Source organism: Alcaligenes sp. LTN-3 (assembly GCF_059735605.1).
In genome coordinates this window covers 973,347-1,768,326 of the sequence record NZ_JCAPDN010000001.1, presented here as the reverse complement: position 1 = coordinate 1,768,326, position 794,980 = coordinate 973,347, and the positions used below count along the sequence as shown (strand labels likewise).

The following is a 794,980-nucleotide window of genomic DNA, read 5'->3' as shown; positions in this document are numbered from 1 at the left end:
CTCGAGGAAAAGAAATCAACCGAGATTCCGGAAGTAGTGGCGAGCGAAACCGGACCAGCCTGGATGTTTTAGCGTAGTGAATAGTCGAATGGAATGGAAAGTCCAGCCGTAGCAGGTGATAGCCCTGTAGGCGAAATTCAGTACGTGGAACTAAGCATCGAACAAGTAGGGCGGGACACGTGAAATCCTGTCTGAATATGGGGGGACCATCCTCCAAGGCTAAATACTCGTGATCGACCGATAGTGAACCAGTACCGTGAGGGAAAGGCGAAAAGAACCCCGGAAGGGGAGTGAAATAGATCCTGAAATCGTATGCATACAAACAGTAGGAGCACCCTCGTGGTGTGACTGCGTACCTTTTGTATAATGGGTCAGCGACTTACATTCAGTGGCAAGCTTAACCGAATAGGGGAGGCGTAGCGAAAGCGAGTCCGAATAGGGCGATTCAGTCGCTGGGTGTAGACCCGAAACCAGGCGATCTATCCATGGCCAGGTTGAAGGCACGGTAACACGTGCTGGAGGACCGAACCCACTAATGTTGAAAAATTAGGGGATGAGCTGTGGATCGGAGTGAAAGGCTAAACAAGCCTGGAGATAGCTGGTTCTCTCCGAAAACTATTTAGGTAGTGCCTCGTATATTACTGCCGGGGGTAGAGCACTGTTATGGCTAGGGGGTCACAGCGACTTACCAAACCATGGCAAACTCCGAATACCGGCAAGTACAGTACGGGAGACAGAGCACCGGGTGCTAACGTCCGGACTCAAGAGGGAAACAACCCAGACCGCCAGCTAAGGTCCCTAACTATGGCTAAGTGGGAAACGAAGTGGGAAGGCATAGACAGTCAGGAGGTTGGCTTAGAAGCAGCCATCCTTTAAAGAAAGCGTAATAGCTCACTGATCGAGTCGTCCTGCGCGGAAGATGTAACGGGGCTAAGCCATAGACCGAAGCTGCGGATGTGTACTTTTAGTACACATGGTAGGAGAGCGTTCCGTAAGCCTGTGAAGGTGTTCCGTGAGGAATGCTGGAGGTATCGGAAGTGAGAATGCTGACATGAGTAGCGATAAAGGGGGTGAAAAGCCCCCTCGCCGTAAGTCCAAGGTTTCCTGCGCAACGTTCATCGGCGCAGGGTGAGTCGGCCCCTAAGGCGAGGCAGAGATGCGTAGCTGATGGGAAGCGGGTTAATATTCCCGCACCGTCGTAGAGTGCGATGGGGGGACGGATTGCAGAATGTTATCGGGGTGTTGGATGTCCCCGTTGGCGCATCATAGAAGGCACTTAGGCAAATCCGGGTGCGTAATTCAAGGGTGTGACTGAATAGAGCTTCGGCTCTAAACTAACTGGAAGCAGTTCCAAGAAAAGCCTCTAAGCTTCAGCTCTACGAGACCGTACCGCAAACCGACACAGGTGGACGGGATGAATATTCCAAGGCGCTTGAGAGAACTCAGGAGAAGGAACTCGGCAAATTAATACCGTAACTTCGGGAGAAGGTATGCCTCATTAGTGTGATGTGCCTGCGCACAAAGCATGAAGAGGCCGCAGTGAATCGGTGGCTGCGACTGTTTACTAAAAACACAGCACTCTGCAAACACGAAAGTGGACGTATAGGGTGTGACGCCTGCCCGGTGCCGGAAGGTTAAGTGATGGGGTGCAAGCTCTTGATCGAAGCCCCGGTAAACGGCGGCCGTAACTATAACGGTCCTAAGGTAGCGAAATTCCTTGTCGGGTAAGTTCCGACCTGCACGAATGGCGTAACGATGGCCACACTGTCTCCTCCTGAGACTCAGCGAAGTTGACATGGTTGTGATGATGCAATCTCCCCGCGGCTAGACGGAAAGACCCCATGAACCTTTACTGTAGCTTTGCATTGGATTGTGAACCGGCCTGTGTAGGATAGGTGGGAGACGTTGAAGCGTGGTCGCCAGATCGCGTGGAGTCATCCTTGAAATACCACCCTGGTCTGTTTGCGGTTCTAACCTAGGTCCCTTATCGGGATCGGGGACCGTGCATGGTGGGCAGTTTGACTGGGGCGGTCTCCTCCTAAAGTGTAACGGAGGAGTTCGAAGGTACGCTAGAGACGGTCGGAAATCGTCTTGATAGTGCAATGGCATAAGCGTGCTTGACTGTGAGACTGACAAGTCGAACAGGTACGAAAGTAGGACATAGTGATCCGGTGGTTCTGTATGGAAGGGCCATCGCTCAACGGATAAAAGGTACTCTGGGGATAACAGGCTGATACCGCCCAAGAGTTCATATCGACGGCGGTGTTTGGCACCTCGATGTCGGCTCATCTCATCCTGGGGCTGTAGCCGGTCCCAAGGGTATGGCTGTTCGCCATTTAAAGAGGTACGTGAGCTGGGTTTAAAACGTCGTGAGACAGTTTGGTCCCTATCTGCCGTGGGCGTTGGATATTTGACGGAGCCTGCTCCTAGTACGAGAGGACCGGAGTGGACGTACCACTGGTGTATCGGTTGTCATGCCAATGGCATTGCCGAGTAGCTACGTACGGAAGAGATAACCGCTGAAGGCATCTAAGCGGGAAACTCGTCTGAAGATTAGATATCCCGGAGGCTTGACCTCCCTGTAGGGTCGTCCGAGACCAGGACGTTGATAGGCTGGGTGTGGAAGTGCAGTAATGCATGTAGCTAACCAGTACTAATTGCCCGTGTGGCTTGATCCTATAACCCTTGAGGTTGTAGTGAGTTAAGTTGTTGACCACAGAACGTAATATTGAAGTGCAGCGCAACCCGCGCTCGACACCTTCGTAACCGCTGCTAGCTGATCCGTACTGATCGCTAGCAGTGTGCTTCTTCCAATTGGCTGGGACGTCCCTGTAGAGACGGCCTGGCAACCAGTTACGCTTGACGACCATAGCAAGGTGGTCCCACACCTTCCCATCCCGAACAGGATTGTGAAACGCCTTTGCGCCGATGATAGTGGACGGACGTCTGTGAAAGTAGGTCATCGTCAAGCTCTTATTGCTCAAAACCCCCGCAAGTATCCCTTGCGGGGGTTTTGTTTTTTATGCGCGCCACGCGTACACACGGCTGCCCAGCTGTGTTCTGGTGGCATAAGGACCGGATCCCTGCGATCATCTCGTTCGGACGTCCCTTCCTTCCTCCTGGCCCGTTCTGGGCACCTTGTCTCCCTTCTTCTTCTTCTTCTTCTTCTTCTGTACGGCTTACTCGTGTCTGCTTCGGCTTGCCCCTCGGGTAGCTCCCCCGCGTAGCATCCGGTGCTGCTAATACAGGTCGGAGCCTTCAGCCTCACCTTCCTTCCTTCTTCTGTACGGCTGTTGTCCGCCCCTTCTTCTCGGCTTGCCTCGGGTAGTTACGTGGATTGGCATCCAGTGAGCCAAGAAAGCCTTTGGTTTGATCGAGCTGATGGCCTATCGGCTGGGGGGACGCTGGATCTTCCCCATTCTTCTTCTACAACACCTCTCCATCCCACCCGTAAAAGCTTATTCCGGGCGCTTCTTAACTTACCTTCCTTCCTCTGTTCGCTTACCCGTTGTCGCTTCTATCGTCATGGTGCTTGCCTAACTCTGGCTGCGTGGGGTGTTTGTTGTTGATAGCTCTGCACACCTGCATCACCATCAGCCCGTTTTGGTTACCGATTCCCCTTCTTTCTATTCGGCTGCTGCCTACCGTGTCTATTGAGTATGTGGGGTGTGTACTTCTTCGGGATATAGGATTTATCTTCAGGCCGCTAATTCTTCTATTCATATGGTGGTAGCTCTGCCACTGTCATACGGTTAATGCCCAAAGTATGGGTAAAATGGTTCGGTATCGTTATTGTTAATGCTTGTTTCAGGAGAACCGAATGAATCAGCCCATTAGCCCCGAGCTTGAACCAGGCTTGTCGCTGCGCAAGATCACGCACATCTGCTATGGCTTGTTTTCTTTGGCTATGATCAGTGCAGGTATCTTCGGTGCTGCGGCTGTGGCAGCCGTGATCCTGGCCTACGTCAAACGCGGTGATGCGTCGGGCACCATTTATGCCAGTCACCTGGACTGGGTTATCAAGACTTTCTGGTGGGGTCTGTTGTGGGTGGTGCTGAGCGCTTTGCTAACGACCATCTTCATTGGTTGGGTAACCGCGCTGGTGGCCTTGGTTTGGATCGTTCATCGCTTGATCAAAGGCTGGTTGGCTTTGGCTGGTGGTCAGGCGCTGGGCCACGATTACTAGGCCGATCCAGTATCAGAAGAGTTCTGGGCCAGACCAGAAAGAAGTATTTTAAAAGGTGCTCTGATGAGCACCTTTTTTTATGTGATCTCGTTTTGCTCCATTCTGGGTACGATTAGTCTTGGGCCTTTTGCTTGCGGGGCTCTTTGCTTATGCGTGTTGACTCAGCCTCATCGTGACGGTTGGCAGCTTCTCTTCTCTGCGCCCTATGTCAGGGGGGCAAAAAAATACAAGACGTTTTGCCCTGGTTTCAGGAGCTTAGGCCACTGCAAGCCAGGATGCTTGCTGCTTGAATGCTTGTACTGAAGGATGCCTGGTTTTATGTTGGGTGTTTTCCTGCATGGCAGGGTTTCTCTTCACCTCTAAAAACCCCAAAGGGCAAGCCTCAGGGCGCCAGCAAGTGAACCTGCTCGATATGCATATGGTGCATGCATTCACGCAGCAGTAGCAGGTATATACCCAGGTTTTGATTGTTGACTAGCTGATGGATATTTTCCAAAGAGCTAGCGTTGATCATTTTCAGACTGACGGCCCCTTGGCTGGCGGCGGCATAAAGGGTGAACAGATCGTCGATCATGTCCCGGTTGATGATGTGCTGTTCATTGCCTTGAGCTGTATGGAGCCAAGCATGTAGTTCTTCTGCATATTCAGCCGTGGCAAATACCGTGAACTGGCGTAGATCCAGACTGGCCGGCATGATGGCGTCTTCGACGACTTCAATGGCATGCTCCAACTGCGCCTGGCGTGAGCTTGAGTCTGAAAAACAATTGGCCAACAGCTGGACTGCGCTAAGTTCCGGGAAGTGCTCCGTATGTACAGGGGCGCCTTGATGAGCCAAGCTGATTTCGGCATGGTCTGCGCTGAAGTCCAGAACGGCCACTTGTGCTTGGGGATGAGCGGCTTGCAGGTTTTGTAGTAATACGGAAGTACTGATCGGAGAAGGTCGCTTGAAGCTATCTGACATAACTATCCTTAAGGTATTTCAATCCGCTTGTTCTTGCTCTCCTGCTTGCTTGAATAAGGCCAAAGCAAGATGCCGTTGTGTGTCATGGTCTACGATGGGGGCCGGGTAGTCTTTCCCTGACCTGAATTCGATAGGGAGCTGCTTGGCCTGCCAAGGCGCGTGAATAGCTTGTTTGTCCAGCGACGCCAGTTCGGGCACATATCGACGTATGAACTGTCCGTCTGGATCAAATTTACGCGATTGGGTTATGGGGTTGAAGATGCGAAAGTAAGGCTGCGCATCGCATCCGGTGGAAGCGGCCCATTGCCAGCCCCCCACGTTAGAAGCCATATCGTAATCAAGCAGCTTCTGGGCAAAATATTGCTCCCCCCATCGCCAGTCTATCAGCAAGTCTTTTACCAGAAAGGACGCACTTATCATGCGCAGCCGGTTGTGCATATAGCCTGACTGGTTCAATTGACGCATGGCGGCATCAACAATTGGATAGCCGGTCTGGCCGTCTTTCCAGGCCTGAAACCAGTCTTCGCGATTAGGGAAAGGCAGGTCCTTGTAGGCCGGCTTGAAGCTCTCTGTCGCCGTTTCTGGGTGATGCCATAGGAACTGCTGGTAGAACTCTCGCCAGATCAGTTCGCTCAGCCAGGTGGCCGCGCCATTGGAGTCGCTGGGCCAAGCCAGAGATACGGCTTGGCGTATGGATAGTGTTCCAAAGCGCAGATGGGGGGCTAAATAGGACACGCCTCGTTTGGCTGGAAAGTCCCGGCGTTCATGATAGGCATGGATTCTGGGCTCAAATTGTTCCAGCAATGTCTGGGCGCCTTGCCAACCGGCGGGACTGAGCAGTTTCGCGCGAGATTTTTCCTGAAAGCCTAATTCTTCCAAGTCAGGTAGGGCTTGCTCTGGCAGGGCGGCCCATTCTCCTTGCGAGCAGTCATAGGCTTGTGCATCCTCCGATTGAATACGCGCCAGCCAGTTCCGCTTGTAAGGTGTAAAAACCGTATACGGTTGTCTTTGCTGTGTCAGGATTTCATCTCGCGCAAAGATGACCTGGTCCTTGAATAGCTTTAGTTCCATGCCTTGGCCAGACAGGGTATGACTGACAGTCTGATCTCGTGCCATGGCCGCAGGTTCGTAGTCTTCATTGGCATAGACCGCCTTCGCATTCAGGCGGTTTGCCAATTCGGGAATTTTCTGTACTGGGTCACCGTGAGCCGTGATCAGTTCACTGCCATATTGGCGCAGTTGCTCCTGCACCTGCAGCAGACTGTCATGTATAAAAGCCAGCCGTACATCGTCGGCAGGCAAGGAGTCCAGGATTGTGCTGTCAAAGATAAACACACAGGCCACAGGCAAACCGCTTTTCAGGGCGTGGTGCAAGGCCGCGTGGTCGTGCAGGCGAAGATCGCGGCGCAACCAGCATAGAACACGTGGGGTTTGATCGGGAGCAGTAGAGATTGACATCGATATGAAGATGCGAAGGCTTGATGATGACACATGAAAAAGGGCCGCAGCTGAAAGCTCAGCGACGCGGCCCGATACTGCCAAAGGTGCCTGAGCACCCCGCGCTTATTTCAGGTGAGCGCTGACCAGTTTGGTCAGTTCAAACATGGAGACCTGATCCTTGCCGAACAAGGGGCGTAGTTTGGCGTCAGCATTGATGTTGCGACGGTTCTTGGGATCCTGAAGATCGTGTTTCTTGATGTATTCCCAGATTTTCTTCGTAACTTCAGTGCGCGGTAGCGCGCCAGAGCCAATCACCGCAGCCAGTGTTGGGCTAGGAGTGAGTGGTTTCATGAAGGCTGCATTGGGTTTGCGGGTAGCAGGTTTTTTTTCAGTGCTGGCCATGAACGGAACTCCTGAGAAACGAGTTGAAGGGGCGGGTTATGCGCTAGGGCACGACTTGTCTGTCAGCATACCGTGATACTCCTTATACGTCCAAGCCCTTTGTGAGTAGGAGCTTTGCCGGTCTGTAAGCAGATTTTCCAGTGTTTACAGGCTGCTGCAACGCAGTATTGATTCGGGCTCGGGACTTCTGTGCCGACATGCGCAGCGCAGGCAGCTGTAGCATAATGATGGATTCGGCCTGCTGACAGGCAATTGTGGCACCTGTTGCTTTATTGACGGTTCAAAGCACGGAGCCTTTGTTTGATATTGAGTAAAGATATGAGCCCTACTGTGGATACCCTGGTCATTCGTCGTCCTGATGATTGGCATTTGCACCTGCGCGACGGTGCTGTGTTGGAGTCGGTCTTGGGCCATACTGCGGCACAATTTGATCGGGCTATCGTCATGCCCAATCTGACCCCGCCCGTTACGGCAACCGCACAGGCTCTGGCCTACCGCGAGCGCATTCTGAGCGCATTGGCCAAAACCGAGTACGTCGGTAAGTTTGAGCCTTTGATGACTTTGTACTTGACGGACAATACTCAGCCTGAGGAAATCGTTCGCGCCAAGGAAAGTGGGGTTGTACATGGCGTCAAGCTCTATCCTGCCGGAGCCACCACCAACTCTGACGCCGGTGTGACGGATTTGCTAAAGAACTGTTCCCGGGTGCTGGCGCAGATGCAGGAATCGGGCATGCCTTTGCTGATGCACGGCGAGGTTACGGACCCCAGCATCGACTTGTTTGACCGCGAAGCGGTATTCATCGAGCGTGTGATGATTCCCATGCGCAAGGCTTTCCCTGAGCTGAAAGTGGTGTTTGAACACTTGACCACGGCAGAGGGTGCCGCCTACGTGAGCCAGGCCGAGGGCCCGGTTGCCGCGACGATCACGGCGCATCACCTGCTCTATAACCGTAATGCCCTGTTCCAGGGGGGCTTGCAGCCACACTGGTACTGTTTGCCAGTCTTAAAGCGCGAGAAGCATCGCCAGGCTCTGGTAGACGCCGCAACCAGTGACAGTAACCGTTTTTTCCTGGGTACAGACAGCGCACCCCACTCGCGTAGCCGCAAAGAACAAAGCTGTGGCTGTGCGGGCTGTTACACCGCGCTGCATGCTATGGAGCTGTACGCGTCGGCTTTTGACAAGGCCGGTCGTTTGGATCGCCTAGAGGCCTTTGCCAGCTTGAATGGCCCCGCTTTTTACGGCTTGCCCGTCAATGAAGGAACAATGACGCTGCAACGCCGTCAATTCACGATTCCCGAGTCTGTGGAGATGGCCGGTGAGCCATTGATTCCTCTCGCTGCCGGTCAGGCTCTGGACTGGAGTGTGGTGAGCTAGGGAAAAAAGAGGCGGCTCGGTTCCTGCGTCTTTAATGACGCTTAGCCGGGCGGCTCTTAATATCTGATCTCACTGCGAAATACGTCCGTGGAAACTGTTTTTCTTGATGTGGCGTGGTCTGCCTTGGCCGCACGCATGGCCGCGACCGCTTTGGTCGTGATCTTGGTTTCGTGGTCTGTGGGCGCATTTGGCCCCTTGATCGGTGGTGCCTTGGCGGGCTTGCCCATGGTGCTGGGCCCCGGCTTTTATTTTTTGTCCCAACAGTTTCCCGCCGATTATGTGCAGCAGGCGGCAACCTATGCCGTGTATTCGCTGAGTGCGACGCAACTGTTTTTGCTGCTCATCATTCTTTGCGCTCCCAACTTGTCGCCTTGGCGCACCTTGCTGTGTGCGGTCGCAGCTTGGGCAGTGGCTGCCTTGCTTTTGTCCTTCATGCCCGTGCAGCCTGTGCTGGGGCTAGCCTTGTTTATTGCCGTCACTGCGTTCAGCTTGCGCGCGTCGCTCCGTTTGGCCGGCATGAAAGGGACCAGCAAAGCGAAGGCGGGCTGGGGCTTGCTGATATTCAGAGGAGCCTTGGCCGGACTTCTGGTCGCTATCGTGACCACCAGCAGTTCTTTGTTAGGGCCGAGCTTGTCGGGACTGATTATGGCTTTCCCCATTGGCTATACCGTGGTGGCTGTGACCATTCACCAAACCCTGGGTGCTGCCAGCTTGGTAGCGACCTTGCGTTCGGCTTTGTGGGGGACGGGGAGTCTGGCAGGGTTTTGCACTACGCTGGCCTTAGTCTTCACGTATATGCACTGGCTGCCGGCCTTGCTGTTGGCCGCCGCCGTATCGATTGCGATTACCTTGCTATTGGTGTTTCGGCCCTGGTCCCGCCGGGGCTAAATGCTTATTCTGCCTCGAACAGGTCCTGACCCTGTGTATTGCGTGGGGGCGTGAGCCCCAGGTGGCGCCAGGTGTTCAGGGTGGCAATACGGCCCCTGGGAGTGCGTTGTAAAAAACCATGCTGGATCAGATAGGGCTCGATCACGTCCTCGATTGTGTCGCGCTCTTCACCGATGGCAGCGGCCAGACTGTCTACTCCTACTGGACCACCGTCGAATTTATGGATGATGGCTTCCAACAACTTTCTATCCATTAAATCCAGACCTTGTGGGTCCACTTCCAGCATGGAAAGAGCGGCTTGGGCGCATTCGGTATGGATGATGCCGCCGGTTTTGACTTCGGCGTAGTCGCGCACCCGGCGCAAAAGCCGGTTGGCAATACGCGGTGTGCCACGTGAGCGGCGGGCAATTTCGTAGGTGCCCTCGTCTGTTGTGCTGACATTAAGCAGGCCGGCACTACGTGCCACAATGTGCGTTAAGTCTTTGACGTCATAGAACTCCAGGCGGGACACAATGCCAAAACGGTCGCGCAAGGGGTTGGTCAGCATGCCTGCTCGGGTTGTCGCGCCGACCAGGGTAAAGGGCTGCAAATCCAATTTGACGCTGCGGGCGGCCGGGCCTTCACCAATCAAAATATCAATCTGGAAGTCTTCCAGGGCCGGGTACAGAATTTCTTCGACAACGGGGGAGAGACGGTGGATTTCGTCAATAAACAGGACGTCGTTGGGTTCCAGATTCGTCAGCAGAGCGGCCAGATCACCGGGGCGCTCCAGCACGGGGCCGGAGGTTTGACGTAGATTCACGCCCATTTCATGGGCAATGATGTGAGCCAGAGTGGTTTTACCCAGACCGGGCGGGCCAAACAGCAAAACGTGGTCCAAGGCCTCCTGACGTTGTCGAGCAGCAGCGATGAAAATTTCTAGCTGTTCACGCGCACGAGCTTGCCCGACATAGTCCTCCAGCATCTTGGGCCGTAAGGCGCGCTCGATGGACTCTTCGTTGGGCGACAAGGGTTTGGGCGTAATGATGCGCTGTTCAGAAGGCAGGCTGGAGAGCGAATCGGAGTGTATGGCCATGATGACTACGCTGATTGAATATACAGTATGGTACACCAAGCGCTAGCCGCCTGAGTACTGAGGCTCGTGGCAGCGTGCACAGAGTGCTTATGCAAATCGTCGCTCTGCTACAGGGAGGATCGTTTTGTGCCGACGGGTCTAGGCTGCTTCGCTTGGCATCCCGCATAATGTGGGTTGGAATTTTCAAACGAGATTTTAGCCATGTCCCTGGAATTACCTGATTTTGCTGATGTTGTGGCTGCCGCAGAACGCTTGGCGCCCGTGGCACACCGCACCCCGGTCCTGACTTCCACTACATTGAACGAGCGCCTGAATGGCGAAGTCTACTTCAAATGCGAGAACTTTCAGCGTATTGGTGCTTTCAAGTTCCGAGGTGGTTTCAATGCACTGGCGCGTTTGACGGATGAACAGAAAAAAACCGGTGTCGTGGCATTTTCTTCGGGTAACCATGCTCAGGCCGTGGCCTTATCAGCCAAGCTCTTGGGTATACCGGCCACCATCATCATGAATTCGGATGCGCCGGTTCTTAAGCTTGCTGCGACGCGCGGTTACGGGGCCAAAGTGATTGAGTACGATCGCCTGACCCAAGACCGTGCCCAGATTGCCCAGGACTTGGTGGAGCGCGAGGGACTGACTTTGATCCCGCCTTTTGCGCATCCTGATGTGATTTCTGGGCAAGGCACAGCGGCATTGGAACTGTTCCAGGAAGTGCCCGATTTGCAGCAATTTTATGTTCCCTTAGGTGGGGGCGGTTTGCTGTCGGGCTGCTTGCTGGCCGCCAAGGCCATGGCACCGGCTTGTGAAGTTTTTGGGGTAGAGCCACAGGCGGGCGATGATGCGCAGCAGTCTTTGCGTAGTGGGACGATCGTCAAGATTGCACCGCCTGCATCGATTGCTGATGGGGCGCTGACCCAAGCGCTGGCCCCCATGACGTTCGAGCTGATTCGCAGCATGGTGACGGATATTTTGACGGTGCCGGATACCGAGCTGGTTCAGGCCATGCGTTTCTTTGCAGAGCGCATGAAGATGGTGGTGGAGCCTACAGGGTGTCTGGGTGCCGCAGCGGCAATGCGTCAGGGGGATTTGCAAGGCCGTAAGGTTGGTGTGCTGATCAGTGGTGGTAATGTGGATGTCTCCGCCTTGGGTCGGCTGCTGGCTTGATGAGGTCAGTGATTTGCATACGTAAGCATTTATCTTGCCGATGGTTCAGAAAGCGGATCAAACTGGAGTTGCAAACGAGCAAACCGCAGTAAGCCAATAGGGCAATTAGCCAGTACATCATCGCATCAATAAGAGTCACGGCGGATACGCTGCCACATGGATAGATATTAAAAACCGGGCCGTTCAGATGAACGGCCCGGTTTCTTATTCATGGCAGTTTTTTGTCACGCGCGTGACAGCGACTTCAAGGCCTGCTTGATCCCTTCCGACACATCAATATCATCAGGTAGTGCTTTGACAGCAATACTGGCTTCCTTGTTGGAGTAGCCCAATGCCTCCAAGGCGTGCAGCACATCATCACGGCTATTGGGAACGGCGCTGACGGCGCCACCGCCACCCAGGTCTGCACCCAGCTTGCCACGCAGTTCCAGCAAAAGACGCTCGGCTGTTTTCTTGCCTATGCCTGGAATCTTCACCAGACGGGAAGTCTCCTGGCGGGTAATAGCATCGGCCAGTTCTTCAGCATTCATGCCTGAAAGCAAGGACAGGGCTGTGCGGGCACCAATACCGGTGACTTTGATCAGTGCCTTGAAGGTGCTGCGCTCGTTCAGGCTGGAAAAGCCAAACAGCACGTGAGCATCTTCACGAATGGCCAGATGGGTGAACAGATTGACCTGCGCCCCCAGCTCCGGCATTTGGTAGAGCGTACTCATGGGTACATCGATTTCATAACCGACCCCCCCTACATCCACGCAGATGGTAGGCGGTTGTTTTTCGATCAAGGTACCCCGGATGCGACCTATCATGATGTTCCTTCTGGATAGTTAACCCAAGATCCGGCCAGCGCGAATGCGACGGCGCGGCCCGCTTGTGAGAGCTCCGCTTTTTTGCAGACCACCCACCACACTGCTGTGATGGGCATGGCTGATGGCGCAGGCCAGGGCATCGGCCGAGTCCGGCGCAGGCAGGCCGTTCAACTGCAAGAGCCGTTGGACCATCAGTTGGATTTGTTCTTTGGCAGCGTGGCCGCTGCCGGTGACGGTTTTCTTGATCTGCAAAGCCGTGTATTCATGGACATCCAGCCCACCTACCGCCAGTGCACACAAGGCGGCGCCCCGTGCTTGCCCCAGCAAAAGGGTAGAGGCAGGGTTGCTGTTTACAAAGACTTTTTCAATGGCAGAGGTATCGGGCTTGCTTTGCTCAATCACTTCCGTGATGTGAGTCAAAATCAGCTTGAGCCGCTCTGCCAGAGGCAGATCGGGCGGGACCACGATGGTCCCGCTGGCCACATAGCGCAAGCTGGGCCCCTGGGCGTCGATCACTCCGAAACCAGTGCGACGCAAGCCAGGGTCTATGCCCAGGATTCGCATATTAGTGACGGAAGTGGCGTGTGCCGGTCAAGACCATGGCAATACCACGCTCGTTCGCGGCGGCAATAACTTCGTCGTCACGCACGCTGCCGCCGGGCTGAATCACGCAGGTGGCGCCAGCTTCGGCAACCACATCCAGACCATCGCGGAAGGGGAAGAACGCGTCGGACGCGACAGCCGAACCCTGCAGGGTCAAGCCCGCGTTTTCAGCCTTGATGGAGGCGATGCGGGCAGAGTCCACACGGCTCATCTGGCCTGCGCCTACGCCTAGCGTCATGCCTTGACCGCAGAACACAATAGCGTTGGATTTCACGTACTTGGCCACGTTCCAGGCAAACAGCATGTCTTGCATTTGCTGGGTGGTAGGCTGGACTTGCGTCACGACCTTGAAGCCTTCGGTGTTGTCGCGGAACGTATCGGGCGTTTGCACCAACCAGCCGCCACCCACACGTTTGACGTCAAAAGCGTTGTGAGCCTGACCGGGCTGAATGCTCAGTACGCGCACGTTCTTTTTCGCGGCAAACACGTCCAGTGCACCTTGAGTGTAGGAAGGTGCCAGCAGGACTTCCACAAACTGGCTGCTGATCGCTTGGGCCGCCGCTTCGTCCACCTCGCGGTTAAAGGCAATAATGCCGCCAAAGGCCGAGGTTGGGTCTGTTTGGAAGGCTTTGCGGTAGGATTCTTCGGCGGTTTCGCCCAAGGCTACACCACACGGGTTAGCGTGCTTGACGATGACGCAGGCGCCCGCATCAAAGCTGCGTACACATTCCCAAGCGGCATCGGCGTCAGCAATATTGTTGTAGGACAGTTCCTTGCCCTGCAATTGCTTGTAGCGACCCAGCAGACCTTCACCAATGGTGCCGTCTGTGTAGAAAGCAGCGCTTTGGTGCGGGTTCTCGCCGTAGCGCAGCGTCTGTTCCTGTTTGAGCTGAATAGTCAGCACATTGGGCCAGGTGTTCAATTCGGGGGCGCTGTCCTGGGCAGGCTCGGCTTGAGCCAGGCTGCTCAGGTAAGCGGCAATGGCACCGTCGTAAGCGGCGGTATGGGCGTAGACCTTGGCAGCCAGTTCCAAACGCAGGCCGTAAGAAGGGTGACCAGCAGGGCCGTCCATATCAGCCAGTACGCGTTCGTAATCGACAGGGTCAATGACGACACAGGCGCCGCCTTCAGGCGTACCGTGGTTTTTGGCAGCAGCGCGCAACATGGCGGGGCCGCCAATATCAATGTTCTCTACCGCATCGGCAAAGGTGCAACCCGGCTTGGCAATGGTTTCACGGAATGGGTAGAGGTTGACGACCAGCAGATCGATACGGTCAATGCCGTGCTCTTCCAATGTCTTCAGGTGTTCGGCGCTGTCGCGACGGGCCAGCAGGCCACCGTGAATTTTGGGATGCAGTGTTTTGACACGGCCATCCAGAATTTCTGGCGAACCGGTGTGCTGGGCCACTTCGGTAACGGTCAGGCCGGCCTGGGCCAGCAGCTTGGCCGTGCCGCCAGTGGAGAGAAGCCGCACTCCGCGCTGGGCGAGTGCTTGGGCAAATTCGACAATACCGGTTTTGTCGGAGACAGAGAGAAGAGCTGTCTGGATTTTCATGGAAGGTGAGACGTGAGAGTTAGGAATCAGGGTTGCAGATTGTGGGCGCTGAGTTTTTTGCGCAAGGTACTGCGCGTGATACCCAGCATTTCTGCGGCCTTGGATTGGTTGCCCGCGGATTTCTCCAGGGCAACTTGCAGGACAGGCCGTTCCACGCAGGAGATGACCATCGACAACAGATCGCGTGGCTCGGATTCGCCCAGATCGGCGAAGTAGCGTTCGAGGCGTTCACGTACGGACTGTTCTAGTGGGTTGGTCGTTGACATTTTTTTCTGAAGGTATACGAAGTACTTAAATACAAAAGAGCCACACAGCTGTCTTTTATTGCAGGTAGGGCTGGTCCAGGTCGCATTCTTGAAACCAGTGAGTAATGGCTTCTAATTGATCTGCACAGTTTTCGATACGATTAATCTGATCCAGCCAGTGTCGGGAGTCCGGCATATCCGACAGATACCAGCCTATATGCTTGCGGGCAGTACGTACTCCAGTGTGCTGCCCGTAGAAAACGTAGTGGTCTTGCAGGTGTTCGATCATGCAATCGCGCAGCTCGCCAAAGGTGGGGGCTGCACGATGTTCGCCATGTTCGAGGTAATGCAGGATTTCCCTGAAGATCCAGGGCCGCCCTTGCGCGGCTCGACCAATCATGACGGCATCCGCTCCGGTGTACTCTAGTACGAATTTTGCCTTTTCGGGACTATCGATATCCCCATTGGCGATGACCGGAATAGAGAGGCTGTTCTTGACTTCGCGTATGGTGTCGTATTCGGCGTGGCCCTGGTAGAAGTCGCAGCGTGTGCGACCATGCAGGGTCAACGCGGCGATGCCGATATCTTCGGCCAAGCGGGCAATACGAACAGCATTGCGCGATTGCGCATCCCAGCCAGTGCGGGTCTTGAGTGTAACCGGAACCTGGTAGGGAGTACATGCCTTGACAACGTGTTCAAGGATTTCAATGATGCGTGGCTCGTCACGTAACAGGGCAGAACCCGAGGCGACGTTACAGACTTTTTTGGCCGGGCATCCCATATTGATATCAATGATACGAGCGCCTTTGCTGATGTTGAATACGGCGGCTTCGGCCATCATTTCAGGGTCGGAGCCGGCAATCTGTACAGCGATCGGGTCAGCCTCTCCTTCGTGATTGAGGCGTCGTGCTGTTTTCACGCTATCCCACAAGCGCTTGTTGCTGGCGGCCATTTCCGAGACGGCATAACCGGCGCCCAGTGTCTTGCACAGACGACGATAAGGTCTGTCTGTGACTCCCGCCATGGGGGCAATGAAAATAGGGTTGGGAAGGGTCCAGGGGCCGATACGCATGGGGAAGATTTTAACCCTGCGACACGGCTTCGTGGGCAAGGACTTACAAGAAGAAAAGGACAGGCCCCGTATTAGGGCCCCTGTTGCTGGTGGGCCTAGGCGCGCATCCCTTGCAGCAGTTGTCGGGCAAAGGGCTGACGAGCGAAAGGCAGGGTGTCCATCGCCAACAGTCCTAGACCACAAGCGTGCTGGATCAAGGGGTTTTTGGTGGCAAACAGACGTGGCAAAGTGTCGGTGATGGCAGCAGTTAACCAGCGATCCGGACGACGCAGACGGGCATAGCGTGCCAAAAAGGGATCGGGGTTCTGGCTGCAATCGGCTTGCCAGGCGGCCAGACACTGTGACAATTGTGCGACATCGCGCAGGCCCAGGTTCAGACCCTGACCGGCAACCGGGTGCAAGGTCTGGGCGGCATTGCCTACAGCCAGCAGGCGCTCGGACAAGCGGCTGGGGCCAGCATGGAAGGCGAGCGGAAAGATGTGGCGCTTGGAGACCAGCTCCAGATGCCCCAGGCGCTCCCCAAAGGCCTGCAGCATGGCGGTCTGAAACGCGTCGACAGGCAGTTCGGCCAAGGATTGGCTGCGCTCCGGGCTATTGCACCAGACGATCGCGTATAGGTCCGGAGCGTCAGGGTGGGGCAGGGCTGCAAAGGGGCCATGTTCGGTAAAGCGCTCGTATGCCCAGCCGGTTTGAGGCTGGCTGGCGCGTACTGTCGTCAACAGGGCGTGTTGGCCGTAATCGCGTCGTACGCCGCTGGGACGGACGCCGTCACACTGCACGGCAATCAAGGCCGTGGCCTGACCGGCATCGTGGTCGACCAGAATTTGTTTGGGGGCGGAATGGGTACGGGCTTGCTGGGCAGGCAGCAGGGTGACGCCGCTGTCGCGCAACCGGGCATGCAAGGCCCAGAGCAAATCATCGTAATGCACCACCGCGCCCAGATCGGGGACGCCCAGTTCATCGGCCTGAATCAGGCAACGGCCCAGACGCCCCTTTTGGGATACATGCACGGTGCGCATCAGGGCGGCGCGCTCGGGCCAGGCTTTGAGCTGATTCAGAATCAAGCGACGGCTGCCGTGATTCAGGGCCAGGGTGCGCGGATCGCCTTGAGCATGTTCGGTGCTGGCCAGATTGAAGTTTTTCCCCAGGACGGCGATGCGTGACGGGCTTGGGTGCTGGGCAGCCAGCATTAGCGCCAAAGATGCGCCTACGGGACCGGCGCCACAAATGGCGATGTCGTAGTCGGTGGCATTCATGGGGGACCTCATGACGGCAAGGAAGTAATTCAGGTATTGTACGGGAAGGTGGCTGTCAAATTGGCGTTAAGCAATTGACAGCTGTGCTCAATGGCTGGCAGCACGAGCCCGGATTGGATGCCTTGCATGTCTCAGCAGACTTTGTCATTTGTACAGACCAAACCTTTTCGCCATAAAGTCACCGCCGCGTGGCTGTCTCTTTTATTAGGCGTGGTGGGCGCACAGCACCGTTATTTGGGCCGGCGTTTTTGGTATGTCCCGTTGGCGTTTACCAGTTTGGCCGTTCTGGGAACGCTGGTGTTTGAGCAGGGGCTGGATTCGCTATTTCCCAATTTGTTGATCTTGCCAGTCAGTGCCGGGATTATCGAGGCCGTCATTCTGGCTCTGCGTAGCCCCGAAAAATTTGACGCGCTCTACAACCGGCAAAGCGATCAACATAACCAGCATGGCTGGCCCAGTGTCCTGACGGCGGTGGTGGCTGCAGTTGCCTTTGCCAATATCAGCCTGTTCTGGCTGGTGCACATCATCATGGCCTTTTATCGCTATATGGGCTGGCTGGATTTGTCTGTGTATTAAACACATCAAGTGCCTTGTAAAGTAAAGGTTTTTCTAGGGGGCTGCCTTGTGGAAGGGGGCTGCGCACGTTACACTACGGGTTCTTTAGTTTTATAGGAGCTGTGTGGTGAATCCCGACCCCGGCGACAGTGCTAGTCGATCTATGTTCGACCTATCTATGTCCAGGCGCGTTCAGGCCCGCTGATTCCTTCACAGCTTGCCGCGTCCTGGAAATTTCAGGGCGTGGTATCTCAGGCAGTTGTTCTTGCTGCCTTAACTTCCCCGCCATTTCATTCTCTGAAAGCCTTGCGCTTTCTGAATCCTGATGTGTTGCAACGTTAATGTGCAATAGGGGGAATGTATGCGTATTTTTGATCTCTTTTTGCGCCGTGCCGGCATCCAGGCCTCTGCCCTGCGTGCCCGTGCCCCTTTGTCCGTCTCCCGTTTGACGGTTGTCTGCCCTCGTGGCGATCTGGCCCAGATCCGGCGTCGTATTTACTCGGACCTGAACACGGCGGGTATCCGCGTGGCCAATGTGCAGGTGGACCATTCCGATACGCACGATACCGCGTGCGTGACCTTGACCTGCCCGCCTGAACTGCGAGCAGAGCTGATGCAGCGTGCCCGGTTGATTCGGGATTATCCCGGTGTGTTGAATGTGAAGTGGGCAGGCCGGGAGCGTATTGCTATAAACTAAACCGCAACTGGATTTGCGGATGGCGCTGCTATGTCCTTGCTCGACTGGCTGACACCTTGGGAGTTTTCTCCTGTTCTGCTTTTGACCTTCTTGCTGGTCATCACTTTGTACGTCCGGGGGCGGCAAGTACACCGCCCCAATCTTTTGCGCCAGTCCTTTTTCTGGATTGGCCTGATTCTCCTCTACCTTTCTTTGCACACGCGCCTGGACTATTACGCCGAGCGCATGTTCTTCATTCATCGGGCCCAGCATCTGATCTTGCATCATCTGGGGCCCTTGTTTCTGATGGGTGCCTATCCTGGTCAAACCTTGCGCGCTGGCTTGCCTTCAAGCTGGCGACGGGCTCTGGCGCACTGGTTGCGTCGACCCAGTGGCCGGCGTGTCCAGGCTGTCCTGACCAACCCGATACTGGTCGCTTTCCTGTTTGTTTTCCTGGTCCTGATCTGGATGCTGCCTACGGTGCAGTTCTATTCCATGCTGGACTGGCGTTTGTACCGTTTGATGAACTGGTCTGTGGTGATCAGCGGGATCATGTATTGGAACCTGATCCTGGATCGCCGGCCTTCGCCACCGGCCCGGCTGTCGGTGGGTGGGCGTATACTTTCGCCGGTTATTACGATGGTGCCGCAAATGATTGTGGGTGCCATCATCACCTTTACCGAATACGATCTCTATCCAATTTTTGATTTATGTGGTCGTGCCATTGCGGGCATGGATGCTCTGGATGATCAGGTCATGGGAGGCCTGATCATGTGGGTGCTGGCCGGTCTGGTAGAAGTGTTTGGCCTTTTGTATGCCTTGGGCACCTTGATGCGCCTGTCAGCGCGTCACCGTTTGCCAGAATCTCGCAGGCAGACAAACGCTATGATGGTCAGGGCCAATTGATTTTGTCGGGAGTATCCATGCAGTTTAAACCCGCCCGTTCCGCGCTTTCTCTATGTCTGGCACTGTCGCTGACGTTCAGTTCAGTGATACCTGCACAGGCGCAGCCTGTGGGCATTCCTTCAATGGGAGCCGCTTCGGGTGCCGAGCTGTCTCCGGCTTTGGAGCGGACTTTGGGCAATGCCATTATGGAGCAGGGCAGGCGCTCGCCCGAATATGTGTCGGACCCGGATATCAATCAGTATCTGACGGATATGGGCCGCAGGCTGGCTCAGTATGGCCCGGCCATGGCGCAGCCTGTGACGGTGTTTGTCCTGCGCGATAGCAGTATCAATGCCTTCGCCTTGCCCGGTGGCTATATTGGTATTCATAGCGGTCTGTTTACGGCTTCACAGTCTGAGTCCGAGCTGGCCTCGGTGCTGGCTCACGAAATTGCCCACGTGGCGCAACGTCACGTGGCTCGCGGTATTACGCAAAGTGCCCAAAGCAATCACTTGTTGATTGCTGCTCTGGCCGGTGCCTTGCTGGGTGCCTTGGCGGGCAGCGGTGATCTGGCGATGGGGGCGGCCGCCTTCGGACAAGCGGCAGCCGTGGATCGTCAGTTGGGATTTTCACGGCAGGCTGAGCAAGAGGCTGACCGGGTTGGTTTCGAGATGTTGCTCAAGGCCGGTTACGAACCCCAAGGCATGGTGCAGATGTTTCAGCGTCTGGCGGCGGCTTCGCGCCTGAATGAACGTGCGACAGCCAATGAGTACGCCAGCACTCACCCCATGTCTCAGCAGCGTGAATCGGACATCAGTAACCGGGTGCGCGGTTTGCCGGCCAGCAGTTATCAGGACACTCCTTCGTTTTGGTATATCCGTGCGAAGTTGATGGTGATGCAGGCCGGGGGCGGGCAGTCCTTGCGCGTTCTGGAGCAGGCTCTGCAAAGCACGAACCAGTCACAAAGTGATCTGGAGCGCTCTGCGGCGCAGTATGGTCTGGCTTATATTGCGCAAGGCCGTCAGGATTATGAGCAGGCTCGTGTGCATTTGACTGAAGCTCGGGGGCAGGGGCAGTTCCAGGCTCCTGAACTGGATACCTTGGGGATCCGCATTGCGATTGCCGATCGTGATGTGCAAGGGGCTTTGAATTTAGCTAAACAAGCCTGGCAGCGGTGGCCCAAGAGCCAAGGGGTGGCTCTGGCTTATGTGCAGGTCTTGCAGCAATTGGGACAGAATGATCAGGCGCAGGCTTTCTTGACGGATCGCATCAAACAATGGCCTGATGAACCGCAATTGCATCAGTTGCTGGCCAAAACCTATGACCGTTTGGGCGATGGGGTTAAGGCTCGTCGGGCCATGGCTCAATATTATGAATTGGTCGGGGCATTGCCTACCGCGGTGGAGCAACTACAGCAGGCGCGTAATCTGACCCAGGATTTCTATCAGCAATCTGAGCTGGATACGCAGATTCGCCAATTGCGCGAGCGTGTTGAAAGTGAGCGTGTCTTGCTGGAGCGTTTCCGCTCCTGATGAGCCCGCAGGCCCGCTTTAAGCCGTTTTAGCTATTGGTTTCAAAAAAGCGGGCCAGTCTTGCGGGTAACCATCCCATATTGCCGGGAATACTACCTGTAATGAACCCGACGTGCCCACCTTCGGCTGGCTGGTGCAGCAAAATAGAATCCGAGCAGTCCTGAATTGTTGGCAAACTGGTGTGCGGCACGAAAGGATCGTTGCGGGCATTCAAAACCAACGTGGGGATTTTGATATTGCGTAGCAAAGGTTTGCTGGACGCGCGCGTCCAGTAGTCCAGCGCATGGCTGAAACCGTGCATGGGCGCAGTGTAAATATCGTCGAAGTCGCGTATGGTGCGGGCCTGGTTTAGGCGGGCAGTATCGACCATTCCTGGAAAGCGATGGGCTTTGTCCTGCAACTTGCGGCGCATGCTTTTCAAAAAGTAGGGCGAGTAGAACCAGCGACCCATTCGGGATTCGGACAGGTAGCGGCCACAAGCGACCAGATCCAGTGGCACCGAAATGGAGGCACATGCCTGCAGCCAGGAGACCTCATCACCCGCTTCACCCAAGTACTTGAGCACGGCATTGCCGCCCAGCGAGGTGCCGGCCGCATGCCAGCGCACATTGGGCAGATGGCCACGAACGGTATTTAAGATAAAGCTGATTTCTTCCGAGTCGCCCGAGTAATAGGCGCGTGCCATACGATTTGGAAAGCCTGAGCAACCCCGGAAATGGGCGACAACTACAATCCAGCCGCGTGCGCGAAAGTACTGCGCAATGGCCTGGATGTAATGGCTGCGGCTGCTGCCTTCCAGGCCGTGAAACAGGATCAGAGCATGGGTGTCAGTGGTGCTGGGCAGGCTGTCCCAATCCTGGGGCTGCATCCAGCGGCGGGCAGCGGTACGGGATAGATGGGCGTCGGGCTGGGCGGTGGCGCCGTTGGCCAGCTTGTCTGCAAACAGGCCCGGCCCGGTCCAGTCCAGATCCAGAAAATCGCCATCGGGCGTATCAAGTCTTTGGCGGACAAAGGCAATATGGTGATGGCGGGCAAAAAATGCCCCGTGAATCGTTTGAAGGTGTCCGCCAGGCAGCCAGGCGGGCAGAGGGCAGGCGCTGGAATCCAGACGAGCAGTCACTTCGGCATGACGCCAAGGGTGCGCGTCTGCTCCGGGCACAGGGCCCGGCGCTATCGCATTGCCAGAGGGGGGAGCAGTGGGATCCAACGAAGCCAGCTTCAAAAATTAATGACCGTGAACCTTCTCGCCTTCTTTCAGGCGGTAGCGGGCACCACAGTAAGGACAAGCGGCTTCGCCAGTTTTGCTGATATCGATGAATACGCGAGGGTGCATATTCCATAGCGTGCTGCCAGGACGAGGGCAGTGTACGGGCAGATCGTCGGCTCCGACCATGATCAGTTCGTGATCTGCTTTTTTAGGTTCGATAGCGGCGCTCATAAGGTTCCTGATAACAATGAGAGGGTAACAATACCGTACACGTAACGGCGATGCTGAGCGTTACGTGCGTAGACTAGCGATTGTAGCAAGACCCGGCCTGTTTTTTCTTGACCATATTAATAGAGTAAGATGTTCGGGGCCGTCTTTTGCTTCTAGAATAAGAAAAATCACAAGTAAAGCTGCCTCCACAGATTACCGCTTGCGGGCAGCACATCTCAGGAGACGGCGTGTCAGCCTTCACAAGATTATCGGCCTTGTTGCCTAGCGCACAGGACCGTGTGCATATGCGCGCCGGTTTTATCGACTTTATTCCCGCTTTGATAGCCACTGTGGTCTGGGGTTTTGTGACGGGTGTGGCGATGGTCAAGTCTGGTCTGAGTGGCTTGGAAGCCACCTTGATGACCTTGTTTGTGTATGCAGGATCGGCCCAACTGACAGCCTTGCCGCTGATCGAATCTCACGCCCCCTTGTGGCTGATTTTCACCGCCGGTTTTATCGTCAATATCCGTTTCATTATTTTTGGAGCGGCCTTGCAGCCTTTTTTCCGCCATTTGAGTTGGAAAAAGCGTCTGGGCCTGGGTTACATCACCAGTGACATGGTGTTTGTTCTGTTTATGTCCAAGTATGGTGACTCCAAAGAGCGCGGCTCGCGCGAGCATCTTTGGTATTACCTGGGTATCATCCTGCCCGGTTGGCTGAGCTGGCAGATTGCTTCCTTGTCGGGCATTGTGCTCAGTGCGTATGTACCGCCTTCCTGGTCGCTGGAGTTTGCGGCCATTCTGGCTTTGCTGGCACTGTTGATTCCCCTGGTCAATAACCGTGCGATGTGGGCCTGTCTGATTACGGCCAGTGTGATTGCGTGGGTTGGACAGGCGCTTCCCCTGCGTTTGGGGCTGGTGGCAGCCGTGCTTGGCGGAGTGTTGGCTGGCGTGGCGGCAGAACAACTGCAACGGCATAGGGATGCACGGTGATGAGCGATTGGCAGTATGATTGGTACGTTTTGGGTGCAATTGCCCTGTTGGTGTTGTGCAGCTTGCTCACCCGTTCAGGCTATTTCATGTTTGGTGATTTGCTGCCCCTGACCGAACGTATGCGGCGCGCCTTGCGCTTTGCTCCGGTGGCTGCTCTGGCAGCAATCATTATCCCGGAACTTTTGCCTTGGGCTTACGGCGACACCCCTCGACTGGATATTAAAGCCTTGGCCAGCCTAGTGGCTGTGCTGGTGTTTATTCGTACCCGTAACGCTGTATGGGTAATCGTGGCCGGGATGGTGTCGTTCTGGCTGATACGTGCCGTGATGCCCTGAAATCCTGACGCGAGTACTTAATGCCTGTGGCCGCTGTTGATGCTGGCAGGCATCAGTTAAAATAGGATTGTTACAAATGCTTGCCACTGATGGCAAGCCGACTTTTTGCGTACATGACAGATAAAACTCCTTCGACTCCCAATGACCTTACGTTTGCTGATTTCGGTCTGCACCCTGGAATATTAAATGCCGTCACCGAGGCGGGCTATTCCAAGCCTACGCCTATTCAGGCCGAGGCCATTCCTGTGGTGCTGGCTGGCCGTGATGTTATGGGGGCCGCCCAGACGGGGACAGGTAAGACGGCAGCCTTTTCTTTGCCTATCCTGAATCGTCTGATGGCACACGCCACGACCAGCGCTTCTCCCGCTCGTCACCCGGTGCGGGCGTTAGTGCTGACGCCAACACGCGAGTTGGCCGACCAGGTGGCTGAGAGCATTGCGCTCTATAGCAAATCGGTCCCGCTGCGCTCGACGGTGGTATTTGGTGGCGTGGATATCGGACCACAAAAAGAAGCCCTGCGACGCGGCGTGGAGATTGTCATCGCGACCCCGGGCCGTCTGCTCGATCATATTGATCAGCGCACCATCAATTTAAGCCAGGTCAGCATGCTGGTGCTGGACGAAGCAGACCGCATGCTGGACATGGGCTTTTTGCCCGATCTGGACCGTATTGTTTCCATGCTGCCGAAAAGCCGTCAGGGCTTGTTGTTCTCGGCGACGTTCAGCAAGGAAATTCGTAAGCTGGCCCGTAACTTCCTGAATGATCCGGTCGAGATTGAAGTGGCCGCCCGCAACGCGACCGCCTCGAATGTGACCCAGGTGGTATACCCCATGTCAGCAGACGAGAAGCGTCGTGCCGTGGCGCATCTGATCAAGACCAAGAAGTTGACGCAAACCATCGTTTTTTCCAATACCAAGATTGGTGCTGGTCAACTGGCACGCTATCTGGAACGTGAAGGCATCAAGGCGGAATCCATTCATGGCAACAAAAGCCAGCTGGAACGCATGAAAGTGCTGGACGCCTTCAAGAGCGGCACCGTGGATGTATTGGTGGCAACCGACGTGGCCGCTCGTGGTCTGGATGTGGCCGGGATGCCTTGTGTGATCAATGTGGACCTGCCGTATAACGCCGAGGACTACGTCCATCGTATTGGTCGTACCGGGCGTGCTGGTGCCTCGGGGGAGGCGATTGCCTTGATGGCCCCCGATGAAGAGCATCTGTTGCAGGACATTGAAAAATTGATTGGCACCGTTGTGCCACGTCTGAAGCTGGATCTGCCGTCAACGGCTTCGTCGCCCCGTTCCGGCCCCAAGCGCCATGAGCGTCGTTCGTATCAGTCAAACACGCCACCGGTGGATGATTTTTTCTTAAAGCCTTACGAGCCATCGACCGCTGCGGCGCCTAAGCCAGCGGTAACGTCTTCTTCCAACACAACGCGCAAGCGTTCGGTGGGTGTCCTTTTAGGCGGCGGCCGCTACTAAGGCGCGCAAATCTCCAGGCCCGGTATTAAGCACCGGACTGCGTTCTGAGATGCTGTGCACCAGACGTGTCAGATGTTCGATATGAGGCAGCATGGGACCGTAAAAAACGGTCCCATTTTCGTTTTGGATCAGCAAGGTGGGGAAGTCTTCGATATCTTCCTCGCCCAGCAGTTCAGGCTGCTCTTCAATATCAATCCAGATCAGGCAGGCTTGGGGAAATTGTGTGGCTAAAGCCTCAAAAGCGGGCTGATATTGCTGACAGGTTTTGCACCATTGGGCACAGAAACAGGCAATCAGCAAAGCGTTGGGCGTAGCTTGCAAATGGGCAGCCAGAGCGGGCAGATCGTGTTGGGCGTTGAACAAGGCCATAATTTCATACAGACAAAAAGAAGCGACTGTGTCTATGATACTCGGGTAATCGATTTTGCTTCGCAGGAGCTGTATGTCCCTTTTTTCATCTGCCCCATCTCGATCGGGCCCGGCTGGTGGATGGGCCAGTATTTCAACCGCCTTCAAGCGTTCATTGGTGTCGCAATTTCAGCCACGCATGCTGGTGGCTTTGGTCATGCCTTTTCTGATCATGTTTGTGGGCCTGATTCTGTTGAGTTGGCTGCTTTGGACGCCTCTGCAGAACTGGTTGCTGGAGGTGTTGGGCGGCTGGAATACCTTTGAGTCTGTGGATCAATGGCTGGTGGGCCTGGGCCTGTTCTCGCTGAAAGTGTATTTGGCCCCCTTGCTGGCCTTGGGCATTTTATTGCCGCTGGCAGGGGTGCTGGGCCTGATTATTGCAGCCGTTCTGGTCATGCCTTTGGTTTTGGGGCACTTGCAGCAGAAGGACTATCCCGATGTGATCAAGCAAGGTCATAATGCGACGGCTTATAGCGTCTGGAATGCTGTTTGGGTGGGCACCTTGTTTTTGGTGGGCTGGCTAGTCACCTTGCCCTTATGGATTTTTCCTCCTTTTGCGCTGATTCTTCCCGTGCTGTGGTGGGTCTTTGCCCTGACGCGCATGTTACGGGTGGACTCCTTGGTAGAGCATGCCAATGTGCCAGAGCGTAAATATTTGTGGTCCCGTCTGAATAGTCAGTACTGGCTGATCGGCCTGGTATTTGCCTTGTTGAATCTGATTCCGCCCGCTTGGCTGGTCTTGCCCGTGTTCTCGGCCCTGGTATTTGCTCATTTCTCTTTGGAAAACCTTCGTCGCCTGCGTCAGCAAGAGGCAGCTGCGGCTTCTACTTCACTCATAGACCATGACAACTAAGGATCAAGCCATTATTCGTTTGATTATCATTGGCGACGAAATCCTGTCGGGACGTCGTTACGATAAACATTTTTTAAAATTGATTGAGTTGCTGGGGGCCAGGGGGTTGCAGTTGGGAGGCGCGCAGATCATCCCTGATGATCTGGATACGATTGCCGCTACGTTGGAGCGCAGTTTTGCGACACCGGATATTGTGTTTTGCTGTGGCGGCATTGGCGCGACACCGGATGACCAAACCCGTCAGGCGACGGCCAAAGCCTTGGGTGTAGACCTGACGCTGCACCCCGAGGCAGCGGCCTTGATTACCGAGCGTTGCGCTGAAAACGAACGTAATGGCGTGGGTAGTGCTGATATGTCCTTGCCCGAGAACCAGCAGCGCTTGCAGATGGGCATGTTCCCCGAGGGGGCAGAAATTGTGCCCAATACATACAACAAAATCCCCGGTTTTTTCATTCACAACCATACCTTTATGCCGGGCTTTCCCGTGATGGCCTGGCCCATGATGGAGTGGACGCTGGATACTCGCTATCGACAATTGCATCATCAGGCTCATCGGGTAGAGCATTCTTTCCTGGCCTTTAATTTGCCTGAGTCACGCATTACACCGGCGATGGAACATGTAGAGCTGACTTGGCCTGGGGTAAAAGCATTTAGTTTGCCTAGTGTGGAGGGGACAGATGGGCGGCCTCATATTGATCTGGGCGTAAAAGGCGACCCGGAACCGGCAGCAGAAGCGTTGGACTATTTGCGCAAACAGGTGCTGGATTTGGGGGGAAGCTTGAGCCCTGCGCTAAAATAGCGCTTGCCAAGCGCGCGGCCATTTCATATTATGGAATTTGTTGCGTTGCATCATAATTCTCCTAATAATGACAACAAATTCCTTTACGCCTTCTAACGCATCGCCAAGCAATGGTGGGCAGATGTCGATCCAGGTGCTGGAACGCGCCATGATCCTATTGGACGAACTGGCCAAGCAATCCGAGCCAGTGGCATTGAAGAACCTGGCGGCGGCAACTGGCCTGCACACGTCTACGACTCACCGCATCCTGAATGATTTGGTGGTGGGACGGTACGTTGAGCGTGTGGATAGTGGTTTGTATCGCCTGGGCATGCGTTTGCTGGAGTTGGGCTCCTTGGTGAAAGGCCGCCTCAATGTCCGTGCGGCTTCCTTAGCTCCCATGCGCGAGTTGCACAAGTACACCGGACAAACGGTCAATCTGTCCCTGCAGCAGGGCGATGAAATTGTCTATGTAGAACGTTCCTGGAGTGAGAGCTCCGGCATGCAGGTGGTGCGGGCCATTGGTGGCCATGCGCCTTTGCATTTGACCTCTACCGGCAAGCTGTTTTTGGCCTCCTGGGAGCCGCGTCAGGTTCGGGCTTACGTCATGCGGACCGGTCTGGCTGGTGCGACCCGCAACAGCATCACTCAATTGGAGTTGCTGGAACGTGAGTTGGCGCAAGTTCGCCGCTTGGGTTATGCCCGCGATAACGAGGAGCTAGAAATGGGCGTGCGCTGTATTGCGGCGGGTGTGTACGATGATACCGGCAAGCTTTTGGCGGGCTTGTCTCTGTCTGCGCCTGCTGAGCGTTTGCACGACGACTGGATTCCTGTTCTTTTGAGCACGGCCGCCAGGATCTCTGAAACGCTGGGGTACGACAAACAGCGCTAGGTCTTTGTTTTATCGCTGTTTTTAAGTCATTTATGACAAATAAATGACGGTTTTGTTGCAGCGCAACAAATTTCGTTGACTTTGGTTTGGATAGCGCTTAAAGTTGAATTGTTGCGGTGCAACATAGAAGGTTTGCCTTGCGTAGTTGCGAGTGGGCTGGGCCTTCTACAGACCCTTGTCTAGTAACACTGACATTAATTTCACGTTGGCTTGACCCAGGCCACGTATCTCCAAGGAAAACATCATGAGTGCTATTCCACAAAACGTACTGGAATCCCAACAAGCTACTTTGAACAACCTGTTCGCTGCCCAAGGTCAATTGCTGCAAGGCTTTGAAAAGCTGGTTGGTCTGAACCTGAATCTGCTGCGCAGTTCGCTGGAACAAGCGGCTGGCCAATCCCAGCAAGTCATCAATGCCAAAGACGTGCAAGACGTTGTGGCCCTGTCGCAAAACGTGGCCAAGCCTAATGCTGCTCAGGCTCTGGAATACGGCAAAAGCGTGTACGACATTTTCTCCGACCTGCAACTGAATCTGTCGCGTATCGCTGAGGCTCAACTGGCTCAAGGTCAACAGCACGCTGCTGACGCGATTGACCAACTGGCCAAAAATGCCCCTACCGGCACCGAAAGCGCTGTTGCTTTGTTGAAGTCCTCCTTCGCCACGGCTTCCAATGCTGCTGAGACCGTTGTTAAGGCGGCTCGCCAAGCTGCTGATGCTGCTGAAAGCAACATCCAGGCTGCTACCAACGCCAGCTTGAAAGCGGCTGCTCAAGTGACTGAAGCCAGCAACAAAACGGTTGAAGCGGCTGCCGCTGCTGCAACTGCTGCTACCAGCAAGAAGTAAATCGTTGCTTGCCTGATTTGATCAGGTGTTAAAGGAAAAGCCAGCTCGATGAGCTGGCTTTTTTGCTTCGTGCAGTGCAAGTTGCCAATTTGTTTCTGGATACGGTTGCCCGCATCAAGCGGGCAATAGGCGTTTTACAGAGCGCGAATGCACTCGGAAATCAGTGCGGGGCCTTTGTAAATCAAGCCGGTATATAGCTGCACCGCCTGGGCACCTGCCTGGATTTTTTCCTGAGCCTGACGGCCGGATTCAATACCGCCCACACCAATAATCGGGAAGTCCGGTCCCAATTGCTCGCGCAGACGACGAATGACGTTCAAGGACAGCTCGTGCACCGGTGGGCCGGACAAACCGCCTTGCTCTTGACCATGCTGCAAACCTTGAACGGCCTCACGTGACAAGGTGGTGTTGGTGGCAATAATGCCGTCCAGTCCTTGCGAGGGAACGGTGTCAGCGATGGCATCAATTTGCGATTGATCCAGATCGGGTGCGATTTTCACTACGATAGGCACGTAGCGTTGGTGTTCTTCTGCTAATTCGGTACGCAGCGTCTGCAAGGAGCCCAGCAGGCGAGCCAGCTCGTCTTGAGCTTGCAGTGCACGTAGGTTTTGCGTATTAGGCGAAGAGATATTCACAGTGACGTAATCGGCGTGAGGGTAGACCGCACGCAGGCAGGTCAGATAGTCCTGATCGGCCTGCTCAATAGGCGTGCTCGCGTTCTTGCCAATGTTCAGACCCAGAATGCCACCTTGTGAACGAAACTGGCTTTTACGCACATTCTCGATAAAGGTGTCCAGGCCGTCGTTGTTAAAGCCAAAGCGGTTGATCAGGCTATTGGCTTCAGGCAGACGGAACAGGCGAGGTTTGGGATTGCCGGGCTGTGCTTTCGGAGTAACGGTGCCGACTTCAACAAAACCAAAGCCCAGTGCGCCCAAGGCATCGATATGTGCGCCATTCTTATCCAGACCAGCGGCCAGCCCTACGGGATTGCGTAGCTTCATGCCCATCAGTTCCAGAGGCTTGCTGGGCAGGCTTTTGAGCAAGCTGCCCAAAATAGGGGTTTGGTGGGCGCAATGCAGGGATTTCAGAGTCAGTTCGTGGGCGTGTTCAGCATCCAGACTGAACAGCACCCGGCGAGCCAAGGGATAAAGGCTGAATAGGGCAGACATGGGGATCGATAAAAGAGGACGTTAAGCCAGCCATTCCCAACGACCTTTTATCAGGAGCTGGTAGGGGCGAAAGCGGGTTTTGTAGGTCATTTTACGGCTTTCTTCGATCCAATAGCCTAAATAGAGCCAGGGCAGGGATTGTTGACGGCAATAATCCAGTTGCCAGAGTACGGCGTAGGTGCCCAGACTGCCGGTGTCGTCAGGGTCAAAAAAGGTATAGACAGCGGAGAGCCCGTCTTGCAGCACATCAATGACCGCCACGATTTTCAAGGTGCCGTCGGGCTCGCGAAACTCCAGCAGGCGTGAGGTGACATGGCTGGCCAGCAGAAACTGGGCGTACTGGGACTGGTCGTCTTCGTCCATGCCGGCACCGGGATGGCGGCTGGCCTGGTAGCGGCGATACAGCTCGTAGTGCTCGGCGTTCCAGTGCAGGGGCAGATCTTGCACGATCAGATGGCCATGACGTTTTTTGGCACGGCGCTGGGCACGGTCAGGCTGAAAGTGCAGAGTGTCGCAACGCAAGGGCTGGCAAGCGCGGCATTGGTCGCAATAGGGACGATAGGTAAAGGTACCGCTGCGTCGGAAGCCTTGTTGGACTAGCTTGGAGTAAACCGCGTCGTTAATCAGGTGCGCAGGAGCGGCAACCAGAGAGCGTGCCTGTTGTTCTGGCAGGTAGCTGCAACGGTAGCTGGCCGTGGAATAGAATTGCAGCGTTTGGGGACTGGTGGGTGCTTTGGGATAATTCATGCGACTCTGCCAAGCGTGATAGAGCCATTATGGGATGCTCGCGCCAGCCTAGCAAGTTGGGGGCTGGCCTAGTTGCAAAGCCCCGTGTGGCCAAACCGGGCTGGGCTGGTTCATGGCCCAGGCCAGGGCATCCATGAAATCCGCTCGGGGAATGGGGCTGGCGCCCAGACTGGCCAGATGCGATGTCTCTTGCTGGCAGTCTATATACGGTATCCCGGCAAATTTCAGAAAATCCACCAGATGGGCCAGGGCTATTTTGCTGGCATCGGTTTGTAAGGCAAACATGGATTCGCCAAAAAAGAAGCGGCCTAGATTCACGCCATACAAACCACCGACCAGCTTGTTATCCATCCAGGTTTCTATGCTGTGGGCGTAGCCGCTGTGATGCAAGTCGGTATAGACCTGCTGAATATCCGGGCTGATCCAGGTACCGGTGGCGCTGCGTTGCGCGGCGCATTGGCCGATGACTTGCTCGAAAGCCAGATCGCAGGTGACACGAAGGCGGGCCTCGTTCTGATCTTGCTGGCGTGCAATCTGGCGCAGCTTCTTGCCCAAGGAGCGGGAAATCTTGAATTTGTCCACTTCAAGCACCATGCGCGGATCAGGCGACCACCACAGTACCGGGTCGCCAGGGCTGTACCAGGGAAACATGCCCTGACTGTAGGCTTCTAGCAGACGTGGAACACTTAAATCCAGACCGGCAGCCACCAGCCCTTCCGGGCTGGCGTGCTCAGGGCTGGGCAGGGCCTGATCGGGAGTGACCCAGACAAGCGACATGATCAGTCGTGGTCGCGGGGGGCGATATCAAATTCGTGAATCTGGAAGCGACCAGCCTTGTGATCCTCCACGTAGCGCTCCAAGGTGGCGCTGACCGTGCGGAACGCCAGATTGTCCCAAGGAATGTCGTCCAGGTGGAAGAAACGGGCTTCCAGAGATTCTGGGCCGGGGTCCAATACGTCGCTGGTGACTTTGGCCAAGTAGTAAATATGCACTTGTTCTGCGTAGGGCACGCTGATGACGGTAAAGAGCGGCCCGGGTTCGACTTGGGCACCGGCTTCCTCACCCATTTCACGCAAGGCGCCTTGCCCCAGGGTCTCACCCAGTTCCATAAAACCGGCGGGCAAGGTCCAGGTGTTGTAGCGTGGTTCGATGGCACGACGGCACAACAAGATCTGATCGTCTTTCCAGGCAGGCACAATCCCGACCACATTACGGGGATTCTGGTAATGCACCGCGCCGCAGTTTTGGCAGACATCACGCATGCGGTTATCGTCCGGGGGCACCAGTCGTGTCAGTTTGCTGCCGCATTGACTGCAGAAGTTTTGCGTGCGTGGAGCAGGGAAGTAAAAAGAGGCGGGTGGCTGGGTCATGCAGATTCTGTGATGGCGGTTCAAATAGGATCGGGCTCAGGCAAAACAATATACGCCAATTCGTCGGCGGGCGACACGCAGGATGACCAGACTGTCAGGGAACAGCGCCTGGGGTAGGCGGGTAAAGACCAGCCCTCGCTGTAATGAGGGTGTTCCAGATCCAGGCTGTCCAGGCCGTGCTGCTCTGTCCGCAATTGTTCCAGCAGCGCCGGAATATCGCGACTGGCCAATAAGGCCGGGCCGGTAGGGGTACGCAAATACAGCCGACCTTCAGCGCTGACGAACCACGCCTGGACGGCTTTTACGAGGCGTCCGGTGTGGTCTTGCAAATGCGCCAGATCTTCGGCCAGGGACACAATGAGAGGAGCGGCGTCCAGGCGAACATAGACACGCTGGGGGCCATTTTGGATAAACCAACGGCCTTGTTCATCCGTCTGATAATTGCGATTGAAAAATGCCAGCAATCCTGGGTGAGAAATGCGTTCACCCACGTGCTCGGGATGCTGGTTGGCATCGCCAGCCGGATGATGACGCCAATGGCCTGACTGATCCAAAGAAAGATATCCGCTGACAGCGGGTACATTGGGCCATTTTTTCATGGCTTCAATAACAGCAGCATCCATAAACCTCAGCCTTGCGGGGACGAAAACAAAGGGTGGCAACCGTATCGGTGCCACCCTTGATCATGTTGGGTCGACCACAAGGTTGACCTTTGGGCAGACGATCTTGCGCTTTAAACCATATAACTGCGCTGCATGGTTCCGGGAACGGTGTGCGAAAGAGGTTTTTCAATTTTGATTTCCCCTTTGCTATCGCTTTGCATGGCCCGGGATAACAAATTAGACAAGCGTTCACGCACGTCTTGGGGCACATGGCTAAACACACCCGAGAGCCACTCGATGTAATAGGGCAGCAAGTGCTCGCTTAACTCTTTGCCAGCTTCGGTCAGTTTAACAGTGAGTACACGGCGATCCGAGGCATTGTTTTGTCGCACCAGCAATTGCTGCTGCTCCAGCCCGTCTAGCAGGCCGGTAATGGTCGCGCGGGTGACACCGGCTTGTTCAGCCAGCAAGGCGGGACTTAAGCCGGAAGGTTGGCGGCTCAGCAAAAAAAGCAGAACCAGACGGCCTTCGGATAGGCCAAATTCGTTCAAGACGGTGCTGGAGGCGCGATTAATACTGGACGCCAGCGATAGAACGCGTAAACACAGTTCGATATCCTCGGTTTTAGGGTGAGCCTGGCGCTGGGATTCGCTCAGGATAGTTTGATATTTCAGATCGAGTAATTTCATAGTGCTGTGCCGTTGAGTAGTGCGCGGCAAAGAGCAGTAGTTATTTAGAAAGAATCACAAAGCCCAATAAAACCGAGCTTGCTTTCTTTTATTACTGAGCCGCTGCTTTTAAAGTGGAAATTTATCTTATTTTTTAATTCCATTTTCATTGATTTAAACACCTTTTATTGATCAGGAATTTTCATTTAGTAAAATAGTGCTGGTTTTTTTCAGTATTGTCAGTAGTGAGTTTATTGAATGGTCTCACTGTTTGTGTATACTCTTTTGCCTTCTTTTTTTCTCACATAACAAGGTTCTGGGACTCTCAATACCGGCATCTTGGTGATGATTGTTGATCTTGTGTTGTGAGTCTTATAGCGCAACAGCATCAAAATGATGCAAGCACGCAACGTTCGTGTTCAAAACGCCAGATCTTTGCTATGGGCAGGATGAGTGAGCTATATCAGAGGTAGACCGTCAAATTAAGTCGGTTCTCAAGCGCCAAGCAGAAAAACCAGGCGCAGCAACTCAAGAAAAACCGCAAAACGACGTGCAGGCGCGCGCTCGGCGTTTACAATGCTCACAGCGCTTCCCAAGCTCGACGATGCCTTCAAAAAAGGCGGTTGGATCATTCACCCCGCTTGGCGGATAGCAATACAGGCCCGTTTTTTACGGGCCTTTGCTTTCCGCAATTGGATACAAGCATTATCCAAAGCTTATTAGTGGTATTTGCCAGCATGTCCCCGAGCCCCTGCCCAGTTCGCAAGAAATGGCAGGGCTTTGTTCCGTTTGTACTCCGGGATTGAGTATGAGGCGTATCAGAAAAGTCTTGCTATCGTTATTAAGGAAACGAAGGAATTATGAGTCAGTTCCGTATCGAACATGATTTGCTGGGAGACCGCCAAGTCCCCGATGAAGTCTATTATGGTGTTCATACCTTGCGTGCCAAGGAGAATTTCCACATTACCGGTACGCCTATTTCAACTTACCCGGAACTGATTAATGCTCTGGCACTGGTCAAGCAGGCTGCTGCTCAGGCCAATTTCAAACTGGGTTTGTTGGAGCAGGACAAGCATGACGCCATTGTGGCTGCATGCCAGGCCGTACAGACAGGCAAGTGTCATGAGCATTTTGTGGTAGACATGATTCAGGGCGGCGCAGGTACCTCGACCAATATGAATGCCAACGAGGTTATTTGTAACCTGGCTTTGGAGCATATGGGGCACAAGCGTGGCGAGTACCAATATCTTCATCCCAATGAAGATGTGAACATGGCCCAAAGCACCAACGACGTCTATCCAACGGCTTTGCACCTGGCGGCCTACCGTTCGCTGGATCCGCTGTTTGCGGCTATGGAACGTTTGCGTGATGCCTTTTTGAAAAAGTCCGAGGAATTCTCCTCGTACATGAAGATTGGCCGCACGCAGTTGCAAGATGCTGTGCCCATGACCCTGGGTCAGGAGTTCAACGCATTTGCCACCATGATTAACGAAGACATCGTGCGCCTGAAAGAATCGCGCAAACTGATGTGTGATGTGAATCTGGGTGGTACGGCAATTGGTACTGGTATTACCGCACACCCTGAATACGCCGAGCTGGCTGTAGCGGCTTTGTCCGATCTGTCCGGTGTTCAGCTGCGCGTGTCTGCCGACCTGATCGAAGCAACTCAGGATTGTGGTGGTTTCTTGCATCTGTCGGGCGTGTTGAAGCGGGCTGCCGTCAAGTTGTCCAAGCTGTCCAACGACTTGCGTTTGCTCTCTAGCGGTCCTCGTGCTGGTATGGGTGAAATTTGTCTGCCTGCTGTGCAAGCGGGTTCGTCCATCATGCCCGGTAAGGTCAACCCTGTGATCCCTGAAGTGGTCAACCAGGTCGCCTTTGAAGTGATTGGTGCCGACTTGACCGTGACCATGGCTGCTGAAGCCGGTCAATTGCAGCTGAACGCGTTTGAGCCTGTGATTATTCACTCCCTGCTGCGCAGCATGAGTTTGTTGAGCAATGCTTGCGACACGTTGACTCAGTTCTGCGTGGTGGGTATCACTGCCAACCGTGAATGCCTGGAAAGCAATATCGAACGTTCTATTTCCCTGGTGACTGCCTTGAACCCGTTTATCGGTTACAAAGCCGCTACCTCGGTTGCCGCCGAAGCCTTCCAGACAGGTACTAATATTCGTGATGTGGTTCTCAAGCGTGGCCTGATGGATGCCGAGACCCTCAATGAAGTGTTGTGTGCCGAATCGCTGATCCAACCTCGTGATCTGCGCGCTGCTGACCCAGCCTGAACCAATCTGAGCCAGGCATGATTTGGCCAACTTTGGCCAACGCCGGTAACAGTTTGGGAAGCCTCCAAGTTGGAGGCTTTTTTCTGCCCGCTCATTTCGCACAAGAAGGATACTGTGACCTTGTCTACATGCAGGAGCAGCAGGGGAATATGGAGTCGGTTTATTGGGCGGTTGCCTTTGGCGCCATTGTGGCCGGTTTTGTGCAGGGCCTGTCAGGTTTTGCCTTTGGTATGGTGGCCATGTCCTGCTGGGCCTGGTTTCTGGAGCCCCAACTGGCGGCGGTGCTGGCAGTGTGTGGTGCCTGGACGGGGCAGATGATTGCCGCCTTTACCCGGCGGCGCACGTCGTACTGGCAGATTCTCTTGCCTTTCTTATTCGGTGGGCTGCTTGGCGTGCCGTTGGGAACGTATCTGCTGCCTTTTCTGGATGCAGCGCTGTTCAAGGCGTTTCTGGGTACCTTGATGGTGATCTGGTGCCCCGTCATGCTGATGTCTAGCCGTCTCTGGGCCATGTGCGGGTGTGCAGTCGCTTGGCCAATGCTTTGGCGGGTTTGATTGGTGGTGTGATGGGCGGTCTGGGTGGGATGACCGGGGTGATTCCTACTTTATGGACCACCATGACGGGCCTGCCTAAAGACAAGCAGCGTGCCGTTATTCAAAACTTCAATCTGGCTACCTTGTCTGTGACCTTGCTGGCGTATATCGCCTCCGGTTCTATTGTCTCGTCCATGCTGCCCGCGATCGGGTTGGTCATGCTGGCGGTGCTGATTCCCGTATTGGCGGGCGCACGTCTGTATGTGGGGATCAGTCAAAGCACTTTTCGCGCCATTGTGTTGAGTCTACTGACTTTGTCCGGGGTAGCGATGTTGCTGTCATCTGTCCCTGTGCTGCTGGCGCGCTAAGGCAGGTGGTTTAGACTTCTAGGGTAATGCTCTATATCGAAAAGGGGCTTGCTCCCCGCATAATAAGTGTCGGCGATGGGAGCGCATTTCGGGTTCCCGCCCACTGGAGCAGAGCCTGTGAGAGTTCTGGGGTTTCAATTGTTGTTTGGTGATCACTTGGCACGCAGTGTGCGCGGGATATCCTGCGCCCCTCCTAGCCAGGCTTAAGTCAACGTTTCAAGGCGTTTTTACGCCCTCCTTGATTACCTGATTACAGTTGGAGTCTGCTATGACTGACTTGTTTGAAAATCCAATGGGCCTGATGGGCTTTGAGTTCATCGAATTTGCCGCTCCCCAGCCTGGTGTGATGGAACCTGTGTTTGCGATGATGGGTTTCACCAAAGTGGCGGTACACCGTTCCAAGAAAGTGTCCTTGTACCGTCAGGGCGAGATCAACCTGATCCTGAACGAAGAACCCAAGAGCCACGCTGCTTACTTTGCTGCCGAGCACGGTCCTTCGGCCTGCGGCATGGCGTTCCGGGTGCGTGATGCGCAAAAAGCCTATGAGCGTGCACTGGAACTGGGCGCCCAGCCTGTTGATATTCCTACCGGGCCGATGGAGCTGCGCTTGCCTGCGATCAAAGGGATTGGTGGCGCGCCTCTGTACCTGATCGACCGTTTTGGCGAAGGTAACTCTATTTACGATATCGACTTCGTCTACCTGGAAGGCGTGGACCGCCACCCTGTGGGTGCGGGCCTGAAAGAGATCGATCACCTGACCCATAACGTGTACCGCGGCCGCATGGCCTACTGGGCTCAGTTTTATGAGCACCTGTTCAACTTCCGTGAGATTCGCTACTTCGACATCAAGGGTGAATACACTGGCTTGACCTCCAAGGCCATGACGGCCCCCGACGGTAAAATCCGTATTCCTCTCAATGAGGAGTCCGCCAAGGGTTCGGGCCAGATCGAAGAATTCCTGATGCAGTTCAATGGTGAAGGCATCCAGCACGTAGCATTCCTGACCGATGATCTGATTGCCACCTGGGACAAACTCAAGGACATGGGCATGCGTTTTATGACGGCGCCGCCACAAACCTATTATGAAATGCTGGAAGGTCGCTTGCCTGAGCACGGAGAACCCACTGCAGAACTGCAAAACCGTGGCATTTTGCTCGATGGCACATCAGAAGGTGGTCACCGTCGTCTCTTGCTGCAGATTTTCTCTGAAACGCTGATGGGGCCTGTGTTCTTTGAGTTCATTCAGCGCAAGGGCGATGATGGCTTTGGTGAAGGTAACTTCAAGGCCTTGTTCGAGTCCATTGAGCGCGACCAGTTGCGCCGAGGTGTCTTGCAGGCTGACTAAAAAGGTGTTGTGTCAGTTCTCAAGGTACTGATGCAGATCTGTCCCCACTGTTTGGCGATGGCAAACAGTGGGGTTTTTTATTGGAGCTCAGCTTTATAGTCAGTCCGGCTGGTCTCGCGGAGGCTGCAGGATTCTGAATAGCTCCAGCATCAGATCTGACTGGGTAATCATGCCCACCAGTTCTTTGTGTTCATTGACCACCGGCATGTGACGATGGCGGCCCTGGCTGAACAAGGGAATCAGCTCGGCCACAGACCAGTTTGCATTGGCGGTGACGGCAGGCGAGGTCATGACTTCGGCCACCGTGGGAGCCGATTGCTGGCGGGGGCTTAAAAAGCGCTTGAGTCGCTGGCGCAGATTATCAGGTTGATCCAGTCCGGCGCGCTGCAAGAAGTCCGACAAGGCCAAAATACCAATCACATGTTTGTCTTGATCCAGCACTGGCAGGGCCTTGATCTTGCGCTCGCGCATCATGTCCCAGGCTTGTTGCAAGGGCGTGCTGACCTGGCAGGACAGGGGGGCATCATTCATCAAGGTCGCGCAGCGTCGTGTGCCCAGATTGCGTCGGAAGGCCGACTGGTGAACGTAGCTGACCAATTTTTCCAGATCGTCCTGGCTGATGTTCAGCGTCTGGTTGTAGTGGCTTAGTGCAGCATCGTAATCCTGGTCCGTAAAGCGTGACAGTGTGCTTGTCGCACGAGTGGTGGGCTTAGGGACGGGGGGATAGGTAACCCCGGTCAGGCGGTTGTACAGCATGCCCAGGCAAATCAGCACGCAAGAGTCAAACAGGACCGGAAACAGCGCAAAGTCGTAATTGTGAATCCCGTTCAGGGCGGGGAAAACCGCCATTGCCACGCTAGGCGGGTGCACACAGCGCAGCGCCAGCATGATGGGCATGGCCACACACACGGCCATGGTAATGGCGGCAATTGGGTGAGGTAGCAAAATGGCGCAACTAATCCCTGTCAAAGCACCGACCAGATTGCCCAGCAACACATTCCAGGGCTGGGCCAACGGGCTGGTTGGCACTAGAAAAATCAGCAAGGCACTGGCCGCCAGGGAGGCTACCAGCCAGTGGTGCGTGTCGGCAAAATCCGACAGGTACAGGCTCAGAGAGGAAACAATCAGTACGCTAAGCGTGGCGCCTAGCGTGGCACGCAGCATTTCAGGGCGTGCAATGGCCAGCGACTTGGGGCGCAGGCTGTCAAACCAGTGACGAAATAAAGCAGACATACCCACCAGGGGGAAGAAGAAAGACAGCTTTAAATCATACTGCTAACTCTTCACTTCAGGGCTGAGCCCCTTGCTGAATACCGGCAATGACGGCGGGGCCCTTACGCTCGGTGGCGATTTGTTGGGGCACGGCATCGACCGTAATCACAATATGCTCGCGCTGCAGCGAATCCAGCAGCACGCCTGGTGCCAGCTCCTGACCAGGGCGGTAGGCGCGCACCGCCTGTTGATTAATGCTAAGTAAGGCGGCCCCACCCTGACCACTCACAATCATGCCGTGCAAACGCAGCTCGGGCATGGCGGTGCTGCCTCCAAACCACTGCGCAATTTGTTGCGTGCTGATCTGTTCGCGGTGGTCCTGCTCCAGCACAGGCGCAATCGTTCCTTCCGAGGGTAGGAATAGATGGATCAGCAGGTTGATCAAGGCCAGAGCAATACCGGCCTGACACAAACGCAGCCAAAGATGTGACGGAAATATGGCGGAAATAATACCCATTTAGACTGCATCGAATAGTGCATTGGCAGACAGCCCGTATGGCTGTCTTAAGGGCTCTTAGTGTGCGTGTGCTGCATGAAGCCCGTATGACAAGAGCTTGGGTTTTTTTGGGTGGCTTATTTCCTTCATGTCTCGATCTACTTTATCTCGCAGTCCGGCGCGTCGTTTGGCCGGATCGGTTCAGTCCCGCGCTCAACAAGGTTTTTCTCTGATTGAGGTCATGGTGGTGGTGGTCATCATGGGCATTATGGCGGCCTTGGTTGTCCCCAGCCTGATGGACCGGCCCGATCAGGCACGTGCCGTCGCGGCCCGTCAGGATATTGCCGCGCTGACACAGGCCTTGAAGCTGTATCGCCTGGATAACGGCCGTTACCCCAGTACGGCTCAAGGTTTGGCGGCGCTGCACCAGCGCCCCGCTCAGCCTCCCGAGCCACGCAACTGGCGCCCTTATATGGACCGTCTGCCTAACGACCCTTGGGGCAATCCGTACCAGTATCTGCAACCCGGCGTGCATGGCGAGATCGATGTGTTCTCGCTGGGGGCGGATGGTCAGGCTGGCGGGGCGGGTAGTGATGCCGATATCGGCAATTGGGACTGATGTGGCACAGCGGGGCTTTTCCTTGATCGAGACCCTGGTGGTCTTGTTGATCGTGGGTATTGTCAGCAGCGCAGGTTTAAGCGTGCTGGTACTGGACCGGGATCAGGGGATACAGCGGGAAGCCCGTCAACTGGCCCTGCGTCTGGCGCAGTTGCAAAGCTATGTGCGCGAAAGTGGCCGCAGCGTCGCCTGGAATGCGGATCAGCAGGGCTATCGTTTCAGCCTGATTCCGGACGCTACCGATGGCTCCAGCCCCACTGTGGGCTGGCTGCGCGATCAGGCTCGTTTTGCCCAATTGTTTCCCCAGCGATCCTGGACGCTGGAATCAGTGCGTGTGCGCCTGGAGCCAGCCGGGCCCTGGGTTTTTGTGAATGAATGGTTGTCCGCGCCGCGTCTGCTGGAGCTGGATGATGGCCACGAGGTACTGCATCTTCGCAGCGACCCGACAGGCCGTTTTGATGTGCAGTCATGACAGAGCGTGGCATGAGTTTGATTGAGGTGTTGATTGCGCTGGCCATCGTATCGGTGGCCCTGACCGCCGGATTGCGTGCGCTGGGCCTGAGTGCTTCTGGCAGCCAGGCCATGCATGAGCGCAGCCTGGCTCTGCTGGCCGTTGACGGTGTGGTGGCCGAGATGCGTCTGCGCCGCCTGTTTCCCGATCCGGGTGAAACCGTGGTGCCTTGCCGCCAAGGTTCCTTGAATTTGCAGTGCAAGCAGACCGTGCAAGCCACGGCCAATCGCTTCTTTCGTCAGGTAACGGTGCAGGCTGCCTTGCCCCAAGGCCCCGTGCTGGCCGAGCTGCACGCGACCTTGGCGTCCTTGCCATGACAGATACTGGCCAGGAAGGCTTTACTTTGGTGGAAATGCTGGTGGCCTTGACCATCATGGCCTTGATTAGCCTGATGTCCTGGCGAGGCCTGGATGCGGTCTTGCATGCGGATGAGCAACTTGGTCAGCAGGCACGTCAGACCCAGGCCTTGTTCAATGTCTTGGCTCAAATGGGACGGGATCTGGAGCTGCATCTGCCCCCCGTGCCAGGCCCCGTGGACCCGACCGGGGCGATGGCAGTACTGCCCGCCAGTATTCGCTGGCAAGCCCAGGGTGAAGGCCCGGCCATCCTGATGATTGAACGTCGTAGCGATGCTGGCGCGGGAACCCAGCAGATTCAATGGCGTTTGCAGCAGGGTGTGTTGCAGCGGGCCATTGCCCAGGCAGGAACGGTGTATCCCTTGCCCGAGTTGGGGCCTTTGCAAGCTGTGCTGGAGCAGGTCACTGCCTGGAATTTGCGTATCTGGATTCCGGCACGTGGCTGGCAAAGCTGGCCGTGGCCCGAGCAGGCTGGAGCAGCGGCGACTGGCATAGAGCTGACCGTGCAATTGGAAGGGCAGGAGCATCCATACCGCAAAGTGGTGATGCTGCTATGAAACGGGTATCCCAACAAGGCATGGCGGTGATCAATGCGCTGGTGGTCGTGATGGCAGTGTCTATTGCCACTATGGGCATTGTGCAGCGTCAAAGTGCACTGGCAACGCAACTGGCCAGCGAGCGTGACTACATGCAGGCCAACTGGCTGCTGCGCGGTGCGCTGGATTGGGCCGTGCTGGTCTTGCGTTTGGACTCGCAGCGTTCGGCTGTGACGCATAAAGGCGGCCTGTGGGCCCAGGCTTTGAGTGAGTTGAAGATAGAGACTCCTGACAAGACCCGTGCGGCTTACTTCTCTGGCTATATCCAGGACGAGCAGGGCAAATTCAATCTGGCTTTATTGCTAAGCGATGGCCGGATTCAGGCCCGCTACGTGCAGGCATTGGAGCAGTTGTTGGGCAGTGTGCAGCAGGAACCCTCGTTGGCTTTGGAGTTGGCCCAGCGGCTGCAACGGGCTCAGGCCGGACAAGCGCCCTGGCCCTCCCATTTGCAGGACTTTTTCCCCAATGCGGTGCAACAGGCCAAGCAACTGGAGCCTTATCTCAGCTACCTGCCGCAAGCCAAATCCTTGAATGTGAATACTGCCAGTGCCCAGGTGCTGGCTGCGGTGCAGCCTTCCGTCAGTCTGGTTGAGTGGCGTGGCCTGTTGGCGCAGCGCGACCGGGGCCAGTGGTTCCGGGATCAGGCCGATGTTCAAGCCCGCTTGCAACGTCAGGAGGCGTTGGAGGGGCAAACGCTGACCGTGCGCAGTGAGTGGTTTTTATTAAGTGGTCAGTTACGACTTGACCATAGCCGGGTAGCGACCCAGGCCCTGATTAACAGGGCTGCGGACCGCAGCCGGATTGTCTGGATTCGTTGAAGTGATGAGCAAAGTGCTGCGTATTTATTTGGACTCCCCACCTAGGCTGGATCAGCCGGTGGACTTTGTGCTGCGCGACAAGCGTGCCAAGGTATTGCGCCGTGGCCGGGCAGCGATTCAGGAGTTCAAAGCCCTGGCCCGATCGTTGGAGCTGGTTTTACCGGCCGGGATGGCAACGGTGACTGAGGCGCGTATTCCTTCAGTCAGTGCGTCGCGGCGGCAGGCCGTGGCCTGCAGTGCGGTCGAGCCTTTGTGTTTGAGCCCTATTGAACAGGTGTGGGTGGCCTGCTCGGCACCGGGGCCTGCCGGTATGAGTCAATTAGTCTGGACGGAGCGCCAGCCCTTGCTGGCCTTGGGAGAGCAAGCGCGCCAGGCCGGAGTCCCTCTCAGTGGAGTCTATGCCTGGTCCGAGGGGCATGAGCAAGACAGGCAGGGCCAAGGTCAAATGCTGACAGTACCCGCTTGCTCCTTGTTGATGCCGGAGATGGCCGCCAGTGGCGGCGGGAACAGCGTGCTGCGCCAAAGTCTGTGGTGGACTCTGGCCGCGGTATTGAGCTGGACCTTGGTCTTGCAGCAGCAGGCGCAGTCCTTGCGCTCCCAGATGAAACAGGTACAGACCCAGATGGAGCAGGCTGTTCGACAAGCCTTGCCGCATTTGCCTGTCATTGTTGCGCCCTTGACGCAGGCCAGACAGCATCGTGACGGCTTGCTGGCCGATAAAAGTCCGGCCTCGGCGCCTTTTGATCGGTTGTTGATGGCCAGTGCCGTGCAATGGCCTGCCTTGCAAGGACAGGTGCGCGCATTGAATTTCAAGGACCAACAGTTGCTTTTGACACTGGCCAGCGATTTGCCTGCACCACCTTTGCCTGCTGAATCGGAGCTGGAGTGGAAACAGGGCGAGTCGGCCCGTCAGTGGGAGATCGGTTTGAACAAAGCAGCGCAAGCGTCCAGCCAGCAAGGGGGGCAGCAATGAGCAAATTTGCTGCCTTTCAGCCTGTACTGCTGACCGTCCATAACAAGCTTGCCATTGCCCGACAGTACTGGCGAGCCTTGAGCCGTCGGGATCAGTTGGCCTTGTCGGTATTGGGGGCTGTGCTGCTTGTGATGCTTCTGTGGTTGTTGCTGTTACGTCCCGCTGTTCGTGATCTGGCCTTGGCAAAACAAGAGCTGCCGCGCCTGCAGTATGAGATGGCGCAACTGCAAACCGTGTTGTCGCAAATTCAGGTCCTGGATAAAGAGCTGGTCGCGCCGGTTGACGCGCAAGGACAAGACAAAGCCTTGCAGCGCAGCTTGCAGACTTTGGGCACCCAATGTCAGACAGAGGTGTCGCCGGCCGAGCAGCGTGTTCTGGTCTGCCAGGCCGTGGCCGCTCCTGCCTTGATGGATTGGTTGATGCACGCCCCTCGTGTGCTGGGCTTTGCCGTGCAAGAAGTCAGCCTGAGTCGCTCGGTGGTAGATAGCCGCGAACGTGCAGGTTTGTTGGATGGCCGCATTGTGTTGGGTGCAGGAGAGCCTGCATGAAAAAACTGACCAAAATCATGGCCTGGACCTTGTTGGCGGTGTGTCTGCTGCTGGCCGCCGTGCCCTTTTTGCCTGCCCGCATGATGTTGATCTGGCAGCCGGAGCAATTGCCGCTACGACTGGAAACGGCTCACGGCAATCTGGCTTCCGGGCAAGGTCTGCTGGTGGTGGGGTCGGGTTTGTTGGCTCGCACTGTTCCCGGCCCTGTCAGTTGGCGTTGGCGTTTGACGCCCTGGCCGCAAATGGAAGTAAGCCATGCGTGGCTGGACCAGCCTGTGCGCTTGCAAGCCAGCCTGCAAGGCTGGCGCATTTCTGGCCAAAGCCTAACGGTTCCCGCTGCGCTTTTAGGGCGTTTGCATCCCTTGTTGCAGACCGTACAACCGCAAGGGCAGTTGCAGTTGCGCTGGCCCAGTCAGGCGCTGGCCGCTGAAAGTGGACCTTTGCTGGAGCTGGATTGGCGCAATGCGCGCTCGGCTTTGGCGGCCCAAGCCGAGCTGGGTGATTACCAATTGGCTGTCAGCCGCAAGGGCCAGGGTGTGCAGCTAAGCCTGCGAACCCTGGCGGGGGATCTGACTTTGGCAGGTCAGGGTCAGTGGGGGGCGGCAGGCGGGCTGTTTGAAGGACGTGCCCAAGCCAAGCAGGCCGACGATCAACGATTCAAAGAGTTACTAGAGGCCTTGGGGCCTCAGCGTCAGGGTGTGACCCAATGGCGAATAGCCACAACGATTAGCAAGCAGGAATAACCATATTTTGACTATGAGTACCTTGACCAAACGACTTCCTGGGCTGCGCCCTCGCTTCTTTTTAAGTCTGGGGGCCGCCGTCCTATTAAGCGCCTGTGCCAGCACAGGTCAGAAACCTGAGCCTGGCCCGGATCCTTCTTCGTTTTTTGCTTCGGTAGGCAAGACGCCTGTACGCAGTACCCAGGCTGATCCGCGCTTTACCAATGACAATACGCCTTCTGCTGCCGTGACGCGTCGGGTTCCGCAGCGAGTCGGGGGCCGGGCCGCTCCGATCGACCTGCCCGACCCGGCCGAGTTTCCGCAAGGCAACGACATTACCTTGAATTTTGTAGATGCTGAGCTGGACGGGGTGGTGGCCGCCTTGGCGCGCTTTACCGGCCAGAACTTTATTGTGGACCCGCGTGTAAAAGGGCAACTGACCTTGGTGTCCGAGGTGCCGGTCGACGCCCGCACTGCCTACGAGATGTTGCTGTCAGCCTTGCGGATGCAAGGGTTTGCTGTATTGCGCAATGGCAAGGTCAGCCGAGTAGTGCCCGAAACCGAGGCGCGTCAACAGGGCGGTGCCGTGCGTGCCGCAGGTGCCGGGGCCAGCGGCAGTGGCGAGCTGGAAACCCGTGTGTTCACCTTGCGTTATGAAAATGCCACGGCCCTGGTTCCCGTGTTGCGGCCCATGATTTCGCCCAACAATCCTATCAATGCTTACCCCTCCAATAACACCCTGGTTGTGACTGACTATGGTGATAATCTGGATCGCATTGCCCAGGTGATCGCCGGGATAGATACCCCTGCCGGTTTGAATACGGACATCATCCCGATTGATTACGGGGTGGCGCTGGATGTGGCGGCCTTGGCATCCCAAATGCTGGATACTCCGGGAAATGATGTGGCGCAACGCATCACGGTGGTGGCCGATCCGCGCAGCAATTCCGTGTTGGTGCGGGCAGGCAGTCCGGCACGGCTGGATTTGGCGCGGGATTTGATACGCCGTATCGACAGCCCGGAAAGCAATAAGGGCAATTTGCATGTGGTCTATTTGCGTAATGCCCAGGCCGTACAGTTGGCTGAAGTGTTGCGGGCTGCTTTGACCGGGCAGTCCGGCTCAGGTAATACGGCAACGGGTGGACAGCAACAGAGCAATAGTCTGGCTCCTGCTGGCAATGCCTCCAGCACCACGGGCGCGGCCAAGGCAATGGAAACGTCGGCAACAGCAGGTCAGTCCCAAGGCGAGATGGGCTTGAGTGCCGCTAATAATGCCAGTGGCACCGTGGCCTTTAGCGCTGGTGGGGCGACTGTTCAAGCCGACCCGTCTACCAATACCTTGATTATCTCGGCCCCCGATCCGGTCTACCGCAGCTTGCGTGAAGTGATCGACCAACTGGATCAACGTCGCGCTCAGGTGCTGGTCGAAAGCCTGATCGTGGAGGTGAATGCAGAAAATGCGGCCGAGTTCGGCATTCAGTGGATGACGGGCGGCGGCAATATTTCGGACGGCGGCTCGGGCTTTGTGGGCGGTGCCAATCTGGGCGGCAGCGGTATCACCAAGGCTGGGGCAACGACGCTTGATTCCTTGGCGGCTGGTTTGAGCCTGGGTGTGGTGAAAGGCACAGTGAACGTGCTGGGTCAGCAGATTGTCAATCTAGGTGTACTGGCGCGAGCGCTGGAGCGCCAGGGGGGCACCAATATTCTGTCTACTCCTAACCTGATGACGCTGGACAATGAAGAAGCCAGCATCATGGTGGGCCGTACCGTTCCCTTTGTGACGGGCCAATACACCACCACGGGCGACGGGGCCAGCAATCCGTTCCAGACGATTCAGCGTGAAGACGTGGGGCTGACCTTGAAAGTGCGCCCGCAGATCTCGGAAGGGGGCACCGTCAAGATGGCGCTCTATCAGGAAGTCAGCAGTATCGATACAGCCATGTCGGTATCGGCCAACTCGCCCGTCACACGCAAACGTGCGCTGAGCACGAATGTGCTGGTGGATGATGGCCAGATCATTGTGCTGGGTGGCTTGCTGGAAGACTCGATTGAGGACGGTACACAATCGGTGCCTTTGCTGGGAGATATTCCGCTGGTAGGCAGCCTTTTCAAGTACGAGAAACGCAAGCGTACAAAAACCAATTTGATGGTGTTCTTGCGTCCGCATATCGTGCGTAACGCGCAGGACAGCCAGAGTCTGTCTTTGGACCGCTACAACTATATGCGTGCCGTGCAGACTGGACTGCCGGATCGTTCCACCTGGTTTCACCCTGATGCGGGACACATGGTCTTGCCACAGGCCGCCGGTTCATCCGCTGCGGTAGACCTGCGAGAGACGCTATGACCCGCCTGCCTTACTCCTGGGCACGTCAGCACCGCGCGGTGCTGACGCAGCAGCAAGGTGTGGGCACGTTGGTGATTAGCGAGCGCACACCGGATTGGGCCTTGGTGGAGTTGCGGCGACGCTATCCCGAGCTGGACGAGCGGCAAATCCCAGATGCCGAACTGGATACCTTGATTGATGCCAGTTATGCACAGGGCGACGATGCTGCCAGCGTGGTGGATGCCGCTGCCAACGAGGTGGACCTGGATCGACTGATGCAGGAATTGCCCGCTGTCACCGACTTGCTGGAAAATCAGGACGATGCGCCGGTCATTCGCATGATTAATGCCTTGTTTACCCAGGCTGTGCGGGATGGCGCCAGTGATATTCACCTGGAGCCGTATGAAACCCACTCGGTCGTGCGCTATCGAGTGGATGGCCGTTTGCGCGATATCGTCAGCCCGCGCCGGGCCTTGCACGGAGCCTTGGTGTCCCGTATCAAGATCATGGCCAGCCTGGATATTGCCGAAAAGCGGCTCCCACAAGATGGCCGTATTGCCTTGAAAGTAGGAGGCAGGGCGCTGGACCTGCGTGTCTCGATTCTGCCTACCGGACATGGCGAACGCGCCGTGATGCGCCTGCTGGACAAGTCAGCCGGACAGCTGGAGCTAGAGCGTCTGGGCATGGCCCCGGATATTTTGGCTCAGCTCGATGAGCTGATTCATCAACCACACGGCATTGTGCTGGTCACCGGGCCTACCGGCAGCGGTAAGACCACGACTTTGTATGCCGCTTTGGGGCGCATTGATACGGCACGCAGCAATGTGCTGACCGTCGAAGATCCGATTGAGTATGACTTGCCTGGCGTCGGCCAGACGCAGGTCAACCCTCGTATTGAATTGAGTTTCGCGCGCGCCTTGCGCGCCATATTGCGACAAGACCCGGACATCATCATGATCGGAGAAATCCGGGATCTGGAAACCGCGCAGATTGCGGTGCAGGCTTCCCTGACTGGCCACTTGGTGCTGGCTACCTTGCACACCAATGATGCGGTGTCTGCGGCCACTCGCTTGGTGGATATGGGGGTGGAGCCTTTTTTGCTGGCCTCTACCTTGCGGGGTGTGCTGGCCCAGCGATTGATACGCAAACTGTGCCGACATTGCCGTCAACCTGCCGAGCAGGGGCAATACCGGGCTAGCCCTGAAGGTTGCCAACAGTGTGCCCATACGGGCTATCAGGGGCGTACTGGGATTCATGAGCTGTATCGCATCGATGAACGTGCCCAGCACTTGTTAAATGACGCCGGAGCCGAACCCGCCTTGCGTCAGGCCGCGCGTGAATCGGGCATGCGAAGCTTGCGTGAAGATGCTCAGCGGTGGGTGGAGCAGGGCGTCAGTACGCCTGAAGAAGTATTGCGCGTCACGCGCGAGTTATAGGCGGGCAGGACAGTATGGGGACCTATCACTATGAGGCCGTGGATCAGGCCGGTCGCAGCGAACGGGGGGTGCTGGAGGCCGAGAGCGAGCGTCTGGCGCGCCAGCAATTGCTGTCCCGAGGTCTGCTGACCGTTTCCCTGAAAGCGGGGCGCAGTCGTGCTGTGGCTCGTGCCCGCAGTGCGGGTTTGCGCCGCACCGAGCTATCCTGGCTGACTCGTCAGTTGGCCAGTCTGGTAGCGGCGGGCTTGTCGTTGGAGGCCAGCCTGGGAGTGGTGATTGAGCAGGCGACGCGTCGGCCTTTGGTGCAACTGCTGGCAGCCTTGCGTGCTGATATCCGAGCAGGACAAAGCCTGAGCGATGCCCTGGCCAATCACCCTCGTGACTTTCCTGAAATTTACCGAGCATTGGTGCGGGCAGGTGAGCAGTCCGGTGAACTGGAACAAGTGTTGGATCGTCTGGCCAGCTTTATCGAAGACAGCGGAGCCTTGCGCGGCAAGGTGCTGACAGCCTTTATTTATCCCGCCATCGTCAGCCTGATTTCTGTGGCGATGGTGGTGTTTTTGCTGAGCTATGTCGTCCCCCAGGTGGTGGGCGCATTTACCCAAGCCAAACAGCAATTGCCCATGCTCACGCGCGTGATGATCGGCGCCAGCGATCTGTTACGCGACTGGGGTGTGGTGCTGTTTGTGGTGTTACTACTGCTGGCTGTGCTGGCCGCTTTCCTGTTGCGACAACCGGCCTTGAAGCTGGCCTTTCATCGACGGCTGTTAAGCGTGCCCGTTCTGGGGGGCTATTTGCTGGGTGTGGATACTGCTCGTTTTGCCGCCACGCTGGCGATTCTGGCTGGTAGCAATGTGGCTTTGCTGACCGCTCTGGAAGCGGCAGGACGTACGGTCTCGAATCTGGCCTTGCGCGATGCGGTGAATCAGGCCGCTATTCATGTGCGCGAGGGTCTGCCTTTGGCGACTGCCTTGCAACGCAGTGCCTTGTTCCCGCCATTATTGGTACAACTGATTGCCAGCGGTGAAAAAACTGGCGAACTGGCCCCTATGCTCGATCGTGCGGCCACGACCTTGTCGACTGAACTGGAGCGCAAGGCCCTGACCATGACCGCCTTGCTGGAACCCTTGATGATTTTGCTGATGGGGGGCTTGGTCTTGCTGATTGTGCTGGCCGTGATGCTGCCTATTATCGAGATGAATCAGCTGGTGCAGTAAGCAGGTGTTCAATGGGAGTTGAACCAGGGTTTGATGCTTAGCTTGCCCCTTTAGTTCGGGTCACCTTGAACAAGGTACCCGAACTAGGGAAACAATTGACAAGCTTTTGTACAGATTTTCCCGAGACAGGCTCGTATCACGTGCCAACGGCCTTGTACCTCTGGCTTTAGCGATATTTCCTCCGGCCGCAGCCATTACAGCGGTCTCCCCCCTCTCTGACGGCAATGTGCAGATAGATGGCAAGATCTGCTGCCGTCATTCAGGGGGAGTTGGCAGTTTTCGCCCCAACTCATCATCAAGATGTCGTCCCGCAGGACGTAATACATGCGCCACTTGGTCGCCATGTTGATGTACATCTGAGCCCTATGCGCAAGGCTACGATTTGTAGGGACTCTTTGCCTGCAGCAGTAGGCATTGCTAGTGCTGGATGCCCACTGTCATGGAGCATTCTAGGAAAGACAAGCCGTTCCTGACCCGGTTAGTAGGGCATTTTTATTCTCTCTGGGGTGTAGGCTACAGATAAAAAAAACCCCGATGCCAAGTACTGGCAGCGGGGTAAAAAGTGTGCGTGGTGCGCACGCACACATAGTCAGACAATAGAACGTTGGATTCAGAGTATTTAAGTCTTACAGGTAGGCGGGGATCCCCAGGGCTGGGTCGCTGACGCCATGTGCGCCAAACTCCACTCGACCTGCGAAGCGACGGTAGTAGCTTGGGTCGTTGCTGCTGCGGACCACGAAGTCGTACCAGTGGCCGCTGGACTTCAGGGCCCAGGACTGTTTGGACTGCTGGCCTGGTTCAACCGTCACTTCCCAAGGGCCGTCTTCGCGGTAGGCCATGGACTGGATGGTGAAGGTGCAGGCAGACTGGCCGCCGTTCATCATTTCCAGATAGACATCGCCTTTGGTGACTTCGTAGCAGACGCGAATTTCGGGGCGAGCGGCCTCGGACTGGCTCAGTACGCTGACATCGCCACGGAAGTGACGGTGAAAGCCGTTCGGGCCCAGTACCCACAGGTCGTAGTGACCCAGGTTATCGGCCTGAACGTCCCAGACATCGTCCAGCATCTGGTCGGGTTCGACCATGTAGCGGCGGGGAATGCGGTCCAGATTCAGCTTATCGTAGACATGGAAAACAGCAGCGGCTTTGCCTGTGTTGGAGAACAGCAGCTGTACGCCTTTTTCGCTATCGCAGCGGGCGCTGACGTGCAGTTCATAGGGCAGGGCACGCGACGGGCGCACACCGGTTTGCTGCACAGGAATGCGCTGATTGTCCAGGGGCTGAGGCACCTGAGCCAGGCGTTCCTGGGCACGGCGGATGGCATCGGCCTCGTCACGGCTACGACGTCCGTTCAAGGTGGGCAGAGGTTCGTCGTTCGGGCTGGCGAAGTTAAAGGCACTGGTCAAGTCACCACATACTGCACGGCGATAGGGGCTGATATTGGGCTCCATCACGCCAAAGCGCTCTTCCATGAAGCGGATCACGGAGGTGTGGTCAAAGACTTGCGAATTCACCCAGCCACCACGGCTCCACGGAGAGATCACGTACATTGGAACGCGTACCCCGGGGCCAAATACCTTGCCGTCACGTGGAGGTTGACCCATCAAGCCTTTGGGGCTGGGGTAGTTGTAGTATTCAAAAGCAATCTGCTCATCGGTCAGGGTGGTTTTGCCCATAGGCTTGCCCGTGTCCGGATCAATGGATGGTGCCGAAGGGGACGGTACGTGGTCAAAAAAACCGTCGTTTTCATCGAAGTTGACCAGCAGAACGGTCTTGCTCCAGACCTCGGGGTTCGATGTCAGTGCATCGAGCAGTTCCTGCGTGTACCAAGCACCTTGCACCGGGCTGGATGGGCCAGGGTGTTCGGAGTAGGCGGCCGGTGCCACGACCCAGGAAATCTGGGGCAAATTCCCTTCTTCGACATCCTTGCGCAGTTGGCCGAAGAAACCACCGTCGGGCATCGTGTTGGCCACGCCCTTGTACAGGGGATTACCAATGTCATCCGACGGCTCGTAAGGGGCATTGTTTGGCTTGCCCGATTGTTCGTTGGCACGACGATATTGTTTGAAGCCTGCCAGCGAGTTGTCAGTAAAGTTGTCAGGCAGGTTTTGGTAGACCTTCCAACTGATACCGGCTTCTTCCAGACGCTCGGGATAAGTCTTCCACTCGTAGCCCAACGCCGAGGAACCCAGGCTGTCCCAGGCGTTGTTGACGGTACATTCACCCGTCCCGGTTGGGCCGTTAGTTCCCGTCCACATAAACATGCGGTTGGAGTTTGTACCGGTGTGCATGGAGCAGTGGTAGGCATCGCACAGGGTAAAGGCGTTGGCCATGGCGAACTGGAACGGCACCTCGGCTTCGCGGTAGTAGCCCATGGAGTGGGGGCGCTTGTACTTGGGCCAGAAAGCCATGCGGCCATGGTCCCAGGCTTGCTGCCCATCGACCCAGGCGTGGGGGGTGCCGTTGACCCGCTGAGCATTACCCTTGGTGCTGTCCAAGTGGTAGGGCATGATGGTTTCGGTGGAGCTCAGGTTTTGCTGCCAGACATTGCGGCCATTCGGGAGCGGGATGGTGAAGCGGTCCCCGAAACCACGTACGCCTTTCATCGTGCCAAAGTAGTTGTCGAATGAGCGGTTCTCTTGCATCAGGACGACGATGTGTTCCACATCCTTGATGGTGCCCGTCTTGTTGTTGGCCGGAATGGCCAGCGCCTTGCGGATGCTGGGAGGGAAAGCGGCCAAGGAACCGGCAGCCAGGCTGGCACCGGTCATATTGCGTAGGAAATTGCGGCGTGAAGTCATTGTACTTAATCTCTTAGTCAATCAAGGGGCGCATTTCAGTTGCGGCGCGGGTTCGGGCGTGGGTTTGCCAGGCTCGGTGGGCTCTTCAGGCGAGCCTGTGTTACCCGAGCTATCGGTGTCGCTGCCACCACCGCAGGCAGCCAGCAGGCCGCAGAACATCAACAAGACGGATGCGCGTTTTAGGCGCTCAAAGGTGAGTGAAGCGTTCTTGGAAGTCATAAATAGTCCTTGCTTGGCGATCAGGGTTGGAGGCTGGACAGAGGCTGGCGGGATTCGTAAATGCTGGTCAGTTCGTCCGTGCTAAGGGCGCGGTCCCACATGGCCAGTTCGCCAAAGTCCATATTGATGTCGCTGCGTCCCCAGCGTTTGTAGTACTGGCCGGTAACGTCTTCGTTCAAGCCCAGTTCGCCCGTGCCGGTGCCCCCCAGGGCTTGCAAAGTGCGGGCTTCCAGAGCCACCGAGCCAAACTGCGCGCCTTTTTTGGGGTCAAACACGTGGCCCAGCATCTTGCCTTGGGCCTTGTCGATGACGACGGCTACATAGGCCCATTCGTCGGGGGTGATGTTGTAGCCCTGGCTCTCGTTGCGGCCGCCGCCGTAGCCCGTGTTAAAGCGGATGTCGCAGCCGTTGGCGTTAAATAGGCCCAATGCAAAACCGGGGTTGTTGCCCGAGTCATAGTTCTTGTTGGCCATGATGGAGGCGCCATAGCCGTGGCAGTTGTTGGCAGTGCGCAGCCAAAAGCCAATCGTCATTTGCTGCACGCTGCTCAGAGTGAACAGATTGCGGCTCATGGACAGGCGGTAACCACGGTTGCCGTTGCCATCGACATTGCTGCCCATGATGCGCAGCCCACCCTTGGGTGTGCTGGGGTCCAGGAAGTCAGCGGCAATCAACTGGCCGGCCGGCACGGCAGGGGTCGAGGTTTGCAGCGTGCTGCCACCTTTGGCGTCGGTAAAGGGCTGGCTATTGAAGGTGTAATAGCTGAGCAGGCCGTTTTTCAGGGTGTCAGCCAGCTTGGGTGGGGGCTGGTAGCCTACATCGGCTTTCAGGGTCGAGGCCGCCTTGCCCACCTGGACCGAGTAATACAGGGAGTAGGTTTGCGCGGTATCGGAGGCAGGCAGTGGATCGGAGTACTGAGTAGTACCGGCAGGCAAGGTAGCGATCAGTTTGCCATCGCGCATGACCTGGATTTCTTGCGAGGCTTCGCCTTGCAGCACCCAGTTCAGGTCCACCATGTTCTTGTCGGCCGGTTTGCTGAAAACCAGATTGTGTACGCGGGTGTCGGCTTGCAGGGGCGAGCCACGGAAGCGGTATTGTTCGTTTTGCAGACCCAGGTGGGACAGGACGGTGGGCGCGATGTCAATGACGGCGGCCAGGGTGTTCATGTCCGTGCTGCTGGAGACTTGGCTGTCGATGGCAGGCAAGGAGGCCAGGGTTTTATTGGTAGCAATAAAGCTGGTCTTGTTGCGGTTAAATTGCGAGCCGGTGGTGCCGCCAAATTCGTCCAGGCCGTAGCTGGTGGTCAGGATGACCAGCCAGTCTTCCGACGCATCGGCCTGTGTGCGTTTGTCGATCAGGGCGAACAGCTTGTCCAGCGCAGCCAGGGAGTCGTTGACGGCCTGTTGGTAAGCCGGGCTACCCAGGCCTGCCTGATTGGCCGCACGGGCGGGGGCCTGGATTTGAGCCAGGATCAGAGATTTGCCTTCTTGCAGGTATTTCTGGGTTTGCTCGCTGACACAGCTATCAGAGTCGGTGCAGTTGGCCGCTTCGATGATGCGGCCTTCTTGCAGATCCTGACTCCACAGTGTGCGGTAGTCGCCGGTACTCAAGGCCAGGGCGGCCTGGGTTGGTTTGGAGGTCTGGGCGACCAAGGTGGGGCTATTGAGTTTGGTGTCTTCTTGGCCGACACCGCGCAGGCCGTGCTCGTCTGCCCAGACGCCGGTAATCAGGGAGGCCCAGCCAGGCAGTGGCAGGGTGCGTTGTTCGCTGGCAGTGCCCGCGTAGCCACCGGTTTGTGCGGGGGCAATGGTCAGGTTTTTCAGGGCAGGGTGCTGGCCTGCTTGACGGGCTTGCAGCAGGGCTTCGTAGCTTAAGCCGTCGATAGTGACGATCAGGGCTTTTTTGCCGCCCAGCGCCTGGGGTTTGTCGCCGGGCTCTACGGTAGGGGTTTCGGGATTGGTGCCAGGGTTAGCTGGGCCATCATTACCACCGGAGCCGCTGCCGCAGGCGGTCAGCAGCAGCGCCAGGGACAGAGAGAGTCCGGCTTGTTGCAGGCGCTGCACGGTGGGGGATTTCTGGGGACGGGAGGTGAAGGTCATACAGCCACTCAAGGAGAGAAGGTGGAAAGAGAGGCCGGACTGTGCATGAGGGTGGGCTGCCCAGTCGGCATCGGATCAGGACTGCGGGCAGTGTAGGAAGGGCGTGTGACTGCCCTGTGAACGGATCAGAAAATCCGCCGATGATTGGATTGTGTTTTATGTGAAGGGTGGGGCGGGGAGGGGAGCAGCGGGGATCAAAGCCTGGCTGGCTGCGGCTTGGCAGGCATATGACGGTGTAATGGATGGTTTGTTACGGTGGGGCAGTTTGGCGGGGCTGTAAGTGATTTTTATCTTTTAAGTAGCAAATTTAAGGTGGGTGATGGGTTTGAGTTGTAGTTTTTATCACTCTTCGTAGGTCGCCACTCGGGGCCTCGGAGCAGGGGGCGGAGGCGGACAACTTGCCGACGCGGCGGAGAGTGTCGGAAATTTTGTGTTCGGGCCTATGATTGTCTTGAAGGAGACAAGCGATGACACAAGAGCATAAGAAGGCACCCAGAGGTATGGTCTGAGTCAGGGATCGCTCGGGGTTTGGCGCGGCGCTGGCTGGCGTCACTCTCGGGGAGTTTGTTGTTGCTTTGTGCTAGTCCGCGACGATAGGGCGTGTTCCGGCTTGCGTCGGGAATGTCAGCATGGTGGGTTCTGCCAGTCCTGTCAGTGCTCGGATGACTTGTCGCGCTTGCTCCATGGGGGCGCTGCTGATGAAGGCGCTGTTGCCTGCTTGAGCCTGTGTGTTCAGGCAGTTAGCTTGTTCCAGGCGGCGGTGGACTTGAGCGGCGACCGCGAAGGAGGGTTCCAGGATATGGAAGCGCGAGCCACTGATGGCTTCGATGGTGGGGCGCAGGAAGGGGTAGTGGGTACAACCCAGCACGAGTGTGTCGGCCTGGCTTTGCAGGGCAGGGGCCAGGCGGGCGCGCAGCTCTGCTTCGATTTCCGGGCCGCTTAACTGCAGGGCTTCGACGCGGTCGGCCAGGCCGGGGCAGGGGATACGGATGACTTCCACGTCGCTGGCGTAGCGTTCGATCAGGCTTTGCAGGCCGCCGCTGTCCAAGGTGCGACTGGTGGCCATCAGGGCGATGCTACGGTTGCGACTCAGGGCAGCAGCGGGTTTGATAGCGGGTTCGATGGCGATGATGGGGATGCTTAGCGTGTCGCGCAAGGCCTGGGCTGCCACCAGGGTGGCGGTGTTGCAGGCGATGACCAGTGCTTTGCAGCCTTGGTCGACCAGCAACTGTGTCATGCACAGGGTGCGCTCAATGATCCATTCCGGGGAACGGTCGCCGTACGGGGCGCATTGTGAGTCGGCCAGATACAGCAGGTTTTCGTTTGGCAAGGACTGGCGCAGGGCGCGCCAGATGGACAGACCGCCCACACCCGAGTCAAACAGGCCGATGGGAGCCTGAGCAAAGGTAGGTGTTGTGGGAGAACTCATGGCGCTGAATATTTCTTGTGGAGCAAAGCTCGTATTATGGCGCGTTTGTGGATCTTGGAGCCGGTTACAGGGGCTGCTTGGGTAGAAAGTTAAGGTTTCCAGTTGCAACGAGTGGAGCTGATTTGGGGCGGCCCAAGATAGGCCGCCCTTTGGGAGGCTTAAGCCAGTTGCTTCAGGACGCCACCGACGGCATCGAATAATGAATCAAGCTGGGCGTGTGTGGTGGTGAAGGCGGGGCCAAATTGCAGGGTGTCGCCACCAAAGCGTACGTAAAAGCCTTGTTTCCACAGCTGTAGGCCGGCTTCAAAGGGACGGATGGTGGGGTCACCGTTACGCGGGGCCAGTTGGATGGCACCTGCCAAGCCACAGTTGCGGATGTCGATCACATTCGGGCTATTGCGTAACTGGTGCAGGGCCTGCTCAAAATGCGGGGCCAGTTCGGCAGAACGTTGCAGCAGGTTGTCCTGTTCCAGCAACTCCAGGGCAGCCAGTCCGGCGGCGCAGGCGACAGGGTGGGCGGAGTAGGTGTGGCCGTGGCTGAACTCCACGGTGTGCAGTGGCAGGTCCTGGCCCATGAAGGTTTGGTAGATCTCTTTGCTGGCAATGACCGCGCCCATGGGAATGGCACCGTTGGTCAGTTGCTTGGCCATGGTCATGATGTCGGGGGTGACGCCAAAGTAATCGGCTCCGGTGTAGGTGCCCAGGCGGCCCAGTCCAGTGATGACTTCATCAAAGACCAGCAGGATGTTGTGCTGATCGCAAATCTGGCGCAGGCGTTGCAGATAGCCGGTAGGGGGCACCAGTACGCCTGCCGAGCCCGAGACGGGTTCGACAAAAACGGCGGCAATGGTGCTGGCGTCGTGCAGTTCGATCAGCTTCAGTAGTTCGTCGGCCAGGGTAAGGCCCCCTGTTTCGGGTTGGCCGCGTGTGAAGGCGCAATCGGCTTGCAGCACGTGGGGCAGGTGGTCGGCATCCATCAACTGACCGAACATTTTGCGGTTGCCGCCGATACCGCCCAGGCTGGTACCGGCCACATTCACGCCGTGGTAGCCACGAGCGCGGCCAATCAGACGGGTTTTTGTTGCCTGGCCTTTGATGCGCCAGTAGGCTCGTACCATCTTTACGACGGTGTCGGTGCATTCAGAACCGGAGTTGGTGAAGAAAACATGATCCAGACCGTCGGGGGTGCGCTGGGTTAGTTTGTCGGCCAGTTGAAACGCGGTGGGATGTCCAAACTGAAAGGCGGGAGAATAGTCCAGTTGTCCGAGTTGGCGATGCACGGCGGCCTGGATTTCATGACGGGCGTGTCCAGCCCCGCAAGTCCAAAGCCCGGACAGGCCGTCAAAAATCTGGCGACCCTCCTGGTCATACAGCCAGTTGCCTTCGGCTTTGACGACCAGACGCGGGTCCTGCTGGAATTGTCGGTTCGCGGTAAAGGGCATCCAGTGGGACTGGAGATTGAGTTCACTGGCAATCTGCTGTGGCGCGAAGTAGGGTGAGTTCATGTTTGTCTCCTCAAGGCGGTGAATACCCCCAGTGTAGAGAGCTAAGTTGTTGAGTAAAATACGTTTTTATTTAACTTCACTTATTGTTTTACTTACCTATATGCAGCTCAAAGGACTGTTGCAGGTTTCCGATTTTGATTTGCGTCTGCTGCGTGTGTTCAGAACGGTGGCGCAAGTGGGCAGCTTTTCGGCCGCAGAAGGTGTGCTGGGGATTACGCGTTCGGCCATCAGCCTGCATATGAGCGATTTGGAAAAGCGCCTGGGCGGAATCCGCTTGTGCCAGCGCGGTAGGGCCGGTTTTGCTTTGACGGAGGAAGGGCGGCAAGTATTGCGGGCCAGTGAAACCTTGATGGCTGCGGTGGAGAATTTTCGCAGTGAAGTGAACCAGCTGCATTCCAGCTTGCGGGGAGATTTGAATATAGGCTTGATGAATAGCTTGATCTCGCAGCCTCATATGCATATCACCTCCGCCTTGCGTGCCTTGCGGCAAAACAGCGAGGCGGTGCGTGTGCATATCAGCATGAGCACACCAGGTGAAATTGAGCGCGGTTTATTGGATGGCCGTTTGCATATGGGTGTGCTGCCCGAAATTAATGCCTTGAGTGGGCTGGAGTATCGCACGCTCTATGCCGAGCCTTATTTTTTGTACTGCTCCTGGGAGCATCCTTTGTTTGCAGCGGTACAAAAAGGGGCAGTGTCTCAGGAAGTCTTGCGCCAGGCTGCGGCTATTACGCCCGCTTATCGCATGAGCCCAGAGGCGATTGGACAGCATCAGGATTTGAATTGTGTCGCTACCGCCAGTGATCGGGAAGGAACCGCTTTTTTGATTTTGACGGGAGAGTACATCGGTTTCCTGCCTGAGCACGTGGCGGCTCGTTGGGTAGAGAAGGGCCAGATGATTGCGGTGGACCCGCAGCAGCGTCAGTTTACGATTCCCTTGTCCTTGGCCATGCGCAAGGACAGACGTGCCCATGCGATTGTGGATTATTTTCTGGGCTTGCTCGATAGCGCGGTTCAACACTGACATGACCAGCACAGGCTGGACTTTGCTCATGGCGTTGAACCAGTGTGCTTAGACCGGCTCGGCACGGTGCCACAGCAAGGTGCCCACGCCCAGCTTGCCTGCCACCATCACGGGCTCACGGGTACTCAGTTCCAGTGCGTCTTGTGTAAAGCGTGCCTCGCGTAGCTGGGGAACTCCTATCCAGTCGGGGTACAGAGACATATCAACAAAGTGAGTGACGCATTGGCTAGCCTCATCGACTTCAAACGTACCTGCATAGGCCAGGTACGTATCCAGTAGCGATTGACAGTGGTCTTGGGCCGTTCGGCTGCTGCTGCCCAGTTGTGTCCCCATATGGCCTGTTTCTGTGTAAATCAGTTGACCAATAGGGTTGGGCCCCAGCCCCGGATAGCGGGGCGAGCCATCTGCTGGAACAAACTCAAAGGACTGCAATTGCCAGACACCGATCAGCTTGTTACGTAAGGTGTGGGCCATCAAAAACTCCTGAACAGACAGTGTGCTTGCGTGTGTAACTGCGCGATCATGCTGTCTTTTCTTTTGTCATTCAATAAGCTGCCAATTTTTATTTTCTATCGTCAGGAGCTACGTGCCTTTACTTTTTAAGTGGCAATGGTCGGCATAAGTTACCCAGAATCTCCAAGGCCTGATCACTGTGTTCTGTCCAGGGGTGGCCAAAGTTAAGACGCAGGCAATGGCTGTAATTCTGGGTGGTTGAAAAGATGGAACCCGGCGCCAGACTGATGCCCTGGGACAGGGCCTGACGATGTAATTCCAGGGTCTGCACGCTTTGTTCCAGTTCTACCCACAGGAAGTAGCCGCCTTCGGGGCGGGTGGCCCGCGTGCCTGCGGGGAAGTAGCGTCCCAAGGCTTTGGAGAACTGCGCATACTGGTTTTTTAACTGGGTACGCAAACGGCGCAGATGCTGGTCGTACGCGCCTTTTTCCAGATAGCTGGCCAAGGCTAGTTGCGTGGGCACGGGGGAGGTCAGGGTGGTGGTCAGCTTGGCTTGGGCGACTTCGCGTATATAGCGTCCCGGGACGGCCCAGCCGATGCGGTAACCGGGTGCCAGGGTTTTGGAAAAAGAGGAGCAGTGCATCACCAGACCTTGACGGTCGAAGGCTTTGGCGGGACGAGGGCGTTCCGTGTCGAAGTACAACTCGCCATAGACATCGTCCTCGATCAAGGGGATTTCATAGCGGGCCAGCAGCTCGACCAGTTGGGCTTTTTTAGTGTCGGGCATCAGGCTGCCCAGCGGATTCTGAAAGTTTGTCATCAGCCAGCAGGCTTTGGGGGCGTGTTGCTTGATGGCGTGCTCCAGCGCTTCCAGATCAATGCCTTCACGCGGGTGGGTGGGCACTTCTAGGGCCTGGAGCTTCATGCGTTCCAGCGATTGCAGGGCGGCATAAAAGGTGGGTGACTCCACCAGCACAATGTCACCCGGTTGAGTCACTGCAGCCAGACAGAGGTTCAGTGCTTCCAGAGCCCCGTTGGTAATCACAATATCGTTGGCATTGATGGCCATGCCTTGAGCCAGGTAACGCAAGGCAATCTGGCGGCGCAAGGGAGCGTGGCCCTGGGTCAGGTCATCCACGCTGGCCCAAGGGTCTTGCTGTTTCAGACTGGCGGACAAGAAGCGCCCAAGCCGTTCCAGAGGAAAGAGCAGGGGGCTGGGAAATGCGGATCCAAAGGGGGCTACGGAGCGCTCGGAGCTGGATTGCAAGATCGCCATGATCAGGTCGCTATTGTTGACGCTGGTCGCTTGCAGAGGGGGTTGGGAGGCTGTATCTGCCTCCAGCGTATGAGGAGCCAGACTGGCGCACACGTAATAGCCTGAACGCGGTCGCGCCTTGATTAAGCCTTGTGCTTCCAGTCGGTAATAGGCCTGGAAAATCGTCGAGGCACTGATCTTGTGCTTATCCATCAATTGACGCACAGAGGGCATGCGCTCGCCTGCCGCTACGGTGCCGTCAAGAATGGCCTGGGCCAGTTCCTTGGCCAGCGTCTCGTACAGTTTCATGCTGCTCTGTGCTCCATCTGATACGGTAATTTTAATAAATGCGGTTTTTTTATTATCTGATGGGTATGCCGGTAAATACAAGCAAGTCGCGGTTTACACGGCTTTCAAGCCAACTGATAGGGTTTTTTAAGCATTAACTGATTCTTGGAATGCACTGTACCGACGGGTAGCCTTGCCGGGTGTTTTCGTCCGTGCCCGTGTGGGCGGCGGGCCTATCTACTCAGAGGAATACCATGAACCCGACGGCGCTTTTGCTTGCCGCATTCATCCTGTCGATTGCCGGGCTTTTTGCCTTTATCTGGTCCTTGCGCAAGGGCCTGTTCGATGCTGACGTCAGTGGTGCACGCACTATTTTTCACAAGGGCGAAATCGGCCAGCCCGAAGAACCCTCTGCCGGTGATGCCCAACGGCAGGCGTTGAGTCTGGCTGCTGCCGACCATCTGGCAGAAAATCATGGCCAACAAACCAGTGCCATTGAAATGGCTGCACGTGAGCAGGCTGACCGTTCCAGTTCCTTGCCTGCTTTTTTGCTGATTGTCTGTGCGGTGGTCTGGCTGGTGGTGGCTTCGTTTGCGGGGCTGATCAGCTCCTTGAAGCTGCACTGGCCCGAGTTTCTGGGGGATGTGTCCTGGTTGAGCTTTGGCCGTTTACGCACGATTCACCTGAACGGCGTGGCCTATGGTTGGGCGCCTATGGGCTTGCTGGGCCTGACCATCTGGATGCTGCCGCGCTTGTTGCAAACTCCCTTATTGGGGGGCCGTTTGGTGATGGTGGGCGGCCTGGTCTGGAACGCCGCCTTGGTGGCCGGGATGGGCGCGCTGGCCATTGGCTTGAATGCGGGCCTGGAGTGGCTGGAGATCCCTTGGCAAATTGGCGTGTTGTTTGCCTTTGGCGGCATGATGATTGGTATGCCGCTGGCCTTGATGCTCTCGCAACGCAAGGTCAAGCACTTATACGTGTCGGTTTGGTATATCGGTGCGGCGCTGTTCTGGTTCCCCATTCTGTATCTGGTGGCCAAGGTTCCTGGCGTGCACTTCGGGGTGGAGCAAGCCACCATGAACTGGTGGTTCGGGCATAACGTATTGGGCTTGTTCTACACCCCCATGTCGATTGCCGCCATTTACTATTTCCTGCCTAAAGTCATCGGGCGGCCCGTGCGCTCCTATAACTTGTCGCTGCTGGGATTCTGGACGCTGGCGTTTTTCTACGGACAGGTGGGGGCGCACCATCTGATTGGTGGTCCTATTCCTGAATGGCTGATTACCCTGTCCATCGTTCAAAGCATGATGATGGTGATTCCGGTGCTGGCCTTTTCGGCTAACCAGCACTTGACGCTGAAAGGTCATTTCAGTGCGCTGCGTCACTCGCCTGTTCTGCGTTTCATTGTCTTTGGCGCCATGATGTACACCGTCGCGTCTCTGCAAGGCTCTGCTGAAGCGCTGCGTTCGCTGAACTCCATTACTCACTTTACGCACTTTACGGTGGCACACGCTCATCTGGGTATGTACGGCTTTGTGACCATGGTGATTTTTGGTGGCGTGTACTTTGCCTTGCCACGCATTCTGAATACCGCCTGGCCTCGTCCCGCCTTGATCTCCTGGCACTTCTGGTTGGTGGTGGCTGGTTTTGCTGTCTACATGATCACGCTCAGCATTGGTGGCGTGCTGCAAGGCTTGGCCCTGCTGGATCCTGCGCGTGGCTTTATGGAATCGGTGGCGGTCACCATGCCGTGGCTGCAAGGTCGTTCCATTGGCGGCGCCATGATGACGCTGGGCCATCTGGTTTTCGCCCTGCACGTATTGCTGATGATTGTGAAGTCGGGTGCGTTTGCCTTGACCGAGTCCCGCTCGGCTGCTGTGCGCCGTACCGCTGAGCTGGAGGTTTAAGGTCATGGAAAACGAGTTGAAGTTGATTATCGGGTCCATGGTGACTTTGTCCTTGGCAACGGCGGCCATGATTGTGGTGCCCTTTTTGCAACTGAAGGACGAGCCTGCCCCGGAAGGCTTGTCACCCTATACCAGTCAGGAAATACGGGGGCGGGCGGTGTATCGGGGCAATGGCTGCATTACTTGTCACACGCAGCAGCCCAGCACCACGGGTGCGGGTGTAGCCGATGCCAGCCGTGGTTGGGGGCGCGCTTCGGTTGCGGGGGATTATCACTACGACGATCCGCCTTTGCTGGGCACCATGCGTACCGGGCCGGATTTGTTCAATATTGGCGTGCGTCAGCCTAGTCAGGATTGGCATCTGGGCCATTTGTACGATCCACGCGCATACTCGCCGGGTAGCAATATGCCTCCCTATCGTTTCTTGTTTGAAGCCAAGAGCCCAGATCAGGTGCAGCCCGATGAGCGCGTCGTGAGTCTGCCGCCGGGTGTGGCACCGGAGGGCAAGGTGGTGGTGGCCCGTCCGGAGGCCTTGGATCTGGTGGTGTATTTGCAATCGCTCAAGCATGTGTATCCGATCTTGAGTGCGGATGCAGTGGGAGGTGAGGAATGAGTCGCCCTGTGCAAAGTCGTCAAAGCGAGAATGCGGATCCTCACGAGCAATACAACCCGGTTCCGCGCGTTGTGATTCTGGTGGTTTTGGCTTTGCTGGCCTGGGCGGTGTATTACATCGTGTCAGCTCAGCCTAACAGCTCTCCCCGTCTGGGGGATCAACGACCGTTGGCTGTGTTGGCTCCCGCTCCTGCCAGTGCGTCTGCGGACGGCAAGCAGTTGTATGCCAATGCCTGTGTAGCGTGTCACCAGGCGACGGGACAAGGTTTGTCAGGGGTGTTTCCGCCTTTGGCTGACTCTGAATGGGTGAAGGGAGAACCCACGGTGCTGGCGCAATTGGTGCTGCATGGGATTACCGGGCCTATTACGGTGAAAGGTCAGGAATATCAGGGGGCGATGCCTGCGTTTGCAGAACAATTCAGTGATGCGGAGCTGGCGGCTGTGTTGAGCTTTATTCGCCATGAGTGGGGAAATGAGGTGGATGCTATCACTTCCGAGCTGGTTGCCCAGGCACGCACGGCCAGTGCTGATCGTAGTCAACCCTGGCAAGGGGAGAAGGAATTGCAGGACTGGATTGCGGTGCAGTGAGACGGCTGGGATGAGTTCTTCTGGAATTAATAATTAAAAGCACGTTTTGAAACGGTAGCCCGCCGGGAACAGGCCCCCGGCTTTTGAACCGATATCTCGCCCGACCCCAGGGTTGGAGATGTCGGTTTTTTTTGTTGGGTGTCTCGGTGTGGGGACGCCGCTTGGGGGCTGGGTCCAGGAGGGGCTTGACTACTTGCCGATGCTGCGCATCGGTGCCCTTGTCGATTCTGATATCCGGGCGCCCTGTGAACTCGCCCGGTGATTGGTCCCCCGGACCAATCACAAGCGTCGGGCTCAAGCAGCACAGGGCTTGCATCCCGGATATCAGAACCGCCTGCGGCAAGCAGTCTGAATCGCCCACCCCCCTGGCCCCGGCCCCCAAGCGGCTCAAAACGGAGAAATATAGAAAAACCGATTTGTGGCGGGAGAAAGTGCTGGTTGTATAGGAGACAGGGGGCTTTTTAGAGTTCCTTGGCTTGGCGCTTGGTGGGCTTAGGGCTTGTTGTTGGCCAAGTTGTTGAGATGGATTGAAGGGCTACTGCCATTGAGCGCAGTGAGGCCAGTTGAAATACCCAAAAGTAATCATCAATGATGATCAACGTGCTTGCCGTACTCACATGCTGATGATTGGCATCTATCTGTAGCGAGAACTCGTAAATCAGGGGTTTTTAGAGGGGCGCTTTGAGGGTTGCGCTTAAAAATAGAGATCTAGGTATTAGGATCTATCTATGAGTATTTGGATCTTGGAAGCAAACCAGCTTGAAGCGTGGAGTTGCATCACTGTGAACCACTTGGGTCCCTCTACAGGGATTGGGCGGATCAGAGTACTTGCCGCGGTCAGGAGATAGCGTAGGGGTTCAAGCATCCTGCTGTTTGAGCCGGACGCTTGTACTTGGTCCGGGGGACCAAGTACCCGGCGAGTTCAGGATGCGCCCGTAGCTATCTCCTGACAAGGGCACCGGTGCGCAGCACCGGCAAGTGCTCAGCCCAATCCCTGTAGAGGGACCCAAGTGGTGGTTTCACTGAGACCGATCTCATCATTCAAAGACTGATTTCACTCTCTATGAAACCCCACTTATAAAAAGCAGACTTACGCCGCCTTCTTCCGTAATGTCAGCCACAGACCCGCCAAGATAGCCACCAGTCCCAACCCCGCGCGAGCCGCCAAGGTATTGCCCAGAATCAGGAAATCCAATCCGGCTGTCACCACAGGAACCAGATAAAACAGGCTAGTGACATTGACCAGATTCCCGCTGCGAATCATGCGATACAGCAGCAACTGGGCCAGCACGGAAATCACCAGGCCAAGCCAAATAACAGGCCCCCAAAAGCCCAAGGTGTTCTCCCAGCGGATGTCTTGCCCCAAACCCAGAGACACCAGAATAAACAAGCCCAAAGACAAAGAGTATTGCAAAGGCATGCCCTGCAAAGCCCCCACAGGCTGGCGCTTTTGAACAATCGTCCCGACAGTAATGCTTAACAAAGCCGCAATGGCAAACACCAGACCCGTTACGGACAAACGGCTGACAATCAGGCTTTGATACACCACCAGAATCAGCCCGGTCAGCGACAGGGCTAAACCGGCTACACGGGTCAGGGAAAAACGCCGCTCGGTCAAGGCCAAGGTCAGAATCGGTTGTACACCCAGGATCGTTGCCAGCAGACCGGGCGTGATTCCCTGGGCCAGAGTTTCAAAATAGAAAAAGGAATACAGCCCGATCATCAGCAAACCGCTGATAGCCGGCAGCAGACGTTGCCCTTTGGGCGGTAGCCAGCCGCCATTGAAGTGCCCCAGCATAACCACCATAGGCAGGGCGATGGCAAAACGCAGGATCAGCATGGCCATAACCGAGCCATGGTCCAAACCGATACGAGTGAAAATACCCGCGCTGCCCCAAAGCAGCACGAACAAGGCAATAGCACCCCCTTGGGCGCGAGAAGAAGAAATCATGATCGTTCTTTATCTGTCTAAATAAATGAGACTTGTCTGCAAAGACATTCCAGGCGTATCAACCGCGCAGGAAAAGAAAAAGGGTCTTAGGAGCAGACGCTGTAGACGCGTGTGTCGACGACGACGTCGGACACGACTGCGGCTTGATTGACGACGCCTGGGGCGACGACAGTCAACAGCAAGACAGATGGGGGAGAGCCCGCCCGCAGCGACGCGGCCCGCGACAGGGGCAGAGTGCTTGGCAAAGAGGATGCGGGGCGGTTCATGAAATAAGAATCAGATCGTTAAATCGATGGAGCACTTTAGCATGAAATGTATTTGGTACGTCAATCGTCAGCCGCTAGGGTAATCGCTAGTACAGACGATCGTCCGGGCTATGTAAGAATTGCATCGATCGCGATTTCAGATCGCTGAGACATTTCCGAATAGACACGACATCCGCTGCCAATGCTGCCAGCGCCGATGCTGGGCAAAGAAGCCCGGACCGGTTCATTGTTTGAACCGGTCCGGGCTTTTTTGTTTGCCTGAAATCAATCCGACCTTGTAATTAGGTTGCGAACTATTCGGACCATGCCTGCCGGCAATACGCCATCGCGATACACGGAGCTCATGCAGCACCAGGAGTTTCTGGTGCCAGCCAGGCCGGGATCGTCACCTTGTTTTGGAGGCTTATGCCATGTTGGGTGTTGCGCTTTTCTTTATTGGGGCTGTGCTGATTGTCAATGGCGTGGGTTTGACTGGACGTATTGAAAGTCGAGATCTGGCCCCCTTTAATTTACTGGTGGGTTTGTTGGCCTTGTTCATCAATTTGCTGGGCCTGCAGCGTGGTGAGCAAATGGCGGATTATTTCGCCGCTGCCGGCGGGCTGCTGTTTGCCTTTACCTACCTGTATCTGGCCGTGGTGCAGTGGTATGGCCTGAAAGGGGCGGGCTTTGGTTGGTATTGCTTGTTTGTTGCCGTCAGTGCCTTGGCCTTTGCCGGATCTGCCAGTGATCCGCGTTTGATCGCCATGTGGCTTTTGTGGTCCAGCCTGTGGTTCCTGTTTTTTGTGGCCCTGGGGCTGGGACGGTCCTTGCGTATTTTGCCCGCGTACACCGTCCTGATCGGAGCGCTGACTTGCTGGTTGCCCGGGACCCTGATCCTGATGGATGCCTGGTAGTTTTCATAGGGGTGCAAGCGTGGTGGGGGGCCAGATTCAAGCCGTTTTTTGGAGTAACCTGATGCTCGCTTGTCGTGTTTACTGGCAGGTCCGTTGACCTGCACCCCTACCATGCTAGACAGGAGATGGACTTTGGCTCACAACGAACCCGTACGCGTCGGCGTTCTTTATTCCGCAACCGGCATGACCTCTACCATTGGTCAGTCGCAATGGCAGGGCGCCAAACTGGCGATTGAGGAAATCAACGAGGCCGGTGGCCTGCTCGGGCGCGAGCTGGTGGCAGTGTGCTACGACCCAGCGTCCAAGCCCACTTTATACGCTGAACAGGCCGAGCGGCTGATTGTGCAGGATCGCGTCAATGTGATCTTTGGTTGCTATATGTCCAGCAGCCGCAAGGCTGTGATCCCGATTGTGGAGAAGTGGAACAAGCTGCTGTTTTATCCCACTCTGTACGAAGGTTTCGAGTTCTCCGGCAATGTGATCTATACCGGCGCCGCCCCCAATCAGAACAGTGTGCAGCTAGCGCATTTCATGACCAGCAATTTCGGCGCGCGGGTCTACATGATTGGCTCGGACTACATCTACCCCTACGAGTCCAACCGCATCATGCGTGAGCTGGTCATGCAGCATCCTGATAGCCAAGTGCTAGGTGAACACTATCTGCCCCTGGATGCCAGCGAGGGCGATTACAGCCGCATCATGCAAGATATACGCCAGAAACAGCCTGACTTTATTTTCTCCACCGTGGTGGGCGATTCCACGGCCAATCTGTACCGTGCCTATGCCAATGCGGGCTTCAATCCGCAGACCATGCCTATTGCCAGTCTGACGACCTCGGAGGCCGAGATCGCCCAGATGGGGGCCGATATTGCCTGTGGGCACTTTACCGCTGCACCGTACTTCCAATCCATCGAGTCGGCCGTCAATGCGCGTTGCCTGGCCAGTTTGCGCAAGCGTTTTGGGGCCGACTGCCACCCTAATCTGTGTTGGGAAGCGGCTTATTCGCAGATGCATTTGTTCGCCAATGCGTATCGGCAATCCGCCAGCGATGCGATCGGGGATTTGCTGCCCTACTTGCTGGGCAGCGAGCTGGATGCACCTCAGGGGCGGATCAAGATCGATCCCAATAATCACCACACATGGCTTTATCCTCGGATCGGACGCATCAATGCCGACGGCGAGTTTGTGATTGTGCGCCAGGCAACGCGCCCGGTCTCACCCGACCCCTATCTGGTCACCCATTCTTTGGGCGACTGGACTGCCAAGCTGGATACTTTGGAGACATAAAGCGTGGCCAACTCCTCTTCCTACGGTGATGAGCCGGCAAACAAGCCCTTGCGAACGCGGAATCGTTTTCCGCATGCCACCTCGCCGCAGCTCAAGGAACTGCGGCAATTGACGATGGTGGTCATGCATCCGGACGATAGCGATGGCCGCTTGCTGACCCAGCAACTGCAGCGTATCGGGTGTTCGGTCCAGACCATCTGGCCGCCCACGCAAAACCTGCCTTCAGGAACGGATCTGGTATTTCTGGCCGTGCAACCGGACCTCTTGCACCTGCGCCTGGACTGGGTCTGCGAGGAAGACGCCCCTACAGTGATTGCCGTGGTTAATTATGAAAACCCCACGATAGTTTCCGCTGTGCTGGATTTGAATATTCAGGCGATCCTGCCTTCGCCCATTCGTTCTTTCGGTTTGTTGTCCACGGTGGTACTGGCGCGCAAATACCATAAGGAATTGCGCCAGCAGCGTCGCCTGATCAGCAAGTTGCAGACCAAGCTGCTGGGGCAGCGGCATGTAGCGCAGGCCAAGACGATCTTGATGCGCACCCATCAGGTGTCGGAAGATCAGGCCTACGATCTGATCCGCGAGCAGGCCATGAACAAACGCAGCACGATTGAAGATATTTCGATTGCCATTGTGAACGCCAGTGAAGTGCTGTCTTTGGGGCAGAAAGGTTCGTCCTTGCTGGGGAATTAGCACTTTTTTGGCTAGTCTGATGTGCTGTGGGTAGCGAGAGCAGGCGTAGAGATAATGAGCAATCAGGAACATGAACCAGGCAGGCCGGTGACACAGGAGCAGCGCGCCGCCTGGGCGCAGTTGAAAAAAGACCGTGATCAGTTGAGCGAGCAAGTAGAGACTCTGGAGCGTGGTCACCAGGACTTGAGTAAATTTCTGCTCAAAGCCAAGCGCAATAATGGGATTGCCTGCACCTTGGTGGTGATTTTTACCGGTGCAGGCTGGCTGCTGGATGCTTCGGTCTGGCTGCGCTGGTATGTATTGCCGATTACGCTTTTTTGCTGCGCCTTGCTGTGGTTTGGTGGGAAGCGGCTGGAGCGGCTGATGCAAAGCAAGATTGCGAATCTATCCGAGTTTCTGCAACAGGCGGACGCACAAATAGAAAAGGGGCGGCCCATCTATGAGACAGACCACCCCCAAGCCAATCAAAGCTGAAACTACTTTGTCGGGCTCGGTGCCGCTACTCCCCAACCCAAAGCCTGATACAAGGCAATCACATTCAGGTACGAGCCGGTTTCCGCCATTGCCAGCTCTTGCCGGGTCTGGTTCAGGCTGCGCTGATTTTCCAACACTTGCTGATAGGCCCCAGCGCCTATTTCATAGCGCGTCAAGGCGCGCTCATGGGCATTTTCCAGGTGTGACGCCGCCCGTGTCAGGCTAAGCAGGCTCTCTTGATGTTGAGTCAGCCTTTGCAAAGAGCCCTGAATTTCTTCCTGAGCTTGCAGCAGCACTTGTTGATAGTGCAGGCGTGATTCATCAGCCACGGCTTCCATGCCACGCAAGCGCGCTCTGGCATGACCCAAGCGCAGGGCAGGCCATTGCATGGCGGGTGAAACATCGAAGGCGCGGGCAGCATGACCCAGGTCGCTACCCCTCAGAGCAAAGAAGCCGATAAAGCCAGCCAGATCCAGACGGGGGTACAGCTCGGCGGTGGCGGCGGCCACTTCGTGCGAACTGGCCAGGATTTCCTGTCGAGCGGCACGTACGTCAGGCCGGTTGAACAGCATGGCGTTGACGTCCCCCAAAGGCAGGGAGGCGGCCAAAGGTGCCTTGGCGCTAGGCAGCGGCGTATCAATACTCTCGGCTTGTCCGCCGCTTAGCACCTGGATACGCAAACGAGCCAGCTCCAGATCGCTGCGCAGTTGAGGCACTAGGGTTTTGGCTCGTTCCAGACCCGCCTGGGCATTGTCCAGATTCTCCGGCAGTTCCCGGCCCAACGACACACCAGCCTGCACCAGCTTGATGGTTTGTTCCCAACTGCGTACATCGTCCGCTGCCAGAGCCAGTCGTCGTTGCAAACCCTGTGCTTGCACATATTGACGCGCCAGTTCAGCGGCAATGGCCTGGCGAGTCAGATCCAATTGATCTGCACTGGCCTCGCTGCGAGCCTGGGCAGAGCGGGCTAATTGTTCCAGACGACCGAACAGATCAATCTCCCACGTGGCCTGCATGCCCAGGCGCCAGTTTTCGCTAATGCCGTGGTCAATGGAACCGTCTGCTGCGGCAAACTGTGAACCGCTACGGTTGTAGCTGGCGTGGGCCGTGACGGCCGGCAGGCGGTCGTGCTGGCGCTCGTCGATCAGGGCGCGGGAGGCCCGCCAGCGGGCCTGTGCCTGGGCAATATCCAGATTGTGATCCAGGGCCTTGGCAATCAGGGCGTCCAGTTGCGGGTCTTGCAGCAAGGTCCACCAGTTTTCGCCTTGTTCGGTGGTTTGGGCGAACTGACTGTTCCAGTTGGTGTCGGCCAGGCTTGGGGCGGTGGGAATGGAGGTGTCCAGTCCCACGGCACAACCGCTCAGGATCAGGCTGGGGATCACCAGTCGCAGAGCACGCGCCACAGGCGCGAGCCTGTTTGATAATGGTGGCGTCATGATGAGTGTTCTCCAGTCGAAGGGCGCAGGGCCTGAGCCAAATCGCGCGCCCGTGGGGTGTCTGCTTGATGGGCGTGATCACGCGCCAGCAAGGTATACAAAGTCGGCAGGATAAACAGAGTGAAGACCGTGCCAATCAACATGCCCGAGACCAGCACCACACCCAGACCAAAGCGGCTGTTAGCACCCGCACCGGAGGCAAACAGAAGAGGCACCAGACCAAAGACCATGGCTCCGGTTGTCATCAGCACAGGGCGCAAACGAATGCGGGCGGCTTGCAAGATGGCTTCGGGCTTTTTCAGGCCCTCTTTGAATTGCAGTTCATTGGCAAACTCCACCATCAAGATGCCGTGCTTGCTGATAAGACCAACCAGCGTTAACAGGCCTATCTGGGTGTAGATGTTGAGCGTGCCTAATCCCAGGGCCAAAGGCAGCAGGGCACCGCATAGAGACAAGGGGACGGTGACCAAAATGATGATGGGGTCCACCAGGCTTTCGTACTGCGCGGCCAGCACCAGATAAATCACCACCAGTGCGGCCAGGAAAGCCCACACCAGAGACTGACTTTCCTGGGTAAATTGGCGCGATTCGGATTGCCAGTCATGCGTAAAGCCTGCCGGCAATTGCCGGGCGATGTCGTCCAGATAGCCCACCGCTTGTCCCAGCGTCACGCCCGGAGCGGGAATGGCTTGCAGCGTGGCCGAGTTTTGCTGGTTGAATTGGCGCAGGCTGTTCGGTTCTACTTCGCTGTGAATTTGGACCATGGTCGACAAGGGCACCAGCTCGCCATTGGCACTGCGTACAAACTGGCGTGTCAGGGCTTGAGCCGTCAGGCGCAGTTCACGCTGGCTTTGCGGAATGACGTCGTACGAGCGGCCATCCAGCGAGAAGCGGTTCAGGTAGTTCTCGCCCACCAGTACAGCCAAAGAGTCGGCAATATCACGCAGGCTGATGCCCATGCTGGCGGCTTTGCTGCGGTCAATTTCCACGCGGGAAACGGGCTTGTTGTAGTCCAGGTCGCTATCCACTACAACGAACAAGCCACTTTCACGGGCTTGCTGCTTCACCCATTCCATCGTGTCGTACACCGTGCGGTAGTCGCCGGGACTGCGCAGTACCAGTTGTACCGGCAGCCCGCCGCTGGAGCCGGGCAAGGGGGCAAGCTGGAAAGCAAAGATGCTGCTGCCGGGAATCGCGCTGACGCGTCCTTGCAGTTCGCCCTGTACGGCACTGGCATCGCGCTCGCGCTTGCTCCAGTCCTTCAGGTTGATCCCGCCAAAGCTGGCGGCTGGGCCATCGGTGCCCATAATCAGCCAGGTGCTCTCGGTTTCGGCTACGTCACGGTACGTGTCATCCAGCAGCTTGCCGTCGCGCTCGGCATAGGCCAGATTGGCGTTTTGAGGGGCTTTCACGGCTGTCAGCACGCTGGCCTGATCCTCAATGGGAGCCAGTTCACTGTGCGTCATTTGATAGAGCACGGGCAGGCTGATAAAGACCAGCAAGGCGACCGCGCCGGTAATCCAGCGATGACGCAGGGAGCGGGCCAGCAAGTGGCCATAGCGGGCCGACAGACCACCAAAGAAGCTCTCTGCCATGTGAGCCATGCGGCCTTCATCTTGCTGGGAGGGCAGCAGCAAGGAACTCATCACTGGGGACAAGGTCAAGGCTACAACCCCGGATACCAGCACGGCACCGGCCAGGGTCAGGGCAAACTCCTTGAAGAGTGCCCCAGTCAGGCCACCCATCAGACCAATCGGGGCATAAACCGCAGCCAGCGTCAGTGTCATGGCGATTACAGGACCAGCCACTTCACGCGCGCCCAGCAGGGCGGCCACCACGGGCGAACGCCCGGCGGCAATATGACGGTGTACGTTTTCAACCACCACAATCGCGTCGTCCACGACCAGACCAATAGCCAGCACCATGGCCAGCAAGGTCAGCAAGTTGATGCTGAAGCCAAAGGCCAGCATCAAGGCCGCGGCTCCCAACATGGACAAGGGAATGGTAGCCAGCGGAATCAGCACGCTGCGAAAGGAACCCAGACACAGATAAATCACCAGCACCACGATAATCATGGCTTCGGTCAGGGTCTTCAGTACTTCATCAATTGAGGCTTGAATGAAGCGGGCGGTTTCAAAAGCCAGGGCCACTTCTACGCCGGGTGGCAAGGTCGCTTCAATGGCAGGCAGACGGTCACGAATGCCTTCCACAATGCGCAAGGGATTGCCGCCGGGAGTAGGGAACAAACCCAGGTGAATCGCGGGCAGACCATCCATCAAGGCACTGGTCTCAGTGGCGGCGGCACCCAGTTCAACCTTGCCTATGTCGCGCAGTCGTACCAAAGAGGTGCCGTCTTCGCGCACGATCAGGTCCTGGAACTCGGCCACGCTGGTCAGGTCCGAGTTGAGTTGGATGTTGCTCAAGACATGCTGGCCTTTGACCATGCCGGGAGCGGCCTGATAGTTGTTGGCGCGTACAGCCTGGGCAATATCGGCAGCAGTCAGGCCATAGCCAGCCATGCGGTCCGAATCCAGCCAGAGTCGCATGGCCAGTTTTTGGCCGCCAAAGGTCTGGATCTTCGCGACGCCATCAATGGTGGAGAACATGGGTTCCACCACGCGGGACAGATAGTCGTTCAGCTCCGGGATGGAGATCGACGTCGTGGAAAAGCCCACATAGGCCACGGCGGTGGAGTCCCCGGAGGAGCGCTCCACAACCGGGTCATAAGCGCCTTCAGGCAGGCGATAGCGCACCTGGCTGACCTTGCTCATGACTTCGGTCAGTGCCTGGGTGGAGTCGCGGTTCAGCTCCATGCGCAAGGTCACGACACTGCGACTTTGCACGGAGTGGGAGGACAGATAATCCACCCCTTCCACCGAGGCCAGTGCCTGGGCGATAGGTTGGGTGACGAAGCCTTGCATCAGCTGTGCAGAGGCGCCGGGGTACTCGGTGGTAATCGTGATGGTGGAGTTCTCCAGCAGGGGATACTGCCGGATGGGCAGCTTGTCCAGAGAGAACAGACCCAACATCAGGAGCAAGGCACTGACCACCAGGGCAAGAACCGGCCGACGCACGAACAAGTCGGTAAAACCGGGACGGGAGGCGGTGTTCATACGGGCTCCTTGTCCTTGGCGGTCTGTACCGTGGAGCCGTCCTGAATCTTGATCTGACCGGCGCTGACCACCTTGTCGCCTTCTTTCAGGCCCTCAAGGATCTCGACATGCTCATCCCACTGCTCGCCAGTTTGTACGGCTACGCGTTTGACCTGCCACAGACCTTGATCCTTGGGGGAGGCCACAAACACGGTCTGGCCGTAAGCGGTGTAGGTCAGTGCGGTTTCGGGCACGGTCAGTACGGGGGCTTCGGCGGGGCGTTTCAGTTGAGCGCGGGCGTACATTCCCGCTTTGAGGCGATTACCTGGATTGGGGAGTAGGGCTTGCAGGCGCACCGTGCGCGAAGCACCGATCAAAGGATCAACAGCGCTGATTTCAGCCTGGAAGTTTTCACCCGGCCAGGCGTCAACTTGCACCAGCAAGGTCTGGCCCACGCTTAAATCAGACAGATTTTGCTCGGGCACCGTCAGGTTTACGCGCAATTGGCTGTCATCGACCAGACTGGCAATAGCTTGGCCAGGTTGCAGGTAGTGGCCCTGGTGCAGGCTGGTGATACCGATGCGGCCCGAGAAGGGAGCGGTAATCTGCTTCAAGGCCAGCTCAGCACGTTGATATTGCAGTTGAGCCTGGGCTACCGCGTGATCAGCCTGGGCCTGATCCAGTTGCTCCTGGGTTGCGGCTTGCTGTTCTTTTAACTTGCGCACCCGCGTCAGTTGAATAGCGGTCTGTTTGACTTGCGCCTGCTCGCGGCGCACGCTGGCTTGCTCCAGTTCGTCATTAAGCAAGACCAGAGGCTGGCCGGCTTTGACGTGCTGTCCGGAGGTGAAATCAATCTTGCGAATACGACCACTGGTCTCTGCGCTCAGCGACACTTGCTGCCAGGCTTCCAGTGCACCGACGGCATGTAAAAGACGAGGGGCGGTTTGGGACTTGACGCTGGCCAATTCGACAACGGCAGGGGGATAGCCGCCTGCTGCTTGAACTTCTTGTGAGGCTGGCAGCAAACGCCAGCCTATGGCCAATACGCCGGCCACAATGGGAATCATGATCCAAGTACGACGCGAACTCATGCTGCTGGACCTCCTGTTGGGCAAGAGAGCCACAGGGGCTGTCTGTTCGGAAGCGTCCAGCCGAATCGCTGATCGCTTTGTGACCAGTCTTCGGGCTTGAAATGGATGGCTGCTGCAAGCGGCTTGCGGGCTTGGGTTGCCAGGGCAGTGTTGATTGTGCTCTGGCCAAGCACGGACTGCCGAAACCATGACAGAGGTCCGGCAAACATAGTCCAAATGAGGGGAGGCATGGCAGGTTCCTGTGACAATAAAGAGGCAGCCGATATGGCTTGCCTTAATTAGGTACCTGGACTATAAAACCTCAAGTTAACTTTAGGTCAAGGGGGTGGAAATGGCGAAAACAGTGGATTTCACGCGTGCGCTGACGGTGGGAGAGGTGGCCAGGCGCAGTGGCGTGCCCGTGTCCACGGTGCATTTTTACGAGGCGAAAGGTTTGATTGCCAGTACCCGTAATAGTGGTAACCAGCGTCGCTTTGATTCGGTGGTTTTACGCTACATAGCGATCATTAAAGTGGCGCAGCGTACCGGAATTCCTTTGGAGGAAATTCACGAGGCCTTGCAGGGTTTGCCACCGGGTAGCAGACCGTCCAGCAAACAATGGCGGGCCATGTCCAGCCGCTGGCAAGACAGTTTGAATGATCGGATTGAGCAGTTGACGCGATTGCGCGATGAGCTGACCCACTGCATTGGCTGTGGGTGCTTGTCCATGAGTGAATGTCCCTTGCGTAATCCGGCCGATATCCTGGGCCAGCAAGGGCCCGGCCCCCAGATTCTGGAAAGAAAGCTGGAGGCCGGATCAGAGGTTTAGGTCGGGTCGGGCGACTGTGCGTACAGAGCGGTCGCCTCGGAGGTGACCAAGGCCTGATAGCGCTCGAAGTGGTTCAGGATATCGTTAATGACCTGGCTGGAGGACAAACCCATCAAGTCATAACCCCGACTGCCGTCCGCAAACACGGTGCGTATCTGCCATTCCTGAGGATGTGCCTGCTCGTTACGGGCGGCTGCTGCCGTAAAGCTGGCAACTCGACGGGCACGCAGTTCCACGCCATAGACGAAGTTGCGCTGGTTATCCGCCTGAATCGTCAGTTGAGCGGTATCTTGATCGCTGGTTTCCAGGCTGACATTCAGATTGCGCTTACCTAGTTCGTCGGCCACCGCCTGCAGCGCAGGGATAACGGTCGCGCCCATAAAGCGACGAGCATCCCGTCGATTGGGCGTGTGCAAGATGGTCGAGAGCCGATGACGCCAGGACACTTCCGAGCCCGGTGCTGGGCCGGACATGGGGCTTTGGCGACGCATACGTGACATATCCGCTTTCATGCCTTTGAACAGTCCCAGTATCAGCAAAAAGACGATCACAGCAAAAGGTAGGGCGCTGACCAAAGTGACAGTTTGCAGCGCGGTGAGACCACCGGCCAACAAAAGCAAGGCAGCGGCGACACCTTCCAGCGTGCACCAGTAAATCCGTTGCCATACAGGAGCGTCTTCTACGCCACCGGCTGCCAGTGTGTCGATCACCAGGGAGCCGGAGTCTGCTGATGTGATAAAGAAAATGGTAACCAGCAGTACCGCCAGAGCCGAGGTGACACCAGGCCAGGGCAGGTATTCAAAAAACTCGAACAAGGCCACAGAGGCGTTATTGGCTGCATCTTGAGCCAGTTGGCCAGCGGCAACCCCCATATCCAGGAAAATAGCTGTGTTACCAAATACGGTCATCCAGAAAAAGGTGAACACGGTTGGAACCAGCAAGACCCCCAGGACGAATTCGCGCACGGTACGACCGCGTGAGATGCGGGCGATGAACATGCCGACAAAGGGCGACCACGCAATCCACCAGGCCCAGTAAAACAGGGTCCAGGCTTTCATCCAGGTTTGCTCTCGGAATGCTTGTGTACTGAATGAGCGAGCGAAAAAGTTATCCAGATATCCGCCAATATTCTGTACAAAAGCATTCATTAAAAAGGAGGTGGGGCCGACAGTCAGCACAAACAGCATCAGACACACGGCTACCAGCAGGTTCAGCTCGGAAAGGCGCCGAATGCCCACATCCAGACCACTGATCACCGATAAGGTCGCCAAGGCGGTGACACCGATAATGAGTGTGATCTGTAACCAGGTCTCTTGAGGCCAGCCAAACAGGTATTCAAGCCCTGCGTTGATCTGTAAAACACCGAGACCCATGGAGGTGGCGATACCAAACAAGGTGCCGCAGACAGCAAAAATATCAACGCTGTCGCCAATCCAACCCTCGATGCGCTTGCCAAACAGCGGGTATAGGCCCGAGCGAATCGTCAGTGGTAGGTTGTAACGAAAACAAAAGTAAGCCAGTGATAGCCCGACCACGGCATAGACCGCCCAGGCATGCACCCCCCAGTGAAAGAAGGTGATGATCTGTGCCTGATGGGCTGACGTGGTTGTACTAGCCAGCCCTGAAGGGGGGGCCGAGAAGTGTTGCAGCGGCTCGGCCACGGCAAAAAACATCAAGCCAATACCCATGCCGGCGGCAAACAGCATGGCCATCCAGGTCAGGTAAGGGTAGTCAGGCTCAGAGTCATCGGGCCCTAATTTCAAATTGCCATAGCGGCTTAAGGCCAGATAAACCACCGCAAAGAAAAATAAGGCGACGGCAAGGATGTAGAACCAGCCGAAGCTTTTGATGACCCAGTCTTGCAACTGTTCAAAAATAAGCGCGGCGTCTTTAGGGAAAATGATCCCGATCAGCAAGAAAATCAGGACGATAAAGGTAGATCCCCAGAACACCCGTGGATGTAGCGTGCTTCTAAAAGGCAGCCCCATGTCATGCTCCGTTTGTAACTAAGAGGGCACAGCTTAACGAGAACGGCTGACAGTTGAAAGTCTTGTTAGATTAAGAAATATTTGCTCAGGCTCGGAAAGGATCTATGGGCAAAATTAATTCCTGATGTCCGGCCTGCCGTGTCAACTCCAACTGGTGCAGCACATTGGCACTGGCTGTATGAACAGCAGAATGCAGGTCTGCGCCCAATATCAGGTGAGCCAACAAGGTGGCGGCAAACAGATCGCCGGTGCCTTTGGCCGCACAGTCGACGCGTGGATGGCTAAGCAGCGTGTCGGCACGTGGTTCTTTGCGAGACATTAATAATTTGATCTGGCCATCTTGCCAGGATTCGGGGGCGGCACTGGTGGCAATGACCCATTCGGTACGGCCATTCAACAGGCCGTGAGCCGCGCTTGAGCTGGCCTGAATACTGTCACAAGACTGTTGAGACAGTAAGGACAACTCGTAGTTATTGGGTGTCAAGCCCGTAGCCAGCGGCAATAAGGTCTGGTGATAGACGGGGATCAGAGCCGGGTCTACATAGACGCCTACGTCCAGATCGCCAATGACCGGGTCCACAATGACCAGAATGTCGGGGTGCTCTTGCAGTAGTGCTTTTAACCAGCGCGCAATGATAATGGCCTGATTGGCGCTGCCCAGATAACCGATCAGCACAGCGCGCACCTTGTCCAGCGCACCGCGCAAGACCAGATCGTTCAGAAAGCCTTCTAGCCACTCATCGGGTACAGCACCGCCGTGCACCGTGGGGTATTGCGGGTTGTTACTAAGCAACACGGTGGGAACGGCGGCTACTTTAAAACCGTGTCTACGCAAAGTCGGGCCGGCAACATTGTTGCCCACCCGACCGTAGACGACTTGGGACTGAATCGAAACGACATCCACATGGTAGGGATGTCGTTCACGATCAACAAACGTTACAGCAGTGTTCATGCAGCACAATCAGCGGAACTGGTTTGTTTAAGTTGGCTGAGCCAGTCGGTCAGGACCGTAGCGGCAGCGGCGTGTAGGCGCTTTTGTACCGCCATGGCTTCCAGACGCAGCATTTGCGGGTCGATATCCGCTTGGCCCAGTTCGTTGGCATGACCAACCAGCCAGCGCTCCAGCTTGCTGGTGTCGGCTTCCAAGTGAAATTGCAGGCCCAATACCTGGGTTCCAAAGGAGAAGGCTTGGTTGGGGCCCACATCCGTGCTGGCCAGGTGAATGGCACCGTCAGGAATATCGAACTGATCCCCGTGCCAGTGCAGGACAGGAATACCGCTAACTGCGGACAGGGGCGATTCTTTGCCCGCATCAGTCAGTTTCAAGGGAGAGAAACCGATTTCTTTCACACCCAGTGGATACACATTGGCTCCCAGGGCACGCGCAATCAGTTGTGCGCCCAGACAAATGCCCAGCAAGGGTTTGCCAGCCAGCAGGAATTTGTTGATCAGCTCCAGCTCATCGGAGAGAAATGGGTAAATCTTTTCGTCGTAGGCGCCGATTGGCCCGCCCAATACAACCAGCAGGTCAGCGTCCTGTTCACCCACGTGGCGCAGTGACTCGACGGAAGGGTCAATGTATTGAACTTGGTAGCCCTGCTCGATCAGAACAGGTTCCAGTGTGCCCAAGTCCTCAAAATGGATATGACGCAGTGCGATGACTTTCTTCATAGGGGGTTCTTTTAATTCAGATGGTAAGGATGTCAGCTCGTGGTACCAATGTCTACATTCATGGCGCCCGATAGGGGGAAGGTGCAACATGCCAGAGCATGACCTTGCGCCTTGTCCTGGTCGCTGAGGCAAAAGTCCGGTTCAGAGCGGTATTCGCCCTCCGAGATCTGTACCCGACAAGCACCACAAATTCCTGAACGACACTGACTGCGGATAGGGACATCGGCCGCTTCCAGCATTTCCAGCAAACTACTGCCGGGTTCGGGTGAGAGCGTCTGCCCTGTGCTGCGTACATTGATTTGCAAGGGAGCGCTGCCTGCTTCAGGCAGGATTTCCACACCGGACTTGGCAGGCGGGGAAAAAGCTTCAATCAACATATGCGAGATGGGATGCGCTTGAATCGTGTATTCGCGCAAGGCCTGGGCAAAGCCATGACTGCCGCAAATCACAACAGCCTGCGGGTCTTTCAACTGCTCCATGTTCTCAAAGGAGGGACGTCCCACTTTGAAATGCGCGCTTTCGCGGATTTTTTCTTGCGTGACAAACACCGTCAGTGTGAACCAGCTGGTGCTCAGATCCAGCTGCAGCAGTTCGTGCAAGAAGGGGATGTCGGCAATACGAGCAATACTGAGCAGCAAATGTACTTGTGGTACTGGCAAGCCATCCTGGGCTCGCGCCGCCAACTCACGCAGCAAGGCAATGGGCAGGGTAATGCCAATGCCGCCTGCGATCATGGCGATACGCTCATAACCCACAATAGAGTCCACCGAAATATCACCCGCCACATATTGCAGGGGCACGCTCATGCCCTCACGCAAGGTGGCGTGCAAATGATCGGAGACACTATTGCGGCCCGAACCTTTTACGGCAATTTCAATCAGGTCTGGATCAGCCATACGGGTGATCGAGTACATACGCTGTTGAATGGTGCCGCCGGTATCGGGGTAGCTCAGGGCGACATGCTTGCCCGCCCGCAAGGCGCTCAGAAAATCGAAGTGTTTACTTTGAACGCGCAAGGTGAACACTTTGACGTTTCCGGCCTCGGGGCGAACGGTCTCGCAGCGCGCCTGAATCGTGGCTGTCATTGCAGCGCCTCCTGTTGCTCGGCTTGGGCTTGTGCCTGCCCCGATTTGCTGTTCAAGCCAATGCGTTCGATCAGGCTTTCAACCGAACCGGTGTACACGCCAATCTCGTTGGAGTCGCCCGTATCGTGCAGGATGTCGCGAGCATTGGGGAAGTTCACCATGGAGAACACTTTTTCCCAGGCGCCCATTTCATTGTTGGCGAACATTTCCACGGTGCGCAAAATGATGGCGCGCATGTGTTCACGCTCTTTCTGGCTCAGGCCGTGAATGATGTCCGAAGCGACAAAGCTGAACACGCTGGAGTGGCTCCATTCGTCCATGGCATGGGTGCGAGTGACTTCATGGCACACGGTCTGGATGCTCTTGTCCTCGGCCATGGTTTTCAGGTAGTCGGTAATCAGGGTCTCGGACGCGCAGGCAATGGCAAAGCGGGTCAGGCGACGTTCGGATTCGGAGCTGCACTGGCTCAGGATGTCATTGCGCCACTGCACCAGGTTGAAGTTGGTGAAGTCCAGCGGCTGCAGGCCGCGCATGGAATAAATGTAGTTGCACGCCATGATCGACATGCGGGTGTGCAGGGCCTCGTCCAACAAGGCTTGGGACATGACATCTTGCAGCAGATTGCGATTGGAGCTTGGGGGCGGCGTTTTGATGATGTCTTCGCAAGAAGGGGTAACCACGTTGCATTCAACGTAAATGGTTTTAAGGTTGTAAATACCCCAGGCATAGGACAAGCACTGCGATTTTAATTCCTCGGGGGCTTCCAACCAGGCCTGATGCTCACGGAAAGGCAAAAGGCATTCGCTGAAATCCGCCTTGCTGGGGTCGAACGCCAGATTGTTGTAGTCCGGCAGTTCCTGATTGACAGCGGCCCGGTTTTTCCAAAGTACAGACAGCTTTTGCAGCATATTACGTACGGCGTCATCAGTTTCGTAGCTTTTGATTGTCATTTCAAACTTCCTTGCTGTTGATTGCGATCTGTTCGAAATGAACAGGTCGTTTCTGTATTTCGCCTATCTCTATTTCCAAATGGAAATCCGCAGGCTTAAAAGGATTTGCCGGTCCTTATGAGCAAGGCCCAAAAAAACCCGTCATCGAGTCTCTCAAGTCTTGGGGATCAGCATGGTTGAACTGCCGTTAAAGCAATGGCGTTTCCTGTGGTTGTGGGGAACTGGGGATGTTTCTGTCGTTTGCAGATTAAAAAGAGTGATAATCTGTTTGAGCGAATAGAAGTATGGCTGTTGAGTATTCGTTGGCTGCATTCTAATGATCCTATGACAATAAATGACAGACCATTTCAAGATCATTTAACAGACCACTTAAAAGCAGAAAATAAAATCCCGTTTTAATTCTTGATAAGAATGATCGGGATTGGCTTTCTGGCTGTGTTTCAGAGGGTTTTTAATTATTTATGCTTTAAATGTTTATTTAAATAACAATAATAAAAAGTGGTCTGGTGAATAAAGTTTTATTGGACTGCTTAATAACTTGATAAACAGAATAGGATGTGTATCTTTCGCCCTTGGAGCCATCAGGCCAGGGTTGAGTTTTTCTCTCGTGCCTGAAAAGCAGCCACGGTTGTAAAAGTAGCCAATCTTTGAACAGGAACTCCCATGAAGAGTCTTGCCGGTGGCGACACCCCCCACCAGCCTCTGGTGGGTTCGCAATTTCTACAGCAAAGTGATCGCAATCTTTGGGACATCATCGAAGCCGAGCGGGGTCGGCAACAACACACCATTGAATTGATCGCTTCCGAGAACTACCTGAGCCGAGCCGTTTTGGATGTGCAAGGTTCCTTGCTGAGCAACAAGCAGGCGCAGGGCTATCCAGGACAGCGGATCTACGGCGGGTGCGAACAAGCGGATCAGACTGAAGAGCTGGCTATCGAACGGGCCAAAGCGGTCTTTGGGGCATCCTATGCCAATGTGCAGGCGCACTCAGGCAGCCAGGCCAATTTGGCGGTATACCTGGCCTTGCTCTCACCTGGGGATACTATTTTGGCGCTGGATCAAAGCGCGGGTGGCCATCTTAGCCATGGTTCGCATTTCAATGTATCGGGCCGCTGGTTTCAGACCTGTTCGTATGGAGTAGATCGTCAGACCCAGTGGGTGGATATGGATGAAGTGCGTGCCCTGGCGCACAAGGAGCGCCCAAGGCTGATAATTGCCGGGGGCTCGTCTTATGCACGAACCCCGAACTTTGCCCAATTCAGAGATATTGCTAACGAGGTCAATGCCTATCTGATGGTGGATTTGGCGCATAGTGCGGGCCTGGTCGCAGCGGGTTTGATGGACTCGCCGGTCAAACATGCACACGTCACCACTTTTTCCACTCACGGCACATTACGGGGTCCGCGTGGCGGCATTATCCTGAGCAATGAACCCAAGCTGGCCGAGCGCTTGAGCCAGGCCGTGTATCCAGGCTTGCAAGGCGGACCCTTGCTGAACATTATGGCTGCCAAGGCGGTGGCTTTGGGTGAGGCGATGAGCCCGTCCTATAAAGCCTACGCCCAGTCCGTCATCAATAACGCTCGCAGCTTGTGCCGCCGCTTGTCCGAGGGCGGGTTGACGGTGGTGTCGGGGGGAACAGACTGTCATTTTGGTGTGGTGGACCTGCGCCCCTGGGATTTGTCTGGCCCTTTGGTGGAGCGGGTGCTGGCTCAGCTAGGCATTAGTTTGAGCAAACACCGGGTGCCTTATGAGCAAGACAATGCGGCGTATTCGGGAGTGCGCGTAGGCAGTGCTGCTTGTACCACTCGTGGTTTAGGTGAGGATGATTTCAAAGAAATTGGCGACATGATTCTGGCTTTGCTGGGCGGTGTGCGTAGTGGCTCACGCAACCCACGTACCGAAAATGCCATTCTGGAAGGGGTCGCCGACCTGAATCGACGATACCCCTTGATGTACTGATACCCGGCTCCTTTAGCCTTTGCCCTGACGTAGGGCGTTGGCCAGACGCAACATGGCTGACTCGATTTCATAAGCGGTCAGAGACGCATAGCCCAGTAACCAGCCCTGTTGTTTTTCCTCACCAATGTACAGACGGCTCAAACCTGGCAGTTGAACCCCGGCACTTAAGGCGCGGCGCAAGGTGTGCTCCTCTGACCAGCCCGGCTCCAGAAAGCAGGGAATTTGCAAACCACCTTCGGGTCGGGCAGCACGAACAATGCCTTGCAAGTGCTGCTCGATGGCTTCCAGCATGATTTCCCGTCGTCCTGCGTACAACTTGCGCATGGCGCGAATATGAGAGTTGTAGTGTCCGTCTTCCATAAAGCGGGCCAGCGTCAGCTGCAGGATTTGCGGTGTGTGGCCGTCCATGATGCTGCGTGCCTGGGTAAAGGGTTTGACCAGTTCGGGCGGCAGCGCCATATAGCCCATGCGCAGGCCCGGATACAGGGTTTTGCTGAAGGTGCCTAAGTAAATCGTGCGCTGGTATTTATCCAGACCCTGCACGCATGCGGTGGGCAGCCCGTCGTAATGAAACTCGCTGTCGTAGTCGTCTTCCATAATCCAGCGGCCATTTTCTGCCGCCCAGTGGATGAGTTCCAGACGGCGTTCCAGGGACATGGTGGCCCCGGTGGGGTACTGGTGCGAGGGTGTCACATAAATACAGTTCGCGCCGCTTCGGTCCTCATTGAGCAAATCGGTGCGCAGCCCTTGTCTGTCCACGCCAATGGGCACCACACGGGCCTCGGCCGCTTCAAATGCTTTACGGGCACCGAAGTAGCCGGGGTTTTCAACCAGAATGGGCTTGCCGGCATCGACCAGTAATTGCGCGCACAGAAATAAGGCTTGGCGTGTGCTGCTCAGAATCAGAATCTGGTCGGCCGAGACTTTGGCGCCACGCTCCAGATTCAGGTAGACGGCAATCGCTTTACGCAGGGACTCGGTGCCTTGCGGGTCACCGTGCAGCAGGATGTTGGCCCGATAGTCTTTCATGGCCTGACGTTGCAGGCGCTCCCAGACATCGGTGGGGAAGTTGCGGGTTTCCGGCAAGCCGGTGGCAAAGGCTTTGATAGTTTGTTGATCAGCAATGCCGCCGCTTTCAAACACGGCGCGACCGCGACGGCTTAAACCGGTGCCCGGTTCCATCACACTGCGTTTCAGATCTTGAGCTTTGATACGACGGTAGGCGCTGCCACGCAGCTCGGTGCCTACTGATTCGGAAACATAGCTGCCCGAGCCTTCACGACGCACGATAAAGCCGTCGCGGTGTAGCTGAACATAGGCGTTTTCAACGGTATCGCGGGCCATGCTCAGGGACTTGGCCAGGGAGCGTGTAGCAGGCAGCTTGACCCCGGGGCCCAGCGCGCCATCCAGAATCAATGCCCGCAAGGCACGCTGGATGCGCTGATGGAGATCCAGGGATTGAAGTTCGTCATCGTTAAGACGCATCTTCAAGGTATCCAGTTCAAACGAACGCGTCATGCGGTCTGCTCCAGGGAATATTAATGGTCTGACTAGTCAGACCATTGTGCTCGTAGACTTGATTGTCATTGCCGAAATAGGGGGGCCTGTTTCGGCGTTCAGGTTTGTACAGGATCTCAACAAGTATGTCCCGACCCTTTAATTTCAGCGCAGGGCCCAGCGCCTTGCCGATGGATGTTCTATTGCAAGTACGAGATGAGCTGCTTGATTTTGCCGGCACAGGAGTCTCTGTGATGGAAATCAGTCATCGTTCCCAGCCTTTCATGGATTTTGCCCATCGTACTGACACCGCTGTACGTCGTGTTCTGGCTGTGCCATCGGACTATCACGTCTTGCTCCTGCAAGGGGGGTCGTATCTGCAGTTCTCTCAAATCCCGATGAACTTGTTTCATCAAAAAAAAACAGCAGACTATATACATACAGGGTTATGGTCGGAACAAGCCGCCAATGCTGCTAGGCAATATGGGGAAGTAAGAATCATAGCGAGTTCTTATGAAACTGGATTTGATCGTGTTCCGGAAATTAATGAATCTAATATTAATCTGGATGCAGCGTACTTGCATTACACAGAGAATGAAACCGCACAGGGCTTGCAATTTTCAAAACCACCCGTTTCATCTATTCCATTGGTATGCGATGCTTGCTCCAGCTTGATGTCAAAACCGCTTGACATCTCGGCTCACGATTTGATTTACGCTTCGGCCCAGAAAAATATGGGTATCGCTGGTGTGACAATGGTATTGCTCAATCCTGCTATTTTAGACAAGCCTTTAGCGAGTACGCCACAGGTGTTGGATTTTTCCATTCAGGCAAAAAAGCAATCCTTGCTCAATACCCCTTCTACATTTTCCTGGTATGTCTTGGGTTTGACTCTGGAGTGGATTGAGCGAGTAGGTGGAATAGACGTGTTGTATGAAATAAATAAGAAAAAAGCACAACATCTCTATGGCGTCATTGATAAAAGCAATGGTTTTTATACCAATGGCGTTTGGCCTGACGATCGATCCATCAATAATGTGCCATTTCATATTGCTGAAACTAATTTGGAAGATTTGTTTGTGAAAGAAGCCCAGAAAAATGGTTTTCACGGTTTGAAGGGCCATCAATCAACAGGAGGCTTGCGCGCCAGCATCTACAACGCCGTCACCTTGGACGCGGTACAGGCGCTGGGAGCGTTCATGCGTGAGTTCGAGCGCACGCACGGTTAGGGCGTGGGCCTGCTTTGCAAAGTGGCCAGGCAAGTGGCCGCAACGTGGATAGAATTTTTTTAAGGAAAAGCGATGTACGACAACACTCTCAGCCTGTCCGATTTTGACAAGGAATTGGCCCAGGCCATCCAAGGCGAAGAAAGCCGCCAGGAAGATCACGTAGAACTGATTGCTTCGGAAAACTATGCCAGTCCCCTGGTTATGCAGGTTCAGAACTCCGTGTTTACCAATAAATATGCCGAGGGCTACCCGGACAAGCGTTACTACGCCGGTTGCGAGTTTGTGGACGTGGCTGAACGTCTGGCAATCGAGCGCCTGAAAGCCGTCTTCGATTGTGACTACGCCAACGTACAGCCTCATGCCGGAGCGCAAGCCAATACCGCTGTGTTCCTGGCCTTGCTCAAACCAGGCGATACGGTCATGGGAATGAACCTGGCCCAAGGCGGGCACCTGACACACGGCAACCCGATCAATATTTCCGGCCGTCTTTACAATATTGTTCCTTACGGAGTTGATATCCAAACCGGGCTGATCGATTACGACGAAATGGAGCGCATTGCTATCGAGACCAAGCCCAAAATGCTGATTGGTGGCTTTTCCGCGTATTCGCGTGTGAAGGACTGGGCCCGCATGCGCCAGATCGCCGACAAGGTGGGTGCCTGGTTCTGGGTGGATATGGCCCACGTGGCGGGTCTGGTGGCGGCAGGTGAGTACCCCAGCCCTCTGCCATACGCGCATGTGGTGACCAGTACGACCCATAAAACCCTGCGTGGCCCACGTGGTGGTGTGATCATGGCTAAAGGGCAGAGCGAGGATTTGTACAAACGCCTGAACTCGGCTGTGTTTCCTGGCGTGCAAGGGGGTCCCTTGATGCACTTGATTGCAGCCAAAGCGGTCGCGTTCAAAGAAGCCCTGCAGCCCGAGTTCCGGACTTATCAGCAAAATGTGGTGCGTAATGCCCGCGCCATGGCAGCGGTACTGATGCAGCGCGGCCATAATATCGTGTCAGGCGGTACGGATAATCACATGATGCTGATTAACTTGTCGGCCAAACCTTACACCGGTCAAGAGGCCAGCGATGCCTTGGCAGATGCCTACATTACAGTGAACAAGAACTCGGTGCCTAATGATCCGCGTTCGCCCATGGTGACCTCAGGCATCCGGATCGGAACCCCCGCTGTGACCACGCGCGGCTTTACCGTGGCCGATTGCGAGCAGTTGGCACACTACTTGTGCGATGTGCTCGATGCCTATGAGGCAGGCACGCTGGATACGATCAAGCACGAGATCCGTGAAAAAATCGTGACCTTGTGTCGAAGCTATCCGGTGTATCAAGTGCAGACAGAACCGGCGCAGTTGTAATTCAATGAAAAAGCCCAGTCATTAGCATGACTGGGCTTATCTTTAGGCATGTTGCTTGGGACATGAAGCGGCTTTACCCACCACCTTTTATGTTGAGGCTTGAGGTATAGGTGGTAGTGGCCATTCAGTCATCCGTTTAGCTCATGAGCGCCTTGCGGTTCTGTCTTGTATCCGCCAGTCGGCATACCCTTTGGCCCGCAGTTCACAAGCCGGGCATTGCCCGCAGCCATATCCCCAGTCGTGCAGCGTTTCCCGATTGTTCTGGTAGCAGGTGTGGCTGTCTTCCCGAATCAGTTGTACCAAAGCATCCGAGCCAAGCTGGTGGGCCAATTCCCAGGTGTCGGCCTTGTCCAGCCACATCAATGGTGTTTCCACGGTCAGTGGGCGCTCGATTCCCAGGCTCAATGCCACTTGCAGCGCTTTCAATGTGTTGTCGCGGCAATCCGGGTAGCCCGAATAATCGGTTTCCGACATGCCGCCTACCAGCGTATCCAGGCCCCGGCGGTAGGCCAGGGCACCAGCCAGAGTAAAGAACAGCAGATTTCGACCGGGCACAAAGGTATTGGGCAGACCGTCTTCCTGCATGGCGATCGTCATGGATTCGGTCATGGCGCTGCCACCTATCTGAGCCAGAACATGGGCATCGAGCACATGGTCTTGCCCCAGGCGCTCTGCCCAATGCGGGAACCGTTGGCACAGTTTGTCTTTTAGTGTCTGACGGCACTGCAATTCCGCATGGTTGCGCTGGCCGTAGTCAAAGCCCACGGTTTCCACAAAGGCAAAGCGGTCCAGAGCCCAGGCCAGGCAGGTAGCCGAATCCTGTCCGCCTGAAAACAAAACCAGGGCCCGGCGGTGTGGAGTGTGCGGCTTCATGCTTTGGCCTGCGCGATGCTTAGGGCGCGGCGCTTCATGGTGCTGATCAGGGAATTGAGCAGCACGCCATACATAGGTACAAACAGCAGCAGGCTGACGCCCAGCTTGATGACGTAATCGACGATGGCAATCTCGCCCCAGTGTTCGGCCATGAAAGGATTGCTGCTATGCCAGAAGGCGATACCGAAAAAGGCCAGCGTATCCAGTGCCTGCCCGAAGACCGAAGCAGCGGCTGGAGCAAGCCACCACTGTTTGTAGTCGCGACGGATGCGGTCAAAGACCTGTACATCCAGCAATTGCCCTAAGACGTAGGCGGCAAAGCTGGCCAAGGCAATACGAAACACAAAGCTGTTGAATTCGCCCAGTGTCTGCAGGCCATTGAATTGGCCTTCATGAAAGAGCACGGAGACCACATAAGAGGCGATGAGGGCCGGAAACATGGCGCGGGTAATCACACGGCGTGCTTCGGACTTGCCCATCAAACGGACGGTCAGGTCGGTAGCCAGAAAAACAAAGGGAAAGCTGAAGGCTCCCCACGTGCTATGGAAGCCGAACAATTCAATGGGAAGTTGAACCAGATAATTGCTGGCAATCACAATAAAAATGTGAAAGGCAATGAGAAGTCGCAAGTAGAACGACAGCCGTGAAGACGGCACGGTAGGCAGAGTCATGTCTGGACCTTTTTGGTGGATGGGGTGAGGGAACCCATTGGAAATGGACTGCAACCGACAATTGTACGAGTAGTTGCGGTTCAAGGGAATAATTGGTGGCCACAAGTGTAGCGCGCAGCTCGGCTGCGCTTATACGTCAGGCTTGATGAGGCTTATGGCCTACAACATAAGAGGCCTTGCATGCCAATCAAGCCTGCTTGCCAATGCCATTGAGCTTGATTGCCTGATTTCAAGGGGGCGTGCTCAGGCAGACACGGGTTGCAGGCGCTCTATTAATAAGCGTTTGTGCAGGAGGCGGACTTCTTCAAAGGGTACAGGCGAGTGTTGCGGTCCTAAAACCAGCAAAACCATTAACCACATCAGGGAAGGGGAGGCCGCCTGGAGGTAGTCTGAGGAGCTGACATCGGGGCGGATAAGCCCTCGTTGGATACCCAACTGAAAAAAAGCCTGGTTGGCCGTGTAGTTCTGGTCCAAGAGTTGTTGGCCCCAATACTGGGCCAGATCGGGGACACGACCGCTTTCGGTCATTAACAGCCTGAACATGGCTTGCACGTCCGGATTGGACAGGCGCTCATAGAGTTGATTGAGATACTCATCCACGAGACAGGACAGGGTGGCTGCCTCGCAGGTATCGGAAAGTTCAAAGGTGTTGCCTTCGGGGGGCAGCAGCGTGCTGCGGAGCATGTCCTCGAATACGTCATCTTTGCTGTTGTAGTGCGCGTAAATGCCGGACTTGGAGATTCCAGCGCGGGCGGCAATGCGCTCGAGCGAGGTTCCCAAAAAACCCCGGTGAGAAAATTCGTCAAAAGCTGCTTTCAGGATTTCGCGTTTACGCTCGGCCGAGGGCAGGTAACGTCGCTTGTTGGTGCTTTCGTTTTTATGAAGTTTATTTTGGTGTGTGTCTGTCATGTCATCCTGTGTGGATGGGCAAGATATGGGGCCTGCAGTATATCAGGCTGTTTTTCCCAGACCGCTGGCAAGCTACGTTCCATGAGACGTGGCGTTTTGCTTGTTTTGTCACATAGTTGCAGAAATAATAGTTCTGCTCTGTGCTTGGGGGGCGCGGGTTTAACTGAAATGCAGCGTTTTGTTTTCTAAAACCTTTTTTAAAAATGTTTTATTTGTTTTTTACTGATTTTCATTTCCTTATTTCATAACAAGCACGGTATAACAACAAATAGGGCTGACGCTGGCGGTTTTTTATCTGTCATGAACTTGATCTAACGCAAAGGTTTTTTATAGCTTCTTGTTAAAGGACCTGTATGCAAAAAGTTTAGATGTAAACTGGTGTATTATTAAAAAGACTAAGCAGTCGTATCTGTTTTTTGTGTACTTTTTGCGGAGTGGCAATGGTTAGCAGGCAGTCCCATGATCAGGCTGAACAGTTAGACGCATCCGCACGAGCCGCCTGGGCTCGTATCTGGAGTTCCATCTCCCCCGAATCACAATTTCTTGCCTGGATGGACTGGATACGTCATCTGGCCCTTAGCCCCGGCAAACAAGAGCAGTTACGGCAGTTGGCCCAAAAACAGTGGGAACAGTTGTTCCGCGAATGGAGCCAAGAGCTGGCTGCATCGGCCCAACAGTCCTTGCAAACTGCTCAACCAGCCCCCACGCCAGCCTACACAGACCGCCGTTTTTCTGATCCTGCCTGGGACCGCTGGCCTTTTAATTTGCTGCGACAAACCTATCAGGCGCAACAGCAATGGTGGCAAAGCGCCACGGAAGGCGTGGCCGGTGTTGAACCCCATCATCAAAAACTAATTGCCTTTGGTGTCGAGCAATGGCTGAACATGCTCAGCCCCAGCAATTTTGCCTGGACGAACCCGCTGGTGTGGGACAAAACCCTTGCAGAGCACGGAGATAACTTTAGCCGTGGTCTGACAAACTGGCAGCAGGATATGCAAGCCCAGTTCGCCGGTGAGCCTCCTGTAGGTGCGCAAGACTTCGTGGTTGGCAAGGATGTGGCGGCCACTCCGGGCAAGGTTGTATTGCGTAATGAACTGGTTGAACTGATCCAGTACGCGCCAACGACCAAACAGGTTCATCCAGAGCCGGTTCTGATCGTGCCGGCCTGGATCATGAAGTACTACATTCTGGATCTGTCCGAGCACAACTCCCTGATCAAATATCTGGTGGATCAAGGTCATACCGTGTTTTGCTTATCCTGGAAAAACCCCGTTGCCCAAGATCATGCGTTCGGGATGGACGACTACATTCGCCTGGGCTGGAAGGCTAGCCTGGATGCGGTCAACGCCATTGTTCCCGGCCAGAAAATCCACGCGACCGGCTATTGCCTGGGCGGCACCTTGCTGGCCATTGCGGCCGCTGCCATGGCACGCGATGGTGATGACAGGCTTGCCTCCCTGACTTTTTTTGCCGCCCAAACCGACTTTTCCGAGCCTGGCGATTTGTCCCTGTTTATTGACGAGAGCCAGGTCAGCCTGCTGGAAGCCCAGATGGCTGATGAAGGGTACTTACGCGCCAATCAGATGGAAGTTGCTTTTCAAATGCTGCGTTCCGCTGATCTACTGTGGGCGCCCATGGTGAGTAAGTATTTATTGGGCGAACGTCGCCCCTTGAGTGACTTGATGGCCTGGAATGCAGATGCCACGCGTATGCCAGCCACTATGCACTCGCAGTATTTGCGCCGCATGTATTTAAATAATGATTTAAGTCAAAACCGTTATCCGGTTCAAGGCCGTATTGTTTCATTATCGCAAGTTAATTTGCCTATTTTTTGCGTCGGTACGGTTTCCGATCACGTAGCACCCTGGCGCTCTGTTTATAAACTGCATTATCTGGTCCCTTCTGAGATCACCTTTGTTTTGACCACAGGCGGGCATAACGCCGGAATTGTCAGCGAACCGGGTCATCCGCGTCGCAAATATCAGATTCATACCCGCGCAGCAGGCACCGCGCCCATTTTGGTGGACGATTGGCAGGCCCAAGCCGCCTCCCATCAGGGCTCCTGGTGGCTCGCCTGGGCTGAATGGCTGAAAACCCGTTCGGGTGCGAATGTGAAGCCACCGCAAATGGGGGCAGCTAAACAGGGTTATCCACCTGTCGGTCCGGCACCCGGTCAATACGTATTAGTGAAGTAAGCAGTCAGCTCATACACGCTCTCTTTCGAGCTGAGCTTTTCGCGCTGTTTTATGTCGGCGATGGGGACAAAACCTATCGCTGACGTGCTGTTTTGCCTGGACGGCAGTTTTCTTTTTCTCATTAGGCATGTTTTCCCATGGCCCCACAGATCTCTGATTTGAGTATCAAGTATCGAAGTGCTGCGCGTCGCCCTCATTTCGCGCTGGCTGCCTTGCTGCTGACCTTAGCGGGTTGTTCCTCGATGGCACCCGATTACCAGCAGCCCGCCGCCCCCGTTCCGCAAGCCTATTCGGACTTGTCTGCAGAGCAGGCAAATGCGGCGCGAGCGCGTGACCTGGGCTGGCGCCAATACTTTACAGATCCGATTCTGAGCAAGCTCATTGAGACGGCACTGAACCATAACCGTGATATGCGCGTGGCTGTGCTACGGGTAGATGAGGCTCGCGCCATGCTGAATTTGCAGCGCAGCGAACGCTTTCCTGAATTTACCGTGGGTGGTCAGACTGCGCGTTCGCGTGTGCCAGGCGATATGAACCCGAGCGGCCAGGCCGTGACGGGCGGCGATTACCGCGCCCAGGTCGGTTTGACCAGTTGGGAGCTGGATTTGTGGGGGCGTGTACGTAGTCTGGAAGATGCCGCCTTGCAGGGCTGGCTACCGAGGCAGGCCGACAAGCCGCGCATGTGGCTTTGGTCTCGCAAGTGGCCATTAACTATATTGTGGTGCGCGAGCTCGATGAGCGCGTGCAGATCGCTCGTAAAAGTGTAGAGACGCGTCAGGAGTCCTACCGTATTTTCTCCCGCCGCTATGAGGTAGGAGCAACGTCCAAGCTGGATGTGACTCAGGTCCAAACCTTGCTGACGCAAGCCCAGTCCATGCTGGCCCAACTGGAGCAGCAACGTGCTGTGCAATTGCATGCCTTGCAACAACTACTGGGTGCTGATCCGGGAGTGCCTCTAACGGGAACGCCTTTAAATGACACGCTCATGTTGGCCGAGCTGGCTCCCGGTTTGCCTTCTGACCTGATGATCTGGCGGCCCGACATTATTGCGGCTGAACATAAGTTGCGGGCAGCCAACGCCAATATTGGTGCAGCCCGCGCTGCTTTTTTCCCGCGCATTGCCTTGACCGGCAATTTCGGCACAGCCAGCGCTGAGTTGGATGGCTTGTTTGAATCCGGCAGCAAAGCCTGGATGTTCGCTCCCACGATTTCCCTGCCTATCTTTGATGGTGGCCGTCGCAGCGCCAATCTGGACGTCTCTTACGTGCGTCGTGATATGCGTATCGCCGAGTACGAGAAAGCGATTCAAACCGCTTTCCGTGAAGTGTCGGATGCTTTGTCGACGCGTCGTTGGTTAAGTCAGCAACTGGAAGTGCAACTGGTGGCCCGTAGCGCTCAGACCGAGCGCGCCCGTCTGGCACAGATGCGTTACGACAACGGTTCAGCCGCCTATCTGGAAGTGCTGGATGCGCAGCGCGACCTGCTGGATGTGGAGCAGCAAGTGGTGCAAACGCGCCGTGCGCTCCTGGCCAGCCAGATTGCCATGTATAGCGCCTTGGGCGGTGGGCTGGACCCTGCCGAGCCCCTGACCAACACCCATAACTCCTCTCCATCGAATCCATCCTCGAGCCAGCTATGAGCAAACCATCTTCGTTGAAAAAAAATCTTGTTCCCGTCCTAATCGTTGCCGGGGTGTTGGGCCTGGGTTGGTGGGCATGGCAGAAAATGTCCGATACGGGCCCTGGAGAAGGTTTTGTCAGTGGTAATGGCCGTATCGAAGCGACCGAGATTGATATCTCTACCAAGTTTGCCGGACGTATCCAGAGTATTGCTGCCCATGAGGGCGACTTTGTGAAGGAAGGCCAAGTGCTGGCCATCATGCAGCAAGACAGTTTGGAGGCGGCTCGTGACGAAGCGGTGGCTGGTTTGCGTCAGGCCGAAAACAATGTGGCGGCCTCTCAGGCGCAAGTTGCCTTGCGTGAAAGCGATGCCATCGCCGCCAAAGCCCTGATTGGTCAACGTGAGTCGGAGCTGGATGCGGCCCAGCGCCGTCTGGCCCGTTCCACGACCTTGGCCAAAGAAGGGGCTGCCTCCGCGCAGGAGCTGGATGATGACCGTGCGCGTGTGCGTGGTGCACAGGCGGCCGTTGTCGCCACCAAGGCCCAGGCCAATGCAGCGCAAGCCGCCATTAACGCCGCTAAAGCTCAGTTGATTGGTGCGCAGTCGGCGGTGGAAGCTGCCACTGCGGCTGTTGCCCGTATTGAAGCCGACTTGCGTGACAGCAAGCTGGTCAGCCCCCGAGATGGACGAGTGCAAATTCGCGTTGCTCAACCCGGTGAAGTATTGGGTGCCGGTGGCCGTGTGTTGAACGTGCTGGACCTGTCTGATGTGTACATGACTTTCTTCTTGCCCAGCGAAGTGGCCGGCAGGGTGGCTCTGGGTACAGAGGTCCGTCTCGTGCTCGATGCCATCCCTGATATTCCGGTTCCCGCTACCGTGTCCTTTGTGGCCAGTTCGGCCCAATTCACCCCAAAAAGTGTAGAAACAGCCTCGGAGCGTCAAAAATTGATGTTCCGCGTCAAGGCTCAGATTGCCCCCGAGTTGCTGAAAAAGCACCTGGAGCAAGTTAAAACTGGCTTGCCTGGTGTGGCCTGGGTGAAGCTGGATCCTAATGCCAACTGGCCTGAGTCGCTGACTTCTACCTTGACGGAGTAAACCATGCTCAAGCAGCAAGCGGCGACTGTTGCTCGCGTTGTTGGGCTCAGCCAGCGTTATGGTGACACGCTCGCACTGGATCGGTTAAGCCTGGATGTTCCTGCTGCTTGCATGGTCGGACTGATTGGCCCTGACGGTGTGGGCAAGTCCAGCTTGCTGTCCCTGCTGGCCGGTGCCCGCATGATTCAGGAAGGCCATATTGAGGTGCTGGGTGGCGATATGGCGGAAAAAAGTCATCGCGACCAGATTTGCCCGCGCATTGCCTACATGCCTCAAGGTCTGGGCAAGAATTTGTATCCCACTTTGTCAGTGGAAGAAAACCTGCAGTTCTTTGGCCGTTTGTTTGGGCACGATGCGGCCGAGCGGCGCCGTCGTATTGACGATTTGACGCGCAGTACCGGACTACATCCTTTTCTTACCCGGCCTGCAGGCAAGCTTTCGGGCGGTATGAAGCAAAAGCTGGGTCTGTGCTGCGCCTTGATTCACGACCCGGATTTCCTGCTGCTGGACGAGCCTACCACCGGTGTGGACCCGCTGGCCCGCAAGCAGTTCTGGGATTTGATCGAGCGTATTCGCATCGAGCGCCCCAGCATGAGCGTGATTGTGGCCACGGCCTATATGGACGAGGCCCAGCGGTTTGACTGGCTGGTCGCCATGGATGATGGCCAGATTCTGGCAACGGGTTCACCCAAAGAGTTGCTGGAACGCACGGAAAGCCAAAGCCTGGAACAGGCTTTTATCCGCCTCTTGCCCGAGGACAAGCGCCAAGGACACAAAGCAGTAGAAATCCCGCCGCTGGATGTGGACGCAGACGATATTGCCATTGAAGCCGAGGGGCTGACGATTCGGTTTGGCGACTTTACCGCCGTGGACAATGTGTCTTTTCGGATTCGACGCGGCGAGATTTTCGGTTTTCTGGGATCGAATGGTTGCGGCAAGTCCACCACCATGAAGATGCTGACCGGCTTGCTGCCCGCATCCGAAGGTCAGGCCTGGCTGTTCGGCCACGAGGTGAACCCCAAGGACATTGATACCCGTCGTCGTGTGGGTTACATGTCGCAGGCTTTCTCTCTGTACAGCGAGCTGACGGTTCGACAAAACCTGGTGCTGCACGCCCAGTTGTTCCACGTTCCCGAGGATGAGGTGGATGGCCGTGTGGCCGAAATGGTGGAGCGCTTCGAGCTGGGGCAGATTCTGGACCGCCTGCCCGATGCAATTCCTTTGGGTATGCGCCAGCGTTTGTCTTTGGCCGTGGCCATGGTGCACAAGCCGGAACTGCTGATTCTGGATGAACCGACCTCTGGGGTGGACCCGGTCGCGCGCGACAATTTCTGGCGTTTGTTGATTGAGCTGTCGCGTCGCGACAAGGTCACGATTTTTATCTCGACTCACTTCATGAACGAGGCCGAGCGGTGCGACCGCATGTCCATGATGCACGCCGGTAAGGTGCTCGATAGTGACACCCCTGCCAATCTGGTGAAAAAACGGGACGCAGCGAGTCTGGAAGAAGCGTTTATCGGCTATTTGCTGGAGGCCAGTGGACCGGAAGCTGACGTAGAGCCAGCTACCGAGCAAGTCACCGTAGCCCAGGAACATAGCGACAAGCGCGATCACTTCAGTCTGCAACGTCTGTTGAGCTATACCTGGCGTGAAGCCCTGGAACTGCGTCGTGACCCGGTGCGCGCCACCTTGGCCTTGGCCGGTTCTTTGATTTTGTTGTTTGTGATGGGTTTTGGTATTACGCTGGATGTAGAGGATTTGCGCTATGCCGTCTTGGACCGTGACCAAACCAGTATCAGCCAGAACTATGCCTTGAACCTGTCCGGTTCACGCTACTTTCTGGAACAGCCCCCGTTAACGGACTATCAGGATCTGGATGACCGCATGCGGCGTGGCAAGATTGCGCTGGCCATTGAAATCCCGCCCGGTTTTGGGCGTGATGTTTTACGTGGCAGCAAGCCTGAAATTGCCGCCTGGGTGGATGGCTCCATGCCTACCCGGGCCGAGACCATCCAGGGGTATGTGAAAGCCATGCACCAGCAATGGCTGGTGACACAAGCCAAGGAACGCCTGGGGGCAGGGGCCTTGGTGGTTCCCGCCAGTATTCAGGACCGTTATCGCTACAACCCGGACGTCAAGAGCTTGCCCGCCATGGTGCCGGCCGTGATCCCGGTGCTCTTGCTGATGTTGCCCGCCATGCTGACCGCGCTGTCTGTGGTGCGCGAAAAGGAGCTGGGTTCCATCATCAATCTGTACGTCACGCCGGTGACGCGAGTGGAGTTCTTGCTGGGCAAGCAGATTCCCTATATCGGCTTGGCGATGGTCAATTTTTTGTGCATGTGTCTGTTGGCGATCACGGTGTTCGACGTGCCTATCAAGGGCAGCTTTTTGACTTTGAGCGTGGCCACCTTGATGTTTTGCGTGATTTCAACCGGCATGGGCCTGGTTGCATCCACCGTCACCAAGAGTCAGATCGCTGCCATGTTCTTTGCCATGATCGGCACCATGCTGCCCGCCGTGCAGATATCGGGTTTACTCAATCCCGTGTCCTCCATGGAAGGGATCAGTCGCTGGGTAGGCGAAATTTACCCGGCGACACATATGTTCAACATCAGCCGTGGGGTATTTAACAAGGCCCTGACGTTCTCGGACTTGCAGGGCGCCTTGCTGGCCCTGGCGCTGGCGATTCCGGTGGTCCTGGGTGCGGCGGTCATGCTGCTGAAAAAGCAGGAGAAGTGAGATGAGAAAACTCAAGAATGTGCTGTTGCTGGGCCGCAAGGAACTATGGAGTCTGGCCCGCGACCCCATGATGCTGTTGCTCATCGTGTATGTGTTTTCGGTCTCGATTTACACCTCGGCCACGGCCCAGCCCGAAACCTTGAACAATGCGCCTATTGCGATTGTGGATCAGGACCAAAGCCCCTTATCCGCGCGTATTACGTCGGCTTTCTATCCGCCGGAATTTATTCACCCGCGCATGATCGAGTACGACGAAATGGACTCGGGCATGGATACCGGGGCCTTTACTTTTGTGCTGAATATTCCGCCGAATTTTCAGCGTGATGTGCTGGCCGGACGCAGCCCCGAGGTGCAGTTGAACATTGATGCCACCCGCATGAGTCAGGCCTTTACTGGCAATAACTACATCCAGCAGGTGGTGATGGGCGAGGTCAACGAGTTCGTGCGGCGATATCGCAGCGTTGACACCCTGCCGGTGGATCTGGCTTTGCGGGTGCGCTTTAACCCCACCTTGGAAAAAGCCTGGTTCGGCAGTATTGCCGAGGTCATCAACTCGGTCGCCATGCTGTCCATCATTCTGACTGGCGCTGCCCTGATTCGTGAGCGCGAACACGGCACCATTGAACACTTGCTGGTGATGCCCGTCACTCCGGGCGAGATCATGGCGTCCAAGGTAACGGCCATGGGGCTGGTGGTGCTGATTGCGACCGCTGCGTCCCTGAACTTCGTGGTGCGTGGCTTGCTGGGCGTACCGATTGAAGGCTCCATCCCTTTGTTCTTGTGCGGCACTGTGCTGTGCTTGTTCGCCATGACCTCCATGGGCATCTATCTGGCCACTTTGTCGCGCAGCATGCCGCAGTTTGGCTTGCTCCTGATGCTGACCTTGCTGCCTATGAACTTGCTCTCGGGCGGACGGACTCCCCGTGAAAGCATGCCTGAAATTGTTCAAAACCTGATGCAACTGGCCCCCACCACGCATTTTGTGTCTCTGGGACAAGCCATTTTGTTTCGTGGCGCCGGTCTTGAAACCGTGTGGCAACCCTTTTTAGCCCTGCTGGTGATCGGAACGGCCTTGTTTGTTCTGTCGCTGCGGCGTTTTCGTAACACCATCTCTCAGATGGCTTGATGGGCTGGGCCCCATTACGGGGCACTTTTTTCCTTTAAGGAGATTTCGATGAGCATGGAAACACTTCCCTTGGATCTGTACAAGGCCAATGTTGAGTTGCAACTGCGTATCACTCGCCTGCTGCAGGAAGGAGGACATCGCTGGCTGGAATCTGTACAGAAGAGCAATTTGCGCAGCATGGAGCAGACCACCGCTGAAATCGAGAGCTTGCTGCAAACCGGCAATTGGCAGTCCTTGGCCGCCTTGCCCGCCGACACCTTCTGGCGTTTGTTCCAGCACGGTGTCAATGACAGCCAGACCATCAATCAGCTTGCGATCGAGAACCAGACTGAATTTACGTCCGGCTTGCAGCAAGCGCTGGAAGCGTGGCAGAAGTCGGTGATGGCGATCGTCAGCGATACCAGCGCGGCGGTGCCTGTGATGGATATTTTCAAGCAGTGGGGCGCACCTTGGGCAACGGCTGCCAGCGCCTCAGACACTAAAAAGGGAGCATAAGCGGTATGTCTACGGTTAAACGCACAGCGTTGGTGACAGGAGGGATGGGTGGTCTGGGCCAAGAGATCGCCCGTGCCCTACATGATGCGGGCCACCATGTTCTGGTGACTCATTCACGTAGTGAGGCCGATGCCCAGGTCTGGTTAAAAGAGCAGGCCGATGCAGGGTATGTATTTCAGGGCTATCACGTTGACGTGGCCGATTTCGAGTCGTGCCAGCAAATGGCGCAAGCCATTGAGAAGGATGGCCTGCAGGTCGACATCCTGATCAATAACGCCGGTATTACACGCGACGGTACGTTCCGCAAGCTCAGCAAAGACAAGTGGGACGATGTGCTGCGTGTCAATCTGGACTCGGTATTTAACGTGACCAAGCCTTTTATCGACGGCATGCTGGAGCGTGCTTGGGGCCGGGTGATCAATATCTCTTCCATTAACGGTAGCAAGGGGCAGTTCGGTCAAACCAACTACTCGGCCGCCAAGGCAGGGATGCACGGTTTTACCAAAGCGCTGGCTCAGGAAGTGGCGCGTAAGGGCGTCACGGTCAATACCGTCTCTCCCGGTTATCTGGCCACAAAGATGGTCATGGCGGTGCCCGAGGAAGTGCGTAACAGCATTATCGCGGGCATCCCGGTGGGCCGTTTGGGCCAGCCCGAGGAAATAGCCGCTTTGGTGGCTTTTATTGCCAGCGAGGCAGCCGGATTTATGACAGGTAGTAATGTCGCCATGAATGGCGGCCAGCATATGTACTAAGCCCGACCCTGTTCGGCTGCAGCCTGGATGGGCCCGCTTGTCGGGCCTGCGACTTACGAAAGGAATGGATATGCACAAAGATATCGCGATTGTTGCTGCAACTCGCAGCCCCATCGGCCGCTTTCAAGGGGGGCTGTCGACGGTGCCCGCTCATGATTTAAGCGCACAACTGATTCGTGCTGTGCTCCAGAGCACAGGCGTGGCAGCCGAGCAGATTGATGAAGTCATATTGGGCCAGATTCTGACCGCCGGTGCAGGGCAGAATCCGGCCCGTCAGGCAGCGGTCAACGCCGGCCTGCCGTATGAAGTCCCTTCGATGTCTCTGAACAAGCTGTGCGGTTCAGGCTTGAAAGCGGTGAATCTGGCGGCGCAGGCCATCGCCCTGGGTGATGCGGATCTGGTGCTGGCAGGCGGCCAGGAGAGCATGAGCCTGGCCCCATTTGTCGTACACAAGGCGCGTACCGGCTTGGGTCTGGGCCATGCCATGATGGACGATACCTTGCTGCGTGATGGCCTGACCGATGCCTTCCACAATTACCACATGGGCATTACCGCAGAGAATCTGGCCGAGCGTTACGGCATCAGCCGTGAGCAGCAAGATGCGTTTGCCGTGGAATCCCAGCGTAAAGCTGTCGCCGCTATGGAGGCCGGACGCTTCAAGGACGAGATCACCCCGATCGAGGTTCCTCAGCGCAAAGGCGATCCCGTTCGTGTCGAGGCTGACGAACAACCTCGTGCACAAACCACCTTGGAGTCCTTGGCCAAGTTGCGTCCCGCCTTCAAAAAAGAGGGTACGGTGACGGCAGGCAATGCATCCACCATCAACGATGGTGCTGCCGTGCTGTTGCTGGCCAGCGCAGAAAAAGCCAAGGAATTGGGCCTGCCTGTTCTGGCCTGGATTCGTGGTTGGGCCAGCACTGGCGTGGACCCGGCCATCATGGGCATTGGTCCTGTGTCGGCCAGTCGCAAGCTCTTGAAGAAGGTGGGCTGGGAGCTGGATCAGTTGGACCTGATCGAAGCCAATGAAGCCTTTGCCGCTCAATCGCTGGCGGTGGCCAAAGACTTGCAGTGGGATATGAACAAGGTCAACGTCAATGGCGGTGCCATTGCTTTGGGTCACCCCATTGGTGCCTCCGGCGCGCGTGTGCTGGTGACACTGGTTCATGAAATGCGTCGCCGTGGTGCCCAGAAAGGTCTGGCCACCTTGTGCATTGGCGGTGGTCAAGGCGTAGCGATTGCTATTGAGGCCGCTTGAACAGATAGCTGATTGAAGGGAGAAGATGATGACAGATAAGTCTCGTGATGACAGCACGGCTTGGTCCTCCTGGATGATGAATCCCTGGAACCTGGGTCAGACCGTCTCCTCGTACTTTGTGGATGCCTGGCAGCGCACCATTCTGTATGCCGACATCGAGCGTCAGGTCGGGGATCAGTACCAGGCCCAACGCAAGCTTGACGTGCCCAATGTGTTGAACTTCCCGGCTGAACTGGTCATGTCGGGTCTGACTCTTCCCCGACCCGTTAACTATCTGATGGTGCGCATTCTGGCACCGGATGATCAGCCTACCGATCCCAGCAAACGTCCTTTCCTGGTGGTAGACCCCCGGGCCGGGCATGGACCGGGCATCGGTGGCTTTAAGTCCGACAGTGAAATCGGTGCTGCGCTGCAAGCCGGGCACCCTTGCTATTTCGTCGGTTTTTTACCTGACCCTGTTCCCGGCCAGACGGTCGAGGACGTGATGCGTGCTCATGCCGCCTTTGTCAGCAAAGCGGCTGAACTGCACCCGGAAAGTCAGGGCAAGCCGGTAGTGATCGGCAATTGTCAGGCAGGCTGGCAGGTCATGATGGCTGCTGCTGTCTGGCCGGAGCTGTTTGGCCCGCTGATTCTGGCCGGCGCGCCTCTGTCCTACTGGGCCGGTCGCAACCCCATGCGTTATGCCGGAGGCTTGCTGGGGGGGAGCTGGTTGACCGCCATGACCAGCGATCTGGGCAATGGCCGTTTTGATGGCGCGTGGCTGGTCAAGAACTTCGAGAACCTGGACCCTGCCAATACCTTGTGGACCAAGCAGTACAACGTGTACGCCAAGGCAGACACCGAGGCCGAACGCTATATCGGCTTCGAGAAGTACTGGGGCGGGTATGTATTTCTGAACGATGTGGAAATGCAGTACATCGTGGACAATCTGTTCATCGGCAACAAGCTGTCTACGGCTCAGTTACTGACTTCAGATGGCATCCGTATTGATCTGCGTAATATCCGTTCACCGATTGTGGTGTTCAGCTCCTTTGGCGATAACATCACGCCACCAGCACAGGCTCTGGGTTGGATTACCGACCTGTATCTGGACGACGATGATGTACGCAGTCACGACCAGACCATTGTATTTACGACCCATGATCGTATCGGGCATTTAGGTATTTTTGTGTCGGGCAGTGTAGGCAGCAAAGAGCACCGCAAGTTTGCCAGCACCATTGATCAAATTGATCTACTGCCTGCTGGTATTTATCGGGCCACCGTCGAGGAAACACCTGACGACGACACCTTGCTGAACGACCCGTATCTGATGTCGGTGCGTCAAAGCAATCTGGCTGAAATTGCCGAGATTGTGCAACTTGACCCTGAGTCAGACCGTCGCTTTGCTGCGGCTGCACGCTTGTCGGAAATCAATTTGGCTTTCTACAAGAGCACTTTACAGCCGTGGGTCAAAGCTTTGACTACGCCTTATACCGCTGCACTGCTGGAAACCTTGCATCCCATGCGCCTGTCCTACGAATCCTGGACCAGCACCCATCCTTGGGCCGCTACGATTCATCAATGGGCCGAGAACATTAGCCAGCAGCGTCAGACTGTCGACAAAGACAATCTGTTTCTGGAGGCGCAAGAGAATTTCTCCCAAGCCATGGAACGGGTCTTGAATAATTACCGCGACCGTCGCGACAGTATTTATCAGATCTGGTTTGACACGGTGTATGGTTCGCCTTTGCTGATGGCCTTGGCAGGGCATGCGCCGGGTGATTCTGCACCGGCACGCCCGCATCCTGGCAGCTCGCCTGAGCATCTGGCATTTGTGCGTCAGCAAATGCACAGGCTGGACGGTTTGTTGAACGAGGGCGGTTTGCTGGAAGCGGCACTGCGCGGTTTGTTCCATATTGCCAAACAGCGTCACAGCGTTGATGAGCGTTATCACCATGCCGCCATGCGCTTGCGCGAGCAGTACGATACGGGCCACGTTGATATTGAAAAAATGCGCGCAGCGATTCGCGAGCAAGCCTTGGTGCTGGCGCACCACGGTCATAAGGCCGTAGAAGCGATTCCGCATCTGTTGAGCAAACATAAGTCAGAGGAAATCCGTCTGGTAGCGTCCCTGATCAAGAAACTGATCAGCGCGATTGACGAGCAGGATGCCGCCCCCGAGGCGGTGGTCAAGGCCTCTGAAGAAGTGTTGGGCTTGTTCGAGGCAGCGGCTAAACAACAAGAGCAGGGTGGGAGGTCGAGCAGTGCGGACGACAAACCCGTTGCCGAAACGGCCAGCAAGGTCGCAACGAAAGCCGCTGCTAAAACGACGCCAGCAGTGGCCAGGAAGTCGGCTGCTCCTGCGTCCGCCAAGCCAAGGACGGCCCAGCCAGTAAGGAAAACGGCTGCGAAATCGACGGGCACATCGTCAACAGGTACGAGCGCTAAAACAGCTGCAACAGCGCCAGTGAAAGTAGCCGCCAAGCCAGCAACAAAACCGCTTGCCCAAACCACGGCAGGCATTCCGGCTCACGCGGCGGCTAAGCCCGCTGTTGACAAGCCTGTCTCTCGCTCCGTAGGGGAGACCAAGGTCGGTGCCGCTACAAAAGCAAAGAGTAATGCCGTGGCTAAACCTCAGGCCAAATCGGTAGAACCCAGCAAGGAAACGGGTAAAGCAACTAGCGCTGCCGAGACTCCAGCCGTCAAGTCAGTATCTGCCTTGCCAGCCAACAAATCCGCCGCCAAGCCTGCAACGACCTCCTTGCCAGCATCCGGGCAAGGCAAGGTGGCCACCAAGCCTGCCAGCACGGGTGCCGCATCCAGGACTCGTCAGCGCAAGTCTTGAGACTGGGTTCCAGTGAGTTTTTGAAGGAGTTGTCAGTATGAAGTACTCATTTTCCGGCCATTCTGTTCTGGTGACGGGCGCCGCTTCGGGTATCGGTGCCGCAACGGCCCGACTGCTGGCGGCCAATGGTCTGTCGGTTGTGGTGTCTGATGTACAGGCCGACGCGGTCCAGGCCGTGGTCAAGGAAATTGAGCAGGCCGGTGGCAAGGCGGTGGCGAACGTGGCCGACGTGACTCAGCCCGATCAGTTGAAAGCCGCTGTTGATGGCGCTATTGAACATTTCGGTGCTTTGCACTTTGCCGTCAATAACGCCGGTGTGGCCGGGGATTCCGGCCCGGCTGGCGAGATGGATCTGGACGGCTGGCGTCGCCTGATCGACATCAACCTGAACGGCGTGGCCTATGGTCTGCGCTATCAGATCCCCGCCATTTTGGCTGCCGGCGGGGGCGCTATCGTCAATATGTCGTCCATCATGGGGCTGGTGGCCAACCCCACTTTGCCCGGCTACAACGCCGCCAAACACGGGGTGATTGGCTTGAGCCGCTCTGCTGCGCTGGAGTATTCCTCCAAAGGTGTACGCATCAACACCATCCACCCCGGTTATGTGGATACGCCGATTCTGTCGGGTTTAGATGATGCCGCCCGTGCAGCACTCGTGGACCAACATCCGATTGGCCGTTTGGGTCATGCCGATGAAATTGCCCACGCGATTGCTTTCCTGCTCTCGGACGGGGCCAGTTTCATGACGGGGGCGTGTATGGTGGCCGATGGCGGGTATACCGCCAAGTAAGCGATCATGGTAGAAGTTCTTTTTTCGTTTGAAGGCATGAATCCGCCACCGTAGCTTGGGACTTAAACCAGTCAAGATGCCGATACTCGATTTTTATACGAGTATCGGCATTTTTCTTATTTCACACCGATGATCCTGATAGTGGTAATTGATACCGAACCGGGCGGCACTCCGGTGCCTGCATGAGCCTCGGTGATGGGGATATGGACTCTTGCAGAGCCGCCAATACCTAGCTGTTTGACGATGCTTTGAAATAAGGGGGGCAAATCTTTAGTCAGGCTGGTTTTGCTTTCTCTGGCGGCCAGTATTTCCCCTGTTCCCAGCTCTTCGTCCAGCTCAAACAAGATGTCGCTGCTGGCGGTCACCATGGGTGCTTTGCCTTTGTTCAAGATCTTGTAAACCGTGCCATCCTGCATTTTGACTGCCCCCTTTTCTGCCGCCGCTGCAGCCAGAACCGATTGGGCCTGTTTCTCGTTCTTGGACAGCATGGCCTGTTCCAATAGTTTGTCGACATTGGCCAGTTCTACGGAAATGATGCTGGAGGACAATTGCAGGCGCTGGTCTATCTTGTCGCTAAAACCTTGGGAGAAGGCTTGTAAATCTAGCTTCTTGCCGATAGAGGCCAGTTTCTGTGTCTCGTGTGGCGCACTGTCGGCATACCAGGTACCGATGGCGTAGCTAAGACGAACATCGGCTGATGCCGCATTATTTACAATCATGCGCCTGGGCACGCCAGTGGGTTCGGCCTGGTTTGAGGTCAGAGCTTGTGCGACCAGCCGGTGCTGCAAGTCTTGCTTTGCTGCTTTCAGGTCGTCAATGTCTTTCTTGAGAGAGGCTATTTCAATCGCAGCCTGCCTGCTGTCTTGTGACAGGCCATTGGGCAGGTCGTGGTCCCGGGCTTTTTGCAAGTTCTCCAGCTCTGATTCCAGGGCATGTCTCTGGTTCAGCTCTTGTTCCAGGCGCTGACTTAAATCCTTGATGCGCGCCAGGTTCTGCTCCTGATCGAGAGCAATGGGGGCCAAGATCATGGAGCCATCTGGCTCTGCGTGTAGTTGCAGTAACTGTTGTTGCAGTTGGCTGTTCAGGTTTTCGCTATCTGACAAGCGTTGTTGTAAGGCGATCAGTTGTGTGTTGGCCTGATGCAGCTCGTTTCTGAGTAAGGCATGGTGCTCGGCCTGGTTTGTGGTGTTGGGTGTGACGGGGATGGCGTTGGCTCGTGCCGAGTGCTCGTCCCCTTGCGGGCGGGCAAGGCCATCGCCAATGATGTTGTCCTGGGCCAAGCGGTCCAGAAGGCCAGTGCCAACCGAATGGGACGCCTCGTAAAACAGCAGTAAACTGCAGCAAAGTGCTGCGTTCATGTACTTTCTCATAGCTTGTTCAGGCTTTGAACGCGATCCAGCATGTTGGAGTAGACAGCGTTATTAATCCGAACACAAACCAGAGATAGCATCTTATTGACTTCGGTCAGCATGACTTCAGAGGCGTTTTCATCAATCAATGCTTCATTGGATTTGTAGACGCCAAAATTCTCGTCAATAGTTTGCATTTGCTGTCGGTATTTTTCGTAGGCAAGCGGATCCAGATCTTTTAGCGCGGCGAATTCTTGATAGCATTTATCTTCCTGGCTGGAGGCAATGGGCGCTTCAGTCGTGTGGGTAGGGGTGGTGGCTTGGCAAGCAGATAAAATAAAGGCGGCCACAATGGCCGCACCGGGAAAGGTAAATCGCATAAATTCCTCGAGATGTTCGACTATCTTTATTCCGTTTTTTGAGGGGCGAGCATTGAATTCGAGCCGTGCTGCAAACCGAGAAAATGGTGGGCCTGGCGCCTGTTTAGGCGATGGTCCGTTTGAATAGAGGTAGTTTGCATTAGCGTGTTGTGTGCATGAAATTGGAACATGCAGATTCAGCTTGCGAAGTAAGAACTATCTGATTTTCATGGCTTTCGATTATTGATGCAGGCAAAAAAATCGCCGCTTTCCATACAGGTCAGCGGCGATTTCATCGATAACGGCGAGTCTGTTGTGATCTTGGCAGACCCGGTTCTAAGGCTTGGTGTTTGTCGTTGTGGGCTGGATATAGAGTAGGGACAGCAGCAATAGCACCAGGCAGATAATGGCGGACAGAATATTGGTGCCGCCCCAGCCAGCAAAGCTGAACAGAAAGGCCGGAGCGAAGGCCCCCAGTGTGGCGCAGATGGAAACCCCCAGATCATTCACACCCTGTACTTCCAGAGAGTGCGGTTTGCCTTCCAGGGCCTGTGTCAGCAAGGCGCTGCCACCCACATAAGTAAAGTTCCAGCCTAAGCCTAGAATCAATAAGGAAAGGCTGAGCGTCGTATAGCTGTGGCCCACGATGTTGATCAGGCTGCTCAAGAGCAAAAGCAAAATACCGGTAATGGCAATGGTTTTCAAACCAAACTTTTGAATCAGAAAGCCGGTAAAGAAAGAAGGGGCGAACATGGCCAGTACATGCCATTGAATCGCGGTGCTGATATCTGAAAAATGTACATGCAGGTGGGACATGTGCATGGAGGCCTGAATCATCAGCAGGTTCATGATGCCGTAGCCAATCGCGGCGATGCAAATGGCGATGGCCAGTGTCTTGTTATGCAGTACCAGGCTTAAGGTCTGGCCACGGTTGCCTGGTTTGCGTGCAGCCTGTTGAGCAGGCTGTATGGGTTTGATGCACAGATTCAGAATGAATGAGACGACGGCCAACACGGTGAAAGCGGCATAGCAGGCGGCAAACTCGGGCCCAAAGCTGCTGGTTTTCAAACCCCGTATCAGCAAAGGGCCCGATACGGCGGCAATCACCCCTCCGGCTACGACCAAGGAAATGGCTCGCGGTTTTAACGCGGCGCTAAGCCCGTCGGTGGCGGCAAAGCGGTTGAAGTTGGCAAAGGCAATATAAATACCCAGTAGGGCATGTGAAGCCACCAGCCAGGAAAACTGCTTCATTTCAATTGCCCAGTAACCGACCACGCCAGAGGCGGCCAAGGGCAGACAGGCCAGCAGAAAGGATTTTTTTCGGCCTATGGCGGCCATCAGCTTGGACGCAGGCAGGGTAAACAGCATCACAAACAGGAACTGAAAACCGTAAGGCACGGTCGATAGCCAGGCTTCGGGCGCCAGACTGCCGCCGACCAGTGCTGCCATGGTGACGGACATGACGGCAGTAGTCAGGTTGATGGATTGGGCCAGGAAATACAGGTAGGTTCGAGATGGAAGATGAGTGGATGTCATGGTGCTGCGCGGTGATAGATAGACCTTTCAAGGGGAACGACTGTCTCGGCTCCAACGGTGGCTGAGTGCGTGAAAACGGTGGGGACCATTTTGTATGTTCACGATGCGCTTGTCTCGAACAGTGGGTGTACTATCCTGAAAACTGTTAGTTAATTTTTTCTAACAGTGTTAAGAGGCAGGCAGCATGGATTTTTATGAGCGTCTGAAGGAAGCGATTGTTCAGGGTGAATGGGCGGTGGGGCAGCCGTTGCCGTCCATCCGCAAGATGATGGCGACAGAAAACCTGAGCCATCACACCGTGGTCAGTGCCTACACCCGTCTGGTTGGCCAGGGGATGCTGGAGGCCTTGCAAGGTCGCGGTTATTTTGTGGCTCGCTGGTCTGGTTTGGGGGAGCATTTGCCTCTGTCCCCTTGTGAAGCGGCACGGGACCCTTTGCTCAAGATCTTGCAGGCCAAGCCCGAGCAGTGCAAGTTGGGTTGTGGTTGGTTGCCTGTACCGTGGAGGGATACGGATGCCTTGGCCAAGGCTATACGCAAGACAGCGCGCTCGGGGCGCAGTGGTCTGGTGGAGTATGGAGATATTCAGGGCTATCTGCCGCTGCGCAAGCAGTTGTCCATGCTGTTGCGGCAATCGACCTTGATTGAGGTGTCCCCCCAGCAAATTGTGACGACCTTAGGTGCGACACAAGCGTTGGATCTGATCGCCCGAATTGTGATTCGTCAGGGTGATTATGTTCTGGTGGATGAGCCTTGTAGCAGCAACCTGATCAAGCTGATCCGCTTGTGTGGGGGTGTGCCTGTCGGTGTGCCGCGCCTGGCCGATGGACCGGATGTGGCGGCTTTGGAGCAGATTCTGCAGGCGCACAAGGTACGGGCGTTTTTCTGCAATAGTACCTTTCATAATCCGACTGGGGCGGGCTTAAGTCCCAAGGTGGCTTTTGCCGTGGTCAAGCTGGCGGCGGAGCACGATTTCCTGATTGTCGAGGATGATGTGTATGGGGATTTCTTCCCCGGTGTGCGGCAGACTTTCGCGGGGCTGGGAGATTTGGAGCATGTGGTTTATATAGGCAGTTTTTCCAAGTCCTTGTCGGCCTCTTTGCGGATTGGCTATATCGCCTGTGGGACGTCGTTGCTCGATCCTTTGATTCGTTTGAAGTTGTTGACCAGCGTGGCTGTGCCAGGGTTTTGTGAGCGTTTCGTCAATACCATTTTGGCCGATGGCACCTATGCGAAACATACGCAGGCAATTCAGCGGCAGTTGATGACGCATCAGCACATTGCACAAAAGGCGTTGACGGAATATGGCTGGGTGTTTGAGGTTCCAGCGCAGGGCGGGATGTTTTTGTGGGTTGGGCACCCGGATATGCCGGATTTGACGGCTTATATAGAGAGGCTGGAACAGCAGGGGATCTTGCTGATGCCGGGGGCCTCGTTTGCTGTAGACAAGGATTTCAGGGACAGGATGCGCCTGAATGTGGCGCATTTGACGCAGGAGGTAATGCCTTGTTTGGGGTGGGTGTAATGCCTGCGCTGTTTGACTTCGTTTAGATTGTTTTCTTGTCTGAAGTGCCTCGGGTTGGAGCAGGGGGGGCTCGTTCTGAAAGACGCCATTCGGGTTCGCCCCAGGGCTGAGCGGCTGAGTCTTTGCCGACGCTGCGCGTCGGTCCCCTTGGCAATTGCAGGATACGGGCGCGCCCTTAACTTGCCCGGTGATGTGTCCCCCGTACATGGACGCCCCTTTTTTGCCAAGCACTCAATCCATGTTGATCAGTTGGTCGAGATTGCACCCGTACATTCGGACTTGATTGCCGCGCGAGCGGCGGTCCCTGATGGGTTCTGCTGGTTGGTGCCTCAATCGGACAAACGCACTAAACAGTGCCTGGGGGACATCGGGCTTGACCAACCACGGTCTGACCTATCTTGCCATCATGTCATGCTTGCTTTAGCAATCGGGGGAAGGGGTTAAGGGTGGTTTAGACTGGGGCCGTGTGCCTATGTGCCGTCAGCCGCATAATCACGCTGGAAGGATCGCTGGTTGGCCAGTAACGCCCAGACGATTCGGGCATTTTTGTTAGCGAGTGCCACGGCGGCGACGTTGGGGTGACATCGTTGCAAGAGTCGTTGTAGCCAGCCGGTTTGCTCGGCTGCGAGCCGAGCACGATAGATCACCGCACGCGCTCCGTGGATCAACAAGGTACGCAGATATTGGTCGCCTCGTTTGCTGATTCCCAGGAGCACTTGTTTGCCACCGCTGGAGTGTTGTTTGGGCACTAAGCCTAGCCACGCAGCCAATTGCCGGGCGTTGGTGAAGTTCTTGGCATTGCCAATCGTTGCGACCAGGGCACTGGCAGTAATGGGACCAATGCCGGCGATCTGCTCAAGTCGACAGCTTGCTTCATTGGCCTTATGCCAGGCTTTAATCTGCTGCTCCAATTCGTTGACCTGTTTATCCAGCTCTTTTAAATGCTCCAGGAGTCGCTGTATAAGCAATCGAAATGGACCTGTCAGTTGCTCGCTTTGTTGATCGAGCAACACGGGCACACGCGTGTACAGGTGAGCGATTCCCTGAGGGATGATTATCCCAAACTCAGCCAGTAACCCCCGAATCTGATTAGCCTGTGCGGTCCGTGCCCGCACGAACCTTTGTCGCGCACGGTGCAGGGCCAATACAGACTGCTGTTCGACATTTTTGATGGGCACAAATCGCATATTGGGCCGGGCCACGGCCTCGCAGATGGCTTCTGCGTCGGCGGCATCGTTCTTGTTAGTTTTAACGTAGGGCTTAACAAATTGAGGGGCAATCAACCGTACGGTGTGCCCGAACGACTCTAATTTACGGGCCCAATAATGGGCACTGCCACATGCTTCCAGGCCAATCAGGCAGGTAGGCAAGGTTGCGAAGAATGTGGCCATCTGGTCACGTTTGAGCTGTTTTCTTAAAACGGTTTTGCCCTGTTCATCGACGCCGTGCAGTTGAAATACTTGCTTTGCCAGATCGATACCTAGTGTCGTAATCTTCATGATGGACGCCTCGCTCGGTTCAAGTAGTTGGTGATACGCCCACTTTGGCACATACGATGCCGGTGCGGGTAGGGGCGTCCATCCCATTGGACACATCACAAGCGTCGGGCACGAACAGAAGGGCGCTTGCACCCCGTATCCCGCAATCGCCCGCGGCAAGAACTCTGACTCGCCGCTCAGCCCTGGGGCGAACCCGAATGGCTTATTGAAAGAAAATAGAGTCCCTCTGTGTTTACGATTTTGATGGCTTTGGCTTTGGCTTTGGCTTTGAACTGGTGGTGGATGCTTTGTCTTTGCCTGGCTTGGTCGGATGCGGGGGTATCGGGCCAGTTCGGGTGGGATTAAACGGTCTGAGTCCACTTAAGTGACTGAGCCGACAAGGAGTAGCCCGACGTGTTTGGCGTCCAGCTTGGGGTGCTGAAAGACGAAGATAGCTCAGAGTCGTATTTTTGTTGTTTTCGCTAGCTGGGTCCAAGCTGAACAGATTGCGTCTTTTAGTCGCTTTACTAAAGAAAGCCCTTGTCTGCGGTTGGCGGACAGGGGCTTGTTCCTGTGGTGCTTTGTTGAGCTTACGGTTTCAGGACGGGCTGGTGTCCTGCCAGTGGTTTCATGTTTTCCACGGCGTAGGCGACGTTCAAGATGCGGGCTTCTTCAAAGGCGGGGCCGATGATTTGCAGGCCCACGGGCATGCCCTCAGATATACCGGCGGGTACGGTGATGGCGGGTAGGCCGGTCAGGTTGCTGGGGCCGGTAAAGCGGATGCCTTCATCGATGAAGTCCAGGGTTTTGCCGTTGATATTGACGGTATCGGTGCCGATATTGGGTACTTGGCAAGGCAGGGTGGGGGCAATGATGACGTCGACGTCGTTGAAGGTGGCGGTAAATTGCTGTTTCAGCGCACGGCGTACTTGCTGGGCTTGCAGGTAGTCGATGCCGCTGAATAGTTCACCCAGTTCAAACAGGAAGCGGATATCGGCGCCAAAGTCCTCGGGGCGCTTGATCAGGTCCTGATGGTGGATGGTGGCGGCTTCGGTCAGGCTGACTGCCAGTTCGGCCCATTCGGAGTAGCGCAGGGCGGGGACGTTCAGCGGGATGACTTTGGCCCCTTGTTTTTCCAGGTCGGCCAGACGGTCGCGGATCACTTTTTCGATACCGGCGTCTACGTTCTTGAAGAAATAGTCTTCGATGATGCCGATGCGCAGTCCTTTGACATTCCCATTGAGCGCGTTCAGGTAGGAGCCGACCGGGACCTTGGCGCACGTGGGGTCGCGGCCATCAAAGCCGGCGATTACTTCCAGCATAGCGGCGGCGTCAGCGACGGTTTTGGACATGGGGCCTACGTGGTCCAGGGTCCAGGCCAGGGGGTAGACGCCGAATTTGCTGACGCGGCCATGGGTGGGTTTCAGGCCGACGATGCCGCATGCAGCCGATGGGATACGAATGGAACCGGCGGTGTCGGTGCCCAGGGTGTTGTAGGAGCTGTGGGAGGCCACGGCCGCACCCGAGCCACCGCTGGAGCCACCGGGGACGCGGTCGGCATTCCAGGGGTTATGGACGGCGCCAAAGTGCGGGTTGTTGTTGTCGATGCCCCAGGCGTATTCGTGCATGTTCAGCTTGCCGGTGAAGATCACCCCGGCATCGCGCAGCTTGGTAGCCACGGTGGCGTCGTCTTTGGAGACAAAGTCCTTGTGGATTTTGGAGGCCATGGTGGTGACCTCGTTCGCAAAGTAAATATTGTCTTTCAGGGCTAGCGGAACACCGTGGAAAACGCCTTTGTACTTTCCGGCCATGATGTCCTGTTCCGCTTGTTTGGCGCTTTTGCGGGCCTGCTCAGCGGTAACGGAAATATAGGCGTTGGTTTGCTTGTTGGATTGCTCGATGTAGGCCAGCAGGTTGTCGGTCACTTCAACGGGAGAGACGGCTTTGCTGCGCAGCTTGTCGGCCAGGTCGATAACGCTCAGTTCAAGTAGGTCTTTATTCATGGTGGTCTCCTCCGGCCAGGTGTTTGATGGCGACGTCTGCATCGTCAATGGCAATGCCTTCCAGATTGCCTTTCATGGCCTGGATCTCGCGCCATTTGACCTCCAGCTTCTCCAGATGCTGGGGGCTGGGATGTATCCCTTTTGCGGCCAAGGCGTCTTTCACACTTACCGTCATTTGTCTTCTCCTTGTGGTGGTCATAAAACAGGCATGCATCAATCGCGCACAAAAAAAGCCCCACCCCTGGTGTCAGGGAGTGAGGCTTTATTGCCTGCATGTCGCTGGCAACTTTGGCAGCGCATGCATCTGTTTTGGCAGACGAAAATGTCTGCTTATTTAATCTACAAAATATGCCTTCTGAAAAATACTAGGGTTTTCCAGTGCTGTAGGCGACGACGTGTGCCCGGTGTATGCAACAGCAGGAAGTCATTGGAGTTTATCTGTCGTGCCCTGCCAATAAGTACATGAAGGGGCACAAGAGAACTTATAAGAATAGTCTTATTTATATGCTTTCTTGTGAATGGTTAAATGATCAAGTACCGGCAATAGGTGAATAAAAATGACGAAAAAATTAAATAGAAACATGAATGAAATTATCTTCATGTGTTTTTTTGTTCTTATGTTTTTTATAAATCCCAACGTATATGCCCAGACGTCACAATGCTACAGGGCAAGCGGCGGGCATATATATAATTGGGTCACTTACCCAATCAAGGGTGAGGTCTACAATAGACAGATTCTTGCCACTGCCTCTACCACTTTTCTTTTCAGTTATCCAGCCAATCTACCTAAGGCGTACGTGGAAATGAGGGGTGGAGCGGATGCTTTATATCCGGATGAGGTTGTCCCCATGCGCGAAATGCCTGGGGTAGGTGTGCGTATACGCTGGATGGGGCATTACGCTCAGGGGAGCTACAATTTTGTTCCTAGTCATGAAGCTCCGAGTGGGACCACGGTAACTAACCCCCATGAGTTCACTTTGCTGGTTGGATCTGCACCTGCAAGTTTTGGTATTTCCTATACCTTTCAGTACGAAGTGGTGGTTATTGATGCCAAAGCATATCAGGGAGGAAAGCCGGATTTTAAACGGTCGGGAATTGGTAACGGTCGGGTATTTGGAGGTCCTCTTCAAGGAAACCGATCTTTGTGCAGAGATGGTTCCTTCGATTTACTGGGAATGTTGTCCCAGGATACGACTGTTCCTGAGTTGCCACGCCCCTCCGTACCGACTTGTGCCTCGGCCGATTTGAATGTGGTGGCCACTATGTCGCCTGTAATGGCCTCTGAGTTGGCTTCGGCAGGCAGTCAGCGGAGCCAGGGAGTTACTGGGCAATACAATTTTGATCTGATCGGCAAGCAGTGTCCAGTGGGCACGACGATCAAAGCGTTCTTTACTGACGCACGTGCACCGTCTGCTTCTAATGCTTATGTCACATCGTCACACCCGGAAGTAGGAGTGCGGCTGTATCACCGCGATAGCCAGACAGCGATTAAGCTAGGGCCTGCTCCCGTTGGTTCAACGTTGCCAGAACGTCAGGCTGTCGTTGAGGGGCCATCCGCCAGTACTACAAGTGATATGTACATGCCAATTACTGCTCAGTATGTAATGATGCCAGGTGTGACTAAAACGGCGGTGACACCCGGTAGTATGAATGCAGAGGCAGTGGTCACTTTTATGTATGACTAATGGCCCAATGGTTTGAGCCTCTTGTATCGTTTGCCGGTTCTGTATCGTTTAAAGCCCTGTTCCTTTAGTTTGGAACAGGGTTTTTTTTATTGTTGATTGACAGTTCAAAAGATCAACTGAGGCTCCGGTTTTCCTAGACTGTTTTGTAGCTGACACGTTTTTTCGGATTATTCCTAGACCCGTCAAGCCGCTGGAATCTTAAGATTTAAAGCATCGATGATGGCAACTGAACCGCAAGGCGATTTGGGATGCACATCTCTTGTTGCCGGGGCTCTTCATGTTTGCACCTTCTACGTTTCAAGTACCGTCCGGATGTCTGACTTATCGACCTGCCCGGAAGCTGGCGCGTCCTGTGCGTCCTGTCCGTTCGGATGCGGCTTTGTGGGTGCCGGAGCGTGAGGCGCTCAATCAGTCCGGTGCCGCCATTATCAGTCGCTCTGTCTTGCTTGACGCCTTGCACAAGGACCAGATTCAGGCATGGCTGCAGCCCAAGGTGGCGGTACGCTCTCAGAAGCTGGTGGCGCTGGAAGCCTTGGCCCGTTGGCGTCATCCACAGCTGGGCTTGTTGTCGCCCCATGTATTTTTACCCTGGTTCAGCGAGCACGGTCTGGACGAGGCCTTGTTGATGCATATTTTGCAAGAGGTGCTGGGTCTGCAGGCTTACTGGCGGCGCCAAGGTATGGTGATACCCGTGTCGGTAAACTTGCCTACGCATTTGCTCAATGATGCTGGTTTGCCAGATCGCTTGATGGTTTGTGTGCAAGCCAAGCAGGGTCGGGCCGAGGACATTACTTTTGAGTTGCTGGAGAACTCGGATACCAAGACGCCCTGTGCCTTGTTTATGGGGGCTTGTCGTTTGGTGGCAATGGGTTTTGGGTTGGCCCAGGATGATGCAGGCGTGCAGTACAGTTCGATGGAGCGGCTGGTTGGTGCGCCGTTTTCGGAACTGAAGCTGGATCGGCGTTTTGTGCATGGCCTGTCTGCCGATCGCCAGCAAGCCGTGCAGGTGTTGGATTGGATTGCTAGCGCCAAGGAGCGTGGTATGTGCGTGACGGCGGAAGGCGTGGAAGCTCAGGCAGATCTGGAGCTGTTGCAGCAAATGGGTTGTGATTATGCCCAAGGCTATTTATTTGCCAAGCCCGCTCCGGCCTTTGAACTGGATATGTGGATTCGGCAGCGTTGGGCCGTCTAGGTAAACAGGTTGTTTTGAGTACAGAACGCAATCAGGGCCTGGTTGTTGTTTACATTCAACTTGCGCATGGCGGATGCTTTTTGTGCGCTGATGGTTTTGATACTGCGATTTAATTGTTCTGCAATGCTGCTGATGGAGTCTCCCATGGCAAACAGGCGCAGTACTTCAAACTCACGAGGGCTCAGGGATGCCAGACGATCGGGTACCGAGCTTTCCAGCACCTCTTTGGGTGTGTCTTGTTTGAAATTGGCCGGGTAGTACTTTACGCCCTGGCGCAGCAAATGCAGGGCGACCAGGACTTCAGACAGCTCGTCTTGTTTGAGGACAACCCCTTGTACGCCAGCGTCGTACAAAGAAGAAATAATCATGGGGTTGGACACCATGGTCAGTACTATCAGCTTGACCTCAGGAAAGCGGCGTCGCAGATAAGAAATGAAGCGCATTCCATCGCCATATTGCTCATCGCCGGGCATGGAATAATCGGTAATGATGGCATCGGGTTGGCTTTTTTGCAGATGCTCGACCAGCTCTGAGGGGCTGGCCGCCACGGCATCGACACTCAGGTTGATATCGCGTCCCAGCAGCTCGCGTATACCCATCAGGATTAATGGGTGATCGTCAGCAATGATGACGCGCAGTTTTTGAATCGCGGGCATACCGGGGTTCCTTGCTTGTTTTGCTAAGCTTGTTCGATCAGGTCGCGTAGTGCATTGCACACGGCGATGGCTGTTTGAACTTGTGTGTCGGTTTGTTGAGTATTTTGCCTGAAATTCTGTTCCAGTTCTTTCACTTTGTCTGCGATTTCCTGCAAACCCATCATGACTAGCGCGCCAGCGATACGGTGCAAAATGGCTTGGCTTTGGGTCGCGTTTTTTTCTTTCAGGGCGTGTTCCAAGGCCTCCAGATCCTTGCTCATGGTGCTGCAAAAAATCTTCTTGTAACGCTGCGGTATGGGTGAGCGGATCAAGGATTCCAGCAAATTTCCCAAGGTGGCCAGATTCATGGGTTTGACCAGGCAGGCGTTCATGCCACTCTGTGTGCAACGCTGGGCTTCGTCGCGCATGGCGTTGGCGGTAATACCAACAATGGGGGCGTTCATGCCTTGAGCGCGTAAGCGTCGGGCCAGTTCGTAACCGGTCATATTAGGCATATTGACGTCAGTCAGCAGCAGATCGTGGCTATGGCCATCCCACAAGCTCAGTGCTTCTTCGCCGTCCTGGGCCAGGGTGACCTGGCAGCCCAAACGCTCCAACTGTTCACGCAAGGTGACCTGGTTGATCGGGTTGTCTTCTGCTATCAACACATGCGGACCGGGGCGGCTCGGGGGCGTGATGACCGTCTTGGTGACTACCGTTTTTTGTTCGGAGGGGACGTGTTGCTGTGTCTGCCAACGCTCCAGCGCAAGGGCAATGCTTTCCGGGTTGGTGCCGTCGGCCTCGGGCAAGGTGGCGCTGCCGTCGCGTGCAGAAACGCTGATATAAGGGCCTGGCCAGTGGGGCGCCGGATTGCTGTTGGGCATCATCACATCGAGCAAGATATCTTCGGTTTTACCGGTCAGCGGATAGCTGGGCAGCATGGCCTGGGCTTGGGCATTCCAGCGATTGAGCCAGACGCAAATTGACTCGGATAGCTCGGCATGGGGAGTGCGTATATGCAGTTTCATGCCTTGCAGATCCGGTGCAGGGTGAGTTTGATCGCCTGCGGGTGCGATATCCAGGTTCAGCATAAAAGAAAAACTGCTCCCCAGACCGGGTTCACTGGTCAGTTGAATCTGGCTGTCCATCAGTTCGATCAGACGGGCGCAGATGGACAAGCCCAGGCCCGCCCCGCGTATCGTGTGCTCGCCTGAGTGGGCCACATAAAAGGGGGTAAACAGCTTGTCCTGGCGTTCGTGCTCGATGCCCACCCCGCTGTCGGCGACTTGAAACAGTAGTTGTGCTTTGTCCTGTGTAAGCTGCTCCAGACGCAATCGAACAATAATGTGGCCCGCCTGGGTGAACTTGATGGCGTTGCTGATCAGATTGCTCAGAATCTGGCGTATATGCAGCGGGTCGCCTAATACGCTGCGTGGTACGTTCGGGTCCACGTGACAGAACAACAGCAGGTTTTTTTGCTGGGCCATAGCGGTGTAGGTGGCGGTGCAGTCTTGTACCAGGGCGATGGGATCCAGCGGCACGGACTGCACATGCGTTTGGCCTGCTTCAATTCGGCTGATATCCAGAATGTCGCTGATGATTTGCAGCAGTTGGCGCGAGGCCCCCTGTATTCGGTCCACTTGCTGATGCTGCTGGCCATCCAGCTCGGTCATGGACAGCAACTCCAAAGAGCCCAGGACTCCGTACAAAGGCGTGCGAATTTCATGGCTCATGGTGGCCAGGAACGAGGACTTGGCGGTGCTGGCTTCGTCTGCCGCAGCGCGAGCACGCTCTAGTTCCCGCTGGATTTCCTCTTGGGCCGTCAAATCCATCAGAACGCATAGCAAGACGTCTTGCTCATGGTAGCGACTGGGCGCGCAGGCCAAGTGCAGACTGCGACCATCGGGCAAGTCCACTTTGCCTTCGTTCGCATCCGGTCCTTGTTGTTGCAGTTCGTTCAAAGCCAGGGACAGGGGAGATTGCTCGGGTAAGGTGTCGCCTGCATTTAGCTCCAACCACTCCAGCGCCTGAGCATTGCCGAAAATAATCTGTCGCTTGTCCTTGCTGATCACGCACAGGGCCGCCGGTGAGGTATCAATAAGATTGCGATTAAAGTCCTGGCTTTCCAGCAAAGCGCGCTGTGCCTGACGGGCTGGCTCTACCACTTGGCGTCCATACCAGCGGGCATAGGCCAGGCCGCCCAGTAGGCTTAATAATAAGAACACCACAGTGCCCAATGGTACCCAGGTGCTGTTTAGCAGTTGTCTGGGGCTGATCAGATAGCGGCCCGTCCAGGTTCCCGAGGGATCGCTCATCTGGAAGGCCAATCCCTGCAGGCTGATGGTAAAGCCATCTTGCTCTAGGGCGGGGGAGTTGTTTTCCCCGATTAACAGGCCTTGTGCAGCATGGTGCAGCCAGAAGCGATAGCCCAGTGGGGCTTCGGATTGATTGAAGAACTCGCGCAGTCGGCCCTTGTCGAACAGACTCATTGCCTGAAACAGAGAGGGGTTCGCACCGGGCAGGGGCAGGCCAGGCAGGGAGATCGGAATGATGCCCAGCATGTGCAGAGGGTGTTCGGGTAAGGAAACCCATTTCACGGCAGATGGACTGGAGGCCAGTTCGCCGGGTGGCTGAATGTGTTGGCGTGCTTCTTTGTGCGAGGCAATGGGCAGGACCGTATCGGTGCGGGAAGACTCCAGCTCCGGAATGCTCAAACTGTCTTCCATGTCGGGATGAAACAGGAACAAGTAACCGGATGGGAAATAGGACCGGGCCCAGAAGGAGGCAAAACTATCGGCCAGATCGGCACCCAGCGTGCCGTAGTCCTGTTTGGATGCACGGCAATGCTGCTCGCAAATCATGGAAAAAGACACGCTGGCGGTGGGGCGCCAGATGCTGACGGCATGGCTGCTTTCTACGGGTGGGGGCTCGGGTTGTGGCCCGGCCTGCAACTTGGCTGCATCGGCCTTGAGCTGGGCCAAAAATCGTTCTTGCTCCTGTATGTAGGCCAAGGTCACGTTGAAGTCGGACGCCAGGCGGTGGCGTTCATTGCTGAAAAAGTGCTGACCGCCTACGACCAGCGCGCCGAGCAACATGAATGAGACAGGAATAACGCCCAGCAGCAGCCGTGTGTGTCCGCGCGAGCGTCGCGTCATACGATTAAAGGGTGAGTTGGCCATGGTTCTCCGTGGGGGCGCCGTGTGGGGCAAGTCCTGCCATATCATACCGTCCAGCGTCGTGATGGCGACGCGGGAGCCGTAGATGGTGAGGCAAACTTAGGGTGTCGGAGCTTGTAGGCTGGCGCGCAAGGCCGCCATCGGCAAAGGCTTGATCAGCAGGGCATCCATGCCTGCGGTGGACCATTCTTTGTCTTTGTCCAAAATGGCATTGGCCGTAATGCCAATAATGCGTCCCTGGTAGCCTTCTGCCCGCAGGGCGCGGGCCAGGCTGTAGCCATCCATGCCGGGCATGAACAGGTCGGTAAAGACAATATCAAAGCGGTTTTTGTCTGTCAGTACCAAGGCCGCTTCGCCACTGGCTTCCAGGTGGGTAGTGCAGCCCAATACGCTTAACTGCTCCTGAAGAATCTGCTGGTTCACCGGATTATCGTCAACAACCAGCACATGTTGTGAGCGCATGGAAGGGCCAATATCTTGCCCGGCTCGTTGAGGCGGGCAGGCCAGAGATTGAGCCAGTTGCACCGCCTGCGTGACGTGTTCCATCGCGCTTGAGGCGGTGTAGAAATGGTCTGGATTGTCTGCTTGTATAGCAGTAGTCTGAGCATGGGTTTGAACCATCACCTGGCGGCCTGTCCATTCAGGTGTGCTGGTGGCAAAAGATGGCCAACTGTGGACTAGAACGGAGCCGGGTTTGGCGGGCTGTCCGGTATAAGGCAAGGCATAGGCCCCCCAGTGGCGCAGCCATTTGCTGACATTGGAGACGATTTCAGGGATGTCCCCGGCGACATACACAGGCTGGAACGCCAGTTTGGACTTGGGTGCCGTCGGGGTTGCCGATGGGGTGGCTACCGGTAAAACCACCTCAAAGCTAATGCTGGTGCCCAGTCCGGGTTCGCTGACCACAGACAGGGAGCCACCCATCAAACTGGCCAGGCGCTGGCAAATCGGCAAACCCAGACCGGTACCCGGTTGCTGGTTGATGCCGCTTTTGTGGGCACTGAAATACGGCAAAAACAGCTTGGGCAGCATATCCGCGCTGATGCCCTGGCCCGAGTCCGTTACCTGAAAGCGCAGAGCCAGACGATTACCGGGCTGGGGTTCGGTATGCAGGCGCAGTACAACATGGCCGGAGGTGGTGAACTTGATCGCATTGCTGACCAGGTTGCTCAGAATTTGGCGGATTTTCAAGGAATCGCCAATGGTGGTGGTCAAGGCCCGTACCGGAGTCACTGAATACAGCAGCAAGCCCTTGTTTTGCGCTGTGGCCGCAAAGGCGGCAATCACGTCATCAATCTGCTCTTGTGGTGTAAATTCGCGCGGTTCAAGGGAAACGTGGCCAGCTTCAATGCGTGACAGATCCAGCGATGCGCCCACCACCCGGAACAGGGTTTCGGCCGAGCGGCGCAAGGTGTCCATGTAGGGCGAAGGGTGCTGATGTTTCTCGGAAAGCGATAGCAGTTCCAGTGTTCCCAGAATGCCGTACAGAGGCGTGCGGATTTCATGGCTCATCGTGGTCAGGAACTGGGTCTTGGCGATATTGGCATTTTCAGCCAATTGGCGGGAATGACGCAGGGCCGCCTCTTCTGCTTTCTCGGTCGTGATGTCGATGATTGAACACAATGCTGCCCGCTTGCCACGGTAGTTCAGGCTGATGGCATGCACACGCACACTACGACCATCCTTCAGGGTGATGTCGGAGCAGGCGCTTTGCTCATGCTCTCCTGGCAGCCGCGAGCGCCATTGATGGTCACCTTGCATCCAGGTTCGTGCTTGCAGGTTCTCTTGAAAGATCACCTGGCCCTGGGCATCGACCAGGGTCAGGCCGACAGGGGCCATGGCAATCAGCTTGCGATTCAAGGACACGCTATCGACCAGGCTTTGCTGTTGCTGGCGGGCAGGCAGCAGCAAACGGCGTCGGATCAGGCAAGCCCCGACCAGAACAACGGTGGTAAAGATGGTAAGGGTCAATAAGGCGGTGATCAGGGCGCCGCGACCATCGTGCAGCAATCGCTGAGTGGGCAGGGCGTAGAGCACTCGCAAACCCCCGCTGCCAATGGATTTACTCAGAATGATATGTTCTGGCCAGGCTTTGCCATCAAAGCCAAAGTAGTCTTGCTGTAGCCAGCGCAATTCAGACGGATCAGGTGGGGCGCTACTGTACAAGACGGCTTGACCGCGTATATCGAACAGGATGTGTTCGGTTCCGGGCGGGGGAGCGGATAAGGTCAGGGCTTGATCTATGTCTCGTAGTTCCAGACCCAGCCAGGCCCCCAGCCGGTTTTCTCGATCAATCGGTGTATAGGCCACCAGCCGCGAGGAGGGAGCATCATCATGATGCAGCCAGACCACGGTAACCTGACGGGCATGGGGTTCTTGATTGATCGTACTCAAGCGCGTGGCCAAGGCATCGATGTGCTGCTCCCACCTCAGATTCTGGCCATGTTGCTCCAGACGAAAATCCTGGGCAGGATTCAGCTTGATGTAACGCAGCTTGCCAGTGCGATGGATGGCGTTCCAGTGGCGGCGCGTCAGCAGCAAGGTGTAGTGATCAAGCGCGCCATTGTCTGGTGTGTCAATGGCTTGCAGATTGCCGCTATTGGCCGACAAGGTCAACGAGTCTGGGGAAACTGCGCTGGCGGCCACAGCACGCAAGAGAACCTCGCGCTGGTCAAAGAAGAGCTGAGCATGGTCTGCGGCGCTGTTGAGTTGACGGCGATACTCGGAAATCAGGTGTGTGGCAGACGAGTACAAATAGGCGCCTGTCCCTAGTGATGCGCATAGAATCAGAATCAAAGACAGGGCTGCCAACAAAACACTGGGAAAACGTGGAACCTGCATGGGGGGCAGGTTCTCACGCATAGGGCCGTGGCTTGATGGGTGGCTGGGCTTGCTCATGCTGCGCTGTCTTGGGCCTTGCCTTGCTTGGCCAGATTGCCGGGAAGGATAGGGTCAGGATCGCGGTGGACACAGTTCAGGCGGACCAGTTGATAGTTCAGTTCGTCTGTGTTCTCGGACAGCTCGTAGCGAGCGCGGCACAACTGACCGTTACGGCTAATGTCCAGGTGACCACGCATTTGCTCGGGGGACACCATGGTCAAGACTCGACCTCGTGGATCTGTCATACCCAGTTGTTCGCCGGCGGCATTGCGCACCATGGCGCCAAAGGGCAGGGCGACTCCTTGTTCGTCATGTAGTTCAAACTGCACGCGGTAACCCACCTCGGCCTTGAAAGTTGCCAGTGCAACAGCACCACGCGTCGGGACAATCTGCTGTACGGCGTTGTCGAATTCGGCGTTTTTGGGAGCGTGGCGTGTATCCAGACTGACGTGATTGCCGCGGTACGGCGTGGCATGCGGGATGATGGCGTAGCCATTTGAGCCTGTTTCGACACCGACATGGCTGGAGATTCCGACACCGGCTACGGCGGGTTCTACTTTGGCCAGCATGAAGGTCTCGCCCAGTGCCTGACCCAGGTTGACGCCGCCACCGTGCGCCACAATTGAACCGTTGGCCGAGAAGTTGCCGGAGTTGTGACGGTTGCCATAGGAGTAACCAGCATTCATACGGGCAAAAGAAGTGGTCGTGCCGACGTTGACCGATGCATTGCTTTCGCCGGCAACGGTGCGTCCGCCTGCGACAGCGTAGCTGATCTCACGGTCGGTAGGTAGCAAGCCACTGGCACCGGCTTGGACCGAGTTGCCATTATTGTCGTGATTGATGCTAGTAAAGCTTTGTGGAGCATGGGAGCCGCTGCCCAAGGGCATGCTCAGCGTCAGCATGATGGCATTGTCATGGGAGCGCGTGGGGCTAAAGGAGGAGTGCAAATTCCGGGTGCGGGTGTAGGCCAGGTTGTAGTTCACCTTGCCGATATGGTTGCTGTAGCCCACCGACAGGCTGTTGGAGGAAGTGTTCTCCCAATGTTTGTTATAGGAGGCGTTCAGGTAGAGATTGCCACCGCCTAAGGGCTGGCTGATGTTGGCATCAATACGCTGGCGAGAGTTGTGTGACCCAGACATGCGCAGGTGAGCAGGTGCTTGTGTTGCCTGCACATGATCGGACAGGGTGCGATAGCCACGGCTCAGGTCGTGACGCATGGTGACGGACACGTTCGAGCCAGTGGTTTCGAGGAATTTGTTGTAACGCAAGTTCACGCTGGTGCCCTGGGATTGCTGGCCTTGGACACGGCTGGTGGAACGGGTTGCATCCAGTGACACTGCACCTAACTGGGTATTCATGCCTACGCCCAGGGAGTAGGCGCTGAAGTTTTTGGACGCCTGTACCCCGGCGGCCAGCGTCGTATTGGCGCTGACGCCATATAGCATGGAGCCGCTAACAAAATTGGGGCGCTCTTGCATGTCTTCGTTCAGGCGTAGCTGGCCAGCCGCAATGTCATAGCTCAGGCGGCCCTCGCGCACCATCAGGGGCGGAGCGGAAAAGGCTTGGCGCAAGATGCGGCGCGAACCATCGGCTTCGATAATAGTGATTTCCAGATCACCGTTCGAGCCTGAAGGAGACAGGTCGCTGATCGCAAAAGGGCCGGGTGCCACGTTGGTGGTGTAGATCACATAGCCGTTCTGGCGCACTTCCACTGTGGCATTGCTCTCGGCCGTGCCACGGATCACGGGTGCGTAGCCTTGCTCGCTGTCGGGACGCATGGCCTCGTCCGAGTGCATTTGTACACCCATAAAGCGCACGCTGTTAAACAGTGGGGAGCGTGTATAGGTCTGCCCAGCCACCAATTGGCTTTTCAGGGCGACGATGTCGCGCTGAGCATAGGTGTTCTGACTGGTAAAGGTGCTGGAACGGTTGGTGCCCGAGCTGTAGTAGGAGTTGTTGCGTATACGCCAGGGGCCAATATTCACGCCCATGCGCAGGTCTGCGCTGAGGTCATTGGTAGCGGACATACCTTTGCTTTGATCCCGGCGCACGTTTACGCCGTAGTTCACAAAAGCAGCCGTCTGGCCCGAGTCCCACAGAGAAGGGTCGACATAACCGCGTCTGCTGGGATTCATGTAAATCTGTGGAATGTTCAGCAGCAGACGTAATTGGCTACTTTCATAGGTTGCAGTGGCTTCAGGCACGATCTCTGGCAAACGCAGGCAGCTTGCCTCGGCCGGCACAGGGGTAGGCAGTTTGCTCAGGTCAACACCGGCTTGTTCCAGCATCTCCTGGTTAAAGCAGGGTTCGTTGTCATCCGTGCGTGGGTTGCGTTTGAAGGTGATGTCGCGCCGCCCAGTGCGTTGCTGGTTGACATACAAGTCCACGCGCTGCACGCCTTCAGGGACGTTGCTGTTGGAGAGCAAGGTGCGCAGATCGGCTGTGGAGGCATTGCCTTGCAGGAAGGCCATGTTAAAGCCGATGGAGTCTGTTGTATCCAGAGCGGCAACTTGAACGGATTCTGCCTTGGTGTCTTCAGGAGCAGGAATGCGGATGGAGGAGTCTGTCTGGGCCTGGGTTGCGCAGGCCATGATGACCAGGCAGGGCAACAAAGCAAGACGCAACGTAGCCTGAGGTTGGCGGTTGACGGGGCGAATGCGATGGCAGGACAGGCGATTTTTTTTGGACATGACTCTGCACCCAAGGGGGCGTGTTGGACGATTCGAAGACGTGCAAGGGCTCCTGCTACTGGCTGGGAGCCAGTAGCCGAAAGGGTCAGACGTGAGGCGGGGGAGGCTGGGCGGTCTAGGCCGCCGTTTTATGGTGCGTCCGGATTTAAGGCGCGGCCCTGAACTTTGTTCTGCCCGTTCAGGCGAACTTCATAAGGGTCGGCACTGCCATAGTCGCTGATGGCCCGAAACCGCAAGGTGTCCTGGGCACCCGAGCGGCCCAGTGGCAAGAGACGAGTCTGGCCAGGGGCAATCATGCCGGGGTCTTCCATTTCCTGACCTTTGGCGGTGCTCAGGGTGGACATGGATACGTGGTAGGCGCTGGGGTTGTGCACCTCCAGCATGGGTTTGCCCTGACTGTTCACCACAGACCACTGCAATTGAGCGGGGGCCTGCTCTGCCGAATCGGGCAGGCCGTCAGGGCGGAAAAATAATTTGATGCGTTGGCGGATGGCAATCTGCAGTTGATTGTCGCCAGGGCCTTGCTGTGGAATTTCTTGAACGTTCAGCCACAGTACGGTTTCACGGTCGCGGGGCAGACCTTGCTCACCACCGGCGTAAAGCACACGCATCACCTGCTGTGCGTTCGGGGCAACTTTGACCAGTGCGGGTGTGATAGCAAAAGGTAGTTCCGCTTGATCGTGGTCGGTATTCGTTTCCAACCAGGACTGAATCAGTACAGGCGAATTTTCGTTGCGAACTACGATGGACGCTTCTTGTTGTTTTTCGGGCAGGATCAGGCGGGTACCACTCAAGGAGATTGATGCCTGTGCATGGCTGCTTAACAGCGCAGCGCCAAGGGTTAGACATCCAAAAGCCAGTTTCTTGAACGTTGAGATAGACATGGTTCATTCTCCTTGAGGGTGGGTGCTGGCAAGGGGAAATCCCTTTGCCAGCAGCTTAGGCAGTCTTATTCGTAAGACAGCTCGTAAGCGACGGTGGCATTGGCTTGGCCGCCAACGACATCAGCAACTTCAGTACCGGCTTTACGGGTGTAGTACGCGGTCAGAGGGATGTTGATGGAACCGTTAACGTAAGGAGCTTCCAGCGTGGCCGAGCCGCCGGTAAAGTCCAGAACGTTTTCGTTGCTAAGCAACATGATCTGCACGTTTTGTGCACCGCCAGTCACTGCAATACCCTTGCCGGAGGTAGTGGTAGGGGCCAGTTTCAGTTCAACTTTCGTACCGCTGGCACATTCAACTTGCATGTCGATGTTCTTGGCGATGGAGGTCAGGCCGCCTTCGGAGGTGGCAGGTACGGCTTCGGTACCCAGAGTCTTGGCCGAGACGGGGCCCATGTCTACCAGCATGTTGGCGCCGGAGCTGGATGCACCAGGGGTGCGCACGGTGCAGCTGTCAGCGTTGATGCTACCGATAAAGCTGATGTTGCCACGAGCACCAAGAACAGGTTCGGCTTGAGCACCGGCAGCGGCGAAAGCGGAAAGGATGGTGAGGCCTAAAAGGATCTTTTTCATGATTGATTTGACTTCCGGTTGTTGGACAAACGAAGCAACCTTGTTGTACGCCTTGGGGCGCTCGAAGGTTCCCAGGTATGTGCTTGGTTTAGAGCACAATTGAAGTTTAGGAAATCAATCGGTGAAAAGATTTAGGACTATTCTTAAAAATGAAATTAATTGATTGGCTGGGTTGGTTTTTTAATTAATCGCATGTCAAGAGGTGTTTGGGGTGACTTTGCAGTTATTGACAATTAACCCATGTAAGGTGTGATTGTATATAAGTCGTTGAAAAGTAAAACTAAGAATAGTCTGAGATAAATAAAGAATTCACACTCTTAAAATTTATTTCAAGCCGATTTGCATATAGGCCGGAATTAATTATGGATGAATAAGGAGTGTGATGTGACGAGCAGGCAAATCAAGAAACCGACTTTGCCCTTTCAACGAACCATGTGGGCTAAAGTTTGGCTCTTGCCACTTGCACAGCTTTGTTTTGGGGGGCAAGTGCAGGCGTAGCAGTCGTTCTGTTCCAACGGCAAAGTCGTGAACAATTCATACCAGACTTTTCAGAGGCTTTTGCGGTGCGGATGGTGGTGTCGTCATGATAGTGATGTATAAAAAAAGGAGCCGTTCTGGCTCCTTTTTTACTGCTTGTCCTGGCCTTGCTGCCAGCGCAAATAGGCGCTGCGAGTCTGGGCAGACACGGACTCCAACACTTTTTGATGAGTGACTTTATGGCGTGCTAGCAAGCGTGCATCGGCCACGGTTTTGGACTTGCAAAACCAGTGACAGCTATGTTGGAACAGATAAAGTTCGGCTGACAAATGATAGGCCCGGCTTTTGGAGTCCAACTGCTCGGGATTGTCGACAACATGGCGCAAACCGGCGGCATGAATCTGCAAAAGCTGGCGAAAGTCGCGCGTCATGGACGGGATGATTCGTTCTGCGTAAGGCACACAAAAAGGCAACATGCCCACACGGGTGTTTTCTGCCGGTTCTTTTTGTAGTGCATCGGCCAAGGATTGAATCTGGGTAGCCACGGCGTTTTCAGTCTGGGAAAACATGTCCAGAACCTGCTGTTGGCGCGAGAGATCCTGTTCGCCAATCGCACGGGTATAGCCTTCTGTCAGCGTTTCCATGTGGCGTTCCAACTGAAAGCTGCTCAGATGGTGGCCCAGCAAGATAATGCGCCCGCGTTGATAGCGTGCCCGCACAAAATGAAGGGCAATAGCGGCGATCAGAAGAAGTATGACTGTGTCCATCACTCGTGTTTCCGTGCTGGGCCTGGCGCCTTGTTCTTGTTTCCCCGCAGCAGGGTTAGGCCAGGCTATAGAAAAATGCTGTCAAAGTAGCAGCCGGCCATTGTATCCCGTCATTCTTTATTCTTGTTTTCATTCTTATCAGGGATGGCCGCCGATCAGTCTGCTTGGGCAAAACAGGCATGGCATTGTAAAAGATGGCTGTGCCATTTCGAGCCGCCCCCAAAGTCGAATACGGGCTTCGTCGTTGGGGGGCGGCTCATGTCTTTAGTGCCTTCGCTTGGTTGGCAGCAGCTTAGCACAAGGGCTGCTTATGGAAGGATTGCCCTGCGGACCACACAGCTTGGTGTTGGTCTGCAATCCGCTCTGCTTTTAGGCTTTCCCTGCTGCAGGCAGGGCGCAGGTGCCGGATGCCTGTGTCTGCTCCTGACTGATCTGACGTACCACCAGGAACATGCACAGTGCCGAGACAATAATGCAGGGGATGGCGGAGGTGATCACACCAGCAGCGCCATAGCCCTGGCTAAGTAACATGCCTGCAATGGTGGGGCCCAGGGTGGCGCCAATACGGCCTACTGCGGCGGCGGTGCCAACACCCGTGGCACGCACGGCAGTGGGGTAGACGATGCCGCCAAAGGCATACAAGACACCCTGGCAGCCGATCACAAAAGCACCAGTCAAGGCGGCGGCCCAATACATCTGCTCCAGCCCGGAAGCACCGTTCAAACTGAGCAAACCGGCCAGGATTCCGCCATACATCAGGGCGATGACCAAAGCCTTATGCCAGCGGTCTGTCAGATAGCCCAGCAAGACGGTGCCCACGGTTGCACTGACCATGAACCAGAATTGGGCGGTGCTGCCTTGTTTACGGCTAAAGCCCAGCTCCTGGAACAGGGAGGGCAGCCAGCTCAGCATCAGATACACCACCATCAATGTGAAGAAATAGCTGACCCACAAGAGCAGGGTACGGGCGGCAAGACCATTGCTGAACAGGTCCTGGAAGCGGCCTTGTACGATGGTTCGATTCTGGCGTGCTTGCAAAAACTCGCGTGACTCAGGCAGCAGCCACACCATCACGGGAATGACCAGCAGAGGCAGCAAGCCACCCAGGTAGAAGATGTTTTTCCAGTTCTCGCCAAAGTTGGAAGCGGCTACCAGCGACAAGATGGCTGCACCAACGGGCATGCCCGCATACATCATGCCCACGGCGCGGGCACGGTGTTCGGGTTTGACGGACTCGGCAGCCAAGGTGATCAGGTTGGGCATGGCTGCGCCCAAACCAGCACCGGCCAGAAAGCGCACCAGCAACAAGGTGGCCAGGCTGTTGACCCAAGCGGTGAACAAGGTAAACAGGGCAAAGATGGCGACCGAGGCAATCAACACGGCTTTGCGACCGTATTTATCTGCCCAGCGCCCGCCCATGAGCGAACCGGGCAGTAGCCCTAGAATGCCTGCGCTTAAAAAATAGCCTTGGTAGGTTTTATCCAGACCGAACTCTGCCGCCACGCCTTTCACGGCAATGCCAGCGGCCTGGATATCCATGCCTTCGATAACAGCGATCAGAAAGCAGATCGCCACCGTAATGACCGCGTGCTTGCGGCCGTGGGTTTGTGTCATTTCAATGTCTCCTCGGTTTACCGGGACGTTTTTTTTCTTGCTTCTGCCACCTGCCCGCCCCGAATTCAGGGTGCAGAAACCCGACTCATCGCGCGATAAAGCGGCGGTGAGCCGGGGGTAGAACTTTTTAGTTTTTTGAAATCAGGCCGTGGTGCCCTGTCGTTGCAGCAAGTCCAGAGCCACGTCCACGATCATGTCTTCCTGACCGCCCACCATGCGGCGTTTGCCCAGTTCGACCAGAATGTCCACGGTTTTCAGGCCGTATTTCTGTGCGGCCACTTCGCTGTGACGCAAGAAGCTGCTGTACACGCCTGCATAGCCCAGGGCCAGGGTTTCGCGATCGACGCGTACGGGGCGATCTTGCAAGGGGCGCACAATGTCGTCCGCTGCATCCATCAAGGTGTACAGATCCGTGCCATGGTTCCAGCCCATGCGTGCGGCGGCAGCAATAAACACTTCCAAGGGCGCATTGCCGGCTCCTGCGCCCATGCCCGCCAGACTGGCATCGATACGGTCGCAGCCTTCTTCCACGGCCACAATGCTGTTGGCCACACCCAGGGACAGGTTGTGGTGGGCGTGAATGCCGGTTTCGGTCTCGGGCTTGAGCACGTCCTTGAAGGCGCGGAAACGGTCACGCACATCATTCATGTTCAAGGCACCGCCTGAATCGACCACATAGCAGCAGGTCGCCCCGTAGCTTTCCATCAGCTTGGCTTGTTCGGCCAAGTGTTGCGGGGTCGTCATGTGGCTCATCATCAAAAAGCCCACCGTGTCCATGCCCAGATTGCGGGCATATTCGATGTACTGCTTGCTGACATCTGCCTCGGTACAGTGAGTGGCCACCCGCACGGTGCGGGCACCGGCGTCGTAGGCAGCCTTCAGATCGTGGATGGTGCCAATGCCGGGCAGCAGCAAGGTGGCAATCTTGGCGTGCGTGACAACCGAGGCGACGGCCTCAATCCATTCCAGGTCGGTGTGCGCGCCAAAACCGTAGTTAAAGCTGGAGCCGCACAAACCATCGCCGTGGGCCACTTCAATGGAATCGACCTTGGCCTGGTCCAGGGCACGGGCAATATCCATGGCGTTTTGCACGCTGTATTGATGACGCACCGCGTGGCTGCCGTCGCGCAGGGTCACATCGGAGATATAGAGCTTCTTGTTGGGATCGTGTGCCATTGTGATGTCCTTGCGTGTCATGCGGTTTGCGTCAGCAGGCGGGTTTGGGCCAGACGCTCGGCGCAGGCCAATGCCGCACTGGTCATGATGTCCAGATTGCCGGCATAGGCGGGCAGATAGTGGGCCGCGCCCTCGACTTCGATAAACACCGAGGTTTTCAGGCCGGAACGCCATCCCAGACCAGGCACATTGATGGGCTTGTCCTCGGGGATGACATCGAACTGCACTTTTTGTTTGAGGCGATAGCCCGGCACGTAGGCCTGCACCTTGTCGGCCATGCGTTGGATGGATTGTTCGATTTCCGCTTCCTTGCCCGGATCGCTCAGGGTGTAGACGGTATCGCGCATCAATAAGGGTGGTTCGGCCGGGTTGAGCACAATAATGGCTTTACCCACGGTGGCACCGCCCACGACCTGCATGGCTTTGCTGGTGGTCTCAGTAAATTCGTCAATATTGGCGCGGGTGCCCGGACCAGCCGATTTGGACGAGATCGAGGCAATGATTTCGGCATAATGCACCGGGGTCACTTGCGAGACGGCCGCAATAATGGGCACGGTGGCTTGTCCGCCACAGGTCACCATATTGATGTTGGGGGCGTCCAGATTGTCGTCCAGGTTGACCACCGGGATCGTGTATGGACCAATGGCGGCAGGTGTCAGATCAATCACCTGGATGCCGTGCTCTTGCAGGACGGCATTGTGACGGGCGTGGGCACCGGCGCTGGTCGCATCAAACACGATGCGAATGTCCTTGAAGTTGGGCAGCTTCAACAGCCCGTCCAGGCCTTCATGGGTGGTGGGCACGCCCAGGCGGGCCGCACGGGCCAGGCCATCGGAGGCCGGGTCGATACCGACCATGGCGCCCATTTTCAGGTGCTTGCTTTGGCGCATCACCTTGATCATCAGGTCGGTGCCGATATTGCCCGAGCCAATGATGGCGACGGTAATGCCGTTGGGGTTTGTCATGTGTGTTACTCCGTACAAAGAGGACTTAGCCTGCGCTGAAGGTGACGGATACCGAGCCTATGCCCTCGATCACGGCTTCAAAATGATCGCCGGGGGCAACGGGTGCCATCGGGCCCAGGGCACCGGTCAGAATCAGATCGCCGGCCCGTAGCGGTTCGCCCAGTTTGGCCATGGTGTGAGCCAGCCAGGCGGCGGCATTAAAGGGGTGGCCCAGGCATTCGGCACCACTGCCACTGGAGGCCAGTTCCCCATTGCGATGCAGGCTCATGCGGGCATTGCGCAGGTCCAGACCGTCCAGGCGGCGGGCCGGGCCGCCCAGCACGTACAGACCGCTGGAGGCGTTGTCGGCCACGGTATCCACAAAGCGGATATCCCAGTTGGCGATGCGGCTGCCGACGATTTCCAGCGAGGGCATGACCCAGCCCACAGCGGCGGCGACATCGCCAAAACTGGTGTCGGCATGGGGCAGGTCGCGCTCCAGCACCAGGGCAATTTCAGCCTCGATCTTCGGTTGCAGGACGCGCTCGACAGGAACGGTTTCGCCATCGCCATAGGCCATGTCGGCAAACAGGGCGCCAAAGTCGGGTTGCGACACGCCCAGTTGCTGCTGGACCTTGGGGTTGGTCAGGCCAATCTTGCGGCCTGTCAGGCGACGGCCCTGGGCAAGACCTCGGGCAATATTGATGCGCTGGATGGTGTAGGCTGCCTCGGCATTGTCTTCACCAATCAGGCTGCGAATCGGCTCGATGGACTGACTGCTGTTCTCGGCCTGGCGCAAACGGCTGGCCAGGGTGTCGAGCAGATCGCTGGATGTTTCGCTCATCTCAACGCTCCAGGAAATCCAGAACCAACTGGTTGAACTTCTGGGCATGCTCCCACTGCGCCCAGTGACCGCATTGGTTGTAGACGTGCAGCTCGGAATTGGGGATACCTGCCAGCAGGCGCAGGCCGGTATCGAAAGGCACAACACGATCCTGACGACCCCAGATGATCAGGGTAGGAGCGCTAATGCTGGGCAGACGCGGGCTGAAATCCGGGAACTGACGTGGGTTGGCTTCCAGCGATTTCAGGAAGTTTTCCAGGTGATCCTTGCGGCTGAGCATATTGTTCAGGCGCGCTTGCAGCAGCTCGTCGGTCAGCACACTGGCGTCGAACACGAACACATTGTTAAAGCGTTTCAGGTTTTCCAGCGTGGGTTCGCGGTACAGGCCGTTCAGCAGCTTGATACCTTCGCTGGGCATAGGAGTAAACAGGCTCATGCCACCCGTGCCGCCACCCATCAGAACCAGCTTGGCCACACGTTCAGGCCAGGTCAGGGCAAAGGCAACCGAGCTATGACCGCCCATGGAGTTACCCAGCATGTGGATTTTGTCTATGCCCAGTTGGTCAATAATGCTTTTCACCACACGGGCGTTCAGGTCCGAGCGCGAACCGCTGTTGACGATGGAATCGCTCTTGCCCCAGCCAGGGCAATCGATCAGCAAGACGCGGTAGCCAGCTTGCGTGAGCGGTTCAATATTGCGGTTGAAGTTGGCCCAGCCGGTGGCACCGGGGCCTGAGCCGTGCAACATGACGACCGTCTGTTCACCCTGGCCCAAATCGTTGTAATGGATGCGCAGTTCTTTGCCTTCCTCGACCACGGTCGCGAAACGGCTGTAATCAGATTCATTCAGACTCATGACAATCTCCTGAGGTTTTGTTGTGGTGGATTTCAGTTCTGGCGCGGATGGGCGGACAAGCCACCAAAGCCGGCAATCCACTCGGGAATTTCGCGGTAATAGCGATGCCCCGCTTCATAAGGGCCATAGGCTGACAGTCCGGCAAAAGCGGCCACCCAGGTCTTAACCTCGTGGGCACTGCGCCCGGCCAGTGCCGAGACGTCATCGTTCGCCACTTCATCGAGCTGTTGGTAGCTTTGTGTTTGAAGCAGATCCAGAAAGCCCTGGTCCCACTCGGGGTTGAGTGGGTGCAGAACAGAAGGGTCCTGAGTAAAGGCTTTGCCGGCATCAATGGTGCGTTGTGTACGGGCGGCACGCGCCTCGGGCGAGAGCGTGTAGCCTTCGCCATCGAGCGAGCGACGCACGGCATCGGGTGCCTCGGCATACACCGGCACAGGAGGTTGATGCGACAAGCCACCCGAACCGATCCACAGCACGCGCTTGCCGGTCGAGCGGGCCCATTGCCCGATGGCCTCGCCCAGCAAACGGGCACGTTTGAAGGTCGGCAAGGGGGCGGCCACCGAATTGATAAACACCGGGATGACCGGGTACTGATCCAGACTACCCACCAGATGTTCCAGCGGATAGGCGGCACCATGATCGAGCTGCATATCGTGCGAAATGGCCACATCCACGCCGCTATTGATCACATGGGTGGCGCATTGTGTCGCCAGCTCGAAGGGCACGTCCAGGCGTCCGGCCAGGCTGTCAAAATCACCAATGGCATGGGCGCCCGTGCCTATGCAAAAGCTGGGCATGACGTTGTAGAAAAAACCGTTGAAATGATCGGGAGTGAACAGCACGATCAGATCAGGTTTGAAAGCCGCGACACGTTCGCGGGCGGCTTTCTGTACCGCAAAAACTTCGTCCAGTACGGCTTGGGCCGGGTCGTGGTGACCCAGCAACGGCGTGTGTGAAAGACACTCCAGGTGTGCCTGCATGCCAGTCTCCTGACTCTGATTATGGGTGTAAGGGGGCCGCTGCTTCGACTGCCACTGCAGCTATTGCGGCTGGGCTGTTTGTTGCCTGCGCGATTTGTTTGGCCAGGTTGCGCAGGTTCTGGGCAGTGTCGTTCCATACTTCCAGCGGCAGGACAGCCCGGTGTTCGATCAGCTCTTTAAGCGGGCGCATGTCACGGCCTTGATTGACGGTGATGGCTCCACAGATGGCCCCTTCGGGGTCCAGACCAATCAGGACAAAAGGAGGCGTGTCCAGATCGCCGCGCACAATCCAGTGGGCAGCGGCCATATCCCCGGCAAACTGGATGTTCATATCGCATTGGTCTGTCCAGAACCAAGCCGGGCTGGCCTGAGCCGGCTCCTGGTTGAGCATGTGGCAGACGGCCATGCAGGCTTGATGATTGGCGTTTTCCCAGGTTTCTTGCCGTTGCCAGCGTCCATCCATACCGATTTGCACGGTAGTGTCACCCGCCGCATAAATGGCAGGCTGGGAACTGCGACCATGCTCATCAATCACGATGGCACCTTGTTCGGTGTGCAATCCGGCGCTGTCGGCCAAGCGGGTATCAATCGTCACACCGACACCGTAAATCAGCAGGTCGCCTTGCAACTGCTGGCCATTGTCCAGTGCCAGCACGACTTTCTGTTCTTGGTCGAGGTGGGCCTTGCTGACCTGTGTGCCCAGGTGAAAGCGCACGCCGCGCGCTTCATGTACGGTCTGCAGATACTGGCTGAGGACTTCCGGTGCGTTGCGCGACATGACCCGGGCGGCGGGGTCAATCAGTTCTACACTGGCACCTAAGGCGATCAGGCTGGAGGCCAGTTCCAAACCAATAACGCCCGCTCCGACCAGCAAGACATGGCTGCCAGGTTTGAGCTGGGTACGGATACGGTTGGCGTCGTCCAGCGTACGCAATACATGCGATACCGAACCCAGCGCGTCCAGCTCGGGCAGACGGCGGGCTTGTGCGCCGGTAGCCAGCAACAGGCTGTCATACTTTAGGGTTTCGCCATTGGATAGGGTGACGCAGCCTTGTTGAGCATCAATCGTATCCGCACGAACCCCCAGTTTCAGGGTGATGTTCTGCTCGGTGTAAAAGTGTTCCGGATGCACGTTGAGCTGCACATTGTCCGGGTCCAACAAGGCATCTTTGGACAAGGGCGGACGCTCATAGGGCAGGTACGGCTCCTCACCGACCAGGGTGATCTGCCCGGCAAATTCACGGCGGCGCAGTTCAGCGGCGGCCGTGGCTCCGGCTTGTCCACCCCCGATAATCACAATATGAGGTGTCTGCATCACAGCTCCAGTCCACCGGCCACATTACGTATGCCGCGTATTCCCAGGCCTGCGTCGGCATTGATCATGACGCCGGTCAGCGTTTGGTTGTTCTGGCGCGAGGCCAGCAGCACAAAGGGGCCGGTAAATTCCTCAGGCTCGGGAAAGAATTGCAGGGGCAAAATTGCTTTGATGGCGTCGGGCGAGCGCGAGTCCATGATGCGCGTATCTTGCTGGCCCAAGGCTTGTGGGCCACGCAGATCGGTTTTCATGCCGCAGGGCCCCACGCCGTTGACACGCACTTTAGGGGCCAGCTCAAACGCCAGCTCGCGAATCAGACCGACCGCTGCATGTTTGCTGGCGGTATAGAGCGGGCCGCCGCCTTCGGCGTAAAAGGCCGAATTGCTTAAGGTGAAAATCATGCTGCCGCAGGATTTAACCAGTTCAGCGGCGGCTGCCTTGGCACCGAGCAGATAGCCTTTGACGTTGATGGCAAACAGCTCGTCAAAGCCAGTATCCAATTGCTCGATGCTGGTGTTGATCAGCCGGGCACCGTGGTCCCAGACTGCGGCGTTGCCAATAAAACAGTCCAGCTTGCCAAAGCGGGCAACCGTGGCAGCCACGGCTTTCTGGTTGTCCGCCGCGCTGCACACATCGCCCTGGATAGCCAGCACTTTGCCTGCAAACTTCTGTTCCAGATCGGCACATTTTTCTGCCGAGCGTTCCAGTACCGCCACGGATGCGCCTTCCTGGAGAAAGCGCTCCACCAATGCCAGACCCAGGCCTGAGCCGCCGCCGGTGATCAAAGCGACTTCGTTTTGTAGCCAGCCGTTCATGCCTGGGCCTCCAGATCGATATAGACCATGCCTTCGCTGATGATCACCGGATAGGTACGTAGCGCCTCGGTGGCGGGTTGGCACAGGGCCGCGCCCGTTTTCAGGCAGAAACGGGCAGCGTGCAGTGGGCACTCCACCGTGCCATCGTCCTCGACATAGCCTTCGGACATGGACGCGTTGCCATGTGTGCAACGGTCGTCAGTCGCATAGAAGGTGCCATCAATATTGAACAGGGCAATCTGACGGTCGGGAGTGTCTATCTTCAGTGCCTCGCCATCGGCCAGGGCACCGGTTTCACATGCGGTAATGCGTGTCATATCAATCAACATCGGAAAGTGAGCAGGGTCAGAACAGAACGCTCAGGTTGTGGGATGTAATGACCACTTGATCCAGAACGATCTCGCGTTCATACAGCTCCCAACCAAAGCGGTTGTCTGCACGGCGTACATAGTCCAGGCGTTTGCCGGCGTACCAGGTCTCGTCCTTCTCTTTCTGGGCGCGGTACAGGATGTAGTTGCTACGAATTTCGTAACCCTGGCCGTCGGCAGTGGGGCGAATACGCAGGTTGCTGACAAAGTGGCGGGTGCGCGAAGGAGGTTCTTCGGCCCAGGCCATGCCGGTTTCCAGGCGAGCGACGCGACGTTCCAGTTGGAACTTGTTGTCGTTAAAGATCCAGGTGGTGGGTGGCTGCACGCTGCGGCGACGGTCGCGGGTTTGCGCATTGGTGGTGCTGCGCATGTGGTAGTGCACATCCTCGGACAGCAGGTCCAGCCAGTCGCGAAACTGCCAGTCGTCCAGCAACTCGGCTTCCATGTACAGGAAGTCAGCAATTTCATGATGCAGTTGCATATCGACGATGGCTGTTTGGGTCGGTTCTTCAATGACGGCGCTCATTTCACCAACTCCTCTTCGTAGACGCGGCTGCGCTCCAGGACTTCATCCCAGGTCTCGGACACCATCAGGTCGGCCCAGTACTTGTACAGGCCGCGAGCGGCGGTTTCGGAGAAGATGTAGTTGGTGACGCCTGGCACGCCGTCGCTACGCAGACCTTCGTTACCCAGGCCCATTTCCATGCACAACTGGGTGCCACGGGCGCGTTTGCCACGCAGGATTTTTTGGATCTCAGCCCAGTTCTCGGAGTCGTCCTGCTCCAGGAATCCGGCAGGACCAAAAGCGCGGGTGGCGCTGCGTTCAAAGGCCGCCTTCACATTGTCGGGAGCGGCGGCATCGGCAATACAAAATGCCCAGACTTCCACCTGGTTCGGGCCGCGTGGATGCCAGACGCGCAGCGTTGCGGTACCGTTCAGCCAGCTCAGTGTCGGGAACATATTGTTGTGGCCAGCCAGACGCAGGGCACGCACTTCGCCCAGGCGCTCGTGCGCTTCGGCATAGGTGTCGCGAAAGTACTGCGAGACCTCACCGTCTACCCACACGTTGGCATCGGGCTGTTCGGTAAAAAAGAAGCCACTGCCATGGCCGCGTTGGCCATATTGGACGGCGTCTTTGGCGGTTTCCCAGACAGGGCGGGCGGTTTGACCGGCACCTAGCGCCTTGTCTTCGTCACCCGGTTTTTGGCCCAGCACCTGCACAGCAGAAGCGTGCGAGAACAGAGCGTGGTATTGGTCGGAAGCGAATTGCTCAGCGGGGAATTTCCAGTTGCATTCGATGGTCCATTTCTGAACCCCGCCAATGATTTCAGTCCCGCCTTCGCGTCGGTCCAACACACCGTCCAGATACCAGGCGATATCGCCCATGTATTCTTCCAGATCAGGAGCGCTCGCATCCCAGTTGCCAAAGACCAGACCCTTGTATACTTTGACGCGGGTCACTTCTTGCAGACCCCACTTTTCCTTGCACAAGCCTTGCGGATAGGCGCGCGGCTCCAGCGGTACGTCCACCAGATCGCCGTTGGTGCCATAGCTCCAGCCGTGGTAGGGACAGGTAAAGGCTTTGGTATTGCCCGAGTCGGCATAGGACACGCGCATCGAGCGGTGTCGGCATTGGTTCAGGAAGGCCTTGATCGAGCCGTCTTTTTGACGGACAACGATAATCGGGTCCTCGCCCATATAGGTATTGAAGAAGTCTCCCGCTTTGGGGATCTGGCTGGTGTGACACAGGAACAGCCAGGTGCGGCCAAAGATGCGCTCCAGCTCCAGCTCATAAATATCCGGGTCGGTGTAAATGGAAGGGGTAACGCGTCCATTACGTGCATCGACCAAGGCTTCGATTTTTTCAGGGTTGATTCCCATCGCTTGCTCCTCGCTATTGCAATGCGTGCTTTTGCGAAACAGGTTTTTGTCGCCAACGGCAAAATGTAGAAGCTTGAAATGAATTCGACCAATACTTGCTTTAGATCGGGTGATCGGCAAACCCGATAAGTCGGCTTTAAGACCCTGGCATGTATAGGGTTTAAGTCTGAAGGCCAATATTGATGCGGCTTTACAGGTACTTAGGGTTTACGAGAATCCCAATTGCTGCGCTGCAGCAATGAAAATCGCAGTCGCTTGTAACGCCTTTGGAGCAGCGACAATAGTGCTTGCAAGAACGGCTTGTTCGGGAGAAATACCGCAGGCCGAGCCCTATGCTGTTCGGGTCAGAGCCGGACAGGGCGACTAATTTGACAGGAGACTAACTTGGAATTGCGACACTTGCGTTACTTCGTTGCAGTCGCGGAAGAGTTGAATTTCACCCGTGCTGCTGAGCGGCTCTATACCTCTCAACCCTCCTTGAGTGAGCAGATCCGCAATCTGGAAGAGGATATTGGTTATCCCTTGTTGAACCGTACTCGTCGCAAGGTCGAGTTGACGGAGGCCGGAGCCGTTTTCCTGGATGACGCCCGCGAGATTTTGCAAAAAGTGGAAGAGGCGGTGATACGTGCGGGCAAGGCGGCTTCGCAAGCCAGGGAAGTGCTGACGATAGGCTTTGTCCCGGCGGCAGAGGTGCGTATCTTTCCAGCGGTATTGCCCGCTTTTCGGGCGGCTTTCCCCCAGGTGGATGTGGTGCTGCGTAGCCTGACATCCAACGAGCAAGAAGGCGCCATGGCCCGAGGGGAACTGGATCTGGCTTTCATGCGTGGCCCGGTGCGAGCCACCAATGTTTGTAGCGAAGTGGTATTGGATGAGCCCTTGCGGGTCTATCTACCCAAAGGTCATCGCCTGGAAGCGTATAGCTTGATTCCTCCGGCGCGTTTGAACCGCCTGCCCATGATTGCCGTGGATCGCTCTTATGGCCGCTCCATGCACGATGTGCTGGCTCGCTATCTGGCCCATCACAAGGTGGTGCCCGAGCATACCTACAATTCGGCCAACCCCCTGATGAGCATTAATCTGGTCGCAGCTGGATTGGGCTACACCTTGTTGCCAACCTACGCGGAATACTTCATGCCCAAGAACGTGGTGTCACGACCCTTGATCGGCGGCGGCCCGCGTTGCGAGTTATTGATGGCCTACCCACGAGAGACAGGCAGCATGAGCGAAGCGGCTGCCAGCCTGATAGAGCGCATACGAGAGCTGGCACGCTGGCATGGTTCAGGACCCTCCGCGGCCAGCAGTCATTTGAAACAGGCACCCAGCAAAATAGCCTGTATGTAGGAAGAACAAGAGTTTCTTGTCTGATCCTGAAGGGCGGACGGAGAAATGACGCTTGCACCGGTTATGTTTGGGTTGGAATACGTGTGGGGTTAGGAGTTGTGAGGAGCAAGCTGTGGTTGCAGTTTGATTCCCAAGGCGTGCATGACTTTTAGAATGGTGCCAAAGCTTGGATTGCCTTCGCCTGACAGGGCTTTGTACAGGCTTTCACGTCCCAAGCCCGTTTCTTTAGCCAACTGGCTCATGCCCTTGGCGCGAGCAATATTGCCCAAGGCTTTTGCAATGAAAGCGGCATCGTTGCCAGCTTCCTCCATGCAGGCTTCTAGGTATAGCACCATGTCTTCCTCGGTTTGGAGGTGTTCGGCACTATCCCATTTGCGTAATTTGATGGTTCCCATGATGATCGCCCCTTATAGTTGCCGCGCGATTTCCAGCGCAGTTTTAATATCTTTATTCTGGGTAGATTTATTGCCACCCGCCAATAAGATCACGATCTCCAGTTCACGTTGTACAAAGTACACACGGTAGCCAGGTCCGTAGTGAATACGCATCTCGGAAACTCCTTCGCCGACCGATTCACAGTCTCCAAAGTTGCCATCTTCTGCTCGGTCAATACGAACCTGAATTCGTCTGGCGGCCTGCTTGTCGCGCAGACCGCTAAACCAGTGATCGAAGGTATCGGTGGTGTGGATAGTCTTTATGGATTGATTGTATAAAACAGGATACAGTCAGTCAATTACTACTTGGTATTCATTTGTCTTCCACAAAGCGCATACGGAAGCGGCGACCTTTGATGTTGGCGTTGGAAATACGGTCAAAGAATTGACGGGCAATTCCACGATCCAGGGCCACGTAGGAGCGGGCGTCGGTAATGGCAATCTTGCCGACCTGATCCCCTTTCAGACCGACATCACGCGTCAAGGCACCGAGCAGGTCGCCGGGGCGCAGCTTGTCTTTTTTGCCACCCTGAATTTCCAGTGTCATCATGGGTGCGCGCAAGGGTTCTTTTGATTGAGATCGCAAGGCTTTCAGATTGCCCCATTTCACTTCACGGCCCTGGAAGTCTTCAATCAGCTTGACCCAGCGCAGCTCGTTGCGCGAGACCAGATTCAAGGCCAGGCCTTTTTGATCACCACGGCCAACACGGCCAATGCGGTGGATATGCACTTCGCTGTCTTTGGTGACGTCTACGTTGATGACAGCCCCCAGATTCTGAATATCCAGACCGCGCGAGGCCACGTCGGTGGCGACCAGCACAGCGCAGCTCTGGTTGGAGAACTGCACCAGAATTTCGTCGCGATCACGCTGCTCAAGATCACCGGTCAAGGCCAGAGCCTGGATACCTTCGGATTGCAGCTCTTCGACGACTTCCTGGCAACGCATCTTGGTGTTGCAGAAAACCAGGGTCGAGCAGGGGCGGAAATGCTCCAGCAGGGTCACCACAGCAGACAAACGCTGCTCGGGGTGAACTTCGTAAAAAATCTGTTCGATCTGGCTGGCATCGTGCAGGGCTTCCACTTTGACTTCGGCGGGGTTATGCAGAAAGCGGGCGCTGAGCTTGCGAATGTTTTCCGGGTAGGTGGCCGAGAACAGCAGGGTTTGACGACGGGGCGGGCAGTGCGAGGCAATGGCCACGATGTCATCGTGAAAGCCCATGTCCACCATACGGTCGGCTTCGTCCAGTACCAGGGTTTTCAGGGCGGACAAGTCCAGGTTGCCGCGCTCTAGGTGGTCCTGGATGCGGCCCGGTGTGCCCACCACTACGTGAGCACCGTTGCGCAAGGCTTCTGTTTGCGGGCGCGAGGGAACCCCACCGCACAGCGTCAGCATACGCACGTTAGGAATCTGGCGGGCCAGACGACGCAGTTCGGTCGTGACCTGATCGGCCAGTTCGCGCGTGGGGCAGATTACCAGGGCTTGTGGCGTCAGTTTGCTGGGGTTGAGGGTTTGCAACAGACCCAGGCCAAATGCGGCGGTTTTGCCGCTGCCGGTCTTGGCTTGGGCAATCAGGTCGCGGCCTTGCAGAATCAGCGGCAGGCTCTGTTCCTGAATGGCCGTCATTTTTTCAAAACCCAGGCTATCCAGGGTTTCAAGCAAGGCGGGCAAAAGGGGAAGGGTACTGAAAGAGGTATGGGGCACGATGGGTGACATCAAAAAGAACTGCAAAATAAAGGATTTAGCGACAGTTTACCGGTATCGCTTGGTGTGCGGCATCTTAATGTTGTTGCTCGGATCACTGTGTGGCATCTGCAGCCCAGCGCAGGTGAGTCTGCCAGGAGCAGATCACGCTGCTGTGATCGACGGTCTGATTGCTTGGCTTGGCGCACAAAAAAATAAACCCCAAGTTATCGAACCTGGGGTTTATCGGCGGTCTGGGAAAGCGTGGCGAACCCGCTTGTTGTTGGCTTATTCTGGTTTGCGGACTCGTACGGCTGACACGGCAGCAATCGAGATGAGCGCGGCAACGATAATGTAGACCGCGACAGGCACCCAGGAGCCGTCGTAACGACTCATGAGCCATGTTGCGATCAGTGGTGCTGTCCCACCGGCCAAGGCGGCACCGATTTGATAACCCAGGGTAATGCCGGTATAGCGGACACGTGTGGCGAAAATCTCCGAAAACATGGTGCCCAGCACGGCGGTAATCGGTGCCCAGATCAGGCCCAGGGCAACAACCGTAGCAATCATCAGGGATGTGGTAGAACGTTGGTCAAGCAGCAGGAAGTAAGGGACGGCAAACAAGGCCATGGCTACTGCCCCAGCAATAAATACTTTGACGCGGCCGATATAGTCAGACAGCAGTCCCATCAGTGGAATGCAGAAGGTGGTGACCAGCGTGGCGACGGTCACCGCGTTAAGAACATCAAAACGTTCGTACTGCAATGTGCTGCTGGTGGCGTAGCTGACTACAAAGGTCGAGAACAAATAAAATGGCGCCGTTTCCACAATCTTGGCACCGATGGCGATCAGCACTTCACGCCAATGGTCTCGCAAGGTTTCAACCAATGGCATTTTGGCGACTTGACCCTCCTGCTTGGCTTTTTGAAAGTCCGGTGTTTCATCAATGCCATTACGTACCCATAGGCCAAGAAAAACCAGTCCGGCGCTTGCCAGGAAGGGGATGCGCCAGCCCCAGCTCATGAACTGCTCATCGGGCAGCAGGCTCATCAAGGTCATGGCCAAGGTGGCCAGCAGCATGCCAATGGTCACTCCCATCTGCGGAACGCTACCAAACAGCCCGCGTCGGTTCGGCGCCGCATACTCATAGGCCAGTAACAAGGCTCCGCCCCATTCTCCACCAATCCCCAAACCTTGAATCAGACGCAGCAGCACCAGCAAAATGGGGGCCCAGACGCCGATGGTATCGTAGCCAGGCAGCAGTCCAATCAGAACGGTAGCCCCGCCCATCATGGATAAGGTGATGACCAGGGTTTTCTTGCGTCCGATTCGGTCCCCAATATGGGCAAAGATCAAACCGCCCAAGGGACGAATGAAGAAGGTCAGGGCAAAGGAGAGGTAGGCCAGCATTAAACCGACGACAGGGTCGAAGGTAGGGAAAAACAGCTTGTTAAAAACGAGTGCGGCGGTTGTGCCGTACAGAAAATAATCAAACCATTCAATAGAACTGCCTGTCAGGCTAGCCAGAAGAACGCGCTTGGCGGAGGCACGTTGTGCGGGAGGGGTGACGTTTGCCGTCATGAGGGGTTTCCTTGTTATTGGTTCGCGTTGAGCCAATCAGCCCGGTGTAAAAGTAGAGGATTGTTCTTGCCAAAGGTCATAAGCCAGTGTCGCGGCAGCCAGGTCTTCCAAGGCTGTGCCAACGGCTTTGAACAGTGTGATTTCGTCGGCACTCTGGCGGCCAGGGTGTCGGCCCTGACACAGATCTTCCAGCGTGGCGGTAATGTCAGCCGGATCGAATTTTCCGGATTTGATGGGTTCCAGAATGTCGCCCGATTTCATCGCTGCTTCATCGGTATCAACAAAAACGGTGGCGCGTGTAAAGCAGGCATCATCGCTCTCGCGCATGGTGGGCATGAAGCTACCGATCAGATCCAGGTGAGTGCCAGCTTGCAGCCATTCGCCTTTAATCAGCGGTTCGGTGGCCAGGGTGGCGCAGGTAATGATGTCAGCTTGTCGTGCAGCGCTTTCCAGCTCACGCACATGATGAGCGTCAAAGCCATCGCGGTTTAGCCGTTCGACCAAGGCGAGAGCATTGTCGGCATTCCGATCCCAGACCAAGACCGTGCGGATGGGGCGGACGGTGCGATAGGCATCGGCCAGCAGGCTGGCAATCCGACCTGCGCCAACGACCAGCAGTGTTTGCGAGTCTGGGCGGCTGAGCCAGCGTGCAGCCAGGGCCGAGGCGGCAGCGGTACGACGGGAGGTGATGACATCGCCGTTCAAGGCCGCCAGTGGTTTGCCTGTAGTCGCATCAAACAGGGTATAGGTTGAGTGCAGGCCAGGCAGGCCCTGAGTGTTATTGTCCGGGAAAATGGACACGGTTTTCAGGCCCAGATGTTTACCGGCTTGCCAGGCGGGCATCAGCAGCAGGGTGCCGGTTGCGTGACCGGCGTTTTCAATGGCGTGGTTATGCCGTAAAGGCACGTTGCAGCCTTCAATGAACATGGATTCGATCGCATCAAAAAGACGATCGAAAGGCATGGAGTGCTCAGTTTGAGCTTGATCCAGGATTTGCATGTGATCTACCATCAACGTACAGGCGCATGCCTGTAATTTTGAGAAAAATATTTCTTATACGAAATAATATTGCCATATCGGAAAATCCTCTTTAAGGGTTTTCCATAGGTAGTGCATACAGGAAGCCTTAAAAACTGCCATGACCCCCCCTGATGATCCCGTCAATGTATTGGCCGTCAAACTGAATCAATTACGCCGTCAGGCCAAATTGACCCTGCAACAATTAAGTGAGCGATCGGGGATTTCTGCCTCGGCCTTATCCAAGATTGAAAATGGGCAGCTCTCTCCGACGTACGAAAAAATCGCTGCCCTGGCCCAAGGATTAGATGTGCATGTGGGCGAGCTGTTTGGCCACACTTCCAAACCCACGCCCCTAGGTAGACGCAGCGTGTCTCGACGGGGGGAAGGGGTGGTGCACGATACGCGTCAGTACAGTTATGAAATTTTGCATAGCGATCTTGCAGATAAGCAATTTATCCCCTTGGTAACGACGATCAAGGCGCATGACTCCAAGGCCTTTAAGACCTTGTTGCGGCATGATGGCGAGGAGTTCATCTATGTGTTGACAGGGACGGTGGTGATACACACGGATTTTTATGCGCCTCTGGAGCTGGAAAGTGGAGACTCCTGTTACTTTGACAGCGCGATGGGACATGCCTGTATTTCCGGTGGCGAGCAGGACGCCACCGTGTTGTGGGTAAGTTCACACCCCTCCTTGGGTGAGTGACTCGCTGGCCGATCAGCAGGTAACAATGGCAAGGTCGGGCCGCCTCAGCGTTGCGCTTGGCATCGCGCAGGACGGCTTGGCTCGACGGTAAGACGGGCGCAGACGGCGCCCTTAAAGAACTATCTCAGTTACCAAATCCGGCTTAAATCCAGGGCCATGGAGCTTTTGACCTCTTCCATGACGGCAAAGGTGCGGGTTTCTCGGATACCGGGTAGTTTCCACAGCACGCGACCGGCAAAGTCCCGGTACGCGCTCATATCTTCGTGGCGGGTTTTGAGCAGGTAGTCAAAGCCACCAGCCACCATATGGCACTCCATGACCTCGCGTCGATCCTGCAGCGCCAGCTTGAACTCTTCAAATACGTTGGGCGTGGTGCGGTCTAACAATACTTCAACAAACACCAACATCCCTGCCTTGAGTTTGGCCGGATTGAGCCGGGCCTCGTAGCCCAGGATATAGCCTTCTCGTGTCAGACGTTGCACCCGAGCCAGAGCTGCCGTTGGAGACAGGGCAACGGCTTCGGCCAGTTTTGTGTTGGCAATACGTCCGTCTTGCTGGAGCAAGTCCAGAATTTTCAGGTCTTGCTTGTCAAGTTGGTGCTCTTGGTCTTTCATGATTTATTTTTCACTATAGATCGGTGTGAATATAGTGAGAAATTTTACATTTATTCCTTAATAATAGCGAAAAATTTGTCATCAATCTGTCTTTCGTATTTATTGCAGGGGTAGTTCATGGTCCTACAACAAGGTGCGTGCGCGTCGCCAGTTCGTGCAGCAGTCCACTCCTTTGCCGCTTTGACGCCTTGGTTGGAGCAATCCACGTTGCGGCAAGCCATTACCCGGGCCTGGCTGCGTCCAGAAACCGAGCTTGTGCCCAGTCTGTTGGAGCAGGCTCGTTTACCGGGTGAGATGGCGACCCGGGCGCAGGCTTTGGCACTGCGGGTTGCCGGAGCGTTGCGACAGCGTAAAACCGCCACCGGCAAGTCGGGACTGGTGCAGGGCCTCTTACAGGAGTTTTCCTTGTCGTCCCAGGAAGGCATTGCTCTGATGTGTCTGGCCGAGGCCTTGCTGCGTATCCCTGATACGGCAACACGCGATGCCTTGATTCGTGACAAGATCAGTCATGGCAATTGGCGTCAACACGTCGGCAAGAAAGGCACGCCCATCTTTGTCAACGCCGCCGCGTGGGGCTTGATGGTGACGGGCAAACTGGTATCCACCTATAGCGAAACTGGAATGTCGGCCTCGCTGGGGCGCCTGATCGCCAAAGGTGGTGAACCCCTGATTCGCAAAGGGGTGGATATGGCAATGCGCATGATGGGCGAGCAGTTTGTGACGGGTGAAACCATCCAGGCAGCCTTGCAACACGCAGGCTCCTTAGAGGCCAAAGGCTTTCGTTATTCCTATGACATGCTCGGCGAGGCGGCATTGACGGCGGCCGATGCCCAACGCTATCTGCAAGATTACGAGCAGGCTATTCATGCCATTGGCAAGGCCTCTAATGGCCGTGGCGTTTATGACGGCCCAGGGATTTCCATCAAGTTATCTGCCTTGCATCCGCGTTACAGCCGTGCCCAGATTGACCGGGTGCACGAAGAGTTGTATCCCTTGGTGTTAAAGCTGGCCCGTCTGGCATGTCACTACGATATTGGTCTGAATATCGACGCGGAGGAGGCCGATCGCCTGGAGATTTCCCTGGACCTGTTGGAGCGGCTTTGTTTCGAGCCAGACTTGCGGGGCTGGAAAGGAATTGGCTTTGTGATCCAGGCCTACCAAAAGCGATGCCCGTATGTCATTGACTATGTCATTGATCTGGCCCGTCGCAGTAATCAGCGTTTGATGGTTCGTCTGGTCAAAGGTGCGTATTGGGACAGTGAAATCAAACGGGCGCAGTTAGACGGCCTGGAAGGTTATCCGGTCTATACGCGTAAGCCCTACACCGATCTGTCGTATGTCGCGTGCGCACGCAAACTGCTGGCCGCCCCAGAGCAAATCTATCCCCAGTTTGCCACTCATAATGCTCAGACACTGGCTAGCATTTATGAGTTGGCTGGGCCTGATCAGTATCATTCGGGACAGTATGAGTTCCAGTGCTTGCACGGGATGGGGGAACCCTTGTACGAGCAGGTGGTGGGCCACCCCGAGCAAGGCAAGTTGGGGCGACCTTGCCGCATTTATGCACCCGTTGGTACGCATGAGACTTTGTTGGCGTATCTGGTGCGGCGCTTACTGGAAAATGGGGCCAATACGTCGTTTGTGAATCAGGTAGCGGACGAGAGCATCGCGCTGGGCGAACTGGTGCGTGATCCTGTGTTGCAGGTCGAGCAAATGGCCGCGCAAGAGGGGCAGCTTGGCTTGCCGCATGCTGGCATTGCCTTGCCACGCGATTTGTATGGTGCATCTCGCCCCAACTCATGGGGACTGAATCTAGCCGATGAGCAACAGTTAAAGACGCTTTCGCAAACCTTGCAGCAGGAAGCGAGCACGTCTATGCAGGTGCAAGCCATGTTGGGCATGGAGACGCCGCATGATGATGTGGCCGCAGCTGTTGTGACGGCGATCGTAAATCCAGCGGATCATCGTGATCAGCTCGGTCAGGTATACAGTGCGACAGCGCAGCAGGTGGAATTGGCCTTGCAGACGGCCAGTCAGTATTTTCCTCAATGGGCTACGGTCGAGCCTGCCGAGCGTGCGGCAATGTTGCTGCGGGCTGCTGATGGCATGGAGGCGCACATGCAGCCTCTGATGGGAATACTGGTGCGCGAGGCGGGTAAAACCTATGCCAATGCGATTGCCGAGGTCCGTGAAGCGGTGGATTTTCTGCGTTATTACGCCCAGCAAGTACAGGTCCAGTTTTCCAATCACAGCCATCGACCGCTAGGGCCAATAGTGTGTATCAGCCCCTGGAACTTCCCCTTGGCGATTTTCACGGGTCAGGTGGCTGCTGCTCTGGCGGCGGGCAATACGGTGTTGGCCAAGCCGGCGGAGCAGACCTCCTTGATTGCCGCCCAAGCGGTTCGTATCTTGTGGGACGCGGGTGTGCCGCGCCAGGCTGTGCAACTGGTGATTGGCCGGGGCAGTGTGGTGGGGCCACAGCTGACTTCGGATGATCGTGTGCAAGGCGTCATGTTTACTGGCTCAACCGAAGTGGCTCGTGGTTTGCAGGCGACGGTTGCCCAACGTATCGGTCGGCATGGGGGACCGGTGCCTCTGATTGCGGAGACAGGTGGTCAAAATGCCATGATTGTCGATTCGTCTGCATTGACTGAGCAGGTTGTGCAGGATGTGATCGTATCGGCTTTCGATAGCGCCGGGCAGCGTTGTTCGGCTTTGCGGGTTTTATTTGTCCAAGAAGAAGCGGCAGATCGTTTGATCACCATGCTGCAGGGCGCGATGGCTCAATTGCGGGTAGGCAATCCTATTGAGTGGGCGAATGATATTGGTCCGGTGATTGATCAACGGGCTCAAGAGGGGATTGAGCGGCATATTGCAAAAATGCGTGCCAAGGGTCATGTCGTCCATCAGTTGAGTCTGGGCGGTGAGGCCGCCCGCACGCTGACAACGGCTAACGGCACCTTTATTGCGCCGACCTTGATTGAGCTGCCTGATCTGTCCGATTTGACGCAAGAGGTATTTGGCCCGGTACTGCACTTGCTGCGTTATCGCCGTGATCAACTGGATGCAGTGCTGGAGCAGATCCGGGCCAAGGGCTATGGTCTGACCATGGGTTTGCATACCCGTATTGATGAAACGATTGACTATGTTGTGGCGCGCAGCCATGTGGGGAATATGTATGTCAATCGCAATACGGTGGGGGCGGTCGTGGGAGTACAGCCGTTTGGTGGAGAGGGTTTGTCGGGAACAGGGCCCAAAGCAGGTGGACCTTTGTACCTGTATCGCTTATTGGCTGAGCGGCCTGAACAGGCGCTCAGTCAGCCTTTCGGCACAGACGGGGCAGGCCAGCTCTTAGGGAACCCACAGGAGTCTGCGCGACAAGCCTTGGCCAATTGGTTGGATCAGCATCCGGAACTGGCTCCAACGCGTACTCCGATGACGTTTTTCAGTAACCAACGCTTTGAGCTGCGTGGGCCAACGGGGGAGTCCAATACCTATCGCTTAGTGCCTCGTCAGGCCGTGCTGGGCGTGGCAGATAATGAGCGCGATCGTATCGCGCAATTGTGCGCCGTGTTGGCTGTTGGCAGTCAGATGGTATGGGATGCGCATGATGAGCAGGCACAGAGACTACATGCCCGTTTGCCCGCCTTGCTGCGTTCGGCCATTACGCTGTCTGATGATCTGGAGCGCTGCTACATTGATGCCATGCTGCATCACGGACAGGCCAGTTCATTGCAACGTTGGCAGCAACGGATCGCGGCCCGAGAGGGAATGATTGTCAGTATTACGGCATTAGCTCCAGGAGACCATGCGATTGCGTTGGAGCGACTGGTTCAGGAGCGAGTCTTGAGCGTTAATACGGCTGCTGCTGGAGGGAATGCAAGCCTGATGACGATGGCCTAAGCGATATGGATGTTCTGTAGGTAAACTGGAGCCTCAGTTCTTTGAGGCTCCGATTGTTTGACCTTGATGTTTTTGATCGGGTTCATCATTTTAGAAATAGGTCGACCATAATGAACACTATAGCGGCATCATTGATTCATAAACTGAACAATCCCCGCCTGGCTAACGATCAGTCCTGGACGGCTCGGGGTTGGGTCAGCGCAGCGGATGGCAATACCTTTGCCGTTCTGAACCCTGCTACGGGCCAGTGCCTGGCCAATGTCGCCAGCCTGGCTAAAGCAGAAGTTGAAATGGTCATCAGCGATGCTGAAGTGGCTCAGCGCGAATGGCAGGCACGCAGTGGGCACGAACGTGCCAAGTTGTTGCGCGCCTGGTTCGACGCCATGGTTGCCAATGCAGATGACCTGGCCACCATCATGACCCTGGAGCAGGGCAAGCCCTGGGCGGAGGCGCGCGGTGAAGTGCTGTACGCCGCCTCCTTTGTAGAGTGGTTCAGCGAAGAAGCCAAGCGCGTATACGGCGATGTGATGGGGCACCCCCAGTCGGACAAACGCATTGTGGTGGTCAAGCAGCCTGTGGGTGTGTGTGCGGCCATTACTCCCTGGAACTTCCCTGCGGCCATGATTACTCGCAAGGTAGCGCCTGCTTTGGCTGCGGGTTGCAGCATTATTGTGCGTCCCGCCAGCCTGACTCCCCTGACCGCCCTGGCCTTGGCGGCGCTGGCCGAGCAGGTGGGTATTCCTGCCGGTGTATTCCAACTGGTCACAGGCTCGTCCAGCGTGGTGGGGGCTGCGTTGACGGAAAGTCCCATTGTGCGCAAGCTATCGTTTACCGGCTCGACCGAAGTGGGTCGTTTGCTGATGGCGCAATGTGCTCCTACCATCAAACGTCTGTCGTTAGAGTTGGGTGGCAACGCGCCGTTCATCGTCTTTGATGATGCCGATCTGGATGCCGCCATTGAGGGAGCGATAGCCTCTAAATACCGCAACAGTGGTCAGACTTGTGTATGTGCTAACCGTTTTCTGGTGCAGGACGGCATTTATGATCGTTTTGCCAAAGGCTTAAGCGAACGTGTTGCCACTCTGAAAGTGGGCAACGGGATGGATGAGGGGGTAGAACAAGGCCCATTAATCGAGCAAAAAGCCGTCGATCATCTGAGTGAGCTGATTGAGGATGCCCTTGAACACGGGGCCCGTGTTCTGCTAGGCGGTAAACCCCACCCCTTAGGCGGGACCTACTTCTTGCCCACGGTCTTGGGGGAGGCGAGCTCAGCCATGCGTGTGGCCCGTGAAGAGTTATTCGGCCCAGTGGCTCCATTGTTCCGCTTTGACACTGAAGAACAGGCCATTGCCATGGCCAACGATACCGAATATGGCTTGGCCGCCTACCTGTTCACCCGGGACAACGCGCGAGTCTGGCGGATGGGTGAGGCCTTGGAGTACGGCATGGTTGGTGTAAACACCGGTCTGATCTCTAACGAAGTAGCCCCATTTGGGGGCATCAAACAATCTGGCCTGGGCCGCGAAGGTTCACGCTACGGTCTCGACGAGTACCTGGAAATCAAGTACCTGTGCCAGCAACTATAGGGAGCGATCCCTATCGCGCACAGCGCCGCAACAAGGCGCCATTATTGATGGCATTCATACCAAGGGGCCGGAGGTTGAACCGGCGCCTTTCAATGTATTGACCTTGCCCGATGGCGGCTTTGTGGGGGCGGCTCAGCGCCCTTGAGGGCAGGGCACTGATGTGGTGCTCAGTGGTGATGCTTTCGGTTCGAAGGCATCACGGTTGGGCCGCAATTCGCAGGGCGGGTTTCAAGGAGGCGGCCAGCATCTGCCCGTGGTTCAGCTCGCTGAAGTTCTCGTAGCTGACGTTCAGCCCGGCCTCTTGCAAATGCTTGGCCATATCCTGTGTGGACCATTGTGCCGCAGCATTGCTCATGGATGTACTGCGGCGCTGTCCGCCGACCATGATGGCGATCTGCTTGTCCTTGGCCCGCCTTGTATCAAAGGCCTGAGCCGTCTTGACCAGAATTCCGTCGTACCACCACAGGGAAGGATCGCCCGCCACGTACCGCTGGTACAGATCAGGGTGGGTAAACAGGGTATGCAAGGTAAACAGGCCACCATAAGAGTGGCCCCACAGCGTCTGGCGGGAGCGATCAATAGGCTCGCGCGCTTCTACTGCAGGCTTGATGTGCGTTTCTATATAGTCCAGAAAAATATCGGCGCCGCCCCCTAAACGACCCCGTACTTCCACCGGCTTGCTGACGCCGTTTTCCGTGACCGGAGGCGTGTAGTCGAAGGAGCGGGCAATCACATCGTGACGCGCTTCAGTGTCGTAGCCAATGGCGACCAGTACCGGCGCAGACAGGCTGCTGATGGCTTTCAGGTCGTCCACATCAATACTGGCCATGGCGGCATTGCCATCGACCATATAAATCACCGGATGACCGCGTGCGGGAGCGGGGCGGTTCGGGGTGCCTATCTGTATTTTGTAGTGCCGCTTGCCGTCTTCCGAGGACATGATCAGCGTCTCGAAGCGGTATAGGCTTTGTTGCTGATCCACGATGGTGGGGCCCACTGATTCGTTCCAGGGGCGGGTAGTTTGTTGGGCTTGGGCGGGCAGCGTGCAGGCCAGGCAGAGCGTGGCGGCACTGAGCAGAAAGCGGGGTAAGGAGGTTTTCATCAAGGTCAGATTGCAGAAAGCTAAACAGGAATCATTCTTGATTATAGGGCCTGTGATATCTCAGAAAACCAATACCCGGACAACAAATCGTATCTCTATGATGAGGGGCGAATGATCAATCGTTCATTGCTCATTGTGGGCGATGAAGAGTTTGCCTGTCTGTAATAGGGGGTTGTCGACTGCTTTTGATCATGCAGCGAGAAGCGCAGAGCACAGAGTGTGCCTGGTGCAGAGATTGAAGCGGGTAGTGAAACAGGTGTGAAAAAAAAGCCCGGATCCGCATGCTGCCAATCCGGGCTTTTCTTTACAGGGCTTGATCAGGCAATGCAAAGGGGTTCAGGCCGGTGCGGCCATAACCTTCTGCGCTTGCTGCATCATCCAGTACCAGCGTCGCCAAGTCATCCGCGACACTTTCTGCATTGGGTTCGCGTTCCTGTGAGATCACCTTCAGATAGCTGTGGCAGTGACCGCAGCTTTCCGCACGCACCACGGCTTCGGTGGAGTCGAAGCTCAGGTAGTCCAGATTACCCGCATCGGCGCAGTTGGTGCATTTGGCGCGAACCATATGCCATTGGCTCTCGCACAAGGAGCAGTGCAAATAGCGCAGACCTTGTCGGGTGCCCTTATAGATCAGGCTGGCGACAGGGGCACTGCCACAAACCGGGCAACTGGGGGACTCTTCACTGCTGGCCACAGGCAAAGGCACTGTCCGTGCTGCCAAAGCCACGTCCAGAGAAAAAGCCGCCCACAAAAAAGGAGCCAGGGCCTGGGATACGGAATGGAACTGGTGTTGGGCCAGGGCCAGACCTGCATCCAGACGCGCCTGGGTGCTCATGGCGCGCAGGGCATCCAGATGTGGGGTAATTGCTGGTGAAGCACCAGGGATAAGCTGGTCCAGCATGGTATCCAGATGCGTTACCCATGTACCTTGGCGAGCGATCTCTACAGGATCAACGGCCACGGCATTGGAACGGCTTTCAGGTGAAACTGTTGCCTGAGCCTGAGCCTGAGCCTGAGCCTGAGCCTGAGCCTGAGCCTGAGCCTGAGCCTGAGCGACATCGGCGGCCAAAAGCAGATAGGCCTCCAGCTCATGGCCTGCAGCCAGTTCGCGCAAACGGGCCGCGCGGGCGGTGTACAGCTCATGCAATTCAGGCCGCAGGATGGGGTCAAAGTGCCGGGTGGACTCTTCCGATGGAACGGAACGACGGACAGGAACTTCGTTCATGCCTTGCCTTCCTTCACGTCTTTCTTGGTCGCTTGCAGCTCTTCATGCCAGCGATCGTGATGATGGCGTATCCAAGCTTTGGAAACATAGCCTGTCACCATGCCGGTGATGGAGCCGCGCACCCAGATCGCCAGATAAATATGGCCCAGAATCAGCAAGATCAGCCCAATCCCAGCCACGGAGTGGATCAGGATGGCCAGACGCAGAACGGGAATGGAGAAGAACTCGGCAAAGTACGCGCGCCACATGATCAGGCCCGATACCAGCAGCGTGACGATAGACAGCATGATCAGCCAGAACAGTACTTTTTGACCGGCATTGTATTTGCCGATTTTCAATGGCTGCTTGGCGTTGTTCAGGATCACGCCTTTGACGTTACGAAACCAGATCAGATCGGTTTTGGCGGGCAGGTTGTACTTTACGAAGCGGGTGAACATATAGCCAAGGCCAACGAAAACTGCGATCCCTAAAAAGGGATGCAGAACGCGTGCCAATTGCGGGGTGCCCAGAAAGGAACTTAACCAGGAAAAAGAGGGGTAGAACCAGGATAGCCCCGAGGTGGCAGCCAGGAAAAAGCAGAGCACAACGGCCCAATGACATAGCCGCTCACGGAATGGGGTGCGCAGCACAAGATTACTTTTCTTGTTCATGATCGTCTCCTTGCGTTGCCTTGTCGTGCTCGTGTTCTTCGTCCTCGTCCACGCTGTTGGGGCCCACACCGATGAAGTGGGCTGCCATACCGGCCACCGCCACCGCACCAGCTACGGCAGCAGCAGGTTTGAGTACGTCTTTCCAGCCATCCACCACAGCGCTGATCTGCGGGTCTTTGGGCAGGCCCGCGTAGCGCTGCGGATCGTCCGCGTGTTGCAGCACGTACATGACATGGGTGCCACCAACACCTTGAGGATCGTACAGACCGGCGTTTTCATAGCCGCGCTCGTTCAAGTCCTCAATACGACTCAGGGCCAGATCCTTCATTTCCTGTTTTGAGCCAAACGCAATGGCGCCGGTCGGGCAGGTTTTGGCGCAAGCAGGGGCCTGGCCCACGGTAACGCGGTCCGAACACAGGGTGCACTTGTAGGCTTTATGGTCTTTCTTGGAAATACGGGGCACATCGAAAGGACAGCCGGCCACGCAATAACCGCAGCCCACACACAGGTCGGACTGAAAATCCACAATGCCATTGGCATATTGAACAATCGCGCCGGGAACCGGGCAGGCTTTCAGACAGCCGGGGTCTTCGCAGTGCATGCAGCCGTCCTTGCGGATCAGCCATTCCAGCTTGCCTGCTTCGTCCTCGTGCTCGGTAAAGCGCATCAAGGTCCAACTGTCGGGGCTCAGGTCGCTGGGGTTGTCGTACACGCCGACGTTTTCTTCCACCTGGCCGCGCAAATCGTTCCATTCATTGCAGGCGACCTGGCAAGCTTTGCAGCCAATGCAGATGGACACGTCAATCAGCTTGGCCACTTCCATCTGGTGATCACGCACCTGTGGGGCTGGTGTGACCGAGTTGGTGGCCGAACGGCGTACTATGTTTTGCGAATTCATGCCGTGGCTCCCTTCATTTTCTCGACATTGACCAGAAAGGCTTTGAACTCCGGTGTTTGCGTATTGGCATCGCCAACGCCGGGGGACAGCGTATTGGCCAGAAAACCCTTGCGGGTTTCACCTTCAAAGCCCCAGTGGCAGGGGATACCAATTTGCTGCACCTGCTGGCCGGCAACGGTCAGGGTGCGCATGCGTTTGGTCACCACCGCCTTGGCGGTGATGTAACCGCGCTTGGTTGTGACTTTGACGGTGTCGCCGTGGCGGATGTCTTTTTCAGCCGCCAGTTGTTCGCCAATTTCCACGAACTGTTCAGGCTGCAACATGGCATTCAGATAAGAGTGCTTGGTCCAGTGGCGGAACAATTCGGTAATGGAGTAGGTGGTGGCTACATACGGGTAATCGTGACGATTGCCCATGCGCTCGGCGTCATTGGAAAGAATCCGTGCGGTCGGGTTATGCGTTACGTTTTCGTGTAGCGGGTTTTTCGCAATGGGGCTTTCTACCGGCTCGTAGTGTTCGGGGAAGGGGCCGTCATTAATGCCTTTTTCCGAGAACAAGCGGCCCAGCCCTTCGGGCAGCATAATGAAAGGCGCTGCTGGGCTACCAGGAGGCAGGTTGGCTGGGAAGTCCGGAACATCCGCCCCGGTCCATTGCTGGCCGTCCCAATGCAAAATCTGGCGATGCTCATCCCAGGGTCTGCCCATTTCATCCATGGAGGCGCGGTTGTACAAAATGCGTCGGTTGGCAGGCCAGGCCCATGCCCAGCCAGGGGTGTTGCCCAAGCCCGTATCGGTGTTGTCCCGATTAGCCATCTGGTTGCCTTTCTCGGTCCAGGAACCGGTAAATACCCAGCAGTAGCTTTGTGTCGTGCCGTCATCGCGCAATTGCGCAAAGCTATCCAGCAACTGGCCCTTGCGTAGAATCTGCGTGCCGTTCTCGTCGAAAACATCAGCCAGTGCATAGCCATTGGCCTCTTTGGCCACTTCTTCCGGATGCGGGAAATGCGGGTCGTGATAGGTGTCGGCGTCCCAGGTCATGTTCAGGACTTGTTCGGGACAGGCACCGCCTTCTTCTTCGTACAGGCGACGCAGTTCCATCATGATGTCGCCCAGGATGTTGGGGTCATGACGGGCCAGACCGGGAGGTTGCTGGCCGGCATAGTGCCATTGCAACCAGCGGCCCGAGTTCACGATGGAACCGTCCTCTTCAGCAAAACAGTTCGACGGCAGGCGGAACACCTCTGTCATGACTTCTTCTGTCTTGATGTCGTTGAACTGACCTTCATTGCGCCAGAAGTTCGAGGTCTCGGTGACCAGTGGGTCCACAATAACCAGGAACTTCAGCTTGGACAGGGCCTTGGACGTCTTGTTCTTGTCCGGCATCGCGGCCAGCGGGTTAAAACCTTGTGCGAAGTACCCGTTGACCTTGCCTTCATACATCATGTCGAAGTAGGCCAGCATGTCGTAGCTGCGATCCCATTTGGGCAGCAGATCAAAAGCGAAATCGTTAGCGGGCGTGGCGTGCTTGCCGTACAGGTTCTTGAGCAAAGAGATGAAGAACTTGGGTGTGTTTTTCCAGTAATTCACCTGACCGGGCAATACGTCTTTGGGCGTGGTTTCTTCCAGGTACTGTGCCAGTGTCTGCTGATTGTCCGAGGGCAGGTTCATATAACCTGGCAAGCGCAAGGACAGCAGACCCAGGTCGGTATAGCCCTGGATATTGGAGTGACCGCGCAAGGCGTTCACGCCGCCCCCGGCCATGCCGATATTGCCTAGCAAGAGCTGAATCATGGCGGCGCCACGAATGATCTGTGCGCCCCCGGTATGGTGCGTCCAGCCCAGCGCATATAGCCAGGTCAGCGTTTTGTTCTTGGCCGAACAGGAGCCAATAACCTCGGCAATCTGCAGGAAGTCGGCCTGTTTGACGCCGGTAATGTTTTCCACGACTTCGGGCGTGTAGCGGTCCACGTGCGCTTTTAACAACTGCAGCACGGAGCGTGGATGCGTCATGCTGTTGTCGCGCATCACTTCGCCGTTCTCGTCTAGCGCGTAGGTCCAGGAGGACTTGTCGTAGATCTTGGTTTTCGGATCGAAGCCGGAGAACATGCCTTCGTCAAAGGCGAAGTCGTCACGCACAATCAGGCAGGCATTGGTGTAGGCGCGCACGTACTCGTGCTGAATCTTGTCGTTCTCCAGCAGCCAGCGCACCATGCCCATCAAAAAGGCGGTGTCCGAGCCGGCGCGGATGGGCGAGAAGATATCGGCAACAGCGGCTGTACGGTTAAAGCGTGGGTCCACCACAATGACCTTGGCCTTGTTCTTGATTTTGGCCTCAATCACCCATTTGAAGCCGACCGGATGGGCTTCGGCAGGGTTGCCGCCCATCACAATCACCACGTTGGCGTTCTTGATGTCCACCCAGTGGTTGGTCATGGCACCGCGCCCAAAGCTGGGGGCCAGGGCTGACACGGTCGGGGCGTGACAGAGTCGCGCCTGACAGTCGATACCCAGCATGCCTAAGGCACGGGTAAATTTGAAGTCCAGCAGGCCGGTTTCGTTGGACGCGGCCGAGGAAGCCAGAAAGCCCGAGGATAGCCAGCGGTTCACCACCTGGCCTTTTTCGTTCTTGGCAATGAAGTTGGCGTCACGGTCATCTTTGAGCAAACGGGCGATGCGCTTGGTGGCTTCGCTCCAACTGATCTTGACCCATTCTTTGGAGCCCGGGGCTCGGTATTCGGGGTGCAGCAGGCGATTCTTGGAGTGAATCATGTCCAGCAGGCCAGCGCCTTTGGGACAGAGCGAGCCACGGCTGACCGGATGGTCCGGGTCGCCTTCAATATGGAAGATGCGCGGTTTCGCGTTTTTGGAGCCATCGCCCATGGAATACATGAGGATGCCGCAGCCCACTGAACAGTATGTACAGTTGTTGCGTGTCTCTTTGGATCGAAGGAGTTTGTAGGGCCGGACGGCGGCGGGAACTTGAGCGGCGGCTGTCGAAAGTCCCATCGCGGTCGCTGACAGCGCAGCTGCCCCAGCACCAAGAATTTTGAGAAACTGACGCCGACCAAAACTTGGTACGTTGGTATTCATGAAAGGTTCTTCTTGCAGAAAATGTGTTGGCAAAAGGATCGCTAATTGCCGGGCCGGATTATAGCAGTCTGCGTATAAACTGCTTTTGCTGTGCTGATACTGTCGTTTTTAAAGCGGATAGCGTTTAAGGTTTATTCGCACAGCAGCGGCCAATGACTCGCCACAGGTAGTACACAGCGATGCCGCTAAAGATAAAGGCGGGCAAAGCCCAGACCATACCTGCGCCGATCAGGTTGTCTCCCTGCGCGTTCAGGCAACTGGAGGCAGCCGTTTCTATGCAGTCTTTATAGCGGTAGTAGCGCTCGTAAAATAGCCACCAGAAAAAACCAGCCAGACTAGAAAAAATAATCAGGCCAATCGTTGATTTAAGGCGGGGTGTCGAGCGGCAAATCATGCTTGGAAATGTGGAACCATTGGTGTGATGAAAAAAGGGCTTATGCCCCGATTGCTTTAGCTGATTGCATTTTGCTAGGTGATCAACAGCAAGAAGAATAGGTGCAGCACAGATGCAAAATTGTAGCGATTCTGTGTGTCGATTTTGATGCAAGAACAGACCCTGGCACGATGAGGTCAACATAAAACTCCGTTAATTCAAGGCATTGCCGTACTCTTTGAATTCTTTAGAGGTGCCATATAATTGAGAATGTATGTTATTCTCAGTTGCATTGTGTCGGATGTTCTGTTCCCATCGGCCCGAGTGCCTTGAGCCCGTATCCGCCAGGCTGACATCGTTTTCTTTCTCTATTCCTATGATCAGATTCACAGTATCGGACTTTGACCGACTCGGTCGTCCGACAGGCTTTCACTATTGTTTGCCTCACTATGTTGGCCCAGATCGGGAAAGGGAGCAGCTTTGCATTGCCGAGGGGCGTGTGCAGGAACACGAGGTCAGGCCGGGCATCAAGCTGGTGCTGTCAGATATCGTCACGCACCATCACTACGAATCCAGTTCCGTCAGCGCGCCGCAGTTCTCTGCCATTGTGATGCTGCAAGGCCGCGCGCAAGCCCGCCTGGCCAGTCAGAATCAACTGAGCCTGGTCGCGCAAAGTGGTGTCAGTATTGCGCATAGCGAATCGGTCGCGTTGACCGGGATACACCCGGCCGGGCAACGTTTGCGCTGTATTAACCTCTCTTTGCGTTCAGCGGAAAGCGTGGGCGACTCGCGCTTGGGCGACACCCTGTCCAAACTGATGGGCCCATCCGGACTGTGCATGCAGAAGTGGACGGTCCCGCCGCATTTGCTCAACACGCTCGAGCAGTTGATAGACAGCCCCTGGCAGGGGGCGACGTACGATTTGCTGCTGGAAGGTGTCAGCCTGCAAATGCTGGCTCATGCGCTGGACGGATTGACTCCAAAGCCTGCTAAAGAGTCGCCGGCCACTGCCCGTGACCGACAGCTACTGGAGCGTGTGCGTGAACGTTTGTACAACGCGCCGGGTGACGATCATACCTTGGCGGATCTGGCCAAGCTGGCCTGCATGAGTCCGAGCACCTTGCGGGTGAAGTTTCAGGCAACCTACCAGTGTTCTGTGTTTGGCTGGTTACGTGAGCGTCGTCTGGAGCTGGCACGTGATTATCTGGCGCAGGGCTGGAGCGTACAGCAGGCGGCTCATTTTGTGGGCTATCGCCACGCCACCAACTTTGCCACAGCCTTTCGTGAGCGCTACGGGATTGCGCCCAGCGAATTGAATTGAGGTGGCCGGGCGGCCAGCTCTGTCATTGTTCAAAGCTCTTTAGGCGTTTGCCATTCCCCACTCTGGCGAGCCTGGTCCATCCTGAAAAAGACCTCCCCTATGCGGGTTTGTTTCTTTATTTCAGACAGAGCTGTGTTGCCTTCCTCGCTTCCCCCGTATCCCTTGATGGTGTTGATTCTGGGCCTGCTGGCCTGCGTTGCACCTGCCACTATTGACGCCTATCTACCTGCTTTCAGCGCGTTGGAGCGCGAGTTTCAGGTACCCCCCGAAAGCGTGCAGCAGACCTTGGGTGTGTATATGTCTGCCTATGCAGCGATGTTGCTGCTGCATGGCACTTTGTCCGATGCCTGGGGGCGCAAACCTGTGATTGTGGCGTCCCTGGCGGTGTATATCACTGGCTCGGTGATGGCGGCCTTGGCGCCCAGCATGGATTGGCTCTTGGCTGCTCGGGTACTGCAAGGCTTGTCGGCCGGAGCGGGTTTGGTGATTGGCCAGGCCATGGTGCGTGATTGCTATCAAGGTGAACAGGCGCAACGGACTCTGTCTTATATCGTCGTGGTCTTTAATGTCTCGCCCGCGCTGGCCCCGATTGTGGGTGGTCAATTGATTGCGCTTTTGGGTTGGCGCGCTGTGTTCTGGATGCTGGCCGCCCTGGCCGCTGCGGCGTGCTACTTGTGCCTGCGTCGCTTGCCTGAAACCCTGCCCAGCAGTAAGCGTCAGCCTTTGGCCTGGCGCCAGTTGCGTAGCGATATTGGGCAATTACTGGGCGATGTGCCTTTTATGGGCATGAGTGTGGCCTTAAGTTTGCTGATTGGGGCTCAGGCCTTTCTGATCGGCGCTGCTCCGGATTTCATTTCTCATACTTTGAATTTGCCTGAAACCGCCTTTGCCGTGTTGTTTGTGCCTTTGGTGGTCGGGGCCATGTTGGGGGCTTTGGCCTCTGCCCATCTTGTGCGACATTGGGGAGACATCACGATTATTCGCTGCGCCTATGGCTTGATGCTGGCCAGTTGCCTTGTCTATACCGGGTATCTGGCCAGCGCCTGGCATCCTGCCTTGCCGTGGGCCGTGTTGCTCCCCGCCTTTTTCACCGCAGGTCTGGCTATGTTGATGCCGGTGGTGACCATGCGTATTTTGGCCCAAGTTCCCAGTCGGGCCGGGTTGGCGGCCTCCTTATTGGGCTTTTGCCAGATGAGTACGTTTTCGCTGGTCAGCGGTTGGCTGGTGCCGTGGGTCTACGGCCAGCCTCTGCGGATGTCAGCCGCCATGCTGATCTGCGTCTTGCTCAGTGCCGTTAGCTGGTTTTGGCTGCAACTGCGCGCGGATCGATGCCCCTCCTAGAAGGAAAGCGGCAGGACTGATATTTGGAATAGGGTTTTTGCGTTTAGGGATACGCTCATGCAAACTCTGTAGATGATAATTGTTCGCATCTAAAACCTGTTCTGAGATCCTTGCTCATGCCTGCTGCTTCAACCTGCTATGCCCGTTCAAGATTGCGCTTGCTTGTCCCTGTCACTCGTTCTGCCATGTTGCTGGTTGCTGCCAGCAGCCCGGCCTGGGCGCAGGATTCCGTGGCTGATACGCCTGTAGAACTGTCCACCATTACGATCAAGGGCAATCGAGACCCAGGCGTGACGGAAACCGATCCGTCCTACACCACCAAGGCCATGAGCACGGCGACGGGGCTGTCTCTTTCTATCAAGGAGACGCCGCAATCGGTCAGTGTGGTCACCCGAAAAATGATGGATGATCGCGGCATGCAGACGACGGCGGATGCCTTGCAAAGCGCGCCGGGTATATCTGTGACACGCAGCGATACCAATCGTTATTCCTTTTCTTCGCGTGGTTTTGGTATCGACAACTATCAGTTTGATGGTTTGACGCAGCCAGTTTTGTCGCCCTGGGCCTTTGGTGAAAGCAACCTGGACCTGGTCGTTTTTGATCGGGTTGAAGTGGTGCGCGGCGCGACCGGTTTGATGACGGGGGCCGGTAATCCTTCGGCAGCCGTCAATTATGTACGCAAACGTCCTTTGCGGGACTTTGCCGCATCGGGGGGGATCAGTGTCGGAAGCTGGGACTTTGCGCGTGGATACGCAGATGTGTCTACCCCGATCACGGAAGATGGGCGTATCCGTGGCCGTATTGTAGGAGCTTATGGCAAGGCCAATAGCTATACCGATTTGCAGGATACTAAAACCCGTACATTGTATGGCGTGGTCACGGCTGACTTGATGCCTGGCATGGAGTTGACGGGGGGTGTTGCCTATCAGTCCAGCTCCAATAATGGTTTTGGCAGTGGTTTTCCGCTGTTCTATAGCGATGGCTCTCGTACGGATTTCAAGCGTTCGATTTCCAACAATACAAACTGGTCACGCGTCGAGAACAATACGACAACGGGTTTTGTGGATTTGAGCCACCAGTTCAAGAATAACTTGAGCTTGCGCTTGACCTATAACCAGTCCTACACCGATGCCTTCATGAAAAACCTGTTTCGGGGTGGGTATCCGGATCGGGAAACAGGGCTGGGTACATCGAACTCGTACTCTTATTACGAAGGCGATGTACGCCGCAAGGCATTGAATGCGTCCTTGTCCGGGCCATTTACCTTGTTTGGCAAAGAGCACGAGTTTTCGGTGGGCTGGATGATGTCCCAGGATCGCGTATCTTTCCCGCAGTATCGGGCCGTACCCCCATTGGCTGCGGCGGCCAGCTTCTATCAGCCAGGCCGAGAGCCGGAGCCGAACTGGTCCAGTGAGCCATCCCAGGCTGATGATACGGATAACAAACAGTCCGGCGCCTATGCCGTTGGCCGCTTTGCCTTGAGCGATAGTTTGCGCTTGATGGTGGGGGGGCGGCTGAGCAACTGGGAAACTGATCAGACCTACTTTGGTTCCAAGCGTCAGTATCGCCATCGTAACGAGTTCATCCCCTATGCCGGCCTGATCTATGACTTTGACGATACCTATACCGCTTACGCCAGCTATACCGAGATATTCAAGCCGCAGAACGCCCGCAACGAACAGGGTGCGATTCTGGCACCGATTACCGGTAAAAGCTATGAGTTGGGCTTGAAAGCGGCATGGATGGATGGCCGGCTCAATGGTGCATTGTCCCTGTTCCAGACACGGCAGGACAATTTGGCGGAAGCCACAGGTAATAATGTGATTGGTGCACCACCTAATACACCTGCTTACCGCCCGGTGTCGGGGGCCAAAGTAGAAGGGGTGGAGCTGGAGTTGGGCGGAGAACTGATGCCTGGCTGGAATCTGGCCACGAGTTTGACGACCTTTACCGCCAAGGATGCGAAAGGCAAGCCCATCAATACCAGCAAGCCACGTACCTTGTTCAAGCTCTATACCACCTATCGCTTGTCAGGGGATTGGCAAGGGCTGACTGTGGGCGGCGGCATTGATTGGCAAAATCGCATGTATCAGAACGCCACGGCACCAGGCCGCAAAGTGGTGAATGTTGAGCAGGGCAGCTATGCCATCGTGAATCTGATGGCAAGTTATGACTTCAACAAGCGCGTCTCGGCCACCTTGAACGTGAACAACCTGTTCGACAAAAAGTACTACTCGCAGATCGGTTTTTATAACCAGGGCTGGTACGGTGCTCCGCAAAACGTGATGCTGTCCTTGCGGGCGCAGTATTAAGGGTGGAGTGAGCAGACAGGCTTGCCTGATACAAAAGCCTGCTTGGCAAGGACAAGCAGGCTTTTTTCATTGGAAGCGGAGACCTGAGCGGCGTTATCTCAGACGCAAAAATCTTGTGGTCCTGGAGCGGCAAGCGTGGCGCTGTCCGTCTGCCTTGAGGCCTGCGGGCTACAATATTCAGGATACCAAGGCCATTAAATCAGTCACCCCAATATCGACACCCGCTTGATACAACAAGGTGCTGGCCTGACCACGATGGTGAGTCTGGTGATTAAAAAAGTGCGTCACCAAAAGCGCAACATCCTTCTCCATGCTCTGGCCCGCCATATTGTTATAGCGTAGCGTTTGGCCCAGTTGCTCGGGTGTCAGTGTGGCCGCCCAAGCAATAATAATCAGATCCAGTTTGCGACGGTACGGATCCAGTTCCGCCAAGGTGTCGAATAACTGCTGATCCAGTGTACGTGGCTTGGTAAATACCTCCATTTCTTCGCGCAAGCTGAGGGCATCAGGATGCTGGGCAAAGCGGTGCAGCCAGATCGTATCCCCCACTGCAATGTGCATCATCGTCTTGAACAAGGAGCCAAAGAAGGCGCCGCACTCTTGATGCTGCTTCTCTGGGGGCAAGCGAGCGGCGGCCTGATAAAGACGGCGGTTCATTTGGCTGTTGTAGTCAGCCATGCGGATGGCAGTTTGAGGTGTCATAAAGAGCAGTATCCGGCAAGATGAGGCATCCTGATGATTTCTTTAAATAGATAGCGGTACCAAGATCAAGGGCCATCTTTGCCAGTCATGAGTTGTTCGGTTGATCCCGCGTTGACTGCTTGCCTGGCGTGCGGAAAGTTAAGTGGACCCTGGTGCTCGATAAATTGCGCTGTGAATGTTTCAGCTGAAACAGGTCTTCCAAAAAGATAGCCTTGTATTTCTGGGCATTTATTATTTTTAAGGAATACGAATTGCTCTTCCGTTTCCACGCCTTCTGCAATTACATCCAGGCCAAAGTTCTTGGCTAAGTAGATAATAGCCCTGACCAGTGCGGCATTTCCGGCATATTCGTAGACATGGTGGATGAATGACCGGTCGATTTTTAGGCGGCTGACTGGATATGTTTTTAGCAGGCTTAATGATGCGTAGCCTGTCCCGTAGTCGTCGAAGGCCAGACCAACGCCTATGTTTCGTAAACCGCGAAACAAGTTTTTGGTGACTGCTTCGTTGCGAAGCAAGGAGGTCTCCACGATTTCCAGCTCAAGAGAACTGGCAGGCAGACCTGTTTCAGCCAGTAGAGCGCTGATTGTGTAGAGCAGGCGATTGGTACGTAGCTGTGCCTCGAACAGGTTTACGCTGATACGAAAATCGGGGATGGTTGCTTGCCAGCGCACGGCCTGACGGCAGGCCGTTTGTAATATCCATTCTCCTATAGCAGGCGCAGATGGCTTTTCGTTGAGCACATCAATAAAAGAGAGCGGCGTTAACAAGCCCCTTGTGGGGTGGTTCCACCGAATCAGTGCTTCTGCTCCGGTCAACTGCCTAGTGTGTGTTGATACTTGGGGTTGGTAGAAAAGCTCAAACTCATCGTTTTCAAAGGCCAGGCGTAATTCCCGCTCGAACGATCTGCGTGCGACAGCGACCTCGCGCAAGGCCGGAGAGAACACCTCGTAGTATCCCTTACCGGATGATTTCGCTTTGTAGAGTGCCAGATCGGCTGCGCTCAGAATATCCTCGGCGCTAGTGCCGTGCGTCGGCGCGAGAACCACGCCAATGCTGATACTGGTGTCAAAAGACTGGCCAGCAAAGTTATACGGCGTTGCAAAGACGTTGATCAGTGTTTGTGCGGCTCTTCGTGCCGCCTGCACGCCGTTTCCGGGCAGCAAGGCCATAAACTCGTCGCCACCGAATCGAGCAAGCTTAATGGCGTTGGGAAATGTCGACTTTAATTGCTGGGCGATGTGTTTGAGGGCGGCATCGCCAGCCGAGTGGCCGAAGGTATCGTTGATTTCCTTGAAGTCGTCCAGCTCAATTAACAATATGGTTGCAGGGGTTTCGTTGGCAAGCGTTTGGGCAAGGCGTGCCCGCCACATTTCCCGGTTGGCAAGGTTTGTTAGTGCGTCTAGCGAGGCCAGTTGAAACAGCCTTTCTTCATGATGCCGGCGCTCAGTGATGTCTCGCACAATGGCGCCGATATGGGTGGTGTCTGCTTCAACCCAGGTCGATAATGAGAACTCTGCCGGGAACTCGGTTCCGTCCTTACGCAAAGCGGATAGTTCGATCGTGCGGTCAGCAAGTTTCATTCGCTCGCCCTGTCGCAGCCGTAAAAGCTCTTTCTCGTAAATCTTACGCCAATTGTCGGGCACAATAATCGATCCTGGCTGGTTGAGGGTCTCGTCAGCTAGATAGCCAAAGATTTTCTCTGCAGAGCGATTCCAGAACGTGATGCGGCCATGCTCGTCAGAGCAGATGATGGCATCAGGGGAGGTGGCTGCGATATTTTCAAAACGGGCTTTGCTGTCTGATTTGGTTTGTTCCAGGCGGTGCGCTTCCATTCGCGCCATTACCAGGGTTGCCAGGTCGGAAAGGTTGGCACGATCAGTTTCGGTGAAGACATGGCGCGGCTTGGTATCCATCAGGCATACCGTGCCCAATCGCTCCCCCGTCGGGGCGAGTAGTGGTTTTCCCGCATAGAAGCGAACGTGTGGCGGTTTGGTGACTAATGGGTTCGGTGCAAAGTGGGGGGCGTTCAAGGCGTCCGGGACAAGCAAAATGTCATTGGACAGGATGGTCGTCGTGCAAAACGAATCAGCGCGCCTTGTTTCGCACAGATCAATACCAACACGTGCCTTGAAAAACTGTCGGTCCTTATCGATCAGCGAAATCAGAGCGATTGGTACCTTGAATAATCTGGCTGCCAGGTTAACGAGCCGGTCAAACTCTTCTGTAGGGGGAGTATCTAGCAGTTTGTACTCCGCTAGGATGCGTAGGCGACGATTTTCTTCGACAGGTACCGGGGAGGAGAGGGATTTCATAGTTGTCCTGTGCTCCATAGATTTAACTGTAAAAATAATCAATAACTGGTGGCCGTATCGATTACGTTTATGTTTGGGAGCTGGTGCCCCTCCGGTTTGTTCTGTGTAACTGCCGTTTACTGATATTTATACCCTCAGGCGGGCGGTGTTGTCTTATCTATATGTAGGTAGTTATACGTAACGGGCAGGCGGCAGCAGGCCGTGGCTGTGACAGCAAGGGGAGGAAATGGGGGGGCAGGACGAAAAAAAGCCCAAACCGAAGTTTGGGCTTTCTGAATTTGGAGCGGGAGACGAGTCTCGAACTCGCGACCTCAACCTTGGCAAGGTTGCGCTCTACCAACTGAGCTACTCCCGCATTTTTTACTGCACTACCGACTTGTGACCAGCATTACTGGAGGCGCAAGCCGGAATCGAACCGACCTAGACGGATTTGCAATCCGCTGCATAACCACTCTGCCATTGCGCCGTGGTCGATTAAAAAGGGAAGCCTAGGCTTCCCTTAGGAATCTGGAGCGGGAGACGAGTCTCGAACTCGCGACCTCAACCTTGGCAAGGTTGCGCTCTACCAACTGAGCTACTCCCGCATTTTGCTGTGCAGATTGAATCTGTTTTCAGCGATTTACTTATTAGCTTTTGCTTATTAAGTAAAGAAAGCTAGTTTAGAGTGGCTATCTTTGTTTGTCAAGAGTTTTTGATATTTTGCTTATGCTTTTTATCGCTTACGCTTTTTATCTGTACTGCCTAACAAACTAGCCTGCCTATAAACTGCCTTTTGCTGCGAAACCAACGCTGCGCTAAGCAAGAACGTAACTATAGACCGCAGGAAATATGCTTGTCAATAGATTCTGTAAATTTTTCCGGAAAATAGGCCGTCCGAGCTATGCTTACTGCTTTCTTTGATTGTGAGACAGGGCCGTGGACAGGCAGCGTAATGTGGATTTGAGCTCTTTTAATACCTTGGGTTTGGATAGCCGCGCGCGCGACCTGGTGGTGTATGACAATGTTACCCAGCTACCTGCCTTGCAAGCGCTGGTGGAGCAGGGCGAGCGTATCTTTGTGCTGGGCGGTGGCAGCAATGTGGTGCTGGCCGAGCACGTGGATGCCCTGGTGATCAAGGTAGAAAGCAAAGGGATCCGTCTGCTGCAAGAGCGGGACGATGTCTATGTTGTGGAGGCGCAGGCGGGCGAGTGCTGGCATGATTTTGTTCAGCATTGCTTGAATCTGGGCTGGCCTGGTTTGGAGAACCTGGCGTTGATTCCTGGTACGGTGGGTGCGGCTCCGGTTCAGAACATTGGTGCTTATGGCCTGGAACTGGAGCAGCGGGTGCACAGTGTGTTGGCCTGGAGCTTTAAAGAAGGCAAAGAGGTGGAGCTGTCTGCGGCCGAATGTGGCTTTGCCTATAGAGACAGCCGCTTCAAGCATGATCCGGCTGGTAGCTGGTTGATTCTGGCCGTGCGTTTTGCCTTACCACGTCAATGGACACCGGTGCTGGAATATCCCGATCTTAATAAGCAAGCTCATTTGGCGGGCGAGCCAGACCCGCAACGCATTTTCGATGCAGTCTGCGAGATTCGCCGTCAAAAATTGCCTGATCCCCACGTCCTGGGTAATGCGGGCAGTTTCTTCAAGAATCCCGTGGTGCAGACCGAGCAGCGTGATGCCTTGAAGCAGCAATGGCCCAATCTGGTCTCTTATGACCTTGGACAAGGCCAATGCAAGTTAGCGGCAGGCTGGTTGATTGATCAGTGTGGCTGGAAAGGCAAGCGCGATGGCGCGGTGGGTGTACACGACCGTCAGGCTTTGGTGCTGGTAAATCATGGCGGCGGGACCGCGCATGATATTGAACACTTGGCCCAAGCAATTCGTGGCTCTGTTCGGGAACGCTTTGGCGTGGAGCTGGAACAAGAGCCCGTTATGGTGAATTAAGCGTCTACCGCGCCCCACCATCGCAGCGTTTGTGCCAGATGGTGGCGTACCGCTTCCATGGCCGCTTCGGGTTTGCCCGCCTGCAGCGTGTCCAGAATGTGCAAATGTTCCTTCATGGCGGGTACGATGCGCTCGGGCAAAGGCCGTCGCGAGTGCTGCAGCACATTGATGCGATCACAATTTTCTTCGTAAATCGTCATGGCCGAGCGGTTCTGCAACGCTTGTGCCAGATAGCGGTGCAAGGCCCAGTCCACTTCCATGGCCTGAATCTGCAAGGCGGTGGTGACAAGGCCGCTTTGCGCCTGCTCCAGGATGTTCTGGTGTTGTTCCCGCAAGCTCTCCAGTGCGGGCTGCGTGGCACGGCTTGCCAATATCCTGGCCCCTTCCTGATCGAAGACACAGCGCAACTGAAAACATTCCCGTAGGGCTTCCGTGGTTGCCTCCAAAACCAGAACGCCGCGCTTGGGCAAGATAGAGACCAGCCCGGCCGCCGCCGCCCGCTTGACGGCCTCGCGCACCGGAGCCAGTGGAAAGTCGCTCAGTTTCATCAGCTCCGCCATCGACACCATCTGCCCCGCGCGTACCTGCCCGGTCGCCAATAAATGACGAAATGCCTGGAAGGCTTGGGTAGCCAGCAACGTGTCAGCAGAGGAGGAGGGAATACTCATGTAGCGTCTCCGTGGGTGCGTAATGTAGCTTCATGGCTGATTTTGTAGGGGTGGCTCTGATTGTATTCGGTATTTCTTATTGCATATGTACTGATATTCAAGATGAAATCTCTGCTGCAGTCCAAACAATAAAATAAATGGTTGAAGTAGTGGGTCGCCAATAAGCGAAAAAGAAGGCCCAATGGCTTGATGTTGCGCGGCGTAAAAAAACCGGCTCGAAAGCCGGCTTTTTATCAGAGTGTCTGCAAGTCAGGAACTTACAGGCCCAGTACGTCCCGCATGGTGTACAGGCCGGTGCTTTTATCGCCCAGGAAACGGGCGGCACGCAGGCTGCCATTGGCATAACCGGCACGGCTGCTGGAGCGATGCGAAATTTCGATGCGCTCGCCTTCACCGCAGAAAAACACGGTGTGGTCGCCCACAATGTCGCCACCACGGACAACGGAAAAACCAATGCGGCCATCCTGACGCGCCCCGGTATGTCCGTGACGGGCCCAGTCGGCTACATCGTTCAGGGATTCGCCCCAGGTCTGGGCGATGACTTCACCCATGGCCAAGGCGGTGCCCGAGGGTGCATCCACCTTGTTGCGATGGTGGGCTTCAAATACCTCGGCATCGAAGCCCTGGTTCAACAAGGCAGCGGCCATTTCAATCAGTTTCAAGGTTGCATTGACGCCCACGCTCATGTTCGGGGCGAAGACAATGGCAATCTCGCGGCCAGCGGCTTGGATCTGTTGTTTCTCTGCTTCAGAAAAGCCGGTGGTGCCAATCACCAGACGGGTGCCGTGTTGGACGCAGGCATCCAGATGGGCCAGGGTGCCTTCAGGGCGGGTGAAGTCAATCAGGCAGTCGGCTTGGGCCAGGGCGTTCAGATCGTCCGTGATCTTGATTCCCGTGTCTTTACCCAGAAAAGCTCCTGCATCCTGGCCGATGGCTTTGGAGCCGCTGTGGTCCAAGGCGGCGGCCAGTGTCAGGTCGGTACTGTTCAAAACAGCTTCAATCAGCATACGGCCCATACGGCCGTCTGCGCCAGCAATGGCAATGCGCATGTATCCAGTGTCCTTAACGTAAAGCTTAAAGCGTGGGCTGGTTGCCGGTCACGCTGGGCGTGGGGGCCGTATTTTCGGCGTCAGCGGGAGGCGGCGTTTGTTTCTTGCCGGTATCGCTGCGCTCGAATGGTTGGCGATCAGGCTGTTCGTCGCCTTGCCAGCGAACCAGGGTGTCGCCTTCAAACCAGACGGTGAACGTGCGCTGCTCGATCTTGCCGTAGCCAGGTCGGTTCAGGTAAGGATAGTCCCAACGGTCGGCGTGGAAAATGTCTTGCAAGGTCGGTGAGCCCAGCAGATAACGTACCTGTTCGCGAGTCATCCCCGGTTGCAGGCGGGCCACTTGCTCGGCAGTGATCCAGTTCCCCTGCTGAATGTCTGCGCGGTATGGGAAGCCCCATTTGGAGGATCCGCAGGCGCTCAGGGCGGCGGCAGCCAAGCTGGCTGCGAGTATGGCGCGGATGACAGGAGTGAATGAATTGGCCTTCTTCTGCACGAAATGCCCCAGTAGGAATAAAATCGTTATCATATAAGGGTTTAGGAAAAAGCGCATGAATTGCGCGTTGAACCGCCTCAAGACGAGCTGGTTTTCAATCAGAACGGACTTGAGATCCATCCCCATCAAGATGCGATAATTTAGCCATGAACGATCAAAATGAACTGAAGAACATGGGGCTTAAGGCGACGTTTCCACGCCTGAAGATTCTGGATATTTTTCGCCGCTCCGATCAGGACGGCCAACGACACCTGAGCGCTGAAGACGTATACCGTTTGCTCATTGCTGAAGAAGTCGATATTGGTTTGGCCACGGTATACCGTGTGTTGACCCAGTTTGAACAAGCCGGCATTTTGGTGCGTAGCCAGTTTGACGGCGGCAAGGCCGTCTTTGAACTGAATGATGGCGATCACCACGATCACCTGATTTGCACCAATTGTGGCGTTGTCGAAGAGTTTACCGACAGCAATATCGAAGCCCGTCAGCATCAGGTCGCACAGGATCACGGTTTTGTGCTGGAGAGCCATACGATGCTGTTGTATGGTATTTGCCCCAAATGTTCGGAAGCGGGCAAGCAGGCCAAGCCCGGTTTGCGTAGTTAATTCTGTTGTAGCTGGCCCGCAGGCCCAGGATCTGACGATTGGGGGGCAGGATAGCCAGGACGGCATTCTGAAAATTCAAAGAACAGTCAGATTCAGGCCATAGGGCATCACAGCCGGACATGAAAAAACCACCAGTTGCTGCGGCGCTGGTGGTTTGGTTTGCGTTTCAAAAGCAGCTTTACTGTCGCGCCAGCATTTCCCGTGCATGTTCACGCGTGGTTTGCGTAATTTTCAGACCACCCAGCATACGGGCAATCTCATCTACCCGTTCATCTTGTGTCAAGGGGCGGATCGAGGAAAAAGTCTGGCCTTGTTCGGTCGTTTTCTCGACTTTCAGATGATGGTTCCCACAGGCAGCCACCTGGGGCAGGTGGGTCACGCACAGAACCTGATGGCGTGCGCCCAGCTCTTGCAGTAGACGTCCTACCACTTCGGCCACTGCGCCACCCACACCGGTATCGACTTCATCAAAAATCAAGGTAGGTACACGAGCCGCTTGACTGGCGATCACAGACAGCGCCAGGGAGATTCGAGCCAACTCACCTCCAGAGGCCACTTTGGCCAGTGGACGCGGTGTGACGCCTTCGTGACCTGCAACCAGGAACTCCACGTGCTCGACACCATGGACTTGAGGTTCGCAGGCGGTCAGGGCGACCTCGAAACGGCCGCCTTGCATGGCCATGGACTGCATGGCCTGGCTGACTTGTTTGCCAAGCTGCACACTGGTTTTGCGTCTTGCCGCACTAAGCTTGCCGCTAAGCTCCTGATACTGCTTCTGCGCGTGCTGGGCCTTGGCTTGCAAGGCCTCCAAATCAAAAGATTGCTGTAACTGTGCGAGCTGCTCCTGCCAGGAGTCCAGCAGACTGGGTAATTCCTCGGGCTCCACTTTCAGTTTGCGCGCGGCACTGAAAATGGCTGACACCCGCTCCTCTGCTTGAGCCAGGCGCTCGGGGTCCAGCTCCATATCGCTTAAGTAGCTGTTCAGATCCGAAGCCGCTTCGGTGACGGCAATTTGTGCCGACTCCAGCGCATCCACAATCGCTTGCAGGCCAGGGTCATGGCGCAATAGGGCACTCATTTCGTGGCTGGCCTTGCCCAGCAGTTGCTGTACCGAGGTTTCCTCGCCATCCAGAGCGGTCAGGGCCAGCGCACTGCCATCAATCAGGGCTTGAGCATGAGACAGACGGGTGTGTTCTTGTTGTAGCTGGTCCCATTCCCCAGCGCGCAGATTCAGGCTGGAGAGCTCATTGATCTGCCATTCCAGGCGCTCTTGCTCGCGCTTGCCTTGTTCCGCACTTTGGCTGGCTTGTTCGACGGCTTTGCGCGCCTGACTCAATTGCTGCCAGGATTGTGCCACTTGACGCGCCAGTGGCAAATGGCCGCCTTGGCTATCGAGCAGATCGTACTGACTTTGAGGATTCATCAGGCTTTGATGTGCGTGCTGGCCGTGAATATCCACCAGCAATTCGCCCAGCTCACGCAACTGGGTCAAGGTTGCTGCGCTGCCGTTGATGTAGCTGCGGTTGCGCCCTTGCAGGTCAATCAGACGACGCAAGATCAACTCGTCCGAAACATCGAAGTCACGCTCGCTCAGCCAGCGCTGAATGTCTTGTTCGCAATCGAAGTGTGCGCTGACTTCAGTGCGTGTGCAGCCTTCGCGTATGGCTTTGGCATCGCCGCGTGCTCCCAGAACCAGGGAGAGCGCGTCAATCAGGATGGATTTGCCAGCGCCGGTCTCCCCGGAAAAGACCGTGAAGCCGGTGTCGAAATCAATCGTGGCTTGATCCACGATGACAAAGTCTCGAACGTGCAGGGTACGGAGCATAGAGGTTTATTCGTTTTCGTCGTTAGGCAAAGGGATGTGATTCCAGCCCAGTTTTTGGCGCAGAGTGGAAAAAAAGCTGTAGCCCTTGGGATGGATAAAGCGAATGGTGTCCTGGGAGCGACGCACATCAATGCGGTCTCCCTGCTGACAGTCGGACCAGGTTTGCATGTCAAAGTGCACACTGCCACCTGATTCCACCCGGCCCAGTGCCGTAATGGTCAAGTTCAAGGTACCTGTGTCGGGTAGCACGATGGGCCGGTTAGACAGGGTTTGCGGCGCGACAGGCACCAGCAAAAAGGCTTTCAGGGACGGGTGCAGCAAGGGGCCGCTGGCGGCCAAAGCATAGGCGGTCGAGCCGGTGGGAGTGGAGATGATCAGGCCGTCCGAGCGCTGGCGATACATGAATACACCATCCAGTTCTACGCGCAGCTCGATCATGCCGCCACGGCCAGCGCGGTTGATGACCACATCGTTCAGGGCCACGCCTGAATACAGCACTTGTCCGTCGCGCACGACGCGGCCTTCCAGCATGGAGCGCTCTTCAACGTCATACTCGCCTTTGAGAACGCTCAGCAAGGCGTCGTTGGCGTCATTCAAGGGAATATCGGTAATAAAGCCCAGGCGACCATGGTTGATTCCGATCAGGGGGACTTTACTGTGGGCTAATTCGCGAGCCGCGCCTATCATGGTGCCGTCGCCGCCCATCACGATAGCCAGATCGGCGTGTTCGCCAATTTGGGCATAATCGCCGATGGGAAATTCGGTAATACCGGCATTCTGGGCGGTTGTGGCCTCAAGCAATACCGAGCAACCAGTGCTGACCAGGGTATTGGCCAGCGATCGGATGGGCGCATCCAAGCCGGAGTCCTGGTATCTGCCAACAATGGCAACCGTTTTGAAATGCATGGGGCGAAAACCTTAAGATTAATGAAATAATGGCGATCAGTGGATTATAGAGTTGCCACTCTAGGCTTGGCTGTAAGATTCTCCCCTTTATCATGCAGTGCTGGTGTTTTTAAGTGACGTACGCGACATGGATGACAGAGCAAATGCCTTGTTGAAGGTGCTGATCGAGCGTTACATCGCCGATGGTCAGCCGGTAGGGTCTCGTACCTTATCGACCGTTTTTGATTTTTCTCCGGCCACCATTCGAAATGTGATGGCCGAGTTGGAAGGCTTGGGACTGATTCACAGCCCGCACACCTCGGCGGGGCGTATTCCCACGCCCAAGGGTTACCGCTTGTTTGTGGATCGTCTATTAGCGGCAGAGCGTTTCGAGCGGCCTGATGCTCGCAACCTTAGCCAGTATCTGCCTTTTGATGAACCCAACCGGGCGGTCAGTTCCGCCGCTGCCTTGCTGTCGAATCTGTCGCAGTTTGCTGGCGTGGTGCTGGCACCGAAAAAAGCGCAGACCTTCCGGCAGATTGAGTTTATTCGCCTGTCCGACAAGCGGGTGTTGCTGATTATCGTCACACCAGATGGCGATGTGCAAAACCGTATCCTGTTTGTGCCGCGTGATTACCTGGAGCAGGAGCTGGTCGAGGCCAGCAACTTTTTCAATCAGCATTTCTCTGGCCTGTCTTTTGAGTCGGTCAAGCTGGCCTTGTCGCAGGAGCTTAGCTCTTTGCAGGCGGACATTTCGCGCCTGATGCAGCAAGCGGTGGATGTAGGCAGCCATCAGCCTGACAGTGAGGAGGCCGTGGTGATCGCTGGCGAGAGCAAGTTGTTAAATGTCTCGGAAATGGTGGCGGACATGGATCGTTTGCGCCGTCTGTTTTCCCTGTTCGAGAAAAAAACCGATCTGTTGCATCTGCTGGATGTGTCCAGCCAGGCTGAAGGGGTGCAGATTTATATCGGCGGAGACTCCCAGCTCCTGCCGCTGGATGATGTCTCTGTGATTACCGCCCCGTATGGAGTGGACGGCAAAGTCGTGGGTACGCTGGGTGTGATCGGGCCATCGCGGATGGCGTATGATCGTGTGATTCCGATCGTGGACATTACGGCTCGGCTATTGTCCAATGCCCTGAGCCATCACTCGGCCAGTTAATGGATAGATCTTCAACCTGTTGGCAGGCGGAAGGTTTGCTGGCTGTCTAAGGTATTAATCATCATGCCCAAGTTGTTTGCTTCTCCTTATTTGCCCGAAGAGCAGGACGCCGATATGTTCAATGACCAGGCTCCGGTACGCCAGGCTGGGCCGGTCGGTATCTTGCTGGTCAATCTGGGTACGCCGGATCAGCCCGATGCGGCATCCATTCGCCGTTATCTGGGCGAGTTTCTGTCTGATCCTCGGGTAATTGAAATCCCGCAGCCGGTCTGGCAGATTATTTTGCGCCTATTCATTTTGCCCCGCCGTCCCAGCAAGCTGGCGCCGCGTTACAAAGACATCTGGTTGCCGCAGGGCGCCCCCTTGCTGGTCTATAGCCAGGCCCAGGCCGATGGTTTACAAAAGTTGTTGCACTCGCAGGGCCACGATGTGAAGGTGGAACTGGGGATGCGTTATGGCAACCCGTCCATTGCCAGCGGACTGGATAAATTGAAAGCTGCAGGTTGCGAGCGGATTTTGAGTTTGCCCCTCTATCCACAATATGCAGCCAGCACGACCGCGACAGCGGTCGATTGTGTCGCGGCGCATCTGGGCAAACAGCGCAATCAGCCAGAGCTGCGTTTTCTCAAGCGCTATCACACGCACCCGGATTACATTGGTTCCTTGGCAGCGCTGATTCGTCGTTATTGGGATGAACATGGCAAGCCAGAGCGCTTGTTATTGAGTTTTCACGGTTTGCCACGCCGCTGCGTGGAACTGGGTGACCCTTATTATCGCGATTGCCGTGAAACGGCCAATGCCTTGCGTGCGGCGCTCGATGAGCCTGCTGTAGAAGTCCACATGGCTTTTCAAAGTCGCTTTGGTGCGCAGCGCTGGCTGGAGCCGTACACCGAGCCTACCTTGCGTGAGTGGGGTAAGCAGGGGGTAGGACGTGTCGATGCCGTTTGCCCCGGTTTCTTGGCAGATTGCCTGGAAACCCTGGAGGAGATTCAGGTGGAGTGTCGCGACGCCTTTTTGGAAGAGGGCGGTCGCGAGTTCCATTACATTCCTTGCCTGAATGACGACCCGCAATGGATCGAAGGTCTGGGACGGCTGGCTGTGCAGCATTTGGGAGGCTGGTTGCCCAGCCGTCTGGTGTCAGCCCAGTAGTGGCCAGGGAAGGTTTAAACGGGCCGAGCGAGCAAAATACGAAAGCAGGTCTTGAACTGGGGGCAGATGCCCCCATTTTTATGCGATCAACGAATTCTGTAGTGGAGAAAAATCGAATGGCTACACACGCCGATCCCAATAAGCCTCTGGACGGGGAAGTGACGGAAAACACGCCTGAGCAGGCGCAAACGGGCACCGTCGAGCAAGACCAGCCAGAGATTTTGGCCCAGCAGCCTGAAGAGTGTTCGGCTGATCTGGCGACCGAATTGGCCCAGGCCCAGGAGAAAGTGTCGCAGTATTACGACCAGTTGCTGCGTGCCAAAGCTGAAGTGGAAAACATCCGTCGTCGTGCGGATGATGATGTTGCTAAAGCCCGTAAGTTCGGCACCGAGTCCTTTGCCGAAAGCCTGATTCCGGTGCGTGATAGCCTGGAAGCAGCCCTGGCCCAGGGCGAGCAAAGCCCTGAAACCTGGAAAGAAGGGGTGGAGACGACCTTGCGTCAACTGAACAAGGCTTTTGAACGCAATAGCTTGAAAGAAGTGGCCCCACAAGCTGGCGACAAGTTTGATCCGCATCTGCATCAGGCTATCTCGGCCGTGCCTTCGGAGTTTGAAGAGGGCGCAGTCGCCCAACTGCTGCAAAAGGGTTACACCATTTCGGATCGCGTGTTGCGTCCCGCCTTGGTGATGGTGTCAGCTCCCAAGTAATCAGAGCTTGCCTGACTGTGCCAGCAGGCTTTCCGGGCTAAACCCACTTTCAAGCTTCTTTTCCGGGTTTCTGGCAGGCACAGTGAAAAAAATAGGGCTGTTGCTCTTGAAATGCGTACACAGTTCCCCATATGCATTTCATCAAATAATTTGCTTTCGCAATCAATCTTTTAGTCAGGTAAAAAATCATGGGCAAAATCATTGGTATTGACCTTGGAACCACCAATAGCTGTGTATCGGTGTTGGACGGCGACCAGGTTCGTATTATCGAAAATGCCGAAGGTGGTCGTACGACCCCTTCCATCGTGGCTTACATGCAGGATGGTGAAATCCTGGTTGGCGCTCCTGCCAAACGTCAGGCTGTGACCAACCCTGCCAACACCATTTTCGCGGTCAAGCGTTTGATCGGTCGTAAGTTCACTGAAAAGGCTGTTCAGACAGATATTGAACACGTGCCTTACACCATTGTTGCCGCTGATAACGGTGACGCATGGGTAGAAGCACAGGGCAAGAAGATGGCACCTCAGCAAGTGTCTGCCGACATCTTGCGCAAAATGAAGAAAACTGCCGAAGACTACCTGGGCGAAGAAGTAACCGAGGCCGTGATTACCGTGCCTGCTTACTTTAACGACAGCCAGCGTCAGGCAACCAAGGACGCAGGCCGCATTGCCGGTCTGGATGTCAAACGCATCATCAACGAGCCAACCGCAGCGGCTTTGGCTTTCGGCCTGGACAAGGCTGAAAAGGGTGATCGCAAGATTGCGGTGTATGACTTGGGTGGCGGTACGTTTGACGTGTCCATCATCGAAATCGCCGACATCGACGGTGAAAAGCAGTTTGAAGTGCTCTCCACCAACGGCGACACCTTCCTGGGTGGCGAGGACTTTGACAAGCGCATCATCGACTACATCATCGACGAGTTCAAGAAAGAAAGCGGCGTTGATCTGTCCAAAGATGTGTTGGCCTTGCAGCGTCTGAAAGAATCCGCTGAAAAAGCCAAGATCGAGTTGTCTTCTACGCAGCAGACCGAAATCAACCTGCCTTATATCACGGCAGATGCTTCCGGTCCCAAGCACTTGAACCTGAAGATCACTCGCTCCAAGCTGGAAGCGCTGGTTGAAGACCTGATCGAACGCACGATCGAGCCTTGCCGCGTTGCCATCAAGGATGCTGGCGTGAAAGTGTCGGAAATCGACGATGTGATCCTGGTCGGCGGCATGAGCCGTATGCCCAAGGTGCAAGAGCGCGTTAAAGAGTTCTTTGGCCGTGACCCACGTAAAGACATCAACCCGGATGAAGCTGTGGCCGCTGGTGCCGCGATTCAAGGTTCCGTCTTGTCGGGCGACCGTACTGACGTCTTGCTGCTGGACGTGACTCCTCTGTCCCTGGGTATTGAAACCCTGGGTGGCGTCATGACCAAGATGATCCAGAAGAACACCACGATCCCTACGCGTCATTCGCAAGTGTTCTCCACGGCTGACGACAACCAGCCTGCGGTGACCATCAAGGTGTTCCAGGGCGAGCGTGAAATTGCTGCCGGTAACAAGGCTCTGGGTGAATTCAACCTGGAGGGTATTCCACCAGCAGCACGTGGTCTGCCACAGATTGAAGTGACGTTCGACATCGACGCCAACGGTATCTTGCACGTGTCCGCCAAAGACAAGGGCACAGGCAAAGAGAACAAGATCACCATCAAGGCAAACTCCGGTTTGTCCGACGAGGAGATCGAGCGTATGGTCAAGGATGCTGAGGTCAACGCAGCTGAAGACCACCGCATCGCCGAGCTGGCTGTTGCTCGCAACCAGGCCGAGGCTTTGATTCACTCGACCCGCAAGTCCTTGACGGAATACGGCGACAAGCTGGAAGCGGCAGAGAAAGAAGCCATCGAAAAGGCAATCGCTGATCTGGAGGAAACTCTGAAAGAAGGCGATAAGGAAGCCATCGACGCCAAGGTGGAAGCACTGGGTGTGGCCTCGCAGAAACTGGGCGAGAAGATGTACGCCGACATGCAGGCTCAAGCCGCAGCACAAGAAGGTGCTGAAGGTACAGCCCAGCAGCAGCCCGCCGATGAGAACGTGGTCGACGCTGACTTTAAAGAAGTCAAACGCGATCAGTAATTGAGAGCCTGATTCAGGCTCCCTGGCCCGATCTTTGGCGGCATACGCTGGAGATCGGGCATTATTATTCAAACAGCGGCGTTTGGACGTCGTTAATCAAACATGGCAAAACGCGATTTATACGAAATTCTCGGTGTGGCCAAAAATGCGACGCAGGATGAAATCCGCAAAGCGTATCGCAAGCTGGCCATGAAGTTCCACCCTGACCGTAATCCGGATAGCAAGGACGCCGAGGAAAAGTTCAAGGAAGCCAAGGAAGCGTACGAGATCCTGTCCGACGAACAGAAACGCGAAGCCTATGACCGCTATGGTCATGCCGGAGTCGATCCCAATGCCGGCATGGGCGGTATGGGTGGCGGCATGGGCGGGGCCGGATTTGCAGACGCCTTTGGCGATATTTTTGGTGAAATATTTGGTGGTGGCGGTGGACGTCGCGGCGGTGGCCCTCAGGTTTACCGTGGCGCGGATTTGCGCTATGCGCTCGATATCAGCCTGGAGCAGGCAGCAGCCGGTTTTGATACAGAAATTCGCGTACCAAGCTGGGAAAACTGTGAAACTTGCTCGGGTTCGGGTGCCAAACCCGGTACCTCTGCACAGACTTGCCGTACCTGCCAAGGCAGTGGCGCAGTCCGCATGCAGCAGGGCATTTTCAGCATGCAGCAAACCTGCCCGACCTGTCACGGTAGTGGCAAGGAGATTCCTGATCCCTGCGTGGTGTGCCACGGCGAAGGCAAGGTTAAAAAGACCAAGACTTTGCAGGTCAAGATTCCTGCCGGTATTGATGATGGCATGCGCATTCGCTCCAGCGGCAATGGCGAGCCTGGCGTTAACGGTGGCCCTGCCGGTGACTTGTATGTGGAAATTCGCATCAAGCCGCACGGTATTTTCCAGCGTGATGGCGAGGACCTGCATTGCGAGCTGACCATCCCGTTTACCACGGCAGCCTTGGGCGGAACGGTGGAAGTGCCTACCCTGACAGGGCGTGGCGAAATCACCATTCCAGAAGGTACTCAAGTGGGCAAGACATTCCGCTTGCGCGGCAAGGGTATCAAGGGCTTGCGCTCTAGCTACCCTGGTGACTTGTACTGCCACATTCAAATCGAGACACCTGTCCGTCTGAACGAAGAGCAAAAGAAGTTGCTGCGTCAGTTTGAACAGGCCTTGAACGATGGTGGCGTCAAGCATTCGCCCAAAAGTGAGTCCTGGACGGATAAGGTGAAGGGTTTCTTCTCCTGAATCCTGCAAGGGATAGCGAAATAAAAAGCCCGGTACATGTGTACCGGGCTTTTTTATGCCTGCCTGAACAGGCCCTGGGTTTCAGCTATCAGGGCTGGGCTTCCAGTGCAGCCGGGGCATCAGTTGGAGCTGGGGCGGGTGCCGGTCCTTGCTCTGTTTCCTGGGCTTCAGGAGCGGCAGCACCTTGTTTCTGGCGTTCGTGGTCTGCGGCAATTGCCACGACCATTTCCTTGGGTTTCAGGTATTTGCGCAAAGCCGCATTGACCTGTTCGGCATTGAGTTTTTGCAGCTCCTGGTCCATTTTCTCGGACCATTCAAAGCTACGACCCAGGTCCAGGTAGTTCAACCAGGCGCTGCTGACCACGGTGTCCTGGCTGCGCGACAAGCGACGATAATTCAGCAAGGCATTCACACCTTCTTTGACCTCTTGCTCGCTAAAGCCATCTTTCAGTGTTTGAGTCAGTACTTCGTCGATGGTCTTGCCCAGTTTTTCGCTGTTACTGGGGGCGTGGATGGCATAGACCTTCCACGAGCCATTGGGCTCATAGCTGGACGCCTCCACCTGACTGCGTACGTTGTAGGACAAGCCATCTTCCACTCGCACGCGGTTCCACAGGCGCGAAGTCTCAGACAGGCCCAGCAAGTAGTTGGCCAAGTAGACAGCCGGAAAGTCAGCATCGCTGTCTTGTAACTTCAGACCCAGATCCGCTAGATAAAAGGCGTTGGCCTTGTCTGGGGTGTTGATATCGAAGACCTTGGGGGCCACGGTTTGCAGTGGGTCGTCCGGACGCTGGTAGGTCGGGGCTTTGCGCCAGCCCTTCAGACCCTCCGCCAAAGCCTTGCGAACTTCTTCCTTGTCAAAGTCGCCCACGGCGCTAAAGGCGACATCGCCCGTACCGTAGAATTTTTGATGGAAGTCCCGTACTTGCTTGATGTTTACCGCTTGGACTCGCTCTATGCCTTCCTCAAAGCTGGGCGTGTAGCGAATATCGTCTTTAGGCCAGGGGTTGGTATAGCGTTCAATGGCCTGGCTTGCCAGGGCTGCAGGCTCGGTACTGGCCGATTTCAGGTCGGTTACAACGGCTTGCTGATATTTCTTGAGCTCGTCTTCGGGGAAGTTCGCCTCGCGCAGCACATCCAGCGCCAGAGCAATGGCTTTAGGCAGGTTCTCTCGATTCGAGGATAGGCTCAGGTACAAACGGCCATTGGAGCCGCTGGTGCTGAACTGGGTTTGCATGGCGGTGAACTGGTCGGAAATCTGTTCCCGATTCAGCTTTTTGGTGCCGGTGCTCAGCAGGCTGGCCACGGCAGCGGCGGTAGCGGTCTGGTTCTTGAGTTGATCAGGTGAGCCAAACTTGAAGGACAAGCGGGCCTCCACACGTTCAGCGCGCGTTCCCTTGGGTAGTAGCGCCATTTTCACTTCGCCCAGGTCCTTGCCCAGGGACAGGGGCTGCAGATCAGTGCGGGCCATGATGTTGGCAGGGCTAGGATCAAAGGCTTCTACCGCTTTGCCACTGTCCTTGCCGGTATAGTCTTGCACCAGTTTGGCCACATCTACTGTAGTGGCTTGCGGGGCGCGCAGCGGTTTTTCTGTAGGGATGTATAAACCATTGCTGCGGTTGCTGGCTACCAACCAGGTCTCCAACGCCTTTTGAACGTTTGGCAGCTTGGCCGCTTCTACCCGGTCGCGCTGCAGAAAGAACAAACGCCAGTCCCCGCTGGCAGCCGCTTCAGACAGTGCGCTGGCCAAGCTGGAGGGATTGGCATAGGTCTGTGTCCAGCCTGTCATCCATTGGCTGCGGATGCGCTCCAGATCCGTCTCTTTCAGCGGGGACTTGGCTAAACCCTCCAGCGTGTCATTCATGACCTTCAAGGCCTTTTGCTGATCCATATCGGGTTTGAGCTCGGCGCCAAACAGGGCGTAGCCCGGATCGTGGCTTTCGGAGTCAAAGCTAAATACGCTGGTAGCCAGGTTCTGGTTGACCAGGTTCTTGTACAACTGTCCGCTGGGGGTATCGCCCAAGGCGCTGATGCCCAGGCTCAGGTCCATATATTCCGGGCTGGCGGCGCTGGGCAGGTGGTACAGCGACATGATCAGGGGGGTACCACCGTGTCGGCGCAAGGTGACTGTGCGCGTGCCGTCTTGCACCGGCTCAACCGTGTATTCGGGGCGCAGTGTACGAGTTGGCTTGGGGATGGAGCCAAAGGCCTTGGCAATGTTTTCCAGGGTTTGATCGGTGTCGAACTGCCCGGTTATAAAAAGCACGGCATTATCGGGCTGATAGTAATCGTGGTAGAACTTGCGAAGCTGTTCAATATCCACATTTTCTACGTCGGAGCGGGCGCCGATCGTGGTCTTGCCGTAGCTATGCCATTGGTAGGCGGCAGCGGTCAGTTTTTGCATCAGAACACGGAAAGGGCTGTTTTCACCGCTTTCCATTTCATTGCGTACCACGGGCATTTCCGCTTCCAGATCCTGCTTGTCGATCAAGGCGTTGACCATGACATCGGCTTGCCAGTCCAGATACCATTTCAGGGTTTCGGGATCTGCAGCGAAGCTGGCAAAGTAATTGGTACGGTCGCTGGAGGTGGTGCCGTTGGCTTCCAGACCGCGCTTGGAAAATTCGCCCAGCGCATTGCGCAAGGTGGGCGTGCCGCGAAACAGCATGTGCTCCAGCAGATGAGCCATGCCGGTTTGCCCGTAGTTCTCGTGTCGTGAGCCGACCAGATACGTCATATTGACCGTGGTCGTGGGTTTGGAGTCGTCTGGGGCCAGAACCAGGCGCAGGCCATTGTCCAGAGTGTATTGAGTGACGCCTTCGACAGAGGGACCTTGGGCCAGACCTGCGGGTAGGGCATAGGCTGCCAGCGAAGTGGACAGCAGCGCAGCCCCTGCAAGATGGCGCAGGCGCAGGGCGGCAATCAGTACAGAGAGTTTCATGAACACATCCTTACGGTTTTAGCGATGAAAAAGCCAGCCAAGCCGACCAGTGTCTTTTGTAGCATGGGGTTGTTTGGCTGGGTAGGCAGCTTGCCTTACAAATGTCCGGCGTGATCGAAAAAAAACCCATCAGGGACACTGATGGGCAAAACAGCAAGAAAACGATGCCGCGTCTAGCTGGGTTTGTGTTTTAGCCTCTCCAAAGCGTCCTTGCGTAGGTGGCCTAGGCTCTTGAAGAGAAAATCGTAAAGTGCAGCCAATTGCTTGGGGTTGTAGTGTGCCGTGGCATCCATGATGTGATGGGCAGGCAGGTTCATATCAGTAATCAGGCGCTTGCAGCGCTCTTGGTTGGGATACAGGCTGGTCATGCGCCCGTCGCGCGGGTGCGGCTTGCGCAGCAGATATCCGGCGCTTTCCAAGCGTGTAATCAAAGCCTGCGTACCACTGGGACTCAAGTCCAGTAGCTGGGCCAGCTTGCCGGGAGACAGAGGTTTGAACTCCAGTACGAACTCCAGAGCCTTGTATTCATTCAGGCTCAAGCCCGCTGCTTGTGCCAACTGGGTTTTGTTTGCCTCCAGGTAGACATCAAACTGGCGCAGCATCATGCGCACAATGTCGCTTTGCATATGCCCTGATAAAACCTCGTCCCTTGCTTCTGGCTCAGTCCAATCCGTTCTCAGGGGCTGTTTATTAGGCATATGCACACATCCTTAGCGCGGGGGAGCGCCCAGCAAACCGTCAATCAGATCGGTGATGGGGCTTAGTAGACCGACATTGGTGGCGGCGACTGTGTTGCCAGGAGGCGTTTCGGTCGTGGCCGCAGGTGGGCTAAGCAAACCATTGCCCAGCAGACCGGTGATGGGGGCCAACAAGCCTGGGTTATTGGCCATGTCGCCACCAAGACCACTCGTCACGCTGCTGACCAGGTGGGTGATAGGGGCGAGCAGGCCAGCGTTTTGTTCTGTGCCGTCCGCAAGTCCGCCAGTCAGGGAGTGGGCCAGACCAGTAATGGGGGACAGAAGCCCGTCATTGCCGACGTTCCCGCCTGCTAAGCCACCAGTTAACCCATCGACCAGATTGGTGACAGGGGCCAGTAAACCGGCGTTGTTATTGAGTGCTGTGGTTTGAGCACCGAGCAAAGGTTGTAGCTGATTGCTGCCATGCAAGAGCGCATCGCTTGTCGCGGCAAGGCTGCCCGTTAGGTTTTCCAGCGTGGAGCTAATCGGGTTGGGATTGTTGGGGTCGTTATGGAGCAGGCCTCTTGCGCTACCGACCGTATCACTGACTCCATACAACAAGTTGCCCGCCGCTTGTCCTGCGTTGAGTGGGAGATTGGCGTTTTCAATGAGCTTGCCCACAATATCGATGCCATGTTCAGTTTCGTCCAGGGTGACGTTGACGCCCTCGCTGTCGATGATGGTGCCTAGATCAATTGCTTCCATTATTCGAGCTCTCCAGGGCTCTATATCCTGGATGTCTAGTATTTGATCAGCGCTTAATCCAACACGCTGTCCGTAATTGCGCAATCCGACAGGCAGAATGTTATCTACTGCTTGACCTGTATTTGCCAAGCTCGTTTCAAGCGGGCCGGGTTGGACGACCATTGTTTCTGCTGTTCTCAGGTTTTGACTCAGGTTCAGATTTGCTGGAACAGCGAGAGGGCTGGCTCCCAGCAAATCGGCCTGGGCAGTCGTAGAGAACAGACTGGCTGTCAGGCTGAGCAAAACGATCCTGCTGGACGTAAAACGTGTCTTTATAGTCATGACTTACTCCATCTGAAGATCAGGATTGCTCAGGCGTTTCAAATCTGAATGAGTGAGCTCCTGGGGATAAGGGATGGGGCGGTTGAGCGCCCCATCCTTCCGTTTAGCGAGGGCCGCCTAGCAAGCCGCCGAGCAGGCCGGTTACCGGGGCCAGCAAGCCGCCGTTGTTGGTGGTCCCACCACCGGTATTCACGCTGCCAGAGGCACCGCCATCTACCGAAGGGGCTGCTCCGCCCAAAAGCCCGCCGGTCAAACCACCGACCAAGCCAGTTACAGGAGCCAGCAAACCGCCGTTGGCGGCGTCACCACCACCCAGTCCCCCGGTCAGGCCACCCACCAGATTTGTGACGGGAGCCAGCAAACCGCCGTTGGCAGCATCACCACCACCCAGTCCTCCGGTCAGGCCACCCACCAGATTCGTGACGGGAGCCAGCAAACCGCCGTTGGCACCTTCGCCACCACCCAGTCCCCCGGTCAGGCCACCCACCAGATTCGTGACGGGAGCCAGCAAACCGCCGTTGGCGGCGTCACCACCACCCAGTCCCCCGGTCAGGCCACCCACTAGATTCGTGACGGGAGCCAGCAAACCGCCGTTGGCACCTTCGCCACCACCCAAACCGCCGACCAAACCACCGACCAGACCCGTGACAGGAGCCAACAAGCCGCCGTTAGCGGCGTCACCACCACCCAGTCCTCCGGTCAGGCCACCGACCAGATTTGTGACGGGAGCCAGCAAACCGCCGTTGGCAGCGTCACCACCGCCCAAGCCTCCTGTCAGGCCGCCGAGCAAGCCGGTAACTGGTGAGAGCAAGCCACCTTCGCCGTTACCTGTCAGGCCACCGGTCAGGGAGGCGACGGCTTGTGTGGCGTGGTTCAAGGTATTGCCCAGCGGGTTTGTATTGCTGTCAGTTTGGTGAACCAGTCCACCGACCGAGGCAACGGCCTGGCCCAAGTGTCCAACGACACCGCCCAGACCCAGCGGGGCGGCGCCATCGATCTGAGTACCCACATTGCCCAGGGCACTACCTACGCCGCCCAATAGGGCGTTGATGGGCTGGCCAACACCTAGGCCATCGCCCACTTGTTGAGTGATATTGGTCACCGTGGCACCTACAGGAGCGACCACGGTATCCAGGGTTTCACCGACATTGCCCAGGATGGGGTTCAAGCCAACAGGCAAGATGTTGTCGACAGTCTGGCCTACGTTGGCAAGGGAAGGTTCAAGAATGGGGGCGGCATCGGTACCGTCCAGCAAACCGCCCAAACCGAGTTGGCCGGTGATGGGGTGCAACAAGCTGCCTTCGCCCAAGAGGGAGTCGGTCAGTGCCGCCACGCCACCTGTGGCGTGGCCCAGCACGGCGGTCAATGGATTAGGGTTGTTGGCGTCAGCATGCAGCAAACCGCCTGCACTGCCCACCGCGTTGCCCAATCCCGTTAAGAGACCGCCTACGCCTTGGCCTAGATTCAGGGGCAGGCCACTATTGCCCAGTTGCTCGCCCAGATTGGTCACAACACCACCTACTTGCTGTGTTAGACCATTGATGGGCTGGCCCAAGCCGGTTGCGCCGCCAATTTGTTGAGTCAGACCCGTGGCTGTGTCCACGACAGGAGCAACCACGGTGTCCAGTGTTTTGCCCAGTTTGCCACCGGTATCTTGTAGACCGACTGGCAGGACATTGTCGACGGCTTCGCCGACATTATTCAGCGTAGTTTCAAGGGGGCCTGGAGTGTGAGGGTTTCCGCCGTTATCACCACCGCCGTTGTCGCCGCCGCCGTTATCACCGCCGCCGTTATCACCGCCGCCGTTATCGCCACCGCCGTTGTCGCCACCGCCGTTATCACCGCCGCCGTTATCGCCACCGCCGTTATCGCCACCGCCGTTATCACCACCGCCGTTGTCGCCGCCGCCGTTATCACCACCGCCGTTGTCGCCACCGCCGTTATCACCGCCGCCGTTGTCGCCGCCGCCGTTATCACCGCCGTTACCTGGTCCGCCCGTGCCTGGGCCAGGGTTGGTGGGGGTTTCTCCACCGCCACCACCACTGCCGCCTCCTAATAAGCTGCCGCAGGCGGTCAAGGTCAATGTGCTGGCCATTAAGGTGGCCAGGAGTGTCAGGCGTAGGCCTGGTTTCTTGCTGTCTGTATTTTTATGCATTGCTTGCTCCAATAAATGATCGGGGTACTTGCTTGCTTCCTGATTCTTGTATAAGCAATTTGCATGCCAATTAATTTGGTTTGCGATAGGCCGCATGTGCTCTTGGTTTGGCGCAAAGTAAGCAAAAAAAAGAGGGCTATTTGTTACGGGTTTTGGGCTTTGGGCGGAACGTGTTACGTAACAAAAAAAGAACCGCTGACAAGCAGCGGTTCGGTAGAGGGAGGGCAGGGTGCTCAGGAGGTTCGTGGCACCAGGGCCTTGGCATCCAGCCAGGCTTTGGTGTTCTGCCTGAAGGTGCTCATGCTATCGACCAGAAAGTCGTACATGGCAATTAGCTGGGCCGGGTTTTGATTCGCTGCGGTGTTGATGGCCTGATTAATGGCACGCTCTTTCACAGCCAGAACCTCGCGACACTTTTCCATCACCGGGTGCAAGGCAATTACGCGCTTGTCCAGGGGGTGACGGCCCCGTGTGATGTAACCCCGATGTTCAAGGCGGTTGATCAGGGCGCTGACACCGCTGGCACTCAAGTCCATCAGGTGTGCTAACTGACCAGTGGGCAAGGCATCGAATTCCATGATGTATTCCAAGGCCTTGAAATCGTTCAGAGGCATGTTTGCCTCTTCGGCCAAGCTGGCTTTCAGAGCTTCTGCGTAGATGGTGAACTGACGACCCAGCATCTTGCCCAGATCCATCAGCATCTTTTCTGAAAGCATGCTGTGTTCATCGTTGTGCGAGGACCAGTTGGAGCGGGCCCCGGCACTTTGTGCGCCAGGGTGACGGCTCACCGGCAAACTGACCGGGTTCATGACTTTATTCATCATTGACGGCCACCTCCCAGCAGGCCACCGAGCAAGCCGGTTACGGGCGCCAGCAAGCCGCCATTGGCTTGCCCACCGCCGCTTGTGTCAGCATTTGCCTGCACGTTGACGCCGCCGGTCAATCCACCCACCAGGCCGCCGACCAAGCCGGTAACCGGTGCCAGTAAGCCGCCACCTGCCTGGCCTTCTACGGCGGCGCCACCACCAATCGAAACACTGCCTGTGATACCGCCCAGAAGGCCGGTTACAGGGGCTAGCAAGCCACCGTTGGATGCGTCACCACCAGTCAAGCCACCCGTTAAACCGCCAACCAGGTTAGTGACGGGGGCCAATAGTCCGCCGTTGGCGGCCTCACCACCGCCCAAGCCTCCGGTCAAGCCACCGACCAGGTTGGTAACCGGGGCCAGTAGCCCACCGTTCGCGCCGTCGCCGCCGCCCAAGCCGCCAGTGAGTCCACTGACCAAACCAGTAACCGGGGCCAGCAGCCCACCGTTGGCAGCATCACCGCCGCCCAAACCGCCGGTCAAACCACCGACCAGGTTAGTGACGGGTGCCAGCAAACCGCCGTTCGCTCCATCTCCGCCACCAAGGCCACCTAGCAGCCCGGTTACAGGTGCCAGCAGGCCACCCCCTTCACCGCCTGTGATGCCGCCTAAGCCACCTGTCAGGGAAGCGACGGCTTGGGTGGCGTGATTCAAGGTGTTGCCCAAGGGATTGGTGTTTGCATCTGTCGCGTGCAACAACCCGCCTGCCGAGGCGACAGCCTGTCCCAGATGTCCTACGACACCGCCCAGTCCAAGAGGCGCTGCATTGTCCAACTGGCTACCCACGTTCCCCAAGGCACTACCGACACCCCCGAGCAACGCATTGATGGGTTGGCCTACCCCTAGGCCATCACCCACTTGCTGAGTCACATTGGTGACGGTGGCAACGACCGGTGCCACCGTGTTATCCAAGGCGCCACCCACATCACCCAGAATCGGGTTCAGGCCCAGCGGCAGAATGTTGTCTACGGTTTGCCCGACATTGCCCAGTGCAGGTTGCAGGATGGGTTCGCCGCTGCCCGCCAACAAGATTCCGTCCAGGCCCAGTTGTGAGGTCAATGGGTGCAGCAGGCTGCCTTCACCCAGCAAGGAGCCGGTCAGCACTTCTACGCCTTTGGTGGCGTGGTGCAGGGTGTTGCCCAGCGGGTTGGGGTTGTTGGGATCGTTAACCAGCAAGCCGCCGACCGAACCGACGGCTTGACCCAGATGGGATAGCAGGCCGCCAGCGCCTTCACCCAGATTCAGGGGCAGGCCTGTCTGACCTAATTGCTCGCCCAGATTGGTCACAACGCCACCGACTTGATTTGTCAGACCGTTGACCGGTTGGCCCAGTCCAGTCACGCCGCCGACGGTGCGTGTGGTGTCGGTCACGATGTCGGTGACGGGTTTGAGTGCGCTATCGAGCGTTTTGCCCAGTTGATTGCCCGTTTTGCTCAGGTTCAAGGGCACTACGTTGTCCACTGCCTGGCCCAGATTGCCCAGCGCATTTTGTGTCAGGCTAGTGTCCTTGCCGCCGTTATCGCCGCCACCATTGTCCCCACCGCCGTTATCTCCACCGCCGTTATCTCCACCGCCGTTGTCTCCGCCGCCATGGTCGCCATCGCCGGGGTTGGGCAGGTTGGGATCAACAACAGGTGGGCGAACCGATACATCCAGACCATCGCGTACCCCACCGCGCGAGGAGCAACCGGCCAGAACGGCGGCGCTGATGACTAAGGTAGCGACAACGGCGCGTTGCAGCTTGCGTTGGGTCGAGGCGTTTCTTGCTGAATTCCTTGCTTTCATGTCTGACTCCGATCTGAAGTGTGAGCACGCCCTCAAGGGGCTCTTGATAGACATTAAGCAAGTATCGTGCCAGATTTTCTTGGTAATGCTTTGTTTTGATTTTGTTGTTTTTAATCAAATGGTTGGGTTGGTTTTTTGTTTTCTTTTGAAATCATGCTGCCAGGTTTCAAGGCTCATTTAAGCTTGTTGAAGGCTGTTTTTGTGGAGTGTTCCGTTCCTGTTACGTAACGTTTTTCGTAACACCTGAGCTTGAAATTCGTTGGAATGCAAAACAAAAAAGGCCATCTTGTGATGGCCTTGGGGGAACTGTGCAACAGGTGCCGTGTTTAAAACCCGTCGTAAAAGAACAGGAAGTTAGTGTTTAAACGTAGCTTGCGTTCATCGGAGTTAACCGGCAAATCTCCCAGTGGTTTGGCGACATTGATGTCAAACAAATAATGCTTGTTGTTCGATAGCCGGACCCCAATCGCAGCAGATCGCAGGTTGCGGTTGTTGTAGCTGTTGAGTCGGTCCAGGTTGTACCAGGCACGCGCCCAGTCATAGGCGATATACGGCTGAATGTTGTTGAGCCAGGTGGAAGAGTTTGTGAAGCGTCGGTTGATCTCCAGCGTAGCGCCCACGCCTTTGTCGCCCGCCAGTTCGCCTTGTGGGTAACCATAGCCATGCCGCCAGGCGCCAAAAGAAATCTGTTCGGAGTTCGGTAAGACGTTCGAGCTGTACTGGCCGCTGGCTGAAAAACTCATGCCGAACTGGCCTGGCAAAGCCAGGTTCTGTTTGAAAGAGGCTGTCCAGCGGGTGAAGTCCAAATCCAGATCCGATTCGGCATCACGCTGCAAATAGGTGTTCAGGGATTTGCGGGCGCCCATGGCATCCAGGCCTTTATATACCCCGAAATTGACCTCGCGAGATTGGCGTGGCGAGGCATCGGTATAGCGTAATTCGGCCTTCAGAGCGCGTACGTCCGTGGTGTTTTCAATCCAGACATTATCCAGCGTTTTGTGGGTGTAATCGTCCAGGGAGCGGCTGGCATAAAAGCCCGCTGTGCCTTTAAGGCTGCGCTGATTGTTCAAAATAAAGGGATAGCTGATCGCCGCCCCGATGCGTTCGTTGATGACCTTACGGTTCCAGCCTTGGCTTTCCAGCACTTCGTCGCGCGGCTCGGAGCGGTAGTGATAACCGTCAATTTCCAGGTTCAAGCCGTTGCCGGTCAGGGGAATGGTCAGGTTACCGCTGACATATTTGACGTCTTCGGAGTGGGTAGGAATGGCGGCGGTCAGTTTTAGCTCTTCGCCCAAGGGAGTCAGGCTATTGGCGCTCAGTTGTACCAGAGCCTGCTTGCTGGAGCCCATTTCCGCGACACTGGCATTGGCTCTGAAGGATTTGTGCTGGGCATTGATGAGCAGTTCAGAGGCGCCATCGGTGCGTACGGGCATGTCCAGCTTGGGATCGATTTTCAGGCCAGGGACGGTACGCAGCAGATTCATGGTGCGCTCCAGCGTGCGCTGGGTCAGCGGCTTTTCATCCACCATGGCCTGGGCAATGCGTTCGATGCGTGCCTGGCTGCGTCCTGGATCGCCCTCAATACGAACACTGCCCACATGGCCCTCCACCACCGTGACCTTGATATGTCCTTGCGAGAAGTCCTGCTGCTGCAAGATGGCAAAGGACAGCGGGTAGCCTTGTTGTTGATACAGGGCGGTGATCTTGTTCACCTCATTGATCAACTGGGCAATGCTGAGTGTTTTGCCAGCCAGGGGTTCCAAAATAGCGGTGATCTGCTCAAAAGGAATGCTGCGACTGCCGCTGACATCAAAGCTTCGCACCACCACTTGCAGTTGCAGTTGTTGTTGCAACTGACTTTGGGCTGCTGCGGGCGGGATATGTAAAGAGGGCGCGCGGGTGCTGGGTGTAGGCGCATTAATAGGCGGCAAAGAGTCAACCGGGTTCCCCCGCAAGGGGGCGTTTGCCCAGCTTTCTGAACCTGTTGTGGCCAGACCCATGCATAAACCCAAGCTGATGATGATACCGGGGTTTTTTTTTCTGGGCAGGGCCAGCGACAAGTGGTGCTTGAGATTCATGTTCATTAATGAGTATTCGCTAGAAATCGGGCGCTTTTTTCTACTGTGCCGTAGTTTATCTTCGCTGTCACTTTTTGGTGTTTGAAAGCGGGGAATTCCTTCTTGACGCTTTAAAAAGCGTTAACTATTACATTTTGAAACGTAAAAAAAATAGGCATGATTTAGCTTGTTAGCGAACAGTCCTTTATCACTGTATTCATGCTTACTTAAGGGGGTTCTGGTTTTCCCTTGTGGGTAGCGACGAATCGAAAAAAAACCGCTTTCTTTCAAGTAATTAAAGCTGTATTCCTGGTGTTCTACAACAATGGGTTTCCGTTTGTTCTGTTTCATTTTGAAATGATAAAAACGGTAACATTAACAAGATTCGACACAAAACAGGTAAGTAAAGGTTTCAAATTAGCTGTTTTTTAGCCTTTTTTCATGGGAATTTGGCTGTTGTAAATACACAATCATGCGTTTTTCGTATCTTTAGGCTAGAATTCGTTTGTGTATTTAACGGTTGTTACACGTAAACCCTAGTAAAAACATAGACATACCTGGGTTTAAGATGATTTCATCTGAAAAATACAAAAATTGATAACAGTTAGCGGTGAAAGTTGCCAAGTTTGGCAAAGTGTTGTGCCCCGAGGGGCCTCTAGCCCTCGCCATTGAGGGTGGTTTTTTCTTTTTAAATGGGGACGGTCATGAAGACTCAACTTCAGCAATTCTGGAACGATGAAGACGGTGCAACGGCTATTGAATACGGCCTGATCGCAGGGCTGATCGCTGTGGCGATTATTGCTGCTTTGACAGCACTCGGTGCCGATTTGCGTGCGATGTTTGAGAAGGTTTCCACGTCAGTTAAGGCTGGAACGGAAGGCACAACCAAATCGGGGGGGTAATCTCTAGTTTTAATTACGAGATTGTTGTTCGAGCATCAGCCAATTCAAGAATGGCTGTGCCTTTTAGCTTGAATGGCTGATGCTTATGCCCGTTTTAATTAATCTTTCTTTTATTTTTATTCTGTTTTTCTTTTCCGTTCAGATTATTTATAACGATCTGAGATTACGGAAAATTCCTAATGCCTTATTAGTTTTTTATGGTTTAGCGGTTCTGCTGCATAAGCTTGTTGTTAGCCTGTCTTATGGCCTTCCTTTTGGATGGGTGGCGGGTTGGGGGGACTCCTTGATCGGTTTTGCAGCCGCCCTGATCGTGTTTTATCCAGTCTGGTTATTACGTTTGATGGGGGCAGCCGATGTAAAGCTGATGGCGGTGCTGGGCCTGGCCTTGGGGTGGAAAGAAGCCGGCATGGTGGTGTTGTTTGGCACGGTATTGGCCGGTTTGCATGCCTTGGTACTGGTGCTGATTCCATCGTTGGAACGTAAGTACGGATTTGCTTTGCCGGGCGTCCGGGTCAAGGCACGTAGTGTGCCCTTGGGGGCCTGGTTATGCCTTGCAACAATGGGGTGGGTATGGATTCACAATCAATAAAGCCCCCACGAGAGGGCCAATTCGCAAAACGGCGTGGTGTCGATAAAAAGTACCAACAAGGAGCCTACGCGCTGGAGTTTGCATTGGTTTTTCCCCTGCTGTTTCTCTTTATGTATGGCTTGCTGACGTTCGGTTTGATCATGACCGCCCAGCAGTCTTTGAATTTTGCGGCCGAATCCGGTGCCCGTGCTGCCCTGATTGAGCCAGGTGCTGGGCCGGGCGGCCCTATGCTTAGCCCGGATCGTTTGCAGGCACGCGCGGATCGCGCCAAGGCAGTGGCTGCCGATCAGGTGCAGTGGTTAAGCAGTTGGGTGGGCAGTGAGCATGTACGCATCACCACGGATTTGCATAGTGAAGAGCTGCGTGTTGGCATTGTGTACGACTATCTTCAAGCCCCGCTGATTCCCCGTTTCGCTCCCGATACCTTGTTTGCCTTGGTGGTGCCCGAACAATTAAAGGGCAATGCGCAAATTAATTTGCTGGTCGCTGGCGAAGTGGGCGCAATGGGGGGCACGCCATGACTCGGTTAGCCCAGTCCTTGCCTGCCACGCAGCACCAGCAAGGCATTGCTGCTATCGAATTCGCCTTGATGGTGGGGGTTCTACTGCTGATCTTCAGCGGCATCATCACGTTTAGCTCTTTGTTTTTGGCCAAGCAGAAAATGAGCCATCTGGTCGGTGACCTTTCCCGGCAAGTGACGATGCACGTCAAAACCGTGGATGAAATAGCCCCCTTTTTGAATGACGTACTGGCGAAAGATTATGGCAAGGGCCAAGCCAAGAGCGATGCGTTTTTGCATTGGTTTGGCGATCTTAGTGCGGATGTTCAGTCCCAGGCCTGTACCTCGGAGTCGCAGTACGACTGCGCCCAGATTTCCCTGACGCTGGATATTGAACCCGGAATCCTTTCTCAAACCCTGGATCTGCTCAGACCTGAAGAAGATCAGGCAGATCCATTGCGCAGCTTAAGCGCCAAGACATTACTCGTACTACGGAGACCACATTAATGAGCGGCATTATGAAGGGGGCAGCAGTCCTTTTATTGCTGATCGCAGCCGTGCTGGTTGCGTTTGCCTTGTACCTGGGTATGAAGCCCAAACCCGAGGTCATCCAGCCAGTAGTTAGCACGCAAAACACAGAGCCTGCGGCCAGCTTGCAGGCGGTGGTTCTGGTCAAACGAGATGTGAAAGCCGGGGAAACCTTGCAGGCCGATGCCCTGGAGCTGGCGCAGTGGCCTGCCGCTCCCGCTCAGTCTTTCAATAACTTGGAGGCCTTGACCGGCAAAACCTTGCGTTTTGATCTGGGCCAGGGCCAGCCAGTGCTGAGCAGTTTCATTGCTAAAAGCTTGGCCACGTATCTGGAAGATGGCGAGCGGGCCGTCACCATTCCCATTGACGTGATTACCGGCGCCAGCCATAGGGTGGAGCCGGGTGATCTGGTTGATATTTTCATCACCTTCAATAGTGGTAACGAGGTCAACGACACGCAAGCCCGTTTGTTGATGCCGCGTGTGCGCGTGCTGGCCTACGGCGGTGCCTCGCTGTCCGGGCCGGATCCGGTGCAAGCCAATACCAACAATCGTGCCGAGACCCAAGCCCGCCATGCCATGTTGGCGGTCCCTGTGGAGTCGGTCAATGAGCTTTTGCTGGCCAGCCGCAGCGGCGGCCTGCAATTGGTCTTGCGTGCGCCCCAGGACGAAAACCTGCCTGATGCTTCTTTATTCCCCGAATTTGCGGGCTTGATTCCAGCGCGTGCGGGGCTGGACGCGGATCAACGCGACGCCTTGAAATTGCCGGAAAACCGTGCGATGGCCGGTTTGGGCTTGCGCGAGTTTGCCATCAGCCAGACTGAAAAAGAGCAGGTTCAGGCACGAGCCAAAGCCAATGGTGAACCGTATGCGGCGCCGCCGCGCCGCACGGAAGTCATCCGCGGGGGCCGTTTAGAGGTCATTCAGTATTAAGCAATACACATCTTGTTGTGGGGACGGGTCAGCCAAGCTGTGGGGGCTGACGGGAAGCGACGCAAGGCAGCATGGATTAAACACATGAGACAGAAAATCAAAAAAGCGGGTCTGGGTTTGGGGTGCTGGTACGCGCTCTGCTTGTTGGGTCTGGCACCGATTCCAGCCATGGCACAAACGACGCAGACCAGCGCCAGCCAGAAGGTGATTCGCCTGGTCGCTAACGATCAGGATGTTTTGCGCTTGTCGCAAGTGCCGCAGCGTGTGGCGATCAGCGATGAAAGTGTGGCGGATGTGCAGATCCTGTCTGCGTCGGCCGGACAGCGGGGCGAGGTTCTGCTGATTGGCAAGCGCGCAGGCACAGCGGATTTGCGTGTCTGGATGCCGGGTCGCACCAACCCGGATCGCTGGACTATTGAAGTGACCAGCCAGGTGCAGCAGCAACTGGCGCAATCGGGCAGCCCTCTGTCGGCACAGATCTCCAGTGCCGGGCAGCAGTCCTTGATTACGGGGAGTAGTCCGTCTTTGCTGGATCATCAAAATGCCATGGCCGCAGCACGTTCTGGCTCCGGCCCGGATGCGGATGTGCTGGACCTGTCCGAGGTCAGCACCAGTGGCATGGTGCAGGTAGAAGTCAAAGTGGTGGAGGTTTCCCGTGAAGTGATGAAGGACATCGGCCTGAGTGCCAATGCCATTGGCGGTAAACCCTGGTCGGGCGGAGTGAACTTGCTGCCTCAGGCTTTAAGCGGCGGTTTGAGTCTGGCGTATAACTCGCGCAACTTTAGTGCGGCCTTGAATCTGCTGGAGCAAAATGGCTTGGCCCGTGTGCTGGCCGAGCCGACTTTGGTCGCCATGTCCGGCCATAGCGCCAGCTTTCTGTCCGGTGGCGAAATCCCTATCCCCAGCTCGGGCGGTTTGGGAACGACCACGGTGGAATACAAGCCTTTCGGGATTGGTTTGACGGTGACGCCAACCGTGCTGTCTCCCGAACGTATTGCCTTGAAGGTTGCCCCGGAAGCCAGTGATCTGGATTACTCACGTGTGGTGGAAATGCCCGGTGGCGGCGTGATGCCTTCACTGCGCACCCGCCGTGCCGATACCACGATCGAGCTGGGTGATGGCCAGAGCTACATCATCAGTGGCCTGGTGTCGCGCCAAACCGCAGCCGCCGTCAAAAAGATCCCCTTCCTGGGTGATCTGCCGATTCTGGGCAGTTTTTTCCGCAACGTGCAGTACAGCCAGAAAGAGCTGGAACTGGTCATTGTCGTCACGCCCCGTCTGATCAAACCTATCCAGAAAGGTGCCACGATTGCCTTGCCGGGTGGTCGTCAGGAAAAGCTGGATGACGCACCCAATGCCTGGGGCTACTTCTTGCTGGGCCGTCATGGTTACGAGCAGATGCCAGGGTTTTCGCGCTAAGCGCGTGGAGTGGTGACGTGCAACGATATCGGGAATATCTCTTGTGTACAGAGCACCCCGAGCTGGCTGTGATGATCAATACGGCAGCCGCCGGCTTGCTGACGGTAAGGGCGATTGAGCCCACGACCGAGAGTTTGCGCCGGGAGTTGGCCAAGCAAGCAGAACCTTTGGTGTTTTTTGACTTTGTGCATGGACAGCATGGGGATGAAAACGGACCGGTCATGACCTTGGTGCGCAGCCTGGCCCGGCTCGATGCCAGTGTGCAGCGTGTAGCGGTGGGACGGGCCTCGGTGCCGCAGGGGCCTGTGAATGCCTTGCGTGCGGGTGCCAATGAGTTCCTGAACCTGGATACGACTGAAGACCTGCATCATCAGTTGCAGGTGCTGATAGAAAAACTGGGGCAGGCCCAGCATAGCCCTTTGCTGGACAAGCCTTTTCGCAGTGTTTTGTTGATGGGCGCGCGTATTGGCGTCGGTTGCAGCACCGCCGCCAGCAGTCTGGCCTGGCTCTTGCAGCAAGAGATGAATCGCGTGGGCAAGGAAGTTCGCGGTGTGTCTTCGGCCAAGCCTTTACCGATTGAGCTGGTGCCGCTGACCGAGCGGGTGGGTTTGCTGGATCTGGGAGCGCCTACCGGAGACTGTGCGTTGTACATGGGCTTGGGGTCGGATTTTGACTTTATTCAGGCCGCCTCGCAGCGTCATCGCATGGACGACACCATGCTGCACTCGGCGCTGGCGCAGCACAGTAGCGGTTTGAACCTACTGTCTTTGCCCGCCGATGTGAACACCTTGAATCAGATCAGTCTGGAGGATTCGCTGGGCCTGTGCAGTTATTTGCGTGAACGCATGGGCTGTCTGGTCATTGATGCCGGTGGCTTTCCTAATCCGCGTTTTCTGGTGGAACTGGAGTCGCTGGTGGACGAGGTGCTGGTGGTAACCGACCAAAGTATGGGAGCGCTGGTATCCCTGGCGGAATTCATGGCTGTGCGTGCGCAGTTCGATGCGCTGGCCAATGTGCGTCTGGTGGTCAATCAGTTTGATCCGGCTTACGGCTTTTCGGGGCAAGCCATTGCAGAGCGCTTTGGCCTGGAACTGGCAGCCGTGCTACCGGATCGGCGTCTTGGGCATATGCGCAGCGCCGGGTTGGGCAAGATTTTGGTGCAAGTGGATGAGAAGGACCCGTATACCCGTGCCTTGCAAAGTCTGGCATCGGGGCTGACGGGACGCAGGCAGGGGCTGTCACAAAACAAGGTCAGTTCGGTTTTGGGACGGTTGAAATTCAGGTTCGGGGGCTGAACAGGCCCAAGCATGGAAAAGTAAAGCATGAACAATACTTCATTGCTCGGTGGTCGTCCCGACCTGATTCAGGTTCGAGAACAGGCCCATGAACATTTGCTGGCTCGCATCGAGGAGTTGGGAGCCGAGTTTGGCCGCTGGACACGGCAGGCCATTCAGGATTTTGTGGGTATCGAATTAGCCAGCTTTGTGCGTTTGAAGCGGGTACCTGTCAACGAACAGGAAGTGCGCGAGATCGTGCAGGCGCTGACTCGTGAACTGGCGGGTTTGGGGCCTTTGGAGGATCTGCTGGAAGATCCTGGGGTCGAAGATATTCTGATCAACGGCTACGACAAGCTGTTTGTGTCGCGTGGTGGCGTTCTGGGGCGTGAGCCCAGCGGCTTTACCGACGATCAGCATGTGCTGCGCATTGTGCGTCGTATTTTGGCTCCGCTGGGACGCAGGTTGGACGAGTCGGTTCCGATGGTCGATGCCCGTTTGCCCGATGGTGGTCGCCTGAACGTGGTCATTCACCCCTTGGCGGTGGATGGCCCCATGGTCTCCATCCGCAAGTTCCGCAAGGATCCGCTCAAACCGGAAGACTTGCTGCGCCTGGGGGCCTTTGACGAACCGGTTGACCGCTTGCTGCAAGCGGCCGTGGCTTCGCGTTGCAATATTTTGATTTCTGGCGGGACCAGCTCGGGCAAGACCTCTTTGCTAAATGCGCTGGCCTTTTACATCCCCAAGACCGAGCGCGTTGTCACAGTAGAGGATACCGCCGAACTGGCCTTGAACCACCCGCATGTGGTGCGTCTGGAAGCGCGTCAGGCAGGATATGACGGCAGTGGCGAGATTTCGATTCGTGAACTGTTGCGTAACAGCTTGCGTATGCGTCCTGACCGGGTGGTGGTGGGTGAGGTGCGAGGTGCCGAAGTCATCGACATGCTGCAGGCCATGAACACCGGCCATGAAGGTTCCATGGCCACAATCCACGCCAACTCGCCGCGTGAATGTGTGTATCGAGTGGAAATGCTGGCCGGTTTTGCGGGTTTCCAGGGTAGTGAAGACAGCTTGCGCCGGCAGATTGCCAGTGCGCTGGACTTCATTATTCAGATTGGTCGCTTGCCCAACGGCAAGCGCCGGGTGCTGTCTATTACCGAAGTGACCGGCATGGGCGATGGCGTGATTGCCATGCAAGAGCTGTATCGCCACGAATCCTATGTGCTGGACGATGGCACCGAACAGGATCGTTGGGTCAGCCTGGGCATTCATCCGCATACCCGCAAGTTGCTGCAGTATCGCGACCAACTGGCTAACGAGCAAGCTCAGGCTCAGGAAAACACGCCTAAAGAAGGCGGTGGTTTTTGGGATTGGAGACGCTAAATGATGGCGTTGTATATCGCTTTGGCGGCTGTGATTTTAATGCTGGGGGCGTTGCTGCTTTGGGCCAAAGGTGCCCAGCACCAGCAGGCACAGCGTTCAGCCCACGTTCTGGAGCAGCAGTTGGCTTTGCGCCCGGCGGTACAGAGCAGCGTACGGGTACAGCCCGGCACCCAGGATGCCTGGTTGGGCGCACCGAAAGGGTGGCGTGAGTTCATGCTGCGCACCGGGATTCGGCCCTCGCAGCGTTTTTATCTGACCCTTTTGCTGTGCATCGTGGTGCCGCCTGCTGTCTTGCTGGTGCTGGTTGGCCCTGTGGCGGGGGGCGCCATGCTGCTTGCGACGGTGCTGGGAGCCTATACCTTTTTGTGGTTTCGCAGCGATAAGCGTCACCGCAAAATCGTGTCGCAAATTCCTGACTTTCTGGATCTGATGGTGCGACTGATCACCATTGGCAACAGCATGGGCGCGGCCTTTTTAAGTGCGGCTGACAACACGCCGCAACCTTTGGGCCAGGTGTTGCAGGATGCAAACTCCCTGCATCGGTCTGGTCAGGATCTGGATGTGGCCTTGCGTGCTGTGTCGCGCCAACACGGCTTACATGAGCTGTTTTTGGTGGCTGCCGTTATCAGCGTAGCGATGCGTTTTGGTGGCCGTAGTGACCAGACCATGGAACGTATGGCGGGTTTCATGCGTGACCGGGAAAATGCGCGCAGCGAGCTGGTCGCCTTGTCGGCTGAAGTACGCCTGTCCGCCTGGATTTTGGCTTTATTGCCGATCCTGATCGGGGTCTACATTCTGATTTTCAATAACGAGCTGTTCCTGACGATGTGGAATGACCCGGTGGGTTTTCGCATGCTGTTGTTCGCAGCAGTCCTGCAGTGTGTGGGTTGTTATTGGCTGTATTGGATGGCACGCAATGTCTAGGAGCAAGACATGATGGCCTTGGAAGCACAAACCGTTCTGGTCTGGGGAGCCGTGGCTTGCGCATTGGCAGGCTTGATTCTGTTTGCTTTGTGGTTTCACCACCATTGGCAGCAGCGTCAGCAAGCCACGCGTTTAAGCCAGGTCGTTGATGAACGCCTGAAAGGTGCAGCGCATACGTCGCAGGCGCCTAGCCAGTCTCGTCAAACGGTGGAACAGATCAAGATGCAGGCAGGCAGTTTGGGGGAGCGTTGGCTTAAAGGGCGCTTCGGATCCAGCCTGCTTAGTGAAGAAGATCGCGTGCTCGTCATGAATGCTGGCTTCAAGCATATTGATGTGGCGCGGCAGTATTTCGTCTTGAGTCGAGTGGGCCTGAGCATTTTCCTGATTATCTTGTTCAGCTTGCTGCCCATGACGCGCAGGCTAAATGAGTATGTGCCGTTTGTGTCCGTGTTCCTTGGCTTTGCCCTGGGCTGGATGTTACCCAAATGGTGGCTGGTACGCCGCGTCTCGCAGCGTCGTCTGCGTATCGCTGCCGAGCTGCCTTTGTTTGTGGACTTGCTGCGTTTGTTGCAAGGCGTGGGCCTGTCCATGGACCAGACCTTGCACACCATCGAGCGTGAATTTCATGACGTGATTCCCGTTATGGGTTCCGAGCTGACCATTGCGGTCGAGCAATACGCCCGTGGCCGTACTCGTGAGCAGTCTTTGGAGCGGATTGCCAGCGGCTTTACCAACGAGGACCTGGCCGTGATCTGCCGCCTGATTGTGCAGGTGGATCAGCACGGCGGTGCCATGCAAGAACCCTTGCACCGCTTCGGTGTGCGCTTGCGCGAGCAGCGTCGTCTGGAGCTGAAGGCCAAAGTGGGCAAATTGACGGTGAAGATGACGGGCGTCATGGTGCTGACTTTGCTGCCTGCCTTGTTGATTATTACTGCAGGGTCGGGTTTTCTGGCCTTGTTCCGTGGCTTGAGCCAAGTGGCCGGAGGATGATTTTAATGAAAACGTCGACATGGATTCGTCCCGTAATGCGCTGGGCTGCACTGGGTTTGGGCAGTACCTTGCTGGTGGCGTGCTCCACCACGGATTCGGCTTACGAGCTGGTGCGTCAGCAACAGGAGCAGGAAGCCTTTTTGCAGAGCAAAGAGATTGAGCACTGGGAAAAGCGCAAGCCCACCGACAAGCAGATGGCGGTACGCATGCTGCAAGAGACGCAGAAGCAGGGACGTTACTTTGCGTCCCTGGCCTATGCCGAGGCCATGGAAAAAGAATACGGCACCGATCCAGAGGTCATGGTGTTGCGGGCCGAGGCGCAGCGTCAAACCGGGCAGTTGGAACAAGCCGCGCATACGTTTAAGGCTCTGTTGAATACGCCAGTGGCCGGGAGGGCCTATCAAGGCTTGGGTTTGATCGCTGGTTCGCAAGAGCACTTTGATCAGGCCGCCCATTTTCTGAAACAGGCCGCTCAGCAAGACCCTACGAACGCGATTGTCCAAAGCGATCTGGCCTATGCCTACTTGCGTTCCGGCCGCCCCCAGGAAGCACGTCTGGCCTTGGGCAAGGCCGCAGAACTGGCCCCGGACAATCCCAAGATCTTGAGCAATATGGCCTTGTATCTGCTGGTTAGCCAGGAGACGCAACGCGCCGGTTTTGTGATGCAGCAGGCGGGTATGGACCCGGCAACCCAGCAAGCCATTGTGCAGATGGCCGAGCAAATTGGGCAGGAACTAGAGCAATTGCATGCGCGTCAGCAAATGCAGAAACAACAGGAGCGGCGCATGGCAGCGGCTGCAAAGCAAGAGCAGGCCAGAGCTCAGGCGGTGGCATTGAGCTCAGCCCCCTCGGTGGCAGTGGATCAAGTGGTCTTGAATCGATCCGTTCAGCCTCAGCGCCAGGTCGTGGCTCGTCCCGCCCCTGTTGTGGTTTCCTCCACGCAAGCGGGCTTGAACCGACCCTTGCTCGAGAGCCTGGGCCCTGTGTCCTCGTCAATGAATTGATTGCCGTTTTTTCAAGGATATCGCAATGAACCGATCCCGCATTTTGGCCTGCTGCACCTTGTTGATGGCCAGTAGTGCCTGGGCGCAGACACAAGCTCCACTGACTGGAACCATGGTTTCCGACACCCGCACGTACCCGGTCAACACCAGCCCGGCAGCAGCCAGCAATCAGGGTATGGATACACCGGTGGCTGCGGCGGCAACGCCGGCTGAACGCCAGCCTTATGAAAAGTACCGCTTGAGCGATGAGGAAGTACATCCTTGGCCTGAGGTGGAAGGCCTGCCTGTGCATGTGCAGAACGAGCGTCGCCATATCCCACCACGCATCGAGGTAGGCCCGGACACCCGCAGCCTACTTAGCATGCAGGCCGACCCGGACCGGGAAGGCAAGGTCTTGCCCGTGCACGGAGCCGCAGCCAATCTGGTGTGGGAGCGTTACTTGAACAGCTTCAAGCATCCCATTCCTGAGTACATGAAAGAACGCATCAAAACAAACAGTAGTGATTAAGCCTATAGGGCTGGAGCAGGCCAGGAGAGCGAGATGAAATGGGGAATAACTCGAACCCAAAACGAGCAGGCACACAAGCAGCAAGGTTCCATTATTGTGCCTGCGGCCGCAGCTTTGCTGGTGGGGCTGGTGCTGCTGGGGGCGGCGCACCTGGGGCATAACTTCCATGTGAAGCGGGGGCTGCAAAACGCGGCTGACCTGGCTGCCTTGGCGGGGGCGCAGGCCCTGGGTTCTGGGGATGCACTGGGCTGCCAGCAAGGTGAGAACATGGCCAGGTTCAGCCTGCGTAGCCAACCCGATTCGCCTGCGGCGGGTTTGACGGGCGATGGCGCCAAAGTCCTTTGTGGTCAATGGAACAGCAACCAAAGTGACCCGACCCAGCGCTTCGTGCCGGCCTTGCCCGCTGACTCGGTGCGCGTCCACTTGAGTTATCAACCCCCTTCCTTGTTTCCCTTTTTCACCTCCTCGGTGATCGAAGCGGTTGCCACTGCCAAGAACAGCGAGCCGGTTGCGACCTTTTCCGTGGGCAGCCGATTGCTGTCCTTAAAACGCAATGGTCTGGTCTATAACCTGCTGCGCGGCGTAGGTTTGCGTCCGGATCAATTGACGGTGCTGGACTCAGCTGGTCTGGTCAATGCCAAGATTACGCCTTCCGGTTTGTTGAAAGCCCTGGGATTGCCTGCCACTGTCATTGCCGGTGTCGGAACGCCGCAGGAGTTGGCGCAACTGGAACAACTGACCTTGGCTGATTTGCTAAGTGCCAGTCTGGATTTGCTGGATCAGCAAAAAACACTGGGTCTGGATGTTGGCGCCTTACAGGACTATATTCGCTTGCTGCTGGGTGTCGGCCCCCTGGATTTGCCGATCAAGCTGCTGGGGGATGGCGGTATCTTGGCCCTGATCAATGGTGTGGATCCTCTGTCGGCCTTGAATGTGAATCTGGATGTGCTGCAATTGGTCAACACCGGTTTGGTGGTGGCCAATGGTCAGAATCTGATCGATCTGAACCTGACGGCGCTGCCAGCCGGTTTGACCGATATGTTCAATAATGCCCTGGATTTGCGAGTACGGATCGTAGAGCCGCCTAGTATTGCCATGGGTGGGGTAGGCACTAAAGCGAATTCGGCAGGTGTACGTGTTTATCTGAATCTGGATACCTCCAAGATTCCGCTGGCAGGCCCGATTTTGAAAATCCTCGGGACGGAAGTCAGCCTGCCGGTCATCATCGAATTGTCCCAGGCCTCTGGCGAACTGGTGAATATCTGCCGCGCTCCGATTGCCGAGAATCAGGCCACCATTGCGGTCAGTTCCTCCTTGGTGAACGTGTGTCTGGGCAAATTTCCGCATTCGGATTTCTTCTCGACCAGCAACAGTTGCAAGGATGAGTCCTTTGGGGATATTCAGCGTCACCGCATCATTAACGTGCTGGGTATTTTGCCCTTGACGGCCAAAGTGACCTTACCCCTGATTGATACCAAAGATCCGGTTCACGTGACGCTGACGGCACCTCCGGGCGAGCCTTCGGAAGCGACTGTCAATGCCACTCAACTGGACCTGTCCCGTAGTGTGCGTCTGCTCTCTGATGCCGTTCTTTCCGGCATTCTTGGTGATTTGTTGAACACCCCATGGAGCGGTGCGTCCGGCAAGCGCACGATGGCAGAGAGTCTGGTGGGGGATGGATACGGACGCTCGGTGTCTGAGGTGGTCAACGAGATGAACTGGTCCAAGGAACGTATGGATCAACTGGCCCGCACCATGAGCCAGAATGGCTTGATTGGTGTGCTGGGCGGAACCCTGGGCTTTGTCGATAATTTGCTGACAACCCTGCTGGGTGCGCCCTTGAGTGATCTGGCCTGCGTGATCGGTGGTATTGGTGGTCAGCAAGCGATGCGCGAGTGCCGGACAGGTGCGGTCGAGGTATTGGTCTTTAAAGACTCCAACCTGGTCGGTGCCGTATTAAGTCTGGTCGTCGCTTTGTTGGACCCTGTGTTGCAAGGTTTGAGTGCGCTGCTGGAGGGGTTGCTAAAGCTGCTGGGCCTGAGTCTGGTCGAGGCTGATGTGAAACTTCATGATGTGCAGTGTGGTACTGCCTATCTGGTGCAATAGGGCGGGAGGCGAACACAGCAATGAGTGTCAGCTTTATGGGTAATGAACCTGTTTTATACGTCTGGGAGGGCAGCTCCGATCTGGTGACGCGCGCTGAGCGTGCCATGGAGCCCAGTTCGGTAGCGGTCATGCGCGTAGAGCCTTCCTTGGTGCTGGACGCCGAGCGTCATCCCACGCGTCATGCGGTTGCTCTGGTGTCCGTCAGTGTGATGGCCCAGGGGCGTTTTGAGCAGCACCAATGGCTGGTTGAGCATGCCATTCCGGTGATCTGGGTCGCTTCGGAGAACCGGGGCTATGACCCCCGTTTTTACCCGTCGGCGTACTCCTATACTTTGCCGCTTTCTTTCAGTCAGGCCGAGTTGCGTACCCTGGTTGCCAAGTTGGCCGGCTTGACCGCACAGGTCGAGCGTGAAGGGCAGGGTGGCCCTCAGCCATTAGTTGCCGTCTCGCCTGTGATGCGAGCCTTGATTGCTGAGGCGGATATGTACGCCGATAGCGGGGCCAGTGTGCTGATTCATGGCGAAACAGGCGTGGGTAAAGAGCGTATTGCCCAACTGTTGCACGAGCGCTCCTCACGTGCCCAAGGCCCTTTCGTTCCGGTGAACTGCGGGGCAGTGCCCGAGGGTTTGTTCGAGGCTCATTTCTTCGGCCATGCGAAAGGGGCCTTTACGGGCGCAATTGGCGCTCATAAAGGCTATTTCGAGCAGGCAGATCAAGGCACCCTGTTCCTGGACGAAATTGGGGATTTGCCCTTGCATCAACAGGTCAAACTACTGCGCGTTCTGGAGCAGCGCTGCGTGACGCGCTTGGGGTCGACGCAACAGATCCCGGTCGATTTTCGTATGGTCGCAGCCACCAATAAAAACCTCTTGGGTTTGGTGCAGCAGGGTCAGTTTCGCGCTGATCTGTATTACCGTCTGGCCGTGGTGGAACTGCTGATTCCGAATCTGGAGCAGCGCGGCTCTCAGGAAAAGATCGCTATTTTCTGCGCCTTGCTGGAACAGGCGCTGGAATGTGACGTTGAAGATATTCCGCAATGGGTGCTGGATGCCGTAGGCAACATGCGCTTTAACGGTAATGTGCGGGAACTGGCTAATCTGGTTGAACGTGTTGCTGTCATGAGTAAACAGTTCGGTGCCTGGGAGTCGGTACAACTGCGGCAAGTGCTGGAACGCTTTAACGCCCCGGTGATGGCTCCGGCCATGGCTTTGCCTGAAGGGGCGCCTATTTTGGAGCGGCCCGAGCCGGTCATCAGCCTGAGTGCGCAGGAGCAGGAGGAGCGCGCTCGCATTATCAATGTTCTGGATACGCAGAACTGGCGACGCCAGGATACGGCTGCTGTATTAGGAATTTCTCGCAAAGTCTTGTGGGAAAAGATGCGCAAATTCAACATAAAGGCACAAGATGCGACAACGCGCGTTTAGAATACGGGCTGATTCTGTGTATCAAGCTAAACACAAAAAAATGGATTATCAAGGGATGGGTATGGTGAACCTTAGTCAGAAGACGGCGGCGTTGCTGTCCTTGGGAGGACTTTTTTTATTGTCAGGGTGCAGCTCGATGTCTTTGGTGCAGGAGCCAGAGCGGCCTGTAGTGGCGCAAACTCAAGAGCAAGATGTCCAGGAAGTGGCGCCTGTCGCTTCGCCGGAAGTGGCCCCTACACCGGCACCGGCTCCGGCCTATCAGAACACCACTGTGGCCCAGTTGCAGCAGTTGATTCAGGCGCGTGCCGTCCAAGAGCTGCGTACCGCCTATAACGGTCGTTTTGGTGCCAGCTTGCTGTTCTCTGCCGAGAGCATGACGTATTACGTGGCCCTGTTTCAGCAGCGTGAATTCTGGCGTGTGTTCAAGACCACCGACGAATCCCTGGCCGAGCGTATGTACACCCAGTACCGTCAGGACACGGTAGACTATGCCGCCGCTGATCTGGAGCGCATCAAGCTGCAGGCCGAAGTGGCTGATGCTGAAAAGAAATTGAATGAAAGCGCGGACCAGTTGACTGTTTTGCAAAACGATCTGGCTTTGCAGCGTCAGCAAGAAGCTTTGGCCATCGCCCAGCGTGAAGAGTCCCGCCGCGAAGCTCAGGCTCTGGCAGAGCAGGAACGTGAAGCCCGTGAGCAGCTGCGTGAATTGCAGCGTCAGATCAATGAGTTGGAGAAGCAGCGCGCTGGGATGTTGCAGCGTCAGAAAGGGCGTTGATGGCTTGAAAAGCGTGATGAAAAACCCGCAGCAGTTTTGTGACTGTGCGGGTTTTTTTATGTCTGAAGGGAAAGCGCCCTTGGCTGGCCTTATGCCCTTGTCTTTCGCGCCTCGGGTGTTGATTTCCTGTCTGTCGTCGAACAGAAGGTGGTTGTTTAGCGTGACAAGTAACGCATCGCCTCTTCCAGCCCTGCGCTGGTAACGGGGTACATATGGTCGGACATCAGGTTCTGAATGATGGCGATGGATTGTCGATACGGCCAATAAGCCTGCGGTTCCGGGTTGAGCCAGGCGATACGTGGCCAGTGATCGTTCAGCCTTTGCAGCCAGGCTGCGCCGGTTTCCTTGTTGTAGTGCTCAACAGAACCACCTGGAGCCATGATCTCGTAAGGACTCATGGTGGCATCGCCTACGATAATGATGCGCCAGTCCTCGTTGTACTTGCGCAGCAAATCCCAGGTATCCAGCCTCTCGCTTTGACGGCGAGCATTGTTCCGCCAGACTGATTCATACACGCAGTTATGGAAGTAATACGCTTCCAGGTGCTTGAATTCAGAGCGTGCAGCCGAGAACAGGGATTCTACCTGGGCGATGTGGTCATCCATGCTGCCGCCAATATCCAGCAGCATCAGCACATTGACCCGGTTTTGTCGCTCGGCCTGCATGTGTAGATCCAGCATGCCGGCATTGCGAGCTGTCTCGCGTATGGTGCTGTCCAGATCCAGCTCGGTGGGGGCGCCCTGGCGGGCAAAGCGGCGCAGGCGTCGCAACGCCATTTTGAAGTTGCGTGTGCCCAGCTCTTGCTGGTCGTCGTAATCCACGAACTCGCGCTTTTCCCAGACCTTGATGGCGGTACGGTTTCCTGCAGAGGGGCCGCCGATACGGATCCCTTCGGGGTGATAGCCACCATGTCCAAACGGTGAGGAGCCACCCGTGCCAATCCATTTGCTGCCGCCCGCATGTCGCTCTTGCTGTTCGTTCAGACGTTCCTTGAACATCTCCAGCAGTTTTTCCAGGCCATGCTTTTCCAATGCAGCTTTCTGTTCAGGCGTCAGGTTGCGGGTCAGTGTTTTGCGCAGCCAGTCCTCGGGCAAGGTCTTGTCCTTGGCCAGCGCCTCCAACTGTGGCTGATAGAACTCACCAAAGGCCAAATCAAAGCGGTCGTAAAGGGTTTCGTCCTTGATCAGCACCAGTCTGGACAGATGGTAAAAATCGTCCAGCGTGGGGGGCATGATCCCTTTGCACAATGCGTCCAGCAGCGTCAGGTGTTCCTGAATGGAAACCGGCAGGCCGCGCTCGCGCAGGTGGTAGAAGAAATCAAGCAACATGGCCGTGCTGCCTTAGTTTGTCCAGCAAGTGGGCGCGGACATCTGGCCACTCGCCTGCCATCAGGCTGTAGAACAGGGTGTCGCGTATCGTGCCGTCGCGGCGCACAGCATGGTGGCGAACTAGTCCGTCGAAACGAGCTCCCAGGCGGGTGATGGCTTGCTGGGATTTGAAGTTCAGGTGGTCGGTACGCCAGCCTACGACGCCGGCTCCCAAGGTCTCGAAAGCATGTTGCAGCAAGAGCAGCTTGGTCGCGGTATTGACGTGGCTGCGCTGGGCGCTGCGAGCATACCAGGTGTAGCCGATTTCCAGGCGGCCCACTGGCGCAATAATGTCGTGATAACGCGTGGTGCCGACAGCTTGGTCTGTGCTCAGGTCCCATACCAGAAAGGGCAGCATATGGCCCTGTTCCAGACCGTCCAGAGCTTTGTTGACATAGTCCTGGGTCTGGCCGGGGGCGGGGACGCTGGTCACACGCACATTCCAAAGTTCGCCATCGGCCGCAGCCGCTTCCAGCAATTTCACATGCGCCAGTTGCAAAGGCTCCAGACGCACGCCCCAACCTTGCAGCGTCAAGGGAGCGATGGGTTGGGAAAAAGCGCTTGTTTGCATATCAGCTCCGGCGCTGGCTGCGTTGGCTCATGGCGGCCAGACGCTGCATCAAGGACAAGTCTTGTTCGTTTTTCAGTAAGGCACCGGCCATGGGGGGCAGGCCTTCATCCAGCTCATGCAGGGCATCGGCCGGAATGTCGTTAGCCAGTAGCAGACGCAGCCAGTCCAGAAATTCCGAGGTGGAGGGTTTTTTCTTCAGGCCAGGGACATCGCGCAGGGCAAAGAAGGTATCCAGGGCGCTGGACAGGATGTCGCTGCGCAGGTTGGGATAGTGCACGGCCACAATCTGTTCCATGGTCTCGCGCTCCGGGAAGCGGATGTAATGAAAGAAACAGCGGCGCAGGAAGGCGTCAGGCAGATCTTTTTCGTTATTGGACGTGATGATGATCAATGGGCGGTGGCGCGCCTTGACGGTCTGGCGAGTCTCATAGACATGAAACTCCATGCGGTCCAGTTCCTGCAGCAAGTCATTGGGGAACTCGATATCGGCCTTGTCGATTTCGTCGATCAGAACGACAGTAGGCTCCTCGGACTCAAAGGCTTGCCACAAGGTGCCTTGCACAATGTAGTTGCCGATATCGTGGACTTTCTCATCGCCCAATTGGGAGTCGCGCAGACGCGAGACCGCGTCATATTCATACAGACCCTGATGCGCCTTGGTGGTGGACTTGATATGCCATTGCAGCAGGGGACGTCCCAGGGCACGGGCCACTTCCAGGGCGAGCAGTGTCTTGCCGGTACCCGGCTCGCCTTTGATCAGCAAAGGACGTTGTAGCGTCAAAGCGGCGTTGACGGCCAGCTTCAAATCATCGGTGGCAACGTACTGGTCGGTGCCTTCAAAACGGGTCGTAGTAGTCATAAATCGGCTCAAACTTGTACTTAAAATGTTGATCTGTCAAGAATAGAAACTCGGGTATAAATACTAGTATCAGTCATCCTTGGCAATTATCATACAATCGTCTCAGTACTCGTCGGTCAGCATCACAGAGCCAGGTGTCGCGTTGATTCACCTTTTGCTGCAATAGACGCAGAGCCTGACCCGGACCGTTTTCAACTCCACGACAAAGCGAATAGCGATGATGAAGTTGCAAATGAAGCGGTGTGTCTCTTTCTTTCTTCTGGCCTCCAGCTCCTGTCTGCCCTGGGCAGCCCAGGCGCAGGATTCCGAGCCGATCAAGGCCAATCCCGAGGCGGCGCGCGACAAGATCTCCATGTGTATAGGCTGTCATGGCTTGCCCGGTTACAAGGCCAGCTTTCCCGAGGTCTATCACGTTCCCATGATTGCCGGGCAGGGTGCTGCGTACATAGAAGCGGCGCTCAAGGAGTATGCCAGCGGCGCTCGAACCTTCCCCACCATGCAAGCCATTGCGCTGAGCTTGTCCGAACAGGACATGGCGGACATTGCCGCGTATTACGCGGGCAACAAACCTTAAGGACGGGGAGGTACGTATGAGAAAAACAGTCTTACTGGTGGCAATGGGGCTGATGGCCGCAGGGGGCGGTCAGGCAATGGCTGCTGACGATTTGGTCAATGCAGGCGGACAAGCCTGGAAGAACCTGAATTGTGCCTCCTGTCATGGCGAGGATGCGAAAACGCCCTTGAATCCGGAGTATCCCATTCTGGCTGGCCAGCATGCGGATTATTTACGTCAGGCCTTGATGGCGTACAAGCGTGGGCAGGCCGGAGCGCCGGCAACGTCCAATATTCGCAAGAACGCGATCATGGGAGCGATGGCCAACACCATGAGCCAAGCGGATATTGACAGTATTTCCGTGTGGCTGTCGCGTCAGCCCGGCCCCTTGAGCCATAGGAAGTAAAGCTGCTTGCGGCGTCTAGTCGCGTGTGCTGTGGCGCAAGATCAATTCGATATAGCGCTCATTGTTTAGCGGTGTGCCCAGACGTTGTGCTTCCCAGATCACCTCGCCCAGTGCCTCCATGATGATGTGCGCTGCGGCATGCTGATCGTGCTTGGTCAATAAGCGCTGATATGCTGCCTTGATGCCCGGAGGCTGGTCAATCGACAGTTGCTCATTGATGGCCAGATGCATGGACAGGTGCAAGAAAGGGTTGCTGCGTCCTTGCTCCACGGAATAGTCCTGACTGACGGCATCGGCGTTACGTAAATCGTCGTGGTACTCGGGGTGCTGCTGTACCAGATCTACTGCCATGGTCTCTAGAGCGGTCAGCAGATGACCACTTTGGTGTTTGTCCCAAGCTTCAATGAAAAATTGGCGAACCTGCTCGCGAGAGGGGTTGAACATGGTGGAGTCGAGAAAAAAATGGTCAGAAAATGCGAATCTTTGGCGCGCATTTTACGGGAAACGGTGAGAATGACTGGCTGGTACAAGCCACCATCGGGGCCGTGTAAAATAGATAAGTTGTCAAGAATGCAAGCATTTTTGACAAGCTTTGAGTTTACAGGTGCCTGAATACGCGCGAATTAAGTTAAACTCTTATATAAGACTTCGGAAACGCAAAAGCGTTCCGTGTTTAGCTATCCCTAATATTGGAGCACAACTGGAGCATCCATGTCCTATCAGCATATCAAGATCCCCGCGTCGGGGCAGAAAATTACAGTTAACGCGGATTTTTCCCTGAATGTTCCCGATCAACCCATTATTCCCTACATCGAGGGTGATGGTACGGGCGTGGATATTTCGCCAGTCATGATCAAAGTGGTCGATGCTGCGGTTGCCAAAGCGTATGGCGGCAAGCGCAAGATCGAATGGATGGAAGTGTTCGCCGGTGAAAAATCCACCAAGGTGTACGGTTCCGACGTGTGGCTGCCAGAAGAAACACTGGATGCCGTTAAAGACTACGTCGTGTCCATCAAAGGTCCTCTGACCACTCCCGTTGGCGGTGGCATCCGTTCCCTGAACGTGGCCCTGCGTCAGCAACTGGACCTGTACGTCTGCCTGCGCCCAGTGCGCTACTTCAAGGGTGTTCCTTCGCCTGTGCGTGAGCCAGAAAAGACCGAAATGGTCATTTTCCGCGAGAACTCCGAAGACATTTACGCCGGTATCGAATTTGCTGCTGAGTCCGAAAGCGCCAAGAAGCTGATCGACTTCCTGCAAACCACCCTGGGCGTGAACAAGATCCGCTTCCCCAATACTTCCGGTATTGGTGTCAAGCCTGTTTCCCGCGAAGGTACCGAGCGCCTGGTGCGCAAGGCCATCCAGTACGCCATCGACAACGATCGCTCTTCCGTGACCATCGTTCACAAGGGCAACATCATGAAGTTCACCGAAGGTGGCTTCCGTGATTGGGCCTACGAACTGGCTCAAAAAGAATTCGGTGCTGAATTGATCGACGGCGGCCCATGGTGCAAATTCAAGAATCCCAAGACCGGTCGCGAGATCATCGTCAAGGATTCGATTGCTGACGCCTTCTTGCAACAGATCCTGCTGCGTCCTGCCGAGTACGACGTTATCGCCACACTGAACCTGAATGGCGACTACATCTCCGACGCTCTGGCTGCTCAAGTGGGTGGTATTGGTATCGCTCCCGGCGCCAACCTGTCCGACTCCGTGGCCATGTTCGAAGCTACCCACGGTACTGCTCCCAAGTACGCTGGCAAAGACTACGTGAACCCAGGTTCGCTGATTCTGTCCGCTGAAATGATGCTGCGTCACATGGGCTGGACCGAAGCTGCTGATCTGATCATCTCCAGCATGGAAAAATCCATCACCTCGCGTAAAGTGACTTATGACTTTGCCCGTCTGATGGAAGGCGCTACTCAAGTGTCCTGCTCCGGTTTTGGCGATGTCATGATCGAAAACATGTAATGAAAACAGGCTGTTAAAGCCAGTTTTCTACATGAAAAACCGTCGACCTTCGGGTCGGCGGTTTTTTTTCGCCTCATGCTTTGGCGGGCCGTTCCGCTCCTGTCTTTTTCTTCTATCATTACGCTCATATTATTTTTGATCGTTAGTTTTATGCAATTAAAAATAAAAAGAAGGCGTGATTTTTACTAGGTGAAAACCCGGATAAATCCAATAAAACAAGAGTTTTCGACTGTTTCCATAATTATTGATATTGCGATTAATTGACGATAGCTATAAATTTGCTACATCAAATAATTCTAAGGAGCAGTTATGACTATCACAGGAGCTACGTTGGTCGCCGAGCACGAGCGGATCACCGTTACTCAGGCCCCATCCCGTCAGGAGGCAGAGGAGATTCTGGAACGTATCCATGAGATCGGTCCGCTGTTACGTGAGCTGGCTCCACAGGCTGACCGTAATCGCGTGTTGTCGGATGAGGCGGTTCAGGCTTTGGAGTCCACCGGGGCCTGGCGCATTTCGACCTTGAAGCGCTACGGCGGGTACGAGGGTGGCGCGGACATGCTCTTGCAGTGCGCCAGCGCCGTGGGCTATTACGATCCGGCAGCCGCCTGGTGTGTGGTGATCTCGAATGGTTCGGTCATGCTGGCCAACCGTTTTAGCGATGCGATGCTCGATGAGGTGTTTGCAGATGGCCCTATCCGTGCTGCGTCCATTTTTGCTCAACCGCAAGGCACGGCAACGCCGGATGGCGATGGCTGGCGCATTACGGGCAAGTGGCCTTTTGCATCGAACAGCAACCATTCGGACTGGGCGCTGGGGATTCTGTTCATCAAGGAAAGCGAGCTGGTCGAGCCTACCGTGGGCTTTGTGTTGATGCGTCGTGATGAGTTTGACATTCAGGACACCTGGTACACCATCGGTATGCGCGGTTCTGGCTCCAACACCATGGTGGCTGAAAACCTGTGGGTGCCCAAAGAGCGCTTGATCACGTTTCAGCAATTGATGGGTGATGTGCAGGAGCAAGATCCTTCGGCCACGTTTGGCCGTCGTTTGACGCCGCACCTGACCATGTCCACCTGCATTCAAGCGCCATCTTTGGGAGCGGCTCAAGCTGCCGTGGATTTCACCAGTGGCGTCAGTGGCAAGCGTGGCATTACCTATACCCATTACAAGAAACAGTCGGACTCGGGGGCGTTTGTGCAGAACTTGGGCTCGGCCAGTATCCAGATTGATGGCGCCCGTTTATTGTTGGAACGTGCTGCGGCGCAGATTGATGCGGCTGCCTCTGGCATAGTGCCCATGCCCTTGGAACTGCGTGCGCGTCATCGCGCCGGGATCGGCCATGCCGGACACGAACTGGTGGATGCGGTGAACAATCTTTGCTGGTTGCATGGCACCGCTTCGTTTGCGGAAAACAGCCCGCTGGGCCGGATGTGGCGCGATATTAATACCGGTACTCGCCATGCCTCGATTACCGCGCCCATGGGATACGAGCTGCACGGCAACGGCATGACCGGTACGCCTTATATTTCCAACAAGCTCTAAGCCATGACGGCGACATTGCTGATCAATGCGCCCTCGCGCCGTTGTCGTGCCGATGGCGTAGAGGTGCAGGCCTGGTATGGCCTGCGTTACGCCCAAGGCACGCATCGTTTTGAAGCGGCGCAGGCGGCGGTGGGGCGGGTGGCAGCGACATCTCTGGATCAGGTGCCTTTATTTCCGCAGCGCCCCAGCCGCCTTGCTGCAGTCATGGGCGCAGGCAGTGCCAACCCCCAATCTGAAGATGCTTATTTTCTGAATGTGTGGGCGCCAGCTCAAGCGCAAGGTCTGCCTGTCGTCTTTTTTATCCACGGTGGTGCTTGGATGAGTGGCGGCGCCTCTTTGGACTGGTATGACGGCACCCGTTTGGCAGCGCAGGGCGTGGTGGTCGTTAATGTGAATTATCGTCTGGGCGCCTTGGGGCACTTGGGTGATGCACAGGCGGATGATTTGCCTTTACCGGCAGCCGATTTGTTCTTGGCGCTGCAATGGGTGAAAGATCGCATCCACGCCTTTGGTGGCGACCCGGACATGATCACCTTGATGGGGCAGTCGGCGGGTGGTTGGTATGCGCATTTGCTCAGTGTGCTGGAGTCCACGCGAGGCTGGATTGATCGCGTGGCTTTGCTTAGCATGGGGACGCGCACACCGTGGACGCCCGAGCAACAAAAAAAAACCACGGAGCGTGTGCGACAAAGCCTGGGCGATCAGTGGTTGATGGCGGACGTGGATACCTTGATGCAGCATGGCATGCTGGCCTTGGGTAAAGAGCCACCACGCTTGGCTCATGCTCCTTCGGCATTCCTGCCTGTGGCCAGTGCGGGGATGCCGCCGGATTTATTGAATCCTGACTGGGCGGCACAAACCTGCCATGCGCAGGCGGTGTATTTGCGCTGCACCGCTCAAGAGTCCTCCGTGTTCTTTTTTGACGTGCCTTTTCATCGGCAGGCGACGCAAGAGCAGGTCGATCAGGCTTTGGGTGTATGGCCTGCGGAGGATTTACCCGCCAACCTGCTGCGAAACGGCGTGTATCAGGGAGCAAGGTCGGGCTTGACACCGTATCAGCAAGTTGTGGCGGCGTCTTCCTGGTTGCAGTTTCAGCGCTTTCCTACCCAGTATGCGGCTAGCCTGAAAGCAGCGGGGCGAGCTGTGGTGTGGAGTGACTTTACAGAGCACAGCCCACTTGACGCGGTGTTCAGTGGGCATTGTTTTGATCTGCCGTTTCAGTTTGGCAACTTCCTGGCTTGGCAGGATGCCCCCATGATGCAGGGGGTAACGCAGGAGCGATTTGAGTGTGTTTCCCAGGACTTGAGGGGGGACATTGCCCGTTTTGTAGGGGCATGACTCCAGAAGCTGATCTACTCCGCGCGGTGGGCCTTCCAGTTTGGAATGGCCTGTTGCACGTGTTGCGAACTCAAGGGGCTAAGCAGGCGGTGCAGGTCACCAAATAATTTACGGGCCGTATTGCCGACCCAGTTGTCAGGCAATAGCTCGGGTGCCAGGCCGGGATCCAGAAAGGGCAGTCTGCGCCAGCGGGTCACCATGGGCATATAGAGGCGGAAGGCTTCCAGCGGGTCGCCCGTGCCCTGGCGCAAAGCGGTTTGCCAGACCTCAACCTCGTGCTGATATGAGTTTAAAAAGGACTGGTACTCGTTGGCCAATTTGTCCCAATTCCACCAGCGGGAAATTTTTTCCTGAATATCGCTCAGGCCACTGGGTTCGCAGCTGAACAACTCAATATAGGGCCAGAGCTGGTGCTCGCGTATGTACTCGACAGCCTCTGCCTGCAAGCGCGCCGGGCCTATATATAGGCCTGCATTCACTGTGCCAAAGCCCATGCGGGCCAGGCCGGTACGAATCTTGTGACGGTTCTGACGTTCGCTTTCCGGAACGGAGAAGGACACCAGTAGCCAGGGGTCCCGAATATTCATGGAGGGCGAGGAGAAAATCCGCTCGTCACCGGCTTGCATATGCGGTTCCAGCTCGGCGGCCAAGGCATAGCCTTTGCCTGAGGCGGCTTGTTGGCTGACCAGTACGCCTTTTTTCTTGAGTCGGGAAATAGCGGATCGCACACTGGATGGCTCAGCGCCCAGGTCAGCTAGCAGTTGGACCACGCTGGCCACCGGAATGATGACGCCCGTGGGACGGGCGAACAGACCGTAGAGCGTCAGAATGTAGTGGTGCGGGGCAAGTTGCTCGTGCTCGCCATGGTCTCGGCTGGCGATGAACTCATCAATCGCGACGCTTGCTTTCATTCTGTTTTCCGGTGGAGGGGCTGATCGCTACCCATTTTTGATAGTAGGTTTGTAGCGGGCCATTTTACCGTGCGTGCCCCGGCGGCGCTAGCGTGGCCGCATTCGAGGCTTGTTACGTCTTGTACGACAGGGCTGCGACATGGCCTTTCAGGGCAGGTTTTCCTCCAGCACGCTGTCCAGCACCACGATGTCCTGAATATGCGCAGCGATGGCATCGAGCATGGCCTGATGAGCGTCACTCTCCCGGTAAGCGTCCAAAGCTTCCTGCGTGCGGAATACGGACAGCAGGGCATGGCTGTAGCGCGCAGAGCTGCGCGACAAATTCGGCACCCACTCAAAGCGCTCTATGCCTGGGCACTCCTGGCGTATGCGGATAAAGGCGTGATCCAGCTTGGGGACCAGCTCCGGGCTGAGCGGGGTGTGGGGCGCCATCAAAACGATATGTAGATACATGCTGTCCTTCTTGTCAGGGATAGGCCCTGTTGCCGTAGTTCAGGGCTTTATTAATTGGTGTTTTATTGCAAATAAATAATTACATATCATTATTCGCAATAAATTACAGGCAAATTGTATAGGCCTATAGTGTTTAAAACGACGATTTTTCATAGGGTTAATACCTAAAATAAACAAAAAAAGACATTGATTGTCTATTTTGTTATTGCAAATAAATGACGATCGAAACAGAATTTAGGCCAAGCGAGCAGGCTACAGGAGCGCTCGCCTCATTTTGGGTTTTGGGTCTTTAACGCCTGAGCAGAGTCATCGTCATGAAAGAAAACATAAGTGGGTTGGGAGCCAGGGCGGTACGCGAAGCCTTTGGGCACTTTCCGTCGGGGGTTGCCGCTATTGCGGCTGTGCTCGATGGCAAGCCGCACGTCATTGTGGCGTCCAGTTTTTCCGTAGGGGTATCGCTGGATCCGCCTTTGGCCGCCTTTTTTGTACAGAAAAGTTCCTCGACCTGGGCGCTGCTGTCGAGCGCCTCGCGTCTGGGGGTGTCAATTTTGAGTGCTGAACATGCGGCTATTTGTCGCCAGTTGGCTGGGCCGGACAAGGACAGCCGTTTCAGCGATATCGAGGTCGAGCTGACCGAGGAGGGAGCCGTCCATATCCAAGGGGCATCGGTCTGGTTTGACTGCAGTGTTTTTCAAGTGCATCCAGCCGGGGACCACGATGCCGTGCAATTGCTTATCCACGATGTGCTGATCGAACGCGAAATCTCGCCACTGATCTTTCATCGTTCTCGTTTCACGCAGTTGGTGGCTTAGGCCGCCGGACCAAAAACAAACAACAAGAAGCATAACTATCACAGTGAAGGGGACATCTCTTGGACGCACCTACATCATCTTTGCGCGAGCAGCCCATGACTGCTGCGCAGCGTCGACGCGTTATTTTGGGGGTTGGGGCGGGTAACGCCCTGGAGTGGTACGACTGGACGGCGTATTCGATTTTTGCCGCCTATTTTGCCAAGCAGTTTTTTCATAGCGAGGACCCGCTGGCGGCCTTGCTGGGCACGCTGGCAGTATTTGCCGTGGGTTTTTTCATGCGCCCTTTGGGAGGCATCTTTTTTGGCTGGCTGGCCGACCGCAAGGGGCGGCGCTTCACCATGACCTTGTCCATGCTGGTGACAGCCTTGGGCAGTTTGGTGATTGGTGTTGCACCGACTTATGACATGGTGGGGCCGATTGCTGCCTTGTTCTTGTTGATGGGCCGCTTGTTGCAAGGCATTGGTCATGGTGGGGAGGTGGTGTCCTCTTTCACTTACGTCACTGAAATGGCACCTGTCCATAAACGCGGGCTGTGGTCTTCCTCCGTCTTTGTGTTTGTCACGATCGGGGTTCTGGCGGCTGTCTTGCTCAGTGCCTGCCTGACCAGCCTGCTGGGTGAAGAGGTTGTGCGGGCCTGGGCATGGCGTGTGCCCTTTGTGCTGGGTGGTGCTTTGGGGGTATATGCGCTGTATCTGCGCAGAAAACTGGACGAAACCCCCATGTTCAAAGCCCGTCAGGCTGCCCAGGCTTCGGGGAAAACGGCACGTCCTGGTGCGCGGGTGTTCTGGTCAGAGGTCTGGAAATACCGCAGCGCCTGCTTGCGCGTTTTTGCCTTGTCGGCAGGCGGCACGGTGCTGTATTACGTCTGGGCCATTATGGCACCCACCTTTGCCATTACCTCTTTGGGCATGCCTGCTGCCAAGGTGATGTGGGTAGGCGTTGGGGCCAATCTGTTCCTGATCCTGTGTTTGATTTTCTGGGGGGCATTCTCGGATCGTTTTGGTCGCAAAGTGAACTGGTACTTTTTCTCCATTGGCTCAATCGTTAGCATCATCCCGCTGACCCTGGTGCTAACGGGTGGTCAGGGCGAAATTTGGCGTCTGATGGTGTTCATGGCAGGCGGCATGCTTTTGATCTCTGCCCCCACTGCGATCATGCCCGCCTTTTTCCCCGAGCAGTTTCCGACTCGTATCCGGGCGGTCGCCATGGGTTTGCCGTATTCGGTCGCTGGTGCCCTGACGGGCGGGACCGCTCCCTATTTGCAAGCCTGGCTGCATTCCATCAATCAAAAGCAGGTGTTTGACTGGTACCTGATTGGTCTGTGCATTCTGGCCTTGTGGGCCACCATTGCCTCGCCCGAGACCAAGGGCAAGGATTTACACGACTGACCTGTACAGGCGTTGCCCGGCTGAAGGAGCCGCGCAGCGCCTTTTTTGAGTTCTCAAGGAGTAATGAAATGTTGCGTGAGCATATTGAAGGCAAGTGGATTGCTGATTTTGTAGAGGTGTTTGGTCTGTGCAAGGTGCAGCCCGGCGAGATGGCCGTTGTGCTGTCCGAGACGCAATCGCGCTCCGTGCTGGCCGAGCTGGCCGAGTTGGCCCTGACGCAAATGGGCGCACGGGTTTGCCATGTGAAACTGGTCTCGCCACGTCTGAAAAGCAATATTGCCTTGCGCTCGACTGGGACTTCTTTGGCTCTGGAAGGTATGGACCCGATTGTTCAGGCTTTGGCAGGCAGCCAGTTCATCGTGGACTGCACGGTAGAAGGGTTGCTGCATTCGCCCGAGCGTGCGGCTCTGCTGGCCAAAGGTGCCCGCATCATGATGATCAGCGACGAGCATCCCGAGATTCTGGAGCGGGTCAAACCCAGTCCTTACTTGCAAAGTAAGTGCGATATTGGCGGCAAGCTGATTACCGACGCCAGCGTTATGCACATCAGCTCCGAGGCCGGTACGGACCTGACGGTCAGCCTGGCGGGTGTGATCGGGCGCGGCAGTGCCGGGATAGCCGACAAGCCGGGCAGCTTTGGGTATTGGCCTGCCGGCTTATGTATTTGCTACCCCAGCAATGGCAGTGTGAATGGCACGCTGGTGCTCGATAGCGGGGATGTGAACCTGACCTTCAAGCGTTATCTGGAATCGGCGGTGACCCTGCGTATCGAAAACGATTATGTCGTGGCTATTGAGGGCAAGGGCGTGGATGCCGATTTGATCCGTTCCTACTACGCAAGCTGGAATGACAAGGATGCCTATGCGGTCAGCCATGTGGGCTGGGGCATGGCACCGGCAGCTCGTTGGGATTCCTTGGCCATGTACGACAAGCGCGATACCAACGGAACGGAGTTGCGTGCCTTTGCGGGTAACTTTCTCTTTTCTACTGGCGCCAATCCTGCGGCAGGTCGTTTTTCCGATTGCCACTTCGACTATCCGATGCGTAATTGCACGGTGAGCCTGGATGGCCGTGAAGTGGTCAGCAAGGGGGTGTTGCAAGGCGATCTGGCCTAAAGCGCTAGCCAAGGCGGTACCGGCAGGGGAATGGGCCTACCGAGCCTGGGCTGCTTGGTTGCTCGTTGATATTCCGTGCTACAAAACCAAGCTTAAAGATTGATGGTTATATTGTTCGATAGCCATCAAGCTGTTCAGGCTTATCGCTGTCGCTATTTTGCTTTGTGCGAAGGCAACGCGGCCAAGTCTTGCTGGGTTTTCAGAGGTACGGATTATGCGCGAAGGATTGGAGAAACTACTGGCCGCAGGCAAGGATAATGCCTTGCTGCGCTTTGGCTTGGGCAATGCGTGTATGGGCGAGGGTGATTTGGAAGCCGCTCGTGAACATTTGTCCAAAGCGGTGGAAATGAATCCGCGTTACACCGCAGCCTGGAAGCTATTGGGCCGGGTGCTGGTGAATCTGCAGCAATTCAAACAGGCCAGGGAAATTCTGGAGCAGGGTTTGGTGATTGCTCAGGAACAGGGCGATAAGCAGGCTGAGAAAGAAATGCAGGTGTTTTTGAAACGGGCCGTAAAGGCTTTGGAGCAGGCAGCCGAATAAACATTACGAATGGGCGACGGATCTTTTCTTGCGATGCGGGTATCAGTGCATTCCCTAAGTGTGACAGCGTTATAAATGGGGCACAATACGTTTCATGCAGGTGAGGAGACATAGCCCGCGAAGCTGGGCAACAAAGACCGGAATAAAACGGTCACTATTATAAAAGCAATAGGCAGTACAACATAACAACAACAAAAAAAAGGCCAGCGAAAGCTGGCCTTTTTTACGTCTGTACTCAATAAAGAAAATCAAACACCGGGTTCAGACATGGCTTGCAGCACCAGTTTGACGGCACCTTGCCCACCTTCATTGGGCGCGCATTCCATATAGGCCAGAACGCTGGGCAACTGGGTTAGCCAGCGACGCACGGCATGACGCAAAACGGGTTCGCCATTGCGTGAGCCGTAGCCCGTGCCATGGACAATTCGTACACAGCGCACACCGTGTTCCAGACAGGAACGTAGAAAGTTGTCCAGTCGCTCTCGGGCCTGCTCCAGATCGGAGCCATGCAAGTCCAGGCTGGACTCAATCGGCCAACGGTTGCGCTCCAGGTCGCGCAAGACATCGGGGCCACAGCCAGCACGCAAATGTCGTAGATCGTTGCTCTCGCCTTGCACGCTGACATATTGGTCAGAGGCCTGGGGCAGGGCAGGTGTGTTGACGGGCGCACCTACCGCGTGGCGACGACGTTGCTCCAACTGTTCCGGGCTGGCCGCAGGGCGGCTCATAAGCATGCTTTGACCGCGTTTTTTCAAGGGAGCGACGTCACGCATGGACTGGCGTAGCCAGGCCCTGTCGCTGGGGTCCAATAAAGAAATGGGGTCTTGGGCTGCTGCGGCGCTGCTGGCAGGAGCCGGCTTGGCCGGCTTGCCACCGGGATCCGGTGGACGGGGACGCTTGCGAGCTTGAGGACGAGCGGGGGCCGGGGGCGGGTTGAGATCCTGGCGGACCTGACCTTGCAACTTCTTCAGGTCTGCCAGGCTGCGGCCTACGGCTTTGGGCTTATTTGTTTTCATCCAACCAGCGCTGTGCATCCAAGGCGGCCATGCAACCGCTGGCTGCACTGGTAATGGCCTGACGATAGATATTGTCTTGCACGTCACCTGCGGCAAACACACCGGGAACGGAGGTCATGGTTGCCATGCCTTTCAGGCCGCTACGAGTGGTGATGTAGCCATCGTGCATATCCAGTTTGCCTTCGAAGATCCCGGTGTTGGGTTTATGGCCGATGGCGATAAAAGCGCCGGTCACGGCCAGATCTTCAGTGGCTTGGGTTTGCTTGTTGATAATGCGCACACCGGTCACGCCAGAAGCATCGCCCAGCACTTCTTGCAATTCGCTGTGCAGTTTCAGGCGGATATTGCCGTTCTGGACGCGATCCATCAGTTTGTCGGTGAGGATGGGCTCGGAGCGGAAAGTGTCGCGACGGTGAATCAGTGTCACGGTTTTGCAAATATTGGACAGGTACAGGGCTTCTTCTACGGCGGTATTGCCACCACCGACGACCACCACGTCTTGATTCTTGTAGAAGAAACCGTCACATGTTGCACAACCGGAGACGCCACGGCCCATGAACTCCTGTTCCGATGGCAAGCCCAGGTATTGCGCCGACGCACCTGTTGCAATAATCAGCGAATCGCAGGTGTAGACTGTGCCACTATCCCCATTCAAGGTCAGCGGGCGGGTGGACAGGTCAACCGAGGACACCATGTCAAAGATTAATTCTGTTTCGAATCGTTCCGCATGCGCCTGGAAACGTGCCATAAGATCAGGTCCCTGGACGCCTTGGGCATCGGCTGGCCAGTTATCTACATCCGTGGTGGTCATCAGTTGGCCACCTTGCTCCATGCCGGTGACCAAGACAGGGTTGAGGTTGGCGCGGGCTGCGTAGATCGCTGCGGTATAGCCGGCCGGGCCTGAGCCCAGAATGAGTACTTTTGCGTGCTTAGTAGTCGACATCACAGAAAATCCGAAAAAGACGATCTCCAATTATAATGAGTCCATGGCAAGAATACCTGCAACATCCCCTCGTTCGTCCCGGTCATCCAAAAATGTGCGTAATGGGCCTTCCGCCCTGCAACAGCGCCTGACAGGACTGCTGCGCGAAGCACGGTGGATTATCTTCGCTGCGCTGGCAGCCTGGCTCGGTCTGGTACTGGCGACCTGGGATCCGGGCGACCCTGGCTGGTCGCATTCCGTGCATTCGGGTCTGACTCAAAATGGCGGGGGCATTTTTGGTGCCCATATCGCCGATTTCCTCTTGTACCTATTTGGCCTGACAGCCTGGCTCTGGGTGGTGCTGCTGGTACAGCGCGTGGCTGTGGGCTTTTATCGTCTGACCGCTTTACTCTTGCCCGGCACCAAGAGCGAGGACGTCTTGCCGCGGGTGCATTGGGAAATTGGCATCGGCTTTTTCTTTTTGTTTCTGGGCAGTATGGGCCTGGAGTCGCTGTTCTTTAAAGATCTGGGGCAGCAATGGCAGCTTCCGGCGGGGGCTGGTGGGCAGTTAGGCCAATTGTTTTCGCAACTATTGGTAACGTCGATAGGCTTTGGCGGTGCCACTTTAGTGCTGATGGGCCTGCTCGCCGGTGGGGCCAGCTTGTTCTTCGGTTTTTCCTGGCTGACGCTGGCTGAACGACTGGGCGGATTGATCGAAGGGGCGATTCGTCGTGTGATGACCTTGTGGTCGGCCCGTCAGGATCGCCGGGTAGGCGAGGTCAAACGTGCCGAGCGTACGGAAAGCGTGGTGGCCAAGCAGGAGCAGTTGGTACACGAACAGCCTGTTCGTATCGAACCTGCTTTTGTGGCCGTGCCCAAATCCGAGCGCGTCGAGAAAGAAAAGCAGCAGACCTTGTTCAAGGTGCCTCGTCAGGCTGGCGAAGCGGGCGATTTGCCTCCGCTGTCTTTGCTGGACCCGGCTACAGACAATGTAGAGACCGTGTCGCAGGAAACGATAGAATTCACCTCGCGCCTGATTGAAAAGAAATTGTCCGACTTCGGTGTCGCGGTAACGGTGGTGGCGGCTCAGGCTGGCCCCGTGATTACCCGTTACGAGATCGAGCCTGCCACGGGTGTGAAGGGTAGCCAGATCGTGAATCTGGCTAAAGACCTGGCCCGTGCCTTGAGTCTGGTCAGCATTCGGGTGGTGGAAACCATTCCCGGCAAAAACCTGATGGGTCTGGAGCTACCCAATCCCCGCCGCCAAATGGTGCGTCTGGAGGAAATCGTCGGCTCGCAAACTTATCACAGCAGTGCTTCTTTGCTGACCATGGCTTTGGGCAAGGATATTGCTGGTAAGCCCGTGGTAGCGGATTTGGCCAAGATGCCTCACCTGCTGGTAGCCGGTACCACGGGCTCCGGTAAGTCGGTGGGTATCAACGCCATGATTCTGTCGCTGCTGTACAAGGCAGACCCGGCCGATGTGCGCCTGATCCTGATTGACCCCAAGATGCTGGAGATGAGTGTCTATGAAGGCATTCCTCATTTGCTGGCACCGGTGGTCACGGATATGCGATTGGCGTCCAACGCCTTGAACTGGTGTGTGGCGGAAATGGAAAAACGCTACCGCTTGATGAGCAAGCTGGGCGTGCGCAATCTGGCCGGTTACAACGCCAAAATACGCGAAGCGCAAAAGCGTGAAGAGCCTATCCCTAATCCTTTCTCTTTGACGCCGGATGCTCCCGAGCCGTTGTCCGTGTTGCCCATGATCGTCGTCATTATCGACGAGCTGGCTGACCTGATGATGGTGCAGGGCAAGAAGATCGAAGAGTTGATTGCTCGTTTGGCCCAGAAGGCCCGTGCCGCTGGCATCCACCTGATTCTGGCCACGCAGCGCCCGAGTGTGGATGTGATTACGGGTCTGATCAAAGCGAACATTCCTACCCGTATTGCTTTCCAGGTGTCCTCCAAGATCGACTCGCGCACCATTCTGGATCAGATGGGGGCGGAAACCTTGCTGGGCATGGGTGATATGCTCTACCTCCCCCCTGGTACAGGCTTGCCTAAACGAGTACACGGCGCATTTGTCAGCGATGAGGAAGTTCACCGTGTTGTCGAGCACTTGAAAGAACATGGCGAGCCCGATTACATCGAGGGCCTGCTGGAAGGTGCTGTCGAAGGCGAATCGGGTGAGGGAGTCAACCCGGTGACGGGTATGGCGGATGCAGAAGCCGACCCGCTGTATGACCAGGCCGTTCAAGTCATTATCAAAAATCGCCGCGCTTCGATTTCCTCGGTGCAGCGTCATTTGCGTATCGGTTATAACCGAGCCGCCCGACTGTTGGAACAAATGGAGCAGGCAGGCTTGGTGTCGGCCATGCAGCCCAACGGTAACCGCGAAATTCTGGTCCCCGCAGGAGGTGCCAAAGATGAAGATTAAGACACTGTTGGCCAGCATGCTGCTGGCCGCTACACCTGCCTTGACCATGGCCGCGTCGGCCAGCGAGCAATTGCGCTCTTTTGTGCAAGATGTGCATGCCGCAAAAGGCGAATTTTCCCAGCGCACAGTCGATAGCAATGGCCAGTCCAAAGGTGCGCCGCAGTCCGGGCAATTCGTGTTTCAGCGCCCCGGCCAGTTCAAATGGCATGTGCAACGCCCTTATGAGCAGTTGATCGTGTCTGACGGCAAGCTGCTCTATCAATACGACCCGGATCTGGCCCAAGTTACCGAGCGTGGTGTGGACCAGTCCATTGGCGCCTCGCCTGCCGCAATCTTGTTTGGCACCGGCAATCTGGAAGATTCCTTCCGTCTGGTCGAACAAGATGCGCGGGATGGGCTGGAGTGGATCCGAGCCACGCCTTTGCAAAGCGATGCTGGCTTTTCCTACGTAGACATCGGCTTCAAGGATCGTGAGCCACGTCGTCTGGAATTGCAGGACTCGTTCGGGCAAACCACGTATATCGACTTCACCGGCTTGGAACCGAACCCTCGGATTACCTTGGGTACCTTCACGTTCAAGGCTCCTGCCGGAGTGGATGTCGTTTCCATGCCTTGATGCACATTCTGTTTTTGTGCAGCTATCGTCAGAGGCAGCGCTTAGCTGGCTCTGACAAAACAAGTTTTCAATACAGACCTGGTCCGCTTTGACCAGGTCTTGCCATTTTAGGAAGGGCGATCGCCATGCGTGATTTGTTCGCTCAGGAACCCGCCGCACCCTTAGCCGAAGCGCTGCGCCCCAAAACCCTCGATCAGGTGGTGGGCCAGTCTCACCTGTTGGGCGAGGGCAAGCCACTACGTTTGGCTTTTCAGTCCGGGAAACCACACTCCATGATTTTCTGGGGGCCTCCCGGTGTGGGTAAAACCACGCTGGCGCGTTTGACGGCCAGTGCATTCGAGTGCGAGTTCATCGCCTTGTCCGCCGTCTTTTCAGGCGTAAAAGACATTCGTGCGGCCATGGAGCAGGCCCAGCAGAATCTGGCCATGGGCAAGCACACCATCCTGTTCGTGGACGAGATACATCGCTTCAACAAATCTCAGCAGGACGCGCTTCTCCCTTATGCCGAAAGTGGCTTGGTGACCTTTATTGGCGCCACTACAGAAAATCCATCGTTCGAGGTCAATTCGGCTTTGCTGTCGCGGGCGCAGGTCTATGTGCTCAAGTCTTTGACGGATGATGAACTCAAGCTGCTGCTGCGCCGCGTACAGGAGCAAAATGCGCTGGATGGTCTGGCGTTCGACGATCAAGCCGTTGATACCTTGATCGGCTATGCCGACGGTGATGCCCGGCGTTTCTTGAACCTGCTGGAGCAGACTAATACGGCCGCCAAGACCTCCGGCACCGAGCGGGTCACAACGGACTTTCTGCAAAACGCGCTGACCTTGAACTCTCGGCGTTTTGACAAGGGGGGCGACAATTTCTACGACCAGATTTCTGCTTTGCATAAATCGGTGCGTGGTTCCAACCCGGATGCCGCCTTGTATTGGCTGACCCGGATGCTGGATGGTGGGGCAGATGCCCGTTATTTGTCGCGCCGCATCATCCGCATGGCTTGGGAGGATATCGGTCTGGCCGATCCGCGCGCCATGCAAATTGCCAATGATGCCGCCTTGACCTTTGAGCGCCTAGGCAGCCCTGAAGGAGAACTGGCGCTGGGGCAGGCCGTGATTTATCTGGCTATCGCCGCCAAGAGCAATGCCGGTTATATGGCATACAACCAGGCCCGCGCCTTTGTGAAGCAGGATAAAAGCCGTGAAGTGCCCGTGCATTTGCGCAACGCCCCGACCAAGCTGATGAAAGAGCTGGGCCACGGTCATGCGTATCGCTATGCTCATGACGAGCCCAATGCTTACGCGGCGGGTGAGACTTACTTGCCGGAGGGTATTCCCGATCCGCATTGGTATCAGCCCGTGCCCCGTGGTCTGGAAATCAAGATTGCTGAAAAAATGGAGCGCCTGCGTCAGCTGGACGAGCAGGCCGGTAAAAAAGATACCTAAGACAGGACAGGCGCTTGCTTGACCTGCCACCTCCGTATTTCCCGATATCCCGCTACGGCTTGCGCTGTGCTGCGCTTGTGGTGGCTTGTGGTTAAAATCACCAGATCAATCGGGATTGAACCATCACCTATATGGCTATTAAATGTTAGATCTGAACCAATTACGCAAAGACTTGGAGCCGCTGGTACAGGGCTTGGCGAAACGTGGCGTGCAATTTGACACCGAGCGTTTCCAGCAGCTGGAAGCCCGCCGCAAAGCGGTACAGGTGGAAACCGAAACCCTGCAGGCCGAGCGCAATGCACTGGCCAAACGCATTGGCCAGCTCAAGTCCAAGGGCGAAGACGCCAGCGAGGCATTGGCTCAATCCCAGCAAATCCCGGTGCGCCTGAAGCAGTTGGAGCAGGACCTGTCCCAAGTACAGGCCGAACTGTCCTCCTGGTTTGCCACGATACCTAACCTGCCGCACGACAGCGTTCCGGTGGGCGAGTCCGAAGAAGACAACGTAGAAGTACGCCGCTGGATTCCCGGTCCTAAAGATGATCAGGGCAAACCTGCACATATCACTTTTGCGCCGCGTGATCACGTGGACCTGGGCGAACAATTTGGCCTGGATTTTGAAGCCGCCCGTAAGTTGGCTGGTGCCCGTTTCATGGTTCTGCGTGGCCCTCTGGCCCGTTTGCACCGTGCTCTGGCTCAGTTCATGTTGGATACTCAAGTGGAAGAGCACGGCTACACCGAGTGCTACACCCCTTACATCGTGAACGCGTCTACCTTGTACGGCACAGGCCAACTGCCCAAGTTCAAGGACGATATGTTCTGGGTTACCAAAGGTGGTCAGGACAACGAGCCAGCCGATCCGGCCGAATCCAAGCCTGAAGACCTGTACCTGATCTCCACCTCCGAAATCAGCTTGACGGGCATGGTGCGCGACGAGATTCTGGCTGGTGATGCGTTGCCTATGCGTCTGACTGCTCACTCGCCTTGTTTCCGTTCGGAAGCCGGTAGCGGTGGTCGTGATACCCGTGGCGTCATTCGTCAGCACCAGTTCGACAAAGTGGAAATGGTGCAGATCGTTCACCCCGAACAATCCTACGAAGCGTTGGAGTCCATGGTCGGCCATGCCGAGCATGTTCTACAAGCTCTGGAACTGCCATACCGTGTGGTGCAGCTGTGTACCGGCGATATGGGTTTTTCTGCCGCCAAAACCTACGATCTGGAAGTGTGGCTGCCAGCACAAGACACGTTCCGCGAGATTTCCTCGGTCTCGAACTGCGAGGCTTTCCAGGCCCGTCGCCTGCAAGCCCGTTTCCGTGCCGACAGCAAGGCTCGACCCGAGTTTGTGCATACATTGAACGGCTCTGGTCTGGCTGTAGGCCGTGCTTTGGTAGCCGTCCTGGAAAATCACCAGCAAGAAGATGGCAGCGTCATTGTGCCCAAGGTTCTGCGTCCTTATATGGGCGGTCTGGAACGCCTGGTGCCTGCGCAGTAAAAGCACCTGCCTGAATCGCAAAAGGGCTGATGACCTTCATGGTCCTCAGCCCTTTTTTATTCCTGGTTCCGTCGTGAAGGATTAGTCATCATCCCAGTCGCGTTCCTGGTGCTTGCGCCAGCGCTTGTGTGCGCGTCGCTGCTCCTTGCGCCATTCCTTGTTGGAGCGGCCATATTCCACGTAGCCGGGACGATAGACATAGCGGGGAGGGTGGTAAACCACCGGCGGTGGAGCGACATAAACCGGGCGTTCCACAACATGAGCGGGCGGGTAGTAGATCGGTCCGTAACCGATACCGGGAATACCGACATTGATGTCCACACTCACACCACCTGCAAAGGCTGTGTGGGTGCCCAAGACCATCAAGCCAGCTAATAGTAGCTTTTTCATATGCTGCACCTCTCGTGACTCTAGCTGCAGCGATTGTTGCTTGAAATCGGTGTCCCAAACGTTAGGCAATCCTGGCAAAGCACTTCCAAACGCAACATGGCTCGTATGAGCTATGCGGCAGGTTTACCTTTCTTAACACATGTTTCCCCTGCCCGACAGGACAGGGGAGGTGCATGAGCGGATTCAGAAGGTGTGGCGTTCAACCTGACGATGGCGGATGGGGCGACGATTGTAATTCGCATGCAATTGTCGACCGTGTACGGAATCCATTTGCTTGTTCAGGTGTGGGGTACGGCGTGGGTTGCGTTGCGCAGGCTCTGTGCGCGGCTTGGAGCTGACCTCCAGAAACCAGAGACAGAGAGAAGCCCAGAAAAAGAGTGACAGGATATTGACCAGCCCACCTCGCAGCGAGGCGTAACCTGTCGCATCCGAGGCCCGAATATTGAGCAGGTCTGCTAAGGCTGGAATAGAACCCAAGGTTTCGATGATCAGGCTACCCGGTATCCGGAATCCCCAGCGCATAGTCTGAAGGATCTCATTCAGGCTATATATACCGTCGCCATTCGCGTCAATAATCCATTGGAAGGTTTGCATGACAACTCCTTTTATCAAGTCCAGCGCGTGGCACTGGAATTCCAAGGGCTGCCCCCAAAAGGCAGGGCTGTGATGCATCAATGTCTGTTTTCACTATAGGCTCACCCCATGCGCCGGACAAGCCAGGAAGGCCGAAATACAGGGTAAACCCTTGATTATTCAGCCTTCTTTTTTTGGGGTTAATATCCGCTACGCATGAAGCTGCCACCCGATAAATCTTCAGCGAAGTATTCAGTACGCAGGCCCGTTACGTTGCCGACCGGGTTGACCGTGAAATCCAGATACGAGACTGAGCCCTCGACGGCGTTTTCACCCAGCAGACTGAAAACGAAGCGAGAGCCGTCCCAGTGGCGTAGCTTGTAGGACGATTGGCCTTGTTTGCCCAGACTGAGTGTCAGCGTACCGTTGGCGAGGGTGATGGACGCCTGACCGTAGTAATCGTTGTCGTACGTGCCAGTGTAGCGCTCCAGCGGTAAGGGCTGGACAGGTGTGACAGGGGGTGTTTGGCCCGCCAATGAGCCGAAAGGTTGGAACATTTCCTGCTGGAATTGATCATGAAGGACGGTGTACCAGTCTTGTGAGGTGGAGCCGTTACGCACCAGCTCGATAAAGGAAATTGCACTGGCCTCGGCGACGCCGCTGGGGGCTGCATTTGTAAGTACTACAATGCCAAGTGCAGAATCGGGCCAGTGCATGAAAACGGTAGAGGCGCCCAGTAGAAAAGCTCCCGAGTGTGAGTTCAGTCGCTGGCCATAGGGATCATTACCGACATTAAAGCCAAAGCCGTATTGGTGGCCGGGCGGAGACTGGCGCACCAGTGCGGGTTCCAGAGCAGCCGGTGCGAATAGTTTGCGACCTTCGGCACTGGTACCCATGCCTTGCAATAGGGCCAGCCAGCGCGCCATATCGCGTGCGCTAGAACTGACGCCACCAGCGGGGGATTGTGCATCGGGCTGGCGTTGATATAAAGCCTGGTAGCGCCCGTCTTGCCAACTATGTCCTATGGCACGGTTATCCTGGGCGATGAAGTCGGCAAAGCGCGAGCTGCTGCGGCTCATTCCTAAAGGTTGGTATAGCTCACGCTCCGAAAGTGTGGTCCATTCGGTGCCTGCGGCGTTGGCAACGGCCTGAGCCGCCGCAGTCAGACCAAAGTTGGTGTAGGCGTAGTGGCTACCCAGTTGTTTGACAGGCACATACCGCAGGTGGTGCAAAATTGTCTCGCGGTCATAGCCCAGATCTTCCAACTGGTCCCCTGCGTGGTCGGGCAAGCCTGATCGATGGGCGTAAAGATCACCGACGCTAGGTTGGGCGCCACCGCCGGCAAGCAGAAAGTCCGGTAGCTGTGTGGCTACGGGAGTGTCCCAGGTGATGACGCCTGCATCCACTTGCGTGGCAACAACGGTGGCGCCCACAGATTTGGAGACTGAGGCAAGCTGGAACACAGTGTCTGGCGTGATAGGCTCGGGTTTGCCTGTTTCGCGCACACCAAAGCCTTGGGCATAACGCAGCTCTCCATTCCAGACAACGGCCACGGCAACGCCAGGCACGCCAGAGCGCTCCATCAATTGTGGCACCAGGGTTTGCAGGCCTTGTAGGCCGCGCTCAAGCTGTGTCTCAGTCAGGTCGTTGGAAGGTGCATGATCATAGTTGCCGCTGCAAGCGGCTAGCAGCAGGCTGGTGGTACTGAGCAGTGGAATCAGCAGGCGTTGTGGTGAGAGCAGGGAAATAGGCATGATGAAAGACCTGGTGAGGAGGGCTGGTTTATGTGGCTCCACGCATGTCTGCGTCAGTCAGATGGGCAAACATGAAAATGTGCGTTGCAGCGTTTGTTAAAGCTGGGCTGGTCAATGCAGCGGCAGCGCCAGGATGAGGAGCCCAAGTGACGCTGAGGTGTTTGTTCGGGTCGTGCCGCATACTGGCTTGCTGTCAGTGTGTTCAGGTTTTGTGACCGCAAGGCGATATGGCTCAGCTTCTGTGATGCTAGAGAGCTTGATTTCGCTTGTCTATCGCTGATAACACCGGTTGATGTCACTCGTCCTCAGTCCAAGCGGGTCCCCCTCGTTGGTATAGCCGTCAGCGAGTTCTCCAGACCTATCTGGTAGGGCGTTTTCGCCTTTCATTTTTAATGCTTGTCATAGCTGGTTATTTCATCTATATTTATGGGCTTGCTTGTAACCATATAAGCAATCGCGGACAGGTGGCAGAGTGGTCGAATGTACCTGACTCGAAATCAGGCGTACGTGCAAGCGTACCGTGGGTTCGAATCCCACCCTGTCCGCCACCTAAGATTTTAAAAGCCCTTGATTATTCAAGGGCTTTTTTGTTTTCTGCCGGTCTGAATATCCTGTTCTTTGTGCTTGGTTTGTTTGCCGTTTTGTCACATGAGCACGTTAAGGTAAAAGTGTCGGTGGCAGCCGATGTCCGGGAAATTCACCCGTCACATTTTGCATGGCCGACTTTTTTCCAGCGTAGGCAGAAGATATATAGGGCAATGCGCTAACACCGGGTCCGATGGTGTTTGACTTTGCTCTGGAGGCCTTGAGGATTCCGGACAAAAGGATCCCATTGCATTTCCCGGCAGTGGGGGCGGCGAGTACACTTGAGGTTTCAGTTCTCTGTTGTCAATACTCACGAGGTATCTATGCTGAAAGGTAAAAAAGCAGTTGTAACAGGATCGACCAGCGGTATCGGTCTGGCCATGGCCACCGAATTGGCAAAAGCCGGTGCAGATGTGGTGATCAATGGTTTTGGTCAGCCTGAAGATATCGAGCGCGAGCGCAGCACGCTGGAGTCCACGTTTGGTGTCAAAGCCTATTATCTGAATGCAGATCTGAGCGACGCACAGGCCACGCGTGACTTTATTGCCAAGGCGGCAGAGGCCTTGGGCGGTCTGGATATTCTGGTCAATAACGCTGGTATTCAGTACACCGCGCCTATCGAAGAATTCCCGGTGGATAAATGGAATGCCATCATTGCCTTGAACCTGTCGGCTGTGTTTCACGGTACGGCAGCAGCCTTGCCCATCATGCAAAAGCAGGGTTGGGGGCGCATTATCAATATCGCCTCGGCACACGGTCTGGTGGCATCGGTAAATAAATCGGCTTATGTGGCTGCCAAGCACGGTGTAGTGGGTCTGACCAAGGTGACGGCGCTGGAAAATGCTGGCAAGGGTATTACTTGCAACGCAATCTGCCCGGGCTGGGTACGTACGCCCTTGGTAGAAAAACAGATTGAAGCGATCAGCCAGCAAAAAGGCATTGATATTGAAGCCGCCGCTCGCGAGCTGCTGGCTGAGAAACAACCTTCCCTGCAGTTTGTCACCCCCGAGCAATTGGGCGGTGCCGCTGTGTTCCTGTCGTCTCCCGCTGCGGATCAAATGACGGGTACGACGCTAAGCCTGGATGGTGGCTGGACGGCTCGCTAATTGTTGTCAAAGCGTATTGTGTGGATAACAGATAAAGGGCGTGGCCCTTTATCTGTTTGTATAGAAAGGATATAGGCGCATGTTGTTATTGCTCTCGCCAGCAAAAAAGCTGGATTACGACTCCCCTGTACGCACGGAGCTGGCGACCCAGCCTCTGTTTGTGGAGCAGGCGCAAGGCTTGATTGATATTTTGCGCACTCAGTCCGAAGAGGATGTCGCTGGTTTGATGAAGCTAAGTGACGATCTGGCTCGTTTGAATGTTCAGCGCTACCAGGAGTGGGAGCCCAAGTTTGACCGCTCCAACGCCCGTCAGGCCATTCTGGCTTTCAATGGTGATGTGTACGAAGGTATGGCTGCGACAGACTTGTCGGACAAGGAACTGCAGTGGGCGCAGGATCATATTGTGATTCTCAGTGGCTTGTACGGCGTATTGCGTCCCTTGGACTTGATGCGCCCTTATCGTCTGGAAATGGGGACTCGCTTGAAGAACCCCGGTGGTGCGAATCTGTACGCGTACTGGGGCAGCCGCATTGCTAACTATCTGAACGAACGTCAGGACGGGGAAACCAAGCCCGTCGTTTTGAACCTTGCCTCCGAAGAGTATTTCAAGGCGGTGGATCAGAAAGCCCTGCGTGCTCGTGTGGTGCAGTGTGTATTCCAGGACGAGAAAAACGGTGTCTGGAAGATCATCAGCTTTTACGCCAAGAAAGCCCGTGGTTTGATGGCACGCTTTGTTATCGATAAGCGTGTTCAAACGGTGGAAGGTTTGAAAGCGTTTGATCGTGAAGGCTATATATTTCAGCCCGAGTTGTCCAGCGAGGATAAGCTGGTGTTTCGTCGCTCCGAACAGGACGCCAAGGCTGGATAAGCATTTAGCTTTATTACTTTCGTAGTAGGGGCAGATCTTTAGTTGCTCTGCAGTCTTGCTGGTATGAAGAGGAAAGGCAGGGCCATATATTGCGCCTTGCTTTTTTTTGGCCAGCGGCCTGAGGAAGGCTTGGTGCCCTATGCTCTTGTGCTTTGTGCTTTGTGCTTTGTGCTTTGTGCTTTGTGCTTTGTGCTTTTGTGCTTTTGTGTATTTGGCCCTGATAGCGAGTTCCCCATGTATACGGGATAGGGCCATCACGCCCCTTGCTGTTTCAATTCCTGCTTGCGCTCCGGTGGCAACTGCGGGCCAGTGCTGTATTCCAGACCTCTCATGTCCTGACGTATCAATTGGGCGGCCTTGCTCATTTGGCGGATAGGGTAGGCGAGCATGGCCAGTTCGCCTTCGGTTTCGATAGAGGCGGGCGGCTCTGCATCCTGATCGTTGATCAGTGCGCCAATCGCATCCAAAGAGTTTTGTATGCCCGGCGGGATCTGGCTCAAATTAGCCAGAAGTGGCGTGGCGGCGCTGATTTGCGAGGCCAGTACATGGTTTTGAATCAGCAGATTATTCAGTAGGGATACATTGGCTTGACGGCTGACAGGCTCATCCATCATGCGATAAAAGGCCGAGGCAAAATTGCTGAAGGCAATGTGTACGTTTTTGTTGGCCACTTGCCAAGCGGTATCGGCTTCCATCAAGTCTAGATCCACTTGTTCTTTCTGGGCTTCTGTCATCGTGGGCTGGCCATCCTGCCCGCTCTTGAGGCTCTGGTTGTGCAGACGACTCAAACGAGCGAATTCCAGACCGGCACGCCAGAATTCTTTGTTTGCGGCTAAGGCCGCGCGAGCCAGTCCTGTCATGGCGCTGGACTCCCAGTTGGGCAGTAAGTAGCTGGCTGCCATGGCGATACCGCAACCAATTAGCGTATCCACCAAACGTTCTCCAATAATGAAGGAGCCACCCGTGGACAGGAACTGGAAGGACAGGATCACAAAGATCGTGTTGAACAGAGCCGATAGCAGGAAGTTCAACTGGACCAGACTGTTGCCCAAGAGGTAGGCCAGTAACATGGCAATCAGATACAGCTCGCGGTTGTTGGTCAGCTTCAGAAGCAGGAAAGCGGCCGCACAGCCCAGCACCGTGCCAAAGAGACGCCAGCCATTGCGCTGGCGGGTAATGGCAAAGCCCGGTTTCATGATGACCAGAATCGTCAGGATGATCCAGTAGCTGTGGGCGGTCAGGGCACTGACCAGGCCCAATTCGCTTTGGAAGTGAGTGCTGAGTGCGCCGACACCCAGTGCCACCATGGAAGCAATACTGACCCGTGCCGCATAGCGAAAGTGCGAGGACTTCAGCTTGAAATTGCTGGTCAGCATGCCCAGCCGTAGCTCCTCGCGCGACAGCATTCGGCTTAGCGATTTATTCAGGTACTGATCAACTGGAAGATTCTGGCTGGCCCGGTGAGACAGGCTGGCCATATGCTCGACGATCCGGTTCAGGTTACGCAGGCGGCGTAACACCTGAACTAATAGTGCATACGTTTCCGGGTCTGATTGAGACATGCCCTGGCGCTTGTATTTCTCCAGCTCGTATTCCATGGCGCGGATCTCTGCTTTGACGCTGGAGCGACGAGTTGTGCGAGCACTGCGTGAAACATTCATGGCAATGCGGCCAATATCCAGCGACAGCTTGTGCAAGCCATCACGCGCAAAAATCATGAAATCGCTGTCGGAAAGCTGGCGGCGCAGGACGGTGTAGTCGGTATAGGTCGCGACCAGCGAGTCCAGAATGCTGACCATATTCAAGAAGATTGTCAGCAGCGCTTTGCGGTGATGATCGCCTCGTCCATAACCGCGTGGCAGTTCACGCAGCACCACATCGCGGGCGGCCTGGTGCTTTTCGGTCATATTGGATTGCAGATTGATCAGCCGTCGATAGCAGGCGTCCAGGTCCGAGGTGGAGTCATAGAACTGTGAGCGCGCTTCCATGTATTCCGCTGTGGCAAACAGGGCTACCGCCAGTGTCTGGCGCTCTTCCCGATACCAGAACAGGCGTCGGAACAGGGTGCTGAACAGGTAGTAGGACAGGCCACCGGCAAAGGAGTACAGCGTATGGGCCAGTACCTCGTGAGGCTGCATGGGAAAGCGCATTGTCAAGGTCATCAGCAGCAGGGCGGCAAAACCAATTAGCCCGCCACGACGGCCAAAGACGGAGAACATACTGTACAGAAAGCACAGAAAGGGGACGCACAGCACCAGGAGCAGGGGGGAGCTGGAGGCCAGACCCGTCAGGCCGACTGTGACCGTGCCCAGTGCAATGCCACCGAGCATTTCATTGTTGCGGTAGCGGCGCGGGCCGCCCGGCTGGTCAATGATGGCCACACAGGTGGCCCCCATGGAGGCAATGACGCCAATATCATAGTGACCGAAGAAACGGCCCAAAATAATGACCGGCAACAACACGCCGATGGACTGGCGCAGCCCACCGAAAAAATAGTGGCTATACAGGAATTGTTTTAATTGTGGGATGGGCGATGCCATAAAATACCCGGACAGCTCGTCATGGGTAGACAGTATATCGTTTTACGTATGTAAGCTTTAAGCCTGTTTTTTTGCACTTTACCAACAATCACAGTTGCTCGCTTTGTGCAGTCAAGGTAAAGTAACTAGGTGTTTTTGCTCCATATCCGAGCAAATTGTAGCGAGGCACTGTTAACCGGGCCATCCGCCCGGTTTTTTGCGCCTAAAAACTTTGTTGCTGGCCGCGTCACAAGCGTGGGATGCCAGGACTTCCGTTTCAAGCTAACGCATACGTTTTTGTGTGCACGCACTGGGTGTCGAAGAGTGCAGGCCGGACGGTAATGTGTCTGGGTGGTGTGGTCCTGTGGGCCATGAAGCGCCAGATCATGTTGCTGACATCGGTTCAAGCTCGGACCGTCGTGGTCGATCGATATTGCAGAGCAAGACTGAAAGGAAAACTCATGTCTGAATTAAATGGCGCAGATATTGTCGTGCGCACGCTCGCGGACGAAGGCGTGGAACACGTTTTCGGTTATCCGGGTGGTGCCGTTCTCTATATCTACGACGCAATCTTCAAGCAGGACCGCTTCCAGCACATTCTTGTGCGCCATGAACAGGCCGCTGTTCATGCTGCGGATGCTTATTCCCGTTCGTCTCAAAAAGTGGGCGTGGCACTGGTAACCAGTGGCCCGGGCGTCACCAATGCTGTCACCGGTATTGCAACCGCTTACCTGGACTCCATTCCGATGGTCATCATCAGTGGACAGGTCAGCACCCAGGCAATTGGTGAAGATGCTTTCCAGGAATGTGATGCCATCGGTATCACCCGTCCTTGCGTCAAGCACAACTTTTTGGTGCGCGATGTTCGTGATTTGGCCGATACCATTCGCAAGGCATTTTTCATTGCCACGACGGGCCGCCCTGGTCCTGTGCTGATTGATATCCCCAAAGATATTACGACCGCAACGTGTAAATACACGCCCAAGCGTGGCGAGGTCAAGATGCGCTCCTACGCGCCTGTGACCAAAGGCCACCAGGGGCAGATCAAGAAAGCCGTCCAGATTCTCAATAGCGCCGAGCGCCCACTGATTTACGTCGGTGGTGGCGTGGTGCTGGGTAATGCCGAAAACGAGCTCAATGAGCTGGTCAAGTTAAGCGGTGCTCCGTGCACGACTACCTTGATGGGGCTGGGCGCTTATCCAGGCACGGCCGACCAGTACATCGGCATGCCTGGCATGCACGGTACCTACGAAGCCAATATGACCATGCAGCATTGCGACGTTCTGGTCGCTGTCGGTGCACGGTTTGATGACCGCGTGATCGGCAATACCCGTCACTTTGGTCAGAATCCACGCAAGATCATTCATATTGATATTGATCCCTCCGTGATCTCCAAGCGCGTGAAAGTGGATGTGCCTATCGTAGGCTGTGTTAAAGACGTGCTGACCGAGCTCAACGAGCTGTATGCGCAAAGCCGTCAGGAAGCGCAGAACCCGCCTTCCTTGAACGACTGGTGGAAACAGATCAATGTCTGGCGTGGCAAGAACTCCTTGGCCTACGCCAAGTCGGACGAACTGATCAAGCCGCAATACGTGGTGGAATCCCTGTGGGAAGTGACAGGCGGCAACGCTTTCGTGACCTCCGACGTAGGACAGCATCAGATGTGGGCGGCTCAGTACTACAAATTCAATAAGCCCCGTCGCTGGATCAATTCCGGTGGCCTGGGCACGATGGGCGTAGGCTTGCCTTACGCAATGGGTGTGCAAATGGCCAACCCTGGCCAGGATGTTGCTGTCATCACGGGTGAAGGCTCTATCCAGATGAACATCCAGGAACTGTCTACCTGTAAACAGTACCGCTTGAGCCCCAAGGTTCTTTGCCTGAACAATCGTTATTTGGGCATGGTGCGCCAGTGGCAGCAAATCGACTACGGCTCGCGTTATTCCGAGTCCTATGTGGATGCACTGCCTGACTTTGTCAAACTGGTGGAAAGCTATGGTCACGTGGGTCTGGAGATCGACAAGCCAGCCGATGTGGTCCCCGCTATTCGCGAAGCCTTCACCACGCACAAAGACCGCCTGGTATTTCTGAACTTCATCACGGATCAAACCGAAAACGTGTTCCCGATGGTGAAAGCAGGCCGCGGCCTGACAGAAATGCTTTTGGGCCCGGACGATCTGTAAGGAGAGAACCATGAAACACGTCATTTCTATCCTTCTGGAAAACGAGCCCGGCGCACTGTCCCGTGTGGTCGGCCTGTTTTCGGCCCGTGGCTATAACATCGAGACCTTGACGGTTGCTCCAACCGAGGACGACACCCTGTCTCGCATGACGATCGTTACCCGAGGGGCGGACGACGTCATCGAGCAGATCACCAAGCACTTGAATCGTCTGGTTGACGTGGTCAAGGTGGTGGATCTGTCCGAAGGCCCTCACATCGAGCGTGAACTCATGCTGATCAAGGTGCGGGCAGTGGGCAAGGAACGTGAAGAGATGAAGCGTATGGCGGATATTTTCCGTGGTCGCATCATTGATGTTACGGACAAGACATACACCATCGAACTGACCGGTGTTCAAGACAAAATTGCTGCTTTCATCAATGCGCTGGATCGTACGGCCATTCTTGAAACAGTGCGCACCGGGGTCTCTGGTGTCAGCCGTGGCGAACGTGTCTTAAAGCTGTAAGCCAAGGCTTTTTCAGGACATAATTACCGCTTTTATTCAGGGGGCTGCTTCTCAAGGCGGCTCCTTGTAAAGGGTAAACACGGCCTGGTGCTGTGTAGACCGCGGTGGCCTGTTCTGGAAGTAATGAGTCAAGGTCTTTTTTGTGCCGCTGCTGCATGAGCGGCCATTCTCGAATTGCTGTTTAAGCGAAATTATTAAATTTGGAGCACCTGAAATGAAAGTTTTCTACGACAAGGATTGTGATCTTTCCCTGATCAAAGGCAAGACCGTTGCCATCATCGGTTACGGCTCGCAAGGCCACGCCCACGCCCTGAACCTGCACGAATCCGGCGTGAACGTGGTTGTCGGTCTGCGTAAAGGCGGCGCCTCCTGGAGCAAAGCCGAGAACGCTGGCCTGAAAGTTCAGGAAGTGGCTGAGGCCGTCAAGGGTGCTGATGTCGTCATGATCTTGTTGCCTGACGAAAACATTGCTGAGGTTTACCGCAACCAGGTTGCTGAAAACATCAAGCCCGGCGCTGCTCTGGCATTTGCTCACGGCTTTAACGTTCACTACGGCCAAGTTGTGCCACGTGACGATATCGACGTCATCATGATTGCTCCCAAGGCTCCAGGTCACACCGTTCGCGGTACTTACAGCCAAGGCGGCGGTGTTCCTCACCTGATCGCTGTGTACCAGGACAAGACCGGCGCTGCTCGCGACGTGGCTCTGTCTTACGCATCCGCTAACGGTGGTGGCCGTGCCGGTATCATCGAAACCAACTTCCGCGAAGAAACCGAAACCGACTTGTTCGGCGAACAGGCTGTTCTGTGCGGTGGTGCAGTTGAGCTGATCAAGGCTGGCTTCGACACGCTGGTTGACGCGGGTTACGCTCCTGAAATGGCTTACTTCGAGTGCTTGCACGAGCTCAAGCTGATCGTGGACTTGATCTACGAAGGCGGTATCGCCAACATGAACTACTCGATCTCCAACAACGCTGAATACGGCGAATACGAGACCGGTCCGAAGATTGTTACCGACGAAACCCGCAAAGCCATGCGTCAGTGCCTGGAAGACATCCAGACTGGTGTGTACGCCAAGAACTTCATCCTGGAAAACGCCGCTGGCGCTCCTACTCTGATCTCGCGTCGTCGTATCAACGCCGAATCGCAGATCGAGCAAGTGGGTAGCAAGCTGCGCTCCATGATGCCTTGGATTGCCGCTAACAAGCTGGTTGATAAGTCCAAGAACTAAGTTTGATATCGGGGCAGTTCCATAAGCTGTCCTGGTCTTGAACCTGAACCGGCTGACGTCTTGCGGCGTCAGCCGGTTTTTTATTGCTGCAAGAATTTGACCTTCAACGCAGCTTCTGCTTGGGCTAAAAGCAAGCGTGGAAGCGCCTTGTTCTCGTCTTATAGCCGTATTGGTGAGGGCGCGATAAAATGCAGTGCTTGATTGGTCTATCGTGCCCCTGTCGGGGTGGCGCGCAAGCGGGTTCAATAAAATCCATTATTTATCCGCGAACTCCCTGGCCGCAGGCCCCTTGGCCATTTCTGTTCGCTCTGGCTTATATTTGCTGGAATTATTCGCACTCTGTAGCTTTGTGGACAATGCTACATTTGAGTGTTCAGTCCTTAGCAACAACTCTTAAAGCATAAATTATGCCCAATTTGCTCAATGATGAAACACGTCGTCGGCGTAGCATCTATCTTCTGCCCAACGCATTTACGACCGCCAATCTGTTTGCGGGGTTTTATGCCGTTGTGCAGGCCATGAATGGCCGTTTTGAAGCGGCGGCCATCGCCATTTTCCTGGCGCTGGTATTTGATGGCATGGATGGGCGGGTCGCTCGTTTAACCAACACCCAGTCCGCCTTTGGCGAGCAGTACGACTCCATGGCTGACATGATTTCTTTTGGTGCGGCACCCGCGCTGGTCATGTATGTCTGGGCCATGCAGGGTTTGGGGCGCTGGGGGTGGTTGGCTGCCTTTATTTACGTGGCCGGTGGAGCATTGCGTCTGGCTCGTTTCAATACCAATATTGAAGTGGTCGACAAGCGCTTTTTCCAGGGCTTGCCAAGCCCGGCCGCTGCTGCGCTGGTGGCCGGCTTTGTTTGGCTGGCCGTGGACAACAAGCTGTCCTTGCAAGTGAACGTCATTCCCTGGGTTGCCTTTGGCTTGACCATTTATGCCGGTCTGGCCATGGTGTCTAATGCGCCTTTCTATAGTGGCAAGTCCTTTGCGGTCAGCCGTAGCGTACCGTTCTGGGCCATGCTGCTTTTTGTGCTGGTCTTTGTGTTTGTCTCTACTGATCCCCCTGTGTTCCTGTTTGGCTTGTTCTGCCTGTATGGTTTGTCGGGTTGGTTCGTTATGGCCTGGCGCTGGCGTCGGGCCCGAGCCTTGGCACGACTTCGGCGTGGAAACAACTAAAATACTCGGCTTGAGCGGGTTTTCAGGTCGAAATGCTTAACGCCTTCTCCAGTTTTTAGCTATAATCGTTTGCTTGCATCGGGCCCTGGTCTGGTGCGTTCAATTTCATTTTCAACACGTTAGGGCACCTCGGTCCTAACGCAAGTCTTAGAGGCTAAATAAAATGGCAGTTGCAGATATCAAAAAAGTCGATATCGTTTCCGAGTTTCAGCGTAAACAAGGCGATACAGGCTCCCCAGAAGTGCAAGTGGCTTTGCTGACCGCTCGCATCAACGAATTGACTGGCCACTTCAAGGCTCACAACAAAGATCACCACTCCCGTCGTGGTCTGTTGCGCATGGTTAGCCGTCGTCGCAAATTGCTGGATTACCTGAAAGGTCGTAATCCAGACGCTTACCGTGCTTTGATCGAAAAACTCGGTCTGCGTAAGTGATACCGGGGCTGGCTCCCCGCTAAACAACCGTGCATTCGGCGAACTGGTTTCGCTGTGTGCACGGTTTTTTTATTGTAAGGATTCTCCTAATGTTCAATAAAGTCACCAAGTCTTTCCAGTACGGCGAACATACCGTCGTTCTGGAAACCGGCGAAATCGCACGTCAGGCGTCAGGTGCCGTGCTGGTTTCGATTGAAGACACGGTTGTGTTGGCCACTGTTGTTGGCAAAAGTGAAGCGAAAGCAGGTCAGGATTTTTTCCCTCTGACCGTTGATTACGTCGAAAAAACCTACTCCGCTGGCAAGATCCCTGGTGGTTTCTTCAAGCGTGAAGGCCGTCAGTCCGAGCGCGAAATCCTGATCTCTCGCTTGATCGACCGCCCACTGCGCCCTCTGTTTCCTGAAGGCTTCTACAACGAAGTTCAGGTCATTATTCACACGGTATCGGTCAATCCCGAAATTGATCCTGATATCGCTGCCATGATTGGTGCCTCGGCTGCCCTGGCTATTTCCGGCATTCCTTTCAACGGTCCTGTGGGCGCTGCTCGCGTGGGTTACGTTGATGGCCAGTACGTGCTGAACCCATCCGCCACTCAGCTGAAATCCTCGGCTCTGGATCTGGTTGTGGCCGGTACCGAACAAGCTGTGCTGATGGTTGAGTCCGAAGCCAAGCAATTGTCTGAAGAGATCATGCTGGGTGGTGTGGTGTTTGCTCACGAGCAAATGCAAGCAGCCATCAACTGCATTCACGAACTAGTTGAAGAAGCTGGCAAGCCCGAGTGGGATTGGCAGCCTGCTGCTGTTAACGAAAGCCTGTTGGCTGCGGTAACCGCTGCCGCTGAAGAGGGCCTGACACAAGCCTACCAAACTCGCGAAAAACAGGCTCGTACCGAGCAAGTGCGCGCTGTTTACGCTCAAGTTAAAGAAACGGTCAAGGCTCAAGCTGAAGCCGCCGGTCAGGCCTTGCCTGATATGGTTGCCGTCGAAAACATGATGTTCGATCTGGAAAGCAAGATCGTGCGTTCGCGCATCTTGAGCGGTGAGTCCCGTATTGACGGTCGCGACACCCGTACCGTTCGTCCTATCAGCATCCGTCTGGGCGTTCTGCCCCGTGCTCACGGTAGCGCCTTGTTCACGCGTGGCGAAACTCAGGCATTGGTGGTGACCACCCTGGGTACTAAGCAAGACGAGCAGATCATTGATTCGATCATGGGTGAATACCGCGATCGCTTCATGATGCACTACAACATGCCTCCGTTCGCCACCGGCGAAGCTGGCCGTTTCGGCGCTCCCAAGCGTCGTGAAATCGGTCACGGTCGTCTGGCCAAGCGTGCTTTGACTCCCTTGCTGCCAGCCGCTGAAGATTTCCAGTACTCCATCCGCGTGGTGTCCGAGATCACTGAATCTAACGGTTCCTCCTCCATGGCATCCGTGTGTGGTGGCTCCCTGTCCATGATGGACGCTGGTGTGCCTGTGCAGGATCACGTGGCTGGTGTGGCTATGGGTCTGATCAAGGAAGGCAACAAGTTTGCTGTGCTGACCGACATTCTGGGTGACGAAGATCACCTGGGCGATATGGACTTCAAGGTTGCCGGTACCGAGAAAGGTATTACTGCTTTGCAGATGGACATCAAGATCCAGGGCATCACCAAGGAAATCATGCAGGTTGCATTGGCTCAGGCTCACGAAGGCCGTATGCACATCCTGGGCAAGATGAAAGAATCCATCGACGGTTCCCGTACCGAGATGTCCGAATTCGCCCCTCGCATGCTGACCGTGAAGATCAACCCCGAGAAGATTCGTGACGTGATTGGTAAGGGTGGTGCCACCATCCGTGCTCTGACCGAAGAAACCGGTACACAGATCGATATTTCGGATGACGGCACCATCACTATCGCCAGCGCCGATCTGGACAAGGCCCGCGAAGCCGAGCGTCGTATCAAAGAACTGACCGCCGAAGTTGAAGTGGGTCAGGAATACGAAGGCCCCGTGATGCGCTTGCTGGACTTTGGTGCGATTGTGCAAGTGCTGCCAGGCCGTGATGGCTTGCTGCATATCTCCGAGATTGCCAACTACCGTATCGCCAACATCAATGACGTGCTGAAAGTGGGTCAGGTTGTTAAGGTCAAGGTCATCGAAGCTGACGAGAAAGGTCGTCTGCGTCTGTCGATCAAGGCAATCGGCGGTATTGAAGCCCAAGGCGGCCCAGCCGCTCCTGCTGCTTCCTGATAGCGTTTGCAGTCTGCATGAAGAAAAACCCGCCGAAAGGCGGGTTTTTTGCGTTTGGCTGCTTTTTGGGAAAGGGGCTGCGTATTGGGTTGTGTCAGGAGCTGGAGGGTAATCTGTTGGTGCTGTACCTGTACCTGTACCTGTGCTTGTTATGCCAGTGGTTTCAGTCGTAGCCTTAGCCTTAGTCGTAGTCGTAGTCGTAGTCGTAGTCGTAGTCGTAGTCGTGGTTGTAGCTGTAGCTGTAGTTGTAGTTGTAGTTGTGGCTTTGCTTGTTGTTGGTTCGCTATTTCTGAGCTGTTTGCTTCTTGGGGCGGTTTCGGTCCAGTAGGGGCTGGAGAGGCTTTACGGAGCGGAGGGATAAACAGTCGGTCAGGTTCAGGTGGCGGTTGCAGGGCGATGGCTTGGATTGGTTTTCAGGCAGGACGCAAAAAAGCCCGCTTTGAAGCGAGCTTTTTTGATTGGTACTTATTTGTCACGAGCGAATAAAAACCGAGGTTTTTATGGTGGGCAAAGAGATCTGCCGGCTATCGTGAATATTTGGTGCATCCAGCCGGAATCGAACCGGCACGATCAAAGATCGAGGGATTTTAAGTCCCTTGCGTCTACCAATTCCGCCATGGATGCAGCGGGAGATGATGGCGGAAGCGGTGAGATTCGAACTCACGGATGGGTTACCCCATCGCCGGTTTTCAAGACCGGTCCATTCAACCGCTCTGGCACGCTTCCTATTCCTTGGGCTTTTTCCCGGCACGCTCTTCGTGTGAAAAGCACGACGGCCAGGAAAGCCTTAAAGTGTAACGTATAAATTTGCCAACGTCATGGAAATAATCTGTTTTCATGGCAGGAATAGGGGTGTTGATACCAGTGCCTGTGATAGATTGCAGCAAGTAAGGTGGCTTTTTGTTGTTTGTCTTTTGGCCGCGCTGGAAAAAATAGTCTAGAGATTAGGGAGTAGGTATGCGAGTTGTGGAGATTACCGAGTTTGGAAAGCCGGAAGTGTTGCGAGTGGGCGAGCGCCCCATGCCACAAACAGGTCCTGGTGAGGTGCTGGTCAAGGTGCTGGCGGCGGGCGTGAACCGTCCGGACGTCTTGCAACGAGCAGGCGCTTACCCGCCACCGGCTGGTGCCTCTGATATTCCTGGTCTGGAACTGGCCGGTGAAATCGTATCGGGCGATGTGCAGGGTAGTGAGTTCAAGATTGGTGATCAGGTCTGTGCGTTGGTTACTGGTGGTGGCTATGCCGAATATTGTGTGGTGCCAGTACAGCAGTGCTTGCCTATTCCTGCGGGTTTCAGCTTGCTTGAAGCGGCGGGCCTGCCAGAAACCTTCTTTACGGTCTGGAGCAATGTGTTTGAGCGTGGCCAATTGAGCAAGGGCGAAACCTTGCTGGTTCATGGTGGTGCCAGTGGCATTGGAACGACAGCCATTCAGTTGGCGGTGGCTTTGGGGCATACGGTGTATGCCACGGCTGGCAGCGACGAGCGCGTAGAGGCCATTAATCGTCTGGGCGGGATTGGTATCAACTACAAAACCGAGGTTTACGAAGACGTCATCAAGAGCAAAACAGGTGGTCGTGGCGTGGATGTGATTCTGGATATGGTTTCTGGTGATTACATCAACCGGGATTTGACGTGCCTGGCCGATGACGGCCGTATCGTCATTATTGCTTTGCTGGGTGGGGTGAAGGCCACGATTAATTGTGGTGAGATTCTGCGTCGTCGTCTGACTATTACCGGCTCAACCTTGCGCTCTCGTTCTGTAGAGTTCAAGGCGCAACTGGCTCAGGCGCTGAAAGCGCGAGTCTGGCCTTTGCTGGAAGCAGGGCAGGTTCGCCCCTTGATTCACGCCACTTTCCCTCTGGAAAAAGCCAGTGAAGCGCACGCCATGATGGAGGCGGGTGAGCAGGTGGGCAAGATCATTCTTGTTCCTTAAAAGCTGCAAGGGGTGGTGTGGCCGCCCCTTTTCTTATCGTGTTGAAATGAATTTTCTGCTAAATATGCGCGAAATGGATTCGCTCACGCTACAATAGTCGGTTAGCTGCGCCTTGATTGTGGGCGTTGGTGTAACTTTTTGACTGGCATCAAGGGAGCAATGAGCGTACATTCTTCGCGTAAACGACTGGTTGCGGGTAATTGGAAATTAAATGGCTCGCTTGATGGCAACAGCCGTCTGCTGCAAGAACTGCTCGTTCAGCCTGATGCTCAGGCAGATTGTGATGTGCTTGTATGCGTTCCTTATGTGTATTTGTCCCAGGTGGCAGGTATCTTGAAAGATTCGACCATCGCGGTCGGTGCTCAAGATGTCAGTGTCCACGCCAAGGGGGCGTATACCGGGGAGATCTCGGCGGCAATGCTGGTTGATGTGGGTTGTCGTTGGGTGATTGTCGGGCATTCCGAACGTCGTCAGTATCATCAGGAAAGCAGTGCTCAAGTCGCCGCCAAAGTTATTGCGGCACTGGATGCGGGCTTGACGCCGATTGTCTGTATTGGCGAGCAGTTGGCCGATCGCGAGGCAGGGCAGGAAACCTGTGTGGTGCAAGATCAACTCGAACCTATCAAGGCTCTTGGGGCCGAGGTGGTTTCCAAACTGGTGCTGGCCTATGAGCCGGTCTGGGCGATTGGTACGGGTCTGACCGCAACACCGGAGCAAGCGCAGCAAATGCATCAGCAGATTCGTGCCTACATGGAATCGGATCAGTTGCGTATTTTGTACGGTGGCAGTGTGAAAGCGGATAATGCCGCAGAGCTGTTTGCCATGCCGGATATTGATGGTGCCTTGGTGGGTGGTGCATCTTTGGATGCACAGGAATTTTTACGTATTGTGGCCGCTTAAAGGGTCTGGAGTCTTTAAATGCAAGATTGGATGTCTTCCGTTCTGATGGCGGTGCAGGTTATCTCCTCGCTGTTGATTATTGGTCTGGTTCTGCTGCAGCAAGGCAAGGGCGCTGATATGGGCTCGGCCTTTGGTGGCGGCTCGGCGGGTAGTGTGTTCGGCGCAGCAGGTGCGGCCAACTTTTTGTCGCGCATGACCAAATGGGTGGCAATTGTCTTTTTTGTGTCTACTGGCGGTTTGGCTTGGGTAGCTCATCACCCAGCCCAAAAAGCTGATGCGGGTGTGATGCAGGGGTATGAATCCTCTGTGCCTGGTGCAGCTTCATCGGGTGCTGCTTCGGTTCCTGCGCCAGCGGCTTCTGTACCTGCGCCAGCGGCTTCTGTACCTGCGCCAGCGGCTTCTGTACCTGCAGCGGTTCCTTCGGCAGCCCCTGAACCAAGCGCGCCAGCAGTTCCTGCTGCTGAGTAAGTCTGGCCTATTTGTGGGGTTCTTGTCGCTCTCTCTATAAGGGCTCACAAAGGTCACGCGCAGGATCTGAAGGTGCGATATCGAAGCCCGCTTTAAGGCGGGCTTCATTTATTTAGTGACGTTTATGCAAAATATGCCTGAGTACGGGCTTTTTTGGGTGTTTGGGCTTGTTTTGTACTGACAGTCTTACTTTTGTCATGCTAATATCGCTGTCTTGATTGCTTGCCGACGTGGTGGAATTGGTAGACACGCTATCTTGAGGGGGTAGTGGCGAAAGCTGTACGAGTTCGAGTCTCGTCGTCGGCACCAAACTAAAAAGTAAGAAAGCTTTGTGATTGCAGAGCCTGAAAATAAAACCTGATCCTGAAAAGGGCAGGTTTTTTTTTGCCATTTTTTTGGTGCTTAGTGTCTTGCTTAAATTGTAGGGTTTTGGGGTGTGCTGGGGTGTTTGTTCTGGTTTGAAAAGAGCTTCGGCTGGGTCAGTGTGTTCTGAGTTTTGTTAAATCCTTGTTTCTCGTAATATGAGAAATTGTTGTTGTCACTGCTTTGGGTGTCCCGAGTTTGGGATGGGCTTTAGAGGCTTACTTCCAGTTAGGCGGCAGAGTTTGTTTTTTTTATTGTGTTTCCATAGAGCCAGTATTGGCGACTGATTGCCAGCAGAAGTTAAAGCAAGTTCTTAAGAGGGTTTTGGCTTTAGCTCGCTAATTGTCGTCCTTGGTTGAGGTGGCTTGGAAAGCCGCTGTAAGTGGGTTTTTGTTGTGTATAGCCAACAAGCTGTGCACAAAGATTCACGTTTCCGAAGGGTTTCGTAGTCAAGCGACGGGAATTTTGATGCAATAGCGTTAACTTCCCATCGCGGAGTTAGAAAGAGCAGCAGCACTGTTGTAGTTGGGCTGCTCTGATTTACTCAAATCTACGGAGATTTCTTACATGAAAAAGACTCTGCTCGCTGCTGCTCTGATGGCCGGCTTCGCTGGCGTCGCACACGCAGAAACGTCTGTCACCCTGTACGGTATTCTGGACGGTGGTATCGGTTACCAAAAATTCAAAGGCACTGAAAACTACACCTCCAACGGTAACGGTGGCTCTTACGAACAGAAGAAAACCGGTATGATCAACGGCATCCAGTCGGGTAACCGCTGGGGTCTGAAAGGTTCCGAAGATCTGGGTGATGGCCTGCGCGCTGTATTCCAACTGGAAAGCGGCTTTGACCTGTCCACCGGTAAATCCGCTCAAGGTGGTCGTCTGTTCGGTCGTCAGGCCACTTTGGGTCTGGCTGGTGACAGCTGGGGTCAACTGGACTTCGGTCGCCAAACTAACATCGCCTCCAAATACCTGCCAGGCGTAGCCGATCCTTTCGGCGGTGGTTTCGACCAAGCTAACATCGGTGGTGCTTTCACAGCTGCTAACACCACTCGTTACGACAACATGGTCATGTACCAAACCCCTAACTTCTCCGGCTTCCAGTTTGGCGTTGGTTACTCCTTCAATGCTGACGGTGCTCAAGAGTACAAAATTAACGAAGTTGGTAACAACCTAGACGGTCTGGAGCGCAACCAGCGCGCTGTGACCACTGGTCTGCGTTACGTTAACGGTCCTATCGGTGTTGCTCTGACATACGATCAGTTCAAGACTGCTGAGAGCCGTGCCGGTAATCAGGTTGTTGGTGGTGACACTGTCAAGTCTTGGAACATTGGTGGTAGCTACGACTTTGAAGTTGTGAAGGCTTACTTGGCTTTCGGTCAAACCCGTGACGGTTTGTTCGCTGCCCAGTCTTACAGCGGTTTTGGCTTGGGTGACTTGTTTGCTTCCAATCCTGCTTTGAATGATAGCCTGGACGGCCTGAAAGTTAATTCCTACTTGGTCGGTTTGTCCGCTCCTGTGGGTGCCGGTACTGTGATGGGTTCTTGGACGATGGCTGATCCTCGTTCGGCTCCAGACACGCTGGCTAACACCAATCTGTCTTGGGAAATGAAGAAACAGCACACGTTCAGCCTGGGTTACAGCCACCCACTGAGCAAGCGCACGAACGTGTACGCAATTGGTTCCTACGCCAAAAACGTTTACTTCATGCCTGATGCTAAGTCGACTCTGATCGGCGTTGGTCTGCGTCACCAGTTCTAATCGTTTCGCGTAGCTTGCCTACGCGTTGCGAAAGGCGAATTTTCGAATTCGTCTGAACTGCAGAAGTATAAAAAGCCATCCTTCGGGATGGCTTTTTTATTGCCGTTTTTTTTGAGGTGTCTTTTTAAGTCTGTTTGGGCTATAGCGACTTTATTTGGCTTTGCTGCTAGTGTTGGTATGTGTTTGCTGTTGAGTTAAGGTGGTGGGTTTCTTGGGGTAGTGCTCTGTTGTTGTGGTGTAGGGTCTGGGGCTGCAGCTTGAATGCGTGCTAAGTCCGTCTAACAGACGTTGCGACTGCTTGGTCTTGTTTGGCTTGCTTACAAAATAAGCAGGAAAAAATCCTTTTCTTCTGCTTGGTGGCTGACATTTACCTTACAAAAACGAGTAAGATGTTTAATTGAGGTCTACAATCGCAACCCTTAATAGAATAAATAATCAATAGTTGAAGGGTTTCCAGTCAGGTAGCTGACAGTTTTTGCGGCGTGGGTGCAACACCCGCGCATAGATGTAATGCTTTGGGGTTATCCCCCAAAACTGTGCTCTCAAAATGCTACAATCCAAGAGTTTATTTACTGCGATTGGATGCTTTGCATGAACCTGCAAGAGTACTTTCCCGTTTTGCTATTTATCATCGTTGCCACTGGGATTGGCCTGGCCTTACTTTTGGTCGGTCGAGTGCTCGGTCCTAACCGGCCCGATGCTGAAAAGCTCTCTCCTTACGAATGCGGTTTTGAAGCATTCGGCGATTCGCGCATGAAGGTGGACATTCGTTACTACCTGATCGCGATTCTGTTCATCATGTTCGATCTGGAAATCGCTTTTCTGTTTCCCTGGGCCATGGCCAATGGAACAGTAGGCCTGGTCGGTTTCTGGACCGTTATGGCGTTCCTGGCCGTTTTGACGGTCGGTTTTATCTACGAATGGAAAAAAGGCGCTCTGGATTGGGAATAACCCATTCATAGAGAACCCTGTCGGGGTTTTCGCGTCTGCTGCTGGGCATAAGGGGCACGAGGATGCGTCTTGATGACAGCGGGTTTGGTCAGCAACAGGATAGGCCGGGGCTTCCCAGGCTCTGATCCGGCAAAAGGCAACTACTATGGCTATCGACGGCATTCTCAAAGAAGGTTTTGTGACGACCAGTGCAGACAAGTTTCTGAACTGGGCAAAAACAGGGTCCATGTGGCCCATGACATTTGGTCTGGCCTGTTGTGCAGTGGAAATGATGCACGCTGGTGCGGCTCGTTATGACCTGGACCAGTTTGGCATTATTTTTCGTCCCAGCCCTCGTCAATCTGACTTGATGATTGTGGCGGGCACTCTGTGCAACAAGATGGCGCCTGCCTTGCGCAAGGTGTACGACCAGATGGCTGAGCCACGCTGGGTTGTTTCCATGGGCTCCTGTGCCAATGGTGGCGGTTACTACCACTACTCTTACTCGGTTGTGCGCGGCTGTGATCGCATCGTGCCGGTAGACGTGTACGTGCCGGGCTGTCCTCCAACCGCTGAGGCTTTGGTTTACGGCTTGCTCCAAATGCAGAACAAGATCCGTTTGACCAATACCATCGCACGCTGAACGGTTAGAACAGGCTAAACAAGACTATGACACGGCTAGAAACTTTAAAAACCAACTTGCTCTCTATTCTTGGTGAGCAGGCTGCGTTGACGCAAGCGCGCAATGAACTCACTTTGGAAGTGCCGGTTGATGCATGGCTCGATACCTGCACACTGCTGCGTGACCACGCTGACTTGCGCTTTGAGACCTGTATTGATTTGTGCGGGATTGATTATTCCGCCTGGAAAGCACCTACCTATCAGGCTGCATCGGCTCAGTTTCCTCACCGCTTTGCTGTTGTGTTGCATTTGATGTCCTTGAAGCACAACTGGCGTTTGCGTGTGCGCTGCTTTGTGCCCAACGACGATTTTCCCGCTTTGCCAACCCTGTTCGAGGTCTGGCCTTCGGTGAACTGGTTCGAGCGCGAGGCGTTTGACCTGTACGGCATTATTTTCGAGAACCACCCTGATCTGCGTCGCATCCTGACCGACTACGGTTTCATCGGCCATCCGTTCCGCAAAGACTTCCCCATCTCCGGCTACGTCGAAATGCGCTATGACACCGAGCAGAAGCGGGTCATTTACCAGCCCGTCACCATCGAGCCGCGTGAAATCACGCCACGTGTGGTGCGCGAGGATGATTACGGAATTGGGCGATAAGCATCATGGCAGAAATTCAAAACTACACCCTGAACTTTGGTCCTCAGCACCCCGCCGCACACGGTGTGTTGCGTTTGGTGCTTGAGCTGGACGGCGAAGTTATTCAGCGTGCTGACCCTCATATTGGTCTGTTGCACCGCGCCACCGAGAAACTGGCCGAAAACCGCACTTTTCTGCAAACCCTGCCTTATATGGACCGCTTGGACTATGTGTCCATGATGGTGAATGAACACGCCTACTGTATGGCTGTGGAGCGTCTGGTCGGTGTGCAGGTGCCTTTGCGTGCCCAGTACATCCGCGTCATGTTTGACGAGATCACTCGCATTCTGAACCACCTGATGTCCGTGGGTTCGCATGCGCTGGACGTGGGTGCCATGGCCGTGTTTCTGTACGCCTTTCGCGAGCGCGAAGACCTGATGGACTGCTACGAAGCGGTCTCCGGTGCTCGTTTGCACGCAGCTTACTACCGTCCAGGTGGCGTGTACCGTGATCTGCCCGGCAGCATGCCCCAGTACAAGGCCAACAAATACCGCTCCGACAAAGAACTGAAAGCCATGAACGAAGCGCGTTCAGGTTCCTTGTTGGATTTCATTGAAGACTTCACCAACCGTTTCCCTGCTTGTGTTGACGAGTACGAGACCTTGCTGACCGATAACCGTATCTGGAAGCAGCGTTTGGTGGGCGTAGGTGTGGTCGACGCTGATCGCGCCAAAGCGCTGGGCTTTACCGGCCCCATGCTGCGTGGTTCGGGCGTGGAGTGGGATCTGCGCAAGATGCAGCCCTACGAAGTCTACGACCGCGTCGAGTTTGATATTCCTGTGGGTCGCAACGGTGACTCTTACGACCGTTACCTGGTTCGTATCGCAGAAATGCGCGAGAGTAACCGCATCATCCGTCAGTGTGTGCAGTGGCTGCGCAACAACCCCGGCCCTGTCATCACGGATAACCACAAAGTGGCGCCGCCGTCGCGCGAACGCATGAAAACAGGGATGGAGGACCTGATCCACCATTTCAAACTGTTCTCCGAAGGGATGCACGTGCCGACTGGCGAAGTGTATGCCGGTGTGGAGCATCCCAAGGGCGAGTTTGGCATTTATCTGGTATCTGACGGCGGCAACAAGCCTTACCGCATGAAGATCCGTGCTCCGGGCTTCGTCCACTTGCAGGCCCTCGATGAAATGAGCCGCGGTCACATGATTGCTGACGCGGTCACGATCATCGGTACGCAGGACATTGTGTTTGGCGAGATCGACCGTTAAGGTCGCGCCTGGAAAAACGGAACCGAATTATGTTGCTTTCCGAAAAAGCCTACCAACAGATAGATAAGGAACTGAGCAAGTTCCCGGCAGATCAACGTCGCTCTGCCATCATGGCCTCCCTGGCCATTGCCCAGCAGGAAAAAGGCTGGGTATCGCCAGAAATTATCGAGGATGTTGCCCAATACATTGGCGTGGAGCCGATCGCGGTGCAGGAGGTTGCGACCTTCTACAACATGTTCCACACCAAACCCGTTGGTCGCGTCACTATTTCCGTTTGCACCAACTTGCCCTGTGCGCTGCGTGATGGCGTCAAGGCTGGCGAATACCTGAAAGAGAAGCTGGGTATCGAATATGGTGAAACCACGGCGGACGGCCAGTTCTCCCTGATCATGGGAGAGTGCATGGGTTCATGTGGTGATTCGCCCGTCATGTTGCTGAACAATCAGCACATGTGCGTGCGCATGGAAGCGGAGCGCATTGATGCCATGCTCGAAGAATTGAAGACACACGGAGAATCGGCATGATTGCACCGGACATTCTGCGCAAGTTCGCTCAGGGATTGGAACCTAACCCTGGTGGCGACCTGTCGCGCAGCATGATTTTTCATGATCGCCATATTCAGCCACAGATTCTGGCTGGTTTGAACGGCGACAACTGGGGCCTGGAAGAGTACGTCAAGCGTGGTGGCTATGAAGCCCTGCGTAAAGTATTGACCACTGGCATGAAACCCGAAGACGTGATTGCTGAAGTCAAGACTTCGGCGTTACGTGGTCGTGGTGGTGCAGGTTTCCCATCAGGTTTGAAGTGGAGCTTCATGCCTCGCAGCTTGCCCGGTCAAAAGTACCTGGTATGTAACTCCGACGAGGGTGAGCCCGGCACTTTTAAAGACCGCGATATTCTGCGTTTTAACCCGCACATCGTGATCGAAGGCATGGCCATTGCCGCCTACGCCATGGGCATTACCGTCGGCTACAACTACATCCACGGTGAAGTGTTTGAAATCTATCAGCGTTTTGAAGAAGCGCTGGAGCAGGCCCGCGCGGCAGGCTTTCTGGGTGACAAGATCCTGGGGTCGGACTTCAGCTTCCAACTGCATGCGTTCCACGGCTACGGCGCCTACATTTGCGGTGAAGAAACCGCATTGCTGGAGTCCCTGGAGGGCAAGAAGGGCCAGCCTCGCTTCAAGCCACCATTTCCAGCCAGTTTCGGTCTGTACGGCAAGCCAACGACCATCAACAATACCGAAACCTTCGCGGCTGTACCCTGGATTCTGCGCAACAGCGGCCAGGAATACCTGGAAGTAGGTATACCTAACGCCGGCGGCACCAAGATCTTCTCCATTACTGGCGACGTAGAGCGTCCCGGCAATTACGAAGTGCCTTTGGGTACCCCCTTTGCCACCTTGCTGGAACTGGCCGGTGGCATGCGTGACGGTCGCAAACTGAAAGCGGTGATCCCCGGTGGTTCCAGCTCGCCCGTTTTGCCCGCTGACATCATGATGGCCACCAACCTGGACTATGACTCCATTGCCAAGGCGGGTTCCATGCTGGGTTCGGGCGCTGTCATTGTGATGGACGAGACTCGTTGCATGGTCAAGTCCCTGCTGCGCCTGTCTTATTTTTACTATCACGAAAGCTGCGGCCAGTGTACGCCGTGCCGGGAAGGCACAGGCTGGTTGTGGCGTATGGTGCATCGTATCGAGAACGGTCAAGGTCGTCCGGAAGATCTGGACATGCTCGACGACATCGCACACAACATCATGGGCCGCACCATTTGCGCCCTGGGTGATGCTGCGGCCATGCCGGTGCGCAGTTTCGTTAAGCATTTCCGCGACGAGTTCGCACACCACATCGAGCATAAAGGCTGTGTGGTGCCTCAATATTTGTAGGCCAGGACAACGTAATGGTAGAACTCACCATCGATGGCATTAAAGTTGACGCCCCGGAAGGCAGCATGGTCATTCAGGCTGCCCATGACGCCGGGGTCTACGTGCCGCACTTCTGTTATCACAAAAAACTGAGTATTGCCGCCAACTGCCGCATGTGTTTGGTGGACGTGGAAAAAGCGCCCAAGCCTTTGCCTGCTTGCGCCACTCCCGTCACCAACGGCATGGTTGTGCGTACTCGTTCGGAAAAAGCTGTGGCTGCTCAAAAGAGCGTCATGGAATTTCTGCTGATCAACCACCCTCTGGATTGCCCCGTGTGTGACCAGGGCGGTGAGTGTCAGCTGCAGGATCTGGCCGTGGGTTACGGTGGCTCCGAGTCGCGCTACAAGGAAGAGAAGCGCGTCGTGGCCGCCAAATCCATGGGCCCGCTGATTTCGACCGAAGCCATGCAGCGTTGCATTCACTGCACCCGCTGCGTGCGTACTGGTGAAGAAATCGCCGGTGTCCAAGAGGTTGGTATGCTCAACCGTGGCGAACACGCCGAAATCACCACCTTTGTGGGTCGCGCAGTCGAGTCCGAGTTGTCGGGCAACATGATTGACGTTTGTCCTGTGGGTGCCTTGTTGTCCAAACCTTTCCGTTTCAATGCCCGTACCTGGGAATTGGCCCGTCGTCGCAGCGTTAGCCCGCACGACAGCGTGGGTGCCAACCTGGTACTGCAAGCCAAGATGGACAAGGTACTGCGTGTTGTTCCTTTCGAGAACGACGAAGTCAACGAGTGCTGGATCAGCGACCGTGACCGTTTCTCCTACGAAGGCCTGTACACCGAAGATCGTCTGACTCGCCCCATGGTGCGTGGTGATGATGGCCAGTGGCGTGAAGCCTCCTGGAACGACGCCATGCAAACCATCGTTGCCGGCATGAATGCCGTACGCGAGAAGTTTGGTGCAGATCAATTGGGCTGTATTGGTTCGGCTACCTCCACAACCGAAGAACTGGCTTTGCTGGCTCGTCTGGGTCGTGCGCTGGGTACCGAAAACGTGGACTTCCGTCTGCGTCAAACCGATGCCCGTCTGGATGGCGCTCTGGCCGGTGTGCCTTGGTTGGGTATGCCCCTGACGGCCTTGAACGAGCTGGATCGCGTTCTGGTCGTGGGTTCCTTCCTGCGCAAAGATCACCCCTTGATGGCTCAGCGTCTGCGTCAGGCAGTCAAACGCGGTGCTCAAGTTTCCTTTATTGATTCGGCTGCCGATAATCCATTGTTCAATGCGATTGCTGGCCGCATGACGGTGGCTCCCAGCCAGTTGGCCAATTCCCTGGCTCAAGTGCTGGTTGCCGTTGCCAAAGCCAAAGACAGCGCCGTTCCTGCTGGTCTGGAAGGCGTACAGGTTTCTGCTGAAGCTCAGCAGATTGCTGACAGCCTGGCCTCTGGCGAACGCGTGGCCATCTTGCTGGGCAATATGGCGGTCAACTCGGATCAGGCCAGCGTGATTGCTGCCAACGCCAATGCCATTGCACAGGCTAGCGGTGCCAAGTTGGGTTTCCTGACTGCCGGTGGTAACACCGTCGGTGGTTACCTGGCCAACGCCGTACCAGGCAAGGGCGGTTTGACTGCCGAGCAAATGCTGGCTCAGACCCTGCGTGCCTACCTGGTTCTGAACGTCGAGCCTGCTCTGGACAGCGATCTGGGCGAGCGTGCTGTAGAAACACTGAAGTCCGCCACCTTCTCGGTCGCGCTGACTTCCTATCGTTCCGCTGCCGAGCAGTGGGCCGATGTCATGCTGCCCGTGTCTCCGTTCACTGAAACCTCCGGTACCTTTGTGAACGCCGAAGGCCGTGTACAAAGCTTCAAGGGTGCTGCTGCTCCCGTGGGCGATACGCGTCCGGCCTGGAAGGTTCTGCGCGTACTGGGCAATTTGTTCCAACTGGATGGTTTTGACGACGAAACCTCCGAATCGGTTCGTGACTCTGTTATGGCTGCCGGTGTGGAATCGCGTCTGTCCAACCAGATCAATCTGGCTGCCAGCGTGCTGCCTGCCGCTAGCGGTCTGGAGCGTGTGGCTGATGTGCCTATCTACCGCAGCGATGCGCTGGTGCGCCGTTCGGCTCCTTTGCAGGAAACACCTGCTTCGGCCGCCCCTACGGCTCGCATGGCCGCCGCCACGCTGACTCAACTGGGTTTGGCCGACGGCGATCTGGTGAAGGTTCGTTCTTCGCAAGGCGAAGTCAGCTTGCCAGCTCAGCTGGATGACACCGTGGCATTGAACTCGGTGCGTGTTGCCACCGCTTTTTCTGAAACTGCCGCTTTGGGTAGCGCATTCGGTCAATTGACAGTGGAGCGTGCATAACATGGAATTTCTCTCTGCCATCAATAGCTACGGTTCGGACCTGCTGGGTCCGGACGCATGGTATGTGGTGTGGACGCTGCTGAAGATTGTTGCTATCGCGGTGCCCGTCATTCTGTGTGTTGCTTACCTGACCTACTGGGAACGCAAGATGATCGGCTTCATGCACGTTCGTCTGGGACCGACCCGTGTTGGTTACCGCGGCTTGCTGCAGCCTTTCGCTGACGTTTTCAAACTGCTGACCAAAGAGCTGATCGTGCCGGCGAAGTCCAACAAGGTTCTGTACCTGTTGGCTCCGGTAGTGACGCTGATGCCTGCTTTAGCCGCCTGGGCTGTGATTCCTTTCAGCCCTGATGTGGTCCTGGCCGACGTTAACGCCGGTTTGTTGTACATTCTGGCGATTACCTCGCTGGGCGTGTACGGTGTGATCGTGGCTGGTTGGGCATCCAACTCCAAGTACGCCTTGCTAGGTGGTCTGCGTGCCGCCGCTCAGGTGCTGTCCTACGAACTGGCCATCGGCTTTGTCCTGATTACCGTGCTGCTGGTGTCCGGCACGCTGAATCTGTCGGGTATCGTGGTCGGTCAGACTCAGGGTTACTTTGCGGACAAGGGCTTGAACTTCCTGTCCTGGAACTGGCTGCCACTGCTGCCACTGTTTGTGATCTACGTGATTTCCGCCGTTGCTGAAACCAACCGTCACCCGTTTGACGTGGTGGAAGGCGAATCGGAAATTGTGGCCGGTCCTATGGTGGAGTACTCCGGTACCGGTTTCGCTCTGTTCTTCTTGGGCGAATATGCCAACATGATTTTCTTGTCGGCTCTGGCGTCCATCATGTTCTTGGGTGGCTGGACTCCAATCGTCGAGTTCGCTCCATTTACCTGGATTCCGGGGTGGCTGTGGCTGGGTCTGAAGACCTTTGTCGTGGTCTCCATGTTCATCTGGTTCCGTGCAACGTTCCCACGTTACCGCTATGACCAGATCATGCGTTTGGGCTGGAAAGTATTTATCCCGCTGACCGGTGTTTGGCTGGTTATTGTGGCGATCTGGATGCAGACGCCCTGGAACATCTGGCAATAAGGCTAAGGGGCAAGATTATGGAAGCAATCAAAGATTTCTTTGGCAGCCTGATGCTGTCCGAGATGCTCAAAGGCATGCGCCTGACGGGGAAGTATTTCTTCAAGCGTAAAGTGACGCTGCGTTATCCCGTTGAAACCACGCCCGCTTCGCCACGTTTTCGCGGTTTGCACGCTTTGCGTCGCTACGAAAACGGCGAAGAGCGTTGCATCGCGTGCAAACTGTGCGAGGCAGTATGTCCCGCCATGGCTATCTCGATCGAATCGGCCGAACGTGAGGACGGCACCCGTCGCACCACGCGTTACGACATCGATCTGGCCAAGTGTATTTTCTGTGGATTCTGTGAAGAAAGCTGCCCGGTCGATTCGATCGTGGAAACGCATATTCACGAATACCACGGCGAAAAACGCGGCGATTTGTACTACACCAAGGACATGCTGCTGGCTATCGGTGATCGCTACGAAGACGAGATCGCTCGTCGTCGTGCCGCAGATGCACCTTATCGCTAAGGCCGGAGCTCTACACTCATGTTATTTACTACTGTTCTGTTTTATGTGTTGGCGCTGGTGATGGTGGTGGCCGCGTATCGCGTGATCGCTGCCAAAAACCCGGTTACGGCCGTATTGCACTTGATTCTGGTGTTCTTCACGGCCGCCATGATGTGGATCACCATGGGGGCCGAGTTCCTGGGCCTTTTGCTGGTGGTGGTCTATGTGGGCGCGGTGATGGTGATGTTCCTGTTCGTCATCATGATGCTGGACGTACGTCAGGAATCCGCTGCCAAGAAATTCAAGGCTCATGTGCCGATGGGGCTGTTGATCGGCGCCATCATGGTTCTGGAAATGGGCTTTGTGCTGACCAAGCTGTGGTTCACAACGGCACCTGCTGCCGCAGTGGCTGCGGACTACAACAACACCCGCGTCATTGGCGAGTTGATGTACTCCCAGTATGTACTGGCGGTGTTGCTGGGCGGCATTGTGCTGCTGGTTGGCATGATCTCGGCCATTGCGCTGACTCTGCGTAAACGTGAGGGTGTCAAGCGCACCGTCTCCAGCGAACAGGTCAAGGTTCGCGCCAAAGACCGTCTGCGCATGGTTTCTATTCCTTCTCAAACCGAAAAGCCGTCGGTGTCCAGTTCGGCTGACGCTGTCGTGCCAGGAGACAAATGATGATGACGCTGACGCTTGCGCACTATTTGGTCCTGGGCGCTGTGCTGTTCACGATCGGCCTGTTTGGCTTTTTCCTGAACCGTCGCAACCTGATTATCCTGCTCATGTCTGTTGAGCTGATTCTTTTGTCGGCCAACATGAACTTTGTGGCCTTCTCAACGTGGATGGGCAACGAGGCCGGTCAGGTGTTTGTCTTTTTCGTCCTGACGGTCGCAGCGGCCGAGGCGGCCATTGGTCTTGCAATTCTGGTTCTGTTGTTCCGTAACCTTAATTCGATCAATGTCCAAGATCTCGACCAGCTCAAGGGTTGATGGGATAGCACACTAATGAACTCCATAAATCTTTACTTAACGATTGCGCTTGCCCCCCTGGTGGGCTCGGCGCTAGCCGGTTTGTTCGGTACCGGCTTTCTGGGTCGATTTATCGGCAAGACAGGCGCTCACCTGATCACGATCGCGGGCGTGCTGCTTTCTTTTGTCGGCTCGGTCATGGTCCTGTTTCAGGTTCTGGACGGCCAGACCTTCAATGGTCCGGTCTACACCTGGATCACCATTGGCAGCATTCAGTGGGACATCGGTTTTCTGATCGACAAGCTCACTGCCCTGATGATGGTGGTGGTCACTTCCGTGTCGTTGATGGTGCACATCTACACCATTGGCTACATGAAAGATGACCCCGGTTATCAGCGTTTTTTCTCCTACATCTCGCTGTTTACCTTCTCGATGCTGATGCTGGTCATGTCCAACAACATGCTGCAGTTGTTCTTCGGTTGGGAAGCAGTGGGTCTGGTCTCCTACCTGCTGATTGGTTTCTGGTACGAGCGCAAGACCGCGATTTTCGCCAACATGAAGGCCTTCCTGGTCAACCGTGTGGGTGACTTCGGTTTTGCTCTGGGGATTGGCTTGCTCTACGCCTACACCGGCTCCATGAACTACAGCGACGTGTTCGCCAAGGTTCAGGAACTGAGCACCATGACATTCCCCGGTACCGACTGGCAATTGCTGACCGTTGCGGCTCTGGCCCTGTTTGTAGGTGCCATGGGTAAATCGGCTCAGGTTCCTTTGCACAGCTGGTTGCCTGATTCCATGGAAGGTCCTACTCCTATCTCGGCACTGATTCACGCCGCGACCATGGTGACGGCCGGTATCTTCATGGTGGCGCGTTTCTCGCCTGTGTTTGAACAGTCGACAACCGCGCTGTCCTTCATCATCGTGATCGGTGCAACCGGTGCCTTGTTCCTGGGCTTGCTGGGTATTATCCAGAACGACGTCAAACGCGTTGTGGCGTACTCCACCTTGTCCCAGCTCGGTTACATGACGGTGGCTCTGGGAGCTTCGGCTTACTCGGCCGCTGTGTTCCACCTGATGACGCACGCCTTCTTCAAAGCCTTGCTGTTCCTGGGCGCTGGTTCGGTCATTATCGGCATGCATCATGATCAGGACATCCGCAACATGGGTGGTCTGCGCAAGTACATGCCTATTACCTGGCTGACATTCCTGATCGGTACGCTGGCGCTGGTGGGTACACCGTTCTTCTCGGGTTTCTATTCGAAAGAGCACATCATCGAAGCCGCAGGCGAAGCTGGCATTTGGGGTTCGACCTATGCTTACTACGCCACACTGATCGGTGTGTTCGTCACCTCGCTGTACTCCTTCCGTCTGTATTTCCTGGTCTTCCACGGCAAAGAGCGCTTCCGTGATGTCAAACACGACGAGTCGCATGGTCATGACGATCATCACGCTCACGGTGGTGATCCTCACGAGTCGCCCTGGGTGGTGACGCTGCCTCTGGTTCTGCTGGCCATTCCATCGATTTTCGCTGGTATCTGGTTTGTGGATCCGCTGCTGTTCGGTGGTTACTTTGACGGCATTGTTACGGTTCTGCCCGACCACCCTGCAATGGCAAACCTGGCTGCCCACTGGACTGATTGGATGGCATATGCCTTGCATGGTTTTGTGACGGTGCCATTCTGGCTGGTTGTAGCCGGTGCTGTGGTGGCTTGGTACATGTACCTGGTCAATCCCGCCTTGCCTGCCGCTATCAAAAAGAACTGCTCTTTTATCTACCGTATCCTGGAGAACAAGTACTACGTTGATTGGTTCAACGAGCAAGTGCTGTCTCGTGGCGTTCGCTGCCTGGGTACGGGCCTTTGGAAAGGTGCTGACCGCGGTCTGATTGACGGCCTGGTGGTCAACGGTAGTGCGCGCGTAGTGGGCTGGGTGGCTGCAATCAGCCGTCATATCCAGTCCGGCTATGTCTATCACTACGCCTTTGCCATGATCCTCGGGATCCTGGCGCTCTTATCCTTTTTTGTACTGACGGTTCGGTAATGGCTAGCGATATGGCGTCTTCTACTCTTCCTTGGTTAACGCTGGCGATTTTCGTACCCATCGTCGCTGGCCTGTTGGTGCTGGCTCTGGGGCGTGATGATCGTCCCACCTTCACCCGCTGGCTGGCTCTGCTGGGTTCGATTGCCGGTCTTGTTGTCACTATTCCTCTGTACACGGGCTTCAATCCCGGTACAGCCGACATGCAGTTTGTCGAGCTGGCCCCCTGGATTGATGCCTTCAAGGTGAATTACCACCTTGGTGTGGACGGTATTTCCATGTGGTTTGTTCTGCTGACCGCTTTCATCACGGTGATCGTGGTGCTGGCGGGCTGGCAGGTGATTACCAGCCGCGTGGCGCAATACATGGGTGCCTTCCTGATCCTGTCGGGTCTGATGGTTGGCGTGTTTGCCGCTCTGGATGGCTTGCTGTTCTACGTGTTCTTTGAAGCCACGCTGATCCCGATGTATCTGATTATCGGTATCTGGGGTGGTCCAAACCGCGTGTATGCATCGGTCAAGTTCTTCCTTTACACCCTGATGGGCTCCCTGCTGACGCTGGTTGCTTTCATCTACCTGTGGAACGTGTCCGGCGGCACCTTCGATATCCTGACCTGGCACAAAGTCCCCCTGGACTACACCACGCAGGTGCTGATCTTTGCGGCGCTGTTCATGGCGTTTGCAGTGAAAGTGCCTATGTGGCCTGTCCACACCTGGTTGCCGGATGCCCACGTGGAAGCACCTACCGGTGGTTCCGTGGTGCTGGCTGCCATCATGTTGAAACTGGGTGCTTACGGTTTCCTGCGCTTTTCCCTGCCCATCGCTCCTGATGCCTCGCAAGGTCTGGCCGGAATCATTATTGCCTTGTCCCTGGTCGCGGTGATCTACATTGGTCTGGTCGCCATCGTTCAGGACGATATGAAAAAGCTGGTGGCTTACTCCTCTGTGGCTCACATGGGTTTTGTCACACTGGGCTTTTTCGTATTCAACACCACGGGTATGGAAGGCGCGATCATGCAAATGATCTCGCACGGTTTCGTGTCTGGCGCCATGTTCCTGTGTATTGGCGTTCTGTACGACCGTCTGCACAGCCGCCAAATTGCCGATTACGGTGGTGTGGTCAAGGTCATGCCTCGTTTCGTCACCTTCTTTGTGCTGTTCTCGATGGCCAACAGCGGTTTGCCAGGCACCAGCGGTTTTATCGGTGAGTTCACCGTCATCATGGGTGCGGTTGAGTACAACTTCTGGATTGGTCTGTTGACTGCAACAGCGCTGATTACAGGTGCGTCTTACTCGCTGTGGATGCTCAAACGTGTGGCTTTTGGCCCTGTCGGTAACGACAAGGTTGCCGGCATGAGCGACCTGAGCGGCCGTGAGTTCTTCGTTCTTGGCGTAATGGCGATTGCGGTGCTGGGCATGGGTGTCTATCCCAAGCCGTTCACCGAGGTCATGCACGTTTCGGTTGAAGCGTTGCTGCAACACGTCTCCATCTCGAAACTGTAGGCCGAATCACTATGGATACTACCTTTAACTTTTCTCTGGCTTTGCCCGAGATCCTGCTCCTGGTTCTGGCTTCGTGTGTGCTGATTTTTGATGCATTCAGTACACACAAACAGCGCCACTCGACGTTTGTTTTCAGCCTGCTGACGCTTGCCGTGGTTGCGGCCAGCGTGGCCTGGCAGTGGTCCAAGGGCGTTAGCGGCGTCTCGTTCGGTGGCCTGTTCGTCGTGGACGAGATGGCTCACTTCCTGAAGCTGCTCTCGTGTGCAGCCGTGGCCGCCACCCTGATTTACGGCCGTGAATACGCTGAGCAGCGTGACATGATGGAACGTGGTGGTGAGTTGTACACCCTGACTCTGATGGCTCTGCTGGGCCAGATGATCATGATTTCGGCCAACAGCATGTTGACGGCTTATCTGGGTGTGGAGCTGATGTCCTTTGCGCTGTACGCACTGGTTGCGCTGCGTCGTGAACATCGCCAGTCCATCGAAGCGGCTCTGAAGTACTTCGTGCTGGGTGCTTTGGCATCGGGTATCTTGCTGTACGGTATGTCCATGATTTTTGGCGCTACCGGCCATCTGGAATTCCCGCTCATCGCTGAAGTCATCTCCAACGGTCAAGCCGAGCGTCTGGCTCTGGTCTTTGGTGTGGTGTTTGTGGTGGCTGGTCTGGCCTTCAAATTGACGGCGGCTCCTTTCCACATGTGGACACCGGACGTCTACCAAGGCGCCCCAACCACCGTCACCCTGATCATCGGTGCTGCTCCCAAACTGGCTGCTTTTGCCGTGACCATGCGCTTCCTGGTTGAAGCCTTGCACGGTATTGCCGTGGACTGGCAGCCTATGTTGCTGATCATGGCCGTGCTGTCGCTGGCTCTGGGTAACCTGACGGCGATCATGCAAAAGAATCTCAAGCGTATGCTTGCGTATTCGACCATCTCGCACATGGGTTTCATTTTCCTGGGCTTGCTGGCTGGCGTGTTCAATGGCGAGACTCACTCTCAAGCCTACGGCGCTTCGTTGTTCTACGTGGTGATCTACGTTCTGACCACACTGAGCACCTTCGGCCTGATTCTGATCTTGAGCCGTCGCGGTTTTGAATGTGAAAACATCAGCGACCTGAAAGGTCTGAACCGTCGCAACCCTGGCTTGGCTCTGGTCTGGCTGCTGTCCATGTTCTCCCTGGCTGGTATTCCTCCGCTGTCCGGCTTTGCCGCCAAGCTGAGTGTTCTGCAGGCCGTGGTGGGGGCGGGCTATGTCTGGCTGGCCGTGTTTGCCGTGATCATGTCCCTGATTGGTGCTTTCTACTACCTGCGTGTCGTGAAGGTTGTTTACTTTGACGAACCCGAAGGTGAAGCGCATCCTGTGGCAACAGGCTTGATGACCAAGCTGGTCATGATGGTGAACGGTGTTCTGATTATCGGCCTGGGCTTGTTGCCGGGTGGCCTGATGGATACCTGCATCCGCGTGATTCAGTCTTCCTTGCAGTTTTAAGTAGGTAGCACTATGGACCAAAGCCTTTCCATCTGGGTCTTGATTGTTCTTTCCGTGATTACGGCAAACTTACCGTTTCTTGTGGAAAAGCCCTTGCTGGTTTTGCCTTGGTCCTTGCCGGGCGAGCGCTCTGGTCTCTCGCCCTGGCTGCAACTGATTGTCGGCCTTGTGTACCTGGCCGTTCTGGCCGCGTTGGGCTTGGGAATCTATACAATGATTGCCTCCAGCTCTGGCCTGAACTCCTTGCCCGTTCTGTTGGGTAAGCTGCTTCTGGGTCTGGTATTGGTAGGAGCCATGTTTTACTTTCCGGTTTGGCGCTCGCGCCATCAGAAAGTGTCCAAAGGCTTTTTTTCTCGCCTTTTGGAAGTCTGTGCGTTTTACGGGATTGTGGGTGCGTTCGGCTTTGCTTTTGAAGCAAGCATCGGTAATCCGTTCAAACAGACTTGGGTGTTCTACACCATTACCTTTGCGTTGTTCTTGGTAATGGCGTATCCCGGTTTTGTGTATCGCTATTTGATGCGACACCCCAAGGGCAAGTTTGAGTAGTGGTGCTATTGAATAAAAAAACCTCGCAAACTGATTTGCGAGGTTTTTTTTATGTCTGGCCGCTCAAGGTCAAAAAACTGTTTGGTGCCTTTTTTAGTGCGTCAGTTCTAAAGTCTTGTCGTCCGATTATTATCCCGCCTGGATGCTCGATAGCTGTCTGTTGAAGGCCTGTGGGGCTAGACTTGCTTCGTTCGCCAGTCTAGCCACAAGCTGCCCGTACAATCGATCAAGGCTTGTCCAAAGGGGCATGGGTGGCACCAGCTACTCCCAGTCGCTTGCAGACGCCCTGAGCCTCTTGAGCCAGTACCAGCGTCAGTTGCTCGGCAGGCAGGGCACGACCCAAGGCAGCACTTTGTCCGCTCCACAGGGAGCTGAATTCAGTGCGACCTTGTTTCTCGGCTTCGATACGTAGCGGGCTCAGTGCCGAACCCGCATGGGGGAATACCGGAGCACTGGTGCTTAACGGGCCGATTTCATCCATCAGGCGAGTGCGGATGCTGCGAGCCGGGCGGCCAGAGAACAAATTGGTCAGCGCTGTGCCGTCTGAACGACTATTGGACAGGGCTTGGCGATGCAGCGGGGTGATCTTGGATTCAGGACAGAACAAATAGGCAGTACCAATTTGAGCGGCGCTAGCACCCAAGGCCAGGGCAGCAGCAATACCGCGCCCATCGGCAATACCTCCGGCAGCAATCACAGGGATGCTGACAGCATCAGCAATTTGGGGAACCAAAGACAGGGTGCCTACTTGTGTATGCACCTTATCGTCCAGGAACATGCCACGGTGGCCACCGGCTTCCAGGCCTTGGGCGATGATGATGTCGGCACCGTGCTCTTGCAGCCAGACCGCTTCGGCCGTGGAAGTCGCACTGGACATGACCAGAGTGCCGACCTTTTTCACGCGTTCAAGCAGCTCGGGGGAGGGCAGACCAAAGTGAAAACTGACGACTTCAGGTTTTAATTCCTCAACCAATTCAGCATGTGGGTTGGAGAACGGTGCGCGTGCTGCTTTGGGCAGTTCCTGATTCGGATCCAGACCGTATTCCTGGTAATAGGGTATTAATCGCAGCCGCCACTCTTGCAGGGCCTCTGGCTCCAGGCGCAGGTCGTCGTGACAAAAGAAGTTCAGGTTGATAGGGGCCGAGACAGCTTGCCGGAACAAACCCACTTGTTCCCGAATCTGTTCTGGGCTGAGCATGGCGCAGGCCAGAGATCCCAGACCGCCCGCGCGAGCAACGGCAATAGCCAGTTCGCTGTCTTGGGCACCTGCCATAGGGGCTTGAACGATGGGTTGCTCGATGTGAAGCAGATCCAGCAAAGTATTGTTGGGCCAGATGTACATGAAAGGCGTCCTCGTCATTTCGCGATAGCGTTTATCGTAGCAGGATGGGTTCAGGCTGGAAACTGACATCGTCGTGTACAGCTTGGGGTGTGCAGGGCCCGTGGCAGGCTACAATAATCGTCTTTTGGCACAATGGCTGTGCTGTACTTTTTGCTTTGTGGACGATCTGATGTCTCATCTCATTCTTCAAGGGCCGCGCCTAGATAGCGCCATCATCGAAAAAATTGCCGCAGTGGTGCAGGCCGATGGAGTGCAGGAGCTGGGGCCTACCGCCGTACGCCTGTTGGGTGCTGACGCCACGCAACGTGCTCACGTGCAAACCTTGTGCAAGACCGGCGCGATGGACTTTGCCTTTTTGGAGCAGATTGACCGCCTGAAAGAAATGCGTGTGCTGGCAATGGACATGGATTCCACGCTGATCAATATCGAGTGTATTGATGAGATTGCCGATATGGCTGGCCGTAAAGAGCAGGTTGCCACGATTACCGAAGCAGCCATGCGCGGCGAGATCAAGGATTTCTCCGAAAGCCTGAATCGCCGTGTTGCGTTTCTGGAAGGTGTGCCTGTCAGTGATCTGACTCGTGTCTATGAAGAGCGTTTGCAACCCAATCTGGGCGCAGACCGCTTGATTGCGACGGCTCATGCCCATGGCGTGAAAACCTTGTTGGTCTCGGGTGGCTTCACCTTCTTTACCGAACGTATGAAAGACCGATTCAGCTTGAGCTACGCCCACTCCAATACCTTGGAAGTGGTGGACGGCACGCTGACTGGCAAGGTGCTGGGCGCAATCGTAGATGGTCAGGCCAAAGCTCGCTTCTTGCAGGAACTGGCTGTGGAACTGGGCGCTGGTCCGGAACAATGTATTGCGATAGGCGACGGGGCCAATGACCTGCCCATGATGTCCAAGGCCAAGTACTCGGTGGCCTACCGTGCCAAACCGGTGGTGCAGGAGCAAGCCAGCTTTGCGTTGAATCACTCTCCGCTGGATGCCGTACTGAACTGGTTCCGCCTGGATGTTTGATGGTGGTGGATCGCCAGCGTAGTCTGGCGATGCAAAGTAAAGCTAAACGCAGCGCAGCAAACTACCTGAGAACCAGGCCAGGCAGAAAGAGGGGCAATGGAAGGATGCGTCGATCCGGCTATTTCCTTATAGTGTGGGGCGCTTTTCTTGAGCCCGGAATTCGGTTTGTTGCCAAGCAAACAGTGCAATGGTTCGATCCGTATTCAGAACGCCTCATTGGCTAGAGTCAACACTCAAGTAGTCAGACTTTACCGTCGAAAAAAGAACGCTGTCAGTGGCAGCGCTCTTTTTATGTCCAGCCTTGTTGTTAAGGCTTATTTCTCTTTGCGCAAACTGTTCAGCACATTACGTACGGCCTGGATGCGGTTCTTGATTTCCTCGCCCTTGGTAATTTCAATCTTCAGCTTGTCCGGTCCAGCCAGGCGCACCTGCTTGTTCTTTTGCACCAGCTCGATAATGCTGACTGCGTCTACATTGGGTTTGGAAGAAAACTGAATTGTTGCCTGGGCTTCGCTGGCATCGATTTTTACAATCCCTAATGGTTCGGCCTTGATGCGCAAGCGATGCACCGCCAGCAGGTTCTCGCCCGCCTCTGGCAGCAAGCCATAGCGGTCGATCAGTTCCTCATGGATATGGATCAGATCGTCTTCTGTACGAGCGTGTGACAGGGCCTTGTAGTGCCCCAAACGGGCATTCACATCCGGGCAGTAGTTGGCCGGCAGCAGGGCGGACGTGTGCAGGTTCACTTCGCACTGCAAGGCAAAGGGCGAATCCAAGTCAGGCTCTTCACCGGCTTTCAGGGCTTTGACGGCGGTGTTGAGCATATCTGCATACATGGAATAGCCTACTTCCTGAATGTCTCCGGACTGGGACTCGCCCAGTACTTCACCGGCACCCCGAATTTCGAGATCGTGCATGGCCAGGAAAAAGCCTGCGCCCAGCTCTTCCATGGCTTGAATAGCTTCCAGGCGTTTTTTTGCATTGCTGGTGATGGCATCTTCGCCGGGGGTCAGCAGATAGGCGTATGCCTGGTGGTGAGAGCGGCCGACGCGCCCACGTAACTGGTGTAATTGAGCCAGACCTAAGCGATCCGCGCGGTGGATGACGATGGTGTTGGCGGTTGGCACGTCAATGCCGGTTTCAATAATCGTGGTGCACAGCAGCACGTTGTAGCGCTTCTGGTAAAAGCCCTTCATGACGGCTTCCAGCTCGCGCTCGGGCATTTGACCATGAGCCACGGCAATACTGGCCTCAGGCACCAGCTCTTCCAGACGGGCGCGGCGGTTGTGGATGGTTTCAACTTCGTTGTGCAGGAAGTAGACCTGGCCACCGCGTTTTAATTCGCGCAGCAGGGCCTCGCGTATGGTGCTGCCATCTTCACGACGTACAAAGGTTTTGATCGCCAGACGTTTTTGCGGCGCCGTTGCAATCACGGAGAAGTCCCGTATACCTTCCAGAGACATGCCCAAGGTACGGGGGATAGGGGTGGCGGTCAGGGTCAGGATATCGACTTCGGCCCGCAACTGCTTTAGGGCCTCTTTTTGGCGCACACCAAAGCGGTGTTCCTCATCGATGATAACCAGGCCCAATTGTTTGAAGCGTACGTCCGAGGATAGGATCTTGTGCGTGCCAATCACAATATCGACGCTGCCGTCGCGCAGGCCCGCAATGGCGGCTTGGGTTTCTTTGGTCGAGCGGAAGCGAGACAGCTCGGCAACACGGATAGGCCAGTCGGCGAAACGATCTGAAAATGTTTGTGTGTGTTGCTCGGCCAGCAGGGTGGTTGGGCACAACAAGGCCACTTGTTTGCCATTGGCCACGGCCAGGAAAGCGGCACGCAGGGCGACTTCGGTTTTACCAAAGCCCACATCCCCACAAACGAGGCGGTCCATAGGCTGGCCGGAGGTCATGTCGTTTACGACTGCCTCAATAGCAGCGGCCTGATCCGGTGTTTCCTCAAAGCCGAAACCCTCGGAAAAGGCCTGATAATCATTCAGAGGCAGTTTGAATTGAAAGCCTTCACGAGCAGCGCGCTGGGCGTACAGTGCCAGCAATTCAGCCGCGCTGTCACGCGCTTGCTTGGCCGCGCGACGGCGGGCTTTATCCCATTGACCGGAGCCTAGTTGGTGCAGGGGCGCATGTTCGGGGTCGGCACCGCTGTAGCGGGCAATGACGTGCAACTGCGCCACAGGCACATATAAGGTGCTGCCCTTGGCATATTCCAGATGCAGAAACTCGACCGGGCCTTCGCCCAGGTCCATTTCTTTCAGACCGCAGTAGCGACCAATCCCGTGCTCGGCGTGAACCACGGGGTCGCCCTCGCGCAGTTCCGACAGATCCCGCACCATCGCTTCCACATCGCTGCTGCGCTCGTTGCGGCGGCGGCTGCTTTGTGTGCGTGTCTGGGAGGGGTAAAGGTCATTTTCGGTCAGCAGACTCAGACTGTCGTGCACCAGCGCAAAGCCACGCGACAGGGGGGCGACGATCAGGGCAAAAGCGGCGTCCGACTCCAGAAAATCGGTCAGACTCTGGCAGTCGGCTGCGGGCGACAGATCGTGGTCACGCAGCATTTGTAGCAAGGTTTCCCGACGGCCCGCCGAATCAGCGCACAGCACCGTCCGGTTCTTTGGGTCTAACACCTCTTGCCGCAATTGAGCCAACGGATCCTTGTCGCGTCGGTTGACTGCGACAAGGGGTAAAGCCTCGAAGTCTGGGTGGGCAATGGGCTGATCGTCAGCTTGCGTGTTCAGACTGAGGCGACTAAAAGGTTTGATGCCGTTGAAAAACTGCTCATCAGACAGAAACAGGCTTTCTGGAGGCAAAATCGGGCGCTCACGGTCGTTTTTCAGGAAGGAAAAACGGCTATGGGTATCGCTTTGGAAGCGGCCAATCGCGTTTTGTGCGTCCCCGTGCGTGATGACCAGGCTGCCTGCTGGCACATAGTCCATCAAGGTGGCGGTCTCTTCAAAGAAGAGCGGCAGATAGTATTCGATGCCCGCAAAGGCAATGCCATTGCCTACATCTTTATAGGGCAGGGCGCGTGAAGGATCGCCTTCAAAAAACTCGCGAAAACGCGCCCGGAATTGCGTGCGCGCCTCTTCGTCCATAGGGAATTCACGACCGGGCAAGAGCTGGATTTCCTTGACCGGATACAGGCTGCGCTGGGTATCGATATCAAAGCTGCGTATGCTTTCGATCTCGTTGTCGAACAGGTCCAGACGGTAGGGCAGCACCGAACCCATAGGGAACAGGTCAATCAGGCCACCGCGAATACTGAATTCGCCCGGAGCGCTGACCTGTGTCATGTGGGTGTAATTGGCCAGCATCAACTGGGCGCGCAATTGCGCCTCGTCCAGCTCATCGCCCTGGCGGAAGGAAAAGGTGTAGGCGGCCAGAAAAGAAGGCGGTGCCAGACGATACAGGGCGGTGGTGACGGGAACCGTCAGCACATCAACCTCGTGCATGGTCAGGGCATGCAAGGTGCGCAAACGCTCGGAGATCAGATCCTGGTGGGGAGAGAAGCTGTCATAGGGCAAGGTTTCCCAGTCTGGCAACTGGCGCACGCGCAGGGCGGGTCCAAACAACAGGATTTCCTCGGCCAGCCTTTGGGCGGTCAAGGGATCGGCGCACAGTACGAGAATAGGCGCTTTATGCTGGCGGGCCAGGTCGGCAATCAGGCAGGCATCGCCCGAGCCAGGAGGCATGGGCTGCGAGTAGCGTTGACCGGGGCGTAAGGCGGCCAGCACATCTTGAGTGCTGGGCAGGGACAGGGAGTGCTGTTTTTCGGTTTCCATCAGGATTGTCATTATAAAATCACCCACCTATGAAGACTACCTTGATTGCAATTGTTCCAGCCGCCGGTATTGGCTCGCGCGCCCTGGATTCTGCCACGAAGACGCAAGGCGTGCCCAAGCAATATCGTTTGCTGGGCGGGCAGCCCATGTTGCGCCGTTCGGTACAGGCTTTGCTGGCTGATGAGCGCATCAGCCAGGTGCGGGTGGCCGTGGCCCCCGGTGATACCTGGGCGACGGCGGTACTGGACGGCTTGCCGCGTACGGTTTGCCTTCCCTGTGGTGGTGACACGCGGGCTGAAACGGTGCTCAATACTGTGCAGAGCCTGGATAAGGACGAACAGGCCTGGGTTCTGGTTCACGATGCCGCTCGCCCCGGTTTGCCCAAGCAGGCCCTGGCACGTTTGATTGATGCCTGCTTGCAGGCGCAACGTGGTGGCTTGTTGGCCTTGCCCGTGCCTGATACTGTCAAGCGCGCAACGCCTGCGGAGCCAGTGGGGGTGTTGGAAACGGTGGACAGAGAAGGACTCTGGCTGGCGCAGACTCCCCAGTTGTTTCCCGCCCGTGCCTTACGTGGGGCCTTACAAGCGGCTAAAGAGCAGGGTTTTGTGGTGACGGATGAGGCTAGCGCCATGGAATTGGCGGGTAGCCAACCCTTATTAATATTGGGGTCGGCGCGGAATTTTAAAGTCACCTGGCCTGAAGATTTTGAATTGATGGAGAAGTGGTTATGAGCATGCCAATTCGCGTAGGACAAGGTTTTGATGTGCATGTGCTGTGCGAAGGCCGGCCTTTGATCTTGGGCGGCGTCACCATCCCGCATACGCATGGCTTGATGGGGCATTCGGATGCCGATGCCTTGCTGCATGCCATTACCGATGCGATTTTGGGGGCGGCAGGCCTGGGCGATATTGGTCGCCACTTTCCCGATACAGACCCTCAATACAAGGGCGCTGATAGCCGTGTCTTGTTGCGTCATGCTTATGAGCAGGTGCGCGCTGCGGGTTGGTTGGTTGGGAATGTAGATGCCACGATTCATGCGCAAAAACCCAAGATCGCACCACATGCCCCAGCGATGGTGGCCAATATCGAGGCCGATCTGAAATTGGAGCCTGGCAGTGTGAACATCAAGGGCAAGACAAACGAGGCGATTGGCTTTGTCGGGCGCCAGGAAGGGATTGCGGTCACTGCCGTGGCTCTGCTGTATCGCGCCTGAGTGGTTTTGGTCTGAGACTAGCCTTGGGCAGGGAAAATCCCTGCCCAAGTTTTATTCGGCTCAGGAAGCTTTGCTGTCCTTATCGCTCTGCGTTCCAGGCGCATTGCGACTGGCACGGATACGTGGCAACTGGATACGGGCGGTCAAGCCTTCGGACGGAGCACTGACCAGTTCAAAGTGCCCTCCGACCTGTCCTAGCAAACGTTCCACAATCGCCAGTCCCAAACCAGCACCACTGACACCTGTGCGGGCAGAGACACCGCGCGAGAAGGGGCGTAGCAGGCGCTGGATGTCGCTTTTTGCAATACCGGCTCCCTGATCCTTGACGGCGATGATCAAAATATTGCCATGTTGATGCGCCGACAGCTCGATGCGTGCCCGATCATCTTCGGGACTGCGTCCATAGCGGCGGGCATTTTCGATCAGGTTAGAGACAATGCGCTTCAAATCGTGTGCGCTGATGCGGGCATACAGATTGGGTTCGACGGAGGCCGTCAAAATGCCACCCAGCGATTCGGTATGCGTGCGCTCACGCTCGTAGACATCATTGAGCACGGCGGACACATCAATGCCATGCTCGGGCACAGCCGCAGCAGGACGGGCATATTCCATCAATTGACCAATACTGTGGTCAATCTGAGCCAAGTCCTCGTCAATGGCGGCACGAGTCTCGTCCGATACCTGACTTAATTCAATTTCCAGACGCATGCGGGCCAGTGGTGTGCGCAAATCGTGCGAAATACCGGCCAGCATGATCTCTCGATCCGCCTCTGTTTGGCGGATATCTCGGGCCATGCGGTTAAAGGCGATATTCATGTCACGGATTTCAACCGGGCCTTTTTCAGGCAGGGTGCTGGGTGTTTCACCACGAGCCAACTGCTGGGCCACTTTGGCCAGTTGGGCCAAAGGCCGGTTCACAAAGCGCACACTGACAGCGGCACCGATCAGGGCCAGCAGCAAGGCGGTAGCGCCCCAGCCCAGCCATTCCACTCCGGCGGTCAGACTTAATTGTTCGCGATCAAAGACCAGCCAATACTGATCGTCATTGATATCAAACGAAACCCAGATGCCCGGCACGCTGTTGACCGACCACATGATCAAGGTCTGGCTGCCTAATGCGCCACGCACTTCGGTAGAGACATGCTGCCAGTAGTTGGAGCGCGGCAGGGGTTCAAGCTCGTCCGTGTTCTCGCGTGGCTGCACGCGCAGACTTTCCTTGGTAGCCAAATCCAGCAACAGGGCAGGGCGTACCGCTGGGGGCGCGTACACCAGGGCCGAACGGGTGATGCTGACAATGGACGCCACGCGCTGCGCCATTTGGGCTGCGCGTGGGCCTTCTTCCATACTGAAGAATACTTGCAGCCAGGCACCCAGGCTGACGAGCATTAACGCTGCGAGCAATAAAAAAGACCGGCTGAATAAACCCAGCCGGATACTTGAGTTTTTTGTTGCTCGGCGTTGGGCGGCCACGGCGGGCCGCCCGTCTTGCTGACCGGAAGACAAGGTCAGTTACCGCCGTCTGGAACAAAAACGTAGCCCAGGCCCCAGACCGTTTGAATAAACACGGGCTTGGAAGCATTGGGTTCGATCAGCTTGCGCAGACGCGAAATCTGGACGTCCAAACTACGGTCAAAGGCTTCGTATTCACGGCCACGCGCCAATTCCATCAGTTTGTCGCGCGACAAGGGGATCTTGGGGTGACGGGCAAACACTTTCAGCACGGAGAACTCGCCCGTTGTGATGGGGACAACTTCGTTATTGCGTGTCAGTGTTCGAGTGGACAGGTTCAGCACATAAGGACCGAACTCAATCGATTCATTTTCCTGACTAGGTGCGCCGGGGTGTTCCTCGGTACCACGGCGTCGCAAGATAGCGTTGACACGGGCCAGCAGTTCGCGGGGGTTGAAAGGTTTGATGAGGTAGTCATCGGCACCCATTTCCAGGCCCACGATACGGTCGATTTCTTCGGCCTTGGCGGTAAGCATGATGATGGGGGTATTGTCGTGACCGCCGCGCAGCCGGCGACAGATGGATAGGCCATCCTCGCCTGGCAGCATCAGATCCAGTACCAGCAGATCGAAATGCTCACGTTGCCAGAGTTTGGCCATTTCTTTACCGTCTTCGGCAACGAAGACGTTGAATCCTTGTTCAGACAGGTAGCGGCGCAGCAAATCGCGCAGCCGGGGATCGTCGTCAACGACAAGGATTTTGCGGGTGAGGGGGGGTGTCGGCGTATTCATAGCGAAAATGTAACAGGCATCAGAAAGCGCGTATAGGGGGGTGTAGAAAAATATTACACATTAAGTGTTTTGTACTATTTATGCGCCTTGCAGCAGGTTTAGGGTGATTTAGAAGACGATTGTATGGTGGCAAATAATCTGATTGGTCGGTTTGAGCCAAGTCAAAAAAAGAGCGGCCAGAGAAGAAATGCGCTCTGAGTTGCGCTGTGGAGTGTTTTGTCCTTGTCCGATCCCAGGGAGCTGCCTATTTTGAGGCTGCTTAAACTAAAATAGCGCGATGGATGCACATATTCTTGCCTTGGAGACTTCCTCCAATCTCTGTGAACTGACCTTGTTATCTCGCACACAGGCGGGTATTTCGCTTGTGGAGCTGAGTCACGAGGGGAGCGGCGACCACGCCGAACGCCTTTTGCCCATGGCCGAGCAACTGCTGGAGCAGGCGGGGGTAGATAGACACGCCTTGACCGCGATTGCGTTCGGGCAAGGCCCAGGTGGATTTACCGGGCTGCGCGTGGCCTGTGGCGTGGCTCAGGGTATGGCTTTTGCCTTGGGCTTGCCGGTACTGCCGGTCTCGTCCTTGTTGGCGGCTGCCGCTTGCGGCACGCCCATCGAGGGGACGGCTTATGTGGTGGCGCAGGATGCGCGCATGCAAGAGGTGTATGCCGCTGTGTACAGTTGGACGGCCAAGGGTTCCTGGTCCGTGCTGCAAAGTCCGGTCTTGCTCGATGCCGCCCAGGTCACTACCTGGATTGTTCGTTTGCAAGCGGAAGGGTTGATTGCCCAGCAACAGCCCGTTTGTGTCCTTGGTGACGCTCTGGAGCAGTTTCCTGATCTGGCCCCAGCCGTTCTGGCTCAGGGCTGGGAAGTGGGCCAGCCGTGGCGTGCAACCGGTGCCAGTGTGGCGCATTTGGCCTTGCATGATCTGGACGAAGGACGCGGTGTCTCCCCGGACCTGGCCATGCCATTGTATGTGCGCGAGAAAGTTGCCTACACCATTCAGGAACGTGAACAGGGCTTGGGTGGAAACCCGGCCGCTCTGGATCAACCTCTGCAAATTGAAGCCATGCAGGCAGGCCATGTATCTGCTGTGCTGGATATTGAACGCTGCGTGGAAACACACCCTTGGACGGCAGGTAATTTCACGGATGCTTTGGGCAATAGTGCGTATTGCTCCCGAATCATTCACAAGCAAGGGCAGGTTCAAGGCTATGCCATTTGGTTGCAAGCCCCCGATATGATTGAACTTCTGCTGATTGGGGTGTCCCCAGAGCAGCAGCGCCGCGGTCTGGCTTGGCAATTGCTGGACGATGGCCTGGAATGGGCCCGTCAGCAGCAGCTCGAGCGCGTGGTTCTGGAAGTGCGAGCCTCGAATGCGCCGGCTATCGGCTTATATCAGAAGTATGGTTTCAAGGCGGATGGTTTACGTAAAAACTACTATCCGCTTAGCGATGGACAGCGTGAAGACGCGGTCTTGATGAGCCTGAGCTTGGCCAGCAAGGCAGGGGCATGATCGATTTTCAGCCTATCTCCCCTTTGCAGCGCACCTGGCTTTTGGAGTTGGGGCTGGAGCGTGCTTTTTTGGCGCGTCTGCCCCAGGCGCAGCCTGGTGGGCAGTCCGCCCCTGTGGCCGCCCCTGCGCAAGAGGCCGCAGCAGCGATGCAGACGGCTCAGCCGGTAAAGCGGCATCTTAATGATGCGGGCAGTCCGTCCCCCTCAGCCCCCGCAGCGGCTACGGATGCCATGTCGGCCCGAGATCAGGCACTGGCTGTCTTGCGTAAATCCGGTGCCAGACCGGTAGCGGCAGCTCCTGTCGAGGAAGTGGTGCAGCGGCCTGCCGTGCTGATTCAGCCTGAAAAAGCGCAGGATATGGCCAGCTTGCTGGAGCAAGTACAGGCTTGTCAGGAATGTGGTTTGCACACGGGGCGAGCTCAAGTAGTGTTTGGTTCAGAGCTCTTGTCCGAGCCGGACTGGATGATTATTGGCGAAGCACCGGGCACGAGCGATGATCGTAGCGCCAAGCCTTTTGATGGCAAGGCGGGTCTGCTCTTGCAAGCCATGCTCAATAGCGCGATTCCCAATGCCTCGGTTTATAAAACGCATCTGGTGAAGTGCCGCCCCCTGGGTAATCGTCCCCCCACACAGGAAGAGCTGGCTGCATGCCGGGCTTTTCTGGACGCCCAAATTCGCTTGGTACAGCCACGTCGTTTGTTGGCCGTCGGCCATTTGGCGGCGGTGGCACTAAGTGGTCGTGATGAGGATCTGGAAACCTTGCGGGGTCAGGCTTTAACGTATACCGATGCTCAGGGGCGCAGCCTGCCTTTGGTGGTGACATACCATCCGGCCTCGCTCTTGTTGCGCCCGCAGCACAAAGCCAATGCCTGGCGGGATTTGTCTTTGCTGCGCGAATTGCAAAACCAGCCCTGATACAGGTCCTTTGGGTATTTTTTATCGCCAGGCCGCCCCAAGATAAAAAGCGCCCCAAAGGGGCGCTTTTGCTTACTTGGCCGTCAATGCCTGCCCATGTCCTTCTTGTCCGATGCAGGCTTCCAACTCGGGATGGGCGCGCAGATTGGCATTTTTCCAGATGATGAATACCGTCATCAAGGATGCCACCATCAGGCCAAAGAACACAATGATGTAGTTGATGGGTAAACGCAGCCACAGCAGTAGGCTGTACAGCGCCAGCATGAACAGAATATTCAGTTGTTCATTGAAGTTCTGGACAGCAATGGAGTGACCGGCCGACAACATGACGTGGCCGCGATGTTGTAGCAGGGCGTTCATGGGGACGACGAAAAAGCCGGATAAGCCCCCAATACCCATCAGCAGGGTATAGACCGCCCATTTTTCGTGGACCAACGGCATGAGCAAAACCACAAAGCCCATGGCCACGCCCACCGGTAGAACGGCCAGGGACTTCTTCAAAGGAACGCGAGCGGCAAAGACAGCGCCAAAAACCGTTCCCAAGGCTGCTACTCCCATCAGCACCGAGGCCTGATCCAAACGGTAGCCCAGATGCTGGGCGCCCCATTCGATCACAATGAATTGCAAGGTGGCACCGGCACCCCAGAACAAGGTAGTGACGGCCAGTGAGATTTGGCCCAGCTTGTCCTGCCACAAAATGCACACGTAGGAACGAAACTCCTTGAGCAGCAAGATGGGATTTTTTTGTTGAGGTGGGTAGTCGATATTGGTGCGGGGAATCAGCAGATTGCACAGTGCTGCAGACAGATAAATAAAGGAAATCAGCAAGATAGCGACTTCGGCACGCGTCTGGGCCAACGGTGCAATCAGAGGGTGTTCGGCCAGCGCGCTAGCGATCGATGGGTTGATCAGGATACCGCCCAACACCGTGCCGCCGATGATGGACAGAACGGTCAGCCCTTCAATCCAGCTATTGCCCTTGACGAGCAGTTCGGGCTTGAGCATTTCCGTGACGATGCCGTATTTGGCGGGGGAGTAGGCGGCAGCACCGATACCAACCAGGGTGTAGGAGATAAAGACCAGAACCAACTGCTGGGAGTCGTTCATGCCAAAGTACTGGTGGCAGAACATCAACATACAGCCAATCAGCTTGATGGCGTTGGTGGCGAACATGACTCGACCCTTGGGATACGAGTCGGCAAAAGCACCTACAAACGCCGCCAACAGGACGTAGGACAGCGCAAACCACCATTTCATCATCGGGACCATCCAGATAGGTCCGTGCAAATCTGCGATCAGGGCGATAGCGGCAATCAGCAAGGCATTGTCAGCAACTGATGACAATGCCTGCGCGGCCATGACCAGATAAAAACCTTTATTCAAAATACATTCCGAATGCGTGTGCTTTTTGAAAACAGTATGGTGGCTGCAAAGCACGAATCTAGGCCAGGTATCAGGCAGGACGAGCTGGCCGGGGGCTGCTCACCACGGTTCTCCTGAAAAACCTGTGCCGGTGCGAAATTTACGAACAGAGATGGGGAGCAAGAATAACAGGGACTGCGGTGGCAGTGGTATCAGAAATTCATTGCATGTGTTTGTCTGCTTGGATTTTCGGGACGGGCGGGCACTGCCAAAGCACTATTGTAAATGGTCTGCTCGACACTATTGCCCCGCTTGCCACGCAGGGTAAACAGGGCTTGACGGCGGGCGATGGGGGCTGCCTTACTATTTCAGCAGCCGAGCCGTGGTTTTCATTTGTTTTTTAGCTGTCTTTGCGGTGGGTGGCAGGTGCTGCGGTATCATACGACTCGCGGTGCCAGGCAGATCAAAATGGCGCCGTGTGCCTGTTCAAATTGGTCTTTTCTGAGCTGACTTCTACCCTGTGCGTCTAACCCAGATCAAACTCGCTGGTTTCAAATCTTTTGTGGACCCGACCTCCATCCCAACTCCCAGTCAGTTGGTGGGTGTTGTCGGGCCCAATGGCTGTGGGAAATCGAACATCATCGATGCGGTGCGTTGGGTGCTGGGCGAGAGCAAAGCCTCCGAGTTGCGTGGTGAGTCCATGCAGGACGTTATTTTCAACGGTTCATCGCAACGTAAACCGGCTGGCCGTGCGTCGGTTGAACTGGTTTTTGATAATTCCGAAGGGCGGGCCTCAGGCCAGTGGAGCACCTATGCCGAGATCTCGGTACGGCGTGTCCTGAGTCGGGACGGGACAAGCAGCTACTTTCTGAACAATCAGGCCGTTCGTCGGCGTGACATTCACGACATCTTTTTAGGTACGGGCCTGGGGGCGCGTGGTTACGCCATCATCGGGCAGGGCATGATTAACCGCCTGATTGAAGCCAAGCCCGAAGAGCTGCGCGTATTTCTGGAAGAGGCGGCGGGCGTGTCGCGCTACAAGGAACGTCGTCGCGAAACCGAGAGTCGCCTGCGCGACACCCGCGAAAACCTGCTGCGGGTAGAAGACATCCAAAGAGAACTGGATGCGCAACTGGAGAAATTGCAGGCACAGGCCGAAGTGGCGCGCCAGTATCGGGATTTGCAGCAAGAAGGTGAACTCAAGCAAAACCTGCTGTGGCTGTTGAAAGAGTCCAATGCACAGGGCGATCAGAAAGCCCGTTTCCTGGCGATTGAGCAAGCTCAGACCAAACTGGAGGAATCCATTGCCGGCTTGCGGCATACCGAGTCTGCGTTGGAATCACAGCGACAGGCGCATTTGCAGGCCGGGGACGCTTTGCATCAAGCGCAAAGCCAGTTGTATGAGGCCGGCTCCCAAGTGTCTAGCCTGGAGGCGGAAATCCGCCACGTGCTCGATTCGCGCAGCCGCATGGCGCAGCGTCGCGAGCAACTGGAGCAACAACAGCACGACTGGGTCGAGCAACAAGAACATTGTCAGCAGGAGCTGGAAAACAGCGAACAGCAGCGTGAAGAAGCGGCGGTAAAGCTGGAGGAGTTACAGATTCAGCTAGAAGAGGCGCAAGGAGCCTTGCCCGATCTGGAGCGGCGTGTACGCGAACAGGCCCAGCGTCGGGACGAAATGCGCATGGCTTTGGCGCGTCTGGAGCAGAATCTGGCCTTGGCGGCACAATCGCAGCGCGATGCTGACCGCCAGATTCAAGGCGTGGAGCAGCGTCAGGAGCGCTTGAAGCAGGAACTGCGCGAACTCAATGCCCCGGACCCGGACAATCTGGAACGTCTGCAAGGCGATCTGAATATGCTGCAAAATCAGTTGCAGCAAGCTCAGGAGCATATGCAGCATCTGGAAGCCCAGCTTCCTCGATTGGAACAAGAGCGCAAAGAAGCGCAGGAACAAGCTGTGCAAGGCGGGCAGGACATGGCCCGTCTGGAAGCGCGTCATCTGGCCTTGAGCCGTTTGCAGGAAGACGTGGCCCGCAAGGGGACTCTGGAACCCTGGCTGGCCAAGCACGGGCTGGAGAGCATGAAACGTCTTTGGCAAAGCCTGGACGTGGAGAAGGGCTGGGAAACCGCGCTGGAAGCCGTGCTGCGTGAGCGCATGACGGCTTTGGAGCTGCGTCGCCTGGATATGGCGGCTGCGTTCGCCAGTGATGCGCCACCTGCTCGTTTAAGTTTTTACCAGTTGCCCGAAGCGGGGGCGCCTGCCAAGCCCGCGCTGGATTTGCCCTTGCTGACCTCGGTGCTGCGACAGCAGGAAGGCGGTTTGCGCAGCTTGCTGGATAACTGGTTGCACCAGGTTTATGTCTGCCAGGATTTGAAGCAGGCCCTGAGCCTGCGCGAGCAACTGACGGATCAAATGGCCATTGTGGTGCGTGGCGGTCATTTGGTGGATAAGCACAGCATTCGCTTTTATGCACCAGACTCCGAGCAAGCCGGGATGTTGGCACGTCAGCAGGAAATTGCGCATCTCGAGCGAGAGCTGCGTGGCGCTCAATTGATTGTGGACGAGCTGGGCCATACCAGCACCCAGGCCGAAATGGCCTTGCAGCAAGTGCGTAATGGTCTGGTTCCGGCCCGAGCCCGCGTGGGCGAGCTGACTGCTCGTATGCACGATGTGCAATTGGAACACTCCAAGCTGGCTCAGCAAGCGCAGCAATCGCAAGAGCGCGGTGGTCGTATCAACGAGGAACTGGAAGAACTGGCGGTGCAGCGCGAAGAGCTGCAAGCGAACCGCGAGGAGTTCGAGGCCCGTTTTGAAACGCTGGACGAAGAGTTGGCCGAGCATCAGGGGGTATTTGCCGAAGCGCAGATGGAAGGCGAGAAGGGCGCCGAGCAGGCTGAGCAGGCTCGGCGCACAGTCCACGAGCGCGAACGTGCTGTGCACGATGCCCAGTTTGCCGAACGTGCCTTAGTGCAACGTATGGCCGAACTGGAGCGCAATCTGGCCTTGGCGCAGGAGCAGGCACAACGCACTGCCGGCCAGTTGGAAGGTTTGCAAGGCGAACTGCTGGATCTGGATGCCTCGGCCGCACAAGCCGGTTTGCAGGATGCGCTGGAATTGCGTGCCGAACGCGAGGAAGCAGTACGCTTGGCAAAAATCCAGCTCGATACACTGGCAGCCCAATTGCGCGAGCATGAACAGGCCCGTGCTGAGCATGAAAAGAATCTGGGACCTTTGCGCGAGCAAGTCACTGAATTGCAGTTGCAGGAACAAGCGTCGCGTCTGGCGGTCGAACAGTTTGCTGAACAGTTGGACAGCAGAAAGGTAAACCGTTCCGAACTGTGGAGCTTGTTACAGGAAAAGACACCGGAATGGCAGCGCGTGGGTTGGTTGCAGTCTGAAGTGCAGCGTATCTCGCGCCAGATTGAAGGCTTGGGTCCGGTGAACCTGGCGGCCCTTGAAGAGCTGACTACAGCGCAAGAACGCAAGACTTATCTGGATGCCCAGCATAAGGATTTGAGTGATGCCATCGAGACCCTGGAAGATGCAATTCGCAAGATTGACCGCGAGACGCGCCAGTTGCTCATGGAAACATTCAACATCGTTAATCAGCACTTTGGTGAGCTTTTCCCAAGGCTATTTGGTGGTGGAGAGGCTAAACTGACGATGGTGGGCGATGAAGTGCTGGAAGCCGGGGTGCAAGTCATGGCTCAACCACCAGGTAAACGCAATAGCACGATTCATTTGCTCTCTGGTGGTGAAAAGGCCTTGACCGCGACAGCGTTGGTTTTTGCCTTTTTCAAACTGAATCCTGCCCCCTTTTGTTTGCTGGACGAGGTGGATGCGCCATTGGATGATGCAAATACCGAACGCTATGCCAATCTGGTGGCCAGCATGAGTGAACAAACCCAGTTTTTGTTTATTTCTCACAATAAAATTGCCATGCAGATGGCTAAACAACTGATCGGTGTCACCATGCAAGAGCAAGGTGTGTCCCGAATTGTGGCAGTGGACGTAGACGCTGCCATGCAAATGAGCAGTGTGTAAGCCTGTTTTTTTTAATCCGCTAGTGTTGATTCGACGGAACTGACAATGAGTGATTTGCAAATCGCACTGATTTTATTGGGCATTTTGCTCATCTTGCTCGTGGTGGTCTTTAACTGGTGGCAAGACCGCCGAGTGCGCCAGCAGATGCAAAGCCAATTCCCGGATGGGGATACGGATCCTTTGATGAGCCAGCTCACCGAGCTGGAACGTCGCGAGCCCAGCATGACGCGTGGCGGGGATGCTGCGGCTGCTGGCAGCGAGCACGATGCCGCTGAGGCCGATTGCACCACCGAGGCCGTCATTGACATCAGTTTCAGCCAGCCAGTGGACGCCCAGGATTTGGCTCAGGCCTTGCAGTCCATCTCGCGTACGGGTGCCAAGCCCGTGCGTTACTTTGCCGAGTGCGAAGGGGGCGGTCATCGTGCTCGTTTGCGTTCGGGCGAGTCCTACGCCAGCATGCAAATTGCCGTTTTGCTGGCCAATCGCAGCGGTCCCTTGTCAGCCATTGAGTGGTCGCAGGTCTGGATGGCCGCGCAAGCGTTGGCGCAACAATTTGATGGCTCGGTAGAAGGTCCTGAACAGGACGATGTGTTGCGTCGTGCAACTGCCCTGGACAATACCTGCGCCGATCTGGACGCGTTGGTGGGGGTGTCGGTGCGTTTGCCCGGCCCTATGCCGGCTTCTTCCGTGATTCAGATGGTCAAGGACGCCGGTTTTTTACCCTTTGGTCAGCAACTGGCCTGGCTGGCCGATTCGGGCCAGCCCCGTTTTACCGCCATGTTCGACGGCGCCCAACCCAGGGATATTCAGTCGGCCAGCATTGAGCGTATTGACTTGTTGCTGGACTTGCCCAACAGCCCGGCGGACGATCATGCCTTTAGCCGTATGGCAACGGTGGCCCGTGATCTGGCCAGCCGTCTGGACGGCGTGGTGTTGGATGACCAAGGTCGCCCCTTGCCCGAGAGCACCGATCAAAACATTGATGAGCAACTAAGCAATCTGTACGAACGCCTGGAGCAAGCTGGCTTTACGGCAGGCCAGGAACGTACAGGCAGGATTTTTTCGTGAGTTTGAAGCGAGTACAGCAGTTACATGAAGAACTGGCCCAGCATAACTGGGCCTATTACGTTCAGGATGCACCCAGCATTTCGGACGCGCAATACGACGCATTGATGAACGAGCTGCTGGCGCTGGAAGCCGAGCACCCGGAATGGATTACCCCGGACTCTCCTACGCAACGCGTGGGCGCAGCACCTTTGGACGGCTTTGACACTGTTGAGCATGCCGTTCCCATGTTGTCTTTGGGTAATGCCTTTGATGATGCGGAGGTGCAGGCTTTTGACAAGCGCGTCGCCGATACCTTGGTCGAGGCCGGTGTGGTGGGTTTGGACCGCCGGGTAGATTATCTGGCCGAATACAAGTTTGACGGCTTGGCGATCAGCCTGCGTTATGAACAAGGTCTGTTGGTACAAGCATCGACTCGCGGTGATGGCACCACGGGTGAGGACGTCACCAGCAATATTCGCACCATTAAATCCATTCCTCTGCGCTTGCGCGGCGATGCGGCGCAATTGCCCGCCGTGCTGGAGGTGCGGGGCGAGGTCTTGATGAATCGGGCGGACTTTGAGCGCCTGAACGAGAACCAGACCAAGCGTGGCGAAAAAGTATTTGTGAATCCGCGTAATGCGGCCGCAGGCAGCTTGCGCCAGTTGGATCCGAAAATCACTGCTAAACGGCCCTTGCGCTTTTTTGCCTATGGCTGGGGGGAAGTCAGCCCTATGCCTGCCGTGACTCAGCCGCAACATGCCTTGTTTGCCGAACCCGTAGGCGATGCGCTGCCCCGTGATACCCAATCGGGCATGATGGACTGGCTGGAAAGCCTGGGTATGCCCTTGAGCCGCGACCGCAAAGTCGTCAAGGGCGTGCAGGGCCTGCTGGATTTTTATACCGAGACGCAAGAGCGCCGTACCGGTTTGCCCTTTGAAATTGACGGTGTGGTGTACAAAGTCAATTCTTTGGCCGCGCAGCGTGTCCTGGGCTATGTGGCACGTGCGCCACGCTTTGCTGTCGCTCACAAATTCCCCGCGCAGGAAGAAATAACGCGTGTGGAGAACATCGAGTTTCAAGTGGGTCGCACCGGTGTTGTCACGCCAGTCGCACGTTTGAAACCGGTCTTTGTGGGTGGCGTTACAGTGACCAATGCCACGCTGCATAACGAAGACGAGGTACGTCGCAAAGATGTGCGCGCAGGCGATACCGTGGTTGTTCGTCGTGCCGGAGATGTGATTCCGGAAGTTGTTGCCGTGGTGCTAGAGCAGCGCCCTGAAGGCAGTATGCCCTTCGAGATGGTCAAGGAGTGCCCGGCGTGTCATTCGGCGCTGGAGCGTCTGGACGGTGAGTCCGCCTGGCGCTGTACCGGTGGCTTGATTTGCCCCGCCCAGCGCAAGCAAACGCTGATTCACGCGGCCAGCCGTAAAGCCCTGGATATTGAAGGTCTGGGTGAAAAGCTGGTGGACCAGTTGGTGGAAACCGGACTGGTCCATACCTTGGCCGATATTTTCAAGCTGAAGGTAGAGAAGTTGGTGCTGCTGGAGCGGATGGGACGCAAGTCCGCCGAGAACCTGATCGAGGCGATCAACAAGGTGCGTGAGCCAGCCTTGAATCGTCTGATCTATGCCTTGGGTATCCGCCATGTTGGCGAGACTACGGCACGCGATCTGGCACAGCATTTTGGCTCCTTGCAGGCCTTGGAGCAGGCTGATGAAGAGGCGCTGCTGCAAGTTAACGAAGTGGGCCCGGTTGTCGCGGCTTCCGTACGGCACTTTTTTCAGGAACCTCATAATCGTGAAGCCCTGGATGATTTGCTGGCCGCTGGGGTGACACCTCAACAGGCACAAGCCCGTGCCAATAGCGCTAATCTGCCGCTGGCGGGCAAAACGGTTGTCATCACGGGAACCTTGCCCAGCATGAGCCGTGACGAGGCTACGCGCCGCGTATTAGAGGCGGGCGGCAAGGCCAGTGGCTCAGTCTCCAAAAAGACCGCCTATGTGCTAGCGGGAGCTGAGGCCGGTTCCAAGCTGACCAAGGCACAAGAATTAGGCGTGACTATTTTGGACGAAGCCCAGTTTCTGGCTTTATTGGCGGGTGAGTAAGGCGCTGGTGTATGAAGGTCAGTGTCTGGCGAGCATGAGGAGCGGAGTGCCCTTGTCTGAAGCCAGCGGTCCAGCAGAGTCTTATTCCTGTTATTGTCTGCGGGAGAACAAGCGTAGAGTTGCTGGCGCTTTACCTCTTGTTTCAAGCCCGAGGTGAATTGACCGAGGGGCTATCCTTGGCCTTGGTTCCGAAAGAGGCATGATCCGACTTCATGAGCAATAAATATGGCGCCCTTGAGGCGCCATATTTGTTTTCCTGCCAGCCGCTTTATCGGAAAGACAAAGCGGCCGTCAACGCCATTACTTGATGTTGGCTTCTTTCAGGATTTTCTGCTGGTACTCGGCCAGCTTGCGCTGACGCATCATCTCTTCCAGTTGAGGCTTGACTTCAGCCATGGCCGGGAAGGTCACAGGACGAGCATCGTCTACCTGAATGATGTGCCAGCCAAACTGGGACTGCACAGGTGCTGCGCTCAGTTCGCCTTTTTTCATTTTCTCTACCGCCTGAGCGAACTCCGGTACGTAGGTGGAGCTAGGCGCCCAGCCCAGATCGCCGCCTTGCTGGCCGCTACCGGTGTCGATGGAGTCTTTCTTGGCGGCATCCGCAAAGCTGACTTTCTTGGACTTGATCTTTGCCAACAGGTCTTTGGCAGCCGCTTCGTCCTTGACCAGGATGTGGCGCACCTTGTATTCCTGCTGACCTTCTTCCATCGCCTTGATGGTGTTGTATTCCTTGGTCAGATCGGCTTCGGTAACAGGGTTCTTTTTCAGGTAATCGGCCATCAAGGCACGGACCAGAATGCTCTGGCGAGCCAGTTCCAGCTCTTGTTGAACCTGGTTGGTCTTGTCGATACCGGCTTTTTCAGCGGCTTGCACCACGGCCAGACGGTTGACCATTTCCTGTTTGACTTGCTCACGCAGCTCGGGCGAGTCCTTGGCGCCTTGCTCGACCAGAACGGCGACGAACTGATCCAGGTCTTTTTGCGTGAGGTTTTTGCCATTTACGGTGGCAATCGTCTGTGCATAGACCGGAGCAGCCATAGCGCAGGTCAAGGCAAATGCGGCAATACGTTTCATGAGCATCCTTAAGCAGTAGTTTTGGCTTGAATAGCCAATGCGTGAATCGGGAAAGGCATTAGATCGTGGACGCGATCATACACAAGTCTGTGTCGTGCCAGTGTTGAAATTCCATCAAATTGTTTCGAGGCGATGATCACCCGAAAGTGGCTTGCGCCCCCTTGAGCACCGGCGTGGCCGGCATGCAGATGGGATTCATTAATGATGTCCAGTTCAGAGGGTTCCAGAGCCTGGAGCCGTTCGTGAATCAGGGAAGCGAGTGCGTCTGTCATGGTGAAATCAAGATTTTGGGGGAGTGGAGTTGTCGGACGAGTCTTGCAGGTAGCGGCCCAGCCACAAGGATTGGGCAACGACAAACACCAGCATCAAACCCAGCAGACCAAAGGCTTTGAAGTTGACCCATTGGGACTCGGTAAAGTGGCCCGAGAAGGCAACGTACAAATTCACCAGGCCCATGGCGACAAAGAAGCTGGCCCAGACCAGGTTTAATTTGTCCCAAACATGGCCGGGCAATACCAGATGGGTGCCCATGAATTTTTGCATCAGGTTGCGATGCATCAGATAGCGTCCGCCCAGCAGCACCAGCGCAAAGATCCAATACAGCACGGTCGGTTTCCAGCGGATGAAGACATCGTTGTGGAAAAACAAGGTGGCACCGCCAAAGACCACAATGACGGCCAGATTGATCCAGTGCGAGGTCTCGATTGCCTTGCTGGTGAGTTTTAACCAGAGTATCTGCAATACCGAGGCGGCCATGGCCACGCCGGTTGCGACATAGATGTCGGAGAAACGAAACGCCAGAAAAAACAGAACGAGCGGGAACAGATCAAATAAAAGCTTCTTCATGCGTCAGGTTCAAAGGTCATGGACAGGGAGTTAATGCAATATCGTAGCCCAGTGGGTGGGGGGCCGTCTTCAAAGACGTGGCCCAAATGAGCATCGCAGACATTGCACAGCACTTCGGTGCGCCGCATGCCGTGGGTGGTATCCAGTTCCTCGCGCACATTGTCCGGGTTCAGGGGGGTGAAGTAGCTGGGCCAGCCGCAACCGGCATCAAACTTGGTGTCAGAAGCAAACAGGGGCGTGCCGCAGCCAACACAGCGGTAAATGCCGGGCGTGGTGGTGTCCCAGTAACGGCCGGTAAAGGCACGTTCCGTCCCTTTCTGACGCGTGACATAGAATTCTTCGGGGCTGAGTTGGGCGCGCCACTCGGCTTCGGTTTTACGTACTTTTTCCACGTGTGCTGCCTTATGAAAAACAGATCAATGCCTACAAGAGGCGCAGTCCTACATAGTAATCGACAATTAGAGTGCGTTTGGAACAGAGGGTTCCAAAGTGCAGCCTGTCCTGACTGCCCAGTCAAGAAAATAGCGGTACAGGGCACTTACTTAGTGAGCTATCACTTTAGTTAGTGCACTATTTAAACTTTTAATATTTAAGGTAAACACCAATATCTGAAATTCGTGTGACTTGATACGTTTCTGGTATCTGCTGGTGATTATCTGTATTACGATTTTTTGACCGTGAAATCGGTCCACAACAACGAACAAATATTGGGAGAAAAGGATGAACTGCATTACTACTGGTCGTCTGACGACATTGGCTGCAGCCCTGGCTTTGAGTCTGCCCGTCGCCGTGTCTGCGCAGATCAAAGTGGGTGTGACGGTGGCAGCGACAGGACCGGCGGCCTCGCTGGGCATTCCTGAACGCAATACCGTCAGCCTGTTGCCTACTGAGGTGGCCGGCCAGAAAATCGAGTACATCGTTCTGGACGATGCCACCGATACCACGGTGGCCGTACGCAATATGCGCAAGCTGATTACGGACGACAAAGTGGACGTGGTGATCGGTACGTCCGTGACTCCCGGCTCCCTGGCGATGGTGGACGTTGCTGGTGAAACCAAGACTCCCATGATCAGCGTGGCTGCCAACGCCAAGATTGTTGAGCCTGTCGAAGGCGCTCGTACCTGGGTCTTCAAAACTCCCCAGAATGACCAATTGATGGCCGGTGCCTTGGCAGAGGCCATGGTCAAGCAAAACGTCAAAACTCTGGGCTTTATTGGTTACAACGACGCCTACGGTGATGGCTGGCTGAACGTGATTACTGAAGCGGCTCAAGCCAAGGGCATTAAAGTGCTGGGTGCCGAGCGCTATGGCCGCAACGATACCAGTGTGACCGGTCAGGTTCTCAAGCTGCTGGGCACCAAACCCGATGCCATTTTGATCGCCGGTTCCGGTACTCCGGTTGCCTTGCCTCAGCGTGAACTGAAAGGCCGTGGCTTTGCAGGCATCATTTACCAGACACACGGTGCCGCCAACAGCGACGTGCTGCGTGTGTGTGGCAAAGACTGTAACGATATGATCTTGCCAGCCGGTCCTTTGCTGGTCGCCGAACAACTGCCTGACAGCAGCACGGTGAAAAAGACGGCTATGGAGTACAAGGAAAAATACGAAGCCAAATATGGTGCTGGCTCCATCAACACCTTTGGTGGGCATATGTGGGATGCCGGTCTGCTCGTGACCGAAGCCATTCCAGAGGCCCTGAAATCTGGTGCCAAGCCAGGTACCCCCGAGTTCCGCGCAGCCTTGCGTGATGCTCTGGAGCAAACCAAGGAACTGGCCGCTTCCCAAGGTGTGTTCAATATGTCTGCAACAGATCATGCCGGTCTGGATAAGCGGGCCCACGTGATTGTGAAAGTGGTCGACGGTAAATGGACGTATCAGCCTGATCTGTAATATCTGACAGGCAAAAACCGGCTCCCAAGCCGGTTTTTTCCAAGGCGGGTGCCTGAGGATCCTGGCGCCCGTTCCCGCTACAGGCCTGCGTTTGCCGTAAGCCCTTTGCCCTTTTTGTTGTACAGGATGTTGTCCGACATGGATACCACCATCGCTTTGATTTTGTTGCAGGATGGCATATTGAATGGCGCCATCTATGCTTTGCTCGGGCTCGCCCTGGTTCTGGTTTTCCTGGTTACCCGCGTCATCTTTATTCCACAAGGTGAGTTCGTCACCTTTGGCGCCTTGACCTTGGCTTTCGTGGTCAATGGCCGCATGCCGGGAACCGTTATTTTGTTATTGATCGCCGGTGCTCTGGTGTTCTTGCTGGAGTTGCTCTCTGCCATGCGCAGTCGCAGCCTGACAGGCATGCCACGCAAGTTTCTGGTCAATATCGTGATTCCTGTCGCGGTTTACTTTGCCGCCCCTGCCATTGTCAGCTCGCAGTTGCCCTTGTGGGTGGCCGTATTGTTCTCACTGGCGGTTGTGATCCCGCTGGGTCCCATGGTGTATCGCCTGGTGTACCAGCCAATTGCCGAAGCCAGCGTGCTGGTGCTGCTGATTACTTCGGTAGCCGTGCACTTTGCGCTGACCGGTTTGGGTCTGGTGTTCTTCGGTCCGGAAGGCTGGCGCACGCCTCCTTTCATGGAAGGCGAAGTGTCCCTGGGCGCAGTAAGCTGGTCGGCCCAAACCTTTTTTGTGATGGGCGCTTGCGTGTTGCTGATTCTGGCCTTGTGGGGCTTTTTCGGTAAGACCCTGTATGGTCGCGCTCTGCGTGCAACGGCGGTGAACCGTCGTGGTGCCCGTCTGGTGGGTATCAGCACCAATATGTCCGGCTCTCTGACGTTCACGCTGGCTGCAGCCATTGGTGCCTTGTCCGGCATGCTGATCGCTCCTGTGACGACCATCTACTACGACACCGGCTTTTTGATCGGTCTTAAAGGTTTTGTGGCGGCGATTTTTGGCGGTTTGATCAGTTACCCCGTCACCTTGTTGGGCGCTTTGTTCCTGGGTGTTCTGGAGGCGTTTTCCTCTTTCTGGGCTAGTGCCTACAAAGAAGTTATTGTATTTACCATGGTGATACCGGTGTTGTTGTGGCGCTCCTTCGGTAGCAAGCACGTGGATGATGAGGAGTAAATCACATGAGACACTTGCTGACGCTACTGTTTATTGCGGTTCTGTTGGTTTTGCCGCAGTTGGGCGCAACGCCCGAATTCTGGATTACCCAGCTTAACTATATTGGCTTGACCAGCCTGGTTGTTCTGGGCCTGGTGCTGTTGACCGGCGTGGGTGGTTTGACTTCGTTTGGTCAGGCCGCGTTTGTGGGTCTGGGTGCCTACACCACGGCCTATCTGACGGCTCGTCTGGGTTGGTCGCCCTGGTTCAATCTGCTGATTGGCATGGCTATCACCATGATGGTCGCCTACATTCTGGGGGCGATCACACTGCGCTTGTCCGGCCACTTCCTGCCCCTGTGTACCTTGGCTTGGGGGCTGGCCTTGTACTACCTGTTCGGCAACCTGGAGTTCCTGGGTCAGTACGACGGTATTTCCGGTATTGCTCCTTTGGAGTTCTTCGGTATTTCCCTGTCCTCGGGCCGGGATATTTACTACCTGATCTGGGCGTTCGCCTTGCTGGCGATGTGGGGTACGCGCAACCTGCTGAACTCCCGTCCCGGACGTGCCATTCGTGCTCTGAAGCATGGCAGCGGCATGGCCGAATCCTTTGGCGTGAACATGGCCAATTACAAGGTCATTGTGTTCGTTTACGCTGCCTTGCTGGCTTGCGTATCCGGTTGGCTCTATGCGCACTACCAGCGCGCGGTATCACCCAGTCCTTTCGGCTTGAACTACGGTATTGAATACTTGTTCATGGCTGTGCTGGGCGGGGCAGGCAGTGTTTGGGGTGCTGTTTTGGGTTCGGCTCTCGTGCTGAGCCTGAAAGATCAATTGCAGAATTGGCTGCCCAAGCTGCTCAATACCGACATCAACTTCGAGCTGATCGTTTTCGGTATCTTGATGGTGCTGATTCTGCAATACGCTCGCGACGGTCTGTGGCCCATTTTGCACAAGGCTTGGGAACAGGTTTTCGGTGCGCAGAAGCGCAATCAGGCGGCTCCTCCGCAAGCCGAGGCTCTGCCTCAGCGTGAGCGTCCCCAGGCCGGCTCGCTGGTTCTGGAAGTGAACAAGATCCGCAAGGAGTTCGGTGGTCTGGTCGCCGTGAATGACATCAGCTTCACCTTGAATGCGGGTCAGATCATGGGCCTGATCGGTCCTAACGGCGCGGGCAAGAGCACAACCTTTAACCTGATTACCGGCGTGCTGTCGGCCACCAGCGGCCAGGTCAGCTTCCTGGGGCAGCGGATTGATGGCAAGCCTGCACGCGAGATTTCTCGTCTGGGCGTAGGCCGTACCTTCCAGCACGTGCAACTGCTGCCTACCATGACGGTTCTGGAAAACGTGGCATTGGGCGCTCACTTGCGTCGCAGTGTCGGTGTGGTGTCCGCCGTTCTGCATACTGAGCGCCGTAGCGAAGCCGAGCTTTTGCACGAAGCGGCTGTTCAGCTGCAGCGCGTGGGCCTGGGTGATTACCTGTACGAAGAGGCGGGCAATCTGGCCCTGGGCCAACAGCGTATTTTGGAAATTGCCCGTGCTCTGGCTTCCGATCCGCTGCTCTTGCTGCTGGACGAGCCGGCTGCTGGCTTGCGCTACAAGGAAAAGCAGGAACTGGCCAAAGTGCTGGATCAGTTGCGTAGCGAAGGCATGAGCATTTTGCTGGTTGAGCATGACATGGACTTTGTCATGAATTTGACGGACAAGCTGGTTGTCATGGATTTTGGCACCAAGCTGGCCGAAGGTTTGCCCAAGGAAATTCAGGAAAATCCAGCGGTGCTGGAAGCCTACCTGGGTGGTATTGATGACGACCTGGATCTGGATCAGGTCAATGAGCCCGCCTCGGCAGGAGCAGCGCTATGAGTTCGGCACAATCGAAAGACATTATCCTGAAAGTAGACAATCTGGCGGCTCAGTACGGCAAAGTCACGGCCGTGACGGGAGCCAGTCTGGACGTTCGGGCAGGCAGCATTGTGACGGTGATCGGCGCCAATGGTGCAGGCAAGTCCACCTTGCTGAACTCTATGATGGGCTCTTTGCCTAGCGTGGGCCGCAGCACAGGCTCGGTGCAGTATGAAGGGCAGGAGATTAGTCATTGGGAAGTGGAGCGTCGCGTGGCGGCTGGCATTTCCCTGGTGCCGGAACGCCGCGAGCTGTTTGGCAGCATGACGGTGGAAGACAATCTTCTGCTGGGCGGCTTTCGCCTGTATCGCGCCCGTCATCCCGGCTGGCGCGACACCATGGACAAGGTTTACACCTTGTTTCCACGCTTGAAAGAGCGTCGTACTCAGCTGGCAGGGACTTTGTCAGGCGGGGAGCGGCAGATGCTGGCCGTAGGCCGTGCCTTGATGGCGCAACCCAAAGTGCTGATGCTGGATGAACCCAGCCTGGGCCTGGCGCCGCGTGTGGTGCGGGAGATCTTTATGATCATCGCCCGACTGCGCAGTACCGGCGTGGCCATCTTGCTGGTCGAGCAAAATGCTCGTGCCGCTTTGCAAGTGGCTGACTACGGTTATGTACTGGAGACGGGCGATGTGGTGCTGCAAGGGCCCGCGTCTGACCTGGCTCATAATCCCCGAGTGATAGAAAGCTATCTGGGCTTGGGGCAGGGCAAACGCGAGCAGGAAGAAGCGAGCGCTTAGAAGCGGTAGCCGACCCCGATGGTGGCAACCACGGGGTCCAGCTTGGCCTTACCAATGGACTGACCGTTCAGTTTCACGTCTGGACGGATGCTGATGTAGCGTACATCGGCGTTCAGGAACCAGTTCTTGTCCAGCTTGTAATCCACACCGACCTGGGCTGCAAAACCCCAGCTGTTTTTCAGTTTCAGGTCGGAGCCCGCCAGCGCACCGCGCGATTCGGTGTCAAAGAACATGGTGTAGTTCACGCCCACGCCCACATAGGGCTGGAAGTCGCTGTCAGGCAGGAAGTGGTATTGCAGGCTCAGGGTTGGGGGCAAGTGCTTGGTTTTGCCGATACGGCCCAGATTGCTGTCAATATTGTGCTGGAAGGGGAAAGCGCCCAGCAGTTCAATACCAATATTGCGGGTGGCCATATAGGTCAGCGAGAAGCTGGGGCGGGCATTATTGCCTACGTCCAGCTTGACGGTGCCGTCAGCCACAGAGCCGTTATTGGATTTTGGGGATACCCAGGTCACGCCACCTTTGAGCAAGAAATCACCCGCTTCGTGTGTTTGGCCTTGAGGCGCGTACAAAACAGCGGCCAGTCCTACCGCGAGCAAGGACAGGTGCAGACCGGGAAACAAGTGGCGGGCTTTCATAATGACTCCGTAGGGGGGTGTAAAGCCTACAGAGTGAATGAGGGCTGGGTTTGCAGATTTGATCCAAAGCAAGCTTCAGGGATAGTTGACCGCCTGACCTTGTTGTAGATCAAGTAAGTAGAATTCATACGGGGCCAAATTCACCCCTATGTGTGTTTTTTGCATCACCTGGTAACGAGCTGGAAAAGAGAAAGGCGGGTGTGAGAGAGCTCGGATGATGGGCTCACACCCCCAGGAGTGCGTGCAGGGCGTCGTACTTATGGCTTAATTCGCTGCGGCTGAATCGCTCGATAATTTGCCCTTGTTCCAAGACATGAAACTGATCGCTGAATTCTGCCGAGAACTGTGGGCATTGCTCGGCCAGCACAATGGTGTAGCCTTCGTGGCGTAAGGTGCAGATCAGCTTGCCAAGTGCCTGGGCCTGTACCGGAGCCAGTCCCTCGGACACCTTGTCCAGCAGCAGTAGATTCACACCTGTGCGCAGCAAGCGCGCAATGGCCAGTATTTTTTGTTCGCCGGTAGACAGATGGGTGGCCATATGGTGGCGACGTTGCTCCAGGCTGGGTAGCAGCTCATAGATCTGCACCAGTGACATACCACCACCCAGGGCAGTCCCTATAGCGGGCGGTAGCAAGAGGTTTTCCTCACAGCTCAGACCGGTGAAGATGCTCTGTTCGTAAGGGCTGTAGCCCACTCCCAGATCTGCCAACTGGTGTTGGCTCAGGTGTATGGTTTCGGTGCCTTGAATACGGATGGAGCCTCGACGGCTATCGGTTAATCCCGCGATGGCGCGTAACATGGCGCTGCGGCCGGCCCGACTTCGGCTCAGTACGGTGCAGATCTCCCCCGCAGCAATCTGCAAACTCAATCCGCGCAAGAGCGGAAACTCTCGTTGGCAGGCGTACAGATTCTCAATATCCAGGGCAGCCCGTGTCATGAGAATGCTCCTTGTCGTAAGGCGTCAATATGGGCCTGTACGTTGGCTGGTCGGCTCAGGATTCCGTTACGTGTCCTTCGCCGCTGATTGTGGTGATTCCATCACCAGCGAACTTTAGGCAGGGTTCTTCATGTGTTTCAGTATGGAAGCGCCAACGAAGCAAAACCATGCGGGTTTGTCATAGGAGAGATCGGTTTAATGCACTGTTTGGTAAACAAATGTTGTTAAACCAGGCATGTGTTACTTAAGTGTTAACGGTTTTCGGCTTGAAGTCACACAAGTCCGAGATACCACACTGGGGACACTTGGGTTTGCGGGCCACGCAAATGTAGCGGCCATGCAAAATCAGCCAGTGGTGGGCGTCCAGTAAAAAAGGCTTGGGAATCACTTTTTCCAGCTTCTTTTCTACTTCGACCACGTTTTTTCCTGGCGCAATGCCGGTGCGGTTGGCAACGCGAAAAATATGGGTATCCACGGCAATGGTGGGCAGGCCAAAAGCGGTATTCAAGACCACGTTGGCGGTTTTGCGCCCTACGCCTGGAAGAGCCTCTAGTGCAGCGCGGTCACAGGGAACCTGGCCTTGATGCTGCTCCAGCAAAATCCGACAGGTCTTGATGACGTTGGCGGCTTTGGTCTTGTACAGGCCAATGGTCTTGATGGCTTCACGCAGCCCTTCTTCACCCATAGCCAGAATCCCTTGCGGTGTGCCGTGTTCGGGAAAAAAGCGGGCAGTAGCCAGGTTCACGGAGCGATCAGTGGCCTGGGCCGACAGAATCACCGCAATCAGCAGTTGAAAGGTGTCGGCGTATTCCAGTTCGGTGGTGGGCTTGGGGTTGGCGGCCTGAAAACGGCTGAAAATCTCGTGGCGCTTGGCAGCGTTCATGGCGTAGTTTCGCTTGCAGTCTTGCCGGCGCGTCGCGCACGGGCGCGGGCCAGAGCAGAGGCAATGGAGGCCTCTCGTTTATCGGCCTGATCGGCCGAGTTGGCCAGGACGGGTTTATTAGCTAGCGTACGGGCAGCCAGATCCGAGCTTTCCTGGTGTCGGGCCAGCAGGCGGTCGCGGCGTCGTTCCGTGTCCAGGCGAGCCTGTATGGCCTGTTCGCTGCTCCATTCATCCGTAGGGATCATGCTGATGCAGTCTACTGGACAGGGCGGCACACATAGCTCACAGCCGGTACAGCGGTCAGCCAGTACGGTGTGCATCAATTTGTTGGCACCGATAATGGCGTCCACCGGACAGGCCTGAATACAGAGCGTGCAACCAATGCAGTGCTCTTCAATAATGACTGCGCGGCTGGGGCCGGTGAATTCCCCACAGGAAGGGTCCAGGGGCAGGGCTTCACGACCCAGCAGCTCGGCCAGGGCCTGCACGCCTTCCTGGCCGCCGGGCGGGCAGCGGTTGATCGCCTCGCCTTCAAGCGCAATGGCTTGGGCATAGGGCAAACAGGCATCGTAACCACAGCGGGTGCACTGGGTTTGAGGGAGCAGGGCGTCAATGCGCCGTATTAAGGTGTTGGACATGAATGCAAAAACGGGGCCATCTGGCCCCGTCAGAAACGGCCTTAGCCAAATATCAGTTGTGCTGACGGATGAAGTCCCTGATTTTAGGACAGATCAGCGTGCGCCAGCGGCTTCCGGAGAAAATCCCGTAATGACCACAGTTGGGCGCGGTGAATTGTTGCTTGAGTTCAGGCGCGATTTTCGAACATAGCCCCTGAGCCGAATGAGTCTGGCCCTGGCCGGAAATATCGTCCAATTCGCCTTCAATAGTAAACAAGGCCACGCCATCGATATCCTGGGGACGGACTTGTTCGCCATGCACGTGCCATTGGCCTTTGGGCAGACGGTGCTCCTGGAACACAATGCGGATCGTGTCCAGATAGAACTCGGCGGGCATGTCCAGCACGGCGTTGTATTCGTCGTAAAAACGGCGGTGGGCTTGTGCATCGTCATCGTCACCTTTGATCAGGTGCTGATAAAAGTCGTAGTGTGAGCTGACGTGACGATCCGGATTCATGGCGACAAAACCGGCGTGCTGCAAAAAGCCGGGGTACACACGACGGTGAGCGCCAGGGTATTTGGTCGGCACCCGGTGAATCAGATTGTTTTCGAACCAGGAATAGGACTTGGTGGTGGCCAGACGATTCACCTCGGTGGGTGACTGACGCGTGTCGATGGGGCCACCCATCATGATCATGCTGCGTGGCATCACGGCCGAGCGACGGCTTGCCATTAAGGAGACGGCAGCCAAGACCGGCACCGTGGGCTGACAAACCGACATGACGTGCACTTTCGGGCCCAGTGCCTGGATGAATTCCTGCACATACAGGACGTAATCGTCCAGATGGAAGGGGCCGGCCGAACGAGGCACCATGCGGGCATCAATCCAGTCAGTGACATAAACCGAGTGATCGGGCAGCAGCGCGCGTACGGTTTCGCGCAGCAAGGTGGCGTGGTGGCCGGACAGAGGCGCGACCAGCAGGATCGTGGGGTCCTGATCCGCTTTGGGATGATCGCGCTTGAAGTGGATCAGCCTACAGAACGGTTTGCTCAGGTGCTCGACCTCCTGCACGGCGACGGTTTGGCCGTCGATCTGGGTTTCGTCCAGCCCCCAGGCTGGTTTTTCGTAATCCTTGCCGATACGGTGTACCAGTTCAGAGGCCGCCGCCAGTTGGCGCGACAGGGGCGTATAGGCCAGTGGACTGTAGGGGTTGGAAAACCATTGAGAGCCGGTGCCGGTAAAGGCGGCGAGCGGAGCCAGAAAGGACCGCTGAAGTTCGTGCAGATCGTAAAGCATAGTGTGCGCCTTGGTGTTGCCTAATTTGATACAGAGGAATGTATATGCTTATTTCCTTGTGGGAAACAATACGACGTTTATCGTTCCTCTGGCCTTGGTATTTTCCCTTGCTGCGGTGCGGCAGGTTTTTTTATCAAAAGGCGAGATTGGGCGCAAGAGTGGCTGGATACAAACGCAGCCACCGAGTCGGGTCTATATAGAGCGAGCGACGTGCTTAGCGTTCCAGATACTGTAGTTTGTTCTCCACACCGTTCCAGTCGTCCGCATCTTCCAGCGGTTTTTTGGAGCGGTTGATGCTGCCAAAAACAGGCGTCAATTCAGCGTTCAGTTCGATGAAGTGCACCTGATCTTGGGGCACGTCCTCTTCGGCAAAAATGGCATTGGCCGGGCATTCGGGAATACAGACGGCGCAGTCAATGCACTCGTCCGGGTCAATCACCAGAAAGTTCGGGCCTTCACGAAAACAGTCGACGGGGCACACGTCCACACAATCGGTGAATTTGCACTTGATACAGTTTTCGGTGACGACGTGGGTCATTTCAGTAACACTCCTGCGGTATCGCTAAGGCGGTTGATCACGGCAAAAGGCCGTGGATGGGGTGCGCGACAACGCACAGGGCCTGAACGATAAAAATGGGATTTGAATCGAATCTTTCGATTTTAACGAATATTCAGCTTCTTGCTTATTGAGATGGCGCAATAGCTCATCTGCTAGATAGCGGTACGCAAGAACTGACGCCCGTGCTATGGTTGCGCAATCAAAATCGGTAGGTTTGTGATGATCATTACCTCTTTACTTGATACGGACCTGTACAAGTTTTCCATGATGCAGGTTGTCTTGCATCATTTCCCGGCTGCGCATGTGGAGTATCGCTATAAATGCCGCACTCCCAATATTAATTTAAGCCAGTACCTGGACGAGATCCGGGCGGAAATTCATGCCCTGTGCCAGTTGCGTTTTTCAGACGCCGAGCTGGATTATTTACGCAGCCTGCGCTTTATCAAAAGCGATTTTGTCGATTTTCTGGGTCTGTTCCATCTGCCCGAGCGTTGTATTCAGGTGCAGGCTGGGGCTGTTCCCGGCGAGATCGAAATTTCGGTCCAAGGCCCCTGGCTGCATACGATTCTGTTCGAGATCCCTGTGCTGGCCATCGTGAACGAGGTCTACTTTCGCAACGAATGTCCACAACCACAATGGGCGGAAGGGCGCGAGCGTCTGCAGTCCAAGATGCGTCTGGTGGTCGATGATCCGGCCTTAAGTGACTTTCGTGTGGCTGATTACGGCACGCGCCGCCGCTTTTCCAAGCAGTGGCACGAAGAAGTGGTCACCACCATGATCGAGCAGATGAAACCGCACTTTGCCGGCACCAGCAACGTCTGGCTGGCCATGAAGTATGGGGTAACGCCGCTGGGCACCATGGGACACGAGTACTTGCAGGCTTGTCAGGCTCTGGGCCCTCGCTTGCGTGATTCGCAGATTTTCGCCCTAGAGGTGTGGGCCAAAGAATATCGCGGTGACCTGGGCATTGCCTTGTCGGATGTGTACGGCATGGATGCTTTCCTGCGCGACTTTGACATGTATTTTTGCAAGCTGTTTGACGGTGCCCGTCACGATTCGGGCGATCCCTTCATCTGGGGTGAGCGCTTGCTGGCGCACTATCAGGCTAACCGTACCGATCCGCGTACCAAGACCTTGGTATTTTCTGATGGCTTGACCATTCCCAAAGCCATTGAGCTGGCGCTGCGTTTTGCAGGGCGCTGCAAGGTGTCTTTTGGGATTGGCACCAACCTGACCAATGACCTTGGCCATGAGCCTTTGCAGATTGTCATGAAGATGGTGCGCTGCAATGGTCAGCCGGTGGCGAAAGTGTCCGATGCTCCGGAAAAGACCATGTGTGATGATCCGGCGTATCTGGCGTATTTGCGGCAGGTTTTTCAGTTGCCGCCAGCGTAAGCCTTTGGCGACCTGAGGCGTTAATGTTGTTTCAAAACCCTTTGCACACGCAAAGGGTTTTTTTCATAGACACAGCAGTGCCGCCAGATGCCCTCCGGCTTCACGTGCCTGGGCAATGTGCTCCTCATTCAAGGTCTTGGGCGCCAGAATGGCCTCAGGCGTCTGGGCGTGAAAATTGAAGATCCGGATCGGGGCGGCCAGCTCCAGCCGCCAGCCGGTACAAATCCGCTCCAGTTGTCGCTGGGCTCCTTGTCCATCGCTACCGGCACTGATCAAGGCAGAGTAGGGACGGCCATTTAGCTGATCCAGCACCTCGTAGTAATTCCGGTCCAGACACTCTTTCATGGCCCCGCTCAGACTGGCCAGGTTTTCGGGGGCGCAGAACAGATAAGCGTGGGAGTCGCGCAAATCCTGCGCTTGCACCTGATCGCAATGCAAACGTTTGATACGGATCTGTTCTAGCCCTCCCAACTCCTGGAGCACCTCCAGCGCGCCTTGTTCAGCCTGTTCAGCCAATTGCCGGGCCGCGCCGGTACGGGAGTGCCAAATCAATAGAAGCTGGCGGCATGTGTTCAGACTCATAAGCTCTTACTCGCGGTGATAGACTAGCGTCTACAGTATAGAGAGCCACCTCAGCGCTGAGTGGCCACATCGACGTAATTCACATGAATCACACCGCTTCTCCCCCTATGGCCGAGTCGGCCTTCAACCCTCTATGGTTCGCGCAAGCCAGCCACGGACTGGATGAAGCAGGGCGTACGCTATTGCAGGCGGCTGCCGACTGGGCGGGGCCTATTTTGCTGGATCTGGCCGGAAGTACCGGCGAACCGTTGGACAGCCATTGCGCTCAGGTAGCGCTTATTTTGGCTGGTTTGGGTGTGGATGCCCAAACCCGTGCCAGTGCCTTGTTGGCCGTCACCCCCGCCCCTGGGCCGGAGATCAAACAGGATCCGGTTCAAAAAGCCTTTGGTGCCGAGGTCATGACCCTGGTGCGTGGCTCGCGCGCCTTGTACCGCCTGGGATCGCTGACAGGCCAGGCCAAGGAGCAGACGGGCGGGGGTGATCAAAAAGAAATGAAGCGCAAGATGCTGCTGGCGATGGCCGCCGATTTGCGCATTGTCTTGATGCGCCTGGCCTCGCGCTTGCAGTCCTTGCGCTGGTACCGACAGTCCAGAAATGTCTGCCCGGTAGGGTTCGCGCGCGAAACGCTGGAGCTGTATACGCCGCTGGCTAACCGCCTGGGGATTTGGCAGATCAAGTGGGAAATGGAGGATCTGGCCTTTCGTTTTCTGAACCCCGAGGTTTACAAACATATTGCCAGTCAGCTTGAAGACAAGCGCGTGGAGCGCGAAACCCTGATCAGTCAGGTTCGTGATCAACTTTTGGCGGCCTTGAAACGCGAGCATATCGTGGCCGAGGTCTCGGGCCGACCCAAGCATATCTTCAGCATCTGGAACAAGATGCGTAACAAGCATCTGGACTTTGAACAACTGTTTGATTTGCGCGCCTTGCGCGTCATCGTTGAGGATGAACGCAGCTGCTACCACACGTTGGCTGTGGTGCATTCGCTGTGGACACCCGTGCCCGAGGAGTTTGACGATTACATCTCCCGCCCCAAGCCCAATGGTTATCGCTCCTTGCATACCGTCATTGCGGATGCGCAGGGGCGTTGCTTTGAAATTCAGATCCGCACGCGCGACATGCATCAGTTCGCGGAATACGGGATGGCTGCCCACTGGCGCTACAAGGAAGCGGGAGCCCAAGGCGGGCAGCAGGTGGCCGATGGTGAGGACGATAGAAAGATCGCCTGGATGCGTCAATTGCTGGCCTGGGACAGGGAGGCGTCCACGTCAAACGCTACCGCGCCTGGTCCGCAAGCAGACAGCAGCAAAGATTCGGCTTCCGAAAAGACAGTAGAACCCGTCGCCAGTAAGAAACCGGCAGTCGCCCGGCCTTTGAAGGCTCAGGAAGACGAGCATATTTATGTGCTGACGCCGCAGGCTCGCGTTATCGAGCTGCCTGTGGGGGCGACGCCGGTGGACTTTGCCTACTATCTGCATACCGATCTGGGCCACCGTTGTCGTGGTGCGCGGGTTGACGGGCAGATGGTGCCTTTGTCCACGCGCTTGTCGACGGGCCAGACGGTAGAGATTGTGGCGGCCAAATCCGGTGGCCCCTCGCGTGACTGGCTGAACGTACAACTGGGCTTTCTGGCCAGCCCGCGTTCGCGCTCCAAGGTGCGGGCCTGGTTCAACGCGATTGAATTGCAGCAGCGAATCTCCCAAGGCCAGAGCATGGTCGAAAAAGAGCTGCAAAGGCTGGGCCGTACCGCCGTCAATCTGGAACAGATGGCCCAGCAACTGGGTTTTGCCAAGGCGGATGACCTGTATGTGGCGGTGGCCAAGGATGAATTCAGTCTGCGCCAAGTGGACGCCTTGTTCCGTGAGGATGTGCAGGAAGAAGAACCCGTACAGCGCGTGTTTGATGCGGCCCGGGAAAGTGTTTCCAAAACCGGGAAAAGCGGTGTGCTGGTGGTGGGCGTGGACTCCCTCATGACACAGCTGGCCCGCTGTTGCCGTCCCGCACCGCCTGACCTGATTGCCGGTTTTGTGACCCGTGGTCGGGGAGTGTCCATACACCGTGCCGACTGCAAGTCTTATCAGGAACTGGCTGACAGACAACCTGAAAGGGCTATTAGCGTTGATTGGGGCGATACGGGGGATACTCAGTATCCGGTGGATCTGGCGATTGAGGCTCAGGAGCATCCCAGCCTCTTGCGTGATCTGTCTGAAGTATTTGCCCGCCTGCGCTTGAACGTAACGGGTATTAATACCTTGAGCCGTCGTTCGTTGACACGCATGATATTTACCATTGAAGTGCGTGATGGCGAGCAAATTCAAAAGGCTTTAGCGGCCTTGAACGAGTTATCGGGTGTTAGCGCCCGCCGCTACTCGTCCTGAACTGCTAAAATTGGTAAACCTAAACCTCGCGGGTGTTGTGCCCGCGATTGTTCTTGTCAATCAAGAGAGCGAGCTTTGAAAACCTATACCTTGCCCGACCCGGATGGACATTTTGGTCAGTTTGGTGGTTCGTTTGTCGCTGAAACGCTGGTCCACGCCCTGGACGAGTTGAAAGCAGCCTACGAACAGTATCGGAACGATCCTGAGTTTTTGCGCGAGTTTCATTACGAACTCAAGCATTTTGTCGGTCGTCCCAGCCCCGTGTACCATGCCCGTCGATGGTCGGAGCAACTAGGTGGAGCTCAGATCTGGTTCAAGCGCGAAGACCTCAATCACACTGGCGCACACAAGATCAATAACTGTATTGGTCAGATCCTGCTGGCTCGCCGCATGGGCAAGCCACGCATTATTGCTGAAACCGGTGCAGGCCAGCACGGCGTGGCAACGGCTACGGTCGCTGCCCGTTACGGTCTGGAATGTGTGGTCTACATGGGTAGCGAGGACGTGCGTCGTCAGGCTTCCAATGTGTACCGCATGAAGCTGCTCGGTGCGACGGTTGTGCCCGTGGAATCCGGTTCGCGCACCCTGAAAGATGCGCTGAACGAGGCCATGCGTGACTGGGTCACCAACATCAGTAATACCTTCTACATCATTGGCACGGTGGCTGGTCCTCATCCTTACCCGATGATGGTGCGCGACTTCCAATGCGTGATCGGGGAAGAGTGCGTGCAGCAAATGCCTGAGGATGCCGGTCGTCAGCCTGATTACGTCTTGGCGTCAGTCGGTGGCGGTTCCAATGCCATGGGCATTTTCTACCCCTATATCGAGCACAAGGACGTGGAGCTGATCGGTGTGGAAGCGGCTGGACGCGGCCTGGATACGCTGGAGCACTCGGCTTCCCTGAACAAGGGACTGGTGGGTGTGCTGCACGGTAACCGTACCTATGTACTGCAGGATGATGACGGCAACGTCATGCCTACGCACTCGGTGTCGGCTGGTCTGGATTACCCGGGTGTGGGCCCCGAGCACGCCTGGCTGAAAGATTGTGGCCGCGCCCACTACGCCACCTGCACCGATGAAGACGCTCTGAAAGCGTTTCACGATTGCTGCCGCATTGAAGGCATCATGCCTGCGCTGGAGTCCTCGCACGCGCTGGCTCATGCGGCTCGCATTGCTCCGACTTTGTCCAAGGATAAAATCATTCTGGTCAGTTTGTCCGGTCGTGGCGATAAGGACATGCATACGGTCGCCGAGTACGGCGGCTTGACTCTGTAAGCAATCGGGAACTGATATGTCGAGTAATGTGCGTCTGCAAAAGACGTTTGAAGGTTTGAACGGGCGTTGCGCCCTGGTGCCGTATATTACGGCCGGAGACCCTTCGGTGCCCGCTACCGTGGCCTTGATGCATGCCTTGCGTCAGGCCGGGGCAGATGTCATTGAATTGGGTGTGCCTTTTTCTGATCCCACTGCCGATGGCCCGGTGATTCAGCAAGCCGCTGAACGTGCCATCAGCCGTGGTGTCGGCTTGCGTAAAGTGCTGGAGATTGTGCAGCAGTTTCGCCTGATCGACGAGGAAACGCCGGTTGTGCTGATGGGTTACGCCAATCCTATCGAACGTATCGGTCAGGCCGAGTTTGCCGTGATGGCAGGCAAGGCGGGTGTGGACGGCGTGCTGACGGTGGATTACCCGCCTGAAGAGTCCGAGGATTTCACCCGTTTGCTGACCGAGCAGGGCGTGGACACCATTTTCCTGCTATCGCCCACTTCCACGGACGAACGCATTGCCAAGGTGGCCGAGTTGGCTCAAGGCTATGTGTACTATGTTTCCCTGAAAGGGGTGACCGGTTCGGCCCAGATTGATGTGGCTGATGTGGAACACCACTTGCAGCGCATTCGTCAGCACGTCAAAATTCCGGTCGGAGTAGGTTTCGGGATTCGTGATGCGCAAAGTGCCAAAGCCATTTCCCGTTGTGCGGACGCAGTTGTTATTGGTTCCAAGCTGATTCAGACTATGGAGCAGGCCGTGCAAGAAAACGCGGGCAAAGAGCAAAAGGATAAGGACGCAGCGGCGGTTGCCGCGGCCAGTCAATGGCTCGCACAGATACGTCAGGCGCTGGATAATTAGCCTAAATACCTATTCCGCGTATAGAATCATCTGCCTGTTCTTGAGGAACAGGCGCTTTTTTTCAGAATAAAGAGTTTGGTGGGCCGGGTGCCGGCCAAGCGAAAACAGGATCTAACAATGAGCTGGATCGAGAAAATACTCCCGCCGCGAATTAACCGTAACCCCGAAAGCAGCCGTCGCGTTCCCGAGGGGCTGTGGGTGAAATGTCCGTCGTGTGAGTCTGTGCTCTACAAGGAAGATCTCCAGGCAACTTTGAATGTTTGCCCCAAGTGCAGTCATCACATGCGTATTGGTGCGCGTGGCCGGATCAAATCCTTGCTGGACCCCGAAGGCCAGACCGAAATTGGTTCTAACACCCGTCCTATGGACCCCTTGAAGTTCCGCGATTCGCGCAAATACACCGAACGCGTTTCCGAGGCAGCCAAACAAACGGGCGAAACTGAGGCGATGGTGGTCATGAGCGGCACGATTTTGTCTGTGCCAGCCGTGGTGGCTTGCTTCGAGTTTGAATACATGGCCGGTTCCATGGGATCGGTGGTGGGTGAGCGTTTCACACGTGGTGTTAAGGCGGCTATTGCCGACCGTAGTCCTTTCATCTGTGTGGCCGCTTCGGGTGGCGCGCGTATGCAGGAGAGCTTGTTCTCCCTGATGCAGATGGCCAAGACCACGGCTATCCTGGCCGAACTGTCCGAGGCGGGTTTGCCGTTTATCAGTATTTTGACTGACCCAACAATGGGTGGTGTATCGGCCAGTTTTGCCTTTATGGGCGATGTGGTGATTGCCGAGCCTAATGCCTTGATTGGCTTTGCCGGTCCTCGCGTGATTGAGCAGACTGTGCGTGAGAAGCTGCCTGAAGGCTTCCAGCGTGCCGAGTTCTTGCTGGAGAAGGGCGCGATCGATATGGTGGTGGACCGTCGCGAGTTGCAGCGTGAACTGGCGGAGCTGCTGGCTTTGTTGACTCGTCAACCGGCTGAGGCTGTGTCGCGTCATTCTTGATTGCCACGGCTTGACGCTTAGGGAAAAACGCCATCTGGGTTCAGGTGGCGTTTTTTTTTGCCTACTCCGCTGTAGTTTTTTTTTGCATAGGGGGTTGTGCTATTGGAACGTTGGTCTCTTGGTTGAGACTTCAGGGCGAGATTGGCTTGGTTTTCTTGGGGTGGGGAGTACGGCCTGGGGGCGGGGCCTTGGCCCGTGCTGCGCACAGGTTCCCTTGGCTATTGAGCGATCCAGGCGCCCAGTGAACTCGCCAGGTACTCGGTCCCCTCGGACCAAGTACAAGCGTCTGGCTCGAACAGCACTGGGTTTGCACCCTGGATTGTTCAATAGCCCTCGGCCAAGGCCCTGACTCGCACTCGGGCTGTACTCCCCACCCCAAGAAAAAAGGAATATCGCAGAGGGCCCAAATAGAGGGCTGTATCTGCTGTCTGCACCTGCACCTGTCCTGTGCCTGAGCTTGTGTTTTGGCCTATGCCTCGTTCGGTTGTGTATGTGCGTACGTTTTCTGCGCTGTTGGCTTCAGCTTTGTTTTTTCTCTTTATTCCTATCTTCGGCTTTGTATGCAACTGGAGTTGAAAGAGTGGTGGGTTTGAGGTTAAGGCTAGGGCGGGTTTAATGCTGAGCTAGATGCCGAGGTGGGTGGGGCTAGGCTGGAGTTTGGGCGAAAGAGGATAGGGGCTTGTTGGGGGAGTGGCTTGGATTAGCGGGAAGGGAGAAGGAGAAGGGGAAGGGGAAGGGGAAGGGGAAGGAGAAGGAGAAGGAGAAGGAGAAGGAGAAGGAGAAGGAGAAGGAGAAGGAGAAGGAGAAGGAGAAGGAGAAGGAGAAGGAGAAGGAGAAGGAGAAGGAGAAGGAGAAGGAGAAGGAGAAGGGGCTTAGGTGATTGCTCTTTGTGGATACGACAGGCATAAAAAACGCCGCCCTGGAGGGCGGCGTTTTTAGTCTTGCTGTTTACTGCGTTTCGACCTGTTGCAGCGGTTCGCTGTTCTCGGTTTCTGCAGTACGTTGCTTGCGTGGGCGACCCAGGCGCACTGGTGCAGGCTGGTAGTTGTCCTGTGTTGCCGAGCGAGCGGTTTCCACCAGTTCGATGCCTGCGGCGTTCAGTACGGCTTCCAGAGGAGCGGCAGCGGGCTTCTGTGCTTGTTCGGCGGCAGGCTCTGCGGCAGCGGTTTGAGTCTCTACGCGAGTCTCTGCGGCTGCAGTTTCCACTGGAGTGGCTTGAACGGCTGGGGCTTCAGTTGTGGACTGAGCTTGTGCAGGAGTCGCGGCTGTTTCTACGGCTTCAGCTGGAGCTTCGGTGACTTCTGCTTTGGCTGGTTCGGCAGCAGCTTCTGCATGTACAGGAGCAATAGCCTCTTCAGCTGCGGGAGCTTCTGGAGCGACTTCGGCGGCGGGAACAGTTGTCTCTTCCTGAACAGCAGCTGTTTCGACGGCTACAGTTTCCACTGGAGCAGCTTCAACGGCTGGGGTTTCTGCGGGAGTTGCAGCTGTTTCTACGGCTTCGGCTTGAGCTTCAACGATTTCTGCTTTTGCAGGTTCGGCAGCAGCTTCTGCTTGCACAGGAGCAACAGTTTCTTCAGCAGCAGGAGCTTCTGGAGCAACTTCGGCCTGAACGGCTGGAGCGGCTACTTCTTCCTGGGCTGAGGCGGTTTCAACTGTGGCTTCTTGAGCAGGTTGTGCAGCTTTGGCAGCGGCTGGAGCTTCCTGAGCGGCGACAGCCGTCGCTTCTTGGGCTGCTGGTGCCTCTACGGCTGCTTGGGGCTGCTCAGGCTCGGCTGCTGCGGTTTGGGCAGCGGCTTGTTCCTGGGCATCCAGGGCTGCGGGGTTAAAGCTGGGTGTTGCGTGAGCAACGTAGGCGCTGGTATTGCCTTCTTCGCTGTTCTCTTCGTTTTCGGCCACTGCGTTGGCGTCTGTGTTGCGACGACCACGACGGCTACGACGACGGCGACGTTTGCGCTCTGGATCCAGGGCGCCGTTCTCGCTGTTTTCGTCCGTTTCAGTATCCGAGTTGTCGCCGGTATCAGTGTTGTCGGCCTCAGCCAGCTGTTCAGCACGTTTTTGTGCTTCTTGCTTGGTGGCGGCAACAGCAGAGGCTGCGGCAATGCTGGCAACAGCCTGTTCGGGCTGGGCGGCCGTGCTGTTGAGGTCTTTGTTCAGCTCGACGTTTTCTGTGCTGCCTTCTTCGCGGCGTTGACGGCCACGGCCTCGACGGTTACGTGGGTTGCGGCTGTTGCTGCTGCCTTCGTCGGCGGTGGCAGGCGTCGTAGTCGTGCTGGTGCTTTGCGGGGCTTCCGAGGCGGCTTCGTTATTGGCCGAGGCATTGCGGCGGCGACCACGGGTATTCGCGCTGGTGCTTTCCGTGCTGGCTTTTTCTTCCTGAGCTGCTTCCGGGCGGTTGGACTGGCGACGACCACGTCCACCTTGACCACGGCCACCGTGGGATTGGCCTGGACGGCCTTGGCGGCGACCGGAAGGAGATTTGCTCTCTTCGGATTTGCTGGCTTCGGTCACGGGCTCCGTGGGTGTGCCGGACAACCAGCTCAGCAAACGTTTGAGCAGGCCGGGTTTGTTGTCGCTGGCAGCGGCGCTGGCGGCTGCGGCAGCAGCAGCTGGCTTGCTCATGGGAGCAGGCTGGGCCGGCGTGGTGCTTTTGACCAAGGCTTCTGGACGAGGCTTGATTTCGTGGCTGCGGTGCGGCACCAGGCTGTCTTGCTGTTCAGGCTGCTGAACCAGCTCGTAGCTGCTGCGCAGTTCGTCCAGGCGTGGGTCATCGTGGCGCAGGCGCTCGATGATGTGGTGCGGGGTTTCCAGATTCTTGTTGGGAATCAGGATCAGGGCGATGTTCAGACGTGATTCGATTTTGGTGATGTCAGCGCGCTTTTCGTTCAGCAAGAAAGTAGCCACGTCCACCGGCACTTGAGCGTGCAGGGCGGCAGTGCCTTCTTTCATGGCTTCTTCTTGCAGCAGGCGCAGAACATGCAGGGCGCTGGATTCAGCATCGCGAATCACGCCGGTACCGGTGCATCGTGGGCACGTGATGTGAGAGCCTTCGTTCAGGGCAGGGCGCAGGCGCTGACGAGACAGTTCCATCAGGCCAAAGCGCGAGATCTTGCCCATCTGAACACGAGCACGATCCAGGTGCAGGGCGTCACGCAGGCGTTGTTCGACAGCACGCTGGTTCTTGCTGTCTTCCATATCGATGAAATCGATAACAATCAGGCCACCCAAGTCACGCAAACGCAACTGGCGGGCCACTTCGTCGGCGGCTTCCTGGTTGGTGCGCAGGGCGGTTTCTTCAATATCGGCACCACGCGTGGAGCGGGCCGAGTTCACGTCAATGGCAACCAGCGCTTCGGTATGGTCGATAACGACAGCACCACCCGACGGCAATTGCACGGTACGTGAGTAAGCGGTTTCGATCTGGTGTTCGATCTGAAAGCGCGAGAACAGGGGGATGTCATCGCGGTACATTTTCACGCGATGCAAGTTGTCGGGCATGACCACGCTCATGAAGGCGGCGGCCTGCTCGTGAATTTCATCCGTGTCGATCAGGATCTCGCCAATATCGGGCGAGAAGTAATCGCGTATCGCCCGGATAACCAGACTGGATTCCAGATAAATCAGGATAGGGGCAGCATTGTCGCGGGCCGCGCCGTCAATGGCGGTCCACAGCTGCATCAGGTAGTTCAGGTCCCACTGCAGTTCTTCGACGCTGCGGCCGATACCTGCGGTGCGGGCAATGATGCTCATGCCCTGCGGGATATCCAGCTGGTCCATGGCTTCGCGCAGTTCCTGGCGGTCTTCGCCTTCCACGCGGCGCGATACGCCACCCCCACGAGGGTTGTTGGGCATCAGAACCAGATAGCGACCTGCCAGGGAAATAAAGGTGGTCAGGGCAGCGCCCTTGTTGCCACGCTCTTCTTTTTCAACCTGGATGATCAGTTCCTGGCCTTCGACCAGGGCGTCCTGGATGCGGGCGCTGCGTACATCAACCCCTTCTTTGAAGTAGCTGCGAGCCACTTCTTTGAAGGGCAGAAAGCCGTGACGCTCTTCACCGTAACTGACGAAGCAGGCTTCCAGGCCAGGTTCGATACGGGTGATGACCCCTTTGTAAATATTGCCTTTGCGCTGTTCGCGCCCGGCTGTTTCGATGTCGAGGTCAATGAGTTTTTGACCGTCAACAATGGCGACGCGTAGTTCTTCTTGATGCGTCGCATTGAACAACATGCGTTTCATGAGTGTGGATCTCCGTTGTCATGGAGCACCGAAATATCGGCGCACGACCGCGGGTCACAGGTGTGTAGCGCTATAGCTGCATCAGTTTGGGGCAGGCAGGCAAAATCGGCCTACCGGCTTATAGTCTGGGAGGCACGAGTCGCGCCAAAGCGCGAAGTTCAATCAGCAGGAGGGTCAGAGTCACAGTGTGTGTTTGACGAATATAAAATTGCTGGGGGAACGGCAGTCGCATAAATCATGCGGCTGGTGCAAAAGAACGGGACAATCTGTGCAGGAATTCAGCGCCGCACGCGGGAGGAAAGCATCTCTTGGAAAGCGGGCCTTCTTGCCACACGACTTTCGTTATTTCGGACTCACCCCGGCGACCTTATGACCCGGAAGCTGGAACTCAAGGATACAATTATCAGTCCTTGGTTATCCAACGGAGACGCACCCTTTGCATCTCTACGCTGGACCCAGTCTCAGCTTCTATAGGCTGAAGCGATTATATGCCCCTTTTTGTTATGTGCAAACCTCATGAATCACAAAGATCAGCCCCTCAAGTGCGAATATTACGCATTGATGAAACGCGGGCGGGTCAGCGTATAGATAATTTTTTGTTACGCGAATGTAAAGGGGTGCCAAAAAGCCACATTTACAAAGCCATTCGCGGCGGTCAGGTTCGCGTGAACAAAGGCCGCATCAGCAGCGACTATCGCTTGCAAGATGGCGATATGGTGCGGATTCCGCCTCTGCGTCTGCCTGAACCCGAGCAGGCCCGTCCCGTCCCCGCTGCCGTTTTCCCAGTGGTGTTCGAGGACGAGCACATGATGGTGATCGACAAACCTGCCGGTGTGGCTGTGCATGGTGGCAGTGGCGTGTCTTTTGGTGTCATCGAGCAGTTGCGTGCGGCGCGCCCTCAGGCACCCTTTCTGGAACTGGCCCACCGTCTGGATCGTGACACCTCCGGTTTGCTGATTATTGCCAAACGTCGCGCGGCTTTGGTCGGCTTGCATGATATGTTTCGTGAAATCCGTGCCCGCAAGTTTTACTGGGCGCTGGTGCAGGGCGATTGGGTGAACGATCGTCAACATATTCGTTTCCCCTTGCTGCGCTGGCTGACTGAAAGTGGCGAGCGACGCGTCAAGGTTGACCCGGCTGGCAAGCCTGCGCATACCATCATCACCATGCAGCGCCGCTTTGGCCGCTTTACCTTGGTGCAGGCCGAGCTGAAAACCGGCCGTACTCACCAGATTCGTGTTCATTTGGCCCATTCGGGTTTTCCGATTGTGGGTGATGATAAATATGGCGACGATGCCATCCGCGATCAATTTGCCCGTCAAGGTTTCAAGCGCATGTTCCTGCATTCGGGACGCTTGGAGTTCAATCATCCTGTCACCGGACAGCCCCTGGTTCTGGAGGCGGCTTTGCCAGCGGCCTGTCAGGCCGTTCTTGAGCGTTTGGAGAAGTTGTTATGACGCGTTACGCCGCCGTTCTGTTTGATTGGGACGGCACAGTTATGGATTCGACGTACTCAATTGCCAGTTCTATTCAGTTGGCCAGTGCGGACCTGCAATTGCCTGTGCCTTCGATTCAGCAAGCCAGTTGGGTTATTGGTTTGTCGCTGGAAAGCGCTTTGTACCGCGCTGTACCGGATTTGACCGCCGAGCAGATGCCGCTGTTTCTGGAGCGTTACCGCTATCATTTCATGCAGCGTGACCCTCATATCAAGCTTTTTGACGGAATTTTACCTTTCATGGGTGAACTTCGTGGCCGTCAGATTGCCTTAGGAGTGGCAACAGGTAAAAGTCGTCAAGGTCTGGACAGGGTGTTGCAGCAGGTCAAACTCAGCACTTTTTTTGATGCGACCCGTTGTGCGGACGAAACCCGTAGCAAGCCGGATCCGGAAATGCTGCATCAATTGCTGGCTGAATTGATGCTGGAGCCCGAACAGGTCTTGATGGTGGGTGATACCGTGCATGATATTCACATGGCGGCCAATGCGGGCATGGATAGTGTGGCTGTCACATATGGCGCACACGATCCTCAAACTCTGGCCAAGGCAGAGCCTACGGTCATGGTTGATAATGTGGCGCAAATGCGCGATTGGGTATTGGCACGGATTTAAGACAAGGCAAGCGGGTTTGATGGCCGCCTTGCCGGCAGGTTCAAGGAGATGGAGATGTTCAAATCACGCTCGCAGCCCATACGTCCCTCTGAAATTACTGATGAGTCGGTCTGGCGGGCTCGCCGCCGTCTGCTGTTGCAGGCTCCGGGGGCCTTGGCCTTGGCGGCCAGCTTGCCGGGTCAGGCTCAGGCCGTCCCTGTGGGGCAGGCCTTGCCGTTCACGCCTTCCCAGCGTTGGAAGCTGGACGAGACGCCCACCCGCGAGTCCGATGTCACCACCTACAATAATTTCTATGAATTTGGCACGGGCAAGGAAGACCCTGCGCGTCACTCGGGGAAATTCAAGACGGAACCCTGGACCTTGCAGATCGACGGTTTGGTGAACAAACCGCTGACCCTGGATATGGATCAGATCTTGAAGCTCGCCCCCTTGGAAGAGCGTATCTACCGCCTGCGGTGTGTGGAAGCCTGGTCCATGGTAGTGCCTTGGGTAGGGTATTCCTTGTCGGCCCTGTTAAAACAGGCGTCGCCCCAAGGCTCAGCCCGCTTTGTTCGCTTTGAAACGGCAGCAGACCCGGAAACTATGCCGGGCTTGCGCTCACGTATCTTGGACTGGCCTTACGTGGAAGCATTGCGGCTGGATGAGGCCATGCACCCGTTGACCTTGCTGGCTACCGGTCTTTACGGAAAAAGCCTGCCTGTTCAGAACGGAGCGCCTGTGCGGTTGATCGTGCCCTGGAAGTATGGCTTCAAGTCGGCCAAGTCCCTGGTGCGAATTACCCTGACGGACACCATGCCCGAGTCCAGCTGGATGAAGGTGGCTCCTCATGAATATGGTTTTTACGCCAATGTAAACCCCGAGGTGCCGCATCCGCGCTGGAGTCAGGCGACTGAGCGAGTCATTGGTTCGGGATTTTTTGCCACTAAAAAGCCGACCTTGCCTTTCAATGGCTATGCACAAGACGTGGCTGGCATGTATGCCGATATGGATTTGAGGCGGTTTTACTAATGGCTACCTGGAAGGCCGCCCAGTTAGACAGGCTCAAGCCCCTGGTGTTTTTGTTGGGCTTGTTTCCCTTGGGGCGCTGGGTATGGCTGGGTTTCAATAATGGTCTGAGTGCGAATCCCGCCGAGTTTTTGACGCGCTCCAGCGGGGTCTGGGCCTTGGTGCTGTTATTGCTGACCCTGGCCTTGAGCCCCGTACGGCGTTTGCTGGCGCAACCCGCTTTGGTGCGTTGGCGTCGTATGTTGGGTTTGTTCAGTTTCTTTTATGCTGCTTTGCATACGCTGGCCTGGGCCTGGTGGGATCGTTCGGGGGATTGGCTGTCCATGTGGCAGGACGTGGTACAGCGGCCCTTGATCGCTATTGGTGTGGTGGCTGTGCTGATTTTATTGGCCTTGACCCTGACCTCCACGAATGGCTGGCAAAAGCGTTTGGGTCGTGGCTGGAGTCGTTTGCATCAGACGGTGTATCTGGCGGCGGTCCTATCTATTCTGCATTTTTATCTGATTCGTATCGGTAAAAATGATGTGGTGGAGGTCTATGTTTATGGTTTGGTGCTGGCGGGTTTGTTGATTTTGCGCCGCTGGCCCACCCTGAATAAGACAGGGCATTAAAAAGAGCAGGTAATGAGCACTAACCCATTACCTGTTTTTTTCTTAATCCAAACTTTGCAAAATGGCGGCTGTTTCGGCGTCCAGAATACCGTCATAGCGGGCCGGACGGTAGTGCATCTGAAAAGCGGCAATCACGTTTTGTGTGGCCTTGTCGAAAACACCACTGTCCGGAGTCTCATAGCCTGCTTTTCGCAGCAGAGCCTGAGTTTGAGCAGCAGAGGGCAGGGGGCGCTTAGCGTACTGTGCTTGCAGCGCGTGAGCCTGTGATTCCTTGTACCAACGGCCTATGCCCGCTTGGGCCAGTTCCTTCCAGGGGAAATGGGGGCCGGGATCCAGCTTGCGCTGTGGGGCCACATCGCTGTGACCAATAATATTGCGAGCAGACACGCCATGGCGCTGAGCCAGATCTTTTAACAATACTTTGATTGCCTCAATTTGCCCGGATGTATACGGGGCCCAGCGACCATCTGCCAGGCGTCCCATGTTCACGATTTCGATGCCGATAGAGCCGGTGTTCAGGTCCGTGAAGCCGTACCAGGAGCCTATGCCAGCGTGCCAGGCGCGGCGCTCTTCCGGAACCAGGCGGTAGACAGTAGGACGACGCTCGTCGCTGACCAGGTAATGGGCGCTGACATCGCGTTGTGTCAGCACTTTTAGAGACGTGGCGTGGTCGCCGGCGGTGTAGTGCATGACCAGATATCGCACTCGGCTGTTTTGGCCCTGAGCGCTATAGCTGTCATCAAGTTTGAAGGGGCCACTACCGCCACAAGCCGCCAATAAGGCCGTCAGGCTGAGCGCGCCAATCCGAAGGCTGCGTTTCAAGGCGGGGGTAAGGCAAGACAGGGGTTTCATCTTAACGACCCGCCAGAAACAAGAAAATGCAGGGGGTTTTGTCCAGGGCGGGCGCTGGGCGTTCGCGCCACTGTTCCACCGTGGCGGTCTGGATCAATTCACGCGAACCCGTCAGATCACGTGCCAGACACAAGCGTGTTGTGGGCTTCAGTGCCTGCAGCAGGGTGCTGTACATGGCCTGGTTGCGGTAAGGCGTTTCGATCAGGATCTGAGTTTGTTTCAAGGTCTGGGACTGGCTTTCCCATTGTCTGAGCTGCTTGGCGCGTGCGGCGCCATCTACAGGCGCATAGCCGTGAAATACAAACTGTTGTCCGTCCAGGCCGCTGGCCATCAGGCTCAACAAAATGGAGGAGGGGCCAACGTGTGGACGCACAGGGATTTTCATTTCGTGGGCCATGGCCACCACTAGCGCGCCGGGGTCGGCCACCGCAGGGCAGCCAGCTTCTGACACCAGGCCAATCGCCTGGCCTTGCAGGGCGACTTTCAACCACTCGCGCATTTCACCGGGTTTGTTGCCGCGCTTGTCCAAGGTATGAATGGTGATTTCCTGCAAAGGCACCACTGGCTCGACCAGTTTCAGAAAAGCACGGGCGGTTTTGGCGTTCTCGGCAATAAAGACGGTCAGTTCGCGCGTCAAGGCTTTGACGTCGGCGGGTAGCCAGCCGCTGATCGGGCTCTCGCTTAAGCCTACGGGGATCAGATGCAAGGGGGCGGCTTGGGGCATGGCGAATCAGTCCTCAACGGAAGGGGTAAGAAGGTTGGGGCGCAAGGGGTTTAATCCAAAGTGACGCAGCATGGTGCACAGCTCGATCAGGGGCAGGCCGATGATCGCGGTCGGATCGTCCGAGCGCATGGATTCCATCAGGGCAATCCCCAGACTTTCGGCCTTGGCGCTGCCAGCAGTGTCATAAGGCCTTTCTTGCAGCAAATAGTGCTCAATTTCCTCATCGCTTAATGCACGAAAACGACAATTGGTAACAATATCGCTGCACAGCAGTTCCTGGCCGTCAGTCACGCATAAGGCGCTATGGAAATCAATGTGTTGACCGCTTAGGCGACGCAGTTGTTTCTGTGCACCAGCGTGGTCGCCGGGCTTGCCGATGGCGTCCTGGCCCGACGTGGCAACTTGATCGGAGCCAATCACCAGTGCGCCTGGGTTTAGCTGGCTGATACGGGTGGCTTTTTCACGCGCCAGACGCAGACTGAGCTGTGCAGGAGCCTCCCCAGGAAGTGGGGTTTCGTCAATGTCAGGAGACTGACAGGTGAAAGGCAGGCCCAAACGCGCTAACATAGCGCGGCGATAGACTGAGCTTGATGCAAGGATGAGACGCATGGTGTGTTTTAGCTGTGCTTTGGTTTGACTGCCTTGTGCTTAGCACGGTATTATCTAATGTTTTCTTCGTTATTGAAATGGTTGTGGGCTAGCTTGGCAGTTTGCCAGCGAGGTTTTACATGCTTCAATACCGAAGGGCAGGGAAAAGAAGCAGTACAAGAAAAATGGTAGAGCGCACCCAAGCGATACCAAGGCAGTAAAACAAACAAGCAGCAAACAAGCGACAAGCAAAACAAACAAGCGGTATCCAAATCCTGGCAAGACCGCGGTTTGATGCCCTAAGCATACTTATGACGACACAGTATATCGACACCTTGAATCTCGCCCGTGCCCCTCAGGAAATGTCGGGCCAGGTGCTGGTGGAGGATTTGTCTCGTCTGGTATCCGATTTGCCCGATCAAGGCGATTTGCGCATTGACTGGAGCGTTTCGGGTCGGGAGGATTCTGCCCGGCGTCGGTTTGTGCATGTGCAGGCCAAAGGTAGTGTCATTTTGGAATGCCAGCGCTGTGTGAAGCCTTTTGCGTGGCCCATCGATATTTCTAACGAAGTGCAGATTGTGGCAACCGAGGAAGAACTGGAGCTGGACGATGACGATACGGAAGGTCCTGATCGTATCTTGTGTGAAGGCCAGTTGGATGTCCTGGGGCTGGTCGAGGATGAACTGATTCTCAGCGTGCCTTATGTGCCGCGCCATGAGGTTTGTCCCGACGCTCAGTCGCTGTCCATGGAAGCTAAGTCAGACGACCTGGATGAATCCGCTTTTGAGCGGCCGTCCCCGTTTGCTGTGCTGGGTTCGCTCAAGAAGTCTTGATTGTTTGTTACTAATTCGTTAATTTTTCGGGCTGCACCCATTTATTCGGGGTTGTCCATCTACAGGAGTCATCATGGCTGTTCAGCAGAATAAAAAGAGCCCGTCCCGGCGTAACATGCGTCGTTCGCACGACGCGCTTACTGGTCCTTCGACGGCTATCGAGCCTACGACTGGCGAATTGCACCTGCGTCACCACATCAGCCCCAACGGCATCTATCGTGGCCGTAAAGTGCTGAAGACAAAGAACGACGAGTAATAGTCTCTTTGTCGTTGCAAGCAACATAGGTTGCATGCTTGATGTCTAACAAAAAAATACGTATTGCCATCGATTGCATGGGCGGCGATATCGGTTTATCCGTCACTGTCCCTGCAGCGCTGCTTTTTGCCAAGCGCTATCCGGATGTGCACTGCTTATTGGTTGGCGAGCCTCAGGCCATCGAGCAAACATTGCGTGCGCAAGGTAATGTCGATACCTCCTGGTACGACATTCTTCCCGCATCCGAAGTTGTCACCATGGCCGATTCGGTCGAGGTGGCCCTGCGCCGCAAAAAAGATTCCTCCATGCGAGTGGCTGCCCAGTCTGTCAAGGACGGGATAGCTGATGCCTGCATTTCTGCGGGTAATACCGGCGCCTGGATGGCAATTTCGCGCTACGTACTCAAAACTTTGGATGGGATTGATCGCCCAGCCATTGCTACGTCCATCCCGAACCAAAAGGGCGGGGCCACGATCATGCTGGACCTGGGTGCCAATGTGGATTGCTCTGCAGAACACCTCTTGCAGTTCGCCATTATGGGATCTGCTCTGGCCAGTATCGTGGATCGCCATGAGCGTCCTACTGTGGGCTTGCTCAATATTGGGGAAGAGGTCATCAAAGGCAACGAGGTCGTCAAAAAGGCGGCTGAATTGTTACGCTCTAGCGGACTGAATTTTTACGGCAACGTAGAAGGTGACGATATCTGTAAAGGTACTGTCAACGTGGTCGTGTGTGACGGTTTCGTGGGCAATGTGGTCCTCAAGTCCATTGAAGGTCTGGCCAAGATGGTCGGCAGTATGCTGCGCGACGAATTTACCCGTGACCCTTTAAGCAAAGTGTCCGCTTTGCTGGCTCGTCCTGTCTTGAATCGTTTCCGCGACAGGGTGGATAATCGCCGTCATAACGGTGCAGCCCTTTTGGGTTTACGCGGTATTGTTATCAAAAGTCATGGTTCTGCCGATGCCTACGCTTTCGGTTATGCTTTGCAACGAGCCCGCGGTGCAGTGCTCAATGGTCTGCTCAGCGGTACCAGCCAGGCAGTCGAACGCATCATGCAAAGTGTGAGCTTGCATGAACAGCAAAGCGGCGAACCAGATACACGCCATACTTCAGAGCCCTCGTCCTCATAAGAACGGGCTTGATCGGGAACATAAAATGACGATATTTGCCAAGATTATCGGTACAGGTGGCTATCTGCCTCCTCGGATTGTGTCTAACGATGATCTAGCGCTTGAGCTGGCTCAAAAGGGTATCGAAACCTCCGATCAGTGGATTGTCGAGCGTACCGGTATTCACCAGCGTCATCTTGCTGATCCCGGTGTTCGTACCAGTCATTTGGCAACACACGCCGCGCGTCAGGCGCTGGAAGATGCGGGCATTGCTGCCCAGGATCTGGACCTGATTGTGGTGGCTACTTCCACTCCCGATTACGTTTTCCCCAGCACGGCGTGCCTGGTGCAAGCCGAATTGGGCAACAAGGGCGCGGCCGCGTACGACGTACAAGCGGTGTGCAGCGGCTTTGTCTATGCACTGACGACCGCCGACGCCATGATCAAGGCAGGCCGTGCGCGCAATGCGCTGGTTATCGGTGCTGAAGTGTTCTCCAGCATCTTGGATTGGAATGACCGCTCTACCTGCGTCCTGTTCGGCGACGGTGCGGGCGCTGTGGTTCTGCAAGCCAGTGATGAACCCGGTATTTTGGCCGCCCAGCTCAATGCGGATGGCAGCCAAATGGGTATTTTGTGCGCGGCAGGCAATGTCTCGCACGGCCAGGTTGTGGGTGATCCCTTCCTGCGTATGGACGGTCAGGCTGTGTTCAAACTGGCTGTCACTTCACTGGCCGCTTCGGCCAATCAAGTCTGCGAACAGGCTGGTGTTTCCTTGTCTGACATCAATTGGCTGGTTCCGCACCAGGCCAACGTTCGCATCATCAATTTTCTAGGTCGTAAGCTGGGTATCCCCTCCGAGAAGGTGGTTATCACGGTTGATCAACATGCCAATACCTCGGCAGCCAGTGTGCCTTTGGCCCTGAATGCTGCTCGCCGGGATGGTCGTATCCGTACCGGTGATCTGGCGCTGTTGCAAGGCGTGGGTGGCGGCTTTACCTGGGGTTCGGTGCTGGTCCGCTGCTAAGTAGCGCGATTCGGATTACCGCCTCATCTCTTTGAGTTTTTCTACCATGAAAATTGCGTTTGTCTTTCCAGGACAAGGCTCGCAGTCCGTGGGCATGCTCGATGCCTGGGCCGAGTCCGCTGTCGTACAGCAAGCCATTGCACAAGCCAGCCAGGCGCTGGGTCAGGACCTGGCCCAGTTGATGGCACAAGGGCCTGCTGAGGCTTTGAATCTGACTACCAATACTCAACCTGTCATGCTGGCGAGCGCCGTGGCCATGTACCAGGCCTGGATTCAGGCCGGAGGCCCCGTTCCTGCCGTGATGGCCGGCCATAGCCTGGGTGAATACTCGGCCCTGACTGCTGCCGGTGCGTTGAGCCTGGAACAGGCTGTCCCGCTGGTTCGCATTCGTGCCGATGCCATGCAGGCTGCTGTGCCCGTCGGTGCGGGTACCATGGCTGCCGTGTTGGGTCTGGATGATGATCAGGTGCGCGATGTATGTGCGCGAGCCTCCGAGGGGCAGCAGATTGTTCAGGCTGTTAACTACAATGCGCCTGCTCAGGTTGTGATTGCCGGGAATGTAGAAGCGGTAGATCGTGCATGTGCTCTGGCCAAAGATGCCGGTGCCAAGCGTGCCTTGGTGCTGCCCGTGTCGGCCCCGTTCCACTCCAGCCTGCTGGAACCGGCTGCCACCGTGCTGGCTCAGGCGCTGGCGTCGGTGGATGTGAAGGCTCCCACGGTCTCTGTTATCAATAACGTGGACGTAGCCGCACCTACCGACCCTGAGCAGATTAAAGACGCGCTGGTTCGTCAGGCTTGGCATCCTGTACGCTGGGTGGAAACCATCCAGGCCATGAAGGCCCAAGGTGTTACCCATGTAGTCGAGTGTGGTCCAGGCAAAGTGCTGACCGGTCTGGTCAAGCGTATTGACCGTGATCTGATTGCCTTGTCGATCAGCGACCCTGCATCCTTGCAGGCCACTTTGGAAGCCCTGGAGGGAGCATAAATGCAAGAATTGGATCTAAGCGGCAAGACTGCCCTGGTAACTGGCGCATCGCGCGGTATCGGTCAGGCGATTGCTAAAGAATTGATGGCACGTGGCGCCAAGGTTATTGGTACTGCCACGTCCGAGTCCGGCGCGCAGGCGATTTCTGCTGTACTGGACCAGAATGGCAGCTATGGTCATGTATTGAATGTGGACGACCCGGCTGCTTGCGAAGCGCTGATTTCTGCCTTGAGCAAAGAAGATGGCGGTCCGCATATCCTGGTCAATAATGCCGGTATTACGCGTGACAACCTGGCCATGCGCTTGAAAGATGAAGATTGGGATGCAGTTATCCAGACTAATCTGAGTGCCGTGTTCCGCCTGTCGCGTGCCGTTATCCGCCCCATGATGAAAGCCCGCTGGGGCCGCATCATTAGCATTACCTCGGTGGTGGGCGAGAGTGGTAACCCTGGCCAAGCCAACTACGCCGCTGCCAAAGCCGGTGTGGCCGGCATGAGCCGCGCCTTGGCGCGCGAGCTCGGTAGCCGTAACATTACAGTTAATTGTGTCGCTCCGGGCTTTATCGATACGGACATGACACGCTCTTTGACCCCTGAGCAGTCGGCGGCAATCTTGTCGCAAATCCCTCTGGGACGACTGGGTGCTGCTGAGGATATCGCCAACGCGGTAGCCTTTCTGGCCGGGTCGCAAGCGCAATATATTACGGGCAGCACCATCCATGTGAATGGTGGTATGCACATGTAAGGCTTGGCATCGCGCCCGGCTGAGGTAAAATTGCGGGATTATTTGGGGCCTATTGCTTGAGCCGGCGTTGTACGAATAACGTTGGGCCTCATACAAGAACGCCGTTTTTTGTCATAGCTTATCCCTCTTAGTAGTATGGATTGGCTATAATTTGCGGGAATTTTTCCCAACTTGGAGAATCTGCATGGAAAGCATCGAACAGCGCGTCAAGAAGATCGTCGCTGAACAACTTGGCGTTAACGAAGCCGAGATCAAAAACGAATCTTCTTTTCTCGACGACCTCGGTGCCGACTCGCTCGACATGGTCGAGCTCGTGATGGCGCTCGAAGACGAATTCGAAACCGAAATACCAGACGAAGAAGCTGAGAAAATCACGACGGTCCAGCAAGCTGTGGACTACATCAATTCTCACAGCAAGCAGTAAGTTCAATTAAGAGGGTGGGCGGCATGTGCACGCCCTCGCTCCAGAGCGGTTTCCAGAGAGTAGCTTGTGCCCGGCGGCTTTAGCTTGCAAGACGCAGTTATTCCCTTTAAACCGCTTTTTTTGTGTTTAGGAGTCATCCGTGAAACGACGTGTCGTGATTACCGGGCTGGGTATTGTTTCCCCGGTCGGCAACGATATTCCTACCGCGTGGGATAACATCGTCAATGGGCGTTCGGGCATCGGGCGTATTACCCGTTTCGATCCTTCGGCCCTAACAGCCCAGATAGCGGGTGAGGTCAAAGGTTTTGAATTAGCACCCTACATTTCAGTCAAAGAAGCCAAGCAGATGGATACCTTTATCCATTACGGCGTGGTAGCAGGTATGCAAGCCTGGAAGGATTGCGGCTTGGACATCAACAGCATCAATGCTGAGCGTGTTGGCGTTATTGTAGGTTCGGGGATTGGTGGTTTGCCCCGTATTGAAGAAACCCAAAAAGAATATCTGGAACGGGGGCCACGTCGGATTTCCCCGTTCTTTGTGCCTGGTTCTCTGGTCAACCTGGTGTCCGGCCAGTTGTCCATCGGTCTGGGCCTGAAAGGTCCTAGCTACGCGGTTGTGTCGGCATGTACAACCGGTCTGCACTCCATTGGTGATGCTGCTCGTCTGATCGAGTATGGCGACGCTGATGTGATGATTGCGGGTGGTGCCGAATCCACTGTGTCCCCGCTGGGCATTGGCGGTTTTGCGGCCATGCGTGCACTGTCCACCCGTAACGACGACCCGGAAACGGCATCGCGCCCCTGGGATATGGACCGCGACGGCTTTGTGCTGGGCGAGGGTGCTGGTGTGCTGGTGCTGGAAGAGTACGAACACGCCAAGAAACGTGGCGCCCGCATTTACGGCGAGTTCGCCGGCTACGGCATGAGCTCGGATGCTCACCACATCACCTCGCCAGACCGTGACGGTCCGCGTCGTGGCGTGATGAATGCCTTGCGCAATGGTGGTATCAACGCCGACGAGGTTCAGTACGTCAACGCACACGGTACTTCCACGCCGCTGGGCGATGTGAACGAGTCCGAAGCATTGAAACTGGCTTTTGGCGATCACGCTTACAAGCTGGTGGTCAATTCCACCAAGTCCATGACGGGTCACCTGCTGGGTGCTGCCGGTGGTATTGAAGCGGTGTTCACCACCTTGGCGGTGTATAACCAGATCTCGCCTCCAACGATCAATATTTTCAATCAGGATCCTGCTTGTGACCTGGATTACTGCGCTAACCAAGCGCGTGATATGAAGATTGACGTGGCCTTGTCCAACTCTTTTGGGTTTGGCGGCACTAACGGTTCGATGGTGGTTCGTCGTCTTCGCTAAGTTAGACCGTCCCACTCTTGACGCCCAGTCCTGGTCGATCGGAGCTCCGGCCCCGGTGCGCCGACTGGGCGTTGTTGTTTATGTATTGCTTGCGTCAGGCTTGGCCTGGGCGATGTACAGTTGGCAATGGCCCTGGGCTGTTTGTCTGTTCGTAGGTGCTTTGTGGGCTAATTTTTTGTATGCTCGCAGTCGTCGGGTGTGGGGTGGGCGCGCTACACTAGCGCATCGGGCAGGGCTATACTTCTTGCAGTACGAGGGCACAGCAAAGGCGTCCGTGCAAATAGAGCAGATCTGGCGGTGTGCTTGGTTCATGACTTTGCGCTTACGTTTTGATTGCGCCGGTAGGGCCTGCCGTACGATTACTGTATGGCGCCGTACTCAGCCGTCGCAGGCCTGGTGGGCCTTGTGTCTATGTGCTAACCGGCTGTCCCATCAGGTCCGTGCTCAGAATAAGGATTCTTAATGAGTGAACGCGATACCGATGCCGAACTAGTTGCACGTGTTCAGCGTGGGGATAAGCGAGCCTTTGACCTGCTGGTACTGAAGTACCAGCGCAAAATCATGCGTCTGCTCACCCGTATGGTACGTGACCCGTCTGAAGTTGAAGACGTGGCTCAGGAAACCTTCATCAAAGCGTACCGAGCTCTACCTCAGTTTCGGGGTGAGAGTGCTTTTTACACTTGGCTGTACCGTATTGCGATTAACACGGCCCGTAATTGGCAGGCCTCGGCCGCACGACGTCCCAACACTTTGCAGAACGTCGAAACCGAAGAAGGTGAAACTTTTGACCGAATCGACAACCTAAGCGATATAAGCACGCCAGAATCCATGATGGTCAGCCGCCAGATTGCTGAAACAGTGAATACAGCAATCCAGGCGCTGCCTGAAGAGTTGCGGACAGCTATCGTGCTACGTGAAATAGAAGGTATGAGCTACGAAGATATTGCTCAGACCATGGACTGCCCTATAGGAACTGTACGCTCACGCATCTTTCGAGCCCGCGACGCCATTGCTGCGCAGTTGCGTCCCATACTGGATGGTGAAGATAGTGAACGACGGTGGTAAGGATTGATGATGCAAGCCCTGAAATCCCATTCCGATGAAGATCAACTGAATGCCTGGGAGGCCGCCGTGTCTTCCTGGGTGGATGGTGAGGCTGAAATACGGCCCGAGGAACTGGACTCCCCTTATGGGCGTCAAGTCTGGGATACCTATCATTTGATTGGTGACGTCATGCGTACCGACGCACTGGCTATCCGTACTTCGGACCGTTTTTACGCACGTCTGTCCAAAGCGATCGACGAAGAGCCTACTGTGCTTGCTCCAAGCGCCATGAAACGTCCTTTGGTGCAGCGCTACGGTGTCAGCGGCTTGGCTGTGGTGGCAGCGGTGGCGGCAGCCTTGTGGGTGGGATTACCTTACATGGGCGTGACTTCAGTGCCTGGCACTTTGGTGGCCAGCGCCCAGGACGATCAGCTCTGGAATGATTACGCGGATTTGCATCGCGATTTTGTTGGTACCGGCCCAGTACGCCATGTGTCCTTTGAAAGTGGAGCCCTGGGTCAATGAGGTCTGTACGTATGCCATCGCAGATGGGTTTGGCGCGTCTCTATAAGGGTTTGCTTGCCTTTTCGCTGGTGGTGTTGTGTACACCGGTGCTGGCTCAGGGGGCTGACGGGCTGGAGCCTCTGGATCTGCCTTGGCTGCAGAAGGTTCACAAAGCGGCGCGCGATCTGGATTACTCCGGGGTCATTATTTACACGCAGGATCAGGCCAGCCAGTCCATGAAGTTGGTTCACATTATTGATGGTACTGGCGAGCGCGAGCGTCTGGAAATTCTGGATGGTGAACCGCGTGAGTTTCTGCGTCAGAACGAAGTGACCCAATGCCTGATTCCCGAAAAGAAAATGGTGGTGATCGAGCGGCGTGAAAACGAGCGCTTTCCCAGTTTTCTGGTCGGTGATGTCAGTCAATTGCCAAAATTCTACGATATGCGCCGTTTGCCTTCGCGCGAGCGCGTGGCGGGCCGTCCTTGCGATCTGATCGAGTTGGTCCCCAAGGATGATCAGCGTTATGGCTACCGTGTGTGTGCCGATACCGATCACCATTTGCTGTTGAAAATGCAGACTTTGGACCCACAACAAGCGGTAGTGGATCAGATCGCTTTTGCCTCGGTCGCTTTTGGAGAGCAGGTGGATTTGCAGCAATTGCGCACCAACTGGAACCCCAGCAAGTGGGACGTGGTTGAGCCCGAAGTGCAGAAAATTGATATAAGCGAGTTGGGGTGGCATTTGGCTATGCCGGCCGGTTTTACCTTGCGCTCCGAAATGCTTCGGCCCATGCGGGCTGGTCGTCAGGTAACCCATCTGATGATGTCTGACGGTCTGGCCGCTATTTCCGTGTTTCTGGAAAAGGTAGGGACTCCCGAAGCAGAAGAAAATAGCTTGGGTGCCTTTCACCGTGGCTCCATGAATATGTACCGCAGTCGCATCAACGATTATGTTTTAACTAGTACGGGGGCTGTCCCTGTACAGACTCTGCGCGCTTTGCTTGAAGGCACACAGTTCACCCCACCATCCCGGACACATTGACTATCGTCCACCAGGAGTATTTGAATGGAAAAATCGAGTCATAAAATGCGTATTCCTGTTCTCTCGGCCTTGACGGCTGCCGTGGTACTGGCAACGGGTGCGCCTATGGTCTACGCGCAGGCCCAGCCTGTCACGACAAGCGAGCAGGTCCAAAGCACGACATTGGGCCTGCCTGATTTTACGGGAGTTGTTGCCAAGACCGAAGATGGGGTGGTCAATATTCGCACCACAGAGGCGGTGCGGGTACGCTCACCTGCCATGGGCCCCGGTTCGGACCCCTACGACATGTTCCGCTGGTTTTTTGGGCCTGATTTCATGCCGCCAGGCATGGCTCCCCAACGGCCCCATGGGGGCAATAATGGGCAGCAGCCCCAGGAGCGCACTGTGCCGCGTGGCGTGGGCTCGGGCTTTATCATCTCGGCCGATGGCTACATCCTGACTAATAATCATGTGGTGGCGGACTCCAACGGCATTTTCGTCACGCTGAGCAATGGTAAGGAATATCCAGCCAAGATCATCGGTACGGACGAACGCACCGATGTGGCTTTGATCAAGATCGAAGCCAAAGACCTCAAGCCTATGGTGATTGGGGACTCCAAGCAGCTCAAGAAAGGGCAGTGGGTTCTGGCGATTGGTTCGCCGTTCGGTCTGGAGTCCACGGTGACCTCCGGGATTGTCAGCGCCATCAACCGCGAAACGGGCGATTACCTGCCTTTCATTCAGACTGACGTGGCTGTAAACCCCGGTAACTCCGGCGGCCCCTTGATCAACTTGAATGGTGAAGTGGTGGGCGTGAACTCCCAGATCATTTCGCGCAGTGGTGGTTTTATGGGTATTTCCCTGGCCATTCCCATCGATGAAGCCATGAATGTGGTTGAGCAGCTCAAATCCGACGGCAAGGTGACTCGTGGTCGTATCGGCGTGCAGATCACCCCGGTGGCCGATGATGTGGCAACAGCGCTGGGCCTGAAAGACAGCAAGGGTGCCTTGGTCAGCAGCGTGGAAGAGGGTGGTCCTGCTGCCAGAGCCGGTATTCAGTCCGGTGACGTGATCTTGAAGTTCAATGGTCGCACCATTGATCAAATGACGGATCTGCCCCGTATTGTGGGTGGTACCAAACCAGGTCAAAGCTCCACGTTGGAAATATGGCGTAAGGGCAAGGTGCAGACAGTCAAGATCGATGTCGAGGAAATGCCTTCCAGCAGCCCGGTTGTCGCTGGCAAGGATCAGAAAGACACGCCAACCGCCAGCAGTACGGATGCCTTTGGTCTGAAAGTGACTGCTGTCTCTGATGCTGATTTGAAGCGTTTAGGTGTCGAGAGTGCTGTTCAGGTCGTGGATGCGACCGCTCCTGCCAGCGAGGCCGGTTTGCAGCCCGGTGATCTTATTTTGCGCGTCAACGATAAAGACGTAGGGACACCGGATCAATACGCTAAAATGGTTGCATCTTTGGATAAATCCAAACCTGCGGCCTTGCTGGTTTTGCGTGCAGGCCAGTCGCAATGGGTTTTGATTACGCCATCGAAATAAAAATTCTGTAAAACGGCTAAAATGGTAGCCATTGATGAACTCCGGCCAGGGGCCGGAGTTTTTTCGCCACTATTTGCGGGGGCATTTTGCCCCGAATAGATTATGGTTCCACGTGCGCCCGTCTGACAGGACGGGTCTTGCGTTTTCGGCGCGTGGACTGAAAAGGGGCGTCATGGGCGCCCCTTTCTTGTGCCGTCTCTCTGGCATTGCGCCTCAACATTTTCTTTGTTTATTAACGGGTTTATGGACCACATCCGCAATTTCTCTATTATTGCCCACATCGATCATGGCAAATCGACCTTGGCTGACCGCCTGATCCAACGCTGTGGTGGCCTGGCCGACCGCGAGATGTCGACCCAGGTTCTGGATTCGATGGACATCGAGAAAGAGCGTGGCATTACGATTAAGGCCCAGACCGCCGCTTTGCACTACAAGGCTCAGGATGGCAAGGTATACAACCTGAACTTGATCGACACTCCCGGCCACGTTGACTTCTCCTACGAGGTCAGCCGTTCTTTGTCGGCCTGTGAAGGTGCCTTGCTGGTCGTGGATGCTTCCCAAGGTGTGGAAGCGCAGACGGTGGCTAACTGCTACACCGCGTTGGACCAGGGCGTCGAAGTGATTCCCGTGCTCAATAAAATGGATTTGCCTTCGGCTGATCCGGATTCGGCACGCCAGGAAGTGGAAGACGTTATCGGTATTGATGCCAGCGATGCGATTGCGGCCAGTGCAAAAACGGGTCAGGGGATCGACGAAATCCTTGAGACCATCGTCGCCCGTGTGCCTGCACCTGTGGGTGATCCGGCAGCGCCCTTGCAGGCCTTGATCATTGACTCCTGGTTTGACAACTACGTGGGCGTGGTCATGTTGGTGCGCATCGTTAACGGTATGCTCAAGCCCAAGGAAAAAATCCTGTTGATGGCCACCCGCGCCACGCACCTGGTCGAGCACATCGGTGTGTTCACTCCTAAATCGGAAAACCGTCCTCATCTGTCTGCTGGCGAGGTGGGTTTCATCATTGCCGGTATTAAAGAGCTGGAACACGCCAAGGTGGGCGATACCATCACCCTGGCTGGCAAACCTGCGGACAAGGCGCTGCCTGGCTTTAAAGAAGTGAAACCTCAGGTGTTTGCCGGCTTGTACCCGGTGGAAAGCAGTGAGTACGACCAGCTGCGTGATTCCCTGGAAAAGCTCAAGCTGAACGATTCCTCCCTGATGTTCGAGCCCGAAGTGTCTCAGGCGCTGGGTTTTGGTTTCCGTTGCGGCTTTCTGGGCCTGCTTCACATGGAAATCGTCCAGGAGCGTCTGGAACGTGAATTTGATATGGACATCATCACTACCGCGCCGTCGGTGGTGTACGAGGTCGAGCGCCGTGATGGCGAAGTCCTGATGATTGAGAGCCCCTCCCGCATGCCGGAGGTGTCCCATATCGAAGACGTGCGCGAGCCTATTGTTGTGGTTTCGCTGCTAATGCCACAGGAATACGTGGGCCCGGTCATGACCCTGTGTACAGCCAAGCGCGGTTTGCAGTTAAATATGACCTATCATGGCCGTCAGGTGAATCTGGTCTATGAAATGCCCCTGGCTGAGATCGTGCTGGACTTCTTTGACCGACTCAAGTCCGTATCGCGTGGCTACGCTTCCATGGACTACGAGTTCAAGGAATACCGTTCGGCCGATGTGGTCAAGGTGGATATCCTGATCAACGGCGACCGCGTCGATGCCTTGTCCATGATTGTGCACCGTAGCAATGCCCGTTACCGTGGACGCGAAGTGGTCGCCAAGATGCGCTCCTTGATCCCGCGCCAGATGTTTGATATTGCTATTCAGGCCGCCATTGGTGCCGAAGTTATTTCTCGCGAGAACGTCAAGGCATTGCGTAAAAACGTGCTGGCCAAGTGTTACGGCGGTGATATCTCTCGCAAGAAGAAATTGCTTGAGAAGCAAAAAGCGGGTAAGAAGCGGATGAAGCAAGTTGGGAACGTCGAAATTCCGCAGGAAGCCTTTTTGGCAATTTTGCAGGTCGAAGATAAGTAATGCTGTAGTCGGCACCCCAAGCCGACTACAGCCAGGACTGCCTTAATTTCTTTAAAGGAAACCGATGAGCTGGGATTTCGCTCTGATTTTGTTTGTACTGCTAATACTGACCGGCGTAATCTGGTGTTTGGATCGATTCTTCCTGCGTTCCCGCCGTCTGGCGCGTGCGCGGGCCGCGATGCAAGCAATACCGGAAACGGCAGCTCAAGACCCTGAGCATTTGCAGCAACTGCGCCAGGATGCGTATGACCAGGCCAACCGTATGCCCTGGTGGATTGAATATGGCGTCAGCTTTTTCCCAGTCATTTTGTTTGTATTCGTCTTGCGCTCGTTCATTATCGAGCCATTTCGCATTCCGTCGGGCTCGATGTTGCCGACGCTGAAAAATGGCGACCTGATTTTGGTGAACAAATACGAGTACGGTATTCGTCTGCCTGTTAGTGGCACCAAGGTTGTTCCTTTGGGGCATCCCGAGCGTGGCGATGTGATTGTGTTTCGTTACCCCGTGGATACGTCCGTGGACTACATCAAGCGCGTGGTCGGCGTGCCCGGTGACCGTGTGGAGTATCGCGACAAGGTGTTGTCCGTAAACGGTCAGGTCATTACCCAAGTGCGCAGTGGTGATTACTACGAACCGGATCGCTCCGCTTACATTGGGCGTTATCTGGAAGAGCTGGGCAAGGTGCAGCACAACATCTTGCTGAACAAAACTGCGCCTCAGGGTTTGATGCCCATCGTGGCCTTCCCCCATCGTGATTCTTGTGAATATTTTTCCAATGGCATTTCGTGTGTGGTGCCTGATGGCAACTACTTTGTCATGGGAGACAATCGCGACAATAGTCTGGACAGTCGTTATTGGGGCTTTGTGCCCGATGAGAATATTGTGGGACGCGCCTTCTTTATCTGGATGAATTTCCGCGAACTTAGCCGTATAGGTCGCTTCCATTAATGAAACGTCTTGCTTTGCTTGAAGCCGCTATCGGCTACTCCTTTAAAGACATCGGCCTGCTGGAGCAGGCCTTGACCCATCGTAGCCACAGCGCTCGTCATAACGAGCGGCTGGAGTTCCTGGGCGATTCGGTTCTGAACTTCACGGTTGCGGCCTTGTTGTTTGACCGCTTTCAGCGCATTGATGAGGGCGATTTGTCGCGCCTGCGAGCGAATCTGGTCAAACAGGCTGCGCTGGCTGAAATTGCAACCCGTCTGGGTTTGTCGGATTATTTGCGTCTGGGAGAAGGGGAGCTGAAAAGCGGTGGTTTCCGCCGTCCTTCCATTTTGGCGGATGCGCTGGAAGCGATTTTTGGCGCTGTTTTTCTAGACGCGGGTTTCACACAGGCCCAAACCGTCATCACTCAGCTGTATGAACCCATGCTGGTTGATGTGGACCCCAAAACCTTGGGGAAAGATCCCAAAACCTTGCTGCAGGAGCTGCTGCAAGGTCGCAAGCTGGATTTGCCGCTGTATACCGTGGTGGCCACGCATGGCGCAGCCCACGATCAGCTTTTCGATATTGAATGCACGATCGCCAAGCTCAACATCCATGTCCGTGCCAGTGGCAGCAGCCGTCGTGCGGCTGAACAAGCCGCCGCAACGCAGGCCATTGCTATTTTACAAGCTGAATTTCCAGCCAAGACGACGCGCGCCAGTCGCCATCGTCGCCCCTCACAATTGACACTGCCTGTGGCAGTGTCGCAGGAAGCAGAATGACACAGACCCCTTTTCGCTGCGGCTTCGTGGCTATTGTCGGACGACCGAACGTCGGCAAGTCCACGCTGGCCAATGCTTTGATCGGCAGCAAGATTTCGATTGTGTCGCGCAAGGCGCAGACTACGCGCCACCGCATCAACAGCGTGTTGACACGTGACCACGATCAAATGGTATTTGTGGACACCCCCGGCTTTCAGACCAAGCACGGCGGGGCCATGAACCGCATGATGAATCGTGTTGTTACCCAGGCGCTGGCCGATGTGGACGTGGTGGTGCACGTGGTCGAGGCTGGCAAGTGGTCCGCTTCGGATGCCGAGCTGCTGCCCATGCTGCCTAAAGGCGGCAAGACCATTCTGGTCATCAACAAGGTTGATGCGCTCAAGAGCAAGAATGACTTGCTGCCCTATATCGCCCGCCTGTCGCAGGAATTCGAATACGGTGCCGTGATTCCGGTCAGCGCGGCCAAGCGCCTGCAACTGGACCCCTTGCTGGACGAGATCGCCTCCCGTTTGCCTGAAGGCGAGGCCATGTTCGACGCGGATACCATTACCGACCGCTCGGTGCGCTTCATTACCTCGGAGCTGCTGCGCGAGAAGATCTTCCGTCTGGTAGGTGATGAACTGCCTTACGGTTGTACCGTGGTCATCGAGCAGTGGGACGAAAACGAGCAGGGTGCCCGTATTTCCGCCTGCGTGGTGGTGGAACGCGAAAGCCATCGTCCGATTCTGTTGGGTGCTGGTGGCATGCACATGAAGCGCATTGCGACTGAGGCTCGCCAAGATATTGCCAAGCTGATCGACAAGCCTGTGTTCCTGGATGTGTACATCAAGGTGCGTAAGGGCTGGTCTGATCGTGAAGCGGTCCTGCGCGACCTGGGGTATGAGTAATCCCCGTCATCGCTATCAGGACGAAGCGGGCTACATACTGCACACCAGTGCCTGGCGTGAAACGTCTCTGATCTGTCATGCCTTTACGCGTAACCACGGGCTGGTGCCGATGGTCGCTAAAGGCGCCAAAAGGCCGCATTCTATTTTGCGGCCTGCTTTGTCTGTGTTTCAGCCTTTATTGCTGGCCTGGTCGGGCAAGAATGAAGTCAAGACACTGACGCGGGCGGATTGCGCCGGGATTCGCCCTTTGAAAGGCCGCGCCCTGATGTCGGCCTGGTACATGAATGAATTATTGATTCGTTTGTTGCCGCGTGAGGACCCGCACCCCGTTTTGTTCGATGCTTACGAAGAAGCCCTGGTGCATTTGGCACAGATTCCTCGTCCGCCTGTGGCGGGGGCCTTGCGGCGTTTTGAGTGGGTGCTGCTGACCGAAACAGGTTATGGCTTTGATGAGGCCACACCTGATTTCAACGATCCAGTCGGTGAGCCGGAGTTGCGCATACGCTTGCGTGAACGCTTGAACAGTCTGCTGGGCCGCCCCTTGCATACCCGATCCGTTCTTATGCAGTTGCAACGCTATTGATATGGCCGTCTCCCTTCCTTCCGTGCTGGTTCTGGATACCTGCGTCCTGATCTCCAACGTTCTGCGTCGCTTGCTCCTGGCCCTGGCCGATGAGCAACTGTTCAAACCTGTCTGGAGTCCCGTCATTGGTGATGAGTGGCGTCGTAATGCGGGCCGCCTGTGGAAAGTTATGCCCCTCTCCATCGAGGAGCAGTGGGAAGAGCTGCAACAGCGTTACCCTGAAGCCGATTTAGGCGACAGTAGCGAGTTCAAGAAGAATTTGCGCTATTCCGATGTCAAGGACTGGCATGTGATCGCCACTGCCCGTCTGGCGCAGCAGCGTTATCCTGATCAGCCAGTCGGTATCCTGACCCGGAATCTGAAAGACTTTAATCGCTCCGAGCTGCGACGCCTGGGGATCAGCCTGTGGGAGCCGGATCAGTTGTTAGCTTTGTATATGGCCGCGCATCCGGACTTGATGCAGCGTTTGCTGGATGGTTTGCCCGCTTTGATGCTGACGCCCGAAGCGCAGGCACTGGATACGCATACTTTGTTAAAGCGTGATCGTTTGTTCAGTGTGGGACAGGCTTATTTGCGGCGTCAGAAAATGGACGAGGCACACTCATGAAGCAAGGTGTTTTGCTGTCGGTTCTAGCCTCAGCATTGTTCGCTTGCTTGTACTATTACGCCACCGTGCTGCATCCGCTCAGTGGTGAGCAGATTTTTGCCTGGCGTATTGTGCTGGGCCTGCCTGCGTTGGCGTTGGTGATCACTCGTGCACGGCGCTGGCGGGAAGTGCGTTGGGTTCTACGGCATTGGCCCGGTAATTGGCGCTATTTTGCGCTGCTCTTGCTGGCGGCTGTATTGGTCGGGGTGCAGCTTTGGATTTTTGTCTGGGCACCTTTGCACCAGATGGCGCTGGACGTGTCCTTGGGCTACTTCCTGCTGCCGTTGGTGATGGTGCTGGTAGGACGGGTGATCTACAAAGATAGATTGAGTACTATCCAGTGGATTGCAGTTGTGCTGGCGGGCTTAGGCGTGCTGCATGAGCTGTTCCGCGTAGGGAGTGTGTCCTGGGCGACAGCAGTGGTGGTCCTGGGCTATCCGCCTTATTTCATGTTGCGCCGTTACCTGCGCCTGGGTTCGCTGGCTTCGCTGTGGTTTGACCTCAGCTTCTTGTTCTTGCCCGCCTGCTGGTTGCTTTTTGTCCAAGACACGCAGATGTGGGGCCTGTTTGGCAATGAGCCGCGCTTGCTGTGGCAAGTCCCGGTCCTGGGTCTGATCAGCTCGGTTGCGCTGGTCAGCTATCTGTCTGCCAGCCGTCAGCTGCCTTTGGCTTTGTTTGGCATCCTGGGCTATGTGGAGCCGGTGCTCTTGTTCTGGGTGGCGTATTTGCTGCTGGACGAACCCATGAGCGTGAATCAGTGGTGGACTTATATTCCGATCTGGATTGCCATCGCCTTGATGGCTTTGGAAGGGCTTATCAAGATGTGGCGGCCTGGACCGCCTGTACCGCCTCTCAAGGCGTGAATCCTGTCTGCTTAGTACCCAAGGTTGTCTGCGCCGAACAAGACGTTTTGAGGGCTTCTCTTGAGTGTGGCGGACTCTTAAAAAAACGACTCCTGTCATAACCCCCGAAAAACTCGGATTGCTATCCGGTTTTCAAAGGGGAGCATATCGGGAGTCGTTTTTTTGACTATGAAAATCTTCTTGGAGAGATCGTCCGGGAGGCACCGGAGCTTGTCCTGCGTGGCCCAAATATGCCGCTTAGCGCAGTGTCTCGGGACAGTCAGGTTGATTGCGCAACAGATTTGCCTGGGTGACCGAACAACCCGCCGGCACGTCTTCCGTAATCCAGACATTCCCGCCAATCGTGGAGCCTGCTCCCAGTGTGACGCGACCCAGTATCGTGGCGCCAGCGTAAATGACGACATCGTCTTCCACAATCGGGTGACGGGCCTGGCCCTTGAGCAGCAAACCTTTCTCGTCCTTGCTAAAGCGTTTGGCACCCAGGGTGACGGCTTGATAAATCCGAACCCGTTTGCCGATAATGGCCGTCTCGCCAATGACAACGCCAGTGCCGTGGTCGATGAAGCAGGAGTGATCAATTTGTGCGCCGGGGTGAATATCAATACCGGTCTGGCTATGGGCCAGCTCGGCAATAATGCGGGCGGTCAGCGGTAGACCCAAATTGGTCAGGGTATGGGCGATGCGGTGGTGAATCATGGCCAGCAGGCCGGGATAGCACAAAAGCACTTCATCGACGTTGCGGGCAGCCGGGTCGCCTTGATAGGCAGCGACTACATCCAGGTCCAGGGTGCGGCGCAAGTCTGGCAGTTTGTCAGCAAAGGCCTGAATGGCTTTGTGAGCCTGTTCCTCAATGGTCTGACGGTCATGTTGGTCGCCGCGCAGCAGAGCAGCGCGTTGTAGTTCGATCCGAGCTTGTTGCAGCAGGGTGTTGAGAGCTTGGCCCAAGTGGTGGCCGACAAAGTGGTCTTCATACTCACGGCGCAGTTCCGGGCTACCCAGACGCATTGGGAACAAAATGCCTTTGAGCTGCTCGGTGACTTGAATCAATGCCTGGACGGATGGAAATTCCTGGCCTTCAAGCTCGTTCAAGCGTTGATGCGCCTGTCGCCATTCTTCGCGGGCCCCGCGCAGATTGTCGACGATGTGTTGAGTTTCAAAGACTGCCACCAGTGTTCTCCAGAGGGGAAATTTTTTACAAGGTTTACTATACCCGCGCGTCTGATCCAGGACACGAAAAACAGGGCGCTTCATCAGGGTGATTCGTCGGAACGTTAATCAGGTCTGAGGGTATCACTTCACGCTTAGGGCAAGATCACGCAGATGAGGGGGGATACGTGGGTTTTCAAGCTAAGGCGTTTGAATCAGCCAGCAATAAAAAAGCCCCCTTCGGAAAGGGGGCTTGGGGGAGGCGGGTTCGCGATCTTATTCGCGGTTACCGCCCAGTATGCCCAAGAGCATCAGCAAGTTGCTGAAAATATTGTAGACGTCCAGGTAGATTGCCAGGGTGGCCGATACGTAATTGGTTTCGCCACCGTTGATGACGCGCTGCAGATCAACCAGCAAGAAAGCCGAGAAGATACCGATAGCCATCACGGAGATGGTCAGCATCAGCGCAGGCAGTTGCAGAAAGATATTGGCCAGAGCCGCAACCAGCAAAATGACGGCACCGACAAACAGGAACTTCTGCATACCGGAGAAATCACGTTTGGTGGTGCTGGCAATGGTTGCCATGGTGCCAAAGACTGCGGCGGTACCGCCAAAGGCCAGCATGATCAGTTGTGCGCCATTACCCATGCCCAGGACAAAGCCCAGCAGACGCGACAGCATGATGCCCATGAAGAAGGTGAAGGCCATCAGCAGGACAACACCCATTGAGTTGTTCTTGTTCTTTTCGACCAAGAACATCAGGCCAAAGGCACCAACCAGGAAAACAATAGCGCTCAGGCCTGGGCTGGCGCCCATTACCCGGTTAATACCCGACGACAGACCCAGCAAGGCTCCCAACACGGTGGGAATCATGGACAAGGCCAGCAGCCAGTAGGTGTTGCGCAGGACGCGATTGCGAGCAATCAGCGACTGGGTGCCCAGGGTGCCGTTATGCTCAGGCAAGCTTGATTGACGAAATTCGCTCATGATGAGTCCTTAGAATACAGAGAGATCAGTGGTCAAGGATAACTGACAATTACCTGAATAATCAAGAATCTTCTTTATTATTCAAGCCCTCAGTTTGTGGGCATGTACCTGGCATCCCTGTGTCTGGTACACACGCCAGCGTTCGCGGGCCTGGGTACGGTCAGCTTCCCGTTCGGACACAATTTCCAAAATACGCGCAAATTGTTCAAAACCGGGCGGGCATTGGGCATCCAGATTCAAGAGCCAGCTTTGTTCATCAGTGGGCACGGGGGCGGCGCTGGTCAACAAAACCGGGGTGGTGGCTGCCAAAGGGTCTTCTACACCCACATGTGGCACAAAGGCCGTGGATTCAAACCCCCAGAGCAGCCGATCGAAGCGAGCAAGTTGGCGGGCATCGGACAGATACACCACCACCTGACGGCCCGCTTCGTAATGCTTGCGTACGACCTCGCAGGCCGTACGCAAGCGATCTGGTGCGCCGAAAGCAAAATCGACGCGACTCATGCTTAGCGACACTGATTAAGCAAGTACTGAACCAGCAAAGGTACGGGACGGCCGGTGGCGCCCTTGTCCTTGCCACTGCGCCAGGCGGTGCCAGCGATGTCCAGGTGAGCCCAGCGGTACGCTTTGGTGAAGCGGGACAGGAAGCAGGCGGCGGTGACCGAACCGGCGGGTGGGCCACCGATATTGGCCATGTCGGCGAAGTTCGAGCGCAGTTGCTCCTGGTAGGCATCGTCCATGGGCATGCGCCATGCCGTGTCGCCCGTTTGCTTGCCCGCTTGCATCAGCTCGTCGGCCAGGTCGTCGTCGGTGGAGAACAGGCCCGTGTTGACGTGGCCCAGCGCGACGACGCACGCGCCGGTCAGAGTAGCCATGTCGATGACGGCGGCGGGTTTGAATCGTTCGACGTAGGTCAGGGCATCGCACAGGACCAGACGGCCTTCGGCGTCCGTGTTCAGGATTTCGATGGTCTGGCCTGACATGCTGGTCACGACGTCGCCTGGTTTGTTGGCGCGGCCGCTAGGCATGTTCTCGCACGAAGCCACCACGGCAATCACTTCGCGGTCGATGTTCAGCTCGGCAATGGCACGCATGGTGCCCAGAACGCTGGCAGCACCGCCCATGTCGTACTTCATCTCGTCCATATTGCCGGCTGGCTTGATGGAGATACCGCCCGAGTCGAATGTCAGACCCTTACCCACCAGAACGATAGGGCCGTCTTCGTGTTTGGTCTTGGTGTTGGGGGTGTGACGCAACACGATGAATGCAGGGGGTTCATCCGAGCCTTTGGCAACGGACAGGAACGAGCCCATTTTCAAGGCTTCAATCTGCTTGCGCTCCAGCACTTCGGCTTTCAGCGTCTTGAACTCCTTGGCCAACTGTTTGGCCGTTTTGCCCAGATAAGTGGGTGTGCAGATATTGCCGGGCAGGTCAGCCAGCAGTCGGGTCAGGTTCACACCGTTACCAATAGCCTGACCTTGTTCCAGACCGGCCTTGGCTTCGCTGGCTTGGGTACGGGCCGTCCACAGCAGGAACTGGCTTAGCTGGGGGGCGGGTTCCGGTTTGCTCAGTGTTGCCGTGTAGCGGTAGCTGGCGCGGCATACTGCGACGGCTGCATCCTGGGCACGGCTGCGCAAGGTGGTGCCTTTGCAATCGATGCTGGCCAGGGCCGAAACGGCTTCTTTCAGGTCTGCTTTCAGGCAGTAAGAAGCCAGGCAGGCCTGGGCTTGCGTATGAGTTGCTGCTTTGTATTCCTCTTGAGCGCCTAAGCCGACTAAAATAACGCGTTCGGCTTTAACGCCAGGCAGATTGCGCAGCACCAGGTGGGTATTGGGCTTGCCTTTAAACTCGGCTTTGACAGCAGCGCTCACCGCTCCGTTGCTGGCGCGGTCGATAAGTTCCGCTGCAGGGCTTAGAATGCCCTCGGCAAAGACGCCAACGCCTAGTGCGGCCGTCTTAATTTGGTGCAAAGAAGCGGATGTCTGTGTGCTAAATTCCATTCAACTATCCTCAGTGTGTCGCAAATCGTACCTGCGATTATCTCGCAAATTCTCATATGTCTCTATTTAAACGCTCTGCGGTATCCGAAATCTTAAGTCACAGTGGCGTTGTACTGTCCACTTTGCTGATTGTGTGGCTTAGTGTACTTCTGGTGCGTTTGTTAGGCGAAGCGGCCAATGGCACGATTGGCCCTGACGTGGTGCTGGGTCTGGCCGCCTTTTCCAGTATTACCGCCTTGCCGATTATTCTGGCTGTTTCCCTGTTCATTGCCGTGCTCACGACGGTGACACGCAGTTTCAGAGAGTCCGAAATGGTGGTCTGGTTCGCCAGCGGCCTGTCCTTGAAAAACTGGATCACCCCCGTTTTGCAATGCGCGGTGCCGGTTGCGATCTTGATTGCCGTACTGACCTTGCAGGCTTCGCCCTGGGCTTATCGTCAGATTGCCGAATACCGTCAGCGTTTTGAGCAGCGTTCGGACCTGAGCAAAGTCACTGCCGGGCAGTTTATTGAGTCCGATGACGGCGCCCGTGTGTTTTACGCGGATTCCCCGGAAAAAGAAGGAGACGAGCTGGGCAATGTGATTGCCCGTGTGATCGACCCGCAGTGGCTCAGCATTGTGACAGCGCAAAGCGCCCGCATGGAAGAGCAGCCCAATGGCGATCGTTTTCTGGTCTTGAGCGAAGGCCATCGCTATGACTTGAAGCCCGGTCAGGCCGAGTTCCGCATGGTGGACTTTGAAAGCTATGGCATGCGTCTGGAAAGCCGTGACGCGGGCAACACTGCAGAAACCATCCGTGCCCGTGCCGAGCAGCAGATCAAGGCTCGCCAAACCACGTTGTTATTCAGTGATGACAATCCCGAGTCACGCTCGCAGATCATGTGGCGTTTGGCCTTGCCGTTGGCGGCATTGAATTTAGCTTTGCTGGCAATCCCCTTGGGGGCGGTGAACCCGCGTATGGGTCGGTCGGGCAATATTCTGGTGGCGGGTCTGGTCGGACTGTTGTATATGAACCTGATCAACCTGTCGCGTGGCTGGATACGCAATGAGCAGTTGGGCTTTGAGGTTGGTCTGTGGTTGGTCCATGCAATCTTCTTGCTGATCATGGTCTTTATGATGTGGCGTAAATTGCGCATCAAGGCTCCTAAACCGCCAGCCAGTTAAACTACTCAGAAACAAAAGGGGCGAGCAGCCCCTTTTTTACGTCGTTGAGAATCCAAACCATGACCTTGAAGACTGCCGATACGAAGCCCCCCCGCACCAAACCGGCGCAGGTGCGTCTTGACGAGTTGATGAATGCGGCCCAGACACTGTTTCTTGAGCAGGGTTTTGAGGCCACCACCATCAATGACATCGTGGCGCGGGCCCAGGTTGGCAAAGGCACTTTCTACCACTACTTTGCATCCAAGAATGAAATGCTGGATGCCTTGGCCAAACGCTATACCGACTACTTTCTGGAGCGTCTGGAACAAGCAGTAGACGCTTGCCCGGCGGATGATTGGGCTCAGAAGCTGCGTGCCTGGATTTGTACCAGCATCACAGTCTATGTGGAGACCTATAAGGTTCACGACGTGGTCTATATCAACCATCACCATCATGACCGCAGTAACCAGGCCAAAAACGCGATTCTGGATCAGCTGCTGGCCATTATTGAAAGTGGTATGGACGCAGGCCTGTGGGCACCTGCAAACCCCAGAATTGTGGGTTTGCTGATCTATTCGGGCGTTCATGGGGCTACGGATGAGATCATTGCGGCGCAAGCCACGGATAGCTTGCCCTTTGCACGGGCGGTGGCCGATGCCTGTATGCGCCTGTTGCCTAGCCCCGGCTGCTCAGACTCAGGGCTGACCCTATAAGGCTTAGCGGCGCGAGTAACCTGGAGCCGGTTTTAGCAAACCCAGGTTTTCTCGAAAGTTGCGGCCTGCATAGCGAGTTCGTAGTAAAGCCCGTCTTTGAAGCTCCGGCACGACCTGCTCGGCAAACTCGCAGACGCCCCCAGGCAGATGGGAAAACATGATGTTGAAGCCATCTGCCGCCGATTGCTCCAGCCAATGTTGCATCTGGTCAACCACCATGCTGGCGGTCCCCACCATCTCTAAACCTTGATAGCCACAAATCCGCCTGGCCAGTTCCAGAATGCTCATATTTTCGGTTTTTGCCAGTTGCACCACACGCTCACGGCCGCTTTTACTGGCATTGCTGTCCGGTATTTCTGGCAGAGGGCCGTTACGGTCATAGCCGGAAATATCGTGTCCTAGAGCAATGGACAAGGTAGCCAGACAACTGGCTTGGTCAACCAGCTCATCTAATTGGCGTCGTTTGGCCTGGGCCTGCTCCAGGCTGTCTCCCAAGACTACAAAAACAGCCGGGATGATTTTCAAAGCCTGTTCCCGGCCAGCCGCCTGGGCACGGGCTTGCATATCGGCATAAAACGCCTGGGCCGAAGGTAGGTCTGTTTGATAGGTAAAGATCACTTCGGCGGTTTCGGCAGCAATCTGGCGTCCTGCCTCTGATGCTCCTGCTTGCACGATGACGGGACGGGTTTGGACAGGTCTTTCGACGTTCAAGGGGCCACGCACCGAGAAATGTTCGCCCTGATGATTCAGAACCTGCATCTTGGAGGGCTGGAAATACTGGCCGGTCTGGGTGTCCCGACAAAAGGCATCTTCTTCCCAGCTTTCCCACAAGCCATCCATGACCGTGCAGAACTCACGGGCGCGATGATAGCGGGCGCTGTGCTCCATATGCTCTTCCAGGTCAAAGTTGGCGGCCTCATTGGGATTGCTGGAGGTCACCAGGTTCCATCCTGCGCGGCCTGCGCTGATGCGGTCCAACGAGGCCAGACGGCGGGCCAGCATGTAGGGCCCGTTGTAGGTCGTGCTGGCCGTGGCGATCAGGCCCAGATGCTCGGTAACGGCGGCCAGGGCCGGCAGCAGGGTTAACGGGTCCAGCGTCACCGTGCTGTGTCCCCGCATCAGTGCTTCCACGGGGGCGGCCCGGATGGCCAGTGTATCGGGCAGGAACAGGCCATCAAAGCAGGCCCGCTCCAGGGTTTGGGCGAACCATTTCATTTGTTCAAAATCGGTCTGGAAACCCGGATGCGCTCCAGGATACCGCCAGGCGCCTGAATGAATGCTGGGCATGGCTAAAAGAATCAAGGGGGGAGTGATCATGAAGCTACCTGTGTTTGAAAGCGCAGTTGTTTACGTACAGATTGATCCACCAGCAAGAAGGGATGGCCTTGCGAGCACATCTCCACGCGGGCCTGTACGCCATAGACTTTTTCCAGCAGCTCCGGGGTCAGGACGTCTAAAGGAGGTCCCATGGCCTCAACCTGACCCTGATGCAGGACCACTACCCAGTCGCTAAAGCGCAGGGCGTGGTTCAAGTCATGGATGGCCATGACAATGCACATGGCTTGTTCTTGAGCGACACGGCGCAGTAAGTCAAAAACTTCATACTGGTTTTGCAGATCCAGCGCGCTGCTTGGTTCATCCAGCAAAAGCAAGCGGGGTTGGCGAATCAGGGCTTGTGCGATTGACACCAGTTGGCGTTGTCCGCCGCTCAGCGCAGCCAGCTCACGGTCTGCCAAAGCCTGAATTTGCAGGTTTTTCAGCATCTGGCTGACCTTATCCAGCTCTTGATCCTCTACGCCCCAGCCGCCGCCTTGCTTGCTGGCCAACAGGATGGCCTCAAAGACACGCAGGGACGAGTTCATGGATATGTCTTGTGGAACATGAGCCGGGCGATGGGGGTGAAAAGTGGGCCAGGATTCCAGCGGCTGCCCCAGCACTTCTACCTGCCCCGTTCCACCCAGCTCCCCGGCAAGGCACTTGAGCAGTGTCGATTTTCCGGCGGCATTGGAGCCCAGCAGGGCGGTGAGGGAGCCTGCCTTCAATGGACCAAAGCTGAGCTTGTGCAGAATCTGGCGCGAGGCAAAGGATACGGACAGATTGGTGACGTTGAGCAGGTCCATTAGACTTTCCTTGTACGCAGAATCAAGATGAAGAATAAAGGCACCCCAACCAATGAGGTCACAATGCCAATGGGCAGGGCTTGTCCTTGCACCAGTGTCTTGCTCAATACCGAGGCAGCCGACAGCATGCAGGCACCGCAAAGTGCAGAGGCGGGCAGCAGAAAGCGTTGATCTTCACCCACGAGCAGACGAGCAATATGAGGGCCGACCAAACCCACAAAACCTATCGTGCCCACAAAGGAGACGCAGACAGAGGCCAGCAGGCTTGCGAGCAAAATACCTTTTAGGCGCAAGCGAGCCACCGGAACTCCCAGGCTGCTGGCGCGGGCCTCGCCCAGCCGCAGAGCCGTCAAGGCCCAGGCGTGGCGGGCAAAGATTAGGGAGACCGTCAGCAATATGCCGCTCATGATGGCCAGTTTTAGCCAATTGCTGCGCGACAAACTGCCCATGGTCCAGAACACCACGGCAGACAGGGCCTGATCGGGGGCCACGTATTGCAAAGCTTCCAGCAAGGCGGTGAAAGTAAAGACCAGCGTGGTGCCCAGCAGCACAATCATTTCGGTGGTGATACCCCGTTTTTGGCTTAGCCGGTAAATGAACAAGGCCGCCAGCATGGAGACCAGAAAGGCATTGACGGGAATGGCAAATGAGACGGCGGATGCTGGCAAGATACTGACACCCAGAATCAAGCCTAGTGCCGCCCCAAAGCTGGCTGCTGCAGACAGGCCCAGGGTAAACGGACTGGCCAAGGGGTTGCCCAGTACGGTCTGCATTTGTACACCTGCTACGGACAGGCTGGCGCCAACGACTAAAGCCGTCAACGCGACTGGCAGGCGTATATCCCACAGAATCACCTGGACGGAGAGGGGCGCTTGGCTATCCCATAAGGCCGCCAGCACTTGGGTTGGGCTGTAATGCGCTTGCCCCAAGGACAAGTCGGCTAGAAAACAGAGCAGGGTCAGAACGCTGATTGTCAGTAGCAACAGCCGCCGGCGATGAATCAGGCGGGTGTAAAACTGCCGACCTGACGGGGCTGACCCCGAAACAAGGAGGGGATTCATGGGGAAACTCCGCTCAGGCTAAGCCAATAGCCTGGCTGATAAGAAACGGGAAGAAAGCGCTGATGCAGCTCGTCAAACGTAGCGTCCGGGTCCAGTGTGCGGAACCGTTCGGGATGCAGCCACTTGGCGATACGTTGTAGGGCAATAAAGTAGTAGGGGTTGTCGTAGAAGGGGTGCCAGATGGCGTGAACTCGGCCTTTCTGTACGGCTGACAGGGAGCGGTAGGCGGGGCGCTTCATCAAGCGTCGCAGGCGTGCCTGGCCTTGCTCGGGATCGGCCCCTGGCCCCAGATTGACCCAATCTCCGGTTGGCGAATACAAAGCCCAGTTTGCGCCAGTGACCAACACGATATCCGGGTCGGACTCAATGACTTGTTCGGGATGTAGCGTGCCAAACGTGCCATGCAGAAAGCGGGTGCCCAGATTGTCGCCCCCGGCTGCGGCAACCAGCTCGCCAAAGTTGCCATCGCCATAGCTCAGGCAGCAGTCATCATATAGTCCGGCGGCGCGTTCAATCATGACCGTGGGCCGGTGCTGAAGGGACTGCAGGGCCGTGCTGACCCGATCAATTTGCGTTTGTCGAAAGTCCAGAAAGCTCTGTGCCTGTGCCTGGCATCCCAGTAGCTCGCCCAGAATCAGGATGCTGCGGGCGGTGTTGCCAAACATGCGTGTGCGAAAGTCCACAAACACCACGGGCACACCGGCCTGGGTCAGGCGCGTCATCAAACCCGAGGATTCGGCGGCAGGCTTGGAGCTCAGGTTCATGATGAGAACATCGGGCTCTAATGAAATGGCCAATTCGGTGCCGATAGAGTCCACTGTTCGGCTGGAGAAGGTGGGAATGCGGTCTATGCTCGGAAAGCGGTCCAAATACGCTTGATAGCCATCTAGATCCGCCGCCCGAAAGTTATCTCCCCAGCCCACAATGCCACCAAAGGGATCTTCGGGTTTGAGCAGGGCCATCACATAGGCCAAGGGCCCATCGCCCAGCAAAAGCCGTTTGATGGGTTGGCCAAGCGTGACGCGGCGTCCCGCAATATCTTCAATGACGTTGGCAGTGCCAGCCCGCAGACTTGGGCTGGCGAGCAAGGCCCCACCCGCCAGGAGGCGAGTCAGGACATCGCGTCGGGTATAGCGTTGTGCAGACAAAGGGATCACCAGCGATAGTTCAGGCTGGCCGTAATGGTTCGATCCTGACCAACAAAACAATATAGGCGAGAGGTGCAACTGGCGATGTACTGCTTGTTCGTCAGATTGTTCACATTCAGGCTGAGGGTCGCGCCGCTCAAGTCTGGAGAGAGCATGCCTAGGTTGTAGTTCAGGCCCAGGTCCACCAGCGTTGCCGAGGGGACTTCCAGCTTGTTGGTGGGATCACCATAGGTTTTGCCTAGATAGCGAACGCCTGCTCCCACTTGCAGACCATTGAGTAGACCTTGCTTGAAGGCGTAGTCCATCCACAGGGAGGCACTGTGTTTGGGCGTTTGTGTCAGGCTCTTGCCTTGATAGCTCGCGTCTTGCACCAGCTCGTTGTCTAGATAGGTGTAGCTGGCAATCAGGTTCAGGTCACGGGCCAGCTCGGTTGTAGCTTGCAGATCCAGGCCACGGGTACGCACTTTTCCGGCTTGCGTGTTGAAACCCAGATGGCTGGCATCCGCTGTTTTGACATTGGTTTGCTCAAGCTGAAAGACGGCAGCACTCAGCAAGGTTTTCGATCCAGCAGGGTGATACTTGATACCCAGTTCAGTTTGCTTGGTCTCGATAGGGACAAAGGCTTCACCTTTGTAATTGGTACCCAGGATCGGATCGAAGGAAGTGGCGTAGCTGATGTAGGGAGCCAGGCCCATATCGAACTGGTAGCTCAAACCGGCGCGGCCACTCCATTTCTTGTCGTTTTGATGGGTGTCGCGCGGAGTGGGGGAGTAGCTGTGGGTCTGATCGTCGGTTTTGGACCAGTCGTGGCGGCCACTCAAGGTCAGACGCCAGCGCCCGTAAGCAATCTGGTCTTGCAGATACACGCCAACGCGGGTGAAGTTCTGCTGGACTTTCCAGGGTGCAGCGTAGCTGGCGGTGAAGTCCGGGTAGATATTCGGGTGGTGAATGTCGCCATACGGGTCAAACAGGATGGGGCCAACGCTGTACAGCTCGTTTCTGAGGGTACCCTTGGAGTAATCTATGCCAGCCAGAACCGTGTGCGTGGTGGCACCCAACTTCAGTTCGCCGCGCAGATAGTTGTCCATCGAAAAGGTGTTGACCTTGGCGGGCGTCAGTTCATACGAGCCTTTCAACTGCGGCATGCCATTGACGTCCTGATAGCCATACACTACGCCGCGCTGAATATTGGACTGCACATACATATAGCGAGCGTTGCTGACAAAATTCCAGCCATTGTCGAACTCGTGCTCGAACAAGGAGCTGATGGAGTTCTGCTTGCGGGAGGACTGGGCGAAGTTGCTGTCCGTGAAGTTGCGATGACGGTCCACTTCAGGATAAGCCCCGCCCTCCAGACCCAGAACGGCAGCGGGCAGGCTGTTGTAGTTGGGCAACTCGGGCTCACGCGAGTGGGTAGCCAGAATTGTCCATGATGTTTGCGTGTTGGGACGCCAGGTAATGGCGGGGGCGAGGTAGAGCCGTTTGTGGCGTGTGTCCTCAATTTGGCCTTCGCTATCCAGCCCGCTGGCTGTAACTCGGTACAGTAAGGTGCCGTCCTGATTCATGGGGCCGGTGCTGTCAAAGCCCAGTTGCTTGCGGTTGAAGCGGCCATATTGAATATTCAGTTCATGGGCGGCGACGTCCTGCGGCTTGCGGCTGACTTGATTCACGATCCCGCCGCCGGTTCCCTGACCATAAATGGCGGCGGCAGGCCCGCGCAGCACTTCAATTCGTTCCAGAGAATAGGCATCTACTTGGGGCAGCCAGCTACCGGGGTTGCCGATAACACGCAGTCCATCCAGGTAGTAGTCCGCGTCCACACCGCGAATACGGGTCATATCCAGATAGCTGCCAAAGCCACCATAGCGTTCGCTGGTCGCACCGGCAGCGTAACGCAAGGCAGCACTGCTGCTGGTGGGTTGTTGCAAATCCATTTGTTCGCGAGTCACAACGGAAACCGATTGGGGTGTTTCCAGAATGGAGGTGCTGGTCTTGGTACCGATGCGGGATTTTTCTGCCACATAACCTTGTACCGGGCCGTTTTCCGTGTCTGAGCCACTCTGGGATGTGACAGTGATTGAAGGCAGGGTAGCCACATCGTCGGACTGCTGCTGGGCGTTGGATGTAGTGGTTTTTTGAGAGGACGGCGCGGTGGTTTGTGCCTGCGCGTACTGTGCGCTGATCAACATTAAAGTGGTGGCAAGTGCGGTGTAGCGCAAACGAGGTGAAGCCGACCAGCCCATTTCTGTCGAATGGGTTCTGGAAAACCAATGGGAGTTCATAACAACGTTTCCTGAGGTGTGGGAGAGATCAGAAGGCCAAGCGGAGGTGATTGTAATTATCGACCGACCGTCGGTCAATGTAAATAATTCGCATTACTTAAAAATTAAGCAGAATGCGGAAGGAGGGAATTAAGCGTTCAGGAGTGAGGCTACGGCTGGGAATCGGCGCCTGAGGCGGGGTCTGCATGAGTTAGGGAGGTAAATGTAAAAAGACCGAGGCAGGCTCGGTCTTTCTCTATGCTTTGAGGTGTATAGAAGGAAGCTGATCTTTACGCCCCATCCAGCAAATCTTGTCGCTCTTCCACCGACTGCTTCAGAAAGTGCCACAACCGGGTCAGGCTGGGATTTTGACGTTGCTCTTCATGGCAGAACATCCAGAAGCGGCGACGCAACTCCACCTGATCGGGCAGAACACAGCGCAAGCGTGGATCGGTTTTCGCCAAAAAGCAGGGCAGCACGGCAATCCCTTGCCCTTGCAAGGTAGCCTGATACTGTGCAATCACGCTGGTGCTACGAAAGCGTACGGCGGCAGATCGGACAATTTCCTCCAGGTAGCGCAGGCTGTCACTGAACACCAGATCATCTACATAGGCAATAAAGCGATGCCGAGACAGATCCTGCACGCTTTCTATGGGTGGGTGGCTATTCAAATAATCTTGATGGGCATAGAGCCGCAAGCTGTAGTCAGCCAAACGCGTGCACCAGTACGGCCCACGCTGGGGGCGCTCCAGTGCAATGGCCAAGTCCGCATCCCGACGTGACAGGCTGATAGGCCGGGGCACGGGCAGCAGCTCCAGAGTCAGCTCCGGATACTGAGTCTGAAAAATGCTGAGTAAGGGTGTCAGTACATAGCTGCCGAAGGCTTCGGTGCAGCCCAGGCGCAGCTTACCTGTCAAAGGTCTGGCCTTGCCGGTAATCGCATCTCGTGCCGCCAGCAAGCGGTTTTCTACTGGCTCCATGCGTTGCTGCAGATTCAGCCCTTCACTGGTCAGGCTATAGCCGCTGACGGTGGACTTGTGAAACAGGCGCAAGCCCAATTCCTGCTCCAAGGCTTGAATACGGCGGGCTACGGTGCTGTGTTGCACGCCCAGCCTCTGGGCCGCGACGCTGATTCGTTGGCAGCGAGCCACTTCCAGAAAATAACGCAGATTATCCCAGTCCATCGTGATGAGCCCGCCTTGAAAAAGACTTGTGCATAAATGCCCAGCTCCTGTGCATTTTTCATCATGGTAAACGGGTCTTGAGGCTTCTACACTCGATGAGAACCCTCATACAAGTGGGATAACAAATAAGGCTTAGCCGCCTGAGCAATTCATTGGAGACATGCTATGACGGAAGTGGTTCGTGTACCTTTGCTGATCGATGGACAACATGTTCAATCCAAGAGCACCCGTTGGGACGATGTGCTCAATCCAGCCACCCAGGAAGTGGTGGCCCAAGTGCCTTACGCCACAATGGAAGAGCTGGAGACCATTATTGCCAGCTCGGCCAAAGCCTATGAAAGCTGGCGCCATTCCAGCCAGGGCGCTCGCATGCGCGTCATGCTGAATCTGCAGCGTCTGGTGCGTGAAAACAGTACCAAGCTGGCTGAGGCCATCTCGCGTGAGCACGGCAAAACCATGCCCGATGCTGAAGGTGAAGTAGGCCGTGGCCTGGAGGTGATCGAATACGCGTGTTCTATTGCTTCGATGCAGTTGGGCGAGTATGCAGAAAACGCCGCAGGTGGTATTGATGTCTACACCCTGATCCAACCCTTGGGCGTGTGTGCAGGCGTGACCGCATTCAACTTCCCGGTGATGCTGCCGTGCTTCATGTTCCCGCTGGCCGTGGCTTGCGGTAATACCTTCGTGCTCAAACCTTCCGAGCAGGATCCTAGCGCCAGTCTGATGCTGGCCGAGCTGGCTCTGGAAGCCGGTCTGCCGCCAGGCGTGCTGAACGTGGTTCACGGCGGTGCAGAGATTGCCAATGCCTTGGTCACTCACCCCGAAGTCAAAGCCGTGTCCTTTATTGGTTCGACTGCTGTCGGCACCGAGATCCACCGTCGTGCGACGGAGGCAGGCAAGCGCTCGCAAGCCATGATGGGTGCTAAAAACCATTGCATCGTGATGCCAGATGCCGATCGTGATGTAGCGATCAACCAGTTGCTGGGTGCTGCTTTTGGTGCGGCAGGCCAGCGCTGCATGGCGATTTCGGTGGCCGTCATGGTTGGTGAAACCGGCGAGTGGATCGATGAGCTGGTCAAGCGTGCCGCAACCATGAAGGTCAATGTCGGTACTGATCGTCAGGCCGATTTGGGCCCACTGGTCTCGCCACGTGCTCGTCAGCGTGTGGAGTCCTTGATTGAAGCTGGGGTACAGGAAGGTGCCAGCCTCTTGCTCGATGGCCGTGGCGTGAAGGTGCCAGGTTATGAAAGCGGCAACTTTGTAGGCCCAACCATCTTCAATGATGTGAAAGCCGACATGCGCATTTACGAAGAAGAAATCTTCGGGCCTGTGCTGTGCATTGTGCGCGTCAACACCCTGGAAGAAGCGGTGCAGTTCATCAACCGCAACCCCAATGGTAATGGCGTGTCCATCTTCACCCAGGATGGCGGCCATGCGCGCTACTTCCAGAACCGTATCGACGTAGGCCAGATTGGTATCAATATCCCTATCCCTGTGCCGGTGGCCTGGTTCAGCTTCACGGGTTCGCGTGCGTCCAAGTTGGGTGATCTGGGCCCGAACGGCAAACAGGCTGTTCAGTTCTGGACACAGACCAAAACCGTCACGGCTCGTTGGCAGGCTCACGCCAATACAATGAATACAACCATCAGCATGACGTAATGGTTGCATCTATATATATAACTTAATGCAATAAGCGGGCTGCTTCTTATTACATATAATAGTCCTGTACCTGGGGCTATTAACATATGAATATTCAACAATTCCGCTTTGTCCGAGAGACCATCCGACGTAACTTCAATCTGACTGAAGCCGCTCGTTCGCTTTATACCTCCCAGCCGGGGGTGTCCAAGGCGATCATCGAGTTTGAAGATGAGCTGGGCATCAAGATTTTTGAACGTCATGGAAAACGCATTAAGGGCCTGACCCGACCGGGCGAAGCCGTCGCTGAGGTGATTGACCGCATCATGCGCGAGATCGACAACCTCAAGCGTGTCAGCGACGACTTCGCCCGCCGCGATGAGGGCACTTTGGTCATTGCTTGTACCCATGCCCAGGCACGATATTTGCTGCCCAAGGTGATCCCTGAATTCCGGCGTCGCTTTCCCAAGGTCCATATGTCCTTGGCGGAAGGTAGCCCACCCGTGCTGGCCCAGATGGTGCTACACGAGCAGGCCGACGTTGCGATTGCAACTGAAACCCTGGCCTTGACGCCGGGCCTGGTCGCTTTGCCGGTCTACACCTGGGAGCACACGGTGGTGGTGACGCCGGATCATCCGTTGGCTGATCTGCCTGCCAACAAGCAACTGTCCATCGAAACCCTGGCGCAATATCCCATCGTGACTTACGACCATGCCTTCTCGGGTCGGGGTTCGATTGATGAAGCCTTTGCCAAGCACGGCATCACTCCGGACATTGTGCTGGAGGCGATTGACGCTGACGTGATTAAGACCTACGTTGATGTCGGTCTGGGTATCGGTATCATCGCAGGCATCGCGTTCGATCCGCGTCGTGACAAGGGTTTGGTGGGCCTGCCAGCAGGGCATTTGTTCGGCGCGCACCATACCAAGGTAGCGGTGAAAGCCGGGGCCTTCTTACGTGACTACATTTTCGAGTTGCTGGAGATGTTGGCACCGGAATTGACCCGCGATGTGGTGCTTAGCGCTCTGGATGAAAAGCAGACTGGTAGCCCGTTGTAAAGCAGCGGCTGTTGAGCTGGTAACAGGGCCATCGTGTTTACACGGTGGCTCTTCTTGTTTGTGCTGCCAGCGGATGATTGCAAAGTTGGTAAGGACTTATGGTCGAAGGTAATAAGTAAAAATTGAAACAAGCTATCGACTCAATTGACTATGATAATAAGAATGATTATCATTATCCAACTTTCTTAGCCAATGGAGCTTTCTGTGTCTCAATACGTCAGTGCAGTCGTGGTTGGAGCAGACCGTCTGGGGAATATTCCCGACCTGCTCAAGATCCACAATATTTCGATCAAACACCATATTAGCGGGCGTGATCCCGCGCATCAGAAAAAAACCCTGCAGTTGCCTTCGGGCACCGATTTGTTGATTCTCCTGACCGATTTCCTGGGTCACAACGTCATGAAAACCTTCCGGGCCGCTGCCTTGAAGTCCGGTATTCGAGTGGTCGCCTGCCGACGCTCGGTTTGCAGTATGAAGCAAGCCTTAACCCAATGCGGCTATTGTGAGTCTTGTCCGCTCGGTAAGTCCAAGAGCCACTAGATTGGCGGCATGACTTACTGGGGCAAAGAAGGAATCTGTAAGAAAAAAAGCCACTGTTTCATCACAGTGGCTTTTTTGTGTATTGCCTGAAATGGCAGCAGGGCTGTCTTTACTTGACGCTACGCAGACGGGCTTCGGATTGCTGGGTATCGGCAGCGGCCAAACGCCGTGCACCGTTATAGCGTTTTTTCCAGTAACCCACTTGCATGCTCTCAACGCGTACTACGGCGCCAGTGCGAGGCGCATGAACAAATTTGTCATCGCCCAAGTAAATGCCTACGTGAGAGAAACGAGCGCCACGGGTATTGAAGAACACCAGGTCGCCTTTGCGCAGCTCGCTACGGTTAACTGAGATGCCTTCTTTAGCAATGTCTTTGGATTGGCGGGGTAGTTTCAGTCCCAGGGATTTTTCAGCGACGTAAGACACCAGGCCACTGCAATCAAAGCCAGTGCTGGGAGCGTCGCCACCAAAGCTGTACTTCACGCCCAGAAAATTAAGGGCAGTGGTGGCCAAGCCATGGTTAGAGGAAGCGTTTCGGCTGCTGCGGCTTTCGGTGCGCCCTTGGCGACGATCGCTGCTATACGCAATATTAATGTCGTTGCGAGCGCGATTGGCCAGATACGTACCTAACGGGTCGGACTCGGTCTGGAATTCGTAATCGGCGTAGTAAGCGTGATCCAGCTCTGCACGATCTTTGTTCTGGCTGGACTGTTGAGTTCCAGTGGTGGCGCACCCGGTTAAGGCTAGCGCACCGGCTAACAAAAGATACTTGGCGCTGCGATAAGTAATATGCAAAAGTGCGGGTGGATTCAGGTAATGTGGCGGCATGACCAGGGCTTTTTTAAGGACTTGGTGGGCAGCAGCACAACCTTGATGCCTATTTTTGCTGAAATTAGCAGCAATTGATGGGTATCAGGGCTGTAAGTATGGCTAAAAGCACCATACTTTGCCGAACGTTGCTGTGCGTTGAGTGCTAAGCAGTGTACCGGATGATAATTGCACCGTAAAGCATTGTAGGAGTGTATTTTGCGATTGAATCATACAGTTGCAAAGTGTGGCTGGCAGCGGTTTTCAAGCCCTGTTCATGGGTCCAGTGCTCTTTTGGGTGGCTTGCAGGAAATTAACCGAAATAGAGCGAAGTTTTACTGTTTATAGAGATTGAATGATGCGATTTATAGGACAAGCCCTAGGGAAAGCACTAAATGAAGGAGTACGGCTGCGTGAGTTGTGGGCTTGGGCTATGTACGATTTTGCAAACTCTGGCTACACCACCGTGATTTTGACCAGTGTTTACAGTGCCTATTTTGTAGGTGTGATCGCTGAAGGCCGCAATTGGGCTACCTTGGCATGGACCTTGGCCTTGTCTGCTTCGTATTTAAGCATCATGTTGACCATGCCCGGACTTGGTGCAAAAGCCGATGCCCGTCAAGGCAAAAGACGACTTTTGTTTAGCAGCACCATAGGTTGCGTGTTGGCAACCGTGATGTTGTATTGGGCCGGCCCCAATGACATTGTCTGGGCTCTGGTTTTCATTGCGTTATCCAATTATTGCTACTGCATAGGCGAGTCCGTTATCGGCGCTTTTTTACCGGAAATCGCTCGGCCTGACGCCTTGGGACGAGTCTCCGGTTGGGGCTGGGGTTTTGGCTATTTTGGGGGCATGTTGGCTTTGGGGCTGTCTCTCGGTTTCTTGACCTGGGCAACGTCGCAGGGCTGGACGGCTCAGGAGTATGTACCGGGCATTGCTTTGATTACGGCTACCTTGTTTGCTCTGTCGGCCTTGCCTTCTTTTTTGTTTCTGCGCGAACGCAGTGCGCCTAGTGGCGCAGAGCAGCAAGGCATGCTGTCGCGTTTGATTGCATCGGCGCGCGATGTGCATCAGCATTTTCCCGATTTCCGCACCTTGTTGTTGTGCGGAGCTGCCTATCAGGCTGGGATTGCCGTCATTATTACCTTGTCAGCGGTGTACGCCACTGAGGCCATGGGCTTTACGATGGCGCAAACCATGGCCTTGATTTTTACCGTCAATATCGCGGCAGCGGTGGGGGCGTTGCTGTTTGGCCATGTACAAGATCGCATTGGCCATCGGCGTGCGTTGGCACTGACGCTGTGCGCTTGGCTAGTCATGGTGGGGATTGCGGTCAGTACGCGTTCTTTGGCCGGATTTTGGACCGCAGCAGCCGTTGCCGGGCTATGTATAGGAAGTAGTCAAAGTGCGGGTCGGGCCATGGTGGGTTTGTTGGCACCCAAGAGCCGTTTGGCCGAGTTTTTCGCCTTGTGGACCTTTGCCATTCAGTTGGCTGCCGTATGTGGTCCGCTGTCTTATGGTCTGGTGACTTGGTTAAGTGGTGGAAACCACCGTTTGGCTCTGGCCTGCACGGGATTGTTTTTTCTGGCGGGCCTGCTGATCCTGTCGCGTTTGAATTTTCCGCGTGGCATTTTGGCCAAGAATCAAGCCGATCTCAGTTGTCAGGATTGAGTAAGTAAGGCACGTTACGTTTATATAAAATTAAGCTGGGCTGCCCTTGCGCATCCCAAAAAAAACACCAAATCTGGAAAATAAAGGAGCCAAACTATGAGCGGTCCAACGTCTATTGAATCCGTCCTGTCGGAAAGTCGGGTATTTCCCGTGTTCCCGGATCTGGAACGCGATGCTCGCATCGCTGGCATGGCAGCCTACCAGGAGCTTTGCCAGAAGGCCGAGCAGGATTATCCCGGCTACTGGGCGGAGTTGGCCCGTGATCGTCTGGTCTGGACCAAGCCTTTCACCCAGGTTCTGGACGATAGCAAGCCCCCGTTTTACAAGTGGTTCCATGATGGTGAGCTGAACGTCTCGGCTAACTGTCTGGACAAGCACCTGGGTACGCCCACCGAAAACAAAACCGCGCTGATTTTTGAAGCCGACGGTGGCGAAGTCACTAAAGTGACCTTCCGCGAGCTGTACGAACAAGTTTGCCAGTTTGCCAATGGTTTGAAAGCCCTGGGCTACAAAACCGGCGAACGCGCCTTGATTTACATGCCCATGTCGGTGCAAGCCATTGTGGCCATGCAGGCATGTGCCCGTTTGGGTATTACCCACTCTGTGGTGTTTGGTGGTTTCTCGGCCAAGAGTCTGCACGAACGTGCGGTGGACGTGGGCGCTACCTTGGTCATTACCGCTGACGAGCAACGTCGCGGTGGCCGTGCCATCCCTTTGAAAAATGCAGTTGACGAAGCCCTGAGCGGAGGCGACTGCGAAGCCGTGCGTCACGTTATCGTGTACAAGCGTACAGGCGGGCCTGTTGCCTGGCACGAAGGCCGTGACCTGTGGTGGGAAGATGCCGTCAAGGGCCAAAGCAGCGATTGCCCAGCCGTGTCCGTGAATGCAGAACACCCTCTGTTTGTTCTGTACACCTCTGGCTCCACTGGCAAGCCTAAAGGCGTGCAGCACTCTTCGGCTGGCTACCTGCTAGGTGCCATGCTGAGCGTACAGTGGACCTTCGATGCCAAAGACAGCGATGTGTTCTGGTGTACCGCCGACATCGGTTGGGTAACAGGCCACACCTTCATCACCTACGGCCCTCTGGCCGCTGGCGTGACACAAGTCGTGTTTGAAGGCGTGCCTACCTATCCGGATGCTGGCCGTTTCTGGAACATGATTGAGCGCCACGGTGTGACGGTGTTCTACACGGCACCTACCGCTATTCGCTCCTTGACCAAGGCAGCCGAAGCGGACGAGGCTATTCACCCCAAACAATACAATCTGGATAGCCTGCGTATTATTGGTTCGGTGGGCGAGCCCATCAACCCTGAAGCCTGGATGTGGTATTTCAAGAATGTGGGCCGCGAGCGTTGCCCCATTGTGGATACCTGGTGGCAGACGGAAACGGGCGGTCATGTCATTACTCCCTTGCCAGGCGCTACTCCACTGAAACCGGGTTCTTGCGGCCTGCCATTCCCCGGCATGGACGTGGCAATTGTGGACGAAGTGGGTGACGAAGCCGAGCGCGGCAATGGCGGTTTCCTGGTCATTCGCAAGCCTTGGCCCAATATGATACGCACCATCTGGGGTGACCCGGATCGCTTCGTGAAAAGCTACTTTCCGCCTGAGCTCAAAGGCTATTACCTGGCCGGTGATGGTGCGCAGCGTGATACCGACGGCTATTTCTGGGTCATGGGCCGTATTGACGATGTGTTGAACGTCTCGGGCCACCGTTTGGGCACGATGGAAGTGGAGTCGGCTTTGGTTGCCCACCCACTGGTGGCTGAAGCGGCTGTTGTGGGCAAGCCTGACCCAACGACGGGTGAAGCCATTGTGGCGTTTGTGGTGCTCAATGGCGATCTGCCATCGGGCGAAGAGGCCGACAAGGTTGCTGCCGATCTGCGCAATTGGGTAGGCAGGGAAATTGGTCCTATCGCCAAGCCTCGTGAGATCCGCTTCGGTGAGAACCTGCCCAAGACACGTTCGGGCAAGATCATGCGTCGTTTGCTGCGTTTTGTTGCCAATAACGAGCCGATCACGCAAGACGTATCCACGCTGGAAAACCCAGCAATTTTGGATCAGTTGTCCGAAGCACACTAAGTTTTTTGGTAGTTCCTGTTTGACCCTGGTTTCTTTCCGGAGCCAGGGTTTTTTTATTGCTTCTGATTATTGTGTCTTTGAGACCTGCTCAATACGGAATTAGCCTAGCATTGAGTCCGTGGTCAAAACATCGGTCCATGAATTCAAAGAAAAGGGGAAAGGTTTGAGTGGGGAACAGCAGGCAGACAGGGGGGCTTTGGCGCTGATGGGTTTGGTGGTGCTGACCTGGGGCATGAGCTGGGTCGTGATGAAGGCGATGACCGTCTACATCGGGCCAGTTGATCTGATTGCAGCACGCTATGCAGTGGCATTCGTTTTCTTATGGTTGGTGCTGCGTCTTAAAGGCGGACATTTGCGGCCCACACCCTGGAAGCTGAGTTTGGGTGTGGCCATTTTCCAGACCACTGGATTTCAGCTGCTTAGCCAGTTTTCCTTGCAGGTGGGTGGGGCGGGCAAGATGGTTGCCCTGGCTTACACCATGCCCATCTGGATCTTGTTGCTGTCCTGGCCCATGTTGGGACAGCGTCCCCAAAAGCGCCACGTAATGGGTATGGTGCCTGCGATTTTGGGTTTGATGCTCCTGATCGCGCCTTGGAAGGGAATGGGCGGCATACTGGGTTCTGTTTTGGCAACGCTCAGCGGTGTGAGTTGGGCCTTGGGGGCAATTTACTCCAAGCAGCTATTTGAACGTCATCGTGTTGAGCTGCTTAACGCCACAGTCTGGCAATGCCTTTTGGGAGTGGTCATTGTCCTGCCCTTGAGTTTCTTGATCCCCCAGCGCTCTTTGGTGATGGAGTGGCAAATGTTCAGCGGTGTGCTGTATCTGGGTGTGATCGCCACTGGCGTGGGTTGGTTGCTTTGGATGGCGGTGGTCAGCCGCGTCAGCGCGACCTTGGCTGGTATGTCCAGCTTGGGTGTGCCTGCACTGACCGTTCTGCTGGCCTGGTTGCTGTTGGACGAATGGCCCACTCAATTGGAGTTGATGGGAACTGGCCTGATTCTACTGGGGCTATTTGTCGTTAACTGGCCCAGCCGATCGCGCAAATCAAAAAGAACTTAAAAAAACCACCCGCGTGTGAACTGACTATTGTATTTCGCCATGAAAAACACCCCAAAGGTTGGATCAATGTCCAACTTTTGGGGTGCAGTTCAGTGGGTGGTTTTTTTCAGCATCAAACTGTCTGGCCTTGGTGTTATCGCCAAGGCCAGAGTTATTTTTACATGCCGTTGTACACCGGACCTTCACCACCTTGTGGAGGCACCCAGACGATATTTTGGGTAGGGTCTTTAATGTCGCAGGTTTTGCAGTGCACACAGTTCTGTGCATTGATCTGCAGCTTGTCGTCGCCGGTTTCGGTCTTGATGAACTCGTATACGCCGGCCGGACAGAAGCGGGCTTCAGGGCCACCGTAACGAGCCAGGTTTACGGCTACAGGCACGGATGGATCCTTCAGCGTCAGGTGAACAGGTTCATCTTCTTCGTGGTTGGTGTTTGAAATAAACACGGAACTGAGACGATCGAAGGTGATCTTGCCATCTGGCTTGGGGTAGTCGATGCGGGCGCATTCGGCTGCCGGCTGCAAACAGGCGTGGTCAGGCTTGTTGTTACGTAGCGTCCAGGGCATTTTGCCTTTGAGCAGACCTTGCTCCACAAAGGTCATGACGGACGCAATCGAGCGACCTTTCTTGAACCATTGCTTGAAGTTACGGGCCTTGTTCAGTTCCTCATGCAGCCAGGACTGTTTGAAATTCTCGGCGTATTGCGACAGTTCGTCCTGCTTGCGACCCGCTTGCAAGGCTTCGAAAGCGGCTTCAGCGGCCAGTGAACCGGATTTGATAGCAGCGTGGCTACCCTTGATGCGTGAGGCATTCAGGAAGCCCGCATCACAACCGACCAGTGCACCACCGGGGAAGCTGAGTTTGGGCAGTGCCAGCAAACCACCGGCCGTCAGGGAACGAGCCCCGTAAGCAATGCGCTTGCCGCCTTCAAATGTGGCGCGCAGGGCAGGGTGAGTTTTGTAACGCTGGAACTCTTCAAAGGGAGACAGCCAGGGATTGGCATAATCCAGACCCACCACCATCCCGACCATGACCAGATTGTTATCCAGGTGGTACAGGAAGGAGCCACCGTAGGTGTCTGAATCCAGAGGCCAGCCAGCGGTGTGAATCACCAGACCGGGCTGGGACTGGGATGGATCGACTTCCCACAGCTCTTTAATGCCAATGCCGTAGCTTTGTGCATTGCGGGATTCGTCCAGCTTGAAGCGTTCGGTCAGCTCACGGCCCAGGTGGCCACGCGAGCCTTCGGCAAAAATCGTGTAGGACGCCAGCAATTCCATGCCAGGCTGGTAGTGGGAGGTGTGGGTGCCGTCACGGGCCACGCCCATGTCACCGGTCAAAACACCACGTACCGCGCCTTGCTCGTCGTACAGAATGTGGGCAGCGGCAAAGCCGGGGAATATATCCACGCCTAGGGCCTCGGCCTGTTCACCCATCCATTGCACGACATTACCCAGGCGGACGATGTAATTGCCATGGTTCTTGAAGCAGTCGGGCAGCAACCACATGGGAGTGCTGCGTGCGCCTTTTTCGGTCAGGAACAGGAATTTGTCTTCGGTCACTTCTACCGAAATGGGGGCGCCTTGCGCTTTCCAGTCCGGCAGCAGTTCGTCCAGCGCGCGCGTATCCATGACGGCGCCGGACAGGATATGGGCTCCCACTTCAGCGCCTTTTTCCAGGATACAGACGCTGATTTCTTGTTCTTTTTCTTGGGCGAGCTGTTTAAGACGTATCGCGGTGGCCAGACCAGCAGGGCCAGCGCCGACGATAATAACGTCATATTCCATCGATTCACGTTCAGACATTGCTGCTGATCTCCTATTACGGCTTAGCGCTTTGTTCTTGATTGTTGGCGGGTGAAATTCGTGTACTGTGCGTACGGTCGATTGTATTGTAGTCTGAGCAATCCCGTTTTGAGTTCAGAGGCTAGGGGGGGTGTCCGTCCGCTTCCGGGTTCATCAGTAAATATCAGTAAGGAGAGCATGTAATGACACAAGTAGTAGATTCTGGTGCAGGAGCCACTTTTGATATTGCCGTGCGCTGGGGCGATCTGGATGCCATGAATCATGTTAACAATACGGTTTACTTTCGCTACATCGAGGAAGCGCGTGTTCAGTTAATGATGAAGCTGGGCATGGTGCCACCTTCTCCACGTACCGGGGTGCTGGCTCATGCCAGCCTGGATTTCCTGCGTTCGATCCTGTATCCGGCCACTGTTCGGATTGTGCATAAATTATTGAAAGTCGGCGGCAGCAGCATTGAGCTGGAAGTCTTTGTAGGTGACGCAAATCAAGCTGATGTCATTTATGCACGTGGTCGCTGTGTGCTAGTGTCCATTAACCCCCAAGGTGGCTCTCAACCTTGGACCGAAGATGAGCGTAAACAGATACACTCGGTTTTTCAGGGTTAAGCTTTACGTATACGGAAAGCGTAGTCAAGTCGTAGAATGCCTGATAGCACCTTATGGTGCATAGCGGCATTATTGGACAAAGTTTGCTGTTTAGGCCAATTAAAGAGTTATTGGAGAGTCAATTGAATAAAGTCTATCCAAGCGCCAAGGAGGCGTTGCAGGGAGTCGTTGCCGACGGACAGACAGTCGCGGTAGGTGGATTCGGCTTGTGCGGAATTCCCGAAGCGCTGATTGCTGCGCTGCGCGATAGCGGAGTCAAAAACCTGACCTGCATTAGCAATAATGCCGGGGTGGATGGCTTTGGTCTGGGTCAGTTGTTGGAAACTCGTCAGATCCGCAAGATGATTTCCTCCTACGTGGGCGAGAACAAAGAGTTTGAACGTCAGTATCTGGCCGGCGAGCTGGAGCTGGACTTCACCCCTCAGGGCACACTGGCTGAAAAGTTGCGTGCCGGTGGTGCAGGCATTCCTGCTTTCTTTACCGCAACAGGCGTGGGCACCATCGTGGCTGAGGGTAAGGAAATTCGCGAGTTCAACGGTCAGCAATACGTGATGGAAGAGGCCCTGGTGCCCGATGTGTCACTGGTCAAAGCTTATAAGGCCGACCGCAGCGGCAACCTGGTGTTTCGCAAGACCGCGCGCAACTTCAACCCGAACGTGGCCATGGCTGGCAAGATCACCATTGTCGAGGTCGAGGAAATTGTCGAGACCGGCAGCCTGGACCCGGATGATGTGCATTTGCCCGGTATTTATGTGCACCGTATCGTGCTCAATGCACAGCCTGAAAAGCGCATTGAACAGCGTACCGTTCGTTCTTCCTGATTAGCGAGGCAAGATAATAATGGCTTGGAATAGAGATCAAATGGCGGCACGCGCCGCCCTGGAGCTTCAGGACGGCTTTTACGTCAACCTGGGTATTGGTTTGCCTACGCTGGTTGCCAACCACGTGCCCGAGGGCATTGAAGTCTGGCTGCAATCGGAAAACGGTTTGCTGGGCATTGGCCCCTTTCCGACCGAAGACAAGATTGATGCGGACCTTATCAACGCTGGCAAGCAAACCATCACCACCTTGCCCGGTTCGTCCATTTTTTCCTCGGCAGACTCGTTTGCCATGATTCGTGGCGGCAAGATCAATATCGCGATTCTGGGCGCCATGCAGGTGTCGGAAAAGGGTGATCTGGCCAACTGGATGATCCCTGGCAAGATGATCAAGGGCATGGGCGGTGCCATGGATCTGGTCGCTGGCGTTGGCCGTGTCGTGGTCCTGATGGAGCACGTGGCCACCAAGAAAGATGGCACGGAAGACCTGAAAATTCTGCCTGCTTGCACCTTGCCCCTGACAGGCGTGGGGGTGGTTGACCTCATCATTACCGATCTGGGAGTGATGGAAGTGACGGAAAATGGTTTAAAGTTGCTTGAGTTGGCACCAGAAGTCAGCCTTGAGTACATTCAGTCCAAGACAGGCGTCCCGCTGGACGTCAGTGCGGTGGCCTGATCGGTCTCTCTGGCTTAAAAAGCTTCGGCGCGAGTCGGAGCTTTTTTTATGTTTGATCGGTGCGTGAACGCTGTTTATGTAAAGGAAGTTGGCATGGCCCATCCCCCCGTTGCCGCACGCTTGCAGGCGCTGCGCGAACAAATGCAATTTCAGTCCGTGCAGGCAAGCATCTGGCCTACATCCGACCCTCATCTGTCTGAATACCTGCCTGATCGCTGGAAAAGCCGTCAGTGGCTCAGCGGATTTGTCGGATCGGCCGGGCTCCTGGTGGTGACGGCCGATTGGGCCGGCTTGTGGACCGATAGCCGTTATTGGGAGCAGGCAGCCAAGGAGCTGGACGGCAGAGGCATTCATTTGCAACGTGCCGGCGAGGCCGGCGTGCCGGAGCCAGCCAATTGGCTGGCGGAGCATTTGCCTGCCCAGTCGCGAGTCGCGCTCGATAGCCAGTCGGTGTCGGCACAAAGTCTGCTGGCCTGGCAAAAGGCCACGCCGGAGCTGGAGTGGGTGCTGGAAGCCGATTTGCTCAGCCCGATCTGGACGGACCGGCCTGCTGCGCCTGTTGGCCAGGTGGTGGAGCATCTGCCCCCTTTTGCCTGCCGTACTCGTCAGGAAAACTTGAGCAGCACCCGGGCCGCCATGCAGGAGCAGGGCGCCCATTGGCATTTGCTGAGCGCACTGGATGATATTGCCTGGACCCTGAATCTGCGCGGCAGTGATGTGTCCTATAACCCGGTGTTCCTGTCGTACTTGTTGATTGGCCCGGATCAGGCATTTCTGTTTGTGGATAGCAACAAGCTGTCGGCAGGCATACAGGAGGCGCTGGCTTTGGACGGCGTGCAAGTTCAAGGCTATACCGAGTTGTCCTCCTTCATGCGTGCTTTACCCGCGTCCATGCCTATCCTGCTGGATATGGCGCGGACCACGGCTTGGGCGGCGCAACTGGCGGCACATTTGAATGTAGTGGAGTACATCAATCCCGCTCAATTGCTCAAGTCCTGCAAGACCGATGCCGAGCTGGATCATGTGCGTGAAACCATGGAAAAAGACGGCGCTGCCTTATGCGAGTTCTTTGCCTGGTTTGAGCAGCAAAGCGACGTGAATGAGCTGGATGTGGATGAACATATCTGCGCTGCCCGTGCTCGTCAGGAAGGCTTTGTCAGCCCTAGTTTTGGCACGATTGCTGCTTATAACGCCAATGGCGCCATGCCGCACTATCAGGCTACCCAGCAGTCCCATGCCCGTATTGATGGCAATGGCTTGCTGCTGATCGATTCGGGCGGGCAGTATCAGGGGGGGACGACGGACATCACCCGAGTGGTGCCGGTGGGGCAGGTATCTGCCGAGCAGATTCGTGACTTCACGCTGGTGCTCAAAGGCATGGTGTCCTTGTCCATGCTGGTGTTCCCGGAAGGCATTGCCGGTCAGCAAATTGATGTGCTGGCGCGTCAGCCTTTGTGGGAACAGGGGCTGGACTTCGGTCATGGCACCGGACATGGCGTGGGGTACTTCATGAATGTGCATGAAGGTCCGCAGTCTATCTCCTGGCGAGGCCGTATCGGACCTCATTCGGCCATGCGTGCCGGTATGATTACGTCCAACGAGCCTGGCTTGTATCGTCCCGGCCAGTGGGGCATTCGTATCGAGAATCTGGTGGCGGCGGTACCAGCCATGCGCAGCGAGTACGGGCAATTTCTGCGTTTTGAAACCCTGACCTTGTGCCCCATTGATACGCGTTGTATAGATGCCGCACTACTGACCGCTGCCGAGCGTCAGTGGCTCAATGAATATCATCAGCAAGTGCGCGAACGTCTCTTGCCCCGTGTTCAGGGTGAGGCACGTACATGGCTTGAGCAAAGGACGCAGGCGATCTGATCGCACCGTCTGCTGTTGTCAATAGTTGCAAGGACAAGTGGTATTTCCGCTGTGAAATGCCACTTGTCGGGTCGCCAAGCATGGGCGCTTGCCGTTATAATCCAAATTTCCCGCTATCGCCTGATTTGACCTCAGGCGCCTTTTATAATGACCACCAAATATGTATTCGTAACGGGAGGCGTTGTGTCCTCCCTGGGCAAAGGTATTGCGGCTGCATCCCTGGCTGCCATCCTGGAGTCCCGCGGTTTGCGCGTGACTATGCTCAAGCTGGATCCCTACATCAACGTAGACCCGGGCACCATGAGCCCCTTCCAGCACGGTGAAGTGTTTGTTACTGAGGATGGTGCGGAAACTGACCTGGACCTGGGCCACTACGAGCGCTTTATTTCCGCTCGCATGCGCAAGGTCAACAACTTCACCACGGGCCAGATTTACGAATCCGTGCTGCGCAAAGAGCGTCGCGGGGATTATCTGGGCAAGACCGTGCAGGTTATCCCGCACATCACCAACGAAATCCAGGACTTCATCATTCGTGGCGCCAAGGCTGCCTACAATGGCGAGGCTGATGTTGCCATCGTCGAGATTGGCGGCACAGTGGGTGACATCGAATCCCAGCCTTTCCTGGAAGCTGCCCGCCAGATGAACCTACGCCTGGGCCGTAACAACACCGCTTTTGTTCACCTGACACTGGTGCCTTTCATTGCATCGGCTGGCGAACTCAAGACCAAACCTACCCAGCACTCGGTGCAAAAGCTGCGTGAAATCGGTATTCACCCCCATGCTTTGCTGTGCCGAGCCGATCGTGTCATTCCTGATGACGAGCTAGCCAAGATTTCGCTGTTCTCCAACGTGCCCATGGACGCCGTGATTTCGGTGTGGGATGCGGATTCCATTTACAAGATTCCAGCCATGCTGCACAAGCAAGGTCTGGACAGCTTGGTGTGCGATGCCTTGGCCTTGTCGCCTCCACCGGCAGATCTTTCCATGTGGGATCGTTTGGTCCAGGCACAGGAGAATCCAGAGCACGAAGTACGCATTGGTATGGTTGGCAAGTACGTAGACCTGACCGAATCCTACAAGTCGCTAAGCGAAGCGCTGGTTCATGCCGGTATCCATACCCGCACCCGTATCAATATCGAGTACCTGGATTCCGAAGTGATCGAGAATGAAGGTACGGATTGCTTGAAAGGTCTGGATGCCATTCTGGTCCCAGGTGGCTTTGGCAAACGTGGTACTGAAGGCAAGATTCGCGCCATTCAATACGCTCGTGAAAACGGCGTGCCATTCCTGGGCATTTGCCTGGGCATGCAATTGGCCGTGGTCGAGTTTGCTCGCAATGTGGGCAATCTGGTGGGCGCGAACTCCACCGAGTTCGATCCATCCGCCGTGCACCCGGTAGTAGCCCTGATTACCGAATGGGCTGATCGTGAAGGTAAGATTGAACACCGTGATGGCACCTCCGATCTGGGCGGCACCATGCGCAAGGGCGCACAGCGTTGCCCCGTGAAACCTGGTTCGCGCGCTGAAGCCATTTATGGCCCAGAAGTCAACGAGCGCCACCGTCACCGTTTCGAGGTCAACACCTTGTACGTGCCGCGCCTGGAAGAAGTGGGTATGGTAATCTCGGCTCGTACTCCTACCGAGAACCTGCCAGAAATCATGGAACTGCCTGATCATCCTTGGTTCATGGGCGTGCAATTCCATCCGGAATTCACCTCGACCCCGCGTGATGGCCACCCGCTGTTTACCAGCTATATCAAAGCTGCTCTGGAGCGCCAGAAAAAAACGGCTTGATAACTTGGTATGACTGAAAAGGCCCGCGCTATGCGGGCTTTTTCATTTAGGCAGACAAGTATGCTGCACGGTGATGCAGCATCGCTGTCTGGAATGTGGGAGAATGCAGCAATACTGAAACGAGGTCTATTATGGATTTATGCGGTTACGATGTTGGCCTGGATCGCCCCTTTTTTCTGATCGCTGGCCCTTGTGTGATTGAGTCGCGTCAAATGGCGTTTGATACAGCGGGTCAACTCGCCGAGATTACCTCGGCTCTGGGTATCCCCTTTATCTACAAAAGCTCGTTTGACAAGGCCAACCGGAGCTCGGATAAGTCCTATCGTGGTCCCGGCATGGCGGAAGGTCTGCAGATTCTGGCGGATGTGCGCTCGCACTACAAAGTGCCGGTCCTGACCGATGTGCACGACAAAGATCAGGTCGATGATGTGGCAGCCGTGGTGGACGTATTGCAAACCCCCGCTTTTCTATGCCGTCAGACCGACTTTATTCAGGCTTGCGCCGCTACTCTGAAACCCGTGAATATCAAAAAGGGCCAGTTCCTGGCGCCTCAGGATATGGTGCAGGTGGTGGCAAAAGCACGTGCAGCGGCAATGGAAATGGGCGGTGATGGCTCCACCATCATGGTCTGTGAGCGTGGCGCTTCGTTTGGCTACAACAATCTGGTATCCGACATGCGTTCCTTGGCGATCATGCGTGCCACGGATTGCCCGGTCGTGTTCGATGCCACTCACTCGGTGCAGTTGCCGGGTGGGCAGGGCACCTCGTCGGGTGGTCAGCGTGAGTTTGTTCCCGTGCTGGCGCGTGCCGCAGTTGCAGCAGGTGTGGCTGGCGTGTTCATGGAGACTCATCCTAATCCGGACAAGGCCTTGTCTGATGGCCCCAATGCCGTTCCCCTGTCACAGATGTCAGATTTGCTGCGGACGCTGCAACAGATCGATTCGATTGTTAAAAACAGCGGTGCCCTGCAGCACGGCTATTAAAAATAGTTTTGGAGACAGTATGCCTGCATATTTGATTGCGAATGTCGAAGTAAGCAACCCCGAACAGTACAAGCAGTACCAGGAGTTTTCCAGCCTTGCCCTGAAAGCTCACAATGTGAAAGTGTTGGTGCGTGGTGGCGAAACGGTCGCTCTGGAAGGCAATGCGCCTTTGCGTACCGTGGTCATGGAGTTCGACACGCTGGAACAGGCCCAGGCTTTCCATGATTCCGAGGAATACCGTCGTGCCCGTAAAGCGCGTGAAGGTGCGGCCAAAATGACCATGTACGTGGTGCAAGGTCTGTAAAAACAGGCTATTCCATCTAGACAGGCAGAAAAAGGGAGTGCGAAAACACTCCCTTTTTCTATGCTATGCAGGCATAGATCCGACCTGCTCGACCACTATTGCCTGAAGGCGTTGCTCTTGTTTTGATGCTCTCGAATGCCGAATGCCGAATGCCGAATGCCTTTGTGCCTGAAGGCAGGTGCGAGCGGGCGGATTTTTCAGCGTCACCAGGTGCTTTATCAGCCGCAGAGAGTGCTTTTTCCTTTCCTTATCGTCCCATGCCCCTTGTGAATACATGGCGACGCTTGCGGTTTAAAAACGTGGATCACGCAGGGCAGGCAGAGTAAGCTCGCGGACAAAGCTGGCGGGAGACAGTTGCAGCAGGCTGCGCACAATGGTGAGGACGTCATGGACTGGAATTGTCTGGCCTTGGTCCCGTTCAGCGGCAGCCCGCAGCGGAACATCCAGGCCATCTTCCGTATTCAGATAGCCCAGTTGCAGACACGTGACGGCCAGGCCTTGATCCCTATAACCTTCGCGCAGGCTGTCAGCTAAACCACTCAAGGCAAATTTCGTTGCCCCGAAAGCAACTTCCGGTCGACCGCTTTGGCGAAGGCCCGAAGTGGAGCCTGTCAGAATCAAGCGGGGCTGGCTGCTGCGCAGCATATTGGGCAGCAAGTGGCGTATAGCCAATAACGCGCCGGTCAGGTTTACATCAACCAGGCGGCGCAAAGCTTGATCGGACTGCGATAGAAAATCGTATTCCGGGCTGAATGCCGTGTCTTCCCAGATTCCCAGGTTATAGATCAGGACATCCAGCAAGTCCGGGCAGGCGGTTGCCAATTGGCTGGCGGCGTCAGGCTCGGACAAGTCGGCGCTGATCCAATGCTGATGGGCGCTGGGGTCTGGGTGCAGGGAGCTGGCCAAGGTGCTGGGTGGCCGTCTGGCCACACCATACAGCGTGTTGCCATCTTGGGCCAAGCCGTCCATCAAGGCGCGACCCAGACCCATGCTGGCACCAATAATCATGATATTCATACTGTTTTCCTGTGGAACAGATGTGCGTGGAGAGCATGGCTCTGCAGGTGATCGTTATTGTGTATCGGGATAGTGGGACAGGGGTTGATTCAGGCCGTACTTGTCAGGTTTTTCAGTCCCCCGTAGAATCGTTGACTAGGCAATAATTGTGTGGTCAATAGAAATGATAAACGCAGCAGAATCGACGCAGAAGACGCCGGGGCGTGTCTTGTCCGTCACAGAATCTATATTAGCGATGATGGGTTTGTGCTTTGTGGTGATGTTGGTAGCCATTGATCAGACCGTGGTCGGGACAGCCTTACCCACCATCGTGTCCGAGCTGCATGGCTTTGAGCTGTATGCCTGGGTGGCAACCGCGTATTTGCTGACTTCGGTGATTACCGTGCCTATCTTTGGTCGCTTGGGGGATTTTTATGGACGCCGCCGCTTCGTGCTGGTGTCCATTGTCCTTTTTACCTTGGCCTCTGTATTCTGTGGCATGGCGCAAAGCATGCTGCAGTTGGTACTTGCGCGGGCCTTGCAGGGCATAGCCGGGGGCATGTTGGTAGGGACGGCATTTGCCTGTGTGCCTGATCTGTTTCCCGATCCTCGTGTGCGTTTGCGCTGGCAAGTGATGCTTAGCGCGTCCTTTGGGATTGCGAACGGGATAGGGCCTTTTCTGGGTGGGATTTTGACCGAGCACTACGGCTGGCGCTCTGTGTTTTATGTCAACCTGCCTGTTGGCTTACTCAGCCTGTATTTTGTCTATCGCTACCTGCCGCAGATTCGTCACTTTCGTCAAACCCAAGTTCGCCTGGATTATCTGGGCGCTTTTTTGCTGATGGTCGGTTTGGCCTGTGTTCAACTATTGGTAGAGCTGCTGCCTCACTATGGTGGCAGCTATTTGATGGTCTTGTTGGGGCTGTGTAGTGTGGCCGCTTTTGTCTTATTGGTCAGTTGGGAGCGGCGGGTTGCGGAACCTTTGTTGCCCTTGGTTCTGTTCAGTAGTCCTGCTCAATTCTCCTTGCTGGTTCTGTCTGCCGGTTTGGGCTTTATCCTGTTTGGTCTCTTGTTCTACGCGCCTTTGTTGTTGCAAGGGGGGTATGGTCTACGCCCTCAAACAGCCGGTTTATTGGTCACCCCCTTGGTGGTGTTCATTACGGTGGGCAGTATCATTAATGGCCGTATGATTACGCGGCTGCCTCGTCCCACCCTGATGTTGTACCTGGGCTTGACGTTGTTGACGATTGCCTGTCTGGGCATGGTGTTCATCCAGAAAACCGATCCGCACTGGCATTTTGTCCTGTACGCCACGATTGCCGGAACCGGGGTTGGTTTCATCATGCCGAATTTGACGGTGTTTGCGCAGGAAATTGTAGAGCGTTCCATGCTGGGGATTGCCACGGCCATGCTACAGTCCATGCGCATGGTGGGCGGCATGTTGGGAACTGCTGTTGTCGGAGCCTTGATCAATTACCAATATGGAGAATCCATCCGCACGCAATTGACGGCTTTGCCTGCAAATGTCGTTAACGCGCTGCAAGACCCGCAAGTCTTGATGAGTGCAAGCCAGCAGTCACAGTTTCTGGAGCAGGCCGGGCTGGACGGGCAGATGTATCTGGGCTTGGCCCGCGATGCTCTGGCGCATGCCGTCAATATGGGTATGGCCGTGACCTTGCTGCTGATAGTCTGGTGTTTCTATTGGGTACGTAAAGTGCCGCCAATACGGTTTAATCGTCAAGAACAGTCTTGAACATGATGAATGAATTTCCGCAACTTCAAGCGGCTCAGCAATTGGGGCGCACCTATCGCAGTCTGATGGCGGCGTTTGACCAGCAGTTGGGCATGCCCTTGCCACGCTGGCGTGTCCTGATTGGCTTGTACCAAGAGAACGGCTGCCTGTCTCAAAAGCAGTTGGTTCGCTTGCTGCGCATTGATCCGGCTGCGGTGACACGGCAGCTTAAAAGCATTGAGTCCTTGGGGCTGGTTGAGCGCTTCACCGATGAGCAGGATAATCGGCTGACCAATGTGCGCCTAAGTCCTGCTGGCCGTGAGCTGGTTGAGGCCACCTTGCCGCGTCGCCGCCGCCTGGTGCAGGCCATGCTGCAAGATTTCTCCGACCAGGACTTGAACCAGTTGATCACCTTGTTGGGCAACTGGGAAAGCGCCTTGTTGAAAGCGGCCGACAAAGATTTACTTTGAGACGTATCGGTACTTTTTGTATTTACAGAGACGCCGCCTAGTCTCGGAATTTCTGGTGATAATAAACATGTGCCGGTTTCGATCAGGACGAAGGCAGGGGCTGGAGTCCCGGCTTTTTTCCAGCTTTCGAGACCAGACATGGCACGGCTGTGTCATGGGCAGGTACAATCCTGTTTTAGCAGGAGGGCAGGGGCGCTGATTGCACTATAGCTGTCGCGCTTGCTGATCTTTTCAACTTCCAGGCTAGGCGCCTTTTCAAGCTGATCTTCATATCGGTTTACGGCGATACGCCCGGCAGCAGGATTGTTTAACTTATCTAGCTTAATGCTACTTCAGGCAGGACTGTCAAAATCATGAGTGCAATCGTAGATATTATTGGCCGCGAGATTCTGGACTCCCGTGGTAATCCAACGGTGGAGTGTGATGTATTGCTCGAATCGGGCGCTATGGGGCGTGCCTCCGTTCCTTCTGGTGCATCCACTGGCGCTCGCGAAGCGTTGGAGCTGCGTGATGGTGACAAGAGCCGTTACCTGGGCAAAGGTGTTTTGCGCGCTGTCGAGAACCTGAACACAGAGATCTCCGAAGCCTTGATGGGCTTGGATGCTCAAGAACAAACCTTTATCGATCGCACCCTGATCGAGCTGGACGGCACCGAAGACAAGAGCCGCCTGGGCGCGAACGCCATGCTGGCTGCCAGTATGGCGGTGGCCCGTGCCGCTGCTGATGATTCGGGTCTGTCCCTGTACCGTTACTTTGGTGGCAGCGGTGCCATGGCCATGCCTGTGCCGATGATGAACGTCATCAACGGTGGCGCACACGCCAACAACACCCTGGACTTGCAAGAGTTCATGATCATGCCCGTGGGTGCCAAGAGCTTCCGCGAATCGCTGCGTATGGGTGCAGAAGTTTTCCACACCTTGAAAGGCCTGATCCACGATCAGGGCATGTCCACTGCGGTGGGCGATGAGGGTGGTTTTGCTCCGAACGTGGCCAACCACGAAGCCGCGATCGAGCTGATTCTGCGTGCTATCGAGCAAGCTGGCTACGAGCCTGGCACCCAGATTGCTCTGGCCCTGGACTGCGCGGCTTCCGAGTTCTACCGCGATGGTAAATACCACCTGGCTGGCGAAGGTGGCGTGTCCCTGAGCTCGCAAGACTTTGCCAACCTGTTGGCCAACTGGTGCGACAAGTACCCCATCATCTCCATCGAAGACGGCATGGCCGAAGACGATTGGGACGGGTGGCGCATTCTGAGCCAGCAATTGGGCGACAAGATCCAGTTGGTTGGTGACGATTTGTTTGTGACCAACACCAAGATTCTGAAGAAAGGGATCGAGTTGGGTATCGGTAACTCGATCCTGATCAAGATCAACCAGATCGGCACCCTGACCGAAACCTTTGCCGCTATTGAGATGGCCAAGCGCGCTGGTTACACCGCCGTGATTTCGCACCGCTCGGGTGAAACCGAAGATTCCACCATTGCGGACATCGCGGTGGCGACGAACGCCATGCAGATCAAAACAGGCTCCTTGTCCCGTTCTGATCGCATGTCCAAGTACAACCAGTTGTTGCGTATTGAGGAAGAATTGGCAGAAGTTGCTACCTTCCCAGGTCGCGAAGCGTTCTATAATCTGCGCTAATTCTGTTTGATGGACCGGGTCGTAAGACCCGGTTCTTATATCGCCATGCGCCTGATCGTTCTGCTCCTGCTGTGTTTGACCCTGGTAACCCATTACGCTTTATGGTGGGGCAAAGGCGGTTGGCTGGACGTACGGCAAATGCAGACCAAGCTGGTCGCGCAAAAAGAAACCAATGAAGCCCTGACAGCGCGTAATAACGCTTTGCTGGCTGAGGTTCAGGATTTACGTTCGGGTACTCATGCCGTTGAAGAGCGGGCCCGTAGCGAGTTTGGCATGATGCGTGAAGGCGAGATCTTTGTGCAGATCGTGCCTCCCGGTGGTTCGGCTGCCACGACAGCCAGCCCACGCTAAGAAGTAGCGCGCAAGGCGCTGCTGGAATGGCTGATCAGCCAGTTCAGTTCTGATTATTCTTCTACCTTATGTTTGGGTCGTTGATCCGGGCTTTGTTGCGCCCCTTGGATGTGGGCCTGAATGGGACTTGGTTTTAAGTGCCAGTCATCTCAGGATAAGAGTCAGTGGCGTAGTGGCTATGAAGTCCCTTTGGCTTTGTGGGTTTTGTGATCGCCTTATCTGCATTTTCTTTCTCCTTGGTCTTCTTTACTGCCCTGACTACGGCCACAACGGGTTGTAATTCTGTCTCCCGCTTGGGCAGGAATGCGTTTATAGCGTCCTATGCCGCCGACACCTGACGCCCGCCTTGGGTCGCGCTGCAGTTAGTAGCAGGCGGGGTTTGGGGGCAGGGAGTCAGCTCCTCCTGAGTCTGGGGTGGGGGCGGCAGGTCCTGGAGAGTGGGTGCCATCACCTGGTCCTTGAACAGAGTCATTCCATGAGGGCAGACGACCACTCCCATCCGTCGATGGTATTCCCGCTGGCTCTCTATCTGCTGACCAGCCTGTTTGGGAGACTGGCAAGGCAAGCGCGTTTTCAGTTTGCTGGGTATAGATAACTCGACCGTCAGCTAAGTCATCCCACTGCACTGCATCGGACTGCATAGGGTGTCTGATTTCCAGGCGTAGCCAGACCGCTGCAGAACCTGAAGGACTGGGCATACTGGCGGCAAACTTGGGTAGCAGGCGAAGCAAGGAAAGAGGCCCTGGCTTATGGGCATAGAGCAGGTACAAGTGTAGTGTGTTGGCCTGGTAGATGCTGGGGCCGCCGTGGCTGGCTTGCCCGTCTTGCAGCGCCTGCCAGCCTTGGGTAATACTTGCACGCCCCTTATGCTGCCCGGAGGGCTTGCCGTACTGCATAAAAGCCTGCACTGAGGGAGACAGAATCTGGATTTGCCACTGATCGTGTAGGGGCACGTTGGCAGCGGCCAGTGTTTGGCCGAATGCCAAGGCAATGGTTTCAGGCTGGGCATGATGCACGCTGGCCTGGCGTGCGGCCTGTAACAGGCCGTGCTGTAGGCGTACGCGCAAGGAGTACAGCGTCAGCACGTCCAGCACCAGCCAGCTAAGCAGGATGATGGCCAGCAGGGCTCCCATAATGTGAGAGCCAGCCAAGCCGGATTGACGATGGAGTGAAGAAAAAAAATCAGCCATGATGGTTGTCATCATGGCTGACTGTCTTCTAGCCCGATAGAGGGACTTGTGCGAGCGTAGTGTCTCGTAGAGATATCGGTCTAGTGCAGGGTGTCATCACCCGGCTGCGTGTCGCCCTTGTCGACAAACAGGGATGCACAATCGATTGCATCGTACTGATAGGGTTTACCGCAGAAGTTGCAGGACACATTGATGGTGTCTTGTTCTGCCAGCATTTGCTCGATCTCTGCCTGGCCCAGCATACGCAGCATATTGCTGACGCGTTGACGGGAACAAGGGCAATGCCAGCGTACGGACTGGGGTTCGAAGACTTGCAGATCTTCTTCCCAAAACAGGCGATGAATCAAGGTGTCGCTATCTAGCTGCAATAACTCCTGGGTCTGGACCGTGGAGCCCAGCGCCAGAGCGCGTTCCCAGGTGTCCAGGTTCTGAGCCAGACTGTGGCCGCCTTGGGGTGGGATGCGTTGTAGCAAAAGACCCCCGCAGCGGTTTTCATCGGCGGCCAGCCACAAGTGTGTATCCAGTTGCTCGGAGGTGCGCATATAGGTTTGCAGCACCTCGGCGACTGTTTCACCTTCCAGCGGAACTACGCCTTGGTAGGGACGGAAGTCCTTGCTGCTTTGGCGAGGGGCCAAGACGACAGTAAAGCGGCCCTGGCCTTGCGGATTCAGCAGGGTTTGCAAGGTGCCGGTTTGGGGCACGGGATGGTTCTCACGCAGCGAAACCGTTGCGCGTATGTCCATGTCCGAGGTGCACTCCACTACCAGCAGGGCAATGGGACCATCACCCTGGATTTGTAGAATCAGGGAGCCGTCAAACTTGAGATTGCCCGCCAGGAGCACCGACGCGGCTACCAACTCGCCCAGCAAGTCGCGGATGCAGGCAGGGTAGTGTTGGTGTTCCAGCCCCATTTGCCAGGCTTGTTCAAGATGGACAATCTGGGCGCGTGTGCTTTGGTCGGCGAACAGGTATTTTTTTAAAATGTCAGTCATGACTTTGCGGTACTACTAAAAAATGAAGAGGCAGCCTGCCTGCTCAGGTGGCCGCCGAAGTAACACGGGTGGGGCGCGCATCGATCAGACGAGTCTTGCTAAGACGGTCGTGCAGGAACTGCTGGTCTTTGTCGAACCAGGTCCAGATAAAGTTCAGAAAAGGCGTAAACACAATAAGAAGGTCCGTGGACGCATAGCCTGTGTAGCCAGACAGAAGCTGAATCAGCAAAGCCCCCAGCAAGGGCAGGGGCCATAGCAGAATATAACGCAGCAGCAGGGTACCGAGGGCAGGAATCTGGCCCTGCTCGTTCACCAGACGCATATGCCAGGTCTTCATGGGCAGGGTTTGGCCTGCTTTGCGCCAGCACAGTACGAAATAAATCCCCAATGCAATAAACAGAATGACCTGACGCACATGACGCAGATCCAGGCCGCTACGGCTTTGGGTCAAAGTATCAAACAGATAGCCGGCGGTAAAAATAACGCCAAACAGCAGGATGGATTCATACATCATGCAGGCAAAGCGTCGCCAGCGGCCAGGAGTAGTGAAGGTGGGTGTCATGGTGCGTTTTGAAGCAGGCAAGACTGTCATTATCGCGTATATCGGAGGCGAACGGAACGTCGCCCCTATAAACAAGGGCCAAGCCATTGATTGATATGGACTTGGCCCTTGGGGCATGTGCAAGACTGTTTAACGCTTAATCGTCGCTGGCCGAATCTTCGCTGGTGCCCGGGGCCGTTTCGTTATTGCGATAGCTGGCCGGAACCATGTCAAAGCAGAACAGACGGCAATCCAGAGCGCCGTTGTACAGTGGGTAACGACGCTTGGGCTTGAGGCGCATATGACGCGGCAGCTCCAGGTCGCTGCTGATCATGTTGACGCTCCAGTTGGCGAAGTTTTGCTTGAGGTTGCTGGCCCAGTTTGGCCAGAAGTCCTCGTCCTGATGTTCCAGACGCTCGCCGTAAGGAGGATTGGTGACAATCCAGCCGGCTTCTGTCTCGGGGCGAATCTTCAGGGCATCGCCTTGCTCGAAGCGAATCGTCTCCAGCGTCAGGTGCGAGCGTTCCAGATTGGAACGGGCAGCATCCAGAACGGTAGGGTTGATGTCGTAGCCAATGAGCGGGGTATCCAGACGAGGGGCGATCATGGAACGCGCTTCGTCCTTGATGTCACGCCACAAACGCTGGTCGTGGCAGCGCAGACGCTCGAAGTGGAAGGGACGCCAGATTCCGGGAGGTGCTCCCAGAGCCATCCAGGCGGCTTCGATCAGAATTGTGCCACTACCGCAGAAGGGGTCGATCAAGGGTTTGCTGGGGTCCCAGCCAGATAGGACCAATAGGCCCGCTGCCAGGTTTTCACGCAAAGGCGCATCGCCCTTGTCGTGACGCCAGCCACGCTTGAACAGGGACTCGCCACTGGTGTCCAGATAGAAGGTGGCGCTGGTCTCATCCAGGAACAAATGTACCTTGGCGTCCGGGCGTACCGTGTCGATGGAAGGACGTGCGCCTTCCAGATCTCGCAGGCGGTCACAAATCCCGTCTTTGGCGCGCAGATTGCAGTATTGCAGGCTTTGCATGGGGCTGCGTACCGCCGAGGTGTCAACGCGCAGTGTTTGCTCGGGGCCGAACCAGCGCTCCCAAGGCGTTACGCGGGCCAGGGCCAGAATGTCTTCCTCGTTGGTGACAGGAGCGTGCGAGACTTCCAGCAAAATGCGTGTCGCCAGTCTTGAGGACAGGTTGGCGCGCATGACGCCGATCCAGTCTGCGTCAAAATGGCAGCCGGCACGGCCGGTTTGCACGTTCTCGTAACCCAGTGCTTGCAGTTCCAGCGACAGCGCCTCTTCCAGCCCTTGGGGGCAGGGTGCAAATAGACGGTAGCGTTCGCCTTGCAGGGCTTTGACCTGGACGCGCTCATTTTGCTCGATATTGCTATCGGGCAGGCGTTGGCCGGGCTTGGGGGCCTGAGGGCTATCTACACGTTGGATGGGAGACACGTACTGCGGAAAGGCATCCGAATCACCGGCGGGCTTGAATAAGCCACTGGGCATTTTTCCAGCAGGGGTACGGTCCGAAGTTTCCTTGTCACCTTGGAACGCAGGGCGTTCGCGGCGCTCGCCAGAGAAATTACGGCGTTCACCGGTTTGCGGGCGGCTGTCGCGGTCACGGTTGAATGCCGGGCGCTCACGGCGTTCACCTGAGAATTCACGACGTTCGCCCGATTGTGGACGGCCACCTTCGCGGTTGCGGTCAAATGCGGGACGTTCGCGGCGTTCACCAGAGAATTCGCGACGTTCACCCGATTGCGGACGGCTACCTTCGCGGTTGCGGTCGAAAGCGGGACGCTCACGGCGCTCGCCAGAGAACTCACGACGTTCGCCCGATTGCGGACGGCCACCTTCGCGGTTGCGGTCAAATGCGGGACGCTCACGGCGTTCACCGGAGAACTCACGACGTTCGCCCGATTGCGTACGGCCACCTTCGCGGTTGCGGTCGAAAGCGGGACGTTCACGGCGTTCACCGGAGAATTCACGACGTTCGCCCGATTGCGTACGGCCACCTTCGCGGTTGCGGTCGAATGCGGGACGTTCGCGGCGTTCACCGGAGAATTCACGACGTTCGCCCGATTGCGGACGGCCACCTTCGCGGTTGCGGTCGAAAGCGGGACGCTCACGACGTTCACCCGATTGTGGACGGCCACCTTCGCGGTTGCGGTCAAATGCGGGACGCTCACGACGCTCACCAGAGAATTCACGACGTTCGCCCGATTGCGGACGGCTACCTTCGCGGTTGCGGTCGAAAGCGGGACGTTCACGGCGCTCGCCAGAGAACTCACGACGTTCGCCCGATTGCGGACGGCTACCTTCGCGGTTGCGGTCGAAAGCGGGACGTTCACGGCGCTCGCCAGAGAACTCACGACGTTCGCCCGATTGCGGACGGCCACCTTCGCGGTTGCGGTCAAATGCGGGACGCTCACGACGCTCACCAGAGAATTCACGACGTTCGCCCGATTGTGGACGGCCACCTTCGCGGTTGCGGTCGAAAGCGGGACGCTCACGGCGCTCACCAGAGAATTCGCGACGTTCGCCCGATTGCGGACGGCCACCTTCGCGGTCACGGTTGAATGCGGGACGCTCACGGCGTTCCTGGTCACGTTTTTCTACGTAGGGGCGTGCCTCGCGTTTGGGGCCGCCTTGGCGGTCTTGCTGCTGGCTGGCCGCACGTGCGCGCGCACCCGAGCGCACGCGGGGTTCCGCATTGCTGGCTTTCTTTTTAGTGCCTGGGCTCAGGCTAAGTGTCTTGCGTTCAGATTGGTCTGACATGAATAAGGTATTAGAAGGGTTTTATAACCACCAGGATGAGGACCAGCAGCAGAACGATGACCGGAATTTCATTGAACCAGCGGAAGAATACGTGTGAGCGGCTTTGTTTCCCTTGTTGGAACTGCCGCAGATAGCGCCCGCACACACCGTGAAAGGCAAACAGGATCAAAACCAGGGTTAGTTTGGCATGCATCCAACCCTGTCCTTTGCCTATGCCGTAATACAAAAATAGTCCCAGGCCTGTCAGCAAGGTCAAAATGGCCAAAGGGGCCATAAAACGATACAGGCGTCGGGCCATACCCAAGAGCGTTTCATAGGTCTTGGTATCTTGCTCCTGGGCAAGATTGACATAGATGCGGGGCAGATAAAATAGCCCCGCAAACCAGGAGGTTACAAACAAGATGTGAAATGTTTTTAACCAAAGCATGATTTAACCACGTATTTGGCCATTGCCATGCAAGACCCATTTGTAGGTCGTCAGGCCTTCCAGGCCAACAGGGCCACGGGCATGAAGACGGTTGGTGGAAATACCGATTTCTGCACCCAGGCCGTATTCGAAGCCATCGGCAAAACAGGTAGGCAGGTTCACCATGACGGAACTGGAGTCTACCTCGCGCTGGAAGCGCTCGGCCTGGCTCAGGTTTTCTGTCACGATGGATTCTGTGTGCTCAGAGCTGTACTGGGCAATATGGTCCATGGCCTGGTCCATGGAATCGACAATGCGGATCGCCAGAATGGCCGCGGCAAATTCGGTTTCCCAGTCTTGCTCGGTAGCGGGGGCCACGTTGGCGACCAGGGCACGGGTTTGTTCACAGCCTCGCAACTCCACCCCTTTGTCCTGTAATTGGCGGGCCATTTCTGGCAGGAAAGCCGGTGCAATGCTGCGATGAATCAGCAAGGTTTCCATGGTGCCGCAAATACCGTAGCGGTAGGTTTTGGCATTGAACACGATGCGAGAGGCTTTTTCCAGATCGGCAAATTCATCCACGTAGACGTGGCAGTTTCCGTCCAGGTGTTTGATCAGGGGAACCGTGGCTTCGGCGCTGAGCCGCTGGATCAGGCTCTTGCCACCACGCGGGACAATGACGTCCACGTAGTCGTTCATGGTGACGAGCAAGCCAACGGCGTCGCGATCGGTGGTGGGAACGACTTGCACGGCATCTTTAGGCAAGCCGGCACGCTCCAGACTGCTGGAAATAATGTGTGCCAGGGCCTGGTTAGAGTGAAAAGCTTCACTGCCGCCGCGCAGAATGGTGGCGTTGCCAGATTTCAGGCACAAGGCGGCGGCGTCAATGGTCACATTGGGGCGTGATTCGTAAATGATGCCGATCACCCCTAAAGGTACACGCATCTGAGCCACGCGCATGCCATTGGGACGGGTGCGTGAGGCGCTGATCTGGCCAACGGGATCGTCCATGTCCGCAATTTGACGCAGGCCTGTGGTCATGATCTCCAGTGCCCGGTCTGACAGAGCCAGGCGCTCGATCATGGCCGGGGCGATCTGACGCTCACGTGCCGCGCTCAAGTCCAGCTTGTTGGCGGCTTGCAACTGGGCTTTTTGCTCAATCAGGGCATCAGCCATATAGCGCAGGGCGTCGGCTTTGGCTTTGCCTGTGGCGGCGCGCATGCGACGGGCTGCAAGCTGGGCGCGCTTGCCCAAATCTTGCATCATGGCGGACAGATCGCCGACCTGGGTGGTGGTAGAGGACTGGGTGATATCGTTCATAGCCGTGTAACTCTCCGGTTCAAGAGAGCATTATCGCAACAATTAAGAGGTTAAGGGGTGTCGGACGCTTAGCGGCGGGGCGCTTGTGTCGCAACCGCGATACGCATGGTCAGGCGGCGCATTTCTTCCCACGGGTCTTGTTGACGTCCGCTGGGGTGCAGGCCTTTGATCAATCGGTCTATATCGTGAGCATGTAGCACCGAGGCAGGCCAGCTTTGAGGCGGGATGCGGTCCAATGCCTGACGGACGAGTTTTTCACGTGGGCCAAAAATGCGGTATTGGCGAAACAGGTTGGACAGATCCTGCCCTTGTTGACGGGCTTGCGATAAACGTGCCAGGGTGCGGATTTCCTCGCCTACCGCCCACAAGACCAGAGGCAGGGCCTCGCCCTCTGCCTGCAAGCCATCGAGTACAGTCAGGGCGCGTTGACTATGGCCAGCCAGCATGGAGTCGCGCAAATCAAACACGCTGTAGCGAGCCACGTTCAGGACGGCGTTTTCCAGTTCCTCTTGGCTTAACTGACCGGGAGGGTAAATCAGGGCCAGTTTCTGGATTTCCTGGTGAGCCGCCAAGAGGTTGCCTTCGACCTTGTCAGCCATCCATTCCAGGCTGTTGCGCTCCAGGCTTTGATCCTGGGCTTTGAGGCGTTGGGCAATCCAGCCTGCCAGGGAGTTGCGGTTGACGGGCTGGATGTCAATCCAACTGGCCACTTGCTCCAAGGCCTGGCACCATTTGCTGTTGCGTGTGGCTTTATCCAGGCGGGGGAGTTGGATCAGAAAGCTGGTGCCATCCATCTGCCCGCCACTGATCAGTCCGCACAGTTTTTGCAAGGCATCGCCGCCCGGCTTGCCGGGCTTGCCACTGGGAATGCTGACATCCACCAGTTTTTGATCGCCAAACAGAGAGATGTTCTGGGCGACAGCAAACAGCTGTGACCAATCTGCGCGTGCATCCAGGGTAAAGCTGCTGCGTTCCGTAAAACCATCCTGGCGGGCGCGAGCGCGCACTGCATCGGCGGCTTCAACCAGCAAAAGGGGTTCGTCGCCAGACACCACATAAAGAGGTTGGAAGGCTGCAGATGGCGTGGCCAGCTCGCGCAGCAAGGTGTCGTGGTCGACCCTGCGCCCCATCTTTACAACGGTGCCTGTTGTCGGTTGGGCAGCAGCTCCATCTCTTCCATGGAACTGAGCTCGGGCTGACTGCTGATGAAGAGGTAGGCGCTGGTGACATCGGGCGAGCTTAGGCGACGCACAATGCGGTTGATCAAGGATTGTTCCATATCACGGAAAATCATCTCGATTTCGCTGTCTTTGGCTTGGACGGCTTCCGCGTCATAAGGCACTTCACGTATGACGTCCAGCGTGGTGGGCGGCAGAACTACGCGGCCTTTGGCGTCCAGCAGCTCAAATGTGAAGGTCAGTTGCAGTTCGTATTCTTCCACCTGGCCTTTGGCATTGATGGAAATTTCACGCTGATTACGGTTGAGCGAGAGCTGTCGCAAAATGGCCTGGGCCTCTTGCGGGCTCTCCACAAAGCGACTTTGAGGCGAGCTGGCCAATAGGGTTCGACGCAGGTTCGCGCCAAAAGCGCTGTTGTCTGTAATGTTGGTGTAAATCGCGTTGAACGGCAGTGGGGCTATTCCTTTGAGGTGGAAACCACACGCTGTCAGAAAAAAACTGAGCAGGATGATCAAGCCCGCCAGTCCCCAGAACCTGGGTGCAGGAACAGACAAGGCGCTGGAAGGAAGCAGGCGGGCTAAGTGCATGATTAACCTACGACGTTAACAAGTTTGCCAGGCACCACGATGATGCGCTTGGCGGGACGGCCTTCCAGATACTTGAGCACCGCTGCGTGTTCGGCTGCGGCTTGTTCAATGGCGGCCTTTTCTGCTCCCTGGGGTACGACCAGAGAGCCGCGCAGCTTGCCGTTGACTTGCAGCATCAACTCGACTTCGTCGGCAATCAAGGCTTGTTCATCCACGACAGGCCATTGAGCATCCAGCATATCGCCTTGACCGTCAGCCCAACCCAGCTCACGCCACAACTGCCAGGTGATGTGGGGGACAACTGGATACAGAACGCGCAACAGGATGGAGGTAGTTTCAGCCAGCGCACGTTGTGCGGCCGGCGTGTCTTCCCATTGCGTCTGCTCCAGGGTGTTGAGCATTTTCATGCAAGCCGATACGACGGTGTTGTACTGAATGCGCTCGTAGTCGTAATTGGCTTGTTTGAGCAAGGAGTGGATTTCCAGACGGGCACGTTTGGCAGCAGCGTCCAGATCGCTCCAGTCGGTCGTTTGTGCATTGCCAGCGCGCAGGGCATCGGCGCGGTTGTAGCAGAAGGCCCACAAGCGACGCAGAAAGCGGTTGGCGCCGTCCACGCCCGAGTCCGACCACTCCAGTGTCTGCTCAGGCGGGCTGGCGAACATGATGAACAGGCGGGCGGTATCTGCTCCCATGGTATCGATCAGGGACTGGGGATCCACGCCGTTGTTCTTGGACTTGGACATGGTGCCAATACCGTTGTATTGCACGGGCTGACCATCACTCTTTAAGCGGGCACCGATAATCGCGCCTTTCTCGTCGTAAATGTTTTCGACAGTTTCAGGCCAGAAGTATTCGATACCCCCTTGTGGGGTGCGACGGGTGTAGCTGTGATTGAGCACCATACCCTGGCACAGCAGGCGAGTGAAGGGCTCATCGATCTTGACCAGCCCCATGTCGCGCATGATTTTGGTCCAGAAACGGGCGTACAGCAAGTGCAGCACAGCGTGTTCGATACCGCCGATGTACTGATCCATGGGCATCCAGTAATCGCTACGTGGATCGGTCATGGAATCGTGCAGATTGGGGGTGGTGTAGCGCAGGAAGTACCAGGACGAGTCCACAAAGGTGTCCATGGTGTCCGTTTCGCGACGAGCCGGTTTGCCGCAAGAAGGGCAAGCGCACTTCAGGAAGGCTTCGTGCTTGTTCAGCGGGTTGCCGCTGCCATCGGGAATCAGCTCTTCGGGCAGAACCACGGGCAGGTCTTTTTCTGGAACAGGCACCGGACCGCAATCGTCGCAATGGATGATCGGGATTGGGGTGCCCCAGTAACGCTGACGGGAAATGCCCCAGTCGCGCAGACGGTAGGTGGTTTGTTTCTCGCCCAGTTCCTTAGCGTTCAGATCGGCAGCAATGGCATCGACGGCAGCGACGTGCGCCAGGCCGTCGTATTTGCCGGAGTTGATGGTTTGACCTTGCTGCTTGTCGCCGTACCAGTCTTGCCATTGGGTGGCGTCGTATTCTTTGCCTTCAACGCCAATGACTTGCTGAATAGGCAATTGGTACTTCAGCGCAAAGGCGAAGTCGCGCTCGTCGTGAGCGGGCACGCCCATCACGGCACCGTCGCCGTAGCTCATCAAGACGTAGTTACCGACCCAGACAGGAACGTCCGCACCCGTCAGGGGGTGCTTGACGCTCAGGCCGGTAGGCAGGCCTTCTTTCTCGCGGGTCGCCATATCGGCTTCCGTGGTGCCGCCTTTCTTGCATTCCTCGATAAAGGCAGCCAGCTCAGGGTTGTGACGAGCAGCCAAAGCAGCCAGTGGGTGTTCAGGGGCAACGGCACAGAAAGTGACGCCCATGATGGTGTCCACGCGGGTCGTGAACACGTACAGTCGCCCATCCTGAATCAGTTGGCCTTGCTCGTCACGAATTTCGTGAGGGAAGGCAAAGCGCACGCCCTGACTCTTGCCGATCCAGTTTTCCTGCATCAGGCGAACACGTTCGGGCCAGCCGGGTAGGCCGGTTTTGACGGTCTCCAGCAGCTCTTCGGCGTAGTCGGTAATGCGCAGGTAGTAGCCAGGGATTTCACGCTTTTCAATCAGCGCGCCCGAGCGCCAGCCACGGCCTTCAATAACTTGTTCGTTGGCTAGAACGGTTTGGTCTACCGGGTCCCAGTTCACGGTCTGGGTCTTGCGGTAGGCAATGCCTTTTTCCAGCATCTTCAGGAACAGCCACTGGTTCCATTTGTAGTATTCAGGGTCGCAGGCGCACATTTCGCGCGACCAGTCGATAGCCAGCCCCATCGCCTGCATCTGCTTTTTCATGTAGGCAATATTGTCGTAAGTCCACTTGGCGGGTGGCACTTGCGATTTGATGGCGGCGTTTTCAGCAGGCATGCCAAAAGCATCCCAGCCCATAGGCATGAGAACGTTAAAACCGCGCATGCGTAGCTGGCGCGCCATCATGTCGTTGATGGTGTAGTTGCGCACGTGGCCCATGTGTAGCTTGCCGCTGGGGTAGGGCAGCATGGAGCATGCATAAAACTTGGGTTTGAGCGAGCCATCGGGAGCGGTGGCGTTTTCGACGGCGCGATAGGCGTCCCGATCGGTCCAGTTTTGCTGAGCGAGTTGTTCAACCTCGCTGGGGTTGTAACGTTCCTGCATGAGTGGCAATACCGTTTTAGACAAAAGTAAAGGAGTATCCGCCATTATACGGGGCAAATCTCGCTGTGGACGGCTGCATGGTGGGCAGTGTGCATGAGCGTAATGGCAGATAGGAGGCAGGCCTGTCACAGCAGCCTGTGAAGCGCAAAAAAAACCCCTGCAGGGCAGGGGCTTTTTTTGAAAACCAATCCGCTGCAGTAGCGGCGGGCGCGAATTAACGCAGCTTGGTTTCTTTGTACTCGACGTGCTTGCGAACGACGGGGTCAAATTTCTTGATCACCATTTTTTCAGGCATGTTGCGCTTGTTTTTTGTGGTGGTGTAGAAGTGACCGGTGCCGGCGGACGATTCGAGTTTGATTTTTTCGCGTATACCTTTAGCCATGATGAGCTCCTGGTTAAATGTTTAAGAAGCGCAGCTTAGTATTTTTCGCCGCGGGAGCGCATTTCGGCCAGAACGGAGTCGATACCGTTCTTGTCGATGGTGCGGATAGCATTAGCGGAAACGCGCAGGCGAACCCAGCGGTTTTCACTTTCAACCCAGAAACGACGGGACTGCAGGTTTGGCAGGAAGCGACGCTTGGTTTTATTGTTGGCGTGCGAAACATTGTTGCCCGACATTGGGCCTTTTCCGGTCACTTGGCATACGCGTGCCATGGTCATACCCCTTGAGATCTAAATCAGCCTCCGCTAAACGAAAAAAGCCGCGGGCGATTGTAAAATTAGGATCGTGTTAACCCCAGTGCTGGGGTACAAAGAAGATTATTCTAATATGGAAAAATCACTTAGATCAAGTTTTACCGTGCTTTCCTCGCGGCATTGCGGCCAAACAGCCACGATAAGATGGCACAGATCGCCAATACGGCGGTCAATGGCAAAGCATTGGGAGCAGCCCAACTGCTGACGGCGAAACCGGCTAACGCTCCACACAGCATTTGCAAAGCGCCCATCAAGGCCGAAGCAGTTCCCAGGCGAAGACCTTGTTCAGACAGGGCCAGGGCGGCGGAGTTGGGGTTTACAAAGCCCTGACAAGCCATAAAACCCATCAGTGTCACCATCAACCAGGTCAGATCCAGCACGCCCAGCAGGGTCAGAATCGCGCCCAGCACAGTAAAGATCACCTGCAGTCCCTGCGCCACGCGCAACAATGTGGGTGGGCTGTAAGTATTGAGCAAGCGGGCACTGACTTGAGAGAAAACAATCAGACAGGCCGCATTGGCACCAAAATAAAAACCGAAATGACGCGGCTCGACAGAAAACAAGTCGATAAAAACGCGCGGCGATCCGGCGATATAGGCAAACATGCCCGCAGAGCTGAAACCGGCGGCCAGGGAATAAAACATGAAGGGCCGGTCACGCAGCAAGGCGCTGTAATTATGTGCGATCAGTTTGGGCTGCAGCGGCAGTACGCGCTCCGGGGCCAGAGACTCTTTCATGGTGAAAAAAGTCAGCAGCCACAGGAGCACACCACAGCCTGCCATGAAGTAAAAGATGCCGCGCCAGTCGCTAAACAGCAGGATCTGGCCGCCAATCAGCGGAGCCAGAATGGGCATAACCCCCATGATCAGCATCAGCATGGACAGGGCGCGGGCGGCTTCACGGGTCTCGAAACGGTCCCGGATCACGGCACGGGGAATGGCCATGCCAGCCGCCCCTCCGAAGGCCTGGACGATACGCCAGACAGTTAGTTCATCAATATCGCTGGCGCGTGCACAGAAAAAAGAAGCGGTGGTGAAAATCAGCACGCCCATCAGCAAGGGCAGCTTGCGGCCGAAGCGGTCTGCCATTGGGCCATAGACCAGTTGGGCCACACCGACGCCCAAGAGGAAACCCGCTAGCGTGCGCTCTACCATGCCTGCCGAGGTGTTCAGGCTCTGGGCCATCGCCGGGAAGGCGGGCAGGTACATATCAATGGCCAAAGGGCCCAGGGCCGTGAGTAGCCCCATCAGAATCAGCCAGGGTGGAAATGCAGGGGAGTGGTTGCGTGTCATCGGGCCAAGTATTAAGGTGGGGCAGATCCTGGCCGAGAGCCTGAACCCACTACCCTGTGCCGCGCATCAATGCAAGCCGATGCAATGGGCCAAAGGCAGGCAGTTTAGCATGGGGCAACGTCAATATTGGGGTGAGTGCTTTAGGTTTGAAATATGTGATCCGTGACTTTGACGCAACGGATCCAGGGGCGGATTGTATTAGGCTACAGGATTGACAGCTTACGGGCGGTGTGTCGCGGTAGGCGGCACATTGTCATCTTTGTTTGTTTACATGCAAGGAGGCGAAGTTGAGTTCAATTTCATCCATGGTCCAAGCCAAATTAGATCAACTCAGCGTTCCGGTTCGACTGACCTTGCCCAATGGTGAGCAGGTCGGGACAACCAACGCATCGGTTCATCTGACGATCAAAGACAATGCCACCTTGGCGCAACTGGCTGCCGGCCAGTCCGGACAGTTGGGCGAGGCCTACGTGGAGGGGCGTATGGACTTTGACGGGTCCATGCGCGATTTGATGCAATTGGCCGCTGATATCTTGCCGGGCTCGCCAGTCGATGCCGCCCAGGCGGGCTGGCTGACCTCCATCATCAAGCACCTGACTTCTGTCTGGCGTCACTCCCAGGAAAAGGACGCCAAGCAGATCCAGTTTCACTACGACTTGTCGGATGATTTCTACGCCTTGTGGCTGGACCCGCGTCGGGTCTATTCCTGCGCCTATTACCGCGAGCCGGACATGACGCTGGCCCAGGCTCAGGAAGCCAAGCTGGAGCACATTTGTCGCAAGCTACGTCTGCAATCCGGCGAGCGTTTTCTGGATGTCGGGGCCGGGTGGGGGGGGCTGTTGATGTGGGCTGCTGAACACTACGATGTGGACGTGACAGGTATTACCTTGTCCCGCAACCAGCATGCCTATGTGAACGGGCTGATCGAGCAAAAGGGTCTGTCGGGCCGCGCTCGTATGATGCTGCTTGATTACCGTGAGCTCGATGAACTCAAGCCTTATGACAAGCTGGCCTCGGTGGGCATGTTCGAGCATGTGGGGCGAGCACAGTTGACGGCCTATTTTGACAAGCTGCGTCGTTTGGTCAAACCCGGTGGTTTGATTCTGAATCACGGTATTACGGCCGGTGGTGTGGACAATAGCCAACTGGGCGCCGGGATGGGCGACTTTATCGAGAAATACATTTTCCCCGGTGGAGAGCTGACTCATATCAGCCATGTATTGCGTCATTTGGCGGAAGGTGGTCTGGAAGGGCTAGATATTGAAAATCTTCGTCCCCACTATGCGCGTACCTTGTGGGCCTGGAGCGATGCACTGGAAAGTCAGTTGGACAAGGCCAAGGCGACGCTGGATTCGGAGCAGGGCCAAAAATCCCTGCGTGCTTATCGGGTGTATCTGGCCGGTTGTGCCATGGGCTTTGAGCATGGCTGGATCGCCTTGCATCAGGTGCTGGCTCAGGCCCAAAGTGTAGGGCGGACCCAGGAGCTGGAGTATGCGCCTGGCATCGTGTATCCATGGCGACGGGATTACATGTACCAGCCTTAAGTGAGTCATCCAAAGAGCAAATGACAAGGTGTTAGGCCTTGTCATTTGCCTTTTTGGGCCCGGTTTCTACATCCCTCAATTCGCCCTGAATTATTAAGTAACAAAAAAAAATTTAGAAAATCGCTGAAACCACGTCAAACAAGGGTTTTGTTGTGTTTTAACCATTGACATATTTTTGGATTTTACTGGTTTTTCGTGGTAATAATTTGTTTTTGATTGCAAAGACCCGTAGAATGGCTTCCTTGTCTTATTCATCAATTCGATCCAGAACCGCTCGTGCAGCGTGTTCTATTCGCACCAAATCATCGCCCCGCGCGGTGTGACCCGGCCCCAGCCGTTTTGTTTCGGTCAGGGCGCAGAACGATATAAAAAAGGGTGTTTACCCATACGCATCGTTCTGGGTTTTTCGTGAGTGCCTGGCACTCGTCTATACGTAGGTATGTATTGGCGATAAAAGCATCGTCTTCCGCACACCCCTTTAGCCTTGGCGCCGACTGATCATGCAGGACGCGTCCACAGTAACTCAAGGAGGAGCATCATGTCTTCATACTTCCCTCACGCCGGTGCCAAGTCGCGCTTGCACCGCTTTCCCCTGATTCAAGCCTCTGTGCTGACCAGCGTTTTGCTGGGTTTGTCGTCCGCCGCACAAGCCGCTACCCCGGTTTCCTGCGAACTGGATCGTGCTGTCCGCTTTGGCGGTATGAATTGGGAATCCAACCTGGTCCTGACTGAAGTCGAGCGTTTTATTGCTGACAAGGGCTATGGCTGCAAGACTGAGGTCATCTCGGTCGAGACGCTTCCGGCTTTGGCTGCATTGGAGCGAGGCGACCTGGATGTCAACACGGAAATCTGGCTCAACAGCGTGGCAGACCCCTGGAAACAGGCGCAAGCTACGGGGAAAGTAAAACGTATTGGTGATATCTACATGGGTGGCGAAGCCTGGTTCATTCCACGCTACACGGCCGAGCGTTTGCCAGAGCTGAAGTCCGCCGCGGACTTGCCCAAGTTCAAGGATGAATTCAAAGACCCTGAAGAGCCCGGTAAAGGCCGTTTCTATGGCTGCCCGGCAGGTTGGGGGTGTGAAGTGGTCAGTGGCAATCTGTTCAATGCCCTGAAACTGGGTGATACCTACACCTTGTTCTCGCCCGGTACCGGTGCCACGCAGAAGGCTGCCTTGACCTCCGCTTACCAGCGCAAGGAAAACATCGTTTTCTACTACTGGTACCCGACACCGCTGGTGGGCTCCATGGATCTGGTCAAGCTGGAGTTGCCTGCCTATGACGCGAAAAAGCATGGTTGTTTGACGGACCCCAATTGTGCCAATCCGGAGCCTAGCGACTACCCCGAAAATCCGGTGTTCACCGCTGTTAATACGGAGTTCTCCAAGCAGGCTCCCGAGTTGACGGCCTTCCTGGCCAATGTCAGCGTGCCTTTGGAGTTGATGAACGACACCATGGCTCATATGGAAAAAACCGAGGGTGAGCCCGAAGATGTGGCGCACTGGTTCCTGAAAGAGCACCAGGATACCTGGTCCAAGTGGGTGCCTATGGAAGTGGCTCAGCGCGTAAAAGCCGCTCTTTAGTATTCGTGTTGTTGTGTAAGCGAGGCCGGCCTCGGTATCGGCATCCTTCGGGGTGTGGGCACTGAGCCGTACCTCGCTTTTGTGCCTGGTCAGTTTGTGGCCGGCAGGCTCATGGCCGGGCGGCACGCCCGCGCCACATGCACGAGTTTTACGGAGTGTTTTTTATGTTTCCTGAGTTGATTGATCCGCGCGCCTTACGTTTGCCCATCGATCAGTTCGTGGGTGATCTGGTTGACAATTATTCCAGTGCCTTGCGCGCCATGACCCAGCCTTTGCTGGATATGCTGGTTTTTATGGAGTCCGTCTTACGCAGCAGCCCTTGGTGGGCGGTTGTGTTGGTGGTGGTGGTGCTGGGTTGGGCTGCCAGTCGCCGGGTTCTGTTCTCCGTCGCCATGGGGGCGATGTTGTTCGCCATCGGTTTGATTGGCTTGTGGGATGCAGCCATGCAGACCCTGGCGCTGATGATCGTGGCCGTTTTCCTGTCTGTCCTGATAGGCATACCACTAGGTTTGTTGATGGCCAGCTTTAACTGGCTGCGCCGCATCATGATGCCGATCCTGGATGTGATGCAAACCATGCCCAGCTTTGTCTATCTGATTCCGGTGGTGATGCTGTTCAATCTGGGCAAGATCGCCGCCCTGATTGCCACCATCATTTATGCCATTGCGCCTGTCATTCGTTTGACGGATCTGGGAATACGTCTGGTCGACAGTGAAGTGCTGGAAGCCTCGCGTTCTTTTGGGTCCAATCGTTGGCAGCAGCTCTACGGTGTGCAACTGCCCCTGGCCATGCCTAACATCATGGCCGGTATTAACCAGACAACCATGATGGCCCTGGCCATGGTGGTGATCGCTTCCATGATCGGTGTGCGAGGGCTGGGCTACGAAGTGCTGCAAGGCATTAACCGCCTGCAAGTGGGCCGTGGCCTGATGGCCGGTTTGGGTATTGTGCTGTTGGCAATCTTGTTTGACCGTATTACGCAAGAGTTCGGTCGCCGCTTTCAGACGCGGGAGGCCTCATGAGCAAGATTGAAGTTCGCAATATTTATAAGATCTTTGGCTCGCAACCCGAGCGCTGGCTGCAAGAGGCTTGTGACGGTGTTCGCAAAGATGAGCTGCTGGCCAAAAGCGGTCATACGCTGGGTCTGCGCGATATCAGCCTGTCTATCGAGCCTGGCAGTATTTACGTCATCATGGGCTTGTCCGGTTCAGGCAAGTCCACCTTGATTCGCCACTTCAACCGTTTGATTGAACCGACGGCAGGGCAAATTCTGGTGGATGATGTGGACGTGATGAGTCTGGATGGCAAGGCTCTGATGCAGTTCCGTCAGCAAAAGATCAGCATGGTCTTTCAGCGCTTTGGCCTGTTTCCGCATCGTACCGTGCTGGAAAATGCCGCTTATGGCCTGCAGGTGCAGGGCATGGGCCGCGCCGCCCGGGAAGAGAAGGCCACTTATTGGCTGGAGCAGGTGGGTCTGCAGGGTTTTGAAAAACAGTATCCCCATCAGTTGTCTGGCGGTATGCAGCAACGTGTGGGCTTGGCACGCGCTTTGGCCACCGATGCGGACATCCTCTTGATGGACGAAGCGTTTTCGGCGTTGGATCCACTGATTCGACGTGAAATGCAGGATCAGTTGCTGGAGCTTCAGGCCCGTCTGAACAAGACCATTGTGTTTATTACGCATGATTTGGATGAGGCCCTGCGCCTGGGTAACCGGATCGCCATTCTGAAAGATGGTGAGCTGGTCCAGGAAGGTTCGCCCGAAGATATTTTGCTCTCGCCCGCCAGCGATTATGTACAGGCTTTCTTGCAAGACGTGAACCGCAGCAAGGTGCTGAATGCGGCCCATGCGGTGCGCGATTCCAGCAAGACATTGACCTTCACCATGCGTACTCGTGCTGTTCATGCGCTGGAGCGCTTGAGCGAACGGGGCGTGCGTTATGCGCCTGTGCTCGATGGCAAGCGCCTGGCCGGTGTCTTGATGCGTTCCAGTGCCCAGGAAGCGGTGCAGCAAGGCGCACGGGACATCTCCGGCTTTGTGGATGAAATGAGTTCAGTGCCCGCGACCATGGGGCTGGATGAAATTCTGGGGCAATTGCTGCGTAGCAGCGAACCTTTGGCGGTGACTGGGGAGAATGATGAGTTCCTGGGCCTGCTATCGCGTAGCAAGGTCGTGGACTTGGTCAGCCCATTGATTGATGCGGTTGAGGAGTCGGCGCAGGCAGAGGCGGAAGCGTCCTCGGATTCAACTACAGACGATACCGTCAAGCTTGCGGAAGCTATTGAAGGCAGTAAACCTGCTGCCTGAGTTTCCTTGTCTTAGTAAGGCAACAGAAAAAACGGGACCAGTTATTCAACTGGTCCCGTTTTTTTTATATGTTTGCGCGTTGAAGATTTACCGTATTTCGGCCTTGGGCTTTTGAGGCTGAGCAAAGAGTAAAAAAGCACAGGGTAGTCAGTATCGGAGCGTCTGAGTTTGCCGTGGACTGAGTGAGTGTCAGTGCCCCAGGTCTGGCTTATTGGGACGCCTGCGTCTTGCGCCTTGTCGGATTGTAGATGCGCAAAATATGAACGTACCAGAACAGCAGCAACAAGGCCGAAGCCCCCAGGCCCAGGCTGGACATGGTCCATAAGCTGGCCGCCCCCACAGGTGCTCCCGGTGCCAGCCGTTGAATGACGCCTTCCAGCGATCCGGCTGCAGGTCCAAAACCCAGCCACCACCCCCCACCCAAACCCAGTACGCTCAAGGCAAAGAATTGCAGCAGCATGGGGACAAAAGCCACTTTATACGCGCGCAGCAGATAGGAAATCAGGCACTGGAACGCATCGAAAAAGTGGAAAAAGGGCAGTAGTTGCAGCAACAGCAAAGCCCGGAGTGCGACATCGGCATCATCGGTGTAGGCATGGGCCAAGGTCGGACGCAGCAGCACCAATAGGGTAATCGTTAAGGTTACCCCCGCCAGCACGATTGCCAGACTCAGCATTCCCACTTGGCGGGCGCGATGATATTGCCTCGCACCAATCGCTTGAGCGCTGACTGAGGCAGCGGCAACGCCCACAGCCATCGGCACCATAAAGCAGACGGCGGCCAGATTGGCCATGATCTGGTGCGCACCCGATGCAAAGACTCCCTCGCGGGCGACCAGCAGTGCCATGAAGCTGAAGGCGCAGATCTCGATCAGGTAGGAGCCGCCCATAGGCAGACCCAGACGCAGCAGTTCTTTTTGGGCCGCCCAGTTGGGTAGCCCCAGTCGCAGCGTAAACGGCTTGTAGTAGCGGTCGGTACGCAGCAACCACAGGCCTGCCGCCAGCATCAGCCAGGACACTACCGTAGTGGCCAAACCTGAGCCGACGGCGCCCATGGCCGGTAGTCCAAATTTCCCGAAAATCAGCACCCAGTTGAACAGGGCCTTGAAGGCCACGCTGAACAGATTGATCAGCATGACGGCCTTGGGGCGCGATGTGGCGGTACCCAGGCAATAAATGGTTCGGAATACCAGGGCGGCGGGTAGAGCCAAGATCAGACTGCGTAAATACCAGGTTACTCGGTCGTGAACCTCAGGGCTTAAGTCGCCCGACCAGCGTAACCATATATTGGGAAAGGCCAGCGCCAGGGTGCCGATCAAGGTCAGCAAAAGGGCCAGCCACACGCCTTGCCCCCACCAGCGGCCCACTTCTGTCAGGCGGCGCGCGCCAAATTGTTGCGCAATGATAGGAATCAGAGCGTGGATGACGCCCATCAAGCCAATAAAAACGGTGATGTAAATGGATACGCCCAGGCCCATGGCCTGTAGGTCGATCGGGCTGCTGTGGCCGACCATAACGGTATCCAGAACACCAAAGGCGATACCTGCCCAGGAGCCGACCAGCACAGGCCAGGCCTGACGCAGGATCTGACCTGCCTGGCCTTTCCAGTTGCGATGAAACACGGAGGACATGATTGAAACTTACTGAGCTTGCACTCGCAGCAGACGGAAAGCCTCGTGGCGATCTGGCCCGCGTTTACCTTGCCAGAGCTGGACCGCATTGTCGGGAATGGGGGCCTTGCCATCTTTCAGGTCGCGCAGGGAAAACTGTTCCAGTACCAAGGAGCAGCGGTTATCAAAATTGATATTGATGTTGTTGAATACCAGGAAGGAGGCTCGTTGCCCCGAACCCAGCCCCCAGGAGCGCAGGCATTCACCGGCTTGCTTGTGCGCCTGCAGGGCGGCAGACAGTTCGCCGGATACATCGCGGTAGCTACGTACGTAGTCCAGCGAGGGCATCCATAAAGTCACCAGCAAGAGCCAGGTGGTAATGAGGCCACCTGCAGACAAGACTGTGCCACGCAACAGCCCTGGCGGGTTGGAGGACAAGCGCCAGCGCACCAGTGCGATCCAGGCGACGGTGCCGAGCACGGCAATAATCATGACCGGCCAGGAGATAAAGGTGTCATAGCCTTGCGTCTGGCGGGCAATATTTTGCGAAATCTGCCGTGGCCATCCGGTTTGCTGAGCAAACCAGCCCAGCCAGACGGTTGCCGCTGTCAGCGAGAAACACATGATGGCAAACCAGTCCAGCGTGTTGATGACGCCACGACGTAGGGTGGGCAGCGAGAAAGCAGCCAGGATGGCGCAAGGCACGACCAGCAAGGCGTATTCGGGCTCGAAGGCATCGCGCATGAATAATAGACTGATGAGCGGAACCAGAAAACTGATGGCAGGTACGTAAATATGCGGGGCTTTGAGCCAGCTGCGCCATTGCCACAGCGCCAGCAATGCCAACGGCCAGATAGGCCAGAGGAACCAGAGCAAGTCGCGCAGATTATTCAACTGCTCCTTGAATCCGGCCCAGCCCCAGGCTGCCAGATGCCACAGACGCCACTGTTCAGTCCAGTACACGCTGACACGCTTGGCCGGGATCCACCAGGCCATAATGATGGCCAGGGTCAGCACGGCACTCAGGGCCAGCCATTGGCTGTGCTGGCGCAAGGGGCCGCGTGGAATAAAGCACAGCGCAGTGGCCAGCATAATGGGGCCAGCGCCCAGCCAGCCACGGGTCAGAAAGCAGGCACCCAAAGACAGGCCCAGCATGATTGCACCTGAGGCTGGGCGGTCGAACATGCGTATCAGGCTGTACAAGGCCAGGGCTTGGAAAGCAATGATGGCCGGCACTTCGGACGTTTCATGCATGCGCCAGATGATGCCCACTGTGGCCACTGTCAGCAGCAAAGTGGCGTCGGCAATCATGCGCCCATAGGCGGTGGGCGAGGGCTCCCCCCCAAAGGGCAGGCGTAACGGTTGGGCTTCGGGACGACGGGCCAGCCAGTAGGCACTGTGCCAGACCGAGGCTGCCAGCATGCCGAACCACAGTAAATTGGGCAGGCGGGACGCCACAATATTGGCGTTCAGTTCGGAGGTGAACAGCTTGAGCAGCGGCGCAAACAGCGTAATGAACAGCGCCCCCAGCCAGGTCGTCAGCGGCCCGTCCTGGGCATGCGCCAGATCGCCCACCTGCGGCAACAGCAAAGCCTGACCGCTGGGATCAGACAAAGCGGTCAGCATGGTTGCAAGCCCGATGACATCGTCTGCCTTCCAGGGATCACGGAAAAACAGACCCGCAAGAATGTAAATTGTCCCCACAACAAGCAGGACCAGTCGGGGAAGTTTGACGGCAGCGGTAGCAGTCAGGCGGGCAGGGGTGGAGGTGGGTATGAGGCTAGATGACACGTCTAGGGTAAAACAGTCTGTTGATTCGCCCTATCTTAATGCAAAGGGGGCGCCTTGGCCGGGAAATGTACGCTAAAAAAGGACCCCCACGCTGCGCCTTCGGCTTGCGCTCCACCTCGCGGCTTGCATGCCGCTCGGATTCGCCAGGCACACAACAGTCCGCAATGGACTGCTGTGTGTCCGGGCTCATCCCCGAGGGGGGCTTTTTACCGGGGGCGCCGAGCCTTGGGGCGGCCTGGCGGTAAAAAAGGCAGCCGAAGCTGCCTTTTTTGCGCTGAACGCGGTATGTCGAGAAAGAGAGCTTATTCGCCTTTCTTGACGGTACCAGCCGTACGGGCAAAACGGGCGCGGAATTTTTCAACGCGGCCAGTTTCCACGATACGGGTTTGAGCGCCCGTGTAGAAGGGGTGCGACTCGGACGTCACGTCACACTTGAACAGCGGGTAAGTCTGACCGTCTTTTTCGGTGGTTTCGCGAGTCTGGACAGTGGAACGGGTGATAAAGGAGTTGCCCGTTTGCAGATCCAGAAACACCACGTCACGGTATTCTGGGTGAATGCCTTCTTTCATGATGATTCCTGTTTTGACAAATAAGGACCGCCAGCAAGGCACGTATTTACAAAAACAAAGCTGCACAGGGCAGATTTTCAATCTTTCTTGTAACTACCGGCACTAAAAAGCTAGAGGGCTGTTTTTTTAACCGAGTTTGGGTTTTACATCCCGCCCGATTGAATAATGCCTAAAGACTTTTTGCCACGTATCCGATGAAGCCTGAGATTTTAGCATCGAGCCGCCGCTTTTCAAAGAAAACTCCGTCAAAGCGCGGCACAAGTGCAACAGGGTCTCGCTCGCTGGCGGGTGGACAGGCCCCGAAAACGGCCAGTTTGCCAGCCTTTTCGCGGTCCTGATCCTTGCTTTTCAAGGCGCTCAGGTGGTTTGCCTGCGCTTGCGGAAAGACAGAATCCAGATACCGACGGCCAGTTCCAGCGCCGCAATAATCCACAAACCACTTTGGAAGTTACCGCTGGAATCTTTCAGCGCACCCAACATGAAGGGGGCGCCGAAGCCGGCCAGATTAGCTACGGAGTTGATGAAGGCCACACCGATAGCGGCTGCCGAGCCAGCCAGTACGGCATTAGGCAATTGCCAATACACCGGAATGCAGCCCATGGTGCCGGATACGGCCACAATCAGGCTGATAAAAGCCATCGTCGTATTGTTGCCCAGGAACAGACCCACACCAGCCAGACCGATCGCGCCGATGATGACGGGAATGCCCGTGTGCAGTCGGGCTTCGCGGCGACGGTCGGCACTAAAGCCCAGCGTCAACTGGAAAATAGCTCCAAAAACATAGACCAGGCCTACCAGTAAACCAACTTGTAGCGGATCGGTCGGGCCTAGCGAGCGTACCAGGGTGGGGGCAAAAAAGGCCAACGTGGAGTTCGCGGCCACGATGCCAAAGAACATCAGGGTCAGGGTCCACAGATCGGCATTGCCCAAGGCTTTCTTGAAGCTGTGCTCGCGCGGGCCTGCGGCCTTGGCGTCCAGCACTAACTCCTGTTTGATCAGGTCTTTCTCTCGCAGGCTTAACCAACTGGCTTTTTCCGGGCTGTCCACAATGAACATCACTGCCAGAATGCCTGCGAAAATCGTCGGCAGGCCTTCTAGCAGGAATAACCATTGCCAACCGGACCAATCATTGACGCCATCCAGACGCGTCATGATGAAACCGGCCAGTGGTGCGCCCACAACCGAAGCCACCGCCGAGGCGGAAATGAAGACCGCAAACGCTTTGGCGCGACGATGGGCCGGGAACCAGAAGGTCAGGAACAGCAATACACCGGGCTGGAAACCCGCCTCAAAAGCGCCCAGCAAAAAGCGCATCACATAAAAGTAGGCGGCCGTTTTGGTAAACATCATCAGCACGCAGATCAGGCCCCAGCCAAAAGCGATACGGGCCAGGGTCTTGCGCGCGCCAATACGCAGCAGCAACCAGTTGCTGGGCACTTCAAAAAAGAAGTAGCCCAAAAAGAAAATGCCGGCGCCTATGCCGTAAACGGTTTCGGAGAACCCCAGTTCGGGCTGCATTTGCAGCTTGGCAAAACCAATGTTGAGCCTGTCTATCCAGGCCAGCATCCAAAGCAAAAAGATGAAGGGCAAAATGCGCCACATCACTTTTTTGTAAATCTGATCCAGTTCCTGCTTGCTGGCGGATGGGGCCTGGGCTCCGTCCGCAAGGGTGCTGCTCGTCATGAGGGTGTCTCCTTGTGTGGTACAGCGTGTTATGGCTGATCTGGGGGCAGGCGCTCGGCCATAAGCTCGCAGGCAGCAATGATGGGGTTGATTACCGGCACAGCCAGCCTGCTTTGCAGCGCTTGGGCGCTTTGAGCCAGCGGGCCGCCGCCGATGATGACGGCGCGAGCACCGTCCTGTTCGATACATGCCACGACACTGTCGGCCAGTTCCTGATCCTGACGTTCAGGGGCCTGGGCCAGATCCAGCGGGGCGGTAGGGGTCAGGCGCAGGCCGGAGAACTGGTTGCTCCAGCCATAGCGCTGTACTTGGTCCAGAATGGATTGCTCCAGGCCGGGCGTCGTGGTGGCAATGCCAAAAGGGGTGCCTGCTCGGGTGGCCTGCAGCATGGAAGCCTGGCCTATGCCGATGACAGGCACCTTTACGTACTCAGCCAGGGCCTGCAGGCCGGGATCACCAAAAGCACCGATGATGATGCCGTCCGAGCCTTGCGCCTGGGCCAGTATCAGCGGGTGCCTGGCGATGGCGGCGGCTTGCTCCAGCTCCTCCATTTCGGTCAACATGCCCGGTCCCTCGGGGGCGGTCAGCCCCCGGACCAGGATGTCGCTGCGCTGCAGGCTCTGAAAGCAAGCCTGGGCAAGCGCAACCATCATGTCGGTGGTGGGGCGGGAAGTATTGGGGTTGATGAGCAGTACGGTATGAGACATAAATACAGGAGCCGCTGTAATGCGGCTTATCAAGTGAATCAGGTATCCAGGGGGCGGCCAAAGGTTTCGGGCGCCAACTGCAGGACGGCGGCAAAGGTGACATACATGCCCGCCATTAAGGTGAACATGCCGGCGACACCGTAGCCTTCCAGCACCCAGCCGCTAAGCGTGGGGATAAATGCGCCCGCCAAGGTGCCCAGCGCCAGAATGAAGGCGGTACCAAAGGCGCGGACGCGGGTGGGATACAGCTCGGGAGAGAAAATCCAGATCGTGGTGTTCAGCAACAGTACGCAGAACTGGAAGGCCGCACCGAACAGCAACACCAGGTAGATATTGAAGCTTAGAAAGCCAAAGGCCAGACCACTGGCACAGGCCAGTAAAGCTCCGTAGGTGAAGACGCGTTTGCGAGGCACGCGGGAGCCCAGGTAAGAGGCGGTCAAGGCACCCAGCAAGCTGCCCGACTGCATCAGGATGGTGAAGGTATAGCTTTTCACCAGGGAGTAGCCTTGCTCTACCAGCAGAGTCGGCATCAGGGTCAGAACCGTCAGTTGCGCGCCGTAGGTCATGCACACGGCAATACCGGTGACCAGCGTGCGCATGGCCAGCGGGCCTTCGAAAATCTCGCTCAAGCGTACGCGCTCTGCTTTTTGCGCTTGTGGGCCGCTGTGCAGATAAGGGTAGGGGTTGGCAACGTGTCGGCCCAGCTTGCCCGAGGCCAGAATATTCAAAACCTGATTGGCCTCGTCGATACGGCCTTGCGACACCAGAAAGCGAGGTGTTTCAGGAATATAACGACGGTAGAACAGCACCATGAAGGCGGGCATGACCAGCAGGCCAAACACCCAGCGCCAGCTCTCGGGGCCGGGAAAGAGGGTAAAGACCAGCAAGCCGAAGGCCGGAGCCAGCATATTGCCCAGACCGCCACCCGCGACGTTGATCGTACCGACGGCGGTGCCGCGAAAGCGCGAGGAGCAGAACTCGGCCAGCATAGTGACGGCAATCGAGATCTCGCCACCCAGACCAAAGCCCACAATCATGCGACCCAGGCCCAGTACCCAGTAGCTGGGGGCCAGGGCGCAGATCAGCGCGCCCAGCGTGAACAGGGCCAGATTGATGGTCAGCATGACGCGGCGACCATAGTGGTCGGCGATATAACCAGATAGCAAGCGCCCCAGGGCCGCAGCGGCAAAGGTCAAGGTGTTCAGAAACCCGACATCACGAGGCGTCAGCCCCCAGTGTTGCTGTAGAAGCGGGCCTACCAGGCCCACGGCATTTTGCTCGAGCACGTCAAACAGCACGCCCAGCAAAATCAGGGCCAGCACTTTGCGGTGTGAGTTGGTGACGCCTATGGTTTCCAGCGAGTTTTCCAGTTGCTGCTGAACCGTGTGATTGTTGGCCGTAGAACTGACCTGTGCCTGCTCGGTGTCGGCCGGCAAGGTTTGCTGCTTGCTAGACATGGTTTCTCCTCGTTTCAGGACATGCTTGGCACGTCCGCCCATAACATTATTTTTTCAGCCATTATTAATATGAAAAAATATTTTCAAAACTAGGGTTAACGAGAAAGATTTTGCAGTTTTTTTATTCTGTTCTTTAATTCATTGATAAAAAAGGGGTTTTAATAAAAAAATGATCATCGCATTTTGCATATGATCCTTATTCGATTCTTGGGATAGCCTCTGGCAGCCTGACTTGTGCTGGACTGACTTACCTTCTTGGCTGCATGAGCAGTGGATGGGTTTGTGATGCCAGTTTCAGCGGTCTACAGCTCCAGAAAACTGTCGTGGAAAGCTTCCACCATGCCCAAATGGCGACGCCCGACCGGGCCGGCCTGATCCATTATCTGACTCAGAATCAAATGGCATAAGCCGATCACCGCCACGTGGTTGTCCAGCACACCGGGCGACTGGACATCGCATCGCAACGTCCAGCGACAGGCACTTTTCTCGGCGCTGAGTTGATCGGTGATATGCAGCACATTCGGGTTCAGCTGAGCTATTTGCCTAATCAGCTGATCCATATTGCACACCCGGCGACGCAGGGCAAAGATCACCACCACATCGTCGGCGTGTATGCCGGCCAGATGCTCCCCCATGGTTTCGCCAGGGCCGGGAATCAGATGGGCTTCAGGGACGATTTGCAGCAACTGCCAGCGAAAGTAATTGGCCAGAGCATGGCTGGATCGAAACCCCAGTACCCACACTTTGCGTGCGCCCAGAATGGCCTGGGCAATCTCTAGCAGTAGTGAGTCGGGAATGCGTCGGTAGGTGGAGGCCAGATTGTTCTGGCTCTGTTGCAGGTGTGTGGCCAGCGAGCGTTCGGCTTCTGTCTCGGTCGCGGCCAGCAGCAGGGGAGAGCCCGCTTTCTTTTCGGAGCGCACTTGCTTGCGAGCCGCTTCGTAATTGCTATAACCCAGGCGCCGAATAAAGCGGGTAACCGTGGCGTTAGATACATTGGCCAGAGATGCCAGCTCAGACGCGCTGTAGCCGGCCAGATCGCCTGGGAAATCCAGGGCAAATTCCGCCAGACGTCGCTCTGATGGGGATAGATCGTGAAGAATGTCACGTACGCGTCCAACAAAGGACTTCACGGCGGGATCAGACATGGCGCTCCGTACTCTTGTAGTGTGTTCAGGATTTTACGGGGAAGCTCATGGAACTGTATCAAAAATCCGGCAGTTTCCGCCGGACCCGGTCGGCTACAGATCCCCGCGTTCGGCCATGGAGACAGTCTGGCTGGGCGTGACAATAATATGGTCCAACAAACGTATATCTACCAATGCCAGTGCCTGACGTATGTGCCGGGTCAGCCTGATGTCGGACGAGCTGGGATAGGCAGCGCCAGAAGGGTGATTGTGCGCCAGAATAATGGCGCAGCTATGGTGGCGCAGGGCCGCGCGCAAGATCTCCCGTGGGTAGACCGAGGCCTGATTGACGGTGCCCCGGCTGATTTCCTCGGCGCAGATCAGGCGCAGTTGATTGTCCAGAAACAGGGCCAGGCAGTGCTCCACGGGCAAATGTCCAATATGGGCCAGGCAATAGTCGCGTACCTTGTCCGCCTGATTCAGTACTGGCAATCCGGTCAGGGATTCCAGGGCACAGCGGCGTTGCAGTTCCCGGATAACCAACAGTTCCGCGCATTTGGCTGGCCCGATTCCGTCCAGCTGACGCAGGGCAGACGCATCGGCCGATAATAATCCTTTGAGTCCGTTAAAATGTTCCAGCAACATCTGACCGAGCTCGACAGCATTGCGCCCGCGTGTACCGGTGCGCAGGACAATACCCAGCAGTTCCGGGGTGCTCAGGCAGGCAGGGCCGTGCGCCAACATGCGCTCGCGGGGCCCTTGGCGGCGTAAAGTGGATGTGGCCATAAGAAACGTTAAAATGCGGTAATTGAATGATTTTCTATAGTGAGCGATCGTGAGTAACTCTGCTAGTTCCGAGCTTGGAATTGTCCGTCAGGATTCCTACCTGACTTTGCACTATCGTATAGAGCTGGCCAGTGGCCCGGCGGCAGGCTCTGTGTTCGCGGATACCTTTACGGGTCGTCCGGCGACCTTGCAACTGGGCAATGGTCAGTGGGCCCCCGGTATGGAAGAAAAATTGCTGGGTCACCGTGAGGACGAGCGCTTTCAGCTCGACATCACCCCCGCGGATGCCTACGGTGCCCGTAATCCGGACCTCTTGCAGCGCATCACTCGTGAAATGCTGGCCAGCAATGCCGCCGAAGGGGTGGAGTTCGTACCCGGTGACATGGTGGAGTTTGCCGCCCCGAATGGCAGCCGCTATTCGGGCGTGCTCAAGGAAATCGACGACAAGACGGCCTTGTTCGATTTCAACCATCCTTTGGCCGGTGTGGCCTTGCGTCTGGATGTTCATATTTTGGGGATTCTGTAATGAGTCAAGTTACTCCCGTTCAGAACGCTGAGGTTGTTCTGGCCCAGCCCCGTGGATTCTGTGCTGGGGTCGACCGCGCGATTGATATTGTCGAACGCGCCTTGGAATTGCACGGCGCACCAATCTATGTGCGTCATGAAATCGTCCATAACCGTTACGTGGTCGAAGACCTGCGCAACAAAGGGGCGATCTTTATTAAAGAGCTGGACGAAGCTCCCTCGGGCGCGATCGTGATTTTCTCGGCCCACGGCGTCTCGCGTCAGGTGCGTGACGATGCCGAAAAACGTGGCCTGAAAGTCTTTGACGCGACCTGCCCGCTGGTGACCAAAGTGCATATCGAGGTCTCTCGCATGCGCGCCGAAGGCCGGGAAATCATCATGATTGGTCACGTCGGTCACCCTGAAGTTGAGGGCACCTTGGGGCAGGCCGATGGCGGCATGTACCTGGTGGAAACGCCCGAGGACGTCGCCAATCTGAACGTGGCTGATCCCGACAAGCTAGCCTTTGTGACGCAAACCACCTTATCCGTGGATGATGCGGCGGTTGTGGCCCAGGCCTTGCGCGAGCGTTTCCCCAATATCGTCGAACCCAAGAAAAGCGATATCTGTTACGCCACCCAGAACCGTCAGGATGCGGTCAAGATCATGGCCCCTCAGTGCGACCTGGTTCTGGTGGTGGGCAGTACCAATAGCTCGAACTCGAATCGTTTGCGCGAAGTGGCTGAACGCAAAGGCGCTGAAGCCTATCTGCTGGATAAACCGGAAATGATTGATCCGGCCTGGCTGGTGGGTAAAAAGCGCGTGGGTGTGACGGCCGGCGCATCGGCACCGGAGGTTCTGGTCAATCAGGTGATTCAGCGCTTGCAGGAACTAGGCGTGGGTCGTGTGCGAGCCCTGGACGGGGTGGAGGAAAACATTGCCTTCCCGCTGCCCCGAGAGCTGTCGCGCAAGATTGAAAACCTGAACAAATAAAAAAACGAATTTTGCAGGGTGGACAGGAGACAAGATGATTCTATATAGCTACTTTCGCAGTTCCGCCGCTTACCGGGTGCGGATTGGTCTGAACCTCAAGGGACTGGATTACCAGATCAAGCCTGTGCATCTGCTTAAAGATGGCGGTCAGCAGCATCAGCCAGATTATGTGCAAATCAACCCTGTCCAGTTGTTGCCTGCCTTGGACGACGATGGTTTGATCATCACGCAATCCCTGGCTATTTTGGAATATTTGGACGAGCGCTATCCTGAACTGCCGTTCTTGCCTAAAACCTCAGCAGAGCGGGCCTGGGCGCGGTCCATGGCTCAAACCGTGGCCTGTGATATTCATCCATTGAATAATCTGCGTGTGCTGCAGTACTTGAAGAACGAGTTGCATGCCCAAGAAGATGCGCGCAATCAGTGGTATCGCCATTGGGTCAGCGTAGGACTGGAGGGTCTGGAGGCCTTGGTGCAACGCCATGGCAAAAAAGGTCACGCCTTCATCTTTGGTGATATGCCCGGTATGGCTGAAATTTGCCTGATTCCCCAGATGTTCAATGCGCGTCGCTTTGAGATTGACCTGACTGCTTTTCCTCGCCTGTTGGCGGTGGAAGAAAAATGTCTGGAACTATCCGCGTTTCAAGAAGCCGCTCCTGACCGTCAGCCTGATGCGGCCTGACGCCAAGCGTGAAGGCCGCCCGAAGCTGGGCTGGCCGGAATCCACCCGCCTGATAGGCGGGTTTTTCTTGCCTCATTGCCGTTGATGTGGCGGCCTGGGGGCGTAAAGGACAAAACATGAAGATTGGTTTTTGTGGATTGGGTCGTATGGGTCAACCGATGGTGCGCCGCCTGTTGGGGGCGGGTTATCAGGTCAGTATCTGGAATCGCTCCAAAGACAAGGCACTTGCACTATTGGAAGCAGGAGCAAGCTGGTGTGATACTCCAGCGCAAATGGCCCAGCAGTGTGAAGCCGTATTCCTGTGCGTGTTCGATGCCCAAGCAGTGCACGATACCGTCCTGGGTGAGCGGGGCCTGGCCACTGTGCAGGGAACGTTGCAGATTGTGGTAGACCACTCCTCGATTTCACCTCGGGCGACGCGTGAGATGGCTGCCCAATTGCAGCAGCGTTGCGGGGCTGACTGGCTGGATGCCCCTGTATCGGGTGGTGTCGGTGGGGCTGAACAAGGCACCTTGGCCATCATGGTGGGTGGACAAGCGGCACAGCTAGAGCGCGTGCGCCCCGCGCTGGCGGCGTATTCGCAGCGCGTCACCTTGATGGGGGCGGTCGGGGCTGGCCAAGTAACAAAATTATGCAATCAGACCATTGTGGCCACCACCTTGACCGCCATCGCCGAGGCCTTGAGCCTGGCCAATGATAATGGTGTGGATGCTTCTAAAATCAGTGAGGCTCTGGGGGGTGGTTGGGCCGATTCGGTGCTGCTGCAATTGTTCGTGCCGCGCATGACGCAGCGCGACAATCAAGTAAAAGCGTCGGTCGACACCATGTTGAAGGACTTGAACACGGTGGCAGAGTTGGCCAGTGCCAGTCATACCAGTATGCCCGTGGCCCATGCAGCCCAGCAAAGTTACCGTGTGGCTCATCGTTTGGGACTGGGCGAACAAGATGTCGCTCGCATTACGCACGTGAATAGTTACAATTACGGGGAATAAACCATCTTCAGTCAAACTTAGTTTCGGTATTATGTCGGCTGTTTAAAGTTGGGACTGTAGATCTACAAAAGGGAAGTCATGAAAAAAAGTACAGGGCTAGTCACACTGGTTGTCGTGTTAGCGGCTGCATACGGCGGTTCGACTTGGTATACCGGTAAGAAAACTGAAGCGCTGGTCAGTGAGAAAGTGGCCCAGTTCAATACCCTGGCTGCCGAGCAGATGCAGCAAATGGGCTTGAGCGAGTCAGTCGTCATGAATGTGCTGGATTACCAGCGTGGCGTATTTTCCTCTACCGCTCGTTACACCATCACTATCAAGCCTTCTGATGCTGAAGATGCGCCTCTGGAGCTGACTTTTGATGACAAGATCAGCCATGGTCCGCTTCCTATGTCGGCAATGGCTCTGGGTAACTTCACTCCTGTTGCCGCCTTGTCGCGCAGCACCCTGGTCAAGACCAAGGACACGGAAGGCTGGTACAAGCTGACTGGCGACAAGACCCCTTTGTGGGCAGACAGCCTGGTTGGTTTTGACGGTGCCGTGGACACCAACGTGCACTTTGAAGCCATCAAGCACCAAGGCAATGAAATCAGTGTGGATTTCAGTGGTGGCCAGTTGCGCACCAAAGCCGGTGGCAAGAGCAAAGATATTGTTGTGACTGGCAGCTTCCCCAAGCTGTTCGTCGATGACATCAGCGAAGATCCATTGAAGCTGGAAGCCTCCAACTTTGTGGTGGATTTCAAGCAAGATGGCGACATCAATGTAAACGGCACCCAGGTTGGCAAGCTAAGCGTGGATAACGTGAAGATGCAAACCGCCGAGACCGATGGCATCACTTTCAAGCAAATCGCTGTCAACTCGGACGCTGTCACCAAAGACTCCATCAGCGATACCAAGGTCATCTACACGGTCAGTGATCTGGTGTTTGAGGACAAGGTCAATCTGGGTTCGATTGAGTTGTCCATGAACTTTGATCGCGTCTATGCACCTGCTATTTCTGCGCTCTCCAAGCTGATTTCCGACTCCAATTTGCAAAACGATATGGATTCGGTTGATGGCCCAACTGCTCAGAAGATAATGGAACTGGTTCTGCAAGCGCTGGAGCAAAAACCTGTGCTGCGTATTGAGCCGCTGCGTTGGTACACTGCCGCTGGCGAGTCCAAAGCCACTTTGCGCGTGGACTTCCAAAAGCCTGATGCAACGCTGCAACAGTTGAAAGAAAGCCCAGAGCTGTGGGTTGAAGCGATTCCTGCTGCTCAGTTGGATGTCTCGATCTCCAAGCCCATGCTGCGTGGTCTGGCTACCGATATGGACAAGGCCGAAGGCCTGACGCCTGAGGAAGGCAACGCTGCCATGCTGGACATGATGCTGGATGCTGCTGTGGCGCCTTACGCCAAGTCCAATATGATCAAGAATGACGAAAACGATATCTCTACCGTTATCAAGTACGATGGTCAGGATCGCGTGTTCGATATCAACGGCCAGCGCTTTACCTCCGAGCAATTGCTGGGTCTGGTCCTGATGGGCATGATGTAATTTATCTGGGCTTTGTCCAGCGTAAAGCCCACCGAAATTCGGTGGGCTTTTTTTTACCGCCGGGCCGCCCCAAGGTTGGGCGCCCCTGGTCAGAAATCCCCCTTGGGGATGAGCCGGGACATACAGCGGTCCATTGTGGACTGCTGTGTGCCAGGCGAATCCGAGCGGCACACAGGCCGCGAAGTGGAGCGCAAGCCGAAGGCTTGTTTTGATTCAGTAATTGGAAGGAAGCCAGCTCATGGCCAGTTTATCGGACCAGCTATCCAGGCTGGTATACAGCACAGAACAAGGACGCGTGTGTCCGGATTGCGGACAGCCTCAGAACCAGTGTCGTTGCGAAGAAAACAAGCGCGAACAAGCCTTGTCTCAGGTTCAGGGGCCAGTGCGCTTGAGTCTGGAAACCAAGGGACGCAAAGGAAAGGGAGTGACCGTGGTAACAGGTCTGGTGATGCCTGAAGAGCAGCTCAAGGCGTTGGTCAAAGAACTGAAGAGTGCGTGTGGGGCGGGTGGGACCTTAAAAGAGGGAACGCTGGAGATTCAGGGTGATCATCGAGCCGTTGTGCAGGCACGCCTGGAACACAACGGCTTGACGGTCAAGCGGGTTGGCAGACCCTGATAGGGAATTAGAAGCTGTAGCCCAAGCCTACGCCACCAAAGACACTGCTTTTCTTTTCGACTAACGGACTGTCCTTGGCTTCTTCCCCCAAGGTGTTCACGCCGAGCAGACCTTGCAGGGACCAGCTTTCGCTGATCTTGTGGGTGTACTGGCCGTACAAGGCATAAGAGCGCAAACCAGCGTCAGGGCGGTACGTGCGCAGTTGGCCATTGCTGCCAGCAGCTTCATGCGATTTCACGCCAAAGTAGGTGCGCATGGCTTTTTCGTTGGACCATTTCAATTCCGCACCCAGCGAGAAGCTGCTGTCCTGATCGTTCCAGAGACGGTAACTCAGATCTAGAACGGCAGTGGCGCCGTAGCCGCTTTTCAGTGCCTGGTAGTAACTGCCTTCGATCTTGGCATTGCCTAGTCGGTAAGCAGTAAATACCCCCAGATTGCCGTGACGATCAATATCGTCCGTACCGTACAGGCGGTCGGCATCACCGGATTTACGTGCGCGGGCCAGGGCGGCGTAGGTGCCGATAGTCCAGTTGTCTGTCAGATTGGTTTGCAGGCCGATGGCAGGCATGCCTGCTTTTGGGGCCAGGAAAAAGTGGCCGTTACGGTGCGACAGCAGAGGGTAGAAACGGCCACCGTAACTGTCGGCCCCTTCGTATTTTGGGGCGAAACCCACGCCGACACCCACCGTGGTTTGCTGCGCCAGTGCCTGACTGGTTCCTAAAGCACATAAAGCAGCCAGTAGCAGGAAGGGGCGCAGAGCAGAACGGGCGAGGGTGGACATAGCAGATTTCCTTGTGATACGGGGTAAAAACAGGCCCGCTTGTCGCGGGCCTAGCTATCGTATCAAGGTTTGAACAGGCTTAGGCAAAATAATGACCGGCCTGTATGGTCTGTTGTGCTAGGCCTACATCTGCTCAGGCCCGAATGTAAATCCAGTTGTCTGCCTGCAGTTTCACCAGCGCGGTGATAGCCCCGTGCTCCAGCGTCTGGAAGCGTTCTGGTGCATTGAGATCCTGATTGCGCAGTGTGTTGGGACACAGGTAAGTGTAGGTGTCGCAATCGTGTTCAGCGCCTTCTACACAGGCTTTAACGGCCTGGGCATTGGCGATGATACGAATCTGGGCATCCGGGATGTCCTTGAGCAAGTTGCGCGCATTGCTGCGGGCACGCTCCAGGGCATCGACAGTAGGAGCATGCAAAAGAACACGAGTACTCATGAATAAACGTCCTGCTTGATATTAGCGTGGGCCAAAAACGCGTTCGGCAATGTCGGGCGAAGCGCCGGTCTGCATTTGAATGCGACCCTGCTCATCTTGCCAGACCATGGCGGGGGTGGCACGCAAGTCCCAGCCCATCATCAGATCTTCATTGCGGGTCAGGTCGGCCTCGATGTCGCTGGGTATGCTGTCCAGCCCTTTCACACCGGCGCTGCGGTCTTTCAGCATGGCCAGGGAGTGCTCGTTCAAGGCCTTGGTTGGGTCTTTGGCGGCCAGGATGGCGGCCGATTTTAGACTGCTGCTGGGAGCCAGAATGCCCACCATGATGTGACGCAGTTGCACCTTGCCGGACTCAACCCAGGGGCGGGCCATTTGCCAGAACTGCATGCAGTAAGGGCAGTTGGGATCGGTAAAGACGTAGACCACGCGTGAGGCCTTATCGTCGCCATCTTTGATCCAGCGGGACTTTTCCAGCTTGCCCAGCATGTCTTTGGCGATAGCCGGTTGCACCAGCTCGTCCAGGCCTGCAGGACGTACCTCTTCGCCTTTGGCATCGATCATGGTGCCGACCATCATATGCTGCCCATCGGGCAAGTTGTAGATAGCCAGCGCCTGATTTCCGCTATAGGCACCCCAGGCTTTCAGGCCGCCGGGGGCATCAAACTCACCCACAATGGACAGCCCTTGTTCTTCCAGGGCTTTCAGTGCAGCGGGACGGTCGGCGGCTTGCGCGGCCGTGCTTGCACACAGCAAACCGGCCAGGGCAAGACGAATCGAAAAAGAAGAAAGCGACATGGTAGTTATTCCTGCAAAACAGTCGGTGAGTGTATATACCAAGAAAATATATACTAAGATCAAAATGGAATAAAAGGATGGGACTGGGCCTTGCCTGGATAGTTCCCCATGCCTGTTCTGATTCGGTCGTTTCTTTGGTTCAACCGAGGGCGCGGATTTTCAGGTTAGCCAATTCCAGTAAGCGATAGGTTTCGTGTACAGGCAAACCCATCACGCCGGTATAGCTGCCACTCAAATGGCTGATAAATGCGCCACCCAGGCCTTGAATGCCATAGGCTCCGGCTTTGCCCATAGGTTCACCGCTGGCACAGTATTCTGCAATTTCTTGTTCGTTCAGGGTTTTGAAGCTGACTTCGCTAATGCTGATGCTTTCAAATTCCACTCCACCTACGCCCAGGGACAAGGCTGTCATCACTTTGTGACGGCGGCCCGAGAGCTCGCGCAAGATACGTGCGGCGTCGTCCAGATCCGCAGGTTTGCCAAAAATGTCTTCGCCCATGCAGACCGTGGTGTCGGCACTTAAAATAGCGCGTTCTTGATCCAGGCTGCTGTTCTGTACACGCCATTCCAGCGCGCGCAGCAGTTTGTCGCGGGCGGTACGCCGAACATAGTCCAGCACGGCCTCTTGTTCCAGACGGGGTTCATCCTCGCCTGGAGGGCTGGGTACATTCAGGACCTCATGAGTAATCTGGATGCTGTTGAGCAGGTCGTGGCGGCGCGGGCTGGCAGAGGCCAAGTAGATGGGCTGAAAAGGCATAGAAAATCAGAGCTAAAGAAGATTCAGGCGCGGTGATAAGGATGCCCGGTCATGACGGACCAGGCGCGATACAGTTGTTCGGCCAGAAAAATGCGTACCAGAGGGTGGGGCAGCGTCAGGGAGGACAGGCGCAGCATGCCGTGGCAACTTTGCTTCAAGGTTGCGTCCAGCCCGTCCGGGCCTCCGACCAGAATCGCAATATCCTGACCACTGCTGCGCCAACGTTCCAGTTCCTGGGCTAGCTTGACGGTGGTCAGGTCCTTGCCGCGTTCGTCCAGAGCAATACGCATTGCCTGGGCGGGGATGGCTGCTTCAATACGTTTGGCTTCAGCCTGCATCATCTGGGCAGGTGTTTTGCCGCTGGTACGGGGCTCGGCCTTGATTTCACGCAGTTCTATGGCGCAGTCCTGGGGCAGGCGGCGAGCATATTCCTGCCAGCCTTGTTCTACCCAGTCGGGCATACGCTGACCGACGGCAATGACAATGAGTTTCATGAAATGTCGTACAAGAAAAAAAGCCCCCACGTTGCGCCTTCGGCTTGCGCTCCCCCTCGCGGCCTGTATGCCGCTCGGATTTGCCTGATACACAGCCGTTCCCAATGGGCTTCTGTGTGTCCGGGCTCATCCCCGATGGGGGGCGTTTTTTACCGGGGGTGCCGAGTCTTGGGGTGGCCCGGCGGTAAAAAAAGGCCGCATCATAAGCTGCGGCCTGGGTGTTGCCGACAGGCAGGAGCAAGAGCTTAGTCTTCGTCTTCGTCGGCGCTGGCGAAAAAGCCAGTGGGTGGAACCTGGCGCGATTGCGGCAGCAGTTCCACTTCGACAGGGCGCTCGCCCCAAAGTTCTTCCAGGTTGTAATACTGGCGGATGGCGGGCTGCATGCAATGCACCACAATGTCACCCAAATCCAGCAATACCCATTCGCCGGTGTCCTCGCCTTCATGGGCCAGAACGTCGACTTTGTTTTGACGTGCTTTATCAAACACGTTCTGGGCCAGAGCGCGGGTTTGCCGGTTGGACGTACCACTGGCGATGACCACACGATCGAACAGGCCGGTCATGTGGGTAGTGCTAAAGACCTTGATGTCTTGAGCTTTGACGTCTTCGAGGGCATCGATGACGAGTCGTTGAAGTGTTTCTATATTCATAAAAAGAACTATACAGGGCGCACCTGTGGGTGGGAAAGATAGAGCCGTTTTTTGTCAATGTATTGAGCGACTTCTTCCGGGACCAGGGCGGTGATGTTGTCACCGCGCTGCACTCGCTCCCGAATTTGGGTGGCCGAGATGTCCATGGGCAGAAAGTCGATCTGATGTAAACGGCGCTGAAGTCGACTCAGCTCCTGTTGCAAGGCTGCGGGCGTTTCCACAGGACTGCCGGGGCGCTGGGCCACCGCCAGCTCGACGTATTCAAGAATTTCCTGCCAGTCGTTCCAGCTGCAGAAATTATGCAGTTGGTCGCTGCCTAAAATCCAGTAGTACCGCGACCCGGCAGGCAAGCTGCGCACCGTGTCTATGGTGTAGGTGGGGCCGCCGCGTTCGATCTCTACGGGGTTCACTTGCAGCCCGTGGTGGCTTTGGGTGGCCAGCTTGGCCATGGCCAGACGGTCCTGGGTGCTGGCACCCAGGGCGTCGCGTTGCCAGGGCTGGGCAGCGGGCAGCAGTTGAACCTGATCCAGCTGCAATTGCTCGAATGCAGCAAGAGCCAGTGCTATATGGGCTTTATGGATGGGGTCGAAACTGCCACCCAAGAGCCCGACTCGCTTTAAATCCATTCGCGAGGCACCAGGTATTGCGCCAACGCCGCTTCCGGTGTGCCAGGTTCGGGCGACCAGTTGTAGCGCCAGTTTGCCTGGGGAGGCATGGACAGCAGGATGGATTCCGTACGCCCCCCTGATTGCAGACCAAACAGGGTGCCGCGGTCAAAGACCAGATTGAATTCGACATAGCGGCCACGACGAATGGCCTGGAAGTCCCGATTTTCCTGGGTGTATTCCTGATCCATGCGGGCACGCACGATGGGCACGTAGGCATCGGTAAAGGAGTTGCCCACGGAGCGGGTCAGGGCAAAGCTGGCTTCAAAGCCGGACTCGTTCAAATCGTCGTAGAAAATGCCGCCAATACCACGGGTTTCGTTGCGATGCTTCAGATAGAAATACTCGTCGCACCAGCGCTTATAGCGCGGATAGTAATCCTCACCATGTGGGGCCAGGGCATCGTGGCACACCTGATGGAAATGGCGGGCATCGTCTTCGTGCAGGTAGTAGGGCGTCAAGTCCATACCGCCGCCAAACCAGAATACATCGTCTTGATCCGCTGTCTGGGCCTGGGCCACAAACATGCGTACGTTCATGTGCGTGGTGGGCACAAAGGGATTACGCGGGTGTATCACCAGCGAAACACCCATGGCCTCCCAGGGGCGTCCGGCCAATTCAGGGCGGTGGGCGCTGGCCGAAGGAGGCAGGGTGTGGCCTTTGACATGGCTGAACAAAACGGCAGCCCGCTCGAACACGGGGCCGTTCTCCAGCAGGCGGGACAGACCGCCACCGCCTTCTGGACGATCCCACTGGTCCGACTCGAAGGGCGTACCATCCAGTTGCTCCAGAGTGTCCACGATGTGGCTTTGCAACTGACGGAAATAAGCCTGGACGGTATCAATGGGTAAAGACATGAAAAGACCTTGCTGCGACAATCAGGATTCGTTGCTGGGCAGGGCGCGCCAGCCAATATCGGTGCGAAATTGCTTGCCGTCGAAATGCGTTTGGGAAATGGCCTCGTAAGCGGCTTCCTGAGCGCGACGGATGGAGTCGGCCATGGCGGTCACGCACAGTACGCGACCACCAGAGGTGACGACGGTACCGTCTTTCATTTGAGTGCCCGCATGGAAGGTGATGCACTCGTCGGTGTCTTTCGCAAACTGGGTGATGGCATCACCGGTACGAGGCTCTTCGGGGTAGTTGGCCGCAGCCAGTACTACGCCAATCGCGGTACGACGATCCCATTCGATAGTGGCCTCGTCCAGCTTGCCAGCCAGAGCCAGCTCGAAGGTTTCGGTCAGATCGCTTTTGATGCGCATCATGATGGGCTGGGTTTCAGGGTCGCCCATGCGGCAGTTGAATTCCAGCACTTTGATCGGACGGGTTGCGTCCGGACCATCGTCAATCATCACGCCAGCGTACAGAAAACCGGAGTAGGGCAAGCCTTCCTTGGCCATGCCTTGCATGGTGGGGTGAATGACTTCGCGCATGATGCGGTTGTGCAGCGTAGGACTGACGATAGGGGCAGGGGAGTAAGCGCCCATGCCACCCGTGTTCGGGCCTTGATCGCCGTCTTTCAGACGTTTGTGATCCTGACTGGTGGCCATCGGCAGTACATGCTTGCCGTCGCACATCACGATGAAGCTGGCTTCCTCGCCGGTCAGGCACTCTTCCACGACCACGCGGGCACCGGCAGCACCAAAGCGGCCATCGCCCAGAATATCGTCAATGGCGCTCAGTGCTTCTTCCAGCGTGGTAGCCACGATCACACCCTTGCCAGCGGCCAGGCCGTCGGCCTTGACCACAATGGGTGCGCCTTGCTGGCGGATGTAATCCTTGGCGGCGTCCGGGTCGGTAAAGGTTGCGTAGGCGGCTGTTGGAATGTTGTGGCGCACCATGAAAGCCTTGGCGTAGTCCTTGGAGCTTTCGAGCTGCGCAGCAGCCTGGGTGGGACCAAAGATTTTCAGGCCGGCCGCACGGAAGGCGTCCACAATGCCAGCGGCCAGAGGCGCTTCCGGGCCAACGACGGTGAAGGCAATTTTTTCTTGCTTCACAAAGGCAATCAGTTCCTGGATATCGGTGATCGCCAGGTTTTCAATACGTTCGGCACGTGCGGTACCGCCATTGCCCGGGGCAACGTAGACAGTCTGTACGCGTGCAGATTGGGCCAGGCGCCATGCCAAGGCGTGTTCACGGCCGCCGCTGCCGACAACAAGTAGCTTCATAGTGATGAGTCGGGCAGGGCCCGCAAAGAGGAGTTTTCAGGAATCAGGTTATTCGGCTTCGTCCATGACAGCGGTGGTGTAGACCTCTTGGACATCGTCCAGGCCTTCCAGTGCGTCCAGAAGTTTTTGCATTTTGACGGCATCATCGCCGCTCAGTTCGGTCTCGTTCAGGGCTTTCATGACGACACCCTCTACTTCGGGGGTCAGACCGGCTGCCTGGAACGCTGCTTGCACAGCTGGGTAGTCCGTGGGAGCGCATAGCACTTCGATCAGGCCTTCTTCATCCGTCACGATGTCGTCGGCACCGGCCTCCAGGCCGATCTCCATAATCGTGTCTTCCGAGGTGCCTGGGGCGAACAGAAACTGACCGCAGTGGCGAAATTGAAACACGACTGAGCCGTCCAGACCCAGATTGCCGCCATTTTTGGTAAAGGCGTGACGCACATCCGAGACCGTGCGCTGACGGTTGTCAGTCATGCAGTCCACAATCACGGCAGCACCGTTAATGCCATAGCCTTCGTAGCGAATCTCTTCGTAGTTGGCGTCGTCTGCCCCGCCTGCGCCGCGCTGGATGGCGCGCAGAATGTTGTCTTTGGGCATATTGGCCGCGGTTGCCTTGTCCCAGGCCATGCGCAAACGTGGGTTGGACTCGGGGTCAGGGCCGCCGGCACGCGCGGCCACGGTGACCTCACGAATGATCTTGGTCCAAAGTTTGCCCCGTTTTGCGTCCTGACGACCTTTACGGTGCTGAATATTCGCCCATTTACTATGTCCGGCCATAAAGTATTACCAATTCAGTAGACTACGTTCAAAGAAAAACAGATCTATTTTAACCTGTCTGTGCGACAAGGCCCGAGCTTGGGCGAAAGTCGCTAGAATCTAGGCACTTGGCATTCTATCCGGAAGAGAACAAACAATCATGGCCGATCCAATTTTGCTTGCTCAAAACAGCAATACTCCCATTTACCTGTTGCCTGCTCTGGCTAACCGGCATGGTTGTATTACGGGGGCGACAGGGACAGGAAAAACTGTCACCTTGCAAGTACTGGCCGAGGCTTTTTCCCGGCAGGGAACCCCGGTTTTTCTGGCCGATGCCAAGGGAGACTTGAGCGGAATTTCTCAGGCTGCCCAGCCCAATCCCAAATTGCAGGAGCGTCTGCAAAAGCTGGGGCTGCCTGAACCGGCCTGGGGCGCCAATCCGGTTGCTTTCTGGGACATTTTTGGCGAGCAGGGCCATCCAGTGCGCGCCACCATCTCCGACATGGGGCCTTTGCTGTTGGCCCAGATTCTGGAACTCAATGACACCCAGGAAGGAATATTGAACATTCTGTTCCGGGTGGCTGATGATGAAGGACAGCTGATTCTGGACTTGAAGGATTTGCGTGCCTTGCTGCAAGACCTATCGGATCGTGCTGCCGAGCTGCGTAATCAGTACGGCAATATTGCTGCCGCTAGCGTAGGGGCCATTCAACGGGCCTTGCTGCGCCTGGAAACCCAAGGGGCGGATCGCTTCTTTGGGGAACCCGCCCTGGATGTGATGGATTGGATTCGTACCGACTCTGCCGGGCGCGGCATGATCAACGTGCTGGCCGCCGACAAGCTGATGCAATCGCCCCGCTTGTACGCGGTGTTTCTGTTGTGGATGTTGGCTGATCTGTACGAGCGCCTGCCGGAAGTGGGCGATCTGGACAAACCGCGTCTGGTTTTCTTTTTTGACGAAGCCCACTTATTGTTTACAGGTGCCCCCAAGGCTTTGCTGGAAAAAGTCGAGCAGGTCGTGCGTCTGATTCGCTCCAAAGGCGTGGGTATTTATTTCGTGACACAAAACCCGCTGGATATTCCTGATACCGTTCTGGGCCAGTTGGGTAATCGGGTTCAGCACGCTTTGCGCGCCTTTACGCCGCGTGATCAGAAGGCTGTCAAGACAGCAGCGCAAACGATGCGCCCTAATCCCGGTTTGGATATTGAAGCGGCGATTACCGAGCTGGGGGTGGGGGAGGCTTTGGTGTCCATGCTGGATGCCAAGGGCATTCCCACGCCTACCGAGCGTGCCTGGCTAGTGGCTCCAGGTAGCCGGATTGGCCCGGCCACTGATGCCGAGCGACAGGCGGTTCGACAAGCCTCCTTGTTCGGCTTGAAATATGACCAGGCTATTGACCGCGAATCCGCCTACGAGGTGCTGGCCAAGAAAACAGCGGACGCTGCCGCCAATGGTGCAGCAGGCGCCACACAGGTCGGCGCACCAGCAAACAAGGACGATGGCTTGATGGGCGTGGTCAATGACTTTCTATTTGGATCAACAGGGCCGCGCGGTGGCAAGAAAGACGGTTTGGTGCAAAGCATGATTAGAACCGAGACCAAACGGGCTGCCACTAAAGTGCTGCGTGGGGTATTGGGCTCTTTATTTGGAGGAAAACGTTAATGCCCTTGCAACTGCCGCATTTAATTATTGCCACCGCACGGCCATCAGAAACCACACGTTGGGCGGACGAATTCCGCAAAGCCTACCCTGATTGGAAAGTTGACGAGTTCGTAGCGGGTCAGCCCAGCACCGGGGCGACCTACGCCGTGGTGTGGCAACCGGATACGGCCTTGTTCAAGCAGGAACCTACGCTGCGCGCCACTTTCAATCTGGGGGCGGGCGTGGATGCGGTGGCAGGCCGTATCCCAGCCGAGATGCCTTTGTACCGTCTGGAGGACGCGGGCATGGCCGAGCAAATGGCCGAATATGCCTTGTATGGTGTACTGCGTGCCGTGGGTCGTTTTCAGCCCTACGAAGAGCAGGCGCGCGAGGGCAAGTGGAAAGCCTATCGCCCGATTGATCGTCGGCAGTGGCCGGTAGCCGTCTTGGGGCTGGGCGCAATTGGCAGCAAGATTGCCAAGGTCATCGCCAGCCTGGGCTATCCCGTGCGTGGCTGGTCGCGTCGTCTGCATGAAGCGGACTTCCCTTGCTATGCGGGTGAAGAGGGCCTGAAAGCGTGCGTCTCTGCCAGCCGTATCCTGGTCAACGCTTTGCCACTGACGCCGCAAACGGAAGGGCTGATCAACCGTGATCTGCTGTCGAATTTGCAGCCTGATGGTTTTTTGATCAACGTGGCTCGTGGTGGACATTTGGTCGATGCGGATGTGCTGGACGCGCTCAAAAGCGGTCATCTGTCAGGCGCTTTGCTGGATGCCTTCACCCAGGAGCCGCTGCCTGCGGATCATCCGTATTGGGGCATTCCTTCTGTGATGGTTACGCCGCATATTTCGGGCATCACCGTGCGAGAGCTGGCGCTGGAGCAAATTGGCTCACGTATCGAGCTTTTGCAGCAAGGTAAACCAGCGGCCGGACGAGTGGATCATAGTCAGGGTTATTAAGCGTTTTCAAATTGAGGGCCAGTCTGCCAGCACGGTGGAAGCTGACAGGCTGCCTGCTGTTTCGTGAACGAAGCAGTGCTTTTTCAAAATAAGGCCATTGCGGCCAGCTAAAACCACAAGGATAGAGGAATGAGTAAAGTTCATCGCATTGCCGTGATCGCGGGAGACGGGATCGGCAAGGAAGTCATGCCTGAAGGGCTGCGTATTTTGGAAGTGGCTGCTCGTCGTCACGCCATCAATTTTGATTGGAAAGTGCTGGACTGGAGCTCGGACTACTACCAGAAGCACGGCACCATGATGCCGTCAGATTGGAAAGTCCAGTTGATGGATACCGAGGCCATTTTCTTTGGTGCCATGGGCTGGCCTGATCTGGTGCCTGACCATGTTTCTCTGTGGGAGTCCTTGTTTAAATTCCGTCGTGAATTTGATCAGTACATCAACTTGCGTCCCGTGCGTTTGATGCCCGGTGTGCGTTCGCCGCTGGCAGGTCGTGAACCTGGTGATATTGATTTCTTTATCGTGCGCGAGAATACCGAGGGCGAGTACTCCAATAGCGGCGGCATCTTGTTTGAAGGCACGCAGCGCGAAGTGGTCATTCAGGAAAGCGTCTTTACCCGCACCGGTACAGACCGTGTCTTGAAGTTCGCTTTTGAACTGGCTAAAAAACGAGGCAAGCACGTCACCGCCGCGACCAAATCCAACGGTATTTCGATTTCCATGCCTTGGTGGGATTCCCGCGTGGCCGCCATGGGCGAGCAATACCCGGATGTGAAGTGGGACAAGTATCACATTGACATTCTATGTGCTCACTTTGTGCAGCACCCGGACTGGTTCGATGTGGTGGTGGCTTCCAACCTGTTTGGCGATATCTTGTCCGATCTGGGCCCGGCATGTACCGGCACCATCGGTATTGCGCCGTCGGCCAACCTGAACCCTGAACGTGTGTTTCCATCCTTGTTCGAGCCCGTGCATGGCTCGGCACCGGATATCTACGGCAAGGGTATTGCCAACCCGGTCGGTCAAATCTGGAGTGGTGCCTTGATGTTGGATTTTCTGGGCTACCCACAGGCAGCGGCCGAAGTAGTGCAAGCCATTGAGCAGGTGTTGGCTAATGGTCCGCGTACGCCCGATCTGGGCGGCCAGGCGAGCACCTCAGAAGTCGGTGCTGCCATCGCCCAGACTTTGGAAGCGATGGCCTAAATCCTTAGTTGGACTTGGGTGGGCGCAGGCCTGCCCAAGTGATGGCGCCAATCATGATGGCACCGCCCAGCAGCGCACGGCTGCTGGGGTACTGAGCGAAGAGCAGTGCCGCAAAGGCAATGGCGTAGACGGGCTCCAGGGCGATCACAATCCCGGCGCTGCGCGCATTCAGAACGCTGAGTGCAGAGACCAGCAGGTAGTGCGACAGCGCTGTGCAAAACACTCCCAGCAGGGCAATCCAGAACCAGTCTAATAATGTGCTATCGCCCAGCAGCGGTATGGCAAAAGGCCAGCACATCAGGGCGACAAACAGGTTCTCCCACCAGGCCACTTGCTGTGCCGACAAATGTTTGGCAGCGCGGCGGTTGATCAGGGTGAACATGGCAAAGGTAAAACCGGAGGCAATGGCCCAGGCCAAGCCGATGGTCGATTGATCCTGAAAGTCGAAAGAGGGGGTAACCAGCAACAAACCGACGGTGACCAAAGCCAGAATGATCCATTCCGATACCGTGACGCGCTCTCGCAATACGGCCCATTCGCACAGGGTAATGAAGGCCGGGAAGCTGGCAAACCCCAAGGTGGCAATGGCCACGCCGCCTACTTTGACGGCCACAAAAAAAGTGGCCCAGTGAATGGCCAGCATGATGGAGGCCATAAGAAGGGTACGAAAGTCCGCAGCTTTCATGCCTTGCCCCAAACCGCGTCCTTGAGAGCGGATACTGATAAACAAGGCCAGGACCGCAAAGCTGGCCCGGCCAGCGGTGATCAGCATGGCGCCGACCTGGATGAGTTCACCAAAAATACCGGTCAGTCCGAACAGAACGGCGGCCACATGAATGGCTGCCAGAGCACGTCCATGCGTCATGGAAAGCGATCCGAGAAAAAAGAGTGAAATTTACGCTATTCTGGTGCTTTAGATCAGCCAGCGATAGGGCAGCGGGGTCGGGCAGGCAATACGTGTAAGGCATTATTCTAAGACATTGCAACGGGCCCCCTCATCAAAGGAGTAAAACAATGACGCAGATGGTTAAGGCGATACGGATTGAACGTAATGGAGGCCCGGAGGTATTGCAGTGGGCTTCGGTAGAGTTACCTGCTCCGCAGGAACAAGAAGTCACCATACGGCAAAAGGCGGTGGGTTTGAACTTTATCGATATTTATTTCCGTAATGGCCTCTACAGCCATCCCTTGCCCCATGGTTTGGGGTTTGAGGCGTCTGGCATTGTGGAAGCAGTCGGTTCGGGTGTCACGCACCTGAAAGTGGGTGATCGCGTCGCTTACGGTCAAAGTCCCCTGGGGGCGTATGCCCAAGCACGTAATGTACCTGCCGACCGTGTCGTGCGTATTCCCGATGCTGTCTCTTTTGAGCAGGCCGCAGCCATGATGCTGAAAGGTCTGACTTGCTGGTACTTGCTGCGCCAGACTTATCGTGTGCATGAAGGCCAGACGATTCTGTTCCATGCCGCTGCCGGTGGCGTGGGTTTGTATGCCTGCCAATGGGCGCGTGCCTTGGGTGTGAAATTGATTGGTACGGTTTCCGGCCCCGAAAAAGCAGCACTGGCGAAAGCGAATGGTGCTTGGGAAGTGATTGATTACTCCTATGAAGATGTAGTGCAGCGTGTATTGGAACTGACCAATGGCCAAAAAGTGCCGGTCGTTTATGACGGTGTGGGTAAAGACACCTGGGAGCGTTCGCTGGATTGCTTGCAACCGCGTGGTTTGATGGTCAGCTTTGGCAATGCTTCCGGCCCGGTAACCGGTGTGAATCTGGCGACTCTGGCCGCCAAAGGTTCCTTGTATGTGACTCGTCCTGTTCTGGGGGCTTATGTGCCGACACAGGAAACCATGCAGGCCGCGGCAGATGAGATGTTCGAGCTGGTTTTGCAAGGCAAGATCAAGCCGCTGATTGGTCAACGCTTTGCACTGGATCAGGTTGCTCAGGCGCATGAGGCTTTGGCGGGTCGTCGCACGACGGGGTCTACCGTTTTGACACTGGATTAAAGCGGATTATCGGGTGTAGAGAGTGATGAGCAGATAGTCTTTGTTCAGCGCTGTGCTTGAGACCAGAGGTGTGCTTATGAACCACTCATCTGCCCTTGTTGGCTTTACGTCATTTCCCAATTTACCTATCTGGTAGTTGAAAAGACGTGCTCAGCAGTCAGCCTGAATAGTTTGCCTTCTAAAAAAATGGCCTCCAGATTGGAGGCCATTTTCATTTCAGCAAAGCAACGGTGTCCGCTGGCGAGCAGCGGATAGAAGTCACCCTTGCTCGTGGTATTGGCGCACGCGCTCGACCTCGTTGCGCGAACCCAGAATCACGCCAATGCGCTGATGCAGTTCTGTGGGCTGCACGTCCAGAATGCGCTGTGTGCCGTCAATCGACAGGCCACCAGCCTGCTCGACCAGGAAGCTCATGGGGTTGGCTTCGTACATCAAACGCAGCTTGCCTTTGCGACCGGAGGCGCGGGCATCACGGGGATACATGAAGATACCGCCACGGGTCAGGATGCGGTGTACATCGGCCACCATGGAGGCGATCCAGCGCATATTGTAGCTTTTACCCAGTGGGCCTTCTGGGCCTGCCAGACAGTCGTCGATATAGCGTTTTACCGGGGCTTCCCAGTGACGCATATTAGACATGTTGATGGCAAATTCAGCGGTGTCCTCAGGGATGGTGACTCGCTCAGTGGTCAATACCCAGGAGCCCATTTCCTTGTCCAGCGTGAACGCGGCCACGCCGTCACCCACAGTCAGTACCAGCATGGTTTGTGGGCCGTAAATGGCATAACCGGCCGCAACCTGGCGCACGCCGGGCTGCAGGAAGTCCTGCTCTTCGATGACGCGGTCACGCGCTTCAGGCGGTACGCTCAGCACCGAGAAGATCGTGCCAATGGACACGTTCACGTCAATATTGGATGAGCCATCCAGCGGATCGAACAAGAGCAGGTTTTCGCCCTTGGGGTAGTAGTCGGGGATACGGTGCAGGGTGTCCATTTCCTCGGAGGCCATGGCAGCCAGATTGCCGCCCCATTCGTTGGCTTCCAGCAGAATTTCATTGGACAGGACGTCCAGTTTTTTCTGAACTTCACCCTGGACGTTCTCGGAGTCCAGAGAACCCAGAACGCCGCCCAGCGCCCCTTTGCTGACGGCATGGCCAATGGCCTTGCACGCGCGAGCCACGGTCTCCAGTAGTAGGCGCACGTCGGCGGTGACCGTTTTTTTCTGGCGCTGTTGCTCCACCAGATACTGAGTAAGGTTTTTCTTCAAGACAGACTCCGAGGTCAAAGAGTTAATGCTTTATGTACGATTTCGGCCACATTGCCCGACAGGCCGGGTTCGGCCTGAATACGCTCCAGCGCTGCCTTGAGCAGGTCGCGGGCTTCGGGTTCAAAGCGGGCCCAGTTATCAAACACACGGGCCAGACGGGCAGAGATTTCCGGGTTGAGCTTGTCCAGGGCAATGACTTGCTCAGCCCAGAAGGTATAGCCTTCGGGCGTGTGTACCGCCTGCATATTATTCATGCAAAACTGGAAAATCAGAGAGCGAGCGCGGTTGGGATTGCGCATCGAGAAAGCCGGATGCAGCATCAAGGCGCGCACTTGGGCAACTTGTGTGCTGGGGGCGGTGGCCTGCAAGCTGAACCAGCGGTCCAGCACCAGGGGATTGTCTTGCCAGCGCTGGAAAAAGTCATCCAGGCCGTCTTGGCGATCTTCTTGGTCGCCGTAGTTCACCAGCGCACTTAAGGCACCCATGCGATCAGTCATATTGGTGGCCTGATCGTATTGATTGCGTGCCAACCGTGGGCCGGTACTCACACCGGCAACCAGCAGATAATTCAGAGCCAGATTGCGCAAGGAGCGCTGGCCTGCCTGCAAGGCGTCTGGGCTGTAAGGAGCCTGTTCCAGGCTCAGGTACTGGTACAGCTCTTGCCAGTAGGGAGTCAGGGCCAGACCCAGTTCACGTTGGAGTTGACGGCGGGCTTGAACAACGGCACGCGGGGTCATGGGCTGGGTCTGTTCCAGCAATTCACGCTCGCTGGGAAGGGACAGGATACGGGCCTTGTAAGCAGGGCTTAAGGCGGGGTCTTGTACCAGCGCATGCCAGGTTTGCACCACGGTCGCCAATTGTGTGGCCGAAGGAGTGCGTCCCGAGGCCGAGGACAAAATCAGACGGGTAGCCAGCAACTGCGCCGCTTCCCAGCGTGCAAATGGATCCGTGTCGTGGCGGGCTAGCAAAGCCAGCTCGGAATCCGGACGGTAGTAGTCCACCCGCACGGGGGCAGAGAAATTGCGCAGCAGGGACAGAACCGGAGCGTCGGGAATCTGCGTGAAGGTCCAGCTTTGTTCCGCTTCAGTGAAATCCAGCACCAGCGTATCGCCTTGCTGATCATCCAGGTGCAGGGTTAAGGGAGCGCCTTGTTGATCCAGCATGCCCAGGGCAAAGGGGATATGCAAAGGGGGTTTGGGCGTGGATTTGTTTTCAATCCCAGCGGGGGCATTGCTTTGGCGCAGGGTCAGCGTAGCGGTCTGGGTGGCGGGGTCGTGTTGCAGGCTGACCTGAACGCGGGGAGTGCCGGCCTGCTGATACCAGCGTCGGAACTGTTCCAGGCTGCGGCCAGGCTTGACTTGGCGATACACGCTGTCCATGCTGTCCACGAAATCATCGCACGTGACCGCTTGGCCGTCATGGCGCTTGAAGTATTCACGAATGCCAGCCTGAAAGTTTTCTTCGCCCAGCAAGGTGTGCTGCATGCGAATGACTTCAGCTCCTTTCTCGTAAATCGTGGCGGTATAAAAGTTGCTGATTTCCTGATAGCTCTCGGGACGGATAGGGTGAGCCATCGGGCCGGCATCTTCAGGAAATTGGGCCGCGCGCAAGACGCTGACATCATCAATGCGTTTGACGGCACGAGCGCTGGCAGCTTGAGGGCCGTCCAGTCCTTGCGCCAACATGTCTGCCGAGAACTCCTGGTCGCGGAACACCGTCAGGCCTTCTTTCAAGGAGAGCTGGAACCAGTCGCGGCACGTCACGCGGTTGCCCGTCCAGTTGTGGAAATATTCGTGACCAATAACGGCTTCGACGGCGTTGAAGGACGCATCGGTGGTGCTTTGTGCATCGGCCAGCACATAGGCGGAATTAAAAATGTTCAGGCCCTTGTTTTCCATCGCGCCCATATTGAAGTCGCGAGCGGCCACAATCATGAAGCGGTCCAGATCCAGTTCCAGGCCGAAGCGTTGCTCATCCCAGCGTACTGAATGCTCCAGGCATTGCATGGCCCATTCTGTTTTATCGCCGTCACCACGATCGCAATAAACCTGCAATAGGGCAGGCTGGCCATTGGCCTTTTTGATTTCACGCTCGCGTACATCAAAATCGCCGGCCACCAGCGCAAATAAATAAGAAGGTTTTGGAAAGGGGTCTTCCCAGATAGCTTGAGTACGGCCATCGTCCAGTGTGGTGCTTTCCAGCAAATTGCCATTGGAGAGCAGATACGGGTAGCGCTTGGCATCGCCACGCAGCACCACTTCATAGCGGGACATCACATCGGGGCGGTCCGGAAAGAAAGTGATACGGCGAAAGCCCTGGGCTTCGCATTGAGTAAATAGGTTCTGGCCCGAGATATACAGGCCCATCAGCATGGTGTTCTCTTGGGGGCGGCAGCGGCTCACCAGTACCACGTCAAACTCTGTGGCCGCCGGCGAGAGCGTCAGGCCCTGCTCATCAAGCTGGTAATCCTGGGCGTTCAGGGCGACGCCATTCAGACTGATTTCAATGAGTTCAATGTCTTCGCCATCCAGCACCAGGGGGCGGATCTGGCCATCCCGGCTGCTGGCTCGAAAAGCCAGACGAACCAAGGTTTGCTCGGCCGCCAAATCAAATTCCAACCGTACCTTTTCTATTTGATAGGGGTAAGGTTGGTAATCGTGGCGGGAGATCGTGGGTAAGGTGTCTGTGCGCATGTGATCCTGGTCCGACAATCGAAAAAGATGGTCTATTGTAATGTTGTTTGAACGCCCACACTGAGCGCCAGAAACAGGCAGTACACTAATTGTTCGCCAGCGCTGTGGCGCTGCCATTAATCGGGCTTGAACGTGCAAGCGAAAAACAAGCAAAGGTGAAACGATGAGCTTATTTTCTGAAGGGGCTTCCTGGCGCGCCCTACGCCTGATGGGCCTGGCATTCGCGTTGTTGACTACGGCTTGCGCTGCGCCTAGCTGGTCTGCCAAATTGACGCGTTATCAGCAATGGCCCACCACCACCAGTGGCGATACGTATTACATCAAGTCCTCGCCAGACAAAAGCGGCAGTTTGCAATACCAGTCTTTTGCTGATTCTGTGCGGGCTTCTATTGGGGTGACAGGACTGGTGCAAGCCCCTGATCTGAAATCGGCGCGTTTCGTGGTGCAAATGGATTATGGCAATCCGCAGGAGCAAAGCTGGGTGCCGCAATTTGCAGATAGCTTTTATGGCCCATCCGCATGGGGAATTGGTCGCGGCTATTATGCGCCAAATGATGGCTGGGGCGGCGGTTTCTTTTATTCTCCGAATGTAGTGAATGTTCCTGTCACTATGTATAAAAATTATCTAAATGTAATTATTACGGATAATCAAAACTCGGGCGCGGAAGTGTATCGCGCCACCGCTGTGTCGTATAGCCATTCTGACAATCTGGACCAGCAGATGCCTTTTTTGTCCCAGGCCATATTTGATGGTTTTCCCGGTAATAATGGACAAGTGATTGATATCCGATATCCATTACCTCGAGATTGAGTCGCTAGAACCCCGATATTATGTAGGGGTTTTAGATCAATAAGAAAGGGACCGCTTGAAAAGCGGTCCCTTTCTTTTGTTTGGTTTCCAAGCTTATTTGATAAGAAACTCTTCACGGCTGCGGCCATTGGCTTCTGCATCAATGATCCAGCGTGGTGGACGACCACGGCCCGTCCAGGTGTCTTGGGTGCCGGGGTGGCGGTATTTGGGAGGCAGGCTGGTTTTGGGACCATTGGAGCTAGCGCCAGCGCCGCGACGGGCAGAGTTTTCCAGAGCTTCAGCAACTTCTTCAATCGTGATCTCGTTGTCTTGCATGGACTTGACGATAGACGCAATGACAGGACGACGCTGTTTAACTCTAAGGGATTTCATCTGCTTTTGCAGACGCAGAATCTCTTTTTCGATCTTCTGCTTTGCGGAGCTGTAAGTTTCGACTGACATATAGGATTCCTGTTTCATGTTTGTAGTTATCTGATAAACCCTGCCTGCACAAGCTCATGTTTATCATGTGAAAGCAGTGTACTTTGATTTTCTTGAAAAGATAAGTGGTTTGGATAAAAAATAAACCCTTAATCAAAAAGGTGTTTGGTTTTTGTAATTATTTAAGGGTATTAGACGATTCTATGGCTCTTGATTAATTAATCTAATCAGGGGTTATCATAAAACCGAATGGGTTTATACCAAAACCATATGGGTTCATTTCTAATTAGACGGGTTTTTAAATAGTTTTAATTCCGTATCAGAAAATGTCGTAAGTAGAATATTTGAACCGATTGCTTCAATCGGCTGATTTGGGGGGGGGAGGGGCGTAAATGGCCTGATCCGTACGTGGGCATCGCATACGGTGGCACATTCTGTTTTAATGCTCAGATGGACGGAAGCCAAGTTGATGTCAGCACGTCTATTGGTACCCATTTTCGTCCCTTGCAGCCATGGGCTTGCCGGGGATCTGTCAGTAGGAATAAACGATGAAGTTAGTTGATCCGGCTATCAATGCTCTGGAATGTGCCCGTGGACTGTTGCTTGACCCCTGGGGTCTGGACGAAAGTCATTTGTCTGGCGCGCTCGGTGAGATCTTCACCCATCAGGCCGACTACGCCGATTTGTATTTTCAGTACACCCGTAGCGAAGGCTGGGCGCTGGATGAGGGGATCGTCAAAAGCGGCAGCTTTTCAATCGAGCAGGGCGTGGGTGTGCGTGCATTAAGCGGCGAGAAAACCGCGTTTGCCTATTCGGACTCCCTCAGTCCCGAGGCGTTGCTGTCCTCGGCCCGTGTGGTGCGTTCGATTGCACGCCAGGGCGGTTCGGGTAAAAGCGGCATTTTGGTGCCGACCGATTCACCGCGCCCCCCCTTGTATACCGGCACGGACCCTATCGCCAGTTTGCCTGCCCCTGAGAAGGTGGCTTTGCTGGGAAGGCTGGATGCTTTGGCGCGTGCGGCAGATTCGCGCGTGGTGCAGGTCATGGCCAGTCTGGGGGCGGAATACGATGTGGTGCTGGTCGCTGGTAGCGATGGCCGGTTGGCAGCCGATGTACGTCCCTTGGTGCATTTGTCCTTGTCGGTCATTGTTGAACAAAATGGCCGTCGTGAACGCGGCTCGGCAGCCGGTGGCGGGCGGGTTGACCTGTCCTATTTCTCTGACGATATGCTGCGCAGTTACGTGGACAAGGCTGTGCGTTCTGCCATGACCAATCTACAAGCCAAACCGGCACCCGCTGGGCAGATGACGGTGGTTCTGGGGCCGGGCTGGCCAGGCGTCATGCTGCACGAAGCGGTAGGCCACGGTTTGGAGGGCGATTTCAACCGGCGAGGCAGCAGCTTGTTCTCGGGCCGTATTGGCCAGCGCGTGGCCTCTAAAGGCGTGACCGTCATTGATGATGGCACCTTGGAAAACCGCCGTGGTTCCTTAAATATGGATGACGAGGGCAATACCACGCAACGTACGGTTTTGATTGAAGACGGTATTTTGAAAGGCTACTTGCAAGATACCCATAATGCGCGCCTGATGGGGACGGCCATTACGGGTAATGGCCGCCGTGAATCCTACGCCAGCCTGCCCATGCCGCGTATGACCAACACCTTTATGTTGGGCGGCGATAAGGATCCTCAGGAAATTATTGCCTCGGTTAAAAAAGGTTTATATGCCGTAGACTTCGGTGGCGGCCAGGTTGATATTACTAGCGGTAAGTTTGTTTTCTCCGCCTCGGAAGCCTGGGTGATTGAAAATGGGAAACTGATGTACCCCGTTAAAGGGGCCACCCTGATTGGTAGCGGACCCGATGCCATGAATCAAATCAGTATGATCGGTAATGACATGCACTTGGATTCAGGAGTGGGTACTTGCGGTAAAGAAGGTCAAAGTGTTCCGGTTGGGGTAGGGATTCCTACCGTGCGGATGGAAAACCTGACTGTGGGTGGAACCGCCTGATTTAATTTGCTGGCTAATCAAAACCAATAAAAAGACCGCCCGAAGTTGAATTAACGGGGACGGTCTTTTTTGATGCCGCTTTTATTGCAGCGCAGCACATTGCTTTTAGTTTTGATTTTTGCGCGGCAGTCACAACGGTGTTGGGATTAATGAGTATGGTTTTTCAGACAGTGCCTGTCACCGGCCTGGGTTTGCGCACGCGAATGGCCCACCAACACAACAGGGCCCCCGAACACACCATGGCCGAGCCTTGCCAGAAAGTCAGCGTCAAGGGGGCTTGCAGCAAAAAGGTGGACAGGACGGCTGAAATGACCGGAATAAAGTAAGAGGCGCCGGCCAGTATGGTGACATTGCCATGCAAAATGCCCACGTTCCAGGCGGCATAACCAAAGCCCATCGCAATGGCAGCCAGCAGCAAATACAGTAAAGCGGGCACTGTGAACGTGATGGCAGGCGCGCCTTGGATCAGGTATTTCATCCACAGGGCCGCTGCTGTCAGCATGAAAAACAAGGTGATGCCATTTTTTCCCTGGGCGATGCGGGCGGTCATGGTGCTGTAGCCGGCCCAGATCAGTGCACCGCTAAAGGCCAGGCCGTAGCTCAAGGGATTGTCCTGCACATTCAGCCAGATGTTGTGCAGACTCAAGCCTTGTTCACCGCCCAGAATCCAGCTGATACCCATCATGGACAAGAATAGGCCCGGCGCAATCAGCCAGTTGGCTTTTTGCTTATTGAACAAAATAGCGGCCACGATGGTGAAGGTGGGCCACAGATAATTGACCATCCCCACTTCAATAGCCTGCTGGCTGTTATGAGCATAGCCAATCGACAGGGCAAGGCACAGCTCATAACAGACAAACAGGATGCTGCCCCAAAGCAGGTAGCGGCGAGGGAAGTCTCGTAGGCGCACCCAGCCCACCGATAACAGCAGAAAGACGGTAGCCAGGGTGTAAATCAGAGCAGTGCCACCGGTGGCGCCAAGATAGTCGCTGACGCTGCGTATCAGACCGACTATCGTGCTCCAAAGGACAATGGCGATCAGTCCGGTCAGGGTGGCCTTATCAGATTGCTTCATGCTGGTTTTACTGTCTGCCAGGCGCACCGTGGGCAGGTCGTGGCTTTACTTGGCCGAGACGGTGATGGGTTAATGGGCTGGGTCTGTATCAGGCTGTGGCAGTTTGCAAGCAGGATTCTGATGCAGCGCCCCTGCCTTGCTTAAAGACAGACCGATCCGCCTCGGTAAAGGCGCATGACAGTGTACTGTAAGCTGTGTATCGTCTTGGCGCGATCAGGGCGAATAAAGGGATAGGGCAGGGCATTTTCCACATTTTGCTGGCCCGCTCAATAGGGGGGCGGGTACTTACTTTTTGGGGTTTTAAGTCGGCTCTGCGTGTTTACGCTCCGTATGATTTTGAGTGTAAATCGGTTTGACTTAGATCTTTTCTAGGCATATCATTTCAACACGAATTAATCGTGCTGAATTATTTTGTTTGGCTAATTAAATGACCACAGATCAACACTACGATTTACGAATTTTGCGGGCTTTGCGCCAGATTACGCGCTCGATTGCCCTGCATTCCAGGCAGCTGTCGGCGTACAGCAATATCACCGCGCCTCAGTTGATCTGCCTGCGCACCATTATTGAAAAAGGCCCGCTGACGGCTACAGCCATCAGTCGCGAAATGCACGTCAGCCCCAGCACCGTGGTCGGTATTCTGGATCGTCTGGAAGACAAGAAACTGGTGCTGCGTGAGCGCGGTCGTGAAGATCGGCGCATTGTTTTTGTCAGTGCGACACCAGAGGGTAAGACCTTGGCACACGATACGCCATCCCCTTTGCAAAAGAAGCTGTCGGACGCTTTGAAAGAGTTGCCCGAGCTGGAACAGGCCACCATGACCTTGTCCCTGGAGCGCATTGTGCGCTTGCTCGACGCTGACCCGGATGTTGTGCTGGAGGCCGATGAGACGGCCTCGCCTATTCTTGAGGTCCCGGAAGGGGATGTTCCCCCTGAATCCGGGTTGGTGGTTTGACGGATCGACCCAGTCCGGGCAGCTCGGCTGGCAGTGTGACTGCAGCCGATCCTGCCCCCAGTGACCCGGCGCTGATCCTGCGAGCGCCTCAGTTGCGCGATGCTGCTGCAATTCATCAACTGATTGCCGACAGTCCGCCCTTGGATCTGAATTCTGAATATCTCTATTTGCTGCTCAGCGAGCACTTTTCCCAGACCTGCGTTATCGCGCAGCGTGGGGAACAAATAGACGGTTTCATCTCTGCCTACTTTCTCCCCGACCGTCCCGATGTGCTCTTTGTGTGGCAAGTTGCCGTGCATGAGCGCGCCCGCGGGCGTCGTCTGGGGCAGGCCATGCTGGAGCACTTACGAGAGCGTTTGCGTGGTCGTTCCCTGCGCTATCTGGAAACGACGGTCAGCCCCGGGAACCGGGCGTCGCGCGGCTTGTTTGCGGCCATGGCACGGCGTTGGGGTGTGCCCATGCAGGAACAGGAATTTTTTGATACCGCCTTGTTTGCCGATCAGGCTCACGAGGCAGAACCTCTATTACGAATCGGCCCCTTGGACTCTGGATAAGGGGACTTTACGCAAAAGAACGGTAGAGCCGGTCTGGTTCGCTGATTGTTGTTTGTCGGCTCAAAAGACACGCCGTTCTATAACCAGGAGAGGAAATATGACTGATTTAAAAATATTCGACCGGATGGAGTCTGAAGTACGGGGCTACGTCCGGTCCTTCCCGGTCATTTTCAACAAAGCCCGAGGCTCGGTTTTGGAGGACGAGTCAGGTCGGCAATACATCGATTTTTTCAGTGGGGCCGGTACGCTCAACTACGGGCACAACAACCCCCATCTGAAAGAAAAGCTGATTGAATACCTGAACACCGACGGCTTGGTACATGGTTTGGACATGGCCACCAGCGCCAAGAAGTATTTTCTTGAAACGGTGGATAAAATTCTGCTCAAACCACGCGGGTGGAACTACCGCTTGCAGTTTACCGGGCCGACGGGCACCAATGCCGTGGAGGCGGCGTTAAAACTGGCACGCCAGGTCAAGGGGCGCCAGAATGTGATTTCCTTTACGCACGGTTTCCACGGCGTCAGCACGGGTTCCCTGGCAGTGACGGCGAATTCCAAGTTTCGTAGTGCAGCAGGTGTCGCCCTTGGCAATACCTCGTTCATGCCCTATGACGGGTACTTGGGCCCGGACGTCAATACGATGGCTTATCTGGAACGTTTGCTGGAAGATCCCAGCAGTGGTTTGGACCATCCTGCCGCGGTCATCGTGGAAACCGTGCAAGGTGAAGGGGGCGTGAACGTTGCCACACAGCGTTGGTTGCGTGAGCTGCAACGTCTGTGCCGCGAGCACGATATGTTGCTGATTGTCGATGACATTCAGGTCGGCTGCGGGCGTACTGGCCGTTTCTTCAGTTTCGAGCAAGCCGGTATCAGCCCTGACATTATTACCTTGTCCAAATCCTTGTCCGGCTTTGGCTTGCCCATGTCCCTGGTCTTGCTGCGTCCTGAGCTGGATGTGTGGAAGCCCAGCGCCCATAACGGTACCTTCCGTGGCAATAACCTGGCGTTCGTGACCGCCGCTCAAGCCCTGGAAAGTTACTGGGCCAACGAGGACTTTGAAGCCGAGATCCAGGGTAAAGAGCGCCAAGTGCGCGATTGGCTGGAAAATCTGGTGCACAGCTACCCCGATCGTGGCTTGAGTGTACGTGGTCGCGGCCTGATCCAAGGTCTGGTAACCCCACCCGGTGCCGGTCTGGCCAATGAAATTGCCGCACAGGCTTTCAAGCAGGGTTTGGTGGTTGAAACGTCGGGCGCCCATGACGAAGTTCTGAAGCTGCTGCCTGCGCTGACGATCAGCAATGAAGAGCTGACTCAAGGGCTGGACATTATTGAACGCAGCGTGGCGCAGTGCCTGTCCAAGCGTGGCAGCCAAGCCAAGATTCTGAAGATTGGAGGAGCACGCTAATGTTGGTGAAGAACGTACAGGATGTGATTGGAACCCGCGACGAGGTGCGTACAGACACCTGGGTCAGCCGCCGTGTTTTGCTCAAGAAAGACGGCATGGGTTTTTCCTTTCATGAAACCGTTATTTTTCCTGGCACCGAGACGCACATCCACTACCAGAATCACCTGGAAGCGGTATGGTGCATCGAGGGCGATGGTGAAATCGAAACCGTTGCCGACGGCAAGAAATACGAGTTGGGCCCAGGCGTGGTCTACGCTTTGGACCAGCACGACGAACACTATCTGCGTGGTGGTAAAGAGCCGCTGCGAGTGATCTGCGTATTCAATCCGCCCTTGACCGGTCAGGAAGTTCACGATGAGAAAGGGGTTTACCCAGCCATCGTGGAAGACTGAAGACCTAAGGAGAGCATGATGACAGTGACCATGAGCGATCTGTACACATCCCGTACAGAACGAACGGCGGCCATCGTCAGCCGCCAGGAGCCGGTGGTGTATCCGGACCCGGTAGGTAGCCAGCCTTTGAACAAGTCCCAACTGCGGGAGTATGAGGACAACGGCTTTTTGCTTCTGCCCGATTTGTTCAATGCGCAGGAAGTGCAAGCCTTGCTGGGCAATGTGGAGGCGATGAGTGCGGATCCCGGCATCTTGTCCCGTGAAGAGGCCGTGGTGGAAAAAGGCAGTCAGGCCGTGCGCTCGATCTTCCGGGTGCATGAACTTAGCGAGTTGATTGCCCGCCTGGTGCGGGATCCACGTGTGCTGGATGTGGCTCGCCAGATTCTGGGCTCGGAGGTGTATGTGCATCAGTCCCGTGCCAACCTGAAACCGGGCTTTACCGGCAAGGAGTTTTACTGGCACTCGGACTTCGAGACTTGGCATATCGAAGATGGCATGCCGCAGATGCGCGCATTAAGTTGCTCGGTGCTGCTGACGGACAATAATGTGTGCAATGGCCCCTTGATGCTGGTGCCGGGCTCGCACCGCCAGTTCATCTCGTGCACGGGGCAGACACCGGACAACCATTACAAGGAATCCTTGCGCAAGCAGGAGTATGGCGTGCCCGATCCGATCAGCCTGCGTTTGCTGGTGGATCAAGGCGGCATTGAGGCCATTACGGCCAAGGCCGGTTCGGTGATCTTTTTTGACTGCAATACCTTGCATGGCTCGGCCAGCAATATCTCGCCTTGGCCACGAGCCAATGTGTTTACGGTCTATAACAGCATGGAGAACTGCGTGGGCGATCCCAAGCAGGGGCTGACACCCCGTCCTGCTCATGTGGCGACTCGCGGACAGTTCCCTGTCCTGACGCCATTGAGTGGGCCGTTGCTGGAGTCCTAAGCACGAAGAAGGTCTGTACCTTGCGTGCAGATTTGGCCGGATAAAACGCTCCCTGGATTTGTTTCCAGGGGGCGTTTTTTGTGTATTCAAGACTTTGCATAAGGGGATGAGGCGGCCAGTCTCTGGGACCGAGTTGTGGGCAGACTATTGGTCTTGATCGCATTGACGGGTCTGGGCCCAGGAAAGCAGTGAGCGCAGACAATTCTTTGGTCATGGCTTAGGTCGGAATCATTTGAGATGCTTGCTGGCCAGGATCAGTGGCTTCAATGGACCTAATTGGCCTATTTTTTTATTTATACCCGGATAATATTGACTGATTAATAATACCCGGGTAAAAATAGAGGCTTCTTACTTGACGCATTGGTTTTGCTATGAAAACGACTTATCCCCATACTTACACCAGCTTTATGGGCCACCGCCGCATCGCGCACGGTGCCATGCTGGTCAATGTGCTGGCCGTGAAAAAAGTGCTGGAAAGCCAGGTTAATGATCCCGTGTTGATCTTTGACGATGAGACGGGCCGCTTCGTGGATGTGAATACGCACGGGACGGACGAAGAGCTGGCGCAACGCTATGCGTCTGTGGACGTCCCTGAACCTGAGCTTGAGCAGATAAAAGAAGAGGCCCCACGAAGCCGTGGTCGCCCCAAGCTGGGCGTCGTCCCCCGCGAGGTGACCTTGTTGCCACGACATTGGGATTGGCTGGCAACCCAGCCTGGAGGTGCATCGGTTGCCCTACGCAAACTGGTGGAACAAGCCCGCCGAGCCAGTGCCGCCAAAGATCAGCGTCGTCAGGCGCAAGAGCGGGTCTATAACTTCATGACGGCAATCGGTGGCGATTTGCCCGGCTTTGAAGAAGCCATGCGAGCCTTGTTTGCCGATGAGTGGGAGCGATTCAAACAACTGCTGGCAGCCTGGCCGGAAGATGTGCGTGAGCATGCTATGCGGCTAGTGCAACATGCAGATGCATCTGTGGTGCAATAAGGCTCAAGAAAAGGGGGCAGGATGGCATTCTGTCAGCCTCGCCTTGAGTCGGGGGCTGACATAGGGCGAGGATCGATGGGACCACTAGGGCTGCACGCATGGGTTATCTAGTCGAAGAATCGCTGCTGTGATAACCCAGCAGTTGGGACAGTTCTGTTGCAGCGCAACGCACAGTATTAACTAGTGACGGGGTGTCCAGTTTGCCAGAGCGCAAATAACTGACTGGAATCGTCACGCCCAGTGCAGCAACGATATGTCCTTGCTTATTGCGTATCGGGACAGCGGCGCTTCCTACCTCAGGCTCAAAATATCCCTCGTCATATCCATAACCGCGTTCGGCATCTTGGCGGATGAGTTCGTACAGCATTTCCGTGGTTGTAGGGGTGCGCTCAGAAAATCTGGGCAGTGTATTTTCAGGGTACAGCTGCAGCAAATCGGTCGGTTTCATATCGCTTAACAGCACGCGCCCCAACAGGGTGGCGTGTAGTGGTAAACGGGTGCCTACATGTACGGTGCTGACAAATGGAGTGGGTGCAGCCACTTTGCTAATGATGACGGCACTGTGTTCATCTTGAATCGCCAAGTTGCACGATAGCCCGGTCTGATCACGTACGCGCTCTAAGATTGGTGTCCCTAATTGAGTCAGCTCCAGAGAAGCCAAATACTCAAATCCCAGCCGCAAAATGGCCATGCCCAGCTTATAGGTATGGCCACCTTCCACACGTTGTACAAACCCCAGGTTTTCCAGTGTTGTTAATAGTCTGAAGGTCGTGGTGCGGGGAAGCTTCAGCCTTTTGGCCAACTCAGGTGCCGTCAAGGTCTGCTCGTTCCGATTGAATTCGAATAACAAACGCAGGCCACGCTCCAGTCCTGGCACGGTGTAGTTTTGTTGTGCCGGCATAGTCGTACTCATAAGCTCTCTTCGGTATTGGTCACAGCGGTTTAGTTGATGTGGCTAAGTATAAGAGTGGGGACGTTATTGTGACAGACAGCGGCATACCTGCCAGGAGTGATTGATGCTTAAAGGGTTTCTACTCATTTCTTTCAAAGTTTAAATGATTTTATACTTTCCGTTCCTAATATAAAACGACGTTTCATTAGTGGAACAAAGGGGCGGGGGATGAATAAGGTACGAGTGGGGTTTGTAGCGGGCGTGTTGGCTATGGCATGTGCCGGGCCTGGTGTTGCGTTGGCACAGCAAAGTCGTGTGCAACTATACGGTCTGTTGGACAGTGGCCTGTTGCTGGAAAAGCGGTTGGACGACAGCAGGAAATTTGGAATGGCCAGTGGTATCGCGGGGCAATCGCGCTTTGGTATCCGCGGCAGTGAAGACCTGGGTAATGGTTATTCCGTGACCTTCCAAATGGAAGGCGGCTTGTTGACGACGACCGGCACCTCCACCCAAGGCCGCCTCTTTGGACGGCAAGCAACCTTAGGAATCAAGGGCGATTTTGGTGAATTGAAGTTTGGTCGGCAAACTGTTTTTGGTTATTCGTGGACGCCCTTTATTGCCAGCCCGTTTGGCGTGGCATGGTCCGGTAACGGCATCGGTTCTACCTTCGGGTATAAAAGCGGCGACTACGGTGCAGATGGTCGTTTGAGCAATGCGGTGACGTATCAGACGCCTATTGTCGGTGGGCTGGAAGCCGGTATTGGTTATAGCTTTTCCACTGCTGATGAACAGTCTTTTGGCTCATCCAACAACAATCGTGTTCTGACCGCTGGCTTGCGCTATAGCAATGGCCCCTTGAAGGCGGCGCTGACCTACGAGCGCTTGAATCCTATTAAAGATAGTAATAATCGCAAGGCGCAAAACCTGCAGTTTGGTTTGTCTTATGACTTTGGCGTCGTGCGTTTGTTCAGCGGCTATAACGAGCAGCGCAACATTAACCTGAACCCTGCGCCTGGCTATGTGAAAACCGGGGGCGACAAAGATCGCGCCTTTACGGTCGGCGCGTCCATTCCTACTGGAAAAAGAGGGACGGCCATGCTGAGTTATCAGCGCGCCATGCTCTCGAACAATGGCGGTTTTGCAGCAGGTTACCGCTATCAACTCTCCAAGCGCACCAACGTGTATGCGATGGGCAACGTGTACAGCGTGCGCAACCACTTTATTGACGAAAAACAGCGCAAACACCAGCTCGGTGTTGGGCTGCAGCATTCATTTTGATTGATTTGATGTTTTGGGAGTAGAAAGGAAAGCCATGAGTGATATGACAACAGAACAAATTGTGCCGGTTCCCGATCAGGAATCTCCTCTGTTTGCGAGCTGGAAGCGTCCACAGGACAAGAGTTTGCAAGAGTGGATTGAATCACGCATCGCTCGCCGCAAAAGCCGTCAGTACGATTGGAATGCACTAGGTTGGCAAGCAGAGGTGAACCCGACGTACCGTCGAGCGCAAACTCGCTACATCGGCACAGGGGCAGCGGGCGTAACCCATGACGACAACGTCATTCCGGCAGAGCATTTCACGTTTTCCACCATGATCTTGCCTGCTGGTTGTGAAGGCCCCTTGCATGTGCACCACGACGTTGAGGAAGCATTTTTCATTTTGCGCGGCGACAGTATCCGTCTGTTCCTGGAATATAAGGGAGAGCGTTGCGAAGTTGTCTTGAACGAGCGTGACGTTATTTCGGTGCCACCGGGTGTGTACCGTGGATTGCGCAATGAGGGTCAAGAAGAGTCCTTGATGTGCGTGATGCTGGGGGCGAACCGGCCTGATTTGCCTGACTACCCCGAAGACCATCCGCTGACTGTCGCCAAGAAGCTGCGTATGCAGGCAAAGGCCGCTGCGCAAAACAAGCAGTCCACCTAAATCCTATCAAGGAGCGATTCCATATGAACCGCAGGAAATTTCTGGTTTATAGCGCCGGCGCCTTGGGGGCAATGAGCTTGCCCCTGAGCGCCAGCGTGGCCTTTGCCAAGGCAAGGGGGACCTACACGTACCTGACCCCTTTCACCCTGTCTTTGGCCTTTGCGCCTGTCTTGTACGCCAGCGCCTCGGGTGGGTTCGAGAAACTGGGCGTAAACGTCAAAGTGGAAGTGGGCAGGGGTGCCGGTCAAGCTATCCAGTTGGTTGCGGCCAAGCAGGTAGAAGCTGGCCGTACCGGTGGTGCCAATTATCTGGCCGCCCGCGCCCAAGACAACTCCGACGTTCTGGCCTTTGGCACGGTGTCGCAGATTTCACCTTTCGTGGTGATTTCCTCCGAAAGCCATCCTGTCCGGGATGTGAATGCGCTGGCCGGCAAAGTGGTTGGCGTGGCGTCATTTGGCGGTTCTATGGAGGCCACCTTGAATTTGATGCTGGCCAAAGCGGGTGTGGACCCCAAATCGGTGCGTCGTGAGCGTATCGCAGACGGCCCAGCGTCGTTTGCCATGGTAGAAGCTGGCCGTATTGCCGCATTTTTTGGCAATGCCAGCACGGTATCGCGCTTGCGCGCTGCAGAACTGCCTTTGGTGGCGCTGCCTGTCAATGACGGTGTGCCTGGCCAAGTCTATGTGGCCAGCCAAGAGGATCTGGAAACCAATCGCGAGCAGCACGTTGCATTTTTGCAAGGCACCCGCTCGGCGATCTTGGCGATGGCGGATATGGACGATGCGCAACTGCTGGAAGTCATTCGCACGATTGCGCGTCGTTTTGATGTGCCAGGTATTGAAAAAGAAGATATTGCGCTGGGCGACCTGAAAGGCAACCGTGAGTTGTGGTTGGCGCACGGTAAAGAAAATGTCTTGCGTAATGTGCCCGAGCAGTGGGATGAAGCGACTCGCTTGTTGCAGGGTGCCGGTCTGATGAAGGAAACCTCCAGACAGCTTTATACCAATGCCATCTGGGAGTCTACCGTTGTCTGAGCTAGCAAAAAAACCGTCCACTGACGCACCGCCCATCGTTCGTTTTGACCGTGTCTCCAAGCATTTCAAGACCTCTACCGGTACGACCATTGCTTTGCAAGACATCAATCAGCACATCATGGCCGGTGAGTTTGTGGCAGTAATTGGTCCATCAGGCTGCGGCAAGTCCACCTTGCTGCGCTTGTTATGTGGTTTGGAACAGCCCACCTCCGGTCAGGTGAACTGGCCCGCTACGGCCGACAAGAAAACGCCCGATATCGGTGTGGCATTTCAAGAGCACCGACTTTTGCCGTGGATGAATATCCAGAAAAATATCCTGCTGCCCAAGTTGATGCAAGCGGGCAGTTACAGCGCTGAGGATGAAAAGCGAGCGCTGTTGCTGTGTGACATGGTGGGCTTGAAAGGTTTTGAAACCAAAGGTCCGGCTGAGTTGTCTGGCGGGATGCGCCAACGGGCGTCTTTTGCGCGCGCCCTGTTTTCCCAGCCCGATTTATTGTTGCTGGATGAACCGTTTGGGGCATTGGATGCCTTGACCCGGGAAAAAATCATCGCTGATGCAGAGCGTATCTGGATGGATCAGAAATTTGGTGCTTTCCTGATTACGCACTCTATCAGTGAAGCGGTGCACTTGGCGGATCGGGTCATTGTGATGTCGGCGCGCCCGGGACGAGTGGTAGCCGAAATTCCTATTACGTTGGAGCGTCCGCGCACAAACTTTTTGGGTGATCCCGAGTTTGCCCGTCTATGTGATGAACTGCGTCAGCATCTGGAGTTGTAAGTGAATCGTCTACTTATTCAAATCATTTCCGTGCTGGTGTTTTTCCTGCTCTGGAAAGCCTATGTCAGTGGTTTTGACGTGTCCCCCCTGGTCTTGCCCCCACCGGAAGATGTGGTGCACGCCCTGGTGCGGCTGATGCAGCGCGATGATACCTACTATCACATCTACACCACCTTGGCCGAGTGCCTGGGAGGCTTTTGTATCGCAGTAATTGTGGGAACCTTGCTGGGGCAGTTGCTGGGACGGATCGCCATCCTGGACACGATCTTCAAACCCTTTGTGATCGCCTTGCAGCTGACGCCTAAAGTGGCGCTGATTCCCCTGTTCATTTTGTGGTTTGGTTTTGGAATTGAGTCCAAGATCATTATCTCTGCGCTGTTGGCATTTTTCCCGGTTTTTTCCAATAGCTACCTGGGTGCCAAGTCTGTTGATACCGGCCTGATTGAAGTGTTTCAGGTAGGCAAGGCAAGCACGTGGCAGCGTTTCAAACTACTGGTGATCCCTGCCTCCTTGCCTTACATCCTGACGGGTATGGAGATGGCAATTGTGCTGGCCATTATTGGTGCCGTGGTGTCTGAGTTTGTGGCGGGTTCGCGTGGTCTGGGCTACTTGGCCACCATCAAGCTGCAGGATCTGGAAGTGGATACCTTGTTTGCCGTTGTAATCCTTTTGGCGATGATTGGTTTCGTGCTGTATTTCACCGTTGGTTCACTGCGTAAAGTCGTGATCCCTTGGCATGAGTCGGCAAAAGCGGCCAAGAAATAAGCCATCGCACGAAAGTAGGAGGCAAAACATGCCACTGAGCACACAGGGTGCGATGCGTAAGACGGCTTCTGGCCTGTCTTATTGGGATAACGGGGAGCAGCAAGGCGATGTGTACGTCTTGCTGCACGGCATCAGTTCGGCTGCGGGTTTGTGGGCCAAGCAGTTTGCAAGCCAAGCGGGGAAAAACCGGCTGATAGCCTGGGATGCGCCGGGCTATGGCGACAGTGTCGCTTTGGCCTCAGCCACCCCTAGCGCTGCTGATTACGCTCAGGCACTGAGAACCTTGGTGCAGGAGGTGGGCTTGCCCGCCTTCACGCTGGTGGGGCATTCCTTGGGCGCATTGATGGCCACTGCCTATGCCTCGCTGTATCCGGGTGACGTGTCACGTTTGGTGTTGGCCAGTGTGGCACAGGGCTATGGCAAAACCTCGGCAGAGCAGCAACGGCAGGTGTACGAGAAACGTCCACGACTGCTCGAAGCGCTGGGCCCGGAAGCCATGGCGCAAGAGCGTGGGCCGTTTCTGTTGGGGCAAGTGACACCCGAAAACATGCTGATGGTGACGCAGGCAATGAAACGACTGCGTCTGGAGGGATTCCAAGCGTCTTCCTATCTCTTGGCGTACGACAGCATTGATGATTACCTGCCGAGTATTCAAGGTGACATAGAGGTTTTGTACGGCACAGAGGATGGCATTACTCCACCTGCCGGGATGCAGGCCTTACAGCACAGTTACCGACGGCTGAAATTACAGGCAGTGCCGCAAGCTGGCCATTTGCTGTACGTGGATCAACCTGCGCTATTTGATCGCCTGGTCTTTGGCCATGCCGAGCAGGATAAGAAGGAGAGCAGCATATGAGTTTTCAAGTTAGCGGCAAAGTGGCCGTCGTGACGGGAGGCTCTTCAGGCATAGGTCTGGAAACCGTAAGGCTATTGCTGGAGCAAGGTGCACACGTTGCTTGGTGCGGCAGGGACTCCGTGCGCCTGGAGAATTCCTGGAAAGCGATGGCGGCCTGCTTCGAGCCGGATCGTCTGTATATACAGTGTTGCGACGTGTTGAATGCGGATGCCGTCAAACAATTTATTGAGCAGGTAGCGCAGCGTTTCGGCGGTGTGGACATGCTGATCAACAATGCGGGCCAGGGAAAAGTTGCCAGCTTTGAAGACACCTCGGATGAAGAGTGGATACGGGAAGTGCAGCTGAAGTACTTCAGTGTGTTAAATCCCGTGCGGGCCGCCTTGCCGTATCTGCGCCAGTCAAGCATTGCGTCCATCGCCAATGTGAACTCCTTGCTGGCTTACAAACCTGAGCCGCACATGATGGCAACTTCAGCCGCCAGAGCGGGTTTGTTGAATTTGAGCAAAGGTTTATCCAAAGAGTTTGTGGCTGCAGGCATTCGAGTGAACTCCATTTTGATTGGCATGGTGGAGTCCGGGCAGTGGCAACGTCGCTACCTGGATAGATCAGATCCTGATCAAAGCTGGGAGGATTGGCTCGCGGGCATTGCCCGCAAGCGTGGCATACCGATGGGACGTCTGGGCAAGCCTGTGGAAGCGGCTCGGGCTTTGGTGTTTTTAGCGTCGCCGTTGTCTTCCTATACAACGGGATCAGTCATTGACGTGTCTGGCGGGTTTAGTCAGGAAATTTAGGGCAGAACGATGAAAAAAGTAGCATTTATTGGCTATGGGGCCATGGCAAAAACGGTGCATGCCCTGTTGCCTGAATCCATTGAACTGGCATGGGTGATTGTCACTGAAGCGGGTGTGGCCGCCATGCAGCAAGAGCTGGGGCCTGCTGTGCAAGTGATCAGCCATGTGGATGACATGGTGGGAACGCCAGATCTGGTGTTGGAGATGGCCGGGCAAGCTGGTTTGAAAGCCCATGCCAAAGCAGTATTGCAGCGCCAATTGCCTTTGGCTGTGATTTCGGTGGGGGCGTTTGCCGACAGTGTGTTTGAGCAGGAGATACGTGAGTTTGCGGTTGCACAGGGCGCACAGCTACAGATTTTGCCAGGCGCTATTGCGGGCGTTGATGGTATTGCCGCTGCACGCACAATGGGTTTGGATAGTGTGGTGTATCAAGGGCGTAAAAAACCAGCCAGTTGGAAAGGCAGCTATGCCGAGCAATTGGTCGATTTGGATGCGCTAACCGAAGCGACCGTATTTTTCCGAGGTTCGGCTCGTGAGGCGGCACAGAAGTTTCCGGCCAATGCAAACGTGGCAGCGACCATCGCCCTGGCAGGGGTGGGCATGGACGCAACTCAGGTTGAGCTGATTGCTGATCCTGCCATGACACGAAACCAGCATCGTATCCGTGTCGAAGGAACGTTTGGTGAGATGCAAATAGAAATGCAGGGCGTCGCTTTAGCCAGCAATCCTAAGACGTCCACCTTGGCAGCACTGAGTGTGGTGCGCGCTTGCTATCAACTGGGTGACGCCCTGGTCATCTAGGCGGAGAAAAACATGAAAGCATTATTTTTGGCCGGCCATTGGCGGCAAGGCCGGGGGGCGGTTGCGCGCAGCATTTTTCCAGCAGACGGCAGCGTGAATGCCGAGTTTTCTACCGCCAGCCTGGAAGATGTGCAAGAGGCCGTTCAAGCCGCGCACCAGGCCTGGCAAGAGCCCTCCTGGCGCAATAGCTTGCCCGTGGAGCGGGCTCGGGTGCTCTATAAAGTGGCCGATCTGATCGAGCAAAATGTGGCCGAGCTGGCAGCTTTGCAAACAAGAGACAACGGCAAGCCGCTGGCAGAAACGCGTGGTTTGGTGATGAGTGCAGCCGCCACGGCCCGTTATACCGCCGCGTGTCTGGAAACCCTGGATACAGAGCTGACCAATGCCCGTTCCAGAGAGTGGTTGACCATGAGTGTGCATGAGCCCTTGGGGGTGGTGGCCGCCATCACACCCTGGAACTCGCCCATTGCCTCTGAAGTGCAAAAACTGGCACCCGCATTGGCAGCGGGTAATGCCGTGATCTTGAAACCGGCCGAAGCGACATCCTTGATCGCCTTGGAACTGGCGCGCCTGTTTGAGCAAGCGGGGCTGCCTCCCGGCTTGCTAAGCGTGTTACCGGGTAAAGGTTCAGTCGTGGGCAATGCCATTGTGCAGCATCCACTGGTGAAGAAAATTTCCTTCACAGGCGGGACGAGCGCAGGACGTCAGCTGGCTCATATTGCAGCAGAGCGCCTGATTGGTACCTCCCTGGAGCTGGGAGGCAAGTCGCCGACGGTGGTGTTGGACGATGCCGATCTGGATCTGGCCGTAAATGGGGTGATCTACGGTATTTTCAGTTCCTCGGGGCAGGCTTGCATCGCGGGTGCGCGCTTGTTTGTACACGCAAACGTGTATGAGGCCTTTATGCAGCGTTTGGTCGCTAAAACACAAGCGCTGCGTGTGGGGCATCCCGAGCACGCCGCGACTCAAGTTGGCCCACTGATAGACGAGAAACACTTGAATTCGGTTGATGCCTACGTGCGACGCGCCGAACAAGAGGGCGGGCAGATTGTAGTTGGTGGGCACCGTCTGAGCGAGGGTGATCTGGCGCAAGGCAATTACTATGCCCCCACCATTATTGCCGGTCTTGGTAACCGGGCCAGCGTGTGCCAGGAAGAGATCTTTGGCCCCGTGCTGGTGGTATTGCCGTTTGAGGACGAGCACGACTTGCTGCAGCAAGCCAATGACAGTGTGTACGGCTTGGCCGCCGGCCTTTGGACTGAAAACTACCGCAAGGCCTGGCAGTTGGCCCGAGCACTGGATGTGGGCACGGTCTGGATTAATACCTACAAGAAATTCTCTATCTCCACACCCTTTGGCGGTTTTAAAGAAAGCGGCGTGGGCAGGGAGAAAGGCAGGCTGAGTATTTTGTCGTACATGCAGCAAAAAAGTATTTATATGGGGCTGAATACACAGCCTGATCCGTGGTGTGAAGGATGAGAGACACAAACATGACAGAAACCATTTCCGTGGGTGAGGCCATTGCCCGTGTGCTGGAGAGCCACCAGGTACGCAATGTGTATGGCGTGATTTCCATTCACAATTTGCCCATTGCCGATGCGCTGGGCCGCCGCAAGCAGGTGCAGTTTGTATGCGCCAGGGGTGAGGCGGGTAGCGTCACCATGGCCGACGCAGAATCACGTTTCACCGGTTTGGGCGTGGCCTTGACCAGTACCGGTGCAGGAGCCGGCAATGCCGTGGGCTCGCTGATTGAGGCCTGCAATGCTGCCAGCCCTGTGCTGCATTTGACGGGCCAAGTTGAACGCGAGTATCTGGACAGAGATGCCAGTTTTATTCATGAAGCCAAAGATCAGCTCGGGTTCTTGCGTGCGTCCAGTAAAGCAGCATATCGCATCACCCGCCCTGAAAACGCAGTGGGCATGATTCAAGAGGCCATACGCGTTGCGACTACCGTTCCCATGGGGCCGGTAAGTGTCGAGATTCCTATTGATGTGCAGGCTGCACACATTGCCTGGCCTGTCTCTCTGGAACCGGCAGCCCCCTTGCAATTGCCTGCTTTGCAAGAGCGCGACAGAGCCCGATTGGCCGCAGCCGTTAAAGCCGCAAAACGTCCCATGCTCTGGATAGGGGGCGGAGCCTTAAAAGCGGGTGAAGCCGTACGTCAGTTGGCGGATATGGGGATTCCGGTGATGTCGTCTACACATGCACGTGGCGTCCTGGCAGATAGTCACCCTCGCAGTTTGGGTGCATTTCACAATGCTGCCGAAGTAGAAACGCTGTTGGCCGATGCGGATCTGGTCCTGGTGGTCGGGTCGCGTTTACGCAGCAATGAAACCAAAACCTATTCCATCCAGTTTCCTGCCAACACCTTGCAAATTGATGCGAACCCGGCTGCACAACAGCGAAACTACGCCATCAGCCAGTTCGTCTGCGCAGAGGCCAACGAAGCCCTGACAGCCTTGGTGCAAGATCTGCAGGGCTGCAGCTTTGTCGATGCGGCCTATGATGCCGCGATTACCCAGGCCCGTGAGGCCGCCATCTCCCAGTTGACCGAACAGTTGGGGCCGTATGCCGAGCTATGCTTTGCCCTGCGTGCTGCCATGCCTGAAGATGCGATCTTGGTGCGCGATATCACCATGTCCGGCAGTACCTGGGGCAGTCGCCTGTTCCCTGTCCAAGCCCCCTTGCAAAACATCCACTCCTTGGCAGGAGCGATCGGCTTGGGGCTGGCACACGCGATCGGTACGGCCAAAGCGAACCTGGACAAGAAGGTGGTGGCCTTGGTGGGTGACGGCGGCTTGATGCTGGGTATCGGGGAAATGGCCACGATGGTGCAAGAGCAAAGCAACCTGGTCTTGCTGGTGATGAATGACGGTGGCTATGGCGTGATGCGTGGCATACAGAAACGCTACTTTGAAGATCGGCAATATTACAATCAACTGCACACACCTAGCTATCGTGATGTGGGTCGGGCGATGGGGTGCCAGGCGTATCTGGTGGCGTCATTGGACGAATTCAAAACAGTGGTGAAGCAGGCCATTGAGCATCAAGGCCCCTCGGTGGTCGAAGTGGATATGGCTAGCATCGGACCACTACGTTTTTCAGGTCCCCCTCAGAAAAAGCTGTACTGATTCATTTTGTGCAGCAGGGTGGCATGCTGCGTAAGGTAGCGCCACCCTGGCCTAAGGTGTCGCTGGTCTATACGCTCCCTCTGATCTGTCCTGTGAACAAAAAGAATCACGCCGCCTGAATAAAGTTGCTCAAGAACGCCTGCGTTCGTGCTTCCTGCGGGTTGCAGAATACTTGTTCGGGCGGGCCGGATTCCACGATCACGCCTTTATCAAAGAAGCAGACGCGGTCTGAGACTTCCTTGGCAAATTGCATTTCGTGGGTCACCAGCAAAATTGTCAGATCCTGTTCCTGACTCAGCTTTTGGATCACGCCCAGCACTTCGCCCACCAGTTCCGGGTCTAGAGCCGAGGTTGGCTCGTCAAATAGCAGAATGTTCGGTTCCATGGCCAGGGCTCGAGCAATGCCGACGCGCTGTTGCTGCCCGCCAGAGAGCTGGCTGGGGAATTTGTCCGCATGGTCGATCAGGCCCACCAGATCCAGATATTTGGTGGCCCGCTCGCGCGCCTGTTCTTTGGACAGGCCCAGCACATGGGTGGGCGCTTCGGTGACGTTGCGCATCACCGTCATGTGCGGGAACAGGTTGAACTGCTGGAACACCATGCCCATTTCCTTGCGCATTTCGCGCAAATGGTTTTGGCTGGCGGGCACCAACTTGTCATCAACTCGTTCATGCCAGAGAGGTTTGCCTGCTACCGTGATGACGCCTTCGTCGATGGTTTCCAGCGTCATCAGGATACGCAGTACCGTGGATTTACCAGAACCGGAAGGGCCGATGATGGTGACTTTCTCACCAGGTTCTACCTGGAAGTTCAAGGCATCCAGGACAGTGACATCACCGAATTTCTTGGTGACATTGTCAAATTGAATGATGGGGTTTGTAGTGTCAGTCATCGCAGGGGAATTCCTTGCTTGGGCAAGCGCTGGTCCAGCGCTCGTACCCCAGCCGAAGCCAGGAGGGTCAGCAGCAGGTACAGGCCGCCCACCATGGACAGGGGAATGATGTAGTTAAAAGTGCGGTCACCAATAATCTTGGCCACGTTAAGGACTTCCAGCACCGATACGACAGAGAGCACGGGCACGTCCTTCATGATGGACACCAGGTAATTACCCATGGCCGGGATGATGCGTGGGATAGCCTGGGGCAGGGTGATGACCATAAAGGTGCGCAGCGGAGAAATATCCAGCGCGCGGGCGGCTTCAGTCTGGCCGTGAGTAACAGACTCCAGACCGGCTCGATAGACTTCAGACAGATACGCGCTGTATTGCACCCCCAGCGCCAGCGCGCCGGTCAGAAAGGCGGGTAACACGATGCCGTAGTCCGGCAGCACGTAGTACAGGAAAAACAGTTGCACCAGCAAAGGCGTGTCGCGCAGGAATTCGGTCAGTACATAGGCGGGCCAGGAAATCAGGCGCAAACGTACGCTTTTCAGGCCGGCCAGAATCAGTCCTAACACCGCGGCCACACCGAAGCCCAGGACAGCGGCCTGGATGGTGACCCATAAGCCTTTGAGTAAGATAGGCAGGATAGACAGCGCAAATGCTCCGTTGCTGCTGGTGTCCCATTCAATACCAAACAGCATGTTCAGCTCCTTTGCGCGCGCCAGCGGCCGGTTGCGCGTTCCAGCAATTTCATCAGGACGGTCAGTACCAGTGCCATGCCAAAGTACATCAGCAAGAGCAAGGTGTAGATGGTGGTGCTGTCCTGGGTGAAGTTGCGTATTTGTTCAGCTCTAAAGCTCAAGTCCCCCAAGCTGATCAAAGAGACCAGGGCCGTATCTTTCAGATTCTGCACGGCCAGATTCCCGAAGCTGGGCATCATCTCGGGGATGGCCTGGGGCAGGCTGATGCGCCACAGGGTTTGGCGCTCCGTAAAGTCCAGGGCCTTGGCGGCTTCCAGTTGGGAGTGTGGCACGGCCTGAATAGCCCCACGTACCACTTCGGCACCATAGGCGCCAATGTTCAGGCCCAAGGCCAGGGTGCCAGCCACGACCGGGTCCAGACGCCAGTCCAGACCCATGGACTCGCCCAGAATCGGCAGGGCAAAGTACAGCCAGAACAGTTGTACCAATAAAGAGGTGCCGCGAAAAACTTCAATAATCGTGATGGACAAAGAGCGCAGGGCGACCGAGTGGGACAGCCGGCCTATGCCCAGAGCAAAGGCGGCGATAGCTCCCACCACGGTTGAATACAGGGTGAGTTGTATGGTGACCCAGGCCCCTTCCATCAGGGGCAAGCTGTAACTTAACCAATCCATATCAGGTTCCAGACAAGGGCAGGCGGCGCACGTTGAATGCTCTGTTGGCCCTTGCAAGGAGCCGCGCAGGCCCGTGCGGCCGCCTTACCCGCAGGTGAAGGATCAGGCTTTACACAGCTGTTCCGTGGATTTCTCAAACGAATGCTTGACGTCTTCTTCGGTAAAGCCATGCTTGCTCAGGATGGCTTTCCATTCATCGGTTTTTTTGAACTCAGCCAGTTCCTTGTTGACGGCATCACGCAGGTCCTCGGACTCCTTGGCAAAGGTAAAACCGCCCCAGCTACGGACCGGCTTGCCATTGATGATGGGATCCTTGAATTCGGCAGCCAGTTCCACCTTGCCATCTCCTTTGGAGGCCAGGTCGCTGGCAGTCTGGCCGGTAGCCGCATAGGCATCGGCACGACCTGTGGCTACGGTCGAGATGGCATCGGCGTTGTTGGAAATGGTGACCATGCGCGCGTCAGGTACACCCAGGGCCTGCATCATCTCTAGCTGATCGGCTCCCGCCATGATGGCAATCTTGTGATCGGTCTTGGCGAAGTCTTCGTAAGAGTGGATGTTCTTGGGATTGCCCTTGGCCACCAGCAGGCCTTCGCCGTAAGAGCTGTTGGGCTCGGAGAACAGCACGGTATTGCAGCGTTGCGGCAGGATGGCCATTTCAGCAGCCACCATATCAAAGCGTTTGGCTTGCAGGCCGGGAATCAGGGAGCCGAAATTGGCGGTTTCCCATTTGATTTCTTTGACACCCAGGCGCTCCATGATGGCCTGGGCCACTTCAGGGCCGGCACCTTGGGCTTTGCCGGACATGTCCATATATCCGTACGGAATTTCATTAGCAACGGCGACGCGAATCACGCCGCGCTCTTTGACTTGTTCCAGCGTGACAGCTTGGGCGCTGGAAGCGGCGGCCATGGTGCCCATCAGGGCAAAGGCCAGCGCGCAGAGGGGCTTGGATTGTAGTTTCATCATGAGTCCTTTTTTCGCCTATACCATTTCGTTATAAATGATTTGTTTTACGAAAGATTTGCAGGGAAATCATAGCGCATAAAATCATTCGTACTCAAATTAAATGGATAGAAACTATCGATCAAAAGAACTGATTAGAATTTCTATATAAGCAAAGTAGTTGATCTTAGGGAAAATGCGCGGTGTCTTGAGTGCGCGTTTTCACTATGCTCCCAAGGATTCAAGAGCGCTTGCCCTCTCAAAAGCGCCTGACTTGTGCCTACCTCAGATTAATTCATGAATAAGTTCGGCGCGCCTTCGGGCGCGCCGACACCTTTTTGGAAAGTGCGCTTTGGCGCGCTTTCAACACTGCTGGTGCGGGAAATGCACGGTATCAAGCAACTGTGCTGACCCAGCAAGAACGCTAAGCCCGCGCGGTGTAGCGTCTCTTGTACCGGCAGCTGGCAACTTCTTCAGATCAGAAGTGCAGCCAGAAGAAAAAGTGGGTGACAGACTTACTTAATGCAAATCGTGGAGCTTGTATGCGCACAGAAGAGGGCGGTTTTATGAAACAGCATCTGATTTGGGTGCTGGTTGCGATGCTGGGGGCCTTTTCCCTGGGGACGGTAGCACTGAGCCGGGGGGAGAGCATCAATGCTCTATGGATCGTCGTCGCGGCAGTCTGCGTCTATTTAATTGCCTATCGTTACTACAGTCGTTTCATTGCTCGTAAGGTCTTTGAGCTGGACGCTACCCGCATGACGCCAGCCTGGCGTCATAACGATGGTCTGGACTACGTACCGACCAATAAACATGTGCTCTTTGGGCACCATTTTGCTGCAATTGCAGGTGCTGGTCCATTGGTGGGGCCGGTGCTGGCAGCGCAAATGGGGTATTTGCCCGGCATGCTCTGGATTCTGGCCGGCGTGGTGTTTGCGGGGGCGGTGCAGGACTTCACGGTTCTGTTCATCTCCATGCGCCGTGACGGGCGCTCGCTGGGGGATTTGATCAAGTCCGAACTGGGCACGGTGCCGGGTGTGATCGCGCTGTTTGGCGCTTTTCTGATTATGGTCATCATCCTGGCGGTGCTGGCGCTGATTGTGGTCAAGGCCTTGATCAACTCGCCGTGGGGCACCTTCACGGTGGCAGCAACGATTCCGCTGGCTATCTTCATGGGGATTTATCTGCGTTTCCTAAGGCCAGGCCGCATTGGCGAGGTCTCGGTGATTGGGCTGATCTTCCTGCTGGCCACCATTGTGTATGGTCAGGACGTAGCTGCACATCCAACTTGGGGGCCATTCTTTACCCTGAATGGCGAAGAGCTGACCTGGGCGTTGATTATCTACGGCTTTATCGCTGCCGTGCTGCCCGTGTGGCTGTTGCTGGCGCCGCGTGACTATCTGTCCACTTTCCTGAAAATTGGCACCATTGTGGGGCTGGCCATTGGGATTGTGATCGTTGCACCCGAGCTGAAAATGCCCGCCACCACCCAGTTTATTGATGGCACCGGTCCAGTCTGGTCCGGCAGCTTGTTCCCCTTCTTGTTCATTACCATTGCTTGCGGTGCCGTGTCCGGTTTCCATGCCTTGATTTCCTCGGGCACCACGCCCAAGATGATCGAGAACGAAACCCAGGCGCGCTACATCGGTTACGGTGGCATGCTGATGGAGTCCTTTGTGGCCATCATGGCGTTGGTGGCCGCTTGCGTTATCGAGCCTGGCATTTACTACGCCATGAATAGCCCGGCTGCCTTGATTGGCACCACGCCCGAACAGGCCGCGCAAGTGGTGTCCAGCTGGGGCTTTTTGATTACACCGGCTGACCTGACCCAAATGGCCAGTGACGTGGGTGAAAACAGCATCATTTCTCGTGCCGGTGGTGCTCCTACTCTGGCCGTAGGTATGGCCTTCATCTTGCATAACGTCATCGGCGGGCCTGCGATGATGAGCTTCTGGTACCACTTCGCCATTTTGTTTGAAGCCTTGTTCATTCTGACGGCCGTAGACGCCGGTACGCGTGCAGGTCGTTTTATGCTGCAAGATTTGATGGGCACCTTTGTTCCGGGCTTGCGGCGTACGGAGTCTCTGGTTGCCAACTTGATTGCCACTTCCTTGTGCGTGGCGGCGTGGGGCTACTTCCTGTATCAGGGCGTGGTCGATCCGTTAGGCGGCATCAATACCTTGTGGCCCTTGTTCGGTATTGCCAACCAAATGCTGGCGGCAGTGGCACTGGTCTTGGGTACGGTGGTGCTCTTTAAGGTGAAGAAAGACCGCTACGCATGGGTGACCGTGGTTCCCACTCTCTGGCTACTGATTTGCACACTGGTGGCTGGCTTTCAGAAAATGTTCCACCCCGATCCCAAGATCGGCTTTTTGGCCCACGCCAAGGTGTACCAGCAAGGTCTGGCCGAACAAACCGTTATGGCACCGGCCAAATCACTGGAGCAGATGCAGCAGGTCATTTTCAACGATTACGTGAACTCCACCTTGTGTGGTCTGTTCATTTTCGTGGTCTTGAGCATGGTGTTCTTTGGCATACGTTGCGTGTTGAAAGCGCGCCGCAGCACAGAGCCGCATTCTGCCCAGACCCCCTACCAGCCATTGCCGGCTCAAGCGGCAGCAGGAGCTTGATATGAAAGGCTTATTGACCGGAGCGATCTCGCGCAGTGCCCAGGCAGGGCGGGGTACCGGGCGCTATCTGGCCACAACCTTGCGCCTGATGGTGGGCGTGCCTGATTACGAAACCTATCTGAATCATATGCGGGTGAATCACCCCGATCAGAAACCGATGGAGTACGCCGAATTTTTCCGCGAGCGACAGCAAGCGCGTTATGGCGGAAAAGGACGGATAGCGTGTTGCTAAATTAGGCAGCTAAGGGCCAGAACCTTGTGTTTTGGCCCTTTCGCATCTGAGCAGGACAGATAGCGATCAGTTTTGTATACAGATGTAAAAATAAGACAAACAAGCCATCTAAAAGATTTATCGTGATTTTTTGCGATAACACGAAACAAAAGGGCCAATAAAAAATGCTAAACGAAATGATAATTTCGTTTGATGGTGTTTTTTAGCGGCTTGTTGGTATAAATATTTTGTTATTCTGCGTTTTTGTGGGTGAATCTTGCCGGTTTTGTTGGCGGCACGTCCGGAACTGTGTTAGGATTTTTCCCATGACTTTCGCAACCCCCGTTTTCTTCTTTTATTTTTATGCTTTTCCGATGCCGCTGGTGGAGGAAAGGACGGGTTGCACCAAACACAAGTAAGACCCAAATCCTGAAATAAGCCGCCAGCATTGTCCGGGCGGCTTTTTTTTCGTTTGCCCCCGGACCTGGCAAACCAACTGGAGTTCAATCGTGTCGCACAATACTGATGATTTACGGATTCGTGAAATTAAGGAGCTGTCTCCCCCATCCCATGTGATGCGCGAGTTCCCGTGTACCTCTGCTGTCTCGACCACGGTTCACAAGGCACGTCGCAGCATTCACAAGATTCTTCACGAACGCGATGATCGTCTGGTGGTCGTGGTGGGCCCTTGTTCCATTCACGATACTGAAGCTGCAATGGACTACGCCCGCCGTTTGACGGTGGAGCGCAAGCGTTTTGCGCCCGAGCTGGAAATTGTGATGCGTGTGTACTTCGAAAAGCCACGTACCACAGTAGGCTGGAAAGGGCTGATCAACGACCCGTTCATGGATGGCAGTTTCAACATCAATCAGGGTTTGCGGACGGCGCGTGAATTGCTGCTGGCCGTCAACCAGCTGGATTTGCCTGCAGGCTGCGAGTTCCTGGACATGATTACGCCTCAGTACATTGCCGATCTGGTGTCCTGGGGCGCCATTGGTGCTCGTACGACGGAAAGCCAGGTTCACCGCGAGCTGTCCTCCGGATTGTCCTGCCCCGTGGGCTTCAAAAATGGCACGGATGGCAATATTCGTATTGCTCTGGACGCGATCAAGGCCGCTTCGCAGCCGCACCATTTCCTGTCGGTCACCAAGGGTGGTCACTCCGCCATTGTGTCCACCGTGGGCAATAACGATTGCCACGTGATTCTGCGCGGTGGCAAGACGCCGAACTACGATGCTGAAAACGTCGAGGCAACCAGCCAGGCCATGATCAAGGCCGGTATGGTGCCACGTGTCATGGTTGATGCCAGCCACGCCAACAGCAATAAAGACTACCGCCGTCAGCCCGAAGTGCTGGCCGATGTGGCTGGTCAGATTTCTGGCGGCGATATGCGTATTTGCGGCGTGATGATCGAAAGCCATCTGGTAGGCGGTCGTCAGGACGTGGTGGAAGGCAAGCCCTTGACCTACGGCCAAAGCATCACCGACGGTTGCATTGATTGGGATGACACCGTGGTGGTTCTGGAAAAACTGGCCCAAGCGGTGCGTCAGCGTCGCCAGGCGCGAGTCGCTCTTGAAGAGGGGGCACTTAGCCACTCATAATAGGGTTTTGCCTTTTTGGAATGCTCATGAATGCTCCCGGTCATGCCGATCTAGCGCGGCGCCCTTTACCTGAAGGTTTTGTAGAAGCCTTGCAGGCTCAGTTCCAAGAGCGGTGCTCGCTTTCTCACGCTGTGCGTGAACACCATGGACGGGATGAATCGCCGTATCCACCCATGCTGCCTGATGTGGTTGTTTTTGCTCGCAGCACAGAAGAAGTCGCCTGGGTGGCGCGGCATTGCCATGAGCACCATGTGCCCCTGATTCCTTACGGGGCTGGTTCCTCGCTGGAAGGGCATTTTCTGGCGATTCAAGGTGGCGTCAGTCTGGACTTGTCCGGCATGGACGAGATCGTGGCGATCAATGCCGAGGACTTCACCGCGACAGTGCAGGCTGGCGTGACACGCATGGCCCTGAATGAGCATATCCGTGACACAGGTTTGTTCTTCCCCATCGATCCCGGTGCGGATGCCAGCCTGGGTGGGATGGCTGCAACCCGCGCTTCAGGTACCAATGCCGTACGCTACGGCACCATGCGTGAAAACGTCCTGACTCTGAAGGTCGTGACGGCAGACGGCCGCATTATCGATACGGCTAATCGCGCCAAGAAATCCTCGGCCGGTTACGACCTGACTCGCTTGTTCATTGGTAGCGAAGGCACGCTGGGCATCATTACCGAAGTGACGGTCCGTCTGTACCCGCAGCCCGAAGCCATTTCCGCCGCCATCTGTAATTTCCCCGATCTGCGCTCTGCCGTGCAAAGCGTGATCGAGGTCATTCAAATGGGTATCCCAATTGCGCGTGTCGAGTTCATGGATGCCGCAGCAGTGCGAGCCACCAATGCCTACAGCAAGCTGACGCTGAAAGAGTCGCCCCTGCTGCTGTTTGAATTTCACGGCAGCCCCAGCGGTGTGCAGGAGCAGGCTCAGGTGGTTCAGGAAATTACCCGCGAGAACGGCGGGATGGACTTTGAATGGGCCGATAAGGCCGAGGACCGTTCGCGTTTGTGGACGGCTCGACACAATGCCTACTTTGCCGGTTTGCAACTGCGCCCTGGCTGCCGCTCCAGCACCACAGACGTTTGTGTGCCTATCTCCGCGTTGGCAGAGTGTGTGGCGGAAACCGCGGCCGATATGGATCAGGCTCCGTTCCCGTACACCATCGTGGGCCACGTGGGCGATGGCAACTTCCACGTCCTGATGCTGCTCGATGCCGACAGCCAGGAAGAGTGGGACGAGTCCGAGCGCCTGAACCATCGTCTGGTGGAGCGTGCCATTGCCATGCAAGGCACCTGCACGGGTGAGCACGGCGTAGGTCTGCACAAGATGGAGTTCATGCTGGCCGAGCACGGTCAGGATGCCCTGGATGTGATGAGCAGCATCAAGCATGCGCTGGATCCTCATAACATCATGAACCCTGGCAAGATGTTGCCTGCGCGTCCTCTGGGCTGATCGCGCTTGAGTCACACTTGAGTCGGCCTGAAAGCCCGGACCTTGTGTCTGGGCTTTCGTGTCTTGGGCAGTACCGTTTCCAGAAACCCCAGGCACTGGCAGCGTCGGCCTGTACATGCGTCAGGGCAGGCGTACAATGCCTTTTTTAGTTAGTCAGGTGTGCGCCGGACCATCGGTCTGCCTGCTGCGACACCTCTCATCATCACTGCAATGACTACTTCCACCAAAAAAGGTCGCGTCGTTATCGGAATGTCCGGCGGCGTGGACTCCTCTGTCTCGGCCTGGTTGCTTAAAGAGCAAGGCTATGAAGTCGTGGGCCTGTTCATGAAGAACTGGGAAGACGACGACGATTCCGAATTCTGCTCCTCGCGCCAGGATTGGCTGGATGCGGCCAGCGTGGCCGATCTGGTCGGGGTCGAGATTGAGGCGGTCAACTTCGCAGCAGAATATAAAGACCGCGTGTTTGCGGAGTTCTTGCGGGAATACTCGGCGGGCCGTACTCCGAATCCCGATGTTCTGTGTAATGCGGAAATTAAATTCAAGGCCTTTCTGGACCACGCCATGACCTTGGGCGCTGATTGGATTGCGACCGGCCATTACGCTCGTGTGCGTGGTGTGCCCATGACCGGGGGCGGTACAGACTACCAGTTGCTCAAAGGTCTGGATGCCTCCAAGGATCAAAGCTATTTTTTGCACCGCCTGAATCAGGCCCAGTTGTCGCGCACCTTGTTTCCTTTGGGTGAGATCAACAAGCAGGAAGTGCGCCGTATTGCCGAAGAACTGAAGCTGCCCAATGCGGCTAAAAAAGACTCAACCGGCATTTGCTTTATTGGCGAGCGTCCTTTCCGCGAATTTTTGAATCGCTATCTGCCTACTCAACCCGGTCCGATCAAGACACCGGAAGGGCAGGTGCTGGGTCAGCACGTGGGCCTGGCTTTCCACACCTATGGTCAGCGCAAGGGTTTGGGCATTGGTGGCGTCAAGGGCAAGCAGCGCGAAGACGGTACCGCCGACGCCTGGTATGCCGCCCGTAAAGACTTGGCTACAAACACTTTGTATGTTGTGCAAGGGCACGATCATCCCTGGCTGTTGCAGTCCGAATTGAAGGCTGAGCAGACTAGCTGGGTAGCAGGCCATCCGCCGGCGTTGGGCCCGATTCATGCCAAGACCCGCTATCGCCAGGCTGATGCCGCCTGCACGGTGCTGGCAGCTGAAGGTGACAGCCTGTCTCTGCATTTTGATCAGCCTCAGTGGGCTGTAACCCCCGGTCAGTCCGTGGTCTTGTACGACGGTGACCGCTGCCTGGGCGGCGGCATTATTCAATAAGAGGCGGGCATGGATCCCATTCTTGTCATCAGTTTGCTGGTGCTGGGTGCCGGTATAGGGTTGGCCGCGGGTCTGTTGGGGATTGGCGGGGGCATGATTCTGGTGCCATTCCTGACCTTCCTGCTGCCGCTGTTTGGTGTGCCGCAAGAGCTGGCCGTGCATGCGTCCATTGCCACGGCCATGGCCACGATTCTGTTCACTTCCTTGTCCAGCGTACGGGCGCATCATAAACATGGCGCCATCCGTTGGGACGTGGTCAAGGTGATGGTGCCCGGTTTGATCGTGGGCGGGCTGCTGTCGGGCGGCGCGATTTTTGCCATGATCAACAGCACGGCGCTGGCGATTGTGTTTGGTGTGTTCGTCTTGTATTCGGCCTCTAAAATGGCGCGCAAGTCGGCCCCGGTGCAAGGCCGCTCCTTGCCTGCCCCATTTTGGATCGCTGCCATGGGTGCCTTGATCGGTTTCGTCTCCGGTCTGTTGGGTGCGGGCGGGGCCTTCTTGTCCGTGCCCTTCATGTTGCGCGGTAATGTGCCCGTGCGGCAGGCCGTCGCTACTTCGGCTGCCTTGGGCTTTTTCATCGCCCTGGCCAATAGCGTGGGCTATATCTGGTCCGGACAGGCCACCTTCGGCAGCCATCCTGGCATGATTGGCTTTATCTACTGGCCTGCCTTGTTGATTGTTTCGGCCACCAGTATTTGTACCGCGCCCTTGGGCGCCAGCCTGGCCCACAAAATTGACCAGGTGACGCTTAAGCGTATTTTTGCCAGCATGCTGACTGTGCTGGCGATCTATATGATTACGCAGGCCATTACACAGCTTTGATGTCTTTACGCTGGGCTTTGCCAAAGGCAGAGTCCAGTCCATTCAATTCGGTTTCTTCTGCCGGCTCAAACACGCCCCCTTTAGTCCATTGAATCGCTGTCCGTAGCGCGGCAATCGCCTGCTCGCTTTGCGGCAGTGTGCGGCCATAGGCATGGAACTCGTGCGTCATGTCCGGCCAGACATCCAGCCGAATGCCGGCTCCTTGCTTATGCGCCTCTTGGGCAAAATCGCGAATCATGTCCACCAGAATCTCCTTGCCGCCTGCCTGAATGTAGATGGGGGCTAGATGGCGAAGATCCTGGGCAATGGGAGAGAGTTGATCGTCACTCCAGAGGCCGTTGCCCTTCAGCCATTGACCGTATTGCAGTGTTTGATAGCCCTGCACCATATCGTAGCGATCATAGCCAAACTGGCTGGCGCCGCGTCGTCCTATATCCGTCCAGGGGCTTAGTGCCAAGGCCAGAGAAGGTTGGGGCAGTCCGGCCTGGCGCAGGCTGACTAGGGTCATCAGCACCAGGTGTCCGCCTGCCGAGTCGCCTGCCAGGACAATATCCTGCGCGGGGATGCCACGTTTGAGCAGATAGCGGTAGGCCTCTAGCGCATCTTCCTGTTGGGCTGGGTGAGGATGTTCCGGGGTCAGGCGATAGTCCACGGCGAAGATGGGTATTTGCAGCTTGTGGGCCAGCAGACGAGTGAAGTGGCGCGACACGATTGGGTAGAACGCATAGCCGCCGCCATGAAAGTACAAGATGGTTTTGCTGCTGTTCGGGCGATCTGGAATGAACCAGTCTCCCCGTGGTTCTGGGGACGTGCTGGCCTGCATCTGGACGGGCAAGTCTGGTTCGGCAATCGTGTACAGGCTGTCGAAATAGGCGCGGCCTTCAGCTAGGGTTGGCAAGCGGAAGGCGTGGTTGAACTGCTTGCGATAGAACAGGGTGGCGATTTCAAAAGGCACAGACCAGCCGGACACCAGCGGCTTGGCGATGATACGTCGGGCCAGTACGTCTATGGTGGTGGCCCAGAGGGTGAGGGCGCTTCGGCAACGATGAGACCAGGATCCTTGCAAAATAGTTTTAGGCATAAGAGGGCGGGGCTGAAGTAGGATAAAGGGACTTTCAGTGTGGCCCGTCTTGCCTGGGCCGGATAGAACGGAAACGACTTGCCATGTCTGCTTTGCCTTGTGCCCGTTTGCATCGCCCCAGCCGAAAAACCGCGGCCAGCATCCATCTGGGGGTGGAGCGTGATACCCGTGGTTTGGCTCTGCCGTCGGAGCAGCGTTTGAATTTTTATCCAGCCTCGCCCCTGGTGGTTTTGTCGTGGGTTTTTCATGGCCAACTGCACATGGTTCAGACGCCAGCGAATGGGGGGGCTCCGGTACTGTCAGAGGCCCTTCCCAGCATGTTGTTTGCCGGGCCGTCGCGTACACCGTCCATTAGCTGGTCTCCGGGATCTGTCCATGCGATTTCGATTGGACTTTACCCCGATGCCTTCAAGCGTGTGTTTGGTATAGAGGCCAGCGACTTGATGGATCTGGTACTGCCTATGGAGCAGGTTTTGCCTGCTTCTAGTTGTCAGGCCCTTGGACAGGTAGGCACTGAAAATGGCCCTTTATTTCAGCAGCTGGAGGCAGCAATTCATCGCTGTGCGCATGGTAGTCTGCCGGCAGAAGGTGTGGCCACCTTGCATCATTGGCTGACGGCTTTGGGGATGAGGATGGCCGCAACACGCACGGGAACGGGCTTGCGTCAGATGCAACGGCAATTCAAGCGTTGGGCTGGGCAGAGTCAGCGTGAGCTACAGCTTTATGTGCGTGCAGAGCGTGCTTTTGCCCTGGTGCAGCAGCAGGAAAATCCGGTCTGGTCCGATGTGGCGCTGCAGGCCGGGTATAGCGACCAGTCTCATTTTGGCAGAGAGGTCAAACGAATTTCCGGCTTTTCGCCGGCCCAGTTTGCCCAGCGCATGAAGACCGATGAGGCCTTCTGGATGTATCGTTTGCTGGGTAAGTCCTGAGGTGGCAGACATAAAAAAACCCATTCAAAAGAATGGGCCCTTGCTTGCTGGCGCAACGCTCACTGCGTAGGCGGTAAGGTGCTGGCAAACGAGGGACGCGCTTGGAGTTTTTCATCCAGGCGTTGCAGATTGCCGTACTGCGAGCGCCAGTCCAGCTCAGGAAAGCGCAGGTCCAGATAACCCAGTGCGCAGCCTACGGCAATGTCGGCCAGGCTAAAGCTGGTGCCCATGCAAAAGGACTGGTCACCCAGGGTGTTGTTCATCGATTGCAGGGCAGCGGTGATTTTGCTGTTTTGGCGGTCAATCCAGGCGGGCAGACGTAGCTCTTGGGGGCGGCGATTTTCCACCACGATGGCAACGCAGGCGTCAAGCAAGCCATCGGCAATGGCTTCCCAGCATTTGACTGCAGCGCGATCACGTCCGGCTTGGGGGATCAGGCGGCCGACGGGCGAGAGGGTATCCAGATATTCGACGATCACGCGGGAGTCAAACAAGCTTGCCTGATCATCCATAATCAGACAGGGAACTTTGCCCAGTGGATTGTGTTTCAGAATATCGCTGTCATCGGCCCACACATCCTCCAGAATCAGCTCGTAATCGAGCTTTTTTTCCGCCATGACAACACGCACTTTGCGCGCGTATGGGCTGGTGAGGGAAGCTATAAGTTTCATAAAAAGCTATCAAAAGTTGCAGGCTCAAAAAGTATAGCAGGAACCTATGGGCGAACGCCCCGCAGGCCGGGCCTGACCCTGTCGCTGGAAACAATGTTGGAAAACTGTGGTTTATTCGTCAAAGCCTGGGACTGCCGTCGCTTTCTACCCCCATGCTGAACGCGTGGCATACGGGTGTCGGCCTGCAATGTTAGAATGCGGGCTGACTTTATTCCCCCTTCTTTTCTGTAGAACGATGCACATAGCCGATACCCTGAGCACTCTGAATGCCTTGTCGCCATTGGACGGGCGTTATGGCAGCCGTACCGCCCCCTTGCGTGGCCTGTTGTCCGAAGCCGCATTCATGTGGCATCGCGTGGAGGTCGAAGTGGCCTGGCTGATCGGCCTGTCCGACGCGGGTCTGCCTGAACTGCCTACTTTCTCTGCCGAAGCCCGCGAGGTACTCAAGAGCCTGGTGCAGAACTTCTCGGAAGACGATGCTGCCCGCATCAAAGCCATTGAACGCACCACTAACCACGACGTGAAAGCCGTGGAATACTGGTTGAAAGAAAAAGTGGCCGACCACGCCGAACTGTCCGCCGCGGCCGAGTTCATTCACTTCTCCTGCACCTCCGAGGACATCAACAACACCTCGCACGCCCTGATGTTGACGCGTGCCCGTGAGCAGGTGATCCTGCCCCAGCTGCAAGAAGTGTGCGATGCCATCAAGGCTCAGGCCCGTCTGCATGCCGATCAGCCTTTGCTCTCGCGCACCCACGGCCAGCCTGCCAGCCCCAGCACCATGGGCAAAGAGTTCGCCAACGTGGCCGCGCGTTTGCAAAACGCCATTGCTGCCATTGCCGCTGTTCAGCCTCTGGCTAAATTGAATGGCGCGACTGGTAACTACAACGCGCACTTCTCGGCATACCCCGAAATTGACTGGCCTGCGTTCAGCAAGAAAGTGCTGGGTGGTTTGGGTCTGACGCAAAACGTCTACACCATTCAGATCGAGCCGCACGATTGGATGGCTGCCCTGTTTGACGCGATTGCCCGTGCCAACACCATCCTGCTGGACTTCAACCGTGACGTTTGGGGCTACATTTCCCTGGGCTACTTCAAGCAGCGCTTGAAAGAAGGTGAGATCGGTTCGTCCACCATGCCGCACAAAGTCAACCCGATTGACTTTGAAAACTCGGAAGGCAATCTGGGCCTGGCCAACGCCATGCTGCGTCACCTGTCCGAGAAGCTGCCTATCTCCCGTTGGCAGCGTGACCTGACGGATTCGACCGTGCTGCGTAATCTGGGCGTGGCTCTGGGCTACAGCGTGGTAGCCTACGACGCTTGCCTGCGTGGTATCGGCAAGCTGGAGCTGAACGCCGCCGCCGTGGATGCGGACATCGACGCCTGCTGGGAAATCCTGGCCGAGCCGGTCCAAACGGTGATGCGCCGTTACGGTTTGCCTCAGCCTTACGAGCAGCTCAAAGCGCTGACACGTGGCCGTGGTATTACCGAGGAAGCGTTGCGCGAGTTTATTGGCGGTCTGGAACTGCCCGCAGACGCTAAAACCTATTTGCTTGAGCTAACTCCACGCAGCTATCTGGGCGTCGCGGTACAGTTGGCTCAGGCAATCTAAATCCAAACGGCTGTGTTCTTGCACAAGGGCACCGCCGATCGGGTTTCTTGAGCCAGTGCTTTATGAAGTGTTTTATGTTTCATCACACAGGAGTTCCCATGAAAAAACTTGCGTTTTTGACTGCCGCTGGCGCTTTGTGCGCCGCGTTTGTCACGCCAGCTACAGCCCAATTCGCCAAGCCTGAGCAAGCGGTGGACTACCGTCAAGCCAGCATGGCCTTGATCGGTTCGCATTTTGGTCGTATGGCTCCCGTCGCTAAAAAGGAAGCTCCTTATGACGCGGCTGCGATCGCCAAGAACGTGGAAGTGCTGACTGTTTTGGCTGCTTTGCCTTGGAGCGCGTTTGGTGCCGGTACTGAAGGCGGCGAGACCAAAGCAGAAGCCTGGAGCGATGCTCAGGGTTTCAAGCAAGCTACCGATGATTTCACCGCTGCGATCGACAAGCTGAAAGTGGCTTCCGATTCAGGCGATTTTGATGCCTTCCGTGTGGCTTTTGGTAATGTGGGCAAGTCCTGTAAGACTTGTCACGACGCTTACCGCAAAGAAAAATAAGCAGCCGTTTTGCTTATAAAAAAAGCCCTCGAGAGAGGGCTTTTTCTTTTAGGTTTGTACCTGTGTTTGAAGGGGGCTGTTTGCCTGTGGGCAAGATAGTCAAGAATCATGATGGGATCTCAGTGTTGATAGCCCGTTTCACCGTGGGTGCGGATATCCAGACCTTCGCGTTCATGGTCAGCATCGACACGTAAACCACCGCAGACGACTTTGGCAATCTTGAAGGCAATCCAGGCGGCCACACCGGACCAGACCAGAGTCAGCAAGACGCCTTCGAGCTGAATCCACAACTGCATCCAGATACTGTTGCCAGCAGCGGTGCCGGGACCACCTAGAACAGGTGCGTTGAACAGACCCGTGAGCAACGCGCCCACAATTCCGCCCAAACCGTGAATGCCAAACACGTCCAATGTATCGTCGGCACGCAGCCAGCGCTTCAGAACATTAACGCCCCACAAGCAAGCCAGGGAAGTAATCAAGCCAATGGCCAGTGCACCGGAGGGAGCCACAAAACCGGCTGCTGGGGTAATGCCGACCAAACCTGCAATGGCACCCGAGCAAGCACCCAGCAAGGAAGGATGACCTTTGCTGATCCATTCGCCCAACGTCCAGGCCACAACGCCAATGGCAGCGGCCAACATGGTGTTGAAGAAGGCGAGCGTGGCATTTTCATTGGCAGACAAAGCCGAGCCAGCGTTGAAACCGAACCAGCCTACCCACAGCAGAGCCGCACCAATAAAGGTCAAGGGCAGGTTATGGGGTGGCATGGCTTCACGACGGTAGTTCAAGCGTGGGCCAATCATCCAGGCTCCGACCAGACCCGCAATACCAGCATTGATGTGTACGACCGTTCCTCCCGCAAAGTCCAACGCGCCACGGGTGTTGAGCAAACCGCCGTTCTGTCCATCGGCAAACCAGACCATATGGCAGATAGGCAGATAGGCCAGGGTGAACCAGATCACAGTAAAGACCAAAATGGCGGACAGACGGGTACGTTCTGCCAGACTGCCGACAACCAGGGCGCATGTCAGACCGGCAAACGTGGCCTGGAAAGACGCAAACAGCAGTTCAGGCAGGGTGCCCGACATGGAGAACTGTTGGTCAGCGGCAGTAAACATGCCATTGAACAAGACCTTGTCGAAACCACCAATCAAGGGATTGCCAGCGGTAAAAGCCAGCGAGTAGCCATAGATAAACCACAGCACCACCCCCAAACTGAACACCAGCAAGGTTTGGGACAACATGGACAAGGCATTTTTTTGACGCACCATCCCTGAGTAAAACAGGGCCAGGCCCGGCGCGGCCATCATTAGTACCAGAAGCGTGGAGACCAGCATCCACGAGAGATCAGCGTTGTTCATGATGGAGTCTCCGATTACAGGGCTTGTTCATCGCATTCGCCGGTGCGGATGCGGATGACGTGGTCCAGCGGCTGGACAAAGATCTTGCCGTCACCAATACGACCGGTGCGGGCGCTGCTTTGAATGGCTTCCAGAACGCTTTGCAACTGCTCGTCGGGAATAGCCAGTTCAATGCGGATCTTGGGCAGGAAGTCGACTGCATATTCTGCACCGCGGTACAGCTCAGTGTGGCCTTTCTGGCGACCAAATCCTTTGACCTCGGTCAGTGTCATCCCCTGTATGCCCAGATCGGAAAGGGCCTCGCGTATCTCGTCAACCTTGAAGGGTTTGACGATGGCGGTAATTAATTTCATAGGTGTTCCTGAAGTAAACACAGGCAAGCTGGCCTTGCGGATGCAATGGAACACCGAGGGGGGTAGGAGACGGTTGAGAGGGGGCCGACCGGGATGGGTAATCCTGGTGGATGGCTTGAGTGCAACCGGCAGCGCCGGTTTGAGCGACTCTCCGGCTGTCAGCAGGATGTGCGACAGCGCGAACGCAAGTGGTAGGCAAGCGGACCTGTGTTGTAGGTTGAAGAGCAACACAATTCCGGCAAGGCGAGTAAGCTAGCTAGGCACGTGACCCCGGTCTTGCCTAGTCGGTGGGCAGCGAGATAACAGCAGCGCTCTGTGACGCCTGTCTCCGCTCATCTCACCACCGCAGGAACAACGACTATGGAAAAATAATATATGTTGCAACGCAACAAGTGCGCATTGTGTGCATTTTTTTTTAAAATAGTCTTAACTTTGCAACATTTTCCTGCTGCCAAAGCATGATTCAAATGTGGGGCAAGGCGCTGGCAGGGCAGCGACATTTTCTGCGCTGCCCTGGATTGTGCCTACATGGCAGGGGTGCAGGATGTTTGAGTGGGCGAGGTCTGTCAGTTCCTGGCTTTGCTAGGCGGCTCATTGCCCGGGATTTTCTTCGGATCGGGTTCGGGGTTCGGCGTTTTGCCCGGAGGTGTGGTGTCGGGGGCCTTGGTCGGATCAATGGCAATCAGCATGACAATCTCCTGATGTGATGATCTGTTAGCCTAGCGGGTTTTTGTAGTGGGCGAAGTAAACAACTATGACCAGAAGATGGCTGCGCAAAATTGGGGTAGCGATGTGCTGGATCGATGCGTCCAGACGCAAAAAAGCCCGCTGTAGCAGCGGGCTAATTTACGATGTTGCGGCATGGTGTACCGCAAACAGCAGGATATCTGGTGGGTCGTGACAGACTCGAACTGTCGACCAATGGATTAAGAGTCCAGTGCTCTACCAACTGAGCTAACGACCCCCGTTTCCTGCGAAGAAAATGATTATAGAACGGAAATTATGTAGCGCAAGGACGGGTTACATAATTTTACGTTTATCAGGAAGCGGGATCAGGTCGAGTGAAAGTATCGCACATGTTCAGTTGCCCGGTTTGATAGCCTTGCATGAACCAGGCCATGCGTTGTTGCGCGCTGCCATGGGTAAAAGAGTCTGGAACCACATAGCCTTGAGACTGCTTTTGCAAGGTGTCATCACCTACCGCTTGAGCCGCGTCTAGCGCAGAACGGATATCGCCCGGTTCCAGAATCTGGCGTTGTGCATCGGCGTGATTGGCCCAGATGCCGGCGTAGCAGTCTGCCTGCAGTTCCAGACGCACGGACGCCTGACGGGCTTGCGAGGCCGAGCCGCTGCGACGGGCTTCATCCACACGGCGCATCATGCCCAATTGGTTCTGAACGTGGTGGCCCACTTCATGCGCAATCACGTAGGCAGGGGCAAAGTTTCCCTTGACGCCCATCTTTTGCTCCATCTCGGTGAAAAAGCCCAGGTCTATATAGAGCTTTTGATCCGCCGGGCAGTAAAACGGGCCCATGGCCGATTGGCCTGCGCCACAAGCCGTGGGAGTCGCGCCGCGATACAGAACCAGTACGGGATCGCGGTAGCTGCCATTGGTTTGCTTGGCAAAAATATCGCGCCAGACATCCTCGGTTTCACCCAGGATTTTGGCGATGGTTTGGCCCTGTGTATCCGAGGCGGCAATCGGTTGAGATTGCGGGGCGCTGGTGGGGCCACCGGCCAGGTTCAGCACCACATTGGGGTCGACCCCAAAGTACAGGGCTACCAAGGCCAGCACGATTGTCCCCAAACCGATCTTGCCGCCGCTCAGGCGTGGCCCATTGGCACGGCGGTCCTCGACATTACGGCTGGAGCGAGATTTATCCAGACGCATCACGCTCTCCTTGAATTTAAAAACGTCAATGTACTCTGATTTGCGGGCCAAAGCAGGGGCATTTTCGATTCTTGTCATCTTCTAAAGGGAGGGGGGCTTTAATTACCCCATCATGACAAGTCTTTGAATTACTTGGGGTAATGCGACTTGTCCAAAGGCTATCCCCGCGCTTGCCCACTGAAAATGTGGATAAGTGGATAAGTAAGTCACCCGGACGCTGCGGTATGCTACTTTTCTCAGGGCGTAGCCTACTGGAGAGCGAGTATGTTGGGAGGAACCTTGTTGGCCTTGCGCGACCATGCGCGCGTGCGTGCCATCGGATCGGTCATTGCTCGATACGGAATCGGGGATGTGATGCATCGTCTGGGTCTGTCGGAGCTGCTGCCCGGTAACAAAACCCCGGTGGCGACAGAAATGCCCGAACGCTCGGCGCCTGAACGTTTGCGACGTGCCCTGGAGGAGCTGGGGCCTACCTTTATCAAACTCGGTCAGATTCTGGCCACACGCAATGACCTGCTGCCTCTGGAGTGGACCCAGGAACTGGAAAAGCTGCAAGGTCATGCCGCGCCGGTGCCTTGGGAGACTATTCGGCCCGAATTGGAACTGGCTTTAGGGCAAACCGTAGACCAAGCCTTTGCGCGTTTTGATATCCAGGTGCTGGCCTCGGCTTCTATGGCGCAGGTGTATCGTGCCTGTTTGCGGGACGGTACTGAAGTGGTGGTGAAGGTGCAGCGCCCCGGTCTTGAGTCTTTGATCCAGGCTGATCTGCGTTTGCTGAAACAGATTGCCCGCTTGGTGCAGCAGCAGGGTTTGTTGCCTGAGTATCGCCCCTACGATATTGTGCGCGCCTTGGCCGAAGCCATTGCCGATGAGCTGGACTTTACGCGCGAAGCAGCCAATACCGTGGCTGTGCGCGAGAATATGCAGCCCTTTAAAGACATTGTGGTGCCGCGCGTTTATATGGAATGGACCAGTGCCACCGTCATGGTGCAAGAGTTTGTGCCCGGAGTCTCACCAATTCAAGAGGCGCAGTTGCAAGCCATTGAAGTGGATCGCCCCTTGCTGGCGCGCCGGGGAGCCTTGGCGTTCTTGCATATGGTTCTGGAGGATGGGCTATTTCATGCCGACCCGCACCCCGGCAATATGATGGCGTTGCCGGGCAATCAGGTCGCCTTTATTGATTTCGGTCTGGTCGGTCATTTGACGGAACGTCGTCGCCAGCAATTGCTGGTTCTATTGCGCGCAATTGTGGACGGGCAGGCCGATGGGGTGGCTACCACCTTGCTGGATTGGTCGGGTGCGGAAGATTTTGATTGGAGCCGGCTGGAAGAAAGTGCCCAGCGCTATGTTGCCCGACAAAGTAGTGGGCTTTTGTCCATTTCGGTTGCTTTGCTGGATTTTATGGCGCTGGCGCGTGAGAACCATTTGATTTTGCCGCCGGATCTGGCTTTGCTGTTCAAGGCTTTTATCACCGCGGATGGCGTATTGAAACGTCTGGACCCGCAATTTGATGTGGTTGAGGTTGCACAACCGGTCATTCTGGCTTTGATGCGTAAGCAGTATTCCCCTCGTCGTGTTTATGCAGACTTGCAACGCAGCTTGCTGGAGTCTCGCCAATTGGCGATGGATGCGCCTCAATTGCTGCGTTTGCTGATGCATCGCGTCCGGCAAGGCAAGATCTCTGCCCGTATTCAAGTCGAGGGTATGCCGCGTCTGGCCTCATCGCTGGAAAAGGCGGCTACCCGTTTGGCCATTGCGATTGTGACGGCGGCCTTTGTATTGATTTTGGGGCCGGTGCTGGTTACACGCGGCCCCGCTTGGCTGGGCCTGACTATTTTTAGCTGGGCCGGTTTATTGGCCGCCGTTCTGGGGCTGGTTCTGGTCTTGTGGGGATTTTGGCGACGGCGCTGAAAATATCGTGAGGCCGTCGCTCTTTGTGCAGAGAGTGTTCAAGCGGCTAGTCACCATCCAGTTTAAAAGACGGCTAGTAAAAATGCGGCTCAGCCCAAACAATCCCCGCATTATCCCCAGGTTTATTCACAGCTTCTGGGGATAAGTCAGGCTTACATAAAGTCGTCCATGCCGCCGCCTACCGGTGCCAGGCCGGTGATCCAGTACACGCCCCAGGCAATCAGTACGGCAATGAGCAGAGCGAGTAAACGGGTTTTCCAGTTGTCTTTGCTGGCAGGTAGCGCAGGTTCACTGGGTACGGGCATGCTGCCCTTGACCATGACGCTGGTTAATTTCTGACCACCCAGGACGCGATACAGGAAAATAGCCAGGATATGCAAGCCGATAATGGCCAGCATGATCCATTCGTTGGCTTTGTGCAGACCCGTCAGGGTTTTGGACCAATCGCTGCTGAGATAGGCCAGAGGGCCTGAGGTAAAGATATCGTCGTTGGCAAACAAACCAGAGATGGCCTGAAAACCAAACACAATCAGCATGACCCAGACCGACCAGGCGCCGACAGGATTGTGGCCTGGGTAGACGGCAGGTTTATCACGCAAATAACGCAGGCTGCGTATCGGATTGGGGAAGAAGTGGCTAAAGCGCGAGTAGTAGCCACCGATCAAACCCCAGACCAGACGAAAGGCCAACAGTCCCAAGGCCAGCAGACCAAAGCGTACGTGCCAGTCCATCCATAGCCCGCCAACTTTGATTGTCACAAAACAGCCCACAATGCTAATGACAAACAGCCAGTGGAACAAACGGGTGGGTAAATCCCAGACAAGTAAAGGGCGGGTTGTGGAGGTTTGCATAGGGAAAATCCGGAGAGACGTAAACACCTGATTATAGTCAGTGTTCCGTTTGAGTCCGCTGCTCCTTGCAGGTTCCCCTTACTGCATAAGTGGACGGCGCTTGCGTAAACTGATTTTGCGCCCATCGTATCGGTATTCGTCGATCATGGCCGGATTGTCCTGGCTGGGTGTTTCCATAATCAGGGTTCGGCCGTGATGACGGACCCGGATTTTGGCGCTGCATGAGCCAAAGGCTGGCGAGACGGTATAGCCCTGGGACGATACGGTGACCCAATGGTAATTGATCGAGCAAGCACCCAGGCCCTTGTCGACTGAAATCAGGGCGGTTTGATTGTTGGCTTGCTTGAAAGCGTAGGGGATATTGATCATCCCTTTTAGCTCTGGCTCTATGGTCTTTGCGTCCAGTTGCAGCCGCGCTTCGTAGACATAATCGCTTTGGCTTACCTGCAGTGTGCCGTAGGGGCTATCCAGACTGAGCTGCGAGGGCGGTTGAGGCCAGGCCTGGCTTGCCGCGCCGTGGGCGACAAACGGTTGCAGGGCTAAAGCAAGCCCAATGACAACGTAGCGGATAAAGACCTTAAGGGCGGGCATGATCAATTAGGGCTGAGGACGATCAGGACTCAGTGAAAAACACAAAGTGCCATAGATCGTCTGTATTTGTAAGTTTCATAACATTTTATGTATTTTCTTGTTGCGTAGAATACCGGATAGCAGAATTTTTCGCTATAAGGATAAGAACATAAGGTGACTATTCCACTCCTGTGTCGTGGGCAAAGAGCGGTAATTAGCCCTGAAAAGCATCATGTCCCAGACTGAAAGAAACCGGCTGAATTGGGCTATCATTGCCAAGTCGCCCCGGATGGGGCCAAGCCGCATTTCTTCGCCGCAGCAGAGACTCATTATGCAATCCACCCCAGATGCCGCACTGGCGTCAGAATCGGGCTCCGCGCTTGCTGCCCAGCAGGCCAAACCCGGTGTTTTACTGGACTATGTCAGCTCCAGCCGTTTGCCCACGCCTTGGGCTGTCTTTCAAATTCATGTGTTTGTAGAGCGCAGCAATCAAAAAGAACACGTCCTATTGACCCTGGGGGACGTGGCCGATGGCCACCCAGTCCTGGCCCGTGTGCACTCCGAGTGTTTGACAGGCGATGCCTTATTTAGCCTGCGCTGTGATTGCGGCCCTCAACTGCAACTGGCGCTGGAACGTATTGCGACGGCTGGCCGTGGCGCCCTGATGTATTTGCGCCAGGAAGGGCGAGGCATTGGTCTGGTGAACAAGATTCGTGCGTACAAGCTGCAAGATCAGGGAGCCGACACCGTAGAGGCCAACGAGAAGCTCGGTTTTCCGGCCGATATGCGTCGCTACGATATTTGCAAGGATATGCTCGAGCACGTTGGTATCCAGAAACTACGTCTGATGACCAATAACCCGCGCAAGGTAAAAACCTTGCAGGACATCGGTATTGATGTGGTGGAACGTGTACCGCATCAAATTGAAGGTAATCCCTTTAACGAGGCCTACCTCAATACCAAGCGTTTGCGTTTGGGGCATTGGCTGGAGACAGACGAATAAGCGCGGGGCCAGCCTGACGCCCTGTGAGCGCCTGTACGGGTTCAAGGGTCATTGGGCTAAGACTGGACTTGCACGCTTAGGATAAAGGGCCATGCATAGGCCCTTTTTTTGTCGCCGGGCCGCCCCAAGACGAAAAGCTCCCCCTTGGGGGGCAGCAAGCCGAAGGCGTAGCGAGGGGGCTTTTTTTGTCGCCGGGCCGCCCCAAGACAAAAAGCTCCCCCACGGGGGGCAGCAAGCCGAAGGCGTAGCGAGGGGGCTTTTTTTTCGCCGGGCAGGAACAAGAAGCCGGATGCGACAAAAAACAAAGCCAGACTGGACCGAGGTCGCAGTCTGGCAGGAGCGTAGCGTGCTCAGCCCTGGGAGTTGAAACAACATCAGATTCTGAGCGAGGCCGCGTGACGGCGCGAGTGTTGCGGCCTGATTGACTCGGACCGCGTCTGTTTTAGGCGGTGCTCTTTTCCAGCAAGGCGCTGACACTGGCTTTGGCATTTTCTACAATCTGGTTGCGCAGCTCAGGTGCTTTGCCCAGGCCTTCAGCGTACACAATACGTAGGTCTGTTATGCCCATGAAGCCGAACATCACGCGCAGATAGCTTTCCTGGTGCTCCATGGCCTGGCCTTGCTCCGATTCGGAGTAGATGCCACCACGGCTCAGAACCAGATATACCGTTTTGTCGCCGGCCAGACCTTCTGGTCCATTGCTGGTGTAACGGAAGGTGCGACCAGCTTGAGCCAGACGGTCCATCCAGGCTTTGAGCTGGCTAGGGATGGTGAAGTTGTAGAAGGGGGCGCCAATCACAATGACGTCCGAGGCCAGAAACTGGTTCAGGTATTGTTCGGTGATCGCATTCTCGGCGCGTTGACGTTCGGTCAGGGTGGCAGGGTCCAGGCCCAGGCGCATGCCCAGGGAGTCAGCCGAGAAGTGAGGGGGCGGGTTCAGGGCCAGATCGATATGCTCCACTTGGACTTGATCGTTTTGCTGGCGCAGTTGATCAACCACAAATTGTGAAAGTTCGCGGGAGACGGAGTTCGCGCCGGTGATGCTGGAGTCTACGTGTAGCAGTTTCATGATGTCTGTTGTCCAAAGCGATGAAGGAATGGTGTCATTATGTTTGATGCTCATACCTTTGATAAGCCGGCTTTTCTGAGAAAGATTATTCTAATTTTGTTTGTAATTCTGGAAAGCATCCCTGTATGTATGACTTAAATGACATGGTGTTGTTTACCGAAGTGGTGCAGCGCGGCGGGTTCAGCGCAGCCGCTCGGCACCTGGGTATGCCGCCATCGCGCGTGTCGCGGCGTCTTAGCCGCCTTGAAGCCGAAGTGGGTGTGCGCCTGTTGCAACGCACCACGCGTAGCCTGTCTCTGACCCCGGCCGGGGAGGTGTTCCTGCGTCATTGCCAGGCCATGCGCGACGAGGCTGAAGCGGCTTATGCCGCTGTTGCACAAGTGCAGCAAGAGCCGCGTGGTCTTTTGCGTATCAGTTGTCCGGTCACCTTGGCACATACCGTCTTGTCGACCGTGTTCGCCCAATTTCTGATCCGCTATCCCCAGGTTGAGCTGGAGGTGGAGGTCAGCAACCGTGTGGTCGATCCGGTGGCCGATGGAATTGATGTGGCCTTGCGAGTACGCAGCACCCTCAGCGATAGCGCCAGCTATATCGTGAAACGCCTGGGCGAAACCGGAGCGATTCTGGTCGCCCAGCCTAGCTTGCTGGCGCGGTTTGATCCGGTGCGAGGCCCGGCAGATTTGGTTAAATTGCCCACGGTGGCCATGTCGGCTCGGCAAGGTCAAAACGAATGGGAGTTGTACGGTCCCGAGGGAGCCAGCGTGATGGTAACGCACAGGCCACGCTATATGGCCTCGGATTTATTGACCTTGCGTGAGGGGGTAGAGCAGGGCATAGGCGTGGGTATCTTGCCCGACTATATGTGCTGCGATGCCTTGAAAGCTGGACGTTTGGTACAGGTCCTGCCGCAGTGGGCCCCCTTGCCGGGGATCATTCACGCCGTATTTGCCTCCCGCCGAGGCATGGCCCCGGCGGTGCGGCATTTTCTGGATTACCTGGGTGAGCAACTGCCAGTGCATCACCCACAGATTTAACCGTCGTGGCCTGCAGTGGCTGTAAAGGGACAACTGCGTTGCGCGGGCAAAATCGCCCAGTTCAGATCAATCATGGGGCTGCGTTCAGAGGACCAGCGCTGTTCGGTCAGCCCCTTGATGGGGGCTTGTTCATACAGTTCGAGCAAGGGCTTTGGCGGCTTGCCTCGGGTCTGGATGCTGTAAACAATCAGGGCCCCGCATTGCAAATCCTGCGGAAGTTTCAGCCAGGGCGAAGCGGCAGGATCGGCATCGATAAAGACCATGACGTCCTGGCCTGCATGAACGGCGATATTTCCACCCAGCCAGGTATCCGCTACCACGACCTTTAGGGGGATGCCGGGCATGTGCTCTTTCCAGATGGCCTGCATCTGGGCAGACACCTCGGGGCCGGGGAAGGTGGAGCGAGAATCCCGGCCTGTATACCAGGCCAGTGGACCACGGGCCAAGGCATAGCCCGATGCCAGCAGAATCTGCAGCACGATCACAATAATGGCGATACGGCGCAACTGAATCTTGTCCTGGCCATGCAGGATCCACAAGGCAAAAAAGCCATACAGCACAAAGAACGTCGTGGCCCAAGAGGCCACCAGACGGGTGCCCATAATGGCTGAAATCAAGACTGTGCTGATCATGGGGGTCAGGCCTACCCATAGCACAAACTGCTTATCGCTGCGGGAAATCGCATCGGCATAGCGCTGCTTGTCTTGCAGGGCGGTATCCGACTGAGCCCGCTTTTTCTTGTCCCGATGGTTCCAGATGCCCAGCGCGATCATGGCCACTATCATGGGGCTCAGTCGCCCTAGTTGGTCCAGGCTAAAAGCCAGTAGCTCTTTGTAGGCCTGCCAACGAGTATGCGTTTCCAGCGAGCCATCCATATATCGGAAGGGGGCGAAGTCATGCTTTACCAGCCAGTACAGGTGGGGGGACAAAACCAGTACATAGGCAAGCAGGGCCAGACCCACGCCTACCCAGGTTTGTCGTTGACGCCACATGCCGCTGCGCAGGAAATACAAAAAGAAGGCAGTGAACAGAATAACGGCGCTGTATTTGGTGACGGTAGACAGCGCCGCGACTGCGCCCAGCCATAACCAGTCTGCCGGTTTCTGATCCCGGCTGGCACGATAGAAAAACCAGGTCGCGGCGGTTACGGACCACAGCTGGGCCGTGTTGTGATTAAAAATGGTGCCGCGCAAGGAGAAGTAAATACTGACAGAGCTGATCAGCAAGACCATCAAGGCGCGCTCAGGACTCAGGAACTCGCAGGCCAGTTTCCAGATAAACCATAGTCCCAGCACCGAGGCTGTCATGCCTGCTGCAAAGGTCAGCCAGGCCGGGCGTCCGAGCATACTGGTCAAGGCGGCCATCACCCACGAGGGGAAGGGGGGGTGTTTCAGATAGCCCAACTCAAAACTGGCCGACCAGACCAGCTCTTCCATGCCGTCCAGGTCAGGCGCTTTGTGGCTAATAGCCATCAAAACGGACCACAACAAAACCATGAATAACAGATACAGCAGCACATAGCGCTGGTAGGTGTCGGATGGGGTAGACGCTGGGGTTTGGGCAATCATGCGTAGGACGAAAGCGTAAAAATAATTAAGTGTACTTCCAGTGCGTTGAAAATCACCGATTGGACAGGCGCACTAATCTGGGCTACGATGCGCTTCGTCATTAGGGAGTAGCCGCTTCGAATGAGCGAAGATCAGCGTCAACATACTTGACCTATACAGGGTCATGGCGCTGGTAGCAACTTAGCCTGGCAAGACTTTTGACCATAGACCTTCGCGTTTGGCCGGGAGGGTTTGTGGTCATTCGTCTCGTATCCGGCCAGGAGTTGTTATGGAAGCGTTGTTTATCTCCACGGGTGTGGTTGCTCTAGCAGAAATTGGGGACAAAACCCAGTTGCTCGCCTTTATTCTCGCAGCCCGCTACAAACGCCCTTGGCCCATTATTCTCGCTATTTTCATAGCAACCTTAGTCAATCACGGTCTGGCTGGTGCCATTGGTGCCTGGGTTCCGGCATTGCTGGATCCTGAAGTGCTGCGTTGGGTGCTGGGTATTTCCTTTCTGGCCATGGCCATCTGGATTCTGATTCCCGACAAGATCGACGATGCAGAGGCCACACGTACTCGCTTTGGTGTGTTCGGGACCACCCTGGTCACCTTTTTCCTGGCTGAAATGGGCGATAAAACCCAAATCGCCACGGTCGCTTTAGCCGCTCAATATCAAGAATTCGGTTTTGTGGTGCTAGGCACGACTTTGGGCATGATGCTGGCCAACGCTCCGGCCGTTTTGTTCGGTGAGCGCATCGCCCGCCGTTTGCCTATTCAGTTGGTCCACCGGATTGCAGCCGGTATCTTTGCTGTGCTGGGTGTGCTGGCCCTGTTGGGCGGCACCCAAAGCCTGGGGTTCTAGCATAGCTAGGGGTTGGATACCACTTGCCGTAGTCGGCCCGGATGGGTTGACCTGCGACGAGCGGTATCCATATTCACAATGGGTGCCAGAGTCAAAGGCACAGGCGAGTGGGTAGGCGCGCTTTTTCCATGATTGAGGACACTGATCGCCTCTTGCAACTGGGCACCGTTCTGATTCAACTCTTGAGCGGTTTCGCTCAAATCATGAACCAGAGCGGCATTGTCGGTGGTAATTTGATCCACTTGTTTCAGGGCTTGGGTCAGTTGGCTCAAACCAATGCTTTGTTCACTGGTAGCGGTAGAGATTTCACCCATCAAACCCGCTACTTCAGAGACCGACGTCAGAATTTCCTGCATGGTTTGGCCCGCATGCGCTGCATGATTCGCCCCTTCGGCACTGAGTGTTTGGGTTTGAGTGACCAGTTGCTTGATTTCATCGGCCGCTTGGGCTGCTTGCTGGGCCAACGAACGCACGGCAGACGCGACCACCGCAAAACCTTTACCGGCTTCTCCAGCCCGTGCTGATTCAATCGACGCGTTGATTGACAGGATATTGGTTTGAAAGGCGATGTTGTTGATCATCGAGACGATATTGCCAATATGCTGCGAGCTTTCCAGAATCTGTTGCATGGACGAACTGACCTTCTGAACCGCCTCATTGCCACGACTGGCAATATCAGCACTGCGGCTGGCCAGTTCATGGCTGGCCTTGGCATTGTCTGCCGTTTGCAAGACGGTTTGCCCAAATGAACTCATGCTGGCGGTAGTCTCTTGCATGGAGGACGCTTGTTCTTGAGTGCGTGCTTCCAGCAAGGCACTATTGTCAGAGAGCTTGCGTGATACCCGCTGATTGTTTCTGCAGCTCTGGTCCACGTCCGTGCTGATGCTCATCAGGCTTTTGCGCATCAGGTCCAGGTTTTGACCCAGTGTCTCCAGGTTTTTGACAGCAGGCCCACGTGTATTGACTGTCAGGTTGCCCGCCGCAATTTGTTGAGCGATGTGCGTGGCTGTTTTAAACGATCCCAAAACACGCCGCATCAAGATCGCTTGATAGCCCAAAATTATCAGCGTGCCCACGCCCAGGGAGCTGGCCAGCAGAGTCATGCTTTGCTGTGGCATTTCCGTATTCAGAATCATGGCAATAATCCCGCCGGTAATACCCAGATTCAATATGCCTTTGCGCAGAAAAGCCGCCAGTAAACTGGGGCCAAATAAAAAGCGTAGTCCTGCAAAAGGGCGCTGCCAGCTGCGGACCGTAATATGGCCAGCGCGTATGGCCCGTGAACGATTTCGGCCCTCGCGCAGTTCCTGATAGAACTGTTCAGCGGCTTGAATAGCTTGAGGTTTTGCCCGTACCCGTACCGAGGCAAAGCCGGTTAGTTCACCTTGTTCAATAATTGGGCTGGCATGGGCTAGAACCCAATAAAAACCGCCGTCTTTACGGCGGTTTTTAACGACTCCAACCCACGAACGCCCCTGCTTTAGGGTATGCCACAAATCTGCAAAAACCTCGGAGGGCATATCGGGGTGGCGCACGATATTGTGTGGCTCGCCAATCAACTCCGCCCGACTAAAGCCGCTTACCTCGACAAAGGCCGGGTTTGCATAGATGATGCGCCCGGCCAGGTCAGTTTTGGAGATGAGATATTGTTCGTCCAGCAGCTCGGTTTCGATGCCGGTAATTGGTAGGTTCTTGCGCATAACCTTCCCCTTTATATTTTTGTATCAGCAAAAGACGCGCGATAAACGGATCAATTTCTTGTTGTGAATTTTCGTGAATAGTATCATTTGATCCGTTTTTTATGTCTAAAAATAAAAAATTGATAATCAAATGAAAATCATTGTCACAAATGGGTTGAAACTGAAAAAATTGATCCGTGCTGATACAGGGGGAAAGAGGCGCTCAGGAGGGCAGGTACTGGGCGTGGAAGGCTTCGCTGAGCAGTTGCAAAAGCAAGGCGATAGGAATGGGCTTGGCCAGGGCTGTGGCGTTGCCGGGCAGGCCACCGCGTGCGTGAATGTCGGTGGCACTCAGAGCGGAAATGACGTAGATCTGGGTATGTCCGGTTTCGGGGGCGTCCGCCAGGGCTTTGAGCATGGCAAAGCCATCGAGCTTGGGCAAGTTCAGGTCCACAATCAGGACATCGGGGTAGAAATTGCCTGCAGCAATCAGACCTTTGAGCCCATCCTGCTCACAACGCAGTTCAATCGGGAAGGGCAGATGTTCCATGGCCATACGGTAAATAGCCAGCAGATCCAGATCGTCTTCAACGACCAGCACGCGCAGACAAGGTTCATCGTTGCCAACGGGCAGGCTTGAGGGGGTGGGGGCATCGGGTAGTTGCGCACTACCTCGCCCTTGGCGCTCTTGCAAAATGGTTTGCACGGAGTCGCGGTCAATGCGTCGGTGGCCGCCTTGGGTTTTCCAGGCCTTCAAGGTCCCGGCTTCTACCCAAAGTTGTACGGTGCGTACGGACACACCTAGTAAATCAGCAGCCTGCCGAGTGGAGTAAACGGCGTCGTTCATGGAGTCAAAAAAATGAAAGCAGGCCAGACCGGGGTAGTGAAAGAAAGGGCCCCGATGTAGCAGTGCAGAGTGTAGAGACGATATTAGTAAGTACTGAAATACTAATACTGGCAATGGGAAGTGGCCTGTTCATGCCCAGTGATAGGCAGAGTATTTGACACACATGCTTCTAATATCTCCGATTTTCAGATGTTCATGTTTCTTCAGGGAATCACTTTAATCTGGCGGGCCTGTGAACCTGGACTCGCCCTGCTGATTTTACGCGTATCCCTTGTGCTGTCGTGTTACCGGACCTTCCAGTGTAGGCCCTTGAACACACTTGTCCTCTAGCGCAACAAATAGGTGTCCGGGATCGTGACGGGGCTGCCAAACCAGGAAATCAGGGTGTTTGCACCCTAGTGTTTTTTGTTGGTATTGACCTTGATCCCAGCCTGCCTTTATGAAATAAATAGGAATCTATTTTATGCAAGTCTCCTCGTTTTCTACAATCAGCGTTGTGCGTCTTATGATACGGCTGTTTGTGATTTTAAGCAGTATGGCGCGTCATTTTGGAGCCAGGCTTTTTAAAATTAATGATACCTTTCCCGCCATTTTTCTTATTGGTAATGAAATAAAGTTATTAGGCAATTGATCGTTTGTTTCACCCAGGCCGATGCAGGATATCGGCGTGTCGATAATCCCATCCCAAAAAAAAGCAGGCGTAGTTTCGGGGCCTGATCTTTGGCGGCATGGCGATTGAGAACGCACTGAGGCAGGCACAGTGCTTGTTTTGGGGCAGAAATAGGGGATTGGCTTGTTGCTCACATTATTTACCAGTTTTTTAATGGGGCAACGCTTGTTTAATCAAGCGAGTGTTCCTAAATGGCCCAGGCTAACTTATGAAAGATCGCATTGTTCGGAGCAAATGCTCGATGCCTTGCCGGATGCGATTGCTATGTTTGATTCCAGCGGGATGCTGCAGGGCTGTAATCGGGCCATGCGCAACTTGTTGGGTATGCCGGAGTTAGTCAATCACACAAATGACTTTCTGGATTTTTTTCAACGTCTTGAAAATGGACTGCAGGCCGATTTAGCGTATTTGCTGCCTGGAATTAGCCAGGCTATTTACCGCGCCCATCATCCCTTTTATTGTATGCACCGGGATGGCGAAGGTGAGCGCCGGCGTGCGCTGGAGTTTCACTCCTATGCTGCGCCAGCTCCCGCTACGGCCACTTTATTGATGATTCGTGATGTCAGCGCACAAATGCAAAAAGAACGGGACCGGGCAGACTGTTTTGCAGTGGCCGCTCATGAAATACGCTCTCCGCTGGCGGCCATCAGCGGCTACATTGAATTGCTGCAGTTAGAGTCCACCCCGTCAGCCTGGGCTGGCAAAATTTACATGAAGTTACGAGAAAAAGTTCGAGGGGTGGATGTGCTGCTCGACGATTTGACGCGTTTAAATCGCATCGAGTATGAAGGGGTTGGCAGCCGGGAGTGGCGCACGTCAGATTTGCGTGCGGTGTTGCGCCTGAGCCTGCGCTCTTTCAATGAACAGCGCCACCGTATTTGCCTGGATTTACCTTCGCACAACATGTGGGCCAGAGTGGATGTGGTTCCTTTGCTAGTGGCGCTGCGCAATGCCTTGGAAAATGCCTTGAAGTACTCTGATGCGGATACGGTGGTGACCTTGCGTTTGCGGCCTGGCCAAACGGGTTGGGCCTGTATCGACGTCCTGGATCAAGGCCCGGGTATTGATCCTCTTTATAAAGATAAAGTGTTTGACAAGTTCTATCGCCTGCCCGGCCAACAGGTGCAAGGCAGTGGTCTGGGTTTGTCCATTTTGCGCTCGATTGTCCAGCATCACGGGGGCAGGGTGTACTTCAAGGATCACCCAGGGGCAGGCGCACATTTGGTCATGGAATTGGTTTTGTTGCCTTCCGCGTCGTATATACCTTAATCTTCCCTAAAATAGGGTTATTTTCATATATTTAAGTTTGATATAAGGTACAATTTGCCCTCTTTTCGATGAAGCGAGGTGATCGCCTTTTCAGGTGCACCTCGCTTTGAAGTTTTTATGTTGCGGTCATCTCGTTGGTAGGGAGCGCAAAATCCGTTAAAGGAGCACACGATTATGCAAGGCTTGCACTTGACCGCAGACCTTTACCAATGTGCATGCAGCCCGGAGCTGCTGATCGATGCCCAGAAACTGGCTGATTTTTGCCGCCAGCAGACGATCGATGCTGGGCTGACGATTGTTGGTGAAGAGTGGCAGGCATTTCCCGAGTTTGAAGGGCAGCCCGGTGGTGTCACCGGTGTCCTGCTGCTGGCGGAGTCTCATTTAGCCATTCATACCTGGCCAGAGCGCGACGGCGTGACGCTGGACGTGTATGTTTGCAACTTCATGCAAGACAACTCTGGCAAGGCGACCCGCCTGATTAACGGTATTGAGCAGGCTTTCAAGCCCGGCCAGGCCCAGCGTAATCGCTTGTGGCGTGGCGAGGCCGATGGCCCGGCTCATGCAGGCGAACTGCTGACGGAAAACCTGAACCAGGATGCCTTGTACGGCTTTCGCTTTACCGAACGTTTGCTGGAGCGTCAGACTGCTTTCCAGCGTCTGGAGTTGTTGCGGTCTGAAACTCTGGGTACGACCTTGCGCTTGGACGGCTGCATGATGACCTCCGAGGCCGAAGAGTTCTTCTACCACGAGGGTCTGATTCACCCGGCCGCCATGGCACACCCCAATCCACGTCGCGCCTTGATTGTGGGCGGTGGTGATGGTGGTGCCCTGGAAGAACTGTTGAAGTACCCCAGCCTGGAGCGAGTCTCCTTGGTTGAGCTGGATGGCGAAGTGATCGAGGTGGCTCGCGAGCACTTGCAGTCTATTCATAAGGGGGCCTTTGATAACCCGCGTGTGCAGATTCAGATTGAAGACGGCGCGAAATTTCTGGCCAATACACAGGAGCGGTTTGATCTGATTTACCTGGATCTGACCGACCCCGAAACGCCGGCTGGTCCTTTGTACACCGCTGCGTTCTTTGAGTCCTGCAAACGCGCGCTGGCAAGCGGTGGTGCTTTGGTCTTGCACCTGGGTTCGCCTTTCCACGAAAGCCAGCAGGTCAAGAACCTGAGCGCATCCCTGGCCAGCGTGTTTGCGCAGGTGCATGGTTACGGTCTGCATATTCCGCTGTACGGTTCTTACTGGGGGCTGGCGATTGCTTCCGACGAGTTGAACCCGCGTGCGTTCTGCGCCGAGCAAATCCAGGAACGTCTGGAACAGCGCATGAGCAGCGAGAATCAGGATTCTCTGCAGTTCTACAACGCTGATCTTCATGGCGCCTTGTTTGCTCTGCCTACTTTCTACCGCCGCCTGATGCCGGTGAACGAGGCCAATCTGGAAGAGGTCTGTTAGGCCGCCCGCGATAAACGGCCAAAGCTTGGCGATCCGCTGACTTTGCTAGAAATGGAGCCCCTGATCTCAAGTAGATCAGGGGCTTTTTTTGTCCGAGATGCTGTCAGTGCGCCATGTGTCGCACTGAGTCGAAGCTCTATACAGCAGGTTTAGCAATGGCTGAGACAAGGTCAATATACGCTCAGGCGCGCGTCAAAAGTCCGCCCTAGGGCAGGGGTGGGGCATCGCAACGGTGTGCGGCAGTGCAGGCGTGGGAAGTGGAGCGGATCGAGGGTGGGCATTTATTGGCCGCTCACGCGGCGGGCTTGGGTTTGAGACGTGTCCAGAACAGCCGGAAACACACGGGCGCACAGGAAATCGACGAAGGCTCTGACCTTGGGCGAAGGATGTTTGCTGGCAGGCCAGAGGATGTAGAAAACGCCAGTGCGTTCTGCATAGTCGTCCAGAACGGTTTGTAGCCGCCCATCTGCCAGAGGCTCGCTGATCGAGAATTCTGGCAGATAGGCGATGCCCAAACCCTGCACGGCAAAGCACACGCGTGTCTCGATGTTGTTGCAAATCATCGAAGTTGGTAGCGTCAGTTCGGGCTCATCGGTCGCGCGGTGCAAGGCCCACGGCTCCAGCTTGCCGCTGTTGGGAAAGCGGTAGTGCAGGCAGGTGTGATTCAGCAGATCAGCAGGTACTTTGGGTATTCCTTGCCGCGCCAGATAGTCGGGTGAGGCGACCAACATCGAACGAAAAGAGCCAAGCCGACGAGCGGAAAGGCGCGAGTCAGTTGGGTTGCCCGTTCTGACTACGGCGTCGAAACCTTCCTCGATCACCTCAACGAGCCGGTCGCTGAAATCCAGGTCCAGCTCGATCTCCGGGTACTCGCGCATGAACTCGCCGAGCACGGGCAGTAACAGCGAGCTGACTAAAGGCAGGCTGACTCGCAACCGGCCATGCGGCATAGTCGTCGCCTGCGACAGTTCCTGTTCTGCCGCCTCGATTTCGGCAAGGATGCGGCGGCTGCGCTCCAGGAACAGCGAGCCCTCGGCTGTCAGCGAGACACTGCGAGTGCTACGGTGGAACAGGCGCACACCCAGCTTTTCCTCCAGCCGCGCCACACTCTTACCAACCGCAGAGGCCGACACGCCCAGCAGCCGACCAGCTGCAACGAAGCTGCGCACTTCAGCCACTTGGACGAACACCACGAAGCTGTTGAGACTGTCCATCATCACCCCTCAATTACGGACATAAAGTTCCGCTTAACACGGAACTCTACCTGACTTTTTCTTTAATTTCAGGCTTTCTATCATGACGTTTGGGTCCACTGATGAAAGGAATTACCTGTAATGACTTCCGTAATTACGCGATGCGCCGACGCCCCGCCTGCGCATCTTTCCCCCCGTGTACAGACCATAGCTCAACAGGCACTGGACCAAGGCCGCCTGGTCGGTGCGGTCGTGCTGGTGGCCCGCGATGGCAAGCTGATCCATCACCAGGCTTACGGCTGGGCCGACCATGAAAGTCGTCGTGCGATGACGGTGGATACGGTCTTTCGCCTGGCCTCCGTGAGCAAGCCCATTGTCTCCACCGCCGCACTGGTATTGGTGGCGCAAGGACGCATGGGGCTTGATGACAGTATTCACCCGTGGCTGCCTGAATTCCGGCTGAGTTTAGCTGACGGTCGTCCTGCGCAGATCACGGTTCGGCAACTGCTCAGCCATACGGCCGGATTGGGCTATCGCTTTCTTGAGGCCGATGCGCAGGGGCCTTATGCACGGGCGGGTGTGTCGGACGGCATGGATGCCACTGGTATCAGTCTGGAGGAGAACCTGCGTCGCATCGCCACTGTGCCGCTCCTGTACGAGCCAGGAACAGCTTGGGGCTACTCCTTGGCAATCGACGTGCTGGGTGCCTTGATCGAGCAGGTATATGGCGCGCCTTTGGATGTGGCGGTGAGCCAGCTTGTGACGGGTCCGCTGGGCATGGTGGATACCGCTTTTATCGTGCGGGATGTGCAACGCGTGGCGACCCCCTATGTGAATGGCACGCCTCAAGCGCATCCACTGCGAGAAGGCGAAACGGTCTCGCCTTTTGAGGGGGCGGTGGGTATTCCTTATAGTCCTGCGCGCATCTTCGATCCGCAGGCATTTGCTTCCGGTGGAGCGGGCATGGCGGGTACGGCAGGCGACTTTTTGCGTTTGCTGGAAGCCTTGCGTCAAGGAGGCGGCGGCCTGCTACCCAGCGACATGGTCGCGGAAATGGGGCGGGACCAGACGAATGGCTATGAACTGCCGGATATGCCGGGGTTTGGCTTTGGACTGGGCTTTTCGGTCCTGCGCGACCGGACGCAGGCAGCGTCGCCCGAGTCCAATGGAACCTGGCGATGGGGCGGAGCCTACGGTCACTCATGGTTCGTCGATCGGGCGCAAAGGCTCGCTGTGGTTGCCTTCACCAATACCTTGTACGAGGGGATGTCCGGCCGCTTCGTCACCGATTTGCGTGATGCGGTCTATGGTGCCTTGGAGGCTGGACGATGAGTTCTACCTCTATGAACCGCTCGGCCTGCTTGCAGGAGTGCAATCAGGTCCCTGTGAGTAATCAGGACCGTCTGCCGCTGCCTGCCTTGCTGGCTTTGGCGATGGCAGCCTTCATCACGATCCTGACCGAAGCTCTGCCTGCGGGCTTGTTGCCTCTGATGGCGCAAAGCCTGACGGTATCCGAGGCCTTGGTTGGCCAACTCGTCACTATTTACGCGATTGGCTCACTGCTTGCCGCGATTCCATTGACGGCGGTTACGCAGAGTTGGCGGCGTCGGCCATTGTTGCTGATCGCCATCAGCGGCTTCGCTGTTGTCAATGCGGTGACGGCTGTTTCTGACAGCTATACCATCACACTTGTCGCCCGTTTCTTTGCTGGTGTATTTGCAGGACTGTTGTGGGCCTTGGTGGCCGGCTATGCGGCCCGCATGGTGCCCGAGCACCTGAAGGGCCGCGCCATCGCGATCGCCATGGCAGGTACGCCGATTGCACTTTCCCTGGGCATTCCGGCCGGCACTTTTCTGGGTGCGGCTTGGGGTTGGCGCGTGACTTTTGGTCTTATGAGCATTCTGACGGTGATTCTCGTGGTCTGGGTGATTGCCAAGGTGCCGGACTTTCCAGGACAAGCACGCGGAAAGGGGTTTGCACTCAGGACGGTTTTTACTTTACCGGGCATTCGGCCGATTCTGTTTGTCACGCTAGTTTATGTGCTGGCCCATAACATCCTCTACACCTACATAGCCCCCTTTCTCGTCCCGGTTGGCATCGCGGATCGGATCGATCTTGTCCTGCTGGTTTTTGGCGTCGCTGCGTTACTGGGCATCTGGATTGTGGGTGTGTTGATCGACCGCCGCTTGCGTGAACTGGTACTGATCAGCACGACCTTGTTCGCGCTTGCCGCATTGGCACTTGGCCTTGTCGGCAACGTACCGGCTGCTGTCTACGCGTCTGTCGCCGTCTGGGGGCTAGCCTTTGGTGGTTCGGCGACGCTCTTTCAAACGGCTTTGGCCAAGACGGCAGGGGAAGCCACCGACGTAGCGCAGTCCATGATGGTGACGGTCTGGAACATCGCTATTGCTGGTGGCGGAATTGTCGGCGGCATTTTGCTTGAAACCTTCAGCGTGTCTGCCTTTCCGTGGAGTGTGCTGGTGCTGCTTGTCGCGGCATTAGCGGTCACTGGAGTTGCTCGCTCACATGGTTTTCCATCATCGAGATAGGCATCTGCCACGGGCCGTCCTGCCCGATCTCAATCCAAGCAGGACGGTGTAGCAAGATACCGCCTTATTCCTTATCCGCCCCACGATAGCGCTGGTAGGGCAGGACGTTCCAGGTACGTGTGGTCAATTGCTTGGCAGAGATCACCGCCGGAATATCGTCCAGTAAGCTGCGGGCTGAATGCAGTTCCCGCACGACCTCTTGCTTGTCCTGATACATGAACTCGTCCGAGGCCTCTTCCGGTGCTTGCTGCTGTTTTTCTTCCAGATCGCTGATCAGACGCTCTTGCTGAAAGCGCAAGGCAGCACGGGCATCTTCAATCCAGGCCGCTTGCATGCTGCGGTTGTGGTCCACTACGGCGCTGTACTCGGTGTACACGCCGTTATAAATATCCCCCGCATGGTGTCGGACGTCGTGACTGGCGATTTCTAGATCACGCACCGTCAGTTGAGATGGATCCAGCGGTTCGCTGCGCTTGGCCCCGCCCAGACGGGTGTACTGGGTGTAGTAGGGGAACATGCTCTGGATCACCTTGCTGACGGGCTGAATCGCCTCGCCTTCCTCGCAAAGACCTTTGGGTTGCACGCCTTGCATGGCGGGCAGGATGGATTCGGGGCGGCAAATCTCCTTGGGCGGCATGATGCCGTGACGCAGCATCTCACGAATGCCCGTGCCGGAGATGGTCAGCCTGAAGCGATCATCGTGCGGGCAAGTCTCGGAAGTGGCATGGCAGGCACAGCGTGTGCAGTAAAACACCTCGTGGAACAGGCGCACATCAATGCCCATTTCCTTGGGGCTGAACTGATCAAAAATGCTGTGGCTGGCGTACTTGTCGTAGTAGCTGCCAATCCCGGCGTGATCCCGCCCAATCAGGGCGTGAGTACACCCGTAGTTCTTCATGATCAGGGCATGCAAAATGGTTTCGCGCGGACCCGCAAAAATATAGGTGACACGCAACGGTGACAGGATGGCGCGGTCCTTGGGGTAGTAGGTATCGAGCACGTTCCGGTAGGCCATCATGCGGAACTCATGGCGCACGTATTCACGCTTGGCCATCTCTACCAGTGGCTGCAGGAACAGGCCATCAATCCCCTCCAGCGCGTTGCGGTGAATGTACTCGTGGCCCCGGTGCAGTGGATTCGCGCCGGTGATAAAGCCCGCCACGGAATTGAATTTCTTTTCTTCGTAGAACAGATGCCAGGTGTCCTTGGGTTCGCGCCGTAGTTTCTCGAATGGGCCCCAGTCCACACGCTGCAGCAGGTGCAAGGTGCCGCCCAGGGACACATCGCCCATGCGTCGGTAAATGGAATCCACACCGGGGTGGTTTCTGTCTGTCGTGCCAAACAATTGCTGGGCGCGCTGCTCCTTGTCGTAGGAGAAGATGTCCTCGATGCTAAGGATGGCAACTGGTTCGTTGTCGCTATTGGTCAGCGCCACTTCAGAGCCAACCGAAAGGTCTTTGATAATGTCGCGGTTGCGATCGCCAATGGGAGCAAAGCTCAAGGGCACAGGCCACACCACACCATTACTCAAACGACCCTCTTTGAGCACGGAGTTGTAGTCGGCCTCGTTCATGAAGCCCTTGTTGGGAGAGAGCACCCCGGTCGCAATCATCTCGATGGTGATGACCGCCTCCAGATCCACGCGGATGCTGGGCAGGGAGCGCGCACGTTCGATCTCGTCCTTGACGCGATCTTCCGGGACGACCTGGTTGACCAGCGTCCCACCATGCGGCTGCTGGGGGTAGCGGTCAAAGTTCAATGTTGAGTGCTTCATATTGCCTCCTTTAATGTGCCCCGCGTGATGATGAAAGATAGTTGTTTGTCGGGGCGTTTTTCTGGTGTTGGGTGATAGATGTGCTCTGGGCCGGAGCAGATGCTCTTTGCTTTCAAACGCTCTATTTCTACTTGTGATGTCGGACGAAAAATCCTTGTCCGAACAGGTGATGCAGCGCTGGCTTGAATACCGCTTGCGCATCGTTTTGCTGCGGTCGTTTGATACGGCATGACGACAGGGGTACAGGCACCGTGTCGGGCTGTTTGGTAGGTGAGGTGATCTTCACCGTGGCCCATGATGCTGCGGCGGCTGCTTGCCCCAGGATATCTGCCTTGAAATTCAAATTGGGTATAGGGGATAAGCCCTAGATTTCCATGGCCAGATCCCGCAGGAACTGTCCTAGTATTACTTACAATCACGAGAAAAATCATCGCGTTATACCAAAGTAGGAGACAGTGCAGATGACGCCAGCTTGGGTCGTGTTGGCTTCCTTGATTTACGCCGCCATCTTGTTCGCCATTGCCTGGTTCGGAGACAGGAATCCTTTGTATACCCAGCGCCCTTGGCTTCGACCCACGGTCTACAGCCTGGCCTTGGCTGTGTACTGTTCTTCCTGGACCTTTTATGGTGCGGTCGGCTCGGCCGTGCGCTATGGCATTGGTTTTTTGCCTATTTATTTAGGCCCCATGCTGATGCTGCTGTTTGGCTGGCGGATTATTGAACGCCTGGCGCTGGTGGCTCAATCCCAGAATACGGTGTCCATTGCGGACTTCATGGCCAGTCGTTATGGGCGTTCGCAGCGTTTGGCGGCGATGGTGGCGGGGATTGCTGTGGTGGCTGCCGTTCCGTATCTGGCCCTGCAATACAAGGCGGTCGCCTTGAGTTTGAGTGTGCTGGCAGGGACGGAATTTCATGTGGGCCTATTAGGTGATCCGGCCTTGTATGTTGCCGTTTTGATGGCCTTGTTTGCCATCCTGTTTGGAACACGGCAAGTGGATGCCACTGAACATCGACCGGGCTTGATGCTGGCAGTGGCGTTTGAGTCGGTGGTGAAACTGGTGGCGTTGGTTGCCGTTGGTGTGTTCGCGTTTCGCTGGTTTGGGGAGGCCGAACTCAATATGGTGGGAGCGGTCACCACCTTGTTCGAGAACAGTCCCCCCGTGGGCTTTGTCGGGCAGACCTTGCTGGCTTTTGCCGCCATTATTTGCTTGCCCCGTCAATTCCATGTGGCCATTGTTGAATGTGGGGATGTGGTGGATATACGGCGGGCGCGCTGGTTGTTCGGCGCGTATCTGGTGCTGGTCAGCGTGATGGTTGTGCCCATTGCTGCGGCAGGTGTCAGCTTGTTTGGTGTCGGGGGCGAGGGGGTGGCACCCGATAGCTTTGTGCTGGCCTTGCCCTTGTCGCAAAACCAGGTGGGCCTGGCCTTGATGGTTTATATAGGCGGTTTTTCGGCAGCAACCGGCATGGTGATTGTGACCAGCGTAGCGCTCTCGACCATGGTCAGTAATGACTTGGTGATGCCCTTGTTGCTGCGCCGAGGTTGGGCGCAATACCAGCAAAGCACAGTCGCTTCCACGGTGTTATGGATACGTCGTGTTGCCATCATGGCGCTGGCCGGTGTGGCTTACGGCTATTACATGCTCAGCGGCAGCGACACGACCTTGGCTGCCTACGGTTTGATGGCTTTTGTGGCGGTCGCGCAGTTTGGGCCGGGCTTGATCGGTGGCTTGTATTGGCGCGGTGCCAGTCGGCAAGGGGTGGAGGCCGGTCTTTTATTGGGCTTTGCCATCTGGGTTTATACCTTGCTCCTGCCAACGCTGACCGAGGTTGGTTTGTTGGCAGATGACTGGTTGCATCAAGGGCCTTTGGGACTGTCCTGGCTGCGCCCTTATCAGTTGTTTGGCGTAGAAGGCTGGGACCCGCTGACGCATGGCACTTTCTGGTCCTTGCTGTGCAATATCAGCGCATTTTTGTGGGTTTCGTGGCGTCGACGTCCGGGCTTGGGAGAACGTTTGCGTGCCGAGCCTTTTCTGGATCCTTATGCAGAGCGACAGACGCTGGCGGCCCGGCATTCTTATGGGGATCTGTCGGTACACGATTTACTGGTATTAGCGGAACGGATTGTCGGCAAAAAAATGGCGCGTCGTGCTTTTGAGACGCAGGCCAGGCAGGTCAAGCAAGTGCTGGAACCTGGTCTGCGGGCTGATAGTGCCTGGGTGCATTTCACCGAATTGCTATTGGCGGCAGCGGTGGGGGCGGCGTCTGCGCGTTTGGTGCTGACCAGTGCCTTGCGTGGTTCGGGCATGGAAGTGGCCGCCATCATGGCCGTACTGGACGAGGCGGGGCAGGAGCTGCGCTTCAATCGGGATATTTTGCTGGCTACGCTGGAAAATATTGATCAGGGCGTCAGCGTGGTGGATGCGGACATGCGTCTGGTTGCCTGGAATCAGCGCTACCAGCAGTTGTTCGATTATCCATCCAGCATGCTGTATGTGGGCCGCTCTGTGGCGGACCTGATTCGCTTTAATGCCGAGCGGGGCAAGGTCGATGGCGTGGAAAGCATAGGGGTGGAACAAGCCATAGAACGTCGTATTCAGTTCATGCGCGAAGGCTCTTCCTATGTGACTCAACGCATGTTGAATGACAAGCAGGTGATCGAGCTGCGGGGGCGACCTTTGCCGGGGGGCGGTTACGTCACCAGCTATAGCGATATCACGCAGTACAAGCGCGTGGAGCGCGAATTGCGCGAAATGAATGATAGCCTGGAGCAGCGCGTTGCGGTGCGTACACAAGAGGCGGAAAAAGCCCAGGAGTCCCGTACCCGTTTCCTGACGGCGGTCAGCCATGATGTGCTGCAACCGATTAATGCGGCGCGTCTGTTTGCCTCGGCATTGCGCGATACTCACGACCTTGCAGAGATGCCTAATCTGGCCGAGCGGGTCGACACTTCTTTGCGTACGGCGGAAGAATTGCTGGAGGGTCTGCTGGATATTTCCCGTCTGGATGCTGGGGCCTTGAAGCCGGATTTGGGCGTGATCGATGTTCAGCACTTGCTGCAGCATTTGGCGGATCAATATGCGGCCATGGCGGCTCGGCGTGGTATCCAACTGCGGGTTCATGCACGACCTTTGCAGGTGTATAGCGACCATCGCTTGCTGCGTCGGGTGCTGCAAAATTTCCTGGCCAATGCCTTGCGATATACGCAGGAGGGGAGGGTGGTGTTTGGTGTGCGGGTTCGGGGTAAGGAACTGGAGTTTCAGGTTTGGGATTCAGGACAGGGCATTCCGTCTCATCATATTCAGCAGATTTATGCAGAGTTTCATCGCTATGAGCAAGCCTTCGATTGGGATGGTCGTGGCCTTGGGTTGGGCTTGTCTATCTGCCAACGTATTGCCGTCCTGTTGGGACACACGCTGGATGTGCGATCCCAAGTGGGGCGCGGCAGCATGTTTTCCATCCGTGTTCCCTTGAGCCAGGCTACCGAACCTGGCAGCTATCCAAATAACGAGTCCAGCAAGCCTGCAGACGGCCTGCCCTTGACGGGCTTGCGGGTACTTTGCCTGGATAATGATCTGGATATTATGGCGGGTATGGAAGTGCTGTTGGGTCGGTGGGGAGCGCAAATCATTACCGCCAATACGGTCGATGGTGCTTTGGAAAAAATCGACTTGTATCCCGATGTCTTGCTGGTGGATTACCACTTGCATGATCGATTGGACGGCTTGCAGGCACTGCAATTATTGCGCTTGCATTTGCCCCATGCGCAAGGTGCTTTGTTGACGGCCGATGGAAGTGATGAGTTGAAAGCGGCAGCTCGGCAATATGGTTACCTGGTGCTGACCAAACCGGTCAAGCCCGCTTCGTTGCGCGCTTTTTTGGCCGCCCAAATTAAAACGTATTAGCGTCTTGGGGCTCATCCTGGTTCAGGCCAAGGTGACTGGCCATCAAGACGGCCTGGGTACGATTGGAGGCACCCAATTTGCGCAAAATAGCCGTCATGTGAGCCTTGATGGTGGCCTCCGAGACGTTCAGCTCGTAGGCAATCTGCTTGTTCAGTTGGCCTGTGCTGAGCATTTGCAGCACGCGGAATTGTTGTGGGGTCAGTTCGCGCAATTTCGCGGCCACTTCGCGTTCGTCCAGGCTGATGCCAGGGGCACAAGAGCCGATTTCTGGCAGCCAGGTGCCGCCGTCCAGAACTACCTGCAAGGCCACGCCCAGGGTGTGGGAGTCAATAGATTTGGGGATGAAGCCCATGGCGCCGTGATCCATGGCGCGGCGCATGAAGCGGGCTTCTTCATGGGCGGTGACCAGAATGATGGGCAGGGAGGGATAGGTTGCGCGCAAATGAACCAGCGCACTGAACCCGATTGCCCCTGGAATATCCAGATCCAGCAAGAGCAGATCGGCGTCCGGATGGTCGTCGACCAGGGGATATAAATTGGAGATGCGATCCGCTTCGTAGATGGCCGTGCCGGGAAACAGGCTGGCTACGACGCCTCGTAATGCTTCACGAAACAGCGGGTGATCGTCAGCAATGAGCAGTTCATTCATGTGAGGATTATGCCATGTTCACGTTTCTGTCATAGTGCTTGTCAGGATGAGCTGCACATTCGTAAAAACAGGGCACCGAAATGCCCTGTTTTCTGTTCCTGCATGCTGATCAAATCAGCGTAAAAGCCTTAGTGAGCGCTGGCGCTGGCAGCACCAATGCCGGTTTGACTGCGTACGGTCAGAGCCTCGAAGGCTTCTCGTTCCTGGGTAGCGCGGGCGCTGTTATCCAGGGTCGAGAAGAGCCAGATCGAGAAGAAAGCCAGCGGGATGGACAGGATGCCAGGGTTAGGGAAAGGCGTGATGGGCTCGGCAAAACCGAATACATCCACCCACACCGTGCTGCTCAAGACCACCCACACTGTGGCGGTGACCAGACCCAGGAAGCCGCCAATCGTGGCGCCCCGTGTGGTGCAGCCACGCCAGGCAATCGACAGCACCAGAACCGGGAAGTTGGCACTGGCGGCAATGGCAAAGGCCAGGCCCACCATGAAGGCGACGTTCTGGTTCTCAAAAATAATGCCCAGCAAAATCGCCAGTACACCCAGCACCACCGTGGAGATACGCGAAATGCGCATCTGGTCTTTTTCGGTTGCGCGTCCTTTGGCGATGACGTTGGCGTACAAGTCATGCGAAATAGCTGCGGCACCAGCCAGAGCCAAGCCTGCGACCACAGCCACAATGGTTGCGAAGGTTACCGCTGCCAGAAAGCCCAGCAACAGGTTGCCGCCTACGGCATTGGCCAGATGAACCGCCACCATATTGGTGCCACCAATCAGATTGGTCAGCATGTTGAAAGAGCCATCCGGGCCAGTCTGGAAGTACTCGGGGTGCTTGACCAGCAAGGCGATGGCACCGAAACCGATGATGAAGGTCAGCAGGTAGAAGTAGCCAATAAAGCTGCTGGCGTAGATCACGGATTTGCGAGCTTCCTTGGCATCGGCCACGGTGAAGAAACGCATCAGGATATGGGGTAGGCCAGCGGTACCGAAGGCCAGCGCAATCCCCAGGGACAGCACGTTCAGCGGGTTGCTGCTGACGGCAGCGCCGGGCTCAAGAATGGCGTGCCCGGTGGGGTGCGTTTCCACGGCTGCGGCCAGCATGGCATCGACATCCCAGTAGAAAGCGGCCAGAACCAGAATCGTCATCAGCGTCGCACCGAACAGCATCAGGACAGCTTTGATGATTTGTACCCAGGTGGTGGCCGTCATGCCGCCAAAGGTGACGTAAATCATCATCAGCGAGCCTACGATGACAACGGCCACGTTGTAGTCCAGACCAAACAACAGCACGATCAGTTTGCCGGCGCCTACCATTTGCGCGATCAGGTATAGGGCAATGATCAGCAGCGAGGCGCTGGCCGCCAGAATCCGCATGGGGTTCTGGGACAGGCGAAACGAGGTCACGTCAGCAAAGTTGTAGCGGCCCAGATTGCGCAGGCGCTCGGCAATCAGAAACATCACAACCGGCCAGCCGAACATGAAACCGATGGCGTAAATCATGCCGTCAAAACCGCTGACGTACACCATGCCTGCAATCCCCAGGAAGGAGGCGGCGGACAGATAGTCCCCGGCAATGGCCAGGCCGTTTTGAAAGCCGGTCAAACCGCCACCGGCGGTATAAAAGTCTGACGTGGTGCGTGTGCGGCGGGCCGCCCACCAGGTAATGCCCATAGTCCCGGCAATAAAGATCAGGAACATGACAATGGCAGAGGTATTGGCCTGGCCGGGCGAGGCCGCCATGGCATTGCCGCTGGCCAGACTGAACAGGCCCAGGCTCAGAAGGAATGTCTTCATGTCACGTCCTTCATGATTTGAGCCAGCAAGGGGTCATACACCTTGTTGGAAATGTAGACGAAGGCGGACACCAGCACGACGGCGCTCAGCAGCACAATGACAGCGCTCAGTACGCCGATGGTCATGGTCATGGCGCCAACGGAGCGGCTGAACAGTTCGGGATCAAAGGCCAGGGTCAGGATAAAACCGGCGTACACAATCACGGTCAAGCCGAAAAAGATCAGACTCATGCGGTTGCGTTTTCTAAGCAGCTCTTGATAGGCAGGGTGCTGGGTGACTGCCGTCACGACAGTATTGGCTGAGCTCATTCTTATGTCTCCTTATGGGGTTTGATGATTCTTGGCATCGAGGCTCTCTAAACACGGCGTGTACAGAGAGTTGGCGCTTGCGGGCGCTCTGTGTACAGCATGTATAGAACGAATCAACGTTTCCCAATAGGCGACTTTGGTCGTAGATGGGGGGCGAAGGCTCTGGTTTCGGAGCCTTGATTTGGCTGGACGGCGGCACGGCATTGCGCCGTAATCGACAAGCGATGCTGGTTTTTTTTGGGAGGAAGGTGGTCTTATATCGTGTGAGGAAAAGAATGCGATATTTCAATCGGCGAGGGGAAGTAAATGACGCAGGATCCTTGCAGGTACAAGATTTGCCTCTCCTGCCCTGAGTCGGTCGCAGAGATTCAAAAGAACGCGCTTTTTTTGCTCAAAACAGCGCTTCAGCGGCGGCAAGCTCTTGTGCCGATTCATCGCGGCGGTCGGCACCACGCACTTTCAGTACTTCGGACAGGAGAAGATGGGACAGGCTGGCAACGGCCACCGAATTATCAGGTAACTGTTCACGTCCGGGCTGGCAGGGTAGGGACCAGCGGGTCTTGGGCCGCTGTTTGTAATCCTGGTCGGTGATCAGCACGATGTCCGCACAGCGTGCTTCCAGGTGCTGGATCAGCTCCGGCATTGGGCTGGCGCGTGGATGCAAATCAAAAATAATGAGCACATCCTGGTGCTGGATGTCAGTCAGGTATTCGGAGACTGTCTGACCTGCTCCGGGGATGAGTCTGACCCCCGGCATGAACTTGGACAAATGCCAATGGAAATGCCCGGCCAGAAAGTAGTTTGCCTGCAAACCTATCAGCCAAACCTGCCGCGCACGACTGATAGCCTGGCTGGCTTCCAGTAGTGCCGACTGGGACAGATGCCGGTAGGTGTTGCCCAGCTTGCTATAGCTTTCCTGCAGGTGCGAGTGCAAGGTTGTCTCACCCGGAGACAGAGGCGAGTTGACGGGGGTGAAAGAATCATCTGTTCTTTCCGAGCGAATCTGTTTGCGTGCCGCTTCGTAGTTGGCGTATTCCAGGCGGCGGATCAGGCGTGTGACCGTGGCATTGGACACTTGGGCCAGGCTGGCCAGCTCCGAGGCGTTGTAGCTGGACAGATCCCCCGAAAAATCCAGTGTGAATTGGGCCAGACGTCGCTCGGAAGCGGGGAGGTCACTAAGGATGGCGCGTACGCGGTCAAGAAAAGAGATGTTGCTGGTGTCTGGCATGGTACTGGGCGTAGCCCTGTTTTTTTGAGTCAAGAAAAGCGGGTGATGCGGGGGGCTTATTATGCAGCTCGTGGGTATTGCTTGTAGGTCTCAAGGCCTCATCCTACCAGAGAATCTACGGCGTTTAATTTCGCTGGGGTTCGTTTAATTTCAAGCCTGTTTGAGAGTTTATCCTTGATTGCTAAGCAGAACTTTCTCTGCGTGTGAATCAGCCGATGGCTTTGAAATAGTCCTGCGCAGCGATCAAGGCATCGGTAAACGTGCCATGTACAAACTCCGTGCTGATTGCCACCATCAAGTTCGAGGGCAGGCCAAAATCCTCAATTAGTGCGCCATTACGATCGCGCCATATCTGGGTGGCCGGGTCCAGTACGACCGGGCTGTAGTGTTCGCGCACGGTATCCAGAACCGTATCGGCGGTAGAACGGTAGGTGAAAACAGGCAAACCCTGAGCCACGGCATAGCCAATTTCAAAGGCGGTGCCAGTATCAATTTCCGCACCTCGAAAGGGCGTGATATTGGCCAGTACTGCATCGGCCTGATCCAGCAGGCGGATATTGTGATGATAGATGGAGGAGGCTTCGATTTCTTCCTGATCAACGGGATGCAAGGGTTTGAAGCCAAAGTCTCGTACCAATTGCTTGTGCAGTGTGGCACGCTCGGCGGCATCGCTGAAAAACACGTCAGGACCCGCTAAATAGATACGCTTCATCTTGACTCCTTGTTGCATCGGGCTAAGTGGAAAACCATACCGGTCCAGGCGCTAAGCCTTGGTATACCGGAGTTCGTGAGGATATGGCGACATTGAAACCGTAGCAGGGCATTCGGGGTGGCCACCTGAATGATGATATACGATCCCATCGGCCTGAACATGGTGCCGGGTGCAGGTATCTGGTCCGGTTTTGTGCTTTGTCGTTTTGCCTGTTGCTGCTGCGTCATGGATGGTGATGGGCCAGCTTCGTAGCTGGCAAGGCCGGGTTGCCACACAAGAAAAAGGGACCAGTTCAGGTCCCTTCTTGCCTTGCAAAGCGTTGTGAGCCTTAGTTGGAGTTGCTGCGTCGATACAAGCTCAAAGCAATCCCCAGACCTGCCAGCATGCCTGCGCAGCCCCGGTTTAACCAACGCATGGCCTGGCCAGAAAGCAGCCGCATGGCGTGATGACCGCCTACGGCGTATACCGTCATCAGGGCAATATCAATGAGGGCCGTGACCAGTGCCAGTGTGATGTACTGGGCTGCAATGGCCTCTTCTGGGCGGATGAATTGTGGCAGAAAAGCCGAGAAGAACAGTAATCCTTTAGGGTTGGATAAAGCCACCAGCAAGGAGCGTAGGAAGGCGGTGCGACCTGACAGGGTATTGCTCAAGGGAGCTCCTGTCTGGATGGTTCGGACAGGGGCGTGCCACAGTCCATAGGCCAGGTACAGCAGGTAGGCCGCACCGATCCATTTTACGACCGAGAAGAGTTGTTCAGAGGCAAGCAGCAGTGCTCCCAGTCCACCGCCTACGGCGGCGATCAGAATCAGGTCCGAGAGCGCTGCACCCGCAATACCGCAGGCCGCGATTCGTTTTCCCCCATGAGCGCCATTATTCAGGGCCAGCAGCATCGTCGGTCCCGGAATGACGGTGACAGCCGCGACGGCAACGATATACAGAGAAAGACTGGCTACATCCACGAAGACTCCTTGATAAGCACCTGACTGCGCAGCATCTGGCAGATGCCCACACCCCAAAGTACGGTGACTGGTGTCTGGGCTGAGGCAATCGGGTTCGGATTACATACAAAAAAAAGCCAGCCTGACTGGCTGGCCCCTTGTGCGTCAAGGTGTCAAATCAGGCACGGCCAGGTTCAAGTGTGGCTGCGGCAGTAAACAGCACATCCGTCGAGGAGTTCAACGCCGTTTCGACTGAGTCTTGCACCACTCCAATCACAAAACCGACGCCCACAACTTGCATGGCGATATCGTCGGTAATGCCGAACATATTGCATGCTAATGGAATTAGCAGCAACGAGCCACCGGCCACGCCAGAAGCACCGCAGGCCGCAACTGTGGCCACCAGACTGAGCAGTAGGGCAGTGGGCAGGTCAGCCTGAATGTTCAGTGTGTGTACAGCGGCCAGTGTCAGCACCGTAATTGTGACAGCAGCGCCAGCCATATTGATGGTGGCACCCAATGGAATTGAAACGGAGTACGTGTCTTTATTCAGCCCCAGACGTTCGCACAATGCCATGTTCACGGGGATGTTGGCGGCAGAACTGCGGGTGAAGAAAGCCGTGATGCCGCTTTCACGCAGGCAGGTAAAGACCAGCGGGTAGGGGTTGCGACGCAACTTGGCAAATACGATCAGGGGGTTGACGATCAGGGCCACCGCCAACATGCAGCCTACCAGCACGATCAGCAGCAGGCCGTATTGGCGCAGGGCATCAAAGCCAGACTCTGCAACGGTTACAGCCACTAAACCAAAGATCCCCAACGGCGCAAAGCGAATCACCAGTCGTACCAGGGAAGAGACCGAGTTGGCCATATCAGTGAGCAGGTCACGAGAGCTTTGTGAACCATGTTTCAAGGCCAGGCCCAAGGCAATGGCCCACGCTAAAATGCCCATGTAATTGGCGGTAAGCAAGGCATCAATCGGGTTCACCACAATATTGGTCAACAGATCCAGCAGCACCTCGGTGATATCGCTGGGCGGATTCAGTGTGGTGTCGGCCAGATCCAGTTTGAGTTTGACGGGGAAGGCGAAACTGGCGATCACGGCAACCAGTGCGGCCAGAAAGGTGCCCATCACGTACAAGAGCAAAATAGGGCCCATGCGGCTGGAGGACTGAGCTTTTTGATTGGCGATAGAGGACATCACCAGCACAAACACCAGAATCGGTGCTACCGACTTCAAGGCAGAGACAAACAATTGGCCCAGCAAGGCGATCGACTGCGCAGCTGCCGGTGCAAAGTGCCCCAACAAAATACCGGCGATCAAACCGATCACAATTTGAGTAACAAGACTGCCGTGCAGGATAAAGCCTAACGGGCCTCTGGCTTGACTGGCGGGATGGGTCATGGAAAGCGACTCCAGACAAAAGGGTAGGTGTGACGTACGTGAAAAACGCCCTGGCGAGGACTCAGCCAGAGCGCGGAAGACGGTTATTCTAGCACCAGGCGCTATACATTTTGTAGCCGATGTGGTATGGTTACTAATCCACATGGGGTCGACATGGCTTCGACGTGGGTCAAGAAGCAGCACAGGGCGTGTCGAGCACCAGTACGCTCGTAAATCCACTGGAAAACTACAAACGCCAACGACGAGCGTTTCGCTCTAGCCGCTTAAGGCTGGGCCACTGCACTAATTTGTCTTTGGGTTAGGTAGGGCAACCTACAGCAGTGTTATTTACAAAGAATCGAATCGGCCTGTGCCACGTAGTCCGGTTCTAAAACTTAGTGGATCGCCAAGGAAAGGCCTGTCAATTGGCATAGTCCAAGGTTAAAACTTAAAATTAATTGACTACACATGTAGAACTGTCTGTGGACGGCTTGCGGACGGGGGTTCAATTCCCCCCGACTCCACCAAGAAATCCCAAGAAACCCAACAGCGTAACGGCTGTTGGGTTTTTTGTTTTCTGCTTGCTCAACAACGCTTTAGGGTCATAATAATCCCTTCATTTACAACACAAGAGGGGATCAATATGTCTCGTTGGGTGTTCTATTGCGCGCCAGGGACCTGCGCGCTTGCCACTCATATTGCACTGCATGAAGCAGGGGCAGACTTTGATGTGGTCAAGCTGGATTTTGGTGCCAATCAACAGCAAAGCCCGGAGTTTCTGCGTGTCAATCCCAAGGGGCGTGTTCCGGCACTGGTGACAGAGCAGGGAACATTGACAGAAACCCCGGCTTTGCTGGCTTTTGTGGCACAGAGCTTTCCGGCTGCCAAGCTGGCACCGTTGAATGATCCTTTTGCATTCGCTCGTATGCAGGAGCTGCACAGCTACCTGGCATCCACGGTGCACGTGGCTCACGCGCACAAGCGTCGTGGCTCTCGTTGGGTCGATGATCCTGCTGTGGAAGAAGCCATGCGCGCCAAGGTGCCGCAAAACATGACGGCGTGTGCGGCTTATCTGGAATCCTTGATTGTTGGTCCCTGGGCGTTGGGCGAGCAATTCAGTGTGGCCGATGCGTATCTGTACACCGTGGGTGGCTGGCTAGAGGGGGATGCCGTTGATATGAGCCAATTCCCTAAACTAAGTGCCTATCTGGAGCGGGTGGGCGCGCGCGAGGCTGTGCGTAAGGCCGTGGCCGAGGCCGCTGCCTGAGCACGTTGCTACCTTGGGGAGTCTCACAGGCTCATTCAGGGCTCAAACAATAAACCTAAGCTTATTCGTTGCAGGGGAGCGGTTTTTCTAGGCCTTGCTCTCCTGCACCTGTTTTTCTGCTGCCACCGCCTGCATCGCGCTGCCAATGAAATCGTCCCCTTGGCGGATTAAGGCTGCTGATGCCGCCTCCACATCCCGAGCCTCTTTATTCTGACTGAGCTTGGTTTTGCCGATCAGGCTAGTGATCTCAATTTCAATCCCGACGATGGCTTTGAGCATGGCGTCGATATAGTCCTTGGGCCCATCCGTCATCTTCCAGGGCACGGGCTGGCTGGCTTCGTGGATGCGGGTCAAGCGCGCCACGGCACCGCGAACATAGCGTTCCTCATCGCGTATCGTCACCTGCCCATAGGCATGGGCCACGATGTAGTTCCAGGACGGGACTTGCTTATGTGTTTCCAGCTTGCTGGGAAACCATTGCGGAGAGATATAGGCGTCCCCTGCTCGGAATATCACCATCACTTCGTCGCCGTTCTCCAGGTCTTGCCATACGGGGTTGTTTCTGGCGACGTGACAGTGCAATACCCCTTGTGCGCCTTCTTTGGGATGCAGCATGAAGGGCAGGTGATTCGCACTTAAACCACTTTTGCCATTGGCGACCAGAATGCCCAACGGATGCTGGGCGATCAGCTCGTGCAGTGGTTCAGGTCGGGATTCATTGAAGTGTGCGGGGATATACATCGTCGTCTGTCTGGGCTTGGGATTGAGGATCAATGTGTCTATTATTGGTCTATTCTGGCTCATTGAACTGTGCCAGTTTGGTGCTATTTTCATGGACCACAAACAATGTCTCGTACCGCCCATAATCCGAAGATTCCTTCCCTTGGTGAGCTGGATCGAAGCGCAGGCACCCTGGGGCGTCAGCTAGCGCAGAAGCTGCGCGAAGCAGTAAAAAACGGTGCGCTCAAACCGGGTGAATCCTTACCGTCCACGCGAGCCTTGGCGGCATCCTTGGGTGTGGCCCGTGGCACGGTCGTGGAAGCTTTCGAGCAATTGATTGCCGAAGGTTTTTTGGAGTCCTTGCCGGGCGTAGGCACTTATATCGCCCCGTCGCTGGGCCATCCCAAGGATGCCGCCAAGAAGCGCAGGGCGGCATCGCTGCCTGCCCAGCCTGCGCCACCCGCTGCCCAGCCATTCAATACGGTTGCGGCTCAATTCCAGCCTTTGCCGTCAGCCCCGTTTGCTGTGTCGATTCCCTTGGGTGCTGCTGCACCCGGACCTATCTGGCGACGCTTGGGAAATCGTTTGCGGGCACATGGTCAGGGCGCGCCAGGTGGCTATGGTGATCCTCAGGGTGCCTTGCCTTTACGGGAAGCCATCGCGGAATACGTGCGCCGTTCCCGCTCGGTACGCTGTGAGGCCGAGCAGGTAATTGTGACAACGGGCACTCAGCAAGGTTTGTTTCTGGCTTGTCTGGTCTTGATGAGCAGGCAGGATTTCGCCTGGGTAGAGAACCCGGCTTATCCTGGCATTACCGCGATTTTGAATACGGTAGGTTCGCCGGAACGTATGGTTCGTGTGCCTGTGGATGAAGAGGGGCTGGATGTGGCTGCGGGCATACGCTTGCAAGCCGATGCGCGGGTCGCCTTTGTGACTCCTTCGCATCAATACCCTTTGGGCATGCCCATGAGCATGGCACGACGCAATGCCTTGCTGGCGTGGGCACGCGATAAGTCCGCCTGGGTTGTTGAGGATGATTACGACAGCGAGTTCCGCTACTGCGGCCATCCTTTTCCTGCCATGCAGGGCCTGGACCCGGAGCGAGTGATCTATCTTGGAACCTTTAGCAAGGTGCTGTTTCCCTCGCTACGTCTGGGCTATGCGATTGTGCCGCCACCGTTGGTACAGGCTTTTTGCGGAGCGCGAGTCCTGCTGGATCGGCATCCGCCCAGTGCAGACCAGCATGTCCTGGCCAGCTTTATTGCAGAGGGGCATCTGGAGCGGCATATTCGGCGTATGCGTGGGGTCTACACTCAATGTCGCAACCATCTTTTTGAGATTGTGCGTGATGTCTTGCCTGATGATTTGACGCGTCTGCAACCCAGCGATCAAGGGATGCACTCGGTCTTGTGGTTGACCGCACAGATTGACGATGTGGCGGTGGCGCAGCGGGCCATGAAAGAGGGCGTGGCCGTGCGTCCTGTCTCTGCCATGTATCACGCCGGTGAGGGGCCCCCAGGGCTGCTTTTGGGCCTGAGTGCGTTCAGTCCAGAGCAAATGAAGGAAGCGGCGCAGAAACTGGCGCGCATTATTTCTGAGCAGGCTCGACCTTCCAAGACCAAAAGAACGCCTTGAGTTCGATTCTCTTGATAAGTCTGTTGCAAAAGCTGGCGTGAGCCCGCTTTTTTACCATCTACTGCGATTGGCAAACCCTGGCCATTGCTTTCCTGCGAAGGACGCCAAAGAGCTCATTACGCTGGAACTGGCAGTAATGAGGTGCTGGCTGCCTGCTCAAGGGCCCTGCCCATATTGTGCAAGGTGTCGGAGCGGATAGCGGCATGTTGCCAGTACAAAGGTACATCCAGCCAAAGGCCGGGGGCGATCAAGGACAGTTCCTGGCAGGCTAAGGCATTGCTGACCATGGAGTCCGGTGCCAGACACCATCCCAGGCCCAAAGCCGCCGCTTTCACAAAGCCGGTAGAGGTGGGCAGATAGTGGATGGGAGGGGTGACAGATTCAGTGGTGATCTGACGTATAAAACGCCACTGCAATTCGTCCTTGCGGTTAAAGACAATCATGGGGGCTTGGGCCAACGAGCCTGCGTCTACTTCTGAACTGAAGTACTGGGCTACAAATTCTGGAGAGGCAATGGCTTGGTAGCGCATGATGCCCAGTGCTTGAACTTTGCAACCTTGCAGGGGTGTCGGTTCGGCGGTGACGGCACCTAGTACGGAGCCATTGCGTATCAGTTCCAGCGTGTGGTCCTGGTCATCCACGCGCACATCAAACAGGTAGCCATGTTCCTGGCTTAGTTGGGAGAGGGCTTGCAGAAACCAGGTGTCCAGCGAGTCACTGTTGACCGCAATGGCGATGGGTCTACGTGGGCCAGTTCGCTCTGGCAGAAAATCGGCGACAGCCTCTGCTTCCAGGGTTTGCATGGGACGTACACGACGCAGCAGCAACTCGCCTGCTGGTGTAGGACGGCAAGGTGGTTGGCGCAGGACCAGAACCTGTCCCAGTCTGTCCTCCAGCGCTTTGATACGTTGCGAGACAGCCGACGTGGTGATGTATAGCTTGCGTCCGGCCGCTTCAAAGCTGCCTTCCTCCAGAACTGCCGTAAACGCTCTTAATTGCGGGTGCAACAGATCCATGATTCGCCTATATATTTAGAAATTCTTAATTAAGTAAAGAATAATTAGCTTTTCTTAAATCGTAAATGACAGCATCCTATCGCAATTGTTGAATTTCGTGGGTGGATGGCATGTTCTTCTCTGTGCTTGCGACTGGTTTTTTGACGGGTGCTGGCCTGATCATGGCCATAGGCACACAAAATGCCTTTGTCTTGCGGCAAGGGCTGGAGCGTAGGCATGTGGGCTTGGTGGTCGCTATCTGTGCCTTGGCCGATATCGTCTTGATTCTAGGGGGCGTGGCTGGCATTGGTACCTTGGTAGAGGAATGGCCAGGCTTGCTGCAAGTTCTGCGCTTTGGCGGCGCGGCTTTTCTTGCTTGGTATGGGCTGTTGGCCGCACAACGGGCTTGGACGGGCAAGGGCAGCTTGATGGCTGGGCAGGGTAGCGAGCGAAACCGTCGTCGTATCTTGCTCACTTGTCTGGCATTTACTTTTTTGAATCCTCACGTGTATCTGGATACGATGGTGCTGCTAGGTAGCCTGTCTACGCCGTATCCTGGCCACTTGCAGTGGGCCTTTGCCTTGGGGGCCTGTGCAGCCAGTGCTAGCTGGTTTCTGGCCTTGGGCTATGGGGCGCGATTGTTGCAACCCGTGTTTCGTCAGCCTTTGGCCTGGCGTGTGCTGGATGCCAGCATCGCTGTTTTCATGCTGGCTTTGTGCGCTGTATTGCTGTTGCGGCCCTTGCATTAAGCGTTGTGGTCCCTGATCGGAACCTGACTCTCTTTATAAAGGATGTGTTGTGATCTCTATTCGTCCGGTTCAGGCGCATGAATGGCGCACGTATCAAGCATTGCGCCTCAGTGCCTTGCGTGATTCTCCCGATGCTTTCGGGAGTACCTATGCCGTGGAGTCCGCACATTCTGAGCATTTCTGGCAGGAGCGGATCCAAACCGCTTGTGCATCCGAGGCAGACCATGTCTTGTTAGCTGACAAGGAGGGGCAAGCGTGTGGTCTGGTCTGGTGCAAGCTGTCCGCCTCGGAACCTGCCGTGGCTGATATCTATCAGATGTGGGTGGCACCCTCCGCGCGTGGCTTACAGGCAGGCTATGGCCTGCTGGATGCGTCAGTGAAATGGGCAAACAGTAAGCAGGCGGCTTGTATACGTTTGAGTGTGACTCTGACGAATGCGGCAGCCGTCCAGTTGTATAAGAAGTATGGTTTTTCGCCTAGCGGTGAACCTGAGTTTTTGCGTGAAGGCTCGTCTTTGATGTCGCAGACCTTGGTACTGGATTTAGCAGGCTAAAGCCCAGCAGATGAAGGCAGCCCCTTGAGCAGTCTGCTAGCAAAGGGCGGCTTTCTTTTATGTCTTGCTGGTCTGTGGGGCGATGTGCCCTATTCAAGGCGCATTTTCTCAAACGCTCTACTGAATGGCTTTCAGGTAACAAAGCAGAGTAATCACCATTTTCAAAATAGAGTATGTCTGTAATCTATTGTTGATTTTCAGAAAAGCTTGTGCAAGGATAGCTGCTATTCATAATCTATTTATGTAGGCAGCAATACGCACTCGCACACTTTCTGGAGAATAGTCGGATGAGTCTTACCGCAGTTGTCTATCTTGACGATCTGGCCCTGGGGATGGAGTTTCGCAGCGCAGAGCATGCTCTGGATGAGGCGCAAATTATCAGCTTTGCCCGCCAGTTTGATCCGCAGCCTTTCCATCTGGATGCAGAAGCGGCCAAGGACACGTTCTTTCAAGGTTTGGCTGCAAGCGGTTGGCACACTGCTGCCATCACCATGAAGCTGTTGGTGGACAGCTTGGAATTCAGTCAGGGAATTATTGGTGCCGGCGGGCAGATAGACTGGCCACGGCCCACGCGTGCTGGTGATGTCTTGCATGTGCTCAGTAAAATCATCGACATTCAGCCCTCTCGCTCTAAAGCGGACAGGGGGATGGTGACGGTGGAGTCTCACACCATGAATCAAAATAATGAAGTGTGTCAGCGCTTGATTGCCAAGCTGATTGCTTTTCGTCGTCCGGAGGTTTGAATGGGGCGTGTCTCGCGTGAGCAGGCCGAACGCAACCGCGAACGGGTGCTGGAAACGGCATGCCGGCTGTTTTGCAAACATGGGGTGGAAGGGGTCTCGATCGGGGACATCATGAACGATGCGAGTCTGACGGCTGGCGCCTTCTACAAACAGTTTGCCTCCAAAGAGGCCTTGATTGAGGAGGCTTCCCGTTTTGCCTTTACGCAGTCTTCGGCATCCTGGCAGCGTATCAACCAACGCTATGAAGAAGATGCCGTACAAGGTTTTCAAGCCTTGATGCGACGTTACTTCAAGCATCGTCCTCAAACTCAAAGCTGCCCGATTTTGGCCTTTTCTTCCCTGGCTAGCGGCCTGCCTGCTGATGCGCAGACCACGGCAATTTACAGTGAAGGGGTAGAGCACTTGTTTGAGCAGTTTCGCCGCCTTGCCTTGCAAGCCTGTGCCGAGCAGTCCGAAGAGCAAGTCATGCTCTTGTTTGCCGCCATGTTGGGGACAGGGATGATCAGCCGGGCCATGGGTGATACCGCGTTGACGCAAAGTATGCAGGCGGCTGTTCTGGCCGCATTGCCTGGTGGGGAATCTTGTTCTCAATAAGTCGATTTTCAGAATAAAAAACGCCCGATGTGCTGTATCGGGCGTTGGTCACTACATCAAGGTCTATTGACTTCTCAGTCCCTGCTTGGCAGCGTTTTCTGCTTAGGCGGTTTGCACACTACTCTCAGCGGGAAGTGCTGCTTGCGCAAACTCAGGCCGTTCCGTACCGTGCTTGATACGGTAGTCTTTCAGGAACTTGGCCATGCGGCCGATGGCCTCGCGCAGGTCGGGCTCGTGGGGCAGGAACACCATGCGGAAGTGGTCCGGATGAGGCCAGTTAAAGCCCGTACCTTGCACCAGCATCACGCGGGTGGCTTCCAGCAGTTGCAGGAAGAACTGACGGTCGTCCTTGATGGGGTAAATTTCGGGATCCAGACGCGGGAACATGTACAGAGCAGCGTGGGGCATGACGCAACTGACCCCGGGAATGGCGGTGATCAGTTCGTATGCCAGATCGCGTTGACGACGCAGGCGTCCGCCTTCGCAAACCAGGTCGTTAATGCTCTGATAACCACCCAAGGCCGTTTGAATGGCCCATTGGCCGGGCACGTTCGCGCATAGCTTCATATTGGCCAACATGCTCAGCCCTTCGATATAGTCAGCGCCGGCCTGCTTGTCGCCCGAAATCACCAGCCAGCCTGCGCGGTAACCACAGGCGCGGTAGCTTTTGGACAAGGAGTTGAAGGTTAAGGTCAGCACGTCGGTGGACAAGCTGGCCATCGCGGTGTGCTTCATGTCGTCAAACAAGACCTTGTCGTAGACCTCGTCGGCCAGCAGCACCAAATTGAATTCGCGGGCAATATCGATCAGGGCTTGCAGCACCGAGTCGGGGTAGAGCACGCCGGTGGGGTTGTTCGGGTTGATGACCACCAGACCTTTGGTGCGTGGGGTGATCTTGGAGCGGATATCGTCCAGATCAGGGATCCAGCCATTGGCTTCATCACAGAGGTAATGGACGGGCGTACCGCCGGACAGGCTGGTAACAGCCGTCCACAGCGGGTAGTCGGGCATGGGCAAGAGTAACTCGTCGCCGTCATCCAACAGGGCATTGGTGGCCATGGCAATCAGTTCAGAAGCACCATTGCCCAGGTAAATGTCTTCCAGCGTCACGCCCTTGATGCCTTGTTCCTGGGTGTAGTGCATGACGGCTTTGCGCGCGGCAAAAATACCTTTGCTGTCCGAGTAGCCCGAGGAATTGGGCAGGTTGCGGATCATATCAAGCTGGATCTCTTCCGGGGCATCAAAACCGAATACCGCCAAATTGCCGATGTTCAGCTTGATCAGTTGCTGACCCTCGTCTTCCATTTGCTTGGCCCGGTCCATGATGGGGCCGCGAATATCGTACAAAACATTCGCCAATTTGTTCGATTTCTTGATGCTATTCATGATGCTGGTACTCGGATTCCATGTGTGCTGCAGAGGATAGTTGGCAGGGCTGATGCCTGACCAGCCTTCTACCTTACCGCATGCGAGGGGCTCGCTTGGTAAGCATCAAGCTTAAAATGTGGCATTGTCGAGTTTTGGCGACACTCTTTTTGTCAGAAGATCGGCTGTATTTATGGATAGGTTCCTTACCATTGGGCATATTTCGCTTTGTGGTTTGGATTGGCATGATATGAAATCCGTGTACCTTCATTTCGGATGAGTACGTCTCTTTTATTTTTCTTGTTTTTGATGGAATCCACTATTAAGATTTGATATCAAATAATTTGATCTCAAACTATGAAACTGGAAGCGAAATATCAGGCCTTGCTCTCGCATGCACAGCAGCACCAGGACGTTAACGTACAGGGAATGTCTCTTTGTTTTCAGCTCTTGTCCTTGTCCGCTCGTATTGATCGAGACTGCGCCGCCTTGTTGGCACCCTATGGCTTGAGCGAAGCCCGTTTTGTGCTTTTGTTTTTGCTCAAAGAGGCACCCGAGGGCATGCCCTCGCATATCCTGGCTGAGCGGGCAGGTGTTACGCGTGCAACGGTCACCACCTTGGTGGATGGACTGCTTAAAGCGGGTTGGGTGCAACGCTTTGCGGCCGAGGCGGATCGGCGTTCCGTCATGGTGAAACTCAGTCCTCAGGGGGAGGAGCTGGCCAAGACCCTGGTAGGGACCCATGCCCAGTGGATAGGCAATCTGTTCGGGCATTTGTCCGAGGCGGAATGCGCGCAGCTAAGCACCTTGTTGAACAAAGCGGCCGCAGGAGAACAAGCATCATGAGTACAGAAAACCGCAAGGGTTATGCCAGGGTCGCGGACATACCCGCTGATATTTTGTTGGCCCTGTCCAAGGGGGAAATCCAGGGCGCTACCCTGACGGAGTCGCTGGCGATTGATCAGCGTGTGCTGGTGGCCACTGTTTTTCCGGAACTGGATGAGCAGGGCGCGCAGCACATCGACGCCCTGGCCGAATTGGGCATTCTCAAGCGCATGAAAGCCATAGGGGAATATTTGCTGCAAACCTATGGTGAGATGGCCTGGATGCGTTGTCTGAATCATCCGGCCGATGTGGTGCGTGGCTGGGCTTGCTTTATGGTGGGAGCGCGCGAGCCGCTAAGTGTGTCCCAGCGTCTGGACGCACTGCGTCCCTTGGCGGATGATCCGCATTTTGGTGTGCGCGAATGGGCCTGGATGGCGGTACGGCCTCAACTGGTGGCCGAGCTGGAGGTATCGATTCAGACCTTGCAGCAGTGGGCGCGTTCAGACTCGGAGTATCTGCGCCGCTTTGCGTGTGAAGCCCTGCGCCCTCGGGGAGTGTGGTGCGCGCATATCGCTATTCTGAAAAAGGAACCGGAGCGCATGTTGCCGATTCTGGAAACCTTGTATCGGGATGACAGCGTGTATGTGCAAGACTCGGTGGCCAACTTCTTGAATGATGCAGCCAAGGATCAGCCACAGTGGGTGCGCGATTTATGTGCTCAATGGCAGGTGCAATCACCGGATAATGCGGCTGTGCAGCGCCTGTGTCGACGGGCACTGCGCAGCGTATCTTGATGCTCCGGTTTGCGTTTCAGGTTCAGGAGGCGCGCAAGGTAATCAAGGTGATTTCCGAGGCGCGCCCCAGACGCAGGGGGAAACCTGGCCACAGCCCGGCGCCGTAGCTGACATAGAGCTGCATATCATCGACTTGATACAGTCCGCCTACATAGCCGTCATTGGCCATTTGCACGATCTTGTGCATGCCTAAGATATGGCCGCCGTGTGTATGGCCGGACAGTTGCAAAGCCACGCCGGCCGCTGCGCTTTCTTTGGCGGTATCGGGGCGATGGGCCAGCATGATGATAGGCATGCCGACCGGGATGCCGGCGACCGCCGCAGCCACGTCGGGCGTGGGCTGCCCATGCACGGCCGCTGACTTGTCCGTGATGCCGGCCAAGGCAAAAGCGGCATCGCCTTGCTCAATAATGCTGTGCTCATTTAGGAGCAAACGTAGCCCCAGGCTGTTGAAGTGTTCTATCCAGGGCTGATACTGGGTGTAGTACTCGTGGTTGCCTGCAATGACCCAAACCCCTTTGGGGGCAGACAGGGCTTGCAAGGGGGCGACATCTTCGCGACGAGCTTTCACCGTGCCATCGACCAAGTCGCCCGTAATTGCAATCAAGTCCGGTTTTAAGGCCTGTGTTTTGTCCACGATGGCCTGTACCCACGGCCCTTGCAGCAGACGGCTGGCGTGCAGGTCGGTCAGTTGCATCAGCTTGAAACCATCCAGGCTAGGGGGTAAGCCATTGACCTTTACGTCGATGAATTTTACTTCCGGGACTTGCACCGCCTGCCACACGCCCAATGCGGAAAGACTGACAGCGGCGATACCTAGCACACCGCGCAAGGTGGGGGAGCGCAGCAGCACTTGTCCGGCAGGTTTGTACAGGACGCGCATTAGCAAACCTGCCAGATCGGTGATCAAGGTCAAGCAGGTGGCCAGCAAGACAGCTCCAAAAGCCCATCCCAAGATCATGATGACTGGGGCGGGAATTTCTGGAGAAGCGCGGGTGCCCCAAAACAGGGCGACGGTGTAATGGTGCAGGGTGGCGGCAATGGCCAAGGCACTTAACAGCCACTTGATCCAGGGTTTGATCGATAAAGGTTTGATTAGTCGCCAAGCGACATATAGAGCGAAGACGAGGGCAGTGGCTTGAAACACAAAATCATTCCAAAAAGAAACGGAGCACATGCTTGGGCATGCGCTAAAGCGTGCTCAGTATAGAGCGAGAAAATGCGCATGATGCCAGAGCGGGCCTGACAGTTACCGGCTTGTCACGAAAAAAATGTGGACATGCTTGTTTACGTTTCGAGAGACTGGTTCGCACATCAAGTCATTAAAACTCCTAGGCTTTTTCCAAGGGCACCCCAACAGAGCGGGGTGCCTGCCCCTTGTTTCAAGTTGCACGATTTGCAGGATCAATAGGGTGCATCCCGAAGGAATGGGTGAGCTTGAAACAGGACACGTCTGGGTTTGACGTGTGTAGTTTATTGGGAGCGCGCGGTGATGGCAGGCTCACGCTCATCGTTCAGACAAACCCTGCTTGCGAGGTTCTGTTGCCGAGTGCCGGCACACCCTGGCAGCCTGGTTTGGTTTTTTTCGCCTGAACACCACATCGTTGCGTATCACTACTGAATTCAAACCTGCAGAGCGGGGTTTGTTAGGTGACTCGACTGGAGGACATATGGTGACGAAAAAATCCTCAACCAGGACCAATCAGGATGCCGTGGGTCAAGGCGGGGAGTTGCATCAGTTTGGCCAAACTGGCTTGACGACCAATCATGGCGTGCCCCTATCGGACAATCAGAACTCCTTGCGATTTGGCGCGCGCGGCCCGACTTTGTTGGAAGATTTTGTCCTGCGCGAGAAAATATTCCATTTCGACCACGAGCGCATCCCGGAGCGGATTGTTCATGCTCGCGGCACGGGCGCACATGGCTATTTTGAATGTACGCAGGCCATTCCGGAGTTGACTCAGGCCTGTGTGTTTCAAAAGGAAGGACACCGGGTGCCGGTGTTCTGCCGTTTTTCAACAGTGGCCGGTTCCAAAGGCTCCAAAGACACGCCGCGTGACGTGCGTGGCTTTGCCGTCAAGTTCTATACCGAGCAGGGGAACTGGGATCTGGTGGGCAATAATATGCCCGTTTTTTTTATCCAGGACGCCATCAAGTTTCCGGACCTGATCCATGCCGTTAAGCCGGAGGCAGACCGGGGCTTTCCACAGGCAGCGTCAGCTCATGACACTTTCTGGGATTTTGTCTCCCTGATGCCTGAGTCTTTGCATACCGTCATGTGGTTGATGTCGGACCGAGCCTTGCCGCGCTCGTTTCGCATGATGCAGGGCTTTGGTGTGCATACCTTCCGTTTTGTTAATGCCAAGGGCAAGTCGCATTTTGTGAAGTTTCACTGGAAGCCCAAACAGGGTTTGCAGTCTACCTTGTGGGACGAAGCGGTCAAGATTTCCGGCGCGGATTCGGATTACCTGCGCCGCGATTTGTACGAGGCCATTCAAAGCGAAGCCTTCCCGGAGTGGGAGCTTGGCGTGCAGGTTTTCGACCAGGAGTGGGCCGACAAGCAGGACTACGACGTGCTGGATGCGACCAAGCTCATTCCCGAAGAAAGCGTGCCGGTCAAAATTGTAGGTCGCATGGTGCTGGATCGTTATCCCGACAACTTTTTTGCAGAGACCGAACAAGTCGCCTTCTTGCCGTCCAACCTTATTCCGGGCATCGACTTTACGGACGATCCTTTGCTGCAAGGCCGTTTGTTCTCCTACCTGGATACACAGAAGTCTCGTCTGGGAACAGTCAATTTTCATCAGATTCCTATTAATGCGCCACGTTGTCCGTTCAGCAATATGCAGCGCGACGGCATGATGCAAACTCAGGTTCCCAAAGGCCGCGCGACCTATGAGCCTAACAGCCTGGATGAGGCGGGCGAGTCTGCTGGCCCCCGTGCCCAGGCCCATGGTTTTCGCAGCTTGCCCAGCACGGTAGACGACGGGGCGAAACTGCGGGTAAGGGCGGAGTCTTTTGCTGACCATTACAGTCAGGCCCGTTTGTTTTACCGTTCGCAGACGGAAGTCGAGCAAGAGCATCTAATTGCCGGTTTGGTCTTTGAGCTATCCAAGGTTCAACTCAATCATGTTCGTGTGCGGGTGCTCTCTCATCTGCGTGTGATTGATGAGGATCTGGCCAAGCGAGCAGCCCAGGGCTTGGGCCTGGATTTGCCGCCGCCTGCCAAACCTGCCCGCAAACCAGTAGATATGCCACCCTCTAAAGCCTTGTCCATATTGGCTCAGAAAGCACCTGTTGCAGGCCGGATGCTGGGCATACTGGTGACGGATGGGGCGGATAAAGGCTTGCTGGAGATGTTGCTGACGGGCGCTCAAGAGGCCGGTGTGGCCGTCAAGCTGATTGCTCCGCAAGTTGGGGGCGTAACCTTGTCGGACGGCACCCAGTTGGCCGCTGATGAAAAGATCGCTGGTGCTCCGTCGGTGCTTTTTGATGCGGTCGCCTTGTTGTTGACACAGGAGCAGGCTTCAAAGCTGTGTAATAACAAGGCCGCAGTTGATTTTGTGGCAGACGCCTATGGGCACTTGAAGGCCATTGGCCACAACGGTGCGGCCCAGCCTCTATTGGATCGGGCGGGCGTGTCCGTAGACAAAGGGGTGTTTGTTATCAAAACCGGGGACGACCTGCTTGGCAAGGTGGCTTCGCGTTTCTGGGAACGTCGTCATCAAGTAGATGGTATGGCTTGATCTGATGGGAAAAGGGGCGGTCCAGGCCGCCCCTTCCCGTTCAATCAGTACCGCCAGCTAAGCCCCAGTACGGGGCCGGACATACGAGTATCAAAGACATGACCGGCGCGACGGTAATTCACATCCAGCACTTTGTATCCGGCGGCAAGCGAGAAGTGCTCTGACAGGTCGTAGTTCAGCGTCAGCGTGGCCTGATAGCTCAGACGCGAGCCCACGTCAAAGCCGCCTAAATGGATCTGGGCATGAGTGGACAGCTCGGGTGTGAAGCGGTAGAACGCACGCAGCCCGATCATGGGGTCCACCCAGCTAAAGCTTTCTTCGTGGTGTTTGGTCCGGCCCGCTGTGCTCAGATGGGCACGAGTGCGAATATCCCAATACGAAAAGCCGGCCAGTGCATCCAGGCTGGCTTGTTCGGAATCGTAGACACGATACCCGCCTTGCAAGGTCGCCATGAACAGGCGCGTGTCTACCGTTCCCTGGGCGGCGCCGACCAAGGGCAAGCCTCCCACTACCTCGCTTTCACGCGTGTTCACGTAGAGCAGGTCGCTATTGAGTACATAGCGGTCGCGCCGCGCCCAGGTGTTTAGAAAGGCGGCGGCACGCAGATTGTGCAGTACATCGGAAAAGGACTTTTCGATATCCAGCGAGGGTGCGCGCTTGAATGGAGAAGATTCACCGGACAAGCCCGTAATCCAGGCGTAGGGAGTGATCTGTAATGCGTAAGGTGTGGAGCCCCAGGTGTTGGTTTCGGGCAGTGCTGCCGAATTGAGATCCGTCGTTTGGGCTTGTGCCAGGGTGGTCAGTGGCAACAGCCCCAACAGTAGCCAGCGGGAGTAAGTGAATTTACGCATTACTGTCATGGGCCCCCTTTCTTAATTCTGTAAATGATGGCGTACTAGCGCTGGCCTTGTTTCTTTCGGTATGCTGGACCAGCCGATCACCAATCCGTGGAGAACGTGTCATGCATGTGTTTTACCTTAGCAAGCAAGATATTGATAAGTTGTTGCCCCTAGTGCAAGCGGCGTTACACGCTGGCCAAGGCGGGCAAGTCGGTTTTACTGATCAAGAGTTGGCCTTGCGCGCTGCTCTGGAGGGTTTACAAGACCCCAAGCTGTCCGAGCTTCTGGCCGGTGCCCGAGTTGATCCGGGCCGCAGTGCGGTTGGTTTGGCTGATGAGGACTACCGGGAAAATCTGTTGGCTCTGGAAACCCGAGACAGCGCGTATCTGATTGATCAGCTCATGGACAGCTATGCAAGATTGCCAGGGTTTTTTGACTGCCTGGAGTTTTGAATGGCTGGTTTGAACTGAGCTGTAAAAACGGCCCGTGAAGGGCCGTTTTTGATTCTGCATGAAGCGGTGTTTTTAGAAACCGACAGTGAGTTGAGCCCAGTAACGGCGCCCATCATACACAGCATCAAAGGTTTCATCCGTGACGCGCTTGTCAAAGATGTTGTAGATACCAAAGCCAAGCGTGGTGGTCTTGTTGACCTTGTAGTTCAGGCCGGCATCCAGGAAGGTGAAGGATGGGGTGCCTTGCGCCATGCTGGTGCGGCTCAGGTAGTCTGAAGTCTTGCCACGGTAGTTGACACGTGTCCACAAGCCCAGTTGTTCATTGGCATCCCAATCCAGGGTGGCGTTAAACATATGCTTGGGCATCTTGTTCAAAGGCTGGCCGGAGAACTCACCGCTCTTTTGCTTGGAGTAGGTGTAGGTGTAATTGGCGGCCAGACGCAGGTCATCGGTAATCGACCAGGTTGTGGAGGCCTCCACACCACGCATGATGGCCTTGTCTACGTTGATGCGGTCACTTACGAATTTGTATATCTGAGGCCCGCCTGGATAGGATGAACAAATAGGTAGGTTATCAGGATTAGGGCAGTCTCCCCGTCGTACTTCAGTAATCTTGTCTTTGAAATTGGTATTGAAGAAGGTCAGGCTGTTGACCATACCGTTCTGGTTGTCCCACACAATGCCCAGTTCCTGGCTCAGGCTCTTTTCTGGCTTCAGATTCGGGTTGCCAACGATCACAGCAGGAACGCCGCCGCCACCGGTGATCTGCCCCCAGTCAGCCACGGCCGAACGCAGGGAAGGGGCCTTGAAACCAGAGGATACGCCGCCCTTCAAGGTCAGTTGCTCGGTGGCATGCCAGACACCATAAAGGCGTGGAGTCCAGTGATTGCCATAGTTCTCGTCGTGAGTCATGCGCAAGCCGCCGGTCAGGGCAAAGTTGTCGGTCATGCTCCATTCGTCCTCCGCGAATACCGACCATTGTTCACGGCTTAGGCGATTGACATCGGGCTTGTACTGGTTGCCGTTGTCGCGCAGTTGCTCATGCAGATACTGAAAGCCCGAGGTCAGCATGTGGTCGCCTAAAGGCAGGCTCCATTGCGTATTGAACTCGGTGTTTTTCAGGAACATGCTACGGCCGGGGTTATCAATCTCTTCACGTTGTACGTAGGTGTTGGAAACAGCCCGTCCCCAGCGACCGTTGTGGCCCACGGAGAACACATTGCGAGAGTACTTGCTGGAGGAGATGCTGTTGGGGGAGCATTTGCCGTTTCTGCTGCAGGTTTCGGCGGGCATACTTTTGCCGGGTGTAGAGGTTCGCTCTTGCAAAGTCCGGGAGAACTCGGCGGTAAAGTCGTGATTGGCCGAAGGTGTCAAGGTCAGCTTGACGGTGCCCGAGGATGTATTTTGCTTGTTGAAACCGTCAAGAATTTTGTCTTCATTGCGACGGGATTCCTGGCCATAAATCTGCAGCCCCAGCATGTCTTTCTTGATGGGGCCTGCCAGATAGAAATTGCCTTGATAAATATTGCCGGACTTGGAGTCCTCTTGGATGGTGCCTTCGGTGCGCAGCGAGCCGGTCCATTCCTGGTGGACTTTGCGGGTAATAATGTTGATCACTCCCCCCATGGCTTCTGAGCCATACAAGGAGGACATGGGACCACGAATCACTTCAATACGTTCGATTGCCTGCATGGGAGGCAGCCAGCCCTGCTCAATACCGGCACCATCGCTGTTGGGACGTGTCTCACGCGAGTTTTGTCGCTTGCCGTCAACCAGGATCAGGGTATAGGCCGAAGCCATACCACGAATGCTGATATCGCTACCACTTGCACCACCTGTGATCACCACGCCAGGTACATCTCGCAAGGCGTCGGTGACGTCACGGTAGGCTCTCTTTTCCAGTTCGGCACGTGGTACGACGCTGATGGAGGCGGGGGCATCTTGAACCGCTTGCTCAAAGCCGGAAGCAGTAACCACGATATTGTCGAGCTGGTTGACGCTTTGTTGAGCCAAGGCACAGGAGAAGGGGGCGATGGAGCCAGCAAGAATGGCTACGGCACGGGCAGCCGGAGAAAGAGGAAACAAGAGAGACATAAAAATCAGAATAAGGAACAATAATGAGAACAGTTATTATTATCTAAACGCTGTGTTTCTCAAATCAAGAGAGCTCTTTTTCATGTATCTGTAGGTCTTCTGCCACAACTTGTCACTTGGCTTGACGCGCTGTCCTAATCCTGTTTTTGTTACACCCGTGTCCAATGTATCGGCTGTCTAAACAGTCGGTTTTTTGTTTGATTGATTGGGCGGCTAGCCGTCTCTGGAGAGAAAGATGTTGCTAAAAAAATGTCGTCGTACTTTGCTGGCTTGCGCAGTTGGGCTGGCTTTGGTGCCTGCGGCCTCTGAGGCGTGTACTCGAGCTGTTTTTCTGGGTGATAACGGTCAGGTGATTACCGGTCGTTCCATGGACTGGAAGCTGGACGTTGGAACCAACCTCTGGATTTTTCCTCGTGGCGCCAAGCGCAGCGGTGAAGCAGGTCCATCGTCGATTGAATGGACATCCAAATATGGCAGCGTGATTGCTTCGGGTTACGACCTGGCCTCGACAGACGGAGCAAATGAAAAGGGACTGAACGTCAATTTGCTGTGGTTGGTGGAGTCGGAGTACCCCACCCCTCAAAAAGGTGACAAAACCTTGAGCATGTCCTTGTGGGGGCAATATGTTCTGGATAACTTCGCAACGGTGGCTGAAGCGGTGGCTGCCTTGGAAAAGACCCCCTTCGTGGTGATCAGCGACAAGGTTCCCAATGAAGAGCGTTTGGCGACCTTGCATTTGTCCATGTCGGACTCCTCTGGTGACAGTGCCATTATTGAGTACATCGATGGCAAGCAGCATATCCATCACAGCCGCAAGTATCAGGTGATGACGAACTCGCCGACTTTTGACCAGCAATTGGCTATTCGTGATTACTGGCAGTCGGTAGGAGGCATGAATATGTTGCCGGGCACCAGCCGTGCCGCCGACCGCTTTGCTCGCGCTTCTTTCTACATTGATGCCGTGCCACGCAATCTGAGCGATGACAAGGCCGTGGCCAGCGTGCTGAGCGTGATGCGCAATGCGTCCACCCCCTACGGCATGACCGTGCCCGATCAGCCTAATAACTCGTCGACACGCTGGCGCACGGTGTTCGACCACCAGCGCAGCCTGTATTACTTTGATTCGGTGCTGTCGCCCGGTGCGTTCTGGGTGGATATGAAAAAGGTCGACTTTTCGGCCGAGACGGGCAAGGTCATGAAGCTGGATCTGGGACCTGAGCAAAGCACGGTCTATATGGGTGAAGCGCTGGAGCACTTCAAGCCAGCCAAACCCTTTCAGTTCTTGCCAGCGAAGGGGCCTGCTGTTTAAGGCCATGAGCGGTTAGGGCCGTTTCAGGACGGTCTGAATTCAGGCCGAATAGGCGGGGCATGGCCGACAGCGAACACATGATATTCATGTTCAGCTGTTATGCTATGCCCCGTCTTTATTTGTTGAAGTAGCCGTGTCATGACCTATGTAGTGACGGAAGCCTGTATCCAGTGCAAGTACACCGATTGCGTGACGGTGTGTCCCATGGATTGTTTTTTTGAAGGCCCGAATTTCCTGGTCATTCATCCTGATGAATGTATTGACTGCTCCATTTGTGTGGCCGAATGCCCCGTGGGGGCGATTGTCAGTGATCAGGACGTGACGTCCGAACAGCAGGTCTATGTCGAGCTGAATCGAACTTTGAGCGAGAACCCGGCCTGGACGCGCATCAGTCAACAAAAAGCGCCCTTGCCGGACCATGAGTACTGGGCCACTCAGACTGACAAGTTGGCGCTGCTGCAAAAAGACTAATAGGCAGAACTCGCGTGGCTGCTCTTGTTGCGCTGGAAGTACCAGACAGCCAAGGCCGCCATTACCAGTAAGGCCGTGCAACTGGCCAGCACGGCAACATAGCCTTTATCAAAAGAATCGCGAGCCAACTCACTTAAGGTGAGGGCCAGATTCTGCGGCATGGTTTCTGCCACCAGCAAGGCTTGGTCCAGACTGTCGTAGGCCAATGGGCGATCACTTAACTCCTGCGGCAAGATCAGGCTGGTGCTGTATACGAAGGACAGCAAACTGCCCATAATGGTCACGCCCAGTGCCCCACCCAGCTCGTAAGACATTTCTTCAACTGAAGCTACCATCCCGGCGCGCGAAGGCGGCACGCTTTGCATGATGGTGCTGGAAGCGGCGGTCATGGCCGCACCAACGCCCAGACCAAGCATCACAAGGCTGGTCACTTGTAGATACTGCGCGCTGTTATGCCACAGCAAATAGGCGGCCATGCCCGTTCCCGCCAGGCTCAGAGAGCCGATCAACAGATGTTTGCTGCCAATGACAACCAATAGGCGGCCAGCCAGGGGCCCTGATACAAAAGCGGCCAGGGGCAAGGGCAGAATCGCCAGACCTGCCTCTAAGGGCGAGAAACCCAGTACCAATTGCAAACGTTGGCTAAAAACCAGTTCCATGCCAATCAGGGCGGCCGAGGCCGTCAAGGCAGAGAGCACGGCGGTGCTTAGCGTGGCGTCCTTGAACAGGGAAAAATCCAGCAAAGGAAAAGGGCTGCGGTTTTGTTGACGGACAAACCAGCTTAGAAAGGCAATGCCAATAAGCAGGGCGAGAGCGACTAGCCCCCAGTTGATGTGCAACTTGCCCATTTCTTTGATTGCCAAGGTACTGGCAACCAGGCCCACCATGATCAGCAACGAGCCTTTGATGTCCCAGGGGCGAGATGTATTGGGCGCGGATCTGGGGACCAGTAGCCAGCCCATAGGCAAGGCGATCAGCACAATCGGGACATTGATCAGAAAGACCGATCCCCACCAGAAGTGTTCCAGCAAGAAGCCGCCCAGGACTGGGCCAAAAGCGGCCCCGCCCGACGCAATTGACGACCAGACACCAAAGGCCACGGCACGTTCGCGCTCATCGTGAAAAGTGATGCGGATCAGCGACAAGGTGGCCGGCATCATCATGGCTGCCGCCACCCCCAGAAACGCGCGTGCGGCAATCAGGGCGGTCGGGTTGGGGGAATAGGCTGCCGCGATCGAGGCCAGTCCAAAAGTGGCCAGGCCGCACAGAAACAGGCGTTTGTGACCCAGACGGTCGCCCAGGGTGCCCATGCCCAGGAGCAGGCCGGACACGACCAAGGCGTAGCTGTTGACGATCCAGAGCTTGTCCGAGGCCGAGGCATGCAGATCATGCGTCAAGCGTGGCAGGGCGGTGTAGAGCACCGTCATGTCCACCACAATCAATAAAAGGGCTGCCGACACAATCGCCAGGATCAACCAGCGACGGCTTGGAGACAGGGGAGCAGTTTGGGCTTGATGGGTAATCGAGCTGTGCAGCATAGAACGCCAGAAGGGTAGGAAAGCCACTATGATCTATCAATATTATCAACAGACAAAGTTAATTAGCATCTATAAAATAGATGAATGGATTGGACTTTAGAACGTATTCGACACTTTGTGGCCGTGGCTGAAACTGGCTCCATGACGCAAGCGGCCAAAGAGCTGGGCAAGGTGCAGTCTGCCGTCAGCACCTCAATTTCCCTGCTAGAGGCCGACTTGAACCTGGAGCTGTTCGATCGCTCGCGCCGAACCCTGAGCCTGACGGTACCAGGTGAAATCATGTTGCTCGAAGCCAAGGCTTTGTTGCGCCAGGCAGACGGGTTGAATCGCCGTGCCCTGGACTTGTCTCAGGGGCAGTCGGCCCGATTGGAAATCGGTCTGGATGAGGCTTTGCCGCAAGGACCACTGCGTTTATTGCTGAAAGAGCTGGCGGTGCGTTGGCCTGCTCTGGAATTGACGATCTGGAACGGGACGGCGGCCGAGGTTATGGATTATCTCGGTGAAGGGCGCTCCGATGTAGCCATTCAATTTGATCGTGGGGCCGATGTCAGCTCTTTTGCGCAGAGCTATATCGGGGCGGTGCCTCAGGCGATTTGTGTTGCGCGTACGCACCAGCTAGCCAGCCAACAGCAGGTCAGCCGTAAGGAACTGACAGCGCATAGACAGTTGCTGATTCATATCGAAGGGGTGGAACAAACGGTGGTCAGCCCCAGCGTATGGCGCTCGGACAGTTTTTATGTGATTGCCGATATGGTGGCTGACGGCTTGGGCTGGGCGATTTTGCCCTTGAATATTGCGGAGTACGAGAGCTTGCGCAATAAATTGGCGCAGCTACATTGCAAGGAGCTAGCCTTGCCGCCTTTGTCAGTGCAGATGTTGTGGCGACAGGGGCAATCGTTGGCGCCGGTGGCTGTGTGGATGCAGCAGCGCCTGTCGGAGCTGCTGCCTTAAGTCTGATTAGCAGGCCAGCGGGGTGGGGGTCGGCAATTGACCGTTCGCCCAGCGTTCTACGCCTTCCCAGATATCGCTGGCGTGGTGCACGGTCAGATCAGCCTGCCAGGTGCTGATACTGTCGTCGCCAGCACAATAGCCGTAGGCGGCAACCATGGTTGCCATGCCAGCCGCCTGACCTGCTTGAATGTCACGCAGGTCATCGCCCACATACAGGCAGTCTGCCGGCGCAAAGCCGACTTGTTTTGCCGCGTACAGCAGGGGCTCGGGATGCGGCTTGGTATGTTGGGTGGTGTCCCCGCCTACCGTAACGGCACACGACTGAGTCAGGCCAAGGTGATGAATCAGCGGCAAGGCCAGGTATTCCAGCTTGTTGGTGACAATGCCCCAGGTGTAACCTGCTTGCTCCAGCTGTGTGAGCATGGGGGCCACGCCTTCAAACAGATGGGTCAACTCTGTCATGTGATCGTGATAGTCCTGCAAAAACTGTGCTCGCAACTGAGCATAGTTTGGATGATCAGTGTTGATATCCAGTGCTACCTTGAGCAGACCGCGGGCTCCGTGTGAGGCATACGGACGCAACGCGTCGTAAGGCAGCTCAGGCAGGCCATGCTCTTTGCGCATACGATTGGCTGTAGCTGCCAGATCCGGCGCGGAATCGGCCAAGGTGCCGTCAAAATCGAATAGAACCAGTTTATTCATTAGTGCTTAACGTTGGCGGCGGCTGGCCAGCAGGTAGTTGACGGAGGTGTCACCGGACAGGCGGTAGTGCTCGGTAATCGGGTTGTATTCCAGACCTTTGAGGGCCAGGGCATCCAGACCGCTGCGACGGGCCGAGGAAATCAGCTCACTGGGTTTGATGAAGCCTTCATAGCTATGCGTGCCCTTGGGGATCAGGCGCAGCAGATACTCGGCGCCCACAATGGCAAACAAAAAGGACTTGGGGTTGCGGTTCAGTGTTGAGAAAAAGACCCAGCCACCAGGTTTGACCAGCTTGGCGCAGGCCGCGATGATAGAGCCCGGATCAGGGACGTGCTCCAGCATTTCCATGCAGGTGACGACGTCAAAACGCTCCGGGTGCTGATCGGCCATGTCTTCGGCGCTGATCATTTCGTATTTGACCGGCACACCCGATTCCAGGCTGTGCAAGCGCGCAATCTTCAAGGAGCGCTCGGCCAGGTCAATGCCGGTGACGTCGGCACCGGACTGAGCCAGGCTTTCTGACAGAATCCCGCCCCCACAACCGACGTCCAATACCTGCTTGCCCGCCAGGGAGCCGGTGTAGGACAGAATCCAGTCCAGACGCAAAGGGTTGATGGCGTGCAGCGGTTTGAACTCGCTGTCTGGGTCCCACCAGCGGGATGCCAGTGCACTGAATTTATCGATCTCTGCGGGATCGACATTGAGGTTAGTGGCAGTGGATGCGGTCATGGCTTATCCAAAAAAATTAAGGCCCCGCAAAAGCGGAGCCTTAATTGTAGCCTTAGCTACAGAAATACGTGATGCAGCAAGAATTACTTGCGGTTGCCCACGATTTCGATTTCTACGCGACGGTTTTGAGCACGGCCTTCGCGGGTCTTGTTGGACGCCACGGGGTTGGCTTCGCCTTTGCCTTCGGTGTAGATACGGTCAGCAGGTACGCCTTTGTTGACCAAGTATGCTTTAACAGCATTGGCGCGACGCTCGGACAGCTTCTGGTTGTAAGCTTCAGCGCCGATCGAGTCAGTGTGACCGGTAGCGATCAGAGTTTCCAGATCGATGGCTTGAACAGTGTCAGCCACTTGATCCAGAACCTGGCGGCCTTCTGGCTTGATGGTGGATTTGTCGAAGTCGAAGAAAGTGTCAGCGTTCAGGGTCACTTTAGTGACGGTAGGAGCGACGACAGGAGCTTCGGGGGCTTGGGCAACGGGCACACCGTCACAACCTGGAATACCTGTAGCAGGCGTCCAGAAGTTGTTGCGCCAGCACAGTTCGTTGGTGCCGTTTTTCCAAACGTCGCCGAACGGATTGCGCCAGTTGTTAACTTCGCCGGACTCTTGTGCGGAAACTGCACTAGTAGCCGATGCGGCGGCAATGGCGAGTACAAGTGCGATTTTGGAGGGTTTGTTCATATTTCTCCTCGTTGAGCTGATGCTGTTAAGTGACCGCAGCGAACCCCTGCCGCTGATTAACGGAACCAGTATAGCAATCCTTTGAACGGAACAAAGACTTGCTTGCGCTGGGTTTCATGCGTGTTAGGTCGAATCTTAAGACATTTCGGCCTTATGCGTGAGGGGGACAAGGAACGATTCGCGAAGATGCGTGGAATTAGCCTTGTTCTTTCCTGTTATTGTTGGTTTTAGGCAACAGGAGGTGGGTGGCGTCGCTTCCCCAATTCCTGATCGATACGTTTAGTGGATGGCAGATTTTTGATGGATCGACCCTTTCAATCACCTATCACCTGCCTTGTCGCCGCGTGACGCTGCGTCCCTCTATGTGAAAGTGCTAGAATTTCCCCTTGTCCGTTTACGGCTGGCTTACTGCTTAACCCATATCTATAAAGAATTGACCTATGGATTCCTTTGCCAAGGAGACGCTTCCCGTTTCGCTTGAAGAGGAGATGCGCCGCAGCTACCTCGATTACGCCATGAGCGTGATTGTGGGCCGTGCTCTTCCCGACGTGCGAGATGGTTTGAAGCCCGTGCATCGCCGTGTTCTGTTCGCCATGCATGAACTCAATAACGACTGGAATCGTGCCTATAAGAAGTCGGCTCGTATCGTCGGTGATGTTATCGGTAAGTACCACCCTCATGGTGACTCTGCCGTCTATGACACGATCGTGCGTCTGGCGCAGGACTTTTCCATGCGCTACACCCTGGTCGACGGGCAAGGTAACTTTGGTTCCATCGACGGGGATAACGCCGCAGCCATGCGTTACACCGAAATCCGTCTGGCCAAGATCGCCCACGAACTGCTGGCCGATATTGACCAGGAAACCGTGGATTTCGTGCCCAACTATGATGGCAGCGAAAAAGAACCGGCCCTGTTGCCCTCGCGTCTGCCCAACTTGCTGGTAAATGGCAGCTCGGGTATTGCCGTGGGTATGGCTACCAATATTCCACCGCATAACCTGGCTGAAGTGGTCAATGGCTGTCTGTATTGCCTGAGCCACCCCGAGTGCACGGTCGATGAACTGATCGAATACATTGCGGCTCCCGACTTTCCGACTGGCGCCATTATTTATGGCATGTCCGGTGTGCGTGAAGGCTATCGCACCGGTCGTGGCCGCGTCATCATGCGCGCCAGTACGCACTTTGAAGACATGGAAAAGGGCAACCGTCAGGCCATTGTGGTCGACGCCATCCCCTACCAGGTCAACAAGAAGTCGCTGCAAGAACGCATTGCCGAGCTGGTCAACGAAAAGCGCATCGAGGGTATTTCCGATATTCGCGACGAGTCCGACAAGGACGGTATGCGTTTGGTCATTGAGCTCAAGCGTGGCGAAGTGCCGGAAGTGGTGCTGAATAACCTCTACAAGAACACGCAGTTGCAAGAGACCTTCGGGATGAACATGGTGGCACTGGTCGATGGCCAGCCCCGTTTGCTTAACCTGAAACAGTTGGTCGATTACTTCCTTAGTCACCGACGTGAAGTGGTCACCCGTCGCACTGTGTTTCAACTGCGCAAGGCGCGTGAGCGCGGTCATGTGCTGGAAGGTCTGGCTGTCGCCCTGGCTAATATTGATGAGTTCATCGAAATCATCAAGGCCGCTCCTACGCCGCCGGTTGCCCGCGTCGAGCTGATGGCTCGTTCCTGGGATTCCGGTCTGGTGCGCGAGATGTTGGCCCGTGCTGATACCAGCGCCATTGTGGGTGGCCGTCAGGCTTATCGTCCGGATAATCTGGGTGCCGAATTCGGCATGGGCTCGGAAGGTCTGTACCGTCTGAGCGACGTTCAGGCCCAGGAAATTCTGAACATGCGCTTGCAGCGCTTGACCGGCCTGGAGCAGGACAAGATTGTTAACGAGTACCGCGAGGTTATGGACAAGATTGCCGACTTGCTGGACATCCTGGCCAGTCCCGCCCGTGTGTCCGCCATTATTGGCGACGAGCTGATCGCCGTGCGCGACGAGTTCTCGGCGACCGGCAAGGATGTTCGTCGCTCGCAAATCGAGCACAACGCGACCGAACTGGATACCGAAGACTTGATCACCCCGATGGATATGGTGGTGACTCTCTCGCATACCGGCTACATCAAGAGCCAGCCGCTGTCTGAATACCGAGCTCAGCGTCGTGGTGGCCGTGGCAAACAGGCCACCACCATGAAAGAGGACGACTGGATCGACAAGCTGTTCATCGCCAACACGCACGATTACCTGTTGTGCTTCTCCAACCGTGGCCGTGTGTACTGGCTCAAGGTCTGGGAAGTGCCACAAGGTTCACGCAACTCGCGTGGCCGGCCTATCGTCAATATGTTCCCTCTGGAAGAGGGCGAGAAGATCAACGTGGTGTTGTCCGTCAAGGAGTTCAGCGAAGATCAGTTCGTGTTCATGGCAACCTCGCGCGGCACGGTCAAAAAGACCCCGCTGTCCGACTTCTCCAACCCTCGCAAGGCCGGCATTATCGCTGTGGGCCTGGACGAGGGCGACTACCTGATCGGGGCTCAGCTGACCGACGGTGTTCACGACGTCATGTTGTTCTCTGACGCCGGCAAGGCGGTGCGCTTTGATGAAGGCGATGTACGTCCAATGGGCCGTGCCGCCCGTGGCGTACGTGGCATGACTCTGGAAGAGGGGCAGTCCGTGATTGCCTTGTTGGTGGCAGAGGACGAAACGCAATCCGTGCTGACCGCGACCGAGAACGGTTTTGGCAAACGCACTCCGATTGGCGAATACACGCGTCACGGTCGTGGCACCAAGGGCATGATTGCCATCCAGACTTCGGCCCGTAACGGCAAGGTCGTAGGTGCCGTCCTGGTTCGTGAAACCGACGAAATCATGTTGATTACCAACGCGGGTGTGCTGGTTCGGACGCGTGTGGCCGAGATCCGTGAAATGGGTCGTGCAACGCAAGGTGTGACCTTGATCAGCGTCGATGACGACAGCGAACTGTCTGGTGTGTACCGCGTGGTAGAGACCGATGACGAGGTCGACGCCGAGCTGGGCGAAGACGGTCAAGCGCCAGAAGGTCTTGAGCAGGACAATCAAACTGATTCCGCCCAAGATCAGGCGGACCCTTCTGGCGAGGAAAACGAGTAATGCGTGTATGGAATTTTTCGGCAGGCCCGTCGATGCTGCCGTTGGAGGTGCTGGAACAAGCTGCCGCTGAAATGACCGATTGGCACGGCACAGGCATGTCCATCATGGAAATGAGCCACCGTAGCAAGGACTATATGGGGGTGCGTGACGAGGCAGAAGCCGATTTGCGCGCTTTGCTGTCCGTGCCGGATGATTTCGCCGTGTTGTTTGTGCAGGGTGGGGCACAGGGCCAGAATGGCCTGCTGCCTTTGAACCTGATCCAGCGCAATGGCAGTGGCAAGGCCGACTACGTGCTTTCGGGCAGCTGGTCGGTCAAGTCCTGCGAAGAGGCTCAGCGCTACGGTGACATTCGTGTTGCCGGCACCAGCGGACAGACTTGGCAGGACCAGGGCAAGGAGTGGGCGCCCTGGACCTGGTTCCCCGAGCCTTCCCAATGGGATGTGCGCCCGGACGCAGCTTACTTGCACGTCTGCACCAATGAAACCATTGGTGGCGTAGAGTTCAACGATATTCCCAAGCTGGATGTCCCCGTCGTTGCCGACGTGTCGTCCAATATTTTGTCCTGCCCGATTGATTTCTCGCGCGTGTCGGTTGCTTACGCGGGTGCCCAGAAAAATGCCGGCATGTCCGGTATTGCTTTGATGATGATACGCAGGGACTTGTTGGGCCATGCCATGGATCTGTGCCCGTCGGCGTTTAATTACGCCAACATCGAAAAGCAACAGTCCATGTTCAACACGCCGCCTACGTACTCGATCTACATGGCTGGCCTGATGTTCAAGTGGCTGGAACGCCAGGGTGGTGTGGCGGCCATGCAGGCCCGCAATGCGGCCAAGTCCGAGGCCTTGTATGGCTTTCTGGATGCCTCCGAGTTCTATACCAATACCGTGCATCCGGCTTACCGTTCGCGCATGAACGTACCGTTCCTGTTGCGTGATCAGTCGTTGGACGCCTTGTTCCTGGAGCAGGCCACGGCAGCGGGTTTGACCTCCCTGAAAGGGCACAAGAGCGTGGGTGGTATGCGCGCTTCTATTTATAACGCCATGCCGCTGGAGGGTGTGCAGGCACTTATCGATTTCATGACTGATTTTGAACGACGGAATGGCTAATACCTTAACTGAGCGCCTGCTCCCTTGGCGCAATCGTATTGATGAGCTGGATCGCCAGATCCTGGAGTTGCTTAACGAGCGTGCTCGTGCGGCTTTGGAAGTGGGCAAGATCAAGCAGGACTTCAATACAGAGGAAGTCATCCTCAAGCCCGAGCGCGAGGCACGTATTGTGCGTCGCTTGCAGTCTGAAAATGATGGCCCGTTTACTCCTGCCGCAGTGGAAGCCGTGTGGGGGCAGATTATTTCTGCCTGCCGCGGTCTGGAAAGCGTATTGCGCGTGGCTTACCTGGGTCCACAAGGCTCTTTTTCCGAGCAAGCCGCTTACGAACATTTTGGTCATGCTCTGGATGGCCTGCAGTGTGACTCCTTCGATGAGGTTTTTCGCAGCGTCGAGGTGGGGCAAGCAGAAGTGGGTATGGTGCCTGTCGAGAACTCGACCGAAGGTGCGGTTAACCGCACCTTGGATCTTTTGCTGAACTCGCCCTTGCGTGTCCTGGGCGAGCGCTCGATTCGTGTACACCACAATCTGCTGACCCAGACCGGCACCATGGAAGGCGTCACTCGGGTGATGGCTCATCCGCAGGCCTTGGCGCAGTGTCAGAACTGGCTGCAAAAGCACTACCCCCAGCTTTTGCGTGAAGCCGCTTCCAGCAACGCGGAGGCCGCTCGCATTGCGGCTTCCGACCCCACCGTGGCGGCGATTGCCGGTAATACCGCTGTCACCGCCTGGAATCTGGGCGTGGTGGAAGCCGGTATCCAGGACGATCCGCATAACCGCACACGTTTCCTGGCGATTGGTAACATCGAGTCCTTGCCTAGCGGCAACGACAAGACCAGCATCATTCTGGCCGTGCCCAACCGGGCTGGCGCTGTCTATGACATGCTGTCTCCGTTGGCGGTACATGGCGTTTCCATGACTCGTCTGGAGTCGCGTCCTGCACGGACAGGGCAGTGGGAATATTATTTCTACGTAGACCTGATCGGCCATCGTGACGAGCCTGCCATGGCAGCGGCTTTGGCTGAATTGAAGAAACAAGTCGCCTTTTTCAAGATTCTGGGTTCTTACCCCGTAAACGACTTTTAAGCATCGGAAACAAGAAAGGCCTGAGTGGGGAAATTTTCCCTCTCAAGGCCTGATTGCCTGCTGGGACGGGCTGCGACAGGTGGTTTGTGCAAAATCGGCTTGTTTTGGCATGTGTTAAGCAGCCGTTTGATGCTCTGTTTCATCAAGACGTGGCTAGGCAGAATAGAGGCTTTGCGCATTGCTTTAACCCCTTGATGGCGTTCACGCAGCAGTCAGGCAAAGTCTGCATCAATATCCCGGTTTTGCTGGTGCTATTTCACGCAATACGCGCAGCATGGACGGCCTGAGAGGGAACGGAATTAATCATGATAGCGTCATCAGAAACTATGGCGTCGCCGCCCTTGGTTCCAGTGCTGGCGGTCGTTGGAGTCGGTTTGATTGGCGGCTCTTTGACTCTGGCGCTCAAGCGCTCCGGGGCTGTTGGAAAAGTGCTGGGTGTAGGTCGGCAACTGAAGAGCTTGCGACGAGCTCAGGAGCTGGGCTTGATCGACGAGGTCGCCACGCTGGAACAAGCCGCGCAGCAAGCAGACTTGATTGTGCTGGCTACGCCTATTGGTGCGATGGCCTCGACATTGAAAAGCCTGCGTCCCCATTTGCGCGACCATACATTGATTAGTGACGCAGGCAGCACCAAGGTCGATGTGGTCAGTGTGGCGCGTGAGGCGCTGGGGGATCGTATCGGCCAGTTTGTTCCCGGCCACCCTATTGCGGGCGCGGAAACCGTAGGCCCGGAAGCCGCACGTGCTGATCTTTACGACGGCCGTAATGTCATTTTGACCCCTCTGGAAGAAAACAGTGTCAGTGCACGCGAACGTTTGATTGCGGTTTGGGAGGCCTGCGGGGCGCGGGTCATGTTGATGGACCCGGCTACGCACGACGAAGTGCTGGCCTCGGTCAGCCATGTGCCGCATTTTCTATCCTCGGTCTTTATGTGGCAGGTAGCCTCCAGTGCGAACTCGGATCAACGCTTTGCCTTGGCGGGGACGGGCTTTCGGGATTTCACCCGTATTGCCGCCGGTTCGCCGGAGGTGTGGCGCGATATTTTCCTGAGCAATCGCGAGGCTGTCCTGGGGCAGTTACAGGAAGTGCGCCAAGCCCTGGATCAGGCTGAACAGGCCTTGCAGGATCAGGATGGTCAGGCTTTATACGAATTTTTAGAGCGCGCTGCTTTAGCGCGCCGTTTTTGGGCAAGTAGGAGTGGTTTGCAATGAGTCAGAGCGACAGTCTTGTTTTGAACCCGGTCAGCCGTGCCAGTGGGCAACTGCAATTGCCAGGGTCCAAGAGCATTTCCAATCGAGCCCTTTTGCTGGCCGCTTTGGCCCAAGGGCAAACCCGCCTGGAAGGTTTGCTGCACTCGGATGATACCCGCGTCATGATGGCTGCTTTGCAGCAAATGGGCGTGGCGGTGCAGGATCTTGGACAGGGCGTGGTGGTGATTGACGGTGGCGCTCCTTTTGCACATCGCGATGCCGATCTGTTTTTGGGGAATGCCGGCACGGCTTTCCGTTCCTTGACCGCTGCCTTGGGTTTGATGGGAGGGCGCTTCAATCTTAGCGGTATTGCTCGCATGCATGAGCGTCCCATTGGTGATCTGGTAGACGCGCTGCGTAGCCTGGGGGCCGAGGTGCACTACCTGGGTGCGGAAGGCTATCCTCCCCTGGCGATTGGTGAGTTGGCCCAAGCAGATCAGCGTTACGTGTCGGTGAAAGGCTCGGTATCCAGCCAGTTTCTGACAGCCTTGTTGATGGCCGCACCCTTGTTGACCGCCCGTACCGGACAGCCCTTGCGCATCGAGGTGGAAGGGGAACTGATCTCCCAACCCTATATTGAAATCACCCTGGTCATGATGGCGCGCTTTGGCGTGCATGTGGATCGGGATGGGTGGAGCAGTTTTACCGTAGTGGCTGATGCCGCCTATGTCAGCCCCGGTTTGTATGTGGTGGAAGGCGATGCTTCCTCTGCCTCTTACTTCATTGCGCTGGGAGCGATTGGCGGTGGCCCACTGCGTATTCAGGGCGTGGGAACAGAAAGCCTGCAAGGCGATATCCAGTTTGCCGATGTGGCCGAGGCCATGGGGGCTCGTATCGAGCGCCATGCCAATGAGCTGATCGTCTCTGGCCTGTGTGTGGCGCAGGGCGACAAGCTGAAAGCCTTTGATCTGGACTTCAATCACATCCCTGATGCCGCCATGACTGCCGCTGCCATGGCCATGTTCGCCGATGGTCCTTGCACCTTGCGTAATATCGCCAGCTGGCGCGTGAAGGAAACGGATCGTATTGATGCCATGCAGGCCGAATTGCGCAAACTGGGCGCGACAGTGGAATCCGGGCCGGACTGGCTGACCGTGCATCCTGTTGCGGCCGATCAATGGCGTGCGGCCAGTATCGAGACGTATGATGATCACCGCATTGCCATGTGTTTTTCGCTGGCCAGCTTTGGCCCGGTGCCGGTCACCATTCTGGATCCTGCCTGCGTCAGCAAGACGTTCCCCGAGTATTTTTCTGTTTTTGAACAATTGGTGCAGGCATGACAGAGCAGACCATTCCCGTCATCACCATTGATGGTCCTACGGCTTCCGGTAAAGGAACGATAGCCTCTCTGGTTGCGCAGCGGCTGGGCTGGCATACGCTCGATAGCGGTGCCTTGTATCGCTTGACAGCCTTGTCCTGCTTGCGTGCTGGCGTAGATGTGCAGGACGAGGCTCAGGTCCAGCACGCCGCCCAGAACCTGAACGTGCGTTTTGACTACCCCCATATCTACATGGACGGCGACGATGTCAGTGATGCTATCCGCCAGGAAGAAGTGGGTAATCTGGCTTCGCAAGTGGCAGCTCTGCCACTGGTGCGTGAGGCGCTTTTGCAACGGCAGCGGGATTTTCGCGTTGCGCCCGGTTTGGTGGGCGATGGGCGCGATATGGGCACCGTTGTGTTCCCGGACGCGCCTTTAAAGATATTTTTGCTGGCAGATGCAGAAGTGCGAGCCCAAAGACGCTGTAAACAGTTGAGCGAAAAGGGTATTTCTGCTAATCTTACGAGTCTTTTGGCGGATTTGCGTGCGCGCGATGAACGTGATCGTTCTCGAACCCATGCCCCGCTCGTGCCTGCGCAGGGTGCCCACATTGTGGATTCTTCCCAGCTCAGCATCCAGGAAGTTGTAAATAAGGTGCTCGACCTTTGGTCGGGTATTGCGGTCCCGACAGCCTAATCCCGTGCTGATCGGGCTTTGTTCACTCCACCGGGTTCTGCCTGGTGTGTTTTTTATGGCCATTTTGGCTAACGGATTGATTTAATGTCCACTAACCTTCACACAGACGCAACGGGCGGCGAAAGCTTTGCCGATTTGTTTGCAGAAAGCATTAAAAACCAAGACCTGAAAAGCGGCGAAGTTATCTCCGCCGAGGTTCTGCGTATTGACCACAACTATGTTCTGGTCAATGCTGGCCTGAAGTCCGAGGCACTGATCCCTCTGGAAGAGTTCCTGAACGATCAGGGCGAACTGGAAGTTCAAGCAGGTGACTTCGTTTCCGTGGCTATCGATGCCTTTGAAAACGGCTACGGCGACACCATCCTGTCCCGCGACCGCGCCAAGCGTCTGTCGGCCTGGTTGTCTCTCGAGCAAGCGCTTGAGTCCGGCGAGCTGGTCAACGGTACCATCACCGGTAAGGTCAAGGGCGGTCTGACTGTCATGACCAACGGCATCCGTGCCTTCTTGCCTGGTTCGCTGGTTGATCTGCGTCCTGTCAAGGACACCACGCCATACGAAGGCAAGACCCTGGAATTCAAGGTTATCAAGCTCGATCGCAAGCGTAACAACGTTGTGTTGTCGCGTCGCGCTGTGCTGGAAGCCTCCATGGGCGAAGAGCGTCAGAAATTGCTGGAAACCCTGTCCGAAGGCGCTATCGTCAAAGGTATCGTCAAGAACATCACCGATTACGGTGCGTTCGTGGATCTGGGCGGCATCGACGGTCTGCTGCACATCACCGACATGGCATGGCGCCGTGTTCGTCACCCATCCGAAGTTCTGCAGGTGGGTCAGGAAATCGAAGCCAAGGTTCTCAAGTTCGATCAGGAAAAGAGCCGCGTCTCCCTGGGCGTCAAGCAGCTGGGCGAAGATCCATGGATCGGTCTGGCACGTCGCTACCCACAAAACACCCGTTTGTTCGGCAAGGTTACCAACCTGACCGATTACGGTGCATTTGTTGAAGTGGAAGACGGTATCGAAGGTCTGGTTCACGTATCCGAAATGGATTGGACCAACAAGAACGTTGACCCACGCAAGGTTGTGACCTTGGGTGAAGAAGTCGAAGTCATGGTTCTGGAAATCGACGAAGATCGTCGTCGTATCTCCTTGGGCATGAAGCAGTGCCGTGCCAACCCATGGGAAGATTTCGCCATCAACTTCAAGCGCGGTGACAAGGTTCGCGGTGGCATCAAGTCCATCACCGACTTTGGCGTGTTTGTTGGTCTGCCAGGCGGCATCGACGGTCTGGTTCACCTGTCCGACCTGTCCTGGTCCGAGACGGGCGAAGAAGCCGTTCGCAACTTCAAGAAGGGCGACGAAGTTGACGCCGTGGTTCTGGGTATCGATACCGACAAAGAGCGCATTTCCCTGGGTATCAAACAGCTGGAAGGCGATCCATTCAACAACTTCGTAGCGACTTACGACAAGGGTGCTGTGGTTAGCGGCGTCGTCAAGTCGGTCGAAGCCAAGGGTGCGGTTGTTACTCTGTCGCTGGACGTTGAAGGCTACCTGCGCGCTTCCGAGATCTCCTCGGGTCGTGTTGAAGATGCCACGACGGCTCTGAAAGAAGGTCAGGAAATCGAAACCATGATCTTGAGCGTGGATCGCAAGACCCGTTCGATTCAGTTGTCCATCAAGGCTCGTGATACTGCCGAAACCGCTCAATCCATGGCCCGCCTGACCGAAGCCAGCGCTTCGTCCGGTACGACCAATCTGGGTGCTCTGCTGCGTGCCAAGCTGGACCAGCAGCAACGTGACGACGGTTAATCAGCGTGACAAAGTCTGAGCTGATCGCGTTGTTGGCCAGTCGCTATCCGCAGCTGGCTCTGCGCGATATGGATTTCGCCGTGAAAACGGTTTTGGATTCGATGACCCAGGCTCTGGCCAGTGGTCAGCGGATCGAAATCCGAGGGTTTGGCAGTTTTTCGCTCTCTACCCGCTCGCCGCGGGTAGGGCGCAATCCCAAATCCGGTGAAAAAGTGATGGTGCCTGGTAAACAGGTGCCTCACTTCAAAGCGGGTAAGGAGTTGCGTGAGCGAGTCGATTCTGTCTTTCTTGAGCAAGAGCAAATCGAGGCGGACGACCAGTCCTCAGCCTTCGAGCAGCTCAATGCGAGAGTCCGTCACGGTTAAGACCTACTTGCACACTGATTACACAGGCCCTTTACAGGGCCTGTTTTGCGTGTGCGCTAAATTCCGCTTGCACGTACAATCAGACATTATAAAAACACTGTTGGAGCCCTAAAAATGCGCTATCTAGTCTGGGTACTGCGTCTGCTCGTTTTTGTGATCGTGCTGCTGTTCGCACTGAAAAACACCGAACCCGTGCAGGTCAGCTTCTTTGCCGAGCATATTATTCAAGACGTCCCGCTGATCGTCGTGATGCTGGCCGCGTTTATTTTAGGCTTGGTGTTGGGGCTGCTTTTGATGGTGGGTGCAGTCATGCGCCGCCGTCGCGAGGTCAACCGCTTGCGCCGCGAAATGGACCGTTTGCAAGACAGGCTCGAGCAAGTGCAGCAAGCGCCTGTGAATACGGCTGCTGTTGCGCCCGAGACCGTCGCCCCCTTGGCGCCTTTGTAAGCCGTTGGAGTAAACAGTGGATTTTGAAACCTGGTGGTTGGTTTTTGTACCCATTCTTTTTGCCTTGGGTTGGGTCGCAGCACGGGTGGATTTTCGGCAAATGATGTCCGAAACCCGCACGTTGCCGGACTCCTATTTCAAGGGGTTGAACTTCCTGCTCAATGAAGAGCCGGATCGTGCCATTGATGCGTTTGTGGAAGTGGCCAAACTGGACCCTGAAACCACCGAGCTGCACTTTGCACTGGGCAGCCTGTTTCGCCGTCGAGGCGAAATGGAGCGCGCTATCCGTGTGCATCAAAGTTTGCTGTCGCGTGCCGATCTGCCTGTTGCAGATCGTGAAAATGCCCAGTTTCAGATTGCCCAGGATTTCCTCAAAGCTGGCATGCTGGATCGGGCTGAAGCCGCTTTTGAGGCGGTGCGTGAAACGCGTTTTGCGATACCGGCCATGCGCGCTTTGATTCGTATTTATGAGTCCGAGCATGATTGGCCACGTGCGATCGAAGCGGTGCGCCGCCTGCGAGCCCTGGTCGATGAGCCCGTGCCGCAGTTGGTGCATTACCAGTGTGAGCAGGCCGAGGGGGCCTTGCAGGGCAAGCAGCCTGATTTCGAACGTGCTGCCAAAGCCTTGGACGAGGCTGATAATGCCATTCGCAAATTGGGTACTGGCCAGGGCATGTATGCCTCCCAGGCTCGGGTTGCTGGTTTGCGTGCTCGTGTTGCGCGTATGCAAGGGCAGAACGAGCAGGAGCGTGCCTATCTGGTGTCCATCCTGAGCAGTGCCCCCGAATATGTGGGTCTGTACGCTACCGAGTTGCTGGACAGTTATCGCAAGCTGGGTCGTGGTGAAGAAGGTGTTGCCATGCTGCGCAGTCATTATCAGCAGCACCCCAGCCTGGATATTTTCAATGTGCTGTTCCGCGTTCTGCGTGAGCAGGAAGGCCATTTGCAGGCCTGGGCCTTTGCGCGCGATGCCTTGCGCGCCCATCCTTCTTTATTGGGTCTGGACAAGATGCTGGAAGTCGAACTCCAGGATCAAGGGCAGAGCAAAGAAGGTGCCGAAGGCGCAGAAGCGGTCGGTGTCGATCAAATTATTGCGGGCGCGGATTTAAGTCTGCTGCGTTCTTTGATTCACAGGCATACACAGCGCCTGGATCGATATTCTTGCAGTTCTTGCGGCTTTGAGGCTCGCCATTTTTACTGGCAATGTCCTGGTTGCAACTCCTGGGAGACGTATGCCCCTCGGCGCCTTGAGGAGTTGAAATGATGACGTTTCCAGGTGAAGCCGTCGCCGCCAGTCGTGTACTGGTAGTAGGCGATGTCATGCTGGACCGTTACTGGTTTGGTGATGTGGATCGTATTTCCCCCGAGGCTCCTGTTCCCGTGGTCAAGATGGGCCGGGTGGAGGATCGTTTGGGTGGTGCTGCCAACGTGGCGCGCAATATTGCTGCTTTAGGTGCTCAAGCCAGCTTGCTTGGCGTGATTGGGCAGGATGAAGCGGGTAAGACAGTGCAAGACTTGGCGAGAGCCGACCATGTTCAGGCCCACTGGGTGCAAGACCCTCTGATGCCCACTTCCTTGAAGTTGAGAGTACTGGGTCGTCAGCAGCAGTTGTTGCGGGTGGACTTTGAAGAAAGCCCTGCTGACGGCGCTCTGGAGCAGCTACAGAAAAATATGAGCGACCTGCTGGATCAGCATCAGGTGCTGGTTTTGTCTGATTACGCCAAAGGCGCTTTGGCGCAGGTGGAAAGCCTGATTGCCTTGGCACGCTCCAAGAATATTCCCGTTTTGGTCGACCCCAAAGGCAAGACCTACGAGCGCTACCAGGGCGCCACTATTCTGACCCCGAATCGTTCGGAAATGCAGGAAGCCGTGGGTGCTTGGAAAGATGAAGATGATCTCATGCGACGCGCCCAGGATTTGCGTCGTAAGCTGAATTTGGAATGCTTGCTGATTACCCGTTCCGAGCAAGGCATGACCTTGTTCACCGAGCAGGGGCGTGAGCATGTGGATGCCCAGGCACAAGAGGTGTTTGATGTCTCGGGTGCCGGGGACACGGTATTGGCAACGCTGGCGGTGATGCGAGCGGCTGGCCTGGATTGGTTGCAGGCCATGCGCTGGGCAAATCGTGCGGGTGGTATCGTGGTCGGAAAATTGGGTACGTCCATTGTGACGGCAAAGGAATTGGCATGATCGTAGTGACCGGTGGCGCTGGCTTTATTGGCAGCAATTTGGTGAAAGGCCTGAACCAGCAGGGTGTGACCGACATTCTGGTGGTGGACGACCTGAGCGATGGCGACAAGTTCGTCAATCTGGTGCATGGTCAAATTGCCGACTATATGGACAAGGATGATTTCCGTGCCCGTTTGGCGCGGGACGAGTTCTCCAATATTGAAGCTGTGCTGCATCAGGGCGCATGTTCGGACACCACCGAGCGCAATGGCCAGTTCATGATGGACAATAACTATCGCGTGACACTGGAAATCTTTGAGTATTGCCAGGCCAAGCGCATCCCTCTCCTGTACGCTTCGTCCGCCGCTGTTTACGGTGCGGGCCCGCTGTACGCCGAAGACCTTAGTAACGAAGCCCCTTTGAATGTTTACGGTTATTCCAAGTTCCTGTTCGACCAAGTGCTGCGTCGTCATCTGGATAGACTGAGCGCACCCGTGGTGGGTTTGCGCTACTTTAATGTCTACGGTCCACAAGAGCAGCACAAAGGGCGCATGGCATCGGTGGCTTATCACAATATGCTGCAATACCGCCGTGACGGCCATGTGCTGCTGTTCGGTGGTTGGGATGGTTATGTGGATGGTGGCCAGCAGCGCGACTTCGTCTTTATTGATGACGTGGTGTCGGTGAATCTGCATTTCCTGGGTCAAGACAAGCAGTCCGGTGTTTTCAATTGCGGTTCGGGTCGTGCTCAGCCATTCAATGATGTGGCCCAAACGGTCGTCAACACCTTGCGCGAACACGATGGTTTGCCTGCCTTGGAATTGGAAGATTTGGTGACGCAACAGTTCCTGCAATACATCCCATTCCCGGATGATTTGAAAGGCCGTTATCAAAGCCACACGCAGGCTGACTTGACTCAATTGCGTGCCGCTGGCTACGACAAGCCTTTCCATGACGTGCAGATCGGTGTGGCCGAGTACGTACGTCGTCTGCTTCAGTCAGGCGCTCTGCGTTAAGAGCCAGGACAAGAAAGTCCATGCGGGCTGCCACGCATGGCTAAACGCGCGCTTCTGGCCGCTTTTTCAATCATCTAGGCGGCACCATAAAGGCTTCTTTTCAAGGAGCCTTTATCATGTGTACCTCTGCCCAGTCGTCCCCTGTTTCCAATCGCCAGTTGCGTTCGATGCAACGCTGGCGTGGTGCTGTTTTGCGCGTCCTGCTTGCCCTATGTTTGTTTGGGCCTTGGGGGTTGGCGACGGCAATCGACCTGAATACCGCGGATGCCCAGCAGCTCCAGCAAATCAAGGGCATTGGCCCCCGGACGGCCGAGCTGATCCTTGAGGAACGTCAGCGTGGTGGCCCCTTTGATTCTCTACAGGATTTGGCAGACCGGGTTAAAGGGATAGGTGCCAAAAAGATTATTACGATGGAGCAGTCGGGTTTGAAAGTGGAGCCCGCCAAGGCGGCCAGCAAGGCCGTTTCCAATACGGCCGGCGCGGATATAAGAAGAAAGCCGTAGCTCTGGGCGTAGACTCGCTTTAAGCTAGTGGTTTGTTGAGTCTGCATGGGCAGTCAGTGCGAGCTGGCTGCCTTCTTGTTCAAGGTAAGAGATTGATCGATGAAAAACTATCCCACCATTGAAGATACCGTTGGCCAAACCCCTTTGGTGCGCTTGCAGCGTATTCCGGGCGAGTTTGGGCAGGCACGCGGTAATGTCTTGTTGGCCAAGCTGGAAGGCAATAACCCTGCCGGTTCGGTCAAAGACCGGGCGGCCAGTTCCATGATTCAAGAGGCTGAACGTCGCGGCGACATCAAGCCGGGAGACACCTTGATCGAGGCTACCAGCGGCAATACGGGTATTGCGCTGGCCATGATTGCGGCCGTACGTGGCTACAAAATGATTTTGATCATGCCCGATAACTTGTCGCTGGAGCGTCGTGCGTCCATGACAGCGTATGGTGCGAAGTTGATTCTGACGCCCGCCGATCAAGGAGGCATGGAGTACGCTCGTGATCTGGCGCTGAAGATGCAGGCCGAAGGGCAGGGCAAGGTGCTGGACCAGTTTGCCAACAAGGACAATCCAGCAGCTCACGTGCACAGCACTGGTCCGGAAATCTGGAAGCAAACCGACGGGCAGGTCACGCACTTTGTCAGCGCTATGGGTACGACCGGCACCATCATGGGTGTGGGTAATTACTTGCGCAGCCAGAACAGTGGCATTGTGGTGGTGGGTGCTCAACCTGCACCAGGGGCGCAAATTGCCGGCATTCGTAAATGGCCAGAAGAGTACTTACCCAAGATTTACGATCCATCCAAAGTGGATCTGTTCGAGGAAATCGGCCAGCAAGAGGCCGAGATCATGACGCGCCGTCTGGCCGCTGAAGAAGGAATCTGCGCTGGCATTTCGTCTGGCGGTGCCTTGGTGGCCGCTATGCGCGTTGCTCAGCGCGTAGAAAACGCCACGATCGTTTTTATTGTGTGCGACCGTGGCGACCGTTACCTGTCTACCGGCATCTTTAATTAATTAGGGTTGCCATAACCCATTTGTTTAGCCAGTTCGGAAGCCAGGTCGGCGACCGAGCTGGCATAAAAATAACTGCGGTTGTAATGGGTAATGGCAAAGAAGTTGGGCGTACCCAGGCGATACTCCGTGGTATTGCGTGGCTCATCCACCAGGTTCACCACGCCTAATTGAGCCTGCTGCCAAGGGCCTGCATTGTGGCTCTGGCCCTTCATTTTGGCACCGGCATTAGTCAATTGCGTCCAGCTCAGCTTGGGGTAGATGCCGCCGTCCACCATGCCTTTGTTCGCGTTACTCAACTCAACCGGCGCAAAAACGGGTAAGCCAGGTTCCCAGCCATGTGCCCGCAAAAAATTGGCAATCGAAGCCATGGCATCGGCGGGATTGTTGCGCAGATCAATGCGGCCATCTCCGTTACCGTCCACGGCATAGCGTATCAGGCTGCCGGGCATGAATTGGGACATACCCATGGCACCGGCGAACGAACCTTGAGCAATCCGGGCATCCAGCTCCCCTTGATAGTGAAGTTCGATCAGATCAGCCAATTGATCGCGGAATAGCTGACCGCGCTCGGGCCGACTGTCGTCCGGATAGGCAAAGCCCAGCGTAAATAGGGCGTCCAGCACCTTGAAGTCACCCATGATTTTTCCGTAGACGGTTTCCACGCCCAGGATGGCCACAATAATTGAGGGTGGCACGCCATAGTCTTTGGAGGTCTGCTCCAGCGCCAATCGATGCTTTTGCCAGAATTGGACGCCACCTTGAATGCGGGCTGGGTCTACATTGCGTTTTTTATACGTTACCCAGCTGCGTTTGATGCGCCCTTTGGTGGGACGCATTAATCTGGCAGCGGTCTCGTTATATTGGGCTTGCTGCAAAATATCAGTGACCAGATCCAATGGGATGTCGCGTGCTGTTGCCACTTCCTGGGCGTAGGCCGCAATATCATCGTTTAATTCACCGTTTAATTTAAAAAACTGTGTCCGGCCAGAACGGGACTGGCCAGCCTGAATGGATTGGGGTTCGGCTAAGGCCTTGATTGTGATGGCCTCAGTATTTTTTGTTGGGGTCAGGAAAACCGCGCCGTTATTGGGTTTGGTGTCCGAAGACGGAGCTTGTGAAGTGGTGGAAGCGCAGCCGGCAGTGCTCAGCGCGATCAGTACTGCTTGCAAAATTCGAGTGGGTCTGAACATAATCCATCCTCATGGAGACACTATATTTTATCCATCCATCGTGCCATTTGCATGAGATGGGTCGATGGCATCCGGAAAGTCCGCAGCGGCTCGATGCCATAAATGATCAACTGCTATCCAGCGGTCTGGCATCCTATCTGGCTCAGCGACAAGCTCGGCTGGCCACGGATGAGGATATTTTGCGGGTGCATGATGCTGCTTATGTGCAAAAGCTAAAAGAGCAATTGCCCAAGCAGGGGTATTTCAATATCGATCCTGACACCCTGATGAATCCCCATACCCTGGAAGCTGCCTATGCCGCTGCCGGGGCGGGTCTGGATGCCGTCGATGGCGTCATGAATGAAGGGGCGGCCGGTGCATTTTGTGCTGTACGACCTCCTGGGCATCATGCCGAGCGGGCGCGGGCGATGGGGTTTTGTTTTTTCAACAATATCGCTGTCGCTGTAGCCTATGCCTTGGAAAAATATGGCCTCAAGCGGGTGCTGATCGTCGATTTTGATGTGCACCACGGCAATGGAACCGAACAGATTTTTGCCGGCGACGATCGAGTTCTGATGTGCAGTTTTTTTCAGTCCCCGTTTTTTCCTGATTCCTTTCAGGACCCGGCAGCGCAAAACATGGTAAATATACCGGTTGAGGCCTACACCAAGTCTGCTCAGATTATCGATCTGTTCAAGCAGGTTTGTTTGCCCCGCATAGAGGCTTTTGCCCCTGAAATGGTCTTTTTCTCGGCAGGCTTTGATGCTCACCGTGAAGACGAGATGGGACAGCTAAGCCTGGTTGAAGCCGATTATGCGGAATTGACTGCCATGGTGGTCCAGGCCTGTGCGCCCAGTGCCGGACATCGTCTGGTCAGTATGCTGGAAGGGGGGTACGATCCCTCGTCCCTGGGACGTAGCGTGGTGGCCCATATCAAGGCCTTCGCCGGGCTTTAGGCGATTGGCTCCGGGCTTTGGAATTCTTCCAAAGCCTTATTTCAACAGAACAATTTTTATTTAAGACTGCACTGGAGAACATTACATGAAGGTGTTAGTACCCGTGAAACGCGTAGTTGACTATAACGTCAAGGTACGCGTGAAATCTGACCAAACCGGGGTGGACATTGCCAATGTGAAAATGTCCATGAACCCCTTTGACGAAATCGCTGTCGAAGAGGCCACCCGCCTCAAAGAAAGCGGTGCAGCCACTGAAGTGATTGCTGTTTCTTGCGGTGTGGCGCAAAGCCAGGAAACCTTGCGCACGGCGCTGGCCATTGGGGCTGATCGGGCCACTTTGGTACAAACCGACGTCGAGTTGCAGCCTTTGGCCGTGGCCAAGCTGATCAAGGCCGTGGTGGACAAAGAACAGCCTCAGTTGGTGATCCTGGGTAAACAGGCGATCGACGACGACGCCAACCAGACCGGCCAGATGCTGGCTGCCTTGCTGGACTGGCCACAAGCCACGTTTGCCAGCAAAGTTGAAGTGTCGGGCGATAGCGTATCGGTCACTCGTGAAGTGGACGGTGGCCTGGAAACACTGAAACTGAGCCTGCCTGCCGTGATCACTACTGACCTGCGCTTGAACGAGCCTCGTTACGTGACACTGCCCAACATCATGAAGGCCAAGAAAAAGCCGTTGGAAACCCTGACTCCTGAAGAACTGGGCATTGATGTGGCTCCTCGTATCAAAACCTTGAAAGTGACCGAGCCCCCAGCTCGTGCTGCTGGCATCATGGTGCCCGATGTTGCCACACTGGTCGAGAAACTGAAGAACGAAGCGAAGGTGATTTAAATGGCTATCCTTGTTATTGCCGAGCACGACAATCAGCAGCTGAAGGCTGCAACACTCAATGCCCTGGCTGCCGCTCAGAAGATCGGCGGTGATGTGCATGTTCTGGTCGCGGGTAATCAGGCCGCTGGCGTGGCCCAGGCGGCTGCCAAAGCCCAGGGTGTCAGCAAAGTGCTGCTGGCCGATGGGCCTGCATTGGCTGAGGGTCTGGCCGAGAACGTGGCAGCCCAAGTGCTGGCCATTGCTTCGAACTACAGCCACATCCTGTTCCCTGCCACCGCTTCGGGCAAGAACATTGCTCCTCGCGTGGCCGCTAAGCTGGATGTCGCCCAATTGTCGGACATCTTGTCCGTCGAGTCGGCAGACACCTTCACCCGTCCGATTTATGCCGGTAACGCTGTGGCCACCGTTCAGTCCAGCGATGCCGTGAAAGTGATCACCGTGCGTACCACCGCGTTTGACGCTGTGGCCGCTGAAGGTGGTAGTGCCGCTGTTGAGGAGCTGAGCGCTGTGGCAGATTCGGGCCGTTCGACGTTCGTCAGCCGTGAAGTAGCCAAGAGCGACCGTCCTGAACTGGCAGGTGCCGGTGTGGTCGTGTCCGGTGGCCGTGGTATGGGCAGCGCCGAAAACTTCAAATTGCTGGACGGTCTGGCTGACAAGCTGGGTGCTGCCCTGGGTGCCTCGCGCGCTGCAGTGGACGCCGGCTATGCACCGAACGACTGGCAGGTGGGGCAGACCGGTAAGATCGTCGCTCCTCAGTTGTACGTGGCTGTGGGTATCTCTGGTGCCATCCAGCACTTGGCTGGCATGAAGGACTCCAAGGTCATTGTGGCCATCAATAAAGATCCCGAAGCGCCTATTTTTGGCGTGGCTGACTACGGTTTGGTCGCGGACCTGTTTGAGGCTGTGCCTGAGTTAGAAAAAGCGCTCTAAGCGCCAAACGGCCTGCTGGATACTTTTCCAGCAGGCTTTTTTTCAGTGCGTATACCCCAGGGGCCTGGTTGTGGCTTCGGTCCTTTTTGTTTCTGTGTAGGAGTGTTCATGACGTATCGTGTACCCACCCAAGACATCCGCTTTGCACTTAAAGAGCTGGCTGATCTACCTGGTGTGCTGGAATTGCCTGGCTTTGAGGATTTCTCGGCCGAGTTGATCGATGCCATTATTGATGAGAACGCCCGTTTCGTTGAGCAGGAAGTCGCACCTTTGAACCGCGCCGGTGATCAGAATGGCGCCAAGTGGAATGACGGTGTGGTCACCACCACACCTGGCTTTAAAAAAGCCTTTGAAGAATTTGCCAAAGCCGGCTGGCAGGGTTTGCAGCACGAAGCCGAACTGGGTGGCCAAGGCCTGCCCAAGCTGATCGGTGCCGTGGCTTGTGAAAACATCAATGCCGCCAACCTGGCTTTTTCCCTGTGTCCTTTGCTGACGGACGGCGTGATCGAAGCCGTATCCATGGTCGGCTCGGACGAGCAGAAAGAACGTTTCCTGCCTCCATTGCTGGAAGGCCGCTGGACCGGCACCATGAACTTGACCGAGCCTCAGGCCGGTTCGGATCTGGCCCAGGTTGCCAGCCGCGCTGTTCCTCAGGATGACGGCAGCTACCGCATCAGCGGTCAAAAGATTTTCATCACTTACGGTGAGCACGATATGGCCGAGAACATCGTCCATCTGGTGCTGGCCCGCACGCCCGACGCACCTGCCGGCGTGAAAGGGATTTCGCTATTTATCGTGCCCAAGTTCATGGTGAACGACGATGGCTCTTTGGGCGCTCGTAACGACGTCTGGTGTGCATCGCTGGAGCACAAGCTAGGCATTCATGGCAGCCCAACCGCTGTACTGTTGTATGGCTCAGGCAAAGGCGATGTGGGCGAGGGCGCTGTCGGCTACCTGGTCGGCAAGGAAAACGAAGGCCTGAAGTACATGTTCATCATGATGAACGCGGCTCGTTACGCGGTGGGCGTGCAGGGTATCGCCGTGGCCGAACGTGCATTCCAGCAGGCCCTTGAATACGCCAACGATCGTGTGCAGGGTGCGCCTCTGACTGGCGGCAAGGCCGTGTCGATTGCCCATCACCCCGACGTGCAGCGCATGCTGGTGCAAATGCGTGCCCTGACGGAAGGCTCCCGCGCGTTGGCTTACTTCGCCGCTGGTGTGAACGACAAGGCGCGTCACAGTGCAGATGAAAATGCCCGCAAGCGTTATCAGGCTCTGTACGAATTCCTGGTGCCTGTGGTCAAGGGTTTCAGCACTGAAATGTCTCTGGAAGTCACTTCCCTGGGTGTGCAGGTGCATGGCGGTATGGGCTTTATCGAAGAAACCGGTGCGGCCCAGCACTACCGCGATTCGCGCATTTTGCCTATCTATGAAGGCACCACTGCCATTCAGGCCAACGACTTTATCGGTCGCAAGGTGCTGCGTGATGCCGGCGCTGTGATCCAGGGCCTGGCTCCGGAGCTGGGCGCGACTGTTGCCAAGCTGCGTGAACGTGCGGCTCAAGGTGGTGAGCACAAAGCTGCACTGACCCTGATCGCTGATCGTTTGGAGGCAGGTGTCAAGAGTGTGGAACGTGCTGCCATGTTCACCTTGATGAATGCTCAGAAAGACCTGCCTGCCGTGTTCCTGGGCAGCGTACCTTTCCTGATGCTGTCCGGCTATGTGTTGACCGGCTGGCAGATGGCTCGTGCCGCCTTGGCAGCAGAAAAAGCACTGAGCGAAGGTGATCAGGATCCATTCCTGCGCCGCAAGCTGTCGACCAGCGTGTTCTTTGCCAGCCACTTGTTGCCACGTGCTAATGCTTTGGCTCAATCCGTGGCTGATGGTGCGGAGCTGATGCCTTACCTGACGACCGAACTGCTGTAAGCCGACCTGGCTCAAGCCATCAAGGCCCGTGCAGTTGTTTGGCTGCCGGGCCTTTTTTCGGTATATTGATATAGCTTTAAATTATTTGAAACGCGCTCTTTATACTGACAAAATCATCTGACTAGTCCTGATCATTTAAGTTGACGATCTCCTGATCGCGGCTGCATTTCAAAAAGAGGAACGCAATGGCTACACTTCGTCTGGGTGACCTGGCCCCTGATTTTGAACAAAAATCCTCCGCCGGCACCATCAAGTTTCACGAGTTTCTGGGTAATAGCTGGGGCGTCTTGTTCTCCCACCCAGCCGACTTTACGCCTGTGTGCACCACCGAACTGGGTTATACCGCCAAGCTGGCGGACGAGTTCGCCAAGCGCGACGTAAAAGTAATTGCTGTTTCCGTTGATGATGTTGATTCCCACGGCAAGTGGATTGACGATATCAACGAAACTCAAAAAACCACCGTTAATTTCCCCATCCTGGCTGACGCGGACCGCAAGGTGTCGGATCTGTACGATATGATCCACCCCAACGCCAGCACCACCGTGACAGTGCGTTCGGTGTTTATCATCGACCCTGCCAAGAAAGTGCGTCTGATCATTACGTACCCTGCCAGCACGGGCCGCAACTTCAACGAAATTCTGCGCGTGATCGATTCCCTGCAACTGACCGACAGCCACAGCGTGGCTACGCCAGTGAACTGGGAAGACGGCGACGATGTGATTATCGTTCCTAGCCTGAAAGATCCTGAAGTTCTGAAGCAGAAGTTCCCTAAAGGCTACACCGAGATTCGTCCCTACCTGCGTGTGACGCCTCAGCCTAACAAGTAATTGCTACTTGGCCTTTAGGCTCAGACAGAAAGCCCTCCTGCTTATGGCACGAGGGCTTTTTTGTGGGCATCGTTACGGTATGGAACTACTGTGCAAAGCACTGGATGCAAGTGGCTTTTCAGTCGCGAAGACGGTTAGGGTAGGGATGGTACGCTTTATGGCCAATTGGCTGTAAGTGGCGTCAGGACTGGGTTTGCAGTGTGTCAGTGGGGCAAGCGCAACATCATGATAGGTACTGATTGCACTGGTTGCTGGTTTTAAGTACAGTACTGTATAAGAAAACAGTAAATGGAGTTAGCCATGTCTAGTCCAAGCCGTCATTACCGTCCGCAAGCCACTCCACGTTTCCGTGGCCCGGTTCGCTCTGCAGCTTCTTCCAGTCCATTTAACAAGCCCTTGTCTTTCAAAGCCAAGGTCATGGATGTGTGTTTGGTTGCTGTGTGGGGTGCCAGTATTCCTGGCTTGTTATGGTTGGGCAGCATGGGCGGGTTTTGAAGCCACGTCCTTGTGCTGCTCCAGAGGGGGCGATCAGGGCACCAGTTGTGTCCAGTCGTTTGACAGGAAGCGGTCGCGTGCCAGTTTTTCGGCCTGTTCCAATGTTGAAGTGGGTAGTGTGCCGGGTTTAAGAGCCGTCTTTTTGCGGAATATATCCAGCATGGCTTCTATAACCGCTTCACGGCTCATACCTGTTTGGCTGCGGATAGGGTCCACGCGTTTCTTGGCACTGGTGGTGCCTTTGTCCGAGAGCTTTTCTTTGCCGATGCGTAGAACTTCCAACATCTTGTCAGCATCAATGTCGTAGGCCATGGTGACATGATGCAAGACGGCATTGCCACGTCGTGCTTGTGCGGCACCCCCAATTTTTCCACCGGCGCTGGTAATGTCGTTCAGCGGTTGGTACCAGGCATCAATACCAATGTCGCGCAGGGCTTCAATGACCCATGAGTCCAGAAACTCGTAGGACTCCTGAAAGGTCATGCCGGCTACAAATTGTTTGGGTACGCTAAGCGAATAGGTAATGGTATTGCCAGGTTCGATAAACATGGCGCCACCGCCACTGATGCGACGCACCACACGAATACCGTGATGGGCGGCGGCCTCGGCTTCAATTTCATTTCGCAGGGACTGGAAACGTCCAATTACTACAGCAGCTTCCTGCCACTCCCAGATACGCAGGGTAGGGGCGCGGGTGCCTTCACTGACTTCCTGGGTAATAATTTCATCCAGCGCCATATGCAGGGCAGCGGGCTGCGGCTCCATATGGATCAGCTCCCAAGGCAACTCGTTCCAGCTCATCATGCCAAGGCCCTCCGCACGACCACGCCAATCGCCTGCGAGTCCAGGCCGAACATATCGATGTTGGTAGGTAGGGCGCGGCTAACGTGAGCCGCAATTTCTTCGGCGCTGCTATTGACGGACAAGCCCTGTAGGGCTTGATTGATCAGGCCCAGTGCTTCGGGAGGTTCCAGAAAGAAATCGCCGCTCAGTCGTGCTTGTTCGATCATATGGTCTTTGACATCCAGATCGATCACGACCAGCTTGCCGCCAGGAACTTTGTATTCAGCATGCATAGACTGTGTCCTTTAATAAGGTCGGCCCTTTTTGCCAAGGGAGAGGCGAAGCGAGTAAATCTGCGCTTTTACTGCGTTTAATACAGGGGCATGATGCCCAAAGTGTCGTATTTTAACGTAGTTAAACGCCTGGAAACGCAGCCGTAATCACTCAAAAGGCTTGGTGATTTAAGCCTTTTACTGATAGAATCATTGGCTAATCATTTTTTCATCCTCTGTCAGCGCGATTTTTATAATGTGTGCGGCTGATACGATGGTTTTGGAGTCAATCGTGGATTTGATCGCTATTCTTGAGCAAGAAGAAATCCAGCGCCTGACCGGTGGCAAGCTGCCTCCCGAGTTCGGTCCTGGTGACACTGTTGTTGTGAACGTAAACGTGGTTGAAGGTACACGCAAGCGCGTGCAGGCTTACGAAGGCGTGGTTATTGGCCGTCGCAACCGTGGTCTGAATTCTGCTTTCACCGTTCGCAAGATTTCTTCTGGCGAAGCCGTTGAGCGTACATTCCAACTGTACTCCCCGCAGATCGCCAGCATCGAAGTCAAGCGCCGTGGCGCTGTGCGTCGTGCTAAACTGTACTATCTGCGCGAACGCTCGGGTAAAGCCGCTCGCATCAAAGAAAAACTCGTTCGTCGTTCGGGTAACTAATCCCCTAGCGAACAGCGATGCAAAGGCACCCAGGCGGGTGCCTTTGTCTTTATGTGGGATCACTGCCCGTTCTTATGGATAAGCCTCGTATCAGGCCCGTTATCGTTCCTGGGTTCGACCCTCGCAGCCAGCCCCTGGTTGCATTAGACGCTTTGCCTGAATTGCCTGCTCAGGCCCAACAACTGGATTTTCTGCGTAGTGCCTTTGCCCAGCCCATCCAGTGGCAGGTCGAGCCATTGTTTCGCGGCTCCTTTTATCCAGAGTTTTTGCCCGGTTCCATGAATGTGCGCTCCGCCGTGTGTATTGGCGTGATGCAGCGCCCGGAGGGGCCCACCGTCATTTTTACACGTCGGGCTATGCATTTGCATAACCATGCTGGGCAGATCAGTTTTCCTGGTGGGCGTATCGAGGCGTCGGATCTGGGGCCCGTAGAAGCGGCCCTGCGTGAAACCCAGGAAGAGATCGGCATCGAGCCGCGCTTTGTGCGTTACCTGGGTCAGCATCCTATTTTTGTCACCAGTACCCAGTTTGCAATGCGCCCCATTATTGGCGAGTTGCAAGAGGGCTTTCAGGTCTTGCCCGATAGTTCCGAAGTGGCCGAGGTTTTTGAAGTGCCCTTGTCGGTCTTGTTAGACCCGCAGCGCCATCAGTTGCACCACGCGGATTTGCCGGATGGGGCGGGACGCTATTACTTTTCGATTCCTTGGGGCTCATATTTTATCTGGGGTGCCACAGCGGTCTTGATCCGCAATCTCTACCACCATTTGTCGGCTGCCTGGGTGCAGTTGTCCGCTGGCGGGGATACTCGGTCCAACGGCCTGTAATCAGGCCTGTCAAGCGGGCACTCTGGCAGCGGATCCTGCCTTCAAAAAAAAGGGGCGTTGTGTTTCGCCCCTCATTCCCTTAATAACGTGGCTTGTTTTCGTGCTCGGCCAGTAGTCGTTGGTATAGCGCGTGCCGCTCAGGGTGGATGCTGCCTGCTTCGATAGCGGCCAGTACGCCACAGCCCGGCTCATGCCTGTGGGTGCAGTTATAAAAGCGGCAGGACTCCACGGCTTTGCGAAAGTCGGGGAAACCGTGCGCAATATCTTCCTGTGTCATGTGCGACAGGCCAAAGGCCTGGAAACCGGGGCTGTCGATCAGGTCGCCGCTATTGGGCAGGTGATACAGGCGGGTACTGGTGGTGGTGTGTCGGCCTGCGCCCAGGGCTTGCGAGTATTCCTGGGTCAGCGCGCCTGCATCCGGGACCAGAGCATTGAGCAGGGTGGATTTGCCCATGCCGCTTTGTCCCAATAGCAAAGTGCGCTTGTTCGCCAGCCAGGGTGCCAGGGCTTCCCGTGTCTGTTCCGGTTCCAGTGCGACCATTTCCAGAATAGGCACGCCCAAAGCGGCGATGGGGGCCAGCTTGGCGCGCGCACGTTCCAGATGGGTGCCCAGGTCGGCTTTGTTCAGAATGATCACCGGCTCAATATCTACACTCCAGGCCGCGACCAGGGCGCGCCCCAGCAGGTCTTCGGAATAAGCAGGTTCGGGCGCGACCACAATGAGAAGCTGATCGATATTGGCCGCAAACTGTTTCGTGCGGAAATCGTCAGAGCGATACAGCAGATTGCGTCGCTCCTGCACCGCTTCAATAGAGCCTTCTCCTTTGGCCTGCATCAGTACATTGACCTGATCGCCAACCGCAATTCCGGCTTTTTTTCCGCGTGGAAAGCACTTGATGGTTTCGCCATCAGGCAGCTCGACAAAGTAGTGGCGACCGTGGGCGGCGGTCACCAGACCGCTAATATAGTGAGATGTCATGCCAGGCTTTTCAGGTGTCGGATGCGATCAATCGCGTTGGGGTGGCTATCGTAAAAGGCAGAGTGCACAGGGTCGGGTGTCAGGGTTGCGGCATTGTCGTTATAGAGCTTGAGCAGGGCGCTGATCAAGTCTTGGGCCTGGCTGTGCTGGGCGGCAAAGCTGTCGGCCTGATACTCATCCCGGCGCGAGAGCAGGGCGCTCAAGGGGCCCATCCAGAAGGTGAAGGTGGGTACCACCATGAAGAACAGGATCAGAGCCAGGGCATCGTTGGGGCGGCCCAGTTGTGGAATGACGCCCAGCCCGGTATAAAAACCCACCTTGCCCCAGGCCCAGCCAGCCAGCAGGAAAAAGATCAGGGATGTGAGCACGCTGATCAGCAGGCGACGTTGTATATGGCGATGTTTGAAGTGACCCAGCTCATGCGCCAGCACGGCTTCCACTTCTTCGGGTTGCAGCTTGTTTAGCAAGGTATCAAAAAATACGATGCGCTTTTGGCGACCCAGGCCGGTGAAGTACGCATTGCCATGGGCGGAGCGGCGCGAGCCATCCATTACGTACAAGCCATTGGTCTGAAAGCCGCAACGCTGCGCCAGGGCATTGATGCGCTCACGCAGGCTGGTATCTTCCAGCGGTTTGAACGTATTGAAAATGGGGGCGATAACACGCGGGTACAGCCACAGCACTAGCAGGTTGAAAACCAGCCACAGTCCCCAGCCGTACCAGGGCCAGGATGGGCCAGCCCAATCCATCAGACTGAGCAGGGCGGCACACAAGGGGGTACCCAGAATCAGGATGATAAGCAGCGTTTTTGCGATATCGGCAAAGAACAGCGCGGGCTTCATGCGGTTAAAACCAAAGCGTGCTTCCAGTACAAATTTGCGATACCAGGCAAAAGGTAGGCCCACGACACCCATAATCGCTAATACCGCGCCAATCAGGGCGAGCTGACGCAGCAGCTCATGGCTGATCCAGTTGCCCAGCGTGACATCCAGCCATTGCAAGCCTCCCAGCAGCGTAAAGCCTAGCAGCACCAGGGCTTCGACCAGACGCTCGCTCAAGCCCAGTCGGGTGCGTGCGATGGTGTAGCGCGCTGCACGTTGATGGCTATGCAGGCCAATGCGTTCGGAAAACTCGGCAGGCACCTCGTTTTGATGACGATAAACGTGCCGGATCTGCCGCAGGCCTAGATAAAAGCGCAGCAAAACGTCTGCAAGCAGAAAGATAATGAACAACAAGGTCAGCATGTAGGTGGCTATATGTAAAATGGGCGTTTTGAGGAATGATTATATGGCGGTTCATACACAGCGTCTGGTCTGGCTCGATATGGAGATGACAGGACTGGATCCGGACAAAGAGCGCATCATTGAAGTTGCGGTCGTGGTAACAGAAGCAGACTTGACTCTGGTGGCCGAAGGCCCGGTTCTGGTGGTTCATCAAAGCAATGCATTGCTCGATGGCATGGACGCCTGGAACAAGGGTACGCATGGCCGCAGTGGCCTGATCGACAAGGTCAAAGCTTCTACCCTGACCGAGGCGCAGGCCGAGGACCAGTTGCTGGACTTCCTGAAAGAGCACGTACCGGCTGGCAAATCGCCTTTGTGCGGCAATACCATCAGTCAGGACCGCCGTTTCATGTACCGCTACATGCCCCGCCTGGAAGCCTTCTTTCACTACCGTAATCTGGATGTCAGTACGCTCAAAGAGCTGGCCTTGCGTTGGAAGCCTGAAGTGGTTAAAAGTTTCGTCAAGCAAAGCCGTCACGAGGCCTTGGCCGATATTTATGAGTCCATTGACGAGCTGAAACACTACCGCGAGCACTTCATCCGTCTGTAAGCAGCAAGAACAGGCAAGGTCGATGTTGCGCGGGTCCGAGCCAGATAGGTAATCGGGCAGCCTGTTCTAGGTGGGGGCGCTTTGGCTGGATTAAAACCGAGGATAGCGATTTGTCGCTCCTCGGTTTTTTTACGTCTAAGTATTTACCCTTAAAGTATCTGTTCTGGGCTCATATGATACGGTTTTGCGATTGACATCAAATTTTTCGTATTAAATAATGAAGTGTATATGGTTTGCGTCGAAACAAAATTTGTTTGGGCGCTTTCAGCACTCTTACCGGGGATGGTCATGTATGCACAACTTGTAGAGACAGGCGTCAAGCAGGTCCAGGATGTCGAGCAGATGTCCGACGAAGAACGTCGGTTCCAAGAGCGCATCGATGAGGGTGTCCGCATCGAAGCCAGGGACTGGATGCCCGAAGCCTATCGCAAAACCTTGGTGCGCCAGATCTCTCAGCACGCGCACTCCGAGGTCGTCGGGATGCTGCCTGAAGGCAACTGGATTACCCGCGCCCCTTCGCTCAAACGCAAAGCCATCTTGATGGCCAAGGTGCAGGATGAGGCCGGTCACGGTCTGTACCTGTACAGCGCTGCCGAAACACTGGGCGTAGGCCGTGACAAGCTGGTCGATGACTTGCTGTCGGGCAAAGCCAAGTATTCCAGCATTTTTAATTACCCCACACTGAACTGGGCCGATATCGGCATGATCGGCTGGCTGGTTGACGGCTCAGCCATCATTAACCAGATTCCGCTGTGCCGTTGCTCCTATGGTCCTTACGCCCGTGCCATGGTACGTGTGTGCAAGGAAGAATCCTTCCACCAGCGCCAGGGTTACGACTTGCTGCTCCAGATGTGCTTGCATGGCACGCCCGAGCAAAAGGCGATGGTTCAGGATTCCATCAACCGCTGGTGGTGGCCTGCCTTGATGATGTTCGGTCCTTCCGATGCGGACTCCACCAACAGCGCTCAGTCCATGCAGTGGAAAATCAAGCTGTTCTCCAACGACGAACTTCGTCAGAAGATGGTGGATCAGACCGTACCTCAGGCCGAGTACCTGGGCCTGACCATTCCCGACCCTGATCTGCGCTGGAACGAAGAGCGCGGTCACTACGACTTTGGCGAGATTGACTGGGAAGAATTCTGGGCAGTGATCAAGGGCAATGGTCCCTGTAATCGTGAGCGACTCCAAGCCCGAGTCCAGGCCCACGAAAATGGCGCCTGGTTCCGTGATGCACTGGATGCCCATGCCCAAAAGCAGGAAGGCGTCCGCAAGGTAGCCTGATCATCAAGGCTAAGAAGCCGGTACGGTTTCTGATTCGATCCGATTCGCAGCAGGCGCTTTGACAGCACCGCTGCACAGCAAGGAATTTTCAGTTATGAGCAAGAACGATTGGCCCCTGTGGGAAGTTTTCATTCGCAGCCAGCACGGCCTGGCCCACAAACATGTGGGCAGCCTGCACGCTCCAGACGCCGAAATGGCGATTAACAATGCCCGCGATGTGTACACCCGCCGTAATGAAGGCGTGAGCATCTGGGTCGTGCGTGCCGCCGATATCGCGGCCTCCAGCCCTGGCGACAAAGGCCCGCTGTTCGAGCCTTCCAACAGCAAGGTCTACCGCCACCCTACTTTTTTCCCAATGCCTGACGGCATCAATATGTAGGAACCGGCATGGACAAAGCCCTGTTTTCTTACGCCCTACGCATGGGCGATTCCACCTTGGTGCTGGCACAGCGTCTGGGTGAGTGGACTGGCCACGGCCCGGCTCTGGAAGAAGAGTTGGCCTGTGCCAATACCGCACTGGACCTGTTGGGTCAGGCTCGCATGTGGCTGACTCTGGCTGGCGAAACCGAAGGCCAGGGCCGTGACGAAGATCGTCTGGCCTATCACCGTGATGTTCACGAGTACACCAACTACCTGCTGGTCGAGCGCGAGAATGGTCACTATGGCGACACGCTGGCACGTCAGTTTCTGTTTGATGCCTGGCATTGCTTCCTGCTGGAGCAGTTGATCGAATCCAGCGACGAGCAGATTCGTGAAATTGCCCAGAAGGCGCATAAGGAAGTGCTGTATCACCTGCGGCGCTCGACCGACCTGGTTGTGCGCCTGGGCGACGGTACGCCAGAGAGCCACAAACGCATGCAGCAAGCCATTGATGATGCCTGGTTCTACCTGGGTGAGTTGTTTCTGGATGACGAGATCACCGAGGAATTGGCTCAGCGCCAAGCCGTGCCTTTGATGGCCAGTCTGTGGCAGCCTTGCCTGGAATACATCCAAAATGCGCTCGAGCGTGCCACCTTGCGTTGCCCGGCCGAGCAGGATGCTCAGCACAAGGCTTATCGTGGTGGTCCACAAGGCCGTCACACGGAAGCGTTAGGGTATCTGCTGGCGGAAATGCAGCATCTGCCACGTATGTACCCCGACGCCACTTGGTGATCGTCATGACACAGACCTGGAGCACCGAGCAGGTCATGCAAGTATTGGCCACGGTTCCAGATCCGGAGATCCCCGTGATCTCCTTGCTGGACCTGGGCATTGTGCGTGACGTGAATTGGGAGCAGGGCGTGTGTGTGGTCACCATCACACCGACTTACTCCGGTTGTCCGGCGATGTACGAGATGAGCCACTCGATTGAACAGGCCTTGCAACAGGCCGGTATCGAGCAGGTTCGGGTAGAGACGAAGTTATCACCGGCCTGGACGACCGATTGGATGAGCGAGCAGGGCAAAGTGGCCTTGCGCGACTACGGTATCGCTCCTCCGGCCCAAAGTGCAGTTGATATTTCTGGTTTGCTGCGTCAGCCCGAGGCGCCCGTGGTGGCCTGTCCTCAATGCGGCTCCACGCATACACGGGTAATCAGCCAGTTTGGCTCTACACCCTGTAAGGCGCTGTATCGCTGCATCAGCTGCGGTGAACCATTCGATTACTTTAAGGCGCATTAGTCCTATGAGTCAGTTTTATTCCCTTCCTGTGGCCTCGGTCTCCCGCAGCACCCGCGATGCCGTGGTGGTGGCTTTTACCGTGCCCGACGATTTGCAGGATGTGTTTCAGTTCCGCCCCGGTCAGTACCTGACCTTGCGCACCCATCTGGACGGCCAGGAACTGCGCCGCTCCTATTCGATCTGTGCGGCACCGCACGACCGTTTGCTGCGCGTGGCGATCAAGCGTGTCAATGATGGGGCGTTCTCCACGTGGGCCAACAGCCATCTGGAAGCGGGTGCTACCCTGGAAGTCATGCCACCTGATGGCAACTTTACCGTGGACTTTGATCCCAGCCAGGCCCATCGTTACGCCGCCTTTGCGGTCGGTAGTGGTATTACCCCGATTCTGTCGCTGGTGAAAACCGCGCTGGATACCGAGCCAAAATCGACCTTCACGCTGTTTTTCGGTAACCGCGCTTCCTCGGCCATCATGTTCCGCGAAGAGATCGAAGACCTGAAAAACACCTATATGGAACGTTTCTCCATCGTGTATATCATGAGCCGGGAAACGCAGGATATTGACTTGTTCAACGGTCGTCTGGACGGCGAAAAAGTACGTCAGCTAATGCAGCAATGGTTCGATCCCGCCAGTGTGGATGTGGCCTTTGTCTGCGGTCCCCAGGACATGAGCGAGCAGGTGGTTGCCGCCTTGCAGGAAAATGGCTTGGAAAAATCCCAGATCAAGTTCGAGCTGTTCGGTGCCCCTAAAGGCCCGCGTGCCTTGCGTACGGGCGAGGAGTCGCGCAAGGCTCCGGGTAAGGAAGAGTGTGAACTGACCGTGATTCAGGATGGCATTACTCGCAACCTGACCATCAGCAAGAGCAACAGCAGTATTTTGGATGCGGCACTGGAGCAAGGGCTGGAGTTGCCTTATTCCTGTAAGGGTGGGGTTTGTTCTACCTGCCGTTGCAAAGTGGTAGAGGGCGAAGTGGACATGGACGCCAACTTTGCACTGGAAGATTACGAAGTAGCCCGCGGTTTCGTGCTCAGTTGTCAAAGCTTTCCGGTGACCGACCGGGTGGTCATTGACTTCGATCAGGAAACCTAAGACCGCAGCGAACAAGCGGTTTTCCAAGAATTTGGACGCCAGCTTCCCGGCTTGGCGTCCTACTAGTTTCAGGAGCACATTGTATGGCAGCAGATTTTTTCAAAACGCATCAGGCGACGCTGGATCACGCGTTGAGCAGCATTCTGGAGCGCAACTTCTGGAGCGCTTATCCTGAAAATCCCAGCCCGCGCGCCTACGGCGAAACCGCGGCTCAGGATGGTCAGGCTGCTTTTGAAGCCTACCGCGGCAAAGCTTTTCCTTTGACGCTGGAAGGCGCCCAAGGAGAAGTGGGCAATGAGCAATCGCCTTTTGGTTTTGATCTGGGCATTCGTTACCCCAAAGTTCCCGTGGATCAATTGTTGGCCCAGTCGCAACTGGCGCTGGACAGCTGGCGTGATGCTGGCCCGCAAGCCTGGGTTGGTATCTGCCTGGAAATCCTGCATCGCTTGAACCAGCGCAGCTTCGAGATTGCTCACGCTGTGCAGCACACCACGGGCCAGGGCTTCATGATGGCCTTCCAGGCCGGTGGCCCTCACGCTCAGGAGCGTGCGCTGGAAGCTGTGGCCTATGCCTGGCAGGAAATGTCCCGTATCCCTGGTCTGGTTGACTGGATCAAGCCCCAGGGCAAGCACGATCCCATCCAGATGAAGAAGCAGTTCAAGGTGGTGCCCCGTGGCGTAGGTCTGGTGATTGGTTGCTCCACCTTCCCGACCTGGAACGGTTATCCAGGCCTGTTTGCTTCCCTGGCTACCGGCAACACCGTGATTGTGAAGCCGCATCCTGGCGCAATCCTGCCTTTGGCCATTACCGTTGCCGTCGCCCGCGACGTGCTGGCCGAAGCCGGTTTCAATCCTAATGTGGTCTTGCTGGCCGCTCACGAGCCTCAAGAAGACACCGCCCAGCAACTGGCCATGAACAAGGCCGTCAAGCTGATCGACTTTACCGGCAGCAGCCAGAACGGTAACTGGCTGGAAGAAAATGCTCGCCACGCTTTGGTCTACACCGAAAAAGCCGGTGTGAACCAGGTCATTATTGATTCGGTTGATGATTTCAAGGCTGTTGCCCGCAATCTGGCTTTCTCCTTTGCGCTGTATTCCGGCCAGATGTGTACCGCTCCTCAAAACATCTATGTGCCTCGCGACGGTATCCGTACTGCCGATGGCGTGATGAGCTTTGATGAAGTCGCTCAAGGCTTGGCACAAGCCGTGCAAAAGCTGGTGTCCGATCCGGCCCGTGCCGTTGAAATTACCGGCGCCGTGCAAAACGAAGCCTGCGCACAGCGTATTGATCAGGCTCGCCAACTGGGCATGCCTATCCTGGCTGACAGCCAGACGCTGGAACACCCCGCATTTCCCGGTGCCCGCGTACGTACACCGCTGGTCTTGCAGGCCCGTGTGGACCAGCCCGAGATCCAGCAAGAGTGGTTTGGCCCCATCGTGTTTGTGGTGCAAACCGATTCGACCGAGCAAAGCATTGAAGTGGCCGGTCGCAACGTGATTGAGCACGGTGCTCTGACCTTGTCGGCTTACAGCACCGATGATGCGGTGACCGCCAAGATCCAGCGCATGGCCGAGCGTTCCGGCGTGTCTCTGTCCCTGAACCTGACCGGCGCTGTGTTCATCAACCAGACCGCCGCTTACAGCGACTTCCACGGCACGGGCGCCAACCCGGCCGCTAACGCATCCCTGTCGGATTCGGCCTATGTTGCTAATCGTTTCCGTGTCGTTCAGACTCGCTGGCATTTCTAAAGGAGGGTGGCCAGGTGACTGACCAAAGTATTCAATTTAAGCTGGAAAATGGCGTAGCACGCATTACCTTGAATCGTCCCGACAAGCTCAACAGCTTTACGGCCGATATGCACGGTGAGCTGGCTCAGGCCCTGGACAAAGTCGAACAGTGCACCGATTTGCGTGTACTGATTCTGACGGGTAATGGTCGTGGCTTTTGCGCTGGCCAGGACTTGTCCGAGCGCCAGATGAGTGCAGGCGATGCCCCCGTGGATTTGGGTGCCACCATTGAAAAATTCTATGCACCGCTGGTGCGTCGTCTGCGCGCGCTGGCGGCCCCTGTGGTGGTCGGCGTCAATGGTGTGGCAGCCGGTGCCGGAGCCAACCTGGCCTTGGCCGGTGACATCGTGATCGCCACCCGCTCGGCCAGCTTCATCCAGCCTTTCTGCCGCTTGGGCCTCTTGCCCGATACCGGCGGTACCTTCTTCTTGCCGCGTCTGGTGGGTACAACGCGTGCCATGGGGCTGTCTTTGCTGGGCGATAAGCTCTCGGCCGAGCAGGCAGCTCAGTGGGGCCTGATCTGGGAATGTGTGGATGACGACGCGTTTCAGGCTCGCCTGAATGAGCTGGCAGCTCATTTTGCACAGGCGCCGACCAAAGGTCTGGCCTATGCCAAGAAAGCAATTTATGCCAGTGATGCCCATTCGCTTGATCAACAGCTGGATCTGGAGCGCGACTTGATGCGTGAACTGGGTGCATCCGAGGATTATCGCGAGGGTGTTAATGCATTCCTGGGCAAACGTGCCCCCCAATTCAAAGGAAAGTAATGCAAAGCAACGCACTTGCTGTTGAAGACCCACAAACGCTGGCCCAACAGGTCAGCGAGCATATGTATGGCAATGACCAGGCCTCTCAGGGCCTGGGCCTGAGCCTGGACAGCGTGGCACCGGGTGCAGCCAATATGAGCATGACGGTGCGCGCCGACATGCTCAACGGCCACAAGACCTGTCACGGTGGTTTCATCTTTGCCTTGGCTGACAGCACCTTTGCGTTTGCCTGCAATTCTCGCAATGCACCGACGGTTGCGTCCGGTTGCACTATCGATTACTTGGCACCTGCTTTTGAAGGGGATGTCCTGACAGCTCGCGCTGTCGAGGCGTCCCTGGCAGGCCGCACCGGTGTCTACGACATCGAGGTGGTCAACCAGAACGACAAGCGCATTGCCTTGTTCCGTGGGCGCTCGTACCGGCTAAATGGCACGGTATTGGGCGGGATTGAAAAAAAATAATTTTTGACGATACATACCCTGTGGACCCCGGGGGGGTCGGTAGTACCACACCAGCGGCAGGGCAGGAGTACACCATGACAGCAATTAAAGAACAGGTTGGCCGCGATGCCATCGAGCATGCCAGTGTTGACGAAATCCGTAACGTGCAACTGGAACGTCTGAAATGGACGCTAAAGCATGCTTACGACAATGTGCCGCATTACCGGCAGAAATTTGATGAAGCGGGCGTACACCCCGACGATTTGAAGCAGTTGTCGGATATTTCCAAGTTCCCCTTCACGACCAAGCAAGACTTGCGTGACAACTACCCCTTCAAGATGTTTGCGGTTCCCCGTGAGCAGGTAGCACGTGTTCACGCTTCCAGCGGCACCACGGGCAAGCCTACCGTGGTTGGCTATACCGCGAAGGACATTTCCACCTGGGCAGACTTGTTTGCCCGTTCCATGTGGGCGGCCGGTGCCCGTCCCGGTGACATTGCTCACGTGGCTTACGGCTACGGCCTGTTCACCGGCGGTCTGGGTGCGCACTACGGTGCCGAGCGTCTGGGTTGTACCGTAGTTCCCATGTCCGGTGGTCAGACTGAAAAACAAGTTCAGCTGATTCAGGATTTCCGTCCCGACGTGATTCTGGTTACCCCCTCGTACTTCTGCAATATCGTGGAAGAGATCGAGCGTCAGGGCATGGACCCCCGCGATACCTCCTTGCGTATCGGTATTTTTGGTGCCGAGCCCTGGACAGGCCAGATGCGTCTGGATATTGAGCAGCGCGCTGGCATCGACGCCGTGGACATCTACGGTCTGTCCGAAGTGATGGGCCCGGGCGTGGCCATGGAGTGTGTGGAAAGCAAGGACGGCCCAGTGGTATGGGAAGACCATTTCTACCCCGAAATCATCAACCCTGAAACCGGCGAGCCTGTGGCCGAGGGTGAAAGCGGCGAACTGGTCTTTACCTCGCTGAGCAAGGAAGCCATGCCCGTCATTCGCTACCGTACTCGCGACCTGACACAACTGTTGCCGCCCACTTCGCGCAGCATGCGCCGCATTGGCAAGATCACTGGCCGCAGCGACGATATGCTGATTGTGCGTGGTGTGAACCTGTTCCCGACCCAGGTCGAAGAACTGGTTCTGAAAATGCCGGAGCTGGCTGCCCAGTACCAACTGGTTCTGAGCCGTAACGGCAATATGGACGAGCTGGAAATTCTGGTGGAAGTGCGTGCCGAGTTCAATCATTTGAACGAAGCCCAGCGCGAGCAACTGGCCCGTCGTTTGACCCACTCTATCAAGACCTTTATCGGTGTCAGCGCACGTATCCGGGTGCAGTCCTCCGGCATGGTCGAGCGTACCGTAACCGGTAAAGCCAAACGCGTGATCGACAAGCGCGCGTTCTGAACGTGCCTGGCCTGAAGTAAAAAAACGGCTCTGCTCTGGCAGGGCCGTTTTTGTATTCCGCGCTCTCACGGTATCATTGCAAGCTGGTAGGCGGCCCAGGCCGCTTTTGCTGTATTTTTTCTGATGACATCATGCCCCCAATACCGTCCGGTTTGATTGCCGGCATCGGCACCGACCTGATCCGCATCGAGCGGATCGAGCGCGCCTTGGCCCGACATGGTGATCGCTTTGTCAAGCGCATCCTGGGCGAGCAGGAGCGAGAGGTCTATGCCCGCCGTCAGGCACGCGACCCGGTGCGCGGCCTGCGCTATCTGGCCACCCGTTTCGCGGCTAAGGAAGCCTTTTCCAAGGCGGTGGGGCTGGGCATGCGCATGCCGATGGCCTGGTCGCGCATGCAAACCCTGAATGCACCCGGAGGCCGTCCTGCGGTGCACCTGTCCGCAGATCTGCGCCGCTGGTTTGATGCCCGGTTCGGGGCCGTCCATATTTCCCTGACGGATGAATCCGATATGGCCATGGCCTTTGTGGTGCTGGAAGCCAAAGCGCCGGAAGTATCCCCTTTACCCTTAGCTGAGTCTGACACTAAATGAGTTTTTCCTCGCAAGCAGTATTGCCTCCGGGCCCGGTCATGGTGGACGTACAAGACATGGTTCTGACGGATCAGGAGCGCGAGCGCCTGCGTCATCCATTGGTCGGCGGCGTGATCCTGTTCAGTCGCAACTTTGAAAGCCGTGCCCAACTGACCGCTCTGTGCCAGTCCATTCACGAAGTACGCAATGAGCCTTTGTTGATTGCCGTGGACCACGAAGGTGGCCGCGTCCAGCGTTTCCGCGAAGACGGTTTTACGACTTTGCCCGCCATGAGCCAGCTTGGTCAACTCTGGACGCGTGATGCCGTCAAGGCGGCTGCCGTCGCTGCCGACACAGGCTATGTGCTGGCTGCCGAGCTGCGCGCCTGCGGTGTGGACATGAGCTTTACACCCGTGCTGGATCTGGACTGGGGGGTTAGCAAAGTGATTGGTGACCGTTCTTTCCACCGCAGCCCGCGCGCCGTGTCCATGTTGGCTGCCGGCTTGATTCGTGGCCTGAACAAAGCTGGTATGGCCGCTTGTGGCAAACATTTTCCAGGGCATGGCGGGGTAGAGGCGGATTCGCATCACGAGATCCCCGTCGATGACCGTAGCCTGGAAGAAATTCTGGATGAGGATGCGGCCCCTTACGGTTGGCTGGGCACTTTGCAATTACCCTCGGTGATGCCCGCTCATGTGATTTACTCCAAGGTTGACCCACTGCCAGCCGGTTTCTCACCCTATTGGATTCAACGCGTGCTGCGCAAAGCCCTTGCTTATGATGGTGTGATTTTCTCTGACGACCTAACCATGGAAGGCGCCACAGTTGTGGGCGATATCCTGGCACGCGCGCAAGCCGCTCTGGGGGCCGGTTGCGACATGGTGCTGGTCTGCAATCGTCCTGATCTGGCCGACGACTTGCTCTCGCGCCTGGACTTCACGATGTCCGAGGAATCGCAAAACCGCATTCGTCGTCTGATGCCCACCACGCCAGCCTTGGATTGGGACGCTTTGCAAGCGGATGAACACTATCAATATGCCCGCGGACTTCAATCTAAAATCCTATCTGTCTGATTTGCCGAATCTGCCGGGCGTGTACCGGCATATCGACGAACAGGGCGAGGTACTGTATGTGGGCAAGGCGCGTGATCTCAAGCGCCGTGTCAGCTCGTACTTCCAGAAAACGCTGAGCAGTCCCCGTATTGCCCATATGGTGGCGCGCGTCGCGCGCATCGAGGTCACCGTGACCCGCAGCGAGGCTGAAGCCTTGCTGCTGGAAAACAACCTTATCAAGCGTCTGCGGCCGCGCTACAACATTCTTTTCCGGGACGACAAGTCCTACCCCTACCTGATGATCAGCGCCCACCAGGCGCCGCGTATTGCTTATTACCGGGGCAGTACCAGCGGGAAGGGGCATTTCTTCGGCCCTTATCCCAATTCCTGGGCGGTGCGTGAAACCATTCAGATCCTGCAACGGGTATTTCGTTTGCGTACCTGTGAGGACAGCGTCTACGCCAACCGTAGTCGCCCCTGTTTGCTGCACCAGATCGGGCGCTGTTCGGCACCCTGTGTCAACCTGATCTCGCCCGAGCAGTATCAGCTTGATGTACAGCGCGCCATCAGTTTTCTGGATGGTAATACGGCGGAAATTCTGGGCGAGCTGCAAGAGCGCATGATGCAGGCCTCAGATTCGCTGGATTTCGAACAGGCAGCGATGTTGCGCGACCAGATGAAAGCCTTGTCTGCTGTCTTGCAGCAGCAAAGCATGGAGCAGGTGGGCAAGGAAGACGTCGACATTATCGTGGTGCTGAACGCCGGTGGTAAGTTCTGTGTGAACCTGGCCATGGTGCGCGGTGGCCGTCACCTGGGCGACCGCGCTTTCTTTCCCACACAAATCAACGATGACACTCCCAGTGATGTGCTGGCGGCATTTATCGCCCAGCACTATCTGGAGCGTCGCATGCCGCCGGTTCTGGTGTGCTCACACGCCTTACCCGATGCAGACCTGATGCCTTTGCTGGCCGAGCAGACGGGGGTGAAGGCGCGTGTCGTGGTGCGCCCCCAAGGTGTGCGCAAGATCTGGCTGGAGCAGGCTACCAAGAATGCTGGCCTGGCATTGGCCCGGGTCTTAAGTGAATCGACCGCCCGTGCCGATCGCACCCGGGCACTGGCCGAAGCCTTGCAATTGGATCTGGATGAGGCACAGCTCGATGCCTTGCACATCGAGTGCTTTGACATCAGTCACACAGCAGGGGAGGCCACACAGGCCTCGTGTGTGGTTTATAAACACCATGAAATGCAGAATTCGCTTTATCGCCGCTACAACATTGCAGGCATCACGCCCGGTGACGATTACGCGGCCATGCGCCAGGTGCTGAACCGACGGTTCTCGCGGGTTGCAGAGGGTTTGGCGCCCTTGCCCGACATTGTTTTGATTGATGGAGGCAAGGGTCAGATCGAGATCGCCCGTCAGGTTTTTGTGGAACTGGGCCTGGATATTCATGTTCTGGTCGGTGTTGCCAAGGGTGAAAAGCGTAAAGTAGGTCTGGAAACCCTGGTATTTGCCGATGATCGCCCGCCTGTGGCTTTGGGGGTGGAGTCTGCGGCACTGATGCTGGTTGCTCAGGTACGTGACGAAGCGCACCGTTTTGCCATTACGGGCATGCGCGCTCAACGTGCCAAAACGCGTAATGTGTCACGCCTGGAAGATATTGACGGGATTGGCGCCAAACGGCGTCAGCGTCTGTTAGCCCGCTTTGGTGGTTTTAGCGGGGTTGCCGATGCCAGTATTGATGAGCTCAGTGCGGTTGATGGAATATCCGTTGAACTGGCCGAACGCATTTATCATGCTTTACGATAGGCGAGAGCCTTTGTTTTAAATTAGGTTGGTATCCAAGCTATGCCTTTTAATCTGCCCATAGCCCTGACGTGGCTTCGCATCGTCCTGATTCCGCTGATCGTTGCCTTGTTTTATCTGCCAGCCAGTTGGCTGAGCATGGAGACACGCGATCTGTGGGCCGCCTCCGTATTTATCGTGGCCGCCGCGACGGATTGGTTTGATGGTTGGCTAGCTCGTCGCTGGAACCAGACCTCCTCGTTCGGGGCCTTCCTGGATCCGGTTGCGGACAAACTCATGGTCAGCGCCGCGTTATTGGTTTTGCTCGATCTTGGCCGTGTGGATGCGTTTATCGCTCTGATCATCATTGGGCGTGAAATTACCATTTCGGCACTGAGGGAATGGATGGCCAAGATTGGCGCCAGTGGTAGTGTGGCTGTTCATCGCTTGGGTAAATTCAAAACCGCCGCGCAAATGGTTGCCATCCCTTGTCTGCTGTACTGGTCGCCCGTCATGGGCTTGCCGACACGGATCATTGGGCAAGCCCTGATTATTGTTGCTGCGGTCCTGACGGTCTGGTCCATGTGCTATTACTTGCAGAAGGCCTGGCCGGAGATCAAGAAAAAGCAACGTTAAGACCAATGGCTAATTCATCAACAAGAACGCTGGACGGGGCGGGGCCTGACGGTTCACAGGACTGGCAGGTGATCGGTGTTATCGGTATTGCGCACGCCAGTTCGCATTTTTTTCAACTGATTTTGCCCACGCTTTACATCGCTTTGGGGCAGGAGTTCGGGTACGACTTCCTGAAGCTGGGTGGGCTGGTCACCACCTTTTATCTGGTCTCCTGCTTTGGGCAGGCATCCTCGGGCTTTCTGGTTGATCGTATCGGCGCTTTGCCGGTTCTGAAAGTGGGCTTGTCCTGTTTTGTAGTCGCTGCTTTGCTGATTGGCATGGCCAATGGCTACGGCATGTTGCTGGCGGCTGCATTGATTGGTGGGGTAGGTAATGCGGTGTTTCATCCCGTGGACTACTCCATTCTTAACCATCGTGTCAGCTCGGCTCGTCTGGGGCACGCGTTTAGCGCCCATGGCTTGACAGGAAATCTGGGCTGGGCTTTGACGCCTGTCTTTATTACGACGCTGACCATTTATTTCAACTGGCGTGTTGCCGTATTGTCGGCGGCGGCCTTGATTGCGGCTGTGTTGGTGTTGGTACTGATAAATCGGGATGCCTTGGCGGGGCGTACAGCCTCGGGTGCGGCGCCGGCTCGTCCACAAAGCAAGGAATCGGTCTGGACGACACTGTCTACCTTGCTGTCGCGTCCCTCCTTATGGGGCGCCTTCCTTTTCTTTGCCTTTGCCACAGCGGCGATGGCGGTCGTGCAAAACTACACTATTCCCATGCTGCATAACACGTACGGCATTGATAAGGTGGTGGCAGGCACGGCCTTGTCCGGTTTTATGCTGGCCTCGGCGGCGGGCATGTTTGTCGGTGGCTTCATTGCTTCCACCACACCGCGCTCTGAAGTGATTGTGTTTGTGTCTCTATGCGTATCCGGGGCTTTGCTGTTGGTGCTGGGCGCAGGTTGGATCATGCCTTCTCTGGCCTTGTTCGTGGTGGGGGCGGCTGGTTTCTGCTCGGGCATCGCTTCACCATCGCGCGACATGCTGATACGTCGTGTCACCCCCAAAGGTTCTACTGGCGCCGTCTATGGCCTGGTGTACTCCGGCATGGACGTTGGTTCTTCTCTGGCGCCCGTGGGCTTTGGCTTGCTCTTGGATGTGGGTTTGACTCAGGCTCCCTGGTACGGTGCGGCCATCGGGTATTGGACGGCGGCTGGCTTGGCTGTGTATGTGGCCTCGACAGTAAGTCGCGCGACTAAATCCTGATGCACTTTGCAATGATGACCGTCTGATGCGGTCATAAAAGAAAGCCCCAAAAACTTGATCGGTTTTTGGGGCTTTTTCTTGCCTTGCTTGGCCTTGTCGTGTCTTAGTGTGGAGCTTGGCACTGTGAAACCAGAAAAGCACATTGGCCTTTCTGGTTTGAGTGCATCTTTATAGTGTGATCACTGGCGCGCCAGTCGTGGCTCTTGCACGCTATCCGCATGGCTGCTGCGCCAGGGGTTGATATCCAGGCCTCCACGGCGGGTGTAACGGGCGTACACCAGCAAACGCTCGGGCTGGCAGCTTTGCTGAATATCGCTGTACAGACGCTCCACGCAATGTTCATGGAACTCGGTGTGACGGCGCAGCGAAACGATATAGCGCAATAAGGAAGCAGGATCAATCTGCGGACCGGTGTAACGCACTTGCACGCTGCCCCAGTCGGGCTGGCCGGTGACAGGGCAATTGGACTTGAGCAAATCAGAGACCAGAGACTCGGTCACGATGGGGGCGTCTGGTAGGCATTGAAGCAAGCCACTTTGTGGCGTGTAGTCCTGAATACTGATATCCAGCTCATCAATACAGTGGCCTTCCAACTGGGCAATAGGCTGACCATTCAAGGCGCTGAGCGGAATCAGCGTCACGTTGACGGCGGCACCGGCAACCGTGCTTAAGTCTTGCTCCATGCGCTGCACAAGACTGGCTATGTCTTCCACAACCTCATCATTAAACGAGTTCAGGTAAAGCTTGAACGACTTGGACTCGATGATGCGTGGGCTGTTCCAGGGGATGACAAACCGCGCCAGAGCGACGACGGGCTTGCCTTTTGGATTGAGCCAGGAAATTTCGTAGCCATTCCAGATATCGGCACCATGCCATTGTTCCGGAACGCGAAGTGTCTGCCGGTTCAGGGAGCGCTCAATGCCAAACAGGACGCTGGGATCGTACCGTGTGGGATAAACCACATCGTGCCCAAGAGGCGAGTCTTTAAGTGGGGAGGTGTTGCTCATTGGCGGGTATTGCAGAAATAGATAAGAAAACCGGTGCAGCGAACAGGCGCCCGCCGGGTGGTATAAGGGCGATTATCCCACATTGTGAAATCCTTGTCTCAGTATGCAAAAACCGGCTGTCGCGCTGCACCGTTTTTCATTTCATAAACAGATAAGTCATTTCATATCTCGAAATAAATTATCTATATATTTGATATAAAAGGAAAAAATATTTACTCTTATATAAGATAGAAAACATGGTTGCGATGCAGCATTTGGGTAGACTGTAGTCATCTTGTTCACTGTTAAATCCATCTTAGGAGTCCATCATGAATGCTCGAGAAACTGAGATCCGCAACTTGCAAAAACGCTGGGCAGAAGATCCACGCTGGCAAGGTATCAAGCGTGGTTACACCGCTGAGGAAGTCATTCGTTTGCGTGGTTCTCTGGTCGAGGAGCACACTCTGGCTCGCCGTGGCGCAGAACGTCTGTGGCAGTCCATCAATCAGGAACCCTTTGTCAATGCGCTGGGCGCCCTGACGGGTAACCAGGCCATGCAACAGGTCAAGGCCGGTTTGAAAGCGATTTACTTGTCGGGCTGGCAAGTGGCTGGCGATGCCAACAGTGCCGGCGAAATGTACCCTGACCAATCGCTGTACCCCGTTAACTCGGTGCCCTCCGTGGTGCGCCGCATCAACAACTCGCTGGCCCGCTGTGATCAGATCCAGTGGATGGAAGGGGTGAACCCAGGCGATGAAGGCTACGTGGATTACTTTGCTCCTATCGTGGCTGATGCGGAAGCCGGTTTCGGTGGCGTGCTGAACGCATTTGAACTGATGAAAGCCATGATTGTGGCTGGCGCTGCTGGCGTTCACTTCGAGGACCAGCTGGCTTCGGCCAAGAAGTGTGGTCACTTGGGTGGCAAGGTGCTGGTGCCAACTCGTGAGGCCATCTCCAAGCTGGTGGCTGCTCGTCTGGCCGCTGATGTTCTGGACGTTCCCACGATTCTGGTTGCCCGTACCGATGCAGACGCAGCCGACCTGATCACCAGCGATGTGGACGAGTACGATCGCCCCTTCATTCTGGATGAGCGTACGGTTGAAGGTTTCTACCGCACCCGTGCAGGTCTGGACCAAGCCATTGCCCGTGGTCTGGCCTACGCTCCTTACGCCGACCTGGTCTGGTGCGAAACTTCCACGCCGGATCTGGAATACGCTCGCCGCTTTGCCGAAGCTATTCACCGTCAGTTCCCTGGCAAGCTGCTGTCCTACAACTGCTCGCCATCGTTCAACTGGAAGAAGAACCTGGATGACGCCACCATTGCCAAGTTCCAGCGCGAACTGGGTGCCATGGGCTACAAGTTCCAGTTCATCACTCTGGCTGGCTTCCACGCACTGAATTACGGCATGTTTGAACTGGCTCACGGCTACGCCCGCAACCAGATGAGCGCCTTCGTTCAATTGCAGGAAAAAGAGTTCGCCGCTGCACCGCTGGGCTTTACCGCTGTGAAACACCAGCGCGAAGTGGGTACAGGCTACTTTGACGCTGTCACTCAGACAGTTGAAGCCGGTAAGTCCTCGACGACCGCGCTGGCCGGCTCCACAGAAGCCGAGCAGTTCGCGCCCTCCGAGGCATAAGCAGGACAGGGAAGGGTAGATAGCCCCTTTTCTGGTTGCAGGCAGCCCACCGTACGCTCCAGTCGGTGGGCTGCTTTTTGTTTGGGTGCCACTTTTTTGCTTAAAAGCTACATATTTCAAATATCAAATTTGAAGGCTTGATATTTATTGGAAGGGGTTTTGAACAGACTTTGAAAGTATCGAAAAGGAAGCAGAAAACAGGCCTGAAAAGGCTTGCGACGTGGCTGGCAAAGCCTGCGTATTGTTAAATTCAGGATTCAAGCTTTCATGAATTGATTTGCATTCGCGCTGCAGCATCATTTCGTGATAAAAATCCTTGAAAATCAAGCCGTTTGCATAGAGAAAAGGCGTGCTAGACTTTGGCCGCGCAAGGCGTAATTAGCCAATGCAAAATCGTTGTTCCACCTTGCGCTTGGGAATAAAAAAAAGGCTGCTAATAAGCAGCCTTGAAAGCATTGAACAGTTAGCGCCGTGTTGGGGGGGGAACGGCCTGAACAAGATGCATATGGACAACGATATAGGATCCAAACAAAGTCGTATTGATTTAAATCAAGAATGAAGAAATATCAGTGGCTTATAGTCCTTTCATGCGCGCATATTCGATTTTTTCCCTCCCAAAGCCTCTCACTGATGAGCAACGGTCACGCCGGCGGCACACATTAGCCCGTTTGGGTCTGTCTTGGCTGGCCGCCATGCAGGTGATGATGTTTGCTTTTCCCGGCTATATGCGCTCCTTCAGCACTCGTGCTGAAGATATTGAATCTCTTTCGCAAGTCATTGTGCTCATGAACTGGGCCGGTCTGTGCTTGACCATGCCCGTTGTCCTGTACTGTGCCTGGCCCATCTTGAAGGGGGCTGTCAAAAGCTTGTCCGAAGGTCGCGTAGGCATGGATGTGCCCGTGGCCTTGGGTATTGTTGGCGCCTTCCTACCTAGCGTCTATAACACCTGGACGCAGCAGGGCGAGGTGTATTACGACTCGGTCACGATGTTCGTGGCCTTTTTGTTGACGGCCCGTTATCTGGAGCTGTGCGCGCGCCAGTCGGTGACGCAGTCCGCCTCCCATGACCTGATTGAACGCTTTCGTCAGTCCGTCACAGGCCATGCCAATACCTTGGCTTTCTGGTTTGTCAGTATTCAGTTGGTGTTGGCCGCCGCCTTTGGTTTGGTTTGGTACTGGATGGACCCCTCGCATGTCGTTCCGGTGGTGGTCGCCATGCTGGTCATGAGCTGTCCCTGTGCTATGTCTATGTCGGTTCCTTCAGCCGTTGCCTCGGCGCATGCTGGCTTGCTGGCTCGACCCGCCAAAAGCGAGTTTGAAGTTGTACAGCTGACCCAGCAAACGGGCCGCATCGCCCGTCAAAACCTGTACGGTTCTATAGTCTGGCATCTGCTGATGACACCCCTGGCGGCCTTGGGTATTGTGGCCCCTTGGTTGGCTGCCGTCTCTATGCTGGTGTCCTCTTTGGCTGTTGCGGCCAACTCTTGGCGTATCTATCGCAGCCGCAGCCGCGAGGTATCGGCCCAGTGGACCGCTCCAGCAGCAAGGCAGGGCTGAGATGTTTGGCTCGTTGCTGGTCCTGATCCCCATCTCCATTTTTCTAGTCATTGTTATCGGCGTGTCTTTCTGGTGGGCCATTTTTGCCGGCCAGTTCGAGGATACGGGCAACGCAGCTGATTCCATCTTGCTGGACGACGACTCCACTGCGGGTCTGTCGGGCGCAGAGCGTCCACCTGATACCTGATTCTTACTGTTTTGTTTTTTTAGCCCTGCAAATGGTCGGCGACACACAGTCTGCAGGGCGGAAACACGCGTGAACGCGTGCTTTCCGATGTTTTTTGATAAGCATCAAGTAGCAGTTTATCGACTTGCGGGATGATGTAGCTTGTTGTCGCTTGTATTAACAATGTTTGTTTAGGGGAAGCAAATGGGCACTTCCGATGCAGTCGGAAATAACGCCGAAGTCTTCAATTACGGGATTGTGAGGCAGTTCACCATCATGACCGTATTTTGGGGCGTCATCGGCATGGCAATAGGCCTTTTTATTGCCTTGCAGTTGATTTGGCCAGAACTCAATTTCGACACACCGTGGCTTAGTTTTGGACGTTTACGTCCACTGCATACGAACGCTGTGATTTTTGCCTTTGGTGGAACTGGCTTGTTTGCCACTTCCTACTATGTGGTACAGCGTACCTGTCAGGCCCGTTTGTTCTGCGATAAGCTGGCTGCCTTTACCTTTTGGGGTTGGCAGGCCGTGCTGGTGGCAGCGGTCATTACCTTGCCTATGGGTTACACCAGCTCCAAAGAGTATGCTGAACTGGAATGGCCCATCGACATCCTGATTACGCTGGTCTGGGTGGCCTACGCTATTGTGTTCTTTGGCACGATCGTCAAGCGCCGCGTGCGTCATATTTATGTGGCCAACTGGTTTTTTGGCTCTTACATTGTCACGATCGCTGTCCTGCATATTTTCAATAACCTGGAATTGCCTGTCAGCTTCATGAAGTCCTACTCGGCTTACGCCGGTGTGCAGGACGCCATGGTTCAGTGGTGGTATGGTCATAACGCCGTGGGCTTTTTCCTGACCACGTCTTTCCTGGGCATGATGTACTACTTCATCCCCAAACAGGCCAACCGTCCTATCTATTCCTACCGCTTGTCCATTGTCCACTTCTGGGCCCTGGGCTTTACATACATGTGGGCCGGTCCTCACCACCTGCTGTACACCTCCTTGCCAGACTGGACGCAATCGCTGGGCATGGCGTTTTCCTTGATTCTGCTGGCTCCTTCTTGGGGCGGTATGATCAACGGCATCATGACCTTGTCGGGTGCTTGGCATAAGCTGCGTACTGATGCGATTCTGAAGTTCATGGTTGTGGCCCTGTCCTTCTACGGCATGTCCACCTTTGAAGGTTCCATGATGGCTATCCGTACGGTCAACGCGCTGTCGCACTACACCGACTGGACAGTGGGCCACGTACACTCTGGTGCGCTGGGCTGGGTTGCCATGATTACCTTCGGTTCCTTGTACTACCTAATCCCACGTTTGTACGGCCGCACGGAAATGGCTCGTCCTCGTCTGATCGACCTGCACTTCTGGCTGGCGACTCTGGGCGTCGTGCTGTATATCGCCGCGATGTGGATTGCCGGTGTCATGCAAGGTTTGATGTGGCGTGCAACCGGTGTGGATGGCACCTTGACGTACAGCTTTGTGGAAGTCGTGAAGGCTACTTACCCCTTCTACGCAATCCGTGCTTTGGGCGGCGCCTTCTTTGTGGCCGGTATCTTGCTCATGTCCTGGAACGTGTTCCTGACCATTCGTGCAGGTCAAAAAGATATCAACCCCGTTGTGCCTCTGAAAAACCCGGATGCCCGCGACCCAGCGCTGGTGGGCCAAACCACCTTGCTGGCCTAAGGAGTAAATCATGGCTAATGACACTAATAAGCGCTTTTCTCACGCCACGATCGAGAGAAATACCGGGCTGTTGATCATTCTGAGTATCTTGGTGATTTCCTTCGCGGGCCTGGTGCAAATCGTTCCTTTGTTTTTCCAACACTCGACCACCCAGCCCACTGAAGGGGTCGAGCCCTACGAACCCTTGCGTCTGATGGGGCGTGACATCTACATCCGTGAAGGTTGTGTTGGCTGTCACTCCCAGCAGATCCGTATGTTGCAGTCCGAAGTGCAACGCTATGGTCCTTACTCGCTGGCCGGTGAGTCTGTGTACGACTACCCCTTCCTGTGGGGTTCCAAGCGTACCGGTCCGGATCTGGCCCGTGTGGGTCAGCGCTACAGCGATGAGTGGCACCGCATTCACCTGCGCAATCCACGTAATGTGGTCAAAGAGTCCAATATGCCTGCCTATCCATGGCTGCAGAAGAACTCGGTGGAAGGTGCAAACATTCAGGATCGCATGAATGTGCTGCGTACATTGGGTGTGCCTTACACGCAGGAACAAATTGATGCCGCGCCCGAGCAGTTGGTAGGCAAGACCGAGGAAGACGCGGTCGTCGCTTATCTGCAGGGTTTGGGTGTGGCCAGTCGCGACGCAGCTGCCAAAGCTGTGGAGCAGGGGAGCTTCTAAATGGTAGCCATCATCAACGGTGTTATGACTGCTTTGGCGATGGCGACCTTCCTTGGCATTTGCTGGTGGGCGTTCTCTCGGGGACGCCGCCAGGCCAACGAAGAAGCAGCGCTTCTGCCTTTCGCCTTGCCCGACGAGGGAAGCAACGATAAAAACCCTGGGGGTTCCGAATGAGTGACTTTTTTAATAATGGCTGGAGCCTTTGGATCTCCGGCATCGCCTTGCTTGGCATCATATTTTGTTTGTGGCTGCTCTTTACCCAGCGCGCATTTCTGGGCAAAACAGTGGACGTGGAAGATACTGGCCACGTCTGGGACGGTGACCTGACCGAACTGAATACACCTGTACCTCGCTGGTGGACGGTGATGTACATCGGCCTGTGTGTATTTGCATTGGGTTATCTGGTGCTGTATCCCGGTTTGGGTAGCTTCAAGGGGACTTTGGGCTTTACCGCTGGTCAGCAGGTCAAGCAGCAACAGGCCGAAATTAATGAGCGTCTGGAGCCTGTGTACGCTCGTTACCGCGAAATGCCCATTGAAGAGATTGCTCATGATCCGCAAGCGCGTGAAATTGGCCAGCGTTTGTTCCTGAACAATTGCGCCCAGTGTCACGGTTCGGATGCCCAAGGCTCTCCAAGCTTCCCCAACCTGGCCAACAAAGCCTGGTTGTGGGGTGGCGAACCCGATGCGATTCTGTACACCATTACCGAAGGCCGTACCGGCATTATGCCGCCACAGTCCCAGTTCAGCCCGGCTGAAGCATCGGACGTCGCTCAGTATGTGCGTTCTTTGTCTGGTCTGGCGGCAGATCCTTTGCGTCTGGTTGCGGGCAAACGTGTGTACGACAGCGCATGTTTTGCCTGCCACGGCGCGGATGCCAAAGGTAATACGCTGATGGGAGCGCCTGACCTGACGGACGATTACTGGTTGTATGGCAGTTCCGAGGCCACTATCGTTCAGACGGTGCTGCAGGGCCGCACGAACCAGATGCCGGCACAAAAAGGAGCATTGACGCCAGAGCAGATCCGGTTGCTGGCGGGCTGGGTTTGGGGCTTGTCCAATCCCGCGCCGACCCAGGCTAACTAATGTCTTTTAAATTGATCTGACGCCTTCAGGACATGCAATGAGTAGTGATTCTTCCCAACCCAGCGCTGATAATGCGCAGGGAACTGTGCCCAAGTGGCAACCTCCACGTAACACCAAGGGAGCGGGTGGAACCTCTCCGCAAGTCGAGAAGGCGCTGGTCGATGTTCGTAGCAAAATCTATCCACGATCCGTCAAGGGCGTGTTCGCCCGTTGGCGGATCTGGATGGTGTATTTCACGCAGATCATTTTCTATGGTCTGCCCTGGTTGGAATGGCATGGCCGTCAGGCCGTGCTGTTTGACCTGCTGGAACGTAAGTTCTATATCTTTGGCATGATTCTGTGGCCCCAGGACGTTATTTACCTGACGGTGCTGCTTCTGATATCTGCTTTCTCTTTATTCCTTTTCACCGCTATGGCGGGCCGCTTGTTTTGTGGCTACGCCTGTCCGCAGACGGTCTACACAGAGATTTTCATGTGGGTCGAGCGCAAGGTGGAAGGGGATCGTCTGGCGCGTATCCGTCTGGATGAACAGGCCTGGAACGCTCGTAAATTACGTCTCAAAGCCACCAAACACTTCCTGTGGGTCGTGATCGCTTTGTGGACCGGCTTTACCTTTATTGGCTACTTCGCTCCTATCCGCGAACTGGGCGGCGAGCTGATCGCTCTGTCCCTGGGCCCTTGGCAGTGGTTCTGGCTCTTGTTCTACGCCTTTGCCACCTGGGGTAATGCCGGTTTCATGCGCGAGGCCGTCTGTAAGTACATGTGCCCCTACGCACGTTTTCAAAGTGCCATGGTGGACAGCGATACCTTTGTGGTGACCTACGACTTCGTGCGGGGTGAAACCCGTGGTGGCCGATCTCGCAAGATTGACCACAAAGAAGCCGGTATGGGCGACTGTGTGGACTGCAGCCTCTGCGTTCAGGTCTGTCCGACCGGTATCGATATTCGTGATGGCTTGCAGTACATGTGTATCGGCTGTGGTGCCTGTGTGGACGTCTGTGACCAGGTCATGGATAAGATGGGCTACGAAAAAGGCCTGATCCGCTACACCTCAGAGCGTGCCATCAAGGAACGCATGACGCAGTCTCAGGTGCGACGTCGCATGCTGCGACCGCGCGTGTTGTCTTACATCCTGATCCTGGCCGTCATTTGTGGTGCTTTCGTCTACACCTTGGCGACCCGTACGCCCATGCGCGTGGACGTGATTCGTGATCGTGGCGCGCTGGGGCGCGAAGTGCCCGGCGGCATGATTGAAAACGTGTTCCGTCTACAAGTGATCAATACCTCGGAAGAGGCTATGGAGCTGCAGTTGTCCGTCACAGGTCTGGAAGGCGCGCGCATTCATTTGACCGAGAACGGCCAGGATCACATTCATGTGGCGCCTGCAGGCAATAGACTGTTGCCGGTCGTGGTGCAAGTCCCAATTAGTAGTGCCAAGCCGGGCCTGTATGATATTTCTATCCAGGCGGTAGGCGAGCACGACGGGGGCCGCAAGACCTATGTGAACGAACGCAGTAGTTTTTACATTCCTCAGTAATTTTATAAAGAGCAAAACATGGACGAATCAAAGGACAGTGGACCCTGGTGGCGCGAGCCGTGGCCATGGTTGTTGATGGCAGGGCCAGCTCTGGCTATTGTGGGCTGCGTCATTACGATTGTCTTGGCCTTTCAGAATTTCAGTAATCAAGGGATTACGGACGGGGGGGTCAAGCAGGGTCTGGTTGTCAGCAAGGTAGAGCCTGCCCCTGAGCAGCGCTAAACGTAATCGATTCACCGTTACGCTAGGGTTGAGAGAAGTATGTTTCCGTTCAAGAAGGGGGTACGAATGACCATCCGATCGTTGATGTGGATACTGTGGCCTTCATTCCTGGTCGCCGGGGTGCTCAGTGCAATTGTGTTTGCTTTGGTAGACCCGTTGGACATCGTTGTGCTTGGACATATGCAAGTAGATCGACTGACCTTTTATACGGTGGCGTTTTTTCTGTTTTGGTTGGCCGTTGCAGTAGCGTGCGCGCTTAGCTTGTATATGTCGGCCGGTTCGCCAGCGGTATTGGCTGAACCGGCAGATAGTCTGGACTGATTCGGACAAGCACCAAACGATAAAAAAGCACATGCAAATTGCATGTGCTTTTTTTTTGTGTGGGCTTGGGTGCTGGGGAGCAGTATAGTGGGCTGTAAAGACGTTCAGCAGCCTGTTTGAGGCCTAGGCAGCAGCCATGAGGCTCAATCGCACTCCGTGCCTGCCAGAGAGCGCAGGGCGGCCAGATCCAGCAAGTGGACTTCGCGCTGAGAGATTTTCAGCAGACCTTCGCGTGCAAAGCGTGAGAACAGGCGGCTGACGGTTTCCAGCGTCAGGCCCAGGAAGTTGCCGATTTCTTCGCGGCTCATGCGCAGAATGAACTCGTAAGGGGAGTAGCCCAGCAGTGATAGACGCTGGGACAGGTTCAGCAAGAAGGCAGCCAGGCGCTGTTCGGAGCGCAGTCCAGCCAAGGTCATCATCAACTGATGGGCGCGGTTGATTTCCTTGCTCATCAGGCGACGGAACTGTTGTTGCAATATAGGCAACTGGGCCGACAGGCGGTCCAGATCATCAAGGCGAATCACACAGACTTCGCTGTCTTCCAAGGCGATGGCATGGGAAACATGGCGATTTTCAACCAGGCTGTCCATGCCCAGGATTTCTCCTGGTAATAAAAAACCCGTAATCTGAATGTGGCCAGTGGAATCTTCCAGCTGCATCTTGATCGAACCAGAGCGCAGACCATAGATTCCTTCGACTGAGTCGGCCAGTCGAAACAGCACGCCGCCCTTAGGGATGCGGATGCGCTCCTTGACTAATTCGTCCAACCGCTCCATTTCGTGCTTAGGCATCCCAAGAGGTAGACACACCTCATTGAGCATACAGCTGGAGCAGCGTATGGAGTCAGCGGTAACCGAGATACGTTTTTGCATAAGGAATAATGTCAGATGGCGAAACGCTAAATCTTTGAGTCAAATCAAGTGTAATTGTAGCTTTTTATTGGTTGGTATTCCCGCTAATCCTTAATATGTTTAGTTCTTAAGGCTCTTGTCACACGTGAAACGGCTGTCCATGCCGGGTACAGCGCGGTAATACTGCTCTTGGCATGCTGTTGTTTAAAAGCGATCTAAACACTTGAATACTTGGTTTTTGTCCTCATCTTCAATTCATCCTGTTATTTGTTGCGAAATCTGGGCAAGCAGTATTTAGTAACTGTTTGCTTTAGCTTCTCGCATATTTTCTCAAGTGAAAATTCTATGCGAATCGATAAATTGACAACGAAGTTTCAACAGGCTCTAGCCGATGCGCAGAGCCTGGCTGTTCGCGAAGACAATCCCTATTTGGAACCCGCCCACGTACTGGTCGCCTTGCTGGCTGATGCCGATTCAGGCACAGGCAGTTTGCTGGCTCGTGCGGGCGTTGCCATTCCCCGCCTGGAAAACGAGCTTAACCGCCTGATCTCCAATCTGCCCAAGGTGCAAGGGGCGGAAGGTCAGCAGCAGCTCAGTTCGGCCTTGCAAGCCGCTTTGGCTAAAACCGACAAGGAAGCCGCTCAACGCGGTGATACTTATATTGCCAGTGAATTGTTCTTGCTGGCCCTGGCCGATGATAAAGGCGAAACCGGTCGTGCTTTGCGCGATGCGGGTTTGCAGCGCCGTGCGCTGGAGGCGGCCATTGAAGCCGTACGCGGTGGTGCCAATGTGAGTGACGCTGAAGGTGACAGCAATCGTGAGGCCTTGGACAAATACACCACTGACTTGACCGAGCGTGCTCGTCTGGGCAAGTTGGACCCGGTTATTGGCCGTGATGACGAAATTCGCCGCACGATCCAGATTCTGCAGCGCCGTACCAAGAACAACCCTGTTCTCATTGGTGAACCTGGGGTGGGTAAGACCGCCATCGTGGAAGGTTTGGCGCAGCGTATCGTGAACAACGAAGTGCCTGAAACCCTGAAGGGCAAGCGCGTTCTGGTGTTGGACCTGGCTGCTTTGCTGGCCGGTGCCAAGTACCGTGGCGAATTTGAAGAGCGTCTGAAAGCTGTCTTGAAAGAGCTGTCCAAGGACGATGGCAAAACCATTGTCTTTATTGACGAGCTGCACACCATGGTGGGCGCCGGCAAGGCCGAAGGTGCGATGGATGCCGGCAACATGCTCAAACCCGCCTTGTCGCGCGGTGAACTGCATTGTATTGGTGCCACCACGCTGAACGAGTACCGCCAGTACATCGAGAAGGATGCCGCTTTGGAGCGTCGTTTCCAGAAGGTGCTGGTTAACGAGCCGGACATGGAGTCCACTATTGCGATCTTGCGTGGTTTGCAGGAGCGCTACGAGCTGCACCATGGTGTGGCGATTACCGACCCGGCCATTGTGGCTGCGGCCGAGCTGTCGCAGCGTTACATTACGGACCGCTTCCTGCCCGATAAGGCCATTGACCTGATCGATGAGGCCGCTGCCCGCATCCGTATGGAGATTGACTCCAAGCCCGAGGTCATGGATAAGCTGGATCGCCGCATCATTCAGTTGAAGATCGAGCGTGAAGCCGTCATCAAGGACACGGATGAAGCCTCTCAGCGTCGTTTGCAGGCCATCAATGACGAGATGGAAAAGCTGCAGCGCGAGTACAACGACTATGAAGAGATCTGGAAAGCCGAAAAAGCGGCGGTTCAGGGCTCGCAAGTTGTTAAAGAGGAAATCGAGAAAGTTCGTGCCGAAATGGCTGAGCTGCAACGTAAGGGCCAGTTCGATAAATTGGCTGAGCTGCAGTACGGCAAGCTGCCCGAGCTGGAAGAGCGCCTGAAAGCGGCCGAAGCCAATATGGACAAGGCCGATCAGGACAAACCTCGCTTGCTGCGCACGCAGGTCGGTGCCGAGGAAATCGCGGAAGTGGTCTCACGTGCAACCGGTATTCCTGTGTCCAAGATGATGCAGGGCGAGCGTGAAAAGCTCTTGCAAATGGAAGACTACCTGCACAAGCGTGTGGTCGGCCAAGGTGAAGCGGTACGTTTGGTGTCGGATGCTATCCGTCGCTCGCGTGCGGGTCTGTCTGACCCTTCCCGCCCGTATGGTTCCTTCTTGTTCCTGGGGCCAACCGGTGTGGGTAAGACCGAGCTGACCAAAGCATTGGCCAACTTCCTCTTTGACTCCGAGGATCACATGATTCGCATCGACATGAGCGAATTCATGGAGAAACACTCGGTGGCTCGTTTGATCGGGGCGCCTCCCGGCTACGTGGGCTACGAAGAGGGCGGTTACCTGACTGAAGCCGTGCGTCGCAAACCGTATTCGGTGATTCTGCTGGATGAGGTGGAGAAGGCTCACCCGGATGTCTTTAACGTGCTCTTGCAGGTGTTGGACGATGGTCGTTTGACGGATGGCCAGGGCCGTACGGTGGACTTTCGCAACACGGTGATCATCATGACTTCCAACCTGGGTTCGCAGCATATCCAGCGTTTGTCGGGCGAGCCTTACGATGTGATCAAGGAAGTGGTGTGGGAAGAAGTGAAACAGCATTTCCGCCCCGAGTTCCTGAACCGTATCGACGAGGTGGTGGTGTTCCACAGTCTGGAAGCAGAACACATCGAGTCCATTGCTCGTATCCAGCTTGAACGTCTGGATCAGCGCCTGGCTCAGCGTGACATGCATCTGGAAGTGAGCGACGCTGCTTTGGCGCAGTTGGCCAAGGCCGGGTTCGATCCTGTGTTCGGTGCCCGTCCTTTGAAACGTGCTATTCAGCAGTATATTGAGAACCCGGTGGCACGCCTGATCCTGGAAGGCCGCTTTGGTCCTAAAGACGTGGTGCCTGTGGACTGGAAGGACGGCGAGTTTACGTTCACCCGCAGTATCCAGTAATCAGCAGGGCTTTGATGGCGACGGTGCTACCGGATTGCTTAATGCGTCACTCAAGTTGAGGTTTTAAAGTAGGCTGCCGTGTTGCACCTCGTCATCGACGTTGTAAAGAAAAACCGCCTTGGAAATCCAAGGCGGTTTTTTTGTGCTCATTGCTATTTGGAACACGTGACTTTGAGACTAGGCGATGGTGTTTTGGATTGAAGTGGTTTGATCGCTTGGCCGTCAGCATCTAGATGAATGCTGATATTCCGTGTCGTAGACGGAGGTTAATCGGCTAAGTGCCTATCGGCTGGCCTCTAAATCATTCCTGCCTAGGGTCTCAAGAGGAATAGGCCCCCAGTGAGATGATCAATCCAGCCACCAGCCTATTCCCATTTTTAAGCGTTCTCTTGAACCGGAGCTGGAGGCGGTGTCAGGTCCAGTTCGTCCTTGCCGTAGAACTTCACACCGATCTCGACACGAGGGCGGCCTTGCGAGCGGCGGTGGCGGTTGGTGTCCCGCAGCGAGTACACGCAACCGCAGTACTCCTGCTGATAGAAGTTCTCGCGTTTGCTGATTTCCAGCATGCGTTGCGAGCCGCCCCCTTTGCGCCAGTTGTAGGTCCAGTACTTCATCTCCGGATAACGGGCTGCGGCGCGTTCGCCGCAGTCGTTGATCTGGTTCATGTCTTTCCAGCGCGAGATACCCAGCACGCTGGAGATGATGTCGTAGCCATTTTCATGGGCGTAGAGGGCCGTGCGCTCAAAGCGCATGTCAAAGCAGACCGTGCAGCGCTCGCCACGCTCGGGAGCGTGCTCCAGGCCGCGTACACGTTCAAACCAGTTATCTACGTCGTAGTCGGCGTCAATGAACTCGATGCCGTGCTGTTCGGCAAAACGGATGTTTTCCTGCTTGCGCAGTTCGTACTCGCGTACAGGATGGATATTGGGGTTGTAGAAAAAAACGGTGTATTCAATCCCCGAGGCGTGCAAGGCCTCCATCACCTCGCCCGAACAGGGGGCGCAGCAGGAGTGCAGCAGCAATTTCTCGCGCTTCTCCGGCATGGTTAAAACTGGACGATTGAGCTGAGTGGACATGAATCTGAATCCGAGTAAAAAGGCGTCCCGAGTCGGTCGCACAATAAATCAATGCGACTATTGTAGATTCTTGGCAAAGTTTAGTGAAATCAATCTGTTGCCTTAGTACCCCAGGACCTCGTCCCAAAGGCGTGTCACGGCCTGCCGTTCCTGGGTCAGCTCAGATTGCGGCACACGGGCTTTTTCTGCTCCTTCCAGACGCAAAGCGTGCTGACGGCGGCGCAGGGCGCGGTAGGCATCGGCCACTTCCTGAGCATGGTCGACCGCGATCAGGCCCGCCTGCGCGGCAATACCCAGCAAGGCGATATTGCCCAGGTTTTCCAGCAGTTTGGGATGCTCGCGGCTATGGCACAGCACCAGATACTGGGTGATGAACTCCACATCCACCATGCCGCCCCGGTCGTGCTTCAAGTCAAAAAGTTCGCTGCGGTTGGGGTGTCCGGCACTGATCTTGTCACGCATGTCCAGAATATCTGCACGTAATTTGCGTTGGTCCCGTTCCATCAATAAGATGGATCGGCGGATGTCATCGAAGCGGTTTTTGATCTGGGCATCCCCGGTCACGAAACGGGCACGGGTAATGGCTTGATGCTCCCAGGACCAGGCACTCCGCGTCTGATACTGCTCGAAGGCATCCACGCTGACAGCCAGCAAACCGGCATCGCCATCGGGGCGTAAACGCAGGTCAATATCGTAGAGACGTCCCGAGGAGGTCATGGCCGACAACCAACTGGTCATGCGGCGCGCCAGCTTGATGTAGCGCTCTACATTGTCTTGGCTGGGATCGTCGTACAGAAATACCAGATCCAGGTCGGACGCATAGCCAATTTCCTTGCCCCCCAGCTTGCCGTAGGCAATGACGGCAAAGTGCGGTGAGGAGTCGTGTTCTGGGCCCAGGCTGCGGGGGCGTGTCAGAGGCCAGGTGCGCTCCAGTGTCTCGGCCAGCATCATATCGGCCAGAGCCGAGAGTTGGTCGGCCAGAGCCTCGACGGTCAGTACACCTTCCAGGTCCTGGGCCAGCAATTGGAACGTGATCTGGTGCTGCCAGTCGCGCATCATGTTCATCTGCTGTTCGACATCGGCTTGGCCATCGGGCAAGCGGCAGGCATCAAGATCGCGGCGCATTTGCTCGGACAGGGCGGCAAAGTCCGGAATCTCCATCAGCGAATGCCATTCGATCAGGCTGTCCAGTAAGAGCGGGTATTGAGCCAGATACTGTGCGGCCCACGGACTGGCCGAGACAATTCGGGCAACGCGGGCCAGCGTATCTGGGTACTCGGCCAGCAAAGCCAGATACGCGCTACGCTGGGCGATCAGCTCGATCAGGTTGAACAGGCGGGTTGCGGTGACTTCCGGGTTCTCGGAGCGGCAGGCGTAGTCCTCGGCCAAGGGGATCAGGCGCTGTACGCGATCCAGGCTGGCATTGGGCAGGCTGCGCAGACGATGGCTATTTAGCAGAGCCTGACGCAATTGTTCGATGCGTTCCTGCAAAGCCTGATCGTGCTCTGCCTTGCTTTCTTCGGGGGCGGGTGCAGCCGCCGCAGGAGGTTCGGTACTGGCTTCTTCGCCCATGCCTGCCAGACGGAAGGCATTGCGGAAGGTGTGCGAGACAAATTTTCTGTGCTGGCCTAACTGTTCGTCGAAATCAGCCAGGCTCAGGCCCAAGGTGGCCGCCAGCTCGGTGCGTAGCTCCTCGTCCTGGGGCAGCAAATGGGTTTGTTCGTCCTCGCGATACTGCAGGCGGTGTTCGACACGTCGCAAGAAGGTATAAGCGGCCAGCAGCTTGTCGCAGACCTCCTGGTCCAGCAGACCGGCCGCACATTGACCTTGCAGTGCTTTGTGCAGGCTGGGTGTTTGCAGGGAAGGCTGTCGTCCCCCGCGAATCAGCTGATTGAGCTGGACGACGAACTCAATTTCCCGGATCCCACCGTCTCCCAGCTTGATGTTGTGCCAGGTTTCCACGCCATTGCGGTTCAGGGCGCGGCGCGTCCAGTCCTGGCGAATGCGCTCGCGCAGGCCGCGCAAGGCAGACAGGGCATCAAAGTCAAAATATTTGCGGTATACAAAAGGGGTACGCAGTGCCTCGAAGTGATGCACATCACCGGCGCTGCGGCTGCCCTCAAAAGCCTGGGCCTTGATAGGGCGGGCCTTGATCCACGCATAGCGTTCCCATTCCCGGCCTTGGTTGACCAGATAGTTTTCCAGCGCCTGCATGCTCCAGGCCAGCGGCCCGGAATCCCCGTCCGGACGCAGGCGCAGGTCCGTGCGAAATACCTGCCCGAAGGCGTCGGTATCGGACAGCACGGGCATCATGCGCTGGGTTACTTTGCCGTAAAACTCGTGATAGCTCAGGGGGCGGCGGCCATCGGTCTCACCGTCCTCGTCATAGAGCATGATCAGATCAATGTCTGAGGAAACGTTTAATTCCCCTCCACCCAGCTTACCCATACCTAAAATAATCATCTCCTGGGGTAAGCCAGTTTCCGAGTTTTTAGGAATACCGTGTACTTCAGCCAGTTGTCGGGCGACGGTTTCATACGCTTGTGCCACGGCCAGATCAGCCAGGCTACTCATGGCCAGCATCACCTCTTCAAGAGGGGCCAGACCATTGATATCACGGATCATCAGTACCAGAAAGACCCGTTCACGCAGTTGGCGCAAGGCCTGACGCACTTGTGCCAAGCGATCATTATCGGGTTCGGGCAGTAAAGTCCTATACCATTGCGTAATCAGTGTGGCGGTGACAGGGTGCTGGGCTTGCTCTTGCAACCACGCCCCAAATTGTGGCTGAGCGTTTACTTTTCGACGCAAGGGGCCGGACCATTGCATCACGGGCTTCAATATAATGGACTGGCTCATACGATAAGAGGCTTTTCGGATAAGGGGGGACGACAAGTGAGATGACTTGTCTGACAAGGCCGGAAATGACCGTATCTAACTATACTCGGGAATTGATTGCATGGTAGTTCGAGGGCTTGTGCGACTGGCGCTAGTGCTCTATTTTGCGCTGATGCTAAGCCTTGTCGGGCTACGTTATCTGCTCGTGCCCCAACTGGATAATCTGCGCCCCTATCTGGTGGAGAAAATCAGTGAGCAAACCGGCCTGCAAGTTCAGATTCAAGAATTAAAAGGCGACTGGCAGGGCTGGAATCCCCATCTTTCTGTGACGAACCTGTCGCTGTCAGAGCCAGGGCAAGAGCCCATGTTGCAGTTGCCCAAGCTGCAAGCCGATATCAGCTGGAAGTCCTTGTTCAGCGGTTCGCTGCAATTGCGCCAGCTGGATGTGCAAGGTTTGACGATTCCTGTGCGGCGCGACCCCCAGGGCCAGATTTTGGTGATGGGCCAGGTACTGGATCTCAACAATGACCGTGCCCCAGCAGAACCCGAAGTCTGGCAAGGGCCGGTTCGTTGGTTGCTGGAGCAGCGTGGCATTCATATTCAGGGTACGTCCTTGCAATGGCAGGATGATCTGCGTGGCGCGCCTGCCTTGACTCTGCCATCGATTGAATTGCAGATTGGCTACAGGCAGGGTTGGCACGAGGTCAATCTGGCTACGGCCTTGCCCGCCGATCTGGGCGAATCCCTGGCTTTGGCCTTGCGCGTGCAGGGCAAGCGTCGTCTGCCCGAAAACGTGGATGTGATGGACTTGCCCTGGGAGATGACGGTGCAGGCCAATGGGGTCGATACTCCCGCGCTGCGCCCTTGGCTGGACGTACCTGTGATTCTGGATAGAGGCTGGATCGATGTGCGTGCCCAGGCCCGCCAGCCTCAAGCCGCCCAGGCCGTACAGATGCAACTGGCAGCCCAATTGCAGGATGTGGCCGTGCTGACGGATAGCGAAGATCGCCTGCAGTTGGAGCAAGCCCATCTGGAGCTCAATGGCAGTTTACGTGATGTGCAGGCATTGGCCCAAGGCAAGCAAAGTGGCGACGTGCAGTGGACGTTGTCGATGAATGGCTTTGGTCTGCGCGTGCCCGATTTGTTTGCCCACTATTTGGCATTGGATCAGCTCAATGCTCAAGGTATGGTTCACCGCGATGAGCAGGCCAGACTGAGCCTTAGCGACATGAATCTGGCTCTGCGTAATCCTGATTTAGATGCGCAATTAACAGGTGGCTGGCGTGAGGATGCCAAGTTTGAGGCGGGTGTGGCTGACTGGCAGGGGCAATTCACGCACCTGAATCTGGCGGCTTTGGTGAATTACCTGCCTTTGACGGTCAACCCTTTGGCGCGTGAATGGATGCAGGCTGGACTGGTACAGGGGGCGGTACGAGACGGGACAATCCGCTTGCAAGGTGGCCTGGACACCTTCCCGTATGGCCTGAGCCCGGCGGATGGCAGCTTTGAAGTGGTTGGGATTTTGGGTGAAGGGATTGTGGATTATCAGCCTGCCCAGCCCCAACGTTTGGCCTGGCCACGTCTGGAAGGCATACAAGGCAGCATACGCATGCATAACGATAATCTGGATATTGTGGCTCAGCAGGCGCGCATGCCTATCGCCAAGCAGCCGGATATTGTGCTGCGCGATATTCAGACCCACATCACGTCCTTGGAGCAAAACAGCTTTCTGAAGCTGGAGGGCGTGTCTCAGGCTCCAGCGACCAGCTATCTGGCCCTGGTGCACCAGTCCCCCCTGAACGCCTTGCTGGATGGCTTGCTGGCCGACAGTCGCGTTAAAGGGGATTGGACTGTACCCATCAAATTGCAGGTTCCTTTGGATAATGCGGATGACACCCAGGTACAGGGGCAAATCCAGATGAACAATAGCGAGTTTCAGTACATGCCTGAAGCTCCGTCATTGACGGCGTTAAAGGGCGAGCTCGCCTTCAGTGAAAAGGGCGTCAGTGCCCAAACCTTGACGGGCAAGGTGCTGGGGGGCGACACCCAAATCAGTGGTGTGCTCGAGCCCGGCAAGCCCGGTTTGCGCATAAATGGTGTGATCACTGCGCAAGGTCTGGAGCAATACCTGGAATTGAAGGGCGTGCAGCGTCTGCAAGGGCAGACTCCCTATCAGGTATTAATGAAGCTCGATGCCAAGGGTTCTTTTTCCTTTGGCGCGGAGTCCGATCTGACGGGGCTGGCGCTGAACTTGCCCGAGCCTTTCTACAAACCTGCTGAGCGTGCAGCCAAATTGAAGGCAGATTGGAGCAGCGACTCTGCCGCCAAGATGGACCGCTTGCAGATCAGCCTGCAAGACAGACAGACCTTTTTGTTGAACCTGTTGCATGCTCAAGGTTCCCGTCAAGGCAGCTATTTTCAAAGTGGCAGCATGGGAACGCCGGGGCTGGTGAGTTGGCCCAAACGTGGCCTGGAATTGCATAGCCGCTATGACCGTATGGATCTGGATGCCTGGGAGAGAGTTGTCGAGGAGTTCGGTCAGAATCTGGACGGCAGTCCTTTGATTCCGTCGGGCCGTCCCCTGTTGCCTTTGCTGGAGCGGGTGCGCCTGAAAGCGGATCAGGCATTTTTTAGAGGGCAAGTGCTGGATCAGTTGGAGATGGAAAGCACGGAAGATGCCGCTGGCAGCTTGTTTCTGAGCCTGAAGGCCAAGCAAGCTGAAGGGCGTTTGCAGGCGCAGCATCAAGGTGGCCGCTATACCGGCATGTTCAACGCCAATTTTTCCCATTTGTACCTGAATGGTGGCAGGCCGGATTGGGCTTGGCCCGACGCCGACCTGCCCATGAGCGATGATCTGGTTTTGCCTGCGATCTCGTTCAAGGTGGATGATTTGCAGATACAGGGCGTGCGCTTTGGTGCTTTGGAAGCCAAAGGCAAGCCCGCAGGAAAGGGCCACAAATGGACCCTTGAAAACGTTTCTTTGAACGCACAGGGCATGCAACTGCACGGTTACGGTTCTTTGGCATTGAGTGGGCCACAGCGAGGGCTGGAATTGCTCGCCAATAGCCAGGTAAGCAATTTGGGGCAGTTTGTGGATGTCAGCGGCTTGTTGACAGAGTCCATTAAAGATGGCGAGGGAACGGTTCAGGCCGCCTTGTTCTGGAGTAATTTCCCCTGGTCTTTTGATAAGCGCAACATTCGTGGCCAGTTCAATGTGGATCTACGTAAAGGACGCTTTATTAGCCTGAAATCACGCTCGGCCAAATTGCTGGAGTTGCTCAGCCTGCAGTCCATTTCACGCTTGAGCAGACTGGATATGGACTTGTTCGGCGCCGTGAAGCAAGGCTTTGCATTCGATAGCCTGACCGGGCGCATGAACCTGTCGCAGGGCAAGCTGGAGCTGGATAATTATCAGATCAAGGGCCCGGCGGGAGCGGTCAACCTGGAAGGCTGGATTGATATCAAGGATGAGACGTTGGATTTGATTGCGGTGGTCAATCCGAATCTGGATATGAGCGGCGCGGCGATTGCGGCCTATTTCACGGTTAACCCGATGGTAGGGGTAGGGGCTTTGTTGACGCAGTGGTTGATGCAGATCCCGATGAGCAGTCACCTATCTGTCTCTTATGCAGTGACAGGCAAGATTGATGATCCGCAGCTCAAAGAGCTGGAGGTGCCTGCGGCCAGCACTGCGAAAAAAGAGAAGCAGCCGCGGATTGAGCCTTGAGACCAGGCGCTTTACCCAAAACGCTTTTGCGTAGGTCTTCGTCAGGGTAGCAGCAAGGTTTTTTCGTGATTTAACCCTTATACCAAGGATGGGCCGATGAGCGCACATAGACTGAAACGACTGGCAGCGACATTGGTTGTGGCGGGCCTGTCTTTCCATGCTGTTGGGGCGCAAACCCATCCGGTGGTTCGGGCCGTACAAGAGGTCGAACAGTCCTTGCAGGCCCGTGTTGGTCTGGCCGTACTGGACACGGCAGACGGGCAGTGGTGGCAATACCGTGCCGATGAGCGCTTTCCTATGGCCAGTACCAGCAAGGCCTTGATCTGTGCGGCTTTGTTGGCCCGAGGGCCAGGTGCGATGAAAACTGCCTGGCTGATCAAGGAGGAGGCCATTCAGTCTTACGCACCCACCACAAAGGAGCTGATCGGCCAGCAGGTATCAGCAGCTCAATTGTGTGCGATCACGATGCGCAACAGCGACAATAGTGCCGCTAATGGGGTTTTGGAGATTCTGGGCGGGCCTGAGGCTATCACGTCCTTTCTTCGTGGCGTGGGTGACACGGTGACGCGCCTGGATCGCAACGAGCCCAGCTTGAATGAAGCCACGCCCGGCGACCTGCGCGACACAACGACCCCGCAAGCCATGGTGCAAACTTTGCGGAATCTGGTTTTGGGCGACGCGCTTAAAGCCTCAGACCGTGATCGGCTGATTGACTGGTTGCGCCATAACGAAGTGGGCGGGCCCTTGTTGCGAGCTGGCGTTCCTGAAAGCTGGACCGTAGCAGACCGAACCGGGGCAGCCGCTTACGGCACACGCGGTGTCGTGGCGGTGATGTGGCCCCCTGAGCGTGGGCCGCTGGTGGCGGCTGTCTACATCACGGAAACCAAGGCCTCGATGGAAGCGCGCAATGCGGCCATAGCCACGATTGGCAAGGCCATGGCAGCGGCGGTGGATCAAAAAGCTCGGTTTTGATTTTTTGTGGAGTGCTGACGAGCTTTTTTCCGGGAGCTTATCTGGCTGCCGTTATATGAATGTCGGATTCTGTGGACAAAAAAAACCGCCTTGTGGGCGGTTTTTTGACTACTGAGCAAGGCGCAAAACTTAATAAACACCTTGATGACGCATGGCATTGGCGACTTTGACAAAGCCGGCAATATTGGCGCCGTTAACGTAGTGGATGAAGTCGCTTTCTTGACCATAGTTCACACAATTTTCGTGGATGTCACGCATGATGGAGTGCAGCTTTGCGTCAACTTGTTCACGTGTCCAGTTCAAACGCTGGGCGTTTTGGCTCATTTCCAGACCAGAGACGGCGACACCACCAGCATTGCTGGCTTTACCTGGGGCATACAGAATCTTGGCGTGGATAAAGGCATCGACTGCGTCCAGCGTGCTGGGCATATTGGCACCTTCGGCGACGCAACGCACACCATTTTTGATCAGAATTTCGGCGTCTTTGCCATCGAGCTCGTTCTGGGTTGCGCAAGGCAGGGCGACATCGACGGGGATGTGCCAAGGACGTTTTCCGTGCTCGTACAGCAGGCGGTGTTGTTGGGCATAATCGACCAAGCTGCCGCGCTGTACATTTTTAATGTGCATCAGAGCCGCCAGTTTTTCACGCGTAAAGCCATCCATATCCACCACGCAACCTTGCGAGTCGGAAACGGTCACCACTTTGGCACCCAGGTCCAGGCATTTTTCAATGGCGTACTGAGCGACATTGCCCGAGCCAGAAACGGACACTGTCATGCCGTCTAAAGACAGCCCTTTACGTGCCAACATTTCCTGTACGAAATATACGGTGCCATAACCCGTGGCCTCAGGACGAATCAAACTGCCGCCAAAGCACAAATCCTTGCCGGTAAAGACACTGGCCGCGCTGTTGGAGAGTTTTTTCATCATGCCGGCCATAAAGCCCACTTCACGCGCGCCTACGCCGATATCACCTGCAGGAACGTCGGTGTCTGGACCCAGATGACGGTAAAGCTCAACAATCAGGGCCTGGCAAAAGCGCATGACTTCGCCATCTGATTTGCCTTTGGGATCAAAATCCGCGCCGCCTTTGCCGCCGCCCATGGGCAGGGTGGTCAAGGCATTTTTGAAGGTCTGCTCAAAAGCCAGGAACTTCAGGATAGACAGATTGACCGAGGGGTGAAAGCGCATGCCGCCCTTGAAAGGACCAATGGCATTATTGTGCTGAATACGGAAACCGCGATTGACCTGAACCTGACCACGATCATCTACCCAGGAAATACGAAACTGGATAACACGTTCGGGTTCAACCAGACGCTCGAGCAGACCGTGGTCGGCGTACTGGGGGTTTTTCTCGATGAAGGGCCACAAGCTGGTCATCACTTCCCGTACGGCCTGCATAAATTCAGGCTGACTTGGGTCGCGGGACTGCACTCTGGCTAGGAACTGTTCTAGAGAGATAGATTTCATTGCAAGCGAACTCTGTTTGCAATACTGAGATTTCGAGTAGAACTCAGCAGATTGAAAGAATGGATGCATGGGATTGCACCCGATCAATACGCCCATCGCAAGCAAGCCTCTCGTATAGAGAGGCTTGCGCAGGATGTTCGATTTACTTCTTCATCATGTCGAAGAATTCGGAGTTGGTCTTTGTTGCCCGGATTTTGTCCAGGATAAACTCCATGGCTTCAATTTCATCCATTCCGTGGATGAATTTGCGCAAAACCCAGACCTTTTGTAGAAGGTCGGGTTTGATCAGTAATTCTTCGCGACGTGTACCTGACTTGTTCAGGTTGATGGCAGGGTAAATGCGTTTTTCGGCCAGGCGGCGCTCCAGATGGATCTCGCAGTTGCCGGTACCTTTAAATTCTTCATAGATGACTTCGTCCATGCGGCTGCCGGTCTCGATCAGGGCAGTACCGATGATGGTCAAGGAGCCACCTTCTTCCAGATTACGGGCAGCACCAAAAAAGCGTTTGGGGCGCTGCAGGGCGTTGGCGTCTACACCACCGGTCAATACCTTGCCCGAAGCAGGGACCACGGTGTTGTAGGCGCGAGCCAGACGGGTAATGGAGTCCAGCAGGATCACCACGTCTTTTTTCAATTCAACCAGGCGTTTGGCCTTTTCGATCACCATTTCGGCCACTTGTACGTGACGCGTCGCGGGTTCATCAAAGGTGGAGGCCACCACTTCGCCGCGTACGGTACGCTGCATTTCGGTCACTTCCTCGGGGCGTTCGTCCACTAGCAGGACGATCATGACGGCCTCGGGGTAATTGGTCGTGATGGCGTGAGCCATGTGCTGCATCATCACGGTTTTACCGGATTTGGGGCTGGCTACGATCAGGGCGCGCTGGCCCTTGCCGATAGGCGAGAAGATATCCAGGATACGGCCTGTGATGTTCTCTTCGCTTTTGATGTCACGCTCCAGGCGCATGGGCTGATCAGGATGCAGCGGGGTCAAGTTCTCAAACATGATGCGATGTTTGATGGCCTCGGGCTGCATGCCGTTGACCTTGTCGACCTTGACCAGGGCAAAGTAGCGTTCACCGTCTTTAGGGGTGCGCACTTCGCCTTCAATGGAGTCGCCTGTGTGCAGATTGAAACGGCGTATCTGCGAGGGAGAGATATAAATATCGTCTGTGCTGGCCAGGTAGGAGGTTTCTGGCGAACGCAGGAAGCCAAAACCATCCGGCAGGACTTCAAGCACCCCGTCACCGAAAATCTGCTCGCCTTTTTTGGCGTGCTTTTTCATGATCGCGAACATCAGCTCTTGCTTGCGCAAGCGGTTCGCGTTGTCGATTTCCAAAGTGGCAGCCATTTCTAGCAGCTGCGAGACGTGCAGAGCTTTTAATTCGTTCAGGTGCATGAGTGTGGGGAAGGGCTTTCAGCAGCAGACCGCAGGCCAGCGATGGGCCTGCGTGCGGTTAATCAGAGATTACAGGGAGCTGTCGAGAAACGCGCTAAGTTGAGACTTGGAAAGTGCACCGACTTTAGTCTGGGCGACTTTACCGTCTTTAAACAGCATGAGCGTTGGAATACCGCGAACACCGAATTGAGCAGGAGTGTCGGGATTTTCATCGACATTGAGCTTAGCGATGATAACACGACCTTGATACAGTTCGGCCGCCTCATCAAGCAAAGGTGCAATCATTTTACAGGGGCCGCACCAGGCAGCCCAATAATCGACCAAAACAGGAAGGTCGGCTTTGAGGACGTCGCTCTCGAAGGAGGCGTCTGTAACGTGAATGATGGAGTCGCTCATGGCAAAATGCAAAAAAATAAAAGATAACGAAAAACTATACGTGTGGCGTGACCTGAGCACAATGTATTCTACGGCCAATTGCGACGGTCTTGTTGCCAATTTTTGACAGGATACCATTGCGTCTGGTTGATAATGTGCATTCACTGCGCAACGCGCGCCAATAAAGCGTTTCCCCACTGGCGCCTAACCACTCGTAAAATAGCGTTTTTCTGTACGATCTACCGGGAATCAAGTTGTCTACTACACGTTACGACGAATCTTCTATACGGGTGCTTAAAGGGCTGGAACCGGTCCGGCAGCGCCCGGCCATGTATACCCGCACGGATAATCCCCTGCATATTGTGCAGGAGGTCATCGATAACGCCGCCGACGAAGCCCTGGCTGGTTTTGCCCGTACCCTGACCGTTACCTTGCTGGAGGACGGCGGTATCCAGGTCGAAGACGACGGGCGCGGTATTCCCGTTGGCTTGCATCCTGAAGAGAATGCGCCCGTGGTTGAGCTGGTGTTCACTCGACTGCATGCCGGGGGCAAGTTCGACAAGCTCAATGGCGGAGCCTATGCCTTTTCCGGCGGTTTGCATGGGGTGGGTGTGTCGGTGACCAACGCCTTGTCGCGTCGCCTGGAAGTGCTGGTCTGGCGCGACGGGCAAGCCAATGAAATTGTGTTTGCCGACGGCGAGCTGGAGCAGCCCCTGACCCAGACGGGCACCGTGGGCAAGCGTAAGACCGGGACCCGTGTGCGGGTCTGGCCTGACCCCAAGTACTTTGACTCCGCCCAGATTCCCCTGGCTCAACTGACGCACATCCTGCATAGCAAAGCGGTCTTGCTGGAAGGGGTGACCGTGGAGCTGGTGCAGCAGAAAACCGGCCAGCGCCAGCAATGGTGCTATGAGGACGGTTTGCGCGGTTATTTGCAAGAAGAGATGGACGGCGTGGAGTTGTTGGTGCCTCTATTCGAGGGCCGCCAGTACGCCCCGAAAGATGACGATAATTTCTCCCCTGGTGAAGGGGCTCATTGGGTCGTGGCCTGGACCCTGGACTCTCAGATTGTGCGCGAGTCTTATGTCAATCTGATTCCGACCAGTGCCGGGGGGACGCACGAATCGGGCTTGCGTGATGGTCTGTATCAGGCCGTGCGCAGCTTTGCCGAGCTGCACAGTTTGATTCCCAAGGGCGTCAAGCTGCAGGCTGAGGACGTTTTTGCCCGTGCCAGTTTTGTGCTGTCGGCCAAAGTGCTGGATCCGCAATTCCAGGGGCAAATCAAGGAAAAACTCAATAGCCGCGATGCCGTGCGTCTGGTCAGTGGCTATGTACGCAACGCACTGGAACTGCATCTGCATGCGAATGTGGATCAGGGTCGCAAATTGGCTGAAGTGGCGGTGCGTCAGGCTCAGGCCCGTACCCGTTCGGCCCAGAAAGTGGAAAAACGTAAAAGCTCGGGGGTAGCCGTGTTGCCCGGCAAGCTGACGGACTGCGAATCGCACGATCTGGAGAGCTCCGAACTGTTTCTGGTCGAGGGCGACTCGGCCGGTGGCTCTGCAAAAATGGGCCGCGACAAGGAATTTCAGGCCATCTTACCCCTGCGTGGCAAGGTGCTGAACGCCTGGGAAGTGGACCGGGATCGCCTGTTCGCCAACCAGGAAATTCATGATATTTCCGTAGCCATAGGCGTGGACCCGCATGATGCCCAGTCCGAGCCGGATTTGTCCGGTTTGCGCTATGGCCGCATTTGTATCCTGTCCGATGCGGACGTGGACGGCTCGCACATTCAGGTGCTCTTGCTGACTTTGTTTTTCCGCCATTTCCCCAAGCTGATCGAAGCCGGGCACGTGTATGTGGCGCGCCCACCCTTGTTCCGCGTCGATGTGCCTGCCGCTGGCAAACGCCCGGCTCGCAAGATCTATTGTCTGGATCAGGGCGAGTTGGATGCCACTTTGGAGAAGTTGCGCAATGAAGGCATACGCAACGAGTCCTGGAGCATCAGCCGTTTTAAAGGTTTGGGTGAAATGAGTGCGGAGCAGTTGTGGGATACCACCATGAATCCGGATACCCGTCGTTTATTGCCGGTGCATTGGGGCGAAGATGGCTTAAGCGGCACGCAGGCCATGTTCACCATGCTGATGGGCAAGGGCGAGGCCTCTGCCCGCCGTGCCTGGTTGGAAGAAAAAGGCAATTTGGCCGATCTGGACGTCTAAGCCCGATTTAAGAGTTATTTATGGACAGCAATCAATTGGATTTTGAGCCGGCGGGATCGGACGATAGCATCACGCTGGGGACTTATGCGGAACAGGCTTATCTGGATTACGCCGTCTCGGTCGTACGCGGACGGGCTTTGCCCGACCTGACCGATGGTCAGAAGCCGGTACAGCGCCGCATTCTGTATGCGATGGATGCCATGGGCCTGGGCCCAACGGCCAAGCCTGTGAAATCGGCGCGCGTGGTGGGGGATGTGCTGGGTAAATATCACCCCCACAGTGACCAGGCCGCCTATGACGCCATGGTGCGTATGGCGCAGGATTTTGTGCTGCGCTATCCGCTGGTGGACGGGCAGGGCAATTTTGGCTCGCGCGACGGCGACAATGCCGCCGCTATGCGTTATACGGAAGCGCGCCTGACTCCGTTCTCGCGTTTGCTGCTGGACGAGCTGGACGAAGGCACGGTGGACTTTATCCCCAACTACGATGGCAGCCAGAAAGAGCCGGTGACCTTGCCAGCCCGCTTGCCCATCATGTTGCTTAACGGCGCATCGGGGATTGCTGTCGGGATGGCCACCGAGATTCCGTCGCACAACCTGCGTGAGGTAGCCCAAGCCTGTGTCAGCCTGCTGCGCAACCCGAATTTAAGCGACCAGGACATCCACGAGATCATTCCTGGCCCGGATTTTGCAGGGGGTGGCCAGATCATTTCCGCTGCCGATGATATTGCGGCGGTGTACGCTCAGGGCCGGGGCTCCATCAAGGCACGTGCCCGTTGGGTATTTGAGGAAATGGCGCGTGGTCAATGGCAATTGGTGGTCACTGAATTGCCGCCCGGCAGCTCCTCTCAGCAGATTCTGGAAGAGATTGAAGAACGCACCAATCCCAAGGTCAAGGCGGGCAAGAAATCCCTGAGCACCGAGCAACAGCAAACCAAAGCCTTGATGCTGAACATGCTCGACGCCGTGCGCGATGAGTCCGGCAAGCAGGCTGCGGTGCGATTGGTGTTTGAACCCAAATCCCGCGCCATTGATCGGGACGAGTTCGTGACCACCTTGCTGGCACAGACCAGCCTGGAGCGCAACGTCTCCATCAACCTGGTATGTATCGATACGGACGGTCGTCCTGGCCAGCGCTCCCTGCGTCAGGTCTTGCTGAGCTGGCTGGAATTTCGTCGTCACACGATGGAGCGTCGTACTCGTTACCGTCTGGACAAGGTCACCGATCGTATTCATGTGCTGCAAGGGCGCATGGTGGTGTACCTGAATGTGGACGAGGTCATTCAAACCATTCGTGAGTCCGACGAGCCGCGTGCTGCCTTGATGGAGCGTTTTGATTTAAGCGAGCGCCAGGCTGACGATATTCTGGAAATGCGCTTGCGTCAGTTGGCCCGTCTGGAAGGTTTCAAGATCGAGAAAGAGCTGAAAGAGCGTCTGGAGGAACAGGAGTCTTTGCAAAAGCTGTTGGACGATCCCAAGGCCTTGAAACGCTTGATGATTCGAGAAATCGAAGCAGACGTTAAAACCTATGGCGATGAGCGTCGCACCTTGATTGAAGCGGCCGAGCGTGCTGTGCTGGAAACCAAGGTGGTGGATGAGCCGGTCACCGTGATTGTGTCGCGCAAAGGCTGGCTGCGTTCGCGCCAGGGCCACGGTCATGACGCTTCACAATTCAGCTTCAAGACGGGCGATGGCTTGCGCGATGCGCTGGAGTGCCGCAGTACCACGGATCTGGTGGCGATCGGTACCGATGGCCGGGTCTATACTGTTCCGGTCTCCAGCTTGCCTTCGGCGCGTGGAGACGGTCAGCCCATTACCTCCATGATTGAAGTCAGCCCCAGTGCGCCTATCGAGCACATCCTGGGCGCTCCTTTGGATCAGAACTATTTGCTGGCTGCCTGCGACGGCTACGGTTTTGTGGCCTCTCAAGGCGACATGAATACACGCCAGAAAGCGGGTAAGCAGTTTGTCACTATTGAGGACGGCAAAAAGCTGCTCAAACCTTTGGCCTTGCGTCCGGATGACCAGTACGTAGGCCTGCTCAGCGAACAGGGGCGTTTCCTGGTGGTGGATATCAAGGAACTGAAGGTGCTGTCCAAAGGCGGCCGTGGCACGGTGCTGATCAAGCTGAACGATGGCGATACGCTCAGTCAATGGGTGGCCTTTGGGGAGGCGGGTCTGGCCGTTAGCGGGGTGAATCGCAAACGTCCGTCTACCATCGTGATGGATCTGGATATGCTGGCCAATTATCTGGGCAAGCGCGCAGGCAAGGGCAAGACCCTGTCGCTCAAATTGAACGACCCTGTGTTGCATCGACCTGAACAGGCCTGAATTTGTATAGCCGTCGGAGGCTGGCCCTCCGCCTGATAGATTTCTTTTTTGAGTGTTGGATATGAGTTTCAAAGTCACGGTTCAGCCCAGCGGGCACAGTTTTGACGTTCAGCCCGGACAGTCTGTGCTGGATGGCGCACTGAATGCAGGTATCGTCTTGCCCTATAGCTGCCGCAACGGCACCTGTTCGTCTTGCCGTGGCAAGGTCATTGAAGGTGAGTACGAGGCAGGCCGTGCGCCCGAGCAATTGTTGAGCGAAGAGGATCGCGCTGCAGGCTACACCCTGTTTTGTCAGGCCAAGCCCAGCAGCGATATGTTGATCGAGTCCCACGAAATTCGTATGGCGACCGATATCCAGATTCGCAAAATGCCCTCGCGCGTGGTGGGCCTGGAAAAAGTACGTGATGATGTGATGGTGGTGCGTCTGCAAATGCCGTCGTCCGAGCCATTTCGTTACTACCCGGGTCAGTATCTGGAGTTCATCCTGAAGGACGGCAGCCGTCGCAGCTACTCCATGGCCACACCGCCACGGGAAGACAATCAGGTGGAATTGCATATTCGTCACATGCCCGGCGGCGTGTTTACCGATCACGTGTTCGGTGCCGGTGCCACCGCCATGAAAGAGCGCGAAATTCTGCGTGTGGAAGCGCCTCTGGGTTCTTTCTTTCTGCGTGAAGACAGCGCGGCTCCTATGGTGTTCCTGGCCAGCGGTACGGGCTTTGCTCCGATCAAGGCCTTGATCGAACGCCTGATTCAAACCGGCAGCCAGCGCGAAGTGGCGCTGTACTGGGGCGGGCGTCGACCAAAGGATTTGTACCAGCGCGAACTGGCCGAGAAATGGGCCAGCGAATTGCCTAATTTGCGTTTCATTCCGGCGGTCTCCGACGCTCAGCCTGAAGATGGCTGGACAGGCCGCACCGGTTTTGTGCATCAAGCTGTGCTGGCTGATTTGCCGGACCTGTCAGCCTGGCAGGTATACGCCTGTGGCGCGCCGGGCATGGTTGAAGCGGCGCGCAAGGATTTTGTGGAGCAAGCCCAACTGAATCCGGACAATTATTTTGCAGATGCCTTTACGTCCCTGGCAGATGTAAAGTAAGCGTCTTGGTCAATAGCTCAACAAGCGGACAGTACACATGAAAGTAGCAGTTCTGGGCAGCGGCATTATTGGGGTATCAACTGCCTGGTGGCTTAGCCAGCAAGGTTGTGAGGTGGTGGTCGTGGAGCGGGGAACCGGCCCTGCGCAGGAAACCTCGCGTGCCAATGGCGGCCAGATTTCGGTGTCGTATGCCGAGCCCTGGGCCAACCCGAAAATGCCGTTCAAACTGCTGAAGTGGTTGTTGCAGGACGATGCTCCCTTGTTATTCCGTCCGCGTCTGGATCTGCGCCAGTGGCGCTGGTGCCTGTCGTTCTTGCGTGAATGCCTGCCTGGACGGGTTACGCCCAATGTGCGCGCCCTGGTGGCCATGGCGGAATACAGCCGCAGCACACTCAAGCAATTGCGTCCTAGCCTGGATTTTGATTACCGCCATCAGGAAAAAGGCATCATCACTTTTTACCGTGATGCTCAAAGCCTGGATGATTCTCAGCAGATGGCCGATATCATGCGCGATATGGGGGTGGATCGCCGCATCATGAGCGTGGACGAGCTGGTGCAGTTAGAGCCTGCTCTGGCGTCGGCCCGTGGCCAGATTGTGGGTGGCGACTATACCAAGGATGATGAATCCGGTGATGCCAACCAATTTACCTGCGGTTTGGCGGCCATGGCCAAGCGAGCCGGGGTGGAGTTTCGCTTTTCTACACAAATCACCCGTTTGCTGACGGCCAAGGGGCGTGTGGTAGGTGTTGAGGTCATTGGCCCGGACGGTACGTACGAGTCCATACAGGCAGACGCCTTTGTGGTGGCCATGGGTAGCTTCAGTCCCACCGTCTTACAGCCGCTGGGGATTTCCTGCCCCGTTTACCCGGCTAAAGGCTATTCGGCTACTTTTCCGGTACTGGTTCCCGAGGGGGCGCCCACGGTCAGCCTGACCGATAAAGATCACAAACTTGTTTTTTCCCGCTTAGGCGATAGCCTGCGGGTCGCTGGAACTGCAGAATTGTCGGGCTATTCGCGCAATTTGAACCCCGCCCGCTGTCAGGCTTTGTTAACGCATGTAGCGGATCTGTTCCCAAGCGCATTGGATTTTGATAATGTTCATTTCTGGTCAGGACTGCGTCCTGCCACAGCATCAAATATCCCACTGATAGGCCGCTCTTCCATACCTAACCTGTACCTGAATACAGGGCATGGCACCCTGGGGTGGACGATGGGTGTAGGCTCTGGCCGAGCCCTGGCAGACCTGCTCATGGGACACAAACCCGAACCTGAATTTCCTTTTTTATCATGAAGGATGTATGAAAAATCTACGCGGATTACTGTTGAAACGGGGTGTTATGGCTTTGGCGATGGCAGCGGGTGGCTCAGCCGCTTTGCTGTTCGGGTCGACTGCCCTGGCAGCCGTTGATATTCAGGTCTGGACCGCTTTGAACTCGCACAATCAGGACGAGTTTGAACGCTTGGTTCGGGATTTCAATCGTAGCCAGAGCGATGTCAAGGTGTCGGTCAAGGCTCATGATACGGAAGCTTCTTTAGAACAGGTTTTGCAAGCGGGCAAGGATTTGCCCAATCTGGTGCAATTAGGCGAGATGTCCGGCCTGGACGAGGTCGCTGATCGCCCCTACATCATGCCTATGCACACCTTGCTGGCTCGGGAAAAAATGGATAATGTGTCCTGGTTCCTGGCCTCGAACTCCTTTGTGCGCAATGGCCGCGGTCAATTGCAAGGCTTCCCTTATATGGCCGAAATTCCGGTCATGTACTACAACCTGGACGCGTTTGATAAAGCCAAGATCGAGCCTGCGGTGCCCAGCCGTGTCTGGCTGGATTTGCAGGCCCAGCTCGTCGATCTGGCCAATAAAGGCTCGCGCCGTTGTCCCTTGACTTCGGATCAGTCTGTCTCCATCAACCTGGAGAACCTGGCAGCGGTGAATAACCAGATTTACGGTCTGGCACCGGGTCCCAAGGTGAAAGGCAAAGTGGGCTTTGACTTTGATGTGATGTACATCCGTCACCTGTCCATGATGATCAGTTGGGTGAAATCCGAGCTGATGGTCAAGCCCGGCACATTGCCAGAATCGCCCCAGCGCTTTGCCAAGGGCGAATGTGCCGTCATGTTCTCGAACTCCGGTCATATTGGTGAATACAGCGACACGCGTGGCTTGAAGTACGCAGTGACTGGTCTGCCTTACTATCCTGAAGTGACCCAAACTCCTGGTAAACCGTTTGTGACCGGATCGGCGCTGTGGGCGGTAAAAGGCCATAATGCCGAACAGAATCAGGCTTCGGCCCGTTTCATCAGCTGGTTGGCTCAGCCTGAGAACGCCGCACGTTGGTACCAGAAGACAGGTTTTTTACCGGTGAGCCGCGAAGCCTTTAATGCCACAGGCAACGACTACTACAAGGACAAGGGCGACTGGATGCACCTGGTGGGAGCCTACAGCAGCGGTACGTCGGGCACAGCCAAGGGCAATTTCCGTAACTACCGTCAGATTCGTGCCGTGTTCAATCAGAGCCTGGAAAGTGCGCTGGATGGGCAGCAACCTGCCATGACGGCATTGCGTACTGCCGCCACGCAAGCTAATCGTTTGGTGGCACAGAGAGGACGCTGATTTATCTGTGCGTACAAGCCGATCTAGCGGCTTGAGCAAGCATCCTTGAAGATAGACCCCATGCCCTTGACGGGACATGGGGTTTTTTCTTTGGGTGCTTGCAATGCGTTTTCTTGTCCGTTTCTGCATCGTGCTGATCTGTGCGCTTGGGCTGTCTGCCTGTCAGTCCAGTCAGGGGCCGGATGGTCTGTTGGCCGATCCGGGTGCGCGCGTCTTCAATTTTGATTGGCGCTTATCCGGCGACCCCCAAGTGGGGCCGATGCAGGTCTTTGATAACGGGACGCGCATTTGGCTGCATTTTGCACCAGATCAGATTTTGCCAGCGGTGTTTGGCCGCAGGGACGGACAGGAAGTGCTGCTGTCGCTACGACCTTCGGGGCAGTTTCAGTTAGTCGATGGCTTGTGGGCGGAGCTGGTGTTTCGTGCAGGTAGGGCGCAGGCACAGGCCAGTTTGCGGCGCAAGAGTAGCCAGAGTGAGGGCTCTGCCTTGTCAGGGGCAGAGGAATCGGATGTTTTAGCCCAGCCTTTGCCTGTAGGAGATCCCTTGAAACCGAGCTCTGTGGGGGCGGTACAAGTGCTGGAGCTGGAACCAGAGCCCGCGCCCGCACAGTTGGTGCAACGGGTTGCCTTTCAAGCCAGCTCGGATGTGTGGGCGGTCAATCTCCCGAACCCTGATTCCACTGTTTTTGAACTGCGTTTGAAAGATCGGACGCTAAGGCAGGCGCTAATGCGTTGGGCCAAACAAGCGAAATGGGTTTTCGCGCCGGAACATTGGACTTTGGAGGTGGATTTTCCTGTCAAGGCTGCCGCCAGCTTTAAGGGGAACTTTGAGTCTGCGGTGGTCCAATTGCTGACGGCGGCACAACTGAACGCCCATTCTTTGCAGGCCTGTTTTTATTCCAATCAGGTGCTGCGTGTTCTGGCCAGTCCGCAACCCTGCGACCCGAGTGTGCAGCAGCAGGAGCGGTCATGAATCACCTCTTTTTGCTGCTTTTGGTTTTGTTGTCGGGCTGTGCTTTGCAAACAGCGGGGCATCACCTTGACCCGCCGTGGCTGGACGATGCTGTTTTTTTAGGCACGTTAGACCTGCCTACAGATGCACCGGCCCAGTCTGTTGATAGACCTTGGCTGTTGGGCGCTGCTGTGCCCATCCAGCAAGCCGCTGACTCACCAGACCTGATGAGTTCCAGACAGACATTCAGCTTTTCCTTGGAAACGCCTTTACCCGGTCTGGATGAACTGGCGCGCCGCCTGTCTTTTTTGTCGGATCTGACGGTATCCATCAGCCCGGAGGCGCGACTGCCTTTGGCGCTTTTCTTGCCGCGACTCAGTGTGGGGGATCAGTTGGAAGTGCCGCCCCAATATGGCAGCCTGGTTTTTGAGCAATTACGCTTGCCGGAGTTGCTCAATCAAGTCAGCGCGGTATACAGCATTCGCTGGCGCTATCGGGCAGGACGTATCGAGTTATATCGCACGGAAACGCGTCACTTTGCTTTACCGCCGATCAAAGCCGTGAATGCTGCTTATTTGGATAAACCTGCAGCTAATGCCTTCGAGTCCGCTGTGACGTCTGTGCAGACTGAAACGCCAAGTCTGGAAAACGCCGCCCATGTTTATCTGCAAGACACGGCACAAGCTTTTCTATCTCGCGCTGGAAGGGTCCAGGTGCTTGGGGTGCCGCCCCATGCTTTGTTGGTGACTGATACACCGGAACGCTTGGAGGCATTGGGTTCAGCGTTGAAGCATCAGCCTGAATTGTGGTACTTCGATAGTGCGCGAGCTAGCCGCTCTGTGGGTAGCGGCGGGAGAGAGAAATGAGTGCTTCTACAGCCAAGCGTGAGTATTGGTTTGGTTTGCAATGGGCACGTCACGGACAGGACGCGCGCTGGACTCACACTCGGAATTCGACACAATCGCATTGGGCTTGTTTCTTGGAAGGGCAGGCAGCAGGACAAGCAATAGGCTGGGTACAAAACCGGTGGCTCTATTCCAAACGGACACACTCGATATTGCGATTGGTTCAAGAGGGGCCAACACGGGTAAAACGCAGGCATATGCGGGCTTATTCGGCGGCTGCGTGTTTGGCTGTGCATCACCCTGATGAAGCGGTTTTTCTTTTATGGGCCGTGGCTCCCGGCCTGTTGTGGTTCCTGGCATTGGAGCAGGGTTTGGTTGTGGAAGGCAGCGATTGTGTGCTGACACAGGTCGGGCAGGTGCAGGCCTTGCGACAGGCAATGCAGGAACGCTATCCCGCCATACGTGAACTGCGGCAACCCGATGATGTATGGGTGTGCCTGGAGCAGGGTAGACGAGCGCAGGCTTGTATGCAGCGTCAAGGCGGCAGAGAGCTTTGGCGTCCCAGTAAGGTCCCTCTTCGCTTGCTTGTTGCGCCGTTGCTGGTGGTGCTGGCTCTGGCAGGCGTTTTTTCTGCCGACTCTCGTGGGGTGGGGGCTGAACGACAGCCTGCTGGCAAAGGGGTTCTTGAGCAGGGTGATACATTGCCGCTATCTAGCGCGCAGACTGTTCTGGATCTGATTGAGGAGCTGCCGGCACAAGGAGTGGGCTGGCGCTTGCAGGAGGTGGACTGCCGTCGTCGCGTGGCTTCTTGGGACTGTCATGCACGCTATGGGTTTGAAGATGTACAAAGCTTTAGTTTGGCCATGCAGCGTCAAACTCGCGCTCCGAACATGCTGGCGCTGACAGGGGCAGGGCAGGCTGAATTGCATGTGCAACGCACTTATCTGCCTAAGGAGCAACAGCGCCCATCGCCACAAGGTCAGGGAACGCTGCCTGTTGAGTCATCAGCCAACCTGATTGCCGAATTGAAGGCTTTGCAGCCCGCATTTATGCGTTTTTCGCTTGCCCGGGCACAGGCGCACCACCAATCTCAGTATTCAGGGCAAGTTCAAACCGGGAATCAGGCGGACACACAGCTGCAAGCAAAGGCTGGGGAGCAGACACAGGCTCTGATCCAAGCCAAGGAGTCTCGGCGCACCAGAGATCAATCAGAACCAGATGCCTGGCGTCGTACTTGGAGCAGTCAGTCTCCTTTGCGTTCAACCTACCTGCTCGCCGCACACTTGCCTCAGTTGCAGTGGGACAGGTTGAGCTTGTCAGTGAGTCCGCAGTCTTATCCCTCGCTGCTGGGCAGCGTTTTTATCGTGGAGCTGGAAGGCTATGTTGATGAGTGGGCAGGTTCGGGCAAGGAGGAACGCGAGCAGGTATTTGAGCATTCTATTTGGCGGAGTGCTGATACTTAGCTTGCCAGCTCAAGCGACTGAAGCCATGGTTTCGGTCGTGCGCGATATGTTGCTGCTGGAGGCCGAGCAGGCGCGACAGAACATGGCCTCATGCTCCAGACCATTAGAGGGGCAGGAGGGGGTGGGTTTGGCTCAACCGGACGTGGACAAGAGCAGATCGAGCAAAGCTATTCCTGGATTAAAACTGAAAGCTGTCTATGGGCGGGATACGCGCTTGCTGGCTGAGGTGCAGCATGGGCAGCGCCTGCTCCTGTTTCAGCAAGGACAGTTATGGCCGATAGGGCGCGAGCGAGATAGGCAAATGCGCCTCTTGTCTTTAGATAGTCGCTGTATTGAGCTTGAAATAGGGCTGCCCCGGGAACATGCTGAAAGCCAAAGCCAAAGCCAAAGCCAAAGCCAAAGCCAAAGCCAAAGCCACAGTCGGGGACAGGCTCAGGTTTTGAATCTGTCAACCGCCTCGGATCAGGCTCAGCAGTCGCAGCCGGAAGTTCAATCCATAAAACTCTGTTTGCCTTCCTGAGGCCGGGGGGATGCGTCTAGCCAAACTCGAGCTTTCAAAGTCACCATGATTCAGTTTTCCAGCCCGTATATCCTTGAGCCTGTATGTCATTGACTCCCCAAGGCCAGGAGCCCGTCAAGTCGCAAATCTGGCGCGTCTCCCCACAGTCCTTGAGAAAGAAAAAACCCCAATGTGATTTTCATCAGATCGGGGTTGAAAGTGACCACGGAGCTTGTCGCTCGGTCAGGCTTGAGCCTTGTTCTGCATTAGTCGCGGGTACCGCTCCAAGCGGCAATGGCAGCACGCTCTTCGTCGGTCATTTGCGTCATGTTGCCCAGGGGCATGTACTTGGAGTGCACCACGGTTTTCACCTGTTCGGCGTGCAGCACCGTGTTGTCGATGGTATCGAGCAACATGCCGGCAGGGGCAGCCGTAAAGCCGAAGTCGGCATTGGGTTTGGCCGCGTGGCACTGAACACATCGGGCATCCATGATTTCCTGGATGCGTGCAACGTTGACGGTTTCTGCGCCGTTAGCGGCTGCGGGAGCACTGGCAACGTCACCTTTCAGGCTGGCAGGTGCCGCGAGGTAACCCACGATCAGCAGCAGCACAACACCGGCAGCCGGGTAGGCAGGCTTTTTGATGCCAGCGTGCATCAGCACGAAGTATTGACGGATCAGGGCGCCGGCAAAGATGAACAGCACCATGATGATCCACGCATTAGGGTTGTTATACGTGAACGAGTAGTGGTTGCTCAGCATCAGCAGCAGGACGGGCAGCGTGAAGTAGGTATTGTGTACCGAACGCTGTTTGCCGCGCTTGCCGTCCAGTGGGTTGGGCGCTTGACCGGCTTTCAGTGCCTTGACCATGCGGCGTTGGCCGGGAATGATCCAGAAGAACACGTTGGCCGACATGCTGGTGGCCATGACAGCGCCAGTCAGCAAGAAAGCAGCACGACCCGAGAAGATGTGCACACTCAGGTAGGCCACTACCACCATCATGATGGCCACGGCCACGCTCAGCAGACCGTCGCGGTTCATGTTGGGGCTGATCAAGCGGCACAGGCCGTTATAGACCACCCAGCCCAGTACCAGGAAGGCAATAGCCATGACGTTGGCTTGGGTGCCGGTCATTTGAGCCGCCCATTCCCAGGGGCTGTTGGGGTTGACCAGATAGAACTCGGGCTTGGTCAGGTAGAGCAGGGCGAACAGGAAGAAACCGGACAACCAGGTGGTGTAGGACTTCCAGAAAGACCAATGCAGGTCATCAGGCAGTTCGGCCGGGTTGGTTAGGTATTTCTGGTTGTGATAGAAGCCGCCACCATGGACAGCCCACATCTCGCCAAACACACCGCGTTTCTTGCTTTCTTCGCCTTTAGGCGGTTTCAGGCCGTTGTCCAGCATCACAAAGTAGATGGACTCGCCGATCCAGGCGACAGCCGCAATCACGTGCAACCAGCGCAACAGCAGGTTGCCGTACTCAAGTAGGTAAGCGTACATAAAGATCTCGTATCAGAGTGGTTTCGTATAGAAGCGAAAAGTCGACTTGAATACGCGATCAACTGCCGCGATAGGTAGACCAGGACCAGGGGGTGACAACCAGGGGGACGTGGTAATTGGCATTGGCATCAGCGATACCAAAGCGAATGCCGACCTGATCCACAAAGCGTGGCTCGGGCACAGCCACACCGCTGGCGGCAAAGTAGTCACCTGCATGGAACACCAGTTCAAAAACGCCCGTGTGCATGGCCTGGCCTTGCAGCAGGGGCTCATCACAGCGACCGTCGCTATTGGTGTGTGTGGTTTTGATCAGAGTACGTTGATCGTTTTCGATGGAATAAAGATCGACGCGCACGCCACTGGCTGGGCGTCCTTGAGTCGTGTCAAGGACATGGGTTGATAGCTTTCCCATAAATGTCTCCGGTTTATGGTGATCAAAAAAGGTCCAGCGAGCCCAGTTTTGAGAACCGGCCGGGGGCCAACGGTGCAAGGATCAGTGCGCTGGGTTGAGGCCCCGAAACTGTCGCTCTGTTTGAGGAATCAGATTGTCGACAATTTATGTTGACGATTTTGTCGGGGTACCGAATAATTGTCAATAGTCAATAACGAGAAATTCTATGCTTCAGATACGGCGGCAAGAGGGGATGAGCAGTGAATCCCAAGCGCCCAGCGCCTCCTCGCTGCTAGAGGGAGGCATGGCAGATACGGAGGTCGGGCGTGTTTATAGCCAGATCTTCGATGCGGTCGTTGACCGCCGTCTTTTGCCTGGAACCAAACTGACGGAAGCCACGTTATGCACGATTTTCGAGTGTTCGCGGGCGACCGTTCGTGCGGCGCTGGCAGCCCTCGAACACGACAAGATTGTGGTTATCGAACCCAATCGGGGTGCTTTTATCTGGAAGCCGACGGCCAAACAGACACGGGATGTGTTTGAACTGCGACGAGACCTGGAAGCGCTGATTCTGAAAAAACTGATCAGCTACCCGGATCTGCCGGAGCGTTTGGCTGGCCTGTATGAAATGGTGGAACGTGAACAGCACGCTTTTGAAAATGGCGACCGCATCAGCTGGTTGCGCCTGTCCAATGCGTTTCATGTGATGCTGGCGCGCTGCGCTGGCAATGATGAACTGACCGAGTTGATGCACACCTTGTGCGCCCGCACCACGCTCATCATTGCGTATCACGATACACCGGGCGAACAGGCGTGTTCGTTTTACGAGCACAAAGAGATTTTGGACAAGCTTAGTCAGGGCGATGCCGAAGGCGCGCATCTGGCTATGCATCATCACTTAAGTGATTGTGAACATCGCATGAGCGAAGCGGGTGATGGCAATGCTGCCGATCCTTGGCTGGCCCTCAGCGTAAAACGCTAAACGGAGACGGTATGTCCTTGAGCAAGTACCCTCGTGACCTGGTCGGTTACGGTAAAAACGTGCCCCATGCACAATGGCCTGATCGGGCGCGCATTGCGGTGCAGTTTGTCTTGAACTATGAAGAAGGCGGCGAGAATTGCGTCCTGCACGGTGACCCGGGCTCTGAGCAGTTTTTGTCTGAAATTATTGGTGCAGCCGCTTACCCGGACCGTCACTTATCCATGGAGTCCATTTACGAATACGGCTCGCGTGCTGGTGTCTGGCGGATTCTGAGAGAGTTTGAAAGGCGTGGCCTGCCCATGACCGTGTTTGGGGTGGGTATGGCGCTGGAGCGTCATCCCGAGCTGGCTCAGGAATTCGTGCGCCTGGGTCATGAGATCGCTTGCCATGGCTACCGCTGGATTCACTACCAGAACGTGTCCGAAGAAGTCGAGCGCGAGCATATGCGCCAGTGCGTGAACGTGCTGACGGACTTGCTGGGCCACCATCCCGAAGGCTGGTACACCGGTCGCGATAGCCCAAATACATTGCGTCTGGTGGCTGAAGAGGGCCAGTTCCTGTATAGCTCCGACTACTACGGTGACGATTTGCCTTTCTGGACCGAGGTTCAGCTCAGCGACAATACTGTCAAGCCTCAGTTGATCGTGCCTTACACCCTGGACAGCAATGATATGCGCTTTGCGGCTCCTCAGGGCTTTAACACTGGCGATCATTTCTTCTCCTACCTGAAAGACGCGTTTGATGTGCTTTACGAGGAAGGCGAAGAGGCTCCCAAGATGCTGTCCATCGGTTTGCATTGCCGTCTGATCGGCCGTCCTGGCCGTTTCCGCGCCTTGCAGCGTTTCCTGGATTACGTGCAATCGCATGAGCGTGTCTGGGTGTGCCGTCGTGTGGATATTGCTCGCCACTGGGCCGAGCATCATCCCTATCAGCCCAAGGCCTGATCGGGGCAGGGCCAGGGTTCATGCCTCCTGGCCCATCAAGACAACATCCTGAATCTGAGCAGGGTGCATTCACATTCCGACTCGCCAGGGTCGGAATTGTTGTTTCTGCCCGCTGAAAACAGTACTATCTGACGCTTACGCAGCCGCTCGTAAAGGGAGTGTGGCGTCCGGGCTTCTCACTGCTATGCCGGGGCGGCAGGTGTTGTGCCAGCGCAGCGCGCGCATGGGCTGCAAGGCTGATCGTCTTATAATAGGCAGTTAAATTTTCCATCGCGTTGCATGTAATGAAAACCTCAGAAATTCGTCAGAAGTTTCTTTCTTTTTTTGAATCCAAGGGACACCACATCGTTTCCTCGGCTTCCTTGGTTCCAGGGAATGACCCTACCTTGCTGTTCACGAATGCAGGGATGGTGCAGTTCAAAGACGTGTTCACGGGTAAAGAGACCCGCCCCTACAAGCGTGCGACCAGTTCTCAGCGCTGTGTTCGTGCCGGTGGTAAACACAATGATCTGGAAAACGTGGGCTACACCGCCCGCCACCACACCTTTTTTGAAATGCTGGGCAACTTCAGCTTTGGCGATTACTTCAAGCAAGACGCTATTCGCTATGCCTGGGAACTGCTGACGACGGTTTACCAACTGCCTGCAGAAAAACTCTGGGTCACCGTCTACCAGGAAGACGATGAGGCCTACGATATCTGGGCCTCGGAAATTGGTGTGCCCAAAGAGCGCATCATCCGCATCGGCGACAAGGGCGGCGTGCGTTACAACTCGGACAACTTCTGGCAGATGGCCGATACCGGCCCCTGTGGTCCTTGCTCGGAAATTTTTTACGACCACGGCGCCGATGTCTGGGGTGGTCCTCCCGGATCGCCTGAAGAGGACGGCGATCGTTACATTGAAGTATGGAACCTGGTGTTCATGCAGTTCGAGCGTTCCGCCGACGGCACCATGACACCGCTGCCCAAGCCTTGTGTGGACACCGGCATGGGCCTGGAGCGTATTTCGGCTGTGCTGCAGCACGTGCACTCCAACTACGAAATCGACCTGTTCCAATCCCTGATTCAGGCCGCCGCGCGCGAAACCAAGACCAGCGACTTGAGCAATAACTCGCTCAAGGTAATTGCGGATCACATCCGTGCTTGTAGCTTCTTGATCATTGATGGGGTCATCCCCAGCAATGAAGGCCGTGGCTATGTGCTGCGCCGTATTATTCGCCGTGCCCTGCGTCACGGCCACAAGCTGGGTCAGAAGGGCTTGTTCTTCTACCGTTTGGTGCAGGACTTGGGCCAGACCATGGGCGAAGCCTACCCCGAGCTGATTAGCCAGCGCGAGCGTATCGAACAAGTGCTGCGCCAGGAAGAAGAGCGTTTCAGCGAAACGCTGGAAAACGGCATGCGTATTCTGGAAGGCGCTTTGGCCAACCTGCCAGAGAATGCCAAGCTGGACGGCCAGACGCTGTTCACCTTGTACGACACCTACGGTTTCCCCGTGGACCTGACCGCCGACATCTGCCGCGAGCGTGGCATCGAGGTCGATCTGGACGGTTTTGAAGTCGCCATGGAAAACCAGCGTCAGATGGCACGCGCTTCGGGCAAATTCAAAACCGCCGAAGGCCTGAGCTACTCCGGTGTGCAGACCCGTTTTGATGGTTACACCACCCTGGAAGGCAGTGGCACCGTGACCGCCTTGTATGTGGATGGCACCTCTGTGCAATCCGTGACCCAAGGTCAGCAAGCGGTAGTGGTTCTGGATGCCACACCTTTCTACGCCGAGTCCGGTGGTCAGGTAGGGGATGCCGGTATCTTGAGCGACGCCAAAGGGCTGTCCTTTGAGGTGCAGGATACCCAAAAGATTTCCAATCAGGTTTTCGGACACCAGGGTGTGCTGAACGCTGGCACGCTGACCGTGGGCCAGACCGTTCAAGCCCAAGTGGATACCGAGCGTCGTGAGCGTGTGATCCGTAACCACTCGGCCACGCACTTGATGCACAAGGCCTTGCGTCAGGTGCTGGGCGGTCACGTTCAACAACGTGGCTCCCTGGTAGACGCTGACAAGACCCGTTTTGACTTTGCTCACGATGCCGCCATGACGGCCGAGCAAATCGCTCAGGTCGAAGCCATTGTGAACGAGCAGGTTCTGGCTAACCAGGCCGTGCAAGCCCAGTTGATGTCGTTTGACGACGCCGTCAGCGGCGGTGCCATGGCTTTGTTTGGTGAAAAGTACGGCGACGAAGTGCGTGTACTGGATATTGGTTTCTCGCGCGAGCTATGCGGTGGTACGCACGTTCAGCGTACGGGCGATATCGGCTTGTTCAAGATCGTCTCGGAAGGTGGCGTAGCCGCTGGCGTACGCCGTGTTGAGGCCATCACTGGCACCAACAGCCTGCACTGGGTGCAAGCCCAGGAACGTCTGCTGAGCGATGCCTCTGCCAGCCTGCGTACCCAGCCAGAAGGTCTGGTTGCCCGTATCAGTGCCTTGCAAGCTCAGATCAAGGATCTGGAGCGCGAGCGCGAACAAATGCAATCCAAGCTGGCGGCTTCGGCCGGCCAGGACTTGTTGGCCCAAGCCGTACCCTTGAATGACAGCAGCCGTCTGCTGGTGGCTACGCTGCAAGGCGTGGAAGCCAAAGCCCTGCGCGAAATGGCCGATCAGTTGAAGAACAAGCTGCAGTCTGCCGTGATTTTGCTGTCCATCGTGGCCGACGGCAAGGTCAGTCTGGTGGCTGGCGTGACACCTGACCTGACTGCCAAGGTCAAGGCCGGTGATCTGGTGGGTTTTGTGGCCTCGCAAATGGGCGGCAAGGGTGGTGGTCGTCCTGATATGGCCATGGGCGGCGGTACCGATGCCAGCGTTCTGCCTCAGGCCAATGCCTCGGTACAGGCCTGGGTACAAAGCAAGTTAGGTGCGTAATGACGATGTCTGAGACCGGCGCTTTGCCCAATAGCGATCTGCAGGTGGATGCAAGCGGGCTGAAATGCCCCTTGCCTATCTTGCGTGCCAAGAAAGCCTTGGCGCAGTTGGAGTCCGGGCAAGTGTTGCAGGTCATTACAACCGATCAGCACGCTATTCAAGATTTTCAGGCTTTTTGTCGCCAAACTGGCAATGAACTGTTGGCTCAAGACCAGCAAGCTGAAAAAACTCTGCATTTTTTACGCCGTCGGTAAGCTGACGGCGGTAGAATACTATTTTGTCTGTTGCGTATCTAGCACTGAATCTGCTATCTTAGCGTGTTACTTTTGGCATACGTGCCAGAATAGTGCTAGAATTTTTTGTTTACCTTACACAATAAAGGGATTATCAATGGTGGTAATTCGCTTGGCCCGTGGTGGCTCCAAAAAGCGTCCTTTTTACAACGTAGTAGCCGCCGAGGCGAGCCAACGCCGTGATGGTCGCTTCATCGAACGTCTGGGTTTTTACAACCCCGTTGCTGGCGAAGGTCATGAAAACCTGCGTCTGCAAATGGACCGCGTTAAGCACTTCACCGACAACGGTGCTCAGGTTTCGCCTGCTGTGGCTCGCCTGTTGAAAGAATACTCGGCTAAGGTTGCTTCGGCTGCCTAAGTTGATTCACCTGTTTTTTTAGTGGTGTTAGTGTGAAGCAACCAGCGATTCCTGCTGACCTTGTTGAGCTTGGACGCATTGTTTCCGCTTATGGCGTACGTGGTTGGGTCAAAATCCAGCCGCACTCCATGCAAACCAAAGCGCTGCTGAATGTAAAAACGTGGTGGTTAAAAACGCCCCGGCCTGAATCTCAGGCGGGCGTTTTTGCGTCTGCGTCACCCAGGCAAGTACAAACCGCAAAGCAGCATGGGGCAACCATCGTGGCGCAGTTTGAAGGTCTGGATAATCGAGAGCTGGCTCAAGCTCTTAAGGGGCATACCGTTTGGGTATCCCGTGCCGCTTTTCCCAAAGCGGACGAAGACGAATTTTATTGGGTCGATCTGATCGGCTGCCGCTTTTTTGGCGAGCAGGACGGCCAAGCTGAAAGCTTAGGCGAAGTGGTAGAGGTGCTGGATAACGGCGCGCATTCCATTTTGGTCGTGCATCGTGGCTCCTGGGATGCCGAGGGTGTCTTTACACCTGAAAAGGACGAACAGGGTAGGCCGCAAGAAGAGCTGGTTCCCTTTGTGCAAGCCATTGTGCATACGGTGGATATGTCCGCCCGCGAGTTGCACAGCCACTGGGCGATCTGATCGTTTCAATCCTGTGCGCCTGTAGTGCTTTGGCTTGACTAGCCGGGTTTTATAACGCGTATCTGCTTTTTCTCTTGCCGAGTCCTCATGCGATTTGATGCCCTGACCCTGTTCCCGGACATGTTTGATGTGGTCAGCCAGGCTGGTGTCACCGGCCGTGCGCACAAGCAGGGCATCTGGCAGATGCGGACCTGGAATCCGCGCGACTATACCACCGATGTGCACCGCACAGTGGATGACCGCCCTTACGGAGGTGGTCCTGGTATGGTCATGCTGGCTGATCCCTTGAACGACGCTTTGGATCAGGCTCTGGCTGACCGTGGCGATAAGCCGGAAGTGATTTTACTTAGCCCTACAGGGCGACGCTTTAATCAGGCTGTGGCTCAGGAGCTGGCTCAAGGCCCCGGCGCGGTTCTGGTTTGTGGTCGCTACGAAGGGATAGATCAACGCTTTATTGATGCACGCGTCACCCAGGAGCTTTCTTTGGGTGATTTTGTGCTGTCTGGCGGTGAAATCGCGTCGCTGGCGATTATCGACAGCGTGGTCCGCCTCTTGCCCGGCGTGTTAAATGATGCCGATTCGGCTCGTCAGGATTCTTTCCATGCCGACAATAGTGGCTTGTTGGACAGCCCTCATTACACGCGTCCCGAGGTTTATCGCGATCAGGCTGTGCCTGAGGTCTTGATGTCCGGTCATCATGGTCGCATCCAGGCATGGAGGCGTGAGCAGTCTTTGCGTTTGACCGCCTTGCGGCGCCCGGAGTTGATCGAACAGGCCCGTCAGCGTGGTGAGCTTAACAAGGCAGATGAGCGTTTCCTGGCCTCGCTTGATGACGGGGGAGTGTCATAAGCGGCTTGGGATGAGTGTGGCATTGGGCAAGTAATCTGATGGTGTGCTGCCTAGGGTGGCCCATGAGGGGGTTATGAGTAAAGTTGAGCAACAAAATCGCCAGTCCTGGAATGCGGCAACACTTGCCCATAATAGTCATAAAGGGGATCAGGCTCAGTTCTTTCGCCGTGGTGGTTCTACTTTGTTTCCAGAGGAGCTGGAGCTGCTAGGTGAACTCAAGGGGCGCTCACTGCTGCATTTGCAATGCAATTGCGGGCAGGATAGTTTGAGTTTGGCCACGCTTGGGGCACTAGTGACTGGGGTTGATATCGCCGATGAAGCGATTTCCTTTGCGACGGCTCTGTCTCGAGATACGGGTATTCCGGCTGCGTTTCATCGCGAAGACGTGGTGCAGTGGTTAAGGCAGGCTGCCAGTCAGGGGCTGCAATACGATATTGTATTCAGTAGCTATGGTGTCTTGTGTTGGTTGCCGGATTTAAGGGCGTGGGCGCAGGGCGTCGCTTCTGTTTTGAAGCCTGGAGGGCGTTTGGTGCTGGTGGAGTTCCACCCCTTTGCGCTTTGCTTTGATGAGCACTGGGCGCTGAAATACGATTATTTCAATACCCAGCCCATGGTGTTCCCGGAAGGGGTGGGTGATTACGTAGCGGAATCAGGCGAAGGGTTGCTGCTTTCAGGCAAAACTGAAGGTGTGCAGGAGTTTGAGAACCCGCATCCCAGTGTGGAGTTTAGTTGGGGCTTGGCTAAACTGGTTGGTGTCTTGCTGGAAGCCGGTTTGCGTTTGCGAAAATTGGAAGAGTATCCGTATTCAAATGGCTGGAAGGGTTTTAAGCAGATGCATGAGGGTCCGGGGCGGCGAATGTATGCACCCGTAGGCCAGGCTGGCGTCCCTTTGATGTATGGTCTTGAGGCAAGTCGGGACTGAGCACGCCATTGTTGGGCACGGTTGTGCCATGATGCAGCCAATCTGGGCTATCTATCCTGCTTCGTCATAAAGCACCCCAAAGGTTGGATAGGCATCCAATCTTTGGGGTGTCGTTTATTGCAGCCAGTTTTTTGTGCTGGGAGGCCGTTAGTTCAGGCGAGTAAATTGCTGCTGGACTTTAGCCAGGGTTTCGCCAAACTGAATGACGCGCTGTCGTTCCTGTTCCACTACGGCTGCTGGGGCACGCTCCACAAAACTGGCGTTGCCCAGTTTGGCTTCGGCCTTGCTGATTTCGCCTTGCAGGCGTTCAATTTCCTTGGACAGGCGGATACGCTCCGCTTCCACGTCAATCTCTACGTGCAGCATCAGTTGCGTGGTGCCGATCACTTGTACCGGTGCGCCTGCATCGGTAGGCAGTTGATCGACAATTTCCACGCTTTCCAGCTTGCCCAGCGCAGCCAGATACGGGCTGTTGGCTTTTAGGGTTTCGGCATTGCCTTGGGCAATCAGCGGTACGCGCTGAGCGGGCGAAATGTTCATTTCGCCACGCAGGGCACGGATGGCGTCCACTTGGGCTTTCAGTTCGGCAACCTGGGCCACGGCCTGCTCATCAACCGCGGCGGGGTTGGCAATGGGGTAGGGCTGGACCGAAATGCTGGTGGTTTCGTCAGCGGCACGTTTACCAGCCACCACCGACACCTTCTGCCACAGTTCTTCCGTGATGAAGGGGATGATAGGGTGCGCTACGCGCAGCACCACTTCCAGTACGCGGATCAGGGTGCGGCGGGTGCCCAGTTGCTGCTCGGGCGTGCCGTTCTGGATCTGAGTCTTGGCCAGCTCCAGGTACCAGTCGCAGTACTCGTCCCATACAAAGTGGTAGATGGCATTGGCGACGTTGTCGAAACGGTAGTCAGCAAAACCGCGCTCGGCGTCCTGTTCCAGGCCTTGCAACAGGCTGATGATCCAGCGATCAGCAAAGCTCAGTTCGGCGGGTGCGTCGGTGTGCAGCTCATGACCTTCGGTGTTCATCAACACAAAGCGGGTGGCGTTCCACAGCTTGTTGCAGAAGTTGCGGTAGCCTTCGCAACGCTTCATGTCGAAGTTGATATTGCGGCCCAGAGTGGCGTAGGCGGCCATGGTAAAGCGCAGTGCGTCCGTGCCGAAGGCGGGGATGCCGTCGGGGTAGTCTTTCTTGGTGCGTTTGGTAATGCTTTGTGCCTGCTTGGGGTTCATCAGGCCAAACGTGCGTTTGTGGATCAGGCTTTCCAGATCGATGCCGTCGATCAAATCCACGGGGTCAATGGTATTGCCCTTGGATTTGCTCATCTTCTTGCCTTCCATATCGCACACCAGTCCGTGAACGTAGACGGTGTTGAATGGAACGCGGCCGGTCAGGTGCATGCTCATCATGACCATGCGGGCAACCCAGAAGAAAATAATGTCGAAACCAGTGACCAGCACGCTGGAGGGCAGGTAACGGGCCAGATCTGGAGTTTCTTCAGGCCAGCCCAGATCGGTAAAGGGCACCAGGGCGGAGGAGAACCAGGTATCCAGCACGTCTTCGTCGCGGCGCAGTGGGCCGGTCACGCCAGCGGCGCGGGCTTGTTCCAGAGCTTCTTCTTCGGAACGGGCGACAAACAGGCTACCGTCTTCGGCGTACCAGGCGGGAATTTGGTGGCCCCACCACAACTGACGGGAAATGCACCAATCCTGAATATTGTTCAGCCACTGGTTATAGGTGTTGGACCAGTTGTCGGGGTAGAAGCGCACACGGCCATCGGCCACCACATCCAGGGCAACCTGGGTGATGCTCTTGCCGGGGTGCAGTGAATCTTCCGGAGCGGGCTTGCTCATGGCTACAAACCACTGGTCAGTCAGCATGGGTTCAATGACTGTATTGGTGCGGTCGCCACGTGGCACCATCAGCTTGTGTGGCTTGACGGCCTGTAGCAGGCCCTGGGCTTCTAGGTCGGCCACGATTTGCTTGCGCGCGGCAAAGCGCTCCAGGCCTTGATAGGCTTCGGGAGCGGTGTCGGCAATGTGGGCATCCAGTGTCAGGATGCTGATCATTTCCAGGCCGTGGCGTTGGCCAACAGCATAGTCATTGAAGTCGTGAGCAGGGGTCACCTTCACGACACCGGTGCCGAAGGCTGGGTCTACATAATCGTCCGCAATGATCGGGATGGAGCGGCCGACCAGGGGCAGGGTAACGGTCTGGCCGATCAGGCCGATATAGCGCTCGTCTTCAGGGTGCACCATCAGGGCAACGTCGCCCAGCATGGTTTCCGGACGGGTGGTGGCCACCGTCAGGTGGGTCAGATCACCCTGGGGTGTAGTCAGCGGGTAGCGGATTTCCCACAGATGACCGTCTTCTTCCTCGCTGACCACTTCCAGGTCGGATACGGCGGTGCCCAGTACGGGGTCCCAGTTCACCAGGCGCTTGCCACGGTAAATCAGACCTTGTTCGTACAGGCGGACAAAGGTTTCCAGCACGCCACGGGACAGGTTGTCGTCCATGGTGAAGTATTCGCGGCTCCAGTCACAGGACGCGCCCAGACGGCGAAACTGGCTGGTAATGGTGTTGCCGGATTTCTCTTTCCACTCCCAGACTTTTTCCAGGAATTTTTCGCGACCTAGGTCGTGGCGGCTGATGTTCTGGGCATCGAGCTGGCGCTCCACAATGATCTGGGTGGCAATCCCGGCGTGGTCGGTGCCAGGAATGTAGACCGTATCGTCGCCTTTCATGCGGTGGTAGCGCGTCAGGCCATCCATGATGGTCTGGTTAAAGGCGTGGCCCATATGCAAAGTCCCGGTGACGTTCGGTGGTGGGGACTGAATGACAAAGGGTTCGGACTGATGATCACCCAAGGGCTGGACGTGCTGGCCTCCCTTGAAAAGGTCGGCTTGCTCCCAGCGCGCGTACCAGCGCGTTTCGATTTCCTGGGGTTCAAAGCTCTTGGATAATTGCTCGTCGGAGGTCGTTGCGGATGAGTTGGTCATGGTGATGCGGTCTGCCTGCCCCTTTTGGCACGTTCGGTGCCAGATAGGGCGGGACTAATCCTGGGTAAAAAACGAATGTAAGATGCACTATTTTAAGATGTGGCCGTGCGTCTTTGGCGTGGTAAAATGCCGGGTTGCCGTAAATCTGATGAAAGTGCTTGTTTTCATTAAAAAATTTAGCGCGAACCGTCGGATCTGCATTTTGCTTTACGCAGCAAAGACTACACTATATTGTTCTTATTTGGATTTTCACATGGCTATTGAACGCACTCTGTCCATTATCAAGCCCGACGCTGTTGCTAAAAACGTGATCGGTCAGATTATTTCCCGCTTTGAAGGCGCTGGCCTGAAAGTGATCGCTGGTCGCCTGGTTCACCTGTCCCGTGGCGAAGCCGAGCGCTTCTACGGCGTGCACGCCGAGCGTCCTTTCTTCAAGGATCTGGTCGACTTCATGGTTTCCGGTCCTGTATTCGTACAAGTTCTGGAAGGTGAAGGCGCCATTGCCAAGAACCGCGAATTGATGGGCGCTACCGACCCCAAGAAAGCTGACGCTGGCACCATCCGCGCTGACTTCGCTGAGAGCATCGACGCCAACGCTGTTCACGGTTCCGACGCTCCTGAAACTGCTGCTGTCGAAATCGCTTTCTTCTTCCCAGAGTGCAACGTTTACAGCCGTTAATTGGCTAAACCGCGCAGTACCGGCGGCACTCTGATCAAGACTTGCCCGGCCCACTGGAACTCTGGTGTGCCGGGTAAGTCCTACAAGAAGAGGCTTTTTTGCATTTCTGCAAAAAATGAGTCGCCAGACCGCGTGAAGGTATTATTTTTATGTCATCGCTCGAACCTACCAATATTCTGGGCCTGGGCCCGGAGCAACTTGTTGAACTGGTTGCCCAATGGGGCGGCAAGCCTTTCCGTGCGCGCCAATTGCAGCGCTGGATACACCAGCGTCAACAGGACGATTTTGGGCAGATGACAGATCTGGCGCGCGAGTTCCGCGAGCAGTTGAGCGCCAATTGCGTTGTCACCGCGCCCAGCATGTCGCACGAACACATTTCTACCGACGGCACCCGTAAATGGCTGTTTGATGTAGGCAGCAATAACGCCGTCGAAGCGGTTTTCATTCCCGAGGATGATCGGGGCACCCTGTGCATTTCCAGTCAGGCTGGTTGTACCGTGGCCTGTCCATTCTGTTCCACGGGTTACCAGGGTTTCAACCGCAACCTGACAAGCTCTGAAATCATTGGTCAGCTTTGGTTTGCCCGCCGTGCTTTGCTGGGTGCGCCTGAAACGGCCCGTATCGGGGAAGCTGAACAAACCAGTACGCGCGTCATCAGCAATGTGGTCATGATGGGCATGGGCGAGCCCTTGCTTAATTATGATCAGGTGCTCGGTGCCTTGCGCCTGATGCTGGACGATAATGCCTACGGTCTGTCGCGCCGTCGCGTGACGGTATCCACCTCCGGTGTGGTACCCATGATGGATCGTTTGGCCAAAGATTGCCCGGTGGCTCTGGCTGTGTCGCTGCATGCGCCCAATGATGCGTTGCGCGACCGTCTGGTGCCGCTGAACAAGAAGTATCCGCTGGCCGAGCTTCTGGATGCCTGTAATCGCTATCTGGAGCATGCCCCGCGTGACTTCATTACCTTTGAATACATCATGTTGGACGGCATCAACGATACCGACCAACATGCGCAGGAATTGCTGGATATCGCGCGCATTGTGCGCTGCAAATTTAATCTGATCCCTTTTAATCCTTTTCCGCAGTCCGGTCTGAAGCGCTCCTCTGCCGCACGGGTCAAACAGTTTGCCCAAAGGCTGATGGATGGCGGAGTGGTCACTACCGTACGAAAGACGCGTGGCGACGATATTGCGGCTGCTTGCGGGCAGTTGGCGGGTGATATTCGTGATCGCACCCGTATCGAGCAGCGTTTGCCTGATCGGGCCGTCATTCAAATCAAACAGGAACGTGCATGAGCGAGACTCTGGATCCTACCAAGCAATCGGCGCCGGAAGCGGGCTCAGGTGTGGGTCCCACACTCCGTGAGTTGCGTCTGGCGCAATCGTGTACGCTGAACGAAGCCTCCACCCGCCTGAAGTTTTCGGTTCGGCAACTGGAGGCTCTGGAGGCTCAGGAGTGGAGTCAGTTGCCCGGGGGGCAGCCCTTGCGTGGCATGGTGCGCAATTATGCGCGCTTTCTCGAGACCGATGTCTCGGCAGTGCTGGTCATGCTGGAATCTCAGGTCAGTGATACTGCAGCCCCCAAGCCCGTACCGCGTGATCATTCCGGTTCGGGGCTGGCCAGTACGGATTTGGGCCTATATGCCGAATCACGCGGTGGTTCAGGCTGGATCTGGATTCTAATTATTATTGTTTTGTTGTTGGTAGCCGGTTTTTACGCCATTGATCGGGGCTGGGTTCCTGATCAATGGTTGGTGTTTGATTGGCTTAAGGATTTGAAGAAATGACGCAGGGTCCCGGAACTCCCTCTGCTTGCCAGCCCTTGCCGGTTGGTGCTCAACCCAAACGGGTGACGCGCACGGTGGATGTGCGCTGGGGCGATCATGTCGTGAAACTGGGGGGCTCGGCTCCTGTCGTGGTGCAGTCCATGACCAATACGGATACGGTCGATGCCATTGCAACGGCCATCCAGGTCAAGGAGTTGGCGCGTGCGGGTTCCGAGCTGGTGCGTATTACCGTCAATACCCCGGAAGCCGCGCGAGAAGTGCCGGCGATCCGTGAGCAATTGGACCGCATGGGTGTCAATGTTCCCTTGGTGGGGGACTTTCATTACAACGGGCACAAGCTGCTGGCCGACTTTCCGGAATGCGCACAAGCCTTGTCCAAGTACCGGATCAATCCGGGCAATATGGGCGGAGGCAAGCGTCGGGACGATAACTTTGCCAAGATGATTGAAATCGCCTGCCGTTACGACAAGGCCGTGCGTATCGGTGTGAACTGGGGCAGCCTGGATCACGAGCTGATGGCCCGCATGATGGACGAGAACAATCAACGCGCACACCCTTGGACGGCGCAAGCTGTCATGCGTGATGCCCTGGTGTTTTCGGCCATCAGCAATGCCCAGCGTGCCGAAGAGCTGGGTCTGGACGGCAAGCGTATCGTGCTGTCTTGCAAGGTCAGCCATGTGCAGGATTTGATTACGGTTTATCAGGATTTGTCCGCGCGTTGCGATTACGCCCTGCATCTGGGTTTGACCGAAGCGGGGATGGGCAGCAAGGGTATTGTGGCTTCCACCGCCGCCTTGTCCGTCTTGTTGCAGCAAGGCATTGGTGACACCATTCGTATTTCCCTGACGCCCGAACCCGGTGGCGATCGTGCCCGTGAAGTGGTGGTGGCTCAGGAAATTTTGCAGACCATGGGTTTGCGTGCCTTCACCCCTATGGTGGTGGCGTGTCCGGGTTGTGGTCGCACCAGCAGTACGGTGTTCCAGGAGCTGGCCAACGATATTCAAGGCTATTTGCGTGACCAGATGCCCGTCTGGAAAGATCTGTATCCCGGCGTGGAAACCATGAACGTCGCGGTGATGGGCTGTGTGGTCAATGGTCCAGGGGAAAGCCGCCACGCCGATATCGGCATCAGCTTGCCGGGAACCGGGGAAGTGCCCTCGGCACCCGTCTATGTGGATGGCGAGCGGGTGGTGACCCTGAAGGGTGATACTATCGCTCAAGAATTTCAGACCATTGTCCAGAATTACGTTGAGCGCCGCTATGGCAAGGCTCCAACGGTTTGATCAACACGCTTGTCAGTCTATGGCGAGCAAACCATTAGAATTATGACGCAGCAGTTTCAAAAGCTCCGCGCCCTGACGGGCATGAAAGACACCTTACCGGGTGAAAGCGCACAGTGGGAAGCCCTGGAGGCTCTGGTGCGGGACTGGTTGGCCAGCTATGGCTATCGCAATATGCGTACCCCCGTGCTGGAACATACCCAGTTGTTTGCCCGTGGTATTGGCGAGGTCACCGACATTGTCGAGAAGGAAATGTATTCCTTCACCGACTCGCTCAATGGCGACAAGCTCACCATGCGCCCCGAATTTACGGCGGGCATGGTGCGCGCCACTATCGAACATAATCTCTTGTACGATCGCCCTCATCGTGTTTATGCAATGGGGCCGGTGTTCCGTCATGAGCGCCCGCAGCGTGGCCGCTACCGTCAGTTCCATCAGATTGATGTGGAGGCCTTGGGTCTGCCCGGGCCGGATGTGGATGCCGAGCTGATCGTCATGCTGGCTCGTTTGTGGAAGAAGCTGGGTTTGACGGATATTCGTCTGGAGCTGAACTCCCTGGGGCAGGCGCAAGAGCGTGCCGCCCACCGTGCGGCCTTGATCGAACACCTGGAAGCCCACAAGGATGTGCTGGACGAAGAGGCCCAGCGCCGCATGTATACCAATCCCTTGCGCGTGCTGGATACCAAAAATCCGGCCATGCAGGAAATGGCCAATGCAGCTCCACGCCTGTTCGACTTCCTGGGTGAAGAGTCCCGTGCGCATTTTCAGGGCGTGTGCGAGCGTCTGGATGATGCCGGTATTGCCTACACACTGAACCCGCGCCTGGTGCGTGGTCTGGACTACTACAACTTGACTGTGTTCGAGTGGGTAACGGATCGCCTGGGTGCACAAGGTACGGTGTGCGGTGGTGGCCGTTATGATGGCCTGATCGAATTGATGGGTGGCAAACCTTCGCCTGCCGTGGGTTTCGCCATTGGCATGGAGCGTTTGCTGGATCTGTGCTCGCAAGATGGCGAGCAGCCAGCCATTCCTGAATGTCAGGTTTATATGGTTCACCAAGGCGAGGCTGCCCAGCGCAAGGCCTCACTGTTGGCCGAGCAATTGCGTGATGCCGGTTTGCAGGTGATCGTCCATGCAGGCTCCAGTGGCTTCAAGTCCCAGTTCAAACGGGCTGATGCCAGTGGCGCGCAGGCCGCCGTTATTTTGGGTGACGATGAACTCCAAAAAGAACAGGCCAGTGTGAAATGGTTGCGTGCTGCGGATGGCGCCGAGCAGCAACAGTCTGTTGATTTTTCTGAACTCGCCAGTGTTTTGTCAGCAAGGATTTGAGCATGGCCTACGATCTTGAAGAACAGGAAAAACTAGATGCCATGCGAGCATGGTGGGACCGCTGGGGCACCTTGTGCATTGTGCTGGCGTTTGCCGCGTTGGCTGCGGTAGCGGGCTGGCGCGGTTGGCAGTGGTACCAGGGCCATCAGGCAGGTCAGGCCATGGGTTACTTTGAGGCGCTGGAAAGTGCTGCTGCCCAGACCGGCGAAGAGGCTGATGCCCGCGTGCTGGCTGCCAGCACGACCTTGCGTAACGATTTTCCCAAGTCTGGCTACACCTCTCGCGGTGTTCTGCTGGCTGCCCAGGCCTTGCAGCAACGCGGCAATCTGACGCCTGCTCGAGAGCAGCTGGAGTGGATGGTCAAAACCAACCACGACCCCGCGCTGACCCCGCTGGCACGTCTGCGTCTGGCCGGTATCTTGCTGGAACAAAAGAATTATGACGAAGCGCTGGCTCAACTGGCAAATCCTCCTGCCAGCTTTGCCGGTCTGTTTGCGGATCGCAAAGGCGATATTCTGGCCGCTCAAGGACAGAACGATGCAGCGCGCGACGCCTGGAAACAGGCCGTGGAGTTGCTCAAGCAAGACCCTATTTCGCAGTTGGTCCAGATCAAACTTGATGCCCTGGCAGGAGCTTAACGCATGTCTCTTTCTACTATTCGCCCATCCTCATCCTCTGCCATGCGTGCCTTGCGTCTGAGTGCTCTGGCTTTGAGTCTGACCGCTTTGGCTGGTTGCTCCATGTTCTCCAGCAAGGACCCACGTTTCGAGCCCACTCCCTTGACGGAATACACGCCCGGTGTGGCCGCCAAAATTAGCTGGAGCACCTCTATTGGCAGCGGGGCAGATTCGGGCTTTGCACCGCAAGTGACTGGCTCTTCGGTCTACGCTGCATCGGTCTCGGGTCAGGTCAGCAAGGTGGATCTGGATACGGGTCGTGTGCAGTGGTCGACCAATGCCGGCAAGAAGTTGACGGCTGGTGCAGGTTCGGATGGCGTAGTGACGGCCGTGGCTTCAGTGGATGGCAACGTGATTGCGTTTGACGACTCGGGCAAGGAATTGTGGCGCAGCCGTAGCAGCAGTGCCGTGAATGTGCCTCCTGCCGTTGGTGCTGGTGTGGTTGTCGTGCGCACTAGTGACTACCGCTTGCAAGCCTTTGATGCCAGTACGGGTGATTTGCGTTGGAGCTTACAGCGTCCTGGTCCGGCCTTGTCCTTGAAAACCAGCATGCAGATGCGCATTATCGACGGTTTGTTGCTGGCAGGTATGCCCAATGGTCGCCTGATGGCGATTGACGCCGCTCAGGGAAATCTGGTGTGGGAAGGTAGTATCTCTGTTTCTCGCGGTGCAACCGACCTGGAGCGCATTAATGACGTTGTGGGTGCTCCCCAGGTCGTCGATCCTTTGTTGTGTGGCGCCACCTATCAGGGGCGCGTAGCCTGCTTTGACGTTTCCCAAGGTGGGCGCTTGGTGTGGGATAGGGAATTTTCGGCCGGTACCGGTATCGCAGCGGACAACCATATGTTGTATGCCGCCAATAGCCGCAGCCAGATTGAAGCGTTTGCCATGACTGACGGGCAAACGATCTGGACGCAGAATGCGTTGCGTAACCGTAGTCTGGCTCCTTTGGCCGTCATGCCCCAGGCGCTTGCCGCCGGTGACATGGAAGGCTATGTTCACTTTCTATCGCGACTGGACGGCACCTTGTTGGGCCGGGTCAGTGTCGGCGGTGGTGCCATTGTGTCGCCTTTGGTCGGAACCCCACGCGGGGTTCTGGTCCAGACCGGCAATGGTAATTTGGTCTTGGTTGGAATCAATTGAAAAGCGTTTCTTTTAAGCCCGTAGTGGCTTTGGTCGGTCGGGCCAACGTTGGCAAGTCCACTTTGTTCAACCGCTTGACGCGCTCGCGCGCGGCTCTGGTGGCGAACTTCCCGGGCCTGACCCGCGACCGTCATTACGGCGAAGGCCGGGTGGGTGAACGTCCCTACATTGTGGTCGATACGGGCGGTTTTGAACCTGTCGCTAAAACCGGCATGTTGCTGGAGATGGCTCGCCAGACTCAGCAAGCAATTGCCGAGGCCGATGTCGTTGTCTTTTTGGTCGATGCCCGTGAAGGTGTCAATGCCCTGGATCTGGAAATTGCGCAGTTGCTGCGCAAGCTGGGTCAAAAAGTGCTGTTGGCCGTGAATAAAGCCGAAGGCATGCGTTATGAGGCCGGTGGGGCAGAGTTTCACGAACTGGGTCTGGGCCAGCCTTACCTGATTTCCGCTTCGCACGGCGATGGCGTGGAAGAGCTGATCAATCTGGCTCTGGAGCAGGTGCCCAGCCCCGATTCTGATAGCGAGGGCCAGGACGATGAGGAGTTTCAGCATCGTATCAAGTTGGCGATTGTGGGCCGCCCCAATGTGGGCAAGTCCACCCTGATCAACACCTTGGTAGGTGAGGATCGCGTGATTGCGTTCGACCAGCCCGGTACCACGCGTGATGCCATTGAAATCGAGTTCGAGCGCAACGGGGTGGAATACACCCTGATCGACACGGCCGGTTTGCGCAAACGCGGCAAGGTATTCGAGGCGGTGGAAAAGTTCTCTGTTATCAAGACCTTGCAGGCGATTGAGGCATGTAATGTGGTCTTGCTGATGATTGATGCCCACACGGAAATTTCCGACCAGGACGCCAGCATTGCCGGCTTCGTGGTAGAGACCGGCCGTGCGCTGGTTGTCGGCATCAATAAGTGGGATGGGCTGGACGAGTACCAGCGCGAGTGGATCAAGCGTGAGTTCGATCGCAAACTGCGTTTTTTGAGCTTTGCCAAGATGCATACTTTGTCGGCTCTGAAAGGGCAGGGCATCAATCCCTTGCTCAAGTCGGTCAATGCCGCACACGCCGCCGCGTTCGCCAAGCTGTCGACTCCCAAACTTACGCGTGTCATGCAAGAAGCGGTGGAACAGCAACAGCCGCCACGCAAAGGTATTTTCCGTCCCAAGTTGCGGTATGCTCACCAAGGTGGCATGAACCCGCCGATTGTGGTGATTCACGGCAACGCCCTGGATGCCATTTCGGACAGTTATCGCCGTTATCTGGAGACGCGTTTTCGCGAGGCCTTCAAGTTGGAAGGCACGCCTTTGCGCATCGAGTTCAAATCGTCTAAAAACCCTTATCTGAAGGACGCGTAATGAGCCGTTTGTGGAGTGATCATGTAGCAGGGCTTTCTCCCTATGTACCAGGTGAGCAGGTCAAGCTGGATAACCTCTTGAAGCTGAACACAAACGAGCATCCTTTCGGTCCGTCGCCTAAGGCATTGGAAGCGATCCGCCAGGCGGCGACCGACGATTTGCGTCTTTACCCCTCTTACAGCGCGCAGGAGCTGCGTGACGCCGTGGCGCACAACCATGGCGTCAAAGCCAATAATGTCTTTTTGGGCAATGGCTCGGACGAAGTGCTGGCCCATGTGTTCAGCGCCCTGTTCCTGCGTGGTGTGCGTCCGGTCCTGCTGCCCGATATCACGTACAGCTTCTACACCACTTACTGTTCGTACTTTGGTGTGCCCGCTGATATCGTGCCCCTGCGTGAGGACTTCACGCTGAACGTGCAGGACTATGTGCGCAAGCGCAGCCTGCCGCCCGCCGGCATTATCTTTGCCAACCCCAATGCACCTACCGGTATTCCGCTGTCTCTGGAAGATATCGAAACCATTCTGGCTGCCAACCCGGATACCACGGTTGTTGTGGATGAGGCTTACGTGGATTTCGGCGGTACCTCCTCGGTCAGCCTGCTGGAAAAGTATGACAATCTGGTTGTGATCCAGACTATGTCCAAGTCGCGTGCCTTGGCAGGCCTGCGTGTTGGTTATGCCCTGGCCAGTGCCGACATCATCCAGGCTCTGGAGCGGGTGAAAGACAGTTTCAACTCCTACCCTATGGACACGATTGCCCAGGTGGGCGCCGTGGCTTCCTTGAAGGATACGGAGTATTTTGACCGTCAATGCCAGGCGGTGATTGATGCTCGCGAACAGTTGCGTGCCGATCTGGAGCAGTTGGGTTTTGAGGTTTTACCCTCGAAAGCGAACTTTTTGCTGGCAACGCACCCTAAGCATTCGGCAGCGGGTATTCAGCAAGCCCTGCGCGAGCAGGGGATTTTGGTTCGTCACTTCCGTCAGCCACGCATTGAGCAATATTTACGTATTACGGTAGGATCGCCCGAGCAATGTGCCCGACTGTGTAACAGTTTGCGGCAGATTTTAGGGCAAGGCGCCTGATATACACTTATTAGATAAAAATCTCCAGTTTGGAACGTGCGAATTCAGGGAAAACCCGGTAAAGTAGTGGGATTCGCTTCCATTTCTGGAAAAACAACATAACCGGAGCCTCACCAATGAGCAATAAAGGGCAAATTCTACAAGACCCGTTTTTGAACGCGCTGCGCAAGGAGCATATCCCTGTGTCGATCTACCTGGTCAACGGCATCAAGCTGCAAGGTCAGATCGAGTCCTTCGATCAGTATGTCGTACTGCTGCGCAATACCGTCACTCAAATGGTGTATAAGCACGCGATCTCTACCGTCGTTCCTGCACGCCCTGTTACTTTGGCTGCGGATGAGCAGGCTGAATAAATCCTCACCCAGTTCTTTGTACTCTGAAAGACCCGTCTCGCGGAGCCCGCGGGCGGGTCTTTATTTCTGGAGCAAGCGTTGAAGGCACTGGTCATTAGTGTGGATATGGGCGAGCTGGACTATAAAGCCCATGCGGAAGAATTCGTCATGCTGGCCGAAGGTGCTGGCGCCCAGATTGTGGAACAGTTGGTCGTGCGTCGTTCCCGCCCAGATTCTGCTTACTACATTGGTACAGGCAAGCTGGAAGAGGCCGTCGCGCTGGCCAAGGCGACAGAGGTCGAAGTGGTGCTCTTTGACCATGCCTTGAGCCCGGCACAGCAGCGTAACCTGGAGCGTAAGCTGGAATTGCGCGTTGTCGACCGGGTTGCTCTGATTCTGGATATTTTTGCCCTGCGGGCGCAAAGCCATGAAGGTAAGTTGCAGGTCGAACTGGCGCAGTTGCAGCACCTGACTTCCCGATTGACCCGGATGTGGACTCACCTGGAACGCCAAAAGGGCGGGATCGGGATGCGTGGTCCAGGTGAATCACAGTTGGAAATGGACCGCCGCATGATTGGCGACAAAGTCCGTACCTTGCGAGAACGTCTGGCCAAGGTGCAGCGTCAACGCAGTACCCAGCGCCGTGCCCGCACTCGCAGCGGGACGTTGTCGGTGTCACTGGTGGGCTATACCAACACGGGTAAATCCACCTTGTTCAATGCCTTGACTCGGGCGGATGCCTACGCGGCCGACCAGTTATTTGCTACCTTGGACACCACGACGCGCCGTATCTGGATTGAAGGGGCTGGGCAGGTCGTGATTTCGGATACGGTGGGCTTCATTCGGGAATTGCCGCCGACCTTGATCGCGGCTTTCCGGGCCACTTTGGAAGAGACCGTCCATGCGGATTTATTGCTGCATGTGGTCGATGCCGCCAACCCTCAACGCGATGAGCAAATCGCTGAAGTTCATAAGGTTCTGGAGGACATCGGGGCCCATGAGATACCTCGTATTCTGGTCTACAACAAAATTGACCAGGCTGGCTATGAGCCACGGGTAGAGCGGGACGAACATGGTACTATTGCCCGAGTCTTTGTTAGCGCTTTAGAGCGCATCGGATTGGACGGGTTGCGTGCAGCAATCGTCGAATCAGGTCATTTCGCGGAAAACAATGCGTCTGAACAATAAAATATTCAATCTCAATGATCCCGGTTGGGGACGAGACAGTGGCAAAAACGGTTCCGAGCCACCTCGCCGCCCCGAGAAACAAGATGGCCCGCCTGACCTCGACGAGGTGTGGCGTGACTTCAATAGTCGCTTGGGATCTCTATTTGGCAAAAAGGGACGTCGTTCCCCTCCGGGTGGCATGCCTCCGGGGAGTGGTAATGGCCCCTCCATGCCTAAAGGCTCCCCCAAGCTGCTGATTATCGGCGGCGTGGTGGCGGTAGGTCTTTGGATGGCCAGTGGCTTTACCATCGTGCAAGAAGGTCAGGTTGCCGTGGTGACTCGTTTTGGCGAGTACACCAAAACCTTGAATCCCGGTCTGCAATGGCGCTGGCCTGCTCCGATCGAAGATTACCAAACTGTCAATATTTCCCAGTTGCGTACCTTCGAGGTGGGTTACCGCGGAAGTGCGCGCAACAAAGTCCTGCCTGAGTCCCTGATGCTGACGACCGACGAGAATATCGTTGATATGCAGTACGTGGTTCAGTATCGCCTGTTGCCTACCGGTGCACCGGACTATTTGTTCAACACCAATAATCCGGACGAATCGGTACGTCAGGCGGCAGAAACCGCCATGCGTGAAGTCGTGGGCAAACAGCCTATGGATACCGTTCTGTATTCCGGCCGTACGCAGATTGCGTCGGACGTGCAGCAACTGGCTCAGTCCATTCTGGACCGTTACCGTACCGGTATTCAGATCAGCACCGTGGCTATCCAGAACGTGCAGCCGCCCGAGCAGGTTCAAGCGGCCTTTGATGATGCCGTCAAGGCCGGTCAGGACCGCGAGCGTCAGATCAATGAGGGTCAGGCATACGCCAACAAGGTATTGCCCGAAGCTGCTGGTCAAGTGGCTCGCATGATGCAGGAGTCCGAGGGTTACAAGGCTCGTGTGATTGGTGATGCCAAGGGTGACACCGCACGTTTTGGCAGCGTTGAGGCCGAGTACGTGAAGGCTCCGGGTGTAACGCGGGATCGTCTGTACCTGTCCACGATTCAGGAAATCCTGGAAAGCACCAGCAAGGTACTGGTTGATACCCGTAGCGATAACAACATGCTCTATTTGCCTTTGGACAAGATCGTGCGTCAGGTAGGTAGCCGTACCGATATGGAGCCGTCAGCCCCGGTCGTTTCTGCGTCGGTGCAAGGGCAGGTAAGCCGTTCGCCCGCACCAGCTTCGGTACCCAAAGCGCCGGCACCTGCTAACTCAGCCGGCCTGGATACTTCGCTGGGTTCGCTGGTCAGCCCTTATTCCCCATACGCACGCTAGGAGAGCTTGATGCAACGTTTATTTCCTGCTCTGGTGGCCCTGGCGGTAATTGTCGGTCTGCTGCTGTCTTCCGTATTTATCGTGCGTGAGCGCGATGCGGCGCTGGTTTTTGCCCTGGGTGAAGTGCGCGATACCATTACAACGCCCGGTTTGCACTTCAAATTGCCGCCGCCATTTGAAAACGTGGTGTTCCTTGACAAGCGTCTGCAGACAATTGAAACCAAGGACCCCGAGCGTATTCAGACCGCTGAAAAGAAGAACCTGTTGATCGACTCTTACGTCAAATGGCGTATTTCCGATCCACGCCTGTTTTACGTGACTTTTGGCGCAACGGATCGTGGTGCGGTCGAGCGTTTGCAGGCTCAGATTCGTGACGCTTTGAACGCTTCGGTGAACGTCCGTACCGTGAAAGAAGTGGTGTCTACCGAACGTGATGCCATTATGCGCGAGGTGCTGACTGCCGTTGAAGCTCGTGCTCGTCCTTTGGGTGTGGAAGTGGTTGATGTGCGTTTGCGCCGCATTGACTTCGCTCCCGAGATTTCGGAATCGGTGTACCGCCGTATGGAAGCCGAGCGTACACAAGAAGCAAACCGCTTGCGTGCAACCGGTGCCGCTGAAAGCGAGCGTATCCGTGCCGAAGCCGAACGTCAGCGTGAAGAGTTGCTGGCTGATGCCTACGCACAAGCTCAGGCCATTCGTGGTCAGGGTGATGGTGAAGCCGCTGCTATTTACTCCGATAGTTATGGCAAGAACCCCGAGTTCTACCGTTTCTACCGCAGCCTGGAAGCCTATCGTAGTGCTTTCAGCAAGCAGACCGATACGTTGGTCATCAGTCCTGACTCTGATTTCTTCAAGTATTGGGGCGAGCAAGGATCATCCGCAGCACCTGCGAACTGATCCCCGCTAGAGAACTTAGGGCCGTTGGGTGTTCCACCCGCGGCCCTGATCGTTTATACTAGCGTGTAAGTTACTAACACCACTTCGCATGCGACTTAGGCGGCTTACAAGCCCTAAGTCGCTTTTTGTTTGGCTGGAACTTTCGTTTATAAGTAGTCCGAGGCACGAGTATGTCCAATTGGTTGTTGCCAGAGAGCCTGGCTGATATCTTGCCTGCAGAGGCGCGTCGCATCGAAGAGCTGCGCCGCGATTTGCTAGACTTGTATCGTACTTACGGGTTCGAACTGGTCGCTCCGCCGCTGGTGGAGTATCTGGAATCCCTGCAGGCGGTTTCTGGCACAGATTTGAATCTGCGGACCAGCAAAGTCGTCGATCAAATCTCGGGTCGTACGATGGGCGTACGCGCCGACATGACCCCCCAGGTAGCTCGTATTGATGCTCACTTGCTTAACCGCGAAGGCGTGACTCGGCTTTGCTACTGTGGTTCGGTCTTGCATGCTCGTCCGGCTGGTTTGCTGTCGGACCGTGAGCTATTGCAGATCGGCGCGGAAATCTTCGGCCATGCCGGTATTGAATCCGATCTGGAAGTGGTGCAGTTGGCGCTGGAAAGCGTGGGCCGGGCAGGGGTGCATCACCCTCGTTTGGACTTGAACTATCCGGATCTGGGGCGCTTCCTGATCGAGCGCGATCCTATTTTGAAAACCCGCGTGGCAGAAGTGTGTGAGCTTCTGAACGCCAAGGATGTGTCGGGCCTGCGCGCCCTGGGGCGTGAATCGGGCTGTTTGCCTGAAACCACCCGTTATCTGCTGGCTTTGACCTCGCTGTACGGCGATGGCAGCGTGTTGGAGCGTGCCCGCAGTGTTCTGCCGGACGAGCCCGAAGTGCGCGAAGCCCTGGGCAGCCTGCGCAGCTTTATTGATGCCTTGCCCGGCCACGAGATTACGGTGGACCTGGCCGATATCGGCAGCGGTTATGCCTACCATTCGGGCCTGATCTTTTCGGTCTACGCCGAAGGCTGGCACGATGCCCTGGTCAAGGGCGGACGTTTTGATGGCATTGGCCGCATGTATGGCCGTGCCCGTCCTGCAACCGGCTTCAGCCTGGATTTGCGCAAGCTCTCGGCTGGCCTGGCGCCGGCTCAGGCGGCCCGCGCGGTACGTGCCCCCTGGGGCAATGATGCGGCCCTGAGTGCAGCGGTCAAGCAGTTGCGTCAGAACGGTGAAATTGTGATTCAGATGCTGCCCGGTCAGGAGCTGAATCTGGATGAATTCGTGATCGACCGCGAGCTGGTCTTGTCGGACGGTCAGTGGCAAGTTAGGGCGCTGTAAACCAGACGGTTTATGGCGCTGGTGATTGTTATCGGTCCGGCACCGCGCCGGCCTCCTTTATTCTGATACTAGACATGAGCAAAAACCTTGTGGTGATTGGCACCCAGTGGGGTGACGAAGGCAAAGGCAAGATCGTCGACTGGCTGGCCGAGTCCGCGCATGGCGTGGTTCGTTTCCAGGGTGGGCATAACGCTGGCCATACATTGTGGATTAATGGCAAGAAGACAATTCTGCGCCTGATTCCTTCGGGCATCATGCACGAGCACGTCACTTGCTACATTGGCAATGGCGTGGTGCTCTCGCCCGAAGCCTTGCTGACCGAAATTGCCGAGCTGGAAGCGGCCGGTCTGGACGTGCGTTCGCGCCTGCAGATCTCGCCTGCCTGCCCATTGATTCTGCCCTACCACATCGCTGTGGACCAGGCTCGTGAAAAGCGTAAAGGCGATGGCAAGATCGGTACTACTGGTCGCGGTATTGGCCCTGCCTACGAAGATAAGGTGGCACGCCGTGCCCTGCGTGTTCAGGACTTGTACGACCCCGAAATCTTCGACGAGAAACTGTCGGAAGCGCTGGATTACCACAACTTCGTGTTGACCCAGTACCTGGGCGCCGAAGCCGTTTGCGCCGAGCAAGTGCGTGATCTGGCCATGAAGCACGCTGAACAACTGGCTCCTATGGTCGCTGACGTGTCCAATAACCTGTACCAGGCCAAAAAAGCAGGGCAAAAGCTTCTGTTTGAAGGTGCCCAAGGTGCGCTGTTGGATATTGACCACGGTACCTACCCCTTCGTTACCAGCAGCAACTGTCTGTCCGGTGCCGCTTCTGCGGGTTCGGGTGTCGGTCCCCAGGAACTGAGCTACGTGCTGGGCATTGCCAAGTCCTACACGACACGTGTGGGTTCGGGGCCATTCCCAACCGAATTGCTGGATGACACCGGCATGCGTCTGGCTACCGTGGGTAAGGAGTTCGGTTCCGTAACCGGTCGCCCACGTCGTTGCGGTTGGTTTGATGCTGCCGCCATGAAGCGCTCGGTCATGATCAACGGTATTTCCGGACTGTGCATCACCAAGCTGGACGTGCTGGACGGCGTTGAGCAAATCAAGATTGGTGTGGGTTACCGCTACAAGGGCGAGTTCCTGGACGTTTTGCCTTACGGTGCACACGCGGTTGCTGAAGCCGAACCTGTTCTGGAAGAAATGCCCGGCTGGACCGAGTCCACAGTGGGCGTGACCGACTACGACAAGCTGCCTATCAACGCTCGTCGTTATCTGGAACGTATTGCTGAACTGTGCGATGTGCCTATCGACATGGTTTCCACAGGGCCAGATCGCAACGAAACCATCGTATTGCGCGATCCGTTTACCAAATAAGCGATTTATCGCGGTATAATGCCTTGCACCGTTGTACGGTGCGTACAGAGCGGCCTGAAGGGCCGCTTTGTCGTTCTGGACGCTGCGTTGGCCTACCAGACTCTTGTTTTGCAGGTACCAAAGCGCAGCTAGTGCATTTATATCTGGAATACATATGAGTCTGCCCCCAAATAGCGATACTGATGAATGGGTTTCCTGGGAACAATACAATCGCCTGATTGAGCAATTGGCCCTGAGCATTCACGAATCAGGCTGGAAATTCGACAAAATTGTTTGCCTGGCTCGAGGCGGCATGAGAGTGGGAGACGTTATTTCGCGCATCTATGATGTGCCCTTGGGTATTTTGGCCACCAGCAGTTATCGTGAGGCCGCCGGTACCGAACAGGGCGATCTGGATATTGCGCAATACATCACCATTACCCGTGGCACCTTGGATGGCAATGTGCTGCTGGTCGATGATATGGTCGATACCGGCAAGACTTTTATGCGTGTACGCGATCACTTGCGTGCACAGTTTCCTGCGATCACCGAGCTGAAAACCGCTGTTTTGTGGTGGAAAGGCCACGCACAAGTCGACCCAGACTACTACGTGTCCAAGTTGCCCACAAATCCCTGGATTCATCAGCCTTTTGAGGACTACGATAGCATTCGCCCTCATCAGCTGGACGCCTGGATCCGTAAGGGTACAGGTCAGGCTTGATCGTTGGTATTCAGATACTTGGTGGATAGCCTAATTGCGCCTTGCTTGGTGTATGCCTGCAATCGTGCTACCATGTTGGGCTATCTGTTACGCTAACTCTTTTTACAAAGGTCAGGGATTACATGTCCATTGTTCGCCTGAAAGAAAACGAACCTTTTGAAGTTGCTTTGCGCCGCTTCAAACGCACTATTGAAAAAACCGGTCTGTTGACCGAGCTGCGCTCGCGCGAATTCTACGAAAAGCCAACGGCTGAGCGCAAGCGTAAACACGCAGCCGCCGTGAAGCGCCACTACAAACGCATCCGCAGCCAGCAACTGCCCCCACGCTTGTATTGATCCCTGAATCTTTTGTTCAGGAACTGCTCGCCCGTGTCGATGTCGTAGATGTCGTCGGGCGATATGTGCAGTTGCGTAAAGGCGGGGCCAACTTGCTTGGCCTGTGCCCTTTTCACAACGAAAAATCCCCTTCATTTACAGTCAGTCCGACCAAGCAGTTTTACCATTGCTTCGGTTGCGGCGCTCACGGATCGGCTATCTCGTTCCTGATGGAACACACCGGGGCTTCATTCCCCGAGGCGGTACGCAGCTTGGCTGGGTCCGTCGGAATGACTGTGCCCGAAGCAGATCGCACCCCACGCCAACGTGCTGCCGATGCGCGTCGTAAAGACGAACTGTCGCGCCAGCATCATATTCTTGAGACGGCACAGGGGCATTACCTACGTCAGCTAAAACAATCTCCCATTGCGATCGACTATTTAAAACGTCGTGGCCTGGATGGGGAGACGGCTGCCCGTTTCGGCCTAGGCTGGACAGGTACCGAGCGACGCGGGCTATCGGCTGTTTTTCCGCAATACGAAGACAAGCAACTGGTTGAGTCCGGCTTGGTGATCGAGTCCGAGGATGGTCGTCGCTACGATCGTTTTCGTTCGCGTGTCATGTTCCCGATCCGCAGTACCAAAGGCCATATCATTGGCTTTGGTGGCCGTCTGATCGAAAAAGGCGAACCCAAGTACCTGAACTCACCAGAAACGACGCTGTTTTCCAAAGGGCATGAGCTTTACGGCTTGTGGGAAGGGCGTCAGGGCATACGCCAAGAAGGCTTTGTCCTGATTGTTGAAGGTTATATGGACGTGGTGGCGCTGTCGCAACATGGCTTGCATAACGCTGTGGCGACATTGGGCACCGCGACCACCGAACACCACATCACCAAATTAATGCGCGCCAGCGACAGGCTGGTGTTTTGCTTTGATGGTGACAGGGCTGGGCGCAAAGCTGCTTGGCGTGCCTTGAATACCTGCTTACCCTTGGTTCGTGATGATGTCTCCATCCGCTTCATGTTTTTGGCGGATAACCACGACCCGGATTCGTTTGTTCGTGAGTACGGCGCGCAAGCGTTTCGCGAGCAAGCCCAGCAAGCAGCGGCGTTATCACGCTTTTTCCTGGATGAACTGGCTGCCCATCATCGTATGGACGAGGCAGAAGGTCGCGCGGCCTGTGTACACGAAGCGTTGCCTTTGTTGCTGGAGCTGGCCGACAGCACTTTGAAGGTGCAGATTCAACATGAATTTGCCCGCATGGTGCTGCTCACCCCGGAAGAGCTGGCGCAGCGTTTGAGCACGGTAGAGCCGTTGCGTCGAGCTGTTGTCGATACGCCACCGGCACAGGACGGCCTGGTCGCCAGGCCTGCTGTACCGATACAAGCTGCGCCCGCAACGGATGAGATGGCCCCGTTTGAGGACGGCTTTGATGGTTCCTTTGCCGACAGTTTGCCGATGGATGGCTGGCAAGATGAGCCCGATTGGCAGCCGCAGGAACAATACCAGGAGCGGCCGGTTTCAGGGCGAGGCAAGGGGGGCAAGAATAATCGTCAACGGCAAGAGCGTGCTGTCCTCGGTGGCAGCCGTACCGTGACCCCGATGGCCAAGCGATTGCTGCGCTTGCTTATTGGGCATCCCACTTTGGTGGGAGGGCTAGGCGATCAACAGCTTGAAATTTTGGCACAAAGCCCCCACTTACGGTTGGTGCAAGAGCTGATCGCCTTAAGTAATATCAGTTCGGCGCGTCACGCCGGTGCTTTGCTGGAGGCCGTGGACCCCGAGTCTGACTTGGCCCCTGTGCTTGAGGCGCTGGCCACAGAGCTTTTGGGCGAGGAGGAATTGCCCGATCCCCAAGGCGAATGGCGTGATGCGCTGCATCGCATCGAACTGGATGCGATCAAGGCAGAGCAGTCGGCATTGATCACTACGGGCTTGAAAGAGCCCGAGCAGCGTCAGCGTTATCAAGAATTGACACGCCGTATTGCTTTGTTGAATGCTGCTTATACTCGGCAAGTGAAGTAAAATAATGGGTTATGTGTGGTGTTTGTGGCCGGCCAGGGGGTTAAAACTGGTACGCAAGCAAATGCGGCGGGTTAGCGGATTGTGAACCACCTTATGCCTTGAGCCCATGAGCCAGGGATTAAATGACTTAGGGTTCGCTCGCGCAACACGCCCAGGCGCAAGCCGGTTGTGAACACGCTCATCATCAGGCTCTTTTGCCTGTACGACTCGGTGGCTACACATTTAGTGCCACAGGGGTAAATGGCGTCTATGGAAGAAAATATGACTCAAACGACTGGTAAAACCTCGACGACGGTCTCTCGGTCTGCTAAGAAAACCTTGGCCGCGACAGCAAAATCAGGGGCATCAAGCTCGGTAGAGCTCGATGAGCTTCACGAAAGTGGAGAGCCAGGCGCAGCGCCTGCCAAAAAGGCAGCTAAAAAGGCGGCTGCTAAAAAAACGGTAGCTAAAAAAGCGGCTGCCAAGAAAACAGCGGCTAAAGCCGCTACCGGCGGTCGCCGTGGACGTCCTGCAAAAAATGCCAATAACGACGGTATCGATTTTGTCGATGACGACGAAATGGGCGAAGAAGAGGTCATTCCTGATCTCAAGCCGGTGGCCAAGCGTGGTGCCAAGCGCGCCAAAGCCGAAAAAGACGTTTTTGGGGTACGTGGCCAACTGAGCCCTGAAGAACAGGAAGCCCGTCGCAACCGCCTCAAAGCCCTGATCAAGCTGGGTAAGGATCGCGGTTACCTGACCTACAGTGAAATCAATGACCACCTGCCCGATGATCTGGTGGATGTCGAAGCCATTGATGGCATTATCGGCACCTTCAGTGACATGGGTATTTCGGTTTACGACCAGGCTCCCGACGCTGATACCTTGCTCATGAGCGATAACGCGCCCATGGCATCCAGCGACGACGATGTTGAGGACGAAGCTGAGGCTGCGTTGACCACGGTGGATTCCGACTTCGGTCGCACGACTGACCCTGTGCGTATGTATATGCGCGAAATGGGCTCGGTGGAACTGCTGACTCGCGAAGGTGAAATTGAAATCGCCAAGCGTATCGAAGATGGTCTGAAGCACATGGTGATGGCGATTGCCGCCTGCCCAACCACGGTTAACGAAATTCTGGCCTATGTTCAGCGTGTGCGTGAAGGCGTCATGCAGATCGACGAAGTGGTTGACGGCCTAGTGGACGATGATGGCGAGGAATACGCCGGTTCCGGCGTGAGCGCTGACGATGAGGACGAAGGTCCAGCCGGCGGCATGAGCAGCAAGCAGATTGAATACCTGCGCAATAAGTCGCTCAAGAAATTCGACATCATTGGCGAATGGTTTGACAAGATGCGCGTGTCTTTCGAGACCGATGGCTACAAGAGCCCCGGTTACGTGCAGGCACAGGAAACCATCCTGAACGAATTCATGGGCATTCGCTTTACCGCCAAGATGGTGGAAAAGCTGGCCGACACCATGCGTGAGCAGGTTGCGATTGTGCGTCAGCACGAACGCGAAATCCTGAACATCTGTGTGGATCGTGCTGATATGCCACGTGCGCATTTCATCAAGGCTTTCCCAGGCAACGAAACCAATCTGGATTGGGTGGTGCAAGAGGTTGCTGGCAACCACGCTTACAGCGCCATTCTGGAACGCCATATCCCTGCCATTCAGGAAGTTCAGCAAAAGCTGATCGACCTGCAAACCAGCGTTGTTCTGCCTTTGAAGGATCTCAAAGAAGTCAACAAACGCATGACCACCGGTGAAGCCAAGGCTCGTAAAGCCAAGCGCGAAATGACCGAGGCCAACTTGCGTCTGGTGATCTCGATTGCCAAGAAGTACACCAACCGTGGTTTGCAGTTCCTGGATCTGATTCAGGAAGGCAATATCGGTTTGATGAAGGCGGTGGACAAGTTTGAATACCGTCGTGGCTACAAATTCTCCACCTATGCAACGTGGTGGATTCGTCAGGCCATTACGCGTTCGATTGCTGACCAGGCCCGCACGATTCGTATTCCGGTTCACATGATCGAAACGATCAACAAGATGAATCGTATCAATCGTCAGATCTTGCAGGAAACCGGCGTTGAACCCGATCCCGCAACCCTGGCCCAGAAGATGGACATGCCCGAGGACAAGGTTCGCAAGATCCTGAAAATCGCTAAAGAGCCCATCTCCATGGAAACGCCTATCGGTGACGATGACGATTCCCACTTGGGCGATTTCATCGAGGACAACAACACTGTTTCGCCATCGGATTCGGCTTTGCACGGTTCCATGCGCGACGTGGTGAAAGATGTCCTGGATTCCCTGACGCCACGCGAAGCTAAAGTGCTGCGCATGCGTTTTGGTATCGAGATGAGCACCGACCAGACTCTGGAAGAGGTGGGCAAGCAGTTTGATGTCACGCGTGAGCGTATTCGTCAAATAGAGGCCAAGGCTTTGCGCAAGTTGCGTCATCCTAGCCGTGCTGATAAGTTGAAGAGCTTTCTGGAAAGCCAGTAAGTCTTTAGCTTGTTTGCTTAGGCAAAATAAAAAACCCGGCCTTTTCAGGCCGGGTTTTTTTGTGCTCAGAGACCTGCCTTTTGAAATGTCTTTTCAAGGAGTGGACGCTGCTGTCGATACAAGCTGACTTGTTCTTTGGGTTTGCCTGTTGCAATGGGTTTTTGTTGCTCTTGGCGACGCTGTTAGCGCAAATAAGATCGCGGTTTCAGGGCATCAAGATATCAGGACGGATCCAGATCCAGCTTGAATACGCAGCCTTTGCCGTTCGGTCCACCTTGTACGCTCAAGCTCCAGCCTTGAGCCAGCGCCAGTTGGCGGGCCAGTGCCAGTCCGATGCCTCTGTGGCCCTCTGTACGCAGTCCTGTGGGCAGTTGCTTGCCTTGGCTGAAATGGCGCTCAAAAATCAGAATTTGATCTTGCGTGGCGATGCCGGGGCCGTCATCTTGCAAAGCCAGGACGGAGGGCGCAATCCAGCTCAGTTGTAGTTTGCAGGGTGCGGCATGGTCGATGGCGTTGCGCATCAGGATGCGCAGCAGCATGGACAGGGCATAGGGGTCCAGGGTGTAGAGCAAGGTGTCGGGCACCAAGTTGCTCCAGCGTACTTGGTGGCTATTCGCATCCAGCAGGGCGACGGCCTGCCAGGTTTGTTGAGCCAGTTCGTGAACGTCCACCTCGCGCACATGGCGCTCTGCGGTATAGGCCAGGCTTTCGGCGGCATCCAGACTGGCGGTGACCGCATCGGCTTGCGCCATCATGCGCTGTAGACGCTGTTGTTGTGGGCCTTCGGGCAGTTGCAGCAACAAAAGCTCGCAATCGCTGCGTATGGCGGTGAGCCCTGTACGGAGTTCATGGCCCAGATTAGCGGCGAACTCGCGTTCATGAGTCAGCAGTTCTTCAACCTGCTCCTGCATGCGATTAAAGGCCCGGATCAGACGTCCAGCCTCATCGTCCTGGTGCTCGGGCAGGCCGGAGCGCCCAGGTGCCCAGTTTTCCAGGTGACGGGACAGGGTCAGCATGGGAGCCACGGCGTGGCGAGCGACCCGGCGTCCGAGCAAAAACACCAGCAAAATCGTGGCAGAACCGATCAGGAGCAGAATCAGACCAAACTCGCGCACCCGGTCTTCGTGAGGGGTGGCGCGATACACCAGATACAGTTGCCCTTGCTCTTTATCCTGGCGCAGTACGTGCCAGGTATCGCTGCCTATATGGAACTCGTAAATCCCCGGTCTGGGGACGCGGGCAAATTCAGGTAGGTTGTCCAGGGTTTGGCCTGGCAGGAACCAGTAGCTGTCCAGTTCTGCCCCCAAGGCTTCGCTACGGTTGTAGGCGCTATCGGGCAAGAGGCTAGGGTTGCGGGCGTAGGAGATCAGCATGGCATTGACCATCTCGTCTTCCATGCGTGCAAAGGCCACATAGGCCAGCCCACCCATGATGATGACCAACAAGGCGGCAATCAGGGTCAGGGCCCAGGACACGCGCTGGGTGAGGGTGCTCATGAAGCGGCTTCGGCGTGGCGCTTTGGCCATCTCTTAACTCTCCTGTTGCAAGCGCCAGCCCATACCAGGCAAGGTTTCGACGGTACCTGCACCTGCTTCGGAAAGAGCACGGCGCAAGAGATGGATTTGGCTGCGCAAGGCCTCGGGTGAAGGCGCACCCTGAGGCCACAGTGTTTTTTCCAGAGAGCGGCGAGTCAGAATGGCTTGCGGGTCGCGTAACAAGGCTTCCAGCAACTGGCGGGCTTTGAAGCTCAGGTGCAGCTCTTGTCCATCCACACTGACCAGCGCCGTATCCAGGTTGTATTCCAGACTGCCCCAATGTAGCGAACCGTGCTGTACTTGTGGTGGGCCACGACGCATCAGGGCGCGTAGCCGCGCCTCGACTTCGGCCAGAGCAAAGGGTTTGATCAGATAGTCGTCGGCTCCCAGGTCAAAGGCGGTGAGTTTGCTTTCGAGCTGGCTGCGAGCCGTCAGGACTAACGTGGGGATGGGCGTTTGTTTGGATTGGCGCAGGGCCTGGAGGACACCGAAGCCATCCAGACCGGGCAGGCCCAGATCCAGCACCAGCGCATCAAAATCCTGTTCTTGCAGCAGTGTCAGCGCACCATTGCCGTCGTAGGCGGCATCGACCGCAAAGCCTTTCAGCTCCAGATAGGTATAAAGATTTTCGGCAATGGTGGTATCGTTTTCAACAATCAGGACACGCATGACAGCTTGTTCCACAGGGTTGGGACAGTTCTTGTTCAGCTTACTGCACTTGGGGGCAATCAGGGTAGACGCAGAAGTACGGGTACCCAGCCATTTATCTGCAAGCACTGAGCCAGGGCAAAGACGGGCCAGATCAGGAAGTAGGGCAAGGCGTCGCGCAGGGTACGGGCCAAACCTGTCAGGGACACACGCAGCTCATCTGGGCTGTTCCACAGGCTCAGGCGTGGGGCCAGACGAGGGACGCGCTGGCAGTAGTCCTGATAATCCTGGCCAAAAACCTTTTGCAGCAAAACCTGCTCTTCGTCGATCACATTATTGAAGACGGCGTAGACAAATAGTGCCAACACGGGACCAAGCAGCAGGCTGCCAGATAGTGCGCCCATGCCGGTGACAGCACAAAGTGAGAACAGATACAGCGGGTTGCGGCTGATGGAGTAGGGGCCTTGGCTGATCAGACTGGAGCCTTTGTGCCCACCCAGGTACAACATACACCAGCAACGGCCCAGGACGGCAATCAGCACCAGACCTAGACCGGCCATGCGGGTGAATTGAAAGACCAGCGAATCGCTGGCCCAGGTGGGGGCAAAGAAAGGCAGAATCACGACCATCAGGCCACCAAACACCCCCAAGGTTCGACGACGTTGTACCTGAATGCTGGCCAGATGTTCCCAGGCCTGTGCGACGGTGGCGCGCTTGCTATGGGAAGCAGACCAGCGTTTGGGGTTCACAATCAGCGGATAGAAGGCCAAGCTGCCTAACAACCAGACAATGGCCAGCGAGGCAAAGACCTGCGGCAGATCGAGACGTTCTTGGTCGGTTTCCAGCAAGCCCAGCAAGAACGCGCACAGCAGGCCTGCCAACAGGCCACCCCAGCGCAGGCGGGACTGGTTCAAGGCCCAGCCTGCAAAGTACAAATGCAGTAGACCGGCTCCCACCGCTACGACTGCCCCCACACCCAGCAAGGGTTTGATTTCGGGTATCGACAGGTACATGGACGGCAGTCCGTAGGAGGAGGCAGAGCGCTGCAACATCAGCATCAGCAAGGGAACGGCCAGGAACAGGGCGGTGCCGAGCAGCATGATGCGCTTGCCTGCCACGGCATCCTGTCCACGCAAACGCAACAGTTTCCAAGCGGCAAATGACAGTCCGGCGGCGGCAATCAGGCCGGTCAACAAGCCTTGCGCCTCTTTCATTTCATGGGCCATATGGCCGGGCTGATGGCTGATAGCCAGCAAGGGGTTAAGCGGTGACCAGTCCTGAGTCAGGCTGGCCAACCAGAGAAACAAGAAAGTGACCCCCAGAACCTGGGTTAACAGGTAGAACAAAGCGTTGCGCTGCACCTGAATAGATGTGCCGGACATAAAGAAATCTCGCCAAGAATTCGAGGGAACCGGAACTGGTTCTCTGCTGACGGGCTCAATGTATCGTTGGCAGCGTAAAATCCGCGTGAAATCGTAATGTGCTTTGGCGGGCCGATAAGGAAGAAAACTCGTTCCCGGCTTCAGTCATGGGGGAGGATAGAAGCCGGGCATGCGTTTTTTGGTCTGTTTTAGTGATCGCGCTGATGCACACAGCGGCCTGCGCTGTAGCTGGCTTGAATGCAACGATCGTCACCCAGCAGGGCCAGTACGAACAGTTGCTCTTCCAGCGAGTTCAGCATGGTGCTGCGGCGCGCCATCAAGGGCGTTGCCTTGGGATCCATCACAATAAAATCGGCCTCGGCACCCGGAGCCAGCGTACCGATTTGGCCTTGCATGTCCAGCGCGTGGGCAGCGCCTTCGGTGGCCATATAGAACATGGATGCGGCGGTCAGGTGGTAATTGTTCAGACGGGCTACCTTGTGTGCTTCGTTCATGGTGCGCAGCATGGAGAAGGACGTACCGCCGCCCACGTCGGTGGCCAGGGTGTGCAGCACCTTGCTGTGGCGAATGGACTGGAAGTCGAACAGGCCGGAGGCCAGGAACAGATTGGACGTGGGGCAGTGGGCCGCGATACTGCCGGTATCGTGCATGCGGGCGCGGTCTTGCTCATCCAGCCAGATGCTGTGGCCGTAAATAGCACGGGGGCGCAGCAGGCCAAAGCTGTCATATACGTCCAGATAGCTGCGGTTCTTGGGGAACAGCTCGCTCACCCATTTGATTTCGTCCTTGTTCTCCGCCACGTGGGTTTGCAGAAAGACATCGGGATAGGCGCGGGCCAGTTCACCACAAGCGGCCAATTGTTCCGGGGTGGAGGTAGGGGCAAAACGGGGGGTCAATGCGTACAATTGGCGGCCCTTGCCGTGCCAGCGCTTGATCAGGTCTTCCGAGTCGCGTGCGCCCGACTCGGCGGTATCTTGCAGATAGTCCGGGCAGTTGCGGTCCATCATGACTTTGCCCGCAATCATGCGCAGATTGCGCTCGTGGCTTTCTTCAAAGAAGGCATCCACGGATTGACGGTGCACACTGCCGTAGACCAGGGCGGTGGTCGTGCCGTTGCGCAGCAATTCGTCCAGAAACACGCCAGCTACTTCGCGGGCATGGTCGCTATCGCCAAAACGGCCCTCAGTCGGGAAGGTATATGTTTCCAGCCAAGGCAGCAGGCCGCTGGCAGGGGAGGCAATAATGTCGGTTTGCGGGAAGTGCAGGTGGGTATCGATCATGCCCGGCATGATGATTTTCCCGCTCAGATCCACGGTTTTTGTACCGGCAGGCAGGCTGCGCGACAGTTCGGCCCAGTCGCCACAGGCCTGAATCTGGCCTTGCTCGTTGACCAGCAACAGACCATCACTGTGGTAGCGCACGGCTTCGGAAGGATCTTCCAGTGTGGCGGGGTCTGCAACAAAGTACAGCAGTTGGGCACGGTAGGCGCAGGCGGAGTGTAAAGAGGTAGTCATAGTGTCCTAGAAGTCGAGGTCGCATCAGCGACTGAGCTGGCCCATTTCATAGGCGTGGGCCAGCAATTCGGCGGCGACAGCCACGGCAATAATCGAAGGGGCCTTGCCCTTGATATCTGGCACGCCAATGGGGCAGATCAGTTCCTGAATACGGGATTCGGGCATACCGCGCTGTTGCAGGCGGCGCTCGAATTGACGGCGTTTGGTCATGGAACCGATCAGGCCGACATAGGCGGTATCGGGGCGGCGCAAGATCTTTTGGCACAGCGCCAAATCAAGGCCGTGATTATGCGTCATTACCAGAAAATAGCTATTGCTTGGTGCTTGTTCAATCAGGGCATCGGGGATGTCGGTAATTTCCAGGCTGACATTGCTGGGCACCTGATCGGGAAACAGCTCGGGGCGCTCGTCAATCCACAGAACCCGGCATGGCAGCGTGCCCAGAATCTGCACCAGCGCCTCTCCCACGTGACCAGCCCCAAATAGCAGGATGGTCAATGGTGGGGGCGGCAGGTCTTCCATCCAGACGCCTTGCGTGCCGTCGTAGTCCAGCCGGGATTCATCCACAATCGAAGGGCTTTGGATATCAACCTGCTTGTTGCCGTCCAAGAGCAATTGCGAACGGCGGCTGGTCGCCTGACCGGCCCGCACGGCGCTGTCCAGCGCTTCCAGCCAGCCCAAGTCTTCCTCACCCAGGGTTTCGTACAGCAGGGTGACCACCCCGCCGCAACACTGGCCCAGACTGGGGCCCAGTGGCAGGCGGCTCATGCTCCAGCCGGGGCCGCCGGGCTGGCTGAGCATGACGCGTGCCTGCTCCGCCGCCACCCATTCCAGGTGTCCGCCACCAATGGTCAGCCACTGCTCAGTTTGGCTGAACAGCATGGCCGTACCCGTGGTGCGCGGGGTGGAGCCTTTTGCCAAGGCCACCGAGCACAAAACCAGCCGCTCACCCGCTTTTACACGGGCGAGGGCAAGAGAGGGCCAGCTACTCATTTCGCTTTTCGAATCGCCGCAACCGCCCGCATGACGGCTTCGGCAGTGGCGGGAGCGTTCAGCTCGGGCTCGATCTGGTAGTTTCCTACGCTGGCGACCGCATCGCGGATTGCGTTGAACACGCAAAAGGGCAGCAGCAAGGGCGGCTCGCCCACGGCTTTGGAGCGGTGAATCGAATCCATGGCGTTGTGGCCATCGAACAGATTGACGCGGAAGTCTACGGGGCAGTCGCTGATGGCCGGGATCTTGTAGGTTGACGGCGCATGCGTGGTGAGCTTGCCTTGGGCGTTCCATACTAGCTCTTCCGTCGTCAGCCAGCCCATGCCTTGAATAAAGGCGCCCTCAACCTGGCCAATATCCAGGGCCGGATTGATGGATTTGCCGACATCGTGCAGCACGTCGGCACGCAAAAGACGGGATTCTCCGGTCAGGGTGTCGATCAGCACTTCAGCGACGGCAGCACCATAGGAAAAATAGTAGAAGGGGTTACCCTTCATGACTTTAGAGTCCCAGTGCAGGCCAGGGGTGGCATAAAAACCATCGGACCATAGCTGGACACGGGCCTGATAGGCGTGCTCAACCAGTTGGAAGAAGGGCATGGTCTGGTCACCGATCTGGACCTGACCGCGCTCGAACTTCACGTTGGATTCTTCAACCGAGAACAGCTGGGCCGCCACTGTCGTCAGGCGCTGGCGAATCTGGTAGGCCGCATCCTGAGCGGCTTTACCGTTCAAGTCGGTCCCGGTAGAGGCGGCGGTGGCCGATGTATTGGCTACTTTGGTGGTATCGGTGGCCGTGACCCGGATATGCTCCAGATTCAGGCCCAGCTCATGGGCAACCACCTGGGCCACCTTGGTGTTCAGGCCCTGGCCCATTTCCGTGCCACCGTGGTTTACCAGGACGGTGCCGTCACGATAGACGTGAACCAGAGCACCGGCCTGGTTAAAGGCGGGCACGTTAAAGGAAATACCGAATTTCACCGGCGTCAGTGCCAGCCCCTTTTTCAGAACTGGGCTGCTGGCATTGAACTGACGAATGTGTTCACGGCGCTGCCGGTATTCACTGGTCTCTTCCAGCTCGGCCACCAGTTCGTGAATGATGTTATCGACCACGGTTTGATCGTACGGCGTCACATTGCGGTCTTCTTTGCCGTAGAAGTTAATGCGGCGCACATCCAGTGGATCTCTGCCCAGACGGCGGGCAATGGTGTCCAGTGCCACTTCCATCACCAAAGCCCCTTGCGGGCCACCAAAGCCTCGGAAGGCCGTGTTGGATTGGGTATTGGTGCGACCGCACAGCGCGCTCATGTCTACATCAGACAGGTAGTAGGCATTGTCAAAGTGACAGATGGCACGGGTTGCCACCGGGCCGGACAAGTCGGCAGAAAAACCCGAGTTGGCGGTCATGTCCAGACGGGCGCCCAGCAGGCGGCCTTCGTCGTCGTAGCCAATATCGTATTCGTAGTAGAAACCGTGACGCTTGCCGGTAATCATGAAGTCGTCGTCGCGATCCAGACGCAGCTTGATGGGGCGTTGTAACTTGACGGCGGCCACACTGGCCACGCAGGCGTACAGGGCCGATTGGGATTCCTTGCCGCCGAAACCGCCGCCCATGCGACGGCATTCCACGTGAACCTTGTGTGCGCCAACGCCCAGGCAGTGGGCAACCAACTGCTGCATTTCCGAAGGGTGCTGCGTGGAGCACCAGATATGCACGGCACCGTATTCCTTGGGCACAGCGTAGGAAATCTGACCTTCCAGATAAAACTGTTCCTGACCATTGCACTGGAATGTGCCTTGCAGACGGTGCGGTGCCGATTCCAGCGCTTTCTTGGCGTCGCCTTGTTTCAGGCTCATCAAGGGCAGAACCCCGGCGTTGGCGGCCTTGGCTTCTTGTGGTGTCAGGATGGCAGGCAGCTCTTCATAGCTGATCTTGCCCAGGCGCGCGGCACGGCGTGCCTGGTCGTGGGATTTGGCGATCACCGCAAAAATGGGCTGACCAAAGTAATGCACCACGCCATCGGCCAGAATCGGGTCGTCATGCAGAATCGGGCCGCAATTATTCGCGGCGGGAATGTCGGAAACCGTCAGGACCGCAATGACGCCGGGTGCCTGACGGACGGCTTCCAGATCCACTTCCAGCAAACGGGCATGGGCTTTCTCCGACAGGCCCAGCGCAATGTGGGCTGTGCCCTGCAATTCGGGTAAATCGTCGGTATACGTGGCGGTGCCGCTCACGTGCAAGTCTGCCGATTCGTGCAAAAAGGACACGCCGACGCGTTGCGCCGTGGCGGTGTTCAGGTGGTCGATACTGTCAATTTTCATCACAAAGTCTCCAGGCTGGCTTGAGCTCGGTGAAAGACATTCAACTGGGCGGGACTCAAAGTGTGTTCAGGGTGGGTTTCCAGGAAGAAGCGGTACAGCAAATTGGCCGCACTTTGGTTGCGGTATTCACTGCTGGCACGCATGTCGCTCAGGGCCTGGTAGTCCTGCTGGAGTGCCTGCATGGCAGCCTGTACGTTTTCCTCGTTCCATTCCTGGCCTTGTAGCACCTGCTCGGCGTGGCTGGCACGTTTTGGAGTGGCGGCCATGCCACCAAAGGCGATGCGGGCCTGTTTGACGATTTTGCCATCCAGCTCCACCGCAAAGGCGGCGCACACGGCAGAAATGTCCTGGTCGAACCGCTTGGACAGCTTGTAGGTGCGAAATTGCCATTGGCCCTTGTGGCGTGGGACCAGCAGGCCTTGTACAAACTCGCCCGGTTCCATGGCGGTTTTCTGATAGGCCAGATACAGGTCTTCCAAAGGCATGACGCGCTCAAGCCCACCTTTGCGCAGCACGACACGAGTGCGCATGGCAATCAGGGCCGGCATGGAGTCACCAATAGGCGAACCGTTGGCCACGTTACCGCCCAAAGTACCGGCGTTGCGAATAGGGAAGGAGGCAAAACGCTGGCGCAGTTCCGTCAATTCGGGGTGGTCTTTGATCAGGGCATCAAAAGCGTCGTTCAGCAGCACGCCTGCACCAATGTAAAGATCGTCCTCGGTGGTTTTCAGCTCGCGCAGTTCAACGACTTGGCCGATATAAATAAGATGCGGTAGATCGCGGAATTGCTTGGTCACCCACAGGCCTATATCGGTACTGCCAGCCAGAATGCGGGCTTGCGGATATTGCTCGCGCAATTGGGCCAACTGGTCCAGGGTGCGGGGGGCGTGGAAGGTCTGACCCTGATATTCATAGGCCAGCATGCCGTCCTGACGAATGGCACGCAGCTTGTCTTCAATGGATTGGCGATCCATGCTGACTGCCGGGTAGCTGTGCATGGCCTTGGCCGCATCAATAATGGGGCGGTAGCCGGTACAGCGGCACAGATTGCCCGAGAGCACATCGTCGATCTGTTCTCGGGAAACCGGGCCGTTTTCAGGTGAGTGCGTCATGTACAGACCCCACAGCGACATGATGAAGCCGGGCGTACAAAAGCCGCATTGGGCGCCGTGCCAGTCCACCATGGCTTGCTGTACAGGGTGCAAGGTGCCATCGTCCTGGCGTAGATCTTCAATGGTGTAGAGCACCTTGCCATCGAGCGTAGGCAGTAGCTGGATACAGGCATTGACGGCACGTAATTGCAGTTGATTGTTCTGGTCCAGTTCGCCAATCATGACCGTGCAGGCGCCGCAATCACCTTCGGCACAGCCTTCTTTGGTGCCGGTGCAGTGCAGATCCTCACGGATATACTGTAAAACGGTTCGCGTGGTCGGGGCTTGGGCCACTTCCTGTACTTCGCCGCGATAAATAAAACGAATTGGTCTTGTCTCCATGATCTCACTCGACTGGTTTTTTACGGATCGAAGATAGCATTTGCTTAGGACGCGAACATTTGCTTGGAATGATGTTCACTATATAGGCGTATGAGTGTCTACACGGATCAACGGCGCGGGCCAGCGCTTGTATTATTGAGACCATGCCAAAATTACGAGAACAACTAGATCTGCATTTGCTGCGGGTATTGCAGTCGCTGCTCAAAGAGCACAGCGTCTCGCGTACGGCTATCCGCTTGGGCATGTCCCAGCCAGCCGTCAGTAATGCCTTGCGGCGCTTGCGCGAAATCACGGGCGATCCGATTTTGTTGCGCGGTAAAAAGGGAATGGTGCCTACCGAGCGCGGTCCCTTTTTGCTGGCTCATGCTACGGAAGCCTTGCAAGCGATCGAGCGAATTTCTGCTAGCGCGGAACCCATGGATCCCAGTCAGTCTACTCGGGTTTTCAACCTGGGGGCACCGGACTATCTGGACGGTGCTTTTATCCCGGATATTGCGGAGCGGGTGCGTCGTCAGGCACCGCAGGCCCGCTTGGTGGTCCATACCATCAACCCGGATCTGGACTACGTGCAGGCCCTGGAGGAGGGCGAACTGGACGTGGTGATCGGCAACTGGCTGGAGCCTCCGGAAAAGCTGCATCTGGCGCGCCTGTTTGATGACGAGGTGGTCTGTATGCTGGGCCGTCATCATCCGCTGGCGCAGCGTGGCCTGTCCTTGCAGCATTATCTGGAAATGCCGCATCTGGCCCCTTCAGCTCATGTGACGGACAAGCGCGGCTTTATTGATGGCTGCTTGGCCGAGCAGGGCATCAGCCGTCATGTACAGATGGTAGTGCCGTATTTCGGACTGGTGCCTGGCATTTTGAGCCGCACGGATATGGTATTTACCACTAACCGCCAGTTTGCCGAGTACTATGCCCGCATTCTGCCGATTACGGTTCTGCCTTGCCCGGTTCACTTTCCATTGATGCGTTTTTACCAGTTGTGGCATCCGCGCACGCATAATGCGGCAGAGCTGCTGTGGTTCAGGCGTTGCATTGCCCAGGCCGCCGGCAGGTTGGATGGATTATCAGAGGGAACTCCATGAGCTTGAGTATTGATTTGAACTGCGACATGGGCGAGAGCTTTGGCCCCTGGGTTATGGGCCATGATGAGCAGGTGATTCCGTGGGTGACGTCGGTCAATATCGCCTGCGGCTTTCATGCCGGCGATCCTGGCACGATGCGTCAGACGGTGGCTTTGGCGCTAAGCCATGGCGTGAAGCTGGGTGCCCACCCCGGTCTGCCAGATCTGGCAGGCTTTGGTCGGCGGGTAATGGCGGTTACCCCCGAGCAGGTCTATGACATGGTGGTGGTGCAGGTGGGGGCCTTGGCTGCCGTTGCCCGCACACAGGGTGCCGCCCTGCATCACGTCAAGGCGCATGGCGCGCTCTACAATATGGCCGCCCGCGATGCGGCATTGGCAAAAGCCATTGCCCAGGCGGTAGCCGATATTGATCGCAGCCTGATTCTGTATGCGTTGGCAGGCAGTGTGCAGGTGCAGGCCGGCCGTGATGCGGGTTTGACGGTGGCTCAAGAGGTGTTTGCTGACCGCAGTTATCAGGATGATGGCAGTCTGACACCCCGTCAGCAAGCTGGCGCCATGATTACCGACGCCGATCAGTCCGTGCAGCAAGTCATGCAAATGATAGAGCAAGGCACCGTTACCAGCTTGTCAGGTAAAACGGTGCCTTTGTCGGCCGATACCCTGTGTCTGCATGGGGATCAGGCCGGTGCGGCCGAGTTTGCGCAGCGTTTGCATCAGGCCTTCGAGCAAAGCGGCGTGCGCGTTCTGGCGGTCTGATTACTCTTTGTGCTCAGGCAGATTGCGGCGCGCGGTATCGGTGCTGGCCAGTTCTTCCAACTCACCTTCACTGAGCGTTTTATACATTTCTATCGACGCCCCTTTCAGGCTGGATACGGGAGTCTCTCCTCGTTTGGCGGACAAAGCAGCGCCGGCGGCTTTTTGTTGAGCTTGAGATAAAGCGGGCATGAAGCACCTCCGTTAGAGAAAAGTGGTCACGCCTGTAGTGTGCCAAATGAACAGGACGGCCAAGCAAGCAAATGTGAAGCTTGTTTGCCGTCTTGAACAAAGATCGGGGAAATCGCCAGTTCAGGACACTTTTCGTTTCTGAATCAGATACATAGCCATACCGAAAACCAGGCCCCAGAAAGCGCTGCCGATATTGAGCAGGCTCATGCCCGAGGCGGTAGTCAAAAAGGTGACCAGCGCCGCGTCACGAGTATCCGGAGCCTCCAATGCCATGTGAATGCTGTTGCCTATCGTGCCCAGCAAGGCCAGACCCGCGATGGCGGCAATCAATTCTGTGGGGAAGGCTGCAAACAGGCTGACGACAGTGGCACCAAAAATACCGGCGGCAAAATAGAAAATACCGGCCCAGACACTGGCACGATAGCGCTGACGCGGGTCTGCATCCACTTCCGGCGTCATGCACAGGGCGGCGCTAATGGCGGCCAGATTGTAGGCATAGCCACCGAAGGGGCCAAAGATCAGGCCGATAATCCCGGTCCAACTGATGACGGTGGAGTTAGGGGCATCGTAATTATGGGCTTTCAACACGGCCACGCCTGGAATGTTCTGCGAGCTCATGGTCACGATGAAAAACGGAATGCCGACACCGATCAGGGCAGTCCAGGAAAACTCGGGCCAGACCAGTACCGGCGTTGCAGGCGTCCAGCTCAAAATATCCATTTTCAGCAAACCTTGCAGGGCGGCAATCGTGACACCGGCTACCAGTGCCAGAGGCACGGCATAGCGGGGCGACCACTGGCGCACCACCAGGAACACGATGAACATGCTCAGGCACAGCAACCACTGAGTCTGCATGGCACCAAACAGATCCAGGCCAAAGCGCAGCAAGATGCCGCCTAGCATGGCGCCGGCAATACTGCGCGGCATGTACTGCATCAGCTTTTGAAAACTGCCGCTAAGACCGCAAATTGTGGTCAGCAGAGACGAAAACAGGAAAATACCCACTGCCTGAGACATGGGCAGGCCAAGCAGGCCGGTGGCCAGCAGTGCGGCGCCGGGGGTGGACCAGGCGGTCAGAATCGGAATCTTGTAGCGTAGTGAAAGACCTGCCGACAGCAGGCCCAAACCAATACCCAAAGACCACATCCAGGAACCCAGCTCGGCAGTGCTGGCTCCGGCCGCCTGCGCTGCCTGAAAAACAATGGCAGCGGAGCTGGTATAGCCTACCAGCACGGCAATCAGCCCCGCCGACATATGAGAGATCTGGAACCAACTTAATAAGCGCTGCAGAGACCCGGGGCGGGACAGGTGTGTGGAGGACATGGATGCGTGTGGTGAGGGTCGTAGAGGCTCAAGAAGAATAGGTTTGGCTTATATAACGGCTGGGGGTTTCGCCCAAAATAGATTTGAAAACACTGATAAAGGCACTGATAGAGGTGTAACCCAATTCCCTGGCCGTGCTCTTTACGGACATTCCCGAACCCAGTTTTTGCAGGGCCAGCATAATCATGAATTGTTGACGCCAGCGCCCAAAGCTCATCCCTGTGTGTTTTAGCATATGTCGGGCCAGGGTGCGCTCACTCATGGCCAGCGCTTTGGCCCAGTCGGCCATCGTGGGACGTGCGTCAGGCTGTTGCTGCATATGCTGTGCAATCGTTTGCAAGACCTTGTCCTCGGGCACAGGCACATGCAATTGGCGGCTAGGCATCTGATTCAGGGTTTCCAAAAGGACCAAGGCCAGTCTGTGCGTTTGGCTACCCGGTTCGTAGTCAGCATTCAGATCGCTTAAATGAATAATCATTTCGCGCACCATGGGGCTCAAATCCAGGGTGCAGCAGTGATCCGGCAATTGATCCAGGCCGGGCTGTATGTACAGGAAATGAATCAGCGCCTGATCGTCGGCGCGGGCGCGATGACGAATCCCGACAGGTACCCAGACGGCACACAGCGGTGGCACCATCCAGTAGCCCTGGTCAGTTTGCAGAGTGACGGAGCCATATTGCGTCATGATCAACTGCCCATTGGGATGGGTGTGCAGTGGATTTTCGGTCGTACTGCCCATCTCCATTTTGATGCTGAAGACAGGTCCGCCCTGAGGATTAGTGCTAAAACTCATGGTTTGTCTGGTTTGAGGTATAAGTTGTCATAATATCCTGTTCGCGCCGAGTATGACACAAGATAGACTAGGGTTTTCACCTACTAGCTGCCTGTCATGTCCCTTGCTCGACCTTCCTGGCTCTCCCATCCCTTGCTGGTGCTGATCGGTGTTTTGCTGATCGCCGGCAGTCTGCGGGCTCCGATTACGGGGATAGCCCCCTTGCTGGAGCTGATCCAGGCCGACCTGTCCTTGTCCTCGACACAGGCTGGGTTGTTGACCGCCATGCCTTTGTTCATCTTTGCCGTGGTCTCATTGCTGGCTGCCTCCATCGCCCGTAAGGTGGGGCTGTCCCGTTCCCTGTTTATTGCTTCCGTGCTGATCGCCATTGGCGTGGTGGTGCGTGTCCTGGGGGGCACGACGGAACTGTTTGCCGGTATCGGCTTGCTGGCCATCGGGATTGCATTGGGTAATGTGCTTTTGCCGTCCCTGGTCAAACGCCATTTCCCCCTGCGTATTGGCTTCATGACCTCTTTGTATGTGCTGTTTATGGGCCTGGTGGCGGCTTTCAACTCTGCGATGGCCGTGCCAATGGCAGAGTGGACAGGCCAAAGCTGGCGCTGGTCGTCCCTGATTGTGGTGGGTGTCATGGCACTGGCCAGTGTCGCGGTGTGGGCCACCCAACTGGGAGCGGATCGCCGTGCGGCTCAACGTGCACCAGCCGCGGCTGCCAGCAGCGTGTCAGTGTGGCGCTTGCCCCTGGCTTGGCACATCACCTTGTATATGGGTTTGAACTCGGTGGCTTACTACATGATTGCTAGCTGGTTGCCTGTGATGTTGGTCAATTATGGTTTTGAAGCGGATCATGCCGGCCAGATTCACGGTTTGATGCAGCTGGCGACGGCCATTCCCGCCTTGCTGCTCATGCCTGTGCTCAGTCGTTTGCATGATCAGCGTGCCGTTGCCTTGGCCGGCGCCTTGTTGCAGACCCTGACCTTTGTGGGTTTTTTGGTCTTGCCGTCCTGGTCTCTGCTGTGGGCGGTCCTGTTTGGCATCGGTAGCGGTAGCGTGTTCTTGATTGCCCTGGCCTTGATCGGCGTGCGGTCGACCTCCACTTCGCAGGCGGCGTCCCTGTCAGGAATGGCGCAATGCATGGGCTATTTGCTGGCTGCCTTTGGTCCGCCCGCCATGGGCGGCTTGCATGATCTGTTCGATAGCTGGGGCTGGGCTCTGGGCTTGTGTATTTTGGTCAGTTTCGCAATGAGCTATGCCGGTTGGCTGGCGGCCCGCCCTGCATTGACTGGTAAGGCTTGAGCCGAATTTGTAAGCCGTAAAGAGCTGGATCGTCGAGAGAGGGTCGAAAAAGCGGCCTGTGATTGCGAGATTCTTGCAATCACAGGCCTTTTTTTGGGGACGACTGGCGGATTGCTTGTTCTGCCACGGCTATTGGGAAGTAGCAAGTTTGCCTGTCTTGACGTTGTTGTAGCTATATAGCGACGCCCATTGCTTTGGGGGCAATTTCTGTCCTTATTCTTTGATGCGCAGTGAAAGGGTGTGCAGGCCCAAGCCGCCCAACGCCAGCAGGGCGCCGACCCAGGCGGTGGAGGTCCAGCCCCAACCAGCCGCAATCGTCAGGCCACCTAACCAGGCTCCCAAGGCATTGGCCATATTGAAGGCGGAATGATTCAAGGCAGCAGCCAGTGTTTGGGCATCTCCGGCCACGTCCATCAAACGAATTTGCAAGGCCGGACCCAAAGCCACCAAGGTGCCGATCAGCATGATATTCAAAGGGCCAAGAATAGGGTGGTGGGCCGTAATCATGAACAAGAGCAGCACACCGGTTGCCCAGATCAGCACCAGACGGATACTGCGATCCAGATAGCGGTCAGCATAGCGTGCGCCCAGCAGATTACCCAAGATCATACCGACCCCAAACAGAGCCAGTACAACGGGAATGGCGCTTGCTGACAGCCCGGCCAGCTCCATCAGCGTGGATTTCACATAGCTGAATACCGAGAACATGCCGCCAAAGCCAATCGCGCCTATACCTAGAGTCAACCAGACTTGCTTGCGTTTCAGGGCGCCTAGCTCGCGCAAGGGACTGGCCAAGGTATTGGGAGGGACAAAAGGCACAAACCGCAGCACCAGTGCCATGGTGATCAGGGCAATGATGCTGACAAAAGTAAAGGCCGCCTGCCAGCTCAGCCATTGGCCCAAAGCGGTCGCAATGGGTACACCTAATAAGGTGGCGACGGTCAATCCCAGCATGACATAGGCCACCGCCTGTGCGCGGCGATGGGGCGGCACCAAACGGGCGGCCACCAGAGCCGCAACACCAAAGTAAGTGCCATGTGGAAAGCCTGCCAAAAAGCGGGTGACTAACACGGTTTCATAGCTGGGGGCGATGACGGTCAGAAAATTGCCTATGGCGTAGGCGCCCATCAAGGCAATCAAGAGGCGTCGCCAAGGCCAGCGCGCCCCGAGCACAGCTAACACTGGCGCGCCGATAACCACGCCCAGCGCATAAGCGCTGATTAAATGGCCCGCAGTGGGAATATCGATACCGAGATCCTGGGCGACATCAGGCAGCAAACCCATGATGACAAATTCGCCCGTACCGATGGAAAAACCACCCACTGCCAAGGCCAGAATCGCCAGCAGAACCTGGCGTGGGGATAAAGAGTCGTGTGATGAAGACAAGATAAAAGCCTGAGAAACAAGAGGGGTGGCACGTCCACCCGTAAGAGGCCTTATTGTCACGCAGTCCTGGTGTCTGGCTCAAGATTTCTAGAGCTTGAATAAGGTTATGTAACTGCAGGGTATTGAAGTTCTTTTTAAATTTTTAGTTTTTATTACGTCCTAGCACAAATTAATTTAATGATCTACAGCGTTAGTCCGAAGCAACGTATAGAGATTTTTTTATATTTTTTATATAGAATCACGGTATTGGGTGTTTTGTATCCAATCATTTTCCTGTGGTAGCTTTCCCCTGATTTTGCAAGAAATCGGGGGTTTTTTTTGTTTTACTTATTTTGAGTTTCAATCATTGGTACATTGAAGGTCTAATGTCGAAGCGGCATTCAGCCCTGGCTCAATGCCTTTTTTCAGGCGATTGGGTGGTGTTAGGAATTAAAGAGTGGGCCTGTGCATGTTTGCAGCAGGCCCATTTTTTTTAAGCTGATTTTCTCTTTCTTTGATTTATTGGCTTATCCAGGATAAGTTGATTTTTTGATTATGTCCGGTCATAAATTGTCAAGGTTAAGCGATCCCTTGAAGGGAGTAAAGCAGATAATTTCCAGACTGTATCAAGACTAACCCTAATTTCTGCCATTTTTGTCCGGCTTAATGAAAGAGTAATTTTGCCTGTTTGTATATCTTTTATGACATTGTAAATATGATTATTTTTTATATCTCATTATCATATATTTGATGGTTTTTAAGGATTTGCTTGGCAGGAAGTATTGTGTTCCGAGCTTCTTGCTTGAATCCAATTCAAGTTCATGAGGGAAGAATGCAAGTTGTGTAGATAAGCTCCCAGAGCGCAGCTTGCAGGTCGGCAAGCTATTGTATTGTTTGCTTGTTCAGTCGCTTAATTAAGCGGAAAGTCTTACTGGAATGTTCTTGAATTCGTCTAGCCTGTTTAGTGTGGTTAAACGCATTTGGGGTATTGACGAAAATATGAGCTGTTTTTTAATTTCAATTCATGTCTTTTTTTTTACATGCTGGGAAGGGAGCGATAGGCAAACGTATCAGTGATACAGAAGGGCAAAGTGTTGTTTTACGTTTGATCACCAGGTGAACCCTTTGTGTGCTCGGACTGTTGGCTGGCCAAGCCGGGGTGCTGCGTTAGAATCATTTAGGCAGCATACTCAAGGAGGTGGTCATGAAAGTTGCATTGGGCCAGATGGCCGTATCCAGAGATTCGCAGGAAAACCTGAGCGCATGCTTGGGGTTGATCGAGCAGGCCTTACGGTCTGATGCGCAGTTATTGGTGTTGCCTGAGGGTGTGCTGGCCAGAAATGTGGCCGACCCCGAAGTGGTCCTGAAATCCGCGCAGGCCCTGGACGGGGAATTTGTCAGCCGCCTGAGCGTTGCGACCCGCGATACCGATTTGACCGTGGTGTTTTGCATTCATACGCCGGCAGGGGAAGGTAAGGTCTGGAATACTTTGGTGGTGCTGCGTGATGGTCAGGTGCTGGCGCATTACAACAAGCTCCATTTGTATGATGCCTTTTCGGTGCAGGAGTCGCGCTATGTCCAGCCGGGCACTGAAATCCCTGCCTTGATTGATGTGGCCGGTTTCAAGGTCGGTTTGATGACTTGCTACGATCTGCGTTTTCCTGAACTGGCCAGACGCTTGTGCGTGGATGGGGCTCAAGTCTTGCTGGCGCCTTCGGCCTGGCTGAAAGGACCGTTGAAAGAGCACCATTGGCGTGTGCTGACGACGGCGCGTGCTTTGGAGAACACGGCCTATATGGTAGCCGTGGGGGAATGTGGCGAACGCAATATCGGCCAAAGTCTGGTGGTGGATCCTTTGGGCGTGATCGTGGCCCAGGCGGCAGAGGCACCGGCCCTGCTGTTGGTGGATCTGGATCGGGAGCGTCTGGCGTATGCTCGCCGGATTTTGCCCGTGCTGGAAAACCGTCGTTTTGCACCGCCCGAACTGGCTTGATTACACCCGCTTAGCCTGCTTTTCTGAAGGTCAGATTGACCCGGCCCGAGCCCCAGTGTGGATGGGCCGGGCCTTCCAGTCTGCGCACCCCATGGAAATTCAGTCTGGATGGCCCCCACCAGACCAGCACATCGCCATCGCGTAGACGCAGGGTACGCACCGGGTCGCTGCGTTTTGCGCCACCCCATAAAAACAAGGCTTCACGTCCCAGGGACACCGAGATAATCGGGTGCTGCAAGTCGCGCTCGTTTTTGTCCTGATGCAAGGACATATGCGCCTGCTCATCGTAGTAATTGATCAGGCAGGTATCGGCCTGAAAAGGGCCTTGGCCCGACTCTTGGGCAATGTGCGTTAGCAAATCCTTGAATACAGCAGGCATAGCTGGCCAGGCCAAACCCGTTTGCGGGTCTGTAGGACTGTAGCGGTAGCCGTGCTCGTCCGATGTCCAACCCAAAACGCCACAACTGCTTTGTGCAGCCGACATGCGATGTCCTGATGGAACCTGCATATGTCGCCAGGGGGCGCTGTGCAGCAGTTCTTGAATGGCCTGTGCCAAGGCGCAGGCGTAGGGCAAGGCCAAACCAGGCAGGGCTATCAGGCCGGTATCCAGAGTCAGCACATGGCCGGGAACGGGATCGAAGAGTGAGAGTGTGGACATGCGAGAGTGGGCGAACCAATCAGGGACCAGAGTATAGTAATCGGGATTGTATGTGTGTGACTTTCCAGTAGAGGTGTCTATGGTCGAGCTACTTATTCCACAACGTCAGCACAGCATTGGAGCATTTGAGGTGGGGCGCGTTTTGCCTTTTCGCCAACGGCGTATGGTGGGGCCTTTTATCTTCTTTGATCGCATGGGGCCGCAAGCGCTGAGGGCACCGGTAGGAACGGAGAACGATGTGCTGCCACATCCGCATATCGGCCTGTCTACCGTCACCTATTTGTTTGAAGGGGCCATGACGCATCGTGACAGCCTGGGCGTGGAGCAGGACATTACGCCCGGCGCGCTGAATTGGATGAGCGCCGGTTCAGGTATTAGTCACTCCGAGCGTTTTGAACCCATGCGCACGCAAGGCGGCCGCATGGATGGGATCCAGGCTTGGGTGGCCTTGCCGGAACACAAAGAAGAACAGAACCCGGACTTTGTGCATTACGAAGCCGAGCAATTGCCCCTGATTCAGGACATAGGCCTGGAAGGCCGCCTGATTGCCGGTTCGGCGCTGGGTTTGTCTAGTCCTGTTAGTGTGGACTCGCCCCTGTTCTATATGGAGTTGCGCGTTCAAGGCGGCCAGTCCGTACCCTTGCCAACCGGCCATGAAGAGCGCGCAATTTATATCTGTGCGGGCGAGCTGGAAGTGGGGGGACAACGCTATCGAGCCGGTCAGATGCTGGTCTTTGCCAAAGGCGACAGCCCCCGTATCCTTGCTGAGCAAAACAGCCACTTGATGCTGCTGGGCGGTGAGCCTTTGGGGCCACGCCATATCTGGTGGAACTTCGTGTCCTCGAGCAAGGACCGTATCGAGCAAGCCAAGGACGATTGGCTCCATGGCCGAATCAAGCTGCCACCGCTGGATGATGAGCAGTTCATTCCTTTGCCGGCAGTGTAATGTTTATGTCTGCTGCGGGGCCCTCGGGGCGTGTATCTGAACCGTGACGTCATGGTCAATCGGGGTTTTGACCGAGCGGGCAATAAAACAGTATTCGCCCACGCGATCATGAAGCGATTTGGCCAAGGCAGCGTCACTGTCTGGTGTGATTGTGACACATGGGTGCAAGGTAACACTCTCGAATTGACCGGCCCCGTTGGCCTGTTCGATCATGCTGCCAACAGGGCGGTCTTCATAGGCCGTGACCACAATGCCGGCTTCTGCCGCCAGTCCCAGATACCACAGCATATGGCACTGAGCGATCGATGCCAGGAAAAGCTGCTCGGGGTTCCAACGGTCCGGATCACCTCGAAAGGCGGAGTCTGAAGAGGCGGCAATAGTGTCAAGGCCGACCGCGCTTAGCTCATGATTGCGTGAGTAGGAACGGAGTGTACGGGTGCCGTTTCCAGTGTTGCCGGTCCAGTTGATCAACAATTCATAGTGGTGTGTTTTCATGGCGGTGTTCTGGCAAGGTCGCAAGGAGCCAAAAGCGTAGCAGCGAAGGCGCCAAACCGTACATAAAAAAAAGCCCTGGAAAGAATCCAGGGCTTTGAAGGCTTGCTCATCAGGCTGGTGGATTTGCCTGTATCCGCTCTATGAGCAGACTGGTTTTTTGATTGATGGGCAAGCCTGGCAAACGGAGTAGTACCGCTTGCGCAGAATGTTTAGGAGGCCAATTGTACGGATTGGCGCCAAGCGAAACAAAAAAGACCAGTTTGATAGCAGGGCTATTGCATATTGGCTTATAAGCATTGATTGGCGCTGCTTATCCATTAATCGCGAACAGGGATATTCAGGCCGCGTTGTACTGCTGGGCGGGCCTGGAATTGTTGCAGAACGCGAGCCACATTCTTGAATTGCTCGTACTCCACCAGCTCGCCTGCGCCGTAAAAACCAATCAGGTTGGCAATCCAGGGGAACAGGGCAATATCGGCGATGGAGTAGTGGTTGCCCACCATCCAGTCCTTGCCGTCCAAGTGCTTGTCGATCACACCCAGCAGACGCTTGGATTCGTTGACATAGCGGTCGCGAGGGCGCTTGTCCTCAAAGTCCTTGCCGGCAAATTTGTGAAAGAAGCCTAGCTGACCAAACATGGGACCGACACCCCCCATCTGGAACATCAGCCATTGCAGGGTTTCATAGCGCTGGGCTGGGTCAACCGACAGGAGCTGACCGGATTTTTCGGCCAGATAGATCAGGATGGCACCGGACTCGAACAGGGCCAGCGGCTTATTGCCGGGGCCATTGGGGTCCAGAATGGCCGGGATCTTGTTGTTGCTGCTGAGCGAAATAAACTCCGGGCTGAGCTGGTCGTTGCGCTCAAAGCTGACCAGATGCGGCTCGTAGGGCAGGCCAATTTCTTCCAGCATGATGGAAACCTTGACGCCGTTGGGGGTGGGCAAGGAATACAGTTGCAGATGCTCGGGGTGCTGAGCGGGCCATTTGCGGGTGATGGGAAAGGCAGAGAGATCGATGGTCATGACGTCCTTCACAATGGGGCGTAGAGGAAGTGTTGATAGTAGCAAGCGGGCTGTCGACAGACCGCCGCAGCCTGCTTTTCAGTAAGGTATTGGTCTGCTTACCGGCCACGTGGGCGCAAGGGATCCAGCAAGGATTTCAGACCGTTATGATCCAGTTCGTGCATCAGAGCCAGTAGTTGACCCAGCCGCCCGGAAGGAAAGCCTTCGCGGGCAAACCAGTTCAGATAATGCCCCGGTAGGTCCGCCAGCAAGCGACCTTTGTATTTCCCATAAGGCATGGTGGTGTTCAACAGGGCAAGCAGGTCGTCGCTGGATTCAAGCATGGATGGTTAACGCAGATGTTCGGCAAAGAAGGCTAGTGTACGTTCCTGAGCCAGTTTGTAGGACGCCTCGTGAAAGTCAGGGCGGTGGTCGCAGCCAAAACCATGACCGGCAGGCTCATACACGTAAATGGCCACCTCCTTCTGAGCGTCTTTGATCGTCTGAATGGCGCTGGCGGGAATGGAGTGGTCCTGGGCACCAAAGTGCATTTGCACCGGAATCTTGGGCTGTTCCTGGGCGTTCTGGGCAATCTGCGAACCATACCAGCAACTGGCCGCTTTCAGACCCTGCACGCGGCAGGCGGCCAGCCAGCTCAAGGAGCCCCCCCAGCAATACCCCACAATGCCAATCTTGCGCGAACCCAAGGCGTCCACGCAGGCCTGGATATCCAGCAGGGTTTTATCCTGGGCAATGCCGTTGCGCAGGGCCAGACCGGCTTGCACGTCCTGGGCGGTGTAGCCCAGTTCTACATTCTTTTGCTGCCGATCAAACAGGGCGGGGGACAAGACCCGGTAGCCCTGCTCGGCAAAACGATCGCAGGTGTTGCGTATGTGTTGATTCACACCAAAGATTTCCTGCAACACGATTAAGCTGCGTTCGGCCTTTTCGTCGCCTGCGGCATAGGCCTGGAAACGGTGCTGGTCTGCGCTGGTCAAGCTAAGCGTACTCATGGCGTGTCCTTTAGCTGTAAAACAATAATTCTCTCTTATAACAGTCGCCCGTACTGGGAGGCCAGCCTCAGGACGTTTACAATCCACCCAGAACGGCGGGGGTGTCTAGCTCTCGCCCAAGCCCCTCCTACTTCAATGGAATAATGATGCGTGACGTGCTAATGGACAGTCTGTTCTGGACGATTGTGATGCCCTGGTTCTTGTTTTTAGGGCTATTTCTTGTTCCCAAGAAGCCTTCCTGGTTGCGAAACTACGCCTTTCCCGGCGTGTTTATTGCAATTGGTCTGGGCCTGGTGGCTGCCGTGGCAGTGGGTGTGGGGATGTTCAGTCTTGTGTTGGGCGTGATTGCCTTTGCGGTCTGTTACGAAAAGCCGAAAGCCAGCGCCTGAGTCAGGGACAAACCGTTTGAGAAAAACCATCGCGGCGTGCTGCCAGCGATGGTTTTTTTGTCGCCGTGCCGCCCCAAGGCTCGGCGCCCCCGGCGAAACCTCCCCCTCGGGGATGAGCCTGGACACACAGCAGTCCATTGCGGACTGCTGTGTGCCTAGCGAATCCGAGCGGCATACAAGCCGCGAGGTGGAGCGCAAGCCGAAGGCGCAGCGAGGGGGCTTTTTTGCCGCCGGGCCGCCCCAAGGCAAAAAGCACCCCCTCGGGGGGCAGCAAGCTGTAGGCGCAGCGTGGGGGCTTTTTTTGCCGCTGGGCCGTCCCAAGGCAAAAAGCTCCCCCTCGGGGGGCAGCAAGCCGTAGGCGCAGCGTGGGGGCTTTTTCGATACTCTTCAGCCGTCTACCGGCTCGGCAGGCGTATCCAGCGTCAGCAGGTAGAAAGCCACATCCAGCCAGCGGCCAAATTTGAAGCCCACTTCCTTGAAGGTGCCGGCATGCGTAAAGCCCAGGCTTTGGTGCAGGTGGATACTGCCGGCATTACTGGCATCAATGCAACCGACCAGCGTATGGACATTGGCCTGACGAGCACGACGTATCAACTCTTGCATCAGGATTTTGCCCAAACCTTTGCCACGGTGTTCCGGGTGCACATACACACTGTGCTCCATGGTGTATTTGTAGGCGGGAAAAGCGCGAAAGCTGCCCCAACTGGCAAAGCCCATCAGTGTGCCGGTTTTATCGATCACTCCGACCACCGGAAAGTCATTGGCGCGTTTGGTGGCAAACCAGCTCACCATGGCCTCGGGCGGGCGCGGCACATAGTCGTAGAGTGCGGTGGAGTTCACGATGGCGTCGTTCAGAATTGCCAAAATGGCGGTTGCATGCTGCGCTTCATTGCAGTCTATAAAGTGCAACCCGCTCTCACTGTCTTTCATTGATCCGTTCCTGTCATGGGGTAGGCCGGGATTTCATCGCCAATCGCGACGAGGTACTTGGCGGCATGGCTATGTGGATTGCTAAAGCTCATGAGCGCCCGCTCTGGCCTATTGTGTGGCGTATTTTATTCCACTCTATTGGGTTTCTCATGGGAAATTCCCAGTAAGAAAATGCATGGATTTGCCCTGTTTTGGGGGCTTGGATTCCGCCATCCAGACACACGCTTTAGGAAAAGAAAAACGCGCAGCGTGGGCTGCGCGTTTTTTGGGCCAGTATACAGATCAGTTATCTCTGGCACTTGCCTTGCCGGAGCGGCAGGGCGGGGGTACTGATCAATCGTAGCGCGCCGCAATATTGCGTTCGCCAATGGCCAGGCCGGTAGTCATTCCCAAGCCGGTGTGCATGACCGTCACTTGCGTGCTGCCATCGGCTTGCAGAACCGAAAACGGTCCAGGGCCTTTGGCGCCATACACGCCTTGCCAGCGTTGCAAAACCTGTACCGGGCAACCCAGCACCGTTTCTGCCAGAGCCAGCAAGTACTGATCGGTGTCCTCCTGATTGAAGGGACTGGCTTGCAGACCGTAGTCGTGCGAGTCGCCAATGATCAGGTCACCTTCTGGTGTGGGGCTGATCAGCAGATGGATGCCTTGATCCAGCAAGACACCATGGCGTTGTTGTACTTGTTCACGCAGCGTGTCTGCCAGAGGCAGATCGCTGAAGGCACCGTAGTGCAGGCAGGACAAGCCCGTCAGCAAAGGGCGGTCCAAGGCCCAGCCAGTATCTTGCGCGCGCACTTTGAGCATCTGCAAACGGGTGACCGAGGGTTTGACAGTGTCGAGCAGGTCGCGATGCAGGCTGCTGTAGTCGTGGCCGGGGCACACAAAAATGCTGTTGGCTGTGAAGTTGCCCGCGCTGCTGTGTACCTGGCCTTCTTGCGCATAATGCACATGCGCCTGGGTGTACACATCCACGCCCATGGCTTGCAAGCTGCTGGTGATGGCGGGCAGGGCGTCGCGCGAGTAGATCTGCAAATCATCAAAGCCTTGCAGCGCTCCGTGGTGATGCCCCAAACGGCCATCAAATAGGGAGGCCAGTTCTTTGCCGTTGAGCATTTTGCAGGCGACGTTTTCTTCTTGGGCACGGCCCTGGGCAAAATCCTCCAGCAGTTCCAGTTCCAGATGATTGCGTGCCAGTACCAGCGAGCCATTGCTGCGTACATGGAAACCGGCTTGCTCAGCCAGTTCCAACCACAGACCGCGGCTTTGGCGAGCCAGATCCATCATGATGCCTGGTGCCTGGCCAGTGACCAGAACCTGACCGAAATTACGTATGGTGGCGCCTTGGGCCTGGTGACTGCGCTCCAGCACAGCGACGCTCAGCTTGCGGCGGGCAGCCGCCCAGGCATGTGCCATGCCCAGGATGCCGCCCCCCACCACGATTACATCGTAGTGTTGTGTGTTCATTACTTCTTGGCTTCCGATTTACCGTCGTAACGTTTGGTCCACTCTTCGATGATGCGCTCGCGGTTCTCAGCGGCCCAGACGAAGTTGTTGTCGATCAGACGTTGGTTCAGGTCTGTAGGCAGATGTGGGTTAGCCGTGGCGATGGAAGGAATGGCCAGCACGGCAAAGTTGGTCTTGTACAAGTGGTTGGCTTCTTCACTGGCGGAGAAGTCAGCCAGTTTCTGTGCGGCTTCCAGGTTCTTGGTGCCTTTCATGATGGCAGCGGCTTCGATTTCCCAGCCCAGGCCCTCTTTGGGGAACACCAGTTCCAGGGGAGCGCCTTCTTCTTTCAGGCGAGCGCCACGGTAGTCAAAGGACACGCCAATCGTGTATTCACCAGCAGCGGCCATATTGCAAGGCTTGGAGCCGGAGTGGGTGTAGGCACCGATGTTCTTGTGCAGACCGTCCATGAAGGCCCAGCCCTTGTCTTCACCAAACAGTTGCAGCCAGGCGCTCACGTCCAGAAAGCCGGTACCCGAGGAGGCGGGGTTAGGCATAACAATCTTGCCGGCGTATTCGGGTTTGGTCAGATCTTCCCAGGAGGTGGGCATAGGGAGCTTGTTTTTTTCCAGCTCAATGGTGTTGACACACAGGGCAGCGGCAAAGCCGTCCATACCAACCCAGCTAGGCGGGTTGTTCTGGTCGCGCATTTTGGCGTCGATCTTGTCCAGGCCTTGGGGAGCGTAGGGTTGCAGCATGTCCTGGCTGGCCATCAAACCCAGTGAGGAGCCGGCCAGACCCCAGACGGCGTCAGCCTTTGGGTTGTTCTTTTCAGCCAGCAATTTGGCGGTAATGATGCCGGTGGAGTCGCGTACCCACTGGATCTTAATATCGGGATTTTTTTTCTCGAAAGCAGCCTGATAAGCCTTGAGCTGATCGGCTTCCAGCGCCGTGTAGACGGTCAGGGTTGTAGCGGCTTGAGCCAGGGAAGTGGCGCCCATCAAAGCGGCAGCCAAGGAGCTCAGAACAATGGTTTTCATGGAGAAGTGTCCTTGTGACAGCAAAAGGGGGGTGGGGGTTAGAGGGAGTCGGCAGGGCATTCGCCCTGGGCCATGCGCTCGGTGATTTGCTCAATCACGGCGGGTAGTTGGGCAACGGTATCAATCAGGTAGTGGGGCTGGGCATGGGCAAAGGTGGCCGCTGCGCGATCGCGCAGGGTTTGGCGGCTTTGCTCGTCCAGAGCCAGAAATTCCAGCTCGGTCAGGCCAGCGGCGTTGCCCGACAGCAGCAAGCCCACGGTCCACATGCCGGCATTGCGACCTTCTTCGATACCGACCGGGGTATCGTCAATCTTCACGCAGGCACCGACATTCGTGATCTCCAGGCGAATGACGTTTTCCAACGCCATGGCAGGCCAGGGACGCGCTTGGGGGACTTCGTCAAAAGCCACGTGGTAGTCCACCAGCACTTGCTGGCGGTGCGCGTGTTGCAGCAGGTTGTCCAGCACCAGGCGCGGATAGCCGGAGCAGGAACCAATTTTCAGCCCTTGGCGGCGTGCCCAGGACAGCGTTTCGCGCGCACCGGGAATGGCGGTGGAAAACTCACCCACGCGCTCGTTTTGCATGGGCAAGAAGGTGTTGTAGATACGGTCCACATCACTGTCATCGGGCTCACGATTGTGCAGGGCCATGAACTGGGCATGCACCTCTGGCAGTGCCAGCATGGCTTTGATGTGGTCCCATTTACCGATGCCCATGGCGCTGCGGGCCTGGTCCAGGTTCAGGGTCAAGTCAAAGCATTTGAAGGCTTCCACCAGAATTTGGGTCGGGGCAAAGGAGCCAAAATCCACCAGCGTACCGGCCCAGTCAAAGATCAGGGCTTCAAGGCGCGGGGCCCGGGAGCGTGGCGTGGCTAATGGCGTGTTCGCGCAAGTAGGGGATGGCATTGCGGTCCTATCGGGTTGGGGAAAGGGAAGAGGTGGAACGCCAGGCTTGGCTGCGGCGCAAGGCGGCACGGCTCAGAACATGAACCAGCAGACAGACAAAGCCGGAGCTGAGCATGATGACCGTACACATGGCAGCCGCCGGGCCAATAAAGCCCGCGTCGTCCATATTCATGACCGCGACCGAGGCCAGTACGGTTTGCGGGCTGTACAGAAAGACCACGGCAGACACGGTTGTCATGGCCGATACAAACAGGTAGCGCGAAACCGATAGCAGGGCGGGCAGGCACAGTGGCACGGTCACGCCCATCAAGGTGGAAAGGCGTGGCGCTTTCAGGGACGCAGCCGCCGCTTCCAGTTCGCCGGGAATGGCTTTCAAAGCAGTGACAAAGTTCAGGTGAGCACTGGTGTACAGGTGGATGACGGTACACAGCACCAGCAAGGTCATGGAGCCGTACAGTCCCGCCAAGGGGTTCTCGGGGTGATTGAAAAAGAAGATGTAGCCCAGGCCCAGCACCAGACCGGGAATGGCCATGGGTGCCAGTGCCAGCATGTGCAGCATGCCGTACAGTCCTTTTTCGGCCTTGCCTCGGGCTGGCAGTTTCTCCAGTACCCAGGCACCTAGAAAGATCAGGGCCGAGCCCAGAACGGCGGTAAACAAGGCCATGGTCAGACTGTTACGCCAGGCCAACCAGCCGCCACCGTCCATATTGTTGAAGTCGTAGGACTTCAGGGACAGGCTCAGGTTGTAAGGCCAGAACTTGATCAGCGAGGCCCAGACCGCCATGCCCACAATCGTCAGAATGGCCAGGGAAACCAGTATCAGGACAGCGGTGAAATAACGGTCGCGCTGACGGTGTGGCAGGGGCGAGTAGGCGCTCAGCGATCCTTGAGCCTGGCCACGGGCACGAGCCCGCAGGTGGCGATCCAGAAAGAAAGTCAGCACAGCGGGAATCAGCAACAGCACGCCAATGGCGGCGCCTTTGGAGAACTGCAACTGACCGACCACGGCTTTATAGGCTTCCATGGCCAGTACGTTGTAGGAGCCACCCACGACTTTAGGTACACCGAAGTCGGTGACGGTCAGCGTAAAGACCAGGCAAGCAGCAGAAAAGATGGCATACCGGCTGGCGGGCAGTGTCACCGTCAGGAAACGGCGCCAGGAGTTCGCACCCATGGCGCGGGCGGCGTCATACAGGCGAGCGTCGGCCAGGGCCAGACCCGTGCTCAGAATCATCAGAGCATGCGGGAAGGTGTAGAAGGCTTCACCCAGCACAATGCCCCAGAAACCATAAATTGTCTCGCCGCCCAACCAGTGGCGCAGCAAGCCCTGATTGCCGAACAAGTAAATCAACGATAAACCCGGCATCAAGGAGGGAGCCAGCAAGGGCAATAGGCCCAGGGCACGGAACATGCCTGCGCCCCGTATGCAACAGCGTTGCAGGGCAAAGGCAAAGGCGTAGGCGGCGGGGATGACAATAATCAGCGTGGTTACGCCGACCAGCACACTGCGGCCCACCATGGGCATAAAGCCGGGTGCGCTGATAATCGACCAGAACTGCCCCACGCCCACTAACTGCCCGTCACCGTCCTGGATGGCGCGCAGCAAGATAAACAGCATGGGCAAGGCCAGAAATAGGATCAGCAGGGCAAACAGGGCAATCAATAAGATGCGTCGTACTGCCGAGCCTATCCAGGCCGGCAGCACGGGGCGAATCAAGGGGTGGTTCTTCACGCTGGTTTTAGCTGCAGGCAGGCTATACAGGGTGGTGGATGTCAGGGGCGCAGTGCCAGGCTGTGGCATGGAATCAGTGGTGGGCATGCAGCGCCTCGCTGGGAAGCTGGATTCGGCAGCGACGCGCGGCCAAGGGATCAAGCAAGCGGTCGCCCTGCTCGGGGTTGACGATGGCCTGCACGGTCAGTCCATCCATACCTTCGGGGCGCAGCGTCAGCTTGTAGTGACGACCCAGAAAGATGCCATCCACAATGTCGGCCAAAAAGGTATTGGTGACAGGAGCGGGGCTGTTGTTGTCCAACACACGAATGTTCTCAGGACGAATGAAGAGGCGTCCGGCGCGGGTGGGGGCTTCCTGGCTCAAGTCCAGACGGACACGTTCCACCAGCACTGAACAATCGTGCAAGGGGGTGAAGGGCAGCCAGTTTGCATCACCGATAAAGCCGGCTACAAACGGATCCGCAGGAGCGCGGTACAAGGCCTGGGGGCGATCAAACTGCACCAGGCGGCCTTTGTCCATGACGGCGATACGGTCGGCCATGACCATGGCCTCTTCCTGATCATGCGTGACCATCAGGGTCGTAATGGACAGTTGTTTTTGCAGATCGCGCAGCTCGCTGCGCAGGCGTTCGCGCACCTGGGCATCCAGAGCCGACATGGGCTCATCGAGCAAGAGCAGCGAGGGCGAGGGAGCCAGCGCACGGGCCAGGGCCACGCGCTGTTGCTGGCCACCGGACAGTTGTGCCGGGTATTTGTTTTCCGATCCGGACAAACCTACCAGGTCCAGCATTTCAGACACGCGCTGACGTACTTGGGTAGCCAGGTTCTTGCGTGGAGACAGGCCGTAGGCAATGTTCTGGGCAACGGTCAAATTGGGAAACAGGGCGTAGGACTGAAACAGAATGCCGTAGTCACGCTGTTGGGGCGGCAGGTGGGTAATGTCACGGCCAGCCATCACGATATGGCCTTGGTCCGCTTGTTGCAGCCCGGCAATGCATCGCAGCAAGGTGGTTTTGCCGCAGCCCGATGGGCCCAGCAAGCACACCAGTTCACCGGCTTGTATATCCAGGCTGACCTGGTCCAGAGCAGTAAAGGAGCCGAACTGCTTGTGCAGTCCTTGTATGGTTAAAAATGCAGGCTTGGCGCTCATCCCGGGGTTCCGACTTGTCATGAATGTCATGAACGTCAGTATGGGAGGCGTATATGGCGGCCCTATGACAGTACAACTAATTTCTGTAATACGAGCATCGGATAATTTGGGCTTTCCCTCTTCCCAAGGAGAGCAGCAGCATGCTGGCTCTGGAACTCAAGTCCTTTCATGCCACGGCGCATTGTGGCTCTATTACCAAGGCGGCCCAACAATTGGGCATCAGCCAGCCTACTGTCACATCCCATCTGCGGCAGTTGGAAACCCGCTATGGGGTCGAGCTGTTTTACAGGCAGGGCAAGGGTGTGTACCTGAGTCAGCAAGGGGAACGTCTCTTGCCGCAGGTCGAGCAATTGATGCAGCAGGCCGCGCAGATCGATTTCAGCTTGCGCGATCTGCGCGATCTTAAAAGCGGCATGCTGCGGGTCGGCGCGACTGGACCGTATTACATCATGGCGGTATTACGGAATTTCCATCAGGCCTACCCCGGCGTGAAGATGCGTTTGAGCATTGATAACTCGCAACGGGTTTTGGGGGCCTTGCATGACTATCAGTTGGATGTGATCGCGTCGTCGGCACTGGTTGATGATTCGCGCCTGGTGCGCCTGCTGCTAGCCTCCGATCCTCTGGTCGCTGTGCTGCGGGTGGACCATCCTTTGGCAAACCGTCAGCGAGTACGCATTATGGATTTGTGCCGCTATCCCATTTTGATGCGTGAGCAAGGGTCCATGACGCGCGAGCTGTGCCATCAAGTGTTTCGTCAGGCCGGACAGGAACCAAGCCAGATTCTGGAAATCGGTAGTCGGGAGGCAATCGGGTGGGGGGTGGTGTGTGGCATGGGGGCCAGCTTGCTGCCTTTGCGCGAAGTGCCCGCGCATCCGGATATTATCAGCTTGCCACTAAGCGATGTGTCGGCTCATTTGAGCGAGTTCGTGTATTGCCTGAAAGAACGCGCGCAGGGCCATGCCATACGCGCGTTTCTGGAGCAGGTGCAGGCCGAGTTGCCTGTACCTGTATAGCGAGCAGGATCAAGCCAGTTCAGCCAGACCCTTCTCAAAAGCCTGACGGGCTTGTTGCACGGCGTCGCGCCGTTCCTGAACGGCTTTGCGCTGGCTGGCAATCTGGTCTTCCTGTTGGGCAAGTTGCTCGCTAAACCGCTGGCCCAAGGTGCTTTGAGCACTGACCGCAGCCAGGTTGGCGCGGATGCGCTCCTGTTCGGCCACGGTTTCGTTCAGGCGCTCGACGGCCTGGTTTTGAGCCTGCTGGGCCTGGCTCAGTTGACGACGCAGCTCGATCAGCTTGTCCATCTTGGCTTGTTGTGTGCTGTCCTGGCCGCTGCCACGCCATTGCAGCAGCATGTTCTCGTCAATCTCCTCCAGGCGCAATTCCATATGGTCTTGCAAACTCAGTTGCGCGGTGACGGTAACGGTTTTGCCTTTGGCCACGTTTACCTTCAGGCGGTGTTCCTGTGCGGTATCACTGTCGTGAGCATCTGACTTGAAGGTCCAGCCGTCCTGACGGGGCAACTGGATCAGCACCGTGCGGTCCTCATCCGCGGGGGCCTTGATCTCGTAGCGAAAGTTCTGCACGCGTGTCCATTCCGAACGGGCTACGCCGTCGGTCACACGGGTTTTGCGCAGGCGGTACTCATCCGTCTGTTCTTCGCGGACCTGCACTTTGTTGTCCTGGGCAAAGTAGATCAGGCGCTGCTCGCCAGCAGGCAGACCGGCCAGTTCTGCATCACCGATATGACCATCCGCCTGGTTAAAGACCGTGATGATGCCGGGCGGCAGGCTGTTGGCCTGTTCATTGTTGACCCAGATCGCGGCTGTAGGGTGATCACCGGCCTGGCCGCTGCGGTACACCGACAGGGATTCGGCTTGTAAAGAGGTATCGATAAACGGCACTGAGACCGTCTGGCCGGTGGGCACGCTCAGCTTTTGCGGCAGGCTAAAGCGCACTTGAGTCTGGCCTTCCTGTGCCTGGGTGCTGGCACCCGCGCCGCCCGAAGCCCACTGTTTGGCCATGCTGCTATCGGCGGCGTAGGCCGCGCTTTCCATCATGATGGGAGCGGGAGCGGCTGGCGCCATGCGCGCACGCATGGCCTCGCTGGCTGCTTTGCGGGCGCGATTCGCGCTCAATGTGGCCTGGGTGTCTGCTTGCGGCGCGATGGAGCTGCCTACCGCCACCGGCAGTTCAGGGCGCTCGTTCCAGTAACGCTCCAGCAGACGTTGGCGCAGCATCACAGGCGAACCGGAGCTGAGGGTGACTTTCACATCCTTCCAGTCCTCGCCGCTGGTGTTTTCGAAAATGGCCCAGGCCTGCAGACGGGCCTTGCCGTCCTGCATCATCAGGCGATAGGCGCTTTTCCAGACCGGTGCGGGAATCAGGTAAGACAGGCGCGCTGTTTGGGTATCGGTCTTGTTCAGGACCAGTTGAATATCACGCGATTGTTGATTGCTCTGGCCCGCCAACACGTCGGTGGCCTGCTGCAATTGCTGCTGCAAAGTCTTGTCCAGCACTTCCAGGCTGGTATCCGGGCCCAGCTCCAGAGTCTGGATCTGGCCTTGCTCTGTCAGTATGCTCAAGATGGCCTGGGCGGGACGCTCATTAGTGGCTGCCGTTGCTTGCACCCCCAAGATGGCACCACGTACCAGACGGCCTTGCGAACTGGCGCTGACTTGCTGGCCGCGCAGGGCCTGCGCCAGGGTAGCGGGCGAGCGCAGGTCTTTGGCCGAGAAGGGCAGGCTGTCGAAGCTTTCTTTCAGTGGGGCCAGACCCGACAAAGTCAGGGAGTCAATGCGGTTCTTGCCATCGACGGCCATGAGGGTTTTCAGAATGTCATCGACCTGAGTCAGCGGTACACGCAACTGGGCGGTGCCTGCGTCGGAAATGGGGACTTGTCGCTCGATCTCGGCCATACCAGCGCTGGATAAGGTAATGGACTCGATCTGCTGAGCCCAGGCGTTACTGGCTGCCGAGCCCATCCAGACCAGGAGCAGGGCGCCGGTCAAAGAGCGCAGGCGAGGCGTACGCGCAGCGTGGGGCACAAAGTGGTTCATAGCGCTTCCTTATTCATCCGTAAGCGAAACAAAGGTGTGAAGCGCATTATGCCTAGCCTTGTGGGGCTCTGTCTGTCATTCGGGTAACAAAAAAATGCCACCGTCCGGCTTTTTCCCCTCGGAGCAAAAAATGCTTACGTCATCAAAAGCACGCAAGGCTCTGCTAGGATTTGGGCTGCGCGGCCTGTGCCAGCGCGTGTTTATTCACCCAGTGAAGGATCATTATGATGTGGACGTCGTGGGGCAATGCCTGGGCGGGAATGGGGCTTGCTCTGGTCTTGGCAATCTGTTTCGTCTGGCCTGCCCGACGCTTGTCCTGGAGCCTGCCCATCGAGCTGGAGCCTGAACTGACCAGGCGTTCGCCGCGTACCCATCGCCAATGGGGGTGGGTATGCCAGAGCCTGGCCTTGGTCTTGATGCTATGGGCCGGTTGGCGCTGGCAACTGACGCCAGCGGCAGTGGCGGCTTGCGTGTTGATCGCCGGGACGGCCTTGCTGGCCTGGATTGACGCGGAAACCGGCTATCTGCCCGATCGCCTGACTTTACCCTTGCTGTGGCTGGGTTTGCTGGTCAACCTGGATCACACTTTTAGCAGCCTGCCCTTGGCAGTGATGGGGGCGGCGCTGGGTTACGGATTGCTGTGGCTGTTGAACCATGTGTTCTTGTTGCTGACCGGACGCGCGGGCATGGGGTATGGCGACTTCAAGTTACTGGCTGCCTTGGGGGCCTGGTTGGGAGCAACTGCGTTGCCGGGGTTGTTGTTATCGGCATCGATACTGGGCCTGTTGGCGGCTCTGGTCCTGCGCCTTGGTGGGCGTTTGCAAGCAGGGCAGGCGATTCACTTTGGTCCCTATCTGGTGTTGGGAGGCTGGGTCATGTTGTTTTCGTTGCCTCGCATTTTGTAAAGAAAAGTCTCATGATTTTTATAACTATAAAAAAATGACCGCCGGTTTTCCCTTTGTTGGATTCTATGTGTGTTGATGCGTGCTAATTCGTGACCTTTTTCGGGAGGGGGGATCGACGCGGGGTTTCGTGGATTTTTCTGTTTAAGGTGGCTGCAATAGGCTTGAGTGTGCCTATTGGGTTTAAATCGTTTTCCTCACCGGGCTGTCGTGGTAAAACGTCCGGGGCCAGTCGGGCAGGCGGGAGTTCCGCCCGGGCTGTATGGGTAAGTACAACGCGGTTCTATGGACATTGTCCCGCTGATAAAGCAGACGGGAACCTGAGGATGAAGGCATGATTATTGTTGTTGGCGCCGGTGTGGCGGGTTTAGCGGCGGCGCGTCGCCTGAGTATGCAAGGCCAGGAAGTGACGCTGGTGTCTCCTCAGGAGCCCCAGCCCTCGTTTGGCGAGACCTTGTCCGAACGCGGGGCCGTGGTCTTGACCAGTCTGGGCTGGGCAAGCTGCCTGGACGAGACGGTTGCCTTGCGCTCTCAAGGGCGTTTTTCAGTATGGGGTGGCGCAGGATTGCGTACCGTGCAGGATGAGGACGGGCAGGGCTATTTGCTGGACAAGGCCCGTCTGGAGCAGGTGCTGTTTGAGCGCGTGCAAAAAGAAATGAAGGTCAGTATTCGCCAGACTCGCGTCTTGAGTCTGGAGCATCAAGCGCAAGGAGTCATTGCCAGGCTGGCAGACGGTAGCAGCCTGGAGGCAACGGCCTTGATCGATTGCACCGGCCGTGCGGCCGTGTCCGCCGGTGCGGCAGCCGAGCGCCATCGTCTGGACAGACTGGTCGCTGCCTGGCATGTCTTTGACTTGCCCGAAGGAGCCGAGCCATTAGCCGCTTCTCTGGTGGAGGCGGTAGAGCTGGGCTGGTGGTATTTGTCCCCCATGCCAGGCCATCGCTTGATGGTGGCCTTGTTCTCGGACTCGGATCTTTTGCCTGATGGCTTGAGCCGTGATGGTGCGGTATGGGCCGGTTTGCTGGGCTGTGCTGATGCGGCACGGGTGCGTATGGAAAGCCTGGGTCTGGATAGCAAGATGGCCGACTACACGCCTAAAGTCAGCGCCGCTGCCAGCTGCACAGTGTCTTACTTCGTGGAAGGTCGTATCTTGCGAGCAGGCGATGCAGGCGCGGCCATGGACCCCTTGGCCGCTAACGGTTTGGCAACGGCCTTGTGGAGCGGAACACAAGCGGCGCAAGCTGCTGTGGCCCTGACACAAGGCAATTCGGAACCGGCTCGAGCTTACGAGAAAGACTATCTGCTGGGCTTGGTGCGCCATTTGAATTCGCAGCACGCTTTGTATGGGATGGAGCAACGCTACGCGGCACAGCCTTTCTGGCAACGTCGTCATCGCCCATTGGAATGATGGTGAAGAGGGTGGGATAGCTGAATAACTTGCGATAACACCGCCAGAGTAAAAAAGCCGAAGCAACATGGGCACTGTTTCGGCTTTTTTGTGCTTGGTTATTCTTCAGTGCAGCTGGAGTTTGTTCTGGGCGCTTTGAGTTGCATCCTGAAAGAAGTTCTACTGGTCGGCGGTTGTAGTGCCAGCAGAGAGCTTGGGCGCATCGAGATGATCCCCGCAGAATTTGCATGGCAACTATTCTCGCCCTCAAACACGATTTTCAAACCTTTTGTGTGCTGAATGTACAAAACAAAAAGCCGATCATCTTGCGATGATCGGCTTTTCGGAATTTTGGTGCCCAGGAGAGGACTCGAACCTCCACACCCGAAGGCACATGGACCTGAACCATGCGCGTCTACCAATTCCGCCACCTGGGCTTTGATTAAGGCTGCTGCCCGTCTCAAGCATTAAATTATAGGATGAGATCCCAAAGTAAAGCAAGCGTTTTTCACTCGATAAATTCAATTTCAATTTTTAGTTGATTGGCATTCTCATTATCATTATAGTGTGTCATGTGATATAGCATAAGAGTATGGACATGAAATTCAATACAGTGGATGTCGAGCGCATGCTGCTGGATATGGGCCAGGGCCGAAAGTACTCCGCTCGGGCCATGCAGCTCATGCTGATGGTTCTGCTCAAAGAGGGCAGTACTCACGGTTATCAGTTGATTCGCCGCTTTGCGCAGCTTAGCCAGAACAGCTATGTGCCCAGCGCGGGCGCGGTGTATCCCGCCCTGGCGTATTGCGCCACGCAAGGCTGGGTGCTGATCGAAGAAGAAGGTCGTCGCAAGATGTACAGCCTGACTAAGGAAGGTCAAGCGTATTTGCAAGAGCAAAAGGAAAAGTGCGATTACCTGATGCAGTCCCTGACCTATCGCGGGCGCAAGCTGGTGTGGATACGGCAGATGCTGGCCGAACACAATAGCGACGAGGATTTGAAGGCCGCGCAGGAGCAAACGGGCTGGTTGCCGGAATTTGTCCAGGTACGCCACAGCCTGAAGCAGGCCATGTTTGAACAATCGACCGCCAGTCTGGCGCGACAGGCGGAGGTGGTGGCCATTCTGGAAAAAGCCATCGCCGAAATACGGAACTTGCCCAAGGAGTCTGAAAAATGCAGTCCGAACAATTAACGCAGAAAGTGGCTCATACCCTGAAGTTGCGTTTGCTGACCGTGAAAAAGCGGCGCGAATTGGGTCCTGATATGGTGCGCATCACCCTGGAAGGCTCGGATCTGGAAGGTTTTTATACCCCCGGCTTTGATGATCACGTCAAGCTGATTTTCCCCGACCCGGCCACCAAAGAGTTGCGTCTGCCCCAAATGGGCGATCGTGGCATGGTCTTTGCTGCCGGACAGGAAAAGCCCCCCATCCGTGATTACACGCCTCGCCTGTTCCGTGAACAGGAACTTGAGATGGATATTGATTTTGTGGTCCATGGTGAAGGTCCTGCATGCCAATGGGCCATGCAAGCCAAAGAGGGTGACAAGCTGGGCGTGGCCGGTCCACGCGGCTCCTTTCTGGTCAGCAAGGATCTGGATTGGCAAATCCTGATTGGCGACGAAACCGCTGTGCCTGCCATGGCGCGACGAGTGAATGAACTACCGGCCAACGTGAAGGTGCAGGTTTACGTGCTGGCACGTAATCTGCTGACCGTGGGTGCGATGGAAGCGCCGGACCATGTCACGGTGAACTGGATTCCTTCGCTGGCCGGTCTGAATGGCATTTTGGATGCCCTGCGTGCTGCGCCCGAGCTGAGCGGCATCGGCCATGTATGGGTCGCCGCAGAATATGCCATCGCTCAAAGCCTGCGCGAATACTGGGTGCAAGAACGCGGTCTGGACAAAGGTGCGATTCGGGCCAGTAGCTACTGGCGTCAAGGTGACCAGGGCGAGGATGCCCCACGTCTGGACTAAGCGGCTTTTTGCTGAGGGTAGGGCTGGGCGCGCAAGCGTCCGCCTACGTTCAGGACGGGCTGTAAATCCGTATCCAGCACGGCATTGGGATGAGCCAGACGGTGCTCGTCAATCAAACGGGCAATGGCATCCATGTTCAGCAGCAAGGTGCTGTCGATATCATGCTGGAAGCGAGCCCAATAGCCACCGCGACAACTGGAACCCAGCCAGCGCGGCTCGTAATCCCCGACCGTATCAGCATGCAGTTCACATACCACGGCCAGCCGGGAACATCCGGGGCGCAGGACAATGCGGTAGCTGTGCTGCTCTAAAGTCAGGTGATAGTAAAACGGTGCAGACGACATGAAATACTCCTGTTTAGCTCTTGGAAGGCGCTTCCGGGTGAGCAAGTTGGATTAAAAGACCCTTTGCCCGGTAGGGGCCAAGCATAAAAAAACCCGCTGGCAGCGGGTTCTTGTCTTGATGATCCCATTGATTGCCAGATGGCCATATCTTGAATCCACCTTGTGCGGGTACACAGGTTGGCATGGGTTGCCCCAACTCTTGATATAGCAATAAGCATAAAAGCGATTCTTATGAAGTGCAAGGGCCGCGTTTATTTCCGTCGGATATGAAAAAATACAGAAATAGTTTGCATCATTTAAAAATCGTGCTATAGTTACCTTCTGTCTTGCAAGGGTTGGTTGAAAAACAAATTCCGCAGTCAGAGCCCAGGTGGCGGAATTGGTAGACGCGCATGGTTCAGGTCCATGTGCCTTCGGGTGTGGAGGTTCGAGTCCTCTCCTGGGCACCAAAATTCCTAAAAAGCCGATCATCGCAAGATGGTCGGCTTTTTTCATTCCAGCCCAGAAAGTCAGGTGCTTGAGCACCTGACGTGAGGACGAGAAAGGTCGGGCATGCAAGCCCGACCGGGGTCGCGCCTGTGTGACCGAGTCCTCTCCTGGGCACCAAAATTCCGAAAGGCCGATCATCGCAAGATGGTCGGCTTTTTGTTGTGTGTGTGTTCAGAGTGATGATTGGCCTTTTCTATTGATTGCAGCCCGCGTCTGATTAGTCTTGTGCACTTGGCTTTCTCGCAGCCCCATGGCCCAGCAGTTGCATGAGCTCCTGCCTGTAGTAGGCCAAGCACCTGTATGCTCTTGAGTCATAACATTGGGGTGGCTGTACTCTGCGGTTTTGTCCCGGTGATCGTCACGGGATTGCCCTCCTGGACGAGCTAGCCTGTGGCGCCCAGCTATCCCCTGCTTATGGCGGCGTTACTCAGTATCGTGGCGTTGCTGTCAGTCAGCCGCAAGCTGAGCTTTTTTATCTATGGTGGCTTCTTGTCTCTTGCCGTATTTATAAGATGTATTTAATATATATCTTTATGGGCGGTGGCGATTTCATCAACTGCCTCACCTCATGTTAAAGGGATAGAAAATGCAAGTTGGAATGCTGAAACTGGCGGGTCTGCGACATCCTGAATGTGCCGATAAAGTAGCCATTGCCTTGGCGGCTATCGATGGCGTGCAAGCGGCAGATGCCTCATTCGAAAATGCAAAGGCATCGGTCCGTTTTGATGAAACCCAGGTCTCGCTGGAAGACCTCCATGCTGCCGTTGAGCAGGCAGGCTATCAAATCGCCAAACCTGTGCATGGTGAAGATGGTGCTTGTTGCGGTGGTTGTGGCGGTTAAACTCACTACATCCTGGAGTTGAAAACCGATTGTAGAAACACAGTCGGTTTTTTTATGGCTGTACGAAGCAGGGGCAGGCACGGGTGTGATGGGGTGGTGCCCTGAGGGTTTCAGCTTGGTCCCGCCAGTGCTTGTTTGCCTATGCATTCACAAGCTTGTAAAGAAAGCAGCCGATTATGTGGTGATGATTCTTTATGTGGAAATGGCTGTGTTCAAACAGGAAAGGAGTCGCATTGCTGCTCGTTTTCTGACGCAGTCAGGCTTTGTCGCACTGATGCTGAAGGATATTGAATTGGTGAAGCAGCAAACTACAAAAGGCCGATCATTGAGAAATGATCGGCCTTTCGGAATTTTGGTGCCCAGAAGAGGACTCGGTCACACAGGCGCGACCCCGGTCGGGCTTGCATGCCCGACCTTTCTCGTCCTCACGTCAGGTGCTCAAGCACCTGACTTTCTGGGCGAGAATGAAAAAAGCCGACCATCTTGCGATGATCGGCTTTTTAGGAATTTGTGGTGCCCAGGAGAGGACTCGAACCTCCACACCCGAAGGCACATGGACCTGAACCATGCGCGTCTACCAATTCCGCCACCTGGGCATATCGTTGTATGCTTATGGTTGTGCCAAAAGCTTTTTAACGACTTCGCTGCGTGAGCAGCAAAGAAAAAAGATTATAGGCATACTTTATTAATAATGGAAGTGTCCTTTTGAATAAAAAACATCAAGACAGTACTGAGGACCGTATTCAATCAACGGGCCGTTATGAGTTGCCGCCTGACTTTGACCCGGATACCCCGACGCGGGAAGTGATCTTGGCGGGGCTGCGCGAGGATGCAGACGGCCTGACCATGCAGGCTCTGGCGAAAAAGCTGGGCCTGGGCAAAGAAATTACGGTGGGTTTTGAGCGGCGTGTACGCGCAATGGAGCGCGATGGGCAACTGCTTATTTCCCCCGAAGGCAAAATTCGTAAAAACAGCCAAACTGGCTTTATCGCAGGCAAAGTGTTGGGCCATCGCGACGGTTTTGGTTTCTTGCAGCGCGACGATGGGCAGCCTGATCTGTTTTTGTCGCCACGAGAGATGGCCAAAGTGTTGCACGGCGACCACGTTATGGTGCGTATCGTCGGTGAATACCGTGGCAAACCAGATGCCTCGATTGTCGAAGTTACTGCGCGTCATACCAGTAAGCTGGTGGGCCGGTTCTTGCGCGAGCGTGGCACGTTTATCGTGGTGCCCGAAGATCAGCGTATCAAGCACGACATCCTGATCCCAAGTGGAGATCAGGGCGAGGCCGAGCCCGGTCAGGTCGTCACGGTAGAGATCACCCAGCAGCCCGAGCGCCATCGCCAGCCTTTGGGGCGTGTCATTGAAGTGCTGGGGGAAATTGATGATCCCGGCATGGAAATCGAAATAGCGGTGCGCAAGTTTGAAGTGCCGGTCGATTTCTCCGAGAAGGCTCTCAAGCAGGCAGCCCGTATTCCTGCCAAGGTAAAGCCATCGGAATACAAAGGTCGCGTTGATCTACGCGATGTCCCTTTCATCACCATTGATGGTGAAGACGCACGGGACTTTGATGATGCGGTGTATTGCGAACGCGTTGATATTGGCACGGGCAAACGCTCGCGCTGGGCGTGGCGATTGCTGGTGGCGATTGCCGATGTCAGCCATTACGTACGCTCCGGCGATGCCTTGGATGAAGACGCTCTGGAGCGGGGTACCAGCGTGTATTTCCCGCGCCGTGTGATCCCCATGTTGCCAGAAAGCCTGTCCAACGGGATCTGTTCTCTGAACCCGTCGGTAGACCGTCTGGTCATGGTGTGCGATATGGTCGTCTTGGCTGATGGTCCCAAGTCCGGCACCGTATCGGCCTATCAGTTTTATGAAGCGGTCATTCACTCACATGCGCGCACCACGTATTCCGATATCTGGAGCGCCCTGCAGCAGCCTACAGGTCCGGCCGCCGCACAGATTCAGCATGTGCTCGAACCTGTGCAGAACCTGTACTCCTTGTACCGTTTGTTGGCCGAGCAGCGCACTGCACGAGGTGCCATTGATTTTGATACGGTTGAAACCAAAATCGTGTGTAACCCCTTGGGTCGCATCGAGCGTATTGAACCTCTGGTTCGTAACGATGCCCACAAGCTGATCGAAGAGTGCATGTTGGCAGCCAACACCTGCGCTGCCGACTTCATTGCTCGTAGCCGTCGCAATGGTTTGTACCGTGTGCATGAGGGCCCAACGCCACCCAAGCTGGAAGCCTTGCGCGAATATTTACGTAGCTTGGGTCTGACCCTGGAAGGGGGCGACGAACCGACTTCTGCCGATTACGCCAAAGTGGTGGCCGCCGCTCGTGGTCGTTCCGACTTCGCCATTATTCAGACCATGTGCTTGCGTTCCATGCAGCAGGCTATTTACAGCCCGGAAAAAACGGGTCACTTTGGTCTGGCTTATTCACAATACGCTCATTTCACTTCGCCCATTCGCCGTTACCCGGACTTGCTGGTGCACCGCGTCATCAAGGGTATTTTGAAAGGCCAGCGCTACATTCCGGCGATTGCCGAAGAACCGGGCGATGCCGCCTTGCCAGCCAGCAAGCGCGATTTTGCACGCTGGGAAAAACTGGGTGCCTTGTTGTCGGCGCGCGAACGTCGTGCTGATGAGGCCTCTAAAGATGTGGAAGCCTGGCTCAAGTGCTGGTTTGTCAAAGAGCACGTGGGCGAGGAATACTCTGGCAAGATCAGTGGTGTAACCAGCTTTGGTTTGTTTGTGACGTTGGATACCTTGTATGTGGAGGGCCTGGTTCACGTCTCGGAGCTGGGCGCAGATTACTTCCAGTACAACGAAACCTCGAACGAGTTGCGTGGTGAGCGCACTGGTTTGCGCTATCGTCTGACCGATGCGGTACAAGTGCAGGTCGCCCGTGTTGATCTGGAGGCGCGCCGTATTGAGTTCCGTCTGGTTAAAGGCGTGGGCTACAAAGCGGTGAAGGCGGCGGCCGAAGGGTCTGATCCGTCCGAGCGGCCCATCAAGAAAGCGGCTTCAACCAAGCCGCTGGCCTTGAAGGGCACCACGGCCTCCCAGCGACGAGCTTCTCAAAAGCAGGCCGAGCGGGATGAAAAACGCAGTACGGAGAAGGCAGCCAAGTCCGCCAAATCCACGCGCAGCCCTAGAGGGCGACGCCGATAGGCGTACAATGCCAAGCCGGGCTTTTTGCCCGGCTTTCTTTATTTGCTCTTATTTCCCCCAAGGATTGTTATGCCTCAGCAGGTTTTGGCCGGTTTCCATGCCGTTATTGCCCGAGTTCGTTTCAGCGCCGCTTCGGTGCGCGAGGTCTATGTGGATCAGACCCGGCGCGACAAACGGATGCTGGCCTTTATCGAACAGGTAGAGCAGGCAGGCTTGAAAGTCATGGCCGTGCCGGTCGAGCGTCTGGATGGTCTGGCCAAAGGCACACGTCACCAGGGTGTGGTGGCATTGGCTCTGGAGCAAGAGCTGGCCGTTGATGTCAACGAATTGCTGGATGATCTGGAAGAGGCCGGTCAGGTTCCTTTTTTGCTGATTCTGGATGGGGTCACAGACCCTCATAACCTGGGTGCCTGCCTGCGTAGTGCCAACGCAGCCGGCGCGCATGCCGTGATTGCGCCTCGTGATCGTGCCGTGGGTCTGAACGCGACGGTCTCGCGCGTGGCTTGCGGTGCAGCCGAATCGACACCTTACATTACGGTGACGAACTTGGCCCGTACCATGCGCATGCTGCGTGAGCGCGACGTCTGGCTGGTCGGTACCAGTGATCAAGCCACCCACACATTCCACCAGGTGGATGCCCGCCGCCCCATGGCCTGGGTGATGGGGGCCGAGGGCGAGGGCATGCGCCGTCTCACCCGTGAAACCTGCGACGAGCTGGTTTCCATTCCCATGATGGGTGCGGTAGAAAGCTTGAACGTCAGTGTCGCCAGTGCGGTTTGTCTGTACGAAACCTTGCGTCAACGTAGCCAGGCCTAATTTCTTTTAAGTCTTGTTACTTACTTAATTACTTATTTGTATAAAAAACGGCGGGCTTCATTCGCCGCTTCACCAGATAATAAGTAATTGGCCGTCAGCCGGGCAAAACCCAATCGGTGCTGACGGTGTGTACACGCATTATGGGCTTTGAAACGATCATGGAAGAAAACGGCTTTATTACCTCTACCTTGCACTCTGACCGTCGTTTGGGTACGCAGTATGGCGCTATTCATCAGCCATTGCACCCATCGACCGAGTTCGGTTTTCAGGATGCGCGTGAGCTGGCCGCAGTCTTTCAGGGCAAATCCGGCTTTACCTATTCTCGTCAGGGCACACCCACCACGGCGGCGCTGGAAGCCAAGATTACGCGTATGGAAAAAGGGGTGGGCAGCGTCAGCTTTGCAACCGGTATGGCCGCATTGACCGCGACCCTGTTTACCTTGCTGCGCCAGGGTGATCACCTGATTGCCAGCAAATATCTGTTCGGTAACACCAACAGTCTGTTGGGCACCTTGCGCGACCTGGGTGTTCAAACCACGCTGGTAGACGCAACCGATGTGGCCCAGGTGCAAGCCGCGCGTCAGCCCAATACTCGCATGGTGTTTCTTGAAACCATTGCCAATCCGGGCACACAGGTGGCTGATTTGAAAGGGGTGGGGCAATGGTGTCAGGACGAGGGCTTGTTGTATGTGGTTGATGCCACTTTGTCCTCGCCTTACCTGTCGCCCGGCCGCGAGTTCAAAGCCTCTTTGGTGGTCAACTCGCTGTCCAAGCACATTGGTGGCCACGGTAATGCTCTGGGTGGCATGGTGACAGATACAGGTCTGTTTGATTGGACGACCTATCCTAATATTGCCCAGGTGTACCGCAATGGCAATACGCAGAACTGGGGCCTGGTACAGATCCGTAAGAAGGGCTTGCGCGATATGGGCGGCACCTTGTCGTCCGATGTGGCCCACCGTTTGGCTGTAGGCTCGGAAACCTTGCCGTTGCGTATGGAGCGCATCTGTTCCAATGCGCTGGCTTTGGCGCGCCATTTGAAGGCTCACCCCAAGGTGAAGCACGTGCAGTATCCGGGTCTGGAGGATCACCCCCAACACGAGCGTACGGCTCAGTTGTTCGGCAATCGCTTCGGCGGCCTGATGAGTGTCGTGCTGGAAGAGGGCATCGAAATTTTCGACTTCCTGAATCGTCTGAAAGTCTTTGTTCTGGCTACGCACCTGGGTGACAACCGCAGTCTGGTGCTGCCCGTTGCCCATACCATCTACTACGAGATGGGGCCCGAGCAGCGTGCCCTGATGGGTATTTCCGACAATCAGTTGCGTATCTCTGTGGGTATCGAAGAGATCATTGATCTGACGTCCGACTTTGATCAGGCACTGGCCCAGTCTTAAGTTCTTTGCACAGCTAGCCATGGTTCAGCCTGGCTTGTATCAGGGCTAGATGCTGCATCGCTTGTTGTAACTCGCTGCACTCCAGATTCGCGTAGCCAAATAGCAGATGGCGTGGGTCGCTGCCGTCCGCTTCCTGGCTGGCGGCCTGTGCCAAAGGGTATAGGCGTATGCCATAGCGAAGCGCTGCCGCAGCAACGTGATGGGCATCCGGGCCTTGTGAAGGCAGTCGGAAAGCCAGATGCATGCCAGCATTGTGTCCGCTGACCACTCCGGTATTTCCCCATGCTTTTTTCAGTCCCTGCAGCAGGGTATTGCGTTGCTCCAGGTAACGGCGACGCAAATACTGCAGGTGCCGAGGATAGTCATACTCATCAAAAAAACGTGCCAGAATAGCTTGTGTTAACCAGGGCGATCCATTGTTGAGCAAGGCCTTGCGAGCAATAAAGTCCTGGCTCAAATGGGGTGGACAGACCATATAGCCCAAGCGCAAACCAGGCCCCAATGTTTTCGAGAACGAACCCAGGTAAATTACCTGTCCGGGGCTCATGGCCTTGAGCGGCGCGGGTAGGGCCGGGCCATAACAGAAGTCTCCGTCGTAGTCGTCCTCAATAATCAAAGCACCGCTGGAGCTGGCCCAAGCCAGCAGCTCCTGCCTGCGCGGCACTGTCAGCGTGTGCCCCAAGGGGTATTGATGGGAGGGCGTGACAAAGGCTAGTTGGACCGCCCTGTTGGGCAATTGATCGGTGCATAAGCCGTGTTGATCTACAGGCACGGGAATGCCCTGAGTACGATGGCGTGCCAGTAGATGCCTGAAGCCGTTATAGCCAGGCGATTCGTGCACCGCACAGCTGTTTTCGTCCAGAAAGTGAGCCGCAATCAGGCTCAAGGACTCCTGCGTCCCTGCCGTAATGAGGATGTGGTCCGGGTCAGCCAAAATGCCTTTGCTGGCGGCCAGATAATCTGCAATTTGCAGCCGCAAACCCCATAAACCTTCAGGCGGTGGATAGTCCGTCATACCAGTGCCTGCATAACGCAATAGTTGATTGGATAGGTAAATGAACTGGCGCAGCGGAAAGGCATGAAGCGAGGGGCGCCCAATCTTGAAATCAAAACGAACCGGCACACTGGCGGCGGGCACATGAACACCGCTGGCCAGGGCCGTGCTGGTACGCAGGTTGCGTGAACAGTGGGCCGTCTCCATGACAAAATCCGGCACCAGTCGACTGCGCCCGTTGCGGGTGGGCGTGGCGACAAAAAAGCCCCGGCTGGGTTCGCTATGAATCAGGTTGGAGTCGATTAGCAAATCATAGGCACCCATGATCGTGTTTTTAGAAACCTGCAGCAAAGAAGCCATACGGTTGATTGAGGGCAGGCGATTGCCTTCCTGCAAACGTCCCGAACAGATCAGGGTTTCAATTTGACGTGCAATTTGTCGCTTATACGGTGGGCTATGGGTATGAGAGAGCGTAATCGGTAAAGAAAACATGGCGGGACTGGAAAAATAATCAAAACCATCAAGGGCGAGCCAAGCCGGGCCACTATAGGCAGCAGCCTCTAGTTTTAACTTGAGTTAGCTCAAAGTGATGATTCGTTCGTGATAAATTTATCCGACTTCTTGATCTGCCAACTGGCCTTTTGTCATGGATATTTTTATCTCAGTAAGAGTGTTTAATTTATTGTAATTACGATATAAAAAAACCATTCCCATTATGTAATCTGTATCCATACCTTCTCAGTAAAAAATAACAATCGTTATAGTTGTTATGGTCTTGCCCTTTAGCAAGGCAATTGTTGGAGGTAATGGAATGTATAGAAAAATGATGACCCTGGCCTTCCTGTCTACCAGCGTCAGTGCGGCTCTGGCGGCACCGACGCAAGAGCAAGTGCGGGTAGACAACTTGTTTCAGCAAAACTGTGCGGTGTGTCACGCAGCCGACCGGGGAGGGTATATTGCTCCGGGCTTGCACAGTGATCGCCTGGTTCAAAGCGAGATTGCCTTGCGCGGCACCATCATGACTGGAATCCCGGATACCTTGATGCCGCCTTTTGTCGGACGTTTACCCGACGAGGATATTCGTGCCCTGGCCAAGATGATCAAGAACGAGCCCGTGGTGGAACGCAGTTGGGACATGGATCAAATTCGTGCCAGCGTGAAAGTACTGGTGGACGAATCCACCTTGCCCAGCAAGCCCAATTACGAGATCGACTCCGTCTACGACTTGATGGTCATCATGGCCCGGGGACGCTACGGTCGGGGGGATGGTTCTAATCAGGCACGCGCCGTTTTCATCAATGGCAAGAACAATCAGAAGGTAGGAGAAATCGCCACGGTTGGTGCGCCACATATCATGGAGTTCAGTCCCAGCCATGAGCGTTGGGGTTACCTGAAAAGCGATGATGGTCACGTCTACAAAATTGACCTGTACACCTTGCAGATTGTGCGGCAGGCCAAAGTGGGCCTGACGGGGACCGGTATTGCATTGTCCAAAGATGGCAAGTGGTTGGCACTGAGTTCTTTTGTGCCCAATAGCATGGTCATCCTGAAAGCCGACACACTGGAGCCGGTGAAGTATCTTGCTCTGGAGGGCGAGGACCCGGATGGCAATTTCATCAAATCCGCCGGCGGTCCCATCATTGGCAGCCGCATCAATAACAAGTTTGCACTGACGCTGCGCCAAGCCGGGCAGATCTGGATTATTGATCCGGACAAGCCAGACATGCCGGTCACCAAACTGGCCAAGGTGGGCCGCATGTTGCATGACACTTTCCTGACGCCTGATGGTCGCTACTCCATGGTGGCTTCCTACGATGACAACAAATATGTGGCGATCGACTTGAAGGACGACAAGGTGGTGCGTGATATTCCAGCTGGCTGCCAACCGCATGCAGGCTCGGGGGCGGTTACCGAAGTGAATGGTCGCATGCTGGCTTTCGGTACCAATATGGGCAGCTGCAAGCTGGGTTCGGTTGTTACGGCCTGGGATACCAAGGACTTTTCCGTGGTGAAACAAATCCCGGTAGCCGGGGCCACCGAATCGCCTGCCGCACATCCCAATGCACCGTATGTGGCGGTGGACATTATTGACAAGGACAAGCGCGCTTCCTGGATTCAGTTAATCGACAAAAACACCTTGTCGGTGGCGAAAACCCTGGATGTGGGCGGCCATGCCTTCTTCCCTAACTACAACCGCACAGGAGATTACTTGTACGTCAGCTCGGGTTACTGGGGGGACCGTCTGAAAATCTACGACAGCCGTAGCCTGGAGCTGGTAGCCGAGCACAAGATGGAAAGCCCATCGGGTATTTTCTCTCGCGCTCGCACTCGCTGGCTCACCATCGGTCAGCCTGAAACCCAAAAATTCTAAGCAAAGGAATGTCATGAAACAGCTTTTTATGGGTGTGGCTCTGGTTGGTCTTTTAGGCTCAGGTGCAGCGTTGGCGGCGGATAAACCCGCCGGTTTACAAGGTTCGCATGGGCAGTCACAACTGTCGGCCCAGGCGTCATCCATGTTGCCTTTATGTGCCTCTTGTCATGGTCTGGAAGGTGTCAGTACGGAAGGCATGTACCCCAACTTGGCGGGGCAGAAGGTGGAGTATCTGGTCAAGCAGCTGCAGCAGTTCAAATCCCGAGAGCGTAACGATCCCATCATGAGCCCGATGGCTGAACCGCTCAGCCCGGAAATGGTGAATGAACTGGCTGCCTACTTTGCCAGCTTGAAGTAAGTGTGAACTGGGCGCCAGTTTTTACTGGCGCCTTAAGGATGTCCTGCAATGAATGTGTTTCCCTTGTTCTTCAATCTGACTGGCAAAGCCGTTGTTGTTGTAGGTGGCGGCTCGGTTGCCGAACGTAAAGTTCGGCTCTTGTTACGCGCAGGAGCGCGGGTGACGGTGGTTGCACCGGAACAGACTCCCTGGTTACGGGCCAGCGCGCAAGCAGGGGCGCTAAGCAGCTTGTTCACTGCTTTTGTCGCCGAGCATATTCGCGAGGCCTGGCTGGTTATCGCGGCCACCGGACGACGAGAAATAAACCGTATCGTGGCTCAGGCGGCCGATGCCTTGCATCTGCCCTGTAATGTGGTTGATGACGGGCAACTGTCCACCGTGCAGGTTCCTGCCATGATCGACCGTTCGCCTTTAATGATTGCGGTTTCCTCGGCAGGGTCTGCACCTGTGCTGGCGCGGCGGGTTCGGGAGTGGATAGAAAGCGAGTTGCCTGAATCCGTAGGGGACTTGGCCGGTCTGCTGGCTCGTCGTCGAGCTGATATCAAGCAAGCTTTTCCCGAGGTGCATACTCGCCGTCATTTTTTTGACTACGTGCTTGATGGCCATATTCCTGACCTCCTGGCACAAGGAAAGTCCACCGAAGCATTGGCAGCTTTTGATGACGCCTTGCAGAAGCAGACCCCCCAGCAGCATGTTCAGGTCACCATTTTGCCTATCGCGGATTTGGAGGCCGTGGACTTGTTGACGCTGCGCGCCCTGCGAAAATTGAATCAGGCGGACTGGGTCTTGTACCTGCCTCTGATCCTGCCCGCGATTCTGGAAAAAGCACGCCGTGATGCCCGTTTGATGGCCTTGGATCAGGCCGGTGTGGTCTTGCAAGATACCCTGTTGAATCAGGCGTTCTGGACACCGCTATGCCGTTCATGGGCGCCAGGAGAGCGTATCGTCATTGCCTGGAAGTCTTCGTGGGATGTGCAACCTTTGCTTGAGCTGTTAAAGCAGCAAGGCTTGAGCTGTGAACTGGCTTAGAAGTGTTGGAGTGATGAAGAGCTAGGTGGCGTGTGCTTGCTACGTTATATGGAGCTGCTTGAGTGAGGCAAGAATTCTTGCCTCACTTTTTTTGTCTCTTGTTTGTGCAGGCTTATGGGCCTGGAAATGATGAACTTTGCCAGCATCCACATCCACATCCACATCCACATCCGCTTCAGCACCAGCATTGGCATCTGCACCAGCACTGGCACCGGCAGCATCATCATCGGTGTTTGTATTTGTACCGGTACAGAGTATGCAGGAAATCCGGGGTTCGGGTCCGTCTCCGTCCAGACTTTTATCCGAACTTGGCTATGTCTGGAGACTGTATTCGCCTCTCAGTGCTGCTTTACTGTTCTGGACAGTTGCTTTGCATGGTTTCGTGGCCGGGCGGGGAAGGGGATTCGGGATTGGGGTACAGCGAAAAGGGCTTTGACTGGCTTCTTGATTGGGCAGGCTCAGGCAGTAATTTCCCGGTTATTGAGATAGCAACCCGGATCTTCTGCCCATACATTGCCCGTACTTTTTTCTGCCCTGGTGCGCGTATTACCATTGCAAATATCCAGGTAGGCGCATCTCGCACAGCGTCCCTGTACAGGCCTTGGCCGTTGGCGCAGTCCCGCTAACAAAGGATCTTGATTGTTGGACCAAATCTCTGAGAAAGGCTGTTTCAGCACATTGCCTAAGCTGTAGTGCCACCACATGGTGTCCGGGTGTACATTGCCACGGTTATCAATGTTCGCAATTCCTTGGCCGGAGGAGTTTCCACCCCATTGACGCAACATGGTCAGAATTTTTTTAGCCTGATCTGGGTAGTGGCGTCGTACCCAGTGCAGGAAGAAAACGCCATCGGCATCATTGTTCCCTGAGGTAAATTCCTTGGGTTTTCCAGCTTTCTGATACGTCATGCAGGTCGTGAAAAGTTGTTCCATGGCCCGCCGGGTGACGGCGTGATGGCTGGCCAAAGCGCGATTGCTAAGACCTCGGCCCGCGTAATTTAGATGAGAGAGATAAAAGCGGTCGATTTGCTCCTGGTCCATCACTGCCAGCAGGCCATTGAGGTCAGCCGCATTTTCCTGGGTCAGAGTAAAGCGCAGGCCCACTTTCAAGTGTTTTTCGCGACACAGCCGTAAACCATGCAAGGAAGCAGCGTAGGCTCCGTTTTCACCACGAATCCGGTCATGCCTGGCCTGCAAACCATCTAGGGATATGCCGACATAGTCAAAGCCGCAGTCGGCAATCTGGCCGATATTCTGTTCAGTAATCAGGGTGCCGTTGGACGATAGCCCTACGTACATACCCAGTGTTTTTGCGCGTCGACCCAAGTCGTAAATGTCTCTGCGCAGCAAGGGTTCACCGCCGGACAGAATCAGGGCGCGCACACCGAACTGATGTAGATCGTCCATGACAGAGCAGGCCTGCTCGTAGCTCAGTTCGCCGGGAAAATCCTTGTTGGTGGAGGCAGAGTAACAGTGGCTGCAATGGAGATTGCAACGACGTATCAGATTCCAGATCACCACAGGGGCTTTGCTGGCACGCGTGGCGGCAACAGGAGAGTGCAGGGCAGCGATAAAACGGGATATCCGGAACATGCTCAAGGCCTCCGCAGACGCAGGCCGGTCTTTTTAAGAATGGCCGTAGAAAACAAAATGTCGTGATCGTGCAAGACACCCGGAAAGTGCTGCGTGATGTGCATGCTGATGTTCTTTGCTTGGGCACGGACCGTGTCATGGTCCTTGCCATGCAGCATGGCAAACAGGTTGTATGGCCACGCAGGCAGACGACGCGGGCGACGATAACAATGGCTGACTCCAGCTTGTGAACCTAACCATGTACCCACGGTGTCCAGGCGCTCGTCTGCAATATTCCAGACGCACATGCCATTGGCTACATAGCCCAGGGCGTAGTGATTCGGGATGGCTGCAATCCGTCTTATCAAACCTTGGTCCAACATGGTTTGAAACTGCTTCATGACATAGGCTTCGGAGACGCCTAGCGCCTGCGCCAGCCTTAGGTAAGGCTGCGGCTCTATAGCCAGCCCCTGCTGCGAAGCATGTATCAGTGCGGTATAGGCAGGGTTCAAATGCTCCATGTCAAAGCTCCAGTTTCAGGCTAAGTGCGTATTCCTGTTCTTTTGGAAAAGCGAAGACAGGTAAGCCGGTTTCGGTTTCGATTGTGGTCAGGCAAGCCTCAAGGTCTTGTGCGCTTGCCGTGGCCAGTACAAACCACATATTTAAGGCGTGAGCGCGTCGGTAGTTGTGGGCGACTTCGGGATGGCGGTTCACGGCTTTGACAACGCTGTCCCACCGTTTTTCCGGTACAGACATGGCGACCAGGCAGTAAGCGCCGCCTAAGGCTTCAATCTGGAAGAGGGGGCCAAAGCGGGTCAGGACTCCGGATTGACGCAGGCACTGGACACGCGCAATCAGGTCGGATTCGCTTAAAGAAAGATCAGGAGCCAGTCGTGCAAAGGGGCGGGAGCAGATGGGGAAACCCTCTTGCAAGCGATTGAGAATGTGGCGGTCGGTGTCGTCTAACTTGACCGGCGCATGCAGTGGCGTCGTGTGAGTGTCAGTCATGATAGGCCGGGCCAAGCAGGGCTCCGCGTTGTTTGAAACAGCGAGTGGAAAACAGCACGTCCTGTGGGAACTGTCCCAAGCCTAAACGGCTATTCAGTTCCGCATGGTGAGCCAGTACGTGCTGGCGATCTTTGCCGTGAATCATGCAAAACAGATTGTGATTCCAATGTGGCGGGTGGGGCTGTCGTTGGTAACAAAGCGTGATGCCGTTTTGCCTGGCCAGTTCCTCACCCAAGGCGTCGATACGATGGTTGTCTACCGTCCAGACACACATGGCATTGGCGCTATAGCCCAGCGTGCGATGGCGTAAAACCAGACCAAACCGTCTGAAAACACCTTGTTCCAGAAAGCTGCGCAGGTGTTGCAGAACTTGTTTCTCACTCATTTGGGCATGCTCTGCCCAAGGTTTGAAAGGTTCGGCTTGTATCTCCAAGCCTTGCAAGGAGCGCTCCAGGAGTTTGCGTTCGGCGCTGCCTAATGCAGGCAGACTATGGCTTGGTGCCAAGGGGCTGGCAATTTTGACATGAGTAGTCAGGCTAAACCCCAGGTCAATGTGATAGGCCCGGAGCATGGGTAAGGACAAGGGCAACAAACCGGTGTATTGGGCGATGTGGTCCAGGGTTGCCTGCCGTTCTTGCTCATTCGCACAGGTCAGCACAAACCATAGATTGACCGCGTGTTCGCGTGCGTAGTTGTGGTTCACAGCGGGCAGGGTGCTGATCCAGTTCGCAATCCTGTCCAGATCCTTGGCTGGGATAGGCATGCCCACCAAGGTGCTGCTCATGCAGGTGGGGTTCAGCACCGGCCCGATACGGCTGATGATGCCATCGCTGCGCCAGCCTTGGAGATAGTCCATTACGGCTTGCTCGCTTAGTCCCAATAGCAGCCCCAGCTTACGGAACGGACGGGACTCCAGGGGGAAGCCGTGTTGCCAGGCATTCAATAGTTGAAAGGCAGAAGGGGAAAGATCAGAAACCAATGCGACCACTCCGATGCGTAAAAAACACCCCGCTGGGTTGCTGAATCTCCAGGCTGTCCAATCGCTTGAAACTGCGGGTGTCGTATACGCTGACTCGATTATCGTCTCGTGCTGAAATCCAGACAGCCTCGCCGCGTGGGGTGAACTCCATGTGGAGAACCGCTTTGCCTGCGTCCAAGGTCCGAATCACTTCTAAAGTGGCAACATCAATGACCTGTACCTTGTCGTTGTCTGGGAATGCAAAGTTCACCCAGACTTGCCGGCCATCGGGCTGAGCCATGACGAAAACGGGTTGGCCCTGAACAGGGATGCGAGTTTTTTCTTGCCAATCCAAGGTGCTGGCCACTAGTACTTCATGGCGTCCAATGGCAGGCAAAAACAAGTCCTGACCCGCTTGGGACCAGCCACGCAGATGCGGCATCTTGTAGACGGGCAGGGCGGTTTCGCCTTTGCCATAGCCTGGCAAGATTTTTCGGACTCCATTTTCAGGCTGCCATAAATCCAGCATGGCCAAAGCGTCTTCGCCAAACAGGCCGGCAATGTAGTAGCGTCCGTCTGGGGTGACCATGGCATCGTAAGGTTGGCTGCCTGCCGCAAAACGCCGTGTTGTGGGGCGCAGCGGGTCGGATAAGTCGGTGAGCCAGATTTCACCGGCCTCGAACAAGGAATAGGCGAATTGCTGATTCGGTAGGTCAGCCAGTCCAACCACCTTGGCGCGTTTGTCGGGGGCGTAGTAGGACGGAACCTCACTGACCAATTCCAGGGTTTTTGCGTCAAAAACCTTGATACCGCCCGGTTCGTAGTTCTGTACCACAATCAGCTTGCCGTCCTGGGAGATCGCCCCACCTATGGCATTGCCGGACTGAATAATGCGGCGGACTACAACTTGTTTGATCAGGTCCACTTTGCTCAGCCCGCCATCACGTCCGAATATATAGCCATACCGTCCGTCGCGCGAATAAGTGATATGAGCGTGGGAGAGGTCACCCAAGCCCTCAATACGCGCCAAGCGACTGCGGTGACTGGTCTCAACAAGGGCTACGCTGCCTGTGGCGCGCTCGACGATCAGCCCCAGGTCGTTAGTGCCGCGTAGTGAGTTGGCACAGCCGCTTAACACGACAAGCAGGCTAAGAGTCATGAGTGCTTTCATGGTGCTGTATCCGAGTTCTGGAGAAGGAAGTTCGCCAGCCATAAACTTTCCGCTGGCTGCAAAAAGCGGTTCCAGGCAGGCATGGCGGTGCCGGGGCGACCTTGCATGATGGTCAAGGCGATTTGTTCTGGGCTTTGGCCTTGCAAGGCATCTGCCGTCAAGGCTGGGCCTAGACCTCCTTTCAAGAACAAGCCATGACAGGAACCGCACTCTTGATGAAGTAGTGTTTGTAAAGAGAGGCGCTGCTCTGAAGTCAACGTGACGTCATTTGCAGTGGCTTGTTGCGGGTCAACAAGGATGAGCAATACAGGCAACCCAATCCGGGCCAGAGTCCGTCTGCCGCAGCGTTTTAAAGAGAAGTGCAAACCACTCACATCAGTGCCCAGGATGATTCGGGTGTGAGTGTGTCTTGCGTGTTCGATGTGGGCTGCGGGTAGTCTGGGTGTAGCTGTACAACTTGCCCAATGATCAGCAAGGCAGGAGGGCTAAATGTCTGTGCTAGCTGTGGAAGTGTCTGCAACGTACCCAAGCCCCATCGCTGGCTTTTAAGTGTGGCGTCCTGTGCCAGGGCGATGGGCGTATGTGGGCTGCGTCCATGTTGGATCAAGGCCTGGGCGATATGACGGCAATTGGCCATGGCCATGTAAAACACCAGCGTACAGGTGGGGTCGGATAGGGAGGCCCAGTTCAGCTCCAGCCCTTGGTTGTTCCGCAAATGTCCGGTGATAAAGCGCACACTGCTGGCCAGCCCGCGATGAGTCAAGGGAATGCCTAAAGAAGCCGCACAGCCCGTCGCGGCAGTAATTCCAGGCACAACCTCGGCCCGGACGCCGTGTTGTTGCAGATAAAGCTGCTCCTCGCCGCCGCGCCCAAAAATAAAGGGATCACCGCCTTTTAGGCGGATAACGCGCTGATGCGTTCTGCTCAGTGATAAGAGGATGTCGTTGATGTCGTCCTGCATGCTGGGTTTGCAGGCGGCCACCTTGCCAACATCGTGCAGGGTGGCTTCAGGGTTGATGCAGCTCATGATGGCGCGGCTGACCAAGCGGTCATAGACCACAGCATCTGCATGTTGCAGCAGGTATAAAGCGCGTAGTGTGAGAAGTTCAGGGTCGCCAGGCCCCGCCCCAACCAAATAAACCTTGCCGTGCATCGTTGCGCTCCTTGACGGTAGCAAGTACCGAAATACAGTCAAACAATGCAGAAAATTGTAGGAGAGCAGACCGCTCTGATATGGGCACGGTTGGTGCTCAAGAGAAGGGTGCAGAGCCTTGCTCCTGTCACTCAGATAAGGTGTTATCTGTTGTTAAGTCCGGCTCTCGTAAGGGAAATTAGGCTGAGAGTGGTTTTTGCGGCTGCAAAGAGGGGCGCATAAGCGGTTGAAAAACATTCAAAATCACAGTATCAGTTGGCTAATTTTGAAGTTTTAAAAGTTCAAATAACATATTTGCGACGGCCTGTTAAGTTTCGCGGCACAAATTAGGGAAAGTCCTGCAACTTGTATCAACAGTGAGCAATGATGCGGGTTACAGAGGTTTTTTGCTTGACACGGGTATTAAACGAAGGCTTAATACGCGGTAGCCAACCGGGGTGCTTATGCGCCCGGTAGCAATGGCAGACGGCAGTGCTTAGCTGCCCTTTCGTTTGTCACTATTAAGTCTGACCGCCACACACTGGTTCCCGCTGGGGGCCCGTAAAATAATTTTCAGGGGTATTTTCTCAATGAATAAAACCGAGCTTATCGAATTCATTTCCACCAAAGCCGATCTGTCCAAAGCTGACGCTGGTCGTGCGCTGGATGCGTTTATCGATGCCGTGACCACCACGCTGAAAGAAAAAGATACGGTTACTCTGGTTGGTTTTGGCACCTTCGCTGTGTCGGAACGCGCTGCCCGTTCGGGTCGTAACCCACGTACCGGCGAAACCATCGAGATCGAAGGCGCAAACGTGCCTAAGTTCCGTCCCGGTAAGGCTCTGAAAGACGCCGTGAATTAATTTTTAAATTAATTGACGCAAAAGACTTGCAAAAAGAAATCTTTGATCCTATAATTCTTTTTCTTCACAAGAAGAACGGCATCGCAGAAATGGGTGCTTAGCTCAGCTGGTAGAGCGGCGCCCTTACAAGGCGTAGGTCGGGGGTTCGAACCCCTCAGCACCCACCATTTCTTTTGCTAGTCGAATCAAGCACTTAGGTAAAACTAAGTGCTTTTTTTGTGCCTGTTTAGCCCGCTTTTTGGATAGCCTCAACCAACCAGGATTGGCTTGCTACCCACTCAACTACGCCCTGCATTGAAGCCTGTTTAAGCTTGGATGGCGTGCTGGGAAAATGTAATGGCTTGTAAACAGGTCCGCACAAACGGCACCTGGGAATACGTATTCAAAAAAGCCGGGTTACTGGAAAAACCTGTCCATATGACCTTCGTCTCTGAGCAAGGGGCGATGAGTATGCCCAGCGGTTTGATGTCCTTTGCGGGATTGGGACATCATTTCTTCAGCGCATCAGCCAGACGGTCGCATCCTGACGATTAGCGCCTTGGACAGAGAGTGCCAACCGGAAGCCCATCCATTCCCGAAGAATGTCGCAGCACAGCGCACGATTGTGCGCATGCATGAGGATTGGCCGTTGGCCAGGATTACTGTCGGCTGGGTAGATAATTGGATCATCAGAAATGAAAAAGGTGGGGCTGCTGCGCCAGTTATCATTCGTGCCCGCGTAGGGGGCACGTTGCACCGACTGGGGAGTGAGAAAAGGTTACGTCCAGTTTCCTGATCATTCACAGCGTCTCGTTACCGGATGGGTACGCACATCAAGTTGGATGCTGCGCTGTCGGGTGGCGGACGTGTTGATATGGGGCGGGACCGTAGGCTTAGCGCGGTGAGTACGAAAGGAAATTGGCGATCATTCAAGAGGGCCGACTTCCGCGAACAAGGACTGATCTGCCGTATCCGCCAGCTTTGGAGTGCATTGTCATGCGACGGTGAAGTGGTTGGCATGCTAAATTACGCAACTCCCCTCCAGTTGGCGGAGGCCCGCAATAAGTCAGGATGAAATGGCAAACGAACATAACTTAATGCTTGTGATCGGCGCTGGGCTCAGTCTTATAGCTGCCCTGCTGCATGTTGGGGTGATCATTGTTGGGCCTTCCTGGTATCAACTGTTTGGCGCAGGCGATCGCTTTGTGCGTGCGGCTCAGGCTGGCCGCTGGTTTCCTGCGGTGTTTACAGCAGGGATCGCCTTAGTGCTTGCGGTATGGGCGGCCTACGCGCTGTCCGCTGCTGGCGTGATCGAGCGCCTTCCCTTGGTGCGACCGGCTTTGATCGGCATTACCTCGATCTACTTGTTGCGCGGTTTGCTTGGGCCGTTGGCCCTTGCGGGTACCGGTCGAAGCCGCCGGTTTATCATGATCAGCTCAGCGATCTGTTTGGTTTATGGGCTGGTGCATCTTTTTGGGCTGGTGCAAGTATGGGGCTCTCTAGTCTAAATGGTTGTGTGCCGGGTTAAGCATCAGGCGGCTATTTAACCGACCCGCGACATTAAGCACGTAGACTCCGCCAGCTTAAACACTCTGGCACTCCACATCGATAAAAAAAATCCCGTCATTGATGGTGGGAGACATATTGTTGCGGCTATCAGTCAGTCCCCTGATGCAGTACGGGTTCACACTACCCACTTTTCACGCACCCACTGCTCAAGCACATTTACGTGTTGAATGAGTTGCACGGGGACGCCGGCTTCCTGGCCACGGCCCTTAGAGGTGGTGGGGGAGAGGTGTTCCGGCCATAGGTATGCTGGGGGCGGTGCGCAACTGATTGCAGTTGTCAGCTCCCCAGATTCAGCGGCAAACCAGCCAGGGAAGGCGGCATTCAGTCGTTCGACACGCTCCTCACCAATGCGCTTTTGACCTGTTTTTCTTCCAGGGGAGAGCATGCGAGAGACGTAGCTGGGGCCAACGTCAATTCCTGCATTACCTGCGAGTAAGTGACCTATAGGTATTCAGATATGGGCACAGTGCTCTGGGATATCGACGTATAGCGGGGCGCAAAGTCATGAGGCCGAGCACCCTTCATATGCTTCGTTGATGATTCGCGCAGGTGTGGCGTCGGTTTAATTTGTAACGGCGCTATCTATATCTGCAAATAGCGTCCATAGTGTGTCCAGGGACATTTTTCCCCTGATTAATTAGGACATACATTGAAAACAGAAATTGGTATCGTGAAGTGGTTCAATAACGAAAAAGGCTTCGGCTTTATCATGCCCGAAAGTGGCGGTAAAGACCTCTTCGCACACCACAGTGAAATTCAGGGTGCTGGGTTTAAATCTCTTGAAGAGAACCAACGAGTTTCTTTCGTTGCAGGCGTAGGCCAGAAAGGCCCTTGCGCTACCCAGATCCAGATCATTTGATCCTCTGCTTGCCTGATTAGGCAAGCGTTGCGTTGATCAATAAAGCCGGGCCCTTTGAAACATTGGGTTCGGCTTTTTCAATTCTACTTATCCGGTCCAAGGCAAGGTAGGGCCGAGATGATTTCGCAGTCTTGCCAAACTTGTCGCTGCTTTTTGCCTGCTCTTGAGCGCAGCGACTATTTCAGGTGACACTAGGCTGGTCGATATGCGCTCCTTGGGTCTTCATGAGCAAACTCCTCTCTTGTCTGTCTCCACTTGCCACTCTGATTCTGGCTTGGCTGGCCTTCATGTTTCTTCTGTTTTTCCCACCGCTGTGGATCCTGTGGCCGGTGTTGGTCGTGAGCCTGGGCTGGATCAATTACAGAGGAATTCGCTACGCGCTGAGTATGAATGACAAGTCCAAGCCGTGGCACCTTTGGTTCAATGTCGGCGAGTGTCTGTTGGCGGCGATTGTTCTAACTTTGCTGATCCGTGACCTTAGCGTTCCTGCCGCCTGATTTTTTCCTTGTCGTACAAGAAACGCGCTTATGTGTTCGGGCCCTTGGCTTGATCGCTGGTTGCCTTTAATCGCTCAACGTGAAATCGCCTCGCCGGTGCTGGAGATAGGCTGTGGTTTTGGTGACGACACGCTGACCTTGATCCGGGCTGGCTTGAAGGTGATGGCTTTTGACCTTTCGCCTGAATGCGTGGCGACCGCGCAGCAGCGTGCGCCCGAGGCGCAGATTGAGTGCAGGGATACGCGCGGCCCTTGGCCGGAAGCGGCGAATAATCTTGAGCTTGTTCTGGCCAGCCTGTCCTTGCACTACTTCCCATGGGATGAAACCCGGAACATTGTGCACAGAATATGGAGCAGTTTGCGGCCCGGTGCCTTGTTTCTATGTCGTCTGAACTCGATCGAAGATGTGAATTTTGGTGCCGGGCAGGGCGAGTTGATTGAAGCCAACTTCTAGCGCGATCAGGGCAATTGCAAGCGTTTCTTTGATCGGGCTAGCGTAGACCAGTCTTGATCCGGCAGCCCTTTCCGCCCCCTCCATCTCCCCGCTATATCTAACCAAAGAATCGGTATTTAGCCGGGTGTAACACCCTTGCTAGACTCGTTCTCATTGCTTGGAAATGGTTTCTAGGGGATGGGACATGAAGCGGATTCAACAGAAGTGGAAGGGCGTTCGGGCGGGGGCTTTGCTCGCTTTGGTGCTGGCGGCGGCAACGGCTGTTGCGGCCGAGGTCAGTATTCTGAATGTTTCGTACGACCCAACGCGTGAGCTGTACGCTGAATTCAACAAGGCTTTCCAGGCACATTACAAAGAACAAACAGGTGACAGTGTGGTCATCCGTAGTTCCCACGGTGGCTCCAGCAAGCAAGCGCGTACCGTTATTGATGGTGTGCCCGCTGATGTGGTGACACTGGGTATTGCTTCCGATATCGATCAGATCGCCCAGTCCGGTTTACTGGACAAAGGCTGGCAAGCTCGCCTGCCGGACAACAGTACGCCTTACACCTCTACGATTGTTCTGCTGGTGCGCAAGGGCAATCCCAAGGGGATTGACGACTGGAACGATTTGATTCGCTCTGATGTGAAGGTGGTGACGCCTAATCCTAAAACCTCGGCAGGGGCACGCTGGAATTATCTGGCTGCCTGGTTGTATGCCTTAAAGCAAGGTAATGGGGACGAGGCGCAGGCCCGAGATTTTGTGGCCAAACTGTATCGCAACGTCAGCGTGCTGGATTCCGGTGCGCGTGGATCGACCACAACTTTTGTGGAGCGAGGCATTGGCGATGTATTGATTGCCTGGGAAAACGAGGCTCTCTTGTCGGTGAAGGATCTGGGGCCTGATCGCTTCGATATTGTGGTGCCTTCCAGCAGCATTCTGGCCGAGCCGCCTGTGGCATTGCTTGACACTAATGTCGCCAAGCATGGCACAGAAAAAGTGGCCCAAGCCTATCTGGAATATCTGTATAGCCCGCAAGGGCAGGAAATCGCCGCACGTCATTTTTACCGTCCTCGCCTGGAGTCGGTGGCCGCTAAGTACCGCGATCAGTTTCCGGCGTTGAAGTTGTATAAGGTGGATGATGAGCTGGGTGGCTGGACACAGGTGCAAGCCAAGCACTTTGCGGATGGCGGCGTGTTCGACAGCATCTACTTGAGCAGATAACCCTACTATCACCGAGGACCGTCCGATGTTACAGGCTCGTCTGTGGGGATTTTTGCCCGCTGTGCGCAAGCAGCGGGCTTTACCAGGCTTTGGTCTGACGATGGGTTTATCCATCAGTTATTTAAGCCTGATTGTGCTGATTCCCTTGTCTGCTGTTGTGCTCAAGACCACCTCTATGGGCTGGTCGGCGTTTTGGGAAACCATTAGTGCCGCGCGTGTCTTGGCTTCTTTGAAATTGACCTTTGGCATGGCCGCGTTGGCGGCGTTGATCAATGGTGTGTTCGGCTTGATTCTGGCTTGGGTTCTGGTGCGATACCGTTTTCCTGGACGCCGCATCGTGGATGCTTTGATTGATCTTCCCTTTGCCCTGCCCACGTCGGTAGCCGGTATTTCACTGGCCGCTATTTATGCGCCTACCGGCTGGATCGGTTCCTGGGCTGAACCTTATGTAGGGCAGATTGCGTTTACCCCTTGGGGGGTGCTGATCGCCCTGGTGTTTATTGGCCTGCCTTTTGTTGTGCGTACCGTGCAGCCGGTTCTTGAAGAACTGGAGCAGGAACAGGAAGAGGTTAGTGCGTGTTTGGGGGCGGATCGCTTCCAGACGGTCACCAAGGTCATTTTGCCCGCCATTTTGCCTGCCTGCTTGACGGGCGTGGCCCTGGCTTTTGCTCGTGCGGTGGGTGAGTACGGTTCGGTGATTTTCATTGCTGGTAACGTCCCTATGGTCTCGGAAATTACGCCTTTGCTTATCGTGATCAAGCTGGAGCAGTTTGACTATGCGGGAGCTTCGGCCTTGGCTGTCCTGATGATGGTGTTGTCCTTCATCATTCTGTTGGCGATCAACCGTTTGCAGTGGTATTTGCAGTTGCGTCACTCAGGGCAGGCCAGTGCTAAAGCGGCAAAGGTAGCAGCGCCTTTATCTTTGGAGGGCGCACGATGAGCAGCCTGACAATAGACACCGCTGTGCAGGCGGTGCCGGTACAGACGGCACGTTTGCGGGCGGCGCAGGATGAAGGCCCGGCCGTCAAAGCCATACTGATTGGCATTGCCTTGCTCTTCTTTGTGCTGTTCTTGCTGCTGCCCTTGATCCTGGTGTTCATGACGGCCTTTAGCCGGGGCATCATGCCGTATCTGTCCGCCTTGAGCCAGAGCGATACCTGGCATGCGGCCAGCCTGACGGTTCTGGTTGCCGTGATTGCGGTGCCGTTGAATATTGCATTTGGCTTGGCGGCGTCTTGGGCCATTGCTCGTTTTGAGTTTCGTGGCAAAAGCCTGTTGACCACCTTGATCGACTTGCCATTTTCGGTATCGCCCGTGATTGCCGGTTTGATGTTCTTGCTGATTTTTGGTCGACAGGGCCCGTTTTGGGACTGGCTGGATGCCAACAACATTCGTATCGTCTTTGCTTTGCCCGGTTTGGTCCTGGCGACTTTGTTTGTCACTTTTCCCTTCGTGGCGCGCGAGTTGATTCCACTGATGCAAATGCAGGGCAGTGAGGAAGAACAGGCTGCGCGGGTGCTGGGGGCCAATGGCAGACAGATGTTCTGGCGGGTAACGCTGCCCAAAATCAAGTGGGGCCTGCTGTATGGCGTGATTCTATGTAATGCCCGTGCCATGGGCGAATTTGGGGCGGTGTCGGTGCTGTCGGGCCATATACGGGGCCAGACCAACACGCTGCCTTTGCATGTAGAGATTGAGTACAACGACTATCACACGGTGGGCGCGTTTGCGGCGGCTTCGGTGTTGGCAGTCTTGGCTTTACTGACGTTGGCGCTTAAATTGTGGGCCGAGCGCAAAATGGTTCAAGACGGTCATCACGGATGATCGCATTCGGAGTTCATTATGAGTATCGAAGTTCGTCATCTATCTAAACAGTTTGGTGCGTTTACCGCACTGGGTGATGTGACATTGGATTTTCCAGCGGGCGAGCTGGTGGCCTTGCTGGGGCCTTCTGGCTGCGGCAAGACAACCTTGCTGCGTATCGTGGCTGGCCTGGAATATGCGGATGCGGGTCAGGTGCTGATCAACGGCAAGGATGTAGCCGCCGTGGGCACGCGTGATCGCCAGGTGGGTTTTGTGTTCCAGCACTATGCCTTGTTCCGTCATATGACGGTGTTTGAAAATGTTGCCTTCGGTCTGCGTATCAAACCGCGTAAGCAGCGTTTGCCCGAAGCCCAGATTCGTCAGCGTGTGCATGAACTATTGGAACTGGTGCAACTGGACTGGCTGGCCGATCGCTATCCAGCGGCCTTGTCAGGTGGCCAACGACAGCGTATTGCTCTGGCACGTGCCTTGGCCGTAGAGCCGGGTGTCTTGCTGCTGGACGAGCCCTTTGGTGCTTTGGATGCCAAGGTGCGCAAAGAGTTGCGCTCCTGGTTGCGTCGTCTGCATGATGATCTGCATATCAGCACCTTGTTTGTGACGCACGATCAGGAAGAGGCCATTGAAGTGGCGGACCGTATTGTGGTGCTGAACAAAGGTCGGGTTGAGCAGGAGGGTGCTCCGCAGGATGTCTACAATCATCCAGCCAGTCCCTTTGTGTATGAGTTTCTGGGGGCAGCGAATCGCTTGCCGGGTCAGTTCGAGCACGGACGCTTTGTCGCTGATCCTCAGTTGGGGCAATTCGAGTCCAATCAGGCTTTGAATGGTCAGGGTACAGGGCAGGGCGAGGCTGTCGGATATGTACGTCCGCACGATCTGGATTTGCAGCGTCAATTGGATGGTCAGGGTATCGTCGTAGCCGTGCAGCGCATTATTCCTCTGGGCGCGACGGTGCGGGTTGAGTTGGCCTTGAACGAGGGGGAGCGAGCCTGGGAAGCTGAGTTTGATCATCAGCGCTGGTCGCAGCTGGGCTTGCGACCTGGTGAACGGGCTTTGGCCTTGCCGCGCAAGTTCAGCGCTTTTCCTATCGAGCCTGAGGCTGAAGTGCGTTTGTCCTGATTTTTTGCAAATTATTCACAAACAGGCTGCCCTTAGGGCAGCCTGTCTGCGTTAGTATCTGGAAGGTTTTTGTGAGGCGGGTTGTCAGCAGAAAATATTATAGAGATTCAGTATTGAGAATCATTCCTGTTTCTGTTAAGATTCGATACTTCACTGGGCATCCTGTCCGGTCCCGTCATGGTCCATGCGGGTTGCAGAATGTGTAGAACGGATTATGACCGGAATTGCTTCTCAAAAGAATAATCGCTCGATGCTGGCCTTGAAGGCAACTGGCTTGGCATTAGCACTGGGATTGCACGTGGGTGTCGTGGCTACCATCTTGTGGACGGAAACCCCCAAGATTGTGGGCGAGCCCGCCCCGATGGATGTTGTCGGTGTGACCCTGGTGGAAGTGTCGGAGTCCCCGGTTCAGCAAGAGCAGGTCAGCGCCCCCCCTGAGGAGGTGGTGGCTGAGCCTGAGCCTGAACCTGAACCCGAGGTGGAACCCGATCCCGAGCCTGAGCCCGAACCCGTTGTTGAGCCGGAGCCTGAGCCAGAGCCTATCGTGGAAAAACCACCCATTCCCGAGCCGCCCAAGCCCAAACCAAAACCCAAGCCGAAACCCAAGCCCAAGCCACAGCCCAAGCCTGAGGTTCCACCGGCAGAAACGCCACAGCCTGCTCAACCAGCAGCGCCGGCCGCTCAAGCAGGCCCGGCAACGGACAACACCTCCCAAACCGCTGCCCGCTCTACCGATGGGGACCGACCCAAGCTGATCGGTCGTGTGGATTATTTGGGGCGCCGTCCTGTGCCTGTGTATCCAAGGGCGTCGGAACGCCGTCGTGAACAGGGCCGCGTGGTGGTTCGTGTAGTGATTTCAACCCAAGGAACCGTGCTGGAGGCCAAGGTGCAAAGCTCTTCAGGCTATGAGCGTCTGGATGAGTCAGCATTGAAGGCGGTACGCACAGCGCGTTTCAAACCGTATACGGAAAATGGTGTGGCCTATCGTGCCATGGCCGATATTCCTTTCGACTTTGTTTACTAGGATATATCAATGATGCAGGAACTATTTCAAAGCGTATGGGTAAGCCTGGCACAAGTTGCAGGGCCTGTTGCCGATCAGGCTGCCGCCAGTGTTGCTGCTGCTGAGGAAGCGACCGGGGTGCTGCACTTTATCCAGCAAAGTGATGTGGTTGGCAAGACCTTGTTCGTGATCTTGGCCTTGATGTCGGTTGCCAGTTGGTACCTGATCATCGTCAAGGGCGTACTGTCCTTCCGTCTGAAGCGTCGCTCGCAAGGTTTCATGCGCGAGTTCTGGTCCGCCAGCTCCCTGGAGCAGGTTGAAAACGAAATCGCCACTCACGGTGCCCGCGATCCGTTCAGCCATTTGGCCAGTCACGCCATCCACGCTCAAAAACATCATGTGAAATATGGCGCTATGCGTCTGGAAGAGAAGGGTTCTACCGATGCCTTTGTCTCGCGCATCATGCGTAAAGTCATGGACGAAGAAACCGCCAAATTGGAAAACGGCCTGACGCTGCTGGCTTCGGTCGGTTCCACCGCCCCGTTTGTGGGTTTGTTCGGTACGGTCTGGGGGGTGTACCACGCACTGATCAATATTGGTCTGTCCGATGGTGTGACTCTGAACAAGATTGCTGGTCCTGTGGGTGAAGCGCTGGTGATGACGGGTCTGGGTCTGGCCGTGGCGATTCCCGCCGTGTTGGCCTACAACGCCTTTGTGCGTACCAACCGCGTTTACTTGTCCCAACTGGACGCCTTTGCCCACGATTTGTTTACATTCCTGACCACAGGCCAACCCGTGCAGGACAACCAACCTGTTTTGCGCCGCGTTCCTAGCTCGGGTGGCGGTGCGACATCAAACGCGGCAGCGGCTGCCAAGCGGGAGCACTAATCATGGCTTTTGGCAGCTTTGACAATCGCAATTCGGGCTCTGCGCTGTCCGAAATCAATATGGTGCCCCTGATCGACGTCATGCTGGTTCTGTTGGTGATTTTTCTGATCACCGCTCCGCTGCTGTCGCACTCGATCAAGATTCAGCTGCCCCAGGCCACATCCGAGCCGGTTCAGCAAGATCCCAAGACGATTGATCTGGCCATTGACGCTGAAGGGCAGATCTTCGTGAATGAGCAGCCCGTGGCGATGGAGGACTTGACTGCCACGCTGGCTCCCTACTCCAAGGATGAGCCTCAGCCTGAACTGCGTATCCGTGCTGATACCGATACGCGCTATGAAACACTGGCCCAGGTGATGAGCCGCTCCAAGGCGTCCGGTCTGACCCGTCTGGGTTTCATCACTCGTCCAGGCCCCACGACCAAGGCTGCCGGTCAAGACGGTCAAGCCAAGGATGGCGCCGCTACCCAGCAGGAAGCCGAGCCTGCGTCTGCTCCGTAATTCTGGGTTCTGGTTCGTGTTGTTTTTTCTGGCCCCTCGCTTTGCATCTGCAACGCGAGGGGCCAGTTTCGTAATAAAATCTCCCGAATGCGTGTACTAGTTATCGAAGACGACGCCATACTGGGCGCCGCACTGCAGGAATTTCTCAACGACCAGGGCTACGCTGTTGACTGGCTCCAGGAAGGCGAAAGTGCCTTGAAGGAGCTGACTGCCCAGGTCTATGACCTTCTGCTTCTGGACTTGAACTTGCCCGGTATCAGTGGCCTGGAGGTGCTGCGCCAATTGCGTCGGCAAGGCAATGCCATTCCCGTTCTGATTCTGACTGCGCGTGATGGCGTGGATGATCGCGTCGGTGGTCTGGACGCTGGTGCGGACGACTACCTGATCAAGCCCTTTGACCTGTCTGAGCTGGCCGCCCGAGTACGTGTATTTGGTCGTCGGCGTAGTGGCCAGGTACAGCCTATTATCGATGTCGGTCCCTTGAGCTTTGATACCATTGGCCGCGAGTTGCGCTGTGCGGGTCAACGCGTCACTTTGTCGGTGCGGGAGTTGTCCGTACTGGAAATGTTGATGATGCGCGCGGGCCGTGTGGTCACCAAGCAGCAAATTATCAACTCACTGTCTGCCTGGGACGCCGATTTCAGCGACAATGCGGTCGAGGTCTACGTGTATCGCTTGCGCAAGCGCCTGGAGGGCACCGGGGCGGTTATACAGACTGTGCGCGGCTTTGGTTATTTGCTCGATGTGGAGAGCGTGGCCGGAGCATAACGGCAGCCCGTGCCTGCTGTCTGAAAATCTAGGTCAACCATGCCCGATCAGCATCTTTCTCCAGCGGTAAAAACCTCCTTGTTGCGAGGCTGGCTGGAGCGCTTTCTTGCCCCCGGTTCTTTGGCCCGTAAATTGATGGGCCGTCTGTTTCCCCCGATCTCCATTCTGGTGGTGCTCGACTTGAGTGTTACCTGGATACTGACGCGACGCATGAGCCTGGAAGATTGGCTGCTGCGCGATATTTTCTGGACCATGGCGCTTAGCCAGGTATTGCTGGTCAGTCTGATTGCCTGGGTGTTGTTGTCGGGGATTCGCTCGCAACTGGCTTCTATTGATGATTTATCACAACAGATCCGCAATCGGTCCGATGATGACTTCGAGCGCCTGGATGCCAGTGCTTTGCCCGCCGAAGTGGTGCCGTTGGTGGAGCACTTTAACGAGTTGCTGGAACGCCAGCGTGATACCCTGCAGGCGCAAAAACGCTTTATTGGTCATGCGGCGCATCAGTTGCGTACCCCTCTGACCGGTTTGCAACTGGAGTCTGAGCTGATGTTGGCACGACCGTTGCCAGAGGACATTCGCCAACGAGCCGAGCGCATCAAAAGCGTGTCGGACCGCATGATTCGCCTAGGTCAGCAGTTGCTGGTGCTGGCGCGCACCGATGCAGATAGCAATATCAAGGACAGTTTTGTACGTCTGGATTTGTGCGAATGGGTGCGTGAAGAAGGCGGTGATTGGTTCTTGCAGGCTCGCCAGCATGGTGTGGAAATCCATTTGTTGGCGCCTGAAAAGCCGGTCTGGATTGATGCTGCCCCCATATTATTGCGTGAGCTGTTGTCGAATTTGATGGATAACGCCTTGCGCTATGGGCTAGGTACAGACCGCATTGTTTTGCGGGTGGCCAGTAATCCGCCTTCTTTGTCGGTGGAGGATCATGGGCCGGGTATCGAGGCCAGCGAGCAGCAGCGCGTATTTGAGGCTTTTTACCGTTCCCCTGGCACGCAGGCGGGGGGCTCTGGTTTGGGCTTGGCTATTGTGCAGGAAATTGCCCGTGCACATGGCGCCTGGTGGAGCTTGATGAGTCGTCCTGATTTTCCGGGTACTCGCATCACCATTGTTTTTCCCGGTCCGCGTATTGGTGCGCGTCTGACCCGGCACGATACTTTGATTGGAAATTAAGCCTTGAACACAGCAACAGAAAACCCCAAGAAAGCGGCGCAAGCCGCCTTGTTAATGGGCGCGTTAGGCGTAGTGTATGGCGATATTGGAACCAGCCCGCTCTACACCATGAAAGTGGCCCTGAGTCCTTATGGACAGCCCGGCGCCGAACAGGTCTATGGAGTGTTGTCTTTGTTGTTCTGGCTGTTGACGGTGGTGGTCTCCATCAAGTACGTCACGGTAGTGTTGCGCCTGGATAATAAAGGGGAGGGCGGTACGCTGGCACTGATGGAGTTGGCTGCACGTGGCATTCAAGGGCCGCGTCGTCAGATCATTGTGGTGCTGGGGCTGATCGGCGCGGCTTTGTTTTACGGGGACAGTATTATTACGCCAGCCATTTCTGTGATGTCTGCGCTGGAGGGCATAGGTATGGTGTCCCATGTGCTGGATCCCTGGATAGTGCCTCTGGCGCTGGGGGTCTTGCTGGCCTTGTTCTTGATTCAGTCGCGCGGTACGGGAACCATGGGCAAGCTGTTCGGTCCCATTATGTTGACCTGGTTTCTGGTGTTGGGTGGGCTGGGGCTGTGGCGTGTTATTGAGCACCCGCAAGTGTTGCTGGCTTTGGATCCGCGTTGGGCCGTGGCCTTTGTTGCTGAGGCACCCTGGCAAACCTTTTTGCTGCTGGGGGCGCTGGTACTGGCCTTGACCGGTGCCGAGGCCTTGTATGCCGATATGGGACACTTTGGTCGTCCATTGATACGTAAAGCGTGGTTTATGATCGTGATGCCTTGCCTGGTCCTGTGCTATTTCGGTCAAGGTGCTTTGCTGATTTCTGACCCGACGGCGATTCGTAATCCCTTCTTTTTTCTGGCTCCCAACTGGGCTTTGGTACCGATGGTCATGCTGGCCACGGTCGCAACGGTGATTGCGTCCCAATCCGTGATTTCCGGCGCGTTCTCTGTTACCCGTCAGGCAGTTCAGCTTGGATTCTGGCCACGCATGGTGATTCAACACACGTCGGCTAAAGAAGAGGGGCAGATTTATCTGCCGCGTGTGAACTTACTGCTGTGTGTGGCAGTGATGATTCTGGTTCTGAGCTTTGGCTCCTCGGATCGTCTGGCCCATGCGTACGGTTTTGCGGTAACAGGGACGATGTTGATGACCAGCTTGCTGGCCTTGCTTTTGCTGCCGCGCCGCGCCAGCGGAATCAAGCGTTGGGCCTGGTTGGGGTTGTTGGGTATTTTCCTGATTCTGGACGTGCTCCTGTTTTCGGCCAATGCGCTCAAGATTTTGGAGGGTGGCTGGCTACCCTTGTTAGTGGGCTCTGTGTTGTTGGGCCTGATGTTGACCTGGCGTCAGGGGCGGGCTGCTTTGCACGAGCGCCTGCTGGAAAACAAACAGCCGCTGAAAGAGTTTTTGCTGAGTCTGGAGGAGTACGCGCCTACCCGCGTACCGGGTACGGCCGTATTCATGAGTACGATTCCCGACTCTGTTCCTCCGGCGCTATTGCATAACCTGAAACACAATAAGGTTCTGCACGAGCAGGTCTTGTTCTTGACTGTGACGAGTGCCGGTGTCCCTTATGTTCCATTTGGAGAGCGTTATACCCTGCAACGTCTCAGTCGTGGCAGTTGGCAGGCGGTCGCTTCCTGGGGTTTCAAGCAGGAACCTAATGTGCCGCAATTACTGGAGCAGATCACCCTGGAGCACCCAGAGCTGAATCTGGAGCCGATGCAAACGTCCTATTTCCTGTCGCGCCAGACGGTGATGATTCAATCGCGTCAGCCTTGGTATTTGGGCTGGCGTCGGCGCTTGTTTGCGTTCATGGCTCGCAATGCCAGCCGCAGTACCCGCTTTTTCAAGATTCCGCCTAATCGTGTGGTGGAGATGGGTATACAGGTGGAGTTGTAAATTGGAGATGGGCTAAAGAAACAGCCCGCAGAAATGAAGAATGGGCCTTGCAAGGCCCATTCTTTTTGTTTGACTACCTGCCAGGATAGCCGTGTGCATCGTGCACTTACGGGGCAGGCATCACCGTCGTGGTCTCGCGCAAAATACCGCCGCCTTCCACGCTACCGCGCACCGTTGTGTCCTGGCCGGTCATGGCTTTCAGGCAGTCTTGCTGGCGATCCGCAGGCAGACGATGGCAACGCGCCTGGCGATTGGCATCCATATTGTGGTCGCGTTTGTCCAGCTTGTGGTGACGCGCGGCTTGCAAAGCGGCACCAGCTTCGCGACGGCAAGTGGTGCGCTGCTCACCGGTGAATTGTTCACAGCGCTGGATATCGCGTTGGTAGTCTTGGGACGGGGTTTGAGCCCAGGCAGCGGGTGAGAGCAAACCTAAGCTGAGCAAGCTTGCTTTCAGAATTCGGGATGGGCGTGTAAGTAGACTCATCGATCTCACTCCTTGACTTGCTAAGGGAATCACCGGCTTGGCGAGCGCTGTTACGAGCAGGTATGAGTAGCAGGCCGCAAAGCCCCAAAAACGACTGCGTATGGGGCAATTCCCGATACGCAGTAAACACTTACTAGTATAGGTGGAGCAGGTGCAAGTGAGGGTAATAAAACTTTTCTAAACCCCCATGGTTTGATTCAAGTCCTGTCGCTGCTTGGCGGTTCAGCCAATTCTTTGGGTAGAGGCGCTTTATGTGGCATGTCCAGGTAGCCCGGTTCATCCGGGCCATATTTGGCTAGACGCTGGCGATGCTCTCGCTTGATGGCGGCGCGCATCAAAAAAATGGCTGTCACCGGCGAGGTAATGATCAAGAGCACACTCAGGATGAGCGGGTGCAGGATAGGACGGCTCATCAAGTGGCTGGCGCTGATGGCTACGGCCAGCACCATAAAGAATGTACCTAATGTATTGCCCATAGTGGGGGCGTGGATGCGAGAGTAAAAATGCTTAAAACGCAGCAGGCCAGCTGACCCCACCAGAGCCACGATGCCGCTCAGTACTAGTAAAAGGGCGACCGGGACGGCCAGCCACCAGGGCAACAAAGGTGTAGTCATGGTTCGATTACCTCGGCGCGTAGCAGGAATTTCGCCATCGCTGCTGAACCTACAAAACCAAACAGGGCAATGAGCAAGGCGATATCAAAATACAGGGTGGAGTCAAAGCGGATGCCAAGGGCCAACAAGGCCAGCATGCCGTTGATGTACATGGTGTCCAGCGCCAGTACGCGGTCGGCGGCCGACGGACCCTTAAGTAGACGGATGACGGCGCAGCCCATGCCCAGGACAAAGCAGCCCAGGGCAAACTGACAGGCCCAGTAAACAATGTCTATCATTGGAAAATCTCCAGTAGCGGTTCTTGATAGCGCTTCTGAATAGTGTCTAACCAGACCTGCTCGTCTTGTAGATCCAGAATATGCAAGGTCAGGACGCGGGTTTCATAGTCAAAGCCGGACCAGACGGTACCTGGTGTATAGGTAATGATGCAGGCCAGCGCTGCCAGACCGTGCGGGTCGGTCATGCGCAGGGGAATGGCTAAAAAACCGGGTCGGGGCGCATCGCCGCCTTTCAACACCAGATGGCCCACGGCAATATTGGACAGTGCAATGTCCCACGTGACTTGGCAGATGAGTTTCAGGGCCAGAAAGGGATGACGGATACTGGCTTTAACTGGACGAAAGGGAATGGCAGCCAAACTCAGGGCGATGGCCAGGAACAGGCCCAGCACCACGTAACCGGCCGAGAGTGAGTCGTTCAGCAGCAGCCATAGACTCAGTAAAAGCAAAGGCAGAAACAGATGTTTGGTGTAGCGTCGCATCAGAATCCCTCCGCTTGAACAGAACGCACAGGGTTTTGTCGCAAGACCGAGCCGATGTAGATACGGGGCTCATCCAGTTGTTGCGCCGTCTGTTCCAGGTAAGTCGTGATGGGGCCGGCATACCAGCTCAAGATCGCGCAAGCCATAATAATGCTGGCGATGGGGGCGGCTTCGATCAGCTTCAGGCGGGGAATCGTCAAGGAGCTATTGCTCCAGAACAGACGGATCCCCACACGCACCATGGCGATCAAACCGGCCACACCCGAGATCAGCACGGCGGCTGTCAGAATCCAGGCGTTAAGCGGCTCTGGCGATTGACCCGAGGCTTTCAGGGCGGCCGTCAGCAAGGACAGCTTGGCCACAAAGCCCGATAGCGGCGGCAGGCCCACAATCAGCAAGGCGCAGGCAATAAAGGACATGCCCAGAAATACCATTACACCGGGGATGGCCACGCCGACCACATCATCGCTATGGTCTTCGGATTCCGGGTCGTCCAGATCAAAGACCTCCTGACTGACTGCCAACAGGTCGGCTCCAAAGGGCTTGGTGCGGCTGACCAGCTCCAGCAGCAGAAAAAACGCACCCAGAGCCAGTACGCTGCTCAGCATGTAATACAGGGCAGGGCCTGTCAGAATGACTCCTGGCATACCCAGGGCGGCCAGCAGGGTGCCTGAGGACACGATGATGCAATAACTGGCCAGCCGTTCGGGTTGTTGTGCGGCCATCACGCCGATAGCGCCAAAGGTGAGAGTGGCAATGCCCGCCGGGAACATCCAGGCCACGCCAAAGGCGGCCGGGGCTCCGGTGGGAAGTAGCAAGGAGCCGATGCGCAGCAGTGCGTAAATACCAACCTTGGTCATGATGGCGAACATGGCAGCGACTGGAGCGCTGGCATTGCCGTAGGCATTGGGTAGCCACAAGTTCAAAGGCCAGGCGGCGGCTTTGATCAGAAAGGCGATACCCAGGATGGCCAAAGCTGACTCGAACACCAGGCGGTCCGCGTCGGGCAGGGAGCCGGCACGCAGGGCTAAATCGGCCATGTTCAAGGTGCCAGTGACACCGTAAATCAGGGCGATGGCAATCAGCAGCAGGAAAGAGGAGATCAGGTTGACGGCGATGTAGTGCAGTCCGGCACTGACGCGGGCGGCGCCCGAACCGTGCAGCATCAGACCATAGGATGCTGCCAGCAAAACCTCGAAAAATACAAATAGGTTGAACAGGTCACCCGTCAGGAAAGCGCCGTTCAGACCCATCAATAGCAACTGGAACAGGGAATGGAAATGTACCCCTACGCGGTCCCAACGGGCCAGTGAATAGAACCAGCAGCAAAAAGCGAGCACATTGGTCAGAACCAGCAAAAAGGCGGCCAAACGGTCCACGACCAGAACGATTCCGAAGGGGGCCGGCCAATCCCCCAGCAGGTACACTCCGACGGATTGTGGCCAGATCGGGGCCAGCGTGCCATCGGCCAGTAACAATAGATAAACGGCACAAAACAATTGGGCCAATAAGGAGCCAAAGGCGATCAGCAGCTTGTAGTGACGGCGCTTGTCGCGCAGCATCACCATCAGGGCCGCAGCCACCATAGGGATGGCGACCGGCAATACGGGCAAGTGTTGGTTGAGTAGACTCACAGATCGTCTTCCTCGCGGCCATCAACGTGGTCAGTGCCGCTCAGGCCGCGATTGGCCAGAATGACGACCAGAAACAGGGCGGTGGTGGCAAAGCCAATCACAATTGCGGTCAACACCAAAGCTTGGGGCAGGGGGTCCGCATAGTCCACCCCCTGTTTGCTGGCGTTGATAACGGGAGCGGCGCTGATTTTGAGCCTACCCATACTGAAGATGAACAGGTTCACGGCGTAGGACACTAAAGCCAGTCCCATGATGACCTGAAAAGTACGTGGGCGCAGCAGGAGCCAAACGCCTGAGCCGGCCAGTACACCAATCGCAATTGAAAGCACGATTTCCATTATTTGTTCTCCATCCCGGATGAAGCGTTCGAGGCGGATTGCAGCGACGGTAGTTTGCGATAAAAACGTAGGGACTGGTGAGCCAACGCGATCAAAATCAGGATGGTGGAGCCAATCACCAGCATGAACACGCCGATGTCAAAAATCAGTGCGCTGGAAGTATGCACATTGCCAACCAGGGGCAGGTGCAGATCCCAGCTTTGGGCCGATAGAAAGGGCTTGTTAAAGGCCCAGACCAGCATGGCGGCCACACCGGCGGTCAACAGACCCAAGCCAATCCAGGTTTGAGGTTGAATCAGTGGGCGGGATTCCATCCACACCACGCCGCTGACCATGTACTGCAAGATAATGCCGGTTGCCATGATCAGGCCTCCCACGAAACCACCACCAGGCAGGTTGTGCCCGCGCAGCAGGAAGTACAAGGCGATCAGCGTAGAGATAGGCAGTAGCAAGCGCAGCAAGACGGCAGGGATCTGCATGATGCCTTCGGGCAGGGCAGTCTTGGGGTCGGGCTCCACAAAGACAGCTTCGCGGCTGTCCTTGACGTTCTGGCGACGGGCCAGCGGCTGGGCAATGGCTTCAATGGGGGGGCGGAAACGACGCAGCAAGGCGAAGACCGTCAAGGCAACAATAGCCAGCACCACGATTTCACCAAAGGTATCAAAGCCACGGAAGTCGACCAGAATCACGTTCACGACGTTGGCCCCGCCGCCCAGAGGCAGCGCTTTCTCGACAAAGAAGGGGGAGATACCGCTGGGGTGAGGGCGCGTCATCATGGCGTAGGCCAGCACAGCAATACCGCAACCGGCCAGAATGGCAATGATCAAATCGCGGCTACGGCGTAGCAGGGCGCGAGCACTCTTGTCCTGATTGCCGGGTATATCGCTGACCCGTTGTGGCAACCAGCGCAGGCCCAACAAAATCAGCACCACGGTGACTACTTCTACGGCCAATTGAGTCAGTGCCAGGTCAGGGGCCGATAGCCAGGCAAAGGTCAGGCTGGTAACCAGACCGGCACCTCCGGATAGCAACAAGGAGGCCGGACGGTGGAACTTGGCTTGACGGGCAGCACCAATCGCGCAGGCAATTCCCACTGCCCACATCAGGACAAAGAAGGGGTCAATGGGTGTAGAAATGGTGGATTTGAACCAGTTTCCACGGGCCAGAGGCAGGGCGGCAACGCAGAGTGTTGCCACAATGATCAGCAGCATCTGACGTTGCAGGCGTGGCGAGTACAGTTTGCCTACCGCCCAGTTTGCGGCCACTTCCAGATATTCCATGGCCAGCTCAAAGAAGCGCCTGCCATCGGCACGGGTCAGCAAAGGCGTGCGGCCTTGGCGATTTTTGTAGAAACGGTTGATGATCAGAACGAAGATCACGCCCATGCCGGTGGCAAGCAGGCTCATGATCAAGGGCAGGTTGAAACCATGCCAGACGGCCAGGTTGTATTGGGGCATTTCAGCGCCCAGAATGGCGTTGGCCGCAGTATGCAGGAAGGGGCCAAACGTCAGGCTAGGAATAATACCGACCAACAAACAGGTCAGCACCAAAATGGCACTGGGGATCAACATGCGGCGAGGCGGCTCATGCGGCTGTCGTGGCAAGTCGGTGGCGACAGGACCAAAAAAGACCTGGGCGATAAAGCGTAGGGAATAGGCCACGCTAAAGGCCCCGGCGATGACCGCCACAACGGGCAGGGCGTACTCCCAGATATTGCCGTTACCGGCCAGAATGGTCTCGGCAAAGAACATTTCTTTGGAGATAAAGCCGTTCAATAGGGGCACGCCGGCCATGGCGGCTGCCGCGACAGTTGCCAGAGTGGCTGTCAAGGGCATGGCGTGGCGCAGACCGGATAGCCGATTCAGGTTACGGGTTCCCGTTTCGTGGTCCACGATACCGGCTGCCATGAACAAGGAAGCCTTGAAGGTGGCATGGTTCATCATGTGAAACAGCGCCGCGACCAGCGCAAGCGGGCTGTTCAGCCCCAGCAGCAAGGTAATCAGACCCAGATGACTAATGGTGGAGTAGGCCAGCACGCCTTTCATATCGCGCTGGAACATGGCTACGTAGGCTCCCAGTGTCAGAGAGCACAGACCGGCGCCACCAATAATGACAGCCCATTCTGTCGTGCCCGACAGTGCAGGCCACAGGCGTGCCAACAGGAATACGCCGGCCTTGACCATGGTGGCCGAGTGTAAATACGCCGACACGGGAGTGGGGGCGGCCATGGCATGGGGTAGCCAGATATGAAAGGGGAACTGGGCACTTTTAGTGAGCGCGCCCAAGGCAATCAGGATCAGCATCCCGGTATACCAAGGGTGGTTGCGAATCTGCTCGCCCGACTCCAATACCACGCTCAGGTCATAGCTGCCAGCGGCCTGGCCCAGCATGAGCACACCTGCCAGTAAACAGAACCCCCCGGTGCCGGTGATGATCAGCGACATACGCGCACCCCGGCGCGCATCCATGCGGTGATACCAGTAGGCGATCAGCATGAAGGAGGAGATGCTCGTCAGCTCCCAGAACACCACCAACTGGATCAGGTTGCCCGACAGCACCACGCCGAGCATCGAACCCATAAAGGCTTGTAGAAAGGAGAAGAAGCGTCGGACTGGATCTTGGGCTGACAGGTAATAATGCGCGTAAAGGGCAATCAAGGCCCCCATGGCAGTAATGATGACACTGAACAGCCAGGCATAGCCGTCCATGCGCAGCTTGAAGGTCAAGCCATGAGCGGGAATCCAGGAACGGGATGACTCCAACACCTCTCCGCGAGCAATGTCTGGATAGGCGTAGAGAGTCAGTAGGGTGCAGGTAATGGCAACAGCGCCTGCAAGAGATGCTTGGAGTTTGCGAGAGTTCGCGGGCATCAGGGAAGATAGCAAACTACCGATGAACGGCAGTGCTAGGATCACGAGCAAATACATCTGACTCCAACAGGCGGTGATTTAGGCGGCTAGCGCTTAATAATACGATATATGCGGCTAATTTCAGTCCAACTGCGAGAAAAAAAGCGTTTTTTTAGTTCTTGCGGGCTTGATGCAGGTCAAGCGCATACGTGAGGTTTTCTCTCACAATAAATGCTTGACTAGAAGAAACCGGTCTTTTTCAGGAGGCCCCTGTATGCCGCAAACTTTGGAAGCATCGGATACCAGTGCTCCGACCGCGCAAGATATTGAAATCTCAGAAGCCCTGATCCGGCGCTTTGATCGTTCTGGACCACGTTATACCTCCTATCCCACCGCAGACCGTTTTTTTCAGGACTTCCCCGCCCAGCCCTATATTCACGAGCTATCGCGACGGGCCTTGAGCAGCAGCAATCCCCCTTTGTCGGTGTACCTGCATATTCCGTTTTGCCAGTCGCTTTGCTACTTTTGTGCCTGCAATAAAATTATTACGCAGGACCGTAGCAAGAGCGAGCAGTACCTGGATTACCTGCTGCGCGAAATTGACATGGTTACCCAATACATGGATGCGGACAGGCGCACCGAACAATTGCATTTGGGCGGCGGCTCGCCCACGTTCCTGGATAACGAGCAACTGGCTCGTCTGATGGCCAAGCTTAACGAGCAGTTTGCGTTTACGGACGATGCGGAGTTGGGCATCGAAATCGACCCACGCACCTTGGCGCAAGGCACTCTCCAGAACCTGGCGGCTCTGGGCTTTAACCGTACCAGTTTTGGGGTGCAAGACTTTGACCCCAATGTGCAAAAGGCGATTAATCGTATTCAGCCCTTCGAGATGGTCAAACGCGCCATCGAAGAAAGCCGGGCGGCCGGTTTTCAATCCATCAATACGGATCTGATCTACGGTTTGCCTTTGCAGACTCTAGAAAGCTTTGCCATCACGATTGACTCGCTGGTGCAATTGCGTCCAGATCGCATCGCTCTTTATAACTACGCGCACTTGCCCACGCGCTTTAAGGCTCAGCGCTTGATTAACGAAGAAGAATTGCCTGACGCCGACCAGCGTCTGCAACTGTTCCTGATGTCTTCGCAGCGTCTGTTGGACGCCGGCTATGTTTACATTGGTCTGGATCACTTTGCCCTGCCTACCGATGAACTGAATCTGGCCCGTCTGGACGGGAGCTTGCACCGCAACTTTCAGGGTTACACCACCCGTGCAGCCTGTGATCTGGTCTCTTTCGGTGTGTCGTCTATCGGTCAAGTGGGGACCATGCATGTGCAAAATGCCCGCAGCCTGCGCAATTACTACGCCGATATAGATCAGGGGCGTCTACCGATCGAGCGCGGCATTGTGATGCAGCAAGACGATCGCCTGCGGGCGGAAGTGATCATGCATTTGATGTGCAGCATGCCTGTGCCTATTGCGCGTCTGGAAGCGCGTTATGGTATTGATTTTGCTAGCTATTTTTCTTCTGAGCTGCAAGAGCTCCACAGCTATGCCCAAGCCGGCTTGCTGACGGTCGATTCCCAGTCTATCCAGGTGTTGCCCAAAGGTCGCCTGTTTGTGCGCGCCTACAGCATGGTGTTCGACAAGTATTTGAGCCAGGAAAGCGGTGCACGCTATTCCCGCCTGATTTAACACAGTGGCCGTCTTTGCAGACGGCCACGATTCTATTGCCCTGTTTCGGGTCCCGACGTGGCCGGCAGGTTCTTGCATCAACCTAAGGTATTAACATCGTGCTAAAGACGGATTTACGTCTCATGTCCCTGAAGGGAAAACTGCTTTTGCCTATTGTTCAAGGCGGCATGGGAGTCGGTATTTCGGCGTCCCGGCTGGCGGGTACAGTGGCCGCATTGGGAGGGCTGGGGACGATCTCCAGCGTGGATTTACGACGCCATCACGAAGATCTCATGGACAGCACCGGGGGAGGTGTCGAAAAAGGCGTAGTCGATGCGGCTAATTTGCAGGCGCTGGACCGTGAAATTCATCGGGCTCGAGAGCGATCAGGGGGAAAGGGGGGGATTGCAGTTAATATCATGAAGGCCGTTTCGCAGTATCCCGAATATGTGCGTCAGTCCTGCGAGAGCGGCGCAGACGCGGTGGTGGTAGGCGCTGGCCTGCCCCTGGATTTGCCTGAACTGGTTCAGGATCACCCCAAAGTTGCCCTGATTCCTATCTTGTCGGATGTACGTGGCGTCACCCTGCTGGTCAAGAAATGGCTGCGTCGCAAGCGTCTGCCGGACGCCGTCGTTCTGGAAAACCCCCGTTATGCCGCAGGTCACCTGGGCGCCGCCGACGATCAGTCATTGAACAAACCTGAATATGCGTTCCAGCGTGTGCTGGAGGGCTGCCGAGCCTTGTTTCGCGAGCTGGGCCTGGAGGCCGAGCGTATTCCCTTGATCGCCGCAGGCGGGATTCACCGCCCTGAACAACTACGTCAATTAATGGATTGGGGTGCAGACGGTGTGCAAATGGGGACAGCGTTTGCGGTCACTGAAGAAGGTGATGCGCATGAGAACTTCAAGCGCGTTTTGTTGGATGCGGAGCCCAAGGACATCGTGACATTCATGAGTGTGGCCGGCTTGCCCGCTCGCGCTGTTCGTACGCCTTGGCTGGATGCCTATTTGCACAAAGAGCAAAAACTGCAATCGGTGGCGCGTGAGCGTGCTTGCACGGAAGGCTTTGATTGCCTGGCCCATTGTGGTTTGCGCGATGGTGTGCAGCGTCATGGTCAGTTTTGTATTGACCGTCAGCTAGCCTACGCCTTGAAAGGGGATGTGGAGCGTGGTCTGTTCTTTCGCAGTTCCGAAGCCCTGCCTTTTGGCAAGGCGATGAAGTCGGTGCGCGAGCTGATGGACTATATGTTGAATGGCCGTAGTAAAACGCCTGGGGTGGTTCCTGCTGGCTAAAATGAGCAGTATGACGAGGGGGCGGGTTAATGACCCGTCGCTTTGTCACACTTTGTCTGCTTGCTCACTGTGTCCAGCTTATCTGAGCTATTCAAAGAGCGATCTTGATAAGAGCTAAAGCATCGACAGGGTTTTAGTCCTTGATTTCACGTATCAGGCCTTGCTCACTGCCATCGATCGTATGTACCGCTTCATGTCGTTGCGTTTCCAACGCCAGGCGTCGCGCAATTTCATAGCATTCTTCAATATGCTGGTTGCCCACTTTACGCAGCACGACAAAGCTGATGGATGCCGAGATGGCACTACCAATCAAGGGGACATATTTGGCGCCGTATTTGCCGGCCAGTTTTTTGGCTCCCAGGCGCACCAGAATATTGATGACACGGTCCGTTGTCAGAACCCGTCCCACCATGCCCAGCCCCATGCTGGTTCCACCGACGACTACCAGTTTTTTAAGCTCCGGGCTTAGGGCGTCCACATCGTTGGCGGTCAGCCCAAAGCGGGCATTGATGATGGGAATGACCTTCATCAAAATAGCCACATCTGCGCCCACATCCACACCGGGGATGGGGACCACGGCAGCGGCCGCCGATAGCAGGGCGCGTCGACTGATTAATTGGCGACATTCTTCGCGGGTTTTATCCAGTTCCTGCAGTGTCATCGAGCTCATGTGTCTGTCCTGAAATCAAGGCGGAGGGATCTGTGCAAGCCTTAACACATATGGGGCGGGTAGGCCGGGTTTCCAGTAAGGGGTGGCGAAATTGTGCTTCTAATCGTAGTTGATATCGCCTGTTTTAGGAAAAAAGCGGGGTATTGGTCGCATATGAAATTTTTACTTTCAAATGCCATCAGAGTTTGCCTTAAGTGAGATTGCAGGCTTTTAAATCAGCGTGTCTTTTTTTGTTGCACTTGGTGGTGTTCTTTATGTCCTTTTGAGGTCTCTCATTCATGCTCAGAGGCGCTGATTTCCATTAAACTGGCGCCGAAAATAGCATATTCCATAGGGGAAGAACGATGCATCGCCAGTCTTTGCTGGGTTTGGTGTTCTTGCTGAGCGTCAGTAGCGCTCAAGCCATTACGATAAGCAGTTTTTCGCCTCAGGGGGCGACATCAGATTTACGGGACGTCAAAGTTACTTTTGCCAAACCCGCTGTCCATTTTGGGGATTCGCAATTACCTGCGCCCGTGCTGGTGCAGTGTGATGATCCCGCTGTGGTTGGCCAGGGCCGCTGGCTCGATTCCCGTCGTTGGATTTATGAGTTTGACGAGCGCCCAGGGCCAGGGTTGAGTTGTACGGCGGTCGTGTCCAAAAGCTTTCGCAGCATCAACAATGAAGCGATCAGCGGGCCGGCTCAGTATCGTTTTAATTCTGGCGGTGCCATTTTGGAAAGCAACCGCCCGTATTACAACATTATTGATGAGGACCAGGTTTTTCTATTCAGTTTCAATGCGCCTGTTAATACCGGCTCTTTAATCAAGAACGGCTATTGCCGGGTAGAGGGTATTGGCGAGCGCATTGGCCTGAAAGCGGTTGAAGGTGCCCAGCGCGATGCGATGGTGCGCTCTGAGTTCTATGTGGATGAGGTAGACGAGCGTTACCAAGCCGTGCAGTGTGCGCGGCCCTTGCCAGCCGATGCCACCGTGTCGGTGGTGCTGGAGCCGGGCATCATGACCCAGATCGAAAATCGCAAGGGTGTCCCTAATACGGATCGTTACACCTACGATTTCAATGTGCGTCCTGAATTTACGGCCTCGCTCTCTTGCATGCGAGAGCGCGCCGAAGCACCTTGCACGCCAGTTGGCAGCTTCGGTGTTCAGTTCTCCGCGCCCGTCGCGTACGAGTACTTGAGCCAGATCCGTTTGGAAGCGGGCCAACAAGTTTGGGAGCCTGTGTCTGATAGTGATGAGGCATGGCAGGATCGTGGCCCCGGCCAATACCTGCGTTTTCAGGGACCTTTCCCTGAAAACGCTAAGCTGACGGTCAAAATTCCGGACGGCCTGACTGACGACGCTGGCCGCAGTCTTAAGAACCCGCAGGTTCTGAGTAATGGGATGAGCACCACAACGTATCCGCCGCTGGTGAAGTTTGCCGTGGAGCCTTTTGGGATTGTGGAGCGTTTCGGCCATGCCGATCGCGAGGGTTCGGATGATTCTGATCCCCCGGCCATTGGCTTGAGCCTGCGTAATGTCGAGCCGGATCTCACGACTGAGCAAATGCTGGTGTCGGCCGGTCAGGTGGGGGCCTTGGCCGTAAAGGATGATAGAGAGGTCCTAGCCTGGTATTCCCGTCTGCGTCAGCTGGATTATTCCTGGAGGGTCAGTGCGGAACGACTGCGTGACATGATGGGCGGCGATTTCCATATTACCGCTCCGATTGATCAGTACGGTCAACTGGACCTACGTGCTCAGCCTTTGCTGGTCGGCAAAGAGGTCAAGAAGCTGGACCTGCCTGGTATGGATCAAAAAGATGAACGTCCTTTTGAGCTAATTGGTGTGCCGCTCAAAGAGCCAGGTTTTCATGTGCTGGAAGTTGCTTCCCCACGTTTGGGCGCGTCTTTGCTGGAATCGGCAGGCACCATGTACGTGCGCAGCTCCGTGCTGGTGACTAATCTGGGTGTACACATCAAAAAAGGGGGGGACGACTTGCTGGTTTGGGTGACCACCTTGGATGATGCCAAGGTGGTGCCGGGCGCCAAGATCCGTGTCATGAACTGCCGTGGCGAGGAACTGGTGCAGGGCGAGACGGACAAAGACGGGATGTTCCACCATCCGCAGTCAGTGGACAGCGCCGACTACTGCCAGGAAACAGGTCTTTCCGGCTTGTTTGTGACAGCGCGCATCGACAAAAGCAACCCCATGGCGCGCGGAAAAGCTGATTTCAGCTTCGCCTTGAGCGAGTGGAATTCGGGTATCGAGCCCTGGCGCTTTAATGTCCCCTACAACTGGGGCGGTCGCGACGACCCTGTGGCCCACACCGTCATGGATCGCAGCCTGTTTCGTGCTGGTGAAGTGGTGCACATGAAGCACTACGTGCGCGAACGCGTACGTGACGGTTTCAAGGCTCCCGATCGTTATCCCGAGGCGATGATTGTCGAGCATGATGGCAGCGGCAAGCGAATTGAGTTGCCTTTGAAGTGGCAAAAGACCGCCGCTGGCAGTGTGTTTGCCTTGAATGACTGGAAGATCCCCAAGGATGCCGAGCTGGGTGTTTACCGTTTGCGTACCGAAGGTGAAAACCAGTACTTCAATTTTGGCGAGTTTCGCGTTGAACAGTTCAAGTTGCCTGTTTTGGGCGGCAGCATCAAGTTGGGTGATGGCCAGGATCGTCCTTATCTGGTTAGCCCCAAACAGATGCAGGCTGATTTGCAACTGCACTATCTGTCAGGTGGTCCTGCTGACTTCTTACCAGTGCAGTTGTCGGCGGTGGTTCGTACCCAGTCGCCTTCATTTAGCGCGTATGACGACTATAGCTTTGCTCCTCCCCAGACGGTTGAGCAATCTGACGCCTCGAACGCGCGCGTTTTTCTGAACAAGCAGCGCCTCCAGTTGGATGCTCAAGGAGGTTTGCGTGCCAAGCTGGATGATCTGCCTGTGGTGGATCGACCTTCCGAATTTCTGGTGGAAGCGACCTTTGCCGATCTTAACGGTGAAATTCAGACCCTGACCCAAACGGTGTCTGTATGGCCTGCCGATGTAGTGGCTGGTCTGCGTGCGGGTAGCTGGTTGGCCGCCGGTTCGTCCACCAAGCTCTCGGCCATTGCGGTGAGCCCTGACGGCAAGCCTCTGAGAAACGTGCCCGTGCGGATTGAAGCTGCCAATGTGCAGCGCTTCTCGATTCGCAAGCGTATGGTGGGTGGCTTCTACAGCTACGACAATCAGGAGCAGCGCGAAGACCTGGGCACGATCTGCGAGGGCCGCAGTGACGATCAAGGCCTGGTGCAGTGTGATGTGAAACTGGACAAGGGCGGTCAGGTCGAGCTGCGTGCGATTGCGCGTGATGGCGAAGGCCGTGAGTCGGTCTCCGCCAGTAGTGTTTGGGTCAGCGGTTCGGGCGATATGTGGTTTGGTGGTCAGAACGATGACCGTATCGACGTGATTCCTGCGAAAAAGACCTGGGCTCCTGGCGAGACAGCCGAGTTTCAGGTGCGCATGCCTTTTCGCGAAGCCACGGCCCTGGTGTCAGTGGAGCGTGAAGGAGTCTTGCAGGCTCAAGTGGTTCAGTTGGAGGGCGATAGCCCGAACGTCAGTGTAGAGATCAAGCCTGAGTGGGGGCCGAACGTCTATGTGTCTGTGCTGGTGCTGCGTGGCCGACTGCGTGAAGTGCCTTGGTACTCCTTCTTTAGCTGGGGCTGGAGTCAGCCTTTGAACTGGTACAAGGCCTACTCGGAAGGCGGTGGCGAATTTGTGGCCCCGACGACCACCGTGGACTTGTCCAAGCCCAGCTATCGTTTTGGTTTGGCCAGCATTGAAGTCAGCAGCCAGCAAGATGCGCTGGATGTGAAAGTGACGACAGACCGCAGCCAGTACGCCATTCGCGAACAGGCCAAAGTTGATATTCAGGTTCTGAAGTCCGATGGCACACCGGCAGCCGGTGCGTCTGTGGCCTTGGCCGCGGTGGATCAGGCCCTGCTGGAGCTGAGCCCGAACAATAGCTGGAACTTGCTTAACGCCATGCGCGCCTTGCGTGGCTACAACGTGCAGACCGCCACGGCGCAGTCTGAAATCGTGGGGCGTCGTCACTATGGTCGCAAGGCCGTAGCGGCCGGTGGTGGCGGTGGCAAAAGCCCCACTCGCGAGCTGCTGGATACCTTGCTGCTGTGGAACGGTAATGTGGAGCTGGACGCACAGGGTCGCGCAACGGTGACTGTCCCGCTGAAAGACTCCCTGACCCAGTACCGCATCGTGGCTGTGGCTGATCTGGCGGGTGATCGCTTTGGTAGCGGTTCGGCCCAGATCGTCACCACGCAAGACCTGCAAATCATTTCCGGTTTGCCTGCCATTGCCCGTGAAGGCGATGACTATCAGGCCCAGGTGACGCTGCGTAATAGCAGCCCACGTGCCATGACCGTGAAAGTGCAGGCGAAGTACCGTGGTAAAGGCTTGCCATCGGCAGAGTTGCCTGAGCAAACCGTTGAGCTGGCTTCCGGTTCGGCCAAAGTGCTTGTTTGGCCTATGTCGGTTCCACTGTCCAGTGGATCGGCCGATTCGCACCAAATGGAGTGGACGGTTGATGCACAGGAAGTTCAGCAGTCCGGTGTCACGGGCAAAGCAGCCAAAGACAGCCTGACGATTAAGCAGGAGGTCTTTACTGCCACCCCCATCACCGTTCAGCAGGGAACACTGGTTGCTGTGGGTATTGATGCCCCCCTGAACATGTCGGTGCAGGCACCGGCTGGTGCCTTGAAGAACGAGCAAGGGGTGGTTCAAGGAGGGCTGCAGATGCTGTTCCGCTCTTCTTTGGGCGGCGGTATGGAAGGGGTGCGTGCCTGGTTTGAACGCTATCCTTACAGTTGCTTTGAGCAGCAAGCCTCGCGCTTCATGGGCCTGCGTTCCGAACAGGCTTGGGCTGGTCTGATGCAGCGCATGCCTTCGTATATGGACCAGAATGGTTTGCTGCGTTACTTCCCAAGCAACTACGGTTGGGGCAGTCGTGTGCTGACCAGCTACATCCTGGATATCAGCTATATTGCTGAATCCATTGGCCTGAACTTCTCCATTCCGGATGGCTTGCGCAACGAGATGCTGCAGGGCCTGGAGAACGTGGTCAATGGTCGAATCCCGACTATGCAAACGGTGTCTCGTCAAGAGCGTGATATCGAGGTAATTCGTGCTGCGGCTGTGTTGGCCAAGTACGACCGCGCTCGCGTCAATATGCTGGATTCGGTGGAGCTGAACCTGCAAAGCTGGCCAACCGAAATTCTGCTGGCCTGGGTTGATCTGACTCAGCGTTTGCCAGGCATCAAAAAAGCCGAGCAGACGCGTAAAGAAGCCATGGGTCTGATTCAGGCACGCCTGATCAGTCGTGGTACCCGTCTGGTCTTTGGTGAGGATGCGCTTAACGGCAGCCCATGGGCCATGACCAGCCGTGTGACCAACCAGGCTCGCCTGATGTTGCTGGCCAATCAGATGCCGGACTGGACCGAGGATATGCCTCGCCTGGCCCAAGGTCTGTTGGCAGAACAGCAACGGGGTGTATGGCGCATGACCACTGAAAACCTTCTGGGTAGCTTGGCCATTGAGCAGTTCAGCCGTCATCATGAACAGCAACCTAGCGGCCAGTCCATGGTGATTCTGGGCTCGGAAACGGCCCAAGTGGTGGACTGGGACATGCTCAAGCCTGACGGCCAGGGTGTGCGTTCCGCCAAGATTGACGTGCCTTGGCGGGGTGATCAGGTCGATAACCTGAGCGTTGAGCAAATGGGCGAAGGCAAGGCCTGGATCGACGTCCGTTCCCTGGCGGCGGTGCCTGTGACCAAACCTATCTCTGCTGGCTTGAGCCTGGAGCGTCATATTGAGGCTGTGGAGCAGGCCAAGCCTGGCGTGTGGAGTCGTGGCGACATCATGCGCGTGAAGATCAAGGTCAAGGCCCAAGGTCAGGCAAGCTGGGTCGTTGTGTCTGATCCAGTTCCTGCCGGAGCCACGATCTTGGGCAGTGGCCTGGGTCGCGACTCTGCCATGGCAACAGCCGGTGAAGAACAATCCGGCCAGTGGCCCAGCTTCGTCGAGCGTCGCTTTGATGGTTACCGTGCTTACTACGAGCGCTTTGAAGAAGGCACGACCGAGGTCAGCTATACGGTGCGTTTGAACACTGTGGGCCAGTTTGTGTTGCCAGCCAGTCGTGCTGAGGCCCTGTACGAGCCTGATGTATTTGCCGTCTGGCCTAACGAGCAAGTTCTGGAAGTTGTGGATGCACCCGTCAAGTAAAGCAGGACTGCTGGTGCTGGGACTGGCCCTGTGGGCCAGTCCTGGGCAGGCTACCCCCAGCTACGAGGAGGTTCGGCAAGCGTACCGCTCTTCCGATGTACAGGTTCTGGATCGCCAGGGCCAGCTTATCCAACGAGTCCGTCTGGACTTTCATCAACGACGCGGCGACTGGGTCGCGCTGGAGCAAATTTCTCCGGCTTTGCAAATGGCGGTCCTGATGTCTGAGGACCGCCGTTTTGAGTCTCATGGTGGGGTGGATTGGTTATCCGTCGGCTCTGCGGCCTGGGATGGTCTGTTTGCCGGGCGGAGTCGCGGTGCCTCGACCATTACCATGCAGCTAGCCGGTCTGATGGACCAGGATCTGCTTGGTGGTCGTGGTGGGCGCTCGGTCTGGCAAAAGCTGGATCAGGTGGTGGCGGCCCAATCGTTGGAAGATACCTGGAGCAAACCCGAAATTTTGGAAACCTATCTGAATCAGGTGGCTTTCCGGGGTGAGCTGATCGGGGTGGATGCGATGGCGCGCACCCTGTTTCAAAAGCAGGCCGCAGCATTGGACGCGCGTGAGTCGGCCATTGCCGCTGTGTTGTTGCGCGGCCCGAATGCCTCGGCCTTGACGGTTGAACGCCGGGCGTGTTTGACCTTGCAGGAAATGGGGCGCGCCGAGCAATGTCGAGCGTTGAGTAATCTGGTGCCGGTGGCTTTGCGCCGGGCCGGACAAGCCCCCTTGGGGCAGGCTCAACGGGCGCCGCATTTTGCCCGTTGGGTCTTGGATCAGAATCCGCAAATCAAAGCGGGTGACAGTGTCCACACAAGCTTGGACACGCGATTGCAAATGCAGGTGCAGGCCAGTATGCGGCGACACTTGCTCGATCTCAGTACCGCGCGTGTGCAGGATGCTGCCGTTGTGGTGCTGGACAATCACAGCGGGCAGGTTCTGGCCTACGTCGGGTCTAGTGGTGACCTGTCCGAGGCGGCCGAGGTGGATCATGCTCGCGCTTTGCGGCAGGCCGGCTCTACGCTCAAGCCTTTTCTGTATGAGATGGCGATTGAAAAGCGACTGTTGACAGCGGCGTCTTTGCTGGAGGATTCCCCGCTGAATTTGTCCACCGGTAATGGCCTGTATATCCCGCAAAACTATGACAAGCAGTTTGTGGGTTGGGTCAGTGCGCGCAATGCCCTGGCCTCTTCGTTGAATATCCCCGCTGTGCGGGTGTTGACCATGCTGGGGCCTGCCAATCTGGTGGATCGCTTGCGTGCGTTAGGCATGAATCTGCGCCAGGATGGCGATTTCTATGGGTATAGCTTGGCTTTGGGCAGTGCGGATGTCAGCTTGTTGGAGTTGACCAATGCCTACCGTGCTCTGGCCAATTTAGGCCAGACTCAAGCCGTGCAAACACGTATGGACCAGCAAAGCGCTGTCTTTCATCCTGTGATGGATGCAGGCGCTAGCTGGATTGTGGGCGACATATTGTCGGACCGTCAGGCGCGGGTACTGACCTTTGGTTTGGACAGTGCCTTGAGTACACCGTTTTGGAGTGCGGTTAAAACCGGAACCAGTAAAGATATGCGTGATAACTGGGCCCTGGGGTGGACAGAGCACTTTACCGTCGGTGTTTGGGTGGGAAATAGTGCCGGTCAAAGTATGCAAGATGTATCAGGCGTTAGCGGTGCGGCACCGATCTGGCACGAGGTGATTTCGATCCTGCAGCAGCGTCGCCCCGGCCGTCAAACGGCTATGCCTGCTCAGGTGCAGAGGCGGCAGATTGAGTTTTTGCCTGCCATGGAACCTAGCCGTGAGGAATTTTTTGTCGAAGGCACGCAGACTGATCGCGTGGTGTTAAGTGATGTGGAACAGGCCTATGCTGGCCCGGCCCGTATTCGCGAACCAGTCAATGGCACTATTTTCGCGCTGGATCCGGATATTCCACCACAAAACCAGCAACTGCGATTGCTGGCCCAAGGACAGATTACCGAGCCCTTGGTGTGGTGGGTGCAGGGAGTAGAAGCGGGGAAGGGGGCACAGTTGCGAATTCCGCTGGTGCCGGGAACGCTGCGAATTGAATTGAAAACGGAACACGGTCGCTTAATGGATGAAGTCAGCGTACAAATTAGAGGTGCACAAATGACAAGCTTTAACAAAGATTAACCGCTTGCACTTTTACATGGCTGATACACTGCTATCCTTATTGATTCTTCGTAAAGAGAGAGGGAAACTTCATTATGATGACTTTACGCGCGCTCGCTCGAATTTTGGCTCCTGTTGGCTTGGTCGCACTGGCCGCTTGTCAGACCGTTCAAGAAAAACCGAGCGATACCGCTGGTGCTTCCAGCACCGCAACGCAAACAACTCCCTCCACGCCAGCAACTGGCGCTCAGCAGCCTCAAGCACAGGCAGGTGCCCAGCAGCAAGCCGCACCGGTACAGATTTTCCTGGCTGACACGCAGGAGCAAGCGGGTTGGGCTCGCGTCGATGTCCAGCCCAATGGTGTTCTATTTGTGAATCCGCGTGCCGTGGTGGTGCGTCAGGATCTGGTTGGCGTACAGGCCGGTACTAACGACAGCAAGGAAGGCTTGTTGGCGTTGGATTTAACGCCAGAGGCGGCTCAACGTTTGCTGCAAGTGACCACTCAGTTCCCCAAAAAGCGCTTGGCGTTGGTCGTGGGTGACACGATGTTGGCTGCTCCCGCTTACGGTTCGCCCGTTAAAGATGGCCGCCTGATTTTCATGGTGGGCACTGAAGCTAACGCCTTGGCTGCTGCGCGTGCCATTGCCGGTCAAGAAGCGACACAAACCAACGGCAAGAAGTAAGCCCTGCTTACGACTTTAATGCCACCCTGGTCTTGGGTTCATCCATGCCTGGCTTGTTGAAAAATGCGGTGGGTGTCCACACCCACCCCTCTTGTTAAAAACAGGAAAGTCGGTATGGTGACCCCGCCCAGCAGTTTTACTTTTTATATCCTTTCTTTTCGGGTTCTGATCAGCCTTCATGGGGCCGCGCTCTTATTCATCATGTTGATGGGCACTGGAGCGATCGGATCCGTTTTTGTCCCCGCTTTTTTACGTCTGCCCCTGTTCGTCTTTCTGATGGGGCTGGTCTCGGCGTTTCTGGCCTTGTGCTGGAGCCATTGGACCCTGGCGTGGCACAGCTCCAAATCAGGGCGTCGCTGGGCCTGGATTCCCGGTTTCTGTTCGGCCTTCTTTCTGGCCTTGAGCCTGGCGCTTTTTGTGATCGGTGTCTGGGGCACCTTGGGCCTGGCTGATTTTGCCTACCAGCATAGCGAGTGGCTTACCTCCGGTCAGTAAGATTACGAGGGCCTCTTGGCGCCCAATGATGATCAGGCCGCACCTTCTACCACGCCGTATCGGCAGCATCCCTAATTGTTGTCTTGCTTTGCTCCGTGCGCGTAGCGAGCAGCGGCTCTGAGCGGCTGCGTAGATTGTCGTTGTATTTTCTGCAGTGGGTTCAATTCTTTCTCGCTTTTTGATCAATTGCGGTCTTAAAATATACGCATTGCGTATGTTTTAGAAGCGAGAGCTGATATGGCCGTCTCCCAACAAGTTTTTTTGCGTGATGCAATGCGTCGCCTGAACCTGACTCGTGACGTTTTTGCGGCACGTATTGGGGTCAAACGCCGTGCATTGGATACCTGGCTGCTGCCTGAAGGCTCTTTGGAGTCGCGGGCCATGCCTGAAGTGGTGCAGCGGTTTGTCACGGAAATCGTGGAAAATGAAGCATTGCTGAGCAAATATGCGCAAAGCGCACAGTCCGGTCCCTTGCGTGATCGCATTGCTACCGGCGGCAAACATCAGCTCTTGTCCGTAGACCAGTTCACCCGTGAAACCGTGGAAGAGCTGTGCAGCCTGGCCGACATCATGCAGCCTATCGCCCGCCGTCAAAAAGTATCGCGCGTGCTGGAAGGTGCTGTGCTGGGTAACCTGTTTTTTGAAGCCTCCACCCGCACCCGCGTCAGCTTCGGCTCGGCCTTTTGCCGCCTGGGTGGTTCGGTATGTGACACCACCGGCTTTACCTTTTCCTCCATGGCCAAAGGCGAGTCCATTTACGACACCAGCCGCGTCATGAGCGGCTATGTGGATGCCATGGTGATCCGTCACCCTGAGCAAGGCTCGGTCGCGGAATTTGCACGTGCCACCAATATTCCTGTGGTGAACGGTGGTGATGGTGCTGGCGAACACCCCAGCCAGGCCTTGCTGGATCTGTACACCATCAGCACGGAGTTTTCGCGTCTGGGCAAGTTGCTGGATGGCGCACATATTGCCCTGGTGGGTGACTTGAAATATGGCCGTACCGTGCACTCCCTGATCAAGCTGCTGGGCATGTACCGTGGCCTGAAATTCACCCTGATTTCGCCCCCCGGCCTGGAAATGCCTGAACACATTGTGGAGCAGGTTGCCAAGCAAGGTAAGCATGTCATTGAACAGACCAGTTCCTTGGAAAAAGGTCTGCCCGGCGTGGATGTGATTTACGCCACGCGAGTGCAAAAAGAGCGTTTTGAAGAAGGGCAGGATGGCAGCTTTACGGCTGACTTCCAGGTTAACAAAGCCATTATCGACCGCTGCTGCGGCCCTGATGTGATTGTGATGCACCCACTGCCACGCGATAGCCGCGAAGGTGCCCATGATCTAAGTGTGGACCTGAACCACGACCCGCGCCTGGCTATCTTCCGTCAGGCTGACAACGGTATTCCCGTACGTATGGCGATCTTTGCTGTGCTGCTGGGTGTGGAGACGCTGGTGCAGCATTCCATGCGTGATGTGACCTGGGACCCGCCATCGCACGTCGGTCCTGATGATGCGGTTTTCCATGGCATGTACTAAGTTGAGTAGATGCCAGCGCTAATCCTGCGCCAGCATTAAAAAAACCGGGGCTCTGATTCAGAGCCCCGGTTTTTTGTCTTTAATCACAGCGCTTTTAAAATCGGCTGGGTGAGCAGATTGATAGCGGTGACATGCCACGCTGAATCGTCGCTTGCAGGCGAAAGCTCAGCCCAGAAAATCCATGTTTATTTGGATGTAGGCATGGCAAATTCCGCACCCTTGGAGATGCTCTCAGGCCAGCGTTGCATGATGGATTTCTGGCGTGTGTAAAAGCGCACGCCTTCTTCACCGTAGGCGTGCATGTCGCCAAACAGGCTCTTTTTCCAGCCACCAAAACCGTGCCAGGCCATAGGGACAGGAATTGGGACGTTGATACCGACCATACCCACGTGGATACGGCGGCCAAATTCACGGGCCACGTTCCCGTCGCTGGTAAAGCAAGCGACACCGTTGCCGAACTGGTGCTTGTTGATCAGTTCAATGGCACTGGCTAGATCCGGTACACGTACGCAGCACAGAACAGGGCCAAAGATTTCATCCTGATAGACGCTCATGTCGGGGGTGACGTGATCGAACAGGGTACCGCCCATCCAGAAGCCGTCCTTGCAACCTTCACCGGCTTTGGCACCGTCAAAGTTACGACCGTCTACCAGCAGTTTGGCGCCTTCTTGTACACCTTTGTCGATGCAGCTGCTGATACGCTCGCGTGCTTGCTGCGTCACGATGGGGCCCATTTCTGCCGCTGCATTGGTGCCGTTCAGAATCTTCAGGCTGCGAGTGCGTTCTTCCAGCTTGGGCAGGATGCGCTCGGCAGAGTCACCCACCAGTACAGCGACTGAGATGGCCATGCAACGCTCGCCTGCCGAACCGTAGGCGGCACCGATAAGGGCGTCCACGGTCAGGTCGATGTCGGCGTCAGGCATGACGACCAGGTGGTTCTTGGCGCCACCCAGTGCCTGGACGCGCTTGCCGCCAATGGCGCCCATTTCATAAATACGGTTGGCAATTGGGGTGGAGCCCACAAAGGATATGGCTTGCACGTCCTGATGATTGACCAGGGCCTCAACCGCGTCTTTATCGCCTTGCACCACGTTGAACACACCATCGGGCAGGCCAGCCTGCTTCAGCAGCTCGGCAATAAACAGGCTGGGGCTGGGGTCGATAGGGCTGGGTTTGAGCACAAAGGTGTTGCCCGCAGCAATCGCTACAGGGAACATCCACATGGGCACCATGACCGGAAAGTTGAAAGGGGTGATACCCGCGACCACACCCAGGGGCTGGCGCATGGTCCAGTTGTCGATATTGGTGCTGACCTGTTCGGTGAAATCGCCTTTGAGCAGTTGAGGAATGCCGCAAGCAAACTCCACAATTTCAATGCCGCGAGTGACTTCGCCCATTGCATCGGACAGAACCTTGCCATGCTCGGCCGTAATCATGGCGGCCAGCTTTTCCTTGTTCTCGTTGAGCAAGGCCAAAAAATTGAACAGGACACGGGCGCGGCGAAGTGGTGGGGTGTCGGCCCAGGCGGGGAAAGCGGCCTGGGCACTGGCCACCGCAGCGTCAATATCTTGCTGGCTACCCAGTCTGACTTTGGCGCTAACCTGGCCGGTGGCCGGGTTGTATACCGGTTGAGTACGGGTACCGGCGCCAGCCTGCTGGCCACCTCCGATGTAGTGAGCAATTTCGGGGGTGTTTAACTCTGTCATGGTGATGCTCCTGCTGGGATGAATTAAAACAAGGGGCGGTAACCTGATCGGGCCGGGCTACCGCCAGCGTACCAGGTACCTAGTGAGACACAGCGGCAATACCAACTGCGGTTTCAGCGCGGACTTGCTGGGCGTCAAACCCATCACGGTCTTGGCTGGCGCGACGGCTGTTGTCCAGTTTTGATACAAAGTAGATCATGAAAAATGCCAAAGGCATGGAAATCAGGGTGGGGAAGTCATACGGGAATACTGCCTCGGAAAAGCCCAGAATGCGTACCCACACGGCTGGAGACAGAATCACCAGGCCCAGCGCCACGAGCAGGCCGCTCAAACCGCCATAGATAACGCCTCGGGTAGTGACACCGCGCCAGTACATGGACATCAGCAAGACCGGGAAGTTAGCCGAGGCGGCAATACTGAAGGCCAGGGCAACCAGGAAAGCCACGTTTTGGCCACGGAACAACAGGCCCAGAAAAATGGCCACGAACCCAATACCGATTGATGCCAGGCGGTTGACGCGCATGGCTTGCGATGGCGTGACGTCGTCACGGCGGATGACTTTGGCGTACAGATCGTGAGCGACCGCTGATGCTCCTGCCAAGGTCAGGCCACTGACCACGGCCAGAATCGTGGCAAAGGACACGGCGGCCAGCAAACCAAACAGCAGATTGCCGCCCAAGGCCGTTGCCAGATGCATGATAGGCATGTTCGAGCCGCCCAACACCATGCCCCCAACCTTGCCATCCACATAGAACTCGGGGTGGTTGGGCAAGATGGCCATGGCAGCCAGACCCAGAAAGCAGATCACCACAAAGAACACGCCCATCAGCCCGGTTGCCACGAATACCGATTTACGGGCTGCGCGTGCATCAGGTACGGTGAAAAAACGCATCATGATGTGGGGCAGACCTGCAATGCCAAACACCAGGGAAACGGCCAGGGACAGACCCGAGAACGGATCGGCCATCAGCTTCCAGGGGCCCTTCATGGCTTGGCCTGCCTGATGATGATCGGCAGCAGCGCTGACCATGGCAGAAAAGTCAAAGTTGAAATACCACATGGCCAGGGCAGCCATCAAAAAGCCATTACCCATCATCAAAATCGCCTTGATGATCTGTACCCAGGTGGTTGCCACCATGCCGCCCACCACGACGTACACCATCATGAGCAAGCCCACGGCCACCACGGCATAGGTGTAGTCGATGCCAAACAGCAGTTGCACCAGTTGCCCTGCGCCGACCATTTGCACGATCAGGTAAAACAGCACTACCGTCAGCGAGCTGATCGCAGTAAAGATGCGCGTGCTGCGTTCATCCAGCCGGTATGAGACGATGTCGCTCAAGGTGTAGCGGCCCAGGTTGCGCAGGCGCTCGGCAATCAGAAACATGATGATCGGCCAGCCCATGAAGGCGCAAACCGCATACAGCAGCGAGTCAAAGCCGTTGGTAAAGGCCAGGGACGAAATGCCCAGCAAGGTTGCAGCGGACATGTAGTCGCCCACAATGGCCAGGCCATTTTGCGTGCCGGTAATGCCGCCTCCTGCCGTGTAAAAGTCCGAGCTGGAACGTGTGCGCGACGAGGCCCAGTAGGTAATGCCCAGGGTAACCAGGACAAAAGCCGCAAAGATCAGAATGGCTTGTGTATTCATGGGCGTACCTTTGCCAGTACTCGCTCGCACAGCGGGTCAAAGCGGGTGTTGGCGATATGGATATACACGCCGGTTAATAACCAGGACACAAAAATCAGTCCTATTCCGTACACCATGCCACTGTTGACAGCTCCTCCACTGCCCAGCTCATGGGTTAGAACGCCGGGCCAAAAAATGGCCGTTACGATGAGCAGGCCCGTCAGCCCCAGGCAGAGGCCGGCGCAGGCAAATGCCAGACGCCGCCGCTGCGACTTGAGTTGCTCATATTCTTGTAGTCCGGCTAGTTTCCGGCTTAACTCTTGATGCGACAGCATGGTTTTGTCTCCGTATTGTTGTGATTACTGCCCATGTCCGCCTGGCCGATATTATTTGGTCGGCTTCACTTTATGAGCTTTCTTATTAACAAACTCGCCCAAGCGTTCTTGAACATCCCGCCCGGTCTGTACTACCGCTGCCATCAAGCCCTCGGCAAAGAGGCCGTCGGTGGCAGACATATCGGCAATGCGGCTGATCGAGCTGACAATGGCGTAGTTCGACAAGATGGCATTGCCTGCAATGCGCTGGGCCAGTTCCAGGCTCAGCTCATAGGCTGTTTTGGGATTGGCTTCGTTGTTGCATACGTAATGCGCCAGCCCCAGTCGCTCTCCTTCCACGGCATCGAGCACCCGACCTGTCAGCATCAGTTCGATCATGCGGTTGGGAGAAATGATTTTTGCGGTGCGAACGGTAGCGCCACCGCCGGTAAAGATGCCGCGTGTGCCTTCAGGCAGGGCAAAGAAGGTGCTGCTGTCGGCCACGCGAATGTGCGCTGCGCTGGCCAGTTCCAGGCCCCCACCCACGACCGCGCCTTGCAGGCAGGCAATGACGGGGATGCCGCCGTGTTCGATCTTGTCAAAAGCACGGTGCCAGCTTTGGCAGACGCGCAGAAAATCCACGGCGCCGCGTTCCTTGTCATGGTGTTCTTTCAGGTCCAGGCCCGCGCAGAAATGGTCGCCTTCTGCCTTCATCAGAATGACCCGGATGTGCTCGGGAATATTGGAGAAGTAGGCATCAATTTCAGCAATGGCATCTTCATCCAGAGCGTTGCGCTTGTGCGCCTTGTTCAGCGTGACAATTCCGATGTTGTCCAACTCGGTGGTGAGCAGGAAAGGGGCGGCCATAAAAAACTCCTTGTGTTACGTAAATGCGAAGGCAGTGGTGCAAATCAGCTGGGATCGGTTTGATCCGCCAGCATTTTGCGCAATGCCATTTTTTGAATCTTTCCAGTTGCCGTCATGGGCATCTGGTCGATGAAAATTACTTTGTCGGGCACCGACCAGCGGGTGACGCGGTCCTGATAGCGCTCCAGCATGTGGGCCTCGTCCAGATCCGCGCCTTCGCGTGGCACCACGAACAGCACGGGGCGTTCGCCCCATTTGTCGTCGGCCTGGGCGATGCAGGCAGCCAGCTCAACCAAAGGCTCTTCCATGGCGATGTTTTCGATCTCGATCGAGGAGATCCATTCGCCGCCGGACTTGATCACATCCTTGCTGCGGTCGGTAATGTAGACGTAGCCGTCGGCATCGATGGAGCCTACGTCGCCCGTGCGGAACCAGCCGTTTTCACTGGCCAGGTCGGGTTTGCCGTAGTAGCGGTCCATGATCCAGTTGCCCTGGATCAGCAGGTGGCCGCTGCTCTTGCCATCGCGTGGCAGGGTATTGCCTTCGTCGTCAACGGTTTTCAGGCGTGCGCCGAACAGGGCGCGGCCTTGCGAGGCCAGCACGTGCTGTTTCTGGGCTTCGGGCAAGTCCTTGTGTTTGGGCAGCAATTGGCACACCGTGCCCAGCGGCGAGGTTTCCGTCATGCCCCAGGCGTGGCGCACGGTAATGCCGTAGCCCGCCCAGGCTGCGATCATATTGGGTGGGCAAGCTGAGCCACCGATCAGAATGCGGCCCAGGGTGCTGAACTGTTTGCGATTGGCTTTGGCATAGTCCAGCACGGTTTTCCATATGGTGGGTACACCGGCAGACAAGGTGACGCCAGCGCGTTCGCACAGGGAATAAATGCGCTCGCCTTGAAGGTTGGCACCGGGCAGCACCAGCTTGGCACCGGACATCAGGCCGGAGTAAGGCAGGCCCCAGGCATTGACGTGAAACATGGGGACCAAAGGCATGACGGCGTCAGCGCTGGCAATGCACAGTGCGTTCGGGTGGGCCGAGGCGTAGGCATGCAAGAGAGTGGAGCGATGGGTGTACAGCGCGCCTTTGGGATCGCCTGTGGTGCCAGAGGTGTAGCACAGGCCGCTGGCGGTATTCTCGTCAAACACGGGCCATTCAAAGCCCGTCGTGTCGTTGCCCAGCCAGCTTTCGTATTCGTCGGCCAAAGGGCCTTGAGCTTCACTGCCCATGCGTACCCACTGCTTAACGGTGGGGCAGTGGTCGCGCAGATAGCTGACCATTTCTTCGAAATGTTCGTCGTAGAACATCACCGTGTCTTGGGCATCATTGATGATGAAGGCAATTTGCTCGCGCGTCAGACGCGGGTTCACGGTGTGACAGATCAGACCGATGCCCGAGGTGGCGTAGTAAATTTCCAGGTGGCGGTAGGTGTTCCATGCCAATGTCGCCACGCGTTCGCCGGGCTGCAGACCTTCGCGGCGCAGTCCCAGAGCCAGATCCTGAACCCGGTGGGCAAATTCAAGATAGCTGTAGCGATGAAGCTCGCCATTATCCAAAGCGGTAACAATCTCCTGCTCAGGGTTATTCTCTACGGCGTGGGTGAGAATTGAACTGATGAGCAAGGGCATATGCATCATATTTCCAGTGCCTAACATGGTGATGTCTCCTTGTATTATGTGTGTCAGCATAGGATGGTTTAGCACCTTACCCAATAGCGAATACTGACGTCGAATATGCAAAAAGTGACAATCTTTGAGAGGTCATAGGAAATGAATGCTTTGCCCGGCACGCTCCCGGTGCCCGTTGATGCAGCCCATACCGCCACCGTGGCGCTGGATCTGGTTCAGGACTGGTTTCACAGCCTGCGCACCAGCTATTCCGAAGAGGTGCTGGATCACTGCCTGAAGCAGGCGGGCATCGTGAAAGACTTTATTGATCGGCCCGGCGCTCGTTTGACGCGTGATCAATTAGTGCGCTTGTATCAGGAAAGCGCTAGGAAAACGGGCGATGAGATGATGGGTTTCTGGACTCGGCCCATACGTGCCGGGGCCTTGAAATACATTGTGCGTACCGTGCGGGATGCGCCGTCCATCAATGTGGCCTTGTATCGCTTCACCCAGTTCTGGAATTTGCTGCTGGATGATTTCAGCCTGAACCTGATACGCACGGATAAAGAATTGGGTATTGAACTGGTGCCGCGCTACCCCACCGCCTATGTGCATCGTTTCGGTCATGCTCTGATGCTGAAATTGACACACGGGATTGTGTCCTGGCTGATGGGGCGCGAGGTGCCCGTGCAGCAAGTGGCCTTTGCGTTTCCGAGGCCGGCTTTTGCGGCGGACTACTCGGTGCTGTTTCCGGCTTTAGTCAGTTTTGATGCGCCGTACTCCCACATCTTGTTCGGGGCGGAGCTGGGCCAGGTGCGTCCGCAACGCACTCAGGTAGAGGCCAGGGCCTTTCTGGAACGGGCGCCGCGTGACTGGATTTTTACCTCCTATCACGAGCACGCCTTGCGCCTGAAAGTGCGGGAGATTCTGCATACCGATTTGGGCCACACCTTGCAAGACGTGTCCGGAAAATTGCATATGTCGGCGCGCACGCTGATACGCAGGCTGCAAGAAGAAGGCCTGTCGTTTCAGGGAATCAAGGATGAGTTGCGCCGAGATTTGGCGATTTTTAAATTGTTGCGCAAGGATATGTCGCTGGCTGAAATTGCTTACGCATTGAAGTTCAGTTCGCCAGCGACATTTCACCGGGCTTTCCGTCATTGGACGGGCATGACGCCCGGTGTGTATCGCGCCGCCCAGCAGGAGCTGGCCTGAAGGGCGGCCCTGGCCGGGTTTGAGCCCGGCCTGGCCTTTACTTGCGTTCGCCGCCCAGGACTTCGACCAGATCGCTGATCATCTTGGCCAGCTCGGAGGTCATCAAGGTCAAGTCGGCATCAAAGATTTCGTCATCGTTGACGGCCGTCACATCTTGTTTTTCAGTCAGGATGTCCAGCGGGGCCACGCGTTTGATGTCCAGCGCATCGGTCAGTACAAAGCTGATGCGATCCGCCCAGGTCATGGCCAAACGAGTGCATTGCTTGCCGGCTTCAACGTGCTTGCGCACTTCGTCAATGTCGGCGCTTTGCTTTACGTAGCGCACGGCGGCACCGCTGTCGCCGGTGGAGCGCAGCTCGGTGTCCTGGTCGACCGTGAAGTTGGCCAGTTGCTCTTCGTCGACCAGCCAGGAGGTCATGGCCGCACCAGGCGATTGCTCGGTGTACAGAGGCTGCACGGGGAAGGGTTCCACGCTCTTGGCCAGCAGGCCCAGCACTTCGTCGCTCTTGGCCGTGGCGGCGGCATCGATGGCCAGCCAGTGGTTGCGCGTATCCAGCCACACACGGGTGTCGCGCGAGACGGCGAAGGCACGCGGCATCAAGTCCACAATGACTTGTTCTTTGATTTCCTTCATTTGCTTGCGGCCGGGTTTGTAGCCTTGCTGCTCTTCGATATCACGTGCCTTTTCACGAGCGACCTGATTGATCACGGTGGTGGGCAGCAGCTTCTTTTCGGCGCGCAGGGCGATCAGGTACTGACCGTTGACTTCATGCACCAGGGCGTTGTTCTCGCGTGGGCTGACCCAGCCCAGGCTTAGCGGCTCCTGGCTGGAACCAGGGGTGAAGCTGTGTTTGGAAAGAGCTTCTTCCAGCTCTTCGGCGGAACATACCCAGTCGGGGGAGAGGCGATAGATGCGTAGATTCTTAAACCACATGGATACGAAGATAAATAAACAGAAGAAAAGGGGCGGGCGTTAAAGCCCGAGGCAATGTTCGATTGTACGCGCAGATCTTCCTGTGTCGCCCCGCCATTTACGGACCCTTGCATTTGCTTGACAGGGGGCGGGAAATGACAGGCGCAAGGCGTTTTGATACCTGAGCTTGCTAACGATTGATGTCGTTGTGGCGGGTTTCGCGCACAAAGGGCGCACCAATCGCCACAGTCACCAGACAGATCAGAATCGGGTACCACAAACCATCATAAATATTGCCAGTGACGGCAATCATGGCAAAGGACAGGGTGGGCAAAAAGCCCCCGAACCAGCCATTGCCAATGTGATAAGGCAGACTCATGGAGGTGTAGCGGATGCGGATCGGGAACATCTCCACCAGCATGGCCGCAATGGGGCCATAGACTGCCGTAACCAACGCCACCAGATAGGTCAGCAGGACCACCAGCATCACTTTATTGATCTGCTCCGGGTCTGCGCCATCCGGGTAGCCGTACTGGCGCATGGTCTGGGTCAGCTCATTGCGCAGCTCTTGCGAATGCCGGGCAAAATCGGCACGGCTCAGATGTCCGCCTTCAAAACCATCAATCACATGATCGCCAATGCGGACCTGGGCCACTTGGCCGGGCGTGCCCTTGACGTTGTTGTAGCTGACCGCGTGGCTGGCCATATAGGACTTCACGATATCGCAAGAACTGGTGAAGGTGTGGCTGCCTACCGGATTGAACTGGAAGGAACAACTGGCCGGGTCGGTAATGACAGTGACGGGCGCATTGCGTTGTGCCTGAACCAACGCGGGGTTGGCGAAATAGGCCAGGCCCTGAAAGACCGGGTAGTAGGTCAGGGCGGCCAATAAACAGCCCGTCAGAATGATGGGTTTGCGCCCGATTTGATCTGAGAGCCAGCCAAAAAAAATAAACAGCGGGGTGGCCAGCAGCAGTGAAATCACCATCAAGGTTTGTGCCAGCGTGGCGTGCAAACCCAGCATTTGGGTGATGAAAAACAAGGCGTAAAACTGCCCCGTGTACCAGACCACGCCTTGGCCTGCAGTCAGGCCGAACAGGGCCAGCAAGGCGATGCGCAGATTTGCCCAGCGCCCAAAGGATTCGGTAATGGGCGAGGTCGAGAGCGTGCCTTCGTCCTTGATGTGCTGGAAAGCTGGGGACTCTTTCAGGTTCATCCGTATCCAGACGGAAATTGCCAGTAGCAGCACGGAAATCAGAAAGGGAATGCGCCAGCCCCAAACAACAAACGCCTCTTCGCCGACCAGACTGCGTATGCCCATGATGACCAGCAGGGACAGCAGCAAGCCGACCGATGCGGTAGTCTGAATCCAGCTGGTGTAAAAGCCGCGACGGTGCTGGGGCGCGTACTCGGCCACATAGGTGGCGGCACCGCCATACTCGCCACCCATGGCCAGCCCTTGCAGCAGACGCAGGACGATCAACATGATGGGGGCGGCAATCCCGATGGCTTCATAGCTGGGTAGCACACCGACTAAAAAGGTGGACAGCCCCATCAGCAAAATGGTGATCAGAAAGGTGTACTTGCGGCCCACCCGATCGCCAATGCGGCCAAAGAGCAGCGCGCCAAAGGGGCGTACGGCAAAGCCGGCGGCAAAGGCCAGCAGCGCAAAGATGAAGCCAGCCGTCGGGTTAACAGCCGAAAAGAAGTGTTGCGCCAGAATGGCGGCCATGGAGCCGTACAGGTAGAAGTCGTACCACTCGAACATGGTGCCCAGGGCGGAGGCAAAAATAACCTTGCGGCCTTGAGCATCCAGCTTGTTCTTGGCTTTGGGGATGGCAGCACTGGTGATTGTCTGGGGCATGTGTTCAGGCTCTCCAAGGCAAAGACAGTGGGAAACTGACGCGCAGGCGCAGGCCGCTTTCCTGGCCGCCGGTCAGTGGCATGAAATCGATGGAGGCACCGTGAATCTCGGCAATCTCCCGCACAATGGCCAGTCCCAGACCACTGCCGTCCGCCTGGTTGCCCATGATGCGATAAAAACGGTCAAAAATCCGAGCCTTGTGTTCGGCGGGAATGCCGGGGCCGTTGTCCTCAATTTCCAGCCAGGCCTTGTCTTGCGCCTGGCCGGTACGCATGGTGATCCAGCCACCCGCCGGGGTATAGATCAGGGCGTTATCCAGCAGATTGTTGATCAGCTCATCGAGCAGGACCGGGTCGGCCTGCAAAAGGATGGCCTTGCTATTGTTTTCCAGGCCCAGATCCAGCCCAAGCTGCAAGGCATCCGGTACCCGCTGGCCCACATGCAATTCAGTCAGCGTGTTCAGGTCCAGGGTTTGCTTGGTAGGGGCATACAGGGCATCGCTGCTCTCGGCACGAGCCAAGGCCAGCATTTGGGTGACCAGGCGCGTGGCGCGGTCAGTGCCGCGTACCAGTTGCTGCAAGCTGGCTTCGGTCTGCTTGGGGTCGCGTTCACGCAGGGCCAGTTCGGCCTGAGTGCGTATCCCCGCCAGCGGGGTTTTCAACTGGTGGGCCGCATTGGCCACAAACTGCCTTTGAGTCGCTGAAAACTGTGCTTGCTGGGCCAGTAGTCCATTCATGGCATCAATCAGGGGGACGATTTCGGCAGGCGCTTGTTCCTGGTCCACCGGTGACAAATCGCCAGGCGCACGGGCGCGCAAACGTGCTTGCAGCAGGTTCAGCGGCTCCAGACCATGTGTCAGCCCCAGGCCTGCCAGCATGGCGGCCAGTGGGACCAGAATGAATTGCGGTGTCAGCATCCCGATCAGAATTTCTCTGTGTAGCACTGCTCTATGTTCATTGGTTTCGGCGGCAACGGCCAGAAAGGGCGTGTTGTTTTTGTCCTTGCCGCCCCAGACATAGGCCAGCCGCAGGCTTTGATCGTCCAGAACAACGTCACGGTAGCGCAGCAGGTCAGTGTCATATCCCCAACTGTCGGGAACCGGCAAATTGGCATTGCCGGCCAAAGGGTCGCCATTGGCATCGCGGATTTGCCACAGCGTGGGCGTAGGACTTTCCTGGCGCAAGATGGTCTGTGCCCCGTGGGACAAATGTATGGGCTGACTCAGGTCCTGGTGGCTGATTTCCACCCTCAACAAGTCCAGGTGATCGCGCAAGGTGCGGTCGTAGGGGGAATTTGCAATGTGCTGGGCGATGAAATAGGTAATGACAATGCCCACCGTCCACAGCAAAAACAAAGGCCCGAAAATCCAGATCATGATCTTGTGGATGAGCGGGCGCGGCGCAACGCGCTTGCCTTTGGCCAGCGCGGCAGTGTTCTTGGGCGGGGGTGTAGCGTGCTGCATGGACGATCCCTTAGGCTGGAGCGTCTTCTCGCAGTTTTTCCGGTTCCAGACAGTATCCCAGACCACGTACAGTCAGGATGCGTACGCCGCTGGGCTCCAGCTTTTTGCGCAGGCGATGGATATAGACCTCGATGGCATTCGGGGTGACTTCCTCGCCCCACTCGCAGAGCAGGTCCACAAACTGGTTCTTGCTGATCATGCGACCGCTGCGTGACAGGAAAATCTCCAGCAAACTGGTTTCGCGTGCCGACAGCTCCAAAGGCTGATTATCTATATAAGCCATGCGCCCTTTCAGATCGAAGCTTAGCCGTTTGTGATGCAGCAAAGCGCTGCTGGTGCCCGTGCTGCGACGCGTCAAGGCACGTACACGGGCTTCGAGCTCGGTCAGGGCAAAGGGTTTGGACATATAGTCGTCCGCGCCCAGGTCCAGGCCGCGTACGCGCTGTTCTACGGTGTCGCTGGCGGTCAGAATCAGAACGGGCAAGGTGTCCTGGCGCTGGCGGATTGACTGCAGCACCGACAGGCCGTTTTTTTTGGGCAGATCCAGATCCAGGATCAGAAGGTCGAAGCTTTGCAACTGCAAGGCGGAGTCTGCGCTATCGCCATCGTGCACGACATCGACCGCATAGCCTTCGTAGCGTAAGGAACGAGAAAGTCCATCCGCGAGAATACTGTCGTCTTCGGCTATAAGTATGCGCATGACCCTACACAAACAAATGATTGAATGGCTGTTCGGCATTGTTGCATAAGCTCGACAGGCCGGTCAGTAGGGGATAACGATGGCGCTTGGTGAATATATTTGAATATCTGTGTATATATACAGTATAATTTGATGCAATAATTAGGTTTGATTTTTAATTGCCGTGCCCGTCCGTTGGGGCGCCATTCCACAGTCAAGGATTTTTCATGGACGATAAAAACAGTAAAGCAGTGGCCTCGGAACGTTCCAAAGCGCTGGCCGCCGCTCTGTCGCAAATCGAAAAGCAGTTCGGCAAGGGCTCGATCATGCGTTATGGCGACGACAACGTCGAGCATGACATCCAGGTGGTCTCTACGGGTTCGCTGGGTCTGGACATTGCTTTGGGCGTCGGTGGCTTGCCACGCGGTCGAGTTATTGAGATTTACGGCCCGGAATCCTCGGGTAAAACTACGTTGACTCTGCAAGTCATTGCAGAAATGCAAAAACTTAAAGGCACGTGTGCCTTTATTGATGCCGAGCACGCGCTGGATGTGCAGTACGCGCAAAAGCTGGGCGTGAACCTGGGCGATCTGCTGATCTCTCAGCCCGATACCGGCGAACAGGCCCTGGAGATTACTGAAGCCCTGGTGCGTTCGGGTTCGGTTGATCTGATCGTTATCGACTCAGTGGCGGCCCTGACTCCCAAGGCTGAAATCGAAGGCGATATGGGCGATTCCCTGCCCGGTCTGCAAGCCCGCCTGATGAGCCAGGCCTTGCGTAAATTGACGGCAACCATCAAGCGCGCCAATTGTATGGTGATCTTCATTAACCAGATTCGTATGAAGATTGGTGTCATGTTCGGCAACCCTGAAACCACCACGGGTGGTAACGCACTGAAGTTTTATTCTTCCGTGCGTCTGGATATTCGCCGTATCGGTTCCATTAAACGTGGCGACGAAATGGTGGGTAACGAAACCCGAGTCAAAGTGGTCAAGAACAAAGTTGCACCGCCTTTCAAGCAAACCGAATTTGACATCATGTACGGCAGCGGTATTTCTCGTGAAGGCGAGATTATCGATCTGGGTGTGCAAACGGGCGTGGTCGATAAGGCGGGCGCTTGGTACAGCTACGACGGCAACCGCATTGGCCAAGGTAAGGACAACGTGCGTGAATTCCTGAAAGAGCGCCCCGAACTGGCCCGTGAAATCGAAAACAAGGTGCGCGAAAAACTGGGTGTTGCCCTGATGAGCGCTGCTGTCAGCCGCCCAGCCGCTGCTCCTGTGGTTGATCCGGCCGAGGGAGAAGTCTGATTTTTCCCCCAGAGTTCGATGATGAACCCTTTGAGACAGACCCGGAGGAAATCCGGGAGCGTAAACAAGCTCAAAGGGAACGTATTGCTGCGCTTTCTGCCCGGCCCACACGGGCGGGCAGAAACGTAGAAGAAAGCTCGGGTGAGGATGCTCCGGCTGCGGAAAAGAAAGCCCCGTCCAAACGGCCGGGGCTGTCTCTTAAAGCCAGAGCCTTGAACTTTTTATCCCGGCGCGAATACTCGCGCCTGGAATTGGGCCGCCGACTGGCCCCTCATGCAGAAAGTGCTGAAGAAGTGGAAGCCTTGCTCGACGCTTTGGTTGAACAGAAATGGCTGTCCAACGAGCGCTTTGCGCATAGTGTCGTCAACCGCCGTGCCTCGCGTGTGGGCACCCGGGTCATTCTGCAAGAACTGCGCCAGCATGGCGTGGATGTGGAGCAGACTGAAATCATCAAAGAAGAATTGATGGCGACCGAGCTGGAACGGGCCAAGCAAGTGTGGGGCAAGAAGTTCAGTGCGCCCCCAGATGATCCCCGCAGTTACGCCAAACAATATCGCTTCATGGCCAGCCGCGGCTTCTCGGGCCGTATCTTGCAGCAAATATTGGGTGACTGGGAAGACGATCCGGCTTGAATTTCTTCTTTCATCTGCAGTGCTGCCTTATGTAGTGCCCCTGGCTTGTAGTACTGACGCCCTCAAAAAAAGCGGGTGCGTTCGAATTGAATCACACTCGCCTGTACGTTCCCTCTATCTATAGAGTGGCTCAAGCGTTTTGCCATGCCACCGTTAAATAGTTCAAGGTTGCGCGGCCACAATGCCTTGTAGGCTTTTGAAGCAGGTCTCGCGTGCTTGCGCCAAAAAGGCCTGTACATAATCCGCCTGTAAGTCCTCGCCGCGCACTGCGGCGTAAAGCGTACGCCAGATACCGTGCTCGCCCAAACGGCAGGTACGAATCGAAGCCGGGTTCAGAAACTCCGTCAAAGCCCAGTTCGGCAAAGCCGTCACGCCGCGTTGGCTGGCGACCAGTTGCACGATCATGGGCGTCAGTTCGGCCTGTCGAACAGCGGCAGGCTCCACATCGGCTGGTGTCAGGAACTGCGTGAAAATATCCAGACGATTGCGTTCTACCGGGTAGGTAATCAGGACTTGATCCGTCAATTGGAAAGGCTCTACATAGCGGTACTGTGACAAAGGATGTTGGTTGGATACGGCCAGCACCAATTCGTAGCGAAACAGGGGCTCGTAATGGACGGCCGGATTGTCTTGCGGGTCTGAGGTAATTACTACATCTAGATCCCCCCGCATCAAGGCGGGCAAGGGCGCAAAAGAAAACGCCGCACTCAAGTCCAGCGTGACATCAGGCCATTGCTGCCTGAATGCGTCCAGCGCGGGCATCAACCATTGAAAGCAGGAATGGCAATCAATCGCCACATGCAGGCGCCCCGTACGTCCGGCGGCAAGCCGTTGCAGATCACGTTCGGTAGCACGTACACGCGGCAAGATGTCATCGGCCAGAACCAGGATGCGTAAGGCAGCCGTGGTCAGGCGGGCAGGGCGGGTACGCCGGTTCAGTAATTGCACTTGAAGTCGCACCTCCAGATCTCGCAGTTGGTGCGAGAGGGCGGACTGTGTGACATGTAGACGCTCGGCGGCTTCCTGCAAGCTGCCGCTGTCACGAATGGCGGTTAGGGTCTCGAGATGACGAATTTCAAGCATGTTGAGAGAAACTCATAATTAGCATGGTTTATTTGATTTTTTTTCAAGTAATTATACAGGCACAATAGTTTTCGAGCGCCTGATGCGGGCCTCTTATTTCTAATTTATGGGTTTACTATGACTGTTATTCATAATCTGGGTTTTCCCCGTATGGGGATACAACGCGAATTAAAGCGCGCTTTGGAAGCCTATTGGGCCAGCCAGGTAAGCCAGCAAGAGCTCTTGGATACAGGCAAGGCCTTGCGTGCTCGGCATTGGGATTTGCAAAGCAAGGCAGGCCTGGACACCGTGCCTGTGGGTGATTTTGCCTGGTATGACCAGATTTTGGAGTGGAGCACCTTGCTGGGAGCGGTTCCCGCCCGTTTCGGCCAGGCTGAAAATGCCCCCGTGTCTTTGGATACTTTGTTTCGCATGTCGCGTGGCCGTGCGCCCAGCGGTAGGGCTGTCGCCGCTTGTGAAATGACCAAATGGTTCAATACGAATTACCACTACATTGTCCCTGAGTTCACGCCTGGCCAAAGCTTCCGGATTGCCCGTGAATGCTTGTTTGAGCAGGTTGACGAAGCCCAGGCTTTGGGACACAAGGTGAAGCCTGTCATTCCCGGCCCGCTGACCTGGTTGTGGCTGGGCAAGGGCGACGCGTATGAAGGTCTGGCTGATGTGGGCAAGCTCGCTTTGCTGGATGCTTTGTTGCCCGTTTATGAACAAGTGCTGGCTCGTTTCAAAGCCCAGGGTGTGGAATGGGTACAGATTGATGAACCTGTTCTGGTTCTGGATTTGCCTCAAGAGTGGCAGGACGCCTTCCGTTGTGTCTATCAAAGCCTGAACCAATCCGGTTTGAAGCTGCTGCTGGCGACCTATTTTGATGATCTGCACGAAAATGTCACGGTCTTGAAAGACTTGCCCATTGCGGGCGTGCATGTGGACGCTGTGTGCGCACCGGCTGCTTTACAGGCGGTGCAAGCGGTATTGGGGCAAGACCAGGTGCTGTCTGCCGGCGTCATCTCGGGGCGCGATATTTGGCGTACTGATTTGGAAAAAACACTTCAAACTCTGGAACCCTTGAAAGCGGCCTTGGGTGAGCGACTGTGGATAGCACCCTCCTGCTCGCTTTTGCATGTGCCCGTGGACGTACAGAGTGAAACAGGCCTGGATGCTGAACTAAAGAGCTGGCTATCCTTTGCGGTGCAGAAACTTGATGAACTCAAGCTGTTGCAAGGGTTGCTGGATGGTACCTTGGATGAAGCGGGGCAGCAGGCGGTTCAAGCTCAACAAGCTGCTTTGAAAACGCGCCGTGAGTCCAAGCGTACGCACAATCCTGCGGTACAAGCCCAGATGGCCAAAATTAACCAGTTCAAGCGTCAACGAACTCCATTTGCTCAACGTATTGAAGCTCAGCGCAACAAGCTGAATTTGCCCGCCTATCCCACCACCACTATTGGTTCCTTCCCTCAGACCACTGAAATTCGTACGGCTCGACGCGATTGGCGTGGCGGTGCGCTCAGTGATGCGGCTTATGAAAAAGCCATGCAGGCTGAAATCGAGCAAGTCATCCGTTTTCAGGAACGCGTTGGGCTGGATGTTTTGGTGCATGGCGAGGCCGAGCGCAACGATATGGTGGAGTATTTTGGGGAGTTGTTGGGTGGTTTTGCTTTTACGCAAAATGGTTGGGTGCAAAGCTACGGTTCGCGTTGCGTCAAGCCGCCAATTATCTTTGGTGATGTGTTGCGGCTGGCACCGATGAGCGTGGCTTGGTCCTCTTATGCCCAGTCTTTGACCGAGCGTCCCGTCAAAGGCATGCTGACCGGCCCGGTGACGATGTTGCAGTGGTCCTTTGTTCGTGACGATCAGCCGCGCGCTGATACCTGCCGTCAATTGGCGTTAGCCCTGCGCGATGAGGTCTTGGATCTGGAGCAGGCGGGTATTCGTGTCATCCAGCTTGATGAGCCGGCCTTTCGTGAAGGTTTGCCGCTACGTCATGGGGATTGGCAGGCGTATCTGGACTGGGCAGTGGATTGCTTTCGCCTGTCCACCAGCGCCGTGTCCGACGAAACCCAGATCCATACCCATATGTGCTATTCGGAGTTCAACGACATTATGCCGTCCATTGCCGATATGGACGCAGATGTGATTACGATCGAAACCTCACGCTCCAACATGCTCTTGTTGGATGCCTTCGAGAGCTTTGAGTATCCCAACCACATCGGCCCGGGTGTTTACGACATTCACTCGCCTAATGTGCCTGACAAGGACTGGATGGTCCGATTGCTGGGGGAGGCCGCCAAGCGCCTGCCTGCCGACCGTTTGTGGGTGAATCCGGATTGCGGTTTGAAGACGCGGGGCTGGGCTGAAACGGCAGCTTCCTTGCAGGCCATGGTGGATGCGGCCAAAGCATTGCGGGCTGCTGCCTGATTTAGTGCAGGCATGAAATAAACCGCCTGAATGGAATGTCAGGCCAGCGCACGTCCCACCTTGTTGCCGGATTTTCCTAGCATGAAAAAGCGACCTCCCGCCGGGTGGTCGTTTTTTTCATGCAAATTTGGTATACCGTAGTATCGATGCCGCGTAGACCCTGTGTTTGGCCCGCTTTGGATGTGCTTGCTGATTATGTAAGTGGCTGATACGGAACATACGAGGTGCGTTATACTTGATCGGTTTCAATCTTGCCGCCTCGTCCATATCAATGCCTTTGCCCCCGCCGTCCATTGCCCGTGAACCAATGCATACCCGTACCATCACGGTACAGTCGTTTGCACGGGAAGATGGCCTCTGGGATCTGGAGGCCTCGCTGCTGGATGTGAAGTCCTACGACTTTCCCATACGCAATGGCCAAACCCACAAGGCAGGCGATCCCGTGCATTTAATGCATCTGCGTATCACCATCGATAGCAGCTTCGAGATTGTGGACGCGGTGGCGGTCTACGATGCGGCCCCTTATCAGGACAACTGCTCGTCCATTTCGCACGCCTACCGGAAATTGGTAGGCCTGAATTTGCTCAAGCAGTTTCGTCAGGGTGTCAAAGAGCGCTTTGGGCGCTCGGCTGGCTGTACGCACATGAGCGAGTTGGCGCAGGTTTTGCCAACTACTGCGGTACAGACCATGGCCGGGCGACGTCGCAGCAGTGGAGAATCAGAAATCTATCGCACCGATAAGCAGCCTTTCCACCTGGATGGCTGTCATGCCTTGCGTTTGAGCGGTCCCGTGGTTGAGGAGTTTTATCCCATCTGGTATCGACCCAAAGTCACCGACGGGATGGACTAGTTTTTTGTTTTAGTCAGGTCTCGGGCTCTGGCCTGGAGTTCCTGCCTTCTTTTTTTATTGTGTTTTTAGACTGACAGGTATCACATGAAAATTCACGAATATCAGGGCAAAGCACTGCTTAAGCAGTTTGGCGTTGCCGTGCCACGCGGAATTCCTGCCTTCTCCGTCGATGAAGCGGTTGCAGCTGCGCAGGAGCTGGGTGGCTCTGTGTGGGTTGTCAAAGCCCAGATTCACGCCGGTGGCCGTGGCAAGGGCGGTGGCGTCAAGCTGGCTCGCTCGATTGACGAAGTGCGTCAACTGGCCTCGGAAATCCTGGGCATGCAGCTGATCACTCACCAAACGGGTCCTGAGGGCCAGAAAGTGGGCCGTCTGCTGATCGAGGAAGGCGCGGACATCAAGAAGGAATACTACGTCGGTATCGTTACCGACCGTGCTACCCAGCGCGTGGCCGTGATGGCGTCCAGCGAAGGCGGCATGGAAATTGAAGAAGTGGCCGAGCGTGACCCCGACGCCATTCTGAAAGAATTCGTGGACCCGGCTGTTGGCCTGACCGACGAGCAAGCCACCAAGCTGGCTCGCGGTATTGGCGTTCCTGACGCTTCCATCGAGAAAGCCGTTGCTGAATTCCAGAAGCTGTACAAGTGCTACACCGAAACCGACGCTGAACTGGCCGAGATCAACCCTCTGATCCTGACCGGCTCGGGCGACATCATCGCTTTGGACGCCAAGTTCAACTTTGATGGCAACGCCTTGTTCCGTCACCCCGATATCGTGGCTTTCCGTGACCTGGCTGAAGAAGATCCTGCTGAAGTTGAAGCCAGCAAATACGATCTGGCCTACATCCAGTTGGACGGCAATATCGGCTGCCTGGTGAACGGCGCTGGTCTGGCTATGGCAACCATGGACACCATCAAGCTGTTTGGCGGCGAGCCTGCCAACTTCCTGGACGTGGGCGGTGGCGCTACGGCCGAAAAAGTGACCGAAGCCTTCAAGATCATGTTGGCCAACAAGGGCGTCAAAGCCATTCTGGTTAACATCTTCGGCGGCATCATGCGCTGCGACGTGATCGCTGAAGGCGTGATCGCTGCGTGCAAGGCCGTCAACCTGAACGTGCCTCTGGTGGTACGCATGAAGGGTACCAACGAAGAGCTGGGCAAGAAAATGCTGGCCGATTCCGGTCTGCCCATCATCAGTGCTGACACCATGGCCGAAGCGGCGACTGCTGTTGTCGCTGCCGCCAAGTAAGAAAAGGTTGAGGATTAGCAAATGTCGATTCTGATCAATAAAGACACCAAAGTCATCACGCAAGGGATCACCGGCAAGACCGGCCAGTTCCACACCCGCATGTGCCGTGAATACGGTAACGGCATGGAAGCCTTTGTGGCTGGCGTGAACCCCAAGCGTGCTGGTGAGGATTTCGAAGGTGTACCTATCTACGCCTCCGTGTCCGACGCCAAGGCTGAAACTGGCGCGACCGTGTCGGTTATTTACGTTCCACCCGCAGGCGCTGCTGCTGCCATCTGGGAAGCTGTCGAAGCGGACCTGGACCTGGTTATCTGCATTACCGAAGGCATCCCTGTTCGCGACATGCTGGAAGTTCGCAACCGCATGCGCGCTGAAAACCGCAAAACCTTGCTGCTGGGCCCGAACTGCCCCGGTCTGATCACTCCTGACGAGCTGAAGATCGGTATCATGCCCGGCCACATTCACCGCAAGGGCCGCATCGGTGTGGTCAGCCGCTCCGGCACGCTGACATACGAAGCCGTTGCACAAGTAACCGAACTGGGCCTGGGTCAATCCTCGGCTGTGGGTATCGGTGGCGACCCAATCAACGGTCTGAAGCACATCGACGTACTGAAGATGTTCAACGACGATCCTGATACCGATGCCGTTATCATGATTGGCGAGATCGGCGGTCCAGACGAAGTCAACGCGGCTTTGTGGGCTAAAGACAATATGACCAAGCCCGTTGTTGGCTTCATCGCTGGTGTGACAGCGCCTCCCGGAAAACGTATGGGTCACGCTGGTGCCCTGATCTCCGGCGGTGCCGACACGGCCGATGCCAAGCTGGAAGTGATGGAAGCCTGCGGTATTCGTACCACTCGTAACCCATCCGAAATGGGTAAGCTGCTCAAGGCAGTGCTGTAAATAGTCGTACCAGGGCCCGCTTCGGCGGGCTCGTTGTCTGGCTGCTTTAGGCAGCCGGGCAAGATTGGCCAGCCGGTTTCGTCAAGAAAAACACCACAACCGGGCGCATTCCTTCCCGAATCTGGCCAGCCTGATCATGCTCAAACGAATTAAGTAAGAAAAAGCCCCCATCTTGCATAGGCTAGGATTAGCTTGCTGCGTTAAGGGGCGTTGTTGTCTTGGAACGGCCTGGCTACAAAAAAAGAAAAGTTGTCCAGCGTCTGGGAAGAGGGCTCACGTTTAGCGACACGGGAACGAAATGATTGAATTTCTCCAAACCCTGCATTGGGGTTCACTGTTTCAAATTGTACTGATTGATATTCTGCTCGGTGGTGACAATGCGGTTGTGATTGCGCTTGCCTGCCGCAACCTGCCTCAGCAGCAGCGCATGCAAGGCATTTTGTGGGGTACTGTAGGCGCGATTATTCTGCGTGTCATCCTGATCTTCTTTGCGCTGACCTTGCTGGACCTGCCCTTGTTGAAAGTGGTGGGCGGTCTTTTGCTCATGTGGATCGGCATCAAGCTGTTGATGCCCGACGATGATGCGCACGGCAATATCCAAGGGGGCGGCACGATCTGGGCCGCCGTTAAAACCATTATCATCGCCGACTTTGTGATGAGCCTGGATAACGTGATTGCCATTGCCGGTGCAGCGCAAAACGCGCATCTGGACCACCAGTTGGGCTATGTGATCTTTGGTTTATTGCTCAGTGTCCCCATTATTGTCTGGGGCAGCACTCTGGTCCTGAAATTGATCGACCGTTTCCCTATCGTGGTGACCCTGGGTGGCGCTTTGTTAGGCTGGATTGCAGGCGGCATGCTGGTCACAGACAAGATTGTGGAAAATCAATTTGGCGTGCAGCCCCAGCCTGTTAAACTCGGAGCCGAGATTGTTTGTGCCTTATTAGTGGTGGCGCTGGGCAAGTGGCTGGCGCACCGTAAAGGTTCTACCAAGGAAGCATAATTCTATGGCAATTTTTAAATCCTCTGACGCCAAAGGTCAGGAAAGCGGTCTGTCGCTGCTACAAGGCTTAGGTATCCTGGCCATTATCGGTATTGTTGCTGCCGCTATCGTGCGCTATTTCGCTGCGTGATTGTTGTGGCTTCTACTCCTCAGGAATTGGTGATTGCCACTCGTGCCAGTCAACTGGCCTTGTGGCAAGCCAAGCATGTACGCGACCGTTTGCAGCAGCTGTACCCGCAATGCAAGGTGTCCTTGCTCGAAATGACGACCCGTGGCGATCAGATTCTGGACCGTACGTTGTCCAAAGTGGGCGGCAAGGGATTGTTTGTCAAAGAGCTGGAAACCGCCTTGCTGGATGGCCGTGCCCATCTGGCGGTGCACTCTTTGAAAGATGTGCCAGTGGTATTGCCCGAGTCCTTTGATCTGCCCATCATCATGGAACGGGACGACCCACGCGATGCTTTTGTTTCCAATACTTATGCCAATCTTGCGGCTTTACCTGCTGGTGCCATCGTAGGGACTTCCAGCTTGCGCCGTGAGTCTCAGATTCGTGAACGCTACCCGCACCTGGACATCCGTCCGTTGCGTGGCAATGTCCAGACACGTTTGTCCAAGCTGGATCGTGGCGATTACGACGCCATCATTCTGGCTTCGGCTGGTTTGCGCCGTCTGGAGTTAGCCGAACGTATCCGCGATTACATTTCGATTGAAGACAGCTTGCCGGCGGCCGGACAGGGGGCTTTGGGCATCGAGATCCTGAAAACCCGTACCGATGTGGCCCACTGGCTGGCGCCTTTGGCTCATTCCACCAGCCATGTGTGTGCGCTGGCCGAACGGGCTGTATCGCGCGCCTTGGGCGGTTCCTGTCAGGTGCCTTTGGCCGCTTATGCCACGCTAGATGGTGACGAACTGAATCTAAGCGGCCTGGTGGCCGAGCCTGATGGTTCCACGGTTTACCGTGCCCAGATCAGTGGTGCAGCTAAAGATGCGGAAGAGCTGGGTCTGTCTCTGGCGGACGACCTGAAGCAGCAAGGTGCCCAAGCCATTCTGGATCGCTTGCTTACGGAACTACCCGTAGAAGGTGAGTAAAGCGGCATGAACCTGCCCTGTGTCTTGCTGACCCGCCCTGCGGGACGGAATGAAACCCTGTCGGCCGCCCTGGCTGTGCAGGGTTTTTCTTCCTTGGTCTTGCCTGCCTTGAGCCTGCAGGCTCAAAACCTGTCTGAGGAACAATGGCAAGACCCCAACGATTTTGATCTGGTGCTCTTTGTGAGCAGCAGTGCCGTTAATTTCTATTTTGCGGCCTTGCAGGCGCGTGGCCGGAGCTGGCCTAACAACGTATTGCTGGCCGCTGTTGGTTTGGCCACCGCCACCCGCCTACGCACCCAGCCGGGCGTGTGTTCAGAAGCTGTATTACATCCTGAAAGTGCTGACTCCTTGCAGGATTCAGAGGCCCTGTGGACGGTGCTGGAGCCTCGGCTCGCGCAACTTGAGCGGGTGCTGATTGTGCGTGGCCATAATGGCCGTGAGTGGTTGGGGCAACAACTGGAGAAACGCGGTATTCAGGTTCAGCGTCTGGCCATTTACCAGCGTAGTCCTGCTCAGTGGAGCGTGGAGCAGGGCCGTCAAATTCGTGCCAGTTTGCAGGCAGGCCGTCTGGCCGTGTTGCTTAGCAGCTCTCAAAGTGCCGATGCGGTATTTGCTAATGTCCAAAGCCTGGGTTTGATGGATGTTTGGGCGCGATGCGCCTATGTGGTCATTCATCCGCGTATTGAGGAACATTTACAGTCCTTATTGCGGCAGGCTGGAATCACAGCGCCACCAATGGTAAAAAGGTGTACGCCAGACGATGATGACATTGTCGCTGCCTTGATGGCGGTGCTCTCGCGCGATTAGCCTTACACGGATTACAATCTTGCCATGAACGATAAAACAGAGAACGCATCCGCAAGCGAACCGGAGACTCCGATTTCCAGCCCAGCCAGTACACCGGCTTCTCGTCCGTACTCCGATCCTAAAGAAAGCACCACCACGCCTGAACAGCGTAAAAGTGGTGCAGGTCCGGCTTATGCCTTGACGGCTGTTGTTGTGGTGCTGGCTGCTGCCGGTCTTTGGTACCAGAATTCATTGCTGGAAAAGCACAAGGCCGAGCTGCAGGCCCAACTGGCAACCAATATCAACACCACGGAGCAGGCGCGCCAAACCGCGCAGCAGGCGCTGGCATTGGCACAGCGTCAATCTGACAAGTTCGCCCAGTTGGAGAAATCCTTTAACGATTCCACCGAACAGTTTCATGATCTGAGTCAAGCCTTCCAGACCATGACAGACAGCGGCTCGGAATTGGTTCTGCTAAATGATATCGATCACTTGGCCACGATTGCGCAGCAACAACTGATGCTCGGTGGCAATGTAGCCAACGCCATCGTTTCTCTGGAAGCCGCCCAGGCGCAGTTGGCGCGTGCCAATCGTGTCGGTCTGGCCTCCTTGCAACAAACCCTGAATGGCGATCTGGAACGCCTTCGAGCGGCAGCCACAGTGGATGTGGCCTCTTTGTCCCGCCAACTGGACACCTTGTCGCGCTACGTATCGGAAGCTCCTTTGCTGGTGCCCGATGATGTTGCCGGCGGTGCGAACACCGAAGCCCTGGACTTGTCGTCCGAGGCGGTTGCGTCTGCCGAGTTGCCTGCGGATGCCCCTTGGTGGGAACGCAGCTGGAATACGGTGCAGCAGTGGGGAAGTAGTGCGTGGCGCTCTGTCAGCCACGATCTGGGGCAGTTTGTCTCCATTCGTCGTGTAGACGATGCCGCTGCTTTGTTGATGTCGCCCGATCAGGCCGCCCGTCTACGTGAAAATCTGCGTCTGCGCATTATGGCCGCACAGTTGGCCATGATGATGAACCAGTCTGCTGTCTGGCAGACCGAGCTCAATGCGGTGGCGACGGCCCTGGAAAAACGCTTTGATACCCAGTCGAATCAGGTTCAACAAGCCTTGCGCCTGACCCGTCAATTGCAAGACACTCGCATCGGTGCGCGTTTGCCTACCGTGAATAACACCTTGGCAGCCATTGAAAGCCTGCGTCAAGCCCAGGCTGGTCGTAGTCAGAACAACACCGACGACACCACGACGGAGCAGGGCGACACCGGCCCCGTCCCGTCCGACTCTCCTCAATCCACAGAACCAGCCAAGCAGGAGGAGCCTGCTGCTTCTGCTGCTGAGCAGGTTGAGTCTGGCGCTCCCGCTCAAGCCGAGACGGAACAGCCCGCGCAGGCGCAGGGGTAAGGTATGCGTACTTGGTTTTGGACTCTCATCTTATTTGTCGCCGCAGTTGCCTTGGCCTTGGTCTTGCGTGAACATGCTGGTAACGTCTACTTGGTGACACCGCATTATCTGGCGCGTGCGTCGCTGACCTACGTGGTTCTGTGTACGCTCGGTCTATTCATCGTCCTGTATGTGCTGTTGCGCCTGCTGGCGTGGTTCAGTGATGGCCCGGAGCGTTTTCGCCTGTGGCGCGGCCGCCGTGCTCAACGCCGCGATCAAACCTTGCTGGAAACCGGCTGGATCAGCATTCTCGAAGGCCGTTACGAACAGGCCGAGAAAGACATGATGAAGTTGATGAGCAAAACCCGCTCGCAGACCAGCAAAGTCGTGGCAGGTTTGGCAGCGGCACGTGCGGCACATTATCAAGGTCAGATTGCCCAACGTGATGAAGCTTTGGCGGCCGCTCGTGCCGCTGCGGGCGATGATGTGCGTTTGAAAGAAGCCAGTGCCGTCGCCTCGGCCGAGCTGTACCTGGATCAGAACCGTACAGAAGAAGCCATCGAGCTATTGCAGGGTTTGCAGGACGCCAGTTCGCGCCATCTGCATGCCACTCGCTTGCTATTGCGCGCCTATCGTCAACAAGGCAATGCCGAACGCGTGTATGAATTGACCCGTTTGCTGGTGCGTCGCAGTGGCATCGAGCGTCAAGAGGCGCTCAATTGCATTGAATTTGCTGCTGCCGCTCGTTTGCGCGCGGGCGGTGTTGAACAGTTCAAGGCCTTGTGGTCGGACCTGAAATCCGAAGAGAAAGTCTTGCCCGGCATAGCGTTGGAAGCCGCCCTGATTCAAGAGCGTGAAGGTAATTACGAAGAGGCCGGCCGTATTTTGGAACCGGCCATTGCGGCTAGTTTCGACAGCCGTCTTCTGGAAGCCTACGCCCAGTGCCCACCTGAATATGTGGGCCGTCGTTTGGCCAAGGCCGAAGAGTGGTTGCGTAGCCAGCCCAACAATCCGGTCTTGCTATCCACCTTGGGCCACCTTTGCCTGACCAGCCAGCTGTGGGGGCAGGGCGAGCACTACCTGTTGCGCAGCCTGAAAATCCAGGGTGATCTACGCAATCACGCCTTGCTGGGGAACTTGTACGACAGCTTGGGTCGCCACGATGAAGCCGTTTCTTACTGGCGCAAGGCGGCTTCCATGGCCGGTACTTTGCCGATTCTGGCGGTCAGCACGGCCTTGCCAGCGGCTGATACGCGTCATGACCCCAGTCATACTGATGCGGATAGTTTGCCATCGCAAAATGACGATGATCTGCCTCGTTACACCTATGCCGCCAGCGTCGTGGCCGAGGACCTGCCTGATCAAGGTCGTCCCTTGCCCGTCGTGGCCGAACCCGTGCCTCCTGCAGCTTCGCCTTCGCAAGATAGCGTGAGTTCCTCTTCGGATCTGGATGATTACTTTGATACGGCTCCCATTCCTGGGGTCGATCTCTCTCAAACTTCGGACCGTCCTCGACGCTCCAATGATTAATCTCTTTTATTTTTAAAGGTTTGCACGAATGAGCCTCGCCCAAGTACCTGCTGGCAAAAAACTGCCTGACGAGATCAACGTAGTCATCGAAATCCCCATGAACTCGGACCCCGTCAAATATGAAGTTGACGAGAACGGCGTGGTTTTTGTGGATCGCTTCATGCTGACCGCCATGCACTACCCTTGCAACTACGGCTACGTTCCGCAAACCATTTCGGACGATGGCGACCCGGTTGACGTGCTGGTGATCGCTCCTTTCCCCATCCAGATCGGTGCCGTGATCCCTTGCCGTCCTATTGGCGTGCTGCACATGGACGACGAGGCAGGTGGCGATGCCAAACTGCTGGCTGTGCCTACCGACAAGCTGTATCCCCTGTACCGCAACGTGAAATCGCCTGAAGACCTGCAGCCTGAAGAGCTGGAGCGCATCAAGCACTTTTTCGAGCACTACAAAGACATCGAAAAAGGCAAATGGGTCAAGGTCAAGGGCTGGGAAGGTATCGAAGCTGCCAAGAAAGAACTGGTAGACGGTGCCAAGCGTTTTGCTGACGGCCAGGCAAAATGAGCACGGTTATCCCCGCGCCGGCAATGGCGGCATTGAACGTACAGGGCAGTGAGCAGGTTTTTCCTGTGCGCCGCATTTATTGCGTCGGCCGCAATTACGTCGAGCACGCACAGGAAATGGGTTTTACCGGTCGAGAAGATCCTTTCTTCTTTTGCAAACCGGCGGACTCCATTTTGAATGTGCTGCCCGGCCAAGTCTGCGACATGCCGTACCCCTCTCGCACCCAGGATCTGCACCACGAGATCGAACTCGTCGTTGCCTTGTCCCAGGGCGGGCGTGATCTTACGGTCGAGCAGGCTGCTGAATGTGTGTGGGGATACGCGGTGGGTCTGGACATGACCCGCCGAGATTTGCAGACGCAAGCCAAAAAAGCCGGTCGTCCTTGGGAAGTGGGCAAAGCTTTTGACCATTCCGCACCGACCGGCCCTCTGGTGCCACGCAGCCGTATTGGTGAGCTATCCCAAGGTGCGATCACCCTGGACGTCAACGGCGAGCGTCGTCAGACCGGCGATTTGAACCAGCTGATTTGGAATGTGGCTGAGTCCATCGCTTATCTGTCGGGTCTGTTCGAGCTGGTCCCTGGTGACATTATCTTCACTGGAACCCCAGCCGGTGTCGGCTCGGTGGAACGAGGCGATGTGATGCACGGGGCGATCGACGGTCTGGGCAGCATAGACGTGCGTCTGGTCTGACCCAAGTCTGACTAGCTAGTCATAAACCCGTCTGGAGAGTCGTCTCCAGACGGGTTTTTTATTGGTGCTGCTTGTGTTGCTCATGAGGTAGGGCGGGGATGGTGCTACAGGCTGGATGGAGGCTGTTTCACTGTCTGCCTTGGCTGATCAAGGGATGCCAAGCTTAGTGTAGGGTTGGCTGCGCCATAAACTGTGCAATAGCAATGATGATGCTGATACTCCCCACGATATCCAGATTTTTGCTTGTTCAGATCAAACCATAATAACAATAATGAGAATCGTTGTTATTATTATGTCCGTCTTGTCTATTTACCCCATGCTGTTTTATGTCGCGTTTTTCGTCCTCACGTAAAACTTGGCTCGTGCATTACCACGAGCTGGTCAAGACGTGGACGCGGCGTTCATCAAACAGCGTTGACGGGGAAGATGTGGCCCACGATGCCATTGCCGGAATGCTGGAGCAAGATGCAGCCCGGATTAGTAATCCCAGGGCTTATTTGCACCGCAGTGCGGCCAATAGTCTGATACAGCGACAAAAGCGGGAGCAGCCCGCTTTAACGATTCCCTTGCAAGATCTGAGCGAACAGGATCACCCCGTGGTATCGGGCGCCGAGGAGGCGGCCTATTGCGGGCAGCTTTCGGAAGCCTTGTTAGCGGCCCTGGATGAATTGCCACCTGTCTGTCAGCAGGTGTTTTCCTGCCACAGGCTGGAAGGCTGGACTGTGCCCGAGATCGCCAGTCATTTAGGTTTGTCTGTTAGTTCGGTAGAAAAGTACCTGACCCGCAGCATGCGTCATTTGCAGCTTAAGTTGCAGCAGTTTTCCTCTTAATATAGCGATGCACGCCATGAGCACTATTCTGTCTTCACCCGCATTGCTACAGGAATTAACCGGCGAGCTATCGTAGCGACTATGAGCGTATCCCATTCACTTCCTATTCCTGATGATCCCCATGACGCCGCTGCGTTCTGGTTTGCGCGCGTGCGAGGTGGCTTGATGCAGGAGGGGGATCAGACGCTGCTTGAGCAATGGTTGGAACAGGCTCCGCGTCATGCGCAGGCCTATCAGGACATGGAAGCCATGTGGTCGATTGCGCAGGCAACACCGGATGCCGCTTTCAAGGCACGCTTGGCACAGAACACTCGCCCTCGGGCACCGCAATGGGGGCGCAGAGCGTTTATCGCAGGTTTGGGAAGTGCCTGTGCGGCGGCCGCGGGAGTCGCTGTTCTGGGGCCGCAGCGTTGGCTGGAAAGTGAGCAGTATGCCCAGCGTTATATCAGCCGCAAGGGTGAACGTCTTGAGCAGACCTTGCCGGATGGATCGCTGATCAGTCTGAATACTGACAGCGCGGTGCACGTTTCCTTCTATCAGTCCGAGCGCCGTGTCGTGCTGGAAAAAGGGGAGGCTTTCTTCCAGGTACGCTCCGAGGTCGCTCGGCCTTTTAATGTCGATGCGGGCCGGGCGGTGATACGGGTGACGGGCACTCGTTTTAACGTGCGACGAGACACGGACACGGTTGATGTGGCGGTTGAATCCGGTTCGGTGCGCGTACAGAGCGGACCCTGGTGGAACAGCGCCTATTACGACTTGGTGGGTCAGCAAGGACTGCGATTGGGAAGTGGCCGTTTTGCGACTGTGCAATCAAGAAATATCGAGCAGATGCTGGCTTGGCGGCAGGGGAAGGCGATTTTTGATGCCGAGCCACTGGAACATATCGTGGCTGAGCTCAATCGCTACAAGGAGCCAGGCATCGTGCTGCACAGCCCTTCATTGCGTGGGCTGCGAGTGACAGGTGTCTTCAATGTGAATGACCCCCAGGCTTTTCTGGAAGTCCTGCCCTCATTGGCACCCGTGGTGATTGTGCAAGGGCCGGATGGCCGATGGGGTATTGCGGCTCGTTAGACCTCATATTCTCTGAAAGATACAATTTCTTTCAATTTAAGAACGAGAATCGTTACGGGGTGTGCTCCTGATTGACTCTTATGAGGGAAGGGACAGTTTTGTGTCCCTGATTGCCTTTGGCCAAAGGGCTTGTCGCTTTGTGCGTCGCTTTCCTTATAACGAGTACTACGGTGTATCCACAGAACACAAATAAACGATGGCTTCTTTTTGCCTTGCGTCCGGTCCAGGGTGTCGGGCTCAGCGTATTGGCACTGGCCTTGTCGCTCAGCCCGCTGGAGCCAGTGATCGCGCAGGATGTGCCTGCCTTGTCTATTTCCATTCCTGCTCAGTCCCTGAATCAGGCTCTGCTTGAGTTGGGCCAGCAGGCAGATATTCAAATCTATTATTTGCCCGATACCGTCAGTGGCTTGCAGGCACCGCCTGTTAGTGGGCGCATGACGCCGCAGCAAGCCATGCAAAGTTTGCTGAAGGGAACAGGAGTGCAGGCCAGTTGGAGGGGGAGAACAGTTTCCTTGACCCGTTCCAGTCGTGATGACACCACGCAATTGGCTCCGATCACGGTCACGGCCAATACGGGCCTGGCCACAGAAGGGAGTGGCTCCTATGTCGCGATGGGGCCGTCGACATCGGCCAGCGGACTGGAGCTCTCGCTGCGTGAAACACCGCAGTCGATGACCGTCATTACGCATCAAAAAATCGAGGACAAGAATTACCGTGCTCTGGATGAGTCCTTGCGTGATGCGCCGGGGATTGTGGCCGTGCAAGGCAATGGCGATTCGCGCTGGGAGTATCTGGCGCGTGGTCACAGCATTTCCAATATTCAGTACGACGGCATCACGACGTCCACTCAAAGCTATTCGCGCGATATTCTGGCCGATGATGATTTGGCCATGTATGACCGGGTGGAGATTGTGCGGGGGGCCACGGGCTTGCTGGAAGGGTCTGGCAACCCGTCGGCATCCGTGAATCTGATCCGCAAAAGACCGACTTCGACACCTCAGTATTCGGCCCGCGTGACGGCCTCATCATGGGAGAACGCGCGTGGCGTGGTGGATCTGTCCAATGCGCTCAATGAGTCCGGCACTGTGCGTGGCCGTGCGGTCATTGTGGCCGGAGGTGGCAAACTTTACCGGGACTACAACCGCCAGAAGGAACAACTGTTCTATGGCGTGGTGGACGTGGACCTTACGCCCGCCACCACCCTGAGCCTGGGTTTGTCACGGCAGCGGCAACATAACGACGGTTATAGCTGGGGAGGATTTCCGACCCGTGCAGATGGCTCGTTTTACGATTTGTCGCCTCATGATTTTCTGGGCAGCGACTGGGAGTATCTGGATCGCCGTCAGACAACGCTGTATGCAGACCTGGAGCATCGGTTTGACAACGGTTGGGTCATGAAAGCCCTGACTCGCGCGGCGTGGGCCGAGTCCGATTACGTTGCGAGCTACCCCTGGTATACCGGCGGCGCACTGCGCAAATTTACTCAAAGCGTGGATATGCGTGACAAGCATTACGCGTTCAACGTCAATGCAAATGGTCCCTTGACGCTGTTCGGGCGTGATCATGATTTTTCTATCGGGATCAATGCCAACAAGGAAAATGAGCGGGTGGATGGCAGTTCCGCCGCCAACATTCCGCTTGATCCGGAGAACTGGAGTCCCACCTCGCAGGCCAAGCCGACCTTTGGTCTGAATCCCTACTATGTAGATGAGAACAAGGAAGAACTGGGACTCTATGCCTCTGCACGCTTTGATATCGCGGACCCATTGAAACTCATACTGGGTGGTCGTGTGAGCTGGTTCAAGTCCAAGTCGCAATACTATAAAACGGACTATTCGGCGGATGCCGAGTTTGTGCCCTATGTCGGCCTGGTTTATGACTTGAATGACACCTATTCGGTCTATGCAAGCCACACCGGTATTTTCAAGCCGCAAAGTTATTACGACATTAATGGCTCCTTGCTGGACCCGGTCAAGGGGACGAATAATGAGCTGGGCCTGAAGGGCGAGTTTCTGGACAAGCGCCTGAATGCATCGATCGCGCTGTTTCAGCTGGAGCAATTGAATCTACCCACGCAGGTAGCCGGTGTGACCTACTGCAATCCCGCTGTGCTGTATTGCTATGAGGCGGCAGAGAAGGTGCGTACGCGTGGCGTGGAACTTGAGGTGGCCGGTGCCGTGACCGATCGCTGGAACGTCAGTGCAGGCTATACCTACGCACGCTCTGAATATGCTTCGGGAACCAGAAAGGGTGAGTTGTATAACGAACGAAGCAGTCCAGAAAATATGGTGAAAATTTTCAGTACATACCGACTGGGTGGCGCCTTGGATGGCCTGACCCTGGGTGGCGGCGTGCGCTGGCAAAGCAAGGTGTTCTACAAGGGGTCAAATTTCCGTATCGAGCAGCCTGGCTACGCCATTGTGGATCTCTTGGCCAGATACGACTTCAACCGCAATACATCCGTGCAGTTGAATATCGATAACCTGAGCAACAAGCAGTACTACTCAAAGATCGGCTCCAGCATTAGCACCGGCAATTACCTGGGCAAACCTCGCCAGGTCTTGCTGACGGTCAGTCATCGGTTCTGAGTTTGCATCTGTCATTTTTCCTGGCCGTTTCCGCCAGGGGTGTTTTCAAAAAGGTTTGTATGTCCAAGAAATTTACTTATTTAACGCGCAGCAAGCGTTCCGTTCTTGCAGCCGCGCTGCCCTTGTTTTTGCTGACTGGCGTGTCTCATGCGGCACCCACGCCAGTAGCGGCGACTGCTGCCGTATCTACTCCGGTGTCAGAGGCCGTCCTGCAACGGGAAGTTGCGCCGGGCATTTACGAGCTGGTGTACAGCCCGGCCTCCAAGGCCGTGTTTGTGGCAAGTACGGAGGAATTCACCAGCAAGGGGGGCGGTTCGATTTATCAGCTTGATCCGATAACTCTGGCTGTACAGAAAAAGATTGATCTGCCATTCAAGCCATTTGCCTTGACCTTGGATATACGCAGCAATACGCTGTATGCCGGTCATACTAGGGATGGTGCCGTTTCGGCCATTGATGCGTCAACAGGAACCCTCAAGGGAACCTTGCATCATGGCGTCAAAGATGCCAAGGGCGAGCCGGTACACACACGCCAGATTGTGGTGGATGAAGCTGCTAATCAGGTCATCGTCAGTGGTGTGACAGATCTTGGTTTTATCTGGGTCATTGACGGCAAGACCTTCTCGACAAACCGTATTCTGCGCGACCTTGAAGCGCCCACGGCAGGTTTGACCCTGGATGCAGCGAACCATAAATTGCTGGCCAGTGGCACGGCGGCCTATGCAGTGTTCGACACGCAAAGTTGGGAACTGGTTGGTGAAAACCGCATCGCGGAGAAGCTGTCGCCTAGCGATATCAGGCGACGTTTTCTGGTCAATACGGCCTTGGATAGCAAGAGTGAACGCTTGTTTGCCAATCAACTGAATAATAGTGAAGGCACCTTGGTGTTTGACCTGAAAACGGGTGCCATTCTGCACAAAATCCCCACGGGATACATGCCGGTGGGGATACGCTATAACCCGATTCGCAATGAAGTGTATGTAGCCAGCCGAGGCAGTGGAACGCTGAGTGTCATCGACGCTAGCAGCTATGCCATCAAACAGACTATTACGCTGCCCGTGCATCCGAACACGATTTCCGTGACGCCTGACGGCCAGCAGCTTTATGTCAGTGTAAAGCGGCCATTTGCAAAAAAAGGGGAGCCGGAGCCCATTGACCAGGTGGCTCGTATTGACCTGCAAGCTTTGTGACGCTGACAGTGCCAAGTGTTATATGAAGTAGCTGCATAGACCGTAGCCGGACAAGCCCATCCGGCTCGGCTTTTGCGAATATTCTGGCTCGCTGACAAGGGGCAGACTGTGAACTGACTTTTGGGAGATTCCAATGAGACAGTTCATCAGGCGGCAGCGCGGCCAGGGTATGGTCGAGTATTTAATTATTGTGGCTTTGGTCGCTGTGGCGGCCATTGCGGTGTACCAGTCCTTTGGTCAGGTGATTCGCAACCAGACTGCGGCCATGGCCAAGGAATTGGCGGGTGAGGATGGCTCCGAGCAGACACAACAAGCGCAATCAGCCGCTTCTGCTGCGGCCGCTCAAGGCAGCGCCAAGAGCCTGAAATCTTTTACGGGCAATGCGCAATGAGGCAGCCCGACTATCCACAAGAGGGGGCGGCGCTGGCCTGGGGGCTGATCGCGCTGGCGCTCCTGTCTATCGCCTGGGGCGGCTACTTTCATGTGAACCAGATTGCCGAGCAGCAAGGGCGCTTGTCCTTGGTGCTGGATGCGGCGGCCTATGGTGCCGCCACCGAGCAGGCGCGTACCTTGAATCTGCTGTCTTATATCAACCGGGCGCAGTTGGGGCATCAACTGGCTTTGGGGCATTTATTGACCTTGGCAACGTGGGACAGGGCGGCGCAGACCCAGTCCGGGCAAGCGCGTCGGGCGAATCCACCTGCGCATTTAGTCGCCATGATGTTTGGCCCTGCTCATGGCCTGGCGTATACCCAGGCGCGTTCTGCCGGGGACAATCAGCAGGCCTTGGAACAGGCTTTTCAAGCCCATCAGCGTTTGATTCATCAAGTTCTGGCGCAGGCCCAACAGCAGTTGGTAGCGGGTTTGCCGCAGCGCCGACAGGCCATTATTCAGGCGACCTTGGATGGCAGCTTGCCAGACTGGCCCGCCCAAGCAATTCGCTGGCAGCTTGAGAAGGACGATTGGCCGCAGTTCCTGTCACCACAATCCGGGCAAACACAGTGGCAGCCGGGTTTGACGCATTTGGTGTCCTTGTATGGCTTTCTGGCCCCTCGGGATTACGAGGCTCGCTCTTATCCCGGTGTGGATCGGCGTTGTCCCTTGTGGCGGCATCGTTTGCGTCGCGCAGGTCGTACCGAATTTGATCGTTCGGGTCGCTGGCATTCCAACGATACGCAATCCATGCATATGGTGCGTTCCAACCGTTGGATAGGCTGTTATTTCCGGGAATATGCCATGGCGTGGGCCTTGCAAACACCTGCGCATGCGTCCGGGATTGATGCACCGGATGACTTTTCTGGGCAGAGCTTCTGGAAGTGGGCGCTGGAGCAGGGCAATGGCTCTTTGCTATCTGCTCAAGGCAATACGGTGGCGCAATCCTGGGCACGACGCGATGCCAGGCCCTGGAGTCAAAGGCCGTGGGTAGATGGGTACGCTTTGTCAGATTCAGAGCACAGCGCTGGCCCCGATCTGGTGCTGACCTTGCAGGCCCAAGGCCATTTGGGTCAGACCGTTCATACACGGGCGGCGGCTCAATCGTTTTTCTCCTGGCCACCGGATAGCGCAGATTCTGGGGTGAGCCCCAATCCCAGTCTGTTCCTGCCTTTCTGGCAGGCACGGTTGATGGATCCAGGGGGGCGCCAATCATGAGTAAGCGACAAAAAGGGATGGCGCTGATCGAGGCTTGTTTGCTGGGTGTGGTGTTGGGCTTGATGGTGATGGCGGGGCGTTGGCTGATGCAGCAGCAGTATCGCTTGCAGCAAATGCAGCACAGCACGCATTTGAGCCTGTTTATGCATGACGCTCATGGCAAGCCGGTTTCAGTTGGAAGCAGTCCTGCTCACGAGACGGCACCTGCCCGATTTTTGGCATCCCCGATAGCGACAGCCCAGTCCCTGCAATGGGAGCTTTTGAGTCTGCGTAGCGGATTTTGGACGGCACAGTCGCGCGTTTCCATTCCGTGGCCGCGCTGGCTGGAGGCGTCGATGACCAAGACGCGATTGCAGCGTCAATCTCACTTGTGGGCGGCTGCGGGGCAGGCGGCCAGTACACAGCAGACTCGTCAGCGTTTGGAAAACAGTACGACTGCTTGGGGTGAGGCAGTGGGATCGAGCAGACCCGCTGCCAGAGAAACGATACGACATGCAGGGCCTATGGACGCGGCTTGGGGACGAGCGCAAGCTGATGTGGATTGGTTGAGTCGGTGGCAGGGCTACGTGCCAGATCATGGCCCCAAGGAGCAGCCATGAGACAACTGCTTGCCTTGCTCTTGCTGTTCTTGTTGATGTTCAGCCCTGTGCCGGCCAAAACGCAGGCTTTGACCGGGCCTATACAGGATCCCCGGATTCAGTGGGATCAAATGCAGGCGGCACAGACTGCTGTTGGGCCCGTGTATAGCTGGGGGCTGAAAACTAGCCTGGATGCGCAGACCTTGGCTTCTCATCTAGAGCCATTCTGTGGTGTGCATTACGGAGCAATCAGAACGGAGGGGCAATGGGTGTTCCTGCGTGCCAAACAGGGCAAGAACTGCGTTTTGTGGCTGGAAGATATACAAACCCCTGTCTTGTCGGGTTTGTTAAGTGTTTCTGAAAACGCTCAGGCGTTTGCCCCGCCACCTCTTTTGTCTGCAGCACCACCCATTGGCGGTGCAGTCTTGTGGCAGCACGAACAGCCAGGGCAAGTGCAAAGCTGGCTGTTGGTGGCCGAACCTGGATGGCAAGCTGATTTGCGTCGCAAAGATTGGGGAGCGCAGGCGGGTGAGCGTTACTGGCGCAAAGGTCCAGCCGAGCTGGATGTGATGGAACTGGAGCATGAGCAGCAAGATTACTTGCTCTTGATCTGCCGTGCCTGTGAAAAGGAGGTCTCATGATGCGAGCAAAGTTCTTGTGGCTATGTCGTCATCCCAGCGCAGGCTTTGGCCTCTTGGCCTTGTTGGCTGGTTTGATGGCAGCCGGGACCAGTAGTCGTTATCTGGACCGGCAGGAAAAAGCGTTGCAACAGGCGGCGCATCGTGTCCAGTTGGATCGGGTGGTGGCCGCGTCCAGCCTGGCGGCGGGGACCGTGCTGCAAGCGGAGCATCTGGCCGCCCGTGCCTTTCCTGCAGAACTGGTGCCTAGTGATAGTTGGGATGTGGCGCAGTTTGAGAATCTAGTAGGGCAAGTGCTGAGCCAGCCTTTGCGAGCAGGTGACTTGATCAGTAAGGCGCACGTGCAGGAAGTCAGTAGCCCGTTTTCACAGCAACTGTTATCTGGCAGGCGTGCATTGACTGTACCGGTGGATGCGATCAGTTCGGTGTCGGGTTTGATTCGACCGGGAGACTTGATTGATATCTATGTCAGCTTTGATGACAGGCAACGGCGGGTTACGGCGCCGTTGTTGCAGTCTGTTCTTGTTTTGGCAACAGGACAAAAGTCGGGTGAAGGTTCAGCCACGGCCCGATTGGATAAGGATGCCTACAACACCTTGACCTTGGATGTGGGTCCGGACGATGCCTTGAAGTTGCTGGCGGCCAGACAACATGGACGTATCAGTGCCTTGCTGCGCAATCCGGATGATCACACGCCCCATCAGGCTGCCGTGCGCGGTGAACTGGCCGATATTCTGGGGCTGGGGCCGGGTGCAAGGCCCAAACAGTCTGTGCCGGTTTTGTACGGCAACAAACCGGCAGGGCAACTTGGGCAGGCTGAGGTGGAGCGCCTGGGTTGGCTGGATATGCCAGACAGTTTTTCTGTGGGGCAGCACCATGAGTAGAAATCGCTATTGGCCCAGGTGGGCAGTTGTGAGCTTGTTGTTCGGAGCCCTGTTTGGCGCAAGCTTGCAAAGTCAGGCTCAGGGCTTGGGGCTGCAAGTGGGTGAGTTGATGGTGCTGCCCGAGACACAGGTTGAGCGGGTAGCGGTGGGGGACGGTGACATTGTTCACGCCGTCACTACAGAATCGGGCGAGCTTATTTTGTTTGCGCGCAAGACCGGGAGCACTGTGGTGCAAGTGTGGTCCCATTCCGGGCAAAGTCAGTCCTACCACGTTGAGGTGTCACCCGAAAACCAGAGGCAAACCTTAGCGGAGCTACGAAGTTTGCTAGAGCGCATTCCCGAGCTACGTGTCAGCGAATTGGGCGGAAAGCTGGTGCTGGAAGGAGAGGGCTTAAGCGATCAGGACAAGCAACGCATTCAGGCGTTAAGCCAGGAGCACCCTCAATTACTGGATTTTACGCAGCAGGACGGTTGGGAGCCAATGGTCTTGTTGGACGTTCAGGTGGTCGAGGTGCCGCGCAACAGCCTGCGGGAGCTGGGCGTGCGCTGGGATGGCAGCTCACAGGGTGGTTTGAGTATGGGAGGTGCCTGGGATGCGGCCACCCATCAGTTTCTGGATAGGCCGGGTGAAGCGGTCCTGCCTTTGGCATTCCCTGCCAAGCAGGGGGCGGCGTTCTTTGGCGTTGGCGCCTTGATGTCTGCTCGCGTTCAAGCCATGGCGCAGGAAGGGCATGCGGTGGTTCTGGCGCAGCCGCAGCTTCTGGCGCGTAGTGGTTCGCAAGCCGAGTTTCTGGCTGGGGGCGAGCTGCCTTACACCACCACGGATGACAAGGGAAACAGCAAGACCAGCTTCAAGCCTTATGGTGTATCTCTGCGTATCGTGCCGAGGGTCGAGCGTGGTGGCTTAGTGCGCTCGCAGATTGAGGTCGAAGTCAGCTCTGTGGATGCCAGCTTGTCCCAACCTGCCGGGCCGTCGTTGAAAACCCGACGAGCTTCAACCGAGTTCAACGTGCGTTCCGGGCAGACCTTGGTGCTGGCAGGATTTATTTCACGTGAAGAGTCCCGGCATGTGGATCGCTTGCCGGGGCTGGCCAGTTTGCCAGTGCTGGGTGCCTTGTTTCGTTCCGAACGCTTTGCCCGGCAGGAGACGGAACTGGCGGTCTTTGTGACCCCGACATTGGTGGCGGCAGAACATCCGGATTTGTTGGCTCGGCAGGCGAATGCTGCCCAGTGGCTGGACCAGACTTTTCCTGACGCTCCACGCTTGAACACGCCTGTGCGCGCCACTCCAAAGGGGGCAGGACAAGGAGCCTGGTCGCAATGGGCAGAACCCGATAGTGAGGTGTTTCGTGTTGAACCTTGAACTTGAGTCAGAGTTGGGGGCGACACGTCTTTGTGCGGTCAGTTTGCCGGCCTTGATAGGGCGTGACCCTGCCTGTGATGTTGTTCTGCCATCCTGGCGTATCGCACGGCAGCATGCCAGTTTGTTGCAGCGGGCAGGGGCAGTGTACATCCAGGATCATGGCTCTTTGACAGGGGTGCAGCTAAACGGCAAACGGGTTTATGACGACGGGCCCTTGCGCCTGGGCGATGTGCTGATGTTGGGTGGGTTCAAGCTGCGGATTACGGGCTTTGGGCAGGAGGTTCCATCACGAAGTGATGGGGCTGTTTCGAGCTTGAAGAGTCCATTGGTAGCCCCGGAACAACCGTCTTTTGTATTGGAGGAGCCGCGACTGACCGCACAAGGCGAGCAAGGCTTTTTCACTTCCGGGCAAGCAGATCTCCCAGTATCCGACAGTGAGCTATTCAGGCAAGAGCAGCAACGCTTGCATCAAGCCTTGTTGAGTGCTTTGGAGCTGGAGCGTCGGGACTTGTCTCGCGTAAGCGACAAGCAGCTGGAGCAGGAAGCCTTTGATTGTCTAGGTCGCTTGATCCAGGCCCAATGTGCTGTCCCCAAGCATGAACAGGCCAGACTGCAGGCCAGTGTCTGCGCTGAGGCGGTGGGTTTGGGACCTTTGGAGGCCTTGCTGGCAGATACCTCGGTCTCGGAGATCATGGTCAACCATTACGACCGAGTTTTTGTCGAGCAGGCGGGGCGGCTCCAAGCCCATCCTCTGGTGTTCAGCAGTGAGTCGGCCTTGCGGGCGATTATTGACCGCATCCTGGCTCCCTTGGGTAGACGGCTGGATATCAGCTCGCCCGCAGTGGATGGACGATTGGCCGATGGCTCGCGTTTCCATGCGGTACTGTCGCCCATTGCGGTCAAGGGTACCTGCGTGACCATACGCAAATTTCCCAAACGACGCCTGGGGCTGGAGGATCTGTTGCAGACGGGTAGTTTGTCGCCGGAGATGGCCTATTTTCTGCAACAGGCGGTGCAGCGGCGCTGCAATATTCTGGTCTCAGGCGGAACGGGTACAGGTAAAACCACCTTGCTGAATGTGCTCAGCACCTGCATCGATTCGGGAGAGCGAATCGTGACCTTGGAAGATGCAGCCGAGTTGCAGTTACAGCACAGTAATTGGGTGGCTTTGGAGTCACGGCCTGCGAATGCAGAAGGTCAGGGGCAGGTGGATATACGGAGCCTGTTGCGACAAGCCTTACGCATGCGGCCAGACCGGATTGTGGTCGGAGAGTGTCGGGGGGCGGAGGCCTTTGATATGTTGTCCGCCATGAATACAGGCCATGAAGGATCGATGGGGACCTTGCATGCGAACACCCCACGTGATGCCTTGTCGCGCCTGGAGGGTATGGTCTTGATGGCGGGCCTGGATTTGCCTTTGCTGGTCGTGCGGGAGCATATCGCGCGGGCGCTGCACATTATTGTGCAACTGAGCCGTTTGCCCGATGGCAAGCGTTTAGTTCACGAGATTGTGGAAGTAACCGGTATAGAAGCGCAGCGTATTCAATTGCAGACTCTGTACAGTTACCGCCCGGAGTTTGGTTTTACGGCCAGCGGCTTGAGGTCTGAATATGTCTCCCCATCAGAGGGGCAAGCATGAAATTGCTCAGTATTTTGTTGATTGTCTTGGCTACCACCGCTTTGGCTTATGTGTTGCTGCGTTCAGGGCAGCGTCTTGCTACGCGCTATAGAGAGCAACTTCTTAAACAGTCCGAGCAGAGCTTGCAGTCGCATTTTGTGTTCGTACGCAGCCAGTATCTTGCTTTTGTGGCCTGGGCTGGTTTGCTTCTGATCTTTCTGGCCGCATGGTGGCTGATACCGTCGTTTTGGCTGGCAGCGTTGGTGACCTTGTTGGCTGCGGTAACGCCTTTAGTGGTTCTGCGCTGGATGGGACGGCGTCGCCTGGAGACGCTACGACGACAACTGCCGGACTTTGTGCTGTCTTTGGCCTTGAGTCTGCAAGCAGGCTTGGCTTTGCAAGCGGCCTTGCAGCAGTTGGCTCAATCTTTGCCTGCGCCCTTAGGGCAAGAGTTGCGTTTGCTCTTGCGTCAGCAGCGCCTGGGTGCGAGTGCCAAGGACTCGTATCAGGAGCTCGTGGAGCGAGTGCCGGTGTCAGAACTGGCCATGTTGGTCAGTGCCTTGCAGATGGGCCAGAGTACGGGGGCGGGGTTAGGGGAACGCTTGAAGATACTGGCGCAAACCATTCGGGCACGTTTGACTATCGAGGACAAGATTGTTGCCTTGACCGCTCAGGCCCGTTTGCAGGCGCGAATCATGTTCTGCTTGCCGGGTTTTGTGGCGGGAGCTTTATACCTTCTGGATGCCACAGCATTTGAGCAAGCCTGGTTCAACACATTGGGCGTTTGGGTGGCGGGAGCGCTCGTAGCCATGCTGCTGATGGGGTTGTGGTGGATGCAAGTGATTCTGCGAGGGGAGGGGTGAGTATGCTCGCAATGATCTGGATACTCTCTGCTCTGAGTGCGGCCTTGTTCCTGATCGCATTGTTGTGGGCGTGGCGCGGTCGTTATCTGCTTTTGCTGCAAGGTGGCAGCAGTTTGGGGCAGGCGGCTTGGCAGGCGTGGGAGGCACCGTTTTCCAGAGTTCTGAGTCTCTGCCTATCCCTGCCTTTTGTACATGAGTGGCCGGAGCGATTGTGGGGTTCGTATGCCCAGGAGGTACGGGGCTTTTTAAGCAAACGTGTGGCTTTGACTGGACTGCTCACAAGCCTTGTTAGTGCTTTCTTGTTGACTCAGGGGGCTTCATTGATGGAGCTTGCAGGGCTGACTGTGATTGGTTTTTTCCTGAGCGTATTACAAGCTATCTCACGGGGAAGAAAACTGCAGCGTCAGCATCATTCCCGTTGCCGCCGGGATTTGCCCTTCTTTCTGGATCTGCTGGTGCTGGCTGTCGAGTCTGGGCTGGGCTTGCAGCAGGCCTGGGCGCGTGCAACGCAGGCCCTACCGCAAGGCAGTTTGCTGATCAGTTTGAACAAGGTACAGGGCGAGGTTCGGGCAGGACGACGCTTGCCACAAGCGATGCGCAATGTCGCTTTGAGCTTCAGGCAGGCAGAGCTGGAAGAGTTGGCCTTGTCTTTGGAGCTGGCGCAGGACACGGGATTGTCCTTGGCCTTGTTGCTACGCTCTCAAGCAGAAAAGCTGCGTAGTCATTTGCACCTGGAAGCCGAGCAAAGAGCCCTCAAGCTGCCCGTTTATTTGCTGGCCCCTTTGGTCGTGTGTATTTTCCCCTGCACATTCTTGGTGATTGCGATGAGCCTGCTCGGCCCGTGGCTGGCAGGGGGAGGCTAGGGGATGTCCAGATCAGTATTGATCAAACAGCCGCTGCAACAGACGCAGCGACAAGCCCTGTATTTATTTGATGCCAGTACGTTCTGGGCCCGTTGGCGCGGCTGGAAGGCACTGCCACAGAACAAGGGTTTCGCAACCGCCGTGTGGCTGCGACCGTGCAGAGCGGTTCATTTATGGGGAATGCGTCAGGCTCTGGATATCTGCTTTCTGGATGAAAGTGATCAGCCTTTGAGGTTTTGTCCGGCAGTATCGCCAGGAGCAGTACGGTGGCATAGGAAGGCCAGATCGGTCCTGGAAGCGCCGCTTGGTTATCTGTCAGGGCCGGAGCAGTTTGCAACTTGGGCCGCCGCCCTGCAGAAAATACGTCAAACAGGGGGCGGGGTATGGTTGGACTGGGCTTAGCCTTGCTCAGTATCGCGCATCGGATCACCAAATACGCTGCGGTAAGCCGGGTAGAAGCTGGCGTACAGGATGGCGGCCATGGTCAGGTTGATAGGTGTCAGCACCATGGTGGCTGTGCCTGGGCTCAAACCGGCCCCCAGCAACAGCCCGCCCAGGGTTTGGATGGCGAAGAAGGCCGCCGCCCAGCACAGGCCGTACAGCAGGAAGGCGGCTTTGTTGCGCCAGCAAGCCACCATGGAAAAGAACAAGGCTTGCTTGACCGGGATGGCATGCCAGCCTACCAGAGCCGGAGCGTGCCAGAACAGGGCGGACAGGCCCAGGTACAGCACGAAGAACAAAATAATAGGCTTGCGAAAGGCCGCCATGACTTCCTGTGGAGTGGCATCGCTATTGTCCATCAATTGCGATAGCTCATTCACAAAGGGGAAGGTCGCCACAAAGCCCACGACCAGGCAGGCCAGCAGATAAATGAGGCCCAGCTTGATCAGGCGGTTGCGTACAGGAGCGGGTTTCAAGGGCTCGGTCCACATGCCTAGGCGGATGACCTCCCCCTGATGAATGCGGCGACAGGCATTCTGAATAATGAAGGTCATGGTCGGGACCAGCACGATCAGCACCATTTGGCCTACGATGGGAAAGATATTGCTTAGGTTGATCAGGATAGAGGTGATCAAGCTCCAGAAAAACAGAGCGGCTGGTTGCAGCTTGAACAAGCGCATTCCTTCCTGAATCCAGTACCACCCGTAAAGAAAGGGGAGCTTGGCTGCTTGCATATCAGTATCCGTATTTATCGAGGGAGCGCCGGTACAGCATGGTCGCGACGCTGACGCAACACACGCTCAAAGTGCCGTGGGTCGTGCGGCTTGAGGGTTTGAGCGGGGCGAGGTAGATAAAAGTCGTACAGGCGCGAGATCCAGAAGCGCAGCGCGGCAGCTTGAATCAATATCGGCCAGGCGATGTGCTCTGCTTCAGTAAAGGGGCGTACCTGGGCGTAGGACTCCAGCCAGGCCTGGGCTTTTTCCTGGTTCAAGGCACCGCTCAGACGGTCAATACACCAGTCGTTAACAGCCACAGCCACGTCAAACAGCCAGGTGTCGCAACCGGCAAAGTAAAAGTCGATGATGCCGCCCATCTGGGGCGCGTCCGAGGTGCCTGCAAACAGCACGTTGTCGCGGAACAGGTCGCAGTGGGCCGGGCCTTGCGGCAAGGAGCGATAGGTATCGCTATCGGCAAAGTTGCTTTGTTCTTGTAGAACGGTCTGTATCAGTTCGGACTGGCTGGCATCCAGGAAGGGAAGGACTTGGGGTACGGTGCTTTTCCACCAGCTCAAGCCACGCAGATTGGGCTGTTCCAGGGGGAAGTCCTGAGCGGCCAAGTGGGCCTGGGCCTGGGTGCGGGCGATCTGCCGGCAGTGTTCCACCGTAGGCTCGGGCTCGTAGCCGCCACGCAAGCGTGTCACAATCGAGCACGGTTTGCCGTGCATGACACAGATGCGTTTACCATCGCGGCGTGTCATCGGTTCTGGCACCGGAACGCCCTTGGCCGCCAGATGGTGCATCAGCTCGATGTAAAAAGGCAACTGTTCCAGCGTCAGGACTTCAAATAAAGTCAGAACGTACTCGCCCTGGGTTGTGCTCAGAAAGTAATTGGTGTTTTCAATGCCGGCGGTAATGCCTCGTAAGGACACAAATTCACCAAGTGTGTAGTGTTCCAGTAGTTCACGGGCATCAAGTTCGCTGACGGAAGTAAAAACAGCCATGCTTTCAGTAAGGGTCCGGTTGTTGGCGCACTATTAGGCGCGCGAGTAGGTCAAACGGCCGATTTTAGACTAGTGCGCCGGTTTTTTGGGGCCTTGCGACGATTTACCGCGCTTTATCTTCATCCTGTGGTCGGCTGAAACCATTAAAATGGGTGTTTTCCCTTTTTACCAAGCCTGTTATCAGGCTCTTTGCTCCCTGTTTATGACTAATTTTGTGATGCCGGATAGCCAGATGTGGCGTTTGAGTGTGGCGCCCATGATTGACGTGACTGACCGCCACAGCCGCTTTTTTCATCGACTGCTGGCGCCGCGCACCTTGCTGTTTACGGAAATGATCACCACCGGCGCGTTGACGCACGGCGATCAGGCGCGCCATCTGGATTTTGATCAGGCCGAGCATCCGGTGGCCTTGCAACTGGGTGGCAGCGATCGGGACGCCTTGGTCACCAGTGCCCTGGCCGGTGAAAAGTGGGGCTATGACGAAATTAATCTGAACTGCGGCTGTCCCTCGGAGCGAGTACAAAAAGGCGCTTTTGGTGCCTGTTTGATGAACGAGCCGCAATTGGTGGCTGACTGTGTGAAAGCCATGCAGGACGCGGTGTCTGTACCTGTTACCGTCAAGCACAGGCTGGGGCTGGATTACAACGAGTCCTATGATTTTGTGCGAGATTTTGTGGGGACGCTGTTCGAGGCCGGTTGTCGTGTCTTTACGGTGCATGCCCGCAATGCGGTTTTGAAAGGCTTGTCGCCCAAGGACAACCGGGAGATTCCACCTTTGCGTTATGACATGGCCATGCAACTGAAAAAGGACTTTTCTGATGCACGGTTCATCTTGAATGGCGGCATTCAGGAGCCTGATCAGGCGGTCGCGTTGGAAGAACAGTTCGATGGTGTGATGCTGGGCCGGGCCGCCTGGCATACGCCTGCGATATTAAGTGAGATTCATCGTCGCCTGTGGCCCGAGGATGTACTGCTGGATGAAGATTCGGTCGTCGAACAGATGATTGCGTATGCGCGGCATCATGTTCAGGCCGGTGTTCCGTTGCGCATTGTGATCAAGAGCATGCTGGGCTGGCCGCACGGCAAGAAGGGCGCACGCCAGTGGCGTCGTACCTTGTCGGATCACACCTGGCTGGCCAAAAACGACCCAGGCCTGCTTGCGCAGGCCTGGGAGCAATTGCAGCGCCGACAGTAAAGGCGGCTGGACTCGGTGGATCAGGGCGCGCTGGCCTGCTCGGAATCGGTAGGCCAGTCGCGTATATAGGCTTTGAGCATATTGTTCTCGAACTGTTGGGCGTGAACAATGGCGCGCGCCATATCAAAGAAGGAAATAACCCCCATCAGCACCGGGCCATCCATTACGGGCATGTAGCGTGCATGGTTGTTCAGCATCAGACGCTGCACTTCGTCGGCGCTGGTGTTGGGGGTCACACTGACGGGGGCGTCATCCATGATGCTGCGCACGGTAAACCCCTGGGCTTTATTACCCTGGGCGTGCCAGTGGCGAATGATCTCGCGAAAGGTCAACATACCCACCAACTGACCATGTTCCATGATCACCAGCGAACCAATATCCAGCTCGCTCATGCTCTGTACCGCTTTTTCGACGGTCATTTCGGGGGTGCCTGTATAAAGCGTGTCTCCCTTGACACGCAGGATTTCACTGACTTTTAGCATACTGGGTCTCCTGACCGGGATCGGCGTTTAGTATGGCTGGTTGTCCTGTCAGAATGCCTTGCGGCGACTCAAACAGTTCTTCCAGATTGGATAGTCGCTGATCGAAAAACTGAGAAAGATAATTGAATACATATTCTAGCGGACCCTCGTGAGTATGGGCGCGGTCCAGCAAAAATGCGTTGGTCAGTTGTTTCAGGCTGACTTGACGCAAATCACAACTGAGCACCCATTGCTCGTCACTGTCTTGCTGGGTGTCAGCAATCAGCCCCATGGATTTGAGCTTGCACAATATGACGTACAGCTCGTCCGGGTCGCGTTCCAGCTTGTGGCTGAGTTCACGTACGCTAAGCCCTTGCTGGTTCTGGCGGGTCAGCCACAACTGATAAAGCAGGTTGACGGCATCGGTAAAAGCGATGCCGGGCACATTGGTCTTGACCCAGTTACGTCCACGCCAATCGGGCAAAATTGCCACCATGGAAGCGCCTAGCAAGACGATCAGCCAGGAGATATAAATCCACAGCAGGAAGATCGGCAGGATGGCAAAGGCACCGTAAATAATCGTGTAGGTGGGAAAGCGAGTCAGGTAAAAGGCAAAGCCGGCTTTCATCAACTCCAGCAAGGCGGCAGTGACCACCCCGCCGATCAGGGCATCACGCCACCACACGCGGCGGTTGGGCACATACATGAATAGCGCCGTCAGACCCAGGGTCGTAAACAGGAAAGGCACATAGGCCAGAGCAAAGGAGACAATGCCAGACAGGTTGCCGATATAGCCCATGGACTCCCGCGCCAGAATGGTGGTGGCCCATAGGCTGGCACCGGTCAGAATCGGACCTAGCGAGATAATGGCCCAGTACACCAGCAGGCGCTGGCCCAGGGGGCGCTGCGTATGAACTTGGAAAATATTGTTGAAGGTCTCGTCAATGGTCATGATCAGCATGATGGACGTGACAATCAGGAACAAGCTACCCACTGCGGTCAGGCCGGAGGCTTTGGCAGCAAATTGGTTCAGATACAGCATGATGTTCTCTGATACCACCTCGGGCATCAGATTGCGGGTCAAGAACCCTTCCAGAGCACTTTCAAATTCCTGAAACAGGGGGAAAGCGGTGAACAGGGCCAGCACCACCGTCAACATGGGCACAATGGCCAAAATGGTGGTGTAGGTCAGGCTGGAGGCCACCTTCATCAGATCTTTTTCGGCCACCCGTTTGATGGCAAAGCGCGCCACACTTAAAAAATGGTGCTTGGCAGTGGGGGCGGGCGCGGGCTCCTGCCGCAAAGCAGGGTCGATGTTTTCTGGATTCAAGTCTGTTTGTTCAGCTTGCTCAGAGGACATAGGAAAGTTCTCGTCGTTTTTCATAGCGGTTTGATGCGGCGGACGCTGCTTTTCGACAGGGTTCAGGTGATAATAACAGCATGCATGAACCTTTAAACCCCATACTTCATCGAGTGGCGGCCCTGGCTTTGGTCGCCTTGATTGCTTTGTGCCTGGCCTGGGAGCTTCATTTTGCGCCCTTGAAACCCGGCGGCTCCTGGCTGGTGCTGAAAGTGATTCCTTTGGTGCTGCCGCTGCGCAGCGTGCTCAAGGGCAATTTGTATACCCTGCAATGGACGTCCATGATGATTCTGCTGTATTTCGCAGAAGGGGTCATGCGTGCCTGGTCTGACCCGGTGGCGGATGTGTTGCCCTGGGCGATGGCAGAAATTGTCTTATCGCTGATTTATTATTTCTGCGCCATTTTCTATCTTTGGCCAGCCAAGAAAGCGGCCAAGCAGCGTAGCAAGGCCGAAAAAGCCGAGGCTGCCAAAGCCGCCAAATCGGCCTAAGGGGGTCTGTATGTCCAGCTTGTTCGATGGCCTGGCCATCAGTCACCATTTTGCCGATCTGCCATCGGCTTTCCATACGGCGGTTCCGCCGCAACCCTTGGCCAATGCCCGCTTGCTGCATGTCAATAAAGAATTGGCGGCGCAACTGGGCCTGGATGTTTCCCGTTTGGGTGAGCAGGAGTTCCTGGATGTGGTCAGTGGCCAGGCTCCCTTGCCCGGTGGCCTGACGGTGTCGGCTGTATACAGTGGTCATCAGTTCGGTGTCTGGGCTGGGCAATTGGGCGATGGCCGCGCACATTTGCTGGGGCAAATCGACACGCCCACGGGCCCGCAGGAATTGCAGTTGAAGGGCGCCGGTAAAACCCCGTACTCCCGTATGGGCGATGGCCGTGCCGTGCTGCGTTCCAGTGTGCGCGAATATCTGGCCAGTGAAGCCATGGCCGGTTTGGGTATTGCCACCAGCCGGGCCTTGGCCCTGGTGACCTCGGATACGCCTGTGTACCGGGAGACCGTGGAAACGGGCGCGATTGTGACCCGTGTTGCCCCCAGCTTTGTACGGTTTGGCTCGTTCGAGCATTGGGCTAGTGACGCCACGCGTGTGCGTGAGTTGCTGGACTACGTATTACGAGAGTTTTATCCGGAACTGCTGCTCGAAGGCGATTCGGAGCAAGAGCGCGTCTGCCGTTTCTTGCAGGCAGTCACGCACCGCAGCGCCCAGATGGTGGCCGACTGGCAAACCGTCGGTTTTTGTCACGGCGTCATGAATACCGACAATATGTCCATTCTGGGCCTGACCATTGACTACGGCCCGTACGGATTCATGGATCAATTCCGCGTGAATCACGTCTGCAATCATAGCGACAACCAAGGCCGTTATGCCTGGAACGCGCAGCCTGCGGTTGTGCATTGGAACTTGTACCGCCTGGCCAGCGCCTTGATGGTGCTGGAGCCAGATGTTGAAACGGTCAAAGCGCATCTGCAAACCTTTGAAGCCAGTTTTCTGAATCGCTATCACGCCAACTTGCAGGCCAAGTTCGGCCTGCGTACCTGGCAGGCTGATGATGCCCAACTGGTCGATGATTGGTGGCGCTTACTGCATAACAGCGGGGCGGATTTCACCTTGTCCTTCCGTGCTCTGGCACAGGCCAGCAAGGCGCCCGAGGCTTTCCTGAGCCTGTTTGAAGGTTCTGAAGATCAGGCTCAGGCTTGGTGGCAAGCCTATAGCCAACGTCTGACACTGGACGGCTCTGACACGCCAGAGCAGCGCGAGGCTATGAATCGCGTCAATCCCTTGTATGTGCTGCGTAACCACTTGGCCGAGCAGGCCATTCAGGCCGCTGCCAAGGACGATGCCAGCGAAATCGATACCTTGCTGATGTTGCTGCGCGATCCCTACACCGAGCGGGCCGGCTTTGAGGCTTATGCCATGCCGCCACCTGAGGGCAGTGCGGAGCTGGCAGTCAGCTGCTCTTCCTAAAATAACCCGGTGCGATGCAGAACATGTCCGGATTCGGGAACAATGCCATAATCGTGCCTGTCTTTTATTTCCCCCCCTTTATTTGCGTTCACTCTCTCTATGTCCGGCAATACTCTAGGTAAAAGTTTCCGCGTCACGAATTACGGCGAATCTCATGGTCCAGCGATTGGCGCAGTGATTGATGGCTGCCCTCCGGGCCTGGAGCTGTCTGAACAGGATATTCAGTTTGAACTGGATCGCCGCCGTCCTGGCACCTCGCGCCACGTGACTCAGCGCCGCGAGCCTGATCAGGTGGAAATCCTGTCCGGCATTTACGAAGGCCGTACAACGGGCACGCCCATTAGCCTGCTGATTCGTAATTCCGATGCACGCAGTAAGGATTACGGCAATTTGCTGGACACCTTTCGCCCCGGACACGCCGATTACACCTACTGGAAGAAGTTCGAGAACCGTGACCCGCGCGGCGGTGGTCGTTCCTCGGCCCGTCTGACTGCACCTACCGTCGCAGCCGGTGCGATTGCCAAGAAATGGCTAGCCGAGCACGTTGGCGTAAAGATTCGCGGCTATATGAGCCAACTGGGTCCTATCGCGATTCCTTTTAAAAGCTGGGATGTGGTCGAGCAAAACCCTTTTTACGCGCCGGATCTGGACGTGGTGCCGCAGCTGGAAGCCTATATGGATGAGCTGCGCAAAGAAGGTGAATCCATTGGCGCCCGTATTGAAGTGGTGGCCGAAGGCGTACCTGCCGGTTGGGGCGAGCCTATTTACGACCGTCTGGATGCCGATATCGCCCACGCCATGATGGGGTTGAATGCCGTCAAAGGTGTGTCCATTGGCGCTGGCTTTGATTGCATCACGCAAAAAGGCTCGGAGCACGGTGACGCGCTGTATCCGGACGGTTTCAAGACCAATCAGGCCGGTGGTGTGCTGGGCGGTATTTCGTCCGGGCAAGCCGTGACGGTTTCCCTGGCGATCAAGCCGACCGCCAGCATTCGCACCCTGCGTCCTTCTGTGAACCGTGCGGGCGAAGCGGTCGAGGTGCAGACACTGGGTCGCCACGATCCTTGTGTGGGCATTCGTGCTACACCGATTGCCGAAGCCCTGTTGGCGATTGTGCTGATGGATCATTGCCTGCGTCATCGCTCGCAGTGCGGTGTCTGAGTCTGAGGGTTTGCTCAGGGGCCTAGCACTTCATCTTCTTGTCGGATTTGTTTTTTGGAGCTGAGCATGAAAGGTATGGCGACAGGAAAACGCTTTTTGGCAGCCGGTTTGATACTGGCCATGACGGGCTGCGCCTCGGTGCAGACCACGCAAAGCGGGGCGGTGGGGGTCGAGCGTAAACAGTTCATTTCCAATCTGGTGTCCGAAGCCGAGCTGAATCAGGTGGCCGCCCAGAATTATGCTCAGGTGCTGTCTCAGGCGCGGCAGAAAAAGGCGTTGGATACGAACGCGTCCCAGACTCGTCGGGTCAAAACCATTGCCCAACGTCTGATTGGCCAAGTCGGTGTTTTCCGGGCGGACGCCCGCTCCTGGAACTGGGAAGTTCACGTCATCAATGAGGACGAGGTTAATGCCTGGTGCATGCCGGGTGGCAAGATGGCGGTTTTCAGTGGTTTGATCAAACGGATTCAACCCACGGACGCGGAACTGGCAGCCGTCATTGGCCATGAAATGGCCCACGCCTTGCGCGAGCATTCGCGTGAGCAGGTTTCCCAGAAAATGGCGACCTCCTTTGGCTTGACTGTCCTGTCCGCCCTGACCGGCGTGCAAGCGGTGAATGATCTGGGCGGTACGCTTAGCGAAGTGATGTTTGAGTTGCCCAATAGCCGCACCCATGAGTCCGAAGCGGATTTGATTGGTGTTGAGCTGGCTGCGCGAGCAGGCTACGACCCGCGTGCGGCAGTGACTTTGTGGCAGAAGATGGGAGCCTTGGAGCAGGGTAGAAGTCAGCCGGAATTTTTGTCTACCCATCCGGCTTCTTCAACCCGGATTGCAGATTTACAGGCAATCTCGGAGCGGGTCATGCCTTTGTATCAGCAGGCGGCTAAGCCGTGAAAGGCTGATTTTTTGAAGTCGAATTTGAAATAAAGAATGCCCTTGATGAGGCTTTTCTGAGGATTGCCAAGCGTCGCTCTCATCATGGAGCGGGAACAGATGTCCCCATATAGACTCCGGATAGATTTAAGCAGGCTTACTTTATTCCGTATCGATTATCTTGCAAAAATTGGGCTGACCTTAGGTTTTTGCAGTGCAGGCCTGTCCTTGGCCGACGGTCCTTGACACGTGCGTTCGCAGAAGCTGCCGCCGGCCTTGCGGATCCAGAGCTCACCGCTCGCAACGGTGCGGGACAGGGGCATTGTTTAATATAGGAAACCCTGGTTTTATCAACCAGTTGGCCTATTTACCTAATTGCTTCCCATCCTCAAAATGCACCCATGAGATCGCGCCATCGTACCTTTCTGTATGGTTTTTTGATCTGGCTCGGCCTGTCCTTGGCCGGTGCCACCGTGTTGACGCGCGTTGAACTGTCGCGGCAACAGGAGGCGTTCACGGTGCAAAGCAATATTGCCTACCGGCTGCTGGGTCAGCGTCTTGCCCAGCATGACGCCATTTTGCAGATGCTGGCTCTGTTGCAGCCGCCTGTGCAGCGCATTGAACGTCTGGGAGCGCTGGAAGCCATGTTTCCCCAGGTCATGGCGATCTATCGCGAAGAGAGCGATATCGCGTGGGCCAATCCTCAGTGGCAGCAGGCGCAGTTGCAGTCCTTGAAGACCGAGCGCGCCGTATTGACGGACGTGCGACTGGCACAGGGGCGGTATGTCCTGCTGGCGGCGGCGCACCCGGCCAGCTTTGCCGTGCTGCTGGACTTGAATGCCGCCATCGCCTGGGACGAATGGCCTTTCCGGCGTAATGGCAGCCCGGTGCGCGTGGTGCTGGAGTGGCAGGATCAACAATGGGTGATCAGTCCGGGGTTGGACCATGCCGGGCCTGTGGTGTTTCAGTCTGGCAAGACCTTGGCCTCCCCCAGCCAGCGTTTTCAATTGCACACGCGTCGCGTCGTGAGCTATGCCGACCTGCCTTGGGGGCAAGTGGCGCTGTTCGCGCTGGCCAGCGCCTTGCTGGTGGCGCTGATCATCTATGTGCGCAAGCAACGTGAGCAGACCTTGCGTGCGCAGGAGCTGCTGCGTATCGGGCAGGTGGGCCGCTTGAATTCGCTCGGCGAAATGGCTGCGGGTCTGGCGCATGAATTGAACCAGCCTTTGACCTCCGTATTGGCTAATACCCAAGCCAGTCTGCGCCTGTTGCAGGAAGACCCCCCCGACCTGGAGCCTGCGCGTGAGGCCATGGCACACTCGGTGGAGCAGATCAGGCGGGCGGCCAGCGTGCTGACGCGTCTGCGGCACAGCCTGCGTGAAAGCGGGCTGGCTGATCAGTGCTACCCGTTGTCCTTGACCCAGGTGCTGGAGGAGTCTGTGCACTTGCTGATGCCGGAGTTGGAACGGCATGGCATTACCCTGGAGAAACGTCTTCCTCCACATGATGTCGATGTGGTCGGCGAGCCCGTGGCGCTGGGACAGATAATTCATAATCTGCTCAATAATGCCGTATCCGCCTTGGGCGCCGCCCAGATCAGTCATCCGCGTATCTGGATCGAGGTGCTGCCGCGACAAGGGCGCGTGGTCTTGACCGTGCGTGACAACGGCCCGGGAATCGACCCGCAGCATCTGGATCGCGTGTTCGAGCCCTTCTTTACGACGCGCTCCGACGGCCTGGGCCTGGGCTTGAGCCTGAGTGAGTCCCTGGCTCAGGCCATGGGCGGTGGCTTGACAGCGTTCAACGATCCCATGGGAGGGGCCGTGTTTGCGCTGGAACTGCAACGAGTGGACGAAGAATCATCATGAACCCGACCGAAAATGGCCCCAGCTTATCGCCCTTGATCCATCTGTTGGACGATGACGCCGCCGTGCGTCAAAGTCTGGCCTTGCTGATCGGCACGGTAGGGCTGCGGGTGCAGACCTGGGCGGATCCGCAGCAGTTTCTGGAGTCTTTCGATCGGCAGTCTATCGGGGCCTTGATTCTTGATGTGCGCATGCCTGGCATCAGCGGACTGACCTTGCTCGATACTTTGGTCGAGCAAGGCGTGGACCAGCCCATCATTCTGTTGACCGGGCACGGCACGGTAGACATGTGCCGGCGCGCCTTCAAGGTGGGCGCCGTCGAGTTCCTGGAAAAACCGGTCGGTGACGATGTTCTGCTGGACGCGGTACAGCAAGCTGTGCGCCAGCACGTGCGCCGCCGTGAGCGCTTTGCGGCCGATCAATGGGCGCGTGAGCGCTACACCAGCTTGTCCGAACGCGAACGCGAGGTGCTGGCGCTGATTGTCGAGGGCCTGACCAATAAGGAGATAGGTCGGGCGCTGTCGCTGTCGCCCCGTACGGTTGAAACGCATCGCGCCAACCTGTTTGCCAAACTGCAGGTCGATAACCTGGCCCACCTGATTCGGTATTACGCCAGTTTGGTGAGTGCCTCTCCGTAAAACTACGTAGAGGCGAGGGTAAGCGTCCGAATAGTCCCGTGCGGGCGGCGCAAGTATAGTTTTTCCATGCCGACAATGTTGTCGGAACTGATAAATGGAGATTACTGCTATGTTGCGCTCTTCCCTTTTGATGGCTTTGTTGTTCGCCGCTGGTGCCGCCCAGGCCCAGGGTGTGCTGACCGAAAAAAACATCTCCCTGGATCTGGCTAATCGTCTGGCTGCCGAAACCGTCAAGCAATGTTCGGCCAAAGGCTATAACGTGGCGGCGGCTGTGGTTGACCGTGCCGGCGTGCTGCGTGCGTTCCAACGCGCTGACCAGGCCGGTCCGCATACGGTCAATGCCAGTATCGACAAGGCCTATACGTCCGCTTCGGCCCGTAGCTTGACCAGTGCCATGCTGGAGGGTTCGCAGAAAAATGCTGGCGCCGCCAATCTGGGTGATATCCAGGGTTTTTTGCTGCTGGGCGGCGGCGTGCCGGTCAAGGTCGGCAATGACACGATAGGCGCCGTCGGCGTGGGCGGTGCGCCTGGCGGCCACCTGGACGAAGCGTGCGCTGTAGCGGCCCTGGAAACCCTGAAGGCCGATTTGAAGTAAACGCATTCCTGCAGACTGGGGAGCCGCCCCTGAATTGACCCCCGAAGCTTGGACATTACTCCAACTTTCGGGGGTTATGACATGGCGAAGTACGACGAGCGGTTCAAGTTCGATGTAGTGCAGCGATATTTATCGGGCACCGATGGACTGAAGCGGGTTGTGGCGTAGGTATCTTGCTTCTTGCCGTTGCAGAATCATTCCTCGCGTTTACCTGCGCATGCTGATGGCCAGACGATTGAAGGCGCTCATCAAGGCAATCGCAAAAGTCAGGTCTGAGATCTCTGCCTCACTGAAATGGGCTTTTAATGGCTCGAAGTGCTCGTCCGCGGCATGGGTGTGGGCGATATCCACCACCGATTCCGTCCATTCCAGGGCCGCACGTTCGCGTTCGTTAAAGTGCGTGCTAACGCGCCAGCCTGCCAGGCTGTCTATCTTGGCATTGGCCACGCCCGAGCTGCGTAGGGATGAGGCGTGCATCTCCAGGCAGAAGGAGCAGCCATTGATTTGTGAAATTCGCAGGTTCACCAGCTCAATCAGCTCTTTACCTAGGCTGCTTTTGTCCAATGCCAGCTTCGTTTGCAGCAGACCTTGATAGGCTTTGGGAGACAGGGTGTCGTAGGGAAGGCGAAGTGTACTCATGGCGTATCCAATCGAAAGTAAGACAAGGGGGGAGCAAGCTACCGTTCGTTAGCGATGCTTGATTCTTCCGGTTTTTAGCAGCCTGCTTATTCCTCTAGGCCACGTGCTTTACTGACCGATTATGCATGAGTAATGCCCTAGTCATTGATGACTGGAAATCAGTAAATATCAGTTGTGCCCCGGTGACCGGATGCCGGCCGTGCGCTGTCGCGCCAGTAGGGCCTTCAATCATGTTGAGACTGCTAGGCTTTTTCTTTATTTGGCTATCCTGGTAGTTCTAATACTAGGATAGTGAATGTCCTTGTCCCAGTTACTGCGCCTGTCATAATAAGAAAAAATTTATATGCAGCCTGCTCTGTGCGGGTTGTCGTCTTAACTGAATCGCGAGAGCGCAATGGCAAAAACTTTATACGATAAGTTGTTCGACGAACACGTCGTGCATCAGGACGCGGATGGCACCTGTTTGATCTACATTGATCGCCACTTGCTGCATGAAGTGACCAGCCCCCAAGCCTTTGAAGGTCTGACACTGGCTGGCCGCAAGCCGTGGCGCATCAGTGCCAACCTGGCTGTGGCGGACCACAACGTTCCCACCACTTCCCGCCAGAACGGCATTACAGATCCGATCTCGCGCCTGCAGGTTGATACCCTGGACGCCAACTGTGAAGAGTTCGGTATTACCGAGTTCCGCATGAACGACGTGCGTCAGGGCATTGTGCACATTGTTGGCCCCGAGCAGGGCGCCACCTTGCCCGGCATGACGGTGGTTTGTGGTGACTCCCACACCAGCACGCACGGAGCCGTGGGCGCTTTGGCTTTTGGTATCGGCACATCGGAAGTGGAGCACACGCTGGCCACCCAGACTCTGCTGATGAAGAAAAGCAAAAGCATGCTGATCCAGGTGGACGGCACGCTGCCTTTTGGCTGTACCGCCAAAGACCTGATCTTGTATGTGATCGGTCAGATCGGGACGGCCGGTGGTACAGGCTATGCCATTGAGTTCGGCGGCTCGGCGATTCGCGCCTTGTCCATGGAGGGCCGCATGACCGTGTGCAATATGGCGATTGAAGCCGGTGCGCGTTCGGGCATGGTGGCGGTGGACGAACAGACCATTCAGTACCTGCGTGGCCGTCCTTACTCGCCCAAAGGCGTGTTGTGGGATCAAGCCGTGGCCTACTGGAACACCTTGCATACCGATGAAGGCGCCGAATTTGACCGCGTGATCCGTATCGACGCCAGTCAGATCACCCCTCAGTTGACATGGGGCACGTCACCGGAAATGGTGTTGCCTATCGACAGCCGCGTACCGGATCCAGACAAGGAAAAGGACGACGTTGCCCGCAACGGCATGGAACGCGCCCTGGAATACATGGGCCTGACGCCCAATATGCCTTTGACCGATATTCGCATTGATCGCGTATTCATTGGCTCCTGTACCAATGCCCGAATTGAAGACTTGCGTGCGGCCGCCAGCGTGGCCAAGGGTCGCAAAGTGGCGTCCAACGTCAAGCAAGCCATGATTGTTCCTGGCTCCGGTCTGGTGAAACGTCAGGCCGAGCAAGAAGGTCTGGACAAGATTTTCCTGAATGCTGGTTTTGAATGGCGTGAGCCCGGCTGCTCCATGTGTCTGGCCATGAACGCCGACCGTCTGGAACCTGGCGAGCGTTGCGCTTCGACCTCCAACCGTAACTTTGAAGGACGTCAGGGGCAGGGTGGTCGTACCCACCTGGTCAGCCCAGCCATGGCGGCTGCCGCCGCTATTGCTGGCCATTTTGTCGACGTGCGTTCGTTCAACTGAGGAAATCCACACCATGCAAGCATTTACTACTCATGAAGGTCTGGTCGCACCCTTGGATCGGGAGAATGTGGATACGGACTTGATCATCCCCAAGCAGTTCCTCAAATCCATCAAACGCACCGGCTTTGGCCCCAACTTGTTTGACGAACTGCGCTATCTGGACCACGGTGAACCCGGCATGGATAATTCCCGCCGTCCGCTGAACCCGGATTTTGTGCTGAACCAGGACCGCTACCAGGGCGCTTCTGTGCTGTTGGCGCGTAAGAACTTTGGCTGTGGCTCCAGCCGCGAGCACGCGCCCTGGGCGCTGATGCAATATGGTTTTCGCGCCATCATTGCGCCGTCTTTCGCCGATATTTTCTTTAACAACAGCTTCAAGAACGGCTTGCTGCCTATTGTCCTGAACGAGCTGGATGTTGCCCGACTGTTCGATGAAGTCAAAGCTTTTCCCGGCTACAAGCTGCGTATTGATCTGGCCGAGCAGCGCGTCATCACACCTGAAGGCCGGGAGTTGCCATTCACCATTGATGCCTCGCGCAAGCACAGCCTCTTGAATGGCTTGGATGAAATTGGTCTGACCTTGCAGAAAGCGGACATGATCCGTCAGTACGAGGCCGAGCGTCTGGCCCGCCACCCTTGGTTGGTCGGCCAACCTTGAACATGGGTGCCGGCCTTGTAGAAGCCTCGCTGTTGCGGCCTGCCTATGGCGGCCAAGATGCTTCGGTCGTCGGGCCGGCGCTCTTCACTCTTACTCTCTAATTTTTACGTCCTACTCATCATGACTCATAAAATCGCAGTATTGCCCGGTGACGGCATCGGTCCCGAGATTACCGAACAAGCTCAGCGCGTACTGGGCGCTCTGGGCATGGATCTGGAAATGACCGTGGCTCCGGTGGGCGGCGCCGCTTACGACCTGCACGGCCATCCTCTGCCACCTGAAACACTGAGCCTGGCCCAACGCTCCGACGCCGTGTTGTTCGGGGCTGTGGGTGATTGGAAATACGATTCGCTGGAGCGCCACCTGCGTCCCGAGCAAGCTATTTTGGGCCTGCGTCGTGCCATGGGCCTGTTCGCCAATCTGCGTCCCGCCATTCTGTACCCGCAACTGGCTAACGCCTCCACCCTGAAACCAGAAGTCGTGTCCGGTCTGGATATCCTGATCGTGCGTGAACTGACGGGCGATATCTACTTCGGTCAGCCGCGCGGTGTGCGTACCGTGGAAGAGGGCAACTTTGCTGGCGAGCGTCAGGGTTTTGACACCATGCACTATGCCGAAAGCGAAGTGCGCCGTATTGCCCACGTGGGTTTCCAGGCCGCACAAAAACGTCAAAAGCGTTTGTGCAGCGTGGACAAGTCCAATGTGCTGGAAACATCCCAGTTCTGGCGCGACATCATGATTGATGTGGCCCGTGAGTATCCGGACGTGGAATTGAGCCACATGTACGTGGACAATGCCGCCATGCAATTGGTGCGCGCACCAAAAGAATTCGACGTGATTGTCACAGGCAACCTGTTTGGCGATATCCTATCGGATGAAGCGGCCATGTTGACAGGCTCCATCGGCATGTTGCCCTCGGCATCTCTGAACGCATCCCAGCAAGGTTTGTACGAACCTAGCCATGGCTCGGCACCCGATATCGCCGGTCAGGACAAAGCCAATCCTTTGGCCACTATTTTGTCCGCTGCCATGTTGCTGCGCTACTCGCTCAATGCAGAAGACCAGGCCAAACGTATCGAAGCAGCGGTTGCCAGCGTGCTCGAACAAGGTTTGCGTACTGGCGACATCTACGAAGACGGTTGTCAATTGCTGAGCACCAGTGCTATGGGGGATGCAGTGCTCAAGGCTTTGCGATAGTATCTTCTATCGTTTTATTTTTTTATATATCCAGGTGGTACTACTATGACTCAAGCGGTAGGTTTGGTCGGCTGGCGTGGGATGGTGGGCTCCGTGCTCATGCAGCGCATGCGCGACGAAGGCGATTTTTCCCTTTTTCAGCCGGTGTTTTTCTCGACTAGCAATGCTGGCGGCGCAGCTCCCTCGTGGGCTGACGGCGCTGGCCCTTTGCAGGACGCCCACGATATTGACGCTTTGAAAAAGCTGCCCATTATTGTGACCGCCCAGGGTGGAGATTACACAAGCCAGATCTACCCCAAGCTGCGTGCCGCCGGCTGGAATGGTTTGTGGATTGACGCGGCCAGCACGCTGCGCATGGATGAAAACTCTGTGATTGTGCTGGACCCGATCAATCGTCCTGTGATTGATGCGGCGCTGGCCAACGGTGGCAAGCAATTCATCGGCGGTAACTGTACGGTCAGCTGCATGCTGATGGGTCTGGGCGGTCTGTTTAACCAGAATCTGGTTGAGTGGATGACCAGCATGACGTATCAGGCGGCGTCGGGCGGTGGCGCACAACACATGCGCGAACTGCTGACTCAGTTCGGTCTGATCAATCAGTCCGTCTCCAGCCTGCTGGACGATCCTGCATCGGCCATTCTGGATATCGACCGTGGTGTCTTGCAGACACAGCGCGATCCCAATCTGCCGCAGAAAAACTTCGGCGTTCCGCTGGGCGGCAGTCTGATCCCCTGGATCGACTCTGACCTGGGCAATGGCATGACGCGTGAAGAGTGGAAAGGTGGCGTGGAAACCAACAAGATCCTGGGCCGTGGTGCGCAGGACAAGCATATTCCTATCGACGGTCTGTGCGTGCGTATCGGTGCCATGCGTTGCCACAGCCAGGCTCTGACCATCAAGCTGACTCGTGATGTACCGCTGGACGAGATCACCGATATCCTGGCTGAAGGTTCCAAGTGGGCCAAAGTCATTCCTAACGAGCGTCAAGCCACGGTAGATTCGCTGACTCCGGTTGCCGTGACTGGCACGCTGGATATCCCTGTGGGGCGTCTGCGCAAGCTGAACATGGGTCCCGAGTACCTGAGCGCCTTCACGGTTGGCGACCAGTTGCTGTGGGGCGCAGCTGAACCGCTGCGCCGCATGTTGCGTATTGCTTTGGGCGAGCTCTAATCATGGTTGGCCGCCTTCATCCCGTACGTACGCTGGGTTCGGCCCTGCTAGTGGCCGGGATGCTGGCGGCCGCACCGGTTTGCGCTTTGGAGATTGGCCATAGTCGTTTGGTGTCAGCTCCCAATCAGGTTTTCAAGCTGGATGTGGGTATTCGACAGATCAGTCCGGAAGAAAGCCTGTCCTTGAAAGTGGCACCTGCTCCCTTGTCGGTCTGGCAGCAGGCTGGCTTGACCCCTCCGGTTGATCTGAATTCCCTGAAGACCGTGATCGAGCGTGACGAGCAAGGGCAAGTACGACGCATTCGGCTCTCTTCCGAGCAGATGTTCTCCGGTTCTGTGGCCGATGTGCTCTTGCAGATTCAAAGTGATAGCGGACAGTTCCTGCATCAGGTCAGCGTGCTGGCTCCGGCTCCGGTGGCTGTCAAAGCGGTGACTCAAGCACAGGCAGGCCATCAGGCGCCGGTGTCTGTGCAGGTTTCCGGTTCGACCACTCCATCCAATGTGAAGGCACAAAGCGCGGTACGCGTGAAATCCGGCGATACCTTGCATGCCTTGGCGCGTCGCCATGCCGTGGATGGTGTCAGTGCCTATCAGTGGATGATGGCGGTTCATAAGCAGAATCCGAATGCGTTCATCAAGCAGAATATGCACCGCCTAAAGGCGGGCCAAACCTTACAGATTCCCGATGTGGCGGCGATGTTGTCCATAGACGATGCTCAAGCTCGTCGCCTCTATGTCGATCAGGCCCAAGCGTTGCGCTCTGCGGCGCAGGAGGGCCAGGATCAGGCTGATGCCTCCCAGGGTGTGGCGCAAACGGGTTCAGGCGAGCCGGGAGCTCAGGCGCAAGGCCAGGATCGTTTGCTCTTGTCGGCAGGGACGCAAGCCCGTGACGCCAAGCAGCAATTGCAGCATCAACTGCGCGAGACGGGCGACCGTGTCTCGCAATTGGAAGAGAATGTCTCCACCCTGGGCCGTGCCTTGCAGTCTCAAGGCGAGGCCGCTAAAGATTTAATCCTGGATTCGGCGCAAGAGCTGGGTCTGGGGGATGCCGGTAGCGATGCTGCTACGGGCAACACGCATTCTGGCGCTTCGGGCGCCGCTTCTTCTGCCGCCGTGGCAGGAGCGATTTCCGCACCATCTGAGTCCGAGCAGGGCAAGATGGCCGGTGCAGTTAACAAGGCAAAAAAGACCGTGTCCTGGATTCAAGAACATATGTTGGCCGTGATGGCCGTAGTACTGGCGTTAATTGTGGTCCTGGTGACCTGGGTGTTGCGCCGTGCCAATACCGAAAATCGCCATGGCGATGACTCGCCCGCACCCGTTAGCGAAGCGATGGTTCGGGAAAAACTGGAAAAAATCAATCTGGACCTGGATCAGCCGCCTTCGGACGAGCCTCCCGTTCGTCAGTAAGGCAAACCCACCATGAGACGTATTGCATTGGGTGTCTGCTATGAAGGGACGCCCTGGCTGGGTTGGCAAAGTCAGGCCGGTGGCAACACCGTTCAAGATGTTCTGGAGCAGGCACTGCGCCGTTTTACGGCCCAGCCTGTCTCTACGATCTGCGCCGGTCGCACCGACACCGGCGTTCATGCCCTCAATCAAGTAGTTCATCTGGACACGGCTGCCGAGCGCAGCCTGGAGTCGTGGGTGCGTGGCTTGAACGCCTTGCTGCCGAATTCCATTGCCGTGCAATGGGCACGCGAAGTGCCGGATGATTTTCATGCACGCTTCTCGGCCCAAGGTCGTCACTACGTGTATCTGCTGCGTCAGCACCGGGTGCGTTCCCCCTTATTGCATGGCCGAGTGGCCTGGGTTTTTCGTCCTTTGGACCTGGCCCTGATGCAAGAGGCCGCCCGGCATCTGGTGGGCGAGCACGACTTCAGTGCATTTCGTTCCTCGCAATGTCAGGCGGCCAGCCCGGTGCGTACCATGTCGCACATTCATATCGAGCAGCAGGGCGATTTTTTCCTGTTCCGTTTCAGCGCCAATGCTTTTTTGCATCACATGATTCGCAACCTGATGGGTATGCTGATTTATATCGGCCAAGGCCGACAGCCGCCAGATTGGGTTTTGCATTTATTGGCGCAGCGCGATCGCCGCTTATCGGCTCCGACGTTCGATGCCAGTGGTCTGTATCTGGCCGGGGTAGATTATCCCCAGCAGTTTGATATTCCTACCCGCAATCCCTACGATTTGCTCTATGAATTAAGTGGCTTGCGATTTGCTGAAACGGTCTCAGAAAAATCATGATTTAGCCCGTGTCTAAAGGGTTTATCCCCGGTATTCGAACCGGCTTCACATGCTTGAATCGTATAAAATGTGAAGCCATTTTGTTTCTTACATTCTTATCTGTATAAGGCCGACCACCTTCGAGCATGAGCCACAAGCGAATCCAGAAGGCGACCATATCCTGAGCAAGGCCATGAAATTTTTCTTACGATTGTCTAGTTTGATCGACCGTCTGAATACGGTCGTTGGTAAGTCCGTGACCTGGCTAACCCTGATCGTGGTGTTGGTCAGTGCTATTAACGCCATCGTTCGCAAGGTGTATGGCATCAGCTCCAATCAGTGGCTGGAATTGCAGTGGTATTTGTTCGGTGCCATTTTCTTGCTGGCGGCCGGTTATACCTTCTTTGTGAATGAACATGTACGGGTGGATGCGTTAGCGGAACGTTTTCCGCCGCGTGTTCAGGTCTGGATCGATATTATTGGCGTGATCTTTTTCCTTCTGCCCGCAACCTTGCTGATTTTTTGGCTCTCTATTCCGTTTTTTGAGCAGTCCTATGTGCTGAACGAGCAGTCCTCCAATACGGGTGGGCTGGTGCGTTGGCCTGTCAAGTTACTGATCCCCATTGGTTTTGCCTTATTGGCTTTGGCCGGTGTGTCCCACCTGATCAAATGCATAGGCTTTTTGCGCGGTGTCTGTCCCAACCCCTTATTAAGGAATGGTGGGCTGAGCGCAGAAGAAGAACTTGCCCAGGAAATTCGTCAGATTGCCCAGGCAAACGAAGCAACAACCTCTGTTTCTAAGGGCCAGTAACAATGGAATTTCTGGTTGATAATCTGGCTCCGATCATGTTCTTTAACCTGATCGTGTTTTTGCTATTGGGTTTTCCCGTTACCTTCACCTTGTCGGCAATCGGGATTTTATATGGTCTGGTCGCCATTGAACTGGACATGATGCAGCCGGCCTTATTCCAGGCCTTGCCTCAACGGGTATTTGGTATTGTCGAGAACGATACCTTGCTGGCGGTTCCCTTCTTTACCTTAATGGGGCTGATCTTAGAGCGCTCAGGGATGGCGGAGGATCTGCTCGATACCATTGGTCAGCTATTTGGTCCTTTGCGTGGTGGTCTGGCCATTGCCGTGGTGCTGGTCGGTGCCATGTTGGCTGCTACGACGGGTGTGGTGTCGGCCTCCGTGATCTCCATGGGCTTGATCTCTTTGCCCATCATGTTGCGCTATGGCTATGACCGCAAGTTAGCCACAGGGGTGATTGCAGCCTCGGGCACGCTGTCGCAAATCATCCCGCCTTCCATCGTACTGATTATTCTGGCTGACCAACTGGGGCGCTCCATCGGTGATATGTACCGAGGTGCCATGCTGCCCGGTCTGCTGTTGGTGGCGACCTATGTTCTGTACATTGTGGTGATGTCCTACATCAAGCCCAAGTCGGCTCCTGCCTTGCCGCCTGAGGCCCGTGTGTATGTGGAGCCTAATGGCAGCCGTGGTTTGACCTCGCTGATCGTCTTGAGCATTGTGGCATCGGCCGTGGCCTACTTTGGCTCGCAGCACTATTTTGCCACTCACCCCAATATCCCCATGGACGAGCACATCGTCGTGCTGATGCTGTTGTGGGGGGTAACGGCCTGGGTGATCGCGCTGATCAACAAGTTGCTCAAGCTGAACATGCTGTCCAAAATCGCCGAGCGCGTGATTTTCGTGATGGTGCCACCGCTGTTCCTGATCTTCCTGGTGTTGGGCACCATCTTTATTGGTGTGGCTACCCCCACCGAGGGCGGGGCGATGGGGGCGGTGGGGGCCATCATCATGGCCGTTACGCGTGGCCGCTTATCCTGGAAGCTGCTGCGTCAGGCCATGGAATCGACGACCCGCCTATCGTGCTTTGTGGTCTTCATTCTGGTGGGTTCGACCGTCTTTAGTCTGAGCTTTCGCGGCATCAATGGTGACCTGTGGGTCGAGCACCTCTTGATCGACATGCCCGGCGGGGAATGGGGCTTCCTGATCATTGTCAGTATTCTGACCTTCCTGCTGGCTTTCTTTCTCGACTTTTTCGAACTGGCCTTTATTATTGTGCCGCTGCTCGGGCCAATTGCTGACAAGATGGGCATTGACCTGATCTGGTTCGGTGTTTTGTTGGCGGTCAATATGCAGACCTCCTTCATGCACCCGCCTTTTGGCTTCGCGTTGTTTTTCCTGCGCTCGGTGGCCCCCAAAGATGACTATACCGACAAGGTGACGGGCGAGCGTATCAAGCGTGTGTCGACGACTGATATTTATTGGGGCTCAGTGCCGTTTATTATCATTCAATTGTTGATGGTGGCTGCTGTTTTGACCTTCCCTGGCTTAGTCACACATTACAAGCACGGCGAAGTTTTGCTGGATGATTCACAAATTCAGTTCGGTACAGAATCGACCTATGGTTCTGACAGCTATGGATTTGGAATGGATGATGCCGCCAGCAGTTTCCAGTAAGGACGCGTTATGATTCACACGGGGGCATCTGGCCCCCGTTTTTTATTCGAGGATGTGCGATGTTCAGCCGTACCCGAGTCAAGATTTGTGGTTTTACCCGAGCGCAGGATATCGATGCTGCCGTGCAGTTGGGCGCAGATGCAGTGGGCTTTGTTTTCTACCCGAAAAGTGCTCGCATGTTAAGCACGGAGCACGCTGTCGCCTTGCGCGCCCGTGTGCCGGCGTTTGTGCAGGCAGTCAGCCTGTTCGTGAATGCCTCCGAGAACGTTGTGCGGGAAATTCTGGAACAGGTACAACCCGATTTGCTGCAATTTCACGGTGAAGAAAGCCCGCAAGAGTGCCGGCGCTACGCACATCCCTATATCAAGGCTTTTCGGGTGGGCGCGCCCGGTCTGGATACAGTGGACGGTTTGCTGGAACAGTGCCTGAATTATCGCGATGCACGCGCCTGGTTGATGGATGGTTATCACGATGCTTACGGTGGTACCGGCACGGCCTTTGATCCCGAACTGATTCAAGGTTTGCAAGCACGTCTGCAAGACCAGGATGGCCTGCCTCCCTTGGTTCTGGCCGGAGGGATGCGTATTGACAATGTGGCTGAGCGAGTGGCCTTGCACCGCCCGTATGCCATCGATGTCAGCAGTGGGGTAGAGTTGGAACCCGGTATCAAGTGCCACACGAAAATGGGTCAATTCATGCAGATCTTGGGCAAGGCCTCCTGACTCAGGGAATCTTTTAGCCGCGCCGCTGTCTGTCTTTATTGCCCCGACCCGCTTATGGCGGGTCTCTTTTTACTTGGTCTTGTCAGGATTGATGTTTATGCAAAGCATACAGCTCGGCCCCTTTACCTTTGCCACCTCTTTGTTTGCTTTTATGGTCGCGGCATTACTGGGGTTGTTTCTGGCCGCCTGGCTGGATAGACGCAGGCAGACCCGGGCCGAATCGGTCTTGTGGCGGGCGATTATTTTGGGCGTGCTGGTTGGACGTTTGGGCTTTCTGATTCAGCAGTGGGAGTTCTACCAAAGCGAGCCATTGCACTGGCTGGATCTGCGTGACGGTGGCCTGATGATCCCTGCCGCTGTGACGGCAGGCTGGTTTTATGTGCTGTGGCGTGTGCTGCGTGACAAGGCGATGCTGCCAGCCGTGTCCGGCGGCCTGGCCGTGGGTGTAGCCGCTTTTTCTTTGATCATGGTGGCAGTCGGCCGAGGCGGTGTAGAGCCGACCATGCCATTGCCCGAAATAGACCTGATCCCCATGCAGGCTGATTTCAGCGCGCCGCAGAGCCTGGATCAATATCAGGGGAAGGTGACGGTCGTCAATCTGTGGGCCAGTTGGTGTCCTCCTTGTCGTCGAGAAATGCCGGCTTTCAAGCAGGTGCAGTCCAGCCGTTCGGATGTCAATATTGTGTTTGCGAATCAGGGCGAGGAACTGGGTGAAATCCAGAAGTACCTGATGGACGAGAACCTGGAGCTGGGCAATATGTGGCGTGACCCACAAATGAAACTGGGCCAGGCCGTACGTAGCCGAGGCTTGCCAACCACCTTGTTCCTGGACGAGCAGGGCCGTTTGGTGGATGTGCGGGCAGGGGAGTTATCGGCAGCAACCTTGAACGACAAGATCAATAAGTTGAAGTGAGCAGTTTGGATGTAGCGTTGTTTGGCGCGTGTTGAGCAGGGCGTTGGAGCAGTAGCGTGCTTCAGCGCTCTTTTTGTTTGGATGGAGAATACAAGTTTATGGAGACGCTTGTTAGGAATGATTTACTTGTTAATTGTTTGCTGGTTTGGTTTTTAATTATTTTTATAAAATTATCTAACTTTTTTAATTAATCTATTAGTTAGGCGTAGTGCTGGATGTTGATTGTTTAATTCAATCGGTAAATAGTACTTCCTTAAGAATGTAAATTAGTATTTGCTGCTACTATGTGCCGAGGTTTCTCATCTGTTTATAAGGGTTTAGCCATGAATTTGACAGATAAAGGCACGAAAACCGCCAAACTCTCAGCACCCGATAGAATCATTTATGCAGACAGATATCTTATTCATGGTCCGGATGATATTACGGCATATATGAAAGGCGTTTGCTATGACGCAGCAGCGTATATGCGTTATTTGTATAACGCCAAAATTAGTTATGAACAATTAACGTCCATATCTGCCCAGAACTGGCTACCTTTATTTAATTTTTCAAAAGGCAGGAAGTGGGATGGGCAAAGCTCTTTGCCCGGAGGCAAGGCTATTGGATTTTGTCGAGTCGCAGGCATGCAGTTCTTCCATGCCGCCATTGCGGTGGGTGGAACGGAGATCAGAGCGATTAATGGCGGTCTGCTGGGGGCAGGGTGGCTGCATCCTGTTGATTTGCGCAAGGTGCTGAATCAAAAGAATCCTGATGGCTCATTCAGGTACGATGGCACCACTATTTTTGTGTACATTTCGGATCTATAAATAAGCTCAAACCAGCCCTTGAAAAGGCGTTCGTAACTGCCTATCAAGCTGCCTTGATGAACTATTCAACGTACCGGTTGGGGTTTTGCTTCCAGTCAGTAAAATGGCCCGGTTTCCAAGAAACCAGGCCATTTTCATTTGTCCTTCCGATCAAGCACGTTGCAGTTGTGCTTTTTCATTTGGTGTTTCTGGACGCTGCGCATATTTATTCGCAATGAATGCACAAGCCATCAATTGAATCTGGTGGAAGATCATGATGGGCAGCAGAGCTGGGCCAATCGCAGCACCGGTAAACAGGACCTGGGCCATGGGCACGCCGGTTGCCAGACTTTTCTTGGAGCCACCGAAGACAATCGCAATTTCGTCTTCTTTATTAAAACCCAGTTTACGAGCCAGCCAAGTGGTCAGGAACAGGATGATGGCCAGCAAGACCAGGCAGACCACAGCCAGAATAGCCAGAGACTTGGGCGGTACGGTCTGCCACAGTCCACCAATGACCGAGGCGCTGAAAGCGGTGTAGACCACGAGCAAGATCGAGGATTGATCGACGCTGCGCAGCCATTTGCGGTTGCGATCCATCCATTTGCCAATCAGGGGGCGCATCAGGTGGCCGACGACAAAGGGCAACAACAACTGCAGGCTGATCTTTTTGATGGCATCCAGGGTCGAGGCGGCCGAGCCACCATCAGCATCCAGCAAAAGCTTGAGCAACACTGGCGTGAGCACAATACCGATCAGGCTGGAGGCTGATGCGCTACAAATGGCAGCAGGTACGTTGCCACGAGCAATGGAGGTAAAGGCAATGGCCGATTGCACGGTGCCAGGCAGGGCACACATGTACAGAATGCCCACAAACAAAGGCATGCCCAGCAATGGCAGCAAGATGGGCTTGGACAGCAGACCCAGCAGCGGAAATATGACAAACGTGCAGCCAAAGACCAGCAAGTGCAAACGCCAGTGGGTTGCTCCGGCAATGATGGCTTCGCGGGACAGTTTGGCGCCGTGCATGAAGAACAGTAGGGCAATGGCCAGACCAGTGATCACATCGAAGATCACCGCACCTTGGCCGTAGGCGGGAAAGAAACTTGCCAGTGCCACCACGCTGATCAGAATCAGGGTGAAGTTGTCAAAAAGCAGTCGTAGTTGAGAGAGCATGGATTTGTTAGAGGCTTGAAAGGCTTGTGTTATGAAAGGCCTCACTGTACCGTAGACTTTTTTGGGGGTTTATCGCTAAACGGATATGGATTATCGACAAACGGACATTCTGATGCCGGCGGAGCCAATTCCAGCGAGTTTGCAGCAGTTGCGCTACCTGCCCAGGCCTTTGTATGGCCAGGAGCGTACCTTGCCCAATCAAGCTATTGCTCGTCCTCATCGACATCCCTGGGTGCAGTTTTCCTATGCCCTGACTGGGGTGATCGAGGTGCGCACGGCCAGTGGTCGTTTCATGGCACCGCCTCAGCAGGCGGTATGGGTGCCTGCAGGCGTTGAGCATGGGGTGCGTAGCTCGCCCGATGCTCAGATTCGTAGTCTTTATATTGATGTCAGTGCCTTGCCTGAAGCACCAACGGCGTGTCGCGTGGTGATCGTAGACCGTTTGTTGCGCGAGCTGATTCGCGAGTTCAGCCTTTTGCCTGTGTTGTATGAGCGAGAGGGGGCACAGGGGCGCCTGGTGCAGGTCTTGCTGGATCGTTTGCTGGCTGCACCTGAAAGCGGCCTGATTCTGCCCTGGCCTTCGGACCCGCGCCTCTTGCAGGTGTGTGAGCAATTGCAGGCCCACCCATCGGGTGACTGGAGTTTGCAGGATCTGGCAGAGCAACAGGGTTTGTCCGAAAAAACCTTGAGCCGTTTGTTTCGCCAGCAAACGGGGTTGACGTTTCGGGTCTGGCGTCAGCGCTTGCGTGTCATGAGTGCCTTGCCTCTTTTGGAGCGACATGAAAGGGTGACCGATGTCGCCCTGGCATGCGGCTACGACAGCATGTCGGCCTTTGTAGCGGCTTTTCGGGATTTGATGGGTCAAACCCCTGGCGAATTTTTCCGTCGTCCACTGGGGCCGCTGGACGAGTAAATCTGCACAAAGCGGCACAGCAGACGACGGGCGTCAGGCGTGTCCTGAATGGGGTCTGCCAGGGTTTTCGGGTCTATGCCCTGGGTTCGCCAGGACTCAGCCTTTCGCAGCACGCAGTATCGCAGCAGGCCGGCAAAAAACTCAGGATGAAACTGGATTGACCACTGCGCGGGGCCGTACCGCAGGATTTGATAGGGGTCGTGGGCGGAACTGCCCAGCACTTGCACATGGTCCGGCAAACTCAGCACACTTTGCTGGTGCGTGAGCAGGGCAGGGAACTGCATGGGTAGATGGGTCAGCAACTCATGCTCGTGCGCCTGCTCGGACAGGTGAATGGGTAGATAGCCCACCTCGGCCCCCAGAGGATGGTAATCCACACGTCCGCCCAAGGCGTGAGCCATTAATTGATGACCGTAGCAAATACCCAGCAAAGGCATGGGGGTCTGATAGCGCTCCCGAATCCAGGCGGCCAGATTTTCGCTCCAGTCCGGCTCGTCAGTGACCATGCTCCAGGAACCGCTGATCACGACAGGGTGCGGGCAGTCTGCTGCGGGCAGGGCCTTGTCCTGATGGACTCGCCAAGTGTGGACATTCACCTCCAGAGCTTGCAAGGCACGTTTGAACCAGGCGTTCTGATTCCCGAAACGTTGCTCCACATCCGGTGGAGGGGAGCCGGCTTGCAGAAAATGCACGTCTATCATGTCTGTCCCCGCAGCAGGCCCCAGGTGGCCATGCCCAGACCCAGCATCAGCAAGGAGCCGACGACATGGATGGCGATGCCGCCCAAGGCCCAGATATAACGCTGTTGCATCATCAGGGTCATGATTTCGGCAGAGAAGGTAGAGAAGGTCGTCAGGCCGCCCAGGAAACCTGTCATGATGAACATGCGCCAGCCTTCGTGGCCCAGCCCCAATCCGCTGAAATAGGCCATCGCAATGCCCATCAAATAGCTGCCAAGCAAGTTAGCCAGCAAAGTACCGGGGGGCAGCGTAGGGAACAGGACATTGAGACCTTGGCTCAGGAGCCACCGCAGCAGTGCGCCCAGTGCACCTCCGGCGGCAATATACAGCATGGCTACGGGCATGAAGCACCTTCGGGTAGGGGGCAAACTGTCAGCGAGCAGTCAGCCGGTCGCGATATATACCTTAGATAGCGTGTCATTATGCGCCTCTATAGCTGAAAAGGCGACCTTGCCCAAAGCGCTGTAGCCAGCTAATGTATGAGCGCAATTATCAGACGGACCGCCGTGGATTTCGGTTAGCCCGCCCTTTTTTTGGAGACTTTGTGGTGAGTATTTACGATCAGGATTTGCCCCAGACAGACGCCAATTATCGTGTTTTGTCCCCGCTGGATTTCATCGAGCGCAGTGCTTTTGTCTACCCTGACTACCCGGCTCTGGTTTACGGGCCCGCCCAAAACGGCATCAAGATGAACTGGTCGCAGCTTTATGCTCGCACCCGTCAGCTAGGTAGTGCCTTGTCCAAGGCAGGGATAGGCAAGGGCGACACCGTGGCCGTGATGTTGCCCAATACTCCGCCCATGGTTCAGGCTCACTTTGGCGTGCCGATGTGTGGCGCCGTGTTAAACACCTTGAATACCCGTCTGGATGCCAGCACCATCGCTTATATGCTTGATCACGGCGAAGCGCGTGCGGTTCTGGTGGATAGCGAATTTGCCGCCGTCATGAAAGAAGCCCTGAGCCTGCGCGAAAGCAAAGAGCCCATTCTGGTTATTGACGTCGTGGACACTTATTTTGACACTGGCGCAGAGCGCATCGGCTCGCAAACCTATGAAGAGTTTGTTGACGGAGGTGACCCGGATTACGAATGGCAATTGCCCGCCAACGAGTGGGATGCAATTGCCCTGAACTACACCAGCGGTACTACCGGCAAGCCCAAAGGCGTGGTCTATCACCACCGTGGCGCGTATCTGGGGGCCTTGTCCAACGTCTTGGAATGGGACATGCCCAAGCATGCGGTCTATCTGTGGACCCTGCCCATGTTCCATTGCAATGGTTGGACTTTCCCTTGGGTGATCGCGGCTCGTGCTGGCGTGAACGTCTGTTTGCGCAAGGTGGAAGCTCAGGCTATGGTGGACAATATGGTCGATTATGGCGTTACCCACTACTGTGGTGCGCCCATTGTGCATTCCTTGCTGGTCAACTCCGACGAAGCCTTGAAGTCCCGCCTGCCCAAGGGTGTGTCGGCCATGGTGGCAGGCGCTGCACCTCCAGCCACCATGATCGAAGGCATGGAGCGTATGGGTTTTGTACTGACCCACGTTTATGGCCTGACTGAAACCTATGGTCCGGCCTCGGTCTGTGCACAACATGCTCCCTGGAATGAACTGGGCATTCAGGAACGTGCGCAGCGCAATGCCCGCCAAGGCGTGCGCTATCACCTGCAAGGGGCAGTGCAGGTTCTGGATCCACAGACCATGCAGCCTGTACCTGCAGATGGTCAGACCATGGGCGAGATCATGTTCCGTGGCAACATCACCATGAAGGGCTACCTGAAAAATCCCGAAGCCACTCAGGAGTCCTTGGGAGCAGGCTGGTTTCATACTGGCGATCTGGCAGTGTGCGAACCCGACGGCTATGTGCGCATCAAGGATCGCAGCAAGGACATCATCATTTCCGGGGGCGAGAATATTTCCTCCATCGAGATTGAAGACGTCATGTATCGGCATCCGGCCGTGCAGGCGGCCGCTGTCGTCGCTCAGCCTGATGAACGGTGGGGCGAAGCGCCTCATGTCTACGTGGAACTGCGTCCCGGTGCGGAAGTCACCGTGGAAGAACTGCGCGCGCATTGCCGTCAGTACTTGGCTGGCTTTAAAATACCGCGACATTTCAGCTTTATAGAGTTGCCCAAAACGGCAACAGGTAAAATACAGAAATTCGCGCTGCGTCAGCAGGCCAAGCAAGCCGCTTCGGACTAAGACCAGCGTTTTCTAAAAAGCACACAGGTCGCTTTATGCGGCCTGTCTGCACTTAAGGAACAGGACGGTTAGGAATGCCATCTTTTGACGTTGTATCCGAGGTCAATACCCACGAATTGCGTAACGCAGTCGAACAAGCCAGCCGCGAGTTGGCTACCCGTTTTGACTTCAAAGGTACGGATGCCAAATTTGAACTTGAAGACGAGAACACCATTTTGCAGTCGGCTCCCAGCGTGTTTCAACTGGAGCAAATGATGCAGATTTTGCGTGGTCGTATTGCAGCCCGTGGTATTGATGTGCGTTGCCTGGATACGGAAAAAGTGCTGGAAAACGTGGCCGGTGCCCGTCAGAAAGTGAAAGTGCGCCAGGGGCTGGATCAGCCTACGTCCAAGAAGCTGATTGCCGCCATCAAGAACGC

The 794,980-nt window shown here is 55.9% G+C and carries 703 protein-coding genes, 12 tRNA genes, 2 rRNA genes, 1 other RNA gene, 2 pseudogenes and 2 riboswitches (1 of these 722 running past the window's edge); of the genes and pseudogenes, 430 read left to right on the top strand and 290 right to left on the bottom strand.

All coding sequences use genetic code 11. From position 1 onward, the window contains the following. The 3 genes from AC6I6N_RS08225 to AC6I6N_RS08215 form a co-directional block, all read left to right on the top strand. Nucleotides 1-2,678 (top strand): 23S ribosomal RNA (locus AC6I6N_RS08225); the annotation flags it as partial. Between the two features lie 180 nt (nt 2,679-2,858). Further along, nucleotides 2,859-2,971: ribosomal RNA gene (rrf, locus tag AC6I6N_RS08220) — 5S ribosomal RNA — on the top strand. Nucleotides 2,972-3,820: 849 nt separating this feature from the next. After that, nucleotides 3,821-4,186, top strand: coding sequence for a DUF4870 family protein (locus AC6I6N_RS08215; protein WP_094197537.1), 366 nt, complete (start codon nt 3,821-3,823; stop codon nt 4,184-4,186). A gap of 382 nt (nt 4,187-4,568) precedes the next feature. Here AC6I6N_RS08215 and AC6I6N_RS08210 read toward each other — a convergent pair whose 3' ends face one another. The 3 genes from AC6I6N_RS08210 to AC6I6N_RS08200 all read right to left on the bottom strand — a co-directional run bounded on the left by AC6I6N_RS08210 (nt 4,569) and on the right by AC6I6N_RS08200 (nt 6,989). Next, nucleotides 4,569-5,147, bottom strand: a complete 579-nt coding sequence (locus AC6I6N_RS08210; RefSeq protein ID WP_094197536.1) for a hypothetical protein — start codon at nt 5,145-5,147, stop codon at nt 4,569-4,571. Nucleotides 5,148-5,165: 18 nt separating this feature from the next. After that, a complete protein-coding gene (locus AC6I6N_RS08205; protein WP_406612101.1) occupies nt 5,166-6,605 on the bottom strand; it encodes a cryptochrome/photolyase family protein in 1,440 nt (479 codons plus the stop codon). 105 nt (nt 6,606-6,710) lie between these two features. Further along, nucleotides 6,711-6,989, bottom strand: a complete 279-nt coding sequence (locus AC6I6N_RS08200; protein ID WP_009459783.1) for an SWIB/MDM2 domain-containing protein — start codon at nt 6,987-6,989, stop codon at nt 6,711-6,713. A 318-nt stretch (nt 6,990-7,307) separates the two neighbouring features. On the opposite strand from AC6I6N_RS08200, the gene pyrC reads away from it, so the two are divergent. Beyond that, a complete protein-coding gene (gene pyrC / locus AC6I6N_RS08195) occupies nt 7,308-8,366 on the top strand; it encodes a dihydroorotase (protein WP_121739462.1) in 1,059 nt (352 codons plus the stop codon). A gap of 87 nt (nt 8,367-8,453) precedes the next feature. Continuing rightward, nucleotides 8,454-9,254 carry a hypothetical protein gene (locus tag AC6I6N_RS08190; protein ID WP_497943389.1) on the top strand — a complete coding sequence of 267 codons (801 nt, stop codon included), beginning with the start codon at nt 8,454-8,456 and terminating at the stop codon, nt 9,252-9,254. Nucleotides 9,255-9,258: 4 nt separating this feature from the next. On the opposite strand, the gene ruvB is transcribed toward AC6I6N_RS08190, so the two are convergent. After that, nucleotides 9,259-10,329, bottom strand: coding sequence for a Holliday junction branch migration DNA helicase RuvB (gene ruvB / locus AC6I6N_RS08185; protein WP_094197533.1), 1,071 nt, complete (start codon nt 10,327-10,329; stop codon nt 9,259-9,261). Nucleotides 10,330-10,530: 201 nt separating this feature from the next. Between ruvB and AC6I6N_RS08180 the strand changes: the two genes are divergently transcribed. Continuing rightward, nucleotides 10,531-11,490, top strand: a complete 960-nt coding sequence (locus AC6I6N_RS08180; RefSeq protein ID WP_497943388.1) for a threo-3-hydroxy-L-aspartate ammonia-lyase — start codon at nt 10,531-10,533, stop codon at nt 11,488-11,490. Between the two features lie 224 nt (nt 11,491-11,714). Here AC6I6N_RS08180 and ruvA read toward each other — a convergent pair whose 3' ends face one another. The 6 genes from ruvA to AC6I6N_RS08150 all read right to left on the bottom strand — a co-directional run bounded on the left by ruvA (nt 11,715) and on the right by AC6I6N_RS08150 (nt 17,027). Beyond that, nucleotides 11,715-12,296 (bottom strand): Holliday junction branch migration protein RuvA, encoded by a 582-nt coding sequence (ruvA, locus tag AC6I6N_RS08175; protein ID WP_121739460.1) that lies wholly within the window; start codon nt 12,294-12,296, stop codon nt 11,715-11,717. Nucleotides 12,297-12,314: 18 nt separating this feature from the next. Further along, on the bottom strand, nt 12,315-12,860 hold the full coding sequence (ruvC, locus tag AC6I6N_RS08170) for a crossover junction endodeoxyribonuclease RuvC (protein WP_094197530.1): 546 nt from the start codon (nt 12,858-12,860) through the stop codon (nt 12,315-12,317). A gap of 1 nt (nt 12,861) precedes the next feature. Continuing rightward, nucleotides 12,862-14,454, bottom strand: coding sequence for a bifunctional phosphoribosylaminoimidazolecarboxamide formyltransferase/IMP cyclohydrolase (purH, locus tag AC6I6N_RS08165; protein ID WP_497943387.1), 1,593 nt, complete (start codon nt 14,452-14,454; stop codon nt 12,862-12,864). Between the two features lie 26 nt (nt 14,455-14,480). After that, nucleotides 14,481-14,720 (bottom strand): helix-turn-helix domain-containing protein, encoded by a 240-nt coding sequence (locus AC6I6N_RS08160; protein ID WP_003803089.1) that lies wholly within the window; start codon nt 14,718-14,720, stop codon nt 14,481-14,483. 55 nt (nt 14,721-14,775) lie between these two features. Then, nucleotides 14,776-15,771: a tRNA dihydrouridine synthase DusB gene (gene dusB, locus AC6I6N_RS08155; RefSeq protein ID WP_094197528.1), complete on the bottom strand. Its 996-nt coding sequence runs from the start codon at nt 15,769-15,771 to the stop codon at nt 14,776-14,778. A 95-nt stretch (nt 15,772-15,866) separates the two neighbouring features. Continuing rightward, complete coding sequence (locus tag AC6I6N_RS08150) at nt 15,867-17,027, bottom strand: FAD-dependent monooxygenase (protein ID WP_094197527.1); 1,161 nt, start codon at nt 17,025-17,027, stop codon at nt 15,867-15,869. Between the two features lie 126 nt (nt 17,028-17,153). Here AC6I6N_RS08150 and AC6I6N_RS08145 point away from each other — a divergent pair, with 126 nt between their 5' ends. From AC6I6N_RS08145 to AC6I6N_RS08130, 4 genes are all read left to right on the top strand, one after another. Then, nucleotides 17,154-17,603 (top strand): hypothetical protein, encoded by a 450-nt coding sequence (locus tag AC6I6N_RS08145; protein ID WP_230017567.1) that lies wholly within the window; start codon nt 17,154-17,156, stop codon nt 17,601-17,603. A 340-nt stretch (nt 17,604-17,943) separates the two neighbouring features. Beyond that, on the top strand, nt 17,944-18,279 hold the full coding sequence (locus tag AC6I6N_RS08140) for a hypothetical protein (protein ID WP_003803097.1): 336 nt from the start codon (nt 17,944-17,946) through the stop codon (nt 18,277-18,279). 30 nt (nt 18,280-18,309) lie between these two features. After that, a complete protein-coding gene (locus AC6I6N_RS08135; RefSeq protein ID WP_094197525.1) occupies nt 18,310-19,164 on the top strand; it encodes a cytochrome c oxidase assembly protein in 855 nt (284 codons plus the stop codon). A 17-nt stretch (nt 19,165-19,181) separates the two neighbouring features. Next, nucleotides 19,182-20,675 (top strand): M48 family metalloprotease, encoded by a 1,494-nt coding sequence (locus tag AC6I6N_RS08130; RefSeq protein WP_230017568.1) that lies wholly within the window; start codon nt 19,182-19,184, stop codon nt 20,673-20,675. A gap of 28 nt (nt 20,676-20,703) precedes the next feature. Here AC6I6N_RS08130 and AC6I6N_RS08125 read toward each other — a convergent pair whose 3' ends face one another. Then, nucleotides 20,704-21,834, bottom strand: coding sequence for a YheT family hydrolase (locus AC6I6N_RS08125; protein WP_094198418.1), 1,131 nt, complete (start codon nt 21,832-21,834; stop codon nt 20,704-20,706). Nucleotides 21,835-21,900: 66 nt separating this feature from the next. After that, entirely contained in the window at nt 21,901-22,113 is a 213-nt protein-coding gene (locus AC6I6N_RS08120; protein WP_094197523.1) for a zinc-finger domain-containing protein, read from the bottom strand. A gap of 284 nt (nt 22,114-22,397) precedes the next feature. Between AC6I6N_RS08120 and AC6I6N_RS08115 the strand changes: the two genes are divergently transcribed. From AC6I6N_RS08115 to AC6I6N_RS08105, 3 genes are all read left to right on the top strand, one after another. Continuing rightward, entirely contained in the window at nt 22,398-23,084 is a 687-nt protein-coding gene (locus tag AC6I6N_RS08115; RefSeq protein ID WP_094198417.1) for an AzlC family ABC transporter permease, read from the top strand. Continuing rightward, the gene (locus AC6I6N_RS08110; RefSeq protein WP_094197522.1) at nt 23,084-23,419 is read left to right on the top strand and encodes an AzlD domain-containing protein; all 336 of its coding nucleotides are present in this window, start codon (nt 23,084-23,086) and stop codon (nt 23,417-23,419) included. The genes AC6I6N_RS08115 and AC6I6N_RS08110 overlap by 1 nt, the downstream gene beginning before the upstream one ends. A gap of 113 nt (nt 23,420-23,532) precedes the next feature. Then, nucleotides 23,533-24,900, top strand: coding sequence for a DEAD/DEAH box helicase (locus tag AC6I6N_RS08105; protein ID WP_094197521.1), 1,368 nt, complete (start codon nt 23,533-23,535; stop codon nt 24,898-24,900). On the opposite strand, the gene AC6I6N_RS08100 is transcribed toward AC6I6N_RS08105, so the two are convergent. Beyond that, entirely contained in the window at nt 24,880-25,269 is a 390-nt protein-coding gene (locus AC6I6N_RS08100) for a thioredoxin family protein (protein ID WP_108727870.1), read from the bottom strand. The two genes, AC6I6N_RS08105 and AC6I6N_RS08100, sit on opposite strands and share 21 nt — an antisense overlap. A 73-nt stretch (nt 25,270-25,342) precedes the next feature. On the opposite strand from AC6I6N_RS08100, the gene AC6I6N_RS08095 reads away from it, so the two are divergent. From AC6I6N_RS08095 to phaP, 4 genes are all read left to right on the top strand, one after another. Then, nucleotides 25,343-26,161: an EI24 domain-containing protein gene (locus AC6I6N_RS08095; RefSeq protein WP_108727869.1), complete on the top strand. Its 819-nt coding sequence runs from the start codon at nt 25,343-25,345 to the stop codon at nt 26,159-26,161. After that, complete coding sequence (locus AC6I6N_RS08090; protein ID WP_108727868.1) at nt 26,151-26,960, top strand: competence/damage-inducible protein A; 810 nt, start codon at nt 26,151-26,153, stop codon at nt 26,958-26,960. Before AC6I6N_RS08095 ends, AC6I6N_RS08090 begins: the two co-directional genes overlap by 11 nt. Nucleotides 26,961-27,081: 121 nt before the next feature. Beyond that, entirely contained in the window at nt 27,082-27,831 is a 750-nt protein-coding gene (locus tag AC6I6N_RS08085) for an IclR family transcriptional regulator (RefSeq protein WP_162496905.1), read from the top strand. Between the two features lie 244 nt (nt 27,832-28,075). Next, nucleotides 28,076-28,675, top strand: coding sequence for a TIGR01841 family phasin (phaP, locus tag AC6I6N_RS08080; protein WP_094197516.1), 600 nt, complete (start codon nt 28,076-28,078; stop codon nt 28,673-28,675). A gap of 134 nt (nt 28,676-28,809) precedes the next feature. Here phaP and AC6I6N_RS08075 read toward each other — a convergent pair whose 3' ends face one another. The 6 genes from AC6I6N_RS08075 to AC6I6N_RS08050 all read right to left on the bottom strand — a co-directional run bounded on the left by AC6I6N_RS08075 (nt 28,810) and on the right by AC6I6N_RS08050 (nt 33,252). Then, nucleotides 28,810-29,844, bottom strand: a complete 1,035-nt coding sequence (locus tag AC6I6N_RS08075; protein ID WP_094197515.1) for a quinone-dependent dihydroorotate dehydrogenase — start codon at nt 29,842-29,844, stop codon at nt 28,810-28,812. 21 nt (nt 29,845-29,865) lie between these two features. Continuing rightward, a complete protein-coding gene (locus AC6I6N_RS08070; protein ID WP_094197514.1) occupies nt 29,866-30,591 on the bottom strand; it encodes an arginyltransferase in 726 nt (241 codons plus the stop codon). Between the two features lie 48 nt (nt 30,592-30,639). Then, the gene (gene aat / locus AC6I6N_RS08065; RefSeq protein ID WP_108727867.1) at nt 30,640-31,368 is read right to left on the bottom strand and encodes a leucyl/phenylalanyl-tRNA--protein transferase; all 729 of its coding nucleotides are present in this window, start codon (nt 31,366-31,368) and stop codon (nt 30,640-30,642) included. A gap of 2 nt (nt 31,369-31,370) precedes the next feature. Then, on the bottom strand, nt 31,371-31,961 hold the full coding sequence (locus AC6I6N_RS08060) for an NUDIX hydrolase (RefSeq protein WP_094197512.1): 591 nt from the start codon (nt 31,959-31,961) through the stop codon (nt 31,371-31,373). Between the two features lie 20 nt (nt 31,962-31,981). Next, a complete protein-coding gene (locus AC6I6N_RS08055) occupies nt 31,982-32,584 on the bottom strand; it encodes a DUF2946 family protein (RefSeq protein WP_121739446.1) in 603 nt (200 codons plus the stop codon). A gap of 110 nt (nt 32,585-32,694) precedes the next feature. Continuing rightward, nucleotides 32,695-33,252 carry a MarR family winged helix-turn-helix transcriptional regulator gene (locus tag AC6I6N_RS08050; RefSeq protein ID WP_094197510.1) on the bottom strand — a complete coding sequence of 186 codons (558 nt, stop codon included), beginning with the start codon at nt 33,250-33,252 and terminating at the stop codon, nt 32,695-32,697. An 839-nt stretch (nt 33,253-34,091) separates the two neighbouring features. Between AC6I6N_RS08050 and AC6I6N_RS08045 the strand changes: the two genes are divergently transcribed. The 3 genes and pseudogenes from AC6I6N_RS08045 (at nt 34,092) to hppD (ending at nt 37,756) form a co-directional block, all read left to right on the top strand. After that, the gene (locus AC6I6N_RS08045) at nt 34,092-35,510 is read left to right on the top strand and encodes an aspartate ammonia-lyase (protein ID WP_094197509.1); all 1,419 of its coding nucleotides are present in this window, start codon (nt 34,092-34,094) and stop codon (nt 35,508-35,510) included. Between the two features lie 149 nt (nt 35,511-35,659). Then, nucleotides 35,660-36,411: pseudogene (locus tag AC6I6N_RS08040) on the top strand (sulfite exporter TauE/SafE family protein). Between the two features lie 268 nt (nt 36,412-36,679). Then, nucleotides 36,680-37,756 carry a 4-hydroxyphenylpyruvate dioxygenase gene (hppD, locus tag AC6I6N_RS08035; protein WP_264671985.1) on the top strand — a complete coding sequence of 359 codons (1,077 nt, stop codon included), beginning with the start codon at nt 36,680-36,682 and terminating at the stop codon, nt 37,754-37,756. A 99-nt stretch (nt 37,757-37,855) separates the two neighbouring features. Here hppD and AC6I6N_RS08030 read toward each other — a convergent pair whose 3' ends face one another. Both AC6I6N_RS08030 and AC6I6N_RS08025 read right to left on the bottom strand, forming a co-directional pair. Continuing rightward, entirely contained in the window at nt 37,856-38,989 is a 1,134-nt protein-coding gene (locus tag AC6I6N_RS08030; protein ID WP_094197507.1) for an HPP family protein, read from the bottom strand. A gap of 55 nt (nt 38,990-39,044) precedes the next feature. Continuing rightward, nucleotides 39,045-39,485 (bottom strand): hypothetical protein, encoded by a 441-nt coding sequence (locus AC6I6N_RS08025; protein ID WP_108727864.1) that lies wholly within the window; start codon nt 39,483-39,485, stop codon nt 39,045-39,047. Nucleotides 39,486-39,612: 127 nt separating this feature from the next. On the opposite strand from AC6I6N_RS08025, the gene gspG reads away from it, so the two are divergent. The 11 genes from gspG to gspF are packed head-to-tail and all read left to right on the top strand — an operon-like array spanning nt 39,613 to nt 49,583. After that, nucleotides 39,613-40,083, top strand: coding sequence for a type II secretion system major pseudopilin GspG (gene gspG, locus AC6I6N_RS08020; protein ID WP_094198415.1), 471 nt, complete (start codon nt 39,613-39,615; stop codon nt 40,081-40,083). After that, entirely contained in the window at nt 40,058-40,555 is a 498-nt protein-coding gene (locus tag AC6I6N_RS08015; RefSeq protein WP_230017572.1) for a type II secretion system protein, read from the top strand. The genes gspG and AC6I6N_RS08015 overlap by 26 nt, the downstream gene beginning before the upstream one ends. Beyond that, the gene (gspI, locus tag AC6I6N_RS08010) at nt 40,552-40,911 is read left to right on the top strand and encodes a type II secretion system minor pseudopilin GspI (protein WP_094197504.1); all 360 of its coding nucleotides are present in this window, start codon (nt 40,552-40,554) and stop codon (nt 40,909-40,911) included. Before AC6I6N_RS08015 ends, gspI begins: the two co-directional genes overlap by 4 nt. Continuing rightward, entirely contained in the window at nt 40,908-41,507 is a 600-nt protein-coding gene (locus AC6I6N_RS08005; protein ID WP_094197503.1) for a PulJ/GspJ family protein, read from the top strand. Before gspI ends, AC6I6N_RS08005 begins: the two co-directional genes overlap by 4 nt. Further along, a complete protein-coding gene (gene gspK / locus AC6I6N_RS08000) occupies nt 41,504-42,364 on the top strand; it encodes a type II secretion system minor pseudopilin GspK (protein ID WP_108727861.1) in 861 nt (286 codons plus the stop codon). The genes AC6I6N_RS08005 and gspK overlap by 4 nt, the downstream gene beginning before the upstream one ends. Before the next feature lie 4 nt (nt 42,365-42,368). Beyond that, on the top strand, nt 42,369-43,337 hold the full coding sequence (locus AC6I6N_RS07995; protein WP_230017574.1) for a GspL/Epsl periplasmic domain-containing protein: 969 nt from the start codon (nt 42,369-42,371) through the stop codon (nt 43,335-43,337). Further along, entirely contained in the window at nt 43,334-43,885 is a 552-nt protein-coding gene (locus AC6I6N_RS07990; RefSeq protein ID WP_264671984.1) for a type II secretion system protein M, read from the top strand. Before AC6I6N_RS07995 ends, AC6I6N_RS07990 begins: the two co-directional genes overlap by 4 nt. Continuing rightward, nucleotides 43,882-44,628, top strand: a complete 747-nt coding sequence (gene gspN, locus AC6I6N_RS07985; protein ID WP_264671983.1) for a type II secretion system protein N — start codon at nt 43,882-43,884, stop codon at nt 44,626-44,628. The genes AC6I6N_RS07990 and gspN overlap by 4 nt, the downstream gene beginning before the upstream one ends. A 13-nt stretch (nt 44,629-44,641) precedes the next feature. Further along, nucleotides 44,642-46,951 (top strand): type II secretion system secretin GspD, encoded by a 2,310-nt coding sequence (gene gspD / locus AC6I6N_RS07980; protein ID WP_125277653.1) that lies wholly within the window; start codon nt 44,642-44,644, stop codon nt 46,949-46,951. After that, nucleotides 46,948-48,366, top strand: a complete 1,419-nt coding sequence (gspE, locus tag AC6I6N_RS07975) for a type II secretion system ATPase GspE (RefSeq protein WP_094197497.1) — start codon at nt 46,948-46,950, stop codon at nt 48,364-48,366. The genes gspD and gspE overlap by 4 nt, the downstream gene beginning before the upstream one ends. A gap of 14 nt (nt 48,367-48,380) precedes the next feature. Then, nucleotides 48,381-49,583 carry a type II secretion system inner membrane protein GspF gene (gspF, locus tag AC6I6N_RS07970; RefSeq protein ID WP_094197496.1) on the top strand — a complete coding sequence of 401 codons (1,203 nt, stop codon included), beginning with the start codon at nt 48,381-48,383 and terminating at the stop codon, nt 49,581-49,583. A gap of 60 nt (nt 49,584-49,643) precedes the next feature. On the opposite strand, the gene AC6I6N_RS07965 is transcribed toward gspF, so the two are convergent. From AC6I6N_RS07965 to aptA, 6 genes are all read right to left on the bottom strand, one after another. Beyond that, nucleotides 49,644-49,778 (bottom strand): helix-turn-helix domain-containing protein, encoded by a 135-nt coding sequence (locus tag AC6I6N_RS07965; protein ID WP_413544456.1) that lies wholly within the window; start codon nt 49,776-49,778, stop codon nt 49,644-49,646. Nucleotides 49,779-50,209: 431 nt separating this feature from the next. Beyond that, nucleotides 50,210-52,384 carry a phosphocholine-specific phospholipase C gene (locus tag AC6I6N_RS07960; RefSeq protein WP_264671982.1) on the bottom strand — a complete coding sequence of 725 codons (2,175 nt, stop codon included), beginning with the start codon at nt 52,382-52,384 and terminating at the stop codon, nt 50,210-50,212. 21 nt (nt 52,385-52,405) lie between these two features. Then, nucleotides 52,406-52,603 carry a hypothetical protein gene (locus AC6I6N_RS07955; RefSeq protein ID WP_094197489.1) on the bottom strand — a complete coding sequence of 66 codons (198 nt, stop codon included), beginning with the start codon at nt 52,601-52,603 and terminating at the stop codon, nt 52,406-52,408. Between the two features lie 20 nt (nt 52,604-52,623). Further along, nucleotides 52,624-54,702 carry a LamG-like jellyroll fold domain-containing protein gene (locus AC6I6N_RS07950; protein WP_264671981.1) on the bottom strand — a complete coding sequence of 693 codons (2,079 nt, stop codon included), beginning with the start codon at nt 54,700-54,702 and terminating at the stop codon, nt 52,624-52,626. A 580-nt stretch (nt 54,703-55,282) separates the two neighbouring features. Continuing rightward, nucleotides 55,283-56,131 carry a glutamate racemase gene (gene murI / locus AC6I6N_RS07945; protein ID WP_249459997.1) on the bottom strand — a complete coding sequence of 283 codons (849 nt, stop codon included), beginning with the start codon at nt 56,129-56,131 and terminating at the stop codon, nt 55,283-55,285. Nucleotides 56,132-56,289: 158 nt separating this feature from the next. After that, a complete protein-coding gene (gene aptA / locus AC6I6N_RS07940) occupies nt 56,290-57,636 on the bottom strand; it encodes an omega-aminotransferase AptA (protein ID WP_094197486.1) in 1,347 nt (448 codons plus the stop codon). Nucleotides 57,637-57,736: 100 nt separating this feature from the next. Here aptA and AC6I6N_RS07935 point away from each other — a divergent pair, with 100 nt between their 5' ends. Then, nucleotides 57,737-58,660 carry a LysR family transcriptional regulator gene (locus tag AC6I6N_RS07935; protein WP_094197485.1) on the top strand — a complete coding sequence of 308 codons (924 nt, stop codon included), beginning with the start codon at nt 57,737-57,739 and terminating at the stop codon, nt 58,658-58,660. Between the two features lie 48 nt (nt 58,661-58,708). Here the strand turns inward: AC6I6N_RS07935 and AC6I6N_RS07930 are convergent, their stop codons facing one another. Both AC6I6N_RS07930 and AC6I6N_RS07925 read right to left on the bottom strand, forming a co-directional pair. After that, nucleotides 58,709-59,134 carry a lipocalin-like domain-containing protein gene (locus AC6I6N_RS07930; RefSeq protein ID WP_094197484.1) on the bottom strand — a complete coding sequence of 142 codons (426 nt, stop codon included), beginning with the start codon at nt 59,132-59,134 and terminating at the stop codon, nt 58,709-58,711. 118 nt (nt 59,135-59,252) lie between these two features. Then, complete coding sequence (locus AC6I6N_RS07925; RefSeq protein ID WP_497943386.1) at nt 59,253-60,677, bottom strand: aminotransferase-like domain-containing protein; 1,425 nt, start codon at nt 60,675-60,677, stop codon at nt 59,253-59,255. Between the two features lie 233 nt (nt 60,678-60,910). On the opposite strand from AC6I6N_RS07925, the gene AC6I6N_RS07920 reads away from it, so the two are divergent. Genes AC6I6N_RS07920 through AC6I6N_RS07910 form a run of 3 tightly spaced genes read left to right on the top strand, consistent with a single transcriptional unit; the run spans nt 60,911 to nt 63,763 of the window. Then, nucleotides 60,911-62,563 carry a cbb3-type cytochrome c oxidase subunit I gene (locus tag AC6I6N_RS07920; RefSeq protein WP_497943385.1) on the top strand — a complete coding sequence of 551 codons (1,653 nt, stop codon included), beginning with the start codon at nt 60,911-60,913 and terminating at the stop codon, nt 62,561-62,563. A gap of 4 nt (nt 62,564-62,567) precedes the next feature. After that, on the top strand, nt 62,568-63,176 hold the full coding sequence (locus AC6I6N_RS07915) for a cbb3-type cytochrome c oxidase subunit II (protein ID WP_094197481.1): 609 nt from the start codon (nt 62,568-62,570) through the stop codon (nt 63,174-63,176). After that, nucleotides 63,173-63,763 (top strand): c-type cytochrome, encoded by a 591-nt coding sequence (locus tag AC6I6N_RS07910; protein ID WP_497943384.1) that lies wholly within the window; start codon nt 63,173-63,175, stop codon nt 63,761-63,763. Before AC6I6N_RS07915 ends, AC6I6N_RS07910 begins: the two co-directional genes overlap by 4 nt. A gap of 1,090 nt (nt 63,764-64,853) precedes the next feature. Here AC6I6N_RS07910 and AC6I6N_RS07905 read toward each other — a convergent pair. Further along, nucleotides 64,854-65,714: a DMT family transporter gene (locus AC6I6N_RS07905; RefSeq protein WP_230017587.1), complete on the bottom strand. Its 861-nt coding sequence runs from the start codon at nt 65,712-65,714 to the stop codon at nt 64,854-64,856. Nucleotides 65,715-66,390: 676 nt separating this feature from the next. Here AC6I6N_RS07905 and AC6I6N_RS07900 point away from each other — a divergent pair. The 4 genes from AC6I6N_RS07900 (at nt 66,391) to AC6I6N_RS07885 (ending at nt 69,327) form a co-directional block, all read left to right on the top strand. Then, nucleotides 66,391-66,873: an AmiS/UreI family transporter gene (locus AC6I6N_RS07900; RefSeq protein ID WP_094197477.1), complete on the top strand. Its 483-nt coding sequence runs from the start codon at nt 66,391-66,393 to the stop codon at nt 66,871-66,873. 132 nt (nt 66,874-67,005) lie between these two features. Beyond that, nucleotides 67,006-68,160, top strand: a complete 1,155-nt coding sequence (locus AC6I6N_RS07895; protein ID WP_497943383.1) for a transporter substrate-binding domain-containing protein — start codon at nt 67,006-67,008, stop codon at nt 68,158-68,160. Between the two features lie 3 nt (nt 68,161-68,163). Continuing rightward, complete coding sequence (locus AC6I6N_RS07890; protein ID WP_094197475.1) at nt 68,164-68,853, top strand: ANTAR domain-containing response regulator; 690 nt, start codon at nt 68,164-68,166, stop codon at nt 68,851-68,853. A gap of 54 nt (nt 68,854-68,907) precedes the next feature. Continuing rightward, nucleotides 68,908-69,327, top strand: a complete 420-nt coding sequence (locus AC6I6N_RS07885; protein ID WP_497943382.1) for a hypothetical protein — start codon at nt 68,908-68,910, stop codon at nt 69,325-69,327. A gap of 2 nt (nt 69,328-69,329) precedes the next feature. Here AC6I6N_RS07885 and AC6I6N_RS07880 read toward each other — a convergent pair whose 3' ends face one another. The 3 genes from AC6I6N_RS07880 to AC6I6N_RS07870 are packed head-to-tail and all read right to left on the bottom strand — an operon-like array spanning nt 69,330 to nt 74,946. After that, nucleotides 69,330-70,763 (bottom strand): efflux transporter outer membrane subunit, encoded by a 1,434-nt coding sequence (locus AC6I6N_RS07880; RefSeq protein ID WP_497943381.1) that lies wholly within the window; start codon nt 70,761-70,763, stop codon nt 69,330-69,332. Next, nucleotides 70,760-73,876 (bottom strand): MexW/MexI family multidrug efflux RND transporter permease subunit, encoded by a 3,117-nt coding sequence (locus tag AC6I6N_RS07875; RefSeq protein WP_497943380.1) that lies wholly within the window; start codon nt 73,874-73,876, stop codon nt 70,760-70,762. The genes AC6I6N_RS07880 and AC6I6N_RS07875 overlap by 4 nt, the downstream gene beginning before the upstream one ends. Continuing rightward, nucleotides 73,873-74,946, bottom strand: a complete 1,074-nt coding sequence (locus AC6I6N_RS07870; protein ID WP_497943379.1) for an efflux RND transporter periplasmic adaptor subunit — start codon at nt 74,944-74,946, stop codon at nt 73,873-73,875. The genes AC6I6N_RS07875 and AC6I6N_RS07870 overlap by 4 nt, the downstream gene beginning before the upstream one ends. Nucleotides 74,947-75,277: 331 nt before the next feature. Here AC6I6N_RS07870 and soxR point away from each other — a divergent pair, with 331 nt between their 5' ends. Further along, nucleotides 75,278-75,754: a redox-sensitive transcriptional activator SoxR gene (soxR, locus tag AC6I6N_RS07865; protein WP_094197470.1), complete on the top strand. Its 477-nt coding sequence runs from the start codon at nt 75,278-75,280 to the stop codon at nt 75,752-75,754. On the opposite strand, the gene AC6I6N_RS07860 is transcribed toward soxR, so the two are convergent. The 5 genes from AC6I6N_RS07860 to AC6I6N_RS07840 all read right to left on the bottom strand — a co-directional run bounded on the left by AC6I6N_RS07860 (nt 75,751) and on the right by AC6I6N_RS07840 (nt 81,448). Beyond that, complete coding sequence (locus tag AC6I6N_RS07860) at nt 75,751-77,742, bottom strand: BCCT family transporter (RefSeq protein WP_125277661.1); 1,992 nt, start codon at nt 77,740-77,742, stop codon at nt 75,751-75,753. The genes soxR and AC6I6N_RS07860 overlap by 4 nt on opposite strands. 85 nt (nt 77,743-77,827) lie before the next feature. Then, the gene (pdxK, locus tag AC6I6N_RS07855) at nt 77,828-78,694 is read right to left on the bottom strand and encodes a pyridoxine/pyridoxal/pyridoxamine kinase (RefSeq protein WP_094197468.1); all 867 of its coding nucleotides are present in this window, start codon (nt 78,692-78,694) and stop codon (nt 77,828-77,830) included. Further along, nucleotides 78,691-79,413 carry a glutamine amidotransferase gene (locus AC6I6N_RS07850; RefSeq protein ID WP_094197467.1) on the bottom strand — a complete coding sequence of 241 codons (723 nt, stop codon included), beginning with the start codon at nt 79,411-79,413 and terminating at the stop codon, nt 78,691-78,693. Before AC6I6N_RS07850 ends, pdxK begins: the two co-directional genes overlap by 4 nt. 32 nt (nt 79,414-79,445) lie before the next feature. Next, nucleotides 79,446-80,498, bottom strand: coding sequence for a 2Fe-2S iron-sulfur cluster-binding protein (locus tag AC6I6N_RS07845; protein WP_094197466.1), 1,053 nt, complete (start codon nt 80,496-80,498; stop codon nt 79,446-79,448). Beyond that, nucleotides 80,495-81,448 (bottom strand): AurF N-oxygenase family protein, encoded by a 954-nt coding sequence (locus AC6I6N_RS07840; protein WP_094197465.1) that lies wholly within the window; start codon nt 81,446-81,448, stop codon nt 80,495-80,497. Before AC6I6N_RS07840 ends, AC6I6N_RS07845 begins: the two co-directional genes overlap by 4 nt. A 663-nt stretch (nt 81,449-82,111) precedes the next feature. Between AC6I6N_RS07840 and glyA (AC6I6N_RS07835) the strand changes: the two genes are divergently transcribed. Beyond that, entirely contained in the window at nt 82,112-83,407 is a 1,296-nt protein-coding gene (glyA, locus tag AC6I6N_RS07835) for a serine hydroxymethyltransferase (RefSeq protein ID WP_094197464.1), read from the top strand. Nucleotides 83,408-83,419: 12 nt separating this feature from the next. On the opposite strand, the gene pdxR (AC6I6N_RS07830) is transcribed toward glyA (AC6I6N_RS07835), so the two are convergent. Further along, nucleotides 83,420-84,925: a MocR-like pyridoxine biosynthesis transcription factor PdxR gene (pdxR, locus tag AC6I6N_RS07830; protein ID WP_094197463.1), complete on the bottom strand. Its 1,506-nt coding sequence runs from the start codon at nt 84,923-84,925 to the stop codon at nt 83,420-83,422. 125 nt (nt 84,926-85,050) lie between these two features. Between pdxR (AC6I6N_RS07830) and serC (AC6I6N_RS07825) the strand changes: the two genes are divergently transcribed. Continuing rightward, the gene (gene serC, locus AC6I6N_RS07825) at nt 85,051-86,133 is read left to right on the top strand and encodes a 3-phosphoserine/phosphohydroxythreonine transaminase (protein ID WP_497943378.1); all 1,083 of its coding nucleotides are present in this window, start codon (nt 85,051-85,053) and stop codon (nt 86,131-86,133) included. 72 nt (nt 86,134-86,205) lie between these two features. Continuing rightward, nucleotides 86,206-87,495, top strand: a complete 1,290-nt coding sequence (glyA, locus tag AC6I6N_RS07820) for a serine hydroxymethyltransferase (RefSeq protein WP_108727841.1) — start codon at nt 86,206-86,208, stop codon at nt 87,493-87,495. Between the two features lie 141 nt (nt 87,496-87,636). Here the strand turns inward: glyA (AC6I6N_RS07820) and queC are convergent, their stop codons facing one another. From queC to AC6I6N_RS07805, 3 genes are all read right to left on the bottom strand, one after another. After that, on the bottom strand, nt 87,637-88,368 hold the full coding sequence (gene queC, locus AC6I6N_RS07815) for a 7-cyano-7-deazaguanine synthase QueC (RefSeq protein WP_108727840.1): 732 nt from the start codon (nt 88,366-88,368) through the stop codon (nt 87,637-87,639). Next, a complete protein-coding gene (locus AC6I6N_RS07810) occupies nt 88,365-89,039 on the bottom strand; it encodes a 7-cyano-7-deazaguanine/7-aminomethyl-7-deazaguanine transporter (protein WP_108727839.1) in 675 nt (224 codons plus the stop codon). The genes queC and AC6I6N_RS07810 overlap by 4 nt, the downstream gene beginning before the upstream one ends. Before the next feature lie 243 nt (nt 89,040-89,282). After that, on the bottom strand, nt 89,283-89,948 hold the full coding sequence (locus tag AC6I6N_RS07805; protein ID WP_094197458.1) for a TetR/AcrR family transcriptional regulator: 666 nt from the start codon (nt 89,946-89,948) through the stop codon (nt 89,283-89,285). Between the two features lie 440 nt (nt 89,949-90,388). Between AC6I6N_RS07805 and AC6I6N_RS07800 the strand changes: the two genes are divergently transcribed. The 10 genes and pseudogenes from AC6I6N_RS07800 to AC6I6N_RS07755 all read left to right on the top strand — a co-directional run bounded on the left by AC6I6N_RS07800 (nt 90,389) and on the right by AC6I6N_RS07755 (nt 104,839). Beyond that, nucleotides 90,389-92,143 (top strand): PHA/PHB synthase family protein, encoded by a 1,755-nt coding sequence (locus AC6I6N_RS07800; RefSeq protein ID WP_497943377.1) that lies wholly within the window; start codon nt 90,389-90,391, stop codon nt 92,141-92,143. Between the two features lie 137 nt (nt 92,144-92,280). Next, nucleotides 92,281-93,782, top strand: a pseudogene (locus AC6I6N_RS07795) (efflux transporter outer membrane subunit). Next, entirely contained in the window at nt 93,779-94,858 is a 1,080-nt protein-coding gene (locus tag AC6I6N_RS07790) for an HlyD family secretion protein (protein ID WP_125277666.1), read from the top strand. The pseudogene AC6I6N_RS07795 and the gene AC6I6N_RS07790 overlap by 4 nt, the downstream one beginning before the upstream one ends. Nucleotides 94,859-94,861: 3 nt before the next feature. After that, nucleotides 94,862-97,597, top strand: coding sequence for a ribosome-associated ATPase/putative transporter RbbA (rbbA, locus tag AC6I6N_RS07785; RefSeq protein ID WP_497943376.1), 2,736 nt, complete (start codon nt 94,862-94,864; stop codon nt 97,595-97,597). Between the two features lies 1 nt (nt 97,598). After that, entirely contained in the window at nt 97,599-98,723 is a 1,125-nt protein-coding gene (locus tag AC6I6N_RS07780) for an ABC transporter permease (RefSeq protein WP_094197453.1), read from the top strand. A 54-nt stretch (nt 98,724-98,777) separates the two neighbouring features. Next, nucleotides 98,778-99,218 (top strand): phasin family protein, encoded by a 441-nt coding sequence (locus AC6I6N_RS07775; RefSeq protein WP_395029437.1) that lies wholly within the window; start codon nt 98,778-98,780, stop codon nt 99,216-99,218. 5 nt (nt 99,219-99,223) lie between these two features. Further along, complete coding sequence (gene phbB, locus AC6I6N_RS07770) at nt 99,224-99,970, top strand: acetoacetyl-CoA reductase (RefSeq protein ID WP_094197451.1); 747 nt, start codon at nt 99,224-99,226, stop codon at nt 99,968-99,970. A gap of 70 nt (nt 99,971-100,040) precedes the next feature. Next, nucleotides 100,041-101,225: an acetyl-CoA C-acetyltransferase gene (locus AC6I6N_RS07765; protein WP_395029435.1), complete on the top strand. Its 1,185-nt coding sequence runs from the start codon at nt 100,041-100,043 to the stop codon at nt 101,223-101,225. A gap of 25 nt (nt 101,226-101,250) precedes the next feature. Next, nucleotides 101,251-104,049: a DUF3141 domain-containing protein gene (locus AC6I6N_RS07760; protein ID WP_497943375.1), complete on the top strand. Its 2,799-nt coding sequence runs from the start codon at nt 101,251-101,253 to the stop codon at nt 104,047-104,049. Between the two features lie 37 nt (nt 104,050-104,086). Next, on the top strand, nt 104,087-104,839 hold the full coding sequence (locus tag AC6I6N_RS07755) for an SDR family NAD(P)-dependent oxidoreductase (protein WP_108727834.1): 753 nt from the start codon (nt 104,087-104,089) through the stop codon (nt 104,837-104,839). Between the two features lie 116 nt (nt 104,840-104,955). Here the strand turns inward: AC6I6N_RS07755 and AC6I6N_RS07750 are convergent, their stop codons facing one another. The 3 genes from AC6I6N_RS07750 to AC6I6N_RS07740 all read right to left on the bottom strand — a co-directional run bounded on the left by AC6I6N_RS07750 (nt 104,956) and on the right by AC6I6N_RS07740 (nt 108,083). Continuing rightward, a complete protein-coding gene (locus AC6I6N_RS07750) occupies nt 104,956-106,197 on the bottom strand; it encodes an FKBP-type peptidyl-prolyl cis-trans isomerase N-terminal domain-containing protein (protein ID WP_497943374.1) in 1,242 nt (413 codons plus the stop codon). Between the two features lie 8 nt (nt 106,198-106,205). Then, a complete protein-coding gene (locus AC6I6N_RS07745; RefSeq protein ID WP_497943373.1) occupies nt 106,206-106,568 on the bottom strand; it encodes a YuaE family lipoprotein in 363 nt (120 codons plus the stop codon). Nucleotides 106,569-106,883: 315 nt separating this feature from the next. Further along, the gene (locus tag AC6I6N_RS07740) at nt 106,884-108,083 is read right to left on the bottom strand and encodes an MFS transporter (protein ID WP_321268978.1); all 1,200 of its coding nucleotides are present in this window, start codon (nt 108,081-108,083) and stop codon (nt 106,884-106,886) included. Between the two features lie 184 nt (nt 108,084-108,267). On the opposite strand from AC6I6N_RS07740, the gene AC6I6N_RS07735 reads away from it, so the two are divergent. Beyond that, nucleotides 108,268-109,605: an aminotransferase-like domain-containing protein gene (locus AC6I6N_RS07735; RefSeq protein ID WP_108727831.1), complete on the top strand. Its 1,338-nt coding sequence runs from the start codon at nt 108,268-108,270 to the stop codon at nt 109,603-109,605. A gap of 470 nt (nt 109,606-110,075) precedes the next feature. On the opposite strand, the gene AC6I6N_RS07730 is transcribed toward AC6I6N_RS07735, so the two are convergent. From AC6I6N_RS07730 to AC6I6N_RS07720, 3 genes are all read right to left on the bottom strand, one after another. Beyond that, on the bottom strand, nt 110,076-111,104 hold the full coding sequence (locus tag AC6I6N_RS07730) for an IS110 family RNA-guided transposase (RefSeq protein ID WP_497943396.1): 1,029 nt from the start codon (nt 111,102-111,104) through the stop codon (nt 110,076-110,078). Nucleotides 111,105-111,673: 569 nt separating this feature from the next. Beyond that, on the bottom strand, nt 111,674-113,086 hold the full coding sequence (locus AC6I6N_RS07725; protein WP_497943372.1) for an amidase: 1,413 nt from the start codon (nt 113,084-113,086) through the stop codon (nt 111,674-111,676). Continuing rightward, the gene (locus AC6I6N_RS07720; RefSeq protein ID WP_026484623.1) at nt 113,079-113,261 is read right to left on the bottom strand and encodes a hypothetical protein; all 183 of its coding nucleotides are present in this window, start codon (nt 113,259-113,261) and stop codon (nt 113,079-113,081) included. The genes AC6I6N_RS07725 and AC6I6N_RS07720 overlap by 8 nt, the downstream gene beginning before the upstream one ends. 382 nt (nt 113,262-113,643) lie before the next feature. On the opposite strand from AC6I6N_RS07720, the gene AC6I6N_RS07715 reads away from it, so the two are divergent. Beyond that, nucleotides 113,644-114,771 (top strand): fimbrial protein, encoded by a 1,128-nt coding sequence (locus AC6I6N_RS07715; protein WP_497943371.1) that lies wholly within the window; start codon nt 113,644-113,646, stop codon nt 114,769-114,771. 277 nt (nt 114,772-115,048) lie between these two features. After that, complete coding sequence (locus tag AC6I6N_RS07710) at nt 115,049-115,963, top strand: EAL domain-containing protein (RefSeq protein ID WP_497943370.1); 915 nt, start codon at nt 115,049-115,051, stop codon at nt 115,961-115,963. Here the strand turns inward: AC6I6N_RS07710 and AC6I6N_RS07705 are convergent. The 18 genes from AC6I6N_RS07705 to hcaE form a co-directional block, all read right to left on the bottom strand. Further along, nucleotides 115,960-116,619, bottom strand: coding sequence for a response regulator (locus AC6I6N_RS07705; protein ID WP_230017606.1), 660 nt, complete (start codon nt 116,617-116,619; stop codon nt 115,960-115,962). The two genes, AC6I6N_RS07710 and AC6I6N_RS07705, sit on opposite strands and share 4 nt — an antisense overlap. 23 nt (nt 116,620-116,642) lie before the next feature. Then, on the bottom strand, nt 116,643-119,777 hold the full coding sequence (locus AC6I6N_RS07700) for a hybrid sensor histidine kinase/response regulator (protein ID WP_497943369.1): 3,135 nt from the start codon (nt 119,775-119,777) through the stop codon (nt 116,643-116,645). A 96-nt stretch (nt 119,778-119,873) separates the two neighbouring features. Further along, nucleotides 119,874-122,672, bottom strand: a complete 2,799-nt coding sequence (locus AC6I6N_RS07695) for an ATP-binding protein (RefSeq protein ID WP_497943368.1) — start codon at nt 122,670-122,672, stop codon at nt 119,874-119,876. Further along, complete coding sequence (locus AC6I6N_RS07690; RefSeq protein WP_497943367.1) at nt 122,669-125,344, bottom strand: fimbria/pilus outer membrane usher protein; 2,676 nt, start codon at nt 125,342-125,344, stop codon at nt 122,669-122,671. The genes AC6I6N_RS07695 and AC6I6N_RS07690 overlap by 4 nt, the downstream gene beginning before the upstream one ends. Before the next feature lie 128 nt (nt 125,345-125,472). Continuing rightward, nucleotides 125,473-126,228 (bottom strand): fimbrial biogenesis chaperone, encoded by a 756-nt coding sequence (locus tag AC6I6N_RS07685; RefSeq protein WP_497943366.1) that lies wholly within the window; start codon nt 126,226-126,228, stop codon nt 125,473-125,475. A gap of 65 nt (nt 126,229-126,293) precedes the next feature. Continuing rightward, the gene (locus AC6I6N_RS07680; protein ID WP_321278783.1) at nt 126,294-126,857 is read right to left on the bottom strand and encodes a fimbrial protein; all 564 of its coding nucleotides are present in this window, start codon (nt 126,855-126,857) and stop codon (nt 126,294-126,296) included. 626 nt (nt 126,858-127,483) lie between these two features. Continuing rightward, the gene (locus AC6I6N_RS07675) at nt 127,484-128,101 is read right to left on the bottom strand and encodes a hypothetical protein (protein ID WP_321278782.1); all 618 of its coding nucleotides are present in this window, start codon (nt 128,099-128,101) and stop codon (nt 127,484-127,486) included. Nucleotides 128,102-128,470: 369 nt separating this feature from the next. Beyond that, nucleotides 128,471-129,715, bottom strand: a complete 1,245-nt coding sequence (gene mhpT / locus AC6I6N_RS07670; RefSeq protein ID WP_094197441.1) for a 3-(3-hydroxy-phenyl)propionate transporter MhpT — start codon at nt 129,713-129,715, stop codon at nt 128,471-128,473. 141 nt (nt 129,716-129,856) lie between these two features. After that, nucleotides 129,857-130,891, bottom strand: coding sequence for a 4-hydroxy-2-oxovalerate aldolase (gene dmpG, locus AC6I6N_RS07665; protein WP_094197440.1), 1,035 nt, complete (start codon nt 130,889-130,891; stop codon nt 129,857-129,859). A gap of 17 nt (nt 130,892-130,908) precedes the next feature. Further along, nucleotides 130,909-131,856, bottom strand: coding sequence for an acetaldehyde dehydrogenase (acetylating) (locus AC6I6N_RS07660; RefSeq protein ID WP_497943365.1), 948 nt, complete (start codon nt 131,854-131,856; stop codon nt 130,909-130,911). Nucleotides 131,857-131,881: 25 nt separating this feature from the next. Then, a complete protein-coding gene (gene mhpD, locus AC6I6N_RS07655; RefSeq protein WP_497943364.1) occupies nt 131,882-132,679 on the bottom strand; it encodes a 2-keto-4-pentenoate hydratase in 798 nt (265 codons plus the stop codon). A 1-nt stretch (nt 132,680) separates the two neighbouring features. Then, a complete protein-coding gene (locus AC6I6N_RS07650; protein WP_249459932.1) occupies nt 132,681-133,535 on the bottom strand; it encodes an alpha/beta fold hydrolase in 855 nt (284 codons plus the stop codon). A gap of 32 nt (nt 133,536-133,567) precedes the next feature. Beyond that, nucleotides 133,568-134,515, bottom strand: coding sequence for a 3-carboxyethylcatechol 2,3-dioxygenase (locus tag AC6I6N_RS07645; RefSeq protein WP_094197437.1), 948 nt, complete (start codon nt 134,513-134,515; stop codon nt 133,568-133,570). Between the two features lie 19 nt (nt 134,516-134,534). Continuing rightward, nucleotides 134,535-135,830: a 3-phenylpropionate/cinnamic acid dioxygenase ferredoxin--NAD(+) reductase subunit gene (gene hcaD / locus AC6I6N_RS07640; protein WP_497943363.1), complete on the bottom strand. Its 1,296-nt coding sequence runs from the start codon at nt 135,828-135,830 to the stop codon at nt 134,535-134,537. Further along, nucleotides 135,830-136,645 (bottom strand): 3-phenylpropionate-dihydrodiol/cinnamic acid-dihydrodiol dehydrogenase, encoded by an 816-nt coding sequence (gene hcaB, locus AC6I6N_RS07635; protein WP_094197436.1) that lies wholly within the window; start codon nt 136,643-136,645, stop codon nt 135,830-135,832. The genes hcaD and hcaB overlap by 1 nt, the downstream gene beginning before the upstream one ends. Further along, complete coding sequence (gene hcaC / locus AC6I6N_RS07630; protein ID WP_094198412.1) at nt 136,642-136,962, bottom strand: 3-phenylpropionate/cinnamic acid dioxygenase ferredoxin subunit; 321 nt, start codon at nt 136,960-136,962, stop codon at nt 136,642-136,644. The genes hcaB and hcaC overlap by 4 nt, the downstream gene beginning before the upstream one ends. A 28-nt stretch (nt 136,963-136,990) precedes the next feature. Continuing rightward, a complete protein-coding gene (gene hcaF / locus AC6I6N_RS07625; protein ID WP_094197435.1) occupies nt 136,991-137,539 on the bottom strand; it encodes a 3-phenylpropionate/cinnamic acid dioxygenase subunit beta in 549 nt (182 codons plus the stop codon). Beyond that, nucleotides 137,536-138,894 carry a 3-phenylpropionate/cinnamic acid dioxygenase subunit alpha gene (hcaE, locus tag AC6I6N_RS07620; protein ID WP_094197434.1) on the bottom strand — a complete coding sequence of 453 codons (1,359 nt, stop codon included), beginning with the start codon at nt 138,892-138,894 and terminating at the stop codon, nt 137,536-137,538. Before hcaE ends, hcaF begins: the two co-directional genes overlap by 4 nt. Before the next feature lie 384 nt (nt 138,895-139,278). On the opposite strand from hcaE, the gene AC6I6N_RS07615 reads away from it, so the two are divergent. Continuing rightward, the gene (locus AC6I6N_RS07615) at nt 139,279-140,235 is read left to right on the top strand and encodes a LysR substrate-binding domain-containing protein (protein WP_108727827.1); all 957 of its coding nucleotides are present in this window, start codon (nt 139,279-139,281) and stop codon (nt 140,233-140,235) included. An 89-nt stretch (nt 140,236-140,324) separates the two neighbouring features. Here the strand turns inward: AC6I6N_RS07615 and AC6I6N_RS07610 are convergent, their stop codons facing one another. The 5 genes from AC6I6N_RS07610 to lhpI form a co-directional block, all read right to left on the bottom strand. After that, nucleotides 140,325-140,630, bottom strand: a complete 306-nt coding sequence (locus AC6I6N_RS07610) for an addiction module antidote protein (protein ID WP_094197432.1) — start codon at nt 140,628-140,630, stop codon at nt 140,325-140,327. Between the two features lie 12 nt (nt 140,631-140,642). Then, the gene (locus AC6I6N_RS07605; RefSeq protein WP_497943395.1) at nt 140,643-140,924 is read right to left on the bottom strand and encodes a type II toxin-antitoxin system RelE/ParE family toxin; all 282 of its coding nucleotides are present in this window, start codon (nt 140,922-140,924) and stop codon (nt 140,643-140,645) included. A 58-nt stretch (nt 140,925-140,982) separates the two neighbouring features. After that, entirely contained in the window at nt 140,983-142,383 is a 1,401-nt protein-coding gene (gene dbpA / locus AC6I6N_RS07600; RefSeq protein ID WP_094197430.1) for an ATP-dependent RNA helicase DbpA, read from the bottom strand. Nucleotides 142,384-142,638: 255 nt separating this feature from the next. Continuing rightward, nucleotides 142,639-143,931 carry an MFS transporter gene (locus AC6I6N_RS07595; protein ID WP_094197429.1) on the bottom strand — a complete coding sequence of 431 codons (1,293 nt, stop codon included), beginning with the start codon at nt 143,929-143,931 and terminating at the stop codon, nt 142,639-142,641. 36 nt (nt 143,932-143,967) lie between these two features. Beyond that, complete coding sequence (gene lhpI, locus AC6I6N_RS07590) at nt 143,968-144,930, bottom strand: bifunctional Delta(1)-pyrroline-2-carboxylate/Delta(1)-piperideine-2-carboxylate reductase (RefSeq protein WP_094198411.1); 963 nt, start codon at nt 144,928-144,930, stop codon at nt 143,968-143,970. 139 nt (nt 144,931-145,069) lie between these two features. Between lhpI and AC6I6N_RS07585 the strand changes: the two genes are divergently transcribed. Continuing rightward, entirely contained in the window at nt 145,070-145,657 is a 588-nt protein-coding gene (locus tag AC6I6N_RS07585; RefSeq protein WP_094197428.1) for a helix-turn-helix domain-containing protein, read from the top strand. A gap of 128 nt (nt 145,658-145,785) precedes the next feature. On the opposite strand, the gene AC6I6N_RS07580 is transcribed toward AC6I6N_RS07585, so the two are convergent. Then, nucleotides 145,786-146,271 carry an Lrp/AsnC ligand binding domain-containing protein gene (locus AC6I6N_RS07580; RefSeq protein ID WP_094197427.1) on the bottom strand — a complete coding sequence of 162 codons (486 nt, stop codon included), beginning with the start codon at nt 146,269-146,271 and terminating at the stop codon, nt 145,786-145,788. A gap of 117 nt (nt 146,272-146,388) precedes the next feature. Between AC6I6N_RS07580 and putA the strand changes: the two genes are divergently transcribed. After that, the gene (gene putA / locus AC6I6N_RS07575; RefSeq protein ID WP_497943362.1) at nt 146,389-150,174 is read left to right on the top strand and encodes a trifunctional transcriptional regulator/proline dehydrogenase/L-glutamate gamma-semialdehyde dehydrogenase; all 3,786 of its coding nucleotides are present in this window, start codon (nt 146,389-146,391) and stop codon (nt 150,172-150,174) included. Nucleotides 150,175-150,284: 110 nt separating this feature from the next. Beyond that, on the top strand, nt 150,285-151,760 hold the full coding sequence (locus AC6I6N_RS07570) for an NAD-dependent succinate-semialdehyde dehydrogenase (RefSeq protein ID WP_497943361.1): 1,476 nt from the start codon (nt 150,285-150,287) through the stop codon (nt 151,758-151,760). 196 nt (nt 151,761-151,956) lie between these two features. On the opposite strand, the gene AC6I6N_RS07565 is transcribed toward AC6I6N_RS07570, so the two are convergent. From AC6I6N_RS07565 to AC6I6N_RS07540, 6 genes are all read right to left on the bottom strand, one after another. Beyond that, nucleotides 151,957-152,862 carry an alpha/beta hydrolase gene (locus AC6I6N_RS07565; RefSeq protein WP_125277679.1) on the bottom strand — a complete coding sequence of 302 codons (906 nt, stop codon included), beginning with the start codon at nt 152,860-152,862 and terminating at the stop codon, nt 151,957-151,959. Nucleotides 152,863-153,166: 304 nt separating this feature from the next. Further along, nucleotides 153,167-154,087, bottom strand: a complete 921-nt coding sequence (gene fdhE / locus AC6I6N_RS07560; protein WP_497943360.1) for a formate dehydrogenase accessory protein FdhE — start codon at nt 154,085-154,087, stop codon at nt 153,167-153,169. Beyond that, nucleotides 154,084-154,737 (bottom strand): formate dehydrogenase subunit gamma, encoded by a 654-nt coding sequence (locus AC6I6N_RS07555; protein ID WP_264671953.1) that lies wholly within the window; start codon nt 154,735-154,737, stop codon nt 154,084-154,086. The genes fdhE and AC6I6N_RS07555 overlap by 4 nt, the downstream gene beginning before the upstream one ends. Then, on the bottom strand, nt 154,721-155,635 hold the full coding sequence (fdxH, locus tag AC6I6N_RS07550; RefSeq protein ID WP_427957580.1) for a formate dehydrogenase subunit beta: 915 nt from the start codon (nt 155,633-155,635) through the stop codon (nt 154,721-154,723). The genes AC6I6N_RS07555 and fdxH overlap by 17 nt, the downstream gene beginning before the upstream one ends. Next, the gene (fdnG, locus tag AC6I6N_RS07545) at nt 155,632-158,724 is read right to left on the bottom strand and encodes a formate dehydrogenase-N subunit alpha (protein ID WP_108727819.1); all 3,093 of its coding nucleotides are present in this window, start codon (nt 158,722-158,724) and stop codon (nt 155,632-155,634) included. Before fdnG ends, fdxH begins: the two co-directional genes overlap by 4 nt. 124 nt (nt 158,725-158,848) lie before the next feature. Next, complete coding sequence (locus AC6I6N_RS07540) at nt 158,849-159,301, bottom strand: hypothetical protein (RefSeq protein ID WP_497943359.1); 453 nt, start codon at nt 159,299-159,301, stop codon at nt 158,849-158,851. A 172-nt stretch (nt 159,302-159,473) separates the two neighbouring features. Here AC6I6N_RS07540 and AC6I6N_RS07535 point away from each other — a divergent pair, with 172 nt between their 5' ends. The 3 genes from AC6I6N_RS07535 (at nt 159,474) to fauA (ending at nt 164,071) form a co-directional block, all read left to right on the top strand. Continuing rightward, entirely contained in the window at nt 159,474-160,418 is a 945-nt protein-coding gene (locus AC6I6N_RS07535) for a helix-turn-helix transcriptional regulator (RefSeq protein WP_497943358.1), read from the top strand. A 165-nt stretch (nt 160,419-160,583) separates the two neighbouring features. Beyond that, a complete protein-coding gene (locus AC6I6N_RS07530) occupies nt 160,584-161,759 on the top strand; it encodes a multidrug effflux MFS transporter (protein WP_108728738.1) in 1,176 nt (391 codons plus the stop codon). Between the two features lie 116 nt (nt 161,760-161,875). Beyond that, complete coding sequence (fauA, locus tag AC6I6N_RS07525; protein ID WP_321269017.1) at nt 161,876-164,071, top strand: TonB-dependent alcaligin siderophore receptor FauA; 2,196 nt, start codon at nt 161,876-161,878, stop codon at nt 164,069-164,071. A gap of 177 nt (nt 164,072-164,248) precedes the next feature. On the opposite strand, the gene AC6I6N_RS07520 is transcribed toward fauA, so the two are convergent. The 5 genes from AC6I6N_RS07520 to AC6I6N_RS07500 all read right to left on the bottom strand — a co-directional run bounded on the left by AC6I6N_RS07520 (nt 164,249) and on the right by AC6I6N_RS07500 (nt 167,672). After that, nucleotides 164,249-164,773, bottom strand: coding sequence for a DinB family protein (locus tag AC6I6N_RS07520; protein WP_094197419.1), 525 nt, complete (start codon nt 164,771-164,773; stop codon nt 164,249-164,251). 65 nt (nt 164,774-164,838) lie between these two features. Next, the gene (locus AC6I6N_RS07515) at nt 164,839-167,088 is read right to left on the bottom strand and encodes a putative bifunctional diguanylate cyclase/phosphodiesterase (protein WP_497943357.1); all 2,250 of its coding nucleotides are present in this window, start codon (nt 167,086-167,088) and stop codon (nt 164,839-164,841) included. A gap of 279 nt (nt 167,089-167,367) precedes the next feature. After that, a tRNA-Gly gene (locus AC6I6N_RS07510) sits at nt 167,368-167,443 on the bottom strand. Nucleotides 167,444-167,480: 37 nt separating this feature from the next. Beyond that, nucleotides 167,481-167,554: transfer RNA gene (locus tag AC6I6N_RS07505), tRNA-Cys, on the bottom strand. Between the two features lie 42 nt (nt 167,555-167,596). After that, a tRNA-Gly gene (locus AC6I6N_RS07500) sits at nt 167,597-167,672 on the bottom strand. A gap of 331 nt (nt 167,673-168,003) precedes the next feature. Here AC6I6N_RS07500 and murB point away from each other — a divergent pair. Next, the gene (gene murB, locus AC6I6N_RS07495) at nt 168,004-169,014 is read left to right on the top strand and encodes a UDP-N-acetylmuramate dehydrogenase (protein ID WP_094197417.1); all 1,011 of its coding nucleotides are present in this window, start codon (nt 168,004-168,006) and stop codon (nt 169,012-169,014) included. Here the strand turns inward: murB and AC6I6N_RS07490 are convergent. The 3 genes from AC6I6N_RS07490 to AC6I6N_RS07480 all read right to left on the bottom strand — a co-directional run bounded on the left by AC6I6N_RS07490 (nt 169,011) and on the right by AC6I6N_RS07480 (nt 171,224). Continuing rightward, on the bottom strand, nt 169,011-169,682 hold the full coding sequence (locus tag AC6I6N_RS07490) for a GntR family transcriptional regulator (protein ID WP_094197416.1): 672 nt from the start codon (nt 169,680-169,682) through the stop codon (nt 169,011-169,013). The genes murB and AC6I6N_RS07490 overlap by 4 nt on opposite strands. A 257-nt stretch (nt 169,683-169,939) precedes the next feature. Continuing rightward, nucleotides 169,940-170,731, bottom strand: a complete 792-nt coding sequence (dapB, locus tag AC6I6N_RS07485; RefSeq protein WP_094197415.1) for a 4-hydroxy-tetrahydrodipicolinate reductase — start codon at nt 170,729-170,731, stop codon at nt 169,940-169,942. A gap of 25 nt (nt 170,732-170,756) precedes the next feature. Then, nucleotides 170,757-171,224 (bottom strand): outer membrane protein assembly factor BamE, encoded by a 468-nt coding sequence (locus AC6I6N_RS07480; protein ID WP_319802190.1) that lies wholly within the window; start codon nt 171,222-171,224, stop codon nt 170,757-170,759. Between the two features lie 146 nt (nt 171,225-171,370). On the opposite strand from AC6I6N_RS07480, the gene fur reads away from it, so the two are divergent. Next, complete coding sequence (gene fur, locus AC6I6N_RS07475; RefSeq protein ID WP_094197413.1) at nt 171,371-171,826, top strand: ferric iron uptake transcriptional regulator; 456 nt, start codon at nt 171,371-171,373, stop codon at nt 171,824-171,826. Nucleotides 171,827-172,004: 178 nt separating this feature from the next. Here the strand turns inward: fur and recN are convergent, their stop codons facing one another. Beyond that, entirely contained in the window at nt 172,005-173,651 is a 1,647-nt protein-coding gene (gene recN, locus AC6I6N_RS07470) for a DNA repair protein RecN (RefSeq protein WP_125278089.1), read from the bottom strand. A 6-nt stretch (nt 173,652-173,657) separates the two neighbouring features. Then, nucleotides 173,658-174,557 (bottom strand): NAD kinase, encoded by a 900-nt coding sequence (locus tag AC6I6N_RS07465; RefSeq protein ID WP_094197411.1) that lies wholly within the window; start codon nt 174,555-174,557, stop codon nt 173,658-173,660. Between the two features lie 127 nt (nt 174,558-174,684). Here AC6I6N_RS07465 and hrcA point away from each other — a divergent pair, with 127 nt between their 5' ends. The 5 genes from hrcA to dnaJ all read left to right on the top strand — a co-directional run bounded on the left by hrcA (nt 174,685) and on the right by dnaJ (nt 180,907). Further along, complete coding sequence (hrcA, locus tag AC6I6N_RS07460; protein ID WP_094197410.1) at nt 174,685-175,698, top strand: heat-inducible transcriptional repressor HrcA; 1,014 nt, start codon at nt 174,685-174,687, stop codon at nt 175,696-175,698. A 63-nt stretch (nt 175,699-175,761) separates the two neighbouring features. Further along, entirely contained in the window at nt 175,762-176,847 is a 1,086-nt protein-coding gene (gene hemH, locus AC6I6N_RS07455; protein ID WP_094197409.1) for a ferrochelatase, read from the top strand. 116 nt (nt 176,848-176,963) lie between these two features. Then, nucleotides 176,964-177,554, top strand: coding sequence for a nucleotide exchange factor GrpE (gene grpE, locus AC6I6N_RS07450; protein WP_094197408.1), 591 nt, complete (start codon nt 176,964-176,966; stop codon nt 177,552-177,554). 188 nt (nt 177,555-177,742) lie between these two features. Further along, nucleotides 177,743-179,671, top strand: coding sequence for a molecular chaperone DnaK (dnaK, locus tag AC6I6N_RS07445; RefSeq protein WP_094197407.1), 1,929 nt, complete (start codon nt 177,743-177,745; stop codon nt 179,669-179,671). Nucleotides 179,672-179,773: 102 nt separating this feature from the next. After that, on the top strand, nt 179,774-180,907 hold the full coding sequence (gene dnaJ / locus AC6I6N_RS07440; protein WP_094197406.1) for a molecular chaperone DnaJ: 1,134 nt from the start codon (nt 179,774-179,776) through the stop codon (nt 180,905-180,907). Nucleotides 180,908-180,995: 88 nt separating this feature from the next. Here the strand turns inward: dnaJ and AC6I6N_RS07435 are convergent, their stop codons facing one another. The 7 genes from AC6I6N_RS07435 to AC6I6N_RS07405 all read right to left on the bottom strand — a co-directional run bounded on the left by AC6I6N_RS07435 (nt 180,996) and on the right by AC6I6N_RS07405 (nt 192,500). Then, nucleotides 180,996-183,848: a M16 family metallopeptidase gene (locus tag AC6I6N_RS07435; RefSeq protein WP_497943356.1), complete on the bottom strand. Its 2,853-nt coding sequence runs from the start codon at nt 183,846-183,848 to the stop codon at nt 180,996-180,998. A 173-nt stretch (nt 183,849-184,021) separates the two neighbouring features. After that, the gene (locus AC6I6N_RS07430) at nt 184,022-184,474 is read right to left on the bottom strand and encodes a MarR family winged helix-turn-helix transcriptional regulator (protein ID WP_264671845.1); all 453 of its coding nucleotides are present in this window, start codon (nt 184,472-184,474) and stop codon (nt 184,022-184,024) included. 84 nt (nt 184,475-184,558) lie between these two features. Next, a complete protein-coding gene (locus AC6I6N_RS07425; protein WP_497943394.1) occupies nt 184,559-185,452 on the bottom strand; it encodes a hypothetical protein in 894 nt (297 codons plus the stop codon). A 262-nt stretch (nt 185,453-185,714) separates the two neighbouring features. After that, nucleotides 185,715-187,766, bottom strand: coding sequence for a collagen-like triple helix repeat-containing protein (locus AC6I6N_RS07420; RefSeq protein WP_497943355.1), 2,052 nt, complete (start codon nt 187,764-187,766; stop codon nt 185,715-185,717). Between the two features lie 233 nt (nt 187,767-187,999). Next, on the bottom strand, nt 188,000-188,590 hold the full coding sequence (locus tag AC6I6N_RS07415; protein WP_230017640.1) for a MarR family winged helix-turn-helix transcriptional regulator: 591 nt from the start codon (nt 188,588-188,590) through the stop codon (nt 188,000-188,002). Further along, a complete protein-coding gene (locus AC6I6N_RS07410) occupies nt 188,587-190,416 on the bottom strand; it encodes a collagen-like triple helix repeat-containing protein (protein ID WP_249459874.1) in 1,830 nt (609 codons plus the stop codon). Before AC6I6N_RS07410 ends, AC6I6N_RS07415 begins: the two co-directional genes overlap by 4 nt. 326 nt (nt 190,417-190,742) lie before the next feature. Then, nucleotides 190,743-192,500, bottom strand: a complete 1,758-nt coding sequence (locus AC6I6N_RS07405) for a ShlB/FhaC/HecB family hemolysin secretion/activation protein (protein WP_497943354.1) — start codon at nt 192,498-192,500, stop codon at nt 190,743-190,745. Nucleotides 192,501-193,177: 677 nt separating this feature from the next. On the opposite strand from AC6I6N_RS07405, the gene AC6I6N_RS07400 reads away from it, so the two are divergent. The 15 genes from AC6I6N_RS07400 (at nt 193,178) to AC6I6N_RS07330 (ending at nt 207,730) form a co-directional block, all read left to right on the top strand. Further along, complete coding sequence (locus AC6I6N_RS07400; protein ID WP_094197402.1) at nt 193,178-193,375, top strand: Flp family type IVb pilin; 198 nt, start codon at nt 193,178-193,180, stop codon at nt 193,373-193,375. 79 nt (nt 193,376-193,454) lie between these two features. Then, nucleotides 193,455-193,964 carry an A24 family peptidase gene (locus tag AC6I6N_RS07395; RefSeq protein WP_319802189.1) on the top strand — a complete coding sequence of 170 codons (510 nt, stop codon included), beginning with the start codon at nt 193,455-193,457 and terminating at the stop codon, nt 193,962-193,964. Beyond that, on the top strand, nt 193,946-194,485 hold the full coding sequence (locus AC6I6N_RS07390; protein WP_230017648.1) for a TadE/TadG family type IV pilus assembly protein: 540 nt from the start codon (nt 193,946-193,948) through the stop codon (nt 194,483-194,485). Before AC6I6N_RS07395 ends, AC6I6N_RS07390 begins: the two co-directional genes overlap by 19 nt. Then, a complete protein-coding gene (locus tag AC6I6N_RS07385) occupies nt 194,482-194,970 on the top strand; it encodes a TadE/TadG family type IV pilus assembly protein (RefSeq protein WP_497943353.1) in 489 nt (162 codons plus the stop codon). The genes AC6I6N_RS07390 and AC6I6N_RS07385 overlap by 4 nt, the downstream gene beginning before the upstream one ends. Further along, nucleotides 194,970-195,923, top strand: coding sequence for a Flp pilus assembly protein CpaB (gene cpaB / locus AC6I6N_RS07380; RefSeq protein ID WP_094197400.1), 954 nt, complete (start codon nt 194,970-194,972; stop codon nt 195,921-195,923). Before AC6I6N_RS07385 ends, cpaB (AC6I6N_RS07380) begins: the two co-directional genes overlap by 1 nt. Nucleotides 195,924-196,007: 84 nt before the next feature. Continuing rightward, nucleotides 196,008-197,342 (top strand): type II and III secretion system protein family protein, encoded by a 1,335-nt coding sequence (locus tag AC6I6N_RS07375; RefSeq protein WP_094197399.1) that lies wholly within the window; start codon nt 196,008-196,010, stop codon nt 197,340-197,342. A gap of 17 nt (nt 197,343-197,359) precedes the next feature. Further along, on the top strand, nt 197,360-198,637 hold the full coding sequence (locus AC6I6N_RS07370; protein WP_234354323.1) for a CpaE/TadZ family protein: 1,278 nt from the start codon (nt 197,360-197,362) through the stop codon (nt 198,635-198,637). 27 nt (nt 198,638-198,664) lie between these two features. Next, nucleotides 198,665-199,999, top strand: coding sequence for a TadA family conjugal transfer-associated ATPase (locus AC6I6N_RS07365; RefSeq protein ID WP_497943352.1), 1,335 nt, complete (start codon nt 198,665-198,667; stop codon nt 199,997-199,999). Further along, nucleotides 200,000-200,923 (top strand): type II secretion system F family protein, encoded by a 924-nt coding sequence (locus AC6I6N_RS07360; protein WP_094197397.1) that lies wholly within the window; start codon nt 200,000-200,002, stop codon nt 200,921-200,923. Nucleotides 200,924-200,932: 9 nt separating this feature from the next. Beyond that, nucleotides 200,933-201,913 (top strand): type II secretion system F family protein, encoded by a 981-nt coding sequence (locus tag AC6I6N_RS07355; protein WP_094197396.1) that lies wholly within the window; start codon nt 200,933-200,935, stop codon nt 201,911-201,913. A 5-nt stretch (nt 201,914-201,918) separates the two neighbouring features. Beyond that, nucleotides 201,919-202,917 carry a tetratricopeptide repeat protein gene (locus AC6I6N_RS07350; protein WP_497943351.1) on the top strand — a complete coding sequence of 333 codons (999 nt, stop codon included), beginning with the start codon at nt 201,919-201,921 and terminating at the stop codon, nt 202,915-202,917. Between the two features lie 25 nt (nt 202,918-202,942). Further along, nucleotides 202,943-203,425 carry a DUF3613 domain-containing protein gene (locus tag AC6I6N_RS07345; RefSeq protein WP_230017656.1) on the top strand — a complete coding sequence of 161 codons (483 nt, stop codon included), beginning with the start codon at nt 202,943-202,945 and terminating at the stop codon, nt 203,423-203,425. A gap of 33 nt (nt 203,426-203,458) precedes the next feature. Further along, nucleotides 203,459-205,531, top strand: a complete 2,073-nt coding sequence (locus AC6I6N_RS07340) for a pilus assembly protein TadG-related protein (protein WP_321278173.1) — start codon at nt 203,459-203,461, stop codon at nt 205,529-205,531. A gap of 20 nt (nt 205,532-205,551) precedes the next feature. Beyond that, nucleotides 205,552-206,955 (top strand): sigma 54-interacting transcriptional regulator, encoded by a 1,404-nt coding sequence (locus AC6I6N_RS07335; RefSeq protein WP_094197392.1) that lies wholly within the window; start codon nt 205,552-205,554, stop codon nt 206,953-206,955. A gap of 136 nt (nt 206,956-207,091) precedes the next feature. Continuing rightward, nucleotides 207,092-207,730: a DUF2968 domain-containing protein gene (locus AC6I6N_RS07330; protein WP_094197391.1), complete on the top strand. Its 639-nt coding sequence runs from the start codon at nt 207,092-207,094 to the stop codon at nt 207,728-207,730. Nucleotides 207,731-207,885: 155 nt separating this feature from the next. Here AC6I6N_RS07330 and AC6I6N_RS07325 read toward each other — a convergent pair whose 3' ends face one another. The 3 genes from AC6I6N_RS07325 to AC6I6N_RS07315 are packed head-to-tail and all read right to left on the bottom strand — an operon-like array spanning nt 207,886 to nt 210,527. Then, nucleotides 207,886-209,058: a vWA domain-containing protein gene (locus tag AC6I6N_RS07325; RefSeq protein WP_497943350.1), complete on the bottom strand. Its 1,173-nt coding sequence runs from the start codon at nt 209,056-209,058 to the stop codon at nt 207,886-207,888. Further along, entirely contained in the window at nt 209,048-209,668 is a 621-nt protein-coding gene (locus AC6I6N_RS07320) for a GNAT family N-acetyltransferase (protein ID WP_497943349.1), read from the bottom strand. Before AC6I6N_RS07320 ends, AC6I6N_RS07325 begins: the two co-directional genes overlap by 11 nt. A 1-nt stretch (nt 209,669) precedes the next feature. Next, entirely contained in the window at nt 209,670-210,527 is an 858-nt protein-coding gene (locus tag AC6I6N_RS07315; RefSeq protein WP_094197388.1) for an AAA family ATPase, read from the bottom strand. A 217-nt stretch (nt 210,528-210,744) separates the two neighbouring features. Between AC6I6N_RS07315 and AC6I6N_RS07310 the strand changes: the two genes are divergently transcribed. Together AC6I6N_RS07310 and AC6I6N_RS07305 are read left to right on the top strand one after the other, a co-directional pair. Continuing rightward, nucleotides 210,745-211,101: a c-type cytochrome gene (locus AC6I6N_RS07310; protein ID WP_108727795.1), complete on the top strand. Its 357-nt coding sequence runs from the start codon at nt 210,745-210,747 to the stop codon at nt 211,099-211,101. Nucleotides 211,102-211,117: 16 nt separating this feature from the next. Continuing rightward, nucleotides 211,118-211,486, top strand: coding sequence for a c-type cytochrome (locus tag AC6I6N_RS07305; RefSeq protein ID WP_249459858.1), 369 nt, complete (start codon nt 211,118-211,120; stop codon nt 211,484-211,486). 15 nt (nt 211,487-211,501) lie between these two features. On the opposite strand, the gene AC6I6N_RS07300 is transcribed toward AC6I6N_RS07305, so the two are convergent. After that, nucleotides 211,502-211,930, bottom strand: a complete 429-nt coding sequence (locus AC6I6N_RS07300; protein WP_094197385.1) for a DUF1841 family protein — start codon at nt 211,928-211,930, stop codon at nt 211,502-211,504. Nucleotides 211,931-212,197: 267 nt separating this feature from the next. Here AC6I6N_RS07300 and icd point away from each other — a divergent pair, with 267 nt between their 5' ends. The 3 genes from icd to AC6I6N_RS07285 all read left to right on the top strand — a co-directional run bounded on the left by icd (nt 212,198) and on the right by AC6I6N_RS07285 (nt 216,337). After that, the gene (icd, locus tag AC6I6N_RS07295; RefSeq protein ID WP_042488358.1) at nt 212,198-213,454 is read left to right on the top strand and encodes an NADP-dependent isocitrate dehydrogenase; all 1,257 of its coding nucleotides are present in this window, start codon (nt 212,198-212,200) and stop codon (nt 213,452-213,454) included. Between the two features lie 309 nt (nt 213,455-213,763). Next, nucleotides 213,764-214,999, top strand: a complete 1,236-nt coding sequence (locus AC6I6N_RS07290) for an acyl-CoA dehydrogenase family protein (RefSeq protein WP_497943348.1) — start codon at nt 213,764-213,766, stop codon at nt 214,997-214,999. 3 nt (nt 215,000-215,002) lie between these two features. Then, the gene (locus tag AC6I6N_RS07285; RefSeq protein ID WP_497943347.1) at nt 215,003-216,337 is read left to right on the top strand and encodes a carboxylesterase family protein; all 1,335 of its coding nucleotides are present in this window, start codon (nt 215,003-215,005) and stop codon (nt 216,335-216,337) included. Nucleotides 216,338-216,351: 14 nt separating this feature from the next. Here the strand turns inward: AC6I6N_RS07285 and AC6I6N_RS07280 are convergent, their stop codons facing one another. Together AC6I6N_RS07280 and AC6I6N_RS07275 are read right to left on the bottom strand one after the other, a co-directional pair. Beyond that, on the bottom strand, nt 216,352-217,248 hold the full coding sequence (locus AC6I6N_RS07280) for a PaaX family transcriptional regulator (RefSeq protein WP_497943346.1): 897 nt from the start codon (nt 217,246-217,248) through the stop codon (nt 216,352-216,354). 147 nt (nt 217,249-217,395) lie between these two features. After that, nucleotides 217,396-217,701, bottom strand: coding sequence for a Dabb family protein (locus AC6I6N_RS07275; RefSeq protein ID WP_108727791.1), 306 nt, complete (start codon nt 217,699-217,701; stop codon nt 217,396-217,398). 314 nt (nt 217,702-218,015) lie between these two features. On the opposite strand from AC6I6N_RS07275, the gene AC6I6N_RS07270 reads away from it, so the two are divergent. The 4 genes from AC6I6N_RS07270 to AC6I6N_RS07255 all read left to right on the top strand — a co-directional run bounded on the left by AC6I6N_RS07270 (nt 218,016) and on the right by AC6I6N_RS07255 (nt 221,557). After that, on the top strand, nt 218,016-218,513 hold the full coding sequence (locus AC6I6N_RS07270; RefSeq protein WP_497943345.1) for a flavin reductase family protein: 498 nt from the start codon (nt 218,016-218,018) through the stop codon (nt 218,511-218,513). 59 nt (nt 218,514-218,572) lie between these two features. Beyond that, nucleotides 218,573-219,901: an MFS transporter gene (locus tag AC6I6N_RS07265; protein ID WP_497943344.1), complete on the top strand. Its 1,329-nt coding sequence runs from the start codon at nt 218,573-218,575 to the stop codon at nt 219,899-219,901. A gap of 68 nt (nt 219,902-219,969) precedes the next feature. Further along, on the top strand, nt 219,970-221,016 hold the full coding sequence (locus AC6I6N_RS07260; RefSeq protein WP_321269077.1) for a 2,5-dihydroxypyridine 5,6-dioxygenase NicX family protein: 1,047 nt from the start codon (nt 219,970-219,972) through the stop codon (nt 221,014-221,016). Between the two features lie 214 nt (nt 221,017-221,230). Further along, on the top strand, nt 221,231-221,557 hold the full coding sequence (locus tag AC6I6N_RS07255) for a tetratricopeptide repeat protein (RefSeq protein ID WP_094197377.1): 327 nt from the start codon (nt 221,231-221,233) through the stop codon (nt 221,555-221,557). Between the two features lie 248 nt (nt 221,558-221,805). On the opposite strand, the gene AC6I6N_RS07250 is transcribed toward AC6I6N_RS07255, so the two are convergent. Together AC6I6N_RS07250 and trxB are read right to left on the bottom strand one after the other, a co-directional pair. Next, nucleotides 221,806-222,573: a Smr/MutS family protein gene (locus tag AC6I6N_RS07250; protein WP_497943343.1), complete on the bottom strand. Its 768-nt coding sequence runs from the start codon at nt 222,571-222,573 to the stop codon at nt 221,806-221,808. Further along, complete coding sequence (trxB, locus tag AC6I6N_RS07245; protein ID WP_094197375.1) at nt 222,560-223,516, bottom strand: thioredoxin-disulfide reductase; 957 nt, start codon at nt 223,514-223,516, stop codon at nt 222,560-222,562. The genes AC6I6N_RS07250 and trxB overlap by 14 nt, the downstream gene beginning before the upstream one ends. A gap of 43 nt (nt 223,517-223,559) precedes the next feature. Between trxB and AC6I6N_RS07240 the strand changes: the two genes are divergently transcribed. The 4 genes from AC6I6N_RS07240 (at nt 223,560) to serS (ending at nt 229,479) form a co-directional block, all read left to right on the top strand. After that, nucleotides 223,560-225,935 carry a DNA translocase FtsK gene (locus AC6I6N_RS07240; RefSeq protein WP_346548087.1) on the top strand — a complete coding sequence of 792 codons (2,376 nt, stop codon included), beginning with the start codon at nt 223,560-223,562 and terminating at the stop codon, nt 225,933-225,935. After that, complete coding sequence (gene lolA / locus AC6I6N_RS07235) at nt 225,925-226,551, top strand: outer membrane lipoprotein chaperone LolA (protein ID WP_108727785.1); 627 nt, start codon at nt 225,925-225,927, stop codon at nt 226,549-226,551. The genes AC6I6N_RS07240 and lolA overlap by 11 nt, the downstream gene beginning before the upstream one ends. A gap of 125 nt (nt 226,552-226,676) precedes the next feature. Next, entirely contained in the window at nt 226,677-227,990 is a 1,314-nt protein-coding gene (locus tag AC6I6N_RS07230; protein ID WP_094197372.1) for a replication-associated recombination protein A, read from the top strand. Nucleotides 227,991-228,132: 142 nt separating this feature from the next. After that, nucleotides 228,133-229,479 (top strand): serine--tRNA ligase, encoded by a 1,347-nt coding sequence (gene serS, locus AC6I6N_RS07225; protein ID WP_094197371.1) that lies wholly within the window; start codon nt 228,133-228,135, stop codon nt 229,477-229,479. An 81-nt stretch (nt 229,480-229,560) separates the two neighbouring features. On the opposite strand, the gene AC6I6N_RS07220 is transcribed toward serS, so the two are convergent. The 3 genes from AC6I6N_RS07220 to AC6I6N_RS07210 all read right to left on the bottom strand — a co-directional run bounded on the left by AC6I6N_RS07220 (nt 229,561) and on the right by AC6I6N_RS07210 (nt 232,196). Then, nucleotides 229,561-229,869: a hypothetical protein gene (locus AC6I6N_RS07220; protein ID WP_094198403.1), complete on the bottom strand. Its 309-nt coding sequence runs from the start codon at nt 229,867-229,869 to the stop codon at nt 229,561-229,563. 183 nt (nt 229,870-230,052) lie between these two features. Continuing rightward, nucleotides 230,053-230,463, bottom strand: coding sequence for a hypothetical protein (locus AC6I6N_RS07215; RefSeq protein ID WP_094197370.1), 411 nt, complete (start codon nt 230,461-230,463; stop codon nt 230,053-230,055). 179 nt (nt 230,464-230,642) lie between these two features. Beyond that, entirely contained in the window at nt 230,643-232,196 is a 1,554-nt protein-coding gene (locus tag AC6I6N_RS07210; RefSeq protein ID WP_497943342.1) for a serine hydrolase, read from the bottom strand. Nucleotides 232,197-232,654: 458 nt separating this feature from the next. On the opposite strand from AC6I6N_RS07210, the gene AC6I6N_RS07205 reads away from it, so the two are divergent. The 3 genes from AC6I6N_RS07205 to yaaA all read left to right on the top strand — a co-directional run bounded on the left by AC6I6N_RS07205 (nt 232,655) and on the right by yaaA (nt 234,755). Then, nucleotides 232,655-232,744 (top strand) — tRNA-Ser (locus AC6I6N_RS07205). A 360-nt stretch (nt 232,745-233,104) separates the two neighbouring features. Next, nucleotides 233,105-233,887 (top strand): 3-hydroxybutyrate dehydrogenase, encoded by a 783-nt coding sequence (locus tag AC6I6N_RS07200; protein ID WP_094197369.1) that lies wholly within the window; start codon nt 233,105-233,107, stop codon nt 233,885-233,887. A gap of 79 nt (nt 233,888-233,966) precedes the next feature. Next, nucleotides 233,967-234,755, top strand: a complete 789-nt coding sequence (yaaA, locus tag AC6I6N_RS07195; RefSeq protein WP_121739298.1) for a peroxide stress protein YaaA — start codon at nt 233,967-233,969, stop codon at nt 234,753-234,755. A gap of 254 nt (nt 234,756-235,009) precedes the next feature. Here the strand turns inward: yaaA and AC6I6N_RS07190 are convergent, their stop codons facing one another. Then, complete coding sequence (locus AC6I6N_RS07190) at nt 235,010-237,295, bottom strand: FUSC family protein (protein ID WP_125277924.1); 2,286 nt, start codon at nt 237,293-237,295, stop codon at nt 235,010-235,012. A gap of 440 nt (nt 237,296-237,735) precedes the next feature. Here AC6I6N_RS07190 and ilvB point away from each other — a divergent pair, with 440 nt between their 5' ends. The 6 genes from ilvB (at nt 237,736) to pnp (ending at nt 245,026) form a co-directional block, all read left to right on the top strand. After that, nucleotides 237,736-239,457, top strand: coding sequence for a biosynthetic-type acetolactate synthase large subunit (gene ilvB, locus AC6I6N_RS07185; RefSeq protein ID WP_094197366.1), 1,722 nt, complete (start codon nt 237,736-237,738; stop codon nt 239,455-239,457). A 10-nt stretch (nt 239,458-239,467) separates the two neighbouring features. Further along, a complete protein-coding gene (gene ilvN / locus AC6I6N_RS07180; protein ID WP_003801075.1) occupies nt 239,468-239,959 on the top strand; it encodes an acetolactate synthase small subunit in 492 nt (163 codons plus the stop codon). Between the two features lie 214 nt (nt 239,960-240,173). Next, a complete protein-coding gene (gene ilvC, locus AC6I6N_RS07175; protein WP_094197365.1) occupies nt 240,174-241,190 on the top strand; it encodes a ketol-acid reductoisomerase in 1,017 nt (338 codons plus the stop codon). Between the two features lie 407 nt (nt 241,191-241,597). Next, complete coding sequence (gene pssA, locus AC6I6N_RS07170; RefSeq protein ID WP_094197364.1) at nt 241,598-242,365, top strand: CDP-diacylglycerol--serine O-phosphatidyltransferase; 768 nt, start codon at nt 241,598-241,600, stop codon at nt 242,363-242,365. A gap of 163 nt (nt 242,366-242,528) precedes the next feature. Next, complete coding sequence (gene rpsO, locus AC6I6N_RS07165) at nt 242,529-242,798, top strand: 30S ribosomal protein S15 (protein WP_003801068.1); 270 nt, start codon at nt 242,529-242,531, stop codon at nt 242,796-242,798. An 89-nt stretch (nt 242,799-242,887) separates the two neighbouring features. Continuing rightward, on the top strand, nt 242,888-245,026 hold the full coding sequence (gene pnp / locus AC6I6N_RS07160) for a polyribonucleotide nucleotidyltransferase (protein ID WP_108727779.1): 2,139 nt from the start codon (nt 242,888-242,890) through the stop codon (nt 245,024-245,026). 538 nt (nt 245,027-245,564) lie between these two features. Here pnp and AC6I6N_RS07155 read toward each other — a convergent pair. Further along, nucleotides 245,565-245,650, bottom strand: a tRNA-Leu gene (locus tag AC6I6N_RS07155). A gap of 12 nt (nt 245,651-245,662) precedes the next feature. Continuing rightward, nucleotides 245,663-245,752 (bottom strand) — tRNA-Ser (locus AC6I6N_RS07150). A gap of 231 nt (nt 245,753-245,983) precedes the next feature. Between AC6I6N_RS07150 and AC6I6N_RS07145 the strand changes: the two genes are divergently transcribed. From AC6I6N_RS07145 to AC6I6N_RS07050, 20 genes are all read left to right on the top strand, one after another. Further along, nucleotides 245,984-246,958 (top strand): NAD(P)H-quinone oxidoreductase, encoded by a 975-nt coding sequence (locus tag AC6I6N_RS07145; RefSeq protein WP_441383175.1) that lies wholly within the window; start codon nt 245,984-245,986, stop codon nt 246,956-246,958. Nucleotides 246,959-247,117: 159 nt separating this feature from the next. Then, entirely contained in the window at nt 247,118-247,858 is a 741-nt protein-coding gene (gene tpiA, locus AC6I6N_RS07140; protein WP_094197360.1) for a triose-phosphate isomerase, read from the top strand. A gap of 18 nt (nt 247,859-247,876) precedes the next feature. Further along, entirely contained in the window at nt 247,877-248,326 is a 450-nt protein-coding gene (gene secG, locus AC6I6N_RS07135; RefSeq protein WP_497943341.1) for a preprotein translocase subunit SecG, read from the top strand. 224 nt (nt 248,327-248,550) lie between these two features. Beyond that, nucleotides 248,551-248,635, top strand: a tRNA-Leu gene (locus tag AC6I6N_RS07130). 621 nt (nt 248,636-249,256) lie between these two features. Then, nucleotides 249,257-250,450: a porin gene (locus AC6I6N_RS07125; protein WP_497943340.1), complete on the top strand. Its 1,194-nt coding sequence runs from the start codon at nt 249,257-249,259 to the stop codon at nt 250,448-250,450. Between the two features lie 591 nt (nt 250,451-251,041). Further along, on the top strand, nt 251,042-251,401 hold the full coding sequence (locus AC6I6N_RS07120) for an NADH-quinone oxidoreductase subunit A (RefSeq protein ID WP_003801061.1): 360 nt from the start codon (nt 251,042-251,044) through the stop codon (nt 251,399-251,401). Between the two features lie 145 nt (nt 251,402-251,546). Next, nucleotides 251,547-252,023 carry a NuoB/complex I 20 kDa subunit family protein gene (locus AC6I6N_RS07115; protein ID WP_003801059.1) on the top strand — a complete coding sequence of 159 codons (477 nt, stop codon included), beginning with the start codon at nt 251,547-251,549 and terminating at the stop codon, nt 252,021-252,023. A gap of 26 nt (nt 252,024-252,049) precedes the next feature. Then, nucleotides 252,050-252,661 (top strand): NADH-quinone oxidoreductase subunit C, encoded by a 612-nt coding sequence (locus AC6I6N_RS07110; RefSeq protein ID WP_042482529.1) that lies wholly within the window; start codon nt 252,050-252,052, stop codon nt 252,659-252,661. A 5-nt stretch (nt 252,662-252,666) separates the two neighbouring features. Further along, entirely contained in the window at nt 252,667-253,920 is a 1,254-nt protein-coding gene (locus AC6I6N_RS07105; RefSeq protein WP_094197357.1) for an NADH-quinone oxidoreductase subunit D, read from the top strand. Between the two features lie 29 nt (nt 253,921-253,949). Next, nucleotides 253,950-254,444 (top strand): NADH-quinone oxidoreductase subunit NuoE, encoded by a 495-nt coding sequence (nuoE, locus tag AC6I6N_RS07100; protein ID WP_026483139.1) that lies wholly within the window; start codon nt 253,950-253,952, stop codon nt 254,442-254,444. Continuing rightward, a complete protein-coding gene (nuoF, locus tag AC6I6N_RS07095) occupies nt 254,441-255,808 on the top strand; it encodes an NADH-quinone oxidoreductase subunit NuoF (RefSeq protein ID WP_094197356.1) in 1,368 nt (455 codons plus the stop codon). The genes nuoE and nuoF overlap by 4 nt, the downstream gene beginning before the upstream one ends. Nucleotides 255,809-255,822: 14 nt before the next feature. Then, nucleotides 255,823-258,153 carry an NADH-quinone oxidoreductase subunit NuoG gene (gene nuoG, locus AC6I6N_RS07090; RefSeq protein ID WP_153230682.1) on the top strand — a complete coding sequence of 777 codons (2,331 nt, stop codon included), beginning with the start codon at nt 255,823-255,825 and terminating at the stop codon, nt 258,151-258,153. 1 nt (nt 258,154) lies between these two features. Then, nucleotides 258,155-259,228 (top strand): NADH-quinone oxidoreductase subunit NuoH, encoded by a 1,074-nt coding sequence (gene nuoH, locus AC6I6N_RS07085; protein WP_108727774.1) that lies wholly within the window; start codon nt 258,155-258,157, stop codon nt 259,226-259,228. A 17-nt stretch (nt 259,229-259,245) separates the two neighbouring features. After that, nucleotides 259,246-259,734 (top strand): NADH-quinone oxidoreductase subunit NuoI, encoded by a 489-nt coding sequence (gene nuoI / locus AC6I6N_RS07080; protein WP_003801051.1) that lies wholly within the window; start codon nt 259,246-259,248, stop codon nt 259,732-259,734. An 18-nt stretch (nt 259,735-259,752) separates the two neighbouring features. After that, nucleotides 259,753-260,394 carry an NADH-quinone oxidoreductase subunit J gene (locus AC6I6N_RS07075; protein WP_042482517.1) on the top strand — a complete coding sequence of 214 codons (642 nt, stop codon included), beginning with the start codon at nt 259,753-259,755 and terminating at the stop codon, nt 260,392-260,394. Between the two features lie 2 nt (nt 260,395-260,396). Continuing rightward, complete coding sequence (gene nuoK, locus AC6I6N_RS07070; protein ID WP_026483136.1) at nt 260,397-260,705, top strand: NADH-quinone oxidoreductase subunit NuoK; 309 nt, start codon at nt 260,397-260,399, stop codon at nt 260,703-260,705. A 15-nt stretch (nt 260,706-260,720) separates the two neighbouring features. Then, nucleotides 260,721-262,724 carry an NADH-quinone oxidoreductase subunit L gene (gene nuoL / locus AC6I6N_RS07065; protein WP_125277930.1) on the top strand — a complete coding sequence of 668 codons (2,004 nt, stop codon included), beginning with the start codon at nt 260,721-260,723 and terminating at the stop codon, nt 262,722-262,724. Between the two features lie 11 nt (nt 262,725-262,735). Beyond that, nucleotides 262,736-264,223, top strand: coding sequence for an NADH-quinone oxidoreductase subunit M (locus tag AC6I6N_RS07060; RefSeq protein ID WP_166727102.1), 1,488 nt, complete (start codon nt 262,736-262,738; stop codon nt 264,221-264,223). A gap of 11 nt (nt 264,224-264,234) precedes the next feature. Further along, nucleotides 264,235-265,713, top strand: a complete 1,479-nt coding sequence (gene nuoN / locus AC6I6N_RS07055) for an NADH-quinone oxidoreductase subunit NuoN (RefSeq protein ID WP_108727772.1) — start codon at nt 264,235-264,237, stop codon at nt 265,711-265,713. A 12-nt stretch (nt 265,714-265,725) separates the two neighbouring features. After that, nucleotides 265,726-266,259: a DUF2818 family protein gene (locus tag AC6I6N_RS07050; protein WP_125277932.1), complete on the top strand. Its 534-nt coding sequence runs from the start codon at nt 265,726-265,728 to the stop codon at nt 266,257-266,259. Nucleotides 266,260-266,485: 226 nt separating this feature from the next. On the opposite strand, the gene AC6I6N_RS07045 is transcribed toward AC6I6N_RS07050, so the two are convergent. Further along, nucleotides 266,486-267,601, bottom strand: coding sequence for an NAD(P)H-dependent flavin oxidoreductase (locus tag AC6I6N_RS07045; RefSeq protein WP_094197349.1), 1,116 nt, complete (start codon nt 267,599-267,601; stop codon nt 266,486-266,488). Nucleotides 267,602-267,770: 169 nt separating this feature from the next. On the opposite strand from AC6I6N_RS07045, the gene serB reads away from it, so the two are divergent. Then, entirely contained in the window at nt 267,771-268,622 is an 852-nt protein-coding gene (serB, locus tag AC6I6N_RS07040) for a phosphoserine phosphatase SerB (RefSeq protein WP_249459818.1), read from the top strand. A gap of 314 nt (nt 268,623-268,936) precedes the next feature. Here serB and mfd read toward each other — a convergent pair whose 3' ends face one another. After that, nucleotides 268,937-272,416: a transcription-repair coupling factor gene (gene mfd, locus AC6I6N_RS07035; protein WP_321352289.1), complete on the bottom strand. Its 3,480-nt coding sequence runs from the start codon at nt 272,414-272,416 to the stop codon at nt 268,937-268,939. A gap of 29 nt (nt 272,417-272,445) precedes the next feature. Here mfd and ispD point away from each other — a divergent pair, with 29 nt between their 5' ends. After that, nucleotides 272,446-273,147 (top strand): 2-C-methyl-D-erythritol 4-phosphate cytidylyltransferase, encoded by a 702-nt coding sequence (ispD, locus tag AC6I6N_RS07030; protein WP_497943339.1) that lies wholly within the window; start codon nt 272,446-272,448, stop codon nt 273,145-273,147. Next, on the top strand, nt 273,144-273,629 hold the full coding sequence (ispF, locus tag AC6I6N_RS07025; protein WP_125277934.1) for a 2-C-methyl-D-erythritol 2,4-cyclodiphosphate synthase: 486 nt from the start codon (nt 273,144-273,146) through the stop codon (nt 273,627-273,629). The genes ispD and ispF overlap by 4 nt, the downstream gene beginning before the upstream one ends. A gap of 60 nt (nt 273,630-273,689) precedes the next feature. On the opposite strand, the gene AC6I6N_RS07020 is transcribed toward ispF, so the two are convergent. Together AC6I6N_RS07020 and ompR are read right to left on the bottom strand one after the other, a co-directional pair. Further along, nucleotides 273,690-275,015: a sensor histidine kinase family protein gene (locus AC6I6N_RS07020; protein ID WP_249459815.1), complete on the bottom strand. Its 1,326-nt coding sequence runs from the start codon at nt 275,013-275,015 to the stop codon at nt 273,690-273,692. A gap of 119 nt (nt 275,016-275,134) precedes the next feature. Next, the gene (gene ompR / locus AC6I6N_RS07015; protein ID WP_003801024.1) at nt 275,135-275,869 is read right to left on the bottom strand and encodes an osmolarity response regulator transcription factor OmpR; all 735 of its coding nucleotides are present in this window, start codon (nt 275,867-275,869) and stop codon (nt 275,135-275,137) included. A 277-nt stretch (nt 275,870-276,146) separates the two neighbouring features. On the opposite strand from ompR, the gene tsaB reads away from it, so the two are divergent. Further along, nucleotides 276,147-277,379: a tRNA (adenosine(37)-N6)-threonylcarbamoyltransferase complex dimerization subunit type 1 TsaB gene (gene tsaB, locus AC6I6N_RS07010; protein WP_497943338.1), complete on the top strand. Its 1,233-nt coding sequence runs from the start codon at nt 276,147-276,149 to the stop codon at nt 277,377-277,379. Continuing rightward, nucleotides 277,376-278,293 carry a uracil-DNA glycosylase gene (locus AC6I6N_RS07005; protein WP_264671826.1) on the top strand — a complete coding sequence of 306 codons (918 nt, stop codon included), beginning with the start codon at nt 277,376-277,378 and terminating at the stop codon, nt 278,291-278,293. Before tsaB ends, AC6I6N_RS07005 begins: the two co-directional genes overlap by 4 nt. Nucleotides 278,294-278,365: 72 nt before the next feature. Here AC6I6N_RS07005 and lplT read toward each other — a convergent pair whose 3' ends face one another. Continuing rightward, nucleotides 278,366-279,676, bottom strand: coding sequence for a lysophospholipid transporter LplT (lplT, locus tag AC6I6N_RS07000; protein WP_094197341.1), 1,311 nt, complete (start codon nt 279,674-279,676; stop codon nt 278,366-278,368). Between the two features lie 499 nt (nt 279,677-280,175). Between lplT and smc the strand changes: the two genes are divergently transcribed. From smc to ligA, 3 genes are read left to right on the top strand one after another with little or no spacing between them, the layout of a single operon-like run. Continuing rightward, complete coding sequence (gene smc, locus AC6I6N_RS06995; protein ID WP_497943337.1) at nt 280,176-283,700, top strand: chromosome segregation protein SMC; 3,525 nt, start codon at nt 280,176-280,178, stop codon at nt 283,698-283,700. A 45-nt stretch (nt 283,701-283,745) separates the two neighbouring features. Continuing rightward, entirely contained in the window at nt 283,746-284,768 is a 1,023-nt protein-coding gene (locus AC6I6N_RS06990) for a cell division protein ZipA C-terminal FtsZ-binding domain-containing protein (protein WP_108727763.1), read from the top strand. Beyond that, entirely contained in the window at nt 284,765-286,852 is a 2,088-nt protein-coding gene (ligA, locus tag AC6I6N_RS06985) for an NAD-dependent DNA ligase LigA (RefSeq protein ID WP_108727762.1), read from the top strand. The genes AC6I6N_RS06990 and ligA overlap by 4 nt, the downstream gene beginning before the upstream one ends. A 300-nt stretch (nt 286,853-287,152) precedes the next feature. On the opposite strand, the gene AC6I6N_RS06980 is transcribed toward ligA, so the two are convergent. Genes AC6I6N_RS06980 through msrB form a run of 4 tightly spaced genes read right to left on the bottom strand, consistent with a single transcriptional unit; the run spans nt 287,153 to nt 289,167 of the window. Beyond that, the gene (locus tag AC6I6N_RS06980; RefSeq protein WP_094197337.1) at nt 287,153-287,929 is read right to left on the bottom strand and encodes a peptidylprolyl isomerase; all 777 of its coding nucleotides are present in this window, start codon (nt 287,927-287,929) and stop codon (nt 287,153-287,155) included. An 8-nt stretch (nt 287,930-287,937) separates the two neighbouring features. Continuing rightward, nucleotides 287,938-288,201 (bottom strand): BolA family protein, encoded by a 264-nt coding sequence (locus tag AC6I6N_RS06975; RefSeq protein ID WP_009456641.1) that lies wholly within the window; start codon nt 288,199-288,201, stop codon nt 287,938-287,940. A gap of 7 nt (nt 288,202-288,208) precedes the next feature. After that, the gene (locus tag AC6I6N_RS06970; RefSeq protein WP_009456639.1) at nt 288,209-288,775 is read right to left on the bottom strand and encodes a septation protein A; all 567 of its coding nucleotides are present in this window, start codon (nt 288,773-288,775) and stop codon (nt 288,209-288,211) included. Further along, nucleotides 288,772-289,167 (bottom strand): peptide-methionine (R)-S-oxide reductase MsrB, encoded by a 396-nt coding sequence (msrB, locus tag AC6I6N_RS06965; protein WP_321265739.1) that lies wholly within the window; start codon nt 289,165-289,167, stop codon nt 288,772-288,774. Before msrB ends, AC6I6N_RS06970 begins: the two co-directional genes overlap by 4 nt. Nucleotides 289,168-289,495: 328 nt before the next feature. Between msrB and AC6I6N_RS06960 the strand changes: the two genes are divergently transcribed. From AC6I6N_RS06960 to AC6I6N_RS06945, 4 genes are all read left to right on the top strand, one after another. Continuing rightward, the gene (locus tag AC6I6N_RS06960; RefSeq protein WP_094197334.1) at nt 289,496-290,665 is read left to right on the top strand and encodes an ABC transporter substrate-binding protein; all 1,170 of its coding nucleotides are present in this window, start codon (nt 289,496-289,498) and stop codon (nt 290,663-290,665) included. 138 nt (nt 290,666-290,803) lie between these two features. Beyond that, on the top strand, nt 290,804-291,841 hold the full coding sequence (locus AC6I6N_RS06955) for a branched-chain amino acid ABC transporter permease (protein ID WP_497943336.1): 1,038 nt from the start codon (nt 290,804-290,806) through the stop codon (nt 291,839-291,841). Nucleotides 291,842-291,846: 5 nt separating this feature from the next. Next, on the top strand, nt 291,847-293,679 hold the full coding sequence (locus AC6I6N_RS06950; protein ID WP_497943335.1) for a branched-chain amino acid ABC transporter ATP-binding protein/permease: 1,833 nt from the start codon (nt 291,847-291,849) through the stop codon (nt 293,677-293,679). After that, nucleotides 293,676-294,458: an ABC transporter ATP-binding protein gene (locus AC6I6N_RS06945; protein ID WP_094197331.1), complete on the top strand. Its 783-nt coding sequence runs from the start codon at nt 293,676-293,678 to the stop codon at nt 294,456-294,458. The genes AC6I6N_RS06950 and AC6I6N_RS06945 overlap by 4 nt, the downstream gene beginning before the upstream one ends. Here the strand turns inward: AC6I6N_RS06945 and AC6I6N_RS06940 are convergent. From AC6I6N_RS06940 to fdxA (AC6I6N_RS06915), 6 genes are all read right to left on the bottom strand, one after another. Beyond that, nucleotides 294,455-295,096 carry an OmpW/AlkL family protein gene (locus AC6I6N_RS06940; RefSeq protein WP_094197330.1) on the bottom strand — a complete coding sequence of 214 codons (642 nt, stop codon included), beginning with the start codon at nt 295,094-295,096 and terminating at the stop codon, nt 294,455-294,457. The two genes, AC6I6N_RS06945 and AC6I6N_RS06940, sit on opposite strands and share 4 nt — an antisense overlap. Nucleotides 295,097-295,319: 223 nt before the next feature. Further along, complete coding sequence (locus AC6I6N_RS06935) at nt 295,320-296,033, bottom strand: ABC transporter ATP-binding protein (RefSeq protein ID WP_497943334.1); 714 nt, start codon at nt 296,031-296,033, stop codon at nt 295,320-295,322. A 244-nt stretch (nt 296,034-296,277) separates the two neighbouring features. Next, nucleotides 296,278-296,916: an endonuclease III gene (gene nth, locus AC6I6N_RS06930; RefSeq protein WP_108727760.1), complete on the bottom strand. Its 639-nt coding sequence runs from the start codon at nt 296,914-296,916 to the stop codon at nt 296,278-296,280. After that, on the bottom strand, nt 296,913-297,554 hold the full coding sequence (locus tag AC6I6N_RS06925; RefSeq protein ID WP_094197327.1) for an RnfABCDGE type electron transport complex subunit B: 642 nt from the start codon (nt 297,552-297,554) through the stop codon (nt 296,913-296,915). The genes nth and AC6I6N_RS06925 overlap by 4 nt, the downstream gene beginning before the upstream one ends. Nucleotides 297,555-297,606: 52 nt before the next feature. Further along, nucleotides 297,607-298,830: a polyhydroxyalkanoate depolymerase gene (locus tag AC6I6N_RS06920; protein WP_094197326.1), complete on the bottom strand. Its 1,224-nt coding sequence runs from the start codon at nt 298,828-298,830 to the stop codon at nt 297,607-297,609. A 214-nt stretch (nt 298,831-299,044) separates the two neighbouring features. Continuing rightward, nucleotides 299,045-299,368 carry a ferredoxin FdxA gene (fdxA, locus tag AC6I6N_RS06915; RefSeq protein WP_026483116.1) on the bottom strand — a complete coding sequence of 108 codons (324 nt, stop codon included), beginning with the start codon at nt 299,366-299,368 and terminating at the stop codon, nt 299,045-299,047. A gap of 240 nt (nt 299,369-299,608) precedes the next feature. Here fdxA (AC6I6N_RS06915) and pncB point away from each other — a divergent pair, with 240 nt between their 5' ends. Continuing rightward, nucleotides 299,609-300,784: a nicotinate phosphoribosyltransferase gene (pncB, locus tag AC6I6N_RS06910; protein WP_094197325.1), complete on the top strand. Its 1,176-nt coding sequence runs from the start codon at nt 299,609-299,611 to the stop codon at nt 300,782-300,784. 63 nt (nt 300,785-300,847) lie between these two features. Here the strand turns inward: pncB and AC6I6N_RS06905 are convergent, their stop codons facing one another. Beyond that, nucleotides 300,848-301,366: a flavodoxin family protein gene (locus AC6I6N_RS06905; protein WP_094197324.1), complete on the bottom strand. Its 519-nt coding sequence runs from the start codon at nt 301,364-301,366 to the stop codon at nt 300,848-300,850. Nucleotides 301,367-301,449: 83 nt separating this feature from the next. Between AC6I6N_RS06905 and AC6I6N_RS06900 the strand changes: the two genes are divergently transcribed. The 5 genes from AC6I6N_RS06900 to AC6I6N_RS06880 all read left to right on the top strand — a co-directional run bounded on the left by AC6I6N_RS06900 (nt 301,450) and on the right by AC6I6N_RS06880 (nt 307,745). After that, the gene (locus tag AC6I6N_RS06900; protein WP_497943333.1) at nt 301,450-303,744 is read left to right on the top strand and encodes a RelA/SpoT family protein; all 2,295 of its coding nucleotides are present in this window, start codon (nt 301,450-301,452) and stop codon (nt 303,742-303,744) included. A 75-nt stretch (nt 303,745-303,819) separates the two neighbouring features. Continuing rightward, nucleotides 303,820-305,019: a tryptophan synthase subunit beta gene (gene trpB, locus AC6I6N_RS06895; RefSeq protein WP_094197322.1), complete on the top strand. Its 1,200-nt coding sequence runs from the start codon at nt 303,820-303,822 to the stop codon at nt 305,017-305,019. Nucleotides 305,020-305,035: 16 nt separating this feature from the next. Continuing rightward, nucleotides 305,036-305,869, top strand: coding sequence for a tryptophan synthase subunit alpha (gene trpA, locus AC6I6N_RS06890; protein WP_094197321.1), 834 nt, complete (start codon nt 305,036-305,038; stop codon nt 305,867-305,869). Between the two features lie 117 nt (nt 305,870-305,986). Beyond that, nucleotides 305,987-306,865, top strand: a complete 879-nt coding sequence (accD, locus tag AC6I6N_RS06885; protein ID WP_094197320.1) for an acetyl-CoA carboxylase, carboxyltransferase subunit beta — start codon at nt 305,987-305,989, stop codon at nt 306,863-306,865. A gap of 682 nt (nt 306,866-307,547) precedes the next feature. After that, complete coding sequence (locus tag AC6I6N_RS06880) at nt 307,548-307,745, top strand: hypothetical protein (RefSeq protein ID WP_497943332.1); 198 nt, start codon at nt 307,548-307,550, stop codon at nt 307,743-307,745. A gap of 68 nt (nt 307,746-307,813) precedes the next feature. Here AC6I6N_RS06880 and AC6I6N_RS06875 read toward each other — a convergent pair whose 3' ends face one another. Continuing rightward, nucleotides 307,814-311,098, bottom strand: a complete 3,285-nt coding sequence (locus AC6I6N_RS06875; RefSeq protein ID WP_497943331.1) for an Rne/Rng family ribonuclease — start codon at nt 311,096-311,098, stop codon at nt 307,814-307,816. Nucleotides 311,099-311,586: 488 nt separating this feature from the next. Between AC6I6N_RS06875 and AC6I6N_RS06870 the strand changes: the two genes are divergently transcribed. The 4 genes from AC6I6N_RS06870 to msrQ are packed head-to-tail and all read left to right on the top strand — an operon-like array spanning nt 311,587 to nt 314,821. Beyond that, nucleotides 311,587-312,555 (top strand): RluA family pseudouridine synthase, encoded by a 969-nt coding sequence (locus AC6I6N_RS06870; protein ID WP_199827831.1) that lies wholly within the window; start codon nt 311,587-311,589, stop codon nt 312,553-312,555. Further along, nucleotides 312,552-313,205 carry an HAD family hydrolase gene (locus tag AC6I6N_RS06865; protein ID WP_094197318.1) on the top strand — a complete coding sequence of 218 codons (654 nt, stop codon included), beginning with the start codon at nt 312,552-312,554 and terminating at the stop codon, nt 313,203-313,205. Before AC6I6N_RS06870 ends, AC6I6N_RS06865 begins: the two co-directional genes overlap by 4 nt. A gap of 54 nt (nt 313,206-313,259) precedes the next feature. Beyond that, nucleotides 313,260-314,213, top strand: a complete 954-nt coding sequence (gene msrP, locus AC6I6N_RS06860; RefSeq protein ID WP_230017698.1) for a protein-methionine-sulfoxide reductase catalytic subunit MsrP — start codon at nt 313,260-313,262, stop codon at nt 314,211-314,213. Next, nucleotides 314,213-314,821 carry a protein-methionine-sulfoxide reductase heme-binding subunit MsrQ gene (msrQ, locus tag AC6I6N_RS06855; RefSeq protein ID WP_125276543.1) on the top strand — a complete coding sequence of 203 codons (609 nt, stop codon included), beginning with the start codon at nt 314,213-314,215 and terminating at the stop codon, nt 314,819-314,821. Before msrP ends, msrQ begins: the two co-directional genes overlap by 1 nt. A gap of 42 nt (nt 314,822-314,863) precedes the next feature. On the opposite strand, the gene AC6I6N_RS06850 is transcribed toward msrQ, so the two are convergent. From AC6I6N_RS06850 to AC6I6N_RS06840, 3 genes are read right to left on the bottom strand one after another with little or no spacing between them, the layout of a single operon-like run. Continuing rightward, complete coding sequence (locus tag AC6I6N_RS06850) at nt 314,864-315,673, bottom strand: N-acetylmuramoyl-L-alanine amidase (protein WP_497943330.1); 810 nt, start codon at nt 315,671-315,673, stop codon at nt 314,864-314,866. 1 nt (nt 315,674) lies between these two features. Further along, a complete protein-coding gene (locus AC6I6N_RS06845) occupies nt 315,675-316,397 on the bottom strand; it encodes an SAM-dependent methyltransferase (protein WP_094197314.1) in 723 nt (240 codons plus the stop codon). A gap of 6 nt (nt 316,398-316,403) precedes the next feature. After that, the gene (locus AC6I6N_RS06840) at nt 316,404-317,006 is read right to left on the bottom strand and encodes a Maf family nucleotide pyrophosphatase (protein ID WP_346548134.1); all 603 of its coding nucleotides are present in this window, start codon (nt 317,004-317,006) and stop codon (nt 316,404-316,406) included. 290 nt (nt 317,007-317,296) lie between these two features. Here AC6I6N_RS06840 and AC6I6N_RS06835 point away from each other — a divergent pair, with 290 nt between their 5' ends. From AC6I6N_RS06835 to rarD, 19 genes are all read left to right on the top strand, one after another. Beyond that, nucleotides 317,297-317,818, top strand: coding sequence for a YceD family protein (locus tag AC6I6N_RS06835; protein ID WP_094197312.1), 522 nt, complete (start codon nt 317,297-317,299; stop codon nt 317,816-317,818). Nucleotides 317,819-317,891: 73 nt separating this feature from the next. Next, a complete protein-coding gene (rpmF, locus tag AC6I6N_RS06830; protein WP_003800968.1) occupies nt 317,892-318,074 on the top strand; it encodes a 50S ribosomal protein L32 in 183 nt (60 codons plus the stop codon). A gap of 41 nt (nt 318,075-318,115) precedes the next feature. Then, complete coding sequence (gene plsX / locus AC6I6N_RS06825) at nt 318,116-319,204, top strand: phosphate acyltransferase PlsX (RefSeq protein ID WP_094197311.1); 1,089 nt, start codon at nt 318,116-318,118, stop codon at nt 319,202-319,204. A gap of 25 nt (nt 319,205-319,229) precedes the next feature. Next, nucleotides 319,230-320,207 carry a beta-ketoacyl-ACP synthase III gene (locus AC6I6N_RS06820; RefSeq protein ID WP_094197310.1) on the top strand — a complete coding sequence of 326 codons (978 nt, stop codon included), beginning with the start codon at nt 319,230-319,232 and terminating at the stop codon, nt 320,205-320,207. Nucleotides 320,208-320,253: 46 nt separating this feature from the next. Next, nucleotides 320,254-321,192: an ACP S-malonyltransferase gene (gene fabD, locus AC6I6N_RS06815; protein WP_497943329.1), complete on the top strand. Its 939-nt coding sequence runs from the start codon at nt 320,254-320,256 to the stop codon at nt 321,190-321,192. Then, on the top strand, nt 321,193-321,936 hold the full coding sequence (gene fabG / locus AC6I6N_RS06810) for a 3-oxoacyl-ACP reductase FabG (RefSeq protein ID WP_042482415.1): 744 nt from the start codon (nt 321,193-321,195) through the stop codon (nt 321,934-321,936). A 184-nt stretch (nt 321,937-322,120) separates the two neighbouring features. After that, the gene (gene acpP, locus AC6I6N_RS06805) at nt 322,121-322,360 is read left to right on the top strand and encodes an acyl carrier protein (protein WP_003800961.1); all 240 of its coding nucleotides are present in this window, start codon (nt 322,121-322,123) and stop codon (nt 322,358-322,360) included. 139 nt (nt 322,361-322,499) lie between these two features. Further along, complete coding sequence (fabF, locus tag AC6I6N_RS06800; protein WP_094197308.1) at nt 322,500-323,732, top strand: beta-ketoacyl-ACP synthase II; 1,233 nt, start codon at nt 322,500-322,502, stop codon at nt 323,730-323,732. Between the two features lie 462 nt (nt 323,733-324,194). After that, nucleotides 324,195-324,797, top strand: a complete 603-nt coding sequence (gene rpoE / locus AC6I6N_RS06795) for an RNA polymerase sigma factor RpoE (RefSeq protein WP_497943328.1) — start codon at nt 324,195-324,197, stop codon at nt 324,795-324,797. Nucleotides 324,798-324,806: 9 nt separating this feature from the next. Further along, on the top strand, nt 324,807-325,301 hold the full coding sequence (locus AC6I6N_RS06790) for a sigma-E factor negative regulatory protein (RefSeq protein WP_230017700.1): 495 nt from the start codon (nt 324,807-324,809) through the stop codon (nt 325,299-325,301). Beyond that, nucleotides 325,298-326,323, top strand: coding sequence for a MucB/RseB C-terminal domain-containing protein (locus tag AC6I6N_RS06785; protein ID WP_230017701.1), 1,026 nt, complete (start codon nt 325,298-325,300; stop codon nt 326,321-326,323). Before AC6I6N_RS06790 ends, AC6I6N_RS06785 begins: the two co-directional genes overlap by 4 nt. A gap of 24 nt (nt 326,324-326,347) precedes the next feature. Beyond that, complete coding sequence (locus AC6I6N_RS06780; RefSeq protein WP_497943327.1) at nt 326,348-327,853, top strand: DegQ family serine endoprotease; 1,506 nt, start codon at nt 326,348-326,350, stop codon at nt 327,851-327,853. Between the two features lie 243 nt (nt 327,854-328,096). Next, nucleotides 328,097-329,890: a translation elongation factor 4 gene (gene lepA / locus AC6I6N_RS06775; RefSeq protein ID WP_094197303.1), complete on the top strand. Its 1,794-nt coding sequence runs from the start codon at nt 328,097-328,099 to the stop codon at nt 329,888-329,890. Nucleotides 329,891-329,954: 64 nt separating this feature from the next. Then, complete coding sequence (gene lepB / locus AC6I6N_RS06770) at nt 329,955-330,839, top strand: signal peptidase I (protein ID WP_094197302.1); 885 nt, start codon at nt 329,955-329,957, stop codon at nt 330,837-330,839. Then, nucleotides 330,839-331,597 (top strand): ribonuclease III, encoded by a 759-nt coding sequence (gene rnc / locus AC6I6N_RS06765; RefSeq protein ID WP_094197301.1) that lies wholly within the window; start codon nt 330,839-330,841, stop codon nt 331,595-331,597. The genes lepB and rnc overlap by 1 nt, the downstream gene beginning before the upstream one ends. Further along, entirely contained in the window at nt 331,594-332,484 is an 891-nt protein-coding gene (era, locus tag AC6I6N_RS06760; protein WP_094197300.1) for a GTPase Era, read from the top strand. The genes rnc and era overlap by 4 nt, the downstream gene beginning before the upstream one ends. Continuing rightward, on the top strand, nt 332,477-333,067 hold the full coding sequence (gene recO, locus AC6I6N_RS06755; RefSeq protein WP_094197299.1) for a DNA repair protein RecO: 591 nt from the start codon (nt 332,477-332,479) through the stop codon (nt 333,065-333,067). The genes era and recO overlap by 8 nt, the downstream gene beginning before the upstream one ends. 1 nt (nt 333,068) lies before the next feature. Next, on the top strand, nt 333,069-333,674 hold the full coding sequence (locus AC6I6N_RS06750; RefSeq protein WP_108727748.1) for a PIN domain-containing protein: 606 nt from the start codon (nt 333,069-333,071) through the stop codon (nt 333,672-333,674). Then, nucleotides 333,671-334,576 carry an EamA family transporter RarD gene (gene rarD, locus AC6I6N_RS06745; protein WP_094197297.1) on the top strand — a complete coding sequence of 302 codons (906 nt, stop codon included), beginning with the start codon at nt 333,671-333,673 and terminating at the stop codon, nt 334,574-334,576. The genes AC6I6N_RS06750 and rarD overlap by 4 nt, the downstream gene beginning before the upstream one ends. Nucleotides 334,577-334,813: 237 nt before the next feature. Here the strand turns inward: rarD and epsC are convergent, their stop codons facing one another. The 4 genes from epsC to AC6I6N_RS06725 form a co-directional block, all read right to left on the bottom strand. Further along, a complete protein-coding gene (gene epsC / locus AC6I6N_RS06740; RefSeq protein WP_108727747.1) occupies nt 334,814-335,743 on the bottom strand; it encodes a serine O-acetyltransferase EpsC in 930 nt (309 codons plus the stop codon). A gap of 255 nt (nt 335,744-335,998) precedes the next feature. Next, nucleotides 335,999-336,709 (bottom strand): Bax inhibitor-1/YccA family protein, encoded by a 711-nt coding sequence (locus AC6I6N_RS06735; protein ID WP_094197295.1) that lies wholly within the window; start codon nt 336,707-336,709, stop codon nt 335,999-336,001. Between the two features lie 81 nt (nt 336,710-336,790). Beyond that, on the bottom strand, nt 336,791-337,213 hold the full coding sequence (locus AC6I6N_RS06730; RefSeq protein WP_094197294.1) for a DNA polymerase III subunit chi: 423 nt from the start codon (nt 337,211-337,213) through the stop codon (nt 336,791-336,793). Nucleotides 337,214-337,215: 2 nt separating this feature from the next. Beyond that, the gene (locus AC6I6N_RS06725) at nt 337,216-338,709 is read right to left on the bottom strand and encodes a leucyl aminopeptidase (protein ID WP_108727746.1); all 1,494 of its coding nucleotides are present in this window, start codon (nt 338,707-338,709) and stop codon (nt 337,216-337,218) included. A 56-nt stretch (nt 338,710-338,765) separates the two neighbouring features. Between AC6I6N_RS06725 and lptF the strand changes: the two genes are divergently transcribed. Then, entirely contained in the window at nt 338,766-339,872 is a 1,107-nt protein-coding gene (gene lptF, locus AC6I6N_RS06720) for an LPS export ABC transporter permease LptF (RefSeq protein ID WP_264671813.1), read from the top strand. A gap of 59 nt (nt 339,873-339,931) precedes the next feature. Continuing rightward, nucleotides 339,932-340,564 carry a TetR/AcrR family transcriptional regulator gene (locus AC6I6N_RS06715; RefSeq protein ID WP_264671812.1) on the top strand — a complete coding sequence of 211 codons (633 nt, stop codon included), beginning with the start codon at nt 339,932-339,934 and terminating at the stop codon, nt 340,562-340,564. Between the two features lie 3 nt (nt 340,565-340,567). On the opposite strand, the gene AC6I6N_RS06710 is transcribed toward AC6I6N_RS06715, so the two are convergent. The 6 genes from AC6I6N_RS06710 to AC6I6N_RS06685 form a co-directional block, all read right to left on the bottom strand. Continuing rightward, entirely contained in the window at nt 340,568-341,881 is a 1,314-nt protein-coding gene (locus AC6I6N_RS06710; RefSeq protein WP_429647004.1) for an LLM class flavin-dependent oxidoreductase, read from the bottom strand. Then, nucleotides 341,878-342,684 (bottom strand): ABC transporter ATP-binding protein, encoded by an 807-nt coding sequence (locus AC6I6N_RS06705; RefSeq protein ID WP_249459784.1) that lies wholly within the window; start codon nt 342,682-342,684, stop codon nt 341,878-341,880. The genes AC6I6N_RS06710 and AC6I6N_RS06705 overlap by 4 nt, the downstream gene beginning before the upstream one ends. Continuing rightward, on the bottom strand, nt 342,684-343,745 hold the full coding sequence (locus AC6I6N_RS06700; protein WP_429647006.1) for a FecCD family ABC transporter permease: 1,062 nt from the start codon (nt 343,743-343,745) through the stop codon (nt 342,684-342,686). The genes AC6I6N_RS06705 and AC6I6N_RS06700 overlap by 1 nt, the downstream gene beginning before the upstream one ends. Beyond that, the gene (locus AC6I6N_RS06695; RefSeq protein ID WP_497943326.1) at nt 343,742-344,893 is read right to left on the bottom strand and encodes an ABC transporter substrate-binding protein; all 1,152 of its coding nucleotides are present in this window, start codon (nt 344,891-344,893) and stop codon (nt 343,742-343,744) included. Before AC6I6N_RS06695 ends, AC6I6N_RS06700 begins: the two co-directional genes overlap by 4 nt. Nucleotides 344,894-344,898: 5 nt before the next feature. Further along, a complete protein-coding gene (locus AC6I6N_RS06690) occupies nt 344,899-347,175 on the bottom strand; it encodes a TonB-dependent siderophore receptor (protein ID WP_429647010.1) in 2,277 nt (758 codons plus the stop codon). A 269-nt stretch (nt 347,176-347,444) separates the two neighbouring features. Continuing rightward, the gene (locus AC6I6N_RS06685; RefSeq protein ID WP_094197287.1) at nt 347,445-348,338 is read right to left on the bottom strand and encodes a LysR family transcriptional regulator; all 894 of its coding nucleotides are present in this window, start codon (nt 348,336-348,338) and stop codon (nt 347,445-347,447) included. A gap of 165 nt (nt 348,339-348,503) precedes the next feature. Between AC6I6N_RS06685 and AC6I6N_RS06680 the strand changes: the two genes are divergently transcribed. The 3 genes from AC6I6N_RS06680 (at nt 348,504) to AC6I6N_RS06670 (ending at nt 351,574) form a co-directional block, all read left to right on the top strand. Further along, nucleotides 348,504-349,997 (top strand): CoA-acylating methylmalonate-semialdehyde dehydrogenase, encoded by a 1,494-nt coding sequence (locus AC6I6N_RS06680; RefSeq protein ID WP_094197286.1) that lies wholly within the window; start codon nt 348,504-348,506, stop codon nt 349,995-349,997. Between the two features lie 86 nt (nt 349,998-350,083). After that, nucleotides 350,084-351,034 carry a CysB family HTH-type transcriptional regulator gene (locus tag AC6I6N_RS06675; RefSeq protein ID WP_094197285.1) on the top strand — a complete coding sequence of 317 codons (951 nt, stop codon included), beginning with the start codon at nt 350,084-350,086 and terminating at the stop codon, nt 351,032-351,034. Between the two features lie 204 nt (nt 351,035-351,238). Next, a complete protein-coding gene (locus AC6I6N_RS06670; protein ID WP_009456553.1) occupies nt 351,239-351,574 on the top strand; it encodes a DUF2325 domain-containing protein in 336 nt (111 codons plus the stop codon). A gap of 109 nt (nt 351,575-351,683) precedes the next feature. Here AC6I6N_RS06670 and AC6I6N_RS06665 read toward each other — a convergent pair whose 3' ends face one another. Further along, entirely contained in the window at nt 351,684-352,403 is a 720-nt protein-coding gene (locus AC6I6N_RS06665) for a C40 family peptidase (protein ID WP_395013561.1), read from the bottom strand. A 334-nt stretch (nt 352,404-352,737) separates the two neighbouring features. Between AC6I6N_RS06665 and AC6I6N_RS06660 the strand changes: the two genes are divergently transcribed. The 3 genes from AC6I6N_RS06660 to AC6I6N_RS06650 all read left to right on the top strand — a co-directional run bounded on the left by AC6I6N_RS06660 (nt 352,738) and on the right by AC6I6N_RS06650 (nt 357,196). Next, the gene (locus tag AC6I6N_RS06660) at nt 352,738-354,054 is read left to right on the top strand and encodes an MFS transporter (protein ID WP_429647014.1); all 1,317 of its coding nucleotides are present in this window, start codon (nt 352,738-352,740) and stop codon (nt 354,052-354,054) included. Nucleotides 354,055-354,150: 96 nt separating this feature from the next. Continuing rightward, nucleotides 354,151-356,136: an acetate--CoA ligase gene (gene acs, locus AC6I6N_RS06655; RefSeq protein WP_094197282.1), complete on the top strand. Its 1,986-nt coding sequence runs from the start codon at nt 354,151-354,153 to the stop codon at nt 356,134-356,136. A 163-nt stretch (nt 356,137-356,299) separates the two neighbouring features. Continuing rightward, nucleotides 356,300-357,196 carry a DMT family transporter gene (locus tag AC6I6N_RS06650; protein WP_234354320.1) on the top strand — a complete coding sequence of 299 codons (897 nt, stop codon included), beginning with the start codon at nt 356,300-356,302 and terminating at the stop codon, nt 357,194-357,196. Between the two features lie 157 nt (nt 357,197-357,353). On the opposite strand, the gene AC6I6N_RS06645 is transcribed toward AC6I6N_RS06650, so the two are convergent. Then, nucleotides 357,354-359,000 carry an electron transfer flavoprotein-ubiquinone oxidoreductase gene (locus AC6I6N_RS06645; protein WP_162496901.1) on the bottom strand — a complete coding sequence of 549 codons (1,647 nt, stop codon included), beginning with the start codon at nt 358,998-359,000 and terminating at the stop codon, nt 357,354-357,356. A 182-nt stretch (nt 359,001-359,182) separates the two neighbouring features. Here AC6I6N_RS06645 and AC6I6N_RS06640 point away from each other — a divergent pair, with 182 nt between their 5' ends. The 7 genes from AC6I6N_RS06640 (at nt 359,183) to AC6I6N_RS06610 (ending at nt 366,052) form a co-directional block, all read left to right on the top strand. Continuing rightward, on the top strand, nt 359,183-359,605 hold the full coding sequence (locus tag AC6I6N_RS06640; RefSeq protein WP_108727741.1) for an acyl-CoA thioesterase: 423 nt from the start codon (nt 359,183-359,185) through the stop codon (nt 359,603-359,605). Between the two features lie 122 nt (nt 359,606-359,727). Beyond that, entirely contained in the window at nt 359,728-360,426 is a 699-nt protein-coding gene (locus AC6I6N_RS06635; protein ID WP_094197279.1) for a CoA transferase subunit A, read from the top strand. A gap of 19 nt (nt 360,427-360,445) precedes the next feature. Then, a complete protein-coding gene (locus AC6I6N_RS06630; protein WP_042482349.1) occupies nt 360,446-361,099 on the top strand; it encodes a CoA transferase subunit B in 654 nt (217 codons plus the stop codon). A gap of 93 nt (nt 361,100-361,192) precedes the next feature. Then, nucleotides 361,193-362,971, top strand: coding sequence for an aminopeptidase P family protein (locus AC6I6N_RS06625; protein WP_429647017.1), 1,779 nt, complete (start codon nt 361,193-361,195; stop codon nt 362,969-362,971). 147 nt (nt 362,972-363,118) lie between these two features. After that, nucleotides 363,119-364,765, top strand: a complete 1,647-nt coding sequence (pyrG, locus tag AC6I6N_RS06620) for a CTP synthase (RefSeq protein ID WP_094197277.1) — start codon at nt 363,119-363,121, stop codon at nt 364,763-364,765. 131 nt (nt 364,766-364,896) lie between these two features. Then, nucleotides 364,897-365,748: a 3-deoxy-8-phosphooctulonate synthase gene (gene kdsA / locus AC6I6N_RS06615; protein WP_166726999.1), complete on the top strand. Its 852-nt coding sequence runs from the start codon at nt 364,897-364,899 to the stop codon at nt 365,746-365,748. Nucleotides 365,749-365,767: 19 nt separating this feature from the next. After that, nucleotides 365,768-366,052: a DUF1330 domain-containing protein gene (locus AC6I6N_RS06610; protein WP_094197276.1), complete on the top strand. Its 285-nt coding sequence runs from the start codon at nt 365,768-365,770 to the stop codon at nt 366,050-366,052. 291 nt (nt 366,053-366,343) lie between these two features. Here the strand turns inward: AC6I6N_RS06610 and AC6I6N_RS06605 are convergent, their stop codons facing one another. Then, nucleotides 366,344-367,069, bottom strand: a complete 726-nt coding sequence (locus tag AC6I6N_RS06605) for an SDR family NAD(P)-dependent oxidoreductase (protein WP_264671807.1) — start codon at nt 367,067-367,069, stop codon at nt 366,344-366,346. 163 nt (nt 367,070-367,232) lie between these two features. Here AC6I6N_RS06605 and AC6I6N_RS06600 point away from each other — a divergent pair, with 163 nt between their 5' ends. The 4 genes from AC6I6N_RS06600 to ftsB all read left to right on the top strand — a co-directional run bounded on the left by AC6I6N_RS06600 (nt 367,233) and on the right by ftsB (nt 371,241). Then, nucleotides 367,233-368,801, top strand: a complete 1,569-nt coding sequence (locus AC6I6N_RS06600; RefSeq protein ID WP_429647021.1) for an MFS transporter — start codon at nt 367,233-367,235, stop codon at nt 368,799-368,801. Between the two features lie 2 nt (nt 368,802-368,803). After that, the gene (locus AC6I6N_RS06595) at nt 368,804-369,250 is read left to right on the top strand and encodes a MarR family winged helix-turn-helix transcriptional regulator (RefSeq protein ID WP_123049828.1); all 447 of its coding nucleotides are present in this window, start codon (nt 368,804-368,806) and stop codon (nt 369,248-369,250) included. 353 nt (nt 369,251-369,603) lie between these two features. Then, nucleotides 369,604-370,890 (top strand): phosphopyruvate hydratase, encoded by a 1,287-nt coding sequence (gene eno / locus AC6I6N_RS06590; RefSeq protein ID WP_009456510.1) that lies wholly within the window; start codon nt 369,604-369,606, stop codon nt 370,888-370,890. 9 nt (nt 370,891-370,899) lie between these two features. Continuing rightward, nucleotides 370,900-371,241, top strand: coding sequence for a cell division protein FtsB (ftsB, locus tag AC6I6N_RS06585; RefSeq protein WP_230017720.1), 342 nt, complete (start codon nt 370,900-370,902; stop codon nt 371,239-371,241). Between the two features lie 362 nt (nt 371,242-371,603). Here ftsB and AC6I6N_RS06580 read toward each other — a convergent pair whose 3' ends face one another. From AC6I6N_RS06580 to AC6I6N_RS06525, 12 genes are all read right to left on the bottom strand, one after another. Next, nucleotides 371,604-372,446 carry a TadE/TadG family type IV pilus assembly protein gene (locus tag AC6I6N_RS06580; RefSeq protein ID WP_230017723.1) on the bottom strand — a complete coding sequence of 281 codons (843 nt, stop codon included), beginning with the start codon at nt 372,444-372,446 and terminating at the stop codon, nt 371,604-371,606. Between the two features lie 65 nt (nt 372,447-372,511). After that, nucleotides 372,512-373,423 (bottom strand): Hsp33 family molecular chaperone HslO, encoded by a 912-nt coding sequence (gene hslO, locus AC6I6N_RS06575; RefSeq protein ID WP_094197271.1) that lies wholly within the window; start codon nt 373,421-373,423, stop codon nt 372,512-372,514. 43 nt (nt 373,424-373,466) lie between these two features. Further along, on the bottom strand, nt 373,467-374,015 hold the full coding sequence (locus AC6I6N_RS06570; protein WP_162496899.1) for an RDD family protein: 549 nt from the start codon (nt 374,013-374,015) through the stop codon (nt 373,467-373,469). Between the two features lie 106 nt (nt 374,016-374,121). Further along, a complete protein-coding gene (locus AC6I6N_RS06565; protein WP_230018760.1) occupies nt 374,122-375,471 on the bottom strand; it encodes a THUMP domain-containing class I SAM-dependent RNA methyltransferase in 1,350 nt (449 codons plus the stop codon). 1,282 nt (nt 375,472-376,753) lie between these two features. Beyond that, nucleotides 376,754-377,170: a CopD family protein gene (locus AC6I6N_RS06560; RefSeq protein WP_094197268.1), complete on the bottom strand. Its 417-nt coding sequence runs from the start codon at nt 377,168-377,170 to the stop codon at nt 376,754-376,756. 3 nt (nt 377,171-377,173) lie between these two features. After that, a complete protein-coding gene (locus tag AC6I6N_RS06555; RefSeq protein WP_429647488.1) occupies nt 377,174-378,469 on the bottom strand; it encodes a glutamate-5-semialdehyde dehydrogenase in 1,296 nt (431 codons plus the stop codon). Between the two features lie 68 nt (nt 378,470-378,537). Continuing rightward, nucleotides 378,538-379,599: a DNA polymerase III subunit delta gene (holA, locus tag AC6I6N_RS06550; RefSeq protein WP_094197266.1), complete on the bottom strand. Its 1,062-nt coding sequence runs from the start codon at nt 379,597-379,599 to the stop codon at nt 378,538-378,540. Between the two features lie 2 nt (nt 379,600-379,601). Beyond that, on the bottom strand, nt 379,602-380,234 hold the full coding sequence (locus AC6I6N_RS06545; RefSeq protein WP_094197265.1) for an LPS-assembly lipoprotein LptE: 633 nt from the start codon (nt 380,232-380,234) through the stop codon (nt 379,602-379,604). Between the two features lie 2 nt (nt 380,235-380,236). Then, nucleotides 380,237-382,894 (bottom strand): leucine--tRNA ligase, encoded by a 2,658-nt coding sequence (gene leuS / locus AC6I6N_RS06540; protein ID WP_429647486.1) that lies wholly within the window; start codon nt 382,892-382,894, stop codon nt 380,237-380,239. A 214-nt stretch (nt 382,895-383,108) separates the two neighbouring features. After that, a complete protein-coding gene (rpmG, locus tag AC6I6N_RS06535; RefSeq protein WP_003802781.1) occupies nt 383,109-383,276 on the bottom strand; it encodes a 50S ribosomal protein L33 in 168 nt (55 codons plus the stop codon). Nucleotides 383,277-383,311: 35 nt separating this feature from the next. Then, entirely contained in the window at nt 383,312-383,548 is a 237-nt protein-coding gene (gene rpmB, locus AC6I6N_RS06530) for a 50S ribosomal protein L28 (RefSeq protein ID WP_003802782.1), read from the bottom strand. 140 nt (nt 383,549-383,688) lie between these two features. Continuing rightward, nucleotides 383,689-384,837 (bottom strand): Bcr/CflA family multidrug efflux MFS transporter, encoded by a 1,149-nt coding sequence (locus AC6I6N_RS06525; protein ID WP_094198393.1) that lies wholly within the window; start codon nt 384,835-384,837, stop codon nt 383,689-383,691. A 350-nt stretch (nt 384,838-385,187) separates the two neighbouring features. Between AC6I6N_RS06525 and AC6I6N_RS06520 the strand changes: the two genes are divergently transcribed. From AC6I6N_RS06520 to AC6I6N_RS06505, 4 genes are all read left to right on the top strand, one after another. Beyond that, nucleotides 385,188-386,426: a class I SAM-dependent methyltransferase gene (locus tag AC6I6N_RS06520; protein WP_094197263.1), complete on the top strand. Its 1,239-nt coding sequence runs from the start codon at nt 385,188-385,190 to the stop codon at nt 386,424-386,426. 538 nt (nt 386,427-386,964) lie between these two features. Next, nucleotides 386,965-388,008: an ABC transporter substrate-binding protein gene (locus AC6I6N_RS06515; RefSeq protein ID WP_162496898.1), complete on the top strand. Its 1,044-nt coding sequence runs from the start codon at nt 386,965-386,967 to the stop codon at nt 388,006-388,008. A gap of 164 nt (nt 388,009-388,172) precedes the next feature. After that, nucleotides 388,173-389,030, top strand: coding sequence for an ABC transporter permease (locus AC6I6N_RS06510; RefSeq protein WP_094197262.1), 858 nt, complete (start codon nt 388,173-388,175; stop codon nt 389,028-389,030). Then, nucleotides 389,027-390,316: a quaternary amine ABC transporter ATP-binding protein gene (locus tag AC6I6N_RS06505; protein ID WP_094197261.1), complete on the top strand. Its 1,290-nt coding sequence runs from the start codon at nt 389,027-389,029 to the stop codon at nt 390,314-390,316. Before AC6I6N_RS06510 ends, AC6I6N_RS06505 begins: the two co-directional genes overlap by 4 nt. 208 nt (nt 390,317-390,524) lie before the next feature. Here AC6I6N_RS06505 and AC6I6N_RS06500 read toward each other — a convergent pair whose 3' ends face one another. The 8 genes from AC6I6N_RS06500 to radC form a co-directional block, all read right to left on the bottom strand. Beyond that, a complete protein-coding gene (locus tag AC6I6N_RS06500) occupies nt 390,525-391,946 on the bottom strand; it encodes an MATE family efflux transporter (protein ID WP_125276559.1) in 1,422 nt (473 codons plus the stop codon). 9 nt (nt 391,947-391,955) lie between these two features. Then, nucleotides 391,956-393,716 carry an ArnT family glycosyltransferase gene (locus AC6I6N_RS06495; protein ID WP_125276560.1) on the bottom strand — a complete coding sequence of 587 codons (1,761 nt, stop codon included), beginning with the start codon at nt 393,714-393,716 and terminating at the stop codon, nt 391,956-391,958. Nucleotides 393,717-394,018: 302 nt separating this feature from the next. Then, nucleotides 394,019-394,285, bottom strand: a complete 267-nt coding sequence (locus AC6I6N_RS06490; protein ID WP_009456467.1) for a type B 50S ribosomal protein L31 — start codon at nt 394,283-394,285, stop codon at nt 394,019-394,021. Between the two features lie 357 nt (nt 394,286-394,642). Further along, on the bottom strand, nt 394,643-395,968 hold the full coding sequence (locus tag AC6I6N_RS06485; protein ID WP_108727733.1) for an MFS transporter: 1,326 nt from the start codon (nt 395,966-395,968) through the stop codon (nt 394,643-394,645). A gap of 29 nt (nt 395,969-395,997) precedes the next feature. Then, nucleotides 395,998-396,675, bottom strand: a complete 678-nt coding sequence (locus tag AC6I6N_RS06480; protein WP_125276561.1) for an aspartate/glutamate racemase family protein — start codon at nt 396,673-396,675, stop codon at nt 395,998-396,000. A 38-nt stretch (nt 396,676-396,713) separates the two neighbouring features. Next, nucleotides 396,714-398,132 (bottom strand): MFS transporter, encoded by a 1,419-nt coding sequence (locus AC6I6N_RS06475; RefSeq protein ID WP_497943325.1) that lies wholly within the window; start codon nt 398,130-398,132, stop codon nt 396,714-396,716. A gap of 302 nt (nt 398,133-398,434) precedes the next feature. Then, the gene (locus AC6I6N_RS06470) at nt 398,435-399,277 is read right to left on the bottom strand and encodes a MurR/RpiR family transcriptional regulator (protein ID WP_497943324.1); all 843 of its coding nucleotides are present in this window, start codon (nt 399,275-399,277) and stop codon (nt 398,435-398,437) included. A 93-nt stretch (nt 399,278-399,370) separates the two neighbouring features. Next, nucleotides 399,371-400,042 (bottom strand): RadC family protein, encoded by a 672-nt coding sequence (gene radC / locus AC6I6N_RS06465; protein ID WP_094197258.1) that lies wholly within the window; start codon nt 400,040-400,042, stop codon nt 399,371-399,373. Between the two features lie 49 nt (nt 400,043-400,091). Between radC and AC6I6N_RS06460 the strand changes: the two genes are divergently transcribed. The 6 genes from AC6I6N_RS06460 to AC6I6N_RS06435 all read left to right on the top strand — a co-directional run bounded on the left by AC6I6N_RS06460 (nt 400,092) and on the right by AC6I6N_RS06435 (nt 405,362). Next, nucleotides 400,092-400,568 carry an FKBP-type peptidyl-prolyl cis-trans isomerase gene (locus AC6I6N_RS06460; RefSeq protein WP_234354319.1) on the top strand — a complete coding sequence of 159 codons (477 nt, stop codon included), beginning with the start codon at nt 400,092-400,094 and terminating at the stop codon, nt 400,566-400,568. Further along, a complete protein-coding gene (ispH, locus tag AC6I6N_RS06455) occupies nt 400,568-401,539 on the top strand; it encodes a 4-hydroxy-3-methylbut-2-enyl diphosphate reductase (protein ID WP_094197257.1) in 972 nt (323 codons plus the stop codon). Before AC6I6N_RS06460 ends, ispH begins: the two co-directional genes overlap by 1 nt. A 34-nt stretch (nt 401,540-401,573) precedes the next feature. Then, complete coding sequence (maiA, locus tag AC6I6N_RS06450; protein WP_094197256.1) at nt 401,574-402,221, top strand: maleylacetoacetate isomerase; 648 nt, start codon at nt 401,574-401,576, stop codon at nt 402,219-402,221. A gap of 86 nt (nt 402,222-402,307) precedes the next feature. Further along, on the top strand, nt 402,308-403,213 hold the full coding sequence (locus AC6I6N_RS06445; RefSeq protein ID WP_335640780.1) for an NAD(P)-dependent oxidoreductase: 906 nt from the start codon (nt 402,308-402,310) through the stop codon (nt 403,211-403,213). Nucleotides 403,214-403,291: 78 nt separating this feature from the next. Beyond that, nucleotides 403,292-404,746: a YdgA family protein gene (locus AC6I6N_RS06440; protein ID WP_094197254.1), complete on the top strand. Its 1,455-nt coding sequence runs from the start codon at nt 403,292-403,294 to the stop codon at nt 404,744-404,746. A 238-nt stretch (nt 404,747-404,984) separates the two neighbouring features. Further along, complete coding sequence (locus AC6I6N_RS06435) at nt 404,985-405,362, top strand: SUI1 family translation initiation factor (protein ID WP_094197253.1); 378 nt, start codon at nt 404,985-404,987, stop codon at nt 405,360-405,362. Between the two features lie 7 nt (nt 405,363-405,369). Here AC6I6N_RS06435 and AC6I6N_RS06430 read toward each other — a convergent pair whose 3' ends face one another. From AC6I6N_RS06430 to AC6I6N_RS06385, 10 genes are all read right to left on the bottom strand, one after another. Beyond that, nucleotides 405,370-406,143 carry a MipA/OmpV family protein gene (locus AC6I6N_RS06430; protein ID WP_094197252.1) on the bottom strand — a complete coding sequence of 258 codons (774 nt, stop codon included), beginning with the start codon at nt 406,141-406,143 and terminating at the stop codon, nt 405,370-405,372. Nucleotides 406,144-406,276: 133 nt separating this feature from the next. Then, nucleotides 406,277-406,579, bottom strand: a complete 303-nt coding sequence (locus tag AC6I6N_RS06425) for a DsrE family protein (RefSeq protein ID WP_094197251.1) — start codon at nt 406,577-406,579, stop codon at nt 406,277-406,279. 21 nt (nt 406,580-406,600) lie between these two features. After that, nucleotides 406,601-407,374: a thiol:disulfide interchange protein DsbG gene (gene dsbG, locus AC6I6N_RS06420; RefSeq protein ID WP_094197250.1), complete on the bottom strand. Its 774-nt coding sequence runs from the start codon at nt 407,372-407,374 to the stop codon at nt 406,601-406,603. Nucleotides 407,375-407,513: 139 nt separating this feature from the next. After that, nucleotides 407,514-408,131 carry a Maf family protein gene (locus tag AC6I6N_RS06415; RefSeq protein ID WP_094197249.1) on the bottom strand — a complete coding sequence of 206 codons (618 nt, stop codon included), beginning with the start codon at nt 408,129-408,131 and terminating at the stop codon, nt 407,514-407,516. Nucleotides 408,132-408,154: 23 nt separating this feature from the next. After that, nucleotides 408,155-408,625: a 23S rRNA (pseudouridine(1915)-N(3))-methyltransferase RlmH gene (rlmH, locus tag AC6I6N_RS06410; RefSeq protein ID WP_094197248.1), complete on the bottom strand. Its 471-nt coding sequence runs from the start codon at nt 408,623-408,625 to the stop codon at nt 408,155-408,157. Between the two features lie 245 nt (nt 408,626-408,870). Beyond that, nucleotides 408,871-409,275 (bottom strand): ribosome silencing factor, encoded by a 405-nt coding sequence (gene rsfS, locus AC6I6N_RS06405; protein WP_094197247.1) that lies wholly within the window; start codon nt 409,273-409,275, stop codon nt 408,871-408,873. A gap of 8 nt (nt 409,276-409,283) precedes the next feature. Further along, the gene (gene nadD / locus AC6I6N_RS06400) at nt 409,284-409,901 is read right to left on the bottom strand and encodes a nicotinate (nicotinamide) nucleotide adenylyltransferase (RefSeq protein WP_094197246.1); all 618 of its coding nucleotides are present in this window, start codon (nt 409,899-409,901) and stop codon (nt 409,284-409,286) included. Further along, nucleotides 409,892-410,797 carry an oxygen-dependent coproporphyrinogen oxidase gene (hemF, locus tag AC6I6N_RS06395; protein WP_094198390.1) on the bottom strand — a complete coding sequence of 302 codons (906 nt, stop codon included), beginning with the start codon at nt 410,795-410,797 and terminating at the stop codon, nt 409,892-409,894. Before hemF ends, nadD begins: the two co-directional genes overlap by 10 nt. A 21-nt stretch (nt 410,798-410,818) precedes the next feature. Further along, nucleotides 410,819-412,108 (bottom strand): phosphoribosylamine--glycine ligase, encoded by a 1,290-nt coding sequence (gene purD / locus AC6I6N_RS06390; protein WP_094197245.1) that lies wholly within the window; start codon nt 412,106-412,108, stop codon nt 410,819-410,821. A gap of 48 nt (nt 412,109-412,156) precedes the next feature. After that, nucleotides 412,157-412,888, bottom strand: coding sequence for a YebC/PmpR family DNA-binding transcriptional regulator (locus AC6I6N_RS06385; RefSeq protein WP_026483044.1), 732 nt, complete (start codon nt 412,886-412,888; stop codon nt 412,157-412,159). A gap of 139 nt (nt 412,889-413,027) precedes the next feature. On the opposite strand from AC6I6N_RS06385, the gene AC6I6N_RS06380 reads away from it, so the two are divergent. The 3 genes from AC6I6N_RS06380 to AC6I6N_RS06370 all read left to right on the top strand — a co-directional run bounded on the left by AC6I6N_RS06380 (nt 413,028) and on the right by AC6I6N_RS06370 (nt 416,668). After that, nucleotides 413,028-414,530, top strand: a complete 1,503-nt coding sequence (locus AC6I6N_RS06380) for a helicase HerA-like domain-containing protein (RefSeq protein ID WP_094197244.1) — start codon at nt 413,028-413,030, stop codon at nt 414,528-414,530. Continuing rightward, on the top strand, nt 414,530-415,468 hold the full coding sequence (locus AC6I6N_RS06375; RefSeq protein WP_094197243.1) for a 2-hydroxyacid dehydrogenase: 939 nt from the start codon (nt 414,530-414,532) through the stop codon (nt 415,466-415,468). The genes AC6I6N_RS06380 and AC6I6N_RS06375 overlap by 1 nt, the downstream gene beginning before the upstream one ends. Nucleotides 415,469-415,597: 129 nt before the next feature. After that, entirely contained in the window at nt 415,598-416,668 is a 1,071-nt protein-coding gene (locus tag AC6I6N_RS06370) for a tartrate dehydrogenase (protein ID WP_094197242.1), read from the top strand. Nucleotides 416,669-416,672: 4 nt separating this feature from the next. On the opposite strand, the gene AC6I6N_RS06365 is transcribed toward AC6I6N_RS06370, so the two are convergent. Then, nucleotides 416,673-417,533, bottom strand: a complete 861-nt coding sequence (locus AC6I6N_RS06365; RefSeq protein ID WP_094197241.1) for a DMT family transporter — start codon at nt 417,531-417,533, stop codon at nt 416,673-416,675. A 149-nt stretch (nt 417,534-417,682) separates the two neighbouring features. On the opposite strand from AC6I6N_RS06365, the gene AC6I6N_RS06360 reads away from it, so the two are divergent. After that, the gene (locus tag AC6I6N_RS06360; RefSeq protein WP_162496897.1) at nt 417,683-418,669 is read left to right on the top strand and encodes a quinone oxidoreductase family protein; all 987 of its coding nucleotides are present in this window, start codon (nt 417,683-417,685) and stop codon (nt 418,667-418,669) included. Nucleotides 418,670-418,927: 258 nt separating this feature from the next. On the opposite strand, the gene AC6I6N_RS06355 is transcribed toward AC6I6N_RS06360, so the two are convergent. Together AC6I6N_RS06355 and pepN are read right to left on the bottom strand one after the other, a co-directional pair. Continuing rightward, a complete protein-coding gene (locus tag AC6I6N_RS06355; RefSeq protein ID WP_094197240.1) occupies nt 418,928-419,953 on the bottom strand; it encodes a class 1 fructose-bisphosphatase in 1,026 nt (341 codons plus the stop codon). Continuing rightward, entirely contained in the window at nt 419,950-422,628 is a 2,679-nt protein-coding gene (gene pepN, locus AC6I6N_RS06350) for an aminopeptidase N (protein WP_094197239.1), read from the bottom strand. Before pepN ends, AC6I6N_RS06355 begins: the two co-directional genes overlap by 4 nt. A gap of 163 nt (nt 422,629-422,791) precedes the next feature. On the opposite strand from pepN, the gene AC6I6N_RS06345 reads away from it, so the two are divergent. After that, nucleotides 422,792-423,439, top strand: a complete 648-nt coding sequence (locus AC6I6N_RS06345) for a DUF4136 domain-containing protein (protein WP_094197238.1) — start codon at nt 422,792-422,794, stop codon at nt 423,437-423,439. Between the two features lie 93 nt (nt 423,440-423,532). Here AC6I6N_RS06345 and AC6I6N_RS06340 read toward each other — a convergent pair whose 3' ends face one another. After that, entirely contained in the window at nt 423,533-423,880 is a 348-nt protein-coding gene (locus AC6I6N_RS06340; RefSeq protein WP_094197237.1) for an H-NS histone family protein, read from the bottom strand. A 527-nt stretch (nt 423,881-424,407) separates the two neighbouring features. Between AC6I6N_RS06340 and tldD the strand changes: the two genes are divergently transcribed. Further along, the gene (gene tldD / locus AC6I6N_RS06335) at nt 424,408-425,868 is read left to right on the top strand and encodes a metalloprotease TldD (RefSeq protein ID WP_497943323.1); all 1,461 of its coding nucleotides are present in this window, start codon (nt 424,408-424,410) and stop codon (nt 425,866-425,868) included. Between the two features lie 163 nt (nt 425,869-426,031). Here the strand turns inward: tldD and yddG are convergent, their stop codons facing one another. Next, entirely contained in the window at nt 426,032-426,943 is a 912-nt protein-coding gene (yddG, locus tag AC6I6N_RS06330; RefSeq protein WP_497943322.1) for an aromatic amino acid DMT transporter YddG, read from the bottom strand. Nucleotides 426,944-427,370: 427 nt separating this feature from the next. Between yddG and AC6I6N_RS06325 the strand changes: the two genes are divergently transcribed. The 6 genes from AC6I6N_RS06325 to AC6I6N_RS06300 all read left to right on the top strand — a co-directional run bounded on the left by AC6I6N_RS06325 (nt 427,371) and on the right by AC6I6N_RS06300 (nt 432,174). Beyond that, on the top strand, nt 427,371-427,898 hold the full coding sequence (locus AC6I6N_RS06325) for a MarR family winged helix-turn-helix transcriptional regulator (RefSeq protein WP_042481944.1): 528 nt from the start codon (nt 427,371-427,373) through the stop codon (nt 427,896-427,898). After that, on the top strand, nt 427,895-428,452 hold the full coding sequence (gene ectA, locus AC6I6N_RS06320; protein WP_376913960.1) for a diaminobutyrate acetyltransferase: 558 nt from the start codon (nt 427,895-427,897) through the stop codon (nt 428,450-428,452). The genes AC6I6N_RS06325 and ectA overlap by 4 nt, the downstream gene beginning before the upstream one ends. 97 nt (nt 428,453-428,549) lie before the next feature. Then, complete coding sequence (gene ectB / locus AC6I6N_RS06315; protein WP_094197232.1) at nt 428,550-429,857, top strand: diaminobutyrate--2-oxoglutarate transaminase; 1,308 nt, start codon at nt 428,550-428,552, stop codon at nt 429,855-429,857. After that, the gene (locus AC6I6N_RS06310) at nt 429,857-430,249 is read left to right on the top strand and encodes an ectoine synthase (RefSeq protein ID WP_094197231.1); all 393 of its coding nucleotides are present in this window, start codon (nt 429,857-429,859) and stop codon (nt 430,247-430,249) included. The genes ectB and AC6I6N_RS06310 overlap by 1 nt, the downstream gene beginning before the upstream one ends. Nucleotides 430,250-430,267: 18 nt before the next feature. Beyond that, nucleotides 430,268-431,191 (top strand): ectoine hydroxylase, encoded by a 924-nt coding sequence (gene thpD, locus AC6I6N_RS06305; protein WP_094197230.1) that lies wholly within the window; start codon nt 430,268-430,270, stop codon nt 431,189-431,191. A 371-nt stretch (nt 431,192-431,562) separates the two neighbouring features. Then, nucleotides 431,563-432,174 carry a DUF2239 family protein gene (locus tag AC6I6N_RS06300; RefSeq protein ID WP_406612049.1) on the top strand — a complete coding sequence of 204 codons (612 nt, stop codon included), beginning with the start codon at nt 431,563-431,565 and terminating at the stop codon, nt 432,172-432,174. A gap of 103 nt (nt 432,175-432,277) precedes the next feature. Here the strand turns inward: AC6I6N_RS06300 and AC6I6N_RS06295 are convergent, their stop codons facing one another. After that, a complete protein-coding gene (locus AC6I6N_RS06295) occupies nt 432,278-433,087 on the bottom strand; it encodes an IclR family transcriptional regulator (RefSeq protein ID WP_321278713.1) in 810 nt (269 codons plus the stop codon). Between the two features lie 207 nt (nt 433,088-433,294). Between AC6I6N_RS06295 and AC6I6N_RS06290 the strand changes: the two genes are divergently transcribed. From AC6I6N_RS06290 to AC6I6N_RS06245, 10 genes are read left to right on the top strand one after another with little or no spacing between them, the layout of a single operon-like run. Continuing rightward, nucleotides 433,295-434,344 carry a porin gene (locus tag AC6I6N_RS06290; RefSeq protein ID WP_321278711.1) on the top strand — a complete coding sequence of 350 codons (1,050 nt, stop codon included), beginning with the start codon at nt 433,295-433,297 and terminating at the stop codon, nt 434,342-434,344. A 43-nt stretch (nt 434,345-434,387) separates the two neighbouring features. Further along, entirely contained in the window at nt 434,388-434,990 is a 603-nt protein-coding gene (locus AC6I6N_RS06285) for a cupin domain-containing protein (protein ID WP_497943393.1), read from the top strand. 23 nt (nt 434,991-435,013) lie between these two features. Then, a complete protein-coding gene (locus tag AC6I6N_RS06280; RefSeq protein WP_321278709.1) occupies nt 435,014-436,024 on the top strand; it encodes an ABC transporter substrate-binding protein in 1,011 nt (336 codons plus the stop codon). Beyond that, entirely contained in the window at nt 436,017-436,802 is a 786-nt protein-coding gene (locus AC6I6N_RS06275; protein WP_321278708.1) for an ABC transporter ATP-binding protein, read from the top strand. Before AC6I6N_RS06280 ends, AC6I6N_RS06275 begins: the two co-directional genes overlap by 8 nt. Next, entirely contained in the window at nt 436,803-437,567 is a 765-nt protein-coding gene (locus tag AC6I6N_RS06270) for an ABC transporter permease (protein ID WP_035272595.1), read from the top strand. A 28-nt stretch (nt 437,568-437,595) separates the two neighbouring features. Continuing rightward, nucleotides 437,596-438,423, top strand: a complete 828-nt coding sequence (locus AC6I6N_RS06265) for an alpha/beta fold hydrolase (protein ID WP_321278707.1) — start codon at nt 437,596-437,598, stop codon at nt 438,421-438,423. Then, on the top strand, nt 438,420-439,214 hold the full coding sequence (locus tag AC6I6N_RS06260) for an SDR family oxidoreductase (protein ID WP_321278706.1): 795 nt from the start codon (nt 438,420-438,422) through the stop codon (nt 439,212-439,214). Before AC6I6N_RS06265 ends, AC6I6N_RS06260 begins: the two co-directional genes overlap by 4 nt. 9 nt (nt 439,215-439,223) lie before the next feature. Further along, on the top strand, nt 439,224-440,015 hold the full coding sequence (locus AC6I6N_RS06255) for an aspartate dehydrogenase (protein WP_042481928.1): 792 nt from the start codon (nt 439,224-439,226) through the stop codon (nt 440,013-440,015). A gap of 12 nt (nt 440,016-440,027) precedes the next feature. Beyond that, nucleotides 440,028-441,494 carry an aldehyde dehydrogenase gene (locus AC6I6N_RS06250; protein ID WP_406612048.1) on the top strand — a complete coding sequence of 489 codons (1,467 nt, stop codon included), beginning with the start codon at nt 440,028-440,030 and terminating at the stop codon, nt 441,492-441,494. Nucleotides 441,495-441,505: 11 nt separating this feature from the next. Then, entirely contained in the window at nt 441,506-443,146 is a 1,641-nt protein-coding gene (locus AC6I6N_RS06245; protein ID WP_321278704.1) for a thiamine pyrophosphate-binding protein, read from the top strand. A gap of 106 nt (nt 443,147-443,252) precedes the next feature. On the opposite strand, the gene ehuA is transcribed toward AC6I6N_RS06245, so the two are convergent. The 4 genes from ehuA to ehuB form a co-directional block, all read right to left on the bottom strand. After that, a complete protein-coding gene (gene ehuA / locus AC6I6N_RS06240) occupies nt 443,253-444,038 on the bottom strand; it encodes an ectoine/hydroxyectoine ABC transporter ATP-binding protein EhuA (RefSeq protein ID WP_094197227.1) in 786 nt (261 codons plus the stop codon). Beyond that, entirely contained in the window at nt 444,035-444,727 is a 693-nt protein-coding gene (gene ehuD / locus AC6I6N_RS06235) for an ectoine/hydroxyectoine ABC transporter permease subunit EhuD (RefSeq protein ID WP_083053302.1), read from the bottom strand. Before ehuD ends, ehuA begins: the two co-directional genes overlap by 4 nt. A 2-nt stretch (nt 444,728-444,729) precedes the next feature. Beyond that, entirely contained in the window at nt 444,730-445,401 is a 672-nt protein-coding gene (gene ehuC / locus AC6I6N_RS06230) for an ectoine/hydroxyectoine ABC transporter permease subunit EhuC (RefSeq protein ID WP_094197226.1), read from the bottom strand. Nucleotides 445,402-445,503: 102 nt separating this feature from the next. Continuing rightward, nucleotides 445,504-446,370: an ectoine/hydroxyectoine ABC transporter substrate-binding protein EhuB gene (ehuB, locus tag AC6I6N_RS06225; protein ID WP_108727711.1), complete on the bottom strand. Its 867-nt coding sequence runs from the start codon at nt 446,368-446,370 to the stop codon at nt 445,504-445,506. A 518-nt stretch (nt 446,371-446,888) separates the two neighbouring features. Between ehuB and AC6I6N_RS06220 the strand changes: the two genes are divergently transcribed. From AC6I6N_RS06220 to AC6I6N_RS06195, 6 genes are all read left to right on the top strand, one after another. After that, the gene (locus AC6I6N_RS06220) at nt 446,889-448,976 is read left to right on the top strand and encodes a carbon starvation CstA family protein (protein ID WP_497943321.1); all 2,088 of its coding nucleotides are present in this window, start codon (nt 446,889-446,891) and stop codon (nt 448,974-448,976) included. 1 nt (nt 448,977) lies between these two features. Beyond that, nucleotides 448,978-449,208, top strand: a complete 231-nt coding sequence (locus AC6I6N_RS06215; protein ID WP_009456207.1) for a YbdD/YjiX family protein — start codon at nt 448,978-448,980, stop codon at nt 449,206-449,208. Between the two features lie 485 nt (nt 449,209-449,693). Then, the gene (gene aroG / locus AC6I6N_RS06210; RefSeq protein WP_269467009.1) at nt 449,694-450,788 is read left to right on the top strand and encodes a 3-deoxy-7-phosphoheptulonate synthase AroG; all 1,095 of its coding nucleotides are present in this window, start codon (nt 449,694-449,696) and stop codon (nt 450,786-450,788) included. A 26-nt stretch (nt 450,789-450,814) separates the two neighbouring features. Continuing rightward, nucleotides 450,815-452,236: an FAD-binding oxidoreductase gene (locus AC6I6N_RS06205; protein WP_497943320.1), complete on the top strand. Its 1,422-nt coding sequence runs from the start codon at nt 450,815-450,817 to the stop codon at nt 452,234-452,236. A 210-nt stretch (nt 452,237-452,446) separates the two neighbouring features. Then, nucleotides 452,447-453,562 (top strand): tRNA 2-thiouridine(34) synthase MnmA, encoded by a 1,116-nt coding sequence (gene mnmA / locus AC6I6N_RS06200; RefSeq protein WP_125276578.1) that lies wholly within the window; start codon nt 452,447-452,449, stop codon nt 453,560-453,562. 9 nt (nt 453,563-453,571) lie between these two features. After that, a complete protein-coding gene (locus AC6I6N_RS06195) occupies nt 453,572-454,384 on the top strand; it encodes a sulfite exporter TauE/SafE family protein (protein WP_230017759.1) in 813 nt (270 codons plus the stop codon). Here AC6I6N_RS06195 and AC6I6N_RS06190 read toward each other — a convergent pair. Then, nucleotides 454,371-455,465 (bottom strand): alpha/beta hydrolase, encoded by a 1,095-nt coding sequence (locus AC6I6N_RS06190; protein ID WP_094197218.1) that lies wholly within the window; start codon nt 455,463-455,465, stop codon nt 454,371-454,373. The genes AC6I6N_RS06195 and AC6I6N_RS06190 overlap by 14 nt on opposite strands. 83 nt (nt 455,466-455,548) lie before the next feature. Between AC6I6N_RS06190 and AC6I6N_RS06185 the strand changes: the two genes are divergently transcribed. Then, a complete protein-coding gene (locus AC6I6N_RS06185; protein ID WP_497943319.1) occupies nt 455,549-456,394 on the top strand; it encodes a helix-turn-helix domain-containing protein in 846 nt (281 codons plus the stop codon). A gap of 59 nt (nt 456,395-456,453) precedes the next feature. Here AC6I6N_RS06185 and AC6I6N_RS06180 read toward each other — a convergent pair whose 3' ends face one another. Continuing rightward, the gene (locus tag AC6I6N_RS06180; protein ID WP_094197216.1) at nt 456,454-457,065 is read right to left on the bottom strand and encodes a glutathione S-transferase family protein; all 612 of its coding nucleotides are present in this window, start codon (nt 457,063-457,065) and stop codon (nt 456,454-456,456) included. 235 nt (nt 457,066-457,300) lie between these two features. Here AC6I6N_RS06180 and purB point away from each other — a divergent pair, with 235 nt between their 5' ends. Both purB and AC6I6N_RS06170 read left to right on the top strand, forming a co-directional pair. Then, entirely contained in the window at nt 457,301-458,677 is a 1,377-nt protein-coding gene (gene purB, locus AC6I6N_RS06175; protein ID WP_497943318.1) for an adenylosuccinate lyase, read from the top strand. Between the two features lie 98 nt (nt 458,678-458,775). Then, nucleotides 458,776-459,228, top strand: coding sequence for a c-type cytochrome (locus AC6I6N_RS06170; RefSeq protein WP_094197214.1), 453 nt, complete (start codon nt 458,776-458,778; stop codon nt 459,226-459,228). Nucleotides 459,229-459,347: 119 nt separating this feature from the next. Here the strand turns inward: AC6I6N_RS06170 and AC6I6N_RS06165 are convergent, their stop codons facing one another. From AC6I6N_RS06165 to ypfJ, 5 genes are all read right to left on the bottom strand, one after another. Then, nucleotides 459,348-460,589 (bottom strand): ammonium transporter, encoded by a 1,242-nt coding sequence (locus AC6I6N_RS06165; RefSeq protein WP_094197213.1) that lies wholly within the window; start codon nt 460,587-460,589, stop codon nt 459,348-459,350. A 14-nt stretch (nt 460,590-460,603) separates the two neighbouring features. After that, complete coding sequence (gene glnK, locus AC6I6N_RS06160) at nt 460,604-460,942, bottom strand: P-II family nitrogen regulator (protein WP_009456229.1); 339 nt, start codon at nt 460,940-460,942, stop codon at nt 460,604-460,606. Between the two features lie 566 nt (nt 460,943-461,508). Beyond that, nucleotides 461,509-461,631 (bottom strand): hypothetical protein, encoded by a 123-nt coding sequence (locus tag AC6I6N_RS06155; protein WP_257502692.1) that lies wholly within the window; start codon nt 461,629-461,631, stop codon nt 461,509-461,511. A gap of 199 nt (nt 461,632-461,830) precedes the next feature. Continuing rightward, a tRNA-Lys gene (locus AC6I6N_RS06150) sits at nt 461,831-461,906 on the bottom strand. 75 nt (nt 461,907-461,981) lie between these two features. Then, nucleotides 461,982-462,833, bottom strand: a complete 852-nt coding sequence (gene ypfJ / locus AC6I6N_RS06145) for a KPN_02809 family neutral zinc metallopeptidase (RefSeq protein ID WP_094197212.1) — start codon at nt 462,831-462,833, stop codon at nt 461,982-461,984. A 264-nt stretch (nt 462,834-463,097) separates the two neighbouring features. Between ypfJ and AC6I6N_RS06140 the strand changes: the two genes are divergently transcribed. Next, entirely contained in the window at nt 463,098-464,744 is a 1,647-nt protein-coding gene (locus AC6I6N_RS06140) for an ABC1 kinase family protein (protein WP_094197211.1), read from the top strand. A 152-nt stretch (nt 464,745-464,896) separates the two neighbouring features. On the opposite strand, the gene AC6I6N_RS06135 is transcribed toward AC6I6N_RS06140, so the two are convergent. Both AC6I6N_RS06135 and AC6I6N_RS06130 read right to left on the bottom strand, forming a co-directional pair. Beyond that, nucleotides 464,897-465,595: a cytochrome b/b6 domain-containing protein gene (locus tag AC6I6N_RS06135; protein ID WP_108727702.1), complete on the bottom strand. Its 699-nt coding sequence runs from the start codon at nt 465,593-465,595 to the stop codon at nt 464,897-464,899. Between the two features lie 78 nt (nt 465,596-465,673). Beyond that, nucleotides 465,674-466,186: a hypothetical protein gene (locus tag AC6I6N_RS06130; RefSeq protein WP_094197209.1), complete on the bottom strand. Its 513-nt coding sequence runs from the start codon at nt 466,184-466,186 to the stop codon at nt 465,674-465,676. A 310-nt stretch (nt 466,187-466,496) separates the two neighbouring features. Here AC6I6N_RS06130 and ribA point away from each other — a divergent pair, with 310 nt between their 5' ends. Further along, nucleotides 466,497-467,168, top strand: coding sequence for a GTP cyclohydrolase II (gene ribA / locus AC6I6N_RS06125; RefSeq protein ID WP_094197208.1), 672 nt, complete (start codon nt 466,497-466,499; stop codon nt 467,166-467,168). 442 nt (nt 467,169-467,610) lie between these two features. On the opposite strand, the gene AC6I6N_RS06120 is transcribed toward ribA, so the two are convergent. Next, nucleotides 467,611-468,237, bottom strand: coding sequence for an FMN-dependent NADH-azoreductase (locus AC6I6N_RS06120; RefSeq protein WP_094197207.1), 627 nt, complete (start codon nt 468,235-468,237; stop codon nt 467,611-467,613). Nucleotides 468,238-468,362: 125 nt separating this feature from the next. Between AC6I6N_RS06120 and AC6I6N_RS06115 the strand changes: the two genes are divergently transcribed. Then, nucleotides 468,363-469,271, top strand: a complete 909-nt coding sequence (locus tag AC6I6N_RS06115; RefSeq protein WP_094197206.1) for a LysR family transcriptional regulator — start codon at nt 468,363-468,365, stop codon at nt 469,269-469,271. Here AC6I6N_RS06115 and AC6I6N_RS06110 read toward each other — a convergent pair. Continuing rightward, a complete protein-coding gene (locus AC6I6N_RS06110; protein ID WP_497943317.1) occupies nt 469,268-470,839 on the bottom strand; it encodes a glycosyltransferase family 39 protein in 1,572 nt (523 codons plus the stop codon). The genes AC6I6N_RS06115 and AC6I6N_RS06110 overlap by 4 nt on opposite strands. Nucleotides 470,840-470,929: 90 nt before the next feature. Further along, a riboswitch (yybP-ykoY riboswitch) is annotated at nt 470,930-471,107 on the top strand. On the opposite strand from AC6I6N_RS06110, the gene AC6I6N_RS06105 reads away from it, so the two are divergent. Continuing rightward, on the top strand, nt 471,108-471,683 hold the full coding sequence (locus AC6I6N_RS06105) for a TMEM165/GDT1 family protein (RefSeq protein ID WP_094197204.1): 576 nt from the start codon (nt 471,108-471,110) through the stop codon (nt 471,681-471,683). A gap of 5 nt (nt 471,684-471,688) precedes the next feature. On the opposite strand, the gene AC6I6N_RS06100 is transcribed toward AC6I6N_RS06105, so the two are convergent. Together AC6I6N_RS06100 and AC6I6N_RS06095 are read right to left on the bottom strand one after the other, a co-directional pair. Continuing rightward, complete coding sequence (locus AC6I6N_RS06100) at nt 471,689-473,383, bottom strand: methyl-accepting chemotaxis protein (protein ID WP_497943316.1); 1,695 nt, start codon at nt 473,381-473,383, stop codon at nt 471,689-471,691. A gap of 202 nt (nt 473,384-473,585) precedes the next feature. Further along, complete coding sequence (locus AC6I6N_RS06095) at nt 473,586-474,209, bottom strand: helix-turn-helix domain-containing protein (protein ID WP_094197202.1); 624 nt, start codon at nt 474,207-474,209, stop codon at nt 473,586-473,588. 463 nt (nt 474,210-474,672) lie between these two features. Here AC6I6N_RS06095 and AC6I6N_RS06090 point away from each other — a divergent pair, with 463 nt between their 5' ends. The 3 genes from AC6I6N_RS06090 (at nt 474,673) to speE (ending at nt 477,600) form a co-directional block, all read left to right on the top strand. Next, nucleotides 474,673-474,840 carry a hypothetical protein gene (locus tag AC6I6N_RS06090; protein WP_497943315.1) on the top strand — a complete coding sequence of 56 codons (168 nt, stop codon included), beginning with the start codon at nt 474,673-474,675 and terminating at the stop codon, nt 474,838-474,840. 273 nt (nt 474,841-475,113) lie between these two features. Next, nucleotides 475,114-476,148 (top strand): sensor histidine kinase, encoded by a 1,035-nt coding sequence (locus AC6I6N_RS06085; RefSeq protein ID WP_497943314.1) that lies wholly within the window; start codon nt 475,114-475,116, stop codon nt 476,146-476,148. Nucleotides 476,149-476,322: 174 nt separating this feature from the next. Then, nucleotides 476,323-477,600 carry a polyamine aminopropyltransferase gene (gene speE / locus AC6I6N_RS06080; RefSeq protein WP_108727698.1) on the top strand — a complete coding sequence of 426 codons (1,278 nt, stop codon included), beginning with the start codon at nt 476,323-476,325 and terminating at the stop codon, nt 477,598-477,600. A 281-nt stretch (nt 477,601-477,881) separates the two neighbouring features. On the opposite strand, the gene AC6I6N_RS06075 is transcribed toward speE, so the two are convergent. After that, nucleotides 477,882-478,814, bottom strand: a complete 933-nt coding sequence (locus tag AC6I6N_RS06075) for a LysR family transcriptional regulator (RefSeq protein ID WP_497943392.1) — start codon at nt 478,812-478,814, stop codon at nt 477,882-477,884. 120 nt (nt 478,815-478,934) lie between these two features. On the opposite strand from AC6I6N_RS06075, the gene AC6I6N_RS06070 reads away from it, so the two are divergent. Beyond that, nucleotides 478,935-480,125, top strand: a complete 1,191-nt coding sequence (locus AC6I6N_RS06070) for a serine hydrolase domain-containing protein (RefSeq protein ID WP_497943313.1) — start codon at nt 478,935-478,937, stop codon at nt 480,123-480,125. After that, nucleotides 480,122-481,342: an MFS transporter gene (locus tag AC6I6N_RS06065; RefSeq protein ID WP_497943312.1), complete on the top strand. Its 1,221-nt coding sequence runs from the start codon at nt 480,122-480,124 to the stop codon at nt 481,340-481,342. The genes AC6I6N_RS06070 and AC6I6N_RS06065 overlap by 4 nt, the downstream gene beginning before the upstream one ends. Nucleotides 481,343-481,406: 64 nt before the next feature. Here the strand turns inward: AC6I6N_RS06065 and AC6I6N_RS06060 are convergent, their stop codons facing one another. Continuing rightward, nucleotides 481,407-483,116: a sulfate adenylyltransferase gene (locus AC6I6N_RS06060; RefSeq protein WP_094197198.1), complete on the bottom strand. Its 1,710-nt coding sequence runs from the start codon at nt 483,114-483,116 to the stop codon at nt 481,407-481,409. Beyond that, nucleotides 483,113-483,547: a hypothetical protein gene (locus AC6I6N_RS06055; RefSeq protein WP_159063945.1), complete on the bottom strand. Its 435-nt coding sequence runs from the start codon at nt 483,545-483,547 to the stop codon at nt 483,113-483,115. The genes AC6I6N_RS06060 and AC6I6N_RS06055 overlap by 4 nt, the downstream gene beginning before the upstream one ends. A gap of 30 nt (nt 483,548-483,577) precedes the next feature. Between AC6I6N_RS06055 and AC6I6N_RS06050 the strand changes: the two genes are divergently transcribed. After that, entirely contained in the window at nt 483,578-487,021 is a 3,444-nt protein-coding gene (locus AC6I6N_RS06050; RefSeq protein WP_497943311.1) for a hybrid sensor histidine kinase/response regulator, read from the top strand. Here the strand turns inward: AC6I6N_RS06050 and AC6I6N_RS06045 are convergent. The 7 genes from AC6I6N_RS06045 to sstT all read right to left on the bottom strand — a co-directional run bounded on the left by AC6I6N_RS06045 (nt 487,008) and on the right by sstT (nt 494,056). Continuing rightward, nucleotides 487,008-487,670, bottom strand: a complete 663-nt coding sequence (locus AC6I6N_RS06045; protein ID WP_497943310.1) for a LuxR C-terminal-related transcriptional regulator — start codon at nt 487,668-487,670, stop codon at nt 487,008-487,010. The two genes, AC6I6N_RS06050 and AC6I6N_RS06045, sit on opposite strands and share 14 nt — an antisense overlap. Nucleotides 487,671-487,798: 128 nt before the next feature. Next, nucleotides 487,799-489,463: a cation/acetate symporter ActP gene (gene actP, locus AC6I6N_RS06040; RefSeq protein ID WP_108727694.1), complete on the bottom strand. Its 1,665-nt coding sequence runs from the start codon at nt 489,461-489,463 to the stop codon at nt 487,799-487,801. Then, a complete protein-coding gene (locus AC6I6N_RS06035; RefSeq protein ID WP_497943309.1) occupies nt 489,460-489,771 on the bottom strand; it encodes a DUF485 domain-containing protein in 312 nt (103 codons plus the stop codon). Before AC6I6N_RS06035 ends, actP (AC6I6N_RS06040) begins: the two co-directional genes overlap by 4 nt. 391 nt (nt 489,772-490,162) lie before the next feature. Next, a complete protein-coding gene (locus AC6I6N_RS06030) occupies nt 490,163-490,999 on the bottom strand; it encodes a MurR/RpiR family transcriptional regulator (RefSeq protein WP_094197193.1) in 837 nt (278 codons plus the stop codon). A gap of 208 nt (nt 491,000-491,207) precedes the next feature. After that, the gene (locus AC6I6N_RS06025; protein WP_121739156.1) at nt 491,208-491,711 is read right to left on the bottom strand and encodes a nucleoside 2-deoxyribosyltransferase; all 504 of its coding nucleotides are present in this window, start codon (nt 491,709-491,711) and stop codon (nt 491,208-491,210) included. 328 nt (nt 491,712-492,039) lie between these two features. After that, nucleotides 492,040-492,672 (bottom strand): LysE family translocator, encoded by a 633-nt coding sequence (locus tag AC6I6N_RS06020; protein ID WP_094197190.1) that lies wholly within the window; start codon nt 492,670-492,672, stop codon nt 492,040-492,042. Nucleotides 492,673-492,829: 157 nt separating this feature from the next. Further along, on the bottom strand, nt 492,830-494,056 hold the full coding sequence (sstT, locus tag AC6I6N_RS06015; RefSeq protein WP_094197189.1) for a serine/threonine transporter SstT: 1,227 nt from the start codon (nt 494,054-494,056) through the stop codon (nt 492,830-492,832). Nucleotides 494,057-494,200: 144 nt separating this feature from the next. Between sstT and ssrA the strand changes: the two genes are divergently transcribed. Both ssrA and AC6I6N_RS06005 read left to right on the top strand, forming a co-directional pair. Further along, nucleotides 494,201-494,562, top strand: a transfer-messenger RNA (tmRNA) gene (gene ssrA / locus AC6I6N_RS06010). 116 nt (nt 494,563-494,678) lie between these two features. Further along, complete coding sequence (locus AC6I6N_RS06005; RefSeq protein ID WP_094197150.1) at nt 494,679-495,302, top strand: glutathione S-transferase family protein; 624 nt, start codon at nt 494,679-494,681, stop codon at nt 495,300-495,302. A gap of 87 nt (nt 495,303-495,389) precedes the next feature. Here AC6I6N_RS06005 and AC6I6N_RS06000 read toward each other — a convergent pair whose 3' ends face one another. Beyond that, nucleotides 495,390-496,043, bottom strand: coding sequence for an FMN-binding negative transcriptional regulator (locus tag AC6I6N_RS06000; protein WP_094197149.1), 654 nt, complete (start codon nt 496,041-496,043; stop codon nt 495,390-495,392). 105 nt (nt 496,044-496,148) lie between these two features. On the opposite strand from AC6I6N_RS06000, the gene pdxR (AC6I6N_RS05995) reads away from it, so the two are divergent. Further along, a complete protein-coding gene (gene pdxR / locus AC6I6N_RS05995; RefSeq protein WP_094197148.1) occupies nt 496,149-497,657 on the top strand; it encodes a MocR-like pyridoxine biosynthesis transcription factor PdxR in 1,509 nt (502 codons plus the stop codon). A 116-nt stretch (nt 497,658-497,773) separates the two neighbouring features. Here the strand turns inward: pdxR (AC6I6N_RS05995) and AC6I6N_RS05990 are convergent, their stop codons facing one another. After that, entirely contained in the window at nt 497,774-498,673 is a 900-nt protein-coding gene (locus tag AC6I6N_RS05990) for a LysR family transcriptional regulator ArgP (RefSeq protein ID WP_094197147.1), read from the bottom strand. Between the two features lie 110 nt (nt 498,674-498,783). Here AC6I6N_RS05990 and AC6I6N_RS05985 point away from each other — a divergent pair, with 110 nt between their 5' ends. The 4 genes from AC6I6N_RS05985 (at nt 498,784) to AC6I6N_RS05970 (ending at nt 501,291) form a co-directional block, all read left to right on the top strand. Beyond that, nucleotides 498,784-499,401, top strand: a complete 618-nt coding sequence (locus tag AC6I6N_RS05985) for a LysE/ArgO family amino acid transporter (protein ID WP_094197146.1) — start codon at nt 498,784-498,786, stop codon at nt 499,399-499,401. A gap of 49 nt (nt 499,402-499,450) precedes the next feature. After that, nucleotides 499,451-499,954, top strand: coding sequence for a GNAT family N-acetyltransferase (locus AC6I6N_RS05980; RefSeq protein ID WP_094197145.1), 504 nt, complete (start codon nt 499,451-499,453; stop codon nt 499,952-499,954). Between the two features lie 287 nt (nt 499,955-500,241). Next, nucleotides 500,242-500,697, top strand: a complete 456-nt coding sequence (locus AC6I6N_RS05975) for a MaoC family dehydratase (RefSeq protein WP_108727686.1) — start codon at nt 500,242-500,244, stop codon at nt 500,695-500,697. Continuing rightward, entirely contained in the window at nt 500,698-501,291 is a 594-nt protein-coding gene (locus AC6I6N_RS05970; protein WP_497943308.1) for a TetR/AcrR family transcriptional regulator, read from the top strand. 102 nt (nt 501,292-501,393) lie between these two features. Here AC6I6N_RS05970 and AC6I6N_RS05965 read toward each other — a convergent pair whose 3' ends face one another. Continuing rightward, nucleotides 501,394-502,677, bottom strand: a complete 1,284-nt coding sequence (locus tag AC6I6N_RS05965; RefSeq protein WP_230017791.1) for a pyridoxal phosphate-dependent aminotransferase — start codon at nt 502,675-502,677, stop codon at nt 501,394-501,396. 336 nt (nt 502,678-503,013) lie between these two features. Here AC6I6N_RS05965 and AC6I6N_RS05960 point away from each other — a divergent pair, with 336 nt between their 5' ends. Together AC6I6N_RS05960 and AC6I6N_RS05955 are read left to right on the top strand one after the other, a co-directional pair. Continuing rightward, on the top strand, nt 503,014-503,502 hold the full coding sequence (locus AC6I6N_RS05960) for a MarR family winged helix-turn-helix transcriptional regulator (RefSeq protein WP_123049737.1): 489 nt from the start codon (nt 503,014-503,016) through the stop codon (nt 503,500-503,502). Beyond that, nucleotides 503,499-504,275: a HEAT repeat domain-containing protein gene (locus tag AC6I6N_RS05955; protein WP_094197140.1), complete on the top strand. Its 777-nt coding sequence runs from the start codon at nt 503,499-503,501 to the stop codon at nt 504,273-504,275. The genes AC6I6N_RS05960 and AC6I6N_RS05955 overlap by 4 nt, the downstream gene beginning before the upstream one ends. A gap of 22 nt (nt 504,276-504,297) precedes the next feature. Here AC6I6N_RS05955 and AC6I6N_RS05950 read toward each other — a convergent pair whose 3' ends face one another. Continuing rightward, nucleotides 504,298-505,422, bottom strand: coding sequence for a metallophosphoesterase (locus AC6I6N_RS05950; protein WP_497943307.1), 1,125 nt, complete (start codon nt 505,420-505,422; stop codon nt 504,298-504,300). A 523-nt stretch (nt 505,423-505,945) separates the two neighbouring features. Between AC6I6N_RS05950 and AC6I6N_RS05945 the strand changes: the two genes are divergently transcribed. After that, entirely contained in the window at nt 505,946-508,021 is a 2,076-nt protein-coding gene (locus AC6I6N_RS05945) for a catalase (RefSeq protein ID WP_230018769.1), read from the top strand. Nucleotides 508,022-508,065: 44 nt separating this feature from the next. On the opposite strand, the gene AC6I6N_RS05940 is transcribed toward AC6I6N_RS05945, so the two are convergent. Continuing rightward, complete coding sequence (locus AC6I6N_RS05940) at nt 508,066-508,881, bottom strand: hypothetical protein (protein WP_346548234.1); 816 nt, start codon at nt 508,879-508,881, stop codon at nt 508,066-508,068. 101 nt (nt 508,882-508,982) lie between these two features. Between AC6I6N_RS05940 and AC6I6N_RS05935 the strand changes: the two genes are divergently transcribed. Further along, nucleotides 508,983-509,312: a hypothetical protein gene (locus AC6I6N_RS05935; protein WP_094197136.1), complete on the top strand. Its 330-nt coding sequence runs from the start codon at nt 508,983-508,985 to the stop codon at nt 509,310-509,312. 72 nt (nt 509,313-509,384) lie between these two features. On the opposite strand, the gene AC6I6N_RS05930 is transcribed toward AC6I6N_RS05935, so the two are convergent. Continuing rightward, on the bottom strand, nt 509,385-511,406 hold the full coding sequence (locus AC6I6N_RS05930; protein ID WP_497943306.1) for a ligand-gated channel protein: 2,022 nt from the start codon (nt 511,404-511,406) through the stop codon (nt 509,385-509,387). A 235-nt stretch (nt 511,407-511,641) separates the two neighbouring features. On the opposite strand from AC6I6N_RS05930, the gene AC6I6N_RS05925 reads away from it, so the two are divergent. After that, nucleotides 511,642-512,715 carry a linear amide C-N hydrolase gene (locus AC6I6N_RS05925; protein WP_497943305.1) on the top strand — a complete coding sequence of 358 codons (1,074 nt, stop codon included), beginning with the start codon at nt 511,642-511,644 and terminating at the stop codon, nt 512,713-512,715. Nucleotides 512,716-512,853: 138 nt separating this feature from the next. Beyond that, a complete protein-coding gene (fdxA, locus tag AC6I6N_RS05920) occupies nt 512,854-513,186 on the top strand; it encodes a ferredoxin FdxA (protein ID WP_094197133.1) in 333 nt (110 codons plus the stop codon). Here fdxA (AC6I6N_RS05920) and AC6I6N_RS05915 read toward each other — a convergent pair. Next, nucleotides 513,183-514,724, bottom strand: coding sequence for an MFS transporter (locus AC6I6N_RS05915; protein ID WP_230017801.1), 1,542 nt, complete (start codon nt 514,722-514,724; stop codon nt 513,183-513,185). The two genes, fdxA (AC6I6N_RS05920) and AC6I6N_RS05915, sit on opposite strands and share 4 nt — an antisense overlap. 84 nt (nt 514,725-514,808) lie before the next feature. Between AC6I6N_RS05915 and AC6I6N_RS05910 the strand changes: the two genes are divergently transcribed. Next, nucleotides 514,809-515,675, top strand: a complete 867-nt coding sequence (locus AC6I6N_RS05910) for a LysR family transcriptional regulator (protein WP_094197132.1) — start codon at nt 514,809-514,811, stop codon at nt 515,673-515,675. A gap of 6 nt (nt 515,676-515,681) precedes the next feature. Here AC6I6N_RS05910 and gph read toward each other — a convergent pair whose 3' ends face one another. The 3 genes from gph to ompA form a co-directional block, all read right to left on the bottom strand. Continuing rightward, nucleotides 515,682-516,377: a phosphoglycolate phosphatase gene (gene gph / locus AC6I6N_RS05905; RefSeq protein ID WP_321266933.1), complete on the bottom strand. Its 696-nt coding sequence runs from the start codon at nt 516,375-516,377 to the stop codon at nt 515,682-515,684. 6 nt (nt 516,378-516,383) lie between these two features. Continuing rightward, entirely contained in the window at nt 516,384-517,106 is a 723-nt protein-coding gene (gene ubiG / locus AC6I6N_RS05900; protein ID WP_094197130.1) for a bifunctional 2-polyprenyl-6-hydroxyphenol methylase/3-demethylubiquinol 3-O-methyltransferase UbiG, read from the bottom strand. Between the two features lie 83 nt (nt 517,107-517,189). Further along, nucleotides 517,190-517,786, bottom strand: coding sequence for an outer membrane protein OmpA (gene ompA / locus AC6I6N_RS05895; RefSeq protein WP_094197129.1), 597 nt, complete (start codon nt 517,784-517,786; stop codon nt 517,190-517,192). 440 nt (nt 517,787-518,226) lie between these two features. On the opposite strand from ompA, the gene gyrA reads away from it, so the two are divergent. The 14 genes from gyrA (at nt 518,227) to cysM (ending at nt 533,616) form a co-directional block, all read left to right on the top strand. Continuing rightward, a complete protein-coding gene (gene gyrA / locus AC6I6N_RS05890; protein ID WP_094197128.1) occupies nt 518,227-520,911 on the top strand; it encodes a DNA gyrase subunit A in 2,685 nt (894 codons plus the stop codon). Beyond that, on the top strand, nt 520,911-522,020 hold the full coding sequence (gene serC / locus AC6I6N_RS05885; RefSeq protein ID WP_094197127.1) for a 3-phosphoserine/phosphohydroxythreonine transaminase: 1,110 nt from the start codon (nt 520,911-520,913) through the stop codon (nt 522,018-522,020). The genes gyrA and serC (AC6I6N_RS05885) overlap by 1 nt, the downstream gene beginning before the upstream one ends. Beyond that, nucleotides 522,013-523,104 (top strand): prephenate dehydratase, encoded by a 1,092-nt coding sequence (gene pheA, locus AC6I6N_RS05880; protein WP_094197126.1) that lies wholly within the window; start codon nt 522,013-522,015, stop codon nt 523,102-523,104. The genes serC (AC6I6N_RS05885) and pheA overlap by 8 nt, the downstream gene beginning before the upstream one ends. Before the next feature lie 326 nt (nt 523,105-523,430). Next, nucleotides 523,431-524,315, top strand: coding sequence for a prephenate dehydrogenase (locus AC6I6N_RS05875; RefSeq protein ID WP_094197125.1), 885 nt, complete (start codon nt 523,431-523,433; stop codon nt 524,313-524,315). After that, nucleotides 524,312-525,634 carry a 3-phosphoshikimate 1-carboxyvinyltransferase gene (aroA, locus tag AC6I6N_RS05870; protein ID WP_497943304.1) on the top strand — a complete coding sequence of 441 codons (1,323 nt, stop codon included), beginning with the start codon at nt 524,312-524,314 and terminating at the stop codon, nt 525,632-525,634. Before AC6I6N_RS05875 ends, aroA begins: the two co-directional genes overlap by 4 nt. Further along, nucleotides 525,631-526,308, top strand: coding sequence for a (d)CMP kinase (gene cmk / locus AC6I6N_RS05865; RefSeq protein ID WP_497943303.1), 678 nt, complete (start codon nt 525,631-525,633; stop codon nt 526,306-526,308). The genes aroA and cmk overlap by 4 nt, the downstream gene beginning before the upstream one ends. A gap of 84 nt (nt 526,309-526,392) precedes the next feature. Next, nucleotides 526,393-528,111, top strand: a complete 1,719-nt coding sequence (gene rpsA, locus AC6I6N_RS05860) for a 30S ribosomal protein S1 (protein WP_022983279.1) — start codon at nt 526,393-526,395, stop codon at nt 528,109-528,111. A 5-nt stretch (nt 528,112-528,116) separates the two neighbouring features. Then, nucleotides 528,117-528,476, top strand: coding sequence for an integration host factor subunit beta (locus AC6I6N_RS05855; protein ID WP_026482971.1), 360 nt, complete (start codon nt 528,117-528,119; stop codon nt 528,474-528,476). A 114-nt stretch (nt 528,477-528,590) separates the two neighbouring features. Then, nucleotides 528,591-528,923, top strand: coding sequence for a lipopolysaccharide assembly protein LapA domain-containing protein (locus AC6I6N_RS05850; RefSeq protein ID WP_094197122.1), 333 nt, complete (start codon nt 528,591-528,593; stop codon nt 528,921-528,923). Between the two features lie 16 nt (nt 528,924-528,939). Beyond that, on the top strand, nt 528,940-530,187 hold the full coding sequence (lapB, locus tag AC6I6N_RS05845) for a lipopolysaccharide assembly protein LapB (protein WP_108727675.1): 1,248 nt from the start codon (nt 528,940-528,942) through the stop codon (nt 530,185-530,187). Further along, nucleotides 530,184-531,113 carry a D-glycero-beta-D-manno-heptose-7-phosphate kinase gene (gene rfaE1 / locus AC6I6N_RS05840; RefSeq protein ID WP_497943302.1) on the top strand — a complete coding sequence of 310 codons (930 nt, stop codon included), beginning with the start codon at nt 530,184-530,186 and terminating at the stop codon, nt 531,111-531,113. Before lapB ends, rfaE1 begins: the two co-directional genes overlap by 4 nt. After that, a complete protein-coding gene (gene rfaD, locus AC6I6N_RS05835) occupies nt 531,110-532,108 on the top strand; it encodes an ADP-glyceromanno-heptose 6-epimerase (RefSeq protein WP_497943301.1) in 999 nt (332 codons plus the stop codon). The genes rfaE1 and rfaD overlap by 4 nt, the downstream gene beginning before the upstream one ends. Before the next feature lie 116 nt (nt 532,109-532,224). After that, the gene (locus tag AC6I6N_RS05830) at nt 532,225-532,611 is read left to right on the top strand and encodes a ComEA family DNA-binding protein (RefSeq protein ID WP_264671774.1); all 387 of its coding nucleotides are present in this window, start codon (nt 532,225-532,227) and stop codon (nt 532,609-532,611) included. 99 nt (nt 532,612-532,710) lie between these two features. Further along, on the top strand, nt 532,711-533,616 hold the full coding sequence (gene cysM, locus AC6I6N_RS05825; protein ID WP_094197117.1) for a cysteine synthase CysM: 906 nt from the start codon (nt 532,711-532,713) through the stop codon (nt 533,614-533,616). Here cysM and mltB read toward each other — a convergent pair. Further along, the gene (mltB, locus tag AC6I6N_RS05820; protein ID WP_094197116.1) at nt 533,613-534,806 is read right to left on the bottom strand and encodes a lytic murein transglycosylase B; all 1,194 of its coding nucleotides are present in this window, start codon (nt 534,804-534,806) and stop codon (nt 533,613-533,615) included. The two genes, cysM and mltB, sit on opposite strands and share 4 nt — an antisense overlap. An 11-nt stretch (nt 534,807-534,817) precedes the next feature. Between mltB and AC6I6N_RS05815 the strand changes: the two genes are divergently transcribed. The 6 genes from AC6I6N_RS05815 to AC6I6N_RS05790 all read left to right on the top strand — a co-directional run bounded on the left by AC6I6N_RS05815 (nt 534,818) and on the right by AC6I6N_RS05790 (nt 540,754). Continuing rightward, a complete protein-coding gene (locus AC6I6N_RS05815; protein WP_162496896.1) occupies nt 534,818-535,741 on the top strand; it encodes a histone deacetylase family protein in 924 nt (307 codons plus the stop codon). Nucleotides 535,742-535,826: 85 nt separating this feature from the next. Then, nucleotides 535,827-536,576 (top strand): electron transfer flavoprotein subunit beta/FixA family protein, encoded by a 750-nt coding sequence (locus AC6I6N_RS05810; RefSeq protein WP_094197115.1) that lies wholly within the window; start codon nt 535,827-535,829, stop codon nt 536,574-536,576. Then, nucleotides 536,577-537,506 (top strand): electron transfer flavoprotein subunit alpha/FixB family protein, encoded by a 930-nt coding sequence (locus AC6I6N_RS05805; protein WP_086060209.1) that lies wholly within the window; start codon nt 536,577-536,579, stop codon nt 537,504-537,506. It abuts the gene before it with no gap. A 108-nt stretch (nt 537,507-537,614) separates the two neighbouring features. Then, nucleotides 537,615-539,432 (top strand): acyl-CoA dehydrogenase, encoded by a 1,818-nt coding sequence (locus tag AC6I6N_RS05800; protein WP_427955833.1) that lies wholly within the window; start codon nt 537,615-537,617, stop codon nt 539,430-539,432. A gap of 185 nt (nt 539,433-539,617) precedes the next feature. Then, entirely contained in the window at nt 539,618-540,259 is a 642-nt protein-coding gene (locus tag AC6I6N_RS05795; RefSeq protein ID WP_094197112.1) for a peroxiredoxin, read from the top strand. 300 nt (nt 540,260-540,559) lie between these two features. Then, nucleotides 540,560-540,754 (top strand): hypothetical protein, encoded by a 195-nt coding sequence (locus AC6I6N_RS05790; protein ID WP_094197111.1) that lies wholly within the window; start codon nt 540,560-540,562, stop codon nt 540,752-540,754. A 33-nt stretch (nt 540,755-540,787) separates the two neighbouring features. On the opposite strand, the gene AC6I6N_RS05785 is transcribed toward AC6I6N_RS05790, so the two are convergent. Together AC6I6N_RS05785 and lplB are read right to left on the bottom strand one after the other, a co-directional pair. Then, a complete protein-coding gene (locus AC6I6N_RS05785) occupies nt 540,788-541,558 on the bottom strand; it encodes a lipoate--protein ligase family protein (RefSeq protein WP_162496895.1) in 771 nt (256 codons plus the stop codon). Next, nucleotides 541,555-541,830, bottom strand: coding sequence for a lipoate-protein ligase small subunit (gene lplB, locus AC6I6N_RS05780; RefSeq protein ID WP_162496894.1), 276 nt, complete (start codon nt 541,828-541,830; stop codon nt 541,555-541,557). The genes AC6I6N_RS05785 and lplB overlap by 4 nt, the downstream gene beginning before the upstream one ends. Nucleotides 541,831-542,101: 271 nt before the next feature. Between lplB and rplS the strand changes: the two genes are divergently transcribed. Together rplS and AC6I6N_RS05770 are read left to right on the top strand one after the other, a co-directional pair. Continuing rightward, entirely contained in the window at nt 542,102-542,476 is a 375-nt protein-coding gene (gene rplS / locus AC6I6N_RS05775) for a 50S ribosomal protein L19 (protein WP_094197110.1), read from the top strand. A gap of 152 nt (nt 542,477-542,628) precedes the next feature. Further along, nucleotides 542,629-543,300: an NUDIX hydrolase gene (locus AC6I6N_RS05770; protein ID WP_094198382.1), complete on the top strand. Its 672-nt coding sequence runs from the start codon at nt 542,629-542,631 to the stop codon at nt 543,298-543,300. A 79-nt stretch (nt 543,301-543,379) separates the two neighbouring features. On the opposite strand, the gene rsgA is transcribed toward AC6I6N_RS05770, so the two are convergent. Then, nucleotides 543,380-544,279: a ribosome small subunit-dependent GTPase A gene (gene rsgA, locus AC6I6N_RS05765; RefSeq protein WP_321277893.1), complete on the bottom strand. Its 900-nt coding sequence runs from the start codon at nt 544,277-544,279 to the stop codon at nt 543,380-543,382. Continuing rightward, the gene (locus AC6I6N_RS05760; protein WP_108727671.1) at nt 544,276-545,523 is read right to left on the bottom strand and encodes a M48 family metallopeptidase; all 1,248 of its coding nucleotides are present in this window, start codon (nt 545,521-545,523) and stop codon (nt 544,276-544,278) included. The genes rsgA and AC6I6N_RS05760 overlap by 4 nt, the downstream gene beginning before the upstream one ends. 43 nt (nt 545,524-545,566) lie before the next feature. On the opposite strand from AC6I6N_RS05760, the gene orn reads away from it, so the two are divergent. From orn to AC6I6N_RS05685, 15 genes are all read left to right on the top strand, one after another. After that, complete coding sequence (gene orn, locus AC6I6N_RS05755) at nt 545,567-546,112, top strand: oligoribonuclease (RefSeq protein ID WP_094197107.1); 546 nt, start codon at nt 545,567-545,569, stop codon at nt 546,110-546,112. Between the two features lie 288 nt (nt 546,113-546,400). Continuing rightward, the gene (gene paaA / locus AC6I6N_RS05750) at nt 546,401-547,393 is read left to right on the top strand and encodes a 1,2-phenylacetyl-CoA epoxidase subunit PaaA (RefSeq protein WP_094197106.1); all 993 of its coding nucleotides are present in this window, start codon (nt 546,401-546,403) and stop codon (nt 547,391-547,393) included. A gap of 94 nt (nt 547,394-547,487) precedes the next feature. Then, on the top strand, nt 547,488-547,772 hold the full coding sequence (gene paaB, locus AC6I6N_RS05745) for a 1,2-phenylacetyl-CoA epoxidase subunit PaaB (protein WP_094197105.1): 285 nt from the start codon (nt 547,488-547,490) through the stop codon (nt 547,770-547,772). An 8-nt stretch (nt 547,773-547,780) separates the two neighbouring features. Continuing rightward, the gene (paaC, locus tag AC6I6N_RS05740; RefSeq protein ID WP_094197104.1) at nt 547,781-548,545 is read left to right on the top strand and encodes a 1,2-phenylacetyl-CoA epoxidase subunit PaaC; all 765 of its coding nucleotides are present in this window, start codon (nt 547,781-547,783) and stop codon (nt 548,543-548,545) included. 5 nt (nt 548,546-548,550) lie between these two features. Then, complete coding sequence (paaD, locus tag AC6I6N_RS05735; RefSeq protein ID WP_094198381.1) at nt 548,551-549,051, top strand: 1,2-phenylacetyl-CoA epoxidase subunit PaaD; 501 nt, start codon at nt 548,551-548,553, stop codon at nt 549,049-549,051. Between the two features lie 4 nt (nt 549,052-549,055). After that, nucleotides 549,056-550,138 (top strand): 1,2-phenylacetyl-CoA epoxidase subunit PaaE, encoded by a 1,083-nt coding sequence (gene paaE / locus AC6I6N_RS05730; RefSeq protein ID WP_094197103.1) that lies wholly within the window; start codon nt 549,056-549,058, stop codon nt 550,136-550,138. Between the two features lie 83 nt (nt 550,139-550,221). After that, nucleotides 550,222-551,886, top strand: coding sequence for a phenylacetic acid degradation protein PaaN (gene paaN / locus AC6I6N_RS05725; RefSeq protein WP_094197102.1), 1,665 nt, complete (start codon nt 550,222-550,224; stop codon nt 551,884-551,886). A 14-nt stretch (nt 551,887-551,900) separates the two neighbouring features. Next, nucleotides 551,901-552,692, top strand: coding sequence for a 2-(1,2-epoxy-1,2-dihydrophenyl)acetyl-CoA isomerase PaaG (gene paaG / locus AC6I6N_RS05720; RefSeq protein ID WP_460196365.1), 792 nt, complete (start codon nt 551,901-551,903; stop codon nt 552,690-552,692). Continuing rightward, nucleotides 552,692-553,153 carry a hydroxyphenylacetyl-CoA thioesterase PaaI gene (paaI, locus tag AC6I6N_RS05715; RefSeq protein ID WP_094197100.1) on the top strand — a complete coding sequence of 154 codons (462 nt, stop codon included), beginning with the start codon at nt 552,692-552,694 and terminating at the stop codon, nt 553,151-553,153. Before paaG ends, paaI begins: the two co-directional genes overlap by 1 nt. 74 nt (nt 553,154-553,227) lie before the next feature. After that, complete coding sequence (gene paaK / locus AC6I6N_RS05710; RefSeq protein WP_042481657.1) at nt 553,228-554,541, top strand: phenylacetate--CoA ligase PaaK; 1,314 nt, start codon at nt 553,228-553,230, stop codon at nt 554,539-554,541. Between the two features lie 131 nt (nt 554,542-554,672). Continuing rightward, nucleotides 554,673-555,131 carry a holo-ACP synthase gene (gene acpS / locus AC6I6N_RS05705; RefSeq protein WP_376913615.1) on the top strand — a complete coding sequence of 153 codons (459 nt, stop codon included), beginning with the start codon at nt 554,673-554,675 and terminating at the stop codon, nt 555,129-555,131. Continuing rightward, nucleotides 555,128-556,183, top strand: coding sequence for a beta-N-acetylhexosaminidase (gene nagZ, locus AC6I6N_RS05700; protein WP_108727668.1), 1,056 nt, complete (start codon nt 555,128-555,130; stop codon nt 556,181-556,183). Before acpS ends, nagZ begins: the two co-directional genes overlap by 4 nt. Next, nucleotides 556,146-557,969 carry an excinuclease ABC subunit UvrC gene (gene uvrC, locus AC6I6N_RS05695; RefSeq protein ID WP_094197098.1) on the top strand — a complete coding sequence of 608 codons (1,824 nt, stop codon included), beginning with the start codon at nt 556,146-556,148 and terminating at the stop codon, nt 557,967-557,969. Before nagZ ends, uvrC begins: the two co-directional genes overlap by 38 nt. 39 nt (nt 557,970-558,008) lie before the next feature. After that, a complete protein-coding gene (gene pgsA, locus AC6I6N_RS05690) occupies nt 558,009-558,581 on the top strand; it encodes a CDP-diacylglycerol--glycerol-3-phosphate 3-phosphatidyltransferase (RefSeq protein ID WP_094197097.1) in 573 nt (190 codons plus the stop codon). Nucleotides 558,582-558,586: 5 nt separating this feature from the next. Beyond that, the gene (locus AC6I6N_RS05685; protein WP_094197096.1) at nt 558,587-559,837 is read left to right on the top strand and encodes an MFS transporter; all 1,251 of its coding nucleotides are present in this window, start codon (nt 558,587-558,589) and stop codon (nt 559,835-559,837) included. Nucleotides 559,838-560,016: 179 nt separating this feature from the next. On the opposite strand, the gene queF is transcribed toward AC6I6N_RS05685, so the two are convergent. Continuing rightward, nucleotides 560,017-560,844, bottom strand: coding sequence for an NADPH-dependent 7-cyano-7-deazaguanine reductase QueF (gene queF, locus AC6I6N_RS05680; protein WP_230017825.1), 828 nt, complete (start codon nt 560,842-560,844; stop codon nt 560,017-560,019). Nucleotides 560,845-561,152: 308 nt separating this feature from the next. On the opposite strand from queF, the gene aceA reads away from it, so the two are divergent. The 10 genes from aceA to AC6I6N_RS05630 all read left to right on the top strand — a co-directional run bounded on the left by aceA (nt 561,153) and on the right by AC6I6N_RS05630 (nt 569,709). Then, nucleotides 561,153-562,460 carry an isocitrate lyase gene (gene aceA, locus AC6I6N_RS05675; protein ID WP_009455950.1) on the top strand — a complete coding sequence of 436 codons (1,308 nt, stop codon included), beginning with the start codon at nt 561,153-561,155 and terminating at the stop codon, nt 562,458-562,460. 587 nt (nt 562,461-563,047) lie between these two features. Continuing rightward, on the top strand, nt 563,048-564,016 hold the full coding sequence (locus AC6I6N_RS05670) for a hypothetical protein (RefSeq protein ID WP_199827926.1): 969 nt from the start codon (nt 563,048-563,050) through the stop codon (nt 564,014-564,016). 1 nt (nt 564,017) lies between these two features. Continuing rightward, nucleotides 564,018-564,203, top strand: a complete 186-nt coding sequence (gene ccoS / locus AC6I6N_RS05665; protein WP_094197093.1) for a cbb3-type cytochrome oxidase assembly protein CcoS — start codon at nt 564,018-564,020, stop codon at nt 564,201-564,203. A gap of 183 nt (nt 564,204-564,386) precedes the next feature. Next, complete coding sequence (gene ccoN / locus AC6I6N_RS05660) at nt 564,387-565,874, top strand: cytochrome-c oxidase, cbb3-type subunit I (RefSeq protein WP_125276681.1); 1,488 nt, start codon at nt 564,387-564,389, stop codon at nt 565,872-565,874. Nucleotides 565,875-565,884: 10 nt separating this feature from the next. Continuing rightward, nucleotides 565,885-566,544, top strand: a complete 660-nt coding sequence (gene ccoO / locus AC6I6N_RS05655; protein ID WP_125276682.1) for a cytochrome-c oxidase, cbb3-type subunit II — start codon at nt 565,885-565,887, stop codon at nt 566,542-566,544. After that, complete coding sequence (locus AC6I6N_RS05650; protein WP_094197090.1) at nt 566,545-566,718, top strand: cbb3-type cytochrome oxidase subunit 3; 174 nt, start codon at nt 566,545-566,547, stop codon at nt 566,716-566,718. After that, nucleotides 566,715-567,629, top strand: coding sequence for a cytochrome-c oxidase, cbb3-type subunit III (gene ccoP, locus AC6I6N_RS05645; RefSeq protein ID WP_125276683.1), 915 nt, complete (start codon nt 566,715-566,717; stop codon nt 567,627-567,629). The genes AC6I6N_RS05650 and ccoP overlap by 4 nt, the downstream gene beginning before the upstream one ends. Nucleotides 567,630-567,666: 37 nt before the next feature. Continuing rightward, nucleotides 567,667-569,166, top strand: a complete 1,500-nt coding sequence (ccoG, locus tag AC6I6N_RS05640) for a cytochrome c oxidase accessory protein CcoG (RefSeq protein ID WP_094197088.1) — start codon at nt 567,667-567,669, stop codon at nt 569,164-569,166. 18 nt (nt 569,167-569,184) lie between these two features. Then, nucleotides 569,185-569,388, top strand: a complete 204-nt coding sequence (locus tag AC6I6N_RS05635; protein WP_094197087.1) for a FixH family protein — start codon at nt 569,185-569,187, stop codon at nt 569,386-569,388. A gap of 66 nt (nt 569,389-569,454) precedes the next feature. Further along, nucleotides 569,455-569,709: a hypothetical protein gene (locus tag AC6I6N_RS05630; RefSeq protein WP_094198378.1), complete on the top strand. Its 255-nt coding sequence runs from the start codon at nt 569,455-569,457 to the stop codon at nt 569,707-569,709. A 143-nt stretch (nt 569,710-569,852) separates the two neighbouring features. On the opposite strand, the gene AC6I6N_RS05625 is transcribed toward AC6I6N_RS05630, so the two are convergent. After that, on the bottom strand, nt 569,853-570,581 hold the full coding sequence (locus tag AC6I6N_RS05625) for a helix-turn-helix domain-containing protein (protein ID WP_094197086.1): 729 nt from the start codon (nt 570,579-570,581) through the stop codon (nt 569,853-569,855). 324 nt (nt 570,582-570,905) lie between these two features. Here AC6I6N_RS05625 and clpB point away from each other — a divergent pair, with 324 nt between their 5' ends. Then, nucleotides 570,906-573,497: an ATP-dependent chaperone ClpB gene (gene clpB, locus AC6I6N_RS05620; RefSeq protein WP_094197085.1), complete on the top strand. Its 2,592-nt coding sequence runs from the start codon at nt 570,906-570,908 to the stop codon at nt 573,495-573,497. 377 nt (nt 573,498-573,874) lie between these two features. Here clpB and AC6I6N_RS05615 read toward each other — a convergent pair whose 3' ends face one another. Both AC6I6N_RS05615 and glnE read right to left on the bottom strand, forming a co-directional pair. Beyond that, the gene (locus AC6I6N_RS05615; protein ID WP_094197084.1) at nt 573,875-574,573 is read right to left on the bottom strand and encodes an epoxyqueuosine reductase QueH; all 699 of its coding nucleotides are present in this window, start codon (nt 574,571-574,573) and stop codon (nt 573,875-573,877) included. Nucleotides 574,574-574,675: 102 nt separating this feature from the next. Next, nucleotides 574,676-577,432: a bifunctional [glutamate--ammonia ligase]-adenylyl-L-tyrosine phosphorylase/[glutamate--ammonia-ligase] adenylyltransferase gene (glnE, locus tag AC6I6N_RS05610; protein ID WP_108727665.1), complete on the bottom strand. Its 2,757-nt coding sequence runs from the start codon at nt 577,430-577,432 to the stop codon at nt 574,676-574,678. Between the two features lie 118 nt (nt 577,433-577,550). Here glnE and AC6I6N_RS05605 point away from each other — a divergent pair, with 118 nt between their 5' ends. Both AC6I6N_RS05605 and bla read left to right on the top strand, forming a co-directional pair. Continuing rightward, complete coding sequence (locus AC6I6N_RS05605; protein WP_497943300.1) at nt 577,551-581,138, top strand: YhdP family protein; 3,588 nt, start codon at nt 577,551-577,553, stop codon at nt 581,136-581,138. A gap of 96 nt (nt 581,139-581,234) precedes the next feature. After that, on the top strand, nt 581,235-582,110 hold the full coding sequence (bla, locus tag AC6I6N_RS05600; RefSeq protein WP_108727663.1) for a class A beta-lactamase: 876 nt from the start codon (nt 581,235-581,237) through the stop codon (nt 582,108-582,110). A 129-nt stretch (nt 582,111-582,239) separates the two neighbouring features. Here bla and gdhA read toward each other — a convergent pair whose 3' ends face one another. From gdhA to trxA, 3 genes are all read right to left on the bottom strand, one after another. Continuing rightward, entirely contained in the window at nt 582,240-583,580 is a 1,341-nt protein-coding gene (gene gdhA / locus AC6I6N_RS05595; RefSeq protein ID WP_094197080.1) for an NADP-specific glutamate dehydrogenase, read from the bottom strand. A gap of 142 nt (nt 583,581-583,722) precedes the next feature. Then, a complete protein-coding gene (gene rho, locus AC6I6N_RS05590) occupies nt 583,723-584,979 on the bottom strand; it encodes a transcription termination factor Rho (RefSeq protein WP_094197079.1) in 1,257 nt (418 codons plus the stop codon). Nucleotides 584,980-585,048: 69 nt separating this feature from the next. Next, complete coding sequence (gene trxA / locus AC6I6N_RS05585) at nt 585,049-585,375, bottom strand: thioredoxin TrxA (RefSeq protein WP_094197078.1); 327 nt, start codon at nt 585,373-585,375, stop codon at nt 585,049-585,051. 233 nt (nt 585,376-585,608) lie between these two features. Between trxA and AC6I6N_RS05580 the strand changes: the two genes are divergently transcribed. The 9 genes from AC6I6N_RS05580 (at nt 585,609) to AC6I6N_RS05540 (ending at nt 597,388) form a co-directional block, all read left to right on the top strand. Further along, nucleotides 585,609-587,570: a DNA topoisomerase IV subunit B gene (locus AC6I6N_RS05580; protein WP_094197077.1), complete on the top strand. Its 1,962-nt coding sequence runs from the start codon at nt 585,609-585,611 to the stop codon at nt 587,568-587,570. A 20-nt stretch (nt 587,571-587,590) separates the two neighbouring features. Further along, nucleotides 587,591-589,900 carry a DNA topoisomerase IV subunit A gene (parC, locus tag AC6I6N_RS05575; RefSeq protein WP_497943299.1) on the top strand — a complete coding sequence of 770 codons (2,310 nt, stop codon included), beginning with the start codon at nt 587,591-587,593 and terminating at the stop codon, nt 589,898-589,900. Nucleotides 589,901-589,961: 61 nt separating this feature from the next. Beyond that, nucleotides 589,962-590,996: a CDP-6-deoxy-delta-3,4-glucoseen reductase gene (locus AC6I6N_RS05570; RefSeq protein WP_497943298.1), complete on the top strand. Its 1,035-nt coding sequence runs from the start codon at nt 589,962-589,964 to the stop codon at nt 590,994-590,996. A gap of 37 nt (nt 590,997-591,033) precedes the next feature. Beyond that, nucleotides 591,034-592,287, top strand: coding sequence for a D-amino acid dehydrogenase (locus AC6I6N_RS05565; RefSeq protein ID WP_094197074.1), 1,254 nt, complete (start codon nt 591,034-591,036; stop codon nt 592,285-592,287). 7 nt (nt 592,288-592,294) lie between these two features. After that, nucleotides 592,295-593,608: an extracellular solute-binding protein gene (locus AC6I6N_RS05560; RefSeq protein WP_094197073.1), complete on the top strand. Its 1,314-nt coding sequence runs from the start codon at nt 592,295-592,297 to the stop codon at nt 593,606-593,608. Between the two features lie 103 nt (nt 593,609-593,711). Beyond that, the gene (locus tag AC6I6N_RS05555; protein ID WP_497943297.1) at nt 593,712-594,581 is read left to right on the top strand and encodes a TrbG/VirB9 family P-type conjugative transfer protein; all 870 of its coding nucleotides are present in this window, start codon (nt 593,712-593,714) and stop codon (nt 594,579-594,581) included. Beyond that, a complete protein-coding gene (locus AC6I6N_RS05550) occupies nt 594,578-595,426 on the top strand; it encodes a hypothetical protein (protein ID WP_321277886.1) in 849 nt (282 codons plus the stop codon). The genes AC6I6N_RS05555 and AC6I6N_RS05550 overlap by 4 nt, the downstream gene beginning before the upstream one ends. After that, a complete protein-coding gene (locus AC6I6N_RS05545; RefSeq protein ID WP_497943296.1) occupies nt 595,423-596,868 on the top strand; it encodes a hypothetical protein in 1,446 nt (481 codons plus the stop codon). Before AC6I6N_RS05550 ends, AC6I6N_RS05545 begins: the two co-directional genes overlap by 4 nt. Then, nucleotides 596,834-597,388 carry a hypothetical protein gene (locus tag AC6I6N_RS05540; protein WP_497943295.1) on the top strand — a complete coding sequence of 185 codons (555 nt, stop codon included), beginning with the start codon at nt 596,834-596,836 and terminating at the stop codon, nt 597,386-597,388. The genes AC6I6N_RS05545 and AC6I6N_RS05540 overlap by 35 nt, the downstream gene beginning before the upstream one ends. A gap of 245 nt (nt 597,389-597,633) precedes the next feature. On the opposite strand, the gene AC6I6N_RS05535 is transcribed toward AC6I6N_RS05540, so the two are convergent. Together AC6I6N_RS05535 and uraH are read right to left on the bottom strand one after the other, a co-directional pair. After that, the gene (locus tag AC6I6N_RS05535) at nt 597,634-598,866 is read right to left on the bottom strand and encodes a urate hydroxylase PuuD (protein ID WP_497943294.1); all 1,233 of its coding nucleotides are present in this window, start codon (nt 598,864-598,866) and stop codon (nt 597,634-597,636) included. 58 nt (nt 598,867-598,924) lie between these two features. Continuing rightward, on the bottom strand, nt 598,925-599,278 hold the full coding sequence (gene uraH / locus AC6I6N_RS05530) for a hydroxyisourate hydrolase (RefSeq protein ID WP_094197068.1): 354 nt from the start codon (nt 599,276-599,278) through the stop codon (nt 598,925-598,927). A gap of 205 nt (nt 599,279-599,483) precedes the next feature. Here uraH and AC6I6N_RS05525 point away from each other — a divergent pair, with 205 nt between their 5' ends. The 8 genes from AC6I6N_RS05525 (at nt 599,484) to AC6I6N_RS05490 (ending at nt 607,149) form a co-directional block, all read left to right on the top strand. Then, nucleotides 599,484-600,239, top strand: a complete 756-nt coding sequence (locus AC6I6N_RS05525) for a GntR family transcriptional regulator (RefSeq protein ID WP_094197067.1) — start codon at nt 599,484-599,486, stop codon at nt 600,237-600,239. An 11-nt stretch (nt 600,240-600,250) separates the two neighbouring features. Continuing rightward, nucleotides 600,251-601,183, top strand: a complete 933-nt coding sequence (gene puuE / locus AC6I6N_RS05520) for an allantoinase PuuE (protein ID WP_249459536.1) — start codon at nt 600,251-600,253, stop codon at nt 601,181-601,183. Nucleotides 601,184-601,467: 284 nt separating this feature from the next. Beyond that, nucleotides 601,468-604,095, top strand: coding sequence for an alanine--tRNA ligase (alaS, locus tag AC6I6N_RS05515; RefSeq protein WP_497943293.1), 2,628 nt, complete (start codon nt 601,468-601,470; stop codon nt 604,093-604,095). Beyond that, entirely contained in the window at nt 604,095-604,349 is a 255-nt protein-coding gene (locus AC6I6N_RS05510) for a sulfurtransferase TusA family protein (RefSeq protein WP_009455909.1), read from the top strand. Before alaS ends, AC6I6N_RS05510 begins: the two co-directional genes overlap by 1 nt. A 136-nt stretch (nt 604,350-604,485) precedes the next feature. Next, nucleotides 604,486-604,746, top strand: coding sequence for a 30S ribosomal protein S16 (gene rpsP, locus AC6I6N_RS05505; protein WP_009455906.1), 261 nt, complete (start codon nt 604,486-604,488; stop codon nt 604,744-604,746). 32 nt (nt 604,747-604,778) lie between these two features. Further along, nucleotides 604,779-605,378 (top strand): ribosome maturation factor RimM, encoded by a 600-nt coding sequence (rimM, locus tag AC6I6N_RS05500; protein WP_094197064.1) that lies wholly within the window; start codon nt 604,779-604,781, stop codon nt 605,376-605,378. 87 nt (nt 605,379-605,465) lie between these two features. Then, entirely contained in the window at nt 605,466-606,227 is a 762-nt protein-coding gene (trmD, locus tag AC6I6N_RS05495) for a tRNA (guanosine(37)-N1)-methyltransferase TrmD (protein ID WP_108727653.1), read from the top strand. Between the two features lie 73 nt (nt 606,228-606,300). Next, a complete protein-coding gene (locus AC6I6N_RS05490) occupies nt 606,301-607,149 on the top strand; it encodes a class I SAM-dependent methyltransferase (RefSeq protein WP_094197062.1) in 849 nt (282 codons plus the stop codon). Nucleotides 607,150-607,296: 147 nt separating this feature from the next. On the opposite strand, the gene AC6I6N_RS05485 is transcribed toward AC6I6N_RS05490, so the two are convergent. Further along, nucleotides 607,297-610,149, bottom strand: coding sequence for a valine--tRNA ligase (locus AC6I6N_RS05485; RefSeq protein ID WP_497943292.1), 2,853 nt, complete (start codon nt 610,147-610,149; stop codon nt 607,297-607,299). A 253-nt stretch (nt 610,150-610,402) separates the two neighbouring features. On the opposite strand from AC6I6N_RS05485, the gene ndk reads away from it, so the two are divergent. The 19 genes from ndk to rpoD all read left to right on the top strand — a co-directional run bounded on the left by ndk (nt 610,403) and on the right by rpoD (nt 631,423). Further along, complete coding sequence (ndk, locus tag AC6I6N_RS05480; RefSeq protein WP_009455885.1) at nt 610,403-610,828, top strand: nucleoside-diphosphate kinase; 426 nt, start codon at nt 610,403-610,405, stop codon at nt 610,826-610,828. A 149-nt stretch (nt 610,829-610,977) separates the two neighbouring features. Next, complete coding sequence (gene rlmN, locus AC6I6N_RS05475; protein ID WP_094197060.1) at nt 610,978-612,126, top strand: dual-specificity RNA methyltransferase RlmN; 1,149 nt, start codon at nt 610,978-610,980, stop codon at nt 612,124-612,126. Next, nucleotides 612,123-612,617 carry a helix-turn-helix domain-containing protein gene (locus tag AC6I6N_RS05470; protein ID WP_094197059.1) on the top strand — a complete coding sequence of 165 codons (495 nt, stop codon included), beginning with the start codon at nt 612,123-612,125 and terminating at the stop codon, nt 612,615-612,617. The genes rlmN and AC6I6N_RS05470 overlap by 4 nt, the downstream gene beginning before the upstream one ends. Next, nucleotides 612,614-613,900, top strand: a complete 1,287-nt coding sequence (ispG, locus tag AC6I6N_RS05465) for a flavodoxin-dependent (E)-4-hydroxy-3-methylbut-2-enyl-diphosphate synthase (protein WP_230017841.1) — start codon at nt 612,614-612,616, stop codon at nt 613,898-613,900. The genes AC6I6N_RS05470 and ispG overlap by 4 nt, the downstream gene beginning before the upstream one ends. A gap of 42 nt (nt 613,901-613,942) precedes the next feature. Beyond that, nucleotides 613,943-615,226, top strand: coding sequence for a histidine--tRNA ligase (gene hisS / locus AC6I6N_RS05460; RefSeq protein WP_094197057.1), 1,284 nt, complete (start codon nt 613,943-613,945; stop codon nt 615,224-615,226). Nucleotides 615,227-615,228: 2 nt separating this feature from the next. Further along, on the top strand, nt 615,229-615,864 hold the full coding sequence (locus AC6I6N_RS05455; protein WP_094197056.1) for a YfgM family protein: 636 nt from the start codon (nt 615,229-615,231) through the stop codon (nt 615,862-615,864). Between the two features lie 3 nt (nt 615,865-615,867). Next, a complete protein-coding gene (bamB, locus tag AC6I6N_RS05450) occupies nt 615,868-617,046 on the top strand; it encodes an outer membrane protein assembly factor BamB (RefSeq protein WP_395013496.1) in 1,179 nt (392 codons plus the stop codon). Next, nucleotides 617,043-618,401: a ribosome biogenesis GTPase Der gene (der, locus tag AC6I6N_RS05445; protein WP_108727648.1), complete on the top strand. Its 1,359-nt coding sequence runs from the start codon at nt 617,043-617,045 to the stop codon at nt 618,399-618,401. Before bamB ends, der begins: the two co-directional genes overlap by 4 nt. Beyond that, nucleotides 618,401-619,483 carry a histidinol-phosphate transaminase gene (gene hisC, locus AC6I6N_RS05440; protein ID WP_108727647.1) on the top strand — a complete coding sequence of 361 codons (1,083 nt, stop codon included), beginning with the start codon at nt 618,401-618,403 and terminating at the stop codon, nt 619,481-619,483. Before der ends, hisC begins: the two co-directional genes overlap by 1 nt. A 116-nt stretch (nt 619,484-619,599) precedes the next feature. Beyond that, the gene (gene hfq, locus AC6I6N_RS05435) at nt 619,600-619,836 is read left to right on the top strand and encodes an RNA chaperone Hfq (protein ID WP_003799329.1); all 237 of its coding nucleotides are present in this window, start codon (nt 619,600-619,602) and stop codon (nt 619,834-619,836) included. Between the two features lie 78 nt (nt 619,837-619,914). Then, nucleotides 619,915-621,003 carry a GTPase HflX gene (gene hflX / locus AC6I6N_RS05430; protein ID WP_497943291.1) on the top strand — a complete coding sequence of 363 codons (1,089 nt, stop codon included), beginning with the start codon at nt 619,915-619,917 and terminating at the stop codon, nt 621,001-621,003. Beyond that, a complete protein-coding gene (gene hflK / locus AC6I6N_RS05425; RefSeq protein ID WP_094197051.1) occupies nt 620,987-622,306 on the top strand; it encodes an FtsH protease activity modulator HflK in 1,320 nt (439 codons plus the stop codon). Before hflX ends, hflK begins: the two co-directional genes overlap by 17 nt. 9 nt (nt 622,307-622,315) lie before the next feature. After that, complete coding sequence (hflC, locus tag AC6I6N_RS05420) at nt 622,316-623,203, top strand: protease modulator HflC (RefSeq protein ID WP_316988235.1); 888 nt, start codon at nt 622,316-622,318, stop codon at nt 623,201-623,203. A gap of 170 nt (nt 623,204-623,373) precedes the next feature. After that, a complete protein-coding gene (locus AC6I6N_RS05415) occupies nt 623,374-624,531 on the top strand; it encodes an ATP phosphoribosyltransferase regulatory subunit (protein ID WP_249459516.1) in 1,158 nt (385 codons plus the stop codon). Between the two features lie 74 nt (nt 624,532-624,605). Beyond that, nucleotides 624,606-625,901 carry an adenylosuccinate synthase gene (locus AC6I6N_RS05410; RefSeq protein WP_162988159.1) on the top strand — a complete coding sequence of 432 codons (1,296 nt, stop codon included), beginning with the start codon at nt 624,606-624,608 and terminating at the stop codon, nt 625,899-625,901. Between the two features lie 154 nt (nt 625,902-626,055). Continuing rightward, a complete protein-coding gene (locus tag AC6I6N_RS05405) occupies nt 626,056-626,601 on the top strand; it encodes a phosphoribosyltransferase (RefSeq protein WP_021446480.1) in 546 nt (181 codons plus the stop codon). A 122-nt stretch (nt 626,602-626,723) separates the two neighbouring features. Further along, nucleotides 626,724-626,936 (top strand): 30S ribosomal protein S21, encoded by a 213-nt coding sequence (gene rpsU / locus AC6I6N_RS05400; protein ID WP_003799344.1) that lies wholly within the window; start codon nt 626,724-626,726, stop codon nt 626,934-626,936. Further along, on the top strand, nt 626,933-628,939 hold the full coding sequence (dnaG, locus tag AC6I6N_RS05395; RefSeq protein ID WP_108727645.1) for a DNA primase: 2,007 nt from the start codon (nt 626,933-626,935) through the stop codon (nt 628,937-628,939). Before rpsU ends, dnaG begins: the two co-directional genes overlap by 4 nt. 261 nt (nt 628,940-629,200) lie before the next feature. Continuing rightward, the gene (rpoD, locus tag AC6I6N_RS05390) at nt 629,201-631,423 is read left to right on the top strand and encodes an RNA polymerase sigma factor RpoD (protein ID WP_094198377.1); all 2,223 of its coding nucleotides are present in this window, start codon (nt 629,201-629,203) and stop codon (nt 631,421-631,423) included. Nucleotides 631,424-631,644: 221 nt separating this feature from the next. On the opposite strand, the gene AC6I6N_RS05385 is transcribed toward rpoD, so the two are convergent. The 7 genes from AC6I6N_RS05385 to xdhA all read right to left on the bottom strand — a co-directional run bounded on the left by AC6I6N_RS05385 (nt 631,645) and on the right by xdhA (nt 641,312). Next, the gene (locus AC6I6N_RS05385; protein ID WP_497943290.1) at nt 631,645-632,919 is read right to left on the bottom strand and encodes a sensor histidine kinase; all 1,275 of its coding nucleotides are present in this window, start codon (nt 632,917-632,919) and stop codon (nt 631,645-631,647) included. A 33-nt stretch (nt 632,920-632,952) separates the two neighbouring features. After that, the gene (locus AC6I6N_RS05380; protein WP_094197045.1) at nt 632,953-633,627 is read right to left on the bottom strand and encodes a response regulator transcription factor; all 675 of its coding nucleotides are present in this window, start codon (nt 633,625-633,627) and stop codon (nt 632,953-632,955) included. 59 nt (nt 633,628-633,686) lie between these two features. Then, the gene (locus tag AC6I6N_RS05375) at nt 633,687-634,988 is read right to left on the bottom strand and encodes a methyltransferase family protein (protein WP_230017845.1); all 1,302 of its coding nucleotides are present in this window, start codon (nt 634,986-634,988) and stop codon (nt 633,687-633,689) included. A gap of 188 nt (nt 634,989-635,176) precedes the next feature. After that, nucleotides 635,177-636,502, bottom strand: coding sequence for a guanine deaminase (gene guaD / locus AC6I6N_RS05370; RefSeq protein ID WP_108727642.1), 1,326 nt, complete (start codon nt 636,500-636,502; stop codon nt 635,177-635,179). A 24-nt stretch (nt 636,503-636,526) separates the two neighbouring features. Further along, nucleotides 636,527-637,495 carry a xanthine dehydrogenase accessory protein XdhC gene (gene xdhC, locus AC6I6N_RS05365; protein ID WP_497943289.1) on the bottom strand — a complete coding sequence of 323 codons (969 nt, stop codon included), beginning with the start codon at nt 637,493-637,495 and terminating at the stop codon, nt 636,527-636,529. Continuing rightward, nucleotides 637,492-639,819 (bottom strand): xanthine dehydrogenase molybdopterin binding subunit, encoded by a 2,328-nt coding sequence (gene xdhB, locus AC6I6N_RS05360; protein WP_497943288.1) that lies wholly within the window; start codon nt 639,817-639,819, stop codon nt 637,492-637,494. The genes xdhC and xdhB overlap by 4 nt, the downstream gene beginning before the upstream one ends. Continuing rightward, nucleotides 639,819-641,312 carry a xanthine dehydrogenase small subunit gene (xdhA, locus tag AC6I6N_RS05355; RefSeq protein WP_497943287.1) on the bottom strand — a complete coding sequence of 498 codons (1,494 nt, stop codon included), beginning with the start codon at nt 641,310-641,312 and terminating at the stop codon, nt 639,819-639,821. Before xdhA ends, xdhB begins: the two co-directional genes overlap by 1 nt. A gap of 143 nt (nt 641,313-641,455) precedes the next feature. On the opposite strand from xdhA, the gene AC6I6N_RS05350 reads away from it, so the two are divergent. Together AC6I6N_RS05350 and AC6I6N_RS05345 are read left to right on the top strand one after the other, a co-directional pair. Continuing rightward, the gene (locus AC6I6N_RS05350) at nt 641,456-642,397 is read left to right on the top strand and encodes a LysR family transcriptional regulator (RefSeq protein ID WP_094197040.1); all 942 of its coding nucleotides are present in this window, start codon (nt 641,456-641,458) and stop codon (nt 642,395-642,397) included. Then, the gene (locus AC6I6N_RS05345; protein ID WP_230017849.1) at nt 642,394-643,152 is read left to right on the top strand and encodes a LamB/YcsF family protein; all 759 of its coding nucleotides are present in this window, start codon (nt 642,394-642,396) and stop codon (nt 643,150-643,152) included. The genes AC6I6N_RS05350 and AC6I6N_RS05345 overlap by 4 nt, the downstream gene beginning before the upstream one ends. Here the strand turns inward: AC6I6N_RS05345 and AC6I6N_RS05340 are convergent, their stop codons facing one another. The 3 genes from AC6I6N_RS05340 to AC6I6N_RS05330 all read right to left on the bottom strand — a co-directional run bounded on the left by AC6I6N_RS05340 (nt 643,153) and on the right by AC6I6N_RS05330 (nt 645,457). Continuing rightward, complete coding sequence (locus AC6I6N_RS05340; RefSeq protein ID WP_264671755.1) at nt 643,153-643,341, bottom strand: DUF3008 family protein; 189 nt, start codon at nt 643,339-643,341, stop codon at nt 643,153-643,155. 120 nt (nt 643,342-643,461) lie between these two features. Beyond that, complete coding sequence (locus AC6I6N_RS05335) at nt 643,462-644,664, bottom strand: benzoate/H(+) symporter BenE family transporter (protein WP_230017851.1); 1,203 nt, start codon at nt 644,662-644,664, stop codon at nt 643,462-643,464. Between the two features lie 28 nt (nt 644,665-644,692). Continuing rightward, entirely contained in the window at nt 644,693-645,457 is a 765-nt protein-coding gene (locus AC6I6N_RS05330; protein WP_094197036.1) for an AraC family transcriptional regulator, read from the bottom strand. Nucleotides 645,458-645,553: 96 nt separating this feature from the next. On the opposite strand from AC6I6N_RS05330, the gene AC6I6N_RS05325 reads away from it, so the two are divergent. Then, nucleotides 645,554-646,750 carry an MFS transporter gene (locus AC6I6N_RS05325; RefSeq protein WP_094197035.1) on the top strand — a complete coding sequence of 399 codons (1,197 nt, stop codon included), beginning with the start codon at nt 645,554-645,556 and terminating at the stop codon, nt 646,748-646,750. Between the two features lie 213 nt (nt 646,751-646,963). On the opposite strand, the gene AC6I6N_RS05320 is transcribed toward AC6I6N_RS05325, so the two are convergent. Beyond that, nucleotides 646,964-648,136, bottom strand: coding sequence for an MFS transporter (locus AC6I6N_RS05320; protein WP_094197034.1), 1,173 nt, complete (start codon nt 648,134-648,136; stop codon nt 646,964-646,966). Between the two features lie 1,183 nt (nt 648,137-649,319). On the opposite strand from AC6I6N_RS05320, the gene AC6I6N_RS05315 reads away from it, so the two are divergent. Further along, nucleotides 649,320-650,108, top strand: coding sequence for a deaminated glutathione amidase (locus tag AC6I6N_RS05315; RefSeq protein WP_123049646.1), 789 nt, complete (start codon nt 649,320-649,322; stop codon nt 650,106-650,108). Between the two features lie 10 nt (nt 650,109-650,118). Here AC6I6N_RS05315 and AC6I6N_RS05310 read toward each other — a convergent pair whose 3' ends face one another. Continuing rightward, nucleotides 650,119-650,766 carry an alpha-ketoglutarate-dependent dioxygenase AlkB gene (locus tag AC6I6N_RS05310; protein ID WP_094197032.1) on the bottom strand — a complete coding sequence of 216 codons (648 nt, stop codon included), beginning with the start codon at nt 650,764-650,766 and terminating at the stop codon, nt 650,119-650,121. A 79-nt stretch (nt 650,767-650,845) separates the two neighbouring features. Here AC6I6N_RS05310 and AC6I6N_RS05305 point away from each other — a divergent pair, with 79 nt between their 5' ends. Beyond that, on the top strand, nt 650,846-651,712 hold the full coding sequence (locus AC6I6N_RS05305; protein ID WP_108727637.1) for a pirin family protein: 867 nt from the start codon (nt 650,846-650,848) through the stop codon (nt 651,710-651,712). 3 nt (nt 651,713-651,715) lie between these two features. Here the strand turns inward: AC6I6N_RS05305 and AC6I6N_RS05300 are convergent, their stop codons facing one another. The 4 genes from AC6I6N_RS05300 to AC6I6N_RS05285 all read right to left on the bottom strand — a co-directional run bounded on the left by AC6I6N_RS05300 (nt 651,716) and on the right by AC6I6N_RS05285 (nt 654,224). After that, a complete protein-coding gene (locus AC6I6N_RS05300) occupies nt 651,716-652,207 on the bottom strand; it encodes an OsmC family protein (RefSeq protein WP_321267027.1) in 492 nt (163 codons plus the stop codon). A 317-nt stretch (nt 652,208-652,524) separates the two neighbouring features. Continuing rightward, nucleotides 652,525-653,232, bottom strand: a complete 708-nt coding sequence (locus AC6I6N_RS05295; protein WP_094197029.1) for a glutathione binding-like protein — start codon at nt 653,230-653,232, stop codon at nt 652,525-652,527. Between the two features lie 98 nt (nt 653,233-653,330). After that, a complete protein-coding gene (locus tag AC6I6N_RS05290; RefSeq protein WP_094197028.1) occupies nt 653,331-653,555 on the bottom strand; it encodes a DUF3820 family protein in 225 nt (74 codons plus the stop codon). A gap of 6 nt (nt 653,556-653,561) precedes the next feature. Continuing rightward, nucleotides 653,562-654,224: a dienelactone hydrolase family protein gene (locus AC6I6N_RS05285; protein ID WP_497943286.1), complete on the bottom strand. Its 663-nt coding sequence runs from the start codon at nt 654,222-654,224 to the stop codon at nt 653,562-653,564. A 146-nt stretch (nt 654,225-654,370) separates the two neighbouring features. On the opposite strand from AC6I6N_RS05285, the gene AC6I6N_RS05280 reads away from it, so the two are divergent. Continuing rightward, a complete protein-coding gene (locus AC6I6N_RS05280; protein WP_230017856.1) occupies nt 654,371-654,613 on the top strand; it encodes a hypothetical protein in 243 nt (80 codons plus the stop codon). A 387-nt stretch (nt 654,614-655,000) separates the two neighbouring features. On the opposite strand, the gene AC6I6N_RS05275 is transcribed toward AC6I6N_RS05280, so the two are convergent. From AC6I6N_RS05275 to AC6I6N_RS05250, 6 genes are all read right to left on the bottom strand, one after another. After that, the gene (locus AC6I6N_RS05275) at nt 655,001-655,543 is read right to left on the bottom strand and encodes a GNAT family N-acetyltransferase (protein ID WP_264671749.1); all 543 of its coding nucleotides are present in this window, start codon (nt 655,541-655,543) and stop codon (nt 655,001-655,003) included. 333 nt (nt 655,544-655,876) lie between these two features. Beyond that, the gene (locus AC6I6N_RS05270; protein ID WP_108727630.1) at nt 655,877-657,007 is read right to left on the bottom strand and encodes a TIGR03364 family FAD-dependent oxidoreductase; all 1,131 of its coding nucleotides are present in this window, start codon (nt 657,005-657,007) and stop codon (nt 655,877-655,879) included. Next, the gene (locus AC6I6N_RS05265; RefSeq protein ID WP_497943285.1) at nt 657,007-658,026 is read right to left on the bottom strand and encodes a putative 2-aminoethylphosphonate ABC transporter substrate-binding protein; all 1,020 of its coding nucleotides are present in this window, start codon (nt 658,024-658,026) and stop codon (nt 657,007-657,009) included. Before AC6I6N_RS05265 ends, AC6I6N_RS05270 begins: the two co-directional genes overlap by 1 nt. 38 nt (nt 658,027-658,064) lie before the next feature. Then, nucleotides 658,065-658,931, bottom strand: coding sequence for a phosphonoacetaldehyde hydrolase (gene phnX, locus AC6I6N_RS05260; RefSeq protein ID WP_321267048.1), 867 nt, complete (start codon nt 658,929-658,931; stop codon nt 658,065-658,067). Nucleotides 658,932-658,938: 7 nt separating this feature from the next. Next, nucleotides 658,939-660,645: a putative 2-aminoethylphosphonate ABC transporter permease subunit gene (locus tag AC6I6N_RS05255; RefSeq protein ID WP_497943391.1), complete on the bottom strand. Its 1,707-nt coding sequence runs from the start codon at nt 660,643-660,645 to the stop codon at nt 658,939-658,941. Nucleotides 660,646-660,736: 91 nt separating this feature from the next. After that, entirely contained in the window at nt 660,737-661,813 is a 1,077-nt protein-coding gene (locus tag AC6I6N_RS05250; RefSeq protein ID WP_249459481.1) for a putative 2-aminoethylphosphonate ABC transporter ATP-binding protein, read from the bottom strand. Nucleotides 661,814-661,953: 140 nt separating this feature from the next. Between AC6I6N_RS05250 and AC6I6N_RS05245 the strand changes: the two genes are divergently transcribed. Further along, nucleotides 661,954-662,829, top strand: a complete 876-nt coding sequence (locus tag AC6I6N_RS05245; protein WP_094197019.1) for a LysR substrate-binding domain-containing protein — start codon at nt 661,954-661,956, stop codon at nt 662,827-662,829. Between the two features lie 9 nt (nt 662,830-662,838). Here AC6I6N_RS05245 and AC6I6N_RS05240 read toward each other — a convergent pair whose 3' ends face one another. Beyond that, a complete protein-coding gene (locus AC6I6N_RS05240; RefSeq protein WP_497943284.1) occupies nt 662,839-664,872 on the bottom strand; it encodes a DUF4139 domain-containing protein in 2,034 nt (677 codons plus the stop codon). A 224-nt stretch (nt 664,873-665,096) separates the two neighbouring features. Between AC6I6N_RS05240 and AC6I6N_RS05235 the strand changes: the two genes are divergently transcribed. After that, a complete protein-coding gene (locus AC6I6N_RS05235; RefSeq protein ID WP_497943283.1) occupies nt 665,097-665,777 on the top strand; it encodes a prepilin peptidase in 681 nt (226 codons plus the stop codon). A gap of 331 nt (nt 665,778-666,108) precedes the next feature. Next, nucleotides 666,109-667,182, top strand: coding sequence for an NAD(P)/FAD-dependent oxidoreductase (locus AC6I6N_RS05230; protein ID WP_497943282.1), 1,074 nt, complete (start codon nt 666,109-666,111; stop codon nt 667,180-667,182). A gap of 331 nt (nt 667,183-667,513) precedes the next feature. Here AC6I6N_RS05230 and AC6I6N_RS05225 read toward each other — a convergent pair. Beyond that, a tRNA-Leu gene (locus AC6I6N_RS05225) sits at nt 667,514-667,598 on the bottom strand. Between the two features lie 161 nt (nt 667,599-667,759). Here AC6I6N_RS05225 and AC6I6N_RS05220 point away from each other — a divergent pair. After that, complete coding sequence (locus tag AC6I6N_RS05220) at nt 667,760-668,353, top strand: PadR family transcriptional regulator (RefSeq protein ID WP_230017866.1); 594 nt, start codon at nt 667,760-667,762, stop codon at nt 668,351-668,353. Further along, complete coding sequence (locus AC6I6N_RS05215) at nt 668,335-669,135, top strand: siderophore-interacting protein (RefSeq protein ID WP_230017867.1); 801 nt, start codon at nt 668,335-668,337, stop codon at nt 669,133-669,135. Before AC6I6N_RS05220 ends, AC6I6N_RS05215 begins: the two co-directional genes overlap by 19 nt. On the opposite strand, the gene AC6I6N_RS05210 is transcribed toward AC6I6N_RS05215, so the two are convergent. Continuing rightward, nucleotides 669,132-669,479 (bottom strand): hypothetical protein, encoded by a 348-nt coding sequence (locus tag AC6I6N_RS05210; RefSeq protein WP_249459470.1) that lies wholly within the window; start codon nt 669,477-669,479, stop codon nt 669,132-669,134. The genes AC6I6N_RS05215 and AC6I6N_RS05210 overlap by 4 nt on opposite strands. 117 nt (nt 669,480-669,596) lie before the next feature. Next, nucleotides 669,597-669,690: riboswitch (SAM-I-IV-variant riboswitch) on the bottom strand. A gap of 153 nt (nt 669,691-669,843) precedes the next feature. Between AC6I6N_RS05210 and AC6I6N_RS05205 the strand changes: the two genes are divergently transcribed. Next, a tRNA-Leu gene (locus AC6I6N_RS05205) sits at nt 669,844-669,928 on the top strand. A 626-nt stretch (nt 669,929-670,554) separates the two neighbouring features. Beyond that, nucleotides 670,555-670,809 (top strand): heavy-metal-associated domain-containing protein, encoded by a 255-nt coding sequence (locus AC6I6N_RS05200; RefSeq protein ID WP_094197012.1) that lies wholly within the window; start codon nt 670,555-670,557, stop codon nt 670,807-670,809. Nucleotides 670,810-671,320: 511 nt separating this feature from the next. Here the strand turns inward: AC6I6N_RS05200 and AC6I6N_RS05195 are convergent. Then, nucleotides 671,321-671,405, bottom strand: a tRNA-Leu gene (locus tag AC6I6N_RS05195). Between the two features lie 109 nt (nt 671,406-671,514). Between AC6I6N_RS05195 and rnr the strand changes: the two genes are divergently transcribed. The 3 genes from rnr to AC6I6N_RS05180 all read left to right on the top strand — a co-directional run bounded on the left by rnr (nt 671,515) and on the right by AC6I6N_RS05180 (nt 676,202). After that, nucleotides 671,515-673,992, top strand: coding sequence for a ribonuclease R (gene rnr / locus AC6I6N_RS05190; RefSeq protein ID WP_108727621.1), 2,478 nt, complete (start codon nt 671,515-671,517; stop codon nt 673,990-673,992). A 69-nt stretch (nt 673,993-674,061) separates the two neighbouring features. Continuing rightward, complete coding sequence (gene rlmB, locus AC6I6N_RS05185) at nt 674,062-674,808, top strand: 23S rRNA (guanosine(2251)-2'-O)-methyltransferase RlmB (RefSeq protein WP_063690574.1); 747 nt, start codon at nt 674,062-674,064, stop codon at nt 674,806-674,808. A gap of 158 nt (nt 674,809-674,966) precedes the next feature. Beyond that, the gene (locus AC6I6N_RS05180) at nt 674,967-676,202 is read left to right on the top strand and encodes a cystathionine gamma-synthase family protein (protein ID WP_094197010.1); all 1,236 of its coding nucleotides are present in this window, start codon (nt 674,967-674,969) and stop codon (nt 676,200-676,202) included. Nucleotides 676,203-676,215: 13 nt separating this feature from the next. On the opposite strand, the gene pdxR (AC6I6N_RS05175) is transcribed toward AC6I6N_RS05180, so the two are convergent. After that, a complete protein-coding gene (pdxR, locus tag AC6I6N_RS05175; protein ID WP_094197009.1) occupies nt 676,216-677,688 on the bottom strand; it encodes a MocR-like pyridoxine biosynthesis transcription factor PdxR in 1,473 nt (490 codons plus the stop codon). A gap of 319 nt (nt 677,689-678,007) precedes the next feature. Between pdxR (AC6I6N_RS05175) and AC6I6N_RS05170 the strand changes: the two genes are divergently transcribed. From AC6I6N_RS05170 to AC6I6N_RS05160, 3 genes are read left to right on the top strand one after another with little or no spacing between them, the layout of a single operon-like run. After that, nucleotides 678,008-679,567 carry a nitrite reductase gene (locus tag AC6I6N_RS05170; RefSeq protein ID WP_230017873.1) on the top strand — a complete coding sequence of 520 codons (1,560 nt, stop codon included), beginning with the start codon at nt 678,008-678,010 and terminating at the stop codon, nt 679,565-679,567. A 13-nt stretch (nt 679,568-679,580) separates the two neighbouring features. Continuing rightward, nucleotides 679,581-679,925 (top strand): c-type cytochrome, encoded by a 345-nt coding sequence (locus AC6I6N_RS05165; protein ID WP_094197007.1) that lies wholly within the window; start codon nt 679,581-679,583, stop codon nt 679,923-679,925. Nucleotides 679,926-679,973: 48 nt separating this feature from the next. Then, a complete protein-coding gene (locus tag AC6I6N_RS05160; RefSeq protein ID WP_094197006.1) occupies nt 679,974-680,954 on the top strand; it encodes a precorrin-2 dehydrogenase/sirohydrochlorin ferrochelatase family protein in 981 nt (326 codons plus the stop codon). 458 nt (nt 680,955-681,412) lie between these two features. On the opposite strand, the gene nirJ is transcribed toward AC6I6N_RS05160, so the two are convergent. The 7 genes from nirJ to cobA all read right to left on the bottom strand — a co-directional run bounded on the left by nirJ (nt 681,413) and on the right by cobA (nt 686,815). After that, the gene (gene nirJ / locus AC6I6N_RS05155) at nt 681,413-682,546 is read right to left on the bottom strand and encodes a heme d1 biosynthesis radical SAM protein NirJ (RefSeq protein WP_094197004.1); all 1,134 of its coding nucleotides are present in this window, start codon (nt 682,544-682,546) and stop codon (nt 681,413-681,415) included. A gap of 2 nt (nt 682,547-682,548) precedes the next feature. Further along, nucleotides 682,549-683,046, bottom strand: coding sequence for a siroheme decarboxylase subunit beta (ahbB, locus tag AC6I6N_RS05150; protein WP_094197003.1), 498 nt, complete (start codon nt 683,044-683,046; stop codon nt 682,549-682,551). 1 nt (nt 683,047) lies between these two features. Then, nucleotides 683,048-683,533 (bottom strand): Lrp/AsnC family transcriptional regulator, encoded by a 486-nt coding sequence (locus tag AC6I6N_RS05145; protein ID WP_121739058.1) that lies wholly within the window; start codon nt 683,531-683,533, stop codon nt 683,048-683,050. Further along, nucleotides 683,526-684,521: a siroheme decarboxylase subunit beta gene (ahbB, locus tag AC6I6N_RS05140; RefSeq protein WP_238988661.1), complete on the bottom strand. Its 996-nt coding sequence runs from the start codon at nt 684,519-684,521 to the stop codon at nt 683,526-683,528. Before ahbB (AC6I6N_RS05140) ends, AC6I6N_RS05145 begins: the two co-directional genes overlap by 8 nt. After that, the gene (locus AC6I6N_RS05135) at nt 684,502-685,662 is read right to left on the bottom strand and encodes a cytochrome D1 domain-containing protein (RefSeq protein WP_108727615.1); all 1,161 of its coding nucleotides are present in this window, start codon (nt 685,660-685,662) and stop codon (nt 684,502-684,504) included. Before AC6I6N_RS05135 ends, ahbB (AC6I6N_RS05140) begins: the two co-directional genes overlap by 20 nt. Then, complete coding sequence (locus AC6I6N_RS05130) at nt 685,659-685,847, bottom strand: c-type cytochrome (protein WP_230017876.1); 189 nt, start codon at nt 685,845-685,847, stop codon at nt 685,659-685,661. Before AC6I6N_RS05130 ends, AC6I6N_RS05135 begins: the two co-directional genes overlap by 4 nt. Before the next feature lie 185 nt (nt 685,848-686,032). Next, nucleotides 686,033-686,815 (bottom strand): uroporphyrinogen-III C-methyltransferase, encoded by a 783-nt coding sequence (gene cobA, locus AC6I6N_RS05125; RefSeq protein WP_497943281.1) that lies wholly within the window; start codon nt 686,813-686,815, stop codon nt 686,033-686,035. Nucleotides 686,816-687,384: 569 nt separating this feature from the next. Between cobA and AC6I6N_RS05120 the strand changes: the two genes are divergently transcribed. From AC6I6N_RS05120 to AC6I6N_RS05045, 16 genes are all read left to right on the top strand, one after another. Then, on the top strand, nt 687,385-687,657 hold the full coding sequence (locus AC6I6N_RS05120) for an HU family DNA-binding protein (RefSeq protein ID WP_003799450.1): 273 nt from the start codon (nt 687,385-687,387) through the stop codon (nt 687,655-687,657). Between the two features lie 91 nt (nt 687,658-687,748). Then, a tRNA-Val gene (locus AC6I6N_RS05115) sits at nt 687,749-687,824 on the top strand. A gap of 909 nt (nt 687,825-688,733) precedes the next feature. Then, nucleotides 688,734-689,144 carry a hypothetical protein gene (locus AC6I6N_RS05110; protein WP_234354312.1) on the top strand — a complete coding sequence of 137 codons (411 nt, stop codon included), beginning with the start codon at nt 688,734-688,736 and terminating at the stop codon, nt 689,142-689,144. Nucleotides 689,145-689,854: 710 nt separating this feature from the next. Further along, complete coding sequence (locus AC6I6N_RS05105; RefSeq protein WP_094196995.1) at nt 689,855-690,064, top strand: cold-shock protein; 210 nt, start codon at nt 689,855-689,857, stop codon at nt 690,062-690,064. A 224-nt stretch (nt 690,065-690,288) separates the two neighbouring features. Beyond that, nucleotides 690,289-690,561 (top strand): hypothetical protein, encoded by a 273-nt coding sequence (locus AC6I6N_RS05100; RefSeq protein ID WP_460196354.1) that lies wholly within the window; start codon nt 690,289-690,291, stop codon nt 690,559-690,561. Nucleotides 690,562-690,591: 30 nt separating this feature from the next. Beyond that, on the top strand, nt 690,592-691,014 hold the full coding sequence (locus tag AC6I6N_RS05095; protein WP_460196353.1) for a class I SAM-dependent methyltransferase: 423 nt from the start codon (nt 690,592-690,594) through the stop codon (nt 691,012-691,014). Between the two features lie 184 nt (nt 691,015-691,198). Next, the gene (locus AC6I6N_RS05090) at nt 691,199-692,218 is read left to right on the top strand and encodes a sulfate ABC transporter substrate-binding protein (protein ID WP_264671738.1); all 1,020 of its coding nucleotides are present in this window, start codon (nt 691,199-691,201) and stop codon (nt 692,216-692,218) included. 25 nt (nt 692,219-692,243) lie between these two features. After that, on the top strand, nt 692,244-693,158 hold the full coding sequence (cysT, locus tag AC6I6N_RS05085; protein WP_094196991.1) for a sulfate ABC transporter permease subunit CysT: 915 nt from the start codon (nt 692,244-692,246) through the stop codon (nt 693,156-693,158). Continuing rightward, complete coding sequence (gene cysW / locus AC6I6N_RS05080; protein ID WP_094196990.1) at nt 693,155-694,042, top strand: sulfate ABC transporter permease subunit CysW; 888 nt, start codon at nt 693,155-693,157, stop codon at nt 694,040-694,042. Before cysT ends, cysW begins: the two co-directional genes overlap by 4 nt. A gap of 18 nt (nt 694,043-694,060) precedes the next feature. After that, nucleotides 694,061-695,158 (top strand): sulfate/molybdate ABC transporter ATP-binding protein, encoded by a 1,098-nt coding sequence (locus AC6I6N_RS05075; protein ID WP_108727606.1) that lies wholly within the window; start codon nt 694,061-694,063, stop codon nt 695,156-695,158. A 223-nt stretch (nt 695,159-695,381) separates the two neighbouring features. Continuing rightward, nucleotides 695,382-696,182: an energy transducer TonB gene (locus AC6I6N_RS05070; protein ID WP_413544475.1), complete on the top strand. Its 801-nt coding sequence runs from the start codon at nt 695,382-695,384 to the stop codon at nt 696,180-696,182. A gap of 9 nt (nt 696,183-696,191) precedes the next feature. Continuing rightward, a complete protein-coding gene (locus AC6I6N_RS05065; RefSeq protein ID WP_460196351.1) occupies nt 696,192-697,049 on the top strand; it encodes a MotA/TolQ/ExbB proton channel family protein in 858 nt (285 codons plus the stop codon). A 2-nt stretch (nt 697,050-697,051) separates the two neighbouring features. Next, the gene (locus AC6I6N_RS05060) at nt 697,052-697,549 is read left to right on the top strand and encodes an ExbD/TolR family protein (protein WP_230017884.1); all 498 of its coding nucleotides are present in this window, start codon (nt 697,052-697,054) and stop codon (nt 697,547-697,549) included. 87 nt (nt 697,550-697,636) lie between these two features. Continuing rightward, entirely contained in the window at nt 697,637-698,317 is a 681-nt protein-coding gene (locus tag AC6I6N_RS05055) for a response regulator (protein WP_094196986.1), read from the top strand. A 39-nt stretch (nt 698,318-698,356) separates the two neighbouring features. After that, a complete protein-coding gene (locus AC6I6N_RS05050) occupies nt 698,357-699,496 on the top strand; it encodes a sensor histidine kinase (RefSeq protein ID WP_094196985.1) in 1,140 nt (379 codons plus the stop codon). Nucleotides 699,497-699,550: 54 nt separating this feature from the next. Continuing rightward, complete coding sequence (locus tag AC6I6N_RS05045) at nt 699,551-701,386, top strand: potassium transporter Kup (protein ID WP_094198373.1); 1,836 nt, start codon at nt 699,551-699,553, stop codon at nt 701,384-701,386. A gap of 106 nt (nt 701,387-701,492) precedes the next feature. On the opposite strand, the gene AC6I6N_RS05040 is transcribed toward AC6I6N_RS05045, so the two are convergent. From AC6I6N_RS05040 to AC6I6N_RS05010, 7 genes are all read right to left on the bottom strand, one after another. After that, nucleotides 701,493-701,870: a hypothetical protein gene (locus AC6I6N_RS05040; protein ID WP_094196984.1), complete on the bottom strand. Its 378-nt coding sequence runs from the start codon at nt 701,868-701,870 to the stop codon at nt 701,493-701,495. Between the two features lie 197 nt (nt 701,871-702,067). Continuing rightward, nucleotides 702,068-702,484 carry a monovalent cation/H(+) antiporter subunit G gene (gene mnhG, locus AC6I6N_RS05035; RefSeq protein WP_094196983.1) on the bottom strand — a complete coding sequence of 139 codons (417 nt, stop codon included), beginning with the start codon at nt 702,482-702,484 and terminating at the stop codon, nt 702,068-702,070. Further along, nucleotides 702,481-702,762 (bottom strand): K+/H+ antiporter subunit F, encoded by a 282-nt coding sequence (locus AC6I6N_RS05030; protein WP_009461751.1) that lies wholly within the window; start codon nt 702,760-702,762, stop codon nt 702,481-702,483. Before AC6I6N_RS05030 ends, mnhG begins: the two co-directional genes overlap by 4 nt. After that, on the bottom strand, nt 702,759-703,244 hold the full coding sequence (locus AC6I6N_RS05025; RefSeq protein ID WP_094196982.1) for a Na+/H+ antiporter subunit E: 486 nt from the start codon (nt 703,242-703,244) through the stop codon (nt 702,759-702,761). The genes AC6I6N_RS05030 and AC6I6N_RS05025 overlap by 4 nt, the downstream gene beginning before the upstream one ends. Then, nucleotides 703,244-704,830, bottom strand: coding sequence for a monovalent cation/H+ antiporter subunit D (locus AC6I6N_RS05020; protein ID WP_230018783.1), 1,587 nt, complete (start codon nt 704,828-704,830; stop codon nt 703,244-703,246). Before AC6I6N_RS05020 ends, AC6I6N_RS05025 begins: the two co-directional genes overlap by 1 nt. A 44-nt stretch (nt 704,831-704,874) precedes the next feature. Continuing rightward, complete coding sequence (locus AC6I6N_RS05015) at nt 704,875-705,216, bottom strand: Na+/H+ antiporter subunit C (protein ID WP_094196980.1); 342 nt, start codon at nt 705,214-705,216, stop codon at nt 704,875-704,877. Beyond that, complete coding sequence (locus AC6I6N_RS05010) at nt 705,216-708,143, bottom strand: monovalent cation/H+ antiporter subunit A (protein ID WP_094196979.1); 2,928 nt, start codon at nt 708,141-708,143, stop codon at nt 705,216-705,218. The genes AC6I6N_RS05015 and AC6I6N_RS05010 overlap by 1 nt, the downstream gene beginning before the upstream one ends. Before the next feature lie 196 nt (nt 708,144-708,339). Here AC6I6N_RS05010 and hemN point away from each other — a divergent pair, with 196 nt between their 5' ends. Next, the gene (gene hemN / locus AC6I6N_RS05005; protein WP_108727600.1) at nt 708,340-709,761 is read left to right on the top strand and encodes an oxygen-independent coproporphyrinogen III oxidase; all 1,422 of its coding nucleotides are present in this window, start codon (nt 708,340-708,342) and stop codon (nt 709,759-709,761) included. 122 nt (nt 709,762-709,883) lie between these two features. After that, a complete protein-coding gene (locus tag AC6I6N_RS05000; RefSeq protein WP_094196977.1) occupies nt 709,884-711,032 on the top strand; it encodes an NAD(P)H-dependent flavin oxidoreductase in 1,149 nt (382 codons plus the stop codon). Nucleotides 711,033-711,165: 133 nt separating this feature from the next. On the opposite strand, the gene AC6I6N_RS04995 is transcribed toward AC6I6N_RS05000, so the two are convergent. Next, entirely contained in the window at nt 711,166-711,702 is a 537-nt protein-coding gene (locus tag AC6I6N_RS04995) for a hypothetical protein (RefSeq protein WP_094196976.1), read from the bottom strand. Between the two features lie 344 nt (nt 711,703-712,046). Here AC6I6N_RS04995 and AC6I6N_RS04990 point away from each other — a divergent pair, with 344 nt between their 5' ends. The 5 genes from AC6I6N_RS04990 to AC6I6N_RS04970 all read left to right on the top strand — a co-directional run bounded on the left by AC6I6N_RS04990 (nt 712,047) and on the right by AC6I6N_RS04970 (nt 722,792). After that, nucleotides 712,047-717,956, top strand: a complete 5,910-nt coding sequence (locus AC6I6N_RS04990; protein WP_497943280.1) for an alpha-2-macroglobulin family protein — start codon at nt 712,047-712,049, stop codon at nt 717,954-717,956. Beyond that, nucleotides 717,940-720,102, top strand: a complete 2,163-nt coding sequence (pbpC, locus tag AC6I6N_RS04985; protein WP_497943279.1) for a penicillin-binding protein 1C — start codon at nt 717,940-717,942, stop codon at nt 720,100-720,102. Before AC6I6N_RS04990 ends, pbpC begins: the two co-directional genes overlap by 17 nt. A 74-nt stretch (nt 720,103-720,176) precedes the next feature. Next, a complete protein-coding gene (locus tag AC6I6N_RS04980; RefSeq protein ID WP_094196973.1) occupies nt 720,177-720,764 on the top strand; it encodes a hypothetical protein in 588 nt (195 codons plus the stop codon). Between the two features lie 114 nt (nt 720,765-720,878). Then, entirely contained in the window at nt 720,879-721,259 is a 381-nt protein-coding gene (locus tag AC6I6N_RS04975; RefSeq protein WP_497943278.1) for a hypothetical protein, read from the top strand. Nucleotides 721,260-721,496: 237 nt separating this feature from the next. Next, the gene (locus AC6I6N_RS04970) at nt 721,497-722,792 is read left to right on the top strand and encodes an aspartate carbamoyltransferase (protein WP_094196971.1); all 1,296 of its coding nucleotides are present in this window, start codon (nt 721,497-721,499) and stop codon (nt 722,790-722,792) included. A gap of 185 nt (nt 722,793-722,977) precedes the next feature. On the opposite strand, the gene AC6I6N_RS04965 is transcribed toward AC6I6N_RS04970, so the two are convergent. From AC6I6N_RS04965 to AC6I6N_RS04945, 5 genes are all read right to left on the bottom strand, one after another. Next, nucleotides 722,978-724,498, bottom strand: a complete 1,521-nt coding sequence (locus AC6I6N_RS04965; protein WP_497943277.1) for a CoA-acylating methylmalonate-semialdehyde dehydrogenase — start codon at nt 724,496-724,498, stop codon at nt 722,978-722,980. Nucleotides 724,499-724,577: 79 nt separating this feature from the next. Continuing rightward, nucleotides 724,578-726,146, bottom strand: a complete 1,569-nt coding sequence (gene actP, locus AC6I6N_RS04960; protein WP_094196969.1) for a cation/acetate symporter ActP — start codon at nt 726,144-726,146, stop codon at nt 724,578-724,580. Then, nucleotides 726,143-726,460: a DUF485 domain-containing protein gene (locus AC6I6N_RS04955; protein WP_094196968.1), complete on the bottom strand. Its 318-nt coding sequence runs from the start codon at nt 726,458-726,460 to the stop codon at nt 726,143-726,145. The genes actP (AC6I6N_RS04960) and AC6I6N_RS04955 overlap by 4 nt, the downstream gene beginning before the upstream one ends. A gap of 51 nt (nt 726,461-726,511) precedes the next feature. Then, the gene (locus AC6I6N_RS04950) at nt 726,512-727,306 is read right to left on the bottom strand and encodes a crotonase/enoyl-CoA hydratase family protein (RefSeq protein WP_009461766.1); all 795 of its coding nucleotides are present in this window, start codon (nt 727,304-727,306) and stop codon (nt 726,512-726,514) included. Between the two features lie 44 nt (nt 727,307-727,350). Continuing rightward, a complete protein-coding gene (locus AC6I6N_RS04945; RefSeq protein WP_497943276.1) occupies nt 727,351-728,958 on the bottom strand; it encodes a long-chain-fatty-acid--CoA ligase in 1,608 nt (535 codons plus the stop codon). A gap of 114 nt (nt 728,959-729,072) precedes the next feature. Here AC6I6N_RS04945 and AC6I6N_RS04940 point away from each other — a divergent pair, with 114 nt between their 5' ends. Next, nucleotides 729,073-730,125 carry a helix-turn-helix domain-containing protein gene (locus AC6I6N_RS04940; RefSeq protein ID WP_497943275.1) on the top strand — a complete coding sequence of 351 codons (1,053 nt, stop codon included), beginning with the start codon at nt 729,073-729,075 and terminating at the stop codon, nt 730,123-730,125. A gap of 37 nt (nt 730,126-730,162) precedes the next feature. Here AC6I6N_RS04940 and AC6I6N_RS04935 read toward each other — a convergent pair whose 3' ends face one another. The 4 genes from AC6I6N_RS04935 to AC6I6N_RS04920 form a co-directional block, all read right to left on the bottom strand. After that, the gene (locus AC6I6N_RS04935; protein ID WP_497943274.1) at nt 730,163-731,059 is read right to left on the bottom strand and encodes a recombination-associated protein RdgC; all 897 of its coding nucleotides are present in this window, start codon (nt 731,057-731,059) and stop codon (nt 730,163-730,165) included. 169 nt (nt 731,060-731,228) lie between these two features. Further along, entirely contained in the window at nt 731,229-732,902 is a 1,674-nt protein-coding gene (locus AC6I6N_RS04930) for an MFS transporter (protein ID WP_109088416.1), read from the bottom strand. A 4-nt stretch (nt 732,903-732,906) separates the two neighbouring features. After that, complete coding sequence (locus AC6I6N_RS04925; protein WP_222653313.1) at nt 732,907-734,364, bottom strand: sensor histidine kinase; 1,458 nt, start codon at nt 734,362-734,364, stop codon at nt 732,907-732,909. Nucleotides 734,365-734,374: 10 nt separating this feature from the next. Beyond that, a complete protein-coding gene (locus AC6I6N_RS04920) occupies nt 734,375-735,064 on the bottom strand; it encodes a response regulator transcription factor (RefSeq protein ID WP_094196964.1) in 690 nt (229 codons plus the stop codon). A gap of 206 nt (nt 735,065-735,270) precedes the next feature. On the opposite strand from AC6I6N_RS04920, the gene recA reads away from it, so the two are divergent. Together recA and recX are read left to right on the top strand one after the other, a co-directional pair. Beyond that, entirely contained in the window at nt 735,271-736,353 is a 1,083-nt protein-coding gene (recA, locus tag AC6I6N_RS04915) for a recombinase RecA (RefSeq protein ID WP_021446515.1), read from the top strand. A gap of 83 nt (nt 736,354-736,436) precedes the next feature. Continuing rightward, nucleotides 736,437-736,985 (top strand): recombination regulator RecX, encoded by a 549-nt coding sequence (gene recX, locus AC6I6N_RS04910; RefSeq protein WP_223254125.1) that lies wholly within the window; start codon nt 736,437-736,439, stop codon nt 736,983-736,985. 162 nt (nt 736,986-737,147) lie between these two features. On the opposite strand, the gene AC6I6N_RS04905 is transcribed toward recX, so the two are convergent. Next, a complete protein-coding gene (locus AC6I6N_RS04905) occupies nt 737,148-738,068 on the bottom strand; it encodes a LysR family transcriptional regulator (protein ID WP_395029249.1) in 921 nt (306 codons plus the stop codon). A gap of 117 nt (nt 738,069-738,185) precedes the next feature. On the opposite strand from AC6I6N_RS04905, the gene metE reads away from it, so the two are divergent. The 25 genes from metE (at nt 738,186) to AC6I6N_RS04780 (ending at nt 764,662) form a co-directional block, all read left to right on the top strand. Further along, nucleotides 738,186-740,480, top strand: a complete 2,295-nt coding sequence (metE, locus tag AC6I6N_RS04900; protein WP_497943273.1) for a 5-methyltetrahydropteroyltriglutamate--homocysteine S-methyltransferase — start codon at nt 738,186-738,188, stop codon at nt 740,478-740,480. Nucleotides 740,481-740,751: 271 nt separating this feature from the next. Continuing rightward, a complete protein-coding gene (locus tag AC6I6N_RS04895; RefSeq protein WP_230017903.1) occupies nt 740,752-741,330 on the top strand; it encodes a DUF2889 domain-containing protein in 579 nt (192 codons plus the stop codon). An 84-nt stretch (nt 741,331-741,414) separates the two neighbouring features. Beyond that, nucleotides 741,415-742,575: an ADP-forming succinate--CoA ligase subunit beta gene (sucC, locus tag AC6I6N_RS04890; protein WP_094196960.1), complete on the top strand. Its 1,161-nt coding sequence runs from the start codon at nt 741,415-741,417 to the stop codon at nt 742,573-742,575. Nucleotides 742,576-742,596: 21 nt separating this feature from the next. Then, nucleotides 742,597-743,478 (top strand): succinate--CoA ligase subunit alpha, encoded by an 882-nt coding sequence (gene sucD, locus AC6I6N_RS04885; RefSeq protein ID WP_094196959.1) that lies wholly within the window; start codon nt 742,597-742,599, stop codon nt 743,476-743,478. A 298-nt stretch (nt 743,479-743,776) separates the two neighbouring features. Then, nucleotides 743,777-744,481 (top strand): TerC family protein, encoded by a 705-nt coding sequence (locus AC6I6N_RS04880; protein WP_108727592.1) that lies wholly within the window; start codon nt 743,777-743,779, stop codon nt 744,479-744,481. A 4-nt stretch (nt 744,482-744,485) separates the two neighbouring features. Continuing rightward, on the top strand, nt 744,486-744,611 hold the full coding sequence (locus AC6I6N_RS04875) for a hypothetical protein (protein WP_003799533.1): 126 nt from the start codon (nt 744,486-744,488) through the stop codon (nt 744,609-744,611). Then, on the top strand, nt 744,608-745,570 hold the full coding sequence (gene hemC, locus AC6I6N_RS04870) for a hydroxymethylbilane synthase (protein ID WP_108727591.1): 963 nt from the start codon (nt 744,608-744,610) through the stop codon (nt 745,568-745,570). Before AC6I6N_RS04875 ends, hemC begins: the two co-directional genes overlap by 4 nt. A 6-nt stretch (nt 745,571-745,576) precedes the next feature. Continuing rightward, on the top strand, nt 745,577-746,377 hold the full coding sequence (locus AC6I6N_RS04865) for a uroporphyrinogen-III synthase (protein ID WP_094196956.1): 801 nt from the start codon (nt 745,577-745,579) through the stop codon (nt 746,375-746,377). A gap of 24 nt (nt 746,378-746,401) precedes the next feature. Next, nucleotides 746,402-747,760 (top strand): uroporphyrinogen-III C-methyltransferase, encoded by a 1,359-nt coding sequence (locus AC6I6N_RS04860; RefSeq protein WP_108727590.1) that lies wholly within the window; start codon nt 746,402-746,404, stop codon nt 747,758-747,760. Between the two features lie 3 nt (nt 747,761-747,763). Continuing rightward, nucleotides 747,764-749,269 carry a heme biosynthesis HemY N-terminal domain-containing protein gene (locus AC6I6N_RS04855; RefSeq protein WP_094196954.1) on the top strand — a complete coding sequence of 502 codons (1,506 nt, stop codon included), beginning with the start codon at nt 747,764-747,766 and terminating at the stop codon, nt 749,267-749,269. Nucleotides 749,270-749,297: 28 nt separating this feature from the next. Further along, nucleotides 749,298-749,834, top strand: coding sequence for an inorganic diphosphatase (gene ppa, locus AC6I6N_RS04850; RefSeq protein WP_094196953.1), 537 nt, complete (start codon nt 749,298-749,300; stop codon nt 749,832-749,834). Further along, complete coding sequence (locus tag AC6I6N_RS04845; RefSeq protein WP_094196952.1) at nt 749,831-750,526, top strand: fumarylacetoacetate hydrolase family protein; 696 nt, start codon at nt 749,831-749,833, stop codon at nt 750,524-750,526. Before ppa ends, AC6I6N_RS04845 begins: the two co-directional genes overlap by 4 nt. Before the next feature lie 326 nt (nt 750,527-750,852). Further along, entirely contained in the window at nt 750,853-751,356 is a 504-nt protein-coding gene (locus tag AC6I6N_RS04840) for a sigma-70 family RNA polymerase sigma factor (protein ID WP_108727589.1), read from the top strand. 81 nt (nt 751,357-751,437) lie between these two features. Continuing rightward, nucleotides 751,438-752,427: a FecR family protein gene (locus AC6I6N_RS04835; RefSeq protein WP_108727588.1), complete on the top strand. Its 990-nt coding sequence runs from the start codon at nt 751,438-751,440 to the stop codon at nt 752,425-752,427. A gap of 212 nt (nt 752,428-752,639) precedes the next feature. Then, nucleotides 752,640-755,015 (top strand): TonB-dependent siderophore receptor, encoded by a 2,376-nt coding sequence (locus AC6I6N_RS04830; RefSeq protein ID WP_497943272.1) that lies wholly within the window; start codon nt 752,640-752,642, stop codon nt 755,013-755,015. A 59-nt stretch (nt 755,016-755,074) separates the two neighbouring features. Beyond that, nucleotides 755,075-756,205, top strand: a complete 1,131-nt coding sequence (locus AC6I6N_RS04825) for a YncE family protein (protein WP_497943271.1) — start codon at nt 755,075-755,077, stop codon at nt 756,203-756,205. 133 nt (nt 756,206-756,338) lie between these two features. Continuing rightward, the gene (locus AC6I6N_RS04820) at nt 756,339-756,596 is read left to right on the top strand and encodes a hypothetical protein (RefSeq protein WP_009462197.1); all 258 of its coding nucleotides are present in this window, start codon (nt 756,339-756,341) and stop codon (nt 756,594-756,596) included. Beyond that, complete coding sequence (locus AC6I6N_RS04815) at nt 756,593-757,855, top strand: hypothetical protein (protein WP_094196948.1); 1,263 nt, start codon at nt 756,593-756,595, stop codon at nt 757,853-757,855. The genes AC6I6N_RS04820 and AC6I6N_RS04815 overlap by 4 nt, the downstream gene beginning before the upstream one ends. After that, entirely contained in the window at nt 757,852-758,454 is a 603-nt protein-coding gene (locus tag AC6I6N_RS04810) for a pilus assembly protein TadE (protein WP_497943270.1), read from the top strand. Before AC6I6N_RS04815 ends, AC6I6N_RS04810 begins: the two co-directional genes overlap by 4 nt. Next, nucleotides 758,451-759,074 carry a hypothetical protein gene (locus AC6I6N_RS04805; protein ID WP_121739024.1) on the top strand — a complete coding sequence of 208 codons (624 nt, stop codon included), beginning with the start codon at nt 758,451-758,453 and terminating at the stop codon, nt 759,072-759,074. The genes AC6I6N_RS04810 and AC6I6N_RS04805 overlap by 4 nt, the downstream gene beginning before the upstream one ends. Continuing rightward, nucleotides 759,071-759,955 (top strand): Flp pilus assembly protein CpaB, encoded by an 885-nt coding sequence (gene cpaB / locus AC6I6N_RS04800; protein ID WP_497943269.1) that lies wholly within the window; start codon nt 759,071-759,073, stop codon nt 759,953-759,955. The genes AC6I6N_RS04805 and cpaB (AC6I6N_RS04800) overlap by 4 nt, the downstream gene beginning before the upstream one ends. Next, nucleotides 759,948-761,318, top strand: a complete 1,371-nt coding sequence (locus tag AC6I6N_RS04795; RefSeq protein WP_497943268.1) for a type II and III secretion system protein family protein — start codon at nt 759,948-759,950, stop codon at nt 761,316-761,318. Before cpaB (AC6I6N_RS04800) ends, AC6I6N_RS04795 begins: the two co-directional genes overlap by 8 nt. Then, the gene (locus tag AC6I6N_RS04790; RefSeq protein ID WP_497943267.1) at nt 761,308-762,957 is read left to right on the top strand and encodes a TadA family conjugal transfer-associated ATPase; all 1,650 of its coding nucleotides are present in this window, start codon (nt 761,308-761,310) and stop codon (nt 762,955-762,957) included. Before AC6I6N_RS04795 ends, AC6I6N_RS04790 begins: the two co-directional genes overlap by 11 nt. Then, a complete protein-coding gene (locus tag AC6I6N_RS04785) occupies nt 762,954-763,799 on the top strand; it encodes a type II secretion system F family protein (RefSeq protein WP_497943266.1) in 846 nt (281 codons plus the stop codon). The genes AC6I6N_RS04790 and AC6I6N_RS04785 overlap by 4 nt, the downstream gene beginning before the upstream one ends. Before the next feature lie 2 nt (nt 763,800-763,801). Next, nucleotides 763,802-764,662, top strand: a complete 861-nt coding sequence (locus AC6I6N_RS04780) for a type II secretion system F family protein (RefSeq protein WP_230017925.1) — start codon at nt 763,802-763,804, stop codon at nt 764,660-764,662. A gap of 398 nt (nt 764,663-765,060) precedes the next feature. Here the strand turns inward: AC6I6N_RS04780 and AC6I6N_RS04775 are convergent, their stop codons facing one another. Both AC6I6N_RS04775 and AC6I6N_RS04770 read right to left on the bottom strand, forming a co-directional pair. Then, complete coding sequence (locus AC6I6N_RS04775; protein ID WP_230017928.1) at nt 765,061-765,837, bottom strand: BPSS1780 family membrane protein; 777 nt, start codon at nt 765,835-765,837, stop codon at nt 765,061-765,063. Between the two features lie 14 nt (nt 765,838-765,851). Beyond that, nucleotides 765,852-766,823 (bottom strand): homoserine kinase, encoded by a 972-nt coding sequence (locus AC6I6N_RS04770; protein WP_108727579.1) that lies wholly within the window; start codon nt 766,821-766,823, stop codon nt 765,852-765,854. Between the two features lie 202 nt (nt 766,824-767,025). Between AC6I6N_RS04770 and dusA the strand changes: the two genes are divergently transcribed. Beyond that, complete coding sequence (gene dusA, locus AC6I6N_RS04765; protein WP_497943265.1) at nt 767,026-768,018, top strand: tRNA dihydrouridine(20/20a) synthase DusA; 993 nt, start codon at nt 767,026-767,028, stop codon at nt 768,016-768,018. Between the two features lie 20 nt (nt 768,019-768,038). Here dusA and AC6I6N_RS04760 read toward each other — a convergent pair whose 3' ends face one another. After that, complete coding sequence (locus AC6I6N_RS04760) at nt 768,039-768,500, bottom strand: CBS domain-containing protein (RefSeq protein WP_094196939.1); 462 nt, start codon at nt 768,498-768,500, stop codon at nt 768,039-768,041. Continuing rightward, nucleotides 768,484-769,839, bottom strand: coding sequence for a YihY family inner membrane protein (locus AC6I6N_RS04755; protein ID WP_230017934.1), 1,356 nt, complete (start codon nt 769,837-769,839; stop codon nt 768,484-768,486). The genes AC6I6N_RS04760 and AC6I6N_RS04755 overlap by 17 nt, the downstream gene beginning before the upstream one ends. An 80-nt stretch (nt 769,840-769,919) precedes the next feature. Here AC6I6N_RS04755 and AC6I6N_RS04750 point away from each other — a divergent pair, with 80 nt between their 5' ends. The 7 genes from AC6I6N_RS04750 (at nt 769,920) to AC6I6N_RS04720 (ending at nt 776,939) form a co-directional block, all read left to right on the top strand. Then, nucleotides 769,920-770,330 carry a DUF2069 domain-containing protein gene (locus AC6I6N_RS04750; protein WP_094196937.1) on the top strand — a complete coding sequence of 137 codons (411 nt, stop codon included), beginning with the start codon at nt 769,920-769,922 and terminating at the stop codon, nt 770,328-770,330. A 10-nt stretch (nt 770,331-770,340) separates the two neighbouring features. Further along, nucleotides 770,341-771,807: a protein adenylyltransferase SelO gene (locus AC6I6N_RS04745; RefSeq protein ID WP_497943264.1), complete on the top strand. Its 1,467-nt coding sequence runs from the start codon at nt 770,341-770,343 to the stop codon at nt 771,805-771,807. A gap of 99 nt (nt 771,808-771,906) precedes the next feature. Beyond that, on the top strand, nt 771,907-772,968 hold the full coding sequence (aroC, locus tag AC6I6N_RS04740; protein ID WP_094196935.1) for a chorismate synthase: 1,062 nt from the start codon (nt 771,907-771,909) through the stop codon (nt 772,966-772,968). A gap of 66 nt (nt 772,969-773,034) precedes the next feature. Then, nucleotides 773,035-773,862 (top strand): M48 family metallopeptidase, encoded by an 828-nt coding sequence (locus AC6I6N_RS04735; RefSeq protein WP_094196934.1) that lies wholly within the window; start codon nt 773,035-773,037, stop codon nt 773,860-773,862. Between the two features lie 380 nt (nt 773,863-774,242). Further along, nucleotides 774,243-775,709, top strand: coding sequence for a sensor histidine kinase (locus AC6I6N_RS04730; protein WP_497943263.1), 1,467 nt, complete (start codon nt 774,243-774,245; stop codon nt 775,707-775,709). Further along, nucleotides 775,706-776,344 carry a response regulator transcription factor gene (locus AC6I6N_RS04725; protein WP_497943262.1) on the top strand — a complete coding sequence of 213 codons (639 nt, stop codon included), beginning with the start codon at nt 775,706-775,708 and terminating at the stop codon, nt 776,342-776,344. The genes AC6I6N_RS04730 and AC6I6N_RS04725 overlap by 4 nt, the downstream gene beginning before the upstream one ends. A 94-nt stretch (nt 776,345-776,438) precedes the next feature. After that, nucleotides 776,439-776,939, top strand: coding sequence for a GlcG/HbpS family heme-binding protein (locus AC6I6N_RS04720; RefSeq protein WP_205648981.1), 501 nt, complete (start codon nt 776,439-776,441; stop codon nt 776,937-776,939). Nucleotides 776,940-777,146: 207 nt separating this feature from the next. On the opposite strand, the gene AC6I6N_RS04715 is transcribed toward AC6I6N_RS04720, so the two are convergent. Beyond that, on the bottom strand, nt 777,147-777,578 hold the full coding sequence (locus AC6I6N_RS04715) for a carboxymuconolactone decarboxylase family protein (RefSeq protein WP_108727574.1): 432 nt from the start codon (nt 777,576-777,578) through the stop codon (nt 777,147-777,149). A 394-nt stretch (nt 777,579-777,972) separates the two neighbouring features. On the opposite strand from AC6I6N_RS04715, the gene leuC reads away from it, so the two are divergent. The 11 genes from leuC (at nt 777,973) to AC6I6N_RS04660 (ending at nt 789,557) form a co-directional block, all read left to right on the top strand. Continuing rightward, nucleotides 777,973-779,376, top strand: a complete 1,404-nt coding sequence (leuC, locus tag AC6I6N_RS04710; protein WP_094196930.1) for a 3-isopropylmalate dehydratase large subunit — start codon at nt 777,973-777,975, stop codon at nt 779,374-779,376. Between the two features lie 13 nt (nt 779,377-779,389). After that, entirely contained in the window at nt 779,390-780,034 is a 645-nt protein-coding gene (gene leuD, locus AC6I6N_RS04705; protein WP_230017937.1) for a 3-isopropylmalate dehydratase small subunit, read from the top strand. A gap of 120 nt (nt 780,035-780,154) precedes the next feature. Then, complete coding sequence (gene leuB / locus AC6I6N_RS04700; RefSeq protein ID WP_094196928.1) at nt 780,155-781,231, top strand: 3-isopropylmalate dehydrogenase; 1,077 nt, start codon at nt 780,155-780,157, stop codon at nt 781,229-781,231. Nucleotides 781,232-781,276: 45 nt separating this feature from the next. Further along, nucleotides 781,277-782,401, top strand: a complete 1,125-nt coding sequence (asd, locus tag AC6I6N_RS04695; protein WP_094196927.1) for an aspartate-semialdehyde dehydrogenase — start codon at nt 781,277-781,279, stop codon at nt 782,399-782,401. Nucleotides 782,402-782,403: 2 nt separating this feature from the next. Further along, entirely contained in the window at nt 782,404-783,810 is a 1,407-nt protein-coding gene (locus tag AC6I6N_RS04690; RefSeq protein WP_321267147.1) for a type IV pilus assembly protein FimV, read from the top strand. A 12-nt stretch (nt 783,811-783,822) separates the two neighbouring features. Continuing rightward, the gene (gene truA, locus AC6I6N_RS04685) at nt 783,823-784,650 is read left to right on the top strand and encodes a tRNA pseudouridine(38-40) synthase TruA (protein ID WP_376913074.1); all 828 of its coding nucleotides are present in this window, start codon (nt 783,823-783,825) and stop codon (nt 784,648-784,650) included. Between the two features lie 172 nt (nt 784,651-784,822). After that, the gene (locus AC6I6N_RS04680) at nt 784,823-785,440 is read left to right on the top strand and encodes a TRAP transporter small permease subunit (protein WP_094196924.1); all 618 of its coding nucleotides are present in this window, start codon (nt 784,823-784,825) and stop codon (nt 785,438-785,440) included. A gap of 2 nt (nt 785,441-785,442) precedes the next feature. Continuing rightward, nucleotides 785,443-787,116, top strand: coding sequence for a TRAP transporter large permease (locus tag AC6I6N_RS04675; RefSeq protein WP_094196923.1), 1,674 nt, complete (start codon nt 785,443-785,445; stop codon nt 787,114-787,116). A gap of 59 nt (nt 787,117-787,175) precedes the next feature. Further along, on the top strand, nt 787,176-787,838 hold the full coding sequence (locus AC6I6N_RS04670; RefSeq protein ID WP_108727569.1) for a phosphoribosylanthranilate isomerase: 663 nt from the start codon (nt 787,176-787,178) through the stop codon (nt 787,836-787,838). Between the two features lie 97 nt (nt 787,839-787,935). Next, on the top strand, nt 787,936-788,751 hold the full coding sequence (locus tag AC6I6N_RS04665) for a TlpA disulfide reductase family protein (protein ID WP_094196921.1): 816 nt from the start codon (nt 787,936-787,938) through the stop codon (nt 788,749-788,751). Between the two features lie 323 nt (nt 788,752-789,074). Next, nucleotides 789,075-789,557: an urea amidohydrolase gene (locus tag AC6I6N_RS04660; RefSeq protein ID WP_199827822.1), complete on the top strand. Its 483-nt coding sequence runs from the start codon at nt 789,075-789,077 to the stop codon at nt 789,555-789,557. Between the two features lie 150 nt (nt 789,558-789,707). Here the strand turns inward: AC6I6N_RS04660 and AC6I6N_RS04655 are convergent, their stop codons facing one another. Further along, nucleotides 789,708-790,712, bottom strand: coding sequence for a bile acid:sodium symporter family protein (locus tag AC6I6N_RS04655; RefSeq protein WP_094196920.1), 1,005 nt, complete (start codon nt 790,710-790,712; stop codon nt 789,708-789,710). A gap of 85 nt (nt 790,713-790,797) precedes the next feature. Here AC6I6N_RS04655 and AC6I6N_RS04650 point away from each other — a divergent pair, with 85 nt between their 5' ends. After that, entirely contained in the window at nt 790,798-791,625 is an 828-nt protein-coding gene (locus tag AC6I6N_RS04650; RefSeq protein ID WP_497943261.1) for an AraC family transcriptional regulator, read from the top strand. On the opposite strand, the gene AC6I6N_RS04645 is transcribed toward AC6I6N_RS04650, so the two are convergent. Both AC6I6N_RS04645 and crcB read right to left on the bottom strand, forming a co-directional pair. Next, nucleotides 791,574-792,326: a glutamine amidotransferase gene (locus AC6I6N_RS04645; RefSeq protein WP_497943260.1), complete on the bottom strand. Its 753-nt coding sequence runs from the start codon at nt 792,324-792,326 to the stop codon at nt 791,574-791,576. The genes AC6I6N_RS04650 and AC6I6N_RS04645 overlap by 52 nt on opposite strands. Continuing rightward, nucleotides 792,323-792,709, bottom strand: coding sequence for a fluoride efflux transporter CrcB (gene crcB / locus AC6I6N_RS04640; RefSeq protein ID WP_108727567.1), 387 nt, complete (start codon nt 792,707-792,709; stop codon nt 792,323-792,325). The genes AC6I6N_RS04645 and crcB overlap by 4 nt, the downstream gene beginning before the upstream one ends. Before the next feature lie 200 nt (nt 792,710-792,909). Here crcB and AC6I6N_RS04635 point away from each other — a divergent pair, with 200 nt between their 5' ends. Then, nucleotides 792,910-794,562, top strand: a complete 1,653-nt coding sequence (locus AC6I6N_RS04635) for an acyl-CoA synthetase (RefSeq protein ID WP_094198364.1) — start codon at nt 792,910-792,912, stop codon at nt 794,560-794,562. A 74-nt stretch (nt 794,563-794,636) separates the two neighbouring features. After that, nucleotides 794,637-794,980, top strand: partial view of a YajQ family cyclic di-GMP-binding protein gene (locus AC6I6N_RS04630; RefSeq protein WP_108727566.1) — the 5' portion only. 142 nt of this gene lie beyond the right edge of the window; only the first 344 of its 486 coding nucleotides appear in the window; it begins with the start codon at nt 794,637-794,639; its stop codon lies beyond the right edge, outside the window.

Coding starts and splice junctions, on each gene's coding strand:
- AC6I6N_RS08215 (WP_094197537.1), top strand. CDS start 3,821: ATGAATCAGCCCATTAGCCCCGAGCTTGAACCAGGCTTGTCGCTGCGC.
- AC6I6N_RS08210 (WP_094197536.1), bottom strand. CDS start 5,147: ATGTCAGATAGCTTCAAGCGACCTTCTCCGATCAGTACTTCCGTATTA.
- AC6I6N_RS08205 (WP_406612101.1), bottom strand. CDS start 6,605: ATGTCAATCTCTACTGCTCCCGATCAAACCCCACGTGTTCTATGCTGG.
- AC6I6N_RS08200 (WP_009459783.1), bottom strand. CDS start 6,989: ATGGCCAGCACTGAAAAAAAACCTGCTACCCGCAAACCCAATGCAGCC.
- pyrC (WP_121739462.1), top strand. CDS start 7,308: ATGAGCCCTACTGTGGATACCCTGGTCATTCGTCGTCCTGATGATTGG.
- ruvB (WP_094197533.1), bottom strand. CDS start 10,329: ATGGCCATACACTCCGATTCGCTCTCCAGCCTGCCTTCTGAACAGCGC.
- AC6I6N_RS08180 (WP_497943388.1), top strand. CDS start 10,531: ATGTCCCTGGAATTACCTGATTTTGCTGATGTTGTGGCTGCCGCAGAA.
- ruvA (WP_121739460.1), bottom strand. CDS start 12,296: ATGATAGGTCGCATCCGGGGTACCTTGATCGAAAAACAACCGCCTACC.
- ruvC (WP_094197530.1), bottom strand. CDS start 12,860: ATGCGAATCCTGGGCATAGACCCTGGCTTGCGTCGCACTGGTTTCGGA.
- purH (WP_497943387.1), bottom strand. CDS start 14,454: ATGAAAATCCAGACAGCTCTTCTCTCTGTCTCCGACAAAACCGGTATT.
- AC6I6N_RS08160 (WP_003803089.1), bottom strand. CDS start 14,720: ATGTCAACGACCAACCCACTAGAACAGTCCGTACGTGAACGCCTCGAA.
- dusB (WP_094197528.1), bottom strand. CDS start 15,771: ATGCGTATCGGCCCCTGGACCCTTCCCAACCCTATTTTCATTGCCCCC.
- AC6I6N_RS08150 (WP_094197527.1), bottom strand. CDS start 17,027: ATGAATGCCACCGACTACGACATCGCCATTTGTGGCGCCGGTCCCGTA.
- AC6I6N_RS08145 (WP_230017567.1), top strand. CDS start 17,154: ATGTCTCAGCAGACTTTGTCATTTGTACAGACCAAACCTTTTCGCCAT.
- AC6I6N_RS08140 (WP_003803097.1), top strand. CDS start 17,944: ATGCGTATTTTTGATCTCTTTTTGCGCCGTGCCGGCATCCAGGCCTCT.
- AC6I6N_RS08135 (WP_094197525.1), top strand. CDS start 18,310: ATGTCCTTGCTCGACTGGCTGACACCTTGGGAGTTTTCTCCTGTTCTG.
- AC6I6N_RS08130 (WP_230017568.1), top strand. CDS start 19,182: ATGCAGTTTAAACCCGCCCGTTCCGCGCTTTCTCTATGTCTGGCACTG.
- AC6I6N_RS08120 (WP_094197523.1), bottom strand. CDS start 22,113: ATGAGCGCCGCTATCGAACCTAAAAAAGCAGATCACGAACTGATCATG.
- AC6I6N_RS08115 (WP_094198417.1), top strand. CDS start 22,398: ATGCGCGCCGGTTTTATCGACTTTATTCCCGCTTTGATAGCCACTGTG.
- AC6I6N_RS08110 (WP_094197522.1), top strand. CDS start 23,084: ATGAGCGATTGGCAGTATGATTGGTACGTTTTGGGTGCAATTGCCCTG.
- AC6I6N_RS08105 (WP_094197521.1), top strand. CDS start 23,533: ATGACAGATAAAACTCCTTCGACTCCCAATGACCTTACGTTTGCTGAT.
- AC6I6N_RS08100 (WP_108727870.1), bottom strand. CDS start 25,269: ATGGCCTTGTTCAACGCCCAACACGATCTGCCCGCTCTGGCTGCCCAT.
- AC6I6N_RS08095 (WP_108727869.1), top strand. CDS start 25,343: ATGTCCCTTTTTTCATCTGCCCCATCTCGATCGGGCCCGGCTGGTGGA.
- AC6I6N_RS08090 (WP_108727868.1), top strand. CDS start 26,151: ATGACAACTAAGGATCAAGCCATTATTCGTTTGATTATCATTGGCGAC.
- AC6I6N_RS08085 (WP_162496905.1), top strand. CDS start 27,082: ATGTCGATCCAGGTGCTGGAACGCGCCATGATCCTATTGGACGAACTG.
- phaP (WP_094197516.1), top strand. CDS start 28,076: ATGAGTGCTATTCCACAAAACGTACTGGAATCCCAACAAGCTACTTTG.
- AC6I6N_RS08075 (WP_094197515.1), bottom strand. CDS start 29,844: ATGTCTGCCCTATTCAGCCTTTATCCCTTGGCTCGCCGGGTGCTGTTC.
- AC6I6N_RS08070 (WP_094197514.1), bottom strand. CDS start 30,591: ATGAATTATCCCAAAGCACCCACCAGTCCCCAAACGCTGCAATTCTAT.
- aat (WP_108727867.1), bottom strand. CDS start 31,368: ATGTCGCTTGTCTGGGTCACTCCCGATCAGGCCCTGCCCAGCCCTGAG.
- AC6I6N_RS08060 (WP_094197512.1), bottom strand. CDS start 31,961: ATGACCCAGCCACCCGCCTCTTTTTACTTCCCTGCTCCACGCACGCAA.
- AC6I6N_RS08055 (WP_121739446.1), bottom strand. CDS start 32,584: ATGGATGCTGCTGTTATTGAAGCCATGAAAAAATGGCCCAATGTACCC.
- AC6I6N_RS08050 (WP_094197510.1), bottom strand. CDS start 33,252: ATGAAATTACTCGATCTGAAATATCAAACTATCCTGAGCGAATCCCAG.
- AC6I6N_RS08045 (WP_094197509.1), top strand. CDS start 34,092: ATGAGTCAGTTCCGTATCGAACATGATTTGCTGGGAGACCGCCAAGTC.
- hppD (WP_264671985.1), top strand. CDS start 36,680: ATGACTGACTTGTTTGAAAATCCAATGGGCCTGATGGGCTTTGAGTTC.
- AC6I6N_RS08030 (WP_094197507.1), bottom strand. CDS start 38,989: ATGTCTGCTTTATTTCGTCACTGGTTTGACAGCCTGCGCCCCAAGTCG.
- AC6I6N_RS08025 (WP_108727864.1), bottom strand. CDS start 39,485: ATGGGTATTATTTCCGCCATATTTCCGTCACATCTTTGGCTGCGTTTG.
- gspG (WP_094198415.1), top strand. CDS start 39,613: ATGTCTCGATCTACTTTATCTCGCAGTCCGGCGCGTCGTTTGGCCGGA.
- AC6I6N_RS08015 (WP_230017572.1), top strand. CDS start 40,058: ATGCCGATATCGGCAATTGGGACTGATGTGGCACAGCGGGGCTTTTCC.
- gspI (WP_094197504.1), top strand. CDS start 40,552: ATGACAGAGCGTGGCATGAGTTTGATTGAGGTGTTGATTGCGCTGGCC.
- AC6I6N_RS08005 (WP_094197503.1), top strand. CDS start 40,908: ATGACAGATACTGGCCAGGAAGGCTTTACTTTGGTGGAAATGCTGGTG.
- gspK (WP_108727861.1), top strand. CDS start 41,504: ATGAAACGGGTATCCCAACAAGGCATGGCGGTGATCAATGCGCTGGTG.
- AC6I6N_RS07995 (WP_230017574.1), top strand. CDS start 42,369: ATGAGCAAAGTGCTGCGTATTTATTTGGACTCCCCACCTAGGCTGGAT.
- AC6I6N_RS07990 (WP_264671984.1), top strand. CDS start 43,334: ATGAGCAAATTTGCTGCCTTTCAGCCTGTACTGCTGACCGTCCATAAC.
- gspN (WP_264671983.1), top strand. CDS start 43,882: ATGAAAAAACTGACCAAAATCATGGCCTGGACCTTGTTGGCGGTGTGT.
- gspD (WP_125277653.1), top strand. CDS start 44,642: ATGAGTACCTTGACCAAACGACTTCCTGGGCTGCGCCCTCGCTTCTTT.
- gspE (WP_094197497.1), top strand. CDS start 46,948: ATGACCCGCCTGCCTTACTCCTGGGCACGTCAGCACCGCGCGGTGCTG.
- gspF (WP_094197496.1), top strand. CDS start 48,381: ATGGGGACCTATCACTATGAGGCCGTGGATCAGGCCGGTCGCAGCGAA.
- AC6I6N_RS07965 (WP_413544456.1), bottom strand. CDS start 49,778: ATGGCTGCGGCCGGAGGAAATATCGCTAAAGCCAGAGGTACAAGGCCG.
- AC6I6N_RS07960 (WP_264671982.1), bottom strand. CDS start 52,384: ATGACTTCACGCCGCAATTTCCTACGCAATATGACCGGTGCCAGCCTG.
- AC6I6N_RS07955 (WP_094197489.1), bottom strand. CDS start 52,603: ATGACTTCCAAGAACGCTTCACTCACCTTTGAGCGCCTAAAACGCGCA.
- AC6I6N_RS07950 (WP_264671981.1), bottom strand. CDS start 54,702: ATGACCTTCACCTCCCGTCCCCAGAAATCCCCCACCGTGCAGCGCCTG.
- murI (WP_249459997.1), bottom strand. CDS start 56,131: ATGAGTTCTCCCACAACACCTACCTTTGCTCAGGCTCCCATCGGCCTG.
- aptA (WP_094197486.1), bottom strand. CDS start 57,636: ATGAACTCACCCTACTTCGCGCCACAGCAGATTGCCAGTGAACTCAAT.
- AC6I6N_RS07935 (WP_094197485.1), top strand. CDS start 57,737: ATGCAGCTCAAAGGACTGTTGCAGGTTTCCGATTTTGATTTGCGTCTG.
- AC6I6N_RS07930 (WP_094197484.1), bottom strand. CDS start 59,134: ATGGCCCACACCTTACGTAACAAGCTGATCGGTGTCTGGCAATTGCAG.
- AC6I6N_RS07925 (WP_497943386.1), bottom strand. CDS start 60,677: ATGAAACTGTACGAGACGCTGGCCAAGGAACTGGCCCAGGCCATTCTT.
- AC6I6N_RS07920 (WP_497943385.1), top strand. CDS start 60,911: ATGAACCCGACGGCGCTTTTGCTTGCCGCATTCATCCTGTCGATTGCC.
- AC6I6N_RS07915 (WP_094197481.1), top strand. CDS start 62,568: ATGGAAAACGAGTTGAAGTTGATTATCGGGTCCATGGTGACTTTGTCC.
- AC6I6N_RS07910 (WP_497943384.1), top strand. CDS start 63,173: ATGAGTCGCCCTGTGCAAAGTCGTCAAAGCGAGAATGCGGATCCTCAC.
- AC6I6N_RS07905 (WP_230017587.1), bottom strand. CDS start 65,714: ATGATTTCTTCTTCTCGCGCCCAAGGGGGTGCTATTGCCTTGTTCGTG.
- AC6I6N_RS07900 (WP_094197477.1), top strand. CDS start 66,391: ATGTTGGGTGTTGCGCTTTTCTTTATTGGGGCTGTGCTGATTGTCAAT.
- AC6I6N_RS07885 (WP_497943382.1), top strand. CDS start 68,908: ATGAGCAATCAGGAACATGAACCAGGCAGGCCGGTGACACAGGAGCAG.
- AC6I6N_RS07880 (WP_497943381.1), bottom strand. CDS start 70,763: ATGACGCCACCATTATCAAACAGGCTCGCGCCTGTGGCGCGTGCTCTG.
- AC6I6N_RS07875 (WP_497943380.1), bottom strand. CDS start 73,876: ATGAACACCGCCTCCCGTCCCGGTTTTACCGACTTGTTCGTGCGTCGG.
- AC6I6N_RS07870 (WP_497943379.1), bottom strand. CDS start 74,946: ATGAGTTCGCGTCGTACTTGGATCATGATTCCCATTGTGGCCGGCGTA.
- soxR (WP_094197470.1), top strand. CDS start 75,278: ATGGCGAAAACAGTGGATTTCACGCGTGCGCTGACGGTGGGAGAGGTG.
- AC6I6N_RS07860 (WP_125277661.1), bottom strand. CDS start 77,742: ATGGGGCTGCCTTTTAGAAGCACGCTACATCCACGGGTGTTCTGGGGA.
- pdxK (WP_094197468.1), bottom strand. CDS start 78,694: ATGAACACTGCTGTAACGTTTGTTGATCGTGAACGACATCCCTACCAT.
- AC6I6N_RS07850 (WP_094197467.1), bottom strand. CDS start 79,413: ATGAAGAAAGTCATCGCACTGCGTCATATCCATTTTGAGGACTTGGGC.
- AC6I6N_RS07845 (WP_094197466.1), bottom strand. CDS start 80,498: ATGACAGCCACGATTCAGGCGCGCTGCGAGACCGTTCGCCCCGAGGCC.
- AC6I6N_RS07840 (WP_094197465.1), bottom strand. CDS start 81,448: ATGACAATCAAAAGCTACGAAACTGATGACGCCGTACGTAATATGCTG.
- glyA (WP_094197464.1), top strand. CDS start 82,112: ATGAAGAGTCTTGCCGGTGGCGACACCCCCCACCAGCCTCTGGTGGGT.
- pdxR (WP_094197463.1), bottom strand. CDS start 84,925: ATGACGCGTTCGTTTGAACTGGATACCTTGAAGATGCGTCTTAACGAT.
- serC (WP_497943378.1), top strand. CDS start 85,051: ATGTCCCGACCCTTTAATTTCAGCGCAGGGCCCAGCGCCTTGCCGATG.
- glyA (WP_108727841.1), top strand. CDS start 86,206: ATGTACGACAACACTCTCAGCCTGTCCGATTTTGACAAGGAATTGGCC.
- queC (WP_108727840.1), bottom strand. CDS start 88,368: ATGAAGCCGCACACTCCACACCGCCGGGCCCTGGTTTTGTTTTCAGGC.
- AC6I6N_RS07810 (WP_108727839.1), bottom strand. CDS start 89,039: ATGACTCTGCCTACCGTGCCGTCTTCACGGCTGTCGTTCTACTTGCGA.
- AC6I6N_RS07805 (WP_094197458.1), bottom strand. CDS start 89,948: ATGACAGACACACACCAAAATAAACTTCATAAAAACGAAAGCACCAAC.
- AC6I6N_RS07800 (WP_497943377.1), top strand. CDS start 90,389: ATGGTTAGCAGGCAGTCCCATGATCAGGCTGAACAGTTAGACGCATCC.
- AC6I6N_RS07790 (WP_125277666.1), top strand. CDS start 93,779: ATGAGCAAACCATCTTCGTTGAAAAAAAATCTTGTTCCCGTCCTAATC.
- rbbA (WP_497943376.1), top strand. CDS start 94,862: ATGCTCAAGCAGCAAGCGGCGACTGTTGCTCGCGTTGTTGGGCTCAGC.
- AC6I6N_RS07780 (WP_094197453.1), top strand. CDS start 97,599: ATGAGAAAACTCAAGAATGTGCTGTTGCTGGGCCGCAAGGAACTATGG.
- AC6I6N_RS07775 (WP_395029437.1), top strand. CDS start 98,778: ATGGAAACACTTCCCTTGGATCTGTACAAGGCCAATGTTGAGTTGCAA.
- phbB (WP_094197451.1), top strand. CDS start 99,224: ATGTCTACGGTTAAACGCACAGCGTTGGTGACAGGAGGGATGGGTGGT.
- AC6I6N_RS07765 (WP_395029435.1), top strand. CDS start 100,041: ATGCACAAAGATATCGCGATTGTTGCTGCAACTCGCAGCCCCATCGGC.
- AC6I6N_RS07760 (WP_497943375.1), top strand. CDS start 101,251: ATGATGACAGATAAGTCTCGTGATGACAGCACGGCTTGGTCCTCCTGG.
- AC6I6N_RS07755 (WP_108727834.1), top strand. CDS start 104,087: ATGAAGTACTCATTTTCCGGCCATTCTGTTCTGGTGACGGGCGCCGCT.
- AC6I6N_RS07750 (WP_497943374.1), bottom strand. CDS start 106,197: ATGAACGCAGCACTTTGCTGCAGTTTACTGCTGTTTTACGAGGCGTCC.
- AC6I6N_RS07745 (WP_497943373.1), bottom strand. CDS start 106,568: ATGCGATTTACCTTTCCCGGTGCGGCCATTGTGGCCGCCTTTATTTTA.
- AC6I6N_RS07740 (WP_321268978.1), bottom strand. CDS start 108,083: ATGACATCCACTCATCTTCCATCTCGAACCTACCTGTATTTCCTGGCC.
- AC6I6N_RS07735 (WP_108727831.1), top strand. CDS start 108,268: ATGGATTTTTATGAGCGTCTGAAGGAAGCGATTGTTCAGGGTGAATGG.
- AC6I6N_RS07730 (WP_497943396.1), bottom strand. CDS start 111,104: ATGAAGATTACGACACTAGGTATCGATCTGGCAAAGCAAGTATTTCAA.
- AC6I6N_RS07725 (WP_497943372.1), bottom strand. CDS start 113,086: ATGAATAAAGACCTACTTGAACTGAGCGTTATCGACCTGGCCGACAAG.
- AC6I6N_RS07720 (WP_026484623.1), bottom strand. CDS start 113,261: ATGACGGTAAGTGTGAAAGACGCCTTGGCCGCAAAAGGGATACATCCC.
- AC6I6N_RS07715 (WP_497943371.1), top strand. CDS start 113,644: ATGACGAAAAAATTAAATAGAAACATGAATGAAATTATCTTCATGTGT.
- AC6I6N_RS07710 (WP_497943370.1), top strand. CDS start 115,049: ATGTTTGCACCTTCTACGTTTCAAGTACCGTCCGGATGTCTGACTTAT.
- AC6I6N_RS07705 (WP_230017606.1), bottom strand. CDS start 116,619: ATGCCCGCGATTCAAAAACTGCGCGTCATCATTGCTGACGATCACCCA.
- AC6I6N_RS07700 (WP_497943369.1), bottom strand. CDS start 119,777: ATGGCCAACTCACCCTTTAATCGTATGACGCGACGCTCGCGCGGACAC.
- AC6I6N_RS07695 (WP_497943368.1), bottom strand. CDS start 122,672: ATGAGCAAGCCCAGCCACCCATCAAGCCACGGCCCTATGCGTGAGAAC.
- AC6I6N_RS07690 (WP_497943367.1), bottom strand. CDS start 125,344: ATGTCCAAAAAAAATCGCCTGTCCTGCCATCGCATTCGCCCCGTCAAC.
- AC6I6N_RS07685 (WP_497943366.1), bottom strand. CDS start 126,228: ATGTCTATCTCAACGTTCAAGAAACTGGCTTTTGGATGTCTAACCCTT.
- AC6I6N_RS07680 (WP_321278783.1), bottom strand. CDS start 126,857: ATGAAAAAGATCCTTTTAGGCCTCACCATCCTTTCCGCTTTCGCCGCT.
- AC6I6N_RS07675 (WP_321278782.1), bottom strand. CDS start 128,101: ATGGACACAGTCATACTTCTTCTGATCGCCGCTATTGCCCTTCATTTT.
- mhpT (WP_094197441.1), bottom strand. CDS start 129,715: ATGACACAAACCCACGGCCGCAAGCACGCGGTCATTACGGTGGCGATC.
- dmpG (WP_094197440.1), bottom strand. CDS start 130,891: ATGGCACACGATCCCAACAAGAAGCTCTATATCTCCGATGTGACCCTG.
- AC6I6N_RS07660 (WP_497943365.1), bottom strand. CDS start 131,856: ATGACAAACCCCAACGGCATTACCGTCGCCATCATTGGCTCGGGCAAT.
- mhpD (WP_497943364.1), bottom strand. CDS start 132,679: ATGAGCGAAACATCCAGCGATCTGCTCGACACCCTGGCCAGCCGTTTG.
- AC6I6N_RS07650 (WP_249459932.1), bottom strand. CDS start 133,535: ATGAGTCTGAATGAATCTGATTACAGCCGTTTCGCGACCGTGGTCGAG.
- AC6I6N_RS07645 (WP_094197437.1), bottom strand. CDS start 134,515: ATGCAGGCACACCTGGAGTGTCTTTCACACACGCCGTTGCTGGGTCAC.
- hcaD (WP_497943363.1), bottom strand. CDS start 135,830: ATGCAGACACCTCATATTGTGATTATCGGGGGTGGACAAGCCGGAGCC.
- hcaB (WP_094197436.1), bottom strand. CDS start 136,645: ATGAACGGCTGGCTACAAAACGAAGTCGCTTTGATCACCGGCGGCGGC.
- hcaC (WP_094198412.1), bottom strand. CDS start 136,962: ATGACACGCATTACCGCATGTGAAACCGGTGCCCTGGCCGATGGCGAG.
- hcaF (WP_094197435.1), bottom strand. CDS start 137,539: ATGAGCGCCGTCATTGAAGAACCGACCCAAACAGCCATCGTCGATATG.
- hcaE (WP_094197434.1), bottom strand. CDS start 138,894: ATGGGAATCAACCCTGAAAAAATCGAAGCCTTGGTCGATGCACGTAAT.
- AC6I6N_RS07610 (WP_094197432.1), bottom strand. CDS start 140,630: ATGGGAACCATCAAATTACGCAAATGGGATAGTGCCGAACACCTCCAA.
- dbpA (WP_094197430.1), bottom strand. CDS start 142,383: ATGTCACCCATCGTGCCCCATACCTCTTTCAGTACCCTTCCCCTTTTG.
- AC6I6N_RS07595 (WP_094197429.1), bottom strand. CDS start 143,931: ATGACGGCAAACGTCACCCCTCCCGCACAACGTGCCTCCGCCAAGCGC.
- lhpI (WP_094198411.1), bottom strand. CDS start 144,930: ATGCAAATCCTGGATCAAGCTCAAACTGAGCACTCCATGCCTTTCGAT.
- AC6I6N_RS07585 (WP_094197428.1), top strand. CDS start 145,070: ATGACCCCCCCTGATGATCCCGTCAATGTATTGGCCGTCAAACTGAAT.
- AC6I6N_RS07580 (WP_094197427.1), bottom strand. CDS start 146,271: ATGAAAGACCAAGAGCACCAACTTGACAAGCAAGACCTGAAAATTCTG.
- putA (WP_497943362.1), top strand. CDS start 146,389: ATGGTCCTACAACAAGGTGCGTGCGCGTCGCCAGTTCGTGCAGCAGTC.
- AC6I6N_RS07570 (WP_497943361.1), top strand. CDS start 150,285: ATGAACACTATAGCGGCATCATTGATTCATAAACTGAACAATCCCCGC.
- AC6I6N_RS07565 (WP_125277679.1), bottom strand. CDS start 152,862: ATGAAAACCTCCTTACCCCGCTTTCTGCTCAGTGCCGCCACGCTCTGC.
- fdhE (WP_497943360.1), bottom strand. CDS start 154,087: ATGAACGAAGTTCCTGTCCGTCGTTCCGTTCCATCGGAAGAGTCCACC.
- AC6I6N_RS07555 (WP_264671953.1), bottom strand. CDS start 154,737: ATGAACAAGAAAAGTAATCTTGTGCTGCGCACCCCATTCCGTGAGCGG.
- fdxH (WP_427957580.1), bottom strand. CDS start 155,635: ATGAATTCGCAAAACATAGTACGCCGTTCGGCCACCAACTCGGTCACA.
- fdnG (WP_108727819.1), bottom strand. CDS start 158,724: ATGAATACCAACGTACCAAGTTTTGGTCGGCGTCAGTTTCTCAAAATT.
- AC6I6N_RS07540 (WP_497943359.1), bottom strand. CDS start 159,301: ATGTTGACCTCATCGTGCCAGGGTCTGTTCTTGCATCAAAATCGACAC.
- AC6I6N_RS07535 (WP_497943358.1), top strand. CDS start 159,474: ATGATCAGATTCACAGTATCGGACTTTGACCGACTCGGTCGTCCGACA.
- AC6I6N_RS07530 (WP_108728738.1), top strand. CDS start 160,584: ATGGTGTTGATTCTGGGCCTGCTGGCCTGCGTTGCACCTGCCACTATT.
- fauA (WP_321269017.1), top strand. CDS start 161,876: ATGCCTGCTGCTTCAACCTGCTATGCCCGTTCAAGATTGCGCTTGCTT.
- AC6I6N_RS07520 (WP_094197419.1), bottom strand. CDS start 164,773: ATGACACCTCAAACTGCCATCCGCATGGCTGACTACAACAGCCAAATG.
- AC6I6N_RS07515 (WP_497943357.1), bottom strand. CDS start 167,088: ATGAAATCCCTCTCCTCCCCGGTACCTGTCGAAGAAAATCGTCGCCTA.
- AC6I6N_RS07490 (WP_094197416.1), bottom strand. CDS start 169,682: ATGAGTATTCCCTCCTCCTCTGCTGACACGTTGCTGGCTACCCAAGCC.
- dapB (WP_094197415.1), bottom strand. CDS start 170,731: ATGCGCATTGCCATTGCTGGCGCAGACGGCCGTATGGGCCGTATGCTG.
- fur (WP_094197413.1), top strand. CDS start 171,371: ATGAACGATCAAAATGAACTGAAGAACATGGGGCTTAAGGCGACGTTT.
- recN (WP_125278089.1), bottom strand. CDS start 173,651: ATGCTCCGTACCCTGCACGTTCGAGACTTTGTCATCGTGGATCAAGCC.
- AC6I6N_RS07465 (WP_094197411.1), bottom strand. CDS start 174,557: ATGCATTTCAAAACGGTTGCCATTGTTGGCAGATACCAGGACTCCGGC.
- hrcA (WP_094197410.1), top strand. CDS start 174,685: ATGGATGACAGAGCAAATGCCTTGTTGAAGGTGCTGATCGAGCGTTAC.
- hemH (WP_094197409.1), top strand. CDS start 175,762: ATGCCCAAGTTGTTTGCTTCTCCTTATTTGCCCGAAGAGCAGGACGCC.
- grpE (WP_094197408.1), top strand. CDS start 176,964: ATGGCTACACACGCCGATCCCAATAAGCCTCTGGACGGGGAAGTGACG.
- dnaK (WP_094197407.1), top strand. CDS start 177,743: ATGGGCAAAATCATTGGTATTGACCTTGGAACCACCAATAGCTGTGTA.
- dnaJ (WP_094197406.1), top strand. CDS start 179,774: ATGGCAAAACGCGATTTATACGAAATTCTCGGTGTGGCCAAAAATGCG.
- AC6I6N_RS07435 (WP_497943356.1), bottom strand. CDS start 183,848: ATGAAACTCTCTGTACTGATTGCCGCCCTGCGCCTGCGCCATCTTGCA.
- AC6I6N_RS07430 (WP_264671845.1), bottom strand. CDS start 184,474: ATGCAAAGCGACATTGTGCGCATGATGCTGCGCCAGTTTGATGTCTAC.
- AC6I6N_RS07425 (WP_497943394.1), bottom strand. CDS start 185,452: ATGGTCGTCCAACCCGGCCCGCTTGAAACGAGCTTGGCAAATACAGGT.
- AC6I6N_RS07420 (WP_497943355.1), bottom strand. CDS start 187,766: ATGCATAAAAATACAGACAGCAAGAAACCAGGCCTACGCCTGACACTC.
- AC6I6N_RS07415 (WP_230017640.1), bottom strand. CDS start 188,590: ATGATGAATAAAGTCATGAACCCGGTCAGTTTGCCGGTGAGCCGTCAC.
- AC6I6N_RS07410 (WP_249459874.1), bottom strand. CDS start 190,416: ATGAAAGCAAGGAATTCAGCAAGAAACGCCTCGACCCAACGCAAGCTG.
- AC6I6N_RS07405 (WP_497943354.1), bottom strand. CDS start 192,500: ATGAACATGAATCTCAAGCACCACTTGTCGCTGGCCCTGCCCAGAAAA.
- AC6I6N_RS07400 (WP_094197402.1), top strand. CDS start 193,178: ATGAAGACTCAACTTCAGCAATTCTGGAACGATGAAGACGGTGCAACG.
- AC6I6N_RS07395 (WP_319802189.1), top strand. CDS start 193,455: ATGCTTATGCCCGTTTTAATTAATCTTTCTTTTATTTTTATTCTGTTT.
- AC6I6N_RS07390 (WP_230017648.1), top strand. CDS start 193,946: ATGGATTCACAATCAATAAAGCCCCCACGAGAGGGCCAATTCGCAAAA.
- AC6I6N_RS07385 (WP_497943353.1), top strand. CDS start 194,482: ATGACTCGGTTAGCCCAGTCCTTGCCTGCCACGCAGCACCAGCAAGGC.
- cpaB (WP_094197400.1), top strand. CDS start 194,970: ATGAGCGGCATTATGAAGGGGGCAGCAGTCCTTTTATTGCTGATCGCA.
- AC6I6N_RS07375 (WP_094197399.1), top strand. CDS start 196,008: ATGAGACAGAAAATCAAAAAAGCGGGTCTGGGTTTGGGGTGCTGGTAC.
- AC6I6N_RS07365 (WP_497943352.1), top strand. CDS start 198,665: ATGAACAATACTTCATTGCTCGGTGGTCGTCCCGACCTGATTCAGGTT.
- AC6I6N_RS07360 (WP_094197397.1), top strand. CDS start 200,000: ATGATGGCGTTGTATATCGCTTTGGCGGCTGTGATTTTAATGCTGGGG.
- AC6I6N_RS07355 (WP_094197396.1), top strand. CDS start 200,933: ATGATGGCCTTGGAAGCACAAACCGTTCTGGTCTGGGGAGCCGTGGCT.
- AC6I6N_RS07350 (WP_497943351.1), top strand. CDS start 201,919: ATGAAAACGTCGACATGGATTCGTCCCGTAATGCGCTGGGCTGCACTG.
- AC6I6N_RS07345 (WP_230017656.1), top strand. CDS start 202,943: ATGAACCGATCCCGCATTTTGGCCTGCTGCACCTTGTTGATGGCCAGT.
- AC6I6N_RS07340 (WP_321278173.1), top strand. CDS start 203,459: ATGAAATGGGGAATAACTCGAACCCAAAACGAGCAGGCACACAAGCAG.
- AC6I6N_RS07335 (WP_094197392.1), top strand. CDS start 205,552: ATGAGTGTCAGCTTTATGGGTAATGAACCTGTTTTATACGTCTGGGAG.
- AC6I6N_RS07330 (WP_094197391.1), top strand. CDS start 207,092: ATGTCTTTGGTGCAGGAGCCAGAGCGGCCTGTAGTGGCGCAAACTCAA.
- AC6I6N_RS07325 (WP_497943350.1), bottom strand. CDS start 209,058: ATGTTGCTTGATTTCTTCTACCACCTGCGCGAGCGCGGCCTGCCGGTT.
- AC6I6N_RS07320 (WP_497943349.1), bottom strand. CDS start 209,668: ATGCAAACAAGCGCTTTTTCCCAACCCATCGCTCCCTTGACGCTGCAA.
- AC6I6N_RS07315 (WP_094197388.1), bottom strand. CDS start 210,527: ATGACTACTACGACCCGTTTTGAAGGCACCGACCAGTACGTTGCCACC.
- AC6I6N_RS07310 (WP_108727795.1), top strand. CDS start 210,745: ATGATGAAGTTGCAAATGAAGCGGTGTGTCTCTTTCTTTCTTCTGGCC.
- AC6I6N_RS07305 (WP_249459858.1), top strand. CDS start 211,118: ATGAGAAAAACAGTCTTACTGGTGGCAATGGGGCTGATGGCCGCAGGG.
- AC6I6N_RS07300 (WP_094197385.1), bottom strand. CDS start 211,930: ATGTTCAACCCCTCTCGCGAGCAGGTTCGCCAATTTTTCATTGAAGCT.
- icd (WP_042488358.1), top strand. CDS start 212,198: ATGTCCTATCAGCATATCAAGATCCCCGCGTCGGGGCAGAAAATTACA.
- AC6I6N_RS07290 (WP_497943348.1), top strand. CDS start 213,764: ATGACTATCACAGGAGCTACGTTGGTCGCCGAGCACGAGCGGATCACC.
- AC6I6N_RS07285 (WP_497943347.1), top strand. CDS start 215,003: ATGACGGCGACATTGCTGATCAATGCGCCCTCGCGCCGTTGTCGTGCC.
- AC6I6N_RS07280 (WP_497943346.1), bottom strand. CDS start 217,248: ATGAAAGCAAGCGTCGCGATTGATGAGTTCATCGCCAGCCGAGACCAT.
- AC6I6N_RS07275 (WP_108727791.1), bottom strand. CDS start 217,701: ATGTATCTACATATCGTTTTGATGGCGCCCCACACCCCGCTCAGCCCG.
- AC6I6N_RS07270 (WP_497943345.1), top strand. CDS start 218,016: ATGAAAGAAAACATAAGTGGGTTGGGAGCCAGGGCGGTACGCGAAGCC.
- AC6I6N_RS07260 (WP_321269077.1), top strand. CDS start 219,970: ATGTTGCGTGAGCATATTGAAGGCAAGTGGATTGCTGATTTTGTAGAG.
- AC6I6N_RS07255 (WP_094197377.1), top strand. CDS start 221,231: ATGCGCGAAGGATTGGAGAAACTACTGGCCGCAGGCAAGGATAATGCC.
- AC6I6N_RS07250 (WP_497943343.1), bottom strand. CDS start 222,573: ATGAAAACAAATAAGCCCAAAGCCGTAGGCCGCAGCCTGGCAGACCTG.
- trxB (WP_094197375.1), bottom strand. CDS start 223,516: ATGTCGACTACTAAGCACGCAAAAGTACTCATTCTGGGCTCAGGCCCG.
- AC6I6N_RS07240 (WP_346548087.1), top strand. CDS start 223,560: ATGGCAAGAATACCTGCAACATCCCCTCGTTCGTCCCGGTCATCCAAA.
- lolA (WP_108727785.1), top strand. CDS start 225,925: ATGAAGATTAAGACACTGTTGGCCAGCATGCTGCTGGCCGCTACACCT.
- AC6I6N_RS07230 (WP_094197372.1), top strand. CDS start 226,677: ATGCGTGATTTGTTCGCTCAGGAACCCGCCGCACCCTTAGCCGAAGCG.
- serS (WP_094197371.1), top strand. CDS start 228,133: ATGTTAGATCTGAACCAATTACGCAAAGACTTGGAGCCGCTGGTACAG.
- AC6I6N_RS07220 (WP_094198403.1), bottom strand. CDS start 229,869: ATGAAAAAGCTACTATTAGCTGGCTTGATGGTCTTGGGCACCCACACA.
- AC6I6N_RS07215 (WP_094197370.1), bottom strand. CDS start 230,463: ATGCAAACCTTCCAATGGATTATTGACGCGAATGGCGACGGTATATAT.
- AC6I6N_RS07210 (WP_497943342.1), bottom strand. CDS start 232,196: ATGCCTATTTCCCTGCTCTCACCACAACGCCTGCTGATTCCACTGCTC.
- AC6I6N_RS07200 (WP_094197369.1), top strand. CDS start 233,105: ATGCTGAAAGGTAAAAAAGCAGTTGTAACAGGATCGACCAGCGGTATC.
- yaaA (WP_121739298.1), top strand. CDS start 233,967: ATGTTGTTATTGCTCTCGCCAGCAAAAAAGCTGGATTACGACTCCCCT.
- AC6I6N_RS07190 (WP_125277924.1), bottom strand. CDS start 237,295: ATGGCATCGCCCATCCCACAATTAAAACAATTCCTGTATAGCCACTAT.
- ilvB (WP_094197366.1), top strand. CDS start 237,736: ATGTCTGAATTAAATGGCGCAGATATTGTCGTGCGCACGCTCGCGGAC.
- ilvN (WP_003801075.1), top strand. CDS start 239,468: ATGAAACACGTCATTTCTATCCTTCTGGAAAACGAGCCCGGCGCACTG.
- ilvC (WP_094197365.1), top strand. CDS start 240,174: ATGAAAGTTTTCTACGACAAGGATTGTGATCTTTCCCTGATCAAAGGC.
- pssA (WP_094197364.1), top strand. CDS start 241,598: ATGCCCAATTTGCTCAATGATGAAACACGTCGTCGGCGTAGCATCTAT.
- rpsO (WP_003801068.1), top strand. CDS start 242,529: ATGGCAGTTGCAGATATCAAAAAAGTCGATATCGTTTCCGAGTTTCAG.
- pnp (WP_108727779.1), top strand. CDS start 242,888: ATGTTCAATAAAGTCACCAAGTCTTTCCAGTACGGCGAACATACCGTC.
- AC6I6N_RS07145 (WP_441383175.1), top strand. CDS start 245,984: ATGCGAGTTGTGGAGATTACCGAGTTTGGAAAGCCGGAAGTGTTGCGA.
- tpiA (WP_094197360.1), top strand. CDS start 247,118: ATGAGCGTACATTCTTCGCGTAAACGACTGGTTGCGGGTAATTGGAAA.
- secG (WP_497943341.1), top strand. CDS start 247,877: ATGCAAGATTGGATGTCTTCCGTTCTGATGGCGGTGCAGGTTATCTCC.
- AC6I6N_RS07125 (WP_497943340.1), top strand. CDS start 249,257: ATGAAAAAGACTCTGCTCGCTGCTGCTCTGATGGCCGGCTTCGCTGGC.
- AC6I6N_RS07120 (WP_003801061.1), top strand. CDS start 251,042: ATGAACCTGCAAGAGTACTTTCCCGTTTTGCTATTTATCATCGTTGCC.
- AC6I6N_RS07115 (WP_003801059.1), top strand. CDS start 251,547: ATGGCTATCGACGGCATTCTCAAAGAAGGTTTTGTGACGACCAGTGCA.
- AC6I6N_RS07110 (WP_042482529.1), top strand. CDS start 252,050: ATGACACGGCTAGAAACTTTAAAAACCAACTTGCTCTCTATTCTTGGT.
- AC6I6N_RS07105 (WP_094197357.1), top strand. CDS start 252,667: ATGGCAGAAATTCAAAACTACACCCTGAACTTTGGTCCTCAGCACCCC.
- nuoE (WP_026483139.1), top strand. CDS start 253,950: ATGTTGCTTTCCGAAAAAGCCTACCAACAGATAGATAAGGAACTGAGC.
- nuoF (WP_094197356.1), top strand. CDS start 254,441: ATGATTGCACCGGACATTCTGCGCAAGTTCGCTCAGGGATTGGAACCT.
- nuoG (WP_153230682.1), top strand. CDS start 255,823: ATGGTAGAACTCACCATCGATGGCATTAAAGTTGACGCCCCGGAAGGC.
- nuoH (WP_108727774.1), top strand. CDS start 258,155: ATGGAATTTCTCTCTGCCATCAATAGCTACGGTTCGGACCTGCTGGGT.
- nuoI (WP_003801051.1), top strand. CDS start 259,246: ATGGAAGCAATCAAAGATTTCTTTGGCAGCCTGATGCTGTCCGAGATG.
- AC6I6N_RS07075 (WP_042482517.1), top strand. CDS start 259,753: ATGTTATTTACTACTGTTCTGTTTTATGTGTTGGCGCTGGTGATGGTG.
- nuoK (WP_026483136.1), top strand. CDS start 260,397: ATGACGCTGACGCTTGCGCACTATTTGGTCCTGGGCGCTGTGCTGTTC.
- nuoL (WP_125277930.1), top strand. CDS start 260,721: ATGAACTCCATAAATCTTTACTTAACGATTGCGCTTGCCCCCCTGGTG.
- AC6I6N_RS07060 (WP_166727102.1), top strand. CDS start 262,736: ATGGCGTCTTCTACTCTTCCTTGGTTAACGCTGGCGATTTTCGTACCC.
- nuoN (WP_108727772.1), top strand. CDS start 264,235: ATGGATACTACCTTTAACTTTTCTCTGGCTTTGCCCGAGATCCTGCTC.
- AC6I6N_RS07050 (WP_125277932.1), top strand. CDS start 265,726: ATGGACCAAAGCCTTTCCATCTGGGTCTTGATTGTTCTTTCCGTGATT.
- AC6I6N_RS07045 (WP_094197349.1), bottom strand. CDS start 267,601: ATGTACATCTGGCCCAACAATACTTTGCTGGATCTGCTTCACATCGAG.
- serB (WP_249459818.1), top strand. CDS start 267,771: ATGTCTCATCTCATTCTTCAAGGGCCGCGCCTAGATAGCGCCATCATC.
- mfd (WP_321352289.1), bottom strand. CDS start 272,416: ATGGAAACCGAAAAACAGCACTCCCTGTCCCTGCCCAGCACTCAAGAT.
- ispD (WP_497943339.1), top strand. CDS start 272,446: ATGAAGACTACCTTGATTGCAATTGTTCCAGCCGCCGGTATTGGCTCG.
- ispF (WP_125277934.1), top strand. CDS start 273,144: ATGAGCATGCCAATTCGCGTAGGACAAGGTTTTGATGTGCATGTGCTG.
- AC6I6N_RS07020 (WP_249459815.1), bottom strand. CDS start 275,015: ATGCTCGTCAGCCTGGGTGCCTGGCTGCAAGTATTCTTCAGTATGGAA.
- ompR (WP_003801024.1), bottom strand. CDS start 275,869: ATGAATACGCCGACACCCCCCCTCACCCGCAAAATCCTTGTCGTTGAC.
- tsaB (WP_497943338.1), top strand. CDS start 276,147: ATGGATGCACATATTCTTGCCTTGGAGACTTCCTCCAATCTCTGTGAA.
- AC6I6N_RS07005 (WP_264671826.1), top strand. CDS start 277,376: ATGATCGATTTTCAGCCTATCTCCCCTTTGCAGCGCACCTGGCTTTTG.
- AC6I6N_RS06990 (WP_108727763.1), top strand. CDS start 283,746: ATGAGTGATTTGCAAATCGCACTGATTTTATTGGGCATTTTGCTCATC.
- AC6I6N_RS06980 (WP_094197337.1), bottom strand. CDS start 287,929: ATGAAACGTATTGCCGCATTTGCCTTGACCTGCGCTATGGCTGCTCCG.
- AC6I6N_RS06975 (WP_009456641.1), bottom strand. CDS start 288,201: ATGACAGACGCACTCGCTTCCCTGATTCACGAACGGCTCCAGGCTCTG.
- AC6I6N_RS06970 (WP_009456639.1), bottom strand. CDS start 288,775: ATGAAGAAGCTTTTATTTGATCTGTTCCCGCTCGTTCTGTTTTTTCTG.
- AC6I6N_RS06960 (WP_094197334.1), top strand. CDS start 289,496: ATGAACTGCATTACTACTGGTCGTCTGACGACATTGGCTGCAGCCCTG.
- AC6I6N_RS06955 (WP_497943336.1), top strand. CDS start 290,804: ATGGATACCACCATCGCTTTGATTTTGTTGCAGGATGGCATATTGAAT.
- AC6I6N_RS06950 (WP_497943335.1), top strand. CDS start 291,847: ATGAGACACTTGCTGACGCTACTGTTTATTGCGGTTCTGTTGGTTTTG.
- AC6I6N_RS06945 (WP_094197331.1), top strand. CDS start 293,676: ATGAGTTCGGCACAATCGAAAGACATTATCCTGAAAGTAGACAATCTG.
- AC6I6N_RS06940 (WP_094197330.1), bottom strand. CDS start 295,096: ATGAAAGCCCGCCACTTGTTTCCCGGTCTGCACCTGTCCTTGCTCGCG.
- AC6I6N_RS06935 (WP_497943334.1), bottom strand. CDS start 296,033: ATGACACGGGCTGCCCTGGATATTGAGAATCTGTACGCCTGCCAACGA.
- nth (WP_108727760.1), bottom strand. CDS start 296,916: ATGAACGCTGCCAAGCGCCACGAGATTTTCAGCCGTTTTCAGGCCGCC.
- AC6I6N_RS06925 (WP_094197327.1), bottom strand. CDS start 297,554: ATGTCCAACACCTTAATACGGCGCATTGACGCCCTGCTCCCTCAAACC.
- AC6I6N_RS06920 (WP_094197326.1), bottom strand. CDS start 298,830: ATGCTTTACGATCTGCACGAACTTCAGCGGTCCTTTCTGGCTCCGCTC.
- fdxA (WP_026483116.1), bottom strand. CDS start 299,368: ATGACCCACGTCGTCACCGAAAACTGTATCAAGTGCAAATTCACCGAT.
- pncB (WP_094197325.1), top strand. CDS start 299,609: ATGATCATTACCTCTTTACTTGATACGGACCTGTACAAGTTTTCCATG.
- AC6I6N_RS06905 (WP_094197324.1), bottom strand. CDS start 301,366: ATGAGTCTGAACACATGCCGCCAGCTTCTATTGATTTGGCACTCCCGT.
- AC6I6N_RS06900 (WP_497943333.1), top strand. CDS start 301,450: ATGAATCACACCGCTTCTCCCCCTATGGCCGAGTCGGCCTTCAACCCT.
- trpA (WP_094197321.1), top strand. CDS start 305,036: ATGTCGAGTAATGTGCGTCTGCAAAAGACGTTTGAAGGTTTGAACGGG.
- accD (WP_094197320.1), top strand. CDS start 305,987: ATGAGCTGGATCGAGAAAATACTCCCGCCGCGAATTAACCGTAACCCC.
- AC6I6N_RS06875 (WP_497943331.1), bottom strand. CDS start 311,098: ATGAAACGCATGTTGTTCAATGCGACGCATCAAGAAGAACTACGCGTC.
- AC6I6N_RS06870 (WP_199827831.1), top strand. CDS start 311,587: ATGCCCCTTTTTGTTATGTGCAAACCTCATGAATCACAAAGATCAGCC.
- AC6I6N_RS06865 (WP_094197318.1), top strand. CDS start 312,552: ATGACGCGTTACGCCGCCGTTCTGTTTGATTGGGACGGCACAGTTATG.
- msrP (WP_230017698.1), top strand. CDS start 313,260: ATGTTCAAATCACGCTCGCAGCCCATACGTCCCTCTGAAATTACTGAT.
- msrQ (WP_125276543.1), top strand. CDS start 314,213: ATGGCTACCTGGAAGGCCGCCCAGTTAGACAGGCTCAAGCCCCTGGTG.
- AC6I6N_RS06850 (WP_497943330.1), bottom strand. CDS start 315,673: ATGAAACCCCTGTCTTGCCTTACCCCCGCCTTGAAACGCAGCCTTCGG.
- AC6I6N_RS06845 (WP_094197314.1), bottom strand. CDS start 316,397: ATGCCCCAAGCCGCCCCCTTGCATCTGATCCCCGTAGGCTTAAGCGAG.
- AC6I6N_RS06840 (WP_346548134.1), bottom strand. CDS start 317,006: ATGCGTCTCATCCTTGCATCAAGCTCAGTCTATCGCCGCGCTATGTTA.
- AC6I6N_RS06835 (WP_094197312.1), top strand. CDS start 317,297: ATGACGACACAGTATATCGACACCTTGAATCTCGCCCGTGCCCCTCAG.
- rpmF (WP_003800968.1), top strand. CDS start 317,892: ATGGCTGTTCAGCAGAATAAAAAGAGCCCGTCCCGGCGTAACATGCGT.
- plsX (WP_094197311.1), top strand. CDS start 318,116: ATGTCTAACAAAAAAATACGTATTGCCATCGATTGCATGGGCGGCGAT.
- AC6I6N_RS06820 (WP_094197310.1), top strand. CDS start 319,230: ATGACGATATTTGCCAAGATTATCGGTACAGGTGGCTATCTGCCTCCT.
- fabD (WP_497943329.1), top strand. CDS start 320,254: ATGAAAATTGCGTTTGTCTTTCCAGGACAAGGCTCGCAGTCCGTGGGC.
- fabG (WP_042482415.1), top strand. CDS start 321,193: ATGCAAGAATTGGATCTAAGCGGCAAGACTGCCCTGGTAACTGGCGCA.
- acpP (WP_003800961.1), top strand. CDS start 322,121: ATGGAAAGCATCGAACAGCGCGTCAAGAAGATCGTCGCTGAACAACTT.
- rpoE (WP_497943328.1), top strand. CDS start 324,195: ATGAGTGAACGCGATACCGATGCCGAACTAGTTGCACGTGTTCAGCGT.
- AC6I6N_RS06790 (WP_230017700.1), top strand. CDS start 324,807: ATGCAAGCCCTGAAATCCCATTCCGATGAAGATCAACTGAATGCCTGG.
- AC6I6N_RS06785 (WP_230017701.1), top strand. CDS start 325,298: ATGAGGTCTGTACGTATGCCATCGCAGATGGGTTTGGCGCGTCTCTAT.
- AC6I6N_RS06780 (WP_497943327.1), top strand. CDS start 326,348: ATGGAAAAATCGAGTCATAAAATGCGTATTCCTGTTCTCTCGGCCTTG.
- lepA (WP_094197303.1), top strand. CDS start 328,097: ATGGACCACATCCGCAATTTCTCTATTATTGCCCACATCGATCATGGC.
- lepB (WP_094197302.1), top strand. CDS start 329,955: ATGAGCTGGGATTTCGCTCTGATTTTGTTTGTACTGCTAATACTGACC.
- rnc (WP_094197301.1), top strand. CDS start 330,839: ATGAAACGTCTTGCTTTGCTTGAAGCCGCTATCGGCTACTCCTTTAAA.
- era (WP_094197300.1), top strand. CDS start 331,594: ATGACACAGACCCCTTTTCGCTGCGGCTTCGTGGCTATTGTCGGACGA.
- recO (WP_094197299.1), top strand. CDS start 332,477: ATGAGTAATCCCCGTCATCGCTATCAGGACGAAGCGGGCTACATACTG.
- AC6I6N_RS06750 (WP_108727748.1), top strand. CDS start 333,069: ATGGCCGTCTCCCTTCCTTCCGTGCTGGTTCTGGATACCTGCGTCCTG.
- rarD (WP_094197297.1), top strand. CDS start 333,671: ATGAAGCAAGGTGTTTTGCTGTCGGTTCTAGCCTCAGCATTGTTCGCT.
- AC6I6N_RS06735 (WP_094197295.1), bottom strand. CDS start 336,709: ATGAGCGAATTTCGTCAATCAAGCTTGCCTGAGCATAACGGCACCCTG.
- AC6I6N_RS06730 (WP_094197294.1), bottom strand. CDS start 337,213: ATGAGTCGCGTCGATTTTGCTTTCGGCGCACCAGATCGCTTGCGTACG.
- AC6I6N_RS06725 (WP_108727746.1), bottom strand. CDS start 338,709: ATGGAATTTAGCACACAGACATCCGCTTCTTTGCACCAAATTAAGACG.
- lptF (WP_264671813.1), top strand. CDS start 338,766: ATGTCTCTATTTAAACGCTCTGCGGTATCCGAAATCTTAAGTCACAGT.
- AC6I6N_RS06715 (WP_264671812.1), top strand. CDS start 339,932: ATGACCTTGAAGACTGCCGATACGAAGCCCCCCCGCACCAAACCGGCG.
- AC6I6N_RS06710 (WP_429647004.1), bottom strand. CDS start 341,881: ATGATCACTCCCCCCTTGATTCTTTTAGCCATGCCCAGCATTCATTCA.
- AC6I6N_RS06705 (WP_249459784.1), bottom strand. CDS start 342,684: ATGGACCTGCTCAACGTCACCAATCTGTCCGTATCCTTTGCCTCGCGC.
- AC6I6N_RS06700 (WP_429647006.1), bottom strand. CDS start 343,745: ATGAATCCCCTCCTTGTTTCGGGGTCAGCCCCGTCAGGTCGGCAGTTT.
- AC6I6N_RS06690 (WP_429647010.1), bottom strand. CDS start 347,175: ATGAACTCCCATTGGTTTTCCAGAACCCATTCGACAGAAATGGGCTGG.
- AC6I6N_RS06685 (WP_094197287.1), bottom strand. CDS start 348,338: ATGGACTGGGATAATCTGCGTTATTTTCTGGAAGTGGCTCGCTGCCAA.
- AC6I6N_RS06680 (WP_094197286.1), top strand. CDS start 348,504: ATGACGGAAGTGGTTCGTGTACCTTTGCTGATCGATGGACAACATGTT.
- AC6I6N_RS06675 (WP_094197285.1), top strand. CDS start 350,084: ATGAATATTCAACAATTCCGCTTTGTCCGAGAGACCATCCGACGTAAC.
- AC6I6N_RS06665 (WP_395013561.1), bottom strand. CDS start 352,403: ATGCCGCCACATTACCTGAATCCACCCGCACTTTTGCATATTACTTAT.
- AC6I6N_RS06660 (WP_429647014.1), top strand. CDS start 352,738: ATGATGCGATTTATAGGACAAGCCCTAGGGAAAGCACTAAATGAAGGA.
- acs (WP_094197282.1), top strand. CDS start 354,151: ATGAGCGGTCCAACGTCTATTGAATCCGTCCTGTCGGAAAGTCGGGTA.
- AC6I6N_RS06645 (WP_162496901.1), bottom strand. CDS start 359,000: ATGTCTGAACGTGAATCGATGGAATATGACGTTATTATCGTCGGCGCT.
- AC6I6N_RS06640 (WP_108727741.1), top strand. CDS start 359,183: ATGACACAAGTAGTAGATTCTGGTGCAGGAGCCACTTTTGATATTGCC.
- AC6I6N_RS06630 (WP_042482349.1), top strand. CDS start 360,446: ATGGCTTGGAATAGAGATCAAATGGCGGCACGCGCCGCCCTGGAGCTT.
- AC6I6N_RS06625 (WP_429647017.1), top strand. CDS start 361,193: ATGGCCCATCCCCCCGTTGCCGCACGCTTGCAGGCGCTGCGCGAACAA.
- pyrG (WP_094197277.1), top strand. CDS start 363,119: ATGACCACCAAATATGTATTCGTAACGGGAGGCGTTGTGTCCTCCCTG.
- kdsA (WP_166726999.1), top strand. CDS start 364,897: ATGGATTTATGCGGTTACGATGTTGGCCTGGATCGCCCCTTTTTTCTG.
- AC6I6N_RS06610 (WP_094197276.1), top strand. CDS start 365,768: ATGCCTGCATATTTGATTGCGAATGTCGAAGTAAGCAACCCCGAACAG.
- AC6I6N_RS06605 (WP_264671807.1), bottom strand. CDS start 367,069: ATGAATATCATGATTATTGGTGCCAGCATGGGTCTGGGTCGCGCCTTG.
- AC6I6N_RS06600 (WP_429647021.1), top strand. CDS start 367,233: ATGATAAACGCAGCAGAATCGACGCAGAAGACGCCGGGGCGTGTCTTG.
- AC6I6N_RS06595 (WP_123049828.1), top strand. CDS start 368,804: ATGATGAATGAATTTCCGCAACTTCAAGCGGCTCAGCAATTGGGGCGC.
- eno (WP_009456510.1), top strand. CDS start 369,604: ATGAGTGCAATCGTAGATATTATTGGCCGCGAGATTCTGGACTCCCGT.
- ftsB (WP_230017720.1), top strand. CDS start 370,900: ATGGACCGGGTCGTAAGACCCGGTTCTTATATCGCCATGCGCCTGATC.
- AC6I6N_RS06580 (WP_230017723.1), bottom strand. CDS start 372,446: ATGATGACAACCATCATGGCTGATTTTTTTTCTTCACTCCATCGTCAA.
- hslO (WP_094197271.1), bottom strand. CDS start 373,423: ATGACTGACATTTTAAAAAAATACCTGTTCGCCGACCAAAGCACACGC.
- AC6I6N_RS06570 (WP_162496899.1), bottom strand. CDS start 374,015: ATGACAGTCTTGCCTGCTTCAAAACGCACCATGACACCCACCTTCACT.
- AC6I6N_RS06565 (WP_230018760.1), bottom strand. CDS start 375,471: ATGCCCAGTGGCTTATTCAAGCCCGCCGGTGATTCGGATGCCTTTCCG.
- AC6I6N_RS06560 (WP_094197268.1), bottom strand. CDS start 377,170: ATGCTTTGGTTAAAAACATTTCACATCTTGTTTGTAACCTCCTGGTTT.
- AC6I6N_RS06555 (WP_429647488.1), bottom strand. CDS start 378,469: ATGAACGATATCACCCAGTCCTCTACCACCACCCAGGTCGGCGATCTG.
- holA (WP_094197266.1), bottom strand. CDS start 379,599: ATGGGGCGCAGGGTCGACCACGACACCTTGCTGCGCGAGCTGGCCACG.
- AC6I6N_RS06545 (WP_094197265.1), bottom strand. CDS start 380,234: ATGCACTTAGCCCGCCTGCTTCCTTCCAGCGCCTTGTCTGTTCCTGCA.
- leuS (WP_429647486.1), bottom strand. CDS start 382,894: ATGCAGGAACGTTACAACCCCAGCGAGGTTGAACAACTCGCTCAGCAA.
- rpmG (WP_003802781.1), bottom strand. CDS start 383,276: ATGGCTAAAGGTATACGCGAAAAAATCAAACTCGAATCGTCCGCCGGC.
- rpmB (WP_003802782.1), bottom strand. CDS start 383,548: ATGGCACGCGTATGCCAAGTGACCGGAAAAGGCCCAATGTCGGGCAAC.
- AC6I6N_RS06525 (WP_094198393.1), bottom strand. CDS start 384,837: ATGGGGCTACTCACGGCCCTGGGCCCTTTGGCCATTGATATGTACCTG.
- AC6I6N_RS06520 (WP_094197263.1), top strand. CDS start 385,188: ATGGTCCAAGCCAAATTAGATCAACTCAGCGTTCCGGTTCGACTGACC.
- AC6I6N_RS06515 (WP_162496898.1), top strand. CDS start 386,965: ATGTCTTCATACTTCCCTCACGCCGGTGCCAAGTCGCGCTTGCACCGC.
- AC6I6N_RS06510 (WP_094197262.1), top strand. CDS start 388,173: ATGTTTCCTGAGTTGATTGATCCGCGCGCCTTACGTTTGCCCATCGAT.
- AC6I6N_RS06505 (WP_094197261.1), top strand. CDS start 389,027: ATGAGCAAGATTGAAGTTCGCAATATTTATAAGATCTTTGGCTCGCAA.
- AC6I6N_RS06500 (WP_125276559.1), bottom strand. CDS start 391,946: ATGTCCTCCGTGTTTCATCGCAACTGGAAAGGCCAGGCAGGTCAGATC.
- AC6I6N_RS06490 (WP_009456467.1), bottom strand. CDS start 394,285: ATGAAAGAAGGCATTCACCCAGAATACCGTGACGTGGTGTTTCTGGAT.
- AC6I6N_RS06485 (WP_108727733.1), bottom strand. CDS start 395,968: ATGACGAGCAGCACCCTTGCGGACGGAGCCCAGGCCCCATCCGCCAGC.
- AC6I6N_RS06480 (WP_125276561.1), bottom strand. CDS start 396,675: ATGTCTCATACCGTACTGCTCATCAACCCCAATACTTCCCGCCCCACC.
- AC6I6N_RS06475 (WP_497943325.1), bottom strand. CDS start 398,132: ATGTCTAGCAAGCAGCAAACCTTGCCGGCCGACACCGAGCAGGCACAG.
- AC6I6N_RS06470 (WP_497943324.1), bottom strand. CDS start 399,277: ATGTCTGATCCCGCCGTGAAGTCCTTTGTTGGACGCGTACGTGACATT.
- radC (WP_094197258.1), bottom strand. CDS start 400,042: ATGGCCACATCCACTTTACGCCGCCAAGGGCCCCGCGAGCGCATGTTG.
- ispH (WP_094197257.1), top strand. CDS start 400,568: ATGAGTCAAGTTACTCCCGTTCAGAACGCTGAGGTTGTTCTGGCCCAG.
- maiA (WP_094197256.1), top strand. CDS start 401,574: ATGATTCTATATAGCTACTTTCGCAGTTCCGCCGCTTACCGGGTGCGG.
- AC6I6N_RS06440 (WP_094197254.1), top strand. CDS start 403,292: ATGAAAAAAAGTACAGGGCTAGTCACACTGGTTGTCGTGTTAGCGGCT.
- AC6I6N_RS06435 (WP_094197253.1), top strand. CDS start 404,985: ATGGCCAGTTTATCGGACCAGCTATCCAGGCTGGTATACAGCACAGAA.
- AC6I6N_RS06430 (WP_094197252.1), bottom strand. CDS start 406,143: ATGTCCACCCTCGCCCGTTCTGCTCTGCGCCCCTTCCTGCTACTGGCT.
- AC6I6N_RS06425 (WP_094197251.1), bottom strand. CDS start 406,579: ATGAGTACTCGTGTTCTTTTGCATGCTCCTACTGTCGATGCCCTGGAG.
- dsbG (WP_094197250.1), bottom strand. CDS start 407,374: ATGTCGCTTTCTTCTTTTTCGATTCGTCTTGCCCTGGCCGGTTTGCTG.
- AC6I6N_RS06415 (WP_094197249.1), bottom strand. CDS start 408,131: ATGCCTTTTCAGCCCATCTACTTGGCCTCTGCCAGCCCGCGCCGCCAC.
- rlmH (WP_094197248.1), bottom strand. CDS start 408,625: ATGAAACTCATTGTCATTGCCGTCGGTCAGCGTATGCCCGACTGGGTA.
- rsfS (WP_094197247.1), bottom strand. CDS start 409,275: ATGAATATAGAAACACTTCAACGACTCGTCATCGATGCCCTCGAAGAC.
- nadD (WP_094197246.1), bottom strand. CDS start 409,901: ATGGATTTAAAGCGAGTCGGGCTCTTGGGTGGCAGTTTCGACCCCATC.
- hemF (WP_094198390.1), bottom strand. CDS start 410,797: ATGTCTTTACCCATTGATACCGTCCAGGCTTATTTCCGTCAGTTGCAA.
- purD (WP_094197245.1), bottom strand. CDS start 412,108: ATGAAGCTACTTGTTGTCGGCAGCGGCGGCCGTGAACACGCCTTGGCA.
- AC6I6N_RS06385 (WP_026483044.1), bottom strand. CDS start 412,888: ATGGCCGGACATAGTAAATGGGCGAATATTCAGCACCGTAAAGGTCGT.
- AC6I6N_RS06380 (WP_094197244.1), top strand. CDS start 413,028: ATGGCCGATCCAATTTTGCTTGCTCAAAACAGCAATACTCCCATTTAC.
- AC6I6N_RS06375 (WP_094197243.1), top strand. CDS start 414,530: ATGCCCTTGCAACTGCCGCATTTAATTATTGCCACCGCACGGCCATCA.
- AC6I6N_RS06370 (WP_094197242.1), top strand. CDS start 415,598: ATGAGTAAAGTTCATCGCATTGCCGTGATCGCGGGAGACGGGATCGGC.
- AC6I6N_RS06365 (WP_094197241.1), bottom strand. CDS start 417,533: ATGACGCATGGACGTGCTCTGGCAGCCATTCATGTGGCCGCCGTTCTG.
- AC6I6N_RS06360 (WP_162496897.1), top strand. CDS start 417,683: ATGACGCAGATGGTTAAGGCGATACGGATTGAACGTAATGGAGGCCCG.
- pepN (WP_094197239.1), bottom strand. CDS start 422,628: ATGCGCACAGACACCTTACCCACGATCTCCCGCCACGATTACCAACCT.
- AC6I6N_RS06345 (WP_094197238.1), top strand. CDS start 422,792: ATGAGCTTATTTTCTGAAGGGGCTTCCTGGCGCGCCCTACGCCTGATG.
- AC6I6N_RS06340 (WP_094197237.1), bottom strand. CDS start 423,880: ATGTCAGTCGAAACTTACAGCTCCGCAAAGCAGAAGATCGAAAAAGAG.
- tldD (WP_497943323.1), top strand. CDS start 424,408: ATGAAGTTAGTTGATCCGGCTATCAATGCTCTGGAATGTGCCCGTGGA.
- yddG (WP_497943322.1), bottom strand. CDS start 426,943: ATGAAGCAATCTGATAAGGCCACCCTGACCGGACTGATCGCCATTGTC.
- AC6I6N_RS06325 (WP_042481944.1), top strand. CDS start 427,371: ATGACCACAGATCAACACTACGATTTACGAATTTTGCGGGCTTTGCGC.
- ectB (WP_094197232.1), top strand. CDS start 428,550: ATGACTGATTTAAAAATATTCGACCGGATGGAGTCTGAAGTACGGGGC.
- AC6I6N_RS06310 (WP_094197231.1), top strand. CDS start 429,857: ATGTTGGTGAAGAACGTACAGGATGTGATTGGAACCCGCGACGAGGTG.
- thpD (WP_094197230.1), top strand. CDS start 430,268: ATGACAGTGACCATGAGCGATCTGTACACATCCCGTACAGAACGAACG.
- AC6I6N_RS06300 (WP_406612049.1), top strand. CDS start 431,563: ATGAAAACGACTTATCCCCATACTTACACCAGCTTTATGGGCCACCGC.
- AC6I6N_RS06295 (WP_321278713.1), bottom strand. CDS start 433,087: ATGAGTACGACTATGCCGGCACAACAAAACTACACCGTGCCAGGACTG.
- AC6I6N_RS06290 (WP_321278711.1), top strand. CDS start 433,295: ATGAATAAGGTACGAGTGGGGTTTGTAGCGGGCGTGTTGGCTATGGCA.
- AC6I6N_RS06285 (WP_497943393.1), top strand. CDS start 434,388: ATGACAACAGAACAAATTGTGCCGGTTCCCGATCAGGAATCTCCTCTG.
- AC6I6N_RS06280 (WP_321278709.1), top strand. CDS start 435,014: ATGAACCGCAGGAAATTTCTGGTTTATAGCGCCGGCGCCTTGGGGGCA.
- AC6I6N_RS06265 (WP_321278707.1), top strand. CDS start 437,596: ATGCCACTGAGCACACAGGGTGCGATGCGTAAGACGGCTTCTGGCCTG.
- AC6I6N_RS06260 (WP_321278706.1), top strand. CDS start 438,420: ATGAGTTTTCAAGTTAGCGGCAAAGTGGCCGTCGTGACGGGAGGCTCT.
- AC6I6N_RS06255 (WP_042481928.1), top strand. CDS start 439,224: ATGAAAAAAGTAGCATTTATTGGCTATGGGGCCATGGCAAAAACGGTG.
- AC6I6N_RS06250 (WP_406612048.1), top strand. CDS start 440,028: ATGAAAGCATTATTTTTGGCCGGCCATTGGCGGCAAGGCCGGGGGGCG.
- AC6I6N_RS06245 (WP_321278704.1), top strand. CDS start 441,506: ATGACAGAAACCATTTCCGTGGGTGAGGCCATTGCCCGTGTGCTGGAG.
- ehuA (WP_094197227.1), bottom strand. CDS start 444,038: ATGACTGACACTACAAACCCCATCATTCAATTTGACAATGTCACCAAG.
- ehuD (WP_083053302.1), bottom strand. CDS start 444,727: ATGCTGTTTGGTATTGAATGGGACACCAGCAGCAACGGAGCATTTGCG.
- ehuC (WP_094197226.1), bottom strand. CDS start 445,401: ATGGATTGGTTAAGTTACAGCTTGCCCCTGATGGAAGGGGCCTGGGTC.
- ehuB (WP_108727711.1), bottom strand. CDS start 446,370: ATGATGAAACTACAATCCAAGCCCCTCTGCGCGCTGGCCTTTGCCCTG.
- AC6I6N_RS06220 (WP_497943321.1), top strand. CDS start 446,889: ATGCGCACAGAAGAGGGCGGTTTTATGAAACAGCATCTGATTTGGGTG.
- AC6I6N_RS06215 (WP_009456207.1), top strand. CDS start 448,978: ATGAAAGGCTTATTGACCGGAGCGATCTCGCGCAGTGCCCAGGCAGGG.
- AC6I6N_RS06205 (WP_497943320.1), top strand. CDS start 450,815: ATGAATGCTCCCGGTCATGCCGATCTAGCGCGGCGCCCTTTACCTGAA.
- mnmA (WP_125276578.1), top strand. CDS start 452,447: ATGACTACTTCCACCAAAAAAGGTCGCGTCGTTATCGGAATGTCCGGC.
- AC6I6N_RS06195 (WP_230017759.1), top strand. CDS start 453,572: ATGGATCCCATTCTTGTCATCAGTTTGCTGGTGCTGGGTGCCGGTATA.
- AC6I6N_RS06190 (WP_094197218.1), bottom strand. CDS start 455,465: ATGCCTAAAACTATTTTGCAAGGATCCTGGTCTCATCGTTGCCGAAGC.
- AC6I6N_RS06185 (WP_497943319.1), top strand. CDS start 455,549: ATGTCTGCTTTGCCTTGTGCCCGTTTGCATCGCCCCAGCCGAAAAACC.
- AC6I6N_RS06180 (WP_094197216.1), bottom strand. CDS start 457,065: ATGAAACTTATAGCTTCCCTCACCAGCCCATACGCGCGCAAAGTGCGT.
- purB (WP_497943318.1), top strand. CDS start 457,301: ATGCACATAGCCGATACCCTGAGCACTCTGAATGCCTTGTCGCCATTG.
- AC6I6N_RS06170 (WP_094197214.1), top strand. CDS start 458,776: ATGAAAAAACTTGCGTTTTTGACTGCCGCTGGCGCTTTGTGCGCCGCG.
- AC6I6N_RS06165 (WP_094197213.1), bottom strand. CDS start 460,589: ATGAACAACGCTGATCTCTCGTGGATGCTGGTCTCCACGCTTCTGGTA.
- glnK (WP_009456229.1), bottom strand. CDS start 460,942: ATGAAATTAATTACCGCCATCGTCAAACCCTTCAAGGTTGACGAGATA.
- AC6I6N_RS06155 (WP_257502692.1), bottom strand. CDS start 461,631: ATGCTGATTGCCATTGATCCGACCAAGGCCCCCGACACCACACCTCCG.
- ypfJ (WP_094197212.1), bottom strand. CDS start 462,833: ATGCGTCTGGATAAATCTCGCTCCAGCCGTAATGTCGAGGACCGCCGT.
- AC6I6N_RS06140 (WP_094197211.1), top strand. CDS start 463,098: ATGTTGGGAGGAACCTTGTTGGCCTTGCGCGACCATGCGCGCGTGCGT.
- AC6I6N_RS06135 (WP_108727702.1), bottom strand. CDS start 465,595: ATGCAAACCTCCACAACCCGCCCTTTACTTGTCTGGGATTTACCCACC.
- AC6I6N_RS06130 (WP_094197209.1), bottom strand. CDS start 466,186: ATGCCCGCCCTTAAGGTCTTTATCCGCTACGTTGTCATTGGGCTTGCT.
- ribA (WP_094197208.1), top strand. CDS start 466,497: ATGCAATCCACCCCAGATGCCGCACTGGCGTCAGAATCGGGCTCCGCG.
- AC6I6N_RS06120 (WP_094197207.1), bottom strand. CDS start 468,237: ATGAAACTGCTACACGTAGACTCCAGCATCACCGGCGCGAACTCCGTC.
- AC6I6N_RS06115 (WP_094197206.1), top strand. CDS start 468,363: ATGTATGACTTAAATGACATGGTGTTGTTTACCGAAGTGGTGCAGCGC.
- AC6I6N_RS06110 (WP_497943317.1), bottom strand. CDS start 470,839: ATGATTGCCCAAACCCCAGCGTCTACCCCATCCGACACCTACCAGCGC.
- AC6I6N_RS06105 (WP_094197204.1), top strand. CDS start 471,108: ATGGAAGCGTTGTTTATCTCCACGGGTGTGGTTGCTCTAGCAGAAATT.
- AC6I6N_RS06100 (WP_497943316.1), bottom strand. CDS start 473,383: ATGCGCAAGAACCTACCAATTACCGGCATCGAAACCGAGCTGCTGGAC.
- AC6I6N_RS06095 (WP_094197202.1), bottom strand. CDS start 474,209: ATGAACGACGCCGTTTACTCCACTCGGCAGGCTGCTGATTTACTAGGT.
- AC6I6N_RS06090 (WP_497943315.1), top strand. CDS start 474,673: ATGCAAGTCTCCTCGTTTTCTACAATCAGCGTTGTGCGTCTTATGATA.
- AC6I6N_RS06085 (WP_497943314.1), top strand. CDS start 475,114: ATGCTCGATGCCTTGCCGGATGCGATTGCTATGTTTGATTCCAGCGGG.
- speE (WP_108727698.1), top strand. CDS start 476,323: ATGCAAGGCTTGCACTTGACCGCAGACCTTTACCAATGTGCATGCAGC.
- AC6I6N_RS06075 (WP_497943392.1), bottom strand. CDS start 478,814: ATGGACAGTCTCAACAGCTTCGTGGTGTTCGTCCAAGTGGCTGAAGTG.
- AC6I6N_RS06070 (WP_497943313.1), top strand. CDS start 478,935: ATGACTTCCGTAATTACGCGATGCGCCGACGCCCCGCCTGCGCATCTT.
- AC6I6N_RS06065 (WP_497943312.1), top strand. CDS start 480,122: ATGAGTTCTACCTCTATGAACCGCTCGGCCTGCTTGCAGGAGTGCAAT.
- AC6I6N_RS06060 (WP_094197198.1), bottom strand. CDS start 483,116: ATGAAGCACTCAACATTGAACTTTGACCGCTACCCCCAGCAGCCGCAT.
- AC6I6N_RS06055 (WP_159063945.1), bottom strand. CDS start 483,547: ATGATTTTTCTCGTGATTGTAAGTAATACTAGGACAGTTCCTGCGGGA.
- AC6I6N_RS06050 (WP_497943311.1), top strand. CDS start 483,578: ATGACGCCAGCTTGGGTCGTGTTGGCTTCCTTGATTTACGCCGCCATC.
- AC6I6N_RS06045 (WP_497943310.1), bottom strand. CDS start 487,670: ATGAATGAACTGCTCATTGCTGACGATCACCCGCTGTTTCGTGAAGCA.
- actP (WP_108727694.1), bottom strand. CDS start 489,463: ATGAAGACATTCCTTCTGAGCCTGGGCCTGTTCAGTCTGGCCAGCGGC.
- AC6I6N_RS06035 (WP_497943309.1), bottom strand. CDS start 489,771: ATGAGCTCAGCCAATACTGTCGTGACGGCAGTCACCCAGCACCCTGCC.
- AC6I6N_RS06030 (WP_094197193.1), bottom strand. CDS start 490,999: ATGCCAGACACCAGCAACATCTCTTTTCTTGACCGCGTACGCGCCATC.
- AC6I6N_RS06025 (WP_121739156.1), bottom strand. CDS start 491,711: ATGAAGCGTATCTATTTAGCGGGTCCTGACGTGTTTTTCAGCGATGCC.
- sstT (WP_094197189.1), bottom strand. CDS start 494,056: ATGACCCATCCCGCCAGTCAAGCCAGAGGCCCGTTAGGCTTTATCCTG.
- AC6I6N_RS06005 (WP_094197150.1), top strand. CDS start 494,679: ATGTCTCGTTGGGTGTTCTATTGCGCGCCAGGGACCTGCGCGCTTGCC.
- AC6I6N_RS06000 (WP_094197149.1), bottom strand. CDS start 496,043: ATGTATATCCCCGCACACTTCAATGAATCCCGACCTGAACCACTGCAC.
- pdxR (WP_094197148.1), top strand. CDS start 496,149: ATGTCTCGTACCGCCCATAATCCGAAGATTCCTTCCCTTGGTGAGCTG.
- AC6I6N_RS05990 (WP_094197147.1), bottom strand. CDS start 498,673: ATGGATCTGTTGCACCCGCAATTAAGAGCGTTTACGGCAGTTCTGGAG.
- AC6I6N_RS05985 (WP_094197146.1), top strand. CDS start 498,784: ATGTTCTTCTCTGTGCTTGCGACTGGTTTTTTGACGGGTGCTGGCCTG.
- AC6I6N_RS05975 (WP_108727686.1), top strand. CDS start 500,242: ATGAGTCTTACCGCAGTTGTCTATCTTGACGATCTGGCCCTGGGGATG.
- AC6I6N_RS05970 (WP_497943308.1), top strand. CDS start 500,698: ATGGGGCGTGTCTCGCGTGAGCAGGCCGAACGCAACCGCGAACGGGTG.
- AC6I6N_RS05965 (WP_230017791.1), bottom strand. CDS start 502,677: ATGAATAGCATCAAGAAATCGAACAAATTGGCGAATGTTTTGTACGAT.
- AC6I6N_RS05960 (WP_123049737.1), top strand. CDS start 503,014: ATGAAACTGGAAGCGAAATATCAGGCCTTGCTCTCGCATGCACAGCAG.
- AC6I6N_RS05955 (WP_094197140.1), top strand. CDS start 503,499: ATGAGTACAGAAAACCGCAAGGGTTATGCCAGGGTCGCGGACATACCC.
- AC6I6N_RS05945 (WP_230018769.1), top strand. CDS start 505,946: ATGGTGACGAAAAAATCCTCAACCAGGACCAATCAGGATGCCGTGGGT.
- AC6I6N_RS05940 (WP_346548234.1), bottom strand. CDS start 508,881: ATGACAGTAATGCGTAAATTCACTTACTCCCGCTGGCTACTGTTGGGG.
- AC6I6N_RS05935 (WP_094197136.1), top strand. CDS start 508,983: ATGCATGTGTTTTACCTTAGCAAGCAAGATATTGATAAGTTGTTGCCC.
- AC6I6N_RS05930 (WP_497943306.1), bottom strand. CDS start 511,406: ATGTCTCTCTTGTTTCCTCTTTCTCCGGCTGCCCGTGCCGTAGCCATT.
- AC6I6N_RS05925 (WP_497943305.1), top strand. CDS start 511,642: ATGTTGCTAAAAAAATGTCGTCGTACTTTGCTGGCTTGCGCAGTTGGG.
- fdxA (WP_094197133.1), top strand. CDS start 512,854: ATGACCTATGTAGTGACGGAAGCCTGTATCCAGTGCAAGTACACCGAT.
- AC6I6N_RS05915 (WP_230017801.1), bottom strand. CDS start 514,724: ATGCTGCACAGCTCGATTACCCATCAAGCCCAAACTGCTCCCCTGTCT.
- AC6I6N_RS05910 (WP_094197132.1), top strand. CDS start 514,809: ATGGATTGGACTTTAGAACGTATTCGACACTTTGTGGCCGTGGCTGAA.
- gph (WP_321266933.1), bottom strand. CDS start 516,377: ATGAATAAACTGGTTCTATTCGATTTTGACGGCACCTTGGCCGATTCC.
- ubiG (WP_094197130.1), bottom strand. CDS start 517,106: ATGACCGCATCCACTGCCACTAACCTCAATGTCGATCCCGCAGAGATC.
- ompA (WP_094197129.1), bottom strand. CDS start 517,786: ATGAACAAACCCTCCAAAATCGCACTTGTACTCGCCATTGCCGCCGCA.
- gyrA (WP_094197128.1), top strand. CDS start 518,227: ATGGATTCCTTTGCCAAGGAGACGCTTCCCGTTTCGCTTGAAGAGGAG.
- serC (WP_094197127.1), top strand. CDS start 520,911: ATGCGTGTATGGAATTTTTCGGCAGGCCCGTCGATGCTGCCGTTGGAG.
- pheA (WP_094197126.1), top strand. CDS start 522,013: ATGGCTAATACCTTAACTGAGCGCCTGCTCCCTTGGCGCAATCGTATT.
- AC6I6N_RS05875 (WP_094197125.1), top strand. CDS start 523,431: ATGGCGTCGCCGCCCTTGGTTCCAGTGCTGGCGGTCGTTGGAGTCGGT.
- aroA (WP_497943304.1), top strand. CDS start 524,312: ATGAGTCAGAGCGACAGTCTTGTTTTGAACCCGGTCAGCCGTGCCAGT.
- cmk (WP_497943303.1), top strand. CDS start 525,631: ATGACAGAGCAGACCATTCCCGTCATCACCATTGATGGTCCTACGGCT.
- rpsA (WP_022983279.1), top strand. CDS start 526,393: ATGTCCACTAACCTTCACACAGACGCAACGGGCGGCGAAAGCTTTGCC.
- AC6I6N_RS05850 (WP_094197122.1), top strand. CDS start 528,591: ATGCGCTATCTAGTCTGGGTACTGCGTCTGCTCGTTTTTGTGATCGTG.
- rfaE1 (WP_497943302.1), top strand. CDS start 530,184: ATGATGACGTTTCCAGGTGAAGCCGTCGCCGCCAGTCGTGTACTGGTA.
- rfaD (WP_497943301.1), top strand. CDS start 531,110: ATGATCGTAGTGACCGGTGGCGCTGGCTTTATTGGCAGCAATTTGGTG.
- AC6I6N_RS05830 (WP_264671774.1), top strand. CDS start 532,225: ATGTGTACCTCTGCCCAGTCGTCCCCTGTTTCCAATCGCCAGTTGCGT.
- cysM (WP_094197117.1), top strand. CDS start 532,711: ATGAAAAACTATCCCACCATTGAAGATACCGTTGGCCAAACCCCTTTG.
- mltB (WP_094197116.1), bottom strand. CDS start 534,806: ATGTTCAGACCCACTCGAATTTTGCAAGCAGTACTGATCGCGCTGAGC.
- AC6I6N_RS05815 (WP_162496896.1), top strand. CDS start 534,818: ATGGAGACACTATATTTTATCCATCCATCGTGCCATTTGCATGAGATG.
- AC6I6N_RS05810 (WP_094197115.1), top strand. CDS start 535,827: ATGAAGGTGTTAGTACCCGTGAAACGCGTAGTTGACTATAACGTCAAG.
- AC6I6N_RS05805 (WP_086060209.1), top strand. CDS start 536,577: ATGGCTATCCTTGTTATTGCCGAGCACGACAATCAGCAGCTGAAGGCT.
- AC6I6N_RS05800 (WP_427955833.1), top strand. CDS start 537,615: ATGACGTATCGTGTACCCACCCAAGACATCCGCTTTGCACTTAAAGAG.
- AC6I6N_RS05795 (WP_094197112.1), top strand. CDS start 539,618: ATGGCTACACTTCGTCTGGGTGACCTGGCCCCTGATTTTGAACAAAAA.
- AC6I6N_RS05790 (WP_094197111.1), top strand. CDS start 540,560: ATGTCTAGTCCAAGCCGTCATTACCGTCCGCAAGCCACTCCACGTTTC.
- AC6I6N_RS05785 (WP_162496895.1), bottom strand. CDS start 541,558: ATGATGAGCTGGAACGAGTTGCCTTGGGAGCTGATCCATATGGAGCCG.
- lplB (WP_162496894.1), bottom strand. CDS start 541,830: ATGCATGCTGAATACAAAGTTCCTGGCGGCAAGCTGGTCGTGATCGAT.
- rsgA (WP_321277893.1), bottom strand. CDS start 544,279: ATGACATCTCACTATATTAGCGGTCTGGTGACCGCCGCCCACGGTCGC.
- AC6I6N_RS05760 (WP_108727671.1), bottom strand. CDS start 545,523: ATGCTGACCTTGTTGTTCATTATCTTTCTGCTTGCAGACGTTTTGCTG.
- orn (WP_094197107.1), top strand. CDS start 545,567: ATGGCGGTTCATACACAGCGTCTGGTCTGGCTCGATATGGAGATGACA.
- paaA (WP_094197106.1), top strand. CDS start 546,401: ATGTATGCACAACTTGTAGAGACAGGCGTCAAGCAGGTCCAGGATGTC.
- paaB (WP_094197105.1), top strand. CDS start 547,488: ATGAGCAAGAACGATTGGCCCCTGTGGGAAGTTTTCATTCGCAGCCAG.
- paaC (WP_094197104.1), top strand. CDS start 547,781: ATGGACAAAGCCCTGTTTTCTTACGCCCTACGCATGGGCGATTCCACC.
- paaD (WP_094198381.1), top strand. CDS start 548,551: ATGACACAGACCTGGAGCACCGAGCAGGTCATGCAAGTATTGGCCACG.
- paaE (WP_094197103.1), top strand. CDS start 549,056: ATGAGTCAGTTTTATTCCCTTCCTGTGGCCTCGGTCTCCCGCAGCACC.
- paaN (WP_094197102.1), top strand. CDS start 550,222: ATGGCAGCAGATTTTTTCAAAACGCATCAGGCGACGCTGGATCACGCG.
- paaI (WP_094197100.1), top strand. CDS start 552,692: ATGCAAAGCAACGCACTTGCTGTTGAAGACCCACAAACGCTGGCCCAA.
- paaK (WP_042481657.1), top strand. CDS start 553,228: ATGACAGCAATTAAAGAACAGGTTGGCCGCGATGCCATCGAGCATGCC.
- acpS (WP_376913615.1), top strand. CDS start 554,673: ATGCCCCCAATACCGTCCGGTTTGATTGCCGGCATCGGCACCGACCTG.
- nagZ (WP_108727668.1), top strand. CDS start 555,128: ATGAGTTTTTCCTCGCAAGCAGTATTGCCTCCGGGCCCGGTCATGGTG.
- uvrC (WP_094197098.1), top strand. CDS start 556,146: ATGCCCGCGGACTTCAATCTAAAATCCTATCTGTCTGATTTGCCGAAT.
- pgsA (WP_094197097.1), top strand. CDS start 558,009: ATGCCTTTTAATCTGCCCATAGCCCTGACGTGGCTTCGCATCGTCCTG.
- AC6I6N_RS05685 (WP_094197096.1), top strand. CDS start 558,587: ATGGCTAATTCATCAACAAGAACGCTGGACGGGGCGGGGCCTGACGGT.
- queF (WP_230017825.1), bottom strand. CDS start 560,844: ATGAGCAACACCTCCCCACTTAAAGACTCGCCTCTTGGGCACGATGTG.
- aceA (WP_009455950.1), top strand. CDS start 561,153: ATGAATGCTCGAGAAACTGAGATCCGCAACTTGCAAAAACGCTGGGCA.
- AC6I6N_RS05670 (WP_199827926.1), top strand. CDS start 563,048: ATGCGCGCATATTCGATTTTTTCCCTCCCAAAGCCTCTCACTGATGAG.
- ccoS (WP_094197093.1), top strand. CDS start 564,018: ATGTTTGGCTCGTTGCTGGTCCTGATCCCCATCTCCATTTTTCTAGTC.
- ccoN (WP_125276681.1), top strand. CDS start 564,387: ATGGGCACTTCCGATGCAGTCGGAAATAACGCCGAAGTCTTCAATTAC.
- ccoO (WP_125276682.1), top strand. CDS start 565,885: ATGGCTAATGACACTAATAAGCGCTTTTCTCACGCCACGATCGAGAGA.
- AC6I6N_RS05650 (WP_094197090.1), top strand. CDS start 566,545: ATGGTAGCCATCATCAACGGTGTTATGACTGCTTTGGCGATGGCGACC.
- ccoP (WP_125276683.1), top strand. CDS start 566,715: ATGAGTGACTTTTTTAATAATGGCTGGAGCCTTTGGATCTCCGGCATC.
- ccoG (WP_094197088.1), top strand. CDS start 567,667: ATGAGTAGTGATTCTTCCCAACCCAGCGCTGATAATGCGCAGGGAACT.
- AC6I6N_RS05635 (WP_094197087.1), top strand. CDS start 569,185: ATGGACGAATCAAAGGACAGTGGACCCTGGTGGCGCGAGCCGTGGCCA.
- AC6I6N_RS05630 (WP_094198378.1), top strand. CDS start 569,455: ATGACCATCCGATCGTTGATGTGGATACTGTGGCCTTCATTCCTGGTC.
- AC6I6N_RS05625 (WP_094197086.1), bottom strand. CDS start 570,581: ATGCAAAAACGTATCTCGGTTACCGCTGACTCCATACGCTGCTCCAGC.
- clpB (WP_094197085.1), top strand. CDS start 570,906: ATGCGAATCGATAAATTGACAACGAAGTTTCAACAGGCTCTAGCCGAT.
- AC6I6N_RS05615 (WP_094197084.1), bottom strand. CDS start 574,573: ATGTCCACTCAGCTCAATCGTCCAGTTTTAACCATGCCGGAGAAGCGC.
- glnE (WP_108727665.1), bottom strand. CDS start 577,432: ATGAGCCAGTCCATTATATTGAAGCCCGTGATGCAATGGTCCGGCCCC.
- bla (WP_108727663.1), top strand. CDS start 581,235: ATGAGCGCACATAGACTGAAACGACTGGCAGCGACATTGGTTGTGGCG.
- gdhA (WP_094197080.1), bottom strand. CDS start 583,580: ATGAAATCTATCTCTCTAGAACAGTTCCTAGCCAGAGTGCAGTCCCGC.
- rho (WP_094197079.1), bottom strand. CDS start 584,979: ATGCACCTGAACGAATTAAAAGCTCTGCACGTCTCGCAGCTGCTAGAA.
- trxA (WP_094197078.1), bottom strand. CDS start 585,375: ATGAGCGACTCCATCATTCACGTTACAGACGCCTCCTTCGAGAGCGAC.
- parC (WP_497943299.1), top strand. CDS start 587,591: ATGGACAGCAATCAATTGGATTTTGAGCCGGCGGGATCGGACGATAGC.
- AC6I6N_RS05570 (WP_497943298.1), top strand. CDS start 589,962: ATGAGTTTCAAAGTCACGGTTCAGCCCAGCGGGCACAGTTTTGACGTT.
- AC6I6N_RS05565 (WP_094197074.1), top strand. CDS start 591,034: ATGAAAGTAGCAGTTCTGGGCAGCGGCATTATTGGGGTATCAACTGCC.
- AC6I6N_RS05560 (WP_094197073.1), top strand. CDS start 592,295: ATGAAAAATCTACGCGGATTACTGTTGAAACGGGGTGTTATGGCTTTG.
- AC6I6N_RS05555 (WP_497943297.1), top strand. CDS start 593,712: ATGCGTTTTCTTGTCCGTTTCTGCATCGTGCTGATCTGTGCGCTTGGG.
- AC6I6N_RS05550 (WP_321277886.1), top strand. CDS start 594,578: ATGAATCACCTCTTTTTGCTGCTTTTGGTTTTGTTGTCGGGCTGTGCT.
- AC6I6N_RS05545 (WP_497943296.1), top strand. CDS start 595,423: ATGAGTGCTTCTACAGCCAAGCGTGAGTATTGGTTTGGTTTGCAATGG.
- AC6I6N_RS05535 (WP_497943294.1), bottom strand. CDS start 598,866: ATGTACGCTTACCTACTTGAGTACGGCAACCTGCTGTTGCGCTGGTTG.
- uraH (WP_094197068.1), bottom strand. CDS start 599,278: ATGGGAAAGCTATCAACCCATGTCCTTGACACGACTCAAGGACGCCCA.
- AC6I6N_RS05525 (WP_094197067.1), top strand. CDS start 599,484: ATGCTTCAGATACGGCGGCAAGAGGGGATGAGCAGTGAATCCCAAGCG.
- puuE (WP_249459536.1), top strand. CDS start 600,251: ATGTCCTTGAGCAAGTACCCTCGTGACCTGGTCGGTTACGGTAAAAAC.
- alaS (WP_497943293.1), top strand. CDS start 601,468: ATGAAAACCTCAGAAATTCGTCAGAAGTTTCTTTCTTTTTTTGAATCC.
- AC6I6N_RS05510 (WP_009455909.1), top strand. CDS start 604,095: ATGACGATGTCTGAGACCGGCGCTTTGCCCAATAGCGATCTGCAGGTG.
- rpsP (WP_009455906.1), top strand. CDS start 604,486: ATGGTGGTAATTCGCTTGGCCCGTGGTGGCTCCAAAAAGCGTCCTTTT.
- trmD (WP_108727653.1), top strand. CDS start 605,466: ATGCGATTTGATGCCCTGACCCTGTTCCCGGACATGTTTGATGTGGTC.
- AC6I6N_RS05490 (WP_094197062.1), top strand. CDS start 606,301: ATGAGTAAAGTTGAGCAACAAAATCGCCAGTCCTGGAATGCGGCAACA.
- AC6I6N_RS05485 (WP_497943292.1), bottom strand. CDS start 610,149: ATGACCAACTCATCCGCAACGACCTCCGACGAGCAATTATCCAAGAGC.
- ndk (WP_009455885.1), top strand. CDS start 610,403: ATGGCTATTGAACGCACTCTGTCCATTATCAAGCCCGACGCTGTTGCT.
- rlmN (WP_094197060.1), top strand. CDS start 610,978: ATGTCATCGCTCGAACCTACCAATATTCTGGGCCTGGGCCCGGAGCAA.
- AC6I6N_RS05470 (WP_094197059.1), top strand. CDS start 612,123: ATGAGCGAGACTCTGGATCCTACCAAGCAATCGGCGCCGGAAGCGGGC.
- ispG (WP_230017841.1), top strand. CDS start 612,614: ATGACGCAGGGTCCCGGAACTCCCTCTGCTTGCCAGCCCTTGCCGGTT.
- hisS (WP_094197057.1), top strand. CDS start 613,943: ATGACGCAGCAGTTTCAAAAGCTCCGCGCCCTGACGGGCATGAAAGAC.
- AC6I6N_RS05455 (WP_094197056.1), top strand. CDS start 615,229: ATGGCCTACGATCTTGAAGAACAGGAAAAACTAGATGCCATGCGAGCA.
- bamB (WP_395013496.1), top strand. CDS start 615,868: ATGTCTCTTTCTACTATTCGCCCATCCTCATCCTCTGCCATGCGTGCC.
- hisC (WP_108727647.1), top strand. CDS start 618,401: ATGAGCCGTTTGTGGAGTGATCATGTAGCAGGGCTTTCTCCCTATGTA.
- hfq (WP_003799329.1), top strand. CDS start 619,600: ATGAGCAATAAAGGGCAAATTCTACAAGACCCGTTTTTGAACGCGCTG.
- hflK (WP_094197051.1), top strand. CDS start 620,987: ATGCGTCTGAACAATAAAATATTCAATCTCAATGATCCCGGTTGGGGA.
- hflC (WP_316988235.1), top strand. CDS start 622,316: ATGCAACGTTTATTTCCTGCTCTGGTGGCCCTGGCGGTAATTGTCGGT.
- AC6I6N_RS05415 (WP_249459516.1), top strand. CDS start 623,374: ATGTCCAATTGGTTGTTGCCAGAGAGCCTGGCTGATATCTTGCCTGCA.
- AC6I6N_RS05410 (WP_162988159.1), top strand. CDS start 624,606: ATGAGCAAAAACCTTGTGGTGATTGGCACCCAGTGGGGTGACGAAGGC.
- AC6I6N_RS05405 (WP_021446480.1), top strand. CDS start 626,056: ATGAGTCTGCCCCCAAATAGCGATACTGATGAATGGGTTTCCTGGGAA.
- rpsU (WP_003799344.1), top strand. CDS start 626,724: ATGTCCATTGTTCGCCTGAAAGAAAACGAACCTTTTGAAGTTGCTTTG.
- rpoD (WP_094198377.1), top strand. CDS start 629,201: ATGACTCAAACGACTGGTAAAACCTCGACGACGGTCTCTCGGTCTGCT.
- AC6I6N_RS05385 (WP_497943290.1), bottom strand. CDS start 632,919: ATGAGCACCCTCACCCAGCGCGTGTCCTGGGCCCTGACCCTGATTGCC.
- AC6I6N_RS05380 (WP_094197045.1), bottom strand. CDS start 633,627: ATGCGTGTCCTGATTGTTGAAAACGATACCACCATTGCCGAAAATCTT.
- AC6I6N_RS05375 (WP_230017845.1), bottom strand. CDS start 634,988: ATGTCCGGCACATCTATTCAGGTGCAGCGCAACGCTTTGTTCTACCTG.
- guaD (WP_108727642.1), bottom strand. CDS start 636,502: ATGACTACCTCTTTACACTCCGCCTGCGCCTACCGTGCCCAACTGCTG.
- xdhC (WP_497943289.1), bottom strand. CDS start 637,495: ATGAGTAGCTGGCCCTCTCTTGCCCTCGCCCGTGTAAAAGCGGGTGAG.
- xdhB (WP_497943288.1), bottom strand. CDS start 639,819: ATGAAAATTGACAGTATCGACCACCTGAACACCGCCACGGCGCAACGC.
- xdhA (WP_497943287.1), bottom strand. CDS start 641,312: ATGGAGACAAGACCAATTCGTTTTATTTATCGCGGCGAAGTACAGGAA.
- AC6I6N_RS05350 (WP_094197040.1), top strand. CDS start 641,456: ATGCCAAAATTACGAGAACAACTAGATCTGCATTTGCTGCGGGTATTG.
- AC6I6N_RS05345 (WP_230017849.1), top strand. CDS start 642,394: ATGAGCTTGAGTATTGATTTGAACTGCGACATGGGCGAGAGCTTTGGC.
- AC6I6N_RS05340 (WP_264671755.1), bottom strand. CDS start 643,341: ATGCCCGCTTTATCTCAAGCTCAACAAAAAGCCGCCGGCGCTGCTTTG.
- AC6I6N_RS05335 (WP_230017851.1), bottom strand. CDS start 644,664: ATGTCCTCCACACACCTGTCCCGCCCCGGGTCTCTGCAGCGCTTATTA.
- AC6I6N_RS05330 (WP_094197036.1), bottom strand. CDS start 645,457: ATGAGTTTTAGCACTAATCCTCAGGGCGGACCTGTCTTCAGCATCAAA.
- AC6I6N_RS05325 (WP_094197035.1), top strand. CDS start 645,554: ATGTCCCTTGCTCGACCTTCCTGGCTCTCCCATCCCTTGCTGGTGCTG.
- AC6I6N_RS05315 (WP_123049646.1), top strand. CDS start 649,320: ATGAAAGTTGCATTGGGCCAGATGGCCGTATCCAGAGATTCGCAGGAA.
- AC6I6N_RS05310 (WP_094197032.1), bottom strand. CDS start 650,766: ATGTCCACACTCTCACTCTTCGATCCCGTTCCCGGCCATGTGCTGACT.
- AC6I6N_RS05305 (WP_108727637.1), top strand. CDS start 650,846: ATGGTCGAGCTACTTATTCCACAACGTCAGCACAGCATTGGAGCATTT.
- AC6I6N_RS05300 (WP_321267027.1), bottom strand. CDS start 652,207: ATGAAAACACACCACTATGAATTGTTGATCAACTGGACCGGCAACACT.
- AC6I6N_RS05295 (WP_094197029.1), bottom strand. CDS start 653,232: ATGACCATCGATCTCTCTGCCTTTCCCATCACCCGCAAATGGCCCGCT.
- AC6I6N_RS05290 (WP_094197028.1), bottom strand. CDS start 653,555: ATGCTTGAATCCAGCGACGACCTGCTTGCCCTGTTGAACACCACCATG.
- AC6I6N_RS05285 (WP_497943286.1), bottom strand. CDS start 654,224: ATGAGTACGCTTAGCTTGACCAGCGCAGACCAGCACCGTTTCCAGGCC.
- AC6I6N_RS05280 (WP_230017856.1), top strand. CDS start 654,371: ATGCGTGACGTGCTAATGGACAGTCTGTTCTGGACGATTGTGATGCCC.
- AC6I6N_RS05275 (WP_264671749.1), bottom strand. CDS start 655,543: ATGAAAGACAGTGAGAGCGGGTTGCACTTTATAGACTGCAATGAAGCG.
- AC6I6N_RS05270 (WP_108727630.1), bottom strand. CDS start 657,007: ATGAACACACAACACTACGATGTAATCGTGGTGGGGGGCGGCATCCTG.
- AC6I6N_RS05265 (WP_497943285.1), bottom strand. CDS start 658,026: ATGAAAACCATTGTTCTGAGCTCCTTGGCTGCCGCTTTGATGGGCGCC.
- phnX (WP_321267048.1), bottom strand. CDS start 658,931: ATGCCATCCCCTACTTGCGCGAACACGCCATTAGCCACGCCACGCTCC.
- AC6I6N_RS05250 (WP_249459481.1), bottom strand. CDS start 661,813: ATGAGCGCCAAGCCTGCATTTTTAACCATACAAGGACTGCACAAGCAG.
- AC6I6N_RS05245 (WP_094197019.1), top strand. CDS start 661,954: ATGCTGGCTCTGGAACTCAAGTCCTTTCATGCCACGGCGCATTGTGGC.
- AC6I6N_RS05240 (WP_497943284.1), bottom strand. CDS start 664,872: ATGAACCACTTTGTGCCCCACGCTGCGCGTACGCCTCGCCTGCGCTCT.
- AC6I6N_RS05235 (WP_497943283.1), top strand. CDS start 665,097: ATGATGTGGACGTCGTGGGGCAATGCCTGGGCGGGAATGGGGCTTGCT.
- AC6I6N_RS05230 (WP_497943282.1), top strand. CDS start 666,109: ATGATTATTGTTGTTGGCGCCGGTGTGGCGGGTTTAGCGGCGGCGCGT.
- AC6I6N_RS05220 (WP_230017866.1), top strand. CDS start 667,760: ATGAAATTCAATACAGTGGATGTCGAGCGCATGCTGCTGGATATGGGC.
- AC6I6N_RS05215 (WP_230017867.1), top strand. CDS start 668,335: ATGCAGTCCGAACAATTAACGCAGAAAGTGGCTCATACCCTGAAGTTG.
- AC6I6N_RS05210 (WP_249459470.1), bottom strand. CDS start 669,479: ATGTCGTCTGCACCGTTTTACTATCACCTGACTTTAGAGCAGCACAGC.
- AC6I6N_RS05200 (WP_094197012.1), top strand. CDS start 670,555: ATGCAAGTTGGAATGCTGAAACTGGCGGGTCTGCGACATCCTGAATGT.
- rlmB (WP_063690574.1), top strand. CDS start 674,062: ATGCCTCAGCAGGTTTTGGCCGGTTTCCATGCCGTTATTGCCCGAGTT.
- AC6I6N_RS05180 (WP_094197010.1), top strand. CDS start 674,967: ATGGAAGAAAACGGCTTTATTACCTCTACCTTGCACTCTGACCGTCGT.
- pdxR (WP_094197009.1), bottom strand. CDS start 677,688: ATGTTTTCTTTACCGATTACGCTCTCTCATACCCATAGCCCACCGTAT.
- AC6I6N_RS05170 (WP_230017873.1), top strand. CDS start 678,008: ATGTATAGAAAAATGATGACCCTGGCCTTCCTGTCTACCAGCGTCAGT.
- AC6I6N_RS05165 (WP_094197007.1), top strand. CDS start 679,581: ATGAAACAGCTTTTTATGGGTGTGGCTCTGGTTGGTCTTTTAGGCTCA.
- AC6I6N_RS05160 (WP_094197006.1), top strand. CDS start 679,974: ATGAATGTGTTTCCCTTGTTCTTCAATCTGACTGGCAAAGCCGTTGTT.
- nirJ (WP_094197004.1), bottom strand. CDS start 682,546: ATGTTCCGGATATCCCGTTTTATCGCTGCCCTGCACTCTCCTGTTGCC.
- ahbB (WP_094197003.1), bottom strand. CDS start 683,046: ATGGAGCATTTGAACCCTGCCTATACCGCACTGATACATGCTTCGCAG.
- AC6I6N_RS05145 (WP_121739058.1), bottom strand. CDS start 683,533: ATGACTGACACTCACACGACGCCACTGCATGCGCCGGTCAAGTTAGAC.
- AC6I6N_RS05135 (WP_108727615.1), bottom strand. CDS start 685,662: ATGAAAGCACTCATGACTCTTAGCCTGCTTGTCGTGTTAAGCGGCTGT.
- cobA (WP_497943281.1), bottom strand. CDS start 686,815: ATGCACGGCAAGGTTTATTTGGTTGGGGCGGGGCCTGGCGACCCTGAA.
- AC6I6N_RS05120 (WP_003799450.1), top strand. CDS start 687,385: ATGAATAAAACCGAGCTTATCGAATTCATTTCCACCAAAGCCGATCTG.
- AC6I6N_RS05110 (WP_234354312.1), top strand. CDS start 688,734: ATGCTTGTGATCGGCGCTGGGCTCAGTCTTATAGCTGCCCTGCTGCAT.
- AC6I6N_RS05100 (WP_460196354.1), top strand. CDS start 690,289: ATGAGCAAACTCCTCTCTTGTCTGTCTCCACTTGCCACTCTGATTCTG.
- AC6I6N_RS05095 (WP_460196353.1), top strand. CDS start 690,592: ATGTGTTCGGGCCCTTGGCTTGATCGCTGGTTGCCTTTAATCGCTCAA.
- AC6I6N_RS05090 (WP_264671738.1), top strand. CDS start 691,199: ATGAAGCGGATTCAACAGAAGTGGAAGGGCGTTCGGGCGGGGGCTTTG.
- cysT (WP_094196991.1), top strand. CDS start 692,244: ATGTTACAGGCTCGTCTGTGGGGATTTTTGCCCGCTGTGCGCAAGCAG.
- cysW (WP_094196990.1), top strand. CDS start 693,155: ATGAGCAGCCTGACAATAGACACCGCTGTGCAGGCGGTGCCGGTACAG.
- AC6I6N_RS05075 (WP_108727606.1), top strand. CDS start 694,061: ATGAGTATCGAAGTTCGTCATCTATCTAAACAGTTTGGTGCGTTTACC.
- AC6I6N_RS05065 (WP_460196351.1), top strand. CDS start 696,192: ATGATGCAGGAACTATTTCAAAGCGTATGGGTAAGCCTGGCACAAGTT.
- AC6I6N_RS05060 (WP_230017884.1), top strand. CDS start 697,052: ATGGCTTTTGGCAGCTTTGACAATCGCAATTCGGGCTCTGCGCTGTCC.
- AC6I6N_RS05055 (WP_094196986.1), top strand. CDS start 697,637: ATGCGTGTACTAGTTATCGAAGACGACGCCATACTGGGCGCCGCACTG.
- AC6I6N_RS05050 (WP_094196985.1), top strand. CDS start 698,357: ATGCCCGATCAGCATCTTTCTCCAGCGGTAAAAACCTCCTTGTTGCGA.
- AC6I6N_RS05045 (WP_094198373.1), top strand. CDS start 699,551: ATGGGCGCGTTAGGCGTAGTGTATGGCGATATTGGAACCAGCCCGCTC.
- AC6I6N_RS05040 (WP_094196984.1), bottom strand. CDS start 701,870: ATGAGTCTACTTACACGCCCATCCCGAATTCTGAAAGCAAGCTTGCTC.
- mnhG (WP_094196983.1), bottom strand. CDS start 702,484: ATGACTACACCTTTGTTGCCCTGGTGGCTGGCCGTCCCGGTCGCCCTT.
- AC6I6N_RS05030 (WP_009461751.1), bottom strand. CDS start 702,762: ATGATAGACATTGTTTACTGGGCCTGTCAGTTTGCCCTGGGCTGCTTT.
- AC6I6N_RS05025 (WP_094196982.1), bottom strand. CDS start 703,244: ATGCGACGCTACACCAAACATCTGTTTCTGCCTTTGCTTTTACTGAGT.
- AC6I6N_RS05020 (WP_230018783.1), bottom strand. CDS start 704,830: ATGGTGGCTGCGGCCCTGATGGTGATGCTGCGCGACAAGCGCCGTCAC.
- AC6I6N_RS05015 (WP_094196980.1), bottom strand. CDS start 705,216: ATGGAAATCGTGCTTTCAATTGCGATTGGTGTACTGGCCGGCTCAGGC.
- AC6I6N_RS05010 (WP_094196979.1), bottom strand. CDS start 708,143: ATGTATTTGCTCGTGATCCTAGCACTGCCGTTCATCGGTAGTTTGCTA.
- hemN (WP_108727600.1), top strand. CDS start 708,340: ATGCCGCAAACTTTGGAAGCATCGGATACCAGTGCTCCGACCGCGCAA.
- AC6I6N_RS05000 (WP_094196977.1), top strand. CDS start 709,884: ATGTCCCTGAAGGGAAAACTGCTTTTGCCTATTGTTCAAGGCGGCATG.
- AC6I6N_RS04995 (WP_094196976.1), bottom strand. CDS start 711,702: ATGAGCTCGATGACACTGCAGGAACTGGATAAAACCCGCGAAGAATGT.
- AC6I6N_RS04990 (WP_497943280.1), top strand. CDS start 712,047: ATGCATCGCCAGTCTTTGCTGGGTTTGGTGTTCTTGCTGAGCGTCAGT.
- pbpC (WP_497943279.1), top strand. CDS start 717,940: ATGCACCCGTCAAGTAAAGCAGGACTGCTGGTGCTGGGACTGGCCCTG.
- AC6I6N_RS04980 (WP_094196973.1), top strand. CDS start 720,177: ATGATGACTTTACGCGCGCTCGCTCGAATTTTGGCTCCTGTTGGCTTG.
- AC6I6N_RS04975 (WP_497943278.1), top strand. CDS start 720,879: ATGGTGACCCCGCCCAGCAGTTTTACTTTTTATATCCTTTCTTTTCGG.
- AC6I6N_RS04970 (WP_094196971.1), top strand. CDS start 721,497: ATGGCCGTCTCCCAACAAGTTTTTTTGCGTGATGCAATGCGTCGCCTG.
- AC6I6N_RS04965 (WP_497943277.1), bottom strand. CDS start 724,498: ATGACAGAGTTAAACACCCCCGAAATTGCTCACTACATCGGAGGTGGC.
- actP (WP_094196969.1), bottom strand. CDS start 726,146: ATGAATACACAAGCCATTCTGATCTTTGCGGCTTTTGTCCTGGTTACC.
- AC6I6N_RS04955 (WP_094196968.1), bottom strand. CDS start 726,460: ATGCTGTCGCATCAAGAGTTAAGCCGGAAACTAGCCGGACTACAAGAA.
- AC6I6N_RS04950 (WP_009461766.1), bottom strand. CDS start 727,306: ATGGCCGCCCCTTTCCTGCTCACCACCGAGTTGGACAACATCGGAATT.
- AC6I6N_RS04945 (WP_497943276.1), bottom strand. CDS start 728,958: ATGTTAGGCACTGGAAATATGATGCATATGCCCTTGCTCATCAGTTCA.
- AC6I6N_RS04940 (WP_497943275.1), top strand. CDS start 729,073: ATGAATGCTTTGCCCGGCACGCTCCCGGTGCCCGTTGATGCAGCCCAT.
- AC6I6N_RS04935 (WP_497943274.1), bottom strand. CDS start 731,059: ATGTGGTTTAAGAATCTACGCATCTATCGCCTCTCCCCCGACTGGGTA.
- AC6I6N_RS04930 (WP_109088416.1), bottom strand. CDS start 732,902: ATGCCCCAGACAATCACCAGTGCTGCCATCCCCAAAGCCAAGAACAAG.
- AC6I6N_RS04925 (WP_222653313.1), bottom strand. CDS start 734,364: ATGCAGCACGCTACACCCCCGCCCAAGAACACTGCCGCGCTGGCCAAA.
- AC6I6N_RS04920 (WP_094196964.1), bottom strand. CDS start 735,064: ATGCGCATACTTATAGCCGAAGACGACAGTATTCTCGCGGATGGACTT.
- recA (WP_021446515.1), top strand. CDS start 735,271: ATGGACGATAAAAACAGTAAAGCAGTGGCCTCGGAACGTTCCAAAGCG.
- AC6I6N_RS04905 (WP_395029249.1), bottom strand. CDS start 738,068: ATGCTTGAAATTCGTCATCTCGAGACCCTAACCGCCATTCGTGACAGC.
- metE (WP_497943273.1), top strand. CDS start 738,186: ATGACTGTTATTCATAATCTGGGTTTTCCCCGTATGGGGATACAACGC.
- AC6I6N_RS04895 (WP_230017903.1), top strand. CDS start 740,752: ATGCCTTTGCCCCCGCCGTCCATTGCCCGTGAACCAATGCATACCCGT.
- sucC (WP_094196960.1), top strand. CDS start 741,415: ATGAAAATTCACGAATATCAGGGCAAAGCACTGCTTAAGCAGTTTGGC.
- sucD (WP_094196959.1), top strand. CDS start 742,597: ATGTCGATTCTGATCAATAAAGACACCAAAGTCATCACGCAAGGGATC.
- AC6I6N_RS04880 (WP_108727592.1), top strand. CDS start 743,777: ATGATTGAATTTCTCCAAACCCTGCATTGGGGTTCACTGTTTCAAATT.
- AC6I6N_RS04875 (WP_003799533.1), top strand. CDS start 744,486: ATGGCAATTTTTAAATCCTCTGACGCCAAAGGTCAGGAAAGCGGTCTG.
- AC6I6N_RS04865 (WP_094196956.1), top strand. CDS start 745,577: ATGAACCTGCCCTGTGTCTTGCTGACCCGCCCTGCGGGACGGAATGAA.
- AC6I6N_RS04860 (WP_108727590.1), top strand. CDS start 746,402: ATGAACGATAAAACAGAGAACGCATCCGCAAGCGAACCGGAGACTCCG.
- AC6I6N_RS04855 (WP_094196954.1), top strand. CDS start 747,764: ATGCGTACTTGGTTTTGGACTCTCATCTTATTTGTCGCCGCAGTTGCC.
- ppa (WP_094196953.1), top strand. CDS start 749,298: ATGAGCCTCGCCCAAGTACCTGCTGGCAAAAAACTGCCTGACGAGATC.
- AC6I6N_RS04845 (WP_094196952.1), top strand. CDS start 749,831: ATGAGCACGGTTATCCCCGCGCCGGCAATGGCGGCATTGAACGTACAG.
- AC6I6N_RS04840 (WP_108727589.1), top strand. CDS start 750,853: ATGTCGCGTTTTTCGTCCTCACGTAAAACTTGGCTCGTGCATTACCAC.
- AC6I6N_RS04835 (WP_108727588.1), top strand. CDS start 751,438: ATGAGCGTATCCCATTCACTTCCTATTCCTGATGATCCCCATGACGCC.
- AC6I6N_RS04825 (WP_497943271.1), top strand. CDS start 755,075: ATGTCCAAGAAATTTACTTATTTAACGCGCAGCAAGCGTTCCGTTCTT.
- AC6I6N_RS04820 (WP_009462197.1), top strand. CDS start 756,339: ATGAGACAGTTCATCAGGCGGCAGCGCGGCCAGGGTATGGTCGAGTAT.
- AC6I6N_RS04815 (WP_094196948.1), top strand. CDS start 756,593: ATGAGGCAGCCCGACTATCCACAAGAGGGGGCGGCGCTGGCCTGGGGG.
- AC6I6N_RS04810 (WP_497943270.1), top strand. CDS start 757,852: ATGAGTAAGCGACAAAAAGGGATGGCGCTGATCGAGGCTTGTTTGCTG.
- AC6I6N_RS04805 (WP_121739024.1), top strand. CDS start 758,451: ATGAGACAACTGCTTGCCTTGCTCTTGCTGTTCTTGTTGATGTTCAGC.
- cpaB (WP_497943269.1), top strand. CDS start 759,071: ATGATGCGAGCAAAGTTCTTGTGGCTATGTCGTCATCCCAGCGCAGGC.
- AC6I6N_RS04795 (WP_497943268.1), top strand. CDS start 759,948: ATGAGTAGAAATCGCTATTGGCCCAGGTGGGCAGTTGTGAGCTTGTTG.
- AC6I6N_RS04785 (WP_497943266.1), top strand. CDS start 762,954: ATGAAATTGCTCAGTATTTTGTTGATTGTCTTGGCTACCACCGCTTTG.
- AC6I6N_RS04780 (WP_230017925.1), top strand. CDS start 763,802: ATGCTCGCAATGATCTGGATACTCTCTGCTCTGAGTGCGGCCTTGTTC.
- AC6I6N_RS04775 (WP_230017928.1), bottom strand. CDS start 765,837: ATGCAAGCAGCCAAGCTCCCCTTTCTTTACGGGTGGTACTGGATTCAG.
- AC6I6N_RS04770 (WP_108727579.1), bottom strand. CDS start 766,823: ATGGCTGTTTTTACTTCCGTCAGCGAACTTGATGCCCGTGAACTACTG.
- dusA (WP_497943265.1), top strand. CDS start 767,026: ATGACTAATTTTGTGATGCCGGATAGCCAGATGTGGCGTTTGAGTGTG.
- AC6I6N_RS04760 (WP_094196939.1), bottom strand. CDS start 768,500: ATGCTAAAAGTCAGTGAAATCCTGCGTGTCAAGGGAGACACGCTTTAT.
- AC6I6N_RS04755 (WP_230017934.1), bottom strand. CDS start 769,839: ATGTCCTCTGAGCAAGCTGAACAAACAGACTTGAATCCAGAAAACATC.
- AC6I6N_RS04750 (WP_094196937.1), top strand. CDS start 769,920: ATGCATGAACCTTTAAACCCCATACTTCATCGAGTGGCGGCCCTGGCT.
- AC6I6N_RS04745 (WP_497943264.1), top strand. CDS start 770,341: ATGTCCAGCTTGTTCGATGGCCTGGCCATCAGTCACCATTTTGCCGAT.
- aroC (WP_094196935.1), top strand. CDS start 771,907: ATGTCCGGCAATACTCTAGGTAAAAGTTTCCGCGTCACGAATTACGGC.
- AC6I6N_RS04735 (WP_094196934.1), top strand. CDS start 773,035: ATGAAAGGTATGGCGACAGGAAAACGCTTTTTGGCAGCCGGTTTGATA.
- AC6I6N_RS04730 (WP_497943263.1), top strand. CDS start 774,243: ATGAGATCGCGCCATCGTACCTTTCTGTATGGTTTTTTGATCTGGCTC.
- AC6I6N_RS04725 (WP_497943262.1), top strand. CDS start 775,706: ATGAACCCGACCGAAAATGGCCCCAGCTTATCGCCCTTGATCCATCTG.
- AC6I6N_RS04720 (WP_205648981.1), top strand. CDS start 776,439: ATGGAGATTACTGCTATGTTGCGCTCTTCCCTTTTGATGGCTTTGTTG.
- AC6I6N_RS04715 (WP_108727574.1), bottom strand. CDS start 777,578: ATGAGTACACTTCGCCTTCCCTACGACACCCTGTCTCCCAAAGCCTAT.
- leuC (WP_094196930.1), top strand. CDS start 777,973: ATGGCAAAAACTTTATACGATAAGTTGTTCGACGAACACGTCGTGCAT.
- leuD (WP_230017937.1), top strand. CDS start 779,390: ATGCAAGCATTTACTACTCATGAAGGTCTGGTCGCACCCTTGGATCGG.
- leuB (WP_094196928.1), top strand. CDS start 780,155: ATGACTCATAAAATCGCAGTATTGCCCGGTGACGGCATCGGTCCCGAG.
- asd (WP_094196927.1), top strand. CDS start 781,277: ATGACTCAAGCGGTAGGTTTGGTCGGCTGGCGTGGGATGGTGGGCTCC.
- AC6I6N_RS04690 (WP_321267147.1), top strand. CDS start 782,404: ATGGTTGGCCGCCTTCATCCCGTACGTACGCTGGGTTCGGCCCTGCTA.
- truA (WP_376913074.1), top strand. CDS start 783,823: ATGAGACGTATTGCATTGGGTGTCTGCTATGAAGGGACGCCCTGGCTG.
- AC6I6N_RS04680 (WP_094196924.1), top strand. CDS start 784,823: ATGAAATTTTTCTTACGATTGTCTAGTTTGATCGACCGTCTGAATACG.
- AC6I6N_RS04675 (WP_094196923.1), top strand. CDS start 785,443: ATGGAATTTCTGGTTGATAATCTGGCTCCGATCATGTTCTTTAACCTG.
- AC6I6N_RS04670 (WP_108727569.1), top strand. CDS start 787,176: ATGTTCAGCCGTACCCGAGTCAAGATTTGTGGTTTTACCCGAGCGCAG.
- AC6I6N_RS04665 (WP_094196921.1), top strand. CDS start 787,936: ATGCAAAGCATACAGCTCGGCCCCTTTACCTTTGCCACCTCTTTGTTT.
- AC6I6N_RS04660 (WP_199827822.1), top strand. CDS start 789,075: ATGAATTTGACAGATAAAGGCACGAAAACCGCCAAACTCTCAGCACCC.
- AC6I6N_RS04655 (WP_094196920.1), bottom strand. CDS start 790,712: ATGCTCTCTCAACTACGACTGCTTTTTGACAACTTCACCCTGATTCTG.
- AC6I6N_RS04650 (WP_497943261.1), top strand. CDS start 790,798: ATGGATTATCGACAAACGGACATTCTGATGCCGGCGGAGCCAATTCCA.
- AC6I6N_RS04645 (WP_497943260.1), bottom strand. CDS start 792,326: ATGATAGACGTGCATTTTCTGCAAGCCGGCTCCCCTCCACCGGATGTG.
- crcB (WP_108727567.1), bottom strand. CDS start 792,709: ATGCCCGTAGCCATGCTGTATATTGCCGCCGGAGGTGCACTGGGCGCA.